At 69.8% G+C, this 911,816-nt stretch carries 900 protein-coding genes, 6 tRNA genes, 3 rRNA genes, 8 pseudogenes and 7 riboswitches (2 of these 924 running past the window's edge); of the genes and pseudogenes, 323 read left to right on the top strand and 594 right to left on the bottom strand.

Features of this window, described 5'->3' with window-relative positions; genetic code table 11:
• The 3 genes in view from ND450_RS43900 to ND450_RS43890 are tightly spaced (at most 43 nt apart) and all read right to left on the bottom strand, a layout consistent with a single transcriptional unit that may run on beyond the window.
• Positions 1-301, bottom strand: partial view of a DUF4041 domain-containing protein gene (locus ND450_RS43900; RefSeq protein WP_253323834.1) — the 5' portion only. Its footprint begins 182 nt before the window's first position; 301 of the gene's 483 nt are visible here — the first part of the coding sequence; it begins with the start codon at positions 299-301; the stop codon falls past the left edge of the window.
• Between the two features lie 43 nt (positions 302-344).
• A complete protein-coding gene (locus ND450_RS43895) occupies positions 345-1,103 on the bottom strand; it encodes an LLM class flavin-dependent oxidoreductase (protein ID WP_253323833.1) in 759 nt (252 codons plus the stop codon).
• 41 nt (positions 1,104-1,144) lie between these two features.
• Positions 1,145-1,618, bottom strand: coding sequence for a hypothetical protein (locus tag ND450_RS43890; protein WP_253323832.1), 474 nt, complete (start codon positions 1,616-1,618; stop codon positions 1,145-1,147).
• A gap of 143 nt (positions 1,619-1,761) precedes the next feature.
• On the opposite strand from ND450_RS43890, the gene ND450_RS43885 reads away from it, so the two are divergent.
• On the top strand, positions 1,762-2,313 hold the full coding sequence (locus tag ND450_RS43885) for an NlpC/P60 family protein (RefSeq protein ID WP_089913635.1): 552 nt from the start codon (positions 1,762-1,764) through the stop codon (positions 2,311-2,313).
• On the opposite strand, the gene ND450_RS43880 is transcribed toward ND450_RS43885, so the two are convergent.
• The 6 genes from ND450_RS43880 to ND450_RS43855 all read right to left on the bottom strand — a co-directional run bounded on the left by ND450_RS43880 (position 2,303) and on the right by ND450_RS43855 (position 8,932).
• Positions 2,303-5,143 carry a BTAD domain-containing putative transcriptional regulator gene (locus ND450_RS43880; RefSeq protein WP_253323831.1) on the bottom strand — a complete coding sequence of 947 codons (2,841 nt, stop codon included), beginning with the start codon at positions 5,141-5,143 and terminating at the stop codon, positions 2,303-2,305. The two genes, ND450_RS43885 and ND450_RS43880, sit on opposite strands and share 11 nt — an antisense overlap.
• A 192-nt stretch (positions 5,144-5,335) precedes the next feature.
• Positions 5,336-5,830, bottom strand: a complete 495-nt coding sequence (mug, locus tag ND450_RS43875; protein ID WP_253323830.1) for a G/U mismatch-specific DNA glycosylase — start codon at positions 5,828-5,830, stop codon at positions 5,336-5,338.
• 10 nt (positions 5,831-5,840) lie between these two features.
• Positions 5,841-6,155 (bottom strand): hypothetical protein, encoded by a 315-nt coding sequence (locus ND450_RS43870; protein ID WP_253323829.1) that lies wholly within the window; start codon positions 6,153-6,155, stop codon positions 5,841-5,843.
• A 10-nt stretch (positions 6,156-6,165) separates the two neighbouring features.
• On the bottom strand, positions 6,166-6,612 hold the full coding sequence (locus ND450_RS43865; RefSeq protein ID WP_253323828.1) for a hypothetical protein: 447 nt from the start codon (positions 6,610-6,612) through the stop codon (positions 6,166-6,168).
• A gap of 74 nt (positions 6,613-6,686) precedes the next feature.
• Complete coding sequence (locus ND450_RS43860) at positions 6,687-8,363, bottom strand: bifunctional UDP-sugar hydrolase/5'-nucleotidase (RefSeq protein ID WP_253323827.1); 1,677 nt, start codon at positions 8,361-8,363, stop codon at positions 6,687-6,689.
• A gap of 62 nt (positions 8,364-8,425) precedes the next feature.
• Entirely contained in the window at positions 8,426-8,932 is a 507-nt protein-coding gene (locus ND450_RS43855; protein WP_253323826.1) for a DUF4249 domain-containing protein, read from the bottom strand.
• A 108-nt stretch (positions 8,933-9,040) separates the two neighbouring features.
• Here ND450_RS43855 and ND450_RS43850 point away from each other — a divergent pair, with 108 nt between their 5' ends.
• Genes ND450_RS43850 through ND450_RS43835 form a run of 4 tightly spaced genes read left to right on the top strand, consistent with a single transcriptional unit; the run spans position 9,041 to position 14,695 of the window.
• Positions 9,041-9,766 carry a response regulator transcription factor gene (locus ND450_RS43850; protein WP_305885197.1) on the top strand — a complete coding sequence of 242 codons (726 nt, stop codon included), beginning with the start codon at positions 9,041-9,043 and terminating at the stop codon, positions 9,764-9,766.
• Positions 9,744-11,138 carry a cell wall metabolism sensor histidine kinase WalK gene (locus ND450_RS43845; RefSeq protein WP_253323825.1) on the top strand — a complete coding sequence of 465 codons (1,395 nt, stop codon included), beginning with the start codon at positions 9,744-9,746 and terminating at the stop codon, positions 11,136-11,138. The genes ND450_RS43850 and ND450_RS43845 overlap by 23 nt, the downstream gene beginning before the upstream one ends.
• An 18-nt stretch (positions 11,139-11,156) precedes the next feature.
• A complete protein-coding gene (locus tag ND450_RS43840) occupies positions 11,157-12,878 on the top strand; it encodes a glycosyltransferase family 39 protein (RefSeq protein ID WP_253323824.1) in 1,722 nt (573 codons plus the stop codon).
• On the top strand, positions 12,875-14,695 hold the full coding sequence (locus tag ND450_RS43835; protein ID WP_253323823.1) for a glycosyltransferase family 39 protein: 1,821 nt from the start codon (positions 12,875-12,877) through the stop codon (positions 14,693-14,695). The genes ND450_RS43840 and ND450_RS43835 overlap by 4 nt, the downstream gene beginning before the upstream one ends.
• Here ND450_RS43835 and ND450_RS43830 read toward each other — a convergent pair.
• The 8 genes from ND450_RS43830 to ND450_RS43795 all read right to left on the bottom strand — a co-directional run bounded on the left by ND450_RS43830 (position 14,674) and on the right by ND450_RS43795 (position 23,899).
• Positions 14,674-15,447: an SGNH/GDSL hydrolase family protein gene (locus tag ND450_RS43830; RefSeq protein WP_253323822.1), complete on the bottom strand. Its 774-nt coding sequence runs from the start codon at positions 15,445-15,447 to the stop codon at positions 14,674-14,676. The two genes, ND450_RS43835 and ND450_RS43830, sit on opposite strands and share 22 nt — an antisense overlap.
• 53 nt (positions 15,448-15,500) lie before the next feature.
• Positions 15,501-16,673 carry a hypothetical protein gene (locus ND450_RS43825; protein WP_253323821.1) on the bottom strand — a complete coding sequence of 391 codons (1,173 nt, stop codon included), beginning with the start codon at positions 16,671-16,673 and terminating at the stop codon, positions 15,501-15,503.
• 285 nt (positions 16,674-16,958) lie between these two features.
• The gene (aspS, locus tag ND450_RS43820; RefSeq protein WP_253323820.1) at positions 16,959-18,758 is read right to left on the bottom strand and encodes an aspartate--tRNA ligase; all 1,800 of its coding nucleotides are present in this window, start codon (positions 18,756-18,758) and stop codon (positions 16,959-16,961) included.
• Positions 18,759-18,824: 66 nt separating this feature from the next.
• Positions 18,825-19,202 (bottom strand): hypothetical protein, encoded by a 378-nt coding sequence (locus tag ND450_RS43815; protein ID WP_253323819.1) that lies wholly within the window; start codon positions 19,200-19,202, stop codon positions 18,825-18,827.
• Entirely contained in the window at positions 19,199-20,239 is a 1,041-nt protein-coding gene (locus ND450_RS43810) for a hypothetical protein (RefSeq protein WP_253323818.1), read from the bottom strand. Before ND450_RS43810 ends, ND450_RS43815 begins: the two co-directional genes overlap by 4 nt.
• A 61-nt stretch (positions 20,240-20,300) precedes the next feature.
• Complete coding sequence (locus ND450_RS43805; protein WP_253323817.1) at positions 20,301-21,470, bottom strand: S8 family peptidase; 1,170 nt, start codon at positions 21,468-21,470, stop codon at positions 20,301-20,303.
• A gap of 118 nt (positions 21,471-21,588) precedes the next feature.
• Positions 21,589-22,662, bottom strand: coding sequence for a S8 family peptidase (locus tag ND450_RS43800; protein ID WP_371927595.1), 1,074 nt, complete (start codon positions 22,660-22,662; stop codon positions 21,589-21,591).
• Positions 22,663-22,738: 76 nt separating this feature from the next.
• Entirely contained in the window at positions 22,739-23,899 is a 1,161-nt protein-coding gene (locus ND450_RS43795) for a S8 family peptidase (protein ID WP_253323816.1), read from the bottom strand.
• 179 nt (positions 23,900-24,078) lie between these two features.
• Between ND450_RS43795 and ND450_RS43790 the strand changes: the two genes are divergently transcribed.
• Positions 24,079-24,978 carry a hypothetical protein gene (locus ND450_RS43790; RefSeq protein ID WP_253323815.1) on the top strand — a complete coding sequence of 300 codons (900 nt, stop codon included), beginning with the start codon at positions 24,079-24,081 and terminating at the stop codon, positions 24,976-24,978.
• On the opposite strand, the gene ND450_RS43785 is transcribed toward ND450_RS43790, so the two are convergent.
• The 8 genes and pseudogenes from ND450_RS43785 to ND450_RS43750 all read right to left on the bottom strand — a co-directional run bounded on the left by ND450_RS43785 (position 24,918) and on the right by ND450_RS43750 (position 34,142).
• Positions 24,918-25,721, bottom strand: a complete 804-nt coding sequence (locus tag ND450_RS43785) for an alpha/beta fold hydrolase (RefSeq protein ID WP_253323814.1) — start codon at positions 25,719-25,721, stop codon at positions 24,918-24,920. The genes ND450_RS43790 and ND450_RS43785 overlap by 61 nt on opposite strands.
• 13 nt (positions 25,722-25,734) lie before the next feature.
• On the bottom strand, positions 25,735-26,874 hold the full coding sequence (locus tag ND450_RS43780) for an acyl-CoA dehydrogenase family protein (protein WP_253323813.1): 1,140 nt from the start codon (positions 26,872-26,874) through the stop codon (positions 25,735-25,737).
• Positions 26,871-28,703, bottom strand: a complete 1,833-nt coding sequence (locus ND450_RS43775; protein ID WP_253323812.1) for a biotin carboxylase N-terminal domain-containing protein — start codon at positions 28,701-28,703, stop codon at positions 26,871-26,873. The genes ND450_RS43780 and ND450_RS43775 overlap by 4 nt, the downstream gene beginning before the upstream one ends.
• Before the next feature lie 5 nt (positions 28,704-28,708).
• Positions 28,709-30,259: an acyl-CoA carboxylase subunit beta gene (locus ND450_RS43770; RefSeq protein WP_253323811.1), complete on the bottom strand. Its 1,551-nt coding sequence runs from the start codon at positions 30,257-30,259 to the stop codon at positions 28,709-28,711.
• Complete coding sequence (locus tag ND450_RS43765; protein WP_253323810.1) at positions 30,259-31,371, bottom strand: acyl-CoA dehydrogenase family protein; 1,113 nt, start codon at positions 31,369-31,371, stop codon at positions 30,259-30,261. Before ND450_RS43765 ends, ND450_RS43770 begins: the two co-directional genes overlap by 1 nt.
• A pseudogene (locus ND450_RS43760) lies at positions 31,368-32,839 on the bottom strand (acyclic terpene utilization AtuA family protein). Before ND450_RS43760 ends, ND450_RS43765 begins: the two are co-directional and overlap by 4 nt.
• Before the next feature lie 47 nt (positions 32,840-32,886).
• Positions 32,887-33,618 (bottom strand): TIGR03084 family metal-binding protein, encoded by a 732-nt coding sequence (locus ND450_RS43755; RefSeq protein ID WP_253323809.1) that lies wholly within the window; start codon positions 33,616-33,618, stop codon positions 32,887-32,889.
• Entirely contained in the window at positions 33,615-34,142 is a 528-nt protein-coding gene (locus ND450_RS43750; RefSeq protein WP_089914301.1) for a TetR/AcrR family transcriptional regulator, read from the bottom strand. The genes ND450_RS43755 and ND450_RS43750 overlap by 4 nt, the downstream gene beginning before the upstream one ends.
• A gap of 127 nt (positions 34,143-34,269) precedes the next feature.
• Between ND450_RS43750 and ND450_RS43745 the strand changes: the two genes are divergently transcribed.
• Positions 34,270-35,001: a putative protein N(5)-glutamine methyltransferase gene (locus ND450_RS43745; protein WP_253323808.1), complete on the top strand. Its 732-nt coding sequence runs from the start codon at positions 34,270-34,272 to the stop codon at positions 34,999-35,001.
• Positions 35,002-35,020: 19 nt separating this feature from the next.
• Positions 35,021-35,368: a nuclear transport factor 2 family protein gene (locus tag ND450_RS43740; protein WP_253323807.1), complete on the top strand. Its 348-nt coding sequence runs from the start codon at positions 35,021-35,023 to the stop codon at positions 35,366-35,368.
• A 50-nt stretch (positions 35,369-35,418) separates the two neighbouring features.
• On the opposite strand, the gene ND450_RS43735 is transcribed toward ND450_RS43740, so the two are convergent.
• Positions 35,419-37,395 carry an intein-containing Rv2578c family radical SAM protein gene (locus ND450_RS43735; protein ID WP_253323806.1) on the bottom strand — a complete coding sequence of 659 codons (1,977 nt, stop codon included), beginning with the start codon at positions 37,393-37,395 and terminating at the stop codon, positions 35,419-35,421.
• 39 nt (positions 37,396-37,434) lie between these two features.
• On the opposite strand from ND450_RS43735, the gene pnuC reads away from it, so the two are divergent.
• From pnuC to ND450_RS43720, 3 genes are read left to right on the top strand one after another with little or no spacing between them, the layout of a single operon-like run.
• Positions 37,435-38,013 carry a nicotinamide riboside transporter PnuC gene (gene pnuC, locus ND450_RS43730; RefSeq protein ID WP_371927594.1) on the top strand — a complete coding sequence of 193 codons (579 nt, stop codon included), beginning with the start codon at positions 37,435-37,437 and terminating at the stop codon, positions 38,011-38,013.
• The gene (locus ND450_RS43725; protein ID WP_253323804.1) at positions 38,010-39,071 is read left to right on the top strand and encodes an AAA family ATPase; all 1,062 of its coding nucleotides are present in this window, start codon (positions 38,010-38,012) and stop codon (positions 39,069-39,071) included. Before pnuC ends, ND450_RS43725 begins: the two co-directional genes overlap by 4 nt.
• 34 nt (positions 39,072-39,105) lie before the next feature.
• The gene (locus ND450_RS43720) at positions 39,106-40,434 is read left to right on the top strand and encodes a YibE/F family protein (protein WP_371927593.1); all 1,329 of its coding nucleotides are present in this window, start codon (positions 39,106-39,108) and stop codon (positions 40,432-40,434) included.
• On the opposite strand, the gene ND450_RS43715 is transcribed toward ND450_RS43720, so the two are convergent.
• On the bottom strand, positions 40,355-40,708 hold the full coding sequence (locus ND450_RS43715) for a DUF1304 domain-containing protein (protein WP_253323802.1): 354 nt from the start codon (positions 40,706-40,708) through the stop codon (positions 40,355-40,357). The genes ND450_RS43720 and ND450_RS43715 overlap by 80 nt on opposite strands.
• A gap of 46 nt (positions 40,709-40,754) precedes the next feature.
• On the opposite strand from ND450_RS43715, the gene ND450_RS43710 reads away from it, so the two are divergent.
• A complete protein-coding gene (locus ND450_RS43710) occupies positions 40,755-41,591 on the top strand; it encodes a spermidine synthase (RefSeq protein WP_089913727.1) in 837 nt (278 codons plus the stop codon).
• A gap of 33 nt (positions 41,592-41,624) precedes the next feature.
• On the opposite strand, the gene ND450_RS43705 is transcribed toward ND450_RS43710, so the two are convergent.
• The 3 genes from ND450_RS43705 to ND450_RS43695 are packed head-to-tail and all read right to left on the bottom strand — an operon-like array spanning position 41,625 to position 44,211.
• On the bottom strand, positions 41,625-42,251 hold the full coding sequence (locus ND450_RS43705; protein ID WP_253323801.1) for a hypothetical protein: 627 nt from the start codon (positions 42,249-42,251) through the stop codon (positions 41,625-41,627).
• A complete protein-coding gene (gene hisS, locus ND450_RS43700) occupies positions 42,248-43,495 on the bottom strand; it encodes a histidine--tRNA ligase (RefSeq protein ID WP_371927592.1) in 1,248 nt (415 codons plus the stop codon). The genes ND450_RS43705 and hisS overlap by 4 nt, the downstream gene beginning before the upstream one ends.
• A gap of 5 nt (positions 43,496-43,500) precedes the next feature.
• Positions 43,501-44,211 (bottom strand): MBL fold metallo-hydrolase, encoded by a 711-nt coding sequence (locus ND450_RS43695; protein WP_253323799.1) that lies wholly within the window; start codon positions 44,209-44,211, stop codon positions 43,501-43,503.
• Positions 44,212-44,325: 114 nt separating this feature from the next.
• On the opposite strand from ND450_RS43695, the gene ND450_RS43690 reads away from it, so the two are divergent.
• On the top strand, positions 44,326-45,183 hold the full coding sequence (locus ND450_RS43690; protein ID WP_253323798.1) for a peptidylprolyl isomerase: 858 nt from the start codon (positions 44,326-44,328) through the stop codon (positions 45,181-45,183).
• A gap of 87 nt (positions 45,184-45,270) precedes the next feature.
• Here ND450_RS43690 and ND450_RS43685 read toward each other — a convergent pair whose 3' ends face one another.
• From ND450_RS43685 to ND450_RS43670, 4 genes are all read right to left on the bottom strand, one after another.
• Positions 45,271-47,556 carry a bifunctional (p)ppGpp synthetase/guanosine-3',5'-bis(diphosphate) 3'-pyrophosphohydrolase gene (locus ND450_RS43685; RefSeq protein WP_371927591.1) on the bottom strand — a complete coding sequence of 762 codons (2,286 nt, stop codon included), beginning with the start codon at positions 47,554-47,556 and terminating at the stop codon, positions 45,271-45,273.
• 122 nt (positions 47,557-47,678) lie between these two features.
• Complete coding sequence (locus tag ND450_RS43680; RefSeq protein ID WP_253323796.1) at positions 47,679-47,855, bottom strand: DUF397 domain-containing protein; 177 nt, start codon at positions 47,853-47,855, stop codon at positions 47,679-47,681.
• Positions 47,830-48,681 (bottom strand): helix-turn-helix transcriptional regulator, encoded by an 852-nt coding sequence (locus ND450_RS43675; protein WP_253323795.1) that lies wholly within the window; start codon positions 48,679-48,681, stop codon positions 47,830-47,832. Before ND450_RS43675 ends, ND450_RS43680 begins: the two co-directional genes overlap by 26 nt.
• Positions 48,682-48,747: 66 nt before the next feature.
• Entirely contained in the window at positions 48,748-49,869 is a 1,122-nt protein-coding gene (locus ND450_RS43670; RefSeq protein WP_253323794.1) for an HNH endonuclease signature motif containing protein, read from the bottom strand.
• A gap of 687 nt (positions 49,870-50,556) precedes the next feature.
• Between ND450_RS43670 and ND450_RS43665 the strand changes: the two genes are divergently transcribed.
• Positions 50,557-50,805, top strand: a complete 249-nt coding sequence (locus ND450_RS43665) for a hypothetical protein (RefSeq protein ID WP_253323793.1) — start codon at positions 50,557-50,559, stop codon at positions 50,803-50,805.
• A gap of 36 nt (positions 50,806-50,841) precedes the next feature.
• Positions 50,842-51,126, top strand: coding sequence for a hypothetical protein (locus tag ND450_RS43660; protein ID WP_253323792.1), 285 nt, complete (start codon positions 50,842-50,844; stop codon positions 51,124-51,126).
• A 51-nt stretch (positions 51,127-51,177) separates the two neighbouring features.
• Here the strand turns inward: ND450_RS43660 and ND450_RS43655 are convergent, their stop codons facing one another.
• The 7 genes from ND450_RS43655 to ruvC form a co-directional block, all read right to left on the bottom strand.
• Entirely contained in the window at positions 51,178-51,669 is a 492-nt protein-coding gene (locus ND450_RS43655; protein ID WP_089913760.1) for an adenine phosphoribosyltransferase, read from the bottom strand.
• A gap of 23 nt (positions 51,670-51,692) precedes the next feature.
• Positions 51,693-52,844 (bottom strand): protein translocase subunit SecF, encoded by a 1,152-nt coding sequence (secF, locus tag ND450_RS43650; RefSeq protein WP_253323791.1) that lies wholly within the window; start codon positions 52,842-52,844, stop codon positions 51,693-51,695.
• Between the two features lies 1 nt (position 52,845).
• A complete protein-coding gene (secD, locus tag ND450_RS43645; protein WP_253323790.1) occupies positions 52,846-54,633 on the bottom strand; it encodes a protein translocase subunit SecD in 1,788 nt (595 codons plus the stop codon).
• 129 nt (positions 54,634-54,762) lie between these two features.
• Complete coding sequence (gene yajC / locus ND450_RS43640; protein ID WP_253323789.1) at positions 54,763-55,128, bottom strand: preprotein translocase subunit YajC; 366 nt, start codon at positions 55,126-55,128, stop codon at positions 54,763-54,765.
• A 72-nt stretch (positions 55,129-55,200) separates the two neighbouring features.
• Positions 55,201-56,214, bottom strand: coding sequence for a Holliday junction branch migration DNA helicase RuvB (ruvB, locus tag ND450_RS43635; protein ID WP_089913769.1), 1,014 nt, complete (start codon positions 56,212-56,214; stop codon positions 55,201-55,203).
• Positions 56,211-56,792 carry a Holliday junction branch migration protein RuvA gene (gene ruvA, locus ND450_RS43630; RefSeq protein ID WP_253323788.1) on the bottom strand — a complete coding sequence of 194 codons (582 nt, stop codon included), beginning with the start codon at positions 56,790-56,792 and terminating at the stop codon, positions 56,211-56,213. Before ruvA ends, ruvB begins: the two co-directional genes overlap by 4 nt.
• Before the next feature lie 30 nt (positions 56,793-56,822).
• On the bottom strand, positions 56,823-57,389 hold the full coding sequence (ruvC, locus tag ND450_RS43625; RefSeq protein WP_177229686.1) for a crossover junction endodeoxyribonuclease RuvC: 567 nt from the start codon (positions 57,387-57,389) through the stop codon (positions 56,823-56,825).
• 146 nt (positions 57,390-57,535) lie between these two features.
• On the opposite strand from ruvC, the gene ND450_RS43620 reads away from it, so the two are divergent.
• From ND450_RS43620 to ND450_RS43610, 3 genes are read left to right on the top strand one after another with little or no spacing between them, the layout of a single operon-like run.
• The gene (locus tag ND450_RS43620) at positions 57,536-59,020 is read left to right on the top strand and encodes a diguanylate cyclase domain-containing protein (RefSeq protein ID WP_253323787.1); all 1,485 of its coding nucleotides are present in this window, start codon (positions 57,536-57,538) and stop codon (positions 59,018-59,020) included.
• Positions 59,017-59,448, top strand: a complete 432-nt coding sequence (locus tag ND450_RS43615; protein WP_256557413.1) for a cupin domain-containing protein — start codon at positions 59,017-59,019, stop codon at positions 59,446-59,448. Before ND450_RS43620 ends, ND450_RS43615 begins: the two co-directional genes overlap by 4 nt.
• An 18-nt stretch (positions 59,449-59,466) precedes the next feature.
• On the top strand, positions 59,467-60,270 hold the full coding sequence (locus ND450_RS43610) for an alpha/beta fold hydrolase (RefSeq protein WP_253323786.1): 804 nt from the start codon (positions 59,467-59,469) through the stop codon (positions 60,268-60,270).
• Positions 60,271-60,280: 10 nt separating this feature from the next.
• Here ND450_RS43610 and ND450_RS43605 read toward each other — a convergent pair whose 3' ends face one another.
• Positions 60,281-60,961 carry an SDR family oxidoreductase gene (locus tag ND450_RS43605; protein WP_371927590.1) on the bottom strand — a complete coding sequence of 227 codons (681 nt, stop codon included), beginning with the start codon at positions 60,959-60,961 and terminating at the stop codon, positions 60,281-60,283.
• A gap of 52 nt (positions 60,962-61,013) precedes the next feature.
• On the opposite strand from ND450_RS43605, the gene ND450_RS43600 reads away from it, so the two are divergent.
• A complete protein-coding gene (locus ND450_RS43600; protein WP_253323785.1) occupies positions 61,014-62,048 on the top strand; it encodes a serine hydrolase in 1,035 nt (344 codons plus the stop codon).
• Positions 62,049-62,161: 113 nt separating this feature from the next.
• Here the strand turns inward: ND450_RS43600 and ND450_RS43595 are convergent, their stop codons facing one another.
• From ND450_RS43595 to ND450_RS43585, 3 genes are read right to left on the bottom strand one after another with little or no spacing between them, the layout of a single operon-like run.
• Positions 62,162-62,977, bottom strand: coding sequence for a sugar phosphate isomerase/epimerase family protein (locus tag ND450_RS43595; RefSeq protein WP_371927589.1), 816 nt, complete (start codon positions 62,975-62,977; stop codon positions 62,162-62,164).
• Positions 62,950-63,984: a dihydrodipicolinate synthase family protein gene (locus ND450_RS43590; RefSeq protein WP_371927588.1), complete on the bottom strand. Its 1,035-nt coding sequence runs from the start codon at positions 63,982-63,984 to the stop codon at positions 62,950-62,952. Before ND450_RS43590 ends, ND450_RS43595 begins: the two co-directional genes overlap by 28 nt.
• Complete coding sequence (locus ND450_RS43585; protein WP_253323783.1) at positions 63,977-65,119, bottom strand: Gfo/Idh/MocA family protein; 1,143 nt, start codon at positions 65,117-65,119, stop codon at positions 63,977-63,979. Before ND450_RS43585 ends, ND450_RS43590 begins: the two co-directional genes overlap by 8 nt.
• A gap of 122 nt (positions 65,120-65,241) precedes the next feature.
• Between ND450_RS43585 and ND450_RS43580 the strand changes: the two genes are divergently transcribed.
• The 3 genes from ND450_RS43580 to ND450_RS43570 all read left to right on the top strand — a co-directional run bounded on the left by ND450_RS43580 (position 65,242) and on the right by ND450_RS43570 (position 68,705).
• Positions 65,242-66,258, top strand: a complete 1,017-nt coding sequence (locus tag ND450_RS43580) for a LacI family DNA-binding transcriptional regulator (RefSeq protein WP_253323782.1) — start codon at positions 65,242-65,244, stop codon at positions 66,256-66,258.
• A gap of 114 nt (positions 66,259-66,372) precedes the next feature.
• Complete coding sequence (locus tag ND450_RS43575) at positions 66,373-67,683, top strand: hemolysin family protein (protein ID WP_253323781.1); 1,311 nt, start codon at positions 66,373-66,375, stop codon at positions 67,681-67,683.
• Positions 67,680-68,705 carry a hemolysin family protein gene (locus ND450_RS43570; protein WP_253323780.1) on the top strand — a complete coding sequence of 342 codons (1,026 nt, stop codon included), beginning with the start codon at positions 67,680-67,682 and terminating at the stop codon, positions 68,703-68,705. The genes ND450_RS43575 and ND450_RS43570 overlap by 4 nt, the downstream gene beginning before the upstream one ends.
• Positions 68,706-68,709: 4 nt before the next feature.
• Here ND450_RS43570 and ND450_RS43565 read toward each other — a convergent pair whose 3' ends face one another.
• Both ND450_RS43565 and ND450_RS43560 read right to left on the bottom strand, forming a co-directional pair.
• Positions 68,710-69,051 (bottom strand): cupin domain-containing protein, encoded by a 342-nt coding sequence (locus ND450_RS43565; RefSeq protein WP_253323779.1) that lies wholly within the window; start codon positions 69,049-69,051, stop codon positions 68,710-68,712.
• Positions 69,051-69,827 (bottom strand): carbon-nitrogen hydrolase family protein, encoded by a 777-nt coding sequence (locus ND450_RS43560; protein WP_253323778.1) that lies wholly within the window; start codon positions 69,825-69,827, stop codon positions 69,051-69,053. Before ND450_RS43560 ends, ND450_RS43565 begins: the two co-directional genes overlap by 1 nt.
• A 43-nt stretch (positions 69,828-69,870) precedes the next feature.
• Here ND450_RS43560 and ND450_RS43555 point away from each other — a divergent pair, with 43 nt between their 5' ends.
• Entirely contained in the window at positions 69,871-70,488 is a 618-nt protein-coding gene (locus ND450_RS43555; RefSeq protein ID WP_253323777.1) for a GntR family transcriptional regulator, read from the top strand.
• Here ND450_RS43555 and ND450_RS43550 read toward each other — a convergent pair.
• The gene (locus ND450_RS43550; protein WP_253323776.1) at positions 70,449-71,801 is read right to left on the bottom strand and encodes an MFS transporter; all 1,353 of its coding nucleotides are present in this window, start codon (positions 71,799-71,801) and stop codon (positions 70,449-70,451) included. The two genes, ND450_RS43555 and ND450_RS43550, sit on opposite strands and share 40 nt — an antisense overlap.
• A gap of 46 nt (positions 71,802-71,847) precedes the next feature.
• On the opposite strand from ND450_RS43550, the gene ND450_RS43545 reads away from it, so the two are divergent.
• Together ND450_RS43545 and ND450_RS43540 are read left to right on the top strand one after the other, a co-directional pair.
• Positions 71,848-72,540 (top strand): DUF2848 domain-containing protein, encoded by a 693-nt coding sequence (locus ND450_RS43545; RefSeq protein WP_253323775.1) that lies wholly within the window; start codon positions 71,848-71,850, stop codon positions 72,538-72,540.
• Positions 72,541-72,572: 32 nt separating this feature from the next.
• On the top strand, positions 72,573-73,097 hold the full coding sequence (locus ND450_RS43540; RefSeq protein WP_253323774.1) for a GNAT family N-acetyltransferase: 525 nt from the start codon (positions 72,573-72,575) through the stop codon (positions 73,095-73,097).
• A 3-nt stretch (positions 73,098-73,100) separates the two neighbouring features.
• Here ND450_RS43540 and ND450_RS43535 read toward each other — a convergent pair whose 3' ends face one another.
• Positions 73,101-73,757 carry an SDR family oxidoreductase gene (locus ND450_RS43535; protein WP_253323773.1) on the bottom strand — a complete coding sequence of 219 codons (657 nt, stop codon included), beginning with the start codon at positions 73,755-73,757 and terminating at the stop codon, positions 73,101-73,103.
• 79 nt (positions 73,758-73,836) lie between these two features.
• Here ND450_RS43535 and ND450_RS43530 point away from each other — a divergent pair, with 79 nt between their 5' ends.
• The 4 genes from ND450_RS43530 to ND450_RS43515 all read left to right on the top strand — a co-directional run bounded on the left by ND450_RS43530 (position 73,837) and on the right by ND450_RS43515 (position 77,186).
• Positions 73,837-74,265 carry a helix-turn-helix domain-containing protein gene (locus ND450_RS43530; RefSeq protein WP_253323772.1) on the top strand — a complete coding sequence of 143 codons (429 nt, stop codon included), beginning with the start codon at positions 73,837-73,839 and terminating at the stop codon, positions 74,263-74,265.
• Positions 74,266-74,275: 10 nt separating this feature from the next.
• Positions 74,276-74,521 carry a hypothetical protein gene (locus ND450_RS43525; protein WP_089913829.1) on the top strand — a complete coding sequence of 82 codons (246 nt, stop codon included), beginning with the start codon at positions 74,276-74,278 and terminating at the stop codon, positions 74,519-74,521.
• 79 nt (positions 74,522-74,600) lie between these two features.
• A complete protein-coding gene (locus tag ND450_RS43520; protein ID WP_253328147.1) occupies positions 74,601-75,416 on the top strand; it encodes a 3-methyladenine DNA glycosylase in 816 nt (271 codons plus the stop codon).
• A gap of 63 nt (positions 75,417-75,479) precedes the next feature.
• Positions 75,480-77,186 carry a substrate-binding domain-containing protein gene (locus ND450_RS43515; protein ID WP_253323771.1) on the top strand — a complete coding sequence of 569 codons (1,707 nt, stop codon included), beginning with the start codon at positions 75,480-75,482 and terminating at the stop codon, positions 77,184-77,186.
• 13 nt (positions 77,187-77,199) lie between these two features.
• Here ND450_RS43515 and ND450_RS43510 read toward each other — a convergent pair whose 3' ends face one another.
• Both ND450_RS43510 and ND450_RS43505 read right to left on the bottom strand, forming a co-directional pair.
• On the bottom strand, positions 77,200-78,012 hold the full coding sequence (locus ND450_RS43510; protein WP_253323770.1) for an aldo/keto reductase: 813 nt from the start codon (positions 78,010-78,012) through the stop codon (positions 77,200-77,202).
• On the bottom strand, positions 78,000-78,971 hold the full coding sequence (locus tag ND450_RS43505; protein WP_253323769.1) for a YafY family protein: 972 nt from the start codon (positions 78,969-78,971) through the stop codon (positions 78,000-78,002). The genes ND450_RS43510 and ND450_RS43505 overlap by 13 nt, the downstream gene beginning before the upstream one ends.
• A gap of 49 nt (positions 78,972-79,020) precedes the next feature.
• Between ND450_RS43505 and ND450_RS43500 the strand changes: the two genes are divergently transcribed.
• Genes ND450_RS43500 through ND450_RS43485 form a run of 4 tightly spaced genes read left to right on the top strand, consistent with a single transcriptional unit; the run spans position 79,021 to position 80,870 of the window.
• Positions 79,021-79,398, top strand: coding sequence for a DUF3224 domain-containing protein (locus ND450_RS43500; protein WP_253323768.1), 378 nt, complete (start codon positions 79,021-79,023; stop codon positions 79,396-79,398).
• A gap of 2 nt (positions 79,399-79,400) precedes the next feature.
• The gene (locus tag ND450_RS43495; RefSeq protein ID WP_253323767.1) at positions 79,401-80,060 is read left to right on the top strand and encodes a maleylpyruvate isomerase N-terminal domain-containing protein; all 660 of its coding nucleotides are present in this window, start codon (positions 79,401-79,403) and stop codon (positions 80,058-80,060) included.
• A gap of 9 nt (positions 80,061-80,069) precedes the next feature.
• Positions 80,070-80,675 carry a trans-aconitate 2-methyltransferase gene (locus ND450_RS43490; protein WP_253323766.1) on the top strand — a complete coding sequence of 202 codons (606 nt, stop codon included), beginning with the start codon at positions 80,070-80,072 and terminating at the stop codon, positions 80,673-80,675.
• Between the two features lie 12 nt (positions 80,676-80,687).
• Positions 80,688-80,870, top strand: coding sequence for a hypothetical protein (locus tag ND450_RS43485; RefSeq protein ID WP_253323765.1), 183 nt, complete (start codon positions 80,688-80,690; stop codon positions 80,868-80,870).
• A gap of 10 nt (positions 80,871-80,880) precedes the next feature.
• On the opposite strand, the gene gcvP is transcribed toward ND450_RS43485, so the two are convergent.
• From gcvP to ND450_RS43440, 9 genes are all read right to left on the bottom strand, one after another.
• Complete coding sequence (gcvP, locus tag ND450_RS43480) at positions 80,881-83,775, bottom strand: aminomethyl-transferring glycine dehydrogenase (RefSeq protein WP_253323764.1); 2,895 nt, start codon at positions 83,773-83,775, stop codon at positions 80,881-80,883.
• Positions 83,776-83,825: 50 nt separating this feature from the next.
• A riboswitch (glycine riboswitch) is annotated at positions 83,826-83,924 on the bottom strand.
• Positions 83,925-83,927: 3 nt separating this feature from the next.
• Positions 83,928-84,023, bottom strand: a riboswitch (glycine riboswitch).
• Between the two features lie 56 nt (positions 84,024-84,079).
• Positions 84,080-85,045, bottom strand: a complete 966-nt coding sequence (locus tag ND450_RS43475; protein WP_253323763.1) for a Clp protease N-terminal domain-containing protein — start codon at positions 85,043-85,045, stop codon at positions 84,080-84,082.
• Between the two features lie 75 nt (positions 85,046-85,120).
• Positions 85,121-85,687, bottom strand: a complete 567-nt coding sequence (locus ND450_RS43470) for a MerR family transcriptional regulator (protein ID WP_305885196.1) — start codon at positions 85,685-85,687, stop codon at positions 85,121-85,123.
• A 354-nt stretch (positions 85,688-86,041) separates the two neighbouring features.
• Positions 86,042-86,515: a bifunctional nuclease family protein gene (locus ND450_RS43465; protein ID WP_089913871.1), complete on the bottom strand. Its 474-nt coding sequence runs from the start codon at positions 86,513-86,515 to the stop codon at positions 86,042-86,044.
• A gap of 124 nt (positions 86,516-86,639) precedes the next feature.
• Positions 86,640-87,182 (bottom strand): MerR family transcriptional regulator, encoded by a 543-nt coding sequence (locus tag ND450_RS43460; protein ID WP_253323761.1) that lies wholly within the window; start codon positions 87,180-87,182, stop codon positions 86,640-86,642.
• Positions 87,183-87,230: 48 nt separating this feature from the next.
• Complete coding sequence (gene garA / locus ND450_RS43455) at positions 87,231-87,689, bottom strand: glycogen accumulation regulator GarA (protein WP_030476302.1); 459 nt, start codon at positions 87,687-87,689, stop codon at positions 87,231-87,233.
• A gap of 113 nt (positions 87,690-87,802) precedes the next feature.
• Positions 87,803-88,186 (bottom strand): glycine cleavage system protein GcvH, encoded by a 384-nt coding sequence (gene gcvH / locus ND450_RS43450; RefSeq protein ID WP_253323760.1) that lies wholly within the window; start codon positions 88,184-88,186, stop codon positions 87,803-87,805.
• Positions 88,187-88,228: 42 nt separating this feature from the next.
• Positions 88,229-88,810 carry a CDP-alcohol phosphatidyltransferase family protein gene (locus ND450_RS43445; RefSeq protein ID WP_089913881.1) on the bottom strand — a complete coding sequence of 194 codons (582 nt, stop codon included), beginning with the start codon at positions 88,808-88,810 and terminating at the stop codon, positions 88,229-88,231.
• A 116-nt stretch (positions 88,811-88,926) separates the two neighbouring features.
• Positions 88,927-89,142: a hypothetical protein gene (locus ND450_RS43440; protein ID WP_253323759.1), complete on the bottom strand. Its 216-nt coding sequence runs from the start codon at positions 89,140-89,142 to the stop codon at positions 88,927-88,929.
• Positions 89,143-89,395: 253 nt separating this feature from the next.
• On the opposite strand from ND450_RS43440, the gene ND450_RS43435 reads away from it, so the two are divergent.
• Positions 89,396-90,064, top strand: a complete 669-nt coding sequence (locus ND450_RS43435) for an ANTAR domain-containing protein (protein ID WP_253323758.1) — start codon at positions 89,396-89,398, stop codon at positions 90,062-90,064.
• 156 nt (positions 90,065-90,220) lie between these two features.
• A complete protein-coding gene (locus tag ND450_RS43430) occupies positions 90,221-90,577 on the top strand; it encodes an STAS domain-containing protein (RefSeq protein ID WP_253323757.1) in 357 nt (118 codons plus the stop codon).
• On the opposite strand, the gene ND450_RS43425 is transcribed toward ND450_RS43430, so the two are convergent.
• Complete coding sequence (locus ND450_RS43425) at positions 90,574-91,242, bottom strand: ATP-binding protein (protein ID WP_253323756.1); 669 nt, start codon at positions 91,240-91,242, stop codon at positions 90,574-90,576. The genes ND450_RS43430 and ND450_RS43425 overlap by 4 nt on opposite strands.
• 173 nt (positions 91,243-91,415) lie before the next feature.
• On the opposite strand from ND450_RS43425, the gene ND450_RS43420 reads away from it, so the two are divergent.
• Positions 91,416-91,784 (top strand): ATP-binding protein, encoded by a 369-nt coding sequence (locus tag ND450_RS43420; protein WP_253323755.1) that lies wholly within the window; start codon positions 91,416-91,418, stop codon positions 91,782-91,784.
• A complete protein-coding gene (locus ND450_RS43415; protein ID WP_089913896.1) occupies positions 91,781-92,599 on the top strand; it encodes a SigB/SigF/SigG family RNA polymerase sigma factor in 819 nt (272 codons plus the stop codon). Before ND450_RS43420 ends, ND450_RS43415 begins: the two co-directional genes overlap by 4 nt.
• Here the strand turns inward: ND450_RS43415 and ND450_RS43410 are convergent.
• The 9 genes from ND450_RS43410 to ND450_RS43370 all read right to left on the bottom strand — a co-directional run bounded on the left by ND450_RS43410 (position 92,572) and on the right by ND450_RS43370 (position 100,485).
• On the bottom strand, positions 92,572-92,889 hold the full coding sequence (locus ND450_RS43410; RefSeq protein WP_089913899.1) for a WhiB family transcriptional regulator: 318 nt from the start codon (positions 92,887-92,889) through the stop codon (positions 92,572-92,574). The two genes, ND450_RS43415 and ND450_RS43410, sit on opposite strands and share 28 nt — an antisense overlap.
• 73 nt (positions 92,890-92,962) lie before the next feature.
• Positions 92,963-94,696, bottom strand: a complete 1,734-nt coding sequence (argS, locus tag ND450_RS43405) for an arginine--tRNA ligase (RefSeq protein ID WP_253323754.1) — start codon at positions 94,694-94,696, stop codon at positions 92,963-92,965.
• Positions 94,697-94,757: 61 nt separating this feature from the next.
• Positions 94,758-95,438 carry a M50 family metallopeptidase gene (locus tag ND450_RS43400; RefSeq protein ID WP_253323753.1) on the bottom strand — a complete coding sequence of 227 codons (681 nt, stop codon included), beginning with the start codon at positions 95,436-95,438 and terminating at the stop codon, positions 94,758-94,760.
• A gap of 82 nt (positions 95,439-95,520) precedes the next feature.
• Positions 95,521-96,147 (bottom strand): DUF4383 domain-containing protein, encoded by a 627-nt coding sequence (locus tag ND450_RS43395; RefSeq protein WP_253323752.1) that lies wholly within the window; start codon positions 96,145-96,147, stop codon positions 95,521-95,523.
• Between the two features lie 36 nt (positions 96,148-96,183).
• On the bottom strand, positions 96,184-96,486 hold the full coding sequence (locus ND450_RS43390) for a hypothetical protein (RefSeq protein WP_253323751.1): 303 nt from the start codon (positions 96,484-96,486) through the stop codon (positions 96,184-96,186).
• 131 nt (positions 96,487-96,617) lie between these two features.
• Positions 96,618-98,081 (bottom strand): LuxR C-terminal-related transcriptional regulator, encoded by a 1,464-nt coding sequence (locus ND450_RS43385; RefSeq protein ID WP_253323750.1) that lies wholly within the window; start codon positions 98,079-98,081, stop codon positions 96,618-96,620.
• A 27-nt stretch (positions 98,082-98,108) separates the two neighbouring features.
• Complete coding sequence (locus ND450_RS43380; RefSeq protein WP_089913914.1) at positions 98,109-98,771, bottom strand: SAM-dependent methyltransferase; 663 nt, start codon at positions 98,769-98,771, stop codon at positions 98,109-98,111.
• 119 nt (positions 98,772-98,890) lie between these two features.
• Positions 98,891-98,962, bottom strand: a tRNA-Glu gene (locus tag ND450_RS43375).
• Positions 98,963-99,105: 143 nt separating this feature from the next.
• Positions 99,106-100,485, bottom strand: coding sequence for a PucR family transcriptional regulator (locus ND450_RS43370; RefSeq protein ID WP_253323749.1), 1,380 nt, complete (start codon positions 100,483-100,485; stop codon positions 99,106-99,108).
• 81 nt (positions 100,486-100,566) lie between these two features.
• Here ND450_RS43370 and ND450_RS43365 point away from each other — a divergent pair, with 81 nt between their 5' ends.
• Genes ND450_RS43365 through ND450_RS43350 form a run of 4 tightly spaced genes read left to right on the top strand, consistent with a single transcriptional unit; the run spans position 100,567 to position 105,915 of the window.
• Positions 100,567-101,985: a sodium:solute symporter gene (locus ND450_RS43365; RefSeq protein WP_253323748.1), complete on the top strand. Its 1,419-nt coding sequence runs from the start codon at positions 100,567-100,569 to the stop codon at positions 101,983-101,985.
• Positions 101,982-102,920, top strand: a complete 939-nt coding sequence (gene speB / locus ND450_RS43360) for an agmatinase (RefSeq protein ID WP_253323747.1) — start codon at positions 101,982-101,984, stop codon at positions 102,918-102,920. The genes ND450_RS43365 and speB overlap by 4 nt, the downstream gene beginning before the upstream one ends.
• Positions 102,917-104,530 carry a thiamine pyrophosphate-binding protein gene (locus tag ND450_RS43355; protein ID WP_253323746.1) on the top strand — a complete coding sequence of 538 codons (1,614 nt, stop codon included), beginning with the start codon at positions 102,917-102,919 and terminating at the stop codon, positions 104,528-104,530. The genes speB and ND450_RS43355 overlap by 4 nt, the downstream gene beginning before the upstream one ends.
• The gene (locus ND450_RS43350) at positions 104,527-105,915 is read left to right on the top strand and encodes an aminobutyraldehyde dehydrogenase (protein ID WP_253323745.1); all 1,389 of its coding nucleotides are present in this window, start codon (positions 104,527-104,529) and stop codon (positions 105,913-105,915) included. Before ND450_RS43355 ends, ND450_RS43350 begins: the two co-directional genes overlap by 4 nt.
• Here the strand turns inward: ND450_RS43350 and ND450_RS43345 are convergent.
• Complete coding sequence (locus ND450_RS43345; RefSeq protein WP_177229691.1) at positions 105,890-106,678, bottom strand: oxygenase MpaB family protein; 789 nt, start codon at positions 106,676-106,678, stop codon at positions 105,890-105,892. The genes ND450_RS43350 and ND450_RS43345 overlap by 26 nt on opposite strands.
• A gap of 167 nt (positions 106,679-106,845) precedes the next feature.
• Between ND450_RS43345 and ND450_RS43340 the strand changes: the two genes are divergently transcribed.
• The gene (locus ND450_RS43340) at positions 106,846-107,790 is read left to right on the top strand and encodes a zinc-binding dehydrogenase (protein ID WP_253323744.1); all 945 of its coding nucleotides are present in this window, start codon (positions 106,846-106,848) and stop codon (positions 107,788-107,790) included.
• Between the two features lie 49 nt (positions 107,791-107,839).
• On the opposite strand, the gene ND450_RS43335 is transcribed toward ND450_RS43340, so the two are convergent.
• From ND450_RS43335 to ND450_RS43320, 4 genes are all read right to left on the bottom strand, one after another.
• Positions 107,840-108,544 (bottom strand): anti-sigma factor, encoded by a 705-nt coding sequence (locus ND450_RS43335; RefSeq protein ID WP_089913939.1) that lies wholly within the window; start codon positions 108,542-108,544, stop codon positions 107,840-107,842.
• Positions 108,541-109,092, bottom strand: a complete 552-nt coding sequence (locus ND450_RS43330) for a sigma-70 family RNA polymerase sigma factor (RefSeq protein WP_089913942.1) — start codon at positions 109,090-109,092, stop codon at positions 108,541-108,543. Before ND450_RS43330 ends, ND450_RS43335 begins: the two co-directional genes overlap by 4 nt.
• A gap of 120 nt (positions 109,093-109,212) precedes the next feature.
• Entirely contained in the window at positions 109,213-110,148 is a 936-nt protein-coding gene (locus ND450_RS43325) for a DUF1996 domain-containing protein (RefSeq protein ID WP_253323743.1), read from the bottom strand.
• 112 nt (positions 110,149-110,260) lie between these two features.
• Complete coding sequence (locus ND450_RS43320) at positions 110,261-110,764, bottom strand: anti-sigma factor (RefSeq protein ID WP_253323742.1); 504 nt, start codon at positions 110,762-110,764, stop codon at positions 110,261-110,263.
• A 205-nt stretch (positions 110,765-110,969) separates the two neighbouring features.
• Between ND450_RS43320 and ND450_RS43315 the strand changes: the two genes are divergently transcribed.
• Genes ND450_RS43315 through araD form a run of 3 tightly spaced genes read left to right on the top strand, consistent with a single transcriptional unit; the run spans position 110,970 to position 114,203 of the window.
• Positions 110,970-111,614: a GntR family transcriptional regulator gene (locus ND450_RS43315; RefSeq protein WP_089914332.1), complete on the top strand. Its 645-nt coding sequence runs from the start codon at positions 110,970-110,972 to the stop codon at positions 111,612-111,614.
• Positions 111,601-112,506 carry a dihydrodipicolinate synthase family protein gene (locus tag ND450_RS43310; RefSeq protein ID WP_253323741.1) on the top strand — a complete coding sequence of 302 codons (906 nt, stop codon included), beginning with the start codon at positions 111,601-111,603 and terminating at the stop codon, positions 112,504-112,506. The genes ND450_RS43315 and ND450_RS43310 overlap by 14 nt, the downstream gene beginning before the upstream one ends.
• Complete coding sequence (gene araD, locus ND450_RS43305; RefSeq protein WP_253323740.1) at positions 112,503-114,203, top strand: L-arabinonate dehydratase; 1,701 nt, start codon at positions 112,503-112,505, stop codon at positions 114,201-114,203. Before ND450_RS43310 ends, araD begins: the two co-directional genes overlap by 4 nt.
• Here araD and ND450_RS43300 read toward each other — a convergent pair.
• Both ND450_RS43300 and ND450_RS43295 read right to left on the bottom strand, forming a co-directional pair.
• Positions 114,200-115,075: an alpha/beta fold hydrolase gene (locus tag ND450_RS43300; protein ID WP_253323739.1), complete on the bottom strand. Its 876-nt coding sequence runs from the start codon at positions 115,073-115,075 to the stop codon at positions 114,200-114,202. The two genes, araD and ND450_RS43300, sit on opposite strands and share 4 nt — an antisense overlap.
• A 96-nt stretch (positions 115,076-115,171) precedes the next feature.
• Positions 115,172-116,392, bottom strand: a complete 1,221-nt coding sequence (locus ND450_RS43295) for a glycosyltransferase (RefSeq protein ID WP_253323738.1) — start codon at positions 116,390-116,392, stop codon at positions 115,172-115,174.
• A gap of 185 nt (positions 116,393-116,577) precedes the next feature.
• Here ND450_RS43295 and ND450_RS43290 point away from each other — a divergent pair, with 185 nt between their 5' ends.
• Positions 116,578-117,561 carry a LacI family DNA-binding transcriptional regulator gene (locus ND450_RS43290; protein WP_253323737.1) on the top strand — a complete coding sequence of 328 codons (984 nt, stop codon included), beginning with the start codon at positions 116,578-116,580 and terminating at the stop codon, positions 117,559-117,561.
• A 175-nt stretch (positions 117,562-117,736) separates the two neighbouring features.
• Here ND450_RS43290 and ND450_RS43285 read toward each other — a convergent pair whose 3' ends face one another.
• Both ND450_RS43285 and ND450_RS43280 read right to left on the bottom strand, forming a co-directional pair.
• Positions 117,737-119,518, bottom strand: coding sequence for a long-chain fatty acid--CoA ligase (locus ND450_RS43285; RefSeq protein ID WP_253323736.1), 1,782 nt, complete (start codon positions 119,516-119,518; stop codon positions 117,737-117,739).
• Between the two features lie 45 nt (positions 119,519-119,563).
• Positions 119,564-121,702 carry a molybdopterin-dependent oxidoreductase gene (locus ND450_RS43280; protein WP_253323735.1) on the bottom strand — a complete coding sequence of 713 codons (2,139 nt, stop codon included), beginning with the start codon at positions 121,700-121,702 and terminating at the stop codon, positions 119,564-119,566.
• Between the two features lie 269 nt (positions 121,703-121,971).
• Here ND450_RS43280 and ND450_RS43275 point away from each other — a divergent pair, with 269 nt between their 5' ends.
• Positions 121,972-122,919, top strand: coding sequence for an MASE1 domain-containing protein (locus tag ND450_RS43275; RefSeq protein ID WP_253323734.1), 948 nt, complete (start codon positions 121,972-121,974; stop codon positions 122,917-122,919).
• 7 nt (positions 122,920-122,926) lie between these two features.
• Here ND450_RS43275 and ND450_RS43270 read toward each other — a convergent pair whose 3' ends face one another.
• A complete protein-coding gene (locus ND450_RS43270) occupies positions 122,927-124,498 on the bottom strand; it encodes an alpha/beta fold hydrolase (RefSeq protein ID WP_253323733.1) in 1,572 nt (523 codons plus the stop codon).
• A 108-nt stretch (positions 124,499-124,606) separates the two neighbouring features.
• Between ND450_RS43270 and ND450_RS43265 the strand changes: the two genes are divergently transcribed.
• Positions 124,607-125,593, top strand: coding sequence for a PHP domain-containing protein (locus ND450_RS43265; RefSeq protein WP_253323732.1), 987 nt, complete (start codon positions 124,607-124,609; stop codon positions 125,591-125,593).
• Here the strand turns inward: ND450_RS43265 and ND450_RS43260 are convergent.
• Complete coding sequence (locus tag ND450_RS43260; protein ID WP_253323731.1) at positions 125,556-126,122, bottom strand: hypothetical protein; 567 nt, start codon at positions 126,120-126,122, stop codon at positions 125,556-125,558. The genes ND450_RS43265 and ND450_RS43260 overlap by 38 nt on opposite strands.
• 172 nt (positions 126,123-126,294) lie before the next feature.
• Here ND450_RS43260 and ND450_RS43255 point away from each other — a divergent pair, with 172 nt between their 5' ends.
• The 5 genes from ND450_RS43255 (at position 126,295) to ND450_RS43235 (ending at position 131,119) form a co-directional block, all read left to right on the top strand.
• On the top strand, positions 126,295-127,650 hold the full coding sequence (locus tag ND450_RS43255; RefSeq protein WP_253323730.1) for a DNRLRE domain-containing protein: 1,356 nt from the start codon (positions 126,295-126,297) through the stop codon (positions 127,648-127,650).
• A 20-nt stretch (positions 127,651-127,670) separates the two neighbouring features.
• Complete coding sequence (locus ND450_RS43250; RefSeq protein ID WP_253323729.1) at positions 127,671-128,873, top strand: MFS transporter; 1,203 nt, start codon at positions 127,671-127,673, stop codon at positions 128,871-128,873.
• Complete coding sequence (locus ND450_RS43245) at positions 128,870-129,826, top strand: hypothetical protein (RefSeq protein WP_253323728.1); 957 nt, start codon at positions 128,870-128,872, stop codon at positions 129,824-129,826. Before ND450_RS43250 ends, ND450_RS43245 begins: the two co-directional genes overlap by 4 nt.
• Positions 129,827-129,923: 97 nt before the next feature.
• Positions 129,924-130,229, top strand: coding sequence for a putative quinol monooxygenase (locus ND450_RS43240; RefSeq protein WP_253323727.1), 306 nt, complete (start codon positions 129,924-129,926; stop codon positions 130,227-130,229).
• Positions 130,229-131,119 carry an alpha/beta hydrolase gene (locus ND450_RS43235; RefSeq protein WP_253323726.1) on the top strand — a complete coding sequence of 297 codons (891 nt, stop codon included), beginning with the start codon at positions 130,229-130,231 and terminating at the stop codon, positions 131,117-131,119. Before ND450_RS43240 ends, ND450_RS43235 begins: the two co-directional genes overlap by 1 nt.
• On the opposite strand, the gene ND450_RS43230 is transcribed toward ND450_RS43235, so the two are convergent.
• The 7 genes from ND450_RS43230 to ND450_RS43200 form a co-directional block, all read right to left on the bottom strand.
• On the bottom strand, positions 131,108-131,314 hold the full coding sequence (locus ND450_RS43230; protein ID WP_089913993.1) for a hypothetical protein: 207 nt from the start codon (positions 131,312-131,314) through the stop codon (positions 131,108-131,110). The two genes, ND450_RS43235 and ND450_RS43230, sit on opposite strands and share 12 nt — an antisense overlap.
• Before the next feature lie 180 nt (positions 131,315-131,494).
• On the bottom strand, positions 131,495-132,745 hold the full coding sequence (locus ND450_RS43225) for an ABC transporter substrate-binding protein (protein WP_253323725.1): 1,251 nt from the start codon (positions 132,743-132,745) through the stop codon (positions 131,495-131,497).
• Positions 132,746-132,794: 49 nt separating this feature from the next.
• Positions 132,795-133,895, bottom strand: a complete 1,101-nt coding sequence (locus ND450_RS43220; RefSeq protein ID WP_253323724.1) for a branched-chain amino acid ABC transporter permease — start codon at positions 133,893-133,895, stop codon at positions 132,795-132,797.
• Positions 133,892-134,779, bottom strand: coding sequence for a branched-chain amino acid ABC transporter permease (locus tag ND450_RS43215; protein ID WP_253323723.1), 888 nt, complete (start codon positions 134,777-134,779; stop codon positions 133,892-133,894). Before ND450_RS43215 ends, ND450_RS43220 begins: the two co-directional genes overlap by 4 nt.
• Entirely contained in the window at positions 134,772-136,595 is a 1,824-nt protein-coding gene (locus ND450_RS43210; protein WP_253323722.1) for a long-chain fatty acid--CoA ligase, read from the bottom strand. Before ND450_RS43210 ends, ND450_RS43215 begins: the two co-directional genes overlap by 8 nt.
• A complete protein-coding gene (locus ND450_RS43205; protein WP_089914008.1) occupies positions 136,592-137,371 on the bottom strand; it encodes an ABC transporter ATP-binding protein in 780 nt (259 codons plus the stop codon). Before ND450_RS43205 ends, ND450_RS43210 begins: the two co-directional genes overlap by 4 nt.
• Positions 137,368-138,144, bottom strand: a complete 777-nt coding sequence (locus tag ND450_RS43200) for an ABC transporter ATP-binding protein (protein ID WP_371927810.1) — start codon at positions 138,142-138,144, stop codon at positions 137,368-137,370. The genes ND450_RS43205 and ND450_RS43200 overlap by 4 nt, the downstream gene beginning before the upstream one ends.
• A 211-nt stretch (positions 138,145-138,355) precedes the next feature.
• Between ND450_RS43200 and ND450_RS43195 the strand changes: the two genes are divergently transcribed.
• The 3 genes from ND450_RS43195 to ND450_RS43185 are packed head-to-tail and all read left to right on the top strand — an operon-like array spanning position 138,356 to position 140,017.
• Positions 138,356-138,820 carry an SRPBCC family protein gene (locus ND450_RS43195; RefSeq protein WP_253323721.1) on the top strand — a complete coding sequence of 155 codons (465 nt, stop codon included), beginning with the start codon at positions 138,356-138,358 and terminating at the stop codon, positions 138,818-138,820.
• 12 nt (positions 138,821-138,832) lie between these two features.
• Entirely contained in the window at positions 138,833-139,552 is a 720-nt protein-coding gene (locus ND450_RS43190; RefSeq protein ID WP_245786043.1) for a SigB/SigF/SigG family RNA polymerase sigma factor, read from the top strand.
• Positions 139,553-139,594: 42 nt separating this feature from the next.
• Positions 139,595-140,017 carry a DUF4383 domain-containing protein gene (locus ND450_RS43185; RefSeq protein ID WP_253323720.1) on the top strand — a complete coding sequence of 141 codons (423 nt, stop codon included), beginning with the start codon at positions 139,595-139,597 and terminating at the stop codon, positions 140,015-140,017.
• On the opposite strand, the gene ND450_RS43180 is transcribed toward ND450_RS43185, so the two are convergent.
• On the bottom strand, positions 140,004-140,927 hold the full coding sequence (locus ND450_RS43180; RefSeq protein WP_253323719.1) for a DNA topoisomerase IB: 924 nt from the start codon (positions 140,925-140,927) through the stop codon (positions 140,004-140,006). The genes ND450_RS43185 and ND450_RS43180 overlap by 14 nt on opposite strands.
• A 49-nt stretch (positions 140,928-140,976) precedes the next feature.
• Here ND450_RS43180 and ND450_RS43175 point away from each other — a divergent pair, with 49 nt between their 5' ends.
• The 3 genes from ND450_RS43175 to ND450_RS43165 are packed head-to-tail and all read left to right on the top strand — an operon-like array spanning position 140,977 to position 143,199.
• Positions 140,977-142,044, top strand: coding sequence for a glutamate--cysteine ligase (locus ND450_RS43175; RefSeq protein ID WP_089914021.1), 1,068 nt, complete (start codon positions 140,977-140,979; stop codon positions 142,042-142,044).
• A complete protein-coding gene (locus ND450_RS43170; RefSeq protein ID WP_253323718.1) occupies positions 142,044-142,811 on the top strand; it encodes an iron-containing redox enzyme family protein in 768 nt (255 codons plus the stop codon). The genes ND450_RS43175 and ND450_RS43170 overlap by 1 nt, the downstream gene beginning before the upstream one ends.
• Positions 142,812-142,830: 19 nt before the next feature.
• Positions 142,831-143,199 (top strand): STAS domain-containing protein, encoded by a 369-nt coding sequence (locus ND450_RS43165; protein ID WP_253323717.1) that lies wholly within the window; start codon positions 142,831-142,833, stop codon positions 143,197-143,199.
• Here ND450_RS43165 and ND450_RS43160 read toward each other — a convergent pair.
• Genes ND450_RS43160 through ND450_RS43150 form a run of 3 tightly spaced genes read right to left on the bottom strand, consistent with a single transcriptional unit; the run spans position 143,181 to position 146,389 of the window.
• Complete coding sequence (locus ND450_RS43160) at positions 143,181-143,597, bottom strand: hypothetical protein (protein WP_253323716.1); 417 nt, start codon at positions 143,595-143,597, stop codon at positions 143,181-143,183. The genes ND450_RS43165 and ND450_RS43160 overlap by 19 nt on opposite strands.
• 10 nt (positions 143,598-143,607) lie before the next feature.
• Positions 143,608-144,054, bottom strand: a complete 447-nt coding sequence (locus tag ND450_RS43155) for a nucleoside deaminase (RefSeq protein WP_253323715.1) — start codon at positions 144,052-144,054, stop codon at positions 143,608-143,610.
• Between the two features lie 10 nt (positions 144,055-144,064).
• Positions 144,065-146,389, bottom strand: coding sequence for an immune inhibitor A domain-containing protein (locus tag ND450_RS43150; protein ID WP_253323714.1), 2,325 nt, complete (start codon positions 146,387-146,389; stop codon positions 144,065-144,067).
• A 166-nt stretch (positions 146,390-146,555) separates the two neighbouring features.
• Between ND450_RS43150 and ND450_RS43145 the strand changes: the two genes are divergently transcribed.
• Positions 146,556-147,869 carry an Nramp family divalent metal transporter gene (locus ND450_RS43145; RefSeq protein WP_253323713.1) on the top strand — a complete coding sequence of 438 codons (1,314 nt, stop codon included), beginning with the start codon at positions 146,556-146,558 and terminating at the stop codon, positions 147,867-147,869.
• A gap of 168 nt (positions 147,870-148,037) precedes the next feature.
• Here ND450_RS43145 and ND450_RS43140 read toward each other — a convergent pair whose 3' ends face one another.
• Positions 148,038-148,547 carry a hypothetical protein gene (locus tag ND450_RS43140; protein ID WP_253323712.1) on the bottom strand — a complete coding sequence of 170 codons (510 nt, stop codon included), beginning with the start codon at positions 148,545-148,547 and terminating at the stop codon, positions 148,038-148,040.
• A gap of 5 nt (positions 148,548-148,552) precedes the next feature.
• Positions 148,553-148,882 carry a TfoX/Sxy family protein gene (locus ND450_RS43135; protein ID WP_253323711.1) on the bottom strand — a complete coding sequence of 110 codons (330 nt, stop codon included), beginning with the start codon at positions 148,880-148,882 and terminating at the stop codon, positions 148,553-148,555.
• A gap of 85 nt (positions 148,883-148,967) precedes the next feature.
• On the opposite strand from ND450_RS43135, the gene ND450_RS43130 reads away from it, so the two are divergent.
• Entirely contained in the window at positions 148,968-149,240 is a 273-nt protein-coding gene (locus tag ND450_RS43130) for a YggT family protein (protein ID WP_253323710.1), read from the top strand.
• On the opposite strand, the gene ND450_RS43125 is transcribed toward ND450_RS43130, so the two are convergent.
• On the bottom strand, positions 149,221-150,753 hold the full coding sequence (locus tag ND450_RS43125) for an FAD-binding oxidoreductase (RefSeq protein WP_253323709.1): 1,533 nt from the start codon (positions 150,751-150,753) through the stop codon (positions 149,221-149,223). The two genes, ND450_RS43130 and ND450_RS43125, sit on opposite strands and share 20 nt — an antisense overlap.
• 94 nt (positions 150,754-150,847) lie before the next feature.
• Between ND450_RS43125 and ND450_RS43120 the strand changes: the two genes are divergently transcribed.
• A complete protein-coding gene (locus ND450_RS43120; protein WP_253323708.1) occupies positions 150,848-151,642 on the top strand; it encodes a hypothetical protein in 795 nt (264 codons plus the stop codon).
• A 1-nt stretch (position 151,643) separates the two neighbouring features.
• On the opposite strand, the gene ND450_RS43115 is transcribed toward ND450_RS43120, so the two are convergent.
• Both ND450_RS43115 and ND450_RS43110 read right to left on the bottom strand, forming a co-directional pair.
• The gene (locus tag ND450_RS43115) at positions 151,644-154,232 is read right to left on the bottom strand and encodes a CHAT domain-containing protein (RefSeq protein WP_253323707.1); all 2,589 of its coding nucleotides are present in this window, start codon (positions 154,230-154,232) and stop codon (positions 151,644-151,646) included.
• A gap of 89 nt (positions 154,233-154,321) precedes the next feature.
• Positions 154,322-154,651: a hypothetical protein gene (locus ND450_RS43110; protein WP_253323706.1), complete on the bottom strand. Its 330-nt coding sequence runs from the start codon at positions 154,649-154,651 to the stop codon at positions 154,322-154,324.
• Between ND450_RS43110 and ND450_RS43105 the strand changes: the two genes are divergently transcribed.
• From ND450_RS43105 to ND450_RS43085, 5 genes are all read left to right on the top strand, one after another.
• On the top strand, positions 154,613-155,509 hold the full coding sequence (locus ND450_RS43105) for a S8 family serine peptidase (RefSeq protein ID WP_253323705.1): 897 nt from the start codon (positions 154,613-154,615) through the stop codon (positions 155,507-155,509). The genes ND450_RS43110 and ND450_RS43105 overlap by 39 nt on opposite strands.
• 54 nt (positions 155,510-155,563) lie before the next feature.
• Positions 155,564-156,181, top strand: a complete 618-nt coding sequence (locus tag ND450_RS43100) for an RNA polymerase sigma factor (RefSeq protein ID WP_253323704.1) — start codon at positions 155,564-155,566, stop codon at positions 156,179-156,181.
• A complete protein-coding gene (locus tag ND450_RS43095) occupies positions 156,159-156,602 on the top strand; it encodes a hypothetical protein (RefSeq protein ID WP_253323703.1) in 444 nt (147 codons plus the stop codon). Before ND450_RS43100 ends, ND450_RS43095 begins: the two co-directional genes overlap by 23 nt.
• Before the next feature lie 99 nt (positions 156,603-156,701).
• Entirely contained in the window at positions 156,702-157,502 is an 801-nt protein-coding gene (locus ND450_RS43090) for an SAM-dependent methyltransferase (RefSeq protein WP_253323702.1), read from the top strand.
• On the top strand, positions 157,502-159,334 hold the full coding sequence (locus ND450_RS43085; protein ID WP_253323701.1) for a diguanylate cyclase domain-containing protein: 1,833 nt from the start codon (positions 157,502-157,504) through the stop codon (positions 159,332-159,334). Before ND450_RS43090 ends, ND450_RS43085 begins: the two co-directional genes overlap by 1 nt.
• 43 nt (positions 159,335-159,377) lie before the next feature.
• Here ND450_RS43085 and ND450_RS43080 read toward each other — a convergent pair whose 3' ends face one another.
• The 7 genes from ND450_RS43080 to ND450_RS43050 form a co-directional block, all read right to left on the bottom strand.
• Entirely contained in the window at positions 159,378-159,899 is a 522-nt protein-coding gene (locus tag ND450_RS43080) for a snapalysin family zinc-dependent metalloprotease (protein ID WP_253323700.1), read from the bottom strand.
• A gap of 272 nt (positions 159,900-160,171) precedes the next feature.
• Positions 160,172-160,903 carry a hypothetical protein gene (locus ND450_RS43075; RefSeq protein WP_253323699.1) on the bottom strand — a complete coding sequence of 244 codons (732 nt, stop codon included), beginning with the start codon at positions 160,901-160,903 and terminating at the stop codon, positions 160,172-160,174.
• Complete coding sequence (locus ND450_RS43070; protein ID WP_253323698.1) at positions 160,900-161,757, bottom strand: hypothetical protein; 858 nt, start codon at positions 161,755-161,757, stop codon at positions 160,900-160,902. The genes ND450_RS43075 and ND450_RS43070 overlap by 4 nt, the downstream gene beginning before the upstream one ends.
• 142 nt (positions 161,758-161,899) lie before the next feature.
• A complete protein-coding gene (locus tag ND450_RS43065; RefSeq protein WP_089914065.1) occupies positions 161,900-162,496 on the bottom strand; it encodes an ATP/GTP-binding protein in 597 nt (198 codons plus the stop codon).
• Positions 162,497-162,512: 16 nt separating this feature from the next.
• Positions 162,513-162,935, bottom strand: coding sequence for a roadblock/LC7 domain-containing protein (locus ND450_RS43060; protein WP_053736734.1), 423 nt, complete (start codon positions 162,933-162,935; stop codon positions 162,513-162,515).
• Positions 162,932-165,697, bottom strand: a complete 2,766-nt coding sequence (locus ND450_RS43055) for a nitrate- and nitrite sensing domain-containing protein (protein ID WP_253323697.1) — start codon at positions 165,695-165,697, stop codon at positions 162,932-162,934. The genes ND450_RS43060 and ND450_RS43055 overlap by 4 nt, the downstream gene beginning before the upstream one ends.
• Positions 165,698-165,916: 219 nt before the next feature.
• Complete coding sequence (locus ND450_RS43050; RefSeq protein ID WP_245786050.1) at positions 165,917-166,912, bottom strand: ABC transporter substrate-binding protein; 996 nt, start codon at positions 166,910-166,912, stop codon at positions 165,917-165,919.
• 198 nt (positions 166,913-167,110) lie between these two features.
• On the opposite strand from ND450_RS43050, the gene ND450_RS43045 reads away from it, so the two are divergent.
• Positions 167,111-168,280 carry a 4-hydroxybenzoate 3-monooxygenase gene (locus ND450_RS43045; protein ID WP_253323696.1) on the top strand — a complete coding sequence of 390 codons (1,170 nt, stop codon included), beginning with the start codon at positions 167,111-167,113 and terminating at the stop codon, positions 168,278-168,280.
• 174 nt (positions 168,281-168,454) lie between these two features.
• Entirely contained in the window at positions 168,455-169,192 is a 738-nt protein-coding gene (locus ND450_RS43040; protein ID WP_253323695.1) for an IniB N-terminal domain-containing protein, read from the top strand.
• Between the two features lie 147 nt (positions 169,193-169,339).
• Here the strand turns inward: ND450_RS43040 and ND450_RS43035 are convergent, their stop codons facing one another.
• The 13 genes from ND450_RS43035 to ald all read right to left on the bottom strand — a co-directional run bounded on the left by ND450_RS43035 (position 169,340) and on the right by ald (position 183,540).
• The gene (locus ND450_RS43035) at positions 169,340-170,137 is read right to left on the bottom strand and encodes an ABC transporter ATP-binding protein (RefSeq protein ID WP_253323694.1); all 798 of its coding nucleotides are present in this window, start codon (positions 170,135-170,137) and stop codon (positions 169,340-169,342) included.
• Positions 170,121-170,888 carry an ABC transporter permease gene (locus ND450_RS43030; RefSeq protein ID WP_253323693.1) on the bottom strand — a complete coding sequence of 256 codons (768 nt, stop codon included), beginning with the start codon at positions 170,886-170,888 and terminating at the stop codon, positions 170,121-170,123. Before ND450_RS43030 ends, ND450_RS43035 begins: the two co-directional genes overlap by 17 nt.
• Positions 170,885-171,463 carry an ABC transporter permease subunit gene (locus ND450_RS43025; protein WP_342716684.1) on the bottom strand — a complete coding sequence of 193 codons (579 nt, stop codon included), beginning with the start codon at positions 171,461-171,463 and terminating at the stop codon, positions 170,885-170,887. Before ND450_RS43025 ends, ND450_RS43030 begins: the two co-directional genes overlap by 4 nt.
• Before the next feature lie 245 nt (positions 171,464-171,708).
• Positions 171,709-174,441, bottom strand: a complete 2,733-nt coding sequence (locus ND450_RS43020; protein WP_253323692.1) for a helix-turn-helix domain-containing protein — start codon at positions 174,439-174,441, stop codon at positions 171,709-171,711.
• Between the two features lie 115 nt (positions 174,442-174,556).
• Positions 174,557-177,271: a hypothetical protein gene (locus tag ND450_RS43015; protein WP_253323691.1), complete on the bottom strand. Its 2,715-nt coding sequence runs from the start codon at positions 177,269-177,271 to the stop codon at positions 174,557-174,559.
• 183 nt (positions 177,272-177,454) lie between these two features.
• A complete protein-coding gene (locus ND450_RS43010) occupies positions 177,455-178,189 on the bottom strand; it encodes a pseudouridine synthase (RefSeq protein WP_253323690.1) in 735 nt (244 codons plus the stop codon).
• Positions 178,182-179,066, bottom strand: a complete 885-nt coding sequence (gene scpB, locus ND450_RS43005) for an SMC-Scp complex subunit ScpB (protein ID WP_253323689.1) — start codon at positions 179,064-179,066, stop codon at positions 178,182-178,184. The genes ND450_RS43010 and scpB overlap by 8 nt, the downstream gene beginning before the upstream one ends.
• Positions 179,063-179,893, bottom strand: a complete 831-nt coding sequence (locus ND450_RS43000) for a ScpA family protein (RefSeq protein WP_253323688.1) — start codon at positions 179,891-179,893, stop codon at positions 179,063-179,065. The genes scpB and ND450_RS43000 overlap by 4 nt, the downstream gene beginning before the upstream one ends.
• Positions 179,890-180,210 carry a hypothetical protein gene (locus ND450_RS42995; protein WP_253323687.1) on the bottom strand — a complete coding sequence of 107 codons (321 nt, stop codon included), beginning with the start codon at positions 180,208-180,210 and terminating at the stop codon, positions 179,890-179,892. The genes ND450_RS43000 and ND450_RS42995 overlap by 4 nt, the downstream gene beginning before the upstream one ends.
• A complete protein-coding gene (locus tag ND450_RS42990) occupies positions 180,207-181,130 on the bottom strand; it encodes a ParA family protein (RefSeq protein WP_253323686.1) in 924 nt (307 codons plus the stop codon). Before ND450_RS42990 ends, ND450_RS42995 begins: the two co-directional genes overlap by 4 nt.
• A gap of 101 nt (positions 181,131-181,231) precedes the next feature.
• Positions 181,232-181,561: a helix-turn-helix transcriptional regulator gene (locus ND450_RS42985; protein WP_089914109.1), complete on the bottom strand. Its 330-nt coding sequence runs from the start codon at positions 181,559-181,561 to the stop codon at positions 181,232-181,234.
• Between the two features lie 24 nt (positions 181,562-181,585).
• Complete coding sequence (gene xerD / locus ND450_RS42980) at positions 181,586-182,461, bottom strand: site-specific tyrosine recombinase XerD (protein ID WP_253328146.1); 876 nt, start codon at positions 182,459-182,461, stop codon at positions 181,586-181,588.
• Between the two features lie 8 nt (positions 182,462-182,469).
• The gene (gene ald, locus ND450_RS42975; RefSeq protein ID WP_253323685.1) at positions 182,470-183,540 is read right to left on the bottom strand and encodes an alanine dehydrogenase; all 1,071 of its coding nucleotides are present in this window, start codon (positions 183,538-183,540) and stop codon (positions 182,470-182,472) included.
• Positions 183,541-183,593: 53 nt separating this feature from the next.
• Here ald and ND450_RS42970 point away from each other — a divergent pair, with 53 nt between their 5' ends.
• Positions 183,594-184,181, top strand: a complete 588-nt coding sequence (locus tag ND450_RS42970) for an NINE protein (RefSeq protein WP_245786051.1) — start codon at positions 183,594-183,596, stop codon at positions 184,179-184,181.
• Here the strand turns inward: ND450_RS42970 and ND450_RS42965 are convergent.
• The 3 genes from ND450_RS42965 to ND450_RS42955 are packed head-to-tail and all read right to left on the bottom strand — an operon-like array spanning position 184,178 to position 186,880.
• Positions 184,178-184,573, bottom strand: a complete 396-nt coding sequence (locus ND450_RS42965; protein ID WP_253323684.1) for a DUF2752 domain-containing protein — start codon at positions 184,571-184,573, stop codon at positions 184,178-184,180. The genes ND450_RS42970 and ND450_RS42965 overlap by 4 nt on opposite strands.
• A 10-nt stretch (positions 184,574-184,583) precedes the next feature.
• The gene (locus ND450_RS42960) at positions 184,584-185,201 is read right to left on the bottom strand and encodes an NUDIX domain-containing protein (RefSeq protein WP_253323683.1); all 618 of its coding nucleotides are present in this window, start codon (positions 185,199-185,201) and stop codon (positions 184,584-184,586) included.
• Complete coding sequence (locus tag ND450_RS42955) at positions 185,198-186,880, bottom strand: CTP synthase (protein ID WP_371927582.1); 1,683 nt, start codon at positions 186,878-186,880, stop codon at positions 185,198-185,200. The genes ND450_RS42960 and ND450_RS42955 overlap by 4 nt, the downstream gene beginning before the upstream one ends.
• A gap of 178 nt (positions 186,881-187,058) precedes the next feature.
• Here ND450_RS42955 and ND450_RS42950 point away from each other — a divergent pair, with 178 nt between their 5' ends.
• Positions 187,059-187,721: a hypothetical protein gene (locus tag ND450_RS42950; RefSeq protein WP_253323682.1), complete on the top strand. Its 663-nt coding sequence runs from the start codon at positions 187,059-187,061 to the stop codon at positions 187,719-187,721.
• Positions 187,722-187,733: 12 nt separating this feature from the next.
• Here the strand turns inward: ND450_RS42950 and ND450_RS42945 are convergent, their stop codons facing one another.
• The 16 genes from ND450_RS42945 to tyrS all read right to left on the bottom strand — a co-directional run bounded on the left by ND450_RS42945 (position 187,734) and on the right by tyrS (position 206,045).
• Complete coding sequence (locus ND450_RS42945) at positions 187,734-188,672, bottom strand: copper transporter (RefSeq protein WP_089914123.1); 939 nt, start codon at positions 188,670-188,672, stop codon at positions 187,734-187,736.
• Positions 188,669-189,853, bottom strand: coding sequence for a putative cytokinetic ring protein SteA (steA, locus tag ND450_RS42940; RefSeq protein WP_089914126.1), 1,185 nt, complete (start codon positions 189,851-189,853; stop codon positions 188,669-188,671). The genes ND450_RS42945 and steA overlap by 4 nt, the downstream gene beginning before the upstream one ends.
• Positions 189,854-189,915: 62 nt before the next feature.
• Positions 189,916-190,356 (bottom strand): hypothetical protein, encoded by a 441-nt coding sequence (locus ND450_RS42935; protein WP_253323681.1) that lies wholly within the window; start codon positions 190,354-190,356, stop codon positions 189,916-189,918.
• Complete coding sequence (locus ND450_RS42930) at positions 190,353-190,784, bottom strand: hypothetical protein (protein ID WP_253323680.1); 432 nt, start codon at positions 190,782-190,784, stop codon at positions 190,353-190,355. The genes ND450_RS42935 and ND450_RS42930 overlap by 4 nt, the downstream gene beginning before the upstream one ends.
• Entirely contained in the window at positions 190,781-191,383 is a 603-nt protein-coding gene (locus ND450_RS42925) for a hypothetical protein (RefSeq protein WP_253323679.1), read from the bottom strand. The genes ND450_RS42930 and ND450_RS42925 overlap by 4 nt, the downstream gene beginning before the upstream one ends.
• Positions 191,376-191,975 carry a hypothetical protein gene (locus ND450_RS42920; RefSeq protein WP_253323678.1) on the bottom strand — a complete coding sequence of 200 codons (600 nt, stop codon included), beginning with the start codon at positions 191,973-191,975 and terminating at the stop codon, positions 191,376-191,378. The genes ND450_RS42925 and ND450_RS42920 overlap by 8 nt, the downstream gene beginning before the upstream one ends.
• Before the next feature lie 56 nt (positions 191,976-192,031).
• On the bottom strand, positions 192,032-193,813 hold the full coding sequence (recN, locus tag ND450_RS42915) for a DNA repair protein RecN (RefSeq protein WP_253323677.1): 1,782 nt from the start codon (positions 193,811-193,813) through the stop codon (positions 192,032-192,034).
• Between the two features lie 80 nt (positions 193,814-193,893).
• Entirely contained in the window at positions 193,894-194,784 is an 891-nt protein-coding gene (locus ND450_RS42910; protein ID WP_253323676.1) for an NAD kinase, read from the bottom strand.
• A complete protein-coding gene (locus ND450_RS42905) occupies positions 194,781-195,578 on the bottom strand; it encodes a TlyA family RNA methyltransferase (RefSeq protein WP_253323675.1) in 798 nt (265 codons plus the stop codon). Before ND450_RS42905 ends, ND450_RS42910 begins: the two co-directional genes overlap by 4 nt.
• 6 nt (positions 195,579-195,584) lie before the next feature.
• Positions 195,585-195,752, bottom strand: a complete 168-nt coding sequence (locus ND450_RS42900) for a hypothetical protein (protein WP_169745989.1) — start codon at positions 195,750-195,752, stop codon at positions 195,585-195,587.
• Between the two features lie 4 nt (positions 195,753-195,756).
• A complete protein-coding gene (locus ND450_RS42895; RefSeq protein WP_371927581.1) occupies positions 195,757-196,551 on the bottom strand; it encodes an HAD-IIA family hydrolase in 795 nt (264 codons plus the stop codon).
• Complete coding sequence (locus ND450_RS42890) at positions 196,548-198,965, bottom strand: hypothetical protein (RefSeq protein ID WP_253323673.1); 2,418 nt, start codon at positions 198,963-198,965, stop codon at positions 196,548-196,550. The genes ND450_RS42895 and ND450_RS42890 overlap by 4 nt, the downstream gene beginning before the upstream one ends.
• Positions 198,966-199,052: 87 nt before the next feature.
• Positions 199,053-199,169: ribosomal RNA gene (rrf, locus tag ND450_RS42885) — 5S ribosomal RNA — on the bottom strand.
• A 94-nt stretch (positions 199,170-199,263) separates the two neighbouring features.
• Positions 199,264-202,346: ribosomal RNA gene (locus ND450_RS42880) — 23S ribosomal RNA — on the bottom strand.
• A 340-nt stretch (positions 202,347-202,686) separates the two neighbouring features.
• Positions 202,687-204,201: ribosomal RNA gene (locus ND450_RS42875) — 16S ribosomal RNA — on the bottom strand.
• Together the 16S, 23S and 5S rRNA genes form the textbook arrangement of a ribosomal RNA operon.
• Positions 204,202-204,770: 569 nt before the next feature.
• A complete protein-coding gene (gene tyrS, locus ND450_RS42870; RefSeq protein WP_253323672.1) occupies positions 204,771-206,045 on the bottom strand; it encodes a tyrosine--tRNA ligase in 1,275 nt (424 codons plus the stop codon).
• 137 nt (positions 206,046-206,182) lie between these two features.
• On the opposite strand from tyrS, the gene ND450_RS42865 reads away from it, so the two are divergent.
• Together ND450_RS42865 and ND450_RS42860 are read left to right on the top strand one after the other, a co-directional pair.
• Positions 206,183-206,578: a hypothetical protein gene (locus ND450_RS42865; protein ID WP_245786543.1), complete on the top strand. Its 396-nt coding sequence runs from the start codon at positions 206,183-206,185 to the stop codon at positions 206,576-206,578.
• 174 nt (positions 206,579-206,752) lie between these two features.
• Complete coding sequence (locus tag ND450_RS42860) at positions 206,753-207,796, top strand: toll/interleukin-1 receptor domain-containing protein (RefSeq protein ID WP_253323671.1); 1,044 nt, start codon at positions 206,753-206,755, stop codon at positions 207,794-207,796.
• 152 nt (positions 207,797-207,948) lie between these two features.
• On the opposite strand, the gene ND450_RS42855 is transcribed toward ND450_RS42860, so the two are convergent.
• Genes ND450_RS42855 through argC form a run of 9 tightly spaced genes read right to left on the bottom strand, consistent with a single transcriptional unit; the run spans position 207,949 to position 215,839 of the window.
• A complete protein-coding gene (locus tag ND450_RS42855; RefSeq protein WP_253323670.1) occupies positions 207,949-208,551 on the bottom strand; it encodes a DNA-3-methyladenine glycosylase in 603 nt (200 codons plus the stop codon).
• Positions 208,541-209,932 carry an argininosuccinate lyase gene (gene argH / locus ND450_RS42850; RefSeq protein ID WP_089923836.1) on the bottom strand — a complete coding sequence of 464 codons (1,392 nt, stop codon included), beginning with the start codon at positions 209,930-209,932 and terminating at the stop codon, positions 208,541-208,543. The genes ND450_RS42855 and argH overlap by 11 nt, the downstream gene beginning before the upstream one ends.
• Positions 209,933-209,960: 28 nt before the next feature.
• Complete coding sequence (locus ND450_RS46180) at positions 209,961-210,215, bottom strand: argininosuccinate synthase (RefSeq protein ID WP_371927580.1); 255 nt, start codon at positions 210,213-210,215, stop codon at positions 209,961-209,963.
• A 4-nt stretch (positions 210,216-210,219) separates the two neighbouring features.
• Positions 210,220-210,705: an arginine repressor gene (locus ND450_RS42840; RefSeq protein WP_089923830.1), complete on the bottom strand. Its 486-nt coding sequence runs from the start codon at positions 210,703-210,705 to the stop codon at positions 210,220-210,222.
• The gene (argF, locus tag ND450_RS42835) at positions 210,702-211,634 is read right to left on the bottom strand and encodes an ornithine carbamoyltransferase (protein WP_253323669.1); all 933 of its coding nucleotides are present in this window, start codon (positions 211,632-211,634) and stop codon (positions 210,702-210,704) included. The genes ND450_RS42840 and argF overlap by 4 nt, the downstream gene beginning before the upstream one ends.
• Positions 211,631-212,788, bottom strand: a complete 1,158-nt coding sequence (locus ND450_RS42830; protein ID WP_253323668.1) for an acetylornithine transaminase — start codon at positions 212,786-212,788, stop codon at positions 211,631-211,633. Before ND450_RS42830 ends, argF begins: the two co-directional genes overlap by 4 nt.
• Positions 212,785-213,657 (bottom strand): acetylglutamate kinase, encoded by an 873-nt coding sequence (argB, locus tag ND450_RS42825; protein WP_253323667.1) that lies wholly within the window; start codon positions 213,655-213,657, stop codon positions 212,785-212,787. The genes ND450_RS42830 and argB overlap by 4 nt, the downstream gene beginning before the upstream one ends.
• On the bottom strand, positions 213,654-214,826 hold the full coding sequence (argJ, locus tag ND450_RS42820; RefSeq protein ID WP_253323666.1) for a bifunctional glutamate N-acetyltransferase/amino-acid acetyltransferase ArgJ: 1,173 nt from the start codon (positions 214,824-214,826) through the stop codon (positions 213,654-213,656). Before argJ ends, argB begins: the two co-directional genes overlap by 4 nt.
• Positions 214,823-215,839: an N-acetyl-gamma-glutamyl-phosphate reductase gene (gene argC / locus ND450_RS42815; protein ID WP_253323665.1), complete on the bottom strand. Its 1,017-nt coding sequence runs from the start codon at positions 215,837-215,839 to the stop codon at positions 214,823-214,825. Before argC ends, argJ begins: the two co-directional genes overlap by 4 nt.
• 118 nt (positions 215,840-215,957) lie before the next feature.
• Between argC and ND450_RS42810 the strand changes: the two genes are divergently transcribed.
• From ND450_RS42810 to ND450_RS42800, 3 genes are read left to right on the top strand one after another with little or no spacing between them, the layout of a single operon-like run.
• Complete coding sequence (locus tag ND450_RS42810) at positions 215,958-217,454, top strand: sensor histidine kinase (RefSeq protein WP_253323664.1); 1,497 nt, start codon at positions 215,958-215,960, stop codon at positions 217,452-217,454.
• On the top strand, positions 217,451-218,929 hold the full coding sequence (locus tag ND450_RS42805; RefSeq protein WP_253323663.1) for a sensor histidine kinase: 1,479 nt from the start codon (positions 217,451-217,453) through the stop codon (positions 218,927-218,929). The genes ND450_RS42810 and ND450_RS42805 overlap by 4 nt, the downstream gene beginning before the upstream one ends.
• A gap of 10 nt (positions 218,930-218,939) precedes the next feature.
• Positions 218,940-219,581 carry a response regulator transcription factor gene (locus tag ND450_RS42800; protein WP_253323662.1) on the top strand — a complete coding sequence of 214 codons (642 nt, stop codon included), beginning with the start codon at positions 218,940-218,942 and terminating at the stop codon, positions 219,579-219,581.
• 3 nt (positions 219,582-219,584) lie between these two features.
• Here ND450_RS42800 and sthA read toward each other — a convergent pair whose 3' ends face one another.
• Both sthA and ND450_RS42790 read right to left on the bottom strand, forming a co-directional pair.
• Positions 219,585-221,000 carry a Si-specific NAD(P)(+) transhydrogenase gene (gene sthA, locus ND450_RS42795; RefSeq protein WP_253323661.1) on the bottom strand — a complete coding sequence of 472 codons (1,416 nt, stop codon included), beginning with the start codon at positions 220,998-221,000 and terminating at the stop codon, positions 219,585-219,587.
• Between the two features lie 10 nt (positions 221,001-221,010).
• Positions 221,011-222,015: a hypothetical protein gene (locus ND450_RS42790; protein WP_253323660.1), complete on the bottom strand. Its 1,005-nt coding sequence runs from the start codon at positions 222,013-222,015 to the stop codon at positions 221,011-221,013.
• Positions 222,016-222,161: 146 nt separating this feature from the next.
• Here ND450_RS42790 and ND450_RS42785 point away from each other — a divergent pair, with 146 nt between their 5' ends.
• Positions 222,162-222,830: a DNA alkylation repair protein gene (locus ND450_RS42785; RefSeq protein ID WP_253323659.1), complete on the top strand. Its 669-nt coding sequence runs from the start codon at positions 222,162-222,164 to the stop codon at positions 222,828-222,830.
• Positions 222,831-222,866: 36 nt separating this feature from the next.
• On the opposite strand, the gene ND450_RS42780 is transcribed toward ND450_RS42785, so the two are convergent.
• The 7 genes from ND450_RS42780 to pheS all read right to left on the bottom strand — a co-directional run bounded on the left by ND450_RS42780 (position 222,867) and on the right by pheS (position 229,056).
• Positions 222,867-223,364 (bottom strand): hypothetical protein, encoded by a 498-nt coding sequence (locus ND450_RS42780; protein WP_089923796.1) that lies wholly within the window; start codon positions 223,362-223,364, stop codon positions 222,867-222,869.
• A gap of 283 nt (positions 223,365-223,647) precedes the next feature.
• Positions 223,648-224,004 carry a hypothetical protein gene (locus ND450_RS42775; RefSeq protein WP_253323658.1) on the bottom strand — a complete coding sequence of 119 codons (357 nt, stop codon included), beginning with the start codon at positions 224,002-224,004 and terminating at the stop codon, positions 223,648-223,650.
• A complete protein-coding gene (locus tag ND450_RS42770) occupies positions 224,001-224,465 on the bottom strand; it encodes a hypothetical protein (RefSeq protein ID WP_253323657.1) in 465 nt (154 codons plus the stop codon). Before ND450_RS42770 ends, ND450_RS42775 begins: the two co-directional genes overlap by 4 nt.
• The gene (locus ND450_RS42765) at positions 224,462-224,842 is read right to left on the bottom strand and encodes a hypothetical protein (RefSeq protein WP_253323656.1); all 381 of its coding nucleotides are present in this window, start codon (positions 224,840-224,842) and stop codon (positions 224,462-224,464) included. The genes ND450_RS42770 and ND450_RS42765 overlap by 4 nt, the downstream gene beginning before the upstream one ends.
• Positions 224,843-225,283 carry a hypothetical protein gene (locus tag ND450_RS42760; RefSeq protein WP_253323655.1) on the bottom strand — a complete coding sequence of 147 codons (441 nt, stop codon included), beginning with the start codon at positions 225,281-225,283 and terminating at the stop codon, positions 224,843-224,845.
• Between the two features lie 222 nt (positions 225,284-225,505).
• Positions 225,506-227,983: a phenylalanine--tRNA ligase subunit beta gene (pheT, locus tag ND450_RS42755; RefSeq protein WP_253323654.1), complete on the bottom strand. Its 2,478-nt coding sequence runs from the start codon at positions 227,981-227,983 to the stop codon at positions 225,506-225,508.
• Positions 227,984-227,988: 5 nt separating this feature from the next.
• Positions 227,989-229,056 (bottom strand): phenylalanine--tRNA ligase subunit alpha, encoded by a 1,068-nt coding sequence (gene pheS / locus ND450_RS42750; protein WP_089923777.1) that lies wholly within the window; start codon positions 229,054-229,056, stop codon positions 227,989-227,991.
• A 132-nt stretch (positions 229,057-229,188) separates the two neighbouring features.
• On the opposite strand from pheS, the gene ND450_RS42745 reads away from it, so the two are divergent.
• Together ND450_RS42745 and ND450_RS42740 are read left to right on the top strand one after the other, a co-directional pair.
• Positions 229,189-230,940, top strand: coding sequence for an HSP90 family protein (locus ND450_RS42745; protein ID WP_253323653.1), 1,752 nt, complete (start codon positions 229,189-229,191; stop codon positions 230,938-230,940).
• A 2-nt stretch (positions 230,941-230,942) separates the two neighbouring features.
• Positions 230,943-233,645, top strand: coding sequence for a hypothetical protein (locus ND450_RS42740; protein WP_253323652.1), 2,703 nt, complete (start codon positions 230,943-230,945; stop codon positions 233,643-233,645).
• On the opposite strand, the gene ND450_RS42735 is transcribed toward ND450_RS42740, so the two are convergent.
• The 5 genes from ND450_RS42735 to infC all read right to left on the bottom strand — a co-directional run bounded on the left by ND450_RS42735 (position 233,642) and on the right by infC (position 236,713).
• The gene (locus ND450_RS42735) at positions 233,642-234,529 is read right to left on the bottom strand and encodes a S41 family peptidase (RefSeq protein ID WP_253323651.1); all 888 of its coding nucleotides are present in this window, start codon (positions 234,527-234,529) and stop codon (positions 233,642-233,644) included. The two genes, ND450_RS42740 and ND450_RS42735, sit on opposite strands and share 4 nt — an antisense overlap.
• A gap of 36 nt (positions 234,530-234,565) precedes the next feature.
• Positions 234,566-235,408 carry an RNA methyltransferase gene (locus ND450_RS42730; protein ID WP_253328145.1) on the bottom strand — a complete coding sequence of 281 codons (843 nt, stop codon included), beginning with the start codon at positions 235,406-235,408 and terminating at the stop codon, positions 234,566-234,568.
• Positions 235,405-235,794: a 50S ribosomal protein L20 gene (rplT, locus tag ND450_RS42725; protein WP_089923891.1), complete on the bottom strand. Its 390-nt coding sequence runs from the start codon at positions 235,792-235,794 to the stop codon at positions 235,405-235,407. The genes ND450_RS42730 and rplT overlap by 4 nt, the downstream gene beginning before the upstream one ends.
• A gap of 67 nt (positions 235,795-235,861) precedes the next feature.
• A complete protein-coding gene (gene rpmI / locus ND450_RS42720) occupies positions 235,862-236,056 on the bottom strand; it encodes a 50S ribosomal protein L35 (protein ID WP_030474133.1) in 195 nt (64 codons plus the stop codon).
• A gap of 51 nt (positions 236,057-236,107) precedes the next feature.
• On the bottom strand, positions 236,108-236,713 hold the full coding sequence (gene infC / locus ND450_RS42715; RefSeq protein ID WP_089923767.1) for a translation initiation factor IF-3: 606 nt from the start codon (positions 236,711-236,713) through the stop codon (positions 236,108-236,110).
• A 300-nt stretch (positions 236,714-237,013) separates the two neighbouring features.
• Between infC and ND450_RS42710 the strand changes: the two genes are divergently transcribed.
• Positions 237,014-237,355, top strand: a complete 342-nt coding sequence (locus ND450_RS42710) for a DUF1844 domain-containing protein (RefSeq protein WP_253323650.1) — start codon at positions 237,014-237,016, stop codon at positions 237,353-237,355.
• A gap of 64 nt (positions 237,356-237,419) precedes the next feature.
• Here the strand turns inward: ND450_RS42710 and ND450_RS42705 are convergent, their stop codons facing one another.
• From ND450_RS42705 to ND450_RS42685, 5 genes are all read right to left on the bottom strand, one after another.
• On the bottom strand, positions 237,420-238,073 hold the full coding sequence (locus ND450_RS42705; protein ID WP_253323649.1) for a hypothetical protein: 654 nt from the start codon (positions 238,071-238,073) through the stop codon (positions 237,420-237,422).
• Positions 238,070-238,660 carry a hypothetical protein gene (locus ND450_RS42700; RefSeq protein ID WP_089923754.1) on the bottom strand — a complete coding sequence of 197 codons (591 nt, stop codon included), beginning with the start codon at positions 238,658-238,660 and terminating at the stop codon, positions 238,070-238,072. The genes ND450_RS42705 and ND450_RS42700 overlap by 4 nt, the downstream gene beginning before the upstream one ends.
• Before the next feature lie 75 nt (positions 238,661-238,735).
• Entirely contained in the window at positions 238,736-239,116 is a 381-nt protein-coding gene (locus ND450_RS42695; protein ID WP_030481733.1) for a RidA family protein, read from the bottom strand.
• Between the two features lie 12 nt (positions 239,117-239,128).
• Positions 239,129-239,875, bottom strand: a complete 747-nt coding sequence (locus tag ND450_RS42690; RefSeq protein ID WP_253323648.1) for an IclR family transcriptional regulator — start codon at positions 239,873-239,875, stop codon at positions 239,129-239,131.
• Positions 239,876-240,841 carry a sugar kinase gene (locus tag ND450_RS42685; protein ID WP_253323647.1) on the bottom strand — a complete coding sequence of 322 codons (966 nt, stop codon included), beginning with the start codon at positions 240,839-240,841 and terminating at the stop codon, positions 239,876-239,878.
• Between the two features lie 85 nt (positions 240,842-240,926).
• Between ND450_RS42685 and ND450_RS42680 the strand changes: the two genes are divergently transcribed.
• The 4 genes from ND450_RS42680 (at position 240,927) to ND450_RS42665 (ending at position 247,396) form a co-directional block, all read left to right on the top strand.
• Positions 240,927-242,219 carry an amino acid deaminase gene (locus ND450_RS42680; RefSeq protein ID WP_253323646.1) on the top strand — a complete coding sequence of 431 codons (1,293 nt, stop codon included), beginning with the start codon at positions 240,927-240,929 and terminating at the stop codon, positions 242,217-242,219.
• A 13-nt stretch (positions 242,220-242,232) separates the two neighbouring features.
• A complete protein-coding gene (locus ND450_RS42675; RefSeq protein WP_253323645.1) occupies positions 242,233-243,816 on the top strand; it encodes an amidohydrolase family protein in 1,584 nt (527 codons plus the stop codon).
• Positions 243,813-245,210, top strand: coding sequence for a GntP family permease (locus ND450_RS42670; RefSeq protein WP_253323644.1), 1,398 nt, complete (start codon positions 243,813-243,815; stop codon positions 245,208-245,210). Before ND450_RS42675 ends, ND450_RS42670 begins: the two co-directional genes overlap by 4 nt.
• A gap of 98 nt (positions 245,211-245,308) precedes the next feature.
• On the top strand, positions 245,309-247,396 hold the full coding sequence (locus ND450_RS42665) for an alpha-galactosidase (RefSeq protein WP_253323643.1): 2,088 nt from the start codon (positions 245,309-245,311) through the stop codon (positions 247,394-247,396).
• Between the two features lie 57 nt (positions 247,397-247,453).
• Here ND450_RS42665 and ND450_RS42660 read toward each other — a convergent pair whose 3' ends face one another.
• Positions 247,454-248,614, bottom strand: coding sequence for a hypothetical protein (locus ND450_RS42660; RefSeq protein ID WP_253323642.1), 1,161 nt, complete (start codon positions 248,612-248,614; stop codon positions 247,454-247,456).
• A gap of 314 nt (positions 248,615-248,928) precedes the next feature.
• Between ND450_RS42660 and ND450_RS42655 the strand changes: the two genes are divergently transcribed.
• Together ND450_RS42655 and ND450_RS42650 are read left to right on the top strand one after the other, a co-directional pair.
• Positions 248,929-250,176, top strand: a complete 1,248-nt coding sequence (locus ND450_RS42655; RefSeq protein ID WP_253323641.1) for a VWA domain-containing protein — start codon at positions 248,929-248,931, stop codon at positions 250,174-250,176.
• Complete coding sequence (locus ND450_RS42650) at positions 250,173-251,393, top strand: hypothetical protein (protein ID WP_253323640.1); 1,221 nt, start codon at positions 250,173-250,175, stop codon at positions 251,391-251,393. Before ND450_RS42655 ends, ND450_RS42650 begins: the two co-directional genes overlap by 4 nt.
• Positions 251,394-251,470: 77 nt before the next feature.
• Here ND450_RS42650 and ND450_RS42645 read toward each other — a convergent pair whose 3' ends face one another.
• The 3 genes from ND450_RS42645 to uvrA all read right to left on the bottom strand — a co-directional run bounded on the left by ND450_RS42645 (position 251,471) and on the right by uvrA (position 255,129).
• Positions 251,471-251,950 (bottom strand): SRPBCC family protein, encoded by a 480-nt coding sequence (locus ND450_RS42645; RefSeq protein WP_253323639.1) that lies wholly within the window; start codon positions 251,948-251,950, stop codon positions 251,471-251,473.
• Positions 251,951-252,067: 117 nt separating this feature from the next.
• Complete coding sequence (locus tag ND450_RS42640) at positions 252,068-252,250, bottom strand: hypothetical protein (protein ID WP_253323638.1); 183 nt, start codon at positions 252,248-252,250, stop codon at positions 252,068-252,070.
• Positions 252,250-255,129, bottom strand: coding sequence for an excinuclease ABC subunit UvrA (gene uvrA / locus ND450_RS42635; protein WP_253323637.1), 2,880 nt, complete (start codon positions 255,127-255,129; stop codon positions 252,250-252,252). The genes ND450_RS42640 and uvrA overlap by 1 nt, the downstream gene beginning before the upstream one ends.
• A gap of 225 nt (positions 255,130-255,354) precedes the next feature.
• On the opposite strand from uvrA, the gene ND450_RS42630 reads away from it, so the two are divergent.
• On the top strand, positions 255,355-256,107 hold the full coding sequence (locus ND450_RS42630; protein WP_253323636.1) for a maleylpyruvate isomerase family mycothiol-dependent enzyme: 753 nt from the start codon (positions 255,355-255,357) through the stop codon (positions 256,105-256,107).
• 47 nt (positions 256,108-256,154) lie between these two features.
• Here ND450_RS42630 and ND450_RS42625 read toward each other — a convergent pair.
• A pseudogene (locus ND450_RS42625) lies at positions 256,155-257,114 on the bottom strand (acyltransferase family protein); the annotation flags it as partial.
• A gap of 138 nt (positions 257,115-257,252) precedes the next feature.
• Here ND450_RS42625 and ND450_RS42620 point away from each other — a divergent pair.
• Positions 257,253-257,930 (top strand): MBL fold metallo-hydrolase, encoded by a 678-nt coding sequence (locus ND450_RS42620; protein ID WP_253323635.1) that lies wholly within the window; start codon positions 257,253-257,255, stop codon positions 257,928-257,930.
• A gap of 49 nt (positions 257,931-257,979) precedes the next feature.
• Here the strand turns inward: ND450_RS42620 and ND450_RS42615 are convergent, their stop codons facing one another.
• Entirely contained in the window at positions 257,980-258,360 is a 381-nt protein-coding gene (locus ND450_RS42615; RefSeq protein WP_371927809.1) for a type II toxin-antitoxin system VapC family toxin, read from the bottom strand.
• A 16-nt stretch (positions 258,361-258,376) separates the two neighbouring features.
• Positions 258,377-258,655 carry a type II toxin-antitoxin system Phd/YefM family antitoxin gene (locus ND450_RS42610; protein ID WP_253323633.1) on the bottom strand — a complete coding sequence of 93 codons (279 nt, stop codon included), beginning with the start codon at positions 258,653-258,655 and terminating at the stop codon, positions 258,377-258,379.
• 65 nt (positions 258,656-258,720) lie between these two features.
• Here ND450_RS42610 and ND450_RS42605 point away from each other — a divergent pair.
• A pseudogene (locus tag ND450_RS42605) lies at positions 258,721-258,912 on the top strand (MBL fold metallo-hydrolase); the annotation flags it as partial.
• A 67-nt stretch (positions 258,913-258,979) separates the two neighbouring features.
• Here the strand turns inward: ND450_RS42605 and ND450_RS42600 are convergent.
• From ND450_RS42600 to ND450_RS42590, 3 genes are all read right to left on the bottom strand, one after another.
• Positions 258,980-259,438, bottom strand: a complete 459-nt coding sequence (locus tag ND450_RS42600; RefSeq protein WP_253323632.1) for a hypothetical protein — start codon at positions 259,436-259,438, stop codon at positions 258,980-258,982.
• 120 nt (positions 259,439-259,558) lie between these two features.
• On the bottom strand, positions 259,559-260,635 hold the full coding sequence (locus ND450_RS42595) for a hypothetical protein (protein WP_253323631.1): 1,077 nt from the start codon (positions 260,633-260,635) through the stop codon (positions 259,559-259,561).
• Between the two features lie 167 nt (positions 260,636-260,802).
• Positions 260,803-261,393, bottom strand: a complete 591-nt coding sequence (locus ND450_RS42590) for a hypothetical protein (RefSeq protein ID WP_253323630.1) — start codon at positions 261,391-261,393, stop codon at positions 260,803-260,805.
• Positions 261,394-261,403: 10 nt separating this feature from the next.
• Here ND450_RS42590 and ND450_RS46175 point away from each other — a divergent pair, with 10 nt between their 5' ends.
• The 5 genes and pseudogenes from ND450_RS46175 (at position 261,404) to ND450_RS42560 (ending at position 264,920) form a co-directional block, all read left to right on the top strand.
• Positions 261,404-262,354: an amidase family protein gene (locus tag ND450_RS46175; protein WP_371927576.1), complete on the top strand. Its 951-nt coding sequence runs from the start codon at positions 261,404-261,406 to the stop codon at positions 262,352-262,354.
• 61 nt (positions 262,355-262,415) lie between these two features.
• Entirely contained in the window at positions 262,416-263,261 is an 846-nt protein-coding gene (locus ND450_RS42575) for a hypothetical protein (protein WP_253323629.1), read from the top strand.
• A 132-nt stretch (positions 263,262-263,393) separates the two neighbouring features.
• Positions 263,394-263,771 (top strand): DUF1801 domain-containing protein, encoded by a 378-nt coding sequence (locus ND450_RS42570; RefSeq protein WP_253323628.1) that lies wholly within the window; start codon positions 263,394-263,396, stop codon positions 263,769-263,771.
• Between the two features lie 11 nt (positions 263,772-263,782).
• Positions 263,783-264,220, top strand: a pseudogene (rnhA, locus tag ND450_RS42565) (ribonuclease HI); the annotation flags it as partial.
• Positions 264,221-264,506: 286 nt separating this feature from the next.
• On the top strand, positions 264,507-264,920 hold the full coding sequence (locus ND450_RS42560; RefSeq protein ID WP_253323627.1) for a PPOX class F420-dependent oxidoreductase: 414 nt from the start codon (positions 264,507-264,509) through the stop codon (positions 264,918-264,920).
• On the opposite strand, the gene ND450_RS42555 is transcribed toward ND450_RS42560, so the two are convergent.
• A complete protein-coding gene (locus tag ND450_RS42555; protein WP_253323626.1) occupies positions 264,915-265,538 on the bottom strand; it encodes a class I SAM-dependent methyltransferase in 624 nt (207 codons plus the stop codon). The genes ND450_RS42560 and ND450_RS42555 overlap by 6 nt on opposite strands.
• Positions 265,535-266,665 carry a PLP-dependent aminotransferase family protein gene (locus ND450_RS42550; RefSeq protein WP_253323625.1) on the bottom strand — a complete coding sequence of 377 codons (1,131 nt, stop codon included), beginning with the start codon at positions 266,663-266,665 and terminating at the stop codon, positions 265,535-265,537. The genes ND450_RS42555 and ND450_RS42550 overlap by 4 nt, the downstream gene beginning before the upstream one ends.
• A gap of 85 nt (positions 266,666-266,750) precedes the next feature.
• Here ND450_RS42550 and ND450_RS42545 point away from each other — a divergent pair, with 85 nt between their 5' ends.
• Together ND450_RS42545 and ND450_RS42540 are read left to right on the top strand one after the other, a co-directional pair.
• Positions 266,751-267,062, top strand: a complete 312-nt coding sequence (locus ND450_RS42545) for a helix-turn-helix transcriptional regulator (RefSeq protein WP_253323624.1) — start codon at positions 266,751-266,753, stop codon at positions 267,060-267,062.
• 3 nt (positions 267,063-267,065) lie between these two features.
• Positions 267,066-267,947 carry an SRPBCC domain-containing protein gene (locus ND450_RS42540; RefSeq protein ID WP_253323623.1) on the top strand — a complete coding sequence of 294 codons (882 nt, stop codon included), beginning with the start codon at positions 267,066-267,068 and terminating at the stop codon, positions 267,945-267,947.
• 46 nt (positions 267,948-267,993) lie between these two features.
• On the opposite strand, the gene ND450_RS42535 is transcribed toward ND450_RS42540, so the two are convergent.
• From ND450_RS42535 to ND450_RS42520, 4 genes are all read right to left on the bottom strand, one after another.
• Positions 267,994-269,577, bottom strand: a complete 1,584-nt coding sequence (locus ND450_RS42535; protein ID WP_253323622.1) for a toll/interleukin-1 receptor domain-containing protein — start codon at positions 269,575-269,577, stop codon at positions 267,994-267,996.
• Positions 269,578-269,860: 283 nt separating this feature from the next.
• Positions 269,861-270,724: a helix-turn-helix transcriptional regulator gene (locus ND450_RS42530; protein WP_253323621.1), complete on the bottom strand. Its 864-nt coding sequence runs from the start codon at positions 270,722-270,724 to the stop codon at positions 269,861-269,863.
• Between the two features lie 172 nt (positions 270,725-270,896).
• Positions 270,897-271,073, bottom strand: a complete 177-nt coding sequence (locus ND450_RS42525; protein WP_253323620.1) for a DUF397 domain-containing protein — start codon at positions 271,071-271,073, stop codon at positions 270,897-270,899.
• A gap of 117 nt (positions 271,074-271,190) precedes the next feature.
• Positions 271,191-272,018, bottom strand: a complete 828-nt coding sequence (locus ND450_RS42520; RefSeq protein ID WP_253323619.1) for a hypothetical protein — start codon at positions 272,016-272,018, stop codon at positions 271,191-271,193.
• Positions 272,019-272,063: 45 nt separating this feature from the next.
• Between ND450_RS42520 and ND450_RS42515 the strand changes: the two genes are divergently transcribed.
• A complete protein-coding gene (locus ND450_RS42515) occupies positions 272,064-272,786 on the top strand; it encodes a class I SAM-dependent methyltransferase (RefSeq protein ID WP_253323618.1) in 723 nt (240 codons plus the stop codon).
• Here ND450_RS42515 and ND450_RS42510 read toward each other — a convergent pair.
• Both ND450_RS42510 and ND450_RS42505 read right to left on the bottom strand, forming a co-directional pair.
• Complete coding sequence (locus ND450_RS42510; protein ID WP_253323617.1) at positions 272,765-272,977, bottom strand: hypothetical protein; 213 nt, start codon at positions 272,975-272,977, stop codon at positions 272,765-272,767. The genes ND450_RS42515 and ND450_RS42510 overlap by 22 nt on opposite strands.
• 28 nt (positions 272,978-273,005) lie before the next feature.
• Positions 273,006-274,067 (bottom strand): DNA polymerase IV, encoded by a 1,062-nt coding sequence (locus ND450_RS42505; RefSeq protein WP_253323616.1) that lies wholly within the window; start codon positions 274,065-274,067, stop codon positions 273,006-273,008.
• A 10-nt stretch (positions 274,068-274,077) separates the two neighbouring features.
• Here ND450_RS42505 and ND450_RS42500 point away from each other — a divergent pair, with 10 nt between their 5' ends.
• Positions 274,078-274,524, top strand: a complete 447-nt coding sequence (locus ND450_RS42500) for an NUDIX domain-containing protein (protein ID WP_253323615.1) — start codon at positions 274,078-274,080, stop codon at positions 274,522-274,524.
• Here the strand turns inward: ND450_RS42500 and ND450_RS42495 are convergent.
• The 3 genes from ND450_RS42495 to ND450_RS42485 form a co-directional block, all read right to left on the bottom strand.
• The gene (locus ND450_RS42495; RefSeq protein ID WP_253323614.1) at positions 274,511-275,629 is read right to left on the bottom strand and encodes an endonuclease; all 1,119 of its coding nucleotides are present in this window, start codon (positions 275,627-275,629) and stop codon (positions 274,511-274,513) included. The genes ND450_RS42500 and ND450_RS42495 overlap by 14 nt on opposite strands.
• A gap of 119 nt (positions 275,630-275,748) precedes the next feature.
• Positions 275,749-276,654 (bottom strand): NADP-dependent oxidoreductase, encoded by a 906-nt coding sequence (locus tag ND450_RS42490; protein WP_253323613.1) that lies wholly within the window; start codon positions 276,652-276,654, stop codon positions 275,749-275,751.
• A 79-nt stretch (positions 276,655-276,733) separates the two neighbouring features.
• On the bottom strand, positions 276,734-277,237 hold the full coding sequence (locus ND450_RS42485) for a DinB family protein (RefSeq protein WP_089923640.1): 504 nt from the start codon (positions 277,235-277,237) through the stop codon (positions 276,734-276,736).
• A gap of 55 nt (positions 277,238-277,292) precedes the next feature.
• Here ND450_RS42485 and ND450_RS42480 point away from each other — a divergent pair, with 55 nt between their 5' ends.
• From ND450_RS42480 to ND450_RS42465, 4 genes are read left to right on the top strand one after another with little or no spacing between them, the layout of a single operon-like run.
• Entirely contained in the window at positions 277,293-278,441 is a 1,149-nt protein-coding gene (locus tag ND450_RS42480; RefSeq protein ID WP_253323612.1) for a GNAT family N-acetyltransferase, read from the top strand.
• 36 nt (positions 278,442-278,477) lie between these two features.
• Positions 278,478-279,143: a hypothetical protein gene (locus ND450_RS42475; RefSeq protein ID WP_253323611.1), complete on the top strand. Its 666-nt coding sequence runs from the start codon at positions 278,478-278,480 to the stop codon at positions 279,141-279,143.
• A complete protein-coding gene (locus ND450_RS42470; RefSeq protein WP_253323610.1) occupies positions 279,131-279,727 on the top strand; it encodes a TetR/AcrR family transcriptional regulator in 597 nt (198 codons plus the stop codon). Before ND450_RS42475 ends, ND450_RS42470 begins: the two co-directional genes overlap by 13 nt.
• A 4-nt stretch (positions 279,728-279,731) precedes the next feature.
• Positions 279,732-280,874: a cysteine desulfurase-like protein gene (locus ND450_RS42465; RefSeq protein WP_253323609.1), complete on the top strand. Its 1,143-nt coding sequence runs from the start codon at positions 279,732-279,734 to the stop codon at positions 280,872-280,874.
• Here ND450_RS42465 and ND450_RS42460 read toward each other — a convergent pair.
• Positions 280,867-282,480 (bottom strand): hypothetical protein, encoded by a 1,614-nt coding sequence (locus ND450_RS42460; protein WP_253323608.1) that lies wholly within the window; start codon positions 282,478-282,480, stop codon positions 280,867-280,869. The two genes, ND450_RS42465 and ND450_RS42460, sit on opposite strands and share 8 nt — an antisense overlap.
• A gap of 94 nt (positions 282,481-282,574) precedes the next feature.
• Between ND450_RS42460 and ND450_RS42455 the strand changes: the two genes are divergently transcribed.
• Entirely contained in the window at positions 282,575-282,760 is a 186-nt protein-coding gene (locus ND450_RS42455; RefSeq protein WP_089923615.1) for a hypothetical protein, read from the top strand.
• Entirely contained in the window at positions 282,747-283,667 is a 921-nt protein-coding gene (locus ND450_RS42450; RefSeq protein ID WP_253323607.1) for a YihY/virulence factor BrkB family protein, read from the top strand. Before ND450_RS42455 ends, ND450_RS42450 begins: the two co-directional genes overlap by 14 nt.
• Here the strand turns inward: ND450_RS42450 and ND450_RS42445 are convergent.
• The gene (locus ND450_RS42445) at positions 283,638-284,024 is read right to left on the bottom strand and encodes a hypothetical protein (RefSeq protein WP_253323606.1); all 387 of its coding nucleotides are present in this window, start codon (positions 284,022-284,024) and stop codon (positions 283,638-283,640) included. The genes ND450_RS42450 and ND450_RS42445 overlap by 30 nt on opposite strands.
• A 29-nt stretch (positions 284,025-284,053) precedes the next feature.
• Between ND450_RS42445 and ND450_RS42440 the strand changes: the two genes are divergently transcribed.
• Together ND450_RS42440 and ND450_RS42435 are read left to right on the top strand one after the other, a co-directional pair.
• Positions 284,054-284,803, top strand: coding sequence for a GNAT family N-acetyltransferase (locus ND450_RS42440; RefSeq protein ID WP_253323605.1), 750 nt, complete (start codon positions 284,054-284,056; stop codon positions 284,801-284,803).
• Between the two features lie 50 nt (positions 284,804-284,853).
• A complete protein-coding gene (locus tag ND450_RS42435) occupies positions 284,854-285,609 on the top strand; it encodes an EI24 domain-containing protein (protein WP_253323604.1) in 756 nt (251 codons plus the stop codon).
• Here ND450_RS42435 and ND450_RS42430 read toward each other — a convergent pair.
• A complete protein-coding gene (locus tag ND450_RS42430; protein WP_253323603.1) occupies positions 285,599-287,545 on the bottom strand; it encodes a beta-propeller domain-containing protein in 1,947 nt (648 codons plus the stop codon). The two genes, ND450_RS42435 and ND450_RS42430, sit on opposite strands and share 11 nt — an antisense overlap.
• 56 nt (positions 287,546-287,601) lie before the next feature.
• Positions 287,602-288,408 carry a trypsin-like serine protease gene (locus ND450_RS42425; RefSeq protein WP_253323602.1) on the bottom strand — a complete coding sequence of 269 codons (807 nt, stop codon included), beginning with the start codon at positions 288,406-288,408 and terminating at the stop codon, positions 287,602-287,604.
• Between the two features lie 170 nt (positions 288,409-288,578).
• Here ND450_RS42425 and ND450_RS42420 point away from each other — a divergent pair, with 170 nt between their 5' ends.
• The 6 genes from ND450_RS42420 (at position 288,579) to ND450_RS42395 (ending at position 296,022) form a co-directional block, all read left to right on the top strand.
• Positions 288,579-288,953: an FKBP-type peptidyl-prolyl cis-trans isomerase gene (locus ND450_RS42420; RefSeq protein WP_089923587.1), complete on the top strand. Its 375-nt coding sequence runs from the start codon at positions 288,579-288,581 to the stop codon at positions 288,951-288,953.
• A 206-nt stretch (positions 288,954-289,159) separates the two neighbouring features.
• Positions 289,160-289,696 carry a YbaB/EbfC family nucleoid-associated protein gene (locus ND450_RS42415; RefSeq protein ID WP_253323601.1) on the top strand — a complete coding sequence of 179 codons (537 nt, stop codon included), beginning with the start codon at positions 289,160-289,162 and terminating at the stop codon, positions 289,694-289,696.
• A gap of 35 nt (positions 289,697-289,731) precedes the next feature.
• Positions 289,732-290,040 carry a type VII secretion target gene (locus tag ND450_RS42410; protein WP_253323600.1) on the top strand — a complete coding sequence of 103 codons (309 nt, stop codon included), beginning with the start codon at positions 289,732-289,734 and terminating at the stop codon, positions 290,038-290,040.
• Positions 290,040-294,119, top strand: coding sequence for a hypothetical protein (locus ND450_RS42405; protein WP_253323599.1), 4,080 nt, complete (start codon positions 290,040-290,042; stop codon positions 294,117-294,119). Before ND450_RS42410 ends, ND450_RS42405 begins: the two co-directional genes overlap by 1 nt.
• Positions 294,120-294,136: 17 nt before the next feature.
• The gene (locus ND450_RS42400; protein WP_253323598.1) at positions 294,137-294,997 is read left to right on the top strand and encodes an immunity 49 family protein; all 861 of its coding nucleotides are present in this window, start codon (positions 294,137-294,139) and stop codon (positions 294,995-294,997) included.
• A 122-nt stretch (positions 294,998-295,119) separates the two neighbouring features.
• Positions 295,120-296,022, top strand: a complete 903-nt coding sequence (locus ND450_RS42395; protein ID WP_253323597.1) for a hypothetical protein — start codon at positions 295,120-295,122, stop codon at positions 296,020-296,022.
• On the opposite strand, the gene ND450_RS42390 is transcribed toward ND450_RS42395, so the two are convergent.
• Positions 296,019-296,474 carry a hypothetical protein gene (locus ND450_RS42390; protein ID WP_253323596.1) on the bottom strand — a complete coding sequence of 152 codons (456 nt, stop codon included), beginning with the start codon at positions 296,472-296,474 and terminating at the stop codon, positions 296,019-296,021. The two genes, ND450_RS42395 and ND450_RS42390, sit on opposite strands and share 4 nt — an antisense overlap.
• Before the next feature lie 53 nt (positions 296,475-296,527).
• On the opposite strand from ND450_RS42390, the gene ND450_RS42385 reads away from it, so the two are divergent.
• Positions 296,528-297,073 (top strand): HdeD family acid-resistance protein, encoded by a 546-nt coding sequence (locus ND450_RS42385; protein WP_253323595.1) that lies wholly within the window; start codon positions 296,528-296,530, stop codon positions 297,071-297,073.
• On the opposite strand, the gene ND450_RS42380 is transcribed toward ND450_RS42385, so the two are convergent.
• The gene (locus ND450_RS42380; protein WP_253323594.1) at positions 297,015-298,184 is read right to left on the bottom strand and encodes a glycosyltransferase 87 family protein; all 1,170 of its coding nucleotides are present in this window, start codon (positions 298,182-298,184) and stop codon (positions 297,015-297,017) included. The genes ND450_RS42385 and ND450_RS42380 overlap by 59 nt on opposite strands.
• A gap of 156 nt (positions 298,185-298,340) precedes the next feature.
• Here ND450_RS42380 and ND450_RS42375 point away from each other — a divergent pair, with 156 nt between their 5' ends.
• The 3 genes from ND450_RS42375 to ND450_RS42365 are packed head-to-tail and all read left to right on the top strand — an operon-like array spanning position 298,341 to position 299,980.
• Positions 298,341-298,925, top strand: coding sequence for a DNA-binding protein (locus ND450_RS42375; RefSeq protein WP_253323593.1), 585 nt, complete (start codon positions 298,341-298,343; stop codon positions 298,923-298,925).
• A gap of 30 nt (positions 298,926-298,955) precedes the next feature.
• A complete protein-coding gene (locus ND450_RS42370; protein ID WP_030466547.1) occupies positions 298,956-299,612 on the top strand; it encodes an RES family NAD+ phosphorylase in 657 nt (218 codons plus the stop codon).
• Positions 299,613-299,635: 23 nt separating this feature from the next.
• Complete coding sequence (locus tag ND450_RS42365) at positions 299,636-299,980, top strand: hypothetical protein (RefSeq protein ID WP_253323592.1); 345 nt, start codon at positions 299,636-299,638, stop codon at positions 299,978-299,980.
• Between the two features lie 55 nt (positions 299,981-300,035).
• Here the strand turns inward: ND450_RS42365 and ND450_RS42360 are convergent, their stop codons facing one another.
• Positions 300,036-301,895, bottom strand: a complete 1,860-nt coding sequence (locus ND450_RS42360; RefSeq protein WP_253323591.1) for a S9 family peptidase — start codon at positions 301,893-301,895, stop codon at positions 300,036-300,038.
• An 89-nt stretch (positions 301,896-301,984) separates the two neighbouring features.
• On the opposite strand from ND450_RS42360, the gene ND450_RS42355 reads away from it, so the two are divergent.
• Positions 301,985-303,187, top strand: coding sequence for an amidohydrolase family protein (locus tag ND450_RS42355; RefSeq protein WP_253323590.1), 1,203 nt, complete (start codon positions 301,985-301,987; stop codon positions 303,185-303,187).
• Here the strand turns inward: ND450_RS42355 and ND450_RS42350 are convergent, their stop codons facing one another.
• The gene (locus tag ND450_RS42350) at positions 303,188-304,192 is read right to left on the bottom strand and encodes a TerC family protein (protein ID WP_253323589.1); all 1,005 of its coding nucleotides are present in this window, start codon (positions 304,190-304,192) and stop codon (positions 303,188-303,190) included.
• A 357-nt stretch (positions 304,193-304,549) separates the two neighbouring features.
• Here ND450_RS42350 and ND450_RS42345 point away from each other — a divergent pair, with 357 nt between their 5' ends.
• From ND450_RS42345 to ND450_RS42335, 3 genes are read left to right on the top strand one after another with little or no spacing between them, the layout of a single operon-like run.
• Complete coding sequence (locus ND450_RS42345; protein WP_253323588.1) at positions 304,550-307,393, top strand: alpha/beta fold hydrolase; 2,844 nt, start codon at positions 304,550-304,552, stop codon at positions 307,391-307,393.
• The gene (locus ND450_RS42340; protein ID WP_089923540.1) at positions 307,386-307,622 is read left to right on the top strand and encodes a hypothetical protein; all 237 of its coding nucleotides are present in this window, start codon (positions 307,386-307,388) and stop codon (positions 307,620-307,622) included. The genes ND450_RS42345 and ND450_RS42340 overlap by 8 nt, the downstream gene beginning before the upstream one ends.
• Positions 307,619-308,545 (top strand): ABC transporter permease, encoded by a 927-nt coding sequence (locus tag ND450_RS42335; RefSeq protein WP_253323587.1) that lies wholly within the window; start codon positions 307,619-307,621, stop codon positions 308,543-308,545. The genes ND450_RS42340 and ND450_RS42335 overlap by 4 nt, the downstream gene beginning before the upstream one ends.
• Positions 308,546-308,608: 63 nt before the next feature.
• Here the strand turns inward: ND450_RS42335 and ND450_RS42330 are convergent, their stop codons facing one another.
• Positions 308,609-309,001, bottom strand: coding sequence for a VOC family protein (locus ND450_RS42330; protein WP_253323586.1), 393 nt, complete (start codon positions 308,999-309,001; stop codon positions 308,609-308,611).
• A 56-nt stretch (positions 309,002-309,057) separates the two neighbouring features.
• On the opposite strand from ND450_RS42330, the gene ND450_RS42325 reads away from it, so the two are divergent.
• Positions 309,058-309,438 carry a VOC family protein gene (locus ND450_RS42325; RefSeq protein ID WP_089923530.1) on the top strand — a complete coding sequence of 127 codons (381 nt, stop codon included), beginning with the start codon at positions 309,058-309,060 and terminating at the stop codon, positions 309,436-309,438.
• Here ND450_RS42325 and ND450_RS42320 read toward each other — a convergent pair.
• The 5 genes from ND450_RS42320 to ND450_RS42300 all read right to left on the bottom strand — a co-directional run bounded on the left by ND450_RS42320 (position 309,435) and on the right by ND450_RS42300 (position 314,445).
• A complete protein-coding gene (locus tag ND450_RS42320; RefSeq protein WP_089923526.1) occupies positions 309,435-309,785 on the bottom strand; it encodes an MmcQ/YjbR family DNA-binding protein in 351 nt (116 codons plus the stop codon). The two genes, ND450_RS42325 and ND450_RS42320, sit on opposite strands and share 4 nt — an antisense overlap.
• Before the next feature lie 7 nt (positions 309,786-309,792).
• Positions 309,793-310,224 carry a MarR family winged helix-turn-helix transcriptional regulator gene (locus ND450_RS42315; RefSeq protein ID WP_245786538.1) on the bottom strand — a complete coding sequence of 144 codons (432 nt, stop codon included), beginning with the start codon at positions 310,222-310,224 and terminating at the stop codon, positions 309,793-309,795.
• A 168-nt stretch (positions 310,225-310,392) separates the two neighbouring features.
• Positions 310,393-311,085 carry a DUF6193 family natural product biosynthesis protein gene (locus ND450_RS42310; RefSeq protein ID WP_253323585.1) on the bottom strand — a complete coding sequence of 231 codons (693 nt, stop codon included), beginning with the start codon at positions 311,083-311,085 and terminating at the stop codon, positions 310,393-310,395.
• A 29-nt stretch (positions 311,086-311,114) separates the two neighbouring features.
• The gene (gene uvrB, locus ND450_RS42305; protein ID WP_177230087.1) at positions 311,115-313,277 is read right to left on the bottom strand and encodes an excinuclease ABC subunit UvrB; all 2,163 of its coding nucleotides are present in this window, start codon (positions 313,275-313,277) and stop codon (positions 311,115-311,117) included.
• 55 nt (positions 313,278-313,332) lie between these two features.
• Entirely contained in the window at positions 313,333-314,445 is a 1,113-nt protein-coding gene (locus tag ND450_RS42300) for a DUF5685 family protein (protein WP_253323584.1), read from the bottom strand.
• Between the two features lie 50 nt (positions 314,446-314,495).
• Between ND450_RS42300 and ND450_RS42295 the strand changes: the two genes are divergently transcribed.
• Positions 314,496-315,005 (top strand): DUF402 domain-containing protein, encoded by a 510-nt coding sequence (locus ND450_RS42295; RefSeq protein WP_089923518.1) that lies wholly within the window; start codon positions 314,496-314,498, stop codon positions 315,003-315,005.
• Between the two features lie 265 nt (positions 315,006-315,270).
• Positions 315,271-315,612: a hypothetical protein gene (locus tag ND450_RS42290; RefSeq protein ID WP_245786537.1), complete on the top strand. Its 342-nt coding sequence runs from the start codon at positions 315,271-315,273 to the stop codon at positions 315,610-315,612.
• Here the strand turns inward: ND450_RS42290 and coaE are convergent.
• The 3 genes from coaE to rpsA all read right to left on the bottom strand — a co-directional run bounded on the left by coaE (position 315,588) and on the right by rpsA (position 319,341).
• Positions 315,588-316,736, bottom strand: a complete 1,149-nt coding sequence (gene coaE / locus ND450_RS42285; RefSeq protein WP_253323583.1) for a dephospho-CoA kinase — start codon at positions 316,734-316,736, stop codon at positions 315,588-315,590. The two genes, ND450_RS42290 and coaE, sit on opposite strands and share 25 nt — an antisense overlap.
• Positions 316,737-316,745: 9 nt before the next feature.
• Complete coding sequence (locus tag ND450_RS42280; RefSeq protein ID WP_143091841.1) at positions 316,746-317,366, bottom strand: hypothetical protein; 621 nt, start codon at positions 317,364-317,366, stop codon at positions 316,746-316,748.
• A 484-nt stretch (positions 317,367-317,850) separates the two neighbouring features.
• Positions 317,851-319,341, bottom strand: a complete 1,491-nt coding sequence (rpsA, locus tag ND450_RS42275) for a 30S ribosomal protein S1 (RefSeq protein WP_045315762.1) — start codon at positions 319,339-319,341, stop codon at positions 317,851-317,853.
• A gap of 179 nt (positions 319,342-319,520) precedes the next feature.
• On the opposite strand from rpsA, the gene ND450_RS42270 reads away from it, so the two are divergent.
• From ND450_RS42270 to ND450_RS42245, 6 genes are all read left to right on the top strand, one after another.
• Positions 319,521-320,354, top strand: coding sequence for a class I SAM-dependent methyltransferase (locus ND450_RS42270; RefSeq protein WP_253323582.1), 834 nt, complete (start codon positions 319,521-319,523; stop codon positions 320,352-320,354).
• A gap of 11 nt (positions 320,355-320,365) precedes the next feature.
• Positions 320,366-321,286 carry a GNAT family N-acetyltransferase gene (locus tag ND450_RS42265; RefSeq protein WP_253323581.1) on the top strand — a complete coding sequence of 307 codons (921 nt, stop codon included), beginning with the start codon at positions 320,366-320,368 and terminating at the stop codon, positions 321,284-321,286.
• 78 nt (positions 321,287-321,364) lie between these two features.
• Positions 321,365-321,994, top strand: a complete 630-nt coding sequence (locus ND450_RS42260; protein ID WP_089923493.1) for an ATP-binding cassette domain-containing protein — start codon at positions 321,365-321,367, stop codon at positions 321,992-321,994.
• Positions 321,991-323,865: a YhgE/Pip domain-containing protein gene (locus ND450_RS42255; protein WP_089923489.1), complete on the top strand. Its 1,875-nt coding sequence runs from the start codon at positions 321,991-321,993 to the stop codon at positions 323,863-323,865. Before ND450_RS42260 ends, ND450_RS42255 begins: the two co-directional genes overlap by 4 nt.
• Positions 323,862-324,431, top strand: a complete 570-nt coding sequence (locus tag ND450_RS42250; RefSeq protein WP_177230086.1) for a TetR/AcrR family transcriptional regulator — start codon at positions 323,862-323,864, stop codon at positions 324,429-324,431. The genes ND450_RS42255 and ND450_RS42250 overlap by 4 nt, the downstream gene beginning before the upstream one ends.
• Before the next feature lie 73 nt (positions 324,432-324,504).
• Positions 324,505-324,957, top strand: coding sequence for a hypothetical protein (locus tag ND450_RS42245; RefSeq protein WP_253323580.1), 453 nt, complete (start codon positions 324,505-324,507; stop codon positions 324,955-324,957).
• A 4-nt stretch (positions 324,958-324,961) separates the two neighbouring features.
• Here ND450_RS42245 and ND450_RS42240 read toward each other — a convergent pair whose 3' ends face one another.
• From ND450_RS42240 to ND450_RS42200, 9 genes are all read right to left on the bottom strand, one after another.
• Positions 324,962-325,474, bottom strand: coding sequence for a hypothetical protein (locus ND450_RS42240; protein WP_253323579.1), 513 nt, complete (start codon positions 325,472-325,474; stop codon positions 324,962-324,964).
• The gene (locus ND450_RS42235) at positions 325,471-326,043 is read right to left on the bottom strand and encodes an AAA family ATPase (protein WP_253323578.1); all 573 of its coding nucleotides are present in this window, start codon (positions 326,041-326,043) and stop codon (positions 325,471-325,473) included. Before ND450_RS42235 ends, ND450_RS42240 begins: the two co-directional genes overlap by 4 nt.
• A gap of 88 nt (positions 326,044-326,131) precedes the next feature.
• Positions 326,132-326,335: a cold-shock protein gene (locus ND450_RS42230; RefSeq protein ID WP_089923476.1), complete on the bottom strand. Its 204-nt coding sequence runs from the start codon at positions 326,333-326,335 to the stop codon at positions 326,132-326,134.
• Positions 326,336-326,516: 181 nt separating this feature from the next.
• Positions 326,517-327,029: a hypothetical protein gene (locus tag ND450_RS42225; protein WP_253323577.1), complete on the bottom strand. Its 513-nt coding sequence runs from the start codon at positions 327,027-327,029 to the stop codon at positions 326,517-326,519.
• A gap of 39 nt (positions 327,030-327,068) precedes the next feature.
• Complete coding sequence (locus tag ND450_RS42220; protein ID WP_253323576.1) at positions 327,069-328,115, bottom strand: Gfo/Idh/MocA family protein; 1,047 nt, start codon at positions 328,113-328,115, stop codon at positions 327,069-327,071.
• 177 nt (positions 328,116-328,292) lie between these two features.
• Positions 328,293-329,537 carry a Gfo/Idh/MocA family protein gene (locus tag ND450_RS42215; protein WP_253323575.1) on the bottom strand — a complete coding sequence of 415 codons (1,245 nt, stop codon included), beginning with the start codon at positions 329,535-329,537 and terminating at the stop codon, positions 328,293-328,295.
• Between the two features lie 108 nt (positions 329,538-329,645).
• Entirely contained in the window at positions 329,646-331,112 is a 1,467-nt protein-coding gene (locus ND450_RS42210; RefSeq protein ID WP_253323574.1) for a C40 family peptidase, read from the bottom strand.
• Positions 331,113-331,278: 166 nt separating this feature from the next.
• Complete coding sequence (locus ND450_RS42205) at positions 331,279-331,740, bottom strand: hypothetical protein (RefSeq protein WP_089923458.1); 462 nt, start codon at positions 331,738-331,740, stop codon at positions 331,279-331,281.
• A 24-nt stretch (positions 331,741-331,764) separates the two neighbouring features.
• Complete coding sequence (locus ND450_RS42200) at positions 331,765-332,277, bottom strand: GNAT family N-acetyltransferase (RefSeq protein ID WP_253323573.1); 513 nt, start codon at positions 332,275-332,277, stop codon at positions 331,765-331,767.
• 76 nt (positions 332,278-332,353) lie between these two features.
• Between ND450_RS42200 and ND450_RS42195 the strand changes: the two genes are divergently transcribed.
• Positions 332,354-332,800 (top strand): helix-turn-helix domain-containing protein, encoded by a 447-nt coding sequence (locus tag ND450_RS42195; RefSeq protein ID WP_089923868.1) that lies wholly within the window; start codon positions 332,354-332,356, stop codon positions 332,798-332,800.
• Between the two features lie 9 nt (positions 332,801-332,809).
• Here ND450_RS42195 and ND450_RS42190 read toward each other — a convergent pair whose 3' ends face one another.
• A complete protein-coding gene (locus ND450_RS42190; protein ID WP_253323572.1) occupies positions 332,810-335,800 on the bottom strand; it encodes a BTAD domain-containing putative transcriptional regulator in 2,991 nt (996 codons plus the stop codon).
• Between the two features lie 161 nt (positions 335,801-335,961).
• Here ND450_RS42190 and ND450_RS42185 point away from each other — a divergent pair, with 161 nt between their 5' ends.
• Positions 335,962-337,179: an aminotransferase class V-fold PLP-dependent enzyme gene (locus ND450_RS42185; protein WP_253323571.1), complete on the top strand. Its 1,218-nt coding sequence runs from the start codon at positions 335,962-335,964 to the stop codon at positions 337,177-337,179.
• Here ND450_RS42185 and ND450_RS42180 read toward each other — a convergent pair.
• The 4 genes from ND450_RS42180 to polA form a co-directional block, all read right to left on the bottom strand.
• Entirely contained in the window at positions 337,095-338,156 is a 1,062-nt protein-coding gene (locus ND450_RS42180) for an Hsp70 family protein (protein WP_253323570.1), read from the bottom strand. The two genes, ND450_RS42185 and ND450_RS42180, sit on opposite strands and share 85 nt — an antisense overlap.
• A 66-nt stretch (positions 338,157-338,222) precedes the next feature.
• The gene (locus tag ND450_RS42175) at positions 338,223-338,846 is read right to left on the bottom strand and encodes a precorrin-3B C(17)-methyltransferase (RefSeq protein WP_253323569.1); all 624 of its coding nucleotides are present in this window, start codon (positions 338,844-338,846) and stop codon (positions 338,223-338,225) included.
• Entirely contained in the window at positions 338,843-339,631 is a 789-nt protein-coding gene (locus tag ND450_RS42170) for a glycosyltransferase (RefSeq protein WP_371927574.1), read from the bottom strand. Before ND450_RS42170 ends, ND450_RS42175 begins: the two co-directional genes overlap by 4 nt.
• A gap of 680 nt (positions 339,632-340,311) precedes the next feature.
• Positions 340,312-342,984: a DNA polymerase I gene (gene polA, locus ND450_RS42165; protein ID WP_256557396.1), complete on the bottom strand. Its 2,673-nt coding sequence runs from the start codon at positions 342,982-342,984 to the stop codon at positions 340,312-340,314.
• Between the two features lie 106 nt (positions 342,985-343,090).
• Here polA and ND450_RS42160 point away from each other — a divergent pair, with 106 nt between their 5' ends.
• A complete protein-coding gene (locus ND450_RS42160) occupies positions 343,091-343,450 on the top strand; it encodes a hotdog fold thioesterase (RefSeq protein ID WP_089923435.1) in 360 nt (119 codons plus the stop codon).
• A gap of 77 nt (positions 343,451-343,527) precedes the next feature.
• Positions 343,528-344,700 carry a lipase family protein gene (locus ND450_RS42155; RefSeq protein ID WP_253323568.1) on the top strand — a complete coding sequence of 391 codons (1,173 nt, stop codon included), beginning with the start codon at positions 343,528-343,530 and terminating at the stop codon, positions 344,698-344,700.
• Between the two features lie 55 nt (positions 344,701-344,755).
• On the opposite strand, the gene ND450_RS42150 is transcribed toward ND450_RS42155, so the two are convergent.
• The 5 genes from ND450_RS42150 to ND450_RS42130 form a co-directional block, all read right to left on the bottom strand.
• Positions 344,756-345,472, bottom strand: a complete 717-nt coding sequence (locus ND450_RS42150) for an ABC transporter ATP-binding protein (RefSeq protein ID WP_253323567.1) — start codon at positions 345,470-345,472, stop codon at positions 344,756-344,758.
• Positions 345,469-346,287, bottom strand: coding sequence for an ABC transporter ATP-binding protein (locus ND450_RS42145; protein WP_253323566.1), 819 nt, complete (start codon positions 346,285-346,287; stop codon positions 345,469-345,471). The genes ND450_RS42150 and ND450_RS42145 overlap by 4 nt, the downstream gene beginning before the upstream one ends.
• Complete coding sequence (locus tag ND450_RS42140) at positions 346,284-347,996, bottom strand: branched-chain amino acid ABC transporter permease (protein WP_089923422.1); 1,713 nt, start codon at positions 347,994-347,996, stop codon at positions 346,284-346,286. Before ND450_RS42140 ends, ND450_RS42145 begins: the two co-directional genes overlap by 4 nt.
• Complete coding sequence (locus ND450_RS42135) at positions 347,993-348,907, bottom strand: branched-chain amino acid ABC transporter permease (protein WP_089923419.1); 915 nt, start codon at positions 348,905-348,907, stop codon at positions 347,993-347,995. Before ND450_RS42135 ends, ND450_RS42140 begins: the two co-directional genes overlap by 4 nt.
• Positions 348,908-348,983: 76 nt before the next feature.
• Positions 348,984-350,210, bottom strand: a complete 1,227-nt coding sequence (locus tag ND450_RS42130) for a branched-chain amino acid ABC transporter substrate-binding protein (RefSeq protein ID WP_253323565.1) — start codon at positions 350,208-350,210, stop codon at positions 348,984-348,986.
• A gap of 450 nt (positions 350,211-350,660) precedes the next feature.
• Here ND450_RS42130 and ND450_RS42125 point away from each other — a divergent pair, with 450 nt between their 5' ends.
• Positions 350,661-352,067, top strand: a complete 1,407-nt coding sequence (locus ND450_RS42125) for a hypothetical protein (protein ID WP_253323564.1) — start codon at positions 350,661-350,663, stop codon at positions 352,065-352,067.
• A gap of 1 nt (position 352,068) precedes the next feature.
• On the opposite strand, the gene ND450_RS42120 is transcribed toward ND450_RS42125, so the two are convergent.
• The 4 genes from ND450_RS42120 to ND450_RS42105 all read right to left on the bottom strand — a co-directional run bounded on the left by ND450_RS42120 (position 352,069) and on the right by ND450_RS42105 (position 354,711).
• Positions 352,069-352,680 carry an ANTAR domain-containing response regulator gene (locus ND450_RS42120; protein WP_089923408.1) on the bottom strand — a complete coding sequence of 204 codons (612 nt, stop codon included), beginning with the start codon at positions 352,678-352,680 and terminating at the stop codon, positions 352,069-352,071.
• A 42-nt stretch (positions 352,681-352,722) separates the two neighbouring features.
• On the bottom strand, positions 352,723-353,544 hold the full coding sequence (locus ND450_RS42115; protein ID WP_253323563.1) for a hypothetical protein: 822 nt from the start codon (positions 353,542-353,544) through the stop codon (positions 352,723-352,725).
• Positions 353,545-353,758: 214 nt separating this feature from the next.
• Complete coding sequence (locus ND450_RS42110) at positions 353,759-354,301, bottom strand: signal protein (protein ID WP_143091835.1); 543 nt, start codon at positions 354,299-354,301, stop codon at positions 353,759-353,761.
• 56 nt (positions 354,302-354,357) lie between these two features.
• Entirely contained in the window at positions 354,358-354,711 is a 354-nt protein-coding gene (locus ND450_RS42105) for a PLDc N-terminal domain-containing protein (RefSeq protein WP_253328142.1), read from the bottom strand.
• 263 nt (positions 354,712-354,974) lie between these two features.
• On the opposite strand from ND450_RS42105, the gene ND450_RS42100 reads away from it, so the two are divergent.
• The 5 genes from ND450_RS42100 to ND450_RS42080 all read left to right on the top strand — a co-directional run bounded on the left by ND450_RS42100 (position 354,975) and on the right by ND450_RS42080 (position 359,501).
• Positions 354,975-356,561 (top strand): thiamine pyrophosphate-binding protein, encoded by a 1,587-nt coding sequence (locus ND450_RS42100; RefSeq protein ID WP_253323562.1) that lies wholly within the window; start codon positions 354,975-354,977, stop codon positions 356,559-356,561.
• A gap of 28 nt (positions 356,562-356,589) precedes the next feature.
• Positions 356,590-357,597 carry a glycosyltransferase family 39 protein gene (locus ND450_RS42095; RefSeq protein WP_253323561.1) on the top strand — a complete coding sequence of 336 codons (1,008 nt, stop codon included), beginning with the start codon at positions 356,590-356,592 and terminating at the stop codon, positions 357,595-357,597.
• A gap of 405 nt (positions 357,598-358,002) precedes the next feature.
• Positions 358,003-358,836, top strand: a complete 834-nt coding sequence (locus ND450_RS42090) for a helix-turn-helix transcriptional regulator (RefSeq protein ID WP_253323560.1) — start codon at positions 358,003-358,005, stop codon at positions 358,834-358,836.
• Between the two features lie 12 nt (positions 358,837-358,848).
• Positions 358,849-359,019 (top strand): DUF397 domain-containing protein, encoded by a 171-nt coding sequence (locus tag ND450_RS42085; protein ID WP_253323559.1) that lies wholly within the window; start codon positions 358,849-358,851, stop codon positions 359,017-359,019.
• Positions 359,016-359,501 carry a DinB family protein gene (locus ND450_RS42080; RefSeq protein WP_253323558.1) on the top strand — a complete coding sequence of 162 codons (486 nt, stop codon included), beginning with the start codon at positions 359,016-359,018 and terminating at the stop codon, positions 359,499-359,501. The genes ND450_RS42085 and ND450_RS42080 overlap by 4 nt, the downstream gene beginning before the upstream one ends.
• 28 nt (positions 359,502-359,529) lie before the next feature.
• On the opposite strand, the gene ND450_RS42075 is transcribed toward ND450_RS42080, so the two are convergent.
• Complete coding sequence (locus tag ND450_RS42075; protein WP_253323557.1) at positions 359,530-360,447, bottom strand: LysR family transcriptional regulator; 918 nt, start codon at positions 360,445-360,447, stop codon at positions 359,530-359,532.
• 82 nt (positions 360,448-360,529) lie between these two features.
• Between ND450_RS42075 and ND450_RS42070 the strand changes: the two genes are divergently transcribed.
• From ND450_RS42070 to ND450_RS42045, 7 genes and pseudogenes are all read left to right on the top strand, one after another.
• Complete coding sequence (locus tag ND450_RS42070; protein WP_253323556.1) at positions 360,530-362,014, top strand: aldehyde dehydrogenase family protein; 1,485 nt, start codon at positions 360,530-360,532, stop codon at positions 362,012-362,014.
• Positions 362,015-362,033: 19 nt separating this feature from the next.
• Positions 362,034-363,155 carry an NAD(P)/FAD-dependent oxidoreductase gene (locus ND450_RS42065; protein ID WP_371927572.1) on the top strand — a complete coding sequence of 374 codons (1,122 nt, stop codon included), beginning with the start codon at positions 362,034-362,036 and terminating at the stop codon, positions 363,153-363,155.
• Between the two features lie 8 nt (positions 363,156-363,163).
• Positions 363,164-364,282, top strand: coding sequence for a Glu/Leu/Phe/Val dehydrogenase (locus tag ND450_RS42060; RefSeq protein ID WP_253323555.1), 1,119 nt, complete (start codon positions 363,164-363,166; stop codon positions 364,280-364,282).
• A 44-nt stretch (positions 364,283-364,326) separates the two neighbouring features.
• Positions 364,327-365,412 carry a CaiB/BaiF CoA-transferase family protein gene (locus tag ND450_RS42055; protein WP_253323554.1) on the top strand — a complete coding sequence of 362 codons (1,086 nt, stop codon included), beginning with the start codon at positions 364,327-364,329 and terminating at the stop codon, positions 365,410-365,412.
• A 1-nt stretch (position 365,413) separates the two neighbouring features.
• Positions 365,414-366,574, top strand: a complete 1,161-nt coding sequence (locus ND450_RS42050; RefSeq protein ID WP_089923368.1) for an acyl-CoA dehydrogenase family protein — start codon at positions 365,414-365,416, stop codon at positions 366,572-366,574.
• Between the two features lie 102 nt (positions 366,575-366,676).
• A pseudogene (locus ND450_RS46170) lies at positions 366,677-366,799 on the top strand (TetR family transcriptional regulator); the annotation flags it as partial.
• 3 nt (positions 366,800-366,802) lie between these two features.
• A complete protein-coding gene (locus ND450_RS42045; RefSeq protein ID WP_253323553.1) occupies positions 366,803-367,219 on the top strand; it encodes a hypothetical protein in 417 nt (138 codons plus the stop codon).
• A gap of 157 nt (positions 367,220-367,376) precedes the next feature.
• Here the strand turns inward: ND450_RS42045 and ND450_RS42040 are convergent, their stop codons facing one another.
• Positions 367,377-368,072, bottom strand: a complete 696-nt coding sequence (locus ND450_RS42040; RefSeq protein WP_089923361.1) for a peptidylprolyl isomerase — start codon at positions 368,070-368,072, stop codon at positions 367,377-367,379.
• Positions 368,073-368,221: 149 nt separating this feature from the next.
• Here ND450_RS42040 and ND450_RS42035 point away from each other — a divergent pair, with 149 nt between their 5' ends.
• The 3 genes from ND450_RS42035 (at position 368,222) to ND450_RS42025 (ending at position 371,328) form a co-directional block, all read left to right on the top strand.
• On the top strand, positions 368,222-368,413 hold the full coding sequence (locus ND450_RS42035) for an antitoxin (RefSeq protein WP_089923356.1): 192 nt from the start codon (positions 368,222-368,224) through the stop codon (positions 368,411-368,413).
• 148 nt (positions 368,414-368,561) lie between these two features.
• Positions 368,562-370,577 (top strand): NACHT domain-containing NTPase, encoded by a 2,016-nt coding sequence (locus ND450_RS42030; RefSeq protein ID WP_253323552.1) that lies wholly within the window; start codon positions 368,562-368,564, stop codon positions 370,575-370,577.
• 52 nt (positions 370,578-370,629) lie between these two features.
• The gene (locus ND450_RS42025; protein ID WP_253323551.1) at positions 370,630-371,328 is read left to right on the top strand and encodes a septal ring lytic transglycosylase RlpA family protein; all 699 of its coding nucleotides are present in this window, start codon (positions 370,630-370,632) and stop codon (positions 371,326-371,328) included.
• A gap of 40 nt (positions 371,329-371,368) precedes the next feature.
• On the opposite strand, the gene recQ is transcribed toward ND450_RS42025, so the two are convergent.
• Together recQ and ND450_RS42015 are read right to left on the bottom strand one after the other, a co-directional pair.
• Positions 371,369-373,348 (bottom strand): DNA helicase RecQ, encoded by a 1,980-nt coding sequence (recQ, locus tag ND450_RS42020; RefSeq protein WP_253323550.1) that lies wholly within the window; start codon positions 373,346-373,348, stop codon positions 371,369-371,371.
• Positions 373,349-373,387: 39 nt separating this feature from the next.
• Positions 373,388-375,238: a Xaa-Pro dipeptidyl-peptidase gene (locus ND450_RS42015; RefSeq protein ID WP_253323549.1), complete on the bottom strand. Its 1,851-nt coding sequence runs from the start codon at positions 375,236-375,238 to the stop codon at positions 373,388-373,390.
• 101 nt (positions 375,239-375,339) lie between these two features.
• Here ND450_RS42015 and ND450_RS42010 point away from each other — a divergent pair, with 101 nt between their 5' ends.
• From ND450_RS42010 to ND450_RS42000, 3 genes are all read left to right on the top strand, one after another.
• Positions 375,340-376,278: a maleylacetate reductase gene (locus ND450_RS42010; RefSeq protein ID WP_253323548.1), complete on the top strand. Its 939-nt coding sequence runs from the start codon at positions 375,340-375,342 to the stop codon at positions 376,276-376,278.
• A gap of 103 nt (positions 376,279-376,381) precedes the next feature.
• Positions 376,382-377,656: an esterase family protein gene (locus ND450_RS42005; protein WP_253323547.1), complete on the top strand. Its 1,275-nt coding sequence runs from the start codon at positions 376,382-376,384 to the stop codon at positions 377,654-377,656.
• Entirely contained in the window at positions 377,653-380,109 is a 2,457-nt protein-coding gene (locus ND450_RS42000; RefSeq protein ID WP_253323546.1) for a bifunctional lysylphosphatidylglycerol flippase/synthetase MprF, read from the top strand. Before ND450_RS42005 ends, ND450_RS42000 begins: the two co-directional genes overlap by 4 nt.
• A 157-nt stretch (positions 380,110-380,266) precedes the next feature.
• On the opposite strand, the gene ND450_RS41995 is transcribed toward ND450_RS42000, so the two are convergent.
• The 3 genes from ND450_RS41995 to ND450_RS41985 all read right to left on the bottom strand — a co-directional run bounded on the left by ND450_RS41995 (position 380,267) and on the right by ND450_RS41985 (position 381,723).
• Positions 380,267-380,884 (bottom strand): LysE family translocator, encoded by a 618-nt coding sequence (locus ND450_RS41995; RefSeq protein WP_253323545.1) that lies wholly within the window; start codon positions 380,882-380,884, stop codon positions 380,267-380,269.
• Between the two features lie 19 nt (positions 380,885-380,903).
• Positions 380,904-381,512 (bottom strand): LysE family translocator, encoded by a 609-nt coding sequence (locus tag ND450_RS41990; protein ID WP_253323544.1) that lies wholly within the window; start codon positions 381,510-381,512, stop codon positions 380,904-380,906.
• 61 nt (positions 381,513-381,573) lie between these two features.
• A complete protein-coding gene (locus ND450_RS41985) occupies positions 381,574-381,723 on the bottom strand; it encodes a hypothetical protein (protein ID WP_253323543.1) in 150 nt (49 codons plus the stop codon).
• Positions 381,724-381,733: 10 nt separating this feature from the next.
• Between ND450_RS41985 and ND450_RS41980 the strand changes: the two genes are divergently transcribed.
• Positions 381,734-381,940, top strand: a complete 207-nt coding sequence (locus tag ND450_RS41980) for a hypothetical protein (RefSeq protein WP_253323542.1) — start codon at positions 381,734-381,736, stop codon at positions 381,938-381,940.
• A 139-nt stretch (positions 381,941-382,079) separates the two neighbouring features.
• Here ND450_RS41980 and ND450_RS41975 read toward each other — a convergent pair whose 3' ends face one another.
• Both ND450_RS41975 and ND450_RS41970 read right to left on the bottom strand, forming a co-directional pair.
• The gene (locus ND450_RS41975) at positions 382,080-382,751 is read right to left on the bottom strand and encodes a response regulator (RefSeq protein WP_089917015.1); all 672 of its coding nucleotides are present in this window, start codon (positions 382,749-382,751) and stop codon (positions 382,080-382,082) included.
• Positions 382,748-384,319 carry a sensor histidine kinase gene (locus ND450_RS41970; RefSeq protein ID WP_253323541.1) on the bottom strand — a complete coding sequence of 524 codons (1,572 nt, stop codon included), beginning with the start codon at positions 384,317-384,319 and terminating at the stop codon, positions 382,748-382,750. Before ND450_RS41970 ends, ND450_RS41975 begins: the two co-directional genes overlap by 4 nt.
• A 142-nt stretch (positions 384,320-384,461) precedes the next feature.
• On the opposite strand from ND450_RS41970, the gene ND450_RS41965 reads away from it, so the two are divergent.
• From ND450_RS41965 to ND450_RS41955, 3 genes are read left to right on the top strand one after another with little or no spacing between them, the layout of a single operon-like run.
• Positions 384,462-385,436, top strand: coding sequence for a tripartite tricarboxylate transporter substrate binding protein (locus ND450_RS41965; protein ID WP_253323540.1), 975 nt, complete (start codon positions 384,462-384,464; stop codon positions 385,434-385,436).
• Positions 385,433-385,924, top strand: a complete 492-nt coding sequence (locus ND450_RS41960; protein WP_089917023.1) for a tripartite tricarboxylate transporter TctB family protein — start codon at positions 385,433-385,435, stop codon at positions 385,922-385,924. Before ND450_RS41965 ends, ND450_RS41960 begins: the two co-directional genes overlap by 4 nt.
• Positions 385,917-387,416, top strand: a complete 1,500-nt coding sequence (locus ND450_RS41955) for a tripartite tricarboxylate transporter permease (RefSeq protein WP_253323539.1) — start codon at positions 385,917-385,919, stop codon at positions 387,414-387,416. Before ND450_RS41960 ends, ND450_RS41955 begins: the two co-directional genes overlap by 8 nt.
• Here ND450_RS41955 and ND450_RS41950 read toward each other — a convergent pair.
• Positions 387,413-388,000, bottom strand: coding sequence for a TetR/AcrR family transcriptional regulator (locus tag ND450_RS41950; protein ID WP_253323538.1), 588 nt, complete (start codon positions 387,998-388,000; stop codon positions 387,413-387,415). The genes ND450_RS41955 and ND450_RS41950 overlap by 4 nt on opposite strands.
• Before the next feature lie 9 nt (positions 388,001-388,009).
• Positions 388,010-388,798, bottom strand: coding sequence for an SDR family oxidoreductase (locus ND450_RS41945; protein WP_253323537.1), 789 nt, complete (start codon positions 388,796-388,798; stop codon positions 388,010-388,012).
• A gap of 116 nt (positions 388,799-388,914) precedes the next feature.
• Here ND450_RS41945 and ND450_RS41940 point away from each other — a divergent pair, with 116 nt between their 5' ends.
• Entirely contained in the window at positions 388,915-389,262 is a 348-nt protein-coding gene (locus ND450_RS41940; RefSeq protein ID WP_253323536.1) for a helix-turn-helix domain-containing protein, read from the top strand.
• 42 nt (positions 389,263-389,304) lie between these two features.
• Here ND450_RS41940 and ND450_RS41935 read toward each other — a convergent pair whose 3' ends face one another.
• The 5 genes from ND450_RS41935 to ND450_RS41920 all read right to left on the bottom strand — a co-directional run bounded on the left by ND450_RS41935 (position 389,305) and on the right by ND450_RS41920 (position 392,289).
• On the bottom strand, positions 389,305-389,895 hold the full coding sequence (locus ND450_RS41935; protein ID WP_089917037.1) for a ClpP family protease: 591 nt from the start codon (positions 389,893-389,895) through the stop codon (positions 389,305-389,307).
• Positions 389,892-390,506 (bottom strand): ClpP family protease, encoded by a 615-nt coding sequence (locus tag ND450_RS41930; protein WP_191302723.1) that lies wholly within the window; start codon positions 390,504-390,506, stop codon positions 389,892-389,894. Before ND450_RS41930 ends, ND450_RS41935 begins: the two co-directional genes overlap by 4 nt.
• A 62-nt stretch (positions 390,507-390,568) precedes the next feature.
• Complete coding sequence (locus ND450_RS45830; RefSeq protein ID WP_256557394.1) at positions 390,569-390,691, bottom strand: hypothetical protein; 123 nt, start codon at positions 390,689-390,691, stop codon at positions 390,569-390,571.
• Positions 390,688-391,446 (bottom strand): hypothetical protein, encoded by a 759-nt coding sequence (locus ND450_RS41925; protein WP_253323535.1) that lies wholly within the window; start codon positions 391,444-391,446, stop codon positions 390,688-390,690. The genes ND450_RS45830 and ND450_RS41925 overlap by 4 nt, the downstream gene beginning before the upstream one ends.
• A gap of 21 nt (positions 391,447-391,467) precedes the next feature.
• A complete protein-coding gene (locus tag ND450_RS41920; protein WP_253323534.1) occupies positions 391,468-392,289 on the bottom strand; it encodes a cellulose binding domain-containing protein in 822 nt (273 codons plus the stop codon).
• A gap of 237 nt (positions 392,290-392,526) precedes the next feature.
• On the opposite strand from ND450_RS41920, the gene ND450_RS41915 reads away from it, so the two are divergent.
• The gene (locus ND450_RS41915; RefSeq protein ID WP_253323533.1) at positions 392,527-393,291 is read left to right on the top strand and encodes a GntR family transcriptional regulator; all 765 of its coding nucleotides are present in this window, start codon (positions 392,527-392,529) and stop codon (positions 393,289-393,291) included.
• On the opposite strand, the gene ND450_RS41910 is transcribed toward ND450_RS41915, so the two are convergent.
• The 4 genes from ND450_RS41910 to ND450_RS41895 are packed head-to-tail and all read right to left on the bottom strand — an operon-like array spanning position 393,255 to position 397,033.
• Positions 393,255-394,553 carry a hypothetical protein gene (locus tag ND450_RS41910; protein WP_253323532.1) on the bottom strand — a complete coding sequence of 433 codons (1,299 nt, stop codon included), beginning with the start codon at positions 394,551-394,553 and terminating at the stop codon, positions 393,255-393,257. The two genes, ND450_RS41915 and ND450_RS41910, sit on opposite strands and share 37 nt — an antisense overlap.
• Positions 394,550-394,936 (bottom strand): PTS sugar transporter subunit IIA, encoded by a 387-nt coding sequence (locus ND450_RS41905; protein ID WP_253323531.1) that lies wholly within the window; start codon positions 394,934-394,936, stop codon positions 394,550-394,552. The genes ND450_RS41910 and ND450_RS41905 overlap by 4 nt, the downstream gene beginning before the upstream one ends.
• A gap of 9 nt (positions 394,937-394,945) precedes the next feature.
• Entirely contained in the window at positions 394,946-396,550 is a 1,605-nt protein-coding gene (locus tag ND450_RS41900; protein ID WP_253323530.1) for a PTS system mannose/fructose/sorbose family transporter subunit IID, read from the bottom strand.
• 6 nt (positions 396,551-396,556) lie between these two features.
• Positions 396,557-397,033: a PTS sugar transporter subunit IIB gene (locus tag ND450_RS41895; protein WP_253323529.1), complete on the bottom strand. Its 477-nt coding sequence runs from the start codon at positions 397,031-397,033 to the stop codon at positions 396,557-396,559.
• A gap of 197 nt (positions 397,034-397,230) precedes the next feature.
• Between ND450_RS41895 and ND450_RS41890 the strand changes: the two genes are divergently transcribed.
• A tRNA-Leu gene (locus ND450_RS41890) sits at positions 397,231-397,304 on the top strand.
• Positions 397,305-397,374: 70 nt separating this feature from the next.
• On the opposite strand, the gene ND450_RS41885 is transcribed toward ND450_RS41890, so the two are convergent.
• Positions 397,375-397,656 carry a metal-sensitive transcriptional regulator gene (locus tag ND450_RS41885; protein WP_030466675.1) on the bottom strand — a complete coding sequence of 94 codons (282 nt, stop codon included), beginning with the start codon at positions 397,654-397,656 and terminating at the stop codon, positions 397,375-397,377.
• A 325-nt stretch (positions 397,657-397,981) separates the two neighbouring features.
• Here ND450_RS41885 and ND450_RS41880 point away from each other — a divergent pair, with 325 nt between their 5' ends.
• The gene (locus ND450_RS41880) at positions 397,982-398,323 is read left to right on the top strand and encodes an Lsr2 family protein (protein WP_030476951.1); all 342 of its coding nucleotides are present in this window, start codon (positions 397,982-397,984) and stop codon (positions 398,321-398,323) included.
• Positions 398,324-398,434: 111 nt separating this feature from the next.
• Here ND450_RS41880 and pabB read toward each other — a convergent pair whose 3' ends face one another.
• The 3 genes from pabB to ND450_RS41865 form a co-directional block, all read right to left on the bottom strand.
• Positions 398,435-400,420 (bottom strand): aminodeoxychorismate synthase component I, encoded by a 1,986-nt coding sequence (gene pabB / locus ND450_RS41875; protein WP_253323528.1) that lies wholly within the window; start codon positions 400,418-400,420, stop codon positions 398,435-398,437.
• A gap of 92 nt (positions 400,421-400,512) precedes the next feature.
• A complete protein-coding gene (locus tag ND450_RS41870; RefSeq protein WP_253323527.1) occupies positions 400,513-401,361 on the bottom strand; it encodes a hypothetical protein in 849 nt (282 codons plus the stop codon).
• On the bottom strand, positions 401,358-401,855 hold the full coding sequence (locus ND450_RS41865) for a SigE family RNA polymerase sigma factor (protein WP_253323526.1): 498 nt from the start codon (positions 401,853-401,855) through the stop codon (positions 401,358-401,360). Before ND450_RS41865 ends, ND450_RS41870 begins: the two co-directional genes overlap by 4 nt.
• An 88-nt stretch (positions 401,856-401,943) precedes the next feature.
• On the opposite strand from ND450_RS41865, the gene ND450_RS41860 reads away from it, so the two are divergent.
• The 4 genes from ND450_RS41860 to ND450_RS41845 all read left to right on the top strand — a co-directional run bounded on the left by ND450_RS41860 (position 401,944) and on the right by ND450_RS41845 (position 405,678).
• Positions 401,944-403,128 (top strand): metallophosphoesterase, encoded by a 1,185-nt coding sequence (locus tag ND450_RS41860; RefSeq protein WP_371927570.1) that lies wholly within the window; start codon positions 401,944-401,946, stop codon positions 403,126-403,128.
• A gap of 108 nt (positions 403,129-403,236) precedes the next feature.
• The gene (locus tag ND450_RS41855; protein ID WP_253323525.1) at positions 403,237-404,403 is read left to right on the top strand and encodes a type III PLP-dependent enzyme; all 1,167 of its coding nucleotides are present in this window, start codon (positions 403,237-403,239) and stop codon (positions 404,401-404,403) included.
• A 34-nt stretch (positions 404,404-404,437) separates the two neighbouring features.
• Positions 404,438-404,833, top strand: coding sequence for an adenosylmethionine decarboxylase (speD, locus tag ND450_RS41850; RefSeq protein ID WP_030476957.1), 396 nt, complete (start codon positions 404,438-404,440; stop codon positions 404,831-404,833).
• Positions 404,834-404,862: 29 nt separating this feature from the next.
• A complete protein-coding gene (locus tag ND450_RS41845) occupies positions 404,863-405,678 on the top strand; it encodes a spermidine synthase (RefSeq protein WP_253328139.1) in 816 nt (271 codons plus the stop codon).
• Positions 405,679-405,739: 61 nt separating this feature from the next.
• Here the strand turns inward: ND450_RS41845 and ND450_RS41840 are convergent, their stop codons facing one another.
• From ND450_RS41840 to ND450_RS41830, 3 genes are all read right to left on the bottom strand, one after another.
• The gene (locus tag ND450_RS41840) at positions 405,740-407,788 is read right to left on the bottom strand and encodes a S9 family peptidase (protein ID WP_253323524.1); all 2,049 of its coding nucleotides are present in this window, start codon (positions 407,786-407,788) and stop codon (positions 405,740-405,742) included.
• 147 nt (positions 407,789-407,935) lie between these two features.
• The gene (locus tag ND450_RS41835; RefSeq protein ID WP_253323523.1) at positions 407,936-408,709 is read right to left on the bottom strand and encodes a DUF1295 domain-containing protein; all 774 of its coding nucleotides are present in this window, start codon (positions 408,707-408,709) and stop codon (positions 407,936-407,938) included.
• Positions 408,706-409,932: a cyclopropane-fatty-acyl-phospholipid synthase family protein gene (locus tag ND450_RS41830; RefSeq protein ID WP_253328138.1), complete on the bottom strand. Its 1,227-nt coding sequence runs from the start codon at positions 409,930-409,932 to the stop codon at positions 408,706-408,708. The genes ND450_RS41835 and ND450_RS41830 overlap by 4 nt, the downstream gene beginning before the upstream one ends.
• 160 nt (positions 409,933-410,092) lie before the next feature.
• Here ND450_RS41830 and ND450_RS41825 point away from each other — a divergent pair, with 160 nt between their 5' ends.
• Complete coding sequence (locus ND450_RS41825) at positions 410,093-410,764, top strand: hypothetical protein (RefSeq protein ID WP_089917661.1); 672 nt, start codon at positions 410,093-410,095, stop codon at positions 410,762-410,764.
• A 511-nt stretch (positions 410,765-411,275) separates the two neighbouring features.
• On the opposite strand, the gene glyA is transcribed toward ND450_RS41825, so the two are convergent.
• The 8 genes from glyA to ND450_RS41785 all read right to left on the bottom strand — a co-directional run bounded on the left by glyA (position 411,276) and on the right by ND450_RS41785 (position 418,286).
• Positions 411,276-412,541, bottom strand: a complete 1,266-nt coding sequence (gene glyA / locus ND450_RS41820; RefSeq protein ID WP_089917091.1) for a serine hydroxymethyltransferase — start codon at positions 412,539-412,541, stop codon at positions 411,276-411,278.
• Positions 412,542-412,555: 14 nt separating this feature from the next.
• The gene (gcvT, locus tag ND450_RS41815) at positions 412,556-413,650 is read right to left on the bottom strand and encodes a glycine cleavage system aminomethyltransferase GcvT (protein WP_253323522.1); all 1,095 of its coding nucleotides are present in this window, start codon (positions 413,648-413,650) and stop codon (positions 412,556-412,558) included.
• A 96-nt stretch (positions 413,651-413,746) separates the two neighbouring features.
• Positions 413,747-413,838, bottom strand: a riboswitch (glycine riboswitch).
• Positions 413,839-413,929, bottom strand: a riboswitch (glycine riboswitch).
• A 45-nt stretch (positions 413,930-413,974) separates the two neighbouring features.
• Positions 413,975-414,277: a DUF3817 domain-containing protein gene (locus ND450_RS41810; RefSeq protein WP_253323521.1), complete on the bottom strand. Its 303-nt coding sequence runs from the start codon at positions 414,275-414,277 to the stop codon at positions 413,975-413,977.
• Positions 414,278-414,291: 14 nt separating this feature from the next.
• Entirely contained in the window at positions 414,292-414,672 is a 381-nt protein-coding gene (locus tag ND450_RS41805; protein ID WP_253323520.1) for a hypothetical protein, read from the bottom strand.
• 184 nt (positions 414,673-414,856) lie between these two features.
• The gene (locus ND450_RS41800) at positions 414,857-415,348 is read right to left on the bottom strand and encodes a transcriptional regulator (RefSeq protein ID WP_089917100.1); all 492 of its coding nucleotides are present in this window, start codon (positions 415,346-415,348) and stop codon (positions 414,857-414,859) included.
• A 164-nt stretch (positions 415,349-415,512) separates the two neighbouring features.
• Positions 415,513-415,692 carry a hypothetical protein gene (locus ND450_RS41795; protein WP_177229788.1) on the bottom strand — a complete coding sequence of 60 codons (180 nt, stop codon included), beginning with the start codon at positions 415,690-415,692 and terminating at the stop codon, positions 415,513-415,515.
• Between the two features lie 336 nt (positions 415,693-416,028).
• Positions 416,029-417,153 (bottom strand): CaiB/BaiF CoA-transferase family protein, encoded by a 1,125-nt coding sequence (locus tag ND450_RS41790; protein WP_253323519.1) that lies wholly within the window; start codon positions 417,151-417,153, stop codon positions 416,029-416,031.
• Positions 417,150-418,286: an acyl-CoA dehydrogenase family protein gene (locus ND450_RS41785; RefSeq protein ID WP_253323518.1), complete on the bottom strand. Its 1,137-nt coding sequence runs from the start codon at positions 418,284-418,286 to the stop codon at positions 417,150-417,152. Before ND450_RS41785 ends, ND450_RS41790 begins: the two co-directional genes overlap by 4 nt.
• A 106-nt stretch (positions 418,287-418,392) precedes the next feature.
• Here ND450_RS41785 and ND450_RS41780 point away from each other — a divergent pair, with 106 nt between their 5' ends.
• From ND450_RS41780 to ND450_RS41770, 3 genes are read left to right on the top strand one after another with little or no spacing between them, the layout of a single operon-like run.
• Positions 418,393-418,827, top strand: coding sequence for a GNAT family N-acetyltransferase (locus tag ND450_RS41780; protein WP_253323517.1), 435 nt, complete (start codon positions 418,393-418,395; stop codon positions 418,825-418,827).
• A 55-nt stretch (positions 418,828-418,882) separates the two neighbouring features.
• Positions 418,883-420,085 (top strand): acetyl-CoA C-acetyltransferase, encoded by a 1,203-nt coding sequence (locus ND450_RS41775; RefSeq protein WP_253323516.1) that lies wholly within the window; start codon positions 418,883-418,885, stop codon positions 420,083-420,085.
• 3 nt (positions 420,086-420,088) lie between these two features.
• The gene (locus ND450_RS41770; RefSeq protein ID WP_253323515.1) at positions 420,089-422,119 is read left to right on the top strand and encodes a 3-hydroxyacyl-CoA dehydrogenase NAD-binding domain-containing protein; all 2,031 of its coding nucleotides are present in this window, start codon (positions 420,089-420,091) and stop codon (positions 422,117-422,119) included.
• A gap of 12 nt (positions 422,120-422,131) precedes the next feature.
• Here the strand turns inward: ND450_RS41770 and ND450_RS41765 are convergent, their stop codons facing one another.
• Both ND450_RS41765 and ND450_RS41760 read right to left on the bottom strand, forming a co-directional pair.
• On the bottom strand, positions 422,132-423,082 hold the full coding sequence (locus ND450_RS41765) for an AraC family transcriptional regulator (protein ID WP_253323514.1): 951 nt from the start codon (positions 423,080-423,082) through the stop codon (positions 422,132-422,134).
• Positions 423,083-423,296: 214 nt separating this feature from the next.
• Complete coding sequence (locus ND450_RS41760; protein WP_253323513.1) at positions 423,297-423,833, bottom strand: DM13 domain-containing protein; 537 nt, start codon at positions 423,831-423,833, stop codon at positions 423,297-423,299.
• A 60-nt stretch (positions 423,834-423,893) separates the two neighbouring features.
• Here ND450_RS41760 and ND450_RS41755 point away from each other — a divergent pair, with 60 nt between their 5' ends.
• The gene (locus ND450_RS41755; protein ID WP_089917112.1) at positions 423,894-424,244 is read left to right on the top strand and encodes a hypothetical protein; all 351 of its coding nucleotides are present in this window, start codon (positions 423,894-423,896) and stop codon (positions 424,242-424,244) included.
• A gap of 122 nt (positions 424,245-424,366) precedes the next feature.
• On the opposite strand, the gene ND450_RS41750 is transcribed toward ND450_RS41755, so the two are convergent.
• The 3 genes from ND450_RS41750 to ND450_RS41740 form a co-directional block, all read right to left on the bottom strand.
• The gene (locus ND450_RS41750; protein WP_253323512.1) at positions 424,367-424,762 is read right to left on the bottom strand and encodes a hypothetical protein; all 396 of its coding nucleotides are present in this window, start codon (positions 424,760-424,762) and stop codon (positions 424,367-424,369) included.
• 63 nt (positions 424,763-424,825) lie between these two features.
• Positions 424,826-425,851 (bottom strand): LacI family DNA-binding transcriptional regulator, encoded by a 1,026-nt coding sequence (locus ND450_RS41745; RefSeq protein ID WP_253323511.1) that lies wholly within the window; start codon positions 425,849-425,851, stop codon positions 424,826-424,828.
• A gap of 78 nt (positions 425,852-425,929) precedes the next feature.
• The gene (locus ND450_RS41740; protein ID WP_253323510.1) at positions 425,930-426,952 is read right to left on the bottom strand and encodes a GNAT family N-acetyltransferase; all 1,023 of its coding nucleotides are present in this window, start codon (positions 426,950-426,952) and stop codon (positions 425,930-425,932) included.
• Positions 426,953-427,024: 72 nt separating this feature from the next.
• Between ND450_RS41740 and ND450_RS41735 the strand changes: the two genes are divergently transcribed.
• Entirely contained in the window at positions 427,025-428,224 is a 1,200-nt protein-coding gene (locus ND450_RS41735) for an esterase-like activity of phytase family protein (RefSeq protein ID WP_253323509.1), read from the top strand.
• A 78-nt stretch (positions 428,225-428,302) separates the two neighbouring features.
• Here the strand turns inward: ND450_RS41735 and ND450_RS41730 are convergent, their stop codons facing one another.
• The 11 genes from ND450_RS41730 to ND450_RS41680 form a co-directional block, all read right to left on the bottom strand.
• Complete coding sequence (locus ND450_RS41730; protein WP_253323508.1) at positions 428,303-429,709, bottom strand: GH1 family beta-glucosidase; 1,407 nt, start codon at positions 429,707-429,709, stop codon at positions 428,303-428,305.
• 4 nt (positions 429,710-429,713) lie between these two features.
• Positions 429,714-430,538 (bottom strand): carbohydrate ABC transporter permease, encoded by an 825-nt coding sequence (locus tag ND450_RS41725; protein ID WP_089917122.1) that lies wholly within the window; start codon positions 430,536-430,538, stop codon positions 429,714-429,716.
• 4 nt (positions 430,539-430,542) lie between these two features.
• Positions 430,543-431,442, bottom strand: coding sequence for a carbohydrate ABC transporter permease (locus ND450_RS41720; protein WP_253328137.1), 900 nt, complete (start codon positions 431,440-431,442; stop codon positions 430,543-430,545).
• 77 nt (positions 431,443-431,519) lie between these two features.
• Positions 431,520-432,782 (bottom strand): extracellular solute-binding protein, encoded by a 1,263-nt coding sequence (locus ND450_RS41715; RefSeq protein WP_253323507.1) that lies wholly within the window; start codon positions 432,780-432,782, stop codon positions 431,520-431,522.
• 653 nt (positions 432,783-433,435) lie between these two features.
• On the bottom strand, positions 433,436-435,952 hold the full coding sequence (locus ND450_RS41710) for an ABC transporter permease (protein WP_253323506.1): 2,517 nt from the start codon (positions 435,950-435,952) through the stop codon (positions 433,436-433,438).
• Positions 435,953-435,959: 7 nt separating this feature from the next.
• Positions 435,960-436,712 (bottom strand): ABC transporter ATP-binding protein, encoded by a 753-nt coding sequence (locus ND450_RS41705; protein ID WP_253323505.1) that lies wholly within the window; start codon positions 436,710-436,712, stop codon positions 435,960-435,962.
• 120 nt (positions 436,713-436,832) lie between these two features.
• Entirely contained in the window at positions 436,833-439,805 is a 2,973-nt protein-coding gene (locus ND450_RS41700) for a helix-turn-helix transcriptional regulator (protein ID WP_253323504.1), read from the bottom strand.
• Positions 439,806-439,816: 11 nt separating this feature from the next.
• Positions 439,817-439,972, bottom strand: coding sequence for a hypothetical protein (locus ND450_RS41695; RefSeq protein WP_177229789.1), 156 nt, complete (start codon positions 439,970-439,972; stop codon positions 439,817-439,819).
• Positions 439,973-440,069: 97 nt separating this feature from the next.
• On the bottom strand, positions 440,070-442,904 hold the full coding sequence (locus tag ND450_RS41690) for a BTAD domain-containing putative transcriptional regulator (protein ID WP_253323503.1): 2,835 nt from the start codon (positions 442,902-442,904) through the stop codon (positions 440,070-440,072).
• A gap of 325 nt (positions 442,905-443,229) precedes the next feature.
• Entirely contained in the window at positions 443,230-443,412 is a 183-nt protein-coding gene (locus ND450_RS41685) for a DUF397 domain-containing protein (protein ID WP_245786189.1), read from the bottom strand.
• Positions 443,413-443,444: 32 nt separating this feature from the next.
• Entirely contained in the window at positions 443,445-444,293 is an 849-nt protein-coding gene (locus ND450_RS41680) for a helix-turn-helix transcriptional regulator (protein ID WP_089917132.1), read from the bottom strand.
• Between the two features lie 147 nt (positions 444,294-444,440).
• On the opposite strand from ND450_RS41680, the gene ND450_RS41675 reads away from it, so the two are divergent.
• Both ND450_RS41675 and ND450_RS41670 read left to right on the top strand, forming a co-directional pair.
• On the top strand, positions 444,441-444,758 hold the full coding sequence (locus tag ND450_RS41675; RefSeq protein ID WP_089917134.1) for a hypothetical protein: 318 nt from the start codon (positions 444,441-444,443) through the stop codon (positions 444,756-444,758).
• Between the two features lie 429 nt (positions 444,759-445,187).
• Positions 445,188-447,416 carry a SulP family inorganic anion transporter gene (locus tag ND450_RS41670; RefSeq protein WP_253323502.1) on the top strand — a complete coding sequence of 743 codons (2,229 nt, stop codon included), beginning with the start codon at positions 445,188-445,190 and terminating at the stop codon, positions 447,414-447,416.
• A gap of 54 nt (positions 447,417-447,470) precedes the next feature.
• Here the strand turns inward: ND450_RS41670 and dacB are convergent, their stop codons facing one another.
• Both dacB and gndA read right to left on the bottom strand, forming a co-directional pair.
• Positions 447,471-449,000 (bottom strand): D-alanyl-D-alanine carboxypeptidase/D-alanyl-D-alanine-endopeptidase, encoded by a 1,530-nt coding sequence (gene dacB / locus ND450_RS41665; protein WP_253323501.1) that lies wholly within the window; start codon positions 448,998-449,000, stop codon positions 447,471-447,473.
• Positions 448,997-450,427 carry an NADP-dependent phosphogluconate dehydrogenase gene (gene gndA / locus ND450_RS41660; RefSeq protein ID WP_089917140.1) on the bottom strand — a complete coding sequence of 477 codons (1,431 nt, stop codon included), beginning with the start codon at positions 450,425-450,427 and terminating at the stop codon, positions 448,997-448,999. Before gndA ends, dacB begins: the two co-directional genes overlap by 4 nt.
• Positions 450,428-450,548: 121 nt before the next feature.
• Here gndA and ND450_RS41655 point away from each other — a divergent pair, with 121 nt between their 5' ends.
• Positions 450,549-450,851, top strand: a complete 303-nt coding sequence (locus tag ND450_RS41655) for a DUF2218 domain-containing protein (RefSeq protein ID WP_253323500.1) — start codon at positions 450,549-450,551, stop codon at positions 450,849-450,851.
• Here ND450_RS41655 and ND450_RS41650 read toward each other — a convergent pair.
• The gene (locus ND450_RS41650) at positions 450,834-451,427 is read right to left on the bottom strand and encodes a LysE family translocator (RefSeq protein WP_253323499.1); all 594 of its coding nucleotides are present in this window, start codon (positions 451,425-451,427) and stop codon (positions 450,834-450,836) included. The genes ND450_RS41655 and ND450_RS41650 overlap by 18 nt on opposite strands.
• 60 nt (positions 451,428-451,487) lie before the next feature.
• Here ND450_RS41650 and ND450_RS41645 point away from each other — a divergent pair, with 60 nt between their 5' ends.
• The gene (locus ND450_RS41645; RefSeq protein WP_253323498.1) at positions 451,488-451,997 is read left to right on the top strand and encodes an Lrp/AsnC family transcriptional regulator; all 510 of its coding nucleotides are present in this window, start codon (positions 451,488-451,490) and stop codon (positions 451,995-451,997) included.
• Here the strand turns inward: ND450_RS41645 and ND450_RS41640 are convergent.
• The 3 genes from ND450_RS41640 to pyk all read right to left on the bottom strand — a co-directional run bounded on the left by ND450_RS41640 (position 451,994) and on the right by pyk (position 454,987).
• The gene (locus tag ND450_RS41640; protein ID WP_253323497.1) at positions 451,994-452,515 is read right to left on the bottom strand and encodes a Uma2 family endonuclease; all 522 of its coding nucleotides are present in this window, start codon (positions 452,513-452,515) and stop codon (positions 451,994-451,996) included. The genes ND450_RS41645 and ND450_RS41640 overlap by 4 nt on opposite strands.
• A gap of 43 nt (positions 452,516-452,558) precedes the next feature.
• Positions 452,559-453,461, bottom strand: coding sequence for an acyl-CoA thioesterase II (gene tesB / locus ND450_RS41635; protein WP_089917149.1), 903 nt, complete (start codon positions 453,459-453,461; stop codon positions 452,559-452,561).
• A 101-nt stretch (positions 453,462-453,562) separates the two neighbouring features.
• Positions 453,563-454,987: a pyruvate kinase gene (gene pyk, locus ND450_RS41630; RefSeq protein ID WP_089917150.1), complete on the bottom strand. Its 1,425-nt coding sequence runs from the start codon at positions 454,985-454,987 to the stop codon at positions 453,563-453,565.
• Between the two features lie 64 nt (positions 454,988-455,051).
• On the opposite strand from pyk, the gene ND450_RS41625 reads away from it, so the two are divergent.
• Positions 455,052-455,396: a VanZ family protein gene (locus ND450_RS41625; protein ID WP_089917151.1), complete on the top strand. Its 345-nt coding sequence runs from the start codon at positions 455,052-455,054 to the stop codon at positions 455,394-455,396.
• Here ND450_RS41625 and ND450_RS41620 read toward each other — a convergent pair.
• Positions 455,344-456,060, bottom strand: coding sequence for a DUF2461 domain-containing protein (locus tag ND450_RS41620; protein WP_253323496.1), 717 nt, complete (start codon positions 456,058-456,060; stop codon positions 455,344-455,346). The two genes, ND450_RS41625 and ND450_RS41620, sit on opposite strands and share 53 nt — an antisense overlap.
• A gap of 256 nt (positions 456,061-456,316) precedes the next feature.
• Here ND450_RS41620 and ND450_RS41615 point away from each other — a divergent pair, with 256 nt between their 5' ends.
• A complete protein-coding gene (locus tag ND450_RS41615) occupies positions 456,317-458,251 on the top strand; it encodes a helicase-associated domain-containing protein (RefSeq protein WP_253323495.1) in 1,935 nt (644 codons plus the stop codon).
• 80 nt (positions 458,252-458,331) lie between these two features.
• Positions 458,332-461,196: an NACHT domain-containing NTPase gene (locus ND450_RS41610; RefSeq protein ID WP_253323494.1), complete on the top strand. Its 2,865-nt coding sequence runs from the start codon at positions 458,332-458,334 to the stop codon at positions 461,194-461,196.
• A 28-nt stretch (positions 461,197-461,224) separates the two neighbouring features.
• On the opposite strand, the gene ND450_RS41605 is transcribed toward ND450_RS41610, so the two are convergent.
• The 7 genes from ND450_RS41605 to dctA form a co-directional block, all read right to left on the bottom strand.
• Positions 461,225-462,037, bottom strand: coding sequence for a DNA/RNA non-specific endonuclease (locus tag ND450_RS41605; RefSeq protein ID WP_253323493.1), 813 nt, complete (start codon positions 462,035-462,037; stop codon positions 461,225-461,227).
• Between the two features lie 148 nt (positions 462,038-462,185).
• Positions 462,186-463,514 carry a SulP family inorganic anion transporter gene (locus ND450_RS41600; RefSeq protein WP_253323492.1) on the bottom strand — a complete coding sequence of 443 codons (1,329 nt, stop codon included), beginning with the start codon at positions 463,512-463,514 and terminating at the stop codon, positions 462,186-462,188.
• A 13-nt stretch (positions 463,515-463,527) separates the two neighbouring features.
• On the bottom strand, positions 463,528-464,001 hold the full coding sequence (locus tag ND450_RS41595) for a carbonic anhydrase (protein WP_253323491.1): 474 nt from the start codon (positions 463,999-464,001) through the stop codon (positions 463,528-463,530).
• Positions 464,002-464,160: 159 nt separating this feature from the next.
• Positions 464,161-464,478 carry a hypothetical protein gene (locus tag ND450_RS41590; protein ID WP_253323490.1) on the bottom strand — a complete coding sequence of 106 codons (318 nt, stop codon included), beginning with the start codon at positions 464,476-464,478 and terminating at the stop codon, positions 464,161-464,163.
• 446 nt (positions 464,479-464,924) lie between these two features.
• The gene (locus ND450_RS41585) at positions 464,925-466,430 is read right to left on the bottom strand and encodes a glutamate synthase subunit beta (RefSeq protein WP_253323489.1); all 1,506 of its coding nucleotides are present in this window, start codon (positions 466,428-466,430) and stop codon (positions 464,925-464,927) included.
• Positions 466,423-470,946: a glutamate synthase large subunit gene (gltB, locus tag ND450_RS41580; protein WP_089917164.1), complete on the bottom strand. Its 4,524-nt coding sequence runs from the start codon at positions 470,944-470,946 to the stop codon at positions 466,423-466,425. The genes ND450_RS41585 and gltB overlap by 8 nt, the downstream gene beginning before the upstream one ends.
• Positions 470,947-471,496: 550 nt before the next feature.
• Positions 471,497-472,855 (bottom strand): C4-dicarboxylate transporter DctA, encoded by a 1,359-nt coding sequence (dctA, locus tag ND450_RS41575; RefSeq protein WP_253323488.1) that lies wholly within the window; start codon positions 472,853-472,855, stop codon positions 471,497-471,499.
• 110 nt (positions 472,856-472,965) lie between these two features.
• Here dctA and ND450_RS41570 point away from each other — a divergent pair, with 110 nt between their 5' ends.
• Entirely contained in the window at positions 472,966-473,865 is a 900-nt protein-coding gene (locus tag ND450_RS41570) for a TAXI family TRAP transporter solute-binding subunit (RefSeq protein WP_253323487.1), read from the top strand.
• Here ND450_RS41570 and ND450_RS41565 read toward each other — a convergent pair.
• The 3 genes from ND450_RS41565 to lgt are packed head-to-tail and all read right to left on the bottom strand — an operon-like array spanning position 473,834 to position 476,916.
• Positions 473,834-475,207, bottom strand: coding sequence for a HAMP domain-containing sensor histidine kinase (locus ND450_RS41565; RefSeq protein WP_253323486.1), 1,374 nt, complete (start codon positions 475,205-475,207; stop codon positions 473,834-473,836). The genes ND450_RS41570 and ND450_RS41565 overlap by 32 nt on opposite strands.
• A 49-nt stretch (positions 475,208-475,256) precedes the next feature.
• A complete protein-coding gene (locus tag ND450_RS41560) occupies positions 475,257-475,919 on the bottom strand; it encodes a response regulator transcription factor (protein WP_253323485.1) in 663 nt (220 codons plus the stop codon).
• Positions 475,920-475,923: 4 nt separating this feature from the next.
• The gene (lgt, locus tag ND450_RS41555; RefSeq protein ID WP_253328136.1) at positions 475,924-476,916 is read right to left on the bottom strand and encodes a prolipoprotein diacylglyceryl transferase; all 993 of its coding nucleotides are present in this window, start codon (positions 476,914-476,916) and stop codon (positions 475,924-475,926) included.
• A gap of 131 nt (positions 476,917-477,047) precedes the next feature.
• Between lgt and ND450_RS41550 the strand changes: the two genes are divergently transcribed.
• Positions 477,048-478,196, top strand: a complete 1,149-nt coding sequence (locus ND450_RS41550; protein WP_253323484.1) for an FAD-dependent monooxygenase — start codon at positions 477,048-477,050, stop codon at positions 478,194-478,196.
• Here the strand turns inward: ND450_RS41550 and ND450_RS41545 are convergent.
• The 6 genes from ND450_RS41545 to ND450_RS41520 form a co-directional block, all read right to left on the bottom strand.
• Complete coding sequence (locus ND450_RS41545) at positions 478,193-478,753, bottom strand: Uma2 family endonuclease (protein WP_253323483.1); 561 nt, start codon at positions 478,751-478,753, stop codon at positions 478,193-478,195. The two genes, ND450_RS41550 and ND450_RS41545, sit on opposite strands and share 4 nt — an antisense overlap.
• A 253-nt stretch (positions 478,754-479,006) precedes the next feature.
• On the bottom strand, positions 479,007-479,801 hold the full coding sequence (gene trpA, locus ND450_RS41540; RefSeq protein WP_253323482.1) for a tryptophan synthase subunit alpha: 795 nt from the start codon (positions 479,799-479,801) through the stop codon (positions 479,007-479,009).
• A complete protein-coding gene (trpB, locus tag ND450_RS41535) occupies positions 479,801-481,021 on the bottom strand; it encodes a tryptophan synthase subunit beta (protein WP_089917177.1) in 1,221 nt (406 codons plus the stop codon). The genes trpA and trpB overlap by 1 nt, the downstream gene beginning before the upstream one ends.
• Positions 481,022-481,056: 35 nt before the next feature.
• The gene (trpC, locus tag ND450_RS41530) at positions 481,057-481,866 is read right to left on the bottom strand and encodes an indole-3-glycerol phosphate synthase TrpC (protein WP_089917179.1); all 810 of its coding nucleotides are present in this window, start codon (positions 481,864-481,866) and stop codon (positions 481,057-481,059) included.
• Positions 481,867-481,998: 132 nt separating this feature from the next.
• Positions 481,999-482,400, bottom strand: a complete 402-nt coding sequence (locus ND450_RS41525; protein ID WP_253323481.1) for a Trp biosynthesis-associated membrane protein — start codon at positions 482,398-482,400, stop codon at positions 481,999-482,001.
• Positions 482,390-483,928, bottom strand: coding sequence for an anthranilate synthase component I (locus tag ND450_RS41520; RefSeq protein WP_253323480.1), 1,539 nt, complete (start codon positions 483,926-483,928; stop codon positions 482,390-482,392). The genes ND450_RS41525 and ND450_RS41520 overlap by 11 nt, the downstream gene beginning before the upstream one ends.
• A gap of 47 nt (positions 483,929-483,975) precedes the next feature.
• On the opposite strand from ND450_RS41520, the gene ND450_RS41515 reads away from it, so the two are divergent.
• Positions 483,976-484,578 (top strand): TetR family transcriptional regulator, encoded by a 603-nt coding sequence (locus ND450_RS41515; protein ID WP_371927568.1) that lies wholly within the window; start codon positions 483,976-483,978, stop codon positions 484,576-484,578.
• 3 nt (positions 484,579-484,581) lie between these two features.
• Here the strand turns inward: ND450_RS41515 and hisI are convergent, their stop codons facing one another.
• Genes hisI through hisF form a run of 3 tightly spaced genes read right to left on the bottom strand, consistent with a single transcriptional unit; the run spans position 484,582 to position 486,043 of the window.
• The gene (gene hisI, locus ND450_RS41510; RefSeq protein ID WP_253323478.1) at positions 484,582-484,932 is read right to left on the bottom strand and encodes a phosphoribosyl-AMP cyclohydrolase; all 351 of its coding nucleotides are present in this window, start codon (positions 484,930-484,932) and stop codon (positions 484,582-484,584) included.
• Positions 484,929-485,288, bottom strand: coding sequence for a hypothetical protein (locus tag ND450_RS41505; RefSeq protein WP_089917187.1), 360 nt, complete (start codon positions 485,286-485,288; stop codon positions 484,929-484,931). Before ND450_RS41505 ends, hisI begins: the two co-directional genes overlap by 4 nt.
• Positions 485,285-486,043 carry an imidazole glycerol phosphate synthase subunit HisF gene (gene hisF, locus ND450_RS41500; RefSeq protein ID WP_089917190.1) on the bottom strand — a complete coding sequence of 253 codons (759 nt, stop codon included), beginning with the start codon at positions 486,041-486,043 and terminating at the stop codon, positions 485,285-485,287. Before hisF ends, ND450_RS41505 begins: the two co-directional genes overlap by 4 nt.
• 45 nt (positions 486,044-486,088) lie before the next feature.
• Here hisF and ND450_RS41495 point away from each other — a divergent pair, with 45 nt between their 5' ends.
• Entirely contained in the window at positions 486,089-486,469 is a 381-nt protein-coding gene (locus ND450_RS41495) for a PPOX class F420-dependent oxidoreductase (protein WP_253323477.1), read from the top strand.
• Between the two features lie 261 nt (positions 486,470-486,730).
• Positions 486,731-487,432: a Clp protease N-terminal domain-containing protein gene (locus ND450_RS41490; RefSeq protein ID WP_245786191.1), complete on the top strand. Its 702-nt coding sequence runs from the start codon at positions 486,731-486,733 to the stop codon at positions 487,430-487,432.
• On the opposite strand, the gene priA is transcribed toward ND450_RS41490, so the two are convergent.
• The 5 genes from priA to ND450_RS41465 all read right to left on the bottom strand — a co-directional run bounded on the left by priA (position 487,398) and on the right by ND450_RS41465 (position 491,462).
• Positions 487,398-488,129, bottom strand: coding sequence for a bifunctional 1-(5-phosphoribosyl)-5-((5-phosphoribosylamino)methylideneamino)imidazole-4-carboxamide isomerase/phosphoribosylanthranilate isomerase PriA (gene priA / locus ND450_RS41485; protein ID WP_253323476.1), 732 nt, complete (start codon positions 488,127-488,129; stop codon positions 487,398-487,400). The two genes, ND450_RS41490 and priA, sit on opposite strands and share 35 nt — an antisense overlap.
• A gap of 52 nt (positions 488,130-488,181) precedes the next feature.
• Positions 488,182-488,817: an imidazole glycerol phosphate synthase subunit HisH gene (gene hisH / locus ND450_RS41480; RefSeq protein WP_253323475.1), complete on the bottom strand. Its 636-nt coding sequence runs from the start codon at positions 488,815-488,817 to the stop codon at positions 488,182-488,184.
• 10 nt (positions 488,818-488,827) lie between these two features.
• Positions 488,828-489,640: a hypothetical protein gene (locus tag ND450_RS41475; RefSeq protein WP_253323474.1), complete on the bottom strand. Its 813-nt coding sequence runs from the start codon at positions 489,638-489,640 to the stop codon at positions 488,828-488,830.
• Between the two features lie 266 nt (positions 489,641-489,906).
• Positions 489,907-490,800, bottom strand: a complete 894-nt coding sequence (locus ND450_RS41470) for a transketolase family protein (RefSeq protein WP_253323473.1) — start codon at positions 490,798-490,800, stop codon at positions 489,907-489,909.
• Positions 490,800-491,462 carry a thiamine pyrophosphate-dependent enzyme gene (locus ND450_RS41465; protein WP_253323472.1) on the bottom strand — a complete coding sequence of 221 codons (663 nt, stop codon included), beginning with the start codon at positions 491,460-491,462 and terminating at the stop codon, positions 490,800-490,802. The genes ND450_RS41470 and ND450_RS41465 overlap by 1 nt, the downstream gene beginning before the upstream one ends.
• Before the next feature lie 55 nt (positions 491,463-491,517).
• On the opposite strand from ND450_RS41465, the gene soxR reads away from it, so the two are divergent.
• Genes soxR through ND450_RS41450 form a run of 3 tightly spaced genes read left to right on the top strand, consistent with a single transcriptional unit; the run spans position 491,518 to position 492,758 of the window.
• The gene (gene soxR, locus ND450_RS41460; RefSeq protein WP_089917198.1) at positions 491,518-491,982 is read left to right on the top strand and encodes a redox-sensitive transcriptional activator SoxR; all 465 of its coding nucleotides are present in this window, start codon (positions 491,518-491,520) and stop codon (positions 491,980-491,982) included.
• A gap of 38 nt (positions 491,983-492,020) precedes the next feature.
• Complete coding sequence (locus ND450_RS41455; protein ID WP_253323471.1) at positions 492,021-492,545, top strand: RNA 2'-phosphotransferase; 525 nt, start codon at positions 492,021-492,023, stop codon at positions 492,543-492,545.
• A gap of 48 nt (positions 492,546-492,593) precedes the next feature.
• Positions 492,594-492,758, top strand: a complete 165-nt coding sequence (locus ND450_RS41450; protein ID WP_253323470.1) for a hypothetical protein — start codon at positions 492,594-492,596, stop codon at positions 492,756-492,758.
• Here the strand turns inward: ND450_RS41450 and ND450_RS41445 are convergent.
• Genes ND450_RS41445 through hisD form a run of 4 tightly spaced genes read right to left on the bottom strand, consistent with a single transcriptional unit; the run spans position 492,755 to position 495,925 of the window.
• A complete protein-coding gene (locus ND450_RS41445; protein ID WP_177229792.1) occupies positions 492,755-492,910 on the bottom strand; it encodes a hypothetical protein in 156 nt (51 codons plus the stop codon). The two genes, ND450_RS41450 and ND450_RS41445, sit on opposite strands and share 4 nt — an antisense overlap.
• On the bottom strand, positions 492,910-493,509 hold the full coding sequence (gene hisB, locus ND450_RS41440; RefSeq protein ID WP_253323469.1) for an imidazoleglycerol-phosphate dehydratase HisB: 600 nt from the start codon (positions 493,507-493,509) through the stop codon (positions 492,910-492,912). Before hisB ends, ND450_RS41445 begins: the two co-directional genes overlap by 1 nt.
• Positions 493,506-494,612, bottom strand: coding sequence for a histidinol-phosphate transaminase (locus tag ND450_RS41435; protein WP_253323468.1), 1,107 nt, complete (start codon positions 494,610-494,612; stop codon positions 493,506-493,508). The genes hisB and ND450_RS41435 overlap by 4 nt, the downstream gene beginning before the upstream one ends.
• On the bottom strand, positions 494,609-495,925 hold the full coding sequence (gene hisD / locus ND450_RS41430; RefSeq protein ID WP_253323467.1) for a histidinol dehydrogenase: 1,317 nt from the start codon (positions 495,923-495,925) through the stop codon (positions 494,609-494,611). The genes ND450_RS41435 and hisD overlap by 4 nt, the downstream gene beginning before the upstream one ends.
• Positions 495,926-496,056: 131 nt before the next feature.
• On the opposite strand from hisD, the gene ND450_RS41425 reads away from it, so the two are divergent.
• Positions 496,057-497,352, top strand: a complete 1,296-nt coding sequence (locus ND450_RS41425; RefSeq protein WP_253323466.1) for a M14 family metallopeptidase — start codon at positions 496,057-496,059, stop codon at positions 497,350-497,352.
• Between the two features lie 98 nt (positions 497,353-497,450).
• Here ND450_RS41425 and ND450_RS41420 read toward each other — a convergent pair whose 3' ends face one another.
• Entirely contained in the window at positions 497,451-498,572 is a 1,122-nt protein-coding gene (locus tag ND450_RS41420; RefSeq protein ID WP_253323465.1) for an aminotransferase class V-fold PLP-dependent enzyme, read from the bottom strand.
• A gap of 27 nt (positions 498,573-498,599) precedes the next feature.
• On the opposite strand from ND450_RS41420, the gene ND450_RS41415 reads away from it, so the two are divergent.
• Together ND450_RS41415 and ND450_RS41410 are read left to right on the top strand one after the other, a co-directional pair.
• Positions 498,600-499,088 (top strand): hypothetical protein, encoded by a 489-nt coding sequence (locus ND450_RS41415; RefSeq protein WP_253323464.1) that lies wholly within the window; start codon positions 498,600-498,602, stop codon positions 499,086-499,088.
• A gap of 10 nt (positions 499,089-499,098) precedes the next feature.
• Positions 499,099-499,590 (top strand): hypothetical protein, encoded by a 492-nt coding sequence (locus ND450_RS41410; protein ID WP_253323463.1) that lies wholly within the window; start codon positions 499,099-499,101, stop codon positions 499,588-499,590.
• A 4-nt stretch (positions 499,591-499,594) separates the two neighbouring features.
• Here ND450_RS41410 and ND450_RS41405 read toward each other — a convergent pair whose 3' ends face one another.
• Positions 499,595-501,094, bottom strand: a complete 1,500-nt coding sequence (locus tag ND450_RS41405) for an ABC transporter substrate-binding protein (protein WP_253323462.1) — start codon at positions 501,092-501,094, stop codon at positions 499,595-499,597.
• Positions 501,095-501,118: 24 nt separating this feature from the next.
• Here ND450_RS41405 and ND450_RS41400 point away from each other — a divergent pair, with 24 nt between their 5' ends.
• Both ND450_RS41400 and ND450_RS41395 read left to right on the top strand, forming a co-directional pair.
• Entirely contained in the window at positions 501,119-501,898 is a 780-nt protein-coding gene (locus tag ND450_RS41400; protein ID WP_253323461.1) for a carbon-nitrogen hydrolase family protein, read from the top strand.
• A 22-nt stretch (positions 501,899-501,920) separates the two neighbouring features.
• Positions 501,921-502,349 (top strand): antibiotic biosynthesis monooxygenase, encoded by a 429-nt coding sequence (locus ND450_RS41395; RefSeq protein WP_253323460.1) that lies wholly within the window; start codon positions 501,921-501,923, stop codon positions 502,347-502,349.
• Here the strand turns inward: ND450_RS41395 and nadC are convergent.
• Genes nadC through nadA form a run of 3 tightly spaced genes read right to left on the bottom strand, consistent with a single transcriptional unit; the run spans position 502,320 to position 505,785 of the window.
• Positions 502,320-503,156, bottom strand: a complete 837-nt coding sequence (gene nadC / locus ND450_RS41390; RefSeq protein WP_253323459.1) for a carboxylating nicotinate-nucleotide diphosphorylase — start codon at positions 503,154-503,156, stop codon at positions 502,320-502,322. The two genes, ND450_RS41395 and nadC, sit on opposite strands and share 30 nt — an antisense overlap.
• Positions 503,153-504,766: an L-aspartate oxidase gene (locus ND450_RS41385; protein WP_253323458.1), complete on the bottom strand. Its 1,614-nt coding sequence runs from the start codon at positions 504,764-504,766 to the stop codon at positions 503,153-503,155. Before ND450_RS41385 ends, nadC begins: the two co-directional genes overlap by 4 nt.
• Positions 504,766-505,785 carry a quinolinate synthase NadA gene (nadA, locus tag ND450_RS41380; RefSeq protein WP_253323457.1) on the bottom strand — a complete coding sequence of 340 codons (1,020 nt, stop codon included), beginning with the start codon at positions 505,783-505,785 and terminating at the stop codon, positions 504,766-504,768. Before nadA ends, ND450_RS41385 begins: the two co-directional genes overlap by 1 nt.
• A gap of 73 nt (positions 505,786-505,858) precedes the next feature.
• Between nadA and ND450_RS41375 the strand changes: the two genes are divergently transcribed.
• The 4 genes and pseudogenes from ND450_RS41375 (at position 505,859) to ND450_RS41360 (ending at position 509,886) form a co-directional block, all read left to right on the top strand.
• A complete protein-coding gene (locus ND450_RS41375) occupies positions 505,859-506,554 on the top strand; it encodes an NUDIX domain-containing protein (RefSeq protein WP_256557391.1) in 696 nt (231 codons plus the stop codon).
• Between the two features lie 10 nt (positions 506,555-506,564).
• Complete coding sequence (locus ND450_RS41370) at positions 506,565-507,245, top strand: LON peptidase substrate-binding domain-containing protein (protein ID WP_089917225.1); 681 nt, start codon at positions 506,565-506,567, stop codon at positions 507,243-507,245.
• A gap of 677 nt (positions 507,246-507,922) precedes the next feature.
• Positions 507,923-509,167: an MFS transporter gene (locus ND450_RS41365; RefSeq protein ID WP_089917227.1), complete on the top strand. Its 1,245-nt coding sequence runs from the start codon at positions 507,923-507,925 to the stop codon at positions 509,165-509,167.
• Positions 509,164-509,886, top strand: a pseudogene (locus ND450_RS41360) (putative hydro-lyase). Before ND450_RS41365 ends, ND450_RS41360 begins: the two are co-directional and overlap by 4 nt.
• Before the next feature lie 21 nt (positions 509,887-509,907).
• Here ND450_RS41360 and ND450_RS41355 read toward each other — a convergent pair.
• The 4 genes from ND450_RS41355 to bioD form a co-directional block, all read right to left on the bottom strand.
• A complete protein-coding gene (locus ND450_RS41355; RefSeq protein WP_253323456.1) occupies positions 509,908-510,501 on the bottom strand; it encodes a DUF2567 domain-containing protein in 594 nt (197 codons plus the stop codon).
• 13 nt (positions 510,502-510,514) lie between these two features.
• Complete coding sequence (locus ND450_RS41350) at positions 510,515-510,712, bottom strand: hypothetical protein (protein ID WP_253323455.1); 198 nt, start codon at positions 510,710-510,712, stop codon at positions 510,515-510,517.
• Positions 510,712-511,728 (bottom strand): biotin synthase BioB, encoded by a 1,017-nt coding sequence (bioB, locus tag ND450_RS41345; protein WP_253323454.1) that lies wholly within the window; start codon positions 511,726-511,728, stop codon positions 510,712-510,714. Before bioB ends, ND450_RS41350 begins: the two co-directional genes overlap by 1 nt.
• A 70-nt stretch (positions 511,729-511,798) precedes the next feature.
• Complete coding sequence (gene bioD, locus ND450_RS41340; protein WP_253323453.1) at positions 511,799-512,518, bottom strand: dethiobiotin synthase; 720 nt, start codon at positions 512,516-512,518, stop codon at positions 511,799-511,801.
• Positions 512,519-512,683: 165 nt separating this feature from the next.
• Between bioD and ND450_RS41335 the strand changes: the two genes are divergently transcribed.
• On the top strand, positions 512,684-512,926 hold the full coding sequence (locus ND450_RS41335; protein ID WP_089917236.1) for a glutaredoxin family protein: 243 nt from the start codon (positions 512,684-512,686) through the stop codon (positions 512,924-512,926).
• On the opposite strand, the gene ND450_RS41330 is transcribed toward ND450_RS41335, so the two are convergent.
• The 3 genes from ND450_RS41330 to dnaE all read right to left on the bottom strand — a co-directional run bounded on the left by ND450_RS41330 (position 512,899) and on the right by dnaE (position 518,980).
• Positions 512,899-514,101: an adenosylmethionine--8-amino-7-oxononanoate transaminase gene (locus ND450_RS41330; RefSeq protein WP_253328134.1), complete on the bottom strand. Its 1,203-nt coding sequence runs from the start codon at positions 514,099-514,101 to the stop codon at positions 512,899-512,901. The two genes, ND450_RS41335 and ND450_RS41330, sit on opposite strands and share 28 nt — an antisense overlap.
• 64 nt (positions 514,102-514,165) lie before the next feature.
• Positions 514,166-515,371 carry a cytochrome P450 gene (locus ND450_RS41325; RefSeq protein WP_253323452.1) on the bottom strand — a complete coding sequence of 402 codons (1,206 nt, stop codon included), beginning with the start codon at positions 515,369-515,371 and terminating at the stop codon, positions 514,166-514,168.
• A 96-nt stretch (positions 515,372-515,467) separates the two neighbouring features.
• Complete coding sequence (dnaE, locus tag ND450_RS41320; RefSeq protein WP_253328133.1) at positions 515,468-518,980, bottom strand: DNA polymerase III subunit alpha; 3,513 nt, start codon at positions 518,978-518,980, stop codon at positions 515,468-515,470.
• 213 nt (positions 518,981-519,193) lie between these two features.
• Here dnaE and ND450_RS41315 point away from each other — a divergent pair, with 213 nt between their 5' ends.
• On the top strand, positions 519,194-520,030 hold the full coding sequence (locus tag ND450_RS41315) for an AsnC family protein (RefSeq protein ID WP_253323451.1): 837 nt from the start codon (positions 519,194-519,196) through the stop codon (positions 520,028-520,030).
• On the opposite strand, the gene ND450_RS41310 is transcribed toward ND450_RS41315, so the two are convergent.
• Positions 520,027-520,809, bottom strand: a complete 783-nt coding sequence (locus tag ND450_RS41310) for an inositol monophosphatase family protein (protein WP_253323450.1) — start codon at positions 520,807-520,809, stop codon at positions 520,027-520,029. The two genes, ND450_RS41315 and ND450_RS41310, sit on opposite strands and share 4 nt — an antisense overlap.
• A gap of 23 nt (positions 520,810-520,832) precedes the next feature.
• On the opposite strand from ND450_RS41310, the gene ND450_RS41305 reads away from it, so the two are divergent.
• Entirely contained in the window at positions 520,833-521,729 is an 897-nt protein-coding gene (locus tag ND450_RS41305; RefSeq protein WP_253323449.1) for a LysR family transcriptional regulator, read from the top strand.
• Here ND450_RS41305 and ND450_RS41300 read toward each other — a convergent pair.
• The 5 genes from ND450_RS41300 to ND450_RS41280 form a co-directional block, all read right to left on the bottom strand.
• Positions 521,718-522,308 carry an NAD(P)-dependent oxidoreductase gene (locus ND450_RS41300; protein ID WP_253323448.1) on the bottom strand — a complete coding sequence of 197 codons (591 nt, stop codon included), beginning with the start codon at positions 522,306-522,308 and terminating at the stop codon, positions 521,718-521,720. The genes ND450_RS41305 and ND450_RS41300 overlap by 12 nt on opposite strands.
• 73 nt (positions 522,309-522,381) lie before the next feature.
• The gene (locus ND450_RS41295; RefSeq protein ID WP_253328132.1) at positions 522,382-523,266 is read right to left on the bottom strand and encodes an RluA family pseudouridine synthase; all 885 of its coding nucleotides are present in this window, start codon (positions 523,264-523,266) and stop codon (positions 522,382-522,384) included.
• A gap of 100 nt (positions 523,267-523,366) precedes the next feature.
• Complete coding sequence (lspA, locus tag ND450_RS41290) at positions 523,367-524,074, bottom strand: signal peptidase II (protein ID WP_253323447.1); 708 nt, start codon at positions 524,072-524,074, stop codon at positions 523,367-523,369.
• A gap of 23 nt (positions 524,075-524,097) precedes the next feature.
• Positions 524,098-525,432 (bottom strand): aminotransferase class V-fold PLP-dependent enzyme, encoded by a 1,335-nt coding sequence (locus ND450_RS41285; protein ID WP_253323446.1) that lies wholly within the window; start codon positions 525,430-525,432, stop codon positions 524,098-524,100.
• A gap of 33 nt (positions 525,433-525,465) precedes the next feature.
• A riboswitch (SAM riboswitch) is annotated at positions 525,466-525,580 on the bottom strand.
• 73 nt (positions 525,581-525,653) lie between these two features.
• Entirely contained in the window at positions 525,654-527,141 is a 1,488-nt protein-coding gene (locus ND450_RS41280; RefSeq protein WP_371927566.1) for a potassium/proton antiporter, read from the bottom strand.
• Between the two features lie 131 nt (positions 527,142-527,272).
• Here ND450_RS41280 and ND450_RS41275 point away from each other — a divergent pair, with 131 nt between their 5' ends.
• Positions 527,273-528,205, top strand: coding sequence for a M28 family metallopeptidase (locus ND450_RS41275; protein ID WP_253323444.1), 933 nt, complete (start codon positions 527,273-527,275; stop codon positions 528,203-528,205).
• A 12-nt stretch (positions 528,206-528,217) separates the two neighbouring features.
• Here ND450_RS41275 and ND450_RS41270 read toward each other — a convergent pair whose 3' ends face one another.
• Entirely contained in the window at positions 528,218-528,754 is a 537-nt protein-coding gene (locus ND450_RS41270) for a TetR/AcrR family transcriptional regulator (protein WP_253323443.1), read from the bottom strand.
• Positions 528,755-528,814: 60 nt separating this feature from the next.
• On the opposite strand from ND450_RS41270, the gene ND450_RS41265 reads away from it, so the two are divergent.
• Positions 528,815-529,270 (top strand): SRPBCC family protein, encoded by a 456-nt coding sequence (locus tag ND450_RS41265; RefSeq protein ID WP_253323442.1) that lies wholly within the window; start codon positions 528,815-528,817, stop codon positions 529,268-529,270.
• On the opposite strand, the gene ND450_RS41260 is transcribed toward ND450_RS41265, so the two are convergent.
• Positions 529,252-529,428, bottom strand: a complete 177-nt coding sequence (locus ND450_RS41260; protein WP_253323441.1) for a hypothetical protein — start codon at positions 529,426-529,428, stop codon at positions 529,252-529,254. The genes ND450_RS41265 and ND450_RS41260 overlap by 19 nt on opposite strands.
• A 406-nt stretch (positions 529,429-529,834) precedes the next feature.
• Positions 529,835-532,939 (bottom strand): isoleucine--tRNA ligase, encoded by a 3,105-nt coding sequence (gene ileS, locus ND450_RS41255; protein ID WP_253323440.1) that lies wholly within the window; start codon positions 532,937-532,939, stop codon positions 529,835-529,837.
• 245 nt (positions 532,940-533,184) lie between these two features.
• Between ileS and ND450_RS41250 the strand changes: the two genes are divergently transcribed.
• A complete protein-coding gene (locus tag ND450_RS41250) occupies positions 533,185-533,529 on the top strand; it encodes a DoxX family protein (RefSeq protein ID WP_253323439.1) in 345 nt (114 codons plus the stop codon).
• Here the strand turns inward: ND450_RS41250 and ND450_RS41245 are convergent.
• The 8 genes from ND450_RS41245 to ftsZ all read right to left on the bottom strand — a co-directional run bounded on the left by ND450_RS41245 (position 533,526) and on the right by ftsZ (position 539,809).
• Entirely contained in the window at positions 533,526-534,380 is an 855-nt protein-coding gene (locus ND450_RS41245) for a hypothetical protein (RefSeq protein ID WP_253323438.1), read from the bottom strand. The genes ND450_RS41250 and ND450_RS41245 overlap by 4 nt on opposite strands.
• A gap of 55 nt (positions 534,381-534,435) precedes the next feature.
• Positions 534,436-534,921, bottom strand: coding sequence for a hypothetical protein (locus ND450_RS41240; protein WP_253323437.1), 486 nt, complete (start codon positions 534,919-534,921; stop codon positions 534,436-534,438).
• Between the two features lie 15 nt (positions 534,922-534,936).
• Positions 534,937-535,752, bottom strand: coding sequence for a DivIVA domain-containing protein (locus ND450_RS41235; RefSeq protein ID WP_089917266.1), 816 nt, complete (start codon positions 535,750-535,752; stop codon positions 534,937-534,939).
• 48 nt (positions 535,753-535,800) lie between these two features.
• A complete protein-coding gene (locus ND450_RS41230; protein ID WP_089917696.1) occupies positions 535,801-536,076 on the bottom strand; it encodes a YggT family protein in 276 nt (91 codons plus the stop codon).
• Between the two features lie 18 nt (positions 536,077-536,094).
• Entirely contained in the window at positions 536,095-536,751 is a 657-nt protein-coding gene (locus ND450_RS41225; RefSeq protein WP_089917268.1) for a cell division protein SepF, read from the bottom strand.
• Between the two features lie 67 nt (positions 536,752-536,818).
• Positions 536,819-537,517 (bottom strand): YggS family pyridoxal phosphate-dependent enzyme, encoded by a 699-nt coding sequence (locus tag ND450_RS41220; RefSeq protein WP_253323436.1) that lies wholly within the window; start codon positions 537,515-537,517, stop codon positions 536,819-536,821.
• A complete protein-coding gene (gene pgeF, locus ND450_RS41215) occupies positions 537,514-538,218 on the bottom strand; it encodes a peptidoglycan editing factor PgeF (protein ID WP_253323435.1) in 705 nt (234 codons plus the stop codon). Before pgeF ends, ND450_RS41220 begins: the two co-directional genes overlap by 4 nt.
• Positions 538,219-538,489: 271 nt before the next feature.
• Positions 538,490-539,809 (bottom strand): cell division protein FtsZ, encoded by a 1,320-nt coding sequence (gene ftsZ / locus ND450_RS41210; protein WP_253323434.1) that lies wholly within the window; start codon positions 539,807-539,809, stop codon positions 538,490-538,492.
• Positions 539,810-540,261: 452 nt separating this feature from the next.
• On the opposite strand from ftsZ, the gene ND450_RS45825 reads away from it, so the two are divergent.
• Positions 540,262-540,387 (top strand): hypothetical protein, encoded by a 126-nt coding sequence (locus ND450_RS45825; protein WP_256557389.1) that lies wholly within the window; start codon positions 540,262-540,264, stop codon positions 540,385-540,387.
• 176 nt (positions 540,388-540,563) lie between these two features.
• The gene (locus ND450_RS41205; RefSeq protein WP_253323433.1) at positions 540,564-541,013 is read left to right on the top strand and encodes a hypothetical protein; all 450 of its coding nucleotides are present in this window, start codon (positions 540,564-540,566) and stop codon (positions 541,011-541,013) included.
• Here the strand turns inward: ND450_RS41205 and ND450_RS41200 are convergent.
• The 8 genes from ND450_RS41200 to ND450_RS41165 form a co-directional block, all read right to left on the bottom strand.
• Complete coding sequence (locus tag ND450_RS41200; protein ID WP_253323432.1) at positions 541,010-541,759, bottom strand: cell division protein FtsQ/DivIB; 750 nt, start codon at positions 541,757-541,759, stop codon at positions 541,010-541,012. The two genes, ND450_RS41205 and ND450_RS41200, sit on opposite strands and share 4 nt — an antisense overlap.
• Positions 541,756-543,093 carry a UDP-N-acetylmuramate--L-alanine ligase gene (gene murC, locus ND450_RS41195; protein ID WP_089917698.1) on the bottom strand — a complete coding sequence of 446 codons (1,338 nt, stop codon included), beginning with the start codon at positions 543,091-543,093 and terminating at the stop codon, positions 541,756-541,758. Before murC ends, ND450_RS41200 begins: the two co-directional genes overlap by 4 nt.
• 41 nt (positions 543,094-543,134) lie before the next feature.
• Entirely contained in the window at positions 543,135-544,238 is a 1,104-nt protein-coding gene (murG, locus tag ND450_RS41190; protein ID WP_253323431.1) for an undecaprenyldiphospho-muramoylpentapeptide beta-N-acetylglucosaminyltransferase, read from the bottom strand.
• A 28-nt stretch (positions 544,239-544,266) separates the two neighbouring features.
• A complete protein-coding gene (ftsW, locus tag ND450_RS41185; RefSeq protein ID WP_371927564.1) occupies positions 544,267-545,733 on the bottom strand; it encodes a putative lipid II flippase FtsW in 1,467 nt (488 codons plus the stop codon).
• A gap of 232 nt (positions 545,734-545,965) precedes the next feature.
• A complete protein-coding gene (gene murD, locus ND450_RS41180) occupies positions 545,966-547,339 on the bottom strand; it encodes a UDP-N-acetylmuramoyl-L-alanine--D-glutamate ligase (RefSeq protein ID WP_253323430.1) in 1,374 nt (457 codons plus the stop codon).
• A gap of 4 nt (positions 547,340-547,343) precedes the next feature.
• Positions 547,344-548,429 carry a phospho-N-acetylmuramoyl-pentapeptide-transferase gene (mraY, locus tag ND450_RS41175; protein WP_253323429.1) on the bottom strand — a complete coding sequence of 362 codons (1,086 nt, stop codon included), beginning with the start codon at positions 548,427-548,429 and terminating at the stop codon, positions 547,344-547,346.
• The gene (murF, locus tag ND450_RS41170; RefSeq protein ID WP_253323428.1) at positions 548,426-549,886 is read right to left on the bottom strand and encodes a UDP-N-acetylmuramoyl-tripeptide--D-alanyl-D-alanine ligase; all 1,461 of its coding nucleotides are present in this window, start codon (positions 549,884-549,886) and stop codon (positions 548,426-548,428) included. Before murF ends, mraY begins: the two co-directional genes overlap by 4 nt.
• Positions 549,883-551,409: a UDP-N-acetylmuramoyl-L-alanyl-D-glutamate--2,6-diaminopimelate ligase gene (locus ND450_RS41165; protein ID WP_371927563.1), complete on the bottom strand. Its 1,527-nt coding sequence runs from the start codon at positions 551,407-551,409 to the stop codon at positions 549,883-549,885. The genes murF and ND450_RS41165 overlap by 4 nt, the downstream gene beginning before the upstream one ends.
• A 210-nt stretch (positions 551,410-551,619) precedes the next feature.
• Between ND450_RS41165 and ND450_RS41160 the strand changes: the two genes are divergently transcribed.
• A complete protein-coding gene (locus ND450_RS41160; RefSeq protein ID WP_253323427.1) occupies positions 551,620-552,435 on the top strand; it encodes a universal stress protein in 816 nt (271 codons plus the stop codon).
• Here the strand turns inward: ND450_RS41160 and ND450_RS41155 are convergent.
• The 5 genes from ND450_RS41155 to mraZ all read right to left on the bottom strand — a co-directional run bounded on the left by ND450_RS41155 (position 552,432) and on the right by mraZ (position 557,863).
• On the bottom strand, positions 552,432-553,421 hold the full coding sequence (locus tag ND450_RS41155) for a putative glycoside hydrolase (protein WP_253323426.1): 990 nt from the start codon (positions 553,419-553,421) through the stop codon (positions 552,432-552,434). The two genes, ND450_RS41160 and ND450_RS41155, sit on opposite strands and share 4 nt — an antisense overlap.
• Before the next feature lie 370 nt (positions 553,422-553,791).
• The gene (locus ND450_RS41150; protein ID WP_253323425.1) at positions 553,792-555,690 is read right to left on the bottom strand and encodes a penicillin-binding protein 2; all 1,899 of its coding nucleotides are present in this window, start codon (positions 555,688-555,690) and stop codon (positions 553,792-553,794) included.
• Positions 555,690-556,313 (bottom strand): hypothetical protein, encoded by a 624-nt coding sequence (locus tag ND450_RS41145; RefSeq protein ID WP_253323424.1) that lies wholly within the window; start codon positions 556,311-556,313, stop codon positions 555,690-555,692. The genes ND450_RS41150 and ND450_RS41145 overlap by 1 nt, the downstream gene beginning before the upstream one ends.
• Positions 556,310-557,263 carry a 16S rRNA (cytosine(1402)-N(4))-methyltransferase RsmH gene (gene rsmH, locus ND450_RS41140; RefSeq protein WP_253323423.1) on the bottom strand — a complete coding sequence of 318 codons (954 nt, stop codon included), beginning with the start codon at positions 557,261-557,263 and terminating at the stop codon, positions 556,310-556,312. The genes ND450_RS41145 and rsmH overlap by 4 nt, the downstream gene beginning before the upstream one ends.
• 168 nt (positions 557,264-557,431) lie before the next feature.
• Complete coding sequence (gene mraZ, locus ND450_RS41135; protein ID WP_045314249.1) at positions 557,432-557,863, bottom strand: division/cell wall cluster transcriptional repressor MraZ; 432 nt, start codon at positions 557,861-557,863, stop codon at positions 557,432-557,434.
• Positions 557,864-558,439: 576 nt separating this feature from the next.
• On the opposite strand from mraZ, the gene ND450_RS41130 reads away from it, so the two are divergent.
• Genes ND450_RS41130 through ND450_RS41120 form a run of 3 tightly spaced genes read left to right on the top strand, consistent with a single transcriptional unit; the run spans position 558,440 to position 563,235 of the window.
• Complete coding sequence (locus tag ND450_RS41130; RefSeq protein WP_371927562.1) at positions 558,440-559,492, top strand: AAA family ATPase; 1,053 nt, start codon at positions 558,440-558,442, stop codon at positions 559,490-559,492.
• A 1-nt stretch (position 559,493) separates the two neighbouring features.
• A complete protein-coding gene (locus ND450_RS41125; RefSeq protein WP_253323422.1) occupies positions 559,494-560,759 on the top strand; it encodes a DUF58 domain-containing protein in 1,266 nt (421 codons plus the stop codon).
• 1 nt (position 560,760) lies between these two features.
• Complete coding sequence (locus ND450_RS41120) at positions 560,761-563,235, top strand: DUF3488 and transglutaminase-like domain-containing protein (RefSeq protein ID WP_253323421.1); 2,475 nt, start codon at positions 560,761-560,763, stop codon at positions 563,233-563,235.
• 108 nt (positions 563,236-563,343) lie between these two features.
• On the opposite strand, the gene ND450_RS41115 is transcribed toward ND450_RS41120, so the two are convergent.
• The gene (locus tag ND450_RS41115) at positions 563,344-563,739 is read right to left on the bottom strand and encodes a DUF3040 domain-containing protein (protein WP_089917304.1); all 396 of its coding nucleotides are present in this window, start codon (positions 563,737-563,739) and stop codon (positions 563,344-563,346) included.
• A 282-nt stretch (positions 563,740-564,021) separates the two neighbouring features.
• Here ND450_RS41115 and ND450_RS41110 point away from each other — a divergent pair, with 282 nt between their 5' ends.
• Complete coding sequence (locus tag ND450_RS41110; protein ID WP_253323420.1) at positions 564,022-564,528, top strand: hypothetical protein; 507 nt, start codon at positions 564,022-564,024, stop codon at positions 564,526-564,528.
• Positions 564,528-566,066 (top strand): alkaline phosphatase, encoded by a 1,539-nt coding sequence (locus ND450_RS41105; protein ID WP_253323419.1) that lies wholly within the window; start codon positions 564,528-564,530, stop codon positions 566,064-566,066. The genes ND450_RS41110 and ND450_RS41105 overlap by 1 nt, the downstream gene beginning before the upstream one ends.
• 388 nt (positions 566,067-566,454) lie before the next feature.
• On the opposite strand, the gene ND450_RS41100 is transcribed toward ND450_RS41105, so the two are convergent.
• From ND450_RS41100 to ND450_RS41090, 3 genes are all read right to left on the bottom strand, one after another.
• Positions 566,455-567,114, bottom strand: a complete 660-nt coding sequence (locus ND450_RS41100) for a hypothetical protein (RefSeq protein ID WP_253323418.1) — start codon at positions 567,112-567,114, stop codon at positions 566,455-566,457.
• Positions 567,115-567,199: 85 nt separating this feature from the next.
• On the bottom strand, positions 567,200-568,474 hold the full coding sequence (locus ND450_RS41095; RefSeq protein WP_253323417.1) for a DNA polymerase IV: 1,275 nt from the start codon (positions 568,472-568,474) through the stop codon (positions 567,200-567,202).
• 30 nt (positions 568,475-568,504) lie between these two features.
• Entirely contained in the window at positions 568,505-569,602 is a 1,098-nt protein-coding gene (locus ND450_RS41090) for an amidohydrolase family protein (RefSeq protein ID WP_253323416.1), read from the bottom strand.
• A 12-nt stretch (positions 569,603-569,614) separates the two neighbouring features.
• On the opposite strand from ND450_RS41090, the gene ND450_RS41085 reads away from it, so the two are divergent.
• Complete coding sequence (locus tag ND450_RS41085; protein ID WP_253323415.1) at positions 569,615-570,925, top strand: glutamine synthetase; 1,311 nt, start codon at positions 569,615-569,617, stop codon at positions 570,923-570,925.
• Here ND450_RS41085 and ND450_RS41080 read toward each other — a convergent pair.
• The 6 genes from ND450_RS41080 to ND450_RS41055 form a co-directional block, all read right to left on the bottom strand.
• Complete coding sequence (locus ND450_RS41080) at positions 570,906-571,430, bottom strand: sigma-70 family RNA polymerase sigma factor (RefSeq protein ID WP_253328129.1); 525 nt, start codon at positions 571,428-571,430, stop codon at positions 570,906-570,908. The two genes, ND450_RS41085 and ND450_RS41080, sit on opposite strands and share 20 nt — an antisense overlap.
• A 200-nt stretch (positions 571,431-571,630) precedes the next feature.
• The gene (locus ND450_RS41075; protein WP_253323414.1) at positions 571,631-572,308 is read right to left on the bottom strand and encodes an RNA polymerase sigma factor; all 678 of its coding nucleotides are present in this window, start codon (positions 572,306-572,308) and stop codon (positions 571,631-571,633) included.
• Positions 572,309-572,411: 103 nt separating this feature from the next.
• On the bottom strand, positions 572,412-572,978 hold the full coding sequence (locus ND450_RS41070) for a sigma-70 family RNA polymerase sigma factor (protein WP_253323413.1): 567 nt from the start codon (positions 572,976-572,978) through the stop codon (positions 572,412-572,414).
• An 85-nt stretch (positions 572,979-573,063) separates the two neighbouring features.
• Complete coding sequence (locus ND450_RS41065) at positions 573,064-573,780, bottom strand: class I SAM-dependent methyltransferase (protein ID WP_253323412.1); 717 nt, start codon at positions 573,778-573,780, stop codon at positions 573,064-573,066.
• Positions 573,777-574,346, bottom strand: a complete 570-nt coding sequence (locus ND450_RS41060) for a sigma-70 family RNA polymerase sigma factor (protein WP_253323411.1) — start codon at positions 574,344-574,346, stop codon at positions 573,777-573,779. Before ND450_RS41060 ends, ND450_RS41065 begins: the two co-directional genes overlap by 4 nt.
• A 100-nt stretch (positions 574,347-574,446) precedes the next feature.
• Positions 574,447-575,166 (bottom strand): bifunctional 2-polyprenyl-6-hydroxyphenol methylase/3-demethylubiquinol 3-O-methyltransferase UbiG, encoded by a 720-nt coding sequence (locus ND450_RS41055; RefSeq protein WP_253323410.1) that lies wholly within the window; start codon positions 575,164-575,166, stop codon positions 574,447-574,449.
• Positions 575,167-575,199: 33 nt separating this feature from the next.
• On the opposite strand from ND450_RS41055, the gene ND450_RS41050 reads away from it, so the two are divergent.
• From ND450_RS41050 to ND450_RS41035, 4 genes are read left to right on the top strand one after another with little or no spacing between them, the layout of a single operon-like run.
• The gene (locus ND450_RS41050) at positions 575,200-576,045 is read left to right on the top strand and encodes a ParA family protein (RefSeq protein ID WP_089917323.1); all 846 of its coding nucleotides are present in this window, start codon (positions 575,200-575,202) and stop codon (positions 576,043-576,045) included.
• A complete protein-coding gene (locus tag ND450_RS41045) occupies positions 576,038-576,799 on the top strand; it encodes an Fpg/Nei family DNA glycosylase (RefSeq protein WP_253323409.1) in 762 nt (253 codons plus the stop codon). Before ND450_RS41050 ends, ND450_RS41045 begins: the two co-directional genes overlap by 8 nt.
• 32 nt (positions 576,800-576,831) lie before the next feature.
• Positions 576,832-578,073, top strand: a complete 1,242-nt coding sequence (locus ND450_RS41040; protein ID WP_253323408.1) for a cytochrome P450 — start codon at positions 576,832-576,834, stop codon at positions 578,071-578,073.
• Positions 578,074-578,110: 37 nt separating this feature from the next.
• Positions 578,111-579,088 (top strand): quinone-dependent dihydroorotate dehydrogenase, encoded by a 978-nt coding sequence (locus tag ND450_RS41035; protein WP_253323407.1) that lies wholly within the window; start codon positions 578,111-578,113, stop codon positions 579,086-579,088.
• A gap of 172 nt (positions 579,089-579,260) precedes the next feature.
• Here ND450_RS41035 and ND450_RS41030 read toward each other — a convergent pair whose 3' ends face one another.
• The 7 genes from ND450_RS41030 to rimO all read right to left on the bottom strand — a co-directional run bounded on the left by ND450_RS41030 (position 579,261) and on the right by rimO (position 585,735).
• Positions 579,261-580,445, bottom strand: coding sequence for a uracil-xanthine permease family protein (locus ND450_RS41030; protein ID WP_371927560.1), 1,185 nt, complete (start codon positions 580,443-580,445; stop codon positions 579,261-579,263).
• Between the two features lie 236 nt (positions 580,446-580,681).
• Positions 580,682-581,503: a hypothetical protein gene (locus ND450_RS41025; protein ID WP_253323405.1), complete on the bottom strand. Its 822-nt coding sequence runs from the start codon at positions 581,501-581,503 to the stop codon at positions 580,682-580,684.
• 41 nt (positions 581,504-581,544) lie between these two features.
• Positions 581,545-582,396: a PspA/IM30 family protein gene (locus tag ND450_RS41020; protein ID WP_089917332.1), complete on the bottom strand. Its 852-nt coding sequence runs from the start codon at positions 582,394-582,396 to the stop codon at positions 581,545-581,547.
• A gap of 359 nt (positions 582,397-582,755) precedes the next feature.
• Entirely contained in the window at positions 582,756-583,178 is a 423-nt protein-coding gene (locus ND450_RS41015) for a helix-turn-helix domain-containing protein (RefSeq protein WP_089917334.1), read from the bottom strand.
• Between the two features lie 105 nt (positions 583,179-583,283).
• Positions 583,284-583,760: a CinA family protein gene (locus ND450_RS41010; RefSeq protein ID WP_253323404.1), complete on the bottom strand. Its 477-nt coding sequence runs from the start codon at positions 583,758-583,760 to the stop codon at positions 583,284-583,286.
• A complete protein-coding gene (pgsA, locus tag ND450_RS41005) occupies positions 583,757-584,335 on the bottom strand; it encodes a CDP-diacylglycerol--glycerol-3-phosphate 3-phosphatidyltransferase (RefSeq protein WP_253323403.1) in 579 nt (192 codons plus the stop codon). Before pgsA ends, ND450_RS41010 begins: the two co-directional genes overlap by 4 nt.
• Positions 584,332-585,735, bottom strand: a complete 1,404-nt coding sequence (gene rimO, locus ND450_RS41000; RefSeq protein ID WP_253323402.1) for a 30S ribosomal protein S12 methylthiotransferase RimO — start codon at positions 585,733-585,735, stop codon at positions 584,332-584,334. Before rimO ends, pgsA begins: the two co-directional genes overlap by 4 nt.
• 106 nt (positions 585,736-585,841) lie before the next feature.
• On the opposite strand from rimO, the gene ND450_RS40995 reads away from it, so the two are divergent.
• The 7 genes from ND450_RS40995 to ND450_RS40965 all read left to right on the top strand — a co-directional run bounded on the left by ND450_RS40995 (position 585,842) and on the right by ND450_RS40965 (position 590,902).
• Entirely contained in the window at positions 585,842-586,342 is a 501-nt protein-coding gene (locus ND450_RS40995) for an amino-acid N-acetyltransferase (protein WP_256557388.1), read from the top strand.
• A gap of 63 nt (positions 586,343-586,405) precedes the next feature.
• Positions 586,406-587,257 (top strand): MerR family transcriptional regulator, encoded by an 852-nt coding sequence (locus tag ND450_RS40990; RefSeq protein WP_245786200.1) that lies wholly within the window; start codon positions 586,406-586,408, stop codon positions 587,255-587,257.
• A complete protein-coding gene (locus ND450_RS40985) occupies positions 587,241-588,035 on the top strand; it encodes a hypothetical protein (RefSeq protein ID WP_253323401.1) in 795 nt (264 codons plus the stop codon). Before ND450_RS40990 ends, ND450_RS40985 begins: the two co-directional genes overlap by 17 nt.
• A complete protein-coding gene (locus tag ND450_RS40980; RefSeq protein WP_253323400.1) occupies positions 588,007-588,540 on the top strand; it encodes a hypothetical protein in 534 nt (177 codons plus the stop codon). The genes ND450_RS40985 and ND450_RS40980 overlap by 29 nt, the downstream gene beginning before the upstream one ends.
• Positions 588,537-589,691 (top strand): YcaO-like family protein, encoded by a 1,155-nt coding sequence (locus ND450_RS40975; RefSeq protein WP_253323399.1) that lies wholly within the window; start codon positions 588,537-588,539, stop codon positions 589,689-589,691. Before ND450_RS40980 ends, ND450_RS40975 begins: the two co-directional genes overlap by 4 nt.
• Positions 589,692-589,696: 5 nt before the next feature.
• Entirely contained in the window at positions 589,697-590,350 is a 654-nt protein-coding gene (locus ND450_RS40970) for a nitroreductase family protein (RefSeq protein ID WP_253323398.1), read from the top strand.
• 84 nt (positions 590,351-590,434) lie between these two features.
• Complete coding sequence (locus ND450_RS40965; protein WP_253323397.1) at positions 590,435-590,902, top strand: phospholipase; 468 nt, start codon at positions 590,435-590,437, stop codon at positions 590,900-590,902.
• Between the two features lies 1 nt (position 590,903).
• Here the strand turns inward: ND450_RS40965 and ND450_RS40960 are convergent, their stop codons facing one another.
• Positions 590,904-593,288, bottom strand: a complete 2,385-nt coding sequence (locus tag ND450_RS40960; RefSeq protein WP_253323396.1) for a DNA translocase FtsK — start codon at positions 593,286-593,288, stop codon at positions 590,904-590,906.
• A gap of 118 nt (positions 593,289-593,406) precedes the next feature.
• Here ND450_RS40960 and ND450_RS40955 point away from each other — a divergent pair, with 118 nt between their 5' ends.
• On the top strand, positions 593,407-594,180 hold the full coding sequence (locus ND450_RS40955) for a lysophospholipid acyltransferase family protein (RefSeq protein ID WP_371927559.1): 774 nt from the start codon (positions 593,407-593,409) through the stop codon (positions 594,178-594,180).
• On the opposite strand, the gene ND450_RS40950 is transcribed toward ND450_RS40955, so the two are convergent.
• Positions 594,077-594,757 carry a hypothetical protein gene (locus ND450_RS40950; protein WP_253323395.1) on the bottom strand — a complete coding sequence of 227 codons (681 nt, stop codon included), beginning with the start codon at positions 594,755-594,757 and terminating at the stop codon, positions 594,077-594,079. The two genes, ND450_RS40955 and ND450_RS40950, sit on opposite strands and share 104 nt — an antisense overlap.
• Before the next feature lie 48 nt (positions 594,758-594,805).
• Positions 594,806-597,610 (bottom strand): BTAD domain-containing putative transcriptional regulator, encoded by a 2,805-nt coding sequence (locus ND450_RS40945; protein WP_253323394.1) that lies wholly within the window; start codon positions 597,608-597,610, stop codon positions 594,806-594,808.
• Positions 597,611-597,714: 104 nt separating this feature from the next.
• Between ND450_RS40945 and ND450_RS40940 the strand changes: the two genes are divergently transcribed.
• Positions 597,715-598,329 (top strand): class I SAM-dependent methyltransferase, encoded by a 615-nt coding sequence (locus ND450_RS40940; protein WP_089917360.1) that lies wholly within the window; start codon positions 597,715-597,717, stop codon positions 598,327-598,329.
• Here ND450_RS40940 and ND450_RS40935 read toward each other — a convergent pair.
• The 9 genes from ND450_RS40935 to thyX form a co-directional block, all read right to left on the bottom strand.
• Positions 598,326-598,670: a hypothetical protein gene (locus ND450_RS40935; RefSeq protein ID WP_253323393.1), complete on the bottom strand. Its 345-nt coding sequence runs from the start codon at positions 598,668-598,670 to the stop codon at positions 598,326-598,328. The two genes, ND450_RS40940 and ND450_RS40935, sit on opposite strands and share 4 nt — an antisense overlap.
• On the bottom strand, positions 598,670-599,416 hold the full coding sequence (gene atpB / locus ND450_RS40930) for a F0F1 ATP synthase subunit A (protein ID WP_253323392.1): 747 nt from the start codon (positions 599,414-599,416) through the stop codon (positions 598,670-598,672). The genes ND450_RS40935 and atpB overlap by 1 nt, the downstream gene beginning before the upstream one ends.
• Positions 599,417-599,559: 143 nt before the next feature.
• Positions 599,560-601,239, bottom strand: coding sequence for a ribonuclease J (locus tag ND450_RS40925; RefSeq protein WP_253323391.1), 1,680 nt, complete (start codon positions 601,237-601,239; stop codon positions 599,560-599,562).
• Positions 601,236-602,132, bottom strand: a complete 897-nt coding sequence (gene dapA / locus ND450_RS40920) for a 4-hydroxy-tetrahydrodipicolinate synthase (RefSeq protein ID WP_253323390.1) — start codon at positions 602,130-602,132, stop codon at positions 601,236-601,238. The genes ND450_RS40925 and dapA overlap by 4 nt, the downstream gene beginning before the upstream one ends.
• A gap of 19 nt (positions 602,133-602,151) precedes the next feature.
• A complete protein-coding gene (locus ND450_RS40915) occupies positions 602,152-602,763 on the bottom strand; it encodes a TIGR03085 family metal-binding protein (RefSeq protein ID WP_253323389.1) in 612 nt (203 codons plus the stop codon).
• 23 nt (positions 602,764-602,786) lie between these two features.
• The gene (locus ND450_RS40910; protein WP_089917368.1) at positions 602,787-603,200 is read right to left on the bottom strand and encodes a hypothetical protein; all 414 of its coding nucleotides are present in this window, start codon (positions 603,198-603,200) and stop codon (positions 602,787-602,789) included.
• Positions 603,201-603,202: 2 nt separating this feature from the next.
• Positions 603,203-604,645: a serine/threonine-protein kinase gene (locus ND450_RS40905; protein ID WP_253323388.1), complete on the bottom strand. Its 1,443-nt coding sequence runs from the start codon at positions 604,643-604,645 to the stop codon at positions 603,203-603,205.
• Positions 604,646-604,716: 71 nt separating this feature from the next.
• Positions 604,717-605,118, bottom strand: a complete 402-nt coding sequence (locus ND450_RS40900) for an ACT domain-containing protein (RefSeq protein ID WP_253323387.1) — start codon at positions 605,116-605,118, stop codon at positions 604,717-604,719.
• Between the two features lie 5 nt (positions 605,119-605,123).
• The gene (gene thyX, locus ND450_RS40895) at positions 605,124-605,828 is read right to left on the bottom strand and encodes an FAD-dependent thymidylate synthase (RefSeq protein ID WP_253323386.1); all 705 of its coding nucleotides are present in this window, start codon (positions 605,826-605,828) and stop codon (positions 605,124-605,126) included.
• A 68-nt stretch (positions 605,829-605,896) separates the two neighbouring features.
• Between thyX and ND450_RS40890 the strand changes: the two genes are divergently transcribed.
• Positions 605,897-606,406, top strand: coding sequence for a toxin-antitoxin system HicB family antitoxin (locus ND450_RS40890; protein WP_253323385.1), 510 nt, complete (start codon positions 605,897-605,899; stop codon positions 606,404-606,406).
• Positions 606,407-606,411: 5 nt separating this feature from the next.
• Complete coding sequence (locus tag ND450_RS40885) at positions 606,412-607,323, top strand: DUF4097 family beta strand repeat-containing protein (protein ID WP_253323384.1); 912 nt, start codon at positions 606,412-606,414, stop codon at positions 607,321-607,323.
• A gap of 31 nt (positions 607,324-607,354) precedes the next feature.
• On the opposite strand, the gene ND450_RS40880 is transcribed toward ND450_RS40885, so the two are convergent.
• Genes ND450_RS40880 through ND450_RS40870 form a run of 3 tightly spaced genes read right to left on the bottom strand, consistent with a single transcriptional unit; the run spans position 607,355 to position 609,465 of the window.
• Positions 607,355-607,849, bottom strand: a complete 495-nt coding sequence (locus ND450_RS40880; protein ID WP_089917375.1) for a hypothetical protein — start codon at positions 607,847-607,849, stop codon at positions 607,355-607,357.
• Between the two features lie 18 nt (positions 607,850-607,867).
• On the bottom strand, positions 607,868-608,476 hold the full coding sequence (locus ND450_RS40875; protein ID WP_253323383.1) for a TetR family transcriptional regulator: 609 nt from the start codon (positions 608,474-608,476) through the stop codon (positions 607,868-607,870).
• Between the two features lie 5 nt (positions 608,477-608,481).
• Positions 608,482-609,465, bottom strand: coding sequence for an aldo/keto reductase (locus tag ND450_RS40870; protein WP_253323382.1), 984 nt, complete (start codon positions 609,463-609,465; stop codon positions 608,482-608,484).
• 128 nt (positions 609,466-609,593) lie between these two features.
• On the opposite strand from ND450_RS40870, the gene ND450_RS40865 reads away from it, so the two are divergent.
• Positions 609,594-610,136: a transcriptional regulator gene (locus tag ND450_RS40865; RefSeq protein ID WP_253323381.1), complete on the top strand. Its 543-nt coding sequence runs from the start codon at positions 609,594-609,596 to the stop codon at positions 610,134-610,136.
• Positions 610,133-611,011, top strand: a complete 879-nt coding sequence (locus tag ND450_RS40860) for an SRPBCC family protein (RefSeq protein ID WP_253323380.1) — start codon at positions 610,133-610,135, stop codon at positions 611,009-611,011. Before ND450_RS40865 ends, ND450_RS40860 begins: the two co-directional genes overlap by 4 nt.
• 171 nt (positions 611,012-611,182) lie before the next feature.
• Here the strand turns inward: ND450_RS40860 and ND450_RS40855 are convergent, their stop codons facing one another.
• Complete coding sequence (locus ND450_RS40855) at positions 611,183-611,689, bottom strand: hypothetical protein (protein WP_371927558.1); 507 nt, start codon at positions 611,687-611,689, stop codon at positions 611,183-611,185.
• A 21-nt stretch (positions 611,690-611,710) separates the two neighbouring features.
• Entirely contained in the window at positions 611,711-612,253 is a 543-nt protein-coding gene (locus ND450_RS40850; protein WP_089917383.1) for a GNAT family N-acetyltransferase, read from the bottom strand.
• A 62-nt stretch (positions 612,254-612,315) separates the two neighbouring features.
• Here ND450_RS40850 and ND450_RS40845 point away from each other — a divergent pair, with 62 nt between their 5' ends.
• Positions 612,316-613,521, top strand: a complete 1,206-nt coding sequence (locus ND450_RS40845; RefSeq protein ID WP_253328126.1) for a winged helix-turn-helix domain-containing protein — start codon at positions 612,316-612,318, stop codon at positions 613,519-613,521.
• Between the two features lie 58 nt (positions 613,522-613,579).
• Here ND450_RS40845 and ND450_RS40840 read toward each other — a convergent pair whose 3' ends face one another.
• From ND450_RS40840 to rimP, 19 genes are all read right to left on the bottom strand, one after another.
• A complete protein-coding gene (locus ND450_RS40840) occupies positions 613,580-614,017 on the bottom strand; it encodes a tetratricopeptide repeat protein (RefSeq protein ID WP_253323379.1) in 438 nt (145 codons plus the stop codon).
• Positions 614,014-614,751 carry a 4-hydroxy-tetrahydrodipicolinate reductase gene (dapB, locus tag ND450_RS40835; protein ID WP_253323378.1) on the bottom strand — a complete coding sequence of 246 codons (738 nt, stop codon included), beginning with the start codon at positions 614,749-614,751 and terminating at the stop codon, positions 614,014-614,016. The genes ND450_RS40840 and dapB overlap by 4 nt, the downstream gene beginning before the upstream one ends.
• Entirely contained in the window at positions 614,748-616,040 is a 1,293-nt protein-coding gene (locus tag ND450_RS40830) for a pitrilysin family protein (protein WP_089917719.1), read from the bottom strand. Before ND450_RS40830 ends, dapB begins: the two co-directional genes overlap by 4 nt.
• Positions 616,041-616,147: 107 nt before the next feature.
• Positions 616,148-618,388, bottom strand: a complete 2,241-nt coding sequence (locus ND450_RS40825; RefSeq protein ID WP_089917388.1) for a polyribonucleotide nucleotidyltransferase — start codon at positions 618,386-618,388, stop codon at positions 616,148-616,150.
• Positions 618,389-618,616: 228 nt separating this feature from the next.
• Positions 618,617-618,886 (bottom strand): 30S ribosomal protein S15, encoded by a 270-nt coding sequence (gene rpsO / locus ND450_RS40820; protein WP_030471762.1) that lies wholly within the window; start codon positions 618,884-618,886, stop codon positions 618,617-618,619.
• Between the two features lie 128 nt (positions 618,887-619,014).
• Positions 619,015-619,461: a 2'-5' RNA ligase family protein gene (locus ND450_RS40815; protein WP_253323377.1), complete on the bottom strand. Its 447-nt coding sequence runs from the start codon at positions 619,459-619,461 to the stop codon at positions 619,015-619,017.
• Complete coding sequence (locus tag ND450_RS40810; RefSeq protein ID WP_253323376.1) at positions 619,458-619,946, bottom strand: helix-turn-helix domain-containing protein; 489 nt, start codon at positions 619,944-619,946, stop codon at positions 619,458-619,460. The genes ND450_RS40815 and ND450_RS40810 overlap by 4 nt, the downstream gene beginning before the upstream one ends.
• A gap of 84 nt (positions 619,947-620,030) precedes the next feature.
• Positions 620,031-620,963, bottom strand: coding sequence for a bifunctional riboflavin kinase/FAD synthetase (locus ND450_RS40805; protein WP_089917721.1), 933 nt, complete (start codon positions 620,961-620,963; stop codon positions 620,031-620,033).
• A 69-nt stretch (positions 620,964-621,032) separates the two neighbouring features.
• On the bottom strand, positions 621,033-621,917 hold the full coding sequence (gene truB / locus ND450_RS40800) for a tRNA pseudouridine(55) synthase TruB (RefSeq protein WP_256557387.1): 885 nt from the start codon (positions 621,915-621,917) through the stop codon (positions 621,033-621,035).
• A gap of 11 nt (positions 621,918-621,928) precedes the next feature.
• Positions 621,929-623,254: a nitrate/nitrite transporter gene (locus tag ND450_RS40795; RefSeq protein ID WP_253323375.1), complete on the bottom strand. Its 1,326-nt coding sequence runs from the start codon at positions 623,252-623,254 to the stop codon at positions 621,929-621,931.
• Positions 623,255-623,387: 133 nt separating this feature from the next.
• Complete coding sequence (locus ND450_RS40790) at positions 623,388-624,692, bottom strand: MATE family efflux transporter (protein WP_253328125.1); 1,305 nt, start codon at positions 624,690-624,692, stop codon at positions 623,388-623,390.
• A gap of 207 nt (positions 624,693-624,899) precedes the next feature.
• Positions 624,900-626,033, bottom strand: coding sequence for an ROK family transcriptional regulator (locus tag ND450_RS40785; RefSeq protein ID WP_253323374.1), 1,134 nt, complete (start codon positions 626,031-626,033; stop codon positions 624,900-624,902).
• Positions 626,030-627,016, bottom strand: coding sequence for a bifunctional oligoribonuclease/PAP phosphatase NrnA (locus ND450_RS40780; RefSeq protein ID WP_253323373.1), 987 nt, complete (start codon positions 627,014-627,016; stop codon positions 626,030-626,032). Before ND450_RS40780 ends, ND450_RS40785 begins: the two co-directional genes overlap by 4 nt.
• 201 nt (positions 627,017-627,217) lie before the next feature.
• On the bottom strand, positions 627,218-627,670 hold the full coding sequence (gene rbfA / locus ND450_RS40775) for a 30S ribosome-binding factor RbfA (RefSeq protein WP_253323372.1): 453 nt from the start codon (positions 627,668-627,670) through the stop codon (positions 627,218-627,220).
• A gap of 13 nt (positions 627,671-627,683) precedes the next feature.
• Complete coding sequence (locus ND450_RS40770) at positions 627,684-627,980, bottom strand: DUF503 domain-containing protein (RefSeq protein ID WP_089917400.1); 297 nt, start codon at positions 627,978-627,980, stop codon at positions 627,684-627,686.
• 73 nt (positions 627,981-628,053) lie between these two features.
• Positions 628,054-631,239, bottom strand: a complete 3,186-nt coding sequence (gene infB, locus ND450_RS40765; RefSeq protein WP_253323371.1) for a translation initiation factor IF-2 — start codon at positions 631,237-631,239, stop codon at positions 628,054-628,056.
• Positions 631,240-631,326: 87 nt separating this feature from the next.
• Positions 631,327-631,566 carry a YlxR family protein gene (locus tag ND450_RS40760; protein WP_253328124.1) on the bottom strand — a complete coding sequence of 80 codons (240 nt, stop codon included), beginning with the start codon at positions 631,564-631,566 and terminating at the stop codon, positions 631,327-631,329.
• Between the two features lie 126 nt (positions 631,567-631,692).
• Positions 631,693-632,706: a transcription termination factor NusA gene (gene nusA, locus ND450_RS40755; protein ID WP_089917404.1), complete on the bottom strand. Its 1,014-nt coding sequence runs from the start codon at positions 632,704-632,706 to the stop codon at positions 631,693-631,695.
• Positions 632,703-633,227: a ribosome maturation factor RimP gene (gene rimP / locus ND450_RS40750; RefSeq protein WP_253323370.1), complete on the bottom strand. Its 525-nt coding sequence runs from the start codon at positions 633,225-633,227 to the stop codon at positions 632,703-632,705. The genes nusA and rimP overlap by 4 nt, the downstream gene beginning before the upstream one ends.
• A 128-nt stretch (positions 633,228-633,355) precedes the next feature.
• On the opposite strand from rimP, the gene ND450_RS40745 reads away from it, so the two are divergent.
• On the top strand, positions 633,356-633,799 hold the full coding sequence (locus tag ND450_RS40745; RefSeq protein WP_245786203.1) for a hypothetical protein: 444 nt from the start codon (positions 633,356-633,358) through the stop codon (positions 633,797-633,799).
• Positions 633,796-634,227 carry a ferritin-like domain-containing protein gene (locus ND450_RS40740; protein WP_253323369.1) on the top strand — a complete coding sequence of 144 codons (432 nt, stop codon included), beginning with the start codon at positions 633,796-633,798 and terminating at the stop codon, positions 634,225-634,227. Before ND450_RS40745 ends, ND450_RS40740 begins: the two co-directional genes overlap by 4 nt.
• Positions 634,228-634,240: 13 nt before the next feature.
• Here the strand turns inward: ND450_RS40740 and ND450_RS40735 are convergent, their stop codons facing one another.
• The 4 genes from ND450_RS40735 to ND450_RS40720 are packed head-to-tail and all read right to left on the bottom strand — an operon-like array spanning position 634,241 to position 637,400.
• Positions 634,241-634,969: a hypothetical protein gene (locus ND450_RS40735; RefSeq protein ID WP_253323368.1), complete on the bottom strand. Its 729-nt coding sequence runs from the start codon at positions 634,967-634,969 to the stop codon at positions 634,241-634,243.
• A 55-nt stretch (positions 634,970-635,024) separates the two neighbouring features.
• Positions 635,025-635,978, bottom strand: a complete 954-nt coding sequence (locus ND450_RS40730) for an aminotransferase class V-fold PLP-dependent enzyme (protein ID WP_253323367.1) — start codon at positions 635,976-635,978, stop codon at positions 635,025-635,027.
• Positions 635,971-636,435 carry a DUF4442 domain-containing protein gene (locus tag ND450_RS40725; protein ID WP_253323366.1) on the bottom strand — a complete coding sequence of 155 codons (465 nt, stop codon included), beginning with the start codon at positions 636,433-636,435 and terminating at the stop codon, positions 635,971-635,973. Before ND450_RS40725 ends, ND450_RS40730 begins: the two co-directional genes overlap by 8 nt.
• An 11-nt stretch (positions 636,436-636,446) precedes the next feature.
• Positions 636,447-637,400 (bottom strand): glycosyltransferase, encoded by a 954-nt coding sequence (locus tag ND450_RS40720; protein WP_253323365.1) that lies wholly within the window; start codon positions 637,398-637,400, stop codon positions 636,447-636,449.
• Between the two features lie 23 nt (positions 637,401-637,423).
• On the opposite strand from ND450_RS40720, the gene ND450_RS40715 reads away from it, so the two are divergent.
• Together ND450_RS40715 and ND450_RS40710 are read left to right on the top strand one after the other, a co-directional pair.
• A complete protein-coding gene (locus ND450_RS40715; protein ID WP_253323364.1) occupies positions 637,424-637,981 on the top strand; it encodes a sugar O-acetyltransferase in 558 nt (185 codons plus the stop codon).
• A 4-nt stretch (positions 637,982-637,985) separates the two neighbouring features.
• A complete protein-coding gene (locus ND450_RS40710) occupies positions 637,986-638,393 on the top strand; it encodes a YjbQ family protein (RefSeq protein ID WP_253323363.1) in 408 nt (135 codons plus the stop codon).
• On the opposite strand, the gene ND450_RS40705 is transcribed toward ND450_RS40710, so the two are convergent.
• Positions 638,289-639,248, bottom strand: a complete 960-nt coding sequence (locus tag ND450_RS40705; protein WP_253323362.1) for an ABC transporter permease — start codon at positions 639,246-639,248, stop codon at positions 638,289-638,291. The genes ND450_RS40710 and ND450_RS40705 overlap by 105 nt on opposite strands.
• A gap of 120 nt (positions 639,249-639,368) precedes the next feature.
• Between ND450_RS40705 and ND450_RS40700 the strand changes: the two genes are divergently transcribed.
• Positions 639,369-640,352: a hypothetical protein gene (locus ND450_RS40700; RefSeq protein ID WP_253323361.1), complete on the top strand. Its 984-nt coding sequence runs from the start codon at positions 639,369-639,371 to the stop codon at positions 640,350-640,352.
• A gap of 331 nt (positions 640,353-640,683) precedes the next feature.
• Here ND450_RS40700 and ND450_RS40695 read toward each other — a convergent pair whose 3' ends face one another.
• On the bottom strand, positions 640,684-642,429 hold the full coding sequence (locus tag ND450_RS40695; RefSeq protein ID WP_253323360.1) for a proline--tRNA ligase: 1,746 nt from the start codon (positions 642,427-642,429) through the stop codon (positions 640,684-640,686).
• A gap of 134 nt (positions 642,430-642,563) precedes the next feature.
• Between ND450_RS40695 and ND450_RS40690 the strand changes: the two genes are divergently transcribed.
• A complete protein-coding gene (locus ND450_RS40690; RefSeq protein ID WP_253323359.1) occupies positions 642,564-642,944 on the top strand; it encodes a VOC family protein in 381 nt (126 codons plus the stop codon).
• Here the strand turns inward: ND450_RS40690 and ND450_RS40685 are convergent.
• Positions 642,920-643,876: a GNAT family N-acetyltransferase gene (locus tag ND450_RS40685; RefSeq protein WP_253323358.1), complete on the bottom strand. Its 957-nt coding sequence runs from the start codon at positions 643,874-643,876 to the stop codon at positions 642,920-642,922. The genes ND450_RS40690 and ND450_RS40685 overlap by 25 nt on opposite strands.
• Positions 643,877-643,962: 86 nt before the next feature.
• On the opposite strand from ND450_RS40685, the gene ND450_RS40680 reads away from it, so the two are divergent.
• Positions 643,963-644,718: a cyclopropane-fatty-acyl-phospholipid synthase family protein gene (locus ND450_RS40680; protein WP_253323357.1), complete on the top strand. Its 756-nt coding sequence runs from the start codon at positions 643,963-643,965 to the stop codon at positions 644,716-644,718.
• Positions 644,719-644,952: 234 nt separating this feature from the next.
• Here the strand turns inward: ND450_RS40680 and ND450_RS40675 are convergent.
• The 3 genes from ND450_RS40675 to ND450_RS40665 form a co-directional block, all read right to left on the bottom strand.
• Positions 644,953-645,024: transfer RNA gene (locus tag ND450_RS40675), tRNA-OTHER, on the bottom strand.
• 6 nt (positions 645,025-645,030) lie between these two features.
• Positions 645,031-645,102 (bottom strand) — tRNA-Gln (locus ND450_RS40670).
• Positions 645,103-645,117: 15 nt separating this feature from the next.
• Positions 645,118-646,476 carry a hypothetical protein gene (locus tag ND450_RS40665; RefSeq protein ID WP_253323356.1) on the bottom strand — a complete coding sequence of 453 codons (1,359 nt, stop codon included), beginning with the start codon at positions 646,474-646,476 and terminating at the stop codon, positions 645,118-645,120.
• 60 nt (positions 646,477-646,536) lie between these two features.
• Between ND450_RS40665 and yaaA the strand changes: the two genes are divergently transcribed.
• The 4 genes from yaaA (at position 646,537) to ND450_RS40645 (ending at position 652,040) form a co-directional block, all read left to right on the top strand.
• Positions 646,537-647,265 (top strand): peroxide stress protein YaaA, encoded by a 729-nt coding sequence (yaaA, locus tag ND450_RS40660; RefSeq protein ID WP_253323355.1) that lies wholly within the window; start codon positions 646,537-646,539, stop codon positions 647,263-647,265.
• 208 nt (positions 647,266-647,473) lie between these two features.
• Complete coding sequence (locus ND450_RS40655) at positions 647,474-648,442, top strand: serine protein kinase RIO (RefSeq protein ID WP_371927554.1); 969 nt, start codon at positions 647,474-647,476, stop codon at positions 648,440-648,442.
• 232 nt (positions 648,443-648,674) lie between these two features.
• Positions 648,675-650,216 carry a DEAD/DEAH box helicase gene (locus ND450_RS40650; RefSeq protein ID WP_253323354.1) on the top strand — a complete coding sequence of 514 codons (1,542 nt, stop codon included), beginning with the start codon at positions 648,675-648,677 and terminating at the stop codon, positions 650,214-650,216.
• 597 nt (positions 650,217-650,813) lie between these two features.
• Positions 650,814-652,040 (top strand): MFS transporter, encoded by a 1,227-nt coding sequence (locus ND450_RS40645; RefSeq protein ID WP_253323353.1) that lies wholly within the window; start codon positions 650,814-650,816, stop codon positions 652,038-652,040.
• Here ND450_RS40645 and ND450_RS40640 read toward each other — a convergent pair.
• The 13 genes from ND450_RS40640 to ND450_RS40580 form a co-directional block, all read right to left on the bottom strand.
• Positions 651,953-652,816 (bottom strand): RICIN domain-containing protein, encoded by an 864-nt coding sequence (locus ND450_RS40640; RefSeq protein WP_253323352.1) that lies wholly within the window; start codon positions 652,814-652,816, stop codon positions 651,953-651,955. The genes ND450_RS40645 and ND450_RS40640 overlap by 88 nt on opposite strands.
• A 122-nt stretch (positions 652,817-652,938) precedes the next feature.
• Positions 652,939-654,147, bottom strand: a complete 1,209-nt coding sequence (gene cobA / locus ND450_RS40635) for a uroporphyrinogen-III C-methyltransferase (RefSeq protein WP_253323351.1) — start codon at positions 654,145-654,147, stop codon at positions 652,939-652,941.
• Between the two features lie 51 nt (positions 654,148-654,198).
• Positions 654,199-654,912, bottom strand: coding sequence for a PIG-L deacetylase family protein (locus ND450_RS40630; RefSeq protein WP_253323350.1), 714 nt, complete (start codon positions 654,910-654,912; stop codon positions 654,199-654,201).
• Positions 654,913-654,957: 45 nt separating this feature from the next.
• Positions 654,958-655,734: a trypsin-like serine protease gene (locus ND450_RS40625; RefSeq protein ID WP_089917435.1), complete on the bottom strand. Its 777-nt coding sequence runs from the start codon at positions 655,732-655,734 to the stop codon at positions 654,958-654,960.
• Between the two features lie 123 nt (positions 655,735-655,857).
• Entirely contained in the window at positions 655,858-657,228 is a 1,371-nt protein-coding gene (locus tag ND450_RS40620; protein ID WP_253323349.1) for a M36 family metallopeptidase, read from the bottom strand.
• A gap of 102 nt (positions 657,229-657,330) precedes the next feature.
• Positions 657,331-658,587 (bottom strand): cobalamin biosynthesis protein, encoded by a 1,257-nt coding sequence (locus tag ND450_RS40615; RefSeq protein ID WP_253323348.1) that lies wholly within the window; start codon positions 658,585-658,587, stop codon positions 657,331-657,333.
• A 43-nt stretch (positions 658,588-658,630) separates the two neighbouring features.
• A complete protein-coding gene (locus tag ND450_RS40610) occupies positions 658,631-659,452 on the bottom strand; it encodes a hypothetical protein (protein ID WP_253323347.1) in 822 nt (273 codons plus the stop codon).
• Positions 659,452-660,510 carry a cobalt-precorrin-4/precorrin-4 C(11)-methyltransferase gene (locus ND450_RS40605; protein WP_253323346.1) on the bottom strand — a complete coding sequence of 353 codons (1,059 nt, stop codon included), beginning with the start codon at positions 660,508-660,510 and terminating at the stop codon, positions 659,452-659,454. The genes ND450_RS40610 and ND450_RS40605 overlap by 1 nt, the downstream gene beginning before the upstream one ends.
• 30 nt (positions 660,511-660,540) lie before the next feature.
• On the bottom strand, positions 660,541-661,920 hold the full coding sequence (locus tag ND450_RS40600) for a cobyrinate a,c-diamide synthase (protein WP_253323345.1): 1,380 nt from the start codon (positions 661,918-661,920) through the stop codon (positions 660,541-660,543).
• On the bottom strand, positions 661,914-662,528 hold the full coding sequence (cobO, locus tag ND450_RS40595; RefSeq protein ID WP_253323344.1) for a cob(I)yrinic acid a,c-diamide adenosyltransferase: 615 nt from the start codon (positions 662,526-662,528) through the stop codon (positions 661,914-661,916). Before cobO ends, ND450_RS40600 begins: the two co-directional genes overlap by 7 nt.
• 10 nt (positions 662,529-662,538) lie before the next feature.
• Complete coding sequence (locus ND450_RS40590) at positions 662,539-664,443, bottom strand: putative cobaltochelatase (protein ID WP_253323343.1); 1,905 nt, start codon at positions 664,441-664,443, stop codon at positions 662,539-662,541.
• A 34-nt stretch (positions 664,444-664,477) separates the two neighbouring features.
• Positions 664,478-664,609, bottom strand: a riboswitch (cobalamin riboswitch).
• Between the two features lie 28 nt (positions 664,610-664,637).
• Positions 664,638-665,600, bottom strand: a complete 963-nt coding sequence (locus ND450_RS40585; protein ID WP_253323342.1) for a low specificity L-threonine aldolase — start codon at positions 665,598-665,600, stop codon at positions 664,638-664,640.
• A gap of 7 nt (positions 665,601-665,607) precedes the next feature.
• The gene (locus ND450_RS40580; protein WP_253323341.1) at positions 665,608-665,847 is read right to left on the bottom strand and encodes a hypothetical protein; all 240 of its coding nucleotides are present in this window, start codon (positions 665,845-665,847) and stop codon (positions 665,608-665,610) included.
• Positions 665,848-665,856: 9 nt separating this feature from the next.
• Here ND450_RS40580 and ND450_RS40575 point away from each other — a divergent pair, with 9 nt between their 5' ends.
• A complete protein-coding gene (locus tag ND450_RS40575) occupies positions 665,857-666,360 on the top strand; it encodes a hypothetical protein (protein ID WP_253323340.1) in 504 nt (167 codons plus the stop codon).
• Here the strand turns inward: ND450_RS40575 and ND450_RS40570 are convergent.
• Positions 666,344-667,405 carry a cytochrome P450 gene (locus ND450_RS40570; RefSeq protein ID WP_253323339.1) on the bottom strand — a complete coding sequence of 354 codons (1,062 nt, stop codon included), beginning with the start codon at positions 667,403-667,405 and terminating at the stop codon, positions 666,344-666,346. The two genes, ND450_RS40575 and ND450_RS40570, sit on opposite strands and share 17 nt — an antisense overlap.
• Before the next feature lie 43 nt (positions 667,406-667,448).
• On the opposite strand from ND450_RS40570, the gene ND450_RS40565 reads away from it, so the two are divergent.
• On the top strand, positions 667,449-668,642 hold the full coding sequence (locus ND450_RS40565; RefSeq protein WP_253323338.1) for an 8-amino-7-oxononanoate synthase: 1,194 nt from the start codon (positions 667,449-667,451) through the stop codon (positions 668,640-668,642).
• On the opposite strand, the gene ND450_RS40560 is transcribed toward ND450_RS40565, so the two are convergent.
• Complete coding sequence (locus ND450_RS40560) at positions 668,596-669,054, bottom strand: GNAT family N-acetyltransferase (protein ID WP_253323337.1); 459 nt, start codon at positions 669,052-669,054, stop codon at positions 668,596-668,598. The genes ND450_RS40565 and ND450_RS40560 overlap by 47 nt on opposite strands.
• 13 nt (positions 669,055-669,067) lie before the next feature.
• The gene (locus tag ND450_RS40555) at positions 669,068-669,802 is read right to left on the bottom strand and encodes a serine protease (protein ID WP_253323336.1); all 735 of its coding nucleotides are present in this window, start codon (positions 669,800-669,802) and stop codon (positions 669,068-669,070) included.
• Positions 669,803-669,950: 148 nt separating this feature from the next.
• On the opposite strand from ND450_RS40555, the gene ND450_RS40550 reads away from it, so the two are divergent.
• Positions 669,951-670,559 (top strand): LysE family translocator, encoded by a 609-nt coding sequence (locus tag ND450_RS40550; RefSeq protein ID WP_253323335.1) that lies wholly within the window; start codon positions 669,951-669,953, stop codon positions 670,557-670,559.
• On the opposite strand, the gene ND450_RS40545 is transcribed toward ND450_RS40550, so the two are convergent.
• The 4 genes from ND450_RS40545 to ND450_RS40530 are packed head-to-tail and all read right to left on the bottom strand — an operon-like array spanning position 670,560 to position 674,075.
• Positions 670,560-671,468 (bottom strand): hypothetical protein, encoded by a 909-nt coding sequence (locus ND450_RS40545; protein WP_253323334.1) that lies wholly within the window; start codon positions 671,466-671,468, stop codon positions 670,560-670,562.
• Positions 671,469-671,479: 11 nt separating this feature from the next.
• Positions 671,480-672,235: a serine protease gene (locus ND450_RS40540; protein ID WP_253323333.1), complete on the bottom strand. Its 756-nt coding sequence runs from the start codon at positions 672,233-672,235 to the stop codon at positions 671,480-671,482.
• Positions 672,236-672,257: 22 nt separating this feature from the next.
• Positions 672,258-673,037 carry a trypsin-like serine protease gene (locus tag ND450_RS40535; RefSeq protein ID WP_253323332.1) on the bottom strand — a complete coding sequence of 260 codons (780 nt, stop codon included), beginning with the start codon at positions 673,035-673,037 and terminating at the stop codon, positions 672,258-672,260.
• Positions 673,038-673,052: 15 nt separating this feature from the next.
• Positions 673,053-674,075: a M48 family metallopeptidase gene (locus ND450_RS40530; protein WP_253323331.1), complete on the bottom strand. Its 1,023-nt coding sequence runs from the start codon at positions 674,073-674,075 to the stop codon at positions 673,053-673,055.
• Positions 674,076-674,145: 70 nt separating this feature from the next.
• On the opposite strand from ND450_RS40530, the gene ND450_RS40525 reads away from it, so the two are divergent.
• The 6 genes and pseudogenes from ND450_RS40525 (at position 674,146) to ND450_RS40495 (ending at position 681,303) form a co-directional block, all read left to right on the top strand.
• Entirely contained in the window at positions 674,146-675,042 is an 897-nt protein-coding gene (locus ND450_RS40525) for an alpha/beta hydrolase (RefSeq protein ID WP_253323330.1), read from the top strand.
• Positions 675,043-675,076: 34 nt separating this feature from the next.
• Positions 675,077-676,920, top strand: a pseudogene (locus tag ND450_RS40520) (ABC transporter ATP-binding protein).
• Positions 676,917-677,552, top strand: coding sequence for a CatB-related O-acetyltransferase (locus ND450_RS40515; RefSeq protein ID WP_253323329.1), 636 nt, complete (start codon positions 676,917-676,919; stop codon positions 677,550-677,552). Before ND450_RS40520 ends, ND450_RS40515 begins: the two are co-directional and overlap by 4 nt.
• Positions 677,549-678,076 (top strand): AAA family ATPase, encoded by a 528-nt coding sequence (locus tag ND450_RS40510; protein ID WP_253323328.1) that lies wholly within the window; start codon positions 677,549-677,551, stop codon positions 678,074-678,076. Before ND450_RS40515 ends, ND450_RS40510 begins: the two co-directional genes overlap by 4 nt.
• A 194-nt stretch (positions 678,077-678,270) precedes the next feature.
• Positions 678,271-680,151: a patatin-like phospholipase family protein gene (locus ND450_RS45910; protein ID WP_305885192.1), complete on the top strand. Its 1,881-nt coding sequence runs from the start codon at positions 678,271-678,273 to the stop codon at positions 680,149-680,151.
• A 123-nt stretch (positions 680,152-680,274) separates the two neighbouring features.
• Entirely contained in the window at positions 680,275-681,303 is a 1,029-nt protein-coding gene (locus ND450_RS40495) for a hypothetical protein (protein ID WP_253323327.1), read from the top strand.
• On the opposite strand, the gene ND450_RS40490 is transcribed toward ND450_RS40495, so the two are convergent.
• On the bottom strand, positions 681,276-682,073 hold the full coding sequence (locus ND450_RS40490; RefSeq protein WP_253328121.1) for an SAM-dependent methyltransferase: 798 nt from the start codon (positions 682,071-682,073) through the stop codon (positions 681,276-681,278). The genes ND450_RS40495 and ND450_RS40490 overlap by 28 nt on opposite strands.
• Before the next feature lie 85 nt (positions 682,074-682,158).
• Between ND450_RS40490 and ND450_RS40485 the strand changes: the two genes are divergently transcribed.
• On the top strand, positions 682,159-682,869 hold the full coding sequence (locus ND450_RS40485) for a cytochrome P450 (RefSeq protein WP_253323326.1): 711 nt from the start codon (positions 682,159-682,161) through the stop codon (positions 682,867-682,869).
• Positions 682,870-682,945: 76 nt separating this feature from the next.
• Positions 682,946-685,294, top strand: coding sequence for an endopeptidase La (gene lon / locus ND450_RS40480; protein WP_253323325.1), 2,349 nt, complete (start codon positions 682,946-682,948; stop codon positions 685,292-685,294).
• Positions 685,295-685,357: 63 nt separating this feature from the next.
• On the opposite strand, the gene ND450_RS40475 is transcribed toward lon, so the two are convergent.
• Positions 685,358-685,834 carry a hypothetical protein gene (locus tag ND450_RS40475; RefSeq protein ID WP_253323324.1) on the bottom strand — a complete coding sequence of 159 codons (477 nt, stop codon included), beginning with the start codon at positions 685,832-685,834 and terminating at the stop codon, positions 685,358-685,360.
• A gap of 99 nt (positions 685,835-685,933) precedes the next feature.
• Positions 685,934-686,617 carry a polysaccharide deacetylase family protein gene (locus tag ND450_RS40470; RefSeq protein WP_371927552.1) on the bottom strand — a complete coding sequence of 228 codons (684 nt, stop codon included), beginning with the start codon at positions 686,615-686,617 and terminating at the stop codon, positions 685,934-685,936.
• Between the two features lie 178 nt (positions 686,618-686,795).
• Between ND450_RS40470 and ND450_RS40465 the strand changes: the two genes are divergently transcribed.
• The 3 genes from ND450_RS40465 to ND450_RS40455 all read left to right on the top strand — a co-directional run bounded on the left by ND450_RS40465 (position 686,796) and on the right by ND450_RS40455 (position 689,445).
• Positions 686,796-687,323 carry a YbhB/YbcL family Raf kinase inhibitor-like protein gene (locus ND450_RS40465; protein ID WP_253323323.1) on the top strand — a complete coding sequence of 176 codons (528 nt, stop codon included), beginning with the start codon at positions 686,796-686,798 and terminating at the stop codon, positions 687,321-687,323.
• A gap of 270 nt (positions 687,324-687,593) precedes the next feature.
• Positions 687,594-688,967 (top strand): mycothione reductase, encoded by a 1,374-nt coding sequence (locus ND450_RS40460; RefSeq protein WP_253323322.1) that lies wholly within the window; start codon positions 687,594-687,596, stop codon positions 688,965-688,967.
• Between the two features lie 64 nt (positions 688,968-689,031).
• A complete protein-coding gene (locus ND450_RS40455; RefSeq protein WP_253323321.1) occupies positions 689,032-689,445 on the top strand; it encodes a flavodoxin domain-containing protein in 414 nt (137 codons plus the stop codon).
• Here ND450_RS40455 and ND450_RS40450 read toward each other — a convergent pair.
• Together ND450_RS40450 and ND450_RS40445 are read right to left on the bottom strand one after the other, a co-directional pair.
• Positions 689,442-689,846, bottom strand: coding sequence for a VOC family protein (locus tag ND450_RS40450; RefSeq protein WP_253323320.1), 405 nt, complete (start codon positions 689,844-689,846; stop codon positions 689,442-689,444). The genes ND450_RS40455 and ND450_RS40450 overlap by 4 nt on opposite strands.
• 49 nt (positions 689,847-689,895) lie before the next feature.
• A complete protein-coding gene (locus ND450_RS40445) occupies positions 689,896-690,990 on the bottom strand; it encodes an MFS transporter (protein ID WP_253323319.1) in 1,095 nt (364 codons plus the stop codon).
• Between the two features lie 198 nt (positions 690,991-691,188).
• On the opposite strand from ND450_RS40445, the gene ND450_RS40440 reads away from it, so the two are divergent.
• Genes ND450_RS40440 through ND450_RS40430 form a run of 3 tightly spaced genes read left to right on the top strand, consistent with a single transcriptional unit; the run spans position 691,189 to position 694,113 of the window.
• On the top strand, positions 691,189-691,860 hold the full coding sequence (locus ND450_RS40440; RefSeq protein ID WP_089917486.1) for a FadR/GntR family transcriptional regulator: 672 nt from the start codon (positions 691,189-691,191) through the stop codon (positions 691,858-691,860).
• A gap of 55 nt (positions 691,861-691,915) precedes the next feature.
• Complete coding sequence (locus ND450_RS40435; RefSeq protein WP_253323318.1) at positions 691,916-693,019, top strand: epoxide hydrolase family protein; 1,104 nt, start codon at positions 691,916-691,918, stop codon at positions 693,017-693,019.
• Complete coding sequence (locus ND450_RS40430) at positions 693,016-694,113, top strand: winged helix DNA-binding domain-containing protein (RefSeq protein WP_253323317.1); 1,098 nt, start codon at positions 693,016-693,018, stop codon at positions 694,111-694,113. Before ND450_RS40435 ends, ND450_RS40430 begins: the two co-directional genes overlap by 4 nt.
• Here the strand turns inward: ND450_RS40430 and ND450_RS40425 are convergent.
• Complete coding sequence (locus ND450_RS40425) at positions 694,094-694,987, bottom strand: LysR family transcriptional regulator (protein WP_253323316.1); 894 nt, start codon at positions 694,985-694,987, stop codon at positions 694,094-694,096. The two genes, ND450_RS40430 and ND450_RS40425, sit on opposite strands and share 20 nt — an antisense overlap.
• A 73-nt stretch (positions 694,988-695,060) precedes the next feature.
• Here ND450_RS40425 and ND450_RS40420 point away from each other — a divergent pair, with 73 nt between their 5' ends.
• The gene (locus ND450_RS40420; protein ID WP_253323315.1) at positions 695,061-695,954 is read left to right on the top strand and encodes an EamA family transporter; all 894 of its coding nucleotides are present in this window, start codon (positions 695,061-695,063) and stop codon (positions 695,952-695,954) included.
• Here the strand turns inward: ND450_RS40420 and ND450_RS40415 are convergent.
• On the bottom strand, positions 695,878-697,377 hold the full coding sequence (locus ND450_RS40415) for a cobyric acid synthase (RefSeq protein WP_253328119.1): 1,500 nt from the start codon (positions 697,375-697,377) through the stop codon (positions 695,878-695,880). The two genes, ND450_RS40420 and ND450_RS40415, sit on opposite strands and share 77 nt — an antisense overlap.
• Positions 697,378-697,405: 28 nt before the next feature.
• Here ND450_RS40415 and ND450_RS40410 point away from each other — a divergent pair, with 28 nt between their 5' ends.
• Positions 697,406-698,086 carry an alpha/beta fold hydrolase gene (locus ND450_RS40410; RefSeq protein ID WP_253323314.1) on the top strand — a complete coding sequence of 227 codons (681 nt, stop codon included), beginning with the start codon at positions 697,406-697,408 and terminating at the stop codon, positions 698,084-698,086.
• Positions 698,087-698,092: 6 nt separating this feature from the next.
• Here ND450_RS40410 and ND450_RS40405 read toward each other — a convergent pair whose 3' ends face one another.
• Positions 698,093-698,653, bottom strand: coding sequence for a bifunctional 2-polyprenyl-6-hydroxyphenol methylase/3-demethylubiquinol 3-O-methyltransferase UbiG (locus tag ND450_RS40405; protein WP_253328118.1), 561 nt, complete (start codon positions 698,651-698,653; stop codon positions 698,093-698,095).
• A 17-nt stretch (positions 698,654-698,670) separates the two neighbouring features.
• Here ND450_RS40405 and ND450_RS45820 point away from each other — a divergent pair, with 17 nt between their 5' ends.
• A complete protein-coding gene (locus ND450_RS45820; protein WP_256557386.1) occupies positions 698,671-698,799 on the top strand; it encodes a hypothetical protein in 129 nt (42 codons plus the stop codon).
• Positions 698,800-698,802: 3 nt separating this feature from the next.
• On the opposite strand, the gene map is transcribed toward ND450_RS45820, so the two are convergent.
• From map to dxr, 7 genes are all read right to left on the bottom strand, one after another.
• Complete coding sequence (map, locus tag ND450_RS40400) at positions 698,803-699,660, bottom strand: type I methionyl aminopeptidase (RefSeq protein WP_089917500.1); 858 nt, start codon at positions 699,658-699,660, stop codon at positions 698,803-698,805.
• Between the two features lie 205 nt (positions 699,661-699,865).
• Entirely contained in the window at positions 699,866-699,988 is a 123-nt protein-coding gene (locus ND450_RS45815) for a hypothetical protein (protein WP_256557385.1), read from the bottom strand.
• Positions 699,988-701,778 (bottom strand): penicillin-binding transpeptidase domain-containing protein, encoded by a 1,791-nt coding sequence (locus ND450_RS40395; protein WP_253323313.1) that lies wholly within the window; start codon positions 701,776-701,778, stop codon positions 699,988-699,990. The genes ND450_RS45815 and ND450_RS40395 overlap by 1 nt, the downstream gene beginning before the upstream one ends.
• A gap of 18 nt (positions 701,779-701,796) precedes the next feature.
• Entirely contained in the window at positions 701,797-702,648 is an 852-nt protein-coding gene (locus tag ND450_RS40390; RefSeq protein WP_253323312.1) for a GNAT family N-acetyltransferase, read from the bottom strand.
• Between the two features lie 119 nt (positions 702,649-702,767).
• Positions 702,768-703,898, bottom strand: a complete 1,131-nt coding sequence (gene ispG, locus ND450_RS40385; protein WP_089917747.1) for a flavodoxin-dependent (E)-4-hydroxy-3-methylbut-2-enyl-diphosphate synthase — start codon at positions 703,896-703,898, stop codon at positions 702,768-702,770.
• A gap of 50 nt (positions 703,899-703,948) precedes the next feature.
• Complete coding sequence (locus ND450_RS40380; RefSeq protein ID WP_245786208.1) at positions 703,949-705,160, bottom strand: RIP metalloprotease; 1,212 nt, start codon at positions 705,158-705,160, stop codon at positions 703,949-703,951.
• A 7-nt stretch (positions 705,161-705,167) separates the two neighbouring features.
• Complete coding sequence (dxr, locus tag ND450_RS40375) at positions 705,168-706,298, bottom strand: 1-deoxy-D-xylulose-5-phosphate reductoisomerase (RefSeq protein ID WP_253323311.1); 1,131 nt, start codon at positions 706,296-706,298, stop codon at positions 705,168-705,170.
• 136 nt (positions 706,299-706,434) lie between these two features.
• Here dxr and ND450_RS40370 point away from each other — a divergent pair, with 136 nt between their 5' ends.
• Positions 706,435-706,701 (top strand): GlsB/YeaQ/YmgE family stress response membrane protein, encoded by a 267-nt coding sequence (locus tag ND450_RS40370; RefSeq protein WP_089917507.1) that lies wholly within the window; start codon positions 706,435-706,437, stop codon positions 706,699-706,701.
• Positions 706,702-706,761: 60 nt separating this feature from the next.
• Here ND450_RS40370 and ND450_RS40365 read toward each other — a convergent pair whose 3' ends face one another.
• The 4 genes from ND450_RS40365 to ND450_RS40350 form a co-directional block, all read right to left on the bottom strand.
• Entirely contained in the window at positions 706,762-707,412 is a 651-nt protein-coding gene (locus tag ND450_RS40365; RefSeq protein ID WP_253323310.1) for a response regulator transcription factor, read from the bottom strand.
• On the bottom strand, positions 707,409-709,013 hold the full coding sequence (locus ND450_RS40360; RefSeq protein ID WP_253323309.1) for a sensor histidine kinase: 1,605 nt from the start codon (positions 709,011-709,013) through the stop codon (positions 707,409-707,411). Before ND450_RS40360 ends, ND450_RS40365 begins: the two co-directional genes overlap by 4 nt.
• Positions 709,014-709,085: 72 nt before the next feature.
• On the bottom strand, positions 709,086-709,895 hold the full coding sequence (locus ND450_RS40355; protein ID WP_253323308.1) for an ABC transporter permease: 810 nt from the start codon (positions 709,893-709,895) through the stop codon (positions 709,086-709,088).
• Entirely contained in the window at positions 709,892-710,731 is an 840-nt protein-coding gene (locus ND450_RS40350; RefSeq protein WP_253323307.1) for an ABC transporter permease, read from the bottom strand. The genes ND450_RS40355 and ND450_RS40350 overlap by 4 nt, the downstream gene beginning before the upstream one ends.
• A 55-nt stretch (positions 710,732-710,786) precedes the next feature.
• On the opposite strand from ND450_RS40350, the gene ND450_RS40345 reads away from it, so the two are divergent.
• Positions 710,787-711,326, top strand: a complete 540-nt coding sequence (locus ND450_RS40345; protein WP_253323306.1) for a TetR/AcrR family transcriptional regulator — start codon at positions 710,787-710,789, stop codon at positions 711,324-711,326.
• A complete protein-coding gene (locus ND450_RS40340; RefSeq protein WP_253323305.1) occupies positions 711,301-712,413 on the top strand; it encodes a cytochrome P450 in 1,113 nt (370 codons plus the stop codon). The genes ND450_RS40345 and ND450_RS40340 overlap by 26 nt, the downstream gene beginning before the upstream one ends.
• Here the strand turns inward: ND450_RS40340 and ND450_RS40335 are convergent.
• Both ND450_RS40335 and ND450_RS40330 read right to left on the bottom strand, forming a co-directional pair.
• Positions 712,400-713,530 (bottom strand): spermidine/putrescine ABC transporter substrate-binding protein, encoded by a 1,131-nt coding sequence (locus tag ND450_RS40335; RefSeq protein WP_089917523.1) that lies wholly within the window; start codon positions 713,528-713,530, stop codon positions 712,400-712,402. The two genes, ND450_RS40340 and ND450_RS40335, sit on opposite strands and share 14 nt — an antisense overlap.
• The gene (locus ND450_RS40330) at positions 713,523-714,662 is read right to left on the bottom strand and encodes an ABC transporter ATP-binding protein (RefSeq protein ID WP_089917526.1); all 1,140 of its coding nucleotides are present in this window, start codon (positions 714,660-714,662) and stop codon (positions 713,523-713,525) included. Before ND450_RS40330 ends, ND450_RS40335 begins: the two co-directional genes overlap by 8 nt.
• A 155-nt stretch (positions 714,663-714,817) precedes the next feature.
• Between ND450_RS40330 and ND450_RS40325 the strand changes: the two genes are divergently transcribed.
• Positions 714,818-715,075, top strand: a complete 258-nt coding sequence (locus ND450_RS40325; RefSeq protein ID WP_089917754.1) for a DUF2631 domain-containing protein — start codon at positions 714,818-714,820, stop codon at positions 715,073-715,075.
• Between the two features lie 96 nt (positions 715,076-715,171).
• The gene (locus ND450_RS40320; RefSeq protein ID WP_253323304.1) at positions 715,172-715,558 is read left to right on the top strand and encodes a helix-turn-helix domain-containing protein; all 387 of its coding nucleotides are present in this window, start codon (positions 715,172-715,174) and stop codon (positions 715,556-715,558) included.
• Here the strand turns inward: ND450_RS40320 and ND450_RS40315 are convergent, their stop codons facing one another.
• Positions 715,559-717,133: a serine/threonine-protein kinase gene (locus tag ND450_RS40315; RefSeq protein WP_253323303.1), complete on the bottom strand. Its 1,575-nt coding sequence runs from the start codon at positions 717,131-717,133 to the stop codon at positions 715,559-715,561. It abuts the gene before it with no gap.
• Positions 717,134-717,270: 137 nt separating this feature from the next.
• Here ND450_RS40315 and ND450_RS40310 point away from each other — a divergent pair, with 137 nt between their 5' ends.
• The 3 genes from ND450_RS40310 to ND450_RS40300 all read left to right on the top strand — a co-directional run bounded on the left by ND450_RS40310 (position 717,271) and on the right by ND450_RS40300 (position 720,196).
• A complete protein-coding gene (locus ND450_RS40310) occupies positions 717,271-718,464 on the top strand; it encodes a ricin-type beta-trefoil lectin domain protein (RefSeq protein WP_253323302.1) in 1,194 nt (397 codons plus the stop codon).
• A gap of 118 nt (positions 718,465-718,582) precedes the next feature.
• A complete protein-coding gene (locus tag ND450_RS40305) occupies positions 718,583-719,074 on the top strand; it encodes a carbonic anhydrase (RefSeq protein WP_253323301.1) in 492 nt (163 codons plus the stop codon).
• A 147-nt stretch (positions 719,075-719,221) separates the two neighbouring features.
• The gene (locus tag ND450_RS40300) at positions 719,222-720,196 is read left to right on the top strand and encodes a hypothetical protein (protein WP_253323300.1); all 975 of its coding nucleotides are present in this window, start codon (positions 719,222-719,224) and stop codon (positions 720,194-720,196) included.
• Between the two features lie 22 nt (positions 720,197-720,218).
• Here ND450_RS40300 and rlmN read toward each other — a convergent pair whose 3' ends face one another.
• Positions 720,219-721,325, bottom strand: a complete 1,107-nt coding sequence (gene rlmN / locus ND450_RS40295; protein WP_089917533.1) for a 23S rRNA (adenine(2503)-C(2))-methyltransferase RlmN — start codon at positions 721,323-721,325, stop codon at positions 720,219-720,221.
• Positions 721,326-721,528: 203 nt separating this feature from the next.
• On the opposite strand from rlmN, the gene ND450_RS40290 reads away from it, so the two are divergent.
• Positions 721,529-721,915, top strand: coding sequence for a PadR family transcriptional regulator (locus ND450_RS40290; RefSeq protein WP_245786210.1), 387 nt, complete (start codon positions 721,529-721,531; stop codon positions 721,913-721,915).
• A 1-nt stretch (position 721,916) separates the two neighbouring features.
• Here the strand turns inward: ND450_RS40290 and ND450_RS40285 are convergent, their stop codons facing one another.
• Both ND450_RS40285 and ND450_RS40280 read right to left on the bottom strand, forming a co-directional pair.
• A complete protein-coding gene (locus ND450_RS40285; protein WP_253323299.1) occupies positions 721,917-722,894 on the bottom strand; it encodes an aldo/keto reductase in 978 nt (325 codons plus the stop codon).
• A 22-nt stretch (positions 722,895-722,916) separates the two neighbouring features.
• The gene (locus ND450_RS40280) at positions 722,917-723,660 is read right to left on the bottom strand and encodes a class I SAM-dependent methyltransferase (protein WP_253323298.1); all 744 of its coding nucleotides are present in this window, start codon (positions 723,658-723,660) and stop codon (positions 722,917-722,919) included.
• 94 nt (positions 723,661-723,754) lie between these two features.
• On the opposite strand from ND450_RS40280, the gene ND450_RS40275 reads away from it, so the two are divergent.
• A complete protein-coding gene (locus ND450_RS40275) occupies positions 723,755-724,573 on the top strand; it encodes a VOC family protein (protein WP_253323297.1) in 819 nt (272 codons plus the stop codon).
• 3 nt (positions 724,574-724,576) lie between these two features.
• Here the strand turns inward: ND450_RS40275 and ND450_RS40270 are convergent, their stop codons facing one another.
• The 5 genes from ND450_RS40270 to rpsB all read right to left on the bottom strand — a co-directional run bounded on the left by ND450_RS40270 (position 724,577) and on the right by rpsB (position 728,678).
• Positions 724,577-725,431: a phosphatidate cytidylyltransferase gene (locus ND450_RS40270; RefSeq protein ID WP_089917539.1), complete on the bottom strand. Its 855-nt coding sequence runs from the start codon at positions 725,429-725,431 to the stop codon at positions 724,577-724,579.
• Positions 725,432-725,497: 66 nt separating this feature from the next.
• Positions 725,498-726,055, bottom strand: a complete 558-nt coding sequence (frr, locus tag ND450_RS40265) for a ribosome recycling factor (RefSeq protein WP_089917541.1) — start codon at positions 726,053-726,055, stop codon at positions 725,498-725,500.
• Between the two features lie 61 nt (positions 726,056-726,116).
• On the bottom strand, positions 726,117-726,827 hold the full coding sequence (gene pyrH, locus ND450_RS40260; protein WP_301325822.1) for a UMP kinase: 711 nt from the start codon (positions 726,825-726,827) through the stop codon (positions 726,117-726,119).
• A 121-nt stretch (positions 726,828-726,948) separates the two neighbouring features.
• A complete protein-coding gene (tsf, locus tag ND450_RS40255; protein WP_253323296.1) occupies positions 726,949-727,764 on the bottom strand; it encodes a translation elongation factor Ts in 816 nt (271 codons plus the stop codon).
• Positions 727,765-727,835: 71 nt separating this feature from the next.
• The gene (rpsB, locus tag ND450_RS40250) at positions 727,836-728,678 is read right to left on the bottom strand and encodes a 30S ribosomal protein S2 (protein WP_253323295.1); all 843 of its coding nucleotides are present in this window, start codon (positions 728,676-728,678) and stop codon (positions 727,836-727,838) included.
• A gap of 374 nt (positions 728,679-729,052) precedes the next feature.
• Here rpsB and ND450_RS40245 point away from each other — a divergent pair, with 374 nt between their 5' ends.
• The gene (locus tag ND450_RS40245) at positions 729,053-729,526 is read left to right on the top strand and encodes a M23 family metallopeptidase (RefSeq protein WP_253323294.1); all 474 of its coding nucleotides are present in this window, start codon (positions 729,053-729,055) and stop codon (positions 729,524-729,526) included.
• Between the two features lie 1,046 nt (positions 729,527-730,572).
• Here ND450_RS40245 and ND450_RS40240 read toward each other — a convergent pair.
• From ND450_RS40240 to ND450_RS40160, 17 genes are all read right to left on the bottom strand, one after another.
• Entirely contained in the window at positions 730,573-731,568 is a 996-nt protein-coding gene (locus ND450_RS40240) for a FliA/WhiG family RNA polymerase sigma factor (RefSeq protein ID WP_253323293.1), read from the bottom strand.
• Complete coding sequence (locus ND450_RS40235) at positions 731,543-732,520, bottom strand: tyrosine recombinase XerC (protein ID WP_253323292.1); 978 nt, start codon at positions 732,518-732,520, stop codon at positions 731,543-731,545. Before ND450_RS40235 ends, ND450_RS40240 begins: the two co-directional genes overlap by 26 nt.
• 285 nt (positions 732,521-732,805) lie before the next feature.
• Entirely contained in the window at positions 732,806-733,990 is a 1,185-nt protein-coding gene (dprA, locus tag ND450_RS40230; protein ID WP_371927549.1) for a DNA-processing protein DprA, read from the bottom strand.
• A 529-nt stretch (positions 733,991-734,519) separates the two neighbouring features.
• Positions 734,520-736,040: a YifB family Mg chelatase-like AAA ATPase gene (locus ND450_RS40225; RefSeq protein WP_253323291.1), complete on the bottom strand. Its 1,521-nt coding sequence runs from the start codon at positions 736,038-736,040 to the stop codon at positions 734,520-734,522.
• Position 736,041: 1 nt separating this feature from the next.
• Positions 736,042-736,422, bottom strand: a complete 381-nt coding sequence (locus ND450_RS40220; RefSeq protein ID WP_253323290.1) for a YraN family protein — start codon at positions 736,420-736,422, stop codon at positions 736,042-736,044.
• A 249-nt stretch (positions 736,423-736,671) separates the two neighbouring features.
• The gene (locus ND450_RS40215; protein ID WP_030468024.1) at positions 736,672-736,995 is read right to left on the bottom strand and encodes a DUF2469 domain-containing protein; all 324 of its coding nucleotides are present in this window, start codon (positions 736,993-736,995) and stop codon (positions 736,672-736,674) included.
• Positions 736,995-737,786: a ribonuclease HII gene (locus ND450_RS40210; RefSeq protein WP_089917556.1), complete on the bottom strand. Its 792-nt coding sequence runs from the start codon at positions 737,784-737,786 to the stop codon at positions 736,995-736,997. The genes ND450_RS40215 and ND450_RS40210 overlap by 1 nt, the downstream gene beginning before the upstream one ends.
• Positions 737,783-738,646: a signal peptidase I gene (gene lepB, locus ND450_RS40205; protein ID WP_089917557.1), complete on the bottom strand. Its 864-nt coding sequence runs from the start codon at positions 738,644-738,646 to the stop codon at positions 737,783-737,785. Before lepB (ND450_RS40205) ends, ND450_RS40210 begins: the two co-directional genes overlap by 4 nt.
• 4 nt (positions 738,647-738,650) lie before the next feature.
• A complete protein-coding gene (lepB, locus tag ND450_RS40200; RefSeq protein WP_253323289.1) occupies positions 738,651-739,370 on the bottom strand; it encodes a signal peptidase I in 720 nt (239 codons plus the stop codon).
• Positions 739,371-739,394: 24 nt separating this feature from the next.
• A complete protein-coding gene (gene rplS / locus ND450_RS40195) occupies positions 739,395-739,754 on the bottom strand; it encodes a 50S ribosomal protein L19 (protein ID WP_089917560.1) in 360 nt (119 codons plus the stop codon).
• Positions 739,755-739,906: 152 nt separating this feature from the next.
• Complete coding sequence (gene trmD, locus ND450_RS40190; RefSeq protein ID WP_253323288.1) at positions 739,907-740,653, bottom strand: tRNA (guanosine(37)-N1)-methyltransferase TrmD; 747 nt, start codon at positions 740,651-740,653, stop codon at positions 739,907-739,909.
• On the bottom strand, positions 740,643-741,158 hold the full coding sequence (rimM, locus tag ND450_RS40185) for a ribosome maturation factor RimM (RefSeq protein WP_253323287.1): 516 nt from the start codon (positions 741,156-741,158) through the stop codon (positions 740,643-740,645). Before rimM ends, trmD begins: the two co-directional genes overlap by 11 nt.
• A 19-nt stretch (positions 741,159-741,177) precedes the next feature.
• Positions 741,178-741,417 (bottom strand): RNA-binding protein, encoded by a 240-nt coding sequence (locus ND450_RS40180; RefSeq protein WP_030468017.1) that lies wholly within the window; start codon positions 741,415-741,417, stop codon positions 741,178-741,180.
• The gene (gene rpsP, locus ND450_RS40175) at positions 741,414-741,857 is read right to left on the bottom strand and encodes a 30S ribosomal protein S16 (RefSeq protein WP_086663382.1); all 444 of its coding nucleotides are present in this window, start codon (positions 741,855-741,857) and stop codon (positions 741,414-741,416) included. The genes ND450_RS40180 and rpsP overlap by 4 nt, the downstream gene beginning before the upstream one ends.
• Before the next feature lie 124 nt (positions 741,858-741,981).
• The gene (locus tag ND450_RS40170; protein ID WP_253323286.1) at positions 741,982-742,713 is read right to left on the bottom strand and encodes a LamB/YcsF family protein; all 732 of its coding nucleotides are present in this window, start codon (positions 742,711-742,713) and stop codon (positions 741,982-741,984) included.
• Complete coding sequence (locus ND450_RS40165; protein WP_253323285.1) at positions 742,713-743,501, bottom strand: CPBP family intramembrane glutamic endopeptidase; 789 nt, start codon at positions 743,499-743,501, stop codon at positions 742,713-742,715. The genes ND450_RS40170 and ND450_RS40165 overlap by 1 nt, the downstream gene beginning before the upstream one ends.
• Before the next feature lie 240 nt (positions 743,502-743,741).
• On the bottom strand, positions 743,742-744,617 hold the full coding sequence (locus tag ND450_RS40160) for an RNA polymerase sigma-70 factor (protein WP_253323284.1): 876 nt from the start codon (positions 744,615-744,617) through the stop codon (positions 743,742-743,744).
• A gap of 115 nt (positions 744,618-744,732) precedes the next feature.
• Between ND450_RS40160 and ND450_RS40155 the strand changes: the two genes are divergently transcribed.
• Positions 744,733-745,209, top strand: a complete 477-nt coding sequence (locus ND450_RS40155) for a carboxymuconolactone decarboxylase family protein (RefSeq protein WP_253323283.1) — start codon at positions 744,733-744,735, stop codon at positions 745,207-745,209.
• Here ND450_RS40155 and ND450_RS40150 read toward each other — a convergent pair.
• Both ND450_RS40150 and ffh read right to left on the bottom strand, forming a co-directional pair.
• Positions 745,206-746,261, bottom strand: coding sequence for an amidohydrolase family protein (locus ND450_RS40150; RefSeq protein WP_253328116.1), 1,056 nt, complete (start codon positions 746,259-746,261; stop codon positions 745,206-745,208). The genes ND450_RS40155 and ND450_RS40150 overlap by 4 nt on opposite strands.
• A gap of 2 nt (positions 746,262-746,263) precedes the next feature.
• Positions 746,264-747,814, bottom strand: coding sequence for a signal recognition particle protein (ffh, locus tag ND450_RS40145; RefSeq protein ID WP_253323282.1), 1,551 nt, complete (start codon positions 747,812-747,814; stop codon positions 746,264-746,266).
• 63 nt (positions 747,815-747,877) lie between these two features.
• Here ffh and ND450_RS46165 point away from each other — a divergent pair.
• Positions 747,878-749,671: pseudogene (locus ND450_RS46165) on the top strand (hypothetical protein); the annotation flags it as partial.
• 617 nt (positions 749,672-750,288) lie between these two features.
• Here the strand turns inward: ND450_RS46165 and ND450_RS40135 are convergent.
• From ND450_RS40135 to ND450_RS40070, 14 genes are all read right to left on the bottom strand, one after another.
• Positions 750,289-750,903: an HAD family hydrolase gene (locus ND450_RS40135; protein WP_253323281.1), complete on the bottom strand. Its 615-nt coding sequence runs from the start codon at positions 750,901-750,903 to the stop codon at positions 750,289-750,291.
• Positions 750,900-751,460, bottom strand: coding sequence for an AAA family ATPase (locus ND450_RS40130; RefSeq protein ID WP_253323280.1), 561 nt, complete (start codon positions 751,458-751,460; stop codon positions 750,900-750,902). The genes ND450_RS40135 and ND450_RS40130 overlap by 4 nt, the downstream gene beginning before the upstream one ends.
• 285 nt (positions 751,461-751,745) lie before the next feature.
• Positions 751,746-754,070 (bottom strand): [protein-PII] uridylyltransferase, encoded by a 2,325-nt coding sequence (locus ND450_RS40125; RefSeq protein ID WP_089917580.1) that lies wholly within the window; start codon positions 754,068-754,070, stop codon positions 751,746-751,748.
• Positions 754,071-754,087: 17 nt separating this feature from the next.
• A complete protein-coding gene (locus ND450_RS40120) occupies positions 754,088-754,426 on the bottom strand; it encodes a P-II family nitrogen regulator (protein ID WP_253323279.1) in 339 nt (112 codons plus the stop codon).
• Positions 754,423-755,766 carry an ammonium transporter gene (locus ND450_RS40115; protein WP_253323278.1) on the bottom strand — a complete coding sequence of 448 codons (1,344 nt, stop codon included), beginning with the start codon at positions 755,764-755,766 and terminating at the stop codon, positions 754,423-754,425. Before ND450_RS40115 ends, ND450_RS40120 begins: the two co-directional genes overlap by 4 nt.
• A 197-nt stretch (positions 755,767-755,963) precedes the next feature.
• Positions 755,964-757,610 carry an FtsX-like permease family protein gene (locus tag ND450_RS40110; protein WP_253323277.1) on the bottom strand — a complete coding sequence of 549 codons (1,647 nt, stop codon included), beginning with the start codon at positions 757,608-757,610 and terminating at the stop codon, positions 755,964-755,966.
• Positions 757,611-757,662: 52 nt separating this feature from the next.
• A complete protein-coding gene (locus tag ND450_RS40105; RefSeq protein WP_253323276.1) occupies positions 757,663-759,195 on the bottom strand; it encodes an alpha/beta fold hydrolase in 1,533 nt (510 codons plus the stop codon).
• 71 nt (positions 759,196-759,266) lie between these two features.
• The gene (locus ND450_RS40100; protein ID WP_253323275.1) at positions 759,267-760,763 is read right to left on the bottom strand and encodes an alpha/beta hydrolase; all 1,497 of its coding nucleotides are present in this window, start codon (positions 760,761-760,763) and stop codon (positions 759,267-759,269) included.
• A 46-nt stretch (positions 760,764-760,809) separates the two neighbouring features.
• Positions 760,810-761,802, bottom strand: coding sequence for an allantoicase (alc, locus tag ND450_RS40095; protein ID WP_253323274.1), 993 nt, complete (start codon positions 761,800-761,802; stop codon positions 760,810-760,812).
• Complete coding sequence (gene allB / locus ND450_RS40090; protein ID WP_253323273.1) at positions 761,799-763,088, bottom strand: allantoinase AllB; 1,290 nt, start codon at positions 763,086-763,088, stop codon at positions 761,799-761,801. The genes alc and allB overlap by 4 nt, the downstream gene beginning before the upstream one ends.
• A 5-nt stretch (positions 763,089-763,093) precedes the next feature.
• Positions 763,094-764,101, bottom strand: coding sequence for a glycerate kinase (locus tag ND450_RS40085; RefSeq protein ID WP_253323272.1), 1,008 nt, complete (start codon positions 764,099-764,101; stop codon positions 763,094-763,096).
• A gap of 5 nt (positions 764,102-764,106) precedes the next feature.
• Positions 764,107-765,807, bottom strand: a complete 1,701-nt coding sequence (gcl, locus tag ND450_RS40080) for a glyoxylate carboligase (RefSeq protein ID WP_253323271.1) — start codon at positions 765,805-765,807, stop codon at positions 764,107-764,109.
• A gap of 3 nt (positions 765,808-765,810) precedes the next feature.
• The gene (locus ND450_RS40075; protein ID WP_253323270.1) at positions 765,811-766,668 is read right to left on the bottom strand and encodes an NAD(P)-dependent oxidoreductase; all 858 of its coding nucleotides are present in this window, start codon (positions 766,666-766,668) and stop codon (positions 765,811-765,813) included.
• Positions 766,665-767,411 (bottom strand): hydroxypyruvate isomerase family protein, encoded by a 747-nt coding sequence (locus ND450_RS40070; RefSeq protein WP_253323269.1) that lies wholly within the window; start codon positions 767,409-767,411, stop codon positions 766,665-766,667. Before ND450_RS40070 ends, ND450_RS40075 begins: the two co-directional genes overlap by 4 nt.
• Positions 767,412-767,535: 124 nt before the next feature.
• Between ND450_RS40070 and uraD the strand changes: the two genes are divergently transcribed.
• On the top strand, positions 767,536-768,018 hold the full coding sequence (gene uraD / locus ND450_RS40065; protein WP_253323268.1) for a 2-oxo-4-hydroxy-4-carboxy-5-ureidoimidazoline decarboxylase: 483 nt from the start codon (positions 767,536-767,538) through the stop codon (positions 768,016-768,018).
• A 4-nt stretch (positions 768,019-768,022) separates the two neighbouring features.
• On the top strand, positions 768,023-768,901 hold the full coding sequence (gene pucL / locus ND450_RS40060; RefSeq protein ID WP_253323267.1) for a factor-independent urate hydroxylase: 879 nt from the start codon (positions 768,023-768,025) through the stop codon (positions 768,899-768,901).
• Here pucL and ND450_RS40055 read toward each other — a convergent pair.
• The 4 genes from ND450_RS40055 to aceB all read right to left on the bottom strand — a co-directional run bounded on the left by ND450_RS40055 (position 768,828) and on the right by aceB (position 773,328).
• A complete protein-coding gene (locus ND450_RS40055) occupies positions 768,828-770,111 on the bottom strand; it encodes an NAD(P)/FAD-dependent oxidoreductase (RefSeq protein WP_253323266.1) in 1,284 nt (427 codons plus the stop codon). The two genes, pucL and ND450_RS40055, sit on opposite strands and share 74 nt — an antisense overlap.
• A gap of 21 nt (positions 770,112-770,132) precedes the next feature.
• Positions 770,133-770,600, bottom strand: a complete 468-nt coding sequence (locus tag ND450_RS40050) for an Imm1 family immunity protein (RefSeq protein WP_253323265.1) — start codon at positions 770,598-770,600, stop codon at positions 770,133-770,135.
• Positions 770,601-770,674: 74 nt separating this feature from the next.
• A complete protein-coding gene (locus tag ND450_RS40045) occupies positions 770,675-771,805 on the bottom strand; it encodes an aldolase (RefSeq protein WP_371927545.1) in 1,131 nt (376 codons plus the stop codon).
• A gap of 38 nt (positions 771,806-771,843) precedes the next feature.
• Entirely contained in the window at positions 771,844-773,328 is a 1,485-nt protein-coding gene (gene aceB / locus ND450_RS40040; protein ID WP_253323263.1) for a malate synthase A, read from the bottom strand.
• A 76-nt stretch (positions 773,329-773,404) separates the two neighbouring features.
• Here aceB and ND450_RS40035 point away from each other — a divergent pair, with 76 nt between their 5' ends.
• Complete coding sequence (locus ND450_RS40035) at positions 773,405-774,151, top strand: IclR family transcriptional regulator (RefSeq protein WP_253323262.1); 747 nt, start codon at positions 773,405-773,407, stop codon at positions 774,149-774,151.
• A gap of 84 nt (positions 774,152-774,235) precedes the next feature.
• Here ND450_RS40035 and ftsY read toward each other — a convergent pair whose 3' ends face one another.
• Positions 774,236-775,537, bottom strand: a complete 1,302-nt coding sequence (gene ftsY, locus ND450_RS40030) for a signal recognition particle-docking protein FtsY (RefSeq protein WP_253323261.1) — start codon at positions 775,535-775,537, stop codon at positions 774,236-774,238.
• A 120-nt stretch (positions 775,538-775,657) separates the two neighbouring features.
• Here ftsY and ND450_RS40025 point away from each other — a divergent pair, with 120 nt between their 5' ends.
• Both ND450_RS40025 and ND450_RS40020 read left to right on the top strand, forming a co-directional pair.
• Entirely contained in the window at positions 775,658-776,782 is a 1,125-nt protein-coding gene (locus ND450_RS40025) for an anhydro-N-acetylmuramic acid kinase (RefSeq protein ID WP_253328115.1), read from the top strand.
• The gene (locus ND450_RS40020) at positions 776,770-778,329 is read left to right on the top strand and encodes a sodium:solute symporter (protein WP_253323260.1); all 1,560 of its coding nucleotides are present in this window, start codon (positions 776,770-776,772) and stop codon (positions 778,327-778,329) included. Before ND450_RS40025 ends, ND450_RS40020 begins: the two co-directional genes overlap by 13 nt.
• Here ND450_RS40020 and ND450_RS40015 read toward each other — a convergent pair.
• The gene (locus ND450_RS40015) at positions 778,279-779,202 is read right to left on the bottom strand and encodes a GNAT family N-acetyltransferase (RefSeq protein ID WP_253323259.1); all 924 of its coding nucleotides are present in this window, start codon (positions 779,200-779,202) and stop codon (positions 778,279-778,281) included. The genes ND450_RS40020 and ND450_RS40015 overlap by 51 nt on opposite strands.
• Before the next feature lie 90 nt (positions 779,203-779,292).
• On the opposite strand from ND450_RS40015, the gene ND450_RS40010 reads away from it, so the two are divergent.
• The 3 genes from ND450_RS40010 to ND450_RS40000 all read left to right on the top strand — a co-directional run bounded on the left by ND450_RS40010 (position 779,293) and on the right by ND450_RS40000 (position 780,935).
• On the top strand, positions 779,293-779,730 hold the full coding sequence (locus ND450_RS40010; protein ID WP_253323258.1) for a tetratricopeptide repeat protein: 438 nt from the start codon (positions 779,293-779,295) through the stop codon (positions 779,728-779,730).
• Positions 779,731-779,858: 128 nt separating this feature from the next.
• Positions 779,859-780,197, top strand: a complete 339-nt coding sequence (locus ND450_RS40005) for a hypothetical protein (protein ID WP_089917622.1) — start codon at positions 779,859-779,861, stop codon at positions 780,195-780,197.
• Positions 780,198-780,221: 24 nt separating this feature from the next.
• The gene (locus ND450_RS40000) at positions 780,222-780,935 is read left to right on the top strand and encodes a 1-acyl-sn-glycerol-3-phosphate acyltransferase (RefSeq protein ID WP_089917624.1); all 714 of its coding nucleotides are present in this window, start codon (positions 780,222-780,224) and stop codon (positions 780,933-780,935) included.
• Between the two features lie 223 nt (positions 780,936-781,158).
• Here the strand turns inward: ND450_RS40000 and smc are convergent, their stop codons facing one another.
• The 4 genes from smc to ND450_RS39980 are packed head-to-tail and all read right to left on the bottom strand — an operon-like array spanning position 781,159 to position 786,277.
• Entirely contained in the window at positions 781,159-784,818 is a 3,660-nt protein-coding gene (gene smc, locus ND450_RS39995) for a chromosome segregation protein SMC (protein WP_253323257.1), read from the bottom strand.
• A gap of 60 nt (positions 784,819-784,878) precedes the next feature.
• The gene (locus ND450_RS39990) at positions 784,879-785,469 is read right to left on the bottom strand and encodes an anti-sigma factor (protein ID WP_253323256.1); all 591 of its coding nucleotides are present in this window, start codon (positions 785,467-785,469) and stop codon (positions 784,879-784,881) included.
• Complete coding sequence (locus tag ND450_RS39985; RefSeq protein WP_089917629.1) at positions 785,466-785,972, bottom strand: sigma-70 family RNA polymerase sigma factor; 507 nt, start codon at positions 785,970-785,972, stop codon at positions 785,466-785,468. Before ND450_RS39985 ends, ND450_RS39990 begins: the two co-directional genes overlap by 4 nt.
• Before the next feature lie 32 nt (positions 785,973-786,004).
• The gene (locus ND450_RS39980) at positions 786,005-786,277 is read right to left on the bottom strand and encodes an acylphosphatase (protein WP_253323255.1); all 273 of its coding nucleotides are present in this window, start codon (positions 786,275-786,277) and stop codon (positions 786,005-786,007) included.
• A gap of 81 nt (positions 786,278-786,358) precedes the next feature.
• Here ND450_RS39980 and ND450_RS39975 point away from each other — a divergent pair, with 81 nt between their 5' ends.
• The 3 genes from ND450_RS39975 (at position 786,359) to ND450_RS39965 (ending at position 788,222) form a co-directional block, all read left to right on the top strand.
• Positions 786,359-787,084, top strand: coding sequence for a CAP domain-containing protein (locus ND450_RS39975; RefSeq protein WP_253323254.1), 726 nt, complete (start codon positions 786,359-786,361; stop codon positions 787,082-787,084).
• A gap of 23 nt (positions 787,085-787,107) precedes the next feature.
• Complete coding sequence (locus ND450_RS39970; RefSeq protein WP_253323253.1) at positions 787,108-787,587, top strand: hypothetical protein; 480 nt, start codon at positions 787,108-787,110, stop codon at positions 787,585-787,587.
• A 128-nt stretch (positions 787,588-787,715) separates the two neighbouring features.
• Positions 787,716-788,222, top strand: coding sequence for a hypothetical protein (locus ND450_RS39965; RefSeq protein WP_253323252.1), 507 nt, complete (start codon positions 787,716-787,718; stop codon positions 788,220-788,222).
• A gap of 51 nt (positions 788,223-788,273) precedes the next feature.
• On the opposite strand, the gene ND450_RS39960 is transcribed toward ND450_RS39965, so the two are convergent.
• Both ND450_RS39960 and ND450_RS39955 read right to left on the bottom strand, forming a co-directional pair.
• Positions 788,274-788,954, bottom strand: a complete 681-nt coding sequence (locus ND450_RS39960) for a response regulator (protein WP_253323251.1) — start codon at positions 788,952-788,954, stop codon at positions 788,274-788,276.
• Complete coding sequence (locus ND450_RS39955; protein ID WP_371927544.1) at positions 788,951-791,554, bottom strand: DUF4118 domain-containing protein; 2,604 nt, start codon at positions 791,552-791,554, stop codon at positions 788,951-788,953. The genes ND450_RS39960 and ND450_RS39955 overlap by 4 nt, the downstream gene beginning before the upstream one ends.
• A 215-nt stretch (positions 791,555-791,769) precedes the next feature.
• On the opposite strand from ND450_RS39955, the gene ND450_RS39950 reads away from it, so the two are divergent.
• On the top strand, positions 791,770-792,210 hold the full coding sequence (locus ND450_RS39950; RefSeq protein ID WP_089917637.1) for a MarR family winged helix-turn-helix transcriptional regulator: 441 nt from the start codon (positions 791,770-791,772) through the stop codon (positions 792,208-792,210).
• 34 nt (positions 792,211-792,244) lie between these two features.
• On the opposite strand, the gene ND450_RS39945 is transcribed toward ND450_RS39950, so the two are convergent.
• From ND450_RS39945 to ND450_RS39910, 8 genes are all read right to left on the bottom strand, one after another.
• The gene (locus ND450_RS39945) at positions 792,245-793,360 is read right to left on the bottom strand and encodes a DUF1700 domain-containing protein (RefSeq protein WP_253323249.1); all 1,116 of its coding nucleotides are present in this window, start codon (positions 793,358-793,360) and stop codon (positions 792,245-792,247) included.
• Positions 793,357-793,683, bottom strand: coding sequence for a PadR family transcriptional regulator (locus ND450_RS39940; protein ID WP_090066438.1), 327 nt, complete (start codon positions 793,681-793,683; stop codon positions 793,357-793,359). Before ND450_RS39940 ends, ND450_RS39945 begins: the two co-directional genes overlap by 4 nt.
• 189 nt (positions 793,684-793,872) lie before the next feature.
• On the bottom strand, positions 793,873-794,730 hold the full coding sequence (gene mutM / locus ND450_RS39935; RefSeq protein WP_089917642.1) for a bifunctional DNA-formamidopyrimidine glycosylase/DNA-(apurinic or apyrimidinic site) lyase: 858 nt from the start codon (positions 794,728-794,730) through the stop codon (positions 793,873-793,875).
• Position 794,731: 1 nt separating this feature from the next.
• Positions 794,732-794,932: a hypothetical protein gene (locus ND450_RS39930; RefSeq protein WP_030467960.1), complete on the bottom strand. Its 201-nt coding sequence runs from the start codon at positions 794,930-794,932 to the stop codon at positions 794,732-794,734.
• 9 nt (positions 794,933-794,941) lie between these two features.
• Positions 794,942-795,745: a ribonuclease III gene (rnc, locus tag ND450_RS39925; RefSeq protein WP_253328114.1), complete on the bottom strand. Its 804-nt coding sequence runs from the start codon at positions 795,743-795,745 to the stop codon at positions 794,942-794,944.
• Between the two features lie 16 nt (positions 795,746-795,761).
• Positions 795,762-795,944, bottom strand: coding sequence for a 50S ribosomal protein L32 (gene rpmF / locus ND450_RS39920; protein WP_065916643.1), 183 nt, complete (start codon positions 795,942-795,944; stop codon positions 795,762-795,764).
• Between the two features lie 2 nt (positions 795,945-795,946).
• Positions 795,947-796,528 (bottom strand): DUF177 domain-containing protein, encoded by a 582-nt coding sequence (locus ND450_RS39915; RefSeq protein ID WP_253323248.1) that lies wholly within the window; start codon positions 796,526-796,528, stop codon positions 795,947-795,949.
• 137 nt (positions 796,529-796,665) lie between these two features.
• A complete protein-coding gene (locus ND450_RS39910) occupies positions 796,666-797,382 on the bottom strand; it encodes a DivIVA domain-containing protein (protein ID WP_253323247.1) in 717 nt (238 codons plus the stop codon).
• A 114-nt stretch (positions 797,383-797,496) separates the two neighbouring features.
• Here ND450_RS39910 and ND450_RS39905 point away from each other — a divergent pair, with 114 nt between their 5' ends.
• Entirely contained in the window at positions 797,497-797,943 is a 447-nt protein-coding gene (locus ND450_RS39905; protein WP_253323246.1) for a GNAT family N-acetyltransferase, read from the top strand.
• Here the strand turns inward: ND450_RS39905 and coaD are convergent.
• The 4 genes from coaD to ND450_RS39885 form a co-directional block, all read right to left on the bottom strand.
• Positions 797,940-798,422, bottom strand: a complete 483-nt coding sequence (gene coaD / locus ND450_RS39900; protein ID WP_089917651.1) for a pantetheine-phosphate adenylyltransferase — start codon at positions 798,420-798,422, stop codon at positions 797,940-797,942. The genes ND450_RS39905 and coaD overlap by 4 nt on opposite strands.
• A 53-nt stretch (positions 798,423-798,475) precedes the next feature.
• Positions 798,476-799,030: a 16S rRNA (guanine(966)-N(2))-methyltransferase RsmD gene (rsmD, locus tag ND450_RS39895; protein ID WP_089917652.1), complete on the bottom strand. Its 555-nt coding sequence runs from the start codon at positions 799,028-799,030 to the stop codon at positions 798,476-798,478.
• 282 nt (positions 799,031-799,312) lie between these two features.
• Entirely contained in the window at positions 799,313-800,386 is a 1,074-nt protein-coding gene (locus ND450_RS39890; RefSeq protein ID WP_253323245.1) for an MBL fold metallo-hydrolase, read from the bottom strand.
• A gap of 126 nt (positions 800,387-800,512) precedes the next feature.
• Positions 800,513-803,890: a pyruvate carboxylase gene (locus ND450_RS39885; RefSeq protein ID WP_253323244.1), complete on the bottom strand. Its 3,378-nt coding sequence runs from the start codon at positions 803,888-803,890 to the stop codon at positions 800,513-800,515.
• Between the two features lie 319 nt (positions 803,891-804,209).
• Between ND450_RS39885 and ND450_RS39880 the strand changes: the two genes are divergently transcribed.
• Positions 804,210-805,505, top strand: coding sequence for a hypothetical protein (locus tag ND450_RS39880; protein ID WP_253323243.1), 1,296 nt, complete (start codon positions 804,210-804,212; stop codon positions 805,503-805,505).
• 144 nt (positions 805,506-805,649) lie between these two features.
• On the opposite strand, the gene recG is transcribed toward ND450_RS39880, so the two are convergent.
• A complete protein-coding gene (gene recG, locus ND450_RS39875) occupies positions 805,650-807,809 on the bottom strand; it encodes an ATP-dependent DNA helicase RecG (protein WP_253323242.1) in 2,160 nt (719 codons plus the stop codon).
• Positions 807,810-807,823: 14 nt separating this feature from the next.
• Positions 807,824-809,434, bottom strand: coding sequence for a DAK2 domain-containing protein (locus ND450_RS39870; RefSeq protein WP_253323241.1), 1,611 nt, complete (start codon positions 809,432-809,434; stop codon positions 807,824-807,826).
• A 148-nt stretch (positions 809,435-809,582) separates the two neighbouring features.
• Here ND450_RS39870 and rpmB point away from each other — a divergent pair, with 148 nt between their 5' ends.
• Complete coding sequence (rpmB, locus tag ND450_RS39865) at positions 809,583-809,774, top strand: 50S ribosomal protein L28 (RefSeq protein ID WP_030467945.1); 192 nt, start codon at positions 809,583-809,585, stop codon at positions 809,772-809,774.
• A gap of 20 nt (positions 809,775-809,794) precedes the next feature.
• Here the strand turns inward: rpmB and ND450_RS39860 are convergent, their stop codons facing one another.
• From ND450_RS39860 to ND450_RS39840, 5 genes are read right to left on the bottom strand one after another with little or no spacing between them, the layout of a single operon-like run.
• Positions 809,795-810,967, bottom strand: a complete 1,173-nt coding sequence (locus tag ND450_RS39860; protein WP_256557574.1) for an MFS transporter — start codon at positions 810,965-810,967, stop codon at positions 809,795-809,797.
• Between the two features lie 26 nt (positions 810,968-810,993).
• Entirely contained in the window at positions 810,994-811,668 is a 675-nt protein-coding gene (locus ND450_RS39855) for a uracil-DNA glycosylase (RefSeq protein ID WP_253323239.1), read from the bottom strand.
• A 20-nt stretch (positions 811,669-811,688) separates the two neighbouring features.
• Positions 811,689-812,210, bottom strand: coding sequence for a gamma carbonic anhydrase family protein (locus ND450_RS39850; RefSeq protein ID WP_089925692.1), 522 nt, complete (start codon positions 812,208-812,210; stop codon positions 811,689-811,691).
• 10 nt (positions 812,211-812,220) lie between these two features.
• Complete coding sequence (locus ND450_RS39845) at positions 812,221-812,631, bottom strand: GNAT family N-acetyltransferase (RefSeq protein ID WP_253323238.1); 411 nt, start codon at positions 812,629-812,631, stop codon at positions 812,221-812,223.
• Between the two features lie 56 nt (positions 812,632-812,687).
• Positions 812,688-813,656 (bottom strand): thiamine-phosphate kinase, encoded by a 969-nt coding sequence (locus ND450_RS39840; RefSeq protein ID WP_253323237.1) that lies wholly within the window; start codon positions 813,654-813,656, stop codon positions 812,688-812,690.
• A gap of 97 nt (positions 813,657-813,753) precedes the next feature.
• Here ND450_RS39840 and ND450_RS39835 point away from each other — a divergent pair, with 97 nt between their 5' ends.
• Both ND450_RS39835 and ND450_RS39830 read left to right on the top strand, forming a co-directional pair.
• Positions 813,754-813,987, top strand: coding sequence for an Lrp/AsnC ligand binding domain-containing protein (locus ND450_RS39835; protein ID WP_089925682.1), 234 nt, complete (start codon positions 813,754-813,756; stop codon positions 813,985-813,987).
• A gap of 19 nt (positions 813,988-814,006) precedes the next feature.
• Complete coding sequence (locus ND450_RS39830; RefSeq protein ID WP_253323236.1) at positions 814,007-814,570, top strand: DUF3515 domain-containing protein; 564 nt, start codon at positions 814,007-814,009, stop codon at positions 814,568-814,570.
• Here the strand turns inward: ND450_RS39830 and ND450_RS39825 are convergent.
• From ND450_RS39825 to ND450_RS39815, 3 genes are read right to left on the bottom strand one after another with little or no spacing between them, the layout of a single operon-like run.
• Positions 814,567-815,616, bottom strand: a complete 1,050-nt coding sequence (locus tag ND450_RS39825; RefSeq protein WP_253323235.1) for a D-alanine--D-alanine ligase family protein — start codon at positions 815,614-815,616, stop codon at positions 814,567-814,569. The two genes, ND450_RS39830 and ND450_RS39825, sit on opposite strands and share 4 nt — an antisense overlap.
• Positions 815,617-815,660: 44 nt before the next feature.
• Complete coding sequence (locus ND450_RS39820) at positions 815,661-816,110, bottom strand: N-acetyltransferase (RefSeq protein WP_253323234.1); 450 nt, start codon at positions 816,108-816,110, stop codon at positions 815,661-815,663.
• Positions 816,107-817,471 (bottom strand): PLP-dependent aminotransferase family protein, encoded by a 1,365-nt coding sequence (locus tag ND450_RS39815; RefSeq protein ID WP_253323233.1) that lies wholly within the window; start codon positions 817,469-817,471, stop codon positions 816,107-816,109. The genes ND450_RS39820 and ND450_RS39815 overlap by 4 nt, the downstream gene beginning before the upstream one ends.
• Before the next feature lie 67 nt (positions 817,472-817,538).
• Between ND450_RS39815 and ND450_RS39810 the strand changes: the two genes are divergently transcribed.
• Complete coding sequence (locus ND450_RS39810) at positions 817,539-818,183, top strand: pyridoxamine 5'-phosphate oxidase family protein (RefSeq protein WP_253323232.1); 645 nt, start codon at positions 817,539-817,541, stop codon at positions 818,181-818,183.
• Here the strand turns inward: ND450_RS39810 and ND450_RS39805 are convergent.
• The 4 genes from ND450_RS39805 to ND450_RS39790 all read right to left on the bottom strand — a co-directional run bounded on the left by ND450_RS39805 (position 818,164) and on the right by ND450_RS39790 (position 821,469).
• On the bottom strand, positions 818,164-818,622 hold the full coding sequence (locus tag ND450_RS39805; protein ID WP_253323231.1) for a cysteine dioxygenase family protein: 459 nt from the start codon (positions 818,620-818,622) through the stop codon (positions 818,164-818,166). The genes ND450_RS39810 and ND450_RS39805 overlap by 20 nt on opposite strands.
• A 118-nt stretch (positions 818,623-818,740) precedes the next feature.
• Complete coding sequence (locus tag ND450_RS39800; RefSeq protein WP_253323230.1) at positions 818,741-819,811, bottom strand: cystathionine gamma-lyase; 1,071 nt, start codon at positions 819,809-819,811, stop codon at positions 818,741-818,743.
• The gene (locus tag ND450_RS39795) at positions 819,808-820,818 is read right to left on the bottom strand and encodes an NAD(P)H-dependent glycerol-3-phosphate dehydrogenase (protein WP_089925662.1); all 1,011 of its coding nucleotides are present in this window, start codon (positions 820,816-820,818) and stop codon (positions 819,808-819,810) included. Before ND450_RS39795 ends, ND450_RS39800 begins: the two co-directional genes overlap by 4 nt.
• A 3-nt stretch (positions 820,819-820,821) precedes the next feature.
• Complete coding sequence (locus ND450_RS39790) at positions 820,822-821,469, bottom strand: 1-acyl-sn-glycerol-3-phosphate acyltransferase (RefSeq protein WP_089925764.1); 648 nt, start codon at positions 821,467-821,469, stop codon at positions 820,822-820,824.
• Between the two features lie 147 nt (positions 821,470-821,616).
• Between ND450_RS39790 and cofC the strand changes: the two genes are divergently transcribed.
• From cofC to ND450_RS39775, 3 genes are all read left to right on the top strand, one after another.
• Positions 821,617-822,228 (top strand): 2-phospho-L-lactate guanylyltransferase, encoded by a 612-nt coding sequence (gene cofC / locus ND450_RS39785; protein WP_253323229.1) that lies wholly within the window; start codon positions 821,617-821,619, stop codon positions 822,226-822,228.
• 44 nt (positions 822,229-822,272) lie between these two features.
• Positions 822,273-823,247 (top strand): hypothetical protein, encoded by a 975-nt coding sequence (locus tag ND450_RS39780; RefSeq protein ID WP_253323228.1) that lies wholly within the window; start codon positions 822,273-822,275, stop codon positions 823,245-823,247.
• Between the two features lie 172 nt (positions 823,248-823,419).
• Positions 823,420-824,586 carry an acyltransferase gene (locus ND450_RS39775; protein ID WP_253323227.1) on the top strand — a complete coding sequence of 389 codons (1,167 nt, stop codon included), beginning with the start codon at positions 823,420-823,422 and terminating at the stop codon, positions 824,584-824,586.
• Here ND450_RS39775 and ND450_RS39770 read toward each other — a convergent pair.
• Positions 824,508-826,040, bottom strand: a complete 1,533-nt coding sequence (locus ND450_RS39770; protein WP_253323226.1) for an LVIVD repeat-containing protein — start codon at positions 826,038-826,040, stop codon at positions 824,508-824,510. The genes ND450_RS39775 and ND450_RS39770 overlap by 79 nt on opposite strands.
• 340 nt (positions 826,041-826,380) lie before the next feature.
• Here ND450_RS39770 and ND450_RS39765 point away from each other — a divergent pair, with 340 nt between their 5' ends.
• Together ND450_RS39765 and ND450_RS39760 are read left to right on the top strand one after the other, a co-directional pair.
• A complete protein-coding gene (locus tag ND450_RS39765; protein WP_253323225.1) occupies positions 826,381-828,675 on the top strand; it encodes an RNA degradosome polyphosphate kinase in 2,295 nt (764 codons plus the stop codon).
• On the top strand, positions 828,675-829,592 hold the full coding sequence (locus ND450_RS39760; protein WP_253328113.1) for an NUDIX hydrolase: 918 nt from the start codon (positions 828,675-828,677) through the stop codon (positions 829,590-829,592). Before ND450_RS39765 ends, ND450_RS39760 begins: the two co-directional genes overlap by 1 nt.
• A gap of 303 nt (positions 829,593-829,895) precedes the next feature.
• On the opposite strand, the gene ND450_RS39755 is transcribed toward ND450_RS39760, so the two are convergent.
• From ND450_RS39755 to leuC, 3 genes are all read right to left on the bottom strand, one after another.
• Entirely contained in the window at positions 829,896-830,585 is a 690-nt protein-coding gene (locus tag ND450_RS39755) for an HU family DNA-binding protein (RefSeq protein WP_089925644.1), read from the bottom strand.
• Positions 830,586-830,770: 185 nt separating this feature from the next.
• A complete protein-coding gene (gene leuD / locus ND450_RS39750; protein WP_253323224.1) occupies positions 830,771-831,373 on the bottom strand; it encodes a 3-isopropylmalate dehydratase small subunit in 603 nt (200 codons plus the stop codon).
• A 2-nt stretch (positions 831,374-831,375) separates the two neighbouring features.
• Positions 831,376-832,782 (bottom strand): 3-isopropylmalate dehydratase large subunit, encoded by a 1,407-nt coding sequence (gene leuC, locus ND450_RS39745; RefSeq protein WP_253323223.1) that lies wholly within the window; start codon positions 832,780-832,782, stop codon positions 831,376-831,378.
• A gap of 73 nt (positions 832,783-832,855) precedes the next feature.
• Here leuC and ND450_RS39740 point away from each other — a divergent pair, with 73 nt between their 5' ends.
• The gene (locus ND450_RS39740; protein ID WP_177230133.1) at positions 832,856-833,557 is read left to right on the top strand and encodes an IclR family transcriptional regulator; all 702 of its coding nucleotides are present in this window, start codon (positions 832,856-832,858) and stop codon (positions 833,555-833,557) included.
• A gap of 911 nt (positions 833,558-834,468) precedes the next feature.
• Here the strand turns inward: ND450_RS39740 and ND450_RS39735 are convergent.
• The 3 genes from ND450_RS39735 to ND450_RS39725 form a co-directional block, all read right to left on the bottom strand.
• Positions 834,469-834,541 (bottom strand) — tRNA-Glu (locus tag ND450_RS39735).
• A gap of 142 nt (positions 834,542-834,683) precedes the next feature.
• Positions 834,684-834,755: transfer RNA gene (locus tag ND450_RS39730), tRNA-Gln, on the bottom strand.
• A 151-nt stretch (positions 834,756-834,906) separates the two neighbouring features.
• Positions 834,907-835,590: an HAD family hydrolase gene (locus tag ND450_RS39725; RefSeq protein ID WP_089925635.1), complete on the bottom strand. Its 684-nt coding sequence runs from the start codon at positions 835,588-835,590 to the stop codon at positions 834,907-834,909.
• 436 nt (positions 835,591-836,026) lie between these two features.
• Between ND450_RS39725 and ND450_RS39720 the strand changes: the two genes are divergently transcribed.
• Positions 836,027-837,283 carry an FAD-dependent oxidoreductase gene (locus ND450_RS39720; RefSeq protein WP_253323222.1) on the top strand — a complete coding sequence of 419 codons (1,257 nt, stop codon included), beginning with the start codon at positions 836,027-836,029 and terminating at the stop codon, positions 837,281-837,283.
• Here the strand turns inward: ND450_RS39720 and ND450_RS39715 are convergent.
• The 6 genes from ND450_RS39715 to ND450_RS39690 form a co-directional block, all read right to left on the bottom strand.
• The gene (locus ND450_RS39715) at positions 837,273-837,932 is read right to left on the bottom strand and encodes a response regulator transcription factor (RefSeq protein ID WP_253323221.1); all 660 of its coding nucleotides are present in this window, start codon (positions 837,930-837,932) and stop codon (positions 837,273-837,275) included. The two genes, ND450_RS39720 and ND450_RS39715, sit on opposite strands and share 11 nt — an antisense overlap.
• A gap of 67 nt (positions 837,933-837,999) precedes the next feature.
• Complete coding sequence (locus ND450_RS39710) at positions 838,000-838,758, bottom strand: fumarylacetoacetate hydrolase family protein (RefSeq protein WP_253323220.1); 759 nt, start codon at positions 838,756-838,758, stop codon at positions 838,000-838,002.
• 17 nt (positions 838,759-838,775) lie between these two features.
• Positions 838,776-840,359: a citramalate synthase gene (gene cimA / locus ND450_RS39705; protein WP_253323219.1), complete on the bottom strand. Its 1,584-nt coding sequence runs from the start codon at positions 840,357-840,359 to the stop codon at positions 838,776-838,778.
• Positions 840,360-840,636: 277 nt separating this feature from the next.
• Positions 840,637-841,617 (bottom strand): ABC transporter substrate-binding protein, encoded by a 981-nt coding sequence (locus tag ND450_RS39700; protein WP_253323218.1) that lies wholly within the window; start codon positions 841,615-841,617, stop codon positions 840,637-840,639.
• A complete protein-coding gene (locus ND450_RS39695; RefSeq protein ID WP_253323217.1) occupies positions 841,614-842,354 on the bottom strand; it encodes an ABC transporter ATP-binding protein in 741 nt (246 codons plus the stop codon). Before ND450_RS39695 ends, ND450_RS39700 begins: the two co-directional genes overlap by 4 nt.
• Entirely contained in the window at positions 842,354-843,376 is a 1,023-nt protein-coding gene (locus ND450_RS39690) for an iron ABC transporter permease (RefSeq protein ID WP_253323216.1), read from the bottom strand. Before ND450_RS39690 ends, ND450_RS39695 begins: the two co-directional genes overlap by 1 nt.
• A 54-nt stretch (positions 843,377-843,430) precedes the next feature.
• Positions 843,431-843,506: riboswitch (cobalamin riboswitch) on the bottom strand.
• A 131-nt stretch (positions 843,507-843,637) separates the two neighbouring features.
• On the opposite strand from ND450_RS39690, the gene ND450_RS39685 reads away from it, so the two are divergent.
• Positions 843,638-844,057: a YciI family protein gene (locus ND450_RS39685; protein ID WP_253323215.1), complete on the top strand. Its 420-nt coding sequence runs from the start codon at positions 843,638-843,640 to the stop codon at positions 844,055-844,057.
• A 70-nt stretch (positions 844,058-844,127) separates the two neighbouring features.
• Here the strand turns inward: ND450_RS39685 and ND450_RS39680 are convergent, their stop codons facing one another.
• The 3 genes from ND450_RS39680 to serA form a co-directional block, all read right to left on the bottom strand.
• Positions 844,128-845,165, bottom strand: a complete 1,038-nt coding sequence (locus ND450_RS39680) for a 3-isopropylmalate dehydrogenase (RefSeq protein WP_089925743.1) — start codon at positions 845,163-845,165, stop codon at positions 844,128-844,130.
• Between the two features lie 288 nt (positions 845,166-845,453).
• Positions 845,454-848,729, bottom strand: a complete 3,276-nt coding sequence (locus ND450_RS39675) for a S8 family serine peptidase (protein ID WP_371927807.1) — start codon at positions 848,727-848,729, stop codon at positions 845,454-845,456.
• 241 nt (positions 848,730-848,970) lie between these two features.
• Positions 848,971-850,566 (bottom strand): phosphoglycerate dehydrogenase, encoded by a 1,596-nt coding sequence (serA, locus tag ND450_RS39670; protein ID WP_371927540.1) that lies wholly within the window; start codon positions 850,564-850,566, stop codon positions 848,971-848,973.
• A 558-nt stretch (positions 850,567-851,124) separates the two neighbouring features.
• Here serA and ND450_RS39665 point away from each other — a divergent pair.
• On the top strand, positions 851,125-851,691 hold the full coding sequence (locus tag ND450_RS39665; RefSeq protein ID WP_253323214.1) for an AAA family ATPase: 567 nt from the start codon (positions 851,125-851,127) through the stop codon (positions 851,689-851,691).
• Here the strand turns inward: ND450_RS39665 and ND450_RS39660 are convergent.
• The 4 genes from ND450_RS39660 to ND450_RS39645 form a co-directional block, all read right to left on the bottom strand.
• Positions 851,624-851,887, bottom strand: a complete 264-nt coding sequence (locus ND450_RS39660; protein WP_089925599.1) for a DUF397 domain-containing protein — start codon at positions 851,885-851,887, stop codon at positions 851,624-851,626. The two genes, ND450_RS39665 and ND450_RS39660, sit on opposite strands and share 68 nt — an antisense overlap.
• Positions 851,888-851,977: 90 nt before the next feature.
• On the bottom strand, positions 851,978-852,991 hold the full coding sequence (gene ilvC / locus ND450_RS39655) for a ketol-acid reductoisomerase (RefSeq protein WP_253323213.1): 1,014 nt from the start codon (positions 852,989-852,991) through the stop codon (positions 851,978-851,980).
• 22 nt (positions 852,992-853,013) lie between these two features.
• Positions 853,014-853,520, bottom strand: coding sequence for an acetolactate synthase small subunit (gene ilvN / locus ND450_RS39650; RefSeq protein WP_030467896.1), 507 nt, complete (start codon positions 853,518-853,520; stop codon positions 853,014-853,016).
• On the bottom strand, positions 853,520-855,352 hold the full coding sequence (locus ND450_RS39645; protein WP_253323212.1) for an acetolactate synthase large subunit: 1,833 nt from the start codon (positions 855,350-855,352) through the stop codon (positions 853,520-853,522). The genes ilvN and ND450_RS39645 overlap by 1 nt, the downstream gene beginning before the upstream one ends.
• Before the next feature lie 232 nt (positions 855,353-855,584).
• Between ND450_RS39645 and ND450_RS39640 the strand changes: the two genes are divergently transcribed.
• The 3 genes from ND450_RS39640 (at position 855,585) to ilvD (ending at position 858,369) form a co-directional block, all read left to right on the top strand.
• Positions 855,585-856,025, top strand: coding sequence for a PH domain-containing protein (locus ND450_RS39640; protein ID WP_253323211.1), 441 nt, complete (start codon positions 855,585-855,587; stop codon positions 856,023-856,025).
• Positions 856,022-856,447 carry a vitamin K epoxide reductase family protein gene (locus ND450_RS39635; protein ID WP_253323210.1) on the top strand — a complete coding sequence of 142 codons (426 nt, stop codon included), beginning with the start codon at positions 856,022-856,024 and terminating at the stop codon, positions 856,445-856,447. The genes ND450_RS39640 and ND450_RS39635 overlap by 4 nt, the downstream gene beginning before the upstream one ends.
• Positions 856,448-856,524: 77 nt before the next feature.
• A complete protein-coding gene (gene ilvD / locus ND450_RS39630; RefSeq protein WP_089925582.1) occupies positions 856,525-858,369 on the top strand; it encodes a dihydroxy-acid dehydratase in 1,845 nt (614 codons plus the stop codon).
• On the opposite strand, the gene ND450_RS39625 is transcribed toward ilvD, so the two are convergent.
• The 3 genes from ND450_RS39625 to ND450_RS39615 all read right to left on the bottom strand — a co-directional run bounded on the left by ND450_RS39625 (position 858,366) and on the right by ND450_RS39615 (position 860,330).
• Positions 858,366-858,608, bottom strand: a complete 243-nt coding sequence (locus ND450_RS39625) for a hypothetical protein (RefSeq protein ID WP_253323209.1) — start codon at positions 858,606-858,608, stop codon at positions 858,366-858,368. The genes ilvD and ND450_RS39625 overlap by 4 nt on opposite strands.
• A 9-nt stretch (positions 858,609-858,617) precedes the next feature.
• Positions 858,618-859,346 carry a DoxX family protein gene (locus ND450_RS39620; protein WP_253323208.1) on the bottom strand — a complete coding sequence of 243 codons (729 nt, stop codon included), beginning with the start codon at positions 859,344-859,346 and terminating at the stop codon, positions 858,618-858,620.
• Between the two features lie 69 nt (positions 859,347-859,415).
• The gene (locus ND450_RS39615) at positions 859,416-860,330 is read right to left on the bottom strand and encodes a 2-hydroxyacid dehydrogenase (protein WP_253323207.1); all 915 of its coding nucleotides are present in this window, start codon (positions 860,328-860,330) and stop codon (positions 859,416-859,418) included.
• A gap of 28 nt (positions 860,331-860,358) precedes the next feature.
• Between ND450_RS39615 and ND450_RS39610 the strand changes: the two genes are divergently transcribed.
• Together ND450_RS39610 and ND450_RS39605 are read left to right on the top strand one after the other, a co-directional pair.
• Entirely contained in the window at positions 860,359-861,237 is an 879-nt protein-coding gene (locus tag ND450_RS39610; RefSeq protein WP_253323206.1) for an alpha/beta fold hydrolase, read from the top strand.
• 35 nt (positions 861,238-861,272) lie between these two features.
• On the top strand, positions 861,273-862,433 hold the full coding sequence (locus ND450_RS39605) for a sorbosone dehydrogenase family protein (RefSeq protein ID WP_253323205.1): 1,161 nt from the start codon (positions 861,273-861,275) through the stop codon (positions 862,431-862,433).
• Between the two features lie 4 nt (positions 862,434-862,437).
• Here the strand turns inward: ND450_RS39605 and ND450_RS39600 are convergent, their stop codons facing one another.
• On the bottom strand, positions 862,438-863,385 hold the full coding sequence (locus ND450_RS39600) for a LysR family transcriptional regulator (protein WP_253323204.1): 948 nt from the start codon (positions 863,383-863,385) through the stop codon (positions 862,438-862,440).
• A gap of 146 nt (positions 863,386-863,531) precedes the next feature.
• Here ND450_RS39600 and ND450_RS39595 point away from each other — a divergent pair, with 146 nt between their 5' ends.
• From ND450_RS39595 to ND450_RS39585, 3 genes are read left to right on the top strand one after another with little or no spacing between them, the layout of a single operon-like run.
• On the top strand, positions 863,532-864,056 hold the full coding sequence (locus ND450_RS39595) for a hypothetical protein (protein WP_253323203.1): 525 nt from the start codon (positions 863,532-863,534) through the stop codon (positions 864,054-864,056).
• The gene (locus tag ND450_RS39590; RefSeq protein ID WP_253323202.1) at positions 864,053-864,421 is read left to right on the top strand and encodes an SgcJ/EcaC family oxidoreductase; all 369 of its coding nucleotides are present in this window, start codon (positions 864,053-864,055) and stop codon (positions 864,419-864,421) included. Before ND450_RS39595 ends, ND450_RS39590 begins: the two co-directional genes overlap by 4 nt.
• Positions 864,418-864,801 (top strand): VOC family protein, encoded by a 384-nt coding sequence (locus tag ND450_RS39585; protein ID WP_253323201.1) that lies wholly within the window; start codon positions 864,418-864,420, stop codon positions 864,799-864,801. The genes ND450_RS39590 and ND450_RS39585 overlap by 4 nt, the downstream gene beginning before the upstream one ends.
• A 77-nt stretch (positions 864,802-864,878) precedes the next feature.
• On the opposite strand, the gene ND450_RS39580 is transcribed toward ND450_RS39585, so the two are convergent.
• From ND450_RS39580 to gatC, 7 genes are all read right to left on the bottom strand, one after another.
• Positions 864,879-867,365 (bottom strand): M14 family zinc carboxypeptidase, encoded by a 2,487-nt coding sequence (locus ND450_RS39580; RefSeq protein ID WP_253323200.1) that lies wholly within the window; start codon positions 867,363-867,365, stop codon positions 864,879-864,881.
• 178 nt (positions 867,366-867,543) lie between these two features.
• A complete protein-coding gene (locus tag ND450_RS39575; RefSeq protein WP_253323199.1) occupies positions 867,544-869,913 on the bottom strand; it encodes a CHAT domain-containing protein in 2,370 nt (789 codons plus the stop codon).
• A 286-nt stretch (positions 869,914-870,199) separates the two neighbouring features.
• Entirely contained in the window at positions 870,200-870,406 is a 207-nt protein-coding gene (locus tag ND450_RS39570; RefSeq protein ID WP_253323198.1) for a hypothetical protein, read from the bottom strand.
• Positions 870,407-870,611: 205 nt separating this feature from the next.
• Positions 870,612-872,114 (bottom strand): Asp-tRNA(Asn)/Glu-tRNA(Gln) amidotransferase subunit GatB, encoded by a 1,503-nt coding sequence (gene gatB, locus ND450_RS39565; RefSeq protein WP_253323197.1) that lies wholly within the window; start codon positions 872,112-872,114, stop codon positions 870,612-870,614.
• The gene (locus ND450_RS39560) at positions 872,111-872,308 is read right to left on the bottom strand and encodes a hypothetical protein (RefSeq protein ID WP_245733102.1); all 198 of its coding nucleotides are present in this window, start codon (positions 872,306-872,308) and stop codon (positions 872,111-872,113) included. The genes gatB and ND450_RS39560 overlap by 4 nt, the downstream gene beginning before the upstream one ends.
• A complete protein-coding gene (gene gatA, locus ND450_RS39555; RefSeq protein ID WP_253323196.1) occupies positions 872,305-873,789 on the bottom strand; it encodes an Asp-tRNA(Asn)/Glu-tRNA(Gln) amidotransferase subunit GatA in 1,485 nt (494 codons plus the stop codon). The genes ND450_RS39560 and gatA overlap by 4 nt, the downstream gene beginning before the upstream one ends.
• Entirely contained in the window at positions 873,786-874,085 is a 300-nt protein-coding gene (gatC, locus tag ND450_RS39550; protein ID WP_030467875.1) for an Asp-tRNA(Asn)/Glu-tRNA(Gln) amidotransferase subunit GatC, read from the bottom strand. Before gatC ends, gatA begins: the two co-directional genes overlap by 4 nt.
• Positions 874,086-874,315: 230 nt before the next feature.
• On the opposite strand from gatC, the gene ND450_RS39545 reads away from it, so the two are divergent.
• Positions 874,316-874,969, top strand: a complete 654-nt coding sequence (locus ND450_RS39545) for an ACT domain-containing protein (RefSeq protein WP_177230139.1) — start codon at positions 874,316-874,318, stop codon at positions 874,967-874,969.
• Positions 874,970-874,994: 25 nt separating this feature from the next.
• On the opposite strand, the gene ND450_RS39540 is transcribed toward ND450_RS39545, so the two are convergent.
• A complete protein-coding gene (locus ND450_RS39540; RefSeq protein ID WP_253323195.1) occupies positions 874,995-875,678 on the bottom strand; it encodes a 3-keto-5-aminohexanoate cleavage protein in 684 nt (227 codons plus the stop codon).
• 61 nt (positions 875,679-875,739) lie between these two features.
• On the opposite strand from ND450_RS39540, the gene ND450_RS45810 reads away from it, so the two are divergent.
• Positions 875,740-875,865, top strand: coding sequence for a hypothetical protein (locus ND450_RS45810; protein ID WP_256557383.1), 126 nt, complete (start codon positions 875,740-875,742; stop codon positions 875,863-875,865).
• On the opposite strand, the gene ND450_RS39535 is transcribed toward ND450_RS45810, so the two are convergent.
• Positions 875,866-877,521 carry a DUF262 domain-containing protein gene (locus tag ND450_RS39535; protein ID WP_253323194.1) on the bottom strand — a complete coding sequence of 552 codons (1,656 nt, stop codon included), beginning with the start codon at positions 877,519-877,521 and terminating at the stop codon, positions 875,866-875,868.
• A 104-nt stretch (positions 877,522-877,625) separates the two neighbouring features.
• On the opposite strand from ND450_RS39535, the gene ND450_RS39530 reads away from it, so the two are divergent.
• Positions 877,626-877,850, top strand: coding sequence for a hypothetical protein (locus ND450_RS39530; RefSeq protein WP_089925728.1), 225 nt, complete (start codon positions 877,626-877,628; stop codon positions 877,848-877,850).
• A gap of 225 nt (positions 877,851-878,075) precedes the next feature.
• Positions 878,076-878,492, top strand: coding sequence for an SWIM zinc finger domain-containing protein (locus ND450_RS39525; RefSeq protein ID WP_253323193.1), 417 nt, complete (start codon positions 878,076-878,078; stop codon positions 878,490-878,492).
• Here ND450_RS39525 and ND450_RS39520 read toward each other — a convergent pair.
• From ND450_RS39520 to ND450_RS39495, 6 genes are all read right to left on the bottom strand, one after another.
• The gene (locus tag ND450_RS39520) at positions 878,481-878,987 is read right to left on the bottom strand and encodes a hypothetical protein (protein WP_253323192.1); all 507 of its coding nucleotides are present in this window, start codon (positions 878,985-878,987) and stop codon (positions 878,481-878,483) included. The genes ND450_RS39525 and ND450_RS39520 overlap by 12 nt on opposite strands.
• 207 nt (positions 878,988-879,194) lie before the next feature.
• Positions 879,195-879,683 (bottom strand): GNAT family N-acetyltransferase, encoded by a 489-nt coding sequence (locus tag ND450_RS39515; protein ID WP_253323191.1) that lies wholly within the window; start codon positions 879,681-879,683, stop codon positions 879,195-879,197.
• Positions 879,676-881,784 (bottom strand): NAD-dependent DNA ligase LigA, encoded by a 2,109-nt coding sequence (gene ligA / locus ND450_RS39510; protein ID WP_371927539.1) that lies wholly within the window; start codon positions 881,782-881,784, stop codon positions 879,676-879,678. The genes ND450_RS39515 and ligA overlap by 8 nt, the downstream gene beginning before the upstream one ends.
• Before the next feature lie 33 nt (positions 881,785-881,817).
• Positions 881,818-882,471, bottom strand: coding sequence for a hypothetical protein (locus ND450_RS39505; protein ID WP_089925518.1), 654 nt, complete (start codon positions 882,469-882,471; stop codon positions 881,818-881,820).
• Positions 882,472-882,476: 5 nt separating this feature from the next.
• Complete coding sequence (locus ND450_RS39500; RefSeq protein ID WP_253323190.1) at positions 882,477-883,034, bottom strand: YdeI family protein; 558 nt, start codon at positions 883,032-883,034, stop codon at positions 882,477-882,479.
• Entirely contained in the window at positions 883,031-883,546 is a 516-nt protein-coding gene (locus tag ND450_RS39495) for a hypothetical protein (RefSeq protein WP_253323189.1), read from the bottom strand. Before ND450_RS39495 ends, ND450_RS39500 begins: the two co-directional genes overlap by 4 nt.
• Before the next feature lie 65 nt (positions 883,547-883,611).
• Between ND450_RS39495 and ND450_RS39490 the strand changes: the two genes are divergently transcribed.
• The gene (locus ND450_RS39490) at positions 883,612-884,091 is read left to right on the top strand and encodes a GNAT family N-acetyltransferase (RefSeq protein ID WP_253323188.1); all 480 of its coding nucleotides are present in this window, start codon (positions 883,612-883,614) and stop codon (positions 884,089-884,091) included.
• Positions 884,092-884,145: 54 nt separating this feature from the next.
• On the opposite strand, the gene ND450_RS39485 is transcribed toward ND450_RS39490, so the two are convergent.
• Together ND450_RS39485 and ND450_RS39480 are read right to left on the bottom strand one after the other, a co-directional pair.
• Complete coding sequence (locus ND450_RS39485) at positions 884,146-885,999, bottom strand: glycoside hydrolase family 9 protein (RefSeq protein ID WP_253323187.1); 1,854 nt, start codon at positions 885,997-885,999, stop codon at positions 884,146-884,148.
• Between the two features lie 92 nt (positions 886,000-886,091).
• Positions 886,092-887,141, bottom strand: coding sequence for a methionine synthase (locus tag ND450_RS39480; protein WP_371927537.1), 1,050 nt, complete (start codon positions 887,139-887,141; stop codon positions 886,092-886,094).
• Between the two features lie 139 nt (positions 887,142-887,280).
• Between ND450_RS39480 and ND450_RS39475 the strand changes: the two genes are divergently transcribed.
• Positions 887,281-888,615 carry a cellulose binding domain-containing protein gene (locus tag ND450_RS39475; RefSeq protein ID WP_253323185.1) on the top strand — a complete coding sequence of 445 codons (1,335 nt, stop codon included), beginning with the start codon at positions 887,281-887,283 and terminating at the stop codon, positions 888,613-888,615.
• Positions 888,616-888,868: 253 nt separating this feature from the next.
• On the opposite strand, the gene ND450_RS39470 is transcribed toward ND450_RS39475, so the two are convergent.
• Both ND450_RS39470 and ND450_RS39465 read right to left on the bottom strand, forming a co-directional pair.
• A complete protein-coding gene (locus ND450_RS39470; RefSeq protein WP_253323184.1) occupies positions 888,869-889,255 on the bottom strand; it encodes a hypothetical protein in 387 nt (128 codons plus the stop codon).
• A 38-nt stretch (positions 889,256-889,293) separates the two neighbouring features.
• The gene (locus tag ND450_RS39465) at positions 889,294-890,436 is read right to left on the bottom strand and encodes a hypothetical protein (protein WP_253323183.1); all 1,143 of its coding nucleotides are present in this window, start codon (positions 890,434-890,436) and stop codon (positions 889,294-889,296) included.
• Positions 890,437-890,472: 36 nt separating this feature from the next.
• On the opposite strand from ND450_RS39465, the gene ND450_RS39460 reads away from it, so the two are divergent.
• Together ND450_RS39460 and ND450_RS39455 are read left to right on the top strand one after the other, a co-directional pair.
• The gene (locus ND450_RS39460; RefSeq protein WP_253323182.1) at positions 890,473-890,976 is read left to right on the top strand and encodes a DUF6584 family protein; all 504 of its coding nucleotides are present in this window, start codon (positions 890,473-890,475) and stop codon (positions 890,974-890,976) included.
• Positions 890,973-891,824, top strand: coding sequence for a serine/threonine dehydratase (locus ND450_RS39455; RefSeq protein WP_253323181.1), 852 nt, complete (start codon positions 890,973-890,975; stop codon positions 891,822-891,824). Before ND450_RS39460 ends, ND450_RS39455 begins: the two co-directional genes overlap by 4 nt.
• 214 nt (positions 891,825-892,038) lie before the next feature.
• Here the strand turns inward: ND450_RS39455 and mnmA are convergent, their stop codons facing one another.
• The 8 genes from mnmA to ND450_RS39420 all read right to left on the bottom strand — a co-directional run bounded on the left by mnmA (position 892,039) and on the right by ND450_RS39420 (position 899,626).
• Positions 892,039-893,121, bottom strand: coding sequence for a tRNA 2-thiouridine(34) synthase MnmA (gene mnmA / locus ND450_RS39450; RefSeq protein ID WP_253323180.1), 1,083 nt, complete (start codon positions 893,119-893,121; stop codon positions 892,039-892,041).
• Entirely contained in the window at positions 893,118-894,287 is a 1,170-nt protein-coding gene (locus ND450_RS39445; RefSeq protein WP_253323179.1) for a cysteine desulfurase family protein, read from the bottom strand. Before ND450_RS39445 ends, mnmA begins: the two co-directional genes overlap by 4 nt.
• Positions 894,287-895,630 carry an MFS transporter gene (locus ND450_RS39440; RefSeq protein WP_253323178.1) on the bottom strand — a complete coding sequence of 448 codons (1,344 nt, stop codon included), beginning with the start codon at positions 895,628-895,630 and terminating at the stop codon, positions 894,287-894,289. Before ND450_RS39440 ends, ND450_RS39445 begins: the two co-directional genes overlap by 1 nt.
• Positions 895,587-896,459, bottom strand: a complete 873-nt coding sequence (locus tag ND450_RS39435; protein ID WP_253323177.1) for a 1-acyl-sn-glycerol-3-phosphate acyltransferase — start codon at positions 896,457-896,459, stop codon at positions 895,587-895,589. The genes ND450_RS39440 and ND450_RS39435 overlap by 44 nt, the downstream gene beginning before the upstream one ends.
• Positions 896,456-897,229: a GNAT family N-acetyltransferase gene (locus tag ND450_RS39430; RefSeq protein WP_253323176.1), complete on the bottom strand. Its 774-nt coding sequence runs from the start codon at positions 897,227-897,229 to the stop codon at positions 896,456-896,458. Before ND450_RS39430 ends, ND450_RS39435 begins: the two co-directional genes overlap by 4 nt.
• 244 nt (positions 897,230-897,473) lie before the next feature.
• Entirely contained in the window at positions 897,474-897,596 is a 123-nt protein-coding gene (locus ND450_RS45805) for a hypothetical protein (protein WP_256557381.1), read from the bottom strand.
• Between the two features lie 280 nt (positions 897,597-897,876).
• The gene (locus ND450_RS39425) at positions 897,877-898,830 is read right to left on the bottom strand and encodes an electron transfer flavoprotein subunit alpha/FixB family protein (protein WP_253323175.1); all 954 of its coding nucleotides are present in this window, start codon (positions 898,828-898,830) and stop codon (positions 897,877-897,879) included.
• Between the two features lie 13 nt (positions 898,831-898,843).
• A complete protein-coding gene (locus ND450_RS39420; protein WP_089925460.1) occupies positions 898,844-899,626 on the bottom strand; it encodes an electron transfer flavoprotein subunit beta/FixA family protein in 783 nt (260 codons plus the stop codon).
• Between the two features lie 215 nt (positions 899,627-899,841).
• Here ND450_RS39420 and ND450_RS39415 point away from each other — a divergent pair, with 215 nt between their 5' ends.
• The gene (locus ND450_RS39415; RefSeq protein WP_253323174.1) at positions 899,842-900,684 is read left to right on the top strand and encodes a DegV family protein; all 843 of its coding nucleotides are present in this window, start codon (positions 899,842-899,844) and stop codon (positions 900,682-900,684) included.
• Positions 900,685-900,748: 64 nt separating this feature from the next.
• Positions 900,749-900,898: a hypothetical protein gene (locus ND450_RS39410; RefSeq protein ID WP_170176162.1), complete on the top strand. Its 150-nt coding sequence runs from the start codon at positions 900,749-900,751 to the stop codon at positions 900,896-900,898.
• Here ND450_RS39410 and ND450_RS39405 read toward each other — a convergent pair.
• From ND450_RS39405 to ND450_RS39390, 4 genes are all read right to left on the bottom strand, one after another.
• Positions 900,895-901,701, bottom strand: a complete 807-nt coding sequence (locus tag ND450_RS39405; protein ID WP_253323173.1) for an isocitrate lyase/phosphoenolpyruvate mutase family protein — start codon at positions 901,699-901,701, stop codon at positions 900,895-900,897. The two genes, ND450_RS39410 and ND450_RS39405, sit on opposite strands and share 4 nt — an antisense overlap.
• A gap of 92 nt (positions 901,702-901,793) precedes the next feature.
• Positions 901,794-902,765 carry a hypothetical protein gene (locus ND450_RS39400; RefSeq protein WP_253323172.1) on the bottom strand — a complete coding sequence of 324 codons (972 nt, stop codon included), beginning with the start codon at positions 902,763-902,765 and terminating at the stop codon, positions 901,794-901,796.
• An 11-nt stretch (positions 902,766-902,776) separates the two neighbouring features.
• On the bottom strand, positions 902,777-903,331 hold the full coding sequence (locus tag ND450_RS39395; RefSeq protein WP_089925443.1) for a hypothetical protein: 555 nt from the start codon (positions 903,329-903,331) through the stop codon (positions 902,777-902,779).
• Positions 903,328-904,278: a hypothetical protein gene (locus ND450_RS39390; protein ID WP_253323171.1), complete on the bottom strand. Its 951-nt coding sequence runs from the start codon at positions 904,276-904,278 to the stop codon at positions 903,328-903,330. The genes ND450_RS39395 and ND450_RS39390 overlap by 4 nt, the downstream gene beginning before the upstream one ends.
• Before the next feature lie 315 nt (positions 904,279-904,593).
• Between ND450_RS39390 and ND450_RS39385 the strand changes: the two genes are divergently transcribed.
• Positions 904,594-905,436: a DegV family protein gene (locus ND450_RS39385; protein WP_253323170.1), complete on the top strand. Its 843-nt coding sequence runs from the start codon at positions 904,594-904,596 to the stop codon at positions 905,434-905,436.
• On the opposite strand, the gene ND450_RS39380 is transcribed toward ND450_RS39385, so the two are convergent.
• Positions 905,437-906,075, bottom strand: coding sequence for a TetR/AcrR family transcriptional regulator (locus ND450_RS39380; protein WP_253323169.1), 639 nt, complete (start codon positions 906,073-906,075; stop codon positions 905,437-905,439).
• A gap of 146 nt (positions 906,076-906,221) precedes the next feature.
• Here ND450_RS39380 and ND450_RS39375 point away from each other — a divergent pair, with 146 nt between their 5' ends.
• The 5 genes from ND450_RS39375 to ND450_RS39355 are packed head-to-tail and all read left to right on the top strand — an operon-like array spanning position 906,222 to position 910,842.
• Positions 906,222-906,578 (top strand): hypothetical protein, encoded by a 357-nt coding sequence (locus tag ND450_RS39375; RefSeq protein ID WP_253323168.1) that lies wholly within the window; start codon positions 906,222-906,224, stop codon positions 906,576-906,578.
• A 10-nt stretch (positions 906,579-906,588) separates the two neighbouring features.
• Positions 906,589-907,317: a class I SAM-dependent methyltransferase gene (locus tag ND450_RS39370; protein ID WP_253323167.1), complete on the top strand. Its 729-nt coding sequence runs from the start codon at positions 906,589-906,591 to the stop codon at positions 907,315-907,317.
• Positions 907,314-908,777 (top strand): glycoside hydrolase family 57 protein, encoded by a 1,464-nt coding sequence (locus ND450_RS39365; protein ID WP_253323166.1) that lies wholly within the window; start codon positions 907,314-907,316, stop codon positions 908,775-908,777. Before ND450_RS39370 ends, ND450_RS39365 begins: the two co-directional genes overlap by 4 nt.
• 4 nt (positions 908,778-908,781) lie before the next feature.
• On the top strand, positions 908,782-910,029 hold the full coding sequence (locus tag ND450_RS39360) for a glycosyltransferase family 4 protein (protein ID WP_253323165.1): 1,248 nt from the start codon (positions 908,782-908,784) through the stop codon (positions 910,027-910,029).
• Between the two features lie 48 nt (positions 910,030-910,077).
• Positions 910,078-910,842 (top strand): SGNH/GDSL hydrolase family protein, encoded by a 765-nt coding sequence (locus tag ND450_RS39355; protein ID WP_253323164.1) that lies wholly within the window; start codon positions 910,078-910,080, stop codon positions 910,840-910,842.
• 3 nt (positions 910,843-910,845) lie between these two features.
• Here ND450_RS39355 and ND450_RS39350 read toward each other — a convergent pair whose 3' ends face one another.
• Complete coding sequence (locus ND450_RS39350) at positions 910,846-911,598, bottom strand: DapH/DapD/GlmU-related protein (protein ID WP_253323163.1); 753 nt, start codon at positions 911,596-911,598, stop codon at positions 910,846-910,848.
• Positions 911,599-911,650: 52 nt separating this feature from the next.
• Here ND450_RS39350 and ND450_RS39345 point away from each other — a divergent pair, with 52 nt between their 5' ends.
• Positions 911,651-911,816: the 5' end (the start) of a nucleoside hydrolase gene (locus ND450_RS39345; protein WP_253323162.1), read on the top strand. 689 nt of this gene lie beyond the right edge of the window; only the first 166 of its 855 coding nucleotides appear in the window; the start codon lies at positions 911,651-911,653; its stop codon lies off the right edge, out of view.

Below are 911,816 nucleotides of genomic sequence, written 5' to 3'. Positions count from 1 at the left end.
CGCCGGCTCGCAGCATCTGCAGGCAGTTCTCGGCCTCGCAGTTGTACGAGCGCAGCATCAACGCAGACCAGTCCTCGACCAGCCTGCGCCCAGTCGCGTCCGATCCGTTGTAGGTGGCCTGCCCGCCACCCTCGACGGCCGCACCGGCCTTGATCAGGGCCTTCATCTCGTCGTGGAGGAGGTCGAGCCGCGCCTGGTGGTCGGCGACGGCGACGCGTTCGACGACCCAGTCCGGCTGAGCGGTCCCGCGTTCCCTGCGACCGAGCATGCCCACCTCCCCGATCAGCGACGAAAGGCCCATGCCCCTCTCCATCGCAAGGAGGAATCCGCCGTTATCCCCGGCGCTACGCGCTCACCCCATCGAGTGATCCCACGAAACGCACGAACCCTTCGGGGTCCTCGCTCGTGGCGGACTGCTGCAAGATCACGCTGGTCGCGCCCGCCTCGGCCACCTGGGCCACCAGGTCCGTGACGAACGCGGAGTCCCGCGAGTCCGTCTCGACGTAGACGACGACGGGGTGCTCACGGGTCGAGCTGATGGCCTTCACCCTCGCGAGGTCCGCCGACGCGTCGAGGATCGTGCCGTCGCCGACCTCGCCCGCGAGGTCCAGCGTCTTCATGCCGAGCCCGCCCACGTAGATCGGCATCGGCGCGGACGGCGGCCAGTCGAGCGCCACGCCGTCGAGCTGCACGTACCGGCCCTGCACGGTGACGCGTTCGCCGGCCAGCAGCGCCTTCAACGCGCCGGTGTACTCCCGCAGCAACGTCAGCGGGGACGCCACGCGCGCGCCGACCTGACCCATCCAGTCCTGCACGCCGTGCCCGACGCCGATCGTGACGCGACCCGGGAACAGCCGCTCGAGCGTCGCGGCCTCCATCGCGGTGATCGCGACGTTGCGCAGCGGCACCGGCAGCAGGCCGACGCCGACCTTCAACCGCGAAGTCCAGGCCAGGGCGGCGGAAGCGCACGCGATGCCGCTCTCGAGGAAGCAGTCCTCCCACAGCCACAAGGAGTCCACACCGGACTCCTCCGCGGCGAGGACGACGGAGCGCAGGTTCTCGGGAGGGAGCTGGGGCCGGTAGACGGCGCCGAGTGTGGTCACCCGTCCAGTACTACCGGCCCCACCCCCGGTTCAGCAACAGCTCAGCAGCCGCCGCAGTTGTAGTAGGTGACGTCCCAGTGGTTCGACTCGAGGTAGTAGATGTTCCCCGCGCCGGACTTCCACTTGTTGCCGCCGATGGACGAGAACGTGCCCTTGATGTAGTTGGTGATGCAGCTGGACAGCCGGTAGTCCACCTTGTAGCCGTTCCAGTGCGAGTAGGTGCCCGACGCGTGGCCGGTCTCCGTGCCGCCGGTGATGGTCAGCGCACAGCCCGACGCGCTCTTGAACGTCTTGGCGCCCGCGATGGTCGTCTGGTTGATCTGCTCGAACGACGTGCAGTTCGACCTGTTGCGGTCACTGCAGTTACCGCTCGAGTCCCACGCGATGCCGGCCGCGCGCAGCTGTGCGGTCGCCTGTGCGTGCGTGTACTTCGCCGGGGCCGCCGACGCGACGGACGCGCCCATGACCAGAGCGGCGAACATCGCGACCACGGCTGCGATCGTGCGAACGAACATGTGCTCCCTCTCCTCAAGCCCAAGGTGCCGCGACGCTAGGAAGGAGCGGTAAAGGAAGGCCTAAAACGGCCTTAGGCCGATCTTTGGCGCCTCAGTGGACAGTTCCGGTCGTCACCAACTGCAAGTCGATCGGAGCAACAAGCATGCGCATTCGCCACGCTCTCGCGGCGACCGCCATCTCGCTGGGGCTGCTCGGCGGCATGAGCGGCATCGCCCAGGCCGCGCCGGAGGGTCCTGCCGAGCAGGAGGTCTCCCTCTCGCAGGTCCAGGCGGCGGCCGGGTACGGCGGTTCCATCAGCCGCACCGAGGTCATCAAGCGCGCCAAGGACTGGTGGGACCGCAAGGTCCCGTACAGCCAGTCCGCGTACGCGTGGGACATCAACAAGGGCAAGAAGTACCGCACGGACTGCTCGGGCTTCGTCTCCATGACGTGGAAGCTCACGACCAGCCGCAACACGCGCAACCTGGACGAGGTCGCCACGAAGATCTCGTGGGCGAACCTCAAGCCGGGCGACATGATCCTGCGCAACGGCCACGTGAAGCTGTTCGAGAAGTGGGCGAACTCCGCCAAGACGTCCGCGTGGATCTACGAGGAAGGCAGCACCGCGACGGACATGGACCACGAGACCGTGACCATCTCGTCGCTGAAGAGCGGCGGCTACGCCCCGTGGAAGTACAAGAAGATCACCGGCTGACCCTGAGGGGCGCGAGGCCCCACTGCGACCGCCACTGGTGCACCTCTCCCTGCTCTCTCGTGCCCAGTCGTGCGAACAGGACGGCGGCCTCGTCCCAGGAGCGGTCCGCGCCCGCGACGTCCCCCAGACGGGCGTGGACCGCTCCGAGGTCCCGGAGCGTGCGGGCGCGCCACAGCGGCAGGCTCAGGTCGTTCCACACCGGCAACAGGTCGGTCAGCACGATCCGCGCGCCGGCGTGGTCGCCCGCCGCGAGCCGCCACTCCCCCAGCGTCCGGCGCACCAGGGCCTCACCGAACCGGTCCCCGACGTCGCGGCACCCGTCCAGCGCCTGCTGGATCAACTCCTCGGCGGGATCCAGCAAACCCTTGCGCAGCAACACCTTCGCCCACGCCTGGGCGGTGTAGCAGCCGAGCAGCTCGTCGCCGGTGCCCTCCACCATCTCGTGGGCGCGGCGGATGTGGTCCTCGGCGAGGTCGAGCTCACCGCGGGCGCGGTGGACGAGCCCTATCCCCCGGGCCGCCAGCGCCTCGCCACGACGGCTGCTGGCCTGGCGGTAGGCCGCCTCCGCGAGGCGGAGGGTGCCGAACGCCCCCTCGTCGTCGCCGAGTTCCCGCCGGATGGAGCCGAGTCCGTACAGCGCGTGCGCCTCGCCCTCGGGATCCGTGCCCTCCAACAGGTCGCGGGCCCTCTCCAGCGCCTCCAGCGCGCACGGGTACTGGCCCAGGTCACGGCACACCATGCCGATGCCGTTCATCGCGACGGCCTCACCGCGCACGTCGCCCAGGTTCACGAACAACGTCTGCGCCGTCTCGAACCACGACCGCGCCTCGACCAGGTTGTCCCGCTTGTAGTGCATCTGCCCGAGACTGCACCGCAGCACCGCCTCCAGGCGCAGGTCTCCCGCCCTCCACACGGACTCCAGCGCCGCCGTGTGCGTGCGTTCCCATGCCTCGTAACGGTTCCTGAGCCCGAACCACGCGAACACCAGCACCTCGGCCAGCTGCGACGCCATCTCCGCGAGACCGAGTTCCGCGGCGCGTTCCACGAGCCTGGTCAGCAACGGCTCCTCGCTCGCGAACCAGGCGTCCTTGTCCGTCGGGCGCGCCGCCGAGGCGACGACGCCCAGCGTGTCCTGCATCCGCGGCACCGCCAGGAAGAGCTGCTCGGTCAATCCGTCCACAGTGGACAGAGCGGCGACCACGGCCCTGCGCACCACGTCCTCGCGTTCCTGCCGCGCGTCCTCGGCCTCGGCGAGCTCACGGGCGTGCAGCCGCACCAGCTCGTGCATCCGGTACCGCGCACTGCCGATCACGTCGAGCAGCCGGGCGTCGACGAGCTGGTCGAGCACGTCCTCGTCGAGCAGGTGCGCCCACAGGAAGCTCGGCACCTCGGGCAGCCCGAGGAACCCGAAGATCCGGTACGCGCGGCGGACGTTCTCGTCGAGCGCCCGGTAGGTGAGCTCCAGACCGGCCCGCACCGCGAGGTCGTCCGCGACGAGCTCGTCGAGCCGGGACCGTTCGTCGGAGAGCCGCCGGACGAGCTTCGACACCGGCCAGTGCGCGCGCCCGGCGAGCCGCGCGCCGGTGATCCGCACCGCGAGCGGCAGGTACCCGCACAGCCGCGCGACCTCCTGGGCCTGGTCGGGTTCCGCCGCGACCCGGTCGTCACCGAGGATGCGCTTGAGCAGCGTGACGGCCTCGTCGCTGCTCAGCACGTCCAACGGGATGCGGCGCACGCCCTCCAGCCCGCACAGCCTGCTGCGGCTGGTGATCAGCGTCAGGCAGCCGGGACTGCCCGGCAGCAGCGGCCGGACCTGCGACACGCTCGTGACGCCGTCCAGCACGATCACCACGCGCCGCCCGCTGACCGTGGCCCGCCACAGCGCCGCGCGTTCCTCGGCGGACTCCGGGATGCGTTCGCTCGGCACGTCCATCGCGCGCAGCAACGCGTCCAGCGCCCCGGACGGCGAGTGCAGGTCCACGAACAGCTGCCCGTCCGGGTACCGGTCGGCGAGCCGGTGCGCCGCGTGCACCGCCAACGCGGACTTGCCGACCCCGGCCGGGCCCTCGACCCACCAGACGCCGCCGTCGCTGTCGAGGAGCCTGCTCAGCTCCCGGTCGCGCCCGGTGAAGTCGCCCGCGTCGCGCGGCAGGTAGTTGCGCCGGCTGTCCCGCGAGCCCTCCAGCACGTCCCGGTAGAGCTGCTGCAACTGCTCGCCGGGCTCGACCCCCAGCTCGTCGACGAGCACCTTGCGCGTCTCGCGGAACACCCGCATGGCGTCCGCGCGCCGCCCGGCCCGCGCGAGGGCGGTCATGAGCTGCCCGCGCAACCGTTCGGCCAGCGGGTACTCGGCGACGAACGCCCCGAGCCGGTCGACCAGCTCGGCGTGCCGCCCCAGCGCCAGCCCGGCGTCGACCCACGCCTCGGCGGCCGCGAGCCGCTGCACGTCGAGGGTCTGCGCGAACACCACGGGCGTGCCGCGCCAGAGCTGCAGCGCCCGGTCCAGGGTGTCGACCCTGACCTTCAGGTCGGCCTCGTCCCCGGCGGAGGCCACCAGCCTGCGGAACGCGTGCAGGTCGACGTCCTCGGGTTCGGCGTTGAGCACGTACCCCGCCGCCCGGTGCTCGACCGGCAACCCGGCGCGGCGCAGGCTGGAGATGTGCACCTGCAGCGACTTGCGCGCCTGCGGCGGCGGCTCCTCGCCCCAGATGAGGTCGATGAGCCGCTCGACCGGCACGACCTTGCCGCACTCGACCGCCAGCACGGCCAGTATCTGCGCGGGCTTCGGCGGCACCGCCGGTTCGACCGGGCCGAGAATCCTGACCTCCACTGCGCCCCCACCGGTGTTGAAGATTCACCAATTTCCGCACGGCATTGTCGGATTTTGACGCAGCCGGACCTGCAGAGGTTCCACTTCTGGGTGAATGCACTCGAACGGACGCAGATCTGGATGCAACCAGACCAGACCCCACTCCGTCCAGCCCACTTTCAGTGGGCATGAATGTGAAGTATTGTTCTGGTTCTAGACGCTCGCTTTGAGCCGCCCGAACTCCTCGGCCAACGCCGGCAACTGCCAGTGCGCGTTCAGTCCGCTCGGATTCGGCAGGATCCACAACCGGGCCCCTCCCACGGTGTCCTGCTGCGCGCCGACCTGCGCCTTCTTACACCCGAAGGCCGCGCGGTAGACGGTCACACCGAGGATCGCGAGAACCTTCGGTGAATACCTCTCGACCTTTTCCGCGAGAACGGTCGCACCTTCCCGCATTTCGTCAATTGTTAATTCGTCGGCCCGCGCACTGGGCCGCGCGACGACGTTCGTGATGCCGAGCCCCAGTTCGAGCAGCTTCTCCTGCTCGCCGGGCGCGAACTGGCGCGGCGTGAACCCGGACAAATGCAGAGCGGGCCAGAACCGGTTTCCGGGCCGCGCGAAGTGGTGCCCGGTCGCCTCCGACACGAGCCCGGGGTTGATGCCGCAGAACAGCACGTCGAGGCCGGGCTTGATCACGTCGCCAATCACGCGCCCAAGCCTACGAGCTCACCGCCGGCACCCGCGGGCGTGGCGTCCACATCGTGTAGCCCGCCCGGCGCGCGTCCTCCGGCGAGTGGAAGAACGCGTCCCCCTTCATGCGCTTGTAGTACGGCGACTCGGGGGTGTGGAACATCATCGTGCGCGAGTTGGCCTTGATCGCGGGCGCGGGGCCCGCCGCCTCCTCCATGATGGACAGCGGCTGCGCCTCGGCGGCGGCGGTCTCGCGCGAGCGCATGGTGAGCCACGTCAGCAGGACGCCGGCGAGGAACGCGCCCGCGCACAGCAGGAACATCTGGAAGAAGAACCCGAACACCGCACAGCTCCTAGCTCGTGGTCGTGAAGTCCTCGTCGACGCGCAGGCCGGGCGCGGCCGAGCGCAGGGCGTCGCTCAGGGAGCCCGCGCGGGCGGGGTCCGCGACACGCGCCGACGCGGTCAGGCGTCCTCCGTGGACGACACCGGTGAACTCGGTGACGTCGTGGGCCAGCACCGCGCCGAGCAGCGCCGCGGTCACGGCGGCGGACGCGGGCAGGCGTTCACCGGCGTCGGCGGTGATCACGTCCGTGACCCGGAGGGCGGTCAGCGCGCGCACCGCGTCCACGACCTCCTGGCGCTCCTCGCCGGACACGGCGGTGCCGGCCAGGACGATCTCCGACGACCGCACCGCCAGCACGAGGTGGCCCTCCGGAGCGGAGTGCGCCGCGAGCCCCAGGGACGCGAGCAACGCCGGCACGACGAGCGCACCGACGGCAACGCGTTGCGTCAACTGCACGCGCTTGGACTATCTCATTCGGCTGATCGGCTGCCACCACCCGAGCGGAAACGCCCAGGACGGGCCGCCTCAATTCACTCGTTCGTGGACACGACCACGGGTTCGCCGGCCGCCACCAGGCGCCAGTCCGTCCCGGTGAACGCCGCGGGGTCCAGCACGCCCGCCGCCTTCACCCAGTCGATCAGCAGCTGCCGGATCTCCTGCTGCTGGTTGTGCAGCACGGGCGCCGACGCGATGTGCGGGAAGTCGCCGCCACCGGCCTGCCGGTAGTTGTTCACGGCCACGGCGAACTCGGCCGAGTCGGAGACCGGCGCACCGTCGTAGGAAAGCCCCACGATCCGCGACCCGACCGGCCGTGCGATGTCCACGTCGTACGTCAGCGGCGCGGACAGCCCGTGGGCGATGTCGAAGTTGTAGTCGGGCACGTCCGCCGACACCTGCTCGGCGGAGAACGGGCCGGGACCGCTCACCTGCCGGAAGTACCGCGCCGACTCCTCCAGGAAGTCGCGCAGCTGTCCGCCGGTCATCCGCACGCCCACCAGCGTGTTGTCGAAGATGTACAGCCCGGCGACGTCGCGGAGGGACACCTCGCCCGCCGGGATCGCCGCCCTGCGGTTGAAGGGCGCGCACAACGACACCACCGGCAGCGACGTGGACTTCGCGATCTCCAGCGCCTGCACGTGGTTGATGAACCGCAACGCGGGCGTGTCCTCGAACCGCGACCGGGACGCCGACATCGCCGCGGCGCACGTCCCGATCCGCGCGTTGACGTACGAGACGACCCGTTCGTGGTCGTGCCGCAGCAACCGCACGATCCGCGGGTCCTCCCGCACGGTCGACGACGACAGCACGGACGACCGCGACGCTTCCAGTTCCCACTGCCCGTCGTGGCGCAGGTCGAACTCCATCACGGACAACCGCTTGCCCCAGTACAGCGGCTCGGTGAGCAGCACCGGCCGCCCGGTCACCTTGTTCGTGACGATCCGCGAGGGGATCTCCACGTGCGCGTGCCCGACCAGGATCGCGTCGATCCCCGGCACGGTCTCCGCCAGCAGCTCGGAGCAGTTCTCCGGGAACGGCACCTGGTCGCCCAGCGACGACGACAGGTCCGCCCCGGAGTGCGCGACCACGACCACGAGGTCGGACCGGCGGCGGATCTCCGGGACCCAGTGCAGCGCCTGCTCCACGAGGCCGGGGAACGTGAGCACGCCGTCGACGTGCTCCCGGTCCCACACGGCGATGCCGGGGTTCGTCAGCCCGAGGATGCCGACGCGCAACGGCGGCCCGCCCGTGCGCCACACCGTCTTCACCACGTACGGCTCGAAGGCCGGCAGCCCGGTGCCCACGTCCAGCGCGTTCGCCGCCAGCAACGGGAACTCGAGCTGCCGTTCGAACGTCCGCAGCACCGGCAGCCCGTAGTTGAACTCGTGGTTGCCCAGCGCGGCGGCGGTGTAGCCGATGGCGTTCATCGCGGCGGCCATCGGGTGCACGTGCGCGCCACGCGTGATCGGCTCGACCTTCGCGTAGTAGTAGGCGAGCGGTGTGCCCTGGATGGTGTCACCGGCGTCGAGCAGCAACGTCCTGTGACGCCCCACGGCCGCACGCACGTCGTTCACCAGCGTCGAGATCTTCGCGATCCCGACGTCGTCGTGCGCGTAGTCGTCGAACTCGCGGTCGAGGTAGTAGTCCCAGTTGAACAGGTTGCCGTGCAGGTCTGTGGACCCCATGACCGTCAGGGTGAACGTGCGCACGCTCACCTCCGGTCGTGGTCGGGCCGATCACCCGACCATAACCGCTCACACTTGACCCCAAATCACCTCGTGGGAGGGGCCTGCCCGGTGCGCTGGCCGCGCTGACCAGGTTCGACGACGCTGGAGGCGACGGACTTGCCGTCTTCTGTGGTGGCGATCACCGTCACGGTGTCGCCTTTCTCGACACCTTCGGCCACGGTGTCGGCGTCGATCACGTACGTCTTGGTGTAGCCATCGGTCGACTTCACCTCCACGGACGAGTCGCTGATCGCGGTGACCTCACCGGTCTGGAACTCGCCGTGCGTCGCCGAGCCGGTGCCGAGGCCGAAACCGCCGCGCATGCCTCCGCCCGCACCGTCCGGCGGTGCGCCGCCCATGCCGCCGGGTCCCATCGCCCCGGTCTCCTGGCCCGTGCCGCTGGCCGCGTAGATCGCGACGCCACCGGCACCGGCGATCGCGACGGCGATGGCCGCGGCCGCCACGGTCTTCTTCGCGGTCCACGCCGGGCGAGCCCCTTCCTGAGGCGCTGCCTGGGGTGCTCCCCACTCCGGGGGCTGTTGTTCGGTCATGCAGCCACCGTGTCGGCGCCACCTGTGCCGAACCTGTGTGCGCCGTAGGCCTGAGCTGTGGGCATCGCTCACAGCTGGTACACAGGATCCGCGTTCACGATGGGAGCCATGCGCGCGATGAAGACCGAACTCCGCAGGCCGGACGGGCAGCCGGTGCGGGTGCTCGTGGTCGACGACGAGTCCACTCTGGCCGAACTGATGTCGATGGCGCTGCGCATGGAGAAGTGGGACGTGCGCACGGCCCTCGACGGCGCGACGGCGGTGCGGACCGCGCGCGAGTTCCGCCCGGACGTGGTGGTGCTCGACGTGATGCTGCCCGACTTCGACGGGTTCGAGGTGCTGCGCAGGATGCGGGCGGAGGCACCGATCCTGCCCGTGCTGTTCCTGACGGCGAAGGACGCGGTGGAGGACCGCATCGCCGGGCTCACCGCGGGCGGCGACGACTACGTGACGAAGCCGTTCTCGTTGGAGGAGGTCGTGTTGCGGCTGCGCGCACTGCTGCGGCGCACCGGCGTGACCGACTCGGACGCGGGCACCCGGCTCGTCGTCGGCGACCTGTCGCTGAACGAGGAGACGCGCGAGGTCGAGCGCGGCGGCACGTCGATCGACCTGACGGCGACGGAGTTCGAGCTGCTGCGCTACCTCATGCGCAACCCGAAGCGCGTGCTGAGCAAGGCCCAGATCCTGGACCGCGTGTGGAGCTACGACTTCGGCGGCCAGGCGAACATCGTCGAGCTCTACATCTCGTACCTGCGCAAGAAGATCGACGCCGGGCGCACTCCGATGATCCACACGATGCGAGGCGCCGGATATGTCCTCAAGCCTGCGTCCTAGGACGCTGCGCGCCCAGCTCGTCTCGGGCCAGATCGTCCTGCTCACCGCGCTGATCCTGGTGATCGGCGGGGTGTCGGTGCTCGCGCTGCACGCGTTCCTGATGAACAACCTCGACCGCGAGGTCACGACGATGCGGCCGGCACCGCCCGGTTCGCCGTACGGCCCTCCCGGCATCAACGCGCTCATCCGCGGCGACGGCGAGATCATCGGCACGATCGAGCAGCCGGGCTGGCAGGCGCCGCGCATGCTCACCGAGGACGAGAAGAACGCGCTGGCGGCCGCCCCCTCGGGCCTGCACACGGTCGACCTCGGTGAGGCGGGCGAGTTCCGCGTGGTCGCCGACCAGCGCGGGATCAGGGGGATGTCGCTGCAGACCGTCACGGACATCGTGTGGCAGATGGTCTGGATCCTCGCCGGGCTGCTCGTCGCGGGCGTCGCGGCCGTGGCGCTGGCGGGACGGGTGATCGTCCGCCGTGCACTGGTCCCGCTGGACCGCGTCGCCGAGACCGCCACGCGCGTCTCCGAACTCCCGCTGCACGAGGGCGAGGTCGCGCTGGCCGAACGCGTGCCCGAGGAGGACACCGACCCGGCCACCGAGGTCGGCAAGGTCGGCCTGGCGCTCAACAAGATGCTCGGTCACGTCGACGAGGCCCTGAAAGCCCGGCACGACAGCGAAACACGGGTCCGGCAGTTCGTCGCCGACGCCTCGCACGAGCTGCGAACGCCCCTGGCCGCCATCCGCGGCTACGCCGAGCTGACCCGCCGCACCGGCGCGGACCTGCCGCCCGAGGTCACCCACGCGATGGGCCGGGTGGAGTCCGAGGCGCTGCGGATGACGTCGCTGGTCGAGGACCTGCTGCTGCTCGCCCGCCTGGACGCGGGCCGCCCGTTGGAGACGGCCGACGTCGACCTGTCCCGGCTCGTGCTGGACGTGGTCGGCGACGCCCGGATCGCGGGCCCGGGCCACAGCTGGAGGCTCGCGCTGCCGGAGGAGCCCGTCACGGTTCCCGGTGACGTGCAACGACTCCACCAGGTCATCGGCAACCTGCTGTCGAACGCCCGCGCGCACACCCCGCCGGGCACCACGGTGACCACCGGCCTGTCCGTCCACAACGGACGCGTCGACCTCACCGTCACCGACGACGGCCCCGGCGTCCCACAGGGCCTGGAGGTGTTCGAACGGTTCGCGCGCGGCGACTCCTCGCGCTCGCGGGCCGCGGGCAGCACGGGTCTCGGCCTGTCGATCGTGGCCGCCGTGGTCGGCGCGCACGACGGCGAGGTGTCCGTCGCGAGCCGCCCCGGCCACACCGAGTTCACCGTCACCCTGCACACAGCTCGTTCACAGCAGGGGCACACGACCGACCCAGGCTAGGCCGCGAGGCTCGTCCGCATGAGACGAGAACGCCTGGCGCTGGCGGTCCTGCTGATCGCGACCGGCGCGCTGTACCTGTGGCGGCTGGGGGACTCGGGCTGGGCCAACGCCTACTACTCCGCCGCGGCGCAGGCCGGGGCGACGAGCTGGAAGGCGTGGTTCTTCGGTTCGTCGGACGCCTCGAACGCGATCACCGTCGACAAGACACCGGCCTCGCTGTGGGTGATGGGCCTGTCCGCGCGGCTGTTCGGCGTCAACGCGTGGAGCATCCTGGTGCCGCAGGCGTTGATGGGCGTGGGCAGCGTCTGGCTCCTGTACGCCACCGTGCGCCGCTGGTTCTCCCCCGCCGCCGCGCTGATCTCGGGCGCCGTGCTGGCACTGACCCCGGTCGCGGTGCTGATGTTCCGCTTCAACAACCCCGACGCCCTGCTGGTGCTGCTGCTGATCGCGGGCGCGTACTGCGTGACGCGGGCGGTCGAGAACGCCAGTCCGTTCTGGCTCGCCCTGGCCGGGGTGGCGGTCGGCTTCGGCTTCCTCACCAAGATGCTGCAGGCGTTCCTGGTGCTGCCCGCGTTCGCGCTGGTGTACCTGCTCTCCGCACCCACGTCGATGCCGAAGAAGCTCCTGCACCTCGCCGGGGCGGCGGCAGCGGTGGTCGTCGCGGGCGGCTGGTGGATCGTCGCGGTCGAACTCACGCCGGACCGGCCCTACATCGGCGGCTCGCAGACGAACAGCGTGCTGGAACTGACACTGGGCTACAACGGCCTGGGGCGGCTCACCGGGGACGAGGTCGGCAGCGTCGGCGGCGGCCGCGGCTGGGGCTCCGCGGGCTGGAGCCGCCTGCTGGGCGCGGAGATGGGCAGTCAGATCGCATGGCTGCTGCCGGCCGCGGTGGTGCTGCTCGTCGCCGGGCTGTGGCTCACGAAGGGCCGCGCCCGCACGGCGCTGGCGCTGTGGGGCGGCTGGCTCGTCGTCACCGCCGGGGTGTTCAGCTTCATGAACGGCATCATCCACTCCTACTACACCGTGGCCCTGGCACCCGCGATCGCCGCCGTCGTGGGCATCGCCGCCACCGCACTCTGGGAACGCCGCGCCGAACCCGTTGCCGCGGCGGTGCTCTCGGCCTCGGTCGCGCTGAGCGCCCTCCAGTGCTACGTGCTGGTCAACGGCTTCTCCACGCTGGTAGCGCTGCTCGTGCTGATGGCGGGACTGATCGCGGCGGTCGGTCTGGTGCTGTCGCTGCGCTGGGCCATCCCGGTCGCGCTGATCGCCGCGCTGCTCGGCCCCACCACGTACTCCTTCGCCACCGTCACCACCCCGCACACCGGCGCACTGCCCGTCGCGGGCCCGTCGAGCGGGCGGATGGGCGGCATGGGCGGCGGCTTGCTCGACGCGACCACGCCGGACGCCGAGGTCGTGACCCTGCTGCGGGCCAACGCGGGCGACTACCGGTGGGCCGCCGCCACCATCGGCTCCAACAACGCCGCCGGCCTGCAGCTCGCGAGCGGGCAGCCGGTGATGGCGCTGGGCGGCTTCAACGGCACCGACCCCGCGCCGACGCTGGAGGAGTTCCAGGAGATGGTCCGAAGTGGACAGATCCACTACTACGTCGCCTCCGGCCGGATGATGCAGGGCGACACCGGCAGCGACGCCGCCCACGAGATCGGCGACTGGGTCGCCGCGCACTTCACCGCGACCACCGTCGCCGGTGCCACCCTCTACGAACTGGACGCGTCATGACCGCCACCCTCGCGCCCGCGGCCGCCGCGGCACCGGCGCCACCGGCACCGCGGAACACGAAAACGGTGCACCGCCTGGCTTTCCTCGGCCTGCTCGCCGCCACGGCCGTGCTGTACCTGTGGAACCTCACCGCGTCCGGCTACGGCAACGAGTTCTACGCGGCGGCCACGCAGGCGGCCTCGCAGAGCTGGAAGGCGCTGCTGTTCGGTTCGCTCGACCCCGGCAACACCATCACCGTCGACAAGCCGCCCGTGTTCCTGTGGGTGAGCGGGGTGTTCGCGAAGCTCTTCGGCTTCTCGAGCTGGGCCGTGCTCGCCCCGCAGGCCCTGGAAGGCGTCGCGGCGGTGGGACTGCTGTACGCGACGGTGAAGCGCACGTCCGGCCCGACGGCGGCCCTCTTCGCCGGCGCGGCCTTCGCGCTGACTCCCGTGGCCACGCTGATGTTCCGGTTCAACCTGCCGGACGCGCTGCTGGTGCTGCTGATGGTCGCGGCCGCGTACTGCACGGTGCGGGCGCTCGAGAAGGCGAGCCCGCTGTGGCTGGCGCTCGCGGGGTCGGCGATCGGTTTCGCCTTCCTCACCAAGATGTTGCAGGCGTTCCTGGTGCTGCCCGCGCTCGCGCTGGCCTACCTGGTCGCCGCTCCCACCTCGGTCCCGAAGAGGCTCCTGCACCTGCTCGGCGCCGGACTCGCGGTGGTCGTCTCGGCGGGCTGGTTCATCGCGCTGGTCGAGCTGTGGCCCGCGGACAGCCGCCCCTACATCGGCGGCTCGACGAACAACTCGTTGTGGGAACTGGCCATCGGCTACAACGGCCTCGGCCGCATCTTCGGCGGCTCCGGTGGCGGTCCCGGCGGCGGTGGGATGGGCGGCAACGGCAACATCGGCTTCGGCGGTGAGACGGGCATCGGGCGGTTGTTCGGCGCCAGCATGGGCCCGGAGATCTCCTGGCTGCTGCCCGCCGCGCTGATCGGGCTGGGCGCCGGGCTGTGGTTCCTGCGCCGGGCACCGCGCACCGACCGCACCCGTGCGGCACTGATCGTCTGGGGTGGCTGGACCCTCGTGAGCGGCGCGGTGTTCAGCTTCATGAGCGGCATCACGCACCCGTACTACACGGTGGCGCTCGCCCCCGCGATCGCCGCTCTGACTGGCATCGCGGGACGGGAGCTGTGGCGCGGCCGCGGGCACTTCCCGGCGCGGATGGCGCTGACGGCGATGGTCGCGGCGACCGGAGTGTGGGGCTTCATCCTGCTCGACCGCACCCCGGACTGGACGCCCTGGCTGCGCTGGGTGCTGCTGGCCGTCACGGCGATCGCCGTGCTGGCGCTGGTGTTCGGCGTGAACAGGAACTGGCTCGCCGGCGTGCTGGTCGCGGCGGCGCTGCTCGGCACCTCCGGCTACGCGCTCGCGACCGCGGCCACCCCGCACAGCGGCTCGATCCCGTTGTCCGGCCCGCGTTCCCAGCAGGGCGCGGGCACGGGCATGCGCGAGGGCACGTCGTCCACGGAGGTCGTGCAGCTGCTCAAGGCCACCGACACGCAGTGGGCGGCGGCCACCACCGGTGCCCAGAGCGCGGCGGGGCTCCAGCTCGCGTCCGGCCGGCCGGTGATCGCGATCGGCGGCTGGAACGGCAGCGACCCCGCGCCGACGCTCGACGAGTTCAAGGCCCTCGTCGCCGAGGGCGAGGTGCGCTACTACGTCGAAGGCGGACGCGGTGGTGGCCCCGGCGGTGGTGGCAGCGACATCGGCGAGTGGGTGGCGGCGAACTTCACCGCCACGACGGTCGGCGGCCAGACGCTCTACGACCTGACCGGGAGCTGATCCTCGGGACCGAGGCCGGCCGGGAACACCTCGGCCGGTCCCTGGTCCGCCCACAGCAGCGGCAGCAGGTCGGCTCCCCGCCGCCACAGCCACGGAATCCCCTTGAGCACCAACCACGCCGCGTGGTGCCACACCGTCAGCTCGCGCCCGCCCGAGCACTCCAGGCTGACGTCGCCGAACGGGAGCCCCGCCGCGCGCAACTCGGCCGCGAAGGCCCGCGCGAGCATCCGGTGACCGCGTTCGGACGGGTGCAGCCGGTCGACCGCCCACGTCTCCAGCTCGTAGGCGCCGGGCATCGTGTGCAGGTCGACGCACCGCACACCGTGCCGCGCCACCACCGCGTCGACCACGCGGTTGTACTCGTCGATGCGGTCCTTCAACACCCGCCGCAGCCTGCCGGGCAGCTTGAACACGCGGCCCTGGTCGTGGAACCGCACGGTGACGACCGCGACGCCGGCCGCGGTGAGCTCGCGGCACACGTGGTCGAGGTCCTCGTGCATCCGCCGCGCGGAGAAGTCGGACCGGAGCGTGTCGTTCACCCCGGCGATCACGACGGCCGCGCTGGGCCCGTCCCGCAACGCCCGCGGCAGCTGGGTGCGCCGGACGTCGGCCAGCCGCGCGCCGGAGACGGCGTGGTTGCGATAGCCGTTGTCCGCGTAGGCGGAGGAGAGGATCGGGCCGAAGCCGCGCCAGCCGCCGGGCACGAGGTCGCCGATCCCGACCGCTGTCGAGTCACCGAGTAACACCAGCACGCGCTTCAGGATCAGCTCACCCGGTGATCCCGGAATGACCGTGCGGGAACGGTTCAGCGAAATGCTGGGTAAAGCGGGAGTTCGAGCACTTCGGGGCCGTAGCGGTCGGCCAGCGCGCCGATCACCGCGTCGGCGTGCGACGCGACCGTCTTCTCGCCGAGGATCAGCGCGTCGGACCGCAGCCTGATCCACCGGCCGGTCAGCACGACGCTGCGCGGCGGCGCGTTGACGACCGTGGGCATCGGCTTCGACAGCGCCCGCCACGTCGCGAGCCACACCCACAGCAGCTGGGCCTCCAGCAGCCGCGGTAAGAGCACCGCGTCGTCGTCCATCTCGGGCCACACCGAGCCGACCTCGGCGCGCCAGGCGGCGACCATGGCCTCCGACATCCCCGGCGGCAGCCCCCACCCGCACCAGCAGGACGGGAACGGCACGCGCAGCGCGGCGGCGTCGAACACGATGTCGCGGACGCAGCCGCCCTCGAAGTCGACGAACCGCACCCCGCGCGAGGTGACCAGGTGGTTGTCCGGACAGGACGTCGACGGGCTGAACGCCCGGCGCCGCGAGGTGCTGAACGCCCGCGCGGCACCGGCCGCGAACTCGACGGCCTGCGGGGTGATCTCCACGCCCAGGGTCGTCGCGAGCAACGCCGGTAAGCCGGCGATGGCCGCGTGCACGTCGACCGCGATCGGGTCCTGGCAGCACTGCGCGCCCGCCCGCCGCATCAACGCGTCGAAGTCGGCGTCCCGGCCCGCCGTCGTGGCGTGCAGGCGACCCATGGCGTGCGCCCACGACAGCAGCCCCCGCTCGGCCGCGCGCGCGTCCTTGGCGTGCAGCTTCTCCGACAGCCTCGGCGCACGTCCCAGGTCCTCGAGCACGACCAGGCGCGTCGCCGCGTCGTGCGCGAACAGCTCGGGGGTGGCGCGCTCCTCGGCGGGCAGCGCCGTCAGCAGCTGGTGGCTGACGGCCTCGTGCGCCCACGGGTCCCGATCACCGGAACCGGCCGGGTAGCGCTTCACGACCAGCGTGCGCGGCATGGAGAACGGCGAGGAGGCGACTCTCACGCGAATGACGACGGAACGCCCGGTACCCCCGAGGGCCTCGGGGTCGGCGAGGCGCACCTGTGCGCCCAGTCTTCTCGTCAGTACCTGCTCAGCCGCCCCGACAGCGTCCGCGATCTCAGGTGAAGTCGTGTCGGGAGGGCCCGCGGTGATCTCCACGCTCATCCCCTCCGACCCTACTCCCCAAGTCCGTGAGCCGGACCGACGCTAATCCGGCCAGGCTGCGACCACCACCACTCGTTGGTAACGGCTCGCACAGCTTCCGGGCACCCCTCCGAGGTGTGGACGTGTGGAAACACCTTCCGTTGCCCCCTACGTGCCGATCAAGCCGATCGATCGGCACGAGCACCTCAATACCGATCAAGTAGCTGCTCGATCGGGCGAACTGTTCTCATGTTCTGGGACGCACGGAGGCAGCCGAGGGGTTGCCTCCGTGCGCGAGAAAGATCGTCAGGCCTTCTCGGGAGCCTTTTCCTGGCCCTTCTCCTGCGGCTTGGCGTCCACACCGGCCTCCTTGCGCTGCAGCGCCGTGATGGGCGCCGGAGCGGCCGTCAGCGGGTCGTAGCCGCCGCCCGACTTCGGGAACGCGATGACCTCGCGGATCGAGTCGGCACCCGCGAGCAGCATGCACAGCCGGTCCCAGCCCAGGGCGATGCCGCCGTGGGGCGGGGCGCCGTACTTGAACGCGTCGAGCAGGAAGCCGAACTTCTCCTGCGCCTCCTCGGCCCCGATGCCCATGACGTTGAACGCGCGCTGCTGCACGTCGGCGCGGTGGATACGGATCGAGCCACCGCCGAGCTCGTTGCCGTTGAGGATCACGTCGTAGGCGTAGGCCAGCGCGTTGCCCGGGTCGGACTCGAAGTTGTCGATCCACTCCGGGGTCGGCGAGGTGAACGCGTGGTGCAGCGCCGTCCAGTTGCCGCCGCCGACCGCGACGTCACCGGCCTCGAGCTTGTCGACCGACTCGAACATCGGGAAGTCGACGACCCAGGCGAACGCCCACGCGTTCTCGTCGACCAGGCCGACGCGGTGTGCGATCTCGACACGGGCGGCGCCGAGCAGGGCGCGCGCGTCGCGCGGGTCGCCGGCACCGAAGAAGATGCAGTCGCCGGGGTTGGCGCCCACGGCCTTGGCGAGACCGTCGCGCTCGGCGTCGGTCAGGTTCTTCGCGACCGGGCCGCCGAGCGTGCCGTCCTCACCGACCAGCACGTACGCGAGGCCCTTGTGACCGCGCTGCTTCGCGAACTCCTGCCACGCGTCGAGCGTGCGGCGCGGCTGCGAGGCACCGCCCGGCATGACGACGGCACCGACGTACGGCGCCTGGAACACGCGGAACGTCGTGTCCTTGAAGTACTCGGTCAGCTCGGTGAGCTCGACGTCGAAGCGCAGGTCCGGCTTGTCCGAGCCGTACTTGGCCATCGCGTCGGCGTAGGAGATCCGGCGGAACGGCAGCGGCAGCTCGACGCCCTTGGTCTCCTTCCAGATCGCGGCCAGCAGCTTCTCGGTCAGCGCGATGACGTCGTCCTGCTCGACGAAGCTCATCTCGACGTCGAGCTGCGTGAACTCCGGCTGGCGGTCGGCGCGGAAGTCCTCGTCGCGGTAGCAGCGCGCGATCTGGTAGTACCGCTCCAGGCCGCCGACCATGAGCAGCTGCTTGAACAGCTGCGGCGACTGCGGCAGCGCGTACCAGGAACCGGGACGCAGGCGGGCCGGCACCAGGAAGTCGCGCGCGCCCTCGGGCGTCGAGCGGGTCAGCGTCGGCGTCTCGATCTCGACGAACTTCTCCGAGTGCAGCACCTCGCGGGCGATGCGGCTGACCTCGGAGCGCAGCCGGATGGCCTTGGCCGGGGCGGAGCGGCGCAGGTCGAGGTAGCGGTGCTTGAGCCGCGCCTCCTCGCCCGGCTCGACGTCGCTCTCGACCTGGAACGGCAGCGGCGCGGCCTCGTTGAGGACCTCGAGGTCGCTCACGTAGACCTCGATGGCGCCGGTCGGCAGCTCGGGGTTCTCGCTGCCCTCGGGGCGCTTGCTCACCTCACCGGTGACCTTGACGACGTACTCGCTGCGCAGCCGGTGCGCGCGCTCCGCCATCTCGCCCTCGCGGAAGACGACCTGGGCCACACCGGAGGCGTCCCGCAGGTCGATGAAGATGACACCGCCGTGATCCCGCCGGCGGGCGACCCACCCGGTGAGGGTGACGGACTGCCCGGCGTGCTCGGCCCGGAGTGATCCGGCCTCGTGCGTGCGCAACACGGTGGTGGCTCCTTGTAGACGAAGTCAGCTTTGCCGTCAAGGCTAGCCGGAGCCACCGACAGATTTTCAGGCAGGGCTTTCCGGTCGCGGAGATGATCTCCCCAGCAGCGGCCTCGCCCGGGCCCACGCCGCGTGCCACCCGGCGTCGACCTGCTCGGCGTCCCCCCACTCCGCGATCCGGTGGAGCAGGTCGAGCAGCCGCGCCCGCGGTGCCGGCGCCAGCGACGGCAGCACCTCGACGAGGAACGGCAGCACCGCCGTGGCGGCCCCGCACACGAACCCGCCCTCCTCGTGGATGGTCCGGTCCAGGTCGGTGATGGCGCGCGAGACCACCTCGGGGTCGCCGGACAACAACGCCCGCACGTGACCGGGCGTGTCCAGCGCGGGCCCGTAGGCGTGGTCGACCGAGTGCCACGCGACGTCGTCCAGCCCCTCCAGGCTCATCCGAGCTCCTCCAGGTCCTCCAGCACCGAGGTGGCGAGCGTCGAGACCTTCTGCCCCAACGACGTCACGCCGTGGTCGTGCACCCTCTCGGCGACGAGGTCCCGGTGCTCCCGGGCCCGCGCGACCCCCACCAGCCACACCGCGAACGCCCGCAGCCGCACGTCCGGGTCCGCGATCCACACCGGCACGAACGGCACGACCAGGCCGACGTCGGTGGTGTCGCGTTCGAAGAGCCGCCGCAGGTAGTCGAGCGCCTCCGTGCGCCACGGCAGCACGTCCACCAGCGACAGCACCAGGTCGATGCCCTCGAAGTCCTTGGGCCCCACCAGCCAGAGCACGTGCTCCAGCACCTCGTCGTAGCCCATCTCGAACTGCCCGGTCCCGAGGAACAACCCCAGGTCCCCGGTCAGCCCGCGCAGGATCACGCCCGCGTCCGGCCGGGTCGCCGCGGACACGAGCAGGCGCGCCAGCGGTTCGTCCTCGGGCACGTCGAGCTCCCGCAGCCACGAGACCGCGGCCTCGTCGCCCCGCCCCGCGAACTCCGTCACGACGATCACCAGGCACAACCGCGTGGCCGGATCGGTCTCGGCCTCCCAGCGCCGCGCCAGGGCGGGCACCACCGGAGCACTGTCCCCGCGCGCCTTCCCGAGCAGGAACAACGCGCCCCGCCGCACCGCCGCCGCGTCGTGGTCGAGCAGCGCCAGCACCGCCGGTTTCGAGGCCTCCCACGCGGGTGGCCAGCTCGGGTGCACGCCGTCGGACCCGCTGCCCCCGGCGACCGCGATCGCGCCGCACAGGTTCTCCAGCAGCCACTCGCGGCTGGGGGTGTTGTCGTGCGCGACCAGGTCCAGCAGGAACGGCCACGCCGCCGCGGTCGCCTCACTCACCTCGGACTCGTCCCCGGTCAGGTGCCGCACCAGCTCCTCGTGCGGCTCGACGGACGTCCGCGCCTGCCTCAACAGCCTGGGAAGGTCGTCGGCGAACCCGTCGTGGCTCCGCAACCGGTACCAGTCGATCTTCTTCAGGCCGTCCACCATGGACCCAACAATAGGAAAAGGGCCGCGACGGCAGTCGCGGCCCTTCACCTCAACGCTCAGCTCACGCGGTGGGCGCGAGGTACAGCAGGCGGTTCGGCGAACCGGAGCCCGGGTTCGTCACCTTCGACGGCGTCGACTGCGCGATCAGGTACGAGGCGACCTGAGCGGGCGTGGCCGAGGCGTTCGTCGAGAGGTAGCGAGCGGCGGCACCCGCGACGTGCGGGGTGGCCATCGACGTGCCCGAGATGGTGTTGGTGGCCGAGTCGGACGTGCTCCAGGCGGACGTGATGGACGAGCCCGGCGCGAAGATGTCGAGCACCGAACCGTAGTTCGAGTACGACGCGCGGGCGTCGGTGCGCTCGGTGGCGCCCACGGTGATCGCCTCGGTCACGCGGGCCGGCGAGAAGCCGGACGCGTTGGCGTTGGAGTTGCCGGCCGCCACGGCGAACGTGACGCCCTTGGCGATGGCGTTGCGCACGGCCGTGTCGAGCGTGGCGTTGGCGCCACCGCCCAGCGACAGGTTGGCGACGGCCGGCTTGACGGCGTTGGCGCCCACCCAGTCGATGCCCGCGGCGACACCGGCGAGGGTGCCGGAGCCGTTGTTGTCGAGCACGCGGACGGCGACGATCTTCGCGGCCTTCGCGACGCCGTACTGCGAGCCCGCGATGGTGCCGGCGACGTGCGTGCCGTGGCCGTTGCCGTCCTGCGCGACGTTGTCGTTGTCCACGAAGTCACGGCCGTTCGAGGCGCGGCCCCCGAACGTCGAGTGGCTGATGCGGACACCGGTGTCGATGACGTACGCCGTCACGCCGGCACCGGTCGAGGTGTAGCTGTAGGAGCTGTCGAGCGGCAGGTTGCGCTGGTCGATGCGGTCGAGACCCCACGACGGCGGGTTCGTCTGCGTGGCCTGCGTGTGGACGACCTGGTCGGCCTCGACGAAGTCGACGGACGGGTCGGCGGCGAGACGCTTGGCCTGCTTCTCCGTGAGCTTCACGTTGAAGCCGCCGAAGGTCTTGTACTCGCGCTCGACGGTGCCGCCGAAACGGGAGGCGAGGGCGTGCGAGTCGCCCTTGCCCTCCTTCAGCTTCACGATGAAGCTGCCCGTGATCTTCTCGGGCGCGTTGAGGGAGAGGACCTCGCCTTCCGCGGCGGAGGCGTGGGGAACCATCAGAACCGACAGGGCGAGGCTGGCCACGCCGGCACCGGCCAGGAACCGGATCTTTCGCGTCATGATGTGCTTTCCGTTCTTTGCAGGGGAACGAAGCGCTTTCGACGTTATGGAGAGAACCGGTTCCTGCCAAGGGCGTCCACGGAATAAGACGCCCTTGCATTGCCGGACAATTGACGATTCACAGAGATGGCGGCCAGTAGAGGATACGAGTGACGGGTGGCGTGCCGGGGGTGCCCGTGGTAACCAGCGCGCTCTCCACCTGCGCGGGCGTGGCCGTGCGGTTGAGCTCCAGGAACCGTGCCGCCACACCGGCCGCGTGCGGTGCGGCCATCGACGAACCGCTCAGCGTGTTCGTCGCCGTGTCGGAAGTGTTCCAGGCAGAGGGAATGCTCACCCCGGCTGCCCAGATGTCCACCAGCGGCCCGTAGTTCGACGAGGACGACTTGGTGTCGGTCTGCGTCAGCGCGCCCACGCAGATGGCCTGGGAAACCCTTTGCGGCGAGGAGTTCCCGGGATCGGTGTTGCTGCCGCCCGCCGCGACGGTGTACGAGACACCCGAGTCGATCGACCTCTTCACCGCGGTGTCGAGGGCCGCGGAAGCGCCACCGCCCAGCGACATGTTGGCCACGGCGGGCTTCACGGCGTTGCGCGTCACCCAGTCCACTCCGGCGATGACACCGGAGATCGTGCCGGAGCCCGACCCGTTCAGCACCCGCACGCCCCACACCGTCGCCTGCTTGGCCACGCCGTACTTGGTGCCCGCCGCGATGCCGGCGACGTGCGTGCCGTGCCCGTTGTCGTCCTGGGCGATCGCGTCGTTGTCGACGGTGTCCCAGCCGTTGCGCGCCCGTCCACCGAAGTCCGCGTGCGTCACGCGGAGCCCGGTGTCGATGACGTAGATGTTCACGCCACGGCCCGTGGTCGTGTACTCGTAGCGCTGGTCCAGCGGCAATGCGCGCTGGTCGATGCGGTCCAGCCCCCAGGGAGGGTTGAGCTGGACGCTGTTGGCGTGCACGATCCCGTCACGCTCCACGGAGGACACGTTCGGGTCGGCCTTCAGCGCACGGACCTGCGAGGACGTCAAGCGCGCGCTGAAACCGTTGAAGACACTCGAATACGTGTGCTCGACCGTGCCGCTGAACGACGACACCGCGCCGTCACGCAACACGACGATGTAGGACGAGGTGGCCGCGGACGCCGGGGCGACCACGACCGCCGCACCGAGGGCGGCGACTGCCAGCAGGGCTCTCACGGGCAGGGTTTCCTTTCCTGTGCAGGGAAAACGGCCCCGGCTCGCGAACAGAGCCGGGGCCGCACATCTCAGGGGATCAGCTGGTCGGCGGCCAGTACAGGAGCCGCGTGGTCGTGCTCGGGCCGGGGTTGGTCACCTTGCCGTTGGTGGCGTTGGAGGTGATCGCGGTCGCCACCTGGGCGGGCGTCACGTTCCGGTTGCCCTGCAGGTAGCGGGCCACCACACCGGCGACGTGCGGCGACGCCATCGAGGTGCCGGAGATGGTGTTCGTGGCCGTGTCGCTGGTGTGCCACGCGGAGGTGATGCCGCCACCGGGCGCGAACACGTCGACACCGGCGCCGTAGTTGGAGAACGACGACCGCGCGTCGGTCCGTTCCGTCGAGCCGACGGTCAGCGCCGCGGCCACGCGGGCGGGCGAGAAGCCCGAGGCGTTGGCGTTGGAGTTGCCCGCGGCGACGGCGAACGTCACGCCGCGGGTGATCGCGCCGGACACCGCGTTGTCGAGCGAGGTGTTGGCGCCACCGCCGAGCGACATGTTGGCGACGGCGGGCTTGACGTGGTTGTTCGCCACCCAGTTCACGCCCGCGACGACACCGGCGATCGTGCCGGAGCCCGAGTTGTTCAGCACGCGGACGCCGATGATGGTGGCCTGCTTGGCGACACCGTGCAGCGTGCCCGCGACGGTGCCGGCGACGTGGGTGCCGTGCCCGTTGCCGTCCTGCGCGACGGCGTCGTTGTCCACGAAGTCGTAGCCGTTGCGCGCACGGCCGCCGAAGTCGGTGTGCGTGATGCGGACACCGGTGTCGATGACGTAGGCGTTCACGCCGGAACCGGTGGAGTTGTAGGTGTAGCGCTGGTCGAGCGGCAGGTTGCGCTGGTCGATCCGGTCGAGCCCCCACGACGGCGGGTTGACCTGGGTGGCCTGGATGCTGACGACCTGGTCGCGTTCCACGTACTCGACCGAGGGGTCAGCGGCGAGTCTGCGCGCCTGCGCGTCGCTCATCTTCACCGAGAAGCCCCGGAACACCGCGTCGTAGACGTGGCCGACCTGACCGCCGAACCGGGACCCGAGCGTCTGCGCGCTCGCGGTGACGGCGTTGTCCTTCAGCTTCACGATGAAGGAGCCGGGAATGTTCTGACCGGGCGAGACGCGGATCTCGCCGGCCGCGGCGGTGGCGGGCGAGGCGAACGCGGCGATCATGATCACCGAGCCCACGAGGGTCGCTGTCTTGCGCATTGTGCAGTCCTGTTCGTCGCAGGGATGCTGCAGGAACCCACTCGGACTATTGGCGGCGTAATAGTCCCGAGATCTGAACCTGCCGAGTTCCCAAGCCGGACAAAACCGCCGATCGGCTGTACCGCGTTCCCTTTGCTGCCGATAGCCTTCCGATCTTGACTCCGTGAAACGGAGGAGTGATGCTCACGATTTACCCACCGCGCGAGGAGCTCGCCGACCTTCTCGTGACGGGTCCGTTCGCGGACGCGTTGCGGGTCGCGATCCAGGTGCGGGGACTGAGTCTCGAACGGTTGCAGCACCGCCTGAAGGTGCGGGGAGCGCCGATCAGCGTGACGGCGCTGAGCTACTGGCAGTCGGGTCGCCGCAGGCCCGAGAGACCCGAGTCGCTGATGGCCCTCGCACAGCTGGAGAACGTGCTGGGACTGCCCGAGACCGCCCTGAGCCGCCTGCTGGGCCCGCCCAGGCCCCGGGGCCGTTCACGCAGGCGGGAGCAGCCCGCGCGGTCGGCGTGGGACGGTTCGGGGCTCGTGGTGACCGCCCAGCACGACCGGGTCGACGTCGCGCCCTGCGGCGGTGTGCGCGGCGTCCGCTCACGACAGGTCATGCAGGCGAGCACCACCGGCGTGGACCGCTGGATCCTCTGCCAGGAAACGGGTTCCGCGCAGCCCGCCGTCACGGCCGTCCGTTCCTGCCGGGTCGGCCGGATAGCCAGGGAACGCACCAACGGCGTGCTCGTCGCGGAGATGGTGTTCGACGAGCCGATCTCCGCAGGCGACTCGATCGCGATCGAGTACGAATTGATCTATCCACACCCGACGGCCGAGCACACGCATTTCCGGCGGTTCGGGGAGCGCGTCCACGACTACGTGCTGGAGATCAAATTCGAGGAACCGCCCGCGTCCTGCGAGCAATTCGCCTCCGGACCGGCGGGAGCGGAGATGTCCAGCGGCGCACGCCCCGTCCCCGTGGACGAGGGCGGGTACGCGCACGCCGCCGCGCTCGACTTCGGTCCCGGCCTCTACGGGATGCGCTGGAGCAGTTCCGCGAACTTGCCGGGATCGTCCACCCAGGGGAAGTGACCAGCGCCCAGTTGCAGTCCGAACCTGGCACCGGGAATCAGTGCCGCGTACTCCTGCGCCCGGTTGAGCGGCAGGCTGACGTCGTACTCACCGCTGAGCAACGCCGTTGGCACGTCGAGGTTCCGCAACGCCGCGCGCACCTGCGCCGGGTCGAACGCGCCGTCGGCGTAGAACTCCATGGCGGCCTTCTGGTTGCGCGGGTGGTCGTCGAGCGCCCGCGCCGCGTCGTCCCAGCGGCCGTGGAAGAACGGGCTGATCCGCGCGAACGCCTCGGGCGTCACCCTGCCCGCCCAGATCTCCTCGAAGCCCCCGATCGCCTCGGCGTACCAGGGCTCACCGCTACGCCGCAGCGCGACCTCGCGGCGGTCGTCGTCGGTGACGTCGATGCCGACCACGCGCGGGCTCGGCGCGACGAGCACGAGTTCCTCGACGCGCTGCGGAAACCGCACGGCGTAGAGGATCGCGAGCGTGGCACCGGCCGAGTGACCGAGCAGCCGCATCCGCTCGAGACCGAGGTGGCGGCGCAGCGCCTCCACGTCGTCGACCTGGCGGTCCACCCGGTAGTACCCCGCCTCCTCCGACTCACCGGTGCCGCGCAGGTCCAGCCTGATCACGTCGCGCAGCGGCAGGCCGGCCAGGTACGACGACGCCTGCATCGGCCCACCGGGCAGGCAGATCACCGGGTCTTCGGCCTCGCCGTGGTAGGCGAGGCCGAGCCCGTCCGAGTTCCTGAAAGTCCCCATGCCCCGCAGTGTGTCAGTACGAGCGCGGCAGCTTGAGCGAGTTCTGCGCGACGAAGTTGAGCACCATCTCCCGCGACACGGGCGCGATGCGGGACAGGCGCGACGACGCGAGCATCGACGCGAGGCCGAACTCGCGGCTCAGCCCGTTGCCGCCGTGGATCTGGATCGCCTGGTCGACCGCGGCCGCGATGGCCTCGCCCGCCGCGTACTTGGCCATGTTCGCGGCCTCGCCCGCCTCCTTGTCACGACCGGAGTCGTAGAGCGCGGCGGCCTTCTGCGTCATCAGCCGGGCGAGCTCGACCTCGACGTGGATCTTCGCCAGCGGGTGCGCGAGCCCCTGGTGGGCGCCGATCGGGGTGTCCCAGACCTTCCGCTCCTGGGCGTACTTCACCGCCTTGGCGATGGCGAGCCGCGCGGACCCGGTCCCCATGCTCGCGCCCATGATGCGTTCGGGGTTGAGCCCGGCGAAGACCTGCTGCAGCCCCTGGTCCGGCGAGCCGACGACCGCGTCGGACGGCAGCCGCACGTCGTCGAAGAACAGCGTGAACTGCTTCTCCGGCATGAACAGATCCATCTCGATCTCCTGCCAGGTGAAGCCCTCGGCGTCGGTCGGCACGACGACGAGCACCGGCCCGGTCTCCAGGATCGACACCACGAGCACCGCGTCGACCTCGTCGACACCGGAGATGTAGGTCTTGCCGCCGTTGAGCACCCACTCGTCGCCGTCGCGCCGGACGTTCGTCCTGAGCCTGTGCGAGTTCGACCCGGCGTCCGGCTCGGTGATCGCGAACGCCATCTTCAGCGTGCCGTCCGCGAAACCGGGCAGCCACTTCGACTTCTGCTCGTCCGTGCCGAACCGCGCGATCACCGTGGCGCAGATCGCGGGCGAGACGACCATGAGCAGCAACGGACATCCGGCCGCCGCCAGCTCCTCGCACACCGCCGCGAGGTCACCGATGCCGCCGCCACCGCCGCCGTACTCCTCCGGCACGGCCACGCCGAGGTAGCCGAGCTTGCCGGCCTCCTCCCACAGCTCGGTGGTCTTCTCCCCCGCGCGGGCCTTGGCCGTGAAGTAGTCCTGGCCGTACTTCGCGCCGAACTCGGCGACGGCCCTGCGCAGCGCGATCCGCTCTTCGGACTCGACGAAGCTCACGATTCCTCCACCACTGCCAGGACGTCGCCGGCGTTGACCTGCTGTGCTTGCTCGACCAGGAGTTCGGTGACGGTGCCCGCGTTCGTCGCGAGCACCCGGTGTTCCATCTTCATCGCCTCCAGCACCAGGAGCTCGGCGCCGGCCTCGACCACGTCGCCCTGCCGCACGCCGACCCTCACCACGGTCCCGGGCATCGGTGCGACGGTCGCGCCCGGCGCGAGCTTCGTCTCCGGTTCGGGGAAGCGCGGCACGACCTTCAGCGACACCGATCCCCGCGGCGAGTCGACCTCGACGACATCGCCGTACCTGCTGACGTGGAACGGAACCCGCACGCCGTCCAGGTCGAGCACCACCGTGCCCGCGGTGGCCTCCCGCGGGTCGTACTCGACCTCGACCAGCTCGTCGCCGTGCAGGAACTTCGCCTTGGGCTGCTGCGACCGCACGTTGCGCCATCCCAGCGGCAACGTGCCGATCCTGCGGGTGGCGGCGGAGGCCAGTGCGGCCGCGCGCGCAAACGGTTGCGGGTCAACGGTTCGCGTGAAGTCGTGCTCGGTGAGGAACCCGGTGTGCGTGTCCCCGTCGAGGAAGGCCTCGTGCCTGAGGACGTCCACGAGCAACCGGCGGTTCGTGATCAGCCCGTGGATCCGCGCGCTCTCCAACGCCGTCGCGAGCTTGCGCGCCGCCGCACGACGGGTCGGCGCGTACGCGATCACCTTGGCCAGCATGGGGTCGTAGTGCACCGAGACCACGGACCCGTCCTCGACACCGCTGTCCAGCCGGACGTCCCCGGGCACCTCGAACCGGTGCAGCGTGCCGCTCGCCGGCCGCCAGTCGTTCGCGGGATCCTCGGCGTAGAGCCGCACCTCGATCGCGTGCCCGCGCGGTTCCGGCACGTCAGCGGGCAGCCGCGCGCCCTCGGCGATCCGCAGCTGCCACTCGACCAGGTCCACGCCGTACACCAGTTCGGTCACCGGGTGCTCGACCTGCAGGCGCGTGTTGACCTCCAGGAAGTGGAAGTCCTCGCCCTTCAGCATGAACTCGACGGTGCCCGCGCCGACGTACCCGATCGACTCCGCGGCCGCCGTCGCCGCGGCGAACAGGCGGTCGCGCACCTCGTCGCCCACCGCCGGGCTGGGCGACTCCTCGACGATCTTCTGATGCCGCCGCTGGATCGAGCACTCGCGTTCGCCGAGCGCCCACACCGTGCCGTGCGCGTCGGCGAGGACCTGCACCTCGACGTGCCGCGCCTGCTCCAGCAACGGCTCGCAGAACACCGTCGGATCACCGAACGCCGACTCGGCCTCGCGCCGCGCACTCGCCAGCGCGTCCGCGAACTCGCCCTTCTCCCGCACGATCCGCATGCCGCGCCCGCCACCCCCGGCCGACGCCTTGATGAGCACCGGGAACTCGGTCACGGTCTCCGGGTCGAGCTCCGGCAGCGTCGGCACGCCCGCCGCGGCCATCCGCTTCTTCGCGGCGACCTTGGACCCCATCGCCTCGATCGAGTCCGGCTCCGGCCCGACCCACGTCAGCCCCGCGACCTGCACCTTCCGCGCGAACTCGGCGTTCTCGGAGAGGAACCCGTAACCGGGGTGGACGGCGTCCGCACCCGCGCGCACAGCCGCCTCCACGAGCAGGTCGGCCCGCAGGTAGGTCTCGGACGGCGACGCACCGGGCAACCGGACCGCGAAGTCCGCCTCCCGCACGTGCGGCGACTCCGCATCGGGGTCGGAGAACACCGCCACCGTGCGGATCCCGTTGGCCTGGCAGGTGCGGATGATCCGGCGGGCGATCTCGCCGCGGTTGGCGATCAGCAACGACTTGATCATGGCGCTCACATCCGGAAGACGCCGAAGCCGTCGGCGCCCTTGATCGGTCCGCTGTGGACAGCGGAGAGGCAGAGGGCGAGCACGGTCCTGGTGTCGCGCGGGTCGATCACGCCGTCGTCGTAGAGCTTCCCGGACAGGAACGGCGCGAGCGACTGCTCCTCGATCTGCGCCTCCACCATCGTGCGCATGGCGGCGTCGTGCTCCTCGTTGTACTCCTGCCCCTTCGCCGCGGCCGCCTGCCGTCCGACGATCGACAGCACGCCCGCCAGCTGCGCGGGCCCCATCACGGCCGACTTGGCGTTGGGCCAGGTGAACAGGAACCGCGGGTCGTAGGCCCTGCCGCACATGCCGTAGTTGCCGGCACCGTACGACGCGCCCATCGTGATCGTCAGGTGCGGCACCCGGCTGTTCGAGACGGCGTTGATCATCATCGAGCCGTGCTTGACGATGCCGCCCTGCTCGTACTGCGCGCCGACCATGTACCCGGTCGTGTTCTGCAGGAACACCAGCGGGGTGTCGCTCTGGTTGGCGAGCTGGATGAACTGCGTGGCCTTCTGCGACTCCTCGCTGAACAACACCCCGCGCGCGTTGGCGAGGACGCCGACCGGGTAGCCGTGGATCCGGGCCCACCCGGTGACGAGGCTGTTGCCGTACAACGGCTTGAACTCGTCGAAGTTCGACCCGTCCACGAGCCGCGCGATGACGTCCCGCGGGTCGAACGGCACGCGCTGGTCCTCGGACACGATGTCGAGGATGCTCTCGGCGTCGAACAGCGGTTCCTCGACCGGAGCCGGTTCCGGCCCGAGCTTGCGCCAGTTCAGCCGCGCGACCACCCGCCGCGCCAGCCGGATCGCGTCCGTCTCGTCCTCGGCCACGAAGTCCGCGAGCCCGGACGTGGCGCCGTGCATGGTCGCGCCGCCCAGCGACTCGTCGTCCGCGTCCTCGCCGGTCGCCATCTTGACGAGCGGCGGCCCGCCCAGGAACACCTTCGAGCGGTCCTTGATCATGATCACGTAGTCGGACATGCCCGGCACGTACGCGCCACCGGCCGTCGCGTTGCCGAACACCGCCGTCACCGTGGGGATCCCGGCCGCGGACAGCCGCGTCAGGTCGCGGAACGCCCGCCCGCCGGGGATGAAGATCTCGCTCTGCGTCGGCAGGTCCGCGCCACCGGACTCGACCAGGCTGACCAGCGGAAGCCGGTTCTGCAAAGCGATGTCGTTGGCCCGCAGCGACTTGCGCAGCGTGTACGGGTTCGACGACCCGCCGCGCACCGTCGGGTCGTTCGCGACGATCACGCACTCGACGCCCTCGATGCGCCCGATGCCCGTGACGACCGACGCCCCCACCGGGAAGTCCGTGCCCCAGGCGGCGAGCGGGGACAGCTCCAGGAACGGGCTGTCCTCGTCGACCAGCAGCTCCACCCGCTCGCGGGCGAGGAGCTTGCCGCGCCGGTGGTGCCGCTCGACGTACTTCGGCCCGCCTCCGGCGAGAGCCTTGGCGTGCTCGGCGTCCAGTCCCGCGATCTTCGCGAGCAGCGCCTCCCTGTTGCCCATCAGGCGAACCCCAATCGTCGTGCCGCGAGCTCGGTCATCACTTCACTCGCCCCGCCCCCGATGCCGAGGATGCGGGCGTCCCGGTAGTGACGCTCCACTTCGGACTCCCGCATGTACCCCATGCCGCCGTGCAGCTGCACCGCCTCGTCGACCACCTCGGCGCACGTCTGCACGGCCGCGTTCTTGGCGAAGCAGACCTCGGTGACGCAGTCGTCGCCCCGGTCGATCCGCGCGGCGACCTCCCGCGCGTACGTCCGCGCCAGGTCGATCTTCTGCGCCATCGCGGCGAGCTTGTGCCTGACCACCTGCCGGGTGATCAGCGGCCTGCCGAACGTCTCGCGGCCGCGCACCCACTCGACGGTCAGGTCCAGCGCCCGTTGCGCCGTCGCGTAGGCCTCGACCGCCATCGTGATCCGCTCGACCTGGAACTGCCGCATGATCTGCACGAAGCCCTGGTTCTCCTCGCCGACCAGGTTCGCGACCGGCACGCGCACGTCGTCGAAGTGCAGCTCGGCGGTGTCGCTGCAGTGCCAGCCCATCTTGTCGAGCCTGCGCCGGGTGAACCCGTCCTCGACGACGAGCAGCGAGATGCCCTGGTAGCCCTCGCCCCCGGTGCGCACCGCGGTCGTGACGAAGTCGGCCCGGCACCCCGAGGTGATGAACGTCTTCTCGCCGCTGACGACGTAGTGGTCGCCGTCCCGCACGGCTTTCGTCCTGATCGCCGCGACGTCGGAGCCGGCACCGGGTTCGGTGACGGCGAGGCTGCCGATCTTCTCGCCGCGGATCGCGGGCTTCGCGAACCGCTCGATCAGGTCCCGGTTCCCGCTCTGCCAGATGTGCGGGATCGCGATGCCGTGCGTGAACAGCGCCGCGACCAGCCCGGACGACCCGCCGTTCTGGATGATCTCCTCGGTCAGCGCCACCGTGTCCAGCAGGTCACCCTGCTCGAACCCGATGCCGAGCAGGTCGATCGCCGCGGCTTTCTTGTGCAACTCACGCGGCACCTCGCCGTCGCGTTCCCACTGCCCGAGGTGCGGTGCGATCTCCTTGCGCGTGAAGTCGCGGACGAGCTGCCGCAACTCCGTGCGCTCGTACAGGTCCTTCGTGATCACAGGAGCTCCTCGGGGATCTCGACAACCCTGCCGCGCAGCCACTCACCGAGCGCCTTGGCCTGCGGGTCGAACCGCGTGCTGCTCGCCACCCCGTCGCCGAGCAGGCCGTGCAGCACGAAGTTGAGCGCCCGGAGGTTCGGCAGCTCGTACCGGCTCACGTCCTGCGCTTCCGGCAGCAGCTCGCGAAGCTTCTCCGTGGTGAGAAAGCCGTCGAGCCACTCATAGGCCTCGTCCGAACGCACCCACACACCGAGGTTGGCGTCCCCGCCCTTGTCCCCGCTGCGCGCACCCGCGATCGTTCCCAGCGGCCGCTTCACAGCACCACCGCCTTGGCGCTGACCTCGTCACGGCCCACATAAGCCGCCTTGTAGACCCCGAACGGCGTCCCGTCGCCCGGCGGCGCCGTCACGTGGAACCCGGGGTAGCTCGCCAGCGCCAGCTCGATCCCCGCCCGGCTGAACCCCTTGGCCCGCTGGGGATCCGTCGTCTTGATGGTGACGTGCAGCAACGCGCTGGCCTGTTCCTCGGTCGCCGCGTCGGCCTGGTCGGTCCGCGCCAGCGTCCAGGTCAGCCCCTCGTCACCGATGGCGTTCTCCAGCTGCCTCCGCACGAGCGCGGCCTTGGCCTCGACGTCCAGTCCTGTCAGGACGAACGTCGTCGAGTTCCGGAACCCGCCCAGCGTGTTCAGGCACACCTTGAGCGTGTCCGGCGGCGGAGAGCCCTTCACCCCGCTGATCCGGACGCCCCTCGGGTCCTCGTCCAGCCGGATCGTGTCGAAGTGCGTGGTGACGTCCGGTCCCAGGTACTCCGGCGCGCCGATCTCGTACAGCAGCTGTGCGGTGACGGTGTCGACCGTGACCGCCCCACCCGTGCCGTCGTGCTTGGTGATCAGCGACGAGCCGTCCTCGTGGACCTCCGCGATCGGGAACCCCGGCCGCGTCACGTCGATCTCGGTGAAGAAGGAGTAGTTGCCGCCCGTGGCCTGCGTCCCGCACTCCAGCACGTGGCCGGCGACGGTCGCACCGGCCAGCCGGTCCCAGTCGACGCGCGCCCACCCGAAGTGCGCCGCGGCGGGCCCGACCACCAGGCTCGCGTCCGTGACGCGCCCGGTGACCACGACCTGCGCACCCTGCTTCAGGCAGTCCACGATCTCCCACGCACCCAGGTAGGCGTTGGCCGTCAGTGCCTCGGGGAACCGTTCCTTGAGATCATCACCCGTGACGTACCCGACCTTGGCGTCGAGCTTGCGCGCCAGCCCCTCAGGATTGAGCCCGCCGGCGTTGACCACGATCTTGACGCCCTTGTCGAGCGCGAGCGCGAGGCAATCCTCCATCTGCCGCAGGAACGTCTTCGCGTACCCCAGCGAGGAGTCCTTCATCCGGTCGCGCCCGAGGATCAGCATGGTCAGCTCGGCGAGGTAGTCCCCGGTGAGCACATCGAGGTGCCCGCCTTCCAACTGCTCGCGCATCGCGGACAACCGGTCGCCGTAGAAGCCCGACGCGTTGCCGATCCGGATCACCGGCCACCTCCGGGCGGCCCCGCGAACGCCTGCGCGATCGGCAGCCACTCCTCCGCCACCGGCCCGACGGCCTCGATCGCGAGCTCCTTGCGGTTGCGCCGCTGCGTCACCAGCCACGCGAAGTCCAGCGCCGGTCCCGAAACCCGGTTCTCCGCGTCCTCCGGCCCCCACGTCCACGCCTCACCGGACGGCCCGGTCAGCTCGACGCGCACCTCGGCCTCCGGCGCCGCCAGCCCGTTGAGCAGGAACGCGAACCCGATCGTCCGCACGCCGATGTGGCACACGTGCCTGATGCGCGCGGTCGGCTCCCGCACGACGCCCAGGGCGTCCGCCACGTCCTGCCCGTGCGCCCAGGTCTCCATGATCCGCGCGGTGGCCATCGACGCCGGGCTCATCGGCGGCCCGAACCAGACGATCTTCCCGGTGGCCTGGGCGAGGTGCTCCCGCAGCGCGGTGCGGCTGTCCCGCCAGAGTTCCAGCAGGTCCGGCAGCGCCGCCGCCTCCGCCGCGGTCCTGTCCACGATGTCGGCGGTCAGCGGTTGCGCCTGGAACGCCGCGGGGTCGGTGATCGCGAGGATCGCGGCCTTGTCCGTCCACATGAGATGGCCGATCTGGTGCCCGACGGTCCAGCCCTCCGCGGGCGTCGGCACGGTCCAGTCGGCCCCCTCGACGATCTCGTCCAGCGAACGCGACTCCGCGTCGAGGTCGGCCAGCAGTTCCGTGATCACAGCTGTTCCTCCAGCATCCGCGCCCAGTAGCGCACCACGTGCGCCCGGCGCTTGGTGTCGTCGGCGAGCTGGTTGGCGAGCGCCAGCCCGCGCACGAGATCAAGGGTTGCCTGCACCGCGTCCTTCACACCGGGCCTGGTGTCGTCGACGTCGAGCAGCTCCAGCGCCAGCCCGTACACCTCGCGCCCCAGCCGCGCCTGCAGCTCCAGCACCTGCTCGCGCAGCTCCGGATCGGTGCGCGCGGCCACCCACAGCTCCAGCGCCGCCGTGAACAGGTCGCTGGCGTGGAAGTCCGCGATCATCTCCACGACGGCGTGCGTGCTCTTCTCCGCCATCTCGGCGCGCCGCTTGAGCACCTCGACGCTCTCCGCGCCCACGTGCTCCACGGCCGCCGCCACCAGCTCACCGCGCGTGCGGAAGTGGTGCAGCTGCGCGCCGCGCGACACCCCGGCGCGTTCGGCCACCTCGGTCGTCGTCGTACCGGACCAGCCGCGTTCCACCAGGCACTCGACGGTCGCCTCCATCAGCTTCCGCTTCGTCTCCCGCGTGCGGTCGGCCTGGCGCTGCCTCGTCTCCACGCCGCCGAGTCTTCCGCCGAACAAACAAACAGTCAAGCCTGCTTGTAAACGTCGGGCGTACCGTCGCACCTCGATGACCACCGTGGAGAGACTCAGGGCCGCCGGCTGCGTGTTCGCCGAAGAAGAGGCCGCACTGCTCGAAGAAGCCGCCACCAGCCCCGAGCACCTGGAAGAACTGGTGACACAACGGGTCGGCGGCCTCCCGCTCGAACACGTCGTCGGCTGGGCGCTGTTCTGCGGCCACCGGATCGTGGTCACCCCGGGCGTCTTCGTCCCCCGCCACCGCACCGAACTCCTGGTCGACCTCGCCACCGACCTGAAGCCCGCCGTGATCGTGGACCTGTGCTGCGGCTCGGGCGCGGTCGGCGCGGTCCTCCAGCACCGACTCCCGGACGCCACGGTCTACGCCGCCGACATCGACCCGGCGGCGGTCGAGTGCGCCCGCCGGAACCTCACGACCGTGTTCGAAGGCGACCTGTTCGACGCCCTGCCGCAGCACCTGCGCGGCCACATCGACGTCGTGGTCGCCAACGTCCCGTACGTGCCTACCGAGGACATCCGGTTCATGCCACCCGAGGCCCGCGACCACGAGGCACGCGTGGCGCTCGACGGCGGCGAGGACGGCCTCGACGTCCTGCGCCGGGTGGCCGCCCAGGCCGCGACCTGGCTGCGCCCCGGCGGCACCCTGCTGAGCGAGACCAGCGAGCGCCAGGCACCGGCCGCACTGGCCGCGTTCACCGCCGCAGGCCTCACCACCACGCTCGTGACCAGCGACGACACCAACGCGGTGGTCGGCACGCGCTGAGTTCCGTACAATGTACGGTATGTCGTACGACGAGGTCATGCAGTGGTTCGAGAAGTGGGACGCGCTCGCGGTGAAGGGCGACGTCGAGGCGATGGCCGACATGGCCCTGTTCCCGATCAACACGGTCACGGACGGGTCGGCCACGTCGTGGGACCGCGCGACGTTCCTCGAGCAGATGGGGGCCCAGCTGGGCGGCGAGGTGCAGATGGAGTCCACCAGGACGCCGCACTTCATCAACGACAACCTGGTCTTCGTGATCACGGACGGCACGATCAACGGGATCACGGTGCGCTACGGCGACCTGCTCACGCGGGTCGGCGGCGAGTGGAAGTTCCAGACGATGGCCCAGGGCGGGTGGGCCGAGTAGAAGACACCCCGGGGAAGAGGGCGTCCACTCAGACGATCACAGCAGGACGATCACAGCAGGGTGAGCTGTTCCTGGTCGACACGCGGCGCCGGCACACCCACCGGCAGGCTGCCGTCGGGCCACACGCCTTCGTCGTCACCGGGCACACCGGTGACGGCGTCGGTGGAACGCCCCCGCGGTGCCAGCCCGTGCTTCTCGATCAGCGGGACCACCCGCGCGGCGAGCCGGGCGCGGTACCGCTTGTCCACATAGGACCTGGCTCCGTACAGGTACCGGTACGTCTCCACGAGATCCGGGTGCTCGCGCCGCAGCCACGCCGCGAACCACTCCTTCGCACCGGGCCGCAGGTGCAGCGGCAGCACCGTCACACCGGTCGCGCCGGCCGCGGCGATCTGCTCCAGCAGGAAGTCCAGCTGCTCCACGGAATCCGTCAGCTCCGGCAGCACCGGCGCCACGAACACCCCGCACGGCAGACCGGCCTCCCGCACCTTCCGGACCAGTTCCAGCCGGGCGGCGGGCGTCGGCGTGCCGGGCTCCAGCGACTTGTGCAGGTCCCGGTCCATCAGCGCGAGCGACACCGCGATCCCGACCGGCACGACCTCGGCGGCCGCGGTCAGCAGCGGCAGGTCCCGTGCCAGCAGCGTGCCCTTCGTGAGGATCGAGAAGGGCGTGCGGGAGGCGGTCAGCGCCTCGATGATCCCTGGCATCAAGGCGTACCGCCCCTCCGCCCGCTGGTACGGATCGGTGTTCGTGCCGAGCGCCACGTGCTCCTGCTTCCAGCGCGACGACCGCAGCTGGCGCGACAGCACCTCCCCGGCGTTGACCTTGACGATCAGCTGGTCGTCGAAGTCCTTGCCGGTGTCCAGATCCAGGTAGGAGTGGGTCTTGCGGGCGAAGCAGTTGTGCGACACCACCCCGTTGGCGATGAAGTCCGCGGTGCCGGTCGAGATGTCGTAGAGGGTCATCTCCCCCAGCGGTTCCACCGACACGACGCCGAGCGGCCGCTGCGACTTGATCGCCACGCCGTCGATGTCGCGCTTGCGGGTGATCGCCGGGTCGACGGTGTGGAAGAACCGCAGGTTCTCCCGCAGCCCGCCGCGCAGCCGCACGACCCGCACGCCACGACGGCGGCGCAGCTCCTCGATCGCGAAGTCGAAGTCGAAGTGCTTGAGCGCCAGGCAGATCGCTTCCAGAACGGTGGCGTTGCGCGTGGACAGCCGCAGGATGCTGCGCGAGCAGGTCCCGAGGTAGTCGAACGCGCCGGCCAGGAATCCTTTGAGCCAGTCCGGGTTCGGCGCTATCTGCCAGTGCGCTAGTACGCGCACCTGGTGCAGAAATCCCTCGCCTTCTCGCACGCCGAAGTAGTCGAGGTACTCCTGCGTGCGGTCCATGGCCTCGATGTCGGCCAGGGGGATGTGGAACTCGGTCTCGTCGTCCACCATGCCGCGCAGGTACCCGCGGCGGTAGTCGTCGGTCACGGCGGGCTGCTCGACGAAAGCCCCCGTGCCCATGAGTTTGTTGCCGGTGGTGAGGTGCGGCCTGCGTCCAACGCCCGCCGTCTCCCCCGTCACGTGCTTCCAGCCGCGGTCGGTCAGGAACCGGTGGTCCCCGGACGCGACCACGGACGTGCCGTCCTCCAGCGTCAGCCGGTACGCCTCCTTGCGCGTCTCCCAGTGCGCGAGAACGGTCGTGAGCTTGTAGCGCCGGTAGTTGCCGACGAGCTCGGTGCCGTAGATCTCGTCACCTTCGCGCAGCTCGGACAACGGCTTCGTGCGACCGTTGCCCATGAGGATCGGCGTGTCCCCGGCCATGCAGTACGTGCAGGCGTGTGAACAGCCGCGGTACGGGTTGACCGTCCACGCGAACGGCAGCGACGAACCCGGTACCCCGTTGAGCACGGATTTGGCGCGGACCTCGTGGAACACCACGTCCGCGAACTCAGGAGTTCGTACGCTGCGCACCAGTCCCGGTAGCCCCGGTAGCGCCTGTTGCGGCTCTGCCTCGAGTTTCTGTCCGTCCCATCGCACGCCATCGATTCGAACACATGTTCGAACAGCGGTCAAGGAGTGCCCTTGTCACCCGTTGAGGTAGCAGGCTTCGTCACCGGCGCACTGTGCGTGTGGCTGGTCGCCCGCCAGAACCCCTGGAACTGGCCCATCGGCATCGCGAACAACATCGCGTTCCTCGTGCTGTTCTGGGGCAGCGGTCTCTACGCCGACTCCGGTCTCCAGATCGTCTACATGGCACTCGCCGTCTACGGCTGGTGGGCGTGGGTGCGCGGCGGCGAGCAGCACAGCACGTTGCGCGTCAGCCGCACGACCGGACCGCAGTGGCTGTGGCTCGCGGTGGCCGGCGTGCTCGGAACCGGTCTGCTGCACTGGGTCCTGGTCAGCTTCACCGAGTCCACCGTGCCCTTCTGGGACGCCGTCACGACCGTCCTGTCGCTGCTCGCCACCTGGGGCCAGGCGCGCAAGAAGGTCGAGTGCTGGTGGCTGTGGATCGCCGCGGACGTGATCTACGTGCCGCTCTACGCCTACAAAGAACTGTATTTGACGGCGGTGTTGTACGTGGGGTTCATGGTGCTGTGCGTGCTCGGGTTGCGGAACTGGACAAAGGATCTGAAGAGCGACGAGGTGCAGGCGTGAAGGAATACGACCACGCGCTCGTGCTCGGCAAGTTCTACCCACCGCACAACGGCCACCACCACCTCATCGAGACGGCGGCCTCCCGCAGCACCCGCACCACGGTGACCGTCCTGGCCGCGTCGAGCGAGACCATCCCCCTCGACCACCGCGTGCGCTGGCTGACCGAGACCCACCGCGACACCCCCGGCGTCCGCATCGTCGGCGACCTCGACGACCACCCGATGGACTTCGACTCCGACGAGATCTGGGACCTGCACGTCGCACTGACCCGCGCGGTGCTGGCGCGGCGCGCGATCGCGGACGGCGACCCGTCGCGGGCCCCGGTCGACGTCGTGTTCTCCAGCGAGAAGTACGGCGACGAACTGGCCCGCCGGCTGGGCGCGCGGCACGTGCTCGTCGACCTCGACCGCTTCACCCACCCGGTCTCGGGCACGGCGGTGCGCACCGACCCGGTCGCGCACTGGCACCACCTCTCCCCCGCGACCCAGCGCGGCCTGGGCCGCAAGGTCGTGGTCGTCGGCGCGGAGAGCACGGGCACGACCACGCTCTCGAAGCAGCTCGCCGACCATTTCGGAGCACCCTGGATCCCGGAGTACGGCCGCGAGCACACCGAGCACAAGCTCGCCGCCGCACGCGCGTTCGACCGGGAAGCCACGGTGGACGGTCTGGTGTGGACCCTGGGCGACTTCGAAGACGTTGCCCGCGAACAGGACCGCCGCATCCAGGCCGAGACCGCGCCGCTGGTGATCGCGGACAACGACGCGTTCGCCGCGACCGCGTGGGGAGAGCGCTACCTCGGTTTCCGGCCCGAGGTCTTCCAGGGCGCCGAACCGGACCTGTACCTGCTGACCGACCACGTCGGCGTTCCGTTCGAACAGGACGGCTGGCGTGACGGCGAGCACCTCCGCGAGTGGATGACCGGCCTGTTCGAACGCGAGCTCACGCGGCGCGGGGTGCCGTGGCTGAAACTGACGGAGAACAGGTTCGACGCGGGCGTCACTGCCGTTGAACACCTCATGCGGCAGGATGTCGCGCGTGGGTCACGGTCACGGGCATAGCCATGCGCTGAACGAGGAACCGGCATCACAGCGCGTGCGCACGTTGCTGCTGTGGCTGCTGGTGCCGTTCGCGCTGGCCACACTCGTCGGCGCGGCACTGCTCTACCCGTTCGGGTACGAGCAGAAGACCGGCGCGGAGATCGGGCTGCACCAGACACCGGTCGCGGCCGTCGTCACCGGTGTGGCAGAGAACTGCGGCGAGAAGTGCGTCGCGGTGACCGTCAAGATGACCGACGGCGCCGCGAGCGGCCAGAGCGTCACGATCCCGAGCGTGAAGGGGCCCGGGGCGCCGAGTTTCGCGCTCGGCGACGAGGTGGTGCTGTCCTACGCGGGCAGCCAGCCGCAGGCCGCCGAGTCGTACCAGATCGTCGACTTCCAGCGCGGGTGGTCGCTCTGGGTGCTGGCGCTGCTCTTCGCGGGCGCCGTGCTGCTGCTCGGGCGCTGGCAGGGGCTCGCGGCGCTCGGCGCGTTGCTGCTGAGCTTCGTGGTGCTGGTGCTGTTCATCATGCCGTCGATCCTCGCGGGCGAGAACCCGCTGCTCGTCGCGGTGGTCGGTGCCGGACTGATCATGTTCGTGGTGCTGTACCTGACCCACGGCATCTCCGCCCGCACGTCGACCGCGGTGCTGGGCACCCTGGTCAGCCTGGCCCTGATCGGCGCGCTGGGCGCGCTGTTCTCGGCGGCGTCGAAGCTCACCGGCATCGACGAGGACACCACGAACCTCGTCACGCTGCTCGGCACGAACATCGACACCCGCGGCCTGCTGCTCGCGGGCACGCTGATCGGCGCGCTGGGCGTGCTCGACGACGTGACGGTCACCCAGACCAGCGCCGTGTGGGAACTCCGCCGTGCCAACGACAAGCTGACGTGGCGCGAACTGTTCGCCGCGGGCTCCCGGATCGGTCGCGACCACATGTCGTCCGTCGTGAACACGCTCGTGATGGCCTACGCGGGCGCCGCCCTGCCGTTGCTGCTGGCGATCTCACTGGCCGGGCGGTCGATGGGGGAGATCCTGACGGCGCAGCAGATCGCGTCCGAGATCGTGCGCACCCTGGTCGGCAGCATCGGCCTGGTGGCGGCGATCCCGGTGACGACGGCGCTGGCCGCGCTGATCGCGGTGCGCCAGGACGTCACCCCGCTCCAGGCCCCCGAACCCGAGCCCGAGCCGGAACCCGAGCCGAAGACCGTGAAGCGCGCGAAGCCGGCGCCGAAACCCCGGCCCGCGCGCATCGAGGGCGACCTCTTCACCGGCTACGACCCCGACAAGGGGCCGTGGGAACGGCCTAGCGGGCCAGCAGCACGAAGAGCAGCGCCAGCACGCCCGGCACCACCTGCACGAAGAAGATCTTCCGGCTCGCCGTGAACGTGCCGTAGATGCCGGCCACGATCACGAACACCGTGAAGAGCACCGACGCGCCGAAGTCCTGCCGGACGATCGCGTAGATCAGTCCGGCGGCGAGGAACCCGTTGTAGAGACCCTGGTTCGCGGCGAGCGCCTTGGACTCCTGCGCGAACTCGGGCGTGAGGCCGAACGCCTTCTGCCCGCGCGGGGTCGTCCAGAGGAACATCTCCAGCACCACGATGTAGATGTGGATCAACGCCACGAGAGCGAGCAAGACGCCTGCGATGACCTGCACTTGGGTTCCTCCTCAGAGCTGACACACGCGGTGAGACAATAGAGCAGTGGGAAGACAACGGCCCGACACAGAGGCGATCACCGAGTCGATCGACTCCGGCGTCGCGGAGCTGGTCCCCGACCTCGGCGGACGGAACTCCTGGACGTTGCGGGTCAACGGAACCCCACAGTCGCATGTGGACCTGGACGACCCGACCTACCTGGAGTTCGAGTACGTCCGCAGGCTGGGTCACATCGTCGACCTCACCGCGCCTTCGCGTGTGCTCCACCTGGGTGGTGGCGCTCTCACGCTAGCGCGCTACGTGGCCGATCTACTGCCTCGCGCGTCTCAGCAGGTGGCCGAGATCGACGCGGGCCTGATCGCGTTCATCCGCCGCGAACTGCCGCCGCCTCCCCGCGTGCGGATCACGACGGGCGACGCGCGCGCGGTGCTCGTCAAGGCGCGTCCCGGCTCGTTCGACCTGATCGTGTCCGACTGCTTCGCCGGAGCCCGCACACCGGCGCACCTGACGTCCGTGGAGTTCGTGCGCCAGGCGTCCGCGGCACTGGCCGAGGACGGCATCTACACCGCGAACATCGGCGACGGCAACGGCCTGCAGTTCGCCCGCTCCCAGTGCGCGACCGTGCGCGCGGTGTTCGAACACGTCTGCGTGCTCGCCGAACCGGGCGTGTTCCGCGGCCGCCGCTTCGGCAACTTCGTGATCATGGCCTCACACCACGCCCTGCCGATGCAGCAACTGACCCGGGCGACGGCCGGCGACCCGTTCCAGGGCCGCGTCGAGCACGGCACGGGCCTGACGAAGTTCATCGGCGGAGCACCGGTGACGACGGACGCCACCGCGAAGCTCTCGCCCGCCCCGCCGTCCGGCCTCTGGGGCACGTGAAGAACGCCGCCCCCGAGGGAGCGGCGTCCGGTTTCAGTCCAGCGAGGTCACGAACTTCGAGACCGCGTCCGGATGCAGCTTCTGCGCCATCCGGCCCGCCGGGGCCAGCGACCCGAGCCGGTACAGCGGCCGTTCCGCCGCCGCCAGGCCCCGTGCCTCGGCCCGCAGCTGCGCGACGAGCAGTTCCGAGAACACCAGGCCGGGCGTGTCGCCGCGGGCGGCCAGCGCGTCGGCCAGGCGACGCAGCTGGTAGACGCCCAGCTCACGACCGCCCGTTCCCGCGTACATCGACAGGGCGACGTTGATCGCCTTCTTGTTCCCGCGCACGAACAGCCCGACGGTCCGGGCCCCGCGCAGGTCGGTGACCAGCAGGTCGAGGCCGTCGGCCGTGGCGAGGTCCACCTTGCGCGTGCCGAACGCCCGCACGTGGACCGTCGTGCCCTCGAGCCACACCGTGCGGCGCGCCTCGGACAGCGCCAGCAGGATCACCGGCACCGCCACGATCACGCCCGCGATGACGCCCGGCCAGCGGCCGCCGATCAGGCCCACGATCGCGCCGAAGGCGAGGGCGACCATGATGCCGCCGATCGCCACCATGCGCGCCCGCTTGCGGACCGTCGCCTTGTCGAGCAGGTCGAGAACGAGCTTGTCGTCGCTCACAGCGCCTTCCGCACCTCTTCGACAACGTCCGCCAGCGGCACCGTCACCTGCTCACCGGTCGCGAGGGTCTTCACGCCGATGCTGCCGGCCTCGAGGTCGCGCTCACCGAGCACCAGCGCGAGCTTCGCGCCCGACTTGTCCGCCGCCTTGAAGCCCGCCTTCATCGACCGGCCGCCGTAGACCAGGTCGGTCCGGACGCCCGCGGACCGCAGCTCACCGGCGATCGCCACCAGGCGCGCCCGCGCGGCCTCGCCCAGCGGCACGCCGATCACGTCGACGCGGGAGAACTCCGGCAGCACGCCCTCCGCCTGGGCCGCGAGCAGTGCGCGGTCGACGCCGAGACCGAAACCGACACCGGACAGCTCCTGGCCGCCCAGCTGCGCCATCAGGCCGTCGTAACGGCCACCGCCGCCGATGCCGGACTGCGCGCCGAGACCGTCGTGGACGAACTCGAACGTCGTCTTCGTGTAGTAGTCGAGGCCGCGGACCATGCGCGGGTTCTCGACGAACTTCACGCCCAGCTCGGTCAGGTAGCCCTTGACCAGCTCGTAGTGCTCACGGCACGCGTCGCAGAGGTTGTCCACCATCAGCGGCGCCTCGGCGACCATCTCGCGCACCTCGGGGCGCTTGTCGTCGAGCACGCGCAGCGGGTTCAGCTCGGCACGCTGCCGGGTCGCCTCGTCGAGCGGCAGCTCCGCGAGGAACGCCTGCAGCTTCTCCCGGTAGGCGGGACGGCAGTTCGCGTCGCCCAGCGAGGTGAGCTCCAGGCGGTAGCCGGTGAGGCCGATCGCGCGGAACCCGGCGTCACCGACCGCGATGACCTCGGCGTCCAGGGCCGGGTCGTCGATGCCGATCGCCTCGATGCCGACCTGGTGGAACTGCCGGTACCGACCGGCCTGCGGGGCCTCGGCGCGGAAGAACTGGCCCGAGTAGTACAGCTTGGCCGGCAGCGACCCGCGGTCGAGGCTGTGCTCGATCACGGCCCGCATCACGCCCGCGGTGCCCTCGGGGCGCAGCGTGATCGAGCGCTCGCCGCGGTCGAGGAAGGTGTACATCTCCTTGGTCACGACGTCGGTCGACTCGCCGACACCGCGCGCGAACAGCGCCGTGTCCTCGAAGACCGGCAGCTCGACGTAGCCGTAGCCCGCGAGCTCGGCGGCCCGCGTCAGAGTCGACCGAACGTGCACGAAAGCGGCAGACGTCGGCGGGATGTAGTCGGGAACGCCCTTGGGTGCGGAAAACACGTCTCTCAAAGTCCTCGGTGCGGGGCCGCGGGCCCGTCGTTCGAACCGACCGTCTGCAACTGCAGGAGGTACGGGTTCGTCGCGCGTTCGCGGCCAATGGTCGTCGTCGGGCCGTGGCCGGGCAGCACCACCGTGTCGTCGGGCAAGGTCATGACCTTGCTCTGCAGGGACGACAGCATCGCGGAGTGGTCACCGCCGGGCAGGTCGGTGCGTCCGATCGAACCGGCGAAGAGCGTGTCACCCGAGATCACCAGGCGACCCCCTTCCTGCGCGCCGGAGCGGAACATCACCGACCCGCCGGTATGGCCCGGCGTGTGGTCGACGGTGATCCGCAGGCCGGCGAGGTCGAGCTCGAGGCCGTCGGTCAGCTCGCGGACCTCCGAGGGCTCGCGCATCTCGAGGTTGCCGCCGAAGAACGCGGCCGACTCGGCGCTGATGCCCTTGAGCGGGTCCGACAGCATCGCCACGTCGTCCGGGTGGATGTACGCCGGGACGTCGTTGCCGTCGCAGACCGGGGTGACGGAGAACGTGTGGTCGAAGTGCCCGTGCGTGAGCAGCACGGCGACAGGCGCGAGGCGGTGCTTGCGCAAGGCCTGCTCGATCGGCTCGACCGCGTCCTGACCGGGGTCGATGATCACGCAGGGCTCGCCCTCACCGGCCGCCAGGACGAAGCAGTTCGCCTGGAGCGCCCCGGTGGGGAACCCGATCACGAGCACGAAAATGACCTCCCTGTTCAAGGACAGCCTAACCACCACACAAAGCTCATATGCCCAGGCCCTAGACTGCCGAGCCGACCGCCCTATTCGCATGAGTCCCTGGGGAGGGAGCACGTGCCCACCAACGAGCAGCGACGCGCGGCAGCCAAGCGCAAGCTTGAGCGTCAGATGGTCTACCGCCAGGAGCGGGCCAAGAAGCGTCGCATCATCGCCGTCGTGTCGACGGTCGTCGTTGTTGCGCTCGTCGGAGGTGGCGTGTGGTTCCTCGCGACCAACGACGTATTCGGCAACGGTGACGCCGCCGCGTCGGAGACTCCCACCCAGGAGTCGGTGGACAAGGCGGAGAACATCCCCACCGCGCTGCACCAGATCCCGAAGCGCCCCCAGGCGCTCCCGGAGAAGGTGAACTGTGAATACACGAAGGGCCAGGAGCCGGCGGCCAAGGAGAACACGCCGCCCGCGAACGGCGAGCAGTCCTCGGTCGGCACGGTCGGTGTCACGCTCGGCACCTCGATCGGTGACCTGAAGTTCACCCTGGACCGCTCGCTCGCGCCGTGCACGGTGAACAACTTCGTCGAGCTCGCGAAGCAGAAGTACTTCGACAACACGACCTGCCACCGCCTCGTGGTGACCGGCATCCAGGTCCTGCAGTGCGGCGACCCCGGCGGCAACGGCATGGGCGGCCCCGGCTACTCGTTCAAGGACGAGGTCTACCCGGAGCTCACCTACGGCCGCGGTGTGCTCGCCATGGCGAACTCGGGCCCGGACACGAACGGCTCGCAGTTCTTCATCGTCTACGGCGACGGCGCGAACCTGCAGGCCAAGTACACGATCTTCGGCACGGTCGACGAGGACTCGCTGAAGAAGATCGACGAGGTCGCGAAGACCGGCACGATCTCGCAGCAGCCGGGCCAGGGCGACGGCAAGCCGAAGACCCCGGTCGACATCAAGTCGGCGCTGGTCGCGAACTGAGCGCACTCAGCACTTAGAGCTACACACGACGGAGCCCCCGCCCTCTTCAGGACGGGGGCTCCTCTCGTCTCTCGCCCCAGTGCCGGCCTACGAGGCCGACGTCACGCGGTACACGTCGTAGACGCCCTCAATGCCGCGCACGGCCTTCAGAACGTGACCGAGGTGCTTCGGGTCGCCCATCTCGAACGAGAACCGGCTGACGGCCACCCTGTCGCGTGACGTCGTCACCGACGCCGACAGGATGTTCACGCGCTCGTCGGCCAGCACCTTCGTGACGTCCGAGAGCAGCCGGTGCCGGTCGAGCGCCTCGACCTGGATGGCGACCAGGAACACGCTGGAGGCCGACGGCGCCCACTCGACGTCGAGGAGCCGTTCCGGCGACTTGAGCAGCTCCTCCGCGTTCGTGCAGTCGGTGCGGTGCACGGACACGCCGCCGCCCCTTGTGACGAAGCCGAGGATGTCGTCGCCCGGCACCGGGGTGCAGCAGCGGGCGAGCTTCACCCACACGTCGCCCGCGTCCTTGACGATCACGCCCGCGTCGCCGGTGGGGCGGCGCCGGGTGACGGTGGACGGGGTGGCGCGGTCGGCCAGTTCCTCCTCGGCGTGATCCACACCGCCGAGCTGCGCGACGAGCCGTTGCACGACGTGGCGGGCGGAGGTGTGCCCCTCCCCGACCGCCGCGTACAGCGCGCTCATGTCCGGGTAGTGCAGTTCCTTCGCGAGGGCCTGCATCGAGTCGACCGAGACCAGGCGCTGGATCGGAAGCCCGACGCGCCGGACCTCCTTGGTGATCGCGTCCTTGCCCTGCTCGATCGCCTCTTCCTTGCGCTCCTTGGCGAACCACTGCTTGATCTTCGCCTTGGCGCGCGGGGACGCCACGAAGCTCAGCCAGTCGCGGGACGGACCCGCGCCCTCCGCCTTGGAGGTGAAGATCTCGACGACCTCACCGTTCTCGAGCTTGCGCTCCAGGGCGACCAGGCGACCGTTCACGCGGGCACCGATGCAGCGGTGCCCGACCTCGGTGTGCACGGAGTAGGCGAAGTCGACCGGCGTGGAGCCCGTCGGCAACGTCTCCACGTCCCCCTTGGGCGTGAACACGAAGATCTCGCGCGCGGCGAGGTCCCAGCGCAGGCCCTCCAGGAACTCACCGGGGTCCGCGGCTTCCCGCTGCCAGTCGAGGAGCTGGCGCATCCACGCCATCTCGTCGATCTCGACGGACTTGCCGTTGTGCGTGCCCTTGGTCTCCTTGTAGCGCCAGTGCGCCGCGATGCCGTACTCGGCCCTCTGGTGCATCTCCTGGGTGCGGATCTGCACTTCCAGGGGCTTGCCGTCGGGTCCGATCACGGTCGTGTGCAGCGACTGGTAGACGCCGAACCGCGGCTGCGCGATGTAGTCCTTGAACCGCCCCGGCATCGGCTGCCAGGCGGCGTGGACGACGCCCATCGCGGCGTAGCAGTCCCGCACCTCGTCCACCAGGATCCGGACGCCCACGAGGTCGTGGATGTCGTCGAAGTCCCGGCCGCGGACGATCATCTTCTGGTTGATCGAGTAGTAGTGCTTCGGCCTGCCCTCGACCTTCGCCACGATCCGGGCCGCCTCGAGCTGACCGTTCAGCTCGTCGACGACGGACCGCAGGTAGGTGTCACGACTCGGCGCGCGCTTCGCGACCAGGCGGACGATCTCGTCGTACTTCTTCGGCTGCAGGATGGCGAACGCCAGGTCCTCCAGCTCCCACTTGACCGTCGCCATGCCCAGCCGGTGGGCCAGGGGTGCGAGCACCTCGAGCGTTTCGCGGGCCTTGCGGGCCTGCTTCTCCGGCGGCAGGAACCGCATCGTGCGCATGTTGTGCAGCCGGTCGGCGAGCTTGATGACCAGGACCCGCGGGTCCTTGGCCATCGCGATGACCATCTTGCGGATGGTCTCCGCCTCGGCAGCCGCCCCCAGCTTGACCTTGTCGAGCTTCGTCACCCCGTCGACCAGCCGGGCGACTTCCTCACCGAAGTCTTCCTTGAGCTGGTTGAGCGAGTAGTCGGTGTCTTCCACGGTGTCGTGCAGCAGCGCGGCCACCAGCGTCGTGGTGTCCATGCCCAGCTCGGCGAGGATCGTCGCCACGGCGAGCGGGTGGGTGATGTACGGGTCGCCGGACTTGCGGCGCTGCGGGCGGTGCTTCTCCTCGGCAACGTCATATGCGTGCTGCAGAAGCGCCAGATCGGCTTTGGGATGGAGGTCACGGTGCACGGCGGCGAGAGGTTCGAGGACCTGCTTCACCGGGGCCGCACGTTGGGCGGTGATGCGCCGCGCAAGGCGGGCGCGCACACGCCGGGTAGCCGACGGTTGAACAACCGTCGCAGCGGGTTCGGTGTCTTGACTCAACCCCACGCTCCTCGGGTCTCGCGAGTACCGAGGATAACGCGTTTACCGTGATGAAACTTCCGATGGCGCGGTGAGCGGCACAGCTCACACGGTGAACGCCGCACAAACTTCCGTTGAGCCGATCAGGCGACGCTCACCACGAACGCCCGCCAGGCGTCAGCGGAGAACGCCAGAACCTCACCTTGGGTGGCCTTGGAATCACGCACGAGAGCGTCCTGGGCGAGTGACACCTCAACGCAGGCGCTGTCGCCCTGAGGACCGCTGTAGGTGCTCTTACGCCAACTCCGGTCGTGGCTCATCGGAGTCCTTTCGGAGATTGCTGACGTAGCTCGCCAGCACGCTCCGCGATTGTCCCTCATCCAACGCGAGGGCATCCAGCCACTTGAAGAACTCCCGGCAGTCGGCGATAGCTGCGCCGTCGTGCGCGAAGACCCGCGCGAGGTCGGTCTCGCTGTAGGCCATGGGCACCAGCTTCTCGAAGCTGAAAAGCATGCGCGCGGACATTCTGATCACGGCCTGACCAGCGGACATCGGCACAATCCGGAGGATGTGCGTATTGAACAGCAGGCGCAGGTACTGCTCCTCCATGATCCGCTCGTCGCCCACCTGAAGCTGCAACGCCAACTCATGCACATAGAAGCGACAATCCGGTCGATTGGGCCGCTTCAGAATCGCCTGGCGCTCCATCCGCCACCTGAGGTACTTCTCCACCTCCTCCGGCGTGTTCCGGCCAGAGGCGAGCAACGCCTCCGCGTACTCCGGAATCTGAACGAGCCCAGGCACGGACAGCACGTCAAAAGTGGTGATCTTCTTGGCTTGCGCTTCCGCCAGGGCCAGGGTGCGCAGGTTGTCGGGGACGGTCACCACGTACGGGTCGAAGGCGTACCGGTAGCGGTCGCGGAAGGCTTCGAAATAGCCCGTGTCGCGCCCGCACGTCAGCAGGTACTGCACGAGGTCGATCTCGCTCGCCCGCGCTTTGCCCTTCTCGATGTTGGAGACCTTGCTCGGGTCCCAGCCGAGTTGTTCCGCGAAGGCGTGGCCCGTCAGCCCCGTGAACTTCTCGCGGAGGCGGCGCAGTTCGTCGCCCAGGTCGCGGCTGTACGCGGTGGAGGTGATCGCAGTCATTCGTCCGACGGTAGGCATTGACCCTCCTCCACGAACCAGCTCCTTCGGGTGAAAACGGGCGCGCCACTAGGCGGCGTGGCGGCCGGCGCGGTGGGTCGTGTTGGTCCTGGGTGTGCGGTCGGGGTCGAGCCAGGCAGGTGGGACGAACGTGGGGATTCCATTGTGGAGCTTCACCTCCCAATCGCTTTGGTGGATCAAGGTGTGGTGGTGGCGGCACAGCAGGGCCGCGTTGTTCACGGATGTCTCGCCGCCCTCGGACCAGAACTTCACGTGGTGGGCGTCGCAGTGCTTCGGCGGGCGGTCGCAGCCCGGGAAGGTGCACCCCTGGTCTCTCGCCACCAGCAGGCGGCGGATGGCGGCGGGGAAGGTCCTCGCCTTGCGGCCTATGTCCACCGCCTCGGACCGGCCGCCCAGCACCACCGGGATCACTCCGGCGTTGCAGGCGAGGCGGCGGACCAGCGTGGCCGGGACGCGGACGCGGTTGTCGAGCGTCGCGAAGCCCGTCTTCCCGGCCAGGTTCTCGTACGACATCGTCAGGGTGAGCGTGACGGGCTCGCCGCCGTGCTCCGGCAGGCGGTCGGCACGCAACATCAGGTCGATCAGGTCGGCGAACGCGTCACCCTCGCGCTCGGCACGCGAGCGTGGGTCGACACCTTCTTCCGGAGTGGTCGGGCGGGGCTTGGCCAACGGGTCGATCATCGCCTCGAACTTGGCGCCGGCGACCTTGTCGAGCTTCGCCCACATCTCCAACTGCTCGCCCTTCCACTCCATGCGCAGCCGGTTGACCGGCGCCTGCTCCACGACCTCTTGGGGCTCCGCGTCCTGCTGATACAGCCGGTACGCCAACTCCTTGCCGAACGCCCGCACAGCACTGGGCTCGTGCGCCTGCGCGAACTCCACCACCGGCGCCTCGGCCTCCGGCGGCAACTCCCTCATCACCTCGGCCACCGCCGAGATGTGCTCGCCGGACAGCGAACCCTCCGCCACCGCCACAGCGGTGACAGGCAACTCCGCCTCCAGCACCGACCCGGACGGCGTGACCTCCCGAGCCAGCACCTCGGCCCGGGCGACCCACTGACGAGCCGTCTTCAGGTCCCACCGCACCGCGTGCCGCAGAACCTGAGCGACATTCCGATAACCCAACTCGGCCGCAGCCCCACGCCGAGACAACTCGGCGATCTTCTGCATGACCACATTCTCAAGAACGCGAATTTCCACCACGTCACCAACGACTGCGGCAAGCAGCTCGCCGGTAGACAGAAGTCGGAAGTCTCGTTCGCTCATGCGTTCGACATTACCGCAAGATCACAGCATAAAAGCACGTCAGATCGGACACGTTCGGGTGAACCAACTGGACAACCGCTATAGGCGCCGTTAGTGCACTTCTCTCTAGACGCAACGCAACCACTAGCAACCACGCACGCAACTAAAACCCTATGCACGCACACGGACCACACCCCGCAATCGCCCTCAGAAATGGACCACGGAAATTCGTTCCGGTACACGCCCGACGAAGGAGGGCATGTACCGGTTCGGCGAAGCCGTGCCTGCGACAGGAGCGGTGCACGCCAGCCGCGGCAGGGGGTGCTGCGGACTGATCGGGGGTGTGGGCGGCTGGAGGAGGGGCGGCGAGCAGACGGCGGTGGCCGGCGGGGCGCGGAATGGTGCAGCGGGGCGGCCGTCTTGGGCGGCATGGGCTGCGGGTGGGCGGGGCGGCTGGTTGAGGCAGGCCGGTTGGTAGGGCAGGTGGCCGTGGCAGGCGGCAGAGACGGTCGGGCTAGGGGCGCGGGGTGACGAGCGGGACGTGGCTTGTGGGAGGTGTTGCGGGGCGCCTGACACACTCGGGCTGTGAGGACTTTGTTGTGGTGCGCCGCTATGACGTTCGTGTGGCTTGGCACGATGGCGTACCTGGCCCTCGACGATCCCGGCTACATCGATCCGCGGTCCGTCGTCGGGTCGGCGGTGGGCTGGGTGGTGGCGACCGCGTTGAGTTGGCTGGTGTTGCGGCGCGCGAAGGCTCCGCGGTTGTGGGAGATCGCGGTCGTCACGGCTCCTGCGTCGCTGGTGACGCTGGTGTTCGTGAGCGTGGGTGCCGCCTTTGTGGCTCCGCCGCCCGTTGCCTGACGTCGGGCGGCCCCGCAAGGGCTGACAAGCTGAGGCATGCATTCCCGTCGGCCCATCTGGCACTGCCTGGCGTTCGCCGGTGTGTGGTACGCGGCGATCGTCCTGCTCAACCTGGTCACCGGCGGGGGCGGTGAGGGGTTGCGGGCCGCGGTGCTCGGGGTGGTGCCGTGGCTAGGTGCGGCCGCCGCGTTGATGCGGGTCGGGCACGGTGACATGAAGGCGTGGCGGCTGGTCCTGCTGGGGTTGCCGATCTTCTACTTCCTGTGGGCGATCACCGTGGTCGTCGCCTACCGGTTCGTCGCCGTGCCGGCGTCCGGCTGACATGCGGAAGGGGACCGGCCAGCTGGCCGGTCCCCTTCCGAACGAAACGTTCTAGACCGCCATCAGGGCGCTGACCTCGCGGCCCGCGAGCCTGGAGCGTCCGCCCAGGGCGGTGATCTCCAGGACCACGGACACGCCCGTCACGATGCCGCCCGCGCGCTCCACCAGGGTGCACGCCGCCTCGGCGGTGCCGCCGGTGGCGAGCACGTCGTCGACGACGACCACGCGCTGGCCCGGCTGGATGGCGTCGGCGGGGAGCTCCAGGGAGGCCTCGCCGTACTCCAGCGCGTACGCCTGCGAGTCGGCGACGACCGGGAGCTTGCCCGGCTTGCGCAGCGGCACGACGCCGTAGCGCCAGCCGTAGCCCAGGGCGGCGCCCAGGAGGAAGCCGCGCGACTCGATGGCGGCGATCACCTGGGTGCTGTCGTCGATCTTGTCCTGGAGGCCGTCGACCACGGCGCGCAGGGCGTCGGGGTCGGTGAGGACCGGCGTGAAGTCCCGGAAGACGACCCCCGGCTGGGGGAAGTCCGGGACTTCACGCATCAGTTCCAGAGCACGATCCAGTTTCAACGCTGGCGCTTCCCGGTCGGGCGGCGGCGGGCGTCGCCTGCCTTGGCGGTGCGGTGGGGCACCGACGCGGCGGCGGCGTACGCCTCCTCCTTGCGCAGGTCGGCGGCGAGCGCGTCGTCGTCGACCGACTCGATGCCCTCGGCGACCTGCGGGCCCGTGGCCTTGGCGCGGCGGGCGGCCACGCGCTTGGCCTGCGCGATGTACTTCGGGTCGCGCATCTTCAGGTCCACCAGCACCGGGGTGGCGATGAAGATCGAGGACAGGGCACCGATGAACATGCCGACGAGCTGCACGAGCGCCAGGTCCTGCAGGGTGCCGACGCCCAGGATGCCGACGCCGACGACCAGCAGGCCGATGACCGGGAGCAACGCGATCAGCGAGGTGTTGATCGAGCGCATCAGGGTCTGGTTCAGCGCCAGGTTCGACGCCTCGCCGTACGTGCGGCGGGTCAGGCCCAGCAGGCCTCGGGTGTTCTCCTTGACCTTGTCGAACACGACGACCGTGTCGTAGAGCGAGAAGCCGAGGATCGTGAGCAGACCGACCACCGTCGCCGGTGTCACCTCGAAGCCGATGAGCGAGTACACGCCGGCGGTGATGATGACGTCGTGGAACACGGCGACGAGCGCGCCGACGGCCATCTGCCACTCGAAGTAGAACACCAGGAACAGCGTCACCGCGATGAAGAACCAGAACAGGGCCCACAGGGCCTTGGTGCTGATCTCACCGCCCCAGGACGCGGAGACGGCGCTGTCGGAGATCGCCGTCTGGCCGCCCTGCGGCTGGAGGTCCTGCGCGAGGCCCGTCTTGAGCGCCGCGACCTCGGAGACGTTCAGCGCGGGCGACTTGAGCTGGATCGTCGCGCTGGCACCGGAACCGACGGCCTGCACGGCGTTCGGCTTCTTGCCGGGCAGGGCCTTCGCGTACGCGTCCTCGACGGCCGAGGTCGAGATGGTCTGGCCGCTCGCCGACGCGGACGGCAGCGAGATCTTGGTGCCGCCCTCGAAGTCGATGCCGAGGTTGAAGCCCTTGAACACCATCGAGCCGATGCAGACCAGCAGGATGATGCCGGACACGATGTACCAGCGGGTGCGCTTGCCGACGATGTCGAAGGCGCCGTTGCCCACGTAGAGGCGTGAGAGCACGCTCATGTCAGGCCTCCTTCACGGCGGTCGTCTTGCCGGTCGTGGCGGCGCGGTGTGCGGCACCCTCGCGGGCGGCACCGCCCAGGCCGGACAGGCTCGGGTTGGACAGGAACTTGGACTTGGACGCCAGCGCGACCAGCGGGTGCGTCACGAGGAACACGACGACGAGGTCGAGGACCGTCGACATGCCCAGGGTGAACGCGAAGCCCTTCACCTGACCGACCGCGATCACGTACAGCACGGCGGCGGCGATGAAGCTGACCGCGTCGGCGGAGAGGATCGTGCGGCGCGAACGGACCCATGCGCGTGGCACGGCCGAACGGAACGAACGGCCTTCGCGCACTTCGTCCTTCAGTCGTTCGAAGAGAACGATGAACGAGTCCGCGGTGATACCGATGGCGACGATGAAGCCCGCGATGCCCGCCAGGTCGAGCGTGAAGCCGATGACGCGGCCCAGCAGCACCAGGAAGGCGTAGATGATCACGCCGGACAGCACCAGCGACAGGATCGTCAGGAAGCCGAGCAGGCGGTAGTAGAACATGCAGTAGACGAAGACCAGCGCGAGGCCGATGCCGCCCGCGATGAGACCCGCCTTGAGCGACTGCAGGCCGAGCGTCGGGGACACCGTCTGCGCCTCGGAGGAGTCGAAGGACAGCGGCAGCGCGCCGTACTTCAGCGTGTTCGCGAGGTTCGTGGCTTCCTTCAGCGTGAACTTGCCGCTGATCTCGGTGGAACCACCGGAGATGGCCGACTGGATGGTCGGCGCGGACATGACCTCGCCGTCGAGCACGACCGCGACGGCCTGCTGGACGTTGGCCGCGGTGAACGAGCCCCACTTCGTGCCGCCCTCGGACTTGAAGTCCAGGTTGACGACGTAGCCGGTGCCGTTCGGGTTGGCGTTCGCGGCGGCGTTGCTGATGTCCTCACCGGTCAGGCGGGAGTAGTTCGAGTAGTCGTCCGCCTTGGTCTCGGTGTCCTCCTTGGGAGGGTTGACCGGGGCCAGCGTGTACTTGAACTCGCCCTTCTCGTCACAGGTGACGAGGGGCTTGTCGAGGTCGTCGTTGCCGCGCAACGGGTCGGCCTTCGTGCAGTCGAGCATGAGCGCGGCCTGCTGCAGGACCTGCGGGTCCGTGGACTGGCGCAGCGCCTTCGCCTCCTGGATCTCCTTCGCGACCTTCGGGTCGACGTTGGAGGGGGCGGACGGCGTGCTGGGCGCGGTGCTGGACGGCGCGGCGCTGCTCGACGGCGGCGTGCTGGAGGGCTGCGCGGCCAGGTTCGGCGCGGGACGGCCCTGGGGGGCACCGCTCGACGGCGGGGCCTGGCCCGCGCTCTGGCTCGGCGGGGCCGACGGCGGGGTGCTCGCGCTGCCGGACGGCGGCGTGCTCGACTGCGTCGGGTTCGGGGCGGCGCCCGCGGGGATCGGCTGGCCGATGACCTTGCGGAACGCGAGGCGAGCGGTCTGGCCGAGGCCCTTCGCGCCTTCGCTGTCCGCGCCCGGGACCGTGATCACCAGGTTGTTGCCGTCGCGCACGACCTCGGCACCGGAGACGCCGAGACCGTTCACGCGGACCTCGATGAGGTCACGTGCGCGGTTGAGCGCCTCCTCGCTGGGTTGGGCCCCGTCTTCCTGACGCGCGGTCAGCGTGACGAGCGTGCCACCCTGCAGGTCGATTCCGAGCTTGGGTTTGGCCGAACCGTTCCCGGTCAAAAAGACCAGGGCGTAGAGCGCGACCACGATGAGGACAAAACTCGCCAGATACTTCGCAGGGCGAATTTGCCCGGCCGGAGGTGCCACGATCCGTCCGTCTCCTAGTAGCGATGGTTTCCGAGCGCGCAGCGTAACGCGCGCCAGGTGAGCTGCGCGTCACTACCTGGAGTTGGCGGTGTTCACAGTTGCCAACTCCAGGTGTCACGACTCAGTTGGTTACTTCTTGGCGTTGTGGTCCAAGGGCTCCGCGACCTGTGCGGTGATCGCCGGCTCCTCGTCCTCGTCCGCCTTGTCGTCGACGACGACGGCCTCCTCGGTCTCCGCGACCTTCTCGCGGATCGCGGCGCGCAGCCAGCGGGTGACGACGCCCTCGGAGATCTCGATGTCGATGGTGGTGTCGTGGCTCGCGTCGGCGACGGTGCCGTACAGACCCGACGTCGTCATCACCTTGTCACCGGGCGCGAGGGAGTTCTGCAGCTGCTGCTGCTCGGCCATCGCGCGCTTCTGCTTGCGCGCGCTGAGGAACAGCGGCACGGCGAGCAGAACCAGAAGCAACGGGAAAAGCAAACTGCCTAGGTCCATCATTCTCCGATCAAGTGGACATGCCTCGACGCACGCCCGATATGTCCAGGTGCTTTCGCCGATTGTGCCAGGTCACCACAGTTGATCACCGGCGGGCGGTTCCAGCCCCAGGTGGTACCACGCCGCTGGAGTCGCCACCCGGCCGCGCGGGGTCCTGGCCAGCATGCCAGCCCGGACCAAATAGGGCTCGCACACCTCTTCGACGGTCGTCGGCTCCTCACCGACCGCGACCGCGAGCGTCGAGACGCCGACCGGGCCGCCGCCGAAGCTCTTGACCAGGGCCGAGAGCACCGCGCGGTCGAGGCGGTCGAGGCCGAGCTGGTCGACGTCGTAGACCTCGAGCGCCTGCTTGGAGATCTCCTCCGTGACCCGGCCGTCGGCCCTGACCTCGGCGAAGTCGCGGACGCGGCGCAGCAGCCTGTTCGCGATGCGGGGGGTGCCGCGGGAGCGCCCGGCGATCTCGAGGGCGGCGTCCTCGGCGATGTCGACGCCGAGGATCTTGGCGCTGCGCTTCACGATGAGGTCGAGTTCGTCGGCGCTGTAGAACTCCATGTGGCCGGTGAAGCCGAAGCGGTCGCGCAGCGGCCCGGTCAGCGCTCCGGACCTCGTCGTGGCTCCTACCAGCGTGAACGGTGCGATGTCGAGCGGGATGCTGGTCGCGCCGGGGCCCTTGCCGACGACGACGTCGACGCGGAAGTCCTCCATCGCGAGGTAGAGCATCTCCTCCGCGGGCCGGGCCATGCGGTGGATCTCGTCGATGAACAGGACGTCGCCCTCGACCAGGTTGGAGAGCATCGCGGCGAGGTCGCCCGCGCGTTCCAGGGCGGGGCCGCTGGTGATGCGGATGGCGCTGCCGAGCTCCTTCGCGATGATCATGGCGAGGGAGGTCTTGCCGAGGCCGGGAGGGCCGCTGAGCAGGACGTGGTCGGGGGCGGTCCCCCGCCTCATCGCGCCGTGCAGCACGAGTTCGAGCTGTTCGCGGACGCGCTGCTGGCCGACGAACTCGTGCAGGTCGGCGGGACGCAGGCTGGTCTCGACGTCGCGCTCGGCCGGCGCGACGTACGGGCTGAGCTCGTCCTCGGTCACTTGCGCCCCAGGGTCGCGAGCGCACGGCGCAGGACGGCGGACGTGGACTGGTCCGGGTTGTCGGAGAGGACCTTGTCGACGGTCGTCTCGGCGGCCTTGGCCGGGAAGCCGAGGCCGAGGAGCGCCTCCACGACGTGGTCGCGCGTCTGGCTGTGCGCGGGCGTCGTGGGCGCGGGGAGCTGACCGACCTTGTCGCGCAGCTCGATGATGAGGCGTTCCGCACCCTTCTTGCCGATGCCCGGGACCTGCGTGAGCACGGTGATGTTGCCCTCGGCGAGCGCGTGGCGGAGCTTGTCGGGCTCGAGCACGGCGAGCGTGGCCAGTGCGATGCGCGGGCCGATGCCGCTCACGGTCTGCAGCAGGCCGAACAGCTCGCGGGCCTCGGCGTCGGCGAAGCCGAAGAGGGTGAGGCTGTCCTCGCGGACGACGAGGGTGGTGGCGAGCGTGGTCTCCTCGCCGCGGCGCAGGCTCGCGAGGGTGGTGGGCGTGGCCTGCACGGCGAACCCGACGCCGCCCACCTCGACGACGGCGTGGTCGAGGCCGACGTGCTGCACCTGGCCGCGCAGTGACGAGATCACCTGGTTCCTCCGGACTTCACGAGCTGGACCTTAGTTGGCGCGCTTGGCCGCTTCGGCCAGCTTCGCCTTGTGCACGCGGGCGAGCTCCGCCGCGCGGGCCTGTGCTTCCTCGAGCCTGCTGCGCATCGGCGCGCGCCAGTGGTGGCAGATGGCGAGCGCCAGGGCGTCCGCCGCGTCGGCGGGCTTCGGGGCGACCTTCAACCCCAGCAGCTTGGTCACCATGGCGGTCACCTGCGCCTTGTCCGCGCGGCCCGATCCGGTGACGGCGGCCTTCACCTCGGACGGCGTGTGGAACTCGACCGGCAGGTTCCGCTGCGCGGCGGCCAGTGCGACGACACCCGACGCCTGCGCGACCCCCATCGCGGTGCGGACGTTGTGCTGCGCGAAGACGCGTTCGATGGCGACGACCTGAGGTTCGTAACGGTCGAGCCACACGCAGACTCCGTCGTACAGCTCGTGCAGGCGCACGGACAGCGGAGCGTCGACGGGCGTGCGCAGGACGTCGACGGCCACGGCGCGCACGACCCGGCCCGGCCCGCCGTCGACCACGCCGAAGCCGCACCTGGTCAGACCGGGGTCGACCCCGAACACCCGCACAACAGCTCCCCGGATCGCCGAACGAACAACAGTTCGAACCATATCCGGTGCACCCATAGGTGACCCGCACCGACACGGGCTGACGCGGTTCGACAAGTCCACGCCGCCGTTACTACGGTGGTCGGGTTTCGATCACAGGAGACACGGTGAAGAGGTTCTGGGTCGTCGCCGCGTGCGTCGGCACGTTCATGGCGATCGCCATCCTCACCGCCCTGACCGCGCCCCGCGATATCGGTATCGCAATCGACAAGGTCGTGCAGCTCGTCTTCGCCATCGCGGCGTTGGTCGCCTACGCGCGCGCCCGTGACAAGTGGATGACGGCGGCCATGGCGAGCCTGACCGTCGGGCTGTCCGCGTGGATCTGGGGCCAGCAGATCATGGGCGTGCAGCTGCCGTCGTCCACGATCGCGCCGCTCGGGTTCACGATGGTGCCGGTCCTCTGCCTGGCCGCGGTCGTCGTGAAGGCGCAGAAGCGCACGGCAGGCGACCTGCTGCCGAACTACCGCAGCCGCACGGTGATCGTGCTCGACGGGCTGATCGTGATCGGGTCGCTGTTCGTGCTGACGTGGGTGTCGGCGCTCGAGTCGCTGACCCGCGCGTGGGCCACGGAGGGGCCGGGGTTCGCGACCGTCGTCGCCCATCCCGCCGCGTACCTCGTGCTGCTCGTGGCGATCGTGGTGATGTCGTGGACGCATCAGGCCGTGCGTGAGTGGCCGATGCTCTTCATCGCACTGGCCGGTATCGCGCAGTCGTCGTCGGGCTGGGTGTTCGCGTTCCACATCGCCCAGGGCAACACGGTGATCCCGGCGACCGCGGACATCGGCTTCATGTTGTGCCCGGCGTTCTTCCTGCTGAGCGCCCTCGCTCCGGCGCGCACCCTCGAACCCACGCCCGGACGCCTGCGCACGGCCGATTTCCTGCACCTGTCCGTGCCGTACCTGCCGCTCGCGGTCACCGGCCTGTTCATCTGCTGGAACACCGCGACGGGCGGCCGCCTCAACCCGGTCGAGATCTACGCCGGCATCCTGGTCGTGTGTCTCGTGATCGTGCGTCAGTTGCTCACGATGATGGACAACGTCCGACTGATGGACCAGCTGCGAGTCTCTCGCGAGCAGCTACGGCACGAGGCGACGCACGACCCGTTGACCGGCGTCGCGAACCGCTCGCTCTTCCGCGAACGGCTGGAGCGCGCTCTCGCGGTGCGTGACCGCGCGAGGCCGTTGATCCTGCTGTTCATCGACGTGGACGGCTTCAAGGCCGTCAACGACAACCACGGCCACGCCGAGGGCGACGCCGTTCTGCGCAATGTCGCCGCACGGCTGAAGAACAACGTCCGGCCGGAGGACACGGTGGCGCGGCTCGGCGGCGACGAGTTCGGCGTGCTGGTCGACGGCGGTGATGCGGACGAGATCGGCGCACGGCTGCTCAGCGCGCTGGGACATCCGCACGAGGTGCTGGGCCGGGTGCACCGGGTGCACGCCAGCATCGGTGTGGCGCAACGGTTCTCGCACGACCCCTCGATCACCGCCGACGACGTGCTGCGGGCCGCGGACGCCGCGATGTACACGGCGAAGCGGCTCGGCAAGGGCATGGTCGTCGTGCACGGTTCACCGCTACCGGAGATGACGTGACCCCTGAGCAGTTGATTTCCTCGCTGGGCATGCAGGAGCTCCCCGTGGAGGGCGGGTACTTCGCGCAGACGCACCGCTCCGAGGAGGCGTCCGCGATCGCGTACCTGTTGCGCAGCCCCGACTTCTCCGGGATGCACGTGCTGGAGCACCTGGAGATCTACCACTTCCACGCCGGGTCGCCGTTGCGGATGCTGCTGCTGCACCCCGAGGGCACAGTGACGTCGCCGGTGCTGAGCGCGTCGAACCCGCAGGTCGTGGTACCCGCGGGCGTGTGGCAGGGCAGCACCCCGGCGGGCGACTGGTCGCTGGTCGGCACGGTCGTGGTGCCGCCGTACACCGACGACGTCGTGGAGTTCGGGCACGCGGACGACCTGTGCGCGCGTTATCCCGCACACGCTGCTCTGATTCGGCCCCTCTGCCGATTCTAGCTCTCTAGGATCTCCGGAATGGCGCTCGTCCCGCTCAACGGCATCGACCTGAACGTCCAGACCGAGGGTTCCGGCGACCTCGTCGTGCTCGTCATGGGCACCGGCAGCCCCGGCCGCGTCTGGCGCACCTACCAGGTGCCCGCGCTGGTGAAGGCCGGGTACCGGGTGGCGTACTTCGACAACCGCGGCATCAAGCCGTCGTCGGAGTGCGCGGGCGGTTTCACGATCGACGACATGGTGGCCGACACCGCCGCGCTGATCGAGCACCTGGGCGGTCCGGCGCACGTGATCGGCACGTCGCTGGGCGGGCGCATCGTGCAGGAGCTGGCGCTGACCCGCCCCGGGCTGGTGCGGTCGGCGGTGATGATGGCGACCTCCGGCCGTCCCGAGCCGGTGCAGCAGGCGTGGACGCAGGCCCTGTGCGACCTGCACGACAAGGGCGTCGAGATCCCGCTGCAGTTCTACTCGGTGGCGTCGGTGATCAGGAACCTGTCGCAGAGGACGCTCACCGACCCGGTCATCGCCCGGGACTGGCTGCAGATGTACGAGTTCGCCGGCAACGCGCTCAGCGCGGGCGAGCGCATCCAGCTCGGCCTCGGCGAGTACGACACCCGCCTGGCCGCCTACCGCGCCATCGGGGTGCGGTCGCTGGTCATCGGGTTCGCCGACGACCTCGTGCTGCCGCCGCGGCTGTCGCGCGAGGTGGCGGACGCGATCCCGGGCGCCCGGTACGCCGAGGTCGCCGACGCTGGGCACGTCGGGTACCTGGAGCGGCCGGACGAGGTCAACCGGCTGCTGGTGGAGTTCCTGGGCGGAGCGTGAACCCCGCCCCTCAGCGATGCGCGGCCTGACCCGTCGGGCGCAGCAGGATCTCGTTCACGTCCACAGTGGACGGCTGGGACACGGCGTACAGGACCGCCCTGCCCACGTCCTCCGGTTCGAGCTTCGGGTCGTCCACACGCGACGCCGGGATGGCGTCGGTGTCGACCAGGCCCGGCTGGACGACCGTCACCCTGACGCCGGTGCCGACGGCCTCGGCGCGGATCGCCTGGGCCAGGCCGGTGATCGCCCACTTCGTCGCCGAGTACAGGTTGCCCGGCCGCACTCCCCTGCCCGCGGCGGAGCCCGTCAGCACCAGGTGGCCGCCGGCGCGCATCAGAGCGGGCATCGCGGCGCGGGCCGTGAAGGCCGGGCCGCAGACGTTCGTCACGACCATGTCCGTCCATTCGGAAGGCTCCGCACCCGACGAAGAGACGAACGACGTGTCCACCGAAACGCCCGCGTTGGCGTACACCACGTCGATTCGTCCCCAACGCGATTCCACCCGGGACATGAGATCTTGCACGGAATCCCACGAAGACACGTCGCATCGGGCGTCCCAGCCGCGATCGCCGACAGATTCTTCCGCGGAACGCGAGGCCCTGACCACGCGATACCCTGCCTGGGCTGCGAGAACGGCGGTGGCCGCCCCGATTCCGCGGGAGGCGCCGGTGACGACGAAGACGTTTTCCATGATCGGAACCCTAGTCAGGGAAACGTCAGTGGCGCCTGTTTTGATACCGCGCATGACATTGAACCGCAGGTCCGTGTTCGGGCTGGGAACCGTCGCGGCCGCGACGGCCGTGCTCGGCTCCCACGGTGCAGCACAGGCGCAGGAAGACCCGGAGGCCGAGATCGAACGCTCCCCGGCGACGGCCGACCGGTCGCGCAAGCGCGTGGCGCAGGTGTACCGGCGGCAGGCCCGCAAGGCGCGGGGCAGCTGGTCGTCGCTCATCACCGTCGCCGACCTCGACGGCACCACGAAGGCCGCGGTCGACGAGGACGCCGACAAGGTCGTCGAGGCCTACAGCGTCAACAAGGTGGCCGTGGCGGTCGCCGTGCTCGACAAGGTGGACCGCGGGCTGATCAAGCTCGACGACAAGGTCACCGTCTCGGCCGCGATCGTCATCCAGGACACCGACGGCATCTTCGCGCTCGACGGGGCGTACCCGAGCGAGGTCACCGTCGGGCACGCGCTGGCGAACCTGCTGACGGTCTCCGACAACACCGCGGTCCGGCTGTGCGGCCTGGTCGTGCCGGCGCTGGAGCTCAACGAGATCCTGCGCTCCAAGGGTTTCGTGCACACCCAGGTGGTGCCGGTCGCGAACCCGAACCGGTTCTTCCTCGGCACCACGACGGCGCGCGAGACGCACACGTTGCTGCAGAAGCTGGTCGACGGGCAGCTGCTGTCCGCCGCGTCCACGGCGTACCTGCTCAACATCCTGCGCGCGACGGCGAGCTTCACCGACGGCGTCCGGCTCCACCTCACGACCAACGAGCGCCTGCGCGTCGCCACGAAGGCCGGCTGGTTCGCCGACGGGCGCAACGAGGCCGGGATCATGTTCAGCGCGGACGACCGGGCGATCCTGATCTACTCGATGTTCGCGTCGGGCGAGTTCTCCGGCGACAAAGCCGTCAACGAGGAGGACTTCAGCACCACCCACCCGGCCGTGGCGGCTCGCGCGGAGCTCGGACGGTCCATGTTCGACGCGGTCATCAGGATCACCACGACGCGTCCGAGGCACCGCGCGAAGGTCTACCGGTTCTTCAACGGCGGCTGATCTCCTGAGAATTCTCTGAAATCGCGGGCCCCGGGCCCGGACTTTCGGCTATACAGGCTCCAACGCCGGGGTCGGTCGTCGCCGCCGTCGACGACCGGCTTCCCGCGTCGCTGTTAGAGCGCCGGTTCCACAACGTCGTGGTACCCGCGTTTCACCCGCTCGATCACCTCGTCGAAGTCCGCCGCCCAGATGGCGGCGTTGAAGATCTCGACCTCCACGTCGCCCGCGTACCCGGTCGCCGCGACGTGCCTGGTCAGGCGGTCCAGGTCGATGTCGCCGTCACCGGGGTAGCCGCGGCCCAGCAGCACGTCGGCCGGCACGGGCGTGAGCCAGTCGCACACCTGGTACGACGCGATGTGCGGTCCCGCGCGCACGATCTGCGCGTCCAGGTCGGGGTCCCACCACACGTGCAACGCGTCCACGACGACGCCGACGGAGGAGTTCTGCTCGGCGAGGTCGAGCGCCTGGGACAACGTCGACAGCACGCCGCGGTCCGCGCAGAACACCGGGTGCATCGGTTCCAGAGCCAGGGTCACACCCGCCTCGCCCGCGTACACCGACAACTCCGCGATGGCGTCGGCGACGCGCTGACGTGCGCCGACGAGGTCCTTGTCGGGCTGCACTCCCCCGACGACCATGACCAGCACGTCCGTGCGCAACGCCGCCGCCTCGTCGATCGCGCGGCGGTTGTCGTCCAGGGCGGCGCGGTTGTCGACGGCCGTGAGGAACCCCCCTCGGCACAACGACGACACGCGCAGACCGGCGTCCGCGACGAGTTTCGCGGTGCGGTCCAGGCCGTGGTCCGCGACCGGTTCGCGCCAGAGGCCGATCGACTCGATGCCGTGCCGCGCACAGCCTTCGACGGCCTCGGCGACGGTCGCGCGCTTGATCGTGGCCTGGTTCAGCGAGAGGCGAGCCACTGCTGCCACCGCCGTTCCGCGAACTCCGGGTCGACCACGCCGGCGATCTCCGCGAGGCGTTTCGCCTCGGCGAGGTGTTCCACGCTGCGCGCGGACTCCAGGCCGCCGAGGAGCTGGAACCGCTCCTGGTGCCCGGCGAGCCACGCCAGGAACACGACACCGGTCTTGTAGTAGTACGTCGGCGCGCTGAACAGGTGGCGGGACAACGGGACCGTGGGCGCCATGATCCGGTGGAACCCGTCGGTGTCGCCTTCGGCCAGCTTGGCCAGGGCGCGGGCCGCGACCGGCGCGATCGGGTCGAAGATGCCGAGCAGCGCGTGGCTGAAGCCCTCGGAGTCGCCCGCGATCAGCTCCGGGTAGTGGAAGTCGTCGCCGGTGTAGCAGCGGACTCCCGGAGGCAGCGCGCGCCGCAGCCCGATCTCGTGACCGGCGTCGAGCAGCGAGACCTTCACGCCGTCGACCTTGTCCGGCCGCGAGCGGATGACCTCCAGGAAGTTCCGGGTGGCCTGCGGGACGTCGGCCGCGCCCCAGTAACCCTGGAGCTTCGGGTCGAAAGCGGTGCCGAGCCAGTGCAGCACCACCGGTTCGCTGACGCGGTCGAGCAGCGTGCCGTAGACCTTCTCGTAGTCCTCGGGACCCCGTGCCGCGGCGGCGAGCTGGCGCGAGCACATCAGCACGGGCTGCGCGCCCGCCTCCTGGACGACGTCGAGCTGCTCCAGGTAGGCGTTCAGCACCTCGTCGAGAGTCGCCTCACCGGTCAGGTGGTCGGTCGCGACGCCCGCGCAGATCCGGCCGGCCTTCTCGGCGGCGCTGCGGCGGATCAGCTCGGCGGCCGTCGGCCAGTCCAGGCCCATGCCGCGTTGCGCGGTGTCCATGGCCTCGGCGACACCCAGGCCGTGCGACCACAGGTGGTGCCGGAACGCGAGAGTCGCGTCCCAGTCCACTGTGCTCTCGTCCCCGGCCACGACGTGTGCCGCGGCGAACACGATGCGGTCACCTCGACCCGGGCTAGACACCCTCGATCTCCACCCGTCGACCCTCCGAAGAGGACTGGAGTCCGGCGGCGGCCAGCGCGACGCCGCGTGCTCCGGCGCGGAAGTCGTGCGGGAACGGCGCGCCCTCGTGGACGTGGCGCAGGAACTCGGCCCACTGCACCTTGAAGCCGTTGTCGAAGTCCTCGTTGTCCGGGACCTGCTGCCACTGGTCGCGGAACGGGTGCGTGACCGGCAGGTCCGGGTTCCAGACCGGTTTCGGTGTGACGGCGCGGGGCTGCACGAAGCACTCGCGCAGGCCCGCGACCGCACTCCCCTCCGTGCCGTCCACTTGGAACTCGACGAGCTCGTCGCGGCGCACCCGCACGCACCACGACGAGTTGATCTGGGCGATGACGCCGTTCTCGATCTCGAAGATGCCGTACGCGGCGTCGTCCGCGGTGGCGGAGTAAGCGTTGTTCTGCTCGTCCCACCGCGTTGGAATGTGCGTGACGGCCTTGGCGGTCACCGCTTCGACGCGGCCGAACAGGTCGTGCAGCAGGTAGCTCCAGTGGCAGAACATGTCCGCGACGATGCCGCCGCCGTCCTCCGCGCGGTAGTTCCAGCTCGGGCGCTGCGCGGTCTGCCAGTCGCCCTCGAAGACCCAGTAGCCGAACTCGCCGCGCACGCTGAGGATCCGGCCGAAGAAGCCGCCGTCGATCAGCCGCCGGAGCTTGCGGATGCCCGGCAGGTACAGCTTGTCCGCCACGACACCGTGCTTCACACCCCTCTCGTCGGCCAGGCGTGCGAGCTGCAGCGCCTCCTCGACCGTTTCGGAGACCGGTTTCTCGGTGTAGACGTGCTTGCCGGCCTCCAGGGCCTTGGTGATCGACTCGACGTGCCGCGACGTGACCTGCGAGTCGAAGTAGATCTCCACGGACGGATCCGCGAGCGCCCCGTCGAGGTCCGTCGTCCAGTGCGCCAGGTCGTGGCGCTCGGCGATCTCCTTGAGCTTGTCGGCGTTGCGGCCCACGAGGACCGGTTCCACCTTCAGCACGGTCCCGTCCTGCAACCGCACGCCTTCTTCGCGCAACGGCAGCAGGGAGCGGACCAGGTGCTGGCGATAGCCCATCCGCCCCGTGACGCCGTTGACCGCCACTCCGATGGTCCGAACCGCCATCACACCTCCCTGGTAGCAGCGCTGGAAAGCGCTTTCCCGCCACGCTAATCGCGGTGCTTCGCGGACGTCAACCTCCCCGCGAGTTAGTCTCAGCGCTCACATGCGTGTTGACGGAGGTGGTCGTGTCCGCCCGACAGGTGACGCTCGCCGAGGTGGCGAGGCAGGCGGGTGTGTCGTTGGCGACCGCTTCTCGCGTGCTTAACGGCAGCACCCGGCAGGTGAGCGGGGACCTGAGCGAACGCGTCCTGCGCACCGCCGAGGAGCTCGGCTACGTGCCGAACGCGTCGGCCCAGGCGCTGGCCCGCAACTCCAGCTCGCTCGTGGGACTGGTGGTCCACGACATCACCGACCCGTACTTCTCGTGCATCGCGGCGGGGGTGACGCGGGTGGCCGAGGAGGCCGGCCTCGTCGTCGTCCTCGGCACGACCGGGCGCCGTCCCGAGCGTGAGGCGGAGCTGCTGTCCACGCTGCGAGCGCATCGGGCCCGTGCGGTGGTGCTCGCCGGTTCGCGCACCACGGACCGTGCGGCCCAGTCACGGCTCGCGGCGGAGATCGACGCGTTCACCGAGCAGGGCGGACGGGTCGCGTGCGTGTCGCAGGCGAAGCTCGGCACCGACACGGTCGTGCCCGGCAATCGCGCCGGAGGGCGCGCGCTCGCCCGTGCGCTGGCGGAGCTCGGACACAAGAAGTTCGCCGTATTGGGTGGTCCTTCCGAACTCGTGGTGGCCCGCGACCGGCTCGCTGGGTTCAAGGCGGGGCTGAACGACGCCGGCGTCGCGCCTCCCGTGGTGATCAACGGGGCTTTCACCCGTGACGGCGGGTACGCGGCCGCGATGGAGCTGCTGGCGTCGAAGTCGCGCGCCACCTGCGTGTTCGCCGTGACCGACGTGATGGCGATGGGCGCCATGGCGGCGTTGCGCGAGCGCGGCGTGCGGGTGCCGGAGGACATGTCGATCGCCGGGTTCGACGACATCCCGACGCTGCGCGACACGGTGCCCGCGCTGTCCACGGTGCGACTCCCGCTGGAGGAGATGGGCGAGATCGCCGCTGGTCTCGTGCTGGACGGCGGGGGTGACGAGGCCCGCACCGTCCGCGTGGCGGGTGAGGTGGTGCTCAGGGCCTCGACTGCCCACAATTAGACTCGTCTGGCTATTCACGTACTTAGTCACGAGGAGTTGAGCCGTCCCCATGGGGTCTGGCCCTGACTGGCATACCAACCCGGTCGACCGTTCGCGCTGTTCGGGAGCGCACAGGTGACCGGAACACTTCTGAGCCTGCTCGGTCTGCTCGCCGTCGTGGCGCTGACCGCGGGCACCTTCATCGCGGTGGCGGCGGAGTTCTCGCTGACCGCGCTGGAACGGAGCACCGTCGAACGCCACGTCGCCGAGGTCGGTGACGCGAAGGCGCGGACCATCGACCGTGCGCACCGCACCCTGTCGTTCCAGCTCTCCGGCGCGCAGCTCGCCATCACGCTGACCACGCTGATCACCGGGTACATCGCGGAGCCCGCGATCGCGAACCTGATCGAACCCGGTCTGACCGCCGTCGGCGTGTCCGAGCCGGTGGCCGACTGGTTGTCGCTGGCGCTCGCGCTGGCGATCGCCACGGCGTTGTCGATGGTGTTCGGCGAGCTCGTGCCGAAGAACCTGGCGATCGCGAAGCCGCTCGAGACCGCGCGGGGCGTGGTCGGGTTCCAGGCGGCGTTCTCGACGGTCTTCCGCTGGCTGATCAACGCGATGAACAACTCGGCGAACTGGCTGGTCCGGCGCCTCGGCGTCGAGCCGGTCGAGGAACTGGCGTCCGCGCGGTCGCCCGAGGAGCTGGGCGCGCTGGTCCGCACGTCGGCCGAGCACGGCACCCTCGACGAGGGCACGGCCGCGCTGCTGGACCGGTCGCTGCGCTTCGGCGACCGGACGGCGGGCGAGCTGATGACGCCGCGGGTGCGCGTGGAGGCCCTCCGCGCCGACGCGACGGTGGCGGACCTCGTGCTGAAGGCGCGCGAGACGGGTTTCTCGCGGTTTCCGGTGCACAACGGGTCGCTGGACGAGGTCAGCGGCATCGTGCACGTGAAGCAGGCGTTCGCCGTGCCGACCGCCCTGCGCGCGTCCACGCCGCTGTCGGCGGTGGAACGGCCCGTGTACTCGGTGCCGGAGACGCTGGAGGGCGACGCGCTGCTGGACCGGCTGCGGGCGTCCGGGCTGCAGACCGCGCTCGTCGTGGACGAGTACGGCGGCACGGCCGGCATGGTGACGCTCGAGGACGTGGTCGAGGAGATCGTCGGCGACGTGCGCGACGAGCACGACCGCGGTGAGGCGGCGCCGGTGCGGTCGCTGGGCAAGGACAGCTGGATCGTGTCCGGTCTGCTGCGCGACGACGAGGTGGCCGACGCGACCGGGTTCCAGATGCCCGAGGGCGACTACGAGACGCTGGCCGGCCTGGTGCTGGCGCGGCTCGGGCGGATCCCCGACGTCGGCGACGAGATCCGCGTTGACGGGTGGAGGGTGACCGTCATGAGGATGGACAAGCACCGCGTGGCCGAGCTGCGGGTGGTGTCGTCGTCATGAACTTCCTCGTCATCGCCTTGCTGCTGGCGGGCAACGCCTTCTTCGTCGGTGCCGAGTTCGCGGTCATCACCGCGCGCCGGGACAGGCTGGAGGCGTTGGCGGACAAGGGTTCCTCGCGGGCCCGCACCGCGATCAAGGCGTCGCAGCAGCTGCCGTTGCTGATCGCGGGCGCGCAGTTGGGCATCACCTTGTGCTCGCTGGGACTCGGTGCGATCGCCGAACCCGCTTTGGCTTCCGTGCTGGAGGGGCCCCTCGGCGCCGTCGGGTTGCCGTTGGCAGTGGTGCACGGTGTGGCGTTCGCGGTGGCGTTGGTCATCGTTGTCGCACTGCACACGATCCTCGGCGAGATGGTGCCGAAGAACCTCGCGATCGCCGGACCCGAACGGGCCGCCGTGTGGCTGGTCCCCGTGCACTACGGGTTCTCGCGGATGATCGCGCCGGTGCTCGCGATGTTCACCGCCGTGGGCCGGTGGGTGCTGCGCCGGTTCGGCGTCGAGCCGGTCGACGAGCTGGAGTCGGCGTACACGCCGGACGAGCTCTCGCTGCTGATCCGCCAGTCGCGGTCGGAGGGCCTGCTGGAGGACTCGGAGCACCGGCGGCTCGCGCAGACGCTGTCGTCGGCCGAGCGCACGGTGGCCGACGTCCTGGTGCCGCTCGAGAAGCTCACGACGGTGCCCGCGTTCCCGACGGTCGGCGACATCGAGGCCGCCGTCGCCGCGACCGGCTTCTCGCGCTTCCCGGTGCTCGCCGACACGGGCCTGGTCGGGTACCTGCACGTCAAGGACGTGCTGGACCTGGAGGGCGCGACGACCTCGGTGCCGCGCGACCGCGTGCGCGGCCTGCCGGACGTGCCGGTGGACGCCCGGCTGGACGAGGCGCTGGCGGCGTTGCGCCGGGCGCAGTCGCACCTCGCGCGGGCGGTGAACGGCGACGGCACCCTGCTCGGGGTGGTGGCGCTGGAGGACCTGCTGGAGGAGTACGTGGGCACCGTGCGCGACGGCACCCACGTGCGGCGGGGCTAGACGTTCAGGGCGCTGGAGGAGTGGGCGCGGTGCGGATCTCCAGCATCGTGCAGCCGAGGTCCGTCCGGTACGGGCCGTGGGGCATGCCGGGGCGGCGGCTCGTGAAGTCGCCGGCCCGGAACGTGCTCCCCAGGGTCAGGTCGGTGAGGTCGCCCTCCAGCAGGTAGACCTCCTCGTGGTAGTCGTGGCGGATCACGTCGTGGGTCACGTGGCCCGGTTCCCAGCGAGCGATCCTCGTCAGGGTCGAGGTGTCCGGGTCGCGGCTCAGGACCCGTTCGGTGACACCCGGTCCGGCCGGGCGCCAGTCGACGGTGGCGACCGGGAAGAACTCGCGCTCCTCGCGCATCACAGCCTCCGGTTCGCGAGCACGGGCAGCTTCGCGCGGACGTCGTCCACGAACTCGGCGTCCACATCGGACAGGATCGTGCCGGGGGCGCCTTCGAGGCGTTCGCGCACGACGCCGAGCGGGTCGACCACGGCGCTGCGGCCGATGCCCGTGGGGGCGGAGCCGTGGTCCTGCCGCGGGTCCGCCTGGCCGCAGGCGAGGACCCAGGAGGTGGCGTCCAGGGCGCGGGCCTGGACCAGCAGGTCCCACTGGCCGGCCTTGCCGGGGCCCGCTCCCCACGAGGCACCGAGCAGGATGACGGGCGCGGTGGTGGCGAGGGCGCGGAAGAGTTCGGGGAACCGGACGTCGTAGCAGGTGGCGAGGCCGATCGTGGTGCCGTCGACCTCGAACGTCAGCGGCTTCTCGCCGGGGGTGACGCCGTCGGACTCGCGGAAGCCGAACGCGTCGAACAGGTGGATCTTGTCGTAGCCGAGGTGCAGGCCGCCGCCCGTGACGAGCGTGGTGTTGGCGACCCGCCCACCCTCTCCCGGGGTGAACATGCCGGCGACCACGACGACGTCGTGCTGGTCGGCGATCTCGCGGACCGCGGTCGCCCACGGGCCGTCGAGGGGTTCGGCGACCGGGCCCAGTGGCACGCCGAAGCGGCACTGGGTGGCTTCCGGGAACTGCACGACGCGTGCACCTCGTTCGGCGGCACTGGCCACATGGGCACGCACGGTGGCAAGGTTCTCCTGCGCATCAGCGGTGGAGCTGATCTGGCAAAGCGCGAAGCGCATGATCCTCCTCTGGTATACATGTTGTATGCAAGGTGCCGACCCGTTGTCCGGCAGGGAAAAGGCCTACGAGTTCCTCAAGGACACCATCCTCGCCGACCCCGAGATGCAGGGGCGGTTCATCAGCGAGCAGGACGTCGCCAACCAGATCGGCGTCTCCCGCACGCCGATCCGCGAGGCCCTGCTGCTGCTCGCGGCCGAGGACCTGGTGCAGCTCGTGCCGAAGAGGGGTGCCTACGTCGCGCCGTTGTCCTCGCGGCAGATCAGCGAGCTGATGGAGTTGCGCGGCATCGTCGAGCGGTACGCGGCCGAGCGCACGATGACCGAGGGCACCGTGCCGCTGCGGGGCATGCAGGAGCTCGTCGAGCGGCAGCGGTTCCTGGTCGAGGACGCGCGGCAGTTCATCGACGTCGACCGGCAGTTCCACGCGCTGCTGGTCGCGGCGACGGGCAACGAGCTGCTGACGAAGACGTACGAGGGGTTGCGCGCCCGGCAGGTGCGCGCCGGTGTGGTCGCGCTGTACCGGGCGCACGGCCGGCAGCAGGCCGTCATCGACGAGCACGACGTGATCGTGGCCGCGCTCGAGTCCGGGGACGTCGAGGCGGCCACGGCGGCGATCACCGCTCACTTGGACACCACGTTGAAGGTGCTGCTCAACGGCTGATCCCGCTGGACCTCCTCCGGCCGGGGGTCGCGGCCGAGCCACAGGCCGACCAGCGTCACCACGCACGCCACCGTGACGTAGAGGCCGACGACGACCCACGTGCCGAACCCGGCCAGCAGCGCGGTGAACAGCAGCGGGGCGATGGCGCCACCGATCACGCCGGCCAGCGTGTAGGCGAGTGAGCTGCCGGTGTAGCGCAGGCGTTCGGTGAACTGCTCGGCGATGAACGCGGCCTGCGGCCCGTACATGAACGCGTGGAAGCCCAGGCCCACCACGACGCCGACGACGATCAGCGGCCACGACCTCGTGTCGATCAGCGGGAACAGCACGAACGGCCACACCGCGCCGAGCACCGCGGCCGCCGCGTACAGACCGCGGCGGTTGACCTTGTCGGACAGCCAGCCGGCCAGCGGCATCAGGAACAGCTGGAAGCCCGAGGCGATCAGCACGGCGACGAGGCCGACGTTGCGCGGCAGGCCCAGCTGGGTCGTGAGGTAGGTCAGCACGAAGACGGTGTGCAGCGCGTAGAGGACGTCCGGGCCGACGCGGCACAGCACGGCGGCGATCAACGGCCGGGTCTGCGTGCGGAACACCTCGCTGATCGGCGCGGACGGGCGGTCGCCGCGCGCCTCGATCGCCTTGAAGACCGGGGTCTCCTCCAGCTTCACGCGGATCCACAGGCCGAAGACGACGAGCACCGCGGACAGCAGGAACGCCACACGCCAGCCCCACGACATGAAGGCCGCGTCCGACAGCGCCACGCCGAGCAGCGCGAGCACGCCGTTGGCCATCAGGTTGCCGGCGGGCGGGCCGATCTGGGCCGCGCTGGCCCAGAAACCGCGCTGCTCCGGGTTGCCGTACTCGCTCGACAGCAGCACGGCGCCGCCCCACTCGCCGCCGAGGCCGACGCCCTGCGCGAACCGCAGCAACACGAGCAGCACACCGGCGGCCGGGCCGATCGCGGCGTGCGTCGGGAGCAGACCGATCAGCAGCGTCGCGATACCCGTGATCAGCAACGTCGTGACGAGCACGCGTTTGCGGCCGATCTTGTCGCCGAGCCGGCCGAACAGGAACCCGCCGAGCGGCCGGGACAGGTAGCCGACGGCGTAGGTCGAGAACGCGAGCAGCGTCGCGGTGAGCGGCTCTTCGCTCGGGAAGAACAACGGGCCGAGCACGACGGCGGCGGCGACGTTGTAGATCGCGAAGTCGTACCACTCCAGGGCGGTACCGGAGAGCGAGGCCACGAACGCCCGCACCAGGGCCGAACGTGGCACGTCCTGCGTTGCTGTGGCAGTTGAGGATCCGGGGGACATGCGGTAATACTGCCTGTATACAATTCGTATGCGCAAGGAGTACCGCATGTCTACTGTTCGTACACAGGCCACTGCCCTGGCTTTCGACCTGCCGGACGGCACCGTCGCCGAGGTCACCGTGAGCACGTTGCTCAACGGCGGGTACGCGGGCCGCAGCCAGGACGACGTGGCCGCTCACGTGCGCGAACTGGCCGAGCTGGGCGTGCCGGCGCCGTCCGTGACGCCGAGCCTCTACCCCGTGTCGCCGTATCTCGCGCAGCAGACGTCCGCGGTTCCCGTGCAGCACGGCCGGACCTCGGGCGAGGCCGAGTGGGCGCTCGTGGTCACCGATTCAGATGTCCTGCTGACGGTCGCATGCGACCACACGGACCGCGCGCTGGAAGTCCACGGCGTGGCCTGGAGCAAGAACGCGAGCCCCGACGTGCTGGGCCGCAGGGCGTGGCGCCTCGCCGACGTGGCGGACCGGATCGACTCGATCGAGCTGACCGCGTGGGCGGACGGGGTGGAGATCCAGCGCGGCACGCTCGCCGAGCTGCTGACCCCGCAGTACTGGGTCGAGCGGTTGCGCGACCTCGGCCTGCTCGAGCCCGGCACCGTGCTGCTGTCCGGCACGATCCCGATGCACCACGGCGTGGACCAGTTCGCGTCGAAGTGGCGCGTGGAGCTGCGCGACCCGGCCACCGGTGACGTGCTCGACTGCGAGTACGAGGTGACGAAGCTGCCCGAGCCGATCGGCTGAACCGTCTGCTGCGAAGCGGTACAAGTTGGAGCATGGAGCTGCGGAGACTGGATGAGGCCGATGCCGAGGAGCTGGCCCGGGCCGTCATCGAGTCGTTGGCGCACCTGAAGCCGTGGGCGCCGTGGGCGGCCAACGGTTACGACGTGGAGACCGCCCGGACCTTCCTCCGCGAGGCCGCGGAGGCCTGGGAGAGCGGAACGGCCTTCCCCCACGCCATCACCGTCGGCGGTGCGATCGTCGGCGTGGTCACGGCGATGCGCCGCGCACAGGACCTCGTGGAGATCGGGTACTGGCTGCACGCGGAGCACACCGGCCGAGGTCACGCCACCGCCGCGGCCGCGGAGCTCGTCGAGTTCGCGTTCGCGCTGGACGGCGTGCGCCGGGTCCAGATCTGGCACGACGAGGCGAACGCGGCGAGCAGCGGTGTGCCGCGGCGCCTCGGGTTCACCGAGGTCGGCCGCCGCACACCGGCGCGCGAGCCGGCGATCGGCAGGCGCGTCGGGGTGGACGTGGTGTGGGAACTGCGGCGTGAGGACGCACGCTCACGAGGCCGGTGATCCTCAGGAGGACAGGGACGCCTTCACCGCACGGGTGCCCTCGTCGGCGAGCACCTCGTCGTCCCCGTTCTCGATCGCCCGCACCACCTGCGAGACGACGTCCTCGGGCGCGATCTTGGGCGCGGTGACCTCCGCGGCCATGTCGGTGTCGATGAAGCCGGCGTGCACGGCGATGACGTGGGTTCCCTGCTCCCGCAGGTCGTCGCGCGTCGACCTGGTGAGCGACCAGGCCGCCGCCTTGGACGCCGCGTAGCCGCGCCAGGCCGGCCGGCTGAGCCACGACACGATGCTCAGCACGTTGACGAGCGTGCCGCCGCCGTTGGCCTTCAGCACCGGCGCGAACGCGTCCGTGGTGCGGACGAGCCCGTAGAAGTTGACCTCGAACTCCGCCCTGATGCCGTCGAGACCCGCGTCGGGGACGAGCACGCCGGCGTTGTTGATGACGATCGTGACGTCACCGAGCTCCTTCGCGGCAGCGGCGACGGACGCGTCGTCGGTCACGTCGAGCTGGACCCCGATCACGCCCTCGTCGACGACGGTCGCCGGGTTCCGCGCGCCGCCGTAGACCTTCGCGCCGCGCTTCACGAACTCCTGCGCGAACACCCTGCCGAGCCCGCGGTTGGCTCCGGTCACCAGCACCACTGCACCGTCGAATCCCATGACTACCTCCTGAGTTGGACTTCCCAACTCACGTTAGCGAGGTAGGTTGGATTTGCCAACTCACTGCTAGGATGGTCACATGGCACCTCGAAGCTGCTCCGTGGCGAACGCGCTGGAGGTCGTGGGCGAACGCTGGTCGCTGCTGGCGTTGCGCGAGGTCTTCTTCGGCAACACGCGGTTCGACCAGATCGTGGCGAACACCGGCGCGTCCCGTGACGTGCTGACCGTGCGCCTGAAGAAGCTGGTCGCCGCGGGCCTGCTGGAGAAGCACCAGTACTCCGAGCACCCGCCGCGGCACGAGTACCACCTGACCGACACCGGCCGGGCGCTGCACAACGTGTTCCTGATGCTCAAGGAGTGGGGCGACGACTACGTGACGCAGGGGCCCCTCCCCCTCGTCTACGAGCACTCGTGCGGCCACGTGCTGGAGCCGCGAGTCGTGTGCGCGCACTGCGGCGAGGAGGCGACCGCCGAGTCGCTCAGCCGGGTGGGAGAGCCGGTCCACTAGGTTGGGCGGCATGAGTGACGAGGACGAGGACGAGTTCGCCGAGGACGACGACTTCGAGGACGAGGAAGACCCGGACGACCTCTTCGCCGTCACGCCCGAGCCGCGCACGGTGTGCCACCTGTGCGGGGGCGCGAGCTACATCGCGGCGCCGACTCTCGCGATCATCGGGGGCGCGCCGCGGACGGTCGACAACGGGCGGGAGTGCCCGCACTGCAACGGCGCGCGGACGTTCACCGGGCTCGTACCGCCGCTCTAGCCCTCGCGTACGGTAATCGCCCGTGGAGGTCCTGACCCGAGCTCAATGGCACGAATCGCGTGACGCGCACGTGGAGCGCATGCGCCGGTTCACGGGTCCGCACCAGGAGCGGAAGCTTCGCAAAGAGAAGCACCCGGTGATGGACTTCCTCTTCACCTATTACAGCCATCGGCCCGTGCGGCTCGAACGGTGGCATCCCGGGCCCGGTGTCGTTCTCGAGGACGCCGACGAGTACCTGGAGTTCCCGCACTACCGGCGGGTCGACGAGGGCGTCACGCTCGACGTCGGGAGCTTCCTCGGGCAGCGCGCCAAGACGCTGGAGTTCGTCCAGGCGCTGCTCACGGCGACGCTCGGCCGTCCCGCCCGGCTCGGCTGCTTCGGGCTGCACGAGTGGGCCATGGTCTACCGGCAGCAGCCGGAGGAGGTCCGGCACAACGCGTGGCCGTTGCGGCTGGGCAGCGGCGGCACCGACCAGGTGGTCGAGGCGAGCCGGATCCAGTGCGGGCACTTCGACGCGTTCCGCTTCTTCACGTCACCCGCTCGGCCGCTCAACGCTCTGCAGCCGACCCGTGACGACCAGTTGTCGAACGAGCAGCCGGGTTGTTTGCACGCGAACATGGATCTGTTCAAATGGGCCTATAAAATGGAGCCCGCGACGCCCTCGGAGTTGGTGGCCGACTGCTTCGAACTGGCCGCTGACGTGCGCGAACTCGACATGCAGGCATCGCCCTACGACCTGGAGCAACTCGGGTACGGGCCGGTGCGGATCGAGACCGCGGAAGGGCGCGCGGAGTACGTGCGACGGCAGGCCGCGTTCGCCGAACGGGCCCGGCCGTTGCGGGAACGGCTCGTCTTCGTTTGCCAGTCGATACTTGCAGTGACTTCACTCTGCTGAACGAGTTCACCTGTTAGCGTGACTGGCGGTCGTCGGGGGCCGCTGAGTAGTTGTGAGGGATCGATGTCTCGACACCGCGCTCTGCGGGCGAAGGTGAAGCGCGGAATCGCCAAGTGGCCCGTGCTCATCGTCGTGCTCGTGGTGCTGATTGGTCTCAGCTGGCTCGCGCTGTCCTGGGCCGGCGGCGTGCTCGACAAGCGCTCCCAGGCGCTGGCCCAGAACTGCAGCGAGGGCGACTCGGTGCTGCGCGTGGCCGTGACGCCCAGCGTCGCGGAGGCCGTGCGGGACGTCGCGCAGGCGTACAGCGCCACCCGGCCCGTCGTGTACGACCACTGCATCGCCATCGAGGTGACGTCCGCGGACTCCTCCGCGGTGCTCGAGGGCCTGACGACGACCTGGGACGAGTCGAAGCTCGGCAAGCGGCCCCACGCGTGGCTGCCCGACTCGACGCTCTGGGCGAACCGGCTGACCGCGCTCAACGCGAAGCTGGTCGGCTCGGCGCCGAAGTCCGTCGGCACGTCGCCGGTGCTGCTCGCCGCCCCCGAGGCCGCCGCGCCGGTGCTGAAGGACTTCCGCTGGACGGACATGCCCGAGGTGACGGACTGGGAGAAGTACGGCCAGTCGTGGGGCCGGTTCAGCGTCGCGATGCCGGACCCGGCCGCGAACACCGCCTCCGCGCTCGCGATCCAGTCCGCGCTCGCGGGTGGCGTGGGCCCCGTGACGGCGCAGTCGCTCGGGTCGGACGCCTCGAAGACCGCCCTCACCAAGCTCGCGGCCGCGGTGCCGCCGGAGGTCCCGCCGACGACCCGGGACGCGTTGCGGCGCCTGGGTGACAGCGCGACGGTCAACGCGGCGGGCTTCTCCGTCACGCCGGTGTCCGAAGTGGACCTCTTCAAGCACAACACGGGCAAGGAAGCCCCGTCGAAGCCGTTGGTCGGCGTGCTGCCGGCCGGACCGGCACCGGTGGCGGACTTCCCGTACGTCGCCCTGGGCGGCCCGGAGGTCGGCGAGGCCGAAGTCCGTGCGGCGCAGGCGTTCCGCGACTTCATGACCGAGCCGTCGCAGCAGGCGATCCTCGCGAAGGGTGGCCTGCGGGTCGAGTCCACTCAGGACCGCCCGTCGCCTTCGCCGGGCGTCTCGTGGGCCCCCGTGACGGAGAACCTCGTCGCCGCCGACGCCACGACCACGCAGCAGATCTCCTCCGCGTGGCAGTCCGCCGACCGCGGCGGGCAGGTCGTCACGGTGCTGACGGACGTCTCCACGTCGATGAAGCCCAGACTGGACAAGGTGAAGGCGGCCCTGCGCGGCCAGGTCGACCGGTCGGTCTCCGGCTCGTTCGGGCTGTGGGAGTTCGCGCGCGACCTCGACGGGTCCAAGCCGTACAAGCAACTGGTCGCGACCGCCGCCGTCAGCGACAAGCGCGACGCGTTGCGCAGGTCGATCGACGCGCTCAAGACCGCGGAGGGTTCGCAGCTCTACAGCGCGCTGGCGGCCTGCTACGAGACCGCGCACGACGGGTTCGTGGCCGGGCGGGTCAACCGGGTCGTGGTGATCACCGACGGCAGGTCCGACGGCGGCATCGACCTGAAGGCGCTCAAGTCCCAGCTGCACGGGACGGACCTGCCGGTCAGCTTCATCGCGATCGGCGGTGACGTGGACAAGGACGCGCTGACGGACATCGCGCAGACGACCGGCGGTTCGGTGTCGGTGGTGGAGAACGAGAACGGCGTGGAGGCCGCGCTCGGTCAGGTCCTGTCGACCAAGGCCTGACCGGGGCGCGGGGTCAGGCCGCGTTGAAGCGGTCCGGGTCGGGGCCGGTGCGGGTGCCGTTGTCGAGTTCGGTGATCACGAGCATGTCGTCCTGGGCCAGTTCGAAGTCGAAGATGTCGATGTTCTCCCTGATCCGGTAGGGGGTCACGGACTTCGGGATCACGACCAGGCCGAGCTGGACGTGCCAGCGCAGCACGATCTGGGCCGGTGTCTTGCCGTACTTGTCGGCGAGGCCGGTGATGTCGGGCTCGCGCAGCAGCGCGCCCTGCCCGAGCGGTGACCACGCCTCGGTGACGATCCGGTGCGTGACGTGCACCTTGCGCATCTCTTCCTGCTGCAGCAACGGGTGCAGCTCGATCTGGTTCACCGCCGGGGTGGTCGGGAACTCGTCGAACAGGCGCTGCAGGTGCGGGGTGTGGAAGTTCGAGACGCCGATGGCGCGCACGCGGCCGTCCGCGTACAGCTGTTCCAGCGCGCGCCAGCTCTCGGCGTAGAGGTCGCGCTGCGGCGTGGGCCAGTGGATGAGGTAGAGGTCGAGCACGTCGCGGCGCAGGCGGCGCGCGCTCTCGTCGAACGCGCGCAACGTCGAGTCGTAGCCCTGGTCGGCGTTGCGCAGCTTGGTGGTGACGAACAGGTCGGGAACGCCCGCGATGGCGTCGCCGACACCGGACTCGTTGCCGTAGGCCGCAGCCGTGTCGATGCTGCGGTAGCCGGCCTCGATCGCCGTCGTGACCGCACCGGCCACCTGGTCCTCCGGCACCTGGTAGACGCCGAAGCCGAGTTGGGGGATCCGTACTCCGTTGTTCAACGAGATCAGCGGAACCATGCGGGTAGCTTCGCACCGTTGTAGACGTCCCGCATCGCCTTGATGGTTCCGATGAACTCGTGCCGGAACTCGTTCGGTGCCAGCACTTCCACGTCCGCGCCGAATTTGAGCAGGTCGGCCGTGGCGTGCCTGGTCGACTCCGTGGGGAAGCCGAACTCCTCGCCGGGGTCGGGCGCGAGCTCCCGGATCACGCGCGCCTGGTAGCCGCTGAGCAGGTACTGGGTCTTGTCGAGGCCGGAGCGCGTCATGCGCACGGTGACGCGTTCGCCGTACATGCGCGCCTCGAACCGCTCCGACCACTCGGCCCAGAAGCGCGCGAGGTCGAAGTCGGCCGGACGCTCGAACGTCTCCGGCAGCGCCTGCAGCGCCAGCACGCGGGAGACGCGGTAGGTGCGGCCGCTGGCGACGAAGTACCAGGTGCCCGCCTTCAGCACGAGCCCGTACGGGTCGGCCTCGCGCTCGACGACCTCGTTGCCCCAGCGCCGGTAGGTCATCCGCACGCGGCGCTGCTCCCACACGGCGTCGGCGATCGTGGCGAGGTGCTCGGTGGGTTCGTCGCCGCGGAACCACGTCGGGGTGTCGAGGTGGAACCGCCTGCGGATCTGCTCCGCGCGGGAACGCAGTTCGGTCGGCAGCGCGGCGAGGAGCTTCAGCTGGGCGGCGGCCGCGAACTCCCCCAGTCCGAGGGCCTCGGCGGGGCCGGGCAGACCCGCGAGGAACAGCGACCGCGCCTCGCCGGTCGTGAGGCCCGTCAGGCGGGTGCGGTAGCCGTCGACCAGGCGGTAGCCGCCCGCCGGGCCGCGGTCGGCGTAGACGGGGACGCCGGACGCGCTCAGGGACTCGATGTCGCGGTAGATCGTGCGCGGCGAGACCTCCAGCTCCTCGGCCAGTTCGTCGGCGGTCATGCGGCCCCGCGACTGCAGGAGCAGGAGGACCTGGAGGAGCCTGCCGGATTTCACGGGATGAACCTGACACGATCTGTCAGGAATTGCCAGCAGAGTGGCCGCCATGAAGGCAACCGGAACCATCGAAGTGAAGAGCTGGGACGAGAAGACCTGGGACGGCCGCTCGTACAAGGAGGTCGAGGGGCGCAAGCTCACCGAGGCGCACGTCCAGTTCTCGTACGCGGGTGACGTCAGCGGCGTCGGCAGCTGCCGGTACCTCATGTACTACGGCGACGACGTGGCGTGGACGACCGCGATCGAGGAGGTCGTGACCGACGAGGGGACGCTGGTGCTGCGGCACGTCGGCGCCTACCGGTCCGCTGTGGAGGGTTCCACGGAGGTCGTCGACGGCACCGGGAGGTACCTGAACGCGCGAGGTGCGGTGACGATCGACTGGGCGGAGGATGGCAGCGGCACCTACACCCTGGAGTACGAGGTCTGAGCATGACCAACGCCCCCGTCTACGACGCGGCCAAGCACCGGATCACCTCGCTCGTCGAGGGCCGTGATCCGCAGACGCCCGTGGCGGCGACGCCCGGCTGGTCGGTCAAGGACGTGGTCGCGCACCTCGCCGGCGGTCTGCGCGACTTCGTGGACCGCCGGTTCGACGGTGTCGAGTCCGGCGAGTGGGGCGAACGGCAGGTGCGCGACCGCCGCGCCAACACGCTGTCCGACGCCTTCGCCGAGTGGGACGCGAACCTGGAGCTCGCCAGGCCGCTCTTCGACACGCCGATGGGGCCGGTGCTCGTGTCCGAGGTGATCGCGCACGAGCACGACCTCCGCGCGGCGCTGGGCGTCCCGGGCGACCGGGGCGGCACCGACGTGCGGGCGGCGCTGGTGCGGCCGTTGCAGCAGCTCGACCAGCGGATGCGGGAGAACGACGTGCCGGCGTTGCGGATCACGCTGGAGCACGGCGACCGCGTGCTCGGCCACGGCGATCCGGCCGGGACGCTGCGGACCACGTCGTTCGAGCTGATGCGGGCCATCGGCGGGCGGCGGTCCGTCGACCAGATCAAGGCCCTGGACTGGGACGGGGACCCGGACGTGTGGATCTCCTCGCTCGCGTTGTTCGGACGGCACCGCGCGGAGCCGTTCGAGGAGTAGTTTTCCGGCGTGCACGAGTGGATCACCGACACCCGCGAGTCCTACGACACCGTCGCCGTCAGCTATGCGGAGCAGACGCGCGGTCTGCTGGACGGCCTGCCCCACCTGCGGGCGGCGTTGCGGCTGTTCGCGGAGGAGGTGAGCGGGCCGGTCGCCGACGTCGGCTGCGGACCCGGTGACATCACCGCGCGGCTGAACGACCTCGGCGTGGACGCGTCCGGCATCGACCTCTCCCCCGCGATGGTCGCGCTGGCGCGGCGCACCCACCCCGGGCTGCGGTTCGAGGTGGGGTCGATGACGGAACCGCTGGCCGGTCCGCTGGGCGGGATCCTCGCCTGGTGGTCGTTGATCCACGTGCCGGACGACCTCGTGCCGGTGGTGTTCGGGCACTTCCACGACGCGTTGCGGCCGGACGGCTTGCTGCAGCTGGGTTTTCACGTCGGGGACCGGACGAACCTCAAGACGCAGGGCTACGGCGGGCACCCGATGCGCGTGCACGTCCACCTGCGACGGCCGGAGCGGGTCGCGGAGTGGTTGAGAGCCGCCGGGTTCACCGTCGAGGCCCAGTGGCTGCTCGGGGAGGACGGGGCCGTCCTGTTCGCCCGGCGCGGGTGAGACCATTCGGCCGTGTCAGAGGAACAGACGTGCCAGCGTTGCGGTGAGACGGTCGAGCTGGAGGCCGAGGACTTCGAACTGTTCGAGCGGATGCACCCGGACTGCTTCCACTTCGCGTTCGAGCACGACCTGGACAAGCCGGGGTTGGGCCCCGACGAGAACTGCGGCGACGACGCCTGTCCCGTCGGGGCCTGAGAACCCTCGGTCAGCTGCTGTACGCCTCGAGCGGCGGGCAGGAGCAGACCAGGTTGCGGTCGCCCTTCGCGCCGTCGATGCGGCGGACCGGCGGCCAGATCTTCGGGGTGCTGCTCTGGCCCGCGGGGAACACGGCCTCCTCGCGGGTGTACGGGTGGTTCCACTCGCCGGTGGTCACGCAGGCCGCGGTGTGCGGGGCGTTGCGCAGCGGATTGTCCTCGACGGGCCACTCGCCGGCGCCCACGCGGTCGATCTCGCGCTTGATGGCGATCATGGCGTCGATGAACCGGTCGATCTCGCCCAGGTCCTCGGACTCGGTCGGCTCGACCATCAGCGTGCCGGCGACCGGGAACGACATCGTCGGGGCGTGCAGGCCGTAGTCGGCGAGGCGCTTGGCCACGTCGTCCACCGTCACGCCGGTGGCCTTGGTGATCGGGCGCAGGTCGAGGATGCACTCGTGGGCGACGAAGCCGCCCTCGCCGGTGTAGAGGACCGGGTAGTGCTCGTCGAGGCGGCGGGCCACGTAGTTCGCGGCGGCCACGGCGGTCAGGGTCGCGCGGCGCAGGCCGTCGCCGCCCATCATGCGCACGTACGCCCACGAGATCGGCAGGATCGACGCGGAGCCCCACGGGGCGGCGCTGATCGGGCCGACACCGGTGGCCGGGCCCGCGGTCGGCTGCAGCGGGTGGTTCGGCAGGAACGGCGCGAGGTGGGACTTCACGCCGATCGGGCCGACGCCGGGGCCGCCGCCGCCGTGCGGGATGCAGAACGTCTTGTGCAGGTTCAGGTGCGAGACGTCCGAGCCGAACTTGCCGTAGCGGGCGAGGCCGATCAACGCGTTGAGGTTCGCGCCGTCGACGTACACCTGGCCGCCCGCGTCGTGGACCAGGCCGCAGACCTCGCGGACCGTGTCCTCGTACACGCCGTGGGTCGACGGGTAGGTGATCATGATCGCGGCCAGGTCGTCGGCGTGCTCGGCGACCGTGGTGCGCAGGTGGCCCATGTCGATGTTGCCCTTGTCGTCGCACTTCACGACGACGACGCGCATGCCGGCCATGACGGCGGACGCGGCGTTGGTGCCGTGGGCGGACGACGGGATCAGGCAGACGTCGCGGTCGGCGTTGCCGTTGGCGCGGTGGTAGGCGCGGATCGCCAGCAGGCCGGCGAACTCACCCTGCGAACCGGCGTTCGGCTGCAGCGACACGGCGTCGTAGCCGGTGACCTCGGCGAGCCAGGCCTCCAGGTCGGACACGATCTTCAGCATGCCGCGCGCGTCCTCGACGGGCGCGAACGGGTGCAGCGTCGAGAACTCCGGCCACGTGATGGACTCCATCTCCGCGGTGGCGTTCAGCTTCATCGTGCAGGAGCCGAGCGGGATCATGCTGCGGTCGAGGGCGACGTCCTTGTCGGACAGCGCGCGCAGGTAGCGCAGCAGCGCGGTCTCCGAGCGGTGCGCGTGGAAGACCGGGTGGGTCAGGTAGTCCGAGGTGCGGCGCAGGTCGGCCGGGATGCCGTCGGCGGTGTCGGCGTCGATGGCGTCCACATCGGCCTTCGTGACGCCGAAGGCCTCCCACACGGCGATGATGTGCGCGCGCGTGGTCTTCTCGTCGCAAGCGATTGCGACGACGTCGGAGTCGACGAGACGCAGGTTGATGCCGGCCTCGCGGGCCTTCGCGACGACCTCGGCGGCCTTGCCCTCGACGCGGACCTCGACGGTGTCGAAGAACTCGCCGTGCACGACGTCGAGACCGGCCTCGCACAGGCCCGTGGCGAGCACGGTGGCCATGCGGTGCACGCGGGTCGCGATGCCGCGCAGGCCCTCGGGACCGTGGTAGACGGCGTACATGGACGCGATGACGGCCAGCAGCACCTGCGCGGTGCAGATGTTCGACGTGGCCTTCTCGCGGCGGATGTGCTGCTCGCGCGTCTGCAGCGCGAGGCGGTAGGCCAGCGAGCCGTCCGAGTCGACGGAGACGCCGACGAGACGGCCGGGCAGCTGGCGCTCCAGACCGGACCGGACGGCCATGTAGCCAGCGTGCGGGCCGCCGAAGCCGATCGGGACGCCGAAGCGCTGCGTGGTGCCGACGACGACGTCCGCGCCGATCTCACCGGGCGCGCGCAGCAGCGTCAGCGCGAGCAGGTCGGCGACGACGACGGCCTGCGCACCGGCGGCGTGGATCTCCTCGACGAGCGCCTTCTGGTCGCGCACCACACCGGACGCGCCGGGGTAGGACAGCAGCACGCCGAAGAAGTCGCCACCGAGGCCCAGGCCCTCGATGCCCTGCGACAGGTCGGCGACGACGATCTCGATGCCGAGCGGCTCGGCGCGCGTCTCGATGACGGCCAGCGTCTGCGGCAGCGTGTCGGCGTCGATGACGAACTTGTTCGACTTGGACTTGCCCGCGCGGCGCACCAGCGTCATCGCCTCGGCGGCGGCGGTCGACTCGTCCAGCATGGACGCGTTCGCGACCGGCAGGCCCGTCAGGTCGCCGACCATCGTCTGGAAGTTCAGCAGCGCTTCGAGGCGGCCCTGCGAGATCTCCGGCTGGTACGGCGTGTAGGCCGTGTACCAGGCCGGGCTTTCCAGGACGTTGCGCAGGATCACGCCCGGCGTCACGGTGTCGTAGTAGCCGAGACCGATCATCTGCGTCATCGGGCGGTTCTGCGACGCGAGCTCCCGCAGCTCCGCGAGCGCCTCGGTTTCGGTGGCGGGGGCCGGCAGGTCCAGCACGAGGTCGCGCTCGTGGATGGACGACGGCACCGCGTGCTGCGCCAGCTCCTCGAGCGACCCGACGCCGATGACGTCGAGGATGCGCGCGAGCTCGGCGGGGCGCGGGCCGACGTGGCGGTCGGCGAACGGGGTGCCGTGCTCGAGAGCGGCGAGCGGAATGCGGTCCTGCGTCATCAAACGCCTCCGGGGTGGCTTGAGGGCACACGTGTCCTGTGCCCTCCCCGCTCTGTCCGTACCCCGAAGGGCGCCTGAGAGGTTCACCCGTCGTGAGAACGGGCTTTCACCGTCGGCGGGATCCCCTCGCGGGGGTCCACTTTCCAGAGGCGTCTCGCTCGGCGGTCCTGGATGCCTGAGAGGTTCCCGGGGAGGGACTTGCTCCTTCGGCGCCGGGCTCGGGGCCCGGTCTCTCCCGCCTGAGTTCAGCGACTACCCGGGAAGAATACCCGCAGGCAGCCCGGGTAGTCGCTAGGGACGCGACCTACGTCTCAGTGGCGAGACCGGCGAGCGCCGGCGCGACGGGGTCGGCGGGGTCGTCCCGCAGCGCCACGAGCAGGTGCCGGGTGCCGACGACCCGGTCACCGCGCCGGGCCGCGACGAGCTTCGCCCGTTCCACCGCCCGTTCCACGGTGCCGCCCTCGGGCAACGCCTCCCGGTCCACGCCCGCCTCGCGCAACGCCGCCGCGCCACCCGACTCGAACTCGGGCTTCAGCCGGCACCCCGCCGCGGTCAGCTGGTGGTCGACCGTCAGCACGGCCTCCACGAGGTCGCGCGACGAGACGTCCCGGCGCGCGGCGACGGCGAGGCGTTCGGCCTCGCCCCGCACGACCGTGAGCACCGGCCCGCCCAGGCCCTGCCCGCGGGCGACGAGGCGCGTCAGCCGGCGCACGTACCCGCCGCCGGCGTCCCCTTCCAGCGCTCCCGCCTTGCGCAGCAGCCAGACGGCGGGTGCCTCCTCGACCTCGGCGTACTTCCGCGCGGCGTCGGCCCGCACGGCCGCGGCCGTGGCCTCGACGTCCACGCCGCGCAGCAGGAACAGGTCGGCCGCCCGCCCGGAGTCGAGCGACAGCAGGGCGAGCGAGAGGTGGGTCGTGGTCAGCACGCCGTCGCCGGCCAGGACGATCGCCGCCCGCAGGCACTCGTCCAGCGCGCGGGACACCGGCAGCACGGTCTCGACGCGGGCGTGGTGGTGGGCGGCGCGCACGAGCGCCATGACGTCGGGGCCCGGCTCGGCGAGACCGCCGTCGTCGCCCGCCCAGTTCTCGGCCCCCCGCGCCATAGCCTGCGGCCGCACCGACTTCACGCCGAGCTTGCGGCCGGGGCCGATCGTGTCGATCAGCGAGATCAGCAGGTTCTCGGTGCCGACGAAGCCGAACTCCAGGCGGAACGCGCGCTGCACGGCCGCGGCCAGGACCTTGACCACCTGCGACGAGGGTGTGTGCGTCATGCCCGCAACGCTAGGGACGCCGATCGGCCCCGCGCTGCTGCCGACCGGCCACCGGGGGCGGCCGGTCGGCCACGATCAGCCGGTGGCGCGCTCGCGGCGGCGGCGGGTCAGCTCGTCCTCGGTCATCGGGGCGATCTCGACGCCGTCCGCGCGTTCGGCCGGGAACTCGTGGATCGTGCCGGAGATCTCGCGCATCGCACCGCTCACCGCGATGCCGAACACGCCCTGACCACCCTGCAGCAGGTCGACGACCTCCTCCGGCGAGGTGCACTCGTAGACGGTGGTGCCGTCGGAGAACAGCGTGATCCTCGCCAGGTCCTGCACGCCGCGGCGGCGCAGGTGGTCGACCGCGACCCTGATGTTCTGCAGCGAGACACCGGTGTCCAGCAGCCGCTTCACGACCTTGAGCACCAGGATGTCCTTGAAGGAGTACAGCCTCTGGCTGCCCGAGCCGTGCGCCACCCGCACCGTCGGCGCGACCAGCCCGGTCCGTGCCCAGTAGTCGAGCTGCCGGTACGTGATGCCCGCGATCTGACACGCCGCGGGTCCTCGGTAACCGACGAGCTCGTCCGGCAGCGAGGAGTCCGGGAACAGTTCACCCTGCAGCCCGGATTCCGCCCTCAAGGGCGCTTCCTCGACCACGCCTGCCTCCCCTCGGAACGGCCACGAAACTCATGACCGTCAAGCCGCTGTGTCCGCTCTCGCTCAGCAGCGACGTCCACTCGAGTTCGACGGTAGGACCGGTCCGAGGGCAGGTCAACGCGACGCGCGGGGAGTGTCGACCCTCAACCTGAGGTGGAGAGCCGGACCGTCACCCGATGTAGGACGTTCAGGTGACGTTTAGTGATCGTTTAGCGGTCGAAACGACCGAAAGTAGTCCGATAGGGGGACATCCAAACGAACTGCTCTGTCGCCCATACGAGACGGAGTGCGAGCACCGGAAACTCAGGTGCCCGCGCCCGCGACTGTGTCTACGTGTCCGCGCCCCGACAGTGCCTATGTGTCCGCTCCGCGGAAGTCCTCGGGGGAGACGGAGTCGAGGAACTCGCGGAACTTCTCCACCTCGTCCTCCTGCTCGTCCGGGATGATCAGCCCGGCCTCGGCGAGCACGGCCTCCTCGGCGTGGATGGGCACGCCCACCCGCAACGCCAGCGCCACCGAGTCGGACGGACGCGCGGACACCCGCACGTCGCCGTCGAACACGAGCTCGGCGAAGAAGGTGCCCTCCTGCAGGTCCGTGATCCTCACCTGCTCGAGGTTGCGGCCCAACGCCCCGATGACGTCCTTCAACAGGTCGTGCGTGAGCGGGCGCGCGGGGCGCACGCCCTGCTGCTCGAGCGCGATCGCCGTGGCCTCGACGGAGCCGATCCAGATCGGCAGGTACCGCTCGCCCTCGGTTTCCCTGAGCAGGAGGATCGGCTGGTTCTGGGGCAGCTCCACCCGGACGCCCACGACGCGCATCTCACTCATCGGGTCTCGCCTCCCTCTGACTCGTTGGGGAGTACCCGGTTCGCTTCCGAGCATCCCCCGGCGTATGCGTTCGACGCTACCCGCCAAGCGGGCCGTGTGCTCAATCGTTGCGGGCAGAACGTGATCAAGATGATTGACGCAGGCCTGCTCTCACCAACAACGTGTGCAACGAGGCGAACAGGTCGGCCAATTCCCGCACGGTCCCACGATCTGAGAACGAATTCAGCAGATCGACCTCGTGATCCGCTGCCGCGCGGACCGCGCGCAGGTGTTCGCGCTCGACGCCGAGTCCGGTCATCGCCCGGATCGTGCGGAGCGCGGTGATGTCGTCGGTGGTGAACCGGCCACCGGGGCCGGGACGCAGCAGACCGTCGCGCTCCAGCTGGGACAGCTGGTCGGCGCTGGTTCCGGTCTGGGTCAGCAGGTCGATCCGGGAGACCTGGCCCGAGTCTGCGGAGGCGGCGTCGAGCTGCTCGCGGATCACCTTGAGCGGCAGATACCTGTCGCGTTGTGCGGACAGCACGAACCGCAACCTCTCGACGTCCGCCGCGCTGAACTGGCGGTAGCCGGAGGCGGTGCGTGCCGGGCGGACCAGCCCCTCCGCTTCCAGGAAGCGGATCTTGGAGATGGTGACGTCGGGGAACTCGGGCCGAAGCTGTGCGAGCACAGCCCCGATGCTCGACTCCCCGCGTCGTGGCCGCCCGGCCGTCACGCGTCAGGCTCCCGCGGAGCCAGGACCCGTCAGGAAGACGAGGCGGAACTTGCCGATCTGGACCTCGTCGCCGTTCGCGAGGACGGCCTGGTCGACCGGCTCGCGGTTGACGTAGGTGCCGTTGAGGCTGCCGACGTCGATGACGACGAACTCGCCGCTCTCCCGGCGGAACTCGGCGTGGCGGCGCGAGACCGTCACGTCGTCCAGGAAGATGTCGCTGTCGGGGTGGCGCCCGGCGCTCGTCGTGTCTCGGTCCAGCAGGAACCGGGAACCGGCGTTCGGACCGCGCTTGACCACGAGCAGCGCGGAACCGGCGGGAAGGGCGTCAACACCGGCAACGGCCGGCTCCTGTGCGGGCGCCTCGGCGCCGCCTTCCATCTCCTGGAGGAAGTCCGCCCGGAAGACGGAGGTCCGCTCCGGGGACTGCTCCGGCGGAACGCCTGGGCCGTCGTTCGTGCTCACCTGAGCTCTCCTCCTGCTGCTGGATCCGTCACTTCCGGTAAAACCTATCGCGTTGGGGTCACCGCCTTCAGCGCGGCTCCCCTTCCGGCCGAAGATCCGGCGAAAGATCGACGTCACTCCTTCTCCACCAACGCCTTGTACGCGTCCGCGTCCAGCAGGCCTTCCAGCGCCTCGGGGTCGTTCAGCCTGATCTCGACCATCCAGCCCTCGCCGTACGGGTCGCTGTTGACCGAGTCCGGCGTCTGGACCAACGCGTCGTTGATGGCGACGACCTCGCCGTCGAGCGGCGAGTAGAGGTCGGACACGCTCTTGGTGGACTCGACCTCACCGAACGTGTCACCCGCCGCCACGGTGTGACCGACCTCGGGCAGCTGGACGAAGACGACGTCACCGAGCTGTTCCTGGGCGTAGTCGGTGATGCCGACGCGCACTGTGTTCTCGCCGGTGGCGGCGACCCACTCGTGCTCCTCGGTGTAGCGAAGCTCCTCGGGAATCAACTGACTGCGCTCCTCGTGCTGAACCTGTATGGGGTGATCTTTTCACGCGACCGTGCGAGGTGTGGTCCGCAGGGCCAGGAAGAACTGGTAGACGTACAGCAGCGCCGACCACAGGTAGAGCGCCCCGCCCCACGCCGTGAACGCGTAGGCGAACGGCAGGGCGACCTGCGCCCAGCCCGAGTCGCCCTGCGCGAGGAGCAGCAGGGGGAAGGCGTAGAGCAGGTTGAACGTCGCGGCCTTGCCCAGGTAGGTCACCTCGAAGGTGCCCCAGCCCCGTTGCCGCAGGACGAGCAGGCAGAGGCCCACGACCACTTCCCGTCCCACGAGCACGAGGGCGACCCACAGCGGCACGATGTCCCTGATGACGAACGCCAGCAGCGTGCAGAAGACGTAGAGGCGGTCGGCGGCGGGATCGAGCAGCGCGCCGAGGTTGCTCATCTGGTCGAGCCAGCGCGCGAGCTTGCCGTCGAGCCAGTCGGAGAGCCCCGCGAAGACGAGGACGAGCAGCGCCCAGCCGTCCGCGCGGGGTCCGAGCAACAGGTACAGGAAGAGCGGAACACCGGCCAGCCGCAACACGCTGAGCAGGTTCGGAATCGTCAGCAGGCGATCAGCCGGGTCACGCACACCCGCACTCTAAACGAGTGACTGCGCAGGGGCTGCCGGATGGCGTCACGGCACGCGGTGCGACTGGTCGCGGGTGTGGCGGTCGTTCTGCGTTCTTTGTTCGGTTCGCCGGTTTCTCAGGCCGTGTGCGTGAACGTCCAGCCCCGGCGCTGCATCTCGGCGCCGGTGATGGCGTGCGGGCGACCGCGGTCGTCACGACCGACCCAGCGGGCGCGGAAACCCTCGAGCACGTAGGCGTGGCCCCGGCTCCAGACGACGCTGCACGGCGTGGTCGGCAGCGCTGAGTCGCACTCCGAGTCCTGCTGCGGCTGGGTCTCCATGGCGGTTTCCATCTCTGTCCCTCCGTGACACCAGGGATGTCGCGTGCCGGGGGTTCGGCGTTATCCCTGAGAACGAATTCTGGCGGACTGTGGTTCAGAACACGTGTCGTGTTCGGGTCCAAAGCGTTAACTGGATCGATCGGCGCGCCGAGCTGTTCCAGTCCGAAGTGGAACGGATCTCGGGGTCCTTGCTCGCGCAACCGTTCGTCGTACCCCGATGACCGCACAACGCCCACCGGGGATCGGCCGGGGCTAACCTCCACGCGTGGACCAGGTGAAATTCGGTGCGGAGCTCATCTCCAGGTTGATGGACCACCTGTGCTCTCAGCTCGACGGCTGCGTGGGCGTGGGGCTGAGCGTGTGGCCCGACGGCACGTTGCTGCGGGCCACCGGGGTCGCCGTGGAACTGGACGCGGAGCAGCTGACGAGCGGCGCGGGACCGCTCGTCGAGGCTTCCCGCGATGAACGGCAGGTGTCCGGGGAGGTCGCCGGGACGCACGTGGTCGCGGTACCCGGCAGCTGGGGCGACGGCGGCCCGATCGTGCTGACCGTCTACCTGTCGCACGAACCGCGGGTCGAGGACCTCAAGGCGATCGAGGAGGTCGAACCGCTCGTCGCGACGGCGGCCGCGGTCGTCGAGTTCTGCGCGGGCGAGGTGCTGCGCGCCGAGCAGATGGCGCGGATGGTTCAGCACCGCCGGCACATCGAGCAGGCGAAGGGCCTGGTGATGGCCGCCCGGTCGTGCGAGCCGGGCGAGGCCTTCGAACTGCTGGTCCGCACCAGCCAGCACGCCAACGTGAAACTGCGCGACGTGGCCACGGCGCTGGTCGTGACCGTGGGCGGGACGCTGGAGGACGGCGCCGAAGAGGAAGCCGATCCGCCGGACGCCGCACGTGTGGTGGCCCGGAGGCTCTGGAAGGCGCTGCGGAGTTGAGATCTCGGTTTGAACCGAGCATTGTCCGGGTACGGACACCAGGACCTGTCCTGTCGTGCGGACTCTCCCGTACGGTTGAGTCCGCAGCGGTTGAGCCAGCAGCCGCATCCGGGGCCGCTGCGTGGCGGCTCCCTGTATGTGAGAGGGAGTACTTCGGTGACTGTGCAAGACCCACGTGCGGAGCAGATCGAGCTGAAGGTGCGGCAGCCGGCGCCCGGAGTCACCGTCCTCGCCGTGTCCGGTGAGGTCGACATGGTGTCGGCGCCCTCGTTGCGGGAAGCGCTGGTCAACGGGCTCGGTGACGGCGGCACCTTCGTGGTGGACATGACCGGTGTGACGTTCCTCGGCTCCGCCGGGCTCGCGGTGCTCGTCGAGGCCGCGAAGCTCGCTCAGCAGCAGAGCGCGACCCTCAAGGTCGTGGCGACCGCCCGGGCCGTGACGCGGCCGTTGGAGGCCACCGGTCTCGGTGAGATCTTCAACCTCCACGGCTCGGTCGACTCGGCCCTGAGTTAAAGCGTCCGGACGGTGAGCCGGTTACCGGCCGCCCTGAGCGCCTCGGCGACGTCGTGGAGTGCTCGTCTCACTCCGCTCCTCTCCACGCCGAGCCCGCTGAGGTCGACGGTCAGTGGAACGGTGCCGCCACGAGCGGCCGTGGTGAGCGTGCGGCGCAACGACGGACCCGCCTCCGCGGGCACGTCCCCGCGGACGACCGCCACGACGCCGGAGGAGGTCTCGTGGACTCGCACGTCGCACTCGGGCGCGCCCCGGGTCACCGGCCGCACGGACGTCCGCGCCCGGCGCAGGCGCACGGTCGTACCGCTCGCCCTGCGGAGGACGTCGACTTCGTCCACGCTCTCCCGCATGAGCAGGAGCCCGCGTCCGCGCGTCGTCAGTGCCGGAGGCGGCACGCGCCACCGGCCGTGGTCGGTGACGTCGACCTCGGCGGTCCCGTCGGGATCGACGTGGGCGCGCACCTCGACGGTGCCGTGCGCGGGGCCGGGGTAGGCGTGCTCGACGGAGTTGTTGATCGCTTCACTCGCGGCGAGCACGAGGTCGCTCGCCTCGTCCTCGTCGACACCGCTTTCCCGCAGCCATTCCCGCAAGCGGTGCCGCACAGGCCCGACCTCGTGCGGATCTGCCGGGATGCGGAGGGCCAGGTAGTCCTCGTGCAGCAGCACAGCGCTCCCTCCCGTTGGTTGGCTCTGCCAGGGGATTTCCCGGGGCGCCAAGCCACTACACGTGCGAATGCGCGTGTGAAATGAGATCGATTCGGGTACGGCAGGACATGCCGGCCTTCAGCAGAACGGACTACGAGGTGGCTGTGACTCAATTGTCAGGCGTCGAGCTTCGGATGGCCGCGGACCCCACGCAGCTGTCCATCGTGCGTGCGGTCGCGGCGGACATCGCCATGAGGCAGGACTTCGACCTCGACTCGATCGAGGACCTGAAGCTCGCCGTGGATGAGACGTGCTCGACCTTGATCACGCTCGCCGCACAGGACGCCGTGCTCAGCGCCCACTTCGCGGTGGACGACAAGGGCGCCGTCCACGTCTCCGCGAAGATCTCCGCGAAGTCCGCGGCGGGCCCCGACGAGGCCAGCTTCGGCTGGCGCGTGCTCACCGCGCTCGTCGACTCGGTGCAGACCAGGGTCGAGGAGACCGAAGGGTTCGTGGTCCACATCGGCCTCGTGAAGTCCACCGCCGGGGCGGTGGATGCGTGACCGGGGCGGAAGAGGCCACCAAGACCGAGGAGACCAAGCCGGAGGCCGAGGTCAAGTCCTCCCGGTCCGGTGACTACGACCACCTGGCCCCGCTGTTCGCCGAGCTCGCGGGCACGCCCGCGGGCCCGAAGCGCGACACGTTGCGGGACAGGCTCGTGACGGAGCACCTCCCGGTCGCCCAGCACATCGCCCGCAGGTTCGGCCACCGCGGCGAGCCGCACGAGGACCTGGTGCAGGTCGCGACGGTCGGTCTGATCAACGCGGTCGACCGCTTCGACCCGGAGCGCGGCAGCGACTTCCTGTCGTTCGCGGTGCCGACGATCATGGGTGAGGTCCGGAAGTACTTCCGGGACTCCAGCTGGTCGGTGCGGATGCCGAGGCGGCTCAAGGAGCTGCACCTGGCGATCAACGCGGGCACGTCACGCCTGTCGCAGTCGCTGGGCCGCGCGCCCACTCCGTCGGAGCTGGCCGAGCACCTGGGCCTGTCCCGCGAGGAGATCCACGAGGGTCTCGCGGCGGGCAACGCCTACCAGAGCGCGTCGCTCGACGACATGCTCATGTCGGAGGACTCGTCGATCTCGCTCGGTTCGACCATAGGCGAGGAAGACCCCGAGATCGCCATGATCGAGCAACGCGAGGCGCTGCACCCGTTGCTGGAGAAGCTGCCGGAGCGCGAACGCAAGATCGTGATCATGCGCTTCTTCGGCAACATGACCCAGACGCAGATCGCGCAGAAGGTCGGCATCTCCCAGATGCACGTCTCGCGTTTGCTCGCGAAGACGTTGCGTCAGCTCAGGGACGTGCTCGAGGAGTAGGCGCGGACACGGCGCCGGGCCGCGTTCACGATCTGGCGCCGTTCGTCCTCCCCCATGCCGCCCCACACGCCGTACGGCTCCTGAGCCTCGAGCGCGTGGGCGCGGCACTGCGCGAGCACCGGGCAGTGCCCGCAGATCGCCTTGGCCTTCTCCTCCCGAGCCGCCCGCGCGTACCCGCGCTCGTTGTCGGGGTGGAAGAAGACCGCGCTGTTCTGGCCGCGGCACAGGCCTTCCATCTGCCAGTCCCACACGTCGGTGACCGGCTTGGGCAGACGGGTGGTGCAGGTCATCGCGACTCCCTGAAGGGCTGGGGGAAAGAGTTGCGATCTCTGCGTACCTCTGCTTGAGCAGGGATAAACCTGCTTACAACCTTTCGGGTGCCCCGATTCCCAGCAGGGACAGTCCCAAGGTGAGCACGCGGGACGTCAGCGTGCACAGGTGCAGCCGCGAGTCCTGCAGTTCCTGCGTCTCCGCCTTGGCCACCGAGCAGTTGTCGTAGAACGTCGAGAACGCGGTCGCCGTCTCGAACAGGTAGGTCGTGAGCTTGTGCGGCGCGAGCTCGCTGATGGCCGCGTTGACGGCGGTGGGCAGCTGCAGCAGCTTCAACGCCAGCGCCTGCTCGGCCCGCTCCTGCAGCACGAGCGGGGCGTCCGCGGCGGGAACGCGCCCGACCCTGCGTCCGATCGAGAGGATGCGCGCGTTGGCGTACTGGATGTACACCGAGGTGTCGCCCGTGGTCGCGAGCATCTTGTCCCAGGTGAAGACGTAGTCCTTCTCCCGGTCGTTGGAGAGGTCCGCGTACTTGACCGCGCCGAGGCCGATCGTGCGGGCGAGGGCGTCCTTCTCGGCACCCTCCACTTCGGACGTCTCCGGGATCACCTCGTACGAGTTCTTGATCGCCTCGGTGAGGAGGTCGATCAGCTTGATCGTCCCCCCCGCCCGCGTCCGGATCGTCTTGCCGTCGGAGCCGAGGATGGTGCCGAAGCCGGTGTGCACGGCGGTGTGCGCGTCGTCGAGCCACCCGGCCTGCTTGGACGTCGCGAAGATCATCTGGAAGTGCTGGGCCTGCGGCGTGCCGACGACGTAGATGAGCTCGTCGACCTTGCGCTCCCGCACCCAGTACCGCACGGTGGCGAAGTCGGTGGTGGCGTAGCCGTACCCGCCGTCGGACTTGCGCACGATCAACGGCAGCCGGTCGCCCTCGCGGTTGCTGAACCCGGGCGGGAAGACGCAGAGCGCGCCGTCGCTGGTCTCGATGAGACCCTTCTGCTGCAGCTCGGTGATCGTGTCGGCGAGGTAGGGGTTGTAGAAGCTCTCGCCGTAGTTGTCCCCGGCGGACAGACCGATCTCGAGCATCTCGTAGACCTGGTTGAAGTGCCGCTGCGACTCGCCCACCAGCTCGTGCCACAGTTCGAGCGTCGTCTCGTCGCCGCCCTGCAGCAGCACCACCCGCCGCCGTGCGCGGTCCGCGAACCCCGGCTCGTTGTCGAACTTCTGCCTGGCCTGCTGGTAGAACGCGTTGAGGTCGCTGATCTCGTGGTCGGCGCCGTGGCCCTCGTCCGTCAGGTGCTCGATGAGCATGCCGAACGGCGTGCCCCAGTCACCGAGGTGGTTGTGCGGGATCACCTCGTGCCCGGCGAAGGTCAGCAGCCGGCAGAACGCGTCACCGATGATCGTCGACCGCAGGTGGCCGACGTGCATCTCCTTGGCCACGTTGGGGCTGCTGTAGTCGATGGCGATCCGTCGCGGCTCGTCCGTCCTCGGCACGCCGAGCCGGTCGTCGCCGAGCAGGGCCGCGGCCTGCGCCTCCAGCCACTCCCGGCGCAGCTTCAGGTTGATGAAGCCGGGCCCGGCGATCTCGGGCGCCTCGACCGCGTCCGCCGCGTCGAGGTGCTCGACGATCAGCGAGGCGACCTCGCGGGGGTTCTTCCCGACCTTCTTGGCGAGGCTCATCGCGACGTTGCACTGGTAGTCGGCACCGTCTCGGTTGGACGGTCGGATCAGCGCTTCCTCGGCGGTGATGTCCACGTCCAGGGCGACGCGCAACGCCCGCGCGACCCGCTGGCCCAGTTCGAGCCCGACATCCCCACGCAGCACTGAACCCACCTCTCACCCGCTGGCTTGTTCGCCCGAGTATTTCACCCGCGCCAAACCGGATTCACCACCGGCCGAGCAACAGCGCCCCGCCACCCACCAGCGAGGCCAGGCTGACCACGCCGAAGAACGTCACCCAGCCCAGCGCCGGCACCCCGGTCAGCCACGCCAGCTGGTCGGCGTCGGACCGGGGCGCCTGGCGCCGCCACCGCTTGACCTGCAGCTCCCACACCGGCCGGACGCCGCCGAGCAGCAGGAACCAGGCGAACACGTACGCGGCCGCGTCCCGGACCTCGAGAGACGCGTAGAAGGACACGAAGAAGAAGATCCCGCCCGTGACGATGATCGACAGGACTCCGAAGACGTTCCGGATCATCACGAGCATCGCCGCCAGGAACCCGATGCTGATCCACAGCATCAGCTGGATCTGCTCGGTGGTGATCAGCAGGGCCGCCCCGAAGCCGAGCAGCGAGGGCGCGATGTACCCGGCCAGTGCCGTCAGCACCATCCCCGGCCCGCGGGGCTTGCCGCGGGACACGGTCAGGCCGGAGGTGTCCGAGTGCAGCTTGATGCCGCTCAGCCGTCGGCCGGTCAGCACGGCGAGCAACGCGTGACCGCCCTCGTGGGCGATGGTGATGACGTTGCGGGTGACCCGCCAGATCCCGTGGAGCGCGACGGCCAGGAAGGCGGCCAGGGCCGTCCCCCACGTGATCAGCACTTCGTCGGTCAGCAGCTCGGAAGGCATCGCGACATCGAAACAGACGCGCCGTGAGAGCCGCATGTGGGCTCTCACGACGCGTCTGCGCCGGACAGGGGTCGTGCTGCTGTCAGTGCTTGATCTTGTCCTTGTTCACGCGCTCGGTGTTCGGGTCGACGACCGCCTGCTCCTGCGTGATCGGCTCCCTGCGGGCCGCGGGGAGGGGCTCGGTGATCGGCGTGGTGTCCCGCTCACCGCGGAACGCCTCCGAACGCGGCTCGGGCAGCACGTGCGGCTCGACGTGGTCGTCGACCGGCTCCTCGTCCTCGACCAGCTTGCGGCGCGCGGGCATGACCGCGAGCAGCAGGCCGAACAGGGCGAGGCCGAGGTGCAGCCAGTTGTCGTTCGTGTTGACGGCGAGCGGGTTGCCGTACTGCTCGGCCGGGTTCTGGGCGAGGATCCCCGTGATCATGAGGTCCCACACGAAGAGCGCGGCGAAACCGGCGAACAGCAGCCAGCCGTACAGCCGGGCGAGGCCCGAACCGAGTGCCATCAGCAGGCCGAGCACGCCGACGGCCACGAGCACCGTGTTGTGCAGCGGGTTCACCGAGAACCCGAGCACGTACGACTGGGCGGCCCAGTCGCCGACCCCGGTGCGCGTGAAACCCACGACGCCGAACACGATGAACGCGACACCGGCCAGTCCGGCCAGCACCTGCACCGGCTGCAGACCGGCTACCTTGATGCGGTGGGTCATGACGCCCTCCAGGCTCCGTTTCTGTCGCCCGGCGGTTTACCCCGCTTTCACGTTCGTCAAACCGTTCACCGAGACGTCGGGCATGCCGTTGCGGGCCACGACGACGTTCTTCTTGGCCACGTGCACCACGCGCGCACGGGCGGGGTTCACCAGAACGCTGACTTCCGCGTTCAGTTCCGTGTAAGCACGAACCTCGATCTGCGTGCCCCGCGCGGCGGCGTTGCGCAGTGCGGCGGCGAGCGTGTCGAGGTTCCAGGGCTTGACGAGGCGGAACTGGAACTCGTCGACGTGCAGCACGGCCCAGAGCTCCGTGGCGGTGGGTGGATCGGTCGGGTTCATGTGGACTCCCCCTCGCAGTGGTGGGCTCCGGGACGCCGCGCCCACCGCTCGGCGCCCCGGAATTCTGAACACGCTCCTGGTGCTCCACAAGCAGAACGCAGAACCGCCTCCGGGCACATCCGGAGCAATACCTAGGTTTGGTCGCGGGCTATGCGCGCCGCCTCGGACCTGTTGCCGGCGCCGAGCTTCGCCAGCACGTGCGACACGTGCAGTCCCACGGTCCGCACGCTGAGCACCAGCTCGTTCGCGATCTCCTTGTTGGTGCGGCCCCACCCCAGGAGTTCGAGCACCTCGCGTTCGCGCGGGGTGAGCGTGCCCAGCCTCGGTGCGGCCTGGTGCAGCAGCGGGACGCGCTGCCTGCGCGCCTGCCGTGACACCATCTCGGCCAGCGGACGCGCGCCCAGCCGTTCCGCGGCGCGGTCGGCGTGGCGCAGCGCTTCCGGTTCGCCCCAACGGGTTCGCGCGTACGCGGCCTGGTACGGCATCTTCAGCCGGTCCCACGCCACCGCGATCTCGTCCCACGAGTCCCGGCCCGCCTCGGCCAGCGCGACCCGGTGCCACACCTCGTCCTCCGGCCCGCGGGGCTCGGGCAGCCGGGAGAGCAGTTCCCGTTCCACGGCAACGGGATCGTCGAGCTTCCTCACCCGTCCGCCCGCCGCCTGCAGGTCGCGCGCGGCGCCGAGACCTTCCGCGCACAGCCGCAGCACCTCACCGGCGGTCAACGAGTCCGGCAGGTCGGCGACGGTCTCGCGGCACAGCTCCACCGCGACCCGGAACCGGCCGCGGGTCCGTGCCGCGACGGCTCGGGTGTACGCGCATTGGGCGGCGAACAGGGCGTCCGGGCCGTCGATCGCCTTCCCGGCCTCCTCGACCAGGTCGTCGGGGTCCCTGCCGCGCAGGGCGACGGCTTCGGCCTGGCACAGCAGGATCCGCGCGGCCTTGTTGCCGGGGATGGCGTCCGGGACCTCCAGCGCGTCCAGCTCCTGCCAGCGCCCGAGGGCGAGCAGGCTGGTCGCGAGGTTGTAGCGGAGGACGGCGCTGAACGTCGGCGCGAGACCCTGGACTTTCAACCGTGTCAACGCTTCTATGCCGATGCGCGCGCTGCGCTCGTGTTGCCCGGAGCTGCTGAGCACGTAGGTCAGGTTGCCCACGGCACGGCACAGTTCACGAACGGACCCGCTGCGGTGCGCGGCCGAACGGGCCTCCTCCAGCGACACCACACCGGCTTGCACGTCACCGAGGAACGCCTCGCACACACCCCTCACGCTCAACGCGTACGCACGGACCGTCTCGTCGTCGATCTCCAACAACGAGAGGAGCCGCACGGCGCCGGCGTGTTCGCCCTCGGACATGAGCCAGCTGGCCTCGGCGACGGCGACGCGCTGCACCATCGGCCCGCGCGCCAGTCCCCTGGCCTCCAGCAGGGTCTCGTGCGCCGCCGCCCGGTCGCCCAGCACGAACTGGCAGTCCCACAACAGGTACAGCAGCTCGCACCGGTCGTCCGCGGTCGCGAGCGCCTTGCGCAGCTCGGAGGCCGCGTCCCGCGGCCGGCCGACCGACCGCAACGCCCTCGCCCGTTCCAGCGCTTCCCGCACGTTCGGTTAGGAGGGGACGGACACCGCTCAGATACTGCCCTTGCGCCCGATCCCCGCGTACGCGCCCGGCACGACGGCCGGCGCCTCGATCTCCAGGCCCTCCATGAGCTGCTCCACCGGTGTCGGGTGCGACACCACGAGGAACCCGCCGGCGGGCAACGCGTGCCGATAACGACGCACGACCCGACCGGGCCCCGTCGTGTCGTCGACGTACCTCAGGACGTCGACCATCAACACCGCGTACGGCTCGCGCAGGTCGAGATGGGACAGCACGCCCGGATGCCGCAGCACCTGGTCGGGACGGCGCAGGTCGGCCTCGATGGCGCACGCCCGTGGTTCGCCGCGCAGCAGTCCACGCGAGAACGCGACCGTGACCGCGTCGGAGTCCACGTAGACCACACGCGCGTCGGGCAGCGTCTGGTGCGTGGCACCGCACGTCGGGATGCCCGAGCCGAGGTCGAGGAACTGGCGCACGCCCGCGGCCCAGCAGTGGCGGACGGCGTGGCGCAGGAACGTCCGCTGGGCCCGCGTCCTGGCAGGCAGCTCCGGGTCGATCCGGACGGCCTGCTTGGCGAACGCCCTGTCCGGGGCGTAGTTGTGCGCGCCGCCGAGGTAGAAGTCATGGATGCGCGCGGCGTTCGGCCGACGCACGTCGACCTCGTACCGGGCGAAGGCGGGGACCGCAGCCATTCGCAGAGCGTAACTGGCGCCTAGACCATTCGGGCGAAGTTTTCGAAGATTCTTTGGGTCCGTCTGACATGGACCCCTGTGCGGGCGGGCCCGGTCCACCCCACTGAGACCGGGCCACGTAGCGCGTACGGGGATCGAACCCGTGTTTCCGGATTGAGAGTCCAGCGTCCTGACCACTAGACGAACACGCCAAGGACGAGCATTGAAAAGAAAATGCTCGCAAAAATAGAAGAAAGTGAACTAGCAGGTCACAGCTTGGAGGGCGCACCGGCCCATTCGTCTGCTCGGATCATGGAACAATGATGACCGAGAACGCGCACCGGCCGCAAAGCAATTAATCGAGCCACTCCAGCGCGAGCCACAGCGACGCCCGGGCGTCGGCCGTTGCGAGGTCCCGCCCGAGCAGCCGCGCCACGTGTGAGATCCGGTGCCGGACGCTGTTGCGGTGCACGCCGAGCACCGCGGCGGCGCGGTCCCAGCTGCCGTGCTGCCCGAGCCAGGCCCGCAGCGTGTCCACGAGTTCGGGGCGCGCGAGGAGCGGTGCGAGCTCGCGGCGGGCGAACGCGCGGGCGGCGACGGGGTCGACCAGGGAGGACAGGCCGGAGGCGGGGTGGGCGGGCTCGCCGGTGGCCTTGGCGCGGGCGAGGAGGGCGGTGGCCTCGGCCGCGGCGGCGTCGATGTCGGACCGGGGCGTGGAAGGGGCGGGGTTGGGAGCGGTGGCGGCATCCGCTGGAACACCGAGCGGCGACACCCCCACCGGGCCCGTCACCTCCACCCCGCCCGCCACCAGCGCGAGGAACCCCTCCCCCTCCTTCGAGACCAGCGGCCCGTACCGCGCCGCCAGCACGTCGTAGTCCGCGCGCGACTCCCCCGCCACCACCCGGTAGGGACTCTCCCCCAACACCCCGGGCAGGCCGGACACCCGCGGGCGCAGCAGGGCCGAGGCCGCCAGGCGGGCGAGCAGGCCCCGTTCGCCCTCCAGGTCGCGCCGCAGCAGGCCGAGCAGCGCCAGCGCCACCGCTACGACGGCTCGTTCCGCCGGGGACAGCGGTGCCGGGCGGCGCACCACGAGCACCGCGGACTCCACCGGGTCCAGCGTCACGTGGTCTTCACCCACCTGGGCGGAAGCCGAACGAGGTCCCCTGCCGGAGGACACCCGTCCGACGAGTGACGCCACGTCGGGAGGTGCGGACGCGGGGTCCACGAGGTCGGCGCGGCAGTTCAGGACCACGGCCAGGGTGGTCAGCACCGACTCGACGGGACGGACGCGCGTCGCGGCCCGGGTCAGGGCTCGCTGGCTGTCGGCGAGCAGCCGTTGCTCCCGCACGGCGATCTCGGCCAGCAGCGCGCCCAGGGCCTGGGAGACGGCGAGGAACGGCGTCGACGGCGGCACCTCCAGCAGCGGCATGCCCCGCGCCGCGCAGGCCTCCACCAGCGACGCCGGCACGGTGGGGAACTCCGGCTCGACGCCGAACCCGATCGCCGAGACGCCGGACGACACGAGACCGGACACGTAGGCGGACACGTCCGCTGGGAAACGCACGCCGGCCGTGAGCAGCAGTTCCTCGCCGACCAGGTACGGCGTCGGGTCCTCCAGTTCGGACACGTGCGCCCAGCGGACCGGCCGGTCCAGCCCGTCGGCTCCACAGAGGACGGTCAGACCGAGGCCGGCTCGCGCGACCAGGTCTCGCAGTGGGACGGTGTGCACAACCATGACCTGGGGATTGTGCACAACGACCACTTACCGGCGCCACCACGCGTTCCTACTGTGACCTGCAACCCAAGGAGGTCGGCAGTGGCTCTCGACTACGCGGTGATCGCCGCCTACGTGCTCGGCATGATCGGCATGGGCTGGTGGGGCATGCGGCGCGCCACCAGCAAGAGCGAGTACCTGGTAGCCGGGCGCCGGCTCGGGCTCGGCATGTACTCCGGGACGATGTCCGCCGTCGTGCTCGGGGGCGCGTCGACCATCGGCGGCGTCGGGCTCGGGTACGAGTTCGGCATCTCCGGTGCCTGGATGGTGTTCGCGATCGGGCTCGGGATCCTGTTGCTGAGCGCGCTCTTCGCGCGGCGGATCGTCCGGTTGAAGGTGTACACCGTCAGCCAGATGCTCGATCTGCGCTACGGCGGCAACTCGTCGCTCGTGTCGGGTGCGGTCATGTGGGCGTACACGTTGATGCTGACCGTCACGTCGACGATCGCGTACTCGACCATCTTCAACGTCCTCTTCGGACTGCCGAAGACCGTCGGTGTGATCATCGGCGGCGGCATCGTGGTGCTCTACAGCGTTCTCGGCGGCATGTGGTCGATCACGCTGACCGACATCGTCCAGTTCGTCATCAAGACGATCGGCATCCTGTTCCTGCTGCTCCCGGTCAGCATCGTCGCCGCGGGCGGGTTCGACGGGATGCGCGAACGCCTGGACGACCCGGCGATGTTCGACGTCGGCAACATCGGCATCGGCACGATCATCACGTTCCTGTTGATCTACGTCTTCGGTCTGCTCATCGGACAGGACATCTGGCAGCGGGTGTTCACCGCCAAGTCGCCAGAGGTCGCGACGTGGGGCGGCATCACGTCCGGGTTGTACTGCCTGGTCTACGCCGTCGCGGGCGCGTTGATCGGCACGGCCGGCAAGGCGCTGTACCCGGACATCGCGAACAAGGACGAGGCGTTCGCGGTGATGGTCGAGAACCTGCTGCCCACCGGTGTCCGCGGTCTCGTGCTGGCGGCGGCGCTGGCGGCGATGATGTCCACGTCGTCCGGTGCGTTGATCGCCTGTTCGACCGTGGCGGCGAACGACATCTGGCGGCGCAGGACCGACGTCCACTCCAACCGGCTGTTCACGCTGGTGCTCGGCGTCATCGCGATCGGCATCGCGGTGGTCCTCAACGACGTCGTCGCCGCGTTGACGGTCGCCTACAACATCCTCGTCGGCGGGCTGCTGGTGGCGATCATCGGCGGGCTGGTGTGGAAGCGCGGCACGAGGATCGGCGCGATGGCGTCGATGGCCGTCGGTGCGCTCACGTCGATCACGTTCATGATCGTTGACGGTGTGCTGGCCGACTCGCCCATCTACTACAGCCTCGGTGCGTCGCTCGTGACGTACGTGGTGGTCAGCCTGGCCACACCCGCGACGGACCCGGCGGTGCTCGCGCGCTGGGAACGCCGGGTGGCGGGCCGGGCAGAGGAAGAGGAACTGGTGAACGCATGATCGGCCCCCTCGACTCCTCGCGGGTCCCGCGCTACGCGGGCCCCGCGACCTTCGCCCGGCTGCCGCGCCTCGACCAGGTGGCGCACGCGGACGTCGCGGTGGTGGGAGTCCCGTTCGACACGGGCGTCTCGTACCGGCCGGGCGCGCGGTTCGCGCCCGCGGCCGTGCGGGAGGCGTCCCGGCTGCTGCGCCCCTACCACCCCGGTCTGGACGTGGCGCCGTTCGAGCGCCTCCAGGTCGTCGACGGCGGGGACGTCGCGGTCAACCCGTTCCACATCGGCGAGGCCATCGAGACGATCGAGGGTGCCGCGTCCGACCTGCAGCGCGACGGCACGAAGCTCGTCACCATCGGCGGCGACCACACGATCGCGCTGCCGTTGCTGCGGGCCGTGTCGCGGATCCACGGGCCGGTGGCGCTGCTGCACTTCGACGCGCACCTCGACACGTGGGACACGTACTTCGGCGAGCCCTACACGCACGGGACGCCGTTCCGGCGCGCGGTCGAGGACGGGATCCTCGACACCGAGGCGATCTCGCACGTCGGCACGCGCGGGCCGTTGTACGGCAAGAAGGACCTCGAGGACGACCGGCGGCTCGGGTTCGGGATCGTGACGTCGTCGGACGTGATGCGGCGGGGTGTCGACGAGACCGTGGACGCGCTGCGGCAGCGGATCGGTTCCCGCCCGTTGTACGTGTCGGTCGACATCGACGTGCTGGACCCGGCGCACGCCCCCGGCACCGGAACGCCCGAGGCCGGCGGGATGACGTCGCGCGAGCTGCTGGAGATCCTCCGCGGGCTGAGGGGGCTGAACCTGGTGGGCGCGGACGTGGTTGAGGTGGCGCCGGCCTACGACCACGCGGACATCACGTCCGTGGCGGCTTCCCACGTGGCGTACGACCTGGTGAGCTTGCTGGCGTTGAAGGAGGGCTTGTGACGCGCAACGGTGGCGACGTCGTCGTCGAGACCCTGGAGGCGCTGGGCGCGCACACGGTCTTCGGCATCCCCGGCCAGCACGCGCTCGGGCTCTTCGACGCGCTGCGGCGCTCGGAGCTGCGGTACGTCGGGTCGCGGACCGAGGTCAACGCCGCGTTCGCCGCCGACGGCCACGCGCGGACCACCGGTTCGGTGACGCCGCTGCTGGTGTCGACCGGGCCCGGCGCGCTGCAGACCCTGGCCGGGCTGCAGGAGTCCGCGGCCGCCTCGGCGCCGGTGCTGGGCATCTCGTCGCAGATCCCGTCCGCCGGGCTCGGCGGCGTGCGGGGCGGGTACCTGCACGAGCTGACCGACCAGGTGGCGTCGTTCCGCGACGTCGTGAAGCACGCGCGGGTCGTCCGGCAGGTCTCGCAGATCCCGTCGGCGCTGGGCGAGGCCTGGGAGGTCGCGCTGACGGCGCCGTACGGGCCGGTGTGGGTCGAGATACCGCAGGACGTGTTGCTGGCGCCCGCTTCCGTGCCCCCGGTGACGTCGGTGTCGTGGTCGCCGCGCGAGCTGCACCCGCGGGCCGAACTCGTCGAGGAGGCCGTGCGGTCGCTGGACGGCGCCGAACGGCCGGTGGTCCTCGCGGGCGGTGGCGCGCTGCGGGCCTCCGCGGAACTGCTGGAGCTGGCGGAGAAGCTGCGGGCGCCGGTCGTGACCACGTTCGGCGGCAAGGGGAACTTCCCCTGGGACCACCCGCTGTCCGCGCAGTCGTGGCTGGAGGACTGGCACACCACGGAGTTCCTGGCCGACGCGGACGTGCTGCTCGTCGTCGGCTCGGGCCTCGGCGAGCTGTCGAGCAACTACCGGGCGTTCCGGCCGCGCGGCACCGTCGTGCAGGTCGAGGCCGACCTCGGCAAGCTGGAGTCGAACTACCCCGCGCTCGGCATCCACGCCGACGCCCGCCACGCGTTGCGCGCCCTGGCTTCCGGCGTGAGGCCGAGGAAGACCGACGGTCTCGCCGAGGAACGGGTGCTGGGGCTGCTCGCGAACGTCCGCAAGCGCCTCACGACCCAGGGCCTCGACCTGGAGTGGCAGGTGCTGGACGCGCTGCGGGCGGCCGTTCCGGACGGCACGCCGACCTGCTGGGACATGACGATCCTCGCCTACTGGGCCTGGTCGGCGTGGGACCCGCGGGGTGGCGCGCAGCTCACCGCCCAGGGCGCGGGCGGACTCGGCTACGGGTTCCCCGCCGCGCTCGGGGTCGCGGCGGCGACGGACGGGCCGGTGCTCGCGGTGTCCGGGGACGGCGGCGCGATGTACGGGATCTCGGAGCTCGCGACGGCCGCGCAGCACGGGTCGCGGGTGGTGTGGCTGATCGTCGACGACGGCGGCTACGGCATCCTGCGCGAGTACATGACCGACGCGTTCGGCCAGGCCACCGGCACCGAGCTGGCCCGCCCGGACTTCGTGGCGCTCGCCGCGGCGTTCGGCGTGCCCGCCACCCGCAGCACACCCGAATCGCTGCGCGAGGACCTCGCCGAGGCGTTCGCCGGGGACGGCCCGCACGTGGTGGTCCTGCCCGCGGTGTTGCGCATGTTCGCTCCCACGCACCTGGAGAACTCGTGATCGTCGCGAACTTCGTCAACGGCACCTCCGCCTCCGCCGGGGAGACCTCCCCGCTCGTCGATCCCGGCACCGGCACCGAGTTCGGCCGCGCGGTCGTCTCGCGCGAGGCCGAGGTCGACGCCGCCGTCCGGGCCGCCGCCCGTGCTTTCCCGGCCTGGTCGCGCACCACGCCCGGCGAGCGCCAGCAGGCGCTGCTGAAACTCGCCGACCTGCTGGAAGCCCACGCCGAGGCCGTCGCCGACGCGGAGGTCCGGGAGACCGGCAAGATCCGGTCGGTGCTGCTGGAGGAGGAGATTCCCCAGTGCGTGGACCAGATCCGGTTCTTCGCCGGTGCCGCCCGCGCCCTGGGCACGGCCGCCGCGGGCGAATATGTCGCCGGCCACACCTCGTACCAGCGGCGTGAGCCGGTCGGCGTGATCGCGCAGATCACGCCGTGGAACTACCCGCTGATGATGGCCGTGTGGAAGATCGCCCCGGCGCTCGCGGCGGGCAACACGGTGGTGCTCAAGCCCGCCGACACCACACCGTCGTCCACCGTCCTGCTGGCGCGGCTGGCCTCCGAGGTGCTGCCGGCAGGGGTGTTCAACGTCGTGCTGGGCGACCGCGACACCGGCCGGCTGCTGGTCGAGCACCCGGTGCCCGCCATGGTGTCGCTGACCGGCTCGACCCGTGCCGGCGTCGAGGTGGCCCGCGGCGCCGCCGCGACCGTGAAGCGCACGCACCTCGAACTCGGTGGCAACGCGCCGGTCCTGGTGTTCGACGACGTGGACGTGACCGCGGCGGCGGAGGGGATCGTCGGTGCCGCCTTCTACAACGCGGGCCAGGACTGCACGGCCGCGTCACGCGTGCTGGTGCACGCGGCGGTGCACGACGAGTTCGTCGCCGCACTGGTGAAGACGGCGTCGGCGCAGGTCCCCGGCACCGACTTCGGGCCGTTGAACAGCCAGGCCCAGCTGGACCGCGTGCTCGGCCTGCTGTCCCGCTCGCCCGCCACCGTCCACTGTGGAGGCAAGCGGCACGGCTCCGAGGGCTTCTTCCTGGAACCCACGGTCGTCTCCGGCCTCACCCAGGACGACGAACTGGTGCAGGAGGAAGCCTTCGCCCCGGTGATCACCGTCCAGTCGTTCGCGGACGACGACGAGGCGATCGCGCTGGCCAACGGCGTTCCGCAGGGGCTCGCGTCCTCGATCTGGACGCGGGACACCGGCCGGGTCGCGTCACTGACGGGACGGCTCGACTTCGGCATCGTCTGGGTCAACACGCACGGACTCGTCACCGCCGAGATGCCGCACGGCGGTTTCGGCGCCTCGGGCTACGGCAAGGACCTCTCGATGCACGGCCTGGAGGACTACACGCGCGTCAAGCACGTGATGATCGCGCACTGACCATCGCCTGGTAAGGCATCGGGTAGTGCAGCAGGCTCGCCGGCACGAACGCGGAGACGAACCGGATCGCGCGGATCCACCGGCGCAGCCTGCGCTCGTCCCGGTCCGTCCACTCCAGACCGAGCTTGTCCCGCAACGCCACCGGCAGCGTGCCGATGGAGAAGTCCGGCAACACCCGTGCCGCCACGGGCCGCACCAACGGCCACAGGGCGCGCGGCAGGTGTTCGGAGCCGGGCGCCCTGCCCGTCCGCAGCTGGAACGCGTCCAGCAGTTCGTGCACGCCATCGGTGCTCTTCAACTGCGTGGCGACCACGTCGTCGAGGTAGTCGCGCAACTCGGTGAGATCGCCCGGCATCGTCCTGATGCCGAGCGTCTCCCCCGTCTCCCGCCACTCGCGGTACAGCCGTTCCTCGTGGATCGCGGGCATCCGGGGCCGCAGCAACCGGTACGCCGTGAGCAGCGAGTCGAAGCTGGTGGCGTGCACCCAGCGGAACAGCTCCTCGTCCGCGCCCGGGATCCGGGCGTGGGCCCGCAGCAGCCGTTCCGCCTCCGGTTCGGCCTGCTCGCCGCCGAACAACCGCAGCTGCGACGACGTGATGGTCGCCGTCAACCGCGCGAACGGGTCCGCGCGGTAGCTGTCGCGCACGGCGGCGGCGATGACGGGGTGCGCGACCTGCATCAGCACCGCGCGCCCGAGCACCACCAGCTCGAACCGCGTGTACCAGCCCAACCGCCACGTCACCGACTCAGGTCCCAGGCTCACACCATGATCAATACCCGGCGCGGGACCCGTCGACGACGATCACTACCCGATCGAGCTAGCGGTGTGGCCCGGTCGGCGCACGACCCAACGGCAGGGGGCGCCCTTCCGCCACGCCACCGGGAACGACACTTGACCTCGACTTAAGTGGAGTTCCTAGCGTCAGCGGCATGTTCGCGATTCGGCAGTACGAGTTCGGCCCGGCGGAGAACCTGCGCTTCGAGGAGGTTCCCGACCCGGAGCCCGCCGCGGGGCAGGTCCGCGTCACGGTGGCGGCGGCCGGCGTGCACCTGGTCGACACCACGATCCGCAAGGGCGGGTTCGGGCCCGTCGAGTTCCCGATGACGCCCGGACGTGAGGTCGCGGGCGTGGTCACGGCGCTGGGCGAGGGCGTGCCGAGCGACTGGCTGGGACGCCGGGTCGTGGCGCACCTCGGGCAGGCGAACGGCGGCTACGCGGAACTCGCGGTGGCCGCCACGGCCGCGTTGCACGCGTTGCCCGACGACGTGTCGTTCGAGGCCGCCGTCGCCATGATCGGCACGGGTCGCACGGTGGTCGCGGTGCTCGACTCGGCGAAGCTGACCCAGGACGACGTGGTGCTGGTGACGTCGGCGGCGGGCGGCATGGGCGCGTTGTTCGTGCAGGAGGCTCGCAACGTCGGTGCGCGGGTCATCGGGCTCGCGAGCACCGAGAAGCTCGACCTCGTCATGGACAACGGCGCGGACGCCGCCATCGACTACACGCGGCCGGGCTGGGCGGACGGTCTCAAGGACATGACCGTGGTGCTGGACGGCGTCGGCGGTGAGGCGGGCGCGCTGGCGTTGAAGACGCTGGGGCCGGGCGGGCGGCAGATCATCTACGGCTGGGCGTCCGGGGCGATGACGCCGATCAGCACAGAAGCGTTGTTCGCGAACAGCCTCACCGCGACCGTCGCGCTGGGGCCGGGGCTGATGAAGCGCGGTCTGCGGGCGCTCGAGGACGAGTCGATGGCGGGGCTCGCGAGCGGGCGGTTCGTGCCGCTGGTGCACCCGCCGTTCGCGCTGAGGGACGCGCCGAAGGCGCACGAGGCGCTGGAATCCCGTACCACGGCCGGGAAAGTCGTGCTCAAGCCGTGAGAAGAGGGGCCGCCTCCCGACTGCGGAAGCGGCCCCTCGTCCCTTCTTCTCACGCCTGTACCGGCACCTCGACGAACTTCTTGCCCTCGAAGTTCTCGACCACCACGGACTTCACGTCCTTGGGGTCGACCAGCGCGGATCCGTCCAGGTTCGTGCCCTCGGCGGCGCCCTTCTTGGACACCACCCAGGAACCCGCCTCCTGGCGGCTGCCGTCCTTCGCCACGACGAAGATCCGGCACTTCTCGCCTTCGGGAATGCCGTTGATCGCCATGTTCGTGCGGACCCATCCGGCGGCGGGGACGACCTTCACCGTCATCGACGCCTTGGTCACCGGGTCCGTGAACGTGGCCAGCCTGGTGCCCGCCGGGTCCGGGGCCACCGTCGGAGTGGGAAGGGCAGTCACATCGGGTGACGTGGCCTTGCCGACGAAGACACCGGCGCCCAGCACCACCGCGGCCACCACGGCCGCCGCGGCACCCAGCGCGAACTGACGACGCCGTGCGACGCCGCCCCGTTCGGAACGCACCTGGCGCAGGGTGCGCTGCAACAACAGATCGCCGCCCTCGGGCGGCCCGTCCAGCATGGCCTCCGGCGGAACCTCGCCGAGGAAGGCCTCCATGTCGCGGAGCTCCTCGAGTTCACGCGCGCAGTCGGGGCAGGACGTCAGGTGCTCGTCCATCTCGCGCACCTCCTGCTCGTCCAGTGCTCCCAGAACGTAAGCACCGAGCAGTTGCGGGTCGTGCCGCGTGGTCATCCAGCCACCCCCTTCAGTGCGACCTTCTGACCTCCGAAGGTCTCCCTCAAGGCTCGCAACGCGTAATACGATCTCGACTTCACCGTGCCAGGCGGCACCCCTAGAGCCTCCGCCGCCTCCGTTACGCTCCGGCCGCGGAAGTAGATCTCCATCAGCACGTCGCGGTGGTCGGAGGACAGCCTGTCGAGCGCTTCGAGCACCACCACCGAGTCAACCACCTGGTCCGCGTGGTCGCGCTCGACGGGGGGCGTGGCCGGGGACTCGGCCACCTCCTGGGGCCGCGCCGCCTTCGCGCGCACCCTGTCCGTGACGATGTTCCGCGCCACGGTCAGCAACCAGCCGCGCACCGATCCCTTGCCGTTCACGAGGGCGTCGGGATGGCGCCACGCTCGGACAAGGGTCTCCTGGACCACGTCCTCGGCAGCCGCCCGATCGCCGGTCAGCCGCGTCGCGTACGCCAGCAGAGCCCGACCGTGCTCCTCGTAGAGCGATCGGATCAGCGCCTCGTCGGCCGCGGTCTCCCGTTTGCGGGAGAACAAAGCCGCCATCCACCCACTCCTCCCCGCCCGCGAACACCTCTTGCGGGCGTCCTGTTCAAGACCTCAGCCGTCACACGAGCGGCGGAGAGCTTCGGTTCAACGGGTTTCAACTAAAAGGAACGCCGGATGTTAGCGGGAGCGGTTGAGCCGCCCGACGAGCTCCGCCATCCGCGCCTGCGACATGACGTTGACGTACATGCCGTGGTCGGTCGCGGGGTCGCGCAGCTCTTCCTTGAAGCTGTCGATCGCGAACGGATGACCTGCGGGAACGTCGTAGCCCACGGTGACGCGCAGTCGCGGGATCGGGAACGTCCTCGCCGGGCACATGCCGCCGGCCAGGGGGAACACCACGTGCGTGCGGTGCGAGGCGCTGTCGGTGTTGTTGCCGTCCCAGCAGCTGCCGAAGTCATAGGTGCGCAGGGTGGTCGCGTTCCCGCACAACGGGTATTTCGTCGTGTAGCGGCCCGGCTGGTCCGAGCAGCCCCACCGGGCGCGCGTGTTCGGGCCGTAGTCGTTGGTGAACGCCGCCGGATCACCGGTGATCAGGCGCAGGAACCGCGGCATCGGCAGCACCGGGCTCACCGGGCTGCCGTCGTAGCGGATCTCCACGCTCTTCGGCTTCAGCACCTCGCCGGTGTTGCCGTGCAGGCCGCCGCCGTCCGCGTGCGCGTCGTGGCCGGTGCGGTCGGTCAGACGCAGCACTGGCCAGTAGTAGGTCGAGCGGTCGTCGTCCTCACACGTGGTGGGGGCGGCCGCGAGAGAGTCGTTGGTCGACATGGCATCGGCCGACCTGTTGCCGACGTACTCGTGCGTGTGGTGAGCGCCGAAAGGGATGCCCGGCGAGACGACGGGGTTGTCGGCGTTGAGGTGGCGGTCCTCGTTCGCACCGCAGCGGACGACGACGCTCGCCGTCTCCGGTTCGGTGATCACCTGGTCGAGCTCGCTCACGTACTGGTCAGCGGACGGCGCGCCGTTCGACGTGCCGCGCAGCAGAACCGCGGAGCCCACCACCACGAGCAGCGCGACCACCGCGACGACCACGGTCGCCGGTTTGTTCCGGGCCACCACCACAGCCTGCCAAGCCGTTCGGGCGAACAGAAGCGAGCCGTCTCAATTGGTCCGGGCGCGCCGGGGAACGCCGCCGAGTGGCGGCGTTCGCCCACGTCCGTCCCTGCTCCTACCGCGCGGTCACGAGCGGCCGGCGGTCGTGGTCCACCACGCTCACCCCGGCCACGTCGCCCGCGCGCACCATCGCGGACCCGGCCAGGGTCACCTCACCCTCGTGCGCCCGCCACGAACCCGCGGTGAAGGTCCGTCCGTCCTTCGTGTGGACGACGAGCCAGCAGGCTTCCCCGTCCTGCATGCCGTCGACCGTCGCGACCAGCCTCAGGCCGCCCTCGGTGTCGGTGACCTGCACGGCCATCTGCGCACCCTCCGGCGAGGTCCCCTGCAGAACCGCCTCGGCGGTGCCGCCGACCCCCATCCCCTGGCCGAGCCAGACGCCCCCGGCCAGCACGCCGGCGACCACGAGGGTCGACGACAGGGCCGTGATGCGACCTCGGCGGCGCACGGCCCGGTGTCTCTCTTCCCGGACCGTGCCCAGCGTGCGCTGGAGCAGGTGGTCCAGGTCCGGCGGAGGCCCGTCGAGCGCGGCCTCCGGTGGCAGTTCTTCCATCAGCATGTCGTTCTCGTTCAACTCGTTGGGAGACACGGTCACGCGGAACGATTCACTCAAATCTCTCCCTCTCCAGTCCCGCGCACAGCGGTGACCAACACCCTCAGAACGAGCCTGCGAGGAACTTGGTTCAACGCAGATACAAGGAGGTTGTGCAGACCACAGGAAAAGGTTGACCGGGCCTCTACCTGCTCCTACGCTCTCATATATGATGTATGACCGGGTGGGCGCACTTCCGGCGTCCCGGACCGACTTCGTTCTGGAATCGATCAAAGAAGCGATTCTTTCCGGAAAACTGAAACCCGGTCAGGCCCTCGTCGAAACGGATCTCGCCGCGACTCTCGAGGTGTCGAAGACGCCCGTGCGCGAGGCGCTCAAGACGCTCGCCGGGTCGGGGCTCGTCGTGATGAGCCCGTACAAGGGGGCGACGGTCCGCGCGGCCGACGCCGAGCTCGCCCGGTCCGTCTTCGACGTGCGGCTGCTGCTCGAACCCGAGGCGCTGCGCCGGTCGGTCGAGCTGGGGGCCGACTTCGCCGAGGCCAGGTCGGCGCTGGACGACACCGGCGACCTGGCCCGGCGCAGCCTCGCGAACCGGCGGTTCCACCGCGCGCTGTACGCGGGCTGCGGCAACCCGGTGATGATCGAGGTCCTGGACGGGCTGCGCGACCGGACCGCGCTGGTCACCGTGGCGGGCTGGGGCCTGCACCCGACCTGGGAGGCCGAGGACGCCGAGCACAGGGCGATCCTCGTCGCCGCCGAGGAGGGCTTCGCCGCCGAGGCCGCGGACCTGCTGCACCGGCACGTCCGGACGTTCGCCGACCGAGTGGCCGAGGAGCTCGCCGATGTCGTTCGATGACCTGACCGAGCAGCTGGCGTCCGTCGTGGCGATCACCGTGACGCCGTTCGACGCGGACGGCGCGATCGACGAGAAGAGCTACGCCGCCGTGGTGGACCGGATGGTCGAGGGCGGCATCTCCGTCGTGACGCCGAACGGCAACACGAGCGAGTTCTACACGCTGTCGTCCGATGAGACCGAACGCGCGCTGCGGATCACCGTGGACGCCGTCGGCGACCGGGCGGCGGTCGTCGCCGGGGTGGGGCACGACGTCGGGTCCGCCGTCGGGGCCGCGCGGGTCGCGGACCGGGCCGGGGCGCGCGGCATCATGATCCACCAGCCGGTGCACCCGTACGTCTCGCTCGACGGCTGGGTGGACTACCACCGGGCGGTCGCGTCGGCGGTGCCCGAGCTGAGCGCGGTGCTGTACGTGCGCGACCCGCGCATCGGCGGCGCGCAGATCGCGGCTCTCGCGGACGCGTGCCCGAACGTCGTGGGCGTGAAGTACGCCGTGCCGGACCCGGTGCGATTCGCCTCGGTCGCGCGCGACGCCGGGCTGGAGCGGCTGACGTGGGTCGCGGGCCTCGCCGAGCTGTCGGCACCGGGCTACTTCGCCGTCGGGGCCTCGGGGTTCACGTCCGGGCTCGCGAACGTGGCGCCGCAGCTGTCGGTGCAGCTGTTCCGATGCCTGCGGGCGGGCGAGTTCGGTGCGGCGATGGAGCTGTGGGAGTTCGTGCGCGGGTTCGAGGAGCTGCGGGCGCGCAACGGGTCGGCGAACAACGTGTCCGTGGTGAAGGAAGCGTTGGCACAGCTGGGTTTGTGCCGCCGGGAGGTGCGGCCGCCGGCCTCGGTGCTGTCCGAGCCCGACCGGTCCGCGGTGGGTGTGCTGCTGAACTCGTGGGGTCTGCTGTGAGGAGTTCCGAGTGGTTCGAGGGCGAGGGGCTCAGGGCGTTCTCGCACAACGCCCGCGCGCGCCAGCTCGGCCTGAACCCCTCCGAGCACCGGGGAAAGCCGGTCATCGCGATCCTGAACACGTGGAGCGGCATCAACCCGTGCCACATGCACCTGCGCGAACGGGCGCAGCAGGTCGAGCGCGGGGTGTGGCAGGCCGGCGGTTTTCCCCTGGAGTTCCCCGTTTCGACGTTGTCGGAGACGTACCAGAAGCCGACGCCGATGCTGTACCGGAACATGCTGTCGATGGAGACGGAGGAGGTCCTGCGCTCCTACCCCGTCGACGGGTGCGTGCTGATGGGCGGCTGCGACAAGACCACGCCCGCGCTGCTGATGGGCGCGGCCTCCGCCGGGCTGCCCACGATCTTCGTGCCGGCCGGGCCGATGCTGCGCGGGCACTGGCGCGGCGAGCACCTCGCGTCCGGCACGGACATGTGGCGGTTCTGGGACGAGAAGCGCGCGGGCACGATCTCGTCCGCGGACTGGGCGGAGATCCAGTCGGGGCTCGCCCGCTCCCCCGGCACCTGCATGACGATGGGCACCGCCTCGACCATGACGGCCGCCGCGGAGGCGTTGGGCCTGACACTGCCCGGCGCGTCGTCGATCCCGGCCGTCGACTCGGCGCACCACCGGATGGCGGCCGCGTCGGGCATGCGCGCCGTCGAGGTGGTGCGCGAGGGGCTGACGATCGGCGACGTGCTGTCGGCGGAGGCGTACGAGGACGCGATCCGGACCGTGCTGGCGCTCGGCGGGTCGACGAACTCGTACATCCACCTGATCGCGATGGCCGGGCGGTCGCAGATCCCGTTGTCGCTGGGCGACTTCGACCGGTTGTCGCGCGAGGTGCCCGTGCTGGCCTCGGTGCAGCCCGCCGGTTCGGGGTTGATGGAGGACTTCTACTACGCGGGCGGGTTGCGCGGGTTGCTGTCACGGCTGCGGGAGTCGTTGCACCTCGAGCGGATCACGGTGACCGGGCGGACGTTCGGCGAGGACCTCGACGGCGCCGAGGTGCACGACCCGTCGGTGATCCGGCCCCTGGACGCCCCGGTCTCGGCGGAAGGCGGTCTGGCCGTGCTGCGGGGAAATCTCGCCCCGGACGGCGCGGTGATCAAGTACGTGGCGGCGGATCCCGCGCTGTGGCGGCACACCGGGCCCGCCGTGGTGTTCCACGGCTACGCCGACCTGCAGGCACGGATCAACTCGCCGTCTCTCGACGTGACAAGGGATTCCGTGATCGTGCTGGCCGGTGGCGGCCCGAAGGGCGGGCCCGGCATGCCGGAGTACGGGATGCTGCCGATCCCGGACAGGCTGCTGCGCGAAGGCGTCCGGGACATGGTCCGCGTGTCGGATGCGCGGATGAGCGGAACCTCTTACGGCGCCTGCGTTCTGCACGTGGCACCGGAAGCGCACGTCGGCGGCCCGCTGGCGTTGGTGCGGGACGGCGACCTCGTGACGCTGGACGTCGAGGCGCGGGTGTTGCGCGTGGAGATCTCCGACGAGGAGATGGCGCGCCGCAGGGACGCGTGGGTGTCGCCGCCGCCGAAGTTCGAACGCGGGTACGGCGCCCTGTACTACGAGCACATCACGCAGGCCGACCAGGGCTGCGACTTCGAGTTCCTGTCACGGCCCGGCGCGAACCCGGAGCCGAATGCTCTCTAGCTCTTGGAGTCGACCCGACCGTCCTCGAGTTCGACGTTCCGCCAGTCGTCGGTGCCGTGCAGCTGACTGCGCAGGTAGGCCGTTGTGAGGCGCAGAACCGTCGCGACGCGCTCCGGGTTCTCGTCCGTGGTCTCGGCGACGTCGTACCCCGAGACGCCACCGAACCCGTGCTCCGCGCCGAACAGCGTGAGCAGGTCCTTCGGGCCGGGCGCCAGGTGGTACGGGTCGGCGTGCCAGTCCGGGCCCGCGGTGGTGAGGTGCTCGGACGCGTCGGCGTCCCCGGCGACGACGAGCGCGGGCGTGGACATCTCGCTGAAGTCCGTGGTCGCCATGAAGGAGTAGTGCTCCTTGGCGAAGTCGGTGACCGCGTCACCGCGGCCGGTCGAGCCGAGCAGCACGCCCGCCCTGACCCGGTCGTCCCGCAGGCTGACGCCCTCGGTCCTCATGCCCAGCAGCAGGCTCGCGGTGTGGCCGCCCATCGAGTGGCCGACGACGGCGATCTTCGTGCGGTCCCAGCGGTTCTGCAGCTGCGGCACCGCCTTCTCGACCTCGTCGAGGCGGTCGAGCACGTGCGACATGTCCTCGGCCCTGGACCGCCAGAACAGCGGCGCGCCGGGGGTGTCCTGCGGCAGGTCCAGACTGCGGCTGCTCAGGTGGGTGGGCTGCAGGACGACGAAGCCCTGCTCGGCCCAGTGGTTCGCCAGCGGCGCGTAGCCGTTCAGCGAGGAGAGGTGGTTCGAGTTGCCGTGCCCGTGCGACAGCAACAGGATCGGCAGGCCGGTGCCTTCGGTCGGCGCGGAGACCTTCAGCCGCAGGTCGACGGGCCTGCCGGGGATCTCGAGCACGACGGGGCTCACGGTGAAGACGGTCATCTGGGTGTCCCTTTCGAGTGCGGTCGACTCAAGCGGAGCGACGTTCCGGAACGATACGGAGCGCCGTTCCGCTTTGTCAACCGCCTCCTCGAAGGGCTAGCCGTCCAGCAGGAACCGGGCCGCCCTCTCCGCTCCGTCGGTGCGGATCTCCCCCGCCACGGCCGCCGCACGCACCTGAGCCTCCGGAGCCAGCGCCGTCCTGAGCGCCGCCGACAGGGACTCGACGGTCGGCACCGGGCCGTCGTGCGCGGCGCCGATGCCCAGCTCGGCGACCCGGCGCGCCCAGAACGGCTGGTCCACGATCTGCGGCACCACCACCTGCGGCGCGCCGGCACGAGCCGCGGTCGTCGTCGTGCCCGCGCCGCCGTGGTGCACGACGGCGGCGACGCGGCGGAACAGCGCCTGCTGGTTGACCTCGCCGACGACGAAGCAGTCGTCGCTGTCGTCGACCTTCGCGAGGCCCGCCCAGCCGCTGCCCAGGAGCACGCGCCTGCCGCAGGCGCGGATCGCGTCGACCGCGGTCTGGGCCAGGTCCCCCGAGGCGTGCATGGCCATGCTGCCGAAGCCCGCGTACACCGGTGGTTCACCGGCCTCCAGGAACGCCACCAGATCCGGCGCGAGCGGGCGTTCGTCGGGCAGGAACCACGCCCCGGTCTGCTCGACGCGCAGGTTCGGCAGGACCGCCGCCGGCCACAGCGCCGGGTCCGCCGCCAGCAGCAGTGCGCCCTCGTAGACGTGGTCGCGGACGTTGCCGACCGGCGGCAGGCCGAGTGCCGCGCGGTTCTCGTTCAACGCCGGGGCGTACATCGCGTTCACGTTCTCCGCGTCGATGCGCCACAGCACCTCGTTGTCGGTCTCGTCCGGCGGCAGCGGCTTGCCCGGCCGGCCCGACGGCCTGCGGTGCGGTGACGGCAGCGAGACGTCGTGGAACATCGCCAGCACGTACCGCAGGCCCAGGTGCCCGGCGACCGACCGCGCGCCCGCGGGCATCAGGCCGGTCGCCACCAGCACGTCGGCCCCCTCGGCCGCGGCGGCGACCGGGCCGAACCACTCGTTCACCAGCGCGGCCGCGACGGCCGGCGGATCCGGCCGCGTGCTCGTCACCAGGTCCCGGACGGACTGTCCGAACGGGACCAGCGCCACGTCGTGCTCGGCAAGCCGCGCAACGAACTCCTCGTCCGGTGGCACGCACACCCGCACGTCCGCACCCTGGTCCCGCAACGCCACCGCGAGGGCGATCAGCGGTTCGACGTCCCCGCGCGACCCGTACCCCGCCAGCACGACACGTTTCTCCCCGGCTCCCCAGTTCCCCGTCATGGCGGGAGATTCTGCGCCGGTGACGGGGTCTTGCCGCAAGACCCCCCATGCGCTATACGTTGAAGTGGGAAGACCCCCGGACCGCGTGTCCGGGGGTCTTCCGCGTTCCCGGGACGTTCGCGCTGCCCCCACTTCACACCTGACCCGTCATGATGGGCCCGACCACAGCTGAGGGTGAGGTACCGGTGGCAGTCACGATCCGCGACGTGGCACGCAGGGCGCATGTTTCCGTCGCCACCGTGTCGCGCGCGCTGACCTCTCCCGAACTGGTGCGGCCGGAGACGCGGTCGCGCGTGCTGACCGCCGCGTCCGAGCTCGGCTACCAGCCCAACCGGGCGGCGCGCGGTCTCATCACCGGCAAGACGGGCAACATCGGCATCGTCGTGCCGGACCTCGACAACCCGTTCTTCACCGGCGTGCTGAAAGCCGTGCAGGCGCGGGCGGTGCAGGCCGACTACGCGGTGTTCGTGGCGGACAGCGACGAGGACCCCGTCACCGAGGCGAAACTCGTGCACGCCATGGCGAAGCAGGTCGACGGAGTCGTGCTGTGCGCGCCCGGCCTGGAGGACTCGCAGGTCCGCGAGGCCGCCGAGGTGACGCCACTGGTGCTGCTGAACCGGCGGCTGCCCGGCGTGCCCGCCGCGTTGATGGACTCGGCGGGCGGCATGCACGCCGTCGTCGACCACCTCGTCGCATTGGGACACCGCCGGATCGCTTACCTCAACGGGCCTCGCACGTCGTGGTCCAACCAGGAGCGTCGCCGCGGGCTCTTGAAGGCGGTGGCACGACACGAGGTCGACCTGGTCGACCTCGGGCCGTTCGCGCCGCGGTACGAGGGCGGCCTGCAGGCGGCGGACCTCGCCGTGGCCTCCGGCGTGACGGCGGTCGTGGCCTACAACGACATCATGGCGCTGGGCGTGCTGGCACGGCTGCGCGACCGCGGCATCGCGGTGCCCGGCGACGTGTCGGTGACGGGGTTCGACGACCTCATGTACGCGGCGCTGTGCTCGCCCGCTCTGACGACGGTCGCGATGCCGGTGGCGCAGGCGGGGCGCACGGCCGTGAACCTGTTGCTCGACTGGCTCGACTCCGACCGGGTGGAGGCGCCGCAGGTGGTGGCGGAGACCCAGCTGATCGTGCGGGGGACCACCGCGCCGCCCCGGCGGTGAACGCAAGGCGGCCCCGGCAGGGCGTCTGGGGGGAGTACGCCGTGAGCCGGGGCCGCGAAGCGGCTGGGCCCGAGGGGGGAGGGGGCCGTGCGCCGCTTGGTGTCCCACTCTGCCCTGAGCGGAAGGAAACCGCCAGGGTGGATGTACCTGTTTTTGGATTTCTCGTACGTACGGGTTACTCGTAGAGCCCTTCGTACAACGCAGAGTGAAGTCGATGCACCACCGTCCTCTTGACCTTCAACGTCGGCGTGAGCTCACCTTCCTCCTGGGACAGATCCCTGGTGAGCAGCACGAACTTCTTCACCTGGGAAACACTGGCGAAGTGCGAGTTCGCTTCGTCGACAACTTCCCGCACGAGCGTGCGCACATCCGGGTGACCCACCAATGATTCGAGGTCGGACGGCAACCCGCGGGCCGTCGCCCAGGGCACGATCTCGTCGGCGTCGAGTGTGAGCAGGGCCACACAGTAGGGCTTGCGGTCGCCGAACAGCACGGCGTGCGAGATCCAGCGGGACTGGCGCAGCACGTTCTCCACGTTCGCCGGCGCGATGTTCTTGCCGCCCGCGGTGATGATGATGTCCTTCTTGCGCCCCGTGATCGTCACGAACCCGTCGTCGTCGATCTCGCCCAGGTCGCCGGTGTGCAGCCAGCCGTCGCGCAACGTCTGCGCGGTGGCCTCCTCGTTGCGCCAGTAGCCCGCGAAGACGTGCGGGCCGCGCATCAGCAGTTCGCCGTCCTCGCCGACCTTCATCTCGAGGCCCGCCACGCCGGACGCGCCGACCGAGCCGAGCTTGAAGCGGCCCAGCGTGTTGATCGTGCCGACGGCCGTGGACTCGGTCATGCCGTAGCCCTCCAGCACCGGCACCCCGGCCGCGTGGAAGAACCGCAGCACCTCGGGCGAGATCGGTGCGGCGCCGGACAAGGCCTGCACCAACCGGCCACCGAACACCGCGCGCACGTTGGCGAACAGGGCGTCCACCTGGTCGAACGCGGCCGTCATGTCCGGCGGGACCACCTCTCCCGCGGCACGCCTGCGCCGGACCTCGAGGCCGAGCGCCACCGCCTGCGCGAGCTGGTCGGCGGGCACGCTGGACGTGACGAACGTGTAGATCTTCTCGAAGATGCGCGGCACGGACGGCAGGAACGTCGGCCGGACCTCGGCCAGTTCCGGCACGATCGCCAACATGTCACCGCCGAAGTACGCGAGCGCGCCACCGCGGTACATCGTCCCGAACATGACGATCTGCGCGAAGACGTGCGCCAGCGGCAGGAACAGGTAGACGGTGCCCGTCATCGCGTCGATGCGGGCCTCCTCCGCGACCCGGCACAGGGCTACCCAGTTCGCGTTGGTGAGGACGCACCCCTTGGGCGGGCCGGTGGTGCCCGACGTGTAGATGATCAGGCTCGGGTCCTCCGGCTTGATCGCGGCCCTGCGGGCGTCCAGCACGTCGGCGAGCGGAGAGGTGCGGCCGGAGTCCTCCAGCCCGGCGACGCGGGAGCGGTCGCCGGCCGGGTCGATCGAGAGGACCTCGCGCAGCTCGGGCAGTTCACCGCGGACGGACTCGACCTTGGCGCACTGCTCGGCGTTCTCCGCCACCACGATCGACGCGCCGGAGTCGCCGACCACCCAGGCGATCTCCTCGGGAGTGCTCGACGGGTAGATCGGCACGACGATGCCGCCCGCCGCGAGCACCGCGAGCTCGACCGCCGTCCACTCGGGACGGGTGTTGGCGAGCACGCAGACCCGGTCGCCCGCCTCCAGTCCGGAGTGGACGAAGCCGGACGCGAGGTCCAGCACCAGCTCGGCGACCTCGCCGTAGGTCCGGTCGACCCAGCGGCCGTCCTGCTTGAACCGCCACGCCACCGCGTCGCCGTACGCCTGTTCCGCGAGGAACGGCAGGTCGGCTATGCGGCGGACGGCCCGCACCGCGCTCGGACTGGTCACTCCGGCGGTCATGGCGACTCCTTCAGCGCTGTCCCAACGGTTTTCCGGCGGCGGAGCTCAGGCGGGCACGACCCGCACGCGGGTGCCGTTCAGCACGGCGGTGCCCGAGAGCGGGTCGATGCGCAGGTCGTCGGTGAGGAGGTTGACGTTCACCCCGGCGTGCTCGTTCGCGACGGTGAGGCGCGTGCCCGGCTGGTCGTGGCCCCAGCCGTGCGGCATCGAGACGACGCCCGGCGCGATGTCGGCGGTCACCTCGACCAGCACCTCGACCTCGCCGACGCGCGAGGTGACCTGGGCCGTGCCGCCGTCGCTCAGGCCGAGCCGTCCGGCGTCACCGGGGTGGACGAGCAGCGTGCACAACGGCTTGCCCTTCACCAGGGCGGGCACGTTGTGCATCCAGGAGTTGTTGGTGCGCAGGTGCCTGCGGCCGACGAGCACCAGGCCGGTCTCGGGCGTCCGCAGCGCGGCGAGCACGCGCGGCAGGTCGCCGACGATCGGCGCCGGGGTGAGCTCGACCCTGCCGGACGGGGTGCGCAGGATCTCCGGCAGGCGCGGGGTGAGCGGGCCGAGGTCGATGCCGTGCGGGTGGTCCAGCACCTGCTGGAGCGACAGCCCGTACGCGCCGGTGCGGAGCTTCAGGTCCAGCAGGCGTTCCTCGCGGGTCTTGCCCTCGGGTTCGAAGTCGACGCCCGCCTTCTCCTTCAGGCCGGCGAGCTGGAACGCGGCGACGGCGTCGAGGTCGGCGGCGGGGCCGAGGCCGCTGAAGATCGTGGCGAGCCGGAAGAAGATGTCCGTCTCGTCGACCCTGCCCTCCTCCAGCGGGATCGCGGCGCGCGAGTACTTCACGTAGTTGCGCACCGAGTGGTTGAGGAACGCGATGTCGTAGTGGTCGCGGCGGGACGGCGGCGGCGTGGGCAGGATGACGTCCGCGTGCCGGGTGGTCTCGTTGAGGTACGGGTCGACGCTGACCATGAAGTCCAAAGAGGACAGTGCCGCGTTCACCCGTGCCGAGTTCGGCAGCGACAGCGCGGGGTTGCCGCCGATCGTGAACAGCGCCCGCACCTGGCCCTCGCCGGGCGTCTCGATCTCGTCGACCAGCGTGACGGCCGGGAACTCCCCCATCACCTCGGGGTGCCTCTTCACGCGGCTGTGCCAGCGGCCGGTCTCGAAGCCGTTGCCGGTGCCCGATCCGCGCCGGTTGTGCGCGGGCAGCGGCCACATCGCGCCGCCCGGCCGGTCGAGGTTGCCGGTGAGGGCGTTGAGCACGTCGACCGCCCAGGACGCGACGGTGCCGAACTCGACCGTCGTCGTGCCGATCCGCCCGTACACGACAGCGCGTTCCGCGGCGGCCAGCTCCCTCGCGAGCGCGCGGGTCGTGGCCGCGTCGACGCCCGTGCGCTCCGCGACGGCCTCCGGGCCGAACGCCTCGACGTGCGAGCGGATCACCTCGTGGTCGGTGACGTGCCCGGCGAGGTCGCGCAGGTCCACGAGGTCCTGCGCGAACAACTCGTGGATCAGCGCGAGCAGCAGGAACACGTCCGTGCCCGGCCGGATCACCACGTGCTGGTCGGCGGCCTGCGCGGTCCGGCTGCGGCGCGGGTCGACCACGACGAACCTGCCGCCGCGCTTCTGGAGGTCGCGGAACCGGCCCGGCGCGTCCGGCACCGTCCACAGGCTGCCGTTCGACGAGAACGGGTCGGCGCCCAGCACCAGCATGAAGTCGGTGCGGTCGATGTCGGGGACGGGGATCGAGAAGATGCTGCCGAACATGTGCCCGACCTGGACGTGCTTCGGCATCTGGTCGACGGTGCTCGCGGTGAAGATGTTGCGGCTGCCGACGGCCTTGCGCAGCGGGCCGGCGTAGAGGCCGCCGGCGAGCGAGTGGGCGACCGGGTTGCCGAGGTACAGCGCGACGGCGTTGCGGTCGGGGAAGTCCTTCAGGCGTTCGTCGATGTGGCGGAAGGCCTCCTCCCAGGTGACCTCCTGGAACTCGCCGTCGCGCTTGACCAGCGGCGCGCGCAGGCGGTCGGGGTCGGCGTCGAGCGTGCCGAGCGAGGCGCCCTTGGGGCAGAGGAAGCCCTTGCTGAACTCGTCCTCGCGGTCGCCGCGCACCTTCGTGATGCGGTCGCCCTCGACCGTCAGCTCCAGCCCGCACGTCGCTTCGCAGAGCGGGCAGGTCGTGAACACGGTCCTCATCGGGTCCCCTCACACAGCTTGTTACCAACGGGTACTAGTCGCCGGCCTCCGGGCGCAATCACCCGGCCGAGGTCAACCCGAACAGCCCAGCGACCCGCTTGGGAGTCGCCGAGCATACCAGCCGGTATGTTGATTTGCACTGGTCAAAGCCGGGCCGCGATCGCCCATGCATTTGGAACTGATCGTTACCTATCCACGGAGTGAGTCCAGGTGGGTACGCCCTGTCGCAAGGTCTGTTCATCCCGTGTGCAGGGGTGCAGCATGTTGCGGTGAACGCCGCATTCCGCACCGCCGCCACGATCGCCGGCGTCGCGCTCGCGTACTACGCGACCGCGCAGGTCGGGCTGGTCCTGGCCCTCGTCGAGGGGCAGGTCACCCCGCTGTGGCTGCCGACGGGGATCTCGGTCGCGGCACTGCTGATGTCGGGCCGCAGGATCTGGCCGGGCATCACGATCGGGGCGTTCGCCGCCAACATCACCCTGGGCGCGCCGATCTTCTCCGCCGTGATGATCACCGCGGGCAACACGGCCGCACCGCTCGTCGCCTGGTACCTGCTGACCCGGTTCGGCTTCCGGCCCGCGCTCGACCGGCTGAAGGACGCGCTGCTGCTCGTGTTCGCGGGCGCGCTGGGCGCGATGCTGGTCAGCGCGCTCGTCGGCGCGACGGCGCTGAAGCTCGGCGGCGTGATCCCGTGGCGCGAGGTGCCCGCCGTGGTGTCGGTGTGGTGGACCGGCGACGCGATGGGCGTGCTGGTCTTCACCCCGTTGCTGCTCACCCTGCCCCGGCACTGGCAGGTCTCGCCGCGCCGGCTCGCCGAGGCGCTCGTGCTGCTGGCCGGCACGGCGGCGCTCGCGTCGTTCGTGACGACGTCCGGCTCTCGGTTGCTGTTCCTGGTGTTCCCGATGCTGATCTGGGCCGCGCTGCGCTTCCAGCACGCGATCGCCGCGCCGTGCGCCGCGATCACCTCCGTCGCGGCGGTGATGTCCGCGGCCGACGGCCACTTCGTCGCCAGGGACCTGCTGACGACGATGATCGTGCTGCAGGCGTTCAACGGCTCGGTGGCGCTGACCGGGCTGATCCTGAGCGCGATCACCAGCGAGCGCAACGAGGCCAGGAAGGCTATCGAGCGCGCGTGCGTGCAGCTGGCCGAGACCGTTGCGCGCTACCAGGAGGAGGGAGTGCGCAAACGGCTCGGCCGCGTCGTGCCGCCCGGTTAGCGGACTTCTAGAAGGGCTTGGTCTCCGCGGCGATCTCGGCGAGGACGTCGCTCAACGGCCGCGAGGACTGCGCGCCCAGCGAGGCCGCCGCGCCCGGAGGCACCGTCTCCGCGATGTCCGTGCCGGCACAGGTGACCCGGGACGCCGGCAGGATGCCCGACACCAGGTACTTGTTGACGATCGTGTCGACACAGGTGTTGCGGCGCAACGCGTAGTGGCCGTGCTGGCCGTCGTTCGCCACGCTGATCAGCGGCTGGGCGAGGTGCTCCGCCATGACCCTGCCGTTGGCGAGCGGGGTCTGGGTGTCGCCGTCGGAGTTCACGACGAGGCCCGCCGGGTACTTGCGGGTGATGGCGGGGATCTTCTCCGGGCGCTGGAAGGCGCGGAACGTGCAGTTGGTCGGCGCCATGTAGTCGACGGTGCCGCCGTACGGGTTCGTGTCGCGCCAGCGCTTCATGTCGTTGTAGTACGTGTTGACGTCGGTGAACCAGTCCCACTCGCAGACCACGGCCTGGAACGTGCCGGGCGAGGTCGGTTCGATGTCGCCCTTCTTCAGCGCCGCCACGATCGCGGAGGCCTCCGCGGGATCGGCGACGCCCGCCTTGATCGAGGCGATGTGGCGCGAGAACGCGGCCCACGAGCGGCGGTAGCGGGTGGCGCCGACGGCGTAGTCGAACGAGGTCACGTCCGCGTAGCCGCCGTGCGGACCGTCCTTCAGCTTCGCGGCGATCGCGTCCAGTTCGGCGCGGACGGCGGCGGGAGTGGTGCCGAGGCCGTAGGTGCCGTTGCGGGCGGCGGTCCACTCCGTCCACTTCTTCAGGTTGTCCGTGATCGCGTCCACCACGTCGACGTCCTGCTCGTGCCACGTCTTCAGCGGGTCGAGCGCGGAGTCGAGGACGCTGCGGTCGAGGAACTTCGGGAACATCGAGCCGTAGACGGCACCGAGCTGCGTGCCGTAGGAGTAGCCGACGTAGGAGATCTTCTTCTCCCCCATGGCCCCGCGGATGACGTCCATGTCGCGGGCGGTGTTCATGGTGGAGATGTGCCTGCGCATCTCACCGCCGCCGCGCTGGCAGTTGTCCTCGACCGCGCGGGCGTAGTCCGACCAGTTCGAGAGCTGCGCGTCCGCCGGGCGGGACGGGAACTCGTCGTCGGTCGGCGTCGAGATGCAGCGGATCTGCGTCGACCGGCCGACCCCGCGCGGGTCCATGCCGATGACGTCGTAGATCTTCAGCACGTCGGTCTGGGCGTTGAACCAGTGCACGGCGCCCAGGCCGGAACCACCGGGGCCGCCGGGGTTGGTCATCAGCACGCCTCTGCGGCGCGCGGAATCCGTCGCCTTCTTGCGCGACAGGGCGATCTCCAGGTTGCCGTTGCCCGGGTTCCTGTAGTCCATCGGCACGATCACCGTGGCGCACTCGACCCCCGCCGAGGGCGTGACCCAGCCGGCCGGGCACTCGGCCCACGCCACGGTCTGGGTGTAGTACTCGTCCAACGGGCCAGGCGCCGCCTGAGCCGTTCCCACCAGGGACATGAACAGCGGGGCCACCAAAGCCACCGCACCCCAACGCTTCCTCACCGCGTACCCCTCCGTAGTCGGTCAGCGCCCGAACGCTTCCGCAGTCGCCGAGCCGCCCGACACCCCCGAAGGTCGGGTGAAATTCACCGCGGTGGGGTAGGAAGGGGTATGGATCCGGTCAAGGCGTTGAAGCAGGTGGCCTTCCACCTCGAACGGGCGGGCGAGCCGACCTACCGCGTCCAGGCGTTCCGCAACGCGGCCTCCGTCCTCGCCGACCTCGACCCCGCCGAAGTGGAGAAACGGGCCAAGCTCGGCACGCTCACCGACCTCAAGGGCGTCGGCAAGTCGACGGCCGGTGTCGTCGTGGACGCGCTGGCGAACCGCGAACCGTCCTATCTGGCGAAGCTCCGGCACGTCGACATCACCGGCGGCGAGGAGATGCGGGCGAGGCTCAAGGGCGACTGCCACGTGCACTCCGACTGGTCCGACGGCGGCAGCCCGATCCGCGACATGGCCGAGACGGCCCGCGACCTCGGCCACGAGTTCATGGTGCTGACGGACCACTCCCCGCGCCTTACCGTCGCGAATGGACTGTCCCGCGACCGGCTGGAGAAGCAGCTCGAGGTCGTCGCGGAGCTGAACGCCGAGCTCGCTCCGTTCACGGTCCTCACCGGCATCGAGGTCGACATCCTCGACGACGGCTCGCTCGACCAGGACGAGGACCTGCTCGCACGGCTGGACGTCGTGGTCGCGAGCGTCCACTCGAAACTGAAGATGCCCCGCGCCGAGATGACGCGCAGGATGGTGAACGCGGTCAGGAACCCGCACGTCGACATCCTCGGCCACTGCACGGGCAGGCTCGTCGTGGGCAAGGGCCGCCCGGAGTCCCAGTTCGACGCGGAGGAGGTCTTCGAGGCGTGCGCCGAGCACGGCACGGCCGTCGAGATCAACTCACGGCCCGAACGGCTCGATCCCCCGCGCCGGCTGCTGTCCCTGGCCGTCGACGCCGGCTGCACGTTCTCGATCGACAGCGACGCGCACGCGCCCGGCCAGCTGGACTGGCTGAACTACGGCTGCGCGCGGGCGGAGGAGTGCGGCGTCACGCCGGACCAGGTGATCAACACCCGGAGCGCATCTCGGCTGCTGTCCGGGTGAGGTGCTCGTACCAGGACACGAGCGGTCCGGTGTCGGCCAGCGCACGGGTCAGCGCCACGCGACACAGGTCCCGCACGGGCTCCGGGTCGTAGGCGGCCACCAGGTCGTCGAACGACCCCAGCGTGCCGAGCGCGTAGTCCTCCAGACCGGCGCAGATCGGCACGACCGTCCCGTCGCTCTCGACCACGAGCGGGTCCACCCGCACGAACGCCGCCGGATCGGCGCGCAGCAGTGCGGCCGACGTGACGTCGAACTGCACCTCGACGGCGTCGTCCTCGGCGATCCGGCCCAGCTCGACGGCGGCGTAGACCAGGTCGACCCGGTCGACGCCGTGCGGTCTGACCCGCACCTTGCGAGCGCCCTCCCCCACGGCCTCGGCGGCCAGGCCCCGCAGCACGGACACGTTGCCCGGCACGAGGTCGATCAGCACCGTCACCCGGTGCCCCCGCGCGGCGTGCTCCCCCACCTCGTCCAGCGCGACGACGAGCTCGGCCTCCGGCACGGCCGCGAGCCAGCGAGGGTCGTGCACCTCGACTCCCATACCTGTACGGAGCGTTCGTCCTGCGCGGAAATACCTCCCCACCCCGGAGGGGGATTTTCCGGCCGTTCACCCGGTGGCCGCCCAACGACCATCGTGCGCGACTCGTTTGAGCCCTACCCTTCGCGACGGCCCACGTCCGCCCACCACAGCAAGGACAGGCATGTCACGTCGCAGGGCTCCACTGGCCGTGCTCTCCACGATCATCGTCACGGCGGCCACCCTCACCGCCTCCACCTCGGCTCACGCCGCCACCACCACGTTCACGCCCACCGCCGACACCTACGTCGACAACGGGGCCACCGGGACCAACTACGGCACGTCCGGCCAGCTCGGCATCGACAACTCGCCGGTCAAGCGGACGTTCCTCAAGTTCACGGTCTCCGGTGTCAGCGGCGTCTCCAACGCCAAGCTGCGCATCCACACCGACGACGTCTCCGGAGCGGAGAGCCCGAACGGCGGCACGTTCCGGGCCATGTCGAACGTCAGCTGGACCGAGACCGCGGTGACCTGGAACAACCAGCCCGCGATCGACGGCGCCACGCTGGGCTCGCTCGGTTCGGTCGTGCGCAACGCCTGGTACGAGGTCGACGTCACGAGCCTCGTCACGGGCAACGGCACGTACAGCATCGGCATCACGTCGGGCAACATCGACGGCGCCGACTACGACTCGCGCGAGAGCGGGGCGACCGCGCCGCAGCTCGTCGTCACCGACGGCACGACGCCGCCTCCCGGCGACCCGGTCTGGGTCGGCGCGGGCGACATCGCCGACTCCGGTTCCGGTGACACGGCCACGGCCGCGTTGCTGGACGGCATCCAGGGCACCGTCTGGACCACGGGCGACAACGTCTACCCGGACGGCACCGCGTCGCAGTTCAGCACCTACTACGAACCGACGTGGGGCCGGCACAAGGCGCGCACCAAGCCGTCACCCGGCAACCACGACTACAACACCAGCGGCGCCACGGGGTACTACGACTACTTCGGCGCGCAGGCCGGTCCGTCGGGCCGCGGCTACTACTCCTACGACATCGGCGACTGGCACATCGTGTCGTTGAACTCCAACATCACCATGTCCGCGGGCAGCGCGCAGGAGCAGTGGCTGCGGCAGGACCTGGCGGCGAGCACGAAGGCGTGCGTCGCGGCGTACTGGCACCACCCGCTGTTCACCAGCGGTGCCAACCACGCGCCCTCGACGGCGACCAGGCCGTTGTTCCAGGCGCTGTACGACTACAACGCCGACCTCGTCGTCTTCGGGCACAACCACCAGTACGAGCGGTTCGCCCCGCAGAACCCCGGCGGCTCGCTGGACAACTCGCGCGGCATCCGGACGTTCGTCGCGGGCATGGGCGGCGCCGGGGCGTACGGGTTCGGCACGATCAGGCCGAACAGCGAGGCGCGCAACACCGGTACGCGTGGCGTCCTGAAGTTCACGTTGCACAGCAACAGCTTCGACTGGCAGTTCGTCCCCGAGGCGGGCAAGACCTACACCGACAGCGGCACGACCGCCTGCCACTGACGGACCGCTGGAGGCCGATGATGTACCTGTCCACTCTCGACAAACCCAGGACGGCGAACTGGAGGGGGTTGAGCGGCAACGTCTTCGCGCTCGGCACCGTCAGCCTCATCACCGACGTGTCGTCGGAGATGGTCGCCGCGATCCTCCCGCTGTACCTGGTCATCGGCCTCCAGCTCAGTCCCGCCGCGTACGGGCTGATCGACGGCGTCTACACCGGCGCCACGACCCTGCTCCGGCTCGCCGGCGGATACCTCGCCGACCGGACGAACCGGCGCAAGGCCGTGGCGGGCTTCGGCTACGGGCTCTCCGCGGTGGCCAAGCTCGGGCTCCTCGCCGCCGGGAACTCCCTGACGGCGCTGGGGTTCGTCATCACGGCCGACCGCGCGGGCAAAGGCCTGCGGACCGCGCCGCGCGACGCGTTGATCACCCTCTCCACCCCCAGCGGTGACCTCGGCCGGGCGTTCGGCGTGCACCGGGCGATGGACGGCATCGGCGCGTTCGCCGGGCCGTTGGTCGCCATGGCCGTGCTCGCCGCGTCCGCGCAGTCGTTCGACGCCGTGTTCGTGGTGAGTGCCTGCATCGCCGCTTTCGGCGTGCTGGTTCTCGTGCTGTACGTGCGGGACCGGCCGGAACCGCTGGAGCGCAAGGAACCGCTCAAGCTCGTTTTGCTGAAGGACCCGGCCGTGCGGAGGATCGTGCTGGCCGCCTCCCTGCTCGGACTGGTCACCATCGGCGACGGGTTCGTGTACCTGTTGCTGCAGAAGCGCGAGGGACTGGCGTTCGGCTGGTTCCCGCTGCTCGCCGTCGGCACGAGCCTCGTCTACCTGCTGCTCGCCGCACCTCTGGGCGCGCTCGCCGACCGCGTCGGCCGGCTGAAGGTCATGCTGGCCGGGTACGGCGCGCTGACCGTCGTCTACCTGCTGCTGCACGGGCCGTTGGGCGGCTGGCCGTTGCTCGTGCTGGTCGTGCTGCTCTACGGCGTCTTCTACGCCTGCACGGACGGCGTGCTGATGGCACTGGCCGGCCCGGTCCTGCCGGAACGCCTGCGCACCACCGGCATCGCGCTGATCCACAGTGGACAGGCGCTCGCCTACCTCGGCTCGTCCGTGCTGTTCGGCCTCGCCTGGCAGTTCTGGAGCCCCGAGGCCGCCACCCGGATCGCCGCCGTCGCGGTGGTCTGCGCCCTGATCACCACCGCCGCACTGCTGGGACGCCGCCGATGACCAAGCGCCTGCTGATCACCCTCACCGCCGCCGTGCTGCTCGGCGGCGTCGCCGCGGGCTACACCGCGCTGTCCGGCGCCACGCCCGAGCACGCCGCGCGGTCCGTTCCGACCGGCGCGGGGCCGCGGTTGATGGTGCTGAGCAACGGAAAGCTCTCCACGGTGTCGCGCTCCGATCCGGCCGGCTCCCGCGAGGTCACGGCGCAGAGCTGCGACCGCGCGTACGCGGCGGCGGGCACGATCTCCTGCCTGCGCCCGGTCGGCGCGCTGAAGGCGGGCGAACTCGCCGTGCTCGACACCGGCCTCCGCGAGGTGAGGACCATCCCGCTGACCGGTTTCCCGAACCGCACGCGGGTGTCGGCGAGCGGCCGGATGGTGGCGTGGACGCTGTTCGTCGACGGCCACTCCTACGCCGCCAACGGGTTCTCCACCAGCACGGGCATCCTCGACACCACGACCGGCGCGCTGGTCACGTCCCTGGAGGAGTTCGCGGTCGAGGGCGTGCCGCAGCGGCCGGTCGACACGAACTACTGGGGCGTCACGTTCACCGCCGACGACAACCGCTTCTACGCCACCATGTCCACCGGCGGCCACCGCTACCTGCTCGAGGGCGACTTCGCGGCCCGCACGGTCAAGCCGCTCACCGACCTCGACGACGTCGAGTGCCCGTCCCTGTCGCCCGACGGCACCCGCATCGCCTACAAGAAGGCCGTCGACGGCGACCCGCAGAAGGGCTGGCGCGTCGCGGTCCTCGACCTGGCGTCCCGGAGGATCACCGAGCTCGCCGAGACGCGCAGCGTCGACGACCAGCCGGCGTGGGTCGACGACAGGACCGTCGCCTACGGCATCCAGCGCGACGACGGCCTGAACGACGTGTGGGCGGTGCCGGCGGACGGCAGCGGCACGCCCGCGGTCCTCGTCCCCGAGGCCAGCTCTCCCGCACCGCTCGACTGAGAGGATCAGGCAAGAGTCGAGCAGCATCGATCTCCCATCTCCCCTGTTCAGGCTGGTCTGATAGGTGCATCGCCAGAACAACCAGGGAGAGAATCACATGAGTGTCGGACACGGCTTCCACGCCACCCTGACCGCACGCCCCGGCAAGGGCGACGAGGTCGTCGAGTTCCTGCTCGGCGCGCCCTCGCTCACCAACGACGACTGCGTGGTCTTCCTGGTCGGCCGCTCGGCCGCGAACCCGGACGTCGTCCACGTGACCGAGGGCTGGAGGTCCGCCGAGGCGCACAGCGCGTTCTTCGCCGGCGAGCAGGCGCAGGCGCTCGTCGCGAAGCTCCAGACGTTGCTCGACGGCGAGTCCACGTACCTCGACGAGCTGCCCGTCGGCGGCAAGGCGGCGTTCTGATGTCCCGCCCCGAGATCGACTCCGAGCTGCGGGCGCTCCTCGCGGACATGCCGCTGTCGATCGAACTCAGCGCCGACATGCTCCAGATGGTCCGCCAGATGCCGTCAGAGCCGTTCAAGACCGACGCCGAACGGCACGACGTCACCCTCGGCGAGATCGAGCTGACCGTGTTCCGCCCCAAGGGGATCACACCGGCCGGGTGCGTTTACTGGATCCACGGCGGCGGAATGGTGATGGGCGACCGGTTCTCGCAGATCGACATCCCGTTGCAGTGGCTCACCGAACTCGGCGTCGCCGTGGTCACCGTCGAGCACCGGCTCGCCCCCGAGGCGACCGGCACGACGCCGGTCGAGGACTGCTACCGCGGCCTGCTGTGGGCGGCGGGCGAACTCGGCATCGGCACCATCGTCGTGGCGGGCATCAGCGCGGGCGGCGGACTGGCCGCCGGAGTCACGTTGATGGCCCGCGACCTGGCCGGCCCCCGGATCGCCGCACAGGTGCTGATCTGCCCGATGCTGGACCACCGCAACGATTCCCCGTCGAGCAGGCAGTACGAGGGCGTTCCCGGCGTGTGGACGCGGGAGATGAACGAGTTCGGCTGGCGGTCGGTGCTCGGTGACGCGACGGACGTTTCCCCTTACGTGTCACCGGCTCTGGCCGAGGACCTCTCGGGACTGCCGCCCACCTACGTCGACACCGGCACGGCCGAGGTGTTCCGGGACGAGGACGTCGCCTACGCCGCACGACTCTGGGCGGCCGGTGGCGACGCCGAACTGCACACGTGGGCGGGCGGGTTCCACGGCTTCGACGCGATCTTCCCCGACGCGGCGCTCTCCCGGCGGGCACGGCGCATGCGCACGGAATGGCTCGCTCGCAAGCTAAGCGGGTAGTGGCCTCATCCTGTCCGGCATGTGGGCGCGCAACGCGTCGTGCAGCGCCGTCACCTCTTCGGCGTCCAGCAGAACGGACCCCGTCTCGCACGCCAGCTCCGCCTCACCAGTGCGCTGGTCGGGCACGTACCTCAGCGCCACGTCCGGCACCGAGCACGACTCGGACTGACGAATCGCCGTGAGCAACTCCGACACCCGTTCGTACCCCAGCCGCGCGCTCCAGCGCGACGCGGCCGGGGGACGGACGAGTAACCGGAGGCCTCCGGCGGATCGGCGAACCTCGACGCACGACAACACCGCGACAACCTCCTACTGGCTCACCAGCGAGACTAAACACTTTTGTCGGGTTTCAGCGTCGAGTGTCACCCGTTCGGATCACTGGTAACAGGGCTTCTCGAACTTGAAGTCCTTGGCCGTCGAACCGGTGAAGAAGTCCTCCACCAGCGTCACTCCGGTGGGAGAGGCGTCGTCCGGCTTGTAGAGGGTGCTCTGACGGAACAGGGCGTCCTGGGGCGAAGCGGAGAAATTACCTGCACCCGAAGGAAGCATGCCCTCGTAGTCCACGGACGTGAGCTGCTTCACAGCGGCGAGCACTCCGGCGCGTGTCAGGTCCTTGTTCGCCGCGGCCTTCTCCAGTGCGGCCTTCAGCGGGTACGCCCACACCCAGCCCGCGGTGTAGCCGTCGTTCGGCGTCACGCCGGGCAGTGCCGCGCGCAACGCGGTGTGGCCGACGGACTCGGTGCTCCACGACTTCCACGGCGCCGACTGCATGTACAGCGCCTTGATCGCGGGCGCGGCCGGCGACTTCAGCAGACCGGGATTCCACGTCGGCGAGGTGCCGATGAACCTGCCGGTGAAACCGCGGGCCGCGGCCTGACCGATGATCACGGCCGCGTCGGTCGGCCCGGTCGTGAGGATCACGAGGTCCGGCTTCTTCGACACCACGGCGTCGATCGCGCCGCCCTGGTTGTCCTGGCCGGGCGTGGTGGTCACGTTCTCGAACGTCAGTCCGCGCTTCTCGGCCGCGATCTTCGCGCCGGCCGCCGCGTCGTCGCCGTAGTCGCCGGGGTTGTGCACGGCCATCACGGACTTCACGCCCATCTTCTCGACGCCGTGGTCGACCGCGTTCATCGACTCGACGCAGTAGTTCGCGCCGGACTCGAGCACGCCGTCCTCGAAGCCCCACAGCGAGGTCCAGGAGGCCGGGACCGCGACCATCTTCGTGTTCTTCATGTCCGGCAGGATCGCGGCGGTCGTCGGCGAGCCCAGGGTCTGGGTCAGCGCCAGGACGTTGCCCTTGATCTCCTGGTAGACCTGGTTGTGGATCTGCGGGTTGTACTTGTTGTCCTTGACGTACTTGGTGACGTCGATCTCGTAGCCGCCGATGCCGCCCTTGTCGTTGACGCGCTTCCAGAACGCCTTCTGCGCGTCCGTGATCGGCACGGCGAGCGTCTTGAACGGGCCCTCGGTGAGGTCCGAGATGGTGCCGAGGTAGATGCAGCCCTTGGACTTGTCCTTGGCCTCGGGGCACGCCTCGGACGTGACGCCGACGTCGACCTTGATGCCGCCCGCGCCCTCCTGCGGTGCGGCGGAATCGCCACCACGGCAGGAGGCGAGGAGCAGCACTCCGACGAATATGACAGCAGATCTCTTACCAGACATGGAGATTCTCTCCTCAGTACGAGAACGGCCAGGTGCGCCAGTAGTTGCGGACGCGGACCCAGATGCCGAACAACCCGCGTGGCTCGACGATGAGGAACACGATGATGAGCACGCCGTAGAGCACGGCCTCCACCTGGAAGACCGTGACGACTCCGGTCGCGTCACCGCTGATGAACGGCAGCACCGCGGGCAGTTCCCTGGTGATGCGTGGCAGCAGAGTGATGAAGAGCGCTCCCATGACCGCTCCGGAGATGGTGCCCGCGCCGCCGATGAGCACCATCGCGATGTACTGCACTGACAACAGCAGGTTGAACGAGCCCGGATCGAAGAACCCGTTCACCACGAACAACAACGCGCCCGCGACGCCCGCGTAGAACGAGGACACCGCGAACGCCAGGACCTTGTACCTCGTCAGGTCGACGCCGATCACCGACGCGGCCAGGTCCCGGTCCCGCACCGCCGCGAACGCGCGCCCGACCCGCGAGCGCACGAGGTTGCGCGCCAGCACACCGAAGATCACGAGCAGGACGAACATGAGCAGGTAGAGCATCTGTGCCGCCGTGAACACGGCGTTGTCCTGGTCGAGCCGCACCCCGAACAGCTCGGGGATCGCGGCCGGTCGCCCGACACCGGGCCCGCCGGTCAGCGACGTCCACTCCCGGAACACGTGCTCTCCCAGGAAGACCAGTCCGAGCGTCACGATCGCGAGGTAGAGACCCCGCAACCGCACCGCCACCGGCGCCACCAGGACGCCGAAGAGCGCGGCCACCAGCCCCGAGGCCAGCAGCCAGACCGGCAGCGACGTGATGCCGAACCCGATCACCCGCCCGGTCTCGGGTCCGGACAGCGCCGCCGCCGTGTACGCGCCGATCGCCAGGAAGAACGCGTGGCCCAGCGAGACCTGGCCCGCGTACCCCGTGACGATGTTCAGCCCGATCGCGCCGATCGCCGCCACGAACCCGGTCGCGAGCAGTTGCAGCAGGTCGTCGGTGATGAGGAACGGCATCAGCAGGGCGATCACGAGCAGGCCGCCCGACCACGCGCGTTTGGGACGCGTGTTCAGGAACGCCATGTCCTGCCCGTAGGAGGTGTACAGCTCAGGACGACCCTTCACAGGCGTTCCACCTCCCGCTTGCCGAACAGTCCGTACGGTCTGACGAGCAGAACGAGCAACATCAACGCGTACGGCGCGACCAGCCCGAAGTTCGGGCCGAGCCACGGGGCGAAGTCGTTCTGGTAGGTGCCGAAGAGCGACTCCACGACCCCGACCGTGAGCCCGCCGACCACGGCGCCGCCCAGCGACTCCAGGCCGCCGATGATGATGGCGGGCAATGCTTTCAGCGCCACGATCCAGAGCTGCTGGTCGACACCGGCGCCCGTCGCGACGAACACGCCGGCCAGTGCGGCGAGCCCGCCCGCCAGTGCCCACGACAGCGCGAACACCGACCCGACCGAGACCCCCTGCGCCAGCGCGACCTCCTGGTCGTAGGCCACGGCCCGCATGGCGAGCCCGATCCGGGAGTAGCGGAAGAACAGGAACAGCAACGCCGTCACGACCGCGGTCGTCGCGATCATCACGAGGTACCGCTCCTGCACCTCGGCGCCGAGGAAGCTCACCGTGTTCAGGCCCCACGGGTCGCCGACCTGCCGCACGTCGAGGCCGATGAACGCGTTCGTCACGACCCTGACCACGACGTCCACGCCGATGGTGATGATCGCGACGACGAACACCGGTTTGCCGACCATCGGCCGCAGCACCGTGCGTTCGACGCCCAGCGCCAGCACCGCGATCACCACGGCGGCCACGACGACCGCGCCGACGAACGACACCGCGGGCGAGAGGTACGAGACCAGCACCGCTCCGGCCAGCATGAACGCCGGCTGTGCGAAGCTGATCACCTGCGTCGACTTGTAGATGATCACGAAGCCGAGCGCGAGCAGCGAGTAGATCGACCCGGTGCCGAGGCCTCGGATCAACGACTGCAGGAACTCATCCATACATGGACTCCACGAGGTCGTCGAACATCTTGCCCAGCGCGGATCTCTTGACCTTCTGCGTCGCGGTCAGCTCGCCGTCCTCGTGGTCGAGCTCCTTGGGGAACATGCGGAACTTCTTGATCTGCTCGACCTGCGCGAACTTCCCGTTCACCTCGGTCACGATCCCCTGCACCAGTTCCAGGACCTCGGGCTTCTCCGACAGGTCCCGGTAGGTGGTGTAGGTGATGCGGCGCTGCTGCGCCCAGTGGCCGACCGTCTCGTACTCGATGCCGATCAACGCCACCAGGTACGCCCGCTGGTCGCCGATGACGACGGCCTCCTTGATGTACGGGGAGGTCTTGAGCGCGTTCTCGAGCTCCGACGGCGCGATGTTCTTGCCGCCCGCGGTGATGATGATGTCCTTCATCCGGTCGGTGATCTTCACGTGCGTGCCGTCGACCCACTCGCCGACGTCACCGGTGTGCAACCAGCCGTCGCTGAGGACCCGTTGGGTGGACTCGGGGTCCTGCCAGTAGCCCGCGAACGTGCCGCCGTGCTTCGTGAGGATCTCGCCGGTCTCCTCGTCGATCCGGAGCTCGGTGCCGGGCTGCGGTTCGCCGACCGTGCCGAGCCTGACCCGTCCCGGCCGGTTCCCCGTGGCCACGGCGGTGTTCTCGGTCATGCCGTAGACCTCGTGCATCGGCACCCCGATGCCCATGAAGAACTTCAGCACGTCCGGGGCGATGGGCGCGGCCCCCGAGGCCGCGTACCGGACGTACCGCATGCCGATGCGGGCCTTGAGCGCGCGGAAGCAGAAGAGCCAGCCCAGCGCGTAGAGCATCCGGCTCTGCCCGGTGTGCTTGCCACCGGTCCTCACCAGGGTCTCGCCGATGGCTTCGGCGCGCCGGAGCCAGAACTGCGTCGTCGTGCGCTTGACCCAGGACGCGCTGGAGACGCCGATCTTGACGCCCGCCAGCACCTTCTCCCAGATGCGCGGGACGCCGAACAGGATCGTCGGCTGCACCTCGCGCAGGTTCGCCTGCACCGTCTCGATCGACTCGGCGAAGTGCACCTGCACGCCGCTGGCCGCGCTGAACCACGTCGTGAAGATCCGTTCGGCGACGTGGCACAACGGCAGGTAGGACAGCGTGACGTCGGCGGAGGACGGCGGCGGCGAAGTGAAACCGCCGCCCTCCACCAGCACGTGGACGGCGAACTCGACGTTCGCCACGGTGAGCATCGCCCCCTTGGGCGGCCCGGTGGTGCCGGAGGTGTAGATCAGCGTCATGACGTCACCGGGCTCGGTGGCCGCCATGCGGTCCGCGAGCTCGCCGCCGAACTCGTCGCGATGAGCCGCTCCCAACGCCAGGAAGTCCTCCCAGGCCAGGAGTTTCGGGTTGTCGTACCGGCCTTTGACGCCGCGCGGCTCGACGTAGACGATCCACTCCAGGTCGGGCGTGTCCTCCAGGACCAGCAACGCCTTGTCGACCTGCTCCTGGTCTTCCGCGATGAGGATCCGCGCACCCGAGTGCGACAGGAGGTAGGCGACCTCGGACGCCGGGTTCGTCGGGTAGAGCCCGACCGTGATGCCGCGGGCGGCGACGATGCCGAGGTCGGCGTAGAGCCACTCGCGGCGGTTCTCGGAGTGGATCGCGACCCGTTCGCCGGGCTGGAGCCCCAGTGCGAGCAACGCGTGCCCGACCAGTTCGACGTTGGACCAGTAAGCGGCCCAGCTGACCTCCTGCCAGATGCCGAAGTCCTTGGCACGCAACGCGATCTGGTCTGGTGTGCTCTCGGCGCGGTCTTTCACACGGGTGACGACGGTGGTGGTGGTCATGGCGTCACGCTCTTGTGCTGCTCGCCGAGGTAGGCCCGGATGACGTCGGGGTCCTGCTGCACCTCCGCGGGCGTGCCGGTGCGGATCGGGCGGCCGAAGTCCATGACCATCACGCGGTCGGCGAGGTCCATCACGAGGCCCATGTCGTGCTCCACCATGATCATCGGGATGTTCAGTTCCTCGCGGACGTCGAGGATGAACCGCGCCATGTCCTCGGTCTCCTCGACGTTCATGCCCGCGACCGGCTCGTCCAGCAGGAGCAGCTTCGGCTCCATCGCGAGCGCCCTGCCCAGCTCGACGCGCTTCTGCACGCCGTAGGGCAGCAGGCCGACCGGGAACCGGCGCCACTGCTCCAGTTCCAGGAAGTCGATGACCTCCTCGACCGCGGCCCTGTTCGCCAACTCCTCGGTGCGGGCCCTGCCGAGCCAGAAGAACGCCGACAGCGCGCCGTACCGCATGTGGTTGTGGCGGCCCAGCATGAGGTTGTCGACGACGGTGAGGTGCGAGAACAGCTCGATGTTCTGGAACGTGCGGGCCATGCCCTGCGCGGCGATGCGGTGCGGCCGCTTGCCGACCAGGTCGGTGCCGTGGAACCGCACGGTCCCGCGCTGCGGCCGGTAGACGCCGCTCAGGACGTTGAAGATGGACGTCTTGCCGGCGCCGTTCGGGCCGATGATGGCGAAGAGCTCCCCCTCCTCGACGCTGAACGAGACGTTGTCGACGGCCACCACGCCGTCGAACGCGAGCCGCACCTCGGTGACCTCGAGAACGCTCATGACAGCCACCGCTTCCTGCGCTTGTAGTGCTTGACCGCACGGAACGACGAGGTGCCGAGACCGAGGTAGAACTCGCGGATGTCGTCGTCGGCGAGCAGCGCCCGCGCCGGTTTGTCCATGACGACCTTGCCGGTCTCGAGCACGTAGCCGTGGTCGGCGATGGACAGCGCCATGCTGGCGTTCTGCTCGACCAGCAGGACCGTGGTGCCCTGTTCGTTGATCTTCACGACGAGGTCGCGGATCTGCTGCACGAGCAACGGCGCGAGGCCGAGGCTGGGTTCGTCCAGCAGCAGGTAGGACGGCTCCGACATCAGCGCCCGCCCGATCGAGAGCATCTGCTGCTCACCGCCGGACAGGTAGCCCGCGCTCTGTCTTCGCCTTTCCAACAGCCGTGGGAACAGTTCGTAACAACGGTCCAGGTTCTGCCTGAGCCGTTTGGGTCTCGCGTGACCTCCCACCTTGAGGTTCTCCTCGACGGTCAGCTCGGCCAGGATCCTGCGGCCCTCCAGCGCCTGTTTGATCCCGCGCTCGGCGATCCGTGCCGGTGGGAGGCGGTGGATCGGTTCACCGTCGAGGGTGATCGAGCCCTTCGTGACCTTGCCGTCGTGCACGTCGAGCAGGCCGCTGAAGGCCCTCATCAACGTCGTTTTCCCAGCTCCGTTGGCTCCGAGCAGGGCAACGACCTTGCCCTGGGGCACCTGCAGGCTCACGCCCCGGAGCACCAGCATCACGTCGTCGTAGACAACCTCAAGGTTGTTCGCCTCGAGCACCAGCGCCTCCTAGGGGCCCCTGACATACCGAGCAGTATGCAGCTCTTGAGACGTGGATCACAGAGCAGTTTGACCACTGTGGGCGATTTCGTGATGCGCAGATCGCAAGTGGTTCAGCACTCTGCGTGACCGTCCACATCGGACTCGTTGCCGATGTGTAACAGGGCGTGACACGGGTACTCACGTGTCGACACCAATCGAAGGAGGAGGTTTCGTGACCACCATTGAGAAGTCGGTGGACGTCCAGGTGCCTGTGAGCACGGCGTACAACCAGTGGACCCAGTTCGAATCCTTCCCGGCGTTCATGGACGGCGTCGAGAAGATCGACCAGATCACGCCGACCAAGACGCACTGGACCACGAAGATCGGTGGCGTCGTCCGCGAGTTCGACGCGGAGATCACCGAGCAGCACCCCGACGAGCGCGTCGCCTGGACCACGGTCGACGGGCCGACGCAGGCGGGTGTGGTCACCTTCCACCGGATCGACAACGAGACCACGCGGGTCCACCTCCAGATGGACTACGAGCCGGAGACGCTCACCGAGAAGGCGGGCACCGCGCTCGGCGTGGTCGGCCACCGGATCGAGGGTGACCTCAAGCGGTTCAAGGAGTTCATCGAGAACCGCGGCTCCGAGACCGGCGCGTGGCGCGGCGACGTGACGCCGCCCCCTCAGGTCTGATCGCGGTGCGCGTTGACGCCGGACCAGCACGCGGCGTTCGAGGAACTCGCCCGCACCGCCCGTGACTCGCCTCGCTACCACGTGATGCGGGACCGGCTGGTGCGCGAGTACCTCCCGCTCGCCCGGCACATCGCCCGTCGCTTCAGCGAGCGCGGTGAGCCCATGGAAGACCTGGCGCAGGTGGCCGCCGTGGGCCTGATCAACGCGATCGACCGGTTCGACGTCGGCCGGCAGACGGACTTCCTGTCCTACGCCGTGCCGACGATCACCGGCGAGGTGCGGCGCCACTTCCGCGACCAGTGCTGGGCGGTGCGCGTACCCCGGAGGTTGAAAGAGCTGTGCGACGCCATCGACGGCGCCACCGCCGAACTGTCGCACCGCACCGGGCGGTCTCCCACTCCCTCCGAGATCGCCCGGCACCTCGGGGTGCCGCTCACCGACGTCTACGAGGGCCTGCGCATCGAGAAGAACATCGCGTTCGCCCCTCTCGACTCGCTGGAGAGCTCCACCGTCGACGACCCCGCACTGGAGGGCGTCGAGATCCACGAGGCCCTGCAGCCGATGCTGCGGGGCCTCCCCCGGCGTGAGCGGACCATCGTGGTCCTCCGGTTCTTCGGCCGGCTCACCCAGACCGAGATCGCCCGCCGCGTGGGGGTCTCCCAGATGCACGTGTCGAGGCTGCTCACCAAGTCACTGGAGCAGCTGCGGCACGATTTGCTGGCAGAGGAGTGACATGGGCGAGCGGGAATGTCCGGTTCTGGCGATACTGACCTCATGAACCGGTTGCGGTGGCCCCAGAAGCTGGCGGTCGGCACCGGCGCCCTGCTCGTGCTCTGGGGCGTCGGTGGCTTCTTCGTGACCGGATTCTCGTCGTTCGCGGGCGAGTCGGAGACCTGGGTCCTCGGTCTGCGCGTGAACCCGCTGCAGAACGTCATCCACCTGGTCTTCGGCGCCGCGCTCCTGCTCGCCGCTCCCCGCCTGCGGGCGTTGAGCGGGACGGCGCTGCTGGTGGCGGTGCTGTTCCTGGTGATGTTCGGGCTGGGCCTCGCCCGCTACGACGACGAGGTCGTGAACTTCCTGAACGTGAACCCCGGCAGCAACGCGCTGCACTTCATCGCGGGCTTCGCCGCACTGGCGTCCGCGCAGGGTGCCGCGTGGTGCCGCCAGTGCGACCGGGCCGCGCTCAAGCCTGCCTGAGCAGCTTGCGCACGGCCCGTTCCGGGTCTCCCCCGCCGATCACACGACCCTGTTCGAAGGCCTCGACCAGTCGTGGATCCACATAGGACTTCCGCGTCACAGCGGGTGTGTTGCCCAGTTCGGCGGCGACCTCCTTCATGACCGCGCTGATCGCGCGCTGCGACGGCTTGCCTCGCCTGGCCAGCTCCGCCGCGAAGAACTCCGCCGCGAACACCGTCGCGCGCCAGGTGCGCAGGTCCTTCACGCTGAACTCGTCGCCGACCAGCTCGCGGAAGCGCTCGTTGACGTCGTCCGCGGTGATCTCGAAGACGCGGCAGTCCGGCGTCTTGCCGCGCAGGAGCGACTTCAGCGCCCTGGCGAGCTCGGGATCGGTGATCTCCTGGTCGACCTCGACGCCGGACTTGGCCGGGAAGTGGAACCGGACCCGGCTGCCGCGCACCGAGAGGTGCTCGCAGAGCAGGGTGGCGACGCCGTGCGTGCCGTTCTCCTCCACGTACTGCTCGTGCCCGACGCGGAAGATGCCGCGGTCCAGCAGGCGCAGCGCGACGGCGAGCAACCTCGTGCGGCCGCGCGCCTTCATGTCCCGCGCGACCTGCTCGCGGAACTTCCCGAGCTTCGGCGCGAGCTTCAGCACCCGGTCGAACTTCTCCGCGTCCCGCTGAACGCGCCACTGCTCGTGGTAGAGGTACTGGCGCCGTCCGGCGTCGTCGTACCCGACGGCCTGGATGTGCCCGGTGGGGTGCGGGGAGATCCACACCTCCCGCCACGCGGGCGGGATGACCAGGGCTTTCACCCGCGTGACGTCGTCCGCGGTGAGCGTCTGCCCCTTCGCGTCGGTGTAGCGGAAGCCCTTGCCCTGGCGGCGGCGGGTCCAGCCCGGACCCGCCGGGTCGCTGCGGCGCAGTCTCATGTGGTCACTCCGAGATTGATCAGCACGAGACGCGGGTACCCGCTCGCCGATGAATAACTACACGGTCGGTGTGGAACAGGAGTTCCTCCTCGTCGATCCCGACTCGCGGCGGCCGGTGGCACTGGCGCCACGGGTGCGGGAGATCTCCCGCGCGCCCGGTGACCTCGACGTCCAGGGCGAGCTGACGCCGTTCCAGATCGAGGTCGCCACCGGCGTCACCTCCTCCTTCGCCGAGCTCGACGAGCAGGTGCGGCGCGGGCGCCGGGTGCTCGTGGACGCCGCGGACGAGGCCGGGTGCCGGCTCGTGGCGACGGGCATGCCGCCGATCGGCGAGGCCGGTCCGCCACCCGGCTCGGACGACCCCCGCTATCACCAGATCGAGTACTCGCACCGCCGGCTCGTCGTCGGGAAGGGCGCGTGCGGGCTGCACGTCCACGTCGGCGTGCCGGACAGGGCGGAGGCGCTGCGGGCGTCCAACAAGATCCGGGTGTGGCTGCCGACCCTGCTCGCGCTGAGCGCGAACTCGCCCTACTACGAGGGGGAGGACACCGGCTACGCCAGCTGGCGGTCGATGGTCTGGTCGCGCTGGCCGGTGAGCGGCCCGCCGCCGGAGTGGGACGGCCCCGAGCAGTACGACGGCACGGTCGACGCGCTCATCGCGACGCAGGCCCTGCTGGACAAGGCGATGGTCTACTGGGACGTCCGACCGTCGGAGGATCATCCGACCGTCGAGGTGCGCGTCGCCGACATCCCCCAGCTGGCAACGGAAGTCGCGGTCCTCGCCGAGCTGATCGGGGCGCTCGTCGTGACGGAACCCTCCGAAGGACGGGTGGACGATTCCGTGCTGCGGGCGGCATATTGGCGGGCGTCGCGCGACGGGGTCGACGGACTGGCCGCCGATCCACACACCGGAAAACTCTCCCCCGCGTTCGACCGGGCAGTGTCGCTCGTTGAGCACGTCGAGGTCGCGCTGCGCGATCGTGGCACTCTGTCTACTGTGGAGCAGCAGTTGGACTGGTTGCGCCACAACGGCAGCGGTGCCGCTCGGCAACGACGCTCCCCGGACCCCGAGTCCCTTGTGGACATGCTGATCGCCCGAACGCGTGAGGAAACCTGATGCGCCTGCCCGCTCCCCGCGGCCACATGAGCTCCGCCCTGGTCACGGCGCTGCGCCAACCGCCACTGCCCCGGCCCGCACTGCTCGCCAGCGGCGGCACCAGGGAGGCCTGGCTCGACGACGACCTCCAGCTGTCGCTGTGGATCTGCTACGAACTGCGGACGCACGGGTTCGACGACGTCGCCGCCGGCTGGGAGGAGCACCCCGCGCTGGCCCAGTTCCACGCGGCCCTCGAAGCCCGCTGGGAGAAGGAGCTGCGGTCGCTGACCGAGGTGACCTCGCCCGCCCCGTTGTCCGAGGAGGGCCTCGCGGAGTTGCGCAGGCACCACGCGTTCTGGCAGCCGCGCCGCGAGATGAGGTCGGTGCTGCGCGACATCCACGGCGACGCGTACGGCACGCGGTCCGAACGCACCCATTCGGTGCTGTTCACCGTGACGCTGCGCGACCTGGACCCCAGTGCCCTCGTCGACGACATGCCCGCGCCCACCCTCGCCCTGGTGAACGCGCTGTCGCTGTTCGGCCTGCACCAGCGGCTGGTCGGCGCGCTCGTCGGTTTCCTGTCGGCGGTCGACACCATCGGCGGTGACCCGTTCGCGCAGCTGCTGCCCGTCCAGTGCCCGCCGGAGGACGTCCGCCTCGGCTTCACCGCGTGCCACGAGCTGCACGCCCGCCTGACCCGGCACGTGCACGCGTCGCAGCAGGCCGGTCGCAGCTCGCTGAGGGGCCGTTGGTCGCTCACCCAGGGGCGGGTTAACGTTGGGTGCTGATGCTTTGAAGGGAGACAGCGTGCCCGACCCCACCGCTCTGGCCTCCGTGGCCGTAGACCGGATCGCGTCCGACGTCGTCGTGCTGCACGTGTCCGGCGAACTCGACACGACCTCCAGCGGTGAGCTCACCGGCCCCTTGGAGACGCACGTCGTGCAAGGCCTGCGGGCCGTGCTGGTGGATCTCGAAGGCGTCCGCTTCCTGGGCTCGGCGGGCCTCGAGGCCCTGGTGCTGGGCCAGCAGCGCGCCTCCAGGGCCGGCGTGGAGTTCGTGGTGGTGGCGTCCGGCCGCGCGGCCCTGCGCCCGATCGAGGCGACCGGGCTCGACACCGTGTTCACGATCCTGGGCTCGCTGGAGGACGCCGTCGCGCGCTACTCCGGGGCGAAGTAGCCGCCGTTCGGCCCGTCCGGCCCGATCCCGGCCAGCCTCGCGATCGTCGCGGCGTCCTGCTCGGCGGCGTTGATCCGCACGTGCGGGAACGCCCTCGCGTACTGCGCCGTGACGACGGTGGCGGCCGCCCTGGTCAGGAGGTCCGCGTCGCTGACGTTCACCACGACCGGGGCCGCGGACCGTTCGAGGGCCGGCAGATAGCGCTGCAGGACCTCGGCCAGGCCCGCGACCTTGGCCTCGAACGTCTCCGGCGCGAGGGCCGCGGTGGTGACCAGCACGTCCAGTTCGTCCACGGCCTGTGCCGAGGGCTCGGCGAGCAGGTGGACGCTGTGGCCCGCCCGCTCGAGCAAGCGGGCCGTCTCCTGATCGAGGTCCCCGGCGATCAGCACAGCTGCCATGGGTTCGACGCTAGTCCTGGCCGATGTCCTCGTACCAGAGCTCGGGGCTGGCCGCGATGAACGTCGTCATCAACTCGACCAGCGCCGGGTCCTCGACCACGGTGACGCCGACGCCGTTCTCCGCCAGCCAGTCGTGGCCGCCGTGGAACGTGGTGGCCTCCCCGATCAGCACGTTCGAGATGCCGAACTGGCGGACCAGGCCGCTGCAGTACCAGCACGGCGACAGCGTCGTGACCATGGTGGTGCCGCGGTAGCTCCGTTGCCGCCCGGCGTTGCGGAAGGCCGAGGTCTCCGCGTGCATCGAGGCGTCGTCGTCCTGCACCCGGCGGTTGTGGCCCCGGCCCAGCAGACGGCCGTCGCCGTCGAAGAGCGCCGCGCCGATCGGGATCCCGCCCTCGGCGAGTCCCGTCCGCGCCTCCTCGACGGCGACGGCCAGCATGTCGTCAGCGGAAGTCATGCCGTTGACGCTACTTCGTCTTGAACAACTTCACCGTCATCGACGTGCCGGACTGCCGCAGCACCTTGAGGCCGACGCCGACGGCGGGCAGCTTCACTCCCGCGTTCGGCTGCTCGGCGAACCAGTACTGCTTCGTGTCGTCGAACGTCGGCTGGGCCGCCGAACCGCGGACGTAGGACGCCTTGCCGTTGACGTGCAACGTGAAGGAGTCCGACTTCTGCAGGCCGAACGGCGCGTCGTAGCCGCTGACGGACGTCGACCAGCGCTGGCCCTCGATGTTGTAGAGCGGGGCCGGGTTGGCGTCGATCGGCAGGATCAGGCCCTCACCGGGGTGCTCGCTCACGTTGTTGTCGAGGAAGCTCGTGTTCCACAACGACACCAGCAGGCCGTCCTGGTAGGGGAAGTGCTCCACGAGGTCGGGCCGGTCCGGGAAGCTGAAGCGGTACGGGCCCGTCCTGTTGTACTTGCCGTACGACTCGTAGGTGCGGTTCGAGGCGATGTAGAACTGGTCGAACGCCTTCGTCTCCTTGCCCTCGGTCGTGCGGAAGCCGCGCGTGGTCCACACGCCCGCCGTCTCGCCGCCGTCGGTCAGCACCGGGGCGCCGTCCGCGGTCACCGTGATCTGGTCGGCGAAGAAGCCCTGCGGCGCCAGCGCCCCGTCGGTGCGGTAGGCGAAGCGCAGCTTGGTGTTCTTGCCGGCGTACGCGTCCAGCGGCACGTTCACGTCGACCCACTGGCCGTTCGACGAGCTGCTGATCGCGGTCGAGTTCCCGGAGTCGCGGGCGAACGGCTGACCACCCGCCGTGCCGTCGAGCTGGGTCCAGCTGCCGTCCTCGTTGGACGCTTCGACGTAGAGGTAGTCGTAGTCGGGCTCGACGTCGAAGCGCGCCTTCAGCGTGAGCGACGCGGTGGTCTTGCCGCGCAGGTCGAGCGGCGCGGTCATGGAGTGGTCGAGGTCGTTGCCCTTCTCGCTCCACCACATCTTGCCGCCCGCGAACGGGGCGCCGTAGTCGAAGTCCTTCGAGATGTCCGGCAGCACGACCACGAGCCCCTGCGCCTTGGCGCTGTTGTACTCGTGCGGGCCGAGGTCGAAGACGCGTTCCTGACCGGCGACGGCGACCTCGTAGTCGAGCCAGCCGAGCTGCAGCTTGTCCCAGGCGGAGAACTCGTTGGCGCGCTCACCGGGCGCCTCGCCGGGCGCGTTGACCCGGTTCTGGGCCATGATCGACCACCAGTTGACGCCGTTCGCGCCGCCGTTGGTGTCGTAGTGGTCCGGCAGGCCGAGGTCGTGGCCGAACTCGTGCGCGAAGACGCTGACGCCGCCGTTCTCGGGCTGCACGGTGTAGTCGCCGACCCAGAGGCCGGTGTCGCCGATCTGCGCGCCGCCGAGCTTGTTGGTGCCGGGACCGGACGTGTAGTTCTTGAACGCGTAACCGCGGTGGCTCCAGAGCGCGTCCTCGCCCTGCAACGCGTCCCCGTCGGCCTGGTCACCGCCGGCGTGCACGATCTGGAAGTGGTCGACGTACCCGTCGGGCTCGTTGAAGTCGCCATCGGAGTCGTAGTCGTAGCGGTCCCACACGTCGTACTCGGCGAGCGACGCCTTGATCTGCGCGGTGGTCTTGCCCGCGGCCTGCTGGTCCGCGACCCACTGCGTGACGGCGTCCTTGACGAGCTCACGCGAGTTGTTGCAGATGTTGTCGTTGCAGGGGAAGCCGTTGCTGCGGCCGTAGCGCGCCTCGTTGTACCTGACCTTCACCCAGTCCGTGACGGTGCCGTTGACCGTGTACCGGCCGGACGACTGCTTGTCGTAGAAGTTCGCGACGGAGTTGGCGTCCTTCTTTCGGCTGAAGTAGAGGTCCTGGAAGTACTGGCGGCTGAAGTCCTCGTGCCAGATGGTCGTGTTGTCGACGGCCCGGTCCGGCGCGGGGATCTGGTTGTGCGTCGGCCCGTCGAACCGCTGCGGCCCCGGCGTCGCGGGGTTCGTGTCGCGGTCGGGGTAGTCGGGGTGCCGCTCGTTCCCGAACTCCGCCAGGATCACGAAGATCTTGTCGGTCTTCTCGCGCTTCAGCTCGACGTACTGGTCCTTGCTCTGCTTCTTGCCGACCTTCGCGACGGTGCTGGTCCCCCGCTTCTCCGTCGTGACCTGACCGGTGAGCACGTCGGCGAGCGCCTGCTGCTTCAACGCGCGGCGCTTCACCTCGAGCTCGTGCGGCTGCTCGTCGGACTGCCGCGTCTCCTGCTTTTCGAGCTGCGCGGGCGGTGTCGCGGTGGCCGGCGCGGCCATGCCCGCCGTGACGAGCGCGAGCGCCGCTGCTCCCACCAGAACTCTTCGCACTTTCGTTCCCCTCCTAGGAATTCGGAGGGGACGCTACGTAGCGGGTCCACCGCTCGACACGTCCGAAAGTCGGTTGTCCCGCACCAGGTGCTGACCGGGTGCCCGGTACGTCGGGAAAGTGGTGGATTCCCTTCCCCGACGCGTCGGGAGGTCGACAGTGTCGTCGGTGCAGATCGGAGTGAGCAGGCCGCCGTCGGATCTCGCGGACCTGCCGGAACCGGAGAAGGTGTTCGAGGTCCGCAAGCTCGGGCCTGTCCAGGTGGTCCAGCTCGTGATCGGCCCGAGCCTCATCGCGCTCGGCATCTCGATCGGCAGCGGCGAGTGGTTGCTCGGCCCGCAGGCGGTCGGCAGGTTCGGCTTCGTCGGCATCGGCTGGGTGATCACCGTGTCGGCGTTGCTGCAGACGTTCTACAACGTGGAGATCGCCCGCTACGTCGTGGCGACGGGCGAGACCCCGGTCGTCGGCCGGGGCCGCGTGCCGCCGGGCTGGAAGTTCTGGGTCCCGGTGTCCCTCGCGGTGTTCTGCTTCGCGTTCATCTTCGGCGGCTGGGCGGCGGGCGCCGGACAGGGGCTCTTCGCCCTGATAGCGGGCCGCGGCTACCGCCCCGACGAGATCGAGTGGGTGCGGCTGCTGGCGATCGGCCTGCTCGTCGTCGTCTTCCTGATCACCGCGGGAGCCCGCAAGGTCTCCCGCGCGCTGGAGTTGACGAACTGGGTGCTCGTCGGCGCGCTGCTGCTGGTGCTGATCGTGGTGACGGTCGCCGTCGTGCCGTTCTCCGTGTGGTCGGAGGGAGTCCGCGGCCTCGTCACCCCGGCCGCGCCTCCCGAGGGCATCACGGCGACCCAGCTCGGCGGTCTGGCGGGCTTCACCGCGCTGGCGTCCGGTCTCAACTGGTACGCCATGAGCCACTACCGCGACAAGGACTACGGCATGGGCCACCACGTCGGGTTCATCGCGGGCCTGCGCGGCGGCAAGCAGGAACTGCGTCCGGTGGGCGTGACCTTTGTGGACACCCCGGCCAACGCGTCGTTGTGGCGCCGCTGGTACCGGCTGCTGCTGATCGACCAGTGGGCGGTGTTCTTCGTCGGCGCGATGCTCGGCATGCTGCTCCCGACCGTGCTGATGGCGCACGTGGTCGCGGTCTCCGGGCAGCAACCGACGGCGGCGAACGTGCCGACGTCCTCCGCCGAACAGCTCGGCCTGCTCTACGGCCAGGGCATGTTCTACCTGATGCTCGTGGTCGGTGTGCTCGTCCTGTTCTCCACGCAGCTGGGCATCTTCGAGGCGCTGGTGCGCAACTTCACCGACGCGATGCACGCCGTCTCACCCCGGCTGCGCCGCCGGATCGAGGACGACCCGCGCCGCTTCTACTACCGTTCATGCTGCTGGTGCTGGCGATCATCGCCGGCGCGCTGCACCTCGCGCTGCCCGTGGAACTGGTGCAGATCTCGGCGAACATGTCGAACCTGGGCGCGCTGATGTTCCCGTTCGCGTTGATGTACCTGAACTCGCGGCTGCCGCGGCCCGCCCGGCCCCGGTGGTGACACCACGTGGTCCTCGTGCTCAACGTGGTGTTCTTCGGGTTCTTCTTCGTGAACTTCGTCTACGAGTTCTTCACGGGAGGCCCGCTGGTGCGCTTCTGACCGGTCACTTCACGAAGTGCTCGATGTCGCCCAGCGCGTCCTCGGCCCTGCCGCCGAGCTGCGGGTCGCCGAGAAGCGCCCGCAGCCTCGGCACCACCTCGGGCAGCACCACGCGGTCGATCCTGCCGACGTGGCCCAGGCACGTGACGGCGAGCTGGGCGAGGTCGCGGTCGGTGCCGTCGACGACGCCGAGCAGGACGCGTTGCAACTCCTCGCGTTCCGGGTCGTGCCGCACCAGGGCGAGCACGGCCCGGAACGCGGGCATGCCGCCCGCGCGGAGCTCACCGTGCCAGCGCACCACGCACTCGTCGAGCACGACCTCGGCCGACCGTTCCAGCACATCGCCGAGGTCGCCCTTCGCGGTGGCCCAGCCACCGCCCTCCACGCGCATGACCAGTTCGTCGCCGACCACACCGACGAGCGGGTCACCGTCCCACTCGAACACCACCCCGCCGAGCGCCTCGGTCGCCGTGATGCCGCGCCACCCGTCCAGCGCCTCCCGGACCTCGTCCACCAGGCTCACTTCGGCGGCAGCGCTTCCACGAACTCGCGGCACCGCGCGATCCACTCCTGCAGCGCCTCGTCCTCCGCCACCGCCTCCCCGTCGACGACCACCCAGCCGTTCATCGGCCGTCCGGTGAAGTCGAAGACGCGGGCGCCCGGCTGCGCCAGCGCGTCGGCCTGCGCCTCCGGGCCGACCCGCGCTATCAGGTCCGAGCCCAGGGCTCCGACCAGCATGTTTCCCCGCCACATGAACACGAGGCTGCCGAACATCTTCCTCGTGCCCAGGTCCGGGAGGTCGCCCAGCGACTCGCCCAGGCGCTGCGCCAGGCCCTCGTCGTACGCCATGCGCTGAATACTGTCTCAGCGAGTTGTCAGGCGCCTCTCAGTTTCGTGTGGCTTGATGGACATACAGGACATTAGGAGGCCCGAGTTGTTCGGCTTGATCGGCTGGATCGTCGGCTGGGTGTTGACGCTGTTCATCCTCGTGATGATCGGCCGGATGATCGTGGACTGGGCGGTCACGCTGCAGGCGCGCGGCGAGTGGGTGTGGAAGGTGCGGCGCGTGACGCACGCCGTCACCGAGCCCGTGCTGTCGCCGGTGCGCCGCGTGTTGCCGCCCCTGCGGTTCGGCGGGTTCGGACTGGACCTGGCGTTCACGGTGGTGTTCATCGCGGCGCTGATCCTCAGGTCGATCGTGTGGTGAGGACTCCGGGGTTGAGCAGGCCCCGGGGGTCCAGCGCGGCCTTGGCACCGGACAGGGCCGCGCCGAAGACGTCCGGCCGTTGGCGCGCGTACCACGGCATGTGGTCGCGGCCGACGGCGTGGTGGTGCGTGATCGTGCCGCCGGACGTGATGAGCGCTTCCGACACGGCGGCCTTGATCTCGTCCCACTGCGCGGTGAGGCCGCCCCAGCGGCCGGGCGCGTAGATGCCGTAGTAGGGCGCGGGGCCGTCCGGGTAGACGTGGGTGAAGCGGCACGTGACGATGCCGATGCCGCACACCTGCCTCAGCGCCTCGGTCGCCGCCGCCGTGACGTTCGCGTGCAGTTCGGCGAAGCGGTCCCAGGTGCAGGCCGTCTCGAACGTCTCGGTGATCATCGCGTGCTGCGCCATCGCATCGCGCTGGTAAGGCATGCGCAGGAACGACTTCCGCCACCGCTGCGCCGCGCCCTCGACCACCTCGCCGTCACCGCAGAGTTCGAGCGCACGGGCGAGCAGCGCGTCGACGGGGTGGTCGGCGGACTCGAAGGCCAGCACCAGCACGGAACTCGGCGACCCCGCGTTGAGGAACGCCTCCGCCGGGTCGAGCAGCCGGCAGTTCGCGGGGTGCAGCCCGGACTGCGCGATCAGCCGCGTCGCCTCGACGGCCCGTTCCCACGACGCGAACCGCACCGACGCGCCCGCACGGTGCCTCGGCGGCTCCTGCAGCCGCATCCACGCCTCGGTGATCACGCCCAATGCGCCCTCGGACCCCAGGAACAGCCGGTCCGGCGACGGCCCGGCACCCGACCCCGGCAGCCTGCGCGACTCGCTGATCCCCTGCGGCGTCACGACTCTGAGCGACTCGGTCAGGTCGTCGACGTGCGTGTAGAGCGTCGCGTAGTGCCCGCCCGCACGCGTCGCGAGCCACCCGCCGAGCGTCGAGAACTCGAACGACTGCGGGAAGTGGCGCAACGTCAGCCCGTGCGGCTTCAACTGCTGTTCGAGCGACGGCCCGAGCACCCCGGCCTGGATGCGCGCGGCCCTGCTCGTCGGATCGACCTCCAGCACCTGGTCGAGGTGCTGCAGGTCCAGCGTCACCACCCGGCCCAGGTCGCGCGGCTCCACCCCGCCCACGACGGAAGTGCCGCCACCGAAGGGGATCACCGACACGTCGTTGCTCGCACACCAGTCCAGCACGTCCACGACGTCCTGCTCGGTGCGCGGCCGGGCGACCGCGTCCGGCACCTGCCCGACCTCGCCGGCGAGGTTGCGCGTGACGTCGCGGTAGGCCTGACCGCGGGCGTGCGCGAGGCGGTCGACCGGGTCGGTGGAGAACAGCGCACGCGGTTCGATCCTCGACGCGGGCACGTCGAGGGTGGCGGGATCGGGTGCCTCGTGGAACGTCAGGTCCGCGTCCGGCAGCACCGCCCGGACCCGGTCGACCAGCGCACGGCGTTCCTCCGGGGTGACGGCGTCTTCCTCGTTGCCCCAGCCCCACCACGACCTCGTCGTCATGGCGAGCAACGATAAGCGAAACGCCATCGTTCTGGAATGACTTGAGTACATCTACTCGCGCGCTCCCGCCGGGCGCACCGCTAGCGTCAGCGGCATGAAGACCTGGGGGGTCGGGCTCATCGTCCTGCTCGTGGTCGCGCTCGGCGTGACCGCGTACGTCGTCAGCAGACCGGACGGCGACAGCACCACCGACGAGATGGCCGAACGGATCGCGACGCGCATCGGCCACCCGCGCGGCACCGACGGCAACGCCTACGCTCGCGCCGCCCTGGAGGGCACCACCGACCCGAAGTACTTCGCCGTGCTCGAGGTCACCGACAGCCCGACCGACGACCCGCAGAAGGTGCACGCCAGTCTCCTGTTCCGTGTCCACCACCCCGGCACTTCCGAGTCCCAGCAGCCGTGGCGGCTCTGGGAGGTGGACCCGGTGACGGCCTGCTACCGCGCCGACTTCAACCACTATGGCGTCGCCGAGGGCGGCCCGGACCGAGTTGCCTGCCCCGCGGGCGCCAGGCCGATCACCCCACCACCCGCCCAGCGCACCGGCGTTCCCGAGAACTACCTCGCCGCCTTCGAGACGATCCTCGCCGCGCTGCCTCCCGCTCCCACGCCCGACGAGGTGCTCGCGGCGTTGCGCGCGAAGCTCCCGCCGATGCCGGTGGACGAGCGGACCAGGCTCCCCTGGGCCGAGCCCCGCCTCGACGCGTTCGTCAAGGACGGCAACGTGGGCGTCATCGCCGCGGGCGGTGGTTCGTGCCTCAACGGCGTGCGGCTCGCCGACGGGACCGTCGCCGCGTGGTATCCGCCGCGCGTGCAGACCCGGCCCGGCGAGTTCGGGTGCGCCGGGCAGAGCGCGCTGCAGCTCTACAAGACACCTCCGCCGAAGTGACCTAACCAGCGCCGAAGCAGACGAAGCCGACGGCCGCCGCGTAGCCGGCGTCGTCGGCAGCGGCCCGTTGCACCTCGGCCAGGGCCTCGGCCGGCGCCATCCCCGCCGCCAGCTTCCGGTGCAGCTCCACCATCACCGGAGCGGTGCCGTCGGTCGGAACGGGAACGACCGGCGCGATCAACGTCCGCGTGCCCAACCCCAGCAGCGCCGCCGTGAACCCCATCAACTCGTCGCCGGGACGCACGGCGGACTGGCCCGTGTCGCACGCCGACAGCACGACCTGCGTGGGCGGGCGGCGCAGGCGTTCGATGTCGTAGACGGTCAACGGCCCGTCGGCCAGCTCCAGCGCCGAGAACAGCGGGTTGTCGACGCGGAACGAGCCGTGCGCGGCGATGTGGGCCAGAGCGGCACCGTCCATTGCGGACGCGACGGCGCTCACGGTCGCTTCCGCGTCGACCAGGACCCGGCCGGGCACGTGGGCGCTGATCGCCTTGATCTCGGCGGGGGCGGCGGCCATCCGCGGGCCGGCGGCCAGCACGGCCTCGCCGGAGGCGTCGGCGACCGAACAGGCGCGCAGCCACACCGAAGCCGAAGGGGCGACGGTCACCTGGCGGTTCAGGACGGCCCACGGCAGGCCGTTCAGCGCTCCCGTCGGCACGACCACCAGCGGACGGTCGTCGATGCGCGAGGACAACGGGTCCAGCAGACGGCGGGCCAGCAGGGCGGCCGCGTGGGACGCCGACGAGCGGGCGACAGCGAGGTTCGGGAGCTGGGGAGGCAGGGTCACCAGGCGGTGCAGGGCGAAGCGGAGCAGGCGGATCTCGCGCACCACGCCGTCCACGGCGCCCAGGGAGTGCAGGGAAGCGCGCCCGCCGGCCAGGACCACGGCCATCAGTTCGCCGTCGTACTCCACGAACTCGATCAGCGCCGACGGCCCCAGTGCCTCCACGAGAGAGCTGACCGGCGGCGGCTTGAAGACGGAGACCTCGCCCGACGTCAGCCTCGTCAGGTCGCGGACGCGTTGCTCGGCGCGGACCAGGCGCGCCCGCAGCGCACCCGCCGGTTTCCCGGCCAGCACGGCGGTTTCGACGTCCGCGGAGACCGCGCGCAGGGACGCCAGTGCGTCCTCCAGGCGGGGGTCGTCCGGTGGCGACACGGACTTCATCCGCAGGGCACCGGCGCGCCAGCTCTCGGTCCACGACAAGACGCGCGCCGCGTTCCCCGAGGCCACCGCCAGTCGAAGCCCTTCCAGCGCGAGGGCCTGGCCCTGCACGCCGGCGGAGGCCCGGAGTTCGGCGGCACCCAGCGACACCCGGTACTCGTCCAGCAGGCCGATCCCCCGCCGCAACGCCGACGAAGTGCCCCGCACGTCACCGGAGAGCTTGCGTCGCAACGCTTCCGCGTACCAACCGCGCACGCGCAGGCCCGCAGGACCGCGCAGCCGCGCGGAGGCCGCGAGGGAGAGCTCGGCCACGGCACGCTTGCGGTGGCCCAGGTCGGCGGCCACCAGGCCGGCGTCGATGCGCGCCTCCAGGGCGGGCAGCCGCCAGTCCACCGCGTCCAGTTCGGAGGCGACGCGGGACAGGGCGAGCCGCAACGGGCGGGAGCGGTCGCCGCGCAGCACGGCCGCGTGCAGCTCCAAGTAGCGGGCACCGGCCGCCCACAGCAGGCGTTGCTCGCGGCGGAAGCGGCGGCGCGCCTCGGCGGCGAACGACCGGGCCGCGGACGGGTCGTCGTCCAGCAGGGCGATGCGGGCGCGGAAGTACAGGGCCTCCGAGACTCCCAGGGGGTTCTTCAGCTCCTTCAGCTCGGTGATCGCGCGGTCGGCCGCGGCACGGGCCTCGTCCAGCAGCGGCACCGAGACGAGCAGTTCGAGGCGGTTCACCAGCAGCACGGGACGCACCACGTCGAGGCGGCGGTAGACGCTGTCGGCCCGGTCGAACAGCGACAGCGCGGCCGGCACGTCACCGCTCCGGGTCGCCATGATGCCCGCGTTCCAGTTGACGTCCGCCACGCCGAGTTCCTGGCCCAGTTCGCCCAGCAGCGAGGCGGCCACAGCGAAATCCGCCGACGCCTCCCGCATGTTGCCCACGTACGCGCGCACGAGGCCCCGGTTGTTGAGAGCGCGCGCTTCGACCAACCGGTCGCCCACGCGGCGCGCTCCGGCGATGGCCGCGGTGTAGTCGCGCTGCGCGTCGTCGTAACGCGTGAGGTAGTGGAAGACCACGCCGCGCTGCATCAGCGCGGCCACCGAGTCCGCTCCCGTCAGCGAGGGCATGGCGTCGTCGAGCAGCGTCAGAGCCTGTTTCTGGCGGCCGGTGTACGCGAGCACCCACGCCAGGCTCATCTGCGCCAGCGCGGCCAACCGGGGCAGCGCGGCCTCGGTCGCGATCCTGATCGAACGGCGGAGGTGCCTCGCCGCGCCGGGGAAGTCGTGCATCTCGCGCAGCGCGAGGCCGATCGCGCGCTCGGCGATGGACCATTCCGCGCGATCTTCCGTCTTGCGGAGCACCGCGCGGGCCATCTCCACGGCCGCACGCGGGTTGCGCTGCCTGGCCTCCAGCGCGTCCTCCGCGGAGAAATCGGTCACGGCGACACTTTATCCGCTGTGGTAGCTTGATCAAGCTCGGTCGGGGTGCCCGTCAACGCTGCTTTAGTGAGGCCGTGGTGTCGAAACCGTCAGAAAGCGCGGAGCTTTACCAAAGAGCTTTCCTGCAGCTCATCGCCGAGGACAAGAGCATCAGCTTCCACGCCGAACGCGGGCGTGAATTCCTTTATCGACCGGGCCAGCTGCTCGTCGGAGCCGAAGACCAACAACGCGTGGTCGAAAAGCTGCGAGAAAACGACATCGTCGCCCGGCCCGGCGAAGGATTCGCCGGATTGGCGCGATTGACGTTGCCGAACAACGCGGAGGACATTCCCCGCATCGTCCGTCTCCTGCGGGACCAGCGGACGTGGCCGAACGAGCGCGTGCCGCTCGTCCAGCCGCACCACGTGGTCGTCGGGCACGGCGGCCTCGTCATGGGCAACCCCGGCGACCGCCCGTACCCCGCCGACCCGGTCTCCGCGCCCAAGTCCGACGAGCGGCTGAAGAACGTCCGCGTCGGCATCATCGACACCGGCATCTCCGCCGACGCGAGCGGCGAGCACTCCGACTGGTTCGACGGCCGCTACGCCAAGGAGGCCGACGACGTCGACGCGGCCTACAGCAGCGGCGACAACTTCGCGCTGCAGGGCGGCCACGGCACGTTCGTCGCGGGCGTCATCCAGAACGCGGCCCCCGGCGTCACGTTCGACCCGGAGGCGGGCCTCGACCCGAACGGCTTCGGCGACGAGGAACGGATCTGCGCCAAGATCACCGAGCTGGGCAAGAAGAAGATCAACATCCTCAACCTGTCGCTCGGCTGCTTCACCGCGGACGACGTCGCGTCGGAACCGTTGCGGCGCACCATCGAGGCGCTGCCGCGGGGCATCGTCGTGGTCGCCTCGGCCGGCAACCAGGGCACCCAGCGGCCGAGCTGGCCCGCCGCGCTGTGCGGGGTCACCGCCGTCGCCGCCGCCCAGCAGGAGCGCGACGGCTCCCTCGCGCCCGCCTTCTACTCGAACTGGGGCCACTGGGTCGACGCCTGCGCGATCGGCAACCGCGCGTCCACGTACCTCAAGGGCGAGTGGCAGCTGCCCGGCGAGCCCTCCGCGACGCCGTTCGCGCTGTGGGCGTACTGGTACGGCACGTCGTTCGCCGCTCCGCTCGTCACGGGCCGGATCGCCGCCACCATGGTCGCCGACGGTGTCGACGCAGGTCAGGCACGTGACAAACTGCTGAGCGGACCGGAGTTCCACCCCGGCTACGGAGTTTTTGTCAAATAGTTGTATCTGGGGAGCAACCTCGGCCTCCGCCAGTTGTGACCGCAAGGAGTCGACGTGACCTCTGCATCCCCGATCGCCGCGCTCGTGAGCGCGGCGGCCGAGGGCGACCAGTCGGCGTGGAACGAGATCGTGGACCGTTACACGCCGCTGGTGGTGTCGGTGATCTACAAGCACCGGCTGCGCCCCGCGGATGCGGCCGACGTGAACCAGACGCTGTGGCTGCGGCTCGTGGAGCAGATCGGACGGCTGCGCGAGCCGGAGGCGCTGCCGGGCTGGATCACGACGACCACCCGCAACGAGTGCCTGCGCGTGCTGCGCGTGCAGCAGCGCACGCACCTCTACGACCCGTTGTCCGAGTCCGACGCGCTGGAGCCGGAGCAGGTGGACGCGGACGTGGAGGCGGAACTACTGGCGGTGGAGCGGCGGCAGGCGCTGCGGGACGGGTTCGCCGAGCTCACGGACCAGTGCAAGCGGTTGCTGACGAAGTTGATGACCGACCCACCGCCGAGCTACCAGGTCGTGAGCGAGGAGCTCGCGATGCCGGTCGGCAGCATCGGCCCCACACGGATACGTTGCCTGGAGAAGTTGCGGAAAACCCCTGCGATCGCCGCCTTCCTGGGGTCGCCGGTCAAGAGAGGAGGTGTGCTGGGTGCGGCACGACTGGGACAGTGACGAAGTACTGCTCGACGCCTTGCGCGACGCGTTGAGCACACCTCAGGAGGACGTTCCGCCGGAGTTCGTCGAAGCGGCGAAGGCCGCGTTCACGTGGCGGAACATCGACGAGGAACTGCTGCTCATCACGTCGTACGACTCGGTGCTGGACGACACGCTCTTCACCCGTGCGCGGTCCACGGCGACAGCGCGGCAATTGGTGTTCGACGCGGACGGCGTCATGCTGCAGGTCGAGGTGTCCGCGGCGGGGATCACCGGCCAGCTCATGCCGGCGGCGGAGTCGATCACCCTCGTGACACCGAACGGCGACCACGAGACGGCGGCGGTCGACGAACTGGGGACGTTCGTGATGGGCGCGGCGCCGAGGGGACCGGTGAAGTTCCGGTTCTCGAGCGGCTGCACCGATTGGTTCATCCTATAACTCACCATTCGTGTGACGGGTAATTCGCTCGTTCGGACCACATCCGCGGCCAGTAGGGTTGTCGACGCTCAGAATTCGCATCGCGAGAGGTGTGTCGCTGTGGTCGATCGAGTCAGCTGGGTGCCGGAAGGTGTCAACGTCGACGTCCCGAGTTCCGCCCGGATCTACGACTACCTCCTCGGCGGCGGGCACAACTTCGAAGCGGACCGCGCGACGGCGGAAGAACTGATCAAGGTGCTCCCGGTGCGGGGCATGGCGCGGCTCAACCGCGCCTACCTGCGCCGTGCCGTGCTCGAACTGGCGGACCTCGGCATCCGGCAGTTCCTCGACCTCGGTTCGGGCATTCCGACGGTCGGCAACGTGCACGAGGTGGCGCACGAGGTCGCCCCCGACTCGAAGGTCGTCTACGTCGACTTCGAACCGGTCGCGATCACGCACGCCGAGCTGATGCTGGCCGACGAGCCGGACGTGACGGCGTTGCTGGCCGACCTGCGCGAGCCGGAGAAGGTCGTGGAGCAGGCCCGGCAGCACCTCGACTTCTCCCAGCCGATCGGCCTCCTGGTCGTGGGCGTCCTGCAGTTCATCCCCGACTCCGACGACCCGTGGGGCGTGCTGGCCCGGTACGTGGAGTCGCTCGCCTCCGGTTCGTACCTCGCGCTCTCCCACTTCACCGCGGACAGCATGCCCGCGGCCATGGCGGCGGGTGAGGAGATCTTCGCGAAGACCGCGGAGCCGATCACCCCGCGCACCAAGGCCCAGGTGGCGGACATGCTGGCGGGCACGGAGGTCGTGGAGCCCGGCATCGTGTTCACGCCGCAGTGGCGGCCCGAGTCGCCCGAGGACGTCGGCGACGAACCGTCGAAGGCGAACATCTACGCGGCGGTGGGTCGCAAACCCTGATGCCCGCCAAGGCCCTCGCACAGCGCTGGGCGGCTGTTCTGATCGAGAGCGCGTACTCGCCGATGTCGCGGCGGAAGCTGACGCAGCACCTCGAGGAGCACGCCGCCCGGCTGCGTGCCGGTCAGGCGGCGGTGGCGATCGGCGAATGGCTGGTGCGCAAGCGCTTCACCGGTCCCGACTCGCTGCGCCGCACGCTGGAGGTGCTCGGACCCGAGTTCCCGCCCGAGGTGCTCGGGGCGCTGGCGTCGGGGTACGTGCGGGCGACGCGCGACCAGTTGTTCGCGGAGCAGGAGAAGGTCAAGAACTCGCTGCTGAAGGCCGTCGAGGACGCGCAACGCGAACTGCACGACAGCGAGGCCCGCTTCGCCCAGGTCTTCGCGACCACGGCGGTGGGCATCGCGATCTTCGACCTGCACGGCGCGGTGGTGGAGGCGAACGAGGCGCTGGCGGCGATCCTCGGGCACGAGGAGATGCCCAAGGAGCTGTTCACCGAACCGGACGCGGCCGAGCTGGCCTCGGCCTGCCTGCGAATGGTCGAGTCCTGTGTGGACAGCGACCGGCGGGAGTGGGAGCTCACGCGCGCCAACGGGGACACGGTGTGGGCGAACGTCGTGCTGTCGGTCCTGCGCGGATCGGACGGGACGGCGAGATTCCTCGTCGCGCTAATCGAGGACGTGACCGAACAGCGGATGCTGCAGGAGTGGCTGCGGCACCAGTCGCTGACCGACCTGCTGACGGGCCTGCCGAACCGGGCGTCCTTCACGGACAAGCTGGAGTCCGCGCTCGCCACCGGCGAGCCGCACACGCTGGGGTACCTGGACGTCGACAGCCTGACGATCGTCAACGACGGCCTGGGGTACGCGGCCGGCGACGCCGTGCTGGTCGAGGTGGCGCGGCGGTTGCGGTTCGTGCTGCCGGACGCGGTCGTGGCGCGGGTCGGCGGCGACGAGTTCGTGGTGCTGGTCCACGGCTCCCCCGACGTCGCGGCGCTGGCGGCGCTGATCGACGAGGAGCTGTCCGAGCCGGTGTACCTGGAGGGCGCGGGTGTCGCGGTGTCGACGTCCATCGGGTTCGTGCACACCTCCGGCCCCGGCGCGGACCCGACGGCCGTGCTGCGGCGCGCGCATTCGACGTTGCGCAGAGCCGAGACCGGCGGCAAGCGGCAGTGGGCCATCTACGACCACGAGGCCGACGCCGCCGACCGCACCCGGTTCGCGCGGATCGCCGCGATGCCCGGTGCCTTCGAGAACGGCGAGATCTCCGTGGAGTACGCGCCGGTGTCGTGGGCCGCGGGACAGCTCGCCTTCGTGGAGGCGTCGCTGCGCTGGGGCGAGAGCGGGCACGACGACGTGGTGGCGTACGCGGACGCCCTGGGCCTCGCCTCGAAGGCGGGACGGCTGGTGCTCGAGGACGCCTGTTCGCGCGGCGAGCCGGTGCTGATCAGGCTCTCGCGCGACCAGTCACGCGATCCCGACCTGGCGACGCACGTGCGGTCGACGTTGCGGGCCGGTTCGTTCCCGGCGTCGTCGCTCTTCCTGGCGCTCGACGTGCGGGCGATGCCGGACGGCGAGGAGAACCTCGACGTGCTGCACGACATGGGCGTGCACGTCCTGCTGCACGAGTTCGGCGGCGGGTTCGCAGGGTTGTCCACTGTGGACCGCAGTCCGGTGTGGGGCGTCCGGCTGGCGCGGCCGCCGTCGGAAAGGCTGGCGCGGCGAGGACTTTCCCTCATGGTGCCACTGCTGCGGGACGCCGGCGTGCACGTGATCGGCGGGCCGGGCGACCAGGACGAGCTGCGGGCGCTGGGCGTGGACCTGGTGGTCGCGCCGTGAGTGGTTGTGGCCGTCAGGGAAGCCACAACCACTCGGCGTGGAACTAGGCCGCGTCCTCGAACGTGGTGGCCTGCACCGTCGCGCTGCCGCCGAAGTTGCGGACGACCTCAGCCTTCTCCTTGGCGTTCGGGTTCGGGTTCGTGCACGACGTGCCGGCGCTGGCGCCGGACATGAGGTCGGTGCACAGACCGGTCCGGCGGTCCGGCAGACCCAGGATGTGGCCGAGCTCGTGCGCGGCGATCCGGGTCGTGTTGTGGCCTTCGTTGACCGCCTGGCGGCCCATCCAGACCCGGCCGTTGCCGAGGCTCGTCGTCTGGGCACGCGGCCAGCCGTTGTCCGCGACGATGGTGATGTTCACGGACCCGCTGTTCCGCTTCACCAGCTTCACGGTGTTCGGCAGCTGCGTGTTCCACACGTTCGCGCCGGCGTCCACGGCCGCCACGAACTCGGCGGCGCCCGCCGAGTTGTAGTACAGCGTGCGGGGCGCGGCCTCCGCCGTGCCGATGAGACCGACCGACATGGCGGCGGCACTGGCCACCACGGCGACAGTTTTGCGCAGGGACACAGGAATCTCCTCGCAATGCAGGGTGATTGCTCCCCGACTGTATCGCTGCGGCGTTGGGGCACAAGAAGAGTCAAGTGTGAAGCGGCGCTGGCACGGTCCAGTGCGTTCGTAGGTGATCATCGGCCGGTTTTCGCTGATGTGCTGCGCGGCAAGGGGAAACGCGCCCTACGACCGGACCCCTCGCGTGCTGTCGCCCCGGCCGGGACGCCGCCGATCGGACGTATAACTCTTCACACCCACTGGTGCTGATGGACCAGAAGGCGCAGCGGTGTTCAGGGAGAAGCGGCGAAGTACGCCTTGACGACCCGGACGTCCGCGGGAGGCGGGAAATCCCCGTTGTCCGCGCTCAACCCGCCGATCTTCACGGTCCACGCCGGATTCGCCCGGTTCACCACGGGCCCCTCGCCCGACAGCACGAACGCGTCCTCCCTGTCGCAGTGGTACGCCCCGGCGAGCCCGTCGGCCCGGCCCGGCCACGAACCCCCGTTGCGGCGCTGGCACTTCACACCGTCGGCGAGCTCCAGTCCCCACGGTTCGGCCTCGGCACCGGACGGCGTCCGGTCGATCCGGTCCGCTGTCGTCGTGCGCCGCAGGGACTTCTTCCACGGACTGTCGCCGCACAGCAGCACACGCGGGGACGGCGTGGGCCAGCAGACGTCGGCGCTCTCCGCAGTCGGGGAGCAGGCGAACACCCCGGCGCCGGCCGCGGCGGGCGAGGGCCGGCAGTTCTCCACCTCGCCGCCGTCGGTGACCTGGTATCCGGCCGCCGGGTTGCCCGCCCCGTCCACCGCCACGACGTTCACGACCTCGGTCGGCCGATCCGGGTCCGCGTCGGGGGACCCCGGCGCCGCGGCGGTGGTGGTCGTCGTGACGACCGGGGCCCGCGTCGGCTGGACCGTCTGCACGACGACGCCCCCGCCGCCCGCCGCGGTGACGGTGCGGAAGACGAAGATCCCGGCGGCGAGCACGATCACGGCGGCCACCGCCGCCCACGCCCACCTCACGAGCGGCCGATCTCGGCGAGCAGGGACCGCACCTTCTCCAGCGTGCAGTCGAAGACGTCGAACTCGTCTCCGGCCCCTCGCCTCAGCTTCGTGAAGCCCGGTGCGAGGAGTTCGCACATGAACAGGTCCTTCGAGCGGCCTGGCTGCACGATGAGCCGGCTGTACTTGCCGAAGCTCACCCGGTCGAACTTCTCCGTGCTCTCGCCGCTGAGCGGCAGGAACACCGTGCTCTTCGTCTTGCCGGCCGACACGTCCGCGACGATGCGGCCGGTGTAGGAGTGGCCGTCCTCGTTCTCCAGCCGCACCTCCAGGTTCCCCCGCTCGCCCGGTTCGAGGTTGAACGCGAACGGGCGCGTGTCGTCCTGCGACCCGTCGACGAGTTGCCGCGCCCTGCGGTCCCGGTCGAGCCTGAGCTCGAGGACCGCGATGTCGGCGTTGCCCCCGGTCGGGCACTGGAAGTGCAGGACAGGACCGATGTCGACGCGTTCGACGTCCACCGCCCGCAGGTTGTCGATGGCGAGCTGCGCGCCGTCCTCCGCGGCGCTGCGCACGGCGATCCCGTGGTACGGCGTGGTCTCGGTGCCGAACCGCCGCAACCAGTCGGTCATGGTCGCGTCGCAGTAGAACCCGGCATCGCTCTGCGGCAACAGGTCGAGCGGTGCGTCGAGCGGCAGCGCGAAGTCGGTGACCTCGCTCCCGACCGGTTCCGCGATCAGGCTCTTCACCGACGTCTCGTCCTTGCTCAGATCCGGCACCGGCCCGGTCAGGGCGGCCACCAGGGCGAGCACCCCGACCACGCCGCCGACGAGCACGAACCACTGGTTCTTGGTGACCCTGTCCAGCCTGCTGCCCACCGGCGCGGCCTCCCTCCGAGTCGCTGACCCCGAACGGTCATCGGCGGCGCGACCGGAAGAGTTACGGCACAACGGGAAACGGGGCCGGTGCCCGTGGCAGCGGCCCCGTGTATTCCGCGGGAGCGGGTCTGGCGGTGTGCCCTCAGGCGAACGAGGGCTGGCGCAGCGCGTGCTCCACCAACGCGATCAGGATCTGCTTCGTCGACTGCCGGTTCCGCGCGTCACAAGGGATGATCGGCACCGCCGACGAGATCGTCAGCGCGTCGCGGATCTCCTCGGCCCGGTGGTGCATCAGGCCGTCGAAGCAGTTCACCGCGATCACGTACGGCAGGTCCCGGTCCTCGAAGAAGTCGATGGGCGCGAACGCGTCGTCGATCCTCCGCGTGTCGACCATGACCACCGCACCGATGGCGCCGCGGACGAGGTCGTCCCACATGAACCAGAACCGGTGCTGACCGGGGGTGCCGAACAGGTACAGGATCAGGTCCTTGTCCAGCGACACCCGGCCGAAGTCCATGGCCACCGTGGTGGTCACCTTGTCCGGCACGTGGGACAGGTCGTCGACGCCGACCGAGGCCTGGGTCATGACGGCCTCGGTGGTCAGCGGGGTGATCTCGGAGACCGACCCGACGAACGTCGTCTTGCCGACGCCGAACCCACCCGCGACGACGATCTTCGACGACATCACGTTCAGGTCGGCCCCAGGTGACCCCGGACGACCCGGACCACCGTTGCTCATGGGAACTTCCTTCTACTCAGGCTCGCATGGAAACGTGCAGCTGGGCTCTGATCTCCGGCGTCAGCTGGAGACCGACCCGCTCCACCAGCCGGGTCATCGCGTAACCGATGAGGCCGATGTCGCAGTTGGGTGCGGCGAGCACGGCGAGGCAGGACCCGTCGCTGATGGACATCAGGAAGAGATAGCCCCGCTCCATCTCGACGACCGTCTGCTTGACGTCGCCCGCCTCGAAGCAGCGCGCCGCGCCGAGGTTCAGCGAGACCAGGCCGGACGAGACGGCGGCGAGCTGCTCCGCGCGGTCGTGCGGCAGACGGTCCGACGATGCGAGCAGCAGGCCGTCGGCGGAGACGACGATGGCGTGCGCGACACCGGCCACCCTGCTGACGAAGTCCTCGACCAGCCAGCTGAAGTTGTCCAGTTCCTCAGTCGCGGTGGTCACTGGCGTTCCCTTTCTGCGATCACGGGGATGCCCCCGACGGCCGAGTCGAAGAGCGAGTCTCGGCCCATCTGGACACCCTTCTGGTACGTGGCGAACCGCTGGCGCAACCGGTCGGCCGACCGGGCGGGGATCGCCGCGGCCGTCGCCAGCTGGGGTGCCGGTGACGACGGTGACGGCAGCGAACCGGGAACCAGGCGCGCCTTCGGGACGCGCTTGGGCAGACCGTTCTCCGTCGTCTGCGCGGGGGCACCCTTGTCCAGCGCGCCCGCGGCCTTCCAGCCCTCGTCCGCCGCTCCCCAGTCGGACTCGGCGTAGTCGGCGACCGCGCGCGGCACCGCCGTCGGTGCCTCGATCTTCACGGTGTCCGCCGAACGCTGCCGCTTGGGCAGGCCGTTCACGGTGGCGGGCTCCGCGTCCTCGTCCTCGGTGTGCTCCGGCTCCGCTGGCGGAACGTCCCGTGTGGAGGGTTCGGGGGCCGAGGGGGTCTGGAACCACCTCGACAGGTCGTCGTGCGAGATCAACGGCTCGTCGACGATCGCGGGGAAGATCTCCGTGACCGGGTCGGTCGGGCGTTCGACCGGCGGCTCGTAGGAGTAGCCGTCCTCCGCCGCGTCCTCCGACGCCTCGATCCGCGCGGTGAACAGGCCGTCGGTGGACGTCTGCTCGATGCGGTGCCGCCCGGAGTTCTCCTCCGCGGTGGCGGGTGACGGGACGACGACCGGGTGCTCCGGCGTCCACTTCGGAACGCCGGACAGCGCCTCGCCGGGGTTGGTGGACTCGGCCGCCGTGGGAGGCGGTGCCGCCGGCAGGGGCAGCGCGGGCGCCGCTCCCTTGTGCAGCAACGAGACCGGCAGGATCACCTGTGCGGTGACGCCACCCTCGATGTCGTCGTTGTTCGCGAGCGTCACGCGGATCTCGTGGCGCTTCGCGAGCTGGCCGACCACGAACAGGCCCATCTCGCGGGCCACCGAGACGTCGACCTCCGGCGGCTCGGCGAGCTTCGCGTTGAACTCCGCGACCTCGTTCTCCTGGATGCCGACACCGCGGTCGTGGATGCGGATGGCGACCTCGCCCTTGCGGGTCTCTATCGTCCGCACCGTCACCTTGGTGGTGGGCTTGGAGAACGCCGTCGCGTTGTCGAGCAGCTCGGCGACGAGGTGCGCGAGGTCGTTGACCACGCGGCCCTGCACCATGAGCTCCGGCGTCGGCGCGATCTGGACGCGCGCGTACTTCTCCACCTCGGACACCGCCGCGCCGAGCACCTCGGCGATCGCGACGGGACGGGTGACGCGGCGGTTGACCGTCGTGCCGGAGAGCACGAGCAGGTTCTCGCTGTTGCGGCGCATCTGCGTCGCGAGGTGGTCGAGCTCGAACAGCGACGCCAGGTGGTCGGGGTCCTGCTCGTCCTGCTCGAGCCGGTCGATCACGCTGATCTGCCGCTCCACCAACGCCTGCGAACGCCGCGACAGGTTGATGAACATGTCGTTGACGTTCGCGCGCAGTGCCACCTGCTCGACGGCGAGGCGGACCGCCTCGCGCTGCACGAGGTCGAACGCCCGCGCCACCTGGCCGACCTCTTCGGTCGTGTTCAGCGGCACCGGGACGATCGCCTCTTCCGCGGCGCGTTCCGGATCGCGGTGCGAACGGATTCGCTGGATGGCCTCGGGCAGCTGGTTGCGGGCCACGTCGAGCGCGCTGCGGCGCAGCACGCGCAGCGGCCGCAGCATGGACTGCGCGACCATCGCCATCAGACCGAAGGCGATCAGCAGCGAGATGGCGACCAGACCCGCGTCGCGCCAGGCGTCCGACCGAGCGGTGTCGGCGAGACGCGTGGTCGTCGCGTCGGCCTGGCCCTCCAGGTCGGCCGCGACCTCGCGAACCAGGTTCGCGGTGTCCTGGCCGATCTTGAGGACCTCGGCGTCGGTGATGGACACCGGCTTGCGCTCGAAGTCCTGCGCGAGCGCGAGCCGCACCAGCCGGTTGCGGCCGTCCACGGACGCACCGGACACGACGTCCTGGAACCTCTGCCTGTTCGCCGGCGAAGCCGCGTCGTTGAACTCGTTGAACGCCGCGTCGAGCCGGGACTGCGCGGCCCGCAGCTCGTCCGCGGCGCCGGGAGCGAAGCTCTTGCGCAGCGCGGTGGACGTCAGCAGCGAGTTCTGCTGGCCGAGCTGCTCCTGCGCGGTGTAGAGCGCCTGCGCGGCGGCGACCAGCGGCACGATCTGCGGTTCGCTGAGGCTCGAGATCGCCGCGCGGTGCACCTGCCCGAGCGACGCGATGATCTGGTTGTACGCCGCGATCACCGCGATGTCGGGGTACTTCGTGGTCAGCAGGGTGACGCGCAAGCTGCTCAGTCCGTCGAGGGACTGCAGCGATTTGGTGAAAGATTCCTGCAAGGGCGCGCTCATCGCCGAAGCCGTCGCGCCCGATTCCCGGTACTTGCCCAGTTCCACATCGGTGAGGCCGGTCCGGGCGGCGTGCTCGGGGCACGCGTTCTGCCTGCCGGAGGCCACACACTGCACTGCCCAGTCACGTTCGACCTGTAGAGCGTTTTCCACCTTCGCGGCCTGGTGGCTCACGGCGAGCTCGCGCTGGACGTTGCCGAAGAGTTCGACGTCGTCGAGCTGGGTGTTCAGCCGCAGGCCCGCGAGAGTCGCGGTGCTCAGGGCCGGAACTAGCAACACCACTGCGAGCTTGCTCCGCAACCGCCAGTTGCGTAGGCGGAACCGGTCGATGCCTCGCTGGTCCTCACGACCGCGCACCGTCAACACTCCCCGCCCCGTTTAATAGCAGCAAACCTGGTGGATCTTGGAGTAAAACGCGCTGTTCTCATACCGCCGTTCGGACGACAAAACAGTGGTTCGAGAATCAACGACTTTGCACTGCGCGGCTAAACGGCCCCCGCGCGATAATTCATTTGGCGGAGACGATCGCGCGGGTGACGGCGATCACGGCCTGATCACAGCCACCCGCGCGGTTCGTCAACTGCCGGAGGGCTGGATGAGCATCGGCTTGACGTCGAGCTCCTTGTCCAGCATCTCGTAGGTCACCATCAGCTGGACGACGCGCTGCAGGCGCGTCGCGTCGAGCGTCGTCGGGAAGGCGCCGAAGTGGACGAGACCTGCGGTTTCCTTGTCGACCTTGGCGTACTCGACGAGCAGCGGCTCGACCGTGGGGCGGTCGGTCGCGGCGGCCTGGCCCTTGGCCATCGCGCGCTGGAAGGCGGCGACGGTCTTGGGGTTCTGCTTGGCGAACGCACCGGAGGTCGCGTAGCCCGCGATCGGGATGTTGTCGGTCGGGCCGGACGCGGCGTCCAGGACCTTGATCTGGCCGGCGGCACGCTGGGCGCGCGTGATGAACGGCTCGACCATGAAGGCGGCGTCAACGGTCTTGTTCTGGACCGCCGCCTGCATGTCCGGGAACGGCATCTCCTTGAACTTGACCGACTTCACGTCCACGTTCGCGGCCTCGAGGGTCGCCTTCGCGGTGAGCTCCGCGATGTTCTTGAACGTGTTGATGGCGATGGTCTTGCCGGCGAGGTCGGCAGGACTCTTGATGGCCGAATCACCGTTCGCCAAGATCAGGAACATGTCGGGTTTCGCCTGGTAGCCGTCCGAGATCAGCTTGATCCCGTCGACCGCCTTCGCCGTGTCCTTCGCCTGGGCCGCGAAGAACGAGACCCAGTTGCCGAACGTGAAGTCCAGCTCCTTGTTGACCAGGCCGGGGATGGCCGCGGCGCCACCCTGGATGACCTTGAGGTCGACCTCGAGGCCCTCTTCCTTGAAGAAACCCTTGCTGATCGCGACGTGGACCGAGGCCACGTCGAGAATCGGCAGGACACCGAGGGTGATCTTGGTCTTCTCGACCTGACCGTTGCCGGCCGACTCGGCCGGGGGTGCCTGCTCTTTGCCGCCGAGCGCACCACAGCTCGCCACGGTGGCGAGCAGCGTGGCAAGGGCGATGCCACGGATGGCCATACGGCGGACTCTTCGAGTCATCGGGAGCACTCTCCTGTCGGAGCGGTGTCGTCGTTGCGGGGAATGATCGCGACGGTCAACCACTCAGAGTAATGATGCTGCTCCAAAAGACCCCAGTTGACCGACACGAGCAGGTTCAAGTCCACTACCTGCGGTGAGCATCTAAGCACAGCAGGTCTAGGGCTAGGAGAACCCCAGTTGAAGCGCGCTGTGACCGTTGTCGGCGCTGGGCCGGCCGGTCTGACCTTGGCAAACCTGATCCAGCAATCAGGTATCGACTGCGTCGTGCTCGAAAAAGCTAGTCGAGCCCATGTGGAAACCCGACCACGGGCGGGAGTCCTGGAGCACCGCTCTGTAACCATGTTGGAGTCACTCGGTCTGGCAGATCGTTTGCTGATGGAAGCAGACCGTCACGGAACGTGTGAATTCCGCGTGAGCGGCAGGGCCTTCCAGGTGTCGTACAGCGACCTCTACGGGGGCCGCGAGCACTTCGTCTACCCCCAGCAGGAAGTGGTCAAGGACCTCATCGGGGGATTTGTGGACAGAGGAGGTGACATCCGGTTCTCGGTCAGCGACGTGGAGTTGCGAGATCTCACGTGCTCGCAGCCGTCCGTGGCCTTCACCAGCGAAGACGGCACCCGCGAGACCATCGAGAGCGACTTCGTGGCAGGGTGTGACGGGTTCCACGGTGTGAGCCGCCCCTCCATTCCCGAGGGCGTGCTGACGGAATTCACGCACCAGCACGGGATCGAGTGGCTGACCATTCTCGCGGAGGCCCCGCCATCGACTAAAGCGACCATTTACGCGTTGCACGACGACGGTTTCGCCGGACACATGTTGAGGTCCGCGACGATATCTCGGTTCTATTTGCAGGTACCGGTCGGAACAAAGGCCTCGGATTGGTCCGACGAACAGGTCTGGGAAGCACTCCACAAACGCTTCGCATTGCACGACTCGTCGTGGACGCTGACCGAGGGGAAGATCATCGAAAAGCGCGTGCTCGACATGCGCAGCCACGTGGTCGAGCCGATGTCCTACGGCCGGCTGTACCTGCTGGGTGACGCAGCACACATCATCACCCCGGTCGGCGCCAAGGGCATGAACCTCGCGATGAACGACGCCGCAACCTTCGGACGTGCGCTTATCGACTACTACACCACCGGATCCGAGACCGGTCTCAAGACCTACTCGGAAGACTGCCTGCGCCGGGTCTGGAGGGCACAGGAGTTCTCCCAGTGGATGGTGAACATGATCCACACGGACGTCAGCTCGCCGTTCTTCGGACGGTTGGCCCAAGCACGACTGGAACACCTGGCGGAGTCCCCCACCTACCGGGCGACCTTCGCGGAGAACTACGTCGGCCCGTGACAAGAAAGTCCCACCCTCAAGGGTGAAATCCCCGCCCCCCTAACGGGTGACCCCCCTCCCCCTAGGGATCTCGCTAGGTCACAATCTGGGGCCAACTCCCGATGCTGGGGGATGTCGTTCGTCCATACGGTTCAGCACGACATCCCCCGATCCAGCTACAGGAGCTTCAGTTTCATGAGCACCCAGCAGACGCTGCACGACTTCACCCTCGGTCTTCTCGGCGACCTGGACGCCCGCGAGGCGTTCCAGCTCGACCCGGAAGGCACCCTCGAAGCCGCTGGTCTGGGTGACATCTCGCCGGTCGACGTCCACGAGATCCTGCCCCTGGTGCTCGACAGCGCGTCCGTCGTGAAGATCGACGCGGTCGACCAGGTCCTGGCCGGCGCGGGCGACCTGACCGCCGTCGACAGCCTCAAGCTGATCACGAGCAGCGTCGAGGGCGTCTCGGGTGTCGCCGGCATCGCCGCCCCCTCCTCCGTCACCGCGCTGGTCACCGACTTCGGCGGCCTCGGCGACGTCACCAAGACCCTCGACGTGGTCAACACCGACGAGGTCGTCACCGGCGTCACCGACCTCGCGACCGGCAACTCGGTCGTCACCGGGGTCACCGACGTCGCGGACGTCCACGCGGTGACCGGTGTGACCGACGTGGCCGACGTGCTGGTCAAGGACCTCGACGCGGACGTCCTCGTGAAGGACGTCGTCGACACCGACGTGCTGGTCAAGGACGTCGTCGGCGACGTGGACGTCAAGGACGCCGTGGACCTCAGCCACAACGTGGTGCAGGACGTCGCTCAGGTCGGCGACGTGCACGCGAACCTCGGCAACGTCATCGACGACGTGAAGCTCGGCGACGTCGACCTGCTGCACGACGGCATCGCCAACGGCAACGACTTCGACATCCACCTCTGAGCCGCCGGGAACGGACGCTCAGCGCTCTGCCCCCGAGCGCGGCCGCCCGTTCCCGTTCACCCAGTGCCCACGCCCTCCCGCAGGCACTGAGAACGCAGTGGAGCCCCGGACCGCGGCGGTCCGGGGCTCCACTGTTCGAAGCGACGGTCAGGACGGGACGGTCTCGCTGAGGGACTCCCTCTCCGCCGCGGCCCACTTCTCGACGTCGATCGAGGGCTTGCCGACGTTCAGCAGACGGGCCACCTTGGACCGCAGCGCCACGAAGGCCTCGTCGGTCCGCGTGGTCACCTGGTCGCGCTCGGCGGGCAGCGGGACGTCGAGGTCCGCCACCAGCCGCGCGGGCGAGTTGGAGAGCACCAGGATGCGGTCACCCAGGTACACCGACTCGTCGATGTCGTGCGTGACGACGAGGACCGTCGTGTCGTGCTCGCGGCGCACGCGCAGCAACAGGTCCTCCAGCTCGAAACGGGTCTGCGCGTCCACCGAGGCGAACGGCTCGTCCATCAACAACAACGCCGGCCGGTACGCCAGAGCGCGCGCGATCGCCACACGCTGTTGCATACCACCGGAAAGCTGCCACGGGCGCTTCTTTGCGGCGCCCGCCAGACCGACCCACTCCAGGGCCTCCGCGGCGCGAGCACGGCGCTCGGCACGCGGCAGGGACCTCAGCGGGAACTCGACGTTGCCCTGCACGGTGAGCCAGGGGAACAGCGAGCGCTGGTAGTCCTGGAACACCACCGCGAGGTGGGAACCCTTCAGGGACACGTCACCGCGGGAGGGCGCGATGAGCCCCGAGATCGTGCGCAGCAGTGTGGACTTGCCGCATCCGGACGGTCCGACCACGCACACCAGCTCGCCGGCGCGGACGGTGAAGGTGAGGCCGCCGATGGCCTCGTAGTCTCCGTAGGTGTGGCCCAGGTCGGCCACCTCAAGCATGTTGCTCATCCCTGCTCCTCGGTTGCCACGCCAAAGCCCTGCGTTCCACCGCCAGAAGAGCGGTGTTCAGTCCGTAGCCGAGCACGCCCAACAGGACGATGCCCGCCCACATGCGCGTGTAGTCGAACTCGCGCTGTGCCGTCATGAGTTGCGAACCGATGCCGTTGTCCGTGCCCACGAGCTCGGAGATGACCATCAGCACCAGGGAGAGCGACAACGACACCCGCAGCCCGGCGAAGATCTTCGGCGAGGCCGCGGGCAGCACCACTCCCAGGACCCACTGGTGACGCGGGATCCGGAAGACCGCGGAAGTGTCCACTTTGGTCACGTCGACGGAACGGGCGCCGTCGACGGTGTTGAGCAGCACCGGCCAGATCACGCCGAAGACGATCGTCGCGAGCTGCATCGAGGTGCCCGCCTTGAACAGCAGCAGGAACACCGGCACCAGGGCGGGCGGCGGGATCGACCGCAGGAACACGAGCAGCGGTCCCGCGTACTCCATGGCCCGGTCGGAGCGGCCCAGCAGCAGGCCGAGCGCGATGCCGATCACGGAGGCGATCGCCCAGCCCGACAGCAGCCGGCCGATCGACGGCAGGACGTGCTCGGTGACGTTCTCCGGTTCGAGGACCCACCACTGCCAGGCAGCCTCGACGATCTCGGACGGCGGGGGGAAGAACGGGTCGTCGGCCGCCACGCCGAGCACCTGCCACACGATGATCAGACCGGCGAACACGGACCACCGTTGAAGGAACTTGTTCACCAGGCCACCCAACGCCGGCGGATCCGCTCGAGACCGTTGTTCAGCAGGACGCCGATCGCGCCCGCGACCACGGTGCCGACGAGCACCTGGTCCATCCGGCCGGGCCCGCTGCGGGCCTCCATGATGAAGTAGCCGAGGCCGATCTCGCTGCCGGCCATGAGCTCCACGCTGACCATCACGATCAACGCCGTGGTGGCCGCGAGCCGGATTCCGGTGAGGACGAACGGCAACGCGCTCGGCAACGCCACGCGGAACAGCACGCCGACGCGTCCGGTCCCGAAGACCCGGGACGTCTCGACGAGCAGCGGGTCCAGTTCGTCGAGCGCGTAAATGGTGTTGAAGAGGATCGGCCACAGTGCCGCGTAGACCGCGAGCGTGATCTTCGTTTCCGGGCCGAAGCCCAGCATCACGAGCGCCAGCGGAATCAGTGCCACAGAAGGGATCGGGCGCAGGAACTCGATCACCGCGCGGGTCGCGTGGCGCACGGCCGGGACGCTGCCCAGCACGAGTCCACTCGGCACCGCGATGGCGATCGCGATCCCGATGGCGATCAGCACGGCCAAAACCGTTGCCACGACATGACTGATGAATTCGGAGGAGGTCAACTGCGTCACGAGCTCGCCGAACACGAGAGAAGGTGGCGGGAGCGCGTCTGCAGGGAGGAGGGGAGAGCGTCCTAAGAGCTCCCAGAGCGCGAGGAATCCGGCAATGCCGATGAGTCCCCGTGTGAACGCACGCACTCGGTCACCCTAGAGAGTGGATCTCCAGTTCACAATGCGTGCTTGCTCAACTCCGGCTTGTTCCCACGCATCGCGTCGGTTCAGCAGACCTGCACGCGCTCCACTTCGCCGAAACTCTTCACCCATTCGGAGTCCGTGAGCCGCGCGCCGTCTTTTTCACACATCCGCTTGATGATCCGGCCGGTGTCGAGGTCGTACGGCAGCAGTTCGGGGTCCTGGCCCCCGCTGCGCACGAGGAAGTCCCGGTTCTGCGGCCGGTACACCGCGCGCGTCGAGGCGCCGTGCCCGACGACGTACGCGAGCCGGTCCGCCGGACGGTCGTTCGTGTAGAGCTGCTGCACCTCGAACACGTTGTCGCGCACCACGGCCACGCGGCCGTCGTCGGAGAACGTGACCCGCGCCCCGGCGCGCAACGCCGTGTCGAGCCGTGCGCGCAGCACGGGCGACTCGCTCGGCACGCGCTGCCACACCTCGACGACCGACTCCGGTGAGGAGTGCTCGAGGGCGAGCCAGCGCCCGTCCCCGCTGTAGGTGATGCCGCGGACGTAGACGTGCTGGGACAACGGCGGCGCGGCGGGCTCGACGGTGCCGCCGATGCTCCAGAACTCGACGGTCGTGGTGCCGGCGACCTTGTCCCAGCCACCGGTGGCGAGCTCGCGGCCGTCCTGGCTCAGCGCGACGGTCTCGGGGTCGCGCACCGGCATGGGCAGTTTCCGGGGCGTGCGCGGGTCGCTCAGGTCGTAGAGCTCCGCGTGCTCGGACTCGTCCGGCGTCGGCAGCCCGACGTCGACCGCGTCGCCGACCTTGCCGACGAGCCGCGAGCCGTCCGCGCTGAGGTCGAGCGTGCGGAACCTGGCCGGCAGCGCCGTGAGGTACGTGATGTCGTTCGCGTCGTTGACGGCCCACAGGTGTTCCTGGCCGCTGTTGTCCTTCGTGATCGCACGGCGTTCGGCGAGCTTCACGACCCGGTGGCGGTCGGCGAACCTCTTGCCCGGCTCCGCCCTGTCCTCGTCGAGGCCCCACATCCGGTCGGTGCCGTCCTGGTCGGTCACGGCCGCCATCTCCCCGCGCGGGGCGACGACCACGTCCGCGTCGTCCTTGGGCGTGCCGGTGAACGGGATGCCGCGCGTGACCGCGCTCGAGAGCCGCAGGATCTTCTCGGCCTCGGCCGACGGGCTGACCTCGTAGCCGACCAGCGCGTACTTGTCCGCGTACGGACGCCGCTGTTCCAGCAGGGACTCGGACTGCGACAGCGCCTTGCCGCCGAGCTCCCGGTCGTGCAGCTCGGTGATCTTGCGTTCGTTCGAGAGCGCGTAGACGACCGTGCCGGGCACCAGCGCGATCAGCACCGCCATGACCGCGATCAACGCCGTCGAGCGGCGGGTCTCGCGCTTGGCGCTGATGTCGACGAACCGGCGTTCCTGGACCGTCAGGAAGTCGCCGAGTTCCTTGGCCCTGCGCAGCCGCACGCCCCGGTAGAGCGCCAGCGGGTCGCGGTCGCTCGCCTCCCACAGCTCGATCGCGGTGACGAGCTGCTGGTGCGTCCTGAGGGTGTCGCGTTCCTCGTCGATCCACGCGGCGAGCCTCGGCCAGCGCAACGCGGCGTCGTGGGAGAGCTCGGCGCCGTCCTCGGTGAGCGTGACCAGCCTGGCCTTCACGACGAGGTCGAGCAGGTGCGCGTCCACGTCGGTCCTGCGGGTGCGGCGCTGCACGATCCCGTTGCGCTGCACCGAGACGAGCCTCAGCAGGAACTGCCGGACCGCCCGCCGGTCGGCCTCGCCGAGTTCGGCGTAGAAGGCCTCCGCGCCCTGCGCGACGACGTGCTCGATGCCGCCGGTCTCCTCGAAGCCCGCGAGCGACAGCGTCATGCCGCGCTTGCGCCGCCACGTCTCGACCAGCACCTGCTGCACCAGCGGCAGCGCGTGCCGGTTCGCCGCGTCGGCGACCAGGCGCGCGATCACCGCGGTCTCGACCGTGGCCCCGATCTTCGCGGCCGGTTCGCTGATCGCGCGGCGCAGCTGGTCCGCGCTCATCGGTTCGACGGTGATCTCGGTGGCGTCGACGCCCGCGACCCGCCAGCGCGCGTGGTGGTCCGCTCGCACGGACAGCACGACGTGGGGGCAGCGGGTGACGGCGGCGAGGAAGTCGTCCGCGTCCAGGGCCTTCTCGGCGTCGTCGACGAGCAGCACGAGGCCGGGGCGGTGCTGGCGGATCCGCAGCCGGAGGTGGTCGGGGTCGCCGCGGAACTCCTCGGCCAGCCGGTCGGCGGTCGTGCCCTCGAAGACACCGGCGAGGGCCTCGGCCAGGTCCCGCAGCGGGTCGTGGCCCGGTGTGACGACCACGGCGTCGTCCAGGGCGGGCTGCAGGCCGGCGCGCAGCAGCGACGTGCGGCCCGATCCGGAGGCGCCGATGACGACGGTGACAGGCGTGGCCCGGACCGACTCGACGATCTCGTCAACGAGGGACTCACGTCCGAAGAAGTGCTTCGCGTCGTGTTCGGTGAACGGCGCGTTGCCGGGGTACGGCGCGTTCGGCTGGGATGGCTGCGCGTGCTCGACGGAGAGCTCACGCCAGCGCTTGGTCCACGGCGCGGGATCGGCCTCGCAGGCCCGCACGAACGCGAGCGTCAGGGCGAGCGAGGGCAGCTTGCGCCCGCCGGCCGCGTCGGACAACGCGGTCGGCGAGTAGTTCGCTCGCCGGGCCAGCTCGCGGTAGCTCGGTTTGCCCGCCTGGTCCCGCAGTCTGCGCAGGTCACCGGCGAACCGCAGCAACGCGGTGTCCTCCGGACCCAGCGGACGTTCCCCTCTTGGCATGCCGCCTCCCGGCCGGATTGTCCACCAGAGGTTCGCGCTCCGTCTAACGGCCCGCTAACCATCCACCATCATCCCGTGCGCTTCGTGATCGTTTCACCTCTCGCACGCTGCGACTTCAGTCACGACACGGTGGGGTGAAGTCGAGACCGGCGAAGTACTGGTCCCACTCCTCGCGGCTCATCCGCGGGATGGCCTGCTCGCAGATCCGGACGGCGGGCTCGCGCGGGTCGGCGTTCCACAGCCGCACCGCCCGGTCCGCACCGCCCGTGACGACGTCACCGCTCTGGGGCATCAGGCCGACCGCGGTGACCGGTCCGGCGTGGCCGCGCAGCAGCGCCTGCTCCACCGGTTCGCCGTCGCCGAGCCGCCAGAGCCGCACCAGGCCGTCGTCCGTCGCGACGGCCAGCCGGCCGGCGCCGAGCCGGGCCGCCGTCACCTCGCCCCCGCCGGACGGGATCTCGGCGCGCAGGACGGGGTCGCGCGGATCGGTGGTGTCCCAGACGTGGACGGCCGTGCCCGCGGTGGTCAGGAGCGCGCCGTCGCCGGTGAACTGCGCCCCGCCGGCGAACTCCCTGGTCAGCGACAGGAGCTTGACGTCACGCGGGTCGGTGACGTCGGCCAGGTGCACGGCGTGGCCCGTGGTGACGGCGGCGAGGACCCCGCCGTCCTGGCGGAACGACAGGCCCGCGAGCGGTCCCAGGCCGAGCTGGGCCGTGGTCAGCAGCCGCGGGCGGTCGAGGCGCAGGTCCGTCCAGAAGCTCAGGGCGCCGTCCGCGTCCGTGGTGACGAGGGTGCCGCCCTGCCAGGCGATCGCGGCCGCGCGCACGGGGAGCACGGCGAGTTCGCGGGGTTTGCCGAGGGAGACGTCGACGACGTGCACGGCGCCGTCGTCGCTCGCGGACGCCATGAGGCCGCCGGTCGAGTCCATCGCGAGCGCCGTGACGGCGCCGGAGTGGCGGGTGGCGTCGTGGGAGGTGCGCGGGGACGGCAGGTCGTCCAGCGAGGTGAGCACGACGGTGCCGTCGCGGTGCCCGGTCGCGACCCGCTGCTGGGTCGGGCCGACCACGAGCGCGGTGACCTCGGACTGGGCCTCGCGCAGCACCTGCGACGGCACGTCCTCCTGCCGCAGCCCGTTGCGCGCCTGGGGCAGCGGCACGAGCTGATAGGCGGCGAGGGCGATCTGCTGGGCCAGGGCGGGGTTCGTGGAGCGCAGTGCGGCGGCCTCGCCCACGGCCCTCAGCACGGCGGCGTTGGCGCGTTGCTCGTCGGCGGTCCTGGTGGCCTGCAGGGCGAAGGCGGTCGAACTGGCGGCGACGACCACGAGCGCGGCGAGGACGGCGAGCAGCTGGCGCTGGCGGCGGGTGCGTCTTCGGGCGCTGCGCGAGACCTCCTGCTCAGCGGCCCTGCTGGCGGCGAGGAAGGCGCGTTCCTTCGCGTTCAGGGACAGTCCATCCGGGACGTTCGCCAGCCGGCGTCCGCGGAACAGCACGCCGGGGTCCCGGTCGAGCGACTCCCAGGTCCGCGTGGCGTCGGTGAGATCGCGCTGCGCCTTGATGTTCTCGCGTTCGTCCTCGACCCAGCGCTGGAGCGCGGGCCAGCCGCGGATCAGCGCCTCGTGCGCGAGTTCCACGCCGTCGCGGTCGATCACGACGAGCCGTGCCGCCGCCAGCGCGGCCAGCACCTCGTCGTCGGCCTCGAGCTCGGCCTGGGGCGCACGCCGTTTCGTGTCCTCGGCGGTGACGAGCCGCAGCAGGATCCGCCTCGCCTGCTCCCGCCCCCGTGGCGACAGGGCGTCGAAGACCTCCTGCGCGGTGCGGGCGACGGCGTGCTCGAGGCCGCCGACCTCCTCGTACCCGCTGAGCGTCAACGTCATGCCGCGCCGGTGCTGCCAGGTCTGCGCGAGCGCGTGCGACAACAACGGCAGCACGGCCGCCTGCCCGACCGCGTCGGCCATGAGCCTCGCCAGCAACGCCGTCTCGACCTTGGCGCCCACGACCGCGGCGGGTTCGGTGATCGCGAGTCGGAGCTCGTCCGGTGTCATGGGACCGAGCAGGACCTGCGCACCCGCGAGTGCCTCGACCAGGTCGGGGTGTTGCGCGCAGTGGCCGTAGTAGTCGGCGCGGACGCCGATGACGACCTTCTCGCAGCCGAGGAGCGCCGTCACGAGCCACCGGCGGAGCTCCTCGTTGCGGCACAACGTGAACAGCTCCTCGAACTGGTCCACGACCACGAGGTGCCCGTGCACCGCTCCCAGCCGCGACGGGTCCTTCAGCTCGTCGGCGAGCGCGACCGCGTCCCCGCCGGTGAGCCGGGCGAGCGCGACCGCGCACTCCTCCACCGGGTTCGCACCGGGAGTGAACAACAGGACCGGCCCGCGCGTGCGGGCGATGAGCCCGGCCCGCAGCAACGACGACTTCCCCACACCGGACGGTCCGAACAGGCCGGTGAGGCGGTTCCCGGTGCCCAGCAACTCGGCCGTCACGCGTTCGCGCCCGAAGAACCTCGGCGCGTCACCGGGCTGGAACATCGCGAGCCCCACGTACGGACTGTCGTTCGTCCCAGGGGGTTCCGACTCGGCCACGGCCCGCCACCGCCGCGCCCACTCCTCCGGATCACCGTCGCAGGCCTTCGCGTACGCCTTCGTGACCGCGAGGCTCGGCAGCTTCCGCCCGCCCGCCGCCTCCGACAACGCCGCGGCCGAGTAGTGCGCCCGCCGGCTCAGCTCCCGGTAGGTCGGGCTGCCCGCGCGCTCCCGCAGCCGGCGCAGATCCGCCGCGAACCGCAGCAGACCGCTCTCGCCCTCGTCGAGAGGGCGTTCCCGTCTCGGCATCCCGTCATTGTTCAGAGAACTTTGTTCAGCGGCCAACACATGACCGTGAACAACCCGTTCGCCCTAACGTCGGTGCGGACGCACCTTCACGGGGAAGACCCGGTGCTCGCGCCCCGAACCGGCGCCGGAGTGGCCGTGGGTGGCGACACGCGACGCCACCCACGGCTCACGTCAGCCTGGGTCCTACAGACCGACGAGCTTGTACAGCCCGCCGACCTCCTGGCGGTTCAGCACCCGCATCGAACCGGGGCGCTGGTTGCCGAGCGAGACCTCGCCGATCGCGACACGCACCAGCGACTGCACCGGGTACCCGGCGGTCTCCAGCAGGCGGCGGACGATGTGCTTGCGGCCCTCGTGCAGCACGACCTCGACCAGGGCCTTGCCCGGCACCGCGCTGATGAGCTTGAAGGAGTCGACCTTGACCGGCCCGTCCTCCAGCTCGATGCCCGCCTTGAGCTTCTTGCCGAGACCCTTCTCGACCGGGCCGGGGACCTCGGCGAGGTAGGTCTTCTTGACGTTGTAGCTCGGGTGCATCAGCCGGTGCGCGAGCTCACCGTCGTTCGTGAGCAGCAGCAGGCCCTCGGTCTCGGCGTCGAGGCGCCCGACGTGGAACAGCCGCTCCTTGCGGTTGCGCACCAGGTCGCCCACGCACGGGCGGCCCAGGTCGTCCTCCATCGTGGAGAGCATCCCGTACGGCTTGTTCAGCGCGAGCGTGACGACGTCCTCGCGGATCTGCACCCGCACGCCGTCGACGTGCACGACCGCCGTCTCGGGGTCGATCCGGCGACCCTGCTCGCGCACGACCTTGCCGTCGACCTGCACCCGCCCCTGCTCGATCAGCTCTTCGGAAGCGCGGCGCGAGGCGATCCCCGCCTGCGCGAGCACCTTCTGCAGGCGCACGCCCTCGTTCTCAGACATCGTCGATCGCATCCACTTCGGGCAGCAGCGGGGCGATTGGCGGCAGGTCGGCAAGCGACGACAGCCCCAACCGCTCCAGGAACAGTTCGGTCGTGCGGTACAGGATCCCACCCGTGTCGCTGTCGGTGCCCGTCTCCTCGATGAGCCCCCGTGCGACCAGGGTCCGGATCACACCGTCGACGTTGACGCCGCGAACCGCCGCGATCCGCGCCCTCGTCACGGGCTGCCGGTAGGCGATCACCGCGAGCGTCTCCAGGGCAGCGCGGGTGAGTTTCGCGCGCTGGCCGTCGAGCAGCAGCTTCTCCACGAACGGGGCGTACCGGTCCCGCGTGTAGAACCGCCAGCCGTCCCCCGCCCTGCGCAGGTCGATGCCACTGCCGGACTCGGTGTACCGGGTCGACAGTCTACGGAGTGCCTGCTTGATGCGCTTCACCGGCTGCTCGAGGGCGCTGCTGAGGGCGTCCTCGGCGATCGGGCTGTCGACCACCAGCAGCACGGACTCGAGGGCGGCCTCGAAGGTGGCGTCGTCGGAGAGGTCCGGGAGGCCGGAGTCCTCGATCTCCTCCTCGGGGGCGGCGGCGAGGAGCTGCGCTTCGAGGGTGGCGGCGTCCTCGGTGTCGGCGTCGGCCTCGGGGGCTTCGGGCTCGTCGAGCACGACGGCGGCGGGCGCGGCGTCGGAGAGAGCCGCGTCCTCCCCCGACTCGGTCACGGGCGGCTCGGCCGCGGGTTCGCCGACGGGCTCCTCCAGCACGACCGCGGCAGGCGCGGCGTCGTCCAGAGCGGCGTCGGCCGTCTCCTCCGCCGCCCCGGCCCCGTCGAACGCCGGCCCCGGCTTCCCGACCTCCGCCGCGTCCGGTCCGACCAATGGCTCGCTCATCCGCCGTAGTCCTCATCCTCGTCGCCGGCGTGCACCTGCGCCTGCGCGTCCTCCAACGTCCCACCGACCCACGTCACCTGCAGCGGACCGAGCGGGTCCTCCTGCTCGAAGGCCAGCGACTTCTCCCGGTACAGCTCCAGCAGCGCGAGGAACCGCGCCACGACCTCCATGGTCTCGGTGCAGTCGGCCACGATCTCCGCGAACGACGCGGTGCCCTTCTCGATCAGCATCGCGCGCAGGACGTCCGCCGTCTCGCGGATCGACACGCGGTGCTGGTGGATGTGCGCCACCGACAGCGTGCGCTTCTGCTTGGGGCGGAAGGCGGCGGCCGCGATCAGGGCGAACCTGTCGGGCGTGACGCCGAGCATCACCTCGGGCAGCAGGCCCTCGAAGCGCGGTTCCAGGGACACCGAACGCGGGTAGCGGCGGTACGCGCCCTGTTCCAGCTCGGCGAACAGCGCGGCGACCTGCTTGTACGCGCGGTACTGGAGCAGACGCGCGAACAGCAGGTCGCGGGCCTCCAGCAGCGCGAGGTCGTCCTCGTCCTCCACGTCGCCGGTGGGCAGGAGCCGCGCGGCCTTCAGGTCCAGCAGGGTGGCGGCGATGACCAGGAACTCGGTGGTCTCGTCGAGGTCCCACTTGTCGCCCATGCCGCGGATGTGCGCGATGAAGTCGTCGGTGACCGTGTGCAGGGCCACCTCGGTCACGTCGAGCGTGTGCTGCGAGATCAGTTGCAGCAGCAGGTCGAACGGTCCCTCGAAGTTCGTGAGCCTGACCTTGAACTTGCCGTCGTCAACCGGAGTCTCAGCAGGGGCTTCCTCTGTCACTGCTCGCGCAACCTGCGTACCAGCAACGACGCGTCACCGAGCGTCTCGAGGTCGTCGAGCACGATGGCGATCGCCTCGCGCACCACCCGGCCGCGGTCGACGCCGAGGCCGTGGGAACCGCGCAGCGCGAGCCGCGCCTGCTCCAGCGACATCAGCTCCTCGTCGGACACGTACACCGTGATCTTCGTGGTGTGCTTGGTGCGACCGGAACCACGGCGTTGCTGCGGGGCGTCCTCCGAGGAGGACACCTCCGGGGTCGGAGCAGCGGTCAGCCGGAACAGTTCCGCGGCGCCCGGCAGTGATGGGCGGCGGTTCACCGGGCGATCACCTCGCGAGCCAGGGCGCGGTAGGCGTTGGCACCGGACGAGCGCGGCGCCCAGCGCGTGATCGGCTCGCCGGCCACGGTGGTCTCCGGGAAGCGCACCGTGCGGTTGATGACCGAGTCGAACACGATGTCGCCGAACGCCTCCACGACGCGGGCCATGACCTCGCGCGAGTGCAGCGTGCGCGGGTCGTACATCGTGGCGAGGATGCCGGTGATGTTGAGCTTGGGGTTCAAGCGTTCCTTGACCTTCTCGATGGTGTCGATGAGCAGCGCCACCCCGCGCAGCGAGAAGAACTCGCACTCCAGCGGGATCAGCACACCGTCCGCGGCCGCGAGGGCGTTCACCGTGAGCAGGCCGAGCGAGGGCTGGCAGTCGACCAGCACGTAGTCGTAGTGCTCGATCACGGGACGAAGGGTGCGCACGAGCGTGTGCTCGCGCCCCACCTCCGACACGAGCTGGATCTCAGCCGCCGACAGGTCGATGTTGCTCGGCAACAGGTCCATGTCGTCGACCATGGTCTTGCGGATCACGTCGGGAACGGCGGTGTCGTTCTCCATGATCACGTTGTAGATCGTCGTCTCGAGCTGGTGCGGGTGCACGCCGAGACCGACCGACAGCGCGCCCTGCGGGTCGAAGTCGACGAGCAGCACGCGGCGGCCGTACTCGGCCAGCGCCGCGCCCAGGTTGATGGTCGTCGTCGTCTTGCCGACGCCGCCCTTCTGGTTGCACACCGCCAGGATCTTCGCCGGGCCGTGGTGCAGCAACGGCGGCGGGTCCGGGATCACGCGACGGGCTCTCCCCGTCGGGCCGATGCCGTCGACCTGCTCCGTGGCGACGTCGTCCACCGGCGCGGCGTGCGGGGCCAGGTTCAGGTCGGCACGGGGCGCGAAGGCGTGCTCCGGTGTCGACATGGCTGGCGTTCCCTCACTGGTCGTAGTCGTCTCTCCGGGCGCAGCGTAGGCCGCACCCGTGCGAGCGGCAACGCGCCTCGCCGAGGTTTGTCAAGACTTGGTCAGACAGCGACATCCGTTCGTGTTCGCCGGTCGGCGGCGGACAGCACCACGTCCAGCAGGCCCGGGAAGAGAAGGTCCAGGTCATCGCGGCGCAGCGACACCCAGCGCTGGTTGCCGCGGCAGCGTGTTCGGGTGAGGCCGGCTTCGCGCAACACGCGCAGGTGCTGGGAGAGAGTCGACTTCGCCACGTCAACCTCGAAGGCCCCGCACAGGCGTTCGCCGCTCATCTGGATCTGGCGCACGACCGCGAGCCTCGTCGGGTCACTCAGCGCGTGCAGCACGGCGGCTAGATCAATGGCCTGTGGGGACGGCTCGTCCAAGTTCGGCACCTGCCCACCGTACCCGTGGAAGCCTCATGTTCCAGAGGCCCGAGGGTGCGCAGTTGCGTAGACCTCCCTCAAAGTCGTAACGGTTACCAGTGTGTACACCTGAGTGGTCGTAACGGATGCGTGCCCGAGGAGTTCCTGCACCACCCGAACGTCGGCACCCCCTTCGAGCAGATGGGTGGCGAACGAATGCCGCAACGTGTGGGGGGACACCGCGGCGGTGATTCCCGCGTCCTCCGCGGCGGTCTTCAGCACAGTCCACGCGCTCTGCCGGGACAGCCTTCCGCCCCGTGCGTTCAAGAACAACGCGGGCGTGCCACGTCCCTTCTCCGCCAACGCGGGGCGCGCCCGGACCAGATAGGCGTCCACCGCGGCCAACGCCGGCCGCCCGACCGGGACCAGCCGCTGCTTGCCGCCCTTCCCGTCCAGCAACACCGTCCGCTCCGCCGCGTCGATGTCGTCCACGTCGAGCCCGACCACCTCGGAGATCCGGGCTCCCGTCGAGTAGAGCAATTCAAGGAGCGCCTTGTCCCTGAGGTTCCCCACGGTGTCCAGCAGGGTGAGAACATCATTGACGGGTAATGCTTTCGGCAACCTCTTCGGAGGCGATGGCGGGTGCACGGCACGTGCGACGTCATGCGGCACAACGCCTTCACGGTGTGCGAAGCGGTGCAACCCGCGCACGGCGACCAACGTCCGTGCGGCCGAAGAAGCCGCGAGCCCGCTCTCGCGCAACACGGCGAGAAACTCACTCACCTGCAACTCCGTCACGGCCGCAAGGTCCGTGACCCCCAGCGTTTCCAGGTGCTCGGTGTACCGGCGCAGGTCGCGCGTGTAGGAGTCGAGCGTGTTGCGGGCGGTGCCGCGTTCCACGGCGAGGTGGTCGAGATACGTCGCCACCAACTCAGAAATCACGCCAGGCCTGCCAAGACGATCTCCCCATCACGCGCGTTGACGCCCATGGCCAAGGCGGGGTCTTCCGCCACGGCACGCTCAAAACCCTTGTCCGCCAACGCGATGACGTACGGCAGCGTCACGTTCGTGAGCGCGTACGTCGACGTGTTCGGCACGGCACCGGGCATGTTCGCGACGCAGTAGAACACGGACTCGTGCACGCGGTAGGTAGGTGCGTCGTGCGTCGTCGGCCGCGTGTCCTCGAAACAGCCGCCCTGGTCGACCGCGATGTCCACGAGCACGCTGCCCGGCCGCATCCGCGACACGAGCTCGTTGCTGACGAGCTTGGGCGCCTTCGCACCGGGCACCAGCACGGCGCCGACGACGAGATCGGCCCAGCGGCAGGCCTTCTCGACCTCGTAGGCGTTCGACGCGATCGTCTGCAGGTGCCCGCGGTAGGTGAAGTCGATCTGCCGCAACCGGTTCACGTTCGTGTCGAGCACGACGACCTCGGCCTGCATGCCGACGGCCATCGTCGCCGCGTTCATCCCGGCGACGCCCGCGCCGATCACCGCGACCTTGCCCGCGGCGACACCGGGCGCGCCACCGAGCAGCACCCCGCGCCCACCTTGGGCCCGTTCCAGGCAGTGCGCGCCGACCTGGGCCGCCATCCGCCCGGCGATCTCGCTCATGGGCGCCAGCAACGGCAACGACCCGTCCGCCAGCTGCACGGTCTCGTACGCGATGGCCGTGATCCCCGACGACGCGATCGCGGCCGTGCACGCCGGCGACGCCGCCAGGTGCAGGTAGGTGAACAGCACCTGCCCGCGCCGCAGGCGGTGGTACTCGGGCTCGATCGGCTCCTTGACCTTCAGGACCAGGTCAGCGGTTCCCCACACCTCGTCGGCGGAGGAGGCGATGCGCGCGCCCGCTGACGCGTACTCCCGGTCGGGGAACGACGAGCCGGCGCCGGCGTTCCGCTCGACGACGACGGAGTGTCCGCGGCGCACCAGTTCGACCACTCCGGCGGGCGTGATGGCCACGCGGTACTCGTGGTTCTTGATCTCCTTTGGGACACCGACCAGCATCGTCGCAGCGTATTCCCGATGTGGATCTCCTGCATCGGATACCGTTCTCAGCCGTGTCAGAAGCATTCGGGCCGGAGCAGCAGCGCATCGGCAACCAGCAGCGCGAAGAGGCGATCACCGCCCTGAACGACCACTTCGCGATGGCGCGGCTCGACATCGGCGAGTACCAGGAACGCGTGAACCGCGCGTCCGGCGCGCAGAGCTACTTCGAGCTCGCCGAGCTGTTCCGCGACCTCCCACAGCCGCACCCGCCGTTCCTCGCGCCGCCCTCGGTGCCGTTCGCCGCCGTGCCCCCGCCCCAGCCGACGCAGCCGTACTACCCGCCGCCCACCGGCCCGCAGTACGCGGTCCCGCCGCCCCCGCCCGGCATGATCCCGCCGGGCTACGGCACCCCGGGAGCGCCATACGGCTTCGACCCGATCACCGGCGTTCCGCTGTCGGACAAGTCGAAGATCGCCGCGGGCGTGCTGCAGCTGTTCCTGGGCGGCTTCGGCGTGGGCCGCTTCTACACCGGCCACGTGGGCATCGGCATCGCCCAGCTGCTGACCTGCGGCGGGTGCGGTGTCTGGGCGCTGGTCGACGGCATCATCCTGCTGGTCAGCGGCGGTACGGACGCCCAGGGGCGCAAGCTCCGCGACTAGATCCCGGCGAGATTCCGTCCAACGCCCCACAGAGCCGCCACGACGAGAACGGCGACACCGACCGACTTCGGCACGGATCGTCGTTCGCCGGTCCACCGATCACGCGTCCACCGCGAGAACAGCCACACGGCCAGTGGCACGCCCAACGCGAGCATCACGGCGTTGAAGTGGAACGCGCTGACGACGTCCCCGTGCAGCAGCGCGTGCAGCATGCGCGTCACGCCGCAGGCAGGGCAGTTGAGCCCCGTCAGCCAGTTGAACGGGCACTTCGGCAGCAGGTTGCCGGGCTTGTTCGGGTCGACGAACTGCAGCACCACCACGCCGGCGGCGCCGAGCGCGAGAACGCCGAAGGGCGCCTTCAACCGTCCGAAGGCGCCCTTCACCGTCTGCATGGTGTCCAACCTACTTCTTGCGCGCGGCGAACCGGGTCGGCTTGTCGCGGAAGGGCGCGTCGGCCGGACGCGGTTCGGCCCGGCCCTCCAGCACCTCGCGGGCCGCGAGCAGCCCGGCGACCGCCGACGAGTTCACGATCTCGCCCGAGAGCACCATCCGCACGGCCTCGTCGATCCCGAAGCGGTGGATCTCCAGGTCCGCCTCCTCCTCGCCCTGCACGTCGCGGTCGACGTCGGAGAGCTCCCGCGCCAGGAACACGCGCACGACCTCGTCGGTGAACCCGGGAGACGCGGCCGTGTCGACCAGCACGTCCCAGCGCGCGGCGTCGAGCCCGACCTCCTCGGCCAGCTCGCGGCGGGCGCCGACGACCGGCTCCTCGCCGTCGTGGTCGAGCAGTCCGGCGGGCAGCTCCCACAGGTGCCTGCCCAGCGCGTGCCGGTACTGGTGGATCAGCACGACCTGGCTCGCGTCGTCGACGGCCACGACCGCGACGGCGCCCATGTGCTCGACGATCTCGCGCTTGGCCGTGCCGCCGCCGGGCATCTCGACCTCGTCGATCCGCAGCGCGACGACCCGTCCGACGTGCACGTCCTCGCTGGAGACCGTGCGGAAGTCGTGGCGCGTCACTTGGACGCGCCCGCGGTCAGCGGGAGGCGGTCGGCCACCCGGTAGTCGATCGCGGCCTTCACGAACGCCGCGAACAGCGGGTGCGGCTTCGTCGGGCGCGACTTGAGCTCGGGGTGCGCCTGCGTGCCCGCGTAGAACGGGTGCACGTCGGCGGGCAGTTCGACGAACTCGACCAGGCGGCCGTCGGGCGACGTGCCGGAGAAGACCAGGCCGGCGTCGGCGAGCTTGCCCCGGTACGCGTTGTTGACCTCGTAGCGGTGGCGGTGGCGCTCGGAGACCTCGGTGGCGCCGTACGCGGACGCGACCACGGAACCGGGCGTGAGCTTCGCGATGTACGCGCCGAGGCGCATCGTGCCGCCCATGTCGCGCTGACCGGCGACGACGTCCTGCTGGTCGGCCATCGTGGAGATGACCGGCGTGCCGCCCTCTTCGAACTCACTCGAGTTCGCGTCCTCGATGCCCGCGAGGTTGCGCGCGGCCTCGATGACCATGCACTGCAGGCCGAGGCACAGACCCAGCGTCGGCACACCGCGCGTGCGGGTGTACTTCAGCGCGCCGAGCTTGCCCTCGATGCCGCGCACGCCGAAACCGCCGGGGATCAGCACGCCGTCCATGCCGGACAACGCGCGCGCGGCACCCTCGGGCGTCTGGCACTCGTCCGACGGCACCCACTTGATCTCGACCTTGGCGTGGTGTGCGAACCCGCCCGCACGCAGCGCCTCGGTGACCGACAGGTAGGCGTCGGGCAGGTCGACGTACTTGCCGACCAGGGCGATCTTCACCGTCTCGGACGGGTTGTGCACCCGCTCCAGCAGGTCGCCCCACACCGTCCAGTCGACGTCGCGGAACGGCAGGTCGAGGCGGCGCACGACGTAGGCGTCGAGGCCTTCGGCGTGCAGCACCTTCGGGATGTCGTAGATCGACCGCGCGTCGACGGCCGCGACGACGGCGTCGGTGTCGACGTCGCACATCAGGCCGATCTTGCGCTTGAGCGAGTCCGGGATCTCCCGGTCCGCGCGGCACACGATCGCGTCGGGCTGGATGCCGATGTTGCGCAGCGCCGCGACGGAGTGCTGCGTCGGCTTGGTCTTCAGCTCACCGCTCGGCGCCAGGTACGGCACCAGGCTGACGTGCAGGAAGAAGACGTTGTCGCGGCCGACGTCGTGACGCACCTGGCGGCACGCCTCGAGGAACGGCAGCGACTCGATGTCACCGACCGTGCCGCCGACCTCGGTGATGACCACGTCCGGCGTGACGCCGTCGGCGTCCGGCTCGGCCATCGCCCGGATGCGGCGCTTGATCTCGTCGGTGATGTGCGGGATCACCTGGACCGTGTCGCCCAGGTACTCGCCGCGCCGCTCCTTGGCGATCACCTCGGAGTACACCTGGCCGGTGGTGACGTTGGCTTCGCCGCTCAGGTCTCGCGCGAGGAACCGCTCGTAGTGGCCGATGTCGAGGTCCGTCTCCGCGCCGTCGTCGGTCACGAAGACCTCGCCGTGCTGGAACGGGTTCATCGTGCCGGGGTCCACGTTCAGGTACGGGTCGAGCTTCTGCATCGTTACCCGCAGGCCGCGCGAGGTGAGCAACTGGCCGAGGCTGGAGGCGGTGAGCCCCTTGCCCAGGGAGGAGGCGACGCCTCCCGTGACGAAGACGTGCTTGGTCGTACGTGCCTGCTGCACCAACGGGGCTCCCGTGAAAATCGTGGGGGCCGAATCCCCCTATCCACGGGCCATAACGCTAACACGCCGCCGGTCACTCAGCGCACCACGACCCGGCAGATCACATCACCCGATCGGCGCAGCGAGGGGTTTTGCCGAACTTCCCCCGGCACGGCCCGACATCAGGAAAAGTTGTCACGTGACCTTCGACGTGGCAGGGGAAGCCGCAAAAGTCGTGCGCGACCGCTCGGCGGCGTGGCGGTTCATCGAGGGTTTCGCGGCCGCATGGGCCGAGCCGATCGAGGCCTGGGACGGCTGGAACCACGCCGACCTGAACGCCGCCGAAGACAGGCTGGGCGTGCGGCTGCCGGACGCGGTGCGCGACGCGTACGCGTTGTTCGGCAAGCGCCCGGACCTCACGAGCAACCAGGACTGGCTGCTCACCCCCAGCGAACTGCGGCTCGACGGCGAGGTCGTCGTGTTCCGCAGGGAGATCCACTCCGTCACCTCGTGGGGCGCGGCCCTCGACGACCCCGACCCGGCCGTCGTGCACGCGACGGAACGCGGCTGGGAACCGTGGCTGCCGCACTTCTCCGCCGCCTGCGTCGAGCTGGTGCTGTCGGAGGCGCTGTTCCGCGACGGGGCCGTGACAGCGGACAGGGAGACGTCCGCGGCGGACGTCTCCCTGCTCGAAGACCACTTCGCACTGCTGCCGCTGCACGGTCCCGGCACCCGCTGGTTCGTCAGCGACGACCTGATCGTGCGCGAGGACGACGGTGAGTGGCTCTGGGCCCGTGCCCGCACACCGGAGTCGCTGGACATGCTGACCCGGTGGCTTCCCGGCGAGTGGGCGACCGACTAGGCCCTGGCCCGCCTAGCCCTGGGTGCCCGGCGAGGACGCCTCGGCGTTGCCCGCCACGCCGTACCGGCCGGAACGGCCCTCCAGCTGTTCGCGCAGCGCCATCACCACGACGACCTGGCCCGCCGGAGTGTCGGAGTTGTCCACCGTGGACAGGATCGAGGTCGCGGCGGTGTCCGCGCGGACCACGCCGATCGCCCCCGTGCCGTTCGCGGAGCCGTTCGCGCCGGCCAGCACGACGCCCGCACCGGACCGGTCGAGCTGGGTGGCGAACCGCGCGACCGTCGAGGCCCTGTCCGCCGCCGAGTCGCCGATCGCGGCACCGCCGGTCAGCACGATCGCGAGCTGCGCCGGCTTCACTCCCGAGGTCGCCTTCACGAACCCGGCGTTGGTGAGGCCGGACAGCGCGGACGCCATCTCGTCGGCCGTGGCCTGGGGCTGGTTGTTGGTGGGGTTGAGCAGCAGCAACGTCCCGAAGAGACCACCGGCGCGGGTGCCGGGGTCCACGGCCGTGGGCAGTTGGGAGCCGGCGGGCTGCAGCCGTGCCACGAGGTCGCGCAGCTGGTCGCCGCGCGACGGGTCGGCGAACGCGTCGGTCAGCTGGACCTCGCCGGTGACGGTGGCGCTCGCGGCCTTCAGCAGCCCGGTGAGGGCGTCCCGGTCGGCCGGGCGGGCGTCCGCGGTGGTGACGATGACGACCGTGCGGTCGGTGAGCCTCTCCTTCACGGCCAGCGGACCGACCGACGTCGCGAACTCGTCGGCCTCGGTCAGCTTGGCGTTCAACGCGTTGCGGTCGTTCTGCAGGTCGTTCACCTGCTGTGCCAACGTGTTCTTCTCGTCGCTCAGCCCCGACAGCAGCCGCCCGCTGATCGCGGTCGAACCCAGCACGACACCGACCGCCAGCGCGAGGAACACCGCGGTGATCGAAACTATGTGGTAGCGCAACGTGATCACGTGAACAACCCCTTGAACCAGTTGACGACGGAGTGCCAGCCGTCGACCGCGATGTCGACGTAGACGTGACCGACGCCGGACACCGCCAGCGCCGCCGCCATGGCGACGATCGCGGCGGTCACCAGCAGGACGATCACGCCCAGCGAGACCCGGCTGCGGTGCAAGGTCGCGACGGCCTCCCCGTCGACGAGCTTGCTGCCGAGCTTCAACCGGGTGAGGAACGTGGAGGGGTTGGAACCGGAGTGCCCGCGGTCGAGGAACTCGCGCAGCGTCGCGCGCAGCCCCACCGTGACGACCAGGGACGCCCCGTGTGCCTCGGCGAGCAGCAACGCGAGGTCCTCCGCGTTGCCCGAAGCGGGGAAGGTCACGGCGCCGATGCCGAGGTCCTGGATCCGCTGCAGGCCGGGCGCGTGGCCGTCGGTCTGCGCGGGCACGACCACCTCGGAGGCCGCGCGCAGGGACGCGGTGCCGATGCCGTCGGGGTCGCCGACGACGATGTCCGGCTTGAGCCCGGCGTCGTGCAGCGTGTCCGCGCCCGTGTCGACGCCGATCAGCACCGGCCGGTACTCGCGGATGTACTTGCGGAGCTTGCGCAGCTCCTCGGCGTGCGACGGGCCGCCGGCGACGACGAGCACCTGCCGGTCGCGCATCGCCACGTAGACCTCGGGCACGCCGACGCCGTCGAGCACCAGCGCGCGTTCGCGGCGCAGGAACTCGATGGTGTTGGCGGAGAAGGCTTCCAGCTGCGCCGACATGCCGGCCTTCGCCTCGATCATCGCGTCGGCGATGCTCTCGGCGTCCTGCTCGACACCTTTGGCGAGCTCGCGTTCCCCGGCGTACACGACACCTTCGTGCAGCCGGATCTTCGTGCCTTCCTTGATCTCGCGCAGCGCGACGGCGCCGACGTCGTCGATCAGCGGAATGCCCGCCTCGATCAGCAGTTCCGGACCGAGGTTGGGAAAACGCCCCGAAATGGACGGCGACGCGTTCACGACGCCGACGACCTCGGCCGCGACGAGCGCCTCCGCGGTGCGCCGGTCGAGGTCGACGAGGTCCATGACAGCGACGTCACCGGCACTCACGCGCCGAACCAGGTCGCTCGCGCGCCGATCAACCCGCGCGACGCCCGTGACACCGGGAAGTTCGTGGTTGGTGCGGCTCAGCAGCCCGGAAAGCTTCATGGGCCGATAGTGACCCACGGTGTGGACGTGACAGGTGAGGCACGCCGGGCGATTCCAGGTGGTCAGTCGTCGGGGTGAACTACCACACCGGCGAACGCGACGACCACCGCGGCCATGAGGACCCAGACCCCGTTGCCGAAACCGGCTTGCAGCGCGGGATCGATCGCGATGTTGCCCTCCTGGTGAAAGCTGATCGCGTTCAGCAGGTACACGAACAACATGCCGGTGACACCCGCGAGCCCGGCGGCTCCGGCATACGCGACCTTCCGCCACCGCATCCCGGCCAGCACGGCAGCGGCGGCCACCACGACCGGGATGCCGAACAACGGCCCGTGCTCGTCCTTCGTGGCACCGAACTGCGTGCTCCACCCGGTGGTGACGTACGCGGTCTGCGGCTGCCCGGGAGCAAGCCTGATCAAGAGCTCGGAGAACGGCAGGAACGTCGCCCCGACCGCGGCCGCGGCGGCCAGCCCGAGCAGGACCAGCCCGAGAACCCTCCTCACGCCGCCTCCCTCTGCGCGGCGACGGCCCCCGCGAGCGCCACCAGCGTTCCCACCACGAGGAACACCAGCCCGAACCCGACGGCGAAGTCCCCCTGCTGCTCGACGGCGTGCCCGCGCTCCGACACCACGAGCGCCCCGATCACCCCGACGGCCCCGACCTGCCCGGCCGCCCCGGCGAGTGCCGCCCGGTCGACCCAGACCCCCAGCACCAGCAACACCACCGTCACCACGACCGGCACCCCGTACCAGGGCGACAGCTCACCGGCGGGCCAGTCCCCCGGCTTGTTGAGGATCTCCGTCCCCCAGGCCCGGACCACGACCTCGACACCACCGGCGTACCCCGTCGAGTACCACGGCAACACCATGGCGGTCGCCGTCAGCACCACCCCGACAGCGATCAACGCGACCGCCGTGGCTCTCCCGATCACCGCGTCTCCTGTTGCTCGTCCTGGGGAAGGGCGATCCCGAAGGGCGGTGTGTCGTCGTCCGCGTCGAGCTGGTGCACGACCACCCCGTCCTCGTCCGCCTCCGCGGCTCCCACCGGCTCGGGGTGGCGCTGCTGCGCGAGCACCGCGCCCACCAGTCCGATGATCGCGGCGGCGACCAGCAGGTACATGCCGCCGTGGTAGACCAGTTCCTGCCGGGGTGCGAGCGGCTCGTCGGCGACGACCCGCGTCAGCGAGTACACCTGGCCCACGTAGAGGAGCACGACGCCACCCAGCAGGCCGGCCGCACCTGCCGCGAGCGGCCGTCCGATGAACGCGGTCCTGTCCCGCAGCAGCAGCACCACGGCCGCCGCGACGACCAGCGCCGCGATGACCACGGGCCATCCGGCGGCGTAGAACGCGGGCTGCTCGCGAACAGTGGTGGACGGCTCCGACGACGTGGTCCACAGCGTGGTGGTGATCGTCAGACCGGGCCCGAAGTCCTTGTACACACTGCTGAACGTGGGCTGGAACGACGCGACGACGGCCAGCGCCGCCCCCAGCACGAGCAGGACGCCGGCGATCCGGCGGCGGTCAGCCATCCCTCGGCTCCACGATCACCGGGTACCCGTACGGCGGCGTGTCGGTGTCGTCAGCCTCGTCGTCGATCTGGTGGATCACGGCCCCCTCACCGGTGTCGGCGGACCTGTCCGCCCTGGGCAACTCCTGGTGCAACACCGCCGACACCACACCGATCCCGGCGGCCACGATCAGCAGGATGACCCCGTCGCCCTGCTCCACCTCGATGGGCACGCGAGCGTCGAGGTCACCGAGCCGGTCCACCACACCCCGCACCTGGGAGACGGCGGACCAGACGGCCCCGGCCAGCACCCCGGCCCCGAGCAGCGTCGCCACCCTCATCGCCGGGACCCGGAACGCCAGCACGGCGGCCAGTGCCATGACGAGCGCCGCACCGACGGCCGGCTCCCCGAACTCGAGGGGCTGCAGCAGCAGGATGTCGCGGAAGTCGTCGCGCTCCACCACCCACGCGGTGGACTCGAAGCGCAACGTACGGCCGTTGGCCAGGACCTGCACCGAGTACGCGGGCAGGAAGGTCGACGCCACGGCCAGACCGGCCGCGACCAACACCAGCACCGCCCCGAACACCCGGCGCGTGGTCAAAGATCCGGTCACGCTCCCATCATGCCGAACCCCGCGGGGATCAGCCGAGGGGTGCGCGACCGGTTCCGTCAGGCCTTCTTCTTGCGCCGCCGGACCACGGGCGCGGAGGACTTGTCGGCCGCCGCGGCGGCCAGCAGCTCCTCGGCGTGGGCCCGGCCCGTGTCGGTCGAGTCCATGCCCGCCAGCATCCGGGCGAGCTCCACGACCCGTTGCGTCTCGTCGAGCCTGCGCACGGCGGAGCGCGTGAACGTGCCGTCGGCGGACTTGTCCACCACCAGGTGCCGATCGGCGAACGCGGCCACCTGCGGAAGGTGCGTCACCACGATCACCTGGTGCGACCGCGCGAGCCGGGCGAGGCGGCGACCCACCTCGACGGCCGCCCGTCCACCGACACCGGCGTCGACCTCGTCGAAGACCAGCGTGGGCACCGGGTCCGAGTGCGACAGCACCACTTCCAGCGCCAGCATCACCCGGGACAGCTCACCACCGGAAGCCCCCTTGTGCACCGGCAGGGCAGGCGCCCCGGGGTGCGAGATCAACCGCAGCTCGACGTCGTCGACCCCGGACGACCCGGCGTGCAGGACGGACCGCCCGACCGGCAGGGCCTGCGCGTCCCCGGCCTCGGCGTGCCGGGGCCGGACGGCGAGCTCCACGGAGGCGTGCGGCATGGCCAGCCCGTCCAGCTCCTCGGTGACGGCCTTGCCCAGTTCGAGAGCGGCCTCGACGCGAGCGGCCGTCACCTGCGCCGCGAGCGTCGCCAGTTCGGTGGCCAGCTCGTCGCGGCGGGCGGCGAGCCCGGTCAGCGCCTCTTCGGACGTGTCGAGCCCGCCCAGACGCGTCCGCGCGTCCTCGGCCCACGCGATCACGCCGTCGACGTCGGCCGCGTACTTGCGGGTCAGCGCTTTCAGCTCGGCCTGCCGCTGCAGCACGGCCTCCAGCCGACCGGGGTCGGCCTCCAGCTGGTCCAGGTACCCGGAGATCTCGGCACCGACGTCGGCCAGCAACGTCGCCGCCTCGACGAGCCGGGGCTCCATCTCGCGCAGCTTCGGGTCCTCCGACGCGGAGAGCCTCCGGGCGGCCTCGGAGATCAGGCCGAGGGCGCCGGGGTTCTCCGGGTCGCCCTCCAGCGAACCCGACACCGCGAACTGCGCGCCCTGGGCGGCCTCGCGGAGCTGGTCCGCGTCGGCCAGGCGGCGGGCCTCGTCGTGGAGTTCGGCGTCCTCGCCGAGCTTCGGGGCGACCGCGTCGATCTCGGTCAGGCCGTGCCGGAGCAGATCAGCCTCGCGGGCGAGTTCGCGGGAACGCTCGGTGCGTTCCTTCAGCTCCGCCGACACGCGCAGCCACTCCTCGCGGACGGCCTGGTAGGCGCGCAACGGCCCGCCCACGTCGTCGCCCGCGAAGCGGTCCAGCACGCCGCGCTGCTCGGTCGGCCTCATCAGCCGCAGCTGGTCGTTCTGGCCGTGGACGGCGATCAGCTGCTCCGCCAGTTCGGACAGCACGCCGACCGGCACGGAGCGACCGCCGACGTGGGCCCGCGAGCGGCCGTCGGCGCCGACGGTGCGGATCGCGATCAGCGAACCGTCCTCGTCCGGGTCGCCGCCGACCTCCTCCGCCACCTTCGCGGCAGGGCTGCCCGCCGGGGCCTGGAAGCGGCCTTCGACCACCGCTTTGTCGGCTCCGGTGCGCACGCGGGACGCCTCCGCCCGGCCTCCGCCGAGCAGGTGCAACCCGGTCACGACCATGGTCTTGCCCGCGCCCGTCTCACCAGTCACTACGGTGAACCCGGGGTCCAGTTCAAGGGTGGCCTCGTCGATCACGCCAAGGCCATTGATGCGCATCTCGGCCAGCACAGGGCGAACCTTACTTGTCGAGTCCGACATTTCCTCGCGGGCACCATAACGAGCCAGTGCCGACGCACCGAGCGGCGCGATCAGCCTGCCGATGGTCCCCGCCATCCCTTCACCGGCAGGTCGAACTTCTCGACCAGCCGATCCGTGAACGGTGCCTGGCGCAGCCGCACGACCTTGAGCGGCACCGCGCCCTCCACGATCTCGATCCGCGCGCCCGCGGGCAGCTCGAACGTGCGCCGCCCGTCCGCGGACAACGCCGCCGGATGCCCGGTCGACTCGATCTCGAACGCGACGTGCGACTTCGGCGAGACGACCAGCGGCCGGGCGAACAGCGCGTGCGCGTTGCTCGGCACCACGAGGATCGCCTGCACGTCCGGCCACACGACCGGGCCGCCGGCGGAGAACGCGTAGGCCGTCGAGCCCGTCGGCGTCGCGCACAGCACCCCGTCGCAGCCGAACGCCGACACCGGGCGCCCGTCGACCTCGACGACGACCTCGAGGATGCGTTCGCGGATCAGCTTCTCGACGCTGATCTCGTTGAGCGCCCAGGTCTTCACGACGACCTCGTCGTTCACCTTGGCGATCAGGTCGAGCGTCATGCGCTCTTCCACGAAGTAGTCGCGTTCCAGCACGTGGCCCACGGCCTCGTGCAACGCGTCCGAGTCGGCCTCCGCGAGGAACCCGACCCGGCCGAGGTTGACGCCCAGCACCGGCACCCGCGCCGGGCGGGCGAGCTCGGCACCGCGCAGCAGCGTGCCGTCACCGCCCAGCACCAGCACCAGCTCGGTGCCCTCGGCGGCGTGGTCGTCGGCGGGCACGACCTTGGTGCAGCACGACGGACCGAGGTCACGCGCCTCGTCGTCGAGCACCCTCGTCGTGACGCCCCCGACCGCGAGGCGGCCGGCCACCTGGCGGGCGAGATCGATGTTGCTCTGGTGGCCGGTGTGGACGACCAGCAGGACTTCCCTCATTGGGGCCCTTCTTCGACGGCGGTGCGCACCATCTCTGCCGCATCGACGGGATCGCCTTTGCGCAGCCAGAGGAAGTACTCGACGTTGCCGGACGGACCGGGCAGCGGGCTCGCGACGACCCCGTGCACGGCCAGCTCCAGTTCTCCCGCCGCCCTGGTCACGTCGAGCACGGCGTCGACGCGCAGTCCGGGATCGCGCACGACGCCGCCGGAGCCGAGGCGTTCCTTGCCGACCTCGAACTGCGGCTTGACCATCGGCAGCAGGTCGCCTTCCTCGTTCAGGCACGCGGCCAGTGCGGGAAGCACAAGCCTCAACGAGATAAACGAAAGATCGGCCACCACGAGTTCAACTTCGCCGCCGATGTCCTCGGGCGTGAGGGTGCGGACGTTGGTCTTGTCCTTCACCACGACCCGGTCGTCGGTCTGCAGCTTCCAGTCGAGCAGGCCCCTGCCGACGTCGGCCGCGACCACCTGACGCGCGCCTTTGCGCAGCAGCACGTCGGTGAAACCGCCAGTGGACGCGCCGGCGTCGAGACAACGCCTGCCGGTGGGGTCGATCTTGAAGCCGTCGAGCGCGCCGATCAGCTTGTGCGCGCCGCGGGAGGCCCAGTGGGGATCGTTGTCGATGTCCTTGACGACGACCGCGTCGGAGGTCTCCACGGCGGTCGCCGGTTTCGTCGCGACGGTGCCGCGGACCTTCACGCGGCCGTCGGCGACGAGTTGGCTGGCGTGCTCACGGGACCGGGCGAGCCCCCTGCGCACGAGTTCGGCGTCAAGCCGCACCCTGCGAGGCACTGTGCATCACACCTTGTCGATGCTCGACAGCGCGTCGGTGAGCGTCGCGTGCACGGCGTCGAACCGCGCGACGTGCTCGTCGAGGGGAACGTTCTCGAGCCCGTCGAGCCGCTCCAGCGCGCCGTCGATGGCGTCGGCCGGGTTGGGCGGCGGTCCGGGCAGGGGGTAGCTCACGGTCTTACGGTAGCCGATGCAAGACCGACAGGTCCGCGCCGACATACGTGGGCCTTTGCTCTTCCGGAAGCGCTTGCGCCTCCTGCTCGGTCGACACACCCGTGAGCACGAGCAGCGAGTCCATCCCGGCGTTCACCGCGCCCAGGACGTCGGTGTCGAGCCGGTCGCCGATCACCAGCGGGCGGTGCGCGCCGAGCTCCTTCGCCGCCTGCTGCAGCAGCGGGGTGGCGGGCTTGCCGGCGACGAGCGGCTCGGCGTCCGTCGCGGCCTTCAGCGCCGCGACGAGGCTGCCGTTGCCGGGCAGCAGGCCGCGTTCGGTGGGCAGGGTGGCGTCGACGTTGCACGCCACCCACAGCGCACCCGCGCGGATGGCCACGGTGGCCTCGGCCAGCTCACGCCAGCCGAGGTCCATGGACAGGCCCTGCAGGACCGCCACCGCGCCTTCGGCGGTGTCGGTCGGGATGAGACCGCGCTTGAACACCTCGGCTTCGAGAGCCTCGGTGCCCAGCACGAGCACGGTGGACCGCGCCGGCAGGCGCTCGGCCAGCATGGCCGCGCCCGCCTGCGAGGAGGTGCTCACCTCGTCGACGCTCGTGTCGAACCCGAGCTCGACGAGGTGATCGGCCACCGCCTGCGGTGAACGAGAGGCGTTGTTGGTGACGAACCGGATCCCGACGCCGTGCTCTCTTGCCTCGGCGACGGCTTCCACCGCGCCCGGCACGACCTCTTTGCCGCGGTAGACGGTGCCGTCGAGATCGATCAGCAACGCGTCGTACCGGTCGACCAACGTCTCGCTCACTGCTCCGCGGTCTCCTCCTGGGTCAGCTCGAACGCGCGCTCGGCGGCGTCCGTCTCCCCTTCGTCGTCAGCCTCGGCGGCGTTGAGGAACCACTTGACGGCTTCCTCGGTACGACCGGCCGCGGCCAGGTTGTCGGCGTAAGCGTAGAAGAGCCGCGCGGAGTAGGGGTTGCGCTGCCCCGGATCGAGGTCCGGCCCCTGCAACGCGACGACCGCCGCGTCGAGCTGACCCATGTCGCGACGAGCGCCGGCCGCGACGATCCGCAGCTCGATCTCGTCCTCCTGGCTGAGCTCCTTGGCCGCCGGGTCCTTGGCGAGGTCGATGGCCCGCTCCGGCCGGCCCAGGGCCCGCTCGCAGTCGGCCATGATCGCCAGGTGGCCCGGTCCGGGCATCATCCGGCGAGCGGCCCGCAGCTCGCTGAGCGCCTCGGCCCACTCGTCCGCGAAGTAGGCGGTCAACCCGGCCGCCTCGCGCACGACACCGACCCGCGCCGCCTTGCTCCGCGCGTACCGGGCGTGCTCCAGGGCCAGCTGCGGGTCCTCGTCGATCAGCAGCCCGGCCGCGGCCAGGTGCCTGCCGATGATCTCCGCGAGCCCCTTGGGCAGGCTGCGCAGCTCGAGCTTGATCTCGGGGTCGAGCAGCGACAGGTCGGCCTCCTCGGGCAGCTCGGGCCGTCCGCCGCGGGGGGCGGGCGCCTCGTCGCGCTGCTCGGTCTCGTCCGCACCCGTGCCGGCGCTGTCGTCCGCGCTGTCGTCGGCGCGCTCGCCGGCCTCGGCCGTGCCGGCTTCGGCGGCGACCGCGGACTCCTCGACGGCCTTCGCCTCCGGCTCGGTCCCGGTGTCCTCGGCGTCGTCGACGTCCTCGGCTGCGGCGGGCTCACGGCCTGCCGCGGCACGAGTGGCGGCGGCACCGTCACCCAGGCGGTAACCGGAGCGCTCGGCGCCCCGGCTCACCTCGGCGGTGCCGGCCTCGACGTCGGTGCTGCCGGCACCGGTGGCGTCCTGGTCGGCGATGCGCTCCTGGAACCGGGCCGCACGCTCACGGCTCCGCTCGTCACGACGGTCGTCGCGCTGCGGAGCGGAACGCTCGTCCTTGCGGTCGTCGCTCTTGCGGTACCCACCGCGGTCGCTCGAACGGTCACCGCGGTACCCACCGCGATCGTCGCTCTTGCGGAACCCGCCGCGCTCACCGGAGCGCTCGCCGCGCGAACCACCGCGGTCGTCACTCTTGCGGTAGCCGCCACGATCGCCCGAGTCGTCCCGGCGGTACCCGCCGCGGTCACCCGAACGCTCGCCGCGGAAGCCACCGCGATCACCGGAGTCGCTCTTGCGGTACCCGCCGCGGTCACCAGAGCCCTGGCCCCGGTAGCCGCCACGATCGCTCGAGCGGTCGCCGGAGTCGTCACGACGGAACCCGCCGCGCTCGCCCGAACGCTCGCCGCGGTACCCGCCCCGGTCACCCGAGTCGTCACGACGGAAGCCACCGCGGTCGCTCGAACGGTCACCCCGGTACCCGCCACGATCACCGGAGTCGCTCTTGCGGTACCCACCGCGGTCGTTCGAGTCGTCACGACGGAACCCGCCGCGGTCGTTCGAACGGTCACCGGAGCCCTGGCCCCGGTAGCCGCCGCGGTCGTCGCTCTTGCGGTAGCCACCGCGGTCACTCGAGCCGCCGCGCTCGCCGGAGCGGAACCCGCCACGGTCGCCGGACTCGCTCTTGCGGTAACCGCCGCGGTCGTTCGAGTCGTCACGACGGAAGCCACCGCGGTCGCTCGAACGGTCACCGCGGTACCCACCGCGATCACCGGAGTCGTCCTTGCGGTAGCCGGGACGGTCACCCGAGCCCTGACCGCGGTAGCCACCCCGGTCGTCACTCTTGCGGTACCCACCGCGGTCGCCCGAGTCGTCGCGACGGAACCCGCCGCGGTCACCGGAACGCTCGCCGCGGTAGCCACCGCGGTCGCCTGAATCGTCCTTGCGGTAGCCGGGACGGTCGCCGCGGTACCCACCGCTGCGCTCACCGGAGCTCTGCCCGCGGTAACCGCCCCGGTCGCCCGAGTCGCTCTTGCGGTAGCCACCGCGCTCGCCGGAACCACCGCGGTCGCTCGAACGGTCGCCGCGGTAGCCACCGCGATCACCGGAGTCGTCCCTGCGGTAGCCGCCGCGGTCACTGGAACCCTGGCCGCGGTAACCCCCGCGGTCGTTCGAACCCTGACCGCGGTAACCGCCGCGGTCGCCGGAGCCGGCGCGGTCGTCTCGACGGTCACCGCTGTTGGTGCGGTCGCCGGAGCCTTCACCACGCTGGGAGTTGTTGCTGAACTTTCGATCGCCTGCTGGACGGCCACCCTCGGAACGGCGCGGTCGGTCTCCCTGGCCACGCTGACGGTCGCCGGGACGATCCCCGAACCTGGACACCTAATCCTCCTATGGACACGCTGAAAGGGGCTTGTGAGCGAGCACTGTTGTTGTGCCCCGCAATCACAAGCCCCTTCAGGGAAGAAAGTTCGGCGGCGACCTACTCTCCCACACCGTAACCAGTGCAGTACCATCGGCGCAGAAGGGCTTAACTACCGGGTTCGGAATGGGACCGGGTGTTTCCCCAACGCTATAACCACCGAAACACTATGAAATTACAACCAGCAACCCCGAGAAGGGCCTGCTCGATCGGTTCTGGTTGTTCTTCCAGAACCGCACAGTGGATGCGTAGCGTCTTTGTAACAAGTCCTCGGCCTATTAGTACCAGTCAGCTCCAACCGTTACCGGTCTTCCACCTCTGGCCTATCAACCCAGTGGTCTAGCTGGGGGCCTTAACCCACAAAGGGTGGGATACCTCATCTTGGAACGAGCTTCCCGCTTAGATGCCTTCAGCGGTTATCCCTTCCGAACGTAGCCAACCAGCAATGCTCTTGGCAGAACAACTGGCACACCAGCGGTCCGTCCGTCCCGGTCCTCTCGTACTAGGGACAGCCTTCCTCAAGTATCCTACGCGCGCGGCGGATAGGGACCGAACTGTCTCACGACGTTCTAAACCCAGCTCGCGTACCGCTTTAATGGGCGAACAGCCCAACCCTTGGGACCTACTCCAGCCCCAGGATGCGACGAGCCGACATCGAGGTGCCAAACCATCCCGTCGATATGGACTCTTGGGGAAGATCAGCCTGTTATCCCCGGGGTACCTTTTATCCGTTGAGCGACCACGCTTCCACAAGCCATGGCCGGATCACTAGTTCCGACTTTCGTCCCTGCTCGACCCGTCAGTCTCACAGTCAAGCTCCCTTGTGCACTTGCACTCAACACCTGATTGCCAACCAGGCTGAGGGAACCTTTGAGCGCCTCCGTTACTCTTTGGGAGGCAACCGCCCCAGTTAAACTACCCACCAGGCACTGTCCCTGATCCGGATCACGGACCGAGGTTAGACATCCAATACGACCAGAGTGGTATTTCAACGATGACTCCACAACCACTGGCGTGGCCGCTTCACAGTCTCCCACCTATCCTACACAAGCCGAATCGAACACCAATACCAAGCTATAGTAAAGGTCCCGGGGTCTTTCCGTCCTGCCGCGCGTAACGAGCATCTTTACTCGTAATGCAATTTCGCCGGGCCTGCGGTTGAGACAGTCGAGAAGTCGTTACGCCATTCGTGCAGGTCGGAACTTACCCGACAAGGAATTTCGCTACCTTAGGATGGTTATAGTTACCACCGCCGTTTACTGGCGCTTAAGTTCTCAGCTTCGCCCCGAAGGACTAACCGGTCCCCTTAACGTTCCAGCACCGGGCAGGCGTCAGTCCATATACATCGTCTTGCGACTTCGCATGGACCTGTGTTTTTAGTAAACAGTCGCTTCTCGCTGGTCTCTGCGGCCGTCTCGCCCTAGCCTGCAAGAGGCTTCAAGCGCTACGGCCCCCCTTCTCCCGAAGTTACGGGGGCATTTTGCCGAGTTCCTTAACCACAGTTCGCCCGATCGCCTCGGTATTCTCTACCTGACCACCTGTGTCGGTTTGGGGTACGGGCCGCGTGAAAGCTCGCTAGAGGCTTTTCTCGGCAGCATGGGATCACTCTACTTCGCCTCAATCGGCTACGCATCACGTCTCAGCCTATATGAACTGCGGATTTGCCTACAGTTCGGCCTACACGCTTGCACCAGTACTACCACTCACTGGCGGAGCTACCCTCCTGCGTCACCCCATCGCTTGACTACTACAAGTTCAGGTCCCGCGCTCCACAGTCCCCATCAACCCGAAGGCTTCAGGAGGTGCTTTGGGCGGTTAGTATCACAAGGTTCATCATGGGCGCGTTCACACGGGTACGGGAATATCAACCCGTTGTCCATCGACTACGCCTGTCGGCCTCGCCTTAGGTCCCGACTTACCCTGGGCGGATTAGCCTGGCCCAGGAACCCTTGGTCATCCGGCGGACGAGTTTCTCACTCGTCTTTCGCTACTCATGCCTGCATTCTCACTCGCATAGCGTCCACGGCTGGATTACTCCGCCGCTTCAACCGCTACACGACGCTCCCCTACCCATCCCGAGTCAAGCTCGAAATGACACAGCTTCGGTGGTGTGCTTAAGCCCCGCTACATTGTCGGCGCAGGACCACTTGACCAGTGAGCTATTACGCACTCTTTAAAGGGTGGCTGCTTCTAAGCCAACCTCCTGGCTGTCTGTGCGACCCCACATCCTTTCCCACTTAGCACACACTTAGGGACCTTAGCTGGCGTTCTGGGCTGTTTCCCTCTCGACTACGAAGCTTATCCCCCGCAGTCTCACTGCCGCGCTCTCACACCTCGGTATTCGGAGTTTGGTTGATTTCGGTAAGCTTGTGGGCCCCTAGACCATCCAGTGCTCTACCCCCGAGGTGAAACACACGACGCTGCACCTAAATGCATTTCGGGGAGAACCAGCTATCACGGTGTTTGATTGGCCTTTCACCCCTAACCACAGCTCATCCCCCAGGTTTTCAACCCTGGTGGGTTCGGGCCTCCACGCGGTCTTACCCGCGCTTCACCCTGGCCATGGCTAGATCACACCGCTTCGGGTCTAGACCACGCGACTCAAACGCCCTATTCAGACTCGCTTTCGCTACGGCTACCCCACACGGGTTAACCTCGCCACGTAGCACTAACTCGCAGGCTCATTCTTCAAAAGGCACGCCGTCACCCCTAAAGGCTCCGACGGATTGTAGGCACACGGTTTCAGGTACTATTTCACTCCCCTCCCGGGGTACTTTTCATCTTTCCCTCACGGTACTAGTCCGCTATCGGTCACCAGGGAGTATTTAGGCTTAGCGGGTGGTCCCGCCAGATTCACAGCGAATTTCACGAGTACGCTGCTACTTGGGAACACTCTAACGAGATGCCAGGTTTTCGAGTACGGGAGTTTCACCCTCTACGCTCACGCTTTCCAGACGCATTCCTCTAACCACAGCATTTTCTGACTCGTTGCCAGTCCGGCAGAACTGACCAAGAGGTCCCACGACCCCGCGAATGCAACCCCTGCCGGGTATCACACAGACGCGGTTTAGCCTCATCCGCTTTCGCTCGCCACTACTCACGGAATCACGGTTGTTTTCTCTTCCTGCGGGTACTGAGATGTTTCACTTCCCCGCGTTCCCTCCACATACCCTATGTGTTCAGGTATGGGTGACCCCACATGACTGGGGCCGGGTTTCCCCATTCGGAAATTCTAGGATCTCAGCTCGGTTGACAGCTCCCCTAGACTTTTCGCAGTCTCCTACGTCCTTCATCGGCTCCTGGTGCCAAGACATCCACCGTATGCCCTTACTAACTTGCTACAAAGATGCTCGCATCCACTGTGCAGTTCTCAAAGAACAATCAGATCCACTCGCACGATTGCGGGTGCCGGCCTGAACTCGAAGTTCAGGTGGTCCATCCGCGGCAAGTAGCCGATCACTGAAAGACACTAAGCGTGTTCTCTCAGGACCCAACAGCGTACCGATCAGTTCAGCCAACCCCCAACGATCCTTTCCACGCTCCGAAGAGCAGTACTCACATCGCCGGCAATCAGCCGTCATGCCAGCCAGCATCCACTAATGAGCCCACCCAGCATCAAGGCTGGTGTGGTTCTGACCAGCGCGGAGACGTTTGCTCCGAACACTGGTAGATGCTCCTTAGAAAGGAGGTGATCCAGCCGCACCTTCCGGTACGGCTACCTTGTTACGACTTCGTCCCAATCGCCAGTCCCACCTTCGACCGCTCTCCCCCTTGCGGGTTGAGCCACGGGCTTCGGGTGTTACCGACTTTCGTGACGTGACGGGCGGTGTGTACAAGGCCCGGGAACGTATTCACCGCAGCGTTGCTGATCTGCGATTACTAGCGACTCCGACTTCACGGGGTCGAGTTGCAGACCCCGATCCGAACTGAGACCGGCTTTATGGGATTCGCTCCACCTCACGGCTTAGCAGCCCTTTGTACCGGCCATTGTAGCATGTGTGAAGCCCTGGACATAAGGGGCATGATGACTTGACGTCATCCCCACCTTCCTCCGAGTTGACCCCGGCAGTCTCCCATGAGTCCCCACCATTACGTGCTGGCAACATGGAACGAGGGTTGCGCTCGTTGCGGGACTTAACCCAACATCTCACGACACGAGCTGACGACAGCCATGCACCACCTGTACACCGGCCACAAGGGGCCAATATCTCTACTGGTTTCCAGTGCATGTCAAGCCCAGGTAAGGTTCTTCGCGTTGCATCGAATTAATCCACATGCTCCGCCGCTTGTGCGGGCCCCCGTCAATTCCTTTGAGTTTTAGCCTTGCGGCCGTACTCCCCAGGCGGGGTGCTTAATGCGTTAGCTGCGGCACAGAGGGCGTGGAAGCCCCCCACACCTAGCACCCACCGTTTACGGCGTGGACTACCAGGGTATCTAATCCTGTTCGCTCCCCACGCTTTCGCTCCTCAGCGTCAGTATCGGCCCAGAGACCCGCCTTCGCCACCGGTGTTCCTCCTGATATCTGCGCATTTCACCGCTACACCAGGAATTCCAGTCTCCCTGCCGAACTCAAGTCTGCCCGTATCGACCGCAAGCTTGGAGTTAAGCCCCAAGTTTTCACGGCCGACGCGACAAACCGCCTACGAGCTCTTTACGCCCAATAATTCCGGACAACGCTCGCACCCTACGTATTACCGCGGCTGCTGGCACGTAGTTAGCCGGTGCTTCTTCTGCAGGTACCGTCACTTGCGCTTCGTCCCTGCTGAAAGAGGTTTACAACCCGAAGGCCGTCATCCCTCACGCGGCGTCGCTGCATCAGGCTTTCGCCCATTGTGCAATATTCCCCACTGCTGCCTCCCGTAGGAGTCTGGGCCGTGTCTCAGTCCCAGTGTGGCCGGTCACCCTCTCAGGCCGGCTACCCGTCGTCGCCTTGGTAGGCCATTACCCCACCAACAAGCTGATAGGCCGCGGGTCCATCCCATACCGCCGGAACTTTCCACCTTCAACCATGCGGAAGAAGGTCGTATCCGGTATTAGACCTCGTTTCCAAGGCTTATCCCAGAGTACAGGGCAGGTTACCCACGTGTTACTCACCCGTTCGCCGCTCGTGTACCCCGAAGGGCCTTACCGCTCGACTTGCATGTGTTAAGCACGCCGCCAGCGTTCGTCCTGAGCCAGGATCAAACTCTCCAATAAGGATCGTTGTGATCGCTCCAGACGGAATATGTCTGGCAATCTGGTCTTGCATCTCAAAGGAATACCCCGACGAGGGGTATTCATATTACTGGCTGTGTTTCGGCACGCTGTTGAGTTCTCAAAGAACACGCGCTCATCATCACGATCCGCCGCACGGCGACTCGATCCGAGGCTGTGTCGTACATAAGCTTGTGTTTGAAACTTCCGACGCCCTTGGCCTCTGAGCTCAGACGAGCTACCGGCTGGGTCTTCATCGTTTCGCGGTCACCCACTCTACCACAGTCCGTGGAAGCTTGGTTCGTGACCTGTGTCGCGCTCCGTTCCGGTGTTCCCGGCCCGTTCCTCGCTGACATGGAGAAAGTTACACGCACGCCAACTGAGGGTCAAATCGGGGGCAACCCGGCCGCCTGCGATCAAGAAACCGCAGGTCAACAGCCCCGTACAGGACCCTCTGATCACGCTATCGCAGCCCAAACCCGTGCACACTGTGACCGCGATCACACACAGAAACGTCGAAGGCCGTCGGCCCCGAGTGGGACCGACGGCCTTCCAGGACCTGAACGCGCAGGTCAGAGCTCCACGTGGACGCTCGCGTTGTTGCGCTTGCCGCGGCGCAGGACCAGCCACTTGCCGTGGAGCAGGTCCGACGACGTCGGCTTCCACTCCTCGTCGGTCACCTTCGCGTTGTTCACGTAGGCACCGCCCTCGTTGACCGTCCGCCTTGCGGCACCCCGGCTCTCGGCCAGGCCCGACGCGATCAGCAGGTCGACGATCGTGGGCTCGTCCGCGAGGCGCACCTGGCCCTTGGGCGCCTCGGCCAGCGCCGCTTCCAGCACCGACGCGTCGAGGTCGCGCAGCTCGCCCCGGCCGAAGAGCGCCGACGACGCGAGGATGACCTGCTCCGTCGCGCGCTCGCCGTGCACCAGGTCGGTGAACTCCTGCGCGAGGCGCTTCTGCGCGGCCCGCTTGTGCGGCTCCTCCGCGGTCTGCTTCTCCAGCTCGTCGAGCTCCTCACGGGTGAGGAACGTGAACAGCCGCAGGTAGCGCAGCACGTCGGCGTCACCGACGTTCACGAAGTACTGGTACCAGGCGTACGGCGACGTCATCTCCGGATCGAGCCACACGTTGCCGCCACCGGTGGACTTGCCGAACTTCCTGCCCTCGGCGTCGGTGACCAGCGGCGCCGTCAGCGCGTGGACGTGCTTGCCCTCGACGCGGCGGATCAGGTCCACGCCGCCGACGATGTTGCCCCACTGGTCCGAGCCGCCGATCTGCAGCGCGGTGCCGTACTTGCGGTGCAGCTCCAGGTAGTCGTTGGACTGCAGCAGCAGGTAGCTGAACTCGGTGTACGACATGCCGTCGCCCTCGAGGCGGCGCTTCACCGTCTCCCGCGACAGCATCACGTTGATCGAGAAGTGCTTGCCGACGTCGCGCAGGAACTCGAGCGCGGTGACCTGGCCGGTCCAGTTCAGGTTGTTCTCGACGACCGCGCCCGTGGCTGAGTCGTCGAAGTCGACGAACCGCTCCAGCTGGCCGCGGATTCGCCCGGCCCACTCGGCGACGGTGTCGAGCGAGTTCAGCGTGCGCTCACCGGTGTCGCGCGGGTCGCCGATCATGCCCGTCGCCCCGCCCGCCAGCACGATGGGCCGGTGCCCCGCCATCTGGAAGCGCTTGAGCATGAGCAGCGGGACCAGGTTGCCGGCGTGCAGCGACGGCGCCGTGGGGTCGAAACCGCAATAGAGGGTGAGCGGGCCGGCGTCCAGGTCCTTCCGGAGTGCGTCGAGGTCGGTGGACGTCGCGATCAGGCCGCGCCAGGCAAGTTCGTCAAGGATGTGCTCGCTCACGCGTCTCATTGTCGCCTACCTGGTCCAACGGGTTTCGACCCGGTGCTCGCACGGGTATGCCCGAGGGCATGACGGATCCTCGTGATGCGGAGTTACGGCGGCCCACTGAACACATGCCGCGCGTGAACGAGCCACATATGCCGCGTGTGAACGAGCCGGTGGTCGAGGAGGTCGTCCAGCGCGACGACGACTACCGCAGGGTGCGGACGGTGCGGACCGTCTGCGCGGTCATCGACATCGTGTGCTGGACCTTCGCCATCGTGCTGCTGGTGCACATCTTCCTGGTGATCGCCGGCGCGAACGCGGGCAACGGGTTCTTCCAGTTCGTCTCCGGGTGGGCGGACGGGATCACCCTCGGCCTGGACGGTCTCTTCACCCCGGAGAACGCGTCCGTCGCGACGCTGCTCAACGAGGGCCTGGCCGCTCTCCTGTGGCTGGTCATCGGTGCGTTGCTGACGAACCTGATCACTCGCGTCGCACTGCCCTCCGGACACCGCCGGGCCTGGTACCGCAGGACCACGGCCGTCCGCTGACGACGCGGCCCGGGCGAGTGAGCGTTCACCGACGAGCGTCGCAGCGGCGGGGCGTTCGTCGGTGACGCGTCATTGTCAGGTCGCCCGGGCTCGCGCGGTGCCAGTTCCGCGGCCAGTTCGGCCAGCAGCTCCTCCACGTGTCCCGCAGGACGTTTCGGGCCGTACCGTGGTCCGGTGGCCGAGTACCAGTTCGACGTCGCACCCTCCTTCGCCGAGGAAGACCGCGAGCACGTCCTGCCGATCGTGCGGCGGTTGGAGGAGCTCGGCGTCACGGTCTACTACGACGACGACCAGGTCGTTGCGCGGTGGGGAGCCAATCTGGTCGAGCACATCGAGGAGACGTTGACGCGCAAGGTGCGTTACGTCCTGATGTTCGCCTCGCAGCACTACGTGCAGACCCATTGGGCGACCTACGAACGCCAAACCGTGCAGGCGCGCGCACTGGCACAGCAGAGCGAGTACCTGCTGCCCATCAGGCTCGACGACACCGAAGTGCCCGGTCTGCTGCCCACCGTCGGGTTCCTCGACATGCGGCGGCACAGCACGGAGATCATCGCGCGGTCCGTCGTGCAGAAGCTGGTCCAGCACCGCACCGAGTTCTCCCCTCTGGCCCCGGTCACGCCGAAGTCGGTGGCCGCACTGGCACAAGCGAAGCCCCACGGCTGGGAATACCTGCTCTACGTGACCGTGGTGATGCAGGGTCTCGACGAGCTGGGCCAGAAGTACTGGGAGCACTTCCTGCGGTACGCACCGCGCAACGGCATCGTCGAGCACGGCAACGGGATCAACCTGATCCGCGACCGCAACGTGCAGCTCAGCGAGATCATCAAGGTCGCGGTCGAGACGGTGTTCACCCAGACGACCCAGGAAGCCGCGTTCGGCGCACGGGGTGTCCCCGGAGACCCAGACCGGATCGTGCACCTCGGCAAGCTGTTCGTGCACACCTTCGACGAGATCCTCGACTGGGCTCGCGGGATTCACGGCACCAGCTACGCCCAGGAGTCCGCGCGGGCTGCCGCTCGGATCCAGGCGCAGTTCGCTGATCAGCAGCTCCAGGCCATGTACGGCGTCGCGCAGAACCTGCGCGAGGTGGCGGACACGCTGGTCGAGCGGTTGACGGCCGGTGAGCAGCTCGACCTGACGGTCCCGCTCGTGTTCGAGGTCGATCCGGAGTTGGAACGCGCCTTCAAAGCGGCACTGGACAGGCTCCCGCGGTGACCGAGCCAGGCGCGCACGACCGAGCACCGGACCACGTTGCCGATACGTCAGTCATCCGATCCGGATCGCGTCCCGCCTCCAGGCCCGGTCGGCGGACACGCGGTTGCTCGCGATGCACGGATCCGTCGTCCAGCGTTGCTGGAGCCGCGTCGTCACGCTGACCTGCGGCGCTTGCCGCCCCTCTTGTACGTCGACACGGCGGGCGAGTCGATCCAGAACCGCCACGGCACGTCCATCGCCACGGCCACGCCGACGCGCGGGCCGGAACGCACCTCGGTGACCGGTTCGCCCGCGTACAGGCGCACGGGCGAGGAGGCCGAGGTCAGGTCCAGGCCGTTGGACGACCGGTCGAGCCCGAGGACCTTGCACAGCCGTGCGGGGCCCTTGGCCAGTTCGGCGGCGGAACGCGAGGCGGGGCGGCGGGAGAAGGCGATGTCCTCGCCCTCGACGACCTCTCCCGCGCGCAGCAGCACCGCGCCAGGCACACCGTTGGTCAGAGACACGACGTTCGCGCAGAAGTGCATGCCGTAGACGAAGTAGACGTAGAGGAACCCGGCCGGGCCGAACATGACCTCGTTGCGCGGGGTCTTGCCGCGGTAGCAGTGCGACGCCGGGTCGTCGCCGCCCCGGTACGCCTCCACCTCGACGACGCGCACGCGCACGCCGTCGGCCTCCAGGTACGAACCGAGGAGGAGCCGGGACGCATCGACCGGGTCGATGGCCAGCTCCTCCCTGGTCAGCAACCTAGAAGTCACGTGCGGCAGCGGCCTTCGCGACGAGGGCGTCCAGCTGTTCGCGGACTCGGGAGGGCGCCGTGCCGCCGTGGGCGTCGCGGGACGCGATCGAGCCTTCGACGGTGAGCACCGAGCGGACGTCCGGGGTCAGGGCGGGCGAGATCGCGAGGAACTCCTCGTCGGTCAGGTCCTCCAGGCCGACGCCGCGGGACTCGGCCGCGCGCACGCACGCACCGGCGGCCTCGTGGGCCACGCGGAACGGAACGCCTTGGCGCACAAGCCATTCCGCGATGTCCGTGGCGAGGGTGAAGCCCGCCGGGGCGAGCGACGCCATGCGGTCGACGTCGAACTTGAGCGTCGCCACCATGCCCGCGAACGCCGGGAGCAGGAGCTCCAGCTGCCCGACGCCGTCGAACAGCGGCTCCTTGTCCTCCTGCAGGTCGCGGTTGTACGCCAGCGGCTGCGCCTTCAGCGTCGCCAGCAGGCCCGCGAGGTTGCCGATCAGGCGGCCCGACTTGCCGCGGGCGAGTTCGGCCACGTCCGGGTTCTTCTTCTGCGGCATGATCGAGCTGCCGGTGGACCAGGCGTCGTCGAGGACCGCGAAGCGGAACTCGGCCGTGGTCCAGATGATGACCTCCTCGGCCACCCGCGAGAGGTTCACGCTGATCATGGCCAGCACGAACGCGATCTCGGCGGCGAAGTCGCGGGAGGCGGTGCCGTCGATCGAGTTCTCGACCGGGGCGTAGAAGCCGAGGTCCGCGGCCACCTTCGCGGGGTCGAGGCCCAGCGACGAACCGGCGAGGGCTCCCGAGCCGTACGGGGAGAAGCCGGCGCGCTTGTCCCAGTCGTGCAGGCGGTCGACGTCGCGCAGCAACGCGTGCGCGTGGGCCAGCAGGTGGTGCGAGAGCAGCACGGGCTGGGCGGACTGCAGGTGCGTGCGGCCCGGCATGACGGCGCCGAAGTGCGTCTCGGACTGGGCCGCCAACGCGTCGACGACGTCGAGGACACCGGCGGCGACCCGGCGGGCCGCGTCGCGCAGCCACATGCGGAACAGGGTCGCGACCTGGTCGTTGCGGGAACGGCCGGCGCGCAGCTTGCCGCCCAGCTCGGTGCCGGCGCGGTCGATCAGGCCCCGTTCCAGCGCCGTGTGGACGTCCTCGTCCTCCAGCACCGGGGTGAACGCGCCCGACTCGACGTCGGCGAGCAGCTCGTCCAGCGCCTTCTGCATGCCGGCGAGCTCGTCGTCGGTCAGCAGACCCGCGGCGTGCAGCACACGGGCGTGCGCGCGCGAACCCGCGATGTCGTACGGCGCCAGCACCCAGTCGAAGTGCGTCGACAACGACAACCGCGCCATCGCCTCGGCCGGTCCCGACTCGAACCGGCCACCCCACAAAGAACTCATTGCTGCGCAACTTTCATCTGGCCAACTCTCAGCTGGCGAAGTCGTAGAGCGATTCTTCCGAACGGGCGACGAGCCCGACCACGCGCCCCTCGTACAGCGCGACGTCGACCTCGCCGGAACCCGACGGCAAGGCCATTCGCGCGACCCGCACGGCGACGGAACCCAGGCTGGACCTGATCACGCCGGCGCGGAAGTTGAGCTCGCGGACGGCCTCGGCGACGGAGACGGTCTCGCCGTCCACCGCCACGACGACGCCCGCGTCGAACGTCAGTACGGCGTGCACGGGCTCATTCATCGACGTCGCCCGCGGCGAGCGCGGTGATCCGGTCGGCGAGCTCGGCACCGGTCATCGGCTCGCGGGCCACGACGAGGATCGTGTCGTCGCCCGCGATCGTGCCGACCACCTCGTGCAACGCCGCCCTGTCGAGCGCCGACGCCAGGAACTGCGCGGCACCGGGAGGCGTCCGCAGCACCGCGAGGTTGCCGGAGAAGTCCGTCGACACCAGCAGTTCTCCCAGCACGCGGACCAGGCGCGTCGTGCCGCCCTGGACGCCGCGCACGGGACTGCCGTCCTCCGGGATCACGTAGACGGGCGCACCGCCGTCGGGGCCGCGCAGCTTGACCGCGCCGAGCTCGTCGAGGTCGCGCGACAACGTGGCCTGCGTGACGTCGATGCCTTCCGCCGCAAGCAGTTTGGCGAGCTCGGACTGGCTGCGCACGGCTTGGTGCGCCACCATCTCGACGATGCGGCCCTGACGGGCGGTGCGGGTCATGACGACTGCTCCAGCAACCACACGAGGAGCGCCTTCTGCGCGTGCAGCCGGTTCTCCGCTTCCTGCCACACGAGCGACTGCGGGCCGTCGAGCACCTCGTCGGTGATCTCCCAGCCGCGGTGCGCGGGCAGGCAGTGCAGCACCGTCGAGTCGGGCTTCCCGGTGGCCTCCAGGAGTGAGGCGTTCACCTGGTACGGGCGGAACGGGCCGACGCGGTCCTTGCCGTCGTTCTCCTGCCCCATCGACGTCCAGGTGTCGGTGACCAGCACGTCCGAGCCGTCGACCGACTCGCGCGGGTCGCTGATCAACGCCACCGAACCGCCGGTCTCGGCGGCCCGCTTCTTGGCGTCCTCCAGGAACTGCGGGTTCGGCACGAACCCCGCGGGCGCGCCGATGCGGACGTGCATACCGGCCGTGGCGCCGCCCAGCAGCAGCGAGTGCGCCATGTTGTTGGCGCCGTCGCCCAGGTACGTGAGCGTCAGACCGGCCAGCTTGCCGTAACGGCGGCGGATCGTCTGCAGGTCCGCGAGAACCTGGCACGGGTGGAACTCGTCGGTCAGCGCGTTCACGACCGGAATGCGCGACACGGACGCCATGGCCTCCATGCGCGCCTGGGCGAACGTCCGCCACACCACGGCGTCGACGTACCCGGACAGGATCCGCGAGGTGTCCTCGATCGTCTCCTCGCGGCCCAGCTGCATCGACCGGCCGTCGATGATCACCGGGTTGCCGCCGAGCTGCGCGATGCCGACCTCGAACGACAGGCGGGTGCGCGTGGAGTTCTTCTCGAAGATCACCGCGACGGACTTGGGGCCCGCCAGCGGCTTCGCGGTGAACCGGTCCGCCTTGTAGGCGTCCGCGAGGTCGAGGACCGCGGCCTGCTCCTCGGTGGACAGGTCGTCGTCGCGCAGGAAGTGCCTCGGGCTCACGGCGTCTCCTCGAAGAAGGTGGGGAGCGCGGCGACGAAGGCCTGCGCGTCGGACTCCTCCAGCACGAGCGGCGGGGCGAGCCGCAGCACGTCGGGCTGGATCGGGTTGATCAGGTAACCGGCCTTCTGCGCGGCCGCCGCGGCCTTCGCCGAGACCGCCTCGCGCAGCGTGATGCCGAGCAGCAGGCCGGCTCCCCGCACTCCGGAGATGGCGGGGTGGTGCAACGCCTCCACGCCCGCGGCGATCTCCTTGCCCACGGACGAGGCGTGCTCCAGCAGGCCTTCCGAGGCGATCGTGTCGAGCACCGCGAGACCGGCGGCGCAGCACACCGGGTTGCCGCCGTAGGTGGTGCCGTGGTGACCCGGCTTGAAGAGGTCCGCCGCCGCGCCGAACCCGATGGTGGCGCCGAGCGGCAGGCCACCGCCGATGCCCTTGGCCAGCGTCATCACGTCCGGCACGATCCCGGCCTGCTGGAACGCGAACCACGTGCCGGTGCGGCCGATGCCGGTCTGCACCTCGTCGAGGACGAGCAGCGCGCCGTGCTCGGCGGTGATCCGGCGGGCCTCCTGCAGGTACCCGGCGGGCGGCACCATGACGCCCTGCTCGCCCTGGATCGGCTCGACGACGAACGCCGCGGTCTCGTCGTCGATCGCGGCTTCCAGAGCGGCGACGTCACCGAACGGGATGTGCGAGACGCCGGGGACCAGGGGTGCGAACGGCGCGCGCTTCGGCTCCTGACCGGTGAGCGTCAGCGCGCCCATCGTGCGGCCGTGGAACCCGCCGATCGTGGAGACGACCTTCGTGCGGCCGGTGAGGCGCGCCATCTTGAGCGCCGCCTCGTTGGCCTCCGCGCCGGAGTTGCAGAAGAAGACCTTGCCGGGCTCCCCCGCGAGGTCCAGCAGGCGTTCGGCGAGCTTCAGCGCGGGCTCGTTGACGTACAGGTTGCCGGTGTGGCCGAGCTTCGCGATCTGCGTGGACACGGCCTCGACGATCGCCGGGTGCGCGTGGCCGAGCGCGTTGACCGCGAGACCGGTCAGCAGGTCGACGTACCGGTTGCCGTCGGCGTCCCAGACGTGCGCGCCCTCACCTCGCTCCAAAACCAGCGAAGGTGTGCCGTAGTTGTCCATCATGGACTGTTGCCAGCGGGTGGTCATTTGTCGTCCCCCAACACCATCGTCCCCACACCTTCGGAGGTGAAGACTTCGAGCAGAACGCTGTGGGCCAGCCTGCCGTCGATCACGTGCGCCTGCGGGACGCCGCCGCGCACCGCGCGCAGGCAGGCCTCCATCTTCGGCACCATGCCGCTTTCCAGGTCCGGCAGGATCTTCTCCAGTTCGGAGGCCCGGATCTGGTCCACCAGAGACGACTTGTCGGGCCAGTTCGAGTAGAGGCCCTCGACGTCCGTGAGCACCACGAGCTTCTCGGCACCGAGAGCGACCGCGAGAGCGCCGGCCGCCGTGTCCGCGTTGACGTTGTGCGGCACGCCGTGGATGTCCGGCGCGACCGACGACACGACCGGGATGCGGCCCGCACGGACGATGTCGAGCACCGCGTCCGGGTTGACCTCGGTGATGTCGCCGACGAGGCCGATGTCGACCTCCTCGCCGTCCACGACCGCGCCGCGGCGGGTGGCCGTGAACAGGTGCGCGTCCTCGCCGGAGATGCCGACGGCGTAGGGACCGTGCTGGTTGATCAGGCCGACGAGCTCGCGCCCGACCTGCCCGACCAGGACCATCCGCACGACGTCCATGGCCTCGGGCGTGGTGACGCGCAGGCCGCCGCGGAACTCGCTGTGGATGCCGAGCCTGTCCAGCATCGACTTGATCTGCGGGCCACCGCCGTGCACGACGACCGGGCGCAGGCCGCACAGCCGCAGGAACACCATGTCCTCGGCGAACGCCTTCTTCAGCTCGTCGTCGACCATGGCGTTGCCGCCGTACTTGACGACCACCAAAGCGCCCCGGAAGCGCTCCAGCCACGGCAGCGCTTCGACGAGGACCGCCGCCTTCTCTTGTGCGTTCATGAGGAGTACGCGCTGTTCTCTTCGACGTAGTCGTGCGACAGGTCCGTGGTGAGCACGGTGGCTTCGGCCTCACCGACGTTGAGGTCGATGACGATCTCGATGTCACGGCCGGAGAGGTCGGCCTCGGAACGGTCGCGGTCGCGGGTTCCGTTCCGGTAGAGCGACACTCCGTTGATCAGGATCTGCAGCACGTCCGGGTCGATCTCGGCGTCCGCGCGGCCCAGCGCCATCGCGATGCGGCCCCAGTTCGGGTCGCTGCCGAACAACGCCGTCTTCACCAGGTTGTCCTCGGCGACCGTCCGTCCGATGAGGACGGCCTCGGCCTCGGTGGCGGCCTGCTTGACGGTGATGCTGATTTCCTTCGTGACGCCCTCGGCGTCGCCCTGGAGCTGCTTGACCAGGTCGCCCGCGACCTCGGTCAGCAACGCGACGAAGTCGTCGAACGACGGCTCGACGCCCGAGGCGCCGGAGGCCAGCACCAGCACGGTGTCGTTGGTGGACGTGCCGCCGTCGACGTCGAGGCGGTCGAACGTGCGCGAGGTCGCCTGGCGCAGCGCCTTGTCGAGCTGGTCGCCGGAGATCTTGGCGTCGGTCGTGATGACCGACAGCATCGTGGCCATGTTCGGGGCGAGCATGCCCGCGCCCTTCACGAACCCGCCGACCGACCAGCCCTGCTCGGACGCCTTCCACGACTGCTTCGGGCGGCTGTCCGTGGTCATCACGCCGGTGGCGGCGTTCAGGCCGGCCTCGACGGTGGAGTCCAGTTCCTTCACCACGTTCTCGACGCCGGTGAGGACCTTGTCCATCGGCAGGCGCTCACCGATCAGGCCGGTGGAGCAGACCGCGACGTCGACCGCGCCGGTGCCGAGCACCTCGGCGACCTTCTCCGCGGTGGTGTGCGTGTCCTGGAAGCCCTCGGGACCGGTGCACGCGTTGGCGCCGCCGGAGTTGAGCACGACCGCGGTGAGGCGCCGGGACTGGATGACCTGCTGCGACCACAACACCGGCGCGGCCTTCACCTTGTTGGTGGTGAAGACGCCCGCGGCGGCGTCGGACGGCCCGTCGTTGACGACGAGCGTGAGGTCCAGCGCGCCGGATTCCTTGATCCCGGCGGCGATCCCGGCGGCCCGGAAGCCCTGGGGTCCGGTGACGCCCTTGTTGCGGTTCACGGAGCGACTCCAACGGTCGAGAGGCCGGTCGTTTCCGGCAGTCCGAGAGCGAGGTTCATGCACTGGACAGCGGCACCGGCGGTGCCCTTGGCCAGGTTGTCGACGGCGGCCACGACCACGAGGCGGTTCAGGTCGGCGTCGACGGTGACTTGCAGCTGGACGGCGTTCGAACCGAGAACCGCGTTCGTCGTCGGCCAGAGACCTTCGGGCAGCAGGTGCACGAACGGCTCGTCCGCGTACGCCTTCTCGTAGGCCTCGCGAACGTTTGCGCCGGTGTCCTTCAGCGTCGCGGTGCAGGTGGCGAGGATGCCCCTGGACATCGGCGCGAGCACCGGCGTGAAGCTGACGCTGATCGGACGACCGGCCGCCGCGGACAGGTTCTGCTTGATCTCGGGCGTGTGCCGGTGCGCGCCGCCGACGCCGTACGCGCTCGCGGAGCCCATGACCTCGGAGCCGAGCAGGTTCGTCTTCAAGGACTTGCCGGCGCCGGACGTGCCGGACACGGCGACGATGACGACCTCGTCCTCGATGAGGTCCACGGCCGGTGCGAGCGCCAGCGAGGAGACCGTCGGGTAGCAGCCGGGCACGGCCACGCGGCGGGCGCCGACGAGCGCTTCCCGCCCGTGGGGAAGTTCGGGCAGCCCGTACGGCCAGGTGCCCGCGTGCTCGCCGCCGTACCACCGCGTCCAGTCGTCGGCGCTGGTCAGGCGGTGGTCGGCGCCGCAGTCGATCACGATCGTGTCGTCGCCGAGTTGCTCGGCCAGCGCGGCTGAGTGACCGTGGGGAAGTGCGAGGAACACCACGTCGTGGCCCTTGAGCGTCTCGACTGTGGTGTCTTGTAGTTCTCGGTCTGCGAGCGGCAGGAGGTGCGGCTGGTGCTTGAGCAGCTTGTCACCGGCGCTGCTGTTGGCCGTCAGCGCGCCGATCTCGATGTCCGGATGGCCCAGTAGCAGGCGGAGCAGCTCGCCACCCGCGTACCCGCTGGCGCCCGCGACCGCGATCCTCACTGTCATGCGCATGATTATGCACGGTCATGCAAACCCACTCAACCGTGAACGTGGCCACCTGGCCACCCGATCGGGGCCACCTGGCGCTGTGGGCGGGTGACCCCGGTCGACCATGATGATCAGCGTGGACGTGAAGCCGCGCGACGGCCTGTGGACGGCCGGCGCCTTCCTCCTGGCGCTGTTGTCGCTGGTGGCGCCGCTGGGCAGGCCGGTGGAGCCGTGGCTGGTCGTCGCCTCGGCGGTGTGGGCGGCCGCGCTCGTGCCGATCAGCGCGCGGTGGCCGCGCTGGGCGATCGTGCTCACCACTCCCCTGCACGGCGTGAACAACCTGCTCGCGGCGGCCCCGACGTCGCTCGTGATCTTCCGGTCGGCCCGGTCGGCGCGCTCGCCGTGGCAGGTGGCCTGGGTGGTCGGGGTCAGCGCGGTGCTGCAGGCCGGGTTCAGCGCCCTGCACTCGTGGCGGGTGGGCAACAACCTCACCGAGTACCTGCTCGACATTGCGTTCACCGTGCTGTTCCTGCTGGTCTTCCCCGCCGTGGCCGGTGCGCTCGTCGGTCGGCGCAAGCCCCTCACCCAGGTGTTGATGGAGCGCAACGACTACCTGGAACACACGCGCGTGCTGACCGCGAACACCGCGAGGTCCGCAACGCGCGCACATATCGCGAGCGAGATGCACGACATGCTCAGCCACCGGCTCCGACAGCTGACCGCGCACGCGGGAGCGCTGGAGCGGTCCGCCGCCGAGCAGGCACCGGAGCTGCGCGAACAGGTCGAGCTGATCCGCAGGACGTCCGCCGTCGCGATGGAGGAGCTGCGCGAGATCCTCGGTGTGCTCGGCACCTCGGCCGATGCCGACGAGGACGCCGGTACGCGCACGGACGTCGAACGGCTCGTGGCCGCGTCGACGTCAGCAGGCGTCTCCGTCCACCTGGACTGGTCGGGACCGGATCTGGCCGATGCCGACGCACGGCTGCGCAGGGCGGTGCATCGGGTCGTGCGCGAAGCACTCACGAACGTGCACAAACATGCACCGTCAGCACGCACGCGCGTGTCCGTGGTCGTCGCGGACCGGGTGAAGGTCGAGGTCGTCAACGCGCCCAGCGGCGAACCGCGGGGTGGCGGCACCCGGCGCGGGCTGATCGGGCTGGAGGAACGCGTCGAGCTGATCGGCGGCACGTTCCTCGCCGGGGTCCCGGCAGGCGGCGGGTTCCGGGTGACGGCCGACCTGCCGTCGCACCCGGTCGTGCAGGACGAGGCGGGCGCGGCGGGTGCCGTGGCCGAGGCGCCGCCCCCGATCACCGCCGAGATCCTGACCGTGCCGCGCGTGATCGGCAGCGGGTGCCTGGGCACGCTCGCCGTCATCCCGGCGCTGGGCACGGCGATGGTCCTGCTCATCATCGCGATCTTCAGCCGCAGCGAGGTGAGCCCGCAGGAGTACGCCGGCTTCCAGGAGTCGGTCACGCACGAGCAGGAGGTCACCGAGACGTTCGGTTTCGGCGTGCTGTCGGGCAACGCGGGCTGCTACCGCTACCACCTGCGCGACTCGGACGACCGCGACGTCGAGCTGTGCTTCGACCGGAACACCGGTCTGCTGACCACGAAGAGGGAGCTCGCACGATGAGGTTCGTCTGGCCGTCGCTCGCGTTCCTCGTCGGGCTCGTGCCGCTGATCGCCCCGCTGGCCCCGGTCCCGCACCCGGTGCTGACCATCGCCAGCGCGCTGTGGATCGCCGCTCTCGTGTGGTTCGCGCCGAAGAAGCCGGAGTGGGCGCTGCTGCTCACGGCCCCGCTGTTCGCGGTCAACAACCTCTGGGCGATGTCCCTCACGGCCTTCGTGGTGTTCGCCGTGTCCCGGCGCGTTCCCCGGCTCGGCAGGCTGTGGGCGCTGCTCGGCGTGACGACGCTCCTGCAGACGGCGTTCAGCCTGTTCCAGGTCTACGACAACGCGCCGCTGTGGCAGACCCTGGTCGGCGGGTTCTTCGGGTCGGCGTTCTTCGTGGTGTTCCCCGCCGTGTCCGGCATGCTGCTCGGCCGCCGCAAGCCGATGGTCCGGCTCCTGCGGGAGCGCAACGAGTACCTGGAACGCGCCCGCGCCCTGACCGCCGCCTCCGCCCGGTCCGAGGAACGCGCGCACATCGCCGGCGAGATGCACGACATGCTCGGCCACCGGCTGAGCCTGATCTCCATCCACGCCGGGGCGTTGGAGCTCGCGACCGCGACGAAGGCACCGCAGCTGCACGAGCAGGCCGAGCTGATCCGCACCACGTCGTCGCTCGCGATGGCCGAGCTGCGCGAGATCCTCGGCGTGCTGCGCACCAACCCCGAACCCGAGTCGCTCGACGAGGACACCGGCACCCGGTCCGACATCACCGCGCTGGTCGAGAGCTCGGTGGACGCGGGCATCACCGTCTCGCTCGACTGGTCGGGCGACGACCTGCACGGCGCCGACCCGCGCACCCGCCGGGCCGTGCACCGCGTGGTCCGCGAGGCCCTGACCAACCTCCACAAGCACGCCCCGGCCGCCCGTGCACGGGTGCAGGTCGCGGTCCAGGCGGGCCGGGCGCGCATCCAGGTCCTGAACGGACCGTCCACCGCGGTGCCGGGCAAGGGCACCCGGCGCGGCCTGATCGGACTCGAGGAACGCGTCGGGCTGCTCGGCGGCTCGTTCACGGCGGGACCGCCGCCCGAGGGCGGGTTCCGGGTCGCGGCGGACGTCCCGCTGCACCCGCCCGCGCAGGCGGACCAGGCGAGCACCGAGGTCGTCGAGGTGCCGCCACCGCTCGCCGCCGAGGTCCTGACCGTGCCCCGCGTGCTCGGCGGCGGCTGTCTCGGGTTGCTGGCGCTGGTGCCGATCGTCGGCGCGCTGGTCGTGCTGCTGCTCTTCGCGTTGCTGAACACGAGCCAGATGAACGCGCCGTACTTCGACTCGCTGAAGGTGGGCGTCACCCCCGAAGAAGAGGTGATGGACCAGTTCGGCGTCGGGCAGCTCGGCGTCGACGGGTGCTCGCGGTTCCGGACGTCGCACAACGCCGAGCTCGTCTACAAGCTGTGCTTCCGCGACGGCAAGCTGCACTCGAAGGAGCAGGAGAGGCCGTAGGGTGCGGGACGTGATCCGAGTGCTCATCGCCGACGACGAAACGCTCATGCGCGCCGGCATCCGGCTGATCCTCGAGAACGACCCGGACATCACCGTCGTGGCCGAGGCGAGCGACGGCAGGCAGGCCGTGGAGCTGACGCTGAAGCACTCGGTCGACGTCGCGCTGCTCGACATCCGCATGCCGGGCGGCGACGGGCTGAAGGCCGCCGAGCAGATCGCGTCGAGGGCCAACGTCGTCATGCTCACGACGTTCGGCGAGGACTCCTACGTGGCGCAGGCGCTGAAGGTCGGCGCGACCGGCTTCCTGCTCAAGGACACCCCGCCGCAGGAGCTGATCAACGCCGTGCGCAAGGCCGCGCAGGGCGAACCGATCCTCGCCCCGCAGATCACCAGGCGCCTCATCGAGAGGCACCTCGTCGCACCCGACGCCGGTACGGACGCGCGTCGCAAGATCGACGGGCTCACCGATACCGAGCGGAACGTGCTGAAGCTCGTCGGCGAAGGCCTGTCCAACACCGAGATCGGCGAACAGCTCTTCATGGCGACCGGCACGGTCAAGGCGCACATCAGCCGGATCCTGCCCAAGCTGGAGGTCACCAACCGAGTGCAGGCCGCCATCGTGGCCCACGACGGCGGCCTCACCCGCTCATGACGGTCACTGGGCCGTGAAGCGGTCCAGCGCGCGGATCTTGTTCGTGGCGTCGAGTGCCGCGACCTTGTAGGCCTCGGACAGCGTCGGGTAGTTGAAGACCGTGTCGACCAGGTAGTCGACCGTGCCGCCGCAGCCCATCACGGCCTGGCCGATGTGCACGAGGTCCGTGGCACCGGTGCCGAACACGTGCACACCGAGGATCTTGCGGTCCACAGTGGACACCAGCAGCTTCAGCATGCCGTACGCGTCACCGACGATCTGGCCGCGCGCGAGCTCGCGGTAGCGGGAGATGCCGACCTCGTAGGGAACGGCGGACGACGTCAGCTCGGCTTCCGTGGCGCCGCAGTAGGAGATCTCGGGGATCGTGTAGATGCCGATGGGCTGCAACCCGGTCAGCTCGTGCACCGGCTCGCCGAACGCGTGGTACGCGGCCAGGCGGCCCTGGTCCATCGACGTCGCGGCCAGCGCCGGGAAGCCGATCACGTCGCCGACGGCGTAGATGTGCTCGACGGGCGTGCGGTAGTGCTCGTCGACGCTCAGCCTGCCGCGGTTGTCGGCCTCGAGACCGGCGGCGGCGAGTTCCAGCTTGTCCGTGGTGCCCTGGCGACCGGCCGAGTACATGACGGCGGCGGCCGGGATGCGCTTGCCCGAGGCCAGGGTCGTGATGGTGCCGCCCTGGGAGACCTGGACGTTCACGACCTTCTCGCCGAACCGGAACGTGACGGCCTGGTCGCGCAGGTGGAACTTGAGCGACTCGACGATCTCCGGGTCGCAGAAGTCGAGCATCCGCTCGCGCTGCTCGACGACCGTCACGCGGGTGCCGAGCGCCGCGAACATCGACGCGTACTCGATGCCGATCACGCCCGCGCCGACCACGACCAGCGACGACGGGATCTCCTGCAACGCGAAGACCTCGTCGGAGTCGAGGATCCGCTCCTCGTCGAAGTCCACGCCGGACGGACGGGCGGGCGTCGTGCCGGTCGCGATCACGACGAACTCGCCGGTGATCGTCGTGTGGTCGCCGCGGTGGCTGCCGTCGACCGCGACGGTGTGCTCGTCAACGAAGCGGCCGAAGCCGTTGAGGAGGTCGATGCCGTTGCGGTGCAGCTGCGCCCGCACGACCTGCACCTCGCGGCCGATCACGTGCTGCGTGCGGGCCATCAGGTCGTTGATCGTGATGTCCTGCTTGACGCGGTAGCTGGCGCCGTACAACTCGCGCTGGCTCATGCCCGTCAGGAACATGACGGCTTCGCGCAGCGTCTTCGACGGGATGGTGCCCGTGTTCGCGCAGACGCCGCCGATCATCTCCTGCTTGTCGATGATGGCGACGCGCTTGCCCAGTTTCGCACCCGCGATCGCCGCCTTCTGGCCGCCAGGACCAGAGCCGATGACGATCAGGTCGTAGTCGTACGACGTCATGGCCGCCAGCCTACTTCGACGGCTGCGATTCCACGTCGGATCCGGTGAACGGCAGCAGGTCGATCAGGCGCGTCGTGGCCCGGTACTCGGCGACGCGGTCCGCGAACGGCCGCTGCACGATCCGGTGCACGGCCTCGGAGCCCAACCGCTCGTAGGCGGGGACCGTGTCGTTGCTCAGGAAGTCCCAGCGCGCCACCCGGTCCGCGTAGTTGAACGCGGGCAGCGGGCCGCCGAACAACGGCCGGTACTGCGCGGGCGTCCTCCCGCCCGGCACCGGCATCGGCCCGGCGACCGTGATCGCGTACGTGACGATCTCACCGGGCGGCAGCAACCGCGACCGCATGCGGTTGAACTGGTCCGCGATCACCAGGTTCTGCTCGCGCGAGGAGAACTCCATGACCGCCTGCGCCGGGTCCTCCCACGCCGCGGTGGTGTCCGCGTCGATGATGCCCGCGTCGCGCATCTCCCGGACGGCCTCGATCCCGCCGTGCAGGTAGGCGGCGTGCATCGCGCCCAGGTCCATGAAGATGTGCTTCTGCATCGACATCAGCATCGTCGAGAACCAGCGCAGTTCCGGGACCGAGCCGAGGTCGAGCATGCCGGCCGCGAACGCGGGCGCGCCGATGTTCGCGAAACCCATCCACCGCAACGTGTCCGGGTGCGTCAGGTAGAGCTTCGCGTAGAAGTCGTAGACGGCGAAGATCACGGCCTTGTTGGCGGCGGCCGTGCGCTGCGGGTCCCACTCGGACAGGTCGACGCCCGCGTCCTCGGCGGCGCGGACGATCCAGTACTGCCACAGCAACGCCTTGAACCGCACCGGCGAGATGCCCTCGGCGCGGTAGCCCGCCAGCAACTGCTCGATCGTGGCGCGGTCGGTCGGCAGGTCGGGGTGCACGCCACCCCGCTGTTCGCCGTTCCCGTTCACCAGCGGCAGATCCAGATAACCCACCGCGTCCGCTTTGGTGGCGCCCATGCTGCCCAGCACGAGCGCCGCCACAACCATGAGCACACGCATGAACGCGAACTGTATAGGTGCGCAGTGCCCTTTCCGTTCACAGAAGCGCCCGGTCAAGTGATGTTTTGCTGGTTCGTTAGCACTTTCGGTACCGATGGGGCCATAAATCTCAACAGGGCTACTCCTAATGGCTATACCGTTTGGACGTGACTCTTGAGGTTTCCTTGATCAAAGCGGTCAGAACGGGACTCGAGGAGCTCGCTGACCCGGTGAAGGCGCCGGAGATGCAGGCGTACATGAAGTCCGACATGCCGTTCCTGGGCGTGCAGAAACCGGCACGCGCGGCCCTGTTGAAGTCGCTGCCGCGGGTGCACGACCGGGACGAGTGGCTCGGCGCCGTGCAGGCGTTGTGGCGCGAGGCGACCTATCGCGAAGAGCGCTACATGGCGTTGTCGTTGAGCGGCGATCGACGATTCCAGTCCGTTGATCTGCTGCCGTGGTTCGACGAGATGATCGTGACCGGCGCGTGGTGGGACTACGTCGACGAGATCGCGTCGAAACGCGTCGGCCCGTTGCTGCGGTCGGATCCGGGCGTGGTGCGGCCGTTGGTGCTGAAGTGGTCGGTCGACGCGGACCGGTGGCGCCGCCGCACGTCGGTGATCTGCCAGCTGGGGTTCAAGGGCGCCACGGACGTGGACCTGCTGACGGCGTGCGTCGACGCCAACGCGGACGACCCCGACTTCTTCCTGCGCAAGGGGATCGGGTGGGCGCTGCGGGACTTCGGGAAGACCGAGCCGGGGTGGGTGCGCGCGTTCGTGGCGGAGCGGCCGGGGTTGTCGCCGCTGTCCCGCCGGGAGGCGCTGAAGCACCTGTGAGGTCGTGGCGCGGCCCGCGTGCGCGCTCCGCGCGGGCTAGCCGTGCTTCGCGCGGCCCGAGTAGGTGAGCGGGAAGACGAGCTCGGCGCACTCCGCCGGCACGTCCTGCGCGACCTCGACCTTCATGGTCACCTCGACGGCGCCCCCGGCCGGGATCTCGACGATGTCGGTGAGCGGCACGACGGTCAGCACACCGGCCGGGCATCCCGCGACGCGCTGCTGGGTGGCGTCGAGCGGCTGGCCCGGCACGGCGGACAGGCTCTCGACGATGATCAGGACCGGATTGGGGTTCGACAGCCGCACCTTGCGCTCGCCGACCGCACCCGGCGTGAGCTCGACGGGGGCGCCGGAGATGTCGTTGATCTCGAACGGCTTGAGCTGCTGCATGCCGGACTCGCCGCTGCTGACGGAGTACGCCATCGCGGGCTTCTGCGGCTCGGGCCACGTGAGGTGCATGGCGGCGACGACCGCCGCTCCGAGCATGAGGATCGTCAAGGACACGGCGATCTCAAGGCGCGGACCCAGACTTCGCATGGCGCAACTCTCCAGAGTCGTTGCTCCCAGGCGGTGGGTTCGCCTCTAGCTCCCCACCGGACCGGCGACCAGACTCGCCCGGTGGTTCATCGCTTCGCCCCTCGGCCCCAGCGGGCCGCGTTGCCAATCTTGGAGAACCTTCACCTACTGCGCAAGCGTCCGAGGGGCGCCGATTTCCCCCTGTAATGAAGGACTTTTGGCACCTTGACAGCTACGCAGGGCTACCACCTGCTGGTTTGACCCCAAATCCCGATGAACGGGATTCAGCCGATCGAGCGAATTATCAGGAACAATTCGTTTGCACGTACTCGCTGGACCAGGTGCCGGCGACCGCGCGGACCCTGGCGCGGGCCACGACTCCACCGCTCACGGTGTACGGAGAGGCCGTCACCGCGACCCACTCCGTGAAGTCCTTGGCTCCGTTGCCGTTCGCCTTGTCGCTCCACGCCACCTCGTATCCGGGGGCGTCCCCGGTCCACTTGATGACCCTAGTGGCCCTGGAGCAGGAGACACCGGTCGGCTCGCCGACGGTGGCGGCCTTCGCCTTCGCCGTTCCCGGTGCCGAGGTCTGCCACGCGGCCGAGGCGGGCTGTGCCGCGAGCACGCACAGCACCGCCGCCGCGACCAGGGGCCGCTTCACGCTCCGGTCCCGCTGGCGATCGTGACGGTCACCGGCACGTCGATCGTCGCGCCCTGGCACGAGTTCGGGGCGTCCACCGACATGGTCACGCTGAACGTGATGGCCACCGGTGCGCTCTTGGCGGCGAGCTGTGTGCCCGGGAACCGCTCGGCGAACGTGACGCCGCACGTTCCCGCGCCGTTCGGTGCGATGGACGTGACCCTCACCGGGTACGGGTTGGGGTTCGACACGGTCACGACCGCGTCCCCGGTGCCGCCGGGGTAGAGCGTCCCGGTGGTGACGGCGCCCGCGGCCACGACGGGGGCCAGCGCGGTGCCGGCCTTCGTCGTGGCGCTGCCGGTGCCGGAGCTCGTCCAGGCCGCGTAGGCCACGCCCGAGCCGAGCGCGGCCGTCGTGAGCGCGAGGACGACGACGCCGCGCCGGACGGACCGGCGGCGGACGAGTGCGGTGGAGCTGGTCATGGCTTGGTCGCCGTTCCCGAGTAGGTGAGGGGGAAGGTGAGGTTCTTGCAGGCGTTCGGCGCGGACGCCGCCATCCGGACGGTCAGCGGCACGTCGGCGCGCGAGTTCCTGCGGATGACGACCGGCGCGGTGAGCGGTGCGACGGTCACGGTGTTCGCCGGGCAGTCCGGGGACGGGCGCCCGACCGAGGTGACGAGCCGGGTGAGCTTCACGTCCTGGTTGTTCGGGTTGGTGACCCGGACGACCCGGGTCACCGTCCCACCGGGGACCAACCCCGTCGCCGCGCCGGTGTCCGCGATCGTGAACGCCTTGCCGGGTGCCGGGGAGCCGCCCGGCACGCAGAGCACGGTGAGCACGGCGAGGACGAGGCGGATCATCTACGCGGCCGAGACGAGCTCGGCGGTCAGCGGCAGCGTGAAGGTCTGCGACTTGCAGTTGTTCGCGGCGTCGGCGTTCATGGTCGCCTTCAGCGTGTAGGTGCCGGTCCCCTTGGCGGCGATGGTGCCGGCGTTGCTCACGGCCGGGCTGGTGACGGTGCCCGCGGCGCAGCCGCCTTCGGTGAGGGCCGAGCTGCCGGCGCTGATCGACGAGACCGCGACCGGGTAGTCGTTCGGGTTGCTGATCGTCACCTGGAAGTCGACGGTGGCACCGGGGTACAGGCCGCCCGCGCCGTTCACCGGGCTGATGGTCGAGTTGACGCTCGTGGTGGAGCCGACCGAACCGGAACCGGAGCCGGTGCTCGTCCACGCCGCGTAGGCGACACCGCCTCCGACGGCGAGGGCTGCGACTGCTGCGATGACCGCGGTGCGCTTGCGCATGTTCGTTCTCCTGAGGTGGTGCTCGGTGGGTACGGCACCAAGTTTGGAGAACCTTCAATTACTACACAGCGTGCACAAGACACCAGAACAGGGACCCTAGCGGCACTGTTGTCAACCGACATGGATCGGCTACACGCGTACGCGGACTGGAGGTCAGGCCGTTCCTTACGCGAAAAGGCCCGGGATTCTCGAGGAATCCCGGGCCTCACGCACTGTGATCGGTCAGGCGCGGAGTGCGGCGCCCAGACGCTCTGCGGCGGCGGCAACGGCGGCGTCACGGGCCGTCGTCGCCTCCTCCACCGTCAGCGTCCTGTCCGGGGCGCGGAAGCGCAAGGAGTACGCGAGCGACTTCTTGCCCTCGCCCAGCTGCTCACCCGTGTAGACGTCGAACAGGCGGATGTCCTCGAGCAGCTCGCCCGCGGACGCGCCGAGCACCTCGGACACCGACTGCACCGGCACGGAGGCGTCGACGACCAGCGCGACGTCCAGCAGCACCGGCGGGTACGGCGACACCATCGGCGCCGGCCGGTGGTCGTCGAGCGGCAGCGCGTCCAGGTCGAGCTCGAACGCCACGGTCCGCTTGGGCAGGCCGAGCTTCTCGACGACCTTCGGGTGCAGCTCGCCCGCGTGGCCGACGGGCCAGTCGCCGACGCGCAACTCGGCACAACGGCCGGGGTGCCACGGCAGCAGGTCCGACGCCACGACGCGCAGCTTCACGCCGTACGCCTCACCGACGCGGCGGGCGGCCTCGACCGCGTCCGACCACTCGGCGATGCGGCCCTTGCCCCACCAGCCGGCCAGTTCGCGGTGGCCCGTGAGCACACCGGCGACGTGCAGCGGCTGGTTCGGCAGCGCGGCCAGCATCGAGGCGACCTCGGCCTCGGTCGGCCTGCGGTCCACGCCCAGCGACGGCACGGGGACCTGCTGCGCGCGCGGCAGCGTCACCTGGGCGATGTTGTAGAGCGCGACGTCCTTCGCCCCGCGGGCGAGGTTGCGCTGCAACGTCTCCAGCAGACCCGGCAGCAGCGTCGTCGCGAGGACGTTCTTGTCCGCCTCCAACGGGTTCAGCACGCTGACCGTGTCGCGGCGCACGTCGCCCTCGGCGAGACCGAACGCGTCGAACACCGACGGGTCGATGAACGGGAACGGCTTGACCTCGACGAAACCGTCCTCCGCCAGCGTGCGCCACACCGTGCGGCGGCGGCGCTGCTGCTCGGTCAGGCCGCGACCGGCGGGCGCGGGCGGCAGCACGGACGGGATCGTGTCGTAGCCCTCCAGCCGCAGCACCTCCTCCACCAGGTCGGCGGGCTGCACGAGGTCCGCGCGCCACGTCGGCGGCACGGCCGTGACGATCGTCTGGCCCTCCTCCGAGGTGGTCACCGAGACCTGGCAGCCGATCTGGCCGAGACGGCGGGCCGTGACACCCCGCGCGTACCGGACACCGGCGATGCGGTCGGGCAGGTCGATCGGCATCGACACCGGCTCGGGCAGCGCGGGGGCGCCCACGTCGGTGCGGCCGGGCTTGATCTGGCCCTCGGCGTAGTGGTTGAGCAGCTTCGCGGCCCGCTCCAGCGCGACGGGCGCGAGAGCCGGGTCGACGGTGCGCTCGAAGCGCTTCGCGGCCTCGGACGGCAGCTTGTGGCGGCGGACCGTGCGGGCGATGGACGCCGGGTCCCAGTTCGCGGCCTCGAGCAGGATGTCCGAGGAGTTGTCGCCGACCTCGGTCGACGCGCCGCCCATGACACCGGCCAGCGAGATCACGCCGGAGTCGTCGGCGATCACGATGTCGTCGACGTCGAGCGCGCGCACCTGGTCGTCGAGCGTCGTGAGCTTCTCCCCCGCCAGCGCGCGGCGGACCGTCAGCGCGCCCGAGAGCGACGCGGCGTCGAAGGCGTGCAGCGGCTGGCCGAGCTCGAGCATCACGTAGTTCGTGACGTCGACCGGCAGCGAGATCGAGCGCATGCCCGCGAGCATCAGGCGGCGGCGCATCCACCACGGCGTGGGCGCGGTCGGGTCGACACCGGTGACCCGGCGCGCCACGAACCGCGAGCAGCCGGGACGGTCCTCGATGTGGACCGGCCACGCCTCGCCCTCGGGCTCGGGGATCTCGACGACACCGGGGTCGCCGAACGGCACGTCGAGCGCGCACGCGATCTCGCGGGCGAGGCCGCGGACCGAGAACGCGTAACCGCGGTCCGGGGTCGGCGCGAGCTCGATGACGGTGTCGTTCAGGCCGAGCAGCTCCAGGGCGTCGTCGCCGGGCTGCGCGGTGCCGGTGGGCAGCACGAGGATGCCCGAGTGGTCGTCACCGATGCCGAGCTCGTCGGCGGCGCAGAGCATGCCCTGCGACACGCGGCCGTACGTCTTGCGCTCGGCGATCGAGAACCCGCCGGGCAGCACGGCACCGGGCAGCGCGACGACGACCGAGTCGCCCTCGACGAAGTTGGTGGCGCCGCAGATGATCTGGTTGGTCTGCTCGGGACCGACCTCGACCTTGCAGTAGCGGATCGGCTTCTTGAACTCCGTGAGCTCCTCGATCTCGACGACGCGGCCGGCGACGATCGGGCCGGTCACGGGACCGAGCGGGCTCACCTCCTCGACCTCGATGCCGATGCGCGTGAACGCCTCGGCGAGCTCGTCGGGCGTGGGGACTTCGTCGAAACCGAGGTGTTCGACCAGCCAGCTGACCGGGACTCGCATCCGGATCAGGCCTCCGTTCCGAAAGGCTGGGTGAAGCGGACGTCGCCCTCGACCATGTCGCGCATGTCGGGAAGGCCGTTGCGGAACTGCAGGGTGCGTTCCAGGCCCATGCCGAACGCGAAGCCGGAGTAGACGTCCGGGTCGACGCCGCAGGCGCGCAGCACGTTGGGGTTGACCATGCCGCAGCCGCCCCACTCGACCCAGCCGGCGCCGCCCTTCTTCTCCGGGAACCACACGTCGACCTCGGCCGACGGCTCGGTGAAGGGGAAGAAGGAGGGACGCAGGCGGGTCTTCGAGTCCTCGCCGAACATCGAGCGCGCGAACGCGTCGAGCGTGCCCTTGAGGTGGCCCATCGTCAGGCCCTTGTCGACCGCGAGGCCCTCGACCTGGTGGAAGACCGGGGTGTGCGTCGCGTCGAGCTCGTCGGTGCGGAACGTGCGGCCGGGGCACACGACGTAGACCGGCAGTTCGCGGTCGAGCAGCGTGCGGGCCTGCACGGGCGAGGTGTGCGTGCGCAGCACGAGCTGCGAGTCACCCGGCGCGATGTAGAACGTGTCCTGCATCGAGCGGGCCGGGTGGTCCTTGCCGAAGTTCAGCGCGTCGAAGTTGAACCACTCGGTCTCGAGCTCGGGGCCCTCGGCGATCTCGTAGCCCATGGCCACGAAGACGTCGCCGATGCGCTCGGCGAGAGTGGTGATCGGGTGGCGCGCGCCGCGCGGGAAGCGGTCCCAGGGCAGCGTGACGTCGACGGACTCCTCGCGCAGCACCCGCTCGTCGCGCTCGACCTGGAGCACGGCGAAGCGCTCGTCGAACGCGGTCCTGATCGCGGACTGCGCCTCGTTCACCCTCTTGCCCGCCTCGGCCTTGGCCTTGGGGGGCAGGGCGCCGATCTCGCGGCGGGCCAGCAGGACGGGCGACCGGTCCCCGAGGTGGCCGGGCTTGACCGCGGCCAGGGCCTCCAGGTCGGCTGCCCCGGCGAACGCCTCGCGCGCCTTCTGCACGGCGGCGTCGAGGTTCTCGGCCGACAGCGCCGCGACCTGCTTCGGGTCGTACGGGTCGTTGGCTCCGGACATGGTGGTAGGACAGCTCCCGTCACGGACTTGGCAATGAACAGACCGATCCTAGTCGGTGCGCTGTTGACCTCTCCGGAGCGTTCCGTTAAAGAGCGGCACCGGGCCCCCGGTCGTCCCTAGGATGGGCGCATCATGTCGCACACCTTCCGCGTCGACCTGCGCGGCATCATCGACCTGCTCAGCCACCACCTCTACAGCAGCCCGCGCGTCTACGTGCGCGAACTGCTGCAGAACGCCGTCGACGCGATCACGGCGAGGCGCGAGCTCGACCCGTCCTGCCCCGCCGGCGTCACGATCACCTGCGGCTCCACGCTGACGATCACCGACACCGGCGTGGGGCTCACCGAGACCGAGGTCCACGAGCTGCTGTCCACGCTCGGCCGCACGTCGAAGCGGGACGACCTGGGGTTCGCCCGCGAGGGGTTCCTCGGCCAGTTCGGCGTCGGCATGCTGTCGTGCTTCCTCGTCGCCTCGTCCGTGACGGTGATCACGCGCTCGGCGCGCGGTGGTCCGGCCGTCCGGTGGGAGGCGGACTCCTCCGGCAACTACACCGTGTCCGTTGTGGACGGTGACGTGCCGGTCGGCACCACGGTGACGATGAGTGCCTCGCGCGGCAACGAGCACTGGCTCGAAGCCGACGTGGTGCGCCCGCTGGTGGTCGACTACGGCGACCTGCTGCCGGCCGTCGTGACGCTGGACGGCGCTCAGGTCACCCGCGGCGAACGCCCGTGGGACGACGAGGACGCCGACCTCTCCGAGTACTGCGAGCGGGTCTTCGGGTTCACGCCGTTCGAGGCGATCCCGATCGAGGTCGAGGCGGCGGGGCTGACCGGGGTCGCGTTCGTGCTCCCGTCCGGTGTCCACCCCGGAACGCGCCAGACCCACCGCGTCTACCTGAAGCGGATGCTGGTCGGCGACAACGTCGAGGGCCTGCTGCCGGACTGGGCGTACTTCGTGCGGTGCGTGGTCGACGCGTCCTCGATCCGGCCGACGGCGTCACGCGAGGCGCTGTACCAGGACGAGATGCTGCTGGCGGTGCGCGAGGAGCTCGGCGAGCAGATCCGCGACTGGCTGATCCGGCTGGACGCGATCGAACCGCGCCGCGCCGGCGAGCTGCTGGCCGCGCACCACCTGGGCATCAAGTCGCTGGCGCGCACGGACGACGAGATGCTGCGGCTGGTCGAGCGGTGGCTGCCGTTCGAGACCACCGAGGGCGCGATCCCGTTGCGGCAGTTCAAGCGCAAGCACGGCGCGATCCTCTACATCCCGGACGTCGACGAGTTCCACCAGCTCGCGCCGGTCGCCGCCGCGCAGGGCCTGGGCCTGGTGAACGCGGGCTACGCCTACGACATGGAGCTGCTGAACCGGCTCAGCGCGCTGGACGGCCCGTCCGTCGCCCGCCGGGTGGCGCCGACGGAGCTGCTGGCGGCGCTGGCCGATCCCGAACCGGACGTCGAGGCTGCGTTGCGGCTGCGGCTGGCCGAGGGCGCGGCGGCGCTCGACCGGCACGACTGCGACGCGGTGATCCGCGACTTCGACCCGGTCTCGTTGCCCGCCTTGCTGATCACGAACGCCGAGCAGCAGCGCAGGCTCGACACCGAGCAGACCGCGGAGGAGGTGACGGACCCGCTGTGGGCGGAGCTGCTGGGGCAGCTGACCGCGGGCTCCGACTCGTCGCGTCCCGAGCAGCTGGTCCTCAACTGCCGCAACCCGCTCGTGCAGCGGCTGGCACGGCTGACCGACCCGTCGCTCGTCGAGCTGACGCTCGAATCTCTTTACGTGCACGCCGTCCTGCAGGCTCGGCGGGCGATGCGACCGAAGGACACGGCGGCGCTCAACCGCTCGTTCCTGGAACTTCTCGACCGCGCCGTTGGGGGCAAGTGAACATGGCCGACTTCACCGCCGAAGACGCCGAGAGGGCGTTCCTCGACGCGTACAACATGCCGACGGGCATGCCGAAGCACGAGGCGCTGGAACGGGCCGCGCGCATGTCCGACGCGCTCGGGCACCTGCCGCTCGGCGTCTCGTGCCGGACCGCGCTGATCGACTCGGCGTACTACCTGTCGCGCTACGACCTGATGCTCGCGCCGTTCGCGTGGGTGCGGGCCGCGGAGCAGAAGGACCCGGAGGCGTTCAACGAGTACGAGGTCCACTCGCTCAACTGGGCGCACAAGTGGATCGCGACGGGCCTTCGCCGCGACCCGAAGTTCTCGCTGGAGCAGCTGCGGGCCGTGATCGGGCAGCTCGCGGACCGCTACGCGCAGCTCGGCTTCTCGGTGCAGCCGGTGCACGGCGCGCGGGCCGAGTACGCCTACCACGTCGGGGACATGACGGGCCTCGCCGAGCACCTCGGCCGTTACCTCGCGACGGAACGCGGGCCGATGGCGGACTGCGAGGCGTGCGTGGTCGAGGAGCAGGTCTGGATGCTCGCGCGCCTCGGCCGCCACCAGGAGGCCGCCGCACACGGCTGGGAGGGCCTGTCGGGCGACTCCGGCTGCGCCACGCAGCCGCAGGGCATCCTGTCGGCGCTGCTGTGGCCGTTGCTGGAGATCGGCGAGCTGGAGAAGGCCGCGCACGCGCACACCACGGCGTACCGGTTGATCAAGGACGACGACATCACGTCGTACGTGCACGAGCACATCCGGTTCTGCGCCCTGACGGGCAACCTCTCCCGCGGCGAGGACATCCTGCGCCGGTCGCTGCACAAAGTGACGGGCGTGCAGCTGCCGGCCGACGAGATGTCGTTCGCCGAATGCGCTTCCGTTCTGCTGCAACGACTTCCGGCCGACACCGTGTTCGAGGTGCCCGCCGTCGGCACGCGCACGGCCGCCGAGCTGCTCGACCGGCTGTCGAAGCGGGCGCTGCAGCTCGCACGGCAGTTCGACGAGCGCAACGGCACGCCCGCCTGGGTCGAGCGGATCACCAGGTCGCTGGAGCAGGCCGACTACCCGGCCGTCGAGCTCGCGGTGCCCGCCGCCCCGGTGGCCGCGTCCGCCGAGGAGTCGGTCGTGTCCGGCGACCCGGTGGAGATCGCCGAGTCGATGGTGGCGCTGTACGACCAGGGCGACTTCGTGAAGGCGCGGCGGATGCTCGACTCGCTGCCCGCGGACATGGACTCGTTGCTGCCGCCGGACCTCGCGGCGCACGCGGGCATCCGGCGGATGACGACCGGCCTGGTCCCGTTCGACCACGAGGCGTTCGACCAGCTGCTGACGGCACTGCCCGCCGACCTGGCGCTGCGCTACCAGGCGCGGCTCGCGATGGGGCTCGAAGGCGGCCGTGAGCTCGCGGAGAAGTGCCTCGCCGAGGCGACGTCGGACTACACGCGGACGGTCGCGGCGCTGTCGCTGGCCGAACTGCTCGACAACGAGCACGCGCACGAGCGGGCCGACGAGATGCTCGCGCTGGCGTCCTCTTTGGACGTTCCGGAGCTGCGCGGCCGCGTCGCCGTCGACACTGCGGAGCACAAGGCGCGCCAGCAGGATCTGGAAGGCGCGTACGCGGACGTCCTCACCGCCATGGCGGGCGAGCTGCGGCCGAACGCCCGGTTCGAGGGCTACCGGCTGCAGCTGCGGCTGGAGACCGTGCTGCAGAAGGTGCCCGAGGCGGTGGCGACGGCCCGCGCGTTCGTGGCGGCGTTCCCGCTGCCGGAGTCCGCGGAGGCGCGCTGGTTCCAGGTCGCGGCGATCCAGGAGCTCGACCAGGAGGGCGCCTGCCTGGGCGACCTGCGCGACGCCGTGGCGATCTCGCGCGTGCACCTCTCCCCCGGCCACACCGCGCACTTCTGCTTCGCGCTGAGCGGCGGCTACGTGCAGACGGACCGGTTCGTCGAGGCCGCCGAGGTGCTCGAGGAGTCGTTGCGGCTGCTGCAGGACGGCCAGGAGGACCTGCGGCTGCAGGTCGTGTTCCGGCTCGGGCAGGTGTGCCGCAAGCTGGGCGAGTTCCCGGCGGCCGAGCGGTACCTGCGCGAGGCGGTCGGCCTGCTGCCGCCCGAGGAGACGGGCCGCCGGGCGTTCCTGCTCGACGCGCTCGCCTCGGTGCAGGGCAGGCTGGACAAGCACGACGAGGCCATCGCGTCGTGGCGGGCCGGTGCCGCGCTGTGGCAGCAGGAGGGCAACCTCTCGGAGGCCATCGGCTCGCTGGTCGAACTGGCGTCGAACCTGCCCGACGACGAGGTGACGGAGACGCGCGCGGCCGTGGACGACGCCGAGGCGTTGCTGCCGAAGCTCGACGACCCGACCGAGGTCACGCGGCGGCAGGCCGAGATCGCCGCGATCCGCGCGTGGGTGCACGGCCAGGTCGGCGAGTTCGCGCTGGCGATGAAGGAGTACCGCGACGCCGAGGCGCTCGTGGTGTCGCTGGGCGACGAGGGCTGGCGCGTGTTCGTCGTGCTGAAGGCGGCGAACATGCTCCTCAACGCGGGCGACGCCGAGGGCGCGGAGGCCGAGGCGCGCCGGGCGGCGTCGTTGCTGCCCGACGACCACCAGGTCGGCAACGTGCTGTCGATGCTGTCGGAGGCGTTGCGGCGGCAGAACAAGCCGTCCGGCACGGACCCGCTGGTGCGCGAGCTGACCGCCCGCCTCGACTAGCTGGTCTTCGCGGTCGCCTCCTCGTAGGCGACCGCGAAGGCCTCGTCGGCGGGCACCTGGATGTGCGGGACGACGCCGACGCCCTCCCAGTTGGTGCCCGAGATCGGGTTGATCGCGCGGCCGTTCGGGATCGACGACTTGAGGTGCGGGCCGACGCGGTAGCGCTCACCGGGGTGGGCGCCGCCCTTCGTGGTCTCGCCGATCAGGGTGGCGCGCTCGTTCTGCTGGAGGTTGTAGCTCAGTTCCTCGGCTCCGGAGAACGTGCGGCTGCTCGTGAGGACGTAGACGGGCTTCTTGCCGCCGAACTTCGGGCCCGGCACGTGCGGGAGCGTCCAGTACTGCTGGGTGGAGTCGTCCGGGCGGTTGTAGATGTCGTTGAGGTGCACCTGCTCGTCGAACAGGTAGCTGCAGATCAAGGCGACCGTGTTCGGGTCACCGCCACCGTTGCGGCGCAGGTCGATGATCAGCGCGTCGGTGTGCGCGAGCAGGTTCATCGCGGCGACGTAGGCCGGGGTTGCGATCTCGGCGTCATGCAGCAGGCGGAGGTCGAGCAGGCCGATGTTGCCCTCGAGCCGCTCGACGCGGTGGATGCCGAACGCGTCGAGCTCGGCTTCCTTCTTGTACGCCACCGGGTCCCACGCCGTCTCCTGGCCCGTCTCCGGCACCTCCTCGGCGCTGTAGAGCAGCCGCAGGTGCTTGTCGCCGTTGACCGACTGCAGGTCCGCGGTCACCTTGGCCGCGAACTCCTCGTCGTCGTCCACATCGGAGTAGGCGCCTTCGTCGAGGCGGGTCCGCAGGACCTTCGCGATCTCGCCGGCCGTGTCCGGGAAGACGTAGTAGGAGGCGAGCTGGGAGCAGAGGAGTTCGATCTCGGGTTCGCGCACGGGCGCACACTAACGGCGCGCCCGGCACCCGTCAGCTCAATTCCGCTGGTCCCTGGCGGAGGCGTAGAGGCACACCGCCGCGGCCGTCGCGAGGTTCAGGCTCTCGGCGGCGCCGTAGAGCGGCACCTTCAGCGACGTGTCCAGCTTCGCGATCACGTCGTCGGGCAGGCCGTGGGCCTCGCTGCCGAAGACCCACGCCGTGGGCTGGGCGAGGTCGCCCTTGGCCGAGGCCTCGACGATGTCGTGCTCGGCGTAGCCGTCGGCGGCGACGAGCCGCAGGCCCGCCTGGCGGCACGCGGCGAAGACCTCGTCCGCGTCGCGGGACCGGGCGATCGGCAGGTGGAAGAGCGAGCCGGTGGAGGCGCGCACGCACTTGCCGTTGTGCGGGTCGACCGTGTCGCCGACGAAGATCACCGCGTCCGCGCCGGCCGCGTCGGCCACGCGCGTGACGGTGCCCGCGTTGCCGGGGTCGGAGATGCCGTGCAGCACCGCGACGAGACGCGGGGTGCCCTGCAGCGCCGCGGCGAGGGGCTGCGGGACGGCGTCGCAGACCGCGATGATGCCCTGGGGCGTCACGGTCTCCGACAGCGAGTCGGCGGCCTTGTCGGTGACCTCGCTGATCCGGACGCCCTTGTCCACGGCGGTCTGGAGCAGTTCGGCGTTGCGTTCCGCGGCCGTCGCCGTGACGAAGAGCTCGTGCACCTCGCCCTTGTCCCAGGCGAGCGCTTCACGCACGGACTGGGCGCCCTCGACGAGGAACCGACCGGCCTTGTCGCGGCCCTGGCGGCGAGTCAGGTGGCGAGCAGCAACGACCCGAGGCGTCCGTTCGGTGAACGGATCTGCCTCGGGTCGGTAGTACCCGCGTGGGTGCTGGCTCAGGCGTTGTCCCCGGCCGGAGCGTTCACGTCGGCCGGGAGCGCCTTGCGGGCGATCTCGACGAGCGCCGTGAAGGCGGTGGCGTCGTGGACGGCGAGGTCCGCGAGGATCTTGCGGTCGACCTCGACGCCGCCCAGGCGCAGACCCTGGATCAGGCGGTTGTAGGTCATGCCGTTCGCGCGGGACGCAGCGTTGATGCGCTGGATCCACAGCTTGCGGAAGTCGCCCTTGCGCGCACGCCGGTCGCGGTACGCGTAGTTGAGCGAGTGGAGCACCTGCTCCTTGGCCTTGCGGTACAGCCTCGAGCGCTGGCCGCGGTAACCGCTCGCCAGCTCAAGGGTGGTACGACGCTTCTTCTGGGCGTTTACAGCCCGCTTGACGCGTGCCACGGGTCCATCCTGTCGATCTCATGGGGGCGGAGTCGGGGTCCGCCCCGAGTTGCTAGGGGTAGAACGGTCAGAGACCGAGCAGCTTCTTCAAGCGCGGCGCGTCGGCGGGCGACACGACGGTCGTGCCGGCCATGCGGCGGGTCTCCCGGCTGGACTTGACCTCCAGGCGGTGGCGCTTGCCCGTCTTCTCACGGACGATCTTCCCGCTGCCGGTGACCCGAACTCGCTTCGAGGTCCCCTTGTGCGTCTTGTTCTTCGGCATTTCCGTCCTCGTCTTGTGCTACCCACCGGGGCGGGGGGCGGACCTGCGTCCTTATTCGGCAGCTTCGCCGGCGTCGTCAGCGACGTCGTCGTCCTGCTTCACCGGACGCGCCTTGATGTTCTTGTGCGGCGCCAACACCATGATCATGTTGCGGCCGTCCTGCTTCGGGTTGGACTCCACGAAGCCGAGCTCCGCGACGTCCTCCGCCAGCTTCTGCAGCAACCGGTAACCGAGTTCGGGGCGCGACTGCTCGCGACCGCGGAACATGATGGTCACCTTGACCTTGTTCCCGTGCGAGAGGAAGCGGGCCACGTGGCCCTTCTTCGTCTGGTAGTCGTGCGGGTCGATCTTCGGCCGGAGCTTCTGCTCCTTGATCACAGTCAGCTGCTGGTTCCGACGAGACTCGCGGGCCTTCTGCGCCGTCTCGTACTTGAACTTGCCGTAGTCCATGAGCTTGCAGACCGGCGGTCGAGCCTGCGCGGCGACCTCGACGAGGTCCAGATCCGCTTCCTGCGCGAGTCGGAGTGCGTCCTCGATGCGAACGATCCCGACCTGCTCGCCGTTCGGTCCGACCAGACGGACCTCAGGCACGCGGATTCGGTCGTTGATGCGCGGCTCGGTGCTCGCGGGAGCACCTCGGTTCGAGGGACTTGTCATTCACGTCCTTTGAGACTCGTTTGCGCCAAAGACAAGAGCCCCGTCGTCGATGTCGACGACAGGGCCCGCTTCCGACCGATCACACTCCTGACCGCTGGACGCCCGTGCGCCCTGACCGCCAGGAGGACCGGACCCGGCCACCTCAAGAAGCGGTGATCGCGGGTGGGAGCGGGGCTCCACTTGCCGCTCTCGCACTAACGAGAGCTGGTCGCGTCGGAAATACTAGCAGACGCTCTTGTCAACCCCCGAATCGCGGCCTGTGACGTCGGTCCTGCCAGGGCACTTGCTTGAATGTAGGGCGTGACCGATCCGCTTGAAGAAGACGTCCGCGACCTGGGCGACGTACCCAGCATCGAGGTGATCAGCCGGGCCGCGGTGATGCTGCTGTCCGCCTCGGCGGACCGCCTGGGCCTCGCCGACCCGGACCCCGACAACTCCCCGCGCCGCGACCTCGACGAGGCCCGCCGCCTGATCACCGGCCTCGCCGGCCTGGTCACCGCGACGTCGGAGTACCTCGGCCCGCACGCGGCGCCGTTGAAGGACGGCCTGCAGTCCGTGCAGCGCGCGTTCCGCGAGGCGTCGGCGGTGCCGGACGAGCCGGGGCAGGGGCCGGGCGAGAAGTTCACGGGTCCCGTCTACTGACGTCCGCGCGGTCCTCGGCGGTGTGGAGCCGGCGAGGACCGCGTGTTCGGCGAGTGAGCCGTCGTCACTCGGCCCGCACCACGACCGGTTCCCACGGCTCCGCCTTCACCTGGAACACCGCGCTCGCCCGCTGCCCCGTCGCCGCCCGGAACGTGATCGCGGACCCGTTGTACAGCGGTCCGATCTCGAGGTGCTCGGCCGGCGGCTCGTCGTACTGCGACAGCCCGAGCACGCGGCTGCCCGGCACCACGGACAAGGTGAGCTGCTGGATGACGGCCGGTCCGCCGAAGTAGCTCAGCCGGAACTCGTCGGGCGCGCCGGGCGTGATCGCGAACGTCGGCTCGCCGACGCGGCTGCGCTGGGAGGCGAGGGCCTCGACCACCTCGTTGACCTGCGTCGTCACCTGGTGGGCGATGGCCTGGGCCTCGTCCGCCAGCGCCCGGGACGCCGCGGCCTCCTGCGCAGCCCTGCCCACGGCCTCCTCGGCCTTGCCGGCCGACTTCTTGCTCTCCTCCGCCGCCGTCCTGGCCTGCAGGGCGGCCGACGTGGCCTGTTCGACGGCCTTGCGCGCGGCGGCCGCCTCCTCCTGGGCCTTGAGTGCCGCCTCGGCCGACTCGCGGGCGGCGTCCTGGGCGCGCTTGGCCTCGCGGGCCTGCCACAGCGACACGGCCACCGCGCACATCGCGACGACGGCGGAGATCACGGCGAGGGCGATCATGCCCGCACCCCCACGGAGGCGAGCTGGCGTCGCGCGAGCTCGTCGATCACGTCCGTGTCGCCCGTGCGCCAGGCGACCGCCGGGTCGCCGTCGAACCGGCCGAGCTCCCGCGGCGACAACGACGTGAGCGCGCGGAGGGCGAGGAGGTCGGGCTTGTCGCGCAGGCGGGCGGTGTTCGCGGCCTTGCGGGCGTAGCGCAGGCGCAGCGGCAGCCAGGTGACGAGCAGGAACAGGACCGGCACGGCGACCAGCGCGGCCGCGAGCCAGAACGCGGACTCCTCGACGACGCCGATCTGCGCGTTGCCCGCGTTGGTGAGCGTCTCGCCGGCCTTGCTGCCGTTGCCGAGCGCCCCGGCGAGGTCCTCGCCCACGAAGGGAACGCCCCGGGCCTTGCCGGCGGCGTTGGTGAACGCGTCGCGGATGCTGCCACCCGCGTTGACCAGCCCGTCCCCCGGCGCCCGCAGTTCGAGCACCCAGTCGTGGACCGTCGTCGCCACCCAGATCCAGAGCGCGACCCAGCCGACGGCGAGGAGGTCGGCGATCAGCTGACGCGTGAACCTGACAGGTCTGTCCGCGTACCACTTCATGCCCGGATCGTGTCACAACGGCAACGGCGGCCCGGAGTCCAGCTGAGACCGGGGGCCGCCGTTGCGACGAACAGCTCAGTCGACGACGGCCAGCGCGTCGATCTCCACCAGCAGACCGGCGGGCAGCCCGACGTAGACGGTGGTGCGGGCGGGCGCCGGGTCCGTCACGAACTCGCCGTACACCTCGTTGAGCTCCGCGAAGTGCGCGGTGTCGGTGAGGTAGACGCGGATCATGACGACGTCGTCGATGGACGCGCCACCGGCGGCGAGAACGGCGTGCAGGTTCGCGAACGTCTGGCGCGTCTGCTCGGCGACGGTGGTGCCGACGATCTCACCCGACTTCGGGTCGAACGCGACCTGGCCCGCGACCTGCAGGATGTTGCCCTTGCGCACACCCTGCGAGAAGCGCGCCACCGGCTGCGGAGCGTCAGCGGTCTTGATCTCTACCTTGGACAACGGATTTCCCCTTTACCTTGGAACAAAACCGCATTCGACCGAAGCGGCCTCGGCGGTGGCGAGCAGGTCTGGCAGGTGTGAGAGCAGGCCGTCGTAGTCGAGCAGCACCTTCGGCACGGACATCGAGACGGCCGCGAGCACCTCGCCGCGCGCACCCCTGATCGGGGCGGCGATGCAGTGGATGAAGTCCTCGTGCTCGGAGTTGTCGACGGCGTAACCGTTGGCGCGCACGCGATCCAGCTCGGCGAGGTACGCGGCGGGGCCCAGGATGGTGTTCTCGGTCAGCTTCGGGAACTCCATGCCCGCCAGCACCTTCTGCAGCGCGGACGCGGACAGGTCGGCCAGCAGGACCTTCGCCACGGCCGTGCAGTGCAACGGCGCGCGGCGGCCGATGCGCGAGTACATGCGCATCTGGTGCCGCGACTCGTACTTGTCGATGTAGATCACCTCACCGTCCTCGTAGGACGCGAGGTGGACGGTGTGGCCGAGGCGGGAGTTCAGCTCGCGCAACGCCGGTTCGGCCGCGCGGCGGACGTCGCGTTCCTCCAGGGCGAGGTTCGCGAGGTCGAAGAGGGCGGTGCCGAGGCGGTAGTGGTGCACGCCGTCGCGTTGGACGAACCGGTGCGACTCCAGGGTGCGCAGCAGGCGCAACGTCGTCGACTTGTGCACGCCGATGACACCGGACAGCTCGTCCAGCGTCTTCGGTCCCGTCGCGAGCTGGCTCACCAGGGTGAGCGCTCTGTCGAGGCTCTGGCTCATTCAGACCTCCAGGCGGGCGGACGCCCAGGTCCGCGGGTCGGCGCGCAGCAGCGGATCCGTCACGTCGTCCGGCAAAGGATCTCCGACGTCCTCCGCGGTGAGCAAAGCGGACGCCGCCTGGAGGTGCCCGGCGCGCAGCCGCACCGACGGGCCCTCCCCCGCCAGGGTGGCCGCGAGGAAGCCCGCCGCGAACGCGTCACCCGCGCCGACCGGCTCCACGACCTCGACCTTCAGCGCCGGTTCGAAGTACGACGCGCCGTCTTCCAGCAGCGTCGCCCCGTCGGCGCCCTGCTTCACCACCAGCGACACCGGGCCGGGCAGCAGCTGCCGCAGCCGCTGGGGATCTCCGGTGCCCCACACCAGTTCGGCCTCGTCGGACCCGGCCAGGACGACGTCCGCCAGGTCCGCGAGCTCGCGCAGCACGCGGGGGTCGCGGCCTGCCCACAGGGCGGGCCGCCAGTTCAGGTCGAACGAGATCCGGAACCCGTGCCGCGGCCTGCGCAGCAGCTCGCGCATCATCGCGAGGCACGAGTCGGACAGGGCGGGCGTGATGCCGCTGACGTGCACCAGCTTCACCTCGCCGAGGCCGAGGCGGTCGATCATCTCGAGCCCCATGCCCGAGGCCGCCGAGCCGCGCCGGTAGTAGCGCACCGGGCTGCCGTGCGGCGAGGCCTCCTTGACGTAGAGGCCGGTCGGGCGGGTCGGGTCGACCCGGACCTGCGAAACGTCCACGCCGTAGCCGCCCACGGTGTCGAGCACCGCCATGCCGAACGAGTCGTCGCCGACGGCGCTGACCCAGGACGACCGCACGCCGAGGCGCGTCAGGTGCATGGCGACGTTGGACTCGGCGCCCCCGACGGCGCGATGCCACGTGCGCACCAGATGCACGGGTCCGGGCTCAGCCGGAACCATCATCACCATGGTCTCGCCGAGACACACGACACCGCCGACGTGATCGAACCGCATGCGCGCTCCAGAGGTGTTCGTTGACGGCGGCGAGACCGAATGCTACACAACTCAGCATCACATCGCGCAATGGGAGTTGCAAAATATGCAACATCTGATGGAGATGGACCTCGCGGCCGTCGCGGACATCAGGTCGGAACAGGTCAGCTGGCGCTTCAAGGGCCTGCCGTCGAGCACGTTCGGGTCGACCCTCGGCGAGGTCGCCGAGCGGCGCCTCGACCTGTTCACCGACGAGTTCGTCGGGCCGCTCGTCGTGCTCGACGAGGACGCGCTGGCGCACAACCTGACAACGATGGCCCAGTGGTGCGACAACCACGGCGTGAAGCTGGCCCCGCACGGCAAGACGACGATGGCGCCGCAGCTCTTCCAGCGGCAGGTCGAGCACGGCGTCTGGGGTCTGACCGCGGCCAACGCCTCCCAGCTGCGCGTCTACCGGGCGTTCGGGGTGAGCAGGATCCTGCTGGCGAACCAGCTGCTCGACCCGGCCGCGTTGCGCTGGCTCGTCCGCGAGCTGGACGCCGACCCCGGCTTCGAGTTCAGCTGCTGGGCCGACTCCGAGGCCGGCGTCACGCTGATGAGCGAGACGTTGCAGGAGATCCAACCGTCACGCCCGGTCGACGTGATCGTCGAACTCGGCGCTCCCGGCGGCCGGACGGGTGCCCGTGACCTGGAGACGGCGCTGGCCGTCGCGCGGGCGGTCGACCAGAGCCCCGTGCTGCGGCTCGTCGGCGCCGGCGGCTACGAGGGCGCGCTGGCGCACGACGCGTCCGAGGCCTCCCAGTCCGTTGTGGACGGATACCTCACCGACCTGCGCACGCTCGTGCTGCGCCTGGCCGACGCCGGGCTGTTCGACGAGATCGACTCGGTGATCGTCACGGCCGGCGGCAGCGCGTACTTCGACCAGGTGGCCGCCACGTTGTCGCAGCCGTGGCCGTTCCCGGTGACACCGGTGCTGCGCAGCGGCGCTTACATCACGCACGACGACGGCTTCTACCGCGGGATCTCGCCGTTCGCGCGGATCGACGGCGTGGAGCCGTTCAAGCCAGCGCTCAGGGCGTGGGCCCAGGTGACGTCACGGCCGCAGCGCGACCTGGCGCTGCTGACGATCGGCAAGCGCGACGCGTCGTTCGACGAGGGCCTGCCGGAACCGCAGCTCGTGCGCCGCGGCGACGGCGCGATCGCCCCGCTGGCCGGAGCGAGGATCACCGCGCTGAACGACCAGCACGCCTTCCTGTCCCTCGGACCGGAGTCCACGGTCCGGGTGGGCGACTGGGTGGGGCTCGGCCTGTCCCACCCGTGCACGGTGTTCGACAAGTGGCAGCTCATCCCGGTCGTGCGCGGCACGACCGTGGTCGACCTGATCCGCACCTACTTCTAGAGGGAGAGCCGCCATGGAGGACGTCGTCCTGCGCGGACCGCTGGTCGCCGACGGCACGGGCGCGCCCGCCTACCAGGCGGACGTGGGGATCAAGGACGGCCGGATCTCGTCCATCGGCAACGGGATCAGCGCCACGCGGTCGATCGATGCGGACGGGCTCGTGCTCGCGCCGGGGTTCATCGACATGCACTCGCACTCGGACCTGCGGATCCTCGCCGAGCCCGATCACCTGGCGAAGGTCTCGCAGGGCGTCACGACCGAGGTGCTCGGCCAGGACGGGCTGTCCTACGCGCCCGTGAACGACGAGGTGCTCGCGACGCTGCGCGGCCAGCTCGCCGGGTGGAACGACGACCCGCCGGGCTTCGACTGGAACTGGCGCTCGGTCGGCCAGTACCTCGACCGGCTCGACCAGGGCATCGCGGTCAACGCCGCCTACCTGGTGCCGCAGGGGACGCTCCGGATGCTGGCGGTGGGCTGGGAGGACCGGCCCGCGACCGACACCGAGATGATCACGATGAAGAACAAGCTGGCGAAGTCGTTGGTGGAGGGCGCCTTCGGCATGTCCTCCGGGCTCACCTACACGCCCGGCATGTACGCGGACACGTCCGAACTCGTGCAGCTGTGCGAGGTCGTCGGCAGCTACGGCGGTTTCTACAGCCCGCACCACCGCAGCTACGGCGCGGGAGCGCTGGAGGCGTACGCCGAGATGGTGGACGTCTCGAAGCGCTCGGGCTGCCCGTTGCACCTCGCGCACGCCACGATGAACTTCCCGGTGAACAAGGGCAAAGCGCCCGAACTGCTCGCGCTCCTCGACGACGCGATGGCCCAAGGCGCCGACATCTCGCTGGACACCTACCCGTACCTGCCGGGCGCGACCTACCTGTCCGCGCTGCTGCCGTCGTGGGCCACGGAGGGCGGGCCGGACAGCGCGCTGGCAAGGTTGTCCGATGTGGACACCCGCGAGCGCATCCGCGAGGAGATCGAGGAGATCGGGTCGGACGGCTGCCACGGCGTGCCCGTCGACTGGGACTCCATCGAGATCAACGGGGTCCGCAACGAGCGCAACGCGCACCTCGTCGGGTCCAGCGTCCTGCAGTCCGCTGCACGGCTCGGGCGCAACCCGGCCGAGCTGTACTTCGACGTGTTGGTCGACGAACGCCTGGGTACCTCGTGCCTCATGCACGTGGGCCACGAGGAGAACGTGCAGGCGATCATGAAACATCCGGCGCACACCGGCGGCAGCGACGGGCTGCTGGTCGGCGACCGGCCTCATCCGCGCGCGTGGGGGACGTTCCCCCGCTACTTCGCGCGCTACGTCCGCGAGCTGGGCGTGCTGAGCCTGGAGGAGTGCGTCGAGCACCTCACCGGCCGCGCCGCCAAGCGCTTGCGGCTCACCGACCGGGGTCTGGTCCGCGAGGGCTACGCGGCCGACCTGGTGCTGTTCGATCCCTCGACGATCGCCGACACGGCGACCTTCGACCAGCCTCGGCAGCAGGCAGCCGGCATCCCGTACGTGTTCTGCAACGGGGTGACGGTGATCGACGACGGAACCGCCACCGGCTCATTGCCAGGCCATTCACTCAGGAGCCGCCCGTGATCGACTGGTTGCAACACTCAACTCCGGGTCTGTTGACCCTCGCGGTGGTCAGCATCGCGGTGCTGCTCCTGCTGATCATCAAGTTCAAGGTCGAGCCGTTCATCGCGCTGATCGTCGTCGCGCTGCTGGTCGCCCTCTTGGCGGGCGTGCCGGTGGAGACGCTGGTCGGGTCGGCGCAGAAGGCCTCGGACTCGTTGCTGGAGAAGGGCTTCGGCTCGATCCTCGGCCACATCGCCGCGATCATCGGCCTCGGCACGCTGCTCGGCGCGATCCTCGAGGCGTCCGGCGGCGCGCAGGTGCTGATGGACAAGCTGATGAACGCGTTCGGCGAGAAGCGCGCGCCGGTCGCGATCGGTCTCGCCGGTCTGATCTTCGGCGTGCCGGTCTTCTTCGACATCGGCATCTTCGTGCTCGCGCCGCTCGTCTACGTGGCGGCCAAGCGGTCGGGCAAGTCGATCGTGCTGTTCAGCATGCCTTTGCTGGCGGGCCTTTCGGTCATGCACGCGTTCATGCCGCCTCACCCCGGACCGGTGGCGGCGGCCGGTCTGCTCGGCGTCTCGCTCGGCTGGATCATCATCATGGGCCTCGCGGTGGCGATCCCGTCCTGGTTCGTCGGCGGCATCCTGTACGCCTACTGGATCGGCAAGCGCATCAACGTGCCGGTGCCGGAGGAGATGCTGGCGGCGGCCGAGGCGGCGCGCGAGGAGCACGGCGACCGCGAACCCCCGTCGCTCGGCCTGGTGCTCTCGATCATCGGCCTGCCGCTGGTGCTGATCCTCGCGGGCACGTTCGGGTCGATCCTGCTGACCAAGGGATCGCGGCTGTACTCGGTGGCGACGTTCTTCGGCACGCCCGCGGTGGCGCTGACGATCTCGGTGCTGCTCGCGTTCTGGCTGCTGGGTTTCCGCCGCGGCATGACCCGCGAGAAGGTCGCGGAGCTGAGCGGCGCGTCCCTGAAGCCGGTCGCGATGATCCTGCTCGTGGTCGGTGCCGGTGGCTTCTTCGGCGCCGTGCTGGCCGCGACGGGCATCGGCAAGACGCTCGCGAACGAGCTGTCGGGCATCGGCCTGCCGGTGATCGCGCTGGCGTACGTGATCAGCTGCGTCATCCGCATCGCGCAGGGTTCGGCGACGGTCGCGATCGTGACGACCGCGGGCATCGTGGCACCGACGCTCGCGGACCTGAACTACTCGCAGCCGCAGCTCGCCCTGGTCGTCATGGCCATCGCGTCCGGTTCGATCATCGCCTCGCACGTGAACGACGGCGGGTTCTGGATCGTGTCGCGGTACTTCGGCCTGTCGGTGAAGGAGACGCTGCAGTCGTGGACGGTCGTCGAGACCATCCTCTCCGTGGTCGGTTTCGTGGTCGCGGCGCTGCTCAGCCTGGTCGTCTAACCGGACACAACTCAACAATTTCGAACGCTTGACAACGCGGGCCCTGCATCTGAGGATCGGCACAATGTTCATTTGTGTTTGATGTGGACGGGGCCCGCATGAGCAACACGGAGGTCGTGCACCTGCACGACGACACCTCCAGCGTCGTCATCACCCTCGCGGGCACAAGCCTGCCGGTCGTGACGCACTGGGGGCGCACGCTCGGAGACGTCGGCCAGGCCGGATTGCGCGGCCTGGCCGACGCCGTGTCGTGGACCAACCCCAACAACGCGCCGGACGCGCCGATCCCGTTGGCGCTGCTGCCCGACGCCGGCGCCGGGTACCTCGGCCGCCCCGGGCTGCGCGGTCACCGCGGCGGCGAGCACTTCGCCCCGGCCCTGGCGGTCACGTCGTTCGGCCACGAGGGCTCGATCTTCCGGTACGTCGCGTCGGACGAGGCCGCGGAGCTGACCGTGAGCGGCACGCTGGAGCTGCTGGCGTCCGGCATGCTCCGCCTGCGGCACGTCGTCCGCAACGACGGCGACACGCCGTACTCGCTGGAGGGCCTGGAGACCGCGCTTCCCGTCCCCGCGCACGCCACCGAACTGCTCGACTTCACCGGCCGCTGGAGCCGGGAACGCGCGCCGCAGCGGCAGGCGTTCCAGTTCGGCTCCTGGGTGCGCGAGAACCGCCGCGGCCGCACCGGGCACGACGCGACCATCGGCCTGCTGGCCGGCACGCCGGGGTTCTCGTTCCGCGACGGCGAGGTGTGGGCGCTGCACGTGGCGTGGAGCGGCAACCACGTGACGTACGCGGAGAACCTGGTCGACGGCTCCCCCGTCCTGGGCGGCGGCGAGCTCCTGCTGCCGGGCGAGATCACCCTTGCGGCGGGCCAGGAGTACGAGTCGCCGTGGATCTACGCCGCGTATTCGAGTGAAGGCGTCGACGGCATCAGCGCCGCGTTCCACCGGCAGCTGCGCGAGCGTTCGCTGCGGCCCCGCCCGGTCGTGCTCAACACGTGGGAGGCCGTGTACTTCGACCACGACCTCGCGCGCCTGACCTCGCTGGCCGACACGGTCGCCGCGATCGGCGTGGAACGGTTCGTGCTGGACGACGGCTGGTTCCGGCACCGCCGCGACGACTCCGCGGGCCTCGGCGACTGGTTCGTCGACGAGACCGTGTGGCCGGACGGGCTCACCCCGTTGATCAAGCACGTCCGCGCGCTCGGCATGGAGTTCGGCCTCTGGTTCGAGCCGGAGATGGTCAACACGGACTCGGACCTCTACCGCGCGCACCCGGACTGGGTGCTCGGGCCGCGTCCCGGCGTGCTGCCGCCCCCGTCGCGCAACCAGCAGGTGCTGAACATCGCGCACCCCGAGGCGTACGCGTACATCCTGGAGCGCGTGTCATCGGTCTTGGCGGACAACGACATCGCGTTCGTGAAGTGGGACCACAACCGCGACCTGATCGGTTCGCGCGTGCACGAGCAGACTGCGGCGTTCTACCGGCTGCTGGACGACCTGCGGCTGCGCCACCCGCACGTGGAGATCGAGAGCTGCTCGTCCGGCGGCGGCCGGATCGACCTCGGCGTGCTCGCGCGCACCGACCGCGTGTGGACGTCGGACTGCAACGACGCCCTGGAACGCCAGCTGATCCAGCGCTGGACCGGCGTGTTCCTGCCGCCGGAGCTGATGGGCGCGCACGTCGGCCCCACGAAGTCGCACACCACCGGACGCGTGCACGACCTGTCGTTCCGCGTGGTGGCGGCGATGTTCGGGCACTTCGGCATCGAGTGGGACATCGACTCGGCCACCGACGAGGAACGCGCCGGGCTGCAGGCGGCCATCGAGTACTACAAGGACGTCCGGTCGCTGGTGCACACCGGTGTCTCCGTGCACGCCGACCACCCGGACCCCGCGGCCTGGGTGCACGGAGTCGTGGCGACGGACCGGTCCGAGGCCCTGTTCGGGTACGTGCAGCTCGCGACGTCGGTGCAGAACAAGCCGCGCCGGGTGCGGCTGCCGGGGCTCGACCCGGCGCGGACGTACCGGGTGTCGTTCGACGCGCCCGCCGGGCACCCCGCGCTGTGCCAGCGGCAGCCGGCGGACTGGAGCCCGGTGGAGCTGCCCGGGTCCGTGCTGTCGGCGGTCGGGGTCCAGCTGCCGGTGCTCGAGCCGGAGCAGGCGTTGTTGTTGCGCCTGAAGTAGGTCGTGCGAAAGGGCCCCGGCGGAAGCGCTTCCGCCGGGGCCCTCCCCTTTCCCCCGTTACCGGCCGGCGCGACTTCCGTCGGCCTTGGTGGCCCACCACTTCCCGCCAACGCCCTGCCCGTTGGCATCACCGCAGACCTCGTCCCCTGCGAAGAGGTACTGCGGCCACCCTGCGATGGTGAGCTGCTTCTTCCCGTCCCGCTCGATCGTCCCCACGAGCGAGGCGTCCACGCCCTGCACCTGGAAGCCCTCGTCGACGAAGGCGGGCGGCCACTGCTCCGCGCACTTGCCGGAGCAGTTGCTGGTCGGCGGTTCGGCGGAGTCGTCGTCGAACCGGTAGAGCGTCATGCCGTCCTTATCCGTGGCGACGACGCCGAGATTCCCCACGGTCGCGCTGGTCAACGCGATCGCCTTGTTCTGCTGGGCCTTCTTGCCGTCGGTGGCGGTGGCGAACCACTTCTCCACCGCGACGCCCTTGGCCTCACCGGGCTTGGTGTCGTTCTTGAACGTGTACTGGGGCCAGTTCGCGACCGTGAGCTGCTTCTTGCCGTCCTTGCGGGTGATGGTGCCGAGCAGCTTGGAGTCGACGCCCTTCACGCGTGGCGTCTCGCCCTCGACCAGCACCGGCGGCCAGCTCTCCGCGCACTTGCCGTCGCAGGTGGACACCGGCGGCTGGGCGGTGTCGCCGTCGAACCGGTAGAGCGTGAGGCCCGCGTTGTTGGTCAGCACCGCACCGAGGCCCGCGACGACGCCCGTCCGTGCCGCGAGCTGGGTGCGGGTGCCGTCGGTGCCGGTCGCGAACCACTTGCCCTGCAGGCCCTGGCCCTTGGTCTCGCCGGGACCGGTGTCCTTGGCGAACCGGTACTGCGGCATGCCGTCGACGAGGAGCTGGCGGCTGCCGTCCTTGCGGACGAAGGTGCTGACGAGGCTCCTGTCGACGCCGCTGACGGTGAAGTCCTCGCCGGGAACCGTGGCGGGCGGCCAGGTCGCGGCGCACTCACCGTCGCAAGTGGACTCCCCCGGCCTGTCGCCGTCGAACCGGTAGAGGGTGAAGCCCTGGTCGTCGGTGACGACCGGGCCGAGGTCGGCGATCTCGGTGGCCTTCAGCGCGACAACACCGTCCTGCTGCTGCGCCACCGGCTTGCTCTCCGGCGTCCCCGCGCAGGCGGTCAGCGAGATCAACCCCAGCGCCACGACCGCAACGCTCCTGCGGATCATCCTGAACCTCCTGGCTCGTGCCCTCCAACGCCACTGACACGTGGAGCGAGCCGGAACGGTTCAAACTTTCTCCTAGAACATCGCGCGCTTCAACGCGGGCACCGCCGAGGCGGTCCTGAGCACCGTGCGGAACACAACGCCGTTCTCCCAGCGCCTCGGAACGCACACGGGACCCGGAACGCACGCGGGCCCTGCTCTCGACCCCGGTCTCCTGCTGCCGGCGCTGATGGCAGCCGCCTCGGCACCGCTGACCCTGCGGCACCTGTCCGGCCGAACCTGACTTTCTTTCCCCCCAAACTCTGTACCGTTCTCCCATGGACGAGACGGGGGTCCCCATCGGCGCGGCGAACAAGCTGTCACCGGAGATGTCCGTCGCGATCGACAAAGCGCACGGGGTGCTGGCGGAGGCCGGCACCGACGCGAAGTTCTCGGTGAACCTCCGCAACGCCAAAGGTGTCGTCGTCGGCGACAACGCCCGGCAGTGGAACACGTTCTGGGAACTGCCGAAGAGCGTGCGGCGGCTGCTGATCGTCCTGCTCGCCGGCGTGCTGGTCGTCAGCACGGGTTTCGTCGTGGTGCGGTGGATCGTCCCGATTTTCGCGCCCGTCTACAAGACGACGTTCCTGATCGACGCCGCCGCGGGTGACCTGGCGAGCGTCACCGGTGCGCTGACGACCGTCGTCGGCAACTCGGGCGAGCGCGACTCCCAGTCGTTGCGCAGCTTCGGCGGCGAGTGCGGGTCGGACGACAACACGACGCAGCTCGTCGGGTTCGGCACGGGCAACCGCCAGGAGATCGCCGACGCGGCCCGCTCCGTGCGGCAGGGCACGAAGGCCACGCTGCAGCGCGGGATCGTCGAGGCGGTCGGCGACTTCACCACGCCGTTGTCGCTGAAGGCCAAGCAGGTCAACAGGATCATCGTCGTGACGAGGCACGGCAGGGACGCGTGCGACCCCGACGACGAGTTCGTCCAGGCCCAGATCCGCGACCGCGTCGCCGCGGCCGGGCTGTCGATCGAGTTCCGGTTCATCGGCTACCAGGTCAGCGACGACGGCGAACTGACGCGACTGGCCGCGCAGCTCGAGCAACAGTCACCGGCGTTCACGGACTCGCCGGAGGAGCTGCGGCGCGTGCTCGCGTGGTTCACCACGATCGAACCGGTGCTGCGGTCGTCGCAGTCCGTCGTCAACGTCCTCAACCCGACCGTGGACAAGCTCAACTCGGCCACGAAGTCGGTGGAGGACGGCCGTTTCGACCTCGCCGAGCCGGCGTTGGCACAGGCCCGTGCCGCGGTCGTCGACCTCCAGATCGAGGACCTCGACGGCCGCACCGGCACACCGGACGCGGTGCGGTTGCGGGACATGTCGGTGCGGCTGCGCGCGTTGCAGGGCGAGGTGGTCGCGGGCGCGGAGGCGTTGCTCGGCGAGGCGCGTTCGGGCCGGAACCCGGCCGGTCCGCTCGACGTCTACACCCGTGCCGCGGCCGCGTACAACGCCGAGGCGAAGAAGATGACCGAGGCGCTCACGTCGTTGCGCGCCCAGGCGCCGGGGGGCGTGCGGTGAAGCGGTGGTGGGTGGCGGCAGCAGCGGTGGTCGTGGTGCTGGCGCTGGTCAGCGGAGGACTGGTCCTGCTCCTGACTCCTGCTCACCGCACCACGTTCCTCGTCGACTCCTCCGAGTCGGCGGACTTCCGCGACGTCGCCGACGCCGTCGGGACGGCGGCCGCGAACATGTCGCCGGACGACGCGCTGGCGTTGCGGCGCTTCGGCGGCACGTGCGACGCCCCGGACACAGCAGAGTTGGTCACCCCCGGCACCGGCCAGGCGGCGAAGATCGGCTACGCGGCCCGCGCGATCAGCCCGAACGGCAAGCCCACCCTGCTCAGCGGCGTGATCGCCGCGATCGACGACTTCGCGCGCACCTACCCGTTGCGCGGCAGCGAGACCAGCCGCGTCGTCGTGGTCGCCCGCGGCGGCGCCGACGCGTGCGGCAAGAGCGCCGACGAGGTGCGCACGATCATCAGGGAGCACTCCGCCCGGGCCGGCGTGAAGATCGACTTCCGGTTCGTCGGACACCGGCTGACCTCCGAGCAGGCCAAGGTCCTGAAGGCCGTCGCCGACGCGACCGAGGCGCGGGCCACCCGCTTCACCGACGACACCGCCGCACTCGTCACCACGTTGAAGGAGGTGTCCGTGCCGACCTCGCTGGTGGCGCAGGAGGTCGTGCTGCCGAAGTCGCCCTGCGAGCTGGTGACGCCGGAGGTGCTGATGGCCGCGTACCCCCTTCCGGCAGAGGTCGCGGGGTACAAGCCCTACTACGGCGAGATCAACTGCCAGCAGGACCGGTACGTGCACGCCCAGGGCCTCATCGAGCGCCCTGAACTCGCCCAGGGGTTCCCGGCCGTCTTCGAACTGAAGGACGGGAAGTGGCAGCTGTGGAACGCGGGCACCGGAGGCTTCTCCTGCGGAGAGATCCCGCGGGAGGTGTGGAAGGCTTGGGACGTCGGCTGCACGCCCGAGCCGGTCGTCTGCCGCGACGCGAACGACTTCACGAAGGTGACCGACATGAACGACGTCGGCTGCCCCGTCGCGATCGACATCGCCGACCGGTACATCGCCGCGGCGCGGGCGGGTCAGACGCAGGGCACCGGCACGTTCTGGGTCACCGACGTGTGGACGTGCTCCAAGTACCCGATGCCCGACCGCCCGAACGTGGCCAACCCGCTGCAGTGCCAGCGCAACGCCGACGGCGCGGTCGTGCGCCTGGGCGACAACTGGTGACTGGACACTGCCTGGTGGCCGGGTGCTGCAAGACCGCTGGCCTGCCAACGCGCCTGCTGCTCACCCCAAAGCGTGGCCTACGACTCGCGGCGGGCGGCGGTCTTGGCTTCGAGCACCTGCTTCAGGCCCTTCAAGCCGCCGCGCATCATCACGTCGTGGTTGCCGCGGAAGAACGGCTTCGCGATCAGCACGAGGCGCCTCAGCAGCGCCTTGTTGACCACGACCTCCTGGTCGAACACGAGGTCCGTGCCCCCGTCGCGGCCGGTGATCTCCCAGCTCGCGTACCCCTCGAGATCACCGGACAGCGTGGCGCGCAGCAGGCCCGCCTGCTGGTTGCGGATGCTGTGCCTCACTCGCACGACCAGGTCGAACGGCAGGAACGAACGGCACCGGATCTCGCCGGTCTCGTCGTCGATCTTCGTGGCCTTGCGGACCTCGGGCCACCACACCGGGTAGTTCGCGATGTCGGCCAGCACCTCGTAGACATCGGCCGGGGACGCGTCCACGTGCCACACGCTGTGGAAGCGATAGCGGTTGAGCGGCACGGCCGCCATCATCCCGGATACCTCGTCCGAGTGACAGGTTCTCGACGGAACTCACAGGTAACTGGAAATTCCTCACCGAGTGTCATAAGGCTCCAGCGGGACTCGAGCGTCCCGCTAGTCCGCCCGTGTTCACTTGTCGGCTAGACGAGGAAGCCGTTCCAAGGCCCGCATCCACCCGGCAGCCGCGACTCGGCGGAGTGCCTGCTCCGACGAGTCGAGCGCCTCCACGAGGCTGAACTGATGCGCCAAGGACTCGCCGCGCTGCGCTTGGAGAACGCGCTCGCGGTGGGCCAGCACATCGAGTGGGATCATCACCCTGCCGCCGACACCTCCTCGTTCTCGAGCACCTGCAGCAAGAACTGCCCCGTGTAGCTCTTCTCGACCTCGGAGACCTGCTCGGGTGTGCCCTGTGCCACGACCATACCGCCGCCGGAGCCCCCTTCGGGACCCATGTCGACGATCCAGTCCGACGTCTTGATGACGTCGAGGTTGTGCTCGATCACGATGACGGTGTTGCCCTTGTCCACCAGGCCGTTGATCACGCCCAGCAGCTTGCGGATGTCCTCGAAGTGCAGACCCGTCGTCGGCTCGTCGAGGATGTAGACGGTCTTGCCGGTCGAGCGCTTCTGCAGCTCCGACGCGAGCTTCACGCGCTGCGCCTCACCACCGGACAGCGTCGGCGCCGGCTGGCCCAGCCGCACGTAGCCGAGACCGACCTCGACCAGCGTCTTCAGGTGGCGGTGGATGGCGTTGATCGGCTCGAAGAACGTCGCGGCCTCCTCGATCGGCATGTCGAGGATCTCGGAGATCGTCTTGCCCTTGTAGTGCACTTCCAGCGTCTCGCGGTTGTACCGCGCGCCCTTGCAGACCTCGCAGGGGACGTAGACGTCCGGGAGGAAGTTCATCTCGATCTTGATGGTGCCGTCGCCCGCGCACGCCTCGCAGCGGCCGCCCTTGACGTTGAACGAGAAGCGGCCCGGCTGGTAGCCGCGGACCTTCGCCTCCGTCGTCGCCGCGAACAGCTTGCGGACGTGGTCGAACACGCCGGTGTAGGTGGCCGGGTTCGACCGCGGGGTGCGGCCGATCGGCGACTGGTCGACCCGCACCAGCTTGTCGACCTCGCCCAGGCCGTTGATCCGGGTGTGGCGGCCCGGCACCTGGCGCGCCCCGTTGAGCTTGTTCGCGAGCACCGTGGCCAGGATGTCGTTGACCAGCGTCGACTTGCCGGAACCGGACACGCCCGTGACGGACGTGAGCGTGCCCAGGGGGAACGACACGTCGATGCCGCGCAGGTTGTGCTCGCGCGCGCCGACGACCGTGAGCTGGCGCTTCTTGTCGACCTTGCGGCGCTTCGCGGGCATCGGGATCGACTTGCGGCCCGACAGGTAGGCGCCGGTGATCGACTCCTTGTTCGTCAGCAGCTTCTTGTACGGGCCGCTGTGCACGACCTTGCCGCCGTGCTCGCCGGCGCCGGGGCCGATGTCGACCACCCAGTCCGACGTGCGGATCGTGTCCTCGTCGTGCTCGACGACGATCAGCGTGTTGCCCAGGTCGCGCAGCCTCGTCAGCGTCTCGATCAGGCGGTGGTTGTCGCGCTGGTGCAGGCCGATCGACGGCTCGTCCAGCACGTACAGCACGCCGACCAGGCCCGACCCGATCTGGGTGGCGAGCCGGATGCGCTGCGCCTCACCACCGGACAGCGTGCCGGACGCGCGGTCGAGCGACAGGTAGTCGAGGCCGACGTCGAGCAGGAAGTGCAGGCGGGCCTGGATCTCCTTGAGGACCGCGCCCGCGATCATCGACTCGCGCTTGCCGAGCTTGAGGCCGTCGAGGAACTCGGAGCACTCCGAGACGCTCATCGCGCAGACCTCGGCGATGGACCGGTCGCCCTTGCGGCCGTGGTGCAGTGTGACGGCGAGGATCTCCGGCTTGAGGCGCGTACCCGAACACGCGGGGCACGGGACCTCGCGCATGTAGCCCTCGTACTTCTCCCGCATGTACTCGGACTCGGTCTGCTCCTGACGCCGTTCGAGGAACGGGATCACGCCCTCGTAGTTGGCGTAGTAGGAGCGCTCACGGCCGTAGCGGTTCTTGTAGCGGACGTGCACCTGCTCGTCGATGCCGTGCAGGATCGCCTTCTGCGCCTTGGCCGGCAGGTGCCGCCACTGCGCGTCCATCCGGTAGCCGATGGTCTCGCCGAGCGACTGCAGCAACCGCTGGAAGTACTCCGCCGTCTGCCCGCCCGCCCACGGCGCGATGGCACCCTCGGCGAGGCTCAGCTCGTCGTCCGGGACCACGAGCTCCGGGTCGACCTCCTTGCGCACGCCGATGCCCGTGCAGACCACGCACGCGCCGTACGGCGAGTTGAAGGAGAACGACCGCGGCTCCAGGTCCTCGATCGCGAGCGGGTGGCCGTTCGGGCAGGCCAGGTTCTCGGAGAAGCCCCTGATCCGCTTCGGATCGGTCTCCGGGAGGTCGACGAACTCGAGCTCGACCAGGCCGTCAGCGAGCCGCAGCGCCGTCTCCACCGAGTCGGTGAGGCGCTGCTTCTGCGAGGACTTGACGCTCAGGCGGTCGATGACGACCGCGATGTGGTGCTTCTCCTGCTTCTTGAGCTTCGGCACCTCGGCGAGCGCGTGGACGACACCGTCGACCTTCACGCGCGAGTAGCCCTGGCCCTGCAGGTTCTGGAACAGGTCGACGTACTCGCCCTTGCGGCCGCGGATGACCGGCGCGAGCACCTGGAACTTCGTGCCCTGCTCCATCGCGAGCACCTGGTCGACGATCTCCTGCGGCGTCTGCTTGCCGATCGGCTCACCGCACTGCGGGCAGTGCGGCTTGCCGGCGCGGGCGTAGAGCAGGCGCAGGTAGTCGTACACCTCGGTGATGGTGCCGACGGTCGAGCGCGGGTTGCGGCTCGTGGACTTCTGGTCGATCGAGACAGCGGGCGAGAGGCCTTCGATGAAGTCGACGTCGGGCTTGTCCATCTGCCCGAGGAACTGGCGCGCGTACGCGGAGAGAGACTCCACGTAGCGCCGCTGGCCCTCGGCGAAGATCGTGTCGAAAGCCAGGCTCGACTTGCCGGAGCCGGACAGCCCCGTGAAGACGATCAGGCTGTCCCTCGGCAGGTCGAGATCTACGCCGCGCAGGTTGTGCTCGCGGGCACCGCGAACAACAAGACGGTCTGCCACTGGGGTCCCTTCGGCTGCGATTGGCGGGTCACTCACGCCACACTCTTCCGAACAAGCGTTCGAAGAGTACTAGCATCATTTCGGAGGCTGCGACCGACCCGCCGACCATGCTAGGGCTGACCCCTGACAAAAACGGTTCGGGCCGCTACCGCATTCCCCTGATCTGGGATTACCCATAGTCTGGTCACTTCGATCAGAAGCCTCAACGTCGGGGAGAGGCAGCACATGACCTACACGCCGTCCACCGAGCAGACGTCCGTGCCCGCGCCGCGAGGAGTGCCCGACCGGCACATCACCGCCGTGCGTCAGGCGACGGACGTGCTCTACGAGGTCGTCGAGGAGCTGGACGAGGCCGCCGTGCGCGGCCGGAGCCTGCTGCCCGGATGGACCCGCGGACACGTCATCACCCACCTCGCGCGCAACGCCGACGCGCTGGTGAACCTGCTCACGTGGGCCAGGACAGGGGTCGAGCACCAGGCGTACGCCTCGCGCGCGGACCGCGACGCGGACATCGAGGAGGGCTCCCACCGGCTGCTGCAGCTGATCAAGGCCGACCTCGACTCCGCGTGCCAGCGGTTCGACACCGCGTGCCGCGAGTTCCCCGCGCACGCGTGGCGTTCGGAGGTCACGGCGCCCAAGGGCCAGGCGATCCCGGCGTCCGCGGTGCCGCTGTTCCGCCTGCGCGAGATCTGGATCCACCTCGTCGACCTCGACGCGGGCGTCGGGTTCGACGACCTGCCCGCCGACTTCGTGGAGGAGTTTCTCGACGACGCCGTGAACCAGTTCGAGGGCAGGGTCGACCCCTTCGGGATCGAGGTGACCCTGCCCGACGGCACTCAGCGCAGCTGGGTGGTCAGCGGCCCGGCGAGCCGCAGTTCGGTCAGCGGGTCCGCCAGCGCCGTCCTCGGGTGGCTGACCGGCAGGACCGACGGCTCCGGGTTGCGCGGGGAGCTGCCCGACCTGCCCGACTGGATCTGAGTGAGGAGCCGGTAGGCGGGGCGTTCGACGAACCTCGTCATCGCCCAGCCCAGCACCAGCGCCGAGGTGACGAAGCCGGCGAGGATCCACCAGGACCGCAGGCCGAACGCGTGCATGCGGTCCATCACCACCGTGCCGATCTGCTGGTGCACGAGGTAGACGCCGTACGAGATGCCCGCGAGCCACGTGATCGGCCTGGCGACCGGCTTGAAGAACACCCAGTCGGGTCCGGCCGCGGCCGCGCACACCATGAGCAGCAACACGCCGAAGCCCAGCGTCGACCCGTACTCGGTCGTGTGAACCGCCTGCGCCACCAGGGTGGCGGCTAGGAGCGCGACCAGGTGCGGCGTCTTCAGCCTGTCCTTGTGCCACAGCCAGATCGCGATGCCGGCGGCGAAGAGCTGCGCCCGGTGCAGCGCGAACCCGTTGTAGAGCGTGAACAGCACGTGCGAGTGGTCCAGCAGCGGCCGCAGCAGCAGCGGCGTGACGACGAGCACCCACAGGAAGACGCGCAGCCACGTGCCTCTCAGCACCTTGACCAGCGCGGCACCGGCGATGAACGCCGCGATCTGCACCGGCACCGTCCAGTAGGCGAAGTCGACGATGTTGACGTCCGGGAACCACTGGTTGACCAGCAGCAGGTTGTAGACGACGTCTCTGCCGTCGAGCTGGCTCCACCCCTCCGGCGCGATCCACCGCTGCACCGCGTAGGTGAGCAGGACCGCCGCCATGTAGGCGGGCAGCAGCCGGGCGAGTCTTCTCCACAGGAACCGCCCCGGTCTCCCGCTGTCGAGCGAGGCACAGGCGAAGAAGGCCGAGACGACCATCAGCGTGCTGGCGCCCATCGACATCGGGAAGGTGAACGGCAGCGGCCCGAGGTCGGGGTGGCTGCTGATGCTCGTGAGCGTGGCGTGGTGAAGCAGCACGCACCCGATGGCGACGACGCGGAGGACGTCCCAGCTGACCCTGCGGGCTGTCCGGGGCTTCTCTCGTTGCGTTGGGATCACGATAGGCGGGGACCTGTTCGTTGGTTCTTTCGGAGCACTCGGGCTTGGCGGCTTGATCCTTACTTACCCTATGAGTGAGACCTGTATGCAACCTGAAGGTGTGCGTCTCGCCGCATCGAGCGACTACCGTCTGCCACCGTGGACGTACTCGAGAACTACACCGGTCACGTCGATCCGGAGGGCCCGGCGGCACGCCGCACCCTGGACGCGCTGACCATCACGAAGATCTCCGTCGGTCCGATGGACAACAACGCCTACCTGCTGGTTTGCCGGTCCACGAACGAAGCGTTGCTCATCGACGCGGCCAACGACCACGAGCGCCTGTCGGACCTGCTGGGCCACGCCCCGGACCGCCCGGGACTGCGCACGATCGTGACCACGCACCAGCACGCCGATCACTGGCAGGCACTCGGCTCCCTGGCGGAGGCGACCGGCGCGAACACCGTCGCGCACGAGCTGGACGCCGCCGTCCTCCCGGTCCAGCCGAACGTCCTCGTGGACCACGGCGACACCATCAACGTGGGAGAAGTCCCGCTGTCGATCATCCACCTGCGCGGCCACACCCCGGGCTCCATCGCCGTCCTCTACGACGACCCGAACGGCCACCCGCACCTCTTCACCGGAGATTCACTCTTTCCGGGGGGTGTGGGGAAGACCACGTCCGCGGACAACTTCGCCTCGCTGATCAACGACGTCGAGGACCGCCTGTTCGCGGTGCTGCCCGACGACACGTGGTTCTACCCGGGCCACGGCGACGACTCGACGCTGGGCAAGGAGCGCCCCGCGCTCGCGGAGTGGCGTTCGCGCGGCTGGTAGGGCTCGGCGAGGGGAGAGCCCGTCAGCGCGGGCTCCCCTGCAACCGGGATCAGACTTCGATGATCGTGACCATGTCGTCGAGTCCTTTGAAGTCTTCGGCATTTCGCGTGTACAGCGGCAATCCACGCGACGAGGCGACAGCGGCGATCATCAGATCCATCCGCCGAGGCTTCGGATTCCGATTCGCCGCTGTGGTGAGCGCGACCAACGTGCCGTATCGGGCGGCCGCCTGCCCGTCGAAGGGCAAAGGCTCGAAGTCCACGATCGCCGCGCCGAGCTTCTCGGTACGTGCGGCCCTGGATGCCGCGTCCTTTGCCATCGCCACACCCTGATGCAACTCGGCCATCGTGACCGCGGTGAGTTCAGGTATCTCCGGCAGGTCGGCCGGGTCCAGCAGACCTAGGTCGATGTAGGCGCACGTGTCGAGCACCCCGGATTCGGGACGTTCAGCCACGGTTGCGCTCCCACGGATCGAAGTCGCCCACGCGGTCCTCGTCGCCGAAGAACTCATCGGCTTCCTGACGCATGCGGAGGTGATCGACCGGAGGCAGGGTCCTGTGTCGTTCGACGAGTTCCTCGGCCGTCAGTCGACGGCGGCGAGGCAAGGGCCGGAGTTCGGCAATCTCAACCCCGTTCCGCGTCACGTGGTACGTCTCGCCCGCCTCGACCGCGTCCATCACCGCCGCAGAGTGGTTGCGGAACTCCCGCTGGCTGATGACCTTCACGCATCAAGTGTAGCCCCACGTAGCACGCGACGCTACATCGGTCTGGGCGTGTTCACCGCTCGCGTGATTCACTCTTTCCGAAGGGTGTGGGGAAGACCACGTCCGCGGACAACTTCGCCTCGCTGATCAACGACGTCGAGGACCGCCTGTTCGCGGTGCTGCCCGACGACACGTGGTTCTACCCGGGCCACGGCGACGACTCGACGCTGGGCAAGGAGCGCCCCGCGCTCGCGGAGTGGCGGGCCCGCGGCTGGTGAACCTGACCGGACGGGGCCGCCCACCGACGCAGGCGGCCCCGTTCGCTGTTTCTCCGATGACCTCGGGTCAGGCCCGCTTGCGTCTCGCGATCTCGTCGGAGAGCCGCTGCACCCTGGCGGGGTCCGCGTCCCGGGCAAGGGCGACGTAGTGGTCCATGACGGCCGGCCGATAGCGCACGGGCATCGTCTGTCCTGGTGCCAGCCGGGTGAGCTCGGTGATCGTGAAGGCCTCGTCCGCGACACCCCGGAACGAGATGCCGCCGGCGGTCTCCACGTCGAACATCAAGATCAGGCGGGGATTGCTGTTGAGCTCCCGCCAGTCGACGAGAACGCCGAGCGCGAGCTCTCCCGTGCTCAGTTCCGCATTGATCTTCCGCGCCTCACTGCTCATGTCCGGGTTCGGGGCGATGCCGGGGAAGGCGGGCCCGACGCCGAGCGCTTCCCGGCTCAGGTCGGGCCTGAGCTGCTCCACGAGTCCGACGTCGAAGCGCTTCCCCAGATCGTTGAGCTTCTTCCACCCGAACATCCCGCCCCCACTCCCTGTTCCAGAACCTCGGCCTGGCACTTGGTCCGCACCCGCAGAACGAGGCGGCGACAATCTTCACCTGTACGTGTTCACCGCCGGGGTGATCATTCACCCAGGTGGTCACGGCGCGTCGGCTGGCCGTTCCTCGCCACGCACACCATGGCTGAGCTCCACGGGCTGGCGGAAGCTGGACCAGGCGATCGGGAATTCCTTCCTCAGCTCGGCAGTCGTCTGGTCGAGGAACTCCTTCATGGACGTCTCGTCGGGGAACTTCGCGTAGAGGCAGTACACCTGCACGTCCGCACCGTCCCCGCCGAACCTGAACAGGTTCGATTCAATGGACCGGCCGCGTTCCCGAATGCTGCGCAGCACGTTCCCGAGGCTCTGGGTGAACTCGTCCAGCGTGCCTTGGTTCATCGCTTCGACGTAGTCCAACCAGTCCTCGCGGGCATCGATCTCCCAGATGCACACCCAGGTGAAGTCTTTCACCGACCCGTACGGAACGGAGATCGCGCTCGACTTCTCCAACGACAGCGACAGCCTTCTTGCCAGCTCGACCCGGTCGCCGCTCGAATCGGGGCGAGAATGTCCCGTGGGCCTGCTCAACACAGCCGACCTGATGTCGAGCATCAGGCCATAATCTATGCGGACGTACTCCCGCTGCGCCTCCCACAGATCGCCCCGCGAGGCCTCGCCGAACCACAGCTTGTGACGCGCTTCGACGATCGCGGACATCTGCTCGGTCAGGCCGACCAACTGGTCGACCACGCGGTCCAGGTCCGACTCGTCGATCGCCAGCAGGAGCCTGATCCTGCGCCGGCTCATCTCCTCGACGGCCGCGTACCACTTCCTCAGTTCCGCGTCGGAGAACTGGCGGATCTGCGGGATCCGTGACCCGATCTTCGGGAAGTGCTCCGGCAGATATGCGGCGGCGTAGGAGGCGTTGATCGCTTTGTTCAGGCAGTCGAGGAACGGCAGCACCTGCTCGCGGCGGTCGGACTGCGCCAAAGCCTGCTCCTGCGCCCGTTCAGCCCTCTCCTGGGTCAGCTCGACCGCCCGTTCCGAGGCCCGCAGCTTTTCATGCTCGAGGTTCCGCTGCGCGGTGAGCGTGCGCCGGGATTGGTAGATCGCCGCGGTGCCCGCCACCAAAGCGGCCACAACCGCACCCAGCGCGGGTATCCAGACAGCGGGTGTCATCACGTCAAGCTACTCAGCACAAGCTCGTGCACCAGGTCCGAACGCCACGGGATGCCGGGCCTTCGTGCTCGTTCGGCGCGACCATTCGGACGCCATTGTGGAATGTCCGGCGCAACACCTTTTGTCGCCGTTCTTCGGCGCGTGTCAGGATCGCCCCGCGAAGGGGGTCACGAGTGCCGGTTCTCCGCGTCGAGCAGGTCCAGGTAGCCGGTGGTCGTCCGCCACAGGGCGTCCGAGTGCGGGGTGAGCTTGCCGGGGCTCCACCGGCGGTCGGTGTACTCCTGGTTCACCCGCCGCAGCGCCCGCAGGCTCACGTCGAGCTCGGCCGCGACCCGCTCCCGCAGCTCGTCCGGGGTGGGAGCCGGGGTCCTGACCAGCTCCCCCGTGCCGTCGCTGACCGCGACGAGCGCTTCCTCGTTGACGCCGTCCGCCGCGCTCCACAGCAGCGCGGGGCGTTCGACGCGGTGGTTCCACACCGGGGCGTCCTTCGACCGCCAGCGGGCCTCGAACGGGTTGCGCGAGAGCCGCGTCGAGTTCGCCCAGTGCTCGGCGCCGACCGGCTCGGTCATCCACGGCACCTCGTCCACCGGCAGGTCGGTGACCAGGGCGACCTCGATGACGTCGACGTCGCGCGGCACGTCGAGCAGGTCGCCGAAGACCCACAGCTCGACCACCTGGAACCGGAAGAACGAGGCCGGCACGTCGCCGCACTTCTCGGCGAGTTCGGCCAGGTGGTGCACAGCACGGGTCCACTTCACGCGGTGGATCATGCCTGACCGGGTGCACGAGGCGTTGGCGCGCCTGGCCGTCGTCGAACCCGTGCTGTGCGCGTTCCACGAGGTCTTCCGGACCTTTCCCGAAGTGGACCCCGCGTTGCCGTTCGCCGGCATGCCCATCGCTGTGAAGCGTGGCGAGCGCAGGAGCCACCGTGAGGCACTCACGGCCATGGGATGCGTACCGATCGGACTGACCACCATCCCCGACGGCAGCACCCCGTGGCAGACGTGGGGCCGCAACTCTCGCGGCGTCACACGCAACCCATGGAACCTCGACCGCACACCGGGCGGTTCGTCGGCGGGGTCGGCCGTCGCGGTGGCGTCCGGCGTCGTGCCGCTGGCCACGGGCGTCGACGGTGCGGGCTCGATCCGCATCCCGGCCGCGTGGTGCGGCGTGTTCGGCCTGAAGACCACCTCCGCCGAACGGGCCGCGGTCGGCGTCTTGACCCGCGACCCCGCCCTGCTCGCGACCTACCTCGGCGTAACGGAGGTCAGCTCGCCGACCGCCGTCTGGTCCGCGGACCTGGGGTTCGCCGAGGTCGACGACGAGCAGGCGGAGATCGCCTGGCGAGCGGCCGCACCCCTGCGCCCGAGCCCCGTCCCGCTGACGCTCCGGGACCCCGCGGACGACTGGTTCGCCGGCCGGTGCGGCCCGAATCCCGAACTGGACGCGGTGTTCGGCACCGCCGACCTGCTGCTCACGCCCACGACGCCCGGTCCGCCCCACGGCCACGACGGTCCGGGTTCGCGGATCAACACCGCGCTGACCTGGGCGTTCAACCTCAGCGGGCACCCGGCGATCAGCATCCCGGCCGGGTTCGACTCCGAGGGCCTGCCCGTCGGGTTGCAGGCGGTGGCGCGGCACGGGCGCGAGGCCGACCTGGTGGCGGCGGCACGTCTGGTCTCCGGCGCGGTGGCGGCAGCACCTGATCGAGTGATTTGACCCCAATCCACCCCGCCGCGGCGGTCACCTGCTGTGTCCTCGTCACTCGGGGAGGTGTGAGGTGTCGCGACGAATAGGTGGTGCCGGAGGCGGGCCGGACCCCGGCGGAGGCAAGGCGGGCGCCGTGGTGGCGGCCGGAGTGCTGGCGATGTCGGTCGCCGCGGGTGGCGGGCGGTCCGTCGGCGGCGGGGTCACGACCACCGTCGCCGACTCGGCCGGCGTGAACCTCTCCAGGGCGAAGTCGGAGGGCAGGAAGTCCGCCCGCAACGGCGACGCGGACGGGGCGTGGCGCCGGCTGAACATGCGCACTCTCAAGCGCAGGGCCGAACCCGCGCTGGAGTGCGTCTCGCATTCCTTCGGACAGGTGCGGGAGCACTTCGTCCGCAACCCGTGCAGGTCCCTCGACCGGACGCTCTTCGCCGTGGGCGACGACCAGGGCGATGTCGCCGTGGTGTCCGTGGCCCGGGTCGGCTTCCGGGATCGGCGCGACGCGGCGGAGTTCAAGAAGCTGATCGACGTGCACGGCACCGGCGACGTGAGCCCGCTCGCCACGCCGCTGCTCGGCCTCGCGGACATCCGCTTCACCGGGCTGCACCACCAGTCGCGTTCGGACGGTGGCGCGGTCGTCATCGCCGAAGCCGAATTGGCGGCCGGAGGCGTGGACGGGGAGACGCTGGACGCCCTGGCCGACATGGCGAGCCGGCTGCCGCGCCAGGTCACGAACCTGGAGAAGGACCTGACGGCGTTCGGGCGGGCCATGAGTGCCGAACGCGGCCACGCACTGCACTTCGCGCTCGTGCGGCAGATCAACGCCGAGCTCACGCACATCGCAAGGTGCGGAAGGCGCTCGCGGACGAGCTGGCCGAACTCGGGTTCAAGGATCCGAAGCGTGCCGCCGTGCACCTGATGTTGCTGACGATGACGGGTGATCCCACCATCAGGGGCACGCGTCCGGACGACGACGACATCGCGGCGGGCGTCCGGGTCTTCCTGCACGGGCACGATGTCGAAAAACGGCGAGGGGCTGCGACATGAGGTCATGGACCCACGCGTAGACGCCTACATCGCCGGCCTGCCGGAGTGGCAGCAGGACATCTGCCGCGAAGTGCGCAGGCTCGTCCACGAGGCCGACCCGGACGTCGAGGAGACGATCAAGTTCACGAACCGGCCGTACTTCGTGCTGGACGGCAACGTCTGCGCGTTGCTCGGCACCAAGGACCACGTGAACGTGATGCTCTACGACAAGGCGGCCGTGCCGGACCCGCACGGCATCATCACGAGCGGCCACGGCAACAAGACCGCGCGCATGATCTCCGTGTACCGCGACCAGCCGATCAACGCGCCGGCGCTCGTCGAGATGTTCCGCCACATCATCGCGAACAACCGTCGGCGCAAGGCTGTCGGACCTCGTCGGTAGCCTCATGCCGCATGGAGGTCGAGATCTACACCGACGGTGCGTGCAGCCCCAATCCCGGTCCGGGCGGCTGGGGTGCCGTGCTGCGCTACGGCGAGCACGAGAAGGACATGTACGGCGGTGACATCGGCCCGACGACGAACAACCGCATGGAACTGATGGCGCCCATCGCGGCGTTGGAGAGCCTCACGCGCCCGTCGACCGTGAAGCTCTACACGGACAGCACCTACGTCCGGAACGGCATCACCTCGTGGGTGCACGGCTGGAAGGCGAACGGCTGGCTCACGAAGGCCCGCGAGCCGGTCAAGAACTCGGACCTGTGGCGCCGCCTCGAAGAAGCGGCCGACCGGCACGAGGTGGAGTGGCACTGGGTCAAGGGCCACGCGGGCCACCCGGAGAACGAGCGCGCCGACCGCCTCGCCGTGCGCGGCGTCGAGGAGGTGACGGGCCAGAAGGCCGACCAGCCCGGCGCGAAGCCGAAGAAAGCGGCCAAGCCCAGGCAGCCGCGTGAGCTGAGCGGCGAACCGTGCGGCGCGCCGACGAAGAAGGGCACGCCCTGCCCCATCACGGCGGGGGCGAACGGCCTCTGCCACGTGCACGACCCGGCGCTGCAGTGCGGAGCCCTCACGAAGAAGGGCTCGCCCTGCACCATCGCGACCGGCGGCGGGCGCTGCGAGTACCACCAGGACGCGATGGAGCTGTTCACCTAGGAGCCGCGAACCGGCGTAGCGTCGCCGCGTGCTCCCCGAATCGGCCAGACCGGTGCTGGAGTCGAACGCACTCGGCCACCTCGTGACACTGGGCCCGGACGGCTCACCGCAGGTCACCATCGTCTGGGTGGGCCTGGACGGCGAGGAGATCGTCTCCGGCCACCTGGCGGAGCACCGGAAGGTGCTCAACATCCGCAACAACGGCCGTGTGGCGCTCTCCGTAGAGACGCCGCACATCAACGCCCACGGCATGCAGGAGTACCTCGTCATCTACGGAACCGCCCGCATCACCGAGGGCGGGGCGCCGGAACTGCTCCAGCGCCTCGCGCACACCTACCTCGGGCCGGACGTGAAGTTCCCGCCGATGGACAACCCGCCGGCCGGGTTCACCACGCGCATCACGGTCGACCGCGTGGCGGGCGTCGGTCCCTGGGCGTCATAGCGGCTCGTAGTACGAGTGCACCGCGGGCTGGCCCGTGTAGTTGGGGCCGGCCCGGTCGTCCGCACCCGAGTAGGCGAACGGCAGCCGCGGCCGCCCAGGACCCTCGAAGCTCACGAGGCGCTTGCGGGTGTCATAACTAAACCCGTTGTCGCGCAGCGCTTTGGTCAGCACGCGGCCGAACGGGCTGTGGTCGGCACGACGGACTCCGGACACGTCGAAGTTCGCCACGAGCTGGCCTCCGGGAGCGAGCCAGGAGGCGGCGCGGACCAGCAGCCCGAGTTTGTCACCCACGTAGTGCAGGCCGTGGACGCACGTCACGAGGTCGACGGGACCGGCGGGCTCCCACCGGTCGACCGGTGCGACGACGAAACTCAGGCCATCCCGTGCCGGTACGTGGTGGTCCACCAGATCCACCCCGGTGATCGTCACGTCGTCCCGCGCGGCCTCGGCCAGCGCCTTTCCCGAGCCGCAGCAGAGATCCACCCATCGGGTGCCCGGTTCCAGCGCGAGATCGCCGCCCAGCTCACGGCGGTAGCCCGCCAGGCCGCGTTCGCGGTTCATGTCGCAGTTCGCGACGACCGACGAGCTCCACAACGTCTCATCGTCCAGCAGGCTCACAGCAGCACCTTCGCGAGGCGCGCCATGCCCTCGCCGATGTCCGCCACCGTGTTGGTGGTGAACGACATCCGGAACGTCGCGTGGTCCGGTGTGGTCGCGAAGAAAGCCGCACCGGGCACGAACGCGACGTCGTGCCGCAACGCCTCCTGCAGCAGCACGGCGCTGTCCACGGCGCCGGGCAACCGCAGCCACACGAACATGCCGCCGTCCGGGTCGCTCCACGTCGTGCCGGACGGCACGGTGGCGGGGAGCGCGGCGATCATCGCGTCGCGGCGTGCGCCGTACTCGTGGCGCAGGCGGGCCACGTGGGCGTCGAGGTCGTTGTGCGCCAGGTAGTTCGCGGCGGCGGCCTGGTCCACTGTGGACGTGTGGAGATCGGCCGCCTGCTTCACGATCGTGAGCGTGCGCAACAGGTCCGCGGGGGCTCGCAGCCAGCCCAGGCGCATGCCGGGGGCACCGATCTTCGAGAAGCTGCCCAGGTAGATGGTCCTGTCGCTGAGCGACGCGAGCGGCGGCACGGACGGGCCGCGGTAGCGCAGCTCGCTGTACGGGTCGTCCTCCACGATCCACAGGTCGTGCGCCGCGGCGATCTCCGCGATCTCCACCCGGCGGGCGGCGGAGAGGGTGCGGCCGGTGGGGTTGGCGAACGTCGGCACGAGGTAGAGCAGGTCTGGCTTCTCGGCGGCCACCACGGACCGCAGTGACGACGGCACGAGGCCGTCGGCGTCGCTCGCGACCGGCACGATGCGGGCGCCGGTCATGCGGAAGCACTGCAGTGCGGCCAGGTACGTCGGTTCCTCCACCGCCACGACGGCGCCCGGTCCGAGCATCGCCGTGGCGACCAGGGCGAGCGCCTGCTGGGAGCCGGTGGTGATCAGGACGTCCGAAGTGGGCAGTCCCAGGCCCGTCAGGCGTGCGGAGACCAGGGCGCGCAGGTCCGGGTTTCCTTCTGTGGGCGCGTACTGCAGGACCGACGGCTCGCGCAGCGCGAGGTCGTAGGCGGCGCGCAGGCCGTCCAGGTCGAACAGTTCGGGAGCGGGGAGGCCGCCCGCGAACGAGATCACCTCGGGGCGGGAGGTCAGCGCGAGCAGGTCGCGCACCGGGGAGCTGGCCACGGGAAGCTGCATGATCCGCACGCTAATCCGCACGCGTCGCGCTCCCAACGCGTTTTCCCACGTGGCGGACATATGCCGGTTGAGCTATATTGCCGTCATGGCATCTACATTCGCGGTGCTGGCGGATCCGAGCCGCCGGGAGATCCTCGACCTGCTGCGGGAACGGGAACGGCCGGTCGGTGACCTCGTCGACCAGCTGACGCTCACCCAGCCGACCGTCTCGAAGCACCTCAAGGTGTTGCGCGAGGCCGGGCTGGTCGAGGTGCGCACCGACGCCCAGAAGCGCTGGTACCGGGTGTCGCCGGGACCGCTGGCGGAGATCGACGCCTGGCTCGCGCCCTACCGCCGGATGTGGGAGAAGAGCCTCGACGCACTGGAACGACGACTCGACGAGATCGAAGGGGACTGACCCGTGGACGCCGAACTGCGGATGATCGAGGGCAAGCCCGTGCTGCGTTTCGAACGCAGGCTGCGGCACTCGCCGGAGAAGGTCTGGCGGGTCGTCACCGATCCCGCCGAGATGAGGCACTGGTTCCCGGCCGAGGTCGAGGTCGACGGGCGCAGGATGCGCTTCACATTCCCCGACGAGGCACCGGTGGACGCCGACGGCGGCGAGGGCGAACTGCTCGAGTCCGACCCGCCCAAGGTCTTCGCCTTCCGCTGGCTGAACGACGTGCTGCGGTTCGAGATCCTGCCGCGCGAGGACGGCTGCCTGCTGGTCTTCACCGCGGTCGTCACGAACAAGCTCTCCGTGGGCCGCGACGCGCCCGGCTGGACCACCTGCCTCGACGCGCTGGTCGCCCACGCCGACGGCACGGAGTTCACGCCGCCGACGGAGTGGCTGTCACGCATCGAGCACTACGTCCGGCACTTCGGCCTCGACAAGGGCACCGACGAACCCGGCGGCGTGCGCTTCGAACGCGATCTGGTGTGGACACCGCTGGACGACGTCTGGAAGCTCCTCACCGAGGGCGACGAGTCCGGCGTGCCGGTCCGCGCCGCGCACCCCGGCATCACGCCGGGCGAGGTGACGAGGTCCGAGGCACCGCGCCTGCTGGAGTACGAGTGGCTCCAGGACGGCGAACCGAAGGGCAGGGTGCGCTGGGAGTTCGAGCACGTCCCGTTGCAGGGCACCACGGTCACGCTCGTGCAGGAGAACGCCCACGGACCGGAAGCGCTCGCGGCGTGGCACGTGCACATGGAGCTGTTCTTCGCGGCCACCCAGGGCGAGATCCGCTGCCCGTGGCCCGAGGACCGCGAGAAGGAACTCGTGCGGCGCTACGCCGCGGGCTGACGATCAGCGTGAGCGCGGCCGTCGCGCGACGGCCGCGCCCGCGGAGTCAGGCGTGCTGCACCCGGTCGACGAGGCAGGCCCAGTCCGGCACGCACCGCCGGCCCGGCCGTCTCGTCGTCCGCAGTTCGTGTTCCAGCACGGCCAGCCGCCGCTCGCGCGGGTCGGGCGCGAGGTCCTCCAGCCGCAGCACGTCGGACGTGCTCAGGCGGAAGCTGACGAGCTTGGTCGAGTCGAGCTTCGCGATCGACCACCAGCAGGTGGCCGCCGCGTAGTCGCAGCCGAGCCGGCGGAACTGCTCCTCGGCGCCGAGGAGGTCCCGCAGCGCCTCGGACTTCTCGCGGGTCGCGAGGAGCAGGTCGGCCCGCACCTGCCGGGACCTCGCCACCACCTCCGGGTACTCCGCGGTGGCGATGACGTTCGAGACGAACTCCTTGCCCTCGTTGTACTTCCGCGCGGCGAGGCAGAGCCGCGCCTGCAGGACGCTGACCCAGTGGTACGGCTCGGTGCCCGGAGTCAGCAGGCCCTCGGCCACCCCCGCGCTCTCCCACGCCGTCGCCAGGTGGTCGCGTTCGCCCGTCATCTCGTGCAGCAGCAACTGCTTCTCCGCGTGCAGCGAGGCGCACACCCCGACCTCCTCGCTGGTCTGACCGCAGATGGAGCGGAACTGCGTCGTCGCGAGGATCAGCAGGTGCTCTCCTCTGCGCAGGTAGAAGTCGCGGTCGTACGGCAGGGCCTCGGCCGCCATGTGCAGGTAGACGCGTGCGTGCACGCGCTGGCCGCGGGCGGCCGTGTACAGGTCGCGGTACTTCTTCGCGATCTGCGTCCCCTCCTCGGCCACCGACGCCGCCTGGCTGAAGCGGTGCTCCCGCAACAGGTGCCACGCCTTGCCCGAGACCAGCACCTTCGCCATCACGGACTCCTCGCCCTTGAGGGGCAATGTCGACGACAGCGTCTTCAGGCACACCTGCGACAGCCGGCTGACCAGCCCGACGTCCCCGTGGGCCTTCGCCACACCGACGACAGAGTCGAACGCCCTGGCGATCTCGAGATCGCCCTCCCCCTGCTCCACCAGGTCCTGCGCGAGCCGGTAGGCCAGCGCGGACGACGGCGGATGCGCCTCCAGGGCCGCCAGCACCACACGGCTCCGTTGCACCCCTTGTTCCACGACCACCACGTCACCCCCGTTCCCCTCCTCGAGCGTGCCGAGGCTGCGCACCAGTTCCTCCACACCGTGCAACGTGCCGGGGTCGAACCGGTGGATCACCAACTGCTGCAGCACGGACGGCAGCGCGTTCGCATCGGCGTCCGGCGGCACCACCGGCACCACGGCGACCCCGTCGGCACCGCGGTGGTGGTAGATCTTCTGCCGCACCAGCCCCGCCTCGTAGCGCACTCCCCTGCGCTCCATGAAGTCGTTGGACTCCAACGCTTTGACGTAGTCGTCCGACACGATCACCAGCACCGTGCAGTCCCGGACGGAGGTCTCCATCCAGGCCGGGATGGACAGCGGGCGGACGTCCGGCAGGTCGCCGTCCCAGACCACGTCGAACCCGCGGGCGCGCAACGCCCCCACCACCGCGGACGCGGCCGGGCCTCCATCGCTACTGCTGTAGCTAACGAATATGGCCATCGCAGCGACCTCTCCCGTGATGAGCTACGAGGGGGTGGACGCGATTTCTGGTGGCATTGCTCATGGTGCGCCTCCTGCGGGTGTGATCGCGCGCCGGTCGGCGACGACCGGTGTGGCGAGGAGCGGTCACCCGAACGGGACCTGGATGGCGGCACTCATCTGGGCACGAACGTCATAGGCTTGCCTACGGCGACATCGCCTCGCCTCATGGGACTGGGGTTCGGTTGTGGGTTGCCATCGGGCGGGCGGCTGTTGGCGCAGCCACCCGCCCTGCCTGTGCGGTTCAGGCCCCTCCTAGCTCCTCGAGTCGTCGGTCGAGCAACTTCGGCGTCTCACTGGCCGGCAGCGCGAAGTTCTCGAGCTGGTAGAAGTGGTTCAGGTACTCCTTGAGGTCCGGCCCGGACGTCTGGATCTCGTCGCGGCCCGGGAACTCCAGCAGCAGTGCGAAGTCCTCCTCCCCCTCGGAGAACTCCAGGATCGAGAACGACCCCTTCATCGACGGGTGGATCCCGGCGGCGAAGGGAAGGATCTGGATCGTCACGTTCGGCAGCTCGCAGACCTCCTTCATCCGCAGCAACTGCTTGCGCAGCACGTCCTTCCCACCGATCACCCGGTGCAGCACGGCCTCGTCCAGGAGGAAGAAGACCTCGGGGCCGTCCGGCTCCAGCAACACCTGGCGGTGCATGCGGATCTCGACACCGCGTTCGGCGCGAGCACCCGACATCCCGAAGGCGGTGACCAGTTCCATCGCGTACTCCGGGACCTGGATCAGGCCCGGGACGACGTTGAGCTGGCACTGCCGGATCCGGATCGCGGACGCCTCCAGTTCGACGAACCTCGCGAACTGCTCGGTGAACGAGCCCCGGTACTTGTCCATCCACTCCGACTTCGACTGCCGGATCGCCCTCGCCATCCCCACGAGCTCGGCGACACGGGCGTCGTCCCGCACCCCGTAGTGGAAGAGGAGAGCCTGGACGTCGGTGACCGATATCTTGTTCTCCCCCTTTTCGATCCTGATCAGCTTCGACACGGACCAGTCCATCGCGTCGGCGACGGCCTGCTGACTCAAGCCGAGCGAGTCCCGCGTCTGCCTCAACCCCGTGAGCAGTCGCTTCTGCAGTACGACGGGACTTTCCTTCCGGGGCAACGCCCCTCCTCCCAGAAACTGCTAGGTAGCAGAATGGTAGACCCCAATTAGAGGTCCTCCACAATGCTTGGCCACCAATTGACCAATTTCAGGGGGAGAGATAGCAGCCTGATGCCCCGCAGATCAACCCGAAGGATCCATGCGGGTGAAAGGGGTCACCCGTTCGGCGACTTCACGAACGGGCAGAGGAGACGAACGCGCGCCAAGCGGGCCAGGAGACCTCAAGCCGCCGACCGCCGCGATCCTTGGAGTCCCTGATCCACATCACCGGCCCGCCCGCCGCGCACTCGACGCAGGCGTCGCCACCGGAGCTGCTGTACGAACTGCGCTTCCACACGAGTTCCGCCATAGTCGCCCTCCCGGCAAGGTCCCCGACCCGACAAGGCCACACCTGAGCGTAGATCCAGAAAGTTGACCGATCTACCGCCAGAGGTCGCTTACTAGAACCTGTTCCTGTCACGTGGAATCAGGGCGTGGCGAAGCGGTCGACACCGATGCCGCTGATCAGCAGGCGCTCCTTGCGGTTGCCGGTCAACCGCGCCGTCCAGTCCACGAACCCGCCGTCCCCGATCTCCACCCCGTCGCGGAACACCTTGAAGCACAAGCCCTTGTAGTACCCGGTCTTCCGCGACGGATCGGCGGGCAGGTCCCCGCGCAGCACTTCGAACCGCGGATCCAGCACCGTCACGCGGAACTCGACATCGCCGCACGCGGCACGCAGGAACGCGACGTGCTCGGCGAAGTGCTCGCGCTCGAAGGCGAGCGAGCCGCGGTCGCGGCCGGCGGACACCGCCGCGAACAACGAGAAGTGCGCGAACCTCCCGGCACCGCTGAAAATCTGTGCGCGCACCACGCGCTGCACGGCGGCGAGGCGCACGTCGTCCGGCCCGGACTGCCGCAACAGCGCGGCTTCCAGCGCCAGCGCGTTCGTCGGGTCGGCGGCGACCTCGGTGCCGCGCATGGTCGACACGACGTTGTTCTGGTCCATCAGGGCGACGGCGGAACACGTGCCGAGGGGCGCCACGGGAGCGAGGCCCAGCACGGAGAACGATGGCGGCAACGCGGCCAGCAGGCAGTCTTCCGCCGCTCGCAGGACGGAGAACGGCACGGACGACGGCGCCACGAAGCGGTCGGTCCGGTACTGGCGCAACACGTCCGGTCCGGACAGGGTCTGGGCACGCCGGCGCGACAGCGCCAGCAGGAAGCTCGTCAGATCGCTGCCGGACAGGCCGGCGAGCCGGTCCAGCACCTCCTCGCCGCCCACGGACCGCAGCACCCTCGCCAGCACACCCATGCCTGCCATGATCCACGGCAGTGCGAACGGATTAGGGTCGCAACCGTGAGCGAGGGCGAACTGTGGGGGCGCAAAGCAGCCGAACGGGCGGCGCTCGGCGCGAGAATGTCCCTGCCCGCATGGGAGACCGCGATCGAACGCACCGGCATCCGGGAAGGCACGACGGTGCTCGACCTGGCGTGCGGCAGCGGTGAGTTCTGCGCCCTGGCAGTGGAAACGGGCGCGAAGGCCACCGGGATCGACCTCTCCCGGGCCATGGTCGAGGTGGCCAGGAGCAGGAGCACCGCCGAGTTCCACGAGCTGCCGCTGGGGCGGTTGCCCTGGCAGGACGGCACTTTCGACGTCGTCACGGCGTTCAACGCGCTGTTCTTCGCCGACGACCCCGACCTGGCGTTCGCCGAGGCGGTCCGGGTCAGCAGGGACTACGTGGTGGTGTGCCAGTGGCATCCCCGCGAGCGGAGCGATCTGCTCGTGGTCGGCCGGGCCGTGCGGGGGCCGAGCGCGCGCACGGGGGCGGAGCTGCCCGAGCCGCACGAAGAACTCACGATCGACATTCCCCAGGTTCACGCCGACGAGGCCACGATGCTGCGCAGCTTCCTGAGCGTGGGCAGCTATCAGCGCATCATCGACAACGAGGGTGAAGAAAAAGTCGTGGAAAAAATCAGGGCCGCCGTTGGACCGTTCCGAACTCCAGACGGTGGCTACCGGTTCTCGAACAAGTACCTGATGTCGGTCTTCCGCAAGCGTCAAGCCGCGAGGACCTCGTAGCCCGCTGTGGTCAGCGCGGCCGGGCCCGGACGGGTGCTGATCAGGCCCGCAGTGCGCAGGCGGAGCCCGGCGAACTGGTCGGCGCAGCACAGGCCGTCGACCAGCAACGCGCTTCCGGCGATCTCACAACGGCCGTCGGCGACCGCTCTCAGAACGGCGCGGTCGCGGTGTGTCAGCGATGAGTCGGTCATCTTCTTCTCCTAGCGGTGAATCCTCTACTTACAGATACGTCGAAGAAGAAGGCTTCGGTTCGACATCATCGTCGGAGAATTCCGCGCGCACTCCGAGAAGGCGTACGGCCCGGTCGTGTTCGAAGCGGTCCAGCACGACCAGAGCGGCGGCGGCCAGCTCGTCGGCGGACGACGTCGGCGCGGGCAGCTTCATCAGCCGCACCTTCGTGAAGAACGGCACGAACCGCACCTTCACGCCCACGCGCACGGCCGGGCGTCCCTCGGCGACGACGTCCTGGGCCACCTGGTGGGCCAGTGCCACGACCTCGCGGCGGATGTCCTCCATCGACGCCAGGTCCTGCTGGAACGTCTTCTCGTGCGAACGGGACTTGACCACCCACGGCGTCGCGCTCACGACCGTGTCGCCCGCGCCCAGAGCGACAGAACGGTAGTACGGGCCCATCCGCGGGCCGAACCGCGCGGCCAGCACGTCCTCGGACGCGGACGCCAGGTCAGTCACGGTCACGAGGCCCAGTTCGGCCAGCTTCTTCTCGGTCTTCGAGCCGATGCCCCACAGCGCGGACGTCGGCCGGTGCCCCATGACCTCGACCCAGTTGTCGCGCGTGAGCCGGAAGACGCCGGCGGGCTTGCCGAACTCGGTCGCGATCTTGGCCCGCAGTTTGTTGTCGCCGATGCCGACCGAGCAGTGCAGGCCCGTCGCCGCCAGCACCGCGGCCTGCAGCGACCGCGCGAACGCCACCGGGTCGTCCACCGCCACGCCGACGAACGCCTCGTCCCAGCCCATCACCTCGACGACCACGGGGAACGAGCGCAGCACGGCCATCACGTCCGCCGACGCGGCCTCGTACAGCGCGTGGTCGACCGGCAGGTAGACGGCGTCGGGCAGCTTCCTGAACGCGGTCCGCAGCGGCAGGCCCGAGCGCACGCCGAACTCGCGCGCCTCGTAGGACGCGGTGGCCACGACCGCGCGCTCGGTCGGGTCGCCGTTGCCGCCCACCACCACGGGCCTGCCGCGCAACGACGGGTCGCGCAGCACCTCGACCGCCGCGATGAACTGGTCGAGGTCCACGTGCAGGACCCAGTCCGCCATGCTGGACAGTATGAAACGGTCGGCCGGGATCCTGCTCTTCAGACGAACCACCCAGCTCGAGGTGCTGCTGGGGCACATGGGCGGCCCGTTCTGGGCCCGCAAGGACGCCGGCGCGTGGTCCGTGCCGAAGGGCGAGTACACCGAGGACGAGACGCCCGAGGCGGCCGCGCGCCGCGAGTTCGAGGAGGAGCTCGGGCTGCCGGTGCCCGAGGGCGAGCTGATCGAGCTCGGCGAGGCCAAGGGGTCCGGCAAGGTCATCACGGTGTGGGCGCTCGAAGGCGACCTCGACCCCGAGGCCGTCACGCCCGGCACGTTCGAGATGGAGTGGCCGCCGAAGTCGGGGCAGAGGAAGACCTTCCCCGAGGTCGACCGCGTGCAGTGGTTCGGCCTGGAAGAGGCGAGCGCGAAGATCGTCTCCGCGCAACGCCCCTTCCTGGAACGACTCACGGCCAGATAGAGGCGACCCACTCCGGGTGGTCGATGAACGGGTTCCGGTTGTGCTGGAAGCTGTCGAAGATCACCTGGTTGCGGCGCTTCTCGAACGCGTCCGGCGGGTCCTGCTGGCTCCACTGCTTCAGGACCGACAGCTTGCCCATGTACGGCGCCGAGCCGTTGGACACCGAGTTGTTGATCTCCAGGTTCACGTAGCCGTCGTTGCCCTCGTAGCGCACGGCCATGTAGAAGATCATGCGCGCGACGTCGCCCTTCACGGCGTTGCGCGGCTCGAACGAGTCGCCGTCGTACCTGCTGTCGGTCGCCTCGGGCACCGCCGACCCGCCGTTGTCGAAGTCGAGGTTGCCGCGGGTGGCGTTCACCGACACGTCCTCGGGACGCAGGTGGTGGATGTCGGTGCCGGGTCCGGTCGAGGTGCCGAAGTCACCGTGCGACTTGGCCCAGACGTGCTCGCGGTTCCAGTCGTTCGCGTTGCCGCCGTTGGTCGACTTCGCCTGCGAACGGCCGCTGTACAGCAGGATCACGTTGTTCGCGTTGGCCGGGTCCTGGTCGGTGGCCTTGAGCGCGTCCCAGACCTGGTCGTAGCTCAGCTTGGTCTGGTTGCGGATGATGCCGTTCAACGCCGACTTCAGCGCCGCGCCGGACTTGCCGCAGGCAGCCGTGTAGTAGCTCTCGCACGACCCGGCCGGGGGCGTCGTCGTGGTGGGCGGCGGGGTGGTCGGTGGAGTGGTGGTCGGCGGCGTGGTGCCGGCGAACGCGAACGCCGTGGACGAGGTCAGACCGGCGTGCGAGAAGTACGCGCTGAGCGTGCCCGTGACGTCGATCTGCCTGCCCAGCAGCGACGGGTTCGTCCGAAGACCCCACGCCGAGCGGAACGCCGACGGGATCTGCACGTAGAGCATGCTCGACGTGCTGGTCGTGGACGCCGAGTCGGCCAGCGCGAGCGCGTAGTCGTTCGGATAACCCGAACGGACGACAGTCGTCGTGGCCGTGGGCTGACCGACGACATAACCGCGGACCGTCGCCGACGACCCGTTCTGCTGACTGATCGCCTGGGTGACAGTGAGCGGAGCTGCTGCGACAGCGGCGGTCGACCCGTAAAGGCCCACCGCCGCCAACAGAGCTGCGACTAAAACAAGCGGACTCCACCGTGCCATGAGCACTCCCCGATCGTGTGGATGTTGCGCACACGATCGGGGTACATGGTCAACGAATGGTTAACGAGGGGTCACGGCACCAGGACGACCTTGCCCGTCGTGCGGCCGGACGAGACGAGCTCGTGCGCCTTCGCGGCCTCCGCGAGCGGCACCGCGTGGTCGATCTGCACCTTGAGCTGCGGCAACGCGGCGAGATCCGCACCGGACGCGACCACGCTCAGGACCAGTTCGAACCGGATGCCGAGAGCCGAAGCTCGGTCAACGTCAAAAGCCGGGTTGCCGGGGATGATCGACACGAGCACGCCGCCCTGCCTGATCACCCGCGCGGACCGCTCCGCGTACTCGCCGCCGATCGTGTCCAGCACGACGTCGACCGGGTCGATCCCGGTGAAGTCCTGGTGCCGGTAGTCGATCACCTCGTCCACGCCCAGCGAGCGCAGGAAGTCGTGCTTGGCCGCCGACGCCGTACCGATCACGTACGCGCCCCGCGCCTTGGCGATCTGCACGGCGAGGTGCCCGACACCACCGGCGGCCGCGTGGACCAGCACGCGCTGACCGGCGGAGACCCCGCCGCGTCCGACGAGCGCCTGCCACGCCGTCAACGCCGCCATCGGCGCCGCGCCGGCCTCCTCCACGGTCAGCCAGGACGGCCGCTTCACCAGGTTGGCGGCCTTGAGCACGGCGTACTCGGCGTAGCCGCCACCCGCGCCGGGGAAGTCGAGGAGCCCGAAGACCTCGTCGCCCGCCGCGAACCCCTCACCGTCCCGCTCGACCGTGCCCGCGACGTCCCAGCCCAGCGTGAAGGGCGGCTCGCCGAGCGCGGGGAACCCGCCGGCGCGGATGTAGGTGTCGACCGGGTTCACCCCCGCCGCGCCGACCCTGACCAGCACCTCACCCGGTCCGGCCACGGGCGTCGCGACCTCGGCGACCTCCAGCACGGACGGGTCGCCGACGGTCTTCTGCGTGATGACTCGCATGATGATCCCCTCTTGACGTCTTCGTTGGGATCATCTTGCAGTTAGCGCCAACTTCTAGAAAGTAGGCACTTTCTGGTGACTAGCTCTCCCGAAGGTACAGATCGCGGAGCAGGGCGACCTCCGCGAGGTGGTGGATCACCTCGCGGTTGATGTGCAGCACCAGGGTGGCCATCGGCTCGGCCGCGAACGGTCCCTCGGCCGGCCCGACCGCCTTGGAGAGGTCTGCCGTGCGCACCCCGGCCATCCAGGCCGCGTAGGCGTCGTCCAGCTGTTTCAACGCCTCGTCCGCGGTCATCGCGTACTGCCAGGTCGCGTGGTCCGCGGGCGGACCGCCGAAGTGGGAGGCCGTGCGCGCGTTGAACACGCCCACGATGACGTGCGCCATGCGCCAGGCGATCGTCGTGACGGGTGCCGGGGACGGCGGCGGGTACTGCCAGTCGATCGAGTTGTCCCGGTGAACGGTCCACGCGTCCGGCACCGGCTCCCAGAAGTACTCGGCGTCGGTCATGCCCTCGAGCCGCGGCCGGGCCGCGATGTTCCAGTGGAACTCGAGCTGGTCCGTCAACTGCTTGTTCCAGTCCATGCCGACGACGGTAAAACCGTTTGCGGACAACCACCGTCCTGGAAACACTCCGGCCGTGGACATCCGCACCTCGCGCCCCGAAGACCTGGACCAGGTCGAGAAGCTGATCGTCTCCCGCCTCGACCCCAGCGACGGCGTCGACGCACGCCTGCTGATGACCGACCCGGACGCGGGCTGCGACTGGGTCGGGGTCGCCGCCGACGGCGACGGCGACCGGATCGTCTCCACCCTCACCCTGATGGACGAGACGGTGACGCTCGCCGGTCTCGACATCTCCGCGGGCCAGGTCGAACAGGTCGCCACCGACACCGAGCACGAGGGCAGGGGCCTGGTGCGCCGGCTGATGGGCTGGGCGAACGACAGGTCGGCCGAACGCGGCCACCTGCTCCAGCTCGTGATCGGCGTGCCGTACTTCTACCGCCAGTTCGGCTACGCCTACTCCATCCCGGTCAAGCAGACCCGCGCGCTGGTCACGACCCCGCAAGCCGTTGCGGGACATGCCGTCCGGCGAGCGACCGAAGCCGACATCCCCGTGCTGGCGCGCCTGCAGGACGACGCCCAGCGCGGCGCGGACCTGCGGATGACCCACACCACGCCGTGCTGGCGCTGGCTCCTGCGCCGCACCGGCTCGACCACGTGGGTCGTCGAGCGCGACGGCGTGCCGGTCGCAACGGGCCGCAGCACACCCGAGGAGGAGGGCGACGTCGTCCTCGGCGAGATCGCCGGCGTGGACGACGACGCGGTCAGGGCGCTGGTGGCGTTGGTGAACCCGGCCCAGGTCGGCGAACGCCACCCGGCGCTGGAGGCGCATCTGGCGGACCGCGCCCCGGAACTGGACCAGTACATGGTGCGCATCCCCGACGTCCCGATGCTCTTCGAGCACCTGCGGCCGGTCTTCACCGGGCGCCTGCGGGGACACGAACCCGCCGACGTGGTGCTCGGCTTCTACCGCACGCACGTCCGCTTCCACTGGGACGGCGAGCGGATCGGCCCGTACGAGTGGGGCGGCACGCTGCTCGGCCCCGGCTCGATGGGAGGCGCCGGGATCGCCCCCGACCTGCTGGCTCCACTGCTGTTCGGCCCGCACGGCATCGACGGCCTGCGCCGGATCTTCTCCGACGTCTACCCCGGACCGAGGACCGAGCTGATGACCAGGCTGTTCCCGCCGGTCACGAGCGATCTGCTGACCTTCTACCTGCCCTAACAGAATAAACCGAGCACTCGGTCTAGTATTGGGCGCATGACGACTGTGCAGGAGACCGCGGCGGTCCGCTACGGCATCTGGGTCGTGTGCCCGGTCGCCGGCGCCGCCGCGGGCTGGGGACTCGGACTGGCGGCCGCGTGGATCACCACGCTCAAGTGGTTCCCGTTCCAGGGCGTGTTCGAGCTGTACACGGACATCCCGCAGCCGTGGGCGACGCTCGCGTCCCTCGGGGTCGGCGCGGTCGCGGGCGCGGTGTTCGCGCTGTTCTGGGCCAGCGAGATGATGTCGGTCGAGGTCGGCCCCTCCCGGGTCACGCTGCGCAAGGACGACAAGACGTTCGGCTTCGGCCGCGAGGAGGTCGAGTCGGCGTTCGCGGACGGCAAGCAGCTCGTGCTGCTCGCGCCGGACGGCACCGAACTGGCCCGCGAGACGTCCGACCTGAGCAGGGCGAAGCTCGAACGGGCCTTCACCGAGCAGGGCTACCGGTGGCGCGACGCCGATCCGTTCGCGCAGGAGTTCCGCATGTGGGTCGAGCACGCGCCGGAGCTGCCCGCGGACGTGAACGCGCTGTTCACGGCCCGGCGGAAGGCCATCGCGAAGTACGAGAACGCGGAGGCCGCAGAATTGGCGCGGGAGATCCGCAAACGCGGCGTCTCCGTGCGGGACGAGAAGAAGAGGCAGTACTACAGGTGCGAACGGTAGACCCGGTCAAGCACGCGGAGAAGAAGCGGCACATCACCGACACCGCGGCGGGGTTGTTCGCGCAGAAGGGCTTCGAACGCACGACCGTCGCGGACATCTGCAGGGCCGCGGAGATCAGCACCGGCAGCCTCTTCCACTACTTCCCCACCAAGCGGGCGATCTTCCGCGAGATCTTCGTGCAGGACGCCGAGGACAACGCCGCCGTGTTCGCGCAGGCCCGTGAGCTGGCCCCGTGGGACGGCGTTCAGCTGGTGCTCGACCACCTCTGCGTGCCCGCCCTCGACCGGGCGGTGGCGGGCCTGGTGCTGGAGGTCGTCGCGCAGGCCAGCCGCGACGAGGAGCTGTGGGACCTGGTCGGCCGCAACGAGCAGGCGGTGCGCGACGAGTTGGCGGCGCTGCTCCAGCAGGCGCACGACGCGGGTCAGATCACCCTCCCGGTGAGCGCGCCGACGGCCGCGACCTGGGTGCAGGCGCTGGTGGACGGGCTGTTCGGCAGGCTGATCGACCCGGACTTCGACGCGACCGAACAGGTGATGACCCTACGGTTGATCCTTTCCCGATTCGTGGGTGCTGAAGCACCATGAGGGCATGGCCTACGACGTCGCAGCTGTTCGCGCCCACTTCCCCGCGTTGCGCGAGGGTGCCGCGCACTTCGACGGGCCCGGCGGCGCGCAGGTGCCCGACGTCGTCGCGGACGCCGTCCGGGACACGCTGATCTCGGCGGTCTCGAACCGCGGCAGCGTCACGGCCTCCGAACGCCGGGCCGAGGAGATCGTGCGGACCGCACGGCGCACGATGGCGGAGTTCCTCAACGCCGGCAGCATCGTGTTCGGGCGCAGCATGACCCAGCTGACCTACGACTTCGCCCGCACGCTGTCGAAGAACTGGCGGCCGGGCGACGAGATCGTCGTGACCAGGATCGACCACGACGCGAACATCCGGCCGTGGGTGCAGGCCGCCGAGGCCGCGCGCGCCACGGTGCGCTGGGCGTCGTTCGACCGCACGACCGGGGAGCTGCCCGTCGAGTCGGTGACGAAGCTGCTGTCCGACCGCACCCGCGTCGTCGCGATCACGGCCGCGTCGAACCTGCTCGGCACGCGTCCGAACATCGCGGAGATCGCGCGGGCCGCGCACGAGATGGCGGCGTTCGTCTACGTCGACGGCGTGCACTACACACCGCACGTGCCGGTCGACGTCGAGGCGTTGGACGCCGACTTCTTCGTGTGCTCGCCGTACAAGTTCCTCGGCCCGCACCTCGGGGTGCTGGCGGCGGCGCCGGAGCTGCTGGAGACGTTGCGGCCGGACAAGCTGCTGCCGTCGACGAACGCCGTGCCGGAGCGGTTCGAGCTGGGCACGCTGCCGTACGAGCTGTTGGCCGGGACGACCGCGGCGGTCGAGTTCATGCGGTCGCTGGACGGGCTGGAGGAGTACGAGCTCGACCTCCGCGAGAAGATGGAGAACGGGCTGCGCGAGCTCGGCGTGCGCATCTACAGCAAGGCGTCCTCGCGCACGCCGACCGTGCTGTTCTCCGTCGACGGACTGGAGCCCGCCGAGGTCTACCGTCGGCTCGGGGCCGAGGGCGTGAACGCGCCCGCAGGTCACTTCTACGCGCTGGAGTGCTCGCGGTGGCTCGGCCTGGGCGACAAGGGCGCCGTGCGCGCGGGCATCGGTCCGTACACCGACGAGTCCGATGTGGACCGCCTGCTGCAGGCCGTGGCGAAGCTCAGATGAACAGCACGAGCGCGGCGTAGGCGGCCGCGACGAGCACGCTGACGTTCAGCCTGCGGGTCACGCGCTGGCCGGGATGCTCGGCGATCAACGACCGGGCGCGGGCCCACATCACCTTCTCGCCCGCCTCCCGGTCCGGCAGGTGCGGTGTCGTGAGAACGTCGCCGTGCGGGCCGAACGCGAGCATGAGCTGCGGGCCGGAGCGGCGCACGCCGTGCAGCTGCGCCCACGGGACGCGGTAGGTGAAGACGCCGGTGTAGAGCACGACCGAGTTGTGGTCGAGGCGCAGCATCGGCTGGAACCGCGTGACGGCCGACAGCACGCACTGCACGCCGATCAGCGCGAGCACGATCCAGTCCGGGTACTGCTTCAGCGCGATCAGCGCGCCGGCGGCGGCGAGCAGCAGCGCCACGCCCTCGACCCGGCGGCGGTCACCCGGCCAGATCGCGTGCGGCAGCTCGACCGGCGTGCCCGCGGTGACCGGCACGCCCGGCAGGTGTGCACTGTGGACGGTGTGGCGCGGGCGCACGTGGCTCAGCGTGCTGGTCGCCACGACGTCGCCCTCGGACAGCAACGCCACCTGACCGCCGTGGTGCCACTCCCCCGCGACCAGGAGCTCGACGGGGTCGAGCTGCGGCGGTGGGTCCTCCTCGCCGCGCCACACCCGGCCGAACTCCTCGGTGTCGTGGTAGAGCGGTTCCTCGAGCGCCAGGTCGGCGAGGGTGGTGACCGTGGCGAGGTCCTTCTTGCCGTGGCGCAACAGGATCCGGCGCGGCCCGACCTGGTGGGCCGTCACCCGGACCGCCTTCACCGGGCCCGTCCACAACGCACGGCGGCGGCGTTCCCGGGCGGCCAGCACGACCGCGAAGAACACGGCGGCCCCGCCGATGGTCAGCCACCACGTGACGTCCTCCGGCTCGTTCGCCATCTGCACCCAGGTGCCGTCGGCGAGCACCGGCACGTCGTCGCCGACCCGGTAGGTCTCCGGCGCGAGCGGCTGGAACGCGGCGCGCTGCCGGTCCGGCAGCTCCACCCACACCTCGTAGGCGTCCTTGACCTCGACGACCTCGGCCTGCACGCGGCTGGCGTTCGCGATGTGCTGCTCGATCGCGTCGTTGGTGAGGCTGTACTGCACGAACGTGAGGAAGCCGAAGACGACCAGCAGCACGGCCACGACCCGCAGCACCCCGCGCTGCGGCGGCAGGTCCGGCAACGAGACCAGCGCGGCACCGGCCGCCTCGTGCTGGTCCGCGCGCGACCTGACCGTCCACGCGGCCACCACCGCACACGCGGCGGCGTGCAGCCCGAACGCCACGTTGGCCGCCGCACTGCCGTCGAGCGCGATGTCCACCACACCGAACAGGGCACCCATCGCACAGCCGGTGAGCACACGGCCGAACAGCAGCAGCAACGGCGTGGCCAGCAACGGCACCACCGCGAGCGAGAACAACGGGTCCGGCAGGCACGGCTGCGCGGCCGTGCACGGGGCCTCGTTCGCGCTCGCGGCGAAGTAGAAGGCGACGACCCACCCACCGACGAGCCCGACCTTCGTCACCCACCACGGAACCGCCGCTGCCTGCCAGCGCTCCACGTCCACGGGACCGATCATGACACGTCCATTGCTCCGAACGGCCCGGTTCCCCCGTGAACAAGTGGGTATCCGGCCGCCAACACAGTGCTCGACCCCCTAGCAGGAGGCGGACATGCTGGCCATCATCGCCGCGGTTTCGTTCGGCTTGGCGCTGATCCTGGACCTGGCCAAGGCCGGGCTCGGTGACGTGATCACCGTCAACACGCTGGTCGTGCTCGGGCTGTTGCTGCTCGCGCTGCACCTCGCCGGTGTCGGCTCCGGCACCCGTTCGTTCAGCTGGCGCCGTGCGCGGCGGTAACGACGTCGAGGGCCCCACCAGGCTGCCCAAGCGCGCCTGGTGGGGTGTCCTCAAACGCACGGTCAAAGAGTTCAACGACGACAACCTGACGGACTGGGCAGCGGCACTCACCTACTACGCGGTGCTGTCGCTGTTCCCCGGGATCATCGTCCTGACGTCCGTGCTCGCCCTGCTGGGCGAGACGACGACGCAGGAGTTGATCAAGTACGTCGACGAGGTCGCGCCCGGTGAGGCCGGCAACCTGGTGAAGTCGTCCATCGAGGAACTGCAGAAGAGCCAGAACGCCGCGAGCCTGCTCGGCATCATCGGTCTGCTGACCGCCCTGTGGACCGCGTCGGGCTACCTCGGCGCGTTCATGCGCGCGTGCAACGCCGTCTACGACGTCGAGGAAGGCCGTCCGATCTGGAAGACGATCCCGCTGCGGCTCGCGCTCACGCTCGGCTCGGTGGTGCTGGTGTCGATCACGCTCGGCGCACTGGTGCTGACCGGCGGCGTCGCGGACACCGTCGGGGAGTTCCTCGGCCTCGGCGACACCGTCGTCACGGTCTGGGACATCGCGAAGTGGCCGGTCATCCTGCTGCTCGTGAGCCTCGCGTTCGCGGTGCTGTACTGGGCGGCGCCGAACGTGAAGCAGCCCGGCTTCCGCTGGGTCTCCCCCGGCAGCCTGCTCGCCATCGTGTTGCGGGCGCTCGCGACCGTCGGTTTCGCGGTCTACGTGGCGAACTTCGCCTCGTACAACAAGACCTACGGCTCGCTCGGTGGCGTCATCGTCTTCCTGGTGTGGCTGTGGATCTCGAACATCGCGGTGCTGCTCGGCGCCGAGTTCGACGCGGAGCTGGAGCGCGGCAGGCGGATGGCGGAGGGTGAGAAGGACCCGTCACCCGAGCCGCGTGATCTCCCCGGGTAGGTCGGCCTCGACCGCCGTCCACACCCCGTCCGGCCCGGCCTCGACGCGCTCGCTCGTGTCGCCGGGCACGAGGACCCACAGCTGGTCCTTCGTGGACAGCCACACGACGCCGATCCCGTCCGCCCGCGAGCTCGTGGCGTACTCGTAGGACCTGCGGAACACCTCACGGCCGTCGCGGTCGGTCACCCGCACCTCGCTCCCGCTCTCGGCGTGCGCGACGAACTCCCCGCTGGGGGAGGTCGCCGGCGCGCCGGGGCGGGCGAACCGGTCCTCGGGCTCGCCCCCGCAGCCGGTGAGCGCCAGGAGCAGGGCGACGAGCACCGCCAGGACCCCGCCGCGGGAAATGCCGTGCGTCATGGCGCCCAAGGTAGCTAGCGTCACCGTCCGTGTGGGACGTTCTCGAAACCTTTTACGACTCCGTGCCCCGGCCCGGATCCCGCGTCGAGGAACACGGCGAGCTGGTGCTGTTCGTGCAGGCGGGCGACGGCTACCCGTTCTACGCGCGGCCCCGATTCCCGGGCGGGAGACCGACCGCGGACGACGTGCTGAGGGTGCGCGCACGGCAGCGCGAGCTCGGGGTGCCCGAAGCGTTCGAGTGGGTGCACGAGACGACACCGGACCTGCTCGCCGTCGCCCGTGAAGCCGGCCTGGACGTGCTCGAAGCACCGCTGATGGTGCTCGACCCCGCGAAGCTGCCGGACCCGCATCCCCACGTGCGCCTGCTCGACACCCGGACGCCGGAGGTGACGGTCGTGGCGCAGCTCGCGTTCTCGTCACCGGGCACGGCGAAGGGTGACGTCGGCACCGCGGAACGGGACGCGGCGCTCGCGGAGGCGACCCCGATGCCCGGCCGGCACCGGTACGCCGTGGCCGACGTACCGGGTGAGGGCGTGCTGGCGTCCGGCACCGCGCAACGGGCGGGTGACGTCGTGGAGATCGCCGGGATCGGCACGTTGCCCGCCGCCCGGCGCCGTGGCCTCGGTGGCGCGGTCACCGCCGAACTGGCCCGTGACGCGCTGGCCAGGGGTGCGGAGCTGGTGTTCCTCTCCGCGGGCAGCGCGGAGATCGCGAAGGTCTACGAACGCGTCGGGTTCCGCCGCGTCGGCACGGCCTGCATCGCGGCACCTCCCGAGTAGTTCGTCCGGTTTCACAGCGGCCCGGGCGGCGCACCGACTATCCTGCGCGCGTGATCAAGGACTTCGGTGCCGGTGTCGGTCTGCTGCTGCGTGGGTTCCGCCTGGTGTTCAGCACGCCCAAGCGCGTGCTGGTCGGGGCGTTGCCGGCGGTCATCACGGCCGTCCTGATGATCACCGGCTGGACGGTGCTGCTCACCAACATCGACTCGATCGCCGGGTGGCTCACCGGTTTCGCCGACTCGTGGAGCGACACGTGGCGCGGTGTCGTCGAGGTCGTCGTCGGGATCTCGGTCATCGCGGCCGTGCTGGGTCTCAGCGTGCTGCTGTTCACCGCGATCACGCTGATGATCGGCGGCCCGTTCTACGAGTACATCTCCGAAGAGGTCGAGGACGAGCTCGGCGGTGTGCCGGACGCGGAGCAGATCGGGTGGTGGCGCGGGTTCCTGGTCGGGTTGCGCAGCACGGTCCTGCTCGTCGCGACCTCGATCGCGTTCGCGATCCCGTTGTTCTTCTGCGGGTTCATCCCCGTCGTCGGCCAGACCGTCGTGCCGGTGCTGGCCGTGCTGATCAACGGCTACCTGCTCGGCATCGAGCTCACCGGCATCCCGTTCACGCGCCGCGGCCGGACGTTCAAGCAGCGCAGGCAGATCCTCGCGACGCGCCGCGGGCTGGTCCTCGGGCTCGCCGTCCCCACCTACCTGCTCTGCCTGATCCCGCTGGCCGCGCTGGTCGTGATCCCGGCGGCGATGGCAGGCGGCACGGTCCTCTCGCACCGCCTGCTCAACGGGGACCGCGCTACGGCGTGAACGGCAGCCAGGCCTGCTGCGCGAGTCCGTTGCGCGCGTTGACCTGCACGCCCGCCGCGGAGATCGACCACAGCTGGTCGCCGATCACGATGGTCCGCCTGGGACCGCCGTAGTCGTTCGCGCTCGCCGGTTCGACGATGGTCCCGCTGTCGCGCAACTGGTTCCCGTCGACGCGCAGCACCAGTGACGAGAACTCGTGGTTCGCCTTGTAGGACGACACGGGGATGACGAGCGTGCCGTCCTGCGGCCAGAACAGGAACGCGTGCGGGTCGAACTGCGCCTCGGAACTGGAGTTCGGCAGGTGGTACTGCGCGAGTCGCCGCGGTGACGCGGGATTCGCCACGTCGAACAGCGACACCTGCGTGCCGGTCGTCCTGCCCTGCTCGGTGGCCTCCTGGCCGACGCCGATCAGCTTCCCGTCGCCCGCCGGGTGCAGGTAGGCGGAGAAGCCGGTGATCTTCAGCTCTCCGGTCACCCTCGGCTTGGCGGGGTCGCTGAGGTCCAGCGTGTAGAGCGGGTCGGTCTGGCGGAACGTGACGACGTAGCCCGTCCTGCCGATGAACCGCACGCTGTAGATCCGCTCGCCCTTGCCCAGTCCGCCGACCTGGCCGACCTTCGCGAGCTGACCGCCGTCGCGGCGCAGCGTCGTCACGAAGCTCTCCGAGGGCGGTTGCGGTGGCTGCACGTCCGCGGGCATCCGCCAGCAGCAACGGGTCTCGGTGCCCGTGGTGGTGGCGACGCGCAGGACGCCGTCGTGCTCGGACAGCGAGTACTGGTTCAGCAGCGTGCCGTTGACCTCACCGGACGCGACGTGCTTCGGCGGGCCCGCCTGACCGATGTCGAACTGGTGGATCGCCGTGCTGATCGGGCGTTGAACCGGTGTCCTGGAAGGGATCTGCGGCAGCAGGCGGTGGTCGTCGGCGATGTACAGGCTGCGGTCGGTGCCGTAGACGGTGTCTCCGTCGGCCACGATCGAGACCGGCCGGCCGGTGCCGAGCTGACCGGAGAGCTCGAACGTCAGCACGGTCAGCATCGACGCGCCGGAGTGCACGACGGGGTGGCTGACGTTCGCGCAGTCGACCAGGGTGCCGCTCGACTTCGCGCCGTTCTCGTTCAGCTCGTAGCGCGGCAGCCAGGACGTGACGGGCTCGTTCTGCAGGATCTCCTTGTTGCGGCGCAACGATCCCGCTTCGTTGGTCGTCTGGTCCGGGTACACCCACGGCAGGCGCGGCTGCGAGCGGACGACGACCCGCGCGGTGCCGCCGATCTGGCGGGCGTCGAGGTAGAAGCCGTCGGTCTTGAGGCTGCTGATCTCCTTGAGCGCCTTGAGGTCCACGAGCACGAGCTCGGTGCCGGACTCGGGCGCGAACGACGGCCGGTCGGGCGGCAGCGTCGGCTTCAGCATCGGCACGGGGCCTTCGGTCACCACCAGCGCGCGGTCGCCGGAGACCAGCAGCTGGCTCGCGCGGCGCTCACCGAGGTCGACGGTGCCCGTGACGGTCCTGCTCGCGACGTCGACCAGGCGCAGCTTGCCGTCGGCGATCGACACGACGCGCTTCCCGTCCGTCTTCACGACGTCCGGCTCGTCGACGCCCTTCTCGTGGACGTTCGTCGTCGAGTGCTCCTGCTGCTGCTCGGGCGGCGTGGCGGCCCGAGCGTCGGGCACGCTCTTCTGCACGACGCCCCCGCTGTCGGTGGCCATGCCCTCGGCGTACATCGTGGGACCGCCGCCGAGGCCGTACGCGGTGACGTACGGGGCCATGGCGCGGCGCAGTTCGGTCACCGCGTTGTCGCACGAGTCGAACGCGACGAGACGCACCGGCCCTTGGTCCACGACCGGTGGTGGTGCGAGGGAATCGTCCCTCACCGCGGAGCTCACGCACACTCCGGCGACGGCCAGCACGGCGGTGCCGGCCAACAGCTTCTTGCCGTTCATGGTGTGAGGACGTAAGCGGGGCCGGGAAGGGTTGCCGCCCTTCCCGGCCCTTTTCCTTACAGCTGCGCCTGGATCTGCGCCGCGTACGTGGAGACGCGGGAGTAGACACCGGGGTACCCGGCGGCCGCACAGCCCTCGCCCCACGACGTGATGCCGATCAGCTTGCCCCCGGCCACCAGCGGGCCACCGGAGTCGCCCTGGCAGGTGTCGGTACCGCCCTGCGGGTAACCGGCGCACACCATGTGCGTCGCGTTGAAGTCGCTGCCGTACGAGCTCGAGCAGCTGGAGCTGCTGGTCAGCGGCACGGTGGCGCGCAGCAGGTAGCGCGACGCCGAACCACCCGAGGACGTGGTGCCCCAGCCGAGGATCGTCGAGCTGGTGCCCGCGGCGTAGAGCCCGCTGTCCGCGGACGTGGCGAACGGGAGCGGGGTCTGCGACAGGTTGCGGTCGAGCGTGAGCACCGAGACGTCGTAGCCGAGCGTCACGTCGCGGTAGCTCGGGTGGATCCAGATCTTCGTGACCCTGGCGACGGTGCCCGCGGTCGAGTTCTTGTCGTCACGACCGGCCACGACCCGGACGGCCGACGCCGAGTCGCCCACGGTGCAGTGCGCGGCGGTGACGACCTTGTTGGGCGCGACGAGGGTGCCGCCGCAGTACTGGAAACCGCTGCTCGTGGCCAGGTAGACGACCCAGGGGTAGGTGGACGTGCTCGCGCGCGTGCCACCGACGATCTGGGTGCCGAACTCGCCGTCGGTGGTCGGGACCGGAGCTGCTTCGGCCACGCTGACGCAGGCCATGGACAGCGTTGCCGCCGCCAGAGCCGCACCGAGCAGTGACCGGAGGCGGTGCAGGGTTGCCGCCATGATCGTCTCCTTCTTCTGTTGTGTCCCATCGGCTGCAGGGCCGGTGGTCATTAAAGAAAGACATGAGTGCGCGTGCGCCGGGTAGGGCTGGTCCGCGTAGGCCATTCGGCCGCGCGCGCCCGCGCGTGATTGGATCGGGCGCGAACACCCCCGTTCGAGAGGAAGTAGTGATGGCCCCCACGAAGCCTGAGGTCGACCCGCACGACGGCCCGGCGCCCGCCGACCTGGTAATCGAGGACATCACCGTTGGCGACGGTGCGGAGGCCGAGGCCGGTCAGTTCGTGTCCGTGCACTACGTCGGTGTCTCGCACTCGACCGGCGAGCAGTTCGACGCGTCCTGGGACCGCGGCGAGGCCTTCCAGTTCCCGCTCGGTGGCGGTCGCGTCATCCAGGGCTGGGACCAGGGCGTCCAGGGCATGAAGGTCGGTGGCCGCCGCAAGCTGGTCATCCCGCCGCACCTGGGCTACGGCGCGCGCGGCGCCGGTGGCGTGATCAAGCCCAACGAGACGCTGATCTTCGTCGTCGACCTGCTGGGCGTGAACTAGCCGGTCGCGTCCACGGGGCGGGTCGACGCGTTTTCGTCGACCCGCCCCGTGGACGTACTTGTTCCCAGAGAGTGACACCGCGTCCCGCTGGTTCGTTCAGCGGGACGCCGTTCGTCTTTTCGGCCGATTTGACCTCGGGGTGGAACGAGATCGGATCCGGCTGCGTCATCCTTTGAGTCCGCCGCAGCTTCAGGAGGGAACCACCGGTGCCCGAGGACATCGCCGGGTCCGAGCAGATGCTCGCGAACTGGAACCAGAACATCCAGGAACGCGCCGCCCGCTACCAGGAGATGGCGACGCGCGTGCAGGGGATGACGATCTCCGAGCGGTCGCAGGACGGCTCGATCGAGATCCTGGTCGGGTCCAACGGGATCCTGCAGAACCTCGTGATCAACGAGTCCGCCTCCGGCAAGCGCATGTCCGAGGTCAGCGCCGAGATCATGAAGCTGCTGCAACGCGCGCAGTCGCGCATCCCGGAGCTGCTGCAGTCGGCCATGGCCGAGACCATCGGCACGCAGGACGAGACGGCCAACGTGCTGTTCAACGAGGCCAAGAAGAACTTCCCGGCGCCTCCCGCGGAGGAGCCGGCGCGCACGCCGTACGACCGCAACGAGATCAACTTCCGGGTGGAGGACGACGCGCCGCCTCCTCCGCCCCGCCCCACCTCGCCGCCTCCGCCGCCGCGCCGCCGTCCACCCAGGGATGACGACGACGACTTCGGCGGGGAGTCCGTCCTCACCTGATCTTCCTGTCCGTTGCTCGAACTTGAGGGGGTTCGATGACTTCCGGTGGTTTCCACGTCACTTCCGACGTGCTGGAAGCGCACGCCAAGGCCTTGGAGGGCCTCCACGGGCGACTGCAGGGAGCGGTCGACGCGGCGAACACCGTGTCGATGCCGACTGACGCGTACGGGATCATCTGCCAGCCGTTCCGGATGCTGCTCGACCCGGTCGAGCAGTGGGGCCTGGACGCGCTGAAGGGCGCGGCGGAGGCGATGGACGCCACCGCCAAGAAGGTCACCGAGACCGCCAAGCACTACCAGGACGTCGAGGACCAGATCACCCGCACCCTCAAGGGCGGTGTCTGATGTCGTCGCCGAACCCGTTGGTGGCGCAGGCCCCTGCCGAACCGTCCGGTTTCTTCAACGCGGGCACCGGGGACAACGGCTGGGCGACCGGCTTCTCCATCGCCGACTCGGCCGTCGACGCCTACAAGGGCATCTCCGAGGGCAGCTGGATCGAGGGCGGCCTCGGCGTCGTCGGCCTGGTGGCCGACGCGGCCTCGATGGCGATCGACCCGTTCGGCACCCTCCTGTCGTCCGCGGCGTCGTTCCTGATGGAACACATGCAGCCGCTCAAGGAGGCGCTCGACTGGCTGGCGGGCGACCCGCCGGTGATCCAGTCGTACTCGACGACGTGGAACAACGTCTCGCAGGAGCTCGGCAAGATCGCGGGCGACTACAAGACCGCCGTCGACGGCACCGGCGAGTGGACGGGCGCCGCGGCGGACTCCTACCGCAGGGCGGCCGGCGAGCAGCTGGACGCGTTGTCCGGCGCGGCCTCCACGGCGGGCTCGGTGGGCACCGTCGTGGGCGTGATGGGCATGGTCGTCGGGTTCGTGCGCGAGATGGTCCGCGACCTGATCGCCGACCTCGTCGCGAAGCTGATCACGTGGGTGCTGGAGGCCGTGTTCACGCTCGGCTTCGGCACGCCGGTGATCGTGGCGCAGGCCGTCACGGCGATCTCCAAGTGGGCCACGCGCATCGGTGAGCTGATCCAGAAGCTCATCAAGACCATCAAGAAGGTCTCGCCGCTGCTCGGCCGTCTGGTCGAGATCTTCACCAAGATCATGAAGGTCGTCGGCAAGCTGGTCGGCAAGGTGACCGGGCTCGACGTCATCTCCACCAAGTCCATCAAGCCCGGCGGGTTGTTCCACCGCACCGACGCCCCGGACCTCTCGCCCTCGGGCGGCCGCGGCACGCCTTCCTCGTCCTCCCCGGACGGCTCTCCGTCCACTCCGGACAGTTCGCCGTCCACACCGGACAGCTCACCGTCGTCGTCGAACTCGCCGAGCTCGCCGTCGTCACCGTCGTCGCCGTCGTCTCCCTCGACGCCGGACGCGCCCTCGCGGGCCCCGGACAGCTCGTCACCGTCGTCCGCCGCCCCGCCCTCGGCTCCGTCGGCTCCTTCGCCGTCGCGCACGCCGGACGGCCCGTCGACCCCCGACGCCCCGTCGAGGACCCCGGACGGCTCGGCCCCCGACGCGCCGTCCCCGTCCCGCACCCCGGACAACGCCTCGGCCCCGTCGGCCCCGCGCACCCCGGACGGCTCCCCGTCGTCCCCTTCGTCCCCGGCGGGCCCGGGAGCACCGCACTCCCCGGCCTCCCCGTCGTCCACCCCGGACGCCCCCGCGCCCCGCAACACGGGCCAGACCGTCCAGTCCTCGGTGGCACCCCCGGAGGCCCCGGCACGGCCGGACGCCCCGCACGCCCCGGCGGCACCGCGCACCCCGGACGGCTCGTCGCAGGTCCCGTCCCAGTCGGGCCCGATGGGCGGCGCCCCGAACGCGGGTGGCAGCCCCCAGTCCGCGCCGTCGGCAGGCCGTCCCCCGGTGGGTCCCGGCCAGGGCTGGACCGGCACCCCGGGCAGCCGGGGCGACCTGGGCTCAGGAGCTCCGGCCCCGCGCACCCCGGACACGTCGACCTCAGCGGCCCGCGCCGACGCCCCGTCCCGCCCCTCGTCGCCCTCGGCCCCGTCGATGCCTTCGTCGCCGTCGATGCCCTCGTCGCCGTCGATGCCGCACTCGCCGTCGTCCCCGTCGATGCCCTCGAGCGGCGCACCGTCGGGCGGCATGCCCCACGCCCCGTCGGCCGGCACGCCGCACGCACCGTCGGCAGGCGCGCCACACTCCCCGTCGACCGGCGCCCCGCGCCCCGACGCGACTCCCCCGAGCCGCGCCACCACCCCCTCGGGTGCGGCACCGTCCGCACCGGCGCACAGCCCGTCGACGCACAGCCCGTCGGCGCCCACCCACAGCCCGTCCGCAGGGACCCCGCACGCTCCCTCGGCGGGCTCCCCGAACGCCCCGCACTCCCCGTCGGCACCGCAGGCCCGCACGGACGCCCCGCCGACCCGCCCCACCGGCCCGTCGGGCCCCAACGCGCCGCACAGCCCGAATGCCCCCGCGCGCCCCGACGCGCCGCACGGCAACACCACCACGCCGGCGTCACGACCTGACGCGCCGAACGCCCCGTCACGTCCCGACGCACCCCGCAGCCCCAACGCACCCCAGAACGGCCCCTTCGGGCCGAACACCCCACACGGCGGCCCCAACACGCCGCACAGCCCCAACGCGCCCCACAGCGGCCCCAACGCGCCCTCGCGCCCGGACGCTCCCCACCGCCCCGACGGCCCGTCCCGTCCGGACGGCACCGGCCCCGCGAACCGCCCGGACGGCACCCGTCCCGACGGCTCGCGGCCCGACGGCTCGCGGCCGCACAGCCCGAACTCCCCGAACTCGCCGCACAGCCCGAACAACCCGGACGCCCCGCGCTCCCGAGGCACCGACACGGCAGCACCCCCGCACCGCCCCGACGCCGACGCGCCGCACAAGCCGGACGCCCCCCACGGCCCGGACGCCGACAAGCCGCGCGACCACACCCCGGACCGTCCCCACGACGGCGACCCGGACGCGCCGAACAGCCACGACCCGGACGCCCCGCCCGCCGACCGCCCCACCCCGGAAGAGGCCCACGCCCGCCACGCGGAGCAGACCCCGGCCGGCGTCTCGCACCACGGCGGCGACCCGGACATGGGCGACCTCCCCCACCGGGTGCCGAACGACCCGCGCTACTTCACGGCGGACGTCCACATCACCCCGGACGGCCGCGCGCGCATCGGCGGGCACGACTACACCCCGGCCGAGTACGCCGACATGCTGCGCCGCGGCGGCTACGACGGCAGCAGGCCCGTCCGCCTGATCGGGTGCGACGCCGGCAGCAACGACTTCGCCCAGCAGCTGTCCCGGCACCTCGACGCGCCGGTGCTCGCTCCGACCAAGCCGGCCTGGACCGACAGCCACGGCCGCGTCTTCACGAGCGACCCCGAGATCCTCCCGGACGGCACCCGCCAGCCGAAGATCCCGCCGAACGGCGAGTGGGAGACCCACCACCCGGACGGCACCCGGTCCAAGACGGGCGACGACGGCTTCGCGCCGGGCACGCACGACAAGGACAAGGACGTCGACCCGTCGGACGCCCGCGACCGCATGGCGCAGCGGAACATCCCCGACACGCCGGTCGAGATCGAGACGCGGAACCCTCCCGCCCTGATGGAGGAGAAGCTCAGGGACAAGGACTACCGCGACAAGTACTACGACGGCCCGCACTCGAACGGCGAGTACAGCCGCAAGAACGCCAACCAGGTCGACGCCAACGGCGACGACGTGCCGAAGCTCGTCGAGAACCCGAAGGGCTCCGGCAACTTCGAGGCGTCCTCCGACGCCTACACGCCCGCACGGTTCCGCGACGACATGCCCGAGGTCAAGCACGACGCGACCCCGGCGCAGAAGGCGGCGGCGCAGGACATCATCGCCCGCCGCGAAGCCTCGCTGGACCGGACGAGCACCGCCGAGGGCAACTACCAGCGGGAGATCGCCGGCGACCGGGACGCCTCCCAGCCGACCATCGACGAACGCCGCGCGGCGCACGACGAACGCACCAAGGTGGGCGAGGAGCTCGGCGAGCACGCCGCGGCGGACGCGGTGGCCGACACCTACCCCTCGAAGGACTTCGACGTCACGCCGGTGCACGACCCGAACGTGAGCGGCTCCGGCCGCTTCGACCAGGTCTACGAGGTCCACAACAAGGAGACCGGCGAGACCCGCCTGGTCATCGTCGAGGCCAAGGGTCCCAACGCCGACCTCGGCACGCGCAGGTATGACGGCGAGAACTACCAGCAGGGCCACCCGAAGTACGTGCAGAGCGTCATCGACAACATGCGCGACAACGGCACCGACATCGAGAAGGAGCTGGCCAAGCGGCTCGAGAAGGCCATGGCCAAGGGGCAGCTCGACTTCAACGTCGTCAAGGCCAAGGTCAACGGCAGCGGCACGGCGGCCGAGTACGGTGGCTACAGCCAGAAGCACTTCGACCTGAACATCGACTAGCCGAGAGGAACAGTCGCGTGGTGACCATCGCCCGGCACGAGATCGACTTCGCGAGGGCCGAGGCGCAGGTGAAGTACTACGCCGAGCCCCTGGACGAGCGGATCGACGGGATCGAGGCCCGGCCGCACACGGTTCTCTCGTTCGTGCTGACCAACACCCGGCGCGAGGCCGCCTACCGGACCGTGGCCGACCCGACGGCCGCGAGCATCGACACGTGGGACACGGTCGCGCTCGCCATGCAGGCCGGTGGCGCGATCTTCGCGCTCACCGCCCGGACCGAGGGCGAGGTCACCTTCCGGATCGGCGACCGGGACTTCACCCTTCCCGCCACCGGCCCGAAGTCCACCGCGAACCCCGGCGACTGGCAGCGGGCCATGCAGCTCGCCATGACCTGCCGGGAGCGGTCGCGGATCGACGTCCTCGCGAGCATCCCCGTCGACGTGCTGCGCGGTTCCGGTGGCCAGGCCGACGAGTTCCAGTACGACTGGATCAGGGCGCTGCAGCTCTACTGGCGGTCCGAGGACGGCCTGGTCGACACGCTGCTGCGCGCCATGCAGGGCGCCGATCCCGAGGCGGACACCATCGCGGGCGCCGACATGGTCGCGCACGTCCTCTACCCGCCCATGGAGCTGTTCTACCTGCTCACCCAGCGCGACGACGCGAAGTTCAACGAGTCGCTCGCCAAGGCCCTCGAACTGCACAAGCGCTACTGGACCGCGACCGCCGAACGCGCGAACGACTCCGAGGGGTTCGTGGCCTGGCGCGTCCTCGCCATCGCCTGCCTGGCCAAGGACGCGGGCGTCGACCTCACGGTCGAGTCCGACTACCTGCCCCAGCACCTCGTCGACGGCACCTGGGTGGGCGAGAAGCAGCTCTGAACCACCGGGCCGGACGCCCACCGGGAGTGGTGTGAACGGCGCGAGGTGCATGACCGGCCCGCGCGCGTCTTGGAGGCCCGATAAGATCAGCGGGCTTTCACGGGGAGAGGGGCGAGGACCACATGAGCCAGCCGGCGACACCGCTGAGCGAGCAGGACCAGCAGCAGTTGGTGCGGCAGATCGGCCGTGCCATGCTGCCGGCCGTACCGCAGGGCTGGCAGCGCATCCGTGCCGAGTACCGCGCCGCGGGCCGGCACATCGAGGTCGACCTGGCGTTCGCGGGGCCCGACGGCCAGCTGCGCCCGGTGCGGCCGCCGATGGACGTCGTGCAGATGTTCGGTCACCTGCGCGGGGGCATGTACCACCCCGAGCGCGGCACGTGGCTGAGCGCGACGTACGAGATCGAGGCGCCCGCGGCGTTCACGGTGGACTTCAACGCCGAGGACGAGCCCCGCTGGCGCAACGCGCCGCCGCCCATCGGTTTCCGCGACGAGCTGCAGACGTTCCCGCGCCCGGACCGGCAGATCCCGGACTGGTGGCGCCAGCGCGTCGGCCTGCCGCCGCTGCCCGCGCCCGAGCCGGAGCCCCAGCAGGCGCCGCAGCAGCAGGAGTTCCAGGTCCCGGCGTCCCAGCCGGACCAGCAGGCGGCCTCCGGTGAGCTGCGGACGGCCCGCGTGTACGACGGCAAGAACGACGACGGCCGCATCGTGGTGAACCGCCAGCCGGTCGACCCGCAGCTGCTCGAAGGGCTGCTGAACTACCTCGAGTCGGCGCCGGTCGTGCTGGCCGCGCGCAGCTACGACCTCGACGAGTTCTCGCAGAGCGGCGAGCAGGACGTGCCGCTCAACTTCCGCACCGACGGCACCTGGATCTGGGCCGGCGCCGTGCCGCACTACCTGCGCAAGTACGGCCTCCCGCCGGAGCCCGAGCTGGTGGCGCACGCGGCGGCGCGCGGTTTCCAGGTCGCCGAGGTGAACGAGCAGACGCAGGACCGGGCGGTCTCGATCATCACGGGCCAGGGTTAGGTCCTAGCCCTGGTCGAGGGTTCGCAGGTACGCCTCTCCCCGCGGGGAGAGGCGTACCCCACCTCCAGCGACTCGGTGGCCCGCACGGCCGGGTTCGCGGCGATCAGCCGCAGCAGCGCCACGGCGTCGCCGGAGAGCTCCAGCCCCTCCACATCGGACGACGAACGCAGCTCGATGCGTGGATCCTCAACCAGACAACGCAGGCGGATGCGGTGAAGCGCCCCCTCCCGTCCGTCTACAGAGGACTTCAGGGCGGCAACGGTCGGAAACCCGGCAGCCACCGCCTCGGCCCGCGTCACGCGGGACACCACGTCCACGGCGTCGATCGCGAGGACGCCCAGCGACGTCCGCAACGTCCCGCCGGCCCGCACGGTCGGCCGCTTCCACCGCCGGAACTGCAGCGTGACCTCGCCGGACCGGATCCGTTCCCAGTCAGCCACTCGGATCAGCACCGAACGAGGGTCTCAGGTTGCCGAGCCCCGCGACAGCCGAGACGATCCTCGTCATGCAACGGTGGTGGCTCTTCACGGTGCGCGGGGTGTTCGCTGTCCTGTTCGGCCTGGCCGCCCTGGTCTGGCCGGGTCTCACACTGCTGGCGTTGATCATCCTCTGGGGCGCCTACGCGTTCTTCGACGGCGTGATGACGCTGTACCTGACCCTCACCCACAAGGAGTGGCCCGCGCGCTGGGCACTCGGGCTGATCGGCGTGCTCGGCCTGGTCACGGGTTTGATCGCGTTGTTCCTGCCGGGCATCACGGCGAACGCGCTGTTGCTGCTCATCGCCGCGTGGGCGCTCGTCACGGGCGTGCTGCAGATAATCGACGCCATCCGCCTGCGCAAGGTGATGACGAACGAGTGGTTCTACGTCGTCACCGGCGCGCTGACGGTGCTGCTCGGCATCATCCTGATCGCGAACCCGGCCGCGGGCGCCATGGCGTTCGTGATCACCATCGGCGTGTTCGCGATCCTGTGGGGCGTGGTGCTGGTGCTGTTCAGCCTGCGGTTGAAGCGGCTCGCCGGCGGGCGCGCACGACACGCACAGCGAGCGTGACCAGCACGGCGACCCCGACGAACACGTAGAGGTTGCCGATCACCTGCTGCCACCACGCCCAGTCGCGCTCGACGTCGTTGTCATTGGGGAACCACCAGTGCGGCCCGGCCGCGAAGACGGCGATGATCGCCCACGATGCCCACTGGCGGCGCAGGGCCGGTCGTGCGAGCAACACGAGCGCGGGCGCGATCCAGACCCAGTGGTGCCCCCACGACACCGGCGAGATCAGCAGACCGCCGATCGCCACGACGAAGAACGCCTCGACGTCTCCGAGCTGCGACGCCAACCACCACACCAACGCCACGACGAGAAGCGACAGCACGAGCCACACGCCGACCTGCGCACCGTTCTCCAGGCCGAACCGCGCCAGCACACCGCGCAGGGACTGGTTCGCGGTGTAGGTGAGGCGCCCGACGCGGCCCGGATCCAGCAGCGCGTGCGTCCAGTACTCCTTCGCGTCGCCGAACGAGATGAGGGCCCCCAACAGCCCGAAGGCGAAGAACGAGCCGATGGACACGAACACGGGCTTCCACTGCCGCCGCGCCACGAAGAACAAGGCGAAGAACGCCGGCGTGAGCTTGATGGCGGCCGCCAGCCCGATCAGCGCGCCCCGAGGCCACCAGCGGGTGCGTTCCAGCAGGCAGTCGGCCATCACCAACAGGCCCAGCAGCAGGTTGATCTGCCCGAACCACAACGTCTCGCGCAACGGGTCGAAGATCGACGACACCGCCGCCGCGCCCAGTCCCCACGCCACGGCCTTCGGCCCCCAGCCGACCACGCGACTCGCCGCGATCAGGCACAACGCGGTGAGGGCCGCGAGGTTCGCAGCCGCCACCACGAAGATCGCGACCCCGAGCGGCACGAGCGCCAGCAGGCTGAACAGCACGGCGGCGATCGGCGGGTAGGTGAAGGGCAGGTCGGGCCCGCCCAGCGGGTTCGCGAAGCCGTCGACGTAGAGGGGGAGGTCCTTGAGGAACGCCACCCCGCCGTTGCGGTAGACGCGCAGGTCGAGCGAGAACTCCTGCGGGCGGTACATGACGTAGGCGAGCGTGGCCACCATGACGGCGGCCCACGCCACCACGACCCGCTTGGCGGTGCGGTCGAGCTGCATCCGGGAATGGTATCGATGTGCCAGATGAGGCCCACGTCACCGGTCCGGACCGGGAAATCTCACGTAGCGTCGCGGCGTGACCGCGCAACGTCGACCGTTCCAGCTTGAGCCGTTCGTAGGGCGCACAAATGCGCACGCACGGGATATTCTGTGCGCATGAGCCCCGCGCTGGAGACGGTGCTGGCCAAGGCCGGCCTGCAGGTGAGCCCCGACGAGTTCCTGGCCCTCGTGTCCGACGCGGCACGCAGGCTCGCCCCACCGCACCCGGAACCGGCCACCTACTTCACGCCGGAGCAGCAGGCGGCACTCACCGACGTGGGCCTCGACCTCTCCCCGGCTGGCCCGGCCGACGCGCGTGCCCGCACCCGCACCGTCGTGGCGCACGCGGTCCTGCGGGACTCGGCCCTGACCGTGAACGAGGCCGCGCGCCAGCTCCAGGTCGACACCAGCCGCATCCGGCACCGCCTCGGCGTGGGCAGGCTCGTCGGCTGGAAGGACAGGGGCAGCTGGCGCCTGCCCGCGTGGCAGTTCGCGGGCACCGGCGTCCTGCCGGGCCTCGAAACCGTCCTGGCGGAGATCCCGCCGGACCAACCGGCACTCGTCGTCGCCGCGTTCATGACCACCGACCAGGAGGACCTGCCCGTAGACGGCAAGCCCGCGACCCCGCGCGACTGGCTCCTCGCAGGAGGAGACCCCCGCCGCGTCGCCACCCTGGCCTCCGCACTCGGCACACCGGCCTGAGCGCGTTCCCGAACACCCGACAGGACCCGAATGTCACGGCTTCCACAGCCGCCTGCCCCTGCCGTGCTCCAAGCACACCTGCGCCGCACCGAGGACGTCGTCGCGGTGCACCGGGCCACCCGCCTGGTGCGCGTGTTCACGGCGAAGGGCTCCCACCCCCAGCGCTGGAACACGTTCCGCTACACGGGCCCCCTGCCCCACGCCCGCTTCGACGCACAGCAGCCGGCGGACGACGGCAGCCCGGTCCAGGACCACGAGAACGGCGTCCTGTACTTCGGCCTCTCCGTCCGCACGTCGATCGCCGAGGTCTTCCAGGCCACCTCGATCGTGGACCGGCGCACCCGCTCGCCGTTCCTGGTGGTGCTCCGGCCCCGGCGCACGCTGCGGCTGCTGGACCTGGGCGGGCTGTGGCCGACGCGGGTCGGGGCGTCGCAGGAGATCTCGACCGGGCCGAAGCTGGTGACGCAGGCGTGGTCGCGGGCGATCCGGGCGGCATATCCGGAGCTGGACGGCCTTTGGTACCGGTCGTCGATGGACTCGGGCGACCCGGCCATCTGCCTGTGGGACCCGCCGGGGGCGTCGGGGCTGCCGGCCGCCCCGGACGTGCTGCTGCCATTGGACCATCCGGGTCTGGATCTGCCTTTGGCGCGCGTGTGCGAGGAGCTCAACTACACGCTGCTGGGGTGATGGCTGTGGAGCCGCGCGAAGCCATGAACACGCGGATACCGTCGAACGCCGCTCAGGCGCACCGGCTGGAGGCGTGGACGATCCAGGGCGACCTGCTCGGGTCGTGGGAGGGCGCCGAGGTCGCGCCGGTGCTGGCACTGGTCGCGAGCCTGCCCGCCGGCGAACCCATGCGGTGCTTCAACCCCGCCTACGCGATCTGGGCGCACGGGGCGGACGGCGAGGTGCTGTTCGATCTCGAGTTCTGCTTCGGGTGCTTCTGGGTCGGCGTGCGGGAGGCGGGAGAGCGGCAGGACCTCGTGGCGTTCGACGCGGAGTCCGCGCCCGCGCGGCAACTGCTGGCCCGGTTCCAGGCCTTCGCAGCGCACTGACAGGTCGACCGGGTGGGGCTGCTCCGGCACGAGACCGGAGCAGCCCCACCTCGGGTCAGGCCTTGAGGTAGCGGCTCCACCACTCCAGCACGGCGTCGAACCGCTGCCGCCGGTGCCGCGGCTGCCCCGTCCGGGTCAGCTCGTGCCCCTCGCCCGGGAAGAGCAGCATCTCCGTCTCCACCCCGCGCCGCTTCAGCGCCACGAACATGCGCTGTGCCTGCTCCAGCGGGCAGCGCCAGTCGTGCTCGGAGTGCACGACGGCGAACGGGATGTTGATCTTCTCGGCGTAGGTCAGCGGCGACATCGCGCGCTGGGCCTCGGGGTCGGTGCCGCAGTAGGCGTCGGCGAAGAAGTAGCCGATGTCGGACGAGCCGCCGAACGAGTCCCAGGCGTTGACGGCGCGTTCGGACCAGGCGGCGCGGAAGCGTTCACCGTGGTGCGCCGAGAGCCACGAGGTCATGAAGCCGCCGTAGGAGCCGCCCATCACGCCGACGCGTTCGGAGTCGAGGTCGTCGCGCTCCAGTGCGACGTCGAGCAACGACAGCACGTCGTCCACGTCGACCGAGCCGAACTTGCCGATCACCGCCTGGCCGTGGGCCTGGCCGTAGCCCGCCGAGCCGCGCGGGTTCGGCAGCACGACGGCGTACCCGGCGGTGGCGTAGACCTGGGCCTCGTCGAAGAAACCCCAGCTGTGGTACATGAACGGGCCGCCGTGCACGGCCATGACGACGGGGTGCGGGCCCTCGCCCTCGGGCAGCACGAGCCAGCCGTGCACCGGGTAGCCGTCGGAGGCGGAGCCGGAGAGCTCCACGACCTGACGCGCCGGGACCGACGAAAACGCCGTGCGGACACCGGTTCCGACGAATTCGACCTGACCCGGACTGTCCGGAGTGGACACGACGGCGACCACAGTGGACCCGTCGGTCGCGAAGGACCGGACCGCGGCGGAGGAACCCGCCAGCACCTCGCCCTGGCCGCCGTCGAACGGGATCCGCCGCAGCTCCAGCGCGCCGCGGTTGCGCACGACGAGCAGCACACCGTCGGCGTCGGCCACGGGCTGGCCGGAAAGTCGTTCCACGTCAACGGTTTCGACGTCGGTCAGCCGAACGGCGCCCGAACCGTCCACAGAGGCATTCCACAGGCCCTGGTTGCGCGCCACGGCGTCGATGCCGGTGAACTCGGTGCCCAGCCAGAACAACGAGCCGTTGGCGACGAACGGCATCGACGCCTCGCCTGCGGCCTGCACCAGCAGCGAGGCGGAGCCGCCCGTGGCGGGCACGGTGTAGAGGTCGGAGTGCAGCGTCTCGACGGCGCCGAGGTCGCGCGGCGCGACGAACACCAGCGTCGAGTCGTCGAGCCAGGCCGGGTCGGAGACGTCGTACGAGCCGTCGGTCACCGCCGTGACCGAGCCCTCCAGGTTCACGACGTGCACGCGCGGGCGGCGGTCGAGCAGGAAGCCGACGTCGTCCACGCGGTAGTCGAGGCGGGTGATGCGGCGCGGCGCCTCGGCCTCCGGACCGTCGTCGGTCGTGCCGTAACGGCCCTCCTCGGGCACGCGGGCGACGAACGCGATGCGCGACGAGTCGGGCGACCACACCGGGGCACCGGCGCCCAGCGGCAGGTCGGTCAGCTTGCGGGGCTCGCCGCCGTCCACGGGAACGACGTAGAGCTGCGGCTTCGACTTCCCGCTGACGCGCAGGAACGCGACCAGTGTGCCGTCGGGAGAAATGCGCTGCGCGTTGTCGCGATCACCGTGCGTCCACGGTGTGGTCGTGCCGTCCGGGAACACCCGGTGCAGACCGCCCCGGTACGTGTTCTTGTCGAGGTCGGGCGTGGTGATGCTGACCAGCACCAGGTCTCCGGACACGGCGACGGTGCCGGGCGTGGTGAGCAGCTGCAGGTCTTCAGGGCGCACCGCCAGGACGTTAACAGAACTTGTTAGCAAGGCTCAGAGTTATTTGTTGACCGATCACAAAAATTGACTCGCGGCATAGATTCCCGCGTATGACGCGCATCGTGTTCTCTGGGGGCCGGGTCTTCACCGGCCGCACGACCGAACCCGGCGACGTGGTCGTGGAGGGCGACCGCATCGTCGACGTGGGCATCGGACTGGACGGCGACACCGCGGTCGACGCGACCGGCCACACGATCCTGCCGGGCCTCTTCGACTGCCACGTGCACTTCATGTTCAGCGGCGCCGACCTGGTGCGGTCGCTGAACACGCCGTTCTCGCTGCCGTTCTACGAGGCGATCGGCAACATGAAGGCGACGCTGCAGTGCGGCATCACCACGGTGCGCGACGCGCTCGGCGCCGACCTCGGTGTCGCGGAGGCGGTGCGGCGCGGCCTCGTCCAGGGCCCGCGCATGCAGATCGCGATCAACATGGTCTCGCAGACCGGCGGCCACAACGACGACTGGATGCAGTGCGGCGCGCACGTGTCCCCGCCGCTGCACCCCGGCCTGCCCGACACCGTGGCCGACGGGCCCGAGGAGCTGCGCAAGGTCATCCGCACGCTGGTCCGCCACGGCGCCGACATCATCAAGATCGCGTCCAGCGGTGGCGTGATGTCGCCGCGCAGCAACCCCCGGCACGCGCACTTCCGCGACGAGGAGATCGCGATGATCGTGCAGGAGGCCAACGCCGCGGGCATCGCCGTGATGTCCCACGCGATGAGCGGCGACGGCATCCTCACGGCCGTGCGCAACGGCGTGCGGTCCATCGAGCACGGCGTCTTCCTCACCGACGAGGGCGTCGAGGAGATGCTCAAGAACGGCACGTGGCTCGTGCCGACGCTGATGGCCCCGCGCATGGTGCTCGACCAGGCCGCGGCCGGCATGGCGATCTCGGACGTCATCCTCGAGAAGGCGAACGCCGTGGTCACGCAGCACTTCCAGTCGTTCCAGAAGGCGCACCAGGCGGGCGTGAAGATCGCGATGGGCACCGACTCGGGCGTCGGCCCGCACGGTGACAACCTGAACGAGCTGAGCCTGATGGTCGAGTACGGCATGTCCCCGGCCGAGGCGCTGCACGCGACCACCACGTCCGCCGCCGAGCTCCTGCGCCTCGGAGACGAACTCGGCGAGCTCGCCCCGGGCAAGCTCGCCGATCTCGTTCTCGTGGAGGGTGACGCCGAACAGCACGTGAAGGCCGGAACGCTGAAGCAGGCCGTCCGCGCCGTCTACCAGAACGGCGTCTCCCAGTTGTGACTAGTGGTGGGCGTCGGCCCCGACGTGCTTGGCGGCGTCGGGGTCGCGCCGCACCTTCCACAGGCTCGCGATGGTCGTGATCGCCAGCACGCCGATGATCACCGACAGCGAGACCTCGATGCCGATGGTCGGCACGTGGAACGGCTCGCCGCCGTTGAGGAACGGCAGGTTGTTGGTGTGCAGCGCCTCGAGGATCAGCTTGACGCCGATGAAGCCGAGGATGACCGACAGGCCGATCGACAGGTAGACGAGCTTCGCGAGCAGGCCGCCGAGCAGGAAGTACAGCTGGCGCAGCCCCATCAGCGCGAACGCGTTGGCCGTGAACACCAGGAACGGCTCCTTGGTGAGGCCGAAGATCGCGGGGATCGAGTCGAGCGCGAAGAGCAGGTCGGTGGAGCCGATCGCGACCATCACGATGAACATCGGGGTCACGAAGCGCTTGCCGTCGATCTTGATGAACGACTTGGAGCCGTGGAAGTCGTTGGTCACCGGGAAAACCTTGCGCACCATGCGCAGCATCAGGTTCTCCTTGTACTCCTCTTCCTCGTCGTGGTTCTCCCGCGCCAGCTGCCAGCCGGTGTAGATGAGGAACGCGCCGAAGATGAAGAAGACCCAGCTGAACTGGCTGATGAGCGCCGCGCCGGCCGCGATGAAGATGCCGCGCATGACCAGGGCCAGCAGGATGCCGACCAGCAGCACCTTGTGCTGGTGGATCGCGGGCACCTTGAAGGTCGTCATGATGATCAAGAAGATGAACAGGTTGTCCACGCTGAGCGAGTACTCGGTGATGTACCCGGCGAAGAACTCCGTGGCGTACTGACCACCGGAGAAGTACCAGATGCCGAGACCGAAGAGCGCCGCCACCGCGACGTAGAAGACCACCCAGCGGGCGGCTTCACCGATCGTCACCTCATGGGGTTTTCGATCGACGATCACGAGGTCCACAGCGAGCAGGACGAGCAGACCACCGATCGTCGCGAACCACAACCATGCGGGGACGTTCACAACCCAACCTCCGGGATTCTCAGCGCACGCCAAATTCACCCGGAGGTCTCCTCCGCCGCCGAGATGATCTCTCGAACGACCGACGGCACCGGGAGCTCCACGCCGAGCTCCGTACTGACGACACCGCCGCTTAGGGAGTACTCCCCTCCATGCTGCGTGATTATTGTGCTCCACAGGGCACCATCGGCGCCACACAGGGTGAGCAGACCCACGCAACCAGGTGCAACGGGAATACGCAGCGTGTCGTTCGGATCGGAACAGGCCCTACCTGAAGGCGCGCTGAAGATCCACTCATGCTGAGACCGCCGCCGGATCCCGACAGGCCGTTCTCAGCAAAACTCGCATATCGTCATCACCGTGTCCCGCCTCTCCCGCCTTCGCGGCAGGTGGACGATCCCCGCATTGATCGTGGTACTCGCCCTCGTCGCAGGCGGCGTGTACTTCACTCGATCCGGAGACGACCCCGTAGCCGTTTCCTTCAAAGAAGCGAACATCGACGCGCCCGAGAGCCCTGACAGCGCTCAGACGGTGACGATCGAGACCCGCCTCTACCTGCCCCAGCAGACGCCCGCGCCCGCGATCATGCTCCCGCACGGTTTCGGCGGCAGTCTGCGCAGCGTGCACACGCAGGCCGAGGAGTTCGCCCGGCGCGGCTTCGTCGTGCTGACGTGGTCCGCGCGCGGTTTCGGCCGCAGCACGGGCCAGATCGCGCTGAACTCCGTCGACCGCGAGGTCCGCGACGCGCAGAAGCTCCTCGACTTCCTCGGCACACGTGACGAGGTCGAGAAGGACAGCGGCGGCGACCCGCGCGTGGGGGTGACAGGAGCGTCGTACGGCGGTGCGTTGTCACTGCTGCTCGCGGGCGTCGACAAGCGCGTCGACACGATCGTCCCGGTCATCACGTACAACGACCTCGCGCAGTCGCTGCTGCCGAACTCGGCGCTGGCGACCCCGCGCACGGACGCCACCCCGTCCGCCACGGCGTTCGCCGAGAACGGCGTCTTCAAGCGTTCGTGGGCGGGCATCTTCTTCTCCGCGGGCATGACGTCGATCGACCTCTCCTCGCCGACGGGTGAGGCGCCGGAGCAGGGCCAGCGGGAGTCGAACCAGCAGGCCACCGTGCCGCAGCAGCAGCCGGGTGGGAACTCGGGCGCGCAGGGCATGCAACCGCCCACGCCGTCACTGGGCGCGTGCGGCCGCTTCACCCCCGAGGTCTGCGCCGCCTACACCGAGGTCGCCACGACGGGCACCGCCTCGCAGCAGACGCTCGACCTGCTGCGCAAGTCGTCCCCGGTCGCCGTGACCGACCAGATCAAGCAGCCGACGATGCTGGTGCAGGGCGAGCAGGACACCCTGTTCGGCCTCGACCAGTCCGATGCCACGGCGCGCCAGATCGCGGCGGCCGGCGGGCAGGTCAAGATGGTCTGGTACGCGGGCGGCCACGACGGCGGCAACCCCGGCACCGCGCTGCGCGGCGAGATCGCCGACTGGATGGACTTCCACCTGCGCGGCAGGGGAACCGACCCCGGCACCGGCTTCGAGTACACGGTGCAGGGCGCGTTCCGCTCGTCCGGCCAGCCGTCGCTGCGCACGGTCGTCGCGCCGTCGTACCCCGGCCTCGCCCCCGGCTCCACCACCGAGCGCAGGACGCTGAAGCTGAGCGGGCGCGAGCAGGTCGTGGTGAACCCGGCGGGCGGCAACCCGGCGTCGATCAGCAACCTGCCGGGCCTCGGTTCGGCGCTGTCGCGGTCGTCGGCGATCTCATCGCGGCTCTCGCTCGACATGCCGGGCCAGGCCGCGGTGTTCACCTCCGAGGAACTGACCTCGCAGGTGCTGCTCACCGGGTCGTCGACGGTGCGGCTGAAGGTGGCGCGCGGCGACCAGTCCTCCGGTGAGGCGATCCTGTTCGCGAAGCTCTACGACGTCTCCGCGGACGGCACGCGCACGCTGCCGGGCTCGATCGTCGCGCCGCTGCGCGTGGCGCTGCCGCCGGACGGCTCCGCCGCCGAGGTGACCGTGACGCTGCCGGGCGCCGTCCGCCCCGTCGAGAGCGAGCACAAGCTGGCCCTCGTGGTGTCCACGACGGACCAGGCGTTCGCGAACGCCGAACAGCCCGCCGCGTACCGGATCTCGCTGGCCTCCGACGAGATCTCGGTGCCCGTGGTGCCCGGTCGCAACGTCTCCGAGGGCTTCCCGACGGGTGCCCTGTGGGGCATCGTGATCGCGCTGCTGGTGCTGATCGGTTCGGGTGTCGTCGCGATGTTCCGCCGCCGCATGGCGCAGGACTCCGACCCCGACCTCGCGGACGTGCCGCTGGTCATCTCGAACCTCACGAAGGCCTACCCCGGTGGCGTGAAGGCCGTGACGGACCTGTCGTTCCGCGTGGAGCACGGCATGGTCCTCGGTCTGCTGGGGCCCAACGGCGCCGGCAAGACCACGACGCTGCGCATGGTGATGGGCCTGATCCACCCGTCCGAGGGCCAGATCCGGGTCTTCGGCCACAAGATCACGCCTGGCGCGCCCGTGCTGTCGCGCATCGGCTCGTTCGTCGAGGGCTCCGGCTTCCTGCCGCACCTCTCCGGCGCCGCGAACCTGCGCCTGTACTGGGCGGCGACGGGCAGGCCGGTCGAGGAGGCGCACTTCGACGAGGCGCTGGAGATCGCGGGCCTCGGCAAGGCGGTCAACCGCCGCGTGCGCACGTACAGCCAGGGCATGCGGCAGCGCCTCGCGATCGCGCAGGCGATGCTCGGTCTCCCGGACCTGCTGATCCTGGACGAGCCGGCCAACGGTCTCGACCCGCCCCAGATCCACCAGATGCGCGAGGTCCTGCGCCGCTACGCCGCGGCCGGCCGCACGGTCGTCGTGTCGTCGCACCTGCTGGCCGAGGTCGAGCAGACCTGTTCGCACGTGGTCGTGATGCACAAGGGTCAGCTCGTCGCGGCAGGCGAGGTGTCCGACATCGCGGCGGGAGGCGGCGAGGCGACGTTCCGCGTCGACTCCCCCTCGAAGGCAGCCGATGTCCTGCGGGGCCTCGAAGGCGTGCACGACGTGCACGAGGACGAGGGCGCCGTGCACGCGTCGATGAACGGCGTCCCGCGCGCCGCCGCGCTCACCGCCCTCGTGGCGGCTGGTGTGGCGGTGGACCAGGCGGGCCCGCGACGCAGGCTGGAAGACGCGTTCCTGGAGCTGGTCGGTGAATGACTTCCTGATGGCAGCCGCCTCCGCGACCGCGGAGACCCACGCCGAAGCAGAGGTCCCCTCGTCGAGCGAGCGCACGCTGCTCGCCGGCGAAGGGGGTCCCCTTGACTCAATTATCCCAGGCGACACCGACAATTCCGGTCCCGCCGAACCCATGCCCCTGGTGCGCACGGTCCTCACCGCGAACCCGAACCGCACGAAGGCCCCGATCCGTCAGGAGGTGGACCGATGAGCGAGAACGGCGTCCACACCGATCCCGGCGCGCTCACCGACCTCACCGACGCGGCCGCCCAGCAGCACACCGAGGTGGCTCCGGACGGCTCGTCGGTCGGGTACAAGGCGCGCCGCACGCTCCGCATCCACGTGGAGCTGCAACGGCAGCTGCGCCGCCGCAGGACCCAGCTCGTGCTGGGCTTCCTGGTGCTGCTGCCGTTCATCCTGGCCCTGAGCTTCGAGATCGGTCAGTCCGACCCGAACCGCCGCTCCGGCGGCTTCGTGGACCTCGCGACCGCGAGCGGCATCAACTTCGTGGTGCTCACGCTGTTCGTGAGCAGCAGCTTCCTGCTGCCGATGATCGTGGCGCTGTTCTTCGGCGACACGATCGCGTCCGAAGCGTCGTGGTCGAGCCTCAAGTACCTGCTCGCCGCACCGATCCCGAGGCACCGCCTGCTGCGCCAGAAGGCGATCAGCAGCGGCATCCTCAGCGTCTTCGCCCTCACCCTGCTCCCCGCGGTGGCACTGGGCGTCGGCGTGATCTGGTACGGCACGGGCGAGGTGGTGAGCCCGACCGGCGAGGCCGCCCCGTTCGGTGACGGCGTCCTGGCCATGGCGCTCGCCGTCGTCTACATCTCGATCAACCTGTTCTGGGTCGCGGGCCTCGCGATGTTCCTGTCCGTGTCCACCGACGCGCCTCTCGGCGCGGTCGGCGGCACGGTGCTCGTCTCGATCCTGTCGCAGATCCTCGACCAGATCGAGCCGCTCGGGGACCTGCGCAACTACCTGCCGACGCACTACGCGATGGCGTGGGCCGACCTGCTGTCGACCGACATCGACTGGTCGGAGATGACCCGCGGGACGTTCTCCGCACTCGTCTACGGCGGCATCTTCACGCTGCTCGCCGCACGCCAGTTCAAGACGAAGGACATCACGAGCTAGCTAGCGCGGTGACCGCCACGCGGCGCCGGAGGAGACGGCGACGTGTGGCGGTCGCCGCGCTTCCTACTGCACGCAGAACTCGTTTCCCTCGGGGTCGAGCATCACGACCCAATGTCCCTTGGGGTCCTCGAACTCCTGGACCTTGGTGGCCCCGAGGGACACGAGCCTCTCCACCGCCTCCAGCCCGGCGTTCACGTCGAGGTGGAGGCGGTTCTTCGCTGTCTTGCCCTCGGGCACGCGCTGGAAGAAGAACCGCGGGCCGCCGCCCTCGGGGTCGATGATCGCCGAGAAGTCGTTGATGGATTCGAAGGGAATGTTGTTCCTGACCGCGAAGTCCTCCCACGAGTCGAACCCGGGAGGCGGCGGCTGCACCACGTAACCGAGTGCCTCCGCCCAGAAAGCCGCCAGCTTGCCGGGGTCCGCCGCGTCCATCGTGACCTGGATTCCGATTGCCATGACGGCACCGTAAGACCCAATGCGGACAACCACTGTCCGGAGTAGCGTGCCGTCCCATGTCACGTCCTGTGCACTTCGAGATCCACGCCGCAGATCCCGAGCGGGCGCGGAACTTCTACACCTCGGTCTTCGGCTGGAAGGTCGAACAGTGGGGCGACATCCCCTACTGGACCATCGTGACCGGAGACGACGACCAGCCGGGCGTCAACGGCGGCCTGCTCCCCCGCCGGGGCCCGGAGCCGGCGGCGGACGCACCCGTCCACGGCTACGTCATGACGATCGGCGTCCTCGACATCGACGCCACCATCGCGGCCATCGAGGTCAACGGCGGCACGGTGGCCCTGCCGAAGGACAAGGTGCCGGGCGTGGGCCTGCTCGCCTACTACCGGGACACCGAGAACAACATCTTCGGCGTCCTGCAACCAGAAGACCGCTAGACAGCAGGCCGCTTCCTCTTCGGCAACCGCGCGACGACGGCCTCGTAGGACCCGTCCACGAGTTCCAGCAGGTCGTCGTCGGGCACGGCCCCCTTGAGCGCGATGGTGTTCCACCCGTACCGCCCGACGTACCCGCTCACGGTGACGTCGCCGGGAAAACGCTCCCGCCACACCCCGGCGGCCTCCGCGTCGGCACCGCACTTCAGGCCGACCGTGTGCAGGTCGAGCCCGATGAAGGCGAACGCCTTGCCGCCGACCTTGCACACCAACTCGGCCTCGCCCCACGGATACGTCTCCTCCGCACCGGGCTTCCCGGCGCAGTAGACGATCAACTCATCCAGTGTCACAACAGGATTATCGCGCACCGAACACGGCGACGAAGCGCGAGAACAACCGGGCGAACTCCGCCCGCTCCTCCTCGCTCCAGTCGGCCATGGCGACCGCACAAGCACTTTGCCGGGCCCGGTGCAGCTCAGCGGACGTGGCCCGCCCCCGAGGCGTCCGCACGAGCAACACCCGCCGCCCGTCGGCCTTGTCCGCGATCCGTGCCACCAACCCGGCGTCGACGGCACTGGTCACCAGCTTGCTGGCACGGGGCTGATCAACGTGCAAAGCCAAGGCAACACTGGAAACCGTGGCCTGGGCCCCAGTCCGCTCCGCCGCCTCCACGACATCAAGAACGTCAAACGCCGGAACAGCCAGCTCTGCCAACGCCCGACGTGACTGACTGCGCCGCACAGCGATAAGCGCCTGCTCCACCGCGGCGAGGTGGGAGTCCACATCCACCCCGAGATCATGGCCGTCCGAGCCCCTGACGAAAGCTGTCAGCGAACATCTCACCCCAGAGGGCGATTTACGTGGGAAGCGCAAATCGTTATGAGCTCACGGGATCACGCACCGGCATGGTGATCTAACTCAGCGCACGCGGCGATCCACAGTAGACACAGCGATCCCTCAGCCCGACCCGCCCGCGCGAAGCTGCTCGGGCGAGGGCACCCCGAGGCGGTCCATCTCCGCCAGACAGATCCGGACCGCTTCCGCCGGGTCGTGGGTGACCTCGGGTTCGACCCGCCGGTCCACGACGACCGTGAACCGTCCCCCACCGGCCGAGCGCACCCACGGCCCCGGCACCCGGTACTCGTCCGCGGTCGGCCGGAACGACATCCACCACATTGACGTGAACGGGAACATCCGACGCAGCCGCGGTTCCCGCATCGCCGCCTCGACGAATTCCAGCAGCCCGTGCCGCCCGCTCGCGCGGAGCTTCTGCCACGCGAGCTCGATCCGGTCGCCGCTCTCGTACGCGTCGGCGACAGCGACGAAATCAGCGAACGGCCAGTCGGCGGCCAACTCCCGTGCGGTGGCGCCGCCGAGCCACGCCGCGGTGGACCCGATGACCTCGCGCAGCTCTGTCGTGGTCACCCAGCTCAGGTACATCTCCCGCAGCTGGTGCCGCACGTGGAACAGGCGCTCGCCAACGGCCGGCGTGACGTGCACGGCGCGGTCGCCTTGGCCCACAGTGGCCTTCACGCCACCGAAAGCGCCTCGCGAGTCGCCCGTGGTCACTTCGCCACCAGGACACGCGGCCTGGAGGACAGCCTCCAGGCCACCTGCCTCGACCAGGTCTTCGTACGGCGTTTCCCCCATGCCGCCCAAGCTACCGGCGGCGCCGGGGATCACTTGACGCCGGCCGCGTCCATTCCCCGCAGTTCCTTCTTCAGGTCCTGGATCTCGTCCCTCAGCCGCGCCGCCAACTCGAACTGCAGGTCCCGCGCCGCGTTCATCATCTGGTCGGTCAGCGACTGCACGAGGTCCGCCAGCTCCGAGCGGGCCATCCCGGCCCGCTCGTGCGACGCCACGACACCGGACGACCGGCCGCTCTCGCCGGCGGCCCGCTTGCCGCGGGACGCGTTGCGGCCAGAGCCGCCTACCTGAACCTCGTCCTCCGCCTCGGAGTAGACGGCCTCCAGGATGTCGGTGATCTTCTTGCGCAGCGGCTGCGGGTCGATGCCGCGCTCGGTGTTGTAGGCGACCTGCTTGGCCCGGCGGCGGTTGGTCTCGTCGATGGCGTGCCGCATCGAGTCGGTGATCTTGTCCGCGTACATGTGGACCTCACCGGACACGTTGCGGGCCGCGCGGCCGATGGTCTGCACGAGCGAGGTGCCGGAGCGGAGGAAGCCCTCCTTGTCGGCGTCCAGGATCGCGACCAGGGACACCTCGGGGAGGTCGAGGCCCTCGCGGAGCAGGTTGATGCCGATCAGCACGTCGAACTCGCCGAGGCGGAGCTGCCGCAGCAGTTCGACGCGGCGCAGGGTGTCCACCTCGGAGTGCAGGTAGCGGACCCGGATGCCCAGTTCCAGCAGGTAGTCCGTCAGGTCCTCGGCCATCTTCTTGGTCAGTGTCGTGACCAGCACGCGCTCGTCGCGCTCCGCCCGTTCGCGGATCGAGTGCACCAGGTCGTCGATCTGGCCCTCGGTCGGTTTCACGACGACCTCGGGGTCGATCAGGCCGGTCGGGCGGATGACCTGCTCGACGAACTCGCCGCCGGACTGGCCCATCTCGTACGGGCCGGGCGTCGCGGACAGGTACACGACCTGGCCGATGCGGTCGGCGAACTCCTCCCACGTCAGCGGGCGGTTGTCGAGCGCCGAGGGCAGGCGGAAGCCGTGCTCGACGAGGTTGCGCTTGCGGGACGCGTCGCCCTCGTACATGCCACCGATCTGCGGCACCGTCACGTGCGACTCGTCGATGACCATCAGGAAGTCGTCCGGGAAGTAGTCGAGCAGCGTCGCCGGCGCGGTGCCGGGGCCGCGGCCGTCGATGTGGCGCGAGTAGTTCTCGATGCCGTTGCAGAAGCCGACCTGCTTCATCATCTCCAGGTCGTACTGGGTGCGCATGCGCAGGCGCTGGGCCTCCAGCAGCTTGCCCTGGCGCTCCATCTGCGCGAGCGTCGTCTCCAGCTCGGCCTCGATGTCGCGGATCGCGCGCTCCATGCGCTCCGGGCCCGCCACGTAGTGCGTCGCCGGGAAGATCCGGAGGTCCTTGACCTCCTTCACCACGTCGCCGGTGAGCGGGTGGAGGTAGTAGAGCTTGTCGATCTCGTCGCCGAAGAACTCGACGCGGACCGCGAGCTCCTCGTAGGACGGGATGATCTCGACCGTGTCGCCCCGGACGCGGAACGAGCCGCGGGTGAAAGACATGTCGTTGCGGGTGTACTGCACGTCGACCAGCAGGCGCAGGAAGGCGTCCCTGTCGACCTCCACGCCCACCTCGAGCGGGATGGAGCGGTCGAGGTACGACTGGGGCGTGCCGAGGCCGTAGATGCACGACACCGACGCGACCACGATGACGTCGCGCCGCGTCAGCAGCGACATCGTGGCCGAGTGACGCAGGCGCTCCACGTCCTCGTTGATCGAGGAGTCCTTCTCGATGTACGTGTCCGTCTGCGGGATGTACGCCTCGGGCTGGTAGTAGTCGTAGTAGCTGACGAAGTACTCCACCGCGTTGTGCGGGAAGAGCTCCTTCAGCTCGTTCGCCAGCTGCGCGGCCAGCGTCTTGTTCGGCGCCATCACCAGGGTGGGGCGCTGCAGCTTCTCGACCAGCCACGCCGTCGTCGCCGACTTGCCGGTACCGGTGGCGCCGAGCAGCACCACGTCGCGCTCGCCGGAGCGCACGCGGCGTTCGAGGTCGGCGATCGCCGCCGGCTGGTCGCCCGCCGGCTGGTACTCGCTGACCACGCGGAACTGCCCGTCGGTGCGGACGATGTCGCCGACGGGACGGTGTTCGGAGTGCGCCTTGACGGTGCTTTCCTCTGGCGGGAGCTCGGTTGCGAAAGCCACGGGAAGCACGTTACGCCGGAGGTCTGACAATTTCCGATTATGCCTGTTCAGAGCCCTAATCGCACGGGCAACAGCAGCAGTCGCAGCAGTTGCAGTCGCAGTTCGGGCCGCAGTCGCCGCCGTCACACCCGTCGCGCCGCTTGTCGCTCCACGGCCCCGGGAACGGGTCGCGGCAGCAGAACTGGCAGGTGCCGCACATGTAGAGGAACGCACCGCAGCCCTCGAAGCACCCGCGCGGCTGCCGCTGCCAGTTCAGCCTCGGGTACGCCCACAGCCCGCTGCCCGGATCCGACCAGCGGTGCTTGTCCGGCGGGTACTGGTGCCGCTGGCGCTTGCCGAAGACCCGGATCACCGACTCTTCGAGCTCGTGCACCATCAGCTTGTGCATGAGGCGCCCGTCGGTGAACTCCACGTCCTTCAGCGCCAGCCTGATCCCCGCCAGGGCGTCCAGGCACAGCCGGTGCGCCTCCTCGACGGACGTCCCGGTGGCCAGGAGCGGGTTCCACGCGCCCGAAGCCTTGTCCTCCTCCAGGTCCTCCGCGGCGTCGATCAGGTGCGCCACCCGCCCGAACAGCCTCCCGACCTCGCGCAACGGCTCCACGTTGCCCGGCCTGCCGGCGATGACGGCGGTCTGCCCGACGGCGAACGCGGTCGCGGTCTCGGTGGGTTCGGTCACGACGAGGACGGAGCTGCCCAGACCGGCCCCACCCTCCACGTCGGACTGGCGCCGGACCGCGTCCACCATCACCGACGCGTCGAACCCGAGGTCGGACGCCGTCTCCAGGCCCTTGGCGGCCCAGCGCCGCGCCATCGCGCGCCCCGCCCACGGCACCTTGGCGGCGAGCCCGTCCCCGTCGTCGACGTGGTCCTGGATCTTCAACGAGGCGAGCAGCAGCGACACCGACGCCGCCAGCCTCGTCCCGGACCCGATGGCCACGTCCGCGGACTTCATGCCGCGCAACGCGCAAGGCCCGGCGGAGCGGCGTGAGACCGAGGACTGCGCCTCCACCGCGGCCGAGATCATCAGCCCGTCGTAGTTCGTGACGAGCCGGGAGAGGTGGCCGTGCTCGTCGCGCAACGCCAGGCACATTCCACAGAGGTGTGAGAGCCACGCGGACCGCAGCTCAGCGCCCATTCTGTTGCGACAGGGGCGGATGATCCCGAACATGCGCGGCATCCTAAGTGGCCGCGGGGCCCGGCGATGGCAGTATCGCTGACGTGGCACACATCCATCCGCCGAAGATCGAGTACTTCGACCTGGACGCCAAGAGCAACACCGATCCGAAGGGGCAGCTGAGGAGGGTCGACGAGTTCCGGCTCACGCCGACGGGCCTCTACATGTTCCGGCCGCTCGCCGGGCATCCGAAGATCAGCCACTTCGAGAGCTGGTTCCTGCCGAAGCTCAACCTCAGGGTCACACGCCAGTCGTGGCACCCCGGGCACCAGCTCGACTTCGACTTCTACGTCGACGTCGTGGAGATCAACGCGATCGGCAGTGTCTGGAAAACAACCGATCTGTACCTCGACCTGATCGTCCGAACGGGCCACAGCGTCACTGTTTTGGACACAGACGAGTTGATCTCCGCAGTTCAACACCAACTCGTCTCCCCGGAACGCGCGCAATGGGCGTTGGAGACCACCTACTCGGCGGTGTCGGGCATTTCAGCGCACGGTCACGATGTAGTCCGGTGGCTCACCTATTCGGGTTGCCCCACGACCTGGCGTTGATACACAGAGTGTGATCGTCATCTGACCGTGACGTAACAAATCAACCCGGCGTGTAACTGGCCGCACTTATTTGACTACCCTCGGCGGCGTGGGAGCGGTCACTACACCTCAGTTGGTCGATGTCGTCGACACCATTTCGGGCGTGCGCTCATATTCGTCCGGCGGCTCGCGAACGCTCAGTTCGTGTTATGTCGAACGGTGGGGTCTTCGAATCGAACACCCCACACCGGAAGACCCGTTCTCCGACTCCGAGGTCAGCTGGCTGATGCCCGAACTGGGCCTGCGGCTGACCACTCACCGCCCGCGTTCGCGCCACGCGCGCACCAGCCCGAGCGTGCTGTCGGCGGTGCGGGTCGAGCGCGACCACCGCCACTGGCAGACCACCGACCTGCTGCTGGGCCTGGCCGTCCCCGGCGGCACGGTGGCCCGCATCGTGCGCAGCGAGGACTTCGCCGCCGCGGTCGCGGGTCGCGTCCTGCGCCCCGGCGACGCCGACCAGGCGCTGCGCACGGTCCACCGCACCCTCGAAGAGCTCAGCAACGTCAACCACAACCTGACGTCGTGGCTGACGTGGCACGGCATCTACGACGCCTGGCCGCCCCTGTAAGCCTCGACGCGCCGCACCGCCGCCACCATCCACGGCTCCTTCGCGTCCCCGTAGGCGAACCCGTCACCGTCGGCCGCGAACCGTTGTGACAGCTCCAGTTTGAGGTTCGCGTACTCCTCGCGCGCCTGCGCGTCGTGCCGCAGCCAGTCGCGGAAGTCGACCGCCCACCGCCAGTTCGCCGCGCCCTCGACCCGCAGGTGCAGGTTGACCCGCCGTCCGGGGTCGGCGCCGGCGTGCACCCGCTTGTCCCACCCGCCTTCGCCGCGCGGTGTGTCCTCGTACGGCCCCACGTACGGGAACCCGGCCTGCGCCAGCGCTTCCCGCAGCCCGTCGGCGGTCTCCATGTCCTCGACCGCGAGCTGGAAGTCGAGCACGTCCTTGGCCGCGAGTCCCGGCACCGACGTGGACCCGATGTGCTCCACGTGCCTGCCGCCCGCCGCCAGGCTGATCCGCCGCGCGATCCGGACCGCCTGCGCGGGCCACGTCTCGTCGTACGGCACGACCTTCGGCGCCCCGGACGCGTACGACTGCGTGCGCACGTTCTTCTCGAACCCCACCAGCCGGTCCCACAACGCCGTGACGTCCGGAACCTCACCGCTGTTGTCGAGCCACACGTCCGCAACGGCCCGCCGCTGCTCGTCGGTGGCCTGCGCGGCGATCCGCTTCTCCGCGTCCTGCCGGTCCATCCCCCGGCTGCCGACCAGCCGCTCCAGCCGCGTCGCCGAGTCCGCGAACACGACGATCACCAGGTGGTACACGGCCGCCATGTCCCGCTCCACCAACAACGGGATGTCGTGCACGACGATGGCGTCCTCGGGAGCCTCGGCCATCCGCTGCCCGGTGAGCGCCCCGATCCGCGGGTGCGTGATCCCGTTGAGCGTCTGCCGAGCCTCCTCGCTCGCGAACGCCTTGGCCGCCAACGCGGCCCGGTTCAACGTGCCGTCGGCGCTGAGCACGTCCTCACCGAACGCCTTGACGACCTCCGCCAGCCCGTCAGTGCCAGGCTCGAGCACCTCTCGCGCCAACTTGTCCGCGTCGATGACCACGGCCCCGCGCTCCGCGAGCAACCGCGCGATCGTCGACTTCCCGGACCCGATTCCCCCGGTCAACCCCACCCTGAGCATGCCGCCAGGTTAGACGGGCGGCGTCATCGACTGCTGGGCGAGCACCGGCAGGATCGCGACCAGCTTCTCCTTGGGGATGAAGTTGTTCCGGTTGCGCACCACGAACGTCGACTTGCCGAGCGACCCGATGAGCAACTGCTCGTCCTTGCCCTCGACCAACATCCCCTTCTGCTTGCCGACGTCGACCTCGGTGACCTTCGCCCCCTCGGCACGTTCAGCCTCAACACTCTCGTTGACACGAGTCCGCGCCGTCAGATCGTCCGTGTAGGTCGACAACCCGATGACGATCTTCGCGTCCGGCAGGTTCCGCTTCTCGGGAATGCCGTAGTAGCAGTCGATCTTCCCGGTGCGCCCGATCCCGGGCTCCTTGATGCCGACGATGATCCGCGGCTCCCCGGGCAACTCCTGCCCGAGCGTCGCGTTCATGACCTCAGCGGGCACCACGAGCTCGCAGTCGTCGGGCAGCGCCGGACGATCGACCATCACCGGCGTCCTGGAGGGCGTAGTGGGCGGCGTGATCTTCGGAATCTGCGGCGGCGGCGCCTGAGTCTGCGGCACAGCAGTGGAGCACCCCGCACAGACCGCCAGCACACCCGCGCCCAGTGCCACGAAGAACCTGTTCCCACGCATAGGTTTGTCAACCTACACAACGAGGTTGGGCCTCCACCACAGAGTGAACGGGTGCGGGCGTGGCGGAGTGGGAGGGAGTCGGGTTGGGGCGCGGGTGAAGCGAGCGGGGCTGGAGGCGAGGCGGCTGGCTGACGCTGCGGTGGGTGGTGGGCAAAGGCTGACGCGAGTCGAGCGGCGGATACGCCTGACCGCCCGCGACGCCGGAGGCGAGCCGTGCGATCGGTGCGACGCCGAAGGCGAGCCATCCTGTGCAAAGAGGTACCGGCGGTGGCCAACGCAACCCTCGTACTCAACCGGCGGCCGCTCTACGCAACAGGCGTGCCATCAGCCTGCCCCCAGCGCTGGCCCCCATCTCAGATTGCCGGGGTCTGGGGCAGAGCCCAGGGGAAGCACGCAAGGCGACCAGGCCGCCCGCAAAACACAACAAACGACAAAGGCCCCCGCACCCAAAGGGGTGCGAGGGCCAAAGCGTCTAGCTAGCGACTCACATGCCGCCCGACAGCTTCTCGCGCAGAGCAGCGAGCTGCTCGTCGGAGGCCAGCGTGCCACCCGACTGGGCCGGCGCGCCGACGGAAGCGGAAGGAGCGTCGCCACCGGAGGTGTAGTTGCCCGCACCCTCGGCCGAAGCCTCTTCCTCGGCCTCGGCGGCCTTGCGGATCTGCTTCATGTGGGCCTCGTAACGAGTGTGCGCCTCGGCGTACTGGCGCTCCCACTCCTCACGCTGCTTGTCGAAGCCGTCCTGCCACTCCTGGGTCTCCGGGTCGAAGCCCTCGGGGTAGATGTAGTTGCCCTGGTCGTCGTACTCGGCGGCCATGCCGTACTGGGTCGGGTCGAACTCGGTGTCGACCGTGAAGCCCTCGTTGGCCTGCTTGAGCGACAGCGAGATGCGGCGGCGGTCCAGGTCGATGTCGATGACCTTGACCATGACGTCGTCGCCGACCTGCACGACCTGCTCCGGGATCTCGACGTGGCGCTCGGCCAGCTCGGAGATGTGGACCAGGCCCTCGATGCCTTCGTCCACGCGGACGAACGCACCGAACGGAACCAGCTTCGTGACCTTGCCCGGCACGATCTGGCCGATCGCGTGGGTGCGGGCGAACTGGCGCCACGGGTCTTCCTGCGTGGCCTTCAGCGAGAGGGAGACGCGCTCGCGCTCCATGTCGACGTCGAGGACCTCGACGGTGACTTCCTGGCCAACCTCGACGACCTCGGACGGGTGGTCGATGTGCTTCCAGGACAGCTCCGAGACGTGGACGAGACCGTCGACGCCACCCAGGTCCACGAAGGCACCGAAGTTGACGATCGAGGACACGACGCCCTTGCGGACCTGGCCCTTCTGCAGCTGGTTGAGGAACTCGCTGCGGACCTCGGACTGGGTCTGCTCGAGCCACGCGCGGCGGGACAGGACCACGTTGTTGCGGTTCTTGTCCAGCTCGATGATCTTCGCCTCGAGCTCGCGGCCGACGTACGGCTGGAGGTCGCGGACGCGACGCATCTCGACGAGCGAGGCGGGGAGGAAGCCGCGGAGGCCGATGTCGAGGATGAGACCACCCTTGACGACCTCGATGACCGTGCCCTTGACGGGCTCGTCCTTCTCCTTGAGGGCCTCGATGGTGCCCCACGCGCGCTCGTACTGGGCGCGCTTCTTGGAGAGGATCAGACGGCCTTCCTTGTCCTCCTTCTGGAGAACAAGCGCCTCGACCTCGTCACCGACCTTGACGACCTCGTTGGGGTCGACGTCGTGCTTGATCGACAGTTCGCGCGAGGGGATGACGCCCTCGGTCTTGTAGCCGATGTCGAGCAGGACCTCGTCCCGGTCGACCTTGACGATCGTGCCCTCAACGATGTCGCCGTCGTTGAAGTACTTGATCGTCTTGTCGATAGCTGCGAGGAAGTCCTCCTCCGTCCCGATGTCGTTGATCGCGACCTGCTTGGGCGCAGCGGCAACGGGGGCGGTGGTGGTGTCGGTGGACATTAGGTAGGTGGCTCCGGTACGGATTGGCATTGATGGCTTGGTAGTGGTGCGCGCGCAGCGTCGCAGCGACCTGGAATCCGGCGGTCTTGGATCATGGGCAGCACTAACCCACTACGCACGCGATATCGTACGCGGCCGCGAGACGCGCAAGCAAACCAGCCCCCATGTGAAGGAGCAGTGTGTCCAACCAGCACGCGAGCGCGGAGCAGGCGCTCGGCACCGCCGGGATCGTCAAGCGCGGGGCGGACGCCGCGGAGTCGCGCGTGGCGAACCGGATCTGGTGGGACGCGGACGCCGACGACTACCACGAGACGCACGGCGACTTTTTGGGCGCGGCGGACTTCGTGTGGTGCCCGGAGGGGCTGCGCGAGGAGGAGGTCACCTTCCTGGGTGAAGTCGCTGGTCAGCGCATTCTGGAGGTCGGCTGCGGCAGTGCCCCGTGCGCGCGCTGGCTCAAGAACGCCAAGGCCGACGTCACCGCGTTCGACATCTCCTCCGGCATGCTCCGGCACGCGCAGAAGAACAACGCCGAGACCGGCATCGACGTCCCGCTCGTGCAGGCCAGCGCCGACCAGCTGCCGTTCCGCGACGACTCCTTCGACGCCGCGTGCAGCGCGTTCGGCGCCGTCCCCTTCGTGGCGGACGTCCAGGAGGTCTTCAGCGAACTCGCCCGCGTGCTCCGGCCCGGCGCGCCCTGGGTGTTCGCGGTCAACCACCCGATGCGGTGGATCTTCCCGGACGACCCGGGCCCGCTCGGCCTCACCGTCACGCAGTCGTACTTCGACCGCACGCCGTACGTGGAGGTCGACGAGGAGGGCAGGGCCACGTACGTCGAGCACCACCGCACCCTCGGCGACTACGTCAGGGCCCTCACGAACACCGGTTTCGTGGTCGAGGACCTGGTCGAGCCCGAGTGGCCGAAGGGCCACACCCGCAACTGGGGCCAGTGGAGCCCCCTGCGCGGCAAGCTCTTCCCCGGCACCGCGATCTTCCGGACCCGCCTGACGTCGTAACCTGACGTGCCATGACCTCGGCACGCGGACTAGTGGCGGCCCAGTCAGCCCGTTTCGCCTCACTGGACCCGTTACTCCCGCCCGCCACCGAACCGCCCACGGACGGTCACGTCCTCACGGCGGCGTTGGCGGACGGCACGCGCGTCGCCGGGGTCGTCAGCCACGAGACCTTCGCCCCGCACACGACCACGCGGCTGTGGTCGGCGGCCGAGGTGTGGGAGATGCTGCCGCTGGTCGGCGGCTCGCAGGGCATGGACGCGCTGCTCACGCGCTTTCGCCGCCACCTCGACACGCAGGAGATAGGCGACGACACGGCGTGCGTCGTGCACTGGCCGAGTCGCGACACGAAGGCCGCACGAGCGTTCCTCGACCACGGGCTCGTGCCGCTCTCGGTGCTCGCCGTGCGCTTGAGGACGCCGGCGCAGCACGTCTCGCGCACGCTCACCATCCGCCGTGCGACTCCGCACGACCTGGAGACGGTCCTCGAACTGTCGCTCGCGGAACTGGAGTACTCCTCCTACGTCGGCTCCACGATCGTGCGCCCGGACGCCGCCCAGGTGAAGCGCCGCGCGCTCGCCGAACGCCTGAAGGCCGCGAGTCCCATCTGGCTCGCCGAACGCGACGGCATCGCGGTGGCGCTCGCCGAGTGCGCGATCGTGTCGTCCGAGCCCGGCACGGCGGCGGCCGCGCGACTCCCCCGCGGCCGCTGGGGCTACGTGAACTGCGTCTCCGTGCTGCCCGGCGCCCGCGGCAGCGGCATCGGCCAGCAGCTCCTCGCCCACGCCCACCAGGAACTGCACAGGATGGGCGCGGTCGGCACCTACCTCTACTACAACCCGCCGAACCCCCTGAGCAGCGTGTTCTGGCCCCGCCAGGGCTACCGGCCGCTGTGGACCGTCTGGGAAGTACGCCCCGCCGCAGCCCTTAGGTGACCTATGTCCGAGTTGCCAGCGGCCGAGGTCTGCGCGAGAATTTGTACTGACCGGTCAGTTTAAAGGGAAGGTAATGCCGTGGAGATCCACGCAAGTCGCGCAGGTGTCAACGGGGGCCATGGTCCCCTGCTCCGGCCGACTTCGCTGACCGTGAAGCCCGGTGAGCTGACCCTGGTCGCGGGCGAGCCCGGCAGCGGGCACACGGCACTGGCCCTCCTGCTCTCCGGCCGCATGAAGCCCTCGACGGGCAGCGTGTCCCCGGACGCGAAGACGCTGCGCAAGCGCGTCGTCCTGGTCGACGCCCCCGAGGTGAACGAGCCGGAGGAGGCGCTGACGCTCAGCGCCGTCGTCGGCGAGGAGCTCGCGATGAACCGCATGCCGTCCGGCAAGAAGGCGGTGCACGACTGGTTGGTGGAGCACGCCGCCGACGAGCACGCGGACAAGCGCTTCGAGTACGTCCCGCCGAAGACCCGCTGCGCGGTGATGCTCGAACTGGCCGCCGCACGCCCCGGCGTCACGGCGCTGGTCCTCGACTGCCCCGACCGGTACCACCCAGACCCGCGCGAGTGGCTCGCACTGGCCCACGACTTCGTGACCCCCGAACGGTCCGTCGTCGTCCTGTGCTCGAACTCCTCCGCCCACATCCTCGACATCCCGCACGCGCGCCTTGGTGAGGACAACGACACCAAGATGGAGATCACCGCATGAGCGCCCTTCGCATGGCCTTCAACGAGCTCCGCCGGATCACCTCCGGCAAGCTCCCCAAGCTCGCCGTACTGGCTCTGGCGCTCGTGCCCCTGCTGTACGCGTCGCTGTACCTCTACGCCAACAAGGACCCGTACGCGAACCTGAACAACGTGCCCGCCGCGCTGGTCGTGAAGGACAAGGGCACCCAGGATCTCAACGCCGGCAAGGACGTCGCCGACGAGCTGCTCAACGGCAGGAAGTTCAACTGGAAGGTCGTCGAGGACGCCGACGAGGGCGTGCGCAAGGGCGACTACATCTTCGCGTTGACGCTGCCGGAGGACTTCTCCGAGGCGCTCACGTCGGCGGAGCAGAACAAGCCGCGCCAGGGCGTGCTGACCCTGACCACCAACGACGCCAACAACTACCTGGGCTCCACGATCGCGAACCAGGTCGTGAACGAGGTCCGCCGGGCCGTCACCGCGAAGGTCTCCACCGAGGCCGCGGACAAGCTGCTGCTCGGCTTCTCCACGATCCGCCAGGAGACCACCAAGGCCGCTGACGGCGCGAAGAAGGTCGCCGACGGCAACGCGACGTTGCGCGACAAGATCACCGAGCTCGACACCGGTGTCCAGAAGCTCGCCCCCGGCGCAGCGCAGCTGAGCAACGGCCTGCACGAGTTGCGGCCGCAGACCGCGCAGTTGCCCGACGCCACGAAGAAGCTCGCCGACGGCGCGCGCCAGGTCGCCACCGGCAACGAGACCGCCGCCACCGAGGCCGAGACGTACGCGAAGAAGGCGCAGGAACTGGTCGGCGGGCTCGACCAGTTCAACGGTGACCTGGCCACCCGGCTGCGCGCCCTCGGCTTCACCGAGGAACAGGTGCAGCGCGTGCTGACCACGCTCGGCCAGGTCCGCAAGCCCGTCGACGACGCCAACGCCAAGGTCCAGGGCGCGGCGGGCGACCTGCGCAAGCTCGCGAACGGCGCGGACCAGGTCGCCGACGGCGCCGAGCAGCTCTCGGCCAAGATGCCCCCGCTGGCCGCCGGCGTCGCCAAGCTGGACGACGGTGCCACGGCGTTGAACGCCGGTTTGCAGCAGGCGGCAACGGCGACGCCGCAGCTCAAGGACGGTGCCACCCAGCTCGCGACCGGTGCGGCCGAGCTGAGCACCGGTCTGTCCGGCGGCGTCGACAAGATCCCGAACCAGGACGACCCGACCCGCGCCGCGATCGCCCAGGCCATCGGTGACCCGGTGGCGGTGCGCGGCCTGTCCCAGACGAAGGCCGCGACGTACGGTGCCGGCCTCGCCCCGTTCTTCCTGGGCCTGGCGACGTGGATCGGCGCGTTCGTGCTGTTCCTGCTGCTGCGCCCGCTCTCACGGCGTGCGCTCGCCGCCGGTCAGTCAGCGCTGCGGGTCGCGTTGGGTGGCTGGTTGCCAGGTGCGTTGCTCGGCATCGTGCAGGTGCTCGTGATGTTCACGGTCGTGCGGTTCGTGGTCGACATCGAGCCGTCGAACCCCCTCGGCACGTTCGGCTTCCTCGCACTGATGTCACTGACGTTCGTGGCGATCCTGCACGCGCTGAACGCCGCGTTCGGCGCCGTCGGCAAGTTCCTCGGACTGATCCTGCTGATCCTGCAGCTGGTCAGCGCGGGAGGCACGTTCCCGTGGCAGACGATCCCGGTGCCGCTGTACCCGCTGCACTACGGCCTGCCGATGGGCTACGCGGTCGACGGCCTGCGCCACCTCATGTACGGCGGTGACCTCGGCAGTGTCGGAAAGGACGCGCTGATCCTTCTCGCCTGGCTGGTCGGAGCCCTAGCCTTGTCGTCCGTGGCGGCCTACAAGCAGCGCGTGTGGACGGTGTCCAAGCTGAAGCCGGAGCTCGTGCTGTGAGCGCGCGGACGACGGCGACCAAGCAGAAGCTCTTCGACGCGGCGCTGAAGCTCGTCGGCGAACGGGGCGCGGCCTCGGTCACCGTCGACGAGATCGCGGCGGAGGCGGGCGTCGCCAAGGGCACGATCTACTACAACTTCGCCTCGAAGGACGCCCTGGTCGAAGCGCTGCTGCACCACGGCGTGGAGATCCTCGCGGGCAGGCTGCGCTCCGCCGAGGGCTCCGAGGACTCGCTGGAGGCGCTGGTCGACGAGATGCTCGGCTTCTGGGCCGAGTACCCGGCGTTCGGCCAGCTGCTCGTCTCGGAGCTGTGGCGCACGCCCGGCCAGTGGCACGGCACGCTCAAGCTGCTGCGCGACGACATCGTCTCGATCGTGCGCGGCCAGATGAAGCGCCTGTCCGACGCGGGCCGGCTGCCCGAGGGCGTGGAGGTCGGCACCGCGTCGGCGGCGTTGTTCGGCACGTTGCTCGTGATCGCGCTCGACTGGCAGGTGTTCCAGCCGGAGCGGTCGCGGGCGGAGGTGCGCGACTCGGTCATGCTGCTGGTGCGGGGACTGGGCCGCTGACGGTGGCGCAACGCCCGATCGAGCGACGCGTTTGACCGAGCGGGGCCAAATGCCCGCCGGTACGAACGAAAGCATGCCGAAACTCCTGAGCATCGCCGCCGTCCTGCTCGCCACCGCCGCTCTCACCGCGTCCCCCGCGCTGGCGGACCCCGCGCCCGTCAAGGCCACCGCCGACTTCCAGGAGGCGGTCTTCACGCCCGTCGACGGAGTCCTCGACCTGGAGGAGACACCCGACGGCATCAAGGTCACCGGCAGCTTCCAGAAGGGTTTCGCCTCCGCGGCGCCGACCGACTACCAGCTGGTCGTGCTCGACGGCGCCGAGGTGGTGCTCGACTTCAGCAAGGACTTCCAGCAGGTCGCCGAGATCGAGGCCGCGCAGGTCACCGAGTTCACGTTCGTCACGAAGACCAAGCAGAAGATCGCCGACGTCCGCAACGAGGACGTGGTGGTCCGTCAGCTCGTGGACGTGGCGGCCGGCATCAAGGTGCAGGCGGAGATCGGCCGGGCGAAGATCGAGAAGGTCTGAGGCGTCAGCGGGCGTCCTCGTGGTGCAGCGAGGGCGCTCGCCCGCTCAGGCCGCGTTCCACCGCGTCCAGCACGGCGCGGTTCGTGCGCATCGTGGCGTCGTGCGTGAAGTGGGCGAGCAGGACCTGCTGTGTCGGGTGCGGCAGCACGGGGTCGGGCACCGGTGCGGATGTGTGCACCTCCACCACCGGCGCGCCTTCTGCGAGAAGGTGCCGCACGGCGTTGAGCACGCTCACGCGATAGCTGTCGTGCACCCACGCGACCAGCAGGTTCACTTGATCGCCTTCGAGCTCGTACTCGACCTCGGACGCCAGCGCCCGGGGCCGGGCCCAGTCGGCCCTCACCCACGTCGGGCGGTGGCCGTGCGAGATCGACGCGCGCGCCGCCCTGCCCGGTCCGTCGTCGGCCGCCAGCGGTTGCCTGCGCGACGGCAGCACCACCCGCCACTCGTGTGCCACCAGGTGGCTCACGCAGCCGGCCAGCATGCCCGTCCCGCCGAGCACCAGCGCCGTTCTCACCGGGCACGCTCCTCCCCGACCGAGGCGAGCGGCCCCGAGAGCCACCGCTCCACCTGCCACTGGCCGCGCAACCGCACGACCACGACGTCGTCGACCAGGGCGAGCACCCTGGCCCGGTTGCGGCGGTAGCTCTTCGGCCCCCACCGCAGGATGTGCTCGGAATCGGTGAACACCGACCACAGCGGGGACTCCTGGTTACCGTTCCACAGCTCGGCCCTGGCCGCGCGGCGCCGCACCGTGCGGAGCACCAGCCTGCCCACGACCGTGGGGAACGGGTGGTCGAGCCACACCACCGTGTCCGCCCGCGCGAGCAACGCGGGCCGCGCGGCCTTGTACTGGTACTCGGTGACCCAGCGGTCCTCCCGCGCGAGCGCGGCGACCTCGCCTGCGAACTCCGGGCGCGGTGTCCACCGCGGACCCCAGTAGAGGCTGTCGAGCTCGACCCTGGGGAGGTCCCGCAGCCCGGCGATGCGCAGGCAGAGCGTCGACTTGCCGGATCCGGCGTTGCCCGCGACGAGGACGCGCCGGGGCACGTGCGGCAGCGGATCGGCTGGTCCGAGCAGCGGCATCGGGCCAGGCTAGCGAAAAGCCAATGATCACAACACAAAACGCAGGGCCCCCGGGAAATCCCGGAGGCCCTGCGTCGTCAACCCAACGTCAGAGGGCGTTGACGTTCGTCGCCTGCGGGCCCTTCTGGCCCTGCGTGATGTCGAACGAGACGCGCTGGTTCTCTTCGAGGCTGCGGTAGCCGCCGCCGTTGAGGGCCGAGTAGTGGACGAAGACGTCAGCGCCGCCGTCCTCGGGGGCGATGAAGCCGAAGCCCTTTTCGGCGTTGAACCACTTGACGGTGCCGTTAGCCATGTACTGCTTCTCCTTGATTGCTGAAGAGCGGGCCACACTGTGCGGCCGCTCCGTGGTTGGTCATGAGCTGACTTGCCCCAACCGCGAAGAAGGAGAAGTGCTCGCAACTGAAGTTCGGCGAGCGTGAAATGACACGAACACAAAACTGCAACCAGCAATGAAGTATACCCCATGCGGGCGACTAGCGCTTGCGGTGAGGCACCGCGAACCGCTGCTGCATGACCGAGATCCTCAGGATGAGGAAGCACGCGAGCCCGGCGGCCCCGATCGCGCACAGCGTCGACAGGGTGGAGAACACCACGTAGGCGGGGGTGTCGAGCAGCAACGACTCGAGCACGTCGCACAGGACCATGGCGAGGAAGGCGTACTGCCAGGGCTTGATCAACGGGCTCGCGACGCGCTGGTCGAACGGCACCTCGCGCTGCGCCGGGTCGCTCGCCTTCCACACCTGCGACACCATCCGCACGCCGTGCAGCGCGATCGCCTCGGCGTTGTGCGTCGCGCCGCGGTACCAGACGACGAACGCCACGGCGGCGGGAGCGATCAGCACGATGGCGAGGAAGCTCCACGACGACGAGCCGCCCTGCCAGTCGTTGATCGTGCCCCAGATCGACTCGAGGGCGACCAGCGCTATCAGACCCATGCTGACGTAGCCGGTGACCCGGACGTCCTTCAGGTCGATGTAGATGTCCAACGCAAACGCTCCCCGAACACGGCGGACTCCGCGGGGAGACTACCGCCCGAATCCGCAGCCGAGCTCCGCGAAGGTGGCGATCTTCTCCGCGGCCCGCACGACGACCTCGTCGATGCCGTCGAGCACCACCCGGTCGCCGACGCGGCGGGCCGGCAGCAGCGGCACGTCGGCCTTGCCGCACTGCTCGGCGACGGTCGTGAACGCCCGCGCGGCGGCCAGCGGCGCGACCAGGGGCTCACCGGTCAGCCGGTGCCGCAGGAGGTTCTCCAGCAGGTCGACGGACGGCGCGACGGCCATGCGGTGGTCGTTGACCGTCAGCCTGTCGTCGTCGTACCACCAGACGGCCTGCCCGAGCGACCCGTGCACGAGAACGACCGGTGGCAACGATGTCGTGGCGCAGAGCGTGGTGGCGACAACGACCGGCGGCGCGTCATCGGCCGTGACTCGCACACAGGCCGTGTCGTCCGCGCTGATCGTGTCGCGGCACCGGTACAGCTCCAGTTCGACGCCGATGTCGGCTCGTTCCTCGACATCGGCCAGAAGCAACGCGTTCTGCAGTGCGTGCGCGAACGGGTTCACGAGCGTCCCGTCCTCACCCTGCCGGCCGGCCCACTCCGCGCGCTCGTAGTAGGAGTCCGTGCGCACCCAACGCCCCGCGGCGCCGATACCGGTGATGTCCCCCAACGCACCGGAGCCGATCAACGAGCAGAGGCGGCGGTACGAACCCGTGCCCTGTGTCTGGAACCCGACCTGGCACACCAGCCCGCGCTTCACGGCCTCGTCGGAGATCTCGTCGAAGTCCGCCACCGACAACACGGCGGGCTTCTCGACCAGCACGTCGCAGCCCAGTTCGAACGCCGCGAGCACGAGGTCGCGGTGCGTCGCGGGCGGTGACGAGACGACGACGACCTCGGGGTGCAGTTCGGCCGCCAGCGTCTCCAGATCGGAGTAGGACGGCACCGGCACGTCGACGTCCGCCACGTCGACCACGCCGACGAACGTGGCGAGCCCGTCGTGCCCCAGCCGGACCAGGTTCTCCACGTGCCGCGCCCCGTGCCCACGAGCGCCGACCAGCGCAACACGCATCGCTCTCACCCTTCTCGGGCGGACTCCACCGCGCCCACCAGCATCAGCCGCCGTGACTGGAATATCAATGCGCCGCGCCAACCAAGACACGTTTGCGACAGCATCCGGGCACCGGCGGTCAACGCCGCCACCCGAACGGGCAATGGCGCCGCGAGCACGAAGACCGCTAAGGGGTCCTCACGGGAGGTCGAGGAGCTCGGCGACGTGGACCGGCCGCCCGGTCTCGAAGCTGCGGCCGGCGGCGAACCCGGTCAGCAGCGACAGCACGCCGTCGTGGTGCGTCGCCTTGCGTCCCAACGGGTCCTCCTGCCCGGGCGGCCCGTACAGCGCGTCGACCATGCGCCGGTCCGCGCCGCCGTGCCCGGCCCGGTCGTACCGCACGGGCACGTCCACGCGTTCCTCGAAAAGCCGCTGCACCGACAGCTTCGCCCAGCCCTGCTCGCGGCCGGCGTCGACCGACAGGTCCTGTCCCGACACCCACGAGTTCTCGACGACCTCGAGTTCCAGGCGCCCCTTGCTGCCGTTGACCATCAGCCGGTAGCCCTCCCACGGCGAGTAGGCCGTGAGGTGGTACGTGAGGTTCGCACCACTGGCATAGCGAACGAGCACGGACATGTCGTCCTCAATGGACACACCGGGTTCGAACGGGTTCTGGTCGCGCCGATAGCCGTCCTCGTGCCGTGCGTCGACGTAGAGCTTCTTCAGCCAGTCGTTCTGCTCCAGGTCGATGTCGAACCGCTTGTCGTCGGTGTACCCGTGGCGCTTGCCGTTCTCCTCACCGTAGAAGAACAACCGCCCATGCGCGTACACGGTTTCGGGCACCGAGTCGACCCACCAGTTGAGCAGGTCGAAGTGGTGGGTCGCCTTGTGCACCATGAGGCCGCCGGAGTTGGCCTTGTCGCGGTGCCAGCGGCGGAAGTAGTCGGCGCCGTGCCGCGTGTCGAGCAACCACTCGAAGTGCACCGACCCGATCTCGCCGACAGCGCCGTCCGCCAGCAGCGCGCGCACCTTCTCGTGGATCGGGTTGTAGCGGTAGTTGAAGGTGACCGTGACGTTGCCGTCGTTGCGGTGCACGGCGTCGAGGATCTTGCGTGCCGACGGGACGTCCGTCGTCATCGGCTTCTCCGTCACGACGTCACGGCCGGCGTCGAGCGCCGCGACGATGTACGAGTCGTGGTGACGGTCGACTGTGGTCACCACGACGACGTCGACCCGTTGCTCGTCCAGCATCCCGAGGAAGTCCGCGGCGTCGTAGGTGGGGACCGGCGCGGCCAGCCGCTCGTTGTGGACGTTCATGCGGGTGCGGTTCACGTCGCAGAACGCGACGAGCTCGCAGGTGTCCGCGTGCTCGACCGCGATGGCGTGGACGTGCCGCTGCGCCCGCGAGCCCGTGCCGACCACCGCGTACCGCCTGCGCGCCATCACCGGTCCCCCTTGAAAACGTTTTCGCCTACGCTAGCCAAAGGTGTCGGTGAAACGAAAAGGGCCGCGACCCCGGAGTCGGAGTCACGGCCCTTCGCGTTCGTCAGGTCAGCTGACCGTCTTGTCGCCCAGCACGGCCCACTGGCTCCAGCCCGCCTTCTCCTTGTAGAAGCGGCGGATCTGCTTGCCGTCGTCCGTGCGGGCGAAGACCTCGACGGTCTTCGTCTGCGCGTGGTACATCGCCGTCGGCGCCTCGGCGACCTTGGTGGTGCCGAGCTTCGCCCACGCGGTCCAGCCCTTGTCGGCGGCGCGGGAGTGCTCGACGTAGCCGCCCTCGCCGAGCTGCACGACGTCGATGGAGCCGGTCGTCGAGTTGAAGACCGCGGACGGCTTGCCGGTGCCCTTGCCGCCCAGCGTCGTCCAGACGCCCGCCGCGTACTGCTCGACGCTGCCGGACTCGGTGCGCACGAAGACCTGGTCGACGGCGACGCTCGGGTCGCTGACGATCTTCTTGTCGCCCTGGTCGGCCCACGAGGTGCCGTCCCACTTGATCAGCTTGCCGTCGGCGGATCGCGCGTAGACGTCCTTGTCGGCGACGGCCGGGTCGCCCTCGATCTTGCGGTCGCCGACCGGCGCCCACTTGTCCGTGAAGCGCAGCAGCGTGCCGTCCGCGCCGCGGGCCAGGACCTCGACGGCCTTGGTGCCGTCGTTCCAGAACAGCGTCGGCTCGCCGGCGACGGCCGTGTCGCCGAGCGCGAGCCACTGGCCGTCGACGCGGTGGTAGATCTTGCCGTCGGTGCCGCGGGCGTAAATCTCGACGATCTTGGTCTGCGGGTTCATCAGCGCGACCGGGTCGCCGGCGAAGACCTCGGGGCCGAGCTGCTGCCAGCCCGCCCAGCGGCTCGTCTTGTGGAAGTTCGTGATCACCGTGCCGTCGACGCCGCGCGCGAAGATCTCGAGCTGCTGCTGGCCGGTGTTCGAGATCTGCGGGCCCGCGCTGACGACGAGCTTGTCCGTCACCGGGGTGTCGCTGCCGGTGTCACCGCTGCCGGCCTCGAGGATGTTGTTGTAGCGCAACGGCACGTACCTGCTGGCCGTGGCGGCGCTCCACACGCGCTGCACGGGCCTGCTGCCGTCCGGGCCCGCCTGCTCGCGCACGATCGGCCGCGTCTTGGCCGCGTCGGCCCAGCCGATGAACAGCGCGACGTGGTTCTCGCGGTCGTTGAGCGCGTCGCCGGGGCGGAGGTCCTCCCGGTCGATGCGGTGCGCGACCTGCTCGAGGATGTGCGTCGTGTACGAGATCCGCAGGCCCCACGCCATGGAGACGAAGCCGGAGCAGTCGGTGCGGTAGGCGCCGTACCTGTTGCCGAAGCAGTCGCTCTGGCTGTACGGCACGCGGGCGGCGAGCCAGGTGCGCGACCGCGCCAGGACCTCGCTGCGCGTCACCTTCTGGTTGGCCTCGTACGAACCGCAGAAGACCCCGCCCTCGGCCGCGACCGCCACGTCGGGCATGGCGAGCGTCGAGCCGAACGTGATCGCCGCGGCCGCCACCGCCAGCATCCCCCACCGTTTCATGCCGGTCACGGTAGCAAGACGATGTGAAGTTCCGGTCCGGTCGAACGTCGGGTCCTGTCCGGAACCGGACAGGTTCGCAGGGATCTTCAACGGGCGGTTCCTCACAGGTGGACCTGACCTTCCGGCGTGCGTCGTCGTCCGTTCATCGGCGGAACGGCCGATCCAGTTACTCCGACACGCTCAGGTACCGGCGCGGCACGTACAGCTCCGGCCAGGTCTCGTAGGGGTAGGTGACGGCGCGCAACCGCGTGCGCTGACCGCCGGCCTGCTCGTAGGCCCAGTACCGCCCCGGCTCCTCGGCCCACGCGGCGAAGATCACGACGTGCCGCGTCAGGTTGGTGCCGTCGGTGCGGATCACCACGTCGCCCGCCCGCAGTTGCTCGGCGGGGATCAGGTTGCTCACGACGGCGAGGCCGTGGGTGTCGTAGCCACCGTGCCGGTCCTCCGGCCTGCCGGGCAGGCCCCACGCCATCGACACGAACCCCGAGCAGTCGGCGCGGTAGATGCCGTGCTCGTTCTGGTGGAACCTCGTCTGGCTGTACGGGACCGAGTCGCGCAGCCACGAACACGCGCGCTCCACGATCTCGGAGCGGAGTATCAGCGGGCCGGCGGCACGAGCGGTGGTCACCCGGCCAGCGTCGGGGCTCGATCTCTAAATCTCCTGCAAGCTCTCTATAAGGTCCGCGTCGGTGATCTCGGCGGTCACCCAGGCGAGCGGGTAGCTCAGCTGGACCGTGTCGGCGTCCCTGGTCAGCCGCACGCCCGGCAGCACCTTGCGGACCAGCCCCAGCATCGCGTGGTTGTCGGGCAGGACGTCGCCGTGCAGCACCGCGACGCCCATCCTGGCCGCGACGGACGTCAGCTCCTCCAGCAGCAGGCGGCCCACGCCACGGCGTTGCCACAGGTCCACCACCGCGACCGCGATCTCCGCGTCGCACCCGCTTGTCCTGATCACCCGCGCGATGCCGATCGGGTCACCTCCGACGCGGGCGCACACGGCCCCGTGCCGTTCCCCGTCCACGTCGACGAGCACCCGGCGCGCGGACGCGGTCAGCCGTGGCGTCGGCGAGTGGAAGCGCAGGTAGCGGCTGCGCGCGGACAGTCCCGCGAACACCGCGTCGACGGCTTCTCCAGCGGTGTCGCGGTCGAGCTCGGTGACGCGCATGAGGATCGACTCCCTGAGTTCGGAATCCGAACTGTAGCTGAGTTCGAAAAACGAACGCAAGGGATATCCTGGAGTCATGCCGTACTCGAGTTTCGCGAGCATGCCCTGCACGCTGAGCCGTCCCGCGGCCCTGCTGGGCGAGCGCTGGACACTGCTGCTGCTCCGCCAGATCTTCCTGGGCACGCGCCGCTTCGAAGACTTCCAGGCCACGATGGACATCTCGCGCAGCGTCCTGACCGACCGGCTGAACGTGCTGCTGCAGGAGAACGTACTCAAGCGCGTGCCCTATCACGAGGACGGCCGCACACGGCACGAGTACCGCCTCACGGAGAAAGGCCGCGACCTCTACCCCGTGCTGATGGCGTTGCGCACGTGGGGCGAGAGGTGGATGGCCCCCGAGGAAGAGGAGTCGTTCCAGCTGCACCACCGCGACTGCGGCGGTGGCGTGCGCGCGAAGGTGGAGTGCACCGAGTGCGCCGCCGAACTGACCGCGCGCGACGTGCAGGTGACGGCGAGGGCGTAACGCCCGGCGTCAGAGGGTCGAGCGCCACCCGCCGGCGCTCAGCCCCTCCAGCTCCCGCGCCTCCCGCACTCCCAGCGACGCGAACAACTCCTTGGCGCGCAGCCACATCTCTTCGTCCGCGTTTGCCGCCGCCAGGTCCCGCATCGTGCGCGCCCGCCAGATCGGCAGTCCCAGGGCGGTCCACTGCTCCAGCGCGTCCGCGAGGAGGTCGGCGGCCTCCGGGAGGCGGTCCTGGGCCAGCGCGAGCTCTCCGAGCGTCCGCGTCGTCAACGCGACGCCGAACCGGTCGCGCTGGCGCGTGCACACCTCCAGGCACTCGGCCAGCAGGTCGTCGAGGCCCTCCAGCTCCCCCGTCCGCAGCGCCGCCTTGGCGAGCGACTGCACCGCGTACGTGGCACCGAGTTCGTCACCTGCCCCACGGAGAATCCGCTCGGCCTCCCGGCTCAGTTCCACCGCCTCCGCGTACGCGCCCGCCGCCCGGTGGCACAGGCTCAGCGCGCGCAGCGCCAGCGCCTCGCCGCGCCGGTCCTCCTGCTCGCGGTAGAGCTCCACGCAGCGTTCGAACGCCCGCCGCGCCTCGTCCAGATCGCCGTGGTCGCGGTGGATCGCGCCGACGCCGTAGCTCGCGGCCGCGACGACCCCGTTGTCCCCCAGGGCGATCGCCTTGTCGAGCAGCTCGCGCGCCTGCGTGAACTCGGCGAGATCGCGCCGGACCGTGCCCATGCCGACGTAGGCGACGGCGAGCGTCTCCGGTTCGTCGATGGCCGCCGCGATCTCCGCCGCCTGCTCGAAGTGCGCGAGCGCCGCCGCGAAGTCGTCCTGCTCGTAGCGCAGCTGGCCGAGCCCGGCGAGCAGCACGGCCTCGGCGCGCCGGTTGCCGCGGTCGCGCACCGACCGCAGCGCCACGAGGTGCGTGCGCTGCCAGTTGCCGAACTCGTTGCGCGCCGCGAAGGGCGACGACAGCAGCGACGTGATCACGGTGGTGGTCAGCTCGTCGACACCGAGGTCGTGCGCCCGTTCGACGGCCCGCACGACGGCGTCCGTCTCGGAGTGCAGCCAGCCGGTCGGGTCCTCCTCGACGTCCTCCTCGAGCCGCGGGTCCACCTCGATCTCGGCGTGCAGCCGCGGCCGCAGCCCCAGCGTCACCCGCGGCAGCTTCCGCACCCCGGCCTCGACCAGCGCGAGCCACGTCCGCAGCAGGCGCGTGACGGCCTCCGTCACGGGTTCGCCCTCCGCCTGCTCGGCGCCGAAGAGCTGCACGAGGTCGTGGAACCGGTAGCGCACCCGGCCGATCTGGTCGACCCCGGCGACGTCCACGAGCCGCAGGTCCACCAGGTGCTCCACGACGTCTTCGGCGTCGTACGGCGAGATGTCCAGCAACGGCGCCGCGATCCACGCGCCGAAATCCGGCAGGTCGAGCACCGACAGCAGGTGGAAGGCCTTGCGGTGCACCGGGTCCAGCTCGGCGTAGGTGAGCCTGAGCGACGACCGGATGGCGAGGTCGCCCATCTCCAGCTCGTCGAGCCTGCGCCGTTCGTCGGACAGCCGCTTGGCGAGCGTCTTCAACGGCCAGTGCGGCCGCGCCAGCAGTTTCGCGCCCGCCGCCCGCAACGCGAGCGGCACACCACCGCAGAGCCGCACGATCCGCCGCGCCGCCTCGGGTTCCGCGCCGATCCGCTCGGCGCCGACGATCCGCCCGAGCATCTCCATGCTGGTCTCCTCGCCGAGGAAGCCCAGTTCGATCGGCTCGGCGCCTTCGAGCCCGGTGAGCCTGCGGCGGCTGGTGATGATCACGAAGCAGTTCGGGTTGCCCGGCAGCAACGGCCTGACCTGCGCCTCGCTGCGGGCGTTGTCGAGCACGACCACCAGCCGCCGGTCGGCCACGGTCCGCCGGTACAGCTCGACGCGTTCGTCCGGTGCCGCCGGCTGGTCCTGGCCGGGGATGCCGAGCAGGCCGAGGAACCGGCCGACGACCTCCTGCGGTTCGAGGTCGCGCCCGCCGCCGCGCAGGTCCGCGAACAGCTGGCCGTCCGGGTAGGACTTCCGCAGCAGGTGAGCGGCGTGCACGGCCAGCGCGGACTTGCCGGCGCCACCGAACCCGGACACCACGGCCGTCGGCGTCGCGGTGCCCGTCTCGCGGCCCTCGGTGAGGCCGAACACCTGCTTGAGCGCCTCCTGGCGGCCGATGAAGTCGCTGATGTCGGGCGGCAGGTGGTGCGGGACGACCTGGTGCGTGGTCACCGCCGCCGGGGCCGCCGCCGCGGTCAGCTCCGGCGGTGCGGTCTCGAGCGTGCCGTTGAGGATGCGGGAGTGCAGGTCGCGCAGCTTCTCGCCCGGTTCGATGCCGAGCTCGTCGAGCAGGTGCTCACGCGCGTCGCGGTAGACCTGCAGCGCGTCCGCCTGCCGTCCGGCGCGGTGCAGGGCCCGCATGAGCAACTCGCGCGTCTCCTCGCGCGTCGGGTGGGCACCGGCCAGCGCCGACAGCCGCGTGATCGCGTCCTCGACCCGGTGCTGCGCGAGTTCACAGCGGCCGAGCCCCTCCTCGGCGCTCAGCCGGGACTCCTCCAGCGCGAGCGCGTGCCCCCGGGCGAACTGCGCGTCGACGCCGTGCAACGCGGGGCCGCGCCACAACGCGAGCCCGTGCTGGTAGTGCGTGGTCGCGGTGGCGTGGTCGCCGGCCCGTTCCGCCTGCCGCGCCGTCGTCAGGTGCTTCTGGAACTGCTCGACGTCGCTGTCCAGGTCGAGCAGGTAGCCCGGCGCCCTGGTGACCAGCGCGGTGCCCACCGCCCGCCGCAACGACGACACGTAGGTGTGCACCAGCGCGCCCGCGGTCTGCGGTGGCGCCTCTCCCCAGATCAGGTCGATCAGCCGTTCCACCGGCACGACCTGGCGCGGCTGCAACAACAACGCGGCGAGCAGGGTCCTCGGCTTGGGACCGCCGAGACCCACCTGTCTGTCGCCTACCCGGACCTCGATCGGCCCCAACACGAGCGCTCGCACGCCCACACCCCCGTCGTCCCCCAGCGAAGCGCCTACGAGGATGCCTGATCCGCCCCAGCGAGTCGAGGTGTCCGGTCCCGCGCCAACGCAGTTGCCCATCGGCGCGAAGGAGTGGAACACCGGACTGCCGTTCGCGCCGCGGAAGCTGTCCAATGGACGGCATGGACCGTCGTGACTTCCTGGCTGGGGCAGGACTGCTCGCCGTCGCGCCGACGGCGTCGTCGGCCGCGCGGGGAGTGGACTGGGGTGCCGTGCGGCGTGAGTTCCGGCTGGACCCGGCGCTGACCAACCTCGGGCTCTTCTACCTCGCGTCGAACCCGCGGGAGGTGCGGGACGCGGTCGACGAGTTCCGGCGCAGGCTCGACTCGAACTCGCACGACCTCATGCCCGAGGAGGCCCGGGAGGTGGCCGTCGCGCTCGGGCAGTACGTCGGCGGTGCTGCGGACGACATCGCGTTCGTGCCCAACACGACCATCGGGCTCTCGATCGTCTACGGCGGGCTGAAACTGCGCGCCGGTCAGGAGTTGCTGCTCAACGACCAGGACCACGCGTGGCACCAGCAGGCGGCGAGACTGGCCGCTGGGCGGGTCGGCGCGAACGTCAGGGTCGGCACGCTCTTCGAGAACCCGGCGAAGGCCACCGAGGACGAGATCGCGACGCGCCTGCGCAACTCGATCACACCGCGGACGCGTGCCGTGGGCATCACGTGGGTGCAGTCGAGCACGGGTGTGAGAATGCCCGTGCGCGCGTGCGCTTCCGTTGTCGCGGAAGCGAACCGTGGCCGAGCACGGGAAGACCGTTGCCTCCTCGTCGTAGACGGCGTGCACGGGTTGGCGGCGGTCGACGACGACGCGGCGCGCATGGGCGCGGACGTGTTCGTGGCCGGTACGCACAAGTGGCTGTTCGGGCCGCGCGGCACCGGCATGGTGTGGGTGAACCCCGAGGTGAGCGATCAGATCGTGCCGTTGCTGCCGAGCTTGAGCGACCGCAGTCCCACGGCGTTGCTCGGGCCCGGCGGCTTCCACGCGTTCGAGCAGTACTACGCGGTGCGGGCGGCGGTGCGGTTCCACCAGCGCCGAGATCCCCGGAGTCGTCGTCCACACGCCGCGCGACGCCTCGGTCTCCGCGGGCATGGTGTGCTTCGACGTTCCCGGCCGCACCGGCCCCGAGCTGGTGGAACTGTTGCGGCAGAGAAACATCCAGATCACCACGGCGTCGTACCGCATCCCGTACGCGCGGGTCGGCACGTCGATCCTCAACACCCCGGAGGAGATCGACCGGACTGTGCGGGAGATCAGCGCGCTGGCTCGCTGATCCGGGGCAGTTCGGCCGTGCCCGGCGGTTCGAGCCGCACGCTCGTGTTCTCCATCTGCACCTGAGGCCGGTTCATCGCGTCGTGCGCGAACCACCCACCTCCGAGAACGAGCACGAGCAACCCCGCAGCGATGAACGGCGTGGTCGGGATCCGCCGCTCCGGTTCTTCCTCCCGCGGCTTCGGCACCTCGACGGTCAGCTCTTCCGCGGGCTCGGGTTCGAGCTGCCTCGCCTCCAGGTACGCCCCCGTCGCGGCGGCACCGTCCGGCGCCCGCACCACCGGGACGTGCAGCCGTTCCACGATCTCCCGCACCACCAGCGGAATCCGCGACGACCCGCCGACGAGCAGGACGACGTCGGGCAGGCACGACCCCGCGCTGCCGGCCACGCGTTCCAGCGCGTCGACCACCGACTCGACCGACGGCCGGATGACCGCCTCGAACTCCAACCTGCTCAGCCTGACCTCACGCACCTCACCACTCGTCGCGACGTAGGGGATCCGCACCTCCGGATAGCTGCCCAGCAGCTCCTTCGCCTCGACGCAGCTCCGCACGAGTTCACGGCTGTGCGTGCCGATCTTCGCGATCACGTGCTCCGCCACCAGCTCGTCGAGGTCAAACCCGCCGACCTCGACCCGTTCGGGCTGCCCGGCCAGCAGCAACACGCCCTGCTTGCGCAGCACCGCGATGTCGCACCCGGTGGCACCGAAGTCGAACACCGCCACCGTGCCGTGCTCGGGCATCTGCGCGTCAGCGTCGAACGCGATAGCGGCGGCGTGAGGCGCCGGCACGAACAACACGTCCGCACGTCCGGCGTCGATGAGGTCCTGGCGCAACTGCTCGAGGTGCTCGTGCGGCCAGCACAGCGGATGCGTCATCGCCACCCGGCTGGGCGGCTCCCCGTGCCGGTGCGCGAGGTCGTCGAGAACGCTCGCGATCTCCCTGGCCGCCGCCTGGTGACGCCGGCCGCTGGTCGTGACGCCACCGGCCGTGGCGACGGTGGTGCCTGCGGATCCGAGATCGAGCCCAACCTGGTACGACATGCGGGTCACCCCTCACTGCGGACACCCACCACACGTACGTCCCAGCCGGCCCGGTTCAGATGTCCTTCACCGGCCCACCAGCTGCCGCGCGAGCTGGTCGGCCTCGTCCCGCGTGAACCCGCCGGAGATCTGCGCCGAGCCGCCAGTGATCGGCGACTGCACGGTGGGCGCGCTGAGCACCCGCCCGTTGATCAGGATCGCGACCTGCTCACCGACGTTGGCCGTCGTGAAGTCGCTCCACGCCCGCGCACCCCCGGCGTCGAACTCGACCGTCACCACGAAGCCCGCCCCGGACGGGTCGACCTCCGCCGACGCCGCCGCGACCCGATCCCCGTCCAGGAAGACCGGCCCGAGGTCGTACTTGAACTCACCGGCGTCACAGGTGACCAACGGCGCCGCCGGGTCGTCGTTGCCGACCAACGGGTCCGGAGCGGCACAGTCGAGCGCACCGAGCGCCTGCTCCCGAACCTTCGCGTCCGCACTCTGCCGAAGCGCCCGCGCCGTCCCGACCGCCGGATCACCCGCCTCCTTCTGCCGCACCGGATAGTCGGCCGACGGCCTGGAGGTGGGAGCCTGCCCCTCGACCTTCCGGAAGGTCAGCTCGCCCGTGAGCCACTCCTCCCTCGCCGGCGTGCCCGGCTCGGTCGCCGTGCAGGCGGTGAGCAGCAAAACCAGGGCGAGGATCCTCATGCCGTTGGCTTACCACGCACCCACCGCCTGGTTGAGGCGAATCGCAACGCCATCAACCGTTTCGTCGCAACCCGCGCACCGTCCGTGCGCACCTCTACGGCCACCTCTGCCGCTTGCGGAGCCAGCCGAAGCGCCTCGCCAAGCACCTCCGCCGTCACCGCCGGTGCCGAGCACCCGACGTTCAGCCGCTCGACCCGCCTCCCCCAGTAGTACTGGTCGTACATGTGGGGTACCACGACCTGCTGCCTCCCGGCCAGCGCGGCCGTCGTGGTGGTGCCGGCGCCACCGTGGTGCACGACCAGAGCGACCCGCCGGAACAACGCCTGCTGGTTCACCTCCCCGATGGCGATGCAGTCCTCGCCGTCGTCCGGCAGTTCCAAGCCCGCCCAACCTCGTTGCAGGACAACACGTTCACCCAGCCTCCGCGCCGCCTCGACGGCCCCGTCCAGACGGCCGCGCATGCTGCCGAGACCGAAGTAGACCGGCGGCTCGCCCTCGTCCAGGAACGCCTCCAGCTCCGGACTCAGCGACCTCCGATCGTCGAGCAACCAGGCACCGGTCTGCACCAGTTCACCGGGTCCGGGCCACGGCCCGAGCACCGGATCCGCCGCGAGCCAGGGCGCATCGCCGAAGATGTGGTCACGCACGTCCTCGATCGGCGCCAGTTCCAGTTTGCTGCGTTCTTCGTCGAGCGCCTCACGCGAACTCGTGAAGTACTGCCGTTGCCGCTCCCACTGCGCGAGGTTCTCCTCAGCCGTGCCCTCCACCGGAACGTTCCCGAGCATCGCCGGCGGAGCGTGATGCGGCGAGGGCATGGTGTTCGCACAGAAACTCGCGTACACGTACCGCGCCCCGATGCTCTCCGCCACGGGCCGCGTCGCGTGCTGCAACGCACCTCCTGCCACGAGAACATCGGCCCGACCGGCGTGAAGCCGACGCCGTGGCCCGTGACGAGTCCCTCGAAGTCCGGCGGCGCCACGACCTCGACGTCGTTCCCGAGCTCCCTCAACCGCACGGCCAGCGCAGTGAGCGGCTGCGTCTCGCCCCGAGACCCGATGGTGGACAGCAGAAATCGCATCGCGAAACCCCTCAATTCCCTGGTGGGCCACGATTTCTGGGGCCGCCACCGGGTCTTGCGGCAAGCCCCACCGCGCGCTATGAGTTCCAATGGGGCAAGCGATTCCGCGACCGCCGCTCACGCGAGCGCCCCCATCAGCCCCGCCAGGCGGCCGTGCATCCCCCGCACTCAGCGATCGCGTCACCCAGCGCCCACGCTCGCGCAGTAGCCACGCCGCTCGCCCAGCCCACGCCGCTCACCCCACGCCGCACCATCCCACTCCCCGCCAGCGCGGCAGCCACCCATCCGCCACCTCACCAGACAGCACCCCACCCGCGCGCCCCCGGACAGCACTCAGCCCCGGCCGAGCCTGGGGCTCAACCGGGGCTGCGGGCCAAGCGGCTCGCCCTAGTGGGCGGCGTCGTCCCAGGAGCGGCCCACGCCGACCGACACCTCCAGCGGCACCCGCAGCTGGTAGGCGTTGCCCATCTGGTCGCGCACGAGGGCCTCGACAGCCTCGCGCTCGCCCTCGGCCACCTCGAGCACCAGTTCGTCGTGCACCTGCAGGAGCATGCGCGAGCGCAGGTCAGAGGACTCGAGTGCGCGGTAGACGCCCAGCATGGCCACCTTGATGATGTCCGCGGCGCTGCCCTGGATCGGGGCGTTGAGGGCCATGCGCTCGGCCATCTCGCGGCGCTGGCGGTTGTCCGACGTCAGGTCCGGCAGGTAGCGGCGGCGGCCGAGGACGGTCTCGGTGTAGCCGTCCTTGCGGGCCTTCTCGACGATCTCGTTGAGGTAGTCGCGCACGCCGCCGAAGCGGGCGAAGTACGCCTCCATCTGCTCGCGGGCCTCTTCGGTCGGGATGCGCAGCTGCTGCGACAGGCCGAACACCGACAGGCCGTAGGCCAGGCCGTACGACATCGCCTTGATGCGGCGGCGCATCTCGCCCGTCACCTCGGAGGTGGGGATCGAGAACGCCTGCGACGCCACGTAGGTGTGCAGGTCCTCGCCCGAGTTGAACGCCGCGATCAGGCCCTCGTCGCCGGACAGCGTGGCCATGATGCGCATCTCGATCTGGCTGTAGTCCGCGGTCATCAGCTCCGCGTAACCCTCGCCGACGACGAACGCCTGGCGGATGCGGCGGCCCTCGTCCGTGCGGATCGGGATGTTCTGCAGGTTCGGGTCCGTCGAGGACAGCCGGCCCGTGGCGGCGATCGTCTGGTGGAACGTCGTGTGGATGCGGCCGTCGTCGGCCACCGACTTCAGCAGTCCGTCCACAGTGGACTTCAGGCGCGTGACGTCGCGGTGCGAGAGCAGGTGCTGCAGGAATGGGTGTTCGGTCTGCTCGAACAGGTTCTGCAGCGCGTCGGCGTCCGTGGTGTAGCCGGTCTTGGTCTTCTTCGTCTTCGGCATGTTGAGCTCGTCGAAGAGGACCGTCTGCAGCTGCTTCGGGCTGCCGAGGTTGATCTCCTTGCCGATCACCGAGTACGCGTCCTGCGCCGCCTGCTTCACGCCGGCCGCGAAGTGCGCCTCCAGCTCCGAGAGGTGCTCGACGTCGATCGCGATGCCGACGGCCTCGACCTCGTCGAGCACGTTCATCAACGGCAGCTCGAGGTTCGCGAGCAGGTCGGCACCGCCGATCGTCACCAGTTCCTCGTCGAGCCGGTCGGCGAGCTCGGCGACGGCACGCGCGCGCAGGATCGTGCTCGTGGCGAGCTTCTGCGCCTCCTCGGACTCGTCGGAGAGCAACGACAGCTGGCCGTCACCGGACTCCTCGGCCCGCAGCTCGCGCTTGAGGTAGCGCAGCGCCAGGTCGTCCAGCGCGAACGAGCGCTGGCCGGGACGCACCAGGTAGGCGGCGAGCGCCGTGTCCGACGTCAGGCCGCGCAGCTTCCAGCCGCGGGCGCGCACCCGGCGCAGCGGCAGCTTCAGGTCGTGGCCCGCCTTGGCCACGGACTCGTCGGCGAGCCACGCGGCGAGCGCCTGCTCGTCGGCCTCGTTCAGCTGCGTGACGTCGACGTACCCGCCCTCACCGGTCGCCGTGCACAGCGCGACGCCCTCCAGGTCGGTCGTGATGCGCAACGCGACGCCGACCCTGCTCCCGCGGGCGTTCGCGTCGAGCCACTGCGCGAGCGTGCCCGCGGGGATCGCGCCGCCGGACACCTCGAAGCCCTCCTCGGCCTCCGGCTCGGCGGTCGACAGCGTCTGGAAGAGACGGTCGCGCAGGACGCGGAACTCCAGCTCGTCGAACAGCGCGTGCACGGCGTCGCGGTCCCACTGCTGCGCCTCGAGGCCGTCGATCGTGTACGGCAGCTCGACGTCCTTGATGAGCTCCGTGAGCTGGCGGTTCATGATGATGTTCGCCAGGTTGCCGCGCAGCGCCTCGCCGACCTTGCCCGGCACCTCGTCGATGCGGTCGACCAGCTCGTTCAGCCCGCCGAACTGGTTGAGCAGCTTGATGATCGTCTTCGGGCCGACGCCGGGGGTGTTCGGCAGGTTGTCCGACGAGTCGCCGCGCACCGCCGCGTAGTCCGCGTACTGGTCGGGCCGCACGCCGTGCTTCTCCTCGACGTACGCCGGGGTGAAGCGGCCCATCTCCGAGACGCCCTTGACCGGGTACAGCACCGTCACCTTGTCGTTGACCAGCTGGAACGCGTCGCGGTCGCCGGTGACGATCTCCACCTCGACGCCCTGCGCCACGGCCTGCGTGGTCAGGGTCGCGATGATGTCGTCCGCCTCGTAGTTCTCCTTCTCCATGGTCGGGATGGCCAGCGTGGCCAGCACGTCCTTGATGAGGGAGACCTGGCTGCGGAACTCGTCCGGCGTCTTCGAGCGACCGGCCTTGTACTCGGGGTACTGCTCGGAGCGGAACGTCTTGCGCGAGACGTCGAACGCCACCGCCACGTGCGTCGGCTTCTCGTCGCGCAGGATGTTGATCAACATGGACGTGAACCCGTACACGGCGTTCGTGACCTGGCCCGTCTTCGTCACGAAGTTCTCTGCGGGCAGGGCGTAGAACGCTCGGTAGGCCATCGAGTGACCGTCGATGAGCAGGAGCCGCTTCACGTCTGAGGTAGTCACGGGCCCGAGTCTAGGGTGGGGGTCTGACAGTTCTGCTTGAACCCTTGGAGCACGCGTGACCCCCGACCTGCCAATCGACTTCGCCGACGAGCAGTTGCACACCCGCATGGGCATCGAAATCACCCGATGGGATGTGCAGGAGATGATCGGCACGATGCCGGTGAAGGGCAACCGCCAGCCGTTCGGCCTGCTCCACGGCGGTGCGAACGCGGTGCTCGCCGAGCAACTGGGGTCCATCGCGTCCGCCATGCACGCCTCCGAACACGGCCTCATCGCACTCGGGCTCGAGCTGTCCTGCACCCACCACCGAGCGGCGCGCGAGGGGATCGTGACCGGTGTGGCACGGCCGATCCACCTCGGACGCAGCACGACCACGTACGAGATCGTGATCACCGACGAGGAGGGCAGGCGCACCTGCACCGCCCGCCTCACCTGCATCCTGCGCCCCAAGCCGCCGGGCGCCTGAGAACTGGGGAAAACCACACCTCTTCTGTGTGGCCAACCCCAGTGCGCTACCAAGATCAGCCCGAGATCGTGGTGCGCATGACCTTCACGACTCGACTGACAGCAGCGGTCCTGTGCGGCGCGCTGGTCGCGGCCACGGCCCCGGCCACCGCGTCGGCCCGCACGGCTCGCGGCGCGCTCCTCGACGTCGTCCCGGTGTCCACGGTGGACACCACCCAGCTGGTCAAGTACCTGGGGGACCACGCCCTGGACGCCTCGCGCGTCCGCTTCGCCGTGGAGGCGAAGCGCATCACCTACCGCACGATCGACGCCTTCGGCAGACCGACGACGGCGAGCGCGCTGATCGCCTTGCCGCGCAACGGAGACCGCACGCCGCGCCAGGCCACCTGGCTGCACGGCACCACGGGCTACCGAGGTTCCGTCGCGTCGGTGGCGGACGGCAACGACCGAGCCGCCACCTACCTCTTCGCCTCGGCGGGCTACCTGACCACGGCCCCGGACTACCTGGGCCTGGGCACCGGCCCCGGTTTTCACCCGTACGTGGACGCCAGGTCCACCGTCACGGCCTCGGTGGACGCCCTCCGCGCCGCCCGCGCCTACGCGTCGTCGAAGGGCCTGCGCCCGGACCGGCGCGTCATGATCACCGGCCACTCCCAGGGCGGCCACGCGGCCATGGCACTGGGCCGGGCCCTGCAGCACGGCGCCGACCCGCGCCTGGAGGTGGGCGCCCTGGCCCCGATAGGTGGCCCGTTCAAGCCGAGCCTGCTGGTGGCCAGGGCGCTGAACGACGATATCGCCAACGGCGTCGCATACATGGCGTACTGGACGGTGGCCTGGAACCGCCTCTTCCACCTCTACGACAGCCCGGCCGAGGTCTTCCGCGACCCGTCGATCGAGGCCCTGTTCGACGGCGAGCACCGCAACGAGGACATCTTCCCGCGCCTCCCGGCCACGATGCGGGATCTCCTGACCGACGGCTACTTCGCCCGCCTCCAGCACCCCACCGGCGTCCTGGAGGCGAAACTGCGCGAGGCAGACAGCACCTGCGACTGGCGCCCGGAGGTGCCCGTCACGCTCTACTCCTCGGCGGGCGACCGCGACACGCTCCTCGAGACGTCCGCGTACTGCGATCAGCGGCTGGAGCAGCGCCACGCCCGCGGCACGCTCGTCGACCTCGGCGCGGACGTGAACCACGGCAGGGCGGCCAAGCTGGCCCTGCCCCGGATCCTCGCCGACTTCGACCGCGCCTGAAACGGAAAGCGGGGCGGAGGACAAGTCCTCCGCCCCGCTCCCACGAACGAAACCCTCAGTGGGCCTCGCCCAGGTACGCGTCGCGCACCCGCTGGTCGGCCAGGAGCGAGTGCCCCGGACCGTCCAGGGTGGTCTTGCCGAGGTCGATCACGTAGCCGTGGTCCGACAACGCGAGCGCCGCCAGGGCGTTCTGCTCCACCAGGAGGATGGTGGTGCCGAGCGACTGCAGCTCCTTGATGGTGTCGAAGATCCGCTGCGTCATGATCGGCGAGAGGCCCATGGAGGGCTCGTCGAGCATCAGCAGGCGGGGCTTGGACATCATCGCGCGGCCGATGGCCAGCATCTGCTGCTCACCACCGGAGAAGAGGCCCGCCTTGTTGTGGCGGCGCTCTCCCAGGACGGGGAACAGCTCGTAAACGCGGTCCATGTCGGCCTGGACACCGTCGTCCTTGCGGACGTACGCGCCGAGCTGCAGGTTCTCCTCCACGGTCATACGCGGGAAGAGCCGGCGTCCCTCGGGCGAGTGCGAGATGCCCATGCCGAGGATGGCGTGGGCGGGCTCGCCGTGGATCTCCTTGCCCTGGAACCGGATGGAGCCGTTGGTCGGCCGCAACAGACCCGAGATGGTGCGCAGGGTCGTGGTCTTGCCCGCACCGTTCGAGCCGATCAGCGACACGATCTGGCCGGCCTCGACGGTGAACGAGATGTCGCGGACGGCCTCGATGGCGCCGTAGGCGACCGAGAGGTTGCGGACTTCGAGCAGCGCGGTCATGCCTGCTCCTCCTCAGCAGCAGCGGCGGCCTCGACGTCGTGCTGGACTTCCTCCGGCGGCTTGCCGAGGTAGGCCTCGACCACCCGCGGGTCCGCCCGCACGACCTCGGGGCTGCCCTCGACGAGCAGCTCGCCCTGCACGAGCACGGAGACCGAGTCGCACAGACCGAAGATGAACTTGATGTCGTGCTCGATGACCACGACGGACACACCCGTCTCGCGGATGCGGAAGATCAGCTGCTGCGTCGCTTCCGTCTCCTGCGGGTTCATGCCCGCGGTGGGCTCGTCCAGCAGCAGCACCGCCGGGTCGGTCGCGAGCGCACGCGCGATCTCCAGACGGCGCTGGTCGCCGTAGGGGAGGTTGCGCGAGAGCTCGTCGTCGACGCCGTTCAGGCCGACGAACGCGAGCAGCTCCCGCGACCGCTCGCGCGCCGCCTTCTCCCCGCGCTGGTAGGCGGGGCCGTGGAACAGCGAGGCCAGCGGGCCCTGCTTCATCCGGACGTGCCGGCCGACCATGACGTTCTCCAGCACGGTCATGCTGGGGAACAGGCGGATGTTCTGGAACGTGCGGGCCACGCCCGCGTCCGTCACCTTCGCCGGGTCGCCGGGCAGGACGTTGCCCTTGAGCAGCACCTGCCCGGTGGTCGGCGTGTACAGACCCGTCAGGCAGTTGAAGAAGGTGGTCTTCCCCGCGCCGTTCGGGCCGATGAGGCCGACGATCTTGCCTTCCTCGAGCGTCAGAGTGACGCCCTTCAACGCCTTGAGGCCACCGAAGACCATCGAGACGTCGCGCGCCTCCAAAACCGGCGTGCTCATGCCTTCTTCGCCTCCAAATGCGCCTCTTCGGCGTTCTCGTCGGCGCGTTCGACCATCTCAGCGCGCCTGTGCGCATCGGGGATCAGGCCGACCGGCCGGAACCGCATGATCAGGATCAGCGCGAGGCCGAAGATCATGAGGCGGTAGTCCTCGAAGTCCCGCAGCTTCTCGGGCAGCACGAACAGCAGCGCGGCACCGAGGACGGCGCCGGGGATCGAGCCCATGCCGCCGAGGATGACGGCCGCGAGCAGCGTGACCGACTCGAGGAACTTGAACGACTCGTACGAGACGGTGCCGTTCTTGTGCGCGAACACCGCGCCCGCGAGACCCGCGAGCATGGCGCCGATGAGGAACGCGAGGATCTTCATCTTGCCGGTGCGGATGCCCATCGCGCGGGCGGCGTCCTCGTCCTCGCGGATCGCGATCCAGGCACGGCCGATGCGGCTGAACTTGAGGTTCGCGAACACCGCCATCGTCGCCGCGACGAGCAGCACGATGAGGACGTAGTAGAGGACACCGGCGGGAAGCTTCACCGCGCCGATCGTGAACGACTTGTTGAACTCCGCCCCGAACAACGACAGCGCCGGGATGCCCGGGATGGCGTTGGAACCGTTGGTGAAGCCACCGATGTCGTTCTGCGCGGAGCGGGTGAAGATCTCACCGAACGCCAGCGTCACGATCGCCAGGTAGTCACCGCGGACCCGCAGCGTCGGCGAACCGACGATGGCGCCGAAGATGCCGGCCACGACCGCCGCGATGACGGCGGCGACGGGGAACGGCAGGTCGAAGCCGAAGTACGCGGTGGCGGCACCGGAGAAGTTCGCTGCCACGAGGGCACCGATGCCCATGAACGCCACGTACCCGAGGTCGAGCAGACCCGCGAGGCCGACGACGATGTTCAGGCCGATCGCGGTGGCGGCGTAGATGCCGATGTTCGCCGCGACCGTCATCCAGTACTCGTTGCCCGCCTCGGTGAACGGCAGCAGCAGCGCGCACGCGGCCAGCACGATCACGCTGAACACGCGGTGCTGCTCCGACAGGGCCGAGATCCAGCGGACGAACCCGACGCCGCTCAGCGCCGCCAGCAGACCGCCGGCGAAACCGAGGAACGACAGGAAGATCGCGCCCGCGTACGGGTTGGCCGAGCCGACGCCACCGGTGGTCAGCATCGCGGCGACGGCGTAGAGCACCGCGCCGAACGACACCAGCAGCACCAGGTACGCGACCGGCGTGGAGACCTTGAACTTCCACTCGCCCACCGGCTCGATGCCGATGCCGTAGCCCGCCAGGATCGTCAGCACACCGGCGACGAGGCCGACGATGCCACCGAACGCCGTGGCGCCGTCGAGGGCCGTCACGGCACCGAGGCCGCCACCCTTGACGGTGATGTACGCCGTGTTGACGAACGACACGAGCGTGAGGCCCCAGCCGAGCGCCCGGACGACGCGGCCCTTGGACGGGACCGGCGCGAAGGCGGCGACGAGGACGAGGACGCCCAGCACCAGCACGTGCCACCGGAAACCGGTGACCTGGAACGGCGCGTCGAAGAACTGCAGCGTCGACTTGTCGGGCCAGTTGCCGTCGTTGAGCGTGAACGTGACCCACGGCAGGAGTGCCGCGACGATGCCGAGCACACCACCGGCGGCCGCGAACGGCTTGCCGAGAGGCGCGAGCGCGGAGCGCTTCGCAGAGGTGTCGACCGTACTCATGCGCGCACCCTTTCCGGCTCACCGAACAGACCCTGCGGGCGGAAGACGAGCACGAGGATCAGCACGACGAAGATCCACACGTAGTCGTACTGGGTGCCGCCCGGCATGTACTGACCGGCCACGGTCTTGATCAGACCGATGATGAACGCGCCGATGACCGCGCCGCGGATGCTGCCGACGCCGCCCAGGACGGCCGCCGTGAAGGCGAAGATGCCGTTCTGGAAGCCCATGTCGATGTTGATGTTGTTCAGGTAGCCGCCGAACATGATGCCCGCGACACCGGCGAGCACGGCACCGATGATGAACGTCAGCACGATCACGCGGTCGGGGTTGACGCCCATGAGCTTCGCGGTGTCGGGGTCCTGCGCGGTGGCCCGCATCGCGCGGCCCATGCGGGACCGGTTGATGTAGGTCTGCAGGATGACCGCGAGGCCCACGGAGAGCACGACGAGCATGATGCCGGTCCACGAGATGTTGACCGAGCCGATCGTCAGGTTGCCCTCGGGGAAGACCTTCGGGTAGGGCAGGTTCGACTTGGCGTTCGGGTAGAAGACGCGCACAGCCTCCTGCAGGAACACGGACACGCCGAGCGCTGTGATCAGCGGTGCCAGCCGGGGCGCGTTGCGCAGCGGCCGGTAGGCGAACCGTTCCATGATCACGGCCACGACGACCGCCACCACGATGCCGCCGACGAACATGAGCGGCAGTGCCACGGCAGGCGACTTCTTGAGGTCGTCAGGAAGAAGCGTGAACGTGGCGAGGCCTCCGTACGAGGCCACCATGAAAACCTCGCCGTGAGCGAAGTTGATCAGCTGGATGATGCCGTACACCATCGTGTACCCGAGGGCGATCAGGGCGATCAACGCACCCTGAACGACCCCGTTGGCCAGCTGTTGGAGCAGGACTGACACGACTACCTCCGTAGACGGCGGGGGCGAGCAAACAACGCCCGCCCCCGCCGTGGCTCAATCAGTGACTAGGTAGCCGTCAGCCGGTGAACTCGCCGGTCTGAACGTCCTTCCACTTGCCGGACGTGACCGAGTAGACGGTCAGGACCTTGTTGGTGCTGTCGCCGTACTGGTCGAACTTGACGTTGCCGGTCGCGCCGGAGCCGGTGTAGGCGCCGACGTTGGTCAGCATGGCGTCACGCTTCGAGTCGTCCCAGGCGCCACCCTCGACGGTCTTGGCCAGACCACCGATGATCGCGTTCGCGGCGTCGTAGGAGAACGCACCGTAGGCGGCGTAGTCCTCCTTGCCGAACTTCGCCTTGTACGCGTCGACGAAGGCCTTGGCCGTGGCCAGGGACTCGGTCGGGGCACCGACGGAGGTGGCGAGGTCGCCCTCCTTGCCGCCGAGCTCGATGAACTTGCCGTCGTAGATGCCGTCGCCGCCCATCAGCGGAACGTCGAGACCGGCGTCCTTCATCTGCTTGGACAGCGGGCCGGCGACCGGGTACTCACCGCCGTAGTAGACGGCCTCCGGGCCGAGGGCCTTGATCTTGGCGATCACGCCGGAGAAGTCGGTGTCCTTCTCGCCGACCTTCTCGGAGCCGACGATCGTGCCACCCTTCTTGGTGACCTGCTTCGACAGCTCGGCCGCGAGGCCCTCACCGTAGGTCTTGCCGTCGGTGATGATCGCGATCTTCTTCTTGCCGGCCTTCTCGACGAGGTAGTTGGCCGCGTACGGGCCCTGCAGGTCGTCGGTGGTGCAGACGCGGAAGTAGTTCTCGAACTGGCGCTTCGGGGCCGTCAGGAAGTCGTTGCCCCTGGTGAGCGACGGGTTCGTGTTGGCGGGCGACACCTGGGGGATCTTCTTGTCCCGCAGGATCGGCTGCACGGTCTGGGCGACCGACGAGTTCAGCGTGCCGACGACACCGACGACGTTCGGGTCGGTCGACAGCTTCGTGGCGGCCTGGGCACCCTTGGCGGGGTTGGCCTCGTCGTCCTGGGCGGACACGGTCAGCTTGTAGCCCGGGACCGTGCACTTCTTGTTCGCCTCGTCCACGGCGAGCTCGGCGGACTGCTTGATGCCGACGCCGAGAGCGGACAGGTTCCCGGACAACGGGGCGACAACACCGACGGTCAGAGTGCCCTTCGACGTGTCGCAGCTGCCCCCGGTGGTGCCGCCGCCCTCGGTCTTGTTCGAGCCACAGGCTGCAAGAACAAGCAGCGAGGCGCCGACGATCGCTGCGGACTTCACAGAGTGCTTACGCACGTGATGTCCCTCCTATATCCCTGCTCCCGGCTACGCGAGATCTCCGCGCACCGCTCCATCACCCTCTCCTGAGGGATGGCCGGAACCTAGGCGATGACTGTGACCGCAGTCATCAAAGCCAATGGGCTCGTGACCATAACGCAACGCGGCGTTATGTTTCACTTAAGCAATGTCACAGACTGTAACCTTCGTTCACTCTTTGGACGGCTGCCATAACCTCGTCGTATGACTCCCCGTCGTCGGGTGATCGCAGTCGTGTGTACCGCGGCCGTAGTGGTGGCGGCTGTGCTGGCATTGCGCGAGTCCGATGATGCCTCGAAGAAGCCCAGCTCAGAAGCGGTTCGCTTAACTAAGTACACAGCAGATTTCGTCGAGGTTGCCCCTCGACCGGCTCCGCCCAGGCCTCCGTCCTCCGTATGGAGCAGCGGCGGACGGGTCCAATGGGCACCCGTGGACGGCGCGGCCGGGTACGAGGTGGACGGCCGGCTCGTCGCGTCGCCCGAGATCACGGGCTCCGGAACGCCGGAGGTGCGCGCGGTGGACGCCTTCGGGCAACGATCTTCACCGGTCAGGGCCGAGGAGCGCCCGAGCGACGACAGTTGGCGCCAGGCGGTCGACGGCTGGCTGGACGACTTCGACGACTCGTTCTTGGAACGCCGCTACCACCTGAGCGCCCGTGACGGCTGCGTCAACCCCGGATCGGGCTCCGGAGGGCGTCTCGTGCTCGACATGCCGTGCGGCGACGACACGGCCGTGCTGCGCGCACGGACGCCGTTGCGGCTGAGCGACTCGGGCGAACGGGGCCGGGTGGCCGTGGTGACGGACGCCGCCGGGCCGCGTGGAAGGCTCGTGCTGGACCTGGTGCCCGGAACGCCTGATCGACTCGGACCCATACCTCCCGCTGATGCGGTCCGGGTGGTCGTGGACGACTCCGTGGCGCCCGGAACGCGCGGAGCGGGCGTTCTGCATCGATTCGAAGCGGTGGTCACAGATAACGATGTGCGCGTCGTGCAAGATGGCGCCCAGATCGCGTCCGTGCCGGTGTCGCCGAAGTGGCGCGAGGCGAGCGTGCTGATCGGCGTGACGCCTCCGCCGGGCTATCCCGGACGCGTGGAGATCGATGCCGTGGGCATCACCGGGTCGCGCGGACCCGTGGACGAGGTGACCGAGACGTCCATCGTCGCGGGGACGCTGCGCGTGCTCGAACCCGAGGAGGAGGCGCCGGGCATCGGCACGGCGCGCGCACCACTGCGTGGGGCCCCTTCGGCGCGGTTGAGGACGACGGTGCGCCTCGGTGACGGCGGTGACCCGAACGGCCTGGTCGCGCAGCTCGGCACGGCGAGGGTGCCGTTGCGGCCGGTGGTGAGCGGCTGGTCGGCGGCGGAGGGCAGTGAGTTGACGCTGGTCGGCGAGGTGCCCGCCGAGCTGCTCACCCAGGACGGGGCCGACGCGCTGTCGCCGTTCGTGCTGCGCATGCCGGGCGCGTCGCAGGCGCAGGTGCTGGAGAGCTACTTCGAGGTGCCGCGCCCGTCTCCGGTGCGGCTGGAGAACGCCCCGCGGGAGCCGGCGCCCGTTTTGCCCGTGATGACGGCTGAGTTCGTCCGTGTGACCCCGAACGACGCGACGCTGGCGATCACCCTGGACGCCGCTCCGGCGCGTTCAGTGGCGCCGTTGGCGGGCTTCGAGGTGTACGTCGACAGCTCTCTCGCGGCGACCGTGCCGATTCCGGGCGGCGTCGGGGGCCGGCACGAGCTGCGGCTCGCGCTGAAGGGCGGCCACAACGTCGAAGTCCGCCTGCGCCCCGAGGAACCGGGGCGGCAGACGGACTCCGTGTGGCTCGAACTCAGCCGACGCTGACTCAGCCGAAGTTCTCGATGACGGCCTCTGCGACGGCCTTCATCGTCGTGCGGCGGTCCATGGCGGTGCGCTGCACCCAGCGGAACGCCTCCGGCTCGCTCAGACCCTGCTTGGTCATGAGGATGCCCTTGGCCCGCTCCACCGTCTTGCGGGTCTCCAGTCGCTCGGTGAGCCCGGCGACCTCCTGCTCCAGTGCGGCCAGCTCGTTGAACCGGCTCATCGCCAGCTCGATCGCGGGCACGAGGTCCCGCTTCGCGAACGGCTTGACCAGGTACGCCATCGCACCCGCGTCACGGGCGCGTTCGACCAGGTCGCGCTGGCTGAACGCGGTGAGGATCACGACGGGCGCGATCCTGTTGCCCGCGATGTGCTGCGCCGCCTCGATCCCGTCGACCTTGGGCATCTTGACGTCCAGGATCACCAGGTCGGGATCGAGCTCGGTCGCGAGCTTGATGGCCTCTTCACCATCTGCGGCCTCGCCCGCCACGTCGTAGCCCTCTTCGCGCAGCATCTCCACGAGGTCGAGGCGGATCAGAGCCTCGTCCTCGGCGACGAGCACGCGGGGGGCCTTGCGCGTGGCATCGGACTGGGCCTCGGCAGCCTGCTGGGTCACCGGGGTCCTCCTGACGATCGTTCCTGCGGGCGAAAGAGCAGTCTACCGGCGGTGAGGCCGCTGATCAGGCTCGGTGGCCGTGACGGCAGACACGAACTCCTCAGGCCACGGGTACGTGCGCAGGCCCTGCTCGACGTCCTCGGCCGGCGCGTCGATGCGGCGCAGCACGACCTGGCGGGTGGTCCCGAACTCCGGGTGGTCGAGCTTCCGCCTGATCTCGTCCTCGGCCGGGCCGCCGGCCCATTCGGCGAACCAGGCCCCGCCCATCGGGAGTGCTCGCAGCCAACTGGCGTCATGCCACAGGTGTACCCGGCGCAGCAGGGCACTCCCAGTGGCCGCTTCCGCGACCTCGTCCTCGTTGCCGCCGCCGTCGGTGTACTCGACGCCGCGGTGCTCGTGCATCCAGCGGACGTAGCGCATGCCGAGATCCCAGGCGTGCTCGTCGACCCCGGCCAGCACGACGCCGGCGTCACCGGTGGTCAGCTCGGCCGAGCGCCGGTACTGCCGGTGCTCGAGACCGGCGACGCCCATGCCGAAGCCGCCCTCGGTGCGCGGCAGCAGTTCGAACAGCAGCGGGCCGAGAGCCCTGTCGGTCAGGTGCAACCTGAGCGTCTCCCCCGGTTCCACGGTCCGGAACGCGTGGGTGGGCGTGACGATGCTCGCGGGCGGCATCAGCTGGAGCATGCTCGCCGCGGTACACCCGGCGAGCAGCACCTGCGCCTCGAGCCGGCGCTGGGCCTCGGTGGCCGCGTCGGGCAGCACCGGGCCCCCGTCGCGGACGGCCGGGACCGCCTGGGACAGGTTCTCGCCCGTGTAGGTGCGCCGGAGGTCGGCCAGCTGGTCCGTGGTGGACAGACGTGCCATGACAGCAGTCCTCGTTTCCGCCGCCCGGCTCGGCAAGACAAGGACGCATGTGTCACGCGTCTACGTGGTCTGTTCGCTTCGGTGAGCAGGAGTTGCTGAACACCGCGGCGGAGAACGCCGCTCACTGCCGGGGAGCGGCTCCAGCCTCACGTCTGCTCGGACGCCACGAACCACGTTACCGGATCGGCGCACCTGGTTTTCCCGCTCGGCGTTCCTAGTCGGCTCCGACGATCAGCTTGTACTTCACGTCGATCTCCTTGCCGCCGCCGGAGCCGCGGATCACGAGCTCGTGCTCACCGGAGGTGGGAGCGGGGATCCACGCGTACAGGCCGCAGCCGACCGAGTTGACCCGGCCGGTCTGGGCGCCGTAGGGGTTGCCCGCCCGCGCCTCGAAGGTGAACGGCGTGGCGGTCACCTTCGTGAGCGTCTGCGTCGAGCCGTCGAGGAGCACCTCGCCCTGCGCGCCCTTCATGAACGCCTCGCAGGAGGCGATGTCGCTCGCGAGGTTCACGGCCGGAGCGAGCAGCGGTTTGTCGGCGGGGACCCGGCACTGCCGCTCGACGGGACCCCCGCCGAGCGACCCGGCGAGCAGCCAGACGTCGACGGGCTGGTCGCGCATGCAGTAGCGCCCGGAGGTGTCGGACACCGGATTGGTGCCGGAGGGCTGGGTGGCCCAGGTCCACCAGCGCGCCTGGAAATCGGCCGGCGCCAGTTCGTCCGAAGTGGAGGGTTGCGGGGAAGGGGGTTGTGCCGCCATTTGCGCGTTTCCGCCACAACCGGCGAGCAGAACAACTAAGAACAGCAGGACTATCCTCACTGGTTCTCGCGTCCCTTGCGTCGTTGTTCCTCCGCGCGCTCTCGGCAGCGGCGCAGGAACTCCTGGTCGTCGTCTGCGTTCGTGGCCGCGAACCGCCCCGGCCGGTCGTACTCGGGATACGCGGGAGCACCGCGCTCCTGTGTCGCGAAACGCGCGCGTCCGGTCCCCACCGGACGCCCCGCGACGAGCCAGGCGATCGAGCCGACCAACGGGAACAGCAGGACCAGGAGAAGCCACAACACCTTCGGCAGGTTGCGAACGGAACCGTCGTCGGTGGTGATCACGTCCACCACGGCGAAAATCGTCAGTCCCAGCATCAGGACTCCGAACAGCCCTCCGAAGTACAGCATCTCCACCCCCAGGTCGTGCGGTCGCCGCACATCGTGGCACAAGAACAACTCAGTGCACATGGTTCACATGTCAATCACAGGCAGAAGAATTCGCGGACCGGGGGACAATTCAGGCCCTGAATGCGAAAAGCTCTCCCGAATTCCGTTCGGCACGATTCAGACGGCGTTGCCCGCCCGGAACGTTCACAGCGCCGCTGACGCTGAGCACCAGACCTCCTGCGCATCCGTTGCCCGGCCAGTGGGTGGGCCTTAGCGTCGATCGCATGTCCCAGGGTGCCGAGAGCTTGCTGGACGTGCTGGCCGCGCACGACGTCGAGGTGGTGTTCGGCCTGCCCGGGGTGCACAACCTCGCGATCTGGGAAGCGCTCCAACAGCGTCCGGGCATCCGCATGATCGGTGTGCGTCACGAGCAGACGGCGGTCTACGCGGCCGATGGCTACGCACGCTCCACGGGCAAGCTCGGCGTCGCGGTCGTGACCACCGGCCCCGGAGCGGCGAACACCCTGGGCGCCACGGGCGAGGCGTGGGCGTCCGGCAGCCCGGTGCTCGTGATCGCCACGGACATCCCCTCGACGCTCCGGCGGCCCGGCGTCCACCGCGGCGTGCTGCACGAGACGCGCGACCAGAAAGCCATGTTCACGCCGGTCACCAAGGTGGCGTTCGACGTGACGTCCGCCCACGACCTCGCCGCGTGCGCCGACAGGGCCGTCCAGCAGGCCTTGCAAAGCCCGCACGGCCCGGTCTACCTGGGCGTGCCAACGGACTTCCTCTCCACCGAAGTCCCGCACCACACCGTCACGAGGACCGAACCTGCTCACGCCGAGACCGACCTCACCGAAGCGGAGCAGCTCGTCGCCGCGGCCGAGAGGCCACTCATCTGGGCAGGCGGCGGTGCGGCGCGATCCGATGCGGGAGCCGCCATCAGCGCGTTGGCCGACAAGCTCCAGGCACCGATCATCACGACGTACGGAGCACGCGGCCTGACGGACAGCCCTCTCGTCGTGCGCGGTCCAGTGCACGCACCGCCCGTGGGCCAACTGTGGGACGACGCCGACCTCGTGATCGCGATCGGCACCGACTTCGACGGCATGATGACCCAGAACTGGTTGCAGCCGAAGCCGCGGACGCTGCTGGCCGTCAACATCGACAAGGCCGAGGCGAACAAGAACTACCCGGCCGACGTCACGCTCGAAGGCGACGCCGCCACCGTGACGTCGGCCCTCGCCGCGAAGGTGACCGCCAAGCAGGCCGCGGTCGACGTGGAGGCGGTCAACGCCGAAGTGCGCGCGCTGGCCGAAGCAGACTCCCCCGACGCGTCGAAGTTGTTGCGGGCGTTGGAAGGCACCGACGCCACGATCGTCGCCGACATGTGCATCCCCGGCTACTGGATCGGCGGCTTCCACCACGTCACCAGACCCCGCGGCCTCGCCTACCCGGTCGGCTGGGGCACGCTCGGCTTCGGTTTCCCGGCGGCCATCGGCGCGGCCGTCGAACACCGCACGATCGCGGTCGTAGGTGACGGAGGCTTCCTCTTCGCGTGCGGCGACCTCGCGACGTTGAAGCAGGAAGGCCTGCCGCTCACCATCGTGCTCGTCGACGACGGCGGCTACGGCATGCTCCGCTACGACCAGCAGATCGCGAACCACACCATCAGCGGCGTGGACCTGACCCGTCCCGACTTCGCCAAGCTGGCCGAGAGCTTCGGCATCCCGGCCGTCACCCTCTCCGGTTTCGACGACCTGAAGTCCGCGCTGGACGACGCCGAGGGCCCCAGCATGATCGTGGTGAACGCGAGCCTCAAACCCCCGATCAACACCTCCCCTCGCTGGTACCGCAGAACGTCCTCCTGATCACGGGAGCCCTCGGTACCGTCCGTCCATGAGACGTGGGCTGGTGATCGTGCTCGCCGTCCAGGCGGTGGTGCTGACCGCGTTGTCGGGCCGCTACGGCTTCCACCGCGACGAGCTCTACTTCATCGCGGCCGGCAAACGCCCCGACTGGGGCTACGTCGACCAGCCGCCGATCACCCCGCTCCTCGCCCACCTCACCACGGAGGTGTTCGGCGAGACCCCGCTCGGCCTCCGCGTGATCGCCACAGTTCTGGCACTCGGCATCACCGTCGTGGTCGCCCTCATCGCGGACGAACTGGGCGGCGGCACCACCTGCGCGGCCGCGGCCGCGGCGACGTCGACGTTCGTCCTCGCCGTGGGCCACATGCTCTCCACCGCCACCGTCGACCTGCTGGTCTGGGTGCTCCTCGCCTACTTCGCGATCAAGGTCCTGAAGACGCGCGACGGCCGCTGGTGGCTCGCCGTCGGCGCCACGGCCGGAATCGGCCTCGCCAACAAGTGGCTGCTGCTGTTGTTGCTGGCCTCCATGGCGATCGCCCTGCTCGCCGTGGGCCCCCGCGACGCCCTGCGCACCTGGTACCTCCCGGCTGGCATGGGTGTGTGCGCCGTGCTCGCCGCCCCGGTCGTCATCTGGCAGGCGCTGCACGACTTCCCGTTGCTCACCGTCGCCCAGGGCATCAGCGAGGACGACGGCGCCGAGAACCGCATCCTGTTCGTCCCCATGCAGATCGTGCTGCTGTCACCGCTGCTCGTACCGGTGTGGCTGCTCGGCTTCCGGAACCTGTGGCGCGACAGGACCTACCGCTCGATCGCACTCGCCTACCCGATCCTCTGCGCCCTGTGCCTCATCACCGGCGGCAAGCCGTACTACGCCGTCCCTCTCCTCCTCGTGCTGACGGCGGCAGGAGCCCGCCAAGCCCAGGAATGGCTGCTGCGACACAGGACCACCGGCAGCGCCATGGTCACCTCGAGCATCGTGCTCGCCGTGCTCGTCTCGTTGCCGATCCTGCCGCCGAGCGCCTTGCCCCGGTCGTAGCCATCAACCCGGAACAAGGCGAGCAGATCGGCTGGCGAGAACTGGCCCTGACCGTCCAGGACGCCTTCCTGGCGCACGACCGGCCCTGTCCTTCTACGACTGGGGACCTCCCCCGCCGGGCCCCTCGAAGGTGCTCCTGATCGGGTTCGACAACCCGCCGTTCACCGACTGCGAGATCATCGCCCAGCACCACAACCCCGTGGAAAACGAAGAAGACGGCACGGCGATAAGGCTGTGCACGGCCCCAACGGAACCATGGGAAACCCTCTGGCCGAAACTACGCCGCTACTACTGAAAGACCACCGCCCACTTAGGACGTTGGAGCTTCTCCAACACGAACCCCTCTTCGGCTGAACTTGCCCGAACACGTTGGAATCACACGATGTTTGGCCCTAGCTTCATTTCATGCCAAAGAGAGACTCCACGGTCCGAGGCCGAGAACTCGGCGCGGGCATACGCGCGGCCATCGAGAAGGCGGGCCTGACCGGACGCGGCGCCTCGCACCTCGCCGGCTGGGACCCCGCCAAGCTGTCCGACCTGATGAACGGCATGGGCGGCATCAGCGAACACGACCTCATCCGCCTGCTGGGCGTCTGCCGCACCCCGCTGGAGGAGTCCGACCACCTGCTGACGATGTTCAGGGAGGCCGACCGGTCGGGCTGGCTCCAGATCCACGGCGAGCGCTCACCCGGCTGGCCACGCACCCTCGGCGACAACGAGAAGGTCGCCACCGAGATCATCCACTGGAGCACGCACCTCATCCCGGGCCTGCTCCAGCTCCCGGACTACCTGCGCGCGCTGATCGCGGGAAACCCCAACTCCCCCGCCGAGGAGGCCGACGAACGCGTCGCCACCCGGACCGCGCGCCAGCAACACCTCATCAACCGGCACTGCGCCATGACCTTCTACATCCACGAACAGGCCCTGCACCTCCCCATCGGCAGCCCCGAGCTCATGTCGGACCAGCTCGACCACGTGATGACCATGGGTCGCCGCTCGTACATCACCTACCGGATCGTGCCCACGTCCACCGGGGCGCATGCCGGCACAGCGGGCTCCTTCACCTTCCTGAAGTTCGACGCGCTGAAGCCCGTCGTCTTCATCGACGCCGAGAACCACGGCGTCTACCTGGACGACAAAGCCTCCGTCGAGGCCTACTCGCGCATCCTGATGGCCCTCGATCGAACCGCTCTGAGCGTGGAAGAATCGAAGGAGTTGATCAACGGCATCATCTCCTGAGGAGCCAGTCGCATGATCGAATGGCGCAAGAGCACCTACAGCCCCAACGGCACCGACTGCGTGGAGGTCGGACACGGCGTCGGAGTCCGCGACAGCAAGGCTCCCACCACCCACCTCGCACTCGGACCGGCCGCGTGGTCCGCGTTCCTCACCGCCGCGAAGGCTGACAAACTCACCCGGTGACCCGAACCTGGCCCGAGAAGAAGGCCGCCGACGAGGCCGTGCTCGCCTGGGAGTTCCTGGACTTCCTCCGCAAGACCGCCGTGCTGAAGGTCGACGGGCTGACCCGCGCACAGGCAGCCGCGGCCCCGATCAGCACGTCCCCGAAGCTGACGGCGTTGGGCGTGCTCAAACACCTGACCGCCGTCGAGCGGTACTGGCTGTGCATCGCGGGCGCGGGCCTCGACCTGCCGTCGCTGTGGAAGGGCGACCCGGACCCGTCCTGGGACCTCGCGGACGGCGACACACCGGCATCGCTCATCGAGGCCTACCGCCAGGAGTGGGCGAACGCCGAGGCGGTGAAGAAGCTCGACCCCGACGCGACGGCGGCGGACGGCGAACGCACCGTGCGCTGGATCCTCGCCCACGTGGCGCAGGAGACCGCACGGCACGTCGGCCACCTCGACCTGCTGCGCGAACTCGCCGACGGTCAGACCGGCGAGTGATCGCAAGCCGGCCCGGCGGAGTTGAGCGTCACGGCTGGTGCGTGTGCCCGACCGCGGCGTTGCGGCAGACCTCCTGAAGCGCGGTCACCGCGTCGCGCAGCAGCGGGTTGGTGTTCGCCGTGCGGTGGACGACGTGCACGTGCCTGCGCAACGGCCTGTGCCGCAACGGCATGGCGTGCGTGCCGGGCAGCTCCTTGTGCCCGAGCGCGGGCACGAGTGCGACGCCGACAGCCGCGGCCACGAGCGACTGCACGACCTCGTAGTCGTTGCTCCGGAAGGCGATCCGGGGAGCGAACCCCGCCGCCGCGCAGAGCCGGGTCAGGCAGGTGGCACCGGCCGTGCCGTCGCGTGACGCGATCCAGCGTTCGTCCTTCAGGTCTTCGAGCTTGACGTTGTTCTTCGCGGCCTGGTGCCCGGACGGCACCATCACCAGGAGCGACTCGTCCAGCAACGGCAGCACGGTCAGCTCTTCCGGCCACGTGCGCGGGACGAGGTCGTACGCGTAGACCAGCGCCACGTCGAGCTCGCCGGTCAGGACGAGCGGCAGCACGTCGTCCGGCTCCGCCTCGTCCAGGCGGATCTCGGCGCCCGGCAGCTCGGCCTGCAGCCTCGCCAGCGCCTTCGGCACGATCCGCGCGCTCGCGGTGGGGAACGTGCCGATCCGCAGGCGCCCCCGCAGGCCCTGGACCATCGCCTTCACCTCGTGCTCGAACCCGTCGAGCGCGGCGAGCAGCTCACCGCCGCGATCAGCGATGAGCAGGGCCGCACCGGCCGGCCTGATCGAGTGGGCCTCGCGCTCGAACAGCGTCACGCCGACGGCCCTCTCGAACGCCGAGATCTGCTGCGACACGGCCGACGACGTGTAGCCGAGCCGACGGGCGGCCTCGGCGAAGGACCCCGTCTTCACGACCTCGACGAGCGTGCGGAGATGAACCGGGTTCAGCACCAGGACAGCTTATGCTCGACGTCGCGAGATCTCGTTCTGCGACCTCTGGCGCATCCTCCGCACACCCACCAGGGTGGGATGCATGGCGTACGTCTCCACGAACCCGTCGGACACCTCCGACGTGGTCGCCGAGATCGAGCTCGGGACCAGCCGCGCCTTCGTCGACGCGGCCCAGCGCGCCAAAGCGGCGCAACGCGCGTGGGCGCGCGTGCCCGCACCCGTCCGAGGCCAGGTCATCGGCAACATCGGCCGCCTCGTGGAGGCGAACTCCGAAGCCCTTGCCCAGCTCGTGACCCGCGAGATCGGCAAGCCGATCGCGGAGGCCCGCGGCGAGGTGCGGGAGATCGTCGACACCGCGAACTTCTTCCTCGGCGAGGGCAGGCGCCTCTACGGGCAGACGGTCCCCTCGGAGATGCCCGACAAGCAGCTCTTCACGTTCCGCAACCCGGTCGGCGTCGCGGCCATCATCACCACCGGCAACTTCCCGGTGGCCGTGCCGTCCTGGTACGTCATCCCGGCGCTGCTGTGCGGCAACTCGGTCGTGTGGAAGCCCGCCGAGTACTCCGCCGCGTCGGCCCAGGCCCTGTACGACCTCTTCCAGGCCGCCGGCATCCCGGACGGCGTGTTCGAGATCGTCTTCGCCGAAGGCTCCGAGACGTTCGACGGCCTCGAGCAGTCCCTTCAGCGGGGACTCGTCGACAAGGTCGGCTTCACGGGGTCCAGTGAGGTCGGTGTGCGCATCGGCGAACTGTGCGGCCGCCACCTCCAGGCACCGTGCCTGGAACTGGGCGGCAAGAACCCGATGGTCGTCACCGAGGACGCGGACCTCGACCTCGCCGTGCAGGGCGCGCTCTTCGCCGGCTTCGGCTCCGCGGGCCAGCGCTGCACCTCACTCGGCACGGCGATCGTGCACGAGTCGGTGCACGACGAGTTCCTGACCCGGTTCGTCGAGGCCGTCGCGAACGCGACCGTCGGCGACCCGACCGGCGATGTCCTCTATGGACCGTTGCTGGACGAGAAGTTCGCACTGGCGTACGAGAAGTACCTCGGCTGGATCGGCGAGCACCACTCGGTGCACGGTCCGACCGGCCGCATCTCGGCTGCCAGCCCCCGCAACGGGTTCACCGGTGAGAACGGCTTCTTCTACCACCCCGCAATCGTTTCGGGCGTGCGCGACGACGACGAACTGTTCCTCCAGGAGACGTTCGGGCCGATCGTCGGCGTCATGGAGTACTCGGACCTCGACGAGGCGATCGAGCTCGGCAACAAGCCGGGCTACGGCCTCTCGTCCTCGATCTACACCACCGACTCGGACAAGGCCTTCCGGTTCCGCGCCGGCATCTCCGCCGGGATGGTGAGCGTCAACAACTCGACGTCCGGGGCCGAGGCGCACCTGCCGTTCGGCGGCAACGGCAAGAGCGGCAACGGCTCCCGGCAGTCGGGCGTGTGGGTGCTCGACCAGTTCACCCGCTGGCAGTCCCTGAACTGGGACCACTCCGGGAAGCTGCAGAAGGCGCAGATGGACACTCTCGCGATCGAGGCGGACCTTGACCACCGCCTCGCCTGAGCTGCCCGCTCGGGCTGAGGTGGTCGTCATCGGCGGCGGGGTGATCGGCACATCCGTCGCCTTTCACCTGGCCGAGGCAGGAGTCCGGGATGTGTTGGTCGTGGAGAGGGATGACCTGGGGTCCGGCTCCACCTGCAAAGCGGCGGGTGGAGTGCGCGCCCAGTTCTCCGACGAGCTGAACATCAGGCTCGGAGCTCGATCCATCGAACTGTTCCAACGCTTTCCGCAGCGGCCCGGGCAGGACATCGATCTGCACCAGGTCGGCTACCTGTTCCTCCTTTCTTCCCGGGAACACGTCACGGCGTTCGAGCGCAACGTCGACCTCCAGAACTCCCTCGGCGTGCGCAGCCGCATGCTGACTGTCGAGGAGGCCCAGCGGATGTCGCCGCTGATCGAAGCGGACGGCCTGCTCGCGGCGGCCTACTCGCCCGACGACGGACACTGCACGCCTGAGTCCGTCGTACTCGGCTACGCCACCGCGGCCCGCCGGCTCGGTGCCCGCTTCAGCACCAGAACCACCGTGGAATCGATAGTAGGGACGGGGTCCGACAGTTTTCGCGTCGAGACGACCCGAGGGGCGGTTTCGACGCCGAACCTGGTCTGCGCGGCGGGCGCCTGGTCCCGGCAGATCGGCGACATGGTGGGCGTTGACCTGCCGGTTTCCCCGCTGCGGCGACAGATCATGTTCACCGAACCCATGCCGGAGCTACACGATCGGGTCACTCCGTTCACCATCGACTTCGACAGCACCTTCTACTTCCACCGCGAGGGCCAGGGGCTGCTGTTCGGCATGTCCGATCCCGACGAGACGCCGGGCTTCAAGCTGGACATGTCCGACGCCTGGCTGCCGCGCCTGACCGAGGCGATCGGCAGGCGTGCGCCGAGGCTGCTCGACGTGGGCGTGCGCAACGGGTGGGCGGGGCTGTACGAGGTGACGCCGGACCACAACGCGCTGATCGGTTCGGCGGGCAGGTTCTTCTACGCCACGGGCTTCTCCGGGCACGGCTTCCTGCAGGGCCCCGCGGTCGGCGAGGTGGTGCGGGACCTCGTGCTCGGTCGCGAGCCCTTCGTCGACGTGTCCGCTCTGGACGCCTCCAGGTTCGCCGCCGACCAGGCGCGGCCGGAACTCAACTGCGTGTGAGGACAGTGATGGACGTTCTGGAGCTCATGGACGAGTGGGGGCCGGAGAAGGTCGTCTGCGTGTCCGACCGGCGCACCGGCATGAAGGGCGTGCTCGTCATCGACAACACCGCGCGCGGCATGGGCAAGGGCGGCACGCGGATGGGCCCTCGCGTGACGGTCTCCGAGATCGCCCGTCTCGCGCGCGTGATGACGTGGAAGTGGGCCGGGGTCGACCTGTTCTTCGGCGGCGCGAAGGCGGGGATCGCGTTCGACCCCGCTTCTCCCGACAAGGAAGCCGTGCTGCGGGCGTTCGCGCGCAAGCTCTCCAACGAGGTGCCGCGGGAGTACGTGCTGGGGCTGGACATGGGCCTCACCGAACGGGACGCGGCGATCGTCCAGGACGAACTGTCGGACCGCGGCGCTATGATGGGCGCACCGGCTCAACTCGGCGGTCTTCCGTACGACGAGCTGGGCGTCACCGGGTACGGCGTGGCCGAGGTGGCGGACGAGTTGGTCGAGCTGCGCGGCAGACGCGTGGCCATACAAGGGTTCGGCGCGGTCGGCGCCGCGGCGGCGAAGCGGTTCGCCGAACTCGGTGCTGTCGTCGTCGCCGTGTCGTCGGTGCACGGAGCGCTGGTCGACGCCGGTGGTCTCGACGTCGCCCGGCTTCTGGAGCTGAGGGCTTCGTCCGGCGACCTCGCGGTGTGCGAGTACGGCGAGGTCCGTCCGCTCGGCGCCGAGCTCAGGGTGCCGTGCGACGTGCTGGTGCCGGCGGCGCTGCAGGACGTGGTCGACGCGGATCTCGCGGGCGAGCTCGACACCGCACTGGTCGTCGAGGGCGCGAACCTGCCCACTTCCGTTGCGGCGCAGGAGGTTCTCGCGCGGCGCGGGATCACGGTCGTGCCGGACTTCATCGCGAACGCCGGAGGCGTGGTCGCGGCGGCGTTCGGGATGGACGCGCGGTACTCGCCGTTCCCGGTGAACCCGGTGACGGTGCTGGAGGCCGTGTCGGAAAAGCTGAGAGCGAACGCGGTGAACGTCGTCGCCGAGGCGCGAACTCGTGGCACCACAACACATGTGGCGGCACGGGAGCTGGCACAGGAACGCGTGCTGGCCGCGATGAGGCTGAAGGGGCGTGTCGCATGAGCGTGCCCGGAGGCGCACGAGACGGAACAGCAGAGGCGGAACGCATGAGCTCGCTCGAAGGTGTGGTGATCGCGGACTTCAGCAGGGTGCTGGCGGCGCCGTACGCCACGATGGTGCTGGGCGACCTCGGTGCCGAGGTCGTCAAGGTCGAGCAGCCCGGCAGGGGCGACGAGACCCGCACGTGGGGTCCGCCGCACTACGAAGACGAGGCGACGTACTTCCTGTCCGTCAACAGGAACAAGACGTCGGTGCAGATCGACCTGTCCACGGAGGCGGGCCGGGAACGGGCGCGCGAGCTGATCGCGCGAGCGGACGTCGTGGTCGAGAACTTCAAGCCCGGCACCATGAAGAAGTTCGGGCTCGACTACGAGTCGCTGGGACGGGACGACCTCGTCTACTGCTCGATCTCCGGGTTCGGTTCCGGCAAGGGCGCGGACCTGCCCGGCTACGACCTGCTCGTGCAGGCCGTGGGCGGGTTGATGAGCGTGACCGGGCCGGGGCCGTACGAGCCGGTGAAGACCGGTGTGGCGCTGGTCGACGTCCTGACGGGGTTGCACGCGTGCGTCGGCATCCTGGCGGCGTTGCGGCACCGGGAGGCGACGGGGCTGGGGCAGCTCGTCGAGCTCGACCTGCTGACGGTGCTGCTGTCGAGCATGGTGAACCAGAGCGCGGGCTTCACGCTGGCCGGTTCGGTGCCGAAGCCGATGGGCAACCGGCACCCGTCGATCGCGCCGTACGAGGTGTTCCCGACGGCGGACCAGCCGATCGTGCTCGCGGTGGGCAACGACCGGCAGTTCCGGAGGCTGTGCTCGGTGCTGGACGTGCCGGAGCTCGCGACCGACGAGCGGTTCGTCACGAACTCCGTTCGCGTGGAGCACGTGGACGCGCTGTTCGACGTGCTCGCGGCGCGGTTGCGCACGAGGCCGGCGCAGCACTGGTTCGAGACGCTGACACCGCTGGGCGTGCCGTGCGGTCCGGTCAACGACGTCGCCCGCGCGTTCGCGCTCGCCGAGTCGCTGGACCTCAACCCCACCGCGATGATCGGCGACATGACGCTGGTCGCGAACCCCATCCGCCTGTCGCGCACGCCGGTCACCTACCGGCTGCGCCCGCCGAAGCTGGAGCAGTGACGTGCAGGACCCGTTGGAGCTGCTGGACATCCCGTCGCTGCTGAGCGACGAGGAACGCGACATCCAGGCGACGGTCGCGGCCTACCTGACCGACCACGTCCGGCCGCACGTCGCCTCGTGGTTCGAGGCGGGCGTCCTGCCGCGCGAACTGGCGCGGGAGCTCGGCAAGCTCGGTGTGCTCGGCATGCACCTGCAGGGCTACGGGTGCGCGGGGACGTCGGCGCTCGCGTACGGGCTCGCGTGCCTGGAGCTGGAGGCCGTGGACAGCGGCATCCGCAGCTTCGTGTCGGTGCAGGGGTCGCTGTCGATGTTCTCGATCTGGGAGTACGGGTCGGAGGAGCAGAAGCAGGAGTGGCTGCCGCGCCTCGCGGCCGGTGAGGCGATCGGGTGCTTCGGGCTGACCGAACCGGACTTCGGGTCGAACCCCTCGGGCATGCGCACGCGGGCCGTGCGCGACGGTGCGGACTGGGTGCTCAACGGCACCAAGATGTGGATCACGAACGGCGGTCTCGCGGACGTGGCGACGGTGTGGGCGCGGACCGAGGAGGGAATTCGAGGATTCCTCGTTCCTCGCGGCACACCCGGATTCTCGACGCGGGACGTCAAGCAGAAGCTGTCAATGCGAGCATCCGTCACTTCCGAGTTGGTGCTGGAGGACGTGCGGCTGCCGGAAAGCGCTCGGCTGCCGCTCGCGACTTCCTTGCGCGCACCGCTCACGTGTTTGAACGAGGCGCGGTTCGGGATCGTGTTCGGCGCTGTCGGGGCGGCCCGGGATTCGTTGCAGGCGGCCCTCGACTACTCCGGTACGCGCATCCAGTTCGACAAGCCGATCGCCGCGTTCCAGCTCACCCAGCGCAAGCTCGCGAGCATGACGGTGCAGGTCAGCAACTCGATGCTGCTGGCGTTGCACCTCGCGAGGCTCAAGGAGGCGGGCACGCTCAAGCCCGAGCAGATCAGCGTCGGCAAGTACAACAACGTCGAGTCGGCCATCGCGATCGCGCGGGAAAGCCGGACCATCCTCGGCGCGAACGGCATCTCGCTCGAGTACTCGCCCCTGCGTCATGCCAACAACCTGGAATCGGTACTTACTTATGAGGGCACTTCCGACATCCACCTGCTATCCATCGGCCACGCGTTGACCGGAATCCAGTCATTTCGATGATCGTTCGCCCTATCCTTCAGCTCGCACTGGGTTCGCGGGTGGGAGGACGTTCTGCCGGAGGAGACAAACAGCCGCAGTGACGCGCGTCGCAACCGCAAGCGATTGCTGGATGCCGCGACGCACGTGCTGCGGGCTGAACCAGCAACGGCGACGATGCAGTCGATCGCACGCAGGGCGGCGCTTTCACAGGCGACGGCGTATCGGCATTTCCCGTCCGTGGAAGCGCTCGTGGTGGCCTATCACGAAGAGGTCATGGCGTCGTTGGTCGAGCACGGCGAACGGTCTCGCAAGACGGGCAAGGACCTGTTCGAGCACCAGGCCGCGTGCTGGGTGAAGCTGCAGAAGGTACACGGGCCGGTGATCGTGCGGTCCGGCTCGCAGCGCGGTTTCCTGGAACGCCTGCGCGGCGGCGAGACGATGGCGGTGCTGTCGAGCAACGCGTGGGACACGGCGTTGAAGGGCGTGCTCGCCGACCTGGGGCTGCCGGACTCGCTGCTGGAAGTCGCGCGGTTCCTGCACGACGCGTTGTTCGACCCGAGGGAGGTCCTCGACCTCACGAAAACCGCCGGACTGCCTGACGAGCAGGTGGTCCGGCGGCTCTCCGACGCGTTCTACGGCGCGCTCACGGGCTGGGCCTCGCGCTAGTGGTGTGGCTCAGGACGTTGCCGGTGTATTCGTGGTCAGACGGGTGTGTCGAGGTGCCGCCCCCACGTTCTCGTACTGGTGGTACGGGGGCGTGGGGGCGGTGCCGCGACGGATCCTGCTGAGCGCGGATACGTCGCCAACGTCCTGTGTTTCGCCACTAGATCCCGAGCGGCAGCACCCACTTGAGCTCGGACTTGACGTTCGGGCGGCCGTCCAGCGGGTTCTCCCCCGCGATGCCACCGGCCGCGATCTTGTCGAGGGTCTCCAGGCCCTCGGGCAGGATCTGGCCGAACACGGTGTAGTTCGGGCGCAGGATCGAGTCGGACTGCACCAGGAAGAACTGGGAGCCGTTCGTGTCCGGGCCGGCGTTGGCCATGGCGAGCGTGCCGCGCGGGTAGATGCGGCGCACTCCGGTCGGGTCGTTCGGGGCGGGCTGCAGGTCCGTCGGCAGTTCGTCCTTGTACCGGTAGCCGGGCCCGCCTTCACCGGTGTTCGACGGGTCGCCGCACTGCAGCACCTTCAGCGTCGGGTACGCGGTGAGCCGGTGGCACTCGGTCTGGTTGTAGAACCCCCGGTGCGCCAGGTGGATGAAGCTGTGCGCGGTGCACGCCGCCTTGGTGCGGTCGAGGACCAGCGGGATGTCGCCCTGGTTCGTCTTCACCTTGACCAGGACCTTGCCCTTCGTGAACCACGGGTCGCGCGGGATCGACACGGGTCGCGCGGCCGGCTCCTCCGGGGTCGCGGTGTAACCGCAGTCGGGCCGGGCCGTCTGCGTGTCCGCGGACGCCGTGCCCGTCGTGATGAAACCAACGGCCAGCGCCGCCACTGCCAGTCCAGCTGCGATTCGCCTCATGCGCGTTTCCTAGTGGAGCCGGTGACGGCCCGGCAAGCCTTAACGGATCACTGTGGAGGGTGGGCCCGCCGACGGCGCTTCACTCGATCAAGCGACGTGTGCCGGATCCAAGACCGGGTACCCGAACTGCATAGGGAGGTAATGCAGCCATGGGATTCGACGAATTGAAGAACAAGGCGAAGGACCTGATCGGCGAGCACGGCGACAAGGTCGACCAGGGCGTCGAGCGTGCCGGGCAGTTCGCCGACGACAAGACCGGCGGCAAGCACACCGAGCACATCGACCAGGGCGAGGACAAGCTCAAGGAAGGCCTCCGCAACTTCGGCGGCCAGCAGCAGTGACGGAGACCCACTGTGAGTGGGCTCCTGAGGCGACGCAGGCGACTGGTTCGCGTGTGAGTTAAGCCTGATCGGATTCACTTCCGCGATCCCGGCGACACGGTTACCGTCGTTCGCCGGGATCGCGGAGGTGAAGGTGGATCCGAGCGGGGTGACAAGAGCGGCACGGCTGACGGCATTGGCCGCGTTGTGCCTGGTCACCGTCGTTCTCCTGCTCCCGGCGGCCATCAGCGTGAGCACCGGCGGAGCGCTGCCGGGGTTCTTCGGCGAGTTCGGCCGGTGGTTGTGGCCCGCAGTTGGCGTGATGGTGCTCGTCGCGATCGGTCTCGCCGTGTGGGAACGCCTTCGCGGCCACGAGACCAGCAACCGCAGCGCCGCCCTCTCCCGCGTAGAAGCACGGGTGAAAGCCCTGCTCGACGCTTCGCTCGCGGCCCAGACGCAGATCAAGCTCGGTGTCCTGCGGCAGCCGAAGCTCGCCGTGCGGGTAAACGGCGAGGAGATCTCCACGACCGACCTGGCGGACGTCTACGACCGCCTCGGCCACAGCATGGTCCTGGTGGGTCCCGTCGGCAGCGGGCGCTCGACGTTGCTGCGCGAGCTGTGCCTGACGTTGGTCGAACGGGCGCGCAACGACCCCGAGGCACCGATCCCCGTCGTCGTGGACTTGGCGACGTGGCGGGCGTACGGCACGCGCAAGCCCACGGAGTTCACCGCCTGGCTGCTGCGGGAGATGAACCGCCGGTACGGCATCAGTCGCTCGGCCGGCACGATCTGGCTGCGCCGGGAACGGATCGCGGTGCTCATCGACGGCCTCGACGAGGTGCCCCGCGTCGACCGCGCGCACTGCGAGTCCGAACTCGCGCCGTTCGCCTCGATCGTCTGCTCGACAGGACCGATCGAGAACCTCCCGTCGGTGTGCGTGGAACCGTTGTCGCGGGGGCAGGTCCTCGAGTACATCGCCTCGGTCAGCCCCCGGCTCGACAGCCTGGAGGCCGCCCTCACCCCGGAGATCTGGGAGCGGCTCGACTCACCGCTGGCGCTGAACCTGCTGGCGCTGACGCACCTCGACAAGCAGGTCGACACCATCGGCACCGACTTCGTGGGCTCGTTCGTGGTGACGAGGCTGTCCGGGCAACGCGGCGCAGGGCCCACCATTCGCGCGTTGAAGTTCCTCGCGCGGTTGGGGCGTCCCGACCTCGGCGCACCCGTGCACATGCCTCACCGCCGTGCGTGGCTTCCGCTGCTGCCGACGCGTCCGTTGTGGTTGCTGTTCGTGCGCGCGGTGCCCGCCGCATACGCCGGTGGTGTGTGTGCCGTGGCGTTCATGACCGGGCTACGCCTTGGCTTGTGGCCCGCTCTGACGTTCGTGGTCGCTGCATCTTCTTTGCTCGTGCTCGTGAACAAACTGCCGCATGTCTTTCATCCGCCTGGACGCGCGCACGGCATCATCACCGCCGCGCTGGGGTTCCTCGCCGGGGTGTTCGGAGGGTTGCTGGTCGGCCTCGCCGGTCTGTGGCTGGGAGGCATCGGCACGCCGTGGCCGTACGTCGTGGCGTACGTGTTCGTGGTGGTGGCGTCGTTCTTCCTGGCGTTGGGGTTCATACCCGGTGACGCACCCATCCCGTGGGCGGTGCTGATCGCCGCCGCGCCCGCCGTCGCGATGATCTGGACCGGGCCCTACGTCGTGCTGGCGGGCATGGGCGTCGGCTTCTCCGCCGGAGTAGCGGGCGGGATTTTCGCTGCGGCGGTGGGACGTGTGTGGCGCACGGTGCGCCCGGCGCAACAGGAACGCATGCGGCTGGGACGGCCGTGGTGGATCCAGCCCGCGGTCCCGGCGCTCGGCGCGGTCGGTCTGCTGGGCGGGATCGGCGCGCTCGGATCCTGGGGAACCGCACTGGGAGTGGCGCTCGGGTTGCTGGTGACCCCGACTGCGTCACGCGACTACGTCTGGCCGTTCGACGCCCTCGCCGAAGTCACCGCCGAAGGTGTGACGCGGCCCCTGTCGCTGGGCGAGTTGTCCTTCCGCCGCAAGGCTTTGCTCCACCTCGCACAGGACCGCCTGCTGCTCACCCGCGTCGACGGCGAGTACCGCTTCGCACACGTCGCCCTGCGCGACCACCTCGCGTCGTGCGACCCGACGGCGTTGCTGCGCGCCACACGTCGTTGAACCTTCCTGATCTGCGGGCCGTACGGCCTGGCAGAAGGGTCGGGTGTTGCGCATGCGCTGGTCGAAGGGGTGGATCGCGGGGGCCGGGGTCTTCTCGGTCGTCGTGGCCATCGGGGGTGCGGCCTTCGCCGTCGCGGGATCCGGTGCCCCTGCGGGGCGGTCGGGACCGGCGGGCAAAGAGGTGTGCGACGGGCAGCAGGTGAAGGCGGCGAACGCCAAGGGCCCGGCGGGTGTCTACTCCGACCGGTTCCCCGCGGGAACGCTCGTGCGGCTCACCAACCCCGAGAACCACCGGGCGATCACGGTGCAGGTCATCGGGACCTCGGCCGGGTGCGCGGTGCTGAACACCGCCGCCCTCGACTCGCTGCGGTCGGCCGAGACCGCGGAGGGCGTGGCGGGCGGCGTTCCGCGTGGCATCCGGGTGGAGATCGTCGGCAACGCACCGGCGCCCACGGCCACCACCCGCAGCCCGGTTTCCCGCATCCGGCCGTCCGGGACCGTCGGTCAGGTCGTCTGCGACGGCGCGACCGTCGGGTTGTCGGCCGTCGGCGGGGCGCCGGGAGCGTTCTCGTCCCAGCTCCCGGTGGGGACCTCGGTGCGCGTCACCAACCTGGACAACGGGAAGCAGACGATCGTGCAGGTCGTCGGCGTCGGGTCGGGTTGCGTCGTGCTGAACAGCGCGGCCTTCGACCTGGTCGGGGAACCCGGCGAGACCGTGGTCGAGCGGGCCCAGGTGGAGAAGGTGCTCTGACGAACGTGTGCGCCGGTGACCGCCCAGGCCCTCGCGTGCCCTACCAGTCCATCGGCTCGTCGGGTTCCTCCGGTTCCGGCCACTCGTCCGCGTCCGCGCTCGAACCCCAGGCGGCGCCGCCCGTGCTCGTCGTCTTCGGCTTGGGCTTCGCGGCAGAGGGCGCGGGCTCGGCGGCGGGGGCGGGGCCGCCTGCCGCCACGACCTCGAGGATCTGCTCGCCGTACTTCGTGAGCTTCGCCTGGCCCACACCGCTCACCGCGCCCAGGGCAGTGAGCGAGTCGGGGCGTGACGCCGCGATGGACTTCAGCGTGGCGTCGTGGAAGATCACGTAGGCCGGAACGCCCTGTTCACGGGCCTGACCGGCCCGCCACTCGCGCAGCGCCTCGAACAGCGGGCCCGCGTCGGCCGGCAGGTCGACCTTCACCTTGGCGGCGCCCGAGGACGAGGACGCCGTGCGCGTCGTCGAGCGGACGGGCGTCGGGTCCTTGCGCATCTTCACTTCGCGCTTGCGGCCCAGCACGTCGGCGCTCGCCTCGGTGAGGACCAGCGTCGAGTACTCGCCCTCGACCGCCAGCAGGCCCTGGGCGAGGAGTTGGCGGACCACGCCGCGCCACTCGCTCTCGTTCAGGTCCTCGCCGATGCCGAACGTGCTGAGCTGGTCGTGGTCGAACTGGATGACCTTGGCGGTCTTGCGGCCCAGCAGGATGTCGATCGCCTGGCCCGCGCCGAACTTCTGGTTGCGCTCCTTGCGCAGGCGGTAGACCGTCGAGAGGACCTTCTGCGCGGCGACCGTGCCGTCCCACGCCTCGGGCGGCGTCAGGCAGGTGTCGCAGTTGCCGCACGGCACACCGGACTCACCGAAGTACTCGAGGAGCCTGGTGCGGCGGCAGTCGACCGTCTCGCAGAGGGCGAGCATCGCGTCGAGGTGCGCCTGCGAGCGGCGGCGGAACGCCAGGTCGCCCTCGGACGACTCGATCATCTTCCGCTGCTGCACCACGTCCTGCAGGCCGTAGGCGAGCCACGCCGTGGACGGGAGGCCGTCGCGGCCGGCGCGGCCCGTCTCCTGGTAGTAGCCCTCGACCGACTTCGGCAGGTCGAGGTGGGCGACGAAGCGGACGTCCGGCTTGTCGATGCCCATGCCGAACGCGATGGTCGCCACCATGACCAGCCCGTCCTCCCGCAGGAAGCGCGCCTGGTTGCGCTGGCGGACCGCCGAGTCGAGCCCCGCGTGGTACGGCAGCGCGGCGATCCCGTTCGCCACCAGGAACTCCGCCGTCTTCTCCACCGACGAGCGGGACAGGCAGTAGACGATGCCCGCCTCGCCCTGGTGCTCGCCGCGCAGCAGGTCCAGCAGCTGCTTCTTCGGCTCCTTCTTGCCGACGATGCGGTACTGGATGTTCGGCCGGTCGAAGCTGGAGACGAACTGGCGCCCCTCGCCCAGCTCCAGGCGCGTGAGGATCTCCTTGCGCGTCGCCTCCGTCGCCGTGGCCGTCAACGCGATGCGCGGCACCTTGGGCCAGCGCTCGTGCAGGTGCGTGAGCGAGAGGTAGTCGGGCCGGAAGTCGTGGCCCCACTGGGAGACGCAGTGCGCCTCGTCGATCGCGAACAGCGCGATCTCGCCCTGCTCCAGCAGGCGCAGGGTGGCCTCGGACGTCAGCCGCTCCGGCGCCAGGTAGAGCAGGTCGAGCTCGCCGTTGACGAACTCGGCCTCGACCATCCGCCGTTCGTCCCACGAGAGCGAGGAGTTCAGGAAGCCCGCGCGCACACCGAGCGCGCGCAACGCGTCCACCTGGTCCTGCATCAGAGCGATGAGCGGCGAGATCACGACGCCCGTGCCCGGCCGCACCAGGGCGGGCACCTGGTAGCACAGGGACTTGCCGCCGCCGGTCGGCATGAGCACGAGCGCGTCGCCACCCGCGATCACGTGCTCGACGATGGCGGCCTGGTCGCCGCGGAACTCGGGGTACCCGAAGACGCGCTGCAGGACCTGCAGCGCGTCCCCGTGGTCGGTTGAACCCATGCCGCCGATGCTAGCGAGCAGCACCGACAGTCCGGTTCGCTAGCCCAACTGGCTCTTCGTACCTGCGGAAACGCTGGACGCGGCGAGCGGGGCGGCCGACGCGGAGGGCACCGAGCCCTTCAGCGGGATCCGCACGGACGTGCTCGCCAGGTCCACGGTCAGCCGCGGCAGCTGGCTCGGCCGCACGATCGCGGTCGTGTCGGTGCCCCCGACCACCAGACCGAGCCGGTGGCCGGCCGGCAGGTTCCAGTCCGTTGTGGACAGCCGGAACGTGATGCTGTACCTGGTCCCGGGAGTGATCGTGCGCGGTGTCGAGAGAGACTGGTAGTTCGCGAGATCCGCCCAGCCGCGCGCGATGATCTGCGCGTCGACGTTGCCCGCCGTGGCTTCCGTGTTCCGGTAACAGGCGTCATCGCCCGTACGGCTCTCGCCCCAGCACGACTCCGTGGTCAGCGTCCGGATGCCTTCACCGGTCCGTACGCGGGCAGGGCCGTAGTCGACGAGGTACGCCGTGAGGTGCGCCGTCGGCGTGGACGACGACACTCCGACCGTGATCGACGAGGTGCCGGCGATGCGCAGGTCCGAGGTCAGCGGTGCGGTGGAGTAGACCGCCCTGCCGGTGTTCGAACCGGAGAGCCAGTTCGTCGGCGTGCCACTGCCGTTGTCGGTGAACACCGATGTGCCCGTACCCGCAGCCGTGCCGAGTCCCGAAGAAGAAGGACGCAGCACGGTGCTGACGGTCCCCGCGGGAGGCCACGTCTGGTCGTCCACCCACTGGTCCGGTGCGCGTTCGGCGGACACCTGGGGCTCGTTCTCGATGCCGTTCGGCACGTCCAGCAGCCAGCGGTCGAACCACTTGTGCAACGTCGAGACCCACTCGGCGCGGCGGAAGTCGAACGGGTCGACGTGCGCCGTCTGCGAGAACCACAGCTTCTTCGGCACGGACGCGGGCACGGCGTCCCAGAACTGCCCGTACTGCAGCGTCTTCACGTTCAGGTCGTTGATCCCGTGGATCGCGAAAATCGACGCCTTGACCTTCGACGCGTTGCGCACGAAGTCACGTGTCTGCCACATCGCCGTGTAGTCGCCATTGGCAGGGGAACCGTTGGTCATCTGTGTGCGCACGGCACCGCATCGAGACCGTGCGTTGGAGTTCTCGAACTGCGATCCCAGGCCGGTGGGCGAGCTGTAGCCGGGGTAGGCGACGCCGTCCGAGCGGAACCAGTCGTACCAGGAGCTGATGGCCGCGATCGGCACGATGGTCTTCAGCCCGTCGACGCCGGTCGCCGCGACGCCGTTGGCGATCGAGCCGTCCCACGACTTGCCGATCATGCCGACGGCGCCGGTCGACCACGAGGCGGACTTCGTGGTGGAGCCGGTCAGGGTCGAGTAGCCGGTGCGACGGCCGTTCAGCCAGTCGATCACGGCGGTGCCGGAGGTGATCTCCGACTGGCCGCCGACGTCGACGCAGCCGCGCGACCGGTTCGTGCCGAGGAAGTCGACCAGCACGACGGCGTAACCGCGCGGCACGAAGTAGTTGTCGTAGAAGAGCGGGAACTTCACCGGCACACCGGCGGAGTCGTAGGTCTTGACCTCGCCCTCGTTGCCGCGGCCCGCGCTCTGGTAGTAGGGGCTGGCGTCCATGATCACGGGCACGCGCCCGGTCGTGGACGGCCTGATGATGTCGGCCGCCACCCGGTCGCGGGTGCCGTCGCCGTCGAGGTCGAGCCCGGAGTCCACGTAGACGGTCTCGCGCACGGCGTCGGCCATCGAGTGGATCGGCGCGGTGACGCCGCCGGACAGGGTGAACGCCGGTGTCGCCGCTGTGGCAGGGAGTGGCGTCAGGGTCAGGGCCCCTGCCAACGCCACTACAACACGAACACGCTTCATGAAGATTCACGCTAAGGAGTGACGAAGTCGCCCCGTCAGAGCCGAAAGGCTTGATCCTCAGCTGTTGCGCCGGACACCGCCCTCACGAATATTCGTCCTTCGTGAGCTTCACCTTCGAACCCGGCCGCACCCGTGTCGTCTTCGGCCGCGGCACCACGTCCTCCGTACGTGCCGAAGCAGAGCGTTTAGGCGCGAAGCGGGTGCTGCTGATCGCCCGGCACGGAGGCGACCGCGTGGCGGCCGAACTCGGTCCGTTGCTGGTCACGCGGTTCACCGGCGCGGCGATGCACACGCCGGTCGAGGTCACCGAGCGCGCGCTCGCGTCGTTGCGCGAACACGGCGCGGACTGCGTCGTGTCAGTCGGCGGTGGATCGAGCACGGGGTTGGCGAAGGCGCTCTCGGTGCGCGCGGACGTTCCGCAGATCATCATCCCGACGACCTACGCGGGCTCCGAGGTCACCCAGGTGCTCGGCGAGACGGCGTCGGGACTGAAGGAGACGCGGCGGGACGCGGCGATCCAGCCGGACACGGTGATCTACGACGTCGACATGACGCTGGACCTGCCCCTCGACGTCACGGTCACAAGCGCGCTCAACGCTCTCGCGCACGCCATCGCGGCGAGGGACAACGAGAACCCGTTGATCGACGCCATCGCTCGCCGGGCGATCGAGGGCGTTTTGCACGCTTTGAACGGAAATCCGTCCACTGTGGATGCGCGCACGGAACTGCTGTCCTCGGCGTGGCTCGCGGGCACGTGCCTCGCGTCCGTCCCGATGGGACTGCACCACAAGCTCGCGCACGTTTTGGGCGGTTCGTTCGGTCTTCCGCACGCTGCCACGCACACGGCGCTGCTCCCCCACACCGCGCCCGCCGACCTGTCCCAGCGCATCCACGACACGGCCACGCGGTTCGGCGCGGCGACCTCGTTGCGGGAACTGGGAATGGCGGAGTCCGATTTGTCCCGCGCTGCCGAGATCGCCGGTCATCCCGACGCCCTGGAGGTGCTGACCAGGGCGTGGCGCGACGCACCGTCCGGCTGAAGGGTTGTCATTCTTCAGGCTGATGTTCACGGCGCTGAACTCAGACGAACCTCCGATGTGGATCCTGAAGACTTCCTGAAGCATTGAGGGCATGCTCAGCCCGTTGGATCTGTCTCTGATAAACGGACCGATCCCCAAGGCCGCCACGGTCGCGGCCGCGCTCGCCCTCACGTACCTGGTGATCCGGAAGAACCGGACCTGGTGGGTCCGCGTGCTGCCGATGGTCGTGCTGGCGGTCGCCCTGGTGGTGACCGGGCTGACGCTCGTCATCGACCACCTGTGGAAACCGTGGCCGGAGCCGATGCCGGTCATCCTGATGGTGTGGCTGGGCGCCGCACTCGTGGCCATCAGTCTGGCCGTCGCACGCCTACGGCCGTCGCGTTGGTACGCGCGCGTGGCCACCGTCATCGCCGCGGTCATCGTCATCTCGAGCGCACTGACGGCCACGAACGCGTACTACGGGCTGTACCCGACGGCGCGGGCCGCGCTGGAGGTGTTCAACAACCCGAGCGTCGACCTGCCGGACAGTGCCTCCGACGTGCTGGACGTGCCCGCCGGCAAGAAGCTGGCCGACGTCTGGACCGGTGACGGCCTGCCGGACAGGGGCACGCTGTCCGAGATCGAGATCCCCGGCGCGATGAGGACGCGTCCGGCGTGGGTCTACCTGCCGCCCGCGTACTCCGCGAAGTCCCGGCCGCGGCTGCCGGTGCTGGTCCTGCTCGCGGGCCAGCCGGGGTCGCCCCGCGACTGGTACGACGCCGGCCGGATCTCCGACAACATGGACGAGTTCGCGCGTGCCCACAGCGGGCTCGCGCCGATCGTCGTCATGCCCGACTCACTGGGCTCGCTCACCGCGAACCCGCTGTGCCTCGACTCGAAGCTGGGCCAGGCGGAGACGTACCTGACCCGCGACGTGCCCAAGTGGATCAAGGAACGCCTCACGGTCGACGAACGCCGTGAAGCGTGGACGATCGCGGGCCTCTCTCACGGCGGCACGTGCTCTCTGCAGCTCGCAGTGCGCGCGCCGGACGTGTACGGCAACTTCATCGACCTGTCCGGCCAGCGCGAGCCCACGCTCGGCACGCGCGCCGAGACGGTCAAAGCGGCGTTCGGCGGTGACGAGGCGGCGTTCGCCCGCGTCAACCCGCTCGACGTCCTCGCCAAGACAAAGTTTCCGCAGCTCTCCGGCGTGATCGTGGTCGGCAGGGACGACGGTCAGTACCGCCCGGCGGGAGCCGAGGTGTTCGAGGCCTGTCGCAGGGCCGGAATGGACGTGCAGTGGAAGGAACTGCCGGGAGGGCACGACTGGAACGTGTGGCGGCCGGGTCTGTACGGCTCGCTGCCGTGGCTCGCGCAGCGGACAGGGCTGGTCAGATGATCGCCAGGCTGTTCCGCGCGGCGCCGCTGACCTGCGTCTTCCTCGTCGTCTTCTGGACGGTCGGGGCGCTGACCGGCGCGATCGCCGGTGCGAGCGACGACTTGCTCCTGCTCGTCGGGTTCGGTACCGGCAGCCCGTGGTGGACCGTCCTGACCTCGGCGCTGTGGTCGATGGACCTGCCGGGCTACCTCGCGACCACCGCGCTGTTGCTCGTCGCCGGGATCTACGCCGAGCGCTCGCTGGGCTCGCTGCGGACGGCGGCGATCTTCCTCGGCTCGCACGTGGCCGGCGCGTTCCTGGGGCTCTTCCTGGTGATGGTCGGGCACGAGGTGCAGTGGGGCTGGCCCGAGTCGCTGATGGGTGAGGTCGCGGCGGGGCCGTCGGTCGGCGGGGTGGGTCTCGTGCTCGCCCTGACCTTCCGGATGCCGCCGCTGTGGAGGCGCCGCGTCCGACTGTTGATGATCTTGTCGGTGCTGGTCCTTACCCTGTACTCAGGTTGGCTGGAAGATCTCCTCCGCCTGTCCGGTGGCGTGGCCGGGCTGGTGCTGGGAGTGCTGTTCCTGAGGAACGGGCCGGTGGCGCTGGCGCGTTCGCTCCAGGAGACGCGGGTGCTGGTGGCGTTGCTGATCGCGGCGTCGGCGCTCGGGCCGGTGGTGTCGATGATGTCGCCGTACCCGAACGGACCGCTGTGGTGGTTCGCGGACGTCGTGGCGGTCGCACAGCCGTCGCAGGAGGACGTGGACGCGATCTGCTCCTCGGGCGCGGTCGAGCTGTGCCGGACGATGGTGGTCCAGCTGTCGTACGGCCGGTTCCCCGCGCTGGTGATGTCGTTGCTGCCGGCGTTGCTGCTGCTCGTCCTGGCGGAAGGGCTGCGGCGGGGCCGCCGGTTCGCGTGGCGGACGGCGCTGGTGTTCAACGTGGCGTTCGCGGCGTTCATCGGTTCGTACGTCGTGTACGTCGCGCAGTTCCCGGACGCGAGCGTGCTGGAGCTGTCGGTCTCGTTCGGTGTGCCGATGCTGGCACCGCTCGCGATCATCGTGGTGCTGCTGGTGACGCGCAGGCACTTCGACGTGCGTCTGCCTCGGCATGCCGTGGTGAAGTTCTGGCGGTTCACGGCGATCAGCGTCGCGTTGCTGTCGGCGCTGTACGTCTTCGGCGGTTACCTGGTCCGCGACCAGTTCACGCCGGAGCCGGGGTTCGCCGCGCTGCTGGCGGACCTGCCGACGCGGTTCCTGCCGCCGGGCTACCTCGACCTGGTGCCGCTGCAGTTCTCCGCCGAGGGGTTCGTCGGCGCGGTGCTGTTCGAGTACACGGGCGTGGTGTTCTGGCTGATCGTGCTGGCGGGTCTGCTGATGGCGTCGTGGCGGACGTGGCCGTCCTCGTGCGAGGAGGAAGCGGCGCACGCCCGTGACCTCATGCGGCGCCACGGCGGTTCGTCGTTGTCGTACATGACGACGTGGCGCGGCAACCAGTACTGGTTCACGCCGGACGGCGAGACGGCCATCGCGTACCGGGTGGTGTCGACCATCGCGCTGACGGTGGGCGATCCGATCGGCCCGGCGCGCGTCGACGCCGTGCGCGGGTTCGCGGAGTTCTGCGCCCGCAACGGCTGGACGCCGTGCCTCTACAGCGTCGGCGCGGACACGCGCGCCGCGGTGGAGGGCCTCGGCTGGTCCGCGGTGCAGGTCGCCGAGGACACGGTGATCGAGCTGGACGAGCTCAGCTTCACCGGCAAGAAGTGGCAGGACGTGCGCACGGCGCTGAACAAGGCCGCCAAGGCCGGCATCACCGCCGAGTGGTGCACCTACGCCGACGCGCCGTACGCGATCACGGACCAGATCCGGTCGATCTCGGCGGAGTGGGTGGCGGACAAAGGGCTGCCCGAAATGGGCTTCACGCTGGGAGGACTGGAAGAGCTGAACGGCGAGGGCGTCCGCTGCCTGCTGGCCGTGGACGGCGATCGCACCGTGCACGGCATCACGAGCTGGCTGCCGGTGTACGAGGACGGCGAGGTCGTCGGGTGGACGCTCGACTTCATGCGCCGCCGCTCGCACGGGTTCCGCGGCTCGATGGAGTTCCTGATCGCCTCGGCGGCCGGCCTGCTCAAGGCCGAGGGCGCGCGGTTCCTCAGCCTGTCCGGGGCACCGCTCGCCCGGCTGGACCGCGGCGAGCGACCGCGGGCGCTGCAGCGCGTGCTGGACTTCACCGGCCAGGTGCTGGAGCCGGTGTACGGGTTCCGGTCGCTGTTCGCGTTCAAGGCGAAGTTCCAGCCGACCTACCAGCCGATGTTCATGGCGTACCCGGACTCGGCGGCGCTGCCGCGCATCGCGAACGCGGTGAGCCGCGCCTACCTCCCGCACCTCAACGCGCGCCAGGGGCTTCGCCTCGCGAGCAAGATGATCATTCGTACGCGCGGGCGGGTGGCGGCGCCGGAGAAGGCGCGCCAGGGGTGAGGCTGGAGGCGGCGGCGGTCTGGTGGTGGCAGGCGGGCGGCGGGTGAGCTGGCAGCGGTGGCGAGCGACAAGCGGTGTGGCGGTGCGGGCGGGCAGCTGGTGGCTGGCGCGGTTGCTCGGCAGGGCCGACCGGCCAAGCGCTGCTCGCCGGCCAGCGTCAACGCGCCTCGAACGCCAGCTTCAGCCCCAGCGCGACGAACACCGACGCCGTCACGCGGTCGAGCGAAGCCCTCTGGCGCAACAGGAACGCGCGGGCACGTCCGGCCACCGCGATCAGGATCGGCATCCACACCAGGCCGAGGCCGAGGTGGACGGCGACGAGCACGGCACCCCAGCCCGTCTGACCGGCGGGCATGAACTGCGGCAGCAGCGACAGGTAGAAGACGCCGACCTTCGGGTTCAGCAGGTTCGTCAGCAGTCCCACGCGCAACGAGGCTCCGGTGCCGGGAACCGGACGCGAGTCGTCCAGCGAGGCGGCCGCGCGGGCCGAGAACGACAGCCACAACGCCTTGGCGCCCAGGTAGATCAGGTAACCGGCACCTAGCCAACGCACGACGTCGTAGGCCAGCTCGGACGCCCTCAGCAACGCCGTGAGTCCCGCCAGGCTCGCCGCGCCCCACACGAGGCACCCGAGCGTGATGCCGAGGACCACGCCCATCGCCGCGCGCCTGCCGCTCAGCAACGCCGTGCGCACCACCATCACCGTGTCCAGACCCGGTGTGAGGACGGTGAGCAACGCGACGAGCGAGAAGCTCAGCAGTGCGGCGGTCGGCATGAGGCCATCAGACCACACGTCACCGCGCGTCCGCCGCCGTCTTCAAGCCGAACGCGATCAGCGCGGAAGCGGACAAACGGTCGAGCAGGAGTCGTTGCCGCAGCAGGAAAGCACGCGCCCGCCCGGCCGCCGTGATCAGGATCGGGAACCACACCAACCCGATGCCGAGGTGGATCGCCACGAGCACGGCGCCCCACGCGGGCTCGCCCACGGGCAGGAACTGCGGCAGCAGCGAGACGTAGAAGACGCCCGGCTTGGGGTTGAGCAGGTTCGTCAGCAGCCCGACCCGGACGGCCGCGCGCGCCGACGGCACCGGCGCCGGTTCGTCGGCCTCCACCGGGCGCCGGGACCGCCACAACGCCTTGACCCCCAGGTAGATCAGGTAACCCGCGCCGAGCCAGCGCACGACGTCGTAGGCCAGTTCGGACGCCTGCAGCAACGCCGTCAGCCCGACGAGCCCCGCCGCCGCCCACACCAGGCATCCGAGCGTGCTGCCCACCACGACGCCCAAGGCGGCACGGCGGCCGACCAGCAACGCGGTCCGCAGCACCAGCAACGTCTCCAGGCCGGGCGTGATCACGGTCAGCAGGGCGACGAGCGTGAAGCTCAGGAGCGCGGCGGTCGACATGACGCCATCAGAGCACGGAAACGCGGCGTCACCAGAAGATTTAACGCTCCCGACACGGGTGTCAGCGGTACCAGGCCCTGACGCCCATCCTCCCGGTGCTGCCCAGGTCGATCAGCACGGAACTCTCCGGCGACGTGGCGACCAGCGGCTGCCGGATGCCGTCGGGCGCTGCCGCGATGTCGACGTGCTTGCCGACCAGCGGCGGCTCCACCGACGCGTGCGTGTTCCGCCACACGAACGCGCTCTTGGCGCTCGCCCGGTTGCACGGTGATCGGTTGCGGCGCGTCGTCGAAGCCGTCGAGGTGCGCGATGCCGCCCGAGCCTTCGAGAACCGCGACGTCCAACGGCACACGCCCGGCGTCCAGCACCTCCACCTGCGGATATCCGTTGGCGGTGAACCGCGTACCGGTGTCGCACGGTTCTTCTGACGCTTGTGCCCCTGTCGCGCCGGCCAGTGCCGCGAGCACGGCGACCACGACGAGAATTCCGCCCCCAGATCTCCTGTGGCCGATCGTGTCACAGATCGTGGGTGCTCCACCGAAACCTTCACAAGCGGAGCGAGGTCCTTCAGGTCAGCCGGTACCCGTGCGCGGGCCGGTTCGCCATGCCGTAGCGCGGCTGCACCTCCGCCTTGCCGATGGTCACCAGGTGCTCCAGGTAGCGGCGGGCGCTCACGCGCGACAGCCCGGCGCGGTCGCCGACCTCCTGCGCCGACAGGTCGTTCTCGCTGTCCCGCAACGCGTCCGTCACCAGCCGCAGCGTCACGGCGGACAGTCCCTTGGGCATGATCGGGCTGCGCGGGCGGTGGTGCATCAGCGAGTCGACCTCGTCCTGGTCGAGCACCTGGCCGAGCCGCTGCACCTCGATCCGTTGCGCGAGGTACTCCCGCATCCGGTCGAGGAACGCCGTGCGCGTGAAGGGCTTCACCAGGTAGTTGTCGACGCCGCGGGACATGGCCTGCCGCACGGTCTCGCGTTCGCGGGCGGCTGTCACGGCTATGACGTCGACCGGCGGTCCGCCTCGGGCGCGCAGCCGCGACAGCACGTCCAGCCCGGACATGTCGGGCAGGTGGATGTCGAGCAGCACGAGGTCCGGCCGCAACGCCTCCACGGCGCGCAACGCCTCGCCGCCCCGGTGCGCCTCACCGACCACCTCGAACTCGGGCATCGCCTCCAGGAAGCCGCGGTGGATCGCCGCGACGGCGAAGTCGTCATCGACCACGAGCGTTCGCACGCTCATCGGTTCCCCGTTTCCGGCAGCCACACGTCGAACGACGCGCCGCCGAGCTCCGAGTCGGTGATCGCCACCCGGCCGCTGCGCCGGGTCACCACCCTCGACACCAATGCAAGACCAATTCCCCTGCCGTGCGCGCCCTGGACGTCCTTGGAGCTCACGCCCAGGTCGAAGATCCGGCCGCGTTGCGACTCCGCCACCCCCGGACCGTCGTCGTCCACGACCACCCGCACCCCGGTGACCGACGAGCGCACCAGCACCCGCACGGTTCCCCCCGTCTCCACGGCGTCGACCGCGTTGTCGACCAGGTTTCCCAGCACTGTCAACGCGTCGTCGCCCGCACGGATGTCGACGGAGCTGCCGGGATCCAGCCGGAGCTCCACCCCTCGTTCGTGCGCGGTGGAGGATTTCGCCAGCAGCAACGCCGCCAGCGCGGGGTCGGCGTTCGCCCCGTCGATGATGTCAGCCGTGAGCGATCCGGCTCCGCCGACCCGTTCGATGTAGGCGACGGCGTCGGAACCGCGGTCCAGCTCCAGGAGTCCGCCGATCACGTGCAGGTGGTTCGAGAACTCGTGGGCCTGCGCGCGCAGCACCTCCGTGACGGTGCGCTGGCCGTCGAGCTCCCGCAACGCGTCGTGCAGCTCCGTCCGGTCGCGCAACGTCAGCACGACGCCGACGGCGCGTTCGTTCGTCTTCGCCGTCGTCCGGTTCGCGACCAGGACCCGTTCTCCCGCGAGGACGAGGCGGTCCGCGACGTCGTCCTCACCCCGCGCCAGGGCGAGCAGCCCGTCGTCGAGCACCTCCGCCGCCGGGCGTCCGCTCGGGTTCTCGTCGAGCCCCAGCAGCCGCATCGCCTCGTCGTTGACCAGAGCGAGCTTCTCCTGGTCGTCCACGGCGACAACGCCTTCGCGGATGCCGTGCAGCATCGCGTCCCTGGTCTCCAGCAGCTGCGCGATCTCGGCCGGTTCGAGCCGGAACGTCCGCCGGCGCACGTGCTGCGTGACCAGTGCGGCGCCGAGCACGCCTATCAGCGCGGCCGCCGCGAGCCAGCCGATCAGCTCCGGCAGGTCCTCGGCGAGGTCGGCGGACAGCTGGCTCTCCAGGATGCCGACCGAGGCCATGCCGATGATCTTCCCGTCGGTGGCCCGGATCGGGACCTTCGCGCGGAGCGACGTGCCCAGCGTGCCGGTCTCCGTGCCGACGAAGACCTCACCGGACAGGGCCGTGGACGGGTCGGTCGACACGCGCTCGCCGATGCGCTTCGGGTCGGGGTGGGCGTAGCGGACGCCGTTGTGGTCGGTGACGACCACGTACGTCACGTTGGACGCCTTCCGGATCACCTCCGCCAACGGCTGGATGGCCTCGGTCGGGTCAACGGAGTTGAAAGCGTCGATCACGGTAGGTAGTCGCGCCACACTCTCCGCGACGGACAGCATCCGGTCCTTGTACGAGTCGCGGATCCGGTCGCTCTGCAGTTTGGCCGCGAGCAGACCGGCGGCACAGGTCGTCACCAGCACGATGACCACCTGCAACGCCAGAAGCAAGGCTCCAAACGACACAGATCGACGGAACATGGAAGAGATTCTGACGTATCGGCTGTGAAACAGGTCACGAACTAAACGACCAATACGGAACTTACGACCTAACACTTACGTGTGTACACAGCCGTTACCTAGCGTCCCCGCCCAACGTTCGCGACGAAGCGAGGAGTGTTCGATGGGTACGGCATGGAGACGAGTGGTGGCGGTCGCTGCCGCCGGACTGGTGCTCGCGGGCTGCGGTCAGGGGGCCAAGAGCGCGAGCGGCGGTGACTCCATCGCGAAGCTGGAGATCATGGCGCCCGCCGACCCCGGCGGCGGCTGGGACCAGACCGCGAGGGCGATGCAGTCGGCGGTGCAGGGCGCCAAGCTCGCCAACTCCGTGCAGGTGACCAACGTCGGCGGCGCCGGCGGCACGGTCGGCCTGCAGAAGCTCCTCAACGAGCGCTCCGAGTCGTACCTGATGATCACCGGCCTGGTCATGGTCGGCGCCGTGGAGACCAACGCGTCGCAGGCCCGGCTGGAGGAGACCACACCGATCGCCCGGCTGACCGCGGAGGACGAGGTCGTCGTCGTGCCGGCCGACTCGCCGCACAAGACCATCGACGACCTGCTCAACGCCGTCAACGAGAAGGGCAAGGGCGTCTCGATCACCGGCGGCTCGGCCGGCGGCACCGACCACATCCTCGCCGGCATGCTGCTCAAGGCGAAGAACATCGCCCCCGACAAGCTCAACTACGTGCCGTACTCCGGCGGCGGTGAGTCGCTGGCGGCGCTGCTGGGCAAGAAGGTCGACGCGGGCATCTCCGGCATCGGCGAGTACAAGGAGCAGATCAAGGCGGGCAAGCTGCGCGCGCTGGGCACGTCGGGCCCGAACCCGGTTCCCGAGCTGAACGTGCCGACGTTCGGCGAGCTGGGCGTCGAGCTGATCAACTGGCGCGGTGTCGTGGCGCCGGCGTCGATCAGCGCCGAGGCGAAGCAGCGGCTGACCAAGCTGGTCACCGACATGCACGCGAGCGAGGAGTGGAAGGCCGAGCTGTCCAAGAAGGGCTGGACGGACACGTTCCTGACCGGCAGCGAGTTCTCCACGTTCATGGCCAAGGAGATCGGGCGGGTGAAGCCCGCACTGCAGGACATCGGGCTCGTGAAGTGATCGCTGCCAAAGTCGAGGAGTACGCGTTCGGCGGTCTGGTCGCGGCGATCGGGGTCTTCACCCTGGTCGACGCGACCACGATCGCCGCGCGCGACGACAACGCCGTAGGACCACGTGCGTTCCCGTACGCCGTGGGCATTCTTCTTGTCGTAACGGGAATCGCCGCGATCATCGCGACCGCCCGCGGGAAGCTCGGCCAGGCCGAGGAAGCCGAGGACGTCGACGAGAACGTCCGCACCGACTGGGTCACCGTGGCCAAGCTCGTGGCCGTGCTGGTGGCGCACCTGGTGCTGATCGACCTCGTCGGCTGGCCGGTCGCGGCGGCGCTGCTGTTCTTCGGCGCCGCCTGGACGCTCGGCGCGACCTGGTGGCGCGCGCTGCCGATCGCGGTGGTGCTGGCGCTCGTCGTGCAGGTGGTGTTCGCGTCGGGTCTGGGCCTGTCGCTGCCCGCCGGGATCTTCGAAGGGGTGCCGTTCCTCGATGGATAGCATCACCGCCCTGCTGGAGGGGTTCGCGACCGCCGCGCAGCCCGAGTTCCTGCTGTACGCGTTGCTGGGCGTCACGCTCGGCACGGCCGTCGGCGTGCTGCCGGGCATCGGACCGGCGATGACGGTGGCGTTGCTGCTGCCGTTGACGTACACGCTGGAGCCGACCGCGGCACTGATCATCTTCGCGGGCATCTACTACGGCGGCATGTACGGCGGTTCGACGACGTCGATCCTGCTCAACACCCCGGGCGAGTCGGCGTCCATCGTGACTGCCCTGGAAGGCAACAAGATGGCGAAGGCCGGGCGCGGTGCTGCCGCGCTCGCGACCGCCGCCATCGGCTCGTTCGTGGCGGGCACGATCGCCACGGTGCTGCTCACGTTGCTCGCACCGACCATCGCGGACGTCGCCGTGCAGCTCGGCCCGGCCGACTACGTGGCACTGATGGTGGTGGCGTTCACGACCGTGGCGGCCTTGCTCGGGTCTTCCCCCGTGCGCGGCCTCGCGTCGTTGGGACTCGGTCTGTTCATCGGGCTCATCGGGACCGACACGCTCAGCGGTCAGCAGCGCTACACCCTCGGGGTGGCGACGCTGGCCGACGGCATCGACGTGGTCGTGGTCGCCGTGGGCGTGTTCGCGGTCGGCGAGGCGCTGTACGTGGCGTCGCGGCTGCGGCACGGGCCGATCGAGGTCATCCCCGTGGGCGGCAAGTGGATGACGCGCGAGTTCTGGGCGCGGTCGTGGAAGCCCTGGCTGCGCGGCACGTTCATCGGCTTCCCGATCGGCACCGTGCCGGCCGGTGGCGCGGACGTGTCGACGTTCCTGTCCTACGGCGCGGAGAAGAAGCTCTCGAAGCGGCCGGAGGAGTTCGGCAAGGGCGCGATCGAGGGCGTCGCGGGTCCGGAGGCGGCCAACAACGCCGCCGCGGCAGGCGTTCTCGTGCCGTTGCTGACCCTCGGCCTTCCCACCACCGCGACGGCGGCGGTGATCGTGGCGGCGTTCCAGAGCTACGGCATCCAGCCGGGACCGTTGCTGTTCACCAACAACTCCGCGATGGTGTGGGCGCTGATCGCATCGCTCTACATCGGCAACGTGATGCTGCTCGTGCTGAACCTGCCGCTGGTGAAGATCTGGGTGAAGGTGCTGCAGATCCCGCGGCCGTACCTGTACGCGGGCATCCTGCTGTTCGCGGCGCTGGGCACCTACGCGGTGAACTTCGTCGTGGACGACCTGATCGTGCTGCTGGTCATCGGCGTGATCGGGTTCTTCATGCGGCGCCACGGTTATCCGGTCGCACCGCTCGTCGTCGGCCTGATCCTCGGGCCGATGGCGGAGGAGCAGGTCCGGCGCACGCTGCAGATCAGCGAGGGCGACCCGACCGCGCTCGTCGCCAGCCCGTTCGCGGCGATCGCCTACGGCGTGCTCGTCGTGCTGCTGACGGTGGCGGTGGTGCTTCGGTTGCGCCGCAAGAAGAACACCGAGGTGACGGTTTAGTTCCGCACGGCGGTGAGTGCTTGTTCGTAGAGCTCGAACACGTCAGCCTTGCCGCCGTGCAGGACCCACAGCTCCGACGCGGCGTCGACGCACGCGAACACCGTGGCGATGACGCCCACCGCGCGGGCGTCCGGGACCTCTCCAGACTCGATGCCCATCCGTTCCTCGACCACGGGGACGAGCGCCCGTTGCCACTTCAGCCGCTTCTCGAAGTACCTCGAGCGCAGCGACGGGTTCGTGAAGATCAGCGTGGAGATCTCCAGCACCCGCTGCTCGGTGTGGTCCGACGCGGTGAGGATCGTGGTGAACCCGGCCGCCAGTGCGTCCCAGGTGGACATGTCCGGGGGCTGCGCGGCCACGGTGGACACCAGCAGGTCGCCCAGCTGCTCCTGCTCGCCGCAGACCAGGTCCTCCTTGGTGCCGAAGTACCGGAAGAGCGACCGCTGCGACACGCCGGCACGTGACGCGACCTGGGCCATCGTGGTCGCCTCGTAACCCTGCTCCGCGAACAACGTCAGCGCGGTCTCGACTATCTCGGCGACCACGGCCTGACGCGACCGGTCCCACAGCGTCGCCTTTCCCATGACCTCACTCTAGCTCTGCCGCACCATTCGCCCGACGACCCTCGCGCCCATGGCGCGCGAGGAGAAGTGGCGTCCGGCGAACGCCATCACGCGGTTCATCCGGCCCGAGATGACACCCACCGGCGTGACCTTGCGGTCCAGCGCGCGCATCGCCGTCGCGACCACCTCGCCGGCGGTCTGCATCCGGCTCCCGCCCGCCATCTCGTCGGTGCCGACGACGTCGAAGAACTCGGTGCGCGTGGCGCCGGGCGCAAGCGCCATGACGCGCAGGCCCGTGCCGCGCGACTCCACCCACAGCCCTTCGGTGAAGCTCACCACGAACGCCTTCGTCGCGCCGTAGACCGACGACCACGGCGTCGCCTGGTACGCGGCCATGCTCGCCACGTTGATCAAGAAGCCGTGACCGTTGGCGCGCAACGGTTCGATGAACGCCCTGCTGATCTCGACGACGGCGTTGACGTCGACCGCGACCTCCTGCCGCAGCCGTTCGGGGTCCTCCTCGTGGAACGGCCCGAAGGTCGCGAACCCGGCGTTGTTGACGAGGCTCGTGACGCCGAACCCGGCGACCTCCTCCGCCAGCCGCTGCCCGATGCCCGGCTGGGCGAGGTCCGCGGCCACGACGTGCACCGTCACGCCGTGCGGCCGCAACTCCGCGGCCAGCTCCTCCAGCCGGTCCTTGCGGCGCGCCACCAGGACCAGATCCGATCCGCGTGCCGCCAGCCGCCGCGCGAACTCCGCGCCGATGCCCGAACTCGCCCCGGTGACCAGCACCGTCTGCTTCGTGAAGTCGACTCCCATGCCGACACCGTACGCCAGCCTGTCAGTGACTGCCAACCTGTCTTTATGTGCCATCGGCGTTCTGCTGGTAGCAGAACGCCCCTTTGCCGTGGTCGCGGTGCTGTCACCATGACCACATGGCGGAGATCCTGGACTTCACACGCGAACCGGAGCCCCTCTGGAGAGAAGCCCTGGGCCGCAAGCTGCGCGAGACCCGGGAGGAGCGCGGCGACCGGCTGGTCGACGTGGCCGAGCGGGCGGGCATCTCGGTGCAGTACCTGTCGGAGATCGAACGCGGGCGCAAGGAGCCGTCGAGCGAGATGATCGCGGCGGTGGCCGGCGCGCTCGGCGTCGAGCTGGCCGACCTGCTGATCGGGATCGCGGGGCAGGTGCGGAACTTCCGCGTGCAGCAGGCGCGTCACTTCCACACGTCACGGCCGATGGGCAGGCCATCCGGTCCGGTGGCGATGGCTCTGGCCGCCTGAGGCTGAAGCGGTCCGGTCGTGACCGGACCGTTCGCCACCCGCTCACGCCCGCTGGTCCAGCACCCGGTCCACCAGCCCGTACTCCACCGCGCCCGCCGCGTCGAACACGCGGTCCCGGTCCGTGTCGTGGCGCAGTTCGGCCACGGTCCGGCCGGTGTGCCGCGCCAGGATCGCCTCCAGCTGCGTGCGCACCCGCACCACCTCGTCCGCCGCGAGGATGAGGTCCGGGATCGTGCCCCGCCCCTGCGCCGCCGGCTGGTGCAGCACGACCCTGGAGTGCGGCAGCACGGACCGGCGTCCCTCCGCGCCCGCGGCCAGCAGCACCGCACCCGCCGCAACCGCTTGCCCCACGCAGGTCGTGGCGACCGGCGCCTTGATGTAGCGCATGGTGTCGTAGAGCGCGAGCATCGCCGAGGGGTCGCCGCCCTCGCAGTTGATGTAGAGGTTGATCTCGAGGTCGGGGTTGTCGGCCTCGAGGTGGAACAGCTGCGCGATCAGCGCGTTGGCGACGCCCGAGTCGATCCCGGTGCCGAGGTAGACGATCCGCTCGGACAAAAGGTGCGAGTAGACGTCCATGACCCGTTCGCCGCGCGCGTCCCGCGTGATGACGTTGGGGATGGTGTAGGTGCTCATGCGACGGCTCCCGAGTGCAGTCCCAGCTTGTGCATGCGGACGGGGACGACCTGGCCCAGGTCGCTGACGACGTGGTCGATGAACCCGTACTCGCGCGCCTGCTCGGTGGTGAACCACCTGTCGTGCAGCGAGTCGGTGAAGATCCGGTCGAACGGCTGCCCGGTGTCGGCCGCGATCAGCCCGAGCACGGTGTCCCTGGTGTGGCGCAGGTCGTCGGCCTGCACCTCCACCTCGACGGCCGAGCCGCCGATGCCCGCACTCCCCTGGTGCATCAGGATCCGCGCGTGCGGCAACGCGAAGCGCTTGCCCGGCGTCCCCGCCGACAGCAGGAACTGCCCGGCACTGCAGGCGAGTCCGAGCGCCAGCGTCGCCACGTCGCACGGCACCAGCCGCATCACGTCGCGGATCGCCAGCATCGACGGCACCGACCCACCCGGCGAGTTGATCCACAACGCGATGTCCTGCCGCGGGTCCTCGCTCGCCAGCGACAACATCTGCGTCGCCAGCACCGTGCCGTTGTCGTCGTCGAGGGCGCCGTCGAGGATCAGCACCCGCTGGCCGAAGAACCGTTCTCGCAGCCCTGGGCTGAAGAGCTTCTCGCTGTTCGTCATGGCACCGACGATGCCGGTCGGCGCAGGGAGTGCGCCGCCTTCTCTGCTGTGGGCAGATCAGCTCACAGCAGGGACGGACTCGCGTCCCCTTTGGACACAGTGAGCTCGCCGGTGCCTCCGAGGCGGAACGGGCCGGTGGCGCGGAACACCCCCATGGTCTCGCCGAGTGCGAGCACGGCGGTCATGCCGTTTCCCCTGCGAGGGCGGTGATCGTCAGGCGCCAGCGCACCGCACCCGAGGCGGGCACGACCGCCACCGGGCGGGTGGTGTCGGCGCGGTCGAAGGTGCGGCCGAGCATGGGTTCCACGCCGACGCTGCGGTACGGGTCGTCTTCCGGCCAGCCGCGCAGGTTGCGCCACAACGCGATCGACACGGGCTGGTCGTCGCACTCGACGCGCAGGTCCAGCTGCTGGTCGCCGTCGACCACGCGGATCTGGCCGCGTTCCAGCACCGCGCCGATCGCCGTTCCGTCGTCGGGGCCGAGCGAGGCGAGGCCCGCCGGCCACTCGCGCCGCAGCGGTTGCGGGTCCGTGATCAGCACTGGGGTGCCGGGTGGGGCGTCCAGGCGGGCGGACGCGCTGACGTCGAGGAGGGCGTGCGCCGCCCAGACGAAGCGGTAGCCGGGCTCGGCGGTCAGCTCGTAGTCGGCGACGACCGCGCCGCCGTCGGAGGCGAGCACGCGGGTGAGCGTGAAGTCGGGGCAGTCCACGCCGGTCCGGTGCCACGGCCTGCTCCAGGCGTCGCCGTGGTCGGGCAGGCCGCGCACCGTCGGGACGCACTCCTCCAGACCGCCCGCGTCGACGAACGCGGACCCCGGCACCACCTCGGCACGCGCGGGATCGGCCCTGTGCCACAGCCACTCGCGGTCTGCCGCGCGCAGCGAGGTCCAGCGGCCGCCCAGGGCGTGGTCGACCTCGACGTGCAGCGGCACTACCCGCACGGCTCACCCCCAGTCCAACAGTCAGCCCGTCGTGCAGGTGGCCTCGTTCAGCGTGAACGCGGCCGGGTTGGTGTTGCGGTCGCGGAACGCCCCGATGAAACCGATGGTCACCTCGCCGCGGGCCGGGATCGTCCTCGCCTGGTCGACGCCGGTCACGCTCACGGTGCCGTTGCGCTGGGACGCCGTCGCGTTCCACACCTCGCGCACGGTCTGGCCGTCGGCGAACGACCACCTCAGCGTCCAGCCGTTGATCGCGGACGCGCCGTTGTTCCTGATGGTGACCCGGCCCTGGAAGCCGCCCTGCCACTGGTTGTCGACCCGGTAGGCGACCGTGCACGTGGCCGCCGCCGCGGTGGGCGTGACCACGGGTGGCGCCGTCGTGGTCGTGGCCGCGGCCTTCGACGACTCGGCGGGTGGTGAGGAGGACGGAGCCGTCGTGGTCGTCGGTGCCGCCGACGACGACGTGTCCTTGCCGTTGCAGGGCGCGCCCCACAGGCCTCGGTCCTCGCGCTCGGCGCCCTTCTCGGCATCGGCGAGCGCACTGGCCGCGGTCTGGGCCCGCAACGCCCCCTCCCGCACGGCGAGCGACGCGTAGTCGGTGTCGTCCTCCAGCCGGACGTGCACCTCGCCCGGGGTAACCGTGGTGACGCGGACCGTCTTGGCCAGCAACCGCTTCTCGGCGAACGTGCGCGCAGAGGCCGCCCAGCAGGTGGCGGGCGGCGCCAGCGACGAGACCTGGACTCGCTCACCGGTGTCGAGCTCGATCGTCCGGCCGTCGATCACCTTGCGCACCACGGCCGACAGCTCGCCCTGGACGTCCTTGACCAACGTCGGCTGACGCACCTGCACAGGAGGCGTCGCGGGAAGGGGCGGACTTTCCGACCCGCACGCACACGCGAAAAGAACCAGCAGAAAAGCCAAGGACTTCCGTAACACGAGGGACTCCCCCACACGTTCATCCAACCGCCATGATCGTAGCGCCCTGCGCGCACGACCGACACCGATCGTTCGGTCTTGACCCGTGCTCGTGGAGTCGCCGGCCCGGAACCATTTACCTGATCACTCGGGCATAATGGCACTGTGCCCCGCTCCAAGCATGTTCCCGCGGACGATCTGGAATTCCCGGACGCGTTGGCTCCTGACCGCCCGAAGGGCGACCAGCTCAGGGAGATCCTGGAGAACGTCGCGGTCGAGGCGGGGCCGGGCAGGCTGATTCCGTCGGAACGTTTTCTGGCCGAGCACTACCAGATCTCCAGGAGCACGGTTCGATTGGTGGTCAATCGACTCGTCGCCGACGGGCTGCTGTACCGCCAGCACGGCAACGCCACCTTCACGGCGGAGCGTCCGCCCACGCAGATCGACATGCTCACGTCGTTCACCGAGGACATCAGGGCGCGCGGCTCCGCGCCGGGAACGAAGGTGCTGCTCGCTCTGGTGGAATCCGCGGGTGCCGAGATCGCCGGGCGCCTGAACATTCCTCCGGGTGCGCCGGTTTTCCGCCTGGAAAGACTCCGACTGGTCGATGACGAGCCATTCGCGTTGGAGCGCACAAACCTCTCGCTCGATCTTTTTCCCGGCATCGACGCATTCGACTGGTCCGCGAACTCGTTGCACAAGACGCTCGAAGAACGGTTCGGCGTGGTGCCGGATTGGAATGACACGGCCATCAGTGCCGTGCTGCCCCCACCGCAGGACGCCGCGTTGCTGGAGATCGAGCCGACCCAGCCGTGCCTCGTCCTCAAGGGCACGCTGCACGCCGCGGACGGCCAGGTGATCGAGGCGGGGCGGTCGCTCTACCGGGCCGACCGCTACACCGTGTTCACCACCGCGCGCCGGTCGCGGTGAGCGCGTAACAGCTCGGTGCAACGCTCCACGAGCACGTCCGCCGCACCCTGTTCCACCAGCGCGATGTAGGACTCGTAGAGCCCCTCGCGGTAGGCGTCCTGATCGGGCAGGTAACCCGCGTAGCCGTCGGTGTAGCCGATCACCCTCGTGTGCGCGAACGGGCTGGCGGCCTTGATGCGCAGACCGATCGACGAGAACAGCTCGAACGGCGTGTGCAGCCAGGCGACCTCACCGAGCGACACGACGGTCACGGGCACCTCCGCGTCCCCGTCCAGGCCGGCGGCGGCCAGAGTGCTGAGCATCAGCGTCCCCTCGTACCGGGTGCGCGCGACGCGGACGGCCGGGTCGCTCTCGTCGCAGGGCAACAACTTTCGCCACCCGCGTTCGGCACCCTCGCGCAACCGCCGGCACTCGGCCTGCGACGGCAGCGCGCGGTGGGGCATCCGCAGGACCGTGCGCGTCAGCCGGAGCGGTTCCCCGACCGGCTGACCGGACGGCAGCAGGCGCGTGATCGACTCGGCGAGCCTGCCGCCGAGTGCGGAGACCTCGGCGTGCCCTTGGGCGCGCCGGACGAACCGCGAGCTGGCGTCGCCCGCCGCGCCCTGCAGGAACGCGACCACCGGGGCGAGCCCGGCCAGTTCCCTGCGGGTGGCGCCCGGCCAGTCCGCCGACCAGGCGAGGTTGTCGGCGCCCAGCACGGTCGGGTGGCTGGCGTAGTCGAAGAGCAACGCCGCCGGGGTGCCGTCGAGGTGGTGCAACGTCAGGACGCCCACCGAGTCGTCGTGCGGGCCGTCCTGCCGGTGGCGGTTGGCGCCGACGCGGGCCGCCGCGCCCTCGTGCCAGCGAGCGAGCACCGGAGTCCTCTGTGGACAGATCTGGCGCGCCGCCGCCCCGATCCGCTCGGTCAGCCTGCTCACGAGCTCGGGTTCGCGCTGCGCGGGCATGCCGGGGTGGATCGACCCGGTCCACCCGTCCGGCGCGGAGTGGGTGTGCGACGCGCACACCAGCACGCGGCCGGTGGGGACCCCCGTTTCCTGGGCGACCACGGCGGCCAGCGCGCGGGTCAGCGAGACGTCCGTGGCGAGCGCGTCGAGCGTCACCCACACCACGCCCGGGTCGTCCTCTGTGGACAGCCAGACCAGAGTGGCCTCCAGGTCGTCGTGCACGCCGCAGGCGACGCCCTCCCTGGCGAGGTAGCCGCCCATCGGGTGGCCGGATCCCGGGGTGATCACCGTGCGACCGGCCGCGAGCAGGAGGGTCATCGGCTCAGCACCGGTTCGGTCAGAACCCCGCCCTTTCCCGCTGTCTGGGCGAACGCCGCCAGCTCGTCCACGTCCCCGTCGCGCACCAGCACCTCCAGCAGCATCGGCAGGTTGAGACCGGTCACGATCCGCACGCCCGTCCGGCGCGCCGCGAAGAGCTTCGCGGCGTTGGCGGGAGTGCCTCCGGGGAGGTCGGCCAGCACGAGCACCTCCGGGGCGTCACCGACGAGGTCCGCGAGCCGTTCCCCGTACGAGTCAGGACTTTCCGCCGGGCCGAGCTCACAAACCAGGAGCCGGGACTGCGGTCCGACGACGAACTCGGCGGCGTCGGCGGCACCGGACGGCAGCGCACCGTGCCCGGCCAGCAGGACGGGGATGATCATCGCTCGTTCCTAACTCTTGGGGGCGGCGGGCGCGAACCAGCCGAACCAGCCCAGCGCGACGCCCACCACGACGACGACGCCGATCACCACCACGGGCTTCAGTCTGGCCTTGACCAGCAGCAGGTACGCGGCGGCGGTGACGAGCACGGGAAGCAGGTGGGGCAGCAGGTCGTCGAGGCGGTCCTGGATCGGCACGGTCTGCGTGACGGGCTCGCCGTTGACCGTCGTGGTCTGCCGGTACGTCAGCGTCGTGACGACCTTGACGCTCAACGGGATGAACCCGCCGAGCACGACGAACCCGAGCACGGTCGCACCCCGGGACAGCCGGTCGAGCGTGCCGACGGCGAAGCGGGCGACGAGCCTCTTGCCCTCGCGGTAGGCGAGGCGGAACTGCCAGCGGCGCACCAGCGCGTACGGGACGAGCACCATGACCATCGCGAACACGGGACCGAGCCAGTTGCCCTGCAGCGCGAGCGAGGCGCCGATGGTGAAGATGATGCTGTTGTACAGCGCGAAGACGAGCGTGTCACCGATGCCGGCCAGCGGCCCCATCAACGCGACCTTGGTGCTTTCGGCGGACTGCGGCGACCGCGCCTCCTCCATCGCGATCGCCGACCCGAGGATCAACGGCCCGCCGACCAGCACCGAGGTGTTGAAGAACTGCATGTGCCGCTGGAGGCCCTGGGCGTACTCGTGCGCGTCCGGGTAGAGCCTGCGCAGCACGGGTTCCATGGCGTACGCGAACCCGAGCCCCTGCATCCGCTCGTAGTTCCACGACACCTGGCTGGACCAGAAGTACCTGCGGTAGGCCTTCTTCAGGTCCTGCTCGGTCAGCACGCGGTCCACTTCGGACGGTTCTTCCGCGGCGACCACGGGCACCGGCTCGCTCCGGCCGACGACCAGGAACGCGATCGCGACGCCCAGCAGCGCGATGCCGAGCACCGGGACGTCCACGTAGGCGAACGCGACGAACCCGATGAGCAACAGGTACCAGTACCGCGACAGCTGCATCATCGACAGCAGCAACGCGAACCCGACCGCGGGCAGCAACGACCCGGCGAGCGTCATGCCGTTCACGAACCCGGCGGGAATCCCCCGCGTCAGGTCCTCGACCACACCGCTCGAGGCGGTCAGCGCGGCCAGGAACGTCGGCACCGCCCGGACCCCGCACCACGGCACGAGCCCGAGCCAGTGGATCCGGGCCAGCCCCCGCGCGTCCCCCGACGCCGCGTAGTGGTCGGCCCGGTGCACCAGCCCCGTCGTGATCATCTTGCCGACCGGGTCCAGCGCGGCCAGCAACACGGCGGCGGGCAGCGCCACCGCGATCCCGACCGCGACCTGAGCGCTGAGAGGCCCCGCCGCACTGCCGGCGAGCGCGGTGCCGACGATGGCCCCGGTCTGGTAGTCCGGGATCGTCGCGCCGCCGTACTGGTACACCCCCAGTGCCACCAGTTCCAGCGTCGCGCCGATCGCCATGCCCAGCAACGGGTCGCCCGTGATGAGCCCCGCCACCGACCCGGCGACGAGCGGACGGCCCGCGAAAATCAGAAAAGGCCCCAGCACGTCGTAGGTGCAGATGACGGCCCACAGCGTCAAAGCCAGTGCCACGAGCATCTGCGCCTACAGCCCCTTCTTGTCGAGCAGCGCGGTGAAGTCGGCGGCCTTGTCCCGCGGCATCATCTGCGCGACAACGGGAATCCCCTCGGCGGCGAGCCGGCGGTACCCCTGCGCGTCCTCGGCGGTCACGGCGATCGACCTCGTCACCATCGTGTACCGCTCACCGGGGCGGGGTGCGACGTTCCCGACGTTCACCACCTCTGGCCGCACCCCGCCCTCGACGAGGCGGAACGCGTCGGCCGGATGCTTGGCTATCAGCATCACGTCCTCTCCCCAGACGCGTTCCACCACCTCGGCGACGGTGAGCACCTCGGTCGGCAGCCCCCTCGCCGCCTGCGGGAGCAACATCCGCTGCAGTTCGTCACCGGCGACCTCGTCGTTGCACACGACCAGCCTCCGCACGCGCAACCCCCCGGTCCACGCGACGGTCACCTGGCCGTGGATCAACCGGTTGTCGACCCGCAGATGCACTCCCGCCATGCCCACTCCCCCTGGTCAGCCGAAGTAGAGCCAATACTGGTGCAAACCAGTATTGGCTGTCAACGGGCGTCACAGGACGCGCCCGGAACGAGCAAAAGGCTCCACTGTGGATGCGGCCGGCAGCGGCGACGGGGGCCGGACGACGCCGCCCCCGGGACAAACCGGTTGGGGTGATCCGCTAGAGTTCACCCTGCTACGCCCCCGTAGCCCAATCGGCAGAGGCAGCGGACTCAAAATCCGTCCAGTGTGCGTTCGAGTCGCACCGGGGGCACGATCTTCGGGCGAGGTCCAGTTCGCGGAATGCGCGAACCCGGCCTCGCCCGTGGCGTTTTCCGGACCTCTTACGACTTAACGAGTCGCCCGATCGCGGCGGAGGCCTCCGCGAGCTTCTCCTCGGCCACCGGGCCGCCTTCCGCCGCGGCCTGCGCCACACAATGCTTCAGGTGCTCGTCGAGCAAGCCCAGCGAGACCGCCTGCAGCGCCTTCGTGGCCGCGGAGATCTGGGTGAGGACGTCGATGCAGTATTCGTCGTTCTCGACCATGCGCTGGAGGCCGCGGATCTGTCCCTCGATGCGGCGCAGTCGCTTGAGGTATGCGTCCTTGTCCGCGGTGTACCCGTGCATCGGCCCCTGACCTTCCCTACCCCTGGCGGGTATGTCGAGGATACCCGCACCGGATGGGGGTGCGTTATGTGCAACGACTGCTCCGTCAGCGGGAATGGGGAAGCGTCCGGCAAGCCCAGCAACGGGTCGGAGTACGACGACTAGCAGCACATTTTGGACCCATAACACCCGTGCGGTTTACCGGGTAAATGCCCCGACCGGGCGGTTGGGGTCACATTTTAGCCGCGAAAGGTTCGCCGTTTTTCGTCATGTGGACTATGGTGTTGTCGAAGCACGTGGTTACGTCGAGGATCCGCGTGCTATGTGAGTACCCAACGGAGGAACAGTGGCACAGCAGACCGTCGTCCAACTCATCGACGACCTCGACGGCGGAGAAGCCGACGAGACCGTGACCTTCGCACTTGACGGTGTCGAGTACGCCATCGACCTGTCGAAGGGAAATGCGGAGCGGCTTCGCGAGTCGCTGGCGGACTTCGTCGGCAAGGCCCGTCGTGCGGGTGGCCGCAAGCAGCGCAAGGGCACCGGCAAGTCCACGGTCAAGGCCACCGACAAGGCTGAGGCGCAGCGCATTCGCGACTGGGCCCGCGCGCAGGGGCACCAGATCTCGGACCGCGGCCGCATTCCGCAGAACCTGGTCGTGCAGTTCCAGGAAGCGCACGCCTCCTGACCTGGGCGAACGCTCGAGGTTTCCACACGTCGGCCGGGGTGCCGGCCGACGTGTTAAACCCCAAAGATCTAACACGTCCCGGTTCGTTCACACTATCCCCGGAACGCGGGATCAACGGCCGGGAAAGTGCGCTCCGAACAGGCGTGACACCGCGGCGGCCTTGACCGCTGTCTCCTCGAATTCCTCGTCAGGGTCGGACAGCGAGATGACCGCTCCGCCCACACCGAAACTCACCCGTTCGCCGTTGCGGACCAGCGTTCGGATGACGATGCTGAAGTCGGCGGCTCCGTTGAGCGAGAAGTAACCCAGCGCTCCCGAGTACACCCCGCGTGGACCAGCTTCCAACCCATCAAGGATCTGCATGGTGCGGATCTTCGGCGCACCGGTCATGGAACCACCGGGAAACGCGGCCCGAACACAACGGACGGCAGAACTGCCCGGCCGAAGTCGGGCGCGCACGGTGCTCACCAATTGGTGCACGGTCGCGTAGGTCTCGACGTCGAACAACCGCGTCACCTCGACCGAACCCACTTCCGCGCAGGTGCCGAGATCGTTGCGGACGAGGTCCACGATCATCAGGTTCTCGGCGCGGTCCTTGACAGAACGCGCCAACGTTGTGCGCAACATCTCGTCGTCCGCCGCATCAACACCGCGCGGGCGCGTCCCCTTGATCGGCGACGACTCCACGACGCCATCTCGGTCCACCCTCATAAATCGTTCGGGTGACGTGCTGAGCACGGACAGGTCACCGAAACGCAGCAACGCCCCGAACGGAACGGGATTTGCGGCGCGAAGCAGCCGATAAGTGTCCCACGGGTCGATCGAGGCACGCCACGACATCATGTTCGTCAGACATGCTTCGTACGTCTCCCCCGCCGTGATCGCTTCCTGGCAGGCGCCGATCAGCTTCAGGTAGTGCGCGCGGGGATGTCTCAACGTCACGTCCGACACGACCGGCCGGGAAGGTTCGGCCAAAGGCGTCAGCGCGACCAGAACGACCGAAACCTCGTCGAACCAGTTGTCGTCGGACAGCGAGAGCAAATAGACGCAATCCTCCGCGTGATCGACGACCACGGCGCGGTCGGCGAAGACGAACGACGCGTCGGGCTGCTCGGCGCGGTGGGCGAAGTCGCCGCCGCACTCCGCCTTGAGCTCGTAGCCGAGGTAGCCCACCCATCCCAGGGCGAAGTCGAACGGCACGTCGGGCTGCTCGACGGCCCACTCCCCGAGGTCGTCGTCCAGCCAACTGAAGAAGGACGGGCAATGCCTCGGTGTGCCGTCGAGCGTGAGCACCTGGTCCTGCACGCGGTACTGCGCGAAGCGCGCGAGAGGCCCCGAGGCGTCCCCCAGGAAGGAGAACCGCCCGCCGGAGCCGCTGTCCAGCCAGAACGCCGTCTCAGACGCCCCGTGGAGTGCCGCGAACGCCTGCTCCGCGTCGACGGCCACGGCGAGCTTCCGCACGTGCACAGGGCGCTTCTGAGGCGTTGGGCGAACCAGCACCGGTTCCGGCACGGCGGCCGTGCGCGTCGGGGTCAGCGCGGCGAAGTTCGCGAGCATCTCGCGGCCGAACTCCGTGCAGATCGACTCCGGGTGGAACTGCACACCCCACGCGGGCCGGTCGAGAGCGCGCACGCCCATGAGAACGGAATCGTCGCTCCACGCGATCGCTTCCAATGAAGGAGGCAGATCCGTGACGGCGAGCGAGTGATACCGAACGACTTCCATCGGTGACGGCAATCCGGCGAAAAGATCAATGCCTTTGTGCGTTATTGGCGAAATAATTCCATGACGCGGTACGGGCGCCGGCCCCACCACAGCGCCGTACGACAGGCACAGGCCCTGATGCCCGAGGCACACGCCGAGCAACGGGATCTCGGCGTGGTCGATCACCGCGCGGCAGAGGCCGAAGTCGGCGGGGTTGCCGGGCCGGCCGGGGCCGGGGGAGATCACCACGTGGTCGAACGACCGCAGCGTGGACAGCCGGAACCGCGGGTCGTCGTTGTGGACGACCACGGGCTCGGCGCCGTTCACCTCCGCCAGGTGCTGGAAGAGGTTGAACGTGAACGAGTCGTAGTTGTCGATGAGCAGAGTCCGCATTGCGGACGGCACTCTACCTGGCAAAACACCCGATGGGAGCAACGAGAGAGAGCGGCCACAGATCGTGACCGCCCTCCGGGTGGAACGAGAACTCAGCTGCCGAGCAGGAACTTCGGATCAGCCGCCAGCTCCGCGAGCTGCGGGGTGAAGAACGGCTGCGCGTCCAGCTTCGGATAGTCGCTGTGGGCGTACTCCTCCTCCTGCCCGACCGTCACCGTCCAGCCGTTGGCCGCCCGGTAGGACGCCCAGGTCGAGGCTGGCTGGCCGGGCCCGCTCATCGACGCGAGGGTCGCGACCTGCTTCCCGGCGACCTCGTAGGTCTTGCAGTTGCCGGAGCCGCCCCCAGGCCGCTTGAGGATCGCGCACGGCTCGGCCGGGTCCTCCGGGTTCGGCGTGGTCACACGCACCGTGAGCTTGCCGACCTTGTCCCCCTTCCGCACCGGCACGTACGCCGTGTACTCCCAGACCTCCGGCGTCTCGCCCTTGTCCGACGAGACCTGCGCCTGGCCGCGGAGCATGCCGCTGCGGAAACCCGGGTCCTTGTACTGCAGGTCGGGGGTGTCGTACCCAGCCGGCACGGACGCCTTCGCCAGCTCCAGCAGCTGCGTGCCGCGGTCGGCCTGCGGGCCGCTGGTGGCCGTCCGGTCGGTCTGCCCGACCGGCCACTGCTCGCCCCACTGCGTGTCGGGCACACCCGAACTGGAGCTGCTCGGACCGGCTCCCGTCATGTACTCCTTCGCGCCCTGCGGGTTCAGCGCGAACGCCGACCCGAGGCCGACGCCGACCACCAGCACGGCGACCACGGCTCCCGTGATCGACGCCCTCCGCCTCGACCGGGCCTTGTGCGCCCTGGCGAGCGCGTTGCCCGGATCCATCGACGGCGGCGGGCTGCTCGCCACCACCACGTCCTGGAAAGCTCGCTTGAGGTCCTCTTCGTTCATCGAACCCTCTCCTGCTCCGAGAGCAGGCCACGCAGCGTCTGCAGCCCCCGCGCGGCCTGGCTCTTCACGGTTCCTTCCGAACACTTGAGGACGGCGGCCGTCTGCTCGACGGACATGTCCTCCCAGTACCGCAGGACGAGGCACGCACGTTGCTTCGGAGGCACCTTCGCCAGCGCCTCCAGCAACACCATGCGCTCCTCGGGGTAGGAGCCCGGTGGAGCGGCCGAGTCGGTCAGGTCGTCACTCGCCGACTCGAACCGGAACCACCCGCGCCGTCGCTCGGACAGGAACGTCCGCACCACGATCTGCCTGGTGTAGGCGTCCAGCGCCTCGTGCCGCTCGATCCTGCGCCAGGCCAGGTACAGCTTGGTGAAGGCCTGCTGCACGAGGTCTTCCGCGCGATGCCAGTCGCCGCACAGCAGGTATGCCGTGCCGCGCATGGCGTCGGAACGGGCCGCGAAGTACTCCTGGAACGCGGCGTCCCGATCACTCATCAGGTTTCCCCCTATCTGCGGTGCCGGGTTACTCACGCCACCTGGGGCCTGGCGGGTTGCACGAGTTCGCGAAACGCATACTGATGTCGTGATTTTCCTTTTGCTCCTCGGCGTACCCGTCGCGCTGGGCCATTTGTACCTGTGGCGGCGGCTGGTCGTGGACACCACGCTCCCGCGCACCGCCGGACGCCGGATCGGCACCGTGGCGATCGTCGCCGCGTTCCTCGTGCTGATGAGCGCTCTGGTCGTCACGCGCAGGGTGCCGCCGGAGTACGGGAAGTTCTTCGCCTGGCCGGGGTTCGTCTGGCTCGCCGTGCTCTTCTACCTGGCGATCGCGCTCGGGATCGCCGAGATCCCGCGCCGGATCCTGCTCAGGCGCGTCGCGGCCGCGCCGGTGGCCGTGGGCGCCGGTCCCGAGCCGGTCGAACCGGTCGAGGTCGTGCCGGACCCGTCGCGGCGGCTGTTCATCGCGCGCTCGGTGGCGATCGGGTCGGGCATCGCGGCGAGCGGCGTCGTCGGGTACGGCATGACGCAGGCGCTGGGCGCCCCGCAGCTGCTGAACGTGCCGGTGACGCTCGACAAGCTGCGGTCGTCGCTGTCGGGCTTCCGGATCGCGGTCGTGAGCGACATCCACCTCGGCCCGCTGCTCGGGCGTTCGCACACCGAGCGGATCGTGCGGATGATCAACGAACAGGAGGCCGACCTCGTCGCGATCGTCGGTGACCTGGTCGACGGCACCGTCGCGGAGCTGGGCGAGGCCGCCGCGCCGCTGCGGGACCTGGTGTCCAAGCACGGCAGCTTCTTCGTGACGGGCAACCACGAGTACTTCTCCGGTCACGAGCAGTGGATCGCGGAGCTCGACAGGCTCGGCGTGAACCCGTTGCGCAACGAGGGTTTGACCGTCGCCGGCGGCATCGACGTCGTGGGCGTGAACGACGTCACCGGCAGGTCCTACGACGACGGGCCGGACTTCGGCCGCGCGCTGTCGAAACGCGATCCGAACAACCCCGTCGTCCTGTTGTCACACCAGCCCGTGCTGGTCACCGACGCGTCTTCGCACGGCGTCGACCTCCAGTTGTCCGGTCATACACACGGCGGACAGATGGTGCCGTTCAACTTGTTCGTGCCGCTGCAGCAGCCCAGCACCGCGGGGTTGTCGAAGGTGGACGACACGTGGCTCTACACCAGTCGTGGCGCGGGTTTCTGGGGTCCGCCGGTGCGCGTGGGCGCCCCGCCGGACATCACGATGATCGAGCTGCGTTCTGCTGGCTAAATCACACTCGCCTGGACTGGCTTGCGCACTTCGGGTGTTCAGGCCGTAGAGTGGACGGCCGTGCCCGCGTGCGGAACGCGAGGCGGATGAAGGGGGACCCCTGGGGAAATGACCGAGAGCTTCGCCGTTGATCGGCGCAACGAGGCAGAGGCTCGTATTCGGCGTTTCCTGGACCAGGAGAACCCGTCGACACCGTGTCTGGTGATCGACCTCGAGACGATTCGCGCGCGCTACCAGGCAATTCACGCGGCCATGCCGGCCGTCGACATCTTCTACGCGGTCAAGTCGAACCCGGAGTCCGAGGTCGTCGGCACGCTGGTCGCGGAGGGTGCGCGGTTCGACGTGGCGTCGCCCGCGGAGATCGACCTGTGCCTGGCGCGTGGCGCCGCGCCGTCGTCGATCTCCTACAGCAACCCCATCAAGAAGGCCGTCGACATCGCGTACGCGTACTCGCGCGGCGTGCGGATGTTCGTGTCGGACAGCGAGCAGGACGTCCGGTTCGTCGCCGAGCACGCGCCCGGTTCGTCCGTGCTGGTGCGGATCCTCGTCCACAGCAAGGGTTCCACGTACCCGTTCGGCAACAAGTTCGGTTGCGATCCCGAGATGGCGACGGACCTCTTGCGGCTCGCGCACGGGTTGGGACTCGTTCCTCTCGGAGTCGCGTTCCACGCGGGCTCGCAACAACTCTCCGTCGAGGGCTGGGACACCGGCATCGCCGACGCCGCCCTGATCGCCGCCAAGCTGCGCGCGGAGGGCATCGAGACCACGACGGTGAACCTGGGTGGCGGGCTTCCCGCCGTGTACCAGGAGTCCACGCCGTCACTGGAGTCCTTCGCCTCTGCCATCGAGGCTTCGCTCGCGCGACACTTCGGTGCCGTGCGTCCCAGGGTGATGATCGAGCCGGGCCGGGCGATCTCCGCCGAGGCCGGGATGATCCGTTCGTCGGTCGTGCTGGTGTCGCGGAAGTCCTATTCGGACGAACGCCGGTGGGTCTACGTCGACATCGGCCGCTACCAGGGTCTCGCCGAGACCGAGGGCGAGGCGATCGCGTACCGGTTGCGGACCTCGCGCGACGGCGGTCCCGCCGGACCGGTCGTGCTGGCCGGTCCCACGTGCGACGCGGACGACGTGATCTACCAGCACACCCGCTACGACCTGCCGCTCGACCTGCAGGCGGGCGACCACGTGGACATCCTCCACGCCGGCGCCTACACCTCCTCCTATTCGTCCGTGTGCTTCAACGGCTTCCCGCCGTTGGCCACGTACTGCATCTAAGACCGTTTGCACATCACATAGTTTGGAGTGATTGATGTCCGAAGCGCCCTGTCAGACCGAGGAGACCGTCGGTTTGTTCGCGGGACAGCACGTACTTGCAGAGCTTTCGGGTGTGAGTGCCGATCTGCTCGATGACGAGCAGTTCCTCAAGCACGCCCTCGGTGAGGTTCTCACGCAGGCCGACGCAACCGTGCTGGAGGTGATCTCCAAGAAGTTCGATCCCCAAGGAGTCACCGTGCTGGCCCTGCTGTCGGAATCCCATGCCTCGATCCACACGTACCCCGAAGTGGGTTCGGTGTTCGTCGACGTGTTCACCTGCGGTACTCGTGCGAAACCCGCGCTGGCCGTCCAGCTACTCGCTGACGCCCTGGGCGCTGCTCATGTGAGCACGGATCTCGTCACTCGTGGCGTCAAGGAGCATGTCGCGTGAACACCATCAACGAGCCTCTTGCCGAGGGCATGACCCGCCACTGGCAGGTGGACGAGGTGCTGGTCGACACCAAGACCGACTTCCAGCACCTGGTGATCGCCCGCACGGCCCAGGGGTTGTCGCTCTTCTGCGACAACGACCGCCAGTCGACGGAGTTCAGCCAGCTGACCTACCACGAGGCCCTGATGGTGCCGGCGCTGCTGCTGGCCGACACCGTCGAGCGCGTGCTGGTCATCGGCTCCTCCGAGGGCGTCGTGTGCCAGATGGCCGTTCAGCACGGTGCGACCGTCGTCGACCACATCGACATCGACGAGCAGGCCGTGAAGCTGTGCGCGGAGCACCTCCCGTACGGCTACACGATCGAGGAGCTGGCCGCCGCGGAGAAGGGTGACGGCCCGGTCCGCGTGCAGTACATCGACGGGTTCGAGTACATCCGCACGACGTCGGAGAAGTACGACATCGTGCTGGTGGACCTGCCCGACGAGCGCGAGGAGGAGGCGCAGCACAACCGCCTGTACGGCGCGGACTTCCTGCGCATGTGCAAGGCGCTGCTGCGTCCCGGGGGCGTCGTCGTCAACCAGTCCGGGTGCCAGACGATGTGGCGCAACACCACGCTGATCCGCTCGTGGCAGCGGTTCAACGAGGTGTTCGAGACGGTCGCGTACTACGGCTCGGACGAGCACGAGTGGGCGTACCTGTTCGGCCGCGCGGACGTCGTCGAGGACCCGACCGCGCTGATGGTCGAGCGGTTGAAGACGGCCGGGTACCAGCCCGAGTCGATCGACGACCTGGCGTTGCTGGGCAACAGCATCCCGCCGTACCGGGTGCGGCAGTCGCTGGCCTGACCGAGGCACGAGAAAGGGGCGCTTCCCGTTTCGCGGGAAGCGCCCCTTTTCGTTGCGGTCGCTACGCCAGCGACTGCTTCAGGAAGTCGACCTGCAACAGCAGGAGGTTCTCCGCCACCTGCTCCTGCGGCGTCATGTGCGTGACGCCCGAGAGCGGCAGCACGGTGTGCGGGCGGCCCGCGGCGAGCAGTGCGCTGGACAGGCGCAGCGTGTGTGCGGCCACCACGTTGTCGTCGGCCAGGCCGTGGACGATCATCAGCGGGCGGGAGAGCTTGTCCGCGTCGTCGATGAGCGAGTTGCGGTCGTAGACCTCGGGCTCGGCGTCCGGGTGGCCGAGGTAGCGCTCGGTGTAGTGGGTGTCGTAGAGGCGCCAGTCGGTGACCGGGGCGCCGGCGATGCCCGCGTGGAAGACGTCCGGGCGGCGCAGCACGGCCAATGCGCTCAGGTAGCCGCCGTAGGACCAGCCCCGGATCGCCACGCGCGTCAGATCGAGGTCGGGCTCGACCGCGGCGGCCGCTTCGAGTGCGTCCACCTGGTCCTCGAGGGTGGCGCCGGCGAAGTCGAACGCGATCGCGCGCTCCCACGCGAGGCCGCGGCCGGGGGTGCCGCGGCCGTCGGCGACCAGCACCGCGAAACCCTGGTCCGCGAGCCACTGCGAGGCCAGGAAGGCGTTCTGGGCCGACACGACGCGCTGGGCGTGCGGGCCGCCGTACGGGTCCAGCAGCACCGGGAGCTTGGTGCCGGGCACGTGGCCGGTCGGCAGCAGGAGCGCGGCGCGGAGGCCGCGTTCGCCGAGGGTCAGCATGCGCGGGGACGCCGTGATGACCGGCGTGTCCGCCCACGACTCGATCACGTGGTCGCCCACGCGCACCTTCGCTCCGAACCAGTCCAAAGTGGCCGACACGAGCACAACCGTGTCACCGCCCCGGACCGCGGCGTGCACACCGTCCTCAGAGGACAGCCGGGTGGTCTCGGCGCCGACCGAGTAGACGTGCGTCTGCGTCGGGTCGTCGGCGGAGGCGGCGACGAGGATCGAGTCGTCGCCGATGTCGAGGACCCGGCGCACCTGCAGACCGGACGTCAGGACGTCGTCGCCGACCTGCAACGCGTACTCGTCGCCGGAGCCCACGATCCGCACGAGGCGCCCGTCGGGGGTCCAGGCCGGAGCGCCGTCGCTCACCTCGAGCCACACCGGGTCGGTCTCGGTCGCGAGCTCGGTGACGGCGCCCGTGTCGGGGGCCAGGGTGTGGATCGTGCGGGTGCGCTGGTCGCGGGTCTGCGTGGTGATCAGCGGGGCACCACCGGACGACCAGTGCACGTCGTTGAGGTAGTCGAACTCGAGCAGCACCGGGACGAAGGTGCCGTCGAGCGACACGACGTGCAGCGACACGGCGGCGTTCTGCGTGCCCGCCGCGGGGTAGGCGATCTCGGTGGCGGCGGTGGCGGGGTTCGCCGGGTCCGCGATGTACCAGCGCTGCACCGGGGAGTTGTCCACGCGCGCGGCGATGAGCCGCTTGCCGCCCGGCTCCCACCAGTAACCGCGGTAGCGCGACATCTCCTCGGCCGCGATGAACTCGGCGAGGCCGAACGTCACGTCCTCGCCGTCCGGCACGGCGACGGCGTAGTCCTCGCCCGACTCCAGCTCGACCACCCGCAACGTGCCGCGCGTGACGTACGCGACGCGCTCGCCCGTCGGGTCGACGCGCGGGTCGATGACCCCGCCCTCGGTCGGCAACTCGCGGACGTCACCGCTCATCAGGTCGGCGACGAACAGACGGCCGGACAGCGCGAACGCGGCCACCGAGGCGTCCCGCGAGAGCGAGTAGCCGACGAGGCCGGCTCCCGACTCGCGCGTGCGCTCCCGGCGCGCCCTCTCCTCCGCGGGCAGATCCTCCGGGTCCGACAGCAGCGTCGCCGGGTCGGCGAGCAGACGTTCGGTTCCGGTGGAGGTGTTCAACTCCCAGAGGCCGTTCGCACGACCGGCGGCCGTGGCAGGGCGGAGGAAGAAGACACGTGCGCCGTCAGCCGACACCGCGAACGTCCTCGGTGCGCCGACGGTGAACCGCTGGGTGCGCGCCTGCTGGCGCGGAAAGGAGATGTCGTTGCCCACGGCCCCACACTAACCCGCGCTCCGGCCGTGACGGCACCGCGCGAGGACGGGGCGCTCACCCGCCTGCACCCGGCGCAGTTCGCCGCGGCGGTCTGACACCTGCCCGGTCCTGCTCGCGCTCGCACAAGAGCGCGAGCAGGACCGTTCTCAGGCCTTGGCTCGACTCTTCGGAGGCAGCGGGAAGAAGCCGCTGGTGCGCCGGACGTACTCGGCGTAACCAGGACGGCGCGACACGATGTCCTTCTCCAGCAACGGCTTGCCGCTGCCCTTCGCGAGCAGCCACGTCATGACCACCGGGCCGATGATCGTGAGCGCGGCGACCCACGAGTGCAACGCGAACAGGTACAGGCCCCACCAGACGACCGAATCACCGAAGTAGTTCGGATGCCTCGTGTAGCGCCACAACCCTCTGTCCATCACGGCGCCCTTGTTCGCCGGATCCGCACGGAACCGGGAGAGCTGCCAGTCACCCACGGCCTCGAAGACGAAGCCGACCAACCACACGCCAGTGCCCACCCAATCCAGCACTCCGAACGGGGCCGAAAGGTGCTGCGCGGCCTGCACCGGCAGCGACACGATCCACATCAGCACGGCCTGCAACAGGTAGACCCGGTACATCTTCAGGCGCGGATTTCCCTTGGCACGCCTCAGGATGTCCTGATACCGCGGATCTTCGTCCTTGCCCTTGTTGCGCGAGTGGATGTGCACGCCCAGGCGTACGCCCCACACCGCGGTGAGCGCGGTGATGATCCACTGCCGAGTCGGTTCGCCCTCCGCGAACACCAACGTGAGCACCGCGATCACGGCGAAGCCGGGGCCCCACACGGAGTCGATCAGGTCGTACCGCTTGCGGGAGTCCGCGTACAGGAACAGCCCGCTCAGCAGTGCGAGGACCGCGACGAGGGTGATCAGGAAGCTCATCGGGCGACCAGCTCACGCCGCACGCGCGGCATGCCGCTGCGCCCGTTCTCGCTCCTGCGCACCGCGAGGACCTGGTCAACCCCCATCCGCCCCTCCTCGAACGTCAGCGCGCCGCCCGCGAGGTACAGCCGCCAGACCCGCGCCTGCCCCTCACCGACCAGCGCGACGACCTCGTCCCACCGTTCCTCGAGAGTGTCCGCCCACGCGCGCACGGTCCACACGTAGTGCTCGCGCAACGCGTGCACGTCACGGATCTCGAGGCCGGCGCCTTCGAGGAAGCCCGTCGTCTGACTGACCGGCCGCATGTGCATGTCCGGTGCCACGTACGACTCGATGAACGCGCCGCCACCGGGCGCGTTGCGTCCGCGCGACATCTGCTGGAGCAGCAGGCGCCCCTCGGGCTTGAGCAACCGGTACAGCGTCGAGGCGTACTCGGGGTAGTTGCTCTCGCCGACGTGCTCGCCCATCTCGATCGTGGAGATCGCGTCGAACGGCTCGTCACGCACCTCGCGGTAGTCCTGCAACCGCACCTCGACGCGTCCGGTCAGCCCTTCGGCCTCGATCCGCTTGAGGATGTGCTCGCGCTGCTGCGCGGAGATCGTCACACCCGTCGCGTGCACGCCGTAGTGCTTCGCCGCGTGGATGATCATCGAACCCCACCCGCACCCGACGTCGAGCAGCCGCATGCCCGGCTCCAGGCCGAGCTTGCGGCACACGAGGTCGAGCTTGTTGTGCTGCGCCTGCGCGAGCGACTCGTCCTCGGACGTGAAGTACGCGCACGAGTACGCCATGCTCGGGTCGAGCACGAGCTGGTAGAACGCGTTGCTCAGGTCGTAGTGGTGCGAAATGGCGTCCCGGTCGCGGCTCTTGGTGTGCAGCGCGCCCTTGAGCCGCGCCTCCTCCTTCGGCGCGTCCGGGTTCGGCCCCAGCACCTTGAGCTTCACCGCGAGCTTCGCGACCTCCGAGATCTTCGGGCGCCGGGTGACACCCCGCCGCACGAGCCCCCAGATCTGCGAGAGACCGCTCGCGAGGTCTCCTTCCACGTCGAGCTCCCCGCTCACGTACGCGCGCGCGAGCCCCAACTCGTTCGGACTCCACACGAGCCGGCGCAACGCGTCCCGCGACCGGATCACGAGCACCGTGCCGTCCTGCGGCCCGGCGACGCTCCCGTCCCACGCCCGAATTCCGATCGGCAACGGCGCACCCAGCACCCGTTCGGCCATTCCCGCCAGCTGACCAGCGACGACCACCCTGCACCTCCTGCGTGACCTGGCTCCGCCAGACGTTCGAGCGGCGACGAGGTTCGGTTCGTTTCTGAACCGAGACGCAACCCCGCCCGTATGGCCTCGATAGAGCGAACGGATGGACAAGGAGGACATGAGTGTGATCCGACGTAACCGCATTGCCATCGGGCTCGCCGCGGGACTGGCAGTTGTGCTGGGTCTGGGTGTCTGGAGCGCCACGGGAAGTGGCTCGAACAACTCCAAGCCGGTGGCACAGACCGAAACCGACCTGGGCGTCCTCGGTGACTACGGCGACGTGGGTCAGCCCCCGGTACTCCAGGAACCCGCTGCGGCGCCCGAGACCCCCGTCCAGCAGCAGGCCCCCGAGACCCCGGCCGCACAGCCCGCGGCGCAGCCTCCGGCAGCAGCCCCGGTCAGCACGTTGAGGCTGGTCGGCAAGAGCGTCGACAAGATGGGCCAGGTCGTCCAGGACGGCGATGGCCGCACCCTCTACCGCTTCGACAAGGACGTCCCGAAGCCGGAGGGCAAGTCGAACTGCAACGACCAGTGCGCCGTGACGTGGCCGCCGCTGCTGTCGGACACGATCCCGCAGCTGGAGGGCGTCGACCAGAAGCTGGTCTCCCTGATCACCCGCGCCGACGGCAAGAAGCAGGTCGCCATCGACGGCTGGGCCCTCTACACCTATTCGAAGGACCCGGCGCCGGGCAAGTGGGCGGGCCAGGGCATCGGCAACACCTGGTTCGTGATCCAGCCCAACGGCAAGCGCAACGTCGAGTGCCTCCCGCCCGGTGTGACGGCCCCCGCGGCGTAACCCACAGCATCCCGTTAGGACGGTCCATCTGAGACACACATCACCCTGACACGGTGAAACCCCGGCCCTGGGGAAGGGGCCGGGGTTCCCGTCGTTTCGCTCTCGGGTCACGGAAGGGCGCCACCGGCAGCCGGTGGCGCCCTTCGCCGTTCAGCGACGGCCACGCGCCCGCCCTCCGCGAAGCCGAAGGCGAGCCATGCGATGGCGAAGCCGAGCCGTCCTGAGCACACGAACCTGGCGGTGGTGGCTCCCCCGCAGACGTAACCACCCACGCAACAGCAAGCCGCCGAACGCACCAGGCGTGCCATCAACCCGCCAGCGGCGTTGGACCGGCTCCTTGGGGAGTGTCGGGAGTCTGAGGGCAGAGCCCTCAGCCAACACACGCAACGCGCCCGCAAGCCAGCCGCCAGCAACCCGCAAGCTGACGCAGGCGTCCCTCCAAAAGGAAGACCCCCTGAGCCCAAACGCTGCTCAGGGGGTCCGACAAGATCAGAAAGCACGCATCAGGCTCTCAGAGCGTCGAGTACAGCGGGTGCTTCGCCGCCAGCACCTCGACCCGGGCCCGCAGCTCCTCAACAGCCGCACCGGGCTTCAAGGCCTCCGCGATCACATCCGCGACCTCGGCGAAGTCGACCTCACCGAACCCGCGCGTGGCCAACGCCGGCGTGCCGATCCGCAGCCCCGACGTGACCATCGGCGGACGCGGGTCGTTCGGCACGGCGTTGCGGTTGACCGTGATGCCGATCTGGTGCAGCACGTCCTCGGCCTGCTTGCCGTCCAGTTCGGACGACACCAGGTCGACCAGGACCAGGTGCACGTCGGTGCCCCCGGTGAGCACCTTCACGCCGGCCGCGGCGACGTCGGCCTGCGACAGGCGGTCGGCCAGGATCCGGGCGCCTTCCAGCGTGCGGCGCTGGCGGTCCGCGAACTCCGGCGAGGCCGCGTGCTTGAACGCCACGGCCTTGGCCGCGATCACGTGCTCCAGCGGGCCGCCCTGCTGGCCGGGGAACACCGCGGAGTTGATCTTCTTGGCGATGTCCGCCTCGTTGGAGAGGATCACGCCGCCACGCGGGCCGCCGAGGGTCTTGTGGGTCGTGGTCGTCGTGACGTGCGCGTGCGGCACGGGCGACGGGTGCAGGCCCGCGGCGACGAGGCCCGCGAAGTGCGCCATGTCGACCATCAGGTAGGCCTCGACCGAGTCCGCGATGCGGCGGAACTCGGCGAAGTCCAGCTGGCGCGGGTAGGCGGACCAGCCCGCGACGATCAGCTTGGGCCTGTGCTCCTGGGCCAGGCGCTCTACCTCGGCCATGTCGACGCGGCCGTCGCCGTCCGAGACGTGGTACGGCACGACGTTGTAGAGCTTGCCGGAGAAGTTGATGCGCATGCCGTGGGTCAGGTGGCCGCCGTGCGCCAGGTCCAGGCCCAGGATCGTGTCGCCGGGCTGCAACAGGGCGAACATGGCGGCCGCGTTGGCCTGCGCGCCGGAGTGCGGCTGGACGTTCGCGAAGCCGGCGCCGAAGAGCGACTTGATGCGCTCGATGGCGAGGCGCTCGACGACGTCCACGTGCTCGCAGCCGCCGTAGTAGCGGCGGCCGGGGTAGCCCTCGGCGTACTTGTTGGTCAGCACCGAGCCCTGGGCCTGCAGGACCGAGACGGGCGTGAAGTTCTCCGAGGCGATCATCTCGAGAGTGCCCTGCTGGCGTGCCAGCTCGGCCGCAACGGCCTCGGCCACCTCGGGGTCATACTCCGCGAGGGAAGCGTTGAACTGGTCGGACATCTGGAAGATCTCCCTTACTTGGCGCGCTTGTAGAACGGAAGTGCGACGACCTCGACCGGCTGCTTCTTGCCGCGGACGTCCACCAGCAGTTGGGTGCCCGGTTCGGCACTGGCCTTGGTCACGTAGGCCATCGCGACGGAGTAGCCGAGGGTCGGGGACAGCGCGCCCGACGTCACCTCGCCCACGACCTCGTCGCCGTTCAGCACCGCGTAGCCGTGGCGCGGGGCGCGGCGCTCGGGGGTCTTCAGTCCGACCAGGACCGAGTCCACACCGGACTCCGCGACCTTGGTCAGGGCGTCGCGGCCCACGAAGTCACCGGGCTTGTCGAGCTTCACGACGCGGCCCAGGTTCGCGTTGTACGGCGTGAGCGACGTCGTCAGCTCGTTGCCGTACAACGGCATCCCGGCCTCGAGGCGCAGCGTGTCGCGGCAGCCGAGACCGCACGGCTTGAGCTCGTGCGCCTCACCCGCGGCGAGCAGCGCCGCCCACACGGCGGACGCGTCGGCGGGCGCGACGAACAGCTCGAAGCCCTCCTCACCGGTGTAGCCGGTGCGGGCGAGCAGCGCGTCGACACCGGCCACGGTGGACGGGTACGAGGCGTAGTACTTGACCGTCGACAGGTCCGTTTCGGTGAGACCCGAGAGGATCTCGACCGACTTCGGGCCCTGGATGGCGATGAGCGCGTAGTCGGTCGACCTGTCCGTGACGACGGTGTCGAAGCCGGCGGCGCGCTCGACCAGAGCTTCAGCCACCACTGCAGCGTTGGAGGCGTTCGCGACGACCATGAACTCCTCGTCGCCGAGGCGGTACACGATCAGGTCGTCGATCACGCCGCCGTCGGCCTGGGTGATCATCGTGTAGCGCGCCTTGCCGACGGCCAGCGCGGAGATGTGCCCGACCAGCGCGTGGTCGAGGGCCTCCCCCGCGGCCGGGCCGGTCAGCACGATCTCACCCATGTGCGTGAGGTCGAACAGGCCGGCGGTGGTGCGCACCGCGTGGTGCTCCGCCAGCTCGGACGAGTAGCGCAGCGGCATCCGCCAGCCCGCGAAGTCGGTGAACATCGCGCCGAGCTGCTCGTGCTCGGCGTTCAGAGGCGTGAGGCGGGACATCAGAACGCTCCTCCAGGGTGCGCCGAAGAGCCGGACGCGGCCGGCTGAGGCATCAGAAGAATGACACGGTCCATCGGAGACTCCTCACTAGAGCGAGCCTCCCCCTCTGTCATGAGCCTGAGAGCTTCACCACCGGAGTGGCTTGCACCGTGGGCGAGGCCGCCGAGCGGCCTGCTTTCCAGAGTTGCCTTCGTCGCGCGGTACTTGTACCTGAGAGATTCCGGGGAGGAGTTGCTCCTTCGGCGCTCCCACCGAAGGGAGCTCTCCCGCGCGACGTCAACGGCCGTGTTCAGTTGGTAGCCCCAGACGCTAGCAGGCCAAACGTCACAGCGGCACGCCCTGCGCCGTCTTCTCGACCACCTTGCGCTCCGCCCAGAACGACAGGAACGGCACGGTGCCGGCGAGCAGCACGAGGGCGGTGCCCTTGATCGACCAGCGCAGCTTCAGCGCCAGGTCGACGGAAATCACCAGGTAGATGGCGTAGAGGAAGCCGTGGACCGGGCCGACGACCTTCATCGCGCCGCCCATGTCCGCGGCGTACTTGAGCACCATGGCCACGACCAGGAGCAACAGGAAGACTCCGACCACGTAAGCCATGACCCTGAACCGGGTCAACGCACCCTTCATCTGCCCGCCTTCGCTCAACGACCGTCCCGCGCGTTGAGGTCCGCGAGCATGCGGTTGTAGGCCGCGAGCTCCGCGTCCTCGTCGTCGTCGATGTGCTCGACAGGCGCGGGTTTGACGGCGACAACCGTACTTACCGGCTTCGGAGCAGGCGCAACCGGCTCGGGTGAGAGAGCCTCGTCACGGCGTTCGCGCGCGAGCCTGCGGAAGCGCCACACCATGAAGAGCGGGAAGAGGCCGAAGAGCGGCCACTGGAGCACGTAGCCGAGGTTCTGGAACGTGCCGCTGGCGGACTCGAAGCGCTGCCACTGCCAGTACGCGAGCCCGCAACAGACGACCAGCGCCGCCAGACAGGCGAACGCGATCAGCACACGTTGGGGAGTAAGGAGGCCGCGCACGACCTCCACACTACTTGGGTGAGGCCTCCGCGAAGAGGAGGCCACCCGTGAAGGGATGGAGTCCTTCGGGGGGTCCGGGGGCCGCCCCCGGCGAAAACACTCCGAAGTCGGCTTGGCGAGCGCGCTCCGCGAGCGCGCAACACCACCAACGCAGGGCTCCCGCCTCCGAGAGCCCGTTGCCGAACTACGCGACGCCGTCCCGGCGCTGCCTCTGCAGACGTGCGACGCACCAGGCCGCGGCGGAGCCACGGCGGAGGTGCTGGAGAACCGTCATCGGTCCCAGGCGCCTCCCGAGGTCGGCAGGCGTGAGGCCGGCCGCGCGGTAGTCGAGCGCGCGCTGGTCCAGCGGGCTGATGCCCGCGTCCCACCACTGCTCGGCCTCGGCGACGTCGCCCACCAGCTGCCAGTAGCTCGCCGCGGCGGCGAGCAGTGCCTCGGGTGCCTCCGGCGCCCGCTTGCGCATCGCGGCCACGTAGGCCGGATCCGCCGAGTCGACCTTGACCAAGCCACGCGACCCGCTCCTGCCTCCCCGCTGCACGGGGATGCCTGGCGCCGAGGGGGGAGCCTCCGCGAGCCACGCGTTCTTGATCCGGTTCACCTCCTGCATCTCTGCGTCATCAGACCGTTCAGCCGCCCACTGCTGCAACAGCTCGTGGACCCCGGAGTCCTCGACCATCAATGCCTCCTCGTCGGTCGGGGATCGGCCATTGCAGCGGAAGGTATTCGGTAGGTCTGACAATCGCCAGACCCTGAATCACCAGAACACCCGTTACCAGTGCGTGATTGGCCGCATTCCACCCGTCCGGCTCAACGCGGACGGCCGAAGATCACCGTCCGTCACTAGGCGAGAGGGGTGGCCGTCCCGAAGAGGCTCCTGACGAAGGTGATGATCGACTCCGCGCCCTGACGCAGCCAGCCGAGGACCTGCTGCACCGCCGAAGCGGACTGCTCGGGCTGGGTGATCAGGAGGAACAGCACCAGCGCGACGCCCGCCAGCACTAGCACCTTCTTGAGGTTCACAGGTACCTCTCCGTCCGTGTCGTCCACAGGTCGGGCGGCACGCCGCCCGTGTCACCCGTCATGGTCCCTCATTCACCCTTGCGATGAACAACGACCACGCCCAAGTCGACCCAGGATCCACCAGCGACGCACGCCTGCACGGCGGCCAATGTCACCCGAATGGCGGCTAAAGAGGGGCGTCAGCAGCGCCGATGTCCTGGGCACGAGGTGAACACGAAGACCCTCGCATCCCACACCTTGGAAGACGGACTGTTGCACCGGGCCTCACCCGGATGCCGAACGCGCCCCATCACGCACTGTCACGCCCTCGTGGCGCACTAAAAGCGCGCCCGGGCATTATCCAATTACTCCAGACCGCCGCAGTTCCATAATTCGGGCTTCCGACACACCCATGTCGGCAAGCACTTCCCCGGTGTTCGTCCCGGCCGGGACCGGAGGCGTCGGAACGGCCGCCGGAGTGCGGTCGAACCGGGGCGCCGGAGCCGGGTGCAGAGCACCGCCCACGTCCACGAAAGTGTGGCGGGCCGCGTTGTACGGGTGATCCGCCGCCTCGGCGGGGGTCAGCACCGGCGCCAGGCACGCGTCCGTGCCCTCCGCGAGCTCGGCCCACTCGTCCCGCGACCGCGTCTTCACCGCCGCCGCGATGCGTTCCCGCAGCTCGGGCCAGTTCGCCGGGTCGTTGCGCGAAGGAGCGTCCTGCAGGCCCAGCACCCGCACCAGGTCGGCGTAGAACTTCTCCTCCAGCGCGCCCACCGCCACGTACCGCCCGTCCGCGGCCTCGTAGACGTCGTAGAACGGCACTCCACCGTCGAGCATGTTCTCGCCGCGGCCACCGGACCACATGCCCGCGGAGCGCATCCCGTGCAGGAACGTCGTCAGCAACGCCGCCCCGTCGACCATCGCGGCGTCCACGACCTGGCCCCGCCCGGAACGTTCCCTTTCGTACAGCGCGGCCAGGACGCCGAGGGCCAGCAGCAGCCCTCCCCCGCCGAAGTCGCCCAGCAGGTTGATGGGGAACGACGGCGGCCCGCCGGCCCGTCCCAGGGGCTCGAGCGCGCCCGCGACGGCGATGTAGTTGATGTCGTGCCCGGCGCGGTCGGCCAGGGGCCCGTCCTGCCCCCAGCCGGTCATGCGCCCGTAGATGAGGCGCGGGTTGCGGGCGAGGCACTGCGCGGGGCCGATGCCCAGCCGTTCGGTGACGCCCGGCCGGAACCCCTCGATCAGCACGTCCGAGCGCTCGACCAGGCCCAGCACCAGCTCGGCGCCCTCGGGTCGGCGGGTGTCGATCGCGATCGAGCGCCGGCCGCGGGTGAGGAAGTCGCCGGGGACGGTCGAGCTGCTCCCCGGCTTGTGCACCTGGACCACGTCCGCGCCCAGGTCGGCCAGCACCATGGCGCCGAACGGCGCGGGCGCGAGCCCGGCCAGTTCGACGACCCGGAGTCCCGCCAGAGGGCCGCTCACAGGGACCTCGCGATGATTTCCTTCATGATCTCGTTCGTGCCGCCGTAGATCCGCTGGACGCGGGCGTCGGACCAGGCACGTGCGATCGGGTACTCGTTCATGTAGCCGTAGCCGCCGAAGAGCTGCACGCACTCGTCGACGACCCTGCTCAGCCGGTCGCTGGCCCACCACTTCGCCATCGCCGCGGTCGGCACGTCCAGTTCGCCGCGCAGGTGCTTCTCGACGCACTCGTCGATGAACGCCCTCGTCACGGACGCCTCGGTGGCGCACTCGGCGAGCTTGAAGCGGGTGTTCTGGAACTTGATCAGCTCCTTGCCGAACGCCTTGCGCTCCCTCACGTACTTCAGCGTGAGGTCGACGGCGGCCTCGATGCCCGCGATGCAGCAGACACCGATGATCAGACGCTCCTGCGGCAGCTGCTGCATGAGCTGGACGAACCCCTGGCCCTCCTGCCCGCCGAGGAGGTTCGCGGCGGGCACGCGGACGTCGTCGAAGAACAGCTCGGCGGTGTCCTGGCCCTTCATGCCGACCTTGTCGAGCACGCGGCCGCGGCGGATGTCGTTCTCCACGACGAGCAGCGAGATGCCGGTGGCGCCCTGCGCGGGGTCGGTCTTGGCGACGACGATGACGAGGTCCGCGAGCGCGCCGTTGGTGATGAAGGTCTTCGAGCCGTTGATGACGTACTCGTCGCCGTCCTTGAGAGCCTTCGTGCGGATGCCCTGGAGGTCGGAGCCGGCGCCGGGTTCGGTCATCGCGATCGCGCCGACGTACTCGCCGGACGCGAGCTTGGGCAGCCAGCGCCGCTTCTGCTCCTCCGTGCCGTAGGAGTTGAGGTAGTGGGCAACGATGCCGCTGTGGACGCTGTTGCCCCACGAGCTGTCGCCGGCGCGCGCCTGCTCCTCCAGCAGCACGGCCTCGTGCGCGAACGTGCCGCCACCGCCGCCGTACTCCTCGGGGATGCTCAGGCACAGCAGCCCGAGCTCGCCCGCCTTCGTCCAGAGGTCGCGGTCGACCTGCTTCTGCTCGGCGAAGCGTTCGGCGTTCGGCGTGACCTCCTTCTCGAAGAACGTGCGCGCGAGCTGGCGCAACTGGTCCAGGTCGCTGTCCATCCACCGCGATCGACGCTCTGCCATGCGGTCCACGAAACCACCGCGCGGTGATCCACACCATGACCGCCGCGCCAGGGCGTCACCCGAAAATCTGAGCGAAATTCCCACCCCGTCGTCCAGACTGGTCGGTATGCAGATCCATCAGGTCGCGCCGGACGAGTGGCGGCTGTGGCGGGACATCCGCCTGGAGGCCCTGTCGAGCGACCCCGAGGAGTTCGGGTCGACGCTGGCGGTCGAGCAGGAGTTCGACGACGCCGCGTGGCGGGAACGCGTGGCCGAGGGCCTCAAGGTCGTCGCGCTGGACGACGAGCCCGTCGCCCTGGTCGCGGCCACCGCGAAGCCGGAGGGGCTCTACCTCTACTCGATGTGGGTGCGGCCGTCGCACCGCGGGCGCGGACTCGGGGAAGGCCTGCTCAAGGCCGTTCTCGAGTGGGCGGCGGAGGAGGGCTGGAAGGTCGTGCGGCTGCGCGTGTGGGTAGACAACCTGCCCGCGCGCAGGCTCTACAAGCGGCTCGGGTTCGTCGAGACGGAGGATCCCGAGTACCTGCAGCTCGCGGTGAGCTAATCGGTCACCCTTCACGGTCATGGCCAGCTGCGGGGAGCGGGCCTAGCGTGGTGTCATGAGCGAAGCCTTGATCTTCGACGCGGTGCGCACGCCGCGCGGCAAGGGCAAGCGCGGGGCGCTGCACAGCGTCAAGCCCGTCGAGCTGGCCGCCGGTGTGCTGCGCGCGCTGTCCGAACGCAACTCCCTCGACACCTCCGCGGTGGACGACGTCGTGTTCGGCGTCGTGTCCCCGCTCGGCGAGCAGGGCGGGGACATCGCCCGCACGGCGCTGCTGGCCGCCGGGTGGGACCAGCGTCCCGCCGGTGTGCAGCTCAACCGGTTCTGCGCCTCGGGCCTCGAGTCCGTGAACCTCGCCGCGGCCAAGGTCGCGTCCGGGTTCGAGGACCTCGTGGTGGCGGGTGGCGTCGAGTCGATGTCGCGCGTGCCCATGGGCTCCGACGGCGGTGCGTGGGCGATCGACCCGCAGACGAACTTCGACCTCTCGTTCGTGCCGCAGGGCGTCTCGGCCGACCTGATCGCGACGCTCGAGGGCTTCTCCCGCACGGACGTCGACTCCTGGGCCGCCCGGTCGCACGCCCGCGCGTTCGAGGCGCAGAAGAACGGCTGGTTCGAGCGGTCCGTCGTCCCGGTCGTCGACCAGAACGGCACGGTGGTGCTCAAGGAGGACGAGACGATCCGTCCCGAGTCCACCGTGGAGTCCCTCGGCAGGCTCAAGCCGAGCTTCCAGTTCCACGGCGACCTCGGCTACGACACCGTCGCGATCGACCGCTACCCCACCGTCGAACGCATCAGCCACGTGCACACGCCGGGCAACTCGTCGCAGATCGTCGACGGCTCCGCCGCGATGCTGATCGGGTCCGCGGCGGCGGGCAAGGCGCTCGGCCTGACCCCGCGCGCCCGGATCGTCTCCGTGGCCGTCGTGGGCACCGAGCCGACGATCATGCTCACCGGACCGGCGCCGTCCGCGCGCAAGGCGCTCGACAAGGCGGGCCTCTCGGTCGAGGACATCGACCTGTTCGAGGTCAACGAGGCGTTCTCGTCGGTCGTGCTGAAGTTCCTGCGGGACATGGACATCCCCGAGGACAAGGTCAACGTCAACGGCGGCGCGATCGCGCTCGGCCACCCGCTCGGCGCCACCGGCTGCATGATCCTCGGCACGCTGCTCGACGAGCTGGAGCGCCGGGACCTGCGCCGGGGCCTCGCCACGCTGTGCGTGGGCGGCGGCATGGGTATCGCGACGATCATCGAGAGGGTCTGAGGCATGCCGTTCCACTACGACAAGGACGCGGACGGCATCGTCACCCTGACGATGGACATGTCCGGCTCAGCCAACGTCATGAACGACGAGTACCGCGACCTGATGGGCGACGCGGTCTCGAAGCTCGAGGGCGACGACATCACCGGCGTGGTGATCACGTCCGCCAAGAAGACGTTCTTCGCCGGTGGCGACCTGAACGTGCTGATCTCGATCACCCCGGAGAACGCCTCGCAGGCGCTCGACGGCGTCGAGGAGCTCAAGTCGCAGCTGCGGCGCCTGGAGAAGCTCGGCAAGCCGGTCGTGGCCGCCATCAACGGCACCGCGCTCGGCGGCGGGTTCGAGATCGCGCTCGCCTCGCACCACCGGATCCTGCTGAACGACGACAGCATCCGCGTCGGCCTGCCCGAGGCGACGCTCGGCCTGCTGCCCGGCGGCGGTGGCGTCACGCGCATGGTGCGGCTGCTCGGCGTGCAGAAGGCGTTGCCGTTGCTCATGGAGGGCAAGCAGCTGCGTCCGGAACGCGCGCTGCAGGCCGGGATCGTGCACCGGCTCGTGGACACGCGCGAGGAGCTGATCTCCGAGGCGATCGCGTGGATCAAGGCGAACCCGGCGCCGACGCAGCCGTGGGACGTGCAGGGCGCGGGCGTGCCGGACCTGAAGTTCGGCGACCCCAACAGCTATGGGCTCCTGGCCGCCGCTCCCGCCGTGCTGAGCAAGAAGACGCACGGCGTGTATCCGGCGCAGGAGAAGATCATGGCGACGGCGGTCGAGGGCGCCTTCGTCGACTTCGACACGGCGCTGAAGATCGAGGGCCGCTACTTCCTGGAACTGGCCTCCGGTCAGGTCTCCAAGAACATGATCACGGCGTTCTGGTTCAACCTGAACGAGGTCAACGGCCGCGCGTCCGCCACCGGCAAGCGCGTGACCAAGCTCGGCGTGCTGGGCGCGGGCATGATGGGCGCCGGAATCGCCGAGGTGTCCGCGAAGGCGGGCATCGAGGTGGTGCTGAAGGACGTCAGCCTCGAAGGCGCCCAGAAGGGCGCTCAGGGCCTGGAAGGCATCACGCCGACCGACTCGGACGACGACCTCGCGGGCTGCGACCTGATCATCGAGGCCGTGTTCGAGAACCGCGAGCTGAAGAACAAGGTCCTGCCCGCGGCCGAGGAGAAGGCGTTGCCGGACGCGGTGATCGCGTCCAACACCTCGACGCTGCCGATCACCGGCCTCGCGTCGGCCGTGGCCGCGCCGGAGCGGTTCATCGGCCTGCACTTCTTCTCGCCCGTGCCGAAGATGCGGCTCGTGGAGATCATCCGCGGCGAGAAGACGTCCGAGGAGACGCTCCAGCGCGCGCTGGACTACGTGCGGCAGATCGGGAAGACGCCGATCGTCGTCAACGACTCGCGCGGCTTCTACACCTCGCGGACGTTCGGCACGTACGTGATCGAGGCGATCACGATGCTGGCCGAGGGCGTGGCGCCGGCGTTGATCGAGAACGTCGCGAAGAAGTCCGGCATGGCCGTGGGCCCGCTGGCGGTGTCGGACGAGGTGACGCTGTCGCTGCAGCTGAAGATCCACGACCAGACGCTCGCCGACGACCCGACGCTCGTGTCGGAGAGCCCGGCCTACGACCTCATCCGCGAGCTGGTGTCGTTGGGGCGCAGCGGCAAGTCGACCGGCGCGGGCTTCTACGAGTACCCCTCGGACGGGTCGAAGAAGTTCCTGTGGCCCGAGCTCACCACCCGGTACGCGAAGGCCGACGCGGGTGTGTCCGAACAGGACGTGCGCGACCGGCTGCTGTTCGTGCAGTCGCTGGAGACCGTGCGGTGCCTGGACGAGGGCGTGCTGACGTCCGTGGCGGACGCGAACATCGGCTCGATCTTCGGGTTCGGGTTCGCGCCGTGGAGCGGTGGCACGCTGCAGTTCATCAACTCCTACGGCGTGCAGGCGTTCGTGGAGCGCGCGGACTACCTCGCGGACACGTACGGGGAGCGGTTCCGTCCCCCGGCCTCGCTGCGGGAGCGCGACAAGTTTTAGGCGCGACAGGTTCTAGGCGCGGTAGGAGCCCGGCGATGAGCCGGTCCACCGCTTGAAGGCACGGTGGAAGGCGCTCGCCTCGGAGAACCCGAGGCGCAGCGCCAACTCCTCCACCGACTCCCCGCCCCGCACGAGCGAGGCCACCGCCTGGTCGCGCAGCAGCTGCTCGCGCACCTCGCGGAACGACGTCCCCTCGGCGGCGAGCCTGCGCCGCAACGTCGGCGCCGACACTCCCAGCTGGGCCGCCACGGCCTCCAGTCCCGTCACGCCCCGCCCGAGCAACCGCCGCACGTGGCCCGCCGTGTCCGCGCCGTGGTCCCTGCGCGACAACAGCTCCGCCGGCGAGTGCCGCAGGAACCGCCGCAGTGCCGCCTCGTCCTGCACGACCGGCATGCGCAGGAACTTCGGGTCGAACGCGATCGTGGTGGCCGGCGCGTCGAAGCGCAGCGGGCAGCCGAAGATCAGGTGGTACTCGGCGGCGTGCGAGGGCTCCGGGTAGGCGAACTCGGCGCTCTGCAACGGAATGCGGCGGCCGATGAGCCACGACGAGAAGCGGTGCCACAGCACGAGGAGCGACTCCGTCAGGAAGTGGTCCGGGTCGCCGGGGATGTGCAACGTGAAGCGGCCGCCGCCGAGCGACAGCTCCAGGGGCTCGTCGAAGAGCGCGTAGAACGCGAGACCCCTCTTGAGCGCTGCTTCGAGGTCCGGGCAGTGCACGGAGAGCAGGCACATCATGGCGAACGTGCCGCGCTTGGACGGCCGCGGCCCGAAGCCCATGAACTCGTCGTCGAGGACTTCCCACAGCGTCTGGATGAACTTCGTGTACTGGGCGGGCGTGACGCGCGCCCGGTCGTCCGCGAGGAGGCTGGGCGGGATGCCGGCACCGTGCAGGACGGCGGACGGCTCCGGGCACGCGCGGAGCGCCGCGCGCACGTAGTGGATCGCCACCGTCCTGGAGTGCACGAACCACAGTAAACGCCACCGGCGGTGACGCGGCTCCGGGAGAGCAGGAGTCGCGTCACCGCCGCAGTGGGCCCATCCGGTGAGCCGTGCTCCTCGTCGACGGGGCTTCCGCACGCCCGTCGACAAGGGACGATGTGGTGTTGTTGACGTTAACGCTATGTGGTCTAGACCAGGAAAGTCAATACTGCGAAGAGCCCAGTCCGATGTGGATGTTTCAGGCTTGTTCCAGTGGCGCTACGGCGAAGCCGGCACTGAACCGCTGGCACCAGATCACCACGCTCCGAATGGCGGAGACGTCCACACCCGCGGGAATTTCGTACACCTGGTCGCCACGGTTCCCCTTCAACTTGCCGAGGCTGGTGAATCCCTCACCGAACTTTTTCTCCGGTGAGCTCGACGGGTGCGGCGAGAGGTAAACGTACAGGTCAGGGCCGTCGCTGGTGTCCAGCGAAGCGAACTGGACCGAATGCGCGCCGCCCGGCAGCGAGATCAGGCTCGCCTTACCGGTGGTCGCGTGCTCAAGCGACCGCCACTGCCCCATCGCCACCTCCTTCGCCGTTTCGACAGGCGGCTCGGCGGACGTCTCGGCGGCCGCGGAGGTACTCGTCGACACGGGAGCGGGAGGCACGAGCAAGGCGTCGTGCGTTTCGCGAACCGTGAGCAGCCGCCACGGCTGGAACAGGTACAGCCCCACCCCGAGCGCGACGACCAGGAGAACTGAGACGGGGATCAGAAATCGACGACTGCGCATACGGAAAATAGTGGCGCAAACCGGACCGAAAAGAGCTTACGGAGTTGTTAGGGTGCCGCCGTGGCGACACAGGCGAGGATCGGCCAGGCCGTGCTCGGCGTCCTGATGGTCGGCTGCGCGCTGACGGGCCTCTTCCCGAGACCGGTCCCACTCCTCTTCGCCATCGCCGCGGTGGGCACGGCCAACGCCGCGTTCCCCGCCATGCGCACGTTCGGCTCCGCCCTGCTCGGCGGCGTGGCGGCCGCCTCCATCGCCCTCTCCTCGGTTCCGTTCGTCACCTGCTCGTCGGAACGCTTCACCGAGGTGTTCACCTGCTCGGGTGACGCTCCGACGTGGCACCTGACCGGAACCGTGCTGGTGGCAGGCCTTTCCGGGGCCAGTCTGGTGCTCGCCCGGATCACAGTTCAGTGACGGCGATCACTCAACCGGGGCCATCAGGGAGCCGATAAGGCATTCAGTCGAGCGTTCTCCCGCAACCGGTCCACCCGGTACTGTGCCGAGAGCGTGATCGACCGACTTCACACCGTGAGCATCTAGAGGAGGACCGCTGTGCGCGCACTGTGGGCCGCAGGTGGTTCCGCTGTGCTCGGGTCAGCGTTGCTCGGCGTGCTGGTGGGCATGGCGTTCCACGGAGCGGCAGGTGAGGACCCGCTGAGCAGAACACCCGCTTCCAGCTGGATCACGTCGCCTTCCAGCACCGCACCGAGCACAACGGAGAGCTCGACCCCGAGCAGCAGCGCGCCGTCGAGCTCGAGCCCGACCCCGAGCACGCAGCAGAGCCCGAAGAAGACCACCCCGCCCCCGGCGGCGACGAACCCCGACCAGCAGCCGACGACCACGCAGGCACCCACGACGACGGCAGCGCCGTCCTCGTCGGGGTGGCCGTGCAGCCCCCTGAACCCGTTGCCACCGCCCACCTGCAAGAACATGGGCGGCTGACACGTCTCGGCCCCCGCCGGGCTGTGCCGGGCGGGGGCCGATCCGCAGGTCTGTCAGGCGGACTCGCGCCGCACCAGCACCGTGGGCAGCATCTGCTGCTTGCGCTTCACGGTCTCGTCCCGCAGCAGCTTCATCAGGTGCTCGACCATGTGGGCGACCTGCTCGTCGGAGTCCTGCCGAACGGAGGTCAACGGCGGCGAGGTGTGTTCCGCTATCGCCACGTGGTCGTCGAACCCGACCACGGCGACGTCCTGCGGCACCCGCTTCCCGGCCTCCTGCAACGTCTCGAGCGCCCCCGCGGCCATCAGGTCGGAGGCCACGAACACGGCGTCGAGGTTCGGGATCTTGTTCAGCAGGACGGACATGGCCTTGCGCCCGCCCTCGCGCGTGAAGCCGCCGTCCTCGACGAACCGCGCGACTCCCTTGTCGTCCAACGACAGGGCGGACTTGAAGCCGTTCAGGCGGTCTATGGCCGACAGCTCGTCCAGCGGGCCGGAAACGTGAACGATCTTCTTGCGGCCGAGCGACTTCAGGTGCTCGGTGGCGAGGATCGCGCCGCCCTCGTTGTCGTTGTCCACGAGGTGCATGCCGCGCAACGAGCCCCACGGCTTGCCGGCGTACACGACCGGGAGCGGCAGCTTCTTCACGATCGAGACCAGCTCGTCGTTGCGATGCGGCGCGAAGACCAGGGCGCCGTCGACGTGGCCGCCTGCGAGGAAGCGGTGTGCGCGCGCCTGGTCGTCCGGCGAGTGCACGAGCATGAGCACCATCTGCACGTCGACGTCCGCGAGAGCGCGCGCTCCCGCACGGATCAGGCGGGCGAAGTGCGGGTCATCGAAGATCTTGGGTTCCGGCTCGGAGAAGAGCACGGCGACGGCGCCGGTGCGGCGGGTGACCAACGCCCGCGCGGCGCGGTTCGGCTGGTAGCCCAGCGCCGACACGGCCGCGTTGACCGCCTCCAGCGCTTCCGGGCTCACGCGCGGTGACGCGTTCAGCACTCGTGACGCCGTGGCGCGGGAAACCCCTGCCCTCGCGGCAACGTCTTCCAACGTCGGACGCGCGTGGTTGGACACGAGCACCACCACTCCTCGATGAAAACCTTTGAGTCGCTAAGCAGCTTAGCCCCAAGCGATCTCCGAGGAGGGTTTCCGCGCTGTTCATCGTGTTTTTTCGGCTATGACCCCAGCACCCTGCGCCCTCACACCGGTCGCACCAGGCGTGATCGAAACGCGGAGAAGACCGTCCTCACGGCGTGTCGTGGCGGGGAGACCGGCGCGGCCGGCGGTCCGGACGAGCGCCGACTCCGAGGGCAGGCACCACGCGACGAGCTCGGAGAAACCGGCGGCGCGGGCGTCCGCGGCCAGTGCGCTCAGCAGTGCCGTTCCGACGCCACGGCGTTGCCAGGCGTCCTCGACCAGCAGCGAGATCTCGGCGCACTCCGGTGTTCCGGTGTGGATGAGTTGCCCGAGGGCCACGACGTGGTCACCGGCCTGCGCGAGGACGGTGGTGCCGCGCGGCGGGTTGAGCAGGCGGTGCACCCAGCGGCGGGGCAGCGCGCGCATGCCGGAGTGGTAGCGGTTGAACAGGGTCTTCATCGAACAGCGGGAGTGCAGGCCCGAGACGAGGTCCTCGTCGGAGGCGGAGCCGGGGCGCAGGACGAGAGCCGCGCCGTCGTCGAGGACGGTCGCGCGCATCGTGGGCGCGGGGGCGTCGACGAGGTCGAGCAACGCCTGCGCGCGCGTGAGTTCCACCTCCGTGAACCGGGCCCAGCCGCGCCGGGCGGCCCACTCTCCCAACTGGACCTGGCCGTCCGCGGCCTCCCCCGCGGTCACCGAGTCCGCGGCGAGCACCTGGCGGAGCGCCTCCGCCGTCCGCGACGGGTCGGCCAGCGCGATCCGGGCCGCTCGCAGCGCCGCCGTCGGTTCGTCCACCAGTTCCTTCAGGTCCGCGGTGGTGATCCCGACGCGTTTGCCGCCCTCGGACCGCACGGCGTCGACGAGGTCCGCGGGCAGCACGCCCTCACCGGCGCGCACCACGATCTCGTCCAGCACACCGCCGGGCACGGGGATCACGTGCAACGCGAGGACGTTGCAGTCTGCTGCGGCCAGCCGGACGGTGACGCGGGCGAGCGCGCCGGGGCTGTCGCTGAGTTCGAAGCGCAAGCGCCAGGTCGTCGTCATGACGTCAAGAGTTCATGGAACTTGTTGCCGCGAGACGAACCACGGGTAAAACGATCCTCATAGGGTCGCGGGATGAGGAGAACACTGGCCGTAGGCCTCACCCTGCTCACCGTCACGGCACTGGCCACGCCCACCACCGCGGCGCCTCAGGCGGCCGGAGAGAAGGGCCCGAAGCGGGCCGCGCTGACGAACTTCGCCTTCCTCCCGGCGGAGACGTACCTGCCCGGCAGCGAACCGAGCGGCGCGGCACTGGGGACCGCCCCGATCAACGGCGTCACGCCGCCGTTCGCGGACCAGCCGATCCAGGGCTTCAGCGGTCTCGTCCGCAACGGCGACGGCACGTTCGACGCCATCTCCGACAACGGGTACGGCGCGAAAGCCAACAGCGCGGACTTCCTGCTGCGCATCCACCGCATCGCGCCCGACTTCGCGAAGGGCACCGTCGACGTGCTCGGCGGCGTCACGCTGACCGACCCGCACGGCCACATCCCGTTCCCGCTGACCCGGCAGGACCGGGTGATCACCGGCGCGGACCTCGACGTCGAATCCGTCACGCGCGGCGCCGACGGCACCTACTGGATGGGCGACGAGTTCGGCCCGTACCTGCTGCACTTCGACCGCGCGGGCCGGCTGCTCGCCCCGCCCGTGCCGCTGCCGGGCGTGCGCGCCCCCGAGAACCCCGCGGGCACCCCGAACCTCGGCGGCAGCAAGGGTTTCGAGGGCATCACGCTCTCGCCGGACGACAAGAGGATCAACGCGCTGCTGGAGGGCACCGTCGCCGGTGACACCCCGGGCACCCTGCGCCTCAACGAGTTCGACATCGCCTCGAACTCGTTCACCGGCAAGACCTGGCGCTACCGGCTGGAGGACCCGTCCTTCGCGATCGGTGACGCCATCGCGGTCGACGCCAACCGGCTGCTGATCATCGAGCGGGACAACGGCCAGGGCGCCACCGCGCTGGTCAAGCGCGTGTACCTGGCGGACAAGCGGGACCGCGACCGCGACGGCGAGCTCGACAAGACCCTCGTCGCCGACCTGCTGGACCTGGCCAACCCGAAGCACGTCGGCGGCCAGGCGGACCCGTTCCGCTTCCCGTTCGTCACGATCGAGGACGTCACGATCCTGGACGACCGCACGATCGCGGTGCTCAACGACAACAACTTCCCGTCGTCGTCGGGGCGCACCCCGGGCAAGCCGGACGACAACGAGATCATCACCATCAGGCTGGCGGAGAACCTGCACGCCGACCCGCGCGTGCTGCGCGGGCGTTAGATGAGAGAGCGCTCCCACCTGCGGCACGGAGGTGTCCGCAGGTGGGAGCGCTGAGGCCCCCTCGGCCCGACTGCGGGGCTAAACGGTGTAACCGCGGGCCGGAAGCCCGTTCTGCCCGATGATCCGCGACAGCGTGACGGCGCTTTCCTTCACGGTCCGCTGCTGCGTCTCGAAGTCCACGTGCACGATCCCGAACCGCTGCGAGTACCCCGCCGCCCACTCGTAGTTGTCGAGCAGCGACCACGCCAGGTACCCGCGGACGTCGGCGCCTTCGGAGATCGCCCTGTGCACCGCGCGGACGTGGTCCACCAGGTACTTCGTCCGCTGGACGTCGTGCACGCGCCCCGCGGGGTCGACGACGTCCGGGAACGCCGAGCCGTTCTCCGTGACCACGAGCGGCACACCGCCGGCGTCGCGGGACAGGCGGACGAGCAGTTCCGTGAACGCCTCGGCGTTCTGCTCCCACCCGAACCCGGTGAGCTCGCCCTGCGGCGGCTCGATCGTGACGCCGCGCAGCCCCGCGTGCGGCCCGAGCGGCACGAAGCCGGGATCGGCCGGCGCGACCCTGGTCGGGTTGTAGTAGTTGACGCCGATCCAGTCGATCGGGGTCGCGATGGTCTCCATGTCCCCGTCGCGGACCACGTTCGTCCAGTCGCCCAGCCACGTCGTGTCCTGCAGGACGTCGAGCGGATAGCCCTTGCCGAGGACCGGGTCGAGCAGGATGCGGTTCTGCAGGCCGTCGACCTTGCGCACCGCCTCCGCGTCGTCGCCGTAGATCGTGCTGAAGTTGAGCACGATCGACAGCCGGTGCGACTCGGGTGCCTGCGCGCGCAACGCCTGCGTGGCGAGCCCGTGGGCCAGCAGCAGGTGGTGCGCGGCCTCCAGGGAGGCCACCGCGTCGGTGATGCCCGGCGCGTGGATCCCGTTGCCGTAGCCCAGGAACGCCGACACCCACGGCTCGTTCAGCGTGGTCCAGGCCTGCACCCGGTCGCCGAGGCGTTCGTGCACGATCGCCGCGTACTCGGCGAAGCGGTACGCGGTGTCGCGGTTGCGCCAGCCGCCGAAGTCCTCCAGGACCTGCGGCAGGTCCCAGTGGTACAGCGTGACGAGCGGCTGGATGTCCTTCTCCAGCAACGAGTCGACGAGCCGGTCGTAGAACGCGAGCCCGCGCTCGTTGACCTGGCCGCTGCCGCTCGGCTGGATCCGGGGCCACGCGACGGAGAACCGGTACGAGGCCAGCCCGAGGGACTTCATCAGGTCCACATCGGACTGGTAGCGGTTGTAGTGGTCGCAGGCGGGATCCCCCGTGTCCCCCGCCAGCACCTTGCCGGGCGTCGCGGCGAACGTGTCCCAGATCGAGGCGCCGCGACCGTCCGCGGTGGTCGAACCCTCGATCTGGAACGCCGCTGTGGCCGCCCCCCAGAGGAAGTCCGGCGGGAAGGTCAGCACCTCTCGCCCGACCTCGACGTCCGAGTCGGTCGTCATTCACTCATCCCTTCACCGCGCCCTGCATGATGCCGCCGACGATCTGGCGCGACAGCAGGACGAAGATCGCGATCACCGGCAGCACCGCGATGGAGGCGCCGGCAAGCATCAACGAGTAGTCGGTGTAGTAGCCGCTGGCCAGCGTCGACAGGGCGACCTGCACCGTCGGGCTGTCGTTGGGGTCGAGCACGATCAACGGCCAGAAGAAGTCGTTCCACGCGGTCATGAACGTGAACATGCCGAGCACGGCCGCCTGGGGCCGCACCGCCGGGAACCCGACGTGCCAGAACGTCCGCAGCACCGAGCAGCCGTCGACGCGCGCGGCCTCGATCAGCTCGTACGGCACGGTCTCCTCGCACGCCTGGCGCATCCAGAACACCGCGAACGACCCGATCAGCACCGGCACGATGACGGCTTGCAGCGTGCCGTACCAGTCGAGGTCGGACATCAGCATGTACAGCGGGATCACGCCGAGCTGCGTCGGCACCATCGCCGTGCCGAGCACCACGAGGAACAGCGAGTCGCGGCCCTTGAACCGCAGCCGCGCGAACGCGAACCCGGCCAGCGTGCCCAGCACGACGTTCGAGATCGCCACGGTCGACGCCACGATGAACGAGTTCTGCATGGCGAGCCAGAAGTCGACCGTGTCGAAGACGCGGGTGATGTTCTCGACCAGGTTGCCGCCGGGGACCAGCGGCGGGACCTTCTCGCCGAGGACCGAGTTGTCCTTCGACGCCACGATGAACGAGTAGTAGAGCGGGAAGATCGACGCGGCGAGCACGGCGACCAGGAACCCGTAGAGCAGAGGGCCTGCCTTGGCGTTCTTCACGTCCTCACCCCTTGCCCGCGATGCGCCGGGTCAGCGTGAAGTTGACGATCGCGACCAGCAGGACGACCACGAACAGCATCCACGCGACGGTGGCCGCGTAGCCGGCGTCGAACAACCGGAAGCCCTTCTCGTACATGTAGAGCACCAGCGTCTGGAACTGCCGGTCGGAGCCACCGGTCGAGTTGTTGGCGGCGAAACCGGGGTCGAACAGCGCGGGTTCGGCGAACAGCTGCAGGCCGCCAATGGTCGAGGTGACGACGGTGAACAGGATGGTCGGCCGGATCGACGGCACGGTGATCGACCAGAACATCCGCCAGCGACCGGCACCGTCCAAAGTGGCCGACTCGTACATGTCCTTGGGCACGGACTGCATGGCCGCCAGGTACAGCAGCGCGTTGTAGCCGGTCCAGCGCCACATGACCATGGTGGACACCGCGAGGTGCGAGGCCCACGTCTCGGCGCGCCAGTCGATCGGGTCGATGCCGACGAAGCCGAGCAGGAAGTTCACGATGCCGAAGTCGCGGCCGAAGAACTGCGCGAACACCAGCGCCACCGCGGCGACCGAGATGACGTTGGGCAGCAGCACACCGGCGCGCCAGAACGCGCTGCCGCGCAGGCCGCGGTCGAGCAGCGCGGCGAGACCCAGCGCCGCGAGCAGCTGCGGCACGGTCGAGAGCACGAACAGGCTGAGCGTGTTGAACAGCGCGTTCCAGAACTTGGCGTCGCCGAACAGCTCGACGTAGTTGGCGAGACCGACGAACCCCTGGTTGCCGTCGATCAGCTGCCAGTCGTGCAGCGACACCCAGGCCGTGTAGATCAGCGGGTAGAGCCCGAAGACCCCGAACACCAGGAAGAACGGCGCGATGATCAGGTACGGCGTGTACCTGGCGTCCCAGTTGCTCAGCCTGAAGCGCTTCGGCGGTGGGGTGGAAGGCGAAACCGAGGCGGCCGGGGCCGCCTCGGTCTCTGGACGCGTCACCGTCACTTGGCGGCGTCCGTCGCTTCCTTCAGGGCCTGCGTCCACGCCTCAGCCGCGGACTGCTTGCCCTGCTCCACGCGGGTCAGCGCGGTGGCGAACACCGGGCCGACCTTGGAGTCCTTCGTGCCGCGGTAGGTCGGCTTCAGCGACTCCGCCGAGTTCGCGAAGATCTGGCCCACCGGAGCCTTGTTGAAGTACTCGTTGACGGTCGCCTGCACCTCGGCGTCCTGGTAGACCTTCGGCTGCGACGGCAGGTTGCCCGTCTCCTTGAAGATCCGCTTCTGCTGCTCGGGGGCCGTGAGCCACTTGGCGAGCTCGTAGGCCTCCTTCGGGTGCTTGCCCTGCTTCGGAATGGCGAGGAACGAGCCACCCCAGTTGCCGCCACCGCCGGGCGCCGTCGTCACGTCCCACTTCCCGGCCGCCGCGTCGCCGGCACCCGCCTTGATCAGCGCGAGCGCCCAGGCCGGGCACGTGGTGGTGGCGAACGAACCCTGCTTCAGCGCGACGTTCCAGTCCTGGCTGAACGGCTCGAGAGCACCGGTCTGCCCCTTGGTGCCGAGCGCGGCAGCCGTGTCGAACGCCGTCTTGACCTTGTCGTTCTTCTCCGCGATGTAGGAGTCGTCCTTCGCGAAGTAGCCCTCCTCGGTCTGGTCGAGGATCGCCTTGTAGACGTTGCGGCCGGTGTCGACGAACTTCACGTTCGGCGTCTTGGCGGCGAACTGGTCGGCGACCTTCGAGTAGTCGGCCCACGTCGGCCACAGCTTCGCGACCTCGGCGCGGTCGGTGGGCAGGCCCGCCGCCGCGAACAGGTCGGCGCGGTAGCAGAGACCGAGGCTGCCCATGTCCGTGCCCAGCCCCAGCACGAACTCGCCGTTGTCAGCGGTGCCCTGGTTCCACTTCCACCCGGCCCACTGGTCCTTGAGGTCCTTGGCGCCGTACTCCGCCAGGTTCACGAACTTGTCCTTGGAGGCGCGGAACTGGCTGACCACGCCCTCCTCGAGGGCCACGATGTCCGCGGCACCACGACCACCCGCGAGCTGCGTCGCGAGCTGCGTGTTGTGCTGCTCCATCTTGACCTTGCGCTGCTCGATCTTGATGTTCGAGTGCGAGGCCTGGTACTCCTCGATGAGCTTGTCGTACCCGAAGTCCGAGAAGAGGCCCAGCGACAGCTCGATCTTGCCGTCGGCCTGTGAACCCCCGCCGCAACCGGCGACCATGACCATCACCATGGCCGCAGCAGCGCTGCCGACCAGCCTCTTGCTCATCCGTCCTCCTCGACGACGCCGTGAGCGGCGCTTAACTGTGATGAGAGCGCTCTCACACTCAACCGGAGACGCGCGGGTGTCAAGCGGTCGACATCGTTCCGTAACTTTGTGGAGGCGGGCAACAAAAACCTCCGCCTTCGCGCCGAACGGGGGGTTCGGGGCGGTGGTCGGGGGTGGTTTCGGGGCGCCTCGAGTGCGAAGAGGGACGACCGGGCCCTCGCTCCGGTCGTCCCTCACCCCTGGTAGAGGGGGTTGTGGGCGTTTCGTGACGCGTGGGGTCCAAGATTTTTGCCCTGGCTGGGTTGGGGGCTGGTTTCGGGGGGTGTGCGGGTCGGCTGTTCATGCTGGTGAACATGGATTCGCGGGCGCTCGTGCGGGTGGGCGGCTGTCCGGTTGGTACCGCGCGCCGGGCCTGTGTGCGTGGCGGCCTCGGGTGGGCGAGTACGACCAACACCCCGCGCCGGCCTGCGTGCGTGTTGGGCTCGGGTGCGCGAATGCGGTAGGCACCCCACACGCCACCAGACGCAGCGGAGGCCCGGTGCCCCGACGGCACCGGACCTCCACCGATCCCCCGGTCGTGCGGGCCCCTGTTCCCGCACTCCCGCACCCGCCCGGCCGTGGCCCCCGACAGCGAGGCCGGGCGGGGTGTCCTGCTAGGCCTCCGCCATGCCCGCCACCACCGAGTTCCGAGCCGCCCGGCGGGCCGGGAGGGCGGCGGCGATGACGGCCGCGACCACGGCCAGGCCCAGCATCACGCCGATCTGTCCGAACGGGATCGAGAAGCTGATCTGGAACTCCGAGTTCGAGATCGCCTCCACCAGCAGCCAGCCGAAGCCCGCGCCGAGCAGGACGCCCACGACGGCTCCGATGAGGGCCATCAGGATCGACTCGACGACCAGCATCTGCCGCAGCTGGCCCCTGGTCAGGCCCAGTGCGCGGAGCAGGGCGGACTCGCGGGTGCGTTCCAGGACGGACAGGGTCAGGGTGTTCGCGATGCCGAACAGGGCGATGATCAGGGCCAGGCCGACCAGGGCCCAGATGAAGAGCAGGATCTGGTCGATCTGCGCGTTCAGTTCGGCCTTGGTCTCGGCCGCCGAGTTCAGGACGGCGACCGGGGAGGTCGCGATGACGCGTTCCAGGTCGGCTCGGGCCACGGTGATGTCGGTGCCCGGCGCCAGCTTGACCAGCATCTTCTGGTAGCCCTTCGAGGGCTCCTTCAGCAGGGACTCGGCGGTGGCGAGGGTGACGATGCCGGTGCCGTAGCTGTTGTCCTTGATCAGGGCGACGACCTTGATGTCCTTGCCGCTGATCGGGACGGTGGAGCCTACGGTGAGGCCCGCTTCCTTGGCCTCCTTCTCGCGCATCGCGAGCTCGTTGTCCTTGAGGCCGGTGAGGGTGCCCGCGGCGACCTCGGGGCGGACGAGGGTGCCGATCGCGTCGGACGGGTAGCCGATGACGTCGGCGTACTGGAGCTTCGGCGACTCGCCGTACGCGGTGAGTTCGGGGGCGACCTTCTCGACGTTGTTCACCTTGGACAGTTCGTCGACGAACTTCTTCTGCAGCGGCTGGCTGTAGACGTTCGAGGTGACCTCGTAGTCGGCCGGGAAGCGGGCGTCGACCTTCTCGTTCATGGTGGCCCGGCCGCTGCCCGCCACGACGGTCACCATCGCGACGATGGTCACGCCGATCATCAGCGCCGCCGTGGTCGCGGCGGTGCGCTTGGGGTTGCGGCCCGCGTTGGCCGAGGCCAGCTTGGCCGGGACGCCGCGCAGGGCCTTGCCGAACAGGCGGTTCACCAGCGGCACGTACAGCGGGCCGAGGAGCAGCACGGCGAACAGCAGGACCATCGTGGCGCCGCCGGTGATGAACAGCGCCGGCTCCTCCTTCTCCTGCCGCAGGCCGAAGTAGACGCCCGCGGCACCGAGGAGGGCGATGAGGGTCGCGGCGACGATCCGGACCTTGCCGGTGCGGGCCACGTCGTCGGAGCTGTCCGGCTGTGAGCGCAGGGCAGCCACGGGGGCGACCCGGGTGGCGCGGCGGGCCGGGAGCACGGCGGACAGGACGGTCACGACCACGCCGACGCCGAAGCCCGCGACGATCGTCACCCACGAGATCGGCAGGCGGATCGGGGCGTCCTCGCCGCCGGGGCCGCCGACGGTGCTGATGAACGTCTGCAGCAACGCCGAGACGCCGATTCCGCCGAGGAGGCCGAGCACCGACGCCGCGAGGCCCATGAAGACCGCTTCGGCGAGCACGGACCGGAACACCTGCCCGCGTTCCGCTCCGACGCAGCGCAGCAGCGCCAGTTCCTTCGTGCGCTGGGCGACGAGGATCGTGAAGGTGTTGTAGATGACCATGCCCGCGACGACGAGCGAGATGGCGGCGAACGCCAGCAGGAACGTCTTGATCTCGGTGGCCGCGTCGCCGACCTGCGCGAGCGTGGCCTCGGTCAGCTGCTCACCGGTCTGCACCTGGTAGCCGGCGCCGATGGCCTTGGTGATGTTGTCGACGAGCTGCTGCTGCGTCACGCCGGACTTGGCGACCGCGACGATCTCGTAGATCTTCTGGTCCGGGATCAACGCGCGCAGGCCGTCCGGCGACAGCACCACGTGGTCGCTGCCGGACATCGAGATGCTGCTCGCGCCCTGCTGGTAGGTGCCGACGATGGTGTAGGCGTGCTCGGTGTTGTCCTGGTCGAGCAGCTTGAGCTTGTCGCCGACCTTGAGCTTCGCGACCTGGGCGGTCTTGGTGTCGACCGCGGCCTCGTCGGCCTTGGCCGGGTACCGGCCGTCCTTGAGGTTGAAGTCGCGCAGCTTCTCCGTGGTCGGCAGCGGCTGCACCAGCGCGTTGCGCGCCTTGCCCTCGCCGCTGAGCAACGCGGCGCTGCCGAACTCGCGCGAGTCGGCGCCCTCGACGCCCGGCGTGCTGCGGATCTTCTGCAGGAAGCCGGCGGGGATGCCGTCCTCCCGGTTGGGGCTGTTCTCCGTCGTGTGCACGGCCGCGTCGACGTTGCGGGCGCTGCGGGCGAAGTTGTCCCTGGTCTGCTCCCCGACGGCGTCGCCGAGCACGAGCGTGCCCGTCACGAACGCGACGCCGAGCGCGATGGCGATGCTGGACAGCACCAGCCTCGCCGTGCGGGCACGCAGGCCCGCGAGGATCGTCTTCAACATCGGTAGCTCACGCCCCCAGGTGCGTGAGGGCGTTGACGACGGACTCGGTGGTGGGCTGGTGGATCTCGCCCGCGAGCCGGCCGTCGGCGAGCAGCACCACGCGGTCCGCGTAGCTCGCGGCCACCGGGTCGTGCGTCACCATGATCACGGTCTGGCCCAGCTTGCGGACCGACATGCGCAGGAAGTCGAGGACCTCGGCGCCGCTGCGGGAGTCCAGGTTGCCGGTCGGCTCGTCGGCGAAGATGACCTCGGGACGGGCGACGAGCGCACGGGCGCAGGCCACGCGCTGCTGCTGGCCACCGGAGAGCTCGGTCGGGCGGTGCGTCAGGCGGTCGCGCAGGCCGAGCACGTCGACGATGGTGTCGAACCACTCCTTGTCGGGCTTGCGGCCCGCGAGTTCGAGGCCCAGCAGGATGTTCTGCTCGGCGGTCAGCGTCGGCAGCAGGTTGAACGCCTGGAACACGAAGCCGACGCGGTCGCGGCGCAGCTTGGTGAGGTCCTTGTCGTTCAGCTTGGTGATCTCGGTCTGTCCGATGTGGATCGCGCCACCGTCCACCGTGTCCAGTCCCGCGAGGCAGTGCATCAGCGTGGACTTGCCGGAGCCGGACGGGCCCATGATCGCGGTGAAGCGGCCGGCCTGGAAGGCGACGTCGATGCCGTCGAGCGCCCGCACCGCGGTGTCACCCTTGCCGTAGACCTTCACCAGGTTGTGGGCCGCCGCGGCGGTCCGGGTGCCGACCTCGGACACCAGTGCAGACATGTGACTTGCCTTCCTCACAGGGGGACGTTCCTTGATGAGGAAGAAGCTAGGAGCAGCCTGAGTGCGCGGACATCAACTCCGCGACGCGTTGCGCGTCAGCCTGAGGTATGACAACCGGGCCTATTCGAGCAGACCTCGGTCGTACGCGATCGCCACGGCCTCGGCCCGCCGCGACGCCCCGAGCTTGGCCATGATCCGGGAAAGGTGCACGGAAACGGTCTTCTCGCTGATGTAGAGCTCCTCGCCGACCTCGCGGTTCGTCCGTCCCGCGGCCACCAGGCCGAGCACGTCGCGTTCGCGCGGGGTGAAGAGGTCGACGTGCTCGCGCACCGGTTCGTCAGCCCTGAGGGTGATGCGGGCCCGCTTCGCGCACGACGCGACGGCCTCGGCGAGCGGCACGGCCTTGAGCTTCGTGGCCACCTCGTCGGCCTGGCGGAGCTGGTCGGCGGCCTCGTCCCGCCGGTTCTCGCCGAGCAACGCCTCCGCGAGCCGCCACCGGCACAGCGCCTGCTCGAACAGCACCCCGTAGGCGAACTCCTCGACGGCGGCCTGCCACAGCTCCGGGTCACCGGCTCCGGTCAGCCTGGACTCCTCGGCGAGCGCGCGGGCCAGCCACGCACGGCCTTCCGGTCCGAGCACGCCGGCGCGCGGCTTGCCGTTCTGCGCCGTGAGCCGCACGTGCTCGGCGAGCTCATGTCCTGCGGTGACGGCGTTTTTCTCGGCCTCGGCGTCCCGCTTGCGGCGTGCCTTGGCGGCGATCTCCGCGTGTGCCGCGATGCCGATCGCGCCGATCCTGATGCCCGCGAGCATCCACGGACCGCCGAGCTTGCGCGCCCACGCCAGCGCGTCCGTGACGCGTTCGACCGCCAGTTCCGGACGGCCGCGCCACAACGCGAGCTCCGCGCCCGTACCGCCGGTGATCAGCGCGATCTGGATGTCGCGGTGCCAGTCGCTGCGCAGCTTCGTGATCATCCGCTCGGACTCGGCCAGGTCGCCGCGCGAGACGGTGAGGTGCGTGCTCGCCGCCGCCAGCCTGGCCAGCACGGTCGACGACACGGACATGCCGGGCGGTTCGCTGGCCCACGCCGCGTAGTCCCAGTCGCCGAGGTAGTAGTGCACCAGCACCTGCAGGATGCGGATCTCCAGCCCGAACATGCTCCAGGTCAGGCCGGTCTCCTTGGCCCTGTCCCCCGCCAGGTCGAACACGCGCGCGGCCTCGGCCAGCTCGCCGCGGTCGTAGTGCATCAGGCCGTAGTAATACCAAGCCCTCAGCTCGTTGTTGAACGCTCCGACCTCGCGCGCGCACTCGATCGCGCGCTCGAAGCTGGCCTTCGCCACCTCCGGCTCGTCCGCGTGGTCGTCGAGGATCGCCAGGGTGCCCAGGCCGTCCGCGACCGCTCCCGGCGCGTTCGCCGTCCGGCCGTTCTCGATCGCGAGCTCGGCTGCCTCGCGCGCGGCCGCGTCCTCGCGTTGCTGGCGCAGGGAGGAGGCCTTGCCCGCGAAGACGCGGGCGCGGGTGGGGCTGGGCTCGCGGTCCTGCACGAGGGCGAGCGCCTTGCCGATGACGAGGAAGCCCTCCTCCTCGTTGCCGTCGAGGATCGAGAGCGCCTGCGAGAGCCGCAGCCAGATCTCGGCGGCCTCCTCCGGCGTCTGCGCGGAGCTGATGGCCTTGGTGGCGCTGCGGGCGAACGCGACGGCGCGTTCCGGCTGCCCCGCCGTACCCGCGACCCACGACGCGCGCCGCAGCAGCACCGACTCGTCCACATCGGACGGACGGTCGGCTTCGGGAACCGCGTTCCAGAGGTTGAGGGCCTTCTCCAGGTGCCGCAACGACTCCGCGGGAGCACCGGCGCGTTCGGCCTCCTTGGCCGCCTGGATGGACGCGGTGAGCGCCTGCGGCAGGTCGTGGCTCTCGAACGCGTGGTGGGCGAGCGCCGCCGCCGTACCGCGTTCGTCCAGCCGCTTGGCCAAGTGCCGCGCGTAGCCGGCGTGCAGCCGGACCCGTTCGCCGGGCAGCAGATCACCGTAGACGGCCTCGCGGACGAGGGCGTGGCGGAACGTGTAGACCTCGTCGTCGCTCACGACGAGCAGGTGGTGCTGGACGAGCTCGCGCAAGGCCGTGTCGAACGCGAGGTCGTCCATGCCCGAGACCTCGTGCAGCCGGTAGTGCCGGACCCGGCGCCCCCACGCCGACGCGACGCGGACCGCGTGCTGCGCCTCGGAACTGAGGCTCTCGACGCGGCTGAGCAGCACGTCGGCGAGCGCGGACGGCAACGACCTCGCGTCGTCGCACGTGGCCACCGCGATGAGCTCCTCGGCGAAGAAGGCGTTGCCCTCGGAGCGTTCCGCGACCTGGCGCACGACGTCGGCGGGCAGGTCGTCGGACAGCGCCTCGACGAACCGGCGGGCGTCCGCCGCGTTGAACGGCGTGAGGTCCAGGCGGTCGACGGCGGGCAGCCGGACCAGCTCGGACAGCAAGGGGCGCAACGGGTGGCTGCGGTGCAGGTCGTCCGCGCGGTAGGTGCCGACGACCAGCAGGCGCTGGGAACGCAGGCGGGACAACAGGAACGACAGCAGGTACCGGGTGGACGCGTCGGCCCAGTGCAGGTCCTCGACGACGAGCAGCACGCGCTGCCGTTCGGACAGATCACCCAGCAGCCCGAGCACGGCGTCGAACAGCTGGAGCTGGCCGACGTCCTGCTCGGGCCTGCGGCCGGGGATCAGGCTCGGCGCGATCATGCCCTCGGTGCCCGGCTCGCGTTCGGCGGGCAACGCGAGCTGCGGCAGCAACATCGCGAGCGCGGGCCGGTTCAGCACGTCGGGTTTGAGCTTGCCCAGCGCCTCGGCGAACGGCAGGTACGGCAGACCGGTCTCGCCCGCGTCGAGGCACCGTCCCGTGAGGACGAGGGTGTCGTCGGCGCTGGCGGCCAGCTCGTCGATCAGCCGGGTCTTGCCGACACCGGCGTCGCCCGCGAGCAGGACCGCGCCCGCCGTGCCCTCACCTGCCTGCGCCAGTGCGGCACGCAACCGTTCCAGCTCGCGGTCGCGTGCGACCAACGGGATTCCGGAACCGAGGCGCGCCACAAGGGGCATGCTGTCACACGTCATGAGCCGGTGCCGCGGTGTTTTCCCGAGGTGCGGTGCGTCACCCGGCTGATCCACGACGGTTCGCCGCGGTTCGCCCGGCGCCAGCTGCGCACCACGGTGCTGCGCCGGTAGTCGATCTCCGCCTTGATCGCCTCAGGGGTCCATTCGTTCATGGAGAGGAGAGTGCCGCTGAGGGACCGGGCAAGGCATCGGGCGATCACACAGTCCCGCGTCGCGAAGCCCTTACTCGGTGGAAGGGAACCGAGCCCCTTACCCGACCGTCACCGCTCGCGTCCGCGCCAGCCGAGCCCGCACCCCGTCGGCCTCCGGCGCCCCCAGCTCCGTGAACAGCGCCAGAGCCCGCTGCCAGTGCGCCCCCGCTCCCGCCGCCCCGAGCCGTTCGAACACCGCCGCGAGCCGGTCGTGCGCCAACGCCTGGTGGTACGGCGAGACGGCGTCGCACGCGACGGCCAGCGCCGTGCGGGCCGAGGAGAGCGCCCCGTCCGTGTCGCCGGTCTCGAGCAGGGCCGTGGAGATGTCGGTGTGGCAGGCCGCTTCCCCGCACTGCTCGCCGACCTCGTGGTACATCCGCAGCGCCACCCGCAGCCACGGCATCGCGTCGTCGAACCGTTGCGTGCTCAGGTACAGCAGCCCGAGGTGGTGGTGGGCGTTGGCCTCGGCCCACTTCGAGCCCGCGATCCGCGAGATCTCCATGGCCTCGCGGTAGTGCTCCTCGGCCTCCTCGGCGCGGCCCAGGTCGAGCAACGTGCCCGCGACCGTCGTCAGCGCACGCGCCTGCTGGTGCACGTCCTCCTTGCGGCGGGCCACTTCCAGCGCGCCCTGCTGTGCCTGCAGGGCCTCCTCGAAGCGTTCGAACTGGAGCAACGCGACGCCCAGGTTGAACTGCATGACGAACCGCGCGTCGTCGTCGTTCAGCGCGATGGCGGCCTGCAGCGCGGCTTCGGTGAGGCGCAACGACGTCTCGCGTTCGGTGCGCAGCCACAGGTACCGGGACAACGTGTACGGCAGCTGCCAGGCGTGGACGTGCCAGCCCGAACCGGACGCGAGCTCGGCCGCGGCGATGAGGTTCGCGCGTTCGGCGTCGAACCAGGCCGTCGCGTCCGCCGGACCGGAGATCGCGGGCACGTGGACCGGCCGGTGCTCCGGCGCGACCAGGACGCTGCCGCGGTTGATCGGGAGCAGGCCGTCGGCGAGGTCCGCGCAGTGCAGGTAGTAGTCGAGCATCCGGCCGGTGGCGGCACGGCGCTCCGGCTCGGACAGCTCCCCGGCCAGGGTCTTGGTGTAGACGCGGACGATGTCGTGCGCGACGTGGCGGCCGGGTTCGCTGACGGACAGCAGGTTCGCGGCCGTCAACGCGTCCAGCGCGCGTTGGGCCTCCAGCAGTGACACATCGCCCAGCGCGGCGACCACGTGCGGGGTCAGGTCGGCTCCGGGGTGCAGGCCGATGATGGCCAACAGCCGTGACGGCTCCTCGGGCAACGCACGGCGCGAAGCGTCCAGTGCGGCGCGCACGGTGCCCTCGCCGTCCTCCAACCCCAGAGCCGCGAGACGGCCCTGCTCGTCCTGCAGTTCCTCGACCAGCTCGGCGACGCGCAGACGCGGTGACACGGCGAGACGGGCCGCCGCGATGCGCAACGCCAGGGGTAAGCCGTCGCAGAGTTCGGCGAGCTCGTGCAGGGCGTGCGCCTCGATGTCGGACCGGCCGGCGATGCGGTCCAGCACGGCGACGGCGGCGTCCGGGTCGAGCATGTCCAGCTCGACCAGCTTCGCCTCGACCTGCGCGACGAGCCCGACCAGCCGCCGCCGGGACGTCACGACGACGCACGAGGGCGCGCCCGGCAGCAACGGCACCAGGTCCGCCGAGCTGCGGACGTTGTCGAGCATCACCAGCATCTTGCGGTCGGCCAGCAACGTGCGCAGCAACGCCGAGCGCTCGTCGACCGAGACCGGCGTGTCCCCGGCCGGGACGCCCAGCGCCCGCAGGAACCGGTTGAGCACCTCGCCGATCTCCAGCGGCTCCCGGTTCGGGTCGTAGCCGTGCACGTCGACGTAGAGCTGGCCGTCCGGGAACTCGTCGCGCACCCGGTGCGCCCAGTGCAGGGCCAGCGCCGTCTTGCCGACGCCCGCCGGACCGGTCACCAGCGCCACCGGACCGCCGGGGCCGCGCAGCAAAGCGTCCAGGCACGCCACCTCCGCGTCCCGGCCGACGAGCGACACGGGAGCGCGCGGCAGCTGCGCGGGCACCGTCATCGGCGCGGCTTCGGGCGCGGAGGGCTGCACCGGCACGCGGACCGGCGCGCGTTCCGGTTCAGGACTGTCCCCCGCCAGCACGGCCTGGTGCACGCGGCGCAGTTCGAAGCCCGGCTCGACGCCGAGCTCCTCGATCAGCACGGCGCGGGCCTCGCGGTACGCGGCCAGTGCCTCGGCCTGCCTGCCCGCCTGGACCAGCGCGCGCATCAGCAGCCCGTGGCCGCGTTCGCGCAACGGGTGCTCGGCGACCATCGACGCGAGCCGCGACACCAGTTCCGGGCCCTGCCCGATCGCGAGGCCGAGCTCGGCGCGTTCCTCCAGCACCGCGAGCCGCCGTTCGACGAGACGGCCGCGCTCGGCGTCGGCGAACAGGCCGGAGACACCGCCCAGCGGTTCCGCGCGGAACAACGCGAGCGCGTCGTCCAGCTCCACCGCGGCTCCGGCGAGGTCCCCGGCGGCGCGCAGGCGGTTCGCGAGCAGGACTTGACGTTCGACCACGTCGAGGTCGAGCGCGCCGGGCTCGACCCGCATCAGGTACCCGTCGCCGACCGACGTGAGCAGCTCGGCCGGAGCCCTGCGCGCGCGGGTCGGTTCGAGCGCCCTGCGCAGTCCGGCCACATAGGTCTGGACCAAGTTCACGGCACTGGAGGGCACGTTGTCGCCCCAGACGGCCTCGATGATCTGCCCGCGGCTGACCGGCGTACCGCGCGCCAGCAGCAGGACGGCGAGGACGGCACGTTGTTTCGCCGCACCGAGATCAACCTCTTGACCTGCGCGAACGACTCGGAGAAGGCCGAGAACCTCGAACCGGAGGGGTTCCTCGCCAGCCGTCACCGATCTGTCCTTCGCCTGTGGGCCACCAGGAGCTCGAAGATCACTTCAGTCGGGCTCCAGTCGTGCTGTAGAAGGCATTCTTACGCTTAGCGTGTCCAACCAACCACAGACCGCGAGATCAACGGAAACCGGAGATCGCGGAGTCGGAACAGGTTGGACCGGACAGCGGAACACCCGCTGCTCCCCATGATCGACGTGGGTCGGCCGGCGTGCAAGGGGCATCCAGCCCGCGGCGGCGGAACGCCGGCCGGCCCACGTCCCCCTTTCCCACAGCAGAGGGCCCCGGCTGGATCATCCAGCCGGGGCCCTCTGCTTCACCTTCCGATCAGCTGACGAAAGAGCCGGTCTTCGCAGCGGCGAGGAACGTGTCCCACCCCGCGTCACCGAACCTCAGCCGAGCCCCGTCCGCGTTCTTGCTGTCGCGAACGGCCGCGCCGCGGGCGTCGAGGGCGATCTCGACGCACTCCGGTCCACCGGCCGACGACCTGCTGCTCTTGCGCCAACGCAAGCTTTCCACTGTGTGTTCACTCCCGGTCGCTGTCACGCGAGAGTGCGAGCGATCCCGGTGATCAGGGTTTCCGATTCCCGCTGACTCATCGCGGACTTCACGAGACGCTCGAACATCTCGGCGTAGGAATTCACGTCTGACTGTTGTTCCAGGTAGACGCCGCTTCTGGTGCTCTCGATGTAGACCACGTCGGGGTCGAGCCGCTCGGGAAAGCTCAGGATGACGAACGGGCCGTCCATCGCGGCATGACCACCGGCGCTGAACGGCACGACCTGCATCGTGACGTTCGGCAACGCACCGACCTCGAGAAGACGCGCCATCTGCACGCGCATCACCCCGGCGCCGCCGACGAGCCGGCGCAGGGCGGCCTCGTCGATCACGACGTGCAGGCGCAACGGGTCGTCCTCACTCAGCAAGGCCTGCCGGGCCTTGCGCAACCGGACGCGCCGGTCGATCTCGGCGGTGCTCGCGTCCGGCAGCACCTGGGAGATCAACGCCCTCGTGTACGCCTCGCACTGCAGCAGACCAGGAATCATCAGCCCCTGGTAGGTCCTGATCGAGTCCGCGTCGGCCTCGTACCCCACGTAACGACCGGGCACGATGTCGCCGAACTCGTCCCACCACGCCTTGCGACGGGCTTCCCTGGCCAGCTGGACCAGTTCCTCGAGGGTGGTGGTGTCCGCACCATAGGCGGCGAGCATGTCCCGCACGTCGCGCGGGCTCACGCCCACACGGCCCGTCTCGATGCGGCTGATCTTGGAGGCCGAGCACTCCAGGCGCTCGCCCACCTCCTCGATCGTCAGACCGGCCACTTCACGCAGCCTGCGGAGCTCGCTCACGAGCCGTCGCTTGCGCAGGGTCGGACTGCTACCCCGTGGCATCCACACCTCCTGGTCGTTCCCAGTTTGAGAGCAAAGGAGCTCACCGCAAAGAGACGTCATCCATTCGTGTACTGCAACTTGCAGATCGCAGGTTCGGCGCGACAGTCTGCATGGGTTGCTCACGCAAGGACTGGAGCTCTGAGCCTGATGGCCGTCACGGTGTTCAGCCAACTGGACAAGTCGCTGCACTCCCACCTGGCCACGCTCACCGACCTCGCCGAGCGCGGCGACGACCAGACCGCCCTCGTACTCGCCAGGGTCGAGTTGCCGAGGGTGGTCGCCGTGGTGAAGGCGCTGCTCGACGAGCACCAGCCCGACGAGCACGGCCGGTGCGCCACCTGCAAGCGCGGCTGGTTCTCCAGGCGGATGCCCGCACCGTGCCGTGCTTATCTCTCGGCGCAGCTGATCCTGACCGTGGTGGGCCAGGAGACTTCGCACGGCAAGCACCTGCGCTCGGTAGGCTGAATTTCCGGAACTCGATAGTTCTTCAGTTCCGTCCCGACCTGGGCCGGCTCCGCACCCCCCGACCGGAGCCGGCCCTTCTACGTGATCACCTCGCGTGACGATCGCCGCCAAGATCAACACGGTTGGCTGAAAGATCTGCCACAGCCCCGTTTCCGGCCTCATCATTGAAGGCGACGCGGCCTGATCCCGCCCCACGATGCCTGTGCCGACACGGAGGTGTTCCCGTGCCGACCCCGCATGACCGCGCCGACGAGCTCGATGCCGTCCGGCCGCGCAGACTGCTGCCCTTAGAGCGCTTGATCGCCCGCGACGCCGCCGGACGGCATCGCGGAGCTCGACGCCGGAGCGCCCACTCCTAGCTCACTCCCCCTCCCCGCCCTGTGCATCCGTGGCACAGGGCCATGCCGCCATTCCACAAAAGGAAAAACCGTGAGCCATCACCCCAGGTCCAACGCCGGCGAGCACACCCCGCACGGCCCTCCGCTGGTCCTGAAGCACGACCTGCCCGCGAGCTTCGTGCTGTTCCTCATCTCGATCCCGTTGTCGCTCGGCATCGCGCAGGCCACGGGCGCGCCGCTGATGGCCGGGATCATCTCCGCGGTCATCGGCGGCGTGGTCGTCGGCGCGCTCAGCGGGGCGCCGTTGCAGATCAGCGGGCCCGGCACCGGGCTCGTGGTGATCGTGGCCGGGCTGGTCGCGCAGTTCGGGTGGGCGGCCACGGCGGCGATCACGCTGGCCGCGGGCGTGCTGCAGATCGCGTTGGGGCTCACCGGGATCAGCCGCCTGGTGATGTCGCTGTCCCCCGCGATCGTGCACGGCATGCTCGCGGGCATCGGCATCTCGATCGCCGTCGGGCAGCTCGTGGTGGTGCTGGGCGGCACGGCCGGGTCGACCGTGCCCGCGAACCTCGCGCTGCTGCCGGGAGCACTGGCCAGGGGCGCCTGGGGCTCGGTGGCCGCCGGTGCGGTGGCGATCGCGGTCCTGCTGCTGTGGCCGCGGGTGCCGCGGCTCTCGGTGGTCCCCGCGCCGCTGGTCGCCGTCGCCTTCGCGACCGCGCTGGCGTTCGCGCTGCGCCTCGACGTCGCGAGGGTCGACCTGCCGGACAGCCACGCGCTGGTGCTCCCGCAGGTGCCGCAGGGCGGTGCCGGCACGATCATCGCCGCGGTCGTCACGGTCGCGCTGGTGGCGAGCATGGAGTCGTTGCTGTCGGCCGTCGCCACGGACCGGCTGCACGACGGGCCGCGTGCCCGGCTCGACAAGGAGCTCGTCGCCCAGGGCACCGGCAACGTGCTCGCGGGCGCGCTCGGCGGGTTCCCGATCAGCGGTGGCCTGGCGCGCAGCTCCGCGAACGTCGCGGCGGGCGCGAAGACCCGGTACGCGGCGATCCTGCAGGGCGTGTGGATCGCGGTGGCGGTGCTCGCGTTCTCGCCCGCCCTGCAGCTGATCCCGCTGGCCGCTCTGGCGGGGGTGCTGCTCGTCGTCGGGCTCAGGCTCGTCTCGGTCCAGCGGATGCGGACCCTGTGGCAGCACGGGGAGTTCGTGGTCTACGCGGCGACCGCGCTCGGTGTCGTCCTCTTCGGACTGCTGGAGGGCGTGGTCGTCGGGCTCGCGATCGCGTTGCTGCGCGCGTTGTACCGGTTGACGCACTGCTCGGTGCGCGTCGAGGGCAACCGGGTGTGCGTGCGGGGATCGCTGGTGTTCCTGGGGGTCGGCCGGCTCGTGCGCGAGCTGCGCAGGCTGCCGCTCGGCCGGACCGTCGTGCTGGAGCTGCACGTCGACTACCTGGACCACGCGTCGTACGAGGCGATCAACGACTGGCGCGAGGGCTACGAACGGCTCGGCGGCCGGGTGCTGGTCGACGAGGTGCACGACACCTGGTACGACCGGGCGAACCAGGGCAAACCGGGGCGGCGCAAGACGTTGCCCGGCCCGCTGCCCCGCTGGTTCGCGCCGTGGTCGCACTGGCAGGGCACTCCTGGCGCGGTCACGCTGCCGGCCCAGCGGTCGTCCGCCGAACAGCTGCTCGCCGAGGGCGATCCGATGCTGCGCGGCATGCACGAGTTCGAGCAGCGCTCCGCGCCGCTGGTGCGGCCGTTCCTGCACGAGCTCGCGCTGCGCGGGCAACGGCCGCAGCAGCTGTTCATCACGTGCGCGGACTCCAGGGTGGTGCCGAACCTGATCACCACGTCCGGACCGGGTGATCTGTTCTGCGTGCGCAACATCGGCAACCTGGTGCCGACGCCGTCGGCGCAGGACAGCTCGGTCGGCGCGGCGATCGAGTACGCCGTGGAGATCCTCAACGTCAGCACGATCGTCGTGTGTGGACACTCCGACTGCGGCGCGATGAAGGCGCTGGTGAAGGGGTCCGCGTCGCGTGGCTCGCACCTGCACTCGTGGCTGCGCAACGCCGAGCCGTCGCTGATCCGGTTCCACGCGCCGACCGCGCCCGGCTGCGCGGACCTGCCGGTGGCCGACCGGCTCGCCGTCGCGAACGTCGCGCAGCAGCTCGACAACCTGCTCGCGCACCCGAGCGTGCGGGAGGCGATCGCTGCGGGCACGCTCACGTTGAAGGGCATGTACTTCGACATCTCGAACGCCCGCGTGTACCTGGTCGACCCGGACCGCAACGGGCTCGAACCCGTGCCGTCACCGGCGTAGGAAAGCGAGGAGCCGCCCCGAAAGTGCTCGGGGCGGCTCCACTTCGGGCTTCTCCTAGCAGGTAGCGATCCAGGAGCACTCCACGTCGACGCGCTCCTTGGCGGGAACCGACGTGCGGTCCTGCGCCGGAGCCTTGCGCTGCTGCGGCACGGACTGCACCTGCGGCGCCACCGCCCCGCCCTCCGAGGCCAGGCGCACGGCGATCCTGTCCTCGATGGCACGCGGGCTGTTGAACAGCAGGACGTTGTTCTGCACCACCGAGAACACCAGCTCGCGGCCCGCCTGCGTGGTCACGTAGCCGGACAGGCCGGAGACGCCCGAGAGCGACCCGGTCTTGGCCTTCACGTTGCCCGCCGCCGGGGTGTTCTTCATGCGGTTGACCAGGGTGCCGTCGACACCGGCGACGGGCAGCGAGGCCTGCCACGCGGCGAACCACGGCTTGGTCTTCGCCTTGACCAGCACCGAGGTGAGGTCGTCGGGCGAGAACTGGTCGAGCCGCGACATGCCGGAGCCGTCGAAGACCTCGACCGCGTTCGGGTCGACGCCCAGACCGGCCCACTTGGTGCTGAGCTGGTTGACACCGTTGGTGAACGAGCCACCCGCGGTCTTGACCAGCACCTCGGCCAGCATGTTGTTGCTGTCCTTGAGCAACGGCTTGACGAGCTCGCCGAGCGTCATCGACGTATCGGTCGCGAGGACGGTGGCACCCGCGGGCGCCTTCTGCCTCCTGACCCCGCCGGTGACGGTGATCCCGCTGGCCTGCAACGCCTTCTGGAACACCGACGTGACGAGTCCCGTCGGGTCCTTGACCGTCGACAGCGCCGTCGTCTCCACCGAGGTCGACCCGCTGACGAAGATCCGGTTCGTGCCGTGCTCGCGCTGCACGGAGATGCCGGCGTTGCCGGTCGTCGCCGTGGACACGACCTGCACGTGGTCGTTCGCCGGTTCGGTCGTCACGACGGCCGGTGCGCCCGCTGCGGCGCCCGGCTTGACGCGCACGACGACCGTGCCCGCGCTGAACTTCGCGTCCGGCGAGAGGGTGAGGGCCGACGTCTCCGCGCTGTAGGAGTACGGCTCGTCGTCCCACGCCCAGCCGGTGCCGTACGGCGTCGCGTCGAACTTGGTGTCGTCGACGACCAACGCACCGTTCACGGTCGTGACACCGCTGGCCTTCAACGTGTCCGCGAGCTGCTGGTAGCGCAGCCGGGACATCGTCGGGTCGCCACCGCCGCGCAGCACCAGGTCGCCGTTGAGCGCCGCACCGGACCTCGTGCCGCCGGAGACCAGTTCGGTCTTCCAGCGGTGGTCGGGGCCCAGCAGGTCCAGCGCCGTCGTCGTGGTGAGCAGCTTCAGGTTCGACGCGACCTGCGACCGCCTGCCGCTCTGCCTGGTGTAGATCACTTCTCCGGAGTCGGCGTCCCGCACGACCAGGCCGACGTCCGCGCCCTTGAGCGCGTCGTCGGCCAGGATCGCGTCGAGATCAGCCGTGAGGGCCTCGTTCCCGACCGCCACGGCGCCGCCGCTGGACGTCAGGGAGAACCCTGCCGCCACAGCGACGACCGCCCCCAGAACACGAAATCTCACGCTTCCACCTCTGATCGATCACCCGACCACAACGTGTGGAAGCTACCGGGCTTGTCGATCCGCCTGTACGTGTGCGCACCGAAGAAGTCGCGCTGTCCCTGGACGAGCGCGGCGGGCAGGCGCTCGGAGCGAAGTCCGTCGTAGTAGGCCAAAGCGGACACGAAGCCAGGAGTCGGCACGCCGGCTTCCACCGCACGGACCACGACCCTGCGCCAAGCGGCCTCCGCGTTCTGCACCGCGTCGCGGAAGTAGTTGTCCACCAACAAGGACTCGATGTCCGCGTTCGCGTCGTAGGCCTCGCGGATGCGGTTGAGGAACTGCGCGCGGATGATGCAGCCGCCACGCCAGATCGTCGCCATGGCGCCGAGGTCGATGTTCCAGTCGAAGTTCTTCGACGCCTCGCGGATCATGTCGAAGCCCTGCGCGTAGGCGACGACCTTGGACGCGTAGAGCGCCTGGCGCACGTCGTCCACCAGGTCGGCGTCCGGCTTCGCGACGACCTCGCTGGCGCCGAACGCCTCGCGCACGGCCTTGCGCTGGTCGGTGTGGCCGGACAGCGAGCGCGCGAACACGGCCTCGGCGATGCCGGTGACCGGCACGCCCAGCTCCAGCGCCTCCTGCACGGTCCAGCGACCGGTGCCCTTCTGCTCCGCCGCGTCCTCGATGACCTGCACGAGCGGCGTGCCGTTCGCGTCGACGTGCTTGAGGACCTCGGCGGTGATCTCGACCAGGTACGACTCCAGGTCGCCCGAGTTCCACTGCGTGAAGACCTCGGAGATCTCCGCCGGCGTCTGCCCGCCGATGCGGGAGAGCAGGTCGTAGGCCTCGGCGATCAGCTGCATGTCGGCGTACTCGATGCCGTTGTGCACCATCTTCACGAAGTGCCCGGCGCCGTCCGGCCCGACGTGCACGCAGCACGGCTGACCGTCCACCTTGGCCGCGATCTCCTCGAAGACCGGCCCGACGTGCTTGTAGGACTCGGCCGGGCCGCCCGGCATGATGCTGGGGCCGTTGAGCGCGCCCTCCTCGCCACCGGAGATGCCGGCGCCGACGAACAGCAGCCCCTTCTCCTTCAGCGCGGCCTCACGGCGGCGCGTGTCGGCGTAGTGGGCGTTGCCGCCGTCGATGACCATGTCACCGGGCTCGAGGATCTCACTCAGCTCGTCGATGACGGCGTCGGTGGGGCCACCGGCCTTGACCATGATGATGATCTGGCGCGGCGTCTGCAGGCTGTCGACCAGGTCCTGCAACGTCTCGGCGCCGACGAAGTCGCCCTCGTGGCCGTGCTCTTCCAGCAGGGCCTTCATCTTCGCGGGGGTCCGGTTGTGCACGGCGGTTTTGAAGCCGTGGCGCGCGAGGTTGCGCGCGAGGTTGCTGCCCATGGTGGCCAGACCGGTGACCGCGATACGTGCTTTGCCTTCCGTCATGCGCAACAGCCTGCCGTGTTCTTCAGGTTTACGCGAGATGTCACAGGGTGTTCTCAGACTCCGTTTCGGCAGGTGAACCGCGTCACGTGCCGGCACGTATGGCTAGGCGTAAGTTGGCTTCATGACGGAATTCACGAGCGTGGGACGCTCGGCGACCGACCGCGCCTCGAGGTACGGCTCGCAGCTGGTGAAGCACTTCACGCACAAGGACCTCGAAGGGTCCTGGGAGGACACCCGCGGCTTCGTGCGCTTCTCGGCGGGCCTGGCTGAGTTCGAGGCTCTCGAGGACGTTCTGGTGATGCGCGTGGTGGCGGCCTCCGAGGAGGACACGGCCCGCCTGCGCGACGTCGTGGAACGCCACCTCGTCCGCTTCGGCACCCGCGACGAGCTGACCGTCACGTGGGACTCAGGTAGCGAGAACTGACGCCGCCAGCCCGATGAGAGCGGTTCCACAGACCCGCTCGAAGTGCGCGCGGGTCCTCGGCCTGCTGAGCAGCCTGCCGAGCTGACGCGCGCTCGGCACCACGATCACCCAGAACACCGCGAACACCCCGACCGTGACCGCGCTGAGCAGCGCCGCCTGCGGCAGCGGCGCGGCGTTCGGGTCCATCGCCTGCGGGATGAGGCTCAGGAACGTGAGCATCACCTTGGGGTTCAACAGGTCGCACAACATGCCGCGCAGGAACACGTTCTTCTGCTGCGGCTGCTCGGCGAGGGGTTTGTTCGCCGTCCGGAGCGTCATGAACCCGATGTAGGCGAGGTACGCGGCGCCGATCGCCTTGACCACGAACAACGCCGTGGGCGCCGCCGCCACGAGCGCGGACAACCCGACTGTCGCGAGCGTCCCGTGGACCAGGAGCCCGGTCAGCACGCCGAGCGCCGCCTCGACGCCCCTGCGGAAGCTCCTGACCGCGTTCCCCATGACCAGTACGAAGTCGGGTCCGGGCACGACCGTGATGACCACGAGTGCCAGCAGGAACGACGTCCACGCGATGTGCATGACGCAGATCGTCTGCGCTTTGTTCGTGTGCGTTCCAGCAGATCAGTACGATGTTCGGTTATGCGCGAACAAGCCGAACTGGATTCGGTCGACTGGCACATCCTGGAGGAGTTGCAGAACGACGCCACCCTCCCGAACCGGACCCTGGCGGAGATCGTCGGGCTCGCGCCGTCGTCCTGCCTGCAGCGCGTGCGCCGGCTGCGCGACCTCGGGGTGATCACGGGGTCGCACGCCGTGGTGGACCCCGCGACCACCGGGCTGCCCTTGGAGGCCGTGATCTCGGTGAACGTGCGGCCGCACACCCGTGTGGTGGTGGCCGGGTTCCGGGCGTTCGTGATGGCGCAGCCGGAGACGCGGTCGATCTTCCACGTGTCCGGGCAGGCCGACTTTCTGATCCACATCGCCGTGGCCGGTTCCACGCACCTGCAGGCGTTCCTGATGGACAAGATCGCTTCGCGGACGGAGGTGCGGAACCTGACGTCGTCGGTGGTGCTGGAGCGGGTGGAGACCCGTGCGCTGACGCCGCCCGCGAACCTGCGGCCGACCCATCGGCGGCGCCGCGCGGACTAGCGGCGGCGGGTCAGCGCGTCGAGGTCGAAGGACAGCGGAGCGGGCCGGGTCAGCTTCACCTCGCCCACACCGTCCTCCACGAGCTCGTAGATGCCGTCGACGAGTTCGAAGGCCGTCAGGCTGATCGGGTCGGCCAGTTCGATCAACCAGTAGTGCGCGATTCCCGCTTTGGCGTACTGCGTGGGCTTGGTGACACGATCGACTCGCTCGGAGCCGGGTGACACGATCTCCACCGCGAGGACCACGTCCCTCACGTCGAAACGCTGGGGGTTGCGATCGGCCGCCTCTGCCGTCACCACGACGATGTCGGGCTTGCGCACGGTGGGCCGGTTCGAGTCGTCGATCACCACGTCGACGTTGTGAAAGGCGACGAGGTCGTCCGGAAGCCGCTCGTCGAGCCAGTAGGCCAGCCGGCTCCTGGCCTTCTGGTGCAGAGGTGTCGAAGCAGTCAGCACGTGCAGGACACCATCTACGAGTTCGAGATCCTTGTCCTCTGGCGTCGCGTCCCACTCGTTCAAGTTCACGAGTCAAGCCATCGGCAGGCCCGCACCGCGCCCTTGATCACTCGGACGGCTTGATCACCCGGATCAGCCCCTCCTGCACGACGGTCGCCACCAACTGCCCGTCCTGCGTGAAGAACCGCCCGGTCGCCAACCCCCGGTTCCCGGATGCGGAAGGCGAAGAGGTGTCGTACAGCAACCACTCGTCGGCCCGGAACGGGCGGTGGAACCACATCGCGTGGTCCAGCGACGCCCCGAGGACCTTGTCCAGCCCCCAATAAACGCCGTGCCGTGCCAGAACCCCGTCCAGCAACGTCATGTCCGACGCGTACGTCATGACGCAGAGCTGCAGCATCGGGTCGTCCGGCAGCTTGCCGTCCGCCTTCATCCACACCTGGGACGCGGCCGCGCCCGGACCGTCCTCACGCGACTCCCACGGCGGCTCCGTCACGTAGCGGACGTCGATGGGGCGCGGGAACTTCAGGTTCACCAGCGAGTAGCCGGCCACGGACTCGCTCCACGTCGGCAACGACTCGGGGTCCGGCACGTCGGGCATCTCGGAGGTGTGCTCGACGCCCTGTTCCTCCACCTGGAACGACGCGGAGAGCGAGAAGATCGCCTTGCCGTGCTGCACGGCCACGACGCGGCGGGTGGTGAACGAGCGGCCGTCGCGGATGCGGTCCACCTCGTACACGATCGGCACGCGCGGGTCGCCGGGGCGGATGAAGTACGAGTGCAGCGAGTGCACGCGGCGTTCGACCGGGACGGTGCGGCCGGCGGCCACCAGGGCCTGGCCCGCCACCTGGCCGCCGAAGACGCGCACCGGCGACTCCGCCGGGGACACACCGCGGTAGATGTTCTCCTCGATGCGTTCCAGGTCGAGCAACGCGACCAGGTCGTCCACTGCGGATTGTCCGCTCACCCCGGACGGGTGCGAAGCGGCGGCACGGGCGGCCTCAGTCACGGCAGAACTCTCCCTAAACCATCAGGCGCGAAACGGCCCCGCACCCTCACACGACCAGTATGAGGGGGCGGGGCCGCCGTCGTGACTGAGAGGCCGACCACTTACGCGTGGTCGTCCTCGCCCAGCCGGTGCACGCGGATGAGGTTCGTCGAGCCGATGGTGCCGGGAGGCGAGCCGGCGACGACGACCATGAGGTCGCCAGCCTGGTAGCGGCCGATCTCGATCATGGCCACGTCGACCTGGCGGACCATCTCGTCGGTGGACTCCACGCGCGGCACCAGGAACGTCTCGGTGCCCCACGTCAGCGCGAGCTGCGAGCGCACCGCGGGCTCCGGCGTGAACGCCAGCAGCGGCAGGTGCGTGTGCAGGCGCGCGAGACGGCGGACCGTGTCACCGGACTGCGTGAACGCGACCAGGGCCTTGGCGTTGAGGCGCTCGCCGATGTCGCGGGCCGCGTACGAGATCACGCCGCGCTTGGTGCGCGGGACGTGCGTCAGCGGCGGCACGACGACCGACTCGGTCTCGACGGCCTCGATGATGCGGCCCATGGTCTGCACGGACTCGATGGCGTAGCGGCCGACCGAGGTCTCGCCGGACAGCATCAGGGCGTCCGCGCCGTCGAGCACCGCGTTCGCGACGTCGGACGTCTCGGCGCGGGTCGGGCGGGAGTTGGTGATCATCGAGTCGAGCATCTGGGTCGCGACGATGACCGGCTTCGCGTTCTCGCGGGCGATCTGGATCGCGCGCTTCTGCACGAGCGGCACGTGCTCCAGCGGGAGCTCGACGCCCAGGTCACCGCGGGCGACCATGACGCCGTCGAACGCGAGGACGATGGCCTCGAGGTTGTCCACGGCCTCCGGCTTCTCGATCTTCGCGATCACCGGGAGGCGCTTGCTGCCCGAGCGGTCCATGACCTGGTGGACCAGGTCGATGTCCGCCGGCGAGCGCACGAACGACAGGGCGATGAAGTCCACGCCCAGCGAGAGCGCGAACTCGAGGTCCTCGATGTCCTTCTCGGACAGCGCGGGCACGGACACGTCCATGCCGGGCAGCGAGAGGCCCTTGTTGTTGCTGACGGGTCCGCCTTCGGTGACCTCGCACACGACGTCGGAACCTTCGACGTCGACGACCACGAGGCCGACCTTGCCGTCGTCCACGAGCAGGCGGTCGCCGACCTTGGCGTCCTTCGCGAGCTCCTTGTACGTCGTCGACACGCGGTCGTGCGTGCCCTCGACGTCTTCGACGGTGACGCGGACGACGTCGCCGGTGTTCCAGTCGACCGGACCCGCGGCGAAACGGCCGAGGCGGATCTTGGGGCCCTGGAGGTCGGCGAGGATGCCCACGGCGCGGCCCGACTCGTCGGCTGCCGCGCGGACCATGTCGTAAACCTGCTTGTGGTCGGCATGGCTGCCGTGGCTGAAGTTCATCCTGGCCACGTCCATACCGGCCGCTACCAGGTCGCGGACCTTGTCCGGCGTGCCAGTGGCGGGACCGAGGGTACAGACGATCTTTGCGCGTCGACTCACGTCTAGAGAGAGTAGACCCCGTTCCTGGACCGATCCCGAACTACTCCTGGGTAATGTTTCCGCAATGGGTCGAGTACTGCCTTTCGTGACCGCGGCGTTGCTCAGCGTCATCGTCCTGTTCACCCCCGAGTCAGGTGTGCCGAGCTCCCCGCCGGGCACGGACAAGGTCGTCCACACCCTGCTGTTCGCCCTTCTGGCGTTCACCGGCCTGTACGCGAGGATTCGTCACATCCTGCTCGCGCTCGTCGTTTACGCAGGGGTTTCGGAGGTGTTGCAGCAGTTGATCACGCCGCTGCACCGCAGCGGGGACGTGCTCGACGCCCTGGTGGACGTGCTCGGGATCGGCCTCGGCTGGGCTATCGCCGCGGCTGTTCGCTCACGCCGACGTGGTCCTCGCACCACGCGTTGAAGTCCTTGAGCTGCCTCCACGACTTGCGCACCCTGTCGAGACAGCCCGGCTCGTGCAGCACGTCGTCCGGCCCCCACACCTTGCGCACGTAGATCGACCGGTGCTTGAGCAGGTCGAGGTGCGGGTGGTCGTCGGCGAACCCGCGCGGCTTGGACTTCATCACGTCGCCCGCGACCGTCCAGCCCTGCTTGACGAGCTTGTCCACGATCCCGCGCAGCAGGACGCCGTGGGCGTCGACCGAGGCGCGGTAGCGGGCCAGCTGGTCCGACTGCATGTGGAACGAGCCGCCGCCGACCATCAGGCCCTCGGGGCTGAGCTGCACGTAGTACGCGCCGCCGCCGCGACCCTTCTCGATCACGCCGCCGCAGTGGTCCTTGTACGGCGTCTTGTCCTTGGCGAACCGCACGTCGCGGTACGGCCGGAACACCTTGCCCTCGCCGAACTCCTTCTCCAGCGCGAGCAGCAGCGCCTCCATCGGAGCCCGCACGTCGCGCAGGTAGGTCTCCTTGTTGTCGTCCCAGTACGCCTTCGAGTTGTCCAGGACCAGACCGTCGAAGAAGTCGATGGCGTACTCGCCGAAACCGCTGAACCCGGCGTGCTCCCCCGACCGACCGCCGGGATTTCCGGCGCGACCGGACCGCACCCGGGACACTTCCTGCTTCATCGCCCTGCATCTCCTCCGCGGAAGGACCCACCCGGCGCCACACCCGGACGACGCCAGGTTCTGATCCTGCTGGACGGCAGCCGGCGAAGGCGCCTCGGGTGCGGACCAGCCTATCGAACAGGCATTCGACTGAACGTCCAGGGGGAGCAATCCGCAGGCCACGCAGACGCGTCAATAGGCCGAAGTCGTGAACGCCCGATCGCCCATGTGCGTGAAAATTCGTTTGAGGACACACAACCGGTCCATAATCCGACGAATGCCACGCCGCATCAACGCGCTCGCTTCCTGGCTCCTCCAACTGGGACCGGACGAGGTGGCCGCGGTACTCGTGCACCGCCGCGACGTCGCGGACCGGTACCTCCGCACGCTGAAGGACCTGGCGACCCAGCTCACCGACTCCGACTCGGTGCACGCCGCCGAGGCCACGCTGGACCAGGGCGCGCTCGACGTGCTCGGCGCGATCGTCGCGCAGGGCAACAACGGAACCATCGACACGGTGTGCGCCGAACTGCGGTGTTCGGTGGGCGACTTCGAACGGGCGCTCGGCGAGCTCAAGCGGCGGGCGCTGGCCTGGCCGGAGGGGCCGAGGCTCGCCGCGGTGAACTCGGTGCGGGCGACCGGCGCCGTGCAGGGTCAGCTGACGTTGCGGCCGCGGACGCCGAGGAGGCGCAGGGCGTCCGAGATCTCGCCGGTCGTGCCAGCCATGTCCACTGTGGATGGAGTGGCGCGGTTGCTGGCGCACTGCGAGCAGGACACGTTCGACGCGCGGTACACCGGTGGCGTGGCGACGGTGGAGATCCGGCGGGTCGCGCGGGCGCTGCGGGTCCCGGACGGCGTGCTGCGGCTCTGGCTGGAGCTCGCCGCCGAGGCCCAGCTCGTCGGGGTCGAACGCTCGCGGCTGCTGCCGACGAGGCACGGTGACGCATGGCTCGACTCGCAGCCGGGACCGCGGCTCGCGGCGCTGGTCGCGGCGTGGCGGCGGATGGACTGGCGGCCGGAGCCGGACCAGGCGCGGGCGGCGTTGCGCGACTACACCGGTGCCGCCGGCCTCGCGCTGCGGCGCGGCGCGCTGGAGCGGTTCTCGGCCCAGGAGGCCTTCACCGACATCACCGAACTGGTCGAGGACCTGTCCTGGGAACGTCCCGCGGTGCACGACCCGCGCGCGACGGCGGCGGTGGTGGCCGAGATGGAATCGCTCGGCCTGGTCGCCGGTGGCGCGCTGACGCCGTTGGGCGTGGCGGTGCAGGAGGACGGTGACGTCGAGGCCGCGGCGTGCGCGTTGATGCCCCCGGCGACGCAGAAGGCCGCGTTCCAGACGGACATGACGGCGGTGGTGAACGGGCTGCCGTCGCCGGAGCTGAGCGCGACGCTGAACCTCGTGGCGGACCTGGAGGACAACGACGCGGCACGGGTGTGGCGGCTGTCCGCCGGGTCGGTGCGGCGCGCGCTCGACTCGGGGCTGTCCGCCGACGACGTGCTCGCGAAGCTCGCTTCCGTCTCGGACGCCGCCCTGCCGCAGGTCGTCGAGTACCAGGTGCGGGACGTGGCGCGCCGGCACGGCCAGCTGACGGTGACGGACGTGGCGAGCTGCGTGCGGGCCTCGGATCCCGCGCTGCTGCAGGAGATCGTGAAGTCGAAGAGACTGGGGCCGCTGAAGCTGCGGTTCCTCGCGCCGACCGTGCTGGCCTCGGACCGGCCGATGGCCGAGACCCTCGTGGCGCTGCGCCGGTGCGGGTATGCGCCGACCGGCCTCGACGCCGGCGAGAAGTCCATTGTGGAGAGTGTGGAACGGCGTCGTGCGCCCGCCCGCGGCGAGCGCCGCCCGGAGCGCTGGTGGCGCACGGAGATGGACGACCTGGAGCTGACCCAGCTCGCGGTCCGGCTGGTGGAGCAGGAGAAACCGGGCGTCGGGCGCGGCACGCCGCGGGCCAACGCGGCGCGGATGCTGCGCGACCAGAACGTCTTCCTGCGCGACGAGGAGGTCGTGCTGCTGTCGTCGGCGTTGGTCGACGGGAGCCGCGTCGAGATCAAGTACGCGACCGGGCCGCGCAGGACGGAGACGCACGTGATCGTGCCGACCAAGCACCTCGACGGCGTGGTGAGCGCGGACTGCGGGGACGGCACGAGCAGGGAGTTCGACATCGGTCACGTCCGCAAGGTCGCCCTGCCCGAGGTGGACCTGCCCAGGTGAACCGGAGCGGCTGAGCAGGGGCGGATGAACAGCTGGTGAAGTCCGCCGCCGCCAGGTGATCACGTGCTGATACTGGAGGTGTGGCCGACCCGTTTTCCGCCGGACTGCTGATGGTGCTGGAGACCGTGCTGGAGCGCGTGCTGCTCGGTCTGTTCGAGGTCGTGCACAAGGGCGCCAAGGACAAGAAGCGGCAACGAGAGCTGACCCGGCCGGGGCCCCTGGTGGAACGGGTCAGCGCGGAGCTCGCCCGCGGTGAGCTGAGCACCGTCGAGGAACACGAGTGGCAGGCCGCCGTGGACGCGGTGCGCGAGTCGATCGAGGCCTCGCTGCCGTTGCGCCCGGACGAGGCGCTCAAGGTCATGCTGACGCCCGAGTCGTTGCGGGCCCACGTGATGGCGAGGTCGGAGCGGATCCGGCGGGCGGCGGGCCTGTCCGAGCAGGCGACGGCGGTCTACGACGCGTTGCTGCTGCGGGTGTGCGTGGCGGTCGTCGAACTGGTGTGGTCGCAACCGGAGTACGCGCGCCGGCTCGCGGTGGAGGTGTTCCGGATGGGCCGCGCGACCGCCGACGCCGTGGCGCGGCTCGCGGACCAGCGGCAACTCGCTCTGACAGCGGCTCACCGGGACTTCGAGGACCGCTACGCCGACCAGGTCGCGTACGCGCTGGGCGGCCTGGAGCTGTTCGGCGTGACGCGCGGGCGGGCGCCGCGCAGGCACTCGTTCGACTCGTCGTACGTGTCGCTGGCGGTGGCCCGGGTCGGGGACACCGACGAGCTGACGGGCGCCGGACTGCCGGTCGCGGCGGCACTGGCGGACGCGCACCGGGTGCTCATCCGGGGCGGCGCGGGCGCGGGCAAGACGACGTTCCTGCGCTGGCTCGCGATGAACGCGCTGGGCCAGACGCGGGCCTCGGGCGACGAGTGGCTCGGGCTGGTGCCGTTCTTCGTGCCGTTGCGGCAGTGCACGACGCTGCCGAAGCCGGAGGAGTTCATCTCGGCGACCGCCTCGATGATCGAGGAGGAGAAGCCGCCCGGCTGGGTCACCGCACGCCTCAAGGAGGGCCGCGCGCTCGTCCTGGTCGACGGCGTGGACGAGCTCGTGTGGGAACGCAGGGCCGAGGCGCGGCGGTGGCTCGAGGAGCTCGTCACCGCCTACCCCGGCGCCCGGTACGCGGTCACGACGCGTCCGGCGGCGGTGCCGGAGGACTGGCTGGAGGACCTGGATTTCGCCGCGTTCGACCTGCTGCCGTTGAGCGACAAGGGTGTCCGCGACTTCGTGGAGGCCTGGCACACCGCCGCCCGCGACGAGCCGGGCCTGTCGCGGGACGCGCGGGTGTGGCTGACCGACTGCGAGGCGCGGCTGGTGGCGACGCTGGTGAAGCGGCCGGACCTGCGTCGGCTGGCGTCGAGCCCGTTGCTGGCGGGACTGTTGTGCGCGTTGCACCAGGACCGGAACATGCACCTCCCGCGCGACCGCCGCTCGTTGTACGAGGCCGCGCTGGACCTGCTGCTGGTGCGGTGGGACGAGGACCGAGGGCTCGCGCTGCCGTCGTTCTCCAAGGAGGAGCAGCTCGTCCTGCTGCAACGGTTCGCGTACTCGCTGGTGCGCAACCGCGAGCTGACGGTGCCGCGCGAGGAGGCCGTGCACCGGCTCGGCAACGCGATGCGCGGGCTGCGCTCGCACGACGTCGACCCGGACGTCGCGATGCAACGCCTGCTGGAACGCGCCGGGTTGCTGCGGGAGGTGCCGTCGGAACGCGTGCAGTTCGTGCACCGGACGTTCCGCGACTACCTGGCGGCCAAGGAGGTCGTGGACGCCGGCGACCTGAACCTGCTGGTGGACAGGGCACATCTCGACGAGTGGCACGACGTCGTGGTCATGGCGGTCGCGCACGCCCGCCCGCGGGAACGGGCCCGCGTGCTGATGGACCTGCTGGCGGGCAACGACGACACCCGCAAGGACGAACGCGGCCGGGACAAGCTGCGGCTGCTCGCGCTGGCGTGCCTCGACCAGGCCGACGTGATCGAACCGGAGACCGCGCGCGCTCAGGTGACGGCCGCGGCCGCCTCGCTGATCCCGCCGACGAGCTTCGCGCACGCCGACGCCCTGTCCGAGGCCGGGTCGTTCGTGGTGGACCTGCTGCCGGGCCCGGAGGCCTCCGGGGAAGCCGCGTACATCGTGCGGACCCTCGCCACCATCGGCGGCGAGGGCGCGTGGGAGCGGATCGCGGAGTTCGTCGCCGTGGACCACGCGATGGTCATCGACGAGCTGCTGCGGGCGTGGCGGAACACGCCGGACGCGGAGAAGTACGCCAGGTCTGTGCTGTCCAAAGTGGACTTCGGTGACCGGCGGGTGGACGTCCGCGGCTGGCACCGGATCCAGTTCATCATGCACCTGGAGAAGCTGCGGTACGTGCGGTGCATCGGCAACATCAACCCGCTGGACCCGCTGGGCGCCATGCCGTCGCTGCACCGGCTGGAGCTGTGGCAGAACGAGGTCATGCGCGACCTCTCGCCGTTGGGGACCTCGCGCTCGTTGAAGGAGCTGCACCTGAGCCGCTGCCGTCCGCTCGGGCGCATCGACCTGGCGCCGGTGAAGGACCTCGACGAGCTGCACCTGCACTTCAGCCGCGTCGACCTGGAGTCGCTCGACGGCGGTGCGCTGCGGAGGTTGCAGATCCGCGACTCGGGCACCGACGAGGGGCTGGCCGCGTTGCCCGACCTGCCCGCGTTGCGCGAGCTGGCGATCGACCACCGCCCGCCGTACCCGCTCGCGGGGCTGGAGCGGTGGCCGACCGTCACGGCGCTGGAGGTGTTCGGGGTGCCGGCGGCGGACGACCTGCGCGCGCTGCCGGCGTTGGACCGCCTCGTGGTGCACCAGCCGGAGTCCCTGGCGCGGCTGGAGGAGCTGCGGGGGCGGCTGCCCGGGGTGACCGTCACGACGTGACGCGGGGCGGGCCGCCCACGCGCCTACCTCACCACCGGATGTCCGCCAGGCTGTCCAGCGGCTTGCGCTCCCCCTCCTCCAGCAGCTGCACCGACGCCGTGTCCGCCCCGTGCAGCTCGGCCGGGAACGTCAGGCTCAGCCGCTTCTCGAGCTCCGCCAGCGACACCTGGAACACCCGGAACTCGTCCAGGTCCAGGGCCTCGGCCAGGACGATGTTCTGCGTCAGCAGGAACGCGCTGCACCGCAGCTCGCCGTCCACCACGAAGGCGATCGCCTTGTAGAACTCGCGCGGGATCGCGACACCGCGGAACACCCTGTCGTCGGCGTTGAAGACCGGACCGCCGTAGACGCTGACCTTGAGGTTGTCGACGTCGACGTCCGCGAGCACCGCGTCCTCGAGCCTGCCCCAGAGCCCTTCCTTCGTGCTCTGGTTGAAGTCGTCCATCTGCGGCGTGATGTTCGTGAAGAAGAACGAGTCCTTGTTCGCCTTCTGCGCCTCGGCCTTCGGGCCCCAGCACAGGTCGGCGCGCCGGGCGAGGTGGCCGCGGTCGAGCCGGTTGTCGCGGTAGAGCTCGTCGCCGGTCTGGAACTGCGCCGGGACGCGCGGGTCCTTGACGAACGGGATGTTGCTGCGGCTCAACGCCTTCAGCTCGCCGCCGTCGACGTTCCAGGCGACCCAGCTCGCGAACTTGCGCGACTTGCTCATCGCGAGGGAGAAGTGCGTGTAGTCGATCGTGGTCTCGCCGTCGAGCTCCACCGCGTCGGCCGCGCCCGACTCGGTCAGGACCGGGATGCCGGCGGTGGTGCCGAGGAACTTCGCGTCAAACCCTGCGCTGGTCATGTGTCGCCCCCTACTGGTTCACCTTCAGGGTCGACATCTCCCACAGCCGCGTTAGCCCCGTGCACCCGAACGGCCCAATGTTCACCGGCTCTTCCCCGCCGGTTCGCCGGGAAGGCGCCGCGACCGGACGGCCGCGGCGCCCGCACCGCTACCGTCCGACGAGCTCGACGGTCTTGCCGGCCTTGCGCGACTGGTCGACCCACTGGTCGATCGCCTGCCCGCAGGCCTGGTCGAGGTGCCGGACCCCGCTCAGGTCCATCCGGACGTGCTCGCGGTCGACCCGCTCCAGTTCGTCCAGCAGCACGGGCAGCCGCAGGAAGGTCGCGTTGCCGCGCAACGCCACCCCCTCCGGCGTCACGGTCACCTGCAGCCTCGACACGTCCCAGGCCGTCTTGACCACCGCGGCGAGCAGGCCCACCACCGTGCCGGTCAGCAGGTCGGTGCCCACGATGAGGCCGGCCGTCAGCACGAAGACGCCCATCTCGGCCTTGTCCGTGCGCCACAACGCGACGACCTCGCGCAGGCCGAGCAGCTTCCACCCGGCGTGCACCAGCACCGCCGCCAGCACGGCGATCGGGATCAGCGTCAACAGCCCCGGCAGCAGCACCACGAACAGCAGCAGCCACACGCCGTGCAGCACCCGGGACGCCTTCGTCCTGGCCCCCGCCGCCACGTTGGCCGAGCTGCGCACGATCACCGCCGTCATCGGCAGCGCGCCGAGCAGGCCGCAGATCGAGTTGCCGACGCCCTGCGCCACCAGCTCCTTGTTGTACTGCGTGCGCGGGCCGCTGTGCATGCGGTCGACCGCGGCGGCGCTGAACATGCTCTCGGCAGAGGCGACGAGGGCGAACACCACTGCCGTGCCGATGACCCCGGTGTCGAGCAACGAGAAGTTCGGCAGGTGCACGTCCGTCGACAGGGTGCCGACCGTGATCTTCTCGACCGACGACGCGAACACCGTCGCGATCGCGGTGCAGACGACCACGCCGACGAGGATGCCGGGCACCACGCGCATCGGCGTGCGCTGCCACAGCAGCATGATCAGCACCGTGAGCAGGCCGAGCGCGGCCGCCACCGGCGAGACGACCAGGTGCCTGAGCTGGCCGAAGATCAGGACCAGCCCGATGCCGGCGAGCATGCCCTGCACCACCGACGGGGAGATCGCGCGGAACCAGCGTCCGCACCGAGCTAAGCCCAGCACGACCTGCAGCAGTCCGGCGCCGAGGACGATGACGCCCAGCGCTTCCAGTCCGTGCCGGGAGACGGCGTCCGCCACCAACACCGTCAGCCCGGCGGCCGGTCCGCTCACCTGCATCGTGCTGCCCGGCAGCAGGCCGACGACGATGCCGCCGACCACTCCCGTCACGATGCCGAGTTCGGCCGGCACCCCGGACGCCACCGCCACGCCCACGCACAGCGGCAACGCCACGAGGAACACGACGACCGATGCGCCGAGATCGGCCCAATGCTTCTTCATCACGTCGAGACCCCTACAGAGGAAGGAAGGCGTGCTCGGCGCACGCGGAGACCTCACCGGTCTCGATGTCGTAGAACCAGCCGTGGACGCGCAGCGACCCCTCGGCGACCTTCTCGGCCACGAACGGGTACGCGAGCAGGACCTCCAGCTGGGCGCGAACGTGTTCCTGCCCCTCCGGGCGCATCGCCGGGCCGGACGCCTGGCGCGGCTGCCCGGGACGCAGCCACCCGCGCATCGCGGGCAGGTGGTCGATGCCGCCCGCGTTCAACGCGCCGACCGCGCCGCAGTGCGAATGGCCGCAGACGACGATCTCGCTGACGCCGAGTTGCAGCACGGCGAACTCGATCGTCGCCATCTCACTGGTCGGCGCGGTCAGCGAGTAGGGAGGGATGACGTTGCCCGCGGTGCGCAGTTCGAACAACGCGCCGGGTTCGGCACCGGTGATGGCGGCGGTCACGATGCGCGAATCCGCGCACGTGATGAACATCGTGCTGGGTTGCTGACCCGCGGCGAGCTGACGGCCGAGTGCGCTGGAACGCGAAGCGGCGTGTGCGCGGGCATGCTGAACAAAGCGATGGAAGTCCATGGGAATCCCTCACTGCGTAGGAAAAGGTGTTCGGTTTCGATCCGGGGAGAGAGGGACCGATCAGTTGCGGAACACCTGCAACGCGGGAGGTGTGCGCCAAACGACTATCGGTTCGGCGTTGGACACGAGGACGAGTGCAGGAGGAACGGCGCGCGGCAGGAGCACGGTCACGAAGGACGGAGCGGCCACCCTGGACGCGCGGTCGACAGAGGCGACCAGCAGGCGCAGACGCGTCGTCTCGCGCTCCTCGCGGGGCGCCTCCTCCTTGGGAGCCGAGGTCTTCGACTTCGGCGGCGGCGCACCGATCGACGCCGTCGACACGGCCGGGGCGAGCACGGCGCACAGGGCGACGACGACAGCAAGAAGAACGCTGCGCATGCTCACACCCCCAACCGAGTCAGATCTACAGCTATCAGTTTCGCCCGAAATGGACAACTTTCGCGATATTCGAACTCAGGTTTGCCCTGACGAAGAGCGAACTTCACCCGAAAGGTCTTCCGGTCTCACGGAAACGTACTTATGCGGAGAGTGAGCGCCCGAGGGGTGTCGTTGCACCAAAAGCGTTAATCAGATCGGCGATCCATTGGCCACCAATACGATCGGTGATCACGCACCAATCAAGACGACCGCAGAGAGGAGCCGCGCGGCTCAGAATGTGGCGATCGTGACACAGAGCCGCACCGGCGCGTTGGCGGATGCGAGCTTTACCGGAAATTCACTCCGACGACAGGATTGAAAGCGGTAAACCCTGTAAAGGCGAACGCCCCGCGCGACGTCGTTGTCGCGCGGGGCGTCATGCTGCTCTCCGCTGTCGGACGCCGTTGTCAGACCACAGCGAGCGGAAGCTGGTTCGGGATGACCGGCGAAGGCAGGTTCGAGGAACCCGTGAGGAACCGGTCCACGGCGTTCGCCACGGACCGCCCCTCGGCGATCGCCCACACCACCAGGGACGCGCCGCGGTGGGCGTCCCCGCAGACGAACACGCCGGGCGCGGTCGTCTGCCAGTCGGAGCCGCACGAGATCGTGCCGCGCGTCGTCAGCGAGATCCCGAGGTCGTCCAGGAGCCGCATGTGCTCGACGCCCTCGAAGCCGATCGCCAGCAGCACCATGTCCGCGGGCAGGACCTCGATCTCGTCGGACAGCGGCACCACGGAACGGCGGCCGGACGAGTCCTTCTCGACGCGCACCTGCTGCAGCTCGATGAACCGCACGTGGCCGTCCTCGTCGCCCACGAAGCGCTTGACCGCCACGGTGAAGCGGCGCTCGCCGGCCTCCTCGTGCGCGGGGTACGTGCGCAGGATGTGCGGCCACACGGGCCACGGCGAGCGGTCGTCGTCGCGCACCGAGGGCGGCATCGGGTACTGGTCGAGCTGCGTCACGGACAGCGCGCCCTGGCGGGTCGCGGTGCCGTAGCAGTCGGCGCCCGTGTCGCCACCGCCGATGACGATGACGTGCTTGCCCTCGGCCGAGATCGCCGACGGGCCGTCGCCCTCGACGGCGCGGTTCGCGGGGACCAGGTGGTCCATCGCGAGGTGCACGCCCTTGAGCTCACGTCCCGGCGTCGTCTTGTCGTCACGGCCGCGCAGGGCGCCCACGGCGAGCACGACCGAGTCGAACTCGGCCCGCAGCTGCTCGACGGTGACGTCGACGCCGACCTCGCAGCCGGTGACGAACTTCGTGCCCTCCTTGCGCAGCTGCGACAGCCTGCGGTCGAGGACCTTCTTCTCCATCTTGAACTCGGGGATGCCGTAGCGCAGCAGTCCGCCGAGGCGGTCGTCGCGTTCGTACACCACGACCTCGTGGCCCGCGCGGGTCAGCTGCTGCGCGGCGGCGAGCCCGGCGGGACCGGACCCGACGACCGCGACGCGCTTGCCGGAGGACACCGCGGCCTGGGACGGCTGCACGTAGCCGTTCTCCCACGACACGTCCGCGATGGTCTCCTCGACCCGCTTGATCGCGACGGCACCACCGGCGTCGTGCGAGATCGACAGCACGCAGGCGGCCTCGCACGGCGCCGGGCACAGCCGGCCCGTGAACTCCGGGAAGTTGTTCGTGGCGTGCAGGCGGTCCGAGGCCAGCTCCCAGTCGCCGCGGCGCACCAGGTCGTTCCACTCGGGGATGAGGTTCCCGAGCGGGCAGCCCGCGGTTCCGCTGTGGCAGAAGGGGATGCCGCAGTCCATGCACCGCGTCGCCTGCGTGCGCACGGCGGCGTTGCGCTCCTCCGGTGCCTCGTGGAGGTAGACCTCGTTCCAGTCCTGCAACCTCTCCGGCTTCGGACGCTTCGGCGCGTCGGAGCGGGAGTACTTCATGAATCCCTGTGGATCAGCCACGAGACGCCTCCATGACAGCCGCGTCAACGTCCCGGCCCTCGGCGCGGGCGAGGCGCATGGCCTCGAGAACGCGCTGGTAGTCACCGGGCATGACCTTCGTGAACGCACCGGCCCGACGGGTCCAGTCACCGAGCAGCGACGCGGCGACGGCGGAACCCGTGGCCTCGTGGTGCTTGGTGACGGCGTCCTTGAGCCAACGCAGGTCCTCGGCGCTGAGGCGCTGCAGTTGCACCATCTCCTGGTTCACCGACAACGGGTCCAGGTCGAGCACGTACGCGATGCCGCCGGACATGCCGGCCGCGACGTTGCGCCCGGTCGGCCCGAGCACCACGGCCCGGCCACCGGTCATGTATTCGAACGCGTGGTCGCCCACGCCCTCGGCCACCAGCAGCGCGCCGGAGTTGCGCACGCAGAAGCGTTCGCCGACCCGGCCGCGCAGGAAGACCTCACCGGAGGTGGCGCCGTAGCCGATCACGTTGCCCGCGATCACCTGCTGCTCGGCGGCGAACGGCGCGTCGTCGTGCGGCCGGACGATGATCCGCCCGCCGGACAGGCCCTTGCCGACGTAGTCGTTCGCGTCGCCGACCATCTCGAGCGTGATGCCGCGCGGCAGGAACGCGCCGAGCGACTGGCCGGCCGACCCGGTGAGCTTCACCCGGATCGTGTCGTCCTCGAGGCCCTCGCCGCCGTAGCGGCGCGTGACCTCGGCGCCGAGCAGCGTGCCGACGGTGCGGTTGACGTTGCGGACGGGCAGCTCCAGCGTGACCTGGTGCGCGTCCTCCAGCGCCGCCTCGGCGAGCTGGATCAGCGTGCGGTCCAGGGCCTTGTCGAGGCCGTGGTCCTGCTCGCGGACGCGGCGCTTCGCCGTCGGGTACGGGGTCTCGGGCACCTCGAAGACGGGAGCCAGGTTCAGGCCCTCGGTCTTCCAGTGCTCGATCGCCTCGTCCTTGTCGAGCAGCTCCGCGTGACCGACGGCCTCGTCGATCGTGCGGAAGCCGAGCTCGGCCAGGATCTCGCGGGCCTCCTGCGCGATGAACTCGAAGAAGTTCACGACGTGGTCGGCCTGACCGGTGTAGCGGGCGCGCAGGTCGGGGTTCTGCGTGGCGACGCCGACCGGGCACGTGTCCAGGTGGCAGACGCGCATCATCACGCAGCCCGCGACGATCAGCGGTGCCGTGGCGAAGCCGAACTCCTCGGCGCCGAGCAGCGCGGCGACCACGACGTCGCGGCCGGTGCGCATCGCGCCGTCGACCTGGACGGTGATGCGGTCGCGCAACCCGTTGAGCAGCAACGTCTGCTGGGTCTCGGCGAGGCCGATCTCCCACGGCGTTCCCGCGTGCTTCAACGAGTTCATCGGCGAGGCGCCGGTGCCGCCGTCGTAGCCCGAGATCAGCACGACGTCCGCGTGCGCCTTCGCCACACCGGCGGCGACGGTGCCGACGCCGATGGACGAGACGAGCTTCACGTGAACCCGCGCCTGCTCGTTCGCGTTCTTCAGGTCGTGGATGAGTTGCGCCAGGTCCTCGATCGAGTAGATGTCGTGGTGCGGCGGCGGCGAGATCAGACCGACGCCCGGCGTGGAGTGCCGGGTGCGCGCGACCCACGGGTAGACCTTGAAGCCGGGCAGCTGACCGCCCTCGCCGGGCTTCGCGCCCTGCGCCATCTTGATCTGGATGTCCGTGGAGTTCACGAGGTACTCGCTCGTGACGCCGAACCGTCCACTCGCGACCTGCTTGACCGCCGAGCGACGCTCCGGGTCGTACAGGCGCTCGCGGTCCTCGCCGCCCTCACCGGAGTTCGAGCGGCCGCCGAGGCGGTTCATCGCAATGGCGAGCGTCTCGTGCGCCTCGGCCGAGATCGAGCCGTACGACATGGCGCCCGTGTTGAAGCGCTTGACGATCGAGCTGACGGGCTCGACCTCGTCGATCGGGATGGGCGTGCGGCCCTCGTTGCGGAACTTGAACAGGCCGCGCAGCGTGCCGCCCTGCCGGGAGATGCGCTCGACCTCCGCCGTGTACTGGCGGAAGACCTCCTCCTTGCGCGTCTTCGTGGCGTGCTGCAGCAGGAACACCGTCTCGGGCGTGAACAGGTGCAGCTCGCCCTCGCGGCGGTAGGAGTACTCGCCGCCGACCTCGAGCTTGCGGTGCGCGCGCTCGGTCGGGTTGTCCGGGAACGCGCGGCGGTGGCGCAGCGCCACCTCCTCGGCGAGCACGTCGAGGCCGGCGCCGCCGAGCTTCGACTGCGTGCCGGTGAAGTACTCGTCGAGCAGGTCGTTCGACAGGCCGACGGCCTCGAAGATCTGCGCGGCGGTGTAGGCGCCGACCGTCGAGATGCCCATCTTCGACATGATCTTCAGGACGCCCTTGACGAGCGCCTTGACGTAGTTGCGGATCGCCTTGTGCGCCGGGACGCCGGTGATGGCGCCCTGGCTGATCAGGTCCTCGATCGTCTCGAACGCGAGGTACGGGTTCACCGCGGCGGCGCCGTAGCTCAGCAGGGCGGCGACGTGGTGGACCTCGCGGCAGTCACCGGACTCGACGACGAGCGCGACGCGCAGACGTTCCTTGGTGCGCACCAGGTGGTGGTGCACCGCGGACACGAGCAGCAGCGACGGGATCGGCGCCATGCGGTGGTCCGAGTCGCGGTCGCTGAGCACCAGCGTCCGAGCGCCGTTCGCGATGGCCTCCGACGCCTCGCGACGCACGCGCTCGATCGCGGCGGTCAGCGCCTCGCCGCCACCGTCCACTTCGTACAGTCCGGACAGGACGGTGCAGGCGAAGCCAGGCAGGTCGCCGTCGTCGTTGATGTGGATGAGCTTCGCGAGCTCGTCGTTGTCGATGACCGGGTAGTCGAGCGTGACGTGGCGGCACGACACCGGGCCGGGGTCGAGCAGGTTCTGCTCGGGACCCATCACGCGCTTGACGGACGTGACGATCTCTTCGCGGATCGCGTCCAGCGGCGGGTTCGTGACCTGCGCGAAGTTCTGCACGAAGTAGTCGTAGAGCAGCCGCGAGCGCTGGCTGAGCGCCGCGACCGGGGTGTCCGTGCCCATCGACGCCAGCGGCTCCATGCCCATGATCGACATGGGCGTGAGCAGGATCCGCAGCTCCTCCTCGGTGTAGCCGAAGGTGAGCTGGCGGCGCACGACGGACTCGTGGCTCTGCACGACGTGCTCGCGGTCGGACAGGTCGGCGAGGTCGAGCAGGCCGGCGTGCAGCCACTCGTCGTAGGGCTGCTCCGACGCGAGGTTCGACTTGAACTCCTCGTCGTCGATGATGCGGCCCTGGGCGGTGTCCACGAGGAACATGCGGCCGGGCTGCAGGCGGCCCTTCGCGACGACCTGGTCGGACGGCACGTCGAGCACACCGGTCTCGGACGCCAGGACCACGCGGCCGTCGGCGGTCTGCCACCAGCGGGCGGGACGCAGGCCGTTGCGGTCGAGGACCGCGCCGACGAGCTCACCGTCGGTGAACGTGACACAGGCAGGGCCGTCCCACGGCTCCATCAGCGACGCGTGGAACTGGTAGAACGCGCGGCGCTTCGGGTCCATCGTGGCGTGGTTCTCCCACGCCTCCGGGATCATCATCAGCACGGCGTGCGGCAGGCTGCGGCCGCCGAGGTGCAGCAGCTCCAGCACCTCGTCGAACGACGCGGAGTCCGAGCCGTCCGGGTTGCAGATCGGGAACAGCCGGGCGAGGTCGCCCGGGATGAGTTCGCTGTCCAGCAACGCCTCGCGGGCGCGCATGCGGTTGCGGTTGCCGCGGACGGTGTTGATCTCACCGTTGTGGGCGACGAACCGGAACGGGTGCGCGAGCGGCCACGACGGGAAGGTGTTCGTGGAGAAACGGCTGTGCACCAACGCGATCGCCGTGTAGAGGCGTTCGTCGCGCAGGTCGGGGAAGAACGCCGGCAGCTGCTCGGTCGTCAGCATTCCCTTGTAGACGATCGTGCGCGCCGACAGCGACGGGAAGTAGACGCTGCCCTCGTGCTCGACCCGCTTGCGCAGGCAGAACGCCAGGCGGTCCAGGGCGATGCCGGACTCGTCGCGCGTGCCCTTGACGAAGAGCTGCGCGAAGTGCGGCGCCACCGACATGGCCGTGGGGCCGACGTCGGCGTGCTCCGGGTCGACCGGGACGTCGCGCCAGCCGAGGACGACGAGGCTCTCCTGCTCGGCGATGCGCTCGATCTCCTGCATCGCGGCGACGCGTTCTTCGGCCTCGAACGGCAGGAAGGCGATTCCGGCCGCGTACTGCCCGCGCTCGGGCAGGTCGAACTCGACGACAGCCCGCAGGAACTCGTCCGGGAGCTGCAGAAGGATGCCAGCACCGTCACCCGACGTGGGCTCGGCGCCCGCGGCGCCCCGGTGCTCCAGGTTCGCCAGCGCCGTCAGGGCATCGACGACGATGCCGTGGGAACGCCTGCCCTGGATGTCGGCCACCATGGCGACACCACAGGCGTCGCGCTCATCAGCCGGGTCGTAGAGACCCTGGGGGCCGGGGATGGCGGAGAAGATCACTGCGCAGACCTCCTTCGTCGTCCTCGCGAAAGAACAAAGTCCTCGTGCTCAGACCTCGAACCAACAGGTGGGAGCACGGGACGACGATGGCCCGCGTGTTGACGCGACTTTAACAGCCGCGAAACCCAGGGACACCCGCCAATGGGTGATCTAGGTCATGGATGTGTAACGATTCCCCGCTGCGGAGCGACATTGCGGCCAACGTCGGCGTTCGTTACGTCCGGGTTAGCGTAACCGAACGTTCAACTACGGCCAGTCGGATGAGAGCTGCGCTACATTCGCGGTTTGCCACTGGATGAGCCGGGTACTCGATCGTTTTGGCTGATCAGCCGCTCGCCGTCCCAGTTAGCGGACGCTCACCCCACGATAACCCGGTCACCCGGCACCGTCCATTCGAACGGACCGCGCGTCGTTGGCCCCAAACGAAACCGAGGCCCCGTTCACCCCGCGCCGCATGCGGGGAGAGCGGGACCTCGGCATTCATGGAGGTCGTGGAGTTGTGAGGTCGCGTGGCCGGAGCCGGGAAGAGTCGCCTCCGGCCACGGACGCCTCAGTGAGCCGCGACCGGCTCCTTCTTGTCGTCGTCCGCGCCGGTCTGCTTCGAGAGCAGGTCGTCGACGTCGACGCTGTCCGGGTCGTTCAGCACGCGGGTCAGCTGGTCCTTGTCGAGGGCCTTCTGCCAGGCGGCGACCACGAGCGACCCGACACCGTTGCCGATCACGTTGGTGATGGCGCGGGCCTCGGACATGAAGCGGTCGATGCCGACGATGAGCGCGATGCCGACCGCGGGGATGGCCGAGTGGGCCTCGAAGGCCTGCAGCGAGGCGGCCAGGGTGACGAGGCCGGCACCGGTGACGCCCGCCGCGCCCTTCGACGCGATCAGCATGAACAGCAGCAGGCCGATCTGGACGCCGATCGACACGTCGTGACCCGTGGCCTGGGCGATGAAGATCGCGCCCATGGTCAGGTAGATGCAGGTGCCGTCGAGGTTGAACGAGTAGCCGGTCGGGATGGTGAGGCCGACGACCGACTTCTGCGCGCCCGCCGCCTCCAGCTTGACCATCATGCGCGGCAGCACCGACTCGGACGACGAGGTGCCGAGCACGATCAGGATCTCGTCCTTGATGTAGCGCAGGAACTTGAACAGGCTGAAGCCCGCGAACTTCGCCACGAGGCCGAGCACCACGATGACGAACAGGATGCAGGTGGCGTAGAAGGAGCCCATCAGCCAGAGCAGCTTGCCGAGGACGCTGCCGCCGAACTTGCCGACCGTGTAGGCGATGCCGCCGAAGGCACCGATCGGGGCGACGTACATGACGATCTTGATGATGCCGAACATGACCTTGGAGAGCGTCTCCATCGCGGAGACGACCTTGGCGCCGCGCTCCCCCATGCCCGCCACCGCGACGGCGACGAGGATCGCGACCACGAGCACCTGGATCAGCTGGCCGTCGGTGAACGCGCTGACGAACGACTTCGGCACCAGGCTCAGGATGAAGCCGGTGACACCGGTCTCCGCGGTCGAGGCGGACTTCAGCGTCGCGTCGGCCTGGCTCGCGTTGAGCGTGATCTCGCCGCCGTGGTGACCCGGCTGCACGATGTTCACGACGATGAGGCCGATGGCGAGCGCCACCGTGGTCATCGCGGTGAAGTAGAGGATCGTCTTGAGCGCGAGCCCGCCCGCCTTGGCGAGGTTTCCGAGACCAGCGATGCCGACGATGATCGTCGCGAAGATGGTCGGCGCGATGACGACCTTCACGAGGTTCACGAACAGGTCCGCGAGCCACTTCATCTCGGACGCCTGTTTGGGGAACAGGAACCCGACGGCAGCGCCCAGAACGATGGAGACGAGCACCCAGAAGTAGAGGTGCTTGTAGATCGGTTTGCGCCCTGTGGTCGTGGTGGCCACTGTTCCTCCTTGAACTACGTGTTGGACAGAGAGTGAGCCGCGCCACCAGGCCCGACAAGCGGGCGTCGGGAAACTTCAGACAGCCCTGACGTAACAGCTAGGCTTCATCGGTGTCGCTCAGCCGTCGCACGCTTCTGCTAGGGGCCGGTCTGGCTCTTGCCGGGTGCACCCCGCGCAAGGTCGAGGCCCCCGCCGAGCTGGTGCTCGCGACCGGGCCCGAGGGCGCCGTGTTCCGCGAGGTCGGAGGCGCCCTGGCGGCCGCGCTGGCCGAGCAGTTGCCCGGCACGAAGGTCACCGCGATCCCGACGGCCGCGTCGGTCGAGAACCTGCAGTTGTTGCGATCAGGTGAAGCCCAGCTCGCGCTGTCCTCTTTGGACCCGATCGACGACCCGCAGAGCGTGCGCGCGGTCGGCAGGCTCTACGACAGCTTCATGCAGATCGCGGTGCCGGTGGCGTCCCCGATCACGACGTTCAGCGACCTCGCGGGCAAGCGGATCTCGTTGGGCCCCTTCGGATCCGGCACGGAGTTCACCGCCAAGCGGATGCTCGAGTTCTTCGGGCTGTCCGCAATGGACGAACGCATGGCGCACTCCGAGGCCTCCCGCCGGGTCGCGAACGGGTCGCTCGACGCGTTGCTGGCGCTCACCGGCATCCCGACGCCCGCGATCACCGACCTGCAGGGGAACGTCCGGCTCGTCGACATCCCGCAGGAGGCGATCAAGCTCGCCGACGCGTTCAAGGGCCCGTACATCCCCGCGACCATCCCGAGCACGATCTACGAGGACGTGGCGGCCAACCAGACGTTCGCGGTGCCGAACCTGCTGCTCGCGCGCGAGTCGCTGAGCGCGGACGTCGTCGAGGTCGTGACGCGCACGGTGTTCACCGAGACCGCGCGGATCGTGGAGGGGCACCCGGAGGCGTCGCGCATCAACGTCCGCACCGGCATCGCGACCGGTCTCGTGCCGCTGCACGACGGCGCTAAGCGCTGGTTCCGTTCCGTGAAGCGCTGAGGGCGACCTTCACGTCCAGGCCGGGACCCGCGTCGTGCAGGGTGAGCGTGCCGCCGGCCGACTCGATCAGTTCGGCGCAGATCGCGAGTCCCATGCCGGTGCCCGCGACGTTCTGGTGCTTGGTCGCGCGCCAGAACCGTTGCAGCGCGAGCTCCCGCTCCTCGGCGCTCAGGCCGTCGCCGTTGTCGACGACGTGCAGTTCACCGTGCCTGCCGGTGATCACGACCTCGGAGGCGTTGGAGAGCCGGATGGCGTTGCTGACGAGCTCGTCGAGCACGCTGCCGAGGCCGCCCGGCGGTTCCTGCATGGTCAGGCCGGCCGGGATGTCGATCTTCAAGTCGACGCCGGACTTGCTCGCGAGCGCCTGCCAGGCCGGGCGGTGCGTCGTGAGCAGCTGGTCGATCTCGACCGGTTCGGTCTGCCGCGCGCTGTCGAGCCGGGTCGCGGCCAGCAGCGTGTCGAGCACGCGTCCCATCTCCTCGGCCTCCTCGACCGCGATCTGGTGCGCCTCCCGCGCGTGCTCCCCCTCGACGTGGGGTTCGAGGTTGTCCACGGCGAGCCGCAGACTCGCCAGCGGGTTCCTCAGCTGGTGCGACGCGTCGGCCACGAACGCCTTCTGCCTGTTCAGGGCCTTGCCGACCACGTCGACCATGGTGTTGAAGCTGCGGGCGAGCCGCCTGAGCTCCTGCGGCCCGCCGACCTCGTCCGCGCGCACCTCGAGGTTGCCCTGGGCGACGGCCGCGGTGGCCTCGTCGAGCCTGCCGATCGGCCGGAGCACCCACCGCGACATGGGCCAGGCGGCGGCGACCACGGCGAACATCGGCGCGAGACCGGCCAGCGCCAGCAGCCCCCACTGCCGCAGCACCTCGGACCGCAGGCCGTTCGTCTGCGAGATCGTAATGACGGCGGCCACCACCTCGCTGTCGCGTCCGACCGGCTCCACGACGACCATGGGCCCGGTGCGCCACGGCCAGCCCGAGTACCCGGGCTCCGGCCGCACGCCGCCGTTCAGCGCCGTGTCGAGGGCCGTCGTGACCTCGGGGTCCTTCGTGGGGTCGAACTCGAGCCGGGAGGCGAGCAGGATCCGCCGGTCCGCGCTGACGAGGGCCACCGGGATGTCGTAGAGGTGGTCGTAGCCCTGGATCTCCTGGCTCAGCGCCTCCAGCCGGCCCGACTGCAACGCGCTCTCGCCGAGCGAGGCGAACCTGCTGGCGTCACCGAGCCGGTCGAGGTACGTGGTCTGGGTCTCGCGCTGCACGACCGCGGACGCCAAAGGGATGCCGAGCGCCGCGACCAGGGCGACGAGCAGCGGAACGGTGATGACGAGCAGTCGGCGGAGCATCGGTTCAGATTGTTCCGCACGCCGGCCGCGGATGTCTTTCGGAGCCTCGTCACGTGGCGAGGCGGTACCCGACCCCGCGGACGGTCTCGATCTTGACCCGGTCGCCGAGCTTGCCCCGCAGCGCCGCGATGTGGGTGTCGAGCGTCCGCGACGGCGCCTCCCAGTGCGCCTGCCACACCTGGTCGACGATGAAGTCGCGGCTCACCACTTCGCCCTTGCGGGTCGCGAGCAGGGCGAGCAGGTCGAACTCCTTGCGGGTCAGCGACAGCGGCTCGCCCGCGAGCGTGACCACGCGGGTCGACGTGAGGATGTGCAGCGGCCCGACCTCGACCGGGGCCTCGCTCTCCGGTTCGGCCCGGTGGGCGCGGGTGCGGCGCAGCACGGCCTCGATCCGGGCGAGCAGCTCGGACGTGCCGAACGGCTTCACGACGTAGTCGTCGGCACCCGCGCGCAGGCCCAGCACGCGTTCGCGTTCCTCGCCGCGGGCCGTCACCGTGATGACGGCGGTGCCCGGACGGTGCCGCAGCTCGCGCAGCACGTCCAGGCCGTCACCGTCGGGCAGGCCGAGGTCCAGCAACACCACGTCGGCGGGCGCGGCACGCAGCGCGTCGGCGGCCGTGGCCACCCGATGCACCTCGTACCCCGCGTGCCGCAGCGCGGTCAGCAGGCCCCTGGCCACCCGGTCGTCATCCTCGACGACGAGCACGCGCACAGGTTCACTCCGGTTTGACGGACTCCGGGGAGTCCTTCTTGTCCTTCTCGGTGACGTCGGTGCCGTCCCCGGCGACGCTCTCGTCGTCGGTTCCGGCGGCTTCGGCGGGCTCGGCGGGTTCGGTGGTCTCCCCGGTACCCCGCAGCGCGGCGACGTCCTCCCGCTCACCGCGCGACTTGGCGAGGATGAAGTACGCGACCGCCCCGAAGAACACGACGGCCGACACGAACACGTTCACGCGCGTGCCGAAGATCAGCGTGGCCTCGTCGGTCCGCATCAGCTCGATCCAGAACCGGCCGGCCGTGTAGCCCGCGACGTACAGCGCGAAGACCCGGCCGTGGCCCAGGCGGAACTTCCGGTCGGCCCACACGATCAGGAACGCGACGCCGAGGTTCCACAGCAGCTCGTAGAGGAACGTCGGGTGGACGACCTGGATCGGCGTGTGGTCGATGGCGACACCGGCCAGCGCGTCCTCGCGGCCCTCCTGCGTCACGCGGCGGTAGATCTCGAGGCCCCACGGCAACGTCGTGTCGCCGCCGTAGAGCTCCTGGTTGAAGTAGTTGCCGAGCCTGCCGATGGCCTGCGCCGCCACGATGCCGGGCGCCAGCGCGTCCGCCATGGCGGGCAGCGGGATGCCCTTGCGCCGGCAGCCGATCCACGCGCCGACGGCACCGAGCGCGATCGCGCCCCAGATGCCGAGGCCGCCGTTCCAGATCTCGAGCGCCGCGAGCGGGTTCTTGCCCGGCCCGAAGTACTTCTGGTTGTCGGTGATGACGTGGTACAGCCGCCCACCGACGAGACCGAACGGCACGGCCCACACGGCGATGTCGGTGACCTCGCCCTTGATGCCGCCGCGTTCGACCCAGCGGCGCTCACCCCACCAGATGGCGACGATGATGCCGGCGATGATGCACAGCGCGTAGGCCCTGATGGGGAGCGGACCGAGGTACCAAACACCGCGGTCGGGGCTCGGGATCGTGGCCAGAAGGGCGTCCAACACGGCGCCCACCGTACCGGTCGCCCTGTGAGCGTCTCGTGGGGACGCTCGATCGTTATCCGATCCTGGGCTCGGCGGTCCCCGGCCGAGATACTCGGACGCGGTCTCGGCGGACTCGCGAAAGGGCGGACATGACGGTCCTGGTGGCTGGCGGCGGCATCGGCGGACTGGCGGCGGCGGTAGGGCTCGCCCTAGCCGGGCAGCACGTCACGGTGCTCGAGGCGGCGGCGGCGTTCGAGGAGATCGGCGCCGGCATCCAGATCGGGCCCAACGGGTTCCGCATGCTCGATTCCCTGGGTGTCGGTCCCGCCGTGCGGGCTCGCGCCGTGCACGTGGACGAGGGGCGCCTGCGGTGCGGGGTCTCCGGGCGGCTGGTCGCCGCGCTGCCGTTCGACTCGGACTTCCAGGCGCGGTTCGGCACCTATGCGGTGGTGCACCGCAACGACGTGCTCGCGCCGTTGCTCGCCGCCTGCCTCGCCGACGAGCGCGTCGACCTCCGGGTGGACAGCGCCGTGGCGTCCTACGAGCAGGACGACTCCGGGATCACGGCGGTGCTGCGGTCGGGCGACGTCGTGCGCGGCTCGGCCCTGGTGGGCGCGGACGGGCTGCGCTCGGCGGTGCGGCGGCAGCTCGTCGGCGACGGGGAGCCACCCGTGTCCGGGCACACGACGTTCCGCGCGGTCATCCCGGCCGAGAACGTGCCGCAGTCGTTGAAGGAGAACGTGGTCACGCTCTGGGCCGGGCCGCGCTACCACGTCGTCTGGTACGTGATCGCGGGCGGGCGGTACGTGAACCTCGTGGCCACGGTGGACAACGGCGCTACGGAACCCATGACCGGCAAACCCGTCGAGCACGCCGAGGTGCTGCGGCACTTCACCCCGCTCTGCGACGACGCGACCCAGGTCATGGCGCTCGCCGCCGAGTGGCGCGCGTGGGTGCTGTGCGACCGCCCGCCGATCACGACCTGGCAGGACTCCCGCGTCGTGCTGCTCGGCGACGCCGCCCACCCCGTCCTGCAGTACGCCGCCCAAGGCGCCTGCCAGGCGTTGGAGGACGCCGTGTGCCTCTCCGCCGTTTTCGACTCCCGCGACGTGGCCGGCTCTCTTGCGCGGTACGTGACGCTCCGCTCGGAACGGACCGCGCGCGTCCACCACGTCTCCCGGCTGATGGGCAGGGAGATCTACCACCCGGCCGGGGAGGCGGCTGCGGCCCGTGACGCGATGTTCGCCTCGTGGACCGTCGCCGACCTGCACGAACGGCTGGAGTGGCTCTACGGCTAGAACGTGATGGTCACCGGGAACGGCCGCTCGGTCTCCAGCACGCCGCCCTTGCTGACAGCGATCTCGACGTACTCGCCGTCCTGGAGTTCCAGCAGCGTCGCCTCGACGACACGCGGTTCCGGATCGACCATCAGGTAGTACTCGATGCCGGCCTGGGCGTAGAGGTCGCGCTTCAGCCCCTGGTCGTTCAGCCGGGTGCTGGGCGAGAAGACCTCACCGACCAGCACCACGTCCGAGACCGGGAACAGCACTCCCGCCTCTCTCGGCCTCACGATGGTGAAATCCGGGATCACCAGGCGCCCGCTGGACAACAGGACGTTGAGCTCGATCGTCGCTTCGAAGGCGACCGGGCAGGCACCCACCAGACACCTGAACGCACGCGCCACCAGCTGCTGGTGCCGGTACGACCCCAGCGGGCTCACGAGGAGCATCCCGTCGACGAGTTCGATGCGCTGGCTGTTGTCCTCGGGGAGCGACAGGACGTCGTCGAGCGACCACGGACCCGCGTGCCTCGGCAGCAGGTACTGGGCTGGTGCCGTCTCTGCTGGAGCTGCCACTGGGCCTCACCTCCGATAACCGCCCGGCGAGTACCAGTGTGGCACGCCGGGCGGATGGCTGGCTTGTGCATGACGCCACGATCGCAGGTCAGAGCGACGTCGAAGTGGGGTTTCCGGCCCACCGGCACCAGGTTCACTCGATCAGGTGTTCGAATTCATGTCATCCTCTTGGAGGGACATCAAGGACTTGCCGGCACAACGCAAAACCGCCCGGCCAGAAGGCCGAGCGGCATCACGACGAGCGGGAGGAGGTTCAGACGGTCGCGGCCACGCCCGACCGCACGCCCTGGGCGAGGTCCGCGGCCAGCGCACGCACCGCCGCATCCCCCTCGGCCACGGCCGACACGAACGCGGAACCCACGATCACACCGTCCGCGAACCCGGCGATCTCGGCGGCCTGGGCACCCGAGCGCACGCCCAGCCCGACGCCGACGGGCAGCGCGGTGTGCTCGCGGACCCGTGCGACGAGTTCGGGAGCGGCGGACGACACGACGTCACGGGCGCCCGTGACGCCCATGACCGCGGTGGCGTAGAGGAAGCCGGAGGAGGCGCGCGCGGTCATCGCGATGCGCTCCTCGGTCGACGACGGCGCCACCAGGAACGTCCGGTCGAGCCCGTGCGCGGCGGACGCGGCCATCCAGTCCTCGGCCTCGTCCGGGACGAGGTCGGGCGTGATGATGCCGAGCCCACCGGCGGCGGCGAGGTCGCGCGCGAACGCGTCGACGCCGTAGCGCAGCACCGGGTTCCAGTACGTCATGACGACCGCACGCCCACCGGCGTCGGCCACGGACGCCACCACGTCGAACAGGTCCCGCACGCGGAAGCCCGCGGACCGCGCCTGCTCGGCGGCGGCCTGGATCGTCGGGCCGTCCATCACCGGGTCGGAGAACGGCAGGCCGACCTCGACCAGGTCGCACCCGGCCTCGACCATCGAACGGAGGTACTCCTTGGACCCGTCCACCGTCGGGAAGCCCGCGGGCAGGTAGCCGATCAGCGCGGCGCGCGACTCCGCCTTCGCGGCGGCGAACACGTCGGACAACGTCGACATCAGGCCTGTCCCCCGTCAGCGAGGCCGAAGTACTTCACGGCCGTGTCCATGTCCTTGTCACCGCGGCCGGAGAGGTTCACGACCAGCAGGCCGTCCGGGCCGAGCGACGGGCCGAGCTTCAGCGCGCCCGCGAGCGCGTGCGAGGACTCGATCGCCGGGATGATGCCCTCGGTGCGCGAGAGCAGGGCGAACGCCTCCATGGCCTCCGCGTCGGTGACCGGGAAGTACTCGGCGCGGCCGATGTCCTTGAGGTGCGAGTGCTCGGGGCCCACGCCGGGGTAGTCGAGACCGGCGGAGATCGAGTGCGCCTCGGTGATCTGGCCGTCCTCGTCCTGCATGACGTACGACATCGCGCCGTGCAGCGAGCCGGGCGTGCCGGCCGTCAGCGTCGCGCCGTGGCTGCCGCTGTCGAGGCCGGAACCGCCGGGCTCGACGCCGACCAGGCGAACGTCGGCGTCGTCGATGAAGCCGTGGAAGATGCCGATCGCGTTCGAGCCGCCGCCGACGCAGGCGACGACGGCGTCGGGCAGCCGTCCAGCCTTCTCGAGGATCTGCTCGCGCGCCTCGATGCCGATCACGCGGTGGAAGTCGCGGACGAGCAGCGGGAACGGGTGCGGGCCCGCGGCGGTGCCGAGCAGGTAGTGCGTCTCGTCGACGTTGGTGACCCAGTCGCGCAGCGCCTCGTTGATCGCGTCCTTCAGGGTGCGCGACCCGGACTTCACCGGGATGACCTCGGCGCCCAGCAGGCGCATGCGGGCGACGTTGAGCGCTTGGCGCTCGGTGTCGACCTCGCCCATGTAGACGACGCAGTCGAGGCCGAGCAGCGCGCACGCCGTCGCCGTCGCCACGCCGTGCTGGCCCGCGCCGGTCTCCGCGATCACGCGCTTCTTGCCCATGCGCTTGGTCAGCAGCGCCTGACCCAGCACGTTGTTGATCTTGTGCGAGCCCGTGTGGTTGAGGTCCTCGCGCTTGAGCCACACGCGGGTGCCGGCGTGCTCGGCGAACTTCGGCGCCTCGGTCAGCAGCGACGGGCGGCCCGCGAAGTCGCGGAGCAGGCGCTTGAACTCGTTCACGAACTCGGGGTCGAGCCGCGCCTTGTCGTACTCGGCGGCCAGCTCGTCCACCGCGGCGATCAGGGCCTCCGGGACGAACCGGCCGCCCCACGGGCCGAAGTGGCCGCGTGCGTCGGGATCATGCGGTGTGGGCGTGAACTGGCCCATCGGGTGGCTCCTCTAGCGCTTGGATCAACCGTGCCCTACCGGCTGGGCCGGGGGCACGCGGGGTGTGAGCCCGCGGTCACGAGCTTGTTCACGGCGGCCTTGGGGTCTCCGCTGGTCACCAGGCTTTCGCCGACGAGCACCGCGTCGGCACCCGCACCGGCGTACGACATCAGGTCGCCGGGCCCGGTCACACCCGACTCGGCGATCTTGATCGTCTCGAAGGGTAGCCCCGGCGCGATCCGGCCGAACACGTCCTTGTCGACCTCCAGCGTGTGGAGGTTGCGCGCGTTCACCCCGATGACCGACGAGCCCGCCTCCAGGGCGCGGTCCGCCTCCTCGGCGGTGTGCACCTCGACGAGCGCCGTCATGCCGAGCGACTCGACCCGGTCGAGCAGCGACACGAGCGCGTTCTGCTCCAGCGCGGCCACGATCAGCAGCACCAGGTCGGCGCCGTGCATGCGCGCCTCGTGCACCTGGTAGGGCGACACGATGAAGTCCTTGCGCAGCAGCGGGATCTTCACCGCCCGGCGCACCGCGTCGAAGTCGGCGAGCGACCCGCCGAAGCGGCGCTGCTCGGTCAGCACGCTGATCACCGACGCGCCACCGGCCTCGTACGAGGCGGCGAGCTCGGCCGGTTCCGGGATCTCCGCCAGCGCGCCCTTGGAGGGGCTGCGGCGCTTGACCTCGGCGATCACACCCACGTTCGGCCCGCGCAACACCGACAGCGCGTCGAGCGGCGGGGCGCTCCTGGCCGCGCGCTCCTTGACGACGTCGAAGGACAACTGAGCCTCACGAGCGGCGAGATCCTCACGCACACCTTCGAGGATCGACTCGAGAACCGTCACAGTCTTGAACCCCTTCCCGCTACAGGGATGCTAACCCCGGCGGAGTAACGCACCGGCCACCGGGGTTCACCTGTCCACGCAGCTAACCGAGGCCGCGCACGTGCCACATGCGCGAATGCGGATGAATGATCTTCACTCGTTCGAGGAACGTCCGGGCCCGTTCCTGTCGTCAGTGGGATCGTCTCCGCGCTCGAGCGCGCGCCACATGTCCGCCTCGGGGTCCTGCGCGCGGGCCTTCTGCCCGCCCATCCCGATCTTCGGCATGCGCGCCCCCAGCACCGCCTGGAGCGCGCCGGAGGCCACGACGAGCACGCCTCCGGCGATCGCGAGCCAGTGGCCGGAGAACGCCGCCACGACGCCGACGACGACCAGCAACGCGCCGAGGACCCTGCGCGCCACGCCGCTCAGCGCGACGACCGCCGCGACGGCCGCGAGGCACAGCAGCGCGACCGGCACCGACCCCGCGCCCCAGAAGGCACCCGCCGCGCCCACGAGCAGGAGCGCGGCGATCCACAGTGGACGGCTAGCCTTCAACTGCCGGCGCCATCGTCTGGGCGGTGGCGATCGCGGCCAGCACCGCGCCCGCCTTGTTCAGGCACTCGTTGTCCTCGGCCAAGGGGTCCGAGTCGGCCACGATGCCGCCACCGGCCTGCACGTACGCCACCCCGTCGCGCACGAGGGCCGTGCGGATGGCGATGGCGGTGTCCGCGTCCCCGGCGAAGTCGAAGTAGCCGACGACGCCGCCGTAGAGGCCGCGGCGTGTGGGCTCCAGTTCCTCGATGAGCTCCATCGCGCGCGGCTTCGGCGCACCGGACAGCGTGCCCGCCGGGAAGCAGGCCGCAACAGCGTCGTAGGCCGTCTTGCCCTCGGCCAGCTCACCGGTCACGGTCGACACGATGTGCATGACGTGGCTGTACCGCTCGACCTTGAAGAAGTCGACGACGTGCACCGACCCCGGCTTGCAGACGCGGCCCAGGTCGTTGCGGCCGAGGTCGACGAGCATCAGGTGCTCGGCGCGTTCCTTGTGGTCCGCGAGGAGGTCCTTCTCGAGCAGCGCGTCCTCTTCGGGGTCCTCGCTGCGCCAGCGGGTGCCCGCGATCGGGTGAGTGGTCGCCTTGCCGTCGCGCACGGTGACCAGCGACTCGGGGCTGGACCCGACGATGTCGAACCCGTCGAGGCGCAGCAGGTACATGTACGGGCTGGGGTTCGTGGCCCGCAGCACGCGGTAGACGTCCAGCGCGTCGGCGTCCGTGTCGATCTCGAACCGCTGCGACACCACGACCTGGAACGCCTCGCCCGCCCGGATGGCCTCCTTGGCCTTCTCCACGGCCGCGAAGTGCTCGGCCTGCGAGCGCTTGCGCCGGAAGTCCGGCTTGGGCCGCGAGAACACCGCGGCGGTCGGCGGCGCGGGGGTGTGCAGCGCCGTCGTCATCTCGTCGAGGCGGCGCACCGCGTCGTCGTACGCGGCGTCGACCCGTTCGGCCGAGTCGTCCCAGTTGATGGCGTTCGCGATGAGCGTGACGGTGCCCTCGTGGTGGTCGAGCGCGGCGAGGTCGGTCGCCAGCAGCATGACCATCTCGGGCAGCTTCAGGTCGTCCTCGGCGATGACGGGCAGCCGCTCCAGCCGCCGCACCGCGTCGTAGCCGATGTAGCCGACCATGCCGCCGGTCAGCGGGGGCATGCCGGGCAACGGGTCCGTGCGCAGCACCTCGATGGTCTCGCGCAGCGCCTTCATCGGGTCGCCGCCGTCGGGCAGCCCGACGGGCCGTGTGCCCGTCCAGAACGCCTCACCACCGGTCGCCGTGAGCGCCGCCGACGACCGCACGCCGATGAACGACCACCGCGACCACGAGCGCCCGTTCTCGGCCGACTCGAACAGGAACGTGCCGGGCTGGTCGGCCCCGAGCTTGCGGTACAGGCCGACCGGGGTCTCCGCGTCCGCGAGCAGCTTGCGGACGACCGGGATGACCCGGCGGTTGACCGCGAGTTCGCGGAACTCCTCACGCGTGGGACTCACGGCCCCCAGACCAGCGGCGGCCACAGCCCCGATGACGCTCACCATGCCGTTGATTGTTGCATAAATTCAACATCTGTTGAACTATGGCCCACGTGGAGCAAGTCAACCAGAAACGTCGAGGCCGCCGCGCCGCGGGCGAGGACACCAAGGCCGCGCTCGTCGCAGCGGCCCGCGAGGTGTTCGTCGAAAAGGGCTACGACGGTGCCACGGTACGCGCGATCGCCGCCAAGGCGGGCGTCGACGCCGCCATGGTCAACCACTGGTTCGGCGGCAAGGAGGGCCTGTTCGCCCAGTCCGTGCTGCAGCTCCCGTTCGACCCGGCCGAGATCCTCAAGCGCCTGCTCGACGGCCCCGTCGAGCAGGCGGGCGAGCGCATCATCCGCACCTTCGTGGCGGTGTGGGACGCGACGGGCGGTGGCACGTTCGCCGCCCTGATCCGCAGCGTCACCAGCCAGCCCGAGGTGGCGGGCGCGCTGAAGTCGTTCCTCATCAACTCGATCTTCAAGAACGTGCTCGCGGAGATCGGCGCCGAGCAACGCGAACTGCGCGCCACGCTGTGCGCGACGCAGATGGTCGGGCTCGGCATCGTCCGGTACGTCGTCGGGTTCGAGCCGCTGGCGTCGACCGACGTGGAGACCCTGGTCAAGACCATCGCGCCGAACATGCAGCGCTACCTCACCGGCGACCTGGGCTGAGCCTCAGGCCTCCGCGAGCAGCACCGTGGCGTCGAAGCACGTGCGGTCGCCCGTGTGGCAGGCCGCGCCGACCTGGTCGACGGTGAGCAGGACCGTGTCGCCGTCGCAGTCGAGCCGCACCTCGTGCACGTGCTGGGTGTGACCGGAGGTCTCCCCCTTCACCCACAGCTGCTGGCGGCTGCGCGAGTAGTACGTCGCACGGCGCGTGGTGAGGGTGCGGTGCAGCGCCTCGTCGTCCATCCACGCCACCATGAGCACCTCGCCGGTGCCGCGCTGCTGCGCGACCGCGCACACGAGACCGTCCGGGGTGCGCTTGAGGCGCTGGGCGACGGCGGGATCGAGCGGGCTGCTCATCGGGGACCTCCCAGGTGTTCACGAGCCGGTCCGGTGTTGAGCAGGACCACTCCGTAGATGTGCACGGCGGACAGCACTCCGGACGCGACGCGCGCCCACGCGGGGCCGTCGGCCAGCACGATGACGAGGTGCAGCAGGCCCACGAGGATGAACACGATCATCGCCGGGTAGTGCACGAAGCGAAGCCTGAGCAGCAGCGCGGCCGCGATCGGCAGCTCGACGGCCGCGAGGAACGACGGCAGCTTCAGCACGTCCGCGTCCCCGGTCGAGCGCCACAGAACGAGACCGACGACGAAGAACGCCAGGGCGCCGCCGAACGCGACCGCCGAGGCGACGCGCACCTCGACCGGCTTCACCGCACCACGACGCCCGCCTGGCGCAGGCCGTCCTTGACCTCGCCGATGCGGAGCTGGCCGAAGTGGAAGACGCTCGCGGCGAGCACGGCGTCGGCACCCGCGGCGACGGCCGGCGGGAAGTGGTCGACCGCGCCCGCGCCCCCGCTCGCGATCAGCGGGACGTCGACCTCGCGCCGAACCAGTTCGAGGAGCTCGAGGTCGAACCCGGCCTTGGTGCCGTCGGCGTCCATCGAGTTCAGCAGGATCTCGCCGACACCCAGCTCCTGGCCCTTCGCGGCCCAGGCGATCGCGTCGATGCCCGTGCCGTTGCGACCGCCGTGCGTCGTGACCTCGAAGCCGGTGCCACCGGGCACGCGCCGCGCGTCGACCGACAGCACGATGCACTGCGCGCCGTACCGCTCCGAGCACTCCTTGAGCAGCTCCGGGCGCGCGATGGCGGCGGTGTTGAGGCTGACCTTGTCCGCACCGGCGCGCAGCAGCTTGTTCACGTCCTCGGGGCTGCGCACGCCGCCGCCGACCGTCAGAGGGATGAACACCTGCTCGGCGGTGCGGCGGACCACGTCGAACGTCGTCTCGCGGTCACCGCTGCTGGCCGTCACGTCGAGGAACGTCAGCTCGTCCGCGCCCTCGGCGTCGTAGGCCCTGGCCAGCTCGACCGGGTCGCCCGCGTCGACGAGGTTGGTGAAGTTGACGCCCTTCACCACCCGGCCCCGGTCGACGTCGAGACAGGGGATGACACGGACCGCGACTGACATGCGCGAAAGCCTACAAGGCACACCTGAGGACTACGCTGCGCGGCCATGATCGCCGAACTGGGCAAGGGCAAGTACCTGCTGCTGACGACGTTCCGCAAGGACGGCACCCCGGTGCCCACGCCGGTCTGGGTCACGCCGGGCGAGAACGACGACGTGATCTACGCGTGGAGCGGCCGCGACACCGGCAAGGTCAAGCGGATCCGCCGCAGCGGCGAGGTCGAGGTCGGGCCGTGCGACGTCCGCGGCAACCCGAAGGGCCCGTCGGTCAAGGCGCACGCCCGGCTGCTGGACGACGACGCGAGCGACGCCGTCCGTGCGCGCATCACGAAGAAGTACGGCGTGATGGGGTGGATGACCGTCTTCGGCAGCAAGCTCCGCCGGGGGCGGACCGGGTCGGTCGGCATCGCGATCACGCCGGCGAGCTGAACGTCCACGTTGACCGCGCGAATCAACGTTGAGTCCGTGTTGATTCGCGCGATCAACATGGACGCGTGCCGTCAACATGCACTTGACACGCCTCACCCAGCCGATGACAACGTTGTCTTTTGTCCACGTTGACTTGATTCGTCCACCTCGTCGGACGTCGTCAATGTGGACTCAACGTCGACGCAGGCGATCAACATTGACCACAGGTTGAGCGTCAACTCAAGGTTGACCATGCCGATGTCGTCAACCTAGAGTTGACGCGTGATCCAGTTGACCGACCTCATCGTCACGGTCGCTCAAGAAGCAGACGACGCCCTGGTGCGACTGGCGAAGGCCGTCGAGATGAGCGGTCAGCTCAACGAGCTCGGCGACCACCTGATCGGCCACTTCGTGGACGAGGCGCGGCGTGGAGGCGCGAGCTGGGCCGAGATCGGCGAGAGCCTCGGCGTCACGAAGCAGGCCGCGCAGAAGAGGTTCGTGCCCAGGGAGTCACCGGAACTCGGCAAACCGAGCACCGAGCGCTACACCCAGCGCTCCCGGCGGGTCATCGCGCTGGCGAGGCACCACGCGCGGTTCAGCGAGCGGATCGGCACCGAACACCTGCTGCTCGGGCTGCTCGACGAGTCGGCGGGGCTCGCCGCCAAGACCATCGCGAAGCTGGAGTCCGGCGACGGCAGCACGCGCATCGCGACCCTCAACCGGCTCGACTCCGAGGCCAGGCAACGGCCGGAGAAGCAGCCCTACACGGCCCAGTGCAAGAAAGCCCTGGAACTGGCCGTGCGCGAGGCGCTGAGGATGGGCCACATGTTCATCGGCACCGAGCACATCCTGCTCGGCGTGCTGGCCGAGGGCGAGGGGACCGCGGCCGACGTGCTCCACAACACGGGTGTGACGCACGCGGCCGCGGCCGCTCACATCGAGAGCGTGGTCAACGGACCGCAGCGAGTGCTTCCGGGAGCGTGAACGCGCCGGCGTACAGGGCCTTGCCCACGATGGAGCCCTCCACGCCGTCGCGCGAGAGCTTCGAGAGCGCGACCAGGTCGTCCACAGTGGACACGCCACCGGACGCGATCACGGGGGCGTCGGTGCGCGCGCAGACCTCGCGCAGCAGCTCCAGGTTCGGGCCCGTCAGCGTGCCGTCCTTCGACACGTCGGTGACGACGTAACGGGTGCAGCCGTCGCGGTCGAGCCGGTCGAGGACCTCCCAGAGGTCGCCGCCGTCCGACGTCCAGCCGCGGCCCTTGACCCGGTGGCCCTCCTCGGTGATGCGGACGTCGAGGCCCACCGCGATCTTCTCGCCGTGCGCCGCCAGCGCCTTCGCGCACCACTCCGGGTCTTCCAGCGCGGCCGTGCCGAGGTTCACGCGCGCGCAGCCGGTGGCCAGGGCGGCCTCCAGCGACGCGTCGTCGCGGATGCCGCCGGACAGCTCGACCTTGACGTCCAGCTCACCGACGACGCGGGCGACGAGCTCGCGGTTGGAGCCGCGGCCGAACGCCGCGTCGAGGTCGACGAGATGGATCCACTCCGCACCGTCGCGCTGCCACTGCAGGGCGGCGTCGAGCGGCTCGCCGTAGTTCGTCTCGGTACCGGCTTCGCCCTGCACGAGCCGGACGGCACGACCGTCGGCAACGTCAACAGCGGGGAGGAGTGTGAACGTCACCCGGGCAGCCTAGCGCCCCGCTGATCGGAGACCGTCGTCAGCGGTCCCGCGCTCACGACAGGGTGCCGAGCCAGTTCTTCAGCAGGTGCGCCCCGGCGTCGCCGGACTTCTCCGGGTGGAACTGGGTCGCCCACAGCGGCCCGTTCTCGACCGCCGCGACGAACTCGTCGCCCGCGTGGTCGGCCCACGTCACGAGCGGCGCCCTGATGTGGTCGGCCGCCTCCAGCTCCCAGCGGCGCACGCCGTAGGAGTGCACGAAGTAGAACCTCGTGTCCTTGTCGAGGCCCGCGAACAGCCGCGAGCCCTCGGGCGCGCGGACCGTGTTCCAGCCCATGTGCGGCACGATCGGGGCCTCGAGCCGCTCGACCGTGCCGGGCCACTCGCCGCAGCCCTCGGTGAGCACGCCGTGCTCGATGCCGCGCTCGAACAGGATCTGCATGCCCACGCAGATGCCGAGCACCGGACGCCCGCCAGCGAGGCGCTCGCCGATGATCCGGCCGCCGCGCACCGAGTTGAGGCCCTCCATGCACGCCGCGTACGCGCCGACGCCGGGCACGACCAGGCCGTCCGCCTCGCGTGCGGCTTTCGGGTCCGCCGTCACCTCGACATGGGCGCCGACACGCTGAAGCGCGCGCTCGGCCGAGCGCAGGTTGCCGGAGCCATAGTCAAGTACGACGACACGTGCCACGCCCACCAGGTTAGTCGGTCAGGACCGCACCCTGCGTGACCGGGATGACCGGCAGCACCGTGTTGATCGGCTTCCGGCTCACCAGGCGGCGCCGGAGCACGACCAGCAACGTGGTCATCGTCACGAGGAGCAGGCCGCAGACGAGGTAGTAGACCACCGCCGGGATGTGGAGCAGCACGGAGAGCAACGCGACCAGCACGATCAGCGGGAAGATCACCAGCAGCGGCCACACCTGCGCGCGGGGCGGTTCGAGCGTCCGCAGCACGAAGTCCGCGCGGCCCTGCTCCGCGAGCTCGGCGACCCGCGCGACCTCGTGCAGCCCGGCGGCGCGGAAGAAGCCGGGGATCGCCGCGCGACCGTTCTCGAAGTCGCGGAGGCGTTCCAGCGGGCCCTTGCGGCTCGCCGCCGGGTGCAGCGCGGTCAGCTTGTCGATCGCGTCGAGCTGCCACTTCTCCTTCTCGCGCAGGTCGACCACGCCCGCGGTCACGCGGTCGAAGGATCGTCCGACCGGTCCCGACTGCTTCGCCTCCTCCGACAGCCGCAGCACCGCCTCGCGCGACCCCCACGTCGAGGCCCGGCCGAGCGTCGTGGTGAACAGGTAGAGCAGCGCGGCGTCGTCGTCCCAGACGGCCAGCGCGGCGCCGCTCCCGATCTTGCGCACCCTGTTCGTCATGTACGCGGCCTCGTTGAGCTTCGTGGCCGGAGGAGGCAGCAGCACCGTGCCGGACTGCAGCGGGACGAGCGCCGCGGGGCCCACGTTGCCGCTGTGCATGGCCTTCTGCAGCTCGGCGGCGTTCAACGGGGTCCAGATCAGCATTCTCACGCACAACATCATTCCTGGTGCGTCTCGCGCGTCCGTGCAGACATGCCAAGGACCTCGCGGACCGGGAACGGACGGCCGCGCCGGGCGCTGTGCCACACCGCGAACGAGCGACGCGGTCCACACCAGACCGCTTCACCGGTCCCCCAACGACGCGTGGGATGTGCACGACCGGGAACTCGGCCCCGGCCGTGCACACCACCTCATCTCTGGACGCCGCGCGAAGGCGCGCCGGTCCAGTCATCCCCCCTGACTGCGAACATGTTCCTTCACCCCCTGAAGAAACTCCGCACAGCGCTCCCCAGCCCGACCACGTCGAGATCATGCGCGGCGTCATGGTCTTCGGCCGTGCCGTAGTTGCGGAGCTCCGCGTGTCGTTTTACGCCTATAGAACGCAGGCGGTGCGGAATATGTTGCAGCGTCTCGGAAACAAGATGGGAAGACGTTCCCTCGAGGTACGGCTCGACCAGCATCACGTCCACGTGGTCGGTGTCCCGCACCGCCTTGCGCAGTCCGTCCGAGTCGAACGGCCGGACCGTCGCCGCGTAGAGCACGGTGACGTCGGCGTTCTCGGACTCGACGGCTTTGAGCACGCGGTCGAGCATCGGCCCGATGGCGAGCACGACGCCGCGCTTGCCGTGGCGGAGCGTCGTGAACCCCCGGCCGACCGGATGCGCCTGCGCGTTCTCGTGCAGCGAAAGCCTCATGTAGACGCGGTCGTCGTCCTTCAGCGCCTGTTCGAGCAGAGGCGTGACCTCGTCGGGGTGTCCGGGTACGTGCACGGTCCAGCCGGGCAGCGTGTCGAACAGCGCGACGTCACCGGGCGACTGGTGCGTGCGGCCCCAGACCGGGTCGTCGTAGGACGCTCCTATGCTCACGAACACCGCGCCCACGTCCTGGTGCCCGATGTCGAGCTTGATCTGCTCGTACGGCCGCTCGACCAGGAACGGCGCGTAGCTGTGCACGACCGGCCGCAGCCCCGCCAGCGCCAGTCCGCTCGCCACCCCGACCATGGTCTGCTCGCGGATACCGACGTCCACGACGCGTTCGTTCTCCTGCGGGAACTCGTTGCTGGAGATCACCGCGGTCACCACGGCGATCCGCGGGTCGGTGGCGATGCCGTCGTTGACCGTCCTGACGAAGGCCTGGCGCATGGTGGTCATCAGTAGCTCTTCTCGACTTCGGCGACGACCGCGTACGGGCGGTCGTGGGGAGCGGTGAGTGCGGCGAGGAGGGCCTCGTGGTCGCGGCCGTCGACCTCGGCGGTCTGCCAGCCCTCGACGGCGAAGCGCCGGGCGATGCCGCCGGGCCAGCCGTACATCGCGGACCTGTTGTCGACCACGACCGCGGTCAGGTTCGCGACCCCCAGCCGGGACGCCACCGCGATCGCCTCGTGGTTGCTGCCCTCGTCCAGCTCACCGTCTCCGACCAGCACGAACGTCCGCCCGCGGCTGCCGGAGATCCGCTGCCCGATGGCCGTGCCCACCGCGATCGGCAGGCCGTGGCCGAGCGATCCGCTGCTGATCTCCACGCCCTTCACCAGCACGCGGTCGGGGTGCTGGCCGAGCGGGCTGTCCCAGGACGTCCAGTCGTCCAAAATGGACTCTTCGATGAACCCCTTCTCCGCCAGCACGGCGTAGTAGGCCATCGGGCCGTGCCCCTTGGACAGCAGGAACCTGTCCCGGTCGGGGTCGTCGGCGGTGTCCGGCGTGACGTTGAGGACCTTGTCGTAGAGGACCCAGAGCACGTCGATCGTGGAAGCCGCCGCCCACTCGTGCTTCTCGTCCCCGGTCATCCTCGCGAAGAGCTCCGGTATCCGTTGCATGCCACCAACTGTTCAACCTCGACCATGCTGGAGGTCAAGCGGTTACCATGATCGGGTGAGCAAGTTGCCGGAAATGCTGACCATCGGCCAGGTCGCCGAACGCAGCGGCGTCCCCCACACCGCCCTGCGCTTCTACGAGGACAGGGGCCTCATCAGCTCGGTCCGCACCGCGGGCAACCAGCGGCGCTACCTGCGCTCGGTGCTGCGCCGGCTGGCGTTCATCCGCACCGCCCAGCGCGTCGGCCTCACCCTGGAGGACGTCCGCGACGCCCTCGCGCAGCTTCCCGACAACCGCACCCCGACGAAGTCGGACTGGGAACGCCTCTCCCGCTCGTGGAAGACGGAGCTCGACGCCCGCATCGACGCCCTCTACCGGCTGCGCGACCGCCTCACGGGCTGCATCGGGTGCGGATGCCTCTCGCTGCGCAGCTGCGCCCTGCAGAACATCGACGACGAGCAGGCCACGCACGGCCCGGGCGCCCCCAAGCTCAAGCCCGCCCTCGAGGGCGGCACCGCCTAGGAAAACCGGTGGACGCGCTGTGGTTTCCTGAGGGGCAAATGGAAGACGAAAGAATGATCCGCCTCTCGAAGCGGATGTCCAAGGCGCTCCGGCACCAGCCCGAGCGCGTCGGCCTCACCCTCGACGCCGCCGGCTGGGTGCCCGTGGCCGACCTGCTGAGCGCCCTCGGCGTCTCCGAGGCCGATCTGCGCGAGGTCGTCGAACGCAACGACAAGAAGCGCTTCACGATCGACGGCGACCGCATCCGCGCGAGCCAGGGCCACAGCGTCGAGGTCGAGCTCGGCCTGCCCGTGGCGACGCCGCCGGACGAGCTGTTCCACGGCACGGTCGCGCAGTACCTCGACGACATCATGCGCGACGGCCTGCGGCCCATGGCCCGCCACGACGTGCACCTGTCCCCCGACCGCGAGACCGCGCGCAGGGTCGGTTCCAGGCGGGGCCGGCCGGTGATCCTGACCGTCGACGCCGGGCGGATGCACGCGGACGGGCACGAGTTCCGCCTCAGCGCCAACGGGGTGTGGCTCACCCAGCACGTTCCCGCGCGCTACCTGGGGACGGCGTGAAGCACGTCGTCGAGTCCGGGCTGCGGCGAGGGTGTCCCGTGCAGTCGCATGCTCGCCGAACGGCACGACGTCCTGGGCGTCGACCTGTCCCGGCGGCACGCTCGTTCGACGGCATCGCCGCGTTCTAGCGTCACCGGAACAGGCACACCGGATCTGATCGAGACCTGGCTCGGTGTGGAGATGTTCCTCGGCGGCCTGGCCCGCGAGGCCTAGAGCAGCCAGAGAACGGCGCCGCCGACCGCCACCAGGAGCAGCACCAGCAGGATGACCGCCAGCACCCTGGCGGTCTTCCAAGTCGTGTAGACGCCACCGGCCAGGAAGCCCGCGAGGGCCAGCAGGCCGATGACGACGACTTCCTTCGGCATCAGAGAACGCCCTTGGTCGACGGGATGCCGCCGACGCGGGGGTCGGGCTCGGTGGCCACGCGCAGGGCCCGCGCGATGGCCTTGTACTCGGCCTCGGCGATGTGGTGCGGGTCGCGGCCGTACTCGACGCGCACGTGCAGTGCGATCTGCGCGTGGAAGGCGAGCGACTCGAACACGTGCCTGTTCAGCACGAACGGGTAGTTGCCGCCGATCACGAAGCTGTTGAACTGCTCCGGCTCACCCTTGTGCACCGTGTACGGACGGCCCGAGACGTCGACCGCGGCGTGCGCGAGCGTCTCGTCCATGGGGATCCAGCAGTCGCCGAAGCGGCGGATGCCCTTCTTGTCCCCCAGCGCTTCCCTCAGCGCCTGGCCCAGCACGATCGCGATGTCCTCGACCGAGTGGTGGGCGTCGATGTGGGTGTCGCCGGTCGCGCGCACGGTCAGGTCGAAGCTGCCGTGCACGCCGAACGCGGTGAGCATGTGGTCGTAGAACGGCACACCCGTGTTGATGTCGACCTGGCCGGTGCCGTCCAGGTCGATCTCCACGTAGACCGACGACTCCCTGGTGGTGCGCTCCACCTTGCCGACCCGACTCACCGGCTGACCTCCTTGCTGGCCGCGAGGAAAGCGTCGTTCTCCTCGGGCGTTCCGATGGTCACCCGCAGGTGACCCGCGATTCCGACGTCCCTGATGAGCACGCCGTGCTCCAAATAGGACTTCCACGTCTCCCGTGCGTCCTCGAACCAGCCGAACAGCACGAAGTTCGCGTCCGACGGCACAACCCGGAAACCCATCTCCGATAGCGCCGCGGACACCCTGTCGCGTTCGGCGGCGAGCTTCGCCACCGAGCCCAGGGTCTCCGAGGCGTGCCTCAGCGACGCCCGTGCCGCCGCCTGCGTCAACGCCGACAGGTGGTACGGCAGGCGCACCAGCTGCAGCGCGTCGACCACGGCCGGAGCGGCCGCCAGGTAACCGAGGCGGCCGCCGGCGAACGCGAAGGCCTTCGACATCGTGCGCGAGACGATCAGCCGCGAGCCGAACTCGTCCAGCAGCTTGATCGCGCTCTCCTGCGGGGAGAACTCCGCGTACGCCTCGTCCACCACGATCACGCCCGTACAGGCGGAGATCAGCAGGCGCAGGTCCTCCAGCGGGATCGACTGGCCCGTCGGGTTGTTCGGCGACGTCACGAAGACGACGTCCGGACGCGTCTCGGCGATGATCGCGGCGGCCTTCTCCACGTCCAGCGAGAAGTCCTGGCGGCGCGGGGTCGGCGACCACTCCGTGCGGGTGCCCGCCGCGATGATCGGGTGCATCGAGTACGACGGCTCGAAGCCCAGGGCGACGCGGCCGGGGCCGCCGAACGCCTGCAGGATCTGCTGGAGGATCTCGTTCGAGCCGTTGGCGGCCCAGACGTTCTCCGACGTCAGCGTCACCGAGGTGGCCTCGGTGAGGTACGCCGCCAGGTCGTCGCGCAACGCCACCGCGTCGCGGTCCGGGTAGCGGTGCAGGTCACCGGCGATCTCGGCGACCGCCGCGACCACGTCCGCCGCCAGCGCGTCCGTCGGCTCGTACGGGTTCTCGTTGGTGTTCAGGCGGTACGGGACGTCGAGCTGCGGCGCGCCGTAGGGCGTGCGGCCGCGCAGGTCCTCGCGCAGGGGGAGGTCGGACAGCTCCACCCTCGCGCCGACGACGGGCTTCATCGGGCGAACCTCGCTGTGACGGCCTGCCCGTGCGCGGGCAGGTCCTCCGCGTTGGCCAGCGCGACGACCTTGTCGGCGACCTCCCGGAGTGCTTCCTCGGAGTAGTCGATCAGGTGGATGCCGCGCAGGAACGTCTGCACGGACAGCCCGGACGAGTGCCGTGCGCAGCCACCGGTCGGCAGCACGTGGTTCGAGCCGGCGCAGTAGTCGCCGAGCGACACCGGCGCGTAGGCACCGACGAAGATCGCGCCGGCGGACCGGATCCGCGCCGCCACCTCGCGCGCGTCGCGCGTCTGGATCTCCAGGTGCTCGGCCGCGTACGCGTCGACCACCCGCACACCTTCGTCCACATCGGACACGAGCACGACGCCGGACTGCTTGCCGGACAACGCGGTGCGCACGCGCTCGATGTGCTTGGTCGCGGAGACCTGGCGCTCCAGCTCGGTGTCCACCGCGTCCGCCAGTTCGACGGAGTCCGTCACCAGCACGGAGGCGGCGAGCGGGTCGTGCTCGGCCTGGGAGATCAGGTCGGCGGCCACGTGCACCGCGTCGGCCGACGAGTCGGCGAGGATCGCGATCTCGGTCGGACCGGCCTCGGAGTCGATGCCGATCAGGCCGCGCAGCAACCGCTTCGCCGCCGTCACGTAGATGTTGCCGGGACCGGTGACGATGTCGACCGGGGCCAGCTCCGCGCCGTCGGTGTCCACACCGCCGTGCGCCAGCAGCGCCACGGCCTGCGCGCCGCCCACGGCCCACACCTCGTCGACGCCGAGCAGCGCGGCGGCGGCCAGGATCGTCGGGTGCGGCAGACCACCGAACTCGGCCTGCGGCGGCGAGCACACCACCAGCGACTCGACGCCCGCGATCTGGGCGGGCACGACGTTCATGACCACCGTCGACGGGTACACGGCGAGACCGCCGGGCGCGTAGAGGCCCACGCGCGCGACCGGCACCCACTTCTCGGTGACGGTGCCGCCGGGCACCACCTGGGTCGTCGTGTCGACGCGCTTCTGGTCGGCGTGCACCCGCCGGGTGCGCGCGATGACCTCTTCCAACGCCTCGCGGACGGCCGGGTCCAGCGAGGACAAAGCGGACGAGATCTCCGAAGCGGGCACACGCACAGAAGCCGGACGAACCTGGTCGAACTTCTCCGTGTACTCCAGAGCGGCCTCGACGCCGCGCTCCGCGATCGCGTCCACCACGGGACGCACGTGATGCAGAACCGCGTCCACGTCCACCTCTGCGCGCGGGACGACGGCGCGCAACTGAGCGGGAGTCGTGGTACGACCTCGCAGGTCGATGCGGTTCAGCATGCCCACAGCCTAGTTCCTGCGGAAATCTGTCAACGGTCAGCCCGCTATCGGCGCTACTCAGCCTGTGACACCCCGGCCACGCTCGGTCGAGCACCACTCCGTCGCAAACCCCTGCTGATGATGGAGGACCCATGTTCACCAAGCGCCGCGGCAAGATCGCCGCAGTGCTCGCGATATGCCTGCCCGTGCTGGTCGCGGGCATGGCGACGCCCAGCACGGCCGACTCCGGCCGCTACCTGCTGGAGATCACCGCGAACACGTCCGCCGAACGCACCCAGATCGCCCAGAGCGGTGTGGACGTGCTCGGAGCGACGAAGCTCACCACCGTCTCGGTCGTCGCGGACAAGTCGCAGTACCGGGCCCTGCAGGCCACCGGACTGCCGATCAAGTACGTCGGTGACTTCGAGCAGGAGCTGAAGAAGCTCGGCAAGGTCCAGTTCGCCGACCCGCAGCCGGGCCAGATCGGCACGCAGGACTTCCCGTCCGGCTACACCGGCTACCACAACTTCGCGGAGATGACCGCGGAGCTGCAGCAGACCGTGCGCGACCACCCGACGCTCGCGAGCCTGCGCAGCATCGGCAAGAGCGCGCAGAACCGGGACATCTGGGCCCTCAAGGTCAGCGACAACGTCGCGACCGACGAGAGCGAGCCCGAGGTGATCTTCACCTGCAACCAGCACGCCCGCGAGCACATCACCGTCGAGCAGTGCCTGCAGATCATCAAGCGCTACACCGACAACTACTCCACGCCGGCCATCAAGAGCCTGGTGGACAGCCGCGAGGTCTGGTTCGTCCCGATGGTCAACCCGGACGGCGTCGAGTACGACATCGCCACGGGCTCGTTCCGCGGCTGGCGCAAGAACCGCCAGGGCAACGGCACCGACCTCAACCGCAACTGGGGCTACAAGTGGGGCTGCTGCGGCGGTTCCAGCGGCAGCACGACGTCGGACACCTACCGCGGTCCGTCGGCGTTCTCCGCGCCGGAGACCACGGCCGTGAAGAACTTCGTCGACTCCCGCGTGGTCGGTGGCGTCCAGCAGATCAAGACGAACATCGACTTCCACTCGTTCTCGGAGCTCGTGCTGTGGCCCTTCGGCTACACCACCGCGAACACCGCGCCCGGCCTGGACGCGACCGAGGAGCGGGCGTTCCGCACGCTCGGCCAGCAGATGGCCGCCACCAACGGCTACACGCCGGAGCAGGCGAGCGACCTGTACATCACCGACGGCAGCATCGACGACTGGATGTGGGGCCAGCACAAGATCTGGTCCTACACCTTCGAGATGTACCCGAGCAGCGGCGGCCTCAACGGCTTCTACCCGCAGGACTCGGTCATCGCGGCGCAGACGAGCCGCAACGACCGCGCCGTCGACCTGTTCGTCGGCTACTCGGACTGCGTGAAGCGCGTGATCAACGTTTCCTGCTGATGGTTCCGGGGGTCCTGGTGACCCCCTGCGGGAGGGCGGAGTGGTGTGGAGGTGGCCCCGCACCACTCCGTTCGCGCGTTGGGGCGGCGAACCGCCTGTCAGGCCACCTCGCCGATGATCTCCAGCGCCTGATCCACCTCGTCGGGGGTGACGAAGTAGTGCGGGGACGCCCGCACCACCTCGTCCAGCCTCCTACGCGTCATGTCGAGCAACGTCGACCCGCGCTGCGACACCGTGACGGCGACGTCCCGCTCCCACAGCCGGTCCTTCAGCTCCATCGCCGGCACACGCTCCGACGTGAAGGTGACGATGCCGGACTGGCGTTCGCCCAGGTCCCGCACGGTGATGCCGGGGATGGACCGCAGCCCCTCGCGCAAGCGCTTGGCGCGGTCCGCGACCTCGGCCTCGATCACGTCGAGGCCCTTGTCCAGGGCGTACCGCGCGGCCGCGATCATGCCGAGCCGGTCGGCGATGCTGCACTCCCACAGCTCGAACACGCGGGCGTCGGAGCGCAACCGGAACTCCTGCGGGCCGGTCCACTCGCCGCTGTGCAGGTCGACCAGGCGCGGGGTGAGCCTTTCCCGCACCTCGTCGCGCACGACCAGGGCTCCGGTGCCGCGCGGGCCTCGCAGCCACTTGCGACCGGTGCAGGCCAGCATGTCGTAGTCGAGCCCGCGCAGGTCGAGCTGGCCGGTCGACTGGCAGGCGTCGAGCAACACCAGCGCGCCGACCTCACGAGCCGCCGCTGTGATGTCGTTCACCGGGTTGATCAGGCCGCCGTTGGTCGGCACGTGCACGAGCGAGATCAGCTTGACTCGGTTGTCAAGGTCCAGGGCGCCGAGGTCGACCTGCCCGTGGATGTCGGACGGCATGACCTCGACGACCGCCCCGGCCTCCGCCGCACGGCGCAGTACCGGAATCGCGTTGCCAGCGTATTCGACCTCGGTGACGAGAATTCGGTCTCCGGCTTCGAGGGGCACCGCGTCGAACGCCGCCAGCCAAGATCGAGTGGCACTGTCCGTGAAGGCGACCTCGGACGGCTGACACCCGAAGAGGTCTGCGAGGACGCCGTAGCCCGCCTCCAGGTCGTCCCGGCGTTCCGCTGCCGCGCGGTAGCCGCCGATCTCGGTCTCCCGCCGCAGATGGCCGATGACCTCGTCCACGACCGGCGCCGGAGGGAGGGAGGAACCTGCGCTGTCCAAGAAGATCAGATCGCTCACCCGCCCCACTGTGCCACCATCGGGTTCATGGGGGATCGCTCGTTCGGGTACAGCGCTCAGGTGCGGCCTTTCCTGTGGGTCTTCCTGGTGGTCACGCCGCTGGAAGTCCTGCTCGTGGAGCTGCTCGTGCCGTGGTTCTGGCTTCGCGCCGTGCTGCTCGCGTTCGGTGTGCTGAGCGCGTTGTTGCTGGGGTGGCAGCTCTGGATGCTGCACAAGTTCAAGCACGAGGTCGACGACGAGTACCTGTGGCTGCGTTACGCGCGTGAGTTCGAGTACTGGATTCCGTTGAGCACCATCGGTTCCGTGACGCAGGGCATGACGAGCCGGACGCTGCACCGGACGCGGTCCGTTGTGGACGGCACGCTCGTGCTGGAGATCTCCGGCTCCACCAACGTCGCGCTGCACCTGGACGCACCGCTGGAGGTCGACCTGGGCAGGCGTGGCACGCACGAGGTGACGAAGGTCGAGTTCTGGACCGACGACCCCGACGGCGTGGTTCGCGCGCTGCGAAAATAGGCTCACCGGCATGGTGGAGATCCCCTACGGCAAGCGCATGAAGCCGCGGTACGTGCGGTTCCTGATCATCACGGCGGTCGGGATCGCACTGGTCGCGTTCGGCCTGGACATCCCGTGGCTGCTCATCACGTTGATCGTGCTGGGTGTGCTGAACGCCGTCGTGTGTGTGGGCGCTCTCTACGTGCTGACGAAGCAGCCGCACACCGTCTCCGACGACGAGCTGCGGCTGCGCCAGCTGGGGTTCTTCGACTGGCGCATCCCGACCGCGGACCTCGGCGCGGCCCAGGTCGCCGAGCGCAGCCACAAGGGCCAGCGCAGCGTCGAGGTGATCGGCGACGCGCTCGTCATCCAGTCCCTGACCAGGACGAACGTGACCGTGCCGTTCCACGAGCCGCAGCTCGTCGACCTCGGCAAGACGGGCGCGAGGCAGGTCGCGCGCGTCGAGTTCTGGGCGGACGACCCGGACCGCGCCGTCCGCGAGATCAACGCCCGGACCACGTGACGGCCTACTTGGGCTCCCACTTCTCCAGGTTCCACCACGGGCCCCAGGCCAGCGCGCCGTAGGAGTTCGGGTCGACCACGGGCTGGTAGCCGTTCCACGAGTCGCGCACCACGTACGCGTGTTCGGGGAACACCAGCACCGCCATCGACGGCGCGGCGACGAACGCCTGCTGGAAGAGCTTGTACGCCACGGCCCGCTGCGCCGGGTCGATGAGCTTGCGGCCGTTCTCGAGCGCGGCGTCGGCGGCGGGACTGCCCTGGCCGCGCAGGTCGTAGAGCATCAGGTCCGGGTCGAACGGCGAACCCTCGCCGTAGAGCAGCGCGTCCTGGGCCATGCGCGGCCGGATCGCCTCCCACGACAGGCCGGCGAGCTGCACGTCCACGCCCACGGCCTTGGCGTCGGCCGCGAACGCCGTGGCGAGGTCGGCCCGCAGGTCGTCGCCCAGCGGGTACATCAGCGTGAAGCGGGCCGCGACGCCCTCGCGGACCCGGATGCCGTCCGCGCCGGGCACCCAGCCGCCCACGTCGAGCAGCCGCGCCGCCTCCGCCTTGTCGAAGCGGAACTTCGCGGTCGGGTCGAACTCCTCGGCCAGCGCGTCCGGCACCGGCGTGTAGGCGATCGTGCCCTTGCCGTCGAGCAGGCTGTCGATCATGCCCTGGCGGTTCGCGGCGAAGTTGAGCGCGAGGCGCACGGACGCGTTGCCCGTCACCGGGTTGGCCGCAGGCAGCCGCACGGCGCGGTAGTCGGCACTGCGGTGGTACTGCACGGTCAGGCCGGACCTGCCGGCGAACGACGTGGCGATCTTGGGCGGCAGCACCGTGCCGTCGAACTCGCCGTCCTGCATGCGGCGGGCGCGCTGGTTGTCGTCGGTGACGAAGACGACGGTGACCTTCTTGACCTTGGGCGCGCCGCCGAAGTAGCCCTCGTTGGCCTCCAGCAGCAGCCGGTCTCCCTTCTTCCACTCGCTGACCTTGTACGGGCCGGTGCCGACGGGCTGCCCGTCCGGGTTCGCCTGCTCGCTCGGCAGGACGCCGAGCACGAGCAGGTGCGGGAACGCGGCCTGCGTCTGCGTGAGCGTGAAGCGGACCGTCGACGGGTCGAGCTGCTCGACGCTCTTGAGCGTGCTGAAGCGCTCCTTGACCGGCGTCTGCAGCGCCGCGGTGTAGGTGGCGACGACGTCCTCGGCCCCGAACGTGCTGCCGTCGGTGAACTTCACGTCACCGCGCAGCTTGACAGTCCAGCTCAGCCCGTCCGACGCGGGCTCCGGCAGGTCGGCCGCGAGCTGCGGGGTGAGCGACCCGTCCTGGCGGTGCTCGACGAGCCCGTCGTAGATCTTCGACACACCCTGCGCGCCGTAGCCGAGCAACGGGTTCAGCGTCGTGGGTTCGTCGCGGTCCGCGAGCACGATCGACGTGCCGTTCGACCCACCGTCCGGGCGGGGTGCGGCGGTCTCGGTGCAGCCCGCGACGGCCAGCAACACGACTAGGAGCAGTGGGGAACGCACGAGTCGGACCCTACAGTGAGGCCCATGCGCATCGCCGTGAGTCAGATCAGCTCGACCACCGATCCCCGGTCCAACCTGGAACTCGTGCGTGACGCGGTGCGCCGGGCCGAGGGTGCGCGCGTCGTGGTGCTGCCGGAGGCGACGATGTGCCGTTTCGGCGTGCCTCTCGGACCCGTCGCGGAGCCGTTGGACGGTCCGTGGGCCTCGGCGGTGCACGAGATCGCGGTGCAGCACGACGTGGTGGTCGTGGCCGGGATGTTCACGCCTTCCGGTGACCGGGTGACGAACACACTGCTGGTGACCGGGCCGGACCTGCACGTGGGCTACGACAAGATCCACCTGTTCGACGCGTTCGGGTTCCAGGAGTCGCGGACGGTCGCGCCGGGTTCGTCGCCGGTCGTGTTCGAGGTCGACGGGGTCACGCTGGGCGTGGCCACCTGCTACGACATCCGCTTCCCCGAGCTGTTCCGGGCGCTGGCGGACGAAGGGGCGTCCGCCGTGCTGGTCGGGGCGTCCTGGGGAGCGGGGCCCGGCAAGAAGGAGCAGTGGGAACTGCTGGTGCGGGCGCGCGCGTTGGACTGCACGTCGTTCGTGGTGGCCTGCGGGCAGGCCTTCCCCGGTGATCTCGGGTCGACGGCACCCACCGGGATCGGGTACTCGACGGTCGCGGACCCGTTCGGAAATGTCGTGGTACAGCTGTCGGAGCAGGTGTCCGAGACGGTCGTCGACCTTGACTTCGACGTGGTGGCGAAGGCGCGCGAGGTGTTGCCGGTGCTCGCCAACAGGCGCTTGACCTCCAGTTAGGTCGAGCCCGCACGATCGGGGCATGACACTTCCCGAGTTGCCCGCCTTCGTCCGCGGCCGCGAGGAGATCGACGGCTTCACCCTCTACCGCTCCGGCGGCCCGCGCGACCAGCGGGAGGTGGGCTGCGTCGTGCTCGTCACCGTCGACACCGACGATGAAACCGCCGCACGGGCGTGGATCGACTCGGTGTTCGTCGCGCTGGCGAGTGAGCCGAACCCGCACCCCGGTGGGATCTCCGCAGCCTTCCACATCCGGGAGGACGGCAGGCAGGTCATCAACTACGCGGAGTGGGTCAGCGCGCAGGACCACGTCGACGCGCTGTCGGACGGCAACGGTGTCGGTTCGAGGACCGCTGGCTGGCGCCGGGTGCAGAACTTCCCCGGCGCCCGTCCGGCCGGCGTGGAGCGGTACCGGCCGCCGCTACTTCAGGTCCAGGCCGAGGTCGAGTGACGGGCTGGAGTGCGTCAACCCGCCCACCGCGAGGTAGTCCACGCCGGTCTCGGCGTACGCGCGGGCCACGTCCAGCGTGAGTCCGCCGGACGCCTCCAGCTTCACGCCGTCCGGCCTGCGCTCGACGGCCCGCGCGCACTGCTCGGGCGTGAAGTTGTCCAGCAGCACCAGTTCCGCGCCTTCGGCCAACGCCTCGTCGAGCTGGTCGAGGCTGTCGACCTCGACCTCCATCAGCAGCTCCGGCGCGTGGGCGCGGGCGGCGCGGATGGCGGCGCCGACCGAGCCGGCCGCGGCGACGTGGTTGTCCTTGATGAGGATCGCGTCGCCGAGGCCCATGCGGTGGTTGACGCCGCCGCCTGCTCGGACCGCGTACTTCTGCAGCAAACGCAGGCCCGGCAACGTCTTGCGGGAGTCGCGGACGGCGGCGCCGGTGCCCTCGATCGCCGTGACCCAGCGGGCGGTCTGCGTGGCGATGCCGGACAGGTGGCAGATCAGGTTCAGCGCCGTGCGTTCGACGGTGAGCAGGCCTCGGGTCGGGCCGGTCAGCACCAGCGCGGGCTCTCCGGGAACGGCCTTGGAGCCGTCCTCGGCCTCGGAGACCACCTCGATCTCCGGCAGGTAGCGCTGGAAAGCCGTTCGTGCCACGGAGACGCCGCAGAGCACGCCCGCTGCTCGCGGGGTGATCTCGGCGGTCGCGACGGCCTTCTCGGGCACGGTCGCCAGCGTCGTGGCGTCGAGGCCGTAGCGGAGGTCCTCCTCCAGCGCGAGCTGGATGACCCGGTTCGCGTCGTCCCAGTCGATGGTCATGCGACACCTTCTGCGAGAACGGGATCGGCCAGCACGGGCTGGCCGGTCGGGGTGAGCCGGACGAGCTGGCTGCGCTGCCAGGCGTCCGAACGCCCGGTGAAGTCCGTGCGGACGTGGCAGCCGCGCGACTCGGTGCGCTGCTGGGCCGCGGCGATCAGGGCACGGGCGGCCGTGGTCAGCGCCGCGTCCTCGACCAGTTCGCGCGACTCCAGTTGCTTGTCCACTGTGGACACGTCGAGCACCGAGCCGACGACGGCCAGACCCTCGGCGTCGCGGCCGATGGCGGCGTAGCGGGACATCACACGCTGGAGCAGGTCGCGGTCCGCGACCGGGGCGATCGGGAGGACCGGGTCGACGGTGCGGGCGGGCGCGATCAGGCCGATCGCGAGGTCGGCGGCCACCGTCTCGGCGGCACGGGTGCCGCAGACCAGGCCTTCGAGCAGGCTGTTGGACGCCAGGCGGTTCGCGCCGTGCAGGCCGGTGCGGGCCACCTCGCCGACCGCGTACAGACCGGTCACCCCGGTGCGGCCGTCGACCGTGGACACCACGCCACCGCAGGCGAAGTGCGCCGCGGGGGCGACCGGGATCGGATCAACGGCCGGGTCGACGCCGACCGAGACGCAGGCCGAGTAGACCGTCGGGAAGCGGGTCGCCATGTCGCGCAACGCCGTCGCGTCCAGGAAGACGTGGTCGTCGACGCCACCGGGTTCGGTCGCCATGTGCCGGGTGATCGCGGCCGCCACGACGTCGCGCGGGGCCAGGTCCTCCAGCGGGTGCACGCCCTTCATGACGCGCGCGCCCGTCGCGTCGACCAGCACCGCGCCTTCGCCGCGCACGGCCTCCGTGACGAGCGGGCACCGGCCTCGCGCGCCGCGGCCCGTGTAGAGGACGGTCGGGTGGAACTGGATGAACTCGACGTCCGCGGCCAGCGCGCCCGCCCTGAGGGCGAGCGCGAGACCGTCTCCCGTTGCCACGGAAGGGTTCGAGGTCGCCTGGTACATCTGGCCGAGGCCACCGGTCGCGAGCAGCACGGCGGGCGCGGTCAGCACGCCGGGCACACCGTTGCCGTCCAGCACCAGGAGTCCGGCCACCGCGCCGAGCGGCGTCTTCACCGCGTCGACCGCGACGTGGTTCTCCAGCAGGGGAACCCGTCCGTCCACAGTGGCCTTCAGCAGCGCGCGCTCGACCTCGGCGCCCGTCGCGTCACCGCCGGCGTGCACGACGCGGAACGCGCTGTGGCCGCCCTCGCGGGTGCGTTCGAGCAGGCCGTCCGGCCTCGCGTCGAACACGGCACCGCGCTCGCGCAGCCGGGCGACGGCCGCGGGGCCGTCGGTGATGATCGCCGCGACCGCCGTGTCGTCGCAGAGGCCCGCGCCCGCCGTCAGCGTGTCCCCGATGTGCTTCGCGACCGAGTCGCCGGGGTCGTGCTGGTCCTCCATGACGACGGCGACACCACCCTGCGCCCAGCGCGTGTTGCCGTCGTCGCCCGCGGCCTTCGTGACGACCAGAACGCGAAGTCCCAGCTCACGAGCCCGCAGCGCGGCGGTGAGACCCGCCACGCCGGTGCCGACCACGATCAGGTCGGCTCGCGCTTCCCAGCGCGCGGCCATCACTCACCGCCGCCGGGCTGGCCGATCTCGATCATGCGCTGCACGGCGCCCTGGGCGCGCTTGGCGGTCTCCAGGTCGACGTGCACCTCGTCCAGGCCCTCACGCACGCACCGCAGCAGCGCGGCCGGCGTGATCATCTTCATGTAGGTGCACGACGCGCGGTCGTTGACGGCGCGGAAGTCGATCTCCGGGGCGGCCTTGCGCAGCTGGTGCAGCATGCCGACCTCGGTCGCGACGAGCACCTTCTTCGCGTTGGTGCTGCGGGCGGCGCTGATCATGTCGCCGGTCGAGAGGATCTTGACCTTCTCCGCCGGGACGATGCCCTCGCCGCTCAGGTAGAGCGCGCTCGTGGCGCAGCCGCACTCGGGGTGGATGAACAGGTCCGCGTCCGGGTTCGCGGCGGCGCGCTCGGCGAGCTCGGGGCCGTTGATGCCGGCGTGGACGTGGCACTCGCCCGCCCAGATGTGCAGGTTGTCGCGGCCGGTCTCGCGCTTGACGTGCGCGCCCAGGAACTGGTCCGGGCAGAACAGCACCTCGCGGTCGGCCGGGATCGACGCGACGACGTCGACGGCGTTCGAGGACGTGCAGCAGATGTCCGTCTCGGCCTTCACCTCGGCCGTGGTGTTCACGTAGGACACGACGACCGCACCGGGGTGCTGCGCCTTCCACTCGCGCAGCTGCGCGCCGGTGATCGAGTCGGCGAGCGAGCAGCCCGCGCGCTCGTCCGGGATGAGCACGGTCTTCTCGGGCGCGAGGATCTTCGCGGTCTCGGCCATGAAGTGCACGCCGCAGAAGATGATGGTCTGCGCGTCGGACTGCGCGGCGATCCGGCTGAGCGCCAGGGAGTCGCCGGTGTGGTGGGCGATGTCCTGGATCTCGGGCAGCTGGTAGTTGTGCGCCAGGATGACGGCGTCCCGCTCCTTGGCGAGGCGCAACACCTCGTCCCGCCACGCCGCGTTCGGCTCGACTCCGCCGTACACGCCTGACGCGGTTCGCCCCACGGTTGCGGTAGCGACCATCACTGCCTCCTCGATCCGGGGTTTTCGCCTATTGGTCGAAAACGTGGCCGATAGTATCAGCCGGGTGGCAGGTGTGGGGCACGAAGTTCTGGCAGCCGTGCTGCGGGTGAGAGGTGCGTCACTCCAGGTCATGCTGTGGGAGCGCGCACGGGAGCCACACGCTCACCGCTGGTCGCTGCCCGGCGGCGAGCTGCGGGTGGACGAGGACGTCGAGTCCTCCATCCGCCGCCAGCTCGCGGAAAAAGTCGACGTGCGACAACTGTCACACGTGGAGCAGCTGGCCGTCTTCAGCGCCCCGGACCGCGTTCCCGGTCCCCGCGTCGTCGCGACGGCGTTCCTCGGACTGGTGCCTTCGGACGTCGACCCGGAAGTGCCGTCGGACACCGCCTGGCACTGCGTCGACAAGCTGCCCGCCATGGCGTTCGACCACGCCTCGATCGTCGCGCGAGCACGACACCGGCTCGGCTCGAAGCTGTCGTACACCAACGTCGGGTTCGCCTTGGCGCCCCCGGAGTTCACGATCTCGCTGCTGCGCGACCACTACTCGGCGGCGCTGGGCTACCGGGTGTCCGCGACGAACCTGCAGCGCGTGCTGTCCCGCCGCCTGCTGCTGGAACCCACAGGTGGCACCGCTCCCCCCGGCCCGTCCGGAGGCCGTCCCGCCGCACTGTTCCGGTTCAGCGCCAAGGGAATCAAGGTGACCGATCCGTTCGCCGTGCTGAGACCGCCGGGATCCGGCCGTCCAGCAGGCGGAGGTGGCACCACGTAACGTTGCACGCGTGGCAGAGACGCTTCCGTTGTTCCCCCTGGGCACCGTGCTGTTGCCAGGGGCGTCTTTGCCGTTGCACATCTTCGAACCGCGCTACCGCCAGCTCGTCGTCGACCTGATGACCGGCTCGCTGTTCGGCCGCACGTTCGGCGTCGTGTGCATCAAGGAGGGCTGGGAGGTGGGCGCCGACAACGTCCGCTCCCTGCAGGACATCGGCTGCTCGGCGGACCTGCTGGACGCCAGGCCCCTGCCCGAGGGCCGCTTCGACATCGTGACGCGCGGGGTGCGCCGGTTCCGGCTGCTGGACGTCGACACCACCACGGCGCCGTACCTGCTCGGGACCGTCGAGTACCTGGAGGACGCCCCGGTGCCCGAGGCCGCTCTGGAGGTGGTGCCGTTGCTGGAACGCGGGGCTCGTGCGGCGCATGAGCGGTACTGCGGGGCGGCCTGGCACCAGGAGGATTGGTCCTCGCCTGCCTCCGATGTGGAGTTGGGGGCTTTGTCGTACCTGCTGGCGGCTGACTGCCTGTTGCCCGTGGAGGATCGGCAGCGGTTGCTGGAGGAGCGGTCGCCGGCTCGGCGGTTGCGGTTGGTTCGGCGGATGTTGCACCGGGAGACCGGGATTTTGAGCGCTTTGAAGGCTGTGCCGGTGCCTTTGACGGAGTTCGGGCACGTGCCCAGCCCGAACTAGGGGCGGGCTGCGGCGCGGGGGCGTGGCTGGGGCTGGGGTTGGAGTGGTGGCGCGACCGGCAGGCCTTGGCTGGGGCTGGGCCTTGGCTGTGATGGCTGGGCGGTTGAGGCGGGCCCTGTTTGGGAGTGGCGGCGCGACTTGGGGTCGGGGTTGGTCGAGGCACCTTCAGGTCGGAGGTCGCAGCCAAGCTGAGCCGCGGCTGCGGACGCGTGGCCGGAGCCGGTTGTGGTGCGATCAGGTGAGTAGCGGCTGGGATTGAGATCGCGGTAGCGCTGGGGACGTGCTCTGGGGCGCGGCGGCAGGACTGCGGCGCGGGTTGCGATGCCGGGTTGTGGCGGGCAGCGATCAGAGCGGGCTGCAGTGGCGGCGTGGGCCGCGGGGGCGATAGCTGCGAACTGTGGAGCTGGAGGCGGCGGACTGCGGTCGCGGGGCCACGGCACCGAAACCAACGGCGGATTGTGGGCGTAACGAGCCTGAAGCGCTGAAAAGCCGTGAGCAGGCCGCCCCGGCACCCGCTGCCGCACGCCGTTGAGCCGCACCCCGGGAGCCATCGAGCCCAGCCCCAACACGCCGATCGTCGGATCGTTGAAATGTAGCCTTGTGGGATTGTTGAACAATCCTTACTCTGACGTGCACATCACACTCGACCACTCCTCCACCACGTTGCGAGGTGTCCCATGAGCACGTCCACGACCGAGGACACAGGCCGTTTCGCCTGGTTCCGCAGTCTCGGCCAGAAGGGCAGGCGCGCGTTCGTCGGCGCCTTCGGCGGCTACGGGCTGGACTCGTACGACTACTGGGTCCTGCCCCTGAGCCTGGTCGCGATCACCGGCTACTTCGGCCTCACCAAGGCGGAAGCCGGTCTGCTGGGCACGAGCACGCTGCTGATGAGCGCCATCGGCGGCGCGGTCGCGGGCATCATGGCCGACCGGTTCGGCCGGTCCAAGACGCTGATCATCACGGTGGCGGCGTACGCGTTCTTCACCGTGCTGTGCGGGTTCGCGACCAACTACGAGACGTTGCTGGTCTTCCGCGCGCTGCAGGGACTGGGCTTCGGCGGCGAGTGGGCGGCCGGCGCGATCCTCGTGGCCGAGTACTGCAAGCCGAAGTACCGCGGGCGCACGGTGGCGTTCATCCAGAGCGCGTGGGCCGTGGGTTGGGGGCTCGCGGTCGTCGTCAACACGCTGGTGGCGAGCCTGGCCGACCCCGCGATCAGCTGGCGGATCATGTTCTGGACGGGTGCGCTGCCCGCGATCCTCATCTTCTACGTGCGCCGCAACGTCGACGACGCCCCCGAGGTCAAGGCCCAGCCCAAACAACGCGGCACGTTCCCCAAGATCTTCCAGGGGCCGATCCTCAAGACCACGCTGTTCGCCGCGTTGCTCGCCACCGGTGTGCAGGGCGGGTACTACACGCTCGCGACGTGGCTGCCGGCGTTCCTGCAGACCGGGCGCGGCCTCACGATCATCGGCACGGGCGGGTACCTCGCGTTCCTCATCACGGGCGCGTGGATCGGGTACGTGTGCGGCGGCTATCTCACGGACTACCTGGGGCGCAAGAAGACCTTCACCGTGTTCGCGATCGCCAGCGCGTTGCTGATCGTGGCGTACACGCAGATCCCCAACGGTGCCAACACGTTGGTCATGTTCCTCGGCTTCCCGCTCGGGTTCTGCATGTCGGCCATCTTCAGCGGGTTCGGCAGCTACCTGTCCGAGCTCTACCCGACCCAGCTCCGCGGGACCGGGCAGGGCTTCACGTACAACTTCGGGCGCGCGTTCGGCGCGGTGTTCCCGGGGCTGGTCGGGTTCATGGCCGACCGGCTCGGCATCGGCGGTGCGATGCTGTTCGGGGCGGCCGCGTACGGGATCGCCGTCGTCGCCCTGATCTGGTTGCCGGAGACCGTCAACAAGGAGCTCGAATGACGACCGCGGGACAGGCGCCGGGCCAGGCGCAGGCCAACCTCATCGCCATCCCCCGGGACTGGGCGTACGACTTCCTGCTCTTCACCCACCGCAACCCCAAGCCGTGCCCGGTGCTCGACGTGCTGGACGCCGGCGAGACGGTCAGCTCGCTCAAGCAGGACGCCGACGTGCGGACCCACGCGCCGCGCTACCGGATCTGGGAGCACGGCGAGCTCGTGGCGGAGCCGGAGAACGCCACCGAGCACTGGCGCGACGACCTGGTGACGTTCCTGATCGGCTGCAGCTTCACGTTCGAGACCGCGCTCACCAACGCCGGTGTGCCGTTGCGGCACGTCGACCAGGGCAGGAACGTGTCGATGTTCGTCACGGACGTGCAGTGCAGGCCGGCCGGACGGTTGCACGGCCCGATGGTCGTGTCGATGCGCTGGATCCCGGAGTCCCTTGTGGACATCGCGCACAAGGTCACGTCGCTGATGCCGGCGGTGCACGGCGCACCGGTCGGGGCGGGAGATCCGCACCTGCTCGGGATCGACGACGTGCGCAGCCCCGACTTCGGCGACGCGATCGAGCCGGAACCCGGTGACGTGCCGGTGTTCTGGGCCTGCGGGGTCACGCCGCAGGCGGTGCTGATGAAGTAGAAGCCACCGTTCGCGATCACGCACGCGCCCGGTCAGATGTTCGTCACGGACATGCCCGACTTCGCCTACCGCGTCGGGTGACCGAAGAGGGCGGCGCCTCGACTACCCGAGGCGCCGTCCCAGGTCGTCCAGTCCGTTCCAGGCCGCGCAGCAGCCGTACGCCAGCGCGGCGCCGAGCGGCCACGCCAGGATTCCCCACCACGTCTCCAGAGCGGGCGCGACGAGCAACGTGTCGTTCGGCTTGATCGACGCCGGCAGCGGGTAGGCGCCCGCGGCGAGCTTGCCGCCCATCCACTGCGCCATCCACCCCGCCGCGAACGAGCCCGCGGTCATGCCCAGCATCACGACCGGCCCGCGCCGCTGCCGCAGCAGCCACGTGGCGATCCCGGTGATCACGCCCGCGCCGATGCCGATCAGCACGAACATCATCAGCGCGTCGAGCCGGTGGTAGCTCTCCACCCCGATCGGGTAGAACTTGCCGTCCTGCGGCGACACGATCTTGAGCTGCGCGGGCGCCAGCCACGACCAGAGGTACGCGGCGGGCAGCCCGAACGCGAACGTCGTCAGCGCCACCACGAGGCTCGGCAGCAGGTCTCGCTTCACTACTACCTTCGCCCGCGGCCGCAGGTAGTAGTGGTAGACGTACGGCGGCTCCGGCACGGGATCAATGCGCACCGGCGCTGCGTTCTCGTCCATTCGCGAGAGGTTACTACCGAGCCGAAGCGGTCTCTCCGTGGCGGCTGCAGCGCGCCGTCCAGCCGTCCGGGGTCACCTGGACGACCATGCGGCGCGCGCACTCCGGGCAGTACCGCGGCGGGTCGATCACGGACAGCCGCTGACGGCAGACCGCGTGGTCGCCGTCAGCTTCCTCTTTGCCGCAGAAGGAGCAGTACACGAGAGCGATCATCACAGGGTCTGGCTCAGCGCCTTGATGGGCATCGACAGCTCTTCCAGCATGTCGAGGTCCTGCTGCGCGGGACGGCCGAGGTTCGTCAGGTAGTTGCCGACGATGATCGCGTTGATGCCGCCGAGCATGCCCTGCTTCGCGCCCAGGTCGCCGAACGTCAGCTCGCGCCCGCCCGCGAACCGCAGGATCGTGCGCGGCAGCGCGAGCCGGAACGCGCCGACCGTGCGCAGCGCCTCCGCGCCCTCCACGACCGGGTAGTTCTCGTACGGCGTGCCGGGGTTCGGGATGAGGAAGTTCAACGGCACCTCGTCGGGCTCGAGCTCCGCGAGCTGCACGGCGAACTCCGCGCGCTGCGCCAGCGTCTCCCCCATGCCGATGATGCCGCCGCAGCAGACCTCCATGCCGGCGTCGCGGATCATCCGCAGCGTGTCCCAGCGCTCCTCCCAGGAGTGCGTGGTGACGACCTCGGGGAAGTGCGAGCGGGCGGTCTCGAGGTTGTGGTTGTAGCGGTGCACGCCCATCGCCACGAGCTCGTCGACCTGCTCCTGCGTGAGCATGCCCAGCGAGCAGGCGATCTGGATGTCGTTGCCGTCCTCGCGGATGGCCTTGATGCCGTCGCGCACCTGCGAGAGCAGCCGCTTGTCGGGCCCGCGCACGGCCGCGACGATGCAGAACTCGGTCGCGCCGGTGTCGCGGGTCTGCCGCGCCGCGCGGACGAGGCCCGGGATGTCCAGCCACGCCGAGCGCACGGGCGAGGGGAACTGGCCCGACTGCGAGCAGAAGTGGCAGTCCTCGGGGCAGCCGCCGGTCTTGAGCGAGACGATGCCCTCGACCTCGACCTCCGGGCCGCACCAGCGCTCGCGGACCTCGTGCGCCAGGGCCAGCAGGTCCGGGATGCGCTCTTCGGGGAGCTCCAGCACCTTCAGCACCTGAGCCTCGGTGAGCCCGACGCCTCGTTCGAGCACCTGCTCACGAGCTTCGTCGAGCACGTCGATCTGTTCCGGCGCTGCGGTCACGGTCTCTCCTCCTCCTGTGGCCTGGCGTGCACTATGCCGCACTGAATCCTTCATCGTGGAGCGACGTAGGTCACTGGACCGCGAATTGAGCGGCGAACGTCTCCGGGTCGAACTCCCCGCCGAACCACGGTGAAAACGATCTCTTGGCGACCGCCAGGAAGTCCACCGGACCGAGCTTCGTCACACCTTGCGGCAGCGCGCCGAGCAACGGGGCGCCCGCCGCCTCCGGCAGGTCCGCCAGGTTCGTGAGCGACGCGAGGTCGGGGTGCGACGGCCAGCTGCCGACCACGACGCCGATGGACTCGAGCCCGCGCCGCTGCAGCGCCTCGGCGGTCAGCGCGGTCGTGTTCAACGTGCCGAGCCCCGCCTGGGCCACGATCAGGACCGGCGCGTTCACCGCCCACGCGACGTCGGCCAGCGTCGAGCCGTCCTCGTCGAACCGCACCAGCAGCCCGCCCGCGCCCTCGACCAGCACGAGGTCGTGGGTCTCGTCGAGCTCCGTCACGACCGCCGCGACGTCCTTGGGAGGCACGGTGGCCATGCCCGCACGTCTGGCCGCGGTGGCGGGAGCCAGCGGGTCGGGATATCTGGCCAGCTCACGCGTCGTCACGTCGCCCGCCAGCCGCGCCACCTCCGCGACGTCGCCGGGCTCGCCGGGCAGCAGGCCGGTCTGCGCGGGCTTGAGCACCGCGACCCGTCTTCCTTCTGCCCTGGCCAGCGCCGCGATGCCCGCGGTGACGGCGGTCTTGCCGACCTCTGTCCCGGTTCCGGTGATCACCAGCACGCTCACGAACCACCACCTTAGGGCGTGAGGTACCCCGCGGTCGCGTCGGTCGTCCGGTCACCCCTTCGTGCCGAATTCGGCGGAGCCCAATTCGGCACGAAGGAGTCGGCCGGACGGCCGACTGCTGGGCGACCGCGGCGCCGCCTCCGGAGGAGCGGCAAAATACGCAGCATGAGTGAGCAACCGATCGTGATGTACGGCGCCGAATGGTGTGGTGACTGTCGCCGGGCCAAGTCCTGGCTGACCCGCAACGACGTGCCGTTCACCTACGTCGACGTCGAGCACGACGACGAGGCGCGGGACCGGGCGATCGAGATCGCGGGCCGCAAGAACATCCCCGTCGTCGTGCTCCCGAACGGCGACTTCCTGGTCGAGCCGACCGACACTCAGCTCGCGGCCGCGATCACGCCCTGACAGATCGCCGCGATGTCGTCGTCCGTGCTGATGAACGGCGGCATCGTGTAGATCAGGTCGCGGAACGGCCGGAGCCACACACCAGCGTCCACAGCGGCCTTCGTGGCTCGTGCCATGTCCACGGGCTCATGCAGCTGCACGACGCCGATAGCGCCCAGCACGCGCACGTCCCGAACGCCGGGCAACGCGCGTGCGGGCGCGAGGCCTTCCTTCAGGCCCTGCTCGATGCGAGCAACCTCACGCTTCCAGTCCTGCGACAGCAACAGGTCGATCGAGGCCAGCGACACCGCCGACGCCAGCGGGTTGCCCATGAACGTCGGTCCGTGCGCCAGCACCGGCACCTCGCCCTTGCTGATCCCGTCGGCCACCCGTGACGTGCACAGCGTGGCCGCCATCGTCAGGTAGCCGCCGGTCAGCGACTTGCCGAGGCACATGACGTCCGGGCTGACGTTGGCGTGGTCGGCGGCGAACAGCTCGCCGGTGCGCCCGAAGCCCGTGGCGATCTCGTCGAACACGAGGAGCACGTCGTGTGTGTACGCCAGCTCTCGCAGCACGTGCAGGTAACGCGGGTCGTGGAACCTCATGCCGCCCGCGCCCTGCACGACCGGCTCGACGATGATCGCGGCCAGTTCGTCCGCGTGCTGCTCGACCAGGTCGGCGAGGTGCTGGACGTACGCGGTGTCCATCTCGGCCGGCGGTTCGTCCGCGAACACCTGCTGCGGCAGGATTCCCCGCCACAGCGAGTGCATCCCGCCCTCGGGGTCGCAGACGGACATCGGGTTGAACGTGTCCCCGTGGTAGCCGCCGCGCCACGTCAGCAGCCGGCTCTTCTCCGGCCGGTTGCGCGAGCGCCAGTACTGCAGGCACATCTTCACGGCGACCTCGACCGACACCGAGCCGGAGTCGCACAGGAACACGTGCTGCAGCTCGGCAGGCGTGATCTCGACGAGCTTCTCGCAGAGCCGGATGGCGGGCTCGTGCGTGAGCCCGCCGAACATCACGTGGCTCATCCGGCCGAGCTGCCCGGTGACGGCCGCGTCGAGCACCGGGTGGCGGTAGCCGTGGATCGCCGCCCACCACGACGACATGCCGTCGACGAGCTCGCGGTCGTCCGCGAGGGTGAGCCGGACACCCGAGGCCTCCGTGACGAGCAGCGGTTCCTGGGTGCCCGGCATCGGGCCGTACGGGTGCCAGACGTGCGCCTGGTCGAGCTTCAGCAGGTCGTCCACCCGCTGCACATTAGGCGAGGCGGACGGGGAGGGTGTGCAGGCCGCGGATCAGCGTGCTGTCCCGCCACACCAACGTCTCCGGCTCCGCGGCGAGCGCCAGGTTCGGGAACCGCGCCAGCAGCTGGGTCATCGCCACGTCGAACTCCAGGCGGGCCAGCGGCGCGCCGAGGCAGAAGTGGATGCCGTGGCCGAACGCCACGTGGCCCTGCGCGGACCGCGTCACGTCGAGCTGGTCGGGGTTCTCGTAGCGCTGCGGGTCGCGGTTGGCCGCGACCAGCGACACCATCAGGATCTCGCCGGCGGGCACCTTGACGCCGCCGAGGTCGAGGGGCTCCTTGGTGTAGCGGAAGGTCGCGATGTTGACCGGGCCCTCCAGCCGCAGGAACTCCTCCGTGCTCGCCGGGATGAGCTCCGGGCGGTCCTTGAGGATCTGCAGCTGGTCCGGGTTGCGCAGCAACGACAGCACCGCGTTGCCGATGAGGTTCACCGTCGTCTCGTGGCCCGCCACGAGCAGCAGGAACGCCATGGAGACCAGTTCCTCGGTGGTCAGCCGGTCACCGGCGTCCTCGGTGTGCACGAGAGCGGAGAAGAAGGTGTCGTTCGGCTCGGCCTCGGCGATGGCGGTGACGTGCTGCAGGAGGAACGCGGCCATCGCGCCGCCCGCGGCCTGCACCTGCTCCGGCGTGCCGAAGGACAGCAGCTGGTTGGACCACTCGCGGAAGTCGTCGCGGTTGTCGATCGGGATCCCGAGCAGCTCACAGATCACCGTGATGGGCAGCGGGAACGCGAAGACGTCCAGCAGGTCGACCTCGTCGCCGTCGTTGAGCTGGGAGATCAGCTCGGCGGCGATCTCCTGCACCCGCGGGCGCAGCAACTCGACGCGGCGGGCGGTGAACGCCTTGGTCACGAGCTTGCGCAGCCGGGTGTGGTCGGGCGGGTCCAGGTTGAGCATGTTCGCGGAGAAACTGGGTTCGAACCTGCGGACCTGCTCGGGGTCGGCGGAGTGCGCGACCATGAGGTGGCCGCCCTCCACGACGTTCTTGCTGACCTCCGGAGCGGTGAGGGCGGTCTTCGCCTCGTCGTACCGGGTCACGAGCCAGACCTTGAGCCCACGCGGCATGCGGACTTCCTGCACCGGCCCCTCCGCACGCAGCATGTCGTGCACCGCGTGCGGGTTCTGGACGTAGTCGTCGGGCAGCTGGGTGAGTGTCGTCACCTCACCCAGTTAACCCCGTTTACTCACGCCTCGCCACCCTTTGTCGACCGATCCTCACGCAGGGTCCGATATAGGCCGCATGACCACTTTTCGGCCTTATCGCTGGATCGTCACGCCGCGGATCGTCTTGAGGTCACCGAAGAGCGACGGCGTCGGCTGGACGCGGAAGTTGTCCACCACCAGCATCTCCTTCGACTTGTCGCGCTTCTGCACCTCGAGGTGCACGGCGACCGAACCCTCGTGCGACTTGAAGACGATCTTCAGTTCCTCGATCAGCTCCGGCGTCAGCGTCTTGGTCTGCAACCCGAGGACGAGCGGCGGTTCCGCGCCGGGGTTCGCCTCCGCGTCGCTGATGTCGAGCGGGACGACCCCGTCGCCGAAGATCGCCATCTTGTCCTCGCGCCAGTTCACGCGGCCCTTCACGCAGACCGCGGAGTCGAGCTCCAGGTCGTCGCGCAGGACCTCGTAGGACTTCGGGAAGAACAGGACCTCGATGGACGCGTCCAGGTCCTCGATCACCGTGATCGCCCACGGCAGGCCGTTCTTGTTCACCCGGCGCTCGATCGACGAGATCATGCCCGAGACGATCAGCTCGCCTTCCTTGGGCGGGTCGTCGAGCACGACGGCGATCGGCCGCGGCGCGAACTTGCGCAGGATCCGCTCGGCGCCGTCGAGGGGGTGCGACGAGACGTAGAGGCCCAGCATCTCCTTCTCGAGGCTGAGCATCTGCTTGCGCGGGTACTCGTCGGTGCCGAACTTGAGGTGCGCCAAGGGGGACGCGCTGTCGTCGGGCTCGTCGGAGCTGTCCGCGCCGAACAGGTCGAACTGGCCCTCCGCCTCCTTGCGCTTGATCGGGACGACGGCGTCGACCGCGTCCTCGTGCACCTGGATCAGCGAGAGGCGCGTGTTGCCGAACGAGTCGAACGCGCCCGCCTTGATCAGCGACTCGATCACGCGCTTGTTGCAGGCGACGAGCTCGGACTTGTCCATGAAGTCCGTGAAGGACGTGTAGGCGCCCTTCTCCTTGCGGGTCTTGATGATCGACTCGACGACGTTCGCGCCGACGTTGCGGATCGCGCCCAGGCCGAAGCGGATGTCCGTGCCGACCGCGGAGAACCGCAGCGCCGACTCGTTGACGTCCGGCGGGAGGACCTTGATGCCGAGGCGGCGGCACTCCGCGAGGTAGACCGCGGACTTGTCCTTGTTGTCACCGACGGAGGTGAGCAGGGCGGCCATGTACTCGGCGCGGAAGTTCGCCTTGAGGTACGCGGTCCAGTACGAGATCAGGCCGTACGCGGCCGCGTGCGACTTGTTGAACGCGTAGCCGGCGAACGGGAGGATCGTGTCCCACAGCGCCTGGATCGCCTCGTCGGAGAACCCGCGCGGATCGGCCCGCATACCCGCCTGGAAGCCCTCGAACTCCTTCGCGAGGACCTCGGCCTTCTTCTTGCCCATGGCCTTGCGGAGCACGTCCGCGCGGCCCATGGAGTAGCCCGCGACCTCCTGGGCGATGAACATGATCTGCTCTTGGTAGACGATCAGACCGTGCGTCTCGCCGAGGATCTCCTTGAGCGGCTCGGCGAGCTGCGGGTGGATCGGCTTCACTTCCTGGCGGCCGTTCTTGCGGTCCGCGTAGTCGTTGTGCGCGTTCACACCCATCGGGCCGGGGCGGTACAGCGCGCCGACGGCGACGATGTCCTCGAACGACGTCGGCTGCATGCGGCGCAGCAGGTCGCGCATCGGGCCACCGTCCAGCTGGAACACGCCGAGCGTGTCACCGCGGCCGAGCAGCGCGTACGTCTCCGGGTCGTCCATCGGGAGCGTGTCGAAGTCCGGGACGGCCTCCTTGCCCCGGTTCATCTCGATGTTCTCGATGGCGTCGCCCATGACCGTCAGGTTGCGCAGCCCGAGGAAGTCCATCTTCAGCAGGCCGATGTTCTCGCACGACGGGTAGTCCCAGCCGGTGATGAACGAGCCGTCGTCGCGGTACCAGAGCGGGATGGAGTCGGACAGCGGGTCCTTCGACATGATGACCGCACACGCGTGCACACCGGCGTTGCGGATCAGGCCCTCGAGACCGAGCGCGGTGTCGAAGATCTCCTTCACCTGCACGTCGGTCTCGAGCAGCGACCGGACCTCGGCCGCCTCGCCGTAGCGCGGGTGGCTCTTGTTGATGATGCCGTTGAGCGGGATGTCCTTCGCCATGATCGGCGGCGGCAGCGCCTTGGAGATCTTGTCGGCGATCGCGAAGCCCGGCTGACCGTGGTGGACACGCGCCGAGTCCTTCAGCGCGGCCTTGGTCTTGATGGTGCCGAACGTGATCACCTGGGCGACCTTGTCGGCGCCGTACTTCTCGCTCGCGTACCGGATCATCTCGCCTCGACGGCGGTCGTCGAAGTCGATGTCGATGTCGGGCATGGCGGTGCGCTCGGGGTTCAGGAACCGCTCGAACAGCAGGCCGTGCGGGATCGGGTCGATGTTCGTGATGCCCATCGCCCACGACACGGCCGCGCCCGCCGCGGAACCACGGCCCGGACCGACGCGGATGCCGACGCTGCGGGCGTAGTTGATCAGGTCGGCGACGATGAGGAAGTACGCCGGGAAGCCCTTGTCGATGATGACCTGGGCCTCGTAGTCGCAGCGCTTGATGTACTCCTCGGGCACCTCGGACCCGCGGAAGCGCCACTCCAGGCCGCGCTGGATCTCCTTGCGGAACCAGGACGCCTGGTCCTCGCCCTCGGGGACCTCGAAGTTCGGGATCCGGTCCTTGATGCTCCAGATGTCGTCGTAGGACTCGACCATCGACGCGACGAGCAGCGTGTTGTCGCAGGCCTCGGGCAGGTCCTTCCAGATCTGCCGCATCTCCTCGGACGACTTCAGGTAGTAACCGTCACCGTCGAACTTGAACCGGTTCGGGTCGGTCAGCATCTTGCCGGACTGCACGCAGAGCAACGCGGAGTGCGTGTCCGCCTGGTCCTTGGTGACGTAGTGGCTGTCGTTGGTCGCGAGCGGCGGGATGCCGAGCTTCTTGCTGATCTCCAGCAGGCCCTCGCGGACCCGGCGCTCGATGTCGAGGCCGTGGTCCATCAGCTCCAGGAAGAAGTTCTCCTTGCCGAAGATGTCCTGGTAGTCGGCCGCGGCCTGGAGCGCCTCGGCGGTGTGCCCGAGCCGCAGCCGGGTCTGCACCTCGCCGGACGGGCAGCCGGTCGTCGCGATGATGCCGTCGGCGTGCTGCGCGACGAGCTCGCGGTCCATGCGGGGCTTGTAATAGTAGCCCGTCTTGCTCGCCTCGGTGTGCAGCCGGAACAGGTTCCGCAGGCCGTCGGCGTTGCGCGCCCACATCGTCATGTGGGTGTACGCGCCGGCACCGGAGATGTCGTCGCCGCGCTGGCCCGGGTCGCCCCAGAAGACCGGCTTCTTGTGCAGGCGGTTGTGCGGCGCGAGGTAGGCCTCGATGCCGATGATCGGCTTGATGCCCGTCTTCGTCGCCGTTTGGTAGAACTCGTCGGACCCGTACATGTTGCCGTGGTCGCTCATGCCGACCGCCGTCATGCCGAGGCGCCCGGCTTCCTCGAACAGCGGTGCCACCTTGGCCGCACCGTCGAGCATCGAGTACTCGGTGTGCACGTGCAGATGCACAAACGAGTCCGCCACGGTACCTCCAGGAGATCGAACGGACGCGTGGGAAGGACGCGAATTCCGGATCCGCCAACCCTATCCCGCCGCCAAGATCACCTCACGGAGGCACGGGGGTTTGTCGCCTTGATCTCGATCGGGTACGCGGTGTCACGGCTGTCAGGACCGGCGGGTAGCGTTCGAACAGTGGTGGCCCCCGATCCCGTAGACGCACGCCTGCTCGCCGTCCTCGCCGAGTCAGGTCGCGCCGCCGTGCACGAGATCGCCCAGCGCCTGGGCATGGACCCGCGCGAGGCCGCCATGCGCCTGATCACGCTTTCGGGCAGCGGCCTGCCGTTGCTGGTGGGCGTGGAGTGCGACCCGAACGGCATCCGCAGGGCCCTCGCGAACGCCGCCGCCTACGGAAACTACCTGGGTGGTCCGCCGTCCGGGCCGTACGCCGTGCACCAGAGCGGCCCGCACCCGGTCCAGCAGCAGCCCTACGGTCCGCAGGGCCCGATCAGCCAGCCGTTCCCCGCCCAGCAGCCGCCGCAGCAGACGTGGGGTCCGCCGCAGTCCGCGGGCTGGGTGCGCGCCGACCAGCCGCAGCCCAGGCCCGTCTCGCGGACCGGCAAGATCGGCTCGGCCCTCGACGCGGACAGCCTCGAAGGTGCGCGCCTGTCGATCCAGCTGGTCGAGGTCGTGGACCCGGCCGACTTCCTGTTCACCGCGGCCGGCTACAAGCTCGCCGAGGGCGAACGGGCCGTGGTCGTGCACACCGAGGTGACGAACACCTCGCAGGTGCCGTTCACCTCGCTGCCGGACATGTACCTGGTGCTGGTGACGAAGACCGGTGAGACCGTGACGAAGGCGCCCGTGTCGCTGTCCTCGCGGCCCGCCCACAAGCTCGGCGTGCAGCCGGGCGAGACGGCGGGCGGGCACAGCGTGTTCGTGCTGCCGGACGCGACCGAGATCATCCAGGTCCGCTGGAGCGTGCGCCCCGAGGTCGACCTGAACACGCTCGTGTGGACCGTCGAGGACTAGAGAAGTTCCAGCGCGGCGGCGTGCACGCCTGGCGCGGACGCCAGGTACTCGCGGGTCGTCAGCTCCCACGGCTTGCCGTCGAGATCCGTGACTATCCCGCCCGCCTCCTGCACGAGCAGCACACCTGAGGCGTGCGCGCGCACGTTGTCGTACTGCCAGTGCAGGTCCATCCGCCCGGCGGCGACCTGGGCGAGCTGGTGCGTGACCGGCACGGAGATCCGAACGTAGAGGGCGTGCTTGGCCATCGTGGCGTACGCGGCGCCGACCCGGTCCGCCATCTCCGGCCCCTGTCCCGGCTGGGCCTGCCCGGTGCCGGCGAGGGCACCGTCGAGCGAGGTCTTGTCCGAGACGTGGAGACGCACGCCGTTCAGGAACGCGCCGCCGCCGTCGGTGGCCGTGAACATCTCGTCGAACAGCGGGAAGAACACGACGGCGAGCACCGGGCGGCCGTCGCGGACGAGGCTCACGCCGATGTTCCAGTCGGTCATGCCGTGGACGGCGTTCATGTTGCCGCCGACCGGGTCGATCAGCCACCACTCGCCCTCGGGGAGGGGCCCGTGGCCGTGCTCGTCGTCGAGCCAGCGGGCCTGCGGGCGGATCTCCTCCAGTTCGGGCTTCAGCAGGTCGGCCACGGCGGCGTCGTTGGCGCGGACCGCCTCGACGATCTCGGTGAGGGACGAGGCGCGGGACTCCGGCGAGTAGCGCTTCAGCATGCGGGCACCGGCCCGGCGGACGGCGGCGGTGACGGCGGGAACGAGAGCGGTGGTGTCGGTGTTCACGGCTTCCTCCAAGATTGTCGGTCATGCAAGCGGATCTGAACCTGCTGGTCGTGCTGGACGCCCTCCTCGAGGAGGGCAGCGTGATGGGCGCGGCGCAGCGGCTGCACCTGTCGTCGCCCGCGGTGAGCCGCACGCTCGGGCGGATCAGGAAGGTCACCGGCGACGACATCCTGGTCAGGACGGGCCACACGATGACTCCCACGCCGTATGCGCTCGGCATCGCCGAGGAGGTGCAACGGCTCGTGCGGGAGGCGAACGCCGTGCTGGCGCCGAGCCGTGAGCTGGACCTCGCGGAGCTGGAGCGCACGTTCACGATCCAGTGCCACGACGCCCTCGCCTCGGCCGTGGTGCCGGCGTTGGTGGGACGGATCGCGGAACAGGCGCCGGGGGTGCGGGTGCGGGTGCTGGCGGAGAACTCCGCCGACACCGACGACCTGCGGCACGGGCGGGTCGACCTGGAACTCGGTGGCGGTGGACCGGATCTCCCCGAGTTCCGCTCGGAGGTGCTCGGGACGGACCCGCTCGCCGTCATGATGCGGTCAGGCCACCCCTGCACCGAACTGGACCTGCGCGCGTACGCGGCCTATCCGCACGTGGTGGTCTCACGGCGCGGCAGGTTCACCGCCCAGATCGACGACCTGCTGGCCGCGGAGGGCTTGCAGCGCCGGGTGATCGCGACCGTGGCGACGGTCCACTCGGCCCTGCAGATCGCGGCGGCGAGCGACGTCCTGGTCACCACCACGACGATCCTCTGCCGACCGCTGGTCGAGGCGTTCGGGCTGGTCACGCGGCCGTTGCCGGCCGAGTCGCCGGAGGCCCCGGTCCACTGCAACTGGCACCAGCGCTACGACTCGGACCTCGCCCACGCGTGGCTGCGGGAGCAGGTGCGGGCGACCGTCACCGAGGTGCTAGCCCGCTAGCGGCAACGCGACCCGGCCCGCGAACCGCGGGTTCTCGGCCTCGTCGAGCATCGCGGCGGCCACGGTCTCCCGGCTGACCTTCGCCCCCAGGTCGAACGCCGGCGCCTCGTCCAGGCCGACCGTGCGGCCCGGACCCGCGGGCTCGTCGGTGAGCACCCCGGCGTGGAAGACGGTGCCACCGGCTTCGAGGACGGCGGTGTCGGCCGCGATCTTGTCCGGGATCCGGTCGCCGAAGAACTCGGCCAGCACCGCCGCGCCCTCGCCCGCCGCCTCGGCCGACGGGCCCGTGCCGTACGCGCCGAGCCAGACGATCCGGCGCGGACCGGCGGCGATCACGGCCTTGGCGCCGTCGAGCAGCACGCCCGGGGTGTCGGTGCCGAGACCGGACAGCACGACGGAGTCCGCGTCGATGCTCAGCGGACCGCCCACCTCACCGGCGACCTTGCGCAGGTTCGGGTGGTCGACGGTGATCCGGGACGGGGTGCGGGCGATCGCCGTGACGGTGTGGCCGCGCTCCAGCGCCTGGCGGGTGAGGGCGAGACCGGTGCGGCCCGAGGCCGCGAGAATGGTGAGCTCCATGCCTCGAACGCTATGGAGCACACCGGTTAACATCAAGTGCAACCTAGCTAACCGGCGATTTACCCAGACGCAATCAGCCTTCGTCGCGCAGCTTCTCCAGCGCGGAGGCCAGGTCGGCCGGGTACTCGGACGTGAACGTGACCCACTGGCCGTCCGCCGGGTGGTGGAAGCCGAGCTGACGCGCGTGCAGCCACTGCCGCGAGACGCCGAGGCGCTTGGACAGCGTCGGGTCGGCGCCGTACGTCAGGTCGCCGACGCACGGGTGGTGCAGCGCCGAGAAGTGCACGCGGATCTGGTGCGTGCGGCCGGTTTCCAGGTGCACCTCTACGAGGGAGGCGGCGCGGAACGCCTCCATCACCTCGTAGTGCGTGATGGACGGCTTGCCGGAGTTCATCACCGCGAACTTGTAGTCGTGCTTCGGGTGGCGGTCGATCGGGGCGTCGATGGTGCCCTTGATCGGGTCCGGGTGGCCCTGCACGATCGCGTGGTAGACCTTGTCGACGGTCCGCTCCTTGAAGGCGTGCTTCAGGGCGGAGTACGCGGACTCGGACTTCGCGACGACCATCACGCCGGTGGTGCCGACGTCGAGCCGGTGCACGACGCCTTGGCGCTCGGCGGCACCGGAGGTGGCGACGCGGTGGCCCGCGGCGGCGAGACCACCGACGACGGTCGGCCCGGTCCAGCCGGGTGACGGGTGCACGGCGACGCCGACGGGCTTGTCCACGACGATGATGTCGTCGTCCTCGTGGATGATCTCCAGGCCCTCGACGGGGATCGCCTGGACGGTGATCGGCTGCGGCGGCGCGGGCAGCGTGATCTCGAGCATCGACCCGGCGGTGAGCCGGTCGGACTTGCCCACGACCCGGCCGTCGACCAGCACGTCGTCGGCGTCGGCGATGGCCGCGACGGCGGTGCGGGACAGGCCGAGCAGCTTCGCGAGGCCGGCGTCGACGCGCATGCCGTCCAGTCCGTCGGGAATCGGCAGCGTTCGGTAACCGCTCACGCGGGGGCCTCGACCTTCTTCTCCTTGCAGAACCCGCTGAAACTACCAGGAGCAGCTATTTCGGCTCCGGCTGACCGTCGGCCTCCACGAGCACGGGCGCCTCGCGGTGGACCGTCCCGTCGTAGTCGTGCTGCAGCAGCGCCAGCACGATGATCGTCACGCCGCCGCCGATGATCGCCATGTCCGCGACGTTGAACACCGGCCACACCCGGCCGTAGGGGTCGAACAGCGACAGGAAGTCGACCACGTGGCCGCGCATCGGGCCGGGCTCGCGGAAGAGCCGGTCGACCAGGTTGCCGACGGCGCCGCCGAGCACCAGGCCGAGGCCGACGGCCCACTTCTCCGAGCGCAGGTTGCGCGAGATCCAGAAGATGAACCCGGCGACGCCCAGCGCGATCAGCGCGAGGACCCACGTCATGCCCTCGCCCAGGCCGAACGCGGCGCCGGGGTTGCGGACGAACGTCAGGTAGAGCACGCCGCCGAACAGCTTGATCGGGCCGGCGTCCTCGAGGAACGCCACCGACACGACCTTGGTGAGCACGTCCAGGGCCAGCACCCCGCCCGCCAGCACCGCAAGGGTCCTGATCCGCGGCTCCGGCAGCGAGCCGGTGATCGAGAACTCCTCGTCGTCGTCGGCCTTCGCGCCGGGCTCCGCGGGCTTCTCCGCGACGGCGGGTTCCTCCCGCTCGCCGGCGTGCTCCTCCGCGGGCTCGTCGGCGGCCTTCGCGGCCTCTTCCTCCGGGGCCTTGGGCTCGTCACTCACCAGGTCAGTGTCCACGAAAGGGACTACGCGAGGAACGGCGGCAGGGTTCGGTCGTCGTTCTCGGGGACCCAGCGGCCGTCCTGCCGCGTGTAGGTCCACTTCGGACCTTCGGTGACGAGGGTGCGCAGCGCCGCCACCAAACGGTCGACGTGCTCGGCCGTCGTGCCGAGGCCGATCGACGCGCGCACGGCACGCTGCTCGTGCGATCCGACCTGCTTGACGAGGCGGCCCACGATCACGTGGGCGCAGAACGCTCCGTCACGCACGCCGATGCCGTACTCGGCGGACAGCGCCGCCGCGAGGAAGCCCGCGTCGAAACCGGAGACCGTGAAACTCACGACCCCGACCTTGTCGGCGTCGGTCAGGATCTGCAGCTCGCGGAGGCCGGGGATCGCGTTCAGGCCGGTGCGCAGGCGCGTGAGCAACTCCTGCTCGTGCGCGACCGTCTGCTCCCAGTGCCGCGACAGGATCTCGCAGGCCGAGGCCAGCGCGTGCACGCCGACGACGTTCGGGCTGCCGGCCTCGTGCCGCTCGGGCACCGCGGACCAGGCCACACCGAGGCGGTCGCCGTGGTCGGTCACCTTGGAGGTCGCGCCGCCGCCGACGAGGTACGGCTGGGCCTGCTGCAGCCAGTCGGCCCGGCCGACCAGCACACCGGCGCCGAACGGCGCGTAGATCTTGTGGCCGGAGAACGCGATGTAGTCGACACCCAGCTCACGGGCGTTGATCGGGCGGTGCGGGGCGAGCTGGGCCGCGTCGAGCGCGATGCGCGCGCCGTGGCGGCGGGCGACCTTCGCGAGCTCGGCGACCGGCCACAGCTCCCCCGTGACGTTGGACGCCCCGGTGACGATCACGAGCCTCGGGCCGACCGGGGCGACGGCAAGAGCCCGGTCCAGCGCGACAACTGCGGCGCCAGACGAAGACGGTGCGGGAACGCGCTGGACGTTGGGGCCCCTCCACGGCAGCAGCGCCGCGTGGTGCTCGCTGTCGAACAGCACGACGGCGGTGTTGCGGGGAACGCTGCGCGCCAACAGGTTCAGCGAGTCCGTGGTGTTGCGCGTGAAGACGACGGTGTCGGACGCGTGCGCGCCGACGAACTTGCGGACGCGGTCGCGGGCCTGCTCGTAGACGCGGGTCGAGACCTGCGAGGCGAAGCCGGCGCCGCGGTGCACGCTCGCGTACCAGGGCAGCAGCTCGTCGACGGCGTCGCGCACCTCCTGCAGACAGGGTGCCGACGCCGCGTGGTCGAGGTTGGCGTAGGTGACGCGCTCTCCGGTGACCAGCGGAACCCGCAGGTCGGCGCCGACGACAGCCGGAACGGCGGTGGTGGTGCTGCTGGGGGTGATCGCGAGCGTCATCGAGCTGCCTCCGAGGCCAGGGGCCTACCTGGAGGCCCGCGCTTGACCGGCGCCCCACGCGCCGGACCAGGTCCTCACCAAGGGCACCCCACCGCGGTTGGAGGGTTGCCGGCCAGCAAGCTTGGGCTTGACGCTGGCTCTCATGACCTGCCGACGACGTTAGCGGAGGGTGATCCTCCCGTCGACACCCGATTCACATGCTGAGAAGGGTCGGGAACCGATCAATCGCCGGTCTCGCCCTTCCACCGTGCGTAGCGACCGGCCCTGTCGACGGCACGAACGCGCCGCTCAGCGGCATCGCGCACCTCTTCGGTGGTGACGATGAGCAACTGGTCGTCGGTCTGGAGCCGGGTCGTCGGTTGTGGCGTGAAACTCTTCCCGCCGCGCACCACGAGGCTCACCGTGGCGCCGCTCGGCAGCCTCAGCTCGGACATGTAGACGCCGTGCAGCTTCGACCCGCGCTGGATGTGCACCTGCAGCAGTTCGGCGCCGAGCTCGTCGAGCGGCGAGGCGTCGACCTGGACCTCCAGCGCCTCCCCCGTCTTCACCAGCCCGAGCCGCCGCGCGAGGAACGGCAACGTCGTGCCCTGCACGATCGTCAGCACGACGACCAGCAGGAACACCACGTCGACCAGTTGCCGCGCACCCTCGACGCCCTGGATCAGCGGGATCAGCGCGAACACGATCGGCACCGCTCCGCGCAGCCCCGACCAGGAGAGGAACGCCTGTTCGCGCCACGGCACCTTGAACGGCAGCGAGGACAACACCACCGACAGAGGCCGCGCCACGAACGTCAGCACGACACCCGCGACCAGCGCCGGGAACAGCACGTCGGGCAGTCGCGACGGCGAGGCGTAGAGGCCGAGGAGCACGAAGAGCCCGATCTGGGCGAGCCAGCCGAGACCTTCGGCGAACGAGAGGGTGTCGGCGCGGTGCGGCAGGCGGGCGTTGCCGAGGACCAGCGCGGCGACGTACGTGGCGAGGAAACCGGACGCGTGCACGAGGTCGCCTGCCGTGTAGGCGATCACGCACACCGCCACGGTGGCGAGCGGGTAGAGACCGGTGGAGGGCAGCGCCGCGCGTCTCAGCCCCGCTCCGCCGAGGAACCCGAGCAAGACGCCGATGAGCGCGCCCGCGCCGAGTTCGTAGACCACCAGCAGCGGCGCGGTCCACGAGATCCGGTCGGACGAGGCCAGCAGCACGACGGCGATGTAGACCGGCGCGTCGTTGAGACCGGACTCCAGTTCGAGCGCGCCCGTGAGCCGCGCCCCGACACCTAACGAGCGCAGGACGCTGAACACGGCGGCCGCGTCGGTGGACGACAGCACCGCGCCCCACAGCAACGCCATCCGCCAGTCGAGGCCGAGCAGGAAGTGCAACGCCGTTCCGGTCACCGCCACGCTGACCACAACGGCCACTGTGGACAGTGCGACCCCCAGCCACAGCGAGGGTTTCACCGCGTTCCAGCGCGTGGTGATGCCACCCTCGGTCAGGATCAGCACCAGGGCCGCGATGCCGAGCGACTGCGTCAGGTCGGCGTCGTCGAACTTGATGCCGAAGACCGACTCGCCGAGCAGCACGCCGATGCCGAGGTAGAGCAGGAGCGAGGGCAGCCCGAGCCGGGTCGACACGCGCACCGCGATCACCGAGATCAGCAGCACGGCGGCGCCGATGCCCAGAACAACCGTGACGTCACCCACCTGGACCATTCTGGTTGATCACCATCGATTCCGACGAATCAGACGAGTTAACAACTCCCGCCGTTCGCCCCTAGCGGGCACATGCACGACGGAGCATGTTGATCAGTGGCTCAATCCCTCACCCTGCACGGAGTTGAACCATGAGGATCCTGATCGCGCTGGCGGCCGCCTTGATGGTGACCGGAAGCACAGCAGCACAAGCAGCGGCGCCGGCCGCACTGGCGGCGCCCAACATCAACGTGGCGAACGTACAAGCCCACCTGAACCAGTTCCAGTCCATCGCGAACGCCAACAGCGGCAACCGCGCGCACGGACGACCGGGGTACCTGGCCTCGATCAACTGGGTCAAGAGCAAGCTCGACGCGGCCGGCTACACCACTCGCGTCCAGTCGTTCACCTCCAACGGCGCCACGGGCTACAACCTGATCGCGGACTACCCCGGAGGCGACGCGAACAACGTCGTGATGCTGGGCGGCCACCTCGACAGCGTCTCGGCGGGCCCCGGCATCAACGACAACGGCACCGGTTCGGCGTCGATCCTGGAGGTCGCCCTCCAGGTGAAGGCCACCGGTTTCCAGCCGACCAAGCACCTGCGGTTCGGCTGGTGGGGCGCGGAGGAACTCGGCCTCGTCGGGTCGACGTACTACGTGAACTCCCTGTCGTCGACCGAGAAGTCGAAGATCAAGGCCTACCTGAACTTCGACATGACCGGCTCGCCGAACCCCGGCTACTTCGTCTACAGCTCGAGCGGTCAGCCCACCGGTTCGGCGGCGCTGACCCAGCGGCTGCAGGCGGGCTTCACCGCGCTGGGCGTGCAGACCGAGCTGACGAACGTCGGCGGCCGTTCCGACCACGCGGCGTTCGCCCGCGCGGGCATCCCGACCGGCGGCACGTTCACCGGCGCCGAGGGCATCAAGACCTCGGCCCAGGCGTCGAAGTGGGGCGGCACGGCCGGCCAGGCCTTCGACCGCTGCTACCACCGCTCGTGCGACACCACGGCGAACGTCAACGCCACGGCGCTCGACCGCAACGCGGACGTGATCGCGTCGACGTTGTGGGCGACCGCGGCCTGACCGGTTCGCCGATCACTTCGCGGTGAGCACCCGCACGGCCTCGTCGAGCACCGGTTCGACGAGGCCGGGCAGGGTGACCCACATCTGCGCCTGGCCCAGGTAGAGGCTGAACGCGATCAACGCGCGCTGCCTCGCCTGGGCCTCGCCGAACCCGAGCTCACCGAACAGCTCGGTCAGGTACGCCAGCCGCTTCTCGGTGACGCGCCGCAGCACCGGAGCGATCACCTCGTGGTCGGCTCCCGCCTGCAAGGCCATCTCCACGGACCCCTTGCGCGTGCGGTCGAGCACCGTCGCGAAGAGCGTCCTGAGCTTGTCCTCCGGGGTCCGTTCGGACTCGACCAGCTCGATGACCTTCTCGGTGTGCTCCCGCTCCCACCGCTCGACCGTCGCCTCGAGCAACGCCTCGCGGTTGCGGAAGTGGTGGTAGACGCTGCCCTTCGTGGCACCGGCCGCGGCCGCCAGCGGCTCGACCGCCACCGCGTTCAGCCCGCCCTCGGCCAGCGCTCTCAGCGCCATCTCAGTCCAGTCGTCGCGATTCCGCCGCACCACGCTTCCATACGCTACCGTACGGTTCCAGGAACATACGGCAGCGTATGGAAGGGGATCCTCATGATCGAGAACGTCCACACCCGCGACCTCGGCGTGCCCGCGGGCCCGTTCGTCGAACGCATCCAGGAGCTGTGGCCGCCCGCGTGGGGCAAGCAGGAGTTCGACCGCCCGCTGGGGGTCGGCGCGGACGGCGGGCACGGCCCGATCCGGTACCGCTGCACGGAGTTCGTGCCCGGCGAGTCGATCACCTTCGAGTTCACGCGGCTGACCGGGTCGCACACGCTCTCGGCGTCGGGGAACGTGATCCGGCACGAGTTGATCGGCGACTTCGGCTTCGTGGACCGGGTGCGGTGGGCGCTCGTGATCCGGTGGCTGCACGACGCGTGCCTGGAGGACCTGTTCGACGGCTTCGAGCGCGCGGCGGGCCGGGAACCGAAGTCCCCGGCCCGCTGGTCGTGGTACGTGCGCCAGGTTCGGCGCCTGTTCACGCCGAAGCGTCAGCCACAGCGCGCGTGACGCGGCTTGCCGGTGTTCTCGCCGTACTCGGTGCCGTGGACATCACCGTTGTCCGTCGGCGGCTGTCCCGTCAGGCCGGGCGGGGTGTCGAGCTCGCCCGGTCCCCACCACACCGCGTACTCGGTCTGCTCACCGGAGGAGAGGAACTGCGCGAGCACGTGCCCGGAAGCCCGAAGATCCGGCCGTTGCGGATGGACTCCACCTCCGCCGAGCATTCCCCCGGCAACGTCTCCAGCCTCGTCTGGTTCCCGTGGCGGTCCCAGACGTGGCTGAACCGCTGGCTCAGCGGCCCGTGCTCCATCCGTTCCCGGACACCGTTCGTGATCCGGTCAGGAGGAGTCGTTGTGCCAGAGGAAGGTTCCACTCTCGAACGACGCGTTCGTCCCGCTTCCCCGGCGGTAGCGGCAGATTCGAAGTGACCCACTGACACGCGACGGCGGCGTGCGCGGCGGGCGAACCCACCACACACGCCGCCAGGAACGCCGTGCTCAACACCAGTCCTCTGACCTTCACCATTGCCCCCTCAGGCAACGGCGACGTGAGGGACGAGCGCTCACATCTCGATCACGCCTTGCTGACGGTGACCTTCACCTTGGCACCGTCGCCCACCGTGCCCTCGGACGTGCCCTCACCGAACACCACCGACGACGTCAGCGTCTCCGACTGCACGAACGGCAGGTGCGGCTCCACGGCTGCCTTCACCGCGTCCGGGAGCTCCAGCGTCAGCATGATCCGGTCGGACACGTCGAGCTGGGCGTCCTTGCGGGCCTGCTGCACCACGCGCACCAGGTCGCGCGCGACGCCCTCGGCCTCGAGCTCCGGCGTCACCGCCGTGTCGACCACGACGACGCCGGCGCCACCGGGGAGCGCGGCCGTGGCGGCGGGATCCGTTGCCACCAGGCGCTGTTCGTACTCGCCCTCGAAGAGCTCGATGCCCGCGGCCACCACTCGACCGTCCACTTCGGACCAGTCGCCGGCCTTGACGGCCTTGATGACCTTCTGCACGTTCGGGCCGAGGCGCGGGCCGGCGGCACGGGCGTTGACGACCAGCTGGAACTGCCCGTAGGCGTCGACGTCCGTGGACAGCGACACCTCCTTGACGTTGACCTCGTCGCGCACGATCTCGGCGAAGTCCTCCAGCGTCCCGGCCACCGGGGAGGCGACCGTCAGACGCGCCAGCGGGAGTCGCACGCGCAGCTTGTTCGCCTTGCGCAGCGACAACGCCGTCGAGCAGACGTCGCGCACCTCGTCCATCGCCGCCACCAGCGCGTCGTCCGCCGGCACGTCCGCCACCGACGGGAAGTCCGTCAGGTGCACGGAACGGCCACCGGTCAGACCGCGCCACACGACCTCGGTCGTGTACGGCAGCAACGGTGCCGCCACGCGCGTGACGACCTCCAGCACGGTGTGCAGGGTGTCGATCGCGTCCTGGTCACCGTCCCAGAACCGCTGCCGCGACCGCCGCACGTACCAGTTCGTCAGCACCTCCAGGTACTCGCGCACCAGCTGGCACGCACCGGAGATGTCGTAGACGTCCATCGCCGCCTGGACGTCGCGGACCAGGTCGTGCGTCTTCGCCAGCGCGTACCGGTCGAGCACGTTCTTCGAGTCGACGCGCCACGTGCCCTCCTTGCCCGCGGCGTTGGAGTACAGCGCGAGGAAGTACCAGGAGTTCCACAGCGGCAGCACGGCCTGGCGCACCGCGTCGCGGATGCCGCGCTCGGTCACGACCAGGTCGCCGCCGCGCAGGATCGGCGACGCCATGAGGAACCAGCGCATGGCGTCGGAGCCGTCGCGGTCGAAGACCTCGTTGACGTCCGGGTAGTTCTTGAGCGACTTGGACATCTTCTGGCCGTCGTCACCGAGCACGATCCCGTGCGCCACGCAGTCGCGGAACGCGGGCCGGTCGAACAACGCCGTCGCGAGCACGTGCAGCGTGTAGAACCAGCCACGCGTCTGCCCGTTGTACTCGACGATGAAGTTGCCCGGGTAGTGGTCCTCGAACCAGTCCGCGTTCTCGAACGGGTAGTGCACCTGCGCGAACGACATCGAGCCCGACTCGAACCAGCAGTCGAGCACGTCCGGGATCCGGCGCATGGTCGACTGGCCGGACGGGTCGTCCGGGTTCGGCCGCGTGAGCTCGTCGATGAACGGCCGGTGCAGGTTGTCCGGGCGCACGCCGAAGTCGCGCTCCAGCTCGTCCAGCGACCCGTACACGTCCGTGCGCGGGAACTCGGGGTTGTCCGAGACCCACACGGGCAGCGGCGAGCCCCAGTACCGGTTGCGCGAGATGTTCCAGTCGCGCGCGTTCTCGAGCCACTTGCCGAACTGGCCGTCCTTGATGTGGCCGGGCACCCAGTTGATCTGCTGGTTGAGCTCGACCATCCGGTCCTTGAACTGCGTGACCGCGACGAACCACGCCGACAGCGCGCGCTGGATCAGCGGGTTCGCACACCGCCAGCAGTGCGGGTACGGGTGGTCGTAGGTCTCGTGGCGCAGCAGCAGGCCCGCTTCCTTGAGGTCGCGGATGATCAGCTTGTTCGCCTCGAAGACGTGCACGCCCTGGTACGGCGCCACTTCCGCGGTGAACTTGCCGTCCGGGCCGACCGGCACGACGACCTCGATGCCCGCCGCGTCCGTCACGACCTTGTCGTCCTCACCGAACGCCGGCGCGATGTGGACGATGCCCGTGCCGTCGTCGGTGGTCACGTAGTCGGCGGCCAGCACCTGGTGCGCGTTGGTGCGCCCCACGAAGAAGTCGAACGGCGGCAGGTACTTCTTGCCGACCAGGTCCGATCCCTTGTAGCGGGCGACGACCTCGGGCTCCTCGCCCAGCTCGCGCGCGTACGCCGCGACACGGGCCTCGGCGAGCAGGTACCTGTCGCCGTCGGAGCCCACGACCGTCACGTAGTCGACGTCCGGGTGCACGGCGGCGGCCAGGTTGCTCGGCAGCGTCCACGGCGTGGTCGTCCAGACCAGGGCCTTCTCGCCGGACTCGAGACGCAGCGCCACCGTGACGGCCGGGTCCTGCCGGTCGCGGTAGGCGTCGTCCATCTTGGTCTCGGTGTTGGACAGCGGCGTCTGGCAACGCCAGCAGTACCAGAGCACCCGGAAGCCCTCGTAGATCAAGCCCTTGTCCCACAAGGCCTTGAACGCCCACATGACGCTTTCCATGTAGTCGAGGTCGAGCGTCTTGTAGTCGTTGTCGAAGTCGACCCAGCGCGCCTGGCGCGTCACGTAGTCGCGCCACTGGTCCGTGTACTGCAACACGGACGTGCGGCACGCCTCGTTGAACTTCTCGATGCCGAGCTCGTCGATCTCGTGCTTCTGCGTGATGCCGAGCTGCTTCTCCGCCTCGTACTCGGCGGGCATGCCGTGCGTGTCCCAGCCGAACCGGCGCTCGACGTGCTTGCCGCGCATCGTCTGGTAGCGCGGGACGACGTCCTTGACGTAGCCGGTCAGCAGGTGCCCGTAGTGCGGCAGGCCGTTGGCGAACGGGGGGCCGTCGTAGAAGACGAACTCGTTGTCACCGTTCTCGCCCGCCGGGTTGCGGTCGATGCTCGCCTGGAAGGTCTCGTCGTCCTTCCAGTACCCGAGCACGTCCTGCTCGAGGTTCGGAAAGGACGGCTGCGCCGGGACCTCGTTCGCTCCGGCCCTGGGGTAGGCCATCTCCACTGCTCCTCGCGGTCAGATGTGACACGCGAGGACGACACGCCGATGTGGCTCGGCGGGCCGCGGTACCACCCCGCTTGCTCACCTCGGGGGTGAGCCTCTCGTTCTTCGGCTGTGACGGGCCGGTCCCGTCCGGTTCTACTGAGGCGCTCGCGCCCGTTCTTCCGGAGGCTCCCCGGTGATGGCCGGATCGGTGCCTGTGGTTACAGGGTACGGGGGCGCGCAAACCGTATGCTCGCCGGATGACGTTGACCATCGCGTTGTCGATCGTGCTGGCCCTGCTCTTCGTCGCGACGGGCGCGGGCAAGCTGTTCGGGGCGAAGGCGTCACTGGAGGCCCGAGACCACTTCCGGATGAACCCGGCGCTGTGGCGCACCATCGGCGCGCTGGAGTGGGCGGGCGCGGCGGGCCTGGTGGTCGGTCTGGTCACGTGGGAGTGGGTGGCGCACGCCGCCACGGTCGGGCTCGGGCTGCTGATGGTCGGCGCCACGATCACGCGGCTGCGCTACGACTCGAAGCCGACCGGCGTGGTCCTCGACCTCGTGCTGCTGGCGTTGCTGAGCACGTTGCTGTTCCTGGACCGCTAAGAGCTCCGCCTGCGGAGGACGACCACGCCGGCCACCACCAGCACGAGCAGCACGACGCCGGTGATCGGCGCCTTCCAGCGCTCGACGAACGTCGGCGGGGGCGCGACCTCGCGGACGAAAGCCCGCACCTCGTCCCTCATGGCCGGGTCCTCGATCAGCTCGGTTCCCGCGGCCTCGCCCGGCACGATCCGCAGCCTGGAGCCTTGAACGGCACCGGCCACCTGACGTGCTTCGTCGGCCATGGCCCTTCTGCCGCCGCCGAACTCCTGGACGTCGATGACGTCGTCCTGCGCGGCAGCGACGAGTGACGGCACCCGCACGGCATTGAGGCCCGCCGCGGAGTCGAGGTCGGTGCCGATGATCGCGCCCGCGTACGGGGAGAGCAGGACCACGCCCTTCAGACCCGCGATCTTCTCCGCCGTCGCCGCGACCGCCGTGGCGGAGGAACCGGCGCCGCCGGCCACCACCGAGGTGACACCGAGACGGCCGAGTTCGAGGGAAGCGGCTCTCAGGTCCAGGTCGTACCGGAACGAGCCGGTCGGGATCGGGCCCGAGCGCGACTGGTAGAGCAGAACCCGGTAACCGTCGTCCGCGAGTTCGCGCGCCAGCGGCAACCACGCGCAGACGGACTCGACCGCACCGGGGGCGAGCAGAACACCACTCGTCCCGCTGCCCAGGACCAGACCGTGCAGCACGACGTGGTCCTCGGTGCGGAAACTGATCGCCTCGTTGCGCAGACCAGCGGGAACACAGCGGTCCAGTTCCCTGTCGGGCTGGGCGGTCGCTGGAGCGGCGCACACCAGGACGAACGCGGCGACGAGCACCACGCGCAGCAACGATCTCAGTGACATGAGTCGTTCTTAGCGCGTGATCACTCCGCCGGTCCGCCAAATGCGGTAGTCCACGTCACGTGGCGCGACTCCTGCGCACGAGCACCGCGTCCGGGGTGCACACAGCGCAGGGCGTGAACTGCAACTGCCGTGCCTCCTGCACCGGAAGACCCAGCGTGGGCCTCCCGGCGAGCCAGGAACACGAGCTCAGGTGGTAGCGGGGCCGTTCGTCCAGCACCCGCACCTCGTCCACCAGATCGGCCACGACGAGCAGGTCCGCCGCGTCGGTGTCCTCTTCCGGTGGTTCCTCGTCAGCGGGCGGCGTGTCGGCTGTCGCCGGCTCGTCCACCCGTTGATCATCATCTCGAGCTAGTTGATCTACACTCTGCGCGTCGGCTGCGGGGTCCCCCGGTCGCCTCCGCCACCAGTCCCATGCGAGGACCAGGGCGGCGAGCACGCTCGCGCCCACGGACGACCACGCCCAGATCGTGTTGGACGTGGTCAGCGCAGGCACGAGCAACCCGAGGGCAGCCAGCACCAGAAGTAGAACTACGAAGAGCACCTAGCGAACAGTAGTTCAGCCCGCTTCGGCGCGTGCGCCGAACGAGTAGCCCTGGGAACGACCCTCGGACGGAGCGGCCGGGCCGCGGTCCTGGAGGTCGCGCAGGGACGACTCGAGCATGGTCTTCAGTCGCGTGCGGTACTCGCGCTCGAACGTCTGCAGCTTGTCGATCTGCTTCTCGAGCGTGTTCTTCTCCTGGGTGATGTTGCCCATCACCTCAGCGTGCTTGCGCTGCGCGTCACGGTCCAGCGCGGTGGCCTTCTCACGGGCCTGCCGCTCCAGCGTCTCGGAACGCGTCCGCGCGTCGTTGAGCATGGTCTCGGCACGCGTGCGCGCCTCGTTGACCATCGTGTCGGCCTTGGCGCGAGCCTCGGACAACAGCTGCTCGGACTTCGTGCGGGCCTCGGACAGCATGCCGTCCGCTTCGGCCTTGGCCTCGCCGGTCAGCCGGTCCGCCATCTCCTGGGCGAGACCCAGGACCTTCGCGGCCTGCACGTGGTGGTCTCCGCCACCACCGGGGGACGTCTGCTCCATCACCGTGGGCGGCGGGACCGGCGCCAGGCGGCGCGGCTCCTCCACCGGCATACGGCTCGTCATGGGGCCGGAAGAAGCCTTCGCACGCGCGTCGTCGAGGTCTGCACGCGCGGTCTCGAGCTGCTGGTCGAGCTGCTCGACCTGCTGACGGAGGTCGTTGTTCTCCTCGATCAAGCGGGCCAGTTCGCCCTCAACCAGGTCGAGGAACGCGTCCACCTCGTCCTCGTTGTAGCCCCGCTTGCCAATCGGCGGCTTGCTGAATGCAACATTGTGCACATCAGCGGGGGTCAACGGCATCGGATCACCTCTCGCACTCCTGGGCTGCGGTCATCCCACGGTTCCCCGTCACCTGGGATCTGCGAATCGCATCAGAATGATAACGACCAGCCACAGCACAATAATCGATAGGTCCAGCCCGACGCCTCCGATCCGCACGGTCGGGATCACCCGACGCAGTGCACGAACCGGTGGGTCGGTGACCGTGTAGACGGTCTCTAGCGTCACGGCTACGCCGCCCGCCGGGCGCCACTCCCTCGCGAACGTCCGCACCATCTCGACCACGACACGCGCGGTCAGGAACAGGGAGAACGCGAACAGGACGTAGAAAATGACGAGGAGGATGGGGTCCACGGGTCAACTCTAACCGTGGTTGGAGAACCCACCCTCCGCCAGCTTCCGCCGGTCCTCCGCCGTGACGTCAACGTTCGGCGGTGAGAGAAGGAACACCCTGCTGGTGATCTTGTCCATGGACCCGCGCAGAGCGAACGCGAGGCCGGCCGAGAAGTCGACGAGGCGCTTCGCGTCCGCGTCGTCCATGTCGGTCAGGTTCAAGATCACCGGCGTGCCGTCCCGGTAGTGCTCCCCGATCGTGCGCGCCTCGCTGTAGTTACGGGGGTGAAGCGTGGTGATGCGCGCCAACGGGTTGCCTGCCGGCTCGGCGGCGACCGGACGCAGCCTGCTCACGGGCTCGCGCTGCGGCTCGACCGCGAGTGCGCCGTGCACGGGTGCATCGGCACTCCAGCGCCGCGTGCTCGAGGGGCTGCCCCCGCGCCGCGACTCCGGCTCGTAGTCGTCCGACTCGTCGATGTCGGGCCGGTACCCGGAGCCCTGGAGCTCCGACCGGCCCGGTGTGAACACGCGGCTGCGCCGCGGATACGGGTCGTAGTCGTCGGCCTCGGCCGCGTACTCGGACCGGTAGTCGCCGTAGCGACCTCGGTCGTCGTCGTAGCCGGGGTCGTCTGCGTACTCGGCGGGGACCATCCCGAAGTAGGCCTTCAGCTTGTGCAAAGCGCTCATTCCAGCCCCTCCTCGGCGGTTCCCCACTCTTAGGGACGGTGCGGACGGTCCCGAGGTTCCCGACAACCTATGGCGAGGTTAGTCGCCGGTTGCCGAGCAACGCCGTTCCGACACGCACACAGGTCGATCCGTGCGAGATGGCATCTTCCAGGTCACCACTCATTCCCGCTGACACTCCGATGGCAGTGGGATGATCATCACGTAGGCGAGATACCACCGAAACCAACGCCTGAAACGCCTGCGATGGCTTCATCGTCCGAGGCGCGACAGTCATCGCACCTCGCAGAATAAGATCACCCGAACGAGTGATCACGCCAGCCAGTTCCCCGACGTCCGGAATCGCGACCCCACCCCGCGACGTGTCCCCGTCGATGCTGACCTGCAACAACACGTCGAGCTTCTTGCCCCGGGCGTGCGCCGCCTTCGCCAGCGCCTCGGCCAGCCGGACGCTGTCCACGGAGTCGACCTGATCGGCCCACTCGACGACGGATTTCGCTTTGTTGCGCTGCAACCGCCCGACCATGTGCCACCTCGCGTCCGCGAGATGTCTCAATTGGCCGACCTTCTCACTCGCCTCCTGATCGCGGTTCTCCGCGAAGTGGCGGAGACCGAGCTCATAAAGGATCTCCACATCGCTCGCGGGCCAGGTTTTCGTCACCGCGAGCAACATCACTTCATCCCGCGACCGCCCCGCCGCCTCACACGCCTTGGCGATGCGCTCCTCGACCTCGGCGAGGTTCTCCCGCAACTCCTGCGTCCGGTTCACGGCTCGATCCAGACAACGGACGCAAGCCGCCCGGTAGGAGCCTGCCGCCGATGGCTGAACAGGTCCTTCTCCTCGAACGTGCACCGCGGGTCGACCCCGATCTTCCCGACCCCGGCGCTCGCCAGCTGGTTCCACAACCCGGCCCGAAGGTCCAACGCAGGCGTCCCCCTCCGCGACTTGGACGCACTGCCAGGCAGGTGCTTCTCAACGTCTTTCTGCATGTCAGCGGGCACCTCGTAGCACTCACCACACACAGCGGGCCCCAGCAACACCTCGATGCGCTCGAGCTCGGCCCCCAACGCCATCATCGCCTTGAGCGCCTCGACCACCACCCCGACCCGAGCCCCGACACGCCCGGCGTGCACAGCCCCGACAACGCCGGCCTCTTCGTCACCGAGCAACACGGGCACGCAGTCGGCCGTCAACACGACCAGCCCGAGATTCTGCTGTTTCGTCACAACGGCATCAGTGGCCTCAAGCGCCTCGGCGACGGGCCCGTCCACCGTGGCAACGGTCCGCCCGTGCACCTGCTCCATCCAGACCAACCGGTCGGGCGCAAGCCCGATGCCCCGGGCAAGACGAGCCCGGTTGGCCTCGACCGCCTCGAGGTCGTCCCCGACGTGGTCGCCGAGGTTGAACGACTCGTAGGGACCCTTGGACACGCCACCGGCGCGGGTGCTGACAACACGACGAATGCGCACGCCTACACCCTAGTTCGCACGCCTCCACGCGCCGCGCGCCCACCGGCGGGGCAGGAAGGCAGGCGGGTTGAGGGGTGCGATACCGCAGGCGAGCCGTCTTCAGCAAAGAGCCTGCCCAGCGCTGGCCCCCATCTCAGATTGCCGGGGTCTGGGGCAGAGCCCCAGGGGAAGCACGCAACAGCAACAGGCCGCCCGCAATCCCAGCCAGACGCAAAACAAGGCACACAAAAAAGACCCCCTGAGCCACCAGCTCAGGGGGTCCCTCAAAAGCTCACCGCCGCATGAACGGCGGAACATCCACCTCATCGTCAGGATCGTCCGTGACCGGCACCGGCCGAGAAGGCAGAGACCCGTTGGGCGACGACAACGACCGAGGCACCGAGGGCACGTACCCGTTCCCCTGAACCGGCGAGGGCTGAGGCGGCACGCTGGTAGGCGGCTGCGCAGGAGGCGCCTGCCGAACCTCAGGCTGAACGGGCTGCTGGACCTGCTGCACGGGCTGCTGGACCGGCTGAACGTGCTGAACCGGCGGGGTCTGAGCCACCGGAGCGTGCGTGGGCGCAGCCGAAGCGGAAGCGATCGGCCCGCTGGCCGTCCGCGGCGGCGAAGACAACGCCGTCGGCTCCAGCTTCTTGTGCGTGGGTCCGCCGCCGTCGAACCCGGCCGCGATCACCGTGACCCTGACCTCGTCGCCGAGGGAGTCGTCGATGACCGTACCGAAGATGATGTTCGCGTCCGGGTGCGCCGCTTCCTGGACCAGCGAGGCGGACTCGTTGATCTCGAAGAGGCCCAGGTCGGAGCCGCCGGCGATCGACAGCAGCACGCCGTGCGCGCCCTCCATCGAGGCCTCGAGCAGGGGCGAGTTGATCGCCTTCTGCGCGGCCTGGACCGCTCTTCCCTCGCCTCGGGCCGAGCCGATGCCCATCAACGCGGAGCCCGCGCCGGACATGACCGACTTGACGTCGGCGAAGTCCAGGTTGATCAGACCGGGGGTCGTGATCAGGTCGGTGATGCCCTGGACACCGGAGAGGAGCACCTCGTCCGCGGACCGGAAGGCGTCCATCAGGCTCACGCCGATGTCGCCGAGCTGCAGCAGCCGGTCGTTGGGGATGACGATGAGCGTGTCGCACTCGTTGCGCAGGGCCTGGATGCCGTCCTCGGCCTGCTTGGCGCGGCGCTTGCCCTCGAACGAGAACGGGCGCGTCACCACACCGATGGTCAGTGCGCCGAGCTTGCGGGCGATCGAGGCCACCACCGGCGCGCCGCCGGTGCCCGTGCCGCCGCCTTCACCGGCGGTCACGAAGACCATGTCGGCCCCCTTGAGGACCTCCTCGATCTCCTCGCGGTGGTCTTCGGCGGCCTTGTGCCCGACCTCCGGGTTCGCGCCGGCGCCGAGGCCGCGCGTCAGCTCACGGCCGATGTCGAGCTTGACGTCGGCATCCGACATCAGCAAGGCCTGTGCGTCGGTGTTCACCGCGATGAACTCGACGCCCTTGAGCCCGACCTCGATCATGCGGTTGACGGCGTTGACACCGCCACCACCGATGCCGACGACCTTGATCACCGCGAGGTAGTTGTGCGGGGGCGTCATCGGATCCGCCTTCCTGATCGTGGTCCGTGCTGTGGTGGGTGTGATGCACCCGGATTGAAACTCTCAACCTCTCCTCGAGGCTCAGAGTTATGTCAACCCCATATGTTCCTGCTGGACGGTAAGCACCGGCGGCACGTCGGTCCAGCAGCCACGCCGTAGGGTCCCAACACTGTGCGCTACTACTCCCCGGTCGTGCCGTCAAGTAGTTCCGCATGGTCCTGAGGACGACGCACCACAAGCCTAGTCGGACGCCGAATCAGAGATCGTCTCGCCCATGCCTTCGCCGGTTCCACCGCTTTTCCGGTGATCAGCTCGGTCACCGCGGGAGTCGGCACCGAACACCCCGCCCCGGCCTTGAGTACTTCCTTCGGGTGACAACGATCAAACCGGCTAATACCGCCGGTGGCTCTCCGATGAGCACGTGTAGTCGTTCACCACCCTGGAGGCACGTCTTGGCACCCGCACCCGCGTCCGTGCGTTCGCTCGTCGTCGAAGCGATCGTCCTGGAACTCGTCACGAGCAGGCTGGGCAGCCTCGTCGTACGGGTCGCGCTGGCGCGGCTGAGGCCGAACGGCTGACGGCGAGCCGAGGAGATTGCCGTGTGCTCCCCGTTGATCCGCAGGTCCGCGCACCGGCGGACGCGCCGCTTCCCCACGCCGTCGAGGCCACCGGCTCCACGGCGTTAGCCGTCACGCCCTCGAACTGAAGGACCACCGTGGAAACACTTCCACCTGTAGTGACCGTCGGGCCCGAGGTGCCCCCGAGACGTCGGCCGCCGTGGCTGGCGATCGGTTTCGCCCTCGTCGCGCTGACGGCCGGCGGACTCGGCTTCGGGCTCGGCAGAGCCACTGGCCCCGACCTGCTCCGTTCCGCCGGCGCGCCCTCGAACGCGCCGTCCGCGTCCTCGTCGCCCGCCGTGTTCGACGTCGACGGGTCGATGACCGTGAACGGCTCCTGCGGTTCCGGCGGCTACAGCGACATCACGCTCGGTGGCCAGGTCGAGATCGTCAACCAGGACAACGAGGTTCTCGCGGTCGGCACCCTGATGACCGGCTTGGGCTCGTGCAAGTTCAACTTCGCCGTGAGCGGCGTTCCCAAGGGAGAGCGGCTCTACGGCGCGAAGATCGGCAACGCCAACCGCGGTGTCATCTGGAAGACCCAGCAGGCGGCCGAGGCCGAAGGCTTCCACCTGACCCTCGGCTAGGACACCGTGGCCAGGTCGGGCGACGACACGTCGTAGGTCTTGCCCTCCCGTGTGAGCAGCACGAGCAGCACGGCGCCCTTGCGCGGCGTGTCCTCGGAGCTGCCCCACTTCACCACGCGCTCACCGGTCAGGGTCAGCTTCACGTCGGCACCGGTCGTCGCCGCCACCGACACGACCTCGGGCCGCAGCTTCTCGGGCAGCTCGTTCAGCACGCCGACCACGGCGCGGGTGGCCGGGTCCGAGGACGACGGCAGGGTGAGCACCAGTTCGGGCACGCCCTGCGCCGCCGCCGGCACCACCGCGTAGTCCTTGCCGGTGGAATCGACGAGGTGGAAGCCGTCGGGCAGCTTCACCGAGCCGACCGGGCTGCGTTCGGTGAGCAGCAGGCGGACCGTGCCGGGGAGCTGGCGTTCGACCTCCACGGCGGCCACGCGCGGGATGCCCGCGACGCGGTCGTGAATTTCCTGGAGGTCCAGGCGCACCAACGGGGATCCCGCCTCGATCGCCGCCACGGCGCGGACCTCGTCCTCGGTCAGGGCCGTGTTGCCGCGGACGTCGACCTGGCGCACGCCGAGCAACGGCGTGAAGAAGACGCAGTAGACCAACGCCACCACGGACAGCACCGTCAGCAGCGCGACCAGGCGGCGGCGCAGGATGACCCTGCGCCGCGCCCGGTACTCGGCGCTCTTCGGTCTCCGGTTCGCGGGGCGAACTCGCGTGGACCTGCCGCGAACCGGGGCGCTCATGCCTGCTCTTCGGTCGCCAGCGCGCTGACGATCTCGGGGCCGAGCATCGTCACGTCGCCCGCGCCCATGGTCACGACCAGGTCGCCCTCGCGCACGAGCGACGCCACCAGCGACGGCACCCGGTCGAACGACGGCTCGTAGTGCACGGAGGCCGTGACCTGGCCGGCGATCAGCTCACCGGTCACGCCCGGCTCCGGCTCCTCGCGGGCGCCGTAGACGTCGAGCACGACGACCTCGTCCGCGAGGGACAGCGCCGCCGCGAACTCCACGGCGAACGTGCGGGTCCGCGAGTACAGGTGCGGCTGGAACACCACGACGAGACGGCCCGCGCCCGCGACCGGACGCGCGGCACGCAGCTGTGCGTCGACCTCGGTCGGGTGGTGGGCGTAGTCGTCGTACACCGACACGCCACCGCCGCGGCCCTTGAACTCGAACCGCCGCCGCACACCGCCGAACGCGGCCAGGCCCTCCAGCAGACCGGTCTGGTCGGCGCCGAGTTCCAGACCTGCCAGCAGAGCAGCGACGGCGTTCAACGCCATGTGCTCACCCGGCACCGCGACCCGGACCTCGACCGGCACGCCGTCGATCTCGACCGACGCCAGGCCGCCCGACTCGAACGGCTTGTAGTCGACCAGGCGCGCGTCGGCCCCCGAACGCCCGTACTCGCGCACGCGGATGCCGCGCGCACGGGCCTCGGCGATCAGCCGCGCCGCGCCGGGATCGTCCACACAGGACACCAGCACGCCGCCGGGCACGATCCGGTCGAGGAACGAGTCGAACACGGCCGTGTAGGCCTCGACGGTGCCGTGGTGGTCGAGGTGGTCCGCCTCGACGTTCGTCACGACGGCGACGGACGGCGAGAAGAACAGGAACGAGCCGTCGGACTCGTCCGCCTCGGCCACGAACACGCCACCGGTGCCCTGGTGGGCGTTCGCGCCGGACTCGTTCAGGTCGCCACCGATGGCGAACGACGGGTCGAGGCGGCAGTGCTGCAACGCGACGGTAAGCATCGACGTGGTCGACGTCTTGCCGTGCGTACCGGCGACGCACACGACGCGATGGTCTTCCATCAGCGCCGCGAGGGCCTCGGCACGGCGCAGCACGGTAATGCCGCGCTCGAGGGCCGACGCGTACTCCGGGTTCGTGTCCTTGATCGCGGTCGACACCACGACCTCGGTCGGGCCACCGGGGAGCTGGTCCAGGTTCGCGGCGTCGTGACCGACGGCGATCCGCGCACCCTGGGCGCGCAGGGCCAGCACGGTCCGCGAGTCCTTGGCGTCCGAACCGGACACCTGCACGCCGCGCGCCAGCAGGATGCGGGCGATGCCGCTCATGCCGGCACCACCGATGCCGACGAGGTGAACGCGTTCGAGGCTCACTTCTTGATCACATCCAGAACTGTGCGGGCCAGGACCTCGTCCGCCTCGCGACGGCCGGTGCCGAGCGTCGCCGCGGACATCTGCGCGAGCCGGGCGCGGTCCGCCATCAGCGGCACCACGAGCGACGCGACCTTCTGCGGCGTGAGCTCCTCGTCGGGCACGAGGATGCCACCACCGGCGGAGACGACCGGACCGGCGTTCAGCGCCTGCTCGCCGTTGCCGATGGGCAGCGGCACGAACACCGCGGGCAGGCCGACGGCCGACACCTCGGCGACGGTCATCGCGCCCGAACGGCACAGCACGGCGTCCGCGGCGGCGTACGCGAGGTCCATGCGCTCCAGGTACGGCACCGGCACGTACGGCGGGCGGCCCGGAACCTGTTGCACCGCAATGTTGTTCTTCGGGCCGTACGCGTGCAGCACGCCCACGCCCGCACGGGCGAACTCGGCGGCCACGGGCGCCACGGCCTCGTTGATCGACCGCGCGCCCTGCGAGCCGCCGAACACCAGCAGCACCGGCGCGTGCGGGTCGAGGCCGAAGAAGCGGCGGGCCTCGTCGCGCAACGCCGCGCGGTTCAGCGACGTGATGGACTGGCGCAGCGGGATGCCGATGATCTGCGCGTCGGTGAGGCCGGAGTCCGGCACCGCCGCGGCGACGTGCTCGGCGAACTTCGCGCCGACCTTGTTCGCGAGACCGGCCTTGGCGTTCGCCTCGTGCACGACGATCGGCACGCGTCCCCGCGCGGCCAGGTACGCGGGCAGCGCCACGTAGCCGCCGAACCCGACGACGACGTCCGCGCCGACGCGGTCCAGCACCTCGCGGGTCTGCTTCACGGCGCCGCGCACGTTGAGCGGCAGCTTCAGCAGGTCGAGGGTGGGCTTGCGCGGCATCGGCACCGGTGGGATCAGCTCCAGCGGGTACCCGCGAGCCGGGACGATCTTGCTCTCGAGGCCGCGCTCGGTGCCGAGCGCGACGACACGCGCGTCCGGCCGCAGCCGCATGACCGCGTCGGCCAGCGCCAGTGCCGGCTCGATGTGACCCGCGGTGCCACCACCTGCGACCACGACGCACGGACCACTGGGGGCAGGGTGCCCGGTCAAGACTTCTCCCGAAGGTAGGTGATCGAATTCAGTTCGGTCGCCCGCGACCGCGGGTCGACCGGCCAAGCTCTGAACGGCTCTGTGTGCGCCGCGAATCGCGGCGACGGTACTCCGAAGGCGGAGCGGAGCGTCCAGCCATACGACGTTCGTCCACCACCGGAAGTTGCTGCGTCCGAGAACGCCCTGGTGCGCGCGGCGGTGTGGAGGGGCGGACGGGCTTGCGCTTCGAGGGCACCCGGTACGCCTCGGGCGCGGGCAGCCGCAGCAGGCCGCCGACCCGGCCGGGACCGAGCGACCGCAGCGCCGACACGGCTTCCGGCTCGTGCCGCGCGCAGTTCGCGAGGATGCCGAACACCACCATGGTGATCACGACCGAGGTGCCGCCGGAGGAGATCAGGGGCAGCGTGAGGCCCGTGACGGGCAGCAGCCGCACGACGTAGCCGATGTTGATCGCGGCCTGCGCGACCAGCCACACCGTCAGCGTCGCGGACACGATCCGGATCCACGGGTCGGTGTTGCGCGACGCGATCCGCAGGCCCACCCACGCGAGCCCGCCGAACAGCGCCAGCACCAGCGCGCACCCGACGAACCCGAGCTCCTCGCCGATCACGGCGAAGATGAAGTCCGACTCGACGTTGGGCAGGTACCGCCACTGCGAACTGCCCCGCGCGAGCCCCTTGCCGAACAGGCCGCCGTCGGCGAGCGCGAACATCGCCTGCCGCGCCTGGTGACCGGCGCCCTCCGGGTCGGCGTCGGGGTTGAGGAACGTCGTCACGCGCTGCAGCCGGTACGCGGCACCGATCGCGAGCACGACGGCGCCCGCCACCGCACCGGCGGCGATCACGCCGAACAACCGCATCGGCGCGCCCACGAACCACAGCAGGCTGATCAGCACGACGCCGAGCGTGATCGTGCCACCGAGGTCGGGCTGCAGCATGACCAGCGCGAACACCAGCATCGCGACCGGCACGACGGGTACCAGCAGGTGCCGGTACTGCGACAGCAGCGCCCTCTTCGTCACCAGGACGTGCGCGCCCCACAGCGCCAGCGCGAGCTTCACGGCCTCGATCGGCTGGAACGACACCGGCCCGACCGTGAACCACGACCGCGCACCACCGCGCACGTCGCCGAGCGGAGTCAGCACCAGCGCGAGCAGCAGCACGCCGACGCCCATCGCGGCCGTCGAGAAGTGCCGGAGCCTGCGCAACGGGAACCGCAGCACCACCCAGAACAGCACGGCGCCGATGCAGACGTAGATCAGCTGCTTCTGGAACACGCTGTACGCGGACACGCCCGAGGCGACCTGGCCGGGTGCCGACGCCGACAGCACCATCACCAGGCCGAGCACGGTGAGCATGCCGAAGATCGCGAGCAGGAGGTGGAAATCGGCGAGCGGGCGGCCCAGCCACGACGTCAGGCCGGTGCGCAACGAGGCGACGCGGCCCGCGGGACGACCCTTCCGCTTGCTTCTCGGCTTGTCGGCGACGACGGTCACCAGATCATCGTCTCCTGTGTCAAGCGCTCGAACGGGGATTCCTGGGGCGTGTCGCCCCTTGGAGTCGTGACCGCTGGCCTTCGCCCCGTATTTCGACGGTCAGACGGGTGCATCGTGGCACCGGCCCCGCGCCTTCGTACCGGGTTGTACGGGGGCGCGGGGCCGGTGCCACGAGGCGCCCTGCTGAGCGCCGGAAGACGCGGTGGAGGTCGGCGGTCACGACTCCACCACCCTACCGACCACCCGTGAGGTGCCTGACGGCATCCGTGAACGCCTGCCCGCGGTGCGCGTAGTCGCTGAACATGTCCATCGACGCCGCCGCGGGAGCCAGGAGGACCGTGTCCCCGGACTGCGCGAGTTCCTGCGCCTCGCGCACGACCGCGAGCATCGGGTCCGCGTCACCGGCGAGGTCGAGCACCCGCACCGGCACGTCCGGCGCGTGCTTCGCCAGCGCCTCCGCGATCACCGCGCGGTCCGCACCGATCAGCACGGCACCTCGCAGGCGATGAGCCTCCGTCCGGACCATCTCGTCCACCGAGGCGCCCTTCAGGAGCCCGCCGGCGATCCAGACCACGCTGTCGAACGCCCGCAGGGACGCCACCGCCGCGTGCGGGTTCGTCGCCTTCGAGTCGTTGACGTACTTCACGTCGGCGGCGTCCACGGTGACCAGCACGGCGCGGTGCGCGGCCGGTTCGAACGCCTCCAGGCCCTCGCGCACGGCCTCCGACGGCACGCCGTACGCGCGCGCCAGAGCCGTGGCCGCCAGGGCGTCCGCGATGCCGGGAGGGCCTGCCGGACGGATCTTCGCGACCTCGACCAGCGGCTCGTCGTCGGCGAACGCGCGGTCGACCAGCCAGCCGTCGCGCACGCCGAGCTGCCCGCGTTCCGGCTCGTCGAGGGTGAACCCGACCTTGTCCTTGGCGGGCGCGGCCTCCAGCAGGTCGACGACCCGGTCGTCCTCCAGCCAGCCGATCGCCACCTCACCGGTGAGGACCTGCGCCTTGGCCTGCGCGTAGGCGTCCATGCCGCCGTGCCAGTCGAGGTGGTCCTCGGCGAGGTTCAGCAGCACGCCCGCCTGCGGCCGCGCCGACGGCGCCCAGTGCAGCTGGAAGCTCGACAGCTCCACCGCGAGCACCCGACGACCGGCCAGCAGCGCGTCCACGACGGGCAGGCCGACGTTGCCGCAGGCCACGGCGTCCGCACCGGCGGCGTGCAGGATCGACTCCAGCATGCCGACCGTCGTGGTCTTGCCGTTCGTGCCCGTGACCGCGAGCCACACCGGCGGGTCGGCCAGCTCGGCCGCCATCCGCCAGGCCAGCTCGACCTCGCCGATCACCTCGATGCCCGCCGAGGTGGCGGCCGCGAGCAGCGGGCTCGACGGCTGCCAGCCGGGGCTCGTGACCACGAGGGAGGTGCCGGCCGGGGGTTCCGCCAGGCCGGGCACCAGGTCCACGCCTTCGAGCAGGGTCTCGAGCGCCGCCAGTCGTTCCGGCGACGAGTCCGTCACCACGACCTCGGCGCCCGCCGCGAGCAACGCCTCCGCGGCGGACCGGCCGGTCACCCCAGCACCGGCGACGAGCACCTTGGTTCCGGCCAGCTTGGTCATAGCTCTAGAAACCGCCCGTCAGCCACTCGCTGTAGAAGACACCCAGACCGAACATGCAGCAGATGCCCGCCATCAACCAGAACCGGATGATGACCGTGGTCTCCGCCCAGCCCGCCAGTTCGAAGTGGTGGTGGAACGGTGCCATGCGGAACAGGCGCCGCCGTGAGGTGCGGAAGACCGCGACCTGCAACGCCACCGACAGGGCCTCGACCACGAACAGACCACCGATGACGATCATCAGCAGCTCGGTGCGGGTCGCGATCGCGAGACCGGCGACGAGACCGCCGAGCGCGAGCGAACCGGTGTCACCCATGAAGATCTTGGCCGGGGCCGCGTTCCACCAGAGGAAGCCGATGCAGCCCGCCATCGCGGCCGCGGCGATCACCGCGAGGTCCAGCGGGTCGCGCACGTCGTAGCAGCCGGCCACGGCGTAGCTCGAGCAGTTGTAGCGGAACTGCCAGAACGAGATCACGACGTACGTGCCGAACACCATCGCCGACGAACCACCGGCGAGGCCGTCGAGGCCGTCGGTCAGGTTCACGGCGTTCGACCACGCGGCGACCATGCCGTAGCAGAAGACGATGAACCCGACGACGCCGAACGAGACGACGGTGATGTCGCGGACGAACGACAGGTTGACCGACGCGGGCGTCAGGCCGTCCTTGTTCGGGAACTGCAGCACCAGGATCGCGAACGTGATCGTCGCGATGAACTGGCCGACCAGCTTCGCCGTCTTGTTCAGGCCCAGGTTGCGGGCCTTGCGGATCTTGATGAAGTCGTCGAGGAAGCCGACGATGCCGAGCGACGTCGTCAGCATCAGCACGAGCAGGCCGGACGCCGTCGGGGTCTGCCCGGACGCCGAGGCCGACATCGAGTTCACGAGGTGCGTGCCGAGGTAGCCCGCCCACATCGCGACCAGGATGGCGAGACCGCCCATGGTCGGCGTGCCGCGCTTGGTCTTGTGGTGCTGCGGACCGTCCTCGCGGATCTCCTGGCCGAAACCCTGCCGGGAGAAGATCTTGATCAGGTACGGCGTCAGCAGGATCGACACCGCGAGTGCGATCGCAGCCGCGATCAGGATGCTCTTCACTTGGTTCCTGCCTCCAGCAGGGCCTCGGCAATGCGCCACAGGCGATAGGCGTTGGATGCCTTGACCAGCACTACGTCACCGGGCCGGACTTCCCCCTGGAGCAACGCGATGGCCGCGTCGGCGTCCGGCACCCTGACGGATTCGTCTCCCCAAGATCCTTCCAGGTGCGCGCCCTGGTGCATCGCGCGGGCCGCTTCACCGACGACGACCAGCTTGCTGATGTCGAGGCGCACCACCAGGCGGCCGATCTCGTCGTGCTCGCGCACCGCGTCGTCGCCCAGTTCCGCCATCGGGCCGAGGACGGCCCAGCTGCGGCGGGCGGGCGTGGTGGAGCGCGCGATCGACGCCAGCGCCTTGAGCGCCGCCCGCACCGAGTCGGGGTTCGCGTTGTAGGCGTCGTCGATGACCGTCACGCCGTCGGGACGGTCGGTGATGTCCATGCGGTGCGCGGAAACCCGTTCGGCGGCACCGAGTCGCTGCCCCACCTCTTCCGGCGTGGCACCGAGTTCGAGGGCGATGGCGGCGGCGACCAGCGCGTTGCCGACCTGGTGCGTGCCGTTGAGGCCGAGCTTGACCTGCGCGTCGCCCTTCGCCGTCTTCAGCGTGAAGCTCGCACGGGCGTGCTCGTCCAGCACGATGTTCTCGGCGCGGACGTCGGCGTTCGGGTTCTCGCCGACGAGCACGACCTTGGCCTTCGTGCGGCTCGCCATGCCGGCGACCAGCGGGTCGTCGGCGTTGAGGATCGCGACGCCGTCCTCCGGCAGCGCTTCGACCAGCTCACCCTTGCCCTGCGCGATGCCCTCCCGCGAGCCGAACTCGCTGAGGTGCGCGGTGCCGACGTTGAGCACGGCGCCGAACTTCGGCGGGGCGATCTCGCACAGGTTCGCGATGTGGCCGATGCCGCGCGCGGACAGCTCCAGCACGAGGAACCGGGTGTCCTCGGTGGCCCGCAACGCCGTCCACGGGTGGCCGAGCTCGTTGTTGAACGACCCGGGCGGCGCGATGGTCTCGCCGACCGGGCTCAGCACCTGGGCGATCAGGTCCTTGGTGGACGTCTTGCCCGCCGAGCCGGTGATGCCGACGATCGTCAGGTCCTTCAGGCGGTCCGTGACGTGGCGGGCGAGCTTGGCGAGTGCTTCGAGCACCGCCGCACCTTCGCCGGTCTTGTCGCCCGCGAGCACGTAGGCGTTGGCGTGCTTGGTCTCCACCGGCGGTGCGATGACCGCGGGGGCGTCGACCTCGCGGCCCGCCAGCACCCCGGCGGCACCGGAGGCCACGGCCTGCGCGGCGAAGTCGTGGCCGTCCACGCGCTCGCCGGGCAGGGCCAGGTACAGGCCACCCGCGGTGATCTTGCGGCTGTCGAACTCGATGGTGCCCGTGACCACCGGACTGCCATCGGTGGCGTGCAGGCGTCCGCCGACGATCTCAGCGATCTCGGCGAGCGTGAGTGCGATCAACGGTGCGCCTCTCTGATCGCGGCGGTCAGCGTCTCGACGTCCGAGAACGGGTGGATCACGCCGGCGATCTCCTGTCCGGTCTCGTGCCCCTTGCCCGCCACGACGACGACGTCCCCCGGAAGTGCGAGCTCGACGGCCTTGCGGATCGCGAGCCTCCGGTCGCCGATCTCGAGCACCTCGCCCCGGTTCGCGGTGGCGAGGGCCCCTTCGAGCATGGCGGCCCGAATGGAGGACGCGTCTTCGCTCCTGGGGTTGTCATCGGTGATGATCAACACCTCGGCGCGTTCCGCCGCGGCCTCGCCCATCAGCGGCCGCTTCGCCCGGTCGCGGTCGCCACCGCAGCCGAGCACGACGATCACCCGGCCGTCGGTCTTGGCACGCACGGCGTCCAGCGCGAGCGCGACGGCCGCGGGCTTGTGCGAGTAGTCGACGACGGCGGTGAAGTCCTGGCCCTCGTCGACGCGCTGCATGCGGCCGGGCACCTGGACGTTCTTCAGGCCCTCGGCGATCGCCTCGCCGCTGATGCCCTCGAGGTGCAGGCACGCGATGGCCAGCAGGGCGTTCGCGATGTTGAAGCTGCCGGCGAGCGGCAGGTGGATGCGGAGGTCGCCGTCGGGGCCGTGCGCGGTGAAGGTCTGTTCACCGGTCGCGCTCACCTCGACGTCGCTGGCGGTCCAGTCGGCGTCCTTGGTCGTCGCGACGGTGACGGTGCCGTCCTTGACCAGGCGGGGACCCCACTCGCCGTCGACGCAGACGACCTCCTTGCGCGCGCGGCCGTCGAACAGCTGCGCCTTGACCTGGAAGTACTCCTCCATGTCCGCGTGGAAGTCGAGGTGGTCCTGGCTGAGGTTCGTGAACGCGCCGATCTCGAACTCGGTGGCGGCGACGCGACCCATGTGCAGCGCGTGGCTCGACACCTCCATCGCCACGTCGGTGACCCCGCGCTCGGCCATGACCGCGAACAGCGCCTGCAGGTCCGGCGCCTCGGGCGTGGTGTGGGAGCTGCCGAGCTGCTCGGTGCCGATGCGGGTGCCGACCGTGCCGATGAGGCCCGTGTGCTTCCCGGCGGCGCGCAGCACCGACTCGATCATGTACGTGGTGGTGGTCTTGCCGGACGTGCCGGTGACACCCCACAGCTTCACCTTCGTCGACGGCCGGCCGTAGACGTGCGCGGCGAGCAGGCCGACGACCTCGCGGGGCCGCGGGTGGATCAGCACGGGCACGTCCTTGAGGGAGTCGCGCGCGGCTCCGGCCTCGTCCGTGAGCACGGCGACGGCACCGTTCTCGATCGCCGTCGCGGCGAAGTCGGCACCGTGGACGTGCGCGCCCGGGAGCGCGGCGTAGAGGTCTCCGGCGACCACGTGCTGAGCACGCAGAGTTACCCCCGTCACCTGGACGTCGGCATGTGCTGGCCTGGTCAGGTGCACGTCGGCGACCGCGGCGAGAGCGGCCACGGAAGCAGGGCGGATGGCGGTGGGGCGGGGCGGGGCGGTCGCGACCTTGCCCTCGAGCTTGGCAGGCACGGGCGAGAGGCTACCGGCCTGCGCGGAGTGGCCGAGCGGCGCGTTGGCGTTCGGGTGATGATCCGCTGTTCTGGGCCGTTCGAGTGGCCTCCCGCGCTGGTGCTCGTGAGCGAGCCCGTCCGGCCGCACAAGTTCCTGCCCGCTTCGTGACTTAGTGCCCTGTGACCACTCGTGCGCGTGCGGTGAGGTGTAAGTCGGCAGGAGGCGGCGATGAGAACTAGCACGGCGGTGGAACCCAGGAGGTTCTCCTTCTGGGCACCGGACTTCAGTCGTTCCTTGACGGTCGGCGTGGACACGTCCGAATCCGCGTACCACGCGTTCGAGTGGGCGGCGCGCCACGCGTGGTCGCTCAGGACGGACCTCCAGGTGTTCCTCGCGGACCCCGGTGACACGACCGTCCAGCGCGTGCTGGAACGGCTTCCCATGCTCACCGCCCACTTCCGTCCGAGCGGGGACGACCCGGTGGCCGCACTGGTGGGGGCGTCGGACTCGAGCGCGACCTTGGTCCTGGGGTGCAAGGGAGAACAGCACCGCGGCCTGGGTCTGGGGTCCCTCGTCCTCCCGGTGTTGCGCCGCGCGCGGTGCGGCGTCGTGGTGGTGCGCGGACGTCCACAGGCGATCCGCGGCGAGCACGGCTGGATCACCGCTGCCGTCGGCGGGTGCGAGGACCCGGTCGTGCTGCGGCGCGCGGTCGAGTTCTGCCGCACCCGCCGAGCGCGGCTGAGGTTGCTGCACGTCCACCTCCCGGCGCAGCACGGCGACGCGGTGCCGCGCGACGAGGTGGCCGTCCGGCGGGCCGTGCTGTTCCTGCGCACCACCGCTCCCGAGCTGACGCCCGAGGTGCTGGTGGAGTCGCGGCACCCGCACGAGGCGCTGGCCTCCCTGGACTCCGACCTCGTCGTGGTGGGGCGCGGCGGGCAGCACGACGGGGTCGGACTCGTCACCAGGGCGGCGCTCCACCACGCGTCGTGCCCGGTGCTGGTCGCCCGGCAGGAGCCGATGCAGGACGACCGGGTGTCGCTCTAGCAGGCCTTGCGCAGCACCGATCCGGTCGTTCCCGGCACCACCACGTAGGTGACCGGCGCGCCGTGCTCGTTGGTCTGCGTCTCGGCGAGACGCACGGTGTGCGGAGCGCTCCCTGTCCTGTTGGCGTTCACGATCACCGTGCCGCACTCGAAGTCGCGCTGGTGCACGTTCTTCGCGATCTCGTAGTGCTCCCCCAGCGGTGCGCCGAGGTCCCAGTCGTACTCGGCGCGCCACCGCGACGGACCGTCGTAGCCGTCGGTCTTCTCGATCTCGGAGATCGCGGCGTGCTCGCCCTTGGCCAGCAGGTAGCTCGCGAAGGCGTAGCGGAACGGCTGCTCGGCACCGCTGTGGTGCGGCTGGACCCAGGTGATCTTGCCCTTGGCCTCGTTGGCGGTGATCTGCTCCAGCTGCCTGCTCCAGCCCTGCGGGTACTCGGAGAGCAGGTCGGAGTCCCCGAAGGTCAGCCACCACTCGTCGAAGCCGCCGTCGAGGTGTTCGACGTACGAGTCCCACGCGCCTTCGTACAGGCGGGCGTTGGACATGTTCGCGATCGTCTTGAGGCCCGCGTCCACGAACTTCTGCCTCGTGTTGGCGAGCATCGAGCGGTACGCCTCGCGCATCGCGGCGTCGGTCGGGTACGCGGCCGGGCAGACGCCCTCGTGGTAGGTGTCGCAGGCGAACAGGGCGTTGTCCATGAGGACGCCGTCGAAGACCTTCGCCGAGGACGCGACCACGTTGTCGGCCCAGGCGTTCTGGTACGCGGTGTTGCCGACGTCCATCTGCCAGTGGCCCGCGTAGCCGCCGTACTCGAGGCGCCTGCCGGCGGAGTCGGTGAGGAACCAGGACGGGTCGGCCGCGCAGTAGCCGACGCCGGTGGGGAGGTCGGCGTCGTCGGTGCCGCCGGAGCAGGCGTAGCTGCGAGTCGAGGAGAGATCTTTGTAGACGAACGTCTGGATCTCCGGGTTCGCCTTTTTCAACTTCGCCACAAGATCGGTCTCCCAGGCGTTCAGAACGACGTAAGAACGTCGCCGAGCCTCCGTCGCGATCATTTCCTCAGAAACGTTCGTGCTGTTCATGTGCAGCCAGTACGACTTCACGCCAGGCTCGTCCTCAGGGAGCTGAGCTGCGGGAACGACGGGCATTCCGAGCAACAGAGCCAAGATCGAATATCCGATGGAACGCACGACGAACCTCACCTCGTTCAACTCTCCGGTTTCGAAGAATTAAACGTGATGAAATGCGTCTCAACACGAAGAAGTTTTCACAGTGAAAACACCGGGATCACGCCTGGGTGTGACGCACGCCCTTGCACTTCCGGGACGCGCCACCAAGAATGCGCGCCCCGCGTGGGACGACCTACAGCTGCAACTGGACGTACGGCGTCTGCTCCGCCGACATCGGCACCTGGAACCGCTGGGTCAGGAAGGTCGCGATGTCGTGGAACACGGGTGCGGCCGACTGGGCCCCGGACGGCGCGTCGAGCATGATGCCGACGACGTAGCGCGGGTTGTCGGCCGGGAGGATGCCGGCGAACGTCGTCCAGTACTCGGACTGCGAGTAGCACTTGCAGTTCTGGTCGATCTGCTGCGCCGTGCCGGTCTTGCCCGCGATCTGGTAGCCGGGGACGGCGGCGGGCTTGCCGGTGCCGTTCTGGTTCGCGTCGCGCGGGTCGGACTGGGTGACCGAGCGGAACATCTCGCGCACGGTCTTCGCCGTCTCCTTCGACACCACCTGAACGCCCTCGGGCCGCTGCTTCTCCGAGCGCGCGCCCTCCTCGCCGATCTCGGCGCGGACCAGCCGCGGCGGGATGCGCAGGCCGTCGTTGGCGATGGCCTGGTACATGCCGGTCATCTGCAGCAACGTCATCGAGAGGCCCTGGCCGATCGGCAGGTTGCCGAAGGTCGAGCCGGACCACTGGTTGAGCGGCGGCACCAGGCCCGACTCCTCGGCGGGCACACCGGAGCCGGTGCGGCGGCCGAGGCCGAACTTCTGCAGCATCTCGGCGTAGCGCTCGGGACCGACCTGCTGGGCGGCCTCCAGCGTGCCGACGTTGGAGGACTTGGCGAACACGCCGGTGAACGACATCGGGACGGTGCCGTGGTTCCACGCGTCCTTGATGACCCGGTCCGCGACTTTGATCGACCCCGGCACCTGCAGCACGTCGCCCGGCTTGAACAGGCCGTACTCGACGGCGGCCGCGGCCGTGACGATCTTGTTCACGGAACCGGGCTCGAAGCTGTACGCGACCGCGGTGTTGCGCTTCTGGTCCTCGGAGGCCTTGCCGAAGTCCGTCGGGTCGTACGTCTTGTCGTTGGCCATCGCGACGATCTCGCCGGTGCGGCTGTCCAGCACGACGGCGGAACCGTTCTTGGCGCCGGTCTTCTTCGTGTAGTCGCTGATGATCTTCTGGACCGCGTACTGCGTGTCGATGTCGATCGTCAGCTCGAGGCTCTTGCCCGGCTGCGGCTTCACGAGCTCGCGCTCGGTGTTCGGGATGACGAGGGTGTCGTCGCCCGACATCGTGTCGACCACCCGCCGGCCCGTGCGGCCCGCGAGCACGTTGTCCTGGGCGTTCTCCAGCCCGAGGATGCCCTGCACGGTCGGCGGCTTCTCGTCCTGGCGCCAGTTCGCCGCGCCGATGATGTTCGACGCCAGCTCGCCGTTGGGGTAGATGCGCTTGGAGCGGTACTCCGAGCCGATCTCCGTCGGGAACTTCTCGACGATCTTGGCGGCCTTGGCGGGCTCGGACTCGTTGACCAGGACCTCGTACGAGATGTCCTTGACCAGCTGCTGGTAGATCGTCTCCTCGTCGGTCTTCTCCCCGTTGACCTCGGGGCCGAGCGTCGACGACATGAACTTCGCGATCTCGCGCGCGTGCTCGTCGTAGGTGCCCGGGTACTTCTCCGGGTCCTTCGCATGGGCTTCGTCCCACGTCTTACGCGCGCGCTGCGGAAGGATGTAGAGCGCGCGCACCTCGATCGAGAACGCGAGCTGGTTGCCGTTGCGGTCGAGGATCGAGCCGCGCTCGGCGGGGATGTCGATGGGCGTCGTGCGCTGCTTCTGCGCCTGCTCCGACAACTCCTGCGCCTGGATGCCCTGCACCTGCACGAGCTTGACGCCCGCGATCACGAGCGCGCCGATCAGCAGGACGCGGCCGACACCGATGCGCAGCCTGCTGTTACCTCCCAGCCGCGCGGCCGGTGCGGGCCCGCGCACCGACAACGGGCGGCGCGGGCCCCTCTGCTGACCGGGCATCAGCCACCCGCCGGAGGGGTCTGACCGGCCGGGGGCTGCTGACCGGCGGGCGGCTGCTGGCCCTCCGGCGGGGTCTGGCCCGCGGGCGGCGCGGGCGTCTCGGACGACGGCGGGGGTGGAGGCGGAGGCGGAGGCGTCGACTTGGTCGGCGCGCTCGGCTTGCCGAACTCCTCGACCGTGCCGTCCGGGTTCTGCCGCAGCCGTGCCGGGTTCGACGGCTGGACCAGGCCCATCTCCCCCGCGCGGCGCGCGAGGTCGGTCGGCGACTCGAGCAGCGCCACCTCGCGGCGCAGCTGCTCCATCTGCAGCGTCAGCTTCTCGGCCTCGGCCCGCGCCTCCTGCAGCCGGTAGGTGTCGGCGGCGGCCTGGGTGGAGAAGTACATGATCCCGGCGACGCCCGCGCCCAGCACGAGCATCACGAGCACGACGAACGGGGCCTTGGAGACGACCTTCTGCTGCGGGCTCGCGGAGCCGCCGCGCAGGTTCGACGCGCGCTGGGCCCGCCGGGCGTAGGCGCGCTCGGCCCCGGCGGTCCGCCGCCGGGCCCTGTCCTTCTCCTCGGCCTTCTTCTTCGTGGAGCCGTCGCGGGGCGACGGCCCGCCGACCCGTGCGGGTGCCGTCATCTCGGGTCTCCGATCCGCTCCGCCGCCCGCAGGCGCACCGGCGCCGCACGCGGGTTGTCCTCGATCTCCTGCTCGTTCGCGAGTTCCGCGCCCTTGGTGAGCAGCTTGATCTCGGGCCCGTGGCCCGGCAGCTCGACCGGCAGGCCCGGCGGGGTCTTCGACTTCGCGAGCTCCGCGAACGCCTGCTTCACCATCCGGTCCTCGAGGGACTGGTAGGACTCCACGACGATCCGGCCGCCGACGCCCAGCACGCCGAGCGCCGCGGGCAGTGCGAGCCGCAACGACTCCAGCTCGCCGTTGACCTCGATCCGCAGCGCCTGGAACGTGCGCTTCGCCGGGTGCCCGCCGGTGCGCCGCGAAGCCGCGGGCACGACGGCGTAGAGCAGCTCGACGAGCCGGCCCGAGTTCGTGAACGGCTCCTTCTCGCGCTCCCGGAGCACCGCGGAGGCGATCTTGCCCGCGAACCGCTCCTCGCCGTAGGTCGAGAGGATCCGCGCGAGGTCGCCGTGCGAGTACGTGTTGAGCACGTCCGCCGCCGTCATGCCGCTGCCCTTGGACATCCGCATGTCGAGCGGGGCGTCCTTCGAGTACGCGAACCCGCGCTCCTCCTCGTCCAGCTGCAACGAGGACACGCCGAGGTCCATCAGCACACCGTCCACACGGGAGTACCCGAGGTCCTCCACGGCCTCGTCGATGTGGTCGTAGGTGACGTTGACGAGGTGGACCCGGTCACCATGGCGCGCCAGGCGCTTGCCGGCCATCTCGATGGCCTGCGGGTCGCGGTCGAGCCCGATGAGGGTGAGTTCGGGGTGCGCGCTCAGCAGCGCGTCGGAGTGGCCGCCCATGCCGAGGGTCGTGTCGACAACGATGGCAGGCTTGCCGTGCAGCGCCGGAGCGAAGAGTTCCAGGACGCGGTCCAGCAGCACCGGAACGTGCCGCGGCTGATCCATCGTCCCTCTACTCCCCTTAATGCGCGTTTCGGGTGACGTCAGGTCCCCGCCCGCCCGGCGGACCTGGCGCCGGGGAAGGTGCGCCAGGGCCGATAGTCGAGCGGACCGAGGCCTCACGGCACCCGAATCGCGTGTGGAACATCCGGCCTGTTGCTCGGCTGACCGCCATCAGAAGACGCCCGGTATGACCTCCTCGCGAGCCGTGGCGTAGCCGTCCTCGTGCTCTTCGAGATAGGTCTGCCAGGCCGCCGCGTCCCAGATCTCCATCCTGGTGAACGCGCCGACGACCACGCACTCCTTGGTCAGCCCGGCATACCGGCGCAGTTCCGGTGCGATCAGAACGCGGCCCTGACCGTCCGGACGCTGCTCGTCCGTACCTGCGAACAGATAACGCTGGTAGGCGCGTACGGCGTCGTTGGTGAACGGCGCCTCGGCGACCTTCCTCGCCATCTGCTCGAACTCGGCCCGGGGGAACACGTACAGGCAGTGGTCCTGGCCCTTGGTGACCATGAGACCTCCCGCCAGTTCGTCCCGGAACTTCGCAGGCAGTGTCAGCCGACCTTTGTCGTCCAGGCGCGGGTAGTGCGTGCCGAGGAACATTCGGCGTACACCTCCCTTGCCGGGCGACGAGACCGGCAGTGGAGCCCCCGTCTGCCCCACCGGCCGCCACAGTACCCCACTTTTCACCACAGTCAACGTTGAAACGGTCGTTTGCACAGCATGTCGCAACTCATTTGTGCAGGTAGAAGGCGTGGGGCGCCGTGGGGGGACGGTGGGGGAACTCGTGCGGCACCACCTTCGCGGGTGAGGGTTCAGCCGCCGATTAGCACTCGAACGGCCTAGAAAATTCCGCGAAAACGGCGCGTGGCGGCGAGGTGGTGGGGGAAGGTGGAAAACGGTGGGGGCCACCACGGCGCCGGGCACCTGGCGGAGGTCGGGCCGACGCGGACGGGGGCGGAGGTCGCGGTGTCCGCGGACTGCGGCGGGCACTGTCGGTGCCGCCCGCTACCGTGATGACGAAACGGTCACGGTGATCGGGGCCCAGCGCGGTTCGCAGCGCTGTGCGATCACCCCGGCCACTGGTTCACACTGCAGGTAACGGCACTTAGCCGTGGTTTGACACACTGCGTGAAACGCTCACACGTCCGTGTTCCGGACACGGCTGCTGGAGGTTTAGTGACGCCGGGAAGCCCAAGCGCGAACAGTCACGCGCCGGTCGATCAGGTTCTGGGTGAGTTGCACGGTGCCGTCCAGCGGATCGCCGCGAACGTCGAACGGGTGCTCGTCGGCAAACCCGACGTGGTCCGTCTGGCCCTCGTGACGCTGCTCGCCGAGGGGCACCTGCTGGTCGAGGACGTGCCGGGTGTCGGCAAGACCTCGCTGGCGAAAGCGCTTGCCCGCTCCATCGACTGCACCGTGAGCCGCGTGCAGTTCACGCCCGACCTGCTGCCGAGCGACATCACCGGCTCGTCGATCTACAACCGGCAGGAGAACGACTTCGAGTTCCGGCCGGGCCCGATCTTCGCGAACATCGTCGTCGGCGACGAGATCAACCGCGCCTCCCCCAAGACGCAGTCCGCGCTGCTGGAGTGCATGGAGGAGCACCAGGTCACGGTCGACGGCAACACCTACCCGCTGGGCTCGCCGTTCATGGTGATCGCGACGCAGAACCCGATCGAGATGGAGGGCACCTACGCCCTCCCCGAGGCGCAGCGCGACCGGTTCACCGCGCGCGTGTCCGTGGGCTACCCGGACCCGCAGGCCGAGCTCGCGATGGTCGACGAGCACGCGGGCCACAACCCGCTCGACGACCTGCGGCCCGTCTCGGACGCGAACCAGATCCTGCGACTGATCGAGGCCGTGCGCCGGGTGCACCTCTCGCCCGAGGTCCGCCGGTACGCCGTCGAGCTGGTGTCGGCCACGCGCCGGCTGCCCGAGCTGCGGCTCGGTGCGTCGCCGCGGTCCACCCTGCACCTCGTCCGGGCCGCCCGCGCGCAGGCCGCGCTGGCCGGTCGTGACTTCGTGGTGCCGGACGACATCCACGCGGTGTCGATCCCGGTGCTGGCCCACCGGCTGGTGCTGACCGCCGAGGCGCAGGCCGCCCGCCGGTCGCCGGCCGACCTGATCAGGGCCCTGTTGCAGCGCGTGCCGGTGCCCACGGCGGCACTCGACCCGAGCGCGGCGTTCGTCCGCAGCATGAACAACAACAACGCAGGGACGCCACGCTGAGATGCGCACCGCACTCTCCGGTCTGACCACACGCGGAAGATGCTTGCTGGCCGCGGGGTTCGCCGCCGGAGTGTGCGCCGCCGTGCTGAACGAGCGCGACCTGCTGAGGGTCGCGGCCTTCGTGATCGCGCTCCCACTGCTGGCCGCGTGGCTCGCGACGCGGGCGCGGGTGGGGCTGCGCGCCTCCCGCTACCTCGCGCCGAGCCGGGTGCCGGTCGGTGCCGCGTCCGAGGTGAAGCTCGAGCTGCGCAGCACGGGCCGGCTGCCCACGGGCGGGCTCATGCTGGAGGACACGGTCCCGTACGCGCTGGGTGCGCGGCCGCGGTTCCTGGTGGAGCGGCTGCCCCGCAACACCCCGACGGCGTTGCGCTACCCGCTCAAGCCGGTGATGCGCGGTGTCCAGCAGGTCGGCCCGCTGATGGCGCGGATCACCGACCCGTTCGGGCTGGCCGAGTTCGACCGCGAGCTCGCGGGCCGGTCGCGGCTGGTCGTGGTGCCGCGGGTCGTGCGGCTGGGCGGTCTGCCCGGCGGGTCCGGCATGGGCGCTGGTGACGACGGCTCGGTGCGGCTGCGGGCGGGCCAGGGCGAGGACGACGCCGTCGTGCGGCCGTACCGCCAGGGCGACGACCTGCGGAAGGTCCACTGGCGGTCGACCGCCCGGCGCGACGAGCTGATGGTGCGCGTCGAGGAACGGCCGTGGCGCGGCGGCACGACGGTGCTGCTCGACCACCGGGTGCACGCGCACCGCGGCAGCGGGCCCACGGCGTCACTGGAGTGGGCCATCTCGTTCGCGGCGTCGATCTGCCTGCACCTGCACCACTTCGGCCACCAGGTCCGCCTGGTCGCCGAGGACGGGCGGGTGCTCGCGGGCGGGTCGTCCGACGGCGGGCACAGCGACCACGTGGTGCTGGACGCGCTCGCCGCGTTGCAGGGCTCGCACCGCCGTGAGCTGAGCGGCGGGACCGACCCCGGCGCGGGCCAGGAGGTCATCGCGGTGCTCGGCGGTCTCTCGCCGGCGTCGGCGGAGGAGCTCGTCCGGTACCGGCCGCGCGGAACGCGCAGCCTGGCCGTGCTGCTGGACGTGAACGCGTGGGCGGGCGGCACCGACTCCCCCGCGCCCGACCCCGAGGACGCCCGGCGGTTGCTGAGCGGCGCGGGCTGGGGCGTGGCGATCGCGAAGCCGGCGGCGTCGATGCAGCAGGTCTGGCAGGAGTTGTGCGCCTCGGCAGGGTCCCGGGGTCCGTCGTTCCGCTCGGAGGTGGGCTGACATGGGGTCCCGTTCCGCTCCCGCGAAGGGCACCGAGCCCGAGTGGTTCACCTCGGCGACGCCGTGGATCGCCGCGCTGGCGGTGCTGTGCGCCTCCACCGCCCTGTCCGGCGTGATCGAGGGCGACCTGTGGCTGGTGCGGATCGGCGTGGTGATCGTCGCCATCACCGTGACCGGCGCGTTCCTGCGGGCGACCCGGCTGACCCCGCCGCTGGTCGCGATCGCGCAGGTGGCGGTGCTGTTGTGCCTGCTCACGGCGTTGCACACGCGGTCGGGCATCTTCCTGTTCATCCCCGGTCCCGACGCGCTGGGCGAGCTCGGCGACGTGCTCGCGGAGTCCGTGGCGCAGGTGCAGACCGGGGTTCCGCCGGTGCACGCGTCCCCGGCGATCCAGGCGCTCGTCGTGCTGGCGATCGGCCTGGTCGCGGTGCTGGTCGACACGCTGGCGGTGGCCGCGGCCGCCCCGGCGGCGTCCGGGCTGGTGCTGCTGTGCGTGTTCGCGGTGCCCGCGTCGCTGGCCGACGAGATGCTGCCGTGGTGGACGTTCGTCCTGGGCGCGGCGGCGTTCGCGATGCTGCTCGCGGTCGACGGCCAGCACCGGCACGAGGCGTGGCGCGGCAGGCTCGGCTCGGGGTCGGCGAGCGGGTCCGGCGGGTCGGCGACGTCGGTGGCGGCGATCGCGATGGTCGTGGCGCTGGTCGTGGGCGCGGGCTTCACGCTCGTCGGCACGGTCGGCAGGCTGCCCGGCAGCGGCGTCGGCGGCGGGGGCAAGGGCGGCATCGGCCTGAGCGAGATGACCTCGTTGCGCGGCATGCTCAACCGCGGCCGCACCGCCGAGGTGTTCTACGTGCGCGGCATGACGGAGCCGAGCTACATGCGGGCGTCGACGCTGGCGCAGTACGTGCCGAACAAGGGCTGGGAACGCGGCAGCCCTCCCGGCGGCCAGCCCGCGCGAGGTGAGCTCCCGCCCCAGGCGGGCGACCGCGGCGAGGGCAAGACCACCCGGATCAACATCGAGCCGCGCGACTGGCGGAGCTTCTGGCTGCCGACCTACGGCGCCGTCCGCCGCATCGACACCCCGGACGACGACTACCAGTTCGACCCGAAGAAGGGCGTGATCTACACCCAGCGGGAGCGCGAACCGGAGTCCTACGAGATCGACACGGTGCTGTCGACGCCGACGAAGCAGGCGTTGCGGCTGGCACCGACCCAGGCGAACGCGGTCGACCGCGAGTACTACAAGTTCGACGGCGTCGAGCAGGAGGTCGTCGACCTCGCGAAGAAGATCGTCGAGGGCGCCACCAACGACTTCGACAAGGCGGCGAAGCTCTCCGAGTTCTTCAACAGCCCCACCAGCGACTTCAAGTACGAGCTCAAGACGCAGGGCGACGTCACGAGGGACGCGCTGACCGACTTCGTGCTCAGGAGCAAGGTCGGCTACTGCGAGCAGTTCGCCTCCGCGATGGCCGTGATGGCGCGCGTGGTGGGCCTGCCCTCGCGCGTGGCGATCGGCTTCACCGCGGGGGTCAACTCCGCGGACAACGAGTACCGCGTGATCAGCACCGACGACGCCCACGCGTGGGTCGAGATCTTCTTCCCGAACTTCGGCTGGATGACCTTCGACCCGACCCCGATCTCCGACGGCCGCGGCATCCAGCCGCCGTACCTGCGCGAGACCGCGCCGGGCCAGGAGGAGGTGCCGACCGCCGAGACGACGACGGAGTCGGTGGCGCCCTCCGCGTCCGGTTCGGCCCAGGCGTCCACCTCTCCCGACGGCGAGGACGGCGACCAGGGCCTGCCGCAGGCGAGCGCCGAGACCACGCCGTCGTGGCACCTCTGGGCGTTGGGCGTGGTGCTGCTGCTCGCGGCGTTGCTGTCGATCTTCCTGGTGCTGGCGCTGCTCGGTGTGGTCGGTGCCGGCCTGCTGGGCGTGTCGTGGGCGCGCAAGCTGCTGATACCGGCCGCGGCCGGGCTGTGGCTGATGGGCGTGGGCCTCGCCGCCGCGTTGCTCTCGTGGTGGATCGCGGTGCCGCTCGTGCTCGCCGGAGTGCTCTTCACGCCGATGCTCGTGCGGGCCGTGCGACGGCGCAACCACCTGCACGCGGTGACGGCGCTCGGTCCCGGCGCGGCCTCGGCCGCGTGGAGCGAGCTCATGGCGGAGTCGATCGACCGCGGCGCCCCGGTGCCGCCCGCCGAGACGATCCGGATCGCCGCCCGCCGCCTGGCCCGTGAGCACAACCTGGACGACGCGGGCAAGGCGGGCCTGCGGACCGTCATCGGGGCGATCGAGCGGTCCTGGTACAGCCCGAACCCGGCCGCCGACCCGGCGTTGCCCGGCGCGCTGGCGGCGGTGCGGCAGTCGTTGCGGCAGAACGCCCCGCTGTCGTTGCGGGCGAGGCTGTTGCCGAAGTCGGTGCTGAAGCCGGCCCCGGCACCGGTGGCGGACGCGCCGGACCGCGAGCCGGTCGGGGTGTAGGAAGTGCTCGCCTCCGCCGGGAGGCGAGCCACCTGACACAGCGATGGGCCCGCTCCCCAACCGGGGGCGGGCCCATCGCTCTGTCAGAGCTTCTTCGATCCGAGGGGTTTACTGCTCTTCGTCGAAGCGACGGCGGAAGCGCTCTTCCATCCGTTCGGAGAACGAGCTGCGGCTGCGCGCTGGCTTGCCGTCCTCCTGCGCCCCCTCGGCCACCTGGTCACCGCGACGCAACGTCGTCAGGGTGATGAGCGCACCGAAGAACATGAGCAGGAAGCCGAAGACGCTCACCACGGGGATGCTGGCGATCGAGAGCGCCGGCAGCATCACTCCGGTGATGAGCGCGGCCACGCCGACTACGAACAACACGATGCCTTGTACGCGGCGCCGCTTGGACGGCCGCCGCAACTTGGCGCCTCGTACGGTGGATGCGAACTTCGGGTCCTCGGCGTAGAGCGCGCGCTCGATCTGGTCGAGCAGTCGCTGCTCGTGCTCGGAGAGTGGCATCGTTCCTCCTCCGGCACAGCGGTCGCGGGCGCCGGGTGTATTCGGTTTCCGCCGAACCCGGCGGACGACCCACCCTGGGGACGTCACCTTCCAGGATACGATCCGCGCGCCCCGGCGACTACCCAGTCGGCGTTCTCATACGGTCTGTTCTGTCACCATCATCCTCCTGGGGCAGTGGTGAGGCCTTCGTGAGGCACCTCCGAGCCCCTTGTGGCCGTGCGTTCACATGCCGTTCGGCCGTGGTCCTCGCCCGGGAAATCCCGGCTTGCTCGGATCGGTCGCATGACCGAACTCATCGTGAACGGTGCCGCCGAGCAGGGCCTGACCGGCTGGCTCGTCGTCGCGGGCGCCCCCGTCGTGCTGCGGTACGACACCGGGCAGGGATATCCGGGGCCCGGTGATCCCGGGCCGGCGCAGCGCGGTTCGTCGTTCTTCGGCGGCGGCGACACACCCCTGAGCACGTTGCGACAGAGCGTGACGTTGCCTCGGCGTTCGTCTCAGTTCGTGGTCACCGCCTGGCTCGGCGGCTACGCCTCGCAACAGGACGGCGCCCGGTTGTCGGTGGAGTTCCTCGACGACGGCGGCACGCCCCGCGGCCTCGTGGTGCTCGGACCGGTGACCGCGGAGGAGCGCTCCGGCCGCACCGGCCTGGTCGAGCGGTCCGCTCGCGGCACCGTGCCGCCGGGCAGCCGCACCGCCGTGGTGACGCTGCAGATGACCCGATCCGGTGGTGGCACGTCGAACGACGGCTACGCCGACAACATCTCGTTCACGGTCGGAGGCCGCTGATGCTGAACCGACGTGATCTCCTGCGCGCCGCGGCCGCCGCCGGCGCTCTCGGCTCCGTGTGGCCGCTGTCGGCGGGCCTGTCCCCCGCCGAGGCCCACGCCGCCGCCCTGGACCTCGGCGCGTCGTGGGACGCGGCGCCGTTCTGCCTGGGCGTCGGCTCCGGGGACCCGTTGCCGGACAGCGTGGTCCTGTGGACCCGGCTCGCACCGGAGCCGCTGGCGTTCGAGCAGCCGCTGCCCGAGGTCGTCGAGGTCGAGTGGTCCGTCGCGACGGACCGCACCATGCGTTCGCGGGTGGCGCATGGAACCGTTGCGGCGTCTGTGTTGTTGGGCCACAACGTGCACGTGCCCGTGCAGGGACTGCGCCCCGGCCGCACCTACTACTACCAGTTCTCGGCGCTGGGAAAGCGTTCTCGCATCGGACGCACGCGCACAGCGCCCGTCGGCCCGGTGTCGAAGGTGCGCTTCGCGACGGCGAACTGCCAGGCGTTCCACGACGGCTTCTACGCGGCCCACCGCGGGATCGCCGCCGAGGACCTGGACTTCGTGGTGCACCTCGGCGACTACATCTACGAGCACGGCCAGGTCGGCGGCGCGCACGTGCGCGACCACGAGGGCCCCGCCGTGCTGTCCCTTGCGGACTACCGCCGCCGCCACGCGCTGTACAAGGGCGACCCGTCCCTGCGCGACGCCCACGCGGCACACCCGTTCTACCTGACCTGGGACGACCACGAGGTCGTCAACGACTACAGCGGAACCGAGGGCGCCGCCCCGTTCGTGAAGCGCCGCGCCGCCGCCTACCAGGCCTGGTACGAGCACCTGCCGATCCGCAGTGGGAGCGCTCTCGAACCGCAGATCCACCGCCGCCGCCAGTGGGGCTCGCTGCTCGACCTGACCGTGCTCGACCTGCGCCAGTACCGGTCGGCGCAGAACCTGCCGGACGGCACGATCCTGGGCGCGGCCCAGAAGCAGTGGCTGCTGGACGGCATCTCAGGAGCCCGCGAGGCCTGGCAGGTGTGGATCAACTCGATCATGCTCTCGCAACTCGCCCGCCAGGGCGGCGGCTACTACTTCACCGACCAGTGGGACGGCTTCCGGGCCGAACGCCGCGAGGTGCTCGGCCACGTGGCCTCCACCGGCCTCGAGGACCTCGTCGTCCTGACCGGCGACTGGCACTCGGCGTTCGTCGACGACATCCGCCCGGACTTCGACGACCTCTCGTCCCCGGTGATCGGCACGGAGTTCACCGCGCACTCGGTCACGTCCGGCGCCTACTCGCCGGAGTGGAACGCGACCAACGGCCCGGTGATGGGCGCGGCGAACCCGCACCTGAAGTACTTCGAGGGCAACAGGTACGGCTACGACGTGTACGAGGTGACGCCGGAGCGGTTCACCACGCACATGAAGGTGATCGGGGACCGGCGGGACGCGGCCTCGCCGGTGTCGACGCTGACCACGTTCCACGTCGACCGGGGGAAGCCCGGCAGCTACGAGGACCCGGCGACGGTGGGCTCGCCCGCGCAGTACCGGCGGCCGTGACGGGTGTGCGGGCGGGGGTCGTGCCCTGCCCGCACAGCTCGTGGGCGTGGGTGGTGGGTGTTCGGGCTTCATCGGGTGGGGTGTGCCTTTCGTGCGGCGGGAGGGCCGGGGCTGCGGTCCGGTTGGGCTGCAACGGGTTGGGGGCGAGTGACGGGATGCGGGACCGTGGGTTGAGGGTCGCGGACTGGGGTCCGCAGGTCGGAAACCGCGGGTGGGGACAGCGGATTGAGGCCTGCGGACCAAGGACTGTTGTCTGAGCACTGCCGGTTCAGGCCTGCGGACTCAGGCCGCCGGGGTGAGCGCTGCGGGCCAGGCCTGACCCCGCAGGCGTGCCGTTCACGCCTGCCGGTTCGCGCCGGCGAGCCAGGCCTGTGACAGCGGGCGGGGCCTAGCCGATGGGGAGCGGGGTTCGGGCCTGCGGGATGGGCGGTGTGCGGCGCTCCATCACCGCGAGTTCGAGTTGGCGGGCCGGGGAGTCGCCCAGGAGTTTGCGGGCCAGCGCCGTGCCCTTGCGCGGGGCCATCGCCAGTTCCGCGCGCAGGGCCTGGATGCCCACGTAGTGGGTCACCTCGTCGAGGATGGCCTTGGTGTCCGGGATCGAGTGGGTGCGGCGGACGGCGTCCACCGCCGCCCGTTCCAGGGGCGCCACGTGGAAGCCCCGGCGCAGTGCCGGTCTGGGAAGGCGGTCTGTTCGTTCCAGGCGCAGGGTGGCGTGGCCCCAGGCTCTGGAGTGGCGTGGGGCGAGGACGTGGATGGCGTCGGCCGTGGGCAGGACGGATCTCATGCCGTGCAGGTACAGGGCGTCGAAGGCGGTGAGCATGGCGCCTTCGCCCGCGTAGAGGAGGGCGGCCTGCACCAGCTGTTCGCGGGAGGGGCCCGCCCTGGACAGCAGGAAGATGCTCGGGAACAGGCGTTGCCAGGGGCCGCCGGGGCGGGAGCGCTGGTCGATCAGGGACGACGACAGTCCTATGTGGAGCAGGGCTGCCACCGGGGCCACCCGGTGGAGGAAGAGGGTGCCCAGTGCTTCGAGGTCGATGGGGTGGCGCATGGGTCAAGGGTGCGCTCGGAGCACGGTGGGGGATCGGGGTGGTGACGAAGCTGTGGACAACTCGCGGGTTGTGGACAGGTCGCGATCACTCGGGCTTCGGTTCGAAGTCCGCTGTCCTTTCCGGACTGTCGCGCAGCAGGGAGGCTGGACGCACGGCCAGTGATCCGAAACGGGAACGGGCCTGGTCAGCGGCTTGTTCGGCTTCGCGCCAGCCGCGTTCCGGGGCGTCGAAGATCAGCTGCTGGGCGGAGTCGGCGTTGTCAAGGCCCTCTATCCGGACGCCGATCAGGCGGACCGCGCCGGGCGGTACCTGGGTGTCGAGGAGTTCGGTGGCGACCCGGTAGACCTCCTGGGTCACGTCGGTCGCGACCGGCAGGGTGCGGGAGCGGGTGATCGTGGTGAAGTCGCCGAAGCGGACCTTGATCGACACCGTCCGGCCGACCAAACCCTTGGCGCGCAGCGAACCTGTGGAGCGTTCGGAGAGCCGGAGCAGTTCGCGGCGCAGCAGTGCGCGGTCGACGACGTCCACCTCGAAGGTCTCCTCGGCGCCCAGGGACTTCTCCCGCGACACCGGCACGACCGCGCGTTCGTCCACGCCGGCGGCCAGCGCGTACAGGTGCTCCGCCAGTGCCACGCCGATCTTGCGGCGCAGCCGGGGCAGCGGCATCGCGGCGACGTCCGCGACCGTCTCCAGGCCCAGTTCTTCCAGGCGTGCGGCGGTTTTCGCGCCCACGCCCCACAGGGCGGAGACCGGCAACGGGTGCAGGAACTCCAGCGACGAAGCAGCAGGCACGACCATCATGCCGTCGGGCTTGCACATGCCCGAGGCGAGCTTCGCGAGGAACTTCGTCGACGCCACCCCGACCGAGCACGAGACACCGTGGGCCTCGAACACGCGAGACCTGATCAACTCCCCCACGCCGCCCGGCGTGAGGCCGAGCCGGCGCAGCGCACCGCCGACGTCGAGAAAGGCCTCGTCCAACGAGAGCGGCTCCACCAACGGGGTGATGTCGCGGAAGATCGCCATGACCCCGCGCGAGACCTCCTGGTAGAGGTCGAACTGCGGCGGCAGGTACACAGCGTGAGGCGCCAACCGGCGTGCGTGCGCGGTGGGCATCGCCGAACGCACGCCGTACTCACGCGCGAGGTAGTTCGCGGAACACACGACGCCACGCCCGCCGATGCCGCCGACCACGACGGGAACGGACTCGAGCTCAGGACGTTCGCGGATCTCCACCGACGCGTAGAAGGCGTCCATGTCGACGTGCAGCATCCGGCAGCCCGTGTCGTCTGGCCACACACCGTCACGCGCACGGAACCGGTCGACCAGGCCGCGTGGCAGGTTCGCACTGCGACCCATGAACACCCCTTTCGAACGCCAGTGCGAATCCTACAGTTTGTACACCCGTGCGGCGTTCTCCGACGCGATGAGCCGTGCGATGCGATGCGCGTCCTCCTCCTGGAACGCGTCCTGGCGCAGTCCGTCGGCCAGGAAGTCCGACAACGCGCGCCGGAACAGCAACGCGCCGAGGTAGTACAACTCGGGCAGGGCGAACGCATCGGTGGAGAACAGGAACTTCCCGTACGGCACGATCTCCAGCGCCTCGGCGAACACGCGCGACGCCTGGTGCCCCAACCCGTGCGTCGCCAGCCCGAGGTCGCAGAACACGTGCGGGAACACCTGCGCGAGATACCCGGCCTGCCGGTGGAACGGGTAGTTGTGCAGCAGCAACACCGGTACACCGAGACCAGCGGTGGCGCGCAGGAACGGTGTCAGCAACGACGGGTCGCAGCGGTGCAGGTCGAGGTCCGAGTCGCCGTACCCGACGTGGAACTGCAACGGCAGCCCGGCGTCCAACGCCTCCCAGGCCAGCCAGGCGATCACCACGGGATCCGCCAGCCGCCCGGAGGTCCACCCGCCGAGAGCGCGCTCCACGGAGACGTCGTCAGGCCGCGAACCAGGCAGATCGAGCCCGACCCGGTAGGCCGCGACGGACTTCGCCCCGACAGCCGGGGAAGAGGCCAGCGCCGACCGAACGGCTCCCGGGAACTCCGAGGGCGACACCGAAGGCCTCAGAGACTCCGCCAGCACCTCCAGCCGCACGATCTCGTGCGCGACGCCCCCTCCCAGCCCGGCCAGCTCCGGGGCGGACAGCAGCCGATCCGGCAGGAACCCGCCGTCCACCAGGAACGTGTGGATCCCGGACGCCATCAGGAACGTCCGCGACACCTCGGCGATGTGCAGCGAGTTCCGCCGTTCGAGGTACTCCCCGGCGGACGCGTGCCGGGGCAGGTCGAGCAGCGGAGCGCACCACCGCCGCACCGCGAACCCCACCGCGGAGTCGAAGTACGACCCGCCGATCGGGGAGACCGCGCCGGCCTCCAGCAACAGCGACTCGAACTCCGAACGGGTGCTGTCCTCCCGCAGGACCCCGTGGCAGTGGTGGTCCACCAGTCCGAGTTCGGCGACGAACGGCAAGATGCCCATAACCTTAGGATCGTGGACTCTGCGGAACGGGACCAGCGGTTCGAGCGGGCGGCGGAGCTCTTCGACGGGCTCAACGCGAGGGACGTGAGCGTCGTGGCGCTCACCTGGGTCGACAACAGCGGCATCACCCGCACCAAGTCCGTCACCCTGCGCAGGCTCGCTCACGCGGCGGCGCACGGCGTGGGCGCGTCACCGGTGTTCGACGTGTTCCTGTTCGACGACTGGATCATCCAGGGCCGGTTCGCCGGCGGCCCGGTCGGCGACCTGCGGCTGCACCCCGACCTCGACCGCCTCACGGTGCTCGCGGGCCAGCCGGGCTGGGCCTGGGCGCCCGCGGACCGCCACTACCAGAGCGGCGTCCCCTACCCGATGGACCAGCGGCTGCAGGCGCGCAAGGCCGTCCGGAACCTCGCCTCCCACGGCCTCACCGCCCAGGCGGGCTTCGAGGTCGAGTGGTGCGTCGGCAGGACCGGCACCGACGACTGGGTGCCCGCGACCAGCGGATCGGCGTACGGGCACGCCCGCCAGGTCGAGGTGTCCGACTACTGCGTCGACCTCCTCAACGCCCTCGACCGGCAGAACGTCGAGGTCCTCCAGTTCCACCCGGAGTACGCCGCCGGCCAGTTCGAGGTCTCCACGGCCCCGGAGGACCCGGTCGCGGCCGCCGACACCGCCGTGCTCGTCAAGGAGACGATCCGCGCCGTCACGGTCCGGCACGGCATGCGCCCGTCGTTCTCCCCCAAGGTGGTCAACGGCGGCGTCGGCAACGGCGGCCACCTGCACCTCAGCCTCTGGCGCGACGGCACGAACCTCTTCGACGGCTTCCAGGAGGAGGCCAGGCACTTCAGCGCGGGCGTCCTCCACCACCTCCGCGCGTTGTGCGCGATCGGCGCGCCCTCTCTCGCCAGCTACCTCAGGCTCGTGCCGAACACGTGGGCCGCGCCGTTCGTGGCCTGGGGCGAGGAGAACCGCGAGACGGCGCTACGCCTGATCAAGGACAACCTCGAGATCAAGTGCTTCGACCTGACCGCGAACCCGTACCTCGTCGTCGCGGGCGTGATCGCGGCCGGTCTGGACGGCATCACCGCGCAGGCGGAGCTCCCCGAGGGCCTGAACGTCGACCCGGCGCTCCTCGACGGCGTGCAGCGCCTGCCCACCTCCCTCAGGGAGGCCGTGGAGGAGTTCGAGAAGGACGCGGTGCTGACCGAGGCGTTCGGCCAGGAGCTGGCGGGCACCATCGCCGACGTGCGGCGCGGTGAGATGGAGCGGTACAAGGACGCGAGCCCGCAGGGGATCGCGAACGTCACTCGCTGGCGGCACTGAGCTCCTTGCGCAGCCGCGACAACGCCCGGTGCTGGGCCACCCGCACGGCGCCGGGCGTGGAGCCGACCGCCTCGGCCGTCTCCTCCGCCGACAACCCCACCATCACGCGCAGCACCACGATCTCGCGCTGCTTCTCCGGCAGCACCTTCAGCAGCGCGGACATCTGCGCCGACAGTTCGCCCTGCATCGCCCGCTGCTCCGGCCCGGCCGCGGTGTCCATCGACTCCGGCAGTTCCGGCACGGCCTCCGCGCGGTTGCGCGAGAAGCTGCGGAACGAGTCCGCCACCTTGTGCGCCGCGATCCCGTAGACGAACGCGAGGAACGGCCGTCCCTGGTCGCGGTACGACGGCAGCGAGGTGAGCACGGCCAGGCACACGTCCTGCGCCACGTCGTCCGCCGACGCGAACGACCCGACGCGCGCACGGCAGTACCGCACGATCAACGGCCGGATGGTGCCCAACAGCCGTTCGACGGCGGCGCGGTCACCGGCGACAGCGCGCGCCACGTGCTCGTCCGCGGCCTGCGGGCGGCTCGAGTAGTAGGAGGGCGGGGGTGGCTCGACCGGAGCCTCAGGAGCGACGGTGGTCCGTTCGACCAACGCGTCGAGAGCCCCCCTCGATGCGGAGACCGGCCCACCGACGGAAGAGCCCTTGATGGCTTCCGCGGGCACCTTGCGGTGCAGGCCGGGTGTGAACTCCACGTGGATCACCGTTCCTCTTCTGGACGCCGGCGCACCGCGAGACGCGCCCGCCGGATCCGTCCTTCGACCGCGCGCGGGGTGAGTCGCATCAACTCGCCGATCTCCGCATGCGAATAGCCCTGGTCATGGAGGAAGAGCAACCGCCTGCTGTCCTCGCTCAGCGTCGCGAACGCGGCGTTCGCGATCTGCTGTTCGATGACGGCATCCTCAGGGGTTCCCTCAGCGACGACGTGTTCGAGGGACGCGAGGGTGTCCACGAGCCGTACGTTCTGCCAGCCGTGAGCCCTCGTCTGCCAGCGCCGGTACACGTTGGGGAACGCGAGCACGCAGGCGTTGACGAAGTACTCGGTCAACGGCTGCCCCTTCTCGACGGACCACTCCCGGCCGAGCAGACCCCGGTCGCGGAAGTGGACGAACCCCTCGTACACCGCGTCGCTCGCCAGTTCCTCGGCCTCCTGCCGCGAGATCTCCTGCTGGTGCAGGTACCGGCCGTGGCGGCCGGAGCGGGAGAAGATGGCGCCGGACCGCACGAGCTTCGTAACGATCGTGAGGCCGTGCCCGAGTAGCTGGCGGTGGAACTGGTCCCAGCGCGGCCCGGACAACCCCGACTCGCGGAAGTGCTGCACCAGCACTCCGTCGACGCGCAGCCGGTCGGCGGCAAGCGCTGAGTCCGAACTGTCCATGCCCCCTGGTCCCTATGTCGGTGTCTTCCTGCCCTCTAGGTATGTCGTTTGGGTTCGTTCACCCCACGCATCCGCTACGACTCGTAACAAATGCAAACGAATGTCACCCGATCGGGACAGCCAGCGACGCGATTTCCTTGCGAAGGCGACCGAGCGCGCGGTGCTGGGCCACCCGGACGGCACCCGGTGTCGACCCCACGGCGTCCGCGGTCTCCTCCGCGGAAAGACCCACCACAACGCGCAGCACGAGGATCTCGCGCTGCTTGTCCGGCAGGAGGTGCAGCAGCTGACCGAGCGTGCCGTTCAGCTCGTCCTGGAGGACGAACTCCTCCGGCCCGCCGGCCCTCACGGCTTGGTCGGGCACCTCGGCGACCGGCTCCGCACGGTTACGAGCCAGCGACCGGTGTGCGTCGGCGACCTTGTGCGCGGCGATGCCGTAGACGAACGCGAGGAACGGCCGACCCTGCTCCCGGTAGTTCGGCAGCGCCGTGAGCACGGCCAGGCAGACCTCCTGCGCGACGTCGTCCGCGGTTGTCGCGGAACGTCCCACACGGGCGCGACAGTACTTCACCACCAGCGGGCGCAGGTAGCGAAGTAGCTGGTCAGTGGCCCTGCGCTCGCCCAGCACGGCCCGACTGACCAGTTCCGCGGATAACGCTGAACTCTCCATCCGAAGTGTCCCCTCGTCGACTTCCCGTGGAGGAGACGTGCGACGCGTCACTCCTTATGCGGAAAGTAGGGAGAAACTTCAAACGTCACCCGTTTGTTGCAATGAAGAGCGGTTGGTAATAGGCATCAAGCAACCACTCCCCGTAATCGAAACCCGCCCGTTCCGCCAATTCGGTGATTTCGTGACGAGTAATCGCCCAATACCGTGCCTTGCTCACTTCCACGCGCCACGACTCGGTTTCGTGCAGCCGGAACATCTCCAGTTCGTACCGGTCGCCGTCCCAATGCCAGAGCTGGAACCACACGACCCGACCCGGTCCCACGGACGGAGGAGTCGACAACGGCCGTTCGTTCCGGATCGCGTCGTAGTCGCGCGTGGAGAGGATGAGCCGACCACCGGACCGGAGCACGCGACGCATCTCGCGCAACGCCACCAGCACGTCTTCGGCCGTGAGCAGATGGGGCAACGCGTTGTCGGCCGCGAGCACCACGTCGAAGGAGCCGTCCGCGAACGGCAGAGAGCGCATGTCCGCGGCGCACACGGGCAAGGTGACGCCACGTGCCGAGGCCTCCACAACGGCCCGAGAAGCCGCCTTGGGGCTCAAATCGGTGCCGACGACCTCATAGCCGCGGAGGGCGAGACCGATGGCCTGTGTGCCGATGCCACACGCACAGTCGAGAACGCGCGCGCCCTGCGGGATGAACTCCGCGAGCTGCGACGCCTGCCGGGCCATCGACGCGTCCCAGTCCGGGAACATCAGCTCGTACGTCCCGGCCAGTCCGTCGTAGAAGGCGCCGGTCAAATCAGCTCCTCGACCCCCACGGTCGTCCGCAGCCTGGCCAGCGCACGGTGCTGAGCCACCCGCACGGCGCCCGGCGTCGACCCGATCGCCTCGGCCGTCTCCTCCGCCGACAGGCCGACGACGACGCGCAGCAGCAGGATCTCGCGCTGCTTGTCCGGCAGCAGCCGCAGCATCTGCCCGAGGCGCGCCGAGAGCGAGCCCATCAACGCGTTCTCCTCGGGGTCGACGGTCAGCGACGGACCGTCCGGCACCTCGGCGACGGGCTCGGAGCGGTTGCGCGCCGACACCCGGTGGGCGTCCGCGACCTTGTGCGCGGCGATGCCGTAGACGAACGCGAGGAACGGTCTTCCCTGCTCGCGATAGGTCGGCAGAGCCGTCAGCACCGCCAGGCAGACCTCCTGCGCCACGTCGTCGGCCGACGCGTACGCCCTTTCGTTGCGACCGACGCGCGCACGGCAGTACCGCGCCACGAGCGGCCGCACGGAGGCCAGCAGTCGTTCGACGGCAGGCCGGTCACCTGCAACGGCCTCGTTGACCAGTGAGGCCAGCAGGTCGGAACTTTCCATCGCGTCGGATCCCTACGTCGGCAGCGAAGCCATTATCTTTCGCCCCGGCGTTGTTTGGGACCACTCATCAGGGTCATAAAAGTCCCGAATGCAAACGCTGTCAGGCGGTACGGCGGGCGAGCACGTGCAGCCGGGCGGCGACGTCCCGGAGCGGGGATCTGGTCGCGGCGGCCAGTTCCAGCTCGGCGAGCGCGTCGGCGGCACCCGGATTCGCGTCCAGCACCACACCGGGCACGAGATCCGCAACGATGCCATGACCTTGCAGCAGTTCGACGGAGAGTCCGGCCTCCAGGACGAGCTTCTCAAGGCCTGGGACGTCGAACCGGCGCTGCAACGGGTCGCGCGTGCCCGCGAGCTGGCCCGCGTCGTCGTCCAGCAACCGCCGCGCGTCGACGATGCGACCGGCGATCGCGCGGTGCAGGATCGCCGCGAACCGGTTCGCGACCACCACGGAGACCGCTCCGCCCGGCGCGACCGCGGCGGCCAGCGAGGCGAGCGCGGCCGGGGCGTCGTCGACGACCTCCAGCAGCCCGTGCGCGAGCACCAGATCGGCCTCACCGGCGGGAACGCCCAGTGCGTCCGTGTCGCCCTGGACGGCGTTGATCGTCACCCCGGCCTCGCGCGCACGGGTGTTCAGCGTCGCCAACGCGTTCGGAGAAGGCTCCACGACCGTGACGGCGCACCCCGCTGCGGCGAGGGGCACGGCCCACACGCCGCTGCCGCCTCCGACGTCGAGCACGCGGGGGTGTTGCCCACCCCTGCGCTCGCGTGCGGCGGCCAATTCGGCGTCGAGCACCCTGTGTACGGCGTCCGGTCGCATGGCCAACAGAGTAGGAGACCCTAGAGTAGGTCTGTGCATACGGTGTCCGTGCTCAGCCTCAAGGGAGGCGTCGGCAAGACGACGGTGGTGCTCGGCCTGGCCTCTGCCGCCCTCCGCCGTGGTGTCCGCACCCTGGTGATCGATCTCGATCCGCAGTGCAACGCCACGTCGACGCTGGAGCCAGAGGAGTCCAAGGCGAGCATCTACGACGTCCTGCAGGACCCGTCCGAGGAGAACCTGGAACAGGCGATCCGCCCCAGCCGCTGGGGTGACGGCATCGACGTGCTGTCCGGGTCCGAGGACGCCGAGCTGCTCAACCACCCCGACCCGGGCGAGTCGCGGCTGCACCGGCTGAAAGACGCGTTGCGCACGTTGCGGGACATGTACGACGAGTTCCCGTACCACCTCGTGCTGCTCGACTGCCCGCCGTCGCTGGGCCAGCTGACCCGCTCGGCGCTGGTGGCGGCCGACCGCGCGCTGCTGGTCACCGAGCCGACGATGTTCGCCGTGGCGGGCGTGCAGCGGGCGTTCGAGGCGGTGCAGAACGAGCGCGAGAGCAACAACGCCGACCTGCAGCCGCTCGGTGTCGTGGTGAACCGCGTGCGTCCGCGCTCGCACGAGCACCAGTTCCGCATCGACGAGCTGAGGGACATCTTCGGGCCGTTGGTGATGCCGGTGGCGTTGCCGGACCGTCTCGCCGTGCAGCAGGCACAGGGCGCATGCATGCCGATCCACGAGTGGGGTACTCCGGGCGCACGAGAGGTCGCGCTGGCGTTCAACCTGCTGCTCGCCCGCATCCAGCGCATCTCGCGGAGCCGGCGCCGGGCCGTGCACCACGACTTCGACGACGACGAGATCCAGGAAGCGGTGGATGCCTGAAGGGGACACGGTCTTCCTGGCCGGTCATCGCATGAACGAGGCGCTGGCCGGGAAGACGCTGCGGCGCGGCGAACTGCGCCACCCCCGGCTGGCCGCGCTGGACCTGGCGGGCCTGGACGTGCTCGGCGTGCGCACGTACGGCAAGCACATGTTCACCCACTTCTCCGACGGCAACAGCCTGCGCAGCCACTTCCGCATGGACGGCTCGTGGCACCTCTACCGGCCCGGTGAGCGCTGGCGGCGTCCCGCGCACCAGGCCCGCGCCGTGTTCGAGGTGGACGACCGGCAGGCCATCGGATTCGCGCTGCACGACATGGAGTTCGTGCCGACCGCCGAGGAAGATCGATTGATCTCCCACCTCGGACCTGATCTCCTGGCCCCCGACTTCGACAGCGCTGAGGCCGTTCGGCGGTTGACCGCGGCCCCTTCCCGGCCGATCGGTCTCGCATTGTTGGACCAGCGCGTGATGGCGGGCGTCGGCAATCTCTACCGCGCGGAAGTCTGTTTCCTGTTGCGCGTTCTGCCGACGGCCCCGGTGTCCGCCGCGGACGCCTCACGTGCGGTTGCGCTCTCGCGGAAGCTGTTGCAGGCCAACCAGTGGCGGCCCGAGCAGAGCACGACCGGCGACCTGCGCGTGCAGCACTACGTTTTCGAGCGGACCGGCAAACCCTGTTTGCGGTGTCGCACAAGGGTCCGATCGGACGAGATCGACGGCAGATTCGTGTACTTCTGTCCAAAATGCCAATCCGGTTGAACCGAGACGCTCTCCCGGCCGTGTGCCCCAATATGGCGGTAAATCTGGATGCGTTGCGCCCCGGCTTCACCGACGACCCCTACGCGGTGCTCAAGAGCCTGCGCGACGCCGGTCCCGTGCACCGGGTGGAGACCCTCGGCGTGCCGATGTGGCTCGTGACCCGCTACCCCGACGTGCGCGCCGCGTTGGACAACCCGCTGCTGTCCTCCCACGGCTCCGCGCTCGCCGAACCCCTGCGCGGCCATCCGCACTTCGCGTCGTGGTGGTTCGGCGACCTGTCCGACCACATGATGAACAGCGACGAGCCGAACCACACGCGTTTGCGCCGTGCGGTGTCGAGCCAGCTCACGCCCCGCCGCATCGCCGCGCTGCGCCCCCGCATCGAGCAGGTGGCCGCGTCCCTGGCCGACGGCTTCGCGGACGCGGGACGCTGCGACCTGATCGCGGACTTCGCGGCGCCGCTGCCGATCGCCGTGATCATGGAGCTGCTCGGCGTGCCCGCCGTCGACCAGGAGAACTTCCGCTACTGGGCGGACGTGGTCACCGGCCTCGCGGACGGCGACGCGGCCTCGGCCCGCGAGGAGACCTCCGACTACCTGCGCGACCTGGTGACGCACAAGCGAACCTCCGGCGACGACGACCTGATCGGCGGCCTGGCCCGCGCGACCGGCGAGACCGCGCTGACCGACGACGAACTCGCCTCGCTCGCGTTCCTGCTGCTCGTGGCGGGCTACACGACCGCCGTCGACCTGGTGGGCAACGGCGCCCTGGCGTTGCTGCGCGACCCCGAGCAGCTCGAACTGCTGCAGCGCTCGTCGTCCCTGCTGCCCGGCGCGATCGAGGAGTTCCTGCGGTTCGACGGACCGACCTCGCACGTGGTGCGGTTCGCCACGAAACCGCTGACGATCGGCGGCGTGCAGATTCCGGCGGGCGACGTCGTGCTGCTGTCGCTGGCCTCGGCCGAGCACGACCCGAACCGCTACCCGCGGGCCGACCAGCTCAACATCGAGCGGGCGGACCGGCAGCACCTGGCGTTCGGCCACGGCATCCACTTCTGCCTGGGCGCGCCGCTGGCCCGGCTGGAGGGCGAGATCGCGTTCCGGACGTTGCTGGGGCGCTGCGCGGGCCTCGCCCTGGACACGTCGCAGCCGCTCGGCTGGAGGGTGTCGCTCGGGAGCCGGGGGTTGCGGGCGCTGCCGGTGACGTTCCTCGCGAAGCCCAAGATGCCGTTGGACGAGCAGGCGACGATCAAGGTGGCCAAGCCGACGATGTGACGGCGACTACCCTGAGCTGGCGTTATAGGGTGGGCGCGTGGTGTACAAGCAGGTGGTGCGCAGGGCGTTGTTCGGAATGCACGGCGGCGACGCGGAGCGGGTCCACGAGACCACGCTCGACGTCATGGCCAGGCTGAGCCCGCTGGCGAGGTTCGCCCGCGGCCAGAACAACCCGCGCACCGTCTTCGGCGTCCGCTTCCCCAACCCGGTGGGGCTCGCGGCGGGCCTCGACAAGGACGGGCGCGCGCTGCCGGTGTGGGCCGCGCTCGGGTTCGGGTTCGTCGAGGTCGGCACCGTCACCTGGCACGCACAGCCCGGCAACCCGAAACCGCGCCTGTTCCGCCTGCGCGAGGACGAGGCGATCATCAACCGGATGGGCTTCAACAACGCGGGCGCGCAAGCGCTTGCCGCGAAGCTCGACCGCACGCCGCTCAAGGCCCCGCTGGGCATCAGCCTCGGCAAGTCCAAGGTCACGCCGGTCGAGGACGCCGTGCAGGACTACCTGAACTCGCTGAACGCGCTGAAGGACCACGGCGACTACTACGCCATCAACGTCAGCTCGCCGAACACTCCCGGCCTGCGCAGCCTGCAGGACAAGGGCGCGCTGACCGAGCTCGTCGCGGAGCTGACGAAGGCGACGACCAAGCCGATGCTGGTCAAGATCGCGCCGGACCTGACCGAGGACGCCATCGCCGAGGTCATCCAGGTGTGCGTCGACAACGGCATCAAGGGCCTCATCGCCACGAACACCACCCTCAGCCGCGAGGGCCTCACGAGCGCGCATCAGAACGAGACCGGCGGCCTGAGCGGCAGGCCGCTCACCCGGCGCGCGAACGACGTGGTCCGGTTCATCACGAAGAACAGCGACCTGCCGGTCATCGGCGTGGGCGGCATCGCGACCGCCGACGACGCCAAGCGCATGATCGACGCCGGCGCGAGCCTCGTGCAGATCTACACCGGGTTCATCTACGAGGGCCCCGGGCTGGTGTCGCGGATCAACAGGGCGCTGCGGTAGCGCGCCGTCCACAACGGACAGCACCGCTCGCGCGACGCGCGGCTCCTCTTCGCGCGCCGGGATCACGACCCGCGTCGTTGGCACCCAAGGACAACGACCGCGAGCGGTGCAAGATCAACTTGAGTATCGGTCCGAAGTGGAGGGAACAAAACCACACGAAGGTGTGGACGCCTCAGCTGCGCCGCGCGGCCCGCAGCCAGCGCATCACGGGGTGCAGGATCACGACGAGCAGCGAGCCCCAGACCATGCCGCCCATCTCGAGGTCGCCGATCTCGACGGTCAGGTCGCCGACACCGGCCACCAGGGCGGCACCGCCGACCATCGCGTTGACGGGGCTCGCCAGGTCGACGCCGCGATCCATCCAGATCCGCACGCCGATCAGCACGATCAGGCCGTAGAGCACCAGCGTGCAGCCGCCGAGCACGCCCGGCGGGATGGTGCCGAACAGCGCGATGGCCTTCGGGGAGAACGCCAGCAGCGTGGCGAACACACCCGCGAACGCGAACGCCGCCGTCGTGTAGACGCGGGTCACCGCCATCACGCCGATGTTCTCGGAGTACGTCGTCGTGCCGGCGCCACCGCCCAGGCCCGACAGCGCAGTCGACAGGCCGTTCGCGATGATCGCGTCCCCCGCGCTGCCGTCCAGGTTGCGCCCGGTCAGCGCCGCGACGGCCTTCACGTGCCCGACGACCTCGGCGACCAGCACGATCACCACGGGCAGCATCAGCAGCACCACGGACGGCCGCAGTTCGGGCTGGTACAGCTTCGGCAGGCCCACCCAGGCCGCCTCGCGCAGCGCGGCGATCCGCTCGGACGGCACGGCGCCGAACGCCAGCCCGCCCATCCAGACCGCCACGAAGCCGATCAGGATCGAGAACCGGAACACCAGGCCCCTGCCCAGCACGCCGGCCAGCAGGATCACCACGGTCGTCAGGGCGGCCAGCAACGGCTGCTCACCGAAGTTCGCGGTGGCCTGACGGGAGAGGTTGAGGCCGATGAGGATCACGACGGCGCCGGTGACGACCGGCGGCATGACCGACTCCAGCAGCCGCACGCCGAGCGCCTTGACCGCGATGCCGACGACGATCACCAGCAGGCCCGCGGCGACGACACCGCCGAGCTGCGCCGCGATGCCCTGCTCGCGCGCGGCCACCAGCGGCGCCACGAAGGCGAAGGACGAGCCGAGGTAGCTCGGGACCCGGTTCTTGGTGATCACCAGGAACAGCAGCGTGCCCAGACCGGAGAACAGCAGCGTGGTGGCGACGGGGAGGCCGGTGGCGGTGGGGACGATCACCGTGGCGCCGAACATGGCGACGAGGTGCTGAACTCCGAACCCGATGGTGAGCGGCCAGCTCACCCTCTCCTGGGGTGCGACGGTTTCACTGTCGGTGATCCGACCGTCCCCGTGCACGGTCCACAACGCCAACGCACTGCCTCCCGGCAATTCAGCCGGACTTCCCGCAGACCGGCCCCGAGATCCTGCCACGCCATGTAGCGGCCACGGCTAGATAACAGTCCGATAATCACACGATTGCAGCAAAGATCTCCAGAGAGACTCGCCGAATAGCGGCACACGATTACCGAGCGTTACATTCAATGCGCTGAATAGCCTGAGACATCACGCATAGCGGACGCCAGACCCGCCATGTGGTCCGTGGCGTCGTCCAGCACCTCGCCGGGGTTCTGGAACTGCGTGCTCGCCGCGAGGGCCTTGCCCGCCTCGGCCACCAGCGCACAGTAGCGGTCCACGCCGTCCGCCAGTTGGATCCTGAGCACGCGAACACCCTCGACCAGGGGCGCGCGCTCCAGCGGCGGTGCGTTGTCGCGAGCGCGTTCGACGGCCTGGAGCTGCGCCGACACCGCGCGGATGGCCGTGGCGGCCTCCTGGGCGGTCTGCCGGGCGTGCTGGACGGACTCCGTCGGCATCGAGGTCAGCGCGGGCGAGTCGAGCTGCACGAGCAGCTGGGCCATCGCGTCCTCGGCGCTGTGGAGCTTCTCCATCGGAACGCGCGCGGACGAGATGTGCGCGGGCAGCGGCGGCCGGGGCCGAGGCGGCGGCGACAACGCCAGCCGCTGCCGGGCGACGCCCAGCTCCTTCAGCTTGAACCCGCTGCGCACGGCCAGGACGGCCGGCACGGCCGCACCGATCGAGCCGGTGACGGCGGCCCACGTGCCGAGCACGCCGGTGAAGCCCAGCACGGCGAGCGTGCCGAGCATCGAGATCACGATCAGCCAGAACGTCAGCACGGCGTTGGTGCGCTTGCGCTTGCGTTCGAGCTTGGCGACCGGGTCGTTCCACTTCTGCAGGCGGTAGCGCGCCTGCTCGGCCAGCGGGTGGCCCTGGAGCGACGCACCCAACTCACCGACGACCTTGCGGACGATCTCGTTGTTGGGACGGTTTCTCCAGGGCTCCATGATCACCTGCTGACTCCTCCTGCTCCCCCGGCCTCAGAACGTCAGTTCTGGGCGGGAGGAACCTGCTGCTGCTGGGTCTTCTGCTCCGACTGGACGCGCTGCGCGATCTCGGCCTGGATCTGCGCGGCCGCGCTGTTGCCCGCCGTCACCTGCTGCGGGGTGCTCGACTGGCCCCCGTGCATGGACGCGCGGATCTGCTCGAGCCGCGACGAACCAGCGAGCTGGGTGGTCGAGGCCTGCACCTCGAGCATCCGGCCCTGCACCGAGTTCTGGGCCAGCTCGGCGGACCCGAGCGCGGTCGAGTAGCGCTTCTCGATCTTGTCGCGAACCTCTTCCAGCGACGGCACGTTGCCGGGCGCCGCGAGCTCGCTCATCTGGTTCAGCGACGCGGAGACCTGCTCCTGCATCTTGGCCTGCTCGAGCTGGCTGAGGAGCTTGGTGCGCTCGGCCAGCTTCTGCTGCAGCATCATCGAGTTGCGCTCGACCGCCTGCTTGGCCTGTGCGGCGGCCTGCAGCGACTGGTCGTGCAGCGTCTTCAGGTCCTCGATGCCCTGCTCGGCGGTGACGAGCTGGGTGGCGAAGCCCTGCGCGGCGTTCTCGAACTGGGTGGCCTTCTGCTCGTCGCCCTTCGCGCGCGCCTCGTCGGCGAGCACCAGAGCCTGACGGGCGGAGGCCTGCAGCTTCTCGACGTCGCCGAGCTGGCGGTTGAGCTTCATCTCCAGCTGGCGCTGGTTGCCGATGACGGCCGCAGCCTGCTGGGAGAGCGCCTGGTGCTGCCGCTGCGCCTCCTCGATGGCCTGCTGGATCTGCACCTTGGGGTCGGCGTGCTCGTCGATCTTCGACGAGAACGACGCCATCAGGTACTTCCAGAACTTCACGAACGGACTGGCCATCTCCTACGCCTGCCTTCTCGGTGCCGGTGTTGGATCCATCGTCTCAATTGTGCGTCGGCGTATCCACCGACACGGGGAGATATCCGGGAACACCCTGACCCACCCCGGGACTTAGGAGAACACGTCGGACGACGTGCCAATCCTGCCCGCACCCGCGCCCTGGGACGCGGTGACCCAGCGTGCCGATGCCAAGCCGTTGCCTGTCGTTCAACACGCCGGGTCTGTTGTGTGTTGAACGTACGAACGGTCCGAGTTGTTGCAGACCGTCACGTGTCGGGGGCCACAGCCCGGTGACGTTCACCCGAATGCAGGCGACCCCGCTCGCCACGGGGCGAACGGGGTCGGTGGAGGACATGGGATCAGGCCGCGACGACTGCCTTGGGCGTCTCGCCGATCTTGCTCGTGAGCCGGTGCGTGAGCATGGGCTGCAGGCGCAGGTCGGACAGGTCGTCCGAGAGCGTGGACGGCAGCACGCGGCCACCCTCCAGCTTCCCGCGCTCCGATCGACCGTCCGGGACGGTGTCGGGCACCGTGTCCGGCGTCTGCTGGACGGCGCCGATGTCGGAGGCGACGTGGTGCAGCAACTCGGACAGGGGCAGTTCCAGTGCTTCGCAGATGGCCGCGAGGAGTTCGCTGGACGCCTCTTTGCGGCCGCGCTCCACCTCGGACAGGTACCCCAGGCTCACGCGGGCGGTCCGAGAGACCTCGCGCAGCGTGCGGCGTTGGTTGGTGCGGGCATGGCGAAGCCGATCACCGATCGCCTCGCGCAGCAGCACGGTCATCGCGCGCCTCCTTCCGGCCGGCCGTGTCCCTACGTTACCGATCGACACCGACAACGGGCACTGACTTCCGAACACGTCCGCCAAGGGCGAACGAACGCGGAGTCATCATTTGTTCCCGGAGTCGACGGCCAGCAGCGTGTCCGACAGCAGGACCAGGGCTTTTTCCACGGCAGCCGAACGGACAGCTGCGCGGTCACCACTCAGCGTGATTGTCCGCACTGTGGACACTCCAGGCCCGCTCAAGCCGATGTGGACCGTCCCCGGAGCGACACCGTCCTGCGGGTCCGGCCCGGCGACCCCGGTGAGCCCGATCCCCCAGTCCGCTCCGCACCTCGTCCGGGCGCCTTCGGCCAGTTGGATCGCGACGTCGGGGTGCACGGCACCGTGCTCGTCGAGCAACTGCTGGTCCACGCCCGCGAGCTCGTGCTTGAGCTCGGTGGCGTAGACGATCAACCCACCGCGGACCACGGCACTCGCCCCCGGTGTGTCGACGATCGTCGCGCACAGCAGACCCGCGGTCAGCGACTCGGCCGTGGCGACGGTCTCGTTCCTGGCTTCGAGCAGCTCGACGACGCCTGTCACAGCACCGCCCTGCCTGCTCTCGCCTTCATCTTGAACGCGTGGATCACGTAGTCGATTCCCGTGACGATGGTCAGCACGAGCGCGACGGCCATGATCACCCAGGCGATGAGCCCCAGCACGTCGTTCTGCGGGAGCACGAACAGCCCGATCGCGATGACCTGGGCGAGCGTCTTGGCCTTGCCGCCGCGGCTGGCCGGGATGACGCCGTAGCGGATCACCCAGAACCGCAGCAGCGTGATGCCGATCTCGCGCACCGCGATGGTGATCGTGATCCACCACGGCAGCACGTCGAGGATGCTGAGCCCCACCAGCGCGGACCCGGTGAGCGCCTTGTCCGCGATGGGGTCGGCGATCTTGCCGAAGTCGGTGATGAGCCCGTGCTTGCGCGCGAGCGTGCCGTCGATGTGGTCGGTGAAGCTCGCGATCGCGAAGATCGCGAACGCGATGAGGCGCCACGTGGTGTCGAAGCCACCCGCTTCGAACAGGGAGAACAGGAAGACCGGAACGAGCGCCAGTCGCGCCATCGTGAGGATGTTCGCGACGTTGAGCAGCGGGACCTTCCGGGCCTCGGTCATGTCGGGACTACCTCGACGATCAGGTCGACGCCCTCGGAGTCGACGACGCGGCAGCGCACGAAGTCACCGCGCCTGAGGCCCTCCGCCTCCAGCACGATGCACTCGCCGTCGACCTCGGGAGCCTGGTGCTCGGCGCGCCCGACGCAGTCGTTCTCGTCGTCCTCCTCGGTCTCGATCAGCACCGTGACCTCGGTGCCGACCCGGTCCTCCGCGCGCTGGCTGGTGAGCTCCTCGACGAGGTTGCCGATGCGCTGCACGCGCTCCGCGATCACGTCGGCGTCGAGCTTGCCGTCGAGCTCCTCGGCCTCGGTGCCGTCCTCGTCGGAGTAGCCGAAGATGCCGACCGCGTCGAGCCGCGCCTCGGTGAGGAACCGCTCCAGCTCCTGCAGGTCGGCCTCGGTCTCACCGGGGAAGCCGACGATGAAGTTGCTGCGGATGCCGGCCTCGGGCGCGTGCTCGCGGATCTGCCACACGAGCTTGAGGAAGCTGTCCGTGTCACCGAACCGGCGCATGCGGCGCAGCACGTTCTCGCTCGAGTGCTGGAACGACATGTCGAAGTAGTTCGCGACCTTGTCGGTCTTCGCGATCGCGGCGACCAGGCTCGGCTTGGTCTCGGCCGGCTGCAGGTAGCTCACCCGCACGCGCTCGACGCCGGGGACGGACGCCAGGCGCGGCAGCAGCTGCTCCAGGGCGCCCTGCTCACGCGGCAGGTCCTTGCCGTAGCTCGTGGAGTTCTCGCTGACGAGGAACAGCTCCTTGACGCCGTTCTCGGCGAGCCACATGGCCTCGGACACGATCTCGTCCGGGTGCCGCGACACGAACGCGCCGCGGAAGCTCGGGATCGCGCAGAAGCTGCACCGGCGGTCACAACCGGACGCGATCTTGAGCGGCGCCACCGGGGCGTCGTCGAGGCGCTTGCGGGGCGTATTGGTGGGCCCCCAGCCGTGGCCGGGCACCTGCACCGCGTCCTTGGCCTCCTGGCGCTTCACCGGCGTGATGGGCAGCAGCGTCCGCCGGTCCACCGGCACGTGCGACTCGACGGGCTTGCCGTGCAGCACGTCCTGCAGCCGCTCGGCCAGGTCGTTGTACTGGTCGAACCCGAGGACCGCGGCCGCCTCGGGGAGGCTGTCCGCGAGCTCCTTGCCGTAGCGCTCCGCCATGCACCCGACGGCGACGACCTTGGCGCCGGTGTCGGACGCGGCGAGCAGCGTGTCGACCGAGTCCTTCTTGGCCTGCTCGACGAAGCCGCACGTGTTGACGACGACGACGTCAGCGCCCTCGTCCACCAGCTCCCAGCCGCCCTCGCCGAGGCGTCCGGCGAGCTCTTCGGAGTCGACCTCGTTGCGGGCGCAGCCCAGGGTCAGCAGCGACACGCGTCGCGGAGTGGTGGGAGAAGACACGGCGCTCAGCGTAACCGCCCCAGGTCTGGGCGCTTGAATCGCGCTGCCCGGCCACCCCCACCTCTGCCCGCGAGCCCCGTGCGGGCGCGGCCCATACTTGACGGTTGTGACCAGTGGGGTAGTCGTGCGGCGCGCCCGCACCAGCGACGTGCGCGCCATGAAGGCGCTGATCGACGGGTACGCGGGCAAGGTGCTCCTGGCCAAACCCCTGGTCACGCTGTACGAGGCGGTCCAGGAGTTCTGGGTCGCCGAGGAGGACGGCGAACTGCTCGGCTGCGGCGCCCTGCACGTGATGTGGGAGGACCTGGCCGAGATCCGCAGCGTCGCGGTCTCCCCCATGGCGCTGGGCAAGGGCGTGGGCCACCGGATCGTGGCGCAGCTCATCGCGACGGCCAAGGAGCTGCAGCTCGCGCGGATCTTCTGCCTCACGTTCGAGACCAAGTTCTTCAACAAGCACGGCTTCGTCGAGATCGAGGGCACGCCGGTGAGCCCCGAGGTCTACGAGGAGATCATGCGGTCGGTGGACGAGGGCGTCGCCGAGTTCCTCGACCTGAGCTACGTGAAGCCGAACACGCTCGGCAACAGCCGGATGCTCCTGGAGTTGTAACTCTTCGAGTAATTACTCGAAGAGTCTTGACTCGACGAACCCGCCGGCGCCAGGATCACTCCTGTGCCCGAATCGCTCACCGTCGACGAGCTCGCCGCCCGGATCGGCCTGCCCAGCAGCACCATTCGCATGTACCAGACGAAGGGTGTGCTGCACGCGCCGAGACGGCAGGGGCGCGTGGCGTACTACGACGCCTCGCACGTCGAGCGGTTGACGTTGGTGCAGCGGTTGCAGCAGCGGGGGTTCTCGCTGCCCGCGATCGCGGAACTGATCTCGGCACGCGAAAAGGGCGAGTCGGTCGCCGCGGTGCTCGGCATGGGCGAGACCGAGGGGCCCGACGACTGGGTTCGGATCAAGGTGCGCGACATCCGGCACCTCGTTCCGATGGGTGAGGTCCAACCGCGACTCCTCCTCCGGGCTATGCGGTTGGGTTTGGTGCGGTGGAAGTACGGCTGGCCGCACGCGCGTCGCTGGGCACTCGAAGCGGGCGGCCGGTTGGCCGGCCTACGGGTGCCCAGCGATGACGTCATGGACAGCTTCACGCGCCTGCGCACGGCGACCGACGCGGTGGCGGCGGACTTCGTGCGGTTGTTCGAGCGGCAGTTCTGGCCCGAGCTCGCGCGCAAGGCAGGCGACGAGAACCAGCTCGAGAACGTGCGGGCGTTGCTGGTCGAGCTGACGTACACGGCGGAGACCGCGGTGGTGGGGACGCTGCGGGAGTCGATCCGGGACGCGGCCGAGGAGTTCGCGTCACGGCACGGGTTGCTGCCGAGCGACGACTACCAGCCCGCGTGGGCCGAGCAGCCCTTGCCGCCGATCGCCGAGAACCTCATGGACCCGGCGGGGGACCTGCCGAGCGAGCAGGAGATCGAGAACTTCCTGAAACGGGGGGACGAGGATGAGCCTGGTCGCTGATCCCGCCTGGCACGCCCAGGTTCGAGACGAAGGCCTTGTCGTTTACGCGGGTGCGGATCTCGCGTACCTGATCCCGGACCTGCCCAGGGCGGTGGCCGTGGCGCTGGCGGGACTGTTCGAGCCGGTTTTGAGGGGAGCGGCTCGAACGGTCGACGAGAACCGGTTGGGGGAACCGGTTCGCCAGCACGTGGCCCAGCTGAGGACCCTGGGCGCTCTCCGCCCGGCCGGGTTGCCCACCGGCGACGCGAAGAAGCCGATGGGGGTCGGCACGCGCGTCGTCGGGGAGGCACCCGCCGGGCTGGTAGAGCGGTTGCCGCACGACGAGGACCCGGACCTCCTGCTCGTCGTGCGGACCACCGGCACGTTGGTCGACCTGGTCGAGGTGGCGCGCGAGACGGAGGTCCCGCACCTGTTGCTGGACCTCGCGTACCACCACACCGCCGCCGTCGGGCCCTTCGTGGTGCCCGGTGCTGGCGCGTGCCTGGCGTGCCTCGCGGTGCGGGCGGGGCGGCGGTGGGGGGATCCGCCGCCTCCGCCGCACCCGGCGGCGACGTCCTACGAGTTCCCGATCTCCCTTGCCCTGCAAGCGGTTCAGAACATCCGCGACGGCTCGCTGGCGTTGCTCGACACGGTCGTCACCGTCCACCTGGACGAGTTCACGACGACGCGCGAGAGCGTGCTGCCCGCCGCCGGCTGCGAAGTCTGCCCGACGGTCGAGTTCGGGCGCGTGTCACTTCCTTGGGGGAACCATGAACGCGACGGCAGTGCGGTTACCTGACCAGTTCTCACCGGGTGCGGCCGCCGCGAACGCCGCGACGCCCACCTGTTGCTGTTGTTGTTGCTGCTGCGCGGTTTCCTCGGTCGGCGCGGCCGTGCACATCCCCGCGGCGCTGCACCGGGAGACGCAGGACCTCCCGCGACCTCGCAGCCTGCTCGTCCTGCCCGCCGCGATCTTCCCGTTGCTGGTCGTCGTGCTGCCGTTCGCCACGATGGGCGCTGTCTTCGACCTGCACTGGGGCTGGTGGCTCGGCGGCTTCGCGGCGGCGCTCGCGTGGGCCGCCGCCTCCGGTTTCCTCGCCAGGTCGCCGAATCCGGTGGGCAGCGTGGTCCGGTTGCTCGGCTGGTCCGTCCTGTGGTTCCTGGAACCGTTCGTCGTGCTGTTCACGCTGGGACCGATCGCCTCCGTGGACGAGGGTGTCGCGGCGGTGGTCGGTGTGCTCTACGTCGGCGGGGCGCTGGCTCTCGGGTACTGGATCTTCCGGCGGTACCGGGGGAAGCGATGAGGACCGTGGCGGAGGCGCTGGTCGAGCGCGCGGTCGGCTGGCGGCAGGGGGTGGTGTCGCAACTGCACCCCGTGCCGCACAGCCTGTCCGATGTGGACCTCGAAGGCTGGGCCGCGGTGCCCGAGCCGTTCGCGACGGGTGGCACGTCCGGTGGCACCACCAGGGTCGCCGCGATCGCCGAGGCCCTGGAACGCCACGCCGCCGCACGGGCACGGCTGGAGGTCGTCACCGAGGGCGAGTGCTGGCCGCTCGAACACTTCAGCCTGCACACCGTGGAACAGCGGGTGGCCCCGAACTACCGCTACCGCAAGGGATACGTCGACACCCCGTACACGCGGGCGTGGACGCTCCCGGGAAACGACCCGATCCGCGTCCCCGCCGGCCTCGTGGCCCTGGACGCGTCCTACGGCCTGCCCGCGACCTCGTCCGGCCTGGCGGCGGGCGCGTCGACGACCAGCGCACTGCTGCGCGCGGTCCAGGAACTGGTGGAGCGCGACGCGTTCACCACGACCTGGCTGCATTCCCTTGCACCACAACGGTTCGACGCCGACCTCCCGCACGGCGCCCAGGCGTTCGACCTCACCCCGGCCTACAGCCCGCACCCGGTGGTCGCCGTGGCGGGATCGCTCCCGATCGCCGGCAGGTCCCGCCCGACGCTCGGACTGGCCTGCCGGGCGACGACCGCGGAGGCGGTCCGCAAGGCCTACGAGGAGTGGGTGCAGGGCACGGTCTTCGTCGAGGTGTGGCTGGCTCGCAACGGCGACGGTCCCGTCGAGGAGGCCACCGACTTCGACGAGCACGCCGCCTACTACGCCACGCATCCGGCGAAGTGGGACGACCTCCCGTGGTTCCAGGGCTTCGAGGCGGACCCACCGCCGGACGCCCAGGCCCGGGGCACCACGGCTGAACTGACCGAACTGGTGCACGCCCTCGACCGCGCGGGCGTCCGGCTCGCCTACCGCGAGCTCACCACACCGGAACTCTCGGCCGTGGGCCTGCACTGCGTCCGGGTCCTGTCCCCGGACCTGGCCCCGCTGCACTCGGACCACCGCTGGCCCCACCTGGGCGGCCGCGCCGCGGAGCTCGACTGGCGCTACCCGCACGCCTCACCGGGCGCGTTCCCCAATCCCGCACCGCATCCCCTGGGGTGAAGCCGATGTTCGACGACTTCTGGGCCGCGAGCCGCTTCTCACCGCTGCACCAGCGCAGGCTGGGCGACCGCCTGCGGGACTTCCGCCCGCCGTCCCGGCTCGTCGACCCGCTGGAGCCGCCCACGTCCCCGGTCCCGCTCCCCCGCCCGAACGACCGGCTGCAGAAGCTCTTCCGGGCACGCAGGAGCACCCGGGAGTTCACCGGTGAACCGCTGAGCGACAAGCAGCTCGGCACGGTCCTGGGCGCCCTGTCCGACGACAGCGTCCCCTCCGCGGGCGGGCTGAACCCGTTGCGCTGCTACGCCTTCGTCCACGGACGCGCGGTCCGCTACGACATCCGCCGCCACGCGCTGCAGGACCTCGGCCCGGCACCGGACGACCTGGCCGAGATCCTCGGCACCCCGTCCGCACCACCGCTGACGATCGTGCTGGTGCTGGCGGACAAGGACTCGTTCGAGAAGTACGGCGAACGCGCGGGCCGCTTCGGCCTGATCGAGGCAGGCGCCGCGGCGCAGACGATCTGCCTCCGCCTGGCGCAGGAGAAGCTCGGCGGCTACCTGCTGGGCGGAGTGGCCGACAACGAGATGCTCCACTCGCTGGGGCTGCCCCGAGAACTTCGCGTGGCCACAGCAATCGCTTGCGGGCACATGATCACCTGACGTTCATCAGATCGTGTCTACCGAGGACAGTCGACCACCGGCTACAACTGGGCGAGACCCTGCTCACACCCAGAGGAGCTCGCCATGTCGAACACCCTGCGCTCGGCGTTCGCGGGAGCCACCGCCTCCCTCGCCCTCGTCCTCACCGGCACCCCGGCCCTCGCCGTGGACGTCGTCGCGGTCACCGACGACTACCTCTACTCGAAGTCCCTCAGCCAGTTCACAGCACTGCGCGCCCAGCAACCCGACGCGGACCAGCTCGACTGGTCGTCCGACGGCTGCTCGTACTCGCCGGACAACCCCTTCGGCTTCAAGTTCCTGCCGACGTGCCACCGCCACGACTTCGGCTACCGCAACTACAAGCGCCAGGCCCGCTGGAACGAGGCGAACCGCCTGCGCATCGACAACAACTTCAAGGCCGACATGTACAACCAGTGCGGCTCGAGCTGGGCGTGCAAGCGCACGGCCGACCTGTACTACGCGGCCGTGCGCGAGTTCGGCGGCAGCGCGAGCTCGACGGCCACGAGCATCCAGCAGGCGGGCCTGAAGTAGGTCACTCGTCGTCGGCGGGGCCGCCTCCGCGCATCAGGTAGACCACGTTCTCGAGCTCGTCCGGCTTGATCAGCACCTCGCGTGCCTTCGACCCCTCGGACGGCCCGACGACGCCACGGGTCTCCAGCAGGTCCATGAGGCGCCCCGCCTTCGCGAACCCGACGCGCAGCTTGCGCTGCAGCATCGACGTCGAGCCGAACTGCGACGTCACGATCAGCTCGGTGGCCTGCACCAGCAACTCGAGGTCGTCGCCGATGTCGGCGTCGATCTCCTTCTTCTCGCCGGCCTTCTGCGCGGTGACCCCGTCGGTGTACTCGGGCTGGGCCTGGTTCTTGGTGAACTCGACGATCGAGGAGATCTCCTCGTCGCCCACGAACGCGCCCTGGATGCGCACCGGCTTGCCGGCCCCCATCGGCAGGTACAGCGCGTCACCCATGCCGATCAGCTTCTCGGCACCGGGCTGGTCCAGGATGACCCGCGAGTCCGTCAGCGACGACGTGGCGAACGCGAGCCGGGAAGGCACGTTCGTCTTGATCAGACCGGTGACGACGTCGACGGACGGCCGCTGCGTGGCCAGCACCAGGTGGATGCCGGCGGCACGGGCCTTCTGCGTGATCCGCACGATCGCGTCCTCGACGTCACGCGGCGCGGTCATCATCAGGTCGGCCAGCTCGTCGACGATCGCCATGATGTACGGGTAGGGCCGGTAGACGCGCTCGGACCCCGGCGGCGCGGTGATCTCGCCGGACTTCACCTTGCGGTTGAAGTCGTCGACGTGCCGCACCCGGTTGACCTGCATGTCCTGGTAGCGCTGCTCCATCTCCTCGACGAGCCACGCCAGCGCGGCCGCGGCCTTCTTCGGCTGCGTGATGATCGGCGTGATCAGGTGCGGGATGCCCTCGTACGGCGTCAGTTCGACCATCTTCGGGTCGATGAGGATCATCCGGACCTCGTCCGGCGTCGCGCGAGCCAGCAGCGACACCAGCATCGAGTTCACGAACGACGACTTGCCGGAACCCGTGGAACCCGCGACCAGCAGGTGCGGCATCTTCGTCAGGTTCGCGGTGACCATGTGGCCCTCGATGTCCTTGCCGAGGCCGATCACCATCGGGTGCGTGTCCTTGACGGTGGACGGCGCGCGCAGCACGTCGCCCAGGCGCACCATCTCGCGGTCGCTGTTCGGGACCTCGATGCCCACCGCGGACTTGCCGGGGATCGGGGCCAGCAGGCGGACGTTGTCCGTCGCCACGGCGTACGCGATGTTCTTGGTCAGCGCGGTGATCTTCTCGACCTTCACGCCGGGGCCGAGCTCGACCTCGTAGCGGGTGACCGTCGGGCCGCGGGTGAAGCCGGTGACCTGGGCGTCGATCGAGAACTGGTCGAGGACGCCGGTGATGGCCTCGATCATCTGGTCGTTGGCCCTGCTGCGGGTCTTCGGCGCGTCGCCGTCCTTGAGCACGTCCGGTGGCGGCAGCTGGTACTCGCCCTCGACCGCGCGCACGACCAGGGCGGGGGCGGCCGCGGCCTTCTTCGACGGCTTCGGGGACGGCGGCGGGGGCTCGACCGGCTCCTCCAGCGGGAGCTCCGCCTGCGGTTCGTCCGCGGCGACGGGCTCGACGGCCTGGCGGCGGCGCGACGGGCGGCGCAGCCGGACCGGCTTCGGCTCCTCGACGGGCTCTTCCTCGTCGAACGGGGACGGCTCGGCGGGCTTGCCGGGGTGCAGCAGCGAGCGGATCCGTTCGGGCGCCTGGCGGATCGGCGTGTGCGTCACGACCAGCAGGCCGTACGCGAAGATCAGGAACAGCAGCGGCCCGGCGACCCACGGCGTGAGGCCCTGCGCGAGGAACCCTCCCGCGAGGTAGCCCAGGGCGCCGCCGGCGTCACGGCGTTCGAGCGGGTCCATCGGAAGGCCGCCGATGAGGTGGAACATGCCGAGCACACCGATGATCATCAGGAACGAGCCGATGATCAGCCGTGGCCGCGCGTCGGGCTTGGGGTCGGTGCGCATCAGCGTGACGCCGATGCCGAGCAGCACGACCGGCACGACCACCGCCGGGAACCCGACGGAGCTGCGCACGGCGACGTCCACCCACTGCCCGACCGGTCCCCCGGCCTGCCACCACACGCCCGCGCCGGTGATGAACGCCAGCGCGATCAGCAGGAGGCCGAGGCCGTCACGGCGGTGTTCGGGGTCCAGGTCCTTGGTGCGGCTGACGGTGCGCACGACGCTTCCGACGCCACGCCCCAAAGCACCCCACACGGCACTGATGGCACCGCCGCTCTTGCGCGCGGCGGGCTTTCTGGACGCGGTGGAACGCGCCCGCGGCTTCGCTGGTGCTTTGCCGCGTGACGTGGTCTTTCTCGAAGTCCCTGTGCGCCCGGCCATGTCTACAAGGTAGTCCCTCGCGCCCCACCAGCCCCGTTTGCAACCGGGACGCGTGCGAAAGCTCATGGTTCACCGGATCGTGCACGGTGTCCTCACGACACGCCGTACGCTGCCCCGCGTGTCCACACCGCTCTTCTGGCGCGTGCTCATGGTGGTCGACCGGGGCCTGATCGCGCTGACCGGCAAGCTCGAGGTCTCGGGCGACATCCCGCCGGAACTGCTCGGCAAGCCGTTGCTGCTGGCCTCCAACCACATCGGCAACCTCGACCCGATGGTCCTCATCGCGGCGTGCCGCAAGATCGGCGTCAACCCCCGGTTCATGCTCGCGGGCGGCCTGCTCGACGCGCCGGTCATGGGACCGGCTCTCAAGGCGTGCGGCCACCTGCGCGTCGACCGCCGGTCCGCGAACGTGGGCGAGGCGATGCACCGGGCCGTCGAGGCGTTGAACAAGGGCGGCGACCCGATCGCCGTGTACCCCGAGGGCAGGATCAGCACCGACCCCGGCCTGTGGCCCGAGCGCGGCAAGACCGGCGTCGCCCGCATGGCGCTGGGCGGCGGCATCCCGGTCGTCCCGATCAGCCAGTGGGGCGCGCACGAGGCCGTCTACTGGGGCAACCTCAGCGTCAGCGGCTGGAGGGACGTCCTGCCGTACCTGACGTCGTGGCTGCGCGCGGTGCGCAAGCGGCCGACGTTCAAGGTGCACTTCGGCAAGCCGGTGGAGCTGTCGGACCTCAGGGCCGAGACCGCGGGGGACGCCCGGCGCGCCCACGAGCGGATCATGACCGCGATCACCGAGGGCTTGGTGCCGTTGCGCCTCGACGAGCCGGACGTGCCGAAGTTCCACGACCCGACGCGTCCGACGACCGGCGCCTCCCCCTGGCGGCCCGCCTGATCGAGTAGACGACCACCGTCACGAGCATCGTCAGCGGCATCGGGTTGCCCATCCACAGCCCGAGACCGAGGTCGACCAACGGGATCGTCAGCGCCAGCACGAACGCCTTGGTGCTCGCCGTGGGCAGCTTGACCTTCGGGTCCGCCCACGGCGTGCGCCCCCACGGCTTCGCGACGCTGAGCCACGTCTGGAAGGCGAACCCGGCGACCATGAGCGCGGTCCCGACCGGTGTCCACGCGCTGACGTCACCGTTCGCCGCGGCTTCGAGCCTGCCGCTCAGCACGAAGATCCCGACGTAGAGCTGCACGACGGTGATCACGAACTTCCCCAGCACCCACCAGTGCTTGAAGTACCCCCACGGCGTCGTGGCGCTGAGCATCATGCCGCTGAACGCGCTGGTGGCGCCCATGAACGCGAGCACGTGGTGGTCCAGCACCCGCGCCATCCTGAACGCGTCGGCGTCACCGGTCTTGAGCCCGTAGAGCAGCAACGTGAACAGTGCGAGCGCCTGACTCAGCCAGCCGACCGACGTCACGACGTGCAGCCACACCAACAGCGTTCGAGCGCGCTTCTGCATGATGGGTAGTGTGCCTACACATCAGCGCGAGCACATCCGGGATCACCCCTAGGAGAGCTCGTGCAGCCTCGCCCGCACCTCGGGTGTGAGCGGGTGGTCGTAGTCCTCGTAGATCGTCAGCGCTTCCAGCAGGTGCGTGCGCGCCACCTCGGGCTGGCCCGCGCTCGTCGCCCCCAGCCCGTGCAACGCCTCCGCGAGGCTCTTGCGGTCGCCGAGCACGCGCAGGAACTCGATCGCCTGCCGGAACGAGTCGCGCCCCTCGGCAGGCCGGCCCAGCTTCGACTGCGCCCAGCCGATGCCGACCAACGCCATCGCCTTGCCGTGCGGAGCGTCGTGCGAGTCCATCAGCTCGAGCGCGCGCCGCGCCGACTCGAGCGCCGCCTCGAACTGGCCAGCCGATCGCAGGATGTCGCTCAGGAACAACCGCGTGCCGCCCTCGCCGAACCACGAGCCGACCTCGACGTGCCCGCGCAGGGCCTCCCCGAACCGGTCGACGGCGAGGTCGAACTGGCGCAGTCCTCCGTACGCCATGCCCAGACCCGTGAGGCTCCACGCGGCACCGACCGGATCACCGATCTCGCGCCGGATCGCCAGTGCGCGGTCGAAGAGCTCCAACGCGTCCGCGAAGCGCTCACCGCGGAACGCCGCCAGCCCCTGGCCGTGCACCGCCCACGAGCGGGCGGCCTGGTTGCCGTCCCGCGCCGCGGCCCGTTCGGCGACGCGGTACGTGCGGGTCCACTCGTCCAGCGCGCTCGACACGATGAAGTAGTTCCACAGCGCCACCGGGATCTGCCACGCCGCGGGCGAGTCGTGCTCCTCGGCGAGCCGCGCCACCGCCAGCAGGTTCGACGACTCCGTGCGGCACCACGTGAACGCCTCGTCGTGCGAGGAGAAGTCCTGAGTGGACAGTGGCGGCAGCAGGAACGCCGGGTGGTCCGGCGGCGCGATCACGGTGCCGGCCGCGTTCGCGGTGTCGAAGTACCAGCCCAGCAGGCGCTTCACGGCCTCGTCGCGGCCACCCGACGACTCCTCGGTGGCGCTGAGCTCGGTGGCGTACAGGCGGAGCAGGTCGTGCAGCCGGAACCGGCCGCGCGCCACCTCCTCCAGCACGTGCCCGCCCGCCAGCACGTCGAGCAACGTCCGCGCCCGCGACACCGGCACACCGGCGAGCGCCGCCACGGCGCCCAGGCTGATCTCGGCACCGGGGTGCAGGCCGATCAGCCGGAACACGCGCGCGGCGTCGGGCTTGAGCGCGAGGTACGACCACGAGAAGGCGGCACGTACGGCCGTGTCCTCGTCGTCGCCCGTGGCCAGCACGTTCAACCGGTCGCGTTCGTCCGCCAGGTCACCCGCGAGGTCGGCGAGGGTGAGGTGCGGCCGGGTGACGACCCGTTCGGCCGCGATCCGCACCGCCAGCGGCAGGTGCCCGCACAGCTCGACGAGCTTCGCGGCGGCAGCGGGTTCGGCGGCCACCCGGTCGGCCCCCACCGCGGACGTCAGCAGTGTCAGGCCCTCGTCGCGCGTGAGGGTCGACAGCGTCAGCGAGTGCGCGCCGTCGCGGGCGACGAGACCGCCGAGGTGGTTGCGGGACGTCACGAGGACCATCGACGTCGACCGGCCGGGCAGCAGCGGGCGGACCTGCTCGGCCAGCCGCGCGTTGTCCAGCAGCACCAGGACCCGTTTGCCCGCGAGGACGCTGCGGTACAGCGCGGACTTCGCCGGCAGGTCCTCCGGGATGCGTTCGGACGGCACGCCGAGGCTCTGCAACAGCTGGTGCAACGCGGTGCCGGGCTGCACGGGCGGCGCCGACGAGTCGAACCCGCGCAGGTCGACGTGCAGCTGACCGTCGGGGAAACGAGATGCCACCTGGTGGGCGAAGCGGACGGCCAGCGCCGTCTTGCCGACGCCACCGGTGCCGGTGATCGCGACGAGCACCGGCGAGTGGTCCTGCGGCACGACCTCGGAGAGCTTCGCGAGCTCCTTCTCCCGGCCGGTGAAGTCGCGGATCTCGTGCGGCAGCTGGACGGGCACCAGCGCGGGCGCCACCGGTTCGGGCTGCGGGTCGTGCCGGCCGACGAGCACCTGCTCGTGCAACTGGCGCAGTTCCGGGCCGGGCTCGATGCCGAGCTCCTCGATGAGCAACCGGCGCAGGTCCGTGTAGACGGCGAGCGCCTCCGCCTGCCTGCCGCCGCGGTAGAGCGCGGACATGAGCAGTCCGTGCAGCCTCTCCCGCAACGGATGCGCGCTCACCAGCGTGGTGAGCTCCCCCGCCACCTCGGCCTCACGCCCGACCGTGAGCATCAACGCCGCACGCTGCTCCACGGCCGTGAGCCGTAACTCGGCCAGACGCGCGCGCTCCACCGCCGCGAACGGCCCCGGCACGCCGTCGAGCGCGATTCCCCGCCACAGCCCCAGGGCCGCGTCGAACGCCCGGATGGCTTGCAGTGGCTCGCTCCGCAGGCGTCCGGCTTCGTCCAGATGCGCGCGGAACACGGCAGCGTCCGAACCACGCGAACTGAGCCTCAGCAAATATCCAGCGTCCGTGGAGAGCAACACGGAACTCGGCGCCCGCGACGCCCTCTCAGGCTCGAACAGCCTGCGCAGCCCGGCGACGTACGTGTGGATGCCGTTGTCGGCGCTGGCAGGGGGATCTTCACCCCACACGGCGTCGATCAGTTCACTGCGCGACACGACGTGATTGGCACGCAAGGCGAGCACAGCGAGAACAGCCCTCTGCCGCGGCGGACCGAGCGCGAGCTCCTCGCCGTCCACCGAGGCCGCGAGCGCGCCCAGCAAGCTGACGCGCAACTCGTTCTGCACCCTGGTTCTCACTTCGTCGCTGTCCGCAGTCACCTAGCAACCTACCGTCAGTTTTCGTCCAGAGGCCATCCAGAAGGCGTGCAGAGACGTACTCAACACTTCACTCAGGTGGATTGGGCCGAAATGAGGGGCGGCGGATGAACGCGGCGGAGGTCTTCGACACGCTCGGACTGGAATACCAGCGCGCCTGGTCGCACCAGCCCGCACTGCACGGCACCCTCGCCTGGTTCGCCGCGACCCAGCCGTCAGGCTCGCGCGTGCTCGACATCGGTTGCGGCACAGGCGTTCCCGTGGCCCGCAACCTCGCCAAGGCCGGCATGAAGGTCACCGGCCTCGACGTGTCCCCGGTGATGGTCGACATCGCGGCGGAGCAGGTCCCCGACGCGACGTTCCACAAGATCGACATCCGCGACTTCGAGTCACCTCCCGGTTCGTGGGACGTCATCTGCGCCGTCTTCTCGCTGCTGCAGATGACCCAGGCCGAGATCGTGCAGACCCTCGGCCGCATCTCGACGTGGCTGCGGCCCGGCGGCCACTTCTTCCTCGCCACCGTCGCCATCGACGTCGAACAGGTCACCCTGCCCTGGATGGGCCAGGAGATCGAGGTGTCGTCGTTCTCCGAGGAGAACTTCGAGGCGCACCTGAACGAGGCCGGGCTGCGGGTCGTGCGCCGGAGCCGGCCGGTGTTCACGCCGTCGTACCCCGGCGCCACGCCCGAGGAGTCGCTGCACCTGGTGTGCCAGCGCCCCTAGAAGCCGGCCGGTGCCGCTCCTTCCCGCACAGCGCCGTCCTTCACGAACCACGCCGTCGCCCGCTCACGTTCGTCGGTCAGCAGGAAGAAACCGGCCGGCGCGTCCCCCTCGGAGTCCCGGAGCCGGGCCAGTTCGGCGACCTGCGAGCGCAACCAGTCCACCGACGACTCGCGGACATCGCCGCCGTAGGACACGTAGAGCGTCCAGTTGAACGGTCGCACCGGCACCGACCACCCGTCGGAGTACGGGTCGTGCCGGTGCGCGGCCAGCACCTCCTCGACCGCCGCGCGCTGCTCCTGCGCGAACTCGAGCCAGCCCCGTACGCCCACGTACATCCCCATCAGTGCTGCTCCGCCAGCGCGCGCCCGATGAAGTGCGCCGACAGCAACGCGAAGATGTACGCCTGCAGCACCTGCACCAGTGCCTCCAGGAAGAACAGCGCGATCGCCAGCGCGAACCCCAGCACCGACACCGGCTTGAGGTAGATCGGCGCGTTGAACAGCAGGAACTCGGCACCGAGCGTGAACACCAGGATCAGCAGGTGCCCCGCGAACATCGCCGCGAACACCCGGATCGCGAGGTTCACCGGGTCGAAGAAGAACTTGAGGATGACCTCGGTCGGGATGAGCAGCCCCCACAGCACGGGCTTCGGCACGTCCGGGATGACGAACTGGTTGCGCAGGTAGCCCTTCAGCCCGAACTTGCGGATGCCCACGAAGTGGTAGAGCGGAAAGATGATCAGCAACGCGATCGCGAACGGGAACCCGCTGTGCGTGAACGTCGGGAACTGCACGAGCGGGATCAGCCCGTAGACGTTGTTGACGAGCACGAAGCAGAAGATGCTGACGATCAACGGCACGTAAGGCGCGAATTCCCTGGCGCCGATCTGCTCACGCGCGATGGTGTTGCGGCCGAAGTCGTAGACCGACTCGGCGGCGAACTGCCAGCGTGTCGGGATCAGCCGGAGGTTCCTGGTGGTGACCAGGAAGAACGTCAGGATGATCACCACCGACAGCACCAGCAGGGCCTGCGGTTTGGTGACGGAGAAGTCGAACGGCAGGCCTAGCGGCTCGTGCCAGGTGAACATCGGCGGGAGAAGAATGTCGTCTTTACCCGGCGGTTGGAAAACATCGGCCATTGGGCGAACCCCCTCGTCCATGGTCTGGGATCAGACCTTATCGGACGAGGGGGACGCAGATCACAGCGGGGTCACGGAAACCCCCGGAAGTGTCAGACCGGAATGACCGTGGGAACGATCATCGGACGGCGCCGGTAGGTCTCCGCCACCCAGCGGCCCACGACGCGGCGCACGGCCTGCGCGACCCGGTGCGTGTCGGTGATGCCCTCGGCCTCCGTGCGCGCCAGCTCCATCTCCACGAGCGGCACCACGGCCTCCAGCGCCTTGGGGTCGTCGGAGAAGCCGCGGCCGGAGATCGTCGGCGACGTCACGGCACGGCCGGTCGCCTGCTCGATGGCGACCGAGATCGAGATGAAGCCGCCCTCGCCGAGCACCAGGCGGTCGGACAGCGTCGACTCGCCGACGTCGCCCACGGACAGGCCGTCGACGTACACGTGGCCCACGACGACCCGGCCCGAGACCGCGGCCTTGCCGTCGATCAGGTCCACGACGACGCCGTCCTCGGCGATCACGACGTGGTCCTCGGCGACACCGGTGGCGACGGCGAGAGCCGCGTTGGCCCTCAAATGCCTCCACTCGCCGTGCACGGGCATCACGTTGGACGGCCGCACGGCGTTGTAGAGGAACAGGAGTTCGCCTGCCGGCGAGTGGCCGGAGACGTGCACCTTGGCGTTGCCCTGGTGCACGACGGTCGCGCCGAGCTTGGCGAGGCCGTTGACGACGTTGAAGACCGCGTTCTCGTTGCCGGGGATCAGCGACGACGCGAGGATGACCGTGTCGCCCTCGCGGATCGAGATCTGGCGGTGCTCGCCGCGGGCCATGCGCGACAGCGCGGACAGCGGCTCGCCCTGCGACCCCGTGGAGACGAAGAGGACCTCGTTCTCGTCCATCTTCATCGCGACGTCGAGGTCGACGAAGAGGCCGTCCGGGACCTTGAGGAAGCCCAGCTCGGACGCGATGCCCATGTTGCGCACCATCGAGCGGCCCACGAAGGCGACCTTGCGCTTGTACTGCACGGCCACGTCGAGGACCTGCTGGACACGGTGCACGTGCGAGGCGAAGCACGCCACGATGACGCGCTGGTCGGCCTTGCGGATCACGTTCTCCAGCACGGGGCCGATCTCGCGCTCGGGCACGACGAAGCCGGGCACCTCGGCGTTGGTCGAGTCGACCAGGAACAGGTCCACGCCCTCGTCGCCGAGGCGCGAGAAGCCGGCCAGGTCCGTCAGGCGGCCGTCGAGCGGCAGCTGGTCCAGCTTGATGTCACCGGTGTGCAGCACCAGGCCGGCGGACGTGCGGATGGCGACCGCGAGCGCGTCCGGGATCGAGTGGTTCACGGCGAAGAACTCGAGCTCGAACGGCCCGAACGAGCGCCGCTCCCCCTCCTTCACCTCCACGAGCTGCGGGGTCTGGCGGTGCTCCCGGCACTTGGCGGCGAGCAGCGCCAGCGTGAAGCGGGAACCCACGACCGGCACGTCGGGGCGCAGCTTCAGCAGGAACGGGACCGCGCCGATGTGGTCCTCGTGGCCGTGCGTCAGGACGATGGCGTCGATGTCGTCGAGCCTGTCCTCGATCGCGCGGAAGTCCGGCAGGATCAGGTCGACGCCCGGCTGGTCGTCCTCGGGGAACAGAACGCCGCAGTCGACCACGAGCAGCCTCCCGGCGTGCTCGAAGACGGTCATGTTGCGGCCGACCTCGCCGATTCCGCCGAGAGCGACGACGCGGAGGCCGCCTTCCGGCAGTGCGGGTGGCAGTTCGGTCGATTGGGTCACGCGTTGACTCCCAGTTCGGCCGCGATGGCCTCGATGTCCTCGGCTGCGGCGGGCACCAGCGGCAGACGGGGATCCCCCACGTCCAGTCCGCGCAGGCGCAGCGCAGCCTTCGTGTACGTCACGCCGGGAACCCGGCGGAAGGGTCGCAGCAACGGCAGCAGCGACTCGTGGATTTCCTTTGCCCGGACCACGTCTCCGGATTCATACGCATCGACGAGATCGCGCAGGCGATCTCCGGCCAGGTGACCGATGACGCTCACGAACCCGACGGCGCCCACGGACAGCCACGGCAGGTTCAGCGGGTCGTCGCCCGAGTAGTAGGCGAGATCGGTCGAGGCGATCACCCGGCTGCCCGCGTGCAGGTCGCCCTTGGCGTCCTTCACGGCGAGGATCCGCGGGTGCTCCGCCAGGCGCAGCAGCGTGTCGACCTCGATCGGCACGATGGCGCGCGGCGGGATGTCGTAGAGCATCACCGGCAGGTCGGAGGCGTCCGCGACGGCGGTGAAGTGCGCCAGCAGGCCCTCCTGCGGCGGCCGCGAGTAGTACGGCGTCACGACCAGCACGCCGTGCGCGCCCGCCTTGGACGCCTGCTCCACCAGGTGGATGCTGTGCGCGGTGTCATAAGTGCCCGCACCGGCGACCACGGTCGCGCGGTCGCCCACGGCCTCCACGACGGCCGTGAGCAGCGCGGCCTTCTCCCGGTCGGTCGTGGTCGGGCTCTCGCCGGTCGTGCCGTTGACGACCAGGCCGTCGTTGCCCAGGTCCACCAGGTGTTTCGCCAGTTCCTGCGCCTTGGGGAGATCGACCTCGCCACGACGGTCGAACGGGGTGACCATGGCGGTGAGAACGCGGCCGAACGGGCGGTCCGGCCCTGCGTACGGGCTTCCTGGCATGCGCAGAAACTACCCGAGTTCAGACGCTTCGGTTCAACGACCGCACCCGTTGCACCGCGTCGGCGTCACCGCTGTATTCCACACGGGCCTCGTCGCGCCCGAAAGCCAGCATCACGAGCTCGGGCACCTCGCCGGTGATCACCACGCCGTTCGCGCCCTGCTTGGCGACGACGTGCTCGCCGTCGGGCCGCACCAGCGTCACACCGACGGGCGACGACTTGTACGTCATGCGCGCGGTCAACGGCAGCAGCTTCCACAGCGTCGCCTCGCGCCGGGCGTCGTACGGCCGTGGCTCCCAACCGGTCTGTGCGCGCCGCACGTCCTCGTGGTGCACGAAGTACTCGGCGGTGTTGATCACGTTGTCGAACGGCTGGATCCAGAACGGCGGCGTGCGGACCAGGTCCAGGAGCTCGCTCCACGCCTTGTGCGTGTAGTCCTCCTGGACCTTCTCCGTCCACTTCGCGAAAACGGGCAGCACTATGCCGGGCGCGGTGTCCGGGCGGCGCTCGCGGATCGCGAGGTGGGCGGCCAGGTCCTTGGCCGACCAGGTGCCGCACAGCGTGGGCGCGTCGGGGCCGAGCTCGGTCATCAGGTCGACGAGCGCCTTGCGCTCGTCACGGGCGAGACTCACCCGCCCATTGCACCACAGCCGGCTCAGGCCTCGTTCGGCTTGTAGCAGGCGGTGAACCCCGTCGGCTTGGACGAGTTGTCGGCCAGCAGCTTGACCACCTGGTCGCGCTTGAGGTTCTCCGGGTAGCCGGGCCAGTCCGGTTCCTGCCCGTTGACGTGCAGCTCGTCGAGCCAGTAGCCCGACTGACCGGAGACCTTGGCCATCTCGAGGTCGCAGCCCTTGACCCGGACCACGACCTCGATGATCTTCTCCGAGGACTTGACCGTGCGCTTGCCGATCTTCTTGGACTTCTTCTCCTTCTCCGTGCTGGGCGCGCCGGGGTTGCTGAACCCGGCCGCCTTGAGCTCGGCGACGAACTTGTCCTCGTTGCCGGAGCAGGCCGTCAGAGCGGCCGCGCAGGAGAGGGCGAGCAGGGCAGGAGCGATCTTCCGCTTCACCGTCAGTTGTCCTTCTTCGCGCTGATGCTGCCGTCGAGTTTGCTGCCGTCCTTGGCGCCCGCCAGGCACCAGATCTTGCGTTCCGCGTTGCCGCTCTTGTCCTTGGCCCACGCGCTCTCGCTCGGGACCAGGGTCGTGAGCTTGAGGTTCGCCCCGTCCTTGATCCACGCCGAGTTCAGCGTCATCTCGCACCGGGCCACACCGAGGCTCTTCAGCGCGTCGACCCCGGGATAGGCGGCGTCGGGGAAGTTCGACTGCACGGGCAGGCTGTCGATCACGTCGAACACCTCGAAGTCGTGTGGCTTGTCGCACTCCTCGCGGGTGTCCGAGTTGAGCAGCTTGGTCGGGGCGACCTCGCCGATGCCGCACGTGTTCTCGTAGAGCTGGAACACCGGGACCTCGGCGCCCTCGCCGTAGGTGAGCGCCGCGCTGCCGCTGCTGCCGCCGGGAGCGGTGAACGCCTTGTGCACGAAGATGCCGCCGGTGAACGCCGCCGCGGCGATGACCGCCGCGCCGACCAGCGCGAGGATGCGGTTGCGCTTCTTCTTCGCCGGGTCGGCGGCCGCGGGCTGCTGGTACTGCTGGGTCTGCACCGGCGCGATGCCGGTCGGCGGCGTCGGCTGGTTGCCGATGCTGGAGAGCATCGCGCGCGCCTGCGGACCGGACAGCCGGGCGTTCGGGTCGGCGATCAGCAGACCGGTGATGACCGCGCCGAGCACGCCCGTCGCGCGGGTCAGCCGCGGTGTCTCGCTCATGATCGCGTGCAGCGTCGAGGCCGTGGAGGAGCGCTCGAACGGGCTCCAGCCCTCGACGGCGTAGCAGAGGGTCGCGCCCAGGGCCCACAGGTCGGACGCGGGACCGGCCTCGTGGCCGTGGATGCGTTCCGGCGCCATGTACGCGGGCGAGCCGATGAGGCTGCCGCTCGTGGTCAGGCGCGGGTCGTCGACGGCCTGGGCGATGCCGAAGTCGGTGAGCTTGAGCTTGCCGTCCGGGCGCACCATCAGGTTGCCGGGCTTCACGTCGCGGTGCACGATCCCGGCCTGGTGCGCGGTCTCGAGCGCGGACAACGCCTGCAGCGCCATCGAGATGACCTGGTTCTGCGGCATCGGGCCGTGCGTGCTGATCAACGTCGACAGCGTCGCCGCCTCGACCAGCTCCATGATGATGTACGTCGTGCCGTTCTCGTTGATGGCGTCGTACACCGTCACCACGGCCGGGTCGTTGAGCTTGCCGGCCGTGCGCGCCTCACGCAGGGCGCGCTCTTCGAGCACACGGCGTTCCTCGTGCGCGATGCCGTCGGGCAGGTGCAGTTCCTTGACCGCCACGAAACGCCCGATGTGGCGGTCCTGGGCGCGCCACACGATGCCCATGCCACCGCGGCCGAGCTCGGCCACCAGGGCGTACCTGCCCGCGATGAGGCGCGGTTCGACTGCCTGTCCGTGCAACGTGCGCTCCTGAAGCCTGGGAACCGGGGGCGTTGACGGTACTTGAGACCCGCCAACCGGGGGATCGGTTCCTAGGCTTCCGGCGCTACAACCAGTTCGTGACCTGCGGCACGCAAGGCCACCACGGCACGGCCCAGATCGGCGTGCTTCACGAGCAGGTGGTCCGTGTCGTATGTGGACAGCGCGAACAACGAGACTCCCGCCGCCGCCAGTTCGCCCGCGAGCGCGGCCATGATGCCGGTGAGCGTGAACTCCAGCGGCCCGCGCACGGTGAGCAGCCGCCAGCCCTTCTCGGCCGCGTCGCCGTCCACCGCGAACGAGGCCGGGGCGATGATCGACAGCTCGGCCGGGGTCCTGGTCACGGACACCAGCACGCCGGTGAGGTCGAGCAGTCCGGCGGGGACAGGGGCGTCCGGTGCCAGGCGCGTGACCGCGTATTCGCCGGGCGGGACGTCCACGATGAGCCGCTTCATGGAGGTCAGCCTTCAACCACCAGCGGGCTGGAGGCAACTTCTGTGCCGTCCGGGAGTGTCGAGATGACGAAGTCCGCGAACGCGTTGGGCGCGGCCTTGGTCAGTTCGCGCAGGCACGCGACGGCGAGCTCGCGCAGTTCGACGTTGATGTGCTCCGTGGCGCGCATCGCGATGAAGTGGCGCCACGAGCGGTAGTTGCCCGTCACGACGATCTCGGTGCCGGTGGCGTTGGGCAGCACGGACCGTGCGATCTGCCGCGCGCGCCGCCCGTTGACGGTCTTCTCCAGGCTCTGCACGAGGTCCTCGTACGCCTTCAGGCTCGCCTCGGTCGCGGCGACGAACCGCGCGTGCAGTTCCGGGTCCCCGGCGATCAGCGACGGCTCGACGACGTCGGTCGGGTCGGTGCGCTGGGAGAGCTGCGAGTAGGAGAAGTGCCGGTGCCGGATCAGCTCGTGGGTGAGCGAGCGGGGCAGCTCGGTCAGGTAGAGCGAGGCGCTGCCGTGCTCGAACGCGGCGAGGTGCCCGACGTCGAGCAGGTGGTGCAGGAACGTCGCGTTGGTGTTGGTCATGGGGTTCGAGCGGTCCCACGACTGGTAGCAGGCCCGGCCGGCGAACTCGACGAGCGCCGCGCCACCGTCCGCGTCGGTCGTCCACGGGACGTCGTCCGGCGGGATGAACTCGGTCTTGGCCACCAAACGCACTCTCGGCATGGCCTCGACATTAACCGTGACGCCAGGCGGTGGTTGCACGATGTCGGAAGTGACGTCATAGTGGTGTCATGGATCTGTCGCCGTACATCGCGTCACTGCGCGAGGACCTGGCGACGGCCGCGTCAGCGGGGGATGAGAACACCCGTCGAACGGCCGCCGCGTTGTCCGCAGCGCTCGAGCCAGCCGCGCGACTGGCGATCATGAACGCACTGTCCGACCTCGCCGCGGAGGTCACCGCCTCCCTGGACGGCCAGGTCGTGGACGTACGACTCGCCGGCCGTGACGTCCAGGTGGTCGTCACGGGCTCCGCCGAACCGGAGCCGGAGCCCGCTCCGCGCCAGGAGGCGCCGAACTTCGGTGACGCCACCGGTGACATCAGCCGCGTCACGCTGCGTCTGATCAACGAGCTCAAGTCGAAGGCCGAGGCCGCCGCGGCGGCCCAGGGCGTGTCGCTGAACTCGTTCATCCAGCAGGCCGTCGGTGGCGCCGTGCACGGCAAGCACAAGCACCACGGACACAAGGGGTGGAGCGGGAACGCGGGCTCGGGCTCGCGGGTCCGCGGATGGGTGCAGGGGTGAGCGGGATGACCGAACCGACAGCGGAACCGACCGAGCCGTCCGGCGTCGTGCGCCAGCAGAGCTTCGAGTTCGCGGGCATCGCCGAGATCGACATCTCGCTGCTCAGCGGCCGGGTGCAGGTGCAGCTCGTCGACGCGCCGGGTGTGCACGTCGAGGTGCGGCACGACCCGAACGCGGGCAACTCGTGGACCGAGGGCCTGAGCAGCGTGCTGAGCTGGGTCAGCGGCCAGTTCGGCCCCGACAAGACCGCTCCCCCGACGGGTCCGGAGGAGGCCGTGCGCGACGCACGCGTCGAACTGCTGGGCAACCGTTTGCGCATCGAATCGTCCAAGGCGCTGCCGTTGCGCGCCGTGCCGCTATCGGTGGTGGTGACGGCACCCGTCGGGTCGCACGTCGCCTCACGGACCGGTGCGGCCGACGTCGTCGTGACGGGTGGCGCGGGTCGTCTCGACCTCAACACCGGCACGGGCAGCGTGTCCGCGGACCGGGCGACCGGCGAGGCCAAGGTGAACTCGGGCGCCGGCACCGTTCGCCTGGGCACGATGCTCTCGACGCTGAAGGCCAAGACGGGCAGCGGGGACGTCGAGGTGTCGTCGGTCGGCGGCGCCACCACGCTGGTCACCGGCACGGGTGACGTGTGGCTGGGCGCCGTGCAGGGCGACGTCCAGGTGCGCACCGGCAGCGGCGACCTGACGGTGGCCGACGCCGCGTCCGGCGAGATCCACCTGGGCACCGGCTCGGGTCACATCCGCGTCGGCGTCCGGCAGGGCACGCTCGCGCGCATCGACCTGGTGTCGACGTCCGGCACCGCCCGCAGCGACTTCGACGTCTCGTCCGAGCCGCTGGGTGACGCCACCCTGTCGGTCACGGGCCGCACGGGCAGCGGCAACGCGCTGGTGACCGCCGCGACGAGCTGACCGGGGGGTCGGAAAGGCCCGGACGGCGTCCTCACGGCTCCTGGAACGGTTTGGAGCCGCCGGGGACGTCGTCCGGGAAGATCGGGCAGCGCAGCTCCCCGGTCAGGAACTTCCTGATGAAGCTCGAGAAGCTGCCGTCGTAGGACCACTTCTGCCGCATGTCCGTGATCAGCACGGTCCACTCGTCCGGCTCGCCCTTGGTGAACCACAGGCAGTGGTCGCCGTTCGCGGTCATGCCCCAGGGCAGCAGCCCGGGTGACTCCGGGTGGGCGCGCAGACCGGGCTGACGGCGCAGCGCCCGCAGCATCTTGGGCGCCGTGGACATCCAGTTCATGAAACCGGCACGTGCCGTCGGGTGCAGGATGCGGACGTAACCACCGACGATCAGCGGTGGATAGGCCTCGGCGAGGTGCACGTAGTCGCTGGGCAGGGCCGTGCCGGCACGCGCTTCGACCGCGTTCCAGTCGACCGGGTCCGGACGCCTCTCCGGCGCTCCCAGCAGATCGATCCACTCGTCAGGCGGCACCGTTCACCTCCGTGACCCTCAAGCATCGCCTGTGGCACTTGGGATTCGGTTGTACCGCAGTCCAGCCGCGACCAGTGAGACGACGGCGTCGAACGCGTCCTGAATGTGAGGATTCCCCCACTCCTGGGCGTGCGCCGGGTGGTGGAACGCCTGCGTCGCGTCCCACACCGCCTGTGCCGTCCTCGGCACGTCGTCCGTCACGAACTCGTGGGTATCCACTCCCGCCTGGATGATGCGCGCGATCAGGCCCACCAGGTGCTCGACGTGGTCCTCGACGACGCCGCTGCTCTCGCCGACCAGGGTCTTGTACGTCGTGAACAGCTCCAGGTCCTCGGTGTGCGAGCGCCGCTTCCTGTCGAAGAGCCTCTGCAGCCACTCCCGCAGCACCTCGGAGGCGGGCAGGCCCCGGTCGAACGCCGGTTCCATCTCCTGGTGGATCGCGTCGAGCCAGCGCCTGGTCACCGCCTCGCGCAGCGCGGCCTTGGTCGCGAAGTGGCGGTAGACGCTGCCGTGGCTGACCCCGAGCGCCTTGGCGACGTCGACCACCGTCGCCTTGGCCGGGCCGTACCTGCGCAGCACCTCTTCGGTCGCCACGAGGATCGCCTCCGCGGTCAGCGCCTCCGCCACTCCACTCACCTCTCGCTGTCCAGCATCGCCATCTGCTCGGCCGCGTAGCGCGTGCCCGCAGCGGCTCCGAGAGGAACAACGGCCTCGATCTCGGCCAGTTCCCGCTCGGTGAACGTCACGTCGGCGGAACCCACCGCCTCCTCAAGCCTCGCACGCTTCGTCGTGCCGACCAGAGGCACCACGTCCTCACCGCGCGACGCGACCCACGCGATCGCGAGCTGCGCGACCGTGACGCCCTTGGCCTCGGCGATCTCGTTGAGCTTGGTGACGAGGTCCTGGTTGCGGGTCAGGTTGTCGCCCTGGAACCGCGGCGCGTGGCCGCGCCAGTCGCTCGCGTCGAGGGTGAGCGGCTTCGAGGAGATCAGGCCGCGCGAGAGCACGCCATACGCCGTGATGCCGATGCCCAACTCACGGGTGGTCTGCAGGATCTCCCGCTCGACACCGCGCTCCAGCAGGCCGTACTCGATCTGCAGGTCCGCGATGGGGTGCACGGCGTGCGCCCGGCGGATGGTCTCGGCACCGACCTCGCTCAGGCCGATGTGCCGGACGCGGCCCTTGTCGACCTGCTCGGCGATGGCGCCGATGGTGTCCTCGATCGGCACGCTCGGGTCGAGCCGGGCCGGCCGGTAGATGTCCACGTGGTCGGTGTCCAGGCGCTGCAACGAGTACGCGAGGAAGTTGGCCACCGCGACCGGCCGCGTGTCGAACCCGATGAACGCGCCGTCGGCGTCCCTCATGCCGCCGAACTTGACGCTGAGCCGCACCTCGTCGCGACGACCCCTGATCGCCTCCGCGACCAGCAGCTCGTTGTGGCCCTGGCCGTAGAAGTCACCGGTGTCGAGCAGCGTGACCCCGGCGTCCAGTGCGGCCCGGACCGTCGCGATGCTCTCGTCCCGGTCGGCCGGGCCGTAGGCGTTGGACATGCCCATGCAGCCCAGGCCGAGGGCGGACACGACCGGACCGGTGGCTCCGAGCTGGCGCTTCTGCATTTCGAACCCCTTCGTCGTCTTCGGTGTCTCCACCATGCCCGATGGACTGACAGATTTCAATATCTGTCAGTCCATAGTTGTCGAGTTCATTGACAAAAGAGTTTTGAACGTTCAAAGTCTTTTTTGCGATGAGAGACGTCATCTACCTGGACCGGATGGAGCAGGCCGAGACCCTGCTCAAGCCGCAGCGCGTGGAGGTGCTGCGGCAGCTCGCCGCGCCGCGTTCGTGCACCGAGATCGCCGAAGTGCTCGACCAGACGCCGCAACGCGTGCACTACCACGTGAAACAGCTGGTCAAGGCCGGTCTGGCCACCCAGGTCGCCGAGCGCAAGGTGCGCGGCGTCCAGGAGGGCCTCTACCAGGCGGTGGCGCGGTCGTACTGGCTGTCGCCGCGCCTGGTCGGCCGGATCGGGACGCGCGACGAACTGGCATTGGGGCACCTCGTGGACCTCGCCGAACAGATCCAGGACGACGTGGCGGCGCTCGACAGGTCGAGCGAACTGCCGTCCGTGGGCGTGTCCGGCGAGATCCGGGTGCCGCCCGAGGACCGAGCGCGCTTCCTGGCCGACCTGCAGACGACGTTGCAGGACCTCTTCACCCGATACGGCGGCGCGGAAGGGGATGCGTTCCGCATCGCGCTCGCCTGCTACCCCAAGGGAGACGATCGATGAGCACCGGAGTTGTCCGCGTCCGCACCACCGCTTCCCCCGCCAGGGCCTTCCAGGCGCTGACCGAGGCCGACGACCTGCGCGTCTGGCTGGCCGAGCACGCCGACGTGGACCTCGAGCACGGCGTGTACGAGTTCTGGGGGCGCTACACGCCCGAGGGCGAGCGCGGCCGGCAGAAGCTGCTGGAGGCCACCTCTTCTTCGGTGCGCTTCTCGTGGTTGCTGCACGGCACCGACTACACGATCGAACTCGGCGTGGAGGAGCGCGACGGCCAGACGCTGATCGTGGCGTCGCAGTCGCCGTACCCGGACTGGGGCGCCGGCATCGAGGACGAGGGCAAGGCGGGCGTCGTCCAGACGTTCTGGTCGCTGTCGCTCGCGAACCTCGTCGAGCACGTCGAGGGCCGTCCGGTCTTCGCGCTGTGCGACTTCTCGACGCCGGAGCAGCGGATCGAGGTCGACATCGCGGCCACGCCCGCGGCGATCATCCACGCTCTGACCGACGAGGACGTGTTCGCGCGGTACTTCGGGGCCCGCTGCTCGATCGAACCGCGCGTCGGCGGCCGCTGGGCGATGGGGAGCAGCTTCGACGACGAGCCGAACCCCGCCAAGGTCATCGCCCTGGACTCCGACCGCTTCGCGATCGAGTTCCCGGACGGCATGGTCTCGGACTGGCAGCTCAAGGGCTCGGAGGGCAAGACGCGGCTGACGTTCGTGCAGAGCGGCTTCGACCCGGCCGACCCGCCGTACGGCTCGTGGATGGGCTGGCTGTCGGGGTTCGCGGACATGCGCCGCATGCTCGAACTGCCGGACTGGCGCCCGATGTGGCACTCCTACGAGGCCCCCGGACTGCCCGACGGCGTGCTCGTCTACGAATAAACGGGCGCGAAACGGGCGGGTGAGAGCCAGATCATTCGGCTCTCACCCGTTTGCGCATGGCTTTCGTCGGCGACGGGCCGATATCTTCGGGGTCGTGCTCGAGTCAGCGCGAATCACCGTGGCCGCCGTGTTGATCGCTTTCTCCGTGACGGCGGCGGTCTTCTTCAACTACTAGAACCAGGCCATGACCACGGCCGGCGACGCGGCGAGAACGCTGAACCGCGCGAATCGGCCCACCATGCCGGTGGCGACGAACATCAGCGTGGACATGCCCGCGAGCCCGGCGAGCACGCTCGTCGCCATGAACGGCGGCACCCCGACCAGCGCGCTCACCCCGTGCGTGCCCGCCATCCAGTTCGGGTGCGCGCGGCACTTCACGTGGATCCAGTCGCCCCAGCGGTGCAGGCGCGTGCCGGGGCCGAACCAGCGCTTCAGCCTCGACGGCTTGCCGCTCGGCTTGCGGTGCAGCAACTTCGGCAGGTGGATGTCGCCGCGTGCCGCGTAGAAGTACAGCAGCTTGCCCAGCACCTGGCCGACCGCCACCGACAGGCCGACGATCCAGAACGATGTGTCCGGCCAGCGCGCGCAGAGTCCCAGGACGAACATCTCGATGCTGATCAAGGGGACTAGCGCTGAGCCGAACGCGACCCCGAAGGTGAGGCCAACCAGGGCGAGCACCCGGCCGAGGTTACACAGATCTCAGTCGTCGAGTCGGACCGCGAGCTCACCGGACACCCGGACCTCGCGCAACGGACGCCCGCCTGCGTCCAACGTGCGTACGGTGCCGTCCCCCGTCCAGCCCAGTCGTTCGTAGAAGTTCTTGGACGCCTTGTCGGCTTCGGGCACCCACGCGATGCCGCGCGTGGCCCCGGACTCCCGCAGGCGTTGGGCGGCTTCCGCGACGAGCCGCGTGCCGTGCCCCCTGCGGCCCCAGCGCGGCTCCACGAGGACGCTGACGAGCGCCGTGGTCTCCGCGTCGGCGGGCAGGCTCCCGTCCGCCCTGGCGACTTCTTCCTCGGGCGCCTTGCTGGCGACGACGAACCCGACCGTCCACTCGCCCTCCGTCGCCTTGAGCACGGCTCCCTGCTGCACGGCGAGTGCCCACGCCTCATCGGTGTCGAGCGTGTCGAGGACTTCGGGAGGGAGCAGCTCGGCATAGGCGAGCCGCCACGTCTCCCGGTGGATGCGGACGATCTCCTGGAGATCAGCAGCGGTGGCGATGTCCACGCCGGCGTCGGCCATGGACGCACCCTATCGACGTCGAATTGTCAGGGGTGCGTGGCACCATCGCCCCCGTGCAGAGCATGAGCGCCGACGTCGCCCGCCGAATCGCCCTGGCGGCCCAGGGCTTCACCGACCCGAGACCGTCCGCCGCCACCCGCAGACACCTGCAGCGCGTCCTGTCCCGCGTGCAGCTGTTGCAGATCGACTCGGTGAACGTGGCCGTGCGAGCGCACTACATGCCGCTGTTCTCCCGCCTGGGCTCCTACGCACCGTCCCTGCTGGACGAAGCCGCCTGGACCCACTCGGCGCGCAAACCCCGCATGCTGGTCGAGACGTGGGCGCACGAGGCGTCCCTGGTGCCCGTGGCCGACTGGCCGCTGTTCCACTCGGGAGCGAAGAAGCGCGGCTGGTGGCAGCACTACCAGACGGTCGTCGAACGCTCCCCGCAACTGGTCGACGACGTCCTCGCCGCCGTGAAGGAACTGGGCCCGATCGGCGCCGGCACCCTCGAGAAGGCCCTCATGGGCGACCGGGGCCGCGCGAAGGGCCCGTGGTGGGACTGGTCCGAGGTCAAGCGCATCTGCGAGGTCCTGTTCGGCGTGGGCGTCCTGACCACCGGCACCCGCCGCAGCTTCGAGCGCCTGTACGACCTGACCGAACGCGTCATCCCACCCGACGTGCTCGCTCAGAAGTGGGACGCGGACTCCGGCGCCCGCGAACTCGTCCAGCGCTCCGCGGTCGCGCTGGGTGTGGCGACCGAACCGGACCTGCGCGACTACTACCGCCTGGACCCCCGCCGCTCCCAGGCCGCCGTGGCGGCGCTGGTGTCGGACGGCGTGCTGGAGCCGGTCGCGGTCGAGGGCTGGAAGGGCGTCGGCTACCGGCACGTCGACGCCCGCGCGCCACGCCGTGTCACGGGACGCGCGTTGCTGTGCCCGTTCGACCCGCTGATCTGGGAGCGCGCGCGGACCGAGCGGATCTTCGGGTTCCGGTACCGCATCGAGATCTACGTGCCGGAGCCCAAGCGGGTGCACGGGTACTACGTGTTCCCGTTCCTGCTGGACGGTGCGCTCGTGGGCCGGGTGGACATCAAGGCGGACCGGGCGGCCGGGGTGCTGCGGGTGCAGTCCGCCTGGGCCGAGCCCGGGGTGGACCGGGGGCGGGTCGCGGTGGAGCTCGCGGCGGAGTTGCGGCACATGGCCGACTGGCTGGGGCTGGAGGACGTCCTGGTGGTGCAGAAGGGGGATCTGGCGGCGGAGCTGATCGCGGCCGTCGTCAACGGCTGACGCCCAACCCTGACCACCAACGCAGAAGCCCCAGGCCGCAGGCCTGGGGCTTCGAAGCTCACGCGTGCAGTTCGATCGCCTTGCGCATCGTCTCCCGCGCCCGTCCGCGGTCCCCCGCGATGTCGTACGCGTAAGCCAGCCGGAACCAGGCCCGCCAGTCCTCCGGCGATGCCTCGACCTCGGCCCGCCGCTCCTCGAACCACGAGTCGGCGGCGTCCCGGTCCACCCGGCCCGACGGACGGCGCGGCAGGTGCGACACGTCGGGCAGCAGCCCGTCCGCGTCCAGCTCGCGCGCCATCTTCTCGGTCTCCCAACCGAAACGCAGGTTGGAGTACACGAGCCAGACCCCGAGCAGCGGCAGGATCAGCACGCCGAGGCCGAGCAGCACCCCGACCAGCGAACCGGTCTGCAGCAGGGCGATGGCACGGCCCGCGAGCAGGACGAAGTAGACCGCGAGAGCCGCGATCAGCACCGCTACGGTGACCCGGACCTTCACAGGTCGAGGTACTTGTCGAGACCGACCGCGAGGCCGGGACGGCCGACGATCTCCCGCACGCCCAGCACCACACCGGGCATGAAGGACGTGCGGTGCAACGAGTCCTGGCGGATCGTCAGGGTCTCGCTCTCGCCGCCGAACACGACCTCCTGGTGCGCGATCATGCCGGAGATCCGCAGCGAGTGGACGCGCACGCCGTCGACCTGAGCGCCGCGGGCACCCGGCTCCTCGACCGTGGTCGCGTCGGGCATCGGGTCCATGCCGGAACGCGCCGCCGCGATCAGCCGTGCGGTGTGCGCGGCCGTTCCCGAAGGCGCGTCGGCCTTGCGCGGGTGGTGCAGCTCGATGATCTCGGCCGACTCGTAGTAGCGGGCCGCGATCTCCGAGAAGCGCATCAGCAGGACGGCGCCGATGCCGAAGTTCGGCGCCACCAGCACACCGACGTCGGGACGCGACGCCAGCAGTGCCTCGACGGCGGCGAGCTTCTCGTTGTCGAAGCCGGAAGTGCCGACGACGCAATGGATTCCGTTCTCGACGCAGAACGAGAGGTTGTCCATCACCACGTCGGGGTGCGTGAAGTCGACGACGACCTGCGCGCCCGCGTCCACCAGGGCGGACAACGGGTCGTCGGCGTCGATGGCCGCCACGACCTCCATGTCCTTCGCGGCCTCGACCGCGCGGACCACCTCGGAACCCATGCGGCCCCGCGCGCCGAGAACTCCGACGCGAATCATGCAATCACCTCGTGTACCTGGTCCGGCAGATCGTCGGCGTGATCGTAAGGGCCGACCACCGCCGCGGCGACGGGGCGGCGCAGCAGATCACGTGCGAGCAGCGCCACTTCCTCGGCGGACACGGCGTCGATCCGCGCCAAAGTCGCTTCCACGCTCAGGTGGTCGCCGTAGTTGAGCTCGGACTTGCCGATGCGCGACATCCGGGAGCTGGTGTCCTCCAGGCCCAGCACCAACGCACCGCGCAACTGACCCTTGCCGCGCGCCACTTCCGCGTCCGACAGGCCACCCCGCGCGACGTCCACGAGCACCTCGCGGATCACGCCGGCGGTCTCGCCCAGGCGGTCCGGCTGGCAGCCCGCGTAGACGGCGAACGTGCCGGTGTCGGCGTAGAGCCCCACCGACGAGTACACCTGGTACGCCAGACCGCGCCGTTCGCGCACCTCCTGGAACAGCCGCGAACTCATGCCGCCGCCGATGGCCGCGTTCAGCACGTTCAACGCGAACCGGCGCTCGTCGTGCCGGTCGAGGCCCTTCATGCCGAGCATCAGGTGCGCCTGCTCGGTGTCGTCGGTGTGCAGCACCAGCTTGCGGGCGTCGGCGATGCGCGCGCGACCCGCACGGGGCGTCACGGCGCTGCCCTCGCGCGACAGCCGGTCGCCGATCGCCTTGCGCACCAGGCGCATGACCTGCGTGTGCTCGATGTTGCCGGCGACGGCGAACACCATGCGCGGCAACGTGTAGCGCTTCTTGTAAAACGAGAACAGGTTGTCCCGCTGCATGTCCTGAATGGACTTCTCGGTGCCGAGAACGGGACGTCCCAACGCGTGCCCGCCGAACAACGCCTCGATGAACGCGTCGTGCAGCAGGTCCTCGGGGTCGTCGTCGCGCATCGCGATCTCCTCGAGCACGACACCGCGTTCGGTCTCGAAGTCCCGGGGACCGCAGATCGCCTCGAACACCACGTCCGCGACCAGGTCGATCGCGAGCGGCAGGTCCTCGTCCAGGACGTGCGCGTAGTAGCAGGTGTGCTCCTTCGCGGTGAACGCGTTCAGCTCGCCGCCGACCGCGTCGATCTCCTCCGCGATGGCCGCGGCCGTGCGCCGCGCCGTTCCCTTGAACAGCAGGTGTTCGAGGTAGTGCGCGGCACCCGCGACCTCGGGCCGTTCGTCACGGGAGCCGACCTGCACCCACAGCCCGACCGACGCGGACCGCACGCTCGGGATGCGCTCGGTGATGACCCGCAGGCCCGAGGGCAGCATGCTGCGCCGCACCTCGGACCCGGCGGACATCTCCAGCACCCGTGTGCTGCCGGGCTTCTGGAGGTGGCCCAGCACGGGAGTACGCGGACGGCCGCGGGTGGATGCACCCGCGGCCGTCACGTTGTTGTCAGTCGTGCTCACTGCGCGGGAGCCGCCTCGGCGGCAGCGTCCTCGGCAGCGGGGGCCTCGGCCGGCTTCGCGGCGTCCTCCTCGGACACCACGACGAGGCTGATCTTGCCGCGCTGGTCGATGTCGGCGATCTCGACGCGGAGCTTGTCGCCGACCTTGACGACGTCCTCCACCTTCGCGATGCGCTTGCCGTTGCCCAGCTTCGAGATGTGGACGAGGCCGTCCTTGCCGGGCAGCAGCGAGACGAACGCGCCGAACGCGGCCGTCTTCACCACGGTGCCCAGGAAGCGCTCGCCGACCTTCGGCAGCTGCGGGTTCGCGATCGCGTTGATCATGCCGATCGCGGCCTCGGCCGAGGGGCCGTCCGCCGCACCGACGTAGATCGTGCCGTCGTCCTCGATGGAGATGTCGGCACCGGTCTGCTCGGTGATCGAGTTGATCATCTTGCCCTTCGGGCCGATGACCTCGCCGATCTTGTCGGTCGGGATCTTGACCGACGTGACGCGCGGCGCGAAGGCGCTCATCTCGTCCGGCGTGGCGATGGCCTCGGCCATGACCTCGAGGATCGTGTAGCGCGCGTCGCGGGCCTGGCCCAGCGCCGCCGCCAGCACCTCGGACGGGATGCCGTCGAGCTTCGTGTCGAGCTGCAGCGCCGTCACGAACTCCTTGGTGCCCGCGACCTTGAAGTCCATGTCGCCGAACGCGTCCTCGGCACCGAGGATGTCGGTCAGCGCCACGTACTCGGTCTTGCCGTCGACCTCGTCGGAGACGAGACCCATCGCGATGCCGGAGACCGGCGCCTTCAGCGGGACACCCGCGTTCAGCAGCGACAGGGTCGAGGCGCAGACCGAACCCATGGACGTCGAGCCGTTGGAGCCGAGGGCCTCGGACACCTGGCGGATCGCGTACGGGAACTCGTCGCGCTTCGGGAGGACCGGCATCAGGGCGCGCTCGGCGAGCGCGCCGTGGCCGATCTCGCGGCGCTTCGGCGAGCCCACGCGGCCGGTCTCACCGGTCGAGTAGGGCGGGAAGTTGTAGTGGTGCAGGTAGCGCTTGTGCGTCTCGGGGGACAGCGAGTCGATCTGCTGCTCCATGCGCAGCATGTTCAGCGTGGTGACACCCAGGATCTGGGTCTCACCGCGCTCGAACAGCGCCGAGCCGTGCGTCCTCGGGATCACGGCCACCTCGGCACCGAGGTCGCGGATGTCCGTGAGGCCGCGGCCGTCGATGCGGACCTTGTCGCGCAGGATCCGCTGGCGCACGAGCTTCTTGGTCAGCGAGCGGAACGCGGCGCCGACCTCCTTCTCGCGACCCTCGAACTGCTCGGCCAGCTTCTCGAGCGTGGCGGCCTTGATCTCGTCGAGCTTGCTCTCGCGCTCCTGCTTGCCCGCGATCGTCAGCGCCTGCGCCAGCTCACCGGCGGCGGCGGACTCGACGGCCTCGAACGCGTCGGCCTGGTAGGCCGGGTACGTCGGGAAGTCACCGGTCTCCTTCGCGGCGACCTGGGCGAGCTGCGCCTGGGCCTCGCAGAGGACCTTGATGAACGGCTTGGCGGCCTCGAGACCCGCGGCCACGACCTCCTCGGTGGGGGCGACGGCGCCCTCGCCGATCAGGTCGATCACGTTCTCGGTGGCCTCGGCCTCGACCATCATGATCGCGACGTCGCCGGACTCGACCACGCGGCCCGCGACGACCATGTCGAACACGGCCTTCTCGAGCTGCTCGTGCGTCGGGAACGCGACCCACTGGCCCTCGATCAGGGCGACGCGGACGCCGCCGATCGGGCCGGAGAAGGGCAGACCCGCGAGCTGCGTCGACGCGGACGCGGCGTTGATCGCCACGACGTCGTACAGGTCCTTCGGGTTCAGGCTCATCACGGTGATGACGACCTGGATCTCGTTGCGCAGACCGTCCACGAAGGACGGGCGCAGCGGACGGTCGATCAGGCGGCAGGTGAGGATGGCGTCCGTGCTCGGACGGCCCTCACGCCGGAAGAAGGAGCCGGGGATGCGGCCCGCGGCGTACATGCGCTCCTCGACGTCCACCGTGAGGGGGAAGAAGTCGAAGTGTTCCTTGGGGTGCTTCGACGCCGTCGTGGCGCTCAGCAGCATCGTCTCGTCGTCCAGGTACGCCACCACGCTGCCGGCGGCCTGACGCGCGAGGCGCCCGGTCTCGAAGCGGATGGAGCGCGAGCCGAACTTGCCGTTGTCGATAACGGCAGTCGCCTCGTGGACCTCGATGTCCGTCATTTACTTGTTACTCCTCGTCTTTTGGACGCCGCTCACGCGATTTGACGAGGCCGGTCTTCGATCGAAGTCCCCTGGGGCGTTTCCACCAGGGGGCCACTACCGAGGACCGGCGAAAACTGCTTCGCGCGATGCGGGCCCTGTTCGTTCCTCTTTGCAACCAGGGATCTGTATACACCCGGTTGTGCACCGAGGGGGAGTGACCGGCCGGTCACTCCCCCTCGGTGTGAATCACCTGCGCAGACCGAGGCGCTGGATCAGCGCGCGGTAGCGGTTGATGTCCACCTTGGTCAGGTAGTTCAGCAGACGGCGGCGACGGCCGACCATCAGCAGGAGACCGCGGCGGGAGTGGTGGTCGTGCTTGTGCTGCTTCAGGTGCTCCGTGAGGTCCGCGATGCGCTTGCTCAGGAGGGCCACCTGGGCCTCGGTGGAACCGGTGTCCGAGTCGTGCAGACCGTACTCACCGAGGATGGACTTCTTCTGTTCCGTGGACAGTGCCACTAGGTACTTCTCCTACTTCGTTCAGGTCCGTGCGGCCCCTTGCCCGCCGAATTGCTGGCCGGGGTAGCCGGTACTGGCCGCCACGGACCGCAGCCAGACCCAACTGCGAAGGCTATCAGGCAGAGCGCTCAGCGGCGCGCTGACGTGCGCAACCCCACCCGGTCCACGGGTGTGTAGACGCCGTCGGCGCTGCTCACGAGCACCGCTTCCGCCGGCTGCCACGGGCTGCTCAGGAACTCCGGCATCGGTTGTCCCTTGTACCCGTAGGCCACCGTCAGGTGCGCGAACCAATTGTCATCCGCACCCGCTGCTCGTGCCAACCGATTTAACCCGCCGTGAATTCCCGCCCACAGAACTTCGCCCCGGAAGTTGCCGAAGTCCTTGAGCCGCAGTTGCGGGACCTCCAGCCCTTCGAGGGCCTTGAAGCGTTCGTGATCTGCGGTTTCGCCGTGGAAGCACAACGTGATGTGCCACTTCTCCGGCTTCGTCCACTCCACGTCGAGGCGGCGGTCCAGCACGGCTTCGAGCTCGCCGACCACGTGCGCGGGCGGGTACAGCGCGGTGAAGAACGTCACCGGGGCGGCGGCCCCGCGGCCCGGATGGCGCGGCGGAACAGGTCGGCGATGGCCGGGAAGTCCTCGTGCAGGAGATCGGCCGCCTGCTGCAGCTCGACCCGGTCGGCGACGCGGCGCAGCACCGGGTACGCGACGCTCTCGTCGCCGTTGACCGGCAACGAGTCGCGCGACACCGTCGGCTTGGACTCGCGCACCTCGTCGAGCGCGCGCTGCAACGCCTCCGGCGCTCCGGTCGCCACGTCCGGCGTGAGGATCTTGCGCTCCAGCATGATCAGCCGGGCGAGCACGGCGGGGTTGCCGATCTTGGCGCGCCGGCCGCTCATCACCTGGCTGAGCATGGGCGCACTGATCCCCAGCACGTCCGCGAGCTGCGCCTGCGACACGTTGAAGGCCACGACCAGCCTGCGCACGCGGTCGCCCAGAGGCTCCCCGTACCACTCCCGTTGCAGGGCGAGGTTGCGCTGAACGATCTTGTGGTCCTCCACCTTGGCCTCTCCAGTAGCCCGCGCTCCGACCCGCATCCTGCCAGCCGGGAAGCGTTCAGATGCCCACTTCGCCTGATCTGACGGTCACGACTCGGCCAGCAGTTCCCTCGTTCGGTCTACGTCCCGGTGCATTTGTTCGAGCAGGGCCTCGACGGAGTCGTACTTCTCCATCTCCCGCAGCCTGTCCACGAAGTCGATGGCGACGCGTTGGCCGTAATAGTCCTCGTCGACGTCCAGCACGAACGCCTCGACTCGCCGCTCCCGGCCGGAGAACGTCGGATTCGTCCCTACTGAGACGGCGGCCTTCAGGGTCTTGCCCTTGGCGTCAGTGAACCAGCAGGCGTAGATCCCGTCCGCCGGAACGGCCGCGAACTTCGGCGTCGACAGGTTGGCGGTCGGGAACCCCAGGTCCTTGCCCCGCCCGTCGCCCTTGACGACGATCCCCTCGAGCCGGTGCGGCCTGCCCAGCGCCTCGGCCGCCGCTTTCACGTCGCCGGCGTCGATGCACGCGCGGATGTAGGTCGACGAGTACGTCACGTCGTCTGCGGACACCAGATCAGCCCCCTCGGTCACGAATCCGAACCGCTGCCCCAGCTGACGCAGCAACGCGACGTTACCGGCCGCCTTGTGCCCGAACGTGAAGTTCTCCCCCACCACGACGGCGGCCGCGTGCAGCTTCTCGACGAGCACCTCGTGGACGAACTCGTCCGCGGGCATCCGGCTCGTCTCCAGGCTGAACGGCACCACCACGAAGTGGTCGATGCCGAGCTCCTCGACGAGCTCCGAACGCCGCCGCAGCGTCGTGAGCTGCGCGGGGTGGCTGCCGGGACGCACCACCTCGGACGGGTGCGGGTCGAAGGTCATCAGCACGCTCGGCAGGCCGCGCTGCTCCGCGAGGCCGACGGCACGTCCGATCAGCGCCTGGTGGCCTTTGTGGACACCGTCGAACACGCCGATGGTGACGACGCAGCGGCCCCAGCCGCCGGGGAGGTGATCTAGTCCGCGCCAGCGTTGCACGGCGATCAGCCTACGACCCCGGCCGGTGCGCACGCCTGCCCGCCTCGGGAGACGGGCAGCACTCGGGCATCAGGCCGGGCTCAGCACCACCACGGGCTTGCACGCGGTGCCCTCGTCCTTGGCGAGCGCGATGACGTGCCCGTCCGGTCCGAACACCCCGTACGTGCCGTCGATCCCGCCCGCGCGCAGCCGCTGCCCGTGCGACAACGCCGACGCCTCGTTCGGGTCGATCTCCCGGCGCGGGAACGCCGTGGCGACCGCGGCGTCGAGGTCGAGCGACAGCCCGGGCGTCTCCTCCAGCTGCTGCAACGTCTTCGCCACGCGCAGGTCGAACGGCCCGACCCTGGTGCGCCGCAACGCACCCAGGTGCCCACCGACGCCCAGCGCGGCACCCAGGTCACGCGCCAACGCGCGCACGTACGTGCCGGACGAACACTCGACCATCACGTCCAGAAGCACCTGCTTGTCCTCACGGCGCGAGAACAACACGTCGAACCGGTGCACCGTCACGGGCCGTGCGGGGATCTCCACGTCCTCACCCGCACGCACACGGGCATAAGCGCGCTTGCCGTCGATCTTCACCGCGGACACGGACGACGGCACCTGCTGGATCGGGCCGGTCAGCTTCGCCACCTCGGCGGCGATCGCGTCGTCGGCCACCCCGGAAGCGTCCTCAGTGGACAGCACTTCGCCCTCGGCGTCGTCCGTGGTGGTGGACGCGCCGAGCACGATCGTCGCCAGGTAGGCCTTGCTGTCGAGCGCCAGGTGGCCGAGCAGCTTCGTCGCGCGCTCGATGCCGAGCACGAGCACACCGGTCGCCATCGGGTCGAGCGTGCCGGCGTGCCCGACCTTGCGGGTGCCGAGGATCCTGCGCACACGCGCCACCACGTCGTGCGAGGTCATGCCGTCCGGCTTGTCGACGACGACCAGGCCCGGTGCAACAGAGGGTTTCACGGCCCGAAATCTTAAGCGACGTTCAGAGCGTCCCAACGGCGACGCCGGATCTGCACCGGCACGGTCTCCCCGCGCTCCTCCGCCTCGAACACCGCGGCACGCGCGCGCCGCCACCACACGAGCATCCGCCAGCCACCCAGCACCAGCAGCGCCACGCTGAAGCAGAACGCGACCCGGAACGCCGTCACGGGCGCCAGCACGCCCTCGACGAGGTCCAGCAGCACGCCGATGCCGAGCGCCGAGACCGTCACCGCGAGGAAGCCTCCGACGTTCACGAGACCGCTCGCCGTGGACTGGCGGTGCGCCGGGTTGTAGTCGCGGGCCAGCGCGAACGCCACGCCCGAGATCGGCCCGCCCACCGTCAGCACCAGGAACACGACGGCGATGACCGGGGCCGGCACCTTCCCGCCCGGCCACAGCAGCAGCACGGCCCAGCCGGCCAGGGCGAACCCGAGGAAGCCGACCGAGATCGGCATCCGCCACTCGGGGTTGCGCGAGAACAGCCCGCCGATGACCGGTCCGGTCACGATCGCGCCGATCACGAGCAGTCCCAGCGTCGACGACGCGGCGTTGGGCGACATGCCCTGCGCCTGCACGAGGTACGGGTACCCCCACAGCAGGCCGATGACGGCGGGGGTCGACATGGTGCTGAAGTGCGCCCAGAACCCGAGCCGGGTGCCGGGCACGCTCCACGCCTGCCGCACCTTCGGCCAGATCTCGCGCACCGGCACGGGTTCCGGCTTCGGCGCGGTGAACCCGGCGGGCACGTCCCGCACCCGCAGGAACGCGACGACCGAGTACAGCGCGGTCAGGCCGCCCGCGATGAGGAACGCCCACGTCCACCCGATCGAGCCGAGCAGCAGCGTCAGCGGCACGGTGGCGACGAGGTTGCCGACACCGCCGATCGTGGCCGTGATCGCGACGACGAACGAGTACTGGCGCGGCGGGAAGTGCGACGCGACGAGGCGGATCACGCTGATGAACGTCATCGCGTCACCCATGCCCAGCACGGCCCGTGCGACGAGCCCGAGGGCGTACGAGTCGGCGATCGCGAAGAGCAACTGCCCGGTGCCCATGAGCAGGGCGGCGGCGGTGAGCACCCGGCGCGGCCCGTAGCGGTCCACGAGCAGGCCGGTCGGGATCTGCATGAGGGCGTAGACACCGATCTGCAGCACGGTGAAGACACCGAGCTGGGCGGGTCCGAGCCCGAAGCGTTCGCTCGCTTCCAGTCCGGCCACGCCGAGCGTGGTCCGGTGGAACAGGGCGGCGAAGTAGACGAGTACGGCGGTGGTCCAGATCAGCCACGAGGTACGGGTGGCGCGATCGACCGGCGGCAAGGCGGCACTCTCCCAGTTCAGAGGTGGGGGCGGACATTAGTTACATCGCATCAAGCAACCTTCTTGGTAACGGTTTCATGCCGTGAAGCCGGACACAGCACCCGTTCGGTGACCTCCGCCGTGGGCCTGGTCACTACCGGACCGCGCCCTCCACGGCCCACTCCCCCGAGCGCGTCCGCCACACCACGGCCACGAGTCGCAGCAGCATGAACAGCGACAGGCCCGTCCAGATGCCGGCCAGGCCCCACCCGAACGCGTACGAGGCCCACACCAGCGGCAGGAACCCGACCACGGCCGACCCGAGCGTCGCGGTCCGCATGAACTTCACGTCACCGGCGCCCAGCAGCACGCCGTCCAGCGCGAACACCACACCCGCGATCGGTTGCAGCGCAACGAAGAACCACCACGCGTGCGGAATCTCGGCCAGCACGCCGGGATCCGTCGTGAACGCCCGCGGCAGCACGGTGACCAGCGCCGCGAAGACGACCCCGAGCCCGATGCCGAACACCAGCCCGTACCGCGTGACCTGCCACGCGAGCTTCTCGGCCTGCCTGCGCTTGGACGCCCCCAGCGCCGCGCCGACGAGTGACTGAGCCGCGATGGCCAGCGAGTCGAGCACAAGTGCGAGGAACGTCCACAGCTGCAACACGACCTGATGGGCACCCAAGGCGCCGACGGACGTGCGTGCCGCCACAGAGGCCGCGCTGATGAAGCACGCCTGGAACGCGAGGCTGCGCAACACCAGATCACGCCCCATGCCGAGCTGCGCGCGCATGGAGGCCCAATGTGGCTTCAACGACACGTGCTCCGCGAACAACGCCTTGATGAAGAGCCCGGCCGAGAGCAGCTGCGCGACAACGTTGGCAATGGCCGAGCCCTCAAGCCCCCAGTCCGCGCCGTAGACGAGCGCGGGACACAGCACCGCGCTGATGCCGTTGCCGATCAGGATGTACTTCAGTGGTCTCTTGGTGTCCTGAACACCGCGCATCCAACCGTTGCCGGCCATCGTGACGAGGATGAACGGCGCGCCGAACAACGCGATGCGCACCCACGCCACCGCCGCGTCCGCCACCGCACCCGGCCCCGCGAGCAGTTCCGCCAGAGGCCGCGCGAACAGCTGCCCCAGCACCACCACGAGCAGTCCGGCGGCGAACGCCAGCCACGTCGCCTGAACGCCCTCCTCGACGGCCTCCTGACGCCGTCCGGCCCCGTGCAACCGGGCCGTGCGCGCCGTCGTGCCGTACGAGAGGAACGTCAGCTGCGTGGACACCTGCGTGAGCAGCACACCGCCGATGGCGAGCCCGGCCAGCGGCACCGCCCCCAGGTGGCCGACCACCGCCGTGTCCACGAGCACGTACAACGGCTCGGCCGCCAGCACCCCCAGTGCGGGCACCGCCAGCCCGATCACCCGCCGAGCGGGAACCCGATCCTCCACCAGACGAACCCTAGTGCCGCGACAGCCGACCTTCGCCGCGTCTTCGACGCTCAGCGGGCCACCTCACGGCACCGGCCCCGCGCCCCGGTACAACCAGTACAGGGACGCGGGGCCGGCACCGCGATGCGGCCGTCTGACCACCGAACACGGGGCAAAGGCCGGCTGTCGCGGCACTGGGCGCTCACAGCCCCCGCCGTGCGGTGATGCCACTCACGACCGTTGCGGCAGCCCGAACACCTGCTCGCGCGCCACGGCCAGCGCCGAGTGCAGCGCGCCCGAGCGCACCGGCTTCGCGGTGATCTGCGCGAGGTGCACCGGAGTGCGCGGCACGACGAGCTTCAGCAGTTCGACGGCCACGAGGTCGCACAACGTCTCGCCGCCCGCGTGCGCCACCGCGCCGGACAGCAGCACGAGCTCCGGGTCGAGCACGCACACGACGTTCGCGAGCCCGAGCGCGATCCGGTGCGCGAGAGCGGTGAGGAACGCCTTGCCCTCGGTGCCGGCGTTCAGGGCGTGCGCGACGGCGTCCAGCCCGGTCGGCGCGGCGATCCCGTACTCGGCCGCCAGCGCGACGATCGCGTCGCTGTCGACCTGGTCGCCGTAGCGGCCGCCCGGGATCTGCATGGAGTCGATCTCGCCCGCGCCGCCCGTGACACCGCGCAGCAGCGTGCCGTTGACCACGACCGCCGACCCGATCTCGTCCGCGGGCCAGAACAGCACGAAGTCGCGCACCCCCGTCGCCCGGCCGGAGCTCATCTCCTCCAGCGCGGCGAGGTTGATGTCGTTCTCGATCGACACCGGCACGCCGAGCAGCTCGCGCAACGTCGACGGCAGGTCGACGGCCTCGAGGCCCGGCAGGTGCGGCGCGAACCCGAGGTGCCCGGTCGCCGGGTCCACCGCACCGGGCGTCCCGACCACGACGTGCGACAACGCGTCGAGCGACAGGCCCGCCAGGACCGCCGCCTTCTGCACGGTCTCGCGGAAGACCCGGAGGGTGTTCTCCTTCGGCATCGGCGCGCTGTGCTCGGCCAGCAACGACCCGGTGATGTCCGCGATGGCCACGTCGATCAGCTCGGCCGACAGCGCCACCGCCGCCACGTGCCCGACGCCGCCGTTGACGGCCCACATCTGCGCACGCGGACCGCGTCCACCCCCGCGCAACCCCGTGCGGACGACCATGCCGTCCTCTTCCAGGCGCGCCAGCAGCTGGGCGGTGGCGGGCTTGGACAGCCCGATCACCTCTTCCAGCTCGGCCCGCGTCATCGCCCCGCTGCGCAGCAACGTCTCGATCGCGGCCCGGTCGTTGATCTCCCGCAGCAGCCGCGGGCTCCCTGTCCGTGTCATGACTCCACCCGCTCCAACGCGCCCTTGAGCGCGGCGACGACCTGCTCCGCGGTCCCGTCGAAGGTGAACCCGGCCGCCAGCCGGTGCCCGCCACCCCCGAGGACCTGCGCCACCTCACGAACGTCCACCCGGCTCACGGCCCGCAGCGACACGGACCAGAACCCGGGCCTGAGCTCCTTCACCACGGCCGCGACCTCGGCCTCGGAAGCGGAGCGCACCACGTCGATCACGCTCTCGACCTCCTCGCTGCGCACCTCACACGCGTCGTCGAGGCTCACGACCGCATGCGCCAGCCCCAGGCCGTGCGCCGCCTTCTGATCAAGCTCCGCCTTGGCCAGCACACGCGACAACATGCCGAGGTAGGCGAACGGGTGCGAGTCCATCAACGGACGTGTGACGGCGTACGCGTCCACTCCGGTCTCCAGCAGCCGTGCGGCGATCTTGTGCGCCTCCGGCCCGGCCTTGCGGAAGCCGCCGGTGTCGGTCACCAGCCCGGCGTACAGGCACCGCGCGATGGGCTCGTCGATCTCGACGTCCATCTCGTCCAGCAATCTGAGCGCGATGAGCGCCGTGGCCTCCGCCTGCGAGTCGACGCAGTGCAACGTCCCGTACCGCGTGTTCGACACGTGGTGGTCCACGACGACGACGGGACCCGTGCAGTTCGTGACGCGGTCACCGAGCGGCCCGAGCCGTTGCACGCTGCCGGTGTCCATGACGACCAGGAACTCGGGCGCCTGCGGCACCTCGTCGCGGTGGACGAGCAACCCCGCCGTGTCCAAGGCCTTCAGGCTCTCGGGCACGGTCTCCGGCTCGCCGAACGCGACCCGCACCGCGACCCCGCGCCGGTGCAGCGCGAGCCCCACCGCCAGGGCGCTCCCGAGCGTGTCGGCGTCGGGGTTGATGTGACTGAGGAGGGTCACGTCACGGGCACCGGCCAGCAGTCGCGCGGCCTCGGCGATGGTGGTGCTCAGGTCGTCTGCCACAGGGAGACGTTAGCCGTTGACCGTCTCGAAGTGCGGTAGGGCACCCTCGGACAAGACAGTTTCCATCCGATTACGGCGGTGGTGTGCCGGGTGGACGATCGGGCAGGAAACCACAGGGCGGACACGCCGCAACGTGTCCGCCCTGGTGTGAAGCCGTCCATCGAGGACTCGACCGCAGGAGGCCCAGCCCTCGCCGAGGACTCAGTCCTCGTCCTCGTCGTCTTCCTTCGGCGCCTTGTACGGGTCCGCCTCGCCGGCCGGAGAGGCACCCACCGCACGGCGAGCCACCTCGGCGTCCGCGGCCTGGGCCTTCGCCAGCAGCTCGTCCATCTTCCGAGCCGCGTCCGGCACGGTGTCGGTCATGAACGTCAGCGTGGGCGTGAACCGCACCCCGGTCTGCGCCCCGACCAGCGACCGCAGCACGCCCTTGGCCTTCTCGAGGGCCGCGGCGGCACCGGCGTAGTCGGGCTCGATGTCCAGGCGCTCGCCGAGAACGGTGTAGTACACCGTCGCGTCGTGCAGGTCGCCGGTCACCTTGGTGTCGGTGATCGTGACCCGCGCCAGACGCGGGTCCTTCACCTCATGCTCCAGAGCCGAAGCGACGATCTGCGAGATCCGCTTGGCGAGCTTGCGGGCACGTGCCGTGTCGGCCACGAGCCTCCCCTTCCTAGTCGTCCTCCGGCCCGACGAGACGCGTCCGGGCGGAGAGCAGTTCCAGTTCGGGACGTCCCGCGACCAGCCTTTCACAGCCGGCCAGGACGTCCCTGACATGCGCCGCGTCGGCCGCGACGGCGGCGACGCCGATCAACGCCCGCCGGTGCAGGTCCTGATGACCCGCCTCGGACGCGGCGACCTCGAAGCGCTTGCGCAGTTCGGCCACGACGGGCCGCACCACCGAACGCTTCTCCTTCAACGAATGGACGTCGCCGAGCAACACGTCCAGTTCCAGAGCACCCACGTACATGGGCAAGATCCTCCAGAAGAAAGGGGTGCGGAGCCACCGGTTAAAACGGCTCCGCACCCCTCACGTCAACCGACTAGGCGCGCGGCTTCTCGCGCATCTCGAAGGTCTCGATGATGTCTTCCAGCTTGAGGTCGCTGTAGTTGCCGAGCGTGAGACCACACTCGAAACCTTCGCGGACCTCGGTGGCGTCGTCCTTGAACCGCTTGAGCGAGCTGATCGGGAGGTTCTCCGCGATCACCTTGCCGTCGCGGAGCAGGCGAGCACGCGCGTTGCGGCGGATCTCGCCCGACAGGACCATGCAACCCGCGATCGTGCCGACCTTGGAGGACTTGAAGACGTCGCGGACCTCGGCGCGGCCGAGCTGGACCTCTTCGAACTCCGGCTTGAGGAGACCCTTGAGGGCCGCCTCGATCTCGTCGATCGCCTGGTAGATGACCGTGTAGTACCGGACGTCCACACCTTCGCGGTTCGCGAGCTCGGTCGCCTTGCCCTCGGCCCGGACGTTGAAGCCCAGGACGATGGCGGAACCGGCCACGGCGAGGTTGATGTCGCCTTCGGTGATGCCACCGACACCGCGGTGGATCACGCGCAGCTCGACGTCGTCGCCGACCTCGATCTTCATGAGCGCGTCCTCGAGGGCCTCGACGGTACCCGAGTTGTCACCCTTGATGATCAAGGTGAGTGCCGAGGTCTCCTTCAGCGCGGCGTCCAGGTCCTCCAGGCTGACGCGCTTGCGCTTCGCCGCGTTGGCGGCGTTGCGGGTGCGGGCCTGACGACGCTCGGCGATCTGGCGGGCGACGCGGTCCTCGTCGACGACGAGGAACGAGTCACCGGCGCGCGGCACCGAGGTCAGACCGATGACCTGCACCGGACGCGACGGGGTCGCGTCGTGCACGTCGTCGCCGTGCTCGTCCACCATGCGGCGGACGCGACCGTACGCGTCACCCGCGACGATCGAGTCACCCACGCGGAGCGTTCCGCGCTGGACGAGGACCGTGGCGACCGGACCGCGACCGCGGTCGAGGTGCGCCTCGATCGCGACACCCTGGGCCTCCATGGCCGGGTTGGCCCGGAGGTCCAGCGACGCGTCGGCCGTCAACAGGATGGCCTCGAGGAGACCGTCGATGTTGATGCCCTGCTTCGCCGAGATGTCGACGAACATGGTCTCGCCGCCGTACTCCTCGGCGACCAGGCCGTACTCGGTCAGCTGCTGGCGGATCTTGGAGGGGTTCGCACCCTCCTTGTCGATCTTGTTCACCGCGACCACGATCGGCGCCTGGGCGGCCTGCGCGTGGTTGATCGCCTCGACCGTCTGCGGCATCACGCCGTCGTCAGCGGCGACGACGATGACCGCGATGTCGGTCGAGTTCGCACCACGGGCACGCATGGCGGTGAACGCCTCGTGACCCGGGGTGTCGATGAAGGTGATGAGTCGCTCGTTGCCCTCGAGCTCGGTCCGCACCTGGTACGCACCAATGTGCTGCGTGATGCCGCCGGCCTCGCCCTCGTGCACCTTCGCCTTGCGGATGGTGTCGAGGAGTCGGGTCTTGCCGTGGTCGACGTGACCCATGACGGTGACGACCGGCGGGCGGACCTGCAGGTCCTCCTCGTCGCCGGCGTCCTCGCCGTAGGTGATGTCGAACGTCTCGAGCAGCTCGCGGTCCTCCTCCTCGGGGGACACGACCTGCACGACGTAGTTCATCTCGGAGCCGAGCAGCTCCAGGATCTCGTCGGACACCGACTGGGTCGCCGTGACCATCTCGCCCAGGTGGAAGAGCACCTGCACGAGCGACGCCGGGTTGGCGTTGATCTTGTCGGCGAAGTCGGTCAGCGAGGCACCGCGCGGCAGGCGGATCGTCTCGCCACTGCCCTTGGGCAGGCGGACGCCACCGACCGAAGGCGCCTGCATGTTGTCCATGTACTCCTGGCGCTTCTGCCGCTTGGACTTGCGTCCACGGCGCGCCGGACCACCCGGACGACCGAAGGCACCAGCGGTACCGCCGCGACCAGCGCCGCCGCCGCCACCGGGGCGACCGCGGAAACCGCCGCCACCGGCGGGTGCGCCGCCACCACCACCGGCACCACCGGGACGGAAGCCACCGCCTCCGCCACCGCCGCCGCCGGGGCGGAAGCCACCGCCACCGCCACCGCCGCCACCGGGACGGAAGCCGCCGCCACCGCCGCCGCCACCGCCACCGCGGAAGCCGCCACCGCCGCCGCCCCCACCGGGACGACCGCCGCCACCGCCACCACCACCGGGACGGCCACCGCCGCCACCAGGGCCAGGACGGTTACCGGCCGGACGGCCGGGCATCATGCCGGGGTTCGGCCGCGGGGGCATGTTGCCGGGGTTCGGGCGAGGACCACCCTGGCCCGGAGCCGGACGAGGACCGCCCTGACCGGGGCCGGGACGGCCGCCACCCTGCGCGGCAGCCGGACGCGGACCACCCTGGCCGGGCGCGCCACCGGGACGGGGCGTGGCCGGACGGGGGTCGCCGGGCTTCGGGCCGCCCGCGGGGCGGTCGCCGCCCTGCTCGGGCCGTGGGCCGGGACGAGGTCCAGGACGAGGCGCGGGAGCGTTGCCGCCACCGACGCCGAAGGGGTTGTTGCCCGGACGCGGGGCACGCGGACCCGCAGGCTTGGGGGCCTGCGTGCGCGGCGGCACCACGGACTGGGACTGCCCGCCGGCGGACGCGGCAGGAGCCTGCGGCTGCTGCTGGGGCGCGGCGGGCTGCTGCTGCGGAGCCGGGCGCGGGCCCGGACGGGGACCGCCACCGGGCTTGGTGCCCGGTGCCGGGGCAGCCTTGGGGGCGGCCGGAGCCGACGCGGCGGGTGCCGGTGCGGCGGCCGGGGCCTGGGACTGCACGGGTGCCGGTGCGGGCGCCGCGGGAGCCGGAGTCTGCGCGGCAGGAGCTGCCGGAGCGGGCTTCGGGGCCGGCGGGCGCGGGGCGGCCGGACGGGGTCCGGGCATGCCCTTGGGCGCAGCGGGCTTGTCGGCCGCAGGCTTCGATTCCGCCGGTGCGGCGGGCGCTGCTGCGGCAGCGGGTGCGGGTGCCTTGGGCTTCGGAGCGGACGGCTTGGGGGCCGGCTTCGAAGACTTGGCCTCGTACGCGTCACGGAGCCGACGGGCCACGGGGGCCTCGACGGTCGACGACGCGGACTTCACGTACTCGCCCTGTTCGGCGAGCTTGTTGAGAACTTCCTTGCTCGTAACACCGAGCTCTTTCGCGAGCTCGTGCACGCGGGCCTTGCCTGCCACTGGTCTCCTAGGTCGTGAGGCCGGCGGGCAAGTCCCATCGACCTCGTCTTAACGTCGCGCGTTCATGTCTTCAGCTTCACGGCTGACTCATGACGGGTCGACCTGCTTCCTTGTTGCTTGCTGGCCCCGGGGCTGTCCCGCGGCCAAGTTCCCGTGCTGCTCCACGTGCTCGCGCAACGAAGCGACGTCGAGTGCTCCCTGGACCCGGAGGGCCCGCGAGAACGCCCGTCGCCGCTCGGCGTTGCGGAGACATTCGAGATCGAAATGCAACCAAGCACCCCGACCAGGAAGCCGCCGATGGACGTCCGGAACCACCGAATCACCCACCGCGACCACTCGCAGCAGCTCAGAGGGCAACGTCCGGGTACGGCATCCGATGCACGTTCGAACAGGGCCGATGCGCTGGGAGACCGAACCTGACGTTGAACCGTTGATAATTCTATCCCCTGGAGCTCATTCAGCCGAACCGGATGTGACCGCACCGGCGGCCGGAGCCTCCGCGTCACTGCGGATGTCGATGCGCCAGCCCGTCAGGCGGGCGGCCAGACGGGCGTTCTGCCCCTCCTTGCCGATCGCCAGCGAGAGCTGGAAGTCCGGCACCACGACCCTGGCCGTCTTGGCCCGCTCGTCGAGCACCGTCACCGATACAACCTTCGCAGGTGACAACGCATTCCCGACGAATGTGGCCGCGTCGTCAGAGTGGTCGATGATGTCGATCTTCTCGCCGCCGAGCTCGTGCATGACGTTGCGCACACGGGCACCCATGGGGCCGATGCAGGCACCCTTGGCGTTCACTCCGGCAACGGTTGATTTCACCGCGATCTTCGAACGGTGACCTGCCTCACGTGCCACCGCGGGGATCTCCACGGTGCCGTCCGCGATCTCCGGGACCTCGAGGGCGAACAGCCGCCGCACGAGGTTCGGGTGGGTGCGCGAGAGGGCGATCTGCGGCCCGCGGGCGCCGCGGGAGACGCTCACGACGTAGCACTTGATGCGCTCGCCGTGGTTGTACTGCTCGCCCGGCACCTGCTCGGCCGGCGGCAGCACGCCCTCGGTGTCGCCCACCTGGACGACGACCATGCCGCGGGCGTTCGCGCGGGCGTCGCGCTGCACGACACCGGCGATGATCTCGCCCTCCTTGGCGGCGAACTCGCCGAAGGTGCGCTCGTGCTCGGCGTCGCGCAGGCGCTGCAGGATGACCTGGCGCGCCGTCGTGGCCGCGATCCGGCCGAAGCCCTCCGGGGTGTCGTCCCACTCCTCCTGGACCGCGCCGTCCGGCCCCAGGTCCTGCGCGAGCACGCGCACGACGCCGGTCTTGCGGTCGATCTCCACGCGCGAGTGCGTCGCGTGCCCTTCGGTGTGCTTGTAGGCGGTCAGCAGCGCTGACTCGATCGCCTCCAGGACCGTCTCGAAGGGGATGTCCTTTTCACGTTCGATCGCCCTCAGGGCGGCGATGTCGACGTTCACCTCGGCTCCTCCTCCGGTGCTTTCCGAGTGAGCCGAGCCAGTTCCTCGACCGGCGGCTGCTTGAACTCGATCTCCATGACCGCGCGTTCGATGTGTCGGTACTCCACGCGCCGCAGCTCGCCCTGGTGCAGCAACTCGACCCCGGTCTCGTCGCACTGGCCCACCCGGCCGAACCACTCGGCCTTCTCGGGCTGCTTGACCTTCACGAGACGCAGGTGCGCGCGCTTCCAGTGGCGGGGGCGGGTGAGCGGGCGGTCCACACCCGGCGAGGTGACCTCGAGGGTGTACGGCCCGTTGATGATGTGGTCGTGCTCGTCGAGCGCGGCGGAGACCACGCGGCTCGCCTCGGCGACCTCGTCGAGCCCGATGCCGTCCTCACCGTCCACGACGACCTTGACCAGACGGCGGCGCCCAGCCTGATTCACGTCGAGCGCGTCGAGGTCGAAGCCGACGGCTTCGAGAGCTTCCCGCACAACGGGTGCTAGCTGCGCGGAAAGGTCTCCGCGCGGCGGGCTGGACACGTGGTGTCTCCTTCAGTTCGAACGCATGAAAACCCCGGCCGACGCTGTTTCCGGCGGCCGTGGACGACCAGACTATCTCGTTTGCCCGCCTCCCACCGACCCGCAGGGCTGCTGGCAACATGGGTCGCGTGATCTCCGAATCGGTCAGCCGCCGCCGTGTGCTGCTCGCGGTGGCCGCCGCACCGCTCGCCGTTGCGTGCACCACAGAACCGCCGCCGCCACCGCCTCCGGACCCGCTGGCGGCCCTGGCCGCGCAGGCCCGTGCGGACGCCAGGCTGGCCGAGGGGCTGACGGCGGTGCCCGCCGCCGCGGAGATCGCGAAGGCCCGCGGGACGCACGCCTCGCTGTTGCAGGCCGAGGTCGACCGGGAGCGCCCGCCGCTGTCGTCCACGGCCCCGCCCGCGCCCACCGCGCCTCCCACGCCGCCGGACCCGCTGGCGGCCCTGCGCACGTCGCTCGACGAGGCGGTCCGCGAGGCCTCGGCCCTCGTCGCCTCGCTGCCCTCCTACCGCGCGGGCCTCGTCGGCTCGGTGGCCGCCGGCTGCGCGTCGCTGCGGGAGGTGCTCGGATGAACGTGGACGCCGTCCAGACCGCGCTCGGCACCGAGCACGCGGCGTTGTGGACCTACGGGCTGGTGTCGGCGTTCCTGGGCGACCAGACCGCGGCCGCCGTCGCGGAGGGCGCGAACCTGCACCGGGCCCGCCGGGACACGACCGAGCGGTGGCTGCGCGACCACAGCGCCACCCCGAACCCGCCCGCGGCCGCCTACCTGCCTCCGTCACCGGTGTCCGACGGTCCCTCGGCGCTCGCCGCGCTGGTGGCCGTCGAGCAGGACACGTGCGCCGCGTGGCGCGGGGTCCTCGAGCGGACCGACGACCCCGGGCTGCGCACGTCGGCGCTGGAGGCGTTGACGACCGCGGCCGTCCGGGCGACGCGGTGGCGGAAGGCGGCGGGCACGACCCCGGCATCCATCACGATGCCGGGTGTCGCCTCCGGTTAGGCGCCGGCTCCGGTCAGTTCCCGAACGAGGACGCGAGCCTGATCGCGTCCGCGGAGACCTTCTTCATCTCCTTGTTGTGCGCGAGCGCGTCCGCGCCCTTGCTCGGCGAGTCGGACTCGACGATCACGACCAGCTGGTCGCGCTGCTCGGAGGCGTACCCGCCGTTGGCCAGCGTGGTCAGCGGCGGGACGCTGATGGCCTTGTCCAGCACCAGGTCCTTGACGTTGCCGGTGCCGTCCTTCTGGGTCAGCTCGCGCAGCTGGCGCGCCTCGTCGGCCGTCTTCATCTTCACCACGGACACCGACGAGTACACGGTGCGGCCGTCCGGCAGCGTGGCCGTGTAGAACGCCCTCGTGAGCTGCAGGCACGGCGTGGTCTTGAAGAACGCCTGCGTCTGGCTCGTCGCGTGGGCGGCGCAGTCGCTGTCCTTCACCGGCTCCGGGAGCTCGGGCACGGTGGTGAACTCGAACTCCCCCGCGGTCTTCTGCGGCTGGGCGACCTGCTTGTCCACCGGGTCCGACGGCTGCAGCACCCACCAGACGAGCCCCGACACCACCGCGACACCGACGAGTGCCAGCGCCCTGCCCACCCACGTGCTCTTGCGCACGGGCGGGGGTGGCGGAGCGGGCACGTGCCCCTGGCGGTTGTCCATGATCGACTGCAGCTTCATCAGCTCGTCGGCCGGGTACAACGGCGCGGTGTCGGTGGGCCTCGGTGGGAAGCGAGGCAGGTTCTGGGTCACCTCTTCAGGTGACTGGCGTGGTTCCGACACAAGGACCCACGGTAACGGACGGCAGTCAGCTGAGCGCTTCGAGCACCCGATCAACGTCCTCGATCGTGTTGTACATGTGACATGCGTACCGCGTGCGACCTGCGCGGACCGAGGCGACCACGCCCTGGGCGGGCGGCGTGTCGACCGAGACGATCGCCGAGCCGTTGGGAGGCAGCCCCAGTCCGCTCAGGAGGCGATCCGTCAGACCCACGCAGTGCGCGCGCACGGCTTCGAGGTCCACAGAGGCCAGCCACGGGAGCGCGACCGCCGCGCCGACGTGCGAGGACCACGTCGGTGAGAGGTCGAACCGCCGTGCGTCCGAACGGAGCACCAGCTCCGTGCCGTAGTTCTCGCCCGTGCTGTACCAGTTGGCCGCCAACGGCTTAAGGAACTCCATCCGGTCCGGACGCACCGCCATCCAGGCCGCGCCGCGCGGCGACATCAGCCACTTGTAGGCCACGCCGACGACGAAGTCGGCCCACGCCAGCGACAACGGCATCCACCCGGCGGCCTGCGACACGTCCAGCAGCACCGGTTTGCCGGACGCCTTCAGCGCGTCGAGGTCCGCGATCCTGCCGTCCGAGGACTGGACCAGGCTCAGCGCCACCAGATCCGCCTCGTCCACTGTGGACGCGATCCGGTGTCCGGCCGCGACGAACGGCAGCGTGACGCTGGTGAAGTCGCCGGGGTCGACGTACACCTTGGAGCCCGATGGCAGCGACTGCGCGACCAGGGACACGAACTGCGACACCGTGGCTCCACAGGCGACCGAAGTCGCGGGCACCCCGACCAGCCGCCCGAAGCCCTCGCGGGAGGTCTCCACGGCGTCGTTGAACGTGGACGACGTGTCCTCGCCGCGCCGCCACCGTTCGTGCGAGGCCATCACCGCGTCGGCGACGTGCCGCGGAGGCACCCCGATGGACGCCGTGTTCAGGTAACCGGGCTGGACGTCGAAAACCGCTCCGAAGGCCTCACGCATGCGCGAGCTGCTTGTCGCGCTTGCGTCGCGCGTAGACCTGCTTCTTCACCCGTGCGATCACGGCCCCATCCTGCCCGACGACATCCGTGTCGAACCAGATCAAGGCCTTCTCGGTGCCCCTGGTCCGCTCCAGCACCTGCTCGACGTGCTCGTCGGTCAGCCGGAACTCGGCGCGCACCGTGCCGCGACCGGGGGCCACGAACTCGATCTCACCGGCCTGGTCCCAGACCACGTGCTCGCCCTTGAGCTGGTTGAACAGCAGCAGCACCCAGAACGGGTCGGTCATCGCGAACAGCGAGCCGCCGAAGTGGGTGCCGAAGAAGTTGCGGTTCCACGGGCGCAGACGCATCCGCACACGCGCGTACCGGTAGTCCGCGGAGATCTCCTCGACGCGGATGCCGGCGAACAGGAACGGCGGCCACAGGTTCATCCCGAAGCGCAGGCGGCTTGCCTTCATAAAAAACAGTGTTACACAACGCCCGCCAGACTGTCCGCAACTTCTTCCGGCGACGGCGTGTGACGTATCTCCCGAGCTATCTGACCAGCGGCTTCCCGGAAGGACGAGTCGGCGAACAGCCGCCGCACGCAGTCCACGATCGGCCCGGCGCTGAACGCACCCGGCCGCAACGCCGCACCGGCGGCCACGAGCGCGTCGGCATTGCCGGACTGGTCGGCTCCCTGCGGCAGCACGACCTGGGGCACGCCCGCGACGAGAGCGCCGAGCATCGTGCCGCTGCCGCCGTGGTGCACGGCGACGTCCGCGTACCGGAGCACCTCCGCCTGGGGCAGCCACGGGTGGACCGTCACGTTCGGCGGCAGGTTCCCGAGCTCGACGTGCGGCGCGGCCACGACCACCTGCGCCTCGGTGAGCCTGCCGAGCCCGACGACCGCCTCCGCGAGCAGTTCCCGCGTGCCGAACGCCGTGCCGAGCGTGAGGTAGACCAGTTTCCCGGCGGTGCGGTCCGGCACGTGACCGGGCGGGGAGTACGGCACGGCCCGCAACGGGATCCGGTCCTCCTTCAGGAAGCCGGGGTCCTGCAGCGAGGGCGGGCAGATGTCGAGGTGCCGTCCACCGGTGGGCCGCACGAGCCCGATGCCCTCGGGGAACATCCGCCCGAACCCGTGCCACAGCGCGGGAAAGCCGCGGCGGCGGGCCTCGGAGACGACCTCGGGCACCGCCCACTCGCCGATCACGAGGTCCGGCAGCAACCGCTCCAGCTCCTGCGCGATGTCCTCGGCGTAGATCTCGCCGAACACCAGTCCTGGCCGGAACGGCCGCAGCCCGAGCTTCCCGAGCACCGGGTGCATGTCCTCGCCGACCGCGAAGTGCACCTCGTGCCCGGCTTTGCGCATCGCCTGCGCCAGCGGGATCAACGGGTACGTGTGGCCGGGGGTGGCCATGCTGGCGAAGAGCACGCGCATGTCCGTGACGATACTGAGTTCCCATGGGAACCAACCGCGACAAGATGATCAACGGCGAGCCCTACCTGCCGGCGGATCCCGAGCTCGACGCGGACCGGCGCCGCGGCTGGCGCGAGATGGCGCGGTTCAACGCGCACGACCCGGAGGACCTCGACGGGATGTACGAGATCCTCAAGGGGTTCGTGGCGGAGATCGGCGAGAACACGACGTTCCTGCAGCGCCTGCAGATCGAGTACGGCTACAACACGCGCGTCGGCGCGAACAGCTTCATGAACTACGGCGGCGTGATCCTCGACTGCGGCCCGGTGACCATCGGCGACCACGTGATGATGGGCCCGAACGTGCAGCTGCTGACGGCGCAGCACCCGGTGGAGGACCACGACGCGCGCATCGCGGGCTGGGAGACGACCGCGCCGATCACCATCGGCGACAAGGTGTGGTTCGGCGGCGGTGTGATCGTGTGTCCCGGTGTGACGATCGGCAACAACACGGTCGTGGGCGCCGGTAGCGTCGTGACGCGCGATCTGCCTGCTCACGTGCTTGCGGTCGGCAATCCCGCACGGGTGGTTCGTAAGATCTGAGGTCATGCGCAGCGAGGAGATCCAGATCCGCACCGGCTCCGACGAAGTCGTGTACGACCTCACCCGGGACTGCCAGCGGTTCCTCGACAGCGAGGACGGCGACGGCCTGCTGCACGTGTGGGTGCCCCACGCGACCGCGGGCGTCGCCGTCATCGAGACCGGCGCGGGCAGCGACGACGACCTGCTGACCGCGTTGGAGCGCATCCTGCCCCGCGACGTGCAGTGGCGGCACCGGCACGGCACCCCCGGCCACGGCCGTGACCACGTGATGCCCGCGCTGGTGCCGCCTTACGCGACGATCCCGGTTCTAGGCGGTGTGCTGACGCTCGGCACGTGGCAGTCCATCTGCCTGGTCGACACCAACGTCGACAATCCCGTCCGCACTGTCCGTTTGAGCTTTCTTGCCGGCTAGCAGCAGCACGACGCCCAGGAGCGCGATCCCGCCGAACACCCACCACTCGGTGCTCACGGACCCGTCGTACAGGAGGCTGCGCAGGCCTTCCGCCGAGAACCGGAACGGCGTCCACGACCACAGGACCGCCCTGTAGACGGGGTTGAGCAGCTCCGGCACCTGGCCCGCGACGGCCGGCGCCATCAGGTAGAGCAGGCCGAGGACGCCCATCGCGCGGACGCCGAGGTGCTTGAACAGCCCGGCCTGCAGCAGCGCGAACGCCGTGGCGACGGCGAGCAGGAACGCGAGCGTCGGCACGTTCAGCGTGACTCCCCACCACGCCAGCAGCCCCGCGGTCGAGCAGGTGACGAGGACCGCGGCGGTCGTCGCCGAAAGCCACCTGAGGTCGCGGCCCTTCAGCACCACGAACAGCAGTCCGGCGACCATTCCCCCGACCCACAGCAACGCGCTCGCGGCCAGCGGCGCCGTGCGTTCGGCGGCGGACACGGCCTGGGTCTCGATCCTGACCGGCACCCCCGCGCCCTGCGCGACGCCGGTCAGCACCTGCTGCGCGACCTGCGTGCCGGACGGGTTGACGGCGGGGTTCAGCCGGATCGTCGCCTGGCCGGGCGCGATCTCCAGCACCCCGTAGACCTCCTTGTCCCGCAGGAGGTTCCGGGCCTCGTCCGCGGACACGACCCTGACGTCGACCTCGGCCGAGTCGGCGGCCTGGACTCTGTCCGCGACCGGCGGAGGTGCGACGACGGCGAGCGGGACGTCGTGCGGGTGCACGGTCGCCTGCACGCCGAAGGTCAGCAGTCCCAGCAGAAAGGCCACCACCGCGCCTGCGACGGCGGTGACCAGGGCGGTGCGCATCATCCGCCTCCCTAGTTCATCAAGTGTTGAATTTAACGCGCACGGTACGCCCGCCGCCTTCGCCAGGTCAACGCTTGATGAATTAAGCCGCTGTCAGACCCACCAGGTACCGTTTCGCCCGTGACGTACCCAGGTGGCGGCGGGCAGGGCGGCTGGAACGACCAGCAGGGCTGGGGCCAGCAACAACAGGGTGACTACCAGAGCGGCGGCTACCCCACGGGCGGCTACCAGACCGGGGGCTACCCGCAGACCGGTGGCTTCCCGCAGCAAGGCGGCTTCCCGGACCAGGGCCAGTTCCCGCAGCAGGGCTACGGCGGATACGGCGGCCTCGGCGTGTACGGCGGCTTCGACAACGAGCCGCCGAAGAAGAACAAGACGCTGTGGCTGGTCATCAGCGCCGTGGTCCTGGTGCTGCTCGTGGGCGGCGGCCTCACGTGGCTGCTGCTCTCGAAGCAGAACTCGGGCGACAACACCGCCCAGCCGACCACGTCCACGACGTCCAGCACCTCCGCGCAGCCGACCGACGGCCCGTGCCCGAAGAACGAGGGCACGCAGTGCGTCGAGACGGCGCTCGGCTACAACTACGTGGTCCCGAAGACCTGGGACGTCATCGCCGACGCCAAGGTGCCGGTCGAGGCCATCCCGGGCATCTCGCTGTCCGGCATCACCACCTACGGCGACTACACCTGCGAGGGCAAGCCGTTCACGAAGGGCACCAACGGCGGCACGCTGCTCCCGAAGAGCGACATCACCAAGGCGGCCACCGACTTCACCAAGGCCCTCGCCACGCAGTACTACTCGTCGGGCGGCGACCCCAAGGTCACCACGACCGAGCCCAAGCCGGTGAAGATCCAGCACACCCAGAAGGACGGCAAGAAGGTCACCATCGAGGGCGTGCAGATCGACGCCACCGTCACGCAGACCGGCAACAAGTGCCTGGCCAGCAAGGGCATGGTCAAGGTCGTGGTCCTCAACGGCAGCAGCAAGCTCCACGTGCTCGCCGTGAACGGCGACCTGGAGGGCGGCGGAGGCGGCGCCACCCCGCCCCTGCCGAAGGAGGCCGACCTCCAGAAGATGGTCGACTCCCTGATCCCGACCTCGTAACCCGGCACCCGCGCCACCGCGGCTCCAGGCCGAACGCCACCACCCGGCCTGGAGCCGTTGCCCCACGCCGAAATGCGGCGGCGCCGCTGTGCCGGCTTCCCAGCGGTGCGGCCGCCTGGTCTCCCACAGCACCGCCGCACCAGCCTCAGAAGCGGTGCGACCCGCCCAGCAGCACCACCGCACCGGTCCTCGCAAGCCGCGCCGAACCCCATCTCTCCCAGGCTCACCGCCGCGCGCCTTCACCATGCCGCCCTCCCCACGGGCCGCACTCCCCCGCAAACGCCGAACGCCGGGCCGCGCCCCAGCGCAACCCGGCGTCCGCCACAAAACCTCAGCCCTTGACGACCTGCACCAGGTGCTCAACGGCCTCCGCCACCGGAACCTCCACCCGCTCACCCGAGCGGCGGTCCTTGACCTCGACGTTGCCGTCCTTCAGCCCCCGCCCGACCACCAGGATCGTCGGGATGCCCACGAGCTCGGCGTCCGCGAACTTCACGCCGGGGCTCGCCTTGCGGTCGTCCAGCAGCACCTTGAGACCCTTGGCGCTGAGCTGCTTCGCGAAGTCCTCGCCCGCGGTCAGCAGCGTCTCGTCCTTGCCGGCCACCACGACGTGGACGTCGGCGGGCGCGACGTTGCGGGGCCAGATCAGGCCGCGCTCGTCGTGCGACTGCTCCGCGATCGCCGCGACGAGCCGCGAGACGCCGACGCCGTACGAGCCCATGGTGATGCGGACGGGCTTGGAGTCCGGGCCGAGCGCGTCGAGCGAGAACGCGTCCGCGTACTTGCGGCCGAGCTGGAAGATGTGGCCGATCTCGATGCCCCGCGCGGCGACCAGCACCCCCTTGCCGTCCGGCGACGCGTCGCCCTCGCGGACCTCGGCGACGTCGATGACGCCGTCGGGCGTGAAGTCGCGGCCCACCACCAGGTCGACGACGTGGTGGTCGGCCTTGTCGGCGCCGGTCACCCACGCGGTGCCCTTGACGACGCGGGGGTCGGCGAGGAAGCGGATGCCGTTGGCCTGGATCGCGCCCGGACCGATGTACCCCTTGACCAGGAACGAGTTCTTGGCGAAGTCGGCCTCGTCGACCATCGCGACCTCGGCGGGCTCCAGCGCCGCCTCGAGGCGCTTGAAGTCGACCTCGCGGTCACCGGGGACGGCGACGGCGAGCAGCTCCCAGTCCTTCTGGCCGGGCTGCTTGGTCTTGACCAGGACGTTCTTCAACGTGTCCGCCGCGGTGAACTTGCGGTCGGTGTTGGCGTTGAGGAAGTCCACCAGCGTCTCGATGGTGGGCGTGGCCGGCGTGTGGTGCACCTGCGCGGCGGGCTTGTCGTCGATCGACTGCTCGGCGGGCACGGGCGTCGCGACGGCCTCGACGTTCGCCGCGTAGCCCGACTCGGTGCTGCGCACGAACGTGTCCTCGCCCGTCTCGGCGACGGCGAGGAACTCCTCCGACGCCGAGCCGCCCATCGCGCCGGACGTGGCGGAGACGATCACGTACTCCAGGCCGAGCCGGTCGAAGATGCGGATGTAGGCGTCGCGGTGGTCCTTGTAGGACTGGCTCAGGCCCTCGTCGGTGAGGTCGAACGAGTACGAGTCCTTCATCAGGAACTCGCGGCCGCGCAGGATGCCCGCACGGGGACGAGCCTCGTCGCGGTACTTGGTCTGGATCTGGTACAGCGTGACGGGGTAGTCCTTGTACGAGCTGTACTCGCCCTTCACGGTGAGGGTGAACATCTCCTCGTGCGTGGGGCCGAGGAGGTAGTCGGCGCCCTTGCGGTCCTTGAGGCGGAACAGGTTGGGGCCGTACTCCTCCCACCGGTTCGTCGCCTCGTAGGGCTCCTTGGGCAGCAGCGCGGGGAACTGGATCTCCTGCGCGCCGAAGGCGTCCATCTCCTCGCGGACGACGGCCTCGATGTTGCGCAGGACCTTGAGCCCCAGCGGCAGCCAGGTGTACCCGCCCGGCGCGACGCGGCGGACGTAGCCGGCGCGCACCAGCAGCTTGTGGCTGGGCACTTCGGCGTCCGCCGGATCCTCGCGAAGGGTGCGCAGGAACAGCGACGACATCCTGGTGATCACGGTGGGTACTCCTCGTTCACGGGCAGTTGAAACAGCGTACTGGTTGGGCGTTCCCCGAAATCGCGCGCGGTGCTCTGCGTGGGCTCTGACCTGCGACGACAGAATTGTCAGACCCCCTGAGTAGCGTCCTTCCCATGCCGCTGACCATTGACATGATCACGATCGACACGGGCGACGCGCGCAAGCTCGCGCAGTTCTGGACGGCCGCTCTGGGCACCACGATCCAGAACGACTGGGGTGAGTTCATCGTGCTCGCGCCGAACACCGGGGCCGGGCCGGCGCTCGCCTTCCAGCAGGTGCCGGACGCCACGCCGGGCAAGAACAGGGTCCACTTCGACACGCACGTTCCCGACCGCCTGGCGGAGGTCGCCCGGTTGGCGGCACTCGGCGCCACGGAGGTCGCCGTGCACAGCGTTCCCGGCCTCGTGTGGTCCGTGCTCGCCGATCCGGACGGCAACCAGTTCTGCGTCGGCCAGCCCGGCGAAGAGCTTCAGAGCGCGACCGGCAGCCCGTAGTCGATCCAGGTCCGCGCCACCCCGAACCCGGCGCGCTCGTAGAGGCCGAGCGCTCCGGTCGGGTTGGCCGTGTCCACGGAGAGCCCCGCGCGCTGGTACCCCTTCTCCCCCGCCTGAGCCAGCGTGCGGCTCAGCAGGGCGGAGGCGACGCCGCGCCCGCGGTGCTCGTCCAGGGTGCCGACGTCGCCGATCCACAACTCGCGGACGCCGGTCATCTCCTCGACGACCGGGTAGTGCCGCGCGAGCACGAACCCCACGACGGCGCCCTGTGAGAGCGCCAGGAAGGAGGACTCGGGAACGAACCTCGGGCTGTCGGTGAACGACGCCGCCCATTCCTGGGGGCTGCGCTCGACCGAACCCCAGTGCCGCGCGAACGCCGCGTTGCAGACCAGCCGGACCTCTTCGCCACGAACCGCGGAGAACGGCACGATCTCGTAGCCGGACGGGATCGGCGCCTGGGCGAGTGACTCGCCCAGTGCCACCTCCAGCTCGTGGAAGTGGCGGTCGGCCTGGAACCCGAGCTCCTCGACGAGCGCGACGTGCCCGGCGGAACGGCTCTCGGCCATGGTGCACGCGGTGAGCGGCATACCTGGATGCCGTGAGACGTGGAGCGCCCGCGCGAGCTCCGCGAGACGCGGCAGGAGCCGCATCCCGATGCCCCGGCGCCGGAAATCGGGGTGCACCAGCCCGTCGAGGCGGACGCGGTGCGTGCCCACGGGGTTGTCGCGCAACACGACAAGCCCGTACGCCGCAAGCCTTTCGCCCGCGAGCACGGCCACCGACCCACCGGGCAGGTCTGCCTCGCGGAACGACTCGGCGAAGTCCTCTTCGGACAACAGCTCGCCGGTGTCGTCGACCGCCTCGGCCGCGTTGTAGAGCGCGGCCACCTCTGGGATGTCCGCTGTCGTGAGCGGGCGCCACACGAGTTCCACGCCAACTGAAGCTACGGGGAGGTGATGGGCCCAACAACCGAATATTGCGTTGCCCGGACCGTGCCGCCAGGGCCATCCTGCGAGCGATGACGCCACCAGAGATAGCACCGCTGTACGCCGACGTGACGTTCCACGGACCGCTGTCCGAGGAACGAGCAGCCCGCCTCATCCGCTCGCTCCTGCCGCTGGACGACGCCCACGTCGTGGACCTGGGCTGCGGCTGGGCGGAGTTCCTCCTGAGGACACTGGAGGCAGCGCCCACGGCCACCGGCACCGGCGTCGACCGCAACGCCGTCGACATAGCCCACGCCCAAGCCAACGCCGCCGCCCGAGGCCTCACCGACCGCGTCAGCCTGGTGGTGACCGACGTGGCCGAGTGGCAGCCGGACAGGCCGGCCGACGCCGTGATCGTCAACGGCGCCACCCAGGTGTGGGGCGGAGACCCGTTGCAGCACACGGTGAACGCGCTGACGGAGGCGAAGAAGCTCCTCAAGCCGGGCGGCCGCTTCCTGCTGGGCGAAGGCTTCTGGCAGCGGGAACCCACCGAGGCACAACTGGCGGCGATGCCGATCCCCCGCGACCAGTACGGCTCGCTGGCCGACCTCGTCGACCTGGCCCACGCGCACGGCTACCGCCTGCTGGCCGCCGAACAGGCGAGTCTCGACGAGTGGGACGTGTTCGAGAACGGCCACGGCATCGCCTGGGAACGCTGGCTGCGCGCCAACCCGGACTCCGAGCACGCCGCCGAGATCAGGGCGAAGGCCGACAGGCAACGCGGATGGCGCCTGCACGGGTGGCGCGAGACGATGGGCCTGGCGTACCTGACGCTGCAGGCCCCCTGACGCCGCTGGAACCCTGATGACGCTGGCCGCGGCGGTGAGGGTCACAGCCGCGCAGCCACGGCGCTGCCTGGTTGTGGCGACTCGCGCCGCGTACTCACACGCGGCCGAAGCACCACGCTCCACACGGCACATGCCGCACCCCACCCGAGACGGGCGTGTGCCGCACCCACCGCCCAACGCAGCGGGTGCGGCACACGGACATCCGGACCACCTGCCCCCGCAGGCGTCCACCGGGGAACACGGCCGGGCTCGAACCGGCGTCCCTCCGGAGAAAGAGCCGGAGCTCTACCACTGAGCTACGCGTTCCAGGCGTCCGGCGGGCCGGGCTCGAACCGGCGTCCACCCGGTCCAGAGCCGGGCGCTCCACCACTGAGCTACCACCGAACGCCCCCAGCCTCCTCAGCCCGGCGCGTCCTGTCCACCGAATACCGGTCCGCCGGACACCTCGGCCCGCACCGGCTTGCCGCTGAACACCCCGGCACGCCGCAACGTCATGGCCCACAAGGGATCCGACACCGCCACGCCGTGCACGAGCTCCGGGGTCGGCCGGAAGCGCGCGACCAACGAGTGCTTCCGCGGCGCGGTCCAGGACCGTGCCGGGTCCACGCCGTGCGCGCGGCAGGCCGCCTCGACGTCCTCGCGGGTGCACGTCGCGACCCCGTCGAGCACCTCCCACGGCAACGGCAGCGCGGCCCACACGGCGGTGTCCGGGTGCAGGCCGCCACCCGTTTCCTGATGCCACCACGCCAGGTCTGCCGCCATCACGCGCATCGCTTTGCCCGGCCAGGCCGGGGCGAGCAGCGACGTCAGGCCCGCCGCGTGCAGGCAGGTGATCCACGCGGTGCGGGCCGTGTTGTAGGCGCCTGCGTAAGCGTTCCACGTGGACGAGTCGACGCCGGAGCGCACGATCATTGTCGTGCGGTCCACATCGGATTCGCGCCACAAGCCGCCGAGCACCGAGGCGAGTGCCCGCACCGCCGCCGACCACCGGCCCAGCAACGAGCCCAGCTGGTCGGCGGACAGGTGCCGCAGGGCGTCCCAGGCCGGGTGCGCGAGCGCGATCATCGTCCAGTCCGTGTCCGCCGCAACACGACAACGCGCGAAGAGCACGTCGGCGACCTGGTCGAACGGGTTCTCACGGCCCGCGAGGCCGAACTCGCGGCGCAGCTTGCGGCGGGCCGTGAAGTACGCGACGAAGCAGGCGGCGGCCGGATCGGCGCGGAAGCGGTCGCGGTCGATCACGTCCACGAACCCCGCCGACGCCAGCAGCGTCGCGCGGCGCAGTTCCTGGGCGCGGCCGAGGCGTCCCGCCTTCGCGGAGAGCCTGCGCAGCATGCGGAAGCGGCGGTTGTACTGCCTCTTCGACAGTTCGATGCCGGCCGACGCGCGGGCCTCGCGGTTCAGCCGGTCCGCGAGGAAGTCCGTGCGCGAAGCGTCCCAGCCGATGCCGGCACCGGCCAGCGCCGCGAACTCCAGCACCGACAACGGGTTCTCGGCGTCCACGTCGCAGTCCAGGTCACCGTCCACGTCGAACAGGCGGCGGGTCGCGGCGACCTGACGCGCGGCACCGACCGGGCGGGCGTAGTCGTCGCTCATCCCGGAGAAGCCGTGCCAGCGCGACGCGTGCGCCGCGACACCGCCGATCACCGCGCGCTCCCGGCGCGTGGGGTTCGGCAGCGCCTCCAGCACGAGGACGGCCACCTCCTCGGGGCGCGGCCGGGCGTCGAGCGAGCGGTACAGGCGGTCGAGTGCGTCCACGCCTTCCAGGTGACCACGCCCTGTCCAGCTGTTTTCGTGCTTTGCCCTACGCTTTCGACCGTGCTGGTGCTGCTTCCCCCGTCGGAGACCAAGGCGATCGGCGGCGAGGGCGCGCCGCTCGACCTCGACGCGCTGTCGTTCCCCGAGCTCAACCCCGTGCGCGACAAGCTGGTGTCCGCGCTGGCCGATCTCGCGCAGGACGTCCCGGCGAGCCTCAAAGCGCTCGACATCTCGGAACGCCAGGTCGACGAGGTGCACCGCAACGCCCATCTGCGCACGTCGGAGACGACGCCCGCACTCCTGCGCTACACCGGCGTGCTCTACGACAACCTCGACTTCCCGTCGTTGAAGAAGGCCGAGAAGGAACGTGCCTACCAGCGGCTCGCGGTCGCGTCGGCGCTGTTCGGAGCGGTTCGCGGCGGTGATCCGGTGCCCGCGTACCGGTTGTCCGGCGGCAGTGCGCTGCCCGGCCACGGCAGCCTGCGCACGCTGTGGAAGCCCTCGCTGGAGCCCGTGCTGAAGGAGGCCGACGAGTTCGTCGTGGACCTCCGGTCCGGCGCGTATTCGAGCCTCGCGAAGATCCCGCACGCCGTGGTCGTGCGGGTGGTCACGAGTGAGGGCAAGGTCGTCAGCCACTTCAACAAGGCGCACAAGGGGCTGCTCGCGCGTGCCATCGCGAGGTCCAACTCGGAGCCCACCGACCTGAAAGGCCTGGTCAAGCTCGCGCAGAAGGCCGGTTTGACGATGGTCCCGACGGGCGCGAAGACGGCCGACCTGATCACGGGTTAATTCGGTTGCGGGCACGAGAACCGCACGGCAAGCTCTCCCCCGAAGCGTGACAACGGAGCTGGATCGAGGAGGTGCGTGATGTCAGAGCCTGTCTTTGGACGTGGCACCGCACTCGCGACCCGTCCAGCCGCCCTTCGCGCCTGATCAGCACCGTTTGATCGCAGAGCGCCAGTGGGGCGGTCACCTTCATCTTTTGGGAGACCCCACCGTGCGCGAGCACGATCTCTACGAACGCTACGAGTCTGCTTTCGAAGGCGCCGACGACACCATGCGGCGCAAGGGAAAGCGCACCACCAGGCGCGGCGACGACGCGGAACCCACGCGTCGCGGCCGCATGACCGAAGCCGAGAAGCTGCGCGTCGCGCGAGTGCGCGAGGACCAGCTCAGCTCGGCCGACACCCCCGAGGACGGCGACCGCTGGTCCACGTGGGGCGACGCGGAGCAGGGCCCGAAACCGCATCCGAACTGGCTCATCACGGAACTGGCCGCGGTGGACCGCGAGCTGGGCATCGTGAAGACCGGCAAGGAGGCGGACGTCTTCCTGCTCGAACGCGCCATCGGCGAGAGGACGAGCCTGCTCGCCGCGAAGCGCTACCGCAGCAACGACCATCGGATGTTCCACCGCGACGCGGGGTACCTCGAGGGTCGGCGCATGAAGAAGTCCCGTGAGACGCGGGCGATCGCGAACCGCACGGCGTTCGGGCGCAACCTGATCGCCGAGCAGTGGGCGGTCGCGGAGTTCGCCGCGCTCTCCAAGCTGTGGCAGATCGGCGCGCCCGTGCCGTACCCGGTGCAGCGCAGCGGTACCGAGCTGCTGCTGGAGTTCATCGGGGACGCCGAGGGCAACGCGGCGCCGCGGCTCGCGCAGACCCGTCCCGGCGAGGACGAGCTGCTCGACCTGTGGCGCCAGCTGGTCGCGACGCTGTCGACGCTCGCGGAGGCGGGCATGACGCACGGCGACCTCTCGGCGTACAACCTGATGGTCCACGACGGCAGGCTGGTCGTGATCGACCTGCCGCAGGTGGTCGACCTCGTCGCGAACCCGCGCGGGGTGGAGTTCCTGGACCGCGACGTCCGCAACATCTGCGGCTGGTTCGCCGCGCGCGGCCTGCCGCCGGAGATCGGCGACCCGTCGTCGCTGGTGGCAACGCTGCTGGACGTGGCGGGTATGGCCTGACCCACGTTGCGCGTCCGGCCGTGTCCAACGACACTGCCGGGCGCGCGAGTGGTTGCCGTTGATCAGCTAGACTGTAAGAGCACCGATGAAGGCTTGACGGCCGTTGACCGGTGCGTCCACCCACTCATTCAGGCGTGACCACCACGCCGGGCTCGTCCTTGTGAACTGGCACCGCGGCAAGCGCGGGGCAGCCTTGAGACGTGCCATGTCTCGGAGGTTTGTTTTGCCATCAATGTCCGAAGGTCGTTCCGAGCGCGGACAAAGCCGCAGGTCACCGCGGCGCCGCTCGGGTCGCCAGGGCAATTCCTCGCGTCCGCAGTCGCGGGTCGAGGAACCGATCGTCGCCGAGCCGTTCGAGAGCACGCTGCCGGAAGGCCCGCTGCCCTCGTTCGCTGAACTCGGCCTTGCCGACGCGCTGATCCGCTCGCTCGTCGCCAACGAAATCACTGAGCCGTTCCCGATCCAGGCGGCCACCCTTCCCGACTCGCTGTCGGGAAAGGACATCCTCGGGCGCGGCCAGACCGGCTCCGGCAAGACGCTGGCGTTCGGTCTCGCGATGCTCTCGCGCCTCGCGGGCGGCCGCTCGCTGCCGCACAAGCCGCGCGGCCTGATCCTCGTCCCGACCCGTGAGCTCGCGATGCAGGTGGAGACGGCTCTCATGCCGCACGCCCGCTCGCTGGGCCTGTGGTGCCGCGTGGTCGTGGGCGGCACGTCCTTCCCGCGTCAGATCGACCACCTGCGCCGCGGCGTCGACCTGCTGATCGCCACGCCGGGCCGGCTGTCCGACCACGTCCGCCAGGGCACGTGCGACCTGTCCGAGGTCGAGATCACCGCGCTGGACGAGGCCGACCAGATGGCGGACATGGGCTTCATGCCGCAGGTCCGCGCGATCCTCGACCTGACCCCGCAGGACGGGCAGCGCCTGCTGTTCTCCGCGACGCTCGACGGCGACGTGGACAAGCTGGTCCGCCAGTACCTGCACTCCCCGGTGACGCACTCGGTGGCCCCGGCCACCGCGAGCGTCACGACCATGGAGCACCACCTGCTGCTCGTGTCCGCCGAGGACAAGCAGAACGTGGTGACCGAGGTGGCCGCGCGCGAGGGCCGCACGATCATGTTCGTGCGCACCAAGCACCACGTCGACCGCCTGGCCAAGAAGCTCCGCTCGGTCGGCGTCCACGCGGGCGCCCTGCACGGCGGCAAGGCGCAGAGCGCGCGCACCCGCGTGCTCGGCGAGTTCCGCGAGGGCACCACGCCCGTCCTGATCGCGACGGACGTGGCCGCGCGCGGCATCCACGTCGACGACGTCTCGCTCGTCGTGCACGTCGACCCGCCGGCCGACCCGAAGGACTACCTGCACCGAGCGGGCCGCACGGCACGCGCAGGCCAGTCCGGCACGGTCGTCACCCTGGTGACGCACGACCAGCGCCGCGCCGTGCAGGGCATGGCCGCACGCGCGGGCATCCGCCCGGAGAGCACGAAGGTGCGCCCCGGCGACGACGACCTGGTCCGCATCACCGGTGCCCGCACCCCGTCCGGCGAGCCGATCGTCGAACGCGAGAAGCCGGCCCGCCGCAGCGGCGGCGGTCGCCGGTTCGGCGCACCTGCCGCCGGTGGCGGCCGCGGTGAGTACCGCGGTGGTTCGGGTCGCCGCACCGAGGGTGGCGAGTTCCGCGGTGGGCCGCGCCGGGCGGAGCGGTCCGAGGGCGGCCGCACGTTCGGGCGGACCGAGCGCGGCAGCGCGGGTCGTCCGCGCCGGGCGCCGCAGCACTGAGGTTCGATTTTGGTCGAAGGCCGCTTCCCCGGTTCGGGGAGGCGGCCTTCGCCGTTTCGGGGACCGCTTTGCCCGCTCGGGGCAGACGGTCCCGAGGCCGCCCACCAACTTGCGGCAGAAGGCCTCCGCCGTTCCGGGAGACCGCCCTACCTGCTTGGGCAGGCGGCCTCGCCCACCCAGCTGAGGTTCCGCCGCTTCACGCCGCCCGAGGGCATGCTGCTTCACCATTCCGGGGCTAGCTCGGCCGAGTTGTCCACAGATCGGTGAGCGGTGGCTTGACACGCCCGCATCGCCGTTAAGTTGGGTGGAGGCAGGTGGTCAGCCCCCTGGGTGGGCGGGGCCTCGGCTGGCGCGGGCTTGGCCGGCGCAGGCTTGGCTGGACGCGGGTTGGCCGGGCGCGGCTACAGCTGAGCAGGAGCCTCGACCGGCGCGGCCTCGGCCGGATGCGAGCTTGGCCAGGTGCGGCCACAGCTGAGCAAGGCCTTAGCCGGCCCGAACCCGACCCACGCGGACCTGGCCGGACGCGGGCACAGCCAAGCGCGACCACAACCGAGCGGCCCCCAGCCGGCGGCCTCGTCGCCACGCATAAGGTGCCTCATGGGGCGGAACTGGTACCTGCTGTGGAGCGGTAGCGCCATCTCGGCGCTGGGGGACGGCATCTTCCTGGCGGCACTCCCCCTGCTCGCCACCACGCTCACCCAGGACCCGAAGCTCATCGCCGGCGTCAGCTTCTTCGGCACGCTCCCCTGGCTGCTGGCCGCCCTTCCCGCCGGCGCGGCGGCCGACCGGTACGACGGCCGACGCCTCCTCCTGGCCGCGCTGTGGGTCCAGTGCGGGCTCATGGCCGTGCTCGCGGCCTTCCACAGCACGCACATCGCGTTCCTGTACGTCATGGCGTTCCTGATCGGCACGGCCGAGAACGTCCCTCGTGCCGTGGGTCAGCCGCTCATCAAAGCCACTGTGGACGACCGTCTGCTGGAGCGCGCGAACGGCAGATTGTTCGCCTCTCAGGCGGTGGCGCTGAAGTTCGCCGGACCGCCGTTGGGCGGGTTGTTGTTCGCTACGGCGGTGGCGGCGCCGTTTTGGGTCAACGCGTTGACGTTCGGTCTCGCGGCGTTGCTGGTCGTCGGTATGCGCACCGAGCGCAGGCAGCCGACGTTGAAGCCGAAGGCACGCGAAGGCTTGCGGTGGTTGGTGCAGCACAGGGTGTTGAGGACCGTCACGGTCGTGAGTGCGACTACGAACCTGTGCATCGCGATGACCATGGCGACGCTGGTGTTGTTCGCGGAGCGGCGGCTCGGGCTGGGCGGTGCGGGGTTCGGGGCGCTGCTGGCCACGCTCGCGTGTGGCGGTGTCGCGGGTGCGCTGCTCGCCGAACGGGTTCTGGGCAGGGTGAGGCGTGCTGTGGAGATCACCGTCGTGCTGATTCCCCTGATGTGGCTGGGAATTGCGACGGTGGCGCACGACCTGGCGACGGTCGCCGTGTTCGCCGTGGTGAGTTCGTTCTGCACGGCGGTGTGGGGTGTGGCCACCTCGTCGCTGCGGCAGCGGGCGGTGCCCGCGGAGTTGCTCGGGCGCGTCAGCAGCGCGCAGACGCTGATCACCTGGGGTGTTCAGCCTGTCGGCGCGCTGCTGGGCGGGCTGGTGGCGGACCGGTTCGGGCTGCTGGCGCCCTGGTACGTCGCGGTCGCGCTGCGCACCGCGGTCGGGCTCCTGGCCGTCAGGCCGCTACGCGCTCACTTCGCGGCCGCCGCCTTGAACGTCCACTGCGCGGCCGAACCGGAGCAGGACGCCGCCGTCACCTTCCCGGACGCGTCCCGGTAGCACTTGGTGTTGTACTGCATGTCCGAGATCGTCTTGTTCGGGTTGATGGACCACTGCTGCGCCGGGCCGCCGTCGCACTTCTTCAGCAGCACCTTGCCCGAGGACAACGTCGTGCACAGCTGGGGCGAGCCCTGTTCCATGAACGCGCCGTGGAACTTGAACTGCTGCAACGCCGACCCGTTGCACGTCGCGGTCGTCAGCTGAGCACCCGAAGCGCCGCCCTGCAGGCACTTGCCGGTCGAGACGTTCTTGTACTCGCCGTTGGTGGTCTTGGGCTTGGCGCCGCCGTAGCACTCGCCGGTCGAGGTGTTGAAGATCGGCGCCGGGTCCACGGTGAGGTTCGACGGCGGGTTGAGGATGGTCTCCTCCATCACCGGCTTGCCGTCGTCGTGGTAGTTCGTCAGGGCGTCCTCGCAGTCGATGGCGTTCATGGCGTTGCCGCCCTTGCCGCCGATCCACGCGTCGAAGTGCCAGAGCTTGGGACCGCCGTTGGGGCCGTTGCCGTTCCAGTCCTGCTCGCACGAGGAACAGGAGTCCTCCATGACGAAGTACTTCTTCACCCTCGGGAAGTAGATCTTCGTGCCCGGCTTGGCCTCCTTGCTGGACGTGGCGAACGTGATCGGGTCGGACCACGTGCCCTTCCCGCCCGCCGTGTCGTGGAGGCCGGGATAGGCGATGTCGCCGCCGGGCGGCGTGTTGTCGTACCAGCCGTAGAAGGTCCAGAAGACCTGTTGGGATGCCGCGTTCGCCGGGGTCGAAACGACCAAACCGGACACCGCTAGCACAATTCCTGCCGCCAAAGACAGGGCGCGTTTCATGCGTGCCTCCGCACAACCGGTGGACGTGGCGGCGTGAACGCAGAATCCACCGGTTGTGCGGCTTTTGTAAAGAAACTTATCTAACTATTTGCTGGAGCAATGTCGGCCACCGGGCCCACCACGATGATCGCCGGCGGCCGGACCTCCCAGGCCTTCACGTCGGCGCCGAGCGAGTCCAAAGTGGACCGGTAGACGCGCTGCGAGGTCGTGCTGCCCTCCTGGATCACGGCGACGGGCGTGGAACCGGGACGGCCTTCCATCAGGGCCGTGGCGAACGCACCGGCTCGTTCGACGGCCATCATCAGCACGACGGTGCCCTGCAGGCGTGCGATCGCCGGCCAGTCGACGAGCGAGCGCGGGTCGTCTGGCGCCACGTGGCCGGAGACGACGACCACCTCGTGTGCCACGCCTCGGTGCGTCACGGGAACACCGGCCAACGCCGGTACACCGAACGCTGACGTCACGCCGGGCACCACGGTCACGGGGATGCCGGCCTCGGCGCACGCGAGGAGCTCCTCGAAGCCCCGGCCGAAGACGTACGGGTCACCGCCCTTGAGCCGGACGACGAACTTGCCTTCCTTGGCGCGGTCGACCAGCGTCTGGTTGATGAACTCCTGCGTCGCCGCGCGCCCGTAGGGGATCTTCGCCGCGTCCACGACCTCGACGTGCGCGGGCAGTTCCTCCAGCAGCTCGCGCGGGGCCAGGCGGTCCGCGACGACCACGTCCGCGTGCGCCAGCAAACGCTTGCCCTGCACGGTGATCAGCTCGGGGTCGCCGGGGCCGCCACCGACCAGGGCGACGCCGACAGGAGGTGCGGCCTGGTCCGCGATGCGGCCGTCGCGCAACGCCGACACGAGCCCGTCGCGCACGGAGGCCGAACGGCGGTGCTCACCTCCCGCGAGCACACCGATCAGCATGCCGTCGTGCATGCCGGTCGCGGGCGTGACGGCCGTGCCCTCCACGGCGATGTCCGCGCGCACGCAGAACACACGCTGCGAGAGAGCCTCCTCGGAGATCTGTGCGTTCACCTCGATGTCGGACGTGCACGCCACCACGTACCAGGCGCCCTCGACGTCACCGGCCTCGAACAGCCTCTCGTGCCAGGTCAGCTCCCCCGCGTCGACCATGCCCTGCACGGCGGGGGTGACGGACGGCGACACGAGATCGACGACGGCGCCGGACGCGATCAGGCGGGGCAGACGGCGCTGCGCGACCGTGCCTCCGCCGACCACGAGGACGCGCCGGCCACGGAGGTCGAGGCCGGCCAGGTAGTGCTGTTCAAAGGGCATGCGTAGAAGCATCCACACGGGACCCGCCGTGTCCAGCCGAAGGGAACATGGTCACAGCTCCAGCAGCTCGAAAGAGGTGGCGAGGACTCCCCCGAAGCGCTGTCCGACCGCTTCCGCCATCGAACGGAGGAACGGCTCCGGATCGGCCATGTCGCCGCTCAACGCCTCCAGATACGCCTTGTGCGCGCGTAGCGAGGCCACGGAAGCGTCGAACGAGTCGGTGATGTCCACGGCGTGCGTCGCCAACGGCGAGGACGCCGCCGCCACGTACTTGACGCCTTCCCACTTCTCCAGCCCGAGTTCCGGGAAGATCCACCGGTTGCCCGCGTCGCGGACCGCGTCGACGGCCGCACGCCCGACGGCGATGTGGTCGGCCATGTTCAGCCCACCGCCGGGCCACGTCTCGCGGTAGTTGCCGGTGATCACGAACTCCGGCCGGTGCCGGCGGATGGCGGCCGCGATGTCGCGCCGCAGCGGCAGGCCGTACTCGATCGTGCCGTCCGGGTGGTCCAGGAACTCGACGACGGTCACGCCCACAGCCGCGCAGGACGCGATCTGCTCCTCGACCCGCACCGGCGCGCAGACAGCCGGGTCCATCGAGTCGATGCCGTTCTCACCACGGCACGCGAGGAGGTACGTGATGTTCTTGCCCTGAGCGGTCCAACGCGCGATGGCGCCCGCACCGCCGTACTCCATGTCATCGGGATGAGCGACGACGACCAGCGCGCTCGACCAGTCCTCGGGCACAGGTTGCAGATCAGACATGCGTGCAGGGTGCGCGCCGGAGCACGCACCCTGCAACAGACTTGGTCAGAGCTGAGCGGTGATCACGTCGTAGTAGGTCGCGATGCGGCCGTACACGCCGGGGTAGCCGGCACCGGCGCAGCCGCGGCCCCACGACGTGTCACCGATGAGCTTGCCGCCGTAGACCAGCGGGCCACCGGAGTCGCCCTGGCAGGTGTCGACACCACCCTGCGGGAAGCCCGCGCACACCATCGAGGTGTTGCTGTACTGCGGGTACGCGGTGCGGCAGGTCGCGTCGGACGTCAGCGGCACGTTGGCCTTGAGCAGGTAGCGCGACGCGGAACCACCCGAGGAGGTGGTGCCCCAGCCGAGGATCAGCGCCGAGTTGCCCGCCGCGTACAGCGCGGTGTCGGACGGCGTGGCCAGCGGCAGGGTCGCCGAGCTGATGTTGCGGTCGAGCGTCAGCACGGCCACGTCGAAGCCGGAGGTCGCGCTGCGGTAGCTCGGGTGCACCCAGATCCGGGTGACGCTCGCGACCGTGCCCGCGGTGCTCTGCTTGTCGTCACGCCCGTGCACCACTCGGGTGCTGGACGCGGACCGGCCCGAGACGCAGTGCGCCGCGGTGACGACCTTGTTGGCCTTCACCAGCGTTCCACCGCAGAACTGGGAACCGGAGGTCGAGGCCAGGTAGACCACCCAGGGGTACGTCGAGGTGCTCGCCCGCGTACCGCCGACGATCATCGGCGAGACGTCGCCCGCATTCGCGGCGGGGGCGACGAAGAAGATGCTCGCGAGAGCGGACACAACGACGGACACGATCAGGCGATGCAGGGTTTTCGCCATGTTGCCAGTCCTTCCCTATGACGCTGTGTGTGCAGGGTGTGAAGTAACGGCACACACAGCGTCATGGGCGGAGATTCGGCGGCGTAACCGCCATTAGTCGGACATGTCCGACTTCACAATTGACTACTTGAGAATTCCCCGCGCCTTGAAGGCGGCTGCGACGGTGGCGGCGTCCGCGTCACCGTAGAGCTTCTTCGCGGTGGCGACGGTCGCGTTCGCCGCCGCCTCGAAGGTGGTCGACGGCGAGTAGGAGAACTGCGACTCCAGCACGATCTTCGCCGACTTGTCCCGCCCGAACGCCTTGTAGACGTCGAAGAGGGCCCGCGACCAGATCTGGCCGTCGAAGTGCACCTCGTTCTGGCGCTGGCTCACCGTCAGGTTCGTGTCGGTGCGGCGCAGGCAGTGCGGCGTCTCGGTCGTGTACGCCGTCGCGTCCCAGTCCATGATGCACGCCAACGGCGTCGTGGCCGTGTCCTGGGCGTCGCGGGAGGACATGATCAACGCCCACCAGTCGCCGAAGCCCTCGCCGATCGAGCCGCCGTCGAGCGACGAGCCGAAGCCCGGCACCTGGGCGTCCTGGATCGCGTGGCCCAGTTCGTGCCACACCACCTCGACGTCCTCGGCGTCGTCCACGCCACCCGTGCCGAACGTGATCTGGTCCTTGCTCGGGTCGTAGAACGAGTTGTCCTCGGTCAGGCCGAGCGTGGTGATCTTCTGGGCCTCGTTGTTGATGTTGGTGAACCCGAGGCCCTGGATGTACTTCTGCGCCTCCGTCACACCCCAGTAAGCGTTGACCTGCTCGAAGTAGTCGTTGTTGCGGGTGTAGTTGAACTGGTTGCTCTTGTTGTACGCGAGCTTGCTCTTGGCGCCGGTCAGCGTCGCGTACTTGCCCTTGAGGTAACCGGAACCGTCCAGATCGGACAGCGTGACCGCCTTGTACGCGGCGGCGGGCACGGCCGAGTCGGCGTCGTTCGCGTCCTTGAGGTTCTGGTTCTGCTGCGACGCCACGGGGTTCGGGCTGAACACCTTGCCGGTGCCGTTCGCGTGCTTGACCAGGCTCTCGGTCTTCACGACGGCCCCGGACTCCGCGTGCACCAGCGTGCGCTCGGATCCCTTGCCGCTGTCGGAGATCACCTCGTAGACGAGGCCGGTGCCGGGCAACACCTTGAGGTTCGCCCCCTCCGGCGCGGCGACCTTCGTCTTGGCGTCCTCGGCGGTGACGGCGGGCGTGACGTCGACCGATCCCACGGCGAGACGGCCGTCGTCCACGGTCTTCGCGCCGGTCGCCTTGTCGACGTGCTCGACGTAGTACGCGCCCAGCACGGGTTTGCCGTCGTAGGTCTGCTCGTACCAGGTGTGCGTGGCGGTCAGGGAGTCGCGAACGGCGAGCAGGCGCAGGCCTTCCCGGGGCGCGGCGGCCTGGGCGGTGATCGTCAGCAGGGACAGCGCGACGCCGGCGGTGCAGGCGACAGCGACGAGACGACGGGCTCTCATGCCGGTCTCCAGTGCTTTCGGGCCCGTGCAGGGATGGGCCGTGTGCATGGCGACGCTAATCGGGAGGACTTCGGCAGAAACCCTACGAAAGAAGGAAAAACATCAGTGTTCCCAGACTCCGGGAACAACAATTACGTCGGCTTCGACCGGAATGTCCAGCGTTGGCCCGGTTCCGAAAGCGACGAACGCGACCGCGGCCCCACCGGAGGCCAATTCGCTCGCGCCCTCGTGGCGCACCTCGGTGCCCGCGCGCAGGAGCGGGCCGACCGCGTTGATCGCCTCGGGAGTCCCCACCACGAACGCGGCGCGCCGGATCTCCGACTCCGCACGCGGTGTGCGCTGCTCGGCCGTGCCGGGACCGAGCCCGACGAGCGCGAGCCGGCCGCGGGGCAGCACCCGTGCCGCGGCCACGGTCACGTTGTCCCGCTTGAACTTCTCGGCCGCCAGCTCGATCCGGCCGCCGAGGCCGAGGCTCTGCGCGCCGCGCAGCGCGGCCGCCTCCGCGACGCTCGCGGTGCCCAGCGAGTTGCGCACCACCGAGCTCGGGTTCGGCACGCCGATCTCGGCGAGCTCCTCCGTCGGGAACGTCAGCAGCTCCGCCGTGTCGCCGTGCCAGAAACCCCAGTCCTCCACGGCGTCCACGATGCCGGGCTCGTCCGCCTTGACGTCCGCCGTCGCGAAAGCCTTGATGGCACGCAGGTCCAGGCCGCCCTGGGCGTCCAGTTCCGACAGTGCTGCACCAACGCTCGTGGCCGACGCACCCCGTGTGGAGCCCACACCGACGACGAGCGTGCGCGGCACGATCCGCAGCACGTTCTCCTTCGTCGCGGCGGCCCGGTCGTCGACGACGATCACCCACGTCGCGTCCTCGCCGCCCGGCACGACGTTCGGCGGCAGCGCGGGCAGGGGGAAGTTCAACGGGTTGCGCAGCACGACCTTCTCGCCCGCCTCGATGGCGGCGGTGCAGGCCTCCACGTCGCCGTCCGCGGTGGCGTCCAGCTGCTCGACCAGCTCGTCGAGCATCGAGTCGATGGACGGGCCGCTGGTCACGACGGCCGTGCGGTTCAGCACGTCCGCGACGTGGCGCGCGAACACGTCCGCGTCCCCGGCCAGCGCCACCACGAAGTGCTGGTCCACGCAGACCACGGCGGGGTCGGATCGCCTGTCCCCCAGCAGGGGCGCGATCAGGCGGACCGCCGAGGACGCGTCGAGGAACAGCACTACGGCGCCGAGGCGGGGCCAGAGACTGCGGACTGCGGGCTTGACGGGACCGTCGGGGACGACGGCGTCGGAGCCGAGGAGGCCGGCCAGGTCGGCGGCGTCACCGCGCTGGGCGGGGCCGGCGAAGACTCCGATCACGCTGATGCTCCCCACAACGGGCCGCCACCAGCCCACTCACCGATCACTTCTTGGTTCCCCACAACAACGTCACGGGCACAGCAGGCGCGAAACCCGAGTCCAGCAGGCGCGAGGCCGTCCAGTGCACGCCCTCGACCTCGTACCCGGCGGCCTGCAACGCGTCCCGCGCGGGCACGATCTCGTCCACGCTCTCCGTCGAGACGACGACGCGCTTCGCCGACACCGCGGCAGAGGCCTTGACGGCGCTCAGGTTCCCGCGGCCGACGAAGACCGCGTCCGGGCGCGGCAACGAGGACGCGTCCAGCTCCGACTCCTCGACGCGGACGTCGACGCCGTGCGCGGACGCGTTCGCGATGATCCGCACGCACTGCACCGGATCCGGCTCGACCGCGATCACCGCGGCACCCAGCCGCGCGCACTCGACGGCGACCGCGCCGGACCCCGCCAGCACGTCCCACACCAGCACGCCGGGACGCGGGGCGAGCCGGGCCAGCACGAACGCGCGGACCTCGGCGCCGAGCACGTGCGTGCGGCTCGCGAACGCGTCGTCCGGCAACGCCCAGCCGTCACTGGAGCGGAGGAACTCGTTGTCCGCCAGGCACAACACGGCGTCGGGCGCCGTCCAGCGGCGGGTCACCGCGTCACGCGGGTCCACTGTGGTCAGTTCGTCGCCGTCCTGCACGACCAGCGTGCGGCGCCAGCCCGCGAGGCCCGCGCCGATCTCGGCCGGGCCGATGCCCTCGGCCAGCCTGACGACGACGGCGGAACCGGCGCGGCACGCGTTCAGCGCGGGGCGCAGGCCGTCGGCGGCGTCGACGACCTCGACGGGACGGCCCGCTGCCTCCCGCAGCCTCTCGAGCGACATCAGTTCGCGGACCGCTTGGGCTTGCGGACCGGCTTCTTGCGCGGCGCGGACGTCGAAGCGTTGACCGTCGGCGGCTTCGGCTTCTCAGCGGCGACCACCGTGAGCTTGGGCTTGGGCGCCTGCTCTTCGGCGGGCTTGCGCACCGACTGCTGTATTTCCTCGACCGCTGTCCACGCCGGGTTCGGCTCGGCCACGGGGGCGTCGGGGACCGGTGCGGCGGCGGGGATGGGCTCGTCCGGACGCGCCGGAACGGGCTCGTCCACGCGCGTCGCGATGCGGGAGGCGGCACGGCGTGACCAGCGCGAGGGACGGGCGGAGCGCAACGGCTCGTCGACCGACGTCGTCGCCGAGGCCGACACACGGCGCGTGGGCGCCTTCACCGCGGCACCGACGAGGAACAGCGTCGGGCGGTAGAGCTTGTGCTTCTTCACCACGGCTTCCAGCTCACCGACCGTCGTGTGCACGAGCACCTCGTCGGCCTGGCTCACCTTGTACGCGACGACGACCGGCGTGGCCTCGGAGTACCCGCCCTGCAGCAGCTTCTCCACGAACTGGCCGGTGCGCGCGCCCGAGACCGTGGCGGCCATCGTGGTCTGGAGCTGCGCGAACTCGCTGACGCGCTCGCTGCTTTCCGGCGAGAGCAGCACCGCGGACGACGCCTCGGTCTGCGTGAGCTCGCGGCCGATCCGGGCGGCCGCGGCGGCGACGACGGACACGCCCGGCACGACCTCGACCTCGAGACCGAGGCGCACGCACAGGTCGTGCTGCTCCTGCACCCCACCGCCGGTCGCGGCGTCGCCCGCGTGCAGGCGCACGACGACCTGGCGTGACGCGGCCGCCTTGCGATACAGGTCGGTGATCTCCTCGGGCGTGACGCGGGAGAAGTCGACCAGGTCGGCGTCGGCCCGGGCGTGCTCGCGGATGCACTCGGCGTCCACCGCGCTGGGAGCCCAGATGACGACGTCGGCTTCCGCGATGCGGCGTGCGCCTCGGACAGTGATGAGGTCGGCGGCACCGGGACCGGCGCCGACGAAGGTGACCCGACCGGTCGTCGTCACGACAGCTCCACAGGGGGTTCGGGGAGAGGCTTAGGCGAAGACCGTACCGTCTGCCACTCCTGCCACGAACGGGTGGCAGGCCCGCACGAATCGGGCCACGGACTCCGGATCACCGGCCGGGTGCGTGTGGAGGTACGACGCGTGCACGCCACCCACCGCGAAACCCTCGGCGACGGGCCGCGAGTCGGCGCCCCGCCAGTGCCACGCGGGCGGGTTCGAGTGCGGTGTGGACAGCTGCGTCCGGTGGAACTCGTGGCCGGTCACGCGGCTGCCGGGCGCGTGCAGCGGTGAGCTCGCGGACGCCACCGCGTCCCGGTAGCCCAGGGTCAGCCTCGGGGTCATGAACCCCTCGGCGTCGAGCACGCCGCACATCGGGTGCCCGTCGAGCGACTTCGCGAGGTACAGCAACCCTCCGCACTCGGCGTGCACGGGCGCGCCCGATCGAGCGAACCGGGCCACCGCCTCGCGCAACGCGGCGTTGTCCGACAGGGCTTCCGCGTGCTGCTCCGGGAACCCGCCCGGCAGGACCAGGCCCGCGGTGCCCTCCGGGAGGGCTTCGTCGTGCAACGGGTCGAGGACCGCCACGGCCGCGCCCGCCGCCTTCAGCACCTCGACGTGCTCGGCGTAGCCGAACGTGAACGCCGCTCCCCCGGCAACAGCGATCACGGGCTCGTCGCGCACGGCCTCCACCTGCGGATCCCACGCGGCGACGGCCATGTCCGGCACCGACCTCGCGAGCCGGCGCACCGCGTCGAGGTCGACGTGCTCGGCCACCGCGGCGGCGATCGCGTCGACCGCGGCCACCGCCTCCGGCCCGTGCTCGGCCGCCGTCACGAGCCCCAGGTGCCGTGAGGGCAGGGAGAACTGCGGGTCGCGCGGCAACACGCCGAGCACGTCGAGCCCGACCTCGTCGCACGCCGACCGCAGCACCTGCTCGTGCCGTTCCGACCCGACCTGGTTGAGGATCACGCCGCCGAGCCGGACCGTGGGGTCGTAGCCGCGGAAGCCGTGCAGCAGAGCGGCGAGCGACCGGCTCTGCCCGCGTGCGTCCACGACGAACAGCACGGGTGCGTTGATCAGCTTGGCGACGTGCGCGGTCGACCCGATGCCCGCGGTGTCGACGCGGCCGTCGAACAGCCCCATCACGCCCTCGACCACGGCGATGTCGCAGCCCTTGGAACCGTGCGCGAACAGCCCCGGGATCCGCTGCTCGCCGACCATGACCGGGTCGAGGTTGCGGCCGGGGCGGTCCGTGGCGAGCGAGTGGTAGCCGGGGTCGATGTAGTCGGGGCCGACCTTGAACGGCGCGACCCGCGAGCCCGCGCGGCGCAGCGCCGCCATGAGGCCGGTGGCGACGGTGGTCTTGCCGCTGCCCGAGGCGGGGGCGGCGACGACCAGCCTGTTCACCACTCGATCCCCCGCTGGCCCTTCTGCCCGGCGTCCATCGGGTGCTTGACCTTGGTCATCTCCACCACGAGGTCGGCCGCGTCGACCAACTTCTGCGGCGCGTACCGCCCGGTGATCACGACGTGCTGGTGGCCGGGCCGGTTCGCCAGCACGTCGACCACCTCGTCCACGTCGATCCAGCCCCAGTGCAGCGGGTACGTGAACTCGTCCAGCACGTAGAGGCCGTGGCGTTCGGAGCCGATGCGGCGGGCGATCTCCGCCCAGCCCTCGCGCGCGGCCGAGGCGTGGTCGTCCTCGGTGCCCTGCTTGCGGGTCCAGGACCAGCCCTCGCCCATCTTGTGCCACTCGACGGCGCCGCCCTCGCCGGTCTCGTCGTGCAGGCGGCCGAGCGCCTTGAACGCCGACTCCTCGCCGACCTTCCACTTGGCGGACTTCACGAACTGGAACACGCCGATGTCCCAGCCCTGGTTCCAGCCGCGCAGCGCCAGGCCGAACGCCGACGTCGACTTCCCCTTCATCTCGCCGGTGTGCAGCATCAGCAACGGACGGTTGCGGCGCTGGCGGGTGGTCAGGCCGTCCTTCGGGACCTCGGTTGGTTGTCCTTGGGGCATCGCGGTCTCCTTACGCAGCCCGGACGACGCCGGCGAGGTGGTCGGCGGACAGCTGGTCGAGCCGGACGCAGGTGCCCTGCAACGCCTCGGCGACCTTCTGCGCGAGACCGAGGCGGACGTGGCCCTGTTCGCAGTCGACGACCACGACGGCGGTCTGCTCCAGCAGGCCCGCGGCCTTCAGCGCGTCCTTGGTCGGGTCGCCGCCCAGGCCAGACGACGTGGCGCGCCCGTCGGTCAGCAGCACCACCAACGGCCGCTTGCGCGGGTCGCGCAACCGCTCGATCTCCAGGACGCGGTGGGCCTTCAGCAGACCGTCCGCCAACGGCGTGCGGCCGCCGGTGCGCATCTTCTTCAACCGCGTGGCCGCCGCGTCGACCGAAGTCGTGGGAGGCAGGGCGACCTCGGCGCTCTGGCCGCGGAACGTCACCACGCCGACCTTGTCCCGGCGCTGGTAGGCGTCGCGCAGCAACGAGATCACGGCGCCGCTGACGGCCGACATCCGCTTCTGCGCGGCCATCGAGCCGGAGGCGTCGACGACGAACAGGACGAGGTTCGACTCCTTGCCCTCCCGCACGGCCTTGCGCAGGTCGGCGGCGGTGAGCAGCAGGCCGGGGCCGCTGCGGCCGCGCGCGGCCTGGTGCGGTGCGGCGTTCGTGAGCGTGTCGACGAGGTGCAGCCCGCTGCCGTCCACTGTGGATGAACGAACCACCCGTCCGGTGCGCGCACGGGCGCGGGAACGCTTGCCCGGCGCGCCTTCGCCGACTCCGGGCACCTCCAGCAGCCGCGCCTTGAACGCGGGTGCGGGTTCCGGCGCAGGACGGTCCTGGGGCGCGTTGCCGCCGCCCCTCGGGCCGTCCTGCGGTTCGGGCAGCTCGCCGCCACCGGGACCGTCGTCGTCGGGGCCCTCGTCGGGTTCGGAGGCGTGCTCGGCGGCCTGCTTCATCGCGTCCTCGAGCTGCTGCTCCTCGATGCCGGGCTCGTCGAACGGGTCGCGGCGGCGCCGGTGCGGCAGGGCGAGCCGGACGGCCGTCTCGACATCGACCTCCTCGACCTCGGCGGCTCCGCGCCAGGCGGCGTTGGCGGTGGCGGCGCGGGCGACGACGAGGTCCGCGCGCATGCCGTCGACCTCGAAAGCCGCGCAGACGGCGGCGATCCGGCGCAGCTCACCGTCCGGGAGGGACACTCCGGCGAGCCGGGCGCGCGCGTCGGTGATCTGCTGCTTGAGGTGCGCGTCCTCGTCGGCCCACCGGGCGGCGAACGCCACGGGGTCCGCCTCGTAGGCGAGCCGGCGGCGGATGACCTCGGTGCGCACGGCCACGTCCCGCGCCGCCTTCACCGCCACGGTCAGCCCGAACCGGTCGAGCAGCTGCGGCCGCAGCTCGCCCTCCTCCGGGTTCATGGTGCCGACCAGCAGGAACTGCGACGGGTGCGACACCGAGACGCCCTCGCGCTCGACGTGCGCTCGTCCCATCGCGGCGGCGTCGAGCAGCAGGTCGACCAGGTGGTCGTGCAGCAGGTTGACCTCGTCGACGTAGAGCACGCCCCGGTGCGCCGAGGCGAGCAACCCGGGCTGGAACGCCCGCCTGCCCTCGGTCAGCGCCTTCTCCAGGTCGAGCGACCCGACGAGCCGGTCCTCGGTGGCGCCGACGGGCAGCTCCACGAGCCGGGCGGGCCGCCGTTCGACACCCTCGTGCGGCGCGTCGGGGCAGTCGGTCGTGCCCGGCACGCAGCCGAAACGGCAGTGCTGGGAGACCTCGAGCTCGGGCAGCAGCGCGGCGAGGGCGCGCACGATGGTCGACTTCGCGGTCCCCTTCTCGCCGCGGACGAGCACACCGCCGATGCCGGGGTGCACCGCGTTCAACAGCAGGGCGAGCCGGAGGTCGTCGTGTCCGACGACAGCCGAAAAGGGGTACATGCAGCGAAGTCCTTCCTCGGGTGTCCACGCCCGCGGCCAGGTGGAAGAGGGGGACGAGTTCCTGACTCCCGGCACGGGCCGGTCACAGTCGCGGGACGGCGCCGGAGTCACACCGGCTTCCTCGCACTCCCCTCACAGCCCCGGCATCGTCGCATTTCCGACCACCGGGTCCAACAGCCAGGTGAGCGACGTCGCTAGATCAGCCCCCGGAACTCGGCCCACGCCGCGCGCACCTCGTCCGCCGTCCACTCCAGCGCGGGCCCGGCCACGGTCACCTCGGTCTTGGCGAGCTGCCCGTCCTGCCAGAACCCGCCGAGGAACTCCCCGCTCAGCTCCTTGAGCCGCGCCGGGTCGCCCGGCAGGTGCAGCGCGAACTGGTGGGTGTGCGGTTCGGGCAGGTCCATGGCGGCGGCCACGACCTTGGCGTGCTCGACGTACGTGCCGAGCCTGGGCAGCACGGTGTCGAGGCCGTGCAGCGCGGACAGCGCCGCCGGCCACTGCTGGAACAGCATGCCGCCGTAGCGGTGCCGCCACACCCGTGCCTGGTCGACGAAGTCCTGGGTGCCGGCCAGGGCCGCGCCGGAGATGCCCTCCAGCGACTTGTAGAACGACACGTAGACCGAGTCGAACAGGCCCGCGATCTCGGGCAGCGGCTTGCCGAGGCCGTACGTGCTCTCCCACAGCCGCGCGCCGTCGAGGTGCACGACCGCGTCCCGTTCCCGCGCGAGGTCCACCCACGACACGAGCTCGTCCCAGGACGGCAGCACGAACCCGGCCTCGCGGTCGGGCACCTCCAGCAGCAGCGTCCCGTACGGTTCGGGGCACGATCCGATGTCCGAGGTGCGCACCTTGATCGGGCGCAGGCCGGACAGCACGGTCAGCGCGTCGTCCTCGTGGTGCAGGGGGTGTGCCTGCGGGTGCATCGCGACGATCGGGTTGTGCGTGCGGTCGGCCCAGCACTTCAGGGCGATCTGCTGCGCCATGGTGCCGGTCGGCACGAACAACGCCGCCTCGGTGCCGAGCAGGTGCGCGACCCGCGTCTCCAGCGTGCCCACCGGGCCGCCGTCGCCGTAGCGGTCGGGGTCGACGTCCGGCACGGGGCCGAGCGCCTCCAGCAACGTCTTCTTGCGGACTCCGGACAGCTGACGGTTCAACACCCCCGCATCAAACCTCAGCCGCGAGCGTCTCCGCGAGCGAAATGACCCCCGCGCGGATCTCGTCCGCCGTCATGCCCTGGGCCAGCAGGAACTCGATGTGCTCGCCCCGGAGGACGGCGATGACCAGCGGCAACGACGCCAGCACGTGGTCGAACAGCGTGCTCGCGAACTCCCCCCGGTCCCCGAAGCGGCGGAACACCGTGCCCTTGCCCACACCGCCCTCCAGGGCCACGTCCTCCCTGGACATCACACCTGGATGCCGCGGGAGCTGATCAACCGGGTGGCGGCGGCCTGGATCGCCACCCGGTTGTCGGCGCGTTCCAACGAACTCTCATGGGCGTGCCGCGCGACTGCCTACGCCACGAAGGCCGTCCTCGAGGACCCGATCGACGTGCCCGACGGCGTGAGCGACCACCAGGCCCTCGCCCTGCTCCTGCAGGGCACCACGGCGGTCGCGGCAGCCAAGGCGGCGCGGATCCCGCCCGGTGACCGGGTGCTGGTCGAGGCGGCGACCGGCGGTGTCGGCAGGATGGTCGTGTTCGGGTACACCAGTGGCGAGCCGTTGGACGTCACGGCGAGCGACATCTTCCGCAACGGCGTCGCGGTCATGGGCCTTCCCCGTGGAACGACCCCTCAGGAGGTGCTGGAGCCGGGCCTCGAACCCGTGCTGGGCGACGTCCACCGGTTCGACGAGATCGCCGAGGCGCGCCGGGCGCTCGAAGCCCGCACCACGCGCGGCAAGCTCATCGCGCGACCGTGACGGACCGGGGCGCGCGGAACGACAGCAGCTGGAGCCATTCCGGATCAGGGCCCGTCAGGTGCAACGACGGCTCGTGCGTGGCCACCGTCCGCACCGTCACGGCGGCCTCCAGCCGCGCCAGCCCGGCGCCGAGGCAGAAGTGCCGGCCGTACCCGAAGGCCAGGTGCCGCGGATCGGTTTCCTTGCCGCTCAACAACAACACGAGCTCCGCACCGGCAGGAACGCGCACACCGGAGAGCACGACCTCACGCGCGGTCAGCCGCCGCCACGTCACCACGGGCGTCTCGGTCCGCAGCACGTCCTCGACGAACGACTCGGCCACGCCGGGCTCCGGCAGCCGGGCCCACAACGCGCGGTCCTGCAACGCGCGCCGCAACGCCGTGGACAGCAGCTGCGTCGTCGTCTCCTGGCCCGCGATCAGCAGGAAGTAGCAGAGGCCGGCGGAGTCCTCCGCGGACACACCGGCGTCGGCCAGCGCGCAGAACAGCTCGCCGTCGCGCGCGTGGTAGCGCTTGACCAGCCACTGGTGGAAGTCACCGACGTCGTCGACCAGCTCCATCTGCCGTTCGCGGGTGACGTCGCCCCAGAATAACTCGAGCGAGCCTGCGCTCCACCGCTTCAGCGTCGGGATGTCGACGTTCTCCAGCCCGAGGAGCTCCATCAGCACGATCGCCGGCAGGTCCCAGGCCAGGTCCCGCACGAGATCCGTGCCACCCAGGCGTTCCGCGACGAGCGCGCGGATGCGAGGCTCCGCAGCGGAGACTCGGGCCGGCGTGAAGAACGACGCCACCAGGCGCCGCAGGCCGGCGTGCGACGACGACCCGTTGTTCGCGAGCGTCGGCGGCAGTGAGAACCGGGCGCGGACCAGGGCCCGCAGCGCCGGGGGCGCGACGGGTGTGACGGCGGTCAGCGCGTTGTCGGGCAGGTAGGTGACCGGATCGGCCAGCACGGCGCGCACGTCGTCGTGGTCCGAGACCACCCACCGACCGCCGACGACCTGCACCGGCGAGGTGAGTTCGGCGCGCGTGAAGGTGAACAGGTCCACGAGCGGCACGCTAGCGGGCGGATGGGAGACTCGGTCGGTGACCGTGAGCACAACTGAGGCGAGTTCCAGCGGCGGTGAGTCGACGTTCGACTGGATCGACGTCCGTTCTGAAGCGCGGGCCAAGGCCGGTCTGACCAGGCGCGTGCGACCGCGCACGGCGGACTCGACGGACCTCGACCTCGCGAGCAACGACTACCTGGGCCTCGCCAAGGACAAGCGGGTCGCGGGCGCCGCGGCCGCCGCCACGCTGAAGTGGGGCGCGGGATCCACGGGATCGCGCCTGGTCACGGGCTCGACGGAGCTGCACGCCGAGCTGGAGTTCGAGCTCGCGAACTTCTGCGGCTCGCAGTCGGCGCTGGTGTTCAGCAGCGGGTACATGGCGAACCTGGGCGCGGTCACGGCGCTGACGGGTCCCGGCACGGCGATCGTCGCGGACCAGCACATCCACGCGTCGCTGATCGACGGCACGCGCCTGTCGAAGGCCGACGTCGTCGTCGCGGACCACTGCGACGTGAGCAAGGTGAAGCACGCGCTGGAGACGCGGGGCAAGCGGCGCGCGATCGTCGTCACGGACTCGGTGTTCAGCGTGGACGGTGACATAGCCCCGCTCAACGAGCTGCACGAGGTCTGCCGGGCGAACGGCTCCGCGCTGGTGGTCGACGACGCGCACGGACTCGGCGTCGTCGGGCCGGGCGGCCGCGGCGCGGTGGCCGAGGCCGGTCTCATCAAGCAGCCGGACGTGATCACCACGCTGACGCTGAGCAAGTCGCTGGGCGCCATGGGCGGTGCCGTCCTCGGCCCGAGCCGGGTGATCAAGCACCTGATCGACACCGCGCGGCCGTTCATCTTCGACACGGGCCTCGCGCCGAGCAGCGCGGCGGCGGCCCTCGCGGCCATCAGGATCCTGCGCGAGGAGCCGGACCGCCCCGAGCGGGCGCTGACCGTGGCGCACGACCTGAGCAACCGCCTCAAGGAGGCCGGGTTCCAGGTCAGCACGCCGACCGCGGCCGTCGTGAGCGTGCGGGCACCGGGTCCCGAGGAAGCGTTCCGGTGGGCCGAGGCCTGCCGCACGAGCGGTGTGGTCGTCGGCTGCTTCCGGCCGCCGTCGGTACCGGACGGGATCAGCAGGCTGCGGCTCACCGCGCGCGCCGATCTGACCGAGGCCGACATCGAGCGCGCGGTGCGCGTGATCAGGGAGAGCGCCGCATCCGCAGGTGTGGGATCCCGTCCTCGATGAACTCGTCGCCCTCGGGCACGAACCCGAACGAGGCGTAGAAGTCGGCGACGTACGTCTGCGCGTCGAGCACCGACGGCGCGCTGCCGATGTCCACGAGTGCGGCCTGCATGAGCCGGCGGCTGTACCCGCGACCGCGGGCCATGCGCGCGGTGACGACGCGGCCGATGCGGAACGTGCCGTCCGGGTCCTCGAGCAACCGCAGGTACGCGAGCGGATCGTGTGATCCCTCGGCCTCCAGCCAGAAGTGCCGGGTGCCCTGTTCCAGGTCGCGGCCGTCCACGTCGGCGTAGATGCAGTTCTGCTCGACGACGAAGACGTCCTGCCGCAGCCGCAGGATCGCGTAGAGCTGGGCGGGGCTCAGGTCGAGCCCCCACTGGCGGCGCAGGGTGGCGGGAAACTGTGTGGTTCGCACGTGACCGTGGATATCAGAAGCCCAGCGTCTGCCGGTAGTTCGCGAGTCGCGTGTACACACCGGGCTCGTCCGCCCGAGCGCAGCCGCGGCCGAACGACACCACGCCCGCGAGCCGTCCGCGGACCACGAGCGGCCCGCCCGAGTCGCCCGTGCAGGCGTCCCGGCCGCCCCGCCCGGCGCACAGCATCGCGCCCGGCCGGTAGTCCGGCTCCTTGAGCAGGCACTCCTGGTCGGACAGGATCGGCACCGTCACCTTGCGCAGCGTCATCGCCGGCGGGGCGTTCTCGGCGGTGCGGCCCCACCCGAGCACCACGCCGTCGGCGCCGGGCTCACCAAGTTCGATCGTCCGGTACGGCACCGGACGCGCGAGCGTGAGCACCGCCACGTCGTCGCCCTTGGTGACCTCGACGTACTCGGGGTGCCGCCACACGCCCGAGACCGCGGCCTCGATGCCCTCCGCCTTGTCGCGCAGGTCCGTGCGACCCGCGACCACGCGCAGTTGCTCGGCGGGGCGCTGGTTCTTGCCGAGCACGCCCTTCAGCGTCACGCAGTGCGCGGCCGTCATGACCTTGTCCGCCGCCACGAGCGCGCCACCGCAGACCAGCTGACCGTCCGTGGTGGTGATCGCCACAACCCACGGGGTGTCCGCCACCCGCGCGGGTGTCCCCCCAACGATCGCATCGGCGGTGGAAGTACCGCTGACCAGCGCGATCACAGCGATCAGCACGGCACACCGCTTACCCCTCACGGACCACTCCTCGTTGCGCCAGGTGGACGATCGGTCACCAACGGTAGCGATCGCGCTAGGGTGGCGTCAAAACCGGAGATTCTTGTGTTAACGTCCCATAAGGCCGAAGATTTTGCGGTCAGTGGTGTAGCTCACGGGGGTATGTACGGTGTTGTTCGACTTCGGCCAGGTTCCGGCCTTCCTCATCGCGTGCGCGGTCGTCATCGTGACCCCCGGCGTGGACGCGTTCCTGCTCCTGCGCACGTCACTGCGGTCGGGCACCCGCGCCGGACTGCTCGCGCTCGGGGGCATCCACTCGGCCGCGGCACTCCAGGTCGCACTGGTGATCTCGGGCCTCGGAGTGGTGCTGGCGCGGTATCCGATGGTGCTCACGGCCCTGCGCTGGATCGGCGCCGCCTACCTGCTCTACCTGGCGATTTCCATCACGCGAGGGCTGATCAGGCGCTCCGGCGGCGAGCCGGAGGAGGTCATGAGCGCGCGCCCGTTCCGGCAGGGCTTCCTGACCAACATCACGAACCCGAAGATGATCCTGTTCTCGCTGGCGTTCCTGCCGCAGTTCATCGGATCGGGTGAACCGGCACCGCAGCTCGCGATGCTCGCCGTCGTGTTCCTCGGGCTGGCGGCGGTGTGGGAGCTGATGATCGTGCTGGCGGCGTCGCGGGTGGCCGGGAAGCTCAAGCGACCCGGTGTGACGACCGCGCTGGACGCGGTGTGCGCGGCCGTCTTCCTCACCATGTCGGTCGGGCTGGTCCTCTGATCACACCCGGTGGAGGTACCACCTCTGCAACTGGTGACCGCCGGAGAAGGCGCCCTTCTCGTACAGGCACAGGGAGGTGCCGGGCGTGAGGTACTTGCCCGTGGCCACGTTGCGGAGCAGGTGACCACCGAACACGTCGGGCCCCTCCACCTGCCACTGCTGTCCGGGGTCGGCTGCCGCGCAGTCCCCCGCCAGGTCGACGAACTCCACCGCCGTCGTTCCCGGCTTCGGGCGCAGGCAGTGCTCGCCCGCCCTGAGCTGGACGAGCCCACCGCCCAGTTCGACCCGCTGGAACGGCGATCCCGGGCACACGCCCATCCCTGCGCCGACGGCGCAGTTGTCGGTCTTCTCGACCGCCCACCACCGGGAGTTCTCCAGGGTGATCGACGCCCCGGTGGTGTCCGGCAGCGGCGTGGTCCGGCCGACCTCGGTCACGACCCACCGCTGGTGGTCGCCGTCCTGCGGCTCCTGCGTGATGAGCTTGAAGAAGTACTCGCCGTACCAGGACGTGTCGACGTAGGTGTACCCCACGGTGTCCAGCTTCAGCTTCGTCGCACCGGACCCGTCCGTGACGAGCTCCCAGCGCTGCAGCCGGTCCGCCTCGTCGCAGACCTTCGTGACGAGCCACTCCCCGGCCGCACACCACCGGTCGGCGACGTTGCGCAGGAAGAACTGCCCGTTCGGCAGACCGACCTTCTCCCAGCGCTGAGGCGCCGCGCCGGTGCAGTCGGCCAGCTCGATCTCGAACGGATCCACCGTGCCGCGCGTCATGCACTGGTCGCGGGCGACGCTCTTGAGCTCGACGATCGGGTTCCCGGCGGGCTCGGCGCTCGCGGGAACGGTGGTCATGGCCCCCAGGGCGAACGCGGCCAGGACGGCGGCGACAACACCCGATGATCTTCCACTCATGCCCCTGCAGGCTACGGAACCACGGCCGATCCCATCGCAGGTTGCACACCGCTCAGATAGGTCGCCACGCGCGTGTAGACGCCGGGCGCGTTCGGACGTGCACAGCCGATGCCCCACGACACGATGCCCACCAACCGGCCGTCGACCACGAACGGTCCGCCTGAGTCGTCGACGCACGCGTCGATGCCGCCGTCGGGATATCCCGCGCAGAACATGGCCTCGGCGTCGTAGCGCGCGTAGGTCGCGGCGCACTGCCCGTCCGCCCAGATCGGGACGTGCGCCTTGTGCAACTGCGGACTCTTGTCCGCGTCGCCCTCCGCCTGCCGTCCCCAGCCGTACACGACGCCCACGGTGCCGGGCATGTACGCGTTCGGCCCGGCCACCGGCAACGACCGGTACGGCATCGGCTCGGCGAGCGCCAGCAGCGCGACGTCCTTGCCGCGTGAGGGGGTCGAGTAGCCGTCGACCAGCTGGTACGACGTGGCGACGGACGTGGAGCCGTCGCCGGTGCGCAGGTCGAGCCGCCCACCGACGACGGTGATCGAGCCGGGCTCGCGGCCGTGGACGCAGTGCGCCGCCGTGACCACCTGCCCCGGGCCGAGGAGCGCGCCGCCGCAGAACTGGGCACCCGACGACGTCGTCAGCGCCACCACCCACGGCGCCTCCCCGGCGCTGTCCACCACGACGCCGCCGACGATCCTGGGCCCTGCGTGAGCCGGGGTCACCGTGATCACGAGGAGAGCCAGAACCGCCGTCAGCAGTCGCATGGGCTCACAGGTACGCGAATGGCTACGGCTCGACAACCGCAGGCGGCGAAGCATCCACGACCGGGTGAAGGTCCTTGGCGTAGCGGGAGATCCGGACGTACACGCCGGGCTTGCCCCGGCGCGCGCAGCCCTCGCCCCACGACGTGACGCCGACGAGCTTGCCGCCGGCCACGACCGGGCCGCCCGAGTCGCCCTGGCAGGTGTCGACCTTGCCCGCGTCGTAGCCCGCGCAGAACATGTCCGCCTTCAGGAAGTGCGGGTAGGTGTCGACGCAGTAGTCGTCGGGCAGCACGGGCACGGTGGCCTGCATGAGGTAGCGGGACGTCCTGCCGTTCTCGGAGGTCCGGCCCCAACCGAGCGCGCGCAGTTCCGTACCGGGCTCGTAGAGCGCCTGGTCGGCCGGCTCGGCGAACGGCAGCGGCGTGTACGACAGCGCCTTGCGCAGCGTCAGCACCGCGACGTCCTCGCCCTGGTCCGCCGAGACGTACTGCCGGTGGATCCAGATGTCGGTGACCGCGGCCACCACCCCGGCCTGGCGGTCCTGCTTGTCCTCGCGGCCGGCGACGACCTGCACGTCCCTGGCCGCGCGGCCGGTCGCGCAGTGGGCCGCGGTCAGCACCTTCTGGGGTGCGACGAGCGTGCCGCCGCAGAACTGGGTGCCGCGGTCGTCGAGGAGGTAGACGACCCACGGATTGGCTTCGATGGAGGCGCGCTCGCCGCCGACGACCTGCTCGTCGGCGGCGGCGACGCCCGTGGAGGACACCAGCAGAGCGGAGAGAACCAACACCAGGAGTCGTCTCATGACTCCAGATGGTAGCTACTCCGCTGAGCCGTTCGGAGCAACCTTGCTCCAGAGCTTGCCCGCCGCGCCCATGACCGACTCGCCGATGTCGTTGATCGTCTTGATCAGCGGGTCGGCGGAGTTGTTCATGGTCTCCCGGTACGACCGGGCCGCGCCCTTGATGTCGTCGGTGAGGTTGCTCGTCGGCCGGTCGTCCTCGCGGCGCGCGTACGTGCCGGTCAGGATCTCGCGGTACTCCTCGCTCGCCGACCAGCGCTGCAGCTCGGCGGCCCGCACCACGACCAGCGGGTGCGTGCGGTGCTCGGTGTGCAGCAGCTTGAGGAGGCTGTCGCGGATGTCCTCGACCTCCTCGTACTCCTTCGCCTGGGCGAGGAACGACGCGATGTCGACGTTGCCGCCCAGGTCGCCGGCCAGCGCGAGGTGCGTGCGCAGCGCGGCCTGCGGGTCCTGGCAGGCCAGCAGGCCGGCCCGGTCGCAGGACAGCTCGGTCTTGCGCTGCCACTCGCGCAGCGCGGCGATGACCGCGCGCATCGCGATGGCACCGGCGGGCACCCACGCGAACGACGTCGTCAGGTCGATGAGCCGGCGCAGCAGCGTGTTGTAGAGCGCGTGGCCAGACATCGCGTGGCCCATCTCGTGACCGATCAGGAAGCGCAGCGACTCGTTGTCGAGCAGGTCGACCGCGCCGGTGCTGATCACGATGAACGGCTTGTCGATGCCGTAGGTGTAGCCGTACGCCTGCGCGTTGCGCTCGACGAAGAGCTCGGGCACCTCGGCGAGGTCGAACGTCGCCGCCACCTCGTTGCGGATGCGGTCGAGCTGCGGGTACTGCTTGGGGCCGACCCGGACGGAGGACGCGACCTGAAGCAGGCGCTCCCCGCGTTCGGTGAAGGCTCCGGCGACCGCCTTGAGGATCGGTGCCACGGCGGGCACCGCCCTCAGCACCGCGAGGGCGCCTCGGTCGGCAGGATGTTCATAGGCGCGCGGGCTGATGCCCGGGAACCGCACCCTCGATGACTGCTCAATATCCCCCGTCACACCATCCAGGTTAGACACGATCCGGACAAGGGTGCACGGAATCGGCTGCGGACCGTTGCAAACTTGCCCGGTGAGCAGCGACGAAGACACCACGGTTCTGCCCCTGCGCGGCGGCGCCTCAGCGACCCTGGTCCGCCGTCGGGCCGCGGCCAACGACCGCGGCGCGATCCTCTACGTGCACGGTTTCGCGGACTACTTCTTCCAGGAGCACGTGGCCGAGCACTACACCGCCCAGGGCTACGACTTCTACGCCGTCGACCTGCGCGGATACGGCCGCTCGCTGCGCGACGGCGAGGTGCCGAACTACACGGCGGACATGGCCGTGTACTTCGAGGAGATCGACGCGGCGATCGCCGTCATCCGCGAGGAGCACTCACGCGTGGTGCTCATGGGGCACTCGACGGGCGGGCTCACGACTTCGTTGTGGGCGCACGAGCGCCGCTCCAGCGACTTGATCGATGCATTGGTGCTCAACAGCCCGTGGCTCGACGTCGTCGAACCGCCGGTCGTGCGTCAGATCGTGAAGGTGCTCGGCAGGCTGGTGCCGAACGTGAAGATCCGCGCGAACCTCGGTGACGCCTACGGGTCGGCGATCCACAACTCGCGCAACGGCGAGTGGGACTTCGACCTGAAGTGGAAGCCGCTGGCCGGTTTCCCGGTGCTGGCGGGCTGGATCCGGGCGGTGCTCATCGCCCAGGAGAAGGTCCACAAGGGACTCGACGTGCGGGTGCCGGTGCTCGTGCTGCACTCCGACAAGAGCATGTTGAACGCCAAGGAGTGGAGCGAGGAGGTGTCCGAAGCGGACGCGGTGCTCGACGTCGAGGGCATGCGGAAGTGGGGTCCGAAGATCGGATCATCGGTCAAGGTCGTGGAGATCAAGGCCGGGATGCACGACCTGTTCCTGTCGCCTGAGCCGGTGCGTGCGGCGGCCCTCGCCGAGGTCGACGAGTTCCTGAAAACGGCTTGACCTCTCTGTAGGTCGAGGTTCGAGACTGGTCGTCATGAACATCGACTTCAACGCCTGGTACGCGCTCGAAAGCGCGATGCAGGACGAGAAAAGCCGTCGGGTGAGCCGGGCGACGTTGAAGCGTGTCGCCCGGTTCGCGCGCCCGCAGCGGCGTGCCGTGTACGGGTTGCTGGCCATCTCGTCGTTCGCCGCGGTGCTCGCGGTGGCGTCCCCGGTGCTGGCCGGGCGGGTCGTCGACACCATCATCGCCGGCCGCGACTTCGGGCTCGTGGTGTGGCTCGCGCTGGCGATCGCCGGCGTCGCGGTGCTGGAGGCCGGGTTCTCGCTGGCCGAGCGGTGGCAGTCGTCGAGGGTCGGCGAAGACCTCATCCTGCGGCTGCGCCAGGCCGTCTTCGACCACGTGCAGCGGATGCCGATCGCGTTCTTCACCCGCACGCGCACCGGAGCGCTGGTGTCGCGGCTGAACAACGACGTGATCGCGGCGCAGCGGGCGTTCTCCGAGACGATCTCCGGTGTCGTCACGAACGTGATCGCGCTGGTTCTGACGCTCGTCGTGATGCTGACGCTGTCGTGGCAGGTCACGGTGCTCGCCATGGTGCTGCTGCCGATCTTCCTGATCCCGGCGCGGCGGATGGGCAAGCGCCTGGCGTCGATGCACCGCGAGGCCGCGAACCTCGACTCGGCGATGACGACGCAGATGACCGAGCGGTTCTCCGCGCCCGGTGCTTGGAGAGCGCAGAGTTCGGTGCGCGCGCTCGGCGCGTGCGTGACATCGGCGTGCGGACGGCTGTGGCGCAGTGGTTGTTCCTCGTGGCGTTGACGCTGGTGTCCTCGTTGGCGCTGGCTCTGGTCTACGGGCTGGGCGGGTACTTCGTGTTCGCAGGGGAGATGGCACCGGGCACGATCGTGACGCTGGCGCTGCTGCTGACGCGGCTCTACGCGCCGTTGACGGCGTTGGCCGGCGCACGGGTGGACGTGATGACGGCGCTGGTGTCGTTCGAGCGCGTCTTCGAGGTGCTGGACCTGCCGCCGTTGATCAAGGAGAAGCCGGAGCCCGTCGCCGTCCCCGACGGTCCGGTGTCGGTCGAGTTCTCGGACGTGAGGTTCGCCTACCCGTCCGCGGACAAGGTCTCGCTGGCGTCGCTGGAGGAGGTGGCGTCGCTCGACACGCGGGGCGGCGAGGAGATCCTGGGCGGGGTGTCGTTCACCGCCGAGCCCGGTTCGCTGATCGCCCTGGTGGGCGCGTCCGGTGCGGGCAAGTCGACCATCGCCTCGCTGGTGCCCCGCCTGTACGACGCGGACTCCGGGACCGTTCGACTGTCCGGTGTGGACGTTCGCGACCTGTCGTTCGACTCGATCCGCGAGACCGTCGGCATGGTGACGCAGGACGGCCACCTGTTCCACGAGTCGATCGGCGCGAACCTGCGCCTCGCCGCCCCCGCCGCGACCGACGAGGAGATCTGGGACGCGCTGACCCGGGCCAGGCTGGCGGACCTGGTGTCGTCGCTGCCCGACCAGCTCGACACGGTGGTGGGCGAGCGCGGCTACCGCCTGTCCGGCGGCGAACGGCAGCGGCTCACCATCGCCCGGCTGCTGCTGGCCAAGCCGCGCGTCGTGATCCTGGACGAGGCGACCGCGCACCTGGACTCGCGTTCGGAGGCCGCGGTGCAGGAAGCGCTGGTCGAGGCGCTGGCGGGCCGCACGTCCCTGGTGATCGCGCACCGGCTGTCGACCATCCGCGCCGCCGACCAGATCCTCGTCGTCGACCGCGGGCAGGTCGTCGAACGTGGTACGCATGAAACTCTGCTGGCGAAGGAAGGCCACTACGCCAAGCTGTACCGCACTCAGTTCAGCGAAGAACCGATCGGAGCGCCGTGACCATCCCGTCTCCCGACAACCTCTACCCGTTGCCGGACTACGCGCGCACGGTGCTTTTGAGGCCGTTGGTGAAGAACCCCCAGATCGAGATCGGCGAGTACACCTACTACGACGACCCGCACCACGCCGAAGAGTTCGAACAGCGCAACGTCCTCTACAACTTCGGCAACGAGAAACTCGTCATCGGCCGTTACTGCGCACTGGCGGAAGGCGTGCGGTTCATCATGTCCGGCGCCAACCACAGCATGGCGGGCGTGTCGACGTTCCCGTTCACGATCTTCGGCGGCGTCTGGGGCGAGAAGACGCTCGACATCGCGCTGGGAGCGCCTTCGCGAGGGGACACGGTGGTGGGCAACGACGTCTGGATCGGGTACCAGGCGTTGATCATGCCGGGCGTGCGGATCGGCAACGGCGCGATCATCGCCGCCGGGTCCGTGGTGGTGTCGGACGTGCCGGCGTACGGCATCGTCGGCGGCAACCCGGCTTCGTTGCTCAAGAAGCGCTACAGCGACGAGGACGTCGAGCTGCTGGAGCGCGTCGCGTGGTGGGACTGGCCGGTGGAGAAGGTGACCGAGCACGTGCGCGTGATCATGGCGGGCACGCCGGCGGAGCTCGCCGCGGTCGCTCCGTGAAGGCGCTGCTGATCACGGGTCCGGTCGGGGTGGGCAAGACGACGGTCGCCGAAGCCGTCGGCGACCGCCTCGCCGGAGCCGGGGTGCCGCACGCGGTGATCGACCTCGACTGGCTGTCGGCGTGCTGGCCGCCGCCCGCGGACGACCCGTTCCACTTCGAACTGCAGCTGCGCAACCTGGAAGCCTTGGTGCGCAACTACGTCGAGGCGGGTGTGCAGCGGATCGTGCTGGCCGGCGTGGTGGAGAGCCGCGAGGACCGTGCGCGCTACGCGTCGGTGATCGGAGGCAGGCTCAACGTCTGCCGGTTGAAGGCGGACCTGCCGGTGATCCGCGAGCGGCTCGCGCGGCGGCACCACGGCGAGGCCGACCTGCGGTGGCACGTCGAGCGCGCCGAGGAGCTGGAGCAGCTGTACGCGTCTTCGTGGGTCGAGGACTACGTGGTGCCGGCCGATCAGCCGGTGACCGAGGTGGCCCAGGACGTGATCTCGTGGTGGCTGGTGGTGGAGCGGTCGCCGGTCACGTGACCGAGTGCTCGGCGAAGACGCGCCGCACGACGGCGAGGTCGACCGGCGACTCGTGGTCAAACCCGCGCACATACGCACCTGCGGCCGTGAACACGTACGCGGTCATACCGGCATCCGAGCAGGCGCCTGATCTCCTGACCGGCGTCCGGGTGAACTTCACCGACGCTTGGCACTGATCGCGCGATCATGAGCACATGGAGTACGACCGCTACTGCGACCTGACCATGCGCGGCGGCACCACCAGCGGAGTCGTGTACCCCCTCGCGGTCGCCTCGCTGGCCCGCCACTACGAGTTCCGGCAGATCGGCGGCGCGTCGGCGGGGGCCATCGCGGCGGGGTTCACGGCGGCGGCCGAGAGAGGGCGTGCGTCCGGTGGCTTCGAGAAGCTGGCCGGGCTGATCGACTGGTTCACCTCCGGGTCGGGTGCGGAGCGGTGGCGGATGGCGCAGCTGTTCCAGCCCGCCGAGAAGACGCGGGCGCTGTACCGGATCGTCATCGCCTCCATGCAGAAGCGGGAGACGACCGGGCGGAGCGCGATCACGTGCCTGTTCTTCGCCCTGCTGGGTGCGGTGGGGTGGCGGGCGAAGTCGGTGCTCGCGCTGATGGCGTTGCTCTGGCTGGGCGGACCCGTGCTGTACTCGGCGTGGCTCGCACCGTCGGCGTATCCGGGGTGGCTCGCGGTGGTGGTCACCGTGGTGGCGCTGGCGTGCGTGGTGATCGTGCTGTGGCCGTTGCGGTCGAGCCTGCCCTGGCCCGCTTGGGTCTTCGCGGCCGTGCCGCTCGTGCTCGGGCTGGCGTTCTCCCGCCACTACGCGACGGCGGCGGTCGTGCTGCTGGTGTGGCTGGTGCTCTCGCTGGCGGCGGTCAGCGCGCTGTTCGTGACGTACGGGTACGCGATGCAGCGGTTCCTCAAGGACCACGCGCGGTCCATCCACTTCGGACTCGTGCCCGGCACCGGCGACTACCGGCCGTCGTGGCTCGACCGGCTCTCGGGCGTGCCGAAGTCGACGGGGGTGCCGCCGCTCGCCGACTGGATCGCCGACCAGCTCGACGACATCGCGGGCACCTCGGAGGCGTTGACGTTCGGCGACCTCGGTGACATCAACCTCGTATTGATGACGACCGACCTGTCGGAGGGGCGGCCGTACCGGTTGCCGTTCAAGGAGGAGTGGCAGTACTGCGAGGAGTGCCTCGGGTACGTGCTGCCCCGCAGGGTCGTCGAGCAGATGAACGGCGCCACGACTTCGGGCAAGTGCCCGCTGCACGAGCACATGCCGTTGCGCGCGCTGCCTCCTCGCGAGCAGCTGCCCGTCGTGCTCGCCGTGCGGATGTCGCTGTCGTTCCCCGGTCTGTTCGCCGCCGTGCCGCTGTGCCGGGACGGGCGCGTGCACTGGTTCTCCGACGGCGGCATCACCAGCAACTTCCCGATCCACTTCTTCGACACGCTGCTGCCGCGCTGGCCCACGTTCGGCCTGAGCCTGCAGCCCTACCCGAACGGCGACACGGACGAGGTCTGGCTGCCGGAGCAGGACGCGTCCACGTCCGGCACGCCCTACGCGGCCCTCAACTCCGCGCCGGGCTTCCTGGTGTCCATCCTGAACACCTTCCTGGACTGGCGCGACACCATGCAGTCCGCGCTCCCCGGCTACCGCGGCCGCATCGCGCACGTGCGGCAGAGCGGCGACGAGGGCGGCTCGAACCTCTTCATGCCGCCGGAGACGATCAAGCGGCTGGCGCTGCGCGGGCAGAAGGCGGGCGACCTGTTGCGTGAGCGGTTCGTGCAGCAGCGCAACACCGACCGCTACCGCTGGATCCGCCTGCGCATGGCCCTGCGCGAGTACCAGGCGCTCGGCGTGCAGGCCGCCGACCGCGACGCGCTGTACGACGAGGTGCTCGCGCGGTTCGAGATCCCCGCCGAGCTGCACGAGTGGTTCCGCACTCCCCCGGCCGACGGCGACCCGTTCCGCGCGGAGATCGAGGTCGCGCTGGACCACGTCGGGCGGCTGAAGGACGACGGGCCGTTCGACGGGGTGCCGCCGGTCGACCCGGTTTTGCGGCTGACGCCACCCGAGTAGGCGCGCTAGTCTGGTGTCGTGACGCGATTTAGCCACCCCCGACCCGCGTGGGTGGCGCGCGCCTGAAACTTCCCGTTGGTCGGGGGACTCCGCACCCACCGGACCAAGCGAAACGGGAACCCCATGTACCGCACCGAAGAACTCGTGCACGCCCTGAACGTCCGCGACCTCACCGATCCCGCGCAGGGCCCGCACGCGCTGCAGCTGCTGATCGCCGACCTGACAGCGGTGCTCGACGACCCGCTGGAAGTCCGCCATCACCCGCTCGTGCCGGTCGAACACAACTACGAACACCTGGGCTACGCGCCGGACGCGATCACCCGGGACGCCCGCTACACCCGGTACGTCAGCGAGACCTGCATGCTGCGCAGCCACACCTCGGCGATGATCCCGCCCGCGCTGAAACACGCGAAGCCGGACGTCACGCTCGTCTGTCCCGGCCTGGTCTACCGCCGCGACGCGGTCGACCGCCTGCACACCGGCACGCCGCACCAGCTCGACGTCTGGCGCATCAGCGAGCACGAGGAATCGCTCGACGACCTCATCCACCGGGTCGTCACGACCCTTCTGCCCGGGAAGCGTTACCGCACAACGGATGCCGACCACCCGTACACCACGCACGGCAGGCAGATCGACGTCGAGCACGACGGGCAGTGGGTCGAGGTCGGTGAGTGCGGACGGGCCGCGCGGCACGTGCTCAGGCACCACCCGCACGGCCTCGCGATGGGACTCGGGCTGGACCGGATCCTGATGCTGCGCAAGGGCATCCCGGACATCCGCCTGTTGCGCAACGAGGACCCGCGCATCGCCGCGCAGATGCTCGACCTCACGCCGTACCGGCCGATCTCGAGGCACCCGGCCGCGATCAGGGACATCTCGATCATGGCGAACGTCCGCGAGGACGCCGAGACGCTCGGCGACCGCATCCGCGAACTGGTGCCCGAGGACGTCGTCGAGGAGATCGAGATCCTCGGTGAGACCCGCACCGAACAGCTGCCGGTACACGTCCAGCAACGACTGAACGCGTTGCCCGGTCAGAAGAACGTGCTCATCCGCGTGACGATGAGGGCGCCGGAACGCACCCTCACCGACCGCGAGACCAACGAGATCAGGGACAGGCTGCTTCAGGGCTTGCGGGCGACCGCGCCGTAGATGCCGACATGGGCCTCGTCGAAGGAGTCCGGGCGCCAGTCGTTCACCGCGACGATGCCCGGCTCCAGCAGGTCCATGCCGTCGAAGAACTTGGTGACCTCGGCGTGCGTGCGCATCTTGAGCTTGTTGTCCGAGCTGCTGTAGATCTTCGCGATCTGCTCGGCCTCGGCGCGTTCCTCGTCGTTGAGGGTGTCCCAGGTGGCGTGCGTGATGGCCAGGTACGAGCCGGAGGGCAGCACCGACATGTACTCGGCGACGGCCTCGTACGGGCTGTCGGTGTCCTGGATGAAGTGCAGCGCGGCGATGATCAGGACGCCGACGGGGCGGGAGAAGTCGAGCGTCTCGCGGGCGCCGGCGAGGACCGCCGAGGTCGCGCGCAGGTCGGCGAGGATCGCGGTCGCGTTCGGGTTGTCGGCCAGCAGGGCGTTGCTGTGCGAGACGGCGACGGGCTCGAAGTCGACGTAGACGACGCGCGCGTCCGGGTTGTCGTGCTGGGCGATCTCGTGGACGTTGCCCACGGTCGGGATGCCGGAGCCCAGGTCGAGGAACTGGTCGACGCCCTGCTCCATCAGGTGGCGGACGGCCCTGCGCAGGAACGAGCGGTTCGCCTGCGCGCTCTGGGCGACGCCGGGGAAGATCTGCTCCACCTGCTTGGCTGCGGCGCGGTCGGCCTCGAAGTTGTGCGAGCCGCCGAGGTAGTAGTCGTACATCCGCGCCACGCTCGGGCGCGTGACGTCGACGGTGGACGGGACCCACTTCAGCTCTTCCATCACGTGCGCATCCTCCGTCGTCGCCCCACGGGTGTCCACCACCACACAACCGAACCGGGACCGATTCGGACACGTGTGAGAGGACATGCATTCCAGCACCGCTGAACGCCACGCGCGATTCCGCCTCCTCAGGGAACGCTCGCCGGTGCACTTCGACGCCGATATCGGTGGCTGGTGCATCACCCGTTACGACGACGTACTGAGAGTGCTCGACCTCGATTCCGGTGCCCCGCAGCCGTTACCCAAACGGGCCATCACGCACGCGCTCAAACTCACCCGGCCGGTGATCACGCTGGCCACCCTCGAACTGCTCGACGCCGACGACGTCACGTTCGCGCACTCGCTCGCGGCCACGGCGGCCGAGGCGTTCACGCTCGCGCACGGCGTGGAGGCGTTCGCCGCGACGGCCTTGGAGACGACGCGGGCGTTCCTCACCAACGCCTTGGCCGCACTCCAAGAACACCCCGATCAGGCGACGCTGCTCAGGACCGACCCGAGCACCACCAGGGACGCGGTCGAGGAGCTCCTGCGGTTCGACACCCCGATCCCCGTCGCTCCCGCCCGCCGGACGCCCGTCCCCGTCGTGCTGAGCGGGCGTACGGTCGAAGCGGGTGAGGTGCTCGTGCCGCTCGTCGCGGCCGCCAACCGGTGCTCGGTGAGATTTCCCGGCGGCGACCGCCTCGACCTGCGGCGCAAGCCCGTGGGCGTGCTGTCGGCGTGCCCCACGAGCACGGCGCTCGCCCGCGTGACCGGCGAGATCGCCCTGGTCAGACGCCTGAGGGCGGTTGCTCGCTGACAGCGAACACGCCAGGGGAACACCGGCAGACTCCAGTTGGTTGAGCGGTACAGACTCAACTTTGGAGGATGACGAGATGGGCGAAACCCTGGCCCTGCCGGTACTGCCGCTGGACGACGTCGTGGTGCTCCCCGGCATGGTGGTGCCGATCCGCATCTCCGGTGCGGACGCGAGCGCCGAGGCCCGTGCGGCCGTAGACGCCGCCACGACCGCAGCAAATCATCAAGTGCTGCTCGTCCCACGGCTGGACGGGAAGTACGCGGCCGTGGGCACCCTGGCCGAGATCGAGCAGGTGGGCCGTCTGCCCGGTGGCGAACGCGCTGCCGTCGTGCGCGGCACCAAGCGCGTGCGCATCGGCACGGGCACCACGGGGCCGGGCGCGGCGCTGTGGGTCGAGGCGACGATCGCCGACGACTCCCCGATCACCGACCGCACCCGCGAGCTCGCGAAGACCTACCGCGCGCTCGTGACGAACATCCTGCAGACGCGCGGCGCGTGGCAGATGGTCGACTCGGTGCAGCAGATCACCGACCCGTCGGCGCTCGCGGACCTCGCGGGCTACGCCTCGTACCTGTCCGACGAGCAGAAGATCTGGCTGCTGGAGACGAGCGACGTCACCGAGCGGCTCGAGAAGCTCGTCGAGTGGGGCCAGGCGCACCTGACCGAGCTCGACGTGAACGAGACGATCGCGAAGGACGTCAAGGAAGGCGTCGAGAAGCAGCAGCGCGAGTTCCTGCTGCGCCAGCAGATGGCCGCGATCCGCAAGGAACTGGCCGAGCTCGACGGCAAGCCCGCCACCGAGCAGGAGGACTACCGCGCCCGTGTGGAGGCGGCGGACCTGCCGGAGAAGGTGCTCAAGGCCGCGCTGACCGAGGTCGACAAGCTGGAGCGCACCTCCGAGCAGTCGCCCGAGGTGGGCTGGATCCGGACGTGGCTCGACACCGTTCTCGAGATGCCGTGGAACGAGCGGACCGAGGACTCCTACGACATCAAGGCGGCGCGCGAGATCCTCGACGCCGACCACGCGGGCCTCGACGACGTGAAGCAGCGCATCACGGAGTACCTGGCCGTGCGCAAGCGCCGTGCCGACCGCGGCCTGGGCGTGGTGGGCGGACGTCGTTCCGGCGCCGTGCTCGCGCTGACGGGTCCTCCCGGCGTCGGCAAGACGTCGCTCGGTGAGTCCGTGGCACGGGCGATGGGCCGCAAGTTCGTGCGTGTCGCCCTGGGCGGCGTGCGCGACGAGGCCGAGATCCGCGGTCACCGCCGCACGTACGTCGGCGCGTTGCCGGGCCGGATCGTCCGCGCGATCAGCGAGGCCGGTTCGATGAACCCGGTCGTGCTGCTCGACGAGATCGACAAGGTCGGCTCGGACTACCGCGGCGACCCCACGGCGGCGTTGCTCGAGGTGCTGGACCCGGCGCAGAACCACACGTTCCGCGACCACTACCTGGAGGTCGAGCTCGACCTGTCGGACGTGGTGTTCCTCGCGACCGCGAACGTGCTGGAGTCGATCCCGGCGCCGCTGCTCGACCGCATGGAACTCGTGCAGCTCGACGGCTACACCGAGGACGAGAAGGTCACGATCGCGTCGGACCACCTGCTGCCGCGCCAGCTCGACCGCGCCGGCCTCACCTCCGAGGACGTCACGTTCTCCAAGCCCGCGCTGCACCAGCTCGCGAGCGAGTACACACGGGAAGCCGGTGTGCGCCAACTGGAACGGGCCCTCTCGCGCGTCCTGCGCAAGGTGACCGCGAAGGTGGCGCTGGGCGAGTCCGAACTGCCCGTCGTGGTCGACCAGCCGTCGCTGAAGGGCTACCTCGGCAGCCCGAAGAACACTCCGGAGTCGGCGGAACGCACGTCGGTCCCCGGTGTGGCAACGGGTCTGGCCGTCACGGGTGTCGGCGGCGACGTGCTGTTCATCGAGGCCTCGCTGGCCCCGAAGGACACCGGCTCGACCGGCGTCACGCTGACCGGACAGCTCGGTGACGTGATGAAGGAGTCCGCGCAGATCGCGTTGTCGTACCTGCGTTCGCACGACGAGAAGGCCGCGTCACTGGCCGACCGGGGAGTGCACATCCACGTCCCGGCGGGTGCGGTGCCGAAGGACGGACCGTCCGCGGGCGTCACGATGACGACGGCGCTGGCGTCGCTGCTCTCGGGCCGCCCGGTGCGTTCCGACGTGGCGATGACGGGCGAGATCTCGTTGACCGGCCGGGTGCTGCCGATCGGTGGCGTCAAGCAGAAGCTGCTGGCCGCCCACCGCGCGGGCATCACGACCGTGCTGCTGCCGCAGCGCAACGAGCCCGACTTGGACGACGTGCCCGAGTCGGTGCGCGAGCAGCTGACGGTGCACTTCGTCTCGGACGTGGCCCAGGTGCTGGAGCACGCGCTGTCGAAGGAGACCGTCGCCACCGTTGCGGCGTAACGGAATGAGACCCCTCGTGGGGGCAGTAGCGGCGACTGCTGCCCCCACGAGGCTTTTTCGTGTCTAAAGGCCGACGTCGATGACGAGCCGGCTCGGGCTCGTCAGCGTGAAGACCCGGTGCCACGACGAGGTGTTGCCGTACCCGACCGCGATCCCCAGCGTGGCCTCGAAGTCGCACGTGAGCGCGACCCCGCGGACGTGGCTCAGGCCGGGCGTCGCGAAGTTCCGCGCCCCGGTGTACGTCAGGTTCCCGTTCTCGTCGTGCGCGGCCGCACCGATCAACGTGACCGACAGGATCTCGTTGACCTGACCGCCCGCGACGGTGATCGGGTTCCCGGACGCGCACTGCGCCACGCTCGTCACCTCGCTCACCCTGTGCTCGGACGGCGACCCGGACAGGTCCAGCACCACCCGGCTGAAGCCGTTGTGCTGCCCGGTCCTGATGTCCGACAGCGTGGCCGTGCTCTGCGCCGACGCCATCGGCACGGCCGTGAAGACCGCCAGCGCCGCCACGAGCACCGCGACAAGACGTCTGTTCATCTCGGCCCCCTCTCCAGGGCTCTACCGACACCCTGAAGACGTGTGACCGCGACCACAGTTGCGTCGCTACGAGTCGATGTCGACGACGATGTCGCGCGGCTACCCCAGGAAGTCCTCCAGCGGCACCGGCGTCAGCCCGTCCTGCTTGGCCCGGTTCAGGAACGCCGTGAAGTCCTCGACGAACGTCGTCCGGAAGTGCATGAGCACGATGTCCCCGGCGTTGAGCCGATCCCCGTGCTGGAACTGCACCCGCCCGTCGTTGACGGCCGCCGTCCAGTTGACCAGCGCCTTGAACCCGCAACTGGCCGCGGCGTGCCGCGTCGTCGCGTCGTAGTTGCCGAACGGCGGCCGGAACAACGTGGGCCGCTTCCCGTAGTCGCTCGCCAGGAAGTCCGCGTTGCCGCAGATCTCGTGCTTCTGGAACTCGAACCCCTTGCCGAGCAGGTTCGGATGGCTCGTCGTGTGGCTGTGCACCGTCACCGGCAACTGCTTGAAGTAGTCCTTGTGCCCCTCGGCGTACTTCGTGTTGAGGAACACCGACGGCCACACCCCGGCACCGATCATCAGCTCGCGCGCCTTCGGGTGCTGCACAGCACCGTCGTCGATCGTGATGAACACGTACGGCTTGTCGGTCTGGATGCGCGTGACGACGGGCACCATCCCGTCCACGACCGCAGGCGCCTTGGCCTGCACGGTCCCGTACGGGTACGGCGGCTCGAACATCCGCTTGGGCCGCTCGGCCGTCGTGGTGGTCGCGGTCGGCGCGGCAGATGTGGTGAGCACAGGCCCACCGGGCTGCGGCTCGGCCGTGTCCGCGCACGACACCACACCCGCAACCAGCAAAAAGGCGGCAAAGAGCCGCAACCTGGACATTGAAATTCCCCTCCACACCGATGACGTCGAGAGGCCCCCACCGGTTGCGCGGGGATAGGGTCGAACTGATCACAAAAGGAGGACTCCCATGAGCCTCGAGCGCCCAGTCGCTCCCGACCCCTACAAGCTGCTCCCGCAGGTCGGCACCTTCACCGTCACCTCGACGGACGTGCGCGACGGCGAACAGCTCGACGACGCCCAGGTCTTCGAAGGCGGCAACACCTCCCCCCACCTGACCTGGTCGGGCTTCCCGGAGGAGACCCGCAGCTTCGTGGTCACCTGCTACGACCCGGACGCCCCCACCCCCTCGGGCTTCTGGCACTGGGTGGCGGTCAACCTCCCGGCGAGCACCACCGAACTCCCGACCGGCGCAGGCGCCTCGGACGACACGCTCCCCGGCGACGCCTTCCACGTCCGCTCGGACTACAGCACCCGGGCCTTCGGCGGCGCCGCCCCACCCAAGGGCGACCACCCGCACCGCTACTACTTCGTGGTGCACGCCGTGGACGTGGACAAGCTGGACGTGGACGGCGACGCGTCCCCGGCGGTGGTCAGCTTCAACCTCGCGTTCCACACGCTGGCAAGGGCGATCATCACGCCGACCTACCAGCACTGACGCTGGAAGCGGCGAGGCTCGGACACGCCTGGTGGCCGCGAGCCGTCCTTGGCGAAGAGGTACCGGCGGTGGGTCCCACCATCAGTCGCGCCACAGCTCCTGGTGCGGCTCGTGATGGACCCACCGCCAACGCAACCCTCAACGCAACCGGCCGCACGCAAAACAACCAGCCGCACAAACCGCGACCCGCACCCCACCGCGCGAGTCCCCGTAAGCCCCACGTAACAACCACCGGGAACACCCCTCCCCGGAAAGTGGTTGGATCCACACGTGAGGCACTTCGACCTGGTCATCATCGGCACCGGCTCCGGCAACAGCATCCCGACGGAAGCCATGGCAGGCTGGCAGATCGCCATCCTGGAAAAGGGCACCTTCGGCGGCACCTGCCTGAACGTGGGCTGCATCCCGACAAAGATGTTCGTCCACACCGCCGACCAGGCGGCGGCCCCGGCCAACGCCAAGAAGCTGGGCGTGGACGCCACCCTCGACGCCGTCCACTGGCCCGAGATCCGCGACCGCATCTTCAACCGCATCGACCCGATCGCGGAGGGCGGGCGCAACTGGCGCGCCAACGAGAACGCGAACGTCACCGTCTACGAGGGCACCGCGCACTTCGTCGACGCCCACACGATCGACACCGGCACCGGCGAGACCATCACCGCCGACCGGGTCGTCATCGCCGCGGGCAGCCGGCCCAGCGTTCCCGACATCGCGGACCTCGACACGACCGGGTTCCACACCAGCGACACGATCATGCGGCTCGACGAGCTGCCCGAGAGCCTCATCATCGTCGGCAGCGGGTTCATCGCGTCGGAGTTCGCACACGTCTTCAGCAGCTTCGGCGTCGAGGTCACCGTGATCGCGCGCTCGAACCAGCTGCTGCGCCACGAGGACGCGGAGATCTCCGAGCGCTTCACCGAGGTCGCGAAGCAGAAGTGGGACGTCCGGCTGCAGCGCAAGACGACGCGCGCCGAGAAGACGGCGACCGGGGTGAGGCTCCACCTCGAAGGGCCCAACGGCGAGGAAACCGTTGAGGCGCAACAGCTCCTCATCGCCACGGGCCGGCAGCCGAACAGCGACCTGCTGCAGGTGCAGAACGCGGGGCTCGAGCAGCACGCGGACGGGCGCGTGAAGGTGGACGCCACGCAGCGCACCAGCCAGCCGCACATCTACGCGCTCGGCGACATCAGCTCCGACTACCAGCTCAAGCACGTCGCGAACCACGAGGCGAAGGTGGTCCAGCACAACCTGCTGAACCCCGACGACCAGATCGAGAGCGACCACCGGTTCGTGCCGGCCGCCGTGTTCTCGAACCCGCAGATCGCGAGCGTCGGTCTCACCGAGGAGCAGGCGAAGGCCAAGGGCATCCGGTACGTCACGGCGAGCCAGGCGTACGCGTCCATCGCCTACGGCTGGGCGATGGAGGACACGACCGGCTTCGCGAAGCTGATCGCGGACCCCGCCACCGGGCAGTTGCTCGGCGCGCACATCATCGGGCCGCAGGCGTCGACGGTGATCCAGCCGCTGATCCAGGCGATGAGCTTCGGACTGGACGCGAAGTCCATGGCGCGTGGCCAGTACTGGATCCACCCGGCGATGCCGGAACTGGTCGAAAACGCCCTTCTCAACCTGCCGCTGGACTGAAGGCCTCACACCACAGGGACTTCCGCCGCTGCCCAAAACCCGCCGCACGAACCACGATGCAGCGATGACTGACAGAGTCCTGGTCGCCTACACGTCCACGATCGCCGCCACCGACGAGATCGCCGAGATCATCGGCACCGAACTCGCGGGCTGCGGGCTGAGAGTCACGGTGCTCTCGGTCGCCGCGGCCGAATCGCTGCACGGGTTCGGTGCCGTGATCATGGGCGATGCCGCCACGCGTGACGCGCACCGGTTCGTGCGGCGGCACAAGGTTTCCCTCAAGCACACGCCCATGTGGTTGTTCCACCGCGGCACGCCCCCGGTACCCCATGACGTCACGCGCATGGTGCGCCGGCTCGGCGCCAGCGGGCCCGTGAGCTTCAGCGGCGCGGCACCGGACCGGGACCGTGCGAAGGCGTGGGCCCGCTACCTCGCCGACCAGCTCACGGTGCTGCACCGCGGTTTCGCGTCGAACTAGCCCTGCTGGATCCGCACGGTGTTGCCCGCCGGGTCGCGGAACACGCAGTCCCGCACGCCCCACGGCTGGTCGGCCGGCTCCTGCACGACGTCCGCGCCACCCGCCTGCAGCTTGTCGAACGCACCGTCGAGGTCCGGCGTGGCGAGGTTGATGAACGCGTACGAGCCGTTCCCGATCATCTCGGCGATGGCGGTGCGCTGCGAGTCGGTGAGCCCGTCCGCCATGGCGGGCGGCTCCAGCACCACGGCGGTACGGGAACCGGCGGGTGCGACGGTGATCCAGCGCATCGAGCCCTGGCCGACGTCGGCGCGGACCTCCCACCCGAGCAGGTCGCGGTAGAACGCCAGCGAGGCGTCGGGATCGGTGTGCGGCAGGAACGAGGCGTGAATGCTGATGTCCATGCTCACAACGCTAGGACCAGCAGGAACGCGCCCGCTTCTCGATTCCTGACTAAACGTACCGGGGTCGGCCCGCGATCATGCCGAGCACGGTCAGCGCGGCCAGCAGCACGAGTTGCAGCACGAGCGACACGGACCAGGTCCCCGTCACGTCGCGCAGCACGCCGAACACGAACGGACCGGACGCCGCGATCAGGTAGCCGAGGCTCTGCGCCATGGCCGACAGCCGCGCGGTGTCCGAAGTGGACTTGGTGCGCAGCGACATCATCAGCAGCGCCAGCGGGAACATGCCCATGCCGAACCCGATCAGCACCATCCAGAGCCCCGGTGCCGCGGCGGGTGCCACCAGCATGCCCAGGATCCCGGCGAACGACAGCACGCCGAGCACCAGCACCACCGGCCCCTGGCTCGAGAACCGCGCGGCGATCGGCGGCACCAGCAGGCTCACCGGGACGCTCAGCAGCATCGACACGGCGAGCAGCAGCCCGGCGGTGTTCCGGTCGACGCCGGCGTCGACGAGCATCGCGGGCAGCCAGCCCATGACGGTGTAGGCGAAGAGCGACTGCAGGCCGAAGAACACCGTGATCACCCACGCCAGCGGGCTGCGCAGCAGCGAGCGCTTCTCGGCGGGCGCCGCCGAGCGCACCACGGAGGCCGCGGCCCCGTGCCGCGCCCCGGCGAACCAGACGACCAGGGCACCGGCCGACAACAACGCCCACGCGCCGACGGCGAGGCGCCACGAGCCGAGGTAGTCCTCCAGTCGCGGCGTCAACGCGGCGGCGGCAGCGGCACCCGCGGCGAGCGCACCCGTGTAGACGCCGGTGAGCAGACCGACCTTGTCGGGGAACGACGCCTTCACGACGACGGGGATCAGCACGTTCGACACCGCGATGCCCGCGCACGCGATGAAGGTGCCGCCCAGCACGACCCACGGACCGTCGACCACGCGCAGCACCAGGCCGAGCGTGAGCACCCCCAGGGAAAGTCCGATCGCGCGGGCCATGCCGAGACGGCGGCTCAACCACGGCGCCGCGAAGGCCGCGAAGCCGAAGCACAGCGCCGGAACGGCCGTGAGCGCGCTGGTCCAAGCGGCCGAAACCCCCAGGGCGGCGCGGACGTCGACGAGCACCGAGGCCAGACTGGTCACCGCAGGGCGGAGATTCGCGGCAGCGAGGGCGACCCCGATCGCGAGCAACGCGGACCCGACCAGCGGAACGTGACGATTGTGGACAACCGTCACCCTGCGACCCCGATCGGTGGCAGGGTGGGCGGCAACAGTCGTCTGCTTCATCGTCACGCGCTTCACTATCGCAGACGTAGGATGTTCGGATGAAAGGATGACGCTGTGCCGTTGGCCACTACCCGACGGGCGGGCCTCGTCGACCAGGTGATCGAGCAGATGCGCTCGGCGATCACGACTGGTGAATGGCCCGTCGGGCAGCGCATCCCGCCCGAGCCCGAGCTGGTCACCGCGCTCGGGGTGGGGCGGAACACGGTCAGGGAGGCCGTGCGGGCGCTGTCCCACGCCGGACTGCTGGAGGTGCGGCAGGGCGACGGGACCTTCGTCCGCGCGACCAGCGAGATCTCCGGCGCGGTCCGCCGCATGTGCGGGACCGAGCTCAAGGAGGTGCTCGAGGTCCGCCGCACCCTCGAGATGGAGGGCGCGCGCCTGGCCGCGAAGCACCGCACGGACGCCGAGCTGGCGCGCCTCACCGAGCTGCTGCGCAAGCGCGACGCGGCGATGGAGAACGACCAGTGGGCCGAGGTCGTCGAGCACGACACCGCGTTCCACGTGCTGCTCGTGCAGTGCTCGCACAACACCCTTCTGGCCGAGCTCTACCGGGGCTTGACCGAGGCGGTCAAGGCTTCGGTGGCGGCCTCTGTCGACACCAGCACCCCCGGCCGCGACCAGGTGTCGCACACCGGGCTGCTGCACGCGGTCAGGGACGGCGACCAGGAGAAGGCGGCGATCGAGGCGGGCGGGTTCTTCGAGGAGCTGATCGAGAAGTTCTGCTGACAACGCTGGAAAACCGCGGACGGCGCTGTCCGCACGAGCTCATTGCGTGGGGGCCATGGAGTTCACTCCGTTCCGCATCGACATCCCGCAGGCCGAGATCGACGACCTCCGCGCCCGCCTCGCGAACACCCGGTGGCCGGAGGACGACCTGCCGGGCGTCGGCTGGTCCTACGGCGTCCCGCTGAGCTACCTGCGCCCGCTGGCCGAGCACTGGCGCGACGGGTTCGACTGGCGCGCGCAGGAGGAGCGGCTCAACTCCCACCCCCAGTTCACGACGGAGATCAGCGGACAGCGCTTCCACTTCCTGCACGTCCGGTCGAGGAAGCCGGACGCGGCGCCACTGCTGCTCGTGCACGGCTGGCCGGGCTCGATCGTCGAGTTCCTGGACGTGATCGAGCCGCTGTCGGAGGACTTCCACCTGGTCATCCCGTCGATCCCCGGCTTCGGCTTCTCGGGACCGGCGCGCAAGCCCGGCTGGAACGTGCTGCGGATCGCGTGGGCGTTCGCGAAGCTGATGGAGGGCCTCGGCTACGACCGCTACGGCGCGCAGGGCGGCGACTGGGGTTCGAGCATCGCGCAGGAGATCGGCAGGGTGTTCCCCGAGCACGTCGTCGGCGTGCACGTGAACATGCTGATGACCTTCCGCCCGTCCGGGGTCAACGCCCTCTCCCCGGAGGAGCTGCGGTCGCTCGAGACGCTCGACCACTACCAGAAGGACCTCTCCGGCTACATGCACGTGCAGCGCACCCGGCCTCGCACCCTCGGCTACGGGCTGGCGGACTCGCCGGTCGGTCAGCTGGCGTGGATCGCGGAGAAGTTCCACGACTGGACGGACAACGAGGGCGCGCCCGAGGACGCGGTGGACCGCGACCGGATGCTGGCCAACGTGTCGATCTACTGGTTCACCGGCACGGCGGGTTCCTCGGCGGCGCTGTACAAGGAACAGGCGGCGTACTGGGGTCAGCAGAAGCCGACGACGGTGCCGACGGGCGTCGCGGTGTTCCCGCACGACGTGAGCCTGCCGGTGCGGTCGCTGGCGGAGAAGATGATCCCGACGATCGTGCACTGGACGGAGTTCGACCGCGGCGGGCACTTCGCCGCGATGGAGGAACCGGACCTGCTGGTCCAGGACATCAGGAAGTTCTTCGGATCGCTGTGAGCACAACACTTTCCACCCGCACGCTCAACCGCACGCTGCTCGCCCGGCAGATGTTGCTGGAGCGCACGGACATGCCGGTCGTCGCCGCCGTCGAGCACCTCGGCGGCCTCCAGGCCCAGGCGCCCGTCCCGCCCTACCTCGCGCTGTGGACACGCCTGCGGCCGTACGACTTCGAGGCGCTGAGCAAGCTCGTGCTGGACCGCTCGCTGGTCCGGATGACGTTGTGGCGCGGCACCCTGCACCTCATCTCGGCCGACGACGTGTTCCTCATGCGCACGGCGTTGCAGCCGGAGCTGAACAAGTGGGCGAAGACCGTGATGCCGCCGGCCACCCGCGTCGAGGTCGACCTGGACGAGCTGGCGCGGATCGCCCGCGCGTTCGTCGACTCCGAACCCCGGACGGTCGCGGAGATCGGCGCGCACCTGCAGCCGCACTTCCCCGGCGTCAGGGCGCGCGAGCTGTCCACGCAGGCGCAGATGCTGGTGCCGATGGTCCAGGTGCCGCCGCGCGGGATCTGGGGCGTGGGCGGGGTGGCGCAGAACCTCGCGATGGCCACGTGGCTCGGGCGCGAACTGCCCGCGCGGGCCGCCGTGCCCGAGCTGATCACGCGGTACCTGCGGGCGTTCGGCCCGGCGACCCTGGCCGACGTGCAGGCGTGGTCGAGGCTCACGGGGCTCAAGGCGCACGCGGCGGGCCTGGACCTGGTCGAGTACCGCAACTCCGACGGCAAGGTGCTGTTCGACGTGCCGGACGGCGTGATCGTGCCCGAGGACGTTCCGGCGCCCGCGCGGCTGCTGCCCTCGTTCGACAACGTCCTGCTGGGGCACGCGGACCGGCGGCGGATCATGAGCGAGGACGCGCGGGCCCGGTGGGGCGCGGTCCGCAACGGCGTGTTCCCGCCGACGTTCCTGGTGGACGGCTTCGTGCACGGCACGTGGAACGTCGTGGAGACCAAGGACGCCGCGACGCTGACGATCCAGCCGTACTTCCCGACCTCGGAGGAGGACCTGGCGGGCGTGGTCCGCGAGGCGGAGGCGGTGCTGGAGGTCATGGCTCCCGGGAAGGAGCACGTGGTCACCGGGCCATCTGCTTGATCACGTCGAGAGCCGCGGTGATGGCGGGCCGGCGCGAGGCCTGGGTGCGCCACACCGCGTACAGCCGCCGCGTCGGGGTGGGCCGCAGCGGCACCGCCCTGACGTTGCCCGGCACCTCGCCCCTGCCCAGCCTCGGGATCAGCGCGACGCCGATCCCCTTGGCCAGCAACGCGAACTGCGTCCGGTACTCGCTGATCCGGTAGGCCACCACCGGCTCGATGCCCGCGCCGTGGAAGGTCCGCTCGAGCCAGTCGAAGCAGATCGAGCCCTCGATCTGGCAGATCCAGCGTTCGCCCGCGAGGTCGACGGGTTCGAGGAACTCCCTGCGCGACAACGGGTTCGTGTCGGGGATGAGCACCTCGGCGACGTCCTCGACGAGGAACTCGCGGGAGAGCGACTCGGGGACCGGCAGCGGTGTGTTCGCCCAGTCGTGCACGATCGCCATGTCGAGCTCGCCGCGGGCGACGGCCTCGGTCGCGTAGGGCGGGTCGATCTCGGTGAGCCGCACGTCGAGGGCGGGGTGCTGCTCCGCCAGCCGCACGAGGACGTCGGGCAGCAGACCGCGGGAGGCCGTGGCGAACGCGCCGATGCACAGGCGGCCGATCGCGGCGCCGCGCTGCTCCTCCAGCGCGACCTCGGCCTCCTCGACCAGCTTCAGGACCTGGCCCGCGGTGTCGGCGAGCAGGCGTGCCGCATCGGTGAGGCGAACGCCCCTGCCGTTGCGTTCCAGCAGCGTGGTGCGGGTCTCGCGTTCGAGCTTGGCGATCTGCTGGGAGACCGCGGAGGGCGTGTACCCGAGCACGTCCGCGGCGGCGCCGACCGTGCCGTGCACGGCGATCGCGTGCAGCGCCTTCAGCCTTCCGAGGTCAAGCATGTAGCGATGCTAAACCTTGCACCTCAGAAATCGGAACTGGTGCTAAATAGTTAGCACGCTCAAGCTTGAGCTCATGAGTCCCCGCCACGTCCTGCTCGCCGTCCTGGTCGCCGCCATCTGGGGCTTCAACTTCGTCGTGCTCAAGGTCGGTCTCGACGAGTTCCCGCCCATCCTGTTCTCCGCGCTGAGGTTCCTCGCGGCCGCGGTGCCCGCGATCTTCTTCGTCGGACGGCCGCGGGTCGCGTGGCGCTGGATCATCGCCGTCGGGCTGGTGCTCGGCGTCGCGAAGTTCAGCTTCCTGTTCATCGGCCTCAAGGCGGGCATGCCGGCGGGTCTGGGATCGCTGGTGCTGCAGAGCCAGGTGATCTTCACGACCCTGTTCGCGGCGGTCGTGCTGCGCGAACGGCCGAAGTCCGTGCAGATCACCGGGATCGCGCTGGCCGTCGCGGGCATCGGGGTGATCGCGTGGGACTACGGGCTCTCGTCGCCGCTGCTCGGGTTCGTGCTGCTGATCGCCGCGGCGGCCTGCTGGGGCGTGTCGAACGTGCTGATGCGGTACGCGCGGCCGGCAGACACGCTGCGGTTCATGGTGTGGGTGAGCGCGGTCGCGGTGCTGCCGCTGTTCGCCCTGTCGGCGCTGACCGAGGACATGAGCGCGCTGGGCCGCCTCGACTGGGCGGGCGTCGGCGCGGTCGGGTACGTCGCCTGGATCTCGACGCTGCTCGGGTTCGCGCTGTGGGGTTTCCTGCTGCGCCAGTACGAGTCGTCGGTCGTGGCGCCGTACTCGTTGCTCGTGCCGGTGTTCGGGATGCTGTCGGCGTGGGCGTTCCTCGGTGAGGACCTGAGCTGGGTGCAGGCGGCGGCCGGTGGGCTGGTGCTCGCCGGGCTGGCTATCCCGCAGTTGCTGGGGCGCCGGGCGGCACGAACGGAAGTCCTGCCGGAGCCCCTCGTTCCAGCAGGTCGATGACGGCCTTCGTGTCCAGGTGGTCGGCGACCAGGTCGCCCAGCAGGTCCAACTGGGCCTCGCGGGCGGCCTGAAAGCTCACCTCGCCGGGTACGAAGTCGCGGCCCGCCCGTTCCGCTGCCCACAGCAGGAACCTCCGGCGGAACGCGTCGTTCTCCAGCAGACCGTGCCAGTGCGTGCCGAGGACCCTCTCGGCCTGCGCGCCCTCGTCGCCGATGAGCGGCTGCTCGGCGTTGCGGACGACCTGGCCGTGGTGGATCTCGTAGCCGGTGACGGGTTCGTCCCACGCGGTACCCGACGGCGTCGCGAGGGTTTTGCGCGGCTGGAAGCGGATGTCGACGTCGAGCAGGCCGAGGCCGTCGACCACGCCGTGCCCCGACTCCACCTCGTCCTCGATGCGCCTCGACAGCATCTGGAAGCCGCCGCAGATGCCGAGAACAGGACCGTCGAAGCGCTGGATCGCTTGCGCGAGGCCGGTGTCGCGCAGCCAGGCGAGGTCGGAGACGGTGGCCTTGGAGCCGGGCAGCACGACCAGGTCCGCGTCGGCGAGGCGGGACGGCTCCGTCACGAACCGCACGGAGACACCGGGTTCACAGGCCAGCGCCTCGACGTCCGTGGCGTTCGAGATGCGCGGCAGGCGGATGACGGCGACCCGCAGCCAGTCCCTGACGGGCGGCCGCGGCCTGCCGATGACGCCGTCCGCGTTGTAGGACAAGGAATCCTCGGCGTCGAGCCACAGCTCCTCGCGCCACGGCAGCACGCCGAGCACCGGTCGTCCGGTGAGGGCCTTCAGCTGGTGCAGGCCCGGTTCGAGCAGCCGCGCGTCACCGCGGAACTTGTTGACCACGAAGCCGGAGATCAACGCCTGGTCGGCCGCGTCGAGCACCGCGACCGTGCCGAAGAGGTGCGCGAACACGCCGCCGCGATCGATGTCGCCGACGACGAGCACCGGCAGGCCCGCCTTCGTCGCGAGGCCCATGTTCGCGATGTCGTTGGCGCGCAGGTTGATCTCGGCGGGTGAGCCCGCGCCCTCGCAGATCACGACCTCGTGGTCGCGCCTGAGTTCCTCCAAAGTGGACAGAACGGTCCCGAGCAGCTGGTGCTTGCGTTCGCGGTAGCTCAGCGCGGAGACCTCACCGACCGCCTGGCCGAGCACGACGACCTGGGACGTGCGGTCGCTGCCGGGCTTGAGCAGCACGGGGTTGAACCGGACGCTGGGCTCCTTGAACGCGGCCCGCGCCTGCACCGCCTGGGCGCGCCCGATCTCGCCGCCGTCGAGTGTGACGAACGAGTTGTTCGACATGTTCTGCGCCTTGAACGGCACGACGTCGACGCCCTGGCGTGCCAGGAACCGGCACAGACCGGCCACCAGGACGCTCTTGCCCGCGTCCGAGGTCGTCCCACAGATCAACATCGCGCCCCGCATGGACGCCAATGCTGCCATCATCACCCCCATGGTCACCGTCGTGCTCATGCACAGCCCGTTCCTCGGCCCGTCGAGCATGCGCCCGCTCGCCGACGAACTGGCCTCCGACGGGGTGGCCGTGCTGCTGGCCGACCTGCAGATGACGATCAACGAGGCGCCGGTGCACCAGCGGCTGATCGGCGCTTTCGCCGACGCCCTGGAGGACTCCGGCGTCCCCGGACCGCTGGTGCTCGTGGGCCACAGCGGCGCGGGGCCGTTGCTGCCGGCCTTCGCCGACGCGCTGGAACTGGACGTGGCGGGCCTGGTGTTCCTCGACTCCGACCTGCCGACGCCCGGAAAGGCGTGGCGCGAGACCGTCGACCCCGCGCTGGTGCGCCAGGTCAAGGCGTCCGTGCGGGACGGCCGGCTGCCGCGCTGGGACCGCTGGTTCGACTCGGACCCGCTGAAGCTCGTGCCGGCCGGGCTGCGCGAGGAGATGCGCGACGAGGCACCCGAGGTGCCGTGGGAGTTCATGAAGGAGCAGCGCCCGGTCGTCGAGTGGTCCGGGGCCTGCGGGTACGTGCTGCTGTCGCCGTTCTACGAGGACGCGGCCGCCCGCGCGGAGGAGCTGGGCTGGCCGGTCGAACGCGTGGAGTCGCACCACCTGGCGGCCGCGACGTCACCCTCGGCGGTCGCGGCCGCGCTGAAGTCGGTGGTCAGCAGGCTCTGACCGGCGTCACAGGCGGCGGACGCGCGCGAGCCTGGCCGGCACGTCGAGCGGGTCGCCGATCCGCAGGCCGGTGGTGCCGGTCTCCCCCTCGTGGCTGATCCGCCCCCGGAACGCCGAGGTCAGCAGCTCCTCGACCGACCAGTGCGGCTCGGCGAACGCGGCCCTGACGACCTCGTCGTCCACCTCCGGGCCGAAGTGCGGGCCGTCGGTCGACATGGCCAGCACGACGACGTGCCCGCCCGGCTCCAGGAGTCCGGCGAGCGACCGCACGCAGGCGGCGCGGCCGGCGGCGTCGAAGACGTGGAAGAGCGCGCAGTCGAGCACGGTGGCCCACCGCCGGGCGGGGAGCTCCAGCTCGGCCGGCCTCAGCACGTCACCCACCACGAACCACGGCGCGACGTCCTCCGCTGCGGCCTGGGCACGGGCCTGCCCGATCGCGCCCTCCGCGATGTCCACCCCGACCGCCTCGTACCCGGCGCGGCTGAGGAAGAGCGTGTTCTCCCCCGTGCCGCACCCGAGGTCGAGGACGGGACCGGTGAACCAGCCCTTCTCCTCGGCCTCGACGATCGCGGGCTGCGGCCGGCGTGACCGAGGTCCAGCGGGCGAAGGCGCACTACAGCGACATCGCCCGGCAGCACGTCCTCGACCGCGTGCCCCGCGAGAGCCTGCACGTCCTCGCCGAAGCGCTCACGGCCATCGCGTCCCGCCCGTGACGGTCAGCAGACCGTGAGGATCTCCGAGCCCGTCTCGGTCACCACGATCGTGTGCTCGAACTGAGCGGTCCAGCTCTTGTCCCGCGTGGTGACGGTCCAGCCGTCGTCCCACATCTCGCCCTCGAACTCGCCGAGCGTGATCATCGGCTCGATCGTGAACGTCATGCCCGGCTCCAGCACCGTCTTCACCGACGGCTCGTCGTAGTGCAGGACCACGAGTCCGCTGTGGAACGTGCGGCCGATGCCGTGGCCCGTGAAGTCACGCACGACACCGTAGCCGAACCTCTTGGCGTACGCCTCGATGACACGACCGACGACGTTCAGCTCACGACCGGGCTTCACGGCCTTGATGGCGCGCATCGTCGCCTCGTGCGTCCGCTCGACGAGGAGCTTCGCCTCCTCGGAGACGTTGCCCGCGAGGAACGTCGCGTTCGTGTCGCCGTGCACGCCACCGATGAAGGCCGTGACGTCGATGTTGACGATGTCGCCGTCCTCGACGACCGTGCTGTCCGGGATGCCGTGGCAGATGACCTCGTTCAGCGAGGTGCAGCACGACTTCGGGAACCCCCGGTACCCGAGCGTCGACGGGTACGCGCCGTTGTCGCACAGGAACTCGTGCGCCACAGCGTCGATCTCGTCCGTCGTCACACCCGGCACGACGACCTTGCCGGCCTCCTGCAACGCCTGCGCGGCGAGGCGCCCGGCCACCCGCATGGCCTCGATGACCTCGGGCGGCTGCACCCACGGGTCGGTGCTCTTCTGCGGCGCGGGCTTGTCCACGTACTCGGGACGCACGATGCGCGACGGCACCTGACGACGCGGGGATTGCACACCGGGTTGCAGCACAGCACGAACAGCCATGGTTCCCAGATTAGCCTTGCACGCGCGTGGGGCCCGGAGTGTGGTCCTTGGGTGGGGTGTGCGCACACGGCTGTGCACAGCTGAGGCTGGCGCCCACACGCGCACAGCCCGTCACGGCTAGGCGAGCGCCCACGCGCGCACGGCCGCCACAACTCAGGCAGCCACCCCACGCGCGCACGGCCCACCTCAGCCTGACACCACCGCGTCAGGCCTCACCCCTGCGTGGCTCGTCCCGCATCTCCCCCGGCTCCGGCTGCCGCGGCACCGGCAACAGGATCCCCGCCCGAACCAGCCGCTCCCGCACCGTCAGATCCTTGGTCCTGCTCATCACGGCACCGCCTTCAGGAACCTCGCCGCCACGTCCACGGCTGGAGTCGAAGTCTCCCCGCTGAGCACCAGGGTCGCGAACGCGAGATCGCCCCGATAACCCATGAACCACCCGTGTGAGTGCACGCCGTCACCGAACTGCGCGGTACCAGTCTTGCCCCGCACGTCCCCGTACGGCTTGAGTTGCGGTGCAGTGCCGTTCTCGACGACCTCGCGCATCATCGCGCGCACCGGCTCCAGAACGGCGGCGGGTGGTGCGGTGGGCTGCTTGTCCGCTTTGGTCTCCTTGCCGCGCACCAGTTGCGGCACCGGCATCGAGCCCTTCGCGATGGACGCGCCGACCAGCGCCATGCCGAACGGCGAGGCCAGCACCTTGCCCTGGCCGAACGAGTCCTCCGCGCGTTCCACGACGTCGGTCGCGGGCGGGACGGAGCCGGTGATCGTGGTGAGGCCCGCGATGTCGAAGTCGACGCCGAGGCCCAGTGACAGGGCCGCGTTCGGCAGCATCTCCGGGGCCATGTCCACGGCCAACTGCGCGAAGGTGGTGTTGCAGGAGAACGCGAACGCCGAGTGCAGCGGGATGGTGCCCTTGTCGAACTCGCTCGAGTTCGGCACGATCCGGCGGCCGTCGATCGTGGTCTTGCCGGGGCACGGGACCGGGGTGTCGGCGGTGACCTTGCCGGACTGGATCACGGCGAGTGCCGAAACGGCCTTCATCGTGGAGCCCGGCGGGAAGCGGCCGGTCAGGGCGAGGGCCCCCTGCGCGTCGGCCGGGTCGTTCTGGGCGACGGCGAGGATGTCGCCGGTGGACGGTTGCAGCGCCACCAGGATCGTGGGTTCCTTCACCGGCTCGACGGCGTCCTCGGCGGCGGCCTGCACGATCCTCGACAGCGCGGTGTTCACGGCCTTGGCCGGTTCGGCGGCCTTCGAGTGCAGTTCCTCGACCTCGGCGCCCTGCGCGTCGACCGTGCTGACGCGGAAGCCCGCGTTGCCGGCGATCTCGTTCTCCATCAGCTTGCGCACCGCGGGCAGCACCTGGGAGCCGAACGTGCGGCTCGGCGCGAGCAGCGAGGTCTGCGCGCTGAACCGCACGCCGGGCAGTTCGTAGATCTTCGGCTTCACCGTCTGGTAGTCGGGGTCGCGCAGCGCCGCCACCTGGTAGGCCTGGCCCTCGGGCGTCTTGGCGACGCCGTCGGTGATCGTCTGCTGGGTGATGGCCTTGTCGATCGGGTTCAACGCCTCGGCGAGGGTCTTGGTGACCGCGGCGACGTCACCGGCCTCCTTCGCGACGAGCAGCACCGACACGACGCGTTCGGGGGCGAGCAACGGCGTGCCGTCGCGGTCGAGCACCGGCGCCGGGTCCGGGGTGAGCTCGGTGAGCTTGACCGACTGCTGCGGCGCGAGCTTCGGGTGGGCCACCGACGACGCCCAGTGCACCTTCCAGGTATCGCCCTCCTGGCGCACGTCGAACTTGGTCGGGTACGTCCAGTGGCGGTTCTTGCCGAGGTTCCAGTCGAGCGTGACGGACGCCTCGGACGCGAGCTCGCCGTTCTTGCGGATCTGGTCGACCTTGCTGCTCAGGCCCTCCGGCTTGAGCGCCGCCCGGAACTTGTCCAGGGTCTCCTTGGCGTCGTTCGGGTTGTCGGTCATCCCGGCGGCACCCTGCACGTCACCGGACGCGAGCTTCGCCAGGAATTCGTTGGTGATCTCGGGTGCCCCCGGTTCCGATTCGAACAGCCCACAGCCGCTCACCGTCACCAGGACCACCGTGATCGTCGCGAGAAGGCGCACCCGCGCGAGTATGCCCGGTCAGAAGAGGACGGTGGCGTATTGCCCGACTTGTTCGAAACCGATCCGGCGGTAGGCGGCCTGCGCGACGTGGTTGTAGCCGTTCACGTAGAGGCTCGCCGTGCGGTTGAGAACGCGGGTCAGCCGGTCCGCGACCGCCGCCGTTCCCGCTGTTCCGATGCCTTCTCCCCGGCGGTCCGGGCGCACCCAGACGCCCTGGATCTGGCCGACCTTCGACGACATCGCGCCGATCTCGGCCTTGAACACGACCTCGCCGTGCTCGAACCTCGCGAACGCCCTGCCCGCGGCGATCAGCTCGCTCACCCGTGCCCGGTAGCCCGCGCCGCCGTCCTCGGCGCACGGGTCGATGCCGACCTCCTCGATGAACATCGAGATGGCGGCGGGCAGGTAGCGGTTCAGCTCGCTCGGGCGGACCTGGCGGACCATCGGGTCCGGGGTGATCTTCGGGGCCGCCGAGAGGGCCATCAGCGGCTGGTCGGCGCGGACCTCACGCGCGGGGCCCCAGTCCGGCTGCAACTCGTCCCACAACGTCAGGACCTGCTCGGCGGGCCCGACGAGGCTGGAACACATGCGGCCACGGCGCCGGGCGCGGTCGGCGAACATGCGCATCGCCGCGGCGCTGCCCTTGAGCGGGATCAGGTTCGGGCCGGAGAAGCACAGGCCGTCGACCTTGCCCCTGACCGGCTTGGCGTCCGAGCCCCACATCTCACCGCCCAGCCGCCACGGGTCGAGGCCGGCGACTTCGACCCTCGCGGCGACCATGCACGCGGCAACGGGGTCCGTCTCGAAGACCCCGCGTACGTCGATCAGGTCGCGTTCGTCCAGCACGCGCGCTCCGGCCAGCCTCAGCACGTCACCTAGCGTGCCAGATGGACCGTGTGTTCGACATCAGCCAACAGTGCCCTGTGCCTGGACACACGGTGAGGGGCGCCTCTCAGAACGAGAGACGCCCCTCACGTCGTTGCTGGTTATCAGCCGACGGTGACGGCGGGCGCGCCGCCCTCGACCGGCTCCATCTCCTCGGCGAGGCGCATGGCCTCCTCGATGAGGGTCTCGACGATCGCGTGCTCGGGCACGGTCTTGATGACCTTGCCCTTGACGAAGATCTGGCCCTTGCCGTTGCCGGACGCGACACCCAGGTCGGCCTCGCGGGCCTCGCCGGGGCCGTTCACGACGCAGCCCATGACGGCGACGCGCAACGGCACCTCCATGCCCTCCAGACCGGCCGTGACCTGCTCGGCGAGCGTGTACACGTCCACCTGGGCGCGGCCGCACGACGGGCAGGACACGATCTCCAGCTTGCGCGGGCGCAGGTTGAGCGACTGGAGGATCTGGTGGCCGACCTTGATCTCCTCGACCGGCGGGGCCGACAGCGACACCCGGATGGTGTCGCCGATGCCCTGGCGCAGCAGCGCGCCGAACGCGACGGCCGACTTGATGGTGCCCTGGAACGCGGGACCGGCCTCGGTCACACCCAGGTGCAGCGGGTAGTCGCACTGCTCGGCCAGCAGCTCGTACGCCCGCACCATCACGACCGGGTCGTTGTGCTTGACGGAGATCTTGATGTCGTGGAAGTCGTGCTCGGCGAAGAGCGACGCCTCCCACATCGCCGACTCGGCCAGCGCCTCGGGCGTGGCCTTGCCGTACTTGGCGAGCAGGCGCGGGTCGAGCGAACCGGCGTTCACACCGATCCGGATCGGGGTGCCGTGGTCCTTGGCGGCGGCCGCGATCTCCTTCACCTGGTCGTCGAACTTGCGGATGTTGCCCGGGTTGACCCGGACAGCGGCACAGCCGGCCTCGATGGCGGCGAAGACGTACTTCGGCTGGAAGTGGATGTCGGCGATCACCGGGATCTGGGACTTGCGGGCGATCGCCGGCAGCGCGTCCGCGTCGTCCTGCGAGGGGCAGGCGACCCGGACGATGTCGCAGCCGGCCGCGGTGAGTTCCGCGATCTGCTGCAACGTCGCGTTGACGTCCGACGTGAGGGTCGTCGTCATCGACTGGACGGAGACGGGGAACTCGCTGCCGACACCGACGTTGCCGACCATCAGCTGCCTGGTCTTGCGTCGCTCCGACAGCACCGGCGGCGGCAGTGCCGGCATTCCGAGCATCACGCCGTCACTCATGGGTTGTGCACCTTTCCGTGGATCACTTATTGCAACCTGATCGGGTTGACGATGTCGGCGGTCACGGTCAGCAGCGTGATGGCGCCGCCGATGAAGATGACCACGTAGGTGAGCGGCAACAGGCGCATGTAGTTGACCGGGGCGCCGGCGGGCTTCCCGCGCAGCTTCCTCACCCAGTCTCGCACCCGTTCGTAGAGGTTGACGGCGATGTGACCACCGTCAAGCGGCAGCAGGGGCAGGAGGTTGAACACACCGACGAAGAAGTTCAGGCCTGCCAGCATAAGGATGAAGAAGGCCCACAGACCGCGTTCGGCCGCGTCACCACCCAGCCGTGACGCACCCACCACCGAGATGGGCGTGTCCAGGTCTCGCTCTCCGCCACCGATGGCCTTGACCACGGCCGGGATGCGCTCCGGGAAGCGCATGAGGCCCTTCCAGGTGTTCACGAACATGTCGCCGGTGAACGCGATGGAGGCGGGCACCGCGGCGAGCGGGCTGTACTCGAAGTTCTGCTGCCAGGTGACGCCGATGGCGCCGACCTCCTTGACCTCGCGGCCGCCCTTGCCGTCGAGCACCTCGCGGGTGACCTGCGGCACGTTCACCGTGAGGGCGAGCTCCTTGCCGTCGCGCAGCACCTTGAACTCCGTCGGGCCCTTCAGGTCGCGGGTGACCTTGAGCATCTCCGACCACGTCGAGATCGGCTTGCCGGCGATGGCCGTGACCTCGTCGCCGGGCTGCAGGCCCGCGTCCTTGGCCGGGGCCGGGGCGCCGGGCTGGCAGGGCGCGGTGAGGCCGACGGTGTGGTCCTGCACGCACGGCGTGATCTCGGCGAGGACCGGCAGGTCCTTGTTGTTCGGCAGGCCGAGCGACATCGCGAGGATCAGCAGGATGATGAAGCCGAGGATGAAGTGCGTGATGGAGCCGGCGGACAGCACGACGACGCGCTTCCACACCTTCTGGTTGTAGAAGGCGCGCTTGCGGTCGTCGGGGTGCACCTCGTCCAGCGCCGTCATGCCGGTGATCTCGCAGAACCCACCGGCCGGGATCGCCTTCAGGCCGTACTCGGTCTCGCCCTTGCGGAACGAGAAGAGCTTCGGGCCGAAGCCGATGAAGTAGCGGGTGACCTTCATGCCGAAGGCCTTGGCGGTCAGCAGGTGCCCGAACTCGTGCAGCGCGATGGACACCGCGATGCCGAACGCGAACAACAGCACCCCGAGGATGTTGATGAATGTGTTCACGAGAAGTTCAGTTCCTTCCAACCAGCTCGCGGGCACGTGCGCGTGCCCAGTCCTCGGCGGCCATGACCTCCGCGACGTCCGCGGGGTCGTTCACCCATTCGTTCGCCTCGCCGAGAACCTGGCCGATGGTGTCCACGATCGACAGGAACGACGTGTGGCCGGCGACGAAGGAGGCGAGCGCCTCCTCGTTCGCGGCGTTGTAGATCGCAGGATGGCAACCACCGGTGGTGCCGGCCTGCCGCGCGAGCTCGACCGACGGGAACGTGACGCTGTCCAGCGGTTCGAACGTCCACGAGGTGGCGGTGTCAAAGGTACAGGCGGGCGCGGCACCCGCGACGCGTTCGGGCCACCCCAGCCCGAGCGAGATCGGCAGCCGCATGTCCGGAGGCGACGCCTGCGCGAGCGTCGAGCCGTCCGTGAAGGTGACCATCGAGTGAATGATGGACTGAGGATGGACCACGACGTCGACCCGGTCGTAGGGGACCCCGAACAGCAGGTGCGCCTCGATCAGCTCGAGCCCCTTGTTGACGAGGTTCGCCGAGTTGATGGTGACGACCTGCCCCATCGACCACGTCGGGTGCGCCATGGCCTGCTGCACGGTGACCGCTTCGAGCTCTTTGCGGCTTTTGCCCCGAAAAGGCCCACCGGATGCCGTGAGAACCAGTTTGTGCACTTCGTTCTCGGTGCCACCGCGAAGGCATTGCGCGAGCGCCGAGTGCTCGGAGTCGACCGGCACTATCTGACCGGGCTTCGCCGCCCCCAGCACGAGCGGCCCGCCCGCGATGAGCGACTCCTTGTTCGCGAGGGCCAGCGTCGCCCCGCTCTCGAGGGCCTTGAGCGACGGCTCCAGCCCCCTGGACCCGTCCATGCCGTTGAGGACGACGTCCGCCGGACACGCCTCGATCAGGTCGACCATGCTGGTCAGCGTCCTGACACCGGGCACATCGGCGCCGTTCGCGACGGCGACCGCGTGGACGTCGAACTCTGCTGCCTGCTCCTTGAGCAGGTCCAGCTGACGCCCGCCCGCGCCGAGCCCGACGACCTGGAAGCGGTCGCGGTTGCGCCGGATGACGTCGAGCGCCTGGGTGCCGATCGAGCCGGTCGACCCCAGGATCAGGACAGTGCGTGGAGTACTCATCGCCCCTCATTGTTCCGGAGAGTGCCTGAGAGCCTCGGCACAGCCCGTTACTTTGATAACGGAGTGGTTTTGGAGGTGTGAAGTCGCCAGATCGAGGGCATTCCAGCGGCGTCAAGTCGTTGGAAGGAGACTCTCGGTGGGCATCCTCGGATGGATCGTGCTCGGCCTGCTGGCCGGAGCCATCGCCAAGGCGATCATGCCGGGCAAAGACCCGGGCGGAATCATCATCACGATGCTGATCGGCATCGTTGGCGCGATCCTGGGCGGATTCATCGGATCTGCCGTCTTCGGGACCGACCTCGGCTCGTTCTTCGAGATTCGGACGTGGCTGCTGGCCATTGTCGGAGCGCTGATCCTGCTGGGCATCTACCGGCTGGTCACGGGTCGGCGAAGCCACGCTTAGCCGCTTCAGACGTTTGGGGCCGTTCGGGTGACACCCGAACGGCCCTTCGTCTTTTCCGCCTCAGGTCGCGATGCCCGCGTCGCGGGCCAGCAGGGCCGCCTGCACGCGGTTCGTCAGGCCCAGCTTCGCCAGCAGGCGCGACACGTACGTCTTCACGGTCGCCTCCGACATGTGCAGCTTCGCGCCCACGTCGGCGTTCGACATCCCCTGCCCGAGCAGCGCGAGAACCTCCACCTCGCGGTCGGTCAGCCCTTCGACGGCCTTCTGGGCCTCCTGCCGCTTCGGCTGGCCGGACGTCGCCACCATGCCGACCACGCGGGACGTGACCATCGGCGACAGGTACGCCTCGCCGTTGTGCACCGCGCGCACGGCGCGCAGCAGCTCCTCGGGGGCGGAGTCCTTCAAGAGGAACCCGGCGGCGCCGTCGGACAACGCGCGCACGATGTTGTCGTCCTCGCCGAACGTCGTCAGCATCACGACCCGCACCGACGGTGCCGCGACCCGCAGCTCGCGCGCGCAGGCCAGGCCGTCCATGCGGGGCATGCGGATGTCGAGCACCGCCACGTCGACCCTGCGCTCGCGGACGATCTGCACCGCCTCGCGGCCGTCGCCCGCCTCCGCGACGAGCTCGATGTCGTCGGCGGTGCCGAGGATGGCCTTGATGCCCGCACGCATCAGCGGCTCGTCGTCGGCGATGAGCACCCGGATCATTGACCAGTCCTCTGCACGTGGATCTTCTTCTCGACCAGCTTGCCGTCTCGGAAGCAGAAACGCACCACCCTGGTGCCCTTCGCGAGGTACGACTGCTCGTCGGTGATGTGGTAGACGCACCGGGCGCCGGGTGGTTCGGGGGACGCCTGCGACTTGCGCTCGCCATCGGCGACCAGGGGTTCGTCGCCCGCCGGGAGGAGCGCGAGGACGTCGGCCTCGGGCTGGCCCTCCTGGATGCGGTCCAGGTTCTCCTGCGACACCACCTCGGTCACCGGCTGGGCGCCCAGGAAGGTGAAGCCGCCGATGATGATCGCCAGCACCAGGGTCGCGCCCGCGATCGAGCCGACGCCCGCCCACTTGCGGATGCCGCGCGGCGACTCGGCCTCGTCCTGCTCGTCCTCGGGCTCGTCGGGGAGCGCGGTCTCCTCGTACGGCAGCACGGCGGCGATGCGGAAGCCGCCGGACGGCAGTGCACCGACGTGCAGGATGCCGCCGGCGACGCGGACGCGTTCGGTGAGGCCGATCAGGCCCACGCCCGGCGCACCGCCCGGAGATCCGGCGCGCGACGGGTTGTTGCGCACCTCCACGACAAGGGCGTCCGGCTCGTACTTCACCGTCACCTGCACGGCGGCGCCCGGTGCGTGCTTGGCGGCGTTGGTCAGGCCCTCCTGAGCGACGCGATAGGCGGCGTGAGAGACACGTGACGGCAACGGGTGTGCTTGCCCGCCGCGCACCAGACTGACCAGAACGCCTGCCTTGCGCGCGTCGGCGACCAACGAGTCGATGGACTCCGCAGTGCGTGTCGCCGGGTCGTCGTCGGGACCGTCCTCGGCCCGTAGGACGCCGATGATCGCCCGCAGCTCCCCCATGCCGGTCAACGCCGCCGAGCGCAGCACCCCGATCGCCTCGCGCTGCTTCTCCCCCAGCGACGGGTCCAGCGCCAGGGCGCCCGCGTGCACGGAGATCAGCGACAGCCGGTGGCCGAGGCTGTCGTGCATGTCCTGGGCGATGCGGCTGCGTTCGCGCAGGCGGACCTGCCGCGACAGCATCTTGTGCTCGCCGCGCATGCGGGCCTCGCGTTCCTGCATGGCGAGCACCAGCGCCTCGCGCTGCGCCAGGTACCGCCCGACGAGGAACGGCAGCGCCACGCCCACGCCGAAGATCGTGATCAGGATGAGCATCCCGTAGACGGGCTCGATGTCGAGCGGGCGCGCGTCCCAGTCCCACAGCAGCACCACGGCGACGAACGTGATCGTCGTCGACACCACCGCCTTGACCCACGACTCGATCCGGCGGCCCGCCGTGTAGCTGAGCACCACCATCGCCGCGGGCCCGAGGAACGTCAGCGCCGCGCCCCCGATCATCGCCGTCGCGGGCAGCAGGTGCCGCAACGGCAGCAGGACGACGTAGACCGCGAAGATCCCGGCGAGCGTCCAGCCCGACGCCTTCGTCTCGGCCCACGGCCCCGGCCACACGTCCAGCAGGAGCGCCGCGACCAGCACGATCAGGTCGCCGACGAGCCGCACCACGGTCAGCCCGCGCAGCCGCGCCAGGGTGTCGGCGCGGAACACCTCCGCCCTGGTGCGCACAGCAGTAATCACGCTCTCAAACTAACGAGACGTCCCATGTCCGCGCGGCACGCTGGAGTATCGATCTCCCGCGACGAAAGTTGACTACACGGCCAGCTTCGCGGCTGATCCCGCCCGCCGCGCACGCCACGACGCGAACACCACACCGATGATCAACAACAGCGCCGTCGCCGTCACCATCAACGTCGACAGCGCCACGACCTCCGGCGAGATCCCGCGCTTCGACGCCTGCGCGTAGACGAACACCGGCAACGTCGTCGAGCCGACACCGGTCAGGTACGACGAGATCACCACGTCGTCGAACGACAGCAGGAACGCGAACGCCGCACCCGCCGCCACCGCGGGCGCCACCAGCGGCAGCGTCACGGTCCGGAACGCCACGAAGGGCGACGCCCCGAGGTCGGCCGCGGCCTCCTCCATCCGGACGTCCATCCCGGACACCCTCGACCGCACCACGACGACCACGAAGCTCAGCGAGAACGCCACGTGCGCGCACAGCAGCGCCCCGAACCCCAGCGGCACACCGGCGAGCTTGACGAAGAACCCGAGCATCGCCACGCCCATCACGACCTCGGGCACCACGAGCGGCAGCGACAGCAGCACCGTCCACAGAGCACGGCCGGGAAACGCCCTGCGCAGGCCGAAAGCGGCCAGCGTCCCGATCACCGTCGAGATCGCCGCCGATGCCAGCGCCAGTTGCAGGGTCAGCTGCAACGACGCGAAAACCCGTGTGTCGTCAGCGAGTTCCGCGTACCACTGCAGCGAGAACCCGCTGATGCGCGACAACGACCGCGACGAGTTGAACGACGCGATGGCGAGCCACGCGATCGGCGCGTACAGGAACAGGAACACCAGGGCCACCACGGCACCGAGCGCCCACGGACGACGGTTCACAGCACGTCCTCCCCACGCCGTCCGCGCAGGACCAGCACGAACACCACGAGCACGAGCAGCAGCACCGCCATCGCCGAGCCGAGGGGCCAGTTGTTGCCGCCGCGGAACTGGTCGTCGATCACCGACCCGAACGTCGACTGGTCCACGCCGCCGAGCAGCTTCGGCGTCACGAAGTCACCCGCCGCGGGCACCAGCACCAGCAACGACCCGGCCAGCACACCGCTCATCACCCCAGGCAGCACCACTCGGAAGAACGTCGACACACGGCCGTGGCCCAGGTCGTACGACGCCTCCACGAGCCGCATGTCGAACCGTTCGCACGCCACGTACAGAGGCAGCACCATGAACGGCAGGAAGCCGTACGTCAGACCTAGCACCACGGCGCCGTCGGTCAGCAGGAACCCGCCGTCGCGGTCCAGCCCGGCCCACCCGAGCACGGTGTTCACGAGCCCCTCACCGTCCAGCAACGCCTTCCACGCGTAGATCCGCGCGAGGTAGCTCGACCAGAACGGGATCAGCACGGCCGCGAGCAGTGCCGTCCGGTAGCGCCCGCCGTACCGCGCGATGAACCACGCCAGCGGGAAGCCGAGCAGCAGGCACGCGAGCGTGGTCGCGCCGGCGTAGAGCAGGGTCCGCCCGAAGATCGGCAGGAACGCCGGGTCCAGCGCCGTCCGGTACGCCTGGACCGTCCACGGCAGCACCGCGCGGGCGACACCGGTGTGCCGCGTCGCGAAGCTGAACTCGACGACCACGACGAGCGGCGCGATCAGGAAGAACGCCAGCCAGACCCCGGTCGGGGCGAGGAGGGCGTTGGCCTTCAGCCAGCGTCGGAACACGAGCGCACATCCTGCCACCCGACACGGTGCCGAACACTCGTGTACCGTTGTGAACATGAGTGTTCACCTGCTGCAGACGGCCACGTCCGTGCTGCTCAAGGACCCGACGGCGTCCCTCGGCGACGTCGCGAGGGCGGCCGGTGTCGGGAGGACCACACTCCACAAGCGCTTCCCCACCCGTGCGGCACTGGTCCGCGCCGTCGCGAGCGACGCGCTCGACCTCATCTACTCGGTCGCGCGCCAGGTCGACTTCGACGCCGACGGGGCGCTCGAGGACCTGGTCACCCGGCTGGTCGCGCTGGGCCCGCGGGTGGAGTTCCTGCTCCGCTTCCCCGGTCTCGAACGCGACGAGGAGCTGGCGGCCCGCATCCGCGAGATGGACCGGCCCGTGCTCGACCTGATCACCCGGCTGCAGGGCACGACGCTGCGCCGCGACCTGCCCGCGTGGTGGATCCTCCAGACCCTCTACGCCGGGCTCTTCAACGCCTGGGAGGCGATCAGCGACGGCCGTCTCGCGCCGCTGGACGCTCCCCGGTTCGTGCTCACCACTGTGTTCGAGGGGGTAGCAAGTGCTGGAGCAACTGACAGGGCATGAAGACCCGCATCCGATCTACGAACGGCTACGTGCGCAAGGCCCGCTGACGACCGACAACGGAATGTGGATCACCACGAGCCACACGATCGCCAACAAGGTCCTGCGCGACCGCCGGTTCGGCGTCCGGCTCGCCGACGGCAGCTCTCCGGCCAACGGCAGCCTGCTGCCCGACTCGTTCCTGGAGCTCGACCCGCCGGACCACACGCGGCTGCGCAGGCTCGCGACGCCGGCGTTCAGCCCGAAGAAGATCGACGAGTACCGGGCGCGGGTCGAGAAGGTCGCCGACGCCCTGCTCGACCGGGACGAGTTCGACCTGATCGCGGACTTCGCGGCGCCGCTGCCGATCTCGGTGATCAGCGACCTGCTCGGCATCCCCGACTCCGACACCGCCGAGTTCGCCGACTACGGCGCGCTCGTCGCCGCGTCGTTCGACTCGGGTGTCACGCCGGAGATGTCGGACGCCCACGACAAGGTGCTCGCACTGTTCGACCGGCTCATCGCGCAACGCCGGCGGACACCCGGCGACGACGTGATCAGCTCGCTGGTCGCCGCGGAGGCGGAGCAGAAGCTCACCGCGCAGGAGATGGTCGGCACGCTGGTGTTGCTGCTGGTCGCGGGCTTCGAGACCACGGTGAACCTGATCGGCAACGCCACGCGGGCGCTGCTCGACCACCCCGCGCAGTGGACGCTGTTCAAGGCCAACCCCGAGCTCGCGCCCGCGGTCGTCGAGGAGACCCTGCGGTGGGCGCCGCCGGTGCAGCTGACCAGCCGCATCGCGCACGAGGACGTCGACCGGATCGCCAAGGACGAGTGGATCACCCTGCTGATCGGCGCGGCGAACCGCGATCCCGAGGTGTACCCGGAGGCGCACAAGTTCGACGTGATGCGCGTGCACAAGCCGGAGCACCTCGCGTTCTCCAGCGGCATCCACTACTGCCTGGGCGCGACACTCGCGCGCATGGAGGGCGACGTGGCGTTGCGCGCGCTCGCCCGCCGGATGCCCGATCTGCGGCAGACCGGACCGATCGAGTTCCGCGACTCGGTGGTGATCCGCGGCATGAGGTCGATGCCGGTCAGCCGGTCTTGACCTTCGTCCAGGCGTCCGCGTAGAGCGCTTCGGCGTCGCCGCCGAGGTCCTTGGTGAACGGGAGCTTCGCGAGCTGGTCGTCCGGCGGGTAGACCACCGGGTCGTTCAGCAGCTCCTTGTCGATCAACGGCTTCGCGGCGGCGTTGGGGCTGCCGTACCGGACGGCGTTGGACAGCGCCGCCCCCGCCTCCGCACCGAGGACGAAGTCGATGAACCGGTGCGCGTTCGCGGCGTGCGGCGCGTCCTTCGGGATGACCAGGAGGTCCACGTAGGACAGTCCGCCCTCGCTCGGGATGGCGTAGCCGATGTCGTCGTTGGTGTCACTGGCCTGGAACGCGTCACCGGAGTACGCCTGCGCGAGCCGCACCTGGCCCGAGGTCAGCGGTTCGATCACGTCCGAGGTGATCTGGCCGAGCTTCTTCTTCAGCGACAGCAGGAAGTTCGCCGCGTCGTCGATCTGCTTCGGATCCGTGGTGTTCGGGTCGTGGCCGAGCTTCAGCAGCCCGATCGCCATGCCGTCGCGGGCCTCGTCGAGGATCGAGCTGCGCCCTCGGGCGTCCGGCAGGTCGAAGGCGTCGAAGCTCGTCACCTCGCCGCCGATCTGCGACTTCGAGTACGCCAGCCCCGTCGTGCCCCAGGCCCACGGCACGGAGAACCGGTTCCCGGGGTCGTACTCGGCCTCGGCGAACCTCGGTTCCAGGTTGCGCAGGTTCGGGATCGCGTCGTGGTCGAGCGGCTGCAGCAGGCCGGACCGCAGGAACCGGCGCAGGAAGTTGTCGCTCGGCACCACGAGGTCGTAGCCGGCCTGACCGGACGCGATCTTGGCTTCCATCTCGTCGTTGGTGGAGAAGTTGTCGTACGTCACCTCGATGCCGCTGATCGAGCTGAAGCCCGGCAACGTCTCCGGCGCGATGTAGTCGGTCCAGTTGTAGAAGTTGAGCTTCGGCTCATCGGCCAGGTTCGCGGCCTTGGCGGCGCTCGCGCCACCGGAGTCCGTGGGCGCCGGACCGACCGCGCAGGCCGCTAGGGCGAAGAACGCCATCGAGCCCAGCATCGTGCGCCGGGTCACCCGAGGGCTGTCGACGTCCCACAGCCGGGCGATCCTGAGCTCACCCATCGCCCGGCTCCAGCAGCACGGTGAACTCGGGGTCCCACGCCATCCGCACGGCCTGGCCGGGCGCGCCCGCGTCGTCGATGCGCCGGGCGTTCTGCACGAACGCCGTGAGCACGCCCGCGGGCGTCTCGACCACGAACTGCGTCGAGACGCCGGTGTAGACGACGTCCTGGACGACGCCCCGCAGCACGCACCAGCCCGTCGGCGGCTCGGCGGTCTCGTCGAACAGGTGCACCTTCTCGGGGCGCACCGTCGCGGCGACCTCCCTGCCGTGGCCCACCGCGCCGGAGAACCCGGCACGCAGGTTCGTGGCGCCGGGAGCGTCGAGCGACACCATCCCACCGTCCACACCGGACACCCTGGCGTCGAGGATGTTGGACGTGCCGATGAACCCGGCGACGAACCGCGTCGCGGGCCGTTCGTAGACGTCCTCGGGGTAGCCGACCTGCTCGATCCTGCCCGCGTTCATGACGGCGACGCGGTGCGAGAGGACGAGCGCCTCCTCCTGGTCGTGCGTGACGTAGAGGAACGTCGTGCCGACCTCGCGCTGGATGCGCATCAGCTCCATCTGCAGCTCTTTGCGGAGCTTGGCGTCGAGCGCGCCGAGCGGTTCGTCGAGCAGGAGCAGCCGAGGACCGGCGGCGAGCGCACGGGCGATGGCCACGCGCTGCTGCTGACCACCGGAGAGCTGGGCGGGCCTGCGCTTCGCGAACTGCGAGAGCCGCACGAGTTCGAGGTGCTCGCCGACGCGCTTCTTCAGCTCGGCGCCGCGGACCTTCTTGCGCTTGAGACCGTACGCGACGTTGTCCCACACCGACATGTGCGGGAACAGCGCGTACGACTGGAAGACGGTGTTGACGTCGCGCCGGTAGGGAGGAACGCCCACCATGTCGTTGCCGTCGAGCTCGATGCGGCCCTCGTCGGGGTCGGCGAACCCGGCGATCATGCGCAGCACCGTGGTCTTGCCGCAGCCCGACGGGCCGAGCACCGAGAAGAACTCGCCCTCGTGGACGTTCAGCGACACGCCGTCGACCGCCACCTGGTCGGAGAAGCGCTTGCGCACGCCGTGGAGACCGATCTCGACGGGGGCGAACGTGTCCGGGGTGGAGGCCTCGGCGGGGGAGAAGCCGGTCAAGTCGAGGCGCCTTCGCAAGGTCGAACGGGTGGGGCCGCCCAGAGCGTAACCCGCCCGACCTGGCTCGTAAGGCGTGCGCGCGCGACCTCACACATCCGTGCCCACCCACATGTGCGACGATGACCTCGTAATCCGGATGAGCAGTGGAGGAAACCGTGGCTTCGTCCTCGGAACTGGACAAGCGTCCTGCCGTCGACCCTCACGAGGAGCCGTCGCACGAGTGGGGCTGGCACGGTCAGCTGCCCAAGGGCACGCGCATCGCCGGCTGGCTCTCCGCGATCTTCTGCTTCCTGATGCTGATCGGCAACCACCACGGTCAGACCGAGAACATCTGGCTCGTCGCCTCCGGTGTCTCGATCATCGCACTGCTGCTGTGGGACGCCGCGCGCCGCAAGAAGCCCTGGCGCAGCTGATCAGCCTTCCGCTCATGCCCCGAATGCGGTCCACCGCATCCGGGGCATGAGCCGTTTCTGACCCCCTGGAGACCTGGTCTCTGGTAGAAACCAGGGGTGATCAGGAACGTTTACAGCAAGGAGTGCCCCTGCCGCGGCCTGCTGGACATGGTCGCGTCGAGGTGGACCGCGCTGGTGATCGGCGACCTGGAGGACGGGCCGCGGCGGTTCAGCGAGCTGAAGCGGCGACTGGAGGGCATCAGCCAGAAGATGCTCACCCAGACGTTGCGCACGCTGGAGCGCGATGGGCTCGTCACGCGCACGGTCTACCCCTCGGTGCCGTTGCGCGTCGAGTACGAGCTGACCGAACTGGGGCGAAGCGTCACCGAGCCGCTGGCCGCGCTGCGGTCGTGGGCGCAGCGGAACTACGAGACCGTGGCCGAGGCGCGGGAGACGTTCGACAAGGCCGAGCCGGTCGGCGCGGAGCCCGCCACGCCCCGCTGATCAGGCGAGGACCCACCCCTGCAGGAACTCCTGCTTGTAGCCCTCGCAGTTCTCCACCACCGAGTCGAAGTGGTGCCCGCCCAGGTTGCAGCGGTAGAGCGGCAGGGTCTTCACGTCGGCGGGCTTCGCGGTGAAGACGTAGCCGAGAACGCCGCCGTAGCGGGTCTGCCCCTCGCAGGTCGCCGAGGAGGAGGTCATCCGGTCCTCGGAGTTGTTGATGACGCAGCTGTAGAGCGGTTTGCTGTTCGGCTCCTGCTTCGCGAGGAGTTTGCCGAGGCCACCGGTGTTCTCGACCGCGAAGCCGGGCGGGACGGCGATGTTCGGCGTTCCGCTGTAGTGCCAGCCGTTCCCGTTGCGGTAGCGGGAGAACGCGAGGCTTTCGCGAGGCGGCGCCGGTGGCGTCGTCTGCTGCGGGGGCTGGCCCGGCTGCGTCGCCTGCACGGACTTCGAGGTCTGCGTGGACGACGGCGCCGCGCTGCTGCTGCTCGGGGCGGCGCTGCTGCTGCTCGCCGCCGTGCTGGAGGGCGCGCTGCTCGCCGTGGAGGACGGCTGTTCGGAGGCCAGGCCCTGCTGCGCCGCGGCCGCCTCGCCCTGCCGCGTCTCCGGCTTGATCAGGAAGACGGCCGCGAGCGCGACCACCACGACTACCGCCGCGGCACCGGCGAACAGTCCGATCCTCTTGCGGGACTTCGGTTTCTCGTCCCAGTCCGCGTGCGTGGGCGTGTTCGGCGCGACGAAGCTCGTGACCGGTTCGATCACCACGGTCTGCTCCGACGGCGACAGCGGTTTGACCGTCGTGGTGGCGCCGCTGAGCCGTTCCCGCAGCTGGGCGGCCGTGAGCCGGCGCGTGTCGTCCTGGGCCAGCAACGCCATGACCGTGTCGGCGAGCGGGCCCCTGGTCCGCTGGAGGACCGGCTGCTCGTACATGATCGCGTGCATGGTGGCCGCGGTCGTGTCCCGTTGGAACGGTGAACGGCCCTCGACGGCGTGGAACATGGTGGCGCCCAACGCCCACAGGTCGCTCGCCGGTGAGGGCTGCTTGCCCGCGAACAGCTCCGGCGCCATGTAACCGGGCGAGCCCATGATGCCGCCGGTCGCCGTCAGGCCCGGGTCGTCCATCGCGCGGGCGATGCCGAAGTCGGCGAGCTTCACGCGTCCGTCGGGCAGCACCATGATGTTGCTGGGCTTGACGTCCCGGTGCACGATGCCCGCCGCGTGCGCCGCCTCCAGCGCGTTGAGCGTCTGCAGGCCGATGTTCGCGACCTCGTCCTCGGTGAGGCTCCTGCGCGCCATGACCTCGGACAGCGTCGGCGCCTCGACGAGCTCCATGACCAGGTACGTGACGCCGTGCTCGACGATGACGTCGTAGATGCCGACGACGTTCGGGCTGTTCAGGCGCCCTGCCGTGCGGGCTTCGCGCAGCACCCGCTCGGTCTCGGTGGTCCGCAGCTCCTTGAGCGCGACCTGCCGGCCGATGACCCTGTCCTCGGCGAGCCAGACGACCCCCATGCCGCCGCGGCCCAGCTCTCTGATCGTCGCGTACCTGCCCGCGACCAGCCTCGTCTCGTCCCCCACGACGCCGCATGGTAGCCGCACGGTCGTGTCGGCTGGTTTCCTGTCCGGTTCTGTCCGCTGACAGTGCGTACCGGGTTCGCTACCGTTCGAGATGGTCTAGACCGCTTCCCTGTCCTCGCGTTGAAGGCGGTCTGCTCATGTCTCTGGGCGTGTTGTTGGCGGCGTTGACTCTGCTCAGTCCTATCGTGGACGACCTGCCGGACGAGTTCCGGCAGCCCTCGCCCGCCCTGTCCGTCCAGTCCGTCGTCTGCGACGGCGACGGGGTGGGCGGCAAGCGCGTTCAGGCCGTGTACGTGCGCGGCGACCAGTCGGCGGACCGGTACCCGCAGCTCGTGGGCCAGTTCCAGTCCTTCGCCGATCAGATCGACAACGCGTTCGTCGAGGCGGCCTCACGCCTGGGCGGCGGCGTCCGGCACGTGCGTTTCGTGACGCAGTCCGACTGCCGCGCGAAGGTGGACAACGTTGTCGTGCCGCAGTCGGCGATGTCGTCCCCTTCCGCGGTCGCCGACCAGCTGGCCGCCCGCGGCTACAACCGCACGGACCGCAAGTACCTGTTCTGGCACGACTCCGGCGGCTGCGGTGTGGCGTGGGGCGCGCCGGGCGACGACCGCCCCGGCGCCGACAACGGCTACAACTCGGGACCTTCTTACGCCGCAGTGGGAACGGGCTGCTGGACGTGGCAGGCCAGCGCGCACGAACTGCTGCACACGTTGGGCGCAGTGCAGCGTTCGGCGCCCAACTCCACGGCGTTCGGTCACTGCTGGGACGACGAGGACATCATGTGTTACGACGACGGCGGCATCCCGAACCCGCCCGGCGGCCTGGTGAAGGTCTGCCCCGGCGCACCCGAGAACCAGATCGACTGCGGCGGCAACGACTACTTCCACACCAGCCCCGCCTCCGGCTCCTACCTGGCGACGCACTGGAACGTGGCGCGCAGCCAGTTCCTGACCTCGTCGGGCTCCGGAACCATCGTGGGCATCGGCGGGAAGTGCGTCGACGTCAGCAACTCCGGCACCGCTGATGGCACGGCGATCCAGCTGTGGGGTTGCAACGGCACGGGCGCCCAGCAGTGGTCGCGCGTCGGCGATACGTTGCGCGCGTTCGGGAAATGCATGGACGTCAACGGTTCCGGCGTCGCCGACGGCACGGTGGTGCACCTCTGGACGTGCAACGGCACCGGGGCGCAGGTGTGGTCGCGCGTCGGGAACACGTTGCGCAACCCGCAGTCCGGCAAGTGCCTCGACGCCGCCGGCAACTCCTCCGCCGACGGCACGAGGCTGAACATCTGGACGTGCACGGGCGGCGCGAACCAGAACTGGCAACTCTGATTCGTGTCTGTCCCCGCTTGTGTCGGAGTGAGGGCGTTTCTCACGTGACGGGCCCACTTGCACGTATGCGCATGCGGCAGTTGGCTCAAGCATCACCCCAGGTGAGAGGAACCGAACCATGTCGGTCACCGACGAACTGCTCGCCAACAACGCCCTCTACTCCGCACAGTTCTCCGGCCCGCTGCCCCTGCCGCCCGCCAAGCACGTCGCCGTCGTCGCCTGCATGGACGCCCGCATCGACGTCTACCGCGTGCTGGGGCTGCAGGAGGGAGAGGCGCACGTCATCCGCAACGCCGGCGGAGTCGTGACCGAGGACGAGATCCGTTCCCTCGCGATCAGCCAGCGCCTGCTCGGCACCAAGGAGATCATCCTCATCCACCACACCGACTGCGGCATGCTGACGTTCACCGACGACGACTTCAAGCGCTCGATCCAGGACGACGTCGGCGTGAAGCCCTCCTGGTCCGCCGAGGCGTTCGGTGACCTGGAGGAGGACGTCCGCCAGTCGATCGCCCGCATCACCGGCAACCCGTTCGTCCCCGCGAAGGACTCGGTGCGCGGCTTCGTGTTCGACGTGGCCACCGGCGCGCTGAACGAGGTGAAGCCCTGAGGGCTCGGCGGTACGGCGCTCGCCGCGTTCCTCCCCCACGGACAGCGCGCGGCGAGCCGCCACGACCAGGTGACACTCCTGGAGGCCCTCCTGCCACCGCGCTACGGTCGAACGGATTGCAGATCACGTCTCTTGGGGAGGACGACGTTGAAAAGCAGGTTCTCGAGGCTGTGCCTCGTCTTGCTCGGAGCGCTCACGCTGATCGGGGTGGTGTCGCCCAGCGCGGCACAGGCGGCGGAGCGGCCGGGTGGCAAGGAGAGCTACGCGGTCTCCATCGGCCAGGTCGCGCCGGAGGGAACTCCGCCCACGGGCAAGGAGTTCGCCCGGCTCGCCATGTACTACTTCGACCTCGACGGCACCGTGCGCGAGGCGTTCTGGTTCTGGAGCTGGAGCATCGGCTACCCGGCGGCGACGATCGCGCCCACCTCGGCGGGGTGCGACAACTGCAAGATCCACACCGCCGGCGGGTTCCAGAACGGCGCCGAGGTCAAGGAACTGAAGGGCCGCTACACCACGACCGGTGACCAGCTCGCCATCACCTGGAGCAACGGCGCCACCGAGAGCTGGACGGTGACCCGCCCGGAGACCGGCATCAGCGTGATCGCGCTGACCGCGTCGAACTACGGCGCGAACGTCGGCAAGGGCTACGGCAGCAACGTCAGGACCACCGTCTCCGTGCCGGTCAACGACATCCCGAAGAAGCGCTACCCGGGCGAGTTCCGGTACAACGCCTGGGACGCCGTGAACGAGAAGATGACCTCCGACTGGGGCACCTCGGGGATCAACCTGCAGCAGTTCCAGAAGTGCAACGACAACTGCCTCAGTGGCGCCGTCGAGATCACCGACCCGAACTCGAAGGCCTGCTCGGCGTGCAAACCCGGCGAGCAGAGGGCGGTCCGCTACTACCTGGCCTCCGACGGCGGCCGGAAGAACTACTACGAGCACTTCTGCACGTGCCTGCTGCAGGGCACCAACAAGTGCTACACCGGCGGGTCGCACCTCAAGCCGCAGCTCCAGGTGATCGACGACGCGCAGAGGTTCCGCGGCTGGGTCGGCATCGAGGCGCAGCAACGGATCGCGAACCGCGGCACGCTCGGCGTGCACTGGTACACCGACGTCTAGACCCCGGCGGGGATCACCGCGGTCAGCCCTCGGCCGCCAGCTGACCGCAGGCCGCGGCGATCTCCTGACCCCGCGTGTCCCGCACGGTGCACTCGACACCCTGCTCCCGCACCCGCCGCACGAACTCGCGCTCGACCGGCTTCGGCGACGCATCCCACTTGCTGCCCGGCGTCGGGTTCAGCGGGATCAGGTTCACGTGCACGAGCTGCCCGAGGTGCTTGCGCAGCTTCTTGCCCAGCAGGTCGGCGCGCCAGCCCTGGTCGTTGATGTCGCGGATCAGCGCGTACTCGATGCTGACCCGGCGGCCGGTCTTGTCCGCGTACCCGCGGGCCGCCTCGAGCACCTCGGAGACGTTCCACTTCGTGTTGACCGGCACCAGCGTGTCGCGCAGCTCGTCGTCCGGCGTGTGCAGCGACACCGCGAGGCGGACCTGGAGGTTCTCCTCAGTCAGCTTCTTGATCGCCGGCACGAGCCCGACCGTCGACACCGTCACGTGGCGCTGCGAGATGCCCAGGCCGTCCGGCGCCGGGTCGCAGATGCGGTGGACGGCCTCGAGGATGCGCTTGTAGTTCGCGAGCGGCTCGCCCATGCCCATGAAGACGATGTTCGACAGCCGGCCGGGGCCACCGGGCAGGTCTCCGTCGCGCATGGCGGCGGCGCCGAGGCGCACCTGGTCCACGATCTCCGCGGTCGACAGGTTGCGCTGCAGGCCGCCCTGGCCGGTCGCGCAGAACGGGCACGCCATGCCGCAGCCCGCCTGCGACGAGATGCACAGCGTCGCGCGGTCCGGGTAGCGCATCAGGACCGACTCGATGAGCGTGCCGTCGTGCGCGCGCAGCAGCGTCTTGGCCGTCGTGCCCTCGTCGGTGGTGACCTTGCGCACGACCGTGAACAACGGCGGCATCAGGTCGGCCACGAGCTTGTCGCGCGTGGACGCCGGGATGTCGGTCATCTCGGCGGGGTCGACGGTCAGGCGGCTGAAGTAGTGGTTCGACAGCTGCTTGGCCCGGAACGGCTTCTCACCCAGCGCCGCAACGGCTTCCGCGCGTTGGGCGGGCGAGAGGTCGACCAGGTGGCGCGGCGGCAGGCCGCGCTTGGGCGCGTCGAAGACAAGGGGAAGCGAGGTCATAGCACATCTAGTGTCCCACGAACTTCACCAACACAAGACCGTTGCATCGCGATAGGTTCCGATATATCGTTAACGACATGATGATGCGACCACACCACCGAGAACACCACCAGAGGCATCGCCACGGCCCCTTCGGGGGCGGCGGGCGAGGCAGGGGCGGCGGCCGCCAGAGGCGCGGCAACGTCCGGGCGGCGGTTCTGTCCTTGCTGGCAGAACGGCCGATGCACGGCTACGAGATCATCCAGGAGATCGCCAGGCGCACCGGAGGCGTGTGGAGCCCGAGCCCCGGCTCGGTCTACCCGACACTGCAGATGCTCGCCGACGAAGGCCTCGTCTCCGCGGAGGAAGAAGGAGGCAAGAAGTTGTTCGACCTCACCGAGCGCGGCAGGACGGAGCACACGGCCCCGCCCTGGCGCGACATCGAGATCCAGCTCGACCCGGTCGACGGTGAACTGCGCACCGCGGTCCGCCTGCTCGGCGCCGCGATGGAGCAGATCTCCCACGCGGGCACGCCGGAGCAGAAGGCCCGCGCCGCCGAGCTATACAACGAGCTGCGGCGCAGGCTCTACGCCATCCTCGCCGAGGAGTGACCTACCAGCGGTCGTGCACGTGCGGACGGATCAGCTCGTCGTACACGGCCTCGACGGCCTTGCCGTCCACCGGCTGCAGGTCGGCCGCCTGCGCGTTGCCCCGAGCCTGCTCCACGTTGCGGGCACCGGGGATCACGACCGTGACGCCGGACTGGTCCACGATCCACCGGAGCGCGAACTGCGCCATCGTGGCACCTTCCGGCACCAGCGGCCGCAGCCGTTCCACCGCCTCGAGGCCGACCTCGAACGGCACCCCGGCGAAGGTCTCGCCGACGTCGAAGGCCTCACCGTTGCGGTTGTAGTTGCGGTGGTCGTCGGCCCCGAAGGTCGTCTCCGCCGTGTACTTGCCGGACAACAACCCGGACGCGAGCGGCACCCGCGCGATGATCGCGACCCCCGCCTCGGCGGCCTTCGGCAGCACCTCGTCGAGGGGCTTGAGCCGGAAGGCGTTCAGGATGATCTGCACGCTGGCCACGTTCGGGCGCTTGATCGCCTCCAGCGCCTCCTCGACCTTCTCCACCGACACGCCGTAGGCAGCGATCCGTTGCTGCTCCACCATTTCGTCCAAGGTGTCGTACACCTCGTCACGGCTGTAGACCGCGGTGGGCGGGCAGTGCAGCTGCACCAGGTCCAGCGTGTCGACACCGAGGTTGCGGCGGCTCCGGTCGTTCCACGCGAGGAAGTTCTCCCGGCTGTACCCCTCCGCGACCTGTGCCGGCAGCCGCCGCCCCATCTTCGTGGCGACGAAGATCCCGTCGTCCTTGCGCTCCTTGAGGAACCGGCCGACGAGCGTCTCGCTGCGGCCGTCGCCGTACACGTCGGCGGTGTCGAAGAAGTCGACCCCGGTGTCGACCGCCGCGTGCAGCAACGCGAGCGCGTCGCTCTCGTCCACGTCGCCCCAGTCGGCGCCGAGCTGCCAGCAGCCGAGTCCGACGACCCCGACCTGGCGGTTCAACCTGCCTGCGTTTCGCTTCTCCACGAACCGAGAGCCTAATGGCGGTTCAGACGATCAGCGATGTCGGCTTGCGCCGCACGTGCAGCCGGTACCCGACCGGGAAGCTCAACCCGCTCACCGAGGCGATCGCCCGTTCCGCGACCTTCGCGGAGAACTCGATGCGCAGCACCGCTTCCAGGTCCTCGCGCGTCTCGAACCGCCACTCCGCCGTGACCCGGCGAAGCGAGAAACCGTTGTCGGCGAAGAACTTCTCGACCGCGGCCGGGTTGTAGCGCGGTTCGTCGGCGCGCAACCAGGGCCCGTACGGATCCGCCGACCCGTCCAGGTCGACGATCACGATCGCACCGCCCGGCCGCAGCACCCTGTCCGCCTCGCGCAGGCCGGGTTCGCAGCCGGGCCCGAAGAAGTACGCGGTGCGCGCGTGCACCACGTCGGCGGAGGCGTCGTCGAGCGGGAGCCGTTGTGCGGGACCGGAAACGACGCGGGCGTTCGGCAGGCCGGCCACGCGGTGCCTGGCCCGCACGACCAGGGGCGGGTGCGGTTCGACGCCCGTGACGGACTTCGCGGTCGCGGCGAACAACGGCAGGTGGAATCCGTCGCCGCAGCCGACGTCCACGACGTCCCTGCCGTCAAACGGACATTCTTCGCTTATCGCCGTCCACATCGCACCGTGGACGTCCTGGGCGCGGTTCTCGACCTCGTAGACGTCGGGCCAGTGCCAGATGTTCGGGCTCGGCACGACGTCCGCCGGACGCACCGCGTTCAACGCCGCCCGCACGAATCCCCTCACAGAGCCACTGTAGGGCCTCTATTTGCCTGTGACCGTACGAATTCGTCCAATCACGGCGTAGCGTGTCTACATCTCTTTCCTGCAGGAGGCGGCTGTGTCGATCGCGCCCAACTCTCCCCAGCTCGCGCCTTTGTTATCCGGCAGCCCTTGCTGGGTCGAGAGATCCGTCGACGACCTCAAGGGCGCCATCGAGTTCTACACCGGCCTGTTCGGCTGGCACTACGCCGACGACGCCGGCTACACCGTCGCGATGGTGGACGGCATCCCCGTCGCCGGCCTCCCGCAGGGCGACCCCGAACCGTGGCGGTTGTACCTGGTCACGCCGCACGCGCGCGCCACCGCCGAGAAGGCGTTCCACCTGGGCGGATCGGTGCTGCGCAACCCCGAGGACACCGCCGACCACACGCAGAGCACGGTGATCGCCGATCCGACCGGTGCCGTCGTCGGGTTCCGGCACGTGATGCCGGACTGGCGGTTCGGGATGGGCGGCCACGGTTCCTACGCGTGGGCCGAGCTGAACACCCGCGACGGCGCGGTGGCCGACGAGTTCTTCGGCGAGCTGTGCCACTTCGACATCACGCAGATCGGCGACGGGCACCGGCTGGACTACGCGTCGTGGTCCGTCGAGGGCACCGAGGTGATCGGCCGGCAGAAGATGGGGCGCGAGTTCCCGTACGGAGAGCGCTCCCACTGGATGGTGTACTTCAACGCCGCGCCCGAGATCGGCATCGACTCGGTGGCCTACCGCGTGCTGGAGCTCGGTGGCCGGGTGACCGTGGAGCCCTACGACACCCCGTTCGGCCGCATCACCGTGGTCGAGGACCACGCGGGAATGGCCTTCTCCGTGATCGACCCGTCCCGCGTGATCGAGGCCGAGCCCCGCACCGAGGTGGACGACCCGTTCGACGACTAGGGCCTATTGCACGAAGAGGTGCAGCAGCAGCCAGGAGGCGACGGCGGACGGCAGCAGCGAGTCCATCCGGTCCATCAGGCCACCGTGGCCGGGCAGCAGGGTGCCCATGTCCTTGATGCCGAGGTCGCGCTTGATCAGCGACTCGACCAGGTCACCCGCGGTGGCTGTAACCACGAGCGCGGCGCCGAACAACGCGCCCTGCCACCACTGGCCGTCGAGCAGCGTCGACACCGTGATCGCGCCACCGACCACACCGGCGGTCAGCGAGCCGGCGAAACCCTCCCAGGACTTCTTCGGGCTGATCGACGGCGCCATCGGGTGCTTGCCCAGGAAGACACCGGCCGCGTAGCCGCCGACGTCCGACAGCACGACACCGATGATGAACGCGAAAACGCGGCCCACACCGTCGTCAGGAACGACGAGCATGGCCGCGAACGCCGCGAACAACGGCACGTACGCGACCGTGAACACGGACGCGCTCAGGTCGCGCAGGTAGCCGTCCGAGCCGCCCCGGAACCGCCAGATCATGCACACCAGCACGGTGACCACGAACGCGGTCATCATGCCGGCGCGCTCCAGCGGCCAGGACAGCCACAGGATCGCCTGGCCGCCGATCAACGCGGGCCACAGGGCCACGTTGATGCCGGCCTTCTTGAAGGCGGTCGCGATCTCCCACGTCGACACGGCCACCGCGGCCGCGACGATCGCGATGAAGGTCTCCTTCACCGTCAGCAGCGACGCGATGATCACCGCGCCGAGCCCGACGCCGACGAGGATCGCCGCCCGCAGGTCACGCCCCGCGCGCGACGGTTTCGACGCGGGCACGTCCGCGGGACCGCCTGCCACCTGTGCTCCCATCACGACCTCCGCCCGGCCAGGGCCATCACGCCTGCCGCGACTCGGCCGGGCGAACCATCGGGGAAATCAGACTTCGAGGAGCTCGGCTTCCTTGTGCTTCACGAGCTCGTCGACCTGCGCGACGTACTTGTGGGTGAGAGCGTCGAGCTCCTTCTCACCGCGGGAGCCGTCGTCCTCGCCGACCTCGCCGTCCTTGACGAGCCGGTCGATCTCTTCCTTCGCCTTGCGGCGGACACCGCGGACGGAGACGCGCGCGTCCTCGCCCTTCTGCTTGGCGACCTTCACCATGTCCCGGCGGCGCTCCTCGGAGAGCTGCGGGATGACGATGCGGATGATCGAGCCGTCGTTGCTCGGGTTGACGCCCAGGTCGGAGTCCCGGATCGCCTTCTCGATGGCGCCCAGCTGGCTCGCGTCGTACGGCTTCACGACGGCCATGCGCGCCTCGGGGACCGTGATGCTGGCCATCTGGTTCAGCGGCGTCATCGAGCCGTAGTAGTCGATGTGGATGCGGTTGAACATCGAGGGAGTCGCACGACCGGTTCGGACGGAGGAGAGGTTCTCCTTCGCCACCGAAACCGCCTTTTCCATCTTCTCCTCGGCGTCGAGGAGGGTCTCGTCGATCACGACTGCTCCTTGCTCTGCGTGTTCGTGCCTGATTCCCGGTCCTGGAGAGATCCCACCAGGTCTAGAAGGCCGGACGGCCACCGGGGGTGCTGACCAGGGTGCCGATCTTCTCACCACGCACCGCCCGGGCGATGTTGCCCTCGGTGAGGAGGTTGAAGACGAGGATCGGCATGTTGTTGTCCATGCACAGGCTGAACGCGGTCGCGTCGGCGACGTTGAGGCCGCGTTCCAGCACCTCGCGGTGGGTGATGTTGTCGAACATCAACGCGTCCGGGTCGATCTTGGGGTCCGCCGTGTAGACACCGTCGACGGCCTTGGCCATCAGGACGATCTCGCAGCCGATCTCCAGCGCGCGCTGGGCTGCCGTGGTGTCCGTGGAGAAGTACGGCAGGCCGGCGCCGCCACCGAAGATCACGACGCGCTTCTTCTCGAGGTGGCGCATCGCGCGGCGGGGGATGTAGGACTCGGCGACCTGCGTCATCTGGATGGAGGTCTGCACGCGCGTGTCGATGCCGTGCTCGCGCTCGAGGAAGTCCTGCAGCGCCAGGCAGTTCATGACCGTGCCGAGCATGCCCATGTAGTCGGCGCGCGAGCGGTCCATGCCGCGCTGCTGGAGTTCGGACCCGCGGAAGAAGTTGCCACCGCCGATCACGACGGCCACCTGCACGCCGGACTTGTGAACGGCCGCGATCTGGCGGGCGACCGTCTGGACGACGTCGGGGTCGACGCCGACGCCACCGCCGCCGAACATCTCGCCACCGAGCTTGAGCATCACCCGGCTGTAGCCGTGGCTGCCGTCTTCGCTCACAGGTCCTCTCCTTGCGCCCTGGAAAACTGGTGTGGACACGCCAAGGGCGGGGTCGCTGGTACCCGCAACCCCGCCCTCATGCGAATCAGCTCTGGCCGACCTCGAACCGAGCGAAACGGGTCACCGTCACGCCGGCCTCGTCCAGAAGAGCCTTGACCGTCTTCTTGCTGTCGGTCACGGAAGCCTGCTCGAGGAGCACGACGTCCTTGAAGAAGCCGTTGACGCGACCCTCGACGATCTTGGGGAGCGCACCCTCGGGCTTGCCCTCCTCGCGAGCGGTCTCCTCGGCGATGCGGCGCTCGTTGGCGACGAGCTCCTCGGGCACCTCGTCACGGGTGACGAACTTCGGGCGCATCGCGGCGATCTGCATCGCGGCACCCTTGGCGACCTCGGCGTTGTCACCGGTGTACTCGACCAGCACGCCGACGGCGGGCGGCAGGTCGGCGGCACGCTTGTGCAGGTAGACCGACACGGTGCCGTCGTAGTCGACGGCCTTGGCCAGCTCGAGCTTCTCGCCGATCTTGGCGGAGAACTCCTGGACCAGCGCGTCCACGGTCTTGCCGTCGACCTCGACGGCCTTGAGGGCCTCGACGTCGGCGACCTTGTTGGCCTTGGCGAGCGCGACGATGTCGTCGGCCAGGGCGATGAAGTCGGCGTTCTTGGCCACGAAGTCGGTCTCGCAGCGCAGCTCGACCATCGCGCCGTCCTTGACGGCGACGAGGCCGTTGGACGTGGTGCGCTCGGCGCGCTTGCCGACGTCCTTCGCGCCCTTGATGCGGAGGATCTCGACGGCCTTGTCGAAGTCGCCGTCGGCCTCGTCCAGGGCCTTCTTGCAGTCCATCATGCCGGCGGCGGTCAGCTCGCGGAGCTTCTTGACGTCCGCGGTGGTGTAGTTCGCCATCGTTTTCCTTCTGCGATGTACGCGCTTAGGTCATGAGGTGCCCGCTTGTCGCGGGCACCTCATGGGGGAGATCAGGACTGGACGGGCTGCTCGGCCGGAGCCTCGGCCGGGGCCTCGGTCGTGACGGCGGCGTTGGAGGTGAGGAGCTCCTGCTCCCACTCCGCCAGCGGCTCGTCGGTGGCGACCTCGGGCTTGTCCTGGCCGTCAGCGGCGTCACGACGACCACCGGAGCGCTGCATGAGACCGGCGGCGGCGGCCTCGGCCACGACCTTGGTCAGCAGGGCCGCGGAACGGATCGCGTCGTCGTTGCCCGGGATCGGGTAGTCGACCTCGTCCGGGTCGCAGTTGGTGTCGAGGATCGCGACGATCGGGATGTTCAGCTTGCGAGCCTCACCGACCGCGATGTGCTCCTTCTTGGTGTCCACGATCCACACGGCGCTGGGAACCTTGGACATGTCGCGGATACCGCCGAGCGTGCGCTCCAGCTTGTCCTTCTCGCGGTTCATCATCAGGATTTCCTTCTTGGTGAAACCCTGGAAACCGCCGGTCTGCTCCATCGACTCGAGCTCCTTGAGGCGCTGGAGCCTCTTGTGGACCGTCGAGAAGTTGGTGAGCATGCCGCCCAGCCAGCGCTGGTTCACGTAGGGCATGCCGACGCGGAGCGCCTCGTTGGCGATGGCCTCCTGCGCCTGCTTCTTGGTGCCGATGAACAGGATCGACCCGCCGTGCGCGACCGTTTCCTTGACGAACTCGTAAGCCCGGTCGATGTAGGTCAGCGTCTGCTGCAGGTCGATGATGTAGATGCCGTTGCGCTCGGTGAAGATGTAGCGCTTCATCTTCGGGTTCCAGCGCCGCGTCTGGTGCCCGAAGTGCACGCCGCTGTCGAGCAGCTGCTTCATGGTTACGACGGCCATGGCCGGTTCGCACCTCATCTGTCGGACGCGCGAGGTCTCGCCTTCGCACGTCGTTGCCGGTTGTCGCCTCAGGCCGGGTTCGGCCAGTCAGCCCTGGTGCCTCCGCCGCCGCCCGCACCCGCGGAGCATCTCTGCACCGTCAGGACCGTCGGACGTCGTGACTCGACCAAGCTGGAAAAGCAGGTCGGATCTGCGTTGGCACGCGAAGTCGTCCCGCGCACAGACGGGACGCACCCAAAAGTCTACTCCCCACCCCCGACAAAACTCGAATCGCCCCCACCTCACGAAGGGCAGTTGTCCACAACCGGCGAGTAATCCACAGCTTCCCCATCACCCCTGGTCCCCCGCACACCCCCAACCCCACTGTTGACCCCATGCCCCTCCTCCCCACCGCCCTGCTCCTCACGACGCTCCTGGCCCCACCCCAGGCCCGCTTCACCTGGCCCCTGCCACCCCCGCACCAGGTGGTGCGCGCCTTCGAGGCCCCGGCCACCCCGTTCGGCCCGGGCCACCGCGGCGCCGACCTGGCCGCCCCCGCGGGCACCCCGGTCCTGGCCACGGCCGACGCCACAGTCGTCTTCGCAGGCGCGGTGGCAGCAAGAACCCTCGTCTCCCTCGACCACCGCAACGGCCTACGCACCACCTACGAACCCATCACCCCAGCAGTGACGGCAGGCCACCCGGTTCGCCGGGGCGAAGTGATCGGCCACCTCCAACCGGGCCACTGCCCGACCCCCTGCCTGCACTGGGGAGCCCGCAGGGCCAACGCCTACCTGAACCCGCTCCACCTCGTCACGACGGCCCGCGTACGCCTCCTCCCCCTCACCACCCCGCCACGAGGCGGCTGACCACCCGGCCGCGCAGCCCGAGGCGCGCGGCCCTCACCAGGGCGCTCCCCGCATCCCCGGCGGGTCGACCAGCGGCGCACCCCTCCCCCGCCGCAAGCGCCCACCAGGGGCCGGGAAGGCGGCACCCCGCTCACTCAGCCGCCTCCCGGCCACCTGGCCGCCCCTGCACAGCCCTCGCCACAGGCGGGCCCACCCAGGCGGCCCAGCCCGTGCACCACCCGCCAACTACCCACGCCCGCCCCAGCTGCTCAGACCCGCCCCAGCGACTCCTCGCCCCCGAACGCCGCAGCCGCTCCGGACCGGCCGCCCACCGCCGACCGGGCTGCCGCCGGCCACCATCCCCAGCTCAGCCGCCGGCCCCAGCAGCGACGCCCCCGCAGCCCAACCCACCCCAGGCCCACGCCCGCTCAGCAGCCCACCGACCCAGCAGCCCCTCTGCTCAGCCGCTCACGCTTGACCCCACAACTCACCTGCCCAGTCACTCATGCCCGCCCCGCAACCCACCCCGTGCAGCCGCGCACGCCCGACCCCACAACTCACCTGCCAACCGCTCACCTTCGACCCCGCGTCCGACCCCCGCCCAGCCGCGTGCCGCACCCACAGCCCACCCGCCCCAGCCGCGCACGTTCAACCGCTCAGTTCCAACCCCGCCCCCACCATCGACTCAGCTCAGCGCGGCTGCCCGCCAATTGCCCGGTTCTCAGCGAAACCGCCCATCACAAGCACATGCGCGGGAGGACTCGTGCACAACACACCCGTCCCAGGTACAGCAGTTCCTAGACCGCACGTTTGCCTCGGCGACAACCCACATCCCTTGACCCGGTGCGGCTGCACAAAGCCCACCCGGCTTCACCGTCGCCAGGCCTCATGCCCGAGCGGGTACGCGGCGTGCCTGGAGGCTCTCCAAGGCCCACCCGTTCGAGTGAATTAGCCCTGGCAACAGGCGGAAAGGGGTTTTGAGCCGCGTCGAGCGGCCCTGTGCGGCTCTCCCGGTACGGGTGTTCGGCAGCCCGGCGCTCGCCAGGCTGCTGGGGATCGACGTGCGGTCAGGCCTCGGACTGCTCGTTGAGCTTGGTGCGCAGGCGCAGGACCGCGCGGGTGTGCAGCTGGCAGACCCTGGACTCGGTCACGCCGAGGACCTTGCCGATCTCGGCGAGGGTCAGGTTCTCGAAGTAGTAGAGGGTCACGACCACGCGGTCGCGTTCCGCGAGCTGGGCGATCGCGTCGGCCAGCTGGCGGCGGCTGTCCTGGTCGACGAGGCTCGCCACCGGGTCTTCCGCGGCGTCGTCGGGCAGCGACTCGGCGAGGGACGAGCCGCCCTTGTTCGGGGCGATCAGCTCGTCGAGGGCCACGACGCTGGTGAGCTGGAGCTGGCCGTAGAGCTCGCGCAGTTCGGCCAGGCCGATCTTGAGCTCTGCGGCGAGCTCGCGGTCGGTGGGCGTGCGCTGCAGCTTGGCGCCGAGGCGCTCCAGGGCTCGTTCGACGTCGCGGGCCCGGCTGCGGACCGAGCGCGGCACCCAGTCCTGGGAGCGCAGGTCGTCGAGGATCGCGCCGCGGATGCGCTGCATGGCGTAGGTCTCGAACTTGAGGCCGCGCTCCGGCTCGAACTTCTCGATCGCGTCGACCAGGCCGAAGATGCCGGACTGGATCAGGTCGGCCACGTCCACGTGGGCGGGCAGTCCCGTGCCGACGCGGCCGGCGACGTACTTGACCAGCGGCGCGTAGTGCAGGACCAGGCGGTCGCGCTGGTTCTGGTCGCGGGACTCGCCGTAGCTGCGCCACAGGGCGACGATGCCGGCCTCTACGTCGTCACCGGACCGGACGTCCGTGCGCGTCACCGCAGTCGGCACGGCCACGGGCGTGCCGTTGACATGCGTGTTGGCACCGGGCTCGGGGGTCGCCTCGGTGCGTAGCGCGCCGTTCTGACGGTGCCCGTTGCTCGCCTGCTTCGACACTGGTGCGGGCAGGACGGGTTCAGGGGGCACGGTCGCCGTACGCGATCCTCCCCCTGCGGCGTCAGGAACGGGGGTGGGTTCGGTCATGGATCGCCTTCAGCCGTTCGACAGTGACGTGTGTGTAAAGCTGAGTCGTTGCGAGCGTAGCGTGACCAAGCAGTTCTTGGACGGTGCGCAGGTCCGCTCCTCCTTCCAGCAAATGGGTCGCGGCGGAGTGGCGCAACCCGTGCGGCCCGATGTCCGGTGCGTCCGGTACCACGGCGACGACCTCGTGCACCAGGGTTCGGACGGCCCGCTGGTTCAGCCTGCCGCCACGGGCGCCGAGGAACAACGCGGGCGGCGAATCCGGTGCTACCAGGGCGTTTCGCCCCTCGTCCACCCATCGCCGCAGCGCTCGTTCGGCCGGCACACCGAACGGTGTGGTGCGCTCGCGTCCACCTTTGCCCAGAACCCGAATCACCCTTAGGGAGTAGTCCACGTCGTCGAGATCAAGACCACAGAGTTCGGCCACGCGGATACCCGTGGCGTACAGCAACTCCACCACGGCCTGATCACGCAGCGCAACCGGATCACCCTGGGACGCGCCAGAGGATACGGCGCTCATCGCGTCCTTCGCCTGGTCCTCGCGCAACACCGACGGCAACGTCCGGTGCGGTCGCGGCGCAGCGAGCCGCGGCCCGGGATCCGAAGCCAAATGCCCTGCTCGGTGCGCCCATGCGGTGAACGCGCGCGCGGCCGCGGCACGCCTCGCAAGGGTCGTGCGACTCGCACCCGAAGTGCGTTGCGCGGCAAGCCACGACCGCAGGTTGGTCAGGTCGATGTCCGCGACGTCAGCGTTCTCCGGGATATTCCCCGCGACGTGTCCGAGCAGCGCCATTGCATCACCGATGTAGGCGCGGACCGTGTGCGGCGACAGATCACGCTCCAACATCAGGTACCGCTCGAACTGCCGCAACACGTCCGCGACGGTCGCCGGCAGTTTTTCGCGCAGGCGAACGAGATCGACACGACGTGTCCGACCATGCGGCGGCGGGGACATAGGCCAAGACGCTGCGCCAGTCGGGGCGATTGGTCAAGTATCGCCACACCCCCGCGCCATTTGAGAGCGCTCTCATGATCGAGAAGACGATAACGTTTCAACTCGCTGTGACGACCAGCGGTTCAGCGACCCGCACAGATCACCTTTCGGAGTAGTGACAGCGGCCGTCACCACCGTCCGGACAGCCGACGACCCCAGCGGACCGCACGTCGTCCGCACTTCCCGACGATCACCGCGAGCGACGCCCGCGCTCGACGAGCGCGTTCAATCCACTGTGGACAGTCCTCATCTCATCTCCAGCTTCTGCCAGCCTTCGTCGAGGTGCAGGGCCAGACCAGCGAGTTCCAGCTCGGGCAACAACGCCCGCACCCGCTGCAACGGCACCCCGGACTCGACGGACACGGCCTCGGCGCTGACCCCGTTGCGCCGCCCCAGGGCCTCGTAGACGCGCATGGCCTCGCCCTGGGGAGCCCCGAGCTCGCTCTCCTTCTCGGCGGGCTCCGTGGCCAGGTCGTCGCCGAACCGCCCCACCGACTCGACGATCTCGGCCACCGAGCTCACCGACACCGCCCGCCCGTCCCGCAGCAGCTCGTGGCAGCCGACGGAGCTGGCAGACGTGACCGGGCCGGGCACCACCATCAGCGGACGTCCCAGCGCCTGGGTGATCGCGGCCGTGTTCTTGGCCCCGCTGCGCCGCCCGGCCTCGACGACCACCGTGCCGCCGCCCAGCGCGGCGATGAGCCGGTTGCGGGTGAGGAACCGATGCCGGGCAGGCATCACGCCGGGCGGGTACTCGCTGACGATCAGCCCGTCCCGCGCGATCCTGGCGAGCAGCCCCTGGTGCCCGGCGGGATAGGCGGTGTCCACACCGCACGCCAGCACCGCGATCGTCAGCCCGCAGGCGGCTAGCGCACCGCGATGAGCAGCACCGTCGATCCCGTACGCGGCGCCGGAGACGACGGTCAAGCCCGCCGACGCCAGCCCGTGCGCGAACTCGCCGGCCACGTGCTCGCCGTACCCGCTGGCAGCACGTGACCCGACGACGGCCACGGCCCTGTCCACCGCGTCGGCGAGGAAGTGCGGCCCACGAACCCAGAGCGCGATCGGCTCGCCCCCGCACCGCCGGGCAGCGACGTTCTCCAGCGCGAGCAGGGGCCACCGCGGCCACTCCTCGTCCTCGGGGACGACCAGGCGCCCGCCTACCCTGGCGATGGAGGCGAGATCCGCCTGGGCACGCTCCTCGGCGCGCCGCGCGGACGTCTGGCCGGCCACGGACGGCGACACCTCACCGGACCTCACGAGCTCCGCGGCCTCGACCGGCCCGACCTCGGTGATCAGGGCCGCGAGCGCCGCCGGGTAGGGCTCCGCGACGCGAGACAGGTAGGCCCTCGCGAGGCGGACGGCATCGCTGGCCAGGGCGCCGGATGGGGTGGCTACCCGGGTGGTGGAGCCGGTGGGCGGGGTGGTCACCGGAACCACCACCAGGGAAGCCAGTGCCAGGGATCGGGGCGCCACGGGCCTGGCGGGCTGGCGCCCGACGTGCGCCTTCGGATCGTGCAGTGCAGCTGCAGGAGGGCCGGTGTGGCGGTTGCCGCGGTTGCGATGGGGGTCATGGCCGGGATGAGCAGCGGAGGCATGGTCTGGCTCCTTGGCGTGGGGTTGTGAGGTGGGTGAGCGGGCCGCCCGCTGGGGAAGGGGCGGGCGGCCCGCTCTGGGCCGGGCACGGGCCTGGGCTCGATCGAGGCTCGTGGCCGGGTTCGGGCGTCTGGGTTGGGGCAGACGCCCGAACGTCTGGGGCCTGTCCGGCTGGGTGAAGAGGTGCCGGGCGCGAAGTGGGAGTGGGCCTCGCGCCCGGCGGCTTGGGGCTGGCAGGCGTGTCGGGTGAGCGGGCGCTCGGTTGGGGAGACGAGCGCCCGCTCGATGGGCCGGACGCGGAGTCGGGGCGTTGGAGCTCCGCGGCCGGCTGCTTCGGGGCCGGCTGTTCGGGGCCGGGCCGGAGTCAAGGGGCTCGGCGTTCTCGGAACTGGAGGGCCGCTGCCACGTGGTCCGGGGTTGGGCGGTCGGCTTCGGCCAGGTCGGCAAGGGTCCATGCCACGCGTAGACAACGGTCTGCGCCTCGGCCCGTCAGGGCGCCTACTGCCAGGGCTCGGTCCAGCAGGGCCGTCGTTGGCTTCGGCAATGCGAACTCGCGGCGTAGGGCTGGGCCTGGGACCAGGGCGTTGGCGGGCCAGCCGTGGCCGTGGGCCGACCAGCGGGTGGCGGCTCTTGACCTGGCTTTGAGGACTCGTTCGCGGACCACCGCTGTCGGTTCTGGTGGGGTGGCGTCGGCGTTGGACATGGCTGTGGTGGCCCTCATGCGGACCCTCAGATCCACGCGGTCGAGCAGCGGGCCCGAGAGGCGGGCCTGGTAGCGGCGGCGGACTGTGGCCGTGCAGATGCAGTCGACCTCTTTGGGCGGGGCGCAGGGGCAGGGGTTCGTGGCGAGGATCAGCTGGAAGCGGGCCGGGTAGCGGGCTATGCCGTCGCGGCGCGGGATGCGGACCTCGCCCTCTTCCAGGGCCGTGCGGAGGGTGTCGATGGTCTTCTGGCCGAATTCGCAGGCTTCGTCCAGGAAGAGCACGCCCTTGTGGGCGCGGGAGGCCGCGCCTGGCTTGGCCATGCCGGCGCCGCCGCCTATCAGGGCCGCTATCGACGTCGTGTGGTGGACGTTGACGAATGGCGGGCTGGCGACCAGTGGGTAGTCGGCCGAGAGGACGCCTGCCACGGAGTGGACGGCCGTCACCGCCAGGGACTCCTCGCGGGTCAGTGGCGGGAGCAGGCCTGGGAGGCGTTCGGCGAGCATCGTCTTACCGGTGCCCGGTGGGCCCGCCAGGAGGAGGTGGTGGGCGCCGGCCGCGGCCACCTCCAGGGCCCAGCGGGCTTCTGGCTGGCCGACGACGTCGGCCAGGTCCGGGACTTCCGGCAGCGGTGGGTCGGCTGAGGCCGGAGGGGGTTGCAGTGTCACGTCCTCGCCGCGCAGCCAAGCCAGCGTCTCGGACAGGGTCGCGGCGCCGTGGAGTTCGATGCCGTCGACCAGCGCGGCTTCCGGTAGGGCGTCGACCGGGACGATCGCCGACTTGAGGCCTGCGCGGCGCGCCGCCAGCAGGGCTGGGAGGACGCCTCGGATCGGGCGGACCCGGCCGTCGAGGGCCAGTTCGCCCAGCAGGACCGTGGTGGCCAGGCGTGCGGACGGGACCGAGCCCGCCGCAGCGAGGGTGGCGCAGGCGATGGCGAGGTCGTAGCTACTACCGCCTTTGGGCAGGTTCGCCGGGGACAGGCCCAGCACGATGCGCTGCTTCGGCCACTCCTCCTCGCTGTTGCGGACGGCGGCCTTCACCCGCTCCTTCGACTCGTGCAGCGACGCGTCGGGAAGCCCGAGGAGGTGGGTGCGGGGCTGGCCCACACCCACGTCGGCCTCGATCTCGACCGCGAGCCCGTCGACGCCGCAGAGGGCGACGGACCACGCCTGCGCCAAGCCCATCTCAGGCTCCCCGCAGGTGTTCCAGGCGCGGCTCGCCCGACGGCGGCCAGGTGATCGAGATCAGGTCGACGCGGACGCTGCACCAGCCGACGCCGTGCGCCGCCAGCCAGCGCAGCGCTGTGCGGCGCAGGCGGGAGAGCTTGCGCTGGTCGACCGCTTCGTCCGGACGGCCCCAGGCCGCGCCGGACCTGGTCTTGACCTCGCAGACCACCAGCCTGTCGCCCTCCACGGCCACGATGTCGAGCTCGCCGTCGCGGCAGGTCCAGTTGCGCGACAGGACCACCAGGCCCAGCCCCTCCAGGTACCTGCACGCCAGTTCCTCGCCCTGGCGCCCCTTCTCCTGCTGCCTGGTCTCCACCAGTGACTGTGCCCGTGCCACCACTGCCCTCGCCTCCCTGCGGGTCGTTGGGTTCGACCTTGCAGGGCGGGACGGGGTGGGTGGCCGGGCTGAGGGGAATCTGTGGACAACTCAGCGGCTGTGGACAAGTCGGCCGTTGTGGATGTTGGAACGGCGGAATTGTCGGTGCGGTGTGCTATGGGGCTGGGGCTGTTGCCAGTCGGAACGGCGGTGGCATGACGCCGCCCCCGCCTCCCGGTGCGACGCGGGATGCGGGGGCGGTGTGGTGAAGGCTCAGGTGGGGAACGGGCCGCTTTCCGGCAAGCGGAGGTCCGGCTTGTCCAGCTCCTCCACGTTCACGTCCTTGAACGTGATGACGCGAACGTTCTTGACGAACCTGGCGGGGCGATACATGTCCCACACCCACGCGTCCGACATGCGCACCTCGAAGTACACCTCGCCGTCGGCGTTGCGCACCTGCACGTCCACCGAGTTGGCCAGGTAGAAACGCCGTTCGGTCTCCACGACGAACGAGAACTGGCTGACTATGTCGCGGTACTCCTTGTACAGCGACAGTTCCATCTCGGTCTCGTACTTCTCGAGATCCTCTGCACTCATTACGCCTCCGCGCGGGTCATCTGCTCCGCGCCCTCCCTCGTCGCGAGCTCCCCGGCGTCAGCCGGGGCTGCATCATTCTGGACCACGGCCGCCGCGGTCGTGGCGCGCGCCACCCTGTGCGGCGCGGCGAGGCCGTGCTTGGCAGCCGCTGCTGCCACATTTACATACGACCAGCGGTGCTCTGCACACGGGCCGTGCTCCATCAACGCTGCCGTGTGGTCTGGTGTGCAGTAGCCCTTGTGCACGTTGAAGCCGTACTCGGGATGGCGATCGTGCAGATCTGCCATGATCCGGTCTCGCGTGACCTTGGCCAGCACTGATGCCGCTGCTACGCAGGCCGCGGCCTGGTCGCCCTTGAGGACCGCCACGTTCGGCGCGGGCATGCCGGGCACCTTGAAGCCGTCCGTCAGGACGTAGCCGGGGTGCGTGTCCATCTGGGCCACGGCGCGTCGCATGCCCTCGATGTTCATGACGTGGATGCCCAGCCAGTCGATGTCGGCGGGTGAGACGACCACGATCGAGTGATCGAGCGCACGCTTCAGGACCAGGTCGTACATGCGGTCGCGGGCGGCGGCCGTCATCAGCTTCGAGTCGTTGAGGCCCTCGAACCGCGCTGCGTCGCCTGGCCGGAGGACGCACGCCGCGATCACCAGCGGGCCTGCGCACGGGCCTCGGCCCGCCTCGTCGACGCCGGCGACCGGGCCGAGGCCCCGGCGCTCCAGGGTGCTCTGCAGCGCCCAGTTCCCCGACGAGCCCCGCACCACCGCGCGGGGCGGCATCAGCATGGTCATCGGCGGAATCGGTCTCGCACTCGACGTCCGAGCAGCAGAAGCGGCCACGCGCCGACGATACCCAGGCCCAGCGGCACGTTCTCCTGCCAGCCCGGTGCACCCATCGCCACGGTCTGCGGGTTGTGGTCGGACACCCCGCCCCACCTGGACGGGGGCAGCACGATCACGCGCGCCTTGCCGATCACGTCGTCCACCGGTACGAGGCCGTTGAGGCCGCCCTGGCCCTGGCAGCGCGAGTCGCACGAGTGGTTGCGGTTGTCGCCGAGCACGAACAGCATCCCGTCCGGGATCTTGAGCTCCTCGAACGACTCCTGCTCGGCCGGCGAGCCCTCGTCGTAGTGCTTGTACGGCTCGTCCAGGGGCTTGCCGTCCACCGTCACGCGGTTCTGCTCGTCGCAGCACTTCACGGTCTGCCCGCCGACGGCGATCACGCGCTTGACGAAGTCCTCCTCGTTCGCCGACGGCAGGCCGACGAGCGACCCGAGCCACGACAGCCCCTGCGAGATCGGGTTGCCCGGCTCGGCGGAGATGAAGTCGTTCTGCCACGACGGCGGCCCGCGGAACACGATCACGTCGCCCGGCGCCGGATCGGTGAAGCGGTAGGTGACCTTGTCGACGAGCACTCTGTCGCCGTAGCAGTCGGTGCACCCGTGCAGCGTCGACTCCATCGACTCCGACGGGATCATGTAGACGCGGCCGAGGAAGATCTGGATGCCGATCGCGAGGCCGAAGGCGACCAGGATCAGGACGGGCAGTTCCTTCCAGAAGTTGCCCTTTTTCTTCTGCTTCGCGGGCTTGTCCGAAGCGTCCGAACTGGGCTCGTCACCGGGCTGGTTCTGCTCTGGAGCGTCGTCGACCACGAGATCAGCCTAGGGGCTGCGGGTTGTGATCCGACACAACACTCCACCGATCTTTCGGGAAAACGACGTACCGGGCCTTGCCGATGACGTTCTCGAGCGGAACGGTGCCCGCTACGCCCCCACCGCCCTGTTTGCGCGAGTCGGTGGAGTTCATCCGGTTGTCCCCCATCACGAACAACCGCCCCTCCGGCACGCGCACGGGAGCGAACGGTTCGTGGTCCGCGGGCGAAGTACCGGTCTGCCAATGCACGTACGGCTCGTCCAACGGCTTTCCGTCCACGACGACGCGGTGCTGCTCGTCGCAGCACATCACCGTCTGGCCGGGCAGCGCGATCACGCGCTTGACGAAGTCGCGCTCGTTCGCGGGCGCGATCCCCAGCAGCGAACCGATGTTCTGCACGAAGCCCGCGACGGGATTCGTCGAGCGGGCTTGCCTGAACTCGGGGGACGTCCACGCCTCGGGGCCGCGGAACACGACCACCTCGCCCGGCTCGACGTCACCGAAGCGGTAGGTGATCTTGTCGACCAGCACCCGGTCGTTCTCGCAGCCGGTGCACCCGTGCAGCGTGTTCTCCATGGACGCCGAGGGGATCACGTAGACCCGCGCCACGAACGCCTGGATGAGCACCGTCAGCACGACGGCCGTCAACGCGACGTAGAGGACTTCTCTCCACACAGGAGTACGCCCCCGCTCCGGTTCGTCCGGCGCGGAGGCGTCCTCCATGTCTTCTGGGCTCGAAGCCACCGATCAGGAGACCGGCTTGGCCTCGCGCTTCTCCTTGATCTTGGCGGCCTTGCCGCGCAGGTCGCGGAGGTAGTACAGCTTGGCGCGACGGACGTCACCGCGGGTGACGACCTCGACCTCGGAGATGTTCGGGGAGTGCACCGGGAAGGTGCGCTCGACGCCGACGCCGAAGGAGACCTTGCGGACGGTGAAGGTCTCGCGGATGCCGCCACCCTGGCGACGGATCACGACGCCCTGGAACACCTGGACGCGCTCGCGCGAGCCCTCGATGACGCGGACGTGGACCTTCAGCGTGTCACCGGCGCGGAACGCCGGGATGTCGGTGCGCAGCGACTGGGCGTCGAGTGCGTCCAGGATGTTCATCGGTGGTTCCTCACGTGTCTTGAACTCCCCAGAGCATGTTCCATGGCTGTGCACGACATGATGGGGGTCGGCTTGTGTGCGCACGCCGGTAGCACACCGGCAGCGGCAACTGTTCCAGTGTGCCAGACCGGGCGCTCCGGAATGAAATCGGGCTACTCCCCGCCCTCGCGCAGGCGCGTGAGCAGGGCCCGGTCGTGCTTGTCGAACGCCTCCGCCGGCAGGGATTCCAGCAGGTCGGGACGACGTTCGAAGGTGCGGGCGAGTGACTGGTCACGCCGCCAGCGGTCGATCATCTTGTGATTGCCGGAACGCAGCACGGCCGGCACCTCCAAGTCGCGCCACACCAACGGCCGCGTGTAGCTCGGCCCTTCGAGCAGCCCGTCCTGGAACGAGTCCTCGGCGTGCGACTTCGGGTTGCCGAGCACGCCGGGAAGCAACCGCGCGACCGCTTCCACGATCGCCAGCACGGCCACCTCGCCGCCGACCAGCACGTAGTCCCCGATGGACACCTCATCGACGCGCACGCGCCGACGAGCGTCATCGACCACACGCTGGTCAATGCCTTCGTAACGACCGCACGCGAACACGAGGTGCGACTCGCTCGCGTACTCGTGCGCCAAAGCCTGCGTGAACGGACGTCCGGCCGGCGTCGGCACGATGAGACGCGTCTCGTCCGTGCACACGTCATCCAGGGCAGGACCCCAGATGTCGGCCTTCATGACCATCCCCGGCCCACCGCCGTACGGGCTGTCGTCGACGGCCTTGTGCACGTCCTGGGTCCAGTCCCGCAGGTCGTGCACGCCGACGCTGATCAGGCCCTTGTCGATCGCCTTCCCCAGCAACGCCGCGCGCAGCGGCGCGAGGTACTCGGGGAAGATCGTGACGACGTCAATCTGCATCGAGCAGGCCCTCGGGCGGGTCGATCACGACGCGGCCGCCGCGGACGTCCACGGTGGGCACGATCTCGCGCACGAACGGGATCAGCGCCTCGCCCTTGTCGCGGAGGACCACGAGCAGCTCGCCACCGGGACCGTGCAGGACCTCCTTGATCGTGCCGATCTTCGTGCCGTCGACGAGTTCGGCCGCGAGCCCTTCGAGCTCGTGGTCGTAGAACTCGTCGGGGTCGTCGGTCGGCGGCAGGTCGTCGGTGCTGCCCAGCAGCAACGTGCCGCGCAACGCCTCCGCCACGTCGCGTGTCACGACTTCGGCGAAACGCACGAGCAGCCGCCCGGCATGAGGCCGGGCGGCTGTCACGGTGAGGCTTCGGGACGTGCCGTCACGCAGCTTGGCCTGCATCGTCGCCCCGATCGCGAAGCGCATCTCGGGAGAGTCAGTGCGCACGTCAACGGCTAGTTCGCCGGTGATCCCGTGCGCCTTGGCCACACGGCCGACAACGACGTCCATTTGCCCTTTGCAGCTTCGTTCAGCGGTCGGTGTCGACGACGTCGACCCGCACACCACGACCGCCGATGCCGGCCATCACGGTGCGCAGGGCCGTCGCGGTGCGACCGCCACGACCGATCACCTTGCCGAGGTCGTCCGGGTGGACGTGGACCTCGAGGGTGCGGCCGCGGCGGGTCGTGACGAGGTTCACCCGGACGTCGTCCGGGTGGTCGACGATGCCGCGAACGAGGTGTTCGAGGGCGTCAGCCAACAAACTCACGCCTCGTCCTTGGGCGCCTCGGCGTCAGCCTTGGGGGCGTCGTCGGCCTTCTTGGCCTTCTTCGCCTTCGGCGTGGTGGCCTCGGTCATCGGCTCCTCGTTCGCGGCGGCGAGCGCGGCGGCGAACAGGTCGGCCTTCGACGGCTTCGGCTCCTTGACCTTCAGCGTGCCCTCGGCACCCGGCAGGCCCTTGAACTTCTGCCAGTCACCGGTGATCTCCAGCAGGCGCTGGACGGACTCGGTCGGCTGCGCGCCGACACCCAGCCAGTACTGCGCGCGCTCGGAGTCGACCGCGATGAACGACGGCTCTTCCTTCGGGTGGTACTTGCCGATCGTCTCGATGGCCTTGCCGTCGCGACGGGTGCGCGCGTCGGCGACCACGATGCGGTAGTACGGCTGGCGGATCTTGCCGAGACGCTGAAGCTTGATCTTGACGGCCATTGGCCTGGTACTCCTCGAGAGCTCTGTGTTGATGGTTCGCACAGCCGTGGCCCGGGCAGAGGGGCCGACCACGACGGACAGCGGGCAATTGTGCCAGATGGGGACCGGTGGATCCGAATCGGGGCTACGCGAACGGCGCCACGGTGCCGAGCGCTTCCCGCACCGCACGCGCGTGTGCGACCGCACCAGGCGTGTCGCCGTGCACGCACAACGACTCCGCCTGCGTCTTCAGCACCGTGCCGTCGACCGCGACGATCTCGCCGTCCAGCAGCCGGGTGGCCCGTTCGATGATCTGCGCGGTCTCGGTGAGCAGGGCGTTGGGCTCCTTGCGCGGGACGAGCGTGCCCTCCGGCGTGTACCCGCGGTCGGCGAACGCCTCCTGCACGGGCCGCAGCCCGGCCCGGGAGGCCTTCTCCAGCAACTGCGAGCCCGGCAGGCCCAGGATCGGCAGGTCCTTGAACGCCTTGGTGCCGTTCACGACCGCCTCGGCCTGCTTTTCGTGGTGCACCGTCGCGTTGTAGAGAGCGCCGTGCGGCTTCACGTAGACAACCTCGGTACCTGCTGCTCGTGCACACGCATCGAGCGCACCGATCTGATAGAGCACCTCGTCCGCGAGCTCGACCGGGTCGGCGTCGATGAACCGGCGGCCGAACCCGGCCAGGTCGCGGTAGGACACCTGGGCGCCGATCTTCACGCCGTTGCGCGCGGCCTCCTCACACACACGACGCATCGTGGACGGATCACCGGCGTGAAAGCCGCACGCCACGTTCGCGCTGCTGATGACACCGAGCAACGCGGTGTCGTCGCCGAGCTCCCAGATCCCGAAGCCCTCGCCGAGGTCGCTGTTCAGGTCCATCACATGACCCCGACGGCGACGAGCAGGAGCGTGAGGCCCGGCAGGAAGTTGTTCATCACGTGCGCCACGATGCTCGCCCCGAGCCGGCGGGTGAGCAGGCGGGCGATGCCGATCGGGATGGCGATCACGAGCAGCAACGACGTGCGCAGCGGTTCGAAGTGGCCGATCGCGAAGATCACGGTGGTGAGCCCGAACGCGGCCCAGCGGCTCCAGCCCTGGCGTTCGACGGCGCCCCACAGCAGGCCGCGGTAGACGATCTCCTCGCAGACCGGCCCGATGAGGCTGACGTAGAGGAACATCGTGATCGCGGCGCCGAGCGGCAGGTTCGACCCGGACAGCAGGTCCCCGACCGCGCTCGTGGCGTTCTCCTCGCCGACCACCTTCGCCCAGACCGTGGCGGCGGCGTAGGTGAGGACGAGGCCGAGGATGCCGAGCTTCAGGCCGATCGCCAGGTCCTCCCTGGTCATGCTGAACCGGAGGTCGATCTTCGGGCCGTTGCCGCGGACGTACGTGATCACGATCGCGACGCCGGCCGCGAGCACGGTCGGCACGATCGAGCCGATCAGCACCAGCGGCACGGAGTCGAGCAGGCTCACGCCGAACTGCTTCGCGATCGCCGTGATGAACACGGCGCTCAGAATGAAGACGGCTTCCACCAGCAGAAACGCGCCGAACCCCCAGCGCTGGCCCACCCGTTCGGGCTCCGGGTTGCGACTGATGTCCCGCACCGAGTCGACAAAGCCCGCGACGAAGCCGCGCTTCGGCTTCAGGGATTCCGGCTCACTCACGCTCTGCAATCTAGTCACGGGGCGGCTGCCGGCGGCGGAACAGCAGCACTGGCACACACATGATCAGCCCACCTCGCGATCGACGCAGCCGCCCGGGAAATCCGAGATTACTGTGCGGCACCGGCGGAAACCGGACCAACCGCCTGGCCAATAATTGGTCAGATCGGGTCCCCGCCGGTTGTCCCACTCCTGGTGGGTGGATCGGCGTACAACGGCTGCTACTAAACCCTTGACCGCTGATCAACGACGCAGAGACGTCTCCCGGGTCATGTGCGAGAGCTTCTCCGGGTTGCGCACCGCGTACAGGCCGCTGATCCGCCCGTCCTCCACCCGCACCGCGATCACGGTGTCGAGCTCGCCACCGAACCGCACGACGAGCGCCGGGTACCCGTTGACCTGGGCGGATTCCATCGTCCAGCCGGTCACCCTGAGCATGCCGCCGAGCAGCATCCGCGCGACCTTCGAGGACCCGACGACCGGGCGCGGGACGGCCTGCTTCACGCCGCCACCGTCGCCCAGGAACACCACGTCGGGGGCGAGCAGGTCGAGCAACGCCTGGAGGTCGCCCGTCTCGGTGGCGCGCTGGAACGCGGCCAGGGCCTCGCGGGACGCCGCCTGGGTGACGACCTCGCGCGGGCGGCGGGCGGCCACGTGGGAGCGGGCGCGGTGGGCGATCTGGCGGACGGCGGCCGGGTTCTTGTCGACGGCCCTGGCGATCTCGTCGTAGTCCAGGTCGAAGACCTCGCGCAGGACGAAGACGGCGCGTTCGGTCGGGGTGAGGGTTTCGAGGACCAGCATCATCGCCATCGACACGCTGTCGGCGAGCTCGACGTCCTCGGCGACGTCCGGCGTGGTCAGCAGTGGTTCCGGGAGCCAGGAGCCGACGTAGGACTCCTTGCGGCGGCCCAGCGTGCGCAGGCGGCCCAGCGCCTGGCGGGTCACGATCCTGACCAGGTAGGCGCGGTGGTTGTCGACCGTGCCGTGATCGACGCCGGACCAGCGCAGCCACGTCTCCTGCAGCACGTCCTCGGCGTCGGCGGCGGAGCCGAGCATCTCGTAGGCGATCGTGAAGAGCAGGTTGCGGTGGCTGACGAACGAGTCCGTGGCGACGTCCATGGGCACAAAGACACCACCCGAACGGGATTTGTGACAGTGGGGTGGATCACAGTCACACGGTGAGGGGCGGCGGCATCTCGTGGTCGTCAAGCAGGTCCACGAGGGAGGAACGACCATGGAAACCCGCTTCAACCTCTTCGCCACCCAGACCGGCGCCAAGCTCGCCAAGCGGTTCGCGGGCCTGCACGGCGTGCTGCACGAGTCGCCGCTGTCGAAGACCGTGATCGAACTGGTCAGCATGCGGGCGAGCCAGCTCAACGGCTGCGGCTTCTGCCTCGACATGCACGCCAAGGACGCCGTCGCGGCCGGTGAGGACCCGTTGCGGCTGCACCTGGTGGCCGGGTGGCGTGAGACGACCGTGTTCACGGAGGCCGAACAGGCAGCCCTCAAGCTCACCGAGGAGGGCACGCTGCTCACGCTCGACGGCGTGAGCGACGAGACCTGGGCAGCGGTCCGCAAGCACTACGACGACGAGGAGACCGCCGCCCTGGTCTGCCTGGTAGGCCTGATCAACGCCGCGAACCGGCTGGGCGTCATCACCCGCCAGAAGGGCGGTGCGTACCAGGTGGGCGCGATGGCGCAGTTCGACTAGTGGATGCGACCCCGGAGCATGACCACGCGCGGCGACCGGAGGACCTCGAGGTTCTCCTGCGGATCTTCGTCGTACACGACGATGTCCGCGGCCGCGCCCTCGGTCAGCGACGGGAAGCCGAGCCACTCGCGGGCGTTCCACGACGCGGCGCCGATGGCGTCCAGGGGGCTCATCCCCACGCCGTGCAGCGCGACGATCTCGTCGACGATGCGGCCGTGCCGGATGCCACCGCCCGCGTCGGTGCCCGCGTAGACGGGGATGCCCGCCTCGATCGCGGAGGCCACCGTGCGCGACACACGGGCGTGCAGGTCACGCATGTGGTTCGCGTACTTCGGGTACTTGCCGGCCTTCTCGGCGATGCCGGGGAACGTCTCGATGTTGATCAGCGTCGGCACCAGCGCGGTGCCGCGCGAGGCCATCAGCGAGATCGTGTCGTCGGTCAGGCCGGTGCCGTGCTCGATGCAGTCGATGCCCGCGTTGATCAGGCCCGGCAGCGCGTCCTCGCCGAACACGTGGGCGGTGACCTTCGCGCCGGCGGCGTGGGCGACCTTGATCGCCTGCTCCAGCTCGTCGTCCGTCCACAGTGGAGCGAGGTCTCCCTCGCCGCGGTCGATCCAGTCGCCGACGAGCTTCACCCAGCCGTCTCCGTGCGCGGCCTGCTCGGCCACCGCCGACACCAGGTCGGTCTCGACCTCGACGCTGATGCCCGGGATGTAGCGCTTCGGGCGGGCGATGTGCTTGCCCGCGCGGATGATCCGCGGCAGGTCCAGGCGTTCCTGCAACGGCGTCGTGTCGATCGGCGAGCCGCAGTCGCGGATCAGCAACGTGCCCGCGTCGCGGTCCGTGATCGCCTGCTCGACGGCCTCGGGCAGCTCGACCCCGCCCTGCGGGCCCAGGCCGACGTGGCAGTGCGCGTCGACCAGGCCCGGGACGAGGAACCCGCCGTCGACCACGGTCTGCGCGCCCGGCACCGGCCTGGTGCGGACGCGGCCGTTGACGACCCACAGGTCTCGCGGCTCGCCGTCCGGCAGGACGACGCCGCGCAGGTGCATGGTCACTTCTTCTTGTCGTCCCCGTCGAACTTGAACTTCGACGGGTCGAAGCCGGGCGGGAGCTCGTTCATGCCGCCGGTGAGCTTCGACAGGTCGGGCATGCCGCCGGGAGGCATCCCGGGCATGCCACCGGGGAACATCCCCGGCGGGAAGCCGCCCTTGACCTTGGGGGGCGTCGGGCCGCGTCCGCCCTTGCCCTTCTTCCCCTTCTTGCCCTTGCGGTTCTTGCTGCCGCCACCGCCGCCGAAGCCCATCCGGCCGGCCATCGAGGCCATCATCTTGCGGGCCTCGAAGAAGCGGTTGACCAGGTCGTTGACGTCGCTGACCTTGACGCCCGAGCCGTTCGCGATGCGCAGCCGGCGGGAGCCGTTGATGATCTTGGGGTCGTCGCGCTCGGCCGGGGTCATGCCGCGGATGATCGCCTGGATGCGGTCGAGGTGCTTCTCGTCGAGCTGGCCCAGCTGGTCCTTCATCTGACCCGCGCCGGGCAGCATGCCCAGCAGGTTCGCGATCGGACCCATCTTGCGGATGGCGAGCATCTGCTCGAGGAAGTCCTCGAGCGTGAGCTGGCCGGTGTGCAGCTTCGCGGCGGCCTTCTCGGCCTGCTCCTGGTCGAAGTGCTGCTCGGCCTGCTCGATCAGCGTCAGGACGTCGCCCATGCCGAGGATGCGCGAGGCCATCCGGTCGGGGTGGAAGACGTCGAAGTCCTCGAGCTTCTCGCCGTTGGACGCGAAGAGGATCGGCTGGCCGGTGACCTCGCGGACCGACAGCGCGGCACCACCGCGGGCGTCGCCGTCGAGCTTGGTGAGCACGACACCGGTGAAGCCGACGCCGTCCCGGAACGCCGTGGCGGTGTTGATCGCGTCCTGACCGACCATGGCGTCGACCACGAACAGGACCTCGTCCGGGTTCACGGCGGCCCGGATGTCGATGGCCTGCTTCATCATCTCCTCGTCGACACCGAGCCGGCCGGCCGTGTCGACGAGGACGATGTCGTGCTGCCTGGCCTTCGCCTCGTCGATGCCGCGGCGCGACACCTCGACGGGGTTGCCCACGCCGTTGCCGGGCTCGGGGGCGAACACGGGCACGCCCGCGCGCTCACCGACGACCTGGAGCTGCGTGACGGCGTTCGGGCGCTGCAGGTCGGCGGCGACGAGCAGCGGCGTGTGGCCCTGGCCCTTCAGCCACTTGGCCAGCTTGCCCGCGAGCGTCGTCTTGCCGGCACCCTGCAGACCCGCCAGCATGATCACCGTGGGCGGGTTCTTGGCCAGGTTCAGCCTGCGGGTCTCGCCGCCGAGGACGTTGACGAGCTCCTCGTTGACGATCTTCACGACCTGCTGGGCGGGGTTCAGCGCCTGGTGGACCTCCGCGCCCTTGGCGCGTTCCTTCACCTTGGCGATGAAGCCGCGCACAACGGGCAGCGCGACGTCGGCCTCGAGCAGGGCGACCCTGATCTCGCGGGCGGTCGCGTCGATGTCGGCGTCGCTGAGCCGGCCCTTGCCGCGAAGGCCCTGGAGAACCGTGGTCAGCCGGTCGGAAAGCGTGGAGAACACGCCTCCCAGACTAGCCGCTCACCTCGTCGCGCCCGGTGTGCCTCCCCAGGCCCGTGATGCAGGATGCTGCGCATGGGGCGAATCTTCCTCAGTTACCACGGTCACGACGAGGGCGACGCCATCGCGCTTTACCTGCGTGACGCCCTGCTGGCCGCGGGCTTCGAGGACGTCCACGCCTACACCGCGCCCGGCTCCGGACCCGACGTCTCCCTGCCGTGGAAGGACAGCCTGCGCCGCGAACTGCTCGGCGCCGACGCCCTGATCGCGGTCACCTCACCCGGTTCGTTCTCGGAGTGGTGCATCTGGGAGTCGTCTGTCTTCCGCGAACGCAAGCCGCACGCGCCGTGCATCGAGTTCTTCAGCGCCCGCTCCCAGCACCGTGCGATCCTCAACGACCTCCAAGCGCAACGCGTCGATGCCACCTCTCCCGCCTCGTTGGCCGCCGCCCGCGACACGGTGCTGGAGGTGCTGGAACGTGCGGGAGTCAGCAAGGCCGCACCTCTCTCGTCCCCCTTCCCCGGCCTGAAGGCGTTCGACGAACACCAGGCCTCTCTTTTCTTCGGACGCGAGGACGACGTCCAGCGCCTCGCCGAGCCGTTGCTCGGCCGCCGCTCGCACGGCGCGATGGCGGTCATCGGGCCGTCTGGCGCCGGCAAGTCGTCGCTGGTCCGCGCCGGTCTGATCCCGCTGCTGCGCCGCGAGGGCTGGACGATCATCGGGCCGGTGACGCCCTCGCAGGGCGTGCTGCCGCCGATCGAGGGCCCCGGACGCCGGCTCGTGGTGCTCGACCAGGCCGAGGAACTGCTGATGACCGAGTCCTCCGACCTGGTGCAGCAACTGGTCGACGCGAGCCGTGGCGAAGCATGGGTCGTGTACACCGTGCGCGCCGATTTCCTGGACGAACTCATGAGCAGAGAGGACTTCGCACCTCTCTTACGCGACGATTTCCTCGTCACTCCACTCACGAAGGCCGAACTACCGGTGGTCGTGAACGGTCCGTTGCGCTCCTTCGGCTGGAGCGTCGACGACGCCGCGCTGGGCCTCATCCAGGAAGACGCCAGCCGTGAATCACTACCGCTGCTGGCCTTCGCACTGGAGAACCTGTGGCGCCACGTCAACCCGGACGGCAAACGCGCCCCCAGGCCGATCACCCGCGCCGAGTACGTGGCGTCCGGCCGCGTCATGGACGTGCTGCGGTTCCAGGCCGACGAAGCCCTCGCCATGGCCCGCGACCTGGTGCGCGACGAGGACGGCTCGTGGCCCTCGGTCCGCGACGCCGAGCACCGCGTGCTGCAGGCCCTGCGGCGGCTGGTCGCGGTCGACGAGACGGGGAAGTTCACCCGCTGCTCGGTGGCGGCGTCCGACCTGTCCGCGGAGAACCGGCGGCTGCTGGACCCGTTCATCACCAACCGCGTGCTCACCGCGACCCGCGAGACCGTGGAGGTGGCGCACGAGAGCCTGTTCCTGCACTGGCCGCGATTACGGGAGGAACTGGAACGCGATCATTCGTGGGCGTGGCGCGGAGCGGACGGGCTCGACACCGACGACGCCGTGCGGTTGCTCGTGAACGCGCCGGACCCGACCGGCTGGCGGCGAAGTCTTCTGCGCGCCACGGCCTCCACGCACCTCCTGCGGTCGTTCACCGGGCACTCCGACGGTGTCTGCGGCGTGGACTGGTCGCCGGACGACGCCGCGCTCGTGACCGGTTCGAAGGACGGCACGGTCCGGTTGTGGGACGCCGAGACGGGCGAGTGCGAGCACGTCTTCACCCACGGCGACGAGCGCGGCGAGGTCAGAGCCGTCGCCTGGTCGCCGAAGGGTGACGTCATCGCCTCGGTCTCCACCGACCGGACCCTGCGGTTGTGGTCGGCGCGGACCCGCAGGCAGATCCAGGTGATCGGACTCCCGGCCGGCCCGCGGTCGGTGCGCTTCGACAGCGACGGGCAGCGCGTCCTGGTCGCCTGCGACGACGGTGGCGCGTACCTGTGGAGAGCCGAGAGCGACACCCCGGCACCGGTCGACGAGCCCCGCAGACCAGCCGGCATCGCGTCCGGCGAGCGGGTGGCCGGCCACCGCGAACCCGGCGCGCCTCCGAGCACCTCCGTCGCGGACGGGACCGCGAGGTCTTCCGACGCCGGCCCGCGCGACCACGACCAGGGCGTGCCCGGCCAGAGCCCGGAACCCGATCAGAGCAGCTCGGCCGACGTCGGGTACGACGAGCCGGTGGTCGACAGACGGCTCGAGATGCCCCGGCAGGTCACCGGCGCCGTGGACGGGGTCCACGACCTGCAGAGGTACTCCAAGGCCGACTCGCTCGACGACGCCCTGTGCTCGCTGCACGGGAGCGGACGGTTCACGCCCTCGGCCTGGCTGCGCAGAACGCGCGAGATCGAGGAACGACGGGCGAACGAGATCGGCTCGTTGTCTTGGCCGGTCGGCGTCCGGTACCACGACCACCACCGGCTCCTGGCGGATCAGCTGATCCCGTGCTGTGCCAGCGCCTCCAGCAGCACGGGCTCGCGGCGCCCCACCGGGGCCGTGGAGATCTGCGCGAACCGCAGCCCCGCCGCCACGGCCGCGCCGTCGGCCACCGGGTCGTCACCGACGTACAGGCACTCGGACGGGGCGACGTCGAGCCGCGTGCAGGCGGCGTCGAAGGCGCGCGGGGAGGGCTTGGAGAAGCCGATCTCGTAGGACAGGGCGAAGGCGTCCACGGCCAGCGACTCGCGCCGGAAGAGGGCGCGGATGTCCCACGAGATGTTGCTCAGCACGCCGACCTTCAGCGGGCGGGTGGTGGCCAGGGCGGCCGCCGTGTCCGCGTAGGGCAGCCAGAAGGCCGGGTTGTGCAGGCGGCGGAACAGGTCGTCGGTCATGGTGAGCCCGGCCAGGCGGAACAAGGTCCAGTGGGCGGAGCGGTCGGCCAGGGCCGTGAGGTCCCTGGCGTCCCAGACCGCGCGCTCGGCGGCGTTCATCCGCGCCACGAACGGCGCCGGGGCGCGCAGCACGGAGAGGTGCCGCGCCGGCAGCCACGGGTGGGACGGGCGCCCGAAGAGGGTGCCGGCGAAGTCGAAGAGGACAGCCTTGATCACGACACCATGATGCGCAGACCACCCGAGGTCCCCGCACGGGTGAGGAGCGTCACGCCGGTGAATCCGAACGGCACCCAGCCCGCCTCGAACCGCGCGCGCATCGACGAGCCGCGGCGGACGTGCCGTTCGAACGCGTGCGTGCGGACGACGCGCTTACGGGCGATCTGGCCGTCCAGCGCCTGGGCCGCCGAGGCGTCGAGCCACAGGAAGTGGCGGGAACGCCGCGACAGGACGCCGGCGAGCAGCAGCATGAAGCGCGTGCCGGGCCTCGTGGACGGCTCGTGGACGACCAGCAGGCCGGGGCTGAACAGCGCTGCCCAGAACACGCGCATCCGGTGTGCGAGGTGCACGAACACGCGCCAGAACCGGTACGGGAGCCGCACGCGCGGTTCGAGCCACGTGCGCACCTGGTCGGAGTCGAGGACGGTGACCGGTTCGTCCGCGTCCAGGCGGGTGAGCAGCGTCGTCTTGCCCGCGCCGGGGATCCCGGCGAGGACGACGAGCGAGCGCGGCTCCACTCGGACGGTGGCGATCTGCGTGTTCAACACGGCGGTCATGTCCTAGAAGACGTTCTGACCATCCCTCTCGTTCAGTTTGGTCCGATTTCACACGAAATGCATAGCTTTCCGCGCCGAGGTGACGGAACACCCGAGAGGGACTCGGCGGTGGTGCGGGTGCGCGGGACCTCCCCCGGCACCGTCACCGCGCACCACCGCTTCTGCCCGTCCGGGAAGCGATCCACCCCTCGAGGACGCTTTCCGGACACCACGAAGACTGCCGGTTCTGGAGGCCGCGCAGGAGCGTGAGCACCCGGAGAGGTTGTGCGTAGAGCTACTCAACCTCTACCTGGCCGCGTCGAGCACCGCCCGTTCGATCCGGCGGCGGTCGAGGTCGTCGCCCGCGATGCTGAACGAGTCGACGACCGTCGCACCCAACGTGGACACCCGCGCCCACTGCACGTCCGCTCCGCACTGCTCCAGCGCGCCGGCCACGCGGTGCAGCAGTCCGATCCGGTCGGCGGCCCGCAGTTCCAGCACGACCGCGCCGGTCGCCTCGTCGTCGAACCACAGCACCTTCGACGGCGGCGGGTCGACGGGCGGGCCGCCGTAGTCGCGTTCCTTCGCGGCGAGCTTGTCCGCCAGCGGCAACGAGCCCTCGATCGCCCTGGAGAGCTGTTCGCGCAGCAGGGTCGCGTCGGGCAACGAGCCGAAGCGCGGTGACACGGTGAACGTGTCGACCGTCGCGCCACCGTGCGAGTGCAACGTCGCCGCGTGCACCTCCAGCGAGTTCAGCGCGAGCACCCCGGCGGCCTTCGAGAGCAGTCCCGGACGGTCCGGCGCGATCACCGTCACGACCGCCGCGTGGTCCTGCTTCTCCAGCAGCACGTCCGGTTTCCCCGACGCCGCGACGCGTTCCGCCATGGCCACGTGCACCGGGTCGAGCGGTTCCGGCTTGGGCAGCGCCTCCCCCGCCATCGCCGTGCGGCAGCGCTTGACCAGGTCGGCCAGCAGCGAGGCCTTCCAGTCCGTCCACACCCCCGGACCGGTCGCGATGGAGTCCGACTCCGCCAGCGCGTGCAGCAGTTCCAGCAGGACCGCGTCACCACCGAGCGTCTCGACGACCCGGTGGACCGTCGCCTCGTCCTCGACGTCGCGGCGGGTCGCGGTGTGCGGCAGCAGCAGGTGGTGGCGCACCATCGCCGACAACGTCTCGACGTCCTGCGGCCACAGCCCGATCCGCTCGCCGATCTGGGTCGCCAGCGCGGCGCCCACCTCGGAGTGGTCCTGCTGCCGGCCCTTGCCGATGTCGTGGATCATCGCGCCCAGCAGCAACAGGTCGGGTCGTGACACCGTCGTCGCCAGCCTGGCCGCGTGCGCGACCGTCTGCACCAGGTGCCGGTCGACCGTCCACACGTGCGCGGCGTCGCGCGGCGGCAGGTCCCGCACCGCGCCCCACTCGGGGAACAGCCGGCCCCACAGACCCGTGCGGTCCAGGGCCTCCACGACGTCCACGAGCCCGCTTCCGCTGCCCAGCAACGCCAGCAGTTCCTCGCGGGCCTCGCGCGGCCACGGCTGGCGCAGCTCCGGCGCGGAGTCGGCGAGCCGGGTCAGCGTCCCGTTCGCGATCGGGTGCTTGCTGCGTGCAGCCGCCGTCGCGACACGCAACAACAACGCCGGATCACGGCTCGGAATCGCGTCACGGGCCAGCGACACCTCAGACCCGTGCAGCACAACGCCTTCGTCCAACGGCCTGCGCGGCGGTTGTCCCCTCAGGAACGCTCCGAGGCCGCGCTTGGGTGCGGCGGCACGGGCGGCCCGCATGGCCACGTCGAACGCGTAGACGACCGTTCGTGCGGCCGAGGAGAGCGAACGGGCCAGAGCGAAGCGGTCCGCCAGGCCGAGCGCGGAGGCGACCTCGTCACCGTCCTGCGCCCGCAGCACGTCGCGGGGTTTGCGCGCCACGCGGCGGAGTTCGGTGCGGACGTCCAGCAGCAGGCGGCGCGCCTCGTCGACGTCGGCGGACGGCCTGTCCACCAGCTGCGCGAGGGACAGCGCGTCCAGCATCGTGAGGTCCCGCAGGCCGCCGCGGCCGTGCTTCAGGTCGGGTTCGACGCGGTGGGCGATCTCGCCGCTGCGCGCCCAGCGCTTCTGCGACGACTCGGCCATCTCGTCGAGCCGGTTGCGGACGTTGCCGCGCCACGCCTGGCGTGCGCCGTCCGCGAGTTTCTGCGTGACCTCCGGATCACCGGCGATGTGCCTGATGTCCAGCAGTCCCAGTGCCGTCCGCAGGTCACCGGCCGCGACTCGGAGCGCTTCCCCGACCGTGCGGACGGAGTGGTCGAGCCCGATGCCGGAGTTCCACAGCGGGTACCAGAGCTTTTCGGCGATGTCGTCGACGTTCTTCACGCCGTTGTGGACGAGGACCAGGTCGAGGTCTGAGTAGGGCACGAGCTCGCGCCGCCCCAGCCCGCCGACCGCCACGAGCGCGATACCCGGTCCGGATACCCCCGCTCCCCCCGCGTGCTTGGTGAGCCAGAACTCGTGCAGGTCCACGAGTGCTTCGCGCAGAGGTTCGGCGGTCAAGCGACGACGACCTGGCACGAGCAGCCTTTCGCGTGCTCGCACCAGGTCGTCAGCCGTGACGACGGCCGTTTCGTTGTTCTCCACGGGCCGTCTCCTATTGGTTAAAGCGCATCCGATCCACGTTCGCCCGTGCGCACGCGCACGACCGTGTCGACCGAAGTGACCCAGACCTTCCCGTCACCGATCTTGCCGGTGCGGGCGGCCTCGACGACCGCTTCCAGCACCTTCTCGACGGCGGTGTCGTCGATGACGACCTCGATCTTGATCTTGGGCACGAAGTCCACGGAGTACTCGGCCCCGCGGTAGACCTCGGTGTGGCCCTTCTGGCGGCCGTAGCCCTGCACCTCGCTGACGGTCATGCCCAGCACCCCGAGCTGTTCGAGGGCGCTCTTCACGTCGTCGAGCGTGAACGGCTTGATGATCGCGGTGACCAGCTTCATTTCTTGTTGCTCCCCTCGAGGACCGCGGTGGCGCCCGCGGCCACGCTCGGCTTGCCGGCACCCCGCGCGCTGGTCAGGCTGCCGTACTCGTAGGCGCGCTCAGCGTGCTCGGACTCGTCGATGCTCGCGACCTCGTCCTCCTCCTTCGCGCGGAACCCGACGGTGAACTTCACCAGGTATCCGAGCGCGAGGCTCAGGACGAACGAGTAGCCGAGCACCGCGAACGCGCCGACCGCCTGGCGCCACAACTGGTCGACACCGCCGCCGTAGAACAGGCCGTTGATCTTGGCCGGGGCCGCCTCGCTGGCGAACAGGCCGATCAGGATCGTGCCGGACAGACCACCGACGAGGTGGACGCCGACGACGTCGAGCGAGTCGTCGAAGCCGAAGCGGTACTTCAGCGACACGGCGAGGGCGCAGAGGACACCGGTGATCGCGCCGATCGCGATGGCGCCGATCGGGGTGACGGACGAACAGGCGGGCGTGATGGCGACCAGACCGGCGATGATGCCCGACGCGGCACCGAGGGTGGTGGCCTTGCCGTCGCGGATGCGCTCGGTCAGCATCCAGCCGAGCATCGCGGCGCAGGTGGCGACGACGGTGTTGATGAACGTGACGCCCGCGGTGCCGTTGGCGCCCAGGGCGGAACCGGCGTTGAAGCCGAACCAGCCGAACCACAGCAGACCGGCGCCGAGCACGACCAGCGGCAGGCTGTGCGGCTTCATCGGCTCCTTCGGCCAGCCGACGCGCTTGCCGAGCACGATCGCCAGGGCGAGACCCGCCGCACCGGCGTTGATGTGCACGGCCGTACCACCGGCGAAGTCGATCGCGAGGAGCTTGTTGGCGATCCAGCCACCGGGGTCGATGACGTTGCCGGCCTCGTCCTTGCCGTCGAAGTCGAAGACCCAGTGCGCGACCGGGAAGTAGACGATCGTCGCCCACAGACCCGCGAACAGCAGCCACGGGCCGAAGCGGGCGCGGTCGGCGATGGCGCCGGAGATCAGCGCGACCGTGATGATCGCGAACATCGCCTGGAACGCCACGAACGCGGTCGTCGGGATCTTGCCGAACAACGAGTCGGCGCCCAGCAGGCCGTCGAGGCCGAAGAACTCGAACGGCTTGCCCAGCAGGCCTCCGCCGACGTCCGCGCCGAATGCCGTCGAGTACCCGTACAGCACCCAGAGGACACCCACCACGGCCATCGCGCCCAGGCTCATCATCATCATGTTGAGCACGCTCTTCGAACGGACCATGCCTCCGTAGAAGAAGGCAAGGCCCGGCGTCATCAGCAGCACCAATGCGGCGCTGGTGAGCACCCAGGCGGTGTCCCCTGTATCCACTTCGACCTCCACTGCACGTCGGTTGCAGGGAGCATCGGTATGTCCTGTTTCACGGACCCGCGTGCAACGTTTCGCGGAGGTGAACTGTCGACCTGGACGTGTTACGTCCGCGTTTCACGCCGTTCACGGCCTCGATTCGGGCACCTCACGGCACCGGAGCGGTGACGAGGAGTAGCCCGCGGTCTCACCCTTCCGGGTCATCCGCGGCGGACACCGTCGAGACTGGACGCGCTCGTGAGGACGACCAGTGGTGTCGCGGCCAGCAGCAGCGCGACGGCCAGACCGTACGAGACGACCACTCCGAAGCCGAGCGTCGGCAACGGCCCGTTCGTCGCGAACGACGTCACCAGGCCCAGCACCACCCCGAGCACGGTCATCGCCACCAGCGGCACCCCGGTCTCCAGCAGCACGACCCGCCTCAACTGACCGGTCGTCGTCCCGGACGCCCGCAGCAGCGCGAACGAACGCCGCCGCTCGAGCACGCCGCCCACCGCGCCCGCCGCGAGGCCGCACCCGGCGACCACCACGACGACGGCGACGGAGAAGTGCACGGCGGTCTCGACGTCGTCCCACAGCCGCCGCTCCCGCAGCACGAACTCGCGGCGGGTGTTGATGATGGCGTTCGGCGCGGCGATGGCCTCACGCGTTCGGATGCGTTCCTCGTCCTCGACCGTGCCGTCGCTGACGATCTGGCGGTCGCGGCCGTCGAACACGGTCACCACGCCCGGCGGGGTGGCGGTGCCGGGCTGGTCGCCGTACGCGCTGACCAGGCCGCTCAGGTAGGTGGCCGCGAAGGCCGCGAACACCAGCGCGCCCGCCGCGCGGAACGACGCCTTCGGGTCGTGCTCGATCCTGCGCGCCGCCAGCGCGGTCGTGGTGTTCGAGGCACGGGCGAGCAGCCGTCCGACCTGGAGGCAGACCCACGGGCCGACGACGGCGACACCGATCAGCGTCGCGAGCGCGAAGACCGCGGCCAGTTCGTCGAACAGCGCCGTGTACGTCACCAGGAACAGCCCGCCGATCCCGATCACCAGCGGCACCACGCGGTGCGCGGTCGGCGGTGTCGACGCCATGCGCCGGACGACTCCGAGCGGGCCGACGTCGACGCGGCGCAGCGACACCACGGAGACGACCACGGCGAGCAGCGGCACCAACGCCAGCACGGCCAACGGCGCGCGCACGTCCGCGGCGTGGAACGGGAACCCCTCGTACGTCACCGAAGAGGCGAGCACGCGACGCAGGACTTCATAGGCGCCCCATCCCGCGAACGTCCCCGCCGCGGCCGCCAGTGCGGTCTCGGCCGCCGCGATCAACGCCGTCTGCAACCGGGTCGCGCCGACCAGGCGCAACGCGGCGAGGCGCCGTTCCCGTCGGGCCGCGGCGATCCTGGTGGCTATCGCCACGAACACGACGACCGGCACCAGCAGCACCAGGGCCGCGATCCCGAGGACGATCCGGGCGAACGCGAAGAACGCGTGGTCGGGCGAGGTGGCGATGCCGGCCGCGGTGAACATCCCGGGCACCTCTCCGCCCACGACGGCGACGAGCTGCGCGGTGCGGGGCAGCGGGAAGCCGGGCGTGGGCGAGTCGGGGCCGGCGACGACGTGGATGCGCAGCATCTCCTCGCCGCGGAAGTAGTCGGAGACGGCGAGCCACCGCACGGAGCCGGTGCCGGGCGTGTCCGCGCGGGTGTACTGCCACGCCGAGCGGTCAGAACGGCCCTGCAGCGCGCTTTGGGCGGAGAGGCAGAGCATCAACACCGCGACACCTACGGCCACACCGGCGGCCGTGAACGCGAACCGCGCCCACGCACCCTTTCCGCGAGGCCACCACAGGCCGGCCATGACAGCACCACACCCCCGGCGTATACACCGGGGGTATAGCTGCTGACCTGCGTCAGGCGACCGAGAACGGGCCCGCCGGGACGCGCGGCTTCACGGACATGACCGACGTCTCGGCCGGCTCGACAGCGGCACACGACGTGCCGTTGCGCGGCAGCTTCAGCGACACGAGGTACTCGTTGTTGATCTTCAAGGTGCACTCGCTGCGGTCGTAAACGCCGTGGCCCCAGCCTTCGTAGGTCACGAAGACGGTGGTGTCACGGGTCTGACGGTGCGCGTTGACCGCCCACTCGTACGCCGTCGCCGGGTCATGCTTGGCGTTGGTGAGCAGGATCTTCGGCGAGTTCTTGATCTTCAGCGTGCGCTGCGGGTTCGTGGCCTTCGGGAACCCGACGCAGCCCATCATCGCGCCGTGGCCGAGCGAGGAGCCGCGGGTGTTCGGCGCGATCCGGTACTCCGACTTCGTCAGCGCCTGGTACTCGCCCCACGAGCTCACGCGCAGGTTGTAGTCGTTGCAGAAGATGCCCGGGAACGGGTTCGGGAACGTCTCCTCGGCCGCGAAGGCCGAGAACGCCGCCTTCGGCGCCTGCGTGCCGTCGATGATCTGCTTGATCTGGTCGGCGAAGCCCTTCCAGTTGGGGCCGTACGCCATGCTGACCACACCGCCGCCGAGGTCCTCCGGCGTCAGCTTGGCGGCCGGGTCCCACGGGGCCGGCACCTCACCGCGCTCGGCCTTCGCCAGCAGGTCCTTCCAGATCTTGCGGAGGTCCTGGCCGTGGAACGGCGACGACGCGGTGCGGTCGTTCCACTTGATCCACTCGTTGAACGAGTCCTCGGCGGTGCGCGCCTCGGAGTCGAGGAACGCCTTCGTGCCGAGGCTGTGGTCCATGTTGGAGTCGATGATCATGGCGCGGATGTTCTTGCCGAACTTCTCCGCGTAGTGCTGGCCCATGATCGTGCCGTACGAGATGCCGTAGTAGTTGATCTTCTTCTCGCCCAGGGCGCGGCGGATGGAGTCGATGTCCTGCGCCACCTCCGCGGTCGAGGCGTGGTTGAAGATCGCGCCGGTCTGCTTCTCGCAGTCCGCGCGCAGCTCCTTGTTGAACACGACCAGCGCGTCGAACTCGGCCTTGGTCTTCGGGTAGCTCGACGGCGTCTTCTGCAGCAGCTCCGCCGAGCACTTGATCGGCGCGCTGCGGGCGACACCGCGCGGGTCGAACCCGATGATGTCGAACCTGTCGACGATCTCCTTGCTGAAGTAGCGGTCGGCGCCGAAGGAGAAGTCGACGCCCGACCCGCCCGGTCCACCGGGGTTGATCACCATCGCGCCGATGCGCTGCGCCGGGTCGTTCGCCTTGCGGCGCGACACGGCCAGCTGGAACTTCTCGCCTCTCGGCTCGGCGTAGTCGACGGGCAGCTCGAGGAAGCCGCACTCGACCGCCGGCACCTCTTCACACGGCTTCCAGTCGACCGCGCCGACGTTGAACTCCGGCTGCCCTTCCGGAGCCGCGATCGCCACCTGACTCGCACCTAGAACCAATGCGGAACTCGCGATCGCGGCGCCGAAGACGCGCACCATCGGTTGCATGGAATTCCTCCCTAGATCCCCGAACTTGCGGGAGGAACGCTTCCACCGATCGTGTGACGCGGACAACCGTCCTAGGTAGGGATGCGAATCAGACCGTGGTCGGACAACCACGGCCTGTTAGTCGTTTTGGCCGACACGATTGGCTCCACCGCGGCGCAGCGGGTTCCGTCGCGTGGCAGCTTCAGCGACAGCAGGTAGTCGTCGTTGATCTTCCTGGTGCACTCGCTGCGTTCGTAGACGACGTGGCCCCAGCCCTCATAGGTCACGAAGACCGTGGTGTCACGGGTCTGCCGGTGGGCGTTGACCGCCCACTCGTAGACCGTGGCCGGGTCGTACCTCGAGTTGGTCATGAGGATCTTCGGCGCGTTCTTGATGTGGAGCGGCCGCTGCGGGTTCGAGGCTTTCGGGAGTCCGGCGCACGCCACGAGGAAGGTGTGGCCGAGCGCGTTGCCGCGGGTGTCGGGCGAGAGGCGGACGTCCATGGCGTGGACGGCCTGGTACTCGCCCCACGAGCGAACGCGCAGGTTCCAGTCGTCGCAGAAGACGGCGACAGCGGGGAACTCGACCAACTCGGTCTTGGCGAACGCGCCCACCGGGTTGCCCTGCTCCAGCGACGCGGTGTACTCGGCGAGCCACTGCCACTCCGGCAGGTAGCCCGTGCCCTGCACGAACGCGCCGAGCGCCTCGGCCGTGACCACGTCGCCCTGCGCGTCCTTCAGCTCACCGCGGTCGGCCTTCGCGAGCAGACCACGCCAGACGGCCCGCAGGTCCCTGCCGTGGAACGGCGACGACGGAGTGCGATCGCTCCACTTCACCCACTCGTCGAAGACACCGGCCACCCCGCGCGAGAGGGTCTCGATGAACCTCCAGGTGCCGAGGCTGTGGTCCACGGTCGAGTCCTGCACCATCGCGCGGATGTTGCGGCCGTACAGCTCCGCGTACTGCTGGCCCATGAACGTGCCGTACGAGACACCGAAGTAGTTGATCTTCTTCTCGCCCAGCGCGCGCCGGACGGCGTCGATGTCGTGCGCGACGTCCGTCGTCGAGACGTGGTCGAAGAGCGCGCCGGTGTTCTTGCGGCAGTCCGCTCGCAACTCCCTGTTGTACGCGACCACCGCGTCGAACTCGGCCCTGCTCCTCGGGTAGAGCGACGGCTGCCGCGCCAGCACGTCCGCCGAGCACCTGATCGGCGCGGACCGGGCGACACCGCGCGGGTCGAAGCCGATGACGTCGAACCGGTCGGTGATCTCCTTGCTGAAGATGCCCTCGGCGGCGAAGGAGAACTCGACGCCCGACCCGCCGGGACCGCCGGGGTTGATGATCATCGCCCCGATGCGTCTCGACGGGTCGCTCGCCTTGCGCCGGGACACCGCGAGCGGGAACTTCTCGCCCTTCGGTCTCGCGTGGTCGACCGGTAACTCCAGGAAGCCGCACTCGATCGCCGGAGCCTCGGCACAGGGCTGCCAGGCGATCGAGCCGGCTCCCCGTTCCGGAGCCGCGACGGCTTGTCCTGTTCCCACCAGCAACGCCGAACTCACCAGCACGGCGCCAAAAACGCGTAGCCGCATGGATTTCCTCCCTGTACAACGGATCTTGAGGGAGGAAACGCTGCCATCAGCTGGTCGTGGTGGTCCAGACCTTCTCAAGCCGTGACACGCCGTCGTTCGTGAGCGTGCCGATGACCCGCAACCGGGCCATGCCACCGTCCGGGTAGATGTCGAGTCGGACGGCCGTCGCCTCCGTCTCGGGCACGAGGAACCGGTGCCGCGTGTCGGGCTGCAGCCGGGTGCGCGGGAGCAGGTCGAACCACGTGTCCGGATCCGCGCGCTCGTCACAGCCGCGCACCGACGCCCAGCCCGGCGCGTTGCCCTTGAAGTGGCTGGTGTCGAGCTCGACCAGCCGCACGACCCCAGGGGCGGCGAGCCGGAGCGACACCCAGTCGTTGCCGTCGTCACGGCGGCGCGCGGTCTCCCAGCCCTCGCCCATGACGGTGGCTTGACCAGGCGCGATGAGGTTGTTGGGCGAGCTGTAGAACATGTTGCTGCACCCGGTGACGACGGCGCCGTTCTCCAGCGCGGCGAGGTCGATGCCGGCCACGAGCAGACGCGGGTCCGCGAGCGGTTCGCCGTGCACGCGCAGACGTGCCACACCGCCGTCCGGGTCGATGGTCAGCCGTACGTGCGTGACGCGACGGCCTTCCTTCACGTCGAAGAAGTGCTTCTCGTCGCCCTTCAACGCCGTGCGTTCGACCAGCGGGAACCAGTCGGTGATCTCGTCGGCGGACGGGTAGCCGTCGGCGTGCGCGCCCTCGACCCAGCAGAACGGCGGGTAGTTGCCCTTGAAGAACGCCGTGTCGACGACGACCCCGCGCACGACGCCGGGCATGCCGAGCCTGACCACGGCCTGGTCGACGCCCGGTGCACGGCGGCGGCGGGTCTCCCAGCCGTCGTAGACCTGGCCTTTGTGGCCGAAGGTGTAGGTCTGGTAGACCGGCTCGGCGGGTTTGATCAGGTTCTCCCGCTCGGCGAACAGTTCGTCGTTCGCCCAGACCACACCTCCACCTGCCGCGCGCGAGGCGAGGTCCGGCAGCCGAGTCCACTCCGTCATGCTTCTCCTCTTCTGAGCAGCTTGCCTTGGGTCGTGCTGATTTCCTTACCCCGCAACCACGTCTGCCGCACGACGCCGTGCAGCGGGCGACCGTGGTACGGCGTGACGGGGTTGCGGTGGTGCAGCGCGTTCTTGTCCACCACGAAGGTCTGCTCCGGCGCGAACACCACGAGGTCCGCGTCCTTGCCCACCTCGATGGCGCCCTTGGTCTCCAGCCCGACCTGGCGCGCCGGGTGCGTCGCCATCCAGCGGACGACGTCGGTGAGCTGGAAGCCGCGTTCCCGCGCGCCCGTCCACACCGCGGGCAGACCGAGCTGCAGCGACGCGATGCCGCCCCACGCCGTGGCGAAGTCGCCCGCCTTCAACTCGACCGTGCTCGGCGAGTGGTCGCTGACGACGAGGTCGATCACGCCGTCGCGCAGGCCCTGCCACAGCGCCTCGCGGTTCTCCTGCTCGCGGATCGGCGGGCAGCACTTGAACTCCGTCTGCCCGTCGTGGATCTCCTCCGCCGTGAAGGTCAGGTAGTGCGGGCAGGTCTCGGCGGTGATCGGCAGGCTCTCCCGCTTGGCGGCGCTCAGGATCGAGAGCGCGTCCGACGACGACAGGTGCAGGACGTGCGTCCGCGCGCCGGTCCTGCGGGTCAGCTCCACGACGTCGCTGATCGCCTTGTTCTCGGCCTCGCGCGGCCGGGACGCCAGGAAGCCCGCGTAGTCCGGTTCGGAGTCACGAACCGTGTGCGCGTCCTCGGCGTGCACGATCGTCAACGCGTCGAGCGTCGCCAACTCCCGCAGCGCGGCTTCCAGTTCCGAGGTCGTCACGGCCGGGAACTCGTCCACGCCCGAGTGCAGCAGGAAGCACTTGAACCCGAAGACGCCGGCCTCGTGCAACGGCTTCAGGTCCGCGAGGTTGCCGGGGATGATGCCGCCCCAGAACCCGACGTCCACCGACACCCTCGCCGCGGCCTTGCGCTTGATCTCCAGCGCGGCGACCTCGACCGTCGGCGGGATGCTGTTGAGCGGCATGTCGATGATCGTCGTGACGCCACCGGCGGCCGCGGCGCGGGTCGCCGTCGCGAAGCCCTCCCACTCGCTGCGGCCGGGGTCGTTGACGTGCACGTGCGTGTCGACCAGGCCGGGCAGCAACACCTCGTCGTCCGCGAGGTGCACGACGTTCGGCGAGTCGATGTGCGGTTCGACGGCGACGATCCTGCCGTCGACGACACCGACGTCGCACGCGATCTCGCCCTGCGGGGTCACGACCCTGCGGGCGCGGAAGACCAGGTCCATGTCCCTCACTGTGACACCCAGTCGCGGGCGATGCGACCGCCTAGAACGGTGAGAAGCGAATCGGCCTGGACCATGCACCGCGTGACGTCCGGTTCGACGTCCAGCAACGCGTAGGCGGCCTTCAGCCCCAGGTCACCGGGCTCGACCGAGCACCGGCCCGCCACCGCGACCACCGGCACGTCACCCGAGGCCCTGACCACGCCGTACGGGGCCTTGCCGTGGCGGGTCTGCGCGTCCAGCGACCCCTCACCGGTGATGACCAGCGACGCGTCCCGAACGGCCTCGGCGAACCCGGCGAGCTCCAGCACGACCTCGATGCCCGGCCGGAACCGCGCGCCGAGCACCGCCAGTGCGGCGAACCCGATCCCGCCGGCCGCACCGGCACCACGTCGTGACGCGTGCTCCGGCCCGATCCGCGAAGCGAAGTCCGCGAGCCGCGCCTCCAGGACCTCCACCTGTTCGGGCGAGGCGCCCTTCTGCGGCCCGTAGACCGCCGCGGCACCGAACGGCCCGAGCAGCGGGTTGTCCACGTCCGAGGCGAGCACCAGGTCGACGCCGTCGAACGACGCCTTGCCGAGCGCCTCCAGCATGCCCGCGCCGCCGTCGGTGCACGCGCTGCCGCCCAGCCCGAGCACGATCGTGGTGCAGCCGACGTCCAGGGCGGCTTTGAGCAGCTCACCGACGCCGTGACTGGTGGCGTCCAGCGGGGCGGGCCGCTCCAGCAACGTCAGCCCGGCGGCCGAGGCCACCTCGACCACGGCGGTCGTGCCGCGGACGGCGAACGACGCGGGCACCGGCTTGCCGACCGGCCCGGCGACCCAGCGCCCCACCTTCAGGAACCCGGCGGCGACGGCGGCGTCGACGGTGCCGTCACCGCCGTCGGCCACCGGGAGCAGGCGCACGTCCACGTCCGGGACCGCCTCCCGCAGGCCGCGCGCGACGGCGGCGGCGACCTGCGGGGCGGTGAGCGATCCCTTGAACTTGTCCGGCGCGATGACCACCTTGGGGACCACGTGACTCACGGCAGCGGCTCGAATTCCCTCATCGCGGCGATCGACGTGCCGTTCGCGGTGTTGCCCTCGCGTTCGATCATGATCTCCACGAGCACGGGCCGCCGCGTGCGGTCGGCCTCCTTGCGGGCCCACTCCAGGGAGGTGCGGATCTCGCCCGGATCGGCGACTTGGACGCCGGAGCACCCGTAGGCCTCCATGATCTTCACGTTGTCCGAGCCCGTGGTGTCGTAGTGGATGTCGACCTCGTACTTCATGTCGTAGCCACCGTGGTCCTCGGCCATCCGGATCAGGCCGAGGTACTCGTTGTTCAGCATGATCAGCACGAACGGCACGTCGTACTGGGCGCCGACCGCGAGTTCCTCCACGAGGAACTGGAACGAGTAGTCGCCGACGACACCGACGACCTCCGCGTCCGGACGCGCCTTCTTCACGCCGATCGCCGCCGGGATCTCCCAGCCGAGCGGTCCGGCCTGGCCGCAGACCTGGTAGTGCCGCGGCTTGTGCGCTTTCTGGTGCTGGCCGGACCAGATCTGGTAGAGCCCGATGGCCGTGACGAAGTAGGTGTCCGGGCCGTAGAACTCGTTGATCTCCTTGAACACTCGCGGGGCCTTGACCGGGACGGTGTCGAAGTCCTCGCGGCGCAACAGCGTCCGCTTGAGCTCCTGGCACCGCTCGACCCACGCGCCCTTGTCCCGAGGTCCGTGCTGCTTCGCCTTGTCCAGCAGGGCCTTCAGGAAGAGCTTGGTGTCCGCGACGATCCCGAGGTCGGGCCCGAAGACCTTGCCGATCTGCGTCGGCTCGATGTCGACGTGGATGAACTTGCGATCGCCGCGGTAGGTGGCGAGGTCACCGGTGTGCCGGTCGCCGAACCGCGCGCCCAGCGCCAGCACCAGGTCCGACTCGAGGAACGACGCGTTGCCGTAGCGCTGCGAGGTCTGGATGCCGGTCATGCCCGCGTAGAGCGGGTGATCTTCGTCGATCGCGCCCTTGCCCATCAGCGTGGCCTGGACGGGGATCTGCAGGAGCTCGGCCAGGTCCAGCAGTTCGGCGGACGCCTCGCCGAGGATGACACCGCCACCGGCGAGCAGCAGGGGGCGTTCGGCGGCCAGCAGCATCTCCAGCGCGCGCTCGACCCGTGCATCACTCGGAACGCTTTTCTGCACCGGCAACGGCTCGTCGATCGTGGAGTCCCACTCGATCTCCTGCTTCTGCACGTCGATCGGCAGGTCGATCAGGACCGGGCCGGGACGGCCGGAGCGGGCGATCCGGAACGCCTCGCGGAAGATCCACGGCATCTGCGCGGCTTCCTTGACCTGCACCGCCCACTTCGTGACGGGCGCGGCGATCGAGACGATGTCGACGGCCTGGAACGCCTCCTGGTGCAGCTTGGAGACCGCGGCCTGGCCGGTGATGCAGAGGATCGGCACGGAGTCGGCCTGCGCGGTGTAGAGACCGGTGATCATGTTCGTGCCGGCCGGGCCGGACGTGCCGATCGCGACACCGACGTTGCCGGTCGTGCGCGACCAGCCGTCCGCCATGTGCGTGGCACCTTCCTCGTGCCGCACGATGAGGTGCTCGATGCCGCCGTCGGACTCCATCGCCTTGTACAGCGGGAGGATCGCGGCGCCGGGGCAGCCGAACACGACGTCGATGCCCTCGGACTTGAGGACCTCGACGACCGCCTGCATGACTGGGATCTTCGGCATCTGTCAGGCCCTTCCCGCGAAGTTCTCGATGACCTTGAGCAGCGCGGAGTGGTCGAGGGACCCGTACCCCTGCGCGCGTGCCGCCGCGACCAGCGCGGCGATCTGGTTGGTGACCGGCAGCGCGACGTCGGCGGCCCGTGCCGCGTCCAGTGCGATGCCCATGTCCTTGTGGTGCAGGTCGATCCGGAAGCCCGGCTGGAACTCGCGCGCGATCATGGACTCGCGCTTGAGGTCGAGGATCCGGTTCGCCGCGAGACCGCCCGCGAGCACGTCGAGGCCCGCCTTCGGGTCGACGCCGCTCGCTTCCAGCAGCACGATCGACTCGGCCACGAGGGCGTAGATGCCGCCGACCATCAGCTGGTTCGCGGCCTTCACGACCTGGCCGGCGCCGTGCGGCCCGACGTGGACGATCGTCTTGCCGACGACCTCCAGGAACGGCCGGGCAGCGGCGAAGTCGGCCTCGTCGCCGCCGACCATGATGCTGAGCGACGCCTGGACCGCGCCGGTCTGGCCGCCGCTCACCGGTGCGTCGAGCACGCGGACGTTCGTCAGCTTCTTCGCGATGTCGATCGAGGTGGACGGCCGGATCGTGCTCATGTCGACCAGCAGCGTGCCGTCGTCGAAGGTGACCTCGTCGATCACGGCCTCGACCTGCGGGTGGTTCGGCAGCATCGTGATGACGACCTCGGCGCCGCTCACGGCCTCTTGTGCTGACGACGCGGCCTTGCCGCCGTCGGCGACGAGCTTCTCCAGTGACGCGGAGCTGAGGTCGAACCCCGTCACGTCGTGCCCGGCGGCCACGAGGTGGGCCGCCATCGGGCTGCCCATGATGCCGAGCCCGATGAAACCGATCCTGGTCATGCGTTGTCCCTCCAAGCGAAGGAGTGGGTGACGGGCTTGTACTCGGCGCCGACGAAACCGCTGTAGCCGTTCGCGCGGAGCTTCGCGAGGTGCCCGAAGAGGTCGAGCTCGCCGGTGCCGGGCTCACCACGTCCGGGAGCGTCGGCGATCTGCACGTGACCGATGCGGTCGACGTGGTCGGCGAGGAGGTCGAGGTCGTCGCCGTTCGTGGCGAGGTGGTAGAGGTCCGCGAGCAGCTTCACGTTGCCGCGGTCGATCTCGTCGATCAGCGCGAACGCCTGGTGGGCGGTCTTGATCGGGTACTGCGGCGCGCCGCTCAGCGGTTCGACGACGACCTGCGCGCCGATCTCGGCCGCCACGTCGGCGGCGAAGCGGTAGTTGGCGACGGTCTGCGCGGTGGTCTCGAAGTTGCCGTGCAGCGCGTTGAGCGTGCGGCAGCCGAGCCGGCCCGCGATGGCCGCGGTGACCTCGACGTTCGCGCGGAACTCCGTCTCCCGGCCGGGCCAGCTCGCGACGCCCCTGTCCCCCGCGGGCATGTCGCCCGCGTAGAAGTTCAGGCCGACCAGGCGCACCTGCGCGTCGACGATCGCGTTCTCGAACGCCTCGACCTCGCGCGTCTCGGGTACGGCGTCCGCGAACGGCCACCAGATCTCGACCGCGTCGAACCCGGCGGCCCGCGCGGCGGCCGGGCGCTCCAGCAACGGCAGTTCCGTGAAGAGCATGGACAGGTTTGCGTCGAACATCTCTGGACCCGTTCCTTCCACATTGCGGAAGTAAAATTTCGTACTACGGAGACACTAGACATCCCGCGCAGCCCGGGTCAAGAATGTGGAAGTTCAATTCCGCGATGTAGAAACTTGGAGAACCGTGGACAGCTTCAACAGCGCCCCCGAGGCCGAACTCCGTCCACTGCTCACCGAGTGCCTCGCGGTACCCCGCTGGATCGACGCCGTGGCGGCAGGCAGGCCCTACGCGTCGGTGGATGCTCTCCTCGCGGCTTCTTCGGTTGCCGCACAAGGACTTTCCGACGAGGAGGTGCTCGGCGCGATCGCCGGGCACCCGCGCATCGGCGAACGACAGAAGACAGGTGGGGTGTCGGCGAGGTGGTCGCGGTCCGAACAGTCCGGTGTGGACGCTTCCCAGGCTGATCGCCTGGCGGCCGCCAACGCCGCGTACGAGGATCGGTTCGGGCACATCTACCTGGTGTGCGCGACCGGCCTGAGCGGTGCGGAGATGCTCGACGACCTGTCCAGGCGCATGGACAACCCGCCGGACGTCGAGCTCCGCGTCGTCAACGACGAACTCGCGAAGATCGCCGCCTTGCGGCTGCAGAAGCTGATCGGGAGCTGATTTCATGGCCATCGTCCTGGGCCCCAACCAGTACGGTAAGGCGGAGAACCGCCTCGTCACGGTGTCGCGCAACGGTTCCGTGCACACGATCAAAGACCTGACCGTCAGCACCTCGCTGCGCGGGGACCTGGCGGACACGCACCTCACCGGCGACAACGCCAAGGTGCTCGCGACCGACACGCAGAAGAACACCGTCTACGCCTTCGCCAAGCAGGCGCCGGTCGGGGAGATCGAGGAGTTCGCGCTGCGCCTGGGCCGCCACTTCGTCGGCTCGCAGGAGCCGATCACGGGCGCGCGCATCCTGATCGACGAGCACGCGTGGGACCGCATCGACGGCCACGACCACGCGTTCGCGCAGGGGTCGAACGAGAAGCGCACCACCGCCGTGACGATCGAAGGGTCGCAGGCGTGGGTCGTGTCGGGCGTGCGGGACCTCGTGGTGCTGAAGTCGACCGGATCGGAGTTCCACGGCTACCCGAAGGACCCGTACACGACGTTGAAGGAGACGAACGACCGCATCCTGGCGACGTCGGTGACGGCCCGCTGGCGGTACGCGGGCACGGACGTCGACTGGGCGAAGTCGTTCACCGAGATCCGCTCGATCATGCTGAAGACGTTCGCGGACAAGCACTCCCTGTCGTTGCAGCAGACGCTGTACGCGATGGGCGAGGCCGTGCTGAACGCGCGCTCCGAGGTCGCCGAGGTACGTCTCTCCATGCCGAACAAGCACCACTTCCTGGTGGACCTGAGCGCGTTCGGCCTGGAGAACGACAACGAGGTCTTCTACGCCGCGGACCGCCCGTACGGGCTCATCGAGGGCTCGATCCTGCGGGACGACGCCCCGGACGCGGGGCTTGCCTGGAGTACTTTGCCAGCCTTCTGAACACGACCGGGTTGAACAGGCTCGCCGGCGAGGCGACCATGTGCACGACCCGGACGAAGCGCCGGAACAGGTCGGGGTCGTGCACGATCCCGGCCTGCCACTTCTTCATGTACCAGCCGAGCACACCGCGGGGCCTGTCCTCGACCCAACCGCGGTCGGCGTTGCTGGACAGGGCCCACGAGCCGTTCGCGGTTCTTGCGACCTTGTGCTGGAACGCCCGGCACCCCTTGGCGCTGAAGTCGTCGTGCCGGCGGAACAACAGCGCCTCCATCGCCGCGACGGTGATGCCCTGCCCGTACACGGGGTTGAAGGCGCACACCGCGTCCCCGACCGCCACCAGCCCGCCCGGCCAGTTCCCGATCGCCTCGAAGGCGTTGCGGCGACTGGCGGTGCGGGCGAACAGGTAGACGGGCGTGAGCGGTTCGGCGTCCCGCAGCATCTCCGAGATCGGCACCCGCAACGAGTCGAGGAACTCCTGGTACCCGTCGAGATCGCGCGGCGGGTGGTCCCCGGCGGCGCCCTGCGCGGTGACCATCAGCCGGTCGCCCTCCACGCGCATCGCGGCGACGCCCCGCGGCAGGTTCGGCGCGGACAGGCTTTCCGCGTACACCACGGGGAAGTCCTCCGGCGCGGTGTAGATCCGCGTCGCGTACCCGGTGCGCGAGTCGACGACCTCGGGCTCCGGCACGGTGATCCCCGCGTCCGCGAGCCAGGCGGGCAGCTTCGACGACCTGCCGGACGCGTCCACCACGAGGTCGGCGTCGATCTTGCCGTGGTCACGCGTGAGCACGCCGTCGACCCGCCCGTCGCGGAAGGACAGCCCGGTGACGTGCACGCCCTGCCTGATCTCGGCCGTCACCCGCCGCCGGATGCGGGTCTCCAGCAGCGGGCGGCTGAGCGACAGCAGCGGCAACCCGATGGGCGTGCGGGCGAGCCAGCCCTGCGGGTTGAGGATCCGCATGTCGCCCGCGTCGGCGAGCGCCGCGCCTGCCTCGACGAGCTCCTCACGGAGACCGGGGAAGAGTTCCTCCAGCAGCTCACCGCCGCGCACCAGCAGCCCGTGCACGTGCCTGCCCTGCGGCACACCCGCGCGCGGTTCGGCCTCGTCGGTGAGCTCGTCCCGTTCCAGCACAACGACTTCGTGCGACTCGCCCAGCACGCGCGCCGCCAGCAAGCCGGCGATTCCCCCGCCCATCACCACGGCCCTCATGAGGCCATTCAACCAGGACGGTCAGTGGTTTTCCCTCGTGCGCAACGACATCTGCTGGTCGCGCCACGAGTGGAACAGGTCGGCCTCGCTGTACCAGCCGACGCCCGTCGGCCGTTCGCCGGTGACCATGAACTCGATCAGCAGCTGCCGGTACAGGTCGAGCGGAACACCGACACCGGGCGGGAAGTCCGTGTACTTCTCGTTGACGTACGGCGCTTCCGGCGACCCCTTGGGCCAGCCCATGAAGGCGTTGTCGACGAAGTACATGTAGCCCCACGCGCCGCGCACGGCGAGAACGACGTTGTGGTCCGGTTCGCCCTCGGAGGTGAGGTCGCGGCCGAAGTGGTCGAGCGACCCGTCGTTGCACTCGGGCCTGCCGAGCAGCCGGATCACCGTGTCGACGTCCGCCTCGCACGCCACGACCTGGTACTTGTGCTCCGCGGAGTCGAGGTCGGGTAGGCCGGTCCAGAGGCCGGCTCGCATGCTCATGCGAGCACCCTGCACCCATCGCCGGGAACATTCGACAACCATGGACAGAACCACACGAACGGATGACGCCCCGATCAGCTCGATCGGGTTACAAGCCCCCGCAGTGCTGACTCGTCCAGACCCGTCGCGGCCTGCACCTCCACCGGATCGAGCGCACCGCAGTCCACCGCACGGAGAAAGAACGCGGAGAGTGCTTGAGCTGTCGCCGGTTCGTCCAGCACCCCGCCGGAGATGTGCTGCACGTACGACCTGAGCCGCGCGGCGTCGGCCTCCAGGCCCTCGCGGTAGAAGGCGTAGACGGCGGCGTAGCGCGTCACCAGCTGTGCCGGGTGGAGGTCCCAGCCCTGGTAGAAGCCGTGGTCCAGCGAACGCCGGGTGAGCCGGTAGTGCGTGTCCCAGCCGAGCTGCTTCTGGTCGCCGACGGGCAGGACGTTGGTCGAGCCGTCGGACAGCCGCACGCCCGTGCCCGCCGCGGACACCTGCATCACGTGCCGTGCGAAGTCGCACGCGCCGTGGGCGAGGTGCTGCTGCGCGGCGGACAGCCCGCAGTCCGCCGTGTAGTCGTAGGTGCCGAAGTGCAGCCCGGTGACGCGGCCGCGGCCCGCCTCGATGAACCGCGGGATCGCGAGCCGGCCCTGCGAGTCCACGACGGACCGGGTCGTCTCGACCTGGATCTCGAACCGCAGGTCCCCGCCGAAGAGGTCGAGCACCTCGCCGAAGACCTCGACCTGCTCGACCGACGTCACCTTGGGGAACGTGATCACGAAGCCCGGCGGCACCTCGCCCAGCGCCGTCAGGAAGATGTCCAACGTCCGCAGGCCGCGCTCGCGCAGTTCGGCGTTGTCGAACGACTTGATCCGCAGCCCGAACGACGGCGGCGCCGTGCCGTCGGCGATCCACCGGGACAACAGGATCGCCGTGGACTCGGCGTCCATGTCCTCGACGTCGTCCTCGGGCGCGCCGTAGCCGTCCTCGAAGTCGATCCGCAGGTCCTCGACCGGCTCCCGGCGGAGCTTCGCCTCGACCCGTTCCAGCACACCGTCCGGCAGCGGCGGGAGCAGGTCCGGCTCGATCGACTCCAGGGCCTCGCGCCCCCAGTCGCCGATCGTGGACCCGATGATGCGCCCGGCGGGCACGTAGCACGTGTGCACGGGCTGACGGCCCACCGGGAAGCTGCGTTCCACATCGGACAGACGCGCGGTCACGCGCGCGACGTCCTCAGGGGACAGCGATGTTCGATACATCAGATGCGCTCGTAGGCGGGCAGCGTCAGGAAGTCCACGAAGTCCTCGGACAACGCGACCTGCTCGAACAGCTCGACGGCCGCCGCGACGTGCGGACCTTCCAGTTCCCCACCGACCCGCGCGAGCACCTCGCGCACCGCGTCCGGCGTGACCTGCGTGCCGTCGTCGAGCACGACCTTGTTGTTGACCCACTGCCAGATCTGCGACCGGCTGATCTCCGCGGTGGCCGCGTCCTCCATGAGGTTGTGGATCGCCGCCGCGCCGTTGCCGCCCAGCCAGGACGCGATGTAGCGCACGCCGACGTCGACGGCGCCCTCCAACCCGGCCCGCGTCGCCGCGCCGCCCGCCGACTTGAAGTCGAGCAGCTGCTCGGCCGTCACACTGACCTCGGGACGCTGCTTGTCGATCTGGTTGGGCTTCCCGTCCAGCACCCCGTCGAAGATCTCCCGGCAAATCGGCACGAGATCAGGATGCGCCACCCACGAGCCGTCGAAACCATCGTTCGCCTCGCGCGTCTTGTCCTCGCGGACCTTGCGCAGCGCGTTCTCGGTGACCTCGGGATCACGCCTGTTGGGAATGAACGCGGCCATGCCACCCATGGCGAACGCCCCGCGCTTGTGGCACGTCTTCACCAGAAGCTCGGTGTACGCGCGCATGAACGGCGCCGTCATCGTCACGCTGTTGCGGTCCGGCAGCACGTAGTCCGCACCCGCGTCCCGGAAGTACTTGATGACGCTGAAGAGGTAGTCCCACCGTCCGGCGTTGAGCCCCGACGCGTGGTCGCGCAGCTCGTAGAGGATCTCCTCCATCTGGAACGCGGCGGGGATCGTCTCGATCAGCACCGTCGCCCGGATCGTGCCGTGCGGCACGCCCTTGAGCTTCTGCGCCGTGGTGAAGACGTCGTTCCACAGCCGCGCTTCGAGGTGCGATTCCATCTTCGGCAGGTAGTAGTACGGCTTGCCGATCTCGGCGTTGTGGAAGAAGTGCAACCCGAAGTCCACAAGCGCACCCACGGCGTTCTTGCCGCCGAACTGGAGGTTGCGCTCGTCGAGGTGCCATCCGCGCGGCCGCACGACGATCGTCGGGTACGGCCCGCCCTTGAGCTTGTACTCCTTGCCCTCCGGCGAGGTGAACTCGATCGTCTCGCGCGCCGCCTCGTACAGGTTCACCTGCCCCTGCACGACGTTGTCCCAGTGCGGCGTGTTCGCGTCCTCGAGGTCCGCGAGCCACACCTTCGCACCCGAGTTGAGCGCGTTGATCGTCATCTTCCGCTCGGTGGGCCCGGTGATCTCGACGCGCCGATCACGCAGTGCCTCAGGCGCCGGAGCCACCTGCCACTCGCCGTCCCGCACGTCCTGCGTCTCGGGCAGGAATCCGAGGGGCCGGCGCTCCTTGCGAAGAGCGAGCAACTCGTCCCTGCGGGCGGCGTGCGCCTCATGCAGCTTCGCGACGAACTCAAGAGCCTCTTCGGTCAGGACCTGCACCTGGATCCACCTCTCTCGGTTTTGCTGTGTGGACTATAGTTTTTGCATTGCGGAACTGCAACGGGAGGAGCCGCACGTGTCCACAGGTGGCGTGCAGTCCCTGCAAAGAGCCTTCGACCTGCTGGAACGCCTGGCAGACGCAGGCGGCGAGGCCTCGCTCTCGGAGCTGGCCACCACGACGGGCCTGCCCCTGCCCACGATCCACCGCCTCATCCGCACCCTTGTCACGCTGGGCTATGTCCGCCAGAACAGCAACCGCCGCTACACCCTCGGCTCGCGCCTGATCCGCCTCGGCGAGACCGCGTCCCGCCAGTACGGCACCTGGGCGAGACCCCTGCTGTCACAGCTGGTCGACTCGGTGGAGGAAACGGCGAACCTGGCCGTCCTGGACGGCGACGAGGTCGTCTACGTGGCGCAGGTGCCGTCGAAGCACTCGATGCGCATGTTCACGGAGGTGGGCCGCCGCCTGCTGCCCCACGGCACCGGCGTGGGCAAGGCGATGCTGTCGCAACTCCCCCGCGCCGACGTGCGAGCGCTGCTGGAGCGCACGGGCCTGCCCTCGTACACCTCGAACACGATCACGGACGCGTCCGAACTGCTCGACTCGCTGGACGAGATCTCGGAGCGCGGCTACGCGCTGGACGAGTCGGAGCAGGAACTCGGCGTGCGGTGCATCGCGGTACCGGTGGTGGGCGGCCCGACGCTGGCCGCGGTCTCGGTGTCGGGCCCGGAGGGCAGGCTCACGAAGGATGCGGTGAACCGCATCCTCCCGGAGGTGCTCGCGGTGGCGAAGAGGCTGGCGGACCAGGCCGCAACGGCCTGAGCCGCGGCCGACGGGTCTCGCGGGCGGTGACGGGGCGGGCGACGGCTTCGCCCGCGCCTCCCATCGAACGAACTGGCAGTACAGCTAGCCGAGGAGCGCGTCCACGAAAGCCCCAGGCTCGAACGGGGCAAGGTGGTCAGCCCCTTCACCAAGCCCGACCAACTTCACCGGCACCCCGAGCTCACGCTGAACCTGGAACACGATCCCACCCTTGGCAGTCCCGTCCAGCTTGGTCAGCACAATCCCGGTGATGGCGACCTGCTCAGCGAAAACCCGAGCCTGAGTCAACCCGTTCTGCCCAGTGGTGGCATCCAGAACCAGCAGGACCTCATCGACCACGGCCTGCTTCTCCACCACCCGCTTCACCTTGCCGAGCTCATCCATGAGCCCGACCTTGGTGTGCAACCGCCCAGCGGTGTCGATCAAAACCGTGTCCACCCCGGCATCCACCCCGCGCTTCACAGCGTCGAAGGCGACAGAAGCCGGATCTCCACCCTCAGGCCCGCGCACGGTCTCCGCACCGACCCGCTTGCCCCAGGTCTCCAACTGGTCGGCAGCAGCGGCCCGGAACGTGTCGGCCGCCCCCAGCAGCACCGTGCGCCCATCGGCAACGAGAACGCGCGCGAGCTTGCCGGTGGTCGTGGTCTTGCCCACCCCGTTGACACCCACGACGAGCAGCACGGCGGGCTTGCCGGCGTGCGGCAGCGCCTTCAACGACCGGTCCATCCGGGGCCCGAGCGCATCCACCAGCACCGACCGCAGCAGCTTCTGCGCGTCCGCCTCGGACCGCACACCGGCCCCGGCGAGCTTCGAGCGCAGGGTCTCCACGATCTCCGTGGTCGTGGCCGCGCCGAGGTCCGCGATCAGCAGCGTGTCCTCGACGTCCTGCCACGAGTCCTCGTCCAGGTCGCCCGCACCCAGCAGACCCAGCAGCGAGGTCCCGAACGCGTTGCGGGACTTCGAGAGCTTCCCGCGCAGTCGCTCCAGGCGGCCTGAGGTCGGCTCGATCTCCTCGACCTCGGACGCCTCGGCGGGCAGGTCGACCTCGACGAAGCCGCGCTTCACGGAGTCGCGCGGCACGGAGGCGTCGTCGCCGACGCCCGGCTGGCCGTCGACCTCGGTCCGGTCGGCCACCGGGTGCTCCACGGGAGCCGGGTGCACGGGGGTCACCTCGCCCACCGCGACCGCCTCGGCCTCGGTGGCTTCGGGCGCGGCCGGGGTGAACGTGATCCCGGACGCGGCCTGGTATCCGCCGGGCTTCGGCGTCTCCTCCTTCTGGGTCAGGCTGATGCGACGGCGACGCGTCAGCACCACACCGGTCACCAGCGCGGCGATCAGCACGACCGCCACGACGACGAGGATCAGGACAAGGGAGGACGTCGACACGGACTCATGGTTTCACAGTCGCGCATGTGATCTGTCAACCAGTTGTTGCTCAATTAGGCGAAGATTTCACCAGAGCTCTTGCGCCGTGCCACGGTGTGGAATAGACCACACGTCGTGAGGGTGATCGGACTGATTTCCGGCACGTCGATGGACGGCATCGACGTGGCCGTCGCCGACCTGTCGATCCACGGCGACGTCGTCGAGCTCGTGCCGGTGCAGTGCGCCGAGCACCCGTTCCCGAAGGACCTCCTGGAGAAACCCCGGGACCTCGCCGAAGTGTGCGCCTTCGACACGTCGCTCGGGCAGGCCTTCGGCGAAGTCGCCGCCGGGTACCTCCCCGCGGACCTGATCAGCTCGCTCGGGCAGACCGTCCACCACGAGGTGCAGGACGGCGAGTGCCTCGGCACGCTGCAGCTCGGCCAGCCCGCCTGGATCGCCGAACGCACGGGCGTCCCGGTGATCGCCGACCTGAGGGTGCGCGACGTCGCGGCGGGTGGCCACGGGGCACCGCTGGCCAGCACGCTCGACGCGTTGTGGCTCGCCGGCATGGACGGCAACGCGGTCGCGCTCAACATCGGCGGCATCGCGAACATCACCGTCGTCACGCCGGGAAGTGCGCCGATCGCCTACGACACCGGCCCCGGCAACGCGTTGATGGACGCCGTCATGGAGGTCCTCTCGAACGGCGAACGCCGCCAGGACACCAACGGCGAGTTCGCACGACGAGGCACCGTGAGAGAAGACGTCCTCAAGAAGCTCCTCGCCGACCAGTACTACGCGAAGCCGTGGCCCAAGTCGACGGGCAAGGAGCACTTCAACGCCGAGTACCTGCAGGGCTTCCCCACGGTCCAGGCCGAGGACATGCTCCGCACGCTCGCCGAGCTCACCGCCCGCACCATCGCCGACGCCTGCCGCGCGCACGACGCGAGCACCGTCGTCGCGTCCGGCGGCGGCATGCGCAACCCCGTGCTGGTCGAGGCCCTGACCAAGGCGCTCGACCCGGTCCCGTTGCGGATCAGCGACTCGCTGGGCCTGCCGCGCGACGGCAAGGAGGCCTACCTCGCCGCGCTGCTCGGGTTCCTGACGTGGCACGGGGTTCCCGGCAACACGCCGTCCGCGACCGGCGCGTCCGGCCCGCGGCTGCTCGGCAGCATCACGCCCGGCAGCGGACCGCTGCGGCTGCCCGAGCCCGTCACCACCGCTGTGACCAAGCTGAAAGTGGGGGAACCGAAGTGCGCGCACTAGACCTCGCGATCATCGCCCTGTTCCTCGTCGGCATGCCGTTGATCGGCATGGCGATCGGCGGCAGGCAGAAGTCGTCCACCGACTACTTCGTCAGCGAGAAGCGCATCTCGTGGTGGGTCGTCTGCCTGTCCGTGGTGTCCGCGGAGACCTCGACGCTCACGGTGCTGAGCGTGCCGGTGATCGCGTACATGGCGACGCCCGCGCAGGGCGGCATGACGTACCTGACGCTCGCGCTGGGCTACATCGTCGGCCGGATCATCGTCAGCTTCGTGCTGCTGCCGCGCTACATCGCCGGTGACCTCGTGACGGCGTACGCGTTCCTGGGCAAGCGGTACGGCAACGGCATGCGCGCCACGGCGTCCGTCACGTTCCTCTTCACGCGCCTGCTCGCGGACGGCATCCGGCTCTTCGCGACGGCCATCCCGATCAAGGTCGTGCTCGCCGAGTACGGCATCACCGCGTCGTACTGGGCGATCGTGGTGGCGCTCGGCATCGCGATGGTGTTCTACAGCTTCTTCGGTGGCGCCCGCGCCGTCGTCTGGGTCGACGCGATCCAGATGCTCTGGTACGTCCTCGGCGGCCTCGTGGTGATCTGGGTGCTGGCCGGACAGCTGCCGGACGGCTGGTTCTCGAAGGCCGCCGACGTCAACAAGTTCCAGCTCTTCGACTTCACGAGCTCACCGCTGACGGGCGCCTACCCGTTCGTCGCGGCGTTCTTCGGCGGCGCGTTGCTGTCGATGGCCTCGCACGGCGCCGACCAGCTGATCGTGCAGCGGCTCATGGCCACGCGGGACGTGAAGTCGGCGCAGAAGGCGTTGATCGCCTCCGGTTTCGTGGTGTTCCTGCAGTTCGCGTTCTTCCTGTTCATCGGCGTGATGATGTGGGCGTTCTACGCCGGCGTCGACCCGGTGAAGGACCTGGGGCTGAACAACAAGGACGAGCTCTTCGCCCACTTCATCGTCAACGACCTGCCGAGCGGCCTGTCCGGCTTCGTGATCGCCGGCATCCTCGCCGCCGCGCTCTCGTCGTCGTTGGGCGCCTTGGCCTCCAGCACCGTCACGGACGTCTACGAGCGCATCCGCAAGACCCCGATGACCGACGACGAACGCCTGCGCCACGGCCGGATCTGGACCCTCGTGTGGGCGGGTCTGCTGATCGTCTGCGCGGGCCTGTTCGCCTCCTCGAACAAGACCACGGCGGATCCGATCGTGGTGCAGGCGCTGGGCATCGCCGGCTACACCTACGGCGCGCTGCTCGGGGCCTTCCTCCTCGGCCTGATCTTCAAGCGCGTCACGCAGGCGGACGCGATCATCGCGTTCGTGGCGACGGTGCTGGTCGTCGGTTTCGTCATCCTCGGTGTCAAGTTCGCCGGCAGCACTCCGACGATCGACTTCGGGAAGGCGACCGCCGACCTGAAGTCCCTGACCGGGTGGTGGAACACGCCCCTGGGGGTGGCGGTCACCTTGCTGGTGGGTGGGTTGCTGTCATTGAGGCGTTCACGCGATGTGCCGGTACGAGATGAGCTCGATGTGAAGGCGGAATCCTAGGCGGGCGAACATGTTCTGCGAGCTCTCGTTGCCCGCGTGGATCGACGCGGCGGCCTGCGGTCGTGCACCGTGGTCCGCCGCGAGCTTCCACAGCAGTTCGGTGACGAGAGCGGCGCCGACGCCCTGACCCCGGACGCCGGGTTCGACGGCCACGAAGTCGACGTAGTACTCCTCGGGTTGCGCCTTGCCCGCGGCGTACCCGAGGACGCGTTGGCCGTCCATGGCGACGACGACCGTGCGTTTGGCCGGATCGGATTCGACGAGTTGTCTGCCGGACAGGTACGTGTGCGGAAAACATCGCTCGTGCAGGACGGCGACGGCCTCGTGCACGAAGTGGTCTGTCGGGAGGACGCGCATCTCGCGGTCGCTGGGGCACTTGGCGTCCCGCAACAGCAACGTGCGCAGGTCCCCGTTGTCGAGGACGTGGATGGCGCTCGCCTTGCCGGCGCTGAAGGCGTGCCGTTCGGCGAACGCCGCGAGTCGCCGGTGGGCGGTGTGCCCGTAGAGCTCGAGGTCGGTGATGCCGGTGAGGAGCTCGGTGGCGCGCCGGAACAGGGCGTCGGCGGTCTGGTCCCAGATGCGGCTGCCCGCGGGGTGGTTGACCGGTACGTCGACGAACGGCCCGTGCAGCCACGCACGGCCGAGCTCGGCGTCGACCTCCACGCTGAGCATGCCGGTGATGTTGTCGTCGGCGTCGACGGCCACCACCGTGCAGTCGGCCCAGCTGGGCTCGAACTCGCCGAGCTCCGCGCGGAGCTCTTCGACTGTCTCACCGAGGTACCCGATGTGGTGCGCGTTGTCGGCCTGGAGCCGGACCAGCAGCGCCATCGTGGCGCCGAGGTCGCCAGGTTCGGCGAAACGGATGTCGTACATGGGTGGAATGGTCACTCGCACGGCCGTTCGAAGCGAGGGAGTTTTCGGCGGTCCCGGGTAACGGACGCGGCGCCCGGTAAAATGACGTGGATGTCGTCCGAAGAACTGGCCGTCCGGAGCGCCGAGGCCGAGGCCAAGGCCCACGCGGGCGACTTCCGGGGCGCCGCCGCCGAGTTCAGGACCCTCGCCAGGGACTGCGCGCGGACGATGGGCGCGGACGACCCGCAGACCCTCGCCGTCCGGCTGAACCTCGCACGGGTGCTGGGCACGGCGAAGCAGGTCACGAAGGCCATCGACGTCTGCGAGCGCCTGCTGCGCGACCAGGCCCGCGTCCTCGGCCCCGAGCACGCCGACGTCCTGGAGACCAGGCAGTTGCTCGCCAATCTGCGCTACCAGTCGGGTGACTCGGAGGGCGCCGCGGCGGAGCTGGAGCAGCTCCACACCGCGCTGTCGCGGCTGTTCCTGCCGACCCACGACCGGATCACGAAGGTCAAGCGCGACATCGCGTTCCTGAAGCGCTCGCCCTGACGCGGGAGACAACACTCACACCGGCGCACTGCGCGACGCTGCTATGCCGCGCCACGTTCACCGACGTCGCAGGCAAAACCACCAGATTCGGGCTTGCAGGGCAGGTGAGGGTGGGGGACTCTTCTACGGTGAGTGAGGAAACGATCCAACTCGATCTCAACGAATCCGGGGTGGCCGTCGACCTGCCCTTGCCGGCGAACAACCGGGACGGCGTCCAGGGAGTTCCCTACCGGCCGGTCGAATTCCGAGACGATGATCTTCCGTCAGCACTGGAACGCGCTGCCGCCTGGTTGCGGCAGACCCAGGACTGGCTGGGCGAACCCGTGGACGTGATCGCAGTTCATCTCGACTACGACGACAGGCACGGCAACCCGTATTACGACCTCAAGTTGCTCTGCAACGAAGAGGACCTGGCGGGCGTGCCCAAGGTCATGCGAGAACACGAAGGGTCAGCTACCGGTCAGTAGCTTTTCCGGCTACCGTTCGGAAGCATGTCGGATCGCGTATATCCCCCGGTGATCGCCGCAGCGAAGACCATGTTCAAGGTGCTCGACCTGCGGATCACCGTGGAGGGGGCGCACCACGTCCCGCGCACGGGTGCAGCGGTGCTGGCGTCGAACCACGTCAGCTACCTCGACTTCATCTTCGCGGGCTACGGCGCGCAGCTCTCGGGGCGCCTCACGCGGTTCATGGCGAAGCACGAGATCTTCGCCAACAAGATCGCAGGCCCGCTCATGCGCGGCATGCACCACATCCCCGTCGACCGGAGCGCGGGCCAGGCCTCCTACCAGCAGGCCCTGTCCGCGCTCCGCACCGGCGAGGTCGTCGGGATCTTCCCCGAGGCCACCATCAGCCGTTCGTTCACGGTCAAGGACATCAAGTCCGGCGCGAACCGCCTGGCGCACGAGGCCGGCGTCCCGATCATCCCCGTCGCGCTGTGGGGCACCCAGCGCCTGTGGACCAAGGGCCGCCCCAAGAACCTGACCCAGCGGCACGTGCCGGTCACCATCCTCATCGGCGAGCCGTTCGAGGCCTCCCCCGGCGACTCCGGCGACGAGGTTCTGCACAAGCGGATGCGTGAACTGCTGGACACCGCACAGGCGAACTACCCGAACGAGCCGGGCGCCTGGTGGGTTCCGAAACACCTGGGTGGCACCGCGCCGACGCCGGAAGAGGCCGCCGCTCTGGACGCCCGCGGGCGCTGAGCAGGCGATACAAGGTTCTTGCAAGCCGCTCGCGCCATAGTGGCCGTGCGCACGAAGTGGTGGGTCCGCACTGGGGGAACTCATCCTTCGAGCGCACGGGACGCGTCCGCACGGTGTGAAGGGGGACCCTTCTCTCCGAGGAGGGGCACCGGGCTGACGCGGCTCGAACGCAGAGGCAGCGGCCGGGGTCGGTTGTCCCCCAGGCACCGCCCCGTCCGCCCTCTCAGGCCTCTGCTTCCGCCGGTTCCGGTGCAGGTTCCGCGGGGGCCTCCGCGGCGGGTTCGGCCGTGGCAGGCTCCGCCGCACGCGCCGGTGCGTCCGCCGACGAGCGCAGCCGCTGCGAGATCACCTGCGAGATGCCGTCCCCGCGCATCGAGACGCCGTAGAGGGCGTCCGCGATCTCCATGGTCGGCTTCTGGTGGGTGATGATCAGCAGCTGCGAGCGGTCCCGCAGCTGCTGGAACAGGCCGATCAGCCGGTGCAGGTTCGTGTCGTCCAGCGCGGCCTCGACCTCGTCCATCACGTAGAACGGTGAGGGGCGGGCGCGGAAGATCGCGACCAGCATCGCGACCGCGGCCAGCGACTTCTCGCCACCGGAGAGCAGCGACAGGCGCTTGACCTTCTTGCCGGGCGGGCGGGCCTCCAGCTCGATGCCGGTGGTCAGCATGTCGTCGGGCTCGGTCAGCACCAGGCGGCCGTCGCCACCGGGGAACAGGACCTTGAAGACGATCTCGAACTCGCGCGCCACGTCCTCGTAGGCCAGCGTGAAGACCTCGAGGATCTTGTCGTCGACCTCCTTCACGACGGTGAGCAGGTCGCGGCGGGTGTCCTTGATGTCCTCGAGCTGCGTGGAGAGGAACTTGTAGCGCTCCTCCAGCGCGGCGAACTCCTCCAGCGCGAGCGGGTTCACCTTGCCCAGCAACGAGAGGTCGCGCTCGGCGCGCTTGGCGCGGCGGGCCTGGGTGTCGCGGTCGTACGGCATCGGCTGCGGCTCGGAGACCTGCTCACCGCGTTCCTTGGCCGCGGTGTACTCGGCCATCTCGGCGGCCGAGGCGGGCACCATGACGTCCGGGCCGTACTCGTTGACCAGGTCGTCGAGACCGATGCCGAAGTCCTCGGCGATCTTGGTCTCCAGCTGCTCGATGCGCATGCGCTGCTCGGCGCGCAGGACCTCGTCGCGGTGCACGGCGTCGACGAGCTTCTCCAGCTCGCCGGACATCTCCCGCACGACGTTGCGCACCTGGGTCAGCAGGAGCTCGTGCTGCTGGCGGCGTTCCTGGGCCTGGTCGCGCTCACGGGCGGCGCGGGCCAGCGAGATCTCGATGCGTTCGAGCGCCTGCTCACCGCCTCGGACGACGGCCTTGGCGACGACCGCACCGCGCGCACGGTGGGCCGTGGCGCGTGCGTGGCGTTCTCGGGCCTCACGCTCAGCGCGTGCGGCACGACGCAGGCCCTCTGCCTTGCCCTGTACGGCCCGAGCGCGCTCTTCGGCCGTGCGCTGCACCAGACGCGCGTCCATCTCGCTCTGGCGCGCCTGAGCGAGCTCCGCGGACAACGCGTCGCGCTGCTCGGTGTCCGGCTCGTCGTCGAGGGTCTGCTCCTCCTCGGCCATCAGCAGCCGCTCTTCGAGCTCGCCCAGCTTCATCAGGGCTTCCTCGCGCGACCGCTCGACCTTGGCGCGCTGCTCGCTGATGCGGCTGACCTCGGCCTCCGCCGACCGCACGGCCGCGGCCATCCGGTTCAGCCGCTCGCCGGAGCGGGCCTGGCGGACCTTGGCCTCCTGCATGGCCTCCTTGACCGCGTCGAGCACCTTGCGGCGGGCCTGCTGCTCGGCGCGGGCGCCCTCCAGCGCGGCGGAAGCGTGCTCCAGCGCCCGTTCCGCGGACGCGAGCTGCTCCTGCGCCTCGTCGACGGCGGCCTGCACCTCGATCACGCTCTGGCCCTGGGCGCCCGAACCACCGACGGCCCAGTCCGTGCCGAAGAGGTCGCCGTCCCTGGTGACCGCGCGGCCGCTGAACCGCGCCGCGGAGTCCAGGTCGTCGACGACCGCGAGGCGGTCGAGGGCGCGGGCCAGCGCCGGCCGCAACGCCTCGGGCGCGTGCACGACGTCGATGGCCCAGCGCGCGCCGTACGGCAGGTGGCCCCACCCGGAGGTGTCCACAGTGGACCCGTGCGAGCCGATCAGCACGCCGGCGCGTCCGGCGTCCTTCTCCTTCAACAGCTTCAGAGCGGCGAGCGCACCTTCACCGGACGACACGGCGACGGCGTCGGCGATCGGGCCGAGGGCCGCGGCCAGCGCCACCTCATAGCCCGGCTCCACGGTCAGCAGCGCGGCGACGGACCCCAGCAGCCCCGGCACGTCCGACGCGAGCAGCGCGCCCGCACCGTCCTTGCGCGTGAGGCCCAACGAGAGCGCGTCGACGCGTGCGCGCCACGACGCGATGTCCCGCTCCGCGGTGCGTTCGGCCTTCACGAGCTCCTCGACGCGCTGGCGTGCCGCGTCGTTGGACTGCACGGCCTGGCGGTGGCGTTCGTCGAGGTCGTTGTCGCCCTCGTCCTCGTAGCCGGTGACCGCCTGCGCCTCGGCCAGTTCGATCGAGGCGAACTCGACGCGTTCGGAGGCCTCGGCGACCGTGACGGAGAGGCGTTCGATCTCCTCGGCGGTCGCGTTCGTCTTGCTGCGCAACGCCTCCACCTGACCGGAGAGGCGCGCGAGGCCCTCCCGGCGGTCGGCGATCGCGCGGACGGCGGCGATGTGCGCCTTCTCCGCCTGCGAGACCATGCGCTCCAGTTCGGACCGCGTCTCCACGGCCTCCGCGAGCGCGATGCGGGCCTCGGTGACGCCCTCCTGGAGCTCCAGCTCCATCTCGGCGGTCTCCTCGGCCTCGCGGTCGAGGTCGTCGGGGTCCCGGCCGCGGCTCGGCGCGTCCACGACGTCGGAGAGGTGGCGGGCGCGTTCGGCGGCGAGGCGGACGGTGCCGCGGAGACGTTCCTCCAAAGCGGACAGCCGGTACCAGGTGTCCTGCGCGGCCTGCAGCTTCGGCGAGTCGGCCGCGACCCGCTCCTCCAGCTCGTTCTGCTGGTACTGGGCGGCCTGCAACGACTTCTCGACCTCGGCGCGGCGCACGCGGGCCTTCGCCTCGTCGTGCTCCTCCTGCGCGATGGCCTCGCGCTGCGTCACCAGGTCGTCGGCGAGCAGGCGGAGTTTGCTGTCCCGCAGCTCGGACTGGACGACCTGCGCGCGGCGAGCGATCTCCGCTTGCTTGCCCAGGGGCTTGAGCTGGCGGCGCAGCTCGGCGGTGAGGTCGGTGAGGCGCGTCAGGTTCGCCTGCATCGCCTCGAGCTTGCGCAGCGCCTTTTCCTTGCGCTTGCGGTGCTTCAGGACGCCGGCGGCCTCTTCGATGAAGGCGCGGCGTTCCTCCGGTTTGGACTCGAGGATCGCGGCGAGCTGGCCCTGACCGACGATCACGTGCATCTCGCGGCCGATGCCGGAGTCCGAGAGCAGCTCCTGGATGTCCATCAGGCGGCACGAGTTGCCGTTGATCTCGTACTCGGTGGCGCCCTCGCGGAACATGCGGCGGGTGATCGACACCTCGGTGTACTCGATCGGCAGCATGCCGTCGGCGTTGTCGATCGTCAGCGTCACCTCGGCGCGACCCAGGGGCGCGCGGCCGGACGTGCCGGCGAAGATGACGTCCTCCATCTTGCCGCCGCGCAGGTCCTTGGCACCCTGCGTGCCCATCACCCAGCGCAGCGCGTCGAGCACGTTGGACTTGCCGGACCCGTTGGGGCCGACCACACAGGTGATGCCGGGCTCGAAGCGCAGCGTGGTAGCCGAGGCGAAGGACTTGAAGCCCTTCAGCGTCAGGCTCTTGAGATGCACGCGGGGCAGAGTACCCAAACGCTTGCGGCCGATGCGGGACCCCGGCGCCGACCTGCGTTTCTACGGACGGAGAGTGACCAGCAACCCGCTCTCGTCCGACACCTCCAGACGATCGATCTCCTCGACCCGGAACGACGTGGAACCGGGAATCCGCTCGTCAGGGGCGTGGTCGGAGCCCCACCAGCCGCCGACCTCCCGCTGGCCCCGCCGGTCGAACACGATGACCTTGCAGCGCGCGCCCGGTTTGACGTCACCGAGCTTGAACCACATCTCGGTGCCCCAGGACTTGGAGACCATCGAGACCTCCCCGTCCACGCCGGTGCCGGGGTCCTTCGCCGCCCACGTCGGGGCGGGCGGGGGCTGCAGGAACAGGATCCCGCCTGCCAGCGCGAACGCCACCAGGACGGCGGCGCAGACCAGGGCCACGCGGCGTTGCCGGTTCGGCTTCGGCGGGCTGGCGGGGACGTCGTCGAGGTGCTCGACGTCCTCCGGCGTCAGGCGGCCGAGCAGGCCCGGCAGCGGGGCCAGCCTCAGCATCTCGGCCTGACAGGCCTCGCAGGTGCCGAGGTGGCGTTCGAACGCGGCTCGTTCCTTGAGGTCGAGCGAGCCGAAGAGGTAGGCGCCGACGTCGACGGTGTGCTGGCAGCTCACGCCCCGGTCACCCCTCTCTCCTCCAGTGCGTCGCGCAGCGCCCTCAGTGCGTAGAAGCAGCGCGACTTGACCGTGCCCGGCGGGATGCCGAGCGTCCTGGCGGCCTCCGCGACGGTGCGGCGGCGGTAGTACAGCTCGATGACGACCGTCCGGTGCTCTGGCGTGAGCGCTCTGAGCGCCGACGCGATCTGCCACGTCTGCAGCACGTGTTCGACCTGGTCGCTGACCGGGGGCAGGTCCACCGGTTCGAGCGGCACCTCGGTCGCGCGTGCGTTGCGGCGGCGGTACCCGGAGATCACCAGGTTCTTCGCGACCGTGTAGAGCCACGGCGCCGCGTCGTCCGGTGTCAGCTCCTCGTGGTGCCGCCACGCGCGGAGCAAGGTCTCCTGCACGACGTCCTCCGCCTGCTGGTAGTCACCGTCGACCAGCCGCAGCACGTAGTGCAGCAGCGGGCCTCTCCAGCGGTCGTACAGCTGGATGAGGACGTCTTCCGAGGAGTCCACGATCCCCTCTACGCCGTCTTCGCGAGAACGGTTCAGCGCTCGATGAAACCGGTCAGGTCGCCCCTGGCGGCCGACCACTGTTCACCGACCGATTCGACGTGACCGGGGGTGTCACCCGATCGGAGAGCGTTCAGCAGTTGTTCACAGTTCTCCCGTGACCCCTCGGCCACCACCTCGACCCGTCCGTCCGGCCGGTTCGAAGCACTCCCGACCAGACCCAGTTCCAACGCCCGTGCCCGCGTCCACCAGCGGAAACCGACACCCTGCACCCGGCCGCGCACCCACGCGTTCAGTCGTACGTCCACCTTCGGATCGTGCCGCAATCACACCACGTGACCAACGACGCACTCAGGGCTTGTCACCCATTAGTGGTACGGTCCCGACCCGTGAGTGCCCGCAGCCTCTTACTCGGCCTGCTGATCGGTGCGACCGGAATCGGCGGTCTCGCCTTCACCGGCACCTCTCCTCTCGGCATCGGCTTCACCACCGCCGCGCAGCAGGAGAGCGCCGACGCGGCGAACCAGTTCGGCACGGGCAACGCCGCCGCACCCAACGGACGCCCCACCCTCGAAGCCACCGGTGCCGGCACTCCCCCCGCCTCCTCGTCATCCTCCTCCGCTCCCACCACCACGACGACCGAGACGACGCCTTCCTCTTCTTCTTCGTCCGCCGCGCCCACCACCACGACGACGGCGCCTCCCGAAGCGGCGAAGCCGCCCACGCAGACGCAGGCACCGACCGGCCAGACGCCGGAGCAGGCCGTGCTCGCGCTCGTGAACGACGCCCGCGCCGCGGCCGGCTGCAAGGCCCTCGTGATCGACGACCGCGTCACGACCGCCGCGCAGGCCCACAGCACGGACATGGCGAACAAGAACTACTTCTCGCACACCTCGCAGGACGGCCGCACGTTCGACGTCCGCATGAAGGAAGCCGGCTACCCGAGGCCGGGCGGCGAGAACATCGCGAAGGGCTACGCCAACGCCCAGGCCGTCGTGAAGGGCTGGATGAACAGCACCGGCCACCGCGAGAACATCGAGAACTGCAGCTTCACCACGATGGGCGTGGGGCTGGACACCCGCGGCAACTACTGGACCCAGAACTTCGGCCGCTGACCGCTTCGAGCAGGGGAAACTTCGTGTACGAGAGCCCGGAACCGGACTCGCGCCCGCGCATGCGCTTGCGCCGGGGTGCACCGCAGGTCGTCCTGGCCGCTTCAGGCGTCGTGCTGGCGACCGTCTTCGCCGCCGTCGCCTCCCTCGCCGCGGGTTCGGACTCCGCGAACGAGGCGCCGGCGACCCAGCCCCCGCGCAAGGAGGCCGTGCGCGACGCCCTGAGCATCGTGCCGACGTCCTCCCCGACGTCGTCCGTGGAGCAGACGTCGTCGGTCTCGGAGACCACGACGACCTCCGCGACCACCACGACGACGAAGAAGACGCGCGTCACGACCATCACGCGTCCCGACGGCACCACGACCACGGTCACGACCGAGGAACCGCCGCCCGCGAACACGTCGACGACGACCACCACCTCGAAGCAGACGACGACCACGACCACCACGTCGTCCACGACGACCACCACCACGACGAACCCGGACCCAACGACTCCGACGTCCTAGGGTTACGCCAGTCACCGCCATGTGACGCACTGCTACACGAAGGTGTGGCGGGACTGAGGCGTTGGTTCGTTTCCGCCGATAACTCGAACGCAAGACCATCCGACCGGGTATCCCACGAGGAGATGGGTGTGTTCGAGGAAGATCATCCGCAGTCACCGACCGAGCCGGCCCCGCAGAAGAAGCGCGTGGGCACGGCAGTGATGCTGGCTGCGGGCGGTGTCGTCGTCGCGACGCTGTTCGCCACCGTGGCGTCCATGCTCGCCGCCTCAGGCCGTGAGGCGGCACCGGAGCGCACGGCGGCCGACATCGTGCAGACCATCACGAGCGTCGCACCCGACGGCAGCACCAGCACCGTCGTCGTCACCGTGTCCTCCAGCGCCGGTTCGCCCAAGCCCGCGTCCGCGCCGGACCGCAAGCAGGCCGCGCCCCAGCAGGACCAGCCGAAGCCGGGCACGCCGCAGGGGCCGCAGCTCACCACCGACCCGGCCAAGCCGACGAAGACCGAGACGCAGAGCACGCCGCCGCCCCACACGGAGCCGCCGTCGTCGAGCCCGTCGTCCTCTTCCTCGTCGTCGACGCCCGAACCGACGCCGTCCACGTCGTCGAGCACGCCGTCGCCGGACCCGAAGCCCTAGCTCCGGGCGAGCTCCACGGGCGTCGCGACCACCGGCCCCGAAGGCCCTGCCTCACGGCTCGAACCGGTACCCCATGCCGGGCTCCGTCAGCAGGTGCCGCGGCCGAGCGGGCTCCGGCTCCAGCTTCCGCCGCAGCTGCGCCAGGTACACCCGCAGGTAGTGCGTCTCCTTCTCGTACGCGGGCCCCCACACGTCGCGCAGCAGCTGCTTCTGCGCGACCAGCTTGCCCGCGTTGCGCGCCAGCACCTCCAGCAGGCCCCACTCGGTCGGCGTGAGGTGCACCTCGGTGCCGTCCTTCAGCACTCGCTTCGCCGCCAGGTCGACGGTGAACGAGGCGGTCTTCACGACCGGCTCGTCCTCCGGCCCGGTGGCGGCCGAGCGGCGGACGGCGGCGCGCAGGCGGGCCAGCAGCTCGTCCATGCCGAAGGGTTTCGTCACGTAGTCGTCGGCGCCGGCGTCGAGGGCGTCGACCTTGTCGGCCGAGTCGGTGCGGGCGGACAGGACGATGATCGGCAGGCTGGTCCAGCCGCGCAGGCCCGCGATGACGTCGGTGCCGTCCATGTCCGGCAGGCCCAGGTCCAGGACCACGACGTCGGGCTTGCCGTCCGCCGCCAGCCGGAGAGCCGTCGCGCCGTCGGGGGCCGTGAGCACCTCGTAGCCCCGCGCCGAGAGGTTGATCCGCAGGGCGCGCACGATCTGCGGCTCGTCGTCGACCACCAGTACCTTCGTCACGCTGCCCTCTCCTCGGCGGGGAATGAGATCACCACGGTGAGGCCGCCACCGGGTGTGTCCTCCATGGTGATCGTGCCTCCCATCGCCTCCGTGAAGCCCTTCGCCACGCTCAGACCGAGACCAACGCCACCCGGCGTGCGGTCGCCCAGGCGTTGGAACGGCGCGAAGACCTCCTCCGCGGTGCCGGCGGGCAGGCCTCGGCCGTGGTCCACGACGCGCAGTTCCACCTCGGAGCCGTGGGCGGACGCGCGCACCGCGACGGCGCCGGCGTAGCGCACGGCGTTGCCGACGACGTTCGCGATCACGCGTTCGAGCAGGCCCAGGTCGGCGCGCACGGGCGGCAGCTCCTCCGGGACGTCGACCTCGACGTCGCCGGTCTGCCCGGCCAACGCCCGTGCGACGGCCTCGTAGTAGTCGACCGCGCGGAACTGCGGCTCGACGGCGCCCGTGGCGAGCCGGGACGAGTCGAGCAGGTTGTCGACGAGTCCGGTCAGCCGGTCAGCCGACTCCTCGACGGCCTCCAGCAGGTCGGCGGTGTCCTCACCCGACAGCGTCAGCTCCGGGTCGCGCAACGAGCCCACGGACGCCTTGATCGACGTCAGCGGCGTGCGGAGGTCGTGGCCGACGGCGCTCAGCAGAGCGGTGCGCAGTTCGGTGCGGGAGGCCTGGCGCTGCGCCTCGAGGGTCTGCTCGGCCATGCGTTGCTGCCTCAGTGCGAGCAACGCCTGCCCCGCGGCCGCCTCCAGGACGCGGCGGTCGGACGCGGGCAGCGAACGGCCGCGCAGCGCCAGGTGCACCTCCGGCGTCACGGCTATGTCGACGTCCGCGTCGTCGGGCTCGTCGCACGGGCCTATGCCGACGCACGCGACCTGTTCCCAGGCGCCGTCGACGCGTTCGAGCAGCGCGACGGACGCGAGACCGAAGTTCTCTCTCACCTTCTCCAACAGCCGTGCGAGCGGCTGCGGGTTCGTCAGGACGGTGCGCGCGTACGACGCGAGGAGCGTGGCCTCGGTGCGAGCGCGCGCCGCTTGGGCCGCACGGCGAGCGGCGTAGTCCACCACCAACGCGGTGGACACGCCGACGATGATCATCGCGAAGAAGGTGAGCACGTTCTGCTGCGCGTTGATGGTGAACGTGTAGAGCGGCTCGGTGAAGAAGAAGTTCAGCAACAACGCGTTGATCAGCGCGGCGGTGATCGCGGGCCCGAGGCCGCCGACCATCGCAACGACCAGCGTGACCAGCAGGTACGCGATGACGTTCGTGGAGAAGTTGAGGCCTTCCCGCAGCAACGACCCGGCCGCGGTGACCAGCGCGGGCCCGGCGATCGCGAGGAACCAGCCCCACGCGAGCCTGCCCGGCTTCAACGGGCTGCCCGCGAACCGGGCGCGCCAGCCGTTGGTCGTCGCCGGATGCGTGACCATGTGGACGTCGATCGCTCCGGACTCCTGCACGACCGTGGAGCCGATGCCCGCCGAGAACACGCGCGCGAACCGTGAACGGCGCGAGGTCCCGACCACGAGCTGTGTGGCATTCACGCCTCGAGAGAACTCCAGCAACGCCGTTGGCACGTCATCACCGACAACGGTGTGGAACGTCGCACCGACGTCTTCAGCAAGCGTGCGGTACTTCTGCAATGAGTGCGGATCCGCTCCCGCGAGTCCATCACCGCGAAGCACGTGCACGACCAGAAGGTCGCCACCCGCGCGCGTGGCGATGCGACGCGCGCGACGGATGAGAGTCTCACTTTCCGCGCCACCGGTGATGGCGACGACGACACGTTCGCGCGTCTCCCACGTGTCCGTGATCTGCTGTTCGGTCCGATAGCGCATCAACGCCACGTCGACTTGATCAGCGACCCACAGCAACGCGAGTTCGCGCAACGCCGTGAGGTTTCCGACGCGGAAGTAGTTGCCGAGCGCGGCGTCGATCTTGTTCGCCGCGTAGACGTCGCCGTGCGCGAGCCTGCGGCGCAACGCTTCGGGCGTGAGGTCGACGAGCTGCGTCTGGTCGGCTTTGCGCACGACCTCGTCCGGCACCGTTTCCTTCTGCGGCACGCCCGTTATGCGCTGAACGACGTCGTTGAGCGATTCAAGATGTTGAATGTTCACCGTCGAGAGCACGTCGACACCCGCTTCGAGGAGTTCCTCGACGTCCTGCCACCTCTTCGCATTGCGCGATCCCGGCGCGTTCGTGTGCGCGAGTTCGTCCACGACGGCGACTTGCGGCGCGCGGGCCAACACGGCGTCAACGTCCATCTCGGACAGTTCGACACCGCGGTGCGTGAAGTGCCTGCGCGGCACGACTTCCAGGCCTTCGACCAGCTCAGCGGTCCTCGCCCGGCCGTGGCTCTCCACGAATCCGATGACGACGTCGGTGCCGCGTTCCCGCCTCCGGTGCGCCTCGCTGAGCATGGCGAACGTTTTCCCGACACCGGGAGCGGCGCCGAGGTGGATGCGGAGCGCACCACGTCTGGGTTTCGGACTCACCGGACCAGTCTGCACCGGCCCCGCCTGGACCGTTCGGGGGTACGGCTTGCGCCACCCGGCGACACGAGTGCGCCTTCCCACAGTTCTGTCAGGAGATCTGTCCTGTTGAATCATGCTTCAGCCCGGCGACCGTTCGAGTGAGCTTCACCGCGCTTTTTACGCTGTTTACCTGCACATTTAAGTGTGCTGGACGCGCCCCGTGACGCCCCGCGTCACCACAACGGCCGAATGGGTTATCGGCAAGTGGCGGATAGCGCGCAGAGCGTGAATGAGGGAAAGTGCCAGGGTTCGTGTCCGAATTCGGACAATCACATGCGCGCGGAGAAACGATGCCCACCACCGTCACCAACCACGAGGCTCTTCAACTCGTGGTGGCCGTGCACCGGCTGGTGCGAAGTCTTCGACAGGCCGCTCCGGCCCGTCGTTTGCAACCCACCCAGTTATTGGTGCTGTCAGAACTGAGCGCCCACGGCCCGATGCGAATCGGCGAGATCGCGGTGCGCGCGCTGTGCTCACAGCCGACCGCCACAACCGTCGTGACCAGCCTGGAGTCCACCGGACTCGTCCGTCGCGAACCAGACGCCGCAGACGGCAGGGCGACCATAGTCGTGCTCACCGAAGTCGGTCGCGAGACCATCGCGTCGCTTGCTCACGGCGAAGCCGAACTATTGAGTGAAAGAATGTCCGAGCTTTCGCCGGAAGACAGAGAACACCTGCGCTCGGCCATGCCGGTTTTGCGCCACCTGGCCGAACCGCAGGACAACAAGTAGGAGCGGGACCCCCCGACGGGTCCCGCTCCAGGATTTACTTGCTCGGTGACACAGAAGTGGGTGGCACCGAGCTCGGAGTTGCGCTTCCAGAACTCGACGGTGCCGTGCTCTCCCCCGAAGGCGTTGATGACGGAGAGGGAACGCTCGGTGCCACTGTGTAACACCGGCCGTTTTCGTAGTCGATCTGCGGCCGCGGATAGCGGTTAGCGGGAATCACCGGCTCAGGACCGCTGCCGGGTTCGTTGCAGCTGCTGGCGTAGTTGCGCGACGCGTTGATCGGCTGACCGTCCTGGTCGTACAGCAGCACGTTCGTCAGCAGCTTGCCGTTCTCGTCGTACGCGTAGATGTTCTCGTACGACTGCGGCGCAGGCGGCATGTACGACGACCGCGACGTGCTGTACGCGAGCTGGTTCGCCGTGACGTCGATGACCTGGAACAGCAACCCCACCGCCAGCGCGGAGGCGGGCAGGCTGAACCACAGCCACCGCCGGTCGACCTTGGCACGCGGCCCGGCGAACACCGAGAGCACCGCGATCCCGGCCACCGCGAGGAAGCCGAGCAGGTCGCGGCTCGCGAGCAGCACGGCCCCGAGGCCGAGCAGACCGGCCCGCAGCAGCCACCACGCGGGCTGCAACGACTTGAGGTACGTGAGCGCGCGCTCCGCCGGCGTGCCCTGCTCCGGCGTCAGCCACTTCTCGAGCCGGTGGGTCTCCGGCAGGTTCATGATCTCCTGCTGCAGCGGCCCCCGGTCGTGCACCAGCGCGAGGCTGAGCACGAGGATCACCGCGGGCAGCAGGAGCACCGCGGGCTCCTTCAACGCCACCGTGCCCGCGAGCAACGTCACCCCGGTGGCGGCGACCAGCCCCCACGCCGCCGCCCGAGGCCTCGTCAGCCACTGCTGCTTCGTCGTGACCGACAACCGCTCGGTCCGCGACGGATAGCCGGCCGCCTGCCGCAGTTCCTGCGCGTACTGCTCGGGCGACCCGAGCCGCTGTTCGAGGGTCTCGCCCTCCCCGAGCTCGGTGGACAGCTCGGCGACGTGCGCCTCGACGTCCTCCATGATCTCGGCGACCTCGTTGGGCGGCAGGTCGTCGAGAGCGGCACGCATCCCCGCCAGGTAGTGCTCGACACCAAGCGCTTGCGTGTTCATGCTGCGACCTCCTCGAGCAGGCCGTCCAGCGTGCTCGCGAACGACCTCCACGTCTCCCTCGACTCAGCCAGGCGCGCCCGCCCGGTCTCGTTGATGCTGTAGTACTTGCGGTGCGGCCCCTCTTCACTCGGCACCACGTACGAGGTCAGCATCCCCGCGTTGTAGAGCCTGCGCAGCGTGCCGTAAACCGACGCGTCGCCTACTTCGTCCAATCCCCCGGCGCGCAGTCTGCGCACCACGTCGTACCCGTACCCGTCGTCCTTGCGGAGAACCGCCAGGACGGCCAGGTCCAGCACCCCTTTGAGCAGTTGACTGGTGTCCATGGCCCCCTCCGCACGCTGTTGCGCTGTGAACACTACTACGCATCGCGCAGTACTGTCTAATGCGTTAGGCCCGGAGTGGAAGGAAGAGGGATCTGGGCACGTCAAGGGCACACCGGGAGGACGTGCTCGGGTGCTGACGCGTTGCTCAGCGAGGTGATTGAGACGCAGGGCCGACAGCCCCGACGGAGGTCAGAGCCTCGGGCGCGGCTGGCAGCGCGGGCAGGAGTACGACGAGCGGTTCATGAACGGCTCGCGGACGATCGCCGCCCCGCACCGCTTGCACGGCCGGTTCTCCTGGCCGTAGGCGTTCAGCGAGCGGTCGAAGTACCCCGACTGGCCGTTGATGTTCACGTAGAGCGCGTCGAACGACGTCCCGCCCTGACCGAGGGCCTCACGCATCACGTCGGTGGCGTGGTCCAGCAACTCGGCGGCCTTGGCCTTGGCGAGTTTGTCGGTCATGCGGGTGCCGTGGAGCTTGGCGCGCCAGAGGGCCTCGTCGGCGTAGATGTTGCCGATGCCGGAGACGAGGGTCTGGTCGAGCAGGGCGCGCTTGATCTCCGTGTGACGCAGGCGCAACGCGCGCACGGCAGCATCACGGGAGAAGAGAGGGTCCATCGGGTCTCGGGCGATGTGCGCCACCGAGTCCGGGACGAGGGTGCCGTCGACCTCGACGAGTTCGGCCAGAGCCAGGCCGCCGAAGGTGCGCTGGTCCACGAAGCGGAGTTCTGGTCCGCCGTCGTCGAACCGGAAGCGGACGCGCAGGTGCTTCTCGTCGGGAGCCGACGAGGGTTGGACCAGCATTTGGCCGCTCATGCCCAGATGCGCGAGCATGGCGGCCTTGTCGGCCAGTTCTACCCAGAGGTACTTGCCGCGGCGCCTGGCGGCGGCCATGGGCTGGCCCGCCAGGCGCGCGCAGAAGTCCTGTGAACCCAGGTCGTGCCGGCGGATGGCGCGTGGGTGCAGCACCTCTACCGAGGAGATGACCCGGCCGGCGACGTGGGCTTCGAGGCCGAGGCGAACTACCTCGACCTCTGGGAGTTCGGGCACGTCAGGCTTCGGACTTGCCCTCGTCGACGGGCTGCGCCTCGATCACGGCGGCCTGCGGCTTGGTGGGCTTGAGCACCCACACCCCCGCACGGCTCGTGTCCCTGACCAGCACAAGTCCCTGGATGCCTCCGCTGCGGGAGGTGTTCACCGGCCCGCGGACGGTGCGGGTGCGGCGGTTGGTGCGGTTCCTGGTCGCATACATTTGCGTGTCTCAGTCTTCCTCGGATGGGAGGGTCCCTGGCGTCACCGAGGCGCCGTTCTGCCCGTTCTTGGTCGAGACCGACTCCTGCTCGGCCTTGACCCGTTCCGACAGAACATGATAAGCCGCTTCGGCGGCTTTCTGCTCGGCTTCCTTCTTGGTGCGCCCATCACCCTTGCCGTAAGGCTGGCCACCGACGAGCACCGTTGCGGTGAACTCTTTTCGGTGATCCGGCCCCTGGTCGTCCACGCGGTACTCCGGGACGCCGAGGCTGGCTTGAGCGGTGAGCTCCTGCAGGCTTGTCTTCCAGTCCAGTCCAGCACCCAAAAGCGGAGCTTTGGCCAAGAGCGGATCGAACAGCCGGTGAACGAACGTTCGTGCGGTATCGATACCGAACTGCAGGTACACCGCACCGATGACGGCCTCGAGGCCGTCGGCGAGAATGCTCGCCTTGTCCCTGCCGCCGGTCAGCTCTTCGCCACGACCGAGCAGCAGGTGTGCACCGAGCCCGCCCTTGCCCAGGTCACGCGCTACGCCCGCCAGTGCGTGCATGTTCACCACGCTGGCGCGGAGCTTCGCGAGTTGGCCCTCGGGAAGATCGGGATGGGTGCGGTAGAGGTGGTCGGTGACGACCAACCCGAGAACCGCGTCTCCCAGGAACTCGAGACGCTCGTTCGGCGGAAGCCCGCCGTTCTCGTACGCGTACGACCGGTGGGTGAGTGCGAGCACGAGCAGCTCGGCGTCCAGGTGGACGCCGAGCGCTTCGAGCAGGTCCGCGCGGTCCGCTTGCGGTGCGCGCGGCGGCTTTCCCCCCACTACGACGGCGAGGAGATCAGGCCGGCTGAGCGACCTGGCGGCCAGCGTACTGACCACAGGCCGGGCAGGCGACGTGCTGCGGCTTCGGCTGACGGCAGGCCTTGTTCTGGCAAGCCACCAGGTGCACGGCAGACGTCTTCCACTGGGAACGGCGCGCACGGGTGTTCGAACGCGACATCTTCCGCTTCGGGACGGCCACGACTACTTCTCCTCCGAGTTGTCATCGCTGAACCGCTCTTGCAACGCGGCCCAACGAGGGTCAATCGTCTCATGCCCGTGGTCGGGCCCGAGCTCCGCCCATCTGCCACCACACTCGGAGCAAAGCCCCTTGCAGTCCGGCTCGCAGAGCGGCGCCTGCGGCAGCGCGAGGACGATGGCGTCCCGCACCACAGGCTCGAGGTCGATCAGATCGTTCTCGATCCGGCTGACCTCGTCTTCCTCAGTGGTCTCGTCCGTGGTGCTGTCCGGGTACGCGTAGAGCTCCGTGATCCGGACTTCAACCTCATCGGTGATGGGCTCGAGGCACCTCGCGCACTCACCTTCGACCTTGGCGAACGCCGTCCCCGACACGAGCACGCCCTCGACGACCGATTCGGCCAGGAGGTCGAGCTCCACCTCTCCGCCTTCTGGCACCGCGATCACGCCGAGGAGCCCCATGCCTGCCGCGGGAACCGACCGGACGAAGGGTCGGCTGGACCCGGCGCGACGGCCGAGATCCCTGGTGTCGAAGACCCAGGGACCGGATGCTGTGGGACGCGTGGACGCGTGACGATGCTCAGTCATGATCAGATTGGTTGCCGGCGGGGACCTACCACGTCCAGCCGTTCCAGGGTACGGGACGACGCCCCCGCGCGTGAAATCGGCAGGTGAACCCACCTGTCCGACGTAGCGCGAATCACACGTTCAGGCCACCTGGTTCGTCAGGAACCGTAGTCGAACGGTGCCGCGGCACCCGCGACGGCGGGACCACGCAGGTGCGAACGGCCCTTGCCGACCGAACGGAGCGTGTGCGCGAGGAGGTCCTCGAAGTCCGCGAGCTTGCCGTCGACGTACGCGTCGCACTCCGACCGCAGCCGGATCGACTCGTTCTGGGCGGCGTCGAGGATGCGTGCTGCCTCGGCGTGCGCCGCCCGGACGACTTCCTGCTCGTTGACGAGCCTGGCCTGCTCGGCGCGGCCGTCCTCGGTGGCGCGCTCGTAGTTGGCGCGGCCGGCCTGGATCATGCGCTCGGACTCGGCGTGCGAACGGCCCACCAGGTCGTCGTACTCCTGCCGGCCCGCGGCCACGGTCCGCTCCGCCTGGTCCTCGGCCTCGGCGATCATCCGCTCCGCACGGGCGCGCGCGTCGGACAGCATGGCCTCGGCCTCGGCCTGCGCCTCGGCGAGCATGCGGTCCGCGTCGGCGCGCGCCTTCGACACGCCGGACTCGGCCTCGTGCTTGGCCTTGCCGACGAGCTCTTCCTTGTGGTCCAGCACGTCCTGCGCGTCGTCGAGCTCCGCGGGGATCGCGTCGCGCACGTCGTCGAGCAGTTCGAGCACGTCGCCGCGCGGCACCACGCACCCCGAGGTCATCGGAACTCCGCGCGCTTCCTCGACGATCGTGACGAGCTCGTCGAGTGCCTCGAACACCCGGTACACGTCTCACTCCCTCAAGCCTGTGACTCCCACCCACAAGTGTGCCCTGCCGATCTCCCCCGCACCGGGACGTCGGCAGGGCGTGTCAGGATTTCCCCACATCACACCGGGGGAACCATGAAGATCACAATCAGGCGGGCGCGGCCCGAGGACGTCGACGCGATCGTGGCGATGCTGGCGGACGACCCGCTGGGCGCGCGGCGCGAGAAGCCGGGCGACCCGGCCTACCTGGAGGCGTTCGAGGTGATCGACGCCGACCCGCACCAGTACCTGGCCGTGGCGGACATCGGCGGCGAGGTCGTCGGCACGCTGCAGCTGACGTTCACGTCGGGCCTGTCGCGCCTGGGCATGACCCGCGCGACCGTCGAGGCCGTACGGGTGCGCTCCGACCAGCGCGGCAACGGCCTCGGCGCCGACCTGGTGCGGTGGGCGGTCGACGAGGCGCGCGCACGGGGGTGCGGAATGGTGCAGCTGACGACGGACGCGTCCCGCGTGGACGCGCACCGCTTCTACGAGCGGCTCGGCTTCAGCGCGTCACACGTCGGGATGAAGCTGTCGCTCTAACGGGTCTCGGCGAGGCGCTGCTGCAGCCGCTGCTCGATGGCCGCGGGCAGCAGCGTCGAGACGTCGCCACCGTACGTCGCGACCTCCTTGACCAGCGAGGACGCCAGGTAGGAGTACTGCGGGCTGGCCTGCATGAACAGCGTGTCGACACCGGTGAGCTGGTGGTTCATCTGCGCCATCTGCAGCTCGTAGTCGTAGTCGCTGACCGCGCGCAGGCCCTTCACGATGGCCTTGATGTTGTTCTCACGGCAGTAGTCGACCAACAGCCCGTGCCACGAGTCCACGCGCACGTTGTCCCACTGCGACGTGACCTCGCGCAGCATCTCCTGCCGCTCCTCGACGTCGAACAAGGTGCGCTTGTTCTTGTTGATGAGCACAGCGACGACGACCTCGTCGAACAGGTGCGCGGCTCTCCCGATGATGTCCAGGTGACCGTTCGTTACCGGGTCGTAGGAGCCGGGGTACACGGCACGTGTCATGAAGCGGACGTTAGCACCCGATCGGACGCCTCCAGGCGTGTCCGTGGTTCTCGTCACCCATCAGAACGCACCTGTCCCCAGTACACGGCCGTGTCCCCATAACGCTTGGCACGCAACGATTCCACCCCTTCAGGCCAAGCTGGTTCGCCACTTCGCGAAGCACGTTCCACGATCAAGACGGCGTCCTGCGTGAGCCTCGGCACGATCCCTTTGAGCACCTTGGCGAGCTCGTCGTCCCCGACCGCGTACGGCGGATCGGCGAACACGACGTCGAACTCCTCCCCTTCGGCCAGCACATACGCCTCGGCCGTGCGGTTGGCGATGGTCGTGTTCGCGAACCCGAGCTCCTTGGCGTTGCCTTTGAGCACGTCAGCGGCCCGCTTGTCCGACTCCACGAACGTCGCGTGCCCGGCCCCCCGGCTCAACGCCTCGAACCCGAGCGCCCCCGACCCCGCGTAGAGGTCCAGCACACGGGCGCCGTCCAGGTCCATGAGCGACTCGAGGGAGCTGAACAAGGCCTCCCGCACCCGCTCGGACGTGGGCCGCGTGCCCTTGGGCGGGACCTTGAGCCTGCGACCTCCCGCGGACCCGGCAACGATTCGTGTCACGGCCCCATCGTCCCAGGCGCGATGTCGGAGGCGAGCCAGGTGGTGGGCGCGAGGGGGCGGAGTGGTGGGCGCGCGAGGCCGAAGGCGAGCCGTGGATCGGTGCGATGCCGCAGGCGAGCCGTCCTGAGCAAAGAGGAACCGGCGGTGGGGTCCCATCGCAACCAAACCAAGCAACCGGCAGCCGCTCCAAGCAGCAGGCGTGCCATCTACCCGCCCCCAGGGGAAGCACACAAGGCGACCAGGCCGCCCGCAACAGCGACCACGAGCCCGAAATCGGCAAGGTCAGGCCAGCGCCTGCCACCACCCGTCAACCTCACCGGGCGATCCCACGTCCACCCGCTCCCCAGGCCGAGGCACGGCCAGCCTCAACCCGGCGGCCTTGGCCTCCCGCCAGATCCGGTCGATCGGCTCCCCCCAAGGGTGGAACCCGAGGTTGAACGTCGCCCAGTGCACCGGGATCAACAGCCCACCACCGAGGTCGTCGAACGCCCGCACGCCCTCCTCAGGCGTCATGTGGATGTCAGGCCAGGCATCGTCATAAGCCCCGACCTGCATCAACACGGCATCGAACGGCCCGTGCGCCGCCCCGATCTTCCGGTAGCCCTCGAAGTACCCGGTGTCACCGCTGTAGAACACCGACCGCTCACCGCGCTTGATCACCCACGAAGCCCACAACGTCACGTTGCGCTGCACCGAACGCCCGGAGAAGTGCTGGGCCGCGGTGCAGGTCAACACGAACCCGTCCACCTCGAAGGACTCGTCCCAGTCGAGCTCCACGATCCGCGACGCCGGCACGTCCCACCGGGCCAGGTGCGCCCCGAGACCCAACGGCACGACGAAGACCGCCGAGGTCGACGACGTCAGGTCCTGCACGGTCTGCATGTCGAGGTGGTCGTAGTGGTCGTGCGAGATCACCACGGCGCTGACGGCCGGCAGGTCCGACAGCTCATGCGGAACCGGGTGCAGCCGCTTCGGGCCCACGTGCACGGACGGCGAGACGCGGTCGCTCCACACGGGATCGACGAGCACGGCGGCGCCGTCGATCTCGATGAGCGCCGACGCGTGGCCGTACCACGTGATGTGCACACCTTCGGAGACCGGCGACTGAGGTCCCACGAGCGGCACCGGCACGGACGGCTTGCGGTCCTCGCCGCCGAAGAGGAAGTCCCGGATCGAGAAGGAGTCGCGGTCTGGGACCGTGCGGACTTCCTTGTCGTTGTGGAACTTCCCGTCCCGGTAGCGCGGCGACCGCGACATGTGGACCGGGTCCGGCTTGCCGCCGAGCTGCCTCGGAACGTCCTTCAACGCCCACGCCACGCCCGCCAGGCCGACGAGGCCGGCCAACGCCTTCTTCATCTGAGAAACCCTCTTCCCCTGACTCACGTGCCCGGTGCAACGCACGAAATCGTCGTGGAGTTCCAAGGCCCGCGCAGCACGAAGGGCCCGATCCCACGCGGAGATCGGGCCCTTCGGACAAAGCGGTTATTCCAGGACGATCAGCAGGTCGCCGCCCTCGACCTGCTGGGCGCCGCGCAACGCGAGGCGCTGCACCACGCCCGCCTTCGGGGCGGTGATCGCGGCCTCCATCTTCATGGCCTCGATCGTCGCGACGGTCTGGCCGGCGTCGACGCTGTCGCCCTCGGCCACCACGGCCGTCACCACGCCGGCGAACGGGGCCGCCACGTGGTTCGGGTTGCCGCGGTCGGCCTTCTCGGCGGCCGGGATGTCGGCTGCCACCGAGCGGTCGCGGACCTGGATCGGGCGCAGCTGGCCGTTCAGCGTCGCCATGACCGTGCGGATGCCCCGCTCGTCGGCCTCGGAGATCGCCTCCAGGCCGATCAGCAGCCGGACACCCGGCTCCAGGTCGACGGAGTACTCCTCGCCCGGACGCAGGCCGTAGAAGAAGTCCTTGGAGCGCAACACCGACGTGTCGCCGTACGCCTCGCGGTGCGTGGTGAACTCCTTGGTGGGCGCCGGGAACAGCAGCCTGTTCAACGTCGCCCTGCGGGAGTCGGCGAGGCCCGCCTCGTCCTCGGCGGAGAGCTCCTGCACCGGCTTCGGCGCGGGACGGCCCTCGAGGGCCTTGCTGCGGAACGGCTCCGGCCAGCCGCCGGGCGGGTCGCCCAGCTCGCCGTGCAGGAAGCCGATCACCGACGCCGGGATGTCGAACCTGCCGGGGTTCTCCTCGAACTCCTTCGGCTCGACGCCCGCGCCCACGAGGTGCAGCGCGAGGTCGCCGACGACCTTGGACGACGGCGTCACCTTCACGAGGTGGCCGAGCATGCGGTCGGCGGCCGCGTACATCGACTCGATCTCCTCGAACTTGTCGCCGAGGCCGAGCGCGACGGCCTGCGTGCGCAGGTTCGAGAGCTGACCACCGGGGATCTCGTGGTGGTAGACGCGGCCGGTCGGGCCGGGGATGCCGGACTCGAACGGCGCGTAGATCTTGCGCACCGACTCCCAGTACGGCTCCAGGTCGCAGACGTTCTGCAGGTCGAGGCCCGTCGAGCGGTCGGTGTGGTCGGTCAGCGCCACGATCGACGACAGCGGCGGCTGCGACGTCGTGCCCGCCATCGACGCGGTCGCGCCGTCGATCGCGTCCACGCCCGCCTGGATCGCCGCGAGGTACGTCGCCAGCTGGCCGCCCGCCGTGTCGTGCGTGTGCAGGTGGACCGGGAGGTCGAACTCCTTGCGCAGCGCGGTGATCAGGCGCGACGCGGCCGGAGCCCTCAGCAGGCCCGCCATGTCCTTGACGCACAGCACGTGCGCACCGGCGCCGACGATCTGCTCGGCGAGCTTGAGGTAGTAGTCCAGTGTGTACAGCCGCTCGTCCGGGTTGGACAGGTCGCTGGTGTAGCAGAGGGCGACCTCGGCGACGGCGGTCCCGGTCTCGCGCACGGCCTCGATCGCCGGGCGCATCTGCTCGACGTCGTTCAGGGCGTCGAAGATTCGGAAGATGTCGATGCCGGTGTTCGTCGCCTCCTCCACGAACGCCTTGGTCACGGCCTCGGGGTACGGCGTGTAGCCGACGGTGTTGCGGCCGCGCAGCAGCATCTGCAGGTTGATGTTCGGGACGGCCTCGCGCAGCGCCGCCAGGCGCTCCCACGGGTCCTCCGCGAGGAAGCGCAGCGCGACGTCGTAGGTCGCGCCGCCCCAGCACTCCAGGGACAGCAGCTCGGGCGTCATGCGCGCGACGTGCGGCGCGACGGCGAGCAGGTCCTTGGTGCGCACGCGGGTCGCGAGCAGCGACTGGTGGGCGTCGCGGAACGTCGTGTCCGTGACACCGACCGACTTGCTCTCGCGCAGCCAGCGGGCGAAGCCCTCGGGGCCGAGCTCGACCAGCTTCTGCTTGGAGCCGGCGGGCGGCTCCGCGTTGAGGTCGACGACCGGCAGCTTCTCGCGCGGGTCGACCGCGGTCGGGCGGGTGCCGTTCGGGTGGTTGACCGTGACGTCCGCGAGGTAGGTCAGCAGGCGCGTGCCGCGGTCGGCCGAGTGGCGCGCGGTCAGCAGGTGCGGGCGCTTCTCGATGAACGACGTGGTGACGCGGCCCTCGTAGAAGTCCACGTCGTCCAGCACGGCCTGGATGAACGGGATGTTCGTGGACACACCGCGGATGCGGAACTCCGCGATCGCACGGCGCGCACGGGCGACGGCGAGCGAGAAGGTGCGGCCGCGGCACGTGAGCTTCACGAGCATCGAGTCGAAGTGCGGGCTGATGGCCATGCCCGCGCCCGCCGTGCCGCCGTCGAGGCGGATGCCGGAACCACCCGGCGAGCGGTAGGCGCTGATGGTGCCGGTGTCCGGGCGGAAGCCGTTGGCCGGGTCCTCCGTCGTGATGCGGCACTGCAGGGCCGCGCCGCGCAGCTGGACGGTGTCCTGGGACAGGCCCAGGTCCTCCAGCGTCTCGCCGGACGCGATGCGCATCTGCGACTGCACCAGGTCGACGTCGGTCACCTCTTCCGTGACCGTGTGCTCGACCTGGATGCGCGGGTTCATCTCGATGAAGACGTAGTGGCCTTCGGGGTCGAGGAGGAACTCCACGGTGCCGGCGTTGCGGTAGCCGATGTGCCTTGCGAACTTCACGGCGTCGGCGCAGATGCGGTCGCGCAGCTCGGGCGCGAGGTTCGGGGCGGGCGCGATCTCGATGACCTTCTGGTGGCGCCGCTGCACGGAGCAGTCGCGCTCGAAGAGGTGGATCACGTTGCCCTGGCCGTCGGCGAGGATCTGCACCTCGATGTGGCGCGGCTCGACCACGGCCTGCTCGAGGAACACGGTCGGGTCGCCGAACGCGGACTCGGCCTCGCGCGACGCCGCCTCCAGCGCCTCGCGCAGCGCCGCCGGGTCGTCGACCTTGCGCATGCCGCGACCGCCACCACCGGCGACGGCCTTCACGAAGACCGGGAAGCGCATCGTCTTCGACGCTTCGAGGAGCTCGTCGATGTTCGACGACGGCGGGCTCGACTCGAGCACCGGCAGCCCGGCCTCGCGGGCGGCGGCGATCGCGCGGGCCTTGTTGCCCGTCAGCTCCAGCACCTCGGCCACAGGGCCGATGAAGGTGAGACCTGCCTCACGGCACGCCAGCGCGAGTTCCGGGTTCTCCGACAGGAAGCCGTAACCGGGGTAGATCGCGTCGGCGCCGGCCTTGCGGGCGGCCTTGATGATCTCGTCGACGGAGAGGTAGGCGCGAACGGGGTGCCCGGCCTCACCGATCTCGTAGGACTCGTCCGCCTTCAGCCGGTGCAGCGAGTTGCGGTCCTCGTGAGGGAAAACGGCGACCGTTCCAGCGCCTAGTTCGTAAGCGGCTCGGAACGCGCGAATCGCGATCTCGCCGCGGTTGGCGACAAGAACCTTGCGGAACATCCGTGCCCTCCCGGTGTTACTCGGCGGTCATCAGTCGAGGCACGTTACCGTGCGACTCTTGCCTGTTGGGAGGACTGTCTCACGTGATGGGTGTCATCCTGATCGGTCTTGCTCACGTGGATTCTCGCGTGATGGGACCGAAACGGATACCCACCACCCGGTCAGACTGCGGCCGGTAGTGGGTTTAACCAGATCGAGTGACGATCTTCATGACTATCTCGGTAGGGTGAGCCATATGGCCGGGGCTGATGGAGCCGGGCAGCCTACTGCCCGCACACCGCATTTCGACGTTGTCCTTCGTGGTTACAACCAGCGACAGGTGAACGAACGCGTCACCCGCTTGGAGTTCGACCTCAAGAACTCGAACCGCTCCCGTGACGCGGCCGCCGCGCAGGTGGCGGAGCTCACCAAGATGCTCAACGCGATGCGCGCGGACCTCGACAAGACCAAGGTCCAGCTCCACAACCTCGCCAACAGTCCTGTCAGCGCCTCGAACGTCACCGAGCGCGTCCGCGTGATGATGAGCCTGGCCGAGGAAGAGATCGCGGACATCCGCAAGGACGCCCTCGACAAGGCCGCCGCCACGCGCGGTGAGGCGGAGAAGTGGGCCGCCGACCAGCGCGAGGCCCACCAGCGCCTGCTGGCGGAGACCGAGGCGCGGCGCAAGCAGCTCGAGATGAACTACCAGCAGCGCCACGCCGAGCTCGACCAGCAGACCGCCGGCCGCAGGTCGGAGCTGGAAGCCGAGCACGCCGCGCTGCAGGCGAAGCTCACCACCGAGCACGAGGCCCTGGTCGCGGACGTGCGCGCGAACGGCGAGCGCGTCGCCGCCGACTTCGAGAAGAAGTCGGCCGACCTCGACGCCCACCGGGTCGAACTGGACGCGAAGTACAAGGCCTACCACGACCAGCTCGACAAGGAGTACGACGACCTCAAGGCGAAGCTGACCGCCGAGCACCAGAAGGTGCTGGCGGACGCGCGCGCCGAGGCCGAGCAGATCGTCGCCGACGCGGAGGCCAAGCGGACCGCGGCGCTGCAGAAGCTCGAGGGCGAGCTCGCGGCCAAGCAGGCCGAGGCCGAGAAGGTCCTCGCGGACATCGAGGCCGAGTCGCTGGCGCGCGCCGAGAAGGTCACCTCCGAAGCGTCCGCGAAGGCGACCGCCCTGGTCACCGCGGCGGAGGAGAAGGCGGCGACGGCCCTGCGCACGGCCGAGGACAAGGCCACGGCGACCGTCGCGGAGGCCGACCAGAAGGCCGCGACCACCGTGCGCGAGGCCGACGAGAAGGCCACCACGCTCGTTCGTGAAGCCGACGCCAAGGCCACCACGCTCCTGCGCGACGCCCAGGAGAAGTCAGCCGCGGCCGTCGCCGAGGCGGACCAGCGCGCGGCCGCCGCGTCCGAGAAGGAGGCGTCGCTGCGGTCGGCGCACGACAACCTCGCGACGCAGTTCCACGCGGCCCAGGCCGCGGTGGAGGCGGCGATGTCGGTGCTCAAGCCCCTGGAGGACGGCACCGCCGACGCCGACGAAGCACCTCGTGCCGCCGCGTCCGGTCAGTCGGATGCGTCCGGTGAGCAGAAGACCGAGCAGCTGCCGAAGCCGCGGCAGAAGGACTGAGTCCCAGCCGGGGAACGGCGGCAGGCCGGTCGTGGCCCAGCTCGTCCGGCAGCCGCCGTTCGCCGGGAAGTCGCTGGTGACCCCGATGGGCTCCCGGCCGTCGAGTGAGCCGAAGTCCGCCTGACTTCGCGCGACCCGCCGCCGCTAGGTCTTCTCCAGGTACTCCGCCCGCTCCTCCGTCAGCAGCGTCGCCACCATGCCCGCGAGGCCGGGGTGCGCGGCCAGGTCCGGGTCGGCGTCCACGACCTGCTGGGCGGCGGTGCGCGCGTCCGCGATGATGTCCTCGTCGCGCAGCAGGGAGAGCATCTTCAGGCCTGAGCGGCGGCCGGACTGGGCGGCGCCCAGGATGTCGCCCTCGCGGCGCAGTTCGAGGTCGAGCTGCGCCAGCTCGAAGCCGTCCAGGGTGGACTCGACGGCCCGGAGGCGTTCCATGGTGGCCGTCATCTCCGGCATCTCGGTGACCAGGAGGCAGAGGCCCGGCGCGCTGCCTCGGCCCACCCGGCCGCGGAGCTGGTGGAGCTGGGAGACGCCGAAGCGGTCCGCGTCCATGATGGCCATGACGGTGGCGTTCGGGACGTTGACGCCCACCTCGATGACCGTGGTGGCGACCAGGACGTGCACCTCGTTGGCGGCGAAGGCGCGCATCACCGCGTCCTTGTCCTCCGGGGGCATGCGGCCGTGCAGGATCTCGATGCGCAGGCCGCGCAACGGGCCGGCGGCGAGCATGTTCGCCACGTCGATCACGGACAGGGCGGGGCGCTTGTCGTCGTCACCGTCGGACTTCGCCGGCTCCTCGTCGCCGATGCGCGGGCACACGAAGTACGCCTGGTGGCCCGCCGCCACCTCCTCGCGGACCCTGGCGAACGCGCGGTCGAGCCACGCGGGCTTCTCGCGGACGGGGACCACCGAGGTCTTGATCGGGGAACGGCCGCCGGGGAGTTCGCGCAGGGCGGAGACCTCCAGGTCGCCGTAGACCGTCATGGCCACCGTGCGCGGGATCGGGGTCGCGGTCATGACGAGGACGTGCGGGTTCTCGCGTTCGCCGCGGGCGGAGAGAGCGGCGCGTTGCTCGACGCCGAAGCGGTGCTGCTCGTCGACCACGACGAGACCCAGGGAGTGGAACTCCACCTTCTCCTGGATGATCGCGTGCGTGCCGACGACGATGCCCGCCTCGCCGGTCACGATGTCGAGCAGCGCCTGGCGCCGCTGGGCCGTGTTCATCGAACCGGTGAGCAACGTGACGCGGGTGGCGTCCTCCGCGCCGCCCAGCTGGCCCGCCTGGGCCAGGTCGCCGAGCATCTCCGACAACGACCGGGCGTGTTGTGCCGCAAGGACTTCCGTGGGGGCGAGCATCGCCGCCTGACGGCCCGCGTCGACGGCCTGGAGCATCGCTCGCAACGCGACCATGGTCTTGCCGCTACCTACCTCGCCCTGCAGCAGGCGGTTCATCGGCACGACCGACTCGAGGTCGGTGGAGATCTGCTCCCCCACCTCCACCTGGCCCGCCGTCAGCGTGAACGGCAGGCGCGCGTCGAAGGCGTCCAGGATCCCGCCGGACCGGCGTGCGCAGGAGGGCGCGGGGCGGGCGGTGGAGGCCTTGCGGCGCTGCGCCAGGGCCAGCTGCACGGCCAGCGCCTCGTCCCACTTCAGGCGAAGCTGGGCCACGGAGATCTGCGCCCAGCTCTCGGGGCGGTGGATCGACCGCAGCGCGTCCTCCAGGCCGATCAGGCCCTGCTCCTCGCGGAAGTCTGCGGGCAGCGGGTCCTCCGGCACGCCGTCCCAGATCTCCAGGAGCTGCTTCACGCAGTTCGCGATGTTCCACGTGTTGATGTGCTGCGAGGCCGGGTAGACGGGCAGGAACGCCTGCAGGAACGACGACCCGTCCTGCTCCGCCGACAACACCTCGAACGCCGGGTGCACCAGCTGCAGGTTCTGCCGGTAGCGGCCGACCTTGCCGGCGAACAGGGCGCGCGTGCCCGGCAGCAGTTCCTGCTCGGCGACGAACGCCGGCTTGCCGAAGAACACCAGGTGCAGCTCCGAGGTGCCGTCGGTGATCACGGCCTCCGTCATCTGGCCGCGGCGCGCCTTCATCTGGCGCTTCTGGCACTTGCGGACCTCGGCCTGCACCGTCACGTGCTCGTCGATTTCCAGCGACCTGATGTCGGTCAGCTTCCCGCGCTCGTCGTAGCGGCGCGGGTAGTGGCGCAGCAGGTCACCGACCGTCGTGAGGCCGAGGCCGGTCTCCAGTGCGTCGGCGGTCTTCTTGCCGAGCAACGGCTGCAGCTTGTCGTCGAAGGAGATCATCGCGTCTTATTGAACTACTCGACACCGACAAAAATCACCGCGTCCGGCTGGCCGCCCGGATACGCCGTCACCTCGACCTCCGGATGGGTGACCCGCACGTGGTCCTCCACCACGTCGGCGAGGCCCTCCGGCGCGTCCGCACCCAGGATCACGGTCACCAGCTCGCCGCCACCCGCCAGCATGCGGTCGACCAGCCGGCAGGCCAGGTCCAGCAGCGACTCCGGGGCCGCGGGGCCGGGCTCGATCAGCACGACCTCGCCGTCCAGCATGCCCAGCAGGTCGCCGGGCTGGCAGCGGCCGACCCACGTGATGGCCTCGTCGGCGGCGATCGAGAGCTCACCTCGGCGCGTGGCCGCGGCGGCCTCGGCCATGGCGACAACGTCGTCACCGGCACGGCGAGAGGAGTCGTGCACCGCCAACGCCGCAAGGGCCTGCACCGGCGAGAACGTCGGCACCACCACCACGTCCTGTCCGGCGGCCTGTGCGTACGCCACGGCTTCGTCCAGGACCTCACGCAGGTCCGGATCGCCGGGCAGCACAGCGACGTGACGCGCGCGCGTCGACACGATGGCGGACAACAGGTCCGTGGGCGTCGCCGAGGAGGCAGCGAGATCGAACACCGTGGCGCCTTCCGCGCGGAACAGGTCCACGGCGCCGCTCACGACCACCACGATCGCCCGGTCGCGCACGAACCGGGACGCCTGCGCGGCGATCTGGTCGGCGAACCGCGCCACCGTGATCCGGTGCGGACGACCGGCGCGCACCCCTGCCTCAATAGCCGCGCCGATGTCGTTGCAGTGCACGTGAACGGTCCACAGCGCGACGCCGTCGCCCACCACGGACACGCAGTCGCCCAGGCCGTTCAACGTGGCGCGCAGCTCGGCGACCAGCTCCTCCGAGGTGCCGTCGATCAGGTACATGACCTCGTACTCGAACTCCGACGACCCGCCCTCGCGCGCGGTCGTCAGCGACTCGGGCGTGCGCGGCAGCAAGGGCGCGTCCACCGGCGTTTCCACGGTCTGGCCGGTGATGACCGCGGCCAGTGTGTCCAACAACACAACGAGCCCGCGTCCGCCCGCGTCGACCACGCCCGCCTTGGCCAGCACGGCGAGCTGACGCGGTGTGTCGGCCAGCGCGACGGCACCCGCGCGTGAGGCCGCCATCACCACGTCGTCCAACTCGTCCGAACCGCAGTCACGCGCGGCCTCGGAGGCGGCGTGCAGCACGGACAGCACGGTGCCGGGCACCGGTTTCGACACCGCGGCCGTGGCCAGCTCGTCGGCCCGGTGCAGGCCCTTGCGCAGCGCGGAGCCGGTGACCAGGGAGACCTCCTGCACGGTCTCCGCGAGCCCCCTGAGCACCTGGGACAGGATCACGCCCGAGTTCCCGCGCGCCCCCGCGAGAGCGCCGCGGGCCAGCGCCGACAGCGCGTCCCCCACCGTCGACATGGGCGAGCGCAGCAGCGCGTCGAGCGCCGACTGCATCGTGTGCAGCAGGTTCGTGCCTGTGTCACCATCCGGGACGGGGAAGACGTTGATCTGGTCGATCGACTCCCGATTGGCGTCCAACGACCGCACGCAGGCGTCTGCCCATCTGCGCACCGCGACCGCATCCATGACCTGCATGGCGGCGAGAGTATCCACCCGGTTTGGTCGCTGGTGAGGCCACCGGCTACCCTGATTGGGTTGCCGTGCCCGGTTGAGGCTTGTGCACGCTTGCGCGCCCACCGGGACGCATGACTTACCGCTTGAGGAACCTGAAGGAGTGGCTGACGTGGCTGCCGTGTGCGACGTCTGTGGCAAGGGGCCGGGCTTCGGCCATTCGGTTTCGCACTCCCAGCGGAAGACGAACCGCCGCTGGAACCCGAACATCCAGTCTGTGCGCGCGAAGGTCTCGGCCTCGCAGCGCCAGCGGATCAACGTGTGCACGTCCTGCCTGAAGGCCGGCAAGGTCGTGCGCGGCTGATCACCGCCACAGATCGTTTTTCAAGGGGAGAGCCCGGCTTCGGCCGGGCTCTCTTCGCGTTTCAGGGCGCGACGCACGAACACCAGGCAGGCGAGCCCGCTGAGCAACGCGCCGGTGCCGCCGAGCGCGAACACCGCCCGCGGTCCCAGGACCAGCAGCAACCCTCCTGCGGCCGCCGTGCCGAGCAGGTTCGCCCCGATCACCATCGACCCGGCCGCGGCGAACGCCCGCCCGCGCATCTCCTCGGGTGTGCGCAGCCGCACCACGGCGTTCAGGGCCACGTTGTGGACCCCGTTCGACACCCCGCCGATCACCCAGCCCGTCCCCGCCGCCACGAAGACGGGGAACGCCGCGGGAACCAGCACCCCGATGCCCGTGGTGACGGCCGCGACGGCGATCGCCTGCGTCACCTGGGAGACGCTCCGAAGCCTCGCGGCCACCCGATTGCCGACGAGGATCCCGCCCAGCCAGCACGCCTGCATCGCGCCCAGCACGAACTCGTCGCCGTGCAGCACGTACCGCACGAACGCGGGATCGGCCACGTTGACCACCACGACCGTGCCGACGCAGAAGGCCAGTCCGGCGATCGCCGCGAACAGCACGGGGTCCCGCCGCACGTGCCGAATACCGGCGAGCGCACTGGGACGTGCCTCGTGCGCGCCGGAAGGCCTGCGTTCCGAACGCACGAACGTCAGCATCACCGCGTAGACGAGGAACGTGCCGCCGTCGACGAGCAACGCGACAGGATGGCCGAAGGCCCCGGCGAGCAGCGCACCACCGGTGACGCCCGCCATGCTGCCGAGACTGCGCCCGGTGCTGAGCCACGCGTACCCGCGCGTCGCTTCCTCTTCGCCCGCGATGTGCGGCACGAGAGCGGAGATGCAGGGCTGGGCGACCGCGCGGCCGCAGCCGGAGACGAACACCAGCGCCACCACGAACGCGGGCTGCCCCATCAACGGCGCCACGGACGCGATCGCGAAGCCCTGGAACACCAGCGCGGTGATCAGCAGGCGGCGGTTGGGCAGCCGGTCGACGAGCGCGCCCGCCAGCGGGGCGCCAAGCACGAACGGCAGCAGTTCGGCGACGAGGATCGCGGCGACCAGCAACGGGCTGATCGGCGTCGCCCAGAACAGCAACACGAGCAACGACAACGAGTTGCCGAACTCGCTGACGGCCGCACCGGCGGCCGTCAGCGTCAGATCGCGTCGTGCCGGGGCAATTACGGGAGCTTCCAGTCGATCGGTTCGGCGCCCTGCTTCTCCAGCAGTTCGTTGGCGCGGCTGAACGGCTTCGAGCCGAAGAACCCGGAGTGCGCCGACAGCGGCGACGGGTGTGCGGACTCGATGGCGGGCAACGGTTGCAGCAACGGACGCAGGTTGCGCGCGTTGCGGCCCCACAGGATCGAGACCAGCGGAGCGTCACGGGCGGCGAGGGCCTTGATCGCCTGCTCGGTGACGGCCTCCCAGCCCTTGCCCTGGTGGGAGTTCGCCTTGCCGGGCTGCACGGTCAGCGCCCTGTTGAGCAGCAGCACACCGCGCTCGGACCACGGGGTCAGGTCGCCGTTGGACGGAATCGGGTGACCGAGGTCCTCCGCGTATTCCTTGTAGATGTTGATGAGCGACTTGGGAATGGGACGGACGTCCGGCGCGACCGAGAACGACAGGCCGACCGCGTGGCCGGGCGTCGGGTACGGGTCCTGGCCGACGATCAACACCTTCACCTGGTGGAACGGCTGCTGGAACGCACGCAGCACGTTCTCGCCCGCGGGCAGGTAGGTGCGGCCGGCGGCGACCTCCGCGCGCAGGAACTCACCCATGGCGGCGATCTGGTCGGCAACGGGGGCGAGAGCTTCAGCCCAGCCGGCTTCGACAACTTCGTTGAGGGGACGAGCCACGGCTGTGAACCCTATCTCACCTAATCGAGACGGCGGAGCTTCTCCCGGTACAAAGCGATGTTCTGAACGTATTTCTCGACGATGAAGGCCCAGGCCTGTTCCGGCACAACGTGTCCGGGCCTTTCCTTCGCGGGAACCCCCAGCACCATCGTGCGCTCGCGGACGTGGCCGTCGAACGAGACCACCGCGCCGGCGCCGACGATCGCGCCCTTCTCCACGATGGAACCGTTGAGCACCACCGAACCCGAGGCGATCAGGCAGTCGTCGGAGACGGTGGCGCCCTCGATGTGGACGTTGTGGCCGATGACGCACGACGAGCCGATGTGCACCGGGTGGACCTCGGTGCAGTGGACGACGGTGCCGTCCTGGATCGACGTGCGCTCGTCGATCACGATGCGCCCGTAGTCGCCGCGCAGCACGGCCTGCGGCCACACCGACGAGAAAGCACCGATGCGCACGTCGCCGATCACCGTCGCGTCCGGGTGGACGTACGCGTCCGGGTGGATCTGCGGCGTGTAGTCCCCCAACGCGTAGATGGCCATGCGCCTGAACCTACAACGACTTCCCGAAGCAGCGGCTGTCCGGGTGGTCGCGGTAGACGCCGAAGTTCGCGATCGGCGCGTATCCGCTGGACGTGTACAGGCTGATCGCCTCGGGTTGCTTCAGCCCGGTCTCCAGCACCATCCGCTCCAGGCCCGCTTCTCGCGCGGTGACCTCCAGATGCGCGAGCACGAGCCGTGAGAGGCCTTTGCCGCGTGCGGAGTCGACGACGTACATCCGCTTGATCTCGGCGGCGCCTTCGAGCTCGTCGTTCACGCGCCAGCCGCCGCACGCGACGGGCACGCCGTCGAGGTAGCCGATGACGAAGTAGCCGAGCGGCGCGGCGAACTGCACCGGGTCGACCGGCGTGATGTCGACGTCGCCGTAGCGCTCGACGTAGACCTGCTGGAGGTCGTCGATCATCTTGACCGAGTCTGGATGGTCATACGCGCGCGTGCATAGTTCCACGGCAGTGAAGTCTACGCCCGCCAGTGCTCCCAGCCGGGAGGTTTCTCGTACACCCTGCCGTCGACCGTCACACCTCCGCCCGCGCGGACCGTGCCGATCGTCGTCCAGTTCGGCGGCACCGCCTTGGGTCCCGGGAACGTCGCGGCGAGGGCGTGGTCCTCGCCGCCGGTCAGCGCCCAGTGCCGCGCGTCGCCGCCGAGCGCCGACGCGACGTCGAGCAGGCGCGGGTGCAGCGGGAGCAGTTCGGTGCGGACGTCGATCGCGACTCCCGACGAGTCCGCGATGTGGCCGAGGTCCTGCAGCAGTCCGTCCGAGACGTCGATCATCGAAGTGGCGCCCGCCTCCGCGGCCCTGGGGCCCTCCTCGTACGGCGGCTCCGGGGCGCGCTGGGCGTTCACGATGCCCACCGGCGAACGGAACCCGCGCCCGAGCACCGCCAGTCCCGCGGCGGCCCAGCCGAGCCTTCCGGTGACCGCCACGACGTCCCCGACGAGCGCTCCGGACCTCGTGATCGGCTCCAGCCCGTTCATGTCACCCATGGCGGTGATGGAGATCACCAGTGTGGCGGAGCTGACCATGTCGCCGCCGACGACGCCCGCACCGGCCTTCGCCGCTTCTTCCCACAGCCCCGCCATGATCCCCTCCACGACGGACGCGCGGGTGTCCGGCGGGCACGCGAAACCGACGAGCAGAGCGGACGGCAGCGCTCCCATCGCGACGACGTCGGCGAGGTTCACCGCGGCCGCTTTTCGGCCCACCTGCTCGGGACTGGACCAGTCGAGTCTGAAGTGGACACCTTCGACCAGCAGGTCCTTGGAGGCGACGACCCGTCCGTCCGGGACGGCGACGACGGCCGCGTCGTCACCGGGACCGAGGATGGTCGTCTCCGGCTGCGCCCGACCGGTCGTCACCCGGTGGATGAGAGTGAACTCACCCACATCGGCGACCGTCTCCGCGTCGCGCGGCGGCTCCGGACGCAAAGTTGCCTCCCATTCTGAGCATTCGGAACCCCAACTGGGGTACGTTGCGTGACACGTTCCTACCTCGACCCAACCTGTCGCGACGAAGGGGCACGCCGTGGTGCATGCATACATCCTCATCCAGACCGAGGTCGGCAAGGCCGCCGCAGTCGCCTCCGAGATCTCCGGGATCGCCGGGGTAGCAACCGCAGAAGACGTCACCGGCCCCTACGACGTCATCGTCCGCGCCGAAGCCGACACCGTCGACCAGCTCGGTCAGCTCGTGGTCGCGCGCATCCAGAACGTCGAGGGGATCACCCGGACCCTGACCTGCCCGGTGGTGCATCTCTAGCCCGTGTTGTCATAACCGGGTGACTCAGCAGGAAACCACGTCGGCGTTGTCCCGGCCGCTGCTCGCGGCGGTCGGGCTCGCCGTCGTGCTCGCCATCGGTGTCGCCGGCCTCGGGTTGTGGCTGGGCACGGGAAACCAGACAGAGGACGTGCCCGGTCGCACGGGTCCCCTCGCGCTGGTCTCGATCGACGCGCCGGACGCCGGTTCACCGGCGTGCACGACGCTCGTCGAGAAGCTGCCGGTGGGACTGCCGTCCGGGAAGGACATGCTGTCCCGCCGGGAACTCGCGTCGCCCGCTCCCCAGGCCGCGGTCGCGTGGGGTGACGCCAAACACGATCCGGTGGTTCTGCGGTGCGGACTGCCGCGGCCGTCGGAGCTGTCGGCGACCTCGCAGCTGCGGGTGATCTCCGACGTGCAGTGGCTCGAGCTGCCCGGCTCGGGCAGCTCCACCTGGGTGATCGTGGACCGCGAGGCGTACGTGGCGCTGACGGTGCCCGACGCGGCGGGCACCGGACCGTTGCAGGACATCTCCACGACGGTGCGCGACCTGCTGCCGAAGCAGCCGGTCAAAACGGCTCCTTAACGGAGGCCTGAGCCTCGCGCGATCGCCGTCTCGATCAGCGTGGTGAGCAGCGTCGAGAAGTCGATGCCCGTCGCGTCCCACGCCTTGGGGTACATGGAGATCGGCGTGAAGCCGGGCATCGTGTTGAGCTCGTTGACGATCAGCTCGCCGTCCTCGGTGAGGAAGAAGTCCACCCTGGACAGTCCCTGGCAGTCGAGCGCCTTGAACGCCGTGACGGCGAGCTCGCGCAGGCGCGCGGTGACGTCGTCGTCGAGCTTCGCCGGGATGTCGGCCTCGTAGGAGTCGTTGACGTACTTGGCCTCGAAGTCGTACCAGTCGGCGCCCGTGCCGGTGGGACGCAGCTCGGCGGGCAGCGAGGCCTCGATCCGGCCGTCCGGGAACTCGAGCACCGCGAGTTCGATCTCGCGGGGGTTCGCGACGGCGGCCTCGACGATGACCTTCGGGTCGTGCTGCCGCGCCTCGAAGATCGCGGCGTCCAGGTCGGCCCAGTCGCTGATCTTGGAGATGCCGACGGACGACCCCGCGCGCGACGGCTTCACGAACACCGGCAGGCCGAGGTGCTCGCGCTCGTCGAGCGTCAGCGTCTTCGCGGAACGGTCCAAGGCGACGAACCTGCCGACGTTGAGGCCCTCGGCCTGGAGGATCTTCTTGGCGAAGACCTTGTCCATCGCGGCCGCCGACGCGAACACGCCCGGGCCGACGTAGGGCAGGCCGCCGAGTTCGAGCAGGCCCTGGATCGTGCCGTCCTCACCCCACGCGCCGTGCAGCAGCGGGAAGACGACGTCGACGTCCTTCAGCGCCTGGCCCGGCTCGACCGCGGTGACGGTCCGGTTCCGCAGCGTCGGGAGGTTGCCCGCGCCGGCCTCCAGCGCGTTCGGGTCCGTGCCGAGCGCCCACTGCCCCTGCGGCGTGATGCCGACCGGCACCACCTCGAACCGGTCCGCGTCCAGGTAGGGCAGGACGCTCTTGGCGGACTGGCAGGAGACCTCGTGCTCGGAGCTGCGGCCGCCGAAGACCACGGCGACCCTCGTCTTGCGCTGCGTCATGCCGGGGACCCTACCCGTTTGGGCGATTGTCCTCGCTCGCCAGTTCACGGTCGTGGTGCGTAGCGGACCTCGGGGAAGGACCACCGCGCCGCGAGCCAGGCGGACACCACCTCGTGGAGCGGTTCGTCCAGTTCAGCATGATCAGCACATACCCACGAGTGCACTTGCACCAGGGTTGGTTCGTCGCGCACGGGATAGATGTAGACGCAGCCGACCACCTCGTCACCGACGAGCACCGAGTAGGTGAACCCCTCGCGCCGCCGGAAGTCGTCCGCGTGCCGGACCAGGTCGGTGAGGTTGCGTTCGAGCGACATCCCCTCGGCCGGCGGCCAGCCCCAGGTCTCGAAACCCGGTGTCGACCGCACGTGCGCGATGCTGCTCGTCCAGGCGCGGTGGTCGCGCTCGTTGTACTGCGGGCCGAGCGGCTCCAGGCGGAACGACTCGGTGACCAGCCCGCGCGGGACCTCGAAGTCGTCCGGGGCGAAGGGGGTCATCGGCGCAACAACTCGGTCAGCACCGGCAGCGCGGCCACCAGTTGCTCGCGCGAGCACGCGCTGTACCCGATCACGAGCCCGTGCAGCTTGGCCCTGTTCACGTAGTGCCGGGCCAGCCCGTCGACCCGCAGACCGCGTTCGAGCGCACGCCTCATCAGGTCCCGTTCCAGGTCGGCGCCGGGCAGCAGCACCACCACGTGCGCGCCCGCGTCGTCGCCCAGCACCTCGATGCCGGCGGCGGCGAACGTGTCGGTGATGAGCGCACGCCGTTCGGACAGCTCCCGGCGCAGCTTGCGCAGGTGCCGGCCGAGGTCGCCGGTGCGCGCCAGTTCCACGACGACCCGCTGGCCCGCCGCCGCCGGGCTGGTGCCGGTCAGGTCGCGGTGTTCGAGGACGGTCGTGGCGATGTGCTCGGGCGCGACCATCCAGCCCGCGCCCAGGGTCGGGGTGAGGATCTTGCTCGTGGTGCCGAGGTGGACCACGACGTCCGGGGCCAGTGCGGCGAGCGACGGCAGCGGGGCGACGTCGTAGCGGAGTTCGCCGTCGTAGTCGTCCTCGATGACGAGCCAGCCGTCGCGCCGGGCCCGTTCGACGAGCGCGACCCGTCGTGCCGCGGACATGCGGCCGCCCAGCGGGTACTGGTGCGCGGGTGAGCAGTAGACGGCCTTCACGCCGGCGGGCACGGCCTCGGGGAGCAGCCCCTCCGCGTCGACGGCCGCCTGGACCACGTGCAGGCCGTTGGCCTTGAAGACGCCGACGGCCCGTTGGTAGCCGGGTTCCTCGACGGCCACCACGTCGCCGCGCGCCAGCACCGCGACGGCGATCTCGGTCAGCACGGCCGTGGTCCCGCCGGTCGCCAGCACCGGCTCGGCGCTCACGGCGAGGCCGCGGTGGCGCAGCAGGTGTTCGGCGATGGCCTCGCGGTACTCGGGCAGGCCCGCGCGTTCGGCGCGGGAGAGCGGGGGCGCGTCCGCCGCGGCACGCCACGCCCTGCGCCAGGCCGCCCGGTCGAGCCCGCTCGCCCACGGCGCACCGGTGCCGAGGTCCACGAAGTCGGTGATCACGGGCGCGACGGGCGTGCGCGAGCGTTTGCGCAACGGGCCCGGAGGCGTCGTGGTGACGTAGGTGCCGGAGCCGTGCCGACCGGCGATCCAGCCCTCCGCGTGCAACTGTTCGTAGGCGGCGGCGGTGACCGTGCGGGACACTCCGAGCGAGTCGGCCAACGCGCGCGTCGACGGCAGGCGGTCGCCCGCGCGCAGGCGGCCCTCCGACGCGGCGGAGCGCAGGGCGTCGGCGAGCTGGACGGCGAGCGGTTCGGCGGACTCGCGGTCCAGCGCCACGGGCAGTGCGGTCTCAGCCAAAGTGGCCTTCTCGAATCGGCGGAAAATGGCGCTTCAATAATGCCACTTCCGTCAGCACAGTAGAAGCATGACCACTGACGTGCAGCTCTCCCCCACCCCGCGCAGCACCGTCGTCCGCGGCAAGAAGAGAGCCGTCCAGGACCGCCAGGTGCTCTACGACATCCTCGACGCGGGCATGGTGTGCCACCTCGCCGTGGAGGTCGACGGGGCGCCGTTCCTCATCCCCACCGCGTACGGGCGCGACGGCAACCGCATCTTCCTGCACGGCTCGACGGGCTCGCGGTCCATCCGGAGCATGATCGAGGGCAGGCCCGTCTGCGTCGCGGTCACGCTCGTCGACGGCGTCGTCTACTCGCGGTCGGTCTTCCACCACTCGATGAACTACCGGTCGGCGATCGTCCACGGCACGGCGAAGGTCGCCGAGGACCCGGAGCACGCGCTGAAGGTCATCGTCGAACACGTCACGCCGGGCAGCTGGGACTACGCGCGGAGCCCCTCCAAGAAGGAGCTCGCGCAGACGGTCGCGCTCGAGATCGACCTGACCGAGGCGAGCGTGAAGGTGCGCGAGGGCGGGCCCGGCGAGGAGCCCTCGGACCTCGAAGCGAACCTCGTGTGGGCAGGGCACATGCCGCTCGTCACGACGTGGGGCGCGCCCGTGCCGCACGAGACGGACAGGGCCGTGCCACCGCACGTCAGCGAACGGGGCCGTTGACCGGGTCGTAGCGGTACGGGGTCATGGCGCGTGTGCCGTGGCGGTAGACGTGGATCGACACGGCCGGATCCACGCCGTCGTTGCGCACCTGGTGCACGTAACCAGGGCCCCACACCCGCGACTGTCCGGCGTGCAGCGAGTGCACGACCTGGATCTTCGTGGTGACGACCTCGGTCAGCAGGCCGCTGACGACGGTGAACGCGCCGGAGGTGTGGTCGTGGTCGTGCAGCGACGCGGTCTGGCCGGGGAGCCAGCTCATCAGCCAGATCTCCTGGTCGTCGGTCTTGTCGACCAGCGCCGAGAAGCGCTCCTCCGGGTCGTACCGGAGCAGGTGCTTCCAGCGGTCGCGGTCGGCCGCCCACGACAGGGCCACCCGGACGGGGTGCAGCAACGCGGAGTTTTCAGGCAGAACGACGCTGTTCTCGGGAACGGCGAACATCGGGGAAAAGTCCTAACCAGGCGAGTGCGCGAAAAGAGGACGCGGGACTATCGCCAGGTACAACAGCAACACGTGTTGAAGGACATGCCGGGAAGGGTCCCGAAAACGGGACCCCCCGTCAATCCAGTCCCAAGGCGTGGGACACGTCCGCGACCAGGTCGCGCGTGTCCTCGCAGCCGGCCGAGAAGCGCACGAGGCCCTCCGGCACCGGGTCGCCCCACTGCGCGCGCCGGTCCGCCGTCGAGTGCAGGCCGCCGAACGACGTCGCCGCCGACACGAACAGGGACTTCTCGATGAACGCCTCGACCGCGGCCGCGTCGGAGAGCTCGAACGTCAGCACCCCGTTGAACCGCCGCATCTGCTGCGCGGCCAGCAGGTAGGCCGGGTCCTGCTCGGCACCCGGCCAGCGCAGCCCGGAGACCTTGCCGGACAACGCCTCGTACAGCGCGGCGGCGTTGCGCGCCTGCCGTTCCAGCCGCAGGTCGAGCGTGCCGAGACCGCGCAGCACGAGCCAGGTCTCGAACGGACCGGGGATCGCGCCGCTCAACGTCCGCGCGTCGCGCAACCGGGTGGCCAGCTCCGGCGACGCGGCGGTGACGTGTCCGAAGAGGACGTCGCTGTGGCCCGCGACCGCCTTGGTGTCCGACGCCACGACGACGTCCGCGCCCAGCTCCAGCGGCCGTTGCCCGAGCGGGGTCGCGGTCGTGTTGTCCACGGCCAGCAACGCGCCCGCGTCGTGCGCCCGCGCGGCCAGTTCCGCGATGTCGCAGACGTCCAGGCCGGGGTTCGACGGCGTTTCGAGCAGGACCAGCTTCACCCCGTCGAAGGACGGGTACGGCCCGGCCGTGGGCGCCTCGACGACCCGCACGTCCATTTCGGACACGAACTTCCGGCTGAGGAAGTACCCGTCCGACGGGAGGACCAGGGTGTCCCCAGTGGACAGAACGGTCCGCAGCAGCGTCGAGATCGCCGCCATCCCCGACGGGAAGACGACGCACTCACCGCCCTCCAGCGAGCCCAGCGCCGTTTCGAGGGACCGCCACGTCGGGTTGCCGGAACGGGCGTAGGTGTCCGGACCGCCGAGGTGGAAGGCGGACGCGAACACGGGCTGCGCGCCGAACGGGTCGCCCGGGCCGCCCTGGACCGCGTGGACGACGCGCGTGCCGTCGCCGAGTTCGTCGGGGCTCACTGGCGCTCGTGCTTCCGGTCGCGGCCGAGCAGAGCGGCACCGAGGTCGCGCACGCTCAGGCCGTCGTGGCACACCTGGTGGACGCCTTCGGTGATCGGCATGTCGACGCCGTGCGCGTTCGCCAGCTCGCGGATCGACGAGCACGACTTCACGCCTTCGGCGACCTGCCCGTGCGCGGCCTCCTGCGCCTGCGCGAGGGTGTCGCCCTTGCCGAGCCGTTCACCGAAGGACCGGTTGCGCGACAAGGGCGACGCGCACGTCGCCACGAGATCGCCCAGCCCGGCGAGGCCCGCGAACGTCAGCGGGTCGGCGCCCAGGGCCGCGCCCAGGCGTGCCGTCTCGGCCAGGCCGCGCGTGATGATCGAGGCCATCGTGTTGTCGCCGTACCCCATGCCCGCCGCCATGCCGCACGCCAGCGCGATGACGTTCTTGCACGCCCCGCCCAGCTCGCAGCCGACGACGTCGGTGTTGGTGTACGGGCGGAAGTACGAGTTCGAGCACGCGTGCTGCAGGTCGACCGCGCGGTCGTGGTCCGTGCACGCGATCACCGTCGCGGTCGGCTGACCGACGGCGATCTCCTTGGCCAGGTTCGGCCCGGACACCACGGCGACCTGCGACTCGTCGACGCCGGCGACCTCGCGGATCACCTCGCTCATCCGCTTGAGCGTGCCGAGCTCGACGCCCTTGGACAGCGAGACGAGCGTGGCGTCCGGCGGCAGCAGGTCCTTCCAGCCGGACAGGTTCGCCCGCAACGTCTGCGACGGCACGGCGAGGACGACCGCGTCCGCGCCGTCGAGCGCCTTGGCCGGGTCGGAGGTGGCCGAGAGGTTGGCGGGCAGCGAGATGCCGGGCAGGTAGCCGGAGTTCACGCGCGTCCCGGTGATCTCCGAGGCGACCTCCTGGCGCCGCGCCCACAGCACGACCTCGGGGCCGGAGTCCGCGACGACCTTCGCGAAGGCCGTCCCCCACGACCCGGAGCCGAGCACCGCAACACGTTCGATCGCCATGGTTCAGGCCTTCCTCGGTCCGTAGAAGCCTTCTGGCGCCTCCTGCTGCCGGATCTCGGCCAGGTTCGCCTTGACCGCGCCCATCAGCAGGTCGGTGACCTCGCGCAGCAGGGGGAGCGTCTCCTCCTTGCCGCGGTAGGCCGAGAGGTCGACCGGCTCCCCGACGAGGTGTGTGATCGTCTTGCGCGGGAACGGCCGGAACTTCTTCTGGTAGTGGTTGTAGAGGTCCAGGGTGCCCCAGCGGGCGACCGGGATCACGGGGCCGTCGTGCTGCAGGGCGAGGCGGGCCACGCCTGTGCGCGAGTTCGCGGGCCAGCCGTCGGGGTCCTTCGTGATCGTGCCCTCCGGGTAGATCACCACGACCTGGCCGGTCGCCAGCGCCTTGTGCGCCTCGCGCAGGCTCTGCTGGGCGTCCGTGGTGCCCCGGTAGACCGGGATCTGCTTCGCGCCCTTGAGGATGCGGCCCATGACCGGCACGTTCCAGAGGCTGTGCTTCGCGAGGAAGTGCGGGACCCGGTCGTTGCGGTGCACGAACACGGCGTCGTAGCACGGGTCGAGGTGCGAGATGTGGTTCATGACCAGCAGCGCCGCGCCCTGGCGGGGGATCCGGTCCCCGTGCAGGATCCGGTGCCTGCCCAGCACGAACGACATGGGGTAGACGATCGCCGCCGCGACCCCCACCCAGAAGCCGCCCTTCTCCTTGGCCACGTGGCCTCTCCTCACTCCCGGACCTGCACTCACCTGCGCCCTGAGCACAGTAGTCGCCGGATCGTGGACTATGACGAGGTGCGGGATGAAGTGGAACTAGTGGTCCCGGTCAAGACGCTCGACCGGGCCAAGACCAGGCTGACCAGCGCGACCGGCGGCGATCCGGTGTCACACGCGGCGCTGGCGCTCGCGCTCGCCCTCGACACGGTGAGCGCGGCCCTCGCGACCCCCGGCGTCCGCCGCGTGGTGACGATCACATCCGACCCGGCCGTCGCGTCCGAGATGGCCGCGCTGGGCGTCGAGTCGGTCCCCGAGCCCGCCGAGCCCGGCCTCAACGCGGCGCTGCGGCACGGCGCGCGCACGCTCCGTTCGTCCCGCATCGGCGCGCTGCAAGCCGACCTGCCCGCTTTGAAGCCCTACGAACTGCAGGCCGCGCTGGAAGCCGCGGCCGGGCGCCGGGCGTTCGTCCCGGACCGCCAGGGCACGGGCACGACGCTGCTCCTCGCGGCCCCCGGCGGCGAGCTCGACCCGAGGTTCGGCGTCGGGTCGGCCGGGCACCACCGGCTCTCCGGTGCCGTCGCGCTGCTCGGTCCGTGGCCGTCGCTGCGCTGCGACGTGGACACGGAAGAAGACCTGCGGCTGGCGAACGCGCTCGGCCTCGGCCCCCGCACCGCGAACGCCCTGCCCGCCTGGACAACCTGAGCCGTCGCCACACGTCTACCGGGTGATCACGACTTGGGAGACTGATGCGAGCGCTCATCGCGCTGGCGGCTGTCACGGCCATCGCGGGCTGTGTCGCCGCCTATCCGATCGACCGTCCGTCCGACTACACGGCCGAGAGCAACCTCGGCACGTGCCAGGTGGCGTTGCCCCAGGACTGGAAGGACCGGCTGTCCCGCAACAGGACCGAGGTCGGCTCGCACGAGAAGGTGGTCGTCGTCGCGGCGGACTCCGACGCCGGCACGACGCTGGTGAAGACCACGCGCAACAGGACCACCGAACTGGTGCTGCACGACCACGGCAAGCGGCAGCAGGTGATGGCCGTGCAGAACAACGGGCAGCTCTTCGGCGTCGAGTTCGACGGCCGCTGGGTCACCTTCTCCACGACACCGGGCCCGGCGGACCACACCACCACGACCTACGCGTGGGACTCGCGCGACGACGGCGCGCCCGTGCAGATCGGCGACAGCGGTGCCGTGGTGCACAACGGCAGGGCCGCCTGGTCCGACAGCCTCGGCGTGCACGTCTACGACCTGGCGAAGAAGAAGGACAGGGTCGTCGGCTCCGGCAAGAGGCCGGTCTTCCTCGGTGACGCGGTCCTCTGGCAGCAGGACGGGAGGTTCCGCGCCGAGGGCGCGCTGCCCGATCCGTTGAAGGACGCGAAACCCGGTGACGGCGTGGCGTCCGACGGGCGCACGGTCGTGTGGGCGCAGGGCGAGAAGCTGCACGCCTGGCGCGAGGGCTGGACAGAGCCGCGTGAGCTGGCGGGGATCAGGACCTCGCCGAAGAACGAGGGCATCGTGTTCCCGCGGGTCAGCGGTGACTTCGTGTCGTGGCAGTCGGGGTCTTCGCACATCACAGATGTCCGCAGCCGCGCGACCGTCCACACGACCGAAGGCTCGTACTGGCTGGAGGTGCACGGCGGGGCGTTGACGCAGCAGGGGTGGCGCGTCGCGGCCGCGGCCCCGCTGGCGGAACTCTCGGCGTTGCCCGCCTGCTGACGCGCTCCCCTTCGTTCCCACCCGCTCCGCGGTTCAGTGACGAACGCCACGAAAATGTTGGTTTGGGCAACGCGCAGGGGAACCCCGGCACCTTTACATCCGTATCCCCCTACGCCAGACGACGCATCCCCCGACGTCGTCTCCCCGACGCGTTGCCCTGAGGTGTACCTGCATGAGTTCATTGACGCACGCCGACTACCTGGCGTTGCGCCGCTTTCCCGCACTCGACGGCCTGCGCGCCATCGCCGCGGTACTGGTCGTCTTCTTCCACTACGGCGGTCCCGACCGGCTCCAGGGCTGGGTCGGCGTCCAGATGTTCTTCGTCCTCAGCGGATTCCTGATCACCACGCTGATGCTGCGCGAGGAACACAGGACGGGCCGCATCGCGCTCGGTGAGTTCTACCTGCGCCGGGCCTTCCGGATCCTCCCCGTGTACTTCGTGGTCCTGCTCGTCACGGTCGTGGCGTCCGCGCTCTACGGGACGTTCGTCAGCAACGGCATCGGCCCCGCGCTGAAGTACTTCCTCACGTTCACCAACGAGTTCGCCGGCGCCAGCCCGTACGGGCAGTCGTGGTCGCTGGGCATCGAGCAGAAGTTCTACCTGGTCTGGCCCCTGGCGGCGATCGCGCTGGGCACCGTCGTGCTGCGCCGCCGCGCCGGTGCCGCCGCCCTCGGCATGCTGCTCGCGCTCGTCCTCGTGAACTTCACGACGGAGCACAGCAACCCCGGCTGGCCGTTGCACTACTTCTCGATCCTGACCGGTGTCGTGCTCGCGATCGTGTTGCACAGCCCGCGCGGGTTCGCGTTGCTGCGCCCCCTCACGAACCGGGTCGCGCAGGTCGCCGTCGCGATCGGGTTCGCCGGTGTCCACCTGAGCGTGAAGCCGATCGCCGACTTCCTGGACGGGATCGGCGGAATGCCCGGTCACGTCCTGGTCATCCCGGTGTACGCGCTCGCGACGGCGGTGCTGCTGACCGCGATGGTCGCACCGGGACCGGCGACGACGTTCCTGTCCACGAAGCCGATGCAGTTCGTCGGCGAGCGGTCCTACTCGCTGTACCTGGTGCAGACGATCGCCGCGACGATCATCGCGTTCTTCTGGCCCGCCCTGTCCGGCCTCGGTCAGTCCGTGGTGGTCACGGCGGCGGGGCTGGCGCTGGCGAGTGTCCTCTACGCGACCGTGGAGATCCCGATGATCGGCCTCGGCCGCCGAGTGGTCACCCGCCAGCGCGCGAAGGCCGCCGTCAAGGCGGCCGTGGCTCAGCAGGGTGCGCCGCAGGCTCCGACGCCGCAGTCCGAGTCGTCGCGGCTCGCGACCATCGGGCAGGCCCAGCCGTAGAACGGGTTCGGGGCGAGCGGCACGGGTTCCCGGTCGCTCTCCCTGGCCAGTTCCCTCGCGTGGTGCGCGGTGAGCGTCACGGGAGTGCCGCTCGCCTGCGCCTCGTAGGCACCCCTCTCCAGCTGCAGGATCTCGACGCCGCGCGAGATGTCCGCCACGAACACCGTGCCGCGGTGCCAGTACGGCGCCCACGAGGTCGCGGTGTCCGGCCGCCAGTACCCGATCTGGATCGGCCGGGCGGGGTTGGAGATGTCGAGGAAGCGGGTGCCCTGGTTGTACCAGGAGTAGGCCACGATCCTCTTCTGCACGTCGAAGTAGTGCGCGGAGCACGTGACGTCGCCGGGGATCGTGCCCTCCTGGTCGTCGGGGCTCCAGATGCCGACGGTCTTCATCTCCTTGGGCGTCTCGCCCCAGCCCTCACCGCCGTGCGTGCCCTGCAACGACGAGATGACGAACCGGCCCTCGGTCTTGCAGGTGGGCGAGCCGAACGCCTCTTCGGTGTGCAGGAGCAGGCTTCCCGGCGGGTTCTCCCGCGTGGGCAGCGGGCCGTCGAGCAGCGTGCGGCCGACCGGCCGGAACGAGTTGTGCGTGAACGAGGTCGGCATGTCGGCCTTCGGCACCGCGCCGCCCGCGTACGGGACGGGGTCCCACGCCTTGGCCTCGCGGTACTTGCCGGTCAACGGGTCCCGGTGCCAGCCCTGCGTCCAGTAGCCGCGGGTGCCGTCGTCGCCCGCCACCCAGGCGATGCCCTGGGCGTCGACCTGGACGTCGTGCGTGATCTTTCCTTCGCCCGCCCTGCCGCGGACGTCCACGTCGTGCGGCAGTTCCCTGGGCGTCTTCGGATCGCGGATGTCCGTGACGAAGATCCGCCCGGTCCTGGCGTCCGACCGGTCGAGCCCGGCCGTCCAGAGGAACTGGCAGTCGTTGACGCAGGTGCTGGTGTGACCGGTGTTCTGCCTGTGGAAGCTGAGGATCTTGAGGTCGGCGGGGTCCACAGCGGACACGATGTAGTTGCCGGTCGGGCGGTCGCCGGGCAGCGCGCGGCCGAACGAGTTGACCTCGCGCGCCAGGAACGCGAGCTTGCGCTTCGGATCGACGTTGATGTCCTCGTTCTCCCAGAAACGCTTGGTCGGGTCGTCGCCCGGCAGCGCCATCTCCTCCTTCGTGAGGTGATCGAGGAGCTTGGGGGTGTCGAGATCGGTGACGTCGAACGTCTTCAACCCGGTCTCCATGCTCACGAACGCCACGTCGCGCTTGCCGTACTGGGCGAACGCGATCGAGATGGCTCGTTCGGTACCGGGGAGGGACGCTTTGAGGCGAACGTTCTTGGCCGCCGCCTGCAGTCGTGGTTTGTCCACCTTCGGAGTCGTGGGTTCGGCGGAAGCCGCCGACGCCAGGCCTGCCGTGGTGAAGGCCAACAGGGTCGCCGCGGTGATCGTGGCAATAACCTTCATGGATCGACCCTGGCAGTGCGCCCGGAGAACCGTGTAGGCCCGAACGTCTGATGCCGGGCACCCGTGCCGCAGCACTAGGCTGCTGCTCCGTGCAGGCGACTGTGTCTACTTTTAACAGCGACGGTTCCGCGACCGTCCTCCGAGATGACGGCGTCCTCGTCGACGTGAGCGCGGAGGCCGTCACGGCGGGTGGCTGGCGGATGCTGCGTCCGGGCCAGCGGGTGACCCTCGAACGTAGTCCTGACGGAGCCGTTACGGCTCTTCGCATGCCTGTTCTGTGACGAGGAGTTCACCAGACGGTCGTTCTGGTTGGGGGCGCCCGCGCCGATTCTGAGACACAATGCGTGACGTGAGCACGGACGACAACGACGGCAAGGCGACCCCCTCCCGACGCCGCTCGACGGGCGGCAAGGCAGCGGCCACCCCGCGTGCGGCGACGCCGAAGAGGCAGCCCCGAGCGGCGACCAGGCGAGCGTCCAACCCGCGGAGGAAGGCGGAGCCACCCCAGGAACCGGTCGCCGCTCCCATGCGAGGGGTGCCCTCGGCCCCGCCCGCGGTGACGCCGAGTCCGCTGCCCACGGACCTCCCGGACGACCGGTACTTCAACCGTGAACTGTCCTGGTTGGACTTCAACGCCCGTGTGCTCGCCCTGGCCGAGGACTCCTCGCAGCCGTTGCTGGAGCGCGCGAAGTTCCTCGCGATCTTCGCCTCGAACCTCGACGAGTTCTACATGGTCCGGGTCGCCGGTCTGAAGCGGCGCGCGGAGACCGGGCTCACGGTGCGCAGCGCGGACGGGCTCACGCCGCTCGAGCAGCTCGTGGCGATCTCCAAGCGCTCGCAGGAACTCGTGGAGCAGCACGCCCGCGCGTTCCTCGACCACATCAGGCCCGGCCTGGAAGAGCACCGGATCAGCATCGTGACGTGGGGCGACCTCACGGACTACGACCGGCTGAGGCTCTCCAACTACTTCAGCGAGCAGGTCTTCCCCGTCCTCACACCGCTCGCGGTCGACCCGGCCCACCCGTTCCCGTACATCTCGGGGCTGTCGCTGAACCTCGCCGTGACCGTGCGGGACCCCGAGGGCGGCGGCGAGCGCTTCGCCCGCGTGAAGGTGCCGGACAACGTGCCGCGCCTGGTTCGCGTGGAGGCGGACAGGTCGTCCTCGTCCGCGACCTTCCTGCCGCTGGAGGAACTCATCGCCGCGCACCTGGGCGAGCTGTTCACCGGCATGGAGGTCATCGAGTGCCACGCGTTCCGCGTCACGCGCAACGCGGACCTCGAGGTCGAGGAGGACCGCGACGAGGACCTGTTGCAGGCGCTCGAACGCGAGCTCGCGCGGCGCCGGTTCGGTCCCCCGGTGCGCCTGGAGGTCGCCGACGACATGACCGAGCACATGCTCGAACTGTTGTTGCGGGAGATGGACGTCGACCCGCACGACGTCGTGACGGTGCCCGGCCTGCTCGACCTGTCGTGCCTGTGGCAGCTCTACGGCATCGACCGCAAGACGTTGAAGGACCCGGCGTTCGTGCCGGCGACGCACCCGGCGTTCGGGGAGCGCGAGACGCCGAAGAGCGTGTTCGCGACGCTGCGCGAGGGCGACGTCCTCGTGCACCACCCGTACGACTCGTTCTCCACGTCGGTGCAGCGCTTCATCGAACAGGCCGCGGCCGACCCGCACGTGCTCGCCATCAAGCAGACGCTGTACCGCACCTCCGGTGACTCGCCCATCGTGGACGCGCTGATCGACGCGGCCGAGGCCGGCAAGCAGGTCGTGGCGCTGGTGGAGATCAAGGCGCGGTTCGACGAGCAGGCGAACATCAAGTGGGCGCGCACGCTGGAGAAGGCGGGCGTGCACGTCGTCTACGGCCTGGTGGGCCTGAAGACGCACTGCAAGACGTCGTTGGTGGTGCGCCAGGAGGGTTCGACGATCCGGCGCTACTGCCACATCGGCACCGGCAACTACAACCCGAAGACCGCGCGGCTCTACGAGGACGTCGGCATCCTCACCGCCGAACCGACGATCGGCGCGGACCTCACGGACCTCTTCAACGTCCTCACGGGCTACGCGCGCCAGGACGAGTACCGCTCGCTCCTCGTCGCCCCCTACGGCGTCCGCAAGGGCATCGTGGACCGGATCAACGACGAGATCGAGCGCGCGCAGGCCGGTGAGCCCTCGGGTGTGCGCATCAAGGTGAACTCGCTCGTCGACGAGCAGGTCATCGACGCGCTGTACCGGGCGTCGCAGGCGGGCGTGCCCGTGGACGTGGTCGTGCGCGGCATCTGCGGCCTGAAGCCGGGCATCAAGGGGCTGTCGGAGAACATCCGGGTCCGCTCGATCCTCGGCCGGTTCCTGGAGCACTCGCGCGTCTTCCACTTCGTCGCGTCCGGCGAGTACTGGATCGGCAGCGCGGACATGATGCACCGCAACCTGGACCGCCGCGTCGAGGTGGCCGTGAAGGTCGCCGACCCGCGCCTGATGAAGCAGTTGGGCGACATGTTCGACTCGGCCCTCGACCCGCACACGCGCTGCTGGGTGCTGCGTTCTGACGGAGAATGGGAACCCTCGCCCTCGGACGGCACGTCCGTGCGGGACCATCAGATGGAACTGCTGCACAAGCACGGAGCTCTTGGGTGATCAAAGCTGCTGGGGCGGTGCTCTGGCGTGATGCCGGCGGAAACGTCGAAGTCGCGGTCGTGCACCGCCAGCGTTATGACGACTGGTCCCTGCCGAAGGGCAAACTCGACCAGGGCGAGACGATTCCCGCCTGCGCGGTGCGCGAGATCGAGGAGGAAACAGGCTTCTCGTGCGTTCTCGGCCGCCACCTGAACCAGGTCTCCTATTCGGTGAAGGGCGTGCCGAAGACCGTCGACTACTACGCCGCCGAAGCCGTTTCCGGTTCTTTCGCGGCCAACGAGGAGGTCGACGAACTGCGGTGGCTGCCGGTCACCGAGGCGTCGGCCCTGCTCACCTACGCACCGGACCGCGAGGTGCTCGACGAGTTCGCCCGCCTGCCCGCGGACCTGCTGCTGGTCCTGCTGGTGCGGCACGCGAAGGCCGGGAAGCGTTCCGAGTGGGACGACGACGATGACCTGCGCCCGCTCTCGGACGCCGGCTGGCGCCAGGCCGCGGCGCTGCGCGCCCTGCTGCCCCTGTGGGCACCCGTGCGCGTCCACACGGCGCCCAGGGTGCGTTGTGTGGACACCGTGCGGGGTGTGGCGGAGGACCTGGGCGTGGACATCGTCCAGGAGCACCGGCTGTCGGAGGAGGGCTACTGGCCCGACCCGGACGCCGGTCTCGTGCGCCTGCTGGAGGTGGCCGCTCTCGAAGGCCGTGCCGTCGTCTCCTCGCAGGGCGGCGTGATCCCGTCCGTCGTGCAGTCGCTGGCCGAAATGGGCGGGCTGAGGCTCGACGAGATCCCCTGCAAGAAGGGCAGCACGTGGGTGCTGGCCTTCACCAGGCCGTTCGGCACGTGGTCCACTTCGGACTCGCCTTCGCGCTGGCCAACGCTGGTGTCGGCGCATTACCTGGCCTCGGCACTCCCCCGTCCCTGAGGCTCTCCGCAGCCGTTCTGCGCCGCCGTCTCCCCGGCCCCGGTGAAAGTTCGCCTCTGGCAACCAAATCGGCCGGGAAGGCGGCGGTTTCGCTTGTGCCGGGGATTGTTCCGAGTCCGGCAGCGTTATTTCTATTGGAGGCAGCGGAGTTCGAAACCGGTGTCAGGCCCCACGGGTCCGACTTCCCGGCGAACTCGCCGCCGCTGCTCCGCAGCCACGGAAGAACACGAAGGCCCCGGTGTGCGCACACCGGGGCCTTTCGCGTGGTTCTGAAGTGACGCAGCCCCCCTCAGGAGGCCCGTCTCACTTCTTCTTGGCAGCCGTCTTGCGAGCAGCCGGCTTCGCAGCCGCGGTCTTCGCGGCGGGCTTGGCAGCGGCGGTCGTCTTGGCGGCGGCCGTCGTCTTGGCAGCAGCCGGCTTGGCAGCGGCCGTGGCGCGCTTGGCAGGAGCCTTCGCGGCAGCCGTCTTGGTGGCGGCGGCCTTGGTGGCGGTCGCCTTCGCGGGCGCCTTGGCAGCAGCGGTCTTCGTCGCGGCGGCCGTGGTGGTGGTGCGACGGGTCGCGGGCGCCTTGGTGGCGGCCGCGGCCGTGCGGGTGCGCGTCGTGGTCGCGCGGGTCGTCGCGGCCTTCGTCGCCGGAGCCTTGGTGGCCGCGGGCTTCGCGGCGGCAGCGGCGGCGGGCTTGGCGGCGGCCTTGGCGGCAACGGCCTTCGGCAGCTTCTTCGCACCGCTGATGACGTCCTTGAACGTCGAGCCGGGGCGGAACGCGGGCACGTTGGTCTTCTTGACCTTCACGGTCTCGCCCGTGCGCGGGTTGCGCGCGGTGCGAGCCGCACGGGCACGCTTCTCGAAGACGCCGAAGCCCGTGATGTTGACCTTCTCGCCCTTGTTGACGCTCCGCACGATGACATCAACGATGCCGTCAACAGCAGCACCCGCGGTCTTCTTGTCTCCCAGGCGCTCGGCGAGCGCCTCGATGAGCTGGGCCTTGTTCACCTTCAGTCCCTCCCAGGACGCTCACGGCCCTAGCGTCGGGCCGACTAGAACGCAACGGTAGGCCCAAATCGCGAGAAATACCAATCGCCACGCCAAAATTTTCGTTGTGGCGTGGCTAATTGCGCCCCTTCGAGGGACAGGAGGCGCCGGATTCGCCCCTCTCAAGGGGAGAATCCGGCCCCCTCTCAGACCGCCGGAAGCGGATCCGTTGTGGGCAGCCAAGTCTGGCGATTGCCCTCGAAATCGCTGATCTCGGCCTCGTGGCGCAGTGTCAAAGCGATGTCGTCGAGGCCTTCGAGAAGGCGCCAGCGGGTGTAGTCGTCGATCTCGAAGGGGGCTACCAAGTCCTTGGCGCGAACGGTCTTGTCGGTGAGGTCGACGGTGACCGGCGTGCCGGGCTCGGACTCCAGCAGTTTCCACAGCAGCTCGACATCGGACTGGCTGCACTGCGCCGCGACGAGACCCTGCTTGCCCGCGTTGCCCCGGAAGATGTCCGCGAACCGGGACGAGACGACGACGCGGAAGCCGTAGTCCATCAACGCCCAGACGGCGTGTTCCCGAGAGGACCCGGTGCCGAAGTCGGGGCCCGCGACGAGGACGCTGCCCGCCTTGAAGGGCTCCTGGTTGAGGATGAAGTGCTCGTCACCGCGCCAGGCGGCGAAGAGCCCGTCCTCGAACCCGCTGCGGGTCACGCGCTTGAGGTAGACGGCCGGGATGATCTGGTCGGTGTCCACGTTGGACCTGCGCAGCGGCACACCGACACCGGTGTGGGTGGTGAAGGCTTCCATGGTCAGTTCTCCAGGTCTGCGGGGGCCGACAGGGTGCCGCGCACGGCCGTGGCGGCGGCGACGAGCGGGGACACGAGGTGCGTCCTGCCGCCCTTGCCCTGCCTGCCCTCGAAGTTGCGGTTGGAGGTCGAGGCGCTGCGCTCGCCGGGGGCGAGCTGATCCGGGTTCATGCCAAGGCACATAGAGCAGCCGGCCTGCCGCCACTCGGCGCCCGCGTCGAGGAACACCTTGTCCAGGCCCTCGTCCTCGGCCTGCTTGCGCACCCGCATCGAACCGGGGACGACCAGCATCCGTACTCCTGAAGCGACGTGCTTGCCCTTGATGACGTCCGCCGCGGCGCGCAGGTCCTCGATGCGCCCGTTGGTGCAGGAGCCGAGGAACACCGTGTCCACGCGGATGTCGCGCAGCGGCGTGCCGGGCTCGAGGCCCATGTACGTCAGCGCCTTCTCGGCGGCCACGCGCTCGTTCTCGTCCGCGATCTTCTCGGGGTCGGGGACGTGCGCCCCCAGAGGCAGGCCCTGGCCGGGGTTCGTGCCCCACGTGACGAACGGCGTGAGCTCGTCGGCGTCGATCGTCACCTCGGCGTCGAAGGTCGCGTCGTCGTCGGTGCGCAGCGTCTTCCAGTACTCGACGGCCCTGTCCCAGTCCGCGCCGGACGGAGCGTGGTCGCGACCCGAGATGTAGTCGAAAGTCGTGTCGTCCGGTGCGATCATGCCCGCGCGGGCGCCCGCCTCGATCGACATGTTGCAGACCGTCATGCGCGCTTCCATCGACAGCGCCTCGATGGCCTCGCCGCGGTACTCGAGCACGTAGCCCTGCCCGCCGCCGGTGCCGATCTTCGCGATGACCGCGAGGATGATGTCCTTCGCCGTGACGCCCTCGCCGAGCGAGCCGGTGACGTTGATGGCCATCGTCTTGAACGGGCGCAAGGGCAACGTCTGCGTCGCCATCACGTGCTCCACCTCGGACGTGCCGATGCCGAACGCCAGCGCGCCGAACGCACCGTGGGTGCTCGTGTGGCTGTCGCCGCACACCACCGTCATGCCGGGCTGTGTGAGGCCGAGCTGCGGGCCCACGACGTGGACGATGCCCTGCTCGAAGTCGCCCATCGGGTGCAGCCGCACCCCGAACTCCGCGCAGTTGCGGCGGAGCGTCTCGACCTGCGTGCGCGACACGAGGTCGGCGATCGGCTTGTCGATGTCGACGGTCGGAACGTTGTGATCCTCGGTGGCGATCGTCAGATCGGGCCTGCGCAGCTTGCGGTTGGCAAGGCGGAGCCCGTCGAACGCCTGGGGGCTGGTGACTTCGTGGAGCAGGTGGAGGTCGATGTAGAGCAGGTCCGGCTCCGCACCACTTCCGTGGCGCACAACGTGTGCCTCCCACACCTTCTCCGCGAGCGTGCGGCTCATCGCGACATCTCCCACAGTATGGACGCGCCGACAGATCTGGACTTCTCACTGCTTGGGAAGTTAGTATCGGCTTGTGGGACAGCATAGCGGGATCGGCGTGCTGGACAAGGCAGTGGCCGTGTTGAACGCCGTAGCAAAAGATCCTTGTGGCTTGGCCGAGTTGTGCAACCGCACCGGCCTCCCCCGAGCGACAGCGCACCGCCTCGCCGTAGGCCTGGAGGTGCACAGGTTGCTGCGCCGAGGCTCCGACGGCCGCTGGCGCCCCGGCGCCGCTCTCGCGGAACTCGCCGGCGGCGCCACGGACCCGTTGCTGGACGCGGCTTCCTCGGTCCTGCCACGCCTGCGCGACATCACCGGCGAAAGCGTGCAGCTCTACCGCCGCGACGGCATGCAACGGGTCTGCGTCTCCTCGGCAGAGCCCCCATCGGGCCTGCGCGACACGGTCCCCATCGGCGCGAGGCTCCCCATGACAGCGGGCTCGGGCGCCAAAGTCCTTGCCGCGTGGTCAGACCCGGGCACCCAACGCGCCGTCCTGGCAGACGCCGTCTACGGCGAACGCACCCTCCTGGAAGTGCGCCGCCGAGGCTGGGCACAAAGCGTGGCGGAACGAGAGCCGGGCGTCGCCTCGGTCTCCGCTCCGGTACGCGACTCCACAGGCGCAGTAGTGGCAGCAGTCTCAGTCTCGGGCCCCATCGACCGCATGGGCCGCCGCCCAGGCGCCCGCTGGGCAGCAGACCTACTGGCAGCAGCCGAGGCCCTGCAAAGCCGCCTCTAAAGCACCAACGCCACACCCGGCCGCCTTCCCCACGGGGAGGGCGGCCGTTCTGCTTTCCCGCCCCGACACGCCGCCCGCCCAGGCCCGACACGCACCCCGCGTCTCAACAGGTGACCACCGGGAGGGAGGTGAGTCGCGACGAACGGAGGGGCGGAACGCCACCGCAGATGGAGGTGAGACGGGCCGGGCCGGAAGGAAGTTGGCGGGCTGGGGTGAGGCGCGGTGGGTGAGGCGCGGCGGGGCAAGGCAGGCCGGGGCAAGGCCGAGGCGGGGGTGCGGCGAGGCGCAGAGGGCGGAGGAATGAGGGGTGAGGGGCGGTGGGGAGGCCGGGCGGGCGGGGCGACCCGGGCAGGACGGGCGACGCTGGGGGCTGGGGTTGGCGTAGGCGCGGCGGAAGCGGGCCGAGCCGGGGAAGTTGGAAAGACGGGGCCAGAGAGAAGGCGAAGTGAAAAGAGCGGGAGGGCGAGCGGGCAGGAGGGCGGGCCGGACGAGGGCTGGGCAGGGCGAGCGAGCCAGGGAGTGATGCAGGGCGAGGCGCGCGACCCAACAGCGAGCGGAGCAGGAAGGAGGCGGAGCGAAATCCGGCGTGGCCGGGGCGCGTTGCGTGAGAGCGCGACGGGATGGCCGAGCAAAAGAAGGCCGCAGCGGAAGCCCAACAAAAGCGAGACCGGCGCCACAAAGATTGGGGCCGCGGAGGCGAAGCCGAAGCAGGCTTAAATGCCCTAAGAGGCGAGCATCACATAAGCGATCCCAACAATGCCCCACCCCACCGATCGAAGCGAAGGGCACAACCCACGCCGGGGGTCCGGGGGCGGCAGCCCGCCGGCTGGGGGTCTGGGGGCTCGGCCCCCGGAGGACAAAGCGAAAGAGGCCTGTCAGCGCTTTCCGCTGACAGGCCTCTCACACCTCTGTAGCCCCGAAGGGATTCGAACCCTCGCTACCGCCTTGAGAGGGCGGCGTCCTAGGCCGCTAGACGACGGGGCCCTAGAACTTCTTGCTGGAGTGAACCTTATCAGATCTCTCTGTCCGGTCCAAATCCGGCTATTCAGTTCTTTTCTTGCTCACTGCGGGTCTTGCATTTTCAGCAGCTCCGGGAGCTTACCCGAGGGCAGTTCTTCCGTTGCAGCTGGGGTACCAGGACTCGAACCTAGACTAACTGAACCAGAATCAGTCGTGCTGCCAATTACACCATACCCCATTGGCTTTCACGATCGACTTCGTTGTCCCGCAGGGAGTTCCGAGGTCCTCGTTGCTGCCGTGAGAAATACTAGACCACGTCCCCGCCAGAAGTGAAATCGGCCCCCACCTAAGCGCAAACGCGCAGGTGAGGGCCGGTCTCCAGGCTCATCTCAGGCGTGGGCCGTGGAGAGCTCGCACACGAGGAGCTCCGGCAGTTCCGCCAGGGTCTCGATGGACGACAGGCCCGCGGGCAGCGTGCCGCCGGTCGGGCCCACGCGATTGATCCAGACGCCGTGCATTCCCGCGTCGCGCGCGCCGATGGCGTCGGCGTGCAGGCGGTCGCCCACGTGGACGGTGTCGCCGGGCGGTACGCCCAGGGCGAGGCACGCGGTGTGGAAGATCACGCGGTCCGGCTTGGCGCAGCCCACCTCTCCGGCGATGAGCACGGCGTCGAAGTACTCGGCGAGGCCGAGCTGGGCGATCTTCATGCGCTGGTGGCGGCCCGACGCGTTGCTGATCGCGGCGATCGGGAGGCCCGTGGCGCGCAGCCAGTCGAGCATCGGGATGGCGTCCGGGAACAGGCACCAGCTCGACGACAGGACCTCCTGGCGGCCCAGCTCGCGGCGGGTGGCCTCGCCGAGGGAGAGGTCCTCGCCGAGTGCGGCGAAGAACGCCTGGGTGCGGATGTTGCGCATCTGCTCGTACTGCAGCTCGCCGGCGAGCTGGCGGGAGACGTGGTCGTCGGTGATCCGCTGCCACAACGACCAGGCGTCGGCGTTACCGACCATCGAGGCCAACGCGGCTCGCGAAGAAGAGCTGTAGTCGACAAGTGTGTCGTCGACGTCCAGGCACACAGCGCGGATCTCGCCGGTTCTCTTACGCGTGAAAGTCGGGGACGCAGTTGTCACCCCGGAAGGTTAGGTGCGAGGGGCCCTCGTCCGATTCGGCTAACGAGGTGATTCCTATAGGTCCTTGCACGATCAAGCCGACCTTGAGGCCCCGAACGAACCAGTCAGACTGGTCCGAGCGCCGAATGCAATCACCCGGTCGAGTGTTGTTCGACTACGTGACGAGCGCCGCTCCAGCCGGCCGTTCCGCGGGCGCGACACCGTAGCTCGCACAACGACATTTCGCACCAGCCGCAACCTTTTCGAGGCCTGGCCCACCAGACAGTCCACAGTGGACCAAGCTCGGTACGAGAGCCACGCCACCGCGAACACAGCTTGACGCACTGGGCGATCAGGAGCATGCTGACCTTAATTCAACATGAGTTGAAAAGAGGGGATCACCATGGAGAGGACAACCTGTCTCGTCGTCGGCGGCGGGCCTGCCGGGATGGTGCTGGGGCTGCTGCTGGCGCGCGGTGGCGTCGAGGTCACGGTGCTGGAGAAGCACGGCGACTTCCTGCGCGACTTCCGCGGCGACACGGTGCACGCGTCAACTCTTACGCTGCTGGACGAACTGGGGCTCGGTCCGGCTTTCGCGCAGGTACCGCACCAGGACGTCGACAAGATCGAGGCGCTGCTCGACGGCGGCGCCAAGGCCACGATCGCCGACCTGTCGCGACTTCCCGGCCCGAACAAGCGCATCGCGATGGTGCCGCAGTGGGACTTCCTCGACCTGCTGGCGGACGCGGGCAGGGCGGAGCCGGCGTTCACGCTGCGGATGAACACCGAGGTCACCGAGATCACCAAGAGCGGCAGCAGGGTCACGGGCGTGAAGTACCGGGACCGCGTCGACGGGCACGAGGGTGAGTTCGCGGCCGACCTGGTCGTCGCGGCGGACGGGCGGAGTTCGATCCTGCGCGCGGCCGCGGAACTCCCGGTCTACAGCTTCGGCGCGCCGATGGACGTGTGGTGGTTCCGCTTGCCGCGCAGGAAGAGTGACGACGTGAAGGGCGGCGCAGGCAGGTTCAGCTCCGGCAGCGGGCTCGTCCTCATTCCACGCGGCGAGTACTTCCAGTGCGCGTTCCTCATTCGCAAGGGGACGGACCAGGCGGTGCGCGCCGAGGGCGTCGAGAAGTTCCGCGACCGCGTCGTCACGCTCGTCCCGTGGCTCGCGGACAGGGTCGGCCACCTCGAGGACCTCGACGAGGTGAAGCTGCTCGACGTGAAGCTGGACCGGTTGCGCCAGTGGCACGTCGACGGGCTGTTGTGCATCGGTGACGCGGCGCACGCGATGTCGCCGGTCGGCGGGGTGGGCATCAACCTGGCCGTGCAGGACGCGGTCGCGGCGGCGACGCTGCTGGCGAAGCCGTTGCGGGAGGGCCGGGTCACGCCCGCGGTGCTCGCGAAGGTGCGCGGGCGCAGGCTCTTCCCGACCGTGCTGATCCAGACCGTGCAGCGGGTGGTCCACCGGATGTTCCTCGGGCGCAAGCTCAACAGCACCGAGACGGTCTCCAGCACGGGCGTGCCGCTGCCGCTCAAGCTCGCGCAGAAGCTGCCGTTCCTGCAGGCGGTTCCGGCCTACGTGATCGCGATCGGCCCGCGCCCCGAGCACGCGCCCGACTTCGCGCGGAGGGACCCGCAGACCATCGTCAGGTCGTGACGAACGCCTCGGCGGACTCGCCGAGCACCATCGCCACGGCGTGGGCGCGGTCACGAGCGCCCAGCTTGCGCAGGATCGCCTTCACGTGGGTCTTCACGGTGTCGTTGCTGATGAAGAGCCGCTGGGCGATGCGCGCGTTGTCCATGCCCTTCGCCATCTCGGCCAGCACGTCGAACTCGCGCGCCGACAGCCGGCCGAGCGCGGCAGGCGGGGGCATCCGCGCAGGCAGACGCGCCAGCGACCCCACCCGCGCGTCGATCGTGGCGGGAGCACCGCGCACGGCGGCCACGATCAACGGCAGCAACTCGGCCACCGGAGACGTCTTCAGCAGGTAGGCCACCGCGCCGGCGTCGAGCGCCGCGCGGGCCCAGCTCGGACTGTCCGCATTGGACAACACGACGACTCGGGCGCCCGGCCGGTACTGCGCCGTGTCCCGCACGGTGCGCAGCGGCCCGGCGCCCGGCACGTCGAAGTCCGTGACGACCAGGTCCACCAGCGTGCCGCGCAGACTGCGCGCAGCGTCGGCCACGGTGTGAGCGATACCCACAACGCGGAAGCAGTGCGTGCGGTGCAGCGAGATCCGCAGCCCTTCGGTGATGAGCTGCGAACCGTCGACCAGCAACACACGGGTGGACGCCTGGTCCGTCATGACACCGGGAAGTTACTCGCGGGTACCCGGGTGCGTAAGCCGCCAGGTGCCGGATTGCTCCGTACGGCTACCTATTTGCGACCGGATTGGTGAGCGTGCCGAGGCCGTCCACAGTCACGGACACCGTCTGTCCGGCCGTCAGCGGCCCGACACCGGCCGGGGTGCCGGTCAGGATCAGGTCGCCCGGCAACAGCGTCATGATTCCCGACACGTACTCCACGAGTGACGGAATGTCGTGCACCATCAACGAAGTACGTCCGTCTTGTTTGACCTCACCGTCGACCTCGGTGACGACGCGCACGTCCGACGGGTCGAACTGGGTCTCGATGAACGGACCCAGCGGGCAGAACGTGTCAAAACCCTTGGCACGCGTGAACTGCACGTCCTTCTTCTGCAGGTCGCGCGCCGTCACGTCGTTGGCGATCGTGTAACCCATGATCACGCTGGTGGCCTTGGCCCGCGGCACGTCGCGGCACGGCTGGCCGATGATGACGGCCACCTCGCCCTCGAAGTCGACGCGCTCGGACACGGCCGGGAGCTTGATCTCCACGTTCGGGCCGATCACCGACGTGTTGGGCTTGAAGAACAGCAACGGCTCCGCGGGGACCTCGTTGCCGAGCTCCTTCGCGTGGTCCGCGTAGTTCCGCCCCACGCCGATGATCTTGGTCGGCAGGATGGGCGCGAGCAGCCGCACGTCGGCCAGCGGCCACTTGCGGCCGGTGAACGTGGGCGTGCCGAAGGGGTGTTCGGCGATCTCTGCGGCTTCGTCGCCCTGGACCTCGACGAAAGCCACACCTGCGGGATGAGCAATTCGGGCAATGCGCACGACCCCAGCTTACGAGGTCAGCTGGAGCGCATCGACTTGTGCACGAGCGCGTCGCACAGGGCGAGCCAGCTCGCCTCGACGATGTTCCCGTGCACGCCGACCGTCGTCCACTCGCGCTCACCGTCCGTGGACTCCACGAGCACGCGCGTCACCGCGTCCGTGCCGGGGTGCTCGGTGAGGATGCGCACCTTGTAGTCGGCCAGTTCGACGGTGTCCAACCAGGACAGGTGCGGCACCAACGCCTTGCGCAGCGCCGCGTCCAGGGCGTGCACGGGCCCGTTGCCCTCGGCGGTGGCGATGACCCGCTCCCCCGCCACGTGCACCTTGACCGTGGCCTCGGACACGATCTCGCCGTCCGACCGGTGGTCGAGCACCACCCGGTAGGACTCGAGCGAGAACGGCGGAGTGTCCAGTTGGGACAGCTCGTCGCGCAGCAGGAGTTCCATCGAGGCGTCGGCGGCCTCGAACGACCACCCCTTCGCCTCCAGCTCCTTCACGCGCTTGAGAGCGCTCCCGACCTCGGTTGACCGGCCGGCCAGGTCGAGCCCGAACTCACGTCCCTTGAGTTCGATGCTCGCCCGACCGGCCATCTCGGTGACCAGCACCCGCATGTCGTTGCCGACGATGTCCGGATCGATGTGGTTGTACAGCTCCGGATCCACCTTGATCGCGCTCGCGTGCAGACCCGCCTTGTGGGCGAATGCTGACGACCCGACATAAGCCTGGTGGGTGTCGGGTGCGATGTTCGCGATCTCGGCCAACGCATGGGAGACACGGGTGAGCTCGGCCAGTGCCCCGGTCGGGAGCACCTCCATGCCGAGTTTGGTCACGAGGTTTCCCACGACGGCGAACAGGTCCGCATTGCCTGCTCGCTCGCCATATCCATTGGCGGTGCACTGAACGTGCGTCGCTCCGGCCTGAACGGCCGCGAGGGTGTTCGCCACCGCGCAGGACGTGTCGTCCTGGCAGTGGATTCCGACGCGGAAGCCCGTCTTCTCGACGATCTCCGCGACCGTACCGGCGAGGCCGAGCGGCAGCTGCCCGCCGTTGGTGTCGCACAGCACAACGACGTCCGCGCCACCCTCCACAGCGGACTCCAGCACCCTCAGGCTGGTGTCCGGGGAGAACGCGTACCCGTCGAAGAAGTGCTCGGCGTCGAGGAACACACGCCTGCCGTGGTCCTTCAGGTAGCGCACGGTGTCGTACACCATCTTCAGGTTCTCGTCGGTGTCCGTCCGCAACGCCCGCTCGATGTGCCGCAGGTCCGACTTGGCCACCAGCGTCACCACCGGCGCCTGCGAGTCCAGCAGCGCCTTGACCTGCGGGTCCTCCTCGACCTTGACCCCGGCCTTGCGCGTCGCCCCGAACGCGACCAGCTTGGCGTGCTTCAGTTCCAGATCACCGGCCGCGGCCCGCGCGAAGAACTCCGTGTCCTTGGGCAGCGCGCCGGGCCAGCCGCCCTCGATGAACCCGACGCCGAGCCCGTCCAGCAGCCGCGCGACGGCGAGCTTGTCCGTGACGGAGTACGAAATGCCCTCACGCTGTGCGCCGTCGCGCAACGTCGTGTCGTAGACGTGGAACTCGTCGGAAGGGCCGGCCATCGGGGTCATCTCCTCATCAGGACAAACAAAAAGACCCCCCGCGGGATGCGAGAGGTCTGCGCGTCGGGTGCCAGGGGCGGCAACTACCCGACGCGCTCGTCAATAATGATGGCGGTGAACTGAGCCATGTCGGCGATGCTGCCACAGGTCTTGGTGGCGTACCAAGCGACGGGAGGAAATCTCCCACTATCTGGTCACGGGTTCACGCCTGTGACGGCGGAGCGGAACGGGCGCCGGTCCGTCCGCGAGGACCGGCCGGCGCCCGTTCCGGACGCTCTCAGGCCCCGGCCAGGAACTTCGCGAACGCCTCGATCGAGGCAGCGTTCCGAGGCCCCTCCACCAACGCCGCATAAGGCAGTGAGAAGAACCGCTTCCCCCGAACAGCAGGCGAGTTGGCCAGCGGCGCGTACCCCTCCAGGAACCGCTGCTTCTCCTCAGGCGTGTTCGCCTCACCGTCCGCGTAATCCACGATCAGCACGACGTCCGGGTTCCGCTGCACCACCGCCTCCCAGTTCACGGTGGTCCAGCTGTCGTTCAGGTCCCCGAAGATGTTGTCCCCACCGGCCTTCGAGATCACGTCCTGCGGTGCCGCGTTCTTGCCGGACGTGAACGGCTGGTCCTGCCCGCTGTCGTACAGGAACACCTTCGGCCGCGGCTTGCCCGCCATCAACCGCCCGGCGGCAGCGATCTGCTCCTCGTATCCCTTGATCAGCTCCTCCGCCTCGGCCTCGACGCGGAAGATCTTCCCGAGGTTGCGCAGGTCCGTGTACAGCGCGTCCAGCGCCGGCATGATGCCGCGCTGCTTGCCCACGCCGTTGCGGCACGCCTCGGTCAGGAGGTACGTGCCGATGCCGAGCTCCTTCAGCGCGTCCGGGGTGAAGCCGGTGCTCTCGCTGAAGCCGTAGTTCCAGCCGGCGAAAACGAGATCCGCGTTGGCGCCCTGGACGACCTCCTTGGAGATCTTGTCGGCCAGGTGCTTCGAGCTCTCGAAGTCGGCCTTCCACGGCGAGCTCTGCACGTCCACCGTCTTGAGGCCGTTGACCACGTAGCCCGCCATGCGGTCCTTCAGGCCCAGCGCGAACATCATCTCGGTGATGCCGGTGTCGTTGGTGACCACTTTGGACGGCACGCGGTCGAAGGTGACCTGCCGGCCGCAGTTCGTGACGGTCACCGGGTCGGACGCGGAGGGGTCATTCGCGACCGTGGCGCCACAGCCGGAGACGAGCAGCAGGGCGGCTGTGACTAGTGCGATTCTCAAGGGGTGACCTCCTGGTCGAACAGGAGCTGGGGCACTCCTGTTGTCGGGTGCCGCACTACGTGCGCGCTCACGTGGAAAACCTTGGCGATCAGCTCCGGAACGAGGACTTCCGACGGTGTGCCGGAGGCGACCAGGCGCCCCTCGTCGAGCACGTGCAGGCGGTCGCAGTAGGACGCGGCGAGGTTCAGGTCGTGCAGTACGGTGAGCACGGTGACGCCCAGGCTCCGCGCCAACGCGAGCACCTCGAGCTGGTGGCGGATGTCGAGGTGGTTGGTGGGCTCGTCCAGCACGAGGACGCGGGGTTCCTGGGCGATCGCGCGGGCGATGAGCACGCGCTGGCGTTCGCCGCCCGAGAGGCTCAGGAAGCTGCGGGAGGCCAGGTGTGCGACGTCCACTGTGTCCAGTGCCTCGGCCACCACGCGGCGGTCGCGGGCGGGGTCGCGTTCGTGCGGCAGGCGGGCCATCTCGACGACCTCGGCGACCGTGAAGTCGAACTCGACCTGCGACTCCTGCGACAGGGCGGCGAGGTCGCGGGCGATGTGCTGTCGCTTGTGGACTCCGACGCCGCCGACGAGCACCGCACCCGAGTCCGGTTTCAGGGCGCGGTAGACGCAACGCAGCGTCGTGGACTTGCCGCTGCCGTTCGGGCCGACGATGCCGACGACCTCGTCCTCGGCGTGCAGCGTGATGTCCGCGATGATGCCGCGGACGGTGACCTGCTCGATGTCGACGCGCATCAACGTCCTCCGAACACGTAGCTCTTGCGGCGCATGAGGAAGATGAAGCACGGCACGCCGATCGCGGCCGTGATGACGCCGAGCGGGAGCTCCTCGGGCGCCGCGAGCATCCGCGCCGCCACGTCGACCCAGACCAGGAACGACGCTCCGGCGAGGGGGGCGAGCGGGAGGACCTTGCGGTGGTCCGCGCCCACGACCATGCGGGTGAGGTGCGGCAGCATCAGCCCGACGAACCCCACCGCGCCGCTGACCGCCACGAGCACGCCGGTGATGCCGGCGGTGACGACGAAGAGGTGCGTGCGGAACCGGTTGACCGGCACGCCGAGCGTCGTCGCGGTCTCGTCCCCCATCGCGAGCGCGTTCAGCTGCCGGGCCCTGGTCATCAGGTAGGCGATGCCCAGCACCGTCACGACGGCGGCGATCGGCAACGCGGTCCAGGTCGCGCCGCCCAGGCTGCCGAGCAACCAGAACATGGCCGACCGCGCCGCCTCGCCGTGCGGTGCCTGGAACACCAGCAGCATCGCCACGGCGGAGAACCCGTACGCCAGTGCGGTTCCGGTCAGGACCAGCCGCAACGGTGTGAGCCCTCGGCTCGTGCGTGCGGTGATGTAGACCAGGGCCGTGGCGCCGAGACCGGTGACGAACGCGCCGACCGACAGCGCGTAGACGCCGAGGCCGGACAGGACGCCCATCGTCGCCACGGCCGTCGCGCCCACGCTCGCGCCTGAGGAGATGCCGAGCACGTACGGGTCGGCCAGGGCGTTGCGGACCATCGCCTGGATCGCCACCCCGACCGCGCTCAGGCCCGCGCCGACGACCGCGGCGAGCAGGACTCGGGGCAACCGGATGTCCCAGACGATGTGGTACTGCCCGGCGAGGTCGGCGGGCACGGTGCCGCCGCTCAACGCCGCCCACAACAGGTCGAGCGTCACGCCGAACGGAACGGAGACGGGCCCGAGGGCCACACCCGCGACGATGCTGACGACGAGCACGCCGACGAGCGCGCTGATCTTGGAGATCACTGATGCCCTTCCCGCAGTCCACGGCAGGAGTTGGTTCCTCGGTCCACCGTGCACGGGTGTTCGGGCTCGTCCCCACTTCTGAGGGGACCTACCGTTGCGGGTCAGCGCCGGACTTCGACCGGTCTTCCCCCACGCACGACTTCGGTGACCCTACCTGCGGAAACAGGAAGTTCGAAAATTTCCGGGGTGTGATGTCGATCCGGCATCGCCCCCGTTCGACCTCTGGACGTCAACGAACCGCCCGGCACAGGGAGACACACCGTGAAGTACATGCTGATCATGCGCGCCACCGACGAGGCCTTCGCGAACATGGGCGAGTTCGACTTCGACCAGATGCTGGAGACGGTCGGGGCGTTCAACGACGAGCTGATCCGCGCCGGCGTGCTGCTGGCCGCCGAGGGCCTCTCCGACCCGTCCGAGGGCGTCGTCGTCGACTACTCGCAGGAACCGCCGGTCGTCACGGACGGCCCGTACGGCGAGACCAAGGAGCTCTTCAACGGCTTCTACCTGCTGAACGTCTCCTCGATCCAGGAGGCGGTCGAGTGGGCGAAGCGCATGCCGATGGCCGGACCGGGCTTCAAGACCGAGATCCGCCGCGTGCCGACGATCGACGAGTTCCCGCAGGACAACGAGTGGATCAAGAAGGAGCGCGCGTGGCGTGAGGCCCACGGCCAGCTCTGACCCGCGCCCGGAAACGCCGAAGCCCGGCCGGAACACGTCCGGCCGGGCTTCAAAACGTCTGAGGAGAAACTCAGCCCGTGCGCACGTTCGACGACACGAGAGCGGCGAGCCTGTCGCCGATCGCGTAGGTCGCGCCCGGCGACTGGTGGTCGCGCGTCGCCAGGTCGAACGCCACGGAGGCCTCGATCCGGCGGGACGCCTCGTGCTCGCCGAGGTGGTCGAGCAGCAGCGCGACCGACAGCACGGCGGCCGTCGGGTCGGCGATGCCCTGGCCCGCGATGTCCGGCGCCGAACCGTGCACCGGCTCGAACATCGACGGGTTGCGCCTGGTGACGTCCATGTTCCCCGACGCGGCCAGGCCGATGCCGCCCGTGACGGCGGCGGCGAGGTCGGTCAGGATGTCGCCGAACAGGTTGTCCGTGACGATCACGTCGTAGCGCGCCGGGTCGGTGACCATGTGGATGGTCGCCGCGTCCACGTGCTGGTAGGCGACGGTGACGTCCGGGTGCTGCAGCGAGACCTCCTCCACCACGCGCGACCACAACGAGCCGGCGTGCGTGAGGACGTTCGTCTTGTGCACCAGCGTCAGGTGCCGGCGCTGGCGGTTCGAGGCGCGCGCGAACGCGTCCCTGACCACCCGCTCGACGCCGAACGAGGTGTTCAGCGAGACCTCGGTGGCGATCTCGTGCGGCGTGTCCTTGCGGAGCAGGCCGCCGTTGCCCGCGTACGGGCCCTCGGTGCCCTCGCGCACCACCACCATGTCGATCTCCGGCGGGTCCGCGAGCGGGCTGCGGACACCGGGGTAGAGACGAGCAGGGCGGAGGTTCACGTGGTGGTCGAGTTCGAAGCGCAGCCTGAGCAACAGGCCCCGCTCCAGGATTCCGCTCGGCACCGACGGGTCGCCGACCGCGCCGAGCAGGATCGCGTCGTGCTGGCGAAGCTCTCCCAGCACCGACTCGGGCAACAACTCTCCCGTGGCGTGCCAGCGCGCCGCGCCGAGGTCGTAGCGAGTGATCTCGGCCGCCGGAACGACCTCGTTGAGGACCTTCAGGGCCTCAGCGATGACCTCGGGCCCGATCCCGTCTCCTGGGATCACTGCGAGCCGCATCCACACACCTCCCAGGTGTCAGTCCCCAATTGGTGGGACTATTTTCCTCACGCGAAAGGCTACCGGCATCGCGGCCGCCCGCCGCATGCCGGACACCCCATCGGGGTGTTATCTCCCGTACTGCGGGACACCCACACGGCCTATACCGCACTTTCGGGTGTCACTCGACCGCAGGAACGGGGTCGCGTCAAGGGGTGACGGCAGGCAGTTCCGGACCGTGACGTGCCGAGAGGCCCGGCTCTCCGATGGAGAAACCGGGCCTCTCGTCAGACATCCGACCTAGTGGGCTCAGGAAGCGCCACCGCGGCCGCTCGACTTCACCGTGACGACCGACGCGCGGTCACCGTTGGCGTTGTGGTGGTTGAGGACCAGCAGGCCCTCGGACCTGTCGGCCTTGAGCGCGGCCTCGTCCTTGTTCACCACGAGCGCGGTGCCCGGCTTCGCGACGTACGAGAGCGCCGCGTTGCCGCCGCCTTGCGCCCACAGACCCGGCTTGAGCGGGTCGAAGGACAGGTTGCGGTCGATCACGTCGATCAGCCTGTTCGCGTTGCCCGGCGCCGGGTAGTAGCCCGTGGTGCCCACGACGTACGACAGGCGCGCCGTGTCCTTCGTCGCGTCGATGCCCAGTGCGCTCAGCAGCACCGGCAGGACGACGACGTTGGTGTCCTGGACGTTCGCGTCGACGTCGCCGAACAGGCCGTTCACGCCCTGGATGTCGACGGTCTCGCCCGTCTTCAGGTCCACGGTGGACGCGACCAGCAGGTCGGTGTCGGTCAGGCGGGTCGCGTACACCTCGAAGTCCGCCGTGCCGTCACCGTTGGTGTCGATGTCGACGAACGGGATGGTGTTCTTGCCCAGGTTGTACCAGTTGCCCCACGTCGCGACACCGAATGCGAGCAGCGCCTCCTCGGGCTTGCCCTGCGCCTTGGCCAGCGGGGCCGTGGAGGCCGCGCCGACGTACCGCAGGTCGCCGCCCTTGGCGGTGTCGTTGAGCGCGCAGTTCTCGGTGACGTTGCGGCGGCAGTCGCGCAGCTTCGGCGACTGGGCCTGCAACTCGAGGACGCTGACCAGCGAGCGGTAGGCCTGCGAGCCGGAGCCCTGGTCGACGCCCCTGCCGGTCAGGTTCAGCACGGCCTGCTTGTCGTTGCCGCGGAACTTGATGCTGTCGGCCGTGTTGATGTCGGCCACCGGCTTCGGCGCCGAGTACACCGACAGGCGCAGCGGCACGGTGGCGCCGGAGGTCGGCGTGAAGGTCACGCGGCCGGAGGCGTCCGCGAGGAACTGCCGCGGCACGTCGAGCTGCAGCGGCTCGACCGTCGAGTCGACCGTCTTGCGCAGGGCCTTCGGGTCGGTGATCTTCAGGGTGACCTTGACGCGCGCGACGCCGCGCGGGCTCAGCTTCACCTTGTCCTGCGAGAGCACGTAGCTCACGCCGGGGATCGTCGTGGCGGCGCTGTAGCCGACCTTGTACTCCACGGACTTCGTGGACTTGTTGACGACCTTGATGGTCTTGGACAGCGAGACCGGCTTCGAGACCTCGACGACGCCGAAGTTCGCACTGACGTAGCCGTTGTCCTCCTCGACGTACGCGAGGACCTGGTTGTCGATCGCGGACTTGCCGTCCACGCGGCCGGTGCCGACCCGGTTGGGCGCGAAGGTCTTGCCGTTCTCCTTCACGTCCGCGCCGGCGGTGTTCATGATCGAGGCCTTGACCTCTTCCAGCGTCCAGTCCGGGTGCGCCTGGCGGACCAGGGCGGCGATGCCCGCGACGTGCGGGGAGGCCATCGACGTACCGGAGATCACGAGGCGGTCGTTGCCGGAACCGACGGCGGTCGACGAGATCGTGTCACCGGGGGCGGCGACGTCCGGCTTGATGGACTGGCCGCGGGTGCCGCGGCTCGTGAACGCGCTCGGGGTGTCCGAAATGGACTGGTCGTACGTCGCGGTCGAGGTGCGCAGGTCACCCGCGAGGCGGACGACCAGCGTGCCGGCGTCGAGCGCCGGGCGGATCGCCGCGGTGGCCGAACCGGTGAACTGGAACATCGGGATGGCCGCGTTGCCCGCGATGCCCGCCGCGAAGTTCTCCAGGGTGGACGACAGGAGCGCGCCCTGACCGCCGGCGGCCTGCACGTTGTTCGCGCGGGCGGCCGAACCACAACGGCGCGTGGCGTCGTTGTCGTCCCACTCCAGCCAGACGAACTTGCCGGCGACGGCGTCGGTGATCGGCTGGCAGCCGTCGAGGTTGCCCGCCTGCGTCAGCTTCACGACCGGCAGTTCCTTGTTGTAACCCAGGTAGCCGGTGAAGTTCTGGCTGTACTGACCGGGCTTGAGGCCCTGGCCCTTGACCTCGGCGCCGTCGCGCAGCACGTAGGAGTCGCGCGTGGACGCGACGGTCAGCGCCTCGGGCGTGTTGCCCGGCGAGCCGCCGATGTCGTAGAGGTCGCCGCCGTTGCCCGCGGAGAAGACCGGCATGACGCCGACGCGGTACAGCTTCTTGACGAACAGGCTGTCGGGGTCGTCCGGGGCGCCGTAGTCGGAGCCGAGCGACAGGTTGACCACGTCGAGGTGGTCGGAGAAGTCGCCGTCCCCGTCGGGGTCGAGCGACCAGTCGAGGGCCTGCGAGGTGACGTTGGTCGAGCCCTCGCAGCCGAACACCTTGAGCGCGTAGATCTGGGCCTTCGGCGCGGTGCCGGGCCCGATCTTCATCTCGTTCAGCTTCGCGGCGTCGAGCTTGGTGTAGTCGCCCTTGAACGTGCTGCCGTCGGCGTTCTCACCGAAACCGGCCGTGGTGCCCGCGACGTGCGAGCCGTGGCCGTTGCAGTCGATCGGGTTGGGGTCGGGCTTCGGCGTGTTGATCGCCGGGTCGGTGCTCTCGCCGTCGTAGTCCTCGCCGACGAAGTCGTAACCGCCGACGACCTTCGCGGTCGGGAAGTTCGGGTCGGCCTTGGTCGGGTCGACGGCCTTGAACGCCTCGACCGTGCCGGGACCGCCGAAGTTCGCGTGCGTGTAGTCGACGCCGGTGTCGATGATGCCGACGCGGATGTCGTCGCCGAGCTTGCCGTACTGCTGCCAGACGTTGAGCGTCCTGGTGAGCTGGACGGCGTTCGAGTTCTGGCGCTTCTTCGGCACGACCGGGTAGACCGCGAGGACGTCGGCGCGCTGCGCGAGGTCGCGGACCTTCTGCGCGTCGGCCTGCACGACGACGCCGGGGACGCCGTTGGAGGTGCGGTAGAGCTCCTTGGTCTGCGTGTCGGCGCTCTTGAGCTGGCCGACGACCTGGTCCGCGGTGGCGGAGGTGTCGTTCTTGGCCTGCTTGGCGGCCTGCTTCGCGACCTCTTTGCCCTGGCTCTTCTTCTCCTCGAACGCGTCGACGGCCGGCTTGCGGTCCAGCGCGACGAACGCGGTGACGGAGCCCGCGGCGTTCAGCCTGGGAGAAACCTTGAGCTGCAACGCTTTCGCGTCCAGCCCCTGTGCACCCTTGACCGGCTGCGCGAGCGGTTCGCCCTGCGCCTGTGCGGTGGCGGGTGCGATCAGCAGTGTGGTGATGGCAGAGAACACCACCAGACTCGATCGTCTTTTCACAACGTTGCCCCAACCGAGGTGTGTGTTTCGACCCGTTGCGTGCAGTGCCGTGCCCTCTACGGCACCGGGTCAACCTCGGGGGGACGCTAATCGCTGATCGTGTGTCTGCGACTGCCCCGAAAGTATGAATATTGTCTACGGATAGTTGCCTGTTACGACTTCGTTGTGAATGACGATAGACACGGGAAGGGGACTTTGACCGTCCCCTTCCCGTTTGTCGTGACTATCCGAAGTCGACAGAGCGGACCGTGCGCGCGCCCACGGCGGCACCGATCGGGTCGAGCACCTGCGTGTCGACCGGGCGGTCGACGCGCAGCACCATGACGGCGTCGCTGCCGGTCTGGCTGATCTGCGCGGCCTCGATGTTCACGCCGGCCTCGCCGAGCAGCGTGCCGACGGTGCCCATGACGCCGGGGCGGTCCGGGTACTCGAGCAGCAGCACGGTGCCCTCGGCGCGGAGGTCGAAGTTGCGGCCGTTGATGTTCACCAGCTTCTCGACCTGCGCGATGCCGCTGATGGTGCCGGACACGCTGTTGGTCGAGCCGTCCGCCTGCACGGCCTTGACCGTGACGAGGCTGCGGTGGTTCGGGCTCTCGGTCTCCTTGGTGAGCTCGACCGTGACGCCCAGGTCGGCGGCGAGGCTCGGCGCGTTCACGAACGTCACCTGCGACTCGACGACCTTGGAGAACACCCCGCGCAGCGCGGCGAGCGGCAGGATCGCGACGTCCTCAGTGGACAGTTCGCCGCGGACCTCGACGGTGACCGTGGTCGGCGCCTTGGGCGTGAGTGCACTGAGGACGGTGCCCAGCTTCTGCACCAGCGGCAGGTACGGGCGCACCTCCTCGCCGACGGCGCCGCCCTGGACGTTGACGGCGTCCGGCACGAACTCGCCGGCGAGCGCGAGGATGACGCTCTTCGCGACGTCGGTGCCCGCGCGGTCCTGCGCCTCGGCCGTGGACGCGCCGAGGTGCGGCGTGACGACGATGCCCGGCACGTTGAACAGCGGGCTCTCGGTCGTGGGCTCGGTGGAGAAGACGTCGATGCCGGCGCCGCCGACCTGGCCCTCCTTGACCGCCTCGGCGAGGGCTTCCTCGTCGATGAGGCCACCGCGGGCGGCGTTGACGATGATGACGCCGCGCTTGGCCTTGGCCAGCTGCTCGGCACCGATCAGCCCCTTGGTCTCCGGCGTCTTCGGCAGGTGGATGGAGATCGCGTCGGCGCGCTCGAGGAGCTCCTCGAGGCTGACGAGTTCGATGCCGAGCTGCGCGGCGCGGGCGGCGCTGACGTACGGGTCGTAGGCGATGAGCTCGACACCGAACGCGGCGACGCGCTGCGCGAACAGCTGGCCGATCTTGCCGAGGCCGACGACGCCGACCGTCTTGCCGTTGATCTCGACGCCGTTGAACTTGGAGCGCTTCCACTCGTGGTTCTGCAGCGTCTCGTGGGCGGCCGGGATCTGGCGCGCGACGCTGAGGAGGAGGGCCACGGCGTGCTCGGCGGCGCTGACGATGTTGGACGTCGGGGCGTTGACGACCATCACGCCGTTCTGCGTGGCGGCCGGGACCTCGACGTTGTCCAGGCCGACACCCGCGCGGGCCACGACCTTCAGCTTGCGCGTGGCCGCGAAGACCTCGGCGTTCACCTGGGTGGCGGAACGGACGAGCAGGGCGTCCGCGTCTGCGACGGCGCTCAGGAGGGCTTCGCGGTCGGTGCCGTCGACGTGGCGCACTTCGACGCCGTCACCGAGAGCGTCCAGAACGGACGGCGCGAGCTTCTCGGCGATGAGGACAACAGGTCGGCTCGTGTTGCTCACGGACATCGCTCCCAGGAAGGGTCGGATCGTGGGGCGCGGGCGTGGTCGGGGGCGGCTGGCCCGCGCCGACCGGAGCACCGCAATGTGTCCGGACTGTTAACGAGCATAGACAGGGGGCTTGCGAGGGGATTCCGCCGGGTGGCTCAGGTCACTGCCCGCGTCTTGGAGTATGGGATGGGTGGGGCTGGACGTGCTGTTCACTCGTCAGGGTGACGTCCGGGGGTTGGGACCTGGTGGAGTGTTGCTGGTTCTTGCGCGGGTCGGGTTGTGTGGGTCTTGACGAGTTCGGGGGTGCGATTGGGGCTTGCACCGGCTCCCGATGCGTGAAGGTTCAGACGGCTCGCCGCGCATCGCCACACCAGGCTGCGTGCGTGGTCGGCCTGGTGCGGGTGGGCGCCGGTTGGCACCACGCGCCAGGCCTGCGTGCGTGGTCGCCCTGCGCGGGCGAGCGCGGCTGGTACCGCCCGCCGGGCTTGCGTGGGTGGTCGCCGTGGGTGGCGAGTGCGGTTGGCACCGCCTGAAAACCGGTCGCGCTGCTTCGGCGCGGGCCGCCATGCTGCGTGAATGCCACTGGTGTGGGTGACCGGCGCGTCCGGCGGCGGCAAGTCCGCCGTTTGTGCGCTGTTGCAGAGCCGTGGGGAGTTGGCGGTCGACACCGACTGGGAGGGCTACAACCAGTGGGTGGACCGGGTGAGCGGGCGGGCTGTGGTGGACCCGCCGGATCCGGTGCCGCCGGGCTGGCTCGACCGGTACGCGTGGCGGATTCGGCGTGAACTCGTCGAGGACCTCGCGGCGCGGGCTCGGGGGCGGGACGCGTTCCTCTGCGGGTACGTCGAGAACGAGGCCGAGGTGTGGGACCTGTTCGATCGCGTGGTGTGCGTGGTGATCGACGACGCGACGATGCGGCAGCGGTTGCTGACCCGGACGACCAACTCCTTCGGCAAGCATCCGGAGGAGTTGGCTGCCGCGTTGGCGCACAACGTGCACCTGGAGGCCACCTACCTGGGGCTCGGCGCGACGATCGTGGACGGGACGCTGCCGTTGGAGGAGGTGGCCGACCTGGTCACCAGGGCTCGTCGAACTCCCCGTCCTTGGCTCCCAGGACGAACGCGTCCCACTCCGCCATCGTGAAGGTCAGGACCGGTTCGAGCTGCTTGGAGTTGCGCATCGCGACGTAGGTGGCGCCGTCGGTGTGCTCGATGAACGCGATTTCGACGTGGCCGTCTTCCGGTTCGGGCTCCGGCGGGCGCTTCCACTGCGCGTTGCGGAGGTCGAGCTTGCCGCGCACGTGGGCCTTGTCGTCGTAGATCGGCGCGCTGTCGGTCATGCGCATGAAGTTAGCGGATGGAAGCGAACGAAAAGCGGAAAGGCCCGCTGAGCGTGCGCTCGGCGGGCCCTTCCCGGGAGAAGACTGACGTCAGGCCGTCTCGGTGATGGGGCGGTCGACCCACGACATCATGTCGCGGAGCTTCTTGCCCGTTGCCTCGATCGGGTGGTTCTCACCCTCCTGCTGCAGCTTCTTGTAGTTCGCGCGGCCGTTGTCGTCCTCGGCCACCCACTCGTTCGCGAAGGTGCCGTCCTGGATCTCGCCCAGGATCTTCTTCATCTCCTCCTTGACGGAGGGGGTGATGACGCGCGGGCCGCGGGTCAGGTCGCCGAACTCCGCGGTGTCGGAGATCGAGTAGCGCATGCGGGCGATGCCGCCCTCGTACATGAGGTCGACGATCAGCTTCAGCTCGTGCAGGCACTCGAAGTACGCGACCTCGGGGGCGTAGCCCGCCTCGGTGAGGACCTCGAAGCCCGCCTGGACCAGGGCCGAGGCGCCACCGCAGAGGACGGCCTGCTCGCCGAAGAGGTCGGTCTCGGTCTCTTCCTTGAACGTCGTCTTGATGACGCCGGCGCGCGTGCCGCCGATGCCCTTCGCGTACGAGAGGGCGAGGGCCTGCGCGTTGCCCGAGGCGTCCTGCTCGACGGCGATGAGCGCGGGGACGCCCTTGCCGTCGACGAACTGGCGGCGGACCAGGTGGCCCGGGCCCTTCGGGGCGACCATGGCGACGTCCACACCGGACGGAGCCGTGATGAGGCCGTAGCGGATGTTGAAGCCGTGGCCGAAGAAGATCGCGTCGCCCTCCTTGAGGTTCGCGGCGATCTCGTTGGCGTAGATGTGGCGCTGCGCGGTGTCCGGCGCCAGGATCATGATCACGTCGGCCCACGCGGAGACCTCGGACGGCGTACCGACCTCCAGGCCCTCCTCCTCGGCCTTGGCACGGGACTTGGAGCCCTCCTGCAGGCCGATGCGGACCTCGACGCCCGAGTCGCGCAGGGACAGCGCGTGGGCGTGGCCCTGGCTGCCGTAGCCGATCACGGCCACCTTGCGGCCCTGGATGATGCTCAGGTCGGCATCGTCGTCGTAGAAGATCTCAACGCTCACTGTATTTCCTTCTGTCTGGTTTCTAGCGAACCGCGGTGGCAGTGATGGAACGTGCGCCACGGCCGATGGCGACCATGCCGGACTGGACGATCTCGCGGAGCCCGTAGGGCTCCAGCATGCGCAGAAGTGCGTCGAGCTTCTCGGACGTGCCCGTCGCCTCGATGGTGACGGCCTCGGGCGAGACGTCGACGACCTTCGCGCGGAAGAGCTGGACGGTCTCGAGGACCTGCGACCGCACCGTCGCATCCGCACGAACCTTAATCAACACCAGTTGCCGCTGAACGGAAGCGGTGGGCTCCAGCTCGACGATCTTGATGACGTTGATGAGCTTGTTGAGCTGCTTGGTGACCTGTTCCAGCGGCAGCTCGTCGACCGACACCACGATCGTCATTCGCGAGATGTCGGGGTACTCCGTGCGGCCGACCGCCAGCGACTCGATGTTGAAGCCGCGGCGGGAGAACAGGCCGGCGACGCGTGCGAGCACACCGGGCTTGTCCTCGACCAAAACGCTCAGCGTGTGCCTGGTCATCAGATGTCCTCGTCGAACAGGGGGCGGATGCCGCGGGCGGCCATGATCTCGGAGTTGCCGGTTCCGGCCGCGACCATGGGCCACACCTGCGCGTCCTTGCCGACGACGAAGTCGACCACGACCGGCCTGTCGTTGATCTCCAGGGCCTTCGCGATCACCTCGTCCACCTCCTCGCGCGACTCGGCGCGCAGGCCCACGCAGCCGAGGGCTTCCGCCAGGAGCTTGAAGTCTGGGATGCGGTGCTTGTGCGTGCCCAGATCCGTGTTGGAGTACCGCTCGCCGTAGAACAGCGTCTGCCACTGGCGGACCATGCCCAGGTTGCCGTTGTTGATCACGGCGATCTTCACCGGCAGGCCCTCGATGGCGCAGGTGGCGAGCTCCTGGTTGGTCATCTGGAAGCAGCCGTCGCCGTCGATGGCCCACACCGTGCGGCCCGGCTCACCGGCCTTGATGCCCATGGCGGCGGGAACGGCGAAGCCCATCGTGCCGAGGCCGCCGGAGTTGATCCACGTGCGCGGGTGCTCGTACTTCACGAACTGCGCGGCCCACATCTGGTGCTGGCCGACGCCCGCGGTGTAGATCGTGTCGGCCGGCGACAGCGAGCCGATGCGCTCGATGACGTACTGCGGCGACAGCGTGCCGTCCTCGGGCCAGTCGTAGCCCAGCGGGAACGTCTCGCGCAGCGAGTTCAGCGTGGTCCACCACGGCGCCAGGTCGACGGCCTTGGCCGTCTCGCGCTCGGTGCGCACGGCGTCGATCAGCTCGGTGATGATCTCCTTGCAGTCGCCCACGATCGGGACGTCCGCGCGGCGGTTCTTGGAGATCTCGGCCGGGTCGATGTCGGCGTGGATGACCTGCGCGTCGGGGGCGAACGAGCCGAGCTGGCCCGTGACGCGGTCGTCGAAACGGGCGCCCAGCGCGATCAGCAGGTCCGACTTCTGCATCGCCGCGACGGCCGCGACGGTGCCGTGCATGCCGGGCATGCCCAGGTGCTGCTCGTGCGAGTCGGGGAACGCGCCGCGCGCCATCAGCGTCGTGACGACCGGGATGCCGGTGTCCTCCGCGAGGCGCAGCAGCTCGGCGTGCGCGTCCGCCTTGATCACGCCGCCGCCCACGTACAGGACGGGCTTGCGGGCGTTGACGATCAGCTTGGCGGCTTCGCGCACCTGCTTGCCGTGCGGCCGGGTCGTCGGCCGGTAACCGGGCAGGCGCATCTCGGGCGGCCACGAGAAGCTGGTCTGCTCCTGCAGCACGTCCTTCGGGATGTCGACGAGGACCGGGCCGGGTCGGCCGGTCGCCGCGATGTGGAACGCCTCCGCGATCGCCCGCGGGATCTCCGCGGCGTCGGTCACGAGGACGTTGTGCTTGGTGATCGGCATCGTGATGCCGCAGATGTCCGCCTCCTGGAAGGCGTCCGTGCCGATCAGCGGCCGCGACTGCTGGCCGGTGATCGCGACGACGGGCACGGAGTCCATGTTCGCGTCCGCGAGCGGGGTGACGAGGTTCGTCGCACCCGGTCCCGAGGTCGCCATGCAGACCCCGACCTTGCCGGTGGCCTGCGCGTATCCGGTCGCCGCGTGTCCCGCGCCCTGCTCGTGGCGGACGAGGATGTGCCGGACCTTCGTGGAGTCCAGCAGCGGGTCGTAAGCGGGGAGGATCGTGCCGCCGGGAATGCCGAAGACCACTTCGCAGCCGACCGCCTCAAGGGAGCGGACGAGCGACTGAGCACCGGTTACACGGATCGGTGCGCCCGTCGGCGGGGCCGGTTTGGGCCGCGGACCTGGACGTGGCGACGTGGGCTCGGAAGCCTGTCGCGATGGTGCGCTGGTCATCTCATTGCCTCGTGGGTATCGGGGTCCGGACACGAAAAAACCCTCGACAACCCGGAGAAGGGTCGTGCGAGGGTCGCGCGTCGACGCAGGCTGTTCGGCTCAGGCGTCGACGCGCCTGAGAAGTACGAGAACGAGCGTGCGCTGCATGGCCGGGACGTTATCGCCTCTGACAAGAGGGCGTCAACTCTGCGGGACGGAATTCCCGGATCGTGGACGTGGAACAATCGACCGGGTGAAGAAGCTGGTCTTTCGCATCCCGGCAACGGCCCTGCTCGCAGCGGCTTTGATCGTCATCTGCGTCACCCCTGTGGCGTGGCTCGCTCCGGGGCTGCAAGCGCTCTACGTCCTGCCGCTCGCCTACGCCTACTGGGTGCTGCGCAACCGCACGACGGTCACCGAGGAGGAGATCGTCGCGCGCGGGGTGTTCGGCACGACGACGCTCAACTGGTCCGAGGTGAAGTCGATCCGGCTGGTGCGGAAGGGGTGGCTGCGGGCGGTCAAGGCCGACGACTCCGAGGTGACGCTGCCCGCGGTGCGGTTCATGCACCTGCCGGCGCTGTCGGTCATCAGCGGCGGGCGCGTACCCGACACGACCGTTCCCGCACCGGTCGAGGAGCCCGCCGAAGAGCCCGCGGAGGCGAAGACCGACGAGGTCGTAGAGTCGGAGAAGTGATCAAACGAGTTCCGCTGCTGAGCCTGCTGCTGTCCATCGCAGGCCTGCTGACCTCGGCATATCTGACGTACACGCACTTCAACGCAAGCGCGCTGCTGTGCTCGGCGGACGCCGTCGTCGACTGCGAGACGGTGACCACGAGCGAGCAGTCGGAGCTGCTGGGCATCCCCGTGGCGTTCCTCGGACTGGCCTTCTTCGCCTTCCTGACCGTGATCTGCCTCCCGTTCGCGTGGCGGGTCGAGGCCCTGAAGTGGGTGCGTCTCGCGGCCGTCGGGATCGGCGTGCTGATGGTGGTCTACCTGGTCGCGGCGGAGTTCCTCATCATCGGCAAGATCTGCCTGTGGTGCACCGCCGTGCACGTGATCACGCTCGCACTGGCGTATCTGCTGGTCTCGTCGAGTCTGCGCACAAGTAACCTTTGAGGCACCGCTCCCAGACTGGTGGACGCCTCACCCCCGCGTCCCGCGCGCTTTTTTCTTGAACTGAATCTGGAGGAGCAGTGCCTCAGCTCCGCTCTCGCACCACCACGCACGGTCGCAACGCCGCCGGTGCCCGCGCCCTCTGGCGCGCGACCGGCATGACGGACAGCGACTTCGGCAAGCCCATCATCGCGATCGCCAACTCCTACACGCAGTTCGTGCCGGGCCACGTGCACCTGCGCGATCTCGGCGACATCGTGGCCGAGGCCGTGCGAGAAGCGGGTGGCGTGCCGCGCGAGTTCCACACCATCGCGGTCGACGACGGCATCGCCATGGGCCACAGCGGGATGCTCTACTCGCTGCCCAGCCGCGAGATCATCGCCGACTCCGTCGAGTACATGGTCAACGCGCACCAGGCCGACGCGATCGTCTGCATCTCGAACTGCGACAAGATCACGCCCGGCATGCTCAACGCGGCCATGCGCCTCAACATCCCCGTCGTGTTCGTGTCCGGCGGCCCGATGGAGGCCGGCAAGGCCGTTGTCGTCGAGGGCGTCGCCGTGGCGCCGACGGACCTGATCACCGCGATCTCCGCGTCGGCCTCCCCCGCCGTGAGCGAGGACGGCCTCTCCGAGGTCGAGCGCTCCGCGTGCCCGACGTGCGGCTCCTGCTCCGGCATGTTCACCGCGAACTCGATGAACTGCCTCACCGAGGCGCTGGGCCTGTCGCTGCCGGGCAACGGCTCGACGCTCGCCACGCACGCCGCGCGCCGCGAGCTGTTCTCCGAGGCCGGCCGCGTCGTCGTGGAGCTGTGCAAGCGCTGGTACGGCGAGGACGACGAGTCGGCGCTGCCGCGGTCGATCGCGAACCGCAAGGCGTTCGAGAACGCGATGGCGCTCGACATGGCCATGGGCGGCTCGACGAACACCGTGCTGCACATCCTCGCCGCCGCGCAGGAGGGCGAGATCGACTTCACGCTGCAGGACATCGACGACCTGTCCCGCCGCGTGCCGTGCCTGTCGAAGGTGTCGCCGAACTCCGACTACCACATGGAGGACGTCCACCGGGCCGGCGGAATCCCCGCCCTGCTGGGCGAGCTCTACCGCGCGGGCCTGCTGAACGACGACGTGACGTCGGTGCACACGCCGACGCTCGCGGAGTGGCTCGGCAAGTGGGACATCCGGGCGGAGAACCCGTCCGAGGAGGCCTTGGAGCTCTTCCACGCGGCCCCCGGTGGTGTGCGGACGACCGAGGCGTTCTCGACGTCGAACCGCTGGTCCTCTTTGGACACCGACGCGGCCGGCGGCTGCATCCGCGACTTCGAGCACGCCTACACCAAGGACGGCGGCCTCGCGGTGCTGCGCGGCAACCTGGCCGAGCGCGGCGCGATCATCAAGGCCGCGGGCATCGACGAGGAGCTGTGGCACTTCGAGGGCCCGGCGCGCGTCGTCGAGTCCCAGGAGGAGGCCGTCTCGGTGATCCTCAAGAAGGAGATCCAGGCGGGCGAGGTCCTGGTCGTGCGGTACGAGGGCCCGTCCGGCGGCCCCGGCATGCAGGAGATGCTGCACCCGACGGCGTTCCTCAAGGGCTCGGGCCTCGGCAAGAAGTGCGCGCTGATCACGGACGGCCGGTTCTCCGGCGGTTCGTCGGGCCTGTCGATCGGCCACATCTCGCCGGAGGCGGCGGGCGGCGGCACGATCGGCCTCGTCGAGAACGGCGACCGCATCCTGATCGACGTCCACGAGCGCCGGCTCGAACTGCTGGTGGACGACGAGGTGCTGGCCGAGCGCCGCGCCAAGATGGAGGCGTCGGAACGGCCGTGGCAACCGGTCGACCGCGTCCGCCCGGTCACGGGTGCACTGCGGGCGTACGCGCGCATGGCGACGGACGCGTCCACGGGCGCGGTCCGCGACCCCAGCCGCTAAAGAGCGAACGCCAGCGCCAGACAGGCGCCGAAGACCAGCCAGCCCGTCAGCGGTCCGCTGACGGGCTGGTTCGTCTTCTTGACCATGACGCCGGCGACGACCAGGCCCGCGAGCAGGCCGAGCGGCGGCAGCAGGGATCGCGCGGTGAGCCCGAACGGGAACGCCACCAGGTAGACGACCGGGATCCCGACCACCACCAGGGCGAGCTGGAGCACGGCTCCCGTCACGTTCTTCGGCACGGGGCTTTTCTACCGGAAGACGAAGTACGTGACGGCCGCGCCGCCGGCTCCGATCACCAGCGCGATGAACCCGGCCGCCAGCGGGTGGCGGAACCAGCTGCGGTTGTAGTCGAGCGCGGCCCGGCCGGGGCCCGCGAACAGGGCGGTGAAGGCCATGCCGGCGAGCGCCAGTTCGAGCTCCACGCCGTTGGGGCCGAAGAAGCCGCCCTTGTACTGCAACGCGATGACGTTGGCCATCACGGCGAGCAGTCCCGCCGCGGCCAGTGGCGTGAAGAGGCCGAGCACGAGCAGGCCGCCGCCCGCCAGTTCGGTGATGCCGGTGACCCAGGCGAGGACCACGGACTCGCGGTAGCCCATCTTCTCGAGCGACTGCGCGAAGCCGGTGATGCCGGGGCCGCCGAACAGGCCGAAGACCTTCTGCAGGCCGTGCAGCACGAAGATGCCGCCGAGCACGGCGCGCAGGCCGAGCAGGCCGATGTCCGGGCCGGCCGTCCAGCCGAACTTCCTGCGGTCGTCGCTGAACGGGTCGTCGTCCCGGTCGTCCACAGTGGACGTGTCCAGCGGCGTGTAGCCCGTGTTGTCGAACGACTTCGTCGTCGAGTCGTAGGACTGCACGGTGTCTCCGCCGACTCTCGCGGTGCTGTCGTCGAAGTGGTGAACTCCTCCTCCGCTACCCGAGTAGAACGAGTCTTCGGAGAAGGCGCTCGAGCTGGTCGAGCCCTTGTCGTGAGTGGCCACGCCCGCACGCTAGGGGCACGCGTGCGGGCGCGCGAGAGCCGAACGGCAGCCCAGTTTCACCCGGATGGGCTAGTAGTCACCGCGTACGAGGTTGCGGGGCTCCTCCCCCGCGGCGAACCGGGAGATCTCCGCGACGGCGACGGCGTAGGCGCGCCGCGTGTGCCCCTCGCAGGAACCGGCCACGTGCGGGGTGAGCAGCAGGCCCGGCGCCGTCCACAGTGGATGGTCCGCGGGCAGCGGCTCGGGATCGGTCACGTCGAGGGCCGCGCGCAGTCGCCCGGAATTCAGTTCGGCGAGCAATGCGTCCGTGTCGACGACGGGGCCGCGGGCACCGTTGACCAGGATGGCGCCGTCCTTCATCGCGGCCAGGAACTTGGCGTCGACGAGGTGGCGGGTCTCCTCGGTCATGGGCGTGAAGACGACGACGGCGTCGAACTGCGGCAACAGCTCCGGCAGCTCGTCCCGGCCGTGCACGCCGTCGCGGGCGGTGCGGCCGACCAGCGTCGCGGTGGCGTCGAACGGCTCCAGGCGCCTGCGCAGCTGCTCGCCCAGGTCCCCGGCGCCGACGACCAGGACCTTCTTGTCCTGCAACGTGTCCGTGAGGTGGTAGTCCCAGCGGCCCTCGGCGCGGGCGCGTTCGAAGACGAGGAGGTCTCGGTAGATGGCCAGCAGGGCGCCGATCGCCCACTCCGCCGTGCTGCCGCCGTGCGCGCCGCGGCAGGTGGAGAGCAGCACGCCGTCCGGCACCTTGCCGACGAAGTTCTCGGCGCCGGCGCTGAGCAGCTGCACGAGCTTGAGGTTCGGCAGCTGCGCGAACACCTCGCGCGGGTCGGTGCCGGCGAGGAACCTGGGGATCAGGACCTCGGCGTCCATCCCGGCGGACGGCAACGGCTCCCCCGGCACGTAGCGAACCGGCCGGACACCGTCCACCTGGGACAGCGCTTGGACTCCGAAGTCATCTGGCACGAGCACGGTGAGCGTCACCGGGTCAAAGTACGTCAGAATGTCCGCCATGCGGGAGCACGACATCATCGCCTGGGACGGCACGAAGATCCGGACGTGGCAGGTCCCCGGCGAGGGGACACCGGTGCTGCTGTGCCCCGGGGTCGGTTCCGGCCCCGAGTCGTGGCCGTCGCTGACCGGGCGCGCAGGCCTGCTCAGCTGGTACATGCGCGGCACGATGGGGTCGGACCGGCCCGTCGACGAGCGCAACATCTCGCTGGACGACCACGTGTCGGACGCGATCTCCACGCTGGACGACGCGGGCGTCGAGCGGTGCGTCGTCATGGGCTGGTCGATGGGCGTGACGGTCGCGGCCGAACTGGCGTTGCGCTATCCGGAACGCGTGGCGGGCCTGCTGCTCGTCGCGGGCGCGCCGGGTGACTCGTTCGACGCCATGCTGCCGCTGGTGCCGAGGAACGTGCGCCGGATCGTCGGCCTGACCGGCACGAAGCTCTTGCAGCAGGCCGGTCCGGTGCTCGACAGGGTGCTGCACCGGCTACCGGTGACGGACGCGACGACGTTCCTGTTGCGGCACAGCGGCGTGATCAAGCCGTCGAGCGACCCGAAGGACGTCGGCCACGCGGTCAGCCGGTTCCTGCAGCACGACTGGCGCTGGTACTTCACGCTCGCCCTCGCGCTGGGCGAGACGCCGCGTCAGGACCTCTCCCCGATCGTGTGCCCCATCACACTGCTGGCCGGCCGGGACGACGTGCTGGCGACGACGGAGAGCATGTCCGGGCCCGTCTCGGCGTTGCCGCAGGCCAGGCTGCGGGTGCTGCCGTGCAGCCACTACCTGCCGCTGGAGGCGCCCGAGGTGGTCAGCGACGAGCTCGACCTGCTGCTCGACCGGGTGCGTTCGGTCGACTTCGCCACGTCGGGGAGAAGTTGACTTCGGGTTCACGGTCGCGCCCCTAACCTGGGGCCGTGGTTCGTTCCGTTGCGTTGCTGACCGCCGCCTGCCTGCTGGCAGGGGGCTGCGCGAGCTTTCCCGACGAGCCGGCGCCGACGCAGTGGAGCGCGCAACCACAGCTGACCCCGCAGGCGGGTCCCCGTCCCGAGCTGCCCGGCGAGTACCAGCCCGCGCCCGGTGAGCAGGGGCGCAACCCGGCGCCGCAGAGCGTGCCTCCGCCGCAGGGCTGCAAGGACTACCACCCGGCCGTCGTGGCGACCTGCCTCAACACCGTCACGGGCGTCGCCCCGATCGGCGGGGACGCGCAGGGCGGTGTGGCCGCGTACGCGACCGAACGCGGCGGGCGCCTGCTCAAGGTCACCAAGGACGTCGACCCGGTCGTGATCGCCCAGCTCCAGGTCGACGCGTCGACCGACGGCGGCCTCACGGGCCTCGCGCTGTCGGCGACGTTCGCCGAGGACCAGCTCGCGTACGTCTACGTCACGACCGCGACGGACAACCGGGTGCTGCGCATCGCCCCCGGCGACACGCCCAAGCCGATCCTCACCGGCATCCCGAAGGGCCCGTCGGGCAATCGCGGTGTGCTGGCGAGCGACCGCAAGGGCGCGATCCTGGTCGCGACCGGGGACGCCGGCAACCCCGCGCTGGCCGCCGACCCGAACTCGCTGGCCGGCAAGGTGCTGCGCATCGACGGCTCCGGCCAGCCCGCCCAGGGCAACCCGACGGCCGGGACCGCGGTGGTGTCGTCCGGCCTGCGGCTGCCCGGCGGCCTGTGCGTCTCGGCGGACACGCAGAAGGTCTGGGTGACGGACTGGGCCGCGAACGCCGACGTCGTCTACCGCGTCGCGCCGGGCAAGCTCGGCGAGGCCGCGTGGACGTGGCCGGACCGGCCAGGCGTGATGGGCTGCGCGTCGTACTCGGACGAGCTCAACGTGACGACGTCCAAGTCGCCCGGCTACCAGTCGCTGTCGATGAACGCCACCGGCGCGTTCACCGGCAAGCCGGAGATCGTGATGGCCGAGGACGGCTTCGGCCTGCTCGGGCCGATGGAGATGCTGAACGAGTCGGCGGCGCTGGTCGGCACGGTCAACAAGAACGGCGGCCAGCCCATCTCGTCCGACGACCGGGTCGCGATCATCGTGCGGCCGAACAACGGCGGCGGCACGAAGGACTGAGGTCTCAGGGGGTGAGCGCGAACGCCTCTCCTCCGTCGCGCCACCACCGCGCGTAGACCTCGCTCTCCTCCACCAGCTTCAGGTAGCCCGCGGCGACCTGCTCGCACAGGTCGTCGACCTCCTCGGCCACCGGTGCGTCCGTCCGCCAGGCCAGCACGACCTCGCGGACCAGCGGGTTCCCGGCGACCGTCAGGCGGGCGACGCCGGGCGGGGTGCCGCCGACCGGGTAGAGCGGGCAGACCGCGCCGGACTCCCTGATCAGCGTCAACGCCACGTGCGCCTCGCTGCTGAAGTGCGCGATCCGCTGCTCGAACCCCCTGGCCGCGCACTCGCGGGCGAAGTGGGCGTTCATGCCGCTGTCGTCGGGCTCGGGCATGACCCACCTGTCGCCGGCAAGCGCTTCGAGGGCGATCTCCCCGTCCTGGGCGTGCGGGTGGTGGCCGGGCACTCCGACGAACAGCGGCTCGCGGGTGAGCAGGCGGTGTCCGACGTTCGGCGGAAAGGTGAGCGGAGTACCGGGAAATCGACGCATCACGGCGATGTCGAGTTCACCGGTCGTGAGCAACGCGGTGAGCGTCCCGGTCTCCTTGACGGTGCGACTCGTGACGTTGTCCTTCAACGCACTCACCAGTAGTCCGAAGTGATATGCGGGGATTCCGGCGAGCCTGGTGGGGGCGCTGGGACTTTGCGCGTTACGGCGCGTTACGCGTTCCAGGGCGACGAGCCGGGTGAGCATCGAGCGGGCTTCCTGCACGAAGTCCTGACCCGCCGGGGTGGGGGTGACGCCGTCGGCCGCGCGGAGGAACAACGCGCCACCCAGGTGGCTCTCGATGCGCTTGAGCTGCGTCGTCACCGCGGGCTGCGTGAGGTGCAGCCGCGCGGCGGCCTTGCGCAGGCTGCCGCAGTCGGCGATCGCCACGACCAGTTCGAGGTGTCGCACTTCCAGACGCATGCGACCGATGTTATCGCTCAATGTAATAGGGCCAATACCCTCCGGAATCTCGCGTGAGACGTCGTGGTCTCGATACGTTCGCCCGCGTGATGGAATTGGCCGAGCGCCCGGCGCGCACCGATGCGGTGCTGTTTTCGCACCGCGCTGTGAAAACGTTTCTGGAGGCCGCGTCCGCCGAATACTCGTTCATCACCGAGGACGAACCGAGACCTTGTTTCGCGGTGCTGCTCGGCCGGTCCGCCGGCGCCGAGGCCGTGGTGTCGGAGGTGGCGTTCGGCCGCAACGCGCGGCTGACCGACCCGTCGGCGCGGGAGGAGTTCGCGACGGCGATCGTGCCGCGGTTCGGCACGGCCTACGAGAACCCGGTGCGGGCGTGGTGGCTCGACCCCGCCGACCTGCTGACGATCACCCGTGCCGCGGACGCTCGCGGCCTGGACGTGCTCGGCTCGATCCACCTGCACCCGGACTGGCACCGGCTCGGCCCCGAGTGCGAGCGCGACCGGCCGTTGAGCGACAGCCCCACGCCGATGGACGAGCACATGTTCCGCAACGCCGGGTGGCCCGTGAACGTCGTCTGCTACCTCGAACGCCGCCACGGCGGCCTCTACTACTCGCTCGCCGCGTGGGACGCCCAGTGCCTGCGCCTGCCGTTGAGGACGAACCACTCATGACCGAAGAGATCTACGCGCTGTGGCAGCGCATGGAGCAGGGCTGGGCCGTCGGGGACGCCACGGCGTTCGCCTCCGCCTTCGCCGAGGACGTCGACTTCGTGACGGTGCGCGGTGAGGAGCTGTTCGGGCGGCAGGCCGTGGCCCGCGGGCACGCCGAGCTCTTCGCGGGGCCGTACCGCGACACCAAGCTCACCGCCGAGATCAGCCTGGTCAGGCCGTTGACCGACGCCATCTCGGTCGTGCACGTCACGTCGTCCATCGCCCCGGCGGGCATCACCACCCACGCGCAGGCCGTCGTCGTGCGGCGCGCGGACGGGTGGGAGGTCGCCGCCTTCCACAACATGATCCCGAAGGGACGGTCATGAGCAGGCCACGGTTGCGGCACATCGCCTTCGTAGTGCAGGACGCGAAGGAGATGGCCGACTTCTACACCTCGCGGTTCGGGATGTCGTTGTTCCACACCGATCCCGACGGCAGCCACTTCGTCACCGACGGGTACGTGAACCTGGCGTTGATCCAGCAGCGGCTGGACGGGGACGTGCCGACCGGCTTCAACCACTTCGGGTTCCAGGTCGACGACGTCGCCCCGTACCTCGAGTCGCTGGAACCACGACCCGCCCTGCGCGGCGGGGACAGGCCGTTCGCCGAGTACCGGGCGATCGATCCGGAGGGCAACTGGTTCGACCTGTCGGCGCACGGCTTCCTGCCGCCGGGCGCCGCGGAGACCTCACCGGGGGTTTCGTAGATCGCTCAGCGGGAACCCCTCTGTGGGGTACTGGAGGGGCTGGGAAGGCTGTCGGGGCCTCCCAGCCCCTTTCCCGTCTAGCGCGTGCCGCTCCAGAAGAGGGCCTTCGCGACCTGCGCGTACAGCCCCTTCGGGTGGTCGCGGAACATCGGCTCGGTGCCGAACAGCACCACCTTCGCCCCGTTCGCCGCCGTGCCCGAGACGACGGCCGCCTGTCCCGCGGCCGCGTCCTGGCCTCCCGTGCCGTTGTCTCGTGCGTGCCAGTGGCCTGCGGCGATCACCGTGCTGCCATAGCGCTGTTCGACCGTCACGCCCGCGCCCAGGTTCGTGAACCACTGCGGTGAGTAGACGAACGAGTGCGGGAGCGCTCCCGTGCCGATCGGGCCGGTGCCGTTGACGACGTTCACCACGCCGTTGGCGTCCTCCCAGCCGGCGACCGGGGTGGCCTGCAGGAGCTTGGCGTCGGTGTTGAACCTGCTGCCCGTCGCACCGCGCGTGACCACACCACCGCGCTTGAGGAACTCGTCGAGCGCGGCCCTGGCGGTGGCGTTGAGCTGGCCGTAGTTCAGGCCCGCACCCACGTACAGCGCGTCGATGCGCGACCAGTCGAAGCCCGCGTTCAGCACGGCCGTGGAGATCGTCCGGATCTCGAAGCCGGACTCGCGCAGCACCTGCAGCTCGTCGGCGGACACGGCGGCCGCGACCACCTTGCGCTGCAACGCGACGCCGCCGGGCCTCGCCGTCGAGAAGCGCACGCCGTAGCGGTCGGCGACCTCCTTCGCGGCGGCCCTCTCCCTGGCGGGGACGACGATCGTGCCGTCGTCCTGGCGGCGCAGTTCCAGGCCACGCGACAGCAGGTCGTTGACCGCGCTGACGTCCTTCTGGTCGGTCAGGGTCAGTGCGAGGTCGGCGCCGGGCGCGGCGTCGAGCGCACCGGTCGGCGAGGCGGCGGTGACGGGCCTGCCGTCGAACCGGAACTGGCCGCTCCGGAGGACGTCGACCGACGCGCCCCAGAGCAGGCGGTGGCTCCAGCCGGAGATGTCGTACATGACCGGCGCCTTGTCGGAGATGTCGCTGCCCTGCTCCAGCATCACGTTCGCGAGGCCGCGCTTGGGCTGGTGCATGTCCACGACGTACGACCCGGCCGGGTACCGCTTGCCACCCAGCGTGAACGCCCGCTCCGCCCGTTCGACGCGGACGTCGTGCCGGACGAGCTGGTCGACGAGCCGCGCGGCGGCGGGGGCGGACCGGTCGTTGCTGATCACGTAGGCGCGCGGGAACTCAGTGGTGAAGCGGTCCTCCGGCCCGAAGCCGGGCACGAACCCGTCGGGGATGTACCGCTGCTTCTCCCCGTTGGCACCGCGGCGGAACATCTCGGTCTGGTTCGCGATGAGGCTGCGCCGGTTGTCGTCCACGTAGTCGAGCGTGGTCTTGATGGTGGCCTCGACGACGTCCGTGTTGATCTTCGAACGCCGCTGCAGCTCCGCCGCGGGCTGGTTCTCGTAGTCGGACCGGTTGACGCGCATCGGAATCTCGATCGTGTACGAGACGGCGCCGTGGTACATCGCGTACTGCGCGGTGTAGATCGGCGCCCAGCCGTCCCACTCACCGACCGGGTAGTCGCGGAACGGGATCTCGGGCTTCGCCGCCTCGGGGTGCCCGAGCGCCTGCACGGCCTTCTCCATCAGCAGGCCGTTGGCGTAGCCGTGCTTGATGTACAGGTCGAAGTCGTAGTTCTGGCCGTGCGGCGGCGTGGTCGGCTCGATCAGCGTGTTCGTCACGTAACCGTGCTGGTCCAACATCATCAGCGGCTGCGTGCGTTCCACGATGTCCTGCATGGCCCGGTTCTCGGGCTGGGAGCTCGTGACGAAGTCGCGGTTGAGGTCGAACCCCGCGTTGTTCGCACGTGTGCCGGCGACGCGGCCGTCCGGGTTCGCCGTGAGGTTGAAGTAGACCCTGCTGCGCTGCAACAGGGTCCGCGTGTCCTTGTCGTTGCTCGTGGCGAGGTGCTCGATGACGCGCAACGCGCCGTCCGTGCCCTCCCACTCGTCGCCGTGGATGTTGTTGTTGATCCAGATCGGCGCCTTGTAGAGGCTCTGCGGGACGGTGCGGCCTTCCTCGATGTCGGCGCGGAACCGCTCCTGCAACCGGGCCTCGACCGGGCTCTCCGGTGCCGTCAGCGTGACCAGGTAGAGGTCGCGGCCGAGCCCCGACTGGCCGACGACCTCGACGGAGACCCTGTTGCTCTTCTGCTGCAACGCGTTCAGCCGCGGCGCCAGCGAGTGGTACGGCGCCAGACCGAGCTTGATGGACTTGTCGGCCGCGTTCTCCGGATACGTCCGCAGCGTCGTCCGGCGCGGATAACCCTGGTGTCCGTCGGCCCGGTTCTCCCCCTGGGCCGTGAGTGCACGCGCTTGGAAAGCGCTGTCCAGCGTGGCGGTCTCGTTGCGCTCAGGCCCGTTCCCGGGCTCACGGTCCGTGCTCGACGGTTGCGCCGTTCCGTTGACGGGTGCCGCCACGACCGCGGCAGCCGCCAGGAGAACGGCGAGCAGAGTTCTGCGCATGCGGACGTTTCTCGCACAACGGCCCGCTCACCGGCTAGAGCCGATAGGCGGGCCGTTGCTTCCCTCGGTCCACTTCCACCATGGCACAGCCCCGCGAAAAGTTCACCAGATACGTTCACGGCCGGCGCAGAAGTCACCACTGACCAGCGACTTCGAGCCGACGAACCACTCGTTCGGACTAGCCAGAACCGAGGCAGAGGAACGGCCGCCGGAACGGGTCCTTGGCCATCGCCTCGGCCAACGCCACCGCGGGCGCCGCGCCGGCCACCAGCGCCCGGTGGTAGTCGGCCATGGCCGCGGCACTGACCTCGTCCCCGACCTTGCTGGCCGCCGCCACGACGGTCCGCGTCCCACCCGCCAGCATTGCGCCGGCGAACCCGAGCGCCTCGTCGCCGGGCCGGATCCGGTTGAGGGCCAGCGAACAGGCCGCCAGCACGACGTGGGCGGGCGGGGTGCGCAGCCGTCCGAGCTCGTGGGCGAACAACGGCCCGTCGTCGAGCTCCAGCCGCGAGAACAGCGCGTTCTCGTTCTCGTGCTCACCGTGCGCCGCGACGTGCACGAGGTCCGCACCGTCGAGGTGCTCCAGGACCTTCGCCGCCGTGGCGTCCTCACCCGACAGCACCGTGGCCTTCTCGTGGTGCGCGGCGAGCCGGTCGAGCTCCCCGTCCGCGAACCCCAGGTTGGGCCCGCGCACCAGCAGCACCTTGTCGGTCGCCGGCCGCTCCGCCTGGCTCGCGGCCAGCCACGCCGTGGCGCTCGGCGCCGTGACGACGGGCCTGCCGTGCAGGCTCGGGATCACGCCCCAAGGCACCGCGTACAGCGTGCCCGTCGGCACCACGACCAGTTCGCGCTCACCGATGAGGTGGACCAGCGGCTTGATCAGCATCGCGTCGAGCGCGTCCGCCTGCTTGCGGGCCGAGGCGCCGATCACCTGCACCAACGGCGGCGGCAGGTGGTCAGGCGCCAACGCGTTGAGGTCGAAGTGCAGCTTCTGCGCGCTCTCCAGCACCTCAGTGGCGTCCCCGAGCCGCACCAGCCGGACCTTGGCGCCGGCGACGACCACGGCCGCCATGTCGCCACCGGACACGACGAAGCTCACCATGGCCCGCTCGCCCAGCTCCGCGATCACGTCCCTGAGCCCCGCCATCGGCCGAGGCCGCCCCCAGCGCTGCGCGTTCCAGCCGAGCCGGTTGGCCTCCCGCTGCGCCCTGGCCAACTTGGACCGCAGCTCGGCGGTGGGCCTGCCGTCGAGGCCGGCGCGCATCAGGTCGCGCCCGAGCCCGCGCACCTCCGCGATCCGTTCGGCCAGCTCCGGGTTCTCGACGTGTTCGAGCGGCTCGTACCGGTACGTCTGCGCTCGCGTGCGCTCCAGCCACGTGAACAGCTGCCGCGCGTCGTTGCTCTCCTGCACCAGCCGGATCGCGAGCACCCCGAGCTCCCGGCCGTGCACGGCGGTGGCGGACACCAACTCGAGCCCGCCGAGCTGGTCGCGCACGCTCCCCAACTCGTCCAGACCCTTGCGCGCGTGCAGCAGCGCCGACCGGCGATTGCCTTTCGCCAAGGCGAGTTCGGCGAGCACTAGCCTGCGCTGCATCCGGTGGTCGATCGGGGTCACGGCTCGCGGACCGGGAAGCTGCCGAAGCAACTCCTCCGCCTCGGGCATCCTGCGCCGACGGACCTCCAGCCGTGCCGCCAGGAGCTTGGCCAGCCTGGCCTCGTCCACCAGACGGTTCGCCTCCAGGTGCGCGGACAACGTCAGGGCCTTCTGCACCAGGGCGCCGGTGACGCGCTTCGCCTGCAGAGCATGCGCCCAGAGTTCGATCAGCGCGGCCATCATCCACCAGGTGCTGCCGCGCTTCTCCAGCTTGCGCTGGGAGCGCCTGGCCATCCGGCGCGCCAGGTCGAACTGCTCGTCCAGCAACGCGGCGGAGGCGCGGAACATCTCGACCTCGGCGATGTCCTGGTGAACCTTCTCCTTGCGCATCACCGGCAAGGCCTCATCGAGCGCCCGGCCGGCCTCATCGGACAGTCCGACCATCAGCATGGCCTCGGCGTGGTCCAACTGCACCCCGCTGAGCAGGGAGGCCTGCTCCTGCCGACTCAGAACGCGGCCGGCCTCCTCGTAATGCCGCAACGCCTCCGCCAAGTCACCGCTCTGCTTGTGGGTGTTTGCGATGGCGTGCAACGTGTACGGGTACAGGTCGTCGAGTTCGTACTCACGGGACAGCGCGTTCGCGTGTTCGAGGTCCGCGATGGCGAACTCGGGCTTGCGAACGGCGGCGTAGGCGAACGCCCTGGCGATCAGGGATGAGGCCAACCGGCGCACGAGTTCGGACGCGACCCGCTCCGGTGTCGAGGACATCTCCTCCTCGACGAACGAGATCATCGGGCCGAACCACTGCACCGCCTGGTCCGGTTGCCCCAATCGAAGAACGATCATGCCCTGGCTGTGGTCGATGCACCCGTGCAGCAACGAACGGGACCGTGAATCGACGAGGACGTCCGCTTCACGGCGCGCGGCGTCGAACGTCTTGACGGCCTCCGCCATGCCGATGGTTTCACCCAGGCAGCGTCCCAGGTTGTAAAGGATGCGAACCCGCAGATCAGTCCGTTCAGGACTGTCGGGTGCGCGGTCTGCGTGCACGAGAGCACGGTTGAACAATCGGATGGCTGCGGGAACGCGGTAGTTCTCCTGCTCAGCGAATCCGCTCAGGTACAACTCGCGCGCTCTGTCCAAGGCACGAGCGGGCATGTGATCATCACACCACACGCCCCCGAACGGCGCTGTCCGCCAACCAGGCGCTGCCAGGCCGGCGGACAACGCGGAGGGTTACCTAGCCCACCTTTTCCGTGGTGGCGAGGTTGTCAGGGTGGTTCGGGCAGTCGACCTCGTGCTCGAACGAACCGAGCAGCGGCTGGCCGGGAGGACGGCCGCAGCACTGCGTCTCCAGCGGCGGGTCTTCCGGCTCCGGGGTCTTGTCCTTGCGGTCGTCGTCGCCGTCCAGGATGTCCTTGAACTTGTCGACGATGTTTGTGAACAAACCTTCGTGCTGGCCACTCATGAGGTTTCCCCCCTCGTTTGGACTATTACCATCCATCCCCCCAGATGGATTGCCCCGAAAGAGTCGCACACACGGCTACACACATACGTCTCATTTAGCTAACAGCCACTCAGACGGCCTAAGATCACAAAGGGCCACCTGCACAAACAGGTGACCCTTTGTGATTTTTATGTCCTATATGTATCTAGGAGCAGCGAGCGAGCACGATCTCGCGAACCCGGGCCGCGTCCGCCTGACCCTTGGTGGCCTTCATGACCGCGCCGACGATGGCGCCGGCCGCCTGGACCTTGCCGTCGCGGATCTTCTGGGCCACGTCCGGCTGGGCCGCGAGGGCCTCGTCGACGGCCTTTTCGAGCGCCGAGTCGTCCGAGACGACCTTGAGGCCGCGCTTCTCGACGACCTCGTCCGGCGTGCCTTCGCCCTCCAGGACGCCGTTGACGGCCTCGCGGGCGAGCTTGTTGGTCAGGGCGCCGGTGTTGACCAGCTCGATCACGCGCGCCACGTCGGCCGGCGTGATGGGCAGGGCCGACAGCTCCACGCCGCGGGCGTTCGCCTGCTGCGCGAGGTACGACACCCACCAGGGGCGGGCCTCGTCCGGCTTCGCGCCCGCCTCGACGGTCGCGATGATGAGGTCCAGGGCGCCCGCGTTGACCAGGTCGCGGAGGACCTCGTCGGTGAGGTTCCAATCCTTCTGGATGCGCGCGCGGCGCTCCCAGGGCAGCTCGGGCAGGGTGCCGCGGAGCTCCTCGACCCACTCGCGCGACGGCGCGATCGGGACCAGGTCGGGCTCCGGGAAGTAGCGGTAGTCCTCCGCCGTCTCCTTCTTGCGGCCCGGGGAGGTGCTGCCGGACGACTCGTCGAAGTGACGGGTCTCCTGGACGACCTCGCCGCCGGACTCCAGCACCGCGGCCTGGCGCGTCATCTCGAAGCGGACGGCGCGTTCGACGCTGCGCAGCGAGTTGACGTTCTTGGTCTCGGTGCGGGTGCCCAGGGCGCCGGTGGTCTTCGGGCTGAGCGACACATTCGCGTCGCAGCGCAGCGAGCCCTGGTCCATGCGGACGTCGGACACGTCGAGCGCCTTGAGCAGGTCACGCAGGGCCGTCACGTAGGCACGGGCGACCTCGGGAGCGCGCTCCTTGGTGCCCGGGATCATCTTCGTGACGATCTCGATCAGCGGCACGCCGGCGCGGTTGTAGTCGAGCAGCGAGTGCTCGGCGCCGTGGATGCGACCGGTCGCGCCGCCGACGTGCAGCGACTTGCCCGTGTCCTCCTCCATGTGCGCGCGCTCGATCTCGACGCGGATGACCTCGCCGTCGTCCAGCGTCACGTCGAGCCAGCCGTTGAACGCGATCGGCTCGTCGTACTGCGACGTCTGGAAGTTCTTCGGCATGTCCGGGTAGAAGTAGTTCTTCCGCGCGAACCGGCACCACTCGGCGATCTCGCAGTTCAGCGCGAGGCCGATGCGGATCGCGGACTCGACGGCCTTGGCGTTCACCACCGGCAGCGAGCCCGGGAGGCCGAGGCACGTGGGGCAGGTGTGCGTGTTCGGCTCGCCGCCGAACTCATTGGCACAGCCGCAGAACATCTTCGTGTTGGTGTGCAGCTCGACGTGCACTTCCAGGCCCAGGACCGGGTCGTACTTCTCGATGACCTCGTCGTAGTCCATCAGCTCCACCAGAGCGGTCATGCCAACTCGTCCTTCCGCAGAGCGCGCGCCGCGAGCGCCGCACCGGTGACCGCCACGACGATGCTCGCGACCGCGTTCGCCAGCATCAGCTTGTCGTTCTTCGCGCGGGCGTTGCGGAAGCCGGAGAACGCTCCCACCGCACCCGCCACGGCGCCGGCCAGGCCGAGCAGGCCCCTTGCCTTCTTGATGTTCACAGCGACGGCCCTCCAAACGCGCCACGCGCCGCCTCGTACGCCGCGGCGACGCGGTACATGCGGTGGTCCTGCAGTGCGGGAGCCATGATCTGCAGACCGACCGGCAGACCGTCCTCATCGGACAGACCGCTCGGCACGCTCATGGCCGGGGTGCCCGCGAGGTTCGCGGGGATGGTGCAGAGGTCGGCCTTGTACATGGCCATCGGGTCGTCCGCGCGCTCGCCGATCTTGAACGCCGTGGTGGGCGTGGTCGGGGAGATGAGCACGTCGAAGCTCTCGAACGCCTTCGCGAAGTCCTGCGTGATCAGCGTGCGGACCTTCTGGGCCGAGCCGTAGTACGCGTCGTAGTAGCCGGACGACAGCGCGTACGTGCCGATCATGATGCGGCGCTTGACCTCCGGGCCGAAGCCGGCCTCGCGGGTCAGCGACATGACCTCCTCGGTGCTGCGCGTGCCGTCGTCGCCGACGCGCAGGCCGTAGCGCATGGCGTCGAACCGGGCGAGGTTCGACGAGCACTCGCTCGGCGCGATGAGGTAGTACGCCGGGAGCGCGTAGTCGAAGCTCGGGCACGACACGTCCGCGATCTCCGCGCCGAGCTCCTTGAGCTGCGACACGGCGGCCTCGAAGCTGCGCAGCACGCCCTGCTGGTAGCCCTCGCCGCTGAACTGCGTGACGACACCGATGCGCAGGCCGGACAGGTCACCGCTCAGGCCCTCGCGGGCGGCGGCGACGACGGGTGGCACGGGCGCGTTGATGGACGTGGAGTCCATGTGGTCGTAGCCCGCGATGACCTCGTGCAGCAGCGCGGCGTCGAGCACCGTGCGCGCACACGGACCGGCCTGGTCGAGGCTGGACGAGAACGCCACGAGGCCGTAGCGGCTGACACCGCCGTAGGTCGGCTTCACGCCGACGGTGCCGGTGACGGCGCCGGGCTGGCGGATCGAGCCGCCGGTGTCGGTGCCGATCGCGAGCGGCGCCTGCAGGGCGGCCAGCGCGGCGGACGAGCCACCGCCGGAGCCGCCGGGGATGCGGTCGAGGTCCCACGGGTTGTGCGTGGGGCCGTACGCCGAGTTCTCGGTGGACGAACCCATGGCGAACTCGTCCATGTTCGTCTTGCCGAGGATGACGACGCCGGCTTCCTTGAGCTTGCGCGTCACCGTCGCGTCGTAGGGCGGCAGCCAGCCTTCGAGGATCTTCGAACCGACCGTGGTCGGCACGCCCTCGGTCGTCATGACGTCCTTGAGCGCCAACGGCACACCGGCGAGCGGGGAGACCTGCTCACCGGCCTTGACGGCCTCGTCGACCCTGCGGGCCTGCGCGAGCGCGCCCTGGGTGTCGACGTGCAGGAAGGCGTTGACCTTCCCGTCGGTCTCGGCGATGCGGTCCAGGTGGGCCTGCGTGACCTCGACGGAGGTGACCTCACCGCTGTGGATCTTCGCGGCGAGCTCGGCCGCGGTGGCGTGGATCAGGTCGTTGGTCATGCTTCCTCACCCAGGATGCGGGGCACGCGGAACCGGCCGTCCTCGGCCTCAGGAGCGCCGGAGAGCGCCTGCTGCTGACCGAGGCTCGGACGGACCACGTCCTCGCGGAAGACGTTGGTCAGCGGAACGGCGTGCGACGTCGGCGGGATGTCGGCCGTGGCGATGTCGCCAACGGAAGCCACCGACTGGAGGATCACGTCGAGCTGGCCGGCGAACAAGTCGAGCTCGTCCTCGGTAACAGCCAGCCTGGCGAGCTTCGCCAGGTGCGCGACCTCGTCGCGGGAGATGCTGGGCACTCCTGTCAACCCCCGTAGGGTCGGGATACGAATCGGGAACCCCGTGAGTCTATGGGCTGGTCAGGCGCGCCTTCGAACGGGTTACCGCCACTACGGTTGACTGGCACGTCAACTTAACCGATCCGCAACGCGGACAGCAGGTCATGCGTTGACGATGCGTCTGCGAGAATCACCGACCGGCAACGGCGCGAGACGCGGGGTCTCTCGCACGAGCTATGGAGGCGTTCACCTTGTCGTTCCTGATCCGGGTCCAGCTCCCGGACCGTCCCGGCACCCTCGGCGCGGTCGCAACGGCATTGGGCGAGATCGGGGCGGACATACTCAGCGTCGACGTGGTGGAACGCGGTTCCGGCCTCGCCATCGACGACCTCGTGGTGGAGCTCCCCTCCGGCCGCCTGCCGGACACCCTGATCACCGCGGCCGAGTCCATCGAGGGCGTCGAGGTCGACGCCGTGCGCCCCTACGCGGGCATCCTGGACACCCACCGCGAGCTGGAACTGGTCGAGGAGATCGCCGAGGAACCGCGCAAGGGCCTCGAGATCTTCACCGAGGGCGTCCCGAAGATCATCCGTGCCGGCTGGGCCGTCGTGGTCGGCCCGAACGGCACCGGCATCCACCGGCTGACCGCGTCGTCGGCCGCGCCCGAGACCCGCATGCTCGACGTGCCGTGGTTCCCGCTGGAGCGCGCGACCGTGCTCGACGGCGAGGAGGAGTGGGTACCGGAGACCTGGCGCGAGCTGGGCACCGAACTGGCCGCGACGCCGCTGGGCAAGCCGGACCGCGTGCTCGTGGTGGGGCGGCCAGGGGGCCCGATGTTCCGTGCGGCCGAGGTGGCCAGATTGGCGCACCTGGCGGGCATCGTCGCGGTCGTGCTCCCGGACTAGCCGGGCGGTGTTCGGGGCCCGGCGACTAGCTCGGCGCCCTGGTGCGCTGGCGTCTCCTGGCCAGCGCCACGAGTTCCGCGTTGTTCCTGGCCAGGCGGCCGTCGGGCAGGTGCAGCGTGTCCTCCAGGCCCATGCGCACGTCGTGTTCGAGGACCGCGGCGTAGTCGAGGACGGACCAGGCGTCGCTGTCGCGGCCGTGCAGCAGGACCGGCAGCCCGAGCGGTTCCACGTGGGCGAGCAGGTCCTCGGCCGTCTCCCTCGTCGCCACGACGGTGATCCGGCTGACGCCTTCGGGCAGGTCTTCCAGCCGCGCCGGAGCGGCGACGACGAGCTCCACCCCGACGCCCACCCGGTGCAGGGCCTGGGCGAGGTCGCGCCAGCCCGGTTCCGCGACGTGCACGCCGGCGACGTCGGGCCGACCCGCCGCGAGCGCCGCCCAGCTGGCGATCAGGGGCTCCCAGCGGCCGGGCACGGTGGTGGACACGCTGATCTCGATGCCGGGCACGGCCGCGCGGACGGTGGCGATCGTCGTGGCCACCTCGGGCCCGACGAGCGTGAGCCCGCCGATGACGTCACGCGGGTGGATGTGCACCGACGTGACGCCGAGCGCGGCGACGTCGGCCGCGTCCTCGGCGAGGCGTTCGGGGGACAGCGGCAGGGCCGGGTGCTCCTCGGCTGTGCGGGAGCCGTTCAGACAGGCTTGCAGCACACCTCATACGGTCCCACACAATCCTCGGCGCGGCGGTGGTCCAAGGATTAGGTTGGTTCCCATGCGACTGGCCCTGGTGCTCGCCCAAGCCGACGACCTGGCGATCGGTGACCTGGCGCTGGGCGTGGCCGGGTTGCTGGCGCTGGTGGCGGTGATCGTGGTCGCGGTCAAGCGCCGCAAGCCCTGATCACAGGTCCCAGCCTTCGCTGAGCGTGCGCAGCAGTTCCTTCTGCCTGGTCTCCAACACGGCGGGCGTCCACTCCGCCTGCGCGATCACCTGGCTGGTCAGCGCGAACGCCGACACGCTCTTGCCGCTCAGGAAGTACTTGACCTTTTTCGTGCTGAAGTCGCTGTTGCTCGCCTGTGAGTTCTTCCACCGGTTCAGCAACACGAGGTTCGCGAGCCGATGCGTCCAGGTGGTGCGCTCCTCCGCCGTGAAGTCGCTCAGCCACAGCGAGCCTTCCTTCGGGCTCTGCGGCAGGACGTGCTCCACGGTGATGACCGGGAACTTGTACACGGCCCCGGGATCACCCGCCAGCATCTCGTCGAGTCTGAGCAGCACGTACCGCCGTGTCTTCTGCACCAGGTAGAGCGCACCGTCGAGCTGCCGCACGGTCTCCGCGCGTTCGTCCGGGTCGAGAACGAACGCCGGGGAGTCCAGCCCGTGCCCGGCAGCCAGTTCCCGCAGCAGGTTGGAGTACCGGATCACCCGTGGCGTGGTGTAGATGCGGCGGACGAACATGCTGGCGGCGAGTCGCTCCAGCCTCGAGAGGAACGCGTCCAGCCAGCCGGGATCGTCACCGTGGTGGCGCACGGCCCACAACGCGGGCGGCAACCAGTCGCTGTTGTCGATCTGGGCGAGGCGGCGGAACCACGAGTTGATCTGCTCCGCCTTGACCGTCGACTCGTACTCGAAGTCGCGGATCTGCTCGTACGCCTCGGCATACGGCACCAGCACGTCGTCGACGAACTCGGCCTGTCGTCCCGAGAGGTACTGGTTCAGCACCTGCTTCGGGAACTCGGTCATGAGGTCCTGTTTGGCGCGTTCCTTCGCGAAGATCATCCGGATGTACAGGAACAGGTCGGCGAAGTCGCTGCGGCCGAGCCTGACCTCGGCCTCGTCCCACTTCCTGGCGTACTCGTCGTCCAGCTCGCCGATGACCTTCGACTTGAAGATGTCCGCCGGAGACAGGTCGAGTCCCCTGGCGTTCATCACGCTGAAGATCCGGTGAGCGCTGGCCAGGTTCGGGGTGCTGACGACCACGAGGAACGTCTGCGAGCTGATCATCCTGACCAACCGGTGCCTCGCCTCCTCGCCGAGGTCGACGAGAGCGGCGCGCAAGGCCTTGGCGTTGTCGCGGATCGCCTTCTGCGCGTCAGTCTTCAGCGCTCCGTCACCGAGCGCGACCAGGTCCTCGATGCGGCCGGGTTCCTGCACGTGCGCGCGGAAGAAGTCCTGATCCCGCTTCCGGAGCGCGAGCCGCGGTTTCGGCTCGAGACCGAGCAGCTCGTCGCCCTGCTCGACGATCATCTTGCCGAGCGAGTCCCGGATGCCTCCGGGAGGCGCGAGGTCGCGGACGATCGCGAGGAGGATGGTGAGCGTCGTGAGCCGCTGCTGGCCGTCGATCACCTCGGAGTCGGCCTTGCCGTCGGTCTTGACGAGGACCATCGACCCGAGGAAGTAGGGCTCGTCGCCGTCGACGGCCTCGACGAGGTCTTCCAGCAGTTGGTGGGCCTGCTCGACCTCCCACGCGTAGGGCCGCTGGTAGTCAGGGATCCGGAAGTCGTAGTCGCTGCCGAACACCTTGTGCAGAGGCACCTCGTGGGCTTCGAGCTTGTGCATGACCGCCTCATCGGGCGGGTGCAGGCCGTCGTTACGTCCTGCGAGATCTCCGGACTGACCCCAGAATCTGCCGTGATCGCCCACTTCCCGGAGGGATGAAGATCATGGCCGTCACCGTGAACCTCGACATGCTCCTCGACAAGGCTTACGAGAACCTCCCGCTCACCGAGATCCTGGACGCCCCCGTCGACGCGCTGCAGGGCGTGAGCCCCGGCGACGCGGAGAAGCTGAAGGCGGCGTTCAACATCAAGACGGTGCGCGACCTGGGCACCAACAAGTACTTCCGCGCGGCCGTGACCTTGCTGGACCTGGAGGCGACGGCCCGTTAGACAGCTGTGCGGTAGCGGGTGGACCGCGGCTTCGCTCGGTCCGCCACCGCCTCGACGAGGCGCGCGCCTCGAGGTCTCGCTGGTAGCGGACGTCCTCGCCAGAGCGTTGGACGTGGATGCAGTAGTCCGCCTGGAACTGCTCTCAGCTGGAGCTGTCCTCGGGTTCCGGTGGACCGATCGCGATCATGTTGATCCTTTCTGCGGTCACCCGGTTGGATGACCCCCGTGTCGACGACCCTCACCACCGAGCTGCTGCTGCACCGCGCGGGCACCAAGTCGTACTGGCGCGGCCTGACCTACCGCGAAGCCGTGTTGTCCCTGCGGGTGCACAGCCGTCACGTGGCCGCGCGGGTGCGGGGTGGTGACGAGGACGCGTACGCCGTGGAGCTGTCGTGGTCGGGGACGCAGCTGGTGGGGGCGTGCAGTTGTCCGCACGGGTCCGAGGGGTTCTTCTGCAAGCACTGCGTGGCGGTCGGGCTGGTGCTGCTGGACCGGGGCGAGACGGTGCCGCCGCCGGATGCCGAGGACGTCGAGCTCAAGGACGTGCTGAGATCGCTGCCGCCCGACGTGCTGCGGGACCTGCTGTACGAACAGGCCGCCGGCGACTCCAAGCTGCGGGCGCGGATCATCTCAGCACTCTGACGGTCGTTGCGTCTCCGGCAGCAGCGCGCAGTGCTTGTAGTGGCCGAGTGCGACGTCGCTGAGCAGCCAGCCGGCACCCGAGCGGCTGAACGTGAGCAGGTGGGGCAGGCCGTACGCGGTGTGCGGCACCGGGCCCGGTTCGGCGAAGTGCAGCTCGGTGTGCTCGTGGACCCTGGCCACGACGACCCGGCCCGTCTGGTCGGCGTGGAACCGTTCGGCCTGGGTCCTGACCACCGCCGCCCGGTAGCGGGTGCGGGTTGACGCCTTGGCCGTGCCGAGTGCCACCTCGTGACCGGCCAGTCGCGCGGCCAGTTCCGGCGTGGTCGGCACACCGAAGCCGGGCGCTGGCGGCGCGTCCGTCACCTTGTCCGCCCGCCTTTGCAGGTACGCGTGAGCCAGCTCCTCGAGCCGGCTCCGGTCCTGGTCCGGCAGACCTACCGGCGCGGCGGACGCTCCCGCGAGCAACGCCGGTACGAGCAGGATGACCGATCTCATTCGCGAACCCCCATCCGCGGCGCCATGGGGTGGGGACGCGCGGGCGTGAGAGCTGGTTGCTCAGACGGGCGCGCCGAAGCCGAGGGTCCGCGGCCGCGGACGTGAGTTGTTCGGGTCGGCCCGCCGAAGCCAGGGCGCGCGACCGCGGACGCCGGTCGCTCAGACCGGCACGCCCAAGCCGAGCCCGCGACCGCGGGCGCCGGTTGTTCAGACCGGCATCTCGTAGGCGACCAGCTTGAGTCCGGGTGTCGGCGACCAGTCGCGGTCCGGCAGGCGGGTGAACCCCAGCCGCTCGTAGAGCCGGTGCGCCGCCAGCATCTTCTCCGACGACGACAGGACCACGTGGGTCGCGCCGGCCTCGCGCGCCCTGTCGATCACCGCGCGCACCAGGGTCTCGCCGACACCTCGGCCGCGGGCCGCCGCCGAGACCGCCAGCATGCGGAACTCCAGTTCGCCTGGGCGGGAGATCTCCGCGTACGGCGTGCCGGGGTGCACGACCGTCACCGTGCCCAGGACGGTGCCGGACTCGTCCTGGGCGACGACCACCTCGGCGTCGCGGAAGCGGGAGGTGGCGTCGGCGAGCACCTTCGCGTAGTCGCCGCTCACCACGCCGTCCGCCCTGTACGCCTCGACCGTGACGGCGCCGACCGCTTCCAGGTCGGCCTCCGTTGCCGGGCGGATGATCAAATCAGCCATCTGAGCCTTCCTCGGTGGGCAGGGCTACCTCCCGCGCGGCGTCCGGGCCCTGCGCCAGCAGGACGCGAAAGCCATCCTCGTCGAGGACGGGGACCTTCAGCGAGACGGCCTTGTCGTACTTGGATCCTGGCGAGTCGCCGACCACGACGAAAGCCGTTTTCTTGGACACCGAACCGGCCGCCTTGCCGCCGCGGGCGAGGATCGACTCCTTCGCCGAGTCACGTGAGAACTCCGTCAACGAGCCGGTGACCACGATGGACAGGCCTTCCAGGTTGCGCACGATGGACGCGTCGCGCTCGTCCTCCATCCGCACGCCCGCGGCCCGCCAGCGCTCCACGACGCCCTGGCGCCACTCCGTCTCCCGCCATTCCACCACGGCCGTCGCGATGGTCTGGCCCACGCCTTCGGCGCCCGCCAGCGCTTCTTCTGGCGCTTCGAGGATCGCGTCCATCGAGCCGAACTGCTGCGCCAGCGCGCGGGCCGCCGTCGGGCCGACATGCCGGATCGACAGCGCGACCAGCACCCTCCACAGGGGACGCTCCTTCGCCGCCTCCAGGTTGTCGACCAGCTTCAGCGCGTTCGCGGACAGCTCGCCGTTCTTCGTGGTGAAGCGCTCGACCTGCCGCAACGCCTCCGCGTCGAGGTCGAACAGGTCGGCCTCGTTGATGTAGATCGTGGACTCGGTGATCGCGGCCGCGGCCTCGTACCCGAGCACCTCGATGTCGAGCGCCGCGCGGGAGGCCAGGTACGCCAGGCGTTCGCGCAGCTGACCGGGGCACGTCTCCGCGTTGGGGCAGCGGATGTCGACGTCGCCCTCCTTCATCGGCCGCAGCACCGAGTTGCACTCCGGGCAACGCGTCGGCATCTCGAACTCGCGCGCGTCGGCCGGGCGCGCGGCCAGCACCGGGCCGAGCACCTCGGGGATCACGTCGCCCGCCTTGCGGATGACGATGCGGTCGCCGATCAGCACGCCCTTGCGCTTGACCTCCGAGGCGTTGTGCAGCGTGGCGCGCGCGACCGTCGAGCCCGCCACCTTCACCGGCTCCATCAGCGCGAACGGCGTCACGCGGCCCGTGCGGCCGACCTGGACCTGGATGTCGAGCAACGTCGTCGTCGCCTCTTCCGGCGGGTACTTGTAGGCGATGGCCCACCGCGGCGCGCGCGACGTCGTGCCCAGGCGACGTTGCAACGCCACCTCGTCGACCTTGATCACCAGGCCGTCGATCTCGTGCACCGCGTCGTGCCGGTGCTCGCCCCAGTACTCGACCTTCTTGCGGACGTCCGCCGGGTCGGTGAGCACCTCGGTGTGCGGTGACGTCGGCAGGCCCCACGACTTCAGCGCCTCGTACGCGAGCGACTGGCTGGCGGCGTCGAAGCCCTCGGTCTTGCCGATGCCGTGGCAGATCATCCGCAGCCTGCGCGACGCGGTGACCTTCGGGTCCTTCTGCCGCAAGGACCCCGCCGCGGTGTTGCGCGGGTTCGCGAACGGCGGCTTGCCCTGCTCGACCAGCGAGGCGTTCAGGGCCAGGAAGTCCTCCACCGCGAAGAAGACCTCACCGCGCACCTCGACCAGGTCGGGCACCGGGTACTCGTCGGAGCCGTTCAACACCACCGGGACGTCCGCGATCGTGCGGACGTTCAAGGTCACGTCCTCACCCGTGCGGCCGTCGCCGCGGGTGAGCGCCCGCGTGAGCTTGCCCTTCTCGTAGAGCAGGTTGATCGCGAGGCCGTCGATCTTCAGCTCGCACAGGAAGTGCGTGCCGGCGCCGATCTCCTTCTGGACGCGCTCGAACCACGCCGTCAGCTCGTCCTGCGCGAAGACGTTGTCGAGGCTGAGCATGCGCTCCAGGTGGTCGACCGCCTTGAACTCGGTCGAGAACGTGCCGCCGACGAGCTGGGTCGGCGACTCCGGCGTCGCCAGGCCGGGGTGCTCGGCCTCCAGCGCCTCGAGCTCCTTGAGCAACGCGTCGAACTCACCATCGGTGACGATCGGGTCGTCCAGCACGTAGTAGCGGAACTGGTGCGAACGCACCTCTTCCGCGAGCACGGCATGCCGCTCGCGCACCTGCGCGGGGACGTCTTCAAGGCTCTCGCTGGTCACGTCCGACAGCTTAGTGACCAGGTCTGACAGTTTTCACCGGTCCGAAACGCCGGCGAGCTCCCGCACGAGGGAACGCAGCTCCAGCAGGCTGATCGTGCCCTGCGGCTCGAGCTCCGCCGTCTCCACACGCCGCAGCCGCTCCCCCGCCAGCCGCTCGCCGAGAGTGACGTCCAGCGGCAGGAACGTCATCGTCTGCCGCTGCTGGTCGCTCAGGTCCGCGAGGGCGGGGTGGTAGACCGCGACGTCCACGACGTCACCGTCCACCTGGGCCACCACGCGGTAGTCGCCGAGCCTCATCTTCACCTTCCCGAGGTTCACGACCACCTCGGTCGGGTCCGGCACGGGCGGCACCGAGTCGTGGAACTCCCACACCATGTCCGACGGCGGCGCGGCGCCGATCCACGCGTCGGTGTACGGGCGCAGCCTCGGGTCCTCCTGCCCGGTGACCACCAGCGCGTACATCGCCATGTGGCCCTGTTCGAGGGAGAACGCCAGATCGGGGTGCAACACGTCCACGAGGTCCCGCAGGTCGTCCTCGACCCGGTGCGGCTCGCCGTCGCCGAGCGCCGCGCTGACCACCGGCACCAGCTCGAACCAGCGCTCCCAGAACCGCCGGGCGGCCTCTTCGGCGTTCGGCAGGTGGTCGGGGACGACTTCTTCGGCTTTGCGACGGCGGAACCACTTCATGGATCTCAAGAGTAGAGCTTTCGGCCCTCCGCCAGCATTTGAACGAACTGGGCGATGCGTTTCCGCCGCGTCTCCGGCCTCTTCGCGTCGTGGATGCGCAGCAGCACGGCATACCTGTTCTGGCTGTTGAGCGTCTTGAAGAACTCCGCGGCCACCGGATTGGCGTTCAGGGCCTCGGTGAGGTCGTCCGGCACCTCGATCGTGGCCGGTCCCGCGTAGGCCGCGTCCCAGCGTCCGTCCGCTTTGGCCTTCTCGATCTCCTTGAGCCCCGCGGGCAGCATCTTCCCCGCCGCGATCAGTTCCTCCACCTTGCCGCAGTTGCGCTTGGACCACCTGCTGCGCGCCTTGCGCGGTGTCCAGCGCTGCGAGTAGTAGGTCTCGTCCACGGACCGCACGAGTCCGTCGATCCACCCGTGGCACAAGGCGACGTCCAGCGCCTCGTCGTAGGTGATGGTCTTGAGCCCCGAGCCCTTCTTGGCGTACTTGAGCCACAGCTCGGTCTCCGTGGCGCCGTTCTCGTGCAGCCACGCGTCGAACTCCGCTGGCCCCTCGAAGACGATCAACGCACCCTCCTCAGGCAGAGCGTCATCTCCTCATAGGGAACACCGAACTCCGCCTCCGCGGGGCAACTTTCCCGCGCCACGTCCACCACCTGCACGTTCGCCCGCGGCGCCGCGCAGTCGAACTTGGACACGACGGACCTCTGCAGGTCGCCGGTGTCGTACTCGAAGCAGTCACCCCTGGCGGCGTTGGGCATCAGGCACAGCGCCGCGTTGTTCCTGGTGTCGCGCAACACCTTGTAGTCACCGCGCGGGCACGCGCCGCTGGTCTCGGTGAGGGCCGTCCCGACCCTCAGCGCCGCCTTGGCGCCCGCGCAGTCGACGACGGTCAGGCCCTGGTCGTTCTCACCGGGGCCCGTGAACCGCACGCAACTGCCCTTCTCCACCTTGGAGTAGTCGGTGACGAAGGTTTGTGTCGCCTGCGCGGGTTCCTCTTCTTCGCTGAACATCCACCACACGGCGAGATAAGCCACCACGGCAAGTACGCACACCATCACGGTCCGTCTCACGACCACGCTGCGGATTATGGCGGCGGAAACTCGGTGGCGCGCGGCGACGCGGTTGACCACAGTGCGGGGTCATGCTGATCCGGCGGGAGACACCCGCAGACATCGACGCCATCCGCACGGTCACCAACCTGGCCTTCAAGGACGGGCCAGAGGCTCCGCTGATCGACTGGTTGCGGGCCGACGAAGGCTGGATCCCGGAGTTGTCGCTGGTGGAGGACACCGTGCTGGGCCACGTCGTGTGCACGCGCGGGTACGTCGGCGACACACCGGCGCTCGGGCTCGGGCCGATCGCGGTGCACCCGTCGCACCAGCGCGCCGGGATCGGGTCCGCGTTGATGCACGCCGTGCTGGGCGCGGCCGAGGCCCGTGGTGAGAAGGCCGTCATCCTGCTGGGTTCGCCGGTCTACTACCCGCGGTTCGGCTTCCGGCTCGCCTCGGAGTTCGGCATCACGCCGCCGGATCCCGCGTGGGCGCCGCACTTCCAGGCGCGGCTGTTCGGGGACGTCGCGCCGGGCGAGTTCCGGTACGCGAAGCCGTTCGACCGGCTCTGAGCCGGAGGGCCGGCGCGAGTGCCCGTCCGGAGTGGACACCCGCGCCGGCACCGCTCAGGAGTTCGCGATCAGCGAGAAGCCGAGCACACCCGTCGCCGTGAAGTCGATCGCCGGCTCGGAGCTCGGCCACGAGCGCAGGTCGTCGGCGAACACGGACTTCGCGGAGTTGAACTCGAGCGTGTACGGCTTGGTGCAGTCGACGGATCCCGGCGGCATCTCACCGAGATCGCCGAACAGGGACGCGTCGTTCGGGCCGTTGATCACGGCGCCGACCAGCACCTTCGAGCCGCCGTTCGGCGAGCCGGAGAGGTTCGCGGCCTGGTGGTGCGGGCACTCGGGGAACTTCGTGCCGACACCGACGATCAGCGAGGTGCCCCAGGCGTTGGTGCCGAGGGCGAAGCCGCGCTGCTGCGTGCCGAACGTCGCGTACGTCTTGTCGCCGGTCAGCTTCTGGTAGAGCGCGGCCGTGGTGATGTAGCCGAACGTGCGCGAGCCGACGTCCCAGGTCTCGACGTTGGCGGCGGTGCGGAACGGCGAGGTCCTGGCGGCGTCCACGCCCTTGCGCAGCTGCCGCTGGATGTCCCCGACGACCTGCTTCTCGGTCACCTCGGCACCGGGAACGCCCTTCTTGAGCAACGGCGCGAGGTCGGCGTGGCCCAGAGCGGAGATGTTGTAGACGTTCAACGTGTCCGGGTCACCGGTGGCCAGGAACTCCTTGGCCCAGTGCGTGGCGGCACGCGCGAACTCGGTGTAGCGCTTGTCGTTCAACGCCTTCGCAGCCAGCGCGAGCTGGGTGGCGCCGAACTCCAGGTCGTCGGTCCACGACTCCTCGGGGTAGTACGCGTGCGGGAACGCCGTCACGAGCTCGCCGACGTCCGTGGTCTTGGCGAGGGCGAAGAGCTGCGCGGCCTTGTCCAGGTAGGAACGCGCGACCCGCGGGTTCTTACGGGACTCGATCTGCGCGGCCAGCGCGAACGACCCGGCCACGCGGCCGACGAGGTTCGGGCTGATCTTCTCGCCGGCGGCGTTCGCGCGGAACACCGGGCGGTGCTTGATGTAGTACTCGCTGTCGCCCGGCTTGACGTTCAACCTGTCGTCGGCCTCGGGCAGGCGCCACACGTCGTGGTCGCCGACGAAGCCGAACTCCTCGGAGCCGGTGCCGATGCCGACCTGCGCGTAGAGCGTGCCGGTCTTCTCGTCCCACGCCTTGTCGAGCCACTTGAGGCCGAACTTCGCCTCTTCGTACAGCGCGTCGTCGTGCTTGTTGCGCAACGCCAGCAGCATCGACGCGGTGGAGTACGACGAGGCGTGCGTGAACTTCACGAAGTCACCCGCGTCGAACCAGCCGCCCTCCAGGTCGACCTCGGCCCCGGTCGGCTTCAGCGGTGCCGCGATCTGGTCGCCGCCCTCGCCCGCGAACACCGGCGTCTCGTACACGAGGGCCTCGCGGTCCGTGAGGTGCGCGGGCTTGCGGTTCAGCCTGCCCGGGATCACGTCGGCGCCGTCGCGCTGCGCCTGGAAGAACTCGACGGTGTTGTGCGCGACCGGCGAGAACAGCTTCTCCAGCGAGTCGACCTTGAAGGCCGGCGAGGTCGCGGTACCGACCTTGATCCGGTAGGTGCCCGACCGCTTCAGCTGGGAGAAGTCGATCGGGTGCACCGCCGGGTACTTGTCGCTCCACGACCCCGTCGACGCCCCCGTCTTCCCGGTCAGCACCGTGCGGCCACGGCTGTCCACGACGGAGAACTTCGTGCCGGCGGCGCCTCCGAGCACGTAGGCGTGCTTCGGCTCGGAGTTGCCGAATCCGACCTGGTCCAGCCTGATGTGGCTGCTGGGCGCGGCCTGTGCAGGCGCCACGACCACGCCTGTGAGCACTGCGGCGACGAGCGCCGCACGTCTGATGCGCATGTGAGGAACTCCCGGTCCAGGCCTCGGCGATCGGCCTTCGGTTAAGAAAGTTTCCTAATAGTTCGCAGCAGACTAGCTCCACAAACCGGACATCACCAGCCCTCGGGAGGCTCCGAGAACGCCGAGGACAGGTCACGGGTCAGCGAAAGCGACCGTTTGACCCAGGCGGACGACGCACCCGCCAGACCGCACGTCGGAGTGGGCAGCGCCTTCTCGGCGAGGATCGACCGCGGGAAGCCGAGGCGGTCGACCAGGGTGAACGCCCGCTGCCCGACGTCCTTCAGCGTCACCGGGGTGCCGGGGTCGACGCTCGGCACCAGCCCGAGCGCGAGCGTCGTGCCCGCCTCCCAGGTCTCGCCGATCTCGTCGAGCGCCTCCGCCCCCTTGATCAGGCCGACGTCGAACGCGATGGCGCTCGCACCGGCCTCCCGCAGCAGCGTCAACGGCGGGTGCGGCGCGCAGCAGTGCACCATCACCTCGTGGTCCTTCAACGCCTCGATGACGGTTGCAAGGACCGCACGGGCGTCCGGTCCGGGCACCGCGGGAACGGTGCCGAGCTTCGACGGTGTCGGCAGCAGGCCCTGCAGCACCGCCGGCAGCCCCGGTTCGTCGAGTTGCACGACGACCTTCGCCTTCGTGCGCTTGGCGACCTCGGCGGCGTGCTGCCGCAGGCCCTCGGCGAGCGACTCGGCGAACTCCTTCACCGCACCGGGGTCCGTGAGCACGCGATGGCCGCGCATCAGTTCGATGTTCGACATCAGCGTCCACGGCCCGGCGGCCTGCACCTTGACCGTCTCCGGCCGCGCGCCCGCGCGTTCCAGGGCCTCGTCGAACGCGTCGAGGTCGCCGCGCAGCAGGTCGACGGCACGCCGGTGGTCACGGCCGGGGCGCGGCGTCACGCGGTAGCCGGACGTGATGACCTCGATCGCGAGGTCGACGAGCAGGCCGGCGGTGCGGCCGATGACGTCCGCGCCGACTCCCCGCGCAGGCAGCTCCGGGACGTGCGGCAGCTCAGGCAGCTCTCCGACGACGACGCGCGCCGCCTCGTCGATGTCGGTTCCGGGCAGCGATCCGATTCCAGTTGCTCCACGCACCCACCGAATTGTTCCACTGTCCGGCGGACAGAAGAGGTCTAGACCCATTGACGCTATGGTCTAGGCCACTTACCGTGATCGAGCAGGCGCTGAACGTACGGGCGCCTCCCTGCACGTGGTGTAGGACCGCGACGCGCCCCGCGGTCCTGCACCACTCCCTTCCTCCCCTGCCGGAAGGACCCACCCGATGGCCCGCTTTGCCGTTTTCGCCGCCGGGGCCGCCACCGCACTCGTGGCCGGACTCGTCGCGCTCGCTCCCTCCGCCTCCGCCGCCGGCGAGTCCGCGGCGTTCAGCCAGGACTCGAACTGGGGCTCCGGCTACCAGGGCAAGTTCACGATCAGCGCGGGCTCCACCGCGCTGACGAGCTGGAAACTCGAGTTCGACCTCGCCGGCGCGACGCTCGGCTCGTTCTGGGACGCCTCGGCGACCAGCAGCGGCAACCACCACACGTTCACGAACCGCGAGTACAACGGCAACATCGGCGCGGGCGCGTCGACGAGCTTCGGCTTCCTCGTGAACGGCTCGGCGGTGCCGACGAACTGCAAGCTCAACGGCATTCCGTGTGGCGGTGGGGGTGGCACCACGACCACCACCACGACGACCACGACCGGCGGTCCGACCACCACCACGGGGTCCGATGTGCCGCCCACGCCCGGTAGCGCGCGCGTTGCCCCGTACGTCGACATCACGATGCCGACGCCGTCGCTGATAGACGTGGCCAACGCGACCGGCCAGAAGCACTTCACGCTCGCGTTCGCGCTGGGCTCGTCCGCCGGGTGCGACCCGGCGTGGGGCGGCACGGTCCCGTTGAACGACAGCCGCATCGTGAACGACACCAAGGCCCTGAAGGCGGCGGGCGGCAGCGTCATCGTCGCGACCGGCGGCGCCATGGGCCCGTACCTGGAGCACGTCTGCTCGACCGCCGACGCGCTGTACAACGCGTACGTGAAGGTGCTCGACGCCGTCGGCTCGAACAGCATCGACGTGGACGTGGAAGCCACCATCCCGCAGGCGGTCGTGAACACGGCCCTGAAGCGCCTCCAGGACACCCGCGGCACCACCGTCAGCTACACGATGCGCATCCAGGGCCAGGACTACGGCATGGACCCGTACTCGGTCGACGTGCTCAAGGACGCGGCCGCCAAGGGCGTCACGGTGCTCGTGAACCCGATGCTGATGAACTTCGGCTACACGGGCAACTGGGGCGACGCGATGGTCAACGCCGCGAACGCCACCCTCGGTCAGATGCGCGCCATCTGGCCGTCGAAGTCCGACGCGCAGTTGAAGGCGTTGCTGGGCCTCACGCCGATGATCGGGCGCAACGACACCGGTCCGACGACGACCCAGGACGACGCCCGCAAGGTCCTCGACTACGCCAAGGCCAACCACGTCGGACGGGTCGCGTTCTGGTCCGCGGGCCGGGACAAGGGCTGCCCCGGTGGCGGGGTCTCGCCGACGTGCAGCGGCATCTCGCAGGCGAACTGGGAGTTCACCAACCTGTTCAAGACCTACACGGGCTGATCTCGCCCGTGCAGAGCGAAGGCCGTTGCGGGAACTTCCGTCCCCGCAACGGCCTTCCTCATCTCATCAAGGCGCTCAGCAGGAGCTGCAGCACCCGCAGCCGGGCCCCGTACACCCGCCGCAGCAAGAACAACCAGCCATGGTGACCACCTCCGATGTTGAACGATCACGCATCCGGACAGTAAGACGACTCGAACACTGCGTGACACCACCGCCAGGGTGATTGCACTGCCACGAACGACTGGTCCTGCGGTCAGGCGGCAGATCGTGACAGCGGCCGGCTCGGGGCCGCCGTGCTCCTCAGCCCGACGGCCTGGAGCACCGCGAAGCCGAGCACCGCGAGTCCCTGGGCGAGCACCAGCGCGACGCCCGCACCGGTGAGCGGGAACCACCCCAGGGTCGCGGTGAGAACGCTGTCGAGTGCCCAGACCGCGTTCCCGATGATGACGAGGAGGACGATTCGGCGGTCCGGGACCTCGCGGGTTCCCAGGAAGAAGACCCCCACGCCGTAAACGACGCAGAAAGAACCGAGTCCGACCTGCCAGGCGACCGGCATCCCCACTTCCGGGCGGATCAGCAGGGTCAGCAGGCCGAGTGCGAACGAAGCGACACCGTCGAGTTTCAAGGCGAATTTCAGCATGGCCCGACGATGGCCGCCCGAACGCTGCCAAAGCCACGTCAAGCGCTGCCAACTCCTGCCAGCAGGTCCGCCGCGACCAGGCGCGCGGCGGCGTTCTGCCAGTTGTGGAGGGTGCGCTCGGGCACCTGCGTCACGAACCACTGCAACGCGCGGCGGTCTTCGGCGTCGAGGTCCTCGCGCTTGGTCCGGACCGAATACGGCCGGATTCCCTTGACGTAGTAGAAGTAGACCGCGTTGTAGTAACGCCATTCGTCACTCGTGCCGAAATCGCCTTCCGAAGGCTTCAGCCGTTGAATGCTCGCGAGCAGCATGCTCTTCAACTGCGCGGCCCGGTCCAAAGGCGGGCCGTCGTCGGTCAGCGCGATCAACGGGCTCGCGACCAGTTTCCCGAGATCGCCGTAGTGGCTCAGCGCCTTGCGGGTGAGCCGGGCGAACTCCGCCTCGTCCTCGGTGATCAGCGGACGCCTCCTGGGCAACGACTCGGCGGCCTCGCGCAGTTCGGCTCGTTGGGCCGCGACGGCCGGCACGGCTAGACGGTCGGCCACAGACGCGAGGGGGTTCGCGAGCACCTGGACCGCGATCGCCGCCGCCACCGTCGTGAAGACGAGCGGCTCCGGTCCGCCGAAGAAGACCACCTGGGAGCCGAACAGGACCGCGGTGAAGCCGGAGATCACGAGCGACCGCAGCATGTCCGCGCGGATCGCCTCGCCCTCCTCGACCGCGTCGGTGACGGCGACGAGCACGCCGAAGACCACCACGTCGATCCCGAGCGACGGCAACGTGATCGCGTCGGGGAGCAGTCCGAGCAGGAAGGCACCCGCGGAGAGTCCGAACATCACCCCGACGAGTGAAAAATAAGCACGTTTCCTTATGGCTAGGACTGTGACTGTGGCCAAAGGAAGCAACACGACCCACGGTGCGAAGAACGACGCCGCGAAGAACGCCGGCAACGCGACCAGCCACCACCTGATCAACTCCGGCCGGGCGAGCAACAGGATCGCGCCCGTCCAGGCGAGTGCGGGCACCCCGATGGCCACCGGATGTGGCGCGACGACCGCCACCGAATAGCCGATCATCCCCGCGCCCGCCCACCACAACAGCGGCTTGCGGGGATCGCGCGCGAGCAGGTAGAGCCCCAGCCACCAGGCGAGGCCGAAGACCAGCAGCGATAGGCCGAACACGGGTCAAAGCTAGCCCTACCTGCAAAACTGTTTCACATGCCGGTAGAGCTGACGCTCCACAAAGCGGCCGAGGAACTGCGCCGAGGCGACCTCGCCAGCGTCCTGCGCGCACGTCAGCGCGTCGCCGGACTCGTGGGCACCTACCCGCAGCGGCTGGACCTGCGCGAACGGCTCGCCGAGGTCTACCGGGTGCTCGGCCAGCCGGCCCAGGCGGGCCGCTGGACCTACCTCTCCGACGAACGCGACCCCGAGGAGCTCCAGGCGTTCGAACACGCCTACCGCCGCGCGGACGCCCGCCTGGTCGCGCTCTCATGGCAGGGCCGGGTCGACGAGGCGCCCACCGAGACCGCGCGCAGCCGGCTCGCGTCGTTGCACCGGGACGCCCAGCTGGAGCTGCAACGCGAGCTGGACGCGACCCCGGACCAGGAGACGTCCTGGGGCGCCTGCCTGATCGTGATGGTCGGCGGCACGTTCGTCCTGGTGTGTTTCCTGCTGGGCATCGTGACTCTCGTGCAGTTCTTGTGGAAGCTGGTCTCATGAGAACGCTGTCGCAGTACGTCCGCCGCACCCCGATCATGCGCGTCGCGGTGGACGGGCGCCCGCTCGTGCTCAAGCTCGAGCACCTCCAGCTCACCGGCTCGTTCAAGCTGCGCGGCGCCGTCAACACCCTGCTGTCCCTGAACGCCTCCGAGGTCGTCACCGCGTCCGGCGGCAACCACGGCATCGCCGTCGCCCAGGCCGCGCAGCTGCTCGGCGCGCACGCCACCGTGTTCGTCCCGGTGACCGCGCCGGAGACCAAGACGAGGCGCATCGAGGCGTTGGGCGCCAAGCTGATCCGCCACGGCACCACGTACGCCGAAGCCGCCGCGGCCGCGCGCGAGCTCGACCTGCCCTACATCGAGGCGTACAACGCCCGACCGGTCATCGAGGGCCAGTCCACGGTCACCCAGGAGATCGTCGAGGACGCCCCGGACGTCGACACGATCTTCATCGCGGTCGGTGGCGGCGGACTGGTCGCGGGCGCCGCGCTGGCGTCCGGCGGGCGCCACATCGTCGCCGTGGAGCCGGAGAACTGCTGCGCGATGCACAACGCCCTGCAGGCCGGCGAACCCGTCGACTCGGTGGTGGACTCCGTGGCGGCGGACGCCCTGGGCGCCACCCGCGCGGGCTCGTTGTCGCTGGAGATCCTCCAGCAGCACAACGTTTCCTCGCTGCTGGTGCCGGACGCGGAGATCCTCGCGGCGCGCGACCGCCTGTGGGAGGAGTTCCGGATCGCCGTCGAGCCCGCGGCCGGGGCGGCGTTCGCGGCGTTCCTCAGGGGCGACGTGACGACTGAGCTGCCCTGCGTGCTCCTGTGCGGAGCGAACTCGGAGTGGCGTCCCAGCTAGACCTGCGGAACCGGCGCGCACCCAACCGGCGCAACGGCGACACGACCCACACGGGCATCTCGTCGCGACGGGCCTGACCGTTCAGCTTCCGCCGGTCCGCAGGACCGACGAAGCACCGGAACGCGGTACGAGCCCGCGCGGCGAGGTCGAACTCCGAGTCGATGAACGTCACCCGGCGAACGCTAGATCCGCCTTGTCCTGCCCTACAACCGAATTAGCGGGTCGAGTCGATGGTCGCGCTGGCCAGCACGACGTCCCCGGCCGCGTCCTCGCGGTAGATCGCCACGGCCTGACCGGGCGCCACGCCCTTCAACGGCTCCCTCAGCTGCACCCGCAGCACGCCGTCGACGAGTTCGGCGACCGCCGGAGCCGTACCGCCGTGCGCCCGCACCTGCGCGACGCACTCGACGGGTCCGTCGAGCTCCACGTGTGCGACCGGTGCCGAGGCCGAAATCTCCGTCACGGCGAGCTTTTCGACCGCGCCGACGCGCACGGTGCCCGACACCGGCTCCAGCGCCAGCACGTACCGCGGGCGGCCGTCGGGCGCCGGGCCGTCGAGGCCGAGGCCCTTGCGCTGGCCGACGGTGAACTCGTGCACGCCCGCGTGCCGGCCGAGCACCGCGCCGGTCGCGTCGTCGATCAGCAGGCCCGGCTTGGTCTCCATGCGGCCCGCCAGGAACTTCTGCGTGTCGCCGTCCGGGATGAAGCAGATGTCGTGGCTGTCCGGCTTCTTCGCGACCGACAGGCCACGCGCGGCCGCCTCGACGCGCACCTCGTCCTTCGTCGTGTCGCCGAGCGGGAACATGGCGTGCGAGAGCTGCTCCTCGGTGAGCGACGCCAGCACGTACGACTGGTCCTTGCCGAGATCGGCGGAGCGGCGCAGCTCGGGACGGCCGCCGACCATCTCCAGGCGCGCGTAGTGGCCGGTGCAGACGGCGTCGAAGCCCAGCGCGATCGCCTTGTCCAGCAACGCCTCGAACTTGATCCGCTCGTTGCAGCGCAGGCAGGGGTTGGGCGTGCGGCCCGCCGCGTACTCCGCGACGAAGTCCTCCACGACCTCCTCGGTGAAGCGCTCGGCGAAGTCCCAGACGTAGAACGGGATGCCCATCAGGTCGGCGGCTCGACGGGCGTCGTGCGCGTCCTCGATCGTGCAGCAGCCGCGTGCGCCCGTGCGCAGCGTGCCGGGCTTCGCCGACAACGCCAGGTGCACGCCCGTCACGTCGTGCCCCGCTTCGACGGCCCGTGCCGCCGCCACCGCGGAATCGACACCACCGCTCATCGCCGCGAGGACCTTCACTGCTTGACCACCTTCCGGGAACGCCTCATGCCTGCCAGACCTGCCGTACGCGCGCGCTCGACCACCGGGCCGATGACCGCCGCGAGTTGTTCAACATCCGCGCGCGTCGACGTGTGCCCGAGGGAGAACCTCAGGGATCCGCGCGCCAGCGCCGGTTCGACGTCCATCGCCAGCAGCACGTGCGAAGGCTGCGCGACACCGGCCGTGCACGCGGAGCCCGTCGAGGCCTCGACACCCTTCGCGTCGAGCAGCATCAGCAGGCTGTCGCCCTCGCAGCCGGGGAACGTCAGGTGCGCGTTGCCCGGCAGGCGGTCGACCGGGTCGCCGTTCACGACCACGTCCGGCACGACGGCGCGCACCGACGCGATCAGCTCGTCCCGCAGCGCCGCGATCTCCACGGCACGGGAGGCCTGTTCCTCCACCGAGATCCGCACCGCGCGCGCCAGGCCGACGATCGACGGCACGTCGAGGGTGCCGGAGCGCACGTCGCGCTCCTGGCCTCCGCCGTGCATCAACGGCGTGCACTTCACGTCCCGCGCGAGCAGCAGCACGCCGACGCCGTACGGACCGCCGACCTTGTGGCCGGTCATGGTCAGCGCGGAGGCGCCGGACGCGGCGAAGTCGACCGGGACGGCGCCCACGGCCTGCACCGCGTCCGTGTGGAACGGCACACCGCGCTCCGCGCACACGCGCGCGATGTCGTGCACGGGGTTGATGGTGCCGACCTCGTTGTTCGCCCACATCGTGGTGACGAGCGCCACGTCGTCGTCCAGCGCGTCGGCGACCGACTCCGGCGACACCCGCCCGAAGCGGTCGGTGGGCAGCCACGTGACGTCCGCACCCTGCTGCTCCAGCCACTCGACGGCGTCCAGCACGGCGTGGTGCTCGACGGCCGAGGCGAGCACGCGACGGCGGCCGGCGGCCCAGTAAATGCCTTTGACGGCGAGGTTGTCGCTCTCGGTGCCACCGCCGGTGAACAGCACCTCGGACGGCCGGGCGCCCAGGGCGTCGGCGATGTCCTCGCGGGCCTCCTCGACGGCGCGCCGCGCCCGCCTGCCGGAGGTGTGCAGCGACGAGGCGTTGCCCGTGGTGGACAACGCCTCGGTCATGGCCGCGACCGCCTCGGGGTGCATGGGGGTCGTGGCCGCGTGGTCGAGATAAGCCATCAGGCCTTCAGCGTAGCCCGCATCCGCGGGCCGGTCAGAACCGCTCCCACCACCGCCAACGCCGCCATCGACAGGTTGAGCACCACCACGCCCGCGGTCGGCGCCGTCGCCACGACGAGCACGCCGCCGAGTCCGATCATGGTCGCGGAGAAGAGCATGTCCGAGAGCTGCAGCGCCGCCGAGTTGAAACCCCGGTCGGCCTCGGGCGACGCGGCCATCATCAGCACGCCGACGCTGGACGTCGCCATGCCCATGCCGGCGCCCGCCACGGCCCACAGGACCGGTGTGAGGAACGCGGGACCCCACGTGGGTGCGATGAGCGTCACGGCCGCGACACCGGTCGCCACGAACAGGAACCCGGTGCGCACGAGCGTGTGGCGTTCGATCTCGGGGTGCCGCGACGCCCACATCGACGCCCCGGCCCAGCCGAGGGCGCTCAGCGTGAGCGGAATGCCCGCTTCGAGCGGTGAGTAGCCGTGCACGACGGACAGCGTCAGCGGGATGAAGCCCTCGACCGCGAAGAACGTGCCCGCGAGCAGGCCGCGCGCGAGGATCGTGACGGGGAGGCCGCGGCGGGCGATGAGCGTGCCCTGGGGCAGCAGGATGCGCAACGCGGGCGCGAGCAGCAGCAGCGCCACCACGAGCATCCACCACGTGCGGTGCTGCAACGACCAGCTCAGGCCCGCCACGCCCAGACCGACGGCCACGGCGGCGAGAGGCAGGTGCTTGCGCTGCGGCGGCGTCTCGGCGTGCGGGGGGACCTTCCTGAGGACCGGTACGAGCAGCACGATGCCGAACAGCACCAGCGGGATGATCGCGAGAAAGACCCACCGCCAGCTCAGGTGCTCGGTCGCCCAGCCCGCGACGGCCGGCCCGACCAGCGACGGGACCACCCAGGCCGCGGACAGCGCGCCGAACACGGCGGGCCTGCTGTCCTCGGGGTAGGCGACCGCGATCAGCACGTACACGGCGACGATCAGGAAGCCCACGCCGAAGCCCTGCAGCACCCGGCCGGCGAGCAGCACCGCCATGTTCCCGGCGATGCCCGCGACCACGAGCCCGGCGAGGAACAGCACCACGCCGATCAGGATCGCGGGCTTGGGTCCCCTGCGGTCCGAGAGCCGTCCGGAGAAGACGGTGGCCATGATGCTCGCCGCGAGGTTCGCGAGGAACGGCCACGCGTACAGCGCCTCGCCCTTCAGGTCGCGGACCATCGTGGGCATCGCCGTGCCGACGCCCATCGCCTCGAAGGCGAAGAGCGTGACCAGCAGGAGGATGCCCGTCGTGGGCCAGCGGCGTTCAGGCGACCAGAGGCGAGACGGTACGGGCTCGGTGAGTGTCACCTGTAGATGGTGCAATCTCCAGTTCGGTCGAGGTCAAGCGGTTTGATTGTTCTTGGGCAAGTTTCGCCAGCTCCCTGCGCGTGGCGGCACGTCCGGGAGCGATCTCGTCCAGCACGTGGACCTCGACGACCAGATCGCGGACCTTGAGCACCCGGCGGATGGAATCGACCAGCGTGTCGCTGCCGATGAACGCGGGCTGCGTCGTGACGTGGTCGCCGATCCGGTAGCGCAGCACGATCGGCCGCACCGGCACACCGGCGTCGAGCGCGGCCTGGAACAGCGCCGGCTTGTAGTGCCCGGACGCAAGGCCGCACCACGTCGTGCCCTCGGCGTGGATGGCGACCGCACTGCCGTTGCGCAGAGTCGTGGCCAGCTCGTCCACGGTCCGCGGCAGCTCGCGCAGCCTCTCCCGGTCGAGGTAGACCGTGCCCACCGCCGTGATGATCGGGCCGAGCACGGGCCAGCTCTTGATGTCCTTCTTGGCCACGATCTTCACCGGCTGCACCGAGTCGATAGCGAGCTCGTCGAGCCACGACACGTGGTTGCTCGCGACGAGCACCCCGCGCTTCGGGATCTCCTGGAACCTCCTGGCGCCGTGGACCTCGAGCCTCACGCCGAACGCCCGGAGCACGGCGTGGAACCACAGCCGCACAACGCATTCCCGCTGCCGACCGGGCAGGAGCAGCGCGAGGGCGACGGTGACGCCGCAGAGGATCGCCGTCACCGCCGTGACCGCCCGCCAGGTCTGGCGGAGCCTGCCGACCTCGTCCGGCGCGCTGCCGACGCACCCGTCACCACACGGTGACGCGGGCATCCACGCGTGGCTCATGGCGTCTCCCCCAGGAAGAACTTCAGGTAGCGCTGGTCGATCTCGTCCATGCCGAGCAGGATGAAGAGGTCGGCGACGCCGAAGTCCGCGTCGAGCGCGGGCCGTCCGCAGATCTTGGCGCCGAGCCGCAGGTACCCCTTGAGCAGCGGCGGCACCACGGTCTTCTCCGGCCGCACGACCGAGTCGACGTCCCACGGGTGGTGCGGCGTGACGCGGTACCGCTCGGGCGCGTAGTGCTTGGCGTGCACGGTGTCCCACACACCGGCCGCGAGCGTTCCGCCGTCCTGCAAGGGGATCGACGCGCACCCGACGAGCCACTTGTGCCCGCTCAGCAACATGTACCGCGCGATGCCGGCCCACACGAGGCTGACGACGGCACCGTTGCGGTGGTCGGGGTGCACGCACGAACGACCGGTCTCGACGGTGCCGTGCCGGATCGCGTCGAGGTTGGAGAGGTCGAACTCGCCGTCGCTGTAAAGCCTTCCGGCTTCCCTGGCCCGCTCGGGCGGCAGCATCCGGTAGCCGCCGACGATCTCGCCGTTGCGGTCGTCGCGCACCACGAGGTGGTCGCAGTGCTCGTCGAACTCGTCGACGTCGTGGCCGGGCACGCCGGTGTGCAGCGTCGCCCCCATCTCACCGGCGAACACCTCGTAGCGCAGTCTCTGCGCGGCGACGACTTCTTCGCTGTCACGGGCGACGAGGAGGGAGTAGCGGGGTGCGTCCGCGTCCTGCTGGACGGGGGTGCTGACAAGCAGTTCCGGCTGCGTCATGCGAACCAGGGTGAAGCCGGGTCGGCTAATCGCAGCAGGTCAGAACGATGACCGGTCAGTGGCAGGTGGGTTAACCCCTGGTTGTCCGCGCGACTGCCCGGGTGATGTGGGGCGATTCCGGTTGCGAGACGGTCACAAGTGCCGCGTTCCAGCCTGTTTCAGCACATCATGCGCCGCTCAGCGACCGCAGTGACACCGGCCGAGCTCGTCCTCCGGCGCGCCGTTCGCGATGTCGATGTACGGATCAGCGCCGCCTGAAGCGGCGGTCGAGTTCTCGGACGAGGTGCCGTTCCTTGTTCAAGAGGCGATCGCACTCGTCCTCACCGAGATCGGCCAGCGGGTTGTCCAGCACCACGTCCCGGCTCACGTGCACGGTGCAGGTGCCGAAAGTGCGGCAGTCCGAGCACCACCTGAGCAGGAAGGTGCGTTCGTAAGAAGGGGACTCGGGAGAGTGGAACCGGTAGCGGCGCCGGTACTCGCGGATCTCGCCAAGACAGCCGCTCGCCTCGCCGTCGTCAGGCGAGGTGTGCAGCCGCTGGACTTTCCTTCACTGGTACTGGAACCAGTAACGCTCGTCGGTCATGACGCGGAGCCTAACGCGAACGGCCGCCCCACCGGAGTGGGACGGCCGTTGGTGAGCGGGAGGCTCAGCCCTTGCGCTTCTTGACGTCCTCGGTCAGCTGCGGCGCGACGTTGAACAGGTCGCCCACCACACCGAAGTCGGCGATCTCGAAGATCGGGGCCTCGGGGTCCTTGTTGACCGCGACGATCGTCTTCGAGGTCTGCATGCCCGCGCGGTGCTGGATGGCACCGGAGATGCCCAGCGCCACGTACAGCTGCGGCGAGACCGTCTTGCCGGTCTGGCCCACCTGGAACTGGTGCGGGTAGTAGCCGGAGTCGACGGCGGCACGCGAGGCACCGACGGCGGCACCGAGCGAGTCGGCGAGCTCCTCGACGACGGAGAACTTCTCGGCCGAGCCGACGCCGCGGCCACCGGAGACGACGACCGAGGCCTCGGTCAGCTCCGGGCGGTCGCCGCCGACGACGGTCTCACGCGAGGTGACGCGGGCGGACTTGGCGGTGTCCACGGAGATGGAGACCGACTCGTCGAGGGCGGCGTCCGCGGCGGACTCCTCGGCCTCCACGCCGCCGGGGCGGACCGTGATGACCGGGGTGCCCTTGCTGACCTTCGCCTTGACGACGAACGCGCCACCGAAGATGGACTGCACGCCGGTGCCGTCGGCCTCGACGTCCACGACGTCCACGAGCCAGCCGGAGTCGATGCGCACGGCGAGGCGGCCCGCGACCTCCTTGCCCTCGATCGTCGCGGAGACGAGCACCGCGGACGCGTTCGGGGCGAGGGCGGCGAGGGCGTCGACCTTCGGGGTGACGAGGAAGCTCGCGGCGTCGTCGGACTCGACGGCGTACACCTTGGCGGCGCCGTACTTGCCGAGCGACTCGCGGATCTTGGACGCGGTGCCGGGCGCGCCCACGACCACGGCGGACGGGGTGCCGAGGCGGCGCGCGGCCGTCAGCAGCTCGTAGGTGACCTTCTTGACCTCGCCGTCGACGTGGTCGACCAGCACGAGTACTTCAGACATGACTTCCCCTCCCTCAGATGAGCTTCTGGCCGACGAGGAACTCGGCGATCTTGGAACCGCCGTCGCCACCGTCCTCGACGCGCTGGCCCGCGCTGCGCGGCGGCTTCGGGGAAGCCTCCTGCACCTGGGTGTACGCGCCGGACAGGCCGACCTCGGAGGCGTCGATGCCCAGGTCCGCCACGGTGAGCGTGGAGACGGGCTTCTTCTTGGCGGCCATGATGCCCTTGAAGGACGGGTACCGCGGCTCGTTGATCTTCTCGGTCACGGAGACCACGGCCGGGAGCGAGGCCTCGAGGAACGCGACGCCCTCGTCGGTCTCGCGCTCGCCCTTGATCGTGGTGCCCTCGACGGTGACCTTGCGCAGCTGGGTGACCTGCGGCAGGCCGAGCAGCTCGGCGAGAACGGCCGGGACAGCGCCCGCGCGGCCGTCGGTCGCCTCGTTGCCCGCGATGACCAGGTCGACGTTCTCGACCGTGCCGATCGCCTTCGCGAGGACCTTCGCCGTCGCCAGCACGTCCGAACCGTGCAGAGCCTCGTCGCTCACGTGGATCGCCTTGTCCGCACCCATCGACAACGCCTTGCGGATGGCGTCGGTGGCGCGGTCGGGACCCATCGCGATCACGGTGACCTCACCGCCGTGGGCTTCCTGCAGCTGCAGGGCCTCTTCGACGGCGCGCTCGTTGATCTCGTCGAGCACGGCATCCGCGGATTCGCGGTCAAGGGTGTGGTCGGCGTCGGTGAGCTTGCGCTCGGACCAGGTGTCAGGCACCTGCTTGACCAGGACAACAATGTTCATAGGTCCTCTTCGACCTCCTGCGGACGGGCGGCGACGCTTGCGCAGAGGACTCTAGAACTGCGCCGCCGGGTGTTCACGACCCTGCCATCACCCGGATGTTACCCGCCAGTAGCAGCGGTGCAAACAGGAGCAAGCACCACGCTAGCGTGACAGTTATCACCGGTTAACTCCACCAATTGAGATCTAACCCATTCGAGGGACTAGGCTGCGCTGACATGTACCGGCGAGTAGCGATCGTGACAGACTCCACGGCTTGTCTCCCGGCGCAGCTGACTGATCGGCTCGGCATCGAAGTGGTGCAGATCCAGGTGCGGATCGGCGACCACACCGACGACGAGTCCCGCATCCCGGTCCCCGACCTGGTCTCGGCCATGCGTGCCAACGTTCCCGTGGCGACGATCCCGCCCGACCCGAACGCGTTCTTCTGGACGTACAACGAGTTGGCCGCGCAGGGTGTTCGCTCGATCGTGTCCGTGCACGTCTCGAGCCGCCAGTCCGCGACCGTCGAGGCCGCTCGCGAAGCTGCCGCCAAGGTCCGCGTGCCCGTGCACGTCATCGACACCCACACCTGCGGGATGAGCATCGGCTACGCCGTCCAGGCGGCCGCGAAGGTCGCCGAGGCGGGCGGCGGCGTCGACAGGGTGCTGGCGACGGCCCAGGCGCGTTTCGACAGGTCCACCGAGCTGATCTACGTCGACACGCTCGAGTACCTGCGCCGCGGCGGGCGCATCGGTGCCGCCGCCGCCCTGGTCGGCGGGGTGCTGTCGATGAAGCCGTTGCTGACCATGGCCGACGGCCAGATCACCCCGCTGGACAAGGTGATCGGCGCCGACCGCGCGCTCAACCGGATGATCGACATCGCGATCAAGCGCGCGGGCACCGACACCGTGGACGTCGCCGTGGAGCACTTCGACGCCGAGGAGAAGGCGTCACGGCTGCTGAGGACGTTGCGGCGCAAGGTGCCCAACGTCCGCCAGTTCATGCTGACGCAGGTCAGCTCGGCCATCGGGGCCCACGTCGGGCCAGGTGCGCTCGGGATCACCGTTTCGCCGGTGTGACCCTCGGGAACTCCGGGTGAGGTTTCGTCCGTTGAAATGGACGTAACGGACACCTGGAGGACCGATGGCCGGCTTCATGGACAAGATCACCAGGTTCCTGCGCAGTCCGCAGGGCCACAAGCTGCAAGCCAAGGCACGGCAGATGGCGCAGGACCCGCGCAAGCGCGCCCAGGCCGAACAGCTGCTGCGGAAGTTCCGCGGCAAGAAGCACTAGTTCCCGAAGAGCGCGTTCAGCTCGCCGTACTCCAGCCCGTCACCGGTGCTGTCGTACGTGCCCTTCGTCAGCAACTCCTCGGCGGCGGTCCTGGCCACCGCGTAGGCCGCTGACGCCAGTGCGGTGCCGACGCTGATCCTGGCAGCGCCCGCGGTCCCCAGCTCGTGGACCGCGGGCGCGCCCGGCCCGGCCAGCACGTTGAGCGGCGCGTCGATCGCCGCCGCGAGCTCCGCCACCGTCGCCAGATCCGTCACCCCCGGCACGAAGATGCCGCTCGCCCCCGCCTCCAGGTAGGCCCGCGCACGCTCGACCGCCAACCGCAGGCGGTCCTCCGGCTCACCGACCCCGCGCAGGAACACGTCGGTCCGCGCGTTGATGTAGAGGCCGGGCGCCGCCTCCCTGGCCGCCGCGAGCCGTTCCTGCTGCTCCGCCACGTCCCGCAGCCCGCCTCGCAGGCCGTCCTCGATGTTGACGCCGGACGCCCCCGCCTCCCCGACGGCCCTCGCCGTGTCGCCGACCTGCTCCGCGTCCACGCCGAAGCCCGACTCGATGTCCGCGGACACCGGAACACTGACCGCCTTCGCGATCCTGGCCACGAGGTCGATGGCCCGCTCGCGGTCGAGCGCGTCCCCGTCCGGCGCGCCGAGGCTCCACGCCACCCCGGCACTGGTGGTGGCGACGGCCTTGGCCCCGGCCGCCTCGACGATGAGGGCGGAGGCCACGTCCCAGGCGTTCGGGAGCGCGAGCGGTCCGTGGTGGTGGAGGGCGTGGAAGAGCTTCGTGCGGTCAGGTGCGGAAGTCATGACCGAGTGATATCAGCGGGGGTCGCGGTTCCTCTGGCGGATTTCGGACAGGAACCGACGACTTTCCGACATCGCCGCGTGCGTTGCGTCGTTCAGTTGCTGCCGGCCCTGCGGCGGACCTCTTCGAACGTGCGGAGGTAGCGCTGGCGGAAGTCCTCGCGCTCCACCCAGGTGGTGTGTTCGGCCGGTTGGGGTGTGGCGGGTGGGGGGAGGGTGGTGCGCGTCGCTCGCGGCTCTGGGGGTTCGGCCGGCTCCTGGGCGGGCTGGGTGGTCGGCTGCTCCTCGGGCTGTGTGAGGAGCTCCTCGTGGAACTGGGTGGCCGGCTGTTCCGCGGACGGGGTGGCTGAGTGCTGTGCGGGCTGGGTGGCCAGCTGCCGGGTGGCCGGGTCCTGCACGAACTGCGACACCGGCTCGGCTGCGGTCCCCTCGGCGACTACCCCAGGACTGTCGGTGCTCGCCGCTAGGCTCGATTCGGGGGCTTCGACTTCCCCCAAGGGGGGATCGAGGTCCCCATCTCGATCGTATCGAGCGGCACCGACAGTTTTCGGCTCCGCGACGACCTCGGCGGGCTCCCCCACGAGTCGGGCGGCGGGGCTCACGGCGGAGGCGGCTCGCGACGCAAGCGGCTCGGCGGGCTTCGCGATCGGTTGGGCGGCGGGATCCACGGCGGGTGCGGCGACTTGCGGCTCGGCGGGCTCCACCAGTCGAGCGGCAGGCTGCATGGCGCGAGCGGCAGGTGCGGCAGCGCGCCCCGGAGCACGGTCCGCCGTGCGGTGCGCCACCGGCTCGGCCAGCGTTGCCAGCGCCGGTTCCAGGTGCGGCAGGCCCACCACCGCGTTGCGGTGGATCGGCCGCGTCTCGTAGTCGGCGTCCACCGGCTCGACCGCCATGGGCTTGTCCACCCACGTCCGCCCGGCCCACTTCGGCTCGGCCGGCGCCTCCGAGGGTGCCGTGTTGTCCTGTGCGGCCTCCTCGCGGCGTCGCACCAGCACGTACATGAGGGCCGCCCCCAACGTGAAGGACAGCACGCACAACCCGAAGACGATCCCGACTGCCCCTGCCATTGCCAAGGCTCCTAGCTCACGAGGACGTCGATCTGGGGTCCGAAGTCCGACGGAGGGCCCCACACGGGGTCCACGACCACCCGCGTGGTGATCTCGCTGTCCACGCCCTGCTCGGCCAGGTACTGCCGCAGCAGGCCGGCCCTTTCCATCGCGAGGACGTCGCAGCGGTGCGACGCCGTCTCGCCGTTCCACGCGTGCGCCACCAACGTCACCGAGCCGGTCACGTTGCGCAGCACGCCTGCTAGTGAGCGCCGCACGTCCTCGCCTCGGCCCACCAGGGAGGCGGTGCCCGGCGCGAACGTGATGCCCTTGACGGCGTGCGTCGTGAACAGGTCGCGCACCGCCTGCTGGGCCACGGCCGCCGGCACCATCAGCGGGGCCGGGGGTTCCATGCGCAGCGGAGCGACGAAGTCCGTCACCGGCACCGGGCCCGCCAGGACGACGGGTTGCGCCGGTGAGGAGGACAGCGCCGTCGTCAGTTCGTCGCCGTAGACGGAGAACCCGAACGCCGTCACCGACGCCGGCACCATCAGCGCGCCGACCACCAGCGGGACCCAGCGCTTCACGACGCGGCCACCTGTTCCGGGATGTGCACGGGCGCAACGCGTTCCGCCGCCGCCGAGAGGGCGGTGCGGGCGGCCGACAGTTGCGAGTGGACGGTGCGGCGCAGCTCGTGCAGCTCGGCGGTGCGGTCGGCGACCTCGGCCAGGCGGCGCTGTGCTTCACGGCTGGCCATCTTCACCACGAACTCCGACCGCGCCCTCGCCAGCGCCTCCTGCTCCTGCAGGTGTTGCGCGGCCTCGTTGGTGCGCCGGGTCATGGTGAGCTCGAAGAACTGCTGGGCCTTCTCGCGCTTGCGTTCGGAGTCGGCCTCCAGCGAGTTGCACTGCAGCGCGGTCTCCCGCAGCAGCCTGTCCGCGTCGACCTGGGCCAGTTCGACGGCCTCGGCGCACTCGCGCTCCACCTCGTCGGCGCGCTGGCGGTGCTGGGCCTCGAGGTCGGCGCAGCGGCGTTCCATCTCGAGTTCGCGGCGTTCCACGGCGGCGGCACGCGACGCGCAGTCGTGGCGGGTGGCGTAGAGCTCGGACTCCGCTTCGGCGCGCATGGCGGCGGACTCGCGTTCCGCCTCGGCGCGCACCGCGGCCAGTTCGGCCTCCGTGCGCTCGCGGAGGTCCGCGCACTCGCGTTCGGTCTGCAGGTGCATCTCTGCGGCCTCGTCCTCGGCGAGGCGCAGCATGCGGTGCATCCGTTCGGTGGCGCTCGCGTGCGAACCCGAGGTCGTCTCCAGGCGTTCGATCCTGGCGCGTGCCTCCTCCAGGTCCTGGCGCGTCATCTCCAGGAGCTTGCGCAGATCGGCGGCCTGCGCCAGTGCCTCGACCCGGTCGAGGCTCGTGAAGCGCAGCTGCTCCTCGAGATTCTCGATGTGCTCGATGACCTGACGTCGATGAAAACCTCGGTAGACAACGTCGAAACCGGCGTGCAACGGAACTAGTTCCTGCTCTTTTGCACCCATGGTCACCTACTCACTCAACCGGGCAGAAGATTGTGCGAGCTTACCCACGGCGGGAGGGGCCAACCAGCGTCTAAAGTGGACGAACGGGCTTGCTCAAGCACGTGGAATAACGCCATTTTCCTGCGCGAACGAGACGCCACTAGATCAACACCGACCGTCACCCAGTCACCCGATTGTGTCAACCGGGGTGCCTTTCAAGGGTGTTCGCTCCGTGCGTTCGACGAACACGCAAAGCAACCGTCCCGCGCGAGATCACACGAATTGCCAACCATCGGTCGTGGCTAGCGCGATCACCCTTGGTTAACCTTCTCGTTCGTGTCCTCACGAGTAGCCGTCGTCACCGACTCGACCGCGTCACTCCCGTCCCGTCTGGCGGACCGGTTCGACATCATCACGGTCCCCATGCAGCTCAAGATCGGGTCGGAACTGATCGACGAGGCCTACGTGCCGACCGACAGGCTGCTGCAGGCGATGAAGGCGCAGATCCCCATCACCACGCAGCCGCCGGCACCGGACGCGTTCTTCTGGGCCTACCAGGACGCGTGGGCCAAGGGCGCGGAGACGATCGTCTCGGTGCACGTGACGCCGAAGCTCTCCCCCGCGACGGACGCGGCGAAGCAGGCCGCGGCCAAGTCGCGCGTGCCGGTGTTCATCGTGGACTCGCACTCGTCGGGCATGACGCTCGGTTTCGCGGCGCTCGCGGCGGCGCGGATCGTCCAGGGCGGCGGCAACGTGCAGAACGCCCGCAGCGTCGCCGAGCAGCGCGGGCGCGACGCCAGCGTGCTGATCTACGTCGACACGCTGCACTACCTGCGCCAGGCGGGGCGGGTCAGCGCGGCGGCGAAGCTCTTCGGCGACGCGCTGTCGGTCAAGCCCCTGCTCACGGTCGTGAACGGCGAGGTGGAGCCGTTCGACAAGGTCGTGGGCCGCGACCGGGCGCTGGCGAAGCTCGTGGACAAGGCCGTGGCGCTCGCCTACGGGCGCAACGTGGACCTCGCCGTCGAGCACTTCGCGGCGGAGAAGGAGGGCCACGAGCTGCTGCAGATGCTGCAGAAGCGGATCCCGCACGCCCGTGACGTCGTGTTGACGCAGGTCAGCGCCGCGATCGGCGCGAACGTGGGGCCGGGCGCGCTGGCCGTCACCGTCTCGCCGTTCTGATCAGAGCTCCGCGACCTCCTCCGCGAGGAGGAGCCCCGGATCGAACCCCAGCGGCGTGAGGTGACCGGCGAGCTCCAGTGAGAGCACGCCCTGCACCCGCGTCCAGAACGACAGGGCGCGGTGCACCGTCGGCGACGACGCCGGCAACGAGCCCGCCCACCCGCGGTTCATGCCCAGGACGACGTCGAACGGGGTCTTCGGCTCGCCGTCCGACTCGCGGGCGCAGACCTGCAGCAGCACCGCCAGGATCTCGTCGGAGATCGCGGTGATGTCGTCGGGCGCCTGGTAACCCGGCACGGGCGTGCCGTAGATCAGCATGTACCGGTGCGGGTCGGCGAGCGCCCACTCCCTGATGACCGCGGCGAGCCCCACGGCGGTGATGCCCGGCTCGAACGCGGCGCGGACGGTGTCGGCGAGGCTGCGGTACGCGTCCCGGATGAGCGCGGTGATCAGCTCGTCGCGGCCGGCGAAGTACCGGTACAGCGCCGGGCCGGTCATGCCCATCTCCTTGGCGATGGCGTTGAGTGACAACGCTGTCACGCCGTTGGACGCGATCTGCTCCCACGCGTGCTTCTTGACCTCGTCACGCACTTGAGCCCGGTAGCGCTCACGCGGCTTCTGCGCCGACTCTGCCGTCATGGTTAGACCCTCTCACATTCGTTATTGACAGTCACGGTCGTCTCCGCTTAGCTTCTGCATGTCACAAGCGTTATAACCTCTAACGAACGCGACTGACAGTAACGAATTGAAGGACCGAGTCCCGAACCCCCAGAAGGAGAACGACCATGTCCACCACCACGATCTCGAGCCGCACCTCCGCCCACCCGTCCAAGTCCGTGCTGGTCGCGGCCTGGGCCGCGCCCGTCATGGTGGTCGGCGGCTTCGGCCTGCTCTCCGGAATCCCGATCGCCGTCGTCCTCGGCGCTAGCCTGCGCGACCGCCGGTCGAAAGCCCTGCGCTGGTGGTCAGGCGCCCTCGCGCTGGCGTACGCCACGCCGTTGACCATGTGGCTGACCGGGCCGAGCGAGGCGCCCAGCCTGACCAAGTACATGGACGTCCCGACGACCGCCGTGCTCACCGCGGCCGGTGTCGTCACCGCGATCGCGCACCAGGTAGTTCGCAGGCGGTCTACTCACAAGTAACCTGGCGGGCGTGACCCTCCCCCTGACCGGCGAACGCACGGTGCCCGGTATCGCGGAAGAGAACTACTGGTTCCGGCGCCACGAGGCGGCCTACCTGCACCTCATCGGCCACTGCGCGGACGCGGTCGTGCTGGAGGCGGGCTGCGGCGAGGGCTACGGCGCCCAGCTGATCAGAACGGTCGCGCGCCGGGTGGTCGCCCTCGACTACGACGAGCTGACGTCGCGGCACGTGGCGCGCGCTTATCCGCAGCTCGACGTGCTGCGCGGGAACCTGGCGACGCTGCCGTTGCGCGACGGGAGCGTCGACGTCGTGGCGAACCTGCAGGTCATCGAGCACCTGTGGGACCAGGAGGGGTTCCTGGCGGAGTGCCGGCGGGTGCTGCGCCCCGGCGGGAAGCTCATCGTGACGACGCCGAACAGGATCACGTTCTCGCCCGGCCAGGACACGCCGCTGAACCCGTTCCACACCAGGGAACTCGCACCGTCCGAACTGGACGAGATGCTGCGGGGCGCAGGTTTCCGCGTTGACGAACTGACAGGGCTGCGTCACGGACGAAGGCTTGACACGCTCCTGAACGGACAGATCATCAACGCACAGGTCGAAGTCGCCCTGTCCGGTGCCCCGTGGCCGGTCGAGCTCAAGGAGGCTGTGGAGTCGGTGACGGTGGAGGACTTCGACATCACGCCCGACGACATGGACGCCTGCCTCGACCTCGTGGCCGTGGCGGTGCGCCCGTGACGGGAAAGGCCTCCGAGGGCACGTTCTGCCTGGTCCTGCACAGCCACCTGCCCTGGCTCGCGCACCACGGCGCGTGGCCGGTCGGCGAGGAGTGGCTCTACCAGGCGTGGGCGCACTCGTACCTGCCCGTCGTGGACATGCTGCGGCGGTTCGCGGACGAGGGCCGCAGCGACGTCCTGACGCTCGGCGTCACCCCCGTCCTGGCCGCGCAGCTGGACGATCCCTACTGCCTGCGGGGCATGCACGACTGGCTGGGCAACTGGCACCTGCGCTCGCACTTCGCCGGGCAACGGCTGCCGGAGCTGTCCGCGTACGAGCACCGGGCGTCGCGGTGGGCGCTGGAGAAGTTCGAAACGCAGTGGCGGCACGGGTTCTCGCCCGTGCTGCGGTCCCTTGTGGACTCGTCGACGATCGAGCTGCTCGGCGGTCCGGCGACGCACCCGTTCCAGCCGTTGCTGGACCCGCGCGTCAGGGCCTTCGCGCTGCGGACCGGCCTGGACGACACGGCGCTGCGCATCGGCCGTGCACCCGAGGGGATCTGGGCCCCGGAGTGCGGTTACTCGCCCGGCATGGAGGCGGGGTACGCGGCGGCGGGCGTGCGGAGGTTCATGGTCGACGGGCCCGCGCTGCACGGCGACACGTCGGTCGCGCATCCCGTCGGGTCGTCGGACGTGCTGGCGTTCGGGCGCGATCTCGAGGTCTCGTACCGCGTGTGGTCGCCCAAGGTCGGCTATCCGGGTGATGCGGCCTACCGGGATTTTCACACCTTCGACCACCCGACGGGCCTCAAGCCGTCGCGGGTGACGGGCAAGAACGTGGCGCCGGAGGACAAGCGCCCGTACGACCCGTTGCTGGCGCGTGAGGCCCTCGACAGGCACGTGGCCGATTTCGTGGACACGGTCGTGCGGCGATTGCGCGCGATCGACGGCGGAATGGTCGTGGCGGCCTACGACACCGAGTTGTACGGGCACTGGTGGCACGAGGGTCCGTTGTGGCTCGAAGCCGTGCTGCGCGCGTTGCCCGAGGCGGGGGTGCGCGTGACGACGTTGCGCGGTGCCGCCGAGGCCGGGCACGTGGGGGCGCCGGTCGAGCTGCCGGCGTCGTCGTGGGGCAGTGGCAAGGACTGGCGCGTGTGGGACGGCGCCCAGGTCGCGGACATCGTGTCGTTGAACGAGTCGGTGCAGAAGGAGTTGCTGGGACTGGACTTCTCCTCCGACGTGCGGGATCCGGTGCTGGACCAGGCGGTGCGCGAGGCGCTGCTGGCGTTGTCGAGCGACTGGGCCTTCATGGTCACGAAGGACTCGGCCGCGGACTACGCCCGCTACCGCGCGAAGATTCACAGCGACCGGTTCAGCGAGCTCGCGGCGTTGGCGCGCGGCGGTCGCGGACTGGGCAGGGCGGCGGAGCTCCGCGCGGCGGACGGCCCGTTCGGGCACCTGGACGCGCGAGGAATGGGGTAACGGGATGCGCGTGCTGATGTTGTCGTGGGAGTACCCGCCGGTGGTCGTCGGTGGGCTGGGCAGGCACGTCCACGCGCTCGCGACACAGCTGGCCGCGCAGGGGCACGACGTCGTCGTGCTGTGCCGGCAGCCCTCCGGCACCGACGCGATCACGCACCCGACCACCGACGTGGTGAGCGAGGGCGTGCGGCTCGTGCGCGTCGCCGAGGACCCGGCGCACTTCGTGTTCGAGAAGGACCTTCTGGCGTGGACGCTCGCGATGGGTCACGCGATGACGCGCGCCGGGCTGGCCTTGGGTTCGTGGCGCCCGGACGTCGTGCACGCGCACGACTGGCTCGTCGCGCACCCGGCCGTCGCGCTGGCCGAGGCGTTCGGCGTGCCGCTGGTCGCCACGATCCACGCGACCGAGGCCGGCCGTCACTCGGGCTGGCTGTCGCACCCGCTGAACCAGCAGGTGCACTCCGTGGAGTGGTGGCTGGCGAACCGCGCCGACTCGCTGATCACGTGCTCGTCGGCGATGCGGGGCGAGGTCGCGCACCTGTTCGAAGTGGACACCGCCGACGTTTCCGTGCTGCACAACGGCATCGAGCCGGGCGGCTGGAAGGTGCGCGCGAAGGACGTCGGCGCGGCCCGGCGCACGTACTCGCCGCACGGTGATCCGCTGCTGTTCTTCTTCGGCCGCATCGAGTGGGAGAAGGGCATCCAGGACCTGATCGCCGCGCTCCCCCGCATCCGCCGGTTCCACCGCGGCACGCGCGTCGTCGTGGCCGGTGGCGGGTCGCAGACCGAGTGGCTGCAGGACCAGGCGCGCAAACACCGCGTGCTGCGGGCCGTGGAGTTCGTCGGCCACCTCTCCGACCGGACTCTGGCGGCGTTGCTCACCGCGGCCGACGCCGTCGTGCTCCCCTCGCGCTACGAGCCCTTCGGCATCGTGGCCCTGGAGGCCGCCGCCGCCGGAACGCCCCTCGTCGCCTCCACCGCCGGCGGGCTCGGCGAGGTCGTGCTGGACGGCGTCACCGGACTGTCGTTCGCCCCCGGTGACGTGGACGGGCTCACCCGCGCCGTGCGCGACGTGCTGTCGGATCCCACCGCCGCCGCCACCCGCGCGAAGGCCGCGAAAGCCCGGCTGGCCACCGACTTCAACTGGGCCACGATCGCCTCCGACACGGCATCGGTGTACGCGAACGCCTCGGTGCGTGCACCGCGCGTGCTGGGCCGGCCCAAGATCGCGACGGGAAATCTGTTCACCTAGATCCGCTACAGTCGCCGGTCCCGTTAACAAGAGGTGACCGAGGACTGAATGGAATACCAACGCTTCGTGGCGCTCGGGGACAGCTGCACCGAGGGCCTGGACGACCTGCTGCCCGACGGCCGGTACCGGGGCTGGGCGGACCGCGTCGCGTCCGCGCTGGACGGGCCGGGCTTCCGCTACGCCAACCTCGGCGTGCGCGGCCGGCGTCTCGACCAGATGCTGGTGGAGCAGGTCCCGAACGCGCGGGCGCTGGAACCGGACCTGGTCGTGCTCTTCGGCGGCGGCAACGACGTCATGTCCGGCGCAACGGCTCCACAGCTCGCGCAGCGGGTCGACGACATCGTGCGCGCCGTGACGTCGTTCGCGCCGACCGTCGCCGTCTTCACGTTGAGCGACATCTCGCACCGCATGCCGTTCGGCTGGCGCATGCGCCCACGCATCGAGGCCCTGAACACGGCCATGCGTGACGCAGCTTCCCGTTACGGCGCCGTGCTGGTCGACGTCGAGGCCGACGAGTGCGTGCACGACTCGCGCTACTTCGGCCCCGACCGCCTGCACCTGTCGTCGTTGGGGCACAGGCGGTTGGCCGGGCACCTGCTGTCGACGCTCGGCATCCCGTTCGACCCGGCGTGGCTGACGCCGCTGGAGGGCACGGCCGCGTCGGCGTCGGTGCTGGACCACTGGCGGTGGCTGCGCGACCAGGTGCTGCCGGTGGCCTACACGCGGACGCGGAACAAGCTGATCGGCAGGCAGCCGGGCGACGGCTTCGTGCCCAAGCGCCCGCAGCTCGCACCGCTGCGGGTCGCTCGCTGACCGTCAGGCCGACGCGTCCTCCGACCGCTGGGCCAGGGCCTCCTTGGCCTTGCGGGCCATGTCCGCGATGTCCGCCCGCCGCTGCGCGTCCGCCTCGTAGTCGGCGCGCCGGTCCCGCACCACCCGCGCGGGCATCCCGACCGCGATCTTGAAGTCCGGGATGTCCCCGCGCACGACCGCGTGCGCCCCGAGCACGCACCCGCGCCCGACACGGGTCCCGCGCAGCACCGTCACCTTGGCGCCGAGCCAGCAGTCCGGCCCGATCCGCACCGGCGACTTCACGATGCCCTGGTCCTTGATGGGCAGCGTGATGTCCTCGACCTTGTGGTCGAAGTCGCAGATGTAGACCCAGTCCGCGACCAGCGACGACGCGCCGATCTCGATGTCGAGGTAGCAGTTGACGGTGTTGTCCTTGCCGAACACGACCTTGTCGCCGATGCGCAGCGACCCCTCGTGGCAGCGGATGGCGTTGCCGTCGCCGATGTGGACCCAGCGGCCGATCTCGAGACGGCCGAAGCCGGGGCGGGCCATCACCTCGACGCGCTTGCCGAAGAACACCATGCCGCGCAGCACGACGTGCGGGTTGAGCAGGCGGAACTTGAGCAGCCGCCAGTACCGGACGAGGTACCAGGGCGTGTAGGCCCGGTGGCGCAGCACCCAGCGCAGGGACGCCGTCGTGAGGAACCGCGCCTGCATCGGGTCACGGCGCGACCTGCGCCAGCGCGTCCAGACCGGGGCGCCCCACATGCTCGTCATGGACGAAGACTCTAACTTCGGGTGCCGGGGGCGTCTCAGGCAAGCTGGCGGCATGGCGACTCCTCTCATCATCGACACCGACCCCGGCGTCGACGACGCGTTCGCGATCGCGCTCGCTGCCCGCAGTCCCGAGGTCGAGCTGAAGGGCCTGACCACGGTCTTCGGCAACGTCGGGCTCGACCTCACCACGGCGAACGCGCTGCGGTTGCTCGCGCACC

Origin of the sequence: Lentzea sp. HUAS12, assembly GCF_024125735.1 — a bacterium.
In the GTDB taxonomy this organism is placed as follows: domain Bacteria; phylum Actinomycetota; class Actinomycetes; order Mycobacteriales; family Pseudonocardiaceae; genus Lentzea; species Lentzea albida.
Note: the sequence above shows the minus strand (reverse complement) of the source record. Positions and strands in the feature narration are given on the sequence as shown.

Bases quoted from the DNA above. Each gene is read 5' to 3' on its own strand.
- ND450_RS43890 (WP_253323832.1), bottom strand. From the start codon at position 1,618: ATGTTCGTTCGCACGATCGCAGCCGTGGTCGCGATGTTCGCCGCTCTG.
- ND450_RS43885 (WP_089913635.1), top strand. From the start codon at position 1,762: ATGCGCATTCGCCACGCTCTCGCGGCGACCGCCATCTCGCTGGGGCTG.
- ND450_RS43855 (WP_253323826.1), bottom strand. From the start codon at position 8,932: ATGACCGAACAACAGCCCCCGGAGTGGGGAGCACCCCAGGCAGCGCCT.
- ND450_RS43850 (WP_305885197.1), top strand. From the start codon at position 9,041: ATGCGCGCGATGAAGACCGAACTCCGCAGGCCGGACGGGCAGCCGGTG.
- ND450_RS43845 (WP_253323825.1), top strand. From the start codon at position 9,744: ATGTCCTCAAGCCTGCGTCCTAGGACGCTGCGCGCCCAGCTCGTCTCG.
- ND450_RS43840 (WP_253323824.1), top strand. From the start codon at position 11,157: ATGAGACGAGAACGCCTGGCGCTGGCGGTCCTGCTGATCGCGACCGGC.
- ND450_RS43835 (WP_253323823.1), top strand. From the start codon at position 12,875: ATGACCGCCACCCTCGCGCCCGCGGCCGCCGCGGCACCGGCGCCACCG.
- ND450_RS43825 (WP_253323821.1), bottom strand. From the start codon at position 16,673: ATGAGCGTGGAGATCACCGCGGGCCCTCCCGACACGACTTCACCTGAG.
- ND450_RS43815 (WP_253323819.1), bottom strand. From the start codon at position 19,202: ATGAGCCTGGAGGGGCTGGACGACGTCGCGTGGCACTCGGTCGACCAC.
- ND450_RS43810 (WP_253323818.1), bottom strand. From the start codon at position 20,239: ATGGTGGACGGCCTGAAGAAGATCGACTGGTACCGGTTGCGGAGCCAC.
- ND450_RS43805 (WP_253323817.1), bottom strand. From the start codon at position 21,470: ATGACGCGAAAGATCCGGTTCCTGGCCGGTGCCGGCGTGGCCAGCCTC.
- ND450_RS43795 (WP_253323816.1), bottom strand. From the start codon at position 23,899: ATGCGCAAGACAGCGACCCTCGTGGGCTCGGTGATCATGATCGCCGCG.
- ND450_RS43790 (WP_253323815.1), top strand. From the start codon at position 24,079: ATGCTCACGATTTACCCACCGCGCGAGGAGCTCGCCGACCTTCTCGTG.
- ND450_RS43785 (WP_253323814.1), bottom strand. From the start codon at position 25,721: ATGGGGACTTTCAGGAACTCGGACGGGCTCGGCCTCGCCTACCACGGC.
- ND450_RS43775 (WP_253323812.1), bottom strand. From the start codon at position 28,703: ATGATCAAGTCGTTGCTGATCGCCAACCGCGGCGAGATCGCCCGCCGG.
- ND450_RS43770 (WP_253323811.1), bottom strand. From the start codon at position 30,259: ATGGGCAACAGGGAGGCGCTGCTCGCGAAGATCGCGGGACTGGACGCC.
- ND450_RS43750 (WP_089914301.1), bottom strand. From the start codon at position 34,142: ATGGAGGCGACCGTCGAGTGCCTGGTGGAACGCGGCTGGTCCGGTACG.
- ND450_RS43745 (WP_253323808.1), top strand. From the start codon at position 34,270: ATGACCACCGTGGAGAGACTCAGGGCCGCCGGCTGCGTGTTCGCCGAA.
- ND450_RS43740 (WP_253323807.1), top strand. From the start codon at position 35,021: ATGTCGTACGACGAGGTCATGCAGTGGTTCGAGAAGTGGGACGCGCTC.
- ND450_RS43680 (WP_253323796.1), bottom strand. From the start codon at position 47,855: ATGAGCCACGACCGGAGTTGGCGTAAGAGCACCTACAGCGGTCCTCAG.
- ND450_RS43675 (WP_253323795.1), bottom strand. From the start codon at position 48,681: ATGACTGCGATCACCTCCACCGCGTACAGCCGCGACCTGGGCGACGAA.
- ND450_RS43670 (WP_253323794.1), bottom strand. From the start codon at position 49,869: ATGCAGAAGATCGCCGAGTTGTCTCGGCGTGGGGCTGCGGCCGAGTTG.
- ND450_RS43665 (WP_253323793.1), top strand. From the start codon at position 50,557: ATGACGTTCGTGTGGCTTGGCACGATGGCGTACCTGGCCCTCGACGAT.
- ND450_RS43660 (WP_253323792.1), top strand. From the start codon at position 50,842: ATGCATTCCCGTCGGCCCATCTGGCACTGCCTGGCGTTCGCCGGTGTG.
- ND450_RS43655 (WP_089913760.1), bottom strand. From the start codon at position 51,669: ATGCGTGAAGTCCCGGACTTCCCCCAGCCGGGGGTCGTCTTCCGGGAC.
- secF (WP_253323791.1), bottom strand. From the start codon at position 52,844: ATGAGCGTGCTCTCACGCCTCTACGTGGGCAACGGCGCCTTCGACATC.
- yajC (WP_253323789.1), bottom strand. From the start codon at position 55,128: ATGGACCTAGGCAGTTTGCTTTTCCCGTTGCTTCTGGTTCTGCTCGCC.
- ND450_RS43610 (WP_253323786.1), top strand. From the start codon at position 59,467: ATGGCGCTCGTCCCGCTCAACGGCATCGACCTGAACGTCCAGACCGAG.
- ND450_RS43605 (WP_371927590.1), bottom strand. From the start codon at position 60,961: ATGGAAAACGTCTTCGTCGTCACCGGCGCCTCCCGCGGAATCGGGGCG.
- ND450_RS43600 (WP_253323785.1), top strand. From the start codon at position 61,014: ATGACATTGAACCGCAGGTCCGTGTTCGGGCTGGGAACCGTCGCGGCC.
- ND450_RS43585 (WP_253323783.1), bottom strand. From the start codon at position 65,119: ATGGCGGTTCGGACCATCGGAGTGGCGGTCAACGGCGTCACGGGGCGG.
- ND450_RS43570 (WP_253323780.1), top strand. From the start codon at position 67,680: ATGAACTTCCTCGTCATCGCCTTGCTGCTGGCGGGCAACGCCTTCTTC.
- ND450_RS43565 (WP_253323779.1), bottom strand. From the start codon at position 69,051: ATGCGCGAGGAGCGCGAGTTCTTCCCGGTCGCCACCGTCGACTGGCGC.
- ND450_RS43560 (WP_253323778.1), bottom strand. From the start codon at position 69,827: ATGCGCTTCGCGCTTTGCCAGATCAGCTCCACCGCTGATGCGCAGGAG.
- ND450_RS43550 (WP_253323776.1), bottom strand. From the start codon at position 71,801: ATGTCCCCCGGATCCTCAACTGCCACAGCAACGCAGGACGTGCCACGT.
- ND450_RS43545 (WP_253323775.1), top strand. From the start codon at position 71,848: ATGTCTACTGTTCGTACACAGGCCACTGCCCTGGCTTTCGACCTGCCG.
- ND450_RS43540 (WP_253323774.1), top strand. From the start codon at position 72,573: ATGGAGCTGCGGAGACTGGATGAGGCCGATGCCGAGGAGCTGGCCCGG.
- ND450_RS43535 (WP_253323773.1), bottom strand. From the start codon at position 73,757: ATGGGATTCGACGGTGCAGTGGTGCTGGTGACCGGAGCCAACCGCGGG.
- ND450_RS43530 (WP_253323772.1), top strand. From the start codon at position 73,837: ATGGCACCTCGAAGCTGCTCCGTGGCGAACGCGCTGGAGGTCGTGGGC.
- ND450_RS43525 (WP_089913829.1), top strand. From the start codon at position 74,276: ATGAGTGACGAGGACGAGGACGAGTTCGCCGAGGACGACGACTTCGAG.
- ND450_RS43520 (WP_253328147.1), top strand. From the start codon at position 74,601: ATGCGCCGGTTCACGGGTCCGCACCAGGAGCGGAAGCTTCGCAAAGAG.
- ND450_RS43515 (WP_253323771.1), top strand. From the start codon at position 75,480: ATGTCTCGACACCGCGCTCTGCGGGCGAAGGTGAAGCGCGGAATCGCC.
- ND450_RS43510 (WP_253323770.1), bottom strand. From the start codon at position 78,012: ATGGTTCCGCTGATCTCGTTGAACAACGGAGTACGGATCCCCCAACTC.
- ND450_RS43500 (WP_253323768.1), top strand. From the start codon at position 79,021: ATGAAGGCAACCGGAACCATCGAAGTGAAGAGCTGGGACGAGAAGACC.
- ND450_RS43495 (WP_253323767.1), top strand. From the start codon at position 79,401: ATGACCAACGCCCCCGTCTACGACGCGGCCAAGCACCGGATCACCTCG.
- gcvP (WP_253323764.1), bottom strand. From the start codon at position 83,775: ATGACGCAGGACCGCATTCCGCTCGCCGCTCTCGAGCACGGCACCCCG.
- ND450_RS43475 (WP_253323763.1), bottom strand. From the start codon at position 85,045: ATGACGCACACACCCTCGTCGCAGGTGGTCAAGGTCCTGGCCGCGGCC.
- ND450_RS43465 (WP_089913871.1), bottom strand. From the start codon at position 86,515: ATGAGTGAGATGCGCGTCGTGGGCGTCCGGGTGGAGCTGCCCCAGAAC.
- ND450_RS43440 (WP_253323759.1), bottom strand. From the start codon at position 89,142: ATGGAAACCGCCATGGAGACCCAGCCGCAGCAGGACTCGGAGTGCGAC.
- ND450_RS43420 (WP_253323755.1), top strand. From the start codon at position 91,416: ATGGCCGCGGACCCCACGCAGCTGTCCATCGTGCGTGCGGTCGCGGCG.
- ND450_RS43410 (WP_089913899.1), bottom strand. From the start codon at position 92,889: ATGACCTGCACCACCCGTCTGCCCAAGCCGGTCACCGACGTGTGGGAC.
- ND450_RS43400 (WP_253323753.1), bottom strand. From the start codon at position 95,438: ATGCCTTCCGAGCTGCTGACCGACGAAGTGCTGATCACGTGGGGGACG.
- ND450_RS43395 (WP_253323752.1), bottom strand. From the start codon at position 96,147: ATGACCCACCGCATCAAGGTAGCCGGTCTGCAGCCGGTGCAGGTGCTG.
- ND450_RS43390 (WP_253323751.1), bottom strand. From the start codon at position 96,486: ATGAACCCGACCGATCCACCCACCGCCACGGAGCTCTGGGCCGTGCTG.
- ND450_RS43380 (WP_089913914.1), bottom strand. From the start codon at position 98,771: ATGGCTGCGGTCCCCGCCTTCGCCCGGTACGAGGTCGACGTGCGTCGG.
- ND450_RS43370 (WP_253323749.1), bottom strand. From the start codon at position 100,485: ATGGTTGTGCACACCGTCCCACTGCGAGACCTGGTCGCGCGAGCCGGC.
- speB (WP_253323747.1), top strand. From the start codon at position 101,982: ATGATCGGCCCCCTCGACTCCTCGCGGGTCCCGCGCTACGCGGGCCCC.
- ND450_RS43340 (WP_253323744.1), top strand. From the start codon at position 106,846: ATGTTCGCGATTCGGCAGTACGAGTTCGGCCCGGCGGAGAACCTGCGC.
- ND450_RS43335 (WP_089913939.1), bottom strand. From the start codon at position 108,544: ATGACCACGCGGCACGACCCGCAACTGCTCGGTGCTTACGTTCTGGGA.
- ND450_RS43330 (WP_089913942.1), bottom strand. From the start codon at position 109,092: ATGGCGGCTTTGTTCTCCCGCAAACGGGAGACCGCGGCCGACGAGGCG.
- ND450_RS43320 (WP_253323742.1), bottom strand. From the start codon at position 110,764: ATGCTGATGGAAGAACTGCCACCGGAGGCCGCGCTCGACGGGCCTCCG.
- ND450_RS43315 (WP_089914332.1), top strand. From the start codon at position 110,970: ATGTATGACCGGGTGGGCGCACTTCCGGCGTCCCGGACCGACTTCGTT.
- ND450_RS43310 (WP_253323741.1), top strand. From the start codon at position 111,601: ATGTCGTTCGATGACCTGACCGAGCAGCTGGCGTCCGTCGTGGCGATC.
- ND450_RS43300 (WP_253323739.1), bottom strand. From the start codon at position 115,075: ATGACCGTCTTCACCGTGAGCCCCGTCGTGCTCGAGATCCCCGGCAGG.
- ND450_RS43295 (WP_253323738.1), bottom strand. From the start codon at position 116,392: ATGACGGGGAACTGGGGAGCCGGGGAGAAACGTGTCGTGCTGGCGGGG.
- ND450_RS43285 (WP_253323736.1), bottom strand. From the start codon at position 119,518: ATGACCGCCGGAGTGACCAGTCCGAGCGCGGTGCGGGCCGTCCGCCGC.
- ND450_RS43280 (WP_253323735.1), bottom strand. From the start codon at position 121,702: ATGAGGACCGTGTTCACGACCTGCCCGCTCTGCGAAGCGACGTGCGGG.
- ND450_RS43265 (WP_253323732.1), top strand. From the start codon at position 124,607: ATGGATCCGGTCAAGGCGTTGAAGCAGGTGGCCTTCCACCTCGAACGG.
- ND450_RS43255 (WP_253323730.1), top strand. From the start codon at position 126,295: ATGTCACGTCGCAGGGCTCCACTGGCCGTGCTCTCCACGATCATCGTC.
- ND450_RS43250 (WP_253323729.1), top strand. From the start codon at position 127,671: ATGTACCTGTCCACTCTCGACAAACCCAGGACGGCGAACTGGAGGGGG.
- ND450_RS43245 (WP_253323728.1), top strand. From the start codon at position 128,870: ATGACCAAGCGCCTGCTGATCACCCTCACCGCCGCCGTGCTGCTCGGC.
- ND450_RS43240 (WP_253323727.1), top strand. From the start codon at position 129,924: ATGAGTGTCGGACACGGCTTCCACGCCACCCTGACCGCACGCCCCGGC.
- ND450_RS43235 (WP_253323726.1), top strand. From the start codon at position 130,229: ATGTCCCGCCCCGAGATCGACTCCGAGCTGCGGGCGCTCCTCGCGGAC.
- ND450_RS43215 (WP_253323723.1), bottom strand. From the start codon at position 134,779: ATGGATGAGTTCCTGCAGTCGTTGATCCGAGGCCTCGGCACCGGGTCG.
- ND450_RS43210 (WP_253323722.1), bottom strand. From the start codon at position 136,595: ATGACCACCACCACCGTCGTCACCCGTGTGAAAGACCGCGCCGAGAGC.
- ND450_RS43205 (WP_089914008.1), bottom strand. From the start codon at position 137,371: ATGAGCGTTCTCGAGGTCACCGAGGTGCGGCTCGCGTTCGACGGCGTG.
- ND450_RS43185 (WP_253323720.1), top strand. From the start codon at position 139,595: ATGAACCGGTTGCGGTGGCCCCAGAAGCTGGCGGTCGGCACCGGCGCC.
- ND450_RS43180 (WP_253323719.1), bottom strand. From the start codon at position 140,927: ATGAGACTGCGCCGCAGCGACCCGGCGGGTCCGGGCTGGACCCGCCGC.
- ND450_RS43175 (WP_089914021.1), top strand. From the start codon at position 140,977: ATGAATAACTACACGGTCGGTGTGGAACAGGAGTTCCTCCTCGTCGAT.
- ND450_RS43170 (WP_253323718.1), top strand. From the start codon at position 142,044: ATGCGCCTGCCCGCTCCCCGCGGCCACATGAGCTCCGCCCTGGTCACG.
- ND450_RS43160 (WP_253323716.1), bottom strand. From the start codon at position 143,597: ATGGCAGCTGTGCTGATCGCCGGGGACCTCGATCAGGAGACGGCCCGC.
- ND450_RS43155 (WP_253323715.1), bottom strand. From the start codon at position 144,054: ATGACTTCCGCTGACGACATGCTGGCCGTCGCCGTCGAGGAGGCGCGG.
- ND450_RS43135 (WP_253323711.1), bottom strand. From the start codon at position 148,882: ATGGCGTACGACGAGGGCCTGGCGCAGCGCCTGGGCGAGTCGCTGGGC.
- ND450_RS43125 (WP_253323709.1), bottom strand. From the start codon at position 150,753: ATGACGACGAGGTCGTGGTGGGGCTGGGGCAACGAGGAAGACGCCGTC.
- ND450_RS43120 (WP_253323708.1), top strand. From the start codon at position 150,848: ATGAAGACCTGGGGGGTCGGGCTCATCGTCCTGCTCGTGGTCGCGCTC.
- ND450_RS43085 (WP_253323701.1), top strand. From the start codon at position 157,502: ATGCCCGCCAAGGCCCTCGCACAGCGCTGGGCGGCTGTTCTGATCGAG.
- ND450_RS43065 (WP_089914065.1), bottom strand. From the start codon at position 162,496: ATGAGCAACGGTGGTCCGGGTCGTCCGGGGTCACCTGGGGCCGACCTG.
- ND450_RS43050 (WP_245786050.1), bottom strand. From the start codon at position 166,912: ATGGCCATCCGTGGCATCGCCCTTGCCACGCTGCTCGCCACCGTGGCG.
- ND450_RS43040 (WP_253323695.1), top strand. From the start codon at position 168,455: ATGAGCACCCAGCAGACGCTGCACGACTTCACCCTCGGTCTTCTCGGC.
- ND450_RS43035 (WP_253323694.1), bottom strand. From the start codon at position 170,137: ATGAGCAACATGCTTGAGGTGGCCGACCTGGGCCACACCTACGGAGAC.
- ND450_RS43020 (WP_253323692.1), bottom strand. From the start codon at position 174,441: ATGCCAAGAGGGGAACGTCCGCTGGGTCCGGAGGACACCGCGTTGCTG.
- ND450_RS43015 (WP_253323691.1), bottom strand. From the start codon at position 177,271: ATGCCGAGACGGGAACGCCCTCTCGACGAGGGCGAGAGCGGTCTGCTG.
- ND450_RS43010 (WP_253323690.1), bottom strand. From the start codon at position 178,189: ATGTCTGAGAACGAGGGCGTGCGCCTGCAGAAGGTGCTCGCGCAGGCG.
- scpB (WP_253323689.1), bottom strand. From the start codon at position 179,066: ATGAGCGAGCCATTGGTCGGACCGGACGCGGCGGAGGTCGGGAAGCCG.
- ND450_RS42990 (WP_253323686.1), bottom strand. From the start codon at position 181,130: ATGTCGACACCGGAGCACGCCTTCGCGCCCCGTGCCGACCTGAACCTG.
- ald (WP_253323685.1), bottom strand. From the start codon at position 183,540: ATGCTGGTCGGTGTCCCAAAGGAGATCAAGAACCACGAGTACCGCGTG.
- ND450_RS42965 (WP_253323684.1), bottom strand. From the start codon at position 184,573: ATGCAGACGGTGAAGGGCGCCTTCGGACGGTTGAAGGCGCCCTTCGGC.
- steA (WP_089914126.1), bottom strand. From the start codon at position 189,853: ATGAAGCTTTCCGGGCTGCTGAGCCGCACCAACCACGAACTTCCCGGT.
- ND450_RS42925 (WP_253323679.1), bottom strand. From the start codon at position 191,383: ATGGCTGACCGCCGCCGGATCGCCGGCGTCCTGCTCGTGCTGGGGGCG.
- ND450_RS42910 (WP_253323676.1), bottom strand. From the start codon at position 194,784: ATGAGGGAAGTCCTGCTGGTCGTCCACACCGGCCACCAGAGCAACATC.
- ND450_RS42865 (WP_245786543.1), top strand. From the start codon at position 206,183: ATGCCGCGTGTGAACGAGCCGGTGGTCGAGGAGGTCGTCCAGCGCGAC.
- argH (WP_089923836.1), bottom strand. From the start codon at position 209,932: ATGAGTTCTTTGTGGGGTGGCCGGTTCGAGTCGGGACCGGCCGAGGCG.
- ND450_RS42840 (WP_089923830.1), bottom strand. From the start codon at position 210,705: ATGACCCGCACCGCCCGTCAGGGCCGCATCGTCGAGATGGTGGCGCAC.
- ND450_RS42830 (WP_253323668.1), bottom strand. From the start codon at position 212,788: ATGACCACCCGCTGGCAACAGTCCATGATGGACAACTACGGCACACCT.
- argB (WP_253323667.1), bottom strand. From the start codon at position 213,657: ATGAACGCACAAGAGAAGGCGGCGGTCCTCGTCGAAGCGCTGCCGTGG.
- argC (WP_253323665.1), bottom strand. From the start codon at position 215,839: ATGACAGTGAGGATCGCGGTCGCGGGCGCCAGCGGGTACGCGGGTGGC.
- ND450_RS42805 (WP_253323663.1), top strand. From the start codon at position 217,451: ATGAGGTTCGTCTGGCCGTCGCTCGCGTTCCTCGTCGGGCTCGTGCCG.
- sthA (WP_253323661.1), bottom strand. From the start codon at position 221,000: ATGACGTCGTACGACTACGACCTGATCGTCATCGGCTCTGGTCCTGGC.
- ND450_RS42790 (WP_253323660.1), bottom strand. From the start codon at position 222,015: ATGCGTGTGCTCATGGTTGTGGCGGCGCTCGTGCTGGGCAGCATGGGC.
- ND450_RS42780 (WP_089923796.1), bottom strand. From the start codon at position 223,364: ATGCGAAGTCTGGGTCCGCGCCTTGAGATCGCCGTGTCCTTGACGATC.
- ND450_RS42770 (WP_253323657.1), bottom strand. From the start codon at position 224,465: ATGACCAGCTCCACCGCACTCGTCCGCCGCCGGTCCGTCCGGCGCGGC.
- ND450_RS42765 (WP_253323656.1), bottom strand. From the start codon at position 224,842: ATGATCCGCCTCGTCCTCGCCGTGCTCACCGTGCTCTGCGTGCCGGGC.
- ND450_RS42760 (WP_253323655.1), bottom strand. From the start codon at position 225,283: ATGCGCAAGCGCACCGCGGTCATCGCAGCAGTCGCAGCCCTCGCCGTC.
- pheT (WP_253323654.1), bottom strand. From the start codon at position 227,983: ATGCGAGTCCCGGTCAGCTGGCTGGTCGAACACCTCGGTTTCGACGAA.
- pheS (WP_089923777.1), bottom strand. From the start codon at position 229,056: ATGTCCGGAGCCAACGACCCGTACGACCCGAAGCAGGTCGCGGCGCTG.
- ND450_RS42745 (WP_253323653.1), top strand. From the start codon at position 229,189: ATGTCGCACACCTTCCGCGTCGACCTGCGCGGCATCATCGACCTGCTC.
- ND450_RS42740 (WP_253323652.1), top strand. From the start codon at position 230,943: ATGGCCGACTTCACCGCCGAAGACGCCGAGAGGGCGTTCCTCGACGCG.
- rpmI (WP_030474133.1), bottom strand. From the start codon at position 236,056: ATGCCGAAGAACAAGACGCACAAGGGGACCTCGAAGCGAGTTCGGGTC.
- infC (WP_089923767.1), bottom strand. From the start codon at position 236,713: ATGACAAGTCCCTCGAACCGAGGTGCTCCCGCGAGCACCGAGCCGCGC.
- ND450_RS42705 (WP_253323649.1), bottom strand. From the start codon at position 238,073: ATGATCGCCCTCGCCGTGATCTCCGCCGTCGTCGCGATGTGCGCGGTG.
- ND450_RS42700 (WP_089923754.1), bottom strand. From the start codon at position 238,660: ATGAAGTGGTACGCGGACAGACCTGTCAGGTTCACGCGTCAGCTGATC.
- ND450_RS42690 (WP_253323648.1), bottom strand. From the start codon at position 239,875: ATGAGCCAGAGCCTCGACAGAGCGCTCACCCTGGTGAGCCAGCTCGCG.
- ND450_RS42685 (WP_253323647.1), bottom strand. From the start codon at position 240,841: ATGCGGTTCGATCACGTCGGCGGTGTCGTGTGTCTCGGCGAGACCATG.
- ND450_RS42680 (WP_253323646.1), top strand. From the start codon at position 240,927: ATGCAACATCTGATGGAGATGGACCTCGCGGCCGTCGCGGACATCAGG.
- ND450_RS42675 (WP_253323645.1), top strand. From the start codon at position 242,233: ATGGAGGACGTCGTCCTGCGCGGACCGCTGGTCGCCGACGGCACGGGC.
- ND450_RS42665 (WP_253323643.1), top strand. From the start codon at position 245,309: ATGAGCAACACGGAGGTCGTGCACCTGCACGACGACACCTCCAGCGTC.
- ND450_RS42660 (WP_253323642.1), bottom strand. From the start codon at position 248,614: ATGATCCGCAGGAGCGTTGCGGTCGTGGCGCTGGGGTTGATCTCGCTG.
- ND450_RS42655 (WP_253323641.1), top strand. From the start codon at position 248,929: ATGGACGAGACGGGGGTCCCCATCGGCGCGGCGAACAAGCTGTCACCG.
- ND450_RS42645 (WP_253323639.1), bottom strand. From the start codon at position 251,950: ATGATGGCGGCCGTGCCGCTCAACCGCTATCGCTTCCACAGCGTGTGG.
- ND450_RS42640 (WP_253323638.1), bottom strand. From the start codon at position 252,250: ATGATCCCACTCGATGTGCTGGCCCACCGCGAGCGCGTTCTCCAAGCG.
- ND450_RS42630 (WP_253323636.1), top strand. From the start codon at position 255,355: ATGACCTACACGCCGTCCACCGAGCAGACGTCCGTGCCCGCGCCGCGA.
- ND450_RS42600 (WP_253323632.1), bottom strand. From the start codon at position 259,438: ATGTTCGGGTGGAAGAAGCTCAACGATCTGGGGAAGCGCTTCGACGTC.
- ND450_RS42595 (WP_253323631.1), bottom strand. From the start codon at position 260,635: ATGACACCCGCTGTCTGGATACCCGCGCTGGGTGCGGTTGTGGCCGCT.
- ND450_RS46175 (WP_371927576.1), top strand. From the start codon at position 261,404: ATGCCTGACCGGGTGCACGAGGCGTTGGCGCGCCTGGCCGTCGTCGAA.
- ND450_RS42570 (WP_253323628.1), top strand. From the start codon at position 263,394: ATGGACCCACGCGTAGACGCCTACATCGCCGGCCTGCCGGAGTGGCAG.
- ND450_RS42550 (WP_253323625.1), bottom strand. From the start codon at position 266,665: ATGCAGCTTCCCGTGGCCAGCTCCCCGGTGCGCGACCTGCTCGCGCTG.
- ND450_RS42545 (WP_253323624.1), top strand. From the start codon at position 266,751: ATGGCATCTACATTCGCGGTGCTGGCGGATCCGAGCCGCCGGGAGATC.
- ND450_RS42535 (WP_253323622.1), bottom strand. From the start codon at position 269,577: ATGGCCATATTCGTTAGCTACAGCAGTAGCGATGGAGGCCCGGCCGCG.
- ND450_RS42525 (WP_253323620.1), bottom strand. From the start codon at position 271,073: ATGGCGGAACTCGTGTGGAAGCGCAGTTCGTACAGCAGCTCCGGTGGC.
- ND450_RS42520 (WP_253323619.1), bottom strand. From the start codon at position 272,018: ATGGGTGTGCTGGCGAGGGTGCTGCGGTCCGTGGGCGGCGAGGAGGTG.
- ND450_RS42510 (WP_253323617.1), bottom strand. From the start codon at position 272,977: ATGACCGACTCATCGCTGACACACCGCGACCGCGCCGTTCTGAGAGCG.
- ND450_RS42505 (WP_253323616.1), bottom strand. From the start codon at position 274,067: ATGGCGGACTGGGTCCTGCACGTGGACCTCGACCAGTTCATCGCGGCG.
- ND450_RS42500 (WP_253323615.1), top strand. From the start codon at position 274,078: ATGAAACGGTCGGCCGGGATCCTGCTCTTCAGACGAACCACCCAGCTC.
- ND450_RS42490 (WP_253323613.1), bottom strand. From the start codon at position 276,654: ATGCGAGTCATCACGCAGAAGACCGTCGGCGACCCGTCCGTGCTGGAG.
- ND450_RS42485 (WP_089923640.1), bottom strand. From the start codon at position 277,237: ATGGACTGGAACAAGCAGTTGACGGACCAGCTCGAGTTCCACTGGAAC.
- ND450_RS42475 (WP_253323611.1), top strand. From the start codon at position 278,478: ATGACGACTGTGCAGGAGACCGCGGCGGTCCGCTACGGCATCTGGGTC.
- ND450_RS42465 (WP_253323609.1), top strand. From the start codon at position 279,732: ATGGCCTACGACGTCGCAGCTGTTCGCGCCCACTTCCCCGCGTTGCGC.
- ND450_RS42460 (WP_253323608.1), bottom strand. From the start codon at position 282,480: ATGATCGGTCCCGTGGACGTGGAGCGCTGGCAGGCAGCGGCGGTTCCG.
- ND450_RS42455 (WP_089923615.1), top strand. From the start codon at position 282,575: ATGCTGGCCATCATCGCCGCGGTTTCGTTCGGCTTGGCGCTGATCCTG.
- ND450_RS42445 (WP_253323606.1), bottom strand. From the start codon at position 284,024: ATGACGCACGGCATTTCCCGCGGCGGGGTCCTGGCGGTGCTCGTCGCC.
- ND450_RS42430 (WP_253323603.1), bottom strand. From the start codon at position 287,545: ATGAACGGCAAGAAGCTGTTGGCCGGCACCGCCGTGCTGGCCGTCGCC.
- ND450_RS42425 (WP_253323602.1), bottom strand. From the start codon at position 288,408: ATGGCGGCAACCCTGCACCGCCTCCGGTCACTGCTCGGTGCGGCTCTG.
- ND450_RS42420 (WP_089923587.1), top strand. From the start codon at position 288,579: ATGGCCCCCACGAAGCCTGAGGTCGACCCGCACGACGGCCCGGCGCCC.
- ND450_RS42410 (WP_253323600.1), top strand. From the start codon at position 289,732: ATGACTTCCGGTGGTTTCCACGTCACTTCCGACGTGCTGGAAGCGCAC.
- ND450_RS42405 (WP_253323599.1), top strand. From the start codon at position 290,040: ATGTCGTCGCCGAACCCGTTGGTGGCGCAGGCCCCTGCCGAACCGTCC.
- ND450_RS42395 (WP_253323597.1), top strand. From the start codon at position 295,120: ATGAGCCAGCCGGCGACACCGCTGAGCGAGCAGGACCAGCAGCAGTTG.
- ND450_RS42385 (WP_253323595.1), top strand. From the start codon at position 296,528: ATGCAACGGTGGTGGCTCTTCACGGTGCGCGGGGTGTTCGCTGTCCTG.
- ND450_RS42380 (WP_253323594.1), bottom strand. From the start codon at position 298,184: ATGCAGCTCGACCGCACCGCCAAGCGGGTCGTGGTGGCGTGGGCCGCC.
- ND450_RS42375 (WP_253323593.1), top strand. From the start codon at position 298,341: ATGAGCCCCGCGCTGGAGACGGTGCTGGCCAAGGCCGGCCTGCAGGTG.
- ND450_RS42370 (WP_030466547.1), top strand. From the start codon at position 298,956: ATGTCACGGCTTCCACAGCCGCCTGCCCCTGCCGTGCTCCAAGCACAC.
- ND450_RS42365 (WP_253323592.1), top strand. From the start codon at position 299,636: ATGAACACGCGGATACCGTCGAACGCCGCTCAGGCGCACCGGCTGGAG.
- ND450_RS42355 (WP_253323590.1), top strand. From the start codon at position 301,985: ATGACGCGCATCGTGTTCTCTGGGGGCCGGGTCTTCACCGGCCGCACG.
- ND450_RS42335 (WP_253323587.1), top strand. From the start codon at position 307,619: ATGAGCGAGAACGGCGTCCACACCGATCCCGGCGCGCTCACCGACCTC.
- ND450_RS42330 (WP_253323586.1), bottom strand. From the start codon at position 309,001: ATGGCAATCGGAATCCAGGTCACGATGGACGCGGCGGACCCCGGCAAG.
- ND450_RS42325 (WP_089923530.1), top strand. From the start codon at position 309,058: ATGTCACGTCCTGTGCACTTCGAGATCCACGCCGCAGATCCCGAGCGG.
- ND450_RS42310 (WP_253323585.1), bottom strand. From the start codon at position 311,085: ATGGGGGAAACGCCGTACGAAGACCTGGTCGAGGCAGGTGGCCTGGAG.
- ND450_RS42300 (WP_253323584.1), bottom strand. From the start codon at position 314,445: ATGTTCGGGATCATCCGCCCCTGTCGCAACAGAATGGGCGCTGAGCTG.
- ND450_RS42290 (WP_245786537.1), top strand. From the start codon at position 315,271: ATGCCCGAACTGGGCCTGCGGCTGACCACTCACCGCCCGCGTTCGCGC.
- coaE (WP_253323583.1), bottom strand. From the start codon at position 316,736: ATGCTCAGGGTGGGGTTGACCGGGGGAATCGGGTCCGGGAAGTCGACG.
- ND450_RS42280 (WP_143091841.1), bottom strand. From the start codon at position 317,366: ATGCGTGGGAACAGGTTCTTCGTGGCACTGGGCGCGGGTGTGCTGGCG.
- rpsA (WP_045315762.1), bottom strand. From the start codon at position 319,341: ATGTCCACCGACACCACCACCGCCCCCGTTGCCGCTGCGCCCAAGCAG.
- ND450_RS42265 (WP_253323581.1), top strand. From the start codon at position 320,366: ATGACCTCGGCACGCGGACTAGTGGCGGCCCAGTCAGCCCGTTTCGCC.
- ND450_RS42255 (WP_089923489.1), top strand. From the start codon at position 321,991: ATGAGCGCCCTTCGCATGGCCTTCAACGAGCTCCGCCGGATCACCTCC.
- ND450_RS42245 (WP_253323580.1), top strand. From the start codon at position 324,505: ATGCCGAAACTCCTGAGCATCGCCGCCGTCCTGCTCGCCACCGCCGCT.
- ND450_RS42235 (WP_253323578.1), bottom strand. From the start codon at position 326,043: ATGCCGCTGCTCGGACCAGCCGATCCGCTGCCGCACGTGCCCCGGCGC.
- ND450_RS42230 (WP_089923476.1), bottom strand. From the start codon at position 326,335: ATGGCTAACGGCACCGTCAAGTGGTTCAACGCCGAAAAGGGCTTCGGC.
- ND450_RS42220 (WP_253323576.1), bottom strand. From the start codon at position 328,115: ATGCGTGTTGCGCTGGTCGGCGCTCGTGGGCACGGGGCGCGGCACGTG.
- ND450_RS42215 (WP_253323575.1), bottom strand. From the start codon at position 329,537: ATGGCGCGCAGGCGGTACGCGGTGGTCGGCACGGGCTCGCGGGCGCAG.
- ND450_RS42210 (WP_253323574.1), bottom strand. From the start codon at position 331,112: ATGAAACGGTGGGGGATGCTGGCGGTGGCGGCCGCGGCGATCACGTTC.
- ND450_RS42200 (WP_253323573.1), bottom strand. From the start codon at position 332,277: ATGCGCGTCACCGAGCTCGACCGCGACACCGCTGGAGAAGCCGTCGAC.
- ND450_RS42195 (WP_089923868.1), top strand. From the start codon at position 332,354: ATGCCGTACTCGAGTTTCGCGAGCATGCCCTGCACGCTGAGCCGTCCC.
- ND450_RS42185 (WP_253323571.1), top strand. From the start codon at position 335,962: ATGGACCGTCGTGACTTCCTGGCTGGGGCAGGACTGCTCGCCGTCGCG.
- ND450_RS42180 (WP_253323570.1), bottom strand. From the start codon at position 338,156: ATGTCGTACCAGGTTGGGCTCGATCTCGGATCCGCAGGCACCACCGTC.
- ND450_RS42175 (WP_253323569.1), bottom strand. From the start codon at position 338,846: ATGAGGATCCTCGCCCTGGTTTTGCTGCTCACCGCCTGCACGGCGACC.
- ND450_RS42170 (WP_371927574.1), bottom strand. From the start codon at position 339,631: ATGCTCGGGAACGTTCCGGTGGAGGGCACGGCTGAGGAGAACCTCGCG.
- ND450_RS42160 (WP_089923435.1), top strand. From the start codon at position 343,091: ATGGGCATCGAAATCACCCGATGGGATGTGCAGGAGATGATCGGCACG.
- ND450_RS42155 (WP_253323568.1), top strand. From the start codon at position 343,528: ATGACCTTCACGACTCGACTGACAGCAGCGGTCCTGTGCGGCGCGCTG.
- ND450_RS42150 (WP_253323567.1), bottom strand. From the start codon at position 345,472: ATGACCGCGCTGCTCGAAGTCCGCAACCTCTCGGTCGCCTACGGCGCC.
- ND450_RS42145 (WP_253323566.1), bottom strand. From the start codon at position 346,287: ATGAGCACGCCGGTTTTGGAGGCGCGCGACGTCTCGATGGTCTTCGGT.
- ND450_RS42140 (WP_089923422.1), bottom strand. From the start codon at position 347,996: ATGAGTACGGTCGACACCTCTGCGAAGCGCTCCGCGCTCGCGCCTCTC.
- ND450_RS42115 (WP_253323563.1), bottom strand. From the start codon at position 353,544: ATGGCACGTCTGTCCACCACGGACCAGCTGGCCGACCTCCGGCGCACC.
- ND450_RS42110 (WP_143091835.1), bottom strand. From the start codon at position 354,301: ATGGCGGCACAACCCCCTTCCCCGCAACCCTCCACTTCGGACGAACTG.
- ND450_RS42105 (WP_253328142.1), bottom strand. From the start codon at position 354,711: ATGCTGTACTTCGGAGGGCTGTTCGGAGTCCTGATGCTGGGACTGACG.
- ND450_RS42100 (WP_253323562.1), top strand. From the start codon at position 354,975: ATGTCCCAGGGTGCCGAGAGCTTGCTGGACGTGCTGGCCGCGCACGAC.
- ND450_RS42095 (WP_253323561.1), top strand. From the start codon at position 356,590: ATGAGACGTGGGCTGGTGATCGTGCTCGCCGTCCAGGCGGTGGTGCTG.
- ND450_RS42090 (WP_253323560.1), top strand. From the start codon at position 358,003: ATGCCAAAGAGAGACTCCACGGTCCGAGGCCGAGAACTCGGCGCGGGC.
- ND450_RS42085 (WP_253323559.1), top strand. From the start codon at position 358,849: ATGATCGAATGGCGCAAGAGCACCTACAGCCCCAACGGCACCGACTGC.
- ND450_RS42070 (WP_253323556.1), top strand. From the start codon at position 360,530: ATGGCGTACGTCTCCACGAACCCGTCGGACACCTCCGACGTGGTCGCC.
- ND450_RS42060 (WP_253323555.1), top strand. From the start codon at position 363,164: ATGGACGTTCTGGAGCTCATGGACGAGTGGGGGCCGGAGAAGGTCGTC.
- ND450_RS42055 (WP_253323554.1), top strand. From the start codon at position 364,327: ATGAGCTCGCTCGAAGGTGTGGTGATCGCGGACTTCAGCAGGGTGCTG.
- ND450_RS42040 (WP_089923361.1), bottom strand. From the start codon at position 368,072: ATGAGGCGAATCGCAGCTGGACTGGCAGTGGCGGCGCTGGCCGTTGGT.
- ND450_RS42035 (WP_089923356.1), top strand. From the start codon at position 368,222: ATGGGATTCGACGAATTGAAGAACAAGGCGAAGGACCTGATCGGCGAG.
- ND450_RS42025 (WP_253323551.1), top strand. From the start codon at position 370,630: ATGCGCTGGTCGAAGGGGTGGATCGCGGGGGCCGGGGTCTTCTCGGTC.
- recQ (WP_253323550.1), bottom strand. From the start codon at position 373,348: ATGGGTTCAACCGACCACGGGGACGCGCTGCAGGTCCTGCAGCGCGTC.
- ND450_RS42015 (WP_253323549.1), bottom strand. From the start codon at position 375,238: ATGAAGCGTGTTCGTGTTGTAGTGGCGTTGGCAGGGGCCCTGACCCTG.
- ND450_RS42000 (WP_253323546.1), top strand. From the start codon at position 377,653: ATGATCGCCAGGCTGTTCCGCGCGGCGCCGCTGACCTGCGTCTTCCTC.
- ND450_RS41995 (WP_253323545.1), bottom strand. From the start codon at position 380,884: ATGCCGACCGCCGCACTGCTGAGCTTCTCGCTCGTCGCGTTGCTCACC.
- ND450_RS41990 (WP_253323544.1), bottom strand. From the start codon at position 381,512: ATGTCGACCGCCGCGCTCCTGAGCTTCACGCTCGTCGCCCTGCTGACC.
- ND450_RS41975 (WP_089917015.1), bottom strand. From the start codon at position 382,751: ATGAGCGTGCGAACGCTCGTGGTCGATGACGACTTCGCCGTCGCGGCG.
- ND450_RS41970 (WP_253323541.1), bottom strand. From the start codon at position 384,319: ATGTTCCGTCGATCTGTGTCGTTTGGAGCCTTGCTTCTGGCGTTGCAG.
- ND450_RS41965 (WP_253323540.1), top strand. From the start codon at position 384,462: ATGGGTACGGCATGGAGACGAGTGGTGGCGGTCGCTGCCGCCGGACTG.
- ND450_RS41955 (WP_253323539.1), top strand. From the start codon at position 385,917: ATGGATAGCATCACCGCCCTGCTGGAGGGGTTCGCGACCGCCGCGCAG.
- ND450_RS41950 (WP_253323538.1), bottom strand. From the start codon at position 388,000: ATGGGAAAGGCGACGCTGTGGGACCGGTCGCGTCAGGCCGTGGTCGCC.
- ND450_RS41945 (WP_253323537.1), bottom strand. From the start codon at position 388,798: ATGGGAGTCGACTTCACGAAGCAGACGGTGCTGGTCACCGGGGCGAGT.
- ND450_RS41940 (WP_253323536.1), top strand. From the start codon at position 388,915: ATGGCGGAGATCCTGGACTTCACACGCGAACCGGAGCCCCTCTGGAGA.
- ND450_RS41935 (WP_089917037.1), bottom strand. From the start codon at position 389,895: ATGAGCACCTACACCATCCCCAACGTCATCACGCGGGACGCGCGCGGC.
- ND450_RS41930 (WP_191302723.1), bottom strand. From the start codon at position 390,506: ATGACGAACAGCGAGAAGCTCTTCAGCCCAGGGCTGCGAGAACGGTTC.
- ND450_RS45830 (WP_256557394.1), bottom strand. From the start codon at position 390,691: ATGACCGCCGTGCTCGCACTCGGCGAGACCATGGGGGTGTTCCGCGCC.
- ND450_RS41910 (WP_253323532.1), bottom strand. From the start codon at position 394,553: ATGACCCTCCTGCTCGCGGCCGGTCGCACGGTGATCACCCCGGGATCC.
- ND450_RS41905 (WP_253323531.1), bottom strand. From the start codon at position 394,936: ATGATCATCCCCGTCCTGCTGGCCGGGCACGGTGCGCTGCCGTCCGGT.
- ND450_RS41900 (WP_253323530.1), bottom strand. From the start codon at position 396,550: ATGCTCGTGGCACTGGCTTTGACGCTGTGGGCCGTCATCTGCACCTAC.
- ND450_RS41895 (WP_253323529.1), bottom strand. From the start codon at position 397,033: ATGGCGGGAGTGCATCTGCGGGTCGACAACCGGTTGATCCACGGCCAG.
- ND450_RS41885 (WP_030466675.1), bottom strand. From the start codon at position 397,656: ATGCACGGGTACACCGCGGACAAGGACGCATACCTCAAGCGACTGCGC.
- pabB (WP_253323528.1), bottom strand. From the start codon at position 400,420: ATGCGGACTCTGCTCATCGACAACTACGACTCGTTCACGTTCAACCTC.
- ND450_RS41870 (WP_253323527.1), bottom strand. From the start codon at position 401,361: ATGAACGAAGAGGACCTCAAGCGAGCTTTCCAGGACGTGGTGGTGGCG.
- ND450_RS41865 (WP_253323526.1), bottom strand. From the start codon at position 401,855: ATGAGTGATCGGGACGCCGCGTTCCAGGAGTACTTCGCGGCCCGTTCC.
- ND450_RS41855 (WP_253323525.1), top strand. From the start codon at position 403,237: ATGACCGAGAGCTTCGCCGTTGATCGGCGCAACGAGGCAGAGGCTCGT.
- speD (WP_030476957.1), top strand. From the start codon at position 404,438: ATGTCCGAAGCGCCCTGTCAGACCGAGGAGACCGTCGGTTTGTTCGCG.
- ND450_RS41845 (WP_253328139.1), top strand. From the start codon at position 404,863: ATGACCCGCCACTGGCAGGTGGACGAGGTGCTGGTCGACACCAAGACC.
- ND450_RS41835 (WP_253323523.1), bottom strand. From the start codon at position 408,709: ATGAGCTTCCTGATCACCCTCGTCGCGGTCCTCGCACTGCTGAGCGGG.
- ND450_RS41830 (WP_253328138.1), bottom strand. From the start codon at position 409,932: ATGGCCGAACGGGTGCTGGGTGCGCCGTTGCCGATCGGAATTCGGGCG.
- glyA (WP_089917091.1), bottom strand. From the start codon at position 412,541: ATGTCCGACCAGTTCAACGCTTCCCTCGCGGAGTATGACCCCGAGGTG.
- gcvT (WP_253323522.1), bottom strand. From the start codon at position 413,650: ATGTCCCGCCTCACGCCTCTGAACGCCGAGCACGAGCAGCTCGGCGCG.
- ND450_RS41810 (WP_253323521.1), bottom strand. From the start codon at position 414,277: ATGAAGGGTGCGTTGACCCGGTTCAGGGTCATGGCTTACGTGGTCGGA.
- ND450_RS41800 (WP_089917100.1), bottom strand. From the start codon at position 415,348: ATGGTCGAGGACTCCGGGGTCCACGAGCTGTTGCAGCAGTGGGCGGCT.
- ND450_RS41785 (WP_253323518.1), bottom strand. From the start codon at position 418,286: ATGGCAGAGCGTCGATCGCGGTGGATGGACAGCGACCTGGACCAGTTG.
- ND450_RS41780 (WP_253323517.1), top strand. From the start codon at position 418,393: ATGCAGATCCATCAGGTCGCGCCGGACGAGTGGCGGCTGTGGCGGGAC.
- ND450_RS41775 (WP_253323516.1), top strand. From the start codon at position 418,883: ATGAGCGAAGCCTTGATCTTCGACGCGGTGCGCACGCCGCGCGGCAAG.
- ND450_RS41770 (WP_253323515.1), top strand. From the start codon at position 420,089: ATGCCGTTCCACTACGACAAGGACGCGGACGGCATCGTCACCCTGACG.
- ND450_RS41760 (WP_253323513.1), bottom strand. From the start codon at position 423,833: ATGCGCAGTCGTCGATTTCTGATCCCCGTCTCAGTTCTCCTGGTCGTC.
- ND450_RS41750 (WP_253323512.1), bottom strand. From the start codon at position 424,762: ATGTTCTTGCAGGTGGGCGGTGGCAACGGGTTCAGGGGGCTGCACGGC.
- ND450_RS41740 (WP_253323510.1), bottom strand. From the start codon at position 426,952: ATGACGACGACCTGGCGCTTGCGCTTCGAACTCAGCGACAGCCCCGGC.
- ND450_RS41735 (WP_253323509.1), top strand. From the start codon at position 427,025: ATGAGGAGAACACTGGCCGTAGGCCTCACCCTGCTCACCGTCACGGCA.
- ND450_RS41730 (WP_253323508.1), bottom strand. From the start codon at position 429,709: ATGACGACCGACTCGGACGTCGAGGTCGGGCGAGAGGTGCTGACCTTC.
- ND450_RS41715 (WP_253323507.1), bottom strand. From the start codon at position 432,782: ATGAGCAAGAGGCTGGTCGGCAGCGCTGCTGCGGCCATGGTGATGGTC.
- ND450_RS41710 (WP_253323506.1), bottom strand. From the start codon at position 435,952: ATGTTGAAGACGATCCTCGCGGGCCTGCGTGCCCGCACGGCGAGGCTG.
- ND450_RS41705 (WP_253323505.1), bottom strand. From the start codon at position 436,712: ATGTCTGCACTGGTGTCCGAGGTCGGCACCCGGACCGCCGCGGCGGCC.
- ND450_RS41700 (WP_253323504.1), bottom strand. From the start codon at position 439,805: ATGCCCCTTGTGGCGCGCCTCGGTTCCGGAATCCCGTTGGTCGCACGC.
- ND450_RS41695 (WP_177229789.1), bottom strand. From the start codon at position 439,972: ATGAACGAATGGACCCCTGAGGCGATCAAGGCGGAGATCGACTACCGG.
- ND450_RS41680 (WP_089917132.1), bottom strand. From the start codon at position 444,293: ATGCCACGGGGTAGCAGTCCGACCCTGCGCAAGCGACGGCTCGTGAGC.
- ND450_RS41675 (WP_089917134.1), top strand. From the start codon at position 444,441: ATGGCCGTCACGGTGTTCAGCCAACTGGACAAGTCGCTGCACTCCCAC.
- gndA (WP_089917140.1), bottom strand. From the start codon at position 450,427: ATGACGGAAGGCAAAGCACGTATCGCGGTCACCGGTCTGGCCACCATG.
- ND450_RS41655 (WP_253323500.1), top strand. From the start codon at position 450,549: ATGACGGAATTCACGAGCGTGGGACGCTCGGCGACCGACCGCGCCTCG.
- ND450_RS41650 (WP_253323499.1), bottom strand. From the start codon at position 451,427: ATGCACATCGCGTGGACGTCGTTCCTGCTGGCACTCGTGGTCATCACG.
- ND450_RS41645 (WP_253323498.1), top strand. From the start codon at position 451,488: ATGCGCGAACAAGCCGAACTGGATTCGGTCGACTGGCACATCCTGGAG.
- ND450_RS41625 (WP_089917151.1), top strand. From the start codon at position 455,052: ATGGGTCGAGTACTGCCTTTCGTGACCGCGGCGTTGCTCAGCGTCATC.
- ND450_RS41620 (WP_253323496.1), bottom strand. From the start codon at position 456,060: ATGAAGCAGGAAGTGTCCCGGGTGCGGTCCGGTCGCGCCGGAAATCCC.
- ND450_RS41615 (WP_253323495.1), top strand. From the start codon at position 456,317: ATGCCACGCCGCATCAACGCGCTCGCTTCCTGGCTCCTCCAACTGGGA.
- ND450_RS41605 (WP_253323493.1), bottom strand. From the start codon at position 462,037: ATGACCAGCGCAGGGTTTGACGCGAAGTTCCTCGGCACCACCGCCGGC.
- ND450_RS41600 (WP_253323492.1), bottom strand. From the start codon at position 463,514: ATGAAGAAGCATTGGGCCGATCTCGGCGCATCGGTCGTCGTGTTCCTC.
- ND450_RS41595 (WP_253323491.1), bottom strand. From the start codon at position 464,001: ATGTTCATCACGTGCGCGGATTCGCGCATCGTGACCGCCGCCATCACC.
- ND450_RS41590 (WP_253323490.1), bottom strand. From the start codon at position 464,478: ATGCGCAGCGTTCTTCTTGCTGTCGTCGTCGCCCTGTGCGCCGTGCTC.
- ND450_RS41565 (WP_253323486.1), bottom strand. From the start codon at position 475,207: ATGCTCCGCCGACTGCTCGTCATCACCGTTCCGCTGCTCGTCGCCCTG.
- ND450_RS41550 (WP_253323484.1), top strand. From the start codon at position 477,048: ATGACGGTCCTGGTGGCTGGCGGCGGCATCGGCGGACTGGCGGCGGCG.
- trpA (WP_253323482.1), bottom strand. From the start codon at position 479,801: ATGTCGACGTTGTCCGACGTGTTCGCCGCCGCGAAGGCGGAGTCGCGC.
- trpB (WP_089917177.1), bottom strand. From the start codon at position 481,021: ATGGGCCAGTTCACGCCCACACCGCATGATCCCGACGCACGCGGCCAC.
- ND450_RS41520 (WP_253323480.1), bottom strand. From the start codon at position 483,928: ATGGTGAGCGTCATCGGGGCTGTGGCCGCCGCTGGTCTGGGGGCCGTG.
- hisI (WP_253323478.1), bottom strand. From the start codon at position 484,932: ATGAGCAGCCCGCTCGATCCCGCCGTCGCCCAGCGCCTCAAGCGCACC.
- hisF (WP_089917190.1), bottom strand. From the start codon at position 486,043: ATGTCAGTCGCGGTCCGTGTCATCCCCTGTCTCGACGTCGACCGGGGC.
- ND450_RS41495 (WP_253323477.1), top strand. From the start codon at position 486,089: ATGATCGCCGAACTGGGCAAGGGCAAGTACCTGCTGCTGACGACGTTC.
- ND450_RS41470 (WP_253323473.1), bottom strand. From the start codon at position 490,800: ATGACCACCATGCGCCAGGCCTTCGTCAGGACGGTCAACGACGGCATC.
- ND450_RS41465 (WP_253323472.1), bottom strand. From the start codon at position 491,462: ATGCAACGGATACCGGAGCTCTTCGCGAGGATGACCGGGGACGAGAAG.
- ND450_RS41455 (WP_253323471.1), top strand. From the start codon at position 492,021: ATGGAAGACGAAAGAATGATCCGCCTCTCGAAGCGGATGTCCAAGGCG.
- ND450_RS41450 (WP_253323470.1), top strand. From the start codon at position 492,594: ATGCTCGCCGAACGGCACGACGTCCTGGGCGTCGACCTGTCCCGGCGG.
- ND450_RS41445 (WP_177229792.1), bottom strand. From the start codon at position 492,910: ATGCCGAAGGAAGTCGTCGTCATCGGCCTGCTGGCCCTCGCGGGCTTC.
- ND450_RS41435 (WP_253323468.1), bottom strand. From the start codon at position 494,612: ATGAAGCCCGTCGTCGGCGCGAGGGTGGAGCTGTCCGACCTCCCCCTG.
- hisD (WP_253323467.1), bottom strand. From the start codon at position 495,925: ATGCTGAACCGCATCGACCTGCGAGGTCGTACCACGACTCCCGCTCAG.
- ND450_RS41425 (WP_253323466.1), top strand. From the start codon at position 496,057: ATGTTCACCAAGCGCCGCGGCAAGATCGCCGCAGTGCTCGCGATATGC.
- ND450_RS41415 (WP_253323464.1), top strand. From the start codon at position 498,600: ATGGGGGATCGCTCGTTCGGGTACAGCGCTCAGGTGCGGCCTTTCCTG.
- ND450_RS41410 (WP_253323463.1), top strand. From the start codon at position 499,099: ATGGTGGAGATCCCCTACGGCAAGCGCATGAAGCCGCGGTACGTGCGG.
- ND450_RS41400 (WP_253323461.1), top strand. From the start codon at position 501,119: ATGCGCATCGCCGTGAGTCAGATCAGCTCGACCACCGATCCCCGGTCC.
- ND450_RS41395 (WP_253323460.1), top strand. From the start codon at position 501,921: ATGACACTTCCCGAGTTGCCCGCCTTCGTCCGCGGCCGCGAGGAGATC.
- nadC (WP_253323459.1), bottom strand. From the start codon at position 503,156: ATGACCATCGACTGGGACGACGCGAACCGGGTCATCCAGCTCGCGCTG.
- ND450_RS41385 (WP_253323458.1), bottom strand. From the start codon at position 504,766: ATGGCCGCGCGCTGGGAAGCGCGAGCCGACCTGATCGTGGTCGGCACC.
- nadA (WP_253323457.1), bottom strand. From the start codon at position 505,785: ATGGTCGCTACCGCAACCGTGGGGCGAACCGCGTCAGGCGTGTACGGC.
- ND450_RS41365 (WP_089917227.1), top strand. From the start codon at position 507,923: ATGAGCACGTCCACGACCGAGGACACAGGCCGTTTCGCCTGGTTCCGC.
- ND450_RS41355 (WP_253323456.1), bottom strand. From the start codon at position 510,501: ATGGACGAGAACGCAGCGCCGGTGCGCATTGATCCCGTGCCGGAGCCG.
- ND450_RS41350 (WP_253323455.1), bottom strand. From the start codon at position 510,712: ATGATCGCTCTCGTGTACTGCTCCTTCTGCGGCAAAGAGGAAGCTGAC.
- ND450_RS41335 (WP_089917236.1), top strand. From the start codon at position 512,684: ATGAGTGAGCAACCGATCGTGATGTACGGCGCCGAATGGTGTGGTGAC.
- ND450_RS41330 (WP_253328134.1), bottom strand. From the start codon at position 514,101: ATGCCGGGCACCCAGGAACCGCTGCTCGTCACGGAGGCCTCGGGTGTC.
- dnaE (WP_253328133.1), bottom strand. From the start codon at position 518,980: ATGCTCGACGGTGCGGCCAAGGTGGCACCGCTGTTCGAGGAAGCCGGG.
- ND450_RS41305 (WP_253323449.1), top strand. From the start codon at position 520,833: ATGCAAGCGGATCTGAACCTGCTGGTCGTGCTGGACGCCCTCCTCGAG.
- ND450_RS41300 (WP_253323448.1), bottom strand. From the start codon at position 522,308: ATGGAGCTCACCATTCTCGCGGCCTCGGGCCGCACCGGTCTCGCCCTC.
- ND450_RS41295 (WP_253328132.1), bottom strand. From the start codon at position 523,266: ATGCGCGTCGACGCCGGCCTCGCGAAGCTGCTCGGCCTGTCCCGCACC.
- ND450_RS41285 (WP_253323446.1), bottom strand. From the start codon at position 525,432: ATGACGCTCGCGATCACCCCCAGCAGCACCACCACCGCCGTTCCGGCT.
- ND450_RS41280 (WP_371927566.1), bottom strand. From the start codon at position 527,141: ATGGTCCAGGTGGGTGACGTCACGGTTGTTCTGGGCATCGGCGCCGCC.
- ND450_RS41275 (WP_253323444.1), top strand. From the start codon at position 527,273: ATGAGGATCCTGATCGCGCTGGCGGCCGCCTTGATGGTGACCGGAAGC.
- ND450_RS41265 (WP_253323442.1), top strand. From the start codon at position 528,815: ATGATCGAGAACGTCCACACCCGCGACCTCGGCGTGCCCGCGGGCCCG.
- ileS (WP_253323440.1), bottom strand. From the start codon at position 532,939: ATGGCCTACCCCAGGGCCGGAGCGAACGAGGTCCCGGCGCAGCCGTCC.
- ND450_RS41250 (WP_253323439.1), top strand. From the start codon at position 533,185: ATGACGTTGACCATCGCGTTGTCGATCGTGCTGGCCCTGCTCTTCGTC.
- ND450_RS41245 (WP_253323438.1), bottom strand. From the start codon at position 534,380: ATGTCACTGAGATCGTTGCTGCGCGTGGTGCTCGTCGCCGCGTTCGTC.
- ND450_RS41235 (WP_089917266.1), bottom strand. From the start codon at position 535,752: ATGCCGTTGACCCCCGCTGATGTGCACAATGTTGCATTCAGCAAGCCG.
- ND450_RS41225 (WP_089917268.1), bottom strand. From the start codon at position 536,751: ATGAGCGCTTTGCACAAGCTGAAGGCCTACTTCGGGATGGTCCCCGCC.
- ftsZ (WP_253323434.1), bottom strand. From the start codon at position 539,809: ATGACGCCCCCGCACAACTACCTCGCGGTGATCAAGGTCGTCGGCATC.
- ND450_RS41200 (WP_253323432.1), bottom strand. From the start codon at position 541,759: ATGAGCGCCCCGGTTCGCGGCAGGTCCACGCGAGTTCGCCCCGCGAAC.
- murC (WP_089917698.1), bottom strand. From the start codon at position 543,093: ATGAGCGGCATCGCCCGCATCCTGCTGGCGCGCGGCGTGCAGGTGTCC.
- murD (WP_253323430.1), bottom strand. From the start codon at position 547,339: ATGACCAAGCTGGCCGGAACCAAGGTGCTCGTCGCCGGTGCTGGGGTG.
- ND450_RS41160 (WP_253323427.1), top strand. From the start codon at position 551,620: ATGAGAACTAGCACGGCGGTGGAACCCAGGAGGTTCTCCTTCTGGGCA.
- ND450_RS41150 (WP_253323425.1), bottom strand. From the start codon at position 555,690: ATGCCCGGTCAGCAGAGGGGCCCGCGCCGCCCGTTGTCGGTGCGCGGG.
- ND450_RS41145 (WP_253323424.1), bottom strand. From the start codon at position 556,313: ATGACGGCACCCGCACGGGTCGGCGGGCCGTCGCCCCGCGACGGCTCC.
- rsmH (WP_253323423.1), bottom strand. From the start codon at position 557,263: ATGGATCAGCCGCGGCACGTTCCGGTGCTGCTGGACCGCGTCCTGGAA.
- mraZ (WP_045314249.1), bottom strand. From the start codon at position 557,863: ATGTTCCTCGGCACGCACTACCCGCGCCTGGACGACAAAGGTCGGCTG.
- ND450_RS41125 (WP_253323422.1), top strand. From the start codon at position 559,494: ATGCGCACCGCACTCTCCGGTCTGACCACACGCGGAAGATGCTTGCTG.
- ND450_RS41120 (WP_253323421.1), top strand. From the start codon at position 560,761: ATGGGGTCCCGTTCCGCTCCCGCGAAGGGCACCGAGCCCGAGTGGTTC.
- ND450_RS41115 (WP_089917304.1), bottom strand. From the start codon at position 563,739: ATGCCACTCTCCGAGCACGAGCAGCGACTGCTCGACCAGATCGAGCGC.
- ND450_RS41110 (WP_253323420.1), top strand. From the start codon at position 564,022: ATGACCGAACTCATCGTGAACGGTGCCGCCGAGCAGGGCCTGACCGGC.
- ND450_RS41105 (WP_253323419.1), top strand. From the start codon at position 564,528: ATGCTGAACCGACGTGATCTCCTGCGCGCCGCGGCCGCCGCCGGCGCT.
- ND450_RS41100 (WP_253323418.1), bottom strand. From the start codon at position 567,114: ATGCGCCACCCCATCGACCTCGAAGCACTGGGCACCCTCTTCCTCCAC.
- ND450_RS41095 (WP_253323417.1), bottom strand. From the start codon at position 568,474: ATGGGTCGCAGTGCGAACCTGCCACGCGGCCTGGTCGACCGGTTCCGT.
- ND450_RS41090 (WP_253323416.1), bottom strand. From the start codon at position 569,602: ATGGGCATCTTGCCGTTCGTCGCCGAACTCGGACTGGTGGACCACCAC.
- ND450_RS41075 (WP_253323414.1), bottom strand. From the start codon at position 572,308: ATGGACAGTTCGGACTCAGCGCTTGCCGCCGACCGGCTGCGCGTCGAC.
- ND450_RS41070 (WP_253323413.1), bottom strand. From the start codon at position 572,978: ATGGAGAGTTCAGCGTTATCCGCGGAACTGGTCAGTCGGGCCGTGCTG.
- ND450_RS41060 (WP_253323411.1), bottom strand. From the start codon at position 574,346: ATGGAAAGTTCCGACCTGCTGGCCTCACTGGTCAACGAGGCCGTTGCA.
- ND450_RS41055 (WP_253323410.1), bottom strand. From the start codon at position 575,166: ATGCGACCGGACGCCGTACACAGGGTGCTCGACGCCGAATTGGCCGCC.
- ND450_RS41045 (WP_253323409.1), top strand. From the start codon at position 576,038: ATGCCTGAAGGGGACACGGTCTTCCTGGCCGGTCATCGCATGAACGAG.
- ND450_RS41040 (WP_253323408.1), top strand. From the start codon at position 576,832: ATGGCGGTAAATCTGGATGCGTTGCGCCCCGGCTTCACCGACGACCCC.
- ND450_RS41025 (WP_253323405.1), bottom strand. From the start codon at position 581,503: ATGGAGCCCTGGAGAAACCGTCCCAACAACGAGATCGTCCGCAAGGTC.
- ND450_RS41020 (WP_089917332.1), bottom strand. From the start codon at position 582,396: ATGGCCAGTCCGTTCGTGAAGTTCTGGAAGTACCTGATGGCGTCGTTC.
- ND450_RS41015 (WP_089917334.1), bottom strand. From the start codon at position 583,178: ATGACCGTGCTGCTGCGCGAGGCGATCGGTGATCGGCTTCGCCATGCC.
- pgsA (WP_253323403.1), bottom strand. From the start codon at position 584,335: ATGACCGAGGCCCGGAAGGTCCCGCTGCTCAACGTCGCGAACATCCTC.
- ND450_RS40985 (WP_253323401.1), top strand. From the start codon at position 587,241: ATGAGCCTGGTCGCTGATCCCGCCTGGCACGCCCAGGTTCGAGACGAA.
- ND450_RS40980 (WP_253323400.1), top strand. From the start codon at position 588,007: ATGAACGCGACGGCAGTGCGGTTACCTGACCAGTTCTCACCGGGTGCG.
- ND450_RS40975 (WP_253323399.1), top strand. From the start codon at position 588,537: ATGAGGACCGTGGCGGAGGCGCTGGTCGAGCGCGCGGTCGGCTGGCGG.
- ND450_RS40970 (WP_253323398.1), top strand. From the start codon at position 589,697: ATGTTCGACGACTTCTGGGCCGCGAGCCGCTTCTCACCGCTGCACCAG.
- ND450_RS40965 (WP_253323397.1), top strand. From the start codon at position 590,435: ATGTCGAACACCCTGCGCTCGGCGTTCGCGGGAGCCACCGCCTCCCTC.
- ND450_RS40960 (WP_253323396.1), bottom strand. From the start codon at position 593,288: ATGGCCGGGCGCACAGGGACTTCGAGAAAGACCACGTCACGCGGCAAA.
- ND450_RS40950 (WP_253323395.1), bottom strand. From the start codon at position 594,757: ATGCAGAAGCGCGCTCGAACGCTGTTGGTGTGGCTGCACGTCGTGACG.
- ND450_RS40940 (WP_089917360.1), top strand. From the start codon at position 597,715: ATGAACGCGGCGGAGGTCTTCGACACGCTCGGACTGGAATACCAGCGC.
- ND450_RS40935 (WP_253323393.1), bottom strand. From the start codon at position 598,670: ATGGGGATGTACGTGGGCGTACGGGGCTGGCTCGAGTTCGCGCAGGAG.
- atpB (WP_253323392.1), bottom strand. From the start codon at position 599,416: ATGTTCACCTGGCACGAGCCGCTAGGCCTGCCGTTCGACTTCTCCGTC.
- dapA (WP_253323390.1), bottom strand. From the start codon at position 602,132: ATGCCAGGAAGCCCGTACGCAGGGCCGGACCGCCCGTTCGGCCGCGTT.
- ND450_RS40900 (WP_253323387.1), bottom strand. From the start codon at position 605,118: ATGAAGCGGCTCATCGTGGACGTCCCGCCCGGCGAATACGCGGTCACG.
- thyX (WP_253323386.1), bottom strand. From the start codon at position 605,828: ATGCCGAGAGTGCGTTTGGTGGCCAAGACCGAGTTCATCCCGCCGGAC.
- ND450_RS40890 (WP_253323385.1), top strand. From the start codon at position 605,897: ATGGATCTGTCGCCGTACATCGCGTCACTGCGCGAGGACCTGGCGACG.
- ND450_RS40885 (WP_253323384.1), top strand. From the start codon at position 606,412: ATGACCGAACCGACAGCGGAACCGACCGAGCCGTCCGGCGTCGTGCGC.
- ND450_RS40870 (WP_253323382.1), bottom strand. From the start codon at position 609,465: ATGCAGAAGCGCCAGCTCGGAGCCACCGGTCCGGTCGTGTCCGCCCTC.
- ND450_RS40865 (WP_253323381.1), top strand. From the start codon at position 609,594: ATGAGAGACGTCATCTACCTGGACCGGATGGAGCAGGCCGAGACCCTG.
- ND450_RS40860 (WP_253323380.1), top strand. From the start codon at position 610,133: ATGAGCACCGGAGTTGTCCGCGTCCGCACCACCGCTTCCCCCGCCAGG.
- ND450_RS40850 (WP_089917383.1), bottom strand. From the start codon at position 612,253: ATGGCCGACGCCGGCGTGGACATCGCCACCGCTGCTGATCTCCAGGAG.
- ND450_RS40845 (WP_253328126.1), top strand. From the start codon at position 612,316: ATGAGCGCCGACGTCGCCCGCCGAATCGCCCTGGCGGCCCAGGGCTTC.
- dapB (WP_253323378.1), bottom strand. From the start codon at position 614,751: ATGATTCGCGTCGGAGTTCTCGGCGCGCGGGGCCGCATGGGTTCCGAG.
- ND450_RS40830 (WP_089917719.1), bottom strand. From the start codon at position 616,040: ATGTCCGCCGGGTCCGAGGTGCGGCGCAGCATGCTGCCCTCGGGCCTG.
- ND450_RS40825 (WP_089917388.1), bottom strand. From the start codon at position 618,388: ATGACGGACATCGAGGTCCACGAGGCGACTGCCGTTATCGACAACGGC.
- ND450_RS40785 (WP_253323374.1), bottom strand. From the start codon at position 626,033: ATGACACGGACAGGGAGCCCGCGGCTGCTGCGGGAGATCAACGACCGG.
- ND450_RS40770 (WP_089917400.1), bottom strand. From the start codon at position 627,980: ATGTACGTGGGTGCTCTGGAACTGGACGTGTTGCTCGGCGACGTCCAT.
- ND450_RS40740 (WP_253323369.1), top strand. From the start codon at position 633,796: ATGAACGTGGACGCCGTCCAGACCGCGCTCGGCACCGAGCACGCGGCG.
- ND450_RS40730 (WP_253323367.1), bottom strand. From the start codon at position 635,978: ATGCGTGAGGCCTTCGGAGCGGTTTTCGACGTCCAGCCCGGTTACCTG.
- ND450_RS40725 (WP_253323366.1), bottom strand. From the start codon at position 636,435: ATGAAGGCAAGCCGCCTGCGCTTCGGGATGAACCTGTGGCCGCCGTTC.
- ND450_RS40720 (WP_253323365.1), bottom strand. From the start codon at position 637,400: ATGCGCGTGCTCTTCGCCAGCATGGCCACCCCCGGCCACACGTACCCG.
- ND450_RS40715 (WP_253323364.1), top strand. From the start codon at position 637,424: ATGGGAACCAACCGCGACAAGATGATCAACGGCGAGCCCTACCTGCCG.
- ND450_RS40710 (WP_253323363.1), top strand. From the start codon at position 637,986: ATGCGCAGCGAGGAGATCCAGATCCGCACCGGCTCCGACGAAGTCGTG.
- ND450_RS40705 (WP_253323362.1), bottom strand. From the start codon at position 639,248: ATGCGCACCGCCCTGGTCACCGCCGTCGCAGGCGCGGTGGTGGCCTTT.
- ND450_RS40690 (WP_253323359.1), top strand. From the start codon at position 642,564: ATGCCGCTGACCATTGACATGATCACGATCGACACGGGCGACGCGCGC.
- ND450_RS40680 (WP_253323357.1), top strand. From the start codon at position 643,963: ATGACGCCACCAGAGATAGCACCGCTGTACGCCGACGTGACGTTCCAC.
- ND450_RS40650 (WP_253323354.1), top strand. From the start codon at position 648,675: ATGTCCGAAGGTCGTTCCGAGCGCGGACAAAGCCGCAGGTCACCGCGG.
- ND450_RS40645 (WP_253323353.1), top strand. From the start codon at position 650,814: ATGGGGCGGAACTGGTACCTGCTGTGGAGCGGTAGCGCCATCTCGGCG.
- cobA (WP_253323351.1), bottom strand. From the start codon at position 654,147: ATGCCCTTTGAACAGCACTACCTGGCCGGCCTCGACCTCCGTGGCCGG.
- ND450_RS40630 (WP_253323350.1), bottom strand. From the start codon at position 654,912: ATGTCTGATCTGCAACCTGTGCCCGAGGACTGGTCGAGCGCGCTGGTC.
- ND450_RS40625 (WP_089917435.1), bottom strand. From the start codon at position 655,734: ATGGCGAAAACCCTGCATCGCCTGATCGTGTCCGTCGTTGTGTCCGCT.
- ND450_RS40620 (WP_253323349.1), bottom strand. From the start codon at position 657,228: ATGAGAGCCCGTCGTCTCGTCGCTGTCGCCTGCACCGCCGGCGTCGCG.
- ND450_RS40610 (WP_253323347.1), bottom strand. From the start codon at position 659,452: ATGTCGCTCGAGAGGCTGCGGGAGGCAGCGGGCCGTCCCGTCGAGGTC.
- cobO (WP_253323344.1), bottom strand. From the start codon at position 662,528: ATGCCCCAAGGACAACCAACCGAGGTCCCGAAGGACGGCCTGACCACC.
- ND450_RS40590 (WP_253323343.1), bottom strand. From the start codon at position 664,443: ATGTACCCCTTTTCGGCTGTCGTCGGACACGACGACCTCCGGCTCGCC.
- ND450_RS40580 (WP_253323341.1), bottom strand. From the start codon at position 665,847: ATGTCCAGGGAGGACGTGGCCCTGGAGGGCGGTGTGGGCAAGGGCACG.
- ND450_RS40575 (WP_253323340.1), top strand. From the start codon at position 665,857: ATGCCGCGGGAGCTGATCAACCGGGTGGCGGCGGCCTGGATCGCCACC.
- ND450_RS40545 (WP_253323334.1), bottom strand. From the start codon at position 671,468: ATGAGTGGAAGATCATCGGGTGTTGTCGCCGCCGTCCTGGCCGCGTTC.
- ND450_RS40540 (WP_253323333.1), bottom strand. From the start codon at position 672,235: ATGCGACTGCTGACGGCGGTTCTGGCTCTCCTCGTGATCACGGTGACC.
- ND450_RS40535 (WP_253323332.1), bottom strand. From the start codon at position 673,037: ATGAGACGACTCCTGGTGTTGGTTCTCTCCGCTCTGCTGGTGTCCTCC.
- ND450_RS45910 (WP_305885192.1), top strand. From the start codon at position 678,271: ATGGAGTACGACCGCTACTGCGACCTGACCATGCGCGGCGGCACCACC.
- ND450_RS40495 (WP_253323327.1), top strand. From the start codon at position 680,275: ATGTACCGCACCGAAGAACTCGTGCACGCCCTGAACGTCCGCGACCTC.
- ND450_RS40490 (WP_253328121.1), bottom strand. From the start codon at position 682,073: ATGGAAGAGCTGAAGTGGGTCCCGTCCACCGTCGACGTCACGCGCCCG.
- ND450_RS40485 (WP_253323326.1), top strand. From the start codon at position 682,159: ATGCATTCCAGCACCGCTGAACGCCACGCGCGATTCCGCCTCCTCAGG.
- lon (WP_253323325.1), top strand. From the start codon at position 682,946: ATGGGCGAAACCCTGGCCCTGCCGGTACTGCCGCTGGACGACGTCGTG.
- ND450_RS40475 (WP_253323324.1), bottom strand. From the start codon at position 685,834: ATGAACAGACGTCTTGTCGCGGTGCTCGTGGCGGCGCTGGCGGTCTTC.
- ND450_RS40465 (WP_253323323.1), top strand. From the start codon at position 686,796: ATGAGCCTCGAGCGCCCAGTCGCTCCCGACCCCTACAAGCTGCTCCCG.
- ND450_RS40455 (WP_253323321.1), top strand. From the start codon at position 689,032: ATGACTGACAGAGTCCTGGTCGCCTACACGTCCACGATCGCCGCCACC.
- ND450_RS40450 (WP_253323320.1), bottom strand. From the start codon at position 689,846: ATGGACATCAGCATTCACGCCTCGTTCCTGCCGCACACCGATCCCGAC.
- ND450_RS40435 (WP_253323318.1), top strand. From the start codon at position 691,916: ATGGAGTTCACTCCGTTCCGCATCGACATCCCGCAGGCCGAGATCGAC.
- ND450_RS40425 (WP_253323316.1), bottom strand. From the start codon at position 694,987: ATGCTTGACCTCGGAAGGCTGAAGGCGCTGCACGCGATCGCCGTGCAC.
- ND450_RS40420 (WP_253323315.1), top strand. From the start codon at position 695,061: ATGAGTCCCCGCCACGTCCTGCTCGCCGTCCTGGTCGCCGCCATCTGG.
- ND450_RS40415 (WP_253328119.1), bottom strand. From the start codon at position 697,377: ATGCGGGGCGCGATGTTGATCTGTGGGACGACCTCGGACGCGGGCAAG.
- ND450_RS40410 (WP_253323314.1), top strand. From the start codon at position 697,406: ATGGTCACCGTCGTGCTCATGCACAGCCCGTTCCTCGGCCCGTCGAGC.
- map (WP_089917500.1), bottom strand. From the start codon at position 699,660: ATGGCTGTTCGTGCTGTGCTGCAACCCGGTGTGCAATCCCCGCGTCGT.
- ND450_RS45815 (WP_256557385.1), bottom strand. From the start codon at position 699,988: ATGAGCAGGACCAAGGATCTGACGGTGCGGGAGCGGCTGGTTCGGGCG.
- ispG (WP_089917747.1), bottom strand. From the start codon at position 703,898: ATGCCGGCACTGCCGCCGCCGGTGCTGTCGGAGCGACGCAAGACCAGG.
- dxr (WP_253323311.1), bottom strand. From the start codon at position 706,298: ATGAGTACTCCACGCACTGTCCTGATCCTGGGGTCGACCGGCTCGATC.
- ND450_RS40365 (WP_253323310.1), bottom strand. From the start codon at position 707,412: ATGATCCGGGTGCTCATCGCCGACGACGAGCCGCTGATGCGTGCGGGC.
- ND450_RS40345 (WP_253323306.1), top strand. From the start codon at position 710,787: ATGAGTGTTCACCTGCTGCAGACGGCCACGTCCGTGCTGCTCAAGGAC.
- ND450_RS40335 (WP_089917523.1), bottom strand. From the start codon at position 713,530: ATGGGTGAGCTCAGGATCGCCCGGCTGTGGGACGTCGACAGCCCTCGG.
- ND450_RS40310 (WP_253323302.1), top strand. From the start codon at position 717,271: ATGTCTCTGGGCGTGTTGTTGGCGGCGTTGACTCTGCTCAGTCCTATC.
- ND450_RS40305 (WP_253323301.1), top strand. From the start codon at position 718,583: ATGTCGGTCACCGACGAACTGCTCGCCAACAACGCCCTCTACTCCGCA.
- rlmN (WP_089917533.1), bottom strand. From the start codon at position 721,325: ATGACCTCGCTTCCCCTTGTCTTCGACGCGCCCAAGCGCGGCCTGCCG.
- ND450_RS40270 (WP_089917539.1), bottom strand. From the start codon at position 725,431: ATGGGAGCACAGGTGGCAGGCGGTCCCGCGGACGTGCCCGCGTCGAAA.
- pyrH (WP_301325822.1), bottom strand. From the start codon at position 726,827: ATGCTCAAGCTCGGTGGCGAGATGTTCGGCGGCGGTGGCGTCGGCGTC.
- tsf (WP_253323296.1), bottom strand. From the start codon at position 727,764: ATGGCGAACTACACCACCGCGGACGTCAAGAAGCTCCGCGAGCTGACC.
- rpsB (WP_253323295.1), bottom strand. From the start codon at position 728,678: ATGGCCGTCGTAACCATGAAGCAGCTGCTCGACAGCGGCGTGCACTTC.
- ND450_RS40245 (WP_253323294.1), top strand. From the start codon at position 729,053: ATGCCCCTCCTCCCCACCGCCCTGCTCCTCACGACGCTCCTGGCCCCA.
- ND450_RS40240 (WP_253323293.1), bottom strand. From the start codon at position 731,568: ATGACCGAACCCACCCCCGTTCCTGACGCCGCAGGGGGAGGATCGCGT.
- ND450_RS40235 (WP_253323292.1), bottom strand. From the start codon at position 732,520: ATGTCCCCGCCGCCGCATGGTCGGACACGTCGTGTCGATCTCGTTCGC.
- ND450_RS40225 (WP_253323291.1), bottom strand. From the start codon at position 736,040: ATGGGCTTGGCGCAGGCGTGGTCCGTCGCCCTCTGCGGCGTCGACGGG.
- ND450_RS40215 (WP_030468024.1), bottom strand. From the start codon at position 736,995: ATGAGTGCAGAGGATCTCGAGAAGTACGAGACCGAGATGGAACTGTCG.
- ND450_RS40210 (WP_089917556.1), bottom strand. From the start codon at position 737,786: ATGACCATGCTGATGCCGCCCCGCGCGGTGGTGCGGGGCTCGTCGGGG.
- lepB (WP_253323289.1), bottom strand. From the start codon at position 739,370: ATGGAGGACGCCTCCGCGCCGGACGAACCGGAGCGGGGGCGTACTCCT.
- rplS (WP_089917560.1), bottom strand. From the start codon at position 739,754: ATGAACATCCTGGACGCACTCGACGCCCAGTCGCTGCGCACCGACATC.
- trmD (WP_253323288.1), bottom strand. From the start codon at position 740,653: ATGCAGATTGACGTCGTCACGATCTTCCCCGAGTACCTCGCGCCGCTG.
- rimM (WP_253323287.1), bottom strand. From the start codon at position 741,158: ATGGACGTCGTTGTCGGCCGTGTGGCCAAGGCGCACGGGATCACCGGC.
- rpsP (WP_086663382.1), bottom strand. From the start codon at position 741,857: ATGGCCGTCAAGATCAAGCTTCAGCGTCTCGGCAAGATCCGCCAGCCG.
- ND450_RS40170 (WP_253323286.1), bottom strand. From the start codon at position 742,713: ATGGACCTGAACAGCGACCTCGGCGAGGGCTTCGGGATCTGGGAGCTC.
- ND450_RS40160 (WP_253323284.1), bottom strand. From the start codon at position 744,617: ATGGACGTCGCCACGGACTCGTTCGTCAGCCACCGCAACCTGCTCTTC.
- ND450_RS40155 (WP_253323283.1), top strand. From the start codon at position 744,733: ATGGAAACCCGCTTCAACCTCTTCGCCACCCAGACCGGCGCCAAGCTC.
- ND450_RS40150 (WP_253328116.1), bottom strand. From the start codon at position 746,261: ATGCACCTGCGCGGCGTCGTCCTGCCGGACGGCGAGCCGCGAGACCTG.
- ND450_RS40130 (WP_253323280.1), bottom strand. From the start codon at position 751,460: ATGACCGCCGTGTTGAACACGCAGATCGCCACCGTCCGAGTGGAGCCG.
- ND450_RS40120 (WP_253323279.1), bottom strand. From the start codon at position 754,426: ATGAAGCTGGTCACCGCGATCATCAAGCCGTTCACGCTCGACGACGTG.
- ND450_RS40110 (WP_253323277.1), bottom strand. From the start codon at position 757,610: ATGGCCGGCCTGTGGTGGCCTCGCGGAAAGGGTGCGTGGGCGCGGTTC.
- ND450_RS40105 (WP_253323276.1), bottom strand. From the start codon at position 759,195: ATGCAACCGATGGTGCGCGTCTTCGGCGCCGCGATCGCGAGTTCCGCA.
- ND450_RS40100 (WP_253323275.1), bottom strand. From the start codon at position 760,763: ATGCGGCTACGCGTTTTTGGCGCCGTGCTGGTGAGTTCGGCGTTGCTG.
- alc (WP_253323274.1), bottom strand. From the start codon at position 761,802: ATGACGGAGTGGACTCGGCTGCCGGACCTCGCCTCGCGCGCGGCAGGT.
- allB (WP_253323273.1), bottom strand. From the start codon at position 763,088: ATGGACCTGGTCTTCCGCGCCCGCAGGGTCGTGACCCCGCAGGGCGAG.
- gcl (WP_253323271.1), bottom strand. From the start codon at position 765,807: ATGCCGAAGATCCCAGTCATGCAGGCGGTCGTCGAGGTCCTCAAGTCC.
- ND450_RS40075 (WP_253323270.1), bottom strand. From the start codon at position 766,668: ATGACCAGGATCGGTTTCATCGGGCTCGGCATCATGGGCAGCCCGATG.
- ND450_RS40070 (WP_253323269.1), bottom strand. From the start codon at position 767,411: ATGTTCGACGCAAACCTGTCCATGCTCTTCACGGAACTGCCGTTGCTG.
- pucL (WP_253323267.1), top strand. From the start codon at position 768,023: ATGGCCATCGTCCTGGGCCCCAACCAGTACGGTAAGGCGGAGAACCGC.
- ND450_RS40055 (WP_253323266.1), bottom strand. From the start codon at position 770,111: ATGAGGGCCGTGGTGATGGGCGGGGGAATCGCCGGCTTGCTGGCGGCG.
- ND450_RS40050 (WP_253323265.1), bottom strand. From the start codon at position 770,600: ATGAGCATGCGAGCCGGCCTCTGGACCGGCCTACCCGACCTCGACTCC.
- ND450_RS40015 (WP_253323259.1), bottom strand. From the start codon at position 779,202: ATGTACGACATCCGTTTCGCCGAACCTGGCGACCTCGGCGCCACGATG.
- ND450_RS40010 (WP_253323258.1), top strand. From the start codon at position 779,293: ATGTCGTCCGAAGAACTGGCCGTCCGGAGCGCCGAGGCCGAGGCCAAG.
- ND450_RS40000 (WP_089917624.1), top strand. From the start codon at position 780,222: ATGTCGGATCGCGTATATCCCCCGGTGATCGCCGCAGCGAAGACCATG.
- ND450_RS39955 (WP_371927544.1), bottom strand. From the start codon at position 791,554: ATGATTCAACAGGACAGATCTCCTGACAGAACTGTGGGAAGGCGCACT.
- ND450_RS39950 (WP_089917637.1), top strand. From the start codon at position 791,770: ATGCCCACCACCGTCACCAACCACGAGGCTCTTCAACTCGTGGTGGCC.
- ND450_RS39945 (WP_253323249.1), bottom strand. From the start codon at position 793,360: ATGAACACGCAAGCGCTTGGTGTCGAGCACTACCTGGCGGGGATGCGT.
- ND450_RS39940 (WP_090066438.1), bottom strand. From the start codon at position 793,683: ATGGACACCAGTCAACTGCTCAAAGGGGTGCTGGACCTGGCCGTCCTG.
- ND450_RS39930 (WP_030467960.1), bottom strand. From the start codon at position 794,932: ATGTATGCGACCAGGAACCGCACCAACCGCCGCACCCGCACCGTCCGC.
- ND450_RS39915 (WP_253323248.1), bottom strand. From the start codon at position 796,528: ATGACTGAGCATCGTCACGCGTCCACGCGTCCCACAGCATCCGGTCCC.
- ND450_RS39905 (WP_253323246.1), top strand. From the start codon at position 797,497: ATGAAGATCACAATCAGGCGGGCGCGGCCCGAGGACGTCGACGCGATC.
- coaD (WP_089917651.1), bottom strand. From the start codon at position 798,422: ATGACACGTGCCGTGTACCCCGGCTCCTACGACCCGGTAACGAACGGT.
- ND450_RS39890 (WP_253323245.1), bottom strand. From the start codon at position 800,386: ATGAAGAAGGCGTTGGCCGGCCTCGTCGGCCTGGCGGGCGTGGCGTGG.
- ND450_RS39885 (WP_253323244.1), bottom strand. From the start codon at position 803,890: ATGTTCCGCAAGGTTCTTGTCGCCAACCGCGGCGAGATCGCGATTCGC.
- recG (WP_253323242.1), bottom strand. From the start codon at position 807,809: ATGATCTCCTTCGACGACAAGCTGCAGCCGTTGCTCGGCAAGAAGACC.
- ND450_RS39870 (WP_253323241.1), bottom strand. From the start codon at position 809,434: ATGCAGGTCATGGATGCGGTCGCGGTGCGCAGATGGGCAGACGCCTGC.
- ND450_RS39850 (WP_089925692.1), bottom strand. From the start codon at position 812,210: ATGGCCATCTACGCGTTGGGGGACTACACGCCGCAGATCCACCCGGAC.
- ND450_RS39845 (WP_253323238.1), bottom strand. From the start codon at position 812,631: ATGATCGACGACCTCCAGCAGGTCTACGTCGAGCGCTACGGCGACGTC.
- ND450_RS39825 (WP_253323235.1), bottom strand. From the start codon at position 815,616: ATGACGCAGCGCAAGACGAGGGTCGCCGTGGTCTTCGGCGGCCGCAGC.
- ND450_RS39820 (WP_253323234.1), bottom strand. From the start codon at position 816,110: ATGACCCCCTTCGCCCCGGACGACTTCGAGGTCCCGCGCGGGCTGGTC.
- ND450_RS39810 (WP_253323232.1), top strand. From the start codon at position 817,539: ATGACCACTGACGTGCAGCTCTCCCCCACCCCGCGCAGCACCGTCGTC.
- ND450_RS39805 (WP_253323231.1), bottom strand. From the start codon at position 818,622: ATGTTCGCCGTTCCCGAGAACAGCGTCGTTCTGCCTGAAAACTCCGCG.
- ND450_RS39795 (WP_089925662.1), bottom strand. From the start codon at position 820,818: ATGGCGATCGAACGTGTTGCGGTGCTCGGCTCCGGGTCGTGGGGGACG.
- ND450_RS39790 (WP_089925764.1), bottom strand. From the start codon at position 821,469: ATGTCGTTCGTGCTGGGCAGGCACCGGATCCTGCACGGGGACCGGATC.
- ND450_RS39780 (WP_253323228.1), top strand. From the start codon at position 822,273: ATGCGAGCGCTCATCGCGCTGGCGGCTGTCACGGCCATCGCGGGCTGT.
- ND450_RS39775 (WP_253323227.1), top strand. From the start codon at position 823,420: ATGAGTTCATTGACGCACGCCGACTACCTGGCGTTGCGCCGCTTTCCC.
- ND450_RS39770 (WP_253323226.1), bottom strand. From the start codon at position 826,040: ATGAAGGTTATTGCCACGATCACCGCGGCGACCCTGTTGGCCTTCACC.
- ND450_RS39765 (WP_253323225.1), top strand. From the start codon at position 826,381: ATGCGTGACGTGAGCACGGACGACAACGACGGCAAGGCGACCCCCTCC.
- leuD (WP_253323224.1), bottom strand. From the start codon at position 831,373: ATGGAAGCCTTCACCACCCACACCGGTGTCGGTGTGCCGCTGCGCAGG.
- leuC (WP_253323223.1), bottom strand. From the start codon at position 832,782: ATGAGCCGCACGCTCGCGGAGAAGGTGTGGGAGGCACACGTTGTGCGC.
- ND450_RS39720 (WP_253323222.1), top strand. From the start codon at position 836,027: ATGGAGAGGACAACCTGTCTCGTCGTCGGCGGCGGGCCTGCCGGGATG.
- ND450_RS39715 (WP_253323221.1), bottom strand. From the start codon at position 837,932: ATGACGGACCAGGCGTCCACCCGTGTGTTGCTGGTCGACGGTTCGCAG.
- cimA (WP_253323219.1), bottom strand. From the start codon at position 840,359: ATGGCCGGCCCTTCCGACGAGTTCCACGTCTACGACACGACGTTGCGC.
- ND450_RS39695 (WP_253323217.1), bottom strand. From the start codon at position 842,354: ATGCGCGTCGACATCGAGCAGGTCACCGTCCGCGGCATCATCGCGGAC.
- ND450_RS39680 (WP_089925743.1), bottom strand. From the start codon at position 845,165: ATGCGGCTCGCAGTGATCCCAGGAGACGGGATCGGGCCCGAGGTCATC.
- serA (WP_371927540.1), bottom strand. From the start codon at position 850,566: ATGTCCGTGAGCAACACGAGCCGACCTGTTGTCCTCATCGCCGAGAAG.
- ND450_RS39665 (WP_253323214.1), top strand. From the start codon at position 851,125: ATGCCACTGGTGTGGGTGACCGGCGCGTCCGGCGGCGGCAAGTCCGCC.
- ND450_RS39660 (WP_089925599.1), bottom strand. From the start codon at position 851,887: ATGACCGACAGCGCGCCGATCTACGACGACAAGGCCCACGTGCGCGGC.
- ilvN (WP_030467896.1), bottom strand. From the start codon at position 853,520: ATGACCAGGCACACGCTGAGCGTTTTGGTCGAGGACAAGCCCGGTGTG.
- ND450_RS39645 (WP_253323212.1), bottom strand. From the start codon at position 855,352: ATGACCAGCGCACCATCGCGACAGGCTTCCGAGCCCACGTCGCCACGT.
- ND450_RS39610 (WP_253323206.1), top strand. From the start codon at position 860,359: ATGCGGGAGCACGACATCATCGCCTGGGACGGCACGAAGATCCGGACG.
- ND450_RS39600 (WP_253323204.1), bottom strand. From the start codon at position 863,385: ATGCGTCTGGAAGTGCGACACCTCGAACTGGTCGTGGCGATCGCCGAC.
- ND450_RS39590 (WP_253323202.1), top strand. From the start codon at position 864,053: ATGACCGAAGAGATCTACGCGCTGTGGCAGCGCATGGAGCAGGGCTGG.
- ND450_RS39585 (WP_253323201.1), top strand. From the start codon at position 864,418: ATGAGCAGGCCACGGTTGCGGCACATCGCCTTCGTAGTGCAGGACGCG.
- ND450_RS39580 (WP_253323200.1), bottom strand. From the start codon at position 867,365: ATGCGCAGAACTCTGCTCGCCGTTCTCCTGGCGGCTGCCGCGGTCGTG.
- ND450_RS39575 (WP_253323199.1), bottom strand. From the start codon at position 869,913: ATGGCGGAGGCCGTCAAGACGTTCGACGCCGCGCGCCGTGAAGCGGAC.
- gatB (WP_253323197.1), bottom strand. From the start codon at position 872,114: ATGACCGCTCTGGTGGAGCTGATGGACTACGACGAGGTCATCGAGAAG.
- gatA (WP_253323196.1), bottom strand. From the start codon at position 873,789: ATGACCAACGACCTGATCCACGCCACCGCGGCCGAGCTCGCCGCGAAG.
- ND450_RS45810 (WP_256557383.1), top strand. From the start codon at position 875,740: ATGCGACTGGCCCTGGTGCTCGCCCAAGCCGACGACCTGGCGATCGGT.
- ND450_RS39535 (WP_253323194.1), bottom strand. From the start codon at position 877,521: ATGCACAAGCTCGAAGCCCACGAGGTGCCTCTGCACAAGGTGTTCGGC.
- ND450_RS39530 (WP_089925728.1), top strand. From the start codon at position 877,626: ATGGCCGTCACCGTGAACCTCGACATGCTCCTCGACAAGGCTTACGAG.
- ND450_RS39520 (WP_253323192.1), bottom strand. From the start codon at position 878,987: ATGAGATCGGTCATCCTGCTCGTACCGGCGTTGCTCGCGGGAGCGTCC.
- ND450_RS39515 (WP_253323191.1), bottom strand. From the start codon at position 879,683: ATGGCTGATTTGATCATCCGCCCGGCAACGGAGGCCGACCTGGAAGCG.
- ND450_RS39505 (WP_089925518.1), bottom strand. From the start codon at position 882,471: ATGAAGTGGTTCCGCCGTCGCAAAGCCGAAGAAGTCGTCCCCGACCAC.
- ND450_RS39490 (WP_253323188.1), top strand. From the start codon at position 883,612: ATGCTGATCCGGCGGGAGACACCCGCAGACATCGACGCCATCCGCACG.
- ND450_RS39485 (WP_253323187.1), bottom strand. From the start codon at position 885,999: ATGCGCATCAGACGTGCGGCGCTCGTCGCCGCAGTGCTCACAGGCGTG.
- ND450_RS39480 (WP_371927537.1), bottom strand. From the start codon at position 887,141: ATGGGTCTAGACCTCTTCTGTCCGCCGGACAGTGGAACAATTCGGTGG.
- ND450_RS39475 (WP_253323185.1), top strand. From the start codon at position 887,281: ATGGCCCGCTTTGCCGTTTTCGCCGCCGGGGCCGCCACCGCACTCGTG.
- ND450_RS39470 (WP_253323184.1), bottom strand. From the start codon at position 889,255: ATGCTGAAATTCGCCTTGAAACTCGACGGTGTCGCTTCGTTCGCACTC.
- ND450_RS39460 (WP_253323182.1), top strand. From the start codon at position 890,473: ATGCCGGTAGAGCTGACGCTCCACAAAGCGGCCGAGGAACTGCGCCGA.
- ND450_RS39455 (WP_253323181.1), top strand. From the start codon at position 890,973: ATGAGAACGCTGTCGCAGTACGTCCGCCGCACCCCGATCATGCGCGTC.
- ND450_RS39445 (WP_253323179.1), bottom strand. From the start codon at position 894,287: ATGGCTTATCTCGACCACGCGGCCACGACCCCCATGCACCCCGAGGCG.
- ND450_RS39435 (WP_253323177.1), bottom strand. From the start codon at position 896,459: ATGAGCCACGCGTGGATGCCCGCGTCACCGTGTGGTGACGGGTGCGTC.
- ND450_RS39430 (WP_253323176.1), bottom strand. From the start codon at position 897,229: ATGACGCAGCCGGAACTGCTTGTCAGCACCCCCGTCCAGCAGGACGCG.
- ND450_RS39425 (WP_253323175.1), bottom strand. From the start codon at position 898,830: ATGTCTGAAGTACTCGTGCTGGTCGACCACGTCGACGGCGAGGTCAAG.
- ND450_RS39420 (WP_089925460.1), bottom strand. From the start codon at position 899,626: ATGAACATTGTTGTCCTGGTCAAGCAGGTGCCTGACACCTGGTCCGAG.
- ND450_RS39415 (WP_253323174.1), top strand. From the start codon at position 899,842: ATGTACCGGCGAGTAGCGATCGTGACAGACTCCACGGCTTGTCTCCCG.
- ND450_RS39410 (WP_170176162.1), top strand. From the start codon at position 900,749: ATGGCCGGCTTCATGGACAAGATCACCAGGTTCCTGCGCAGTCCGCAG.
- ND450_RS39405 (WP_253323173.1), bottom strand. From the start codon at position 901,701: ATGACTTCCGCACCTGACCGCACGAAGCTCTTCCACGCCCTCCACCAC.
- ND450_RS39400 (WP_253323172.1), bottom strand. From the start codon at position 902,765: ATGGCAGGGGCAGTCGGGATCGTCTTCGGGTTGTGCGTGCTGTCCTTC.
- ND450_RS39390 (WP_253323171.1), bottom strand. From the start codon at position 904,278: ATGGGTGCAAAAGAGCAGGAACTAGTTCCGTTGCACGCCGGTTTCGAC.
- ND450_RS39380 (WP_253323169.1), bottom strand. From the start codon at position 906,075: ATGACGGCAGAGTCGGCGCAGAAGCCGCGTGAGCGCTACCGGGCTCAA.
- ND450_RS39375 (WP_253323168.1), top strand. From the start codon at position 906,222: ATGTCCACCACCACGATCTCGAGCCGCACCTCCGCCCACCCGTCCAAG.
- ND450_RS39360 (WP_253323165.1), top strand. From the start codon at position 908,782: ATGCGCGTGCTGATGTTGTCGTGGGAGTACCCGCCGGTGGTCGTCGGT.
- ND450_RS39355 (WP_253323164.1), top strand. From the start codon at position 910,078: ATGGAATACCAACGCTTCGTGGCGCTCGGGGACAGCTGCACCGAGGGC.
- ND450_RS39350 (WP_253323163.1), bottom strand. From the start codon at position 911,598: ATGACGAGCATGTGGGGCGCCCCGGTCTGGACGCGCTGGCGCAGGTCG.